We start from the raw sequence: 922,746 nt of genomic DNA, 5'->3' as shown, positions 1-922,746 counted from the left end.
ATATCCGTCTATACTCTATTATCTACGATGCGATTGAAGAAATCAAATCTGCGATGGAAGGTATGTTGGCTCCTAAATTGGAAGAGAAAATTGTTGCTGAAGTGGAAATCCGCGAAGTATTCAAAATCTCTAAAGTTGGTTCAATTGCCGGATGTATGGTGTTGGATGGTAAAATTAACAGAAACAATGATATCCGAATCATTAGAGATGGCGTCGTAATCCATACCGGTAAGTTAGCTTCTTTGAAACGTTTCAAAGACGATGTGAAAGAAGTTTCTCAAGGTTATGAATGTGGTTTGAGTATTGAAAGATTTAATGATATCCAAGAAAAAGATATCGTTGAAGCATTCGAACAAGTAGAAGTAAAACGTAAGCTCTAATCAAAGCTTATTATTAGATATCGAAAGAGGTTTAGCATCGTGCTAAACCTCTTTTTTTATTGATACGATATCAACGATTTCTATTTGAAAATGCTAATGTAAGCTACTATCTTTAACCCTATGTATACATTTAGGATTTCAGAAATTATTCAACAACCAAATCATAATATTTCCATACGTTTTGAAGATGTCAGTGGGGATTTCCCATCCTATCAATCAGGTCAATTTTTAACCCTGGCTTTTGAGTTTTCTGAACGTGAAGTTCGCCGTTCCTATTCTTTTTCCAGTAGCCCCTATGTGGAGGAACCATACGAAATCACGGTAAAAAGAGTTGATAATGGTGAAATTTCCAGATTATTACATCATAAAACCAAAGTGGGAGATGAAATCCAAGTGATGGAACCTCAAGGTCTTTTTACCTATATTCCTTCTGAATCACATACAAATACCATATTTCTTTTTGGTGCCGGAGTAGGAGTTACCCCATTATTTTCAATCTTGAAAACCGCCTTGGTTGCCGAGAAAAAAAGTAAAGTCGTTCTCATTTATAGTAATAGTTCAAAGGAACAAACCATCTTTTATGATGAATTGTTGAAATGGCAAGAAGCTTATCCTGACCGCTTGCATATTGAATTTATTTGGTCAAACAGCAAGAATCTAATGACAGCCAGGCTGAATAGAGATTATATATTAAGCCTGCTTAAGACTCATTTAAATGAAGGTGATGAGTCGGTATTCTATACTTGTGGTCCATTATTTTATATGGATTTAGTGAGATTTACTTTATTGGGAATGGGATTTCCTGAAGAGAACATCAAAAGGGAAACCTTCCACTTTCCTGAAGAAGAAGAGGATGAAGATGAGAAGGAAGAGGAACCAGTAGATATGACCAGTTATGATATTGTCCTCAAATTTAATGGTCAGGAATATCCACTGACCATACCTTATGACAAGACCATTCTGGATGTTGGATTGGAGCATAAAATCAAATTACCATATTCCTGCAAATCAGGAATGTGTAGTACTTGTATTTCTCAGGTGGTAAAGGGTTCTGTTCGTATGGACTATAATGAGGTTTTGACGGATAGGGAGGTAGAGAATGGAAGGTGTTTGATCTGTACCTCGCATCCAACAGAAAATGGAACCAGTATCGAAGTGTATTAAAATTAATGTATGAAAAGAAATCTGCTGTTATTATTGATGGTCCTTGCAAGCAATATGCTTTTTGGTCAAGTTACTTATAAAATTACTTATCATTATTTTAGGGATGGGGCAATGATGAAACAGGATCCTGTTGTGGTCTTTGCTACAAAAGGGAAATCCTTTGTCACTAAGGAAAGCTTAGTTTCTGGAAACGCCAGATATCCTGCAGAGGTATCCAGCTACGATTACACCGGGAATAAAGTATATAGAATATCCTATTTATCTGCTGATAAGCAAATCAGCACTGTTGATAGCACAACACTGAAGAAATATACCTATGAAGAAGTGGATTCAGATGGAAAGAAGATTATTGGGTATAAAACCCAGAAAGCAGTAACCTCTGTCAACTCCAATAAAATAGAACTTTTATATTCCAAGGACGCTCAAATTCAAGCTGCTCCCAATGATTTAGGACAAAGTCTGGGTCTTGTTTTGGAATATAGACGCAATGGAAACTCTGGTTTGGTTGCTGCATCCATTGAAAAGCTGAAAGGCTGGCCAAAAGATCTTCCTGAAATCAATCCTTCACAATTACTCGATGAGTTAACTTATAGAGATGAACTTTGGAAGAGTAGGTTTATCTATCTGCCGGTTTTCCAAGATGAACAAATCTGTTTTCAACCCGGAATTAAGTCAGATAGCATTATGCGATTCGCTGAAGGAACCGTTATCCTTAAGAAGATCAAAGTTCCGGAGGTAGATGTCAATTCACAAGCATTCATTCAGCTGATTGAAAAATCGAATGGGGATGCCTACGATCGGACCGGATCGGTATTTCTGATAGCTGAGGATCAAAAGATCAGTTTCTTGGATGGGATGAAAAATGGAATGGCGACACTTCCTAGTTATGTGGATTCTTCGGGAACTTCATACCCTGGAATGATCCGAACTTCTGAATTTTCTCCAGTTTATGAGCTTATGCGCTTTTTTACTCCATTTGGAGTATCTCATTTCAATGATCGCCTGGCGCTAAAGGGAAAAACATGGCAAGATAGTGTAATCTATAGACAAGATATTTCGGAGTTTTTGCCTGTTCTTTCGGGTAAAGAGGTTTATTTAGGAACCTATATTGGTAATTATGATAAAGGTGGTCATAAGATAAGTTTAGAGATGAGTATCCATCCTGGAGGCTCTAACTATGCGGAGGGAATGAAAATTATGCCTTTATTCAATACGACCAATGTAATGGAAATGGGTGGTCAGACTTATCCGACCATGTTTAAAGATGAAAAAGGCTTAGAGTTGACTTTTGAATTGGCGCAGGATGTAAAAGATGCCAAACTTAGATATATTAGCACCGGTCATGGTGGTTGGGGAAATGGAGATGAATTTGTTCCAAAACCGAATAGGATCTTTTTGGATTCCAAGTTGCAAGCTCAATTTACGCCTTGGCGTTTGGATTGTGGTAGCTATAGATTATATAATCCAGTGAGTGGGAATTTCGAAAATGGTTTATCCTCCTCGGATTTAAGTCGCTCCAATTGGTGTCCAGGAACAGTTACTAATCCTGTGTTTATTGACTTAGGAGATTTAAAGGCAGGAAAGCATACGATCCGAGTTCAGATTCCTCAAGGCCCTAAAGAGGGTGAAAGTATCAGCTTCTGGAATGTTTCAGGGGCCTTATTATACAAATAGAGAAATAGAAAAAATAGAAAGACAGCTAGCTAGCTGTCTTTTTTTGCTTTTGGTAAATGGAGGTTGAAAGAAGCATTTATTTCTTCCACAAAATCAGTGGATAGGAAAGGGGTTTCAGCATCTATTTTTTGATGAATAAAAAAGTAAACTTCCTTTAAACCGGCTTCTCTCCATTCTTTAAGTTTCAGAACCCATTCCGCTAAGCGTTGTTTATCCAAAATCTCAGTGGATGAGACAAAGCGAATAAATGCAACTGGGCTGGTCAATCTAAAATGCAGCATATCCCTTCGTCCGGGCGTGTCAACAATAATATTAGTAATGTTGTTCTTTTTTAATACGCTTAAATATCGTTCCAACACCTCTTGGTCATTGAACCATTCCTCATGTCTAACTTCAAAAGCTAAAGGGTATCCTTTTGGAAATCGATCTAAAAATCCTTCCAACCTTTCAAAGGCTTTGGGTCGGAAATTTTCAGGCATTTGGATAAAGGGCATCCCTAATTTTTCTTCAAATAATACCGTGGAATCAATAAATGCAGCTACTTTTTCGTCGGTATTATTGAGGCGGGAATAATGACTGATACTATTGGTGAATTTGGGACAAAATCTAAAATTATCAACTGTTCTATCTTTCCAGATCAAGACCTGTTCCTTACTCGGTGATCTATAAAAAGTTCCATTGAATTCAACCGCGTTAAAGTTTTTGGAATACAGGTTTAATTCATCCTTGGTTCCTCGCGGATAAAAACCCTTTAAATCGGCCTTTGACCACTTTGGGTAACCAACATAAAAATGAAACTCCTTATCCTTTTTGTATTTCTCAAGTAACTGAATAGTTTCCTTTGGGGTTTGAGGTAATGAAAAATCTATATTGCTTGCGTCCTCTACTTTTCCAAACTTCATATAAATCTATTTTGAATAAGACAAGATACGATAAAAATAAGAATAGCCATTCCTGCATATCGGGAATGGCTATTCTACTTATAATAGGTAATCTTATTTTAAGACATGTTTTACTCCATCGAATGTCATTTGAACAGGGAGGATAAATCCATTTTTATCAAATTTCATTTCATCGATACAGGTTTCTCTTTCATTAGCTCCTTTTTTATCGAGTGGTCTACGGTGATAAACCATGTAATATTTATCCTTTTTAGGGATCTTGATTACGGAATGATGTCCTGCACCATAGGCAATCTTAGGGTCGGGTTGAAGAACGGTGCCAATCCTTTTGAATGGTCCTAAGGGACTATCAGCAATCGCGTAGGCCACCTTATAATCCGGCCCAGTCCAGCCACCTTCTGACCACATAAAATAATATTTATTATCCTTAATAAACATAAATGGGCCTTCAGTATAATTTTCAGGGGTTACTTCTTTATATATTGTTCCATCCTCAAAAGGAACTAAACTCTTAAAATCATCCGCTAATTTTACCACATTACAATGGCCCCAACCACCATAAAACATATAATGTTGGCCATCCTTGTCCCGGAATACAAATTGATCGATTGGTTGTGCGCCATTGACGATATCATTGATTAGTGGTTTCCCGAGTAAGTCTTTATAGGGACCCTCAGGCTTGTCAGCAACAGCAACCCCAATTCCGCCAATTTCTCCCTCGTGAACATCATTCGCGCCAAAGAAAAAGTAATACTTTCCATCCTTTTCAATCACACTAGGTGCCCACATCGCTTTATTGGCCCATTTAACTTCGCTATTGTCCAAAATTCGAGGATGTTTTTTCCAGTTTACCAAATCTTTGGAGGAAAAGGCATCAAACAAAATCTGCTCTTCGTAGGGTGCTGAATAGGTTGGGAATATCCAATATTCATTGTTGTAAATTATTCCTTCAGGATCGGCATACCATCCTTTGATTACTGGATTTTGTTGGGCTTGGCTCTGGCCAATCGTAAACAAACTCAAGAAAGAAAGAGTAAGTAAGGTATTTTTCATTTCAGTTACAGGTTTATGACTTGAAAATACACATTATTAAATGGAATACAAAGCTTTCCTAATTGGATTTAGCATGAATGATAATCCTTGTTGCATAAAAAAAGGTATAACTATCGTTACACCTTTTAACCAAATTTACTTATAAACAAAGACGGACTTATCTTTCAGGGTAGGTTACTGTGATATGGCTGATTTTCCAACCATCTTTACTGTTGCACAAAGTAACGTAGTCATATTTTTTAAAGGTTTCAAAAGTTGTAGTAACTTTTACAATACTACAATCATCATTTTTTTCCACGAATGAATATTCAGTTTCGGCATTCATTTTCGATCCTTTATTGCTTTTTAAATGTTTAACCAATTCAGATCTTCCGATAAGTTCGGTTTGACCGTTATTAGGGGTTGAATATTTAAAATCTTCGGTAAATAGGTAGTCAACTAAACTTACTTCACCGTTGTTCGAAGCATCGATGTACTGATCGATAATAGATTCGACTTTAATAAATTTTACAGGTTCTGGTTTACTGTTAGCAAATACAAATGAACTTACAAGTGTAAATACTGTTGTTGCGATTAGAGAGATTAGCGTTTTCATGATTTTAAATTTTTTGTGTTATTGATTATGTAATTGTTTGATTCAAAGGTATATCGAAAACCAAAGCGCGTACAGTGGGAATAGGCAAGTCCTTTTGAAAACTCGGTGAAGCTTGAAAAATAATCGGTGAAAAAAACAAAGAATTCTTGGCTTCGGTGAATAATCAGGTGAGCAGGGTATTAAACGACTTTTATTCTGAATTCTATGGTAAAAAGAGATTCAATCTGGAAATTGAGCTAAATATTATCCTTCTTTTATAATACTTCAGGAATAATTAAATGTTATATCGGATTTTCTAGGGACAAGGCTCAGATCTTCGCCGGACCTTGTTCGGAATTTTTCGGCTGATGTCCGAAGGAGGTCCGAAGAAGGTCCGGCGAAGTTGCGGTAAAACATGGGTCTTTATTAAAATAATTTTCGAGTTAATGTGCTAATTGATATTAGAAACAGGATTAGGTTCAATTTTTGAAATCGGGGAAATAAAAAGGAGTACGGAAAAAAAAGGAGGTTATCATTGCTGATAACCTCCAAATAATTCAAATAATTTATTTCATTAACCTATTTTAAATGAAGTCATGGTCAGGGCACCTGCCACTGCTGCATCATTAAAAATAAATAGGTCTTCGTTTTTGTCCTGTAAGGCTAAGGCGTATATCATTGGTAGATAATGTTCAGGAGTTGGGATTGCCATTTGAAAGGCAGAGCCTTGTTTGTCAAAATCAATCAGAGGTTGATGATTACCTTGGATGATATATTCTTTCATTTTTTCATTAGCTTCCTGAGCCCAATCAAATGCGAACCCAACGGTATTGAGGTGTTTCCAGGAAACCATTCTCAGGTTGTGGACATTATTACCTGAACCAACAATCAAAACTCCTTTTTTGCGTAATGCTGCTAATTCCTTTGCCAAAGCATAGTGATGACTTGCCGGCATGCTGTAGTCAATGCTCATTTGAATTACAGGTACGTCAGCATTCGGGTATAAATGTTTTACTACGGACCAAGAACCATGATCCAATCCCCATTTATCATCCAGATGAACTTCCTTGCTGCTTACGATTTCCTTCACTGCCTCTGCTAATTCAGGTGAACCAGGTGCTGGATATTGAACATCAAATAAAGCTTGCGGGAATCCGCCGAAATCGTGAATGGTACTTGGATGTTCCATGGCGGTTACAAAAGTTCCTTTTGTTTCCCAGTGAGCCGAGATCACCAATATTGCGGTCGGTTTTTCTATTTCTTTACTAATATTTTTGAAACCTTGAACAAATTCATTGTCTTCGATGGCATTCATTGGACTACCATGTCCAAGGAAAAGAACAGGCATTTTATTGCTGTTGTTTAATCCATCAACGAATTTATTGAGTGCTTTCAGTTTGACAGCTGCTCCTGCAAGTGGTAAAGTTGCTGCGGCAGCCAGAAATTGTTTACGTGTCATATCTTCCATTATAAATTCCTTTCCAATTTATATTACAAATATCGGTACTCTATGGAGGGTAGAGGTATGAGAATTTGGAAGAATGGTATAAGTTTTAGGAGATTAACTTTTTCATTTCCTCGCGAAATTCAGTAGGGGTCTGTCCAGATTTCTTTTTAAATACACTCGTGAAGTAAGCTTTATCACTATAACCTAATTCAAATCCAATTTCAGAAATAGTTTTATTGCTACTGATAAGTAGGTTTTTAGCTTCAATCAGTTTTCTGGTTTCAATAATTTCGGATACGGATTGCTGGAGGATGCTTTGGGTAATGGTATTCAGGTTTCTTGCACTCATAAAAAGTTTCTCAGCATAATAATTTACACCTTCAGGACGTCTAAAATTCTCTTCTAGTATGGTTAAGAAGTTTTTGAAGGTGATATCTTGATTTTTATAGAGATTATGTTGGTCGGGATCCTGTTTTTTTCGTTCGGTTTCAATCATACTAAAAAGAACGGTCAACAATTCCCGTACAATGGAGAGTTCCGGTTTCTCCTGTTCCATTTCATCATTTATCATTTGACAAATCTGGTTCAAGCGTTCAAAGCAACGGCCTTCAGGAAAGGCAAGGTTGGCATTATCATGGAAATAACCATATAGATTGAAGGTAGTCTCGGGAATAAATTCACTTTTAAATCGCAGCACCCAAAAATCACATTCCCCATTATTTAACATGGGAACGACGCGGTGAATTTTGCCACGACTTACAAAGCAAACAAATGGTGCATGGTAAGTCTCGCTCTTAAAATCTATAAAATGCTCAATTTTGCCCTTTATTCCAATGATGAGTTCTTCAAATTGATGATAATGGGGTTCATTGCTATGATTTTGAATATAAAGGGCATCTTTATTATCAACCTTATAAATTTTGAACAAATCTTCCATAGTTAAACTGAATATTATATAAATATCCCATTTTTTCTTCAAATCCTTTGAATGCTTAAGAGTTTTGCACTAGATTTTTGCTGTTTAGCGTAGGATTTTCACTAATTAGTAGATAATTATCAGTTGATTTATGTTTTAATCTTCAATATTGTGTTTTTATTGTCTATAAAAATGATATTTTCGATTTATTTTTTGATTTTCTGTTACAAATATTTGTTTTTTTAGTATAAAACTCAATAAAAATTGGTTTTTATTCAATATTATTTGATTTTTATTTTGATAAATGCAATATAAATGTATTTTTGTTGAATAAAATTTAAAAGAATATGGTTTTATCTGGTAAAAAGTCTTATGTACCTCTGATTTTTATGGGGTTTTTGGTTGTTATTTCATTTGTTTTTTCAAAAACGCCTAAAATTCATTCAAATTCGGCTTATAATTTTGCGGATATTGCGTGGATGTTGACTTCCACGGCTTTGGTTTTGATTATGACACCGGGTTTAGCCTATTTTTATGGCGGAATGGTAAAGAAGAAGAATGTTATTTCAACGATGTTGCAAAGTTTTATATGTATGGCCGTCGTTGCTGTGCTTTGGGTAGTTTTTGGATTTAGTTTGGTATTTGGAGAGTCCATAGGCGGAATCATTGGGAATCCATACAGCTATTTCATGTTTAATAATGTCTTGGAAAGGGAGCCATGGGAGGCGGCACCAACCATTCCATTTGCCTTATTTGCTATTTACCAGTTAAAATTTGCTATTATCACACCGGCATTGATTACTGGAGCATTTGCCGAAAGAATAAGATTTACCTCTTATGTTTTATTTATCTGCCTGTTTTTTATTTTCATTTATGCACCATTGGCTCATGCGACCTGGCATCCGGATGGATTTTTATTTAAAATGGGTGTATTGGATTTTGCCGGAGGCACTGTGGTGCATATGTCGGCTGGATTAACAGCATTGGCTTCGGCCATATACTTAAGAAAAGGAAAAGATATGCATAGTCATACTCCGGCTCGAATTACCTATGTGTTATTAGGAACTGGTTTACTATGGTTTGGTTGGATAGGTTTCAATGCTGGATCTGCTTTTTCAGCTTCTGAATTAGCGGCGACAGCATTGATTACCACTTCAACGGCATCTGCTGCAGCAGCATTAACCTATATTTTCTTCGACGCGGCGAAGGGGATAAAACCTACTGCAATGGGGGTATGTATAGGAGCGGTTGTGGGATTAGTAGCAATTACACCGGCGGCAGGCTTTGTTACTTTTGGGCATTCACTCGTGATTGGAGCCGTGGCCGCAGTAATAAGTCGCCTAGTGATTGCATGGAGAACTCGATCTAGAATTGATGATACCCTAGATGTTTTTCCTAGCCATGGTGTAGGGGGAATGGTAGGAATGGTTTTGACGGGTGTATTTGCTAGTAAATCAATCAACGCCGCAATCCCAGATAATGGATTGTTTTATGGAGAATCGAATTTATTTATAGCTCATATTCTAGGGCTGATTGTCTCCTCCGTGTTTATTATTATTATGGCTTTTGTGCTGCTTAAAATAACAGATTTAATTTCAAGATTGCGGGTTTCAGATGCAGAGGAAGAAGTGGGTTTGGATATCTCCCAACATGGCGAAAGACTATGACCTTTATTAACTAAAATTACCTAAATTATACCTGATGTTCCTAGGAATGTCAGGTTTTTTTATGGTTATTGAAACATTTTTAATTTAAAATGGTTTATTAGTTAAATCAACATGACAAGCATATGCACAAAATTAAATTTATATTATTAGGAGCTTTTGCCATGGGATTAATAACTGTAACGAGTTGTAATAACAGCGAAAAATCTGAAAATGAAACCGAAGTTCTTCCAGATCCTGCACAAGGAGGAGATGCAGAACGCTACAATATTAATGCACCGGATGAAGAAGTCATTAATTTGGATTCAACAGAGGTGGATACAACCGTTAAAGACACTGCCCAATAATCACATTCTTTTATATTTTTGTTAGTCAAAAGCCTGATTTTTCACAATTTCGGGCTTTTTTAGTACGCTGGATTTCTCTAGCTGTTTAAGTTTATTGAATTTTAGTATATTTACGAAAATATCGTAACATGAATCGATTATTACTTTTTCTTCTATTTTTCATAGTTCATTCCATAGGCTATTCCCAGCAATTAATAAAAGGCAAGGTCATAGATGCAGAATCAAGGTCTGTCATAGCTGGGGCATCCATTTATATCAATAATTCTTCTCTAGGGACTAGCAGTAATAAAGAGGGTGCTTTTTCCTTGAATACAAGTAATAAAATTTTTGAGTTAGTCATAACTTATATGGGTTATGATAAGCAAATTATCCAAGTACAGTTACCCCTGGAAAAGGAATTGCTTATTCAATTAAAACAAAAGTCAACTGCTATAGAAGAAGTGGTGGTTCGAAATTATTTAAAGGATGGATGGAAAGAATGGGGTAATTTTTTTATTGAGAATTTAATTGGTATTGGAGATTTTGCAGATGAATGTGAGATTCTAAACCCCGAAGTTGTAAAATTTCATTTTAATAAGAAAGAAAATGTATTGGTTGCTGTTTGTACGGAACCCATAATCATTAGAAACAAAGCTTTAGGCTATGAGTTAACTTATGATCTTGCCAATTTCAATATGAATTTCTCCACGAAGATGTTCTTTTTTGAGGGATATGCCTTTTTTAAGGATCTTGGAAAAGGGCGTTCAAAGTATAGGAAGAATCGTGAGGATGCATATATGCTATCCATGAATCGATTTGTGTCAAGTACCTACCATAAATCCTGGGCAAAAGATGGCTACATTGTTCGAAAGTTAGTTAAAAAGGAGAATGAGGTTCGGGTAAATGCCAGAAAGAAATATGCTGAAATTAAAAAAACGGTTGATCGGGATTTCAATGGAAATTGGAAATTATTTTATGCTTCCCAGAAGGAGTTTTCTGAGGATCAGGTAAATACACTGAATAAGCAGATGATTCAGCATGAGAAAATCAGTTATCTGATGGGAGTGATGCAGCCTGAAGAAATCATTGTAAATGAGGATAAGGAGCGGATGTTAAAGGAAATTTTATACCAAGATTATTTATATATAATTTTCCCATCGTCATTTGAAAAATCGAATCGAAAATTATTGAAGAAGGCAGCGAGTCAAGTATCAGAATTGTTTTTAGCGGAACCAGAGGGAGTAATAATTGAATCGCAGGGTTCCTATTTCCCGACTTCAAATTGGATTTTGAGTGGTTATGCGGTTGGCTATTCCAAGTTAGCCTATTTATTGCCTTTGGACTATCAAGTTTCGGAGTAAAAAATACGCTGATGTAATTAATTTCTTTTACATTTATGTAAATGAAAATACAGCGCACTAATTACTCAATTTCAAATTAGCATGATTATCCTAGGTTGTATCTTAGCAATATTAGTTGGCATTACCTTGGGTTTGATTGGGAGTGGTGGAACTATTCTGACTGTTCCAATCTTAGTTTATATCATGTCGGTTGAACCGGCTTTATCGACAACTTATTCACTTTTCGCTATCGGAATTACTTCCTTTATCGGCGCTATCCGCGGTGTGATAAAGAAAGAAGCGGATTTGCCGAAAGTTATCAGTTTTGGATTGCCATCCCTGATCGTAGTGTTTGTTACGAGGTCCTATATTCTACCTTTAGTACCTGACCTGATCCATATTGGAAGTTTTACATTTCATCAAAATGTGCTTTTGATGATCTTATTTTCCTTTGTCATGGTGGCTTCTTCATTAAGTATGATTCGCTCGGTGAAGAACAATCCAGAGGTGCCAGCTTCCAATGTGAAAACTCCCATAGAAGTTATTATCCTTCAAGGGGCTATGGTTGGATTGGTAACGGGACTTGTCGGTGCAGGAGGAGGTTTTTTAATTATTCCAGCCTTGGTGAATTTCTATCATTTACCGATGAAACGTGCAGTCGCTACTTCATTAATCATCATTAGTATCAATTCCTTTTTTGGAGTGATGGGAGATCTTGAAAAGTTTGAACTATTCGATTGGAATTTATTGCTTGGTTATACTGGCGGAACAGTTCTTGGTATTTTTATTGGTTTCTATCTTTCAGATCGGATCAGTAACAAATCCCTTAAAAAGGGATTTGGGTATATGATCCTTGCTGTTGGATTGTATATCTTATTGAAAGAAACTTTGCTTCGCTAGATTATTGAGCAGTTTTCAGCTTCATAAATTGATTCTGAACTTTTCGAAAGATTATGATGCCAATAATTCCCAAACATAGCCAAAGAAAATCAATACTAAATAAATCAATATTGCCTTCCATAAAATTGTTCCAGATCCACTTTCCACTTAATACACCGTTAAAGACAGGAATGGTGAGAGCAATCATGCTTCCCAAGAGCAAGGTTTCCTTATTGGTTCTTTGCAAACTCTGGCGGATGATGTAGTACGTACTGAAGATCAACCAAGTAATAAAGTAAACTTTATATAGGAACTCTTCATTGGCTTGCGGGTTAAATTTTACAGCAATAAAAGCTATTGCCGTTGTAGGAAACATTGTAAGGCATATTGCCAGGTAAACATTGGCTAGCCAAAAATTGAATTTTCTTTTATGCTTAGGGATGTTGTTTTTATCTCTTGCCACTAACCAGATCATTATTCCGGAGCTAATAACCAAGCAACCCATAATTCCCAAGATAAAGGATAAGAATTTTAGCGGGTATCCTGCGTAATCTGCAAAATGTAGACGATATAGAAGGCTTTTTACATGATCGACAAAGCTGGAGTTTGCCATGGGATCCTTTTCTTCGATAAGCTTGTTGTCTCGTACCTGTACATTGTAAATGCCATAGCCTGCAAAATGCTTGGCGTATGTTGGGCTAACTTCAGCTACAACATGCATGTTTTGGTCCGCATAATTTTTGACATTGATCCTGAAGATTCTGCTATTGGGCCATTTATTCTGGACGTCTTTAATAATCTGATTTATGGAAGGAGGATTGGGAAGTTTCTTATTGGAATAGGGGAGATCAACAGAGTGATTGAAGGCAAGCTCCGTATACATAGCTTTAGAATCTCCTTTATAAATAAGTTTTTCGAATGGAATAGCCAATACTGAATTTAAGATTAGGAAAATTCCGGTAATAGCATAAAGTAATTGAAAAGGATAAGCCACGACACCCAAAGCTGTATGCATATCGGTCCAGACTGTTTTCCATTTAGAGAATGGTCGGTAAGTGAAAAAGTTGGAAACCAGTTTATCCCAATGAAGGAGAAGGCCAGTAATCAAGGCAAAAAGAAATAGGAAGGATGTAAATCCAGCGATTACATAGCCAAAAGGACCAATTCCTAAATTGATTGGTACTTCGTTTAATTGGGCGAGGAAATGTAGTCTGTAAAGGAACTCAGCTAGATCGTAATTTTCGGAATAACTGCCAGATTTTTTATTGATGAAATTGAATCCAAAGAATTTTCCATCATTTGTTTTCCAATCCGCTTTATCAGGAATTCCTTCATTGATTTTATCCAAGTTTATTTTATTTTGGATGCTATCTTTCGATGCAGAATAGCCCATGTAAGCTCGAGCATTCTGATGATAAAAGGTGAATGTTAGGTCTCTACCTAATAAATTGATTGAATTATCCAGTGAATCTATCAAGTAATCACAATTGATATCTTCTGTTTTTTGTTTAGAAAATGATTCACCTTGTTGCCAGGCAGCGATTTCATTTCTAAAAAAAGAAAAAGAACCGGCAAAAAAAATTACATAGAGGAATGCACAAATAATGATGCCACTGATGGTATGCGTACTGAAATAGATATTGTAATTTCTGATATTCATGGTAGAATTAATATAGGGTAGGTAGAAACAACAGCAATGCGAGGCAGAGGTATATTCCCCAGACCATCCATCCATTTTTTGCTAAAAAGGCTAATAACAAGAGGGTAGCCCACAAGAGGTAACCTGTGAACCCAGATAAAATGGTTACATCTTTTCTTTCAAAAAATAAGGTCAAAAAGGAGTGAAATGCTAACATGACTATATAGCCTCCAAAAAAACCAGAACTGATTTTCAAGAATCTTTGCAGGGGAGAACTTAAATATTTTTTGTTGGCAGGCATGGTTGATAGGTTTTTAAATAAGGATTTCCATAGTGAATGAAATGCAGAACAGAATCAAAACATGCTTCCAATCCAATATTCTATACGGTATTAAAAGATTGACTATACTCAAAGCTGCCATCAGATAGACCATGAATGCCAAAGCGCCAGCCTCATAACCTTGTTTCATAATTGTTAAAACCGCTGAGATTATCATAAGAAGCAATCCAGATACTTTTAACGTAGGTGAGGAAAGCTGTTTTAAGAATGATTTTTCAATTTGATGATAACATTTCATCTTTTTGCTGCTGCAATACATCAAATAAGTTCCGGCAAAAAGCAATAAGACAATTAAGCTATACATGATGATTTGTTTTAATGTAGAAAGTCAAGTATAGTAGGAGAGCCTACTATACTTGACAAATTATTATTTTACGAATAGGGTCAGGGTAGTTCCTTTCCAGATTTTTTCAATGTTCTGGCCTTCCCATAATTCTTTCTTGTCCTCAGTCTTTGAGGCTTCAAAAATGTATTTTCCGGAGGCTACTGGTTTGAAATTTATCTTTCCATGTGCATCGGATTTAAGAGTTTTTGTCCAGCCATTAGGTGCCATAATTATTACTTCCTGATCTTTTTCGATTTGGTCTTGGTTCAAGAGTTGAACCTGAATCATTGAGCCTGATTTTGGGTTCATTTCATCCGTTTGTAGATGGAATGGATGAGTACCGTTTTTTAGGGCAGTATTTCCAACTTGAACATTCGCGAATGCTGAGAATTCAAACCGCATTGTCTCATAAGCTTCTTTTGCAGGGATAACTGCAGAAAGGGTGTAGGTTCCATTTTCTGTCGGGATGAAAGAGGCTTCGAAATGATCTGCGTTTTCAGATTTTTCCAATTTTTGTTTTTGACCTTGAGGACCAATTAAAAAAAGCTCAAAGTCCTTGACGTTTGAGTACCAGTTTTTTACAGAATCTACAGTCTGTTCTGCGTATTCACCATAGAATATTTTTACGCTGTGTTTTTGATTTAACTTTCCAATTGCTTGAGTTTCTAACCAAAGAGCATGCGCTTGTGCTAAAGAAAGCGTGCAAATGCTGATAATAATTGTGAATAATGATTTTAATTTCATGTTTTTAGAATTTATATGCGAATGTTAATCGATAGTTTCTTGGGGCACCGGCTTGCCAAGAGTAAGTAGGGATATTGAAGTAGCTCGTGTAATAACTACCGCCCTCAATCAAGTATTTATCCAAGAGGTTCTGTACATTTAGGTTGACACTGAATTTGTCGATGCGGTAGCCTATTCCGGCATCAAATCGGAAATAATCTTCAATATTTTTTTCGGGTTCATCCTTGGAGTAGAATTCCAAACCACGTTGGATATTTGACATCCCTCCAAATTGGAAGGCCAAACCTTTTGCCTTTCCTCGCGTCAATTCATAGTCCAGCCATAGGTTGGCGATATGAACATCGGCACCATCAAGTCTTTGTCCAACAAAAAAGGCTTCAACACCTTCATTGATTTTGGTTACTTGTCCGTCGGTGTATGCATAGTTTGCAATCAGGTTCAATCCCCTTAATATCTCACCACGGATATCAACTTCGAGCCCGCGGATTCTTTTTTGCCCAACTTCGACTGACATCTCAGGTCTTGGTCCATAGGATGTTATTTCATGGTTCTTGGTGATTTGATAGATCGCGATGGTACTATTCCATTTTCCTTTGAACCAATCTCTTTTGATACCAAGTTCATAATTGTTACCTGTGATTGGTTTTATTTTAGAACCGTCAAATAAAATTCCTTGTTGGGGAAGAAAAGATTGGTCAAGTAATGCATAGACTGCTGTATTTTTATCAATGGAGTAGGATAGACCTATTCTCGGTGTGACTTTTTCGCTTTTAACTGGCGCACCGCCCCAGGTACTGATAGACATGGAGGTATAACGAGCAGCCAAAGTCAAACGTAAAGCATTATCAAAAAAGCTCATTTGATCTTGCACATAGGCTGAAGAGTAATCTGAGGACATAATGCCACCGCCTAAAGCTGCGCGTTGAGCCAAGGAATGGCTGCGGTCAAAACTCTGAAGCCCAAAGTCAAATCCATAAACAGGATTCTTAGGATCAAACTCACCACCATTTAAACTATCCAGAATAATACTTTGGTTCCAGTCTGCTAAATAGGATTTACTTCCTAGATCAATACCCGCCAATATTTGGTGCTTCACTTCTCCAGTATTAAATGAGCCATTTAAGAAAGCTTGGCCAAGGAGCATCGTGCTTTGGGCATCCCAGGTATCCGATTTCCGGATAATTTTGCCATCAGGAAGAATATCTTTAGGCCAACTGCTAGCGCCGATTTGATAATAATTAAAATAAGCAGCCTGTGCGGTTAATTTCCAATTAGCATTTAATTTATGCTCGATATTGATAAATGCAGAGTGTTCATCGATATCCAGAGGTTCGGTTCCTTTTTGAGAAAATGTGGTTTCACGAGGAAGGGTTTTATAACCAAAAGGAGACATCAAATAACCAGATCCAACATCAGTCATGACAGCTTTCTGATAAGTGTATTCCAATGTGGCAGTTGTCTTATCATTAATTTTGTAAGATAGAACAGGAGCGATTACAAGTCTTTTATTGTCTTCATTCGGGCGGAAAGAAGCTTTTGAAGATCCGGCGATATTCAATCGGTATAGTAGTCTGCCATCTTTTGATACCTTTCCATCTAAGTCTAAGGTGGTTCTGTAGTTTTCAAAACTTCCTAGGCTAAAAGTAACTTCGGCATTTTTTTGACCGGTAGGTTTTTTGGTAACCACATTATATATTCCTGCTGGGTCGCCACTGGACATCATAAAACCTGCTGGCCCTTTTACGAATTCAATTTTTTCTACAGTTGCCATGTCTTCAGATAAAGGACTCCAGTAGGAACTGACAATATTCATCCCGTTGCGGAAAGCCTGGATTTGGGAACCGCGCATGTTGATATTGACATACATGTCATTCCAATGGGTTTGTCGACTTACCCCAGAGATATTCCTGAATGGACCATCTGCTAAATTGAATGCCTGTTGTTTTGCTAACAGCTCAGCATTTATGATTTGAACATTTTGAGATAGTTCCAATACTGGTGTCATGACCCTTAATGATGGGGAAACCTGATGGTCTACTATTGGTTTTTTACCACTGACTACCACTTCTTGGATTATATTTTTGTTTTCCTCAAGGATGAAATCTAAAATTCGAGTTTCATTTTCCTTTAATACGATAGTGGTTATTTGGGAAGTAAATCCAATGTGCTTAGCATGGACTTCGTAGCTTTTAGCAATTAAGTTAACAAATTCATATTTTCCTAAGGAGTCTACTTGGATTTCTTGGCTATGATTCAGTTTGACCACGACGTTTTTTGCAGGAGTACCTTTTTGCGTCAGGATAGTTCCTTTTATTATTCCATTTTGAGCGGAAGCATAAAATATGCTACTCATAAGGAGTAGGCATGTAAAGAGGCTTGTTTTCATGAAAGTATCGGATTAAAAATTAAATGGAAAGGATGTGAAAAAAATCAAGTTTAATTTTTGAGAAACCTGAAATGGAGTAATAGGATTTGAAGAATATCGGAGGATTTTCTTCTCAAAATAATAGGGTAATAAATAATTGAACATAATGAGTTAATGATAAATAAATAATAATTCCATTAACTGCGTATGAAAGAACCTTGAAATAATTATCTAGGGGGAGCCCCCAATTTTTTTTATCTTGCGAGTCCTTTCATACTTACAGTTTGATAAAGGTGGTCGGTTCCTAGAACCGATCAACTAATAGGAGTTACAGCTTCTATTAGATTTGGGCGTCATGCTAAGATTGCAGTCTTTGGCATGGCGCTATTTTTTTGTTTGTATATAGTCTTTATTTAGACTTATTATAAACAAGTGCAAATATAGGAGGAAAATATTTTTAATCAAATTTTTTAATAAATAATAAAAAATTGTAAATCAAGGTTTTAGGGTGCTGTTAAGTTGATGTTTATTAAAATATTAGCGTGGATAATATTTTGTTTACAAACACTAAATTTGTTCAAAATTGATTTATATCCCGTATATTGTGATTTAATGCGATTCGATTAGAATTACATTAATTATTCCATCAACTAAACTTAATTACATGAAAATCAATACAGCTAAATGGGTAGTTTTATTGGGTTTTGGTTTTTCTTTTTTGAATTTCCAGGAGTCCTATGCACAATTAAAGCCAGCCCTATCAGCAACTTTTGTTGAATTAGCGGATCCCAGTTCGGATGTAAATTCGGATTGGTCGAAAGTTTCACCGGGTTTACAAAGTTCTTTTGTAACAATTGATAAGCGATTTGCAAAGTCATTAGCTCCCGAAATTGCGAAGCAGAATCGGGTTAAAATTGAGGGTTGGAAAGGGGAGAAACTTTCTGCTCAAATACTACTCTGGACAGGTACAGATATATCGGATGTACAGGTTTCTGTTTCTGATTTACGTTCAAAGGGAAATGCTGTTATTCCAAAGTCTGCTACTGATGCTCGATTTGTAAGGTATGTGATGACAGATGAGTTTGCAGGAGGTTGTGGACATCGGAAACCTGAGGATTTTGCTTCCTCATTGTCTCCTGATATGTTGGATGATTTAAAGTCTTTTAATTTAGAAAAGAAAACAAATCGCCCAGTATGGGTAAGTGTAAATATTCCTCAAGATGCTAAGGCCGGACTCTATCAAGGTACAGTCACTGTTAGTGCGAAAGGTCAGCCAGCACAAAATTTAGCGTTAGAGGTAGAAGTCATCAATCAGACCTTGCCTAAATCTTCAGAATGGGTTTACCATCTTGACCAATGGCAGCATCCATCGGCAGTTGCCCGGGTAGAAGGATTAGAAATGTGGAGTGATGCACATTTTGAGGCTATGAAGCCGGTTATGAAAATGTTAGCTGATGCTGGGCAGAAGGTGATTACGACGACTTTAAATAAGGATCCTTGGAATGTTCAAACTTATGATCCCTATGCGGATATGATCACATGGACCAAAAATGCAGATGGTAGTTGGACTTATGATTATGCTGTTTTCGATCGTTGGGTTCAGTTTATGACGGATCTAGGGGTAAAAGATATGATCAATTGCTATTCCATCATCCCTTGGAACAATGAAATCCATTATAAGGATGCGAGCAAAGGCGAATTAGTGAATGTTGTTGCAAAACCAGGAACAGCTGTTTTTGATGAATTATGGACTCCATTTTTAAAGGACTTTGTGCTACATCTGAAGACTAAAGGTTGGTTGGATAAAACAAATATTGCCATTGATGAGCGCGAAAGAGAGCAGATGGACGCTGCATTTGCCTTATTAAATAAGGTAGCACCTGAAATAGGAATTTCTTATGCTGATAACCAAAAGACTTATCAGCGATTTCCAAATTCTGAGGATATCAGTATTTCTGTGGGTCATCCATTTTCAAAAGAAGATATCATCAACCGTAAAGCAAGAGGCTTGAACAGTACTTTTTATATTTGTTGTTCGGATGGTTTTCCGAATCAATTTACTTTTTCCGAATCTGCAGAATCAACCTATTTAGGTTGGTATGCCTTAGCCACAGGATTTGATGGCATGCTGAGATGGGCCTATAATTCGTGGGTTGAAAATCCATTACAAGATTCAAGATTTAGGACCTGGCCAGCAGGAGATACTTATATCGTTTATCCGAAAGGCAGGTCTTCCATTCGATATGAAAGAATGCTAGAAGGCATTCAAGATTATGAAAAGGCGAGAATTGTATTAAAAGCATTAAAGGATAAAAATGATCAAAAGAACCTGGATGCTTTTCAGAATGCGATCAAGAAGTTAGAAGCTAACCAACGTTTCGATGGTTGGAATGAGGATTTGAATCAAGCAAAATCCTTATTGAATGAAATTTCGAGAACACTATAAATTGACCAATTGATTTTGGAGGCAATACCAGAGGTAATCCATTAATTGCCTCCAAAATTCAATATAACCTAGTCTTTAAGCCCTCAAAAGACTTATTATTCTTACCCTGTTTCTTGGGGTAGCATACTGGTTTTATAAAGATTGAAGAAACTTAAATACTAAATATGAAAATCAATCCTAAACTGATTTTATTTGCCTTGCTGTCGATTGCAGTAATTCAACCTATAAAAGCGCAGACGGGTACATCCGCAAAGCCAGATTGGCTTATTCAATCCAAAGACTATAAATCCAAAGTTGTAAACAGCAATGATGGGATTATTCTGGACAATGGTTTAATCCGTCGTTCCTTCAAGAAGGCTGCTAACCTGGCTTGTTATGACTTTACAAATTTGACTAATGGTCAGCAGCTAATCCGTGCTATTGAACCCGAAGCTATTGTCAATATTAATGGTCAGGATTATGAAATTGGAGGTTTAAAAGGACAAAAGGAGAAGGCCTATTTTTTGACTGATTGGTTTGGCAACTTAGAGGCGAATCCGGATGCTTTTATTTTTCAATCTGCGAAAGAAGTTCCGTTAGAGCAAAATCTGAAAATAAACAGTACCTTCTGGTCTTCCAGCAATGAGCTTCCTAATGGATTGGGTATGGTATTTACCTTTCAACATCCTAAATTAAAAGGGATTTCTGTAGATGTGCATTATGAAATTTATGATGGGATTCCGGTTTTGCGGAAATGGGTGGAAGTAAGAAATGAGAGTTCTGCCAAAATAATGGTTAACAGGGTTGTCAATGAAGTTTTATCCTTGGTGGAAGAGGAGTCAGCAGTAGTTGGGAGTACTGAAGATATGTTGAAGCAATCGGGAATATATTTTGAAACCAATTATGCTTTCAACAATGCCATGAAATACCGTTTGTCAGATCAAACGCTGCATTGGGAGCGAGATTCAACTTATACCTCGCAAGTAAATTATGACCTGACGAGTCCAGCTAAAGCGGTGATTTATCCTAAGGATGTTTCCAAAATAGAGGTTCTTCCTAAGCAAAAGTTTATCTCCGTAAAGACCTATGAACTGTTGCATGATAGTCATGATCAGGAGCGTAGAGGCTTAGCGGTTCGAAAAATGTATCGGAAGCTGGCACCTTGGACCAACTCGAATCCAATCTTTATGCATTTGGTTAGCAAAAATAGGGAAGAAGTGATAACAGCGATTGATCAATGTGCTGCTACGGGCTATGAAGCTGTCATATTGAGTTTTGGAAGTCACTTAAAGATGGAGTTGAATACTCCTGAAAATCATAAGGAATGGAAGGAGTTGGCGGATTACGGTAAATCGAAGGGTGTTAAACTAGGAGGTTATACCTTATTTAGTTCGCGTCGGATCAATGATGCAACAGATGTTATCAATCCAAAGACAGGTAAGCCCGGTGGTGCATTTTTCGGGAATGCACCATGTTTTGGAAGTCAGTGGGGCTTGGATTATGCGAAGGCGATCAAGGACTTTTTTAAGCATACAGGTTTTAGTATTTTGGAGATGGATGGGCCATATCCAGGAGATGTTTGTGCTTCGCATGATCATCCTGGTCATCATGGTTTAGAGGATTCACAATGGGCGCAAATGGAGATTCAGAAATCTATTTTCCATGAATTGAATCAAATGGGTGTATATATCAATGCGCCTGATTGGTATTTTCTAGATGGCACGAATAAAATTGCACTAGGTTATAGAGAAGTTAATTTTTCATTATCCAGAGATCAGCAGAAGATTTTGAACCGTCAAAATATTTATGATGGAACTTGGGAGAAAACTAATTCCATGGGATGGGGATTTGTTCCATTAACAGCCTATCATGGTGGAGGAGCAGATGCAGTATTGGAGCCTTTAAATGAGCATTTGGATGATTATAAGCAATTGATGATGCAATATTACGGGGCAGGAATACAAGCTTGTTATCGAGGTCCAAGGCTTTATGATACTGAAAAGACGAAAGCAACAGTGATTGAAGTCATTGAATGGTATAAGAAATATCGGAATATCTTGAATGCGGATATTATTCATCTTCGTCGTGCAGATGGAAGGAATTGGGATGGAATTTTACATGTTGATCCCAATGCTAAGGAGAAAGGATTAGGAATGCTGTATAATCCTACGGATAAAGAAATGAATATTTCAATTGATCTACCTGTTTATTATACAGGGTTAAATGAGAAGGTTCAATTCGCTATCGAAGGGAAAAATTCGAAGGTCTATACAGTTTCAAGAGATTATAAGATTCAGGTTCCCGTGAAAATTCCAGCCAAGGGATATACCTGGTTCACATTAAACTAAAGAATAAGGGCGATTCAAATTTGAATCGCCCTTCTCAATATAGAATGTAAAGGATTAGGGAATCAGTCTATGCTTGAATACCTATTACTTAATAGCCCAACCCCAAGGCAAATCATACAAGTTGTAACACATTAAGTTTTCATAAATAAAGGAGTTGATATTTTTCAAAAAATGAACTTGAGTTAATAAATTCGGATGTAACAATCGTGGAATTATAGAATTTTAATGATTCTTTTGAATATATTTGGGATATAGATTATCGTTTTAGTTGGCTCAAAACGCCATAAAAAGGTAATTGTCACCTAAATTAATAACTGTAAATCAAATTACTCAATGAGAAGAAACACATTAACATTCGGAATTTCTGTTTTTATGGCTTTCTCCCTAACATCTGTATATGCTCAAAGTTGGGAACATACCGATGATGACCGGAAAGTGGCTGTAGAAATAGATACCCTTAAAGAAAAGGGTTATACCTTATATTGGATTAATAAGGATAAGGATTTTAGCGCTGAAACGAAACAGGAATTGATCAGTACCTATTTTACGAACTATCCAAAGCTAGCGAAGACCTATAATAAGAAAAGCCCAAAAGAAGTCACTTTTGTGATTGACCCGGGATATGATGGTGTTGCAGCTACGGCAGGTGGGATTGTACGATATAGTCCAAAATGGTTAAAGAAGAATCCCCATGATATTGATGTTGTGACCCATGAGGTGATGCACATTGTTCAAGCCTATCCAAATGGTAGTGGACCATGGTGGATTACAGAAGGCATTGCAGATTTTATTCGGGATAAGTATGGTGTTTCGAATGAAGCCGGAAATTGGAGACTTCCCGAATTCAATGAGAAACAAAAATATACAGACTCCTATCGCATTACTGCACGTTTTTTCAAATGGATAGAAAGTCATAAGAAAAAGAATTTTGTGAAGAAATTGGACAAGGCCATGCGTGAGAAAAGCTATACCGATGCATTTTGGCAAAAACAAACTGGAAAAACGATCGACGAATTATGGTCGGAATATTCTTCAAATCCCGTAATTTAATATGATGAACAGAAACTATATAAAACTAGCTAAGTGTTTTGCCTTATTGATGATCCCCATGCTTGGAAATGCACAAGACTCCAATCTAAGTCAATATGTAAAGCCATTGATAGGTACGGCAAAAATGGGTCATACCTTTCCAGGAGCGACCGTTCCATTTGGGTCGGTACAATTAAGTCCGGAAACAGACACCATTCCATATGCTGTAAATGGCGCTTACACAGGCGATGTTTACAAATATTGTGCTGGTTACCAATATGATGATCCGACAATTGTAGGGTTTAGTCATACTCATTTTTCCGGGACTGGTCATTCAGATTTGGGAGATATATTGATTATGCCAACCCAAGGGAAGGTTCAACTTAATCCAGGAACAGCAGATCGACCGCAAGATGGATATCGCTCGCCTTACAGTCATGCTAATGAAGTGGCGGAAGCCAATTATTATAAAGTAAAATTAGATAAACATAATATTCTTGCGGAATTGACGACGAGCACCCGAGTTGGGGTTCATCGTTATACTTTTCCGGCATCAGATCAATCCCATCTTATACTTGACTTGACTTCAGGGATTTACAATTATGATGGAAAGAATGTCTGGACTTTTGTCCGGGTATTAAATGATTCAACAATCACTGGATACCGTCAGACGAATGGTTGGGCGAGAACAAGAACAGTTTATTTCGCAATCAAAACTTCCAAGGCCTTCAAGAATTATGGAGCGAAGTATATGGATAAGAATGTTCAATACAAGGGTTTTTGGCGGAAGTTCAACCAAGAGGATAACTTTCCGGAGTTAGCTGCCCATAATATCAAGATGCATCTGGATTTTGATACCAAGGAAGGGGAGCAGGTTATGATGAAAGTTGCCCTGAGTCCAGTGAGCATGAAAAATGCATTGGAAAATATGCAAGCAGAAACTCCAAATTGGAATTTTGAGGAGATTGCTGGAAAAGGGAAATCAGATTGGAATCGTGAATTGGAGAAGTTTAAGGTCGATATGTTAAATAAGGAAGATTTAGTGAATTTCTATACTTCTGTTTATCATGCGAACCTGATGCCTACAGTTTATATGGATTTGAATGGCGAGTATAAAGGGTTGGATCAGGAGATTCACAAGGCTGAAGGATTTACGAATTATACTTCATTTTCCCTTTGGGATACCTTCCGTGCTTTTCATCCATGGTTGAATCTTGTTGATCCGAAGCGTAATGCTGATATAGTATCTTCGATGATGGCACATCATGATCAATCGGTATTAAATATGCTTCCCATCTGGTCACACTATGCCAATGAGAACTGGTGTATGAGTGGATATCACTCGGTATCGGTTGTGGTTGATGCAATTCTTAAGGGAGTTTATAAGGGTGATCCTGAGGCGGCTTTAAATGCCTGTGTACAAACCGCCAGTGTGAGGCGATATGAAGGCATTGGCGACTATATGGACCTTGGATATGTACCTGATGATAAAAATGGAACATCAGTATCCAATACTCTGGAATATGCTTATGATGATTGGTGTATTGCACAATTGGCGGAGAAACTAGGTAAGACTGAAATTGCCAATGAGTTTAATAAACGTGCGCAAAATTGGAAAAACTTGTATGACGAGCGGATTGGTTTTATGCGTCCCAAAGACAGTAAAGGTAATTTCAGGGAGAAGTTTGATGTATTAGATACGCATGGTCAAGGATTTATTGAGGGAAATACCTGGAATTATTCCTTGTATGTTCCGCATCAACCGGTAGAATTGATGGAGACTATGGGAGGTCAAAAACGATTTGAGACCTATTTGGATTCCTTATTTACGATGCATTTACCAGATAAATATTTTGAAAATACGGAGGATATTACGCGGGAAGGGATTATTGGGAACTATGTACATGGCAATGAGCCGTCGCATCATGTTGCCTACTTATATAATATTACAAAGAGTCCTTGGAAAGCACAGGAGCGTATTCGTCAAATAATCCGGAATCAATATCATAATGGACCTGCCGGATTAGGGGGGAACGATGATTGTGGACAGATGTCTGCTTGGTATTTGTTCAGTTCCTTAGGTTTTTATCCAGTAGCTCCGGGGGATCCACATTATTGGTTAGGAAGTCCATTGGTTAAATCGGCGGAGGTGAAATTAGAAGGCGGAAAGCTTTTGAAAGTTTTGGCTAAGAACCAATCGGAAAAGAATGTTTATGTAAGTAAAGTATTCTGGAATGGGAAAGAGTTGAAGGATTTCAAGATTTCACATGCAGATTTGTCAAATGGGGGAGAGTTGCAATTTGTGATGGCTTCTAAGCCAAAGAAATAATATTTTGAGCATAAAAAAGCGGGCTTTTTAATAGAAAGCCCGCTTTTTTTTTGTTTTTTATTCTGGTAAACTACCTAAATCCAGTTTGTCCATAAGGTTGCCAACCTGGTCAATCGTATAGCCATCACCTTCAATTTTCATTAAGTATCTGTTTTTATGTATCCACTCAATGATTGAGGATGTTTCATCATTGTATTTTGTTTCGGTCAATTTAGCTCTTTGACCTTTATAATCCGTTGTTTTTTGAGAAGAGTCTTCTGTTATTTTTTCAGAATCCATATTGTAACCATAAAACGCCAGTGCAGTTAAGCTGCTTGCTTCTTCACCTGCGCCATCCATTATGTTGATATTGATGGTTTTAGAATTATCTTCATTTGAATAATCTGCCGAGGCTGTTGCAATGTTCATGGCATTCATTTCACCGACTGATATAGATGTTCTTTTTAAGCCATCTAAAGTTTCAGGGAACACTTTCTTCAACTCATCATTATTTACAGGTGTTTTAGTTTTAAGCGCAGTAGTATGTTTTTCTACTTCTTTCATGGCTTTTTCCATGCCACTTAAGCTTTGAATTGCATTTCCGGCATCGCTTAATTTTTCAATTACACCTTTTTCTTCAGTTTCACCTTCTTCAGAAGAATTGTTTGAATTTCCACAGGCGATAAATAAGCTGCAGCCCAAAAGTAGCGAAGCTACTAAATACTGTTTTTTCATATTAGGATTGTGTTGTTTCCTACAAATCTAAAATATAAAAACTCATCGGGTTTATTTATCCGGAAAATACCTGTTTACGGGTAATGATATGTGGTAATTATGTTTAGGGCCTTTGATATTTGCTTATGGCTTGATCAATTTCCTGATTAGTAACCTCTACCTCAGCGATTGAAATTCGTATAAAGCCTTTCATTGTTTTCATAAAGGTGTCCTTGACGAAGAAGTTTTTCATTCTTTCGGCATATTTCTGTGGGTCACGGATTTCGATATCAATGAATTTTCCTTCATTATAAATATTTACAATATCATTCCATTCAATCAGTTCGGCAGCTTTGGCGACAGGAGTAGTGTTGCTGGTTATTCCATAAGTGCCAATGCTTAGGGCAATTTCATCCGGTTTTTTACCAAATAATTTCATGTAAATGAATGCGCCAAATCCTAGAAGTGCAAGGAATATACTGCTGTACCTGCCGAAAACTAGTCCCTCGGTCTTAATAAACCAGCTATAATAGACAAATCCAGCGCCCAATACTCCTATGATTAGGAAATAAAAGGCCATTTTATTCAGTTTCTTCTGGCTGTATTTAAAATTTGTTGTTTCCATATTTTGATTTTTTCATTTTTGGGGTTAAAAACTAAAAATTATCCTGCGAGAATTTTACTTTTTTCCTGATCAAATTCTTCTTGAGTCAATATTCCGGCATCGAATAATTCCTTTAAATCCATCAGCGCTTTCTTTTTGTCAACTGCTGCAGGTGCAGAATTAGCAGAGTTGGAATTTTCTTGTTGAGCAGCGACCTCCTTACCTTTAGTAGAGCCAAATTGAATTAATAATGCTGTGATTTCATTAAATCCTTTGATATTAGAGTAGTCAATTGCTTTTTGTTCTTTAACATTAACCAATTGAGGGTCTGCATTGTTTTCCAATAAAAATTTTAGTACATCTTTTTTACCGTTTGCTGCGGCGTAATGTAAGGCAGTATTTCCCGATTCGTCTTGGATATTGATGTCTGCTCCTCGGTCAGTCAACAGTTTTACCATGCTTAGATGTCCATTTTTCACAGCATGTTGCAATAAGCTTTCTCCACCTTGCGCCTCATTGACTTTAAAATTGAACTGGGCATCCATGGAAAGATTGTTATTAGTTTCTACATAATCGAGATAACCGTACATGGCCTGATCGTTTCCTGTTACAGGTCGAGTATGATTGACATCGAGGCCTTGATCAAGTAATAGGGTCACAATTTCTTTCTGATTATGTGCGCAGGCATACCAAATTGGGGATACTCCTTCTGAGGAACTGATTCCAACATCGGCCCCATTGTCCAGTAATGCTTTTACCATTGCCTTATTTCCTTCATAACAAGCGACCAAAATGGCAGATTCTCCGAATTGATTAACCTGATTGACATCAGCACCATTCTGAAGCAAAAGCTCTACCATTGGTAGTTGTCTGTTTTTTACAGCCAATAAAAGGGCGGAATTACCTGATTTATTACTGCTATTCGGGTCGGCAGAATTTTCCAGCAATATTTTAGCGACTTCCCTACTTCGATTAATGACAGCAAGCATTAATGGTGTTTCGGTATTATTGTTCATCGCATTGACGTCCAGTCCTTTTTCAATCAAGACCTTGACAACTTCAGCTTGTCCGGTTGCTGCGGTTAAGTGCAATAAACTATTTCCCTTTAAATCATTGAGGTCGACTCTTGCTCCTTGTTCAATCAGGTAAAGGGCGGTTTGTTTTTGCTTTTGGAGGCATGCAAAGAATAGGGGAGTTTCGCCTTGTTGATCCTCGTAATCGATGTCTGCACCCTCTTCCACAAGAATCTTTACAAGGTCCAGGTATCCTCTATGGGCGGCATAATGTAAAGCCGTTCGACCTTTTTCATCTGTATAGGTAACATCTACCTCTTTATTTTCTAATAGTAATTCTGCTATTTTTCTTTTTCCGCCCTCGCAGGCGATAATAAATGACATTGACATAAGCTTAATTTTCTTTTTGTTGAGCAATCAATAAGATTTCTACGGTTTTTGCTTTGAGGTTATCTTTCGAAGCTAGCATCATGGCAGTTTGCTCTTGATTATTGACAATGCTTGGACTTGCTCCGGAATCCAGTAGAAATTTCACTTTTTTATAAGTTTCTTTTGCTTGATTCTGGTCATGGTTACTATCTTTCATAACGACTAAATGTAGTAAGGTATTACCAAAATCATCTTGCTCGTTGACTTCTGGTTGAGTCGCGTTAAATACCTTTTCAAACAATCCTGCATTTTTTTGAGCAATCCAGTTCCAAGCGGATAATTCATTATCATAATATGGGGATGTGCTATTTAAATCGGCACCATCCTCAATCATTCGCATTAATAAGCCTGGATTATCGGCATTGTAGCCTTCCAATGTGCGTAGATATTCATGTAAAGCTTTAACAGATCGATTATTTGTTTGTTCAAAATCCATGCTATCGTATTCAGCAAGTTTACTGTATTGTTCAAGGTCGGCTTTTTGAGATACAGCGATAAAAAATGCGGATTGTCCTTCATTATCTTGCTGATTGGGGTTCGCTCCATTTTGTAGCAAGGCCTCCAATGCATGCGGCTTATTGCTTTCCAAGGCTATATGCAAAGCGGTTTTTCCTTGTTTATTCGTTTCATTGATATCTAATCCTTCGTTTGCAAATATTTCGAGATATTTCGCGAGAAGGTCGGGAGTCAAGCCGTGTTTTTTGATGCTTAAATTGATAAGGTTATCCTCTGCTTGGTTTTTAAAATCCACACGACATCCTGCGTCTATAAGTGCTTGAATTATTGTAGGATCAGCAGCGTTATTAATAGCATGACTTAATAAGGTTTCTCCCGAAACTTCATCATTTATGTTCTCGGAGCTGCCAATGAAATCTTTAAAAAATTCAATAAAATCTTCCTTTGGGGCTTTTACTTTGATCAATTTAGAGAATATGGTATCATCTAATTTATCAAGCATGTAGATGTCTTTTTCGATTTCTTTATTTTCGGCCATAAGGCCGATTAATTCAAACCCATTTTTTCGGATGATGGTATCATAAAGTTGGGAATAATCATATGAATGCGGGCTGGGAGGTATTCTTTCACCTTGTTCATATAGTTTTGTTGCATTTTCCATGTCGCCATTTGAAATAGCTACTATCAAAGGAGTTTTTTCAAACATAATATTGAGTTTTTATTAATTTTCTTTTTTAATCTGATTTGCGAATTCTATCATATTTTCTTCTGACCATGGACTATTGATAACTAGAGAATTATTTTGAGTTACCGAATCAAATGGAACGACATTTATTATTCTATTATTAATAATTAGAGTAATCTTTTCTTGCTGATTCTTAGATAGTAGTTGGGTGAAGTTTTCCTTGTCAATTTCATTTAATCCGATGATTAATTGTTGCCCATTAGAAACGATGGATGTGAAGTTTGAGGCCAGAATGAAAGGCTCTCTTGGGAGTTGTATGTTTTGAGGCAGATAGCTATCGTAAGAAGTGACTAGATATAGGCCGTTTTTAAGATTGATTTTGAAAAATTCAAATGGTTTTGACTGATTTGGGCTGTCGATTAATTCAATCCCAGCAATTATTCGATTGCCTTCAATATATACTTCATCGTATAGTTTCTCAACGCCTTTTTCAACAGCTTTGAACTTATCTTGATTGGAATTATAGATTTCATCATCAGTCATGGACTTAAACCCTTTTAATTCTGATTCTGTATAGGTTGATTCAACAATTTTTATTAGGCGATTCTCAAGTGCTGTATTACTATATTCCTTTTTATACTTTAATCCCAAGTCAGAAGAATCATCAACATCCATCTTTTCAGGATTAAAAGGATCAATCGCTGAGTAAAATTCTTCTAGGATCTGAGTTTCTCTTAAAAAGACCAATGCATCCTCATTTCTAGATGAGTCACATGATTCAAAATTCAAATTCATAGCAATGATGATTATACAGATAATTGATTTCATAAAAATTCTGTTTTATAAATCTAACCTAAGAATGGTGATAATGGTAGGATTATTATGTGGATGTATGGTTGATTTATATAAATGAACCAAATTTTGAGGCTAGACGAAGCTAATTGTCTGTCATTTATAGTCTACTTATTTGCAAAATAATTAATAATAAAGAGTTTTTTTGTCAAATAAACATGTCTACATTATTTTATTTATTGAATTTTAATAATACATTAGTTGTGTTAATTCAATTATTAAATTCTAGGATATTAAATTGAATGACATGACTGCCAATTAAAAAATTAGAGCCAAATTATAGAAGTTTATGAGCATTACGCGCTTAAATTGTTTGCCTATTATTCGTTTTCTTGTCCTAATTGTTTTTCTACTAGATGGAGGGTTTTGTTTATGTCAGCAAGATAGTTTGGAAGTCAGTCCAATAATTTCGACAAGGAACAGTTTTTCCAATAAGGTTTTAAAAGTAGACTTGATTGCACCCATAGGTTTAATATCTTATGGGATAGCTTCAGTGAAAAGTCCGTATTTGCAGCGGCAGAATGAGTTCATAAAAGAAAATTTACAATTCAATCGACCTCAACGAGTACACATTGATGATTTCACCCAATATGCATCCACCGGGGCATATTTTGCTTTGGATGTTATGGGGGTTGAAGCGAAGCATAGCTTAAGGTCACGTTTTTTTACAGCCACTGTTTCACATATCATTATGGGCACTACGGTGAATTTAATGAAGAAGAGTATGCCTATGATGCGGCCAGATTTTTCATCCATGAACTCCTTTCCATCAGGGCATACAGCTACTGCGTTTGTAGGGGCGGAATTGATTTGGCAAGAATACAGGCATCAATCGATATGGTATGGAATTGGAGCTTATACACTAGCCGCGGGAACAGGTTTTTTTAGAATGTATAACAATAGACATTGGTTGTCAGATGTTGTGATGGGAGCAGGAGTAGGGATACTGAGTACCAAAATGGCTTATTGGATGTTACCAACTCTGGAAGAACGGTGGCAAAAGAAAAAGTATCCATCCATATTTATTCCCAGCTATAATGGGAAACAAGTTCAAATTACCTATGCCTGTACCTTTTAGAGGCTATAAATTTATGCTATCATAAGCCCAATGCAAAAGAGCTTGCCTTTGTTTGGGTCTACATTGGTGGTCGCCAAATGAACAGTTGTATTTAACTTGACTAAGGTGTCTTTTAAAGGCTTTCCAGCGTTTGATTTGTCTATCATCATCTTCTGACCTTCTACCCATATAATATCTACAATACCATTGAAACCAGCCTCTAGGGTCTTGAGGGTGAATCCAACCTTTCATTTGCCACATGGAAAGGGGTTGGGAAGCTCTGATTTTAAAATAGTTTAAACTGGGGTCACCGGCTTTATGATCATCGAGATATAACTTAGCATTAATAAACCATTCTTTAGGGAATTCATCTTGGCAGTCATTAAGATATTTTCCGTTGAATACACCTAATTCCAGCATTTCAGCTGGGCTAAGTTGGGGTTTGAAGTCCGGGTGAAAGTTTTTACCAATAGGCTCCGTTCTTTCATATACATAGCCGGATTGCATCCTATCCTTTACTTCAACACGCATATTGATCCTTATCTATTTGTTTAATTGATATTATACAAATGCTTTATTATGAACCTTTACTGTGTTTAAACATAAAGTCGTAAATCTTTTCACCATGGAATAATCTTTCCACGCTACCATGGGTTCCTCCAGGGATGATCGTCAGGGTAGCATCGGCTTTATTGTTACATTTTTTAATGGCGTTATAGATTTTTTTAGATTCGGATGCAGGTACTGCTCTATCGGCACTTCCGTGTTGAATCCACAAAGGGACTTGGGTCAGGTTACAAGCATAGCTTACTGTTCCGCCACCACAGATGGCAACAGCAGCTGCAAAACGCTCTGGGTATTTACCAGCTACATCCATTGTTCCGTATCCCCCCATACTCATTCCACAGACATAAACCCGATGTTCATCAGCAGGGTAATTCTTGAGGACTTCATCTAAGACATCTATCACCTTGTCAGGATCCCAACCATTAGAGGTTTGAGGAGCAACAACAATAGCATCCAAATCTTTTCCTTTTTCAATAGCTCGCAGGACACCGTAACGTTTTACGCGATTTAAATCATGTCCCGATAAACTTCTACCATGTAGGAAGATAATAACAGGGATTTTTTCATCAGTTTTTATGTTATCAGGAGTTCTGACCAAATAGGAGTATCCGGTTTTTGATTTGACAGCTTTTAATTGAGCAGAAGCTGAGAAAGTGAATCCTAAGCAGAGAGCAAACAAAAGCAAAAATGATTTATACATAGTTTTCTTTCGAGTTTATGGCCAGATGGTAGATATCTGGTTTCTTAAGTCAGTTAAAAATCAAGGGTTGCAAGATAGAAACAAAGAAGTTTTAAACAAAATGAAGTTGTATAAGGTCTTGTATAGTAGTTTGTTATATTTTTTCATGACATTTATATTACAATTCAATTATTTTTCATAAATTGCTTAAGCATTATAAATCAAAGCGATATGAAGAGAAAAGCCGTTACCTTATTTAGTTTATTAGCCCTAGTCATTGGTCTTAGTGCCTTTCATGTTGGAGGGCAGGAGGAGAAGCCACAGAACCTAAAGGTTCTTCCGAAGAACATTAGCCATGAAGCGCTTGATAGTACGATGAAGTCATTTAATATGGCTCTAGGTGTAAAATGTAATCATTGTCATGCTCCGAAGCCAAATGGCGAAAAGGGTTTGGATTTTGCATCAGATGCGAATCCGAAGAAGGATGTGGCTAGACACATGATTAAAATGACTAAACAGATCAATAAGAAACATTTCAATAAAGCCTATGATGGTGTAGTTTACAATATTTCTTGTAACACTTGTCATAATGGTAAAACTGAAGCATTCACTGTTGTAAAACAATAGTTTAAATAGATTCAGTGAAAGCGATAGTTCGAATAACATATTGTCCCAAATGTGGTTGGATGCTTCGTGCGGCTTATATGGCTCAGGAGCTTTTAACCACATTTGTGGATGATTTACAGTCGGTTAATTTGGAGCCGAGTGAGATTAGTGGTCGTTACACGATATTAGTGAATGACGAAATAATTTTTGACCGCAAACGTGAGGGCCGATTTCCAGAGATTAAGGAGCTTAAGCAATTGGTTCGCAATATAGTTAATCCGGAAAAGTCCTTAGGTCACTCTGACCGTTAAGGTTTGAAAGATGCCGTAAACCCTAAAAATCTTTCACATTTCTTAACCCTTTTCAAAGATAAAAATCTGTATTTTTAACATTCACCATAACAGATTTATTGTAAATGCGCATATTACATACAGCAGATTGGCATCTGGGTAAAAAGCTTGATTTCTTTTCTAGGCTTGAGGAACAGAAAGAAGTCTTAGACGAAATATGTCAGATTGCAGATCGGGAGGATGTAGACCTTGTGGTCGTATCGGGTGACCTATATGATACTTTTAATCCACCGGTTGAAGCTACAGAATTACTTTATCGAACATTAAAGAGGTTATCCAAGAATGGAAAGCGGCCTGTGATTGCGATTGCGGGGAATCATGATTCTCCAGATCGGATAGATTCACCGGATTCGCTTGCGCGAGAATTGGGGATTTTCTTTTTTGGTCAACCTAATTTAAAGATCAATCCGCTAACCGTTGAAGGGAGTTTTGATATCCTACGAGTAGATGAAGGTTTTGTTGAGATAAAGCTTCCAAAATACTATTATCCTATTCGGGTATTGAGTACTGCATTTGCGAATGAAATCCGCTTGAAACAGTATTTAGGAGATGAAGATAAAGCCAGTCAACTTCAGGAGGTCTTAAAGAAGAAATGGCTGGATACGGCCAATCAATATTGCGACACCTACGGTGTGAATATCTTGACGACGCATTTGTACATGTTGAAACGAGGTGCTGAGGTATTGGAGGAGCCAGAAGGTGAGAAGCCGTTACGATTAGGTTATGCGGATCTGGTTTATTCGGATAGTATTCCAGGATCCATTCAGTATACAGCTTTAGGGCATTTGCATAAATTCCATGAAATAGGTCAGGGTACAGCGCCCGTAATCTATCCTGGCAGTCCATTAGCTTATTCCTTTTCAGAGAGTGGTCAGAAGAAGCAAGTGGTTATCGTAGATTTAGAGCCTAATAAAATAGCTCAATATCGTACGGTTTCCTTAGAGAAAGGAAGGCCTTTACATCGGGTTAGGTTTAAGGATATCGATGAAGCTGTGCGATGGTTGCATGACAATAAATATGCTTTAGTAGAACTTACAATAGAATCTGATAATTTTTTAAGCTCCAGTGATTTAAAAAGAATTCATGGAGCCCATGAAGGGATTATACATATTATCCCTGTAGTCAGTAAAAAACAAGAAATAAATCAACCTAAGTCATTGGTAAACCTGGATCAGGATATGGAGAGTTTGTTCAAGGACTATTTCAAATCCAAGTATGGTCAGGAGCCCAATGAAGAATTGATGGCCTTATTTCATGAGGTCTCTACAAATACCTTAGAAAAAGAAGATTAAGTATGTTGCCATTATATTTAAGTATTGAGGGTTTATATTCCTATCAAGAAAAACAAAGTATTGATTTTGCAGAGCTTACCGAAGCGGGTCTATTTGGGATCTTTGGGAATGTAGGATCTGGGAAATCTTCCATTTTGGAGGCTATTAGTTTTGTGCTTTATGGCGATACGGAACGTTTGAATAAAACGGATAAACGTGCCTACAATATGATGAACCTAAAGTCTAATCAAACGATGATTGTCTTTGAGTTTCTGAACTTTGAGAAGCGTAAGTTTCGTTTTGTTGCTCAGTGGAAAAGGAGAAGGAATTTTGATGATACCACCCCGATTGAACGTACTGCATATGAGTGGATAGATGGGAATTGGATACCTTTAGAATCAGCGGATGGGGCTTTATTGACCAATCTTTCTTATGCCAACTTCAGAAGAACGATTATCATTCCTCAGGGACAGTTCAAAGAGTTTTTGGAATTGAAGGGGAAGGATCGTTCAGAAATGATGAAAGAGATCTTTTACTTGAATAAGTTTGATTTGGGGCCAAAGATTGGGTTTTTACAAGCGGGGAATAATCGCAAGTTAGAAAACCTCAAAGGTGCTTTATCGGGCTTTGAAAGTATTTCTACGGAAGTTCTCAGCCAGAAGAAATTGGAGGTTGAGGAAGCAAAGAAAACATTGGAGCAGACCAAGAGTGACTTTCAAGAGCTGCAAGTAAAAGTGCAATCCCTGCAGGAGTATAAAGACAAGGGAATTGAGCTTCATCAAAAAGAAGGTCAATTCAAGGAATTGAACAGTAAGAAAGAGCGAGTACAACAGCAAGAAGCTGATTTAAATCGGTATGAAAGAACTTCCCAAGCCTTTAAGGAGCCTTTGAATTTTTTACAGTCGCTCAATGTAGAAAGGGAATCATTGATTCATAAGATTGAGAATTTTCAGATTGTAAAAGAGAGGCAGTTGCAGGAAATTGATGCTGTAGAGAAGGAAATTGCTGCCATTCAACATGATTATCTGAATTTAAATGTTTTTAGAGCACAAACAGAGGATTATCGCAAGCTAATCCAAATCAAGGAAAACGAGAAAAAGGAGAAGGAGCTTGAAACCAGGCTATTGAAAGGGACACCTTTTGTAGAACGGACCAAGGAAGGGGAAAGGAATTTAGCGAAGAAGCTGGAAGAGACTGAAGAAAGGCTTGAAACAGTGAAGTCCGACAAGGTTGATACCTCGCAGCTGATTGAGATGGAGAAATGGTATCATAAAAAGGATACGATGGATCAACAGCAAAAACAATCTAACAGGTTGTTGGAGCAATTGACGGGGGAAATCGAAGAAGAGCAGCGACAATTTAACAAGGAGGGCTATACAGAAGAGAATTGGGAACAAATGATAGGAAATGAGTTGAAGTTAATTGAGAGCGATCTTAATAAGCTTCGGGATCAAGAGACTCATTTGCAAGTCCAGGCGAAGTTGAGTCGTTTTGCGACGGAACTCCAGCCGGGGATGCCATGTCCACTTTGTGGTGCTTTGGAGCATCCAGAGCCGATGCTTGCCAATCATGTTCAGGATGAACTGCAAAAAATCCATCAGGAGAAACTGAACTTAGAGGAGAAAAGACTGTCTTTTCAAAAGCAAAAGGAACTCTTGACAAGGGTTAGCTTCAGTTTAAATAGCAAACGAAGCAGTTTAGCTCAAATTCAGCAAGATATAGAAGGTCAAAGCGGAAATCTATCGAGTCATCTTTCTACGTTTAACTGGGCTGGTTATTCCAGCGACGATACGGGTGCATTCGAAGCGCAAAAGGAGCGAATTAAACAAAGTGAACAAATTACTGCTGGTCTAGAATCAGAAGTAAAGCAATTACGTTTGGATTTACAGAAAAGCCAGGATAATATTCAGAAGTTTGAAAAAGAACTGGATTCTATCAAAGCAGAAATAGCTGTCCTTCAGGGTGTAAATGCGCATAGTAAGGAATCCTTACAACAGTTGGATTTTGATCAATTTAAGGATGTGGAATATGATGAGCTAAAGCAGTCCAAACTGCATTTGGATCAAAAAGTAATACAAGTAGAGAGTGGTTATCTGACCCTGAATCAAAAATTAAATACATTAAAGACAAAATTAGCAGAGATTGCGGGTCAATATGGTTCCGCGAAGGATCAGTTAAGTAACTTCAATCAGCAGATTAAGGTTAGGCAGGAACAACTTGCCAAATTATTAAGGGAATACAATTTCGCCGATATCACGCAGGTGCAACAAATCATTCAAAGACCTATGCCAGTAGAACAGATGCGGAAAGAAATCCAGCAATTTTATGTTCGGCTTGAGGTTTTAGAGACTCAGATCAATTCATTGCAAGAGTTCTTGAAGGATAAGGAGTTTTCTGAGGAGGAGTTGGATACCAACAGTAAGTTGTTTGAATTCAAGAAGGAGGAATTGGAGCTGCAGTTGGCATTGACCGGTGGATTGGAAAAGGAATTGGCTCATCTGACTTTAGAAATAGGAAAGAAGGAGAAGTTGTTGGAGGAGTTTGAGCAATTGAGTGCGAGGGGTGCAAATCTTAAGGTTCTGGAGAATCTGTTTAAAGGGAATGGCTTTGTGAATTATGTTTCCAGCATTCATTTAAGACAGATGTGTGAAATGGCCAATGAAAGATTTCATCGATTGACAAGAAATCAGTTGAGTTTGGCCGTCAATGAAAATAATGAATTTGAGGTTATCGACTATTTAAATAATGGTTACCGACGGTCTGTTAAGACTTTATCCGGTGGACAGAGTTTTCAGGCTTCCTTATGTTTAGCATTGGCATTGGCTGAGAACATTCAATCGCTGAATAAATCTGACCGAAACTTCTTCTTTATCGATGAAGGCTTTGGTACCCAAGATTCGGAAAGCATCAATACCGTTTTTGACACCTTGCAATATCTGCATCATGAGAATCGGGTAGTTGGTATTATTTCCCATGTTGAGGAGCTTAAGGAGCGGATTCCAAGATCGGTTACGGTTGAGAAGGATCCGGAATCAGGAAGTAAGGCTAAAGCCTCCTGGAACTAGAGATTTGATATTCATAAAAGACTATAAAAGATGAAAGGTCCCGTGAGTGCGGGACCTTCATCAATTAAACATATAACCACTAACTAATAAAAAACCTTAAATTCTTTTAGCTATTTGAACTATCTATACTTTTAGTTTCTTCAACTGGCTTTTCTACCGGCTTACGATCCATATTTCTACGTTTCATCTGGCGGTGATGGTTTCTTTCACCACGATCCATTCTATCTTTGCGATTTTCAGCCATTTTATTTTTCAAAGTTTCTTGTTGTTCAGGAGTTAAGAGTTTCAAGAACTCTTCACGCTCAGCTTTCATTTCTGTTCTACGAGCTTCCCGATCAGCCTTTCTAACTTCTTGTTTTTCTTTCCACTTTTTAGCTTGGTCAAGATTGTAAGCATAAATATCTTGTTTTTGCTTATCTGTAAATTTCAACTCTTTATCCAAGCGGTCAGTTTTCATTTTTGCAATTTCTTCTGGGGTTTTGCTTTGCATTTTACCCATTTTGTGTCCGCTGCGAACTTGTTTTCTATGCTTCATCTCTTGGCGAACTTCTTTTTTTACTGAGTCTTGAGTCTGTGCAGAAGCTGCAAAGCTTAATCCAGCGAATAATGCAGCAAATGTTAATATCTTTTTCATATCCTAATATTTTCCTTTTGTATACTTTGAGCGAAATGGTTGGGAAACGTTTAAATCCTGTTTAGTTAAAGAATGTTAACGTGGAGGTCTTTTAATTTCCTACCTTTTCGTTTTTCTTATAGGTAAGAGTAGAAAGTATTGGAAAGGTTTATTTTTAGCCTTGTTAAATTTTGTTAATGGCTTTTTTAGGGGTTAGGAGGGCTGTTATTAAAAATAAATTGGCTAAAAATCAATTAGTTTAGTGTTGGAGGTAATTTTATTTTTGGAAAATAAAGGAGAGTGCCTATATTTGCATCGTTCCAAAGGGAATACGCCCAGGTGGCGGAATTGGTAGACGCGTTGGTCTCAAACACCAATGAAGCAATTCGTGCCGGTTCGATCCCGGCCCTGGGTACTGACAATAAAGCGGGAGTCATAGACATCCGCTTTATTTGTTTTAAAACCCACTTTGGACTGCATAATCCGGGTCAGTTTCAAAACCTGTTGACTAATCAAATAATTTAGAGAGTCTGAATAGGAAAAAGTTTATATCCCCGACACCTCTGAACGCCTTTATCTTCGCATTAAAAGATTCAGCCAAAGCATTGGTGCTTTTTTTGTCGAAGTAATTTAATATCTTCTTGTGGTGTATATTGATTGTCTTTGATACCGTATTGAAGGATTTAAAGCCTACCTGTTCTACTTTATCCGTCCATTTTGCAAGTCTTGTAAAGGCATATATCTTATCCGAGGTGCTGTTGAATATCCTAGAAAGCTCTTATTTGTTAAAAATCTATTCCTCCCAAGGTATTTCTTCCTTTTTCATCGCTTCTATTATACCTATTGTCCATTCCTCTGACAAGGAATCTAATTGTCGAGAGTGATAAAATTCTAGACAAGCTAGGGAATAGGCTGTTTTTCCTTCTGCCCCTTCACCCACGTCTTTTGCGAACCTCCTGGAGTCAATACGTTTATATTCTTCTTTTGCTAAAGAATCTATTTTAGGTCGTATTCCAAAAGAATAAAATCTAGTTCCAAAACTATACACGCTATATGTAAATGGGAGACTAAAATCCAGAGAATCGTTTATACCATAACGTTTGGGATAACAATAGTCAATACATCTTACAAAAGCGATGTTTTTAAGAATAGTCTTAATAGAATCTACCTTTTGAGCATTTCGATTTGATTGTACTACTCGCTCTGTAAAACAAGAACTTAAAATGAGTAATAAAATGCAGATTAACATATGTGTTTTCATAATTTTTATTATTAATATAATACTTCTTTTGCAATAAAATTCAATACCCAGGAAATAGATTTAACTTTTCCTATTATTAGTCAATTAAATATTAGTTTTATGGTAATAATCTTAACTCAGTATAGAGTCCCTAAACTTAATGGGTATGAATTAATTTGGAAGAATAAAAAGATAAATTCCTTTGACGCCACCAGAAGCTGAAAAATAACTTTTATTAGAAGCAAATTGCATATTCTCATTTAATACATCTACATGTCCTCCATGTGTATTGTATTGCTGATCTATTTGAGGTTTCTTTTTTTTGCTTTTTATTGAAGTTTATAAGCAGCTGTGTACAAAAGAAAAGCTCATCGAAAGATGAGCTTTTTTGTTTTATATGCCTAATTATTTAATCTATTACTACTCAATATTTGAAATAAATAAGGAATACTAGTTCCTATTCTTAAGAAAGTCTTTATTAATCTCCTACATACCACCTGCACCTACCAAGGTTGAAATTACTCCTGTTGAAATTACTCCAATGATACCGAGCGCATAAAAAGCAATTCCAATAATGGCAATAATTCCAATGAATTTATAGTGTTTTCTGAGGTAGTTAAAAGCTACAGTAAGTTGTTCAGAATTTCTAGCGTTAATTGCTGATTGAAGGTTTGTTGAAAATTTGTATAACCAAAGGATTGGCGTAAAATAAATTCCTATAAAAATTAATACCATCAATAGGATTGGAATGGACGCAAAAGCATTGATTTGTTCTGCGCTGGTGCTGCTATTTCCAATAAAATATAGTAAGAATATCACGACCAACACAAAGTAGAGGATCAAGCCGACCATTGCTACAATGGAAAGGAATTTTGCCCATTTTGCGACTTCCCGTAAATGCTCAATAGAAATCGGTCCGAGTTTTAATTCCGTGAATGATTGTCCTGGATTGTAGTGTGGATTTTCATTTCCGGGTGATTCGAAGTTATTTTCGTTATTTTCCATAATTAGTATTTGGTTATTGAATTTATTACTCCAATTTATCAAAAATTATTGGTTACAGGTTAAGTTATTATAATTTTCGGTAGAAATATTCGTGATATTCGGTAATAAAATTAAGTCAAAATTGTTAAAATTTATTTCAGTTGGCTTGTTTTTTGTAATTTAAAGGGTAATAAACCATTTGTAATTATGATGAGAGTAATGATTTTAGCCTTTGTTCTATTGATTTCCAATGAGATACGGTCTCAGGATTTGGATTTGAACAGCGTTCGAAATGATTTTAATAAGGGTGTAAAGGACGAGGAATTGTGCAAAAAGCATCTAGAAGCGCTTGAAGAGAAAGCGGATAGTCCGGTTGAACGTGGCTATGCAGCTGCATTTCATATGTTTATGGCCAAACATACTACAAACCCTTTCAAGAAGATGGGTTATTTTAAGGATGGTCGAAATATGCTTGAGAAAGAATTGAAATCAAACCCTAATAATGTAGAGTTAAGATTTATCCGCTTGAGTATTCAATATCATATTCCTAAGTATTTAGGATATCATAATGAGATTGAGTCAGACAAGGATTTTGTAATGAATAACCTTTATAAACTATCGGATAAATTCACAAAAGAAAAAATTTACAAATATTTAAAGGGTGCCAATATGTATACTGCGGATGAATTAGCGTTATTAGGTAGGTAAATATCTATATTAGCGTTATGAAGATGAGATACATTTTATTATTTGCAGTAAGTTTGATTGTTCATTCGGTGCATGCGCAGATTAAGCAGAGCATCAATGAGTTTTCGGTTTTAGAAGTTACAGACAGACTTTGGGTGAGTGTCGTTCCGAGTGATCGACATGAGCTTGAGATTAATGGAGAATTGGCGGATAAAGTTGAGGCAGTTTATTCAAAAGGCGAATTACGCTTGAAGATGAAAGCCGGATATATTATGCAAGGGAATCAGGCGAATGTGATTGTTTATACACCATCCTTATCCAGTATTGTTGCGAAGAAAGGTGCTGAAGTCAATATAGAGGAGTCAGCGATTGAAGAGGAGGCGATGAGTTTTATTGCTAGTGAGGGAGCGAAGATTCGTGCTATGATTAAATCAGTGGGAGTAGATGCGACAGTAAATACTGGGTCCTCAATTGATTTATTAGGTTCGGCTACGAAATTAAATGTGAGAACAACGGCTGGTGGGAATTTTTATGGCAAGGATCTCAAAACTGATATTGCTTATGTGCGGGTGAATGCTGGTGGGAAGACTGAGGTTAATGCCTCACAATCTGCTGATGTTGAGACCAGAGCTGGGGGTACAATTGATGTTTATGGGAACCCTAAGAACAAAAGAGATAAGAAAATAGCCGGTGGAAAGATTGTTTTCCACAAATAAAAAATAAGATTTTTAAGGAAAGCAAGCCTCTTTCAGGGGTTTGCTTTCTTTTTTGCATCAATAAGTTAATATTTCCTCTAATAAATTAGGTATTGATTTGTAACTTTGCGCCATGTCAGAAAAAATTATCATTCTCGATTTTGGATCGCAATATACTCAGTTAATTGCGCGTCGCGTTAGGGAGCTAAATGTATACTGTGAAATTCATCCATTCAATAACCTTCCTGAATTTGATAATTCAGTAAAAGGAGTGATTTTCTCAGGTTCCCCTTATTCAGTACGTCAAGAGGACGCTCCTCAAGTTGACTTTAAATCTATTCAAGAAAAATTCCCATTGTTAGGGGTTTGTTATGGCGCTCAATATATAGCCCAAAATTCTAATGGAGAGGTTTTACCTTCTGAAATTCGTGAATACGGTCGTGCTAATTTGCAGTTTGTAGATCAAGAGAATGATTTATTGAAAGGCATACCTACGCAATCTCAAGTATGGATGTCTCATGGAGACACCATTAAAGAGGTTCCTGCAAATTTTAAGATTATTGCAAGTACAGATAAAGTACGCGTTGCGGCTTATCAAGTGGAAGGTACGAATACATACGGAATTCAATTTCACCCAGAAGTTACCCATAGTACCGATGGTCAGGTTTTATTGAAAAACTTTGTTATTAATATTTGTGGTTGTACTCAAGATTGGACAGCTGATGCATTTGTTGATACTACTGTTTCAGAATTAAAAGAGCAATTAGGAAATGACCATGTGATCATGGCTTTATCTGGTGGAGTTGACTCCACTGTTGCTGCGGTATTATTACACCATGCTATCGGAGATAAATTGCACTGTTTCTTTGTTGACCACGGTTTATTGCGTAAGGATGAATACGAGCAAGTATTGGCATCTTACCAAAACATGGGATTAAATATCAAAGGAGTAAATGCGAAGGATCTTTTCTACTCTAGATTAGCTGGAGTTTCTGAGCCAGAGCAAAAACGTAAAATCATTGGTGCATCTTTTATTGATGTATTTGATGAGGCAGCGAAAGAGATTCAAAAGGAATTACCTGAAGGTGTTGAGGCAAAATGGTTAGGACAGGGTACTATTTATCCAGATATCATTGAGTCGATATCGGTTAAAGGTCCATCTGCGACTATCAAATCACACCATAATGTAGGTGGATTACCTGACTACATGAAATTAAAGGTAATAGAGCCATTAAAAACTTTATTTAAGGATGAAGTTCGTCGAGTTGGGAAGTCCTTGGAAGTAGATCCAGCTATCTTAGGAAGGCATCCATTTCCAGGTCCAGGTTTAGCAATTCGAATTTTAGGAGATATTACAGAAGAAAAGGTACGGATTTTGCAAGAAGCTGATGACATTTACATTCGTAACCTGAAAGAATCGGGTTGGTATGATAAAGTTTGGCAAGCAGGAACTATTTTCTTGCCGGTTCAATCAGTTGGTGTAATGGGGGATGAGCGTACCTATGAACACGTTGTTGCACTAAGAGCAGTAGGTTCCTTAGACGGAATGACCGCTGATTGGATTCATTTGCCTTATGATTTGTTAGCTAAAATTTCAAACGAGATTATTAATCATGTCAAAGGAATCAACAGAGTCGTATATGATATCAGTTCAAAACCACCAGCAACCATTGAGTGGGAATAATTTGAAAAACATTTATAGAGGTACCCTTGCAGCATTCTGCATGGCTGCTGTTCTAGCGATGAGTTCATGTTCGCCAAAAACGACAGGTGGAGTTCTAAAGAACCCAAATGTTTATGGCAATAATGGAAAAGATGCTGGGAATAAAACAGAAGCCGAGAAAAAAGAGGATGCCAAGAAGGAAGAAACGGTAAAAGCAGCAGATCAATCGAAAAATATTGCTCTGCTTTTACCCTTTCAACTGAATATGATTGCTAATCAAAATGTGGTTGAAGCTGATGTGAAGCGTTCTGCTTTAGCATTGGACTTTTACCAAGGTTTTCAATTAGGGGTTAATGAAGCGGCTAAAAAAACTGCTGACTTTAATATCCATGTCATGGACACACAGGATAATGAGATGAAAAATCTTTCTATCGCTGCGTCCAAAGAGATTGAAAACGCCAGCTTGATTGTTGGTCCTGTCTATCCGAAAGAAATCAGATCCTTTGCGAAAGGAAATAAGAACAACAAGATTCTTCAAGTGAATCCATTGGCTGCAACTATGCCTACGGAATTTAATATTGCTAATCTTGTTTCTTTGACTCCACCAATTCGTATTCACATGCGTGCTATTGCGGCAGAAATGATGAAGAGATACACGGATTCCGATGTTATCATTGTTTTTGAAGCTAGGGATAGCGATCACCGTAATTTCATCGCCGGATTTGATGAGGAAGTCAAGAAGATTAACCCTGCTGCGAAAATTGTACATGTATCTTCGGTTTCGCAATTAGGTCAAACCATTCCGGATATGGGAACCGCTTTTGTAATTTCAGGTACTACTGAAAAAACACAACTTCGTTCTTTAGTAAACTCATTGGATAGTAAAGTTGGTCAGGGATATTCTGTTCGTTTATATGGACATCCACTTTGGTCGAAAGTTGACTTTAGACCGTATGACAACTTCTTCCGTATGGATCCAACGATTAGTTCTGAAAGCCATCTAAAAGTATGGAGTACAGAAGTTCAGAATTTCCAACGTAACTATAAATCAGCATTCAAGATTGATCCTTCAGACTTTGCTTACAAAGGATATGATGCAGGAAGATATTTTGCAACCTTGTTGAATAAGTATGGTTCAGCTTATGCTGAGAAGGTAGTTGATGAGAAGTATTCTGGAATCTTTAGTGATTACCAGTTTAACTATAATCCAACTTGGGGATATGTAAACCAAGCAGTTAAAATTAGAACCTACCGCAACGGTTCTTTTCAATAAGAAGCATTGGAAGTCAATAGCAAAAGAATTCAGCAACAGGTACGTAACTTTGAACGTACTATCAACGAATATCAATTTAAAGAACCTTTTTCTAGGTTCTTAACTCAATTTTACAAGAATAACAGACAGATGGGTTCATCCGATAGAAGGATGAACTCTAGGTTCTGCTATAACTTTTTCAGATTAGGAAGAGCATTTGTTTCTCTGACACCGACTGAAAAGTTAACCATAGCGGAATTTCTATGTGAGGTCGAATCTGGTGTTGTGGAAGTTTTTATGCCTGAATGGGCAGATAAACTAGGATTGGGAATTCAGGAAAAAGTGGAGTTAGTTGAAAGCAAATATGGAAAGTTCCTAGAAAAAGTTTTTTCATTTGCTGATTACTTATCTCCAACAATCGATAAAAACGCATTTATTTTATCTCACTTCGTTCAACCAAATCTGTATATCCGCATTCAAAAAGGAATGGAAAGCAAGGTTCGCAAGACCTTAGAGAAGAATTCTATTCCCTTTGAAGAGATCTCTGAACAAACCTTATCCTTAAAAAACGGAACCAACCTTCAACAGGTAAAAGGATTGGATGGAACCTACGAGGTTCAGGATTGGTCTTCCCAACAAAGTTTAAATGATCTAGTAGTTCCAGAAAGATCTTCTTGGTGGGATTGCTGTGCAGCATCTGGAGGTAAGTCATTGTTGTTGCTGGATAAGGAACCGAATATTAAATTATTGGTATCTGATGTTAGATTGAGTATTCTAAGGAATTTAGATGAAAGATTTGAAAAAGCTAATGTCAAGACTTATTTCAGGAAGAAGATTTTAGATTTAAGTAAGTCTGTTAGCAATATCATGGGTGAGGAGTCCTTTGATGGAATTATTCTGGATGCACCATGTTCGGGTTCTGGAACTTGGGGTAGAACCTCTGAAATGCTTTGGAAGTTCAGCAAAAGTGAGATTGAAAAATACAGTAGCTTACAGAAGGACATTGTGAAGAACGTTGTTCCTTATTTAAAACCAGGTAAGACCTTATTGTATATTACCTGTTCTGTTTTTGCTGCTGAGAATGAAGAAATCTGCCAATATATCACGGATGAATTAGGGTTACAGCTAATCGATCAACATCCAATTATAGGATATGATAAAAAGGCAGATACCATGTTTGTTGCTCAGTTTAAGAAGGCTTAATCACAATTTAACGGAATTACCAAGACCGGGCAAGTTGCTTTTCTAATTAAGGCTTCAGAAACTGATCCTGAAAGGAAATGGTCAAATCCAGTTCTTCCGTTATTTCCCATAATTATCAAATCTGCGGTCCATTCTTTTGCGACTTGCAGGATTTCATCTCTGACATCACCCACACGATTAAATGTAAAGGTTTCAGAGGCTGATTGAAATTCTGTTGCAAGCCTATTCAGAAAATCCTGAGAAGCTTGTTGTTGTATTTCAGAAACTTCAGGAACAATTATTGGTTGCTGACCTAAAAGAGGATCAACACCATAGGAAGTAGGGGAAGTCGGTGGAACTACCGTGACTAAAGCAAGTGCAGGATGTATTTCTTCAACAATTTCTCTAGCATAGTCGATTGCACGACGTGAACAGGGAGTCTCATCAATTGCTAATAATATTCGATTGAACTTTTTTGTAGTCATGATATTTAGATTATTATGTATCTCTAATATATTAAAAAACGATTAAATTAGCTGAATTGTTTTATTAAAACAGCATATTTTATGGCATTAGGAATTTGCGTATTGAGTTCTATTTCGGTATTGGAAACAGCAAAGTTTTCATCCAACAGGGTTTATGAACTGTTATTTGGGGAAGCTTTTACAATATTAGAAAGGAAAAAATCTTGGGCATTCATTCAGATTCAAGATTCTGAAATTCAAGGTTGGATAATGGATGGTCAATATGAATTTGTGGAGGAGGTTATTCCTGCAGATTATATTATTGATGAGGTTGGTGGATATGCTGTTGCTGGTGAAAATAAAACGATGCAGATCTATCATGGAAGTCCGATCCCTGAGAATAAAAGTATTGTAACTTCGGAAGACAACTATAAGATCTTATCAGATCTTCGGGATACTCAGGAAGGATATGATGAGGAGCGAGATAGGGAACAATTGGAAAACTTTGTAGCATCCTATTTAAACACTCCATTTTCCTATAAGGGGAGAACCATTCATGGTTTGGATAATATTGGCTTATGCGGCTTATTTTACCGTCATTTTGGGATTGAACTCCCTAAGGATATTGATTCTATCTTAAGCCTTGGAACATCTGTGGATTTTATTTCCGAAATCCGTGGTGGTGACCTAGCATTTTTCATCAATGATAATGGCGAAGTCGACCATTTAGGAATTGTAATCTCTGATGAGGAAATATTACATGTTGTTGAGAAAGTTCGTATTGACTCCATCGATAATGAAGGAATTTACAATCATGACCTGCAACAAACAACACATAAGTTGAGAATTGTAAAAAGGTTGATGTAAGGAAAGATGTGAGATATGAGATGTGAGAATTGAGAAAGTGGAAAGGCAGAAAGCTTATTAAAATTAGTTTTATCCAATTTTCTATCTCATAATTCTATAGATTATTTTTTCCAGGTTTCTATCTCAAGTCTCCAATCTCATATCTCAATACTAAACTATAATTCAACAAAAAAAGCGACCTATAAAGTCGCTTTTTTTATTGAATTATAGTTGAATTACACATTGAATCTGAAGTGCATAATGTCTCCATCTTCAACGATATATGTCTTTCCTTCTACAGATAATTTACCTGCTTCTTTTACTGCTGCTTCTGAACCGAATTGAACAAAGTCATTGTATTTAATAACCTCGGCACGGATAAATCCTTTTTCAAAATCGGTATGGATTACACCTGCTGCTTGAGGAGCGGTGAAACCTTTTTCAATCGTCCATGCACGAACTTCCTGAACACCGGCAGTGAAGTAAGTTGCCAAGTCCAATAATGAATATGCAGCACGGATTAATTTATGAACACCTGATTCTTCAAGTCCTAAATCCTCCAAGAACATTTTGCGTTCTTCGTAGTCTTCCAACTGCGCGATTTCAGATTCAATTTGAGCAGAAATTACCAATACCTCAGCATTTTCATCCTTTACTGCTTCTCTTACTTTCTCCACATAAGCATTTCCTGTATTTACAGAAGCTTCATCCACATTACAAACGTAAAGTACAGGTTTGATGGTTAAAAGAGTTAGGTCTTCGATAAATTCAAAGTCTTCTTCTGAAATAGGAGCTGTACGAGCTGATTTTCCGGATTCCAAATGGTTCTTAACTACTGAAAGGACTTCAAATGTTTTCTTAGCATCTTTATCACCACCAGTTTTAGCCATTTTTTCAACCTTCTGAATACGTTTAACTACGGTATCCAAATCTTTAAGTTGCAATTCTGTATCGATGATTTCTTTATCACGAATAGGGTCTACTGAACCATCTACGTGGATAACATTACCATCATCAAAACATCTTAAAACATGAATGATAGCATTAGTAGTACGAATATTCCCTAAAAACTGATTTCCTAAACCTTCACCTTTGGAAGCACCTTTTACCAATCCAGCGATATCTACGATTTCGATGGTATTAGGAACGATACGTTGAGGATTTACAAGTTCGGCTAATTTGTTCAAGCGAGCATCTGGTACAGTGATTACACCTACATTGGGTTCAATTGTACAGAATGGAAAGTTTGCTGCTTGCGCTTTTGCATTTGATAAACAGTTAAATAAGGTCGATTTACCTACATTCGGTAGGCCTACTATCCCGCATTGTAATGCCATATTTCTATTTTGTTAAAATTGCGACAAAGATAACAAAAATGCTGATAGAAAGGATTAGCTATTGTAGAGTATTTTTAGCGATACGATTAAAGAATAAAAATTTTAAAATGACATTAAAATGAAAATTAAATGATTGATTTAGAGTGCTGTAGCAGATGATTTACATTTTTTAACATTTTCAGTTTAATCCTTCCGCTCAAAATAGCTGTCAGAACATTAAAAATAACCGGACAATTGGGTCCTAACGATATAAGGAGATTATTATGAAAAAGTTAATTTACGCAGCATTGTTTTTTGGAGGTTTACTATTTGTTAAACCGGCTGAAGCTCAGGTTCGAGTAAGTCTGAATATTGGATTACAACCTAATTGGGGACCAGTTGGCTATGATTACGCCAGGTACTATTACATGCCAGAGTTTGATATGTATTATGATGTGTCAAATCGTTATTATACTTATTACGATGGACGTAGTTGGGTGTCTCACAGGACTATACCTCGCAGATACAGAGGCCGGGATTTTTATAGAACCTACAAAGTTGTAGTCAATGAATCCAGACCATGGAGAAACCATAGACATTATCATGATCGTTATCATGGTTATTCTAGAAACTATTCTCAAGTTGCAATCCGAGACGGTGGAAGACATTACCATAAAGCTGACAAGCATTATCGTAAAGCTCAGAAAGAGCATTACAAGTATCATAAGAAGATGGATAAGCGTTGGAAAAAGGGAAGACATTACGATGATTAGCATATAAAATTGGGATAAATTGAAGGGGGCCTTGGTGAGGGGTCCCTTTCTTTTATCAACAAATATTTTTACTTTTGAAAAAAAATTAAGACACCTTTTAGGCTATGTTGAAGAAGACAATTGTCGTTGGTATTGCCTCAATTTCCACACTAATTTCAGTATACTCCTGTAATTCTATTGTTGGGTCACCAAATTCTTCGAATTCTTCGGATTCGACTGAGAATGTATTGGCTGCGGGCAAAACCGAAGTTCAAAAAGATACAGTTAAATTAATGGACTTGCTGGATTCCTTAAATAGAGGAAAAATAAAATTTCCTGAAGTTGATTCCTTAAATAAAATTGATCCTAAACAGGCGAAAAGAACGCTGCGGGATTCTATCTACAGAGAATTAAACAAGAAGGATAAGCATATTTATTTGACCTTTGATGATGGACCTTTAATTGGTAGTTCGGCAATTGATTCTATTATTACTTCGAAAAACGTTAAGATTTCTGCTTTCTTGGTTGGTAAACATGCCGGCATGAGCAAGCGTTTAAAGCGTGATTTTGAAAAATATATGAATAATCCACTTGTGGACTGTTATAACCATAGCTTTACCCATGCGGCTAATAAATTCCATGTTTTCTATAGTAACCCGGATTTGGCTGTTGCAGATTTTGAAAAATGTGAAACCGATCTTGGTTTAAAGCATAAAATCGTTCGTATGCCAGGTAGAAATATTTGGTTATTCGATGATGTTCGTCGGGTGGACTTAACTTCTGGTAGCCAAACTGCAGATTTATTGGGTGTGAATGGGTATAAGATCTATGGATGGGATATGGAATGGAAAATCAATGGCCTGAGTGGAAAACCTGTTCAGTCGGTTGATGAGATTTATGGTCGTGTTCGGAATATGCTAGGAAATAAATCTACATTAAAACCTAATAACATTGTGCTATTGATGCATGATGATATGTTTCAAAATAAAAAGGGACAACAATTGTTGAGCAACCTAATTGATAGTCTCAAGCAACATAAGGATTATAAGTTTGATTTTATTGCCAACTATCCTGTAAAATATTAAGATTTGGGATTGGCTTAAACTTTTATGTTGCAATAAAGTTTAATATTTATGACCATATCCCAACTCTTTAAAAAAGTATTACCCTTTACCAAACCGTATAAGAACTTAATTTTTTATACACTTATCCTGACCGTTATTGGCTCTTTTGCTGCCCAGGTCAATGCCTTTATCCTCAAATATACAGTCGATACCATTAGTGACCTCTTGGTCAATAAAACGCCGCTTCGAACGGGTTTATACCTGTTGGGGACTATATCTGCAATCCTATTAGGAAAGGAAATCGTTTATTCCATCGTTCAGTTTGGACAGAAATATTACGGCGAGAAATTGCGTATCAATATCGCCCGTGATTTCTCGCAGGCTATAGTCGATAGAATATTGACCTATAGAATGGCATTTTATACCTCCAGCATCAACGAATCAGGGAAGTTACAGACTCGTATAGATGCCGGGATTAGCTCGCTTACCCGTTTGGTTCAAAATTTCTTCATCGATATTCTTCCACTATTTGCCAATGCCATTGTCGCCTTGGTATGTATGTTTCTAGCTAATTTTTATGTAGGTCTAGTTGGCTTATTTATTATCCCCATCTATTTCTATGTTTCCCAATTACAAGCAAAACGACTATCGGGATTTCGTAGGGAGATGCGTCGATACCGTGAAGATAAAAGCAATCAGTTGATTAAACTTATTGACTCCATAACGGTTATCAAATCTTTTGTCCGCGAAAAAACGGAAGCAAGAAAGCATCAGCAGATTCAATCTGATATGACCGATAACCAAATGAGGACTCGGAAAACATCTTTTATTTTCGAAAGCATAAAGGGGTTCATTGAGCAAATAGGAGTGGTTATCGTGATTATCTTGACCGCCTATTTCGTATTGAACGGACAGATGTCCATAGGTGCCATAATGTTTCATATCATGTTGTTTAATAATGTGTCGGCCCCAATTCGCCAACTACATCGAATATATGATGAAGTAAATGATGCCTTGATTTACTCGGAGAGCTTTTTCGGGATTTTGGAAGATGAAGGTCAGAAGGAACCAACAGGAAAGTACAGACCTGATAAAATCAAGGGTTTAATAGAAATCAAAAATGTCAATTTCAGTTATCCAAACGGATATGAAGCTTTGTTTGATATCAATATGCGGATCTGCCCAAATGAAAACACCGCCTTGGTGGGATTGTCTGGAGCAGGGAAAAGTACAATCATCAACCTTTTGGATAAATTTTACGAGCCTACTGAAGGCGCAATTTATTTAGATGGAGTTGATTTAAAGGAATATGATACGGATTTCCTTCGAGAAAATATAGGCTTGGTACTACAGAAGAATCATATTTTTAAAGGAAACATTATTGAGAATATCAAGTATGGCAAGATCAATGCGAGCATGGAAGAGATCATTGAAGCTGCAAAGAAAGCGTCTATCCATGAACAAATCTTGGAACTTCCTGATGGCTACAATTCGGAAGCGAATCTCCTTTCAGGCGGCCAACAACAGCGAATTGCCATTGCCCGAATGTTTCTTAAAAATCCACCAATTATATTTTTGGATGAACCGACAGCCAATCTGGATGCAATTGCTACCGAACAAATAAAAAATAGCCTGGACGCAATCAAGGTTGGTAGGACAGTGATTATAGTTTCACACAGTATTTCTCAGATTATCGATGCCGAGCATATTATCGTGATGGAAAAAGGTAGGGTAGTGGAAGATGGTACCCACGAAGCCTTATTTGATAGGCATGGCACTTATTATAAGATATTTAGTGCGATGGCGAATAGCTTAAACATCCATAAGATCACGGAATCCATGAAAGAAGATTAAATATTATTAAAATTAGGCGTGTTTTTTGTTATAGGAAAATTTGAATTCTAATTATTGAGAATATTAATTTATGCTTTACCCAGTCCTAAGATCTTTTATCAAATTTGGTTTGAAATGGTATGTTTCAGAATGGCAATTAAAAAACTTGCATCTGGCGCAGAACAATGACCCTGCAGTCATAGTTTCCAATCATCCGAACTCATTCTTTGATGCCTTGGTAATAACGGTCCATCAACCGTCAGAAATCTGTTTTCTGACTCGTGGTGATATTTTTGCAAAGCCATTGGCAAATTGGGCATTGCGAACCTTTTTTATGCTTCCCATCTATAAAAAGAATGATGACGAAGATGCAGATATTAGTAATGCTTTTACCTATGATGAATGTGTCCGTCAGTTAAAGATGGGAAGGAAATTACTCATATTTCCAGAGGGTGTTTCTCGAAATCATTTAGACTTAAAACCCTTTATGACCACCGGATTGAGTTCTATTATTCAACGTGCGGTTCAGATGGATGTCCCTATTCAGGTACAACCTTATATTCTCAGCTATAATTCTTTTGATGATAATCCAAAGGCTGTTTATTTGGAAGCCTTACACCCAATTGATTCTACCGATTATTTGAATAATTCCAATGTTGATACAACAGAGCTTATTCGGCAATTAAGGTCTGATATGGACGCTAGTATGTTAAACTCTTATATCGAAGGGACAGAGGATGTTCAAAAAAGTAAGTCCTGGATGAAAATTCCAGCACTGCTTGGTTATTATTCGCATAATTGGTTCTATCAGCTAGTGAAAAAACAAGTGAGAAAGAAAACAGAGAACAGCATTTTCTATGATTCGCTCTTATTTGGGGTATTGTTATTCGCTTATCCTGTTATTATTTTTCTACTCAGCATCATAATTGGAAATATTACCGGTTTCTGGTGGGGGGGACTCATATTCATTTTATTACCCTTCATATCGTATTGTTGGGTTCAGTATCAACCAATCAAAACAGCTTCCGAAAATTTAGAAGGACGTGTTAATAAGCTGAATCCTTAAATTTATTTTGTTTGGGCTTCTTGCGTACTTTGTCCAAGAGTTTCTTTCCAAATTTAAAAGCAAGGTAGAGGATTACCAAAACACATATTCCTGCTAAAATAGGTAAGAAAATAGCCAGAATACTCATGATGGTTGAGCCAATGGTTTCAATGGTGGAAATTGCAGGATTAGCTATTCCGGCTGTTGTCCCTGATGAGGCTGCCCTTGTTCCTGCAAAAATAGAACTTATGGTTGCGGCGGTACCTCCGCCAGCAATAATCGCTAAAGACCATTGTATCCAATTGCTAACCTCTGTAAACTGAGAAGCAAACAACAGTGAACCTGCAATGGTTGCCAATGGCACCGTGATGCTATCCAATATATTATCGACGAAAGGAATATAATAGGCCAGGATTTCAATGATGGTGGCTAGTCCGGTTGCAATGACAGCAGGTAATCCACCAATCCAAGCATAGCTTTGATCCAAAGGAATCCAGCCCAGGTAGGAACCCAAGCTTAAAAAGAAAATGGGTAAAAACACCCTGAATCCTGTAGCGGCGGCTAATCCAATTCCTACAAATAAGGAAATAAGAAAAGGTAGAAATTCGGTCATGTCTTGGTTTTATTAATCTTATAACAAATTTCCAGCCAATTGTTTAGCTAAAAGCGAGAGGGATTACTGTTTAGTAATCCCTCTCGCTTTTTATTTTCTTTTTTGCTTATCCTTCAAGACTCATAATTTCCTCAGCTAGATTTTCCCAATCTTGTTGAAGACCTTCCAATTTAGCTTTTTCAGAATTGTAATTTCTGGTATGCTCTTGTAGTTTTACAGGATCAGAATAGATATCCTCCTGTGCAAGTTCATTTTCTAATTCTTTCACCAAAGATTCCTGATTTTCAATCTTCTCCTCCAAAGCAGATAACTCCTTGTTTTTCTTCTGAATAATCTTTTTTACATCTTCAGTAGGAGCAACCTTTTCCTTTTTTGGTTCTTCTTTGACTTTCTTTTCCTGTTTAACAACAGGCTTGATTGTGCGTTTAGAATTCCATTCTTCAAATTCCTGATAGGATCCTGGATATTCTTTAATTTCCTTATCCTCGATAAACCAGATTTTATTGGCAACATGGTCCAAGAAGTAACGGTCGTGAGATACCACGATAAATGTTCCTTCGTATTGTTGTAGGGCCTGGATCAAAATATTCACTGAGGCCATATCCAAGTGGTTGGTAGGCTCATCCAGTACTAGGAAGTTGGCGTCAGCGGTCAATGCTTTTGCCAAGGCTACTCTTGATTTCTCACCTCCTGAAAGGACTTTGATCTTTTTGAAAACGTCATCACCAGTAAATAAGAAACTTCCTAAAATGGAACGTAATTCTGTTTCTGTATGTTTTGGCGCAAAGGCAACCAATTCTTGTAGAATTGAATTTTCAAGATGCAGAGCCTCTAGTTGATGCTGTGCAAAGAAAGTTTGGGAGACGTTATGTCCTTTGGTGCTTTTTCCTTCAAATTCTGTATCAGCATCAGCAACAATTCTTAGTAATGTCGATTTACCTTTACCATTCGCACCAATCAAAGCGATTTTATCGCCTTTTTCTATCAATCCATCGGTCTTATCCAAAATATCAATGTTTGGATATGATTTGCTGATGTTCTCAATCGTCACCACATGGCGGCCTGAAGGCTTTGAGAATTTGAAGCTAAAGTTTACTTCCGGATTATCATCATCGACCTCATCTACTTTTTCCATTCTGTCCAAGGCCTTGATACGAGATTGAACCATCTTGGCCTTACTCGCCTTTGAACGGAATCTCTCAATCAAACGCTCTTCCTGTTTAATCTTCGCCTGTTGGTTTTTGTATTGATTACCTTGGATTTCTTCGCGAAGTGACTTTTCCTCTAGGTAGAAACTGTAGTTTCCAGCATATAGGGTTAGTTTTCCTTTTCTGGACTCAACAGTTTTATTGATAATCCTATCCAGGAAATAACGGTCGTGAGAAACAATAACAATGGCACCTTCAAAACTTTGAAGATAGGTTTCTAACCATTTAATGGAAGGTAAATCCAAGTGGTTGGTAGGCTCATCCAGTAGAAGGATATCAGGAGCTTGCAGTAGGATTCTGGCCAACATAACACGCATCCGCCATCCTCCAGAGAAAGTGGCCAATGGTCTTTTTTGTTCCTCTTCTGAGAATCCCAACCCAGCCAAGATTTCATGCGCTCTAAATTCGATGCTATATCCATCTAAAGCTTCAAATTCTGTCTGTTTATCACTCAGTTTATTTAGAATATCATCCGAATAATCTGTTTCTAACTTTTTTAACAGATTTTCTATTTCCGTATGTAACTGATTTTGACGCTCAAAAGCCTCCATGGCAACATGAAGGATACTTTTTTCCGAATGATAGGACAGTAAATCCTGGTTTAAATAACCTAATTTCAGGTCCTTTGCCATAGAGATTGTACCCGATGTTGGGGAAAACTCACCGACGATAAGTTTTAATAATGTGGACTTCCCGGTACCATTGGCACCGATTAGGCCTACTTTATCTCCTGGCTTAATGTGCCAGTTTGCCTCGTCGTACAATGCTCTGGAGCCTATTTCGAATGTTAAGTTATTTATTGATATCATTTCGGGTGCAAAAGTAATGAATATTTCTGCATCTTTGGCTACCTTTGCATCCATGTATAAGCTAGTTAAACCATTTTTCTTCTCCATGAACCCGGAACAGGCGCATCATAATGTGACTTCAGGGTTGAAATTTTTCAATAAAATTTGGGGCTCTAAAGCATTATTAAACTCCATGTATTGTGTTGAAGATCCAAGGTTAGAAACCAAGGTATTCGGACTTACATTTAAAAACCCAGTGGGATTAGCTGCTGGATTTGATAAAAATGCTGAATATATCGAGGATATGGCTAGACTAGGCTTTGGTTTTATCGAAATTGGAACGGTTACTCCAAAACCTCAACCCGGTAATGATAAACCTAGAATGTTTAGGTTGGTGGATGATAGCGCCCTGATCAACCGCATGGGATTTAATAATAAAGGAGCAGATGTTGCTGCTGCAAAATTGAAATTCCTAAAAGAGAGAAACGGAGTTTTGATCGGTGGAAATATTGGTAAAAATAAAGTGACACCAAATGAAGAAGCTGTAAATGACTACATCTATTGCTTTAAATCTCTATTTGACTATGTGGATTACTTCGTTGTCAATGTAAGTTCACCGAATACTCCAGGATTAAGGGATTTGCAGGAAAAAGGACCTTTGATGCATATCCTGAATACTTTGCAACAATTGAACCTTGAGAAATCAAGTCCAAAACCTATTCTGTTGAAAATAGCACCAGATTTGACTTTTACCCAACTGGATGATATTGTCGATATCGTTATAGAAACAAAGATCGCAGGTGTTATTGCTACAAATACAACTATTGCGAGGGAAGGACTTCAAAGCAATCGCTTATTGGTTCAAGAGCCTGGAGGAGTGAGTGGTAAACCTTTGACTCGCCGTTCTACTGAAGTTATCAAGTATATTTCTGATAAATCAGGTAAAGCATTCCCAATAATTGGTGTAGGAGGGATTCATTCTGCTGAAGATGCTATTGAAAAATTAAATGCCGGGGCTAGTTTGGTTCAGGTATATACTGGCTTTATCTACGAAGGACCTTCATTGGTCGCTGATATCTGCAAGGGAATCTTGAAAGAGCGAAGCAAAAATCAATAAGATTATCTCACTTGAAATTGTTCATGTCTTATCATAAAAAAAGAGCTGATAAATCATTATCAGCTCTTTTTTGTATTGAATAAACCCAAATTATTGGGTTACTTTTTTCAAAATATAATTGTCTTTCAAAGGACCGTCGATAGGATTACCATCTTGGTCAAGTGAGAATAGTTGATTTTCACCAACTTTCAATTTCATATTTACTTCTTTACCTACCAAGTGAACAACGCTGCCGTTATCATGCCACATGAATTTTCCGGTATCTTCTATTTTAGTATCTCTTTCTTGATATTCACCCTCGTAAGTGAAGGTCTCATCCGAATTTAAAGTTACTGTAGTTTTAATGCCAGGACAATCAGCACATGGGAAAACCCCAGAGTATGTTCCTGCCCAATCTAATGAGTTTTGAGAGGTGTGCGTAGTATCTACTGTATTGGTATCTGTAATTTCTGTACTGCTTGAATCTTTTGATTCCATTTGTTTATTGGCATTCGAAGTACAAGATCCAAAAGTAAGTAGTGCAGTAGCGCCTGCAAGTATCCAAAGTTGTTTCATATCACAATAATTTATGTGTAAAATTAACCCAAAAACTACGCCAAAAGGAATTTTATTCTAGTTTTTTTATATAAAAGTTACCTTTTAAATAAGTTTACTCATTGGGTCTACAAATCTATAGCTGGAAATTAATTTATAGAATAAAATTTAGTTTAAGCAATTGTTACATTTTTAATAAACAAATAACATAAGAACTGATTGTCCTAATTATTTTACCACTTTGTATTCCTGTATGCAGCATCCCAAAACCTAAACTCTAAACGGCTAGCTGCAATAAATGCTTCCAACATCAATTCTCTACCTTTATAGTTTGTATTTTCAGCCATGTAATTCGTGTAATCCAATGCTTTCTTTACGCCAATGGCAAACTCTTCACCACTATAGGTTTCAATCCAATTTTTATAAGGATTATTTGAAGTATTCTTATTTTGATATATATGATCACCTACTTCCTTATAGATCCAAAAACAAGGTAGAATGGCTGCTGTAGCCACTTCAATAGGATCAAAAGCAACGGTACTTTTCAAGTAATGTATGTAATGATGACATACCGGTTCAATGGTGATTTCCTGATTGGGCTCCAGATTGAATTCCTTAAAATAGGCTTCATGTAAGGCTCTTTCAACAATTAATGCGTTTTTTCCAAATTCGAAAAAATCCAAGGCCATCTCGTTGTCCATCGCTTTGGAACCTAATGCCGCAAGCGCTCGACCATAATGCTCCAAGTATTTTGCATCTTGTAACATGTAGAATTGGAACTTCTCCAATGGAAGATTTCCATTCTTCAATTCCTCAATAAATGGCATTTCAAGAATTTCTTTATATAGTGGTTGAATTGCCGCCCAGGCTTTATCAGTCCATTTCATATTTAATAAGTTTTACAGGGTTGAAAAAATGATTTAATGGTCCATGACCTTTTCCAATTACTAGATCTTTACTGCCTTTTATCGCACTATTGATATACATCAGAGCATTTTCTGTTGATTGCTCTAAATGATATCCGCGTGCAAGGAATGAGGCAATGGCAGAGGATAAGGAACATCCCGAGCCGTGCGTGTTTTTTGTATTGACACGTTTCGATTCAAAATACTGGGCTGCTTGACCTTTTTGAATCAAGATACTCGTCAGAATATCACTCTGAAGATGTCCTCCTTTTAATAGGGCAGCCTTGCAGCCAAGGCTCAATATCTCATCTGAAACATCCTCCATCGCATGTACCGTACTTATTTCGCGATTTACCAAAACGGAAACCTCATCCAAATTTGGAGTGATGATGTCGGCAATCGGAAACAACAATTCCTTGATTGCTTCTATAGTGTCTTCTTGAATCAGGCGATGACCACTGCTGGACACCATGACGGGGTCAAAAACTATCGGACCTTTATAGTCCTTTAAGAAACCGGCAATTGTTTCTACCAATTTGGTATGATGCACCATTCCAATCTTGATGCTGTCTGGATAAATATCTTCAAATAAACATTCCAATTGCTCCGATACGGCTTCAACCGGAATCTCAAAAATATTCTTTACACCCTGCGTATTTTGAACAGGTAATGCCGTCAAAACATTCATGGCATAGCAACCAAGCGCCGAAATGGTTTTTGTATCGGCCTGAATTCCAGCACCACCACTACCATCAAATCCTGCAATACTTAAGACGGTTGGAACTTTATATTTTTTGTTTTCTTTCATTTTAATAAGGCTTTTAACTCCTCTGTTGCCTTTCGGGGATCCGTACTGGCACAAATTGCTGATACTACAGCAACACTGTTTGCTCCAGCAGCAAAGGCTTCACCTGCATTCGTTAGGTTCATCCCACCAATGGCAATCAGTGGTCTGTTGTTCATAGTTTTTATCTCCTCAATACCGGAAATTCCCCAGGTTGTTACCGTATTGGTTTTCGTCGGCGTATTAAAAATAGGACTGAGGCCAAGATGATGAGTCGCTTTTAGTTGACTCGACTTCAATTGCTCTTTATATTCCAAAGACCATCCGATTTTCAGCCGATCAGCATATTTCTCAGCAATTTCTAATGGCTGCTGATCTGAAAGGCCTACATGGATTCCCCAGGCTTCAACTTCTGCAGCAACCTCCGCATTATCATTGATGATCAAAGGAATTTGATAATGATCGGTGATCATTTTTAATGCTTTGGCTTTTTTCAAATAATCGGAAAATGAAATGTCCTTCTCACGCAATTGAATGATATCTACCCCAGCAGAAATTGCCTGCTCGGCAACCCTTAACCAATCCATTTTTGTACAATCTCTTTCTGAAATCACCAGATATAAAGGATAGGGGAAATCAGGATGGATTGGCATATCTTTTTAGTTTTAGATTTCCTAGGATTTGTTCTTTCGCCAGGTTGTATAAGGTGTCATATAGATTTAGTTGCAAAGTTCCGGGACCTTTTGAGATTTTTGCCGCCAGTTCACCAGCAAGACTGGTAATCGTAATTCCTGCCACAGCCTCCTGATAAGGATCATTCCCCAATCCGATAAAGGCTGCGGTAATTGCGGATGCCGTACAGCCTAATCCCGTCACTTTCGTCATCATTGCAGAGCCATTGCTGACCTCCGTAATCTCTTCCTTTGAAATAACATAATCAATAGCTCCGGAAATACATACGATTGCTCCAGTTTCTTTATTTAGAATCTGACCAGCCTGTAGGGCAGTGCTGCTGGATTCTGTACTGTCAACTCCTTTCGAACTTGTATTGTTGAAATTTTGCAATGCCATGATTTCTGAAGCATTACCACGAATAACCGTAGGTTTCAATTGCACAAGAGTCTCCAGGGTTTCATTTCTCAATTTCGATATCCCAGCACCAACAGGGTCTAGAACCCATGGTTTCCCTAATTTGTTTGCTAATTTTGCAGCCTCGATCATGTTATTCGCCCAAGGTTTGCTGATGGTCCCAATGTTGATGACCAGTGAATTACAGAAGCTTAAAACTTCTTCTAATTCCTCTTCAGCATGCACCATAATAGGAGAGGCTCCCAATGCCAATAATGCATTTGCCGTATTGTTCATCACAACAAAATTCGTGATGTTTTGAACCAATGGAGCTTTTGCTCGGACCTGTGTAAGTAAATGATAAATGTCGTTTTCCATTATTTGAAATTTAAATACAATAATGGCTATAGGGAAGGGAATAGGCAATTGGTCTGCCAAGCGCTTATCTGCTTTTCCCTACGCCGGTTTTAACCGTATCAGGTTCAAAGGGACTGTCTCAATTCTATAAAAAAGAATACCCCTAAAGCCAATCAAATATACCCTAAACAATCTGCAAAGTCAAATATTCAAGGTCTTCATAGCTCAGGAATTCAATAGAATCTTAATCCTCAGAATGGTATCCCTGTCTTTTTGCTTTTCACTTTCACTTAATATCTCCCAAGGAATCAAAGAAGGATGCAATTTGAGCTCATCATTCCTGCTTTCCCCAAAATCCCAACCATTGATATATCGATGCGCCATCCAACGATTATGCTCGATGATGGCGAGTGTTTCTATTTCTTCCGTACTGAATGATATCTGATTAGGATCAGCAACTGGCCAATCCTTTTCGGTCAAAAGAAACTTATAGGGAATATGATCGGCCTGTGCTCGGCTTGCATCCTTGGCATCCTCACTCAAGGTTAACCAGTCTGAAGTGTATTTCTCACTTTCTGAACTTGCCCCTGATAGCAATTTTCGATAATCATCATGTATCGCCTGAGCCAGTTTATCCTGCTTTTGACCCGTGATAAATTCCAGGTTGCAGATATCTTCCATCTGCCCAAAAAACTTGATTCGATCTGTGTCGGCGGAATAGTTGATCAATTTTCGTAGTCCCTTTCCTTCAGCATTCAATACATAAATCGGGAAATTGGTATTTTGAGTTTTTTCCAATAATTCCAGTCCCGCATTTAGATTGGCCTGATCCTGATCAAATGCCATGATAAATAAAGTTTGATCGCCTTTATTCATAAGCTCCTCCTTCTCAATCATTTCATTGAATGTGCCTTCAAACTTATGGAAGCGAACTGGAAAGATTTTATCAGCTTTCGGATATTGTTCGCTAAAATAATTTCGGTCTTTATCGGCATGGTCAGAGTATATGGAAATCTGCAAATCATTTTCAACAGAGGTGTGAAAAATCCTCAACGCCTGAACCAACATGGCCTTTGCAAAATCCCCATAACCTAGAAATACAATCTTATTGATGTCTGCAATGCTTTTCCCAACCTTCTGCATATCCAGTGGAATCTGCGAAAAGAATTGACGAGCAAGCATTTTATGGATATTAAAAAATCTTAGCTGAATCTGATTGTTCTGAAAATGGATTCCTGTGTTTTTGACCAAGTCGATTAATCGGGGGTTGCTGATATGTAAAAAACAAAGTAGTTCATTCTGACATTTGGATTTATCATAGATATCCTGAACCGATTCAATGATTTCTATCACCGTTTGCTCATTCTCTAAAAAGACAATCAGGGTGGAAGCACGTTTGATTCCTGCTTCAATAAGGGTATTCTCATCCTCAGCATTTCCGATGATGACTAAATGACCCTGTTTTTTTACAGCATTGATGTCAGCATGCTCGGTTTCTTTTTCAATTGCAATTCCCTGCTTTTGATAGTCATCCTTCAAACTCTTGAATAGCTGTCTTCCTTTTTTTGAAATTCCAATTGAAATCAAATGGTTTTTTTTGAAAGAGGCCTTCATTAGGTTGAACTGTTCCGAGAATACTTTCTGAATAATTTTATAAGCCCCAAAAAGAAGAATCCCAATAGCACAAATTTTGGCAATAATTAATTCTAAAGGAACATTCTCATTTTCAAGACCTGAACCCGAAGGATCACCTCCGAATACAATTTTGATAATTCGATAGATACGATCAGGGAGATATCGAAAGGAGTTGCTCTCAGGAAAAAATTTAGATAAACCTATCCAAGATATGATAATTAAAAAGCATACAAATGCGATTCCCAATAGGCCTTTTTGTCTTCTTGTCAAATTCATTCTTTTACTCGCTTAATTTCTGTTTTGCTTCTTTTAACAGGGATTCTACTTCCGATTTTAATTCCTTGTTTTTGATTTTTATCAACTGCTTCTCTGTGATTTCCACGATTCTTTGTCCAATCAAATGGGTATCTGGATTGCTGCTGAAATAATTCGCTACCATCGCTCTTGCCAAGGGATGATAATCATAGGTAACAGCTAATAAACGCAGGTTTGCATCATTCTTTATTGGATAGTTTTTCTTTAATATATCCGTGATCTTCTCATTGGAACTTGGTGAAACCGTTCTGACCAAGGGGTCGTCAAAGTACCAGGTATCAAAGGTATTGCTGCTATCCGAATAATTTAAGATGGCTCCAGTTTCATTATTGTATTTCTTACCATAGAATTTCTCTAAGTCATTGGCTAATTGATCTTTTGACATGCTCACCTGACCTGGAACTTCCCAGATATTGATGGAATTACCATTCATCAACGATTCTACAGTCATCAATCGCTTATCCCCAGGGATAACATAAATTGCATCAAATCGCTGATTAATAAAGGGCATCGTCAGAATATTCCCGGTCGTAGCATCAATTACCTTAGCAGCCAAACGCATTCCTTCGGCATCGTCCTGTACGAATATCTGTTTATCATCATCCGAAAAATGAAAATATTGGGTGTTTTTACTGATTCGAATGGTTTGCCCAAAAGACTTTCCTTCCTCAAGATCCCAAAGTCGCATATGGGTAGCATCCTCAGACACTGCCAGCACATTTCCTTTATTATTAAAGACCATAAATGGTGAAACGATAGTTTTCATATTCAGGATAGGCTTGAAGGTTTTTGTTTCCAAGACCTCTGCATCCCCAACACTACTAACCTTTAATAGATATTCGCCAGTAGGACTGAAAGCACCGCTACTTAAAGCTTCTTTACCTTCTTTTAATACTTTTTTGGAGGCAATATCCAATACCTTCCATCCATCAGGATTAACCATAATCACCAGCCTAAAGTCTGGACTCACTGTAAATCCTCCAATTTCTTGTTCTTGTGAAAAGTTGATGGTTTGTTTTCCAGTTTCAATATCCCAAGCTGCAAAACTGTTTTTTCCTGTTCGCGCTAAAACCTGGGTTTCATTCTGATTGAAAATATACAGCCTGGCCTGTGAATCAAAGGGCTTTCCAACGGGTTTTCCAGTAGCTGCATCAAAAAAGTAGGTCTTCCCACTTTTCCCCTTTACCAAAACCCGCTTTGTTTTATGAAGAACTAAATGAACAGTTGCCTCTTCGGGAATTTGAATAAAGTTCTTTGTTTTTTCACCTGTATTCAGATTTAATTGTTCTATTGATTTTCCACCCTTATACCTTAACAAGGCGATATCGGTGCTAATTCCGGGCTCTATATGTGCTAAATCACTGGTCTCAAAAAATTGTGCTACCCGCAAGGCATCTCCCTTTTTATTCTCGAGAAAAGTTTGGGAATTGCTATTGACCAAGGACTGGGTCCAATCTGGGGAATTGGCCTCTGAATTTAAGGCATCCTTCTCCATTATTTTAATCATATTACTGAAAAAGAAAACATTCTCTGGTAATTTACTCGTTTTAATCACCGAACCATTGCCAGTATTCAATTGACTGATTTGGGAATCATTCCCAATATATAAATTACCATTATCTGTAAAACCTGTAAATCTCACCAAGGTCGAGGTTGGCAAGGACCATTGAGTTCCATTTAGCTTGTTGAAATAGTTTATTCCTGCTGTATTATGAAAGATAACCTGATTCCCATCCTTACTGAAAACTGCAGTTTTGATCCCCGAGCCTAAATCCTTTTTAAAGATCTGTCTTAGCTCTGGAGTAGAGAGGTCATAAATGCTTACTTCTGAAGGACCTTCAAAAGATTGGCGATCTACCAATAAAGTCTTTGAGGTATTGTCGAAATAAGCAGTGGATGTTCTCAATTCCTGACTTTTGGTAAGATCCTGCTCTTGTTTCGTTTCGGTGTTGAATAAAATTGTTTGTCTGGAGTTTTTATTGAATACAAGGTATTTCGCATCTGGCGATACCGCAGTTATTGCAATAAAGGTACTATCTGGATTGGGACGAATTTCTTCCTTCTTATTATTTTCTATATCATATCTGACGATTACACTGTTAAGGGTAGTTACATAAGCTCTGTTACTGGCATCAAATAGGGGATACCGAATTTGAATGGAGGTTATATCATCTCGTTGGATATGTAGTTTTCTATCAATAGCATTCCAAACCTGCAACACATTCATATTGTTTCCCGCACTTGCAAAACCAACTAGCCATTTTCCATCTGGTGAAAACCGTGTAAAACCATAGTTGACATTAGGCATTCTCGTTAGGTCATCTTGTACTGCAAGCATGGAATGTGCAAATAGTTCAGCACTTTTATCTCCACGCCTGGTTGCTTCCGCAATATAGGCTGCACCATCACCATACTCACTTTCTGTAAGTTTATTGATTCCAGAAGCATACAAGGATTTGGCAAGATTACGTAAAGCCGAATTCCTTTGGTTCCAGGCAAAAATACCTGCAATAATCGCCAAGATCCCCAAGGCTCCAATAGCCGTGGCAATCCTTTTGATATTCCGGTTCTTCCGCTTTATTTTTTCCAGTTGGTAGGCTTGATCTCTTTTGGTTAATTCGCCAAGGGGAACCCCTAAAATACCGGAGATTATTTTTAATAGCGCTAGGTCCAACCTTTGTTTATACTCATCTACCTGATTCTTGATCAGATGATTGGCCACGCCTTGCTCATGTAAATATCGACGATATCCTTCAGGTGAAGTAAAGCCCTCATCCTGTGAATGTGGAATTCGAACATCTGCTGCCAATACTTCCTCTGACTGATCTTTTATGATCTGCCCATTCGCATCCACATTATATCGCAATTCATCAGGGAAACATTGAGCTTCTGTATGGGTGTCGCCATATTCTGGTTCTCCCTTCAGAATCAAGGCCATGATCTTTTTCGATTTCCCGGTTTGCTTGAAATACTTGATCTCATCGCGTACATATATTGAACGCGCTGATTTTGGCGAACTCAAATAAATCAGAAATTCCGAACGGTCCAAAGCCGAAGTTAGAGCATTGCTTAGACTTGAACTGGCCGATAATTCCTTCTCATCCTGAAATACAGGATAGATTTGCCTCGGAATTTCTTCACCGGCTGCATTTTTCTTGCCGATTAAGTCTTCCGGAACCTCATAGGTTTCTAATGCATGATGTAGCCAATCCGCCCATTTCCGACCTTCCCCTTGATTATCGCTATGACTATAACTTATAAATGCTTTATATTTCTTGCTTAGGTCTTGTTCTTGATTTTCCATGAATGAGCAATTTGGTAGTATCTGATTTTCAGATGACAAAAACCAATCCTTTTTCTCTGATTTTTGAAAAATTTGAGTAAAAAGCCCAATTATTTAATCTTTTGTCAAAATTAATTTCCATTTAATATACCATAAAATCCCCTTGAATTGATTTATTCACCATATCATGCTCTAAATTATATTCGAAACTTCTGTAAAATATTTGTGGAAGAATTATATTGATCAATTAAACTTTCTACCTTTAAAAACCTTTTTTAAAACATACGATTATAAACAGATAGAACTATTTTTATTTGATCGTATAACATGTATAGAAACAAACAGAAGCTCTTTTGGGCTTTGGGCTTATCGCTACTTTTTAGCACTACAGCATCTGCAAAAACTTTTGCTGACACATTTACCAACAAACAACAAGTACAGATCGATTCTACAGGAGTACAATCTGTTCAGAAACTTAATTCTACAACCGTCCAAATAAAATTCAGTAATAACGATATTATGTTATTGGATTTTTATGCTGATAATATCTTTAGGCTATTTCAAGATAATAATTACGGGGTAATCCGAGATCCGCAAGCTAGTCCATCGGCTCAAATCCTCGTTGATAATCCAAGAAAGAAAATCCACAGCCTAAGAATTGATGATAAGGGTAAGTCATGGTTTATTTCTACCAAAGAAACTGCCTTTGAAATCAATAAGGAAAACGGTTTATTCAAGATTTATAATATTAAGAATAACCAATTAGTCACCCAATCCCTCGAAGCAATTGATTTTACCAAGAAAAAAGTAAGCCTGCAATTAAAGGAAGATTCTACGGAATACTTTTATGGCGGTGGTGTTCAAAACGGTCGATTTTCACATAAAGGAAAGTCCATTGCCATTGAAAACACCAATAACTGGACAGACGGTGGGGTTGCTTCACCAACTCCTTTTTACTGGTCCACCAAAGGCTACGGGATGATGTGGTACACCTTCAAAAAAGGTAAATATGATTTTGGAAACACCGAAAAAGGAAAAGTTAAGCTTTCTCATGATACGGATTATCTAGATTTGTTTTTTATGGTAAGTGACTCTCCTGTAGGAGTTTTGAATGATTTTTATCAATTAACAGGTCATCCGGTATTACTTCCGAAATTCGGTTTTTATCAAGGTCATCTAAATGCCTATAACCGAGATTATTGGAAGGAAGATCCTAAGGGCATTTTGTTTGAGGACGGAAAAACTTATAAGGAAAGCCAAAAGAATGAAGGTGGAATCAAGGAATCCTTGAACGGCGAAAAGAATAATTATCAATTTTCTGCAAGAGCGGTAATTGATCGTTATGCCCAACATGATATGCCACTGGGTTGGATATTGCCCAATGATGGTTATGGTGCTGGATATGGTCAGGAGAAAACCTTGGATGGAAATATTCAAAACCTAAAAAATCTTGGTGATTATGCTCGTGATAAAGGTGTAGAAATTGGCTTATGGACCCAATCTGATTTGCATCCAAAGGACAGTATAGAAGCTTTATTGCAGCGTGATATTGTCAAGGAAGTTCGTGATGCCGGAGTCCGTGTGTTAAAAACAGATGTGGCTTGGGTAGGAGCGGGCTACTCTTTCGGATTGAATGGAGTCTCTGATGTTGGGCATATCATGCCTTATTATGGTGATGAAGCTCGACCTTTTATTATCTCATTGGATGGCTGGGCAGGTACTCAACGCTACGCTGGTATCTGGTCTGGTGACCAAACCGGAGGGCAATGGGAATATATTCGTTTTCATATTCCTACTTATATCGGTTCAGGACTATCCGGTCAACCGAATATCACCTCCGACATGGATGGAATCTTTGGCGGTAAAAACTTTAAGGTCAATACGCGTGATTTTCAATGGAAAACTTTTACCCCAATGGAACTGAATATGGACGGTTGGGGTTCTAATGAAAAATACCCACATGCATTAGGTGAACCTTATACCTCCATCAATAGAAATTACCTGAAATGGAAATCTGAACTTTTGCCTTATGCCTATAGCATTGCAAAAGAAGCGATAAATGGAAAACCAATGATCCGTGCAATGATGCTGGATTATCCGAATCCTTATACCTTAGGCTCTTCAACGCAATATCAATATTTATATGGACCGTCTATTCTGGTCGCTCCAATTTACCAGGAAACCAAAGCTGATACCTTAGGAAATGATATTCGAAATGGAATTTATTTACCTGAAGGTCGCTGGATCGATTACTTCTCGGGAGACCTTTATGAAGGAAATAAGGTTGTCAATAATTTTGATGCCCCAATTTGGAAAACACCTGTATTCATCAAGGCTGGAGCAATCATTCCAAGGGTGAATGCCAATAATAATGTAAAGGAAATCAATAAAAAACATCGAATCTATGAGATTTATCCTGAAGGTAAATCCCATTTTTATGAATATGATGATGATGGCTATACCCAGGCTTATTTGATTAAAGAAGGTGTTAATACCTGTATTGAGGTAGATGCTGAAAAAATTGGGAAGGTAAATATAGCAGTTAACCCTACGGAAGGGACTTTTGAAGGTTTTGAAAAAGATAAGGTTACTGAATTTTGGATTAACCTGACCAAAAAACCAAAGAAAATCAACCTTACGGTAGGAAAGAAAAAAGTCAAATTAAGTGAGGTTCATTCTAAAGCAGATTTCGAAAAAACGGAGAATGTTTTCTACTATAATGAAAGCCCTAATTTGAATGAATTTTCAACGAAAGGTTCGGCTTTTGAACAAACCATAATTGCTAAGAATCCACAATTGATGATTAAGGTTGCTGAAACAGATGTCGTTCAGAATGCAATTAAATTAACTATTGAAGGTTTTGAATATGCTCCGATCAATAGATTTAGAAAATATTCAGGAACTTTGACAGCACCAAATACTGTAACGGTATCTGATGAAAAAACAAAAGCCTATACCTTAGAACCTACCTGGGACAAAGTCAATAATGCTGATTATTATGAAATTGAATTTGATGGACTAAATTATAGCTACATTAAAGATAATAGCTTGTTGTTTGAGGGTCTTAAACCTGAAACAGCATATAATTTCAAAATCCGCGCGGTCAATAAGGATGGAGTGTCAGATTGGAAAGAATTTGGACAAACCACAAAATCAAATCCATTACAATTTGCAATTACTGGTCTAACTGCCGAAACAACAGTTCCTAATCAAGGCTCTGAAGGAGTTAAGAATTTAGTGGATTTTGATGAAGGTAATATGTGGCATACCAAATGGGGCCAAAAAGCGGTACCATTTGATTTAATTGTCGACTTGAATAGCTTCAACCAACTTGATAAGTTCCAATATCTACCTAGATCAGGTCGTGGAAACGGAATCTTACTGGAAGGAAAAGTTGAAATCAGTAACGATAAACAAAATTGGACTGAAATCGCTGATTTCAATTGGGAAAACAATGATAGCATGAAGGAATTCACTTTCAAAGAACAACCTAAAGCTAGATATGTGAAATTAAAAGTGTCAAAAGCAGTTGGTGATTTCGGATCCGGACGTGAATTGTATGTGTTCAAAGTGCCAGGAACAGATAGTTACCGACCTGGAGACATCAATAATGACCGCTTGATTGATATCAATGACTTAACTTCCTATACTAATTACACTGGTTTAAGACTTGGTGATGCTGATTTTGAAGGTTATGTAAGTAATGGGGATATCAATAAAAATGGTTTGATTGACGCTTATGATATCTCAACGGTTGCTACTAAATTGGAGGGTGGAGCAGAGATCAGTGAGGATGAGAAACTTTCAGGTGCTCTCAAACTTTCAGCATCCAAAACTTCATTTGCCAAAGATGACATTATCGAAGTAAGCGTTAAAGCTGCTGATCTGAAAGATGTAAATGCATTCTCTTTTGCATTGCCTTATAGCCCTCAAGATTTTGAATATGTGGCTGTTGAAAATCATTTGGCAAAACAAATGAATAATATGACCAACGATAGGTTACATAGTAATGGACAAAAAGCATTATATCCTACATTCGTCAATATAGGTGATCAGGAAGTGATCAACTCTAAGGATGGAGTAATATTAACGATCAAATTTAAAGCTAAACGTGCTGGTACCTTTAATCTGAAAGCTAAAGATGGAATCTTGGTAAGTAAGGGTATGAATGTTGTTAATTTTTAGAAATAAATAATCAACCAAATCGATCCGCTTATTTCAGGTGGATAACAAAAAAGACCAGATTAATCTGGTCTTTTTGGTTGTTGTACTGTATTTATTATTTATGCAAGAACGAATTGTAAGTCTGCTTGGAATTTTACGTCTTCACTTACCATTACACCACCAGTTTCTAGCGCAGCATTCCATGTAAGACCGAAGTCATTACGGTTGATTTTACCTTTTACAGTATAACCAGCTTTTTGATTTCCCCAAGGATCTTTTCCAATACCACCGAATTCTACATCGAATGTAACTGGTTTAGTTACCTCTTTAATCGTCAAGTTTCCTGTTAATTTGAATTCTTCATCATCAATTTTCTCAATACCTGTAGATACGAATTTGATATCTGGGAATTGTGATACTGCAAAGAAATCTTCACTCTTTAAGTGTTGATCGCGTTGGCTGTTTTTTGTGTTGATGGAATCTGCTTTAATTTCTACAGATACATGCTTTGCAGCATCTAATACATCTTCACTATTCTCAACATTTACATTGAAGTTCTCAAAATGACCTTTAACTGTGGAGATCATCATGTGTTTTACTTTAAATTCGATTTCGCTATGTGCGCTATCTAAGTTCCAATTTGCCATAATTTTATTCTCTTTATTTTCTCTATTTGTTTTTGTACTACAAAGATGAGGTCATTTTTGTTCTTGCACATTGATGTATGTTAAGAAATGAAATGTTTATTAAAAAAATAAGAATATACCCCTCCCTAACCTCCTTATATAGTATAGATACAGTTTCTAACATGGCAGAAGAAAATAATTAACCCATTTCTAGTTATTTTTAAGACTTTTAAAAAGATTCTGAATAAAAATTAAACTATTGATAATGAATTAGTGACGAAATTATGACGGTTAAAATCTGTTAATACTATTTGATTTATTCATTCGCATAGTATATTTGCCATCAAATGAAAGCGATTATCACATTTGTACTATTTTTCTTCTTCTTAATGATAAGGAGTGGCAATAGTCACGAGGTAATCAATTATTCTGATAGACCCACTATCAGTTTTATGGAACATCAAATGGGATTGCTTGAAAAACAATCTCAACCCACTCAAAAATTAGTTTTCACTCAAACAAATGCGAATGGCTTAGCAGGACATGCTGAACATATCCTTCTGGAACAAGAATCTGAAGACTTCCAATTATGGAAAGATTATCACCTTCAGATGGCTTTCTTTTCTTGTTTGATTGCATTTACATTTTTACTGTTCTTCCCGAATAGGTCCCAAAAGATAACACCGGATTTTATCCTCGATAATAATCCTAACCCAATCTTTATTTCACTTCGTACTTTAAGAATTTAATACGCAATATCTTTCAATGGTCATTGGCAAGAAATTGCTGTTGAATGGATAGGTATTTTTAAAGATCTAATTTTCTTAAGCACACTAACAATCTTCATTGACTATTGAATGTCCTTATCCCTCATTTGGGTTAACACCCATTTTACATTCAAAAACTTTATTAAACATTAACACAAAATGAAGAGAGTTGTTATGCTCATGAGTTCACTAGCTATCTTGTGCCTAGTGTCCTGCAATCAAAAAAAAGAAGAAAAAGAGGAAGATGTAAAATTTACTGCAACCTCCCCAGCGGAAATTGACACCAACTTTAACAAGGAATATGTGTCCCAGATTAAATCCGTTCGGAATATCGAACTAAGAGCATTGGAAAAAGGTTACCTCGAACAAATTCTCGTAGATGAAGGTCAAATGGTTCGAAAAGGCCAATTGCTTTTCCGTATTAAACCAACCATGTACCAAGCGGAATTGAACAAACAAATGGCTGAGGTGGATGTCGCTCAAATTGAAGTTCAGAATACACAGAACCTTTCTGATAAAAATATCGTCTCCCCAAATGAATTGGCAATGGCGAAAGCCAAACTGGAACGCGCCAAAGCGGAAGCTGCAATCGCGCGCCTACACTTGAATTTTACTGAAATTCGCGCTCCATTCGATGGTACGATTGATAGAATTCCTCTTAAGCTGGGTAGCTTGGTGGATGAAGGTGAGTTGCTAACCTCTCTATCGGACAACTCCCAGATGTTTGCCTATTTCAATGTCTCGGAACCTGAATACCTGGATTATCAACGCAATGTTGCTAATCGTGGCGACAACCATGTCTCTCTATTATTGGCAAACAATGAGGAATTGGAACATAAAGGAATCGTCGAAACTATTGAAGGTGAATTTGATTTAGAAACCGGAAATATTGCATTCCGCGCAAGATTTCCGAATCCCAATAAATTATTGAGGAATGGTGAAACCGGAAAGGTGTTAATGACTGTTCCTATGAAACATGCATTATTAATTCCACAAAAAGCAACTTATGAAGTTCAGGACAAGAAATACGTTTTCCTAATCCAGAATGATGGTAAAGTAGTGTCTCAGCCAATCAAAGTAGGTGCCTCCCTTCCGGATTTATATGTCGTAAGCAGCGGTATCAGTACGAATGATAAGATTTTGTTGGAAGGACTACAGAAAGTAAGAGAAGGTGAGAAAATAAAGTATCAATTCGTACAACCGAAAGATGCAATCTCAAACTTGAAAATCAGAACAGAATAAGTTTTAAGGAATAAATAGAATAATCATGTTTAATAGATTTATTAATAGGCCAGTCCTATCTATTGTCATATCCCTTATCATCGTATTCTTAGGGGTATTGGCAATGACCCAATTACCAGTAACACAATTTCCTTCTATTTCACCACCCAAGGTGAATGTCACTGCGGAATACCCCGGTGCAAATGGGGAATTAATGATCAAAGCCGTAGTAATTCCATTAGAAAGGGCAATCAATGGAGTTCCGGGAATGAAATATATGGCATCTGATGCCGGTAATGACGGTGAAGCAAGTATTCAAATTGTATTTGATTTAGGAACTGATCCTAACCAAGCCTCTGTCAATGTTCAGAATAGGGTAGCTTCCGTTGTCAATAAGCTTCCGCCCTTGGTGGTGCGTGAAGGTGTAAAGATTACCCGCGAGGAATCCAATATGTTGATGTACATAAATATGTATAGCGATGAGAAGGATCTGGACGGAAACTTTATGTTCAATTTTGCAGATATCAATGTGGTTTCTGAGTTGAGACGTGTTCCGGGTGTCGGTGTGGCGAATATATTGGGTAACCGAGAATATGCAATGCGTATTTGGTTAAAACCGGATCGAATGACCGCATACAAGATATCCTCTGAGGAGGTAATGAAAGCCCTGGAAGAACAAAGTTTGGAAGCTTCACCAGGTCGTGCCGGCGAGTCTTCAGGGATTAAATCTCAATCCTTTGAATATATCTTGAAATACTCTGGACGCTTTACCACCGAAGAGGAATATGGAAATATTATCCTGAAGGTTAGTCCTAATGGAGAAATCTTGAGATTGAAGGATGTTGCTGATATACATTTTGGTTCAGCAATGTATGATATCTATTCAACCTTGAATGGTAGACCTTCAGCAGCTATTGTATTGAAACAATCTTACGGTAGTAATGCTTCCCAGGTTATCAAAGATGTAAAAGCGAAAATGGAAGAATTGCAACAATCCTTCCCTAAGGGTTTACATTATGAGATCAGTTATGACGTATCTAAATTCTTGGATGCATCGATGGAAAAAGTCTTGCATACCTTGGTCGAAGCCTTCGTATTGGTGGCTTTAGTTGTTTTCTTATTCCTTGGTGATTTACGGTCAACCTTGATTCCAACGATTGCTGTCCCGGTATCTTTAGTGGGGGCATTCTTGTTTATGCAATTTTTTGGAATTACCATCAACCTGATCACCCTCTTTGCTTTGGTGCTAGCGATTGGGGTGGTGGTTGATGATGCCATTGTGGTGATTGAAGCGGTCCATAAAAAAATGGAAGAAGACCATATCTCGGCATACAAGGCAACGAAGCGGGCTATGAAAGAAATCGCTGGGGCAATTGTGGCGATTACCTTTTTGATGGCCGCGGTATTTATTCCAGTTGCCTTTATGTCGGGTCCTGTAGGTATCTTCTATAGACAGTTCTCCATTACGATGGCGACATCCATTATTTTATCAGGAATCGTGGCCTTGACCTTGACACCCGCCTTATGTGCCATATTGTTAAAGAACAATCATGGTAAACCAAGAAAGAAATCAATCGTTGATAAATTCTTGGACTCCTTTAACCGTGGTTTTGATAAAATGCAAGGTCGATATGTTGGTCTTTTGCGAAAAATGGTTAATAAACGCGCTCTGACCTTTATTATTCTGATTGGGTTCTGTATTGGAGCATATTTTCTAAATAACAGTGTGCCGGCAGGTTTTATTCCAAATGAAGATCAAGGGATGATTTATGCCATCATTCAGACTCCTCCAGGATCTACCTTGGAAAGAACCAACAAAGCTGCATTGGATTTACAAAAAGAAGCGGAAGATATTGATGGTGTTGCTTCGGTTTCTTCCTTAGCAGGTTACGAGATTTTGAATGAAGGAACTGCAGCGAATACTGGTACTTTACTGATTAATCTGAAAGGTTGGGAAGAAAGAAAAGAATCTGCTCGGGAAATTATTGAGCAATTGGAAAAAAGTGCCGAAAATATCCCAGGTGCATCCATTGAATTTTTCCAACCTCCAGCTGTTCCTGGTTATGGTGCTGCAGGTGGATTTGAACTTCGCTTATTGGATAAAACCGGAAATAATGATTTCAAAAAAATGGAACAAGTCAGTAAGGATTTCGTCAAGGAATTGAACAAAAGACCTGAGTTATCCTCCGTATTTACCTTTTTTAGTGCAAGCTTCCCTCAATATCTCCTCAAAATAGATAATGATATTGCTCAACAAAAAGGAGTGTCAATTGATAATGCGATGACCACCTTGTCAACCTTGGTCGGTTCAAACTATGAAACCAACTTTATCAAGTTTGATAGACAGTATAAGGTGATGGTTCAAGCATTACCACAATATCGGGCGTTGCCAGAAGATATTTTGAAGTTATATGCCAAAAACGATAAAGGAGAGATGGTTCCATTTTCAGAATTTATGCATATGGAAAAGGTATATGGCTTATCGGAAATCACTCGCCATAATATGTATTTAGCTTCTGAAATCTCAGGTTCTTCTGCCTCTGGATTCAGTTCCGGTGAAGCCATCAATGTAGTCAATGAGGTAGCTCTAAAAACCCTTCCTCGCGGATATGCTATCGACTGGGCCGGTATTTCCAAAGATGAGGTCGCTCGGGGTAATCAGGCCATATACATATTCCTGATTTGTTTGGGCTTTGTTTATCTGATTCTTGCTGCGCAGTATGAAAGCTTTATCCTCCCTTTCGCGGTCATTTTATCATTGCCAGTGGGAATTTTCGGTGCATTTTTCTTACTTAAATTAATGCATCTGGAGAATAATATCTATGCACAGGTGGCCTTGGTGATGTTGATTGGTTTACTGGGCAAGAATGCGGTCTTGATTGTTGAGTTTGCTGTCCAGAAACATCAAGAAGGCCTAAGTATTTTTGAGGCAGCAATGGAAGGCGCTAAGGTCAGGTTCAGACCAATCCTAATGACATCATTTGCATTTATTGCAGGATTGATACCATTGGTTTTGGCAACAGGACCCGGTGCTATTGGGAACCGAACGATTGGTACCGCGGCGGCAGGAGGGATGCTGTTCGGTACCATCTTCGGTGTCCTTATTATCCCTGGTCTGTACTTTGTTTTCGGTACAATCGCCTCAAAAAGAAAATTAATCAAACATGAAGATGAAAACCCATTATCTGAAGAAATCGATGGAAACTAGAAAAAATACAGGCTTCATTTGGGGGCTAATCACTTTGATGGCACTTTCTATAGCAGGATGTAAAGTGCCTCAAGCAACCCAGAAAAAGGAAAATAAAATCCTGCCAACAGCATTCACAGATTCATTAGCTGTTCAGGATACCAGCAATTCAGGAAATGTGAAATGGCGAGAGTTTTTTACTGATCCGAATCTGATCTCCCTGATTGATACATCTCTTAAAAATAATCAAGAACTTAATATCACCTTGCAGGAACTGGAGATCGCTAAAAATGATATCATGCTCAGAAAAGGTGCCTTGAAACCCATTGTTGGGCTGGGTGCCTCAGGTGGAATTGAAAAGGTCGGAAGATATACTTCGCAGGGTGCTGGTGATGCCGCCACTGAAATTACGCCAGGCCATCAAATGCCAGATCCACTTGGAGATTTGAACCTCTCCGTATTTGCACATTGGGAAGTCGATATCTGGAAAAAATTGAAAGACTCTGAACAGGCTGCGGTCAATAGGTATCTTGCAACCGTAGAAGGTAAAAATTTCGTTTTGAGTAGTTTGATTGCTGAAGTCGCAAACTCTTATTATGAGTTATTGGCTCTGGATAATCAACTGGCAATTATTCGTCAGAATATCCAATTACAGGAAAAAGCGCTAGAAGTTGTTAAAATTCAAAAGGAAGCAACCCGAGTTACGGAACTTGCTGTGAAGAAATTCGAAGCTGAGGTTGCAAAAACCAAAGGAATGGAATTTTCTACCTTACAACAAATCAAGGAAACAGAAAACCGAATCAATTTCTTGTTAGGTAGATATCCTCAAACTATTGCTAGAAATCAAGCTAACTTTATTGATTTGCTGCCAGCAACCGTAAAAACAGGAATTCCTAGCCAACTGCTTAACAATCGCCCCGATATTTTGCAAGCAGAACATGAGCTGGCTGCCGCAAAATTGGATGTGCGAGTGGCAAGGAAGGAATTTTATCCATCCTTGGATATTTCTGCTGCCTTTGGATTACAGGCTTTTAAACCTTCTTACCTATTTAGATTGCCTGAATCTCTATTGTATAACTTAGCCGGCGATTTAACAGCCCCTCTTTTGAATAAGGCCGCCATCAAAGCAGAGTTTAATTCTGCAAATTCAAGACAGATTCAAGCCATCTATAACTATGAAAGAACCCTGTTGAATGCATTTACAGAAGTATCCACACAATTATCAAATATCGATAACCTCGAAAAAGGTTATACGTATAAAAATCAAGAGGTAGATGCCCTTAATAAATCCATTGATGTTTCCAATGAATTATTTAAATCTGCTCGTGCTGATTATCTTGAAGTTTTAATGACCCAAAGAGATGTTCTAGACGCTAAACTGGAATTAATTGAAACAAAAAAACAACAACTCAATGCAGTTGTTAATGTATATAAAGCATTAGGAGGGGGCTGGAAATAGCCACTTACCTGATATAATTAGGGTTAGTTTTTCAGGGGAGCGAATTCAATCGCTCCCCTTTTGTGTAGTTTCTATTTATTTTATTATCGGCTTTGGGAAAAATAAATATCTTTGGCGATTGTATTATTTAAATACCAGACAAATTATTATGGTTAAAGTCACAAGTTGCTGTTTATTTCTATTATTGCTGATTTTGTTTAGCTCAAATGTTTCTGCCCAAACGAATCGTTTCTCTGTCGGAACACATCTGGAATGGTCCATGGAAGCTCCTTCTTATTCTAAATTGTATTCTGTAAATGGAAAATACGATCTCTCAGATCGGCAGGCCGTGCAAGCACAATTTGGTCTGGGAACTTATGATATCATTTATTTCGGAGCTGATTATTTGTACAACATATTTTTATTCAATAAAAAACCAAGTGTATTTCTTGCTGCAGGATTAGGCTATGAGGCTATCCGCGGTACCAAAGCAAATGATATTATTATTAATGCCCAGGTTGGATTGGAATATGAAATTCACAAGTTTTCTCCTTTTGTAGGTTATAAACCTAAATATTATTTTGAGGCCGAAGGGATCGACCCAAGTACCATTATGATTGGAGTTCGATATCGATTATAAAAAAAAGATCCTGTTCAAGTGAACAGGATCTTTTTTTTATAAAGTTGAAGACTTTCTCGGAATTAATTTTGTTTTTAATTCGATGGTCTCAAATTCTTCGACTGGATATTTTGATTGTACCAATTCAATTAATTTTGAAAATGCCACTAAGCCAATTTCTTCGGTTGGTTGTACAACTGTGGATAGGGAAGGGTTCAGTGAATTTGGAATTCGAATATTAGAAAATCCGATTACAGAGATTTCCTCAGGGACTTTGATATCCATGCCAGCAAGTACGCCAAGTGTCAAAGTCGTAATATCATCGGTCGCACCAAAAATAGCATTGACCATATTCCCCGTCTTTTTGAGGTAATTCAACTTACAGATGATGGAATCCTCAATCTCATCATGCTTGCTATAATCACATTCCAAATATAAATTAGGATCAAAATCCAAACCATGATCCTTTAGACATTTTTTGAATCCCAATAATCGATCTTCCGCAACGCCAATATTTTTTCCTGTGATATGCAGAATATTCTTACGTCCGGAATTTAATAAATGCTCTGTTGCCTCATAAGCACTGAGCTGATTTTCTACTCCAACCTTATGCGTTTGAAGATCATGGTTCACTCGATCAAACAATACAACTGGAATCCCTGAATCCTGAAGATCCTTTAATTGCTGATAGTTGGAATTAAATGCTACAGGAGAAATCAATAAACCATCAATACCGCGCATGCTCAAAACCTCTATGGCATGCTTTTCCAATTGAATACTATCACGACTCTGCATGATGATAATATCATATTTCTCATCTTGAGACCCTTTATGTATGCCTTCCAATATCTGAGAAATAAAGGTATTACTGATATTAAAAACAATTACACCAATGGTATTTGTCTTCCCCGTTTTTAAGGTTCTTGCAACTTTATTTGGAACATAGTTATGCTTTTCAGCATATTCCTTAACTATTTTCTTGGTGGATTCGCTAATCTCGTAACTATCTGATAATGATTTTGAAACAGTGGAAATGGATAACTTTAAATCGCTTGCAATGTCCTTTAATGTCTTACGTTCAATCATAATTTATTTAATCTGCTAAAGCTTTGCCTTTAGCATTTACTCAATTTTTTAAATAAACGTAAATTTATTGAAATTGCCAATATAATGATGGTGATTACCCGATAATCACGATTTAATTTTAATGAAATGGGTGTTTTTCCTTGAATACTTACCAGGCATATCCTAGACCTACACCAAACCACAAAGGCTTAAATCCATCAACAGTATTGAATATAGGATTGTAGGTCACTTGAAAGGCAAAGCCTTTTTCTATAGGTCTGAACCTATAGCCGATTTCCAAGGATGGCATGATGGTATTAACCTTTTTCTTAACATCAATAGGAGACGCAGCAAAAACAGTATTGACACCTAATAAAAGCCCACTTCTATCCTTACCAATAATATAGTTGATTCCAAGTGGTATGGTTAATATTTGTTCATCAAGGTATATTCCTGAACTTCCAATCCCAGCCTTAAATCCTAGGCCATCTCGTGAGTCTGCTCTAAATCGCATATCAAAGTTCAAATTGACTAATGCTCCTGATCCTAAGCCCTCCAAAAAGACAAATTTCTGTCGCTGAGAATAAGATTTTGAAGTCATGGTGAATAATAATAAAAGAAAAATAGGAACAATTTTGAATGATGAAATCATAGACAGAGGGGTATGAAATAAGTTTGTAGTAATTGAAATAATAAAATTCTTGGCCAAATATATTGAGAAAAAAAATATCTACAATAGAAATTTCACTTTTGTGTTTAAGAAAATTAATTAATCTATTATGCTTGTTTGAAAACTCTTTGATGCGTTTGTTTAAAATAATGAAAATTGGAATAGTTTATGTAGAATTTTGATTTTCTAAAGGATTAAAGGGTTTAAAAATGTTTTATGCAAAAAATTAATGTAATTATTACCGGAGCCACCGGAATGGTAGGCGAGGGGGTATTACAAGAGTGTTTAAAAAATGATGCTGTCGAAAAAGTATTGATTATTAATCGAAAAAGATATGATCTGCAACATCCTAAATTAAAACAAGTGGTCGTTCCTGATATTCTTCAAATTGATGAATTAGGTGGCGAACTCTTGGAGTATAATGCCTGTTATTTTTGTGCTGGTGTGTCATCGATCGGAATGAATGAACAGGACTATACTAAACTTACCTATGAATTAACCCTAAATTTTGCGAATAAACTGCTTAATAAAAATCCTGATATGACCTTCTGCTATGTTTCTGGAAGTGGAACCGATAGTTCTGAAATTGGAAAAACCATGTGGGCCAGGGTTAAAGGTAAAACGGAAAATGATCTCTTAAAGTTACCTTTTAAGGCAGTCTATAATTTTCGACCTGCATTTATGAGACCAAGCCCTGGAGCTAAAAATGTAAAAGGTGTTTTGAAATTTATTGCTGCTTTATATCCAATCCTTAGACCTTTTAATAAATCCTATTTTTTAACCCTCGAAGAAGTCGGTAAGGCGATGATTGTTGTAACTTTGAATGGTTACAATAAAAATATTTTGGAAGTTCAAGATATCTCTTTTTTAGGGTCCAAATAATAGCTCTTTTTAAGAATTTTATTCCATTATTTAGGCTTTTTCCTAGCCTAAATTAGAACCTTTATTTCGATTAATTTCTACGAATTTTTTCCTTTCTTTTGCCCTTAATTTTTATTTTCAGCCATTTTTCTCCTTAAATTATTTATCTAATCTAACCTATTTCTTTTGTTTTTTGCCTTATGCTAAGAGAGTAGAAAAAAGCATTTAGCAATATTAATTAGCTTAACTATATCATTAAGAATAGTTTATAATTTTTTTAAAAAGTATGGTTGAAATCAATTTTATTGTGTTAATTAGTATTAAACTTTAAATTAAGAAAAGATAACCTACAACAGGTAAAGAGAATGAACCTGTTTGAATCACAACTAGAACCAAATTTATAAATCGTTTTAGCATTATTTATTATTAACTATATTTTTATGTGGAATTCTGACAAATTTACTCGTAGAGGAAATAGACTATGGATTGTTCCGTTAGTACTCCTCGCAACAAGTTACAGTCCAGCTAATGCACATGTTAGCCTTGGATCTAACGTAGTCCTTACCACGAATTTGCAACAACAAACCGTATCCGGTGTTGTTCGTGATGCAGGTACTAACCAACCTATGGGCGGAGTAACAATCTCCGTAAAAGGTACTAGCACTGCTACCCAAACCGATGACAATGGTAATTTCTCCATTGCAGCAAATTCTGGACAAGTGATAGTTGCCAATTTCTTAGGGTTTAAATCCCAAGAAAAAACAGTTAGTTCATCGACTATGAACTTCTCCTTGGTCAGTTCTGATCAACAAATTGAAGAACTTGTCGTAGTAGGTTATGGTACGATGAGAAAGTCAGATGTGACCGGTTCTATCTCCAATGTTAAAGGTGAGGATATGATCAAAGCCCAAAGCTTTAGCCCTCTCGAAAACTTGAGAGGTAAAGCTCCTGGTGTAAACATCTACTCCAACTCTGGGCAGCCTGGCGCTTATGCTAACCGCGTCATTATTCGTGGTACCAACACCATTAACTCCTCATCAAACCCATTATACGTGGTCGATGGAGTAGTAATGCAGGATTTTCATTTGTTAAACCCAAATGATATTCAAAGCATTGAAGTATTAAAAGACGCTTCCTCTGCAGCAATCTATGGTGCCCGTGGTGCAAATGGGGTAATCCTCGTGACAACCAAAAGAGGTAATAAAGATGGCCGTAGAACCATTTCCTACCAAGGATCCGTTGGTAGTAACTCCGTACAACGCTATATGGATGTGTTGAGCGGACAAGAATGGGTAGACGCCTTTATGATCGGTCTTGCTAATGAAAATAAATGGCAAGGAAAAAATTGGAACCTGGATAAAAAAACCTGGTTCAATGATCCGAATTATTTCGATTCGAATGGCAATCCTTTGTATGATACCGATTGGCAAAAAGAATCAACTAGAAATTCATTATCCCATAATCACCAAATTGATATCCAACAGGGGGATGAAAACTCTTCAGTAGGGGCATATTTGAACTACTCCGAAAATCAAGGGGTCGTAAATAATACCTATAGCAAACGTGTCAATGGTAAATTAGCCTATGATGCGAAGGTTAAAGAGTGGTTATCTACAAGTATCAACTTGTTGGCAAACCATACTTGGGGCCAACACACACCAGAAGATGGTGGTGGACAGGATGCTCGTCGTACGATGATTGAAATGTTGCCTTGGTTACCAATTCGTCAACCTGATGGTAAATTTACAAACTCTTCTTCTTCAACGGTTTCTAATGTATTGGCATTTGAAGGAATGGCCAATCCGGTTTCCATTTTGGAACTGCAAAAAAGAATGCGCTATAACACCCAGATTTTTGGTAATGCCGCATTAACTTTCCACCTCGCAGATGGATTGGATCTGAAAACCCAATTTGGTATTGATAACCATAGAAAAGAATATAGAGGCTATTCTTCTATTACTTTAAATAACATTTCCAGACCAAATGGTTGGGCCGAAGTAAATAGTTGGAATGACCTGTACTGGCAAGAAGAAACTTACTTGACCTATAATAAGACCTTTGGCAAACATAGGATAAACTCCATGGCTGGTCTTTCTTGGCAAGAACGTACTTATTTTGGGTTCAATGCGCGCACAGAAGGATTTACAACCGATGCGTATGAATATAATAACCTAGGTGTTGGTTCTATCCCAGGAGCTCCGGGTTCTGGGGCAAATAAATGGGCCATGAATTCATACTTCGTACGTGGAAACTATAGCTACGATGACCGCTACTCGGTAACCGTGACTGCACGTGCTGATGGTTCATCCAAGTTCGGTAAAGATAAAAAATATGGTTTCTTCCCATCAGCAGGTCTTGCTTGGAATGTTTCCAATGAAGAATTCATGAAAGATCAGACTACCATCAGCAACTTGAAATTACACTCTTCTTATGGGGTAACTGGTAACTCTGAAATTGATCCTTATACTTCTTTGTTCAAAATCAATGCTTTCACGACCCTAATCAATGGAATCCGTGAACCTGGTTATATCGTAGGTAACTTAGGAAACCCAGGCTTACAATGGGAAAAAACAAAAACCTATGACGCAGGTATCGAAGTCGGATTTTTCCAAAATAGATTGAATTTCGACGTTTCTTATTATCTAAGAAATACAAACGAATTATTGTTATTAGCGCCAGTACCTCACTCTACAGGTTTTGTGGATGTCATGAAAAATATCGGTGCAGTTCGAAACCAAGGGGTGGAATTCTTAATGACTGCAACGCCAGTTAGAAATGATAACTTGACTTGGAATATCAACTTAAACGGTAGTTATAACAAAAACAAAGTTGTCAAATTAGGTGAAAATAATGAAGATATCCTGATCAATAACTGGGTGGGTGGTCCAAACGGAATTATTCGTGTTGGTGAAAACTTAAATAGCTTCTATGGCTACGAACGCGAGAAAATCTATACCGTGGAAGACTTTGAAAAAGGTGAAATTACGCAAGATAAAATCGGTAGACCAAAACGTTCAACCACCCAAAGAATCTTAGGTCAAGGGGTGCCAGACTGGATGGGAAGTTTTATCAATACCGTGAATTACAAGAATTTCGACCTAACAGTGGATCTTCAATTTGTAGCTGGTGTTGAAACCATGCAACAGTTCTATCACTCTACTTATGACCGTTTCGGTATTACAAATGGTTTGAGTGCTATCTTAACTGATGCATACGATGGCTCTAATCCTGGAACGATGCAACAAGCTATTTATCTAACGAATAATGGTCATGCTGGACAAGATACCAATGTGGATTCACAATGGGTTGTAGACGGTTCATACCTACGTGTCAATGTCCTTCAACTTGGATATACATTTACTTCTGACCTTGCAGCTAAAATGGGAATCTCTGCACTACGTATTTATGCAAGTGCAAACAACCCTTGGTTATTTACCGGTAAGGAATTTAAAGGATATGATCCTGAAAGTACCTCGCAAGGGGAGTATAAGTTTGGACAAAACGTTACTTTCTTCTCTTACCCTAGAGCAAAAACTTTCACTTTCGGTATTAATTTGACCTTATAATCCTAAAGAATTATAATTATGAAAACTAGAAATTTTGCACTCGCTATAATATTGACAGGAGCCCTTGGATTGAGCTCTTGTAATAAATTTTTGGATGAAGATCCATATTCAAATGAACAGTTAGAAACCTTCTATCAAACAGAAGCCCAAGCCATCGGAAATGTAAATGGCATGTATCGCCGTGGTGCAATTGTACGCTACGGAAATGCGGGAAGCGCTTACCTTGGTCCAACAGCCTCAATCTCCACTTTTTTAACCGGATATTTTACGAACTCCTACGAAAATCAGGAATTGATCTGCCAGTATTCAAGATTGTTAAATAGACAAGAAAATACGCGTATTGTGTCAAATACCATGAACTCCATTTGGAGAGAAAGTTATGATGCCATAAATATTGCCAATGGTGCTATTAAACATATCCCAAATATTAGCTTCACGGATGAAAATCAGAAAAAAGTGTTGATCGCCACCTCCAAATTCTTCAGAGCATTCAACTACTTCTATTTGGTGAAAACATTTGGGGATATCCCAATGCCTTTAGAACCTACTGAAGATTTGTCAAACCTTTATCCAGAACGGACTGCAGTAGCTCAGGTTTATCAAACCATTGAAGCTGATTTAAAAGAAGCGGTGGAAGTATTGCCAGCTGTTACTTTCAGTGACAATAAAAATCGGATTACCAAATACGTCGCAGCAATGGCCTTGGCAAATGTTTATTTGCAACAAGGAAAATTTGCTGAAGCTTCTACTTATTCTAAAATGGTAGTCAACTCTGCTCATGGCCTGACTGCAAATGAAGACCTAAAAATGAAGAGTGCCTACAATAAGCTACGTACTACTGATAACCTGCCTGAATCCATCTATGTGTTTGAATTTGATGGTCCTATCAACTCCAGCGGCTGGTGGCCAACCTATGGCTTTAATTCTGCAGCAACTGCCGTGTTCGATAAATACTCCATTTTTGAACGCGTTTATGGCCCTACTAAAAGATTCTTAAATGTCTATAAAGCAGATGACCTAAGAATCCAACCGAATCAATTTTTCCACTGGGAATATAAAAACCCGAATACTAGTAAAGTATGGAAATCTGATGATGCCGGTGTATGGTATTATGTGGATGAAAATGCTGTGTTGAATACAGGTCGTGGTACTAAAGATTGGAATATCTATCGTTATGCTGAGGCTTTATTAATCGCTGCGGAGAGTTCTGCGAAAGCTAGTAATTCAGTTACTGCTGAAGCTGCAGGATATTTGGCAAGAATTAAAGCCCGTGCTAGTACAACCGGAAGAACAGTAGCTCAAATAACAACCGAACTTCAAGGCATGTCTGTTAATGCTTTTGTTGAAGAAGTATGGACTGAACGTCTTCGTGAATTACCGTTGGAATTTAAAATGTGGGATGACTGTCTTCGTACTGGAAAATTCCCTGTGATTTCTCCAACAGAAAAAGGTAAAGTGACTTATACTAACCTGGTTGGTGCTCAAAATGCTTCGGGTGCAACATTCAAAGATACTGACTTATTGTGGCCAATCTCTTTGGATGAGCTTCAACGTAACCCTAAACTAACTCAAAATAAAGGTTACCAAGCAACTAATTAAGCACATTCATTACATAAAAAGGAGGCTATTTGTTCTGCAGATAGCCTCTATTTTTTTTATAGGTTTTCCTCAATGAATTTTAGTCGACCAGGAATATCTATTTTTGGAATTTCTATAACCTCATAGCCATATTTGGAATATACCATTCGCATAGCCTCTTCTGTTTTTAGGGCTTCATCCCAAGTTTGCTTCCGCTCTGTGTCTGTGATATAGATGTCCTCCCAGGCAGGTAGAATAAATACCTTTTTGTAGATTGGCCTGTTTAAATAACTCTTTAAATCATCGGTTACTGGGATATCTTCCATTTCCATATAACAAATGGTATCCAGCAACCCACGATCAAAGAATACACGATCTGATTCGTGATTTATTAAGGTTTGCTCGTATGCGTTAACCGATTCTGACCACATTAATTTGGCATAGCCATTTTTATCCGCCCAAGGTAGGGCAGAACCTCTATTATTTACTTGGTTTTTTATGATTTCTCGCGCAACCTCTGGAATACAGCGATACCCTTTTTCTGAAAGTCCATTGATCAGACTTGTTTTCCCAGTGCCTGGTCCGCCAGTTAATACGTAATAATTCTTTGTGCTTATATCCATGAAAAATTCTAAAATGTCAGTTCTAATATTTCTCCGGGTAGTCCATCAAAATCCCTGAATTCGCGAGATTTAAATCCATTTTTCGTTAGGATCCGACGCGAAGCAAAGTTCTTAGGATCTATTATCGCAAATAAACCCTTTAAACCCTTAATTGTTTTAGAATATTGTATTAAATGATCTGCGATTTGCCCAGCAATACCCTTTCCCCAGTATTCAGGAATCAAGATATAGCCTAATTCCGCAATGTCAGAATGGGAATCCGTGATTTCTAATTTGGCAAGTCCAATAAAGTGGCCTTTCGACTTATCCAAGATCTTATAAGTCCCAAAATTCGGAGATAAGGAATTTAATTTTAGTAATTTTTTGAAATCCTCCCGAGCCTCAACATATTCAATGGGTCTTTCAGTTATCATCTCCATTACTTTGCTATTGTTTACCAAGCGAAAGTAATTGTCAAAGTCCATTGAAGTATTCACAAACTTTAATAGCTTATACTGATCTAAATCCATCATAAACATTAATAATTTTAATAAAAGTAAAAATTATTAATGAATATTATCTTGATTTATGATGGATGTATTAAATTTAAAATAAAGGTAATATTCAGCCTATATTTCAGAACCGAATCTCATCCTTTTCAACTTTAAAATCTTGTCACTTAAAAGGACAACTAATATCACATAGAGCATTTGCGAGAAAATACTCAGGTAATTTTTGATATTAACATCTGCAACCTTCGGCAAAATAAACTCTGAAAACAGGTAATTAATACAAATACCAAAAAAGGTGCCTGCAGCAAAGAATATTAAGGCGTATTTTTTAGATTTTGAAATAGATGCTTTATCCGCCTCTATTTTTTCTATCCTAGCCATTACTTTGGAATCAAAATCATCAAACGGCATCTCAAGTTTTGCCAGTTGCATATAACCTTTGATCCTATCTTTTTCCTCTTCCATATGATAAACTGTTTATTTCTTTATTAAGTTCAAAGGCCATTCTTTTTCGAGCCCGAAATAAAATCACCTTACAATTCGCATTTGTCCAGCCAGTAATACTACAGAGGTCTTGTATAGACATTTCCTCCAAATAAAACAATCGCAAAGCCAAGGACTCATTGCTCGGGATTCGCATCAAAACGCTATTGATCATTTGTTTCTGTTCTTCCTCCATCATAGTCTTCAATGCATTATCATTGAATTCTATATCATGTTCGTTTAGGTCAATTTCAACCTGTTGCACATTCTTTTTACTAATCAATTTATAGGAACAATGAACTACAATCTTATAAAACCAAGTGCTGAATTTTGATTGACCCTTGAAATTTTCCAAGGATAAATAAGCTTGGACAAAGGCTTCTTGCGTAGCTTCTTCCGCTAAAAGCTCATTTTTTACTATAGATAGAGCAACCGAAAAAGCCATGTCTTTATAGTTACTGATAAAGTAACTAAAAGCATGGCGATCTCCAGAAAGAACTTTGTCTATGTAAAGACTATCCATCTATTCCTTGATCTTCCTTGTTTTCTTTTTTGTCTGCAATAATAAATGAAACTCCTACCGTTAAAGTAATCGTCCCAATAATAATTAATCCATCCCAACCTGAATTATTTAACATGCTCGTCGCATACATCATACCTGAGGCTAGAGTGCCTACAGCAAATCCAATTACTACTATTCCAATTTTTCTCCATGAAACTGGATTCTTTGGCAGTCGTGGAACTGGACCTCCAAGCTTGGTAATTGTCTCGGACCTATACTTGCTTATAAAATATGTACATAGTACAACGCAAGCAAAAAATGAAATTGGAACTAATATACCTAGTATTGTCATAATTAGTTTTTATTCATTAGTGCAGTATTCTGATTAAAAGGTTACACAAAATTTTGAATTTTTTTCAAAATATAGGTTGAACAGTAGATAATAGCTTTAATTATAGCTTTCTGCCAATAAACTTTTCTTGACCCAGTAAAAACAGGATTGCTTTATCAATGTTTTTCAGCTTACTGTTTTCTGATTTTAGATTGTTGATATAACGGTTAATCTCTTTTTGAAGAGAAGGAATTAATGAATCATAAACCTTTTTGGCCTCTTGATTATTCTCTAAGGCTAAAAGAAAATTCGGATCCATAGGGATTTCCCTGCTTTCTAAATCCAAAAGGATGGTTACCTGCAATTCTTCAGCAATACGCTTCGGTGAATCCTTCAAAATCATCGTGTTGATATACAACCTCCATTCTCCCTGATATCGCAGTAATGTCTGCGGGAAAAACTCTGAACCATTCACAGATACCTTAATGGGAATATTTCCCTTATTACGTTTGGCATCCATAAATAATTTCTGCAGAATTTCCTCTGGAACAAAAACAAAAGGATTTATCCCGATAATATCAAGCTTACTGAAAAAAGTGTACTGCTTTGTATGAGGCATGGAATAAAGGATTAATAAATGTCGACCTGCTAATTAGTTTTTTCAGATGTTAATATAGTGGAAATATTGGTCAATTTTTCTTGACCTCTTATTTTAACCTTCTTTTATTTCTTTCATCCTGACCCAAACCAGGATTCCAGATAACAGGGTAATAAAACCAGCAATATGCACTGCCCACATTAAGCCCAATAAATTTCCAACGATTCCGGCCATCAAGGCTCCAATAGCATAGCCCATATCTCGCCAGAATCTATATACGCCAAGTGAGGATGCCCGCCAACTCGGATGTGCTGCATCACTTACTGCAGCCAGTAGAGCAGGGTAGACCATAGCCGTTCCAATACCCAAAAATATGGAACCTAATATTCCTGAAGTTAAAGGCTCAAAGATTTCCAAGCCTATCAAGAGGTGGCCTAGAACTTGGACAAACATGCCCCAAACGATCAATGGTTTTCTTCCCCACTTATCCGCTAAGGGACCAGTAACAATTTGACCAAGACCCCATACTACTGGATAAATGGCTTTAATCCAGCCAATACCTTCCAATCCAACCCCCATCGACATAAATAACAAAGGGAAAACACCCCAGGACATGCCATCATTCAGGTTGTTGATCAAGCCAGCTTGTGAAACTGAAAATAAGTTTTTATTCTTGAAAGAAGTTTCCTTAAATACCCAGCCTAGATTTGGCTTATGAAACTTTTCCCCTAATCCGTTTACGGGGTTTTGTTGTGCCTCCAATAAGGCAAATTGTCGGGTATCTTTTATTACAAATATGGAAAGAATCAATCCTATTAAGGTATAGGCAATTCCAATATAAAAAGGCTCTGGTCTTAACCCATAATGCGATGCTAAATAGCCTGTGAGTAAGGCTGTAAGCCCAACAGCACCATATCCTGCCGCCTCATTCAGTCCCATCGCAAGTCCGCGACTCTTTTTACCGACCAAGTCAATCTTCATATTGACCGTCATGGACCAGGCGAAACCTTGGCTAACACCCAATAATATATTGGCAAATAAAATCCAATTCCAACTCGGACCAAAAGCTAAAATAAAAGGCACTGGCAAACCTATTAACCAGCCCCAAATCAGAACCTGCTTACGGGTATATTTATCTGCTAAAACACCAGAAATTAAATTCGTAATGGCTTTGACCAATCCGAAAGCTATAATAAAAGAAAAGATGACAACATCAGACTGGATCCTAAAAATCTCCGTACCTAGTAAAGGAACCACAGTACGCTCCAATCCCACCATTCCACCAACCATCATGTTGACTAGAATCAATAAACTAAACTGTTGCCAGTTTTCTTTTAAGCCCAACCTTATCTGATTCATTCTATTCGTTTCGCCTTTTGTTAATGTGAATCTGCATGGAGTGAATTTTATTGTTTCTTAACGAAAATAATAAAATCACTTCTTATATGCGGCAAAGATCGAATTAATGGAGGAGGAGTTAGGTTACTCTGGTTACATTGAATTTATTATTTGAAAAAATAGGGGTAACCTGAATCGGATACCCCTTGAAATTGAAACAATTACTATGAAGTTCTTATAACCTTATAAAAAATCTATAATATTCTAGCAGTGTATTTAATGGACTGTTTGTTTAATAGTAAGTCCGGAAGATTAATGGAAATTTTAAACTGCTTAAGGGCATCTTCTTTTAATGCAATAATCTCTTTCTTTTTGTTTTCAATAAGATCCGCTGAAGCAATGCCATTTTGTTGAGCTATATCTAATGAGTTGAGGACTTTTTTATAATATTGCTCATTGATATTAATATAGTTGTTGTATTGAAATTCAAACTGGTTGATTAATGCAATAAATTCTTCCAGCCTATTATTAGCTTCTTTTAAATTTCCATTATTGCTTATCAAGATGTTATCATAGGATAAAATACCTCTACTGGTATTCGTATTTTCTGCATTCTCCAATAGGTTTTCTACATACTTGTTGTTGAAGTGATTGAATAGGTTGGTCATGTACTCCCCAATATCTTCCTCTTGTGATTTTATTTGGTTTGGAAATTTTAAAGTCATTGAAAAGAATAGCAACTGATCATATAATTTTTGCTGTAGAATCCCAAGTTCATTGCTTTGGAGCTCAACATTAGTCTTGAAGTAAGTTGTAGATTCATTCAATGCCAGGTAGTACTGAGTGTATTTATGAAGTTCCTTTTCAAAAGCATCTATTTTCTTATAATCGACTTCGTCATTGAAAATACTGGTGCTTCGTAGTAAACCCAAAACAGCATTGGAAATGCTAATCGCAGGAGCGATTGTAGGGATACTTCCTAAAATTGGACTTTTTGTAATTTCATTGACAGATTGAATTATATTTCCAGCAATATTCTTCTTTTTGGGTTGAATGTGTTGCTTGACTAAATCCTTGATTACTTCGTCGAATTTAAAGTTCAATGAATTGCTGTGAGGGTTGTGCAAATCATTTACAACAGCATCTAATTTATTATCCTTTTGTCTCGACTTTAAAAAATTTATTTTCTCATTTAACAATTTGAAAGTGGCTAAACCATTTTTCAGGTTACTCCTTACGATTTCATATTTTAGCTTCGAATCTAGGTCTTTTGAAGTAATTAAGGTATTGATTCTTTCTGAATTTGCCTGGTTTTGTTGGAGCAAGTCATCCACCTGCTTTTGAAGATTGATTAATACGGTAGAATCTACCTCATTGACCATTTCGTAAGGTTGGCTATTTGCCAAATTGATGGCAAAGAGCATCAATACTGCTAATAATTTTGCTTTCATAATATTTAGTTAGTTGGAATGTGTCACTTCTGAGAGAATAACCATCCTGATATCACCTATTCTAATAAATATGAATACAAGCATATTTAAATAGGTTAATAATTAGTTTGTTGGTTGCAAGATAATTTCTTTTGCTAGTTAAATTTAAGCCGCATATTCATCATTTTCAATACCTACGCTTAGGTATTTTTTAACAGTATATACCTGTTTTCGAGGACAAAAAAAGCCAATTTAACAGGTAGTGGTTTTAAGTCTCCTTGTCCATACTTTTGAATTCAATAAATAATATACTATATGAAAGGCTTACTGAAAATCACACTAACAGCGTTATTGTTTTCATTTATTCTGATTTCCTGTGATAAGGATGGGAATGAAATCGAGGATGAAAAAATTCTAACCGAAAGGATTGAGGATATTATTCCTAAACAATATCTAGATACGTTAAAGAAATTAGACTTTGTTATCCATTCAGGTGTAAAACCACCAACGGTGGAAGGCAAATTTGCCATTAAACCGCATATCCTGGATACGAGTAATATCGCTTCTGATCGCCCTGGTCATCGTTTCCAAGATGCCAAAATTGAACTCTCAGGTCAAAATAATAAGGATTTTAGTGTTTTGTTGTATGGTGAGAATTTTATACATAACAGAGATACTAGCATCACAACGGCAATCTCCGGGACTGATAATAAATTTACCATTTATGGAAAGGTTAAGTCCACGGTGGGATCTACCTCCGCAATCATTGGAATGATTATTTCAGCTGAATTAGGAAATGATGGAAATATCAAAAATTGTAAGACTGGGATTATCATGATCGATGATTCCAAAGCTGGCGGCAATTTTATTTCGAATGGACAGGCTCGTATAGCTTTTGATTCCGATTTTATTAGTGAAAGAATAGGGGATAGCAAAAGCAAGGCAAAAACCATAGGGAACAATAGAGTTCCTTTGAGCAATAGGCTCTTGGAAACTAGTGGGTTAGAATAAGAGACCTTTATTTTTTAGGTTGCATAAAATGGGCTGGATTCTCTTATCCAGCCCATTATTTATTTAATGAACATCTTGGCCTTTCACGCGTTTAATATTGATGAATGGACTCTTCATCAGATATAAAAAACTCTGCTTTTCATCTGAGTCAAACTCGATCAATCCGTATTTCATATCCTTGACCTTTAGGGATTTAAAAGTTCCAAATATGCGATCCCAGATAATGAAAATATCGGCATAATTGCTATCCGTATAGAATTGATTTTGATCATGGTGAACCCGATGATGATCTGGCATAACAAATATTAACCCGAAGGTCTTATTTAGCCAAGTCGGAAAATGTAAATTGGAATGTTCCAGAAAAAGGAAGATATACAGGATAAAATAATATAATCCTAAGGATAGTATATCTGTCCCGAAGATTCCTGCTGATAAGATATTTCCGGTTTGATAGACGAGGATCATCTCCAAGGGATGAAACCGAAAACTACTGGAGGAGTCCATACTGGTATCGCTATGATGTACGCGATGTAGCCGCCAGAGTAAAGGAACCTTGTGTGCCGCCCGATGAATCCAGTAGGTCGAAAAATCATACAGCATGACACTCAGAATCAGCTTCACCCAAAATGGCAACTGAACATAAAATAATAAGCCTATTTTATGATTGTTGAGCCACTCGATACAGTAGACCTGGAGCACAACAAAAAATAGGTTCATCAAGGTTAGTGTGATCTGAAACAGGATGTTTTGAATCAGATGTTCCCCTCTTTTTTTGAAGGAAAATGGATTAGAACTAATCTGCTCCAAGGTAAAAAAGAGAGCCAGTAATCCGATTATCAAATAATTCGGATCCATACTTAAAATACTTTCAAGTAATTCCATTTCAATATTATTTAGATTAATAAAATCTTAAAAAACGCAAGGATTGAAATAGTTTCGGGAAAAATTCATAGGATATAGCAAATCAAAATTCCTGATAGAAGATGATTGTCTGAAAAGACTACTGCAAATAATTTAGGGAAAAGCTAGAACCTGCTAAGTGGCAAGGATTAGATGTGTGTTTAACTATCAATTTCAAGTAATATCTATAAAGAATAGTTTAAGTTACTAAGAAATTTTATTAAATAGCTAATTTTTGAAAAAATAATCATTTCGCTACAAAAATTAATTTATTTGCCAAACCTAACCGGTTTTGCTGGTCTTCTGAAAAATATTTTGAGAACTCTTATTACTTTAGCCCCAAACTAACAAGCGCGAGCTTACAAATTATTAATTTTTTGTCGATGAATACTCCAGATACTCATGGTACTTATGGCGCCACCCTGTTTGATATTAGGTGGAAACAAAAGCGTAAAGCAATCATGGAGAGGGATCAAAATAGATGTGTCATTTGTCAAGATGTCCACCAGTTACAAGTCCATCACCGCCAGTATCATTTTATCAATCGGCTCAACCAATTTAAAGAACCTTGGGACTATCCCAGCAATCTTTTGATTACTCTTTGTGCCTTGTGCCATAAACGAGGTCACCGTAAATATAAAGTTCCAACCAAATACATTTAATCTAATGGGTCTATTTAATTTTTTTAAGAAAAAACAAAATGAAAGCTCTCCTGAAGATGCTTTGCTCAATGGCCATTTACCACCTATTCCAGAGGATATTTTTGTAGAAAAAGACCTCAATCAAGATTGGACCGCGCCAATTAGTTCCTTTACAGGTATCAATGCCATCTATTCTTACCTTCAATCTGATTTTGAAACTAAAGGCTTCAATGACGCTCTAACAAGCCCAGATGAACGTTATAAAGACGATAACCTCCGTTTGATAAAATTCGACCTCGAAATTATTATTTCTAAGGTCAAAACTTATCACGATTCTTTCTTGAAGGAACTGGAATTTCATATCAATTCCCGCAAAAGATCTGGATTGGTGGACCTCGTTGAAGAACTCGTAACCAAAAAAGAAGACCTTGAAAATCATATCCGGAAAGTTGTGGATATCGAAGAATCGCTAAAAACGGATTCTGGTTTGTTTGAAAGAGCTATTCTAGCCTACAATAGAGGATTTACCAAAGGTCTGGCCTCAATAACACAAAGAACCCTACTGTCTAAAGAGTTTTAACATGAAAAAGAACCCATGGCTTAAATTTGGTTGTTTCCTAACAGGTTATAACTATTATTTAGTTCAACATTCTAGTGAACAAAGCTCGAAAGCTGTCAAAAAATTTACCTCTGCCGTGTTATTGATTGTCCTGGTTTGGATGTTTATCGCCTATTCATTCGCTGTTCGATATCTGCATGTCGGAGTAGTAGGGGGTATTCTTGCATCTGTCATCGCTGCTTTTGTCGTTATTCAGATTGAAAGAATTATTATCCTTTCTACAAAAGTCAATAAATGGTCCGTTACCTTCCGGGTTGCTCTTGCACTCGTGATGGCAATTCTAGGATCTTTTATCCTGGATCAAATCATCTTTAAGGATGATATCGAACTCAAGAAAACTCAGATAATGGAAGATCGCGTTAAAATCGCCATTAAAAACTCTGAAAATGATGTCGATGAACAGGTAAAAAGCATAGATGCCAGTATTCAACAATTGGAGGCCAGGCAAAAAGTCGTGTCCGAAGATTTGCAGAAAAATCCGGTAATCGTAACGTCTTATACCAATACTTCGGTAACTCGCGATAATCAAGGTAATAGAATTAATAGTACCAATTCAACCAATAAAATGGTGAATGAAAACCCTAAAAAACGGGAATTGGAACAGATTAATGAACAAATCAATGTTCTGAACGGTCAGAAATTCAAAACCATCGGCTCCCTGGACTCGATACGTGCGAATAAGGAAAAGGACCTTAGGAAATCATCTGGTTTTATCGATGAATTAAATATCCTGCACGAAGTTATTACAAGTTCGAAAATAGGTCTGACGGTCTATTTACTTTTCTTTTTCTTCTTTTTGTCCATTGAACTATTTGTTGTGACTATCAAGCTTACAGATAAGGCTTCGGATTATGACAAATTGATCAACCACCAAACGGAAGTCCGAATGAAAATGCTGGAACGGCTGAATGGCTAGATAAAAGTATTACTTTATCCTTCTTGAATCCCTTTTCTGGGATTTGTAAAGAGGATAAAAATAGGCAGTCCTGTACTCAGATTATTTGAAATCTGATTTCAGGGCTGCTTTTTTTATATAAAAATGCCAGTCTTATGTTTTTTTCTTTACCAATTACTAGGCATATTTGTTTCAGAGGAAAATTAATATTCAAAAATTCATTCTAGAATATTTTCTATTGAATCCTTAATACATCACACTATGAGAAGACAGATTATTTCCATTCAATCCTTTACTATTCTATTATTTGCTGTTTTATTTACTTTCAGTTCTTGTAAAAAAGATAAGCACCCTGATGAGTCGGGCGAACCAGATGAATTCGAGGAGTTCTATAAAGGGCTTAAAGTTCATGCATTTGGGCAAATTCAAAAGGACGGGGATCCTTTAGGAAGTAGACCAGTACATTGGTTTAATGGAAAAATCAACTATTTGGAAGGCTCAGAAAATGGGGGTAGTGTCCTTGATGCTTTTATGCTCGGCCAGGATATCTACGTAACTGGATTTGAAGGTGCAGTTGGCTCGGATGTAACTTCTCGAAAACCTGTTTACTGGGTCAATGGGAAGAAACATATCCTTGAACAGAATGTCTTTGCTACAGGAAATATGATCTATGTTTCTAATTCAAAAGATATCTATGTAAAGCGTACTGTTTACGAGAATAATAAAGTTAGCTCCATTGATATATTGAAAAATGGAAAATTATGGCCTCTGGAAATCCGAAACAACAAAAAACCTGATATTCGGGAGTTTCGAGGAATGAATAATGATGTGTATGTTCTAGGGCATATGGAAAACTCCATCCTATGGAAAAATGGTAAGATCCACATGGAAAAGAAATATCCTGAAACTATGCAAAACGTCATTTTTCATCAAAATGACACCTATTTATTCCTAATAAATCTCCTTAATAGAAATAATAAAGAACCTTATATAACTATCCATAAGAATAACAAACTCTATCAATCCATTGCAAAGACCAATGATGTGAATTGGGTTGATGTTGGTAATATCAGAACTTTCATGGAAGGAAGTACTACTTATGTTGCGGTGAGTTTTAGAAATGAAAGTAATGCAAAAATCGTGGTTTGGAAGGATGGTAAGAAGCATTTGGATCTCCCAGCTAATGAAATGATGCTAGATAATTTATTTGTTAAGAATGGTCATGTTTTCATTTCTGCCTATAACGCCCAAGACCAAGAAAAATCCGATAAATATTGGATGGATAACAAGGAATTGATTTTAGATTCAGATGATGCCAAAGAAATCAATATTTCCAAGATCATCATCGAAGAGGCTCAATAAATTTAAGATGAGCTAAGTAGATATTAATCTAAAAAACCGTATTAGTTTATTTGTTGGGTTTTTGTAATTACCTTTGTGTAAACTAATTGTTAACTTGAAATATCTACTTAGCATTTTATTTGTGCTGTCTGCCTATTGCTTATCTGATCAGACAGTTTATAAAACTCCATCAGGTGGTAAATATCACACTGCAACCTGCCGTTATGTCAAAAATGTATCTCATGGAATGAGCATTTCTGAAGCTAAGAAATTAGGCCTTACAGCATGTTCTCAATGTCATCCCGACCAAGTAAATCAAAGAGGTTTTGTCAGTTCTGGTTCGAGCAAAGGTTTAGGCATCAAAGCCGGCGAAGCCCAAGGTGCCAACAGCAGATCCGTCCAATGTAAAGGAACTACCAAAAAAGGAACCCGCTGCAAGCATATGACCAAAAATGTCAATGGGTATTGCCATCAGCATGAGCCTAAATAGTAGGTGAAATTCCTAAAAAATTTTATCCACATTTTGTTCAAATAGGCAGTTCTATCGGACCTTCTCCGGACCTTCTTCGGATCTTTGCCTGACCTTGTTCGAGTTTTTGCGGTTAAGCTCCGACAGATGTGCGAAGGAGGTGTGGGGAAAATGCGCGAGAAGGGAGAGTTTGGGTGGAAGATGAAGTGAGTAAGGAGCGAAATAGAGAGTTAGGGAAGGGGGGTGGAGTTTTCATCAAATGAAAACTCCAAAAAATCTAATGTTATTTCAGGACTTTCTTTATTTCTTTTAGGTATTGTGGGTTTTTCGTAAAGTCATTGTGTCCTTCTCCTTTTAGCTTGATAAGCTGATCTCCTTTTTTGAAAGTTTCCTTTAACTTCTCCGAGGACCCATAATATACTGCTTTATCATGGTCGCCATGGAAGATAGTAACCGGAGCTTTAGTTTGTTCAAGATATTTTCGGTTGTCAAGTTTTAAATTCAAAATGTTGGAGTTTAGGTTTGGGTCTAGCGCATAGGTCCAATCTTTAAAATTATAAAATGGTGCCTGCAGAATAAGTCTACTAGGCTTATTGTGCGCAGCAAGATAACTAGCAGCTGCAGTTCCTAAGGATTGCCCTATAATAATGATCTTTGATTCATCTGAATATGTCTTTTTGATGAATTCGTAAACCATTTGCATGTCTGCATACCATTGGTCCTCTGTTAAAAACTCACCATCGCTTTTGCCATAACCCCTGTAATCAATCATAAAAAGATCGTAATGTAGGTTGGTATAAATAGGTGCAATTTTACTCCATTCTCCCAAATCGCCAATACTGCCATGAAGATAAAAAATCAATCCTTTGGGATCTTTAGTAGGGAAGTAAAGCCCGTTTAGTTTTATGCTATCATTAATTGGTACCATAACTTCCTGAAAGGGCTGTTTGAAGTCGAGTTTTAATTCTTTGTTCAAAGTGCCTGGAAATAATTGGGCAATAATTTCTTGATTTAATTCCTTGATTTCTTCTGCGGATAAATCTTGTGATTTTGCAGGTAGAATAAGGATGGTAAGAAGGAAAACTAGTGAGTATAGATGCTTCATTTCCAGGTGTTTTATAGAGTAATTTACGGAAAATGTAGATAGGGGTTAGAAATTTAACTTTTTTTGATTGTGGGGAGGAGAAGAAGGTGAATCGTTTCCAATTTTATTAGTGGGTTTCCGTTATTTGAAGTAAAAGTCAAGCCCTTCTACCGGGTTTATATTAAAATATTTTTTTACTAGGTGTGTATCATTTACAAAATTGAAAATCTGTTTTGCTCTTTCAATTTCCTCTTGTTTTGGTATTGAGAATAGTCTTAGTGATCGTGTTTTCCAAATATGTAAATAACCAAAAGCCAATTGTCTTATTTTCTCGTTTTCGTCTATTGTTCCAATCATCAAATATGGAATTGCTGTCATTCCGCCAACTTTGCTAAAGAGTTTTAGCATTGACTTTTTTAATTCATAATTACCTATTTCGTAAATGTATTTTGCCTTTGTAAAAATTTCTGGCCTCGGAATATGAGATAAAAATTCTATAACTAAGTTTCTAAGTCCATGATATTGGCTGCCAAGGTTGGCTAAAGCAAAATAATAGGCACTTTCTTCATCAAGCTTGCATAGTGCTAAAAAAGCTGTCTTTTTAACTTTTATTCTATTGTCCTTCAGATATGGCTTAACTGTTTCCGAGTACTGTTTACCTTCTGTTTCTGCAAGTCCACTTAATGACCCAATGACTTCTCTGTTTACTTGTAAATTGTCGTTGTAAAATTTAGCAAAGTTTATATTTGATTGTTTTAATGAAAACCTTGCAAAATTTCTTATTGTAGCAGAATAGTCCGATAAAAACTTCCTTACAGTAGTTTCAAAGTCTTTTTGATCTTTTAAGCAATAAAGAGTTTGAAGTCGGACAATCGCTGACTTGTCAATCAGTAATTGCTCGATTTGGGGTTGCTGAAGTTTATCAAAATGGCTTATTGCTAGATTCCTAATTAAAAAATGTTTGTCACTTAAGAACAGGTTTAATTCTTGAGAATTGTTTCTAGGCAAATTTGAAATGTGTCTTGCTAATAAAATTCTAAGTTTGTCTGGATATTTTTTGAAGTTGCCAATTATATATGGCCTATTTGTGGAAGCAACGAACTCAATAATGTCTTTGTAAACTCCACTTAAGTCTGTCCGTTCAACTTTTTGTAGCCACTCAAAAATTGGCAAATTTTCAATTAAGCAATCAATGTAATTGGTTGTTTTATAGTTTTCTATTCCATTTAAGGCAGCTTGTCGAACTGGCAAAACCCAATCAGCTAAACGATAGATTAAAAATTGTATAGCTCTTGAACTGGCAACCTTAGAGAGTTTCTTAACTGCTTTTTCTCTGACGTATCCATTTCCATTAAAGGAACTAATTGCCAATAATTCAATATATTGGTCCTTAGGAAAATTTGCTTCATAAAAGTCAATATCACTTCTTGAAATTTTACAGTGTTTAAGAGTTGCATAGTGTCCTTTTTTGCTGTCATTCTTTTTGAATAGGTGAATAATTGTATTTGAAGTGGTTTCTCTTATTTCTTTATTGTTATCTTTTAGAAGCTCTGTTAAGCTATAAATAATACTTGGGGAACCGACATTGGCAATTTTTGTCAATGCGTCAATTTTTTTATCAGTGTCACCCTTTGCAAAAAACCAAGTCATGTTAGGTCTACTTAAAATTTCTAGGTATTGCCATATTTCCAATTCTTGATGTGTCGTCATATAAGCTTGAATTTATCGTGTCTGCACGATGATATGCAAGGCGGGTTGCGGATGGTATATCATCATTATTATTTATGCAATATATTAATTTTTATTACTAGTAGAGGGGGGGAATTGATTGGTTTTTTCCAACATTTGAAAGTATTAGCTCAACTTAAATTGCAGCAGAGTAAATTGTGTAGATGAATTATTTAATTTAATGCCAAATTTTTTAATAAAAACTAGTATTTTTTTTCAATTGGTTGTATTCAATTGCTTTTTTTCTTCTATTTTGGGTTTGTTTGAGTACTTACTGCCCAATAATTTCCAGCAAAATCATAAAAAGACCCCCGCGCATCTGGATCCCCATCTTTATTTATAGGTTTTTCTATTATTTGACAACCATTTTCTATTGCTAATTCAAAAGTCTTGAAAACATCAGGGACATAAAGGTGTAACATTGTTTGGTTAGCTGGAAAATTTTTAGTGCTGTTACTCATCATAATTACAGAATCATCTAATAGTAATTCAATATGAGCAATTTTACCATCTACATGCTCAAATTTTCTTAGAATTTTAGCTCCAAAAATTGTCTTTATCAATTCCACTAGTTTTTGAGCATCGTCAATAATTAAATAAGGGGAAAGAGAATTGTAATTAGTGGGTTTAAAATCTTTCATGTGACCTAAATTTTGTTGTTGATTTATCTTTTAAAATGACCGTTAACAACTGTATTAACATATCTTATATAAGAAAAGTTTTGCCTATCCCACATAAGGATTATTCCATTAATACAACAGCTCCAATAAGATGAGGTAATTCTCTTAAAATATTAGTTTTTTTAACTATATGCCAATATTTATGTTAAAAACTATTGTTTATTTTCTTTACTGTTATTTTACATGAGATTTTTCGATATATTTATATGGATTTAATGATAAATTTTTTCTTCTATTTTGTTTGTATGAAATCTATATTTTTCTTTTTTGTCTTACTATTCGCCAGCTTATCCTCGTCAGTAGCGCAAAAACCCTCAGACTGGATAAATAAGGATGCACTTCAGAATAAAAATTTTGTAGATACTATTGAATTTGAAACCATTGTAAATAAAATATTTATAAAAATCAAAATAGATAGTGTAGAACGGAAATTCATATTTGATACTGGAGCTCCATGTATGATTAAAGATGATATTCTATCCCTTATTAGTCACAAATTTGTGGAGAAAAGAAATTTAGAATATGTAAACGGGAGGGTGTATGAACATTCATTTATTACTCTTGATAGTCTAAGGATTGGAAAGACTAAATTTATAAATGTTCCTGCTTTTGATATAAAAAATGAGAATTTGGATGAACTTTTTAGGTGTCTTGATTTCGATGGAATTATTGGTTCAAATATTCTTAATGGGTTATTAGTTAAAATTGACTATCAAAAGAAACATATCATTCTAAGTGATCGATCTGAAGCGTTTTTAAAACGATCAAAATCCGGAGATTTATCTATTTCTCCACATGGTAAACCATTTATTGATATTAAAATATCAACTAAAATAAAGGACAAGGTTTTATTTGATTCAGGAGATGATGGTTTCTATTCGATTTCAGACAACTTGGTTTCAAAGTTTGGAAAATCTAAGTTCCAACTTTCTGATTATTTAATTGATACTATTAAAATTAGTGATTCTCAATCTATTTCAAAATTTTTATTCAGAGACCTAAAGTTTAGTAATGTAAATTTTAAGGATGTTGTCAGCATAACTACCAGTCAATCAAATTCACGTATTGGAAGTGAGCTTTTGAAATATGGAAGTCTTATATTAAATTTCAAAGACAAGGAATTTATTTATGAACCCTATGATCTAAACGCTAAAGAAATACATCTTCCCCAAGCTATTAGAGATTTTAGCATATCACTGGAAAATGGTGTAATGAAAATAAGCCAGGTGTGGCCTAATTCAAATTCGAGAAAAATGGGAATAAAAGAGGGAGACCAGCTTCTCGAATTAAATGGTAATAAGATCGAAAGTCCCTGTAACTTTTTCCTGTCTGATGGCCTAAAAGCCAATTCAGAAAAAATAGTGATAAAGATTAAAAACCAGGAAGGAGTTATTAAAGATTATTTTTTCCAAAAGAACAGCGTTTCGAACAATTAAAAAAGTATAGTTTTGATCCATTACGTTGGACTTTGCGAAATAATGTTTTTCTAGAAAAACTCTTCCAGCAATTATTGCGTTAAGCTTTAAATTCGTATCTCTTCTGGATATGAAAACACCTTCTTTTATTTCGCAATTTTCTTCCTACTGAATTGCGATTCTGTGCGTAGCATTTTCAGAATTTACACCAACAAAGTCAGGAAATCCTTTCGGTTTAATGTTTTTTAAACGAATTAGACAAATACCTACAATCGCTTTTCCTTCAAATAATTTTGGTTTGAAAGGCTTAGGTAATATTTTTTCCACGACGCTCGGGTCTGCAATATAATTTACAAGAATACGTCTTTCAATAATACCGTGAATAGTTGGGATTTTCATTTTAAGAGTTTTGTTCGGAAACCATTGGAGCTAAGATTATTATATACGCAATTTAAGATTTTTTTTGCAAGTGAATAGGGGTTTAGGATATAACTGGTAAGAGGGCGGGATTGCCTACGGTAATCCCTTGTGGGGGAGGCTAAATGATGGAAATTAAAACCTATTCTCGTTTCTCTCGCTGGTTTTGTTATTTATTTTCCTAATTGCTTTCGTCTTTCAGAAACCTCTTTCATATAATTATCAATGTAAGGTTTTACATCCTCAAATTTTCCAACTCCATTAAACTCCGCAATTTGTTTCCCAAAATATCCTTTGAGACTGCTAGTCAATTTTCCATTACTGTATGATAAAATTAGTGAATGGTCTACCGATGCATTACCGTCCAGTTCCAATGCAAATTCTATAAGCTTTTGCGAGCAAAATATCGCATCTGAAATTAGTTTGTCTTGCGATTTTAGGTTTGTTCTTATTTGGCAAGTCAAATTGTGTGAAACATACTCTTCTTTATTGCTTTCTGTTAAGTTTAAAAATGGATGTCCAACTTGGAGTTCTCTATTATACAAACTTGTTTTGTCTTGCTCAAACCAAAAGCCTCTAGCAATAACTTCTACGAATTGGTCGTGAAATTTGAAAAGATAGTGTGAAAAATCCGTTAGCATTTCATTTACATTATTTCCGAATTCGTATGAATTGCCATAGTTTTCATTCTCATAGACGAACCGTTCCTTCAGCCACTTTGAATTTTCAACTTTATAGACCCAAGGATATTCTTGTCCTTCCTCCCAATTAGAATTGAATGGCAAATTTTCACCCCTACAAATTTTCAAAGCATCTAAGTTCTCAAAAGTTATCCGACCATATTGTTCGTCTTCTGTTTGGAAATAAATTCCGGTTAGCTTTTCACTATATATAATGTCAGGACTTAAAACAAAGTCTGCAACAATAGGTATAAAAATTCCTTTCGCTTGTTCCATTTGTGAAATTATTAATAACTGGAGTGTCGTTTTTCAAGACAACTAATGTTATTATTTATGCAATATATTAACTTTTATTACTAGTGGAGGGGGAGCGTTTAATCGATTGGTTTGAATTAGCATGCATTTTGCCGATTGGCGTGATTCTGATGAACTGTCCATCGGCATTAATTTCAAATTTTAGGTCTTCGTCTATTTCCATAATTTACTACTAAAGCTCTTAATCAAATATAATAATTAGGACACGAAAATTTACAAGGGGGTATATATGTAAAAAATGGAGTCCATACCAATACTGATTTTCAAAAGTGTGCCAAAAGTGTGACGAGAATTTCAATATTTTATGCTTTTTATACTCCTATTATTTTCGTCGTTTAAGTATGGTTTAAATGAAAATACGATAGGTTACTTACTGTTATTTCTATTGTTTACTGAAAGAGGGCGGGATTGCCTTCGGCGATCCCTAGTGGGGGAGGCTAAAAGATGAAAATTAAAACCTACGCTCGTTTCTCTCGCTGGTTTTGTTGTTTACAGCGAATTGCTTCAAAATATTTTGGCAATTCGTTGTAAACAACAAAACCCTTCAACGTAGTTGAAGGGTTTTAATTTATCTTTGCGGAGAGGGCGGGATTCGAACCCGCGGTACCGTTTCCAGTACGACAGTTTAGCAAACTGTTCCTTTCGGCCACTCAGGCACCTCTCCGGGTTTCGACAGTGCAAACATAACGCAAAATTTTCACTCTTCAAAGTCGATTTAGCGAAAAATTCCCATTTTATTCTACTCTATCAGCAACCTTTTGAATATCAATTTGTTTTTTTAATTATCTTTCTTCTTGCTTAGATCATAATCAATGCGAACATGGTAAATGCTCTTCAACATCGCCTTGAATATCTTCGCCGATTCAGAGATCTCACGCATCGTAATATCCGCATTCTGGAACTGTCGCTGCATCAATTTATGGTCAATAATCTTGTCCACTAAATTGTTGATTGATTCCTCCGTTGGCTCCTTTAATGCTCTGGATGCCGCTTCTACTGAATCAGCCATCATCAATACCGCAGTTTCCTTGGAGAATGGCACTGGACCCGGATACTTAAAGATGGACTCGTCAATAACCTTGTCCGGATTCGCCTTCACCGCCATGTTGTAGAAGTAATCTACCTTCGTCGTTCCATGATGCGTTCGGATAAAGTCTATTACAACCTCCGGCATTTGGTTCTTACGGGCCATTTCTATCCCCTTTAATACGTGGGAAATGATGATCTGTGCACTTTGTTCCGGTGTCAACTCCTCATGCGGGTTGTCGTTTGTCTTTTGGTTCTCGATGAAATAAAGTGGATTGATCATCTTTCCAATATCATGATATAGCGCTCCAGCACGGATTAATAATGGATTTCCGCCAATCTTATAAATTGCTGCCTCTGCAAGGTTAGCAACCTGTAAGGAGTGTTGGAATGTTCCTGGTGCTTTTAGAGATAACTCGCGCAATAAACGCGAATTACTGTTGGTCAGCTCCATCAAGGTCAGATCAGATACAATTCCGAATAATTTCTCAAATGCATAGATCAATGGATAGGCTAGGAGGGTTAGACCCACACTCACTGTAAACGGAAGAATGTCTTGCCAGTAGATGGAAGAGAAAGAACCGTTTCTAGTCAATACCAATCCGACATAGGCAAGAATATATGTTGCCAATATCAATACACTGGAAACAAGGAATTGCTCCCTTTTAACCAATGTACGGATGCTATAAATAGCGACCATACCTGCCGTAAATTGTAGGAATACAAAGTCAAAACTGTTCGGCACGAATAGCCCTGCTACCAAGACCATTAGAATATGGATATTCAATGCGATCCGGGTATCAAATAATAGTCTGAAGATAATCGGTACGGAACAGTAAGGGATATAGTATAAGCTTGGGATCTTGATCTTGATTGCCCAACTCAGTACACCAAGCATCACCAAAATAACAATGAAGATGATAAAGAGTAAGCGGTTATTGTTGAAGATATCCCTTCTAAAGAAATATAGGAATACCATCAGCAGCGCCATTGCCAATGAAATCAATACGAAATGACCAAAGGTCACAAGGTTTTGTTCACCACTGATCCTGGATTCATCTTCAAATACCTTACGCAATGATTCCAGCTTCTGGTAGGTCTCATTATTGATGATCTTGCCTTGCTCGGCAATCAACTCGTCTTTTTGGACCATACCTCGCGTGGTGGAGATATTGGCCAATGCCGTTTGTTCAACCTTATTGGTTTGGGATTCGTTGAAAACATAATTGATGGTGATGTAGTTCTTGAGAACTTCCGACAACCAACGCTTATGTTCAATCAGTTTATTCTTTTCTAATGCCCCAACAATATATTGGTTCGCCGATTCGATGGTGAAGCAGTCGACCGTATTTTTTTGCTGAGCAATATTATCATGGATTAACACAAAATTATATTCCAGGGAAGTGGGGTCATTTTTGGTCGAATCGCTACCCTTGATCTGGTATCGGTTATTTAACGAGACAACACCACGTCCATAAATATAGTTTAATAGGGCTGTACCAACTTCACGATAATCATTGAGGTTGCCGGTTTCAGAAGAATCCAGTTGGCTGGCTTGCCATTTTTCATTAAGGTCAGTATTGAATTGGTCGATTTGCTCTTTGCTAGCGACGTCATTCAAGTTATAGATGGGTTGGACCGTGTTAAGGATATATTGCTTATCACGTTCCATTTCCTCGGCAGTCTTTAGAATGGCAAAATTATAGGGCGAGGTCAGATTCTCATGATTCCATGGTTTTCCTTTCTGATATTCATATCTGAACCGAGGTTGTTTCGGCAGAAAAATACAGATCAGCACAATGGTAAGAATCACCATGCCGTATTTCCACATAGTGGAGTTTTGTTGAAGTTTATCCTTAGGGTAATTTATTTTTAATTTCGCCACAGTCTATTTTTAGTATTCCTAACTAACAAATGTAATTATTTTAGAGCAAACAGTACATCTCACATCTCTCAATTTGTAAGCGAATTGTAGCAATTCATTCAAAAACGGACATTGTTTTCTGATAGAGGATAATACTTGTTATCTTTGCAAAAAAATTAATACATGTCCACACAACAACACTTAATAGCACCGTCGGTATTGGCTGCAGATTTTGCCAATTTACAGCGTGATGTTCAAATGGTAAATGAAAGCGAAGCAGATTGGTTTCATATTGACATCATGGATGGTGTATTTGTCCCAAATATCTCTTTTGGATTTCCAGTAATGAATGCGATTGCGAAACATGCCAAGAAACCTTTGGATGTTCATTTAATGATTGTTGATCCCGACCGTTATCTAAAAGTTTGTAAGGACAATGGTGCCGAAATTATTACGGTTCATTATGAAGCTTGTACTCACTTACACCGCACATTAGCAGCGATTAAGGAGTTGGGATGTAAAGCAGGAGTTGCTTTGAATCCGCATACGCCAGTTTCGTTGTTGAAAGATGTGATTCAGGATATTGACCTGGTATGTTTGATGTCGGTGAATCCTGGATTCGGCGGACAGAAATTTATCGAGCGTACCTACAGCAAGATTAAAGAATTGCGGGCTTTGGCGGCTGACCAAAATACGGATGTATTAATCGAGATTGATGGTGGAGTAGGGACCTCGAATGCAGGCAAATTATTAGCTGCTGGAGCGGACGTTTTAGTGGCTGGAAGTTTTGTGTTCAGTTCGGAAAACCCGATGCAAACAATTAAGGATTTGAAGGCTGTAGACCCTACAGTTCAAATGGTTTAAGATGTTTGTTTAGAATACTTCCAAATTAGCGTGTGATGGCAGAAATGCGAATTAAACGCAGTTTTTTTTGTATTTTTGCGTAAATAGCTCATAATAGGGAGCTAATAATGGTTAAAATTAATAAATCATATTAAACTACAAATAATGGCTTTTGATATAGACATGATCAAAAAGGTATATTCTCAATATGATGAACGTATTACTGCGGCTCGTCAAGTTGTGAATAAACCATTGACTCTAGCTGAGAAAATTTTATATGCACACCTTTGGGATGGTAATGCATCTGAGGCTTACGAACGTGGTAAATCATATGTTGATTTTGCACCGGACCGTGTAGCGATGCAGGATGCGACGGCGCAGATGGCTTTATTGCAATTTATGCAAGCAGGCCGTGCTCAAGCAGCAGTTCCTTCAACTGTACACTGTGACCACTTGATTCAAGCGCGTGATGGAGCAGCAGAGGATTTAAATCGTGCTAAAAACGAAAGTTCTGAAGTATTCAACTTTTTAAGTTCTGTATCTAACAAATATGGTATCGGTTTCTGGAAACCAGGTGCTGGTATTATCCATCAAGTAGTTCTTGAAAACTACGCATTCCCAGGTGGTATGATGATCGGAACTGACTCCCACACAGTAAATGCTGGTGGATTAGGTATGGTCGCTATTGGTGTTGGTGGTGCTGATGCATGTGATGTAATGGCTGGATTACCTTGGGAACTAAAATTCCCTAAATTAATCGGTGTAAAATTAACTGGTAAATTATCAGGATGGGCGGCTCCTAAAGATGTAATCTTGAAAGTTGCTGGTATCTTAACTGTAAAAGGTGGTACTGGTGCTATCGTAGAATACTTCGGTGAAGGTGCTGAATCATTATCATGTACTGGTAAAGGTACGATCTGTAACATGGGTGCTGAAATTGGTGCTACAACTTCAACTTTCGGATACGATGAGTCAATGGAGCGTTACTTACGTGCTACTGACCGTGCTGAGGTTGCTGATGCTGCAAATGCCATTAAACAACATTTAACAGCAGATGCTGAGGTTTATGCTAACCCTGAACAATACTTCGATCAATTGATCGAAATCAACTTATCTGAGTTAGAGCCTTCATTGAATGGTCCTTTTACTCCAGATTTGTATACTCCAATCTCACGTATGCGTGAGGAAGCAGGTAAAAACGGATGGCCTACAAAAGTAGAGTGGGGATTGATCGGATCATGTACCAACTCTTCTTACGAGGATTTATCACGTGCTGCATCTATCGCTCGCCAAGCGGTTGAAAAAGGTCTTGTAACAAAAGCTGAATTTGGTATCAATCCAGGTTCTGAGCAAGTACGTTTCACTGCTGACCGTGATGGTTTATTGAAAACTTTCGAAGATCTTAACGCTACTATCTTTACTAATGCATGTGGACCATGTATCGGTATGTGGGATCGTGCTGGATCTGAAAAACAAGAGAAAAACACAATCGTTCACTCCTTCAACCGTAACTTCGCGAAACGTGCTGACGGAAACCCGAATACTTTTGCTTTCGTAACTTCACCTGAAATGGTAGCAGCAATCGCTATCTCTGGTGACTTAGGATTTAACCCACTTACTGACACTTTAACTAACAAAAATGGTGAGCAAGTGAAATTAGATCCACCTACAGGTGATGAATTACCAGAAAAAGGATTCGCAGTGGATGATCCTGGATATCAAGCTCCTGCAAAAGATGGTTCAAGCGTTACTGTAGATGTATCTCCAACTTCTGATCGTCTGCAATTATTAGAACCTTTCGCTGCTTGGGAAGGTACTGACCTTAAAGGCTTGAAATTATTAATCAAAGCTAAAGGTAAATGTACTACTGACCACATCTCTATGGCTGGTCCTTGGTTGAAATACCGTGGTCACCTAGACAACATCTCTAACAATATGTTGATTGGTGCAGTAAACTTCTTCAACGATAAAACTGATAATGTGAAGAACCAATTGACTGGCGAGTACGGTCCGGTTCCAGCAACTCAACGTGACTACAAAGCTCACGGAATTGGTTCAATCGTTGTTGGTGATGAAAACTATGGTGAAGGTTCATCTCGTGAACACGCTGCTATGGAGCCTCGTCACTTAGGCGTTCGTGCTGTATTAGTGAAATCTTTCGCTCGTATCCACGAAACTAACTTGAAAAAACAAGGTATGCTTGGTCTTACCTTCGCTAATAAAGATGATTACGATAAAATCAAAGAAGACGATACAATCGATATCATCGGATTAACTGAATTCGCTCCTAATAAACCGCTTACATTGGTGTTACACCATGCTGACGGTTCTTCGGAAGAAATTCTTGCTAACCACACTTACAACGAACAACAAATCGGTTGGTTTAAAGCTGGTGGTGCATTGAATATTATCCGTGCGAATCAAAATTAATTAGAGTATTTAGTAGTTAGTATTTAGTATTAAGATTGATTTTCTAGCTGAATATTGGTTTTAAAAATTTGCTAACTCGAAAAGGTGCTGTTCCGTTGGAATGGCACCTTTTTTTTATGAATTTGATTGAAACGGCATTTTGAAAACTTGAATGTTTGAAAAGTTAATTGGTTAGATATTTTAGAAATGAAGTCCTTTATATCTCAGTGGAATGGGTTACTGTCCGTCAACAAATAAAAATATTCCATATCTTTATTCACCTAAATAAACCAAACAAATAATGAATATAAGCTTATTGAAAAGCATTGGATTGGCTGTTTTATTAATCAGTACCGGAATAATGGAAACAAAAGCTCAGAAAATACCTTATGAATTGGATGCCAAGAAGAATACTACGGTAACTTATCAGGAACTCCAAGACTATTATGCTACCTTATTGAAGGGTAGGAAAAATGTGAAAATCATGGATATTGGTTTGACCGATGTTGGCAAGCCATTACAGCTGATCGTTCTTTCTAAGGATGGTGATTTTGATCCCAAGAGCATTAAAGCGAAAGGGAAAGCTGTGATGTTGATCAATAATGGGATTCATCCTGGTGAACCTGAAGGGATTGATGCTTCCATGATGTTCATTCGGAATTTATTGAAGGAGGATAAACTGCCGGATAACCTGGTGCTCTGTGTAATTCCGGTTTATAACATCGCAGGGATGCTTAATAGGGGTGAGTCTAGAGTAAATCAAAATGGACCTAATGAATATGGTTTCAGAGGTTCCAGGCAGCATTATGATTTGAACCGTGACTTTATTAAAGGCGATACAAGAAATTCCAGACTGTTTCAAAAAATCTTTAGCACCTGGGATCCCGATGTGTTTTTTGATACGCATACCAGTAATGGGGCGGATTACCAATATGTAATGACCTTAATTGAAACGCATAAGGATAAACTTCATAAAGATCTTGCGCCCTATATGAAATCCAAGTTTACGGATGAATTGTATAAGAGGATGGAAAAGGCAGGATTTCCAATGGTTCCTTATGTGAATTCAAAAGGAGAGACTCCAGAGAGTGGTTTGGTTTCATTTTTAGAAAGTCCTAGATATTCAACGGGATATGCAGCTTTGCATAATACCATAGGATATATGCCGGAAACACATATGTGGAAACCCTATCAGCAACGTGTGGAGTCTACCTATGCCTTGATGAAAAACTTGTTTGAGGTTTCTGTTCTAGAGTCCAAGGAATTGGTCGCATTGCGTAAAAATGTAAAAGCTCAGGTAGCTTCTCAAACTGACTTTCCTGTTAGCTGGGCATTGGATGCTGAATCAGTAGAACAAATAGAGTTCAAGGGCTTTGAATCAGGAAAGAAAGCAAGTGAGGTTTCAGGACAGGATCGTTTATACTATGATCGTAATAAACCTTTCAGCAAGCAGGTGCCTTATTTTTCAACTTACAAACCTACTATAATCATTAAAAAACCGAAAGCATATATGGTTCCTCAGGCTTATGATAAGCTGATTGAATTGATGCAAACCAATGGGGTGAAAATGAAAGCATTGGAAAAGGATGAGGTCAAGGAGGTGGAGATGTATTATATCACATCCTATAAAACTCAGGGAAGTCCCTATGAAGGACATTATCCGCATAATTCTGTTGAAATAAAGGCTGAAACCATGAAAGTTCCCTTTTATAAAGGAGATTGGCTGATCGAAACAAATCAGGATATCAACCGTTATATTATCGAAACCTTGGAGCCTCAGGCAATGGATTCATTTTTTAATTGGAATTTCTTTGATGCTATCCTTTCACAGAAAGAGTATTTCTCGGCTTATATTTTTGAAGATACTGCTGCAGAACTATTGAAAAAGGATGCTAAGCTAAAGAAAGATTTTGAAGATGCTAAAAAACAGGATCCTAAATTAGCTGAGAATGGTAGAGCTCAATTGGAATGGATCTATAAACGTACGCATCACTATGAACATAACTATATGTTATATCCGGTGGGTCGAGTGATGTAGATAACTATTAAAGGATTAGAACTTCCAAGAATTGATTTTTTTGGAAGTTTTTTTATGATTTATTGATTGAAACCTGCTGACAAAAGGCTGTCATTCCATGTTCTTAAATTTGATTATTCAATCATTTAAATAGAAAATATTATGAGCACAAACGGATTTTTTTCAAAAGCAGAATTCTTAAATCATTGGCAAGGCCATAGAAATTTAACAAGAAATACCATTGAGAAATTCCCTGAAAAGGAATTATTTGAATTTAGCATTGGCGGAATGCGTCCATTTGCTGAATTGGTAAAGGAAATATTAACCGTTGGGCTTCCTGGATTGGAAGGAATGGTGAATAATACCACAGAAGGATTTAATCATGATGTGCCATTTAATACTAAGGAAGCACTTTTGGCAGAATGGGATAGGCAAACTCCATTGATTACAGAATATTATAATCAAATTCCAGAGGAAAGATTTCCAGAGCATTTCAATCTATTTGGTCAATTTAATGCGCCAATTTATGAGAATCTATTATACTTTGTGGATAATGAAATTCATCATCGTGGACAAGGATATGTTTATCTGAGAAGTCTAGGTATTGAGCCTCCAATGTTTTGGGATAGATAAAATAAACAGAAAGGCTGCTCTAACCATAGAGCAGCCTTTTATATATGTTGTATCCAATTATTTTTCTTCGAAAACTGAGTTTACTTCAGTGATTTTCCATCCTTCATTATCTTGTACCATGGTTAGGTAGTCAGTGCGTTTGAAGTTGGAGAAGTCAAGGGTTACTTTTGCTAAACTGTATTTTCCAGCTTTTTCAACGATTTGATAATCACTGTCACAGTTGAAGGTTACACCTTTTTGACCCTTGATCTGTTTGATATATGAGCTTTTTGAAAGCGGAGCCTGATTGTATTCTGTGTTGTATTTTAAGCTGAAGTTATCAGCGAATAAATTATCTACATGTTCTACATCACCTTTTACTGAACTGTTGATGTATGCATCAACCACATTTTCTACGACTGCATTATTTAATTTGTCCTTGTCTTTATCGATTGCAAATGCTGTTAATGATGAAGCGAATAATAGACCTGCGATTGCGAATGTTTTTACTAGATTTTTCATGACTTATAGTTTTAATGTTTAATACCTGTTTTATTTTTTTGTTATTATTTCTTATTTGATATCTCAAAGGTAGTGCGTAAAAACAGGCAGTAACAGGCTAAATAGGTCAATTCTGAAGCTTTCTCGGTAAACATTGCGGAAAAATCGGTGAATATTCTTGCTTGGGACTTAGGATTTTTCACCGAGGCATTGGTCGATATTATCAGGATTCTGAATTAAATCCTTCCAGGGTTATTCTCTCAGCACCGATGCGAATAATCCGATTACTCATGAAATTAAAGATTAGGTCATCATTCTCCTTGGCGGTTCTTTGATCTATTAACGCATTATGAATTTCCCTTTCGGAAGAAGGATAGTAAGTAATTCCATCAATACAGGTGTCATTCCATATTTGATCCTGATCAGGGGCTTTGTTTAGTAAATATGAATAATTGTAAGCATTGAATTGAAGAAATTCAAAAGGAGGGTTCAATAATAGATTATCGGTCTTTTGAAATAACAAACGAATCTCAGTTTTTGAAATCATAACCTTCTCCGCAATAAAATCATATTCATTGTGTAAATCTATTTCGTGTCCATCAAAATAAACATAGATCAGGTCGTGAATTTCAAAATTTGTTAGCATCCCTTAAAATAATAAATATTAAGGGTAAAAAAACAACCTAAAGAATTTTCTTTAGGTTGTCTTACTTATATTTAATTGAGATTAGAAGCTAATCACATAGCTTGCATATATAGAATCAGCATTTTTAAGTATTACTTCAATGCTTTGTTGCCCTCCATTGTTCACAGGGCGTTTTATTTCGAATTCCTCATTTACATTTACAGATCCTTGGGCTTCATCATTTACATAAATATCCAAAGGAGTATAAACTTGATCACCAGTTACTTTGAACTTCAACTTCATCGCTGAACTTGAAATCAAGGTTATGGTTCCTGAGGGATTGGCTTGAGCATATTCAACATTATTCATATTTAATTCTGAAGGAATTTCTGTGGTTTCAGGGTTTCCAAAAAGTATACTTCCTATAAACATTGCTGAAAAAAATAGTTCATTCATATTAGTAGTTTTTATGTTTTATGTTTAATAAATCTATTGTAATAACGATGTTACATTTGAGAATATTGCATTTACCATGCCAAAAGGAAGTTTTTAAGGTTTTTTAACGACTTGTATGGAGGTGAAAATGTATTGCAAAAAAAATCCTGAGCTGGGGAAGCTCAGGATTTTACCAAACCAATTATTAACCTAAATTATGAAATTACTCTTTTTTACTCTTTTGCTTTTCTTTGATATTATAACGTCCTCAAATGGTAATTCGTGTCACTGAATTTGAGGATTAACATCTTTTAACAAAGAATTAGTGTATTTCAATAAGAATAACTGGATTTCTAATATTTTAATCTCGTGAAACAATATTTTTTGCAAAATATGCCATAGGAAAATATGCGAACACTAGGTCCACAAAGGTAAACCAGATAGGAGAGGGTAGCATAATAATAGAAGCTAATCCACCAAGAAAGAAGAATACGGCTATAACCATGGCAAAGGTAAACTTCTTGCTTGCGGCAATCCAAGCTGCTACTAAAGCTCCTACAAAGGTACCTAAGGCATGAGCCAAAAATGGGAAAACAAAATGTTTGGGTTCAAATAAATGCATTCCTGCCTTTAATCCTTCCGATGTGCTGACATCAATTCCTTCTGGTGGAGGTATAACCATAGGGCTAATGGTAACCAAAGCCATATTGACCAAACTTCCCACAACAATCCCAAGTACTACAGCTAGCAAATTTCTAATTACTGCATTCATTTCTTTTCATAATTTTTAACAAATGTAATTCAAAATGAATGGAAATATTGCTGATCAAGAAAATTAATCTGATTTATTTTTTAGTCTTGATATTCCTAGGGAAATTTAGTGATAAGTTAAGTTGAAAGCTTGGATTTAGCAATCTCTACGGAATCGACAAAATTTACGAGTTTACCTTTATTACTTTCGAAAATGAATTCCTTTAAATGATTGCAATCATATTTGCTGAAATTTCCAACAATTGCAAGTCGGACACGATAGGTTGAAAATTTTTGTAATATCTCACCCGCTAATTTTGTCCTTAAGTCAAAAAACTTGGGATGAATATTCTTTTCATGAATAATTAATCTTTCGTAGCCCTGATAATAGATATCGCCCATTACTTGAGTTCCATCTTCCACTGTTTGCCAGACGTAATCATCTGCAAGTATTTCTGCAACTTGTTGGTTGTTAAGGAAGTGTGATATAATCTTCATGCGTAATTTTAAAATAGTTTGTAAACATAATCATTCTCTGTGAAAATGTTTATTATTTCCTTATGAAAAATAATTACCGAAAATAGGTAAAAGAAACCCCACTTAAGGGATCTAAGTGGGGTAAGGTATAAAGATAATAGTTATTGTGATTTTCGTTTCTTAAGCGTTCGTCGTGCTCTTTTTACAAGTTGAAATTCCCAAAATACTGTATATAGGACATATGCCAATGATACTAGTAAGTATGAAAATCCCAGCAACGACTAAAAGGACAATAGCTAATGTTCCTGAAATTACATTTGTGAAATATAATATCGCAATGATTATCGCGATAATAATCCTTATTAATTTGTCTTGTGATCCCATGTTCTTTTTCATAACAAGTGATTTAGGGTGAACACTAAAACAAAAATGGTTTTTATTTTATTGTTTGTCAGTGACTTTTATCACATTAAGGATAAAATTTCTACTTTATTTCTAAAAAGTTTCAAAATGCCTTTTTGTTCCAATTGTTTCAACAATCTTGAGATCACTTCCCTCGAGGTTGAAAGCTCATTTGCGATTTCTTGATGGGTAATATTTAGTGTATCACTCTGAACAGCCTCTGATTTTGCCTTCAGATATTCCACTAATCGCTCATCAACTTTTTTGAATGCAACACTATCTAATGCTGAGATAATTTCCTCATAGCGATTATCCATCGTTCTTAGGACAAACATCCGCCAACTTGGATAATTCTCATACCATTTCACTGAAATGGATGCAGGAACAGCTATCAGTTCTACCTTTTCTTCAGCAATTGCCTTGATGTTGCTTAGTTTATTCATTAGGGAAGTCGACAAGGAAACAGCGCAGCTCTGGCCTGATTTGATATAATATAAAATCAACTCATTACCTTCACTTGTTTCCCGAATAACCTTGATTGAACCTCTCAACAAAAGGGGAATAACCTTGATGTATTTATTGGGCTCCACGATCATATCGCCAGCCTTAAACTCAAGCTTGGAACCCACCTGCTCTAACTCGGCCTTAAGCTCCTGCTCCAAGAGAAAATCAAACTTCCTGTTATTCATTTAATAGATAGTTGTGTAAATACAATTGTTTAAACAATTTTAATGTTTAAACAATAAATATAGATAATGAGTAAATAAGGAAATGCTAATATTTCTAAAAAATAAAAAACAATAGCCTTTCGGCTACATTTTTTGGCTAAAAAACCTCTTTTATTGTTGATAAACTCTATTTCGGCCATTTATTTATCCTCATAATAAATTGAATTAAGCCGATGCCTGATATTTAAGTCATTGAATGCAATTGAAATTAATATTTGATGAACTGAGTTAAATCATGATGCCCATAAGACCTCATATCGATACCCCAAATATATAGCCAACCAGCGCAGATAAAACCATGGCGATAGTACCCCAGATTACGATTCGAATGACTGCCTTTGTCATATTGGAACCTCCTGTTTTCGCAGATACTGCCCCTAAGATTATTAATGAAATTATTGTGAAACCATATAGGTAGTATTCCATATTATCGACGGGCGCAAAAAGAACTACCAGCAAGGGCAGGAGTCCGCCTGCTGTAAAGGCTGCTCCTGAAGCTAGGGCTGCCTGGATTGGGTTTGCCTGATTGATATCAGTAATCCCTAATTCATCTCTAACATGGGCTGCTAAAGCATCATGAGCTGTCATTTCCTTTGCAACAAGCATCGCCGTTTCCTTTTTTAATCCTCTTTCCTCATAGATTTTTGCCAGCATCTGTAGTTCTAATTCTGGCATTTCATCCAATTCCTTCTTTTCACGCTTGATATCCGCTTTCTCGATATCTGTCTGCGAACTTACTGATACATATTCTCCTGCCGCCATGGATAATGCACCTGCTACCATACTCGCGATAGTCGCCAATAATATAGGATCTCGGGTGCTACTTGCTGTAGCAATACCAATTGCTAGACTTGAAACTGAAATGATTCCATCATTTGCTCCTAATACGGCTGCACGTAACCAGTTACTCCGATGGATGTAATGGTTCTCTAGGTAGTTGTCGATCGTTGTCATGGGATTGCGATTATGAAGATTAATTTAAGCAATTTTATCCTAATACTTGCCCAATCCAGTTTTAACAAATTTCTACTTCTTTATGGAAAATAATGGTTGATAAAACCCTGATGCCAATGAAACGGTTTCTTCAAATAAAGACAGCAATACTTTATAGTTTTCCAATAAGGTGCTTTTTGCCGTTAATATTGATTTTACTTTTTGCTCAAGCTTGACAGGGCAATAGGAACTTTTGCTAAGAATTTCGATAGCTTTTTTATCAGTGATTGGATAGATTTCATTGAGTGCAAATAAAGCCTGAACAATGGCCTTTAAGGCTCTTGTAAAACAACCGAATGTATTGAAGTAATCATTGTTTTTCGCGAATCCTTCTGCATTGATTAAGGTGAATTCTGCTGACCATAAGGAATCCTGGATAATCGTCTTTTTGAGGTTCTCCGGATAAACTTTGACCAATGATTTTAAATATTGGATGATCTGTTGCGGGTCGTAAATTGGCTGGCAGGCTTCTATTTCTGCCAAATAAAATATGGAGGAAAATCCATAGGGAGGTTGTTGCTCAAAATGATTTTCCCATATACCTTCTGTAGCATCTTGAATGGTTTTACGGATTTGGTTGATGTTGCGATACAGAAAATCGACTTTTCCGAATTCAGTATTTATCCAAGCTCCACCATTGACCCAGGGTCCCCATTGATAGAAGTCAGTAACTGTTGGATTTTCAATTGTTGAAAATTTTTCTGCAACTCCTCGGATATCATCAATCGAAAAGGGATGGTTTTCGTGATAATAAATTCCAATATCTAAATCTGAATCCTGATTCGCACGACCCGTTGCAAACGAACCTCCTAAAACAATGGCTGAAATATTTTCCAACTGCTCCAATTCAGCACAAATGTCATCTAATAATTTTTGTTTGTCTTTAGGTAGGTTCATATCACTAAATATAGGAAACAACTTATTCTCATCCAATTATTAATAGCAAGACTATTTAATAATGGTCTCTGGAACTACTGGATAATAAAAAACCTGAGCCGGGGAAGCTCAGGTTTTTATTACTAACCAATTATTAACCTAAATTATGAAATTATTTACTCTTTACTCTTTTACTCTGCTTGTACTATAAAAACGCAAAGCTTGTGCCTATCTTATATATTACTTGTTGGATTAACATTTTTTAACGGGATAAGGGATAATGTTGTAACTAAAACTCTTTTTTAATTAAAATTTAAGTTCATCACCAGGGTGAAATATTCCGAGAAACTGATTAGTTATTTAGAAATAATATTTAATTTCATATCTGAATTATTGACTCATTTTAAGAGAGTTAAGCTTCGCATTATTTCCTTATTTATTATGATCTCAATAAAGTAATAGTCATGACCCTTTCGCTGAAAAATAGATATTCTGTTTGGAACCTCGCTAAGTTGACTCCAATCTTGATCGTAATTTTCATGTCAATGATGACATTGACACTTTTGCAGGATTTCTTGGAGTCTAAACGTAGTGGAAATCAATTTTACTTTTCTGAAGATCTGCTTTTTAATTTCTTCTGGATGTTGTTTATCCCAATAATTGGTTTACTCCAAGGGGTCCTTAATAAAATAGAGCAAAAAACTATTAAACTCGTTTGTCTTTTGACGACTCTGGCAACGGTGGTACATCTTCTGATATTTCCATTATTTGCTTCCCTTATTTCCTATTTTTTCTATCACAGCCATTATAGTTATTACAAGTTTTTGTCTTATACCTGTACCCACGATTTTTTTAAGTTAATTATGGTCTATTCAGGTTATTTGTTGTGGATTAAATTTCAATCTGTAGAAAAAGAGTCAGAGGTCTCGTCTTTACAAGTCCATTTGAACATGCAATTCCTGATCAATAATGGAAAGGAGAAGATTCTGATAAAACAAGATGAAATCTTCCATATTACTTCAGCAAGTCCATATGTAAGTATACAGCTTGAAGATAAAAATTACCTCCATTCTGATACTTTGAAATCTCTTTTGGAAAAACTAAATAGCGATCAATTTATTCGAATCCATAAATCTTCTGTGATAAATATCACAAAGGTAATTTCATTAAAATCTAGGCTCAATGGTGACTATGATATTTTCCTTTCCAATGGGGAATGTCAAAGATTAAGTCGCACTTATGCTGCTGATTTCAAGAAAAGTTTTCAACCTAGTCATCGCTTCAACTATTAAACTCCTCGGGTTAAATCATTTTATTTTTACTGTCTTCTAATTGAATTTATCTTGCCGTAACATTTTAAAATACGGCTATATGAATTTAAAAAACTGTTTTTCGATTTTAATTCTCCTAACCCTCACCTTTACTTATTCGTCTTGTAAAAGTCAGGGGTTAAGAATTGTTGGCGGACCTTGTGAAGGCTGCGAAGCATTGTATGAGTACCAAGACAAAATATTGAAATCCGTGGATACCCTTCCGGAGTTCGATAGAAATGAACCAAAGATGAAAATTACCGGCATCGTCTATGAAAAGGATGGTAAGACTCCTGCTGAAAATGTGATTATCTATATTTACCATACCAATAGAAAGGGAGTCTACCAAATGCGAGGGGATGAAATTGGTTGGGCAAAGCGTCATGGCTATATTCGTGGATGGGTAAAAACCGGCAAAGATGGTAAGTATACTTTCTACTCTTTTAGACCTGCCTCTTACCCTGATGAAACTGAACCTGAACATATTCATATCACCATCAAGGAACCCGAAACCAATGAATACTACCTGGATGAATATTTCTTTGCTGATGATCCATTGTTGAAGGCTGCATTTATTAATAAATTACCGAAAAGGGGAGGTTCAGGGGTTGTGAATCCTTCATTTGAGGCTGGTATGCTGACGATCAAAAGGGATATTATTCTAGGAATGAATATTCCGGATTATGAGAAATGATCGGTTGAAAGGGGGAATATTAGAGAAAATTGAGGTAAACAAAGGAGAAGTACACCGTACCTCCCTTTTGTTGTTTAATCCTCATCAATTCGTTCGTCATCTATTTCATTTGGATAATCATTTAGCCAATAGTTTTCTTCTTCATTTTGTTCTTCAACTTCTTCTTCAGTCTTCCATTCGTCCCAATCTACGATATAATATTCTGTTTCTTGAAGTTCTTCATTAAATCTTGTGTCTGAATATTCTCTTCCGTGAATAGTTTCCATAATTTATTTATTAAATAGTAAAACAATTAGGTGAAATTAATTTAAGTAATACAGGTTTCTTGGGGTATTTTCGTTGTTGTAATCTGTACTTGATGTTTGAGTTAAATCCACAAAATATACAGGTGTATTTTGCCATAAATAAAAAAGAATAAAAGGTTAATAATTATTACAAACATAAAAGATAAATTCATTTTAGCAACTTTTAATTTTTATTTCCTTCTCAAAATACTAGGATTAAAACCTTTATTACGCAAAAAATCCCTCATCTTTCGATGAAGGATTTTTTTAACCTAATTGAGGGATTGGCTCAGCCGCTCTAATCCCGCGCTTTAGGCTTGAGCCATCCCTTGTTGGGGGAGGCTTCATACAAATCAAAGCCCGTTCGCTGCGCTCACTATGCTTTTTTGTTTTTGAAGAATTTGCTCAAACAAGTTTGTCAAAATCCATCAAAAACAAAAAAGCCTCGCTATTGCGAGGCTTTGATTTGTTTGGCGGAGAGTGAGGGATTCGAACCCCCGAACCTGTGACAGTTAACGGTTTTCAAGACCGCCGCATTCGACCACTCTGCCAACTCTCCGCGACAAAAGTACAAATTCTGACTTGATCTCCAAATAAAAAATGAAAATAAAACCCAATAAAATCCCCTTTAACGTCTAATTAAGCTGATTTTAAGCCTATTAAGCATGGAAAATATTTTATCTATCCCCGTAGAATCTAGCTTTTCCTGAAAAGCCCTTTTAAGATCCCACTGAATAATAAAAATATGTACTTGTAACGCAATTAGTTAATGATAAATGTGCTAAAAAAAGATATTTTATTTTGGTTTTATCAACCAAATACCTACTTTTGCTTCACAAAATCAAGCGCCAATAGCTCAGCTGGATAGAGCAACGGTTTTCTAAACCGTCGGTCAGGGGTTCGAATCCCTTTTGGCGTACTTAATTCCCGCTTTAATTCTTTTAAAGCGGGTTTTTTGTTTTTATACAGTTCGTAATCCTAAACTATTCCTTCTCCTTAATTCATATTTTTCAAATCAATTTCCTTTACAATCGCCAATTAATTAACTTTATATATGGCTATTAAAGACTCTGGATTCTATTCCGTTCAATTTGATCATAAAACAAACATTCAGGTATTCTATAATTTATATACTCCCGAATCAACAACTATCCTTGGAACAATCATGCTTTTACACGGTATGCAGGAGCATAGTGGCAGGTATGATGACTTCGCCTCTTTTCTCGCTAGAAATGGATTTATAGTCCTTACTTATGACCATCCCGGTCATGGCTCTACCGCAAGAGACCCGAAAAATCTTGGATTCTTCCATGAAGACCAACCCGGAGAAATATTGATTCAAACTGCAATTGAGATGACTCAATTCTTGCATGAGAAGTATAATGACTTGCCCCATTTTATTATCGGTCATTCATTAGGTTCCTTTATTACTAGAAATGTTATCCAAAGAATCGGAACTGAATTTGTTGGAGTGGTGTTGATTGGAACTGGTCATGCCATGAAAGGGAGTTCCTTTGGAACAAGCTTTTTGGGGATATTGAATAAAGTAGCGCCCAACTCCAAGTCCACATTTATGAATGATAAGTTTGCTCAAATCAATAATCGGAAGTTTAAAGATGAGATCAATCATGAGGATCTGAATTGGTTAAGCCTGAACAAAGAAAACCGAGATAATTATTTGAATGATGAATTGTGTGGAATTGATTTTACCGATAATGCATTCTATGGTGCTGCGCAGGTGACCTTATGGGGTAGTGGAAAGGATTGGTTTAAAAAGGTTCCCAACCATCTATCTTTTCTGTTATTAAGCGGGCAGGATGATCCTATAGGTGATTTTGGTAAGGGAGTGGTGAAATCAGTGGAAGAACTTAAAGAGCATGGAGTCAAGGAGGCGAAATACCATTTGTACCCACAATTGCGACATGAATTATTAAATGAAGATAATAAGAAAGAGGTTTATGTAGAGATTCTAGATTGGTTATTGATGAAAATTAAATAACGAATAATTCCTACTGACAACCCTTTGTCACAAACTAACATTCCTTTGTTATTAATTAATCTATAGAAAATGAGCAAAGAAAATATAAACTCCTTTTATATCATCGGTATTGCCGTAAAAACTTGTAATACCGATGGAACTGCTGCCCAAGATATCCCAGCATTATGGGCTAGATTTATGGGTGAGCAACTTGAAAATAAGATCCCAAATAGATTAGATGATACTGTTTACTGTGTGTATACAGACTATGAGTCGGATTTTCAAGGTCCTTATTTAACCCTTTTGGGTTGTCGGGTTAGTTCTCTTGATGAAGTTCCTGAAGGAATGGTTGGTAAGGAGATTCCTGCCGCAACTTATGAAAAGATTTTGCTGGAAGGCGATATCTCTGGTGAAGCTATTTATGGAGCTTGGGGCAAAATCTGGGCTTCCGACTTGAATAGAGCATATAAAGCTGATTTTGAAAAATATTCAGCAGATAAATGTCAAGCAGAAATTCCTAGTGTTGAAATTTTTGTGTCGATAAAGTAATACCATCGTTGTTTAATTCTCTTGTAAGGCCTTTCAATTCCATGGCTTTTTGCCCGGATTATTGAAAGTTCTTTTTTGTTTTATTGCCCTTAATTTTGTCTTTCCACAGCTTGAATTACCAAATGCTGATAAAATCAACCTATATTTTACATTAGCAACGCTCATTTATTGGTATCTTTGTTTTTCAAACAAATAAAGGAGGAAACTATTGGCAAGAATTGGATTAATAGGTAGTGGAAGCTGGGCAACCGCCATGATAAAGATGTTGACAGATAATCAACAGGTTAAACATGTCAACTGGTGGGTACGCAAGCAAGAAGATATTGACTACATAGAACAATACCATCACAACCCATCTTACCTAAGCGCTGTAGAAGTAAAATTGGATCATATCAGTTTATTCGCAGACCCAAAGGATGTTATTAAGAATTCTGATATTGTTATTTTAAATACACCAGCGGCCTATCTAGAGGAAGCGTTGAGTGAACTTCAACCTGCTGATTTCAAGGATAAACTTCTTGTTTCTGCCATCAAAGGCATCGTGCCTTCCATTAAATTAATTGTTGGCGAGTTCTTGAACAAAAAGTTTGAAGTCCCATTTGAAGATACCGTGGTTGTAGGCGGACCTTGTCACGCTGAAGAGGTATCCCTGGAAAAGCTATCCTATTTGACTTTTGCATCGAAAAATACAGCCAATGCTGCAATGGTAGCACAATATTTTCAAACTCATTATATAAAAACTGTCGTATCAAATGATATGCTGGGTGTGGAATATGGTGCTGTTCTGAAAAATATTTATGCCTTAGCATGTGGTATTTGTCATGGTTTAGGCTATGGTGATAACTTTCAGGCAGTATTAATCTCGAATGCAATTCGTGAAATGGAGTATTTTGTCAATGCTATAGATCCTCAAAAAAGAGAGATTAACCAATCGGCTTATTTAGGCGATCTTTTGGTGACAGCATATTCTCAATTCAGCAGAAATAGAACTTTCGGTACCATGATTGGTAAAGGTTATTCTGTTAAATCTGCACAAATGGAAATGAATATGGTTGCTGAAGGGTATTTTGCTTCTGATTGCATCCAGGACATAATCCTCAATCATCAATTGGAAATGCCTATTTGTAATACCGTTTACAATATTTTATATAAAAATCAGCCAGCAAGTATTGCTGTAAAGAATTTATCGGATAAATTGACATAATGATTAGTAAAGAGCAGATTGCCGAAAAATATAAAGAAATTCAAGATGAGATCAGCCAGGCATTAGAGGCTTTGGATGGAAAGGCTCATTTTGTTGAAGAATTATGGGAACGTGATGGCGGTGGCGGTGGAAGAACCCGAGTAATTCAACACGGTAATATTTTGGAAAAGGGAGGGGTAAATTTCTCTGCAGTGCATGGAAAACTTCCTGAACAAATCAAAAAAGCATTTGGAGTAGAAGAGGATGAGTTTTTCGCGACTGGTGTATCCATCGTCATTCATCCAAATAACCCTTGGGTGCCGATTATTCACATGAATATTAGGTACTTTGAGTTGAATGAAGAAGTTCGCTGGTTTGGTGGAGGTATAGACTTGACACCTCATTATGTGGATGAACAAGATGCTTCCTATTTCCATCAGGAATTAAAAAGGGTATGTGACCAATACTCTGCTGAATTCTATCCAAAGTTTAAGGATTGGGCAGATAATTATTTCTTTATCAAGCATAGAGAAGAAACAAGAGGGATTGGTGGTATATTCTATGATAAATTAACTCCGCAAAAAGCAGGAATCTCCGATCAGGAAATCTTTGATTTCTCATGTGATTTAGGACATTTATTTCCTAAAGTATATAGTGAATTAGTCAACAGAAGTCGCGACAAGCAATTTACGGAAGCCGAAAAAAATTGGCAGTTATTGCGTAGAGGTCGTTACGTAGAGTTTAACCTAGTTTATGATGCCGGTACCAAATTCGGTTTAGAAACCAATGGAAGAATCGAATCCATTTTGATGAGTTTACCAGAACAAGCTAATTGGTTCTATAATTTTAAAACAGAGACAGGTTCAAAAGAAGAAAAAACTTTATCCCTACTTAAAAAAGGGATTAATTGGGTTTAATATAATTTATTGAAAATCAGATTCAATGATAAAATTTGAAAGATTCATTCTTGAGAATGGATTGAAAGTGCTTGTGCATGAGGACCCTCATAGTCCAATGGCTTGCATGAATATTCTTTATAATGTCGGTGCTCGGGATGAGCAAGAAGATAAAACTGGCTTTGCCCACCTTTTTGAGCATTTGATGTTCAGTGGTTCGGTGAATATCCCCAACTATGACCAGCCCTTGCAAAGAGTTGGTGGGGAGAATAACGCCTTTACTTCCAACGATATCACCAATTACTATATCACCTTACCCGCTAATAATATTGAAACAGCCTTTTGGTTAGAGTCTGACCGTATGATGGGCTTGGCATTCAATGAACAGGGCTTGGAGGTGCAGCGGAATGTCGTTATCGAAGAGTTTAAACAACGCTATTTAAATCAACCTTATGGTGATGTATGGCTGAAATTAAGAGAACTCGCCTATAAGGTGCATCCCTATAAATGGGCTACCATTGGTAAGGAGGTGAAACATATTGAAGATGCCAAGATGGAAGATGTCAAAGCCTTCTTCAAGAAATTTTATACTCCTAATAACGCCATTGTTGCCATTACGGGAAATGTGAAGCTTGCTGAAATCAAGGAACTAGCGCAAAAATGGTTCGCTGATATCCCTATGGGTGAGGCAAATAATCGAAACCTACCACAAGAACCAAAACAAGAGCTAGCCAGATTGGAAGAAGTTTCTGCTGATGTACCTGTAAGTAGTATTTATATTGCTTTCCACTCGGTAAACAGGCTTGATCCCAATTACCAAACCGTGGATTTAATCACAGATGTCCTTGCGAGAGGAAGCTCATCCAGATTATACCGTCGTCTGGTTAAGGAGAAAATGTTATTTAGTGATATCAATGCTTATGTACTGGGCAGTTTGGATAATAACCTGGTTGTAGTGGAAGGTAAGCCGGTGGCGAATATTTCATTGACTGAGGCTGAAAAAGCAATCTGGGATGAATTGGATAAACTCAAGAATGAATTGGTATCCGATGAAGAATTGACCAAAGTGAAGAATAAAATCGAATCCACCATTGTTTTTGCTGAGTTGTCCATCTTGGATAAAGCGATGAACTTAGCCTATTATGAATTATTGGGGGATGCCGATTTATATAATCATGAAGTAGAAAAATATCTGAATATTTCAGCCGAAGAAATTCAAAGAGTTGCTCAAGAGACCTTTAGAAAAAAAAATTCTTCAACCTTAATGTATAACGCAAGAAATAAGGAGGTCGCGCATGCTGAATAGATCATTTGCACCATCGATCAATGGAATAGGGGATATCACCCTTGAAAAACCAGAAGAAATTATCTTCTCCAATGGTTTGAAAGTATTTGTTTTCCATGCTCCAGATCAAGAGCTTGTCAAAGCCGAGTTTGTTTTCAATAACTTATTTGAAGGCTTCGAAAATCCTGTTCGTAATACAGCATTGTCTTCCATGTTGAAGGAAGGAACCACCACTTATACAAGTGCTCAAATCGCTGAAAAAATTGATTTCTTTGGCGCTTATTTAGTTCCTGAATTTAGTTTTGATCATAATGCTCTAACATTATATACCTTAAATAAGCATATTGATGCGGTTCTCCCTATTGTTAACGATATCTTAAACCATTCCATACTCCCTGAACAGGAATTGGAAACTTATATCAGAAACAATAGCCAAAGTCTTCAAATCTCTTTGGAGAAAACCGATTTTATCGCCCGTAGAAAATTCTATGATAGTCTATTTGGCTCAACCCGATACGGTCAATCCGTAACGGATGAATTATTGAAAGGACTTGAAAGGGATGATCTTTTAAGATTATATAGACAACAGATTCAGCCTAAGAATGCAACTTTATTCCTATCCGGAAATATTAGTAAAGAAGTATTATTTAGCTTTAGAAACTATTTTGAAGAGCAATGGAAGGGGGATGTGGCAATTCAAAGTGTTCCATATATTCAAAAATTAAATCTAGATACCGACCTTGTAAAAATTGATAAAGCCGGAGCTTTACAATCATCTATTCGTTTAGGAAAAGTAGGAATCAAAAGATCACATGCTGATTATCCAGCCTTACAGTTTGTAAACACCTTGTTTGGCGGTTTCTTCGGTTCCCGACTGATGAGTAATATCCGTGAGGACAAAGGCTATACCTATAGCATTGGGTCACTTGTAGCTAATCTGAACCATGCGGGATTTATTTCCGTGGTTACAGATGTAGGTTCGGAATATACTGATGATACTTTAAAACAGATTGAATTGGAGTCTCGAAAATTACAAGAAGAGAAGGTCAGCGAGGAGGAATTAGAATTGGTCAAAAACTATATGTTAGGATCAATGCTAGGAAGTCTGGAGTCTATTTTCTCCCATGTAGATAAATTCAAATCCGTTTACTACTCCGGTTTAGACCTGGATTACTATACCTATTATAGCAATGTTGTACGTCAGATCAATCCAGATCAGGTGCAAGATATCGCTCAGAAATATTTGGGCGTTGATGATATGGTAAAAGTCGTGGTAGGATAAAATATTGAAGAAAAAATATAATAGCAAAGGCTACTGATTTCAGTAGCCTTTGCTATTATATAAAATCTTTATTATTCCATCAAATCTCTGATGGCCACCGAGGCCAATGTGCCTCCAAAGGCTGCCGGAAGGTAAGACATCGTGCCATAAGCTGATTTCTTGTAATTACTTCCGTCGGTATAAAGCAAGGATTCCTTATCAGGGAGTTCTGTTGAAAAAACAACTTTAACGCCTTTTTTAATCCCGTGTTTTTTTAGTTTCTTACGGATATGCTGAGCGAGTTTACAATTGAATGTACTTCCAATATCAGCAACTTTTATTTTTGTAGGATCTAGTTTTCCACCTGCACCCATCGAACTTACAAATGGAATTTCAGCTTCCAATGCGCGACGAATGAAAAATAATTTCGGGGTGATACTATCGATGGCTTCAACGCAGTAATCTGGTTTCAATTCCAGTAATCCAGGAATACTCTGTGGTAAAACAAACTCCTGAACAACATTTAACTGTAGTTCTGGATTTATAGCCAATAACCGTTCCTTCATGATTTCAGCTTTTGCTACTCCGTGGTTTGTAGCCAATGCTGGTAACTGTCTGTTTCTATTGCTTGGGTCTACGGTATCACCATCAATGATTGTCATTTTCCCTACTCCTGAACGTGCAATAAATTCTGCGGCAAAAGAACCAACGCCACCTAAACCAAGAACCATAACATGGGAGTTCGCTAACTTTTCCAAAGCCTCTCTACCAACTAATGCTTCAGTCCGAGAGAGCCATGATATATCCATCATTCTTTTATTGTATAATTAAAAACCTTCTTGAAATTCAGCAAGATCTGCTGCTCCAGTTCCTGCATAGACAGTTTTCTGGCGCGGCAAAAATAAGCATAAATTTCAGAGATTTTTGCATTCTTATCGTCACATTCTAAGAAAAGACGATCTAAAGGAATCTGACGGATAACCTCCATCATTCCGCCCTTAAGAATATGGGGACCTAAGGATAGGTAATAGCCATGTTTTAATAGGGTAGCTGCTAAGTCCCAGTTCTTTGCGTAGCCATGCATCATCACAGGAACCTGATTATGTTTGGCAGTAAGCGAACTGAATACTTCTGAATATGCCCGGACACAATGGATGATGATAGGCTTATTAAGCTCATTGGCAAGCTCAATCTGACGTTCAAAAGCCATCACTTGCCGCTCCCAAGGGGTAGCAGTCAACTTGTCCAACCCACACTCCCCAACAGCAATTACGCCTTCCTGAGCTTGATACCCCTTTAAGGTCTCAAATTGTAACTCAAAATCCGCATCTATATACCAAGGATGGATCCCAGCACTGCAAGGTTTCCTGTAGATTGATTCCTTCGAAACAATTACATTGGGAAGCGTCAGAACACCAGCATCTGGCTCTGAATGTTTATGGGTGTGAATATCAATTAGCAACATGTTGATTTTTATCCAAAACTAATGATATAAGTCGCAAAAACTACTCCATTATTTCGCATCTTTCAAATTCAAGAATTATGATACCTGAGGTGGTATCAATCTTAAACCTTTTCCGGTTATTGTCATTATCAAAATTCTTTTCAATGTCAGGAACTGACTCTGAAATTTCCAAAATTACTGGATAGCCTTCATGCGCTATTTCCGATCGTGAATAATGGGTAACCTGATCGAATCTCATCTTCCGTTCCATTTCATGATGACCCGAATCATCATCCAATAGTAAAGTAACTACGAGTGTTTGGGACCGAGAATCCTCTTCTGTTTTGACAATTTCTGCTCCTAATAGAGAATTGATATCTATAATCATAAGGCTACGCTATTTAGGTATATACCCTTATAACAGAATTAGAGCAGTTTCGTTTTTCAGATAGCGTTAATTATTGCTAAAAACAAAATTATTGGACCTTAAATGCTCCATAATAAGGCGCATTTTATCCTGTTGACTTTGCTTACGAAGTTTTTCCCGGATGTTTTTAATAAATGGATGTTTCCATGATCCCTCAGAATCACTTTTTGAGGAGTTGTTTTTTTTGTTGAACATAGGTCCTCCTGTTTTAAATCGTTTATAATGGTAAACTCCTGAGTAACCAAATGAGCTTCAATTAACTAAGGGTTATCCTAAAGTTAAGTTAATGCTTTTATAAAATCAATAGAAAGCAAGATTTTTTGAGAAGGATTTATTATTGATAAAGGATTCCATATCTTCGTTTCAAATTTTGTGAATTGCTAAAAATCGCCCATCATACTGCTTATATCCAACCTTTACCCGAAGGACATCGTTTTCCAATGATGAAATATGAGCTTATTCCTGAACAATTAATTTACGAAGGATTAGTGTCCAGGGATTCCTTCTTTGAGCCTGAACTGGTAGATAAGGAGATTATCTATTTGGCTCATGATAAGAAATATACCGACGATTTACTAAACCTTCGCCTCGACCCTAAAATGATTCGAAGGATTGGTTTTCCAATGACTCAATCCCTGGTTGATCGTGAGCGTTATTTAATCGATGGAAGTATTAAAGCCTCGCTTGAAGCCATCAAGACAGGGGTGTCATTTAATACCGCCGGAGGAACCCACCATGCTGGACGCGACTTCGGTGAAGGTTTCTGTCTGCTCAATGATCAAGCTGTCGCCTCCGCTTACCTGTATCATTCAGGTCTTGCCAAGAAAATCTTGATTATCGACTTAGATGTCCATCAGGGTAATGGTACTGCCCATATTTTTGAAGGACACCCGGATATTATTACTTTCTCCATCCATGGGGAAAAGAATTTCCCATTTAAAAAGGAAAAATCACATATCGATATTCCTTTAGCAGATGGGGTAGAGGATGAAGAATATTTATCCCTGTTAAATGAAACTCTTCCACGTTTATTTCAAGAAACCGAACCTGATTTTGTATATTTTCAATCTGGAGTAGATGTGTTGGCAACTGATAAATTGGGAAAGTTTAAATTGACCATGGCGGGATGCCAAAAAAGGGATGAATTAGTATTCCAAAACTGCAAAAATTTTAATGTTCCTGTTGAAGTAAGCATGGGAGGTGGCTATTCATATCATATTAAGGATATTGTTAATGCCCATGTGAACACTTACAGAACAGCAATAGATATTTACGATTTATAAAGAGATTATGTTTTTTCACCAAGATGCCAATTTCCTGAACCTGATTATTCATCATGTCGGAAATAAGAGCCAAGACGAGTATTTTACCCTATCTGAAGAAGAAGTTGATGTTAAATCCGATGAAGTATTAGCGGATTTATTGATGCAATATTTCATGAAGCCTTTTGCTAAAGCAAATGAGGTTTATCGCTTCTATCATCCCAATGATACCTTGGAGCTCAATGAAGTATTTTACTTCTCCAGACAATATTTTAAAGGCGAGCTAGGCTTTTTGGAATTTTCAAAATCCATTGCCAAATTCTTGTACGAAGTGACTGAACACCCGAAAATCAAATCTGGTGAATTGTACGTGGTTGCCTTGGATAATGTGCAACTGGAAGGTGAGGAGCACAAGGCGATCGGAATCTTTAAATCAGAAAATAAAGAAGCATACTTAAAAGTTTATTCAGAAGCTGCTGGCTTAGGGGTAAACTATGAAGAGAAAGCCATCAATATCAATAAACTGGATAAAGGGGTTGTTATCGTCAATGTGGAGGAGGAAGAAGGGTATAAGGTTTTATGTGTAGACCAGACCAATGGTTCTGAAGCCGTTTATTGGAAGGATGATTTCTTGAAACTCAAAACCAGAAACGATAATTATCAACAAACAGGGAACCTTTTGAAGGTTTACAAGAACTTTGTCAATGATAAAATTGATGAGGTTTTTGATATGGATAAAGCCGATAAAATCGACTTGATGAACCGCTCCATGAATTACTTTAAAACCAAGGAAACCTTTGATGAAAATGAATTCAATGAGGAGGTAATCGGAAACCCAGATGCTATTTCCTTATTCAAGGATTATAAGAGCAATTTTGAGGATGAATTTGAAACGCCCTTTCAATCCAACTTTGATATTGCTGCTCCTGCAGTGAAAAAAATGGCTAGCAGTTATAAATCTGTATTGAAATTGGATAAAAACTTCCATATCTATGTTCATGGTAAACGTGAATTACTGGAAAAAGGATATGATGAAGACAAGGGCATGAATTACTACAAGCTTTATTTCGAAAACGAAGATTAATTATGAAGGAAAAACGGTCAAATAGGAGGTATTACAAATGGATAGGCATTTGTATATTGTTGATTATTGGCCTGCAGATCTTCCAATCCAATTCGAAATGGGTCGAATATTATTATAGTCGCGGATTTTATCCTATCTATGTTTATTTGCCAAAATTTCTTATCGGATGGCTTCCGTTCAGTATTGGGGATTTGATTTATGCCTTTATTTTTATTGCCTTAGGTCTGATTTTATTCAAGTCTATTTTCCTTTTGTTCAAAAAGAAATTTGCCCTTGCAGGGCATCAGTTTCTGAAATTTGTTGCGGTTTTACTTACTGTATATGTGTTTTTCTACTCGGCATGGGCGCTCAATTATTATCGAATTCCTGTCAGTAAGCAAATGAACCTTAAGGTGGACACGGTCCTCTTGGAAGATCATTTATCAGTTCTGGATTCTCATATCAATCGGGCGAATCAACTCAGGGGAGAAATAAATTTCGAAAATCAAGACCGCAATAAAATTGATTTGGAGGTGCAACAAATCATGAAGGAGGACCAAACCTTTGCGATGTTGTCAAAGACGCAAGTGAAGATAAAATCACCTTTCATTGGACCTATGGCTTCTTATTTTGGGGTTTCTGGATATTTTAACCCATTCAGCAATGAAGCACATGTCAATACCGAAATGCCATTGCCTTCATATCCTTTTACGGTCGCCCATGAACTTTCCCATCAGATGGGAATAGGTTTTGAGGATGAATGTAATTTTATCGCATTCGTCAAAATGAAGGAAAATCCAAAACCTTCGTTTCAGTATTCAGCATATTATGAAAGTGTGAATTATCTGCTTAGAACCTTGTATTTGGTCGATAAATCCCTGTTTGAATCTTATAAAGCAAAATTATCACCTTTAGTTGTGGCGGATATAAAATCTGAACAGGAATATTGGAAGAATTACTCCGGATGGATTTCCGATATTTCCGCAGTATTCTATAATCAATACTTGAAACATAATAATCAAGCCGAGGGAATGGCGCGATATGGCATGGTCAGTCGCCTGATCATAGCTTATGAAAAACAAAAGGCAAACTAACCGTTTGCCTTTTGTAATATTGATATCTTTTGCCGTTTATACGGAGAAGCTTTCACCACATGCACAGGTTCTGGAAGCATTTGGATTGTGAAATTCAAATCCCTTTCCTGTCAATCCATCAGTATAATCCAATTCTGTTCCTGCCAAGTAAAGATAGGATTTGATATCCAAACAAATCTTTACGCCATTGTCTTCAAAGAATTGATCACCTTTTTTCTCTTCATTATCGAAGTTCAATTTGTATGATAATCCTGAACAACCTCCACTCTCTACAGCAACACGAACAAAATAAGTGTTATCGTAGTTCTCTTCCTTTATAATTGCACTAATACGCTCTTTCGCTTTATCTGTTACGGTAACCATAAGTCTTCCTTTAATGATTTACAAAAATACATAAATCTAAATTCATAATTGATATTAATCATCTGACTTCTGTCAAATTAATCCTTCCTTGTACATTTCCCAAACTGGAGAATGTTGCCGAATATTAGCTGTCGCTGTTTTTATTTCCTGAATGGCATAGTCGATTTCTACCTTAGTATTGTATTTACTAAAACTAAATCGAAGACTACAGAATGCTTCTTCATCTGTATATCCCATCGCTTTTAATACATGGGAAGGGTCTCTGCTCCCTGAAACACAAGCTGAACCCGATGAAATAGCAATATTGGGTAATTTCGTCATTAATTCAGAACCCCGGACATATTTGATATGGATATTGCTGGTATTGGGTAATCGATCGATATTCAAGGTCCTGATTTCTGCTTCTTCAATTTCTTCGATCAGTCTTTTCTCAAAATAATCCCTGATATCACTTGTTTCAAGGTTAAAATTAACCCTTGCTGCCGCTTCACCCAAACCGACTATCTGATGAACAGGGTAGGTGCCACCACGAAATCCACCTTCTTGATTTCCACCAATGATCAACGAAGGAATTTGAATAGGCTTACTTTTTCTGCGAATAAATATTGCTCCAATCCCTTTGGGACCATGCATTTTATGCACACTTAAGCAGAGGATATCGATTGGAATCTGACTTAGATCAAGTGGGATTTTCCCAATCCACTGCGTGGCATCACAGAAAAATAGAACATCCCTTTCCTGGCATATCCTTGCAATCTCCTGAATCGGTTGCAAAACGCCAGTTTCGTTATTGGCAGCCATGATGCTAACCAGAACAGTCTGCTCCCGAATACTTTCCTTAAAAACCTCCAAATCAATGACTCCCAATTTATTCACCGGCAAATAACTGACTTCCATTCCATCCTTTACTACTGCATCACAACAGCTTAATACCGCCTTATGTTCAATACTGGAAGTAATAATATGATTTCCTTTGGATTGGTAGGCTTTGCTGATCCCTTTGATGACCGTATTAATAGATTCAGTGGCACCAGAGGTAAAATGGATTTCCTTGGGATTGGCATTTAATAGTTCTGCTACTTGTATACGCGCTTTTTCAACTGCATGATTGGCTTGTCTTCCCATTTTATGCTGAACGCTGGAAGCATTGCCATAGGCATCTTTCAAATAGGGCAACATGGCTTCAAAAACATCCCCATCTATTTTACTGGTCGCATTATTGTCAAAGTAGCAATAGTCCATATGTTAAAGTTATTTAAAATATTAGGCCTTTTGCAGAATGAATCAGTATTTTTTTATTTTTGAAGCTAATTTATCATAAAACGAAAAATGAGCTTTGCAAACATTGAATCTAGCTTAGAGAAATTATTTGATCTGGTATTACTTAAGATCCCAAGCATAGCGGTTGGATTTTTTATTTTATTTATCGGTCGATACCTGATCAAATTCGTATTGAACTTTATCGATAAGCGATTTGTCAAGAAGGATGTGGATATTTCTATCCGTTCTTTCATCAAAAGCTTAATGAAATTTGCGATGTATGCCCTGTTGATCCTGACAGTGGCAAATACCATGGGCATTGAAACAACTTCCTTTATTGCGGCCTTGTCTGCTTTTGGATTAGCAGTGGGTATGGCATTACAGGGAAGTTTATCAAATTTTGCCGGTGGTGTATTGATTTTGGTATTTAGACCTTTTGACGTCGGTGATTATATTTCCAGTGCTAACGGTTCCTCGGGATCTGTGGAAAGAATTGATTTATTATATACGACAATAATCGATGATGATGGTATCCGTGTTTTTAGTCCTAATGGAACTTTAGCAAATTCTGTCATTAAGAATTATACGAAAATCACGGCTAGAAGAATGCAGTTTACCTTCGTATTATCTTATGATACGAATATTAAAACGGCTCGAGAGGCTATTCTTTCGGTATTAAATGCGGATGAGAGAATCTTGGATGCTCCCAAAAAGGAAGTGATTGTAGGGGATTTAAAAGAAACTGGGATTAGCTTGGTTGTTCGTGCCTGGGCGAATCGCGAAGTGTTTTGGGCTACCAAAAATCAAATGGCAGAAGAAATTAAAGCTGTTTTGGATGGTAAGAATGTGGTATTTCCATCCAATATTGTTAAAATAATTGATGAAACACCTTCGGATGAAACGGAAAATAAGTTATTCCCTAATCCATAGAATTTATTAAAACGTAATATCGGTAAGCTACAACAGCCTGTTGTAGCTTACTTAGTTTAGAGGGATCCTCCTTGCTATAGCGTGGCAATACTTTTTGATTGATTTTATTCAAAAATTTAAAGAGTCCCTTTTTCATATTCTTTTTAATGTATCAGTAAATTTAATCCTACCGCCAATAAAGCCCCAATAATTGGACCAAGAACCGGAACCCATGCATATCCAGCATCGAATCCTGCCTTGTTTTTAATCGGTAATATGGAATGCATGATCCGAGGGCCTAAATCCCTTGCAGGATTGATTGCATAGCCAGTAGTTCCACCCAAAGAAAGACCAATCACCCATACTAAGAACGCAACAGGAATCGCTCCAATGGAGCCTAAACCGACAATCGATTCATCGGATAATTTCGCATCTGTAAAATGAAGAATGGTAAATATCAACACAAAGGTTCCTACGATCTCTGAGATTAAATTGATTGGCTGATTGCGAATCGCCGGTTCTGTACAAAATACAGCTCTTTTTGCACCTGGATCTTCCGTCACATCAAAGTGGTTTTTATAAACCAACCAAACAACTGAAGCTCCGATCATGGCTCCAAGAAATTGTGCGCCGATATAGGATAGGGAAGTAGCGAGGTCCATTTTGCCCAAGGCAAGGTTAGCAATCGTAACTGCACAGTTTAAATGTGCCCCAGAATATGGCGCTGCAATATTTACCCCTACAAATACAGCTAATGCCCAAGCTGTCGTAATAACGATCCAACCTGAATCATTTCCTTTGGTTTTGTTTAAGACTACATTGGCAACAACACCTCCACCCAGGAGAATCATAACTGCCGTGCCGACTAGTTCAGCTATAAATGGTGACATATATTAGGTTTAGTTATTTGTTTCTATAATTTATGAATGATTCGACCAGTAGATAACCGCATTGACTGCACGTTTCCATTCTTCCAGATTCTTTGCCAATTTCATGGATTTATTGCTCTCAATCCGTTTGTCCTCTTGCCATAGGGCTTGTAATTCCTCAAGGTCCTTCCAGAATCCAACTGCTAAACCGGCTAAGAATGCAGCACCCATTGCTGTAGTTTCGGTGATTTTAGGTTTTACTACAGTTGATTTTAAAATATCTGCCTGGAATTGCAATAAGAATTGATTTTGAGTCGCTCCGCCATCAACCCTTAATTCCTTGATTTTGGTGTTTGAATCAGCTTCCATGGCTTTCAGGATATCATGCGTCTGATAAGCAATGCTTTCAATGGCGGCTCTCGCAATATGGGCATCGGTGGTACCTCTTGAAATTCCGAAAATCGTTCCTCGGGCATTTGGATCCCAATGCGGAGCCCCAAGGCCTGCAAAGGCCGGTACCAAATAAACCCCATCGGTGTCTTCCACGGATGTCGCTAAGGCCTCAATATCGCTGGATTTCTTGATGATCTTCGACTCATCCCGTAACCACTGAACAACGGCTCCTCCAATGAAAATACTACCCTCCAAGGCATAAACCACCTCTTTGCCAATCTTCCAACCGATAGTCGTTACCAACTTGTTTTCCGACTTTACAGGCTTATTACCAATATTCATCAATAAAAAACAGCCTGTGCCATAGGTATTCTTCGCCATCCCTTTCTTAAGGCACATTTGGCCAAATAAGGCCGCTTGTTGATCCCCAGCAATCCCCGCAATTGGGATAGGACGACTGCCCAATTCCGTAGAAGTCTCCCCGTATACTTCAGAAGAACTTTTTACTTCCGGTAATAAGGATTCTGGGATATCAAATAACTTCAATAAATCCTTATCCCAGCTCAAATCATTAATATTATATAACATGGTCCTGGAAGCATTCGTCACATCCGTAACATGCTTTTCACCATTGGTCAAATTCCAAATCAACCAGGAATCAATCGTTCCAAAAGCCAATTCATTGCGTTCAGCAAGCTTTCTAGCCCCTTTAACATGATCCAAAATCCATTTTATCTTGGTTGCAGAAAAATACGAATCGATTAATAATCCGGTCTTCTCCTGAACCTTTTCCAAATGGCCATCCTTGATCAGTTGTGCACAATAGTCTGCAGTTCGGCGATCTTGCCATACAATAGCATTGTAGATAGGTTCTCCAGTTCGACGATTCCAAACTACCGTAGTCTCCCTTTGATTGGTAATACCGATTCCTTTTATGGATTCCAATTTGGTTTTGGACTTCGTTAATACTTCCGTGAATACTGCCATTTGGCTGGACCAAATTTCCTGAGGGTCATGCTCCACCCATCCTGATTTCGGATAAATCTGCTGAAATTCCTTTTGCGCAATATTGACAATATCACCTTTCTTGTTGAATAAGATGGCTCTTGAACTGGTCGTACCTTGGTCTAATGCTATGATATATTCTTTCATTATTTAATTTTATAAGATATTGAATTATAACATGTAGCGTTTAGCTAATTCAATGTATTGGTTAACTTCTTTTTGTGTCCACTCTGCTGATTTTCCCAATTCCTTGGCCATGATTTCTGCAACTTTAGGTGCAGCTTCAATGGAAGCCTTAGCATCCAATAGGAGCAATCGACATCGACGTGCTAGAAAATCTTCTACCTTGCGGACCATCTCGTATCTGCAGGCCCAAACAACTTCAGCAGCGTTGTATTCATAACCCTCAACTAATAATTCACGCAGCGATTCATCCTCTTGAATCAAGTGTTGGATTGCTTGATAATCTTTGCCGTAAAGATTCCAATGGGCATGATAAACATCAGGGGTGGAGCCATGGATTTCCAGGTTTTTGGTCTTGCAAGGAACATCTTTTAATCCCGCAACTTGAATTGCCATATCCACTGTGTCTTCAGCCATCTTGCGATAGGTAGTCCATTTTCCACCAGTAATGGTAATCAGGTTGGATTCACTACGGATTAATTTGTGATCCCTGGAAATCTCCTTTGTACTTTCATCATCATCCTTTGGAGCCGCCAGAGGCCGTAGACCCGCATATATAGCCAAGATATCTTCTCTTTTTGGAGCTGGATCTAAATAACTATCCGCAGTTTCCAAAATAAAGTTTATCTCATCTTCCATCGGCCTAGGTTCTATCATATGTTCCTTGATAGGAATATCCGTGGTTCCCAATAGCACTTTTCCATGCCAAGGCACTCCAAAGAGTACCCGACCATCGCTAGTTTCGGGAATCATCAGGGCATCTATGCCATCCAAAAATTTACGATCGATAACGATATGTGACCCTTGACTTGGCCGAACAAGGTTTTTATGAGTAGGCGAATCTAACTTCAAAATATCATCCACAAAGAAACCAGTTGCATTAATAACAGACTTAGCTTTAAGCGGATAGGTTTCATTACTTTCAGTATCTCTTACAGTTAATCCATTCACTAATCCTTTTTCATCCTTATGAATTTCAATGGCTTCCACATAGTTCAAAACTGTCGCGCCATGTTCAATGGCAGTCTGTCCAAGATTCACCGCTAAACGGGCATCATCAAATTGACCATCATAATAAAGGATACCGCCTTTTAAATTCTTCGGATTGATATGCGGTAGTTTTTGGATCACTTCGGCCTTGGAAAGTCCTTCGGAATTACCAATCCGAAGACTGCCTGCTAGCCAATCATAAAGCTTCAGGCCAATAAGATATTTTAATTTACTGAAGGTAGAGTAGACAGGGATAATAAAAGATTGAACCGAAGAGACGTGCGGAGCATTTTTGAAAATTAATCCTCTTTCGCGGAGGGCACCCATAACGAGTTTTATATCACCATTTGCTAAGTATCGAACTCCACCATGAACTAATTTGGTGCTTTTACTGGATGTTCCTTTGGCAAAGTCATATTTTTCTATTAATAATACCTTGAAACCTCGACTCGCAGCGTCTACTGCAGTTCCTAATCCGGTGGCACCTCCACCGATGATTATTAGGTCCCAAACGGTTGCTTCTTTTAATGTATTGAGTTGATCAGATCTATTGATTACAGCGAGCATCTAAATGTGTTTTATGCTAAATGTAAGAAATTTTAAGAAGAAATGAATCCTATTCATTTGAGTTAATAATAATTTAATGGGCATATTTTTCTGTAAAAATCCCTCTATTTCAGTTTTTAATCTTAAATAATTTGTTATTTTTGAGTCTATTATCCATACATTTTACCTGCGAATACCTCTGTTATTTTTATTTATTTTTCTTAAATTATCTTTAATATTGTTTTATTGCAAGTCTGGACAGATGGGTTCTATGGGCGAAAGTAATAATTCATTTACGCAAACGTTTGTTTAGGTTTTGTAGAGAACTGATAAGGAGGTTTGGCGATAAATAATAAAGTTATGACTGAATGTGATAAATGAAAACTGAAAAGTTTTCCTACAATTGTGAAACTAAATCTATTTATACAATTTTTATGATACAATAATCCGATTTTTTGCTGCAAGATGAACCCAAAATAGGGGGATTCCAAGCATTAGATTAGTTTGTTATATCCGATTGAATCATAAATTTTATGAAAGAAAACAATAATAATACTTCTAGGCGCGATTTCATCAAGAAATCGTTGATTGGGGCAGCAGCATTTACTATTGTGCCTCGTTTTGTACTTGGAAAGGGCTACCTAGCACCTAGCGACCACCTGACTAAAGGGGTGATCGGAGTAGGGTCAATGGGTAGAGGTCACTTTGCTTATGCCGGTACTAAAACGGTTGCAATCTGTGATGTTGACACTAGACATTTAGCATTAGCTCAAAAGGCTTTGGGCGGTGGTATCAAAGAACACCATGACTTCCGCGATTTAATCTCTAATCCTGAAGTAGATATCGTCCATATCGCAACTCCTCCACATTGGCACGGATTAATGGCGGTAGAAGCAGCTCGCTCCGGAAAAGATATCTGGTGTGAAAAACCTATGACCAGAACTATCGGTGAAGGTAAGAAAGTGAAAGAAGCTGTAAAACAGCATGGTAATATTTTTAGATTAAATACCTGGTTCCGTTTTGATGCCAATTTCTATGGCATGAATGTTCCAGTGAAGAAGATTAAAAAATTAGTGGATACAGGTATGTTGGGATGGCCATTGAAAGTGACTATCAGTAAACATACTGGTTTCGACTGGAAATTCTATTGGGTAGGTAAAACCAACCTTCCTGTTGAACAGGTGCCGAAAGAACTTGATTATGAAATGTGGTTAGGACCTGCTCCACATAAACCGTATAGCTCACACCGTACGCACTTAACTTTTAGAGGTTACTGGGATTATGACGGTGGTGGTCTTGGAGATATGGGCCAACACTATATGGACCCAGTTCAATATTTCCTAGGTAAAGACAATGAAAGCCCAGTGAAGATTGAAGTGGATGCTCCTCAACAACACTCCGATGCTGTAGGTACCTGGAGAAAAATCACCTATACCTATGCTGATGGATGTCAAATCATCCTGGATGGGGAAGGTACGGAAGAAGGAAAAGCATATATCGAAGGTCCAAATGGAAAATTATACAAAGGCTTTGTTTCTGATATTCCTGATTTGGAACGCAAATTAGCACAATATCCAGATCCTGCTCCGCAGATTACAGACTTCGTAGAAGCAGTTCGTACGCGTCAAAAATTTGCGCTGAACGAAGAAAACGGGTATTACTCTTGTACATTGGTAAACTTAGGCCTTGCCGCATTGCGATTGAACAGAACCTTACATTATGATTCTGCGAAGCAAGAGTTTGTAAACGATGAAGCAGCCAACAGATTGATTAACCAGCCAATGAGAGGACCTTGGTCTTTCTAATACCGACAAAACATGAAAAAAGTATTTAACACGATAGCCGCATTATTATTTTTACAAGTTGCAGCTTATGCTCAACAACCTTCTGGCCGTACTACGGCGACCAAGATTGCTGATGTATTGGCGCAACAACCTGCTGAAGAACAAGCCAAGTTCATCATGGCCATGAAAGAATTGGAAGGATTTACTTCTGAAGATGTTTCGGCCCTCTTACTAGGCTTAAAACCGCAAGGAGGTAATAATGCTCCTGTAGAATATGCAACCAATTCCTATGCATTTTTCGTGATGCAACCCAACATGGAAAGCCAACGTGCTACCTATGTGAAAGGATTATTGGATGCCTTGGATAAATTGACCGACAAAAACAATAAAGGTTATGTTTTTGAAGTGTTGAAATTCTGTGCTAAGAACGATGCCATCGATAAGGTTGCTCCATACTTGGCCGATGAAGAATTAGCAGAAAAAGCTGCTCGCGTATTGAACGCTATCCACACTCCTGAAGCAGCATCTGCACTGAATGCTGCATTGAATAGCTCTTCAACGGAAAAAACAGCGACTGCTATTGTTACTGCATTAGGAGAACTGGAATCAGCTGATGCTGAGGCAAAAATCATCGAATTGATTTCAAAATATAATTCTGATAATTTCCAATTGGCGGCTTTAACTGCATTGAGTAAAATCGGCGGAGTGAATTCTTCTGAAACATTCCTGAAAAAAGTGGAAGAGAAGAGTTACCAGTATGATAAAACCAATGCCGCTAGTTTGGCTGTGGATTATGCTGAAAGCTTGGCGAAAAAAGATAAAGATGCTGAAGCAACTCGTTTTGCAACCGCATTATATAAAAATGCTTCGGCATTTAAAGCACCTACCATCCAAGCTGGTGCTATCTCTGTATTAACTTCAATCAATCCAGCTAAACAAAAGAAGCAATTGATAAAATTAGCTTCTAACGAAGATAAATTGCTACGTAATGTTGCATTGAACTTATTGGCTGATGAAGCGAAAGCAAGCGACTTGGTGAAGTTAGCAGGTTCATTGAGAAAATTGGATGGCGATGCACAAGAGAGTGTATTGAATTTCTTGGCGACTGAAGATGCAACTGGATCTATCAAAGCCATCGAGAAAAGCTTTCCAGCTTTAAAAGATGAAGAAGCTAAGATTGCTGCCTTAAATGCACTTTCGGTATTATCTAAAGGCACAAATTCAGCATTCCTCATCCAACAGATCCCGAATGCTTCAGAAAAGGAATTGGCAGTTATTAAAACCTTGCTTTTATCTTCTCAGGATAAAGCCGCAATGGATGCTGTCAATGGAGCATTAGCGACTGCGGATGCGAAAACACAGGTTGCTTTATTGGATGTGTTGAGTCATAGAACCAACCCATCTTCTTCAGCTGCTGTATTGCCTTTAACTGCTTCTTCGGATACAGCGGTTAGATTGGCTGCTTTTAAAGCTCTATCAAATACCGTAAATCCTGATAACCTGGATGCTGTCATCCAATTATTGGATAACGCTTCTGGAGAGGAGTTAAAATATGCACAACAAGCAGCGATTGATGCTATCAATGCTAGCCCGGACAAGGATGCTAAAATCCAACGTCTAGCTGCTAACATTTCTCGTTCTGCAGCGCCTTCAGCAGGGAAATACTTCCCAATATTTGCTGGGGTAGGTGGTTCTGAAGCCTTAAAAGCGGTTGAAAATTATGTGTCAAGTAATGGCCCGTTAAAAGCTGAATCTATTCAGGCTCTTGCAAACTGGTCAAATTCTGAATCCTTACCGGTATTGATTCGTTTATCAAAAACAGAAAAGGATCCAGCATTATTTAGCACTATCTTCAACGGATTAATCAAGCAATTAAATGCTAGTAATGTTAATCCTGATCAGAAGACTCTATTGTTGAAAGATGCTTTTGCATTGGCTCAAGATAACAAGCAAAAATCAGCTGCCTTATCAAACTTACAGTCTACGGGAACTTACCAAGCTTTAATGTTCGCGGCAAAATACATGAATGATGCTCAATTAGGTGGAGCAGCAACAAATGTAGCCATGAATATTGCGATGGATAATAAAGCTTTTATCGGTCCTGAGGTTCGTCAAATCTTAAATGATGCAGCAACAAAATTATCAGGAAGTGAAAGTTCATACCTAAAGGAAGCTATTGTTCGTCACTTAGCAGAAATGCCAAGTGGTGAGGGTTATGTTTCCATGTTCAACGGTAAGGATTTGACAGGCTGGCAAGGATTGGTTGAAAACCCGATCAAACGTGCTAACATGTCGAAAGCAGAACTGGCAAAGAAACAGGTTGAAGCAGATAAGAAAATGCGTGAAAGCTGGACTGCCGAGAATGGTGATTTAGTGTTCAGCGGACATGGAGATAACATCGCATCGATTAAAAAGTATGGCGATTTCGAAATGTTGGTTGACTGGAAATTAGATCCTAATGGTAAAGAACCAGATGCAGGTATCTATTTGAGAGGAACGCCACAAGTTCAGATCTGGGACATCTCCAGAGTTGAAGTAGGAGCACAGGTGGGTTCTGGCGGTTTGTATAACAATGCCAAAAATGCCAAAGATCCAATCAAAGTTGCGGACAATGCCTTAGGAGAATGGAATACCTTTAAAATCAAGATGGTTGGCGAGGATGTTTCAGTATGGTTGAATGGTGAATTAGTGGTGGACAATGTTCCATTGGAAAACTACTGGGATCGCAATCAATCTATTTTCCCAACGGAGCAAATCGAACTTCAAGCACATGGTTCACGAGTATGGTACCGCGATATCTATATCAAGGAAATCGCTCGTAAGGAAGTTTATTCTTTAAGCAATCAAGAGAAGCAAGAAGGATTTGACCTATTATTTGATGGAACGAATTTAGATAAGTGGACAAGTACGCCGGCTTATGAGATTACACCTGAAGGGTACATCCGTTCGAATCCAGATGCTAAATTTGGCAAGAACTTGTACACGAAAGATGAATATGCTGACTTCGTTTACAGATTTGAGTTTAAATTGACTCCTGGAGCTAACAATGGAGTAGGAATCCGTACACCATTGGATGGAGATGCTGCTTATTCAGGCATGGAAATCCAAATCCTGGATGATGGCGCAGATGTGTACAAAGATTTGAAACCTTATCAATATCACGGATCGGTTTACGGTATTATCGCTGCTAAACGTGGCGCCCTAAACCCTGTTGGTGAATGGAATACTGAAGAAATCCGTATTCAAGGTGATAAAATCAAAGTCACTGTCAATGGAAAAGTAATCGTTGATGGCGATCTGAAGCAAGCAACCAAAAATGGTGCTGCTGATGGAAAAGATCACCCAGGATTAAAGAATAACTCAGGTCACATTGGTTTCTTAGGACATGGTACGGAAGTATTCCTTAGAAATATCCGAGTGAAAAAATTATAGTTAATCATTTTTTATAGAAAAGCGCCAGTAAATACTGGCGCTTTTTTTTATGTCTAATTTATGGTCAGATTTATAGGGCTCATTTTACCCTTCTTCGGGTAATATTTTGGTCTAATTACATGTTCTAGCGGAATGCTTTCGGATTTCCCTCGGATTTCCTTCGGACCTCCGTCGCAAAAATTCGAACAAAATCCGAAGGAGGTCCGAAGAAGGTCCGGAGAAAGTCCCCATAAACTGCAATCTTGACTTGAATTTGGAGTTTATTTTTTCTGAATTTCAAGGCTCTGTCTTGTACTGAAATAGGTTGACAAAAAGCGAAGGGTTTACTCAATAGATTTTACAAATATATTTCTTTTACTTAATATGGTTGTCGTCAACGATTTCCATCCTGATAGAGGTTGTCAATCTGTCTGGCTCATCCATGCTGGTTCGTCGAAACACTTTTGAGGGTGTTTCTTCCTTCCATCCCTGATGAGCCTCCTGTGGGGACAACATATCGCAGGACATATGTGGCCTAAAGTTGTTGTATATATCAACCGCCCTGACCAACTGTGCCAGCGCCCTGCCATAGTCGGGAAAGGTCTCCGCCATGCGGTATTCGTGCTTCAATATCCCATTGAGCCTCTCGGCCACGGCATTGTCGTACGGACTTCCGGATTCCGTCATGCTGATTGCTATTCCGTTGTCCTGAAGCACCTTAACGTAGCTTGAGCTGCAGTACTGGATACCCCTGTCCGAGTGGTGGGTCAGCTCTCGTTCTGGATACATCCTGCCCGATATGGCCATCCTTAGGGCCGCGATGCAGGCCTGCGAGGTCGGTCTATGGCTGAGCCTGTAGCCCACGATCTTCCGTGAGAAAGCGTCCGTTATCAGGCACAGGTAGATCCATTTCCCCTTGATGCGCACATAGGTGATGTCGCTGACCCAGAGCTGCTCGGCACGCGAAGGATGGCTCCTTTTGACCAGGTCCGGCCATTTCTTGAACCTGTGATTGGACTGCGTGGTGACCGCATACCTACGCTTGCACCTGACCAACAGGTCGTTCTCCCTGAGCAGCCTAAAGAAGCTGTCCCTGCCCAGGCCCTTCATGCTGGAGCCCATCTCCCTGCTCAGGATGCTGCGCAGCTTCAGGGCTCCCATCCGGTGGGAGTCCTGCCGTATCTCGCGTACCCGGCTCAATATCAGGTCGCTGCGAACCTGCGTCTCCTGCTTGTTGCCCAGGTACTTGTAATAGGATTGTCGTGTTTTGCCAAATAGCCCACAGAGCGAGGATATGGAAGTGTTCCGGTAGGTCGCTTTCATTTCTTGGACGATTTGGCACCAGGCTTTTTTCCGAAGTCCTCCCCATAGAACTCCTGGGCCTTCTTGATCAGCATCTCAAGGGCAGTGATCTTCAGGTTCGCCTCATCAAGGCCGTCCTGGAGCTCTTTTGCGCTCTTGCCCGATAGGTCCGCAGTGCTGACTCCTTCGGGGATCTCAAGGTTCAGCTCGCTCTCCCATTGCTGGTACCATTTCAAAAAATATCGGGGAGTGTCCACCGAAGGAAGGTTATACTTCTGGGATAGCTGGGAAAAGCTCAACTTGCCCTCTAAATACTCCCGTGCTACGAGGATCTTGAAGCTCTCACTGTAAACTGCCTGTCCTCCTGATTTGCGTTTGATCTCTGGTTTTTTCATAACATTTAAATTTAACTTTTAATGTTCGCTTTTTGTAAACCAAATTCAGGAATGGACACTCAACGGCAAGCCCATCAAAACTCCCTTTTTTCTTGAGTTGGTTGAATTATTTAGCCAATAAAACGTAAAATATAGCTGACAAAATGGGTTATTCCTAAGGATTCTCGTATACTTGCCCTATAAACAATAATCAATTATTCATGAATAAGATTAACCTAATTATTTCTTGTTTGGTTTTAGGTTCTATGGGGAGCAGTTACGCTCAGTTAGCACCTCTAACAGTCGATAAAATAATGCGCGATCCCAAATGGATGGGAACTTCTCCTTCAAATTACCGCTGGTCAGAAAATAGTAAATACCTGTTTTTTGATTGGAATCCAGAAAGCAAGGATAAAAGCCAAGTTTATCGTCTTGATATTGCCTCCAAGAAATATGAATTGAGTTCGGATAGCATTGCAAGATTGGAAGCTGTACCTGATTATATCTACAATCAGGATAAAAGCCTGGCTTTGTTCGAGCGTGATGGTGATTTATTCGTTAAATCTAAGAATAAGGTTAATCGCCTGACAGAAACCGTTGAACGTGAAAACCCACTTTCCTTCCTGATAAATAATGAAATTGTATTCCAACGGAACGATAATGTTTATGTGATGGATTTAGGTTCGAACCAAGTTCGGCAACTGACGAATTTTCAAAGGGGATCAAAACCAGCTGGAGAACAGAAATTGAGTGCTCAGGATGAGTGGTTGAAAAAGGATCAGGAGCAACTTTTTGAGGTCTTTAAAGAAGAAGATCGTTTAAAGGATAAATCGAAAAGAAAAGAATCGAAAAAGCCTTTATACTTAGGAGATTCATTTTTGGGAGGATTATCCGTAAGTCCAGATGGAAAATTTGTTACCTATCGTTTGATTACTCCAGCAAAAGGAAATCGGAATACCATTGTTCCTGATTTTATTACACGGTCGGGTTATGTGGAAGATCTGAATATGCGTACGAAAGTTGGGAGCGCATTGACCCAATATAAAACCTTTATTTATAAAGTCCTTCAGGATACGGCCTTAGAGGTGAAATCTTCTACCATTCCAGGAATCAAGGATCTGCCTGCTTATTTGAGTGATTATCCTGAGCGCTTGGCTGAATTACAAAAAGCAAATAATGACCGGAATATAAGCTGGGGAATTGGATCCTGGTCGCCTGATGCCAAATATGCCGTTATCACTGCCAAAGCGCAGGACAATAAGGATTTTTGGATTCTAAAAGTAAATCCTGAGGACGCGAGTTTGGTTCAATTGGATAGGCAGCATGATGATGCTTGGATATCTGGTCCAGGAATTGGCCGCGATGTGAAGTGGTTGAATAATCATACTTTCTATTTCAATTCCGAGGCTACAGGATATTCGCATTTGTACAGCTATGATCTGAACAACAACAATAAAAAACAATTGACCGAAGGCAACTGGGAGGTGCAATCCGTAGAACTATCGAAAGATGGCAAGACATTTTACATCTCCGGAAATAAGGAACACCCTGGTATAACCCATTTTTATAGTCTGCCCGTTCAAGGGGGGGATTTGCAACAAATTACATCCATGAAGGGTGGGAATGAGGTGACACTATCTCCGGATGAGAAATGGTTGGCGATTAATCATTCTACGATGAATACTCCTTGGGAGCTTTATTTACAGAATAACAAGGCGCAATCCAAAGCGAATCAGATCACCAAGTCAACGTCTGCGGAGTTTGAGAGTTATGCTTGGCGGGAGCCGGATATGATCAAGTTCCAAAATCGCCATGGAGATGATGTTTATGCGCGCGTCTATCCAGCGAAGAATCCACATCCGAATAAACCAGCGGTAGTATTTGTTCATGGAGCTGGCTATTTGCAGAATGTGCATTATTGGTGGAGCCAGTATTTCAGGGAATATATGTTCAATAATATGTTGGCAGATAATGGCTATACCGTAATTGATATTGACTATACTGCAAGTTCGGGTTACGGAAGAAATCACAGAACCGGAATTTACAGACATATGGGGGGCAAGGATTTAACCGACCAAGTGGATGGAGTGAAGTACCTGGTAGACCATTATGGAGTTAATCCTGCAAATGTAGGGCTATATGGAGGCTCCTACGGAGGTTTTATTACTTTGATGGGCTTGTTTACCGAACCAGATGCATTTAAGTCTGGAGCGGCTCTAAGATCCGTAACCGATTGGGCACACTATAACCATGGCTATACAGCCAATATCCTGAACACCCCAGTTGAAGATCCAATTGCCTTCAAAAGAAGTTCGCCAATTTACTTTGCAGATAAGCTGAAGGGTAATCTTTTGATGCTCCATGGAATGGTTGATGTCAATGTTCAATTCCAAGATATCGTACGATTAAATCAACGCTTGATCGAACTCGGAAAAGAAAACTGGGAACTCGCAGTTTACCCCGTAGAAGACCATGGCTTTGTCCAACCAAGCAGCTGGACCGATGAGTATAAAAGGATTTTTAAATTGTTTGAAAATACGCTTAAGAAGTAAGGGGGGGATTCGTTTCAAGCACACCGTAAGGCACCGTATGGGGGCGTATGCGATACGCCCGTACAATGGGTTTCAATTATTCGATAGCGTATTGAGAAGATTTGTTTGGGGGGCGTATGCGATACGCCCGTACAATGGGTTTCAATTATTCGATAGCGTATTGAGAAGATTTGTTTGGAGGGCGTATGCGATACGCCCGTACAATAGGTTTCATTTATTCGCTATGCAATCCGCTTTGAATTTACAAACCCCGTAGGGGTGACATATTTGTAGCAAGAATCATTTACCCACGTACAGCCCCATAGGGGCGGCATATCTGTAAGGCCTATGCGATACGCCCGTACAGTGCATTTCAAAAAAAAGATTCTTCGGCATTGCCGATGAATCTTTTTCCTTATTCTCTTATAAATCCTTATCTTTCAATAAGCTATTAACCAATTAATTACTTTGTTATGAACTATAATCGTCTCTTGCTGCTGATTATTTCATTAACTGCGGCAGTAACCATGTTTTATTTTTTATTTGGATCCAATCAAGCAAATAAGGACATTGGCTATTTTGCGTTGCTCATCCTTCTTGCTACCAATGCTATTTATTTTCTTTTTTCCAAAGATTGGCAAAAAAGAGAGTAGGTGTTAGGCAACATCTCTTAGATCCACTGCTACCACTCGTGATACGCCTTGTTCTACCATAGTCACACCGTAGATGATATCGGTGCTGGCAATCGTACGTTTATTGTGTGAAACCACAATAAACTGAGATTGGTTGGAGAATTCGCGGATGATATTGTTGAATTTATCAATGTTTGTGTCATCCAATGGTGCATCTACCTCATCGAAAATACAGAACGGTGCTGGCTTTAAGAGGTAAAGTGAGAACAATAGGGCAGTGGAGGTCAATGTTTTCTCACCACCTGACAATTGGTTGATGGATAAAGGACGTTTTCCCTTAGGTCTAGCAATAATGTCAATATCTGATTCCAAAGGATTGTTCGGATCACTCAGCACGATGTCACATGAATCTTCTTCATTGAAAAGCGAACGGAATACCTTGATAAAGTTTTCACGAACCGTAGTGAAGGCATGCATGAACTTATCATTTGCCGATTGGTCGATTTCATGAATGGTACTCATCAAGGAAGCCTTGGCTTCCATAAGGTCTGTTTTCTCTTTTTGGATAAATCCATGGCGCTCATCCATCTCATCGTAGGCTTCCTTCGCCATCGGGTTGATGCTGCCATAATCATCCAATTGTTTCTTGAGCTTTCTGCAAGCAGTCTCCAAATCTGGCATGGATGGTCTTTCCTCCGGAATTTCCCCTTCCAATAAGTCTTGAAGCTCAATGTTGAATTCTACAGACAACCTTTCCTTCAACGCATTCAAATCAATTTGAAGCGAGGTTTTCTTATCTTTTAATTGAGAAATCAAGGAGTCTGAAATGTCCTTGGATTTACGGAGTTGATTGATTTCGTCTTCCAGTTCGTTGATTATTTTTCTGGATTTAAAGAAATTCTCTTCAACCTCCTGTAATCCTTTTTCCAATAAATCCTTCTGCTCATACATGGCACCTAAATCGGTGTCATTGTCATCCACAAAGCTCAACGCCTCCTTAAGTTGAGATTTTACCTGTTCAAATTCCAAGGTAAACTTCTCAATTCTTTCCGCGAAGTTATCTCGTTGGCTTTCCCTAAACTCCAAATCCCTTTGAATGCTGTTTACCTTGTTCTGTTGCTGATGGAACTTAATATTTTCTTGGTTGAAAATAGATGATTTTTCGGTCAAGACCTCTGTTAGGTCATGATATTTATCTTCTAATTCACTTAATACCGATTGATTTTCAGTTGCGGTTTCCTTGAATTTTTGCAATTCAGGCTCAGAAGTCTTCAACTGCGCAAGGATGTTCGCAACCTTAGCCTCAATATCTTGCTTTCTAGTCTGACTGCTATTGATAAAGGTCTGGTATTGCTCTTGCTTCGTTTTTACAGAGGTTAATTCATTGTTTAAACGGTTCAATTGCATTCTTTGCTCATCGATAAATTCTTTTTGAGAACTACCCTTGAGACTTATCAATTTGCTGTTTAATTCCTCTTGAGATTCCTGGATGCGGTCAATTTGTTCATTAAGATCCTTAATTTCCTTTTCCAGGATTTCTAAATTCTTCGCTCTACCAATACGTTTTCCTTCAAACAGGCCTACCGAACCACCACTTATTCCTAATTTATTCTTGGCATATTTTCCTTCTTTTTGAAGGATAACCATGTCATCGGAAGGAAGGTCAGACTCCAAGTCAATATTGGATTCGGAATCTAATAGGTAGACATCTTTCAGAAGGTTGTGGCAAAGGTTTTTGTATTTATCATCTACGGTGATGATCTCCATTGCTGGAATCAATCCTTGGATAGAGGTGGCTGTTGTATTATTTATTGATTCATCTTTAATAGCCTCTAATACAAAGAAGTTAGCACGTCCTCTTGAAGCATCACTTAATAGTTTTATGGCTTGAACCGCGTCTTCTTTTGATTCTACCACATAATGGTTCATGATAGGTTCAAGGAAGTTTTCCACGGCTACCCGGTAATCTTCCTTACAGAAAAGGATATCTGAAAACAGAGGTGGGTTTTTCTTCCAGCCGGCATGTTTTCTTAAGAATTTAATGGATTCAGGGAACCCTTCCAGATTATCGACCAGGGATTTGGTAAGGTTATATTCGTTTTGCTTAGAATCGACAGACCGAGCTTTTCTGCTGAGGTCATCCGCAGCATCCCTAAGTTTGGAATCACATTCATTAATCTGTCTTTGGATTTCCTCCTCGGTTCGCATGGACTCATCAAATTGATCCTGTTGAATAGCAACCCGTTCTTCCAGTTCAGCAACTGTTTTATTGAATTGATTTAGTTCCAATTCCTTGGATTCAGTATCATGGCTCGTCCTTAGGGATTCTTGCTCCAGAGCTTCTTTTTGAATGGCTAGGACTGCAAGTTCTTTTTCAAGTGCATAAATCTGACTTTGTAAAGATTGGCTATTTCTGGAAAACTCATCCAGTTTAGTTTTTGCAGAAACTTGTTGTGCTCTCAGTTCTTCAACTTCTAGCTTATTGCCATCTAGACCCTGTTTTACAATATCAAGGCTATTTTGCTCCTCAAATAACTCCTCATTTAATCTTTTGATTTGATATTCAACATGATTAAGTTGTTGTTTATCATTTTGAAGGTCATTATTTAATCGAGTTTCCTTTTCCTGCAAATGCAGTAACTGCGCATTTTTTATTTTTTTCTCAGATTCATAAGACCTGATTTTATTGATGTATTCCTGGGTAGCTTTTTGTTGAGCAGAAAGGTTCTGTTCCTTCGAAAGAATTTCTGTTTTGGACTCCTGAAGGACTTTTTCCTTCGCTTCCAAGGATGAAAGAACATTCTTTAGCTTTTCTTGTTGATCAGCCTCCTGGTCAGTAATTCTTTCTAAATCGGTTTGAAAGCCTTCCAGCTTGTAATAGGCAAGACCAATGCTGGCTTCTTTATACTCATCCTTCAGTTTAAAGTATTTCTCTGCCTTTTTAGCTTGATTTTCAAGTGATTTTAAGTTCTTGTTAATCTCAAAAAGGAGGTCATCCACTCTAGAAAGATCAGATTCGGTATCCTTTAATTTTGCTAAGGTCTGTTTTTTACGAACTTTATATTTGGATATCCCTGAAGCTTCTTCAAATAGGTTTCTTCTGGAATTATCCTTATTGGCGATGATCTCATCGATCATTTTTAATTCAATGATCGAATAAGTATCTGTACCGATTCCAGTATCGAGGAATAAGTCAGTGATATCTTTCAATCTACATTTAACATCATTCAAGCGATATTCCGATTCACCGGTTCTAAAGAGTTTTCTTGTGATTGTAACAGTAGCAAACTCAGTAGGTAGGATGTTCTTGGTATTGTCAAAGGTTAAGGAGACTTCGGCAAGATTTGCGGCTTTACGGTTTTTAGTGCCGTTAAAGATGATATTCTCCATTTTATCAGAGCGAAGGTTCTTGGTGCTTTGTTCACCTAGTACCCAACGCATTGCATCAACAACATTAGATTTTCCACATCCATTGGGACCAACGATGGCAGTAACCCCCTCATTAAAATTAATGGTTACTTTATCACCGAAACTTTTAAAACCTCTTATCTCTAATTTTGTTAGTTGCATTAGCTCTTCTACGTAAAAAATGTGTGCGAAATTAAGGAATTTCAACAATGATTGAAACACCTTTAATTGGAAGCTTTATGATATAAATTTAGGAACTCTAAGCTAGTACTTCCTTAAAATAAACAAATTGAGCTTCATCTTCTTTTAGGATTCTAAAGATACCTTTGGAAACACGGAGGTACCCAGATATGGCGGTCAGTGCCCATGCGATCGGGGTTGTAATTTCCAGTTGTGCGCTTGTCAAATAGCCGAAATCGTAGAATTCACCATAATTTTTAATAATCTCCAATTCTTCTATTTCTTTAGGGCTTATATTGGGATTATCCCATCTCCAGGTCCAAATGGATTGATCAGCGTTTAAAGAACCTACAATCTGAAACGAAAGATTTAAGGAAGAATTGTCTTCATGCGAGAAGGTAATGGTATTATTATCCCAATCGACAGTATAGTTGGAGAAATGGCCGAATGCATACTCATCCTCCAACAATTCCTGTTGGTCAGTAATGTATTCGTGGGCTTTCGCATGTAATACACGAAAGGACTCATCGATTTTGGGTTTCTCAAGGCTCATAGGTCATAAATATAGCAAAACCTTAAAAATTAGAAAAGCCCAAATAAATGGGCCTTTCTGTTTTTATGGATGTATTGTAAAGCTGCCTATGTGTAAAGTGTTAATCTGTAATGTCATAAACACTGTAAGTCAATTCTAAAGGAAATGTACTTTTACCCTTATTTCCAATAAGCATAAAGTTATAGTGTTTATTGTGTTCAAGATTAATTTCGTCAATTTTAGCAAGGACATTTCCTTGTTCATCTACGGCTGTCACAGTGGTTTTACCTGTTGTTGCTTCTCTAAAAATTTGTGTTTGTGCTAGGGTAGAAGGGTTTTCTTGAACCCGATTGCTAGTACCTGTGATTTCTTGCGTACCTACTTTAAAGTTTACTTTCCCAACTTGGTTAGCCAAATGAAAGAATCTAACTCCAGTTTTGTTCTCTGGATTTTTTATTTCCACATCGGGTACACGAATAAATTTAGGTTTCTCCTTAGTTCCAAATACCATACAGCTATAGAAAACAGAGTCAGTAAATGTTAAAGTCGTATCGATAATAGGTTGATTAGTCATCCTATCGACAACTTGGATCTTTTTATTTCCGGGAATAGCAAAGAACATTGAAATTCCTTTGTAGTTAGGGTTAGCTGGATTTAGAATGTTACCATTAACGGCGTATATTACTCCTGCCTCTCCCGGGAAAAAATTAAATAAGGAAACTGCCGGGTAATTCAAATCAGGAAAATCATCGTTATCTTTCAAACAACTAGTTAAAGTAAGGAAACTTAATAAGATGACTATTAATAAGCTATGTTTTTTCATTTGTTCAGTAAATTCTTTTTTGAGTAATAATTTGTGAACGTTCAATAAAAAAACGGGAAAGATTCAGCTTATGCTACAATGTGGCAAAAAATATTTTTATTATTAGCGTATTGGCCTTAGAATAAGCCAAAAATGAAAGAAATTTTAAAGAAATAATTCGAAAAGAAAAGGTTTAAATAGCCTTTCTTTTAGGATTTAATTTTTCTTTTGCCAATCGTTTGATGAATTCTTCCAGTCCAATTTTTTGAATAGTAAAAACCTCATGTTCATATATTGGAAGCAGCTCTACCAATTGAACCGAGGAATTTTTTCTGGCATCGGGAATCCGATCCTGCAAGAGATTGGTATCTGCAGGAATCACGACAAAAGCGTTTAATTCAGATTCAGCACTTATTTTTTGTCCTAGGCGGATGATTTCACCTTGATTAAATGGGCAATCTCCTCGTAAATGATTTGCTAAATATCCAATAACATGCGCCCAAGCCATATCCTGAGAGTTTATCTGCAGGTAGATTTCAATCCTATTATGTTGGTCAGGATGGTTGGCAAAGGATACGCCATAGGATAAACTTATCAAAGGATGCTCCTCAGATTTAGGAAAAACCAAAGTATAGACAAAAGGGAGACCTTTTTTGACACTTTTTTCCCGAAAGACCTGTGATTTTTCTTGAAGAATGTTTTCAAGTTGGCTACGATAATGTTCCAATGGGGACTTAAGAAAATCTGGTTTTTTTAAAATCATCTGAAGAAATATCCTGTTTTTTATGGCAAAAGTAGGGAATTGTGTAAAAATTTCAGAATTAGCTGTCAAAATGACTTAAAAATAACATTGGAATATAAGTTGATTAGCATTGGATACATAAATCTTAAAAATAAAAAATCAAACATATGCAAGAAGAGAAAGGTACTATTTCAATTCATACCGAGAATATTTTTCCGGTTATTAAGAAGTTTTTATACTCCGATAATGAAATATTTTTACGTGAGTTAGTATCGAATGCGGTAGATGCATCCCAAAAGATCAAGCGATTGGCGTCCTTAGGGCAATATAACGGTGAAGTTGGGGATTTGACCATCCAAGTTAAACTGGATGAGGCGGCAAAAACGATTACCATATCAGATAACGGTATTGGTATGACTGCTGAAGAAATAAAGAAATACATTAATCAAATCGCATTTTCAGGCGCTACTGAATTTATGGAGAAATTCAAGGAAGCAAATGATGCCAATGAAATCATTGGTCGATTTGGTCTAGGATTCTATTCTGCCTTTATGGTTGCAGACCAGGTGGAAATTGATTCCCTTTCCTTCCAAGAAGGTGCTGAACCTGCACATTGGCTGTGTGATGGTTCTACATCCTATGAAATCTCCGCTGGTACAAGAACAACTAGAGGTACCGATGTAATCCTTCATATCAATGAAGAATCATTGGAATTCCTTCAAAAAAATAGAATTCAACAAATCCTGAATAAATATTGTAAGTTTTTACCAGTTCCAATTCAGTTCGGAACAAAAACAGAATCTGAACCTGATGGGGAAGATGCTGAAGGTAAACCACAGTATAAGTCTGTTGAAGTTCCTAATATCATCAATAATACTCAACCAGCTTGGACGAAATCACCTTCGGAATTAACGGATGAAGATTACCTGAAGTTCTATCATGAACTATATCCGCATTCCATGGATGAACCATTATTCTGGATTCACCTGAATGTTGATTATCCATTTAACCTGACAGGTATTCTTTATTTTCCTAAAATTAAGAATGAACTGGAAATCCAACGTAATAAGATTCAATTATACTCGAGACAAGTGTTTATTACCGATGAGGTGAAAGACATTGTTCCTGAATTTTTGATGCTATTACAAGGTGTTATTGATTCACCAGATATTCCATTGAACGTTTCCCGCTCTTTCCTACAGGCTGATAGTAATGTGAAGAAAATCAATAATTACATCACCAAGAAGGTTGCTGACAAGTTAAATGAGATTTTTAAATCTGACCGTAAAGGATTTGAAGAGAAATGGGCTGACATCAATCTGTTCATCAAATACGGAATGTTGAGTGATGAGAAATTTGCTGAAAAAGCAAAGGATTTCTGCTTGCTACAGAATGTAAACAACGATTATTACACTTTCAAAGAATATTATGAGAAAGTGAAAGACATTCAAGTTGACAAAGATGGTAATATCGTTTACCTATATACCCAAGATAAGGCGCAACAGGATGGTTATATTTCTGCCGCTTTAGCGAAAGGGTACGATGTGCTTAACTTCCAAGGTCCTTTGGATACCCACTTTGCGGGATATGTAGAGCAGCATGGAGGTGAGAAAATCCAGATGAAGCGTGTGGATTCCGATGTTATCGATAAGTTGATTCCAAAAGATGAACAGATAGAACAAACATTATCTGAGGATGAAAGCAAAAAAGCGACTGGAATATTCGAGAAAGCAATCTCACGTCCTGATATGAAGGTGGAAGTTGATGCCCTAAATGCGAATGATCTTCCAGTTTCCGTTACGATGGATGAGTTTATGCGCAGGATGAAAGATATGGCGAAAACCGGTGGCGGTATGGGCTTCTATGGAACATTGCCTGATAATTATAAAGTTACAGTCAATGGTAACCACCCCCTTGTTAAACGCATCGTAGAATCGAATGAAGATGAGGCTGAAAAATTAGCAAAACAAGCTTTTGATTTGGCATTGTTGTCCAGAGGATTATTAACAGGCGCTGAATTGACGGCATTCGTGAAAAGAAGTGTGGATCTTATTTAGTATTTAGTATAGAGTATTTAGACCTATGGCTGAATAGAAATAGATTCTTCGCTACGCTCAGAAAGACAGAATAAATGTATGAGGGACGTGGTAAAAAAAATGGTTCTTCGGCAAAGCCGAAGAACCATTTTTTTTACCACGTCCTAATTTAATAATGTCATTGTCATTCCGCATCGAAGATGCGGAATCTATTTTTATGCGTTGTGTTGTACAACATACCCCTCTAAATAAAAAATGGGACTTAATTAAGTCCCAAGTTTTTATCATCCATGTATTTCAACATCTTTTTGAGTTCTGGATCGTTGAAGTAGGCTAAGCTTTCGCTTGCTATTTTTCTAGCGTTACGGAACTCTTTCTTTTCAAATTGGTCAGCTGCTAAATTTACTGCCATTGAAATAAGGTCTTTATTGTCTTTTAGCCCCAAGTCTTGGTTTTTCGAAAGTTCTTCGATTACAATGTCATGGTAAGCCAATGATTTTTCTATGTTTTTTTCCTGGAAACTCAAGAATGCCAATTGATTCGCATTGATGGTATATACCTTACGAACCTGCTTGTCATCTTTTAAGAATGGAAACTTGGCAGTCCATGAATTGATGGTGTCCAAAGATCCTTGAAGATTCGCCTTGTCGGAAGCAATGCTAATCAATGATGCCGAGATCATGGTTTGGACTTCCTTGTCTTCCATGTTTTTTTGATAACATGAAGTCAATAGGGGTAATGCTGCATTTATGTTTTTGTTGACAGCAAATTTAATTGCCTTTTCCTTGTTTTCTTTATATTCTACAGAATCTGATTCTTGTGCAAATGCATTAGCTGATACGCTTAATGCCAATATTACGGCTGATAATTTTAAATACATATGTTTGATCATGGAAACAAATCTATAAGAAATGCAAGGCAAAAATAAAGTCTTAACTTTTCTTAACATGTGAATCTTGATTGAGATTCAATAAAGTGCGATTTAGGAATCTTAATTGTAACAAACTTATTATAAACACTAGGAATGTGCGTTAGAATGGTAATTAAGGGGGTAATTTTGTTTTGAGAGTGGAAGTTGTTCAAAATCAGGATGCTAAATAAACGACTTAGGTCAGGGGTGATCCTGACCTAAGTAAGATGAAAAATACAATTTGAATTATTAATGATTGCGGCTTGAATATTTTAACCAAACGCTTCAGTTGATGGATTATTAATGATGTTTTTTCTGTTTTCTAATTCTTCCTTGATTTCATTCATGGATTTAATATTCAATATTAGAATTGGAAAGGAAATGATGGAGAATAACCAGAGGAACATGTGCTCAACGATCATTCCTAATGCTAAGGAAGAAACCCAATAAAGACCTAGTGCAAAAACATGAATGGAGGTCAAGGTCTTTAACCGGATAAGTTTCTTCATTAATACAGCTTCGCTTAATTCTTGAATCTTATGTGTCATGATATTTATCTATCTATCTGATTGTTAGTATAAATTTACTAATAGAATTCCTTCGATTTCCCTTGGTTTTAAAACTTAATAGAAACTTAATGATTTGGATATATTATCGCATATGACCTTATTGTGTACGATAGCAAAGATTTATTGGGAAAGGTTGGTTGTTCTGTTTTTTGCAGAAGATTTTATTAAATATTTGGTTAAATATATTTCAAGATAAATTCAAAAAAACTGATATTTTTGATTGATGTTTTTACTCTTCATTTTAGGGAGAAAAATACATTCAAAATCAATTATTGAGATTATTAACTATTTATTCGGATTATGAACCGTCAATCCCTGCTGTTGTATATTCTTGGCATTTTACTGCTCGTAACAAATTCCTGCAAGAAAGATGATATTGAAAAGATTATAACTGCAAAACTTGAGGTTAAGGTTTTGGATAAGCAAAATAATCCTATAGAAGAAGCAGAGGTGGAACTCGTGGATCTTCATCAAAAGAAAATGACCAGCTATTCAGGGCAGGCGGTTTTTGAGAAAACAAAGGTTGGGGAGGTAAAGGTAATTGTTCGGAAGCAACATTTCTTGGATCAGGTCCAGACATTAATGGTGAAGAAAGATCAAGAAAACCAATTGAATGTGGTTTTAGAAGATGGGGATCCTTACTTAGAGTTGGAATTTTTAACCTTAAAGCTTAAAGGAAAAAATAGCGAATCGGTAATTGCTGTTAAATCGAATGCTGCCTGGACCGTAGAATCAGATGTTGAATGGCTTACTGTGGACAAGAAGAGTGCAACCGGGAATACATCTGTCCTTGCTTTTGCTACTGAAAATCTCTCGGATGAGGAAAGGGAGGGGAACCTTAAATTTAGAATTTCAGATAGTACCATTCTCATAAAGGTTACTCAACAAGTAAATTTAAGGTTAGTGGCGCATACAGGCGGAAATACACCTTTATCGGACTCCATTTTTTTTACTTTTAATAAGCCCATAAAGATCAATACCATTTCGAATAAATATGAATTGTGTCTTCCTACTGATATGGGTTCTAACCTTTCGGATGGCGGTAAGACGGTCAAATTCAAATATGGTTGTGCTTCCTTAGGGAGGTCCTTTCCAATTTATTATTCTGTTACTGATTATGATGGGAATACGCTTAGTGAAACTGTCCAGATAGATTATTTTTCCAAGAAGGCAAGTATTGGTACTGAAGTAGGTGTTCACAAGATAATTATGGATAGGGATAATAAAAGTCTATGGGTATTAGCCAGGGGTCCACAATTAGAGTTTGCAAGTAAATTGGTCAAAATGGACCTGGAATCTTTTAAAGTTGTACAAGAGATTACTTTGCCTGAAGCTCCGATTGATTTTGTAATTAATCCTTATAATCAATTGATGTATGTGACGACGGATCAGAAACCAGAAATCTATGTTTATGATCCAAAAAATGGGAAGAAGATAAAAACTATCACCTTGAAAGTTCTAAAAGGGGATAATGAAATGTATCCATTTATCTATCCAGAGGATATTTTGTTTACGAATTCAGGGTTTGGAATGGTCAATGTTGGGAATATTCAATCTTCAGGAGAGGTTTGGAAAGCCATTGATGCCTCCAAGAACGACAGCATTTATAAACATCCAAGTGTAGAGAATGAATTTTATAAATCTATAAAAGTTCCGGTTCTCGTTAATGGAGGCAACGATATTGTTGGATATTTAGATGGTACATCCCCAATTATATTAAATGGGAAAACTAAAACATATAGTAAATTTTTTGAATCTCCGGTTCCATTTCCATTCAACCCATTTTTCTTTTCCAACCCGAAAGGTAATAAACTCCTCATTAATGGGTATTGGGAAGATGCATTGTTGGAATTTCCAAGCATGAAGGTGATCAATCGGAGTTATAATGGCGTTGTTCCATGGGCATTTTCCAACGAGGAAGGGGAAGAAAATTCAATATTTGCATTGACAGGTACCCGTGGGGACTATCTTTCGTTACTGAACTATTCATTAACGAAAACTGATTTATATTTTCCGAATAGTATTACCCCTGATAATGGCAGTTATGCAGTTTCCAAAGACAATAAATATTTTATTGCCGCTTATTATGATGCCATTTATAGGTTTGATAAGGTCATGTTTTCAGCTCGATATAATTATAATATAGTAAGTCCAACAGGTAGAGTAAATGGGCAACCAGCACTTCGATCCTTTCGATAAGGCAGCAATCTGAAGGGTATTTTTGGGTTTGAATTTCTATGAAATTAACTATAATTCATAGATTATTAGTATATTATGCCTATAGCATATTAAACCACCTAAACATGAAAATCTTTATCAATAAATTAATTCCAGAAGTGGGGATGCAATTGTTGGCTCGTCCCGACATTGACCTACTAATGCCGGAGAATCCTGAAATTTCATATGATGAATGGATTTCTTATTGTCAACAATGTGATGCCATCTTAAATATTGGAGCCTATAAAATCGATGCTAAATTCTTTGATTTATGTCCTTCGGTAAAGGCTGTTTCCTTGTTTTCAGTAGGTTATGATCAAGTCGATCTCCCTGAAGCTACTCGCAGGGGAATTCCGGTTTCCAATACTCCCGATGTATTGAGTAAGGCGACCTCTGATATATCTTTTATGCTGATGCTGATGGTCTCACGCTTGGCATCCTTTCAAACCAATCAGGTTCGGATTGGAGTTCGATTTAAATATTTTAATCCTGTTGCGAATCTAGGTCAGGAGCTCTATGGAAAAACCTTAGGGATTTTTGGTTTGGGTAGGATAGGTTATGAAATGGCGATTAAATGTCAAGGAGCCTATGATATGCCTATTATCTATCATAATCGAAACCGACATCCAGAGATGGAGGAGAAGTTAGGGGCTAAATACGTCAGTTTTGAGGAGTTATTGGCACAATCAGATGTATTATCGATACATGCAAATTATTCACCTGAATACCATGGTTTATTTAATAAGGATGTCTTTAGCCAAATGAAGGAAAATGCTATCCTAGTCAATACAGCCAGGGGAGGATTTGTGAATGAACTGGATTTGGATGAGGCATTAAAAGCAGGGGAGATTTGGGGAGCAGGGCTAGATGTGACCGATCCGGAACCGATGCTTCCAGATAATCCATTATTGAAGCAAGAGCGTGTTTGCGTACTTCCGCATATAGGATCAGCCACACTTGAGGCTAGGGGTGGAATGGCAAGAATTGCCGCTGAAAATATTGTGGCTTTTGTTCAAGGAGAGAAGCTTAAAACCTGTTTAAACCCTGAAGTTTATTCTTGACGATGGTTATATTGATTGCCCCCAATAGTTTTAAGAATAGCCTGATGGCGGATGAGGTAGCAGATGCGATTGAGATAGGATTGAAGCAATCGGGCCTGAAAAGCAAATTTATAAAGTTTCCAATTGGGGACGGCGGCGATTATACTTCCCATTTAATCTGCAAGCATTTAAAAGGTGAGATGAAATCCATGCAGGTGGAAGGAGCTTACCTAAGAAAAACCCAAGCTAATTATGCATTAATCCATCGTGGGAAAACTGCTGTCATCGAAGTTGCCGAAACCTCTGGTTATAAATCCGTAAATAACAAGGTTAAAAATCCATTGGACTCGAGTACAAAAGGGTTAGGTCAGGTTATTCGTTCACAGATAGAATCTGGGATAAAAAACTTTATCATTTGTTTGGGCGGTTCTGCGACAGTTGATGGGGGCATTGGCATGCTTCAGGCATTAGGTTTGGAGTTTAAGGATAAGTCTGACCAAAAAATTCAAGCCATGCCTGGCAATTTTGATGAGGTTGAAAAAATAGATTGTTCCAATTTTGAGGAACTTGTAAAGGGCTGTAAGTTCACCGTCCTATGTGATGTAGATAATAAATTACTAGGTAAGAAAGGTGCTGCAGAAGTATTCGGTCCGCAAAAAGGAGCGAAGGCAGCAGATGTCGAACAACTAGAAAGCTTCCTGAGTAAGTTTGATAAACTTAGCAAAAAGGTGTTGGGGAAGTCGATGAACAGCATTCAGGGTGGAGGTGCAGCCGGCGGATTAGGAGCAGCATTTGCAGTATATTTAAAGGCAGATCTCCAACATGGCGCGAGTTATTTTTGCGAGTTGACGAAGTTTGATCAGGAACTAAAAGAAGCAGATCTTTTGATCACGGCTGAAGGAAGTATTGATCAGCAGTCCTTGGATGGCAAAGCCCCGATTACTGTCGCTGAAAAAGCGAAAAAACTCCATATTCCTTGTATTGGTTTGGCAGGAAGAATACCCCTAGAAATACCCCCGAAATTGCAGGAATATTTTAGTTTACTCCTGCCAATTGCAAATCAACCTGAAAGTTTGGAAGAATCCATTAAGCACAGTAAAGCCAATTTGATTAGGACGGCAGGCCAAATTGGAAAGTTTATGAGTACGCAAAAGCAATAATTACAAATTCCATCTTATCCGCGTTATTTTCCCAGAAGTTCAAAAAGCTATCAAATCAGTAATGATGAAAGAATTCCTATATTTAGGATATTCTAGCTTTAAAAACATGCAAATAAAATCCATAATTCTAGGTGTAATCAGCATATTGACTTATAGTTTTGGTCAAGCCCAAACGGAGCTTGGTCCTTCCCGATATGTGAATCCCTTTATCGGCGCAAGTACCAATACAGCGAGTTCGGTTCATGGTTTAGGCAAGACCTTTCCAGGAGCGACAACCCCATTTGGGATGACTCAGGTAAGTCCAAATACGATTACCGGCGGTGATAATGGATCAGGCTACAGTTATGAGCATAAGACCTTGGAAGGTTTTGCGTTTACCCAGATGAGTGGTGTTGGCTGGTATGGAGATTTAGGAAACTTCCTTGTGATGCCAACAACGGGCCCATTGCGACTGATAGCAGGGAAAGAAGGAAATACAGAATTAGATGGGTATCGATCAACCTATGATAAGTCCACTGAGAAAGCCGAAGCAGGGTATTATTCTGTGTTTTTAGATCGCTATCAGATTAAAGCCGAAGCGACAGCATCCCCATATGGAGGAATGTTACGATTTACCTTTCCAGAGAATGACAGCTCCCGAATTCAGATTGATTTAGCCAGACGGGTTGGAGGAACATCCACTCGACAGGCGGTTGATGTTGTTGATGAAAGAACTATTCGAGGATGGATAAAATGTGATCCATCAGGAGGAGGTTGGGGCGATGGCGCTGGTCAGGCCGACTATACTGTTTATTTCTATGCCGAATTCAGCAAGCCCTTGTTGGATTATGGCTTTTGGGCATTGGAAGTTCCGGATGATCAAAAGCGGAAAAATGCAGATGTGGCTAGTGTAGAGTATCAAAAATTAATAGAAAAAGCGCATGTCATCAAAGGAGCTTCGGGAATAGAAGCGGAGCATGTGGGATTTTTTCTGGAGTTTCCGACGAAGGATCAGGAACAAGTAACCTTGAAGGTAGGGATATCCTTTACTGATCAAAAAGGCGCTGAAAATAATTTTTATGCAGACGTCCATGGCAAGAACTTTAGGACGATGCAACAATCGGCTCGTGAAGCTTGGGACAAAGCATTAGGAAAGATCGAAGTGGAGGGCGGAACAGAAGATGAGAAAACCATATTCTATACCGCACTCTATCATACCATGATAGATCCTCGCAATATAACAGATGTTGATGGTCGCTATCCTAGACCAAATGGTCAGGTTCATTTGGCGGAAGGATTTACGAAGCGCACTATCTTTAGCGGTTGGGATGTGTTCAGAAGTCAATTTCCATTGCAGACTATCATCAATCCCAAATTAGTCAATGATGAGATCAATTCTTTGATGAGCTTGGCGACGCAAAGCAATAAGAACTATTTGGAGCGTTGGGAGTTTTTCAATGCCTATTCCGGTTGCATGGTTGGTAATCCGGCTCTATCCGTCATTGCGGATGCCTATGCAAAGGGGATCCGAGGCTATAATAAAGATGAGGCTTTGGATCTGATGATCAAGACTTCGGATAAATTTGGAAATGGAGAACTAGGATATGTTCCGGTTGAAAATGGCTATGGAATTTCCGAAACCTTAGAATTTGCCTATGGCGATTGGTGTATTGCGCAGATGGCAAAGGAATTGGGGAAGAAAGATATACATGAGAAGTATTTAGCGAGGAGTAAATATTACAAAAATATTTTTGACAGCAAGAAGGGTTGGTTCAGGCCCAAACATGCGGATGGGAAATGGCAGGATTGGCCGAAGGAAGGTCGATTAAAGGAATGGTATGGCAGTATAGAATCGAATCCATATCAGCAGGGTTGGTTTGTGCCGCATGATGTAGAAGGAATGGTTGAATTGATGGGCGGAAGGGAAAAGGTCCTTGCGGATTTACAATCATTCTTTGAAAATACCCCTCAGGACTTTTTATGGAACAATTATTATAATCATGCCAATGAGCCCGTTCATCATGTTCCGTTTTTATTCAATAGGCTAGGAGCACCATCATTGACACAAAAATGGACCCGTTATATTTGTGAGCATGCCTATAAAAATAGTGTAGAAGGATTGACGGGAAATGAAGATGTTGGACAGATGTCGGCATGGTATGTTTTGGCAGCTTCTGGGATTCATCCAATAGCACCTGGAGATCCAACCTATGAGATTACAAGTCCTGTCTTTAGTAAGGTAACTTTTAATCTAGATAATGGGAAGAAGTTTCAAATTATTGCCAATAACAATTCGAAGGAAAATCTATATATACAGTCTGCAACATTAAATGGGAAGAGCTATGGTTCAAAGCAGTTAAGCCATGAGGATCTTGTAAAAGGAGGGAGTTTGGTATTGGAGATGGGGAAGGAAGGGAAGTAGAGAAAGGGGAAAAGGCTTATTTTTAGAGAATCTTCTAGCGTAGTTAGAAGTTAAGGACTTTATACATGTTGATAGGAAAGTAATTTTTTCTATAGCTCTTAAAACTATTGCATTCAAGATTATTTTGTAACATTACTATCCTTCGGAAAAGTTAAAAGCAGGTTCACAAGATTAGGCAATCACAAATAAGGCTGTTAAAGTTGGTAAGATGTTGGATATAGAAGTTTGTGTTTATCTCTTGATGTCATCGGATTTCTTCATGAGCTTAAGAGAAGCAGGAATGTTTTAATCGCTATTCAATATTTCAATTAAAATTTTTAACCTATTTTAAAGCTGAATTCTCTATTAAATGATGAGATGGAAAAGTTTACAAAAGTATTGAGGTAATTTAGTAATTAAGAGTTTGTGAAAGTAACCTAAATTCCGAAATTTTAAAATAAAAAGTGACTTTATTCTATGGAATAGTCACTTTCCAAAATTTTCTAGTATGGTTCGTTTTGTCCAATAAGCTAGTGTGTTAAGTTTAACCCAATATTTTCTATCCAAACATTTGCATTTTCAATGACATCATCATTTTGGATATTTCGGATCGATTTGTGCCAGTCATTTAAGTCTGTTAGTGCCAGTTATTACGGTTCAAAATGTGCCATATGACCAGTAATGATTTAGTATATTACGGATCGATTTGTGCCAAGATTAGTTTTTAAGAAAATTTTGGTTTCATATTCTCTCCTTAATTTGTTATTACGGTTCGATTTGTGCCACCGTCCGTCAATCATCATCTATGTCACTACTCTTTAAACAGCAGTGGTTTACGGTTTGATTTGTGCCACTTTCTGAGATCAATAAATTACCTTGTCGCCAAAAAAAATCAGCGACATGGCCAATATACTTGATCCAATGGACTTAAAACAGATCCTTACATTACATCTTGATGGTTTGAGCAATCGTAGAATAGCCGTAATTTTGGGTATTTCACGCAATACCGTAAATACCTATATCAAACTGTTCTCTGCCAGTGATTACCCTTTCACGTCTCTTCTGGAGTTGGACAATGCCGCTTTAGCTGAATTATTTTCTTCCTATACTACGATCGATACCGACCGTCACAATGAACTTATGCTGTTTTTCGAGGGTGTAAACAGGGCGCGTAACCATCCCGGCTTTACCTTTCTGTACCACTATCAGCAATATGTCGAACAGAGCAAAGATCCATATAGCTATACCCAGTTTCTGGAGCATTACCGCCGTAAATATCCTATAGAAAAAGGCTCCATGAAGCTCGACCATGTTGCCGGGCAGGAAATGTTCATAGACTTTGCTGGAAAGAAGCTCCAGATCGTCGACCGTGATACCGGCGAAGTAACGAACGTTGAAGTATTTGTCGCTATTCTTCCCTATAGCCAGTACACTTATGTTCAGGCATGTATGACACAAAGGCGGGCAGATCTTATATCCTGCTGCAGGAATGCCCTGCAGTTCTTTCAGGGTGTCCCCAGGGCCATCGTATCGGACAACCTGAAATCAGCGGTCAATAGGGCCAGCAAGTACGAAGCTGAGATCAACCGGACCTTCAAGGACTTTGCCCGCCATTACAACTGCGTGATCAATCCCACCCGGAGCTATGCCGCGCAGGACAAGGCCCTGGTGGAAAATGCGGTCCATCTGACCTATCAACGCATCTATTACCCGATACGGCAGATGACATTTTTTTCACTTGATGAGCTGAATGTTCATATCAGACAGCTCTTGAAGCGCTATAATGAACTGTTCTTCAAGCGGAAGGAATCAAGCAGGATCGAACTCTACCAACGGATCGAGAGACAGTATCTCAAAAGTCTTCCTGATGAACCTTATGAACTCAAGGACTATAAAAGGGCAAAGGTGCAGAAGATGGGCTATGTCTACTTCTCTCCCGACAAGAGCTATTATAGCGTTCCATACCGTTTCATAGGAAAAGAGACCATGATACACTATACATATACCCGTGTGGAAGTATATTATAATCATCAGCGCATTGCTCTCCATCCCAGGAATCTCTCCAAGGGTAGCTATATTACCAATACGGATCACCTGAGCAGTACGCACAAGTTCTATTCGGACTGGAATCCGGAGTTCTTTAAGAGAAAGGCAGCTACCCATGGAGAATATGTACTGAAGTGCGTGGAAAGGATCCTCACTTCTCAGGACTATCCGGAAATAGGATATAAAAGAGCTCTGGGTGTCATTGAACTTTATCGATCATACAGCTCAGAGAGACTGAACAATGCCTGCAGAAGAGCTTGGGAAACTGAGGCTTGCTCATATGGCCACATCAAAAACATCTTAAAAAATAATATGGATAAGTTGCCCTACGATGAAACTGGGGCAGAAGAACCAAAGCCCCATATCCCTTACCATGAGAACATTAGGGGGGCATCTGCCTATAAATAATACTAAAATCATAACATTATGAACAATCAGACAATCGAGAAACTAAAGAACATGCGCCTGGGTGCAATGGCGCGACTGCATCAGCAGAACGTAGAACAGAACAAGCTTGAAGGAATCACCTGTGATGAATATCTGGCAATCCTAACGGATCACCAATGGGAAGAAAGAGAAAACAACAAAACGGAACGACTGATCAAGCAAGCCTGCTTTAGACAGACGGCAAGCATAGCGGACATCAATTACCGCAATGAGAGGAACCTGGACAAGAACATGTTCCTCAGGTTGAGCACGTTGGACTTTATATCGCGCAAAGAGAATATAATTATATGCGGGGCCGCCGGAACTGGTAAAAGCTATATTGCACAGGCACTGGGAAATCAGGCCTGCCTATATGGAAAGAAAACCTTTTATGGGATAACCTCCAGGATCTTCAAGAAGCTAAAGCTATGTAAGGTCGATGGAACATACCTATAAGAATTGGATAAACTTAATAAAATGGAACTATTGATACTAGATGACTTTGGCTTGCAGGCCCTGGATGTTCAGGACAGGGAATCGCTAATGGATATAATAGATGACAGACATGGAAAGAGATCGACGATCATATCTTCCCAGATACCTGTGGCAGCATGGTACGAAATTATCGGTGGAGAGGGCACAGTAGCAGACGCAATACTCGATAGAATTGTGAACTCTTCTCATAGGATAAATCTAGAAGGAGATTCTTTACGTAAAGGCAAAATATAATGGATATAAAATAAGTTTTTCATATAATTGTATGATCTCAAAAGTGGCACGGTTTAACCCAAATCAATGGCACAATCCCTCCGAAATACCCACATTTGATCTATCCTTATCCTTTCAAGGCTCAAGTAAAGATCTATTGCAAAAAATGTATTAGTTGGTATTGTGACAGATGCTTCAAAGTAATCATTATTAGCTTCTAGAACTCTATCAGTAGTTTTCAATCAATTCCTATGTTATTAAACAGATTCAAATTCTGGAAGAGTTTTATTTACATACAAAAAATCATTTTCATGATCAGGCCATTTTTTAAATACGAAAAAAAGAATGTCCGACCCTGATGTATATCTTTCAGACTTGAATTCACAATAAATATCTCTAAAGAAAATATATGTATAAATGTTATCTTTTGAGTTTGCCGAATTATTTAATTTACCAATTGTTTTTATTTCATTATTTACGAAAACTTTTTGATTTAAAAATACGGGTGGTTTGTACTGTTGATTGTATACTTGATTTCTGTCAGCTGAAAAACAAGACTATTACAATATGAGGATCTCCCGATTTATCTATAACTTTAGAGCCAGCTAAAATTAAGTTATCTTCTGTAATTATATCCTTGAAGTTTTTAGTCTAAGTCTATAATTGTTTATGAACTCATTTATTTAAAAGAAGATGGTTAACATTTTAATGGTCAAGTAATTTTGTTAAAAATAGGTAAAAATTAATTACTTTTAAAGTTGTGTATGAAAATTTATAACAGGGTGTAAATGTAAAACATTAAGTCCAAATTTCTGAACAATATAGTAACTATTTAGGTATTAGATATTGAGAGGTGTAATAATTTGAGTGTCGGAACAAAGGGGTATTATAGTTTGAAGGATGAAGGTTATTTTTAATTTAATTAACCTCGGTTAGAAATTCTCATACGAGGTCAAATATTTTGGGCTTTACACAAAAATCATAGTTGTGCAAAACTTACCGATTTTATTGTTAGTCATAATATTTATTTTCTATATTAAAACTAACTTTCACACCATCATTTATTGATTCTATTTCAAAATCCTCAAAGTAATCTTCTTCAGAAATGATTTCAGTTGTTACAATCATTTTAGAGTTAAATTTCTTTTCAAATGTTTCAAAATTAGTTTCAAGATAATGATAACTCTTGTCGTCACTATCATAGTACATAAACTCTTCGTCATCTGTTAGTACACTAACTTTTACATTTACATCTCCTGTAACTTCAATTATAACAACATCATCTTCTATATTTACAATATTATATTCTAAATCTCCAATTTCAATGTCATCTTCATCTATTGTTAGATCGTAAATTTCTTTATAATTTACAGCTTCATAATAAAGTGAAAAATCGTCCAAATTTGATTTATACCAGTCAACAAAACTTTGTTTAAGGAACTCTTTGTTTTGTAAAAATAATATATTTGTTATATCTGATTTTATTTTGTCAAGATGCTTGAATTTTTCATCTAAATATTTATCATATTCATTTGTTATTTCTAGTGAAGATGAGGAGCATTTAATAAAATCTTTATCTGTTGAAAATACAACAGCATCAAAGCCTTTTGTTGATAGATAATCTTTTATTAATCCTAGACTAAACGCATCAGGAAATTCTGATTTTTTATCTCCATTTCCAAAAGGAGGCAATCCTTGGAAATAATTATCAAAAACAGATTTAATATTAATTGATTTATAGGGTATTACTTTTATAACTCCTTCTTTAATAAAATCATCTAATTTATTTTCAAATTCTGTTTCAATTGTGGTTTTGTCAATTTTTTCAAATAATTTATCAGAATTTTTATTATTCCTCAAAATCCAATTTTCTTGTTCCTTTGTGAATTTTTTGTGGTTTGAGATTGCTTTATCTAGAAAACTAGAAAACTTATTTTTTAATTCGTTATATGTTATTTCCGTAATGTATATCTCAATAATTCCTTTTATACTTAAACTTAATAAGGAGTTTATTTTCTTTCCGTGAAAAAAATTTTCCTTAATAAATATCCCAGTGTCTAAAATTTTTATTTTCATTTGATATAGAGTTTGGCCTGGTATGATTACTGCTAACGTTTCGGGACTTGGCACTAGTGTCGAGAAGTGAATTGGAAAAGTTTCAATTCCGGATACAGTAAGCAAAAGCAAATTCAACGTATAAATTTAAGAAAAACTCAATGTAATTGGTTTTTTGCGAGATATAAAGCCAAAACTTTCAATTATCATTTAACCCGCCATTTCGCGAAACCGATGTTAGTTGATGGCGTTTTTTAATATTTCTTTTAATTCATATGAGATTTTCAACGTGCCATTTTTATAATGAGTTTCATTTTTAGTTAATAAAAAATCAACCTCTTGATTTATATACGATTTTTGATAATCTATTAATGTTTCTTCATCTAAATCTGAACTGATAAATCCTGTTATATAAACTCCCATTGATGTAATCATTTCAAATTTTCCTGATTCAAGTAACAATCCTTTAAAAATTCCCTTTATTACTTCCTCAGTTTCTTCATTTATTGTTTTTGAAACTCTTTCATAGGCTATGTGAATTTTATCAATTTCAATTTCAGCATTTACTTCATTAGACTGAATTTTTAAAATTGATTCTTCATCTGAAATAGCTTTCAAAAATTTTGATAAATTCTTTAAAATACTTTTAGGATGATTTTCCACAATTTTTTCAAATTCATCATCAGACAATGATGTTTTTTCAATTATGTGAATAACCTCTTTAATAGATTCCGATACTTCTATATCATCCATTAAATCAGATTTATCTAATTGTGAAAGTTCAATTCCAAAAGATCCTCTTGGTAAAGCAGTTAAATATAAAGTGCTTTTATTTTTCAAAGCGTTTCTTTTCACTTTATTAGTAAAAGAAGTTACAGCAATTTGTGTTTTAACTAAATCTTGAAAAGGTTTAATTATCTTATTTAAAAAATTAATTTTGATTCCCTCCGATCCAGAAACTGCATTTCCACTAAATAGTAATTCAACCTTAGGTTCATAATGTTTTTCAGGTAAACTATTTAATTCTTCGTTTAGTTGAGCAATTTTTTGCTTTAAACTTAAAGACATAATAGGATGATCAATTACCATATTTAGTAATCGTTCAGTCTCAATAATTTGAGTTTTTATATTTTGTATTTTCGTGTATAAACTCATAATTATAGCGAATTTAAATAATTTAATGCATATAAATCTTCGGTTGGTGTATTAAGTTCTATTCTTAAAATACCCTTCCAAATTTTATGCCTATTATGAGAAAATAATTGTATCCAGTATCGAGTTGATTCGACTGTTACATATGGATCATAACAAAAGTCAACTGGATAATGGTCTAATTTGAAAATTTGTTTTGATAAACTAGGATTAAAAAAAGGTTCAAAATTCTGTTGAATATTTACAAATTGCTGTTGGTCTAAACCACCAAAAAAAGTAACTAAATCTAAATCATTTGGCGCTCTATTTTCTGTAGTTTCAATATTTTCAGAAAAACTACCATCGAGCCAATGAAATCCTTGAATTATTCCATATTGATTTAATAATCCTCTAAATTCCAAAAATCTTTTTAAGATATCTATCCTTTGAGGACTGGTTGCAAAATGGTTACAAAACTCAACAATTGAGCAAAGATAAGGAGATATATCATTAGGATTTGTTGGCATACCAACAAATGGTGGAATTACATTATTATGATCAAAATTTGGTATTGGCATTGTTTTTTTATAATTGATTTTATTAACGCTTTCGTTTAACAGATGTTTAGAGAAACTATTTTACAGAAATTTTCACTAATCCTTACTTATATACGAATTTCGAGATATAGTTTTAAGTTAAATTTAAAAATTTGAATATCTTTTGTTTGTATCTCATTTCTTTACATAAAGCAAAATAAATACAATTGATTTCAATATATAAGTAAATGTATTGACAAACAAAAAATATATAAAACTTAATTACTTGATTCAGGTTATTAGGCATCCCAATCACCAATTTAGGGGAATATTATGCCCCAAACCAAGATATCAAATAAATTGTGTACTTACACAATCTATTTATATTGCTTCGCAGTTTGTCCTACTTATTACTTCTACAATGAAACGTTTCATAAATGTTTCTTTGTCTTTTAATTAGGTATGGCAAACTTGGTTAAAATGCAACCACTTTTCAAGTTTGGCTCAGCCTGCTGATCACTCAGGATTCGAAGTTGTCCCTATTTTTAATATTCCAATCATACAAACCTTTTTCAAAAATACCACCAGCAGTCTTCGTATTAATCGTAAATATCGTTGAATAATGATTGCCCTATTCTCTTCAATGATCTTCGTCCTTTTCGCTATCGGCGACCAATTGAGGGTAAATATTATTTGAAATTTAAAGTAATACAATATTATCCTTTAAGAGAGTTTGGATTTTCGTAATAGGATTTAAAGAAATAAAATTTTTAATAAAACCTTGGACAGAACTGCGTCATAAAGCTTAAAATTTGAGGGATTTCAGAGAATTTACGATTGGATATAAAAATAAAAACTTCAATCCATTGCTCATTAGAACCAATTAGAAAGACTTCACTTTTTAGGCTATAAACAAAAAAAGGAGGTCTTTTGGACCTCCTTTAACCGGGTAAGTAATGGGGCTCGAACCCACGACCCCTAGAACCACAATCTAGTGCTCTAACCAACTGAGCTATACCTACCGTGATTTTGTGATACAAAAGTAGGATTAATCTCTATATACTCCAAATGTTTTTGTTGGATTAATTGCTTTAAACTGCGAAAAAGCTCATTTCTAATGAGATATTTTTATTCTTGACAGATAATAGATGGTTTCAAGCAGGTTATTGCTCTTAAAATTGCTAGTTATTTTCTTTTTAAATCCAAGTCATGAAAGTCAAAGGAGAAATCTGTAGCTGGCGAAACGGCCATCATTTTAATGCTATTAGCTTTTCCTGTTTCATCAAGATTAAACATCACATAGGAATCGGCGGTCATGCTGCGGTCATTCCAGGCTGCTACAAAGGTATTGCCTTGGTAATAGTACATTTTCCCTTGCAATTGTGGCGACCTAGCTGACTTGAAGTATAGCTGTCCATTACGTTCCAGGATTTCAATTTCACCAAACCATTGGTCTTTATATTTACCTAGATAAGGGGAGAAGTCGATTTTTTGTTTTTGAGACTTAATTTTTGCCCATACCTTATCTGTGACTTCATCCGCTTCACCGGCAAATTTTTGTTCGCGTTCCTTTAATTCCTTGAGGCGGTCGGTATTTTTGATATCGAAGTAAAAGTCCTTAATCTGATTGGTAATGGTTGTAAAGGCATTTCCACTCTGTTGATTGGTGAGCACAATAATTCCTAATTTTAGTTCAGGGATCATTGTGACTTGAGTAACCATTCCACCCAATCCGCCAGTATGTTCGGCAACAAAATAACCATTCTGATCACTGAGGAATAATCCGAGTCCATAGCCTCTAAAATGTGCATTATAAGGACCTGATCCAGGGATAACCGTTTGCAGGGTCATAATCTCTCGTAACCTATTTTCAGAAATCAATTGTTTCTCGAGGTTGCTGCCATATTTACCTTTATTCAAGAGCATAGTTACCCATTTGCTCATATCTTCAATACTGCTGTTGATACCACCGGCAGCATTGGTGGTTTCGCTGAGAAATCGAGCGATGGTAATGAGTTTACCATCCAATGGAACATGGGCATCAATAACATTGTCTTTGGATTTCATCCGACTCAGGGAGGCTGCACTATTGGTCATATTCAGAGGAGCCATGATTTTTTGTTCAATAAAATCTTCCCAAGACAGGCCTGATGCTCTTTTTAACACTTCACCGGCAACAATATAGAGCAGGTTATCATAATCAAATTTGGTTCTGAAGCTAGAAACTGGTTTAAGGTATCTCAGGTTGTGGATGACTTCTTCGGTATTGAAGTTTGCAGAATCTGGCCAGAACATAAGATCGCCAGCTCCGAGACCTAGGCCAGAGCGATGAGTAAGGAGATCCCGAATGGTAAATTCAGAGGTAACATAGGGGTCATACATTTTAAACTCGGGGATAAAATCAGTCACTTTACTATCCCAGGATAGTTTACCTTCATCCATCATCATCCCTAAGGCAAAAGCCGTAAAAACTTTGCTGTTTGAGGCAATGGCGAATGCAGTTTGATTATCTACCGGTTGTTTGCTGTTGATGGACCTGAGGCCATATCCTTTTTGATGAATTACTTTTCCATCTTTAATAATGCCGAGGGATATTCCTGGGACATTAAAGGCAGTCATTGTTTTTTGGACCAATTCGTCCAAGGTTTTCTCTGGCATTTCCTGCGCTATGGAATGAATAGACAGGAGACTTGTCAGAAAAAGAAAAGCAAGACCTTTAAATACATTATTGATCATATTCATAATATTAGGAGTTAATTGAGTTTCAGCGTAATTTTTCAATATTAGCTGGTATAAAGTATAATAAATTTACAGTGTATTTTGAGGATTCAAAAGGAAATTGAACTGAAATTTTTAGGAAGGAAAAATAGGGGAAGGTTGAGGGTATTTGTTAGGGCTGCCTCATTTAGGTAAAAATTAATCTAAGGTATTTTAAATCTGAAAATGGTTAAATTTTCTTTCAATTTTTATATTTTTTTGGAAAGATATTCTAATTTCTTGTAATTTATTTAATACAAAGCCTTTGTTTTACTTATAATTCATATTAAAATGAACGATTGCATATTCAAAGTGTTAACTTAATGGTTGTTAATAAGATTGAATTAACTTCCATTACAAAATCATTAACAATAAGAAAGGAAATCACATGGATCAAGAACAATTAATTAAAGCCTGTATTGAAGCCTGTCAAAAGTGTTCAATTGCCTGTTTAGAATGTGCACAAGCTTGTTTAAGAGAATCTGATCTTGAAATGTTACGAAAATGTATACAGACAGATTTGGAATGTGCTGAGATTTGTGAGTCTACTTATAAGTTATTGTTGATGAGGAGTTCAGCGTATATGGGAATTGTAAAAATTTGTATGGATATTTGTAATTCCTGCGCTGAGGAGTGCGAGAAACATGCCGCCCATGGAATGGAGCATTGTCGGGAATGTGCAGAAGCATGTCGTTCATGTGCTGCGAGCTGTGAAGCATTATTGGCTTAAAGTATGTAATTTGTTGGGAGGATTTTATCTGAGGTATGACTTCAGATAATTTAATAAATTAATAATCTGAAATTTCAATTCTCTTTTTAGAGATTCAGTATATTGAAACCAATTAAATATTGATAATCATTGGGTTATCAATGAAGATAATAGATTTGTTAACTTAAATTGTGAGGCTATGGTTACAAAAAACATATTAGTAGATTCCGCATTGATAGGTACCGTCCACTTTTATGCCTATGTATTTAATACAGATAATGCGACCATAGGGTTTGGTTTATTTCCGAATAATGGACCGAGGCCGATATTTTACTTATTAAATCCTATTGGGAATAAGATTACACTACATTTTGATGAAGAGTTAATTTTGAAAATTTGTCAACAGAGTCGGTTTTCCACCCATGAGCGCCGGATGTTGTTTCGGGAATTCTTGGATTATGCTACAAAAATGGAGAAGAAAGCTGCTCAATTGGTTTTTAGAGAAACCAAGATGAATTATCTAGCAGATTCTCGGGAGATGGTAAAATACAAGCGCATGTATGTCCATTATAAGGACCCTTGTGCAAATACGGAGAATATTAATCTGTTTGCGGGTTAATATTGTGTCCTTTGGTAGCTTTTTTTAAGTATTGCTACGGACTTAATCATTTCTTCGGGACTGAGATTTCCGAAGCCTATTCTCATTGCCTGGACGTTTTTTTGTTGATATAAAAGAGTTTTGGGAATAAAGAGGTTGTTTTGAGATGCAATTTGACTGAGTTTGAGTAAACTGAATGTTTCTTTCCATTGTATCCAAAATGCAAGTCCGCCAGTAGGAATTTGAAAATCAATTGCCTCTGCGAGTTCCAGCTCAAGTAATTCCGCCATTAAGTCTCTTCTTTCCTTATACACTTTTCTAGATTTCTTTAAATGACGATGGATAGCTCCTTCTTCAATCATTTCACCTAAGGCTTGTTCCATTAAGATGTCCCCTTGACGATCGATAATCCCCAGATGTTTTCTCATTTCTATCATCAAATTTTCCGGAGCGACCATAAAACTGGTTCTGAACCCGGGAGCTAAGGATTTACCGAAAGAACCCACATAGATAATCATTCCATCTTGATCAGAAGTTGCCATGGGCAATAGCGGCTGTTTGTCAAATTGAAAATCATAATCATGGTCATCCTCTACAATTATAAACCCATATTGAGTTGCTAATTGGTGGATTCGCATTCTTTTGTGTGCACTTAAGCTGACAGTTGTGGGGTAATGATGATGTGGAGTAATATACAACATGCGGATTTTTTGTTTCCTACATAAGACTTCCAGCGCATCCACATCAATGCCATCCGATTCAATAGGGATGGTTTTAATCTTACTTCCAGATTTTTGAAAGATCATATTCGCAGCGAAATAACTTAAATCTGCAACTACAACAGTATCCTCAGCAGACAAGAGGATTTCTGCGATAATATATAAGCTCATTTCAACACTTCGGCTGATCAATAAGTTATTTTTATTGATTTTCAGAGCTCTGGAGCTTTGCAAGTAATTCAGCATTTGCTCTTTGAAATATTCGCTACCTTCTTGATTGTAGTAACCCATTTTAGAACGGTTACTTTTTCTTTTCATATTCGAGCTGTAGAAGCGGGATAAATCTTCAAATTGGGTGAGTCGAATATCAGGAGTTCCATCGTTGAGGATGAATTCACAATTCGTATGTTCAAAGGGGCTGTCCAGGAGGATGGACTGCTTAAAACTGTATCCAGTTTGTTTAGGATAATGAAAAGTTTCGGTCTCTTTTTGGTTTTGAAGCGGGAGTAGGGAGGCGATAAAAGTACCTTTATTCGGTTTTATTTCGACCCAACCTTGAGCGAATAATTCATCATAAGCAGCTGTAATTGTATTTCTATGTACGTTAAGTAACTCGCTTAGTGCTCTAGTTCCTAGTAATTTAGTTCCTGGGCTAATTTTACCCTGGGATATGGCCTGAATAAATTGATTTGCGATTTGCAGGTAGATGGGAGTATTAATATCCCGTTGGATTTGAATAAAACTTTTAAATGGAATGTTATCCGGACTATTCATATTCTTAAAACTGGCACCTATGAGCCTACCGGCAAGGTAGTACTTTTGGACGAAATTGAAAAATATGAAATCTGTCTTAGCAAAAATAATCAAGGAACCAATTCTACATGCAAAATGGTTAAATACGCTTTCTTTTATGGAGAATGCGGGGGCTCGGAAAATATCTGCCTGTGAGGATTCCCAAAAAACCGACTTGATTCAATTAAAGCATGCTGCTGAAGAACATCGGCATGCCTATTATTTGAAAAAGCAGATTGGCAAGTTGACTGATTCAGGCTTTGAATATTATGCGGAGGATAGTTTGATTGGTGGGAAATCATCCATTCAATACTTACATCGATTGGATGTACAAACTTGTCGCTTTTTAATGAAGGAATTCAAATTGAGCGGTGCAGCATTGAAATATGCGGCTTATCTTTTTGTGACTTATGCCATTGAAGTTAGGGCAGATGAGCTCTATCCAATATATCAAGAATGCTTAACGGAAGCAGGGTCCAAGGTGATGGTGAAATCCATTATTTTGGAGGAGGAAGGGCATTTGGAGGAAATGATTCATCAACTACAATCCTTTCATCCATCCTGGAACTTATACGCCGATGCGATTATAGAAATAGAAAATAAATTATTTGAGGACTGGATTGAATCTGTTTTTAGTGAGGTAAAAGATGTTGCCTGATTTGCTTTCTGAACTTCAGCAGGAACTTGATGATCGGGAAGAGAGGGGATTGTTAAGAACACTTTCCTTAAAAAAGGATGGAATTGATTTTTGTTCGAATGATTACTTAGGATTTGCGCGGAGTCAAGATTTCAGGAGAAAATTATTGACAAACCTACAGCATTCGCCTCAAAGTCTTCAGGGCTCAACAGGGTCTAGATTAATTACAGGGAATTCTGAAGCATTGATGGAGCTTGAGGCTTATTTAGCGCAGGTGCATCAAGTAGAATCCGCCTTAATATTTCCGTCTGGATTTAATGCTAATTTATCCTTGTTTTCCGTTTTGCCGAAGAAGGAGGATACCTTGCTTTTAGACGAGAAAGTACATCGTTCGGTTTTTGAAGGTAGTCGTTTGTCCAATGCCAAGCGATGGAAATTTCGTCATAATGATTTAAATCATTTGGAGGAACTTTTGAAAAAATCCACTGGAAGAGTCTGGGTTGCTGTCGAGAGTTTATATTCCATGAATGGGGATTTTGCGGCCCTTGTAGAGATGGTGGGGTTATGTTCGAGATATTCTGCAGCATTAATTGTCGATGAGGCCCATGCCATTGGCACCTTTGGATTAGGTTTAGTGAATTATTATGGTCTGCAGGAACAAGTTTTTGCGACTGTTGTTACTTATGGGAAGGCTATGGGACAGTCAGGGGCTGCAGTTTTAGGCTCAAAAACCTTGATTCAGTATCTTATCAATTATTCCCCGATTTTTATTTACAGTACCGGACTCCCAGATTTTCATGCCTTATTTATTAGAAGTGCTTATGAATTCCTTGAGGAAAATGAATTTTTGAGAAAAGAATTACAAAGAAAAATAAGGAAATTTCATCAGGATGAGAACAAAGAACTGAGGCAATGGTTAAGTCCGATTATACCTATTTATATTCCGGAAGATGATAAATTAAGTCAAGCCCATAACTTTTTGAGGGAACAGGGGATTATAAGTTACCCAGTAAAGTCACCGACGGTGGCTAAAGAAGAGCAAATGTTAAGAGTTATCCTCCATTCGTTCAATACAGAAAGAGAGATAGACTTATTAAAGGCTTGCATAATAAAGATTCAAGATGAGTAAGAAATATTTTGTTACCGGCATTGGGACCTCCGTTGGAAAAACCATTGTTTCAGCGGTTTTGGTAAAGATGTGGAATGCTTCCTATTGGAAACCAATTCAATCAGGGGATTTAACGAGCAGTGATAGCATGATGATTAATCAATTATTGGGATCTGATGTTGAGATATTTCCAGAGCGATTTCAATTGAGCTATCCGGCATCGCCGCATTATTCAGCAGAGTTAGATGGGCAGGAAATCAGGATTAGTGATTTTAAGTTACCATCGACCAGCGGGAATTTAATTGTTGAGGGGGCGGGGGGCATGTTTGTTCCTATAAATGATCAAGATTTTATCATAGATCTTTTGGAGTACTTGGAACTGCCGGTCATCTTGGTTTGTTCAGACTATTTAGGCAGTATCAATCATAGTTTACTTTCCTTTCACAGTTTAGCGGAGCGAGGTATTCCAGTGAATTATATTGTGTTAAATGGGGACTTCAAGGAATCGAGCAGGCGGATTATCATCAAAAACAAACCAGCAGGAAGTAAGATTATAGAGATTCCGAGTTTGGAGACGCTTGATTCGGAGGGGTTAAATAAAGCATTAGAAAAAATTAAAATTGAAGAATAAATTATGAAAGATAGAAAAGCACTGAGACATGATTGGACGAAAGAAGACTTGTTAGCCATATATAATAAGCCATTATTAGAATTGGTTTATGAGGCAGCTACGGTTCATCGTCAATGGCATAATCCTGAGGAGGTTCAGATATCGACCTTACTTTCTGTTAAGACAGGAGGTTGTCCAGAGGATTGTTCCTATTGTGGTCAGGCGGCCAGATATCACACAGATATTAAAGTTCAGGCCTTATTACCTACAGAAACGGTTTTGGCGCATGCACAAAAGGCAAAGGATAGTGGTTCTTCCAGGTTTTGTATGGCTGCTGCTTGGCGTGAGGTTAGGGACAATCGGGATTTTGATCGGATCATTGAAATGGTTCAAGGGGTCAATGAGATGGGATTAGAGGTTTGTTGCACTTTGGGGATGCTGACGGAGGATCAGGCAAATCGATTACAGGAGGCAGGTCTATATGCATACAACCATAATCTAGATACCTCGGAGGAGTTTTACGATGAGATTATTTCGACGCGCAAGTTTGATAATCGTTTAGCGACGATCAATAATGTTAGGAAGGCTGGGATTACGGTTTGTTCAGGTGGAATCATTGGATTGGGGGAGAAGGATGCGGATCGGATTAGCATGTTGCGGACCTTGGCGAATATGGAGAAGCATCCGGAGTCAGTTCCGATCAATGCCTTAGCAAGGGTTGCTGGGACACCATTAGCGGATCTACCGAAAGTAGATGTTTGGGATATGGTCAGGATGATTGCCACGGCACGCATTGTATTACCATCTTCGATGGTTCGGTTGAGTGCTGGGCGGATTGAGATGACCGAAGTTGAGCAAGGCTGGTGTTTTATGGCTGGGGCGAACTCGATATTTACCGGAGAGCGTCAAACCTTATTGGTAACTCCGAATCCGGGTGTGGATGAGGATATGCAAATGTTGAAGAATTTGGGCTTAAAACCGATGGTGTTAAAGAAGGAGCGACTGTGCAGCACGAATGGATAGACCGGGATATAGCGGTTAATTGGCATCCATATTCCCAGATGAAAACCAGTAAGCATATCCCTATTGTTCGGGGGAAAGATGCTTATTTATTTGATATGGCTGGAAATCGCTATCTGGATATGGTAAGTTCATGGTGGGTTACTTTACATGGCCATTCAAATTCGTATATTGCGGAGAAAGTTTATGAGCAGCTCACAACATTAGAGCAGGTCATATTTGCAGGTTTCACCCATGAACCGGCGATTAAGCTCTCAGAGCGGTTATTGAATCTATTGCCTTCCAATCAAAAGAAGGTTTTTTATTCTGACAATGGTTCCACTGCAGTTGAAGTGGCCTTAAAGATGTGTATTCAGTATGCATTCAATCAAGGGTTGAAGAAGAATAAGATTATTGCATTCAAGAATGGTTACCATGGGGATACATTTGGGGCGATGTCGGTTAGTGAACGCGGGACATGGACTGCTCCATTTGCAGAAATGTTATTTGATGTAATATTCATTGATGTTCCTACTTTGGAGAATTTAGCGGAGACTAAAAAAGTCATTGCTAGGCATTCGGAAGAAATAGCTTGTTTTATTTATGAGCCATTGGTTCAAGGTGCGGGCGGAATGCTGATGCATGATGCTGCGCCACTTTCGGAATTGATGAAATTTTGTCGTTCTGAGGGAATCCTAATGATTCAGGATGAAGTATTTGTAGGTTTTGGCCGTACAGGGACTTTATTTGCTGCAGATCAACTGACGGAGCAACCGGATGTGATGTGTTTTTCCAAAGGATTAACTGGAGGGACCATGCCGATGGGGATAAGTACTTGTACAGAAGAGCTATATCAGGCATTTTATTCGGATGAAAAGCGTCTGGCCTTATTTCATGGACATTCGTTTACTGCGAGTCCCATAGCATGTGCTGCATCATTGGCGAGTTTAGATTTGTTATTGCAGGAATCAACGTTGAAAAAAATTAGAGAAATAGAAGAATTTCATGCTAATTTTGCGCTTGAATTAGGGAAAACAAAAAATGCCCGGAATATCCGGCAAACAGGAACTATTCTAGCTTTTGATTGGGAGTCATCGAGTGAAACATCCTATTTTAATAAGTTGCAAGAAAAGCTTTTCGAGGAATTTATGGATAGGGAGATATTATTGAGGCCGATGGGGAATGTGTTGTATATTTTGCCTCCATATTGTATTCAAGAAGAAGATTTAAGATATACGTATCAACAGATATTGGAGTTATTGAATTCCAACAATATTTAAGAGACTATTTGATAATAGTAGTGTGACTAAAAAGGCTTGCTGAGGAAACTCAAGCAAGCCGATTTTGTTTATATACTATTTTAATGACCTTTCTGCTGTTTTTTGAAATGTATTTCCATTTTTTTGGAATGTTTCTTCTTTTATTTTTACCTGAAATTGAATCTCTTCATTAGAATCCAATTGATCTTCATCCGCTTCACCTTCTTCAATTCTTTTAAGGATAATATCCTTACCTTTTTTATGTTGATTCGGATAAATTAGTTCTTCAGAATAATAAAATACACCAGCATCCGATACAGAAGATGTTTTTGGTAAAGGAATAAAACCTTGGTCATTCCATGCAAAAGCATGATATTCAGAAGCAATTCCACATGCTTCGCCTAAGAATTTAATGGTATAGATTCTTTTTGCATCCTCCAGTCCGGTGTTTTTTTGCAGTTCAGCAGTGGTGTAAGATTGTCCGCCTGGATAATAAGGGAAACTATTTGTTGCCAAAAGTTGTCTGTCTTTGTCTAATACTTTGGTTTCTACCCAGTAATAGTCTTCATTTACTTCGTTGGATTTCCATGCGAAACCATACATGAAGAGGTTATTGGAAGATTTATCATAAGTATGGCCTAAGCTTAATAAACCTAACCAGATATACCCAGTTTTTAACTTGTTGTCCTTTTTATATTCAATCCTTTGCCAAGGAAGGTACATGCCCCGTAAGGACATTGGATTCAAACCATCATCATCCAGAAATCTGACCTCTGTACCAACAGAAATTGAATCTTTTAATTCACTTTTTGTGCTAGGTTCCTTTCTGATATAGGCCATGTTTGCAAAGACCAAAGCGGTGCTATCTTTTTGCGTTAGGTAAAGGTTGTATTCATCATTGACAACATAAGCGGCAGGTTCCTCCTGAGCCATAGCCTCGGAATGAAGCAGCGCAAATAGGGCAATCGTTGAAAATATTAAGGTAATTAATCTCATAGGATGATAGAATAATAGAACAAAAGTAAGAAGAAAAAGGAGAGAATAAATAGCTGAAATCAGGTATAAATGTGAGGGGGGAATAAAGAATAAAAAAAATGTTCAAATTAATTTTATGATATAAAGTGTTGTAAATAAGGTGTGTAAAGTCATATTAATCTAATTTATTATTAATATCTACTAAAAAAGTATACTTTTTTCACTTTATTAATCTACTAATTAGGTAGATTTTATATATTTGCAGCAGAAATTAAGAAGAATGTATAAAAGAATCCTACAACACATTTCGCGAATGCAACTAGGAGATAGGTAATTTAAGGAAGACTATCTCCAATAATTCAATTCCAATTTATTAATTAATCCATTTTAAATTATTTACATGAATAGAACGATATATTTTTATCTCGTTGGGCTGTTTATTGCCTTGAGTATAGGTCAAGTTCAGGCTCAGCATATTATAAAGGGGAAAGTAATTGATGCCCAAAATCAAGCGATTGAGGGGGCGACCATTACGGTGAAAGCGACTCAGAAACAAACCCAGAGTAATTCATTAGGGGAATTCAGCTTAGATGCCAGCACGGCGAATCCACAGCTGACCGTAAGGTTTTTAGGTTTTCAGGAGAAAACCATAACGGTTTCGAGTTCAGATTTTGTACAAATTCAATTAAGTCCAAGTGAAGATGTGTTAGAGGAAGTTGTGGTAACGGCGTTGGGTATTTCTAGAGAAAAGAAAGCATTAGGATATGCGGTTCAAGAAGTAAAATCTACGGAACTACAAACCCGGCCGACGAATGCAATGGCTGCATTATCGGGAAAAGTAGCAGGCTTGCAGGTAGTTTCAGCCGGAGGAAATATGGGTGGATCGACACGGACCTTGTTACGTGGTATCAATTCCATTGCCGGAAATAATCAGCCCTTATATGTGGTAGATGGAACACCGATTGATAATTCAGATCTGAACTCATCTTCGACGATCAATGGATCAGCAGGAAAGGATGTTGGGAATATGATTCAGGATTTGAATCCAGATGATATTGAGAATATTTCAGTTTTAAAAGGACCGTCTGCTGCTGCATTATATGGTTCAAGAGCTTCCAATGGGGTTATTTTAATTACGACTAAACGTGCTGGCAAAGGCGAACAGGTTAGCATTGATGTTAACAGTGGATTGGAGTTTGAAAACATAGTAAGGCTTCCCAAACGTCAGCAACTATATGGACAGGGATATAGTCCAGTATTTCAAACGGTCCAAATCGAAGGGAAGGAGTATAAGATTGTAGACTATGCAGCGGATGAAAGTTGGGGTCCAAAATTAGATGGAACAGCGGTTTTGCAATGGTACAATTTAAATCCAGAAGATGCTGCGGATTATTTGAATCCTTCGCCTTGGTTATATCCAGAGCATGATGTACATTATTTTTTTAATACCGGATTAGCCAATACGAATAATGTGGCGATCTCAGGAAATTCCGGAAATACAAATTATCGATTTTCATATACCAATAAGAATGTCAAGGGTACTGTACCTAATGCATCCTTAGGTCGGAATACCTTAAACTTTTCAGGAGGAACGAAATTAGGTCGATTAAGTATCAATTCCAGCATCAACTATATTCACAATACCTCCCTTGGGAAGCCATGGACAGGAGCTTCCAATCGTAATATTATCTTGGAAGCCTACCAATGGGGGGCAGTTCAAGTTGACTACAAACGATTAGAAAAATATAAACGTGCAGATGGAACCCCATTAGCATGGAACAGGACTGGATGGCAGAATACGCCGGCAGCTGAGGCGACTCGATTTATTGATAATCCATATTGGTCCGCTTATGAGAGTTATTTGGAAGAGAAAAGAGATCGTTTTTACGGTAATATAGGAGCTCAATATGAGGTTTCAGATTGGTTACAAATTGGGGCCAAGGTACATGGCGATATCTATCAATTTGGAACCCAAGACCGCATTGCTGTTTATTCACGGAGTGCTTCCCAATATGAGGAAACCAGCAATAAGTTGAACGAATACAATTATGAGTTTTTAGCGACTGCAAAAAAGAATTGGAACAATCTTTCATTGGTAGCCAATGCTGGGGCAAACTTAAGAGATCAAAATCGTAAAGTTGATTATGCGATAACACAAGGCGGATTAATTGTTCCTAATTATTATAATTTGAAGAATGCTTCAACGGTTAAGATAGAAAACTATACCTATAATCGTCGTATTGCTTCCTTATATGCCAGTGCATCATTAGGCTATCATGATCTATTATTTTTGGATGCGACTGTCCGCAATGATTGGTCATCGACCTTACCAAGTCATGCAAACTCCTTTATATATCCATCATTTACAGGAAGCTTTGTGTTTTCACAATTGCCTGGATTCTCGGCTCAAGATTGGTTGTCTTTTGGAAAGGTTCGCTTAGGCTGGGCACAGGTAGGAAATGATACTGATCCTTATCAGTTAAATAAAGTTTATGATGTAGAGCAATCATTCGATGGCAAGCCATCCAATAAATTGCCATCTACCTTGAACAATGCGGATTTAAAACCCGAGATCACGAGTTCATGGGAAACAGGTTTGAGTTTGCAATTTTTCAGAAACCGTTTGGGATTGGATGTAACCTACTATCATAATACTTCAAGGAACCAGATTTTACCAATTCCAGTATCCTCGTCATTTGGCTATGAGGCCAAGGTACTGAATGCAGGAAAGGTGGAGAACAAAGGGCTTGAAATTATCCTGAATGGTACTCCGGTACGTAATGAGAATTTTGAGTGGAACAGTAGTTTAAACTGGTCAAGAAATAAAAATAAGGTATTAAAGTTGGATGAACTTGTGAATACGTTGACCTTGAGTTCATCATTAATCAATTTAGTAGCTAGAGAAGGGCAACCATATGGCCAATTATTAGGATATGATTTTGTCTATACTGATGGTCAGAGGGTAGTAAAAGAGGATGGGACATATTTAAGAACATCACAGTTAGTACCTCTAGGTTCGGTTCTTCCAGATTATTTGTTTGGTTTTCAAAACAGCTTTAGATACAAGAACTTAAGTTTTGGTTTTCTGATTGATGGTCGAGTTGGGGGAAGTTTTTATTCCCAAACCTATAATGTAGGAATGTACTCAGGGATTTTAGAAAGAACAGCAGAAAATAATGTTCGTGAGGATGGTTTGGTATTAGATGGCGTTAAAGCAGATGTTGTTTTCAATGCCGATGGAACCTATACAACGAGCAATATTCGTGAAAATGATACCCGGATTAGTGCTCAGCAATGGGGTCGTAATGAATCAAATGGTCCAACAACATTTTCAATATTCGATGGGACCTTTGTAAAACTTAGGGAAGTAACAGTAGGGTATAATTTCCCATTGAATAATCCTAAGGTAGTCAAAGGAGTTCGATTATCAGCCTATGCACGTAATGTTTGGAATATTTATACAAAGAGTAAATATATCGATCCAGAGTTTGCGAATAGTAGTGGAAACGTTCAAGGAATAGAGGGTGGAAATATTCCAACGCCATTGACCTATGGTTTTAATGTTAACCTTAAATTTTAATACTAGCGAGATGAAAATAACAAATATACTATATACGACATTTTTGGCCTTGAGTCTTATTTCATGTTCCAAGGAGACCTTGACAGAAATCAATATTGATCCGAACAGGCCTGCGAATGTTCCGACGCCGAGTTTATTTCTTTCGGCCGAGCGACAATTGGTGAATGCATTGAGAAGTGAAAGTATTCATTTTAGGGGAGCACAATTGTTCTCGCAATATTTCAGTCAGAATATATACACCGATCAATCTCGGTACCTGATATCAGCGTCCTATTCAGATGAGTATTGGACCAATACTTATAAGGCATTGAATAATTTAAATGAGATTATTTTATTGAATGCAGAAGAGGAAACAAAGGTTCAGGCACAAGCCAATGGAGCCGGATTAAATGCTACTCAGATTGCAATTTCACGGATTTTGAAATCTTTTGCTTTTCACTCCTTGACTGATGTGTTTGGGGATATTCCATATGAATCCTATGGCAACAAGGATGCTGATTTTGAGGCATTGAAGAGGAATCCAGATATTTTGACGCCAAAATATGCTTCACAGGAGAAGATCTATAAGGATATCTTGAATGAGTTGAAATCGGCAGCAGATACCTTGTCAAAATATAAAGCAGCAAATACATTTGGTGCTTCCGATATTATCTATCAGGGTAAGAACGAAAGTTGGTTTAAGTTTGCGAATTCATTAAGGTTAAGATTGGCCAATCGTATTTTGGCTAAGGATAGAGCATTTGCCATCCAACATATAGAAGACGCCTTAAAGAATGGGGTATTTACTTCCAATGCGGATAATGCGGGATTTACCTTCTCTACCGCTTCGCCCTATGAGGCACCTTTATTTCGTGCTACGGTGACTGCCAACCGGAAAGATTTTGCAGTTTCGCATGTTTTAATAGAAACGCTGAAAGGCGAGCGAGGTCCATTTAAGATTGCTGATCCGAGATTAGCTAAATATGCAAAACCGAATAGTAAAAATATTTACAAAGGACAGCCTTATGGATTGCCATTAGCGGCGGGGAATTTATTTCCATTGGATAGTATTTCCTTGCCTGGGGACCTTATCAACAAGGCAAATGCATTAGAGGTACTTCAAGAATATGCTGAGGTGGAGTTTTTAATCTCAGAATATAAAGGTTGGGATCAGTCAAGTTATGAAAAAGGGGTAAAAGCATCCTTGGAGCGCTGGGGAGTTTCTGGTTCAGAGGTTAATGCTTATTTGGAGAAATTACCAAAAGCAAGTAAGGAAAATGTATTATCTCAAAAATATCTAGCACAGTTTGGTCAAGGTATTGAGGCTTGGACTGAAATTCGTAGAACCGGTTATCCATTATTTTTAGTGAAGAAAGGAGATGTAGTATGGCGAGGAAAAGTAGAAGGGAAAGAGGTTAGTTATACTTTTGTTCCTGAAATTGGCTCTGCCATTCCAAGTCGGTTAGTCTACCCATTAAAGGAACAGAGCACCAATAAAACTAATTATCAATCTGCATTATCCAAGCAAGGGGATGATGTTCAGTTTACCAAGCTATGGTGGAATAAATAAAATATTTATTAGGTAACAATAGTCGGATCCTTATATTTGGCTATTAAAGAATGGTCATGAGAATTCATGGCCATTCTTATTTTCAGAAAAATGAATATTATCTGACAGAAAATGTTTTTTCCGTTATTGTAAAAGTAAATTATGTATCGTAATATAGCGATATATAATTTAAAGAAATGGGGATTACAAAGACAGAGATATTTACTGAGGACCAGAACAAGTTGGCCTTAGCATTCAAGGTATTGGGTCATCCTGCTAGGTTAGCGATATTACAATATATTATTGATAAGAAAGCCTGTATTTGCAATGATTTAGTAGAAGAGCTTGGATTAGCCCAAGCGACTATATCCCAACACTTAAAAGAGTTAAAGACCTCGGGGATCATTCAAGGCTCGATCGAAGGAAAATCAGTTTGTTATTGTATCAATTCAGAGGTTTGGAAGAGTTTTCAGCGAGAGTTTAATAATTTTTTAAATCAGGATGTTGAAGTAAAAAGCTGTTGTTCATAGCTTTTTTTGGAGTTTAACATCGTAATATTACAATGTATTAATTATAAATTTTATATCATGAGATTATCAGAAGTAAAATCAGCATTAAAGAAAGTTGATCGGGTAGATTTTCAATTAGAGGACGGCAGCTATGTTCCAGCACATTTTCATGTTACGGAAGTAGGAGAGATAAACAAGAAATTTATTGATTGTGGCGGAGTTATCCGTAATGAGCAGGTTGTAAATTTTCAGTTGTGGAATGCGGATGATGAGGATCATCGTTTAAAACCATCGAAGTTATTAAAGATCATTGAATTGTCGGAGGAGCAGTTGGGGATTGGAGATTTTGAGGTTGAAGTGGAGTATCAGGCAGGTACGATTGGGAAGTATGATTTGGCCTTTAATGGACAAGATTTTCTCTTAGTCAATAAGAAAACAGCATGTTTGGCGGAGGATGCCTGTGGGATACCGGTAGAGAAACAAAAAAGAAATCTTGCGGAATTAAAGGTAAGTCAATCATCCTGTTGCCCGCCAAATTCAGGTTGTTGCTAATGAAAGAGGTACCTTCTATTAATGAGGCTTTAAATCAAGTAATCCATCACTTGGATTGGGAAAATATTGTAGAGGATCGCAAGGGTCTTCTACAATCCTTAATAGATTTTATTCAATCTCGGGTCAATGTCGGTTTATCGGTAGATTTGACTTTTATTTGCACGCATAATTCGCGTCGGAGTCATTTAGCGCAGGTTTGGGCATCAACGGCGGCATTATATTTCAAAATTCCCTCCGTACATTGTTATTCCGGGGGAGCGGAGGTAACTGCGGTTTATCCGAAGATCTTAGAAACGTTGAAAGATCAAGGGTTCAGTATTGGAAGTCTTACTGAAGGAGGAAATGCCAAATATTGGCTTAAGGCTGCTGGAAATTCAGTTCCGATGCTACTTTTTTCCAAGGAATACGATCATTTATATAATCCAAGTTCAGCCTATGGGGCCATTATGACCTGTTCTCAAGCGGATGAAGGATGTCCTTTTATTCCTGGAGCTTTAAAGCGGATTTCGATAACGTATGAAGATCCAAAGGTATCAGATGGGACAGACTTGCAGGCTCAAGTTTATTTAGAAAGAAGTCTTCAGATAGCCCGGGAGATGTTTTATGTTTTTTCCAAAATTATTTACTAGCTACAATTGAATAAAGCATTGGGATTTTTCCTTCAAGACTTTTAATTTGAAATTTTCCAGGTTCAAATTCCACTGTATTATTAAAGCAATTGTAAGGGGAATAATTGTATTCTTCAAAAGATTCGATTTTCAGTCCATTATTTAATAAACCTTGAAATACTTCAGCAAGAGGATGGTTCCAAGAGATTTCTTTTGCTGAAATATTGGCATTACGATCAGCATAAGTACCTTCTTGTATTTCAATAATGGGTTCAATATTAAAGTAAGAATACTGAAACTTGCTGAAGTCATAATCGAACATCCACACAATGGGGTGAAATTCGACAAATACAAGTTTACCATTAGGTTTTAAGCATCTCTGTATGACTTGTGCCCAACGATTCAAATCAGGTAACCAACCTATTGTACCATAACTAGTGTAAACGATATCGAATTTTTCATTCAATTCCTCAGGCGTATCATAGACATCAGCACAAATAAACTTGGCATCGAGATTCAATTGCTTATTCATTTCCTTAGCGACCTCGATGGCTTTGTCGGAAAGGTCGATCCCAGTCACATGAGCACCCAATCGAGCGAGGGATAAAGTATCTTGACCAAAATGACATTGTAAATGCAAGATCTTTTTCGAGGTCACATCGCCGAGGAGTTCAATTTCGATGGAGTTCAAGGAGCTTTTTCCAGCTAGAAATGCTGCATTATTATAGAACTCACTAGCTACATGCGAACTTGTTTTTTGATTCCAGAGCTGTTTGTTTATTTCTTTGTAATTATCCTGTTCGTTCATTATTTAGGGATTTTCAGAAGTGTCAGCGTTTCTTTTTTCTGCGGCCTCTTTCTTGTCTTGCTGATCAGCTTCTAATTGGTTGTCCTCTTGTTGATCTTCAGCTTGTTCTTCAAACTGAATATGCACGAATATAGGAAAGTGATCCGAATTATAGTTGTCTAATTTTCGTAAATCTCGAAGTTTAAAATCAGCAGAAATAAAGGCATGATCCAATGGGAATTGTAGGAGAGGTTGTTTCGCATGGAAAGTGTTATAAAATCCGCGACCTCTTCTCGGGTCTAAAAGTGTACTCATCTTTAAGAACAATTCGGTCGTATAACTCCAGGCGACATCATTCAGGTCACCAATCACCACAACTGGCAATTCACAATCCTTAGCTTTTTCAGCAACGATCAATAATTCTTTATCGCGTTCAGTAGAGCGTGGATTTTCATTGGGCACGGGAGGAGTTGGGTGTACCGCATAAACCTGAACCTTTTGCCCAGAAGGAAGTTCTAGCTGGCAATGAATACTTGGAATTTCATCCTCGACTAAATACTTAACCTGAGGATTCAGGATTTTGTATTTAGAATACAGCAACATCCCATAAGTATTGTCGATTGGCACTTTAACATGATATTTATAGTCCACTTCCAGGGATTGGGTTTGGCGGTCCCATTCATGGCTCGTTTCCAGAAGTAAGACTAGGTCAGGATCGTTTAAATGAATAACACTTAAGCAGCCTTTATAATTGTCATTATCTTCATAGACATTGGATATCATGATTTTAAGGTTGTTTTTATCGTCGATATTTTCGGCTTTGTAAACCTGTTTTTTACCTAATGGAGTAAATGGTAAGATTTGTTTGAGCAGATAAGCAATAATACCGATTATTAGAACGAGCAGGATCAACAGGGTTTTATTTTCGAAGTCAGCGTGAATGGCGTAGAGAATAACCCAGAGGGTAGAAAGGGCAAGTTTTTGAATTCGTGGGTATTCAAAGACCCGGAAAGTCCAATGGTCTTTGCGGATCAAAGGTAATGCTGTAAAGATGATTAATAAGCACCCAAAAATAATTAACGTAATTTCCATTATTTAATAATAAGGTAGGGTGGTCTTTTGTTTTGAATTGACTTTAATATGTCTATTATTTATTAATAAATGCTTAAATTTTCTTCAAATAATAATCGATTAAGGAATATCAAATCAAATATTATGGAACCAAGGAAAAGAAAGGCATATGATACGTTGAGTGAGGCCGTGAATGATCTACAGAGAATGGGCTACAGTGAGGATTTTTTGATTCAGGAGGATGGGGAATGTTTATTTTGTGTTGGTCGGTCTATGGAGTTGTCTCCGGAGGAGTTTGTTATAGATGAGATTTACAGATTTGAGGGGATGACGGATCCGGGGGATGAAAGCATTTTATTTGCGATTTCCTCGAAGGACAATTTGGTTAAGGGTTTGGTGATCAATAGTTTTGGGGCTGACTTTAGTTTTCGGTCATCGAGGTTGGTTGAGGAATTAAACCGTAGAAGTAGAAATCAATAAAAGTCTATTTCTTTTTTTCAATTTTGTAGACACAGCGGTTTTCATTAGCCAGAATATGTTTTATTCGGGTTACTTCTAATTCATTGCCTAATAATGCTCTGAAATTTTTCAATTCTGCCCGACAAAATTGTTGACACTCAGTTGCGGCGGCGCAGATGGGGCAGTGGTTTTCTATGAAATAATAGGTCTGCCCATCTTTTTTCATTTCTGCCATATAACCTTCATCGGATCTAACTTGAACAAGTTTATTAAGTTTCTCTGTTAAAGTTTTTGAACTTTTTAAATGTTCTTCATATTTGAGATATGCATTTTTCTCCCTGTCCGAGATGAGTAATTCTAGGGCATTTTCACCCAGTAATGATTTAATGGATTTAAGTAATTGGACGGTAATTTCCGAATGGTTATCTGGGAATTTTTCGAGTCCAGTTTCACTTAGAGAATAATAAGTAAAAGGTCTTCCGACCCCAGATTTTTTACATACGGATTGGATTAATCCTTCATCGGAAAGTTTTAATAATTGTTGTCTTGCGCCTTCTTTTGTTATTCCTAATTCTTCAGCAATGCAGGATGCATCAATTTCTCCACGCATTTTGATTAAGTTCAAGATTTTATCAGCATTGTTTTTTTTCATTAGGCAAGTTTTTGCTTGTTTTATTATAGCAAATATAAGTAAAAAAGATCAATCAATATTTTCTAATCTCCATAGGAAAAATCTATAATAAGGATGATATTTGTGTTTATTGCAGTATTACCGCGTTTTTTGGGCTTAGGAAAGGCTGTTTTGTTAGTTTAATAAAACAAGTAACAACTTGTTTTATTGAATTGAATTTTTAAATTTGTTAGAGTAATCAAGAGCAGATTTACAGAGATATTTTTCAATTAAAATTAACCTTAACATGGAGAACTACATATTATCCTTTAGAGCCCCTTTAAAAGTATTATTACAGCGGCAACAAATATTTGAGAAATTAGGTCATGCCTTTCCTCAATTGGGTCCAATCTCGATTGATATGGATGATAAGCAATATTTAATCAATGTACATTCCCCTGGTCGATTGGAGAATGAGATTCAGAATACTTTATTGAGTTATGGTTTTCGTGTAGCTTTTTTACGCGCTGAGCAGTATAAGACGCTTGACCCTAAGGTCAAGATTGCTTAATATTTTTCATTTCTATTTGCCGAGGGGTTGACTAATTAGTCAACCCCTTTAATATTTTTTGATTTTTTACAGGATGGTACAGGATGGATTGGCAAATGATTCTTATTAGATTTGGAATAGGGCATTGGTACTGCTTTAAAAATAAAACCTAAACTCAACCTTGGTGAAGGGTTATAGTTAAAATTAGGATGGGCCTAATCTAATTATAACCCCTTACTTTTAAACATCAACGAAATAAATAAAACAAATAATAAGATCATCATTAATTAAATTGGTTCATAAGGGTTATCAACACCCGTTTCTGTAAATTCCCCAAAGCCCTTTGGGGAATTTTTTTGTTATGATATAAGAGTAAGGACCGATTCAATTGGATAAAAAGATTATTTTTGGATATGTTAGAAGAACAATTTTCAGGATTTATATTCCGTAAGGCAGAGAAACAAGAGGCGGAAAGAATTTGGGATATCATGCAGGAAGCGATAGATAAGCGAAAAGAAGAGGGGAGTAATCAATGGCAGGATGGGTATCCGAATTTAGAGGTTGTGAAACAAGATATTGAGCGTGGGTATGGCTATGTGAGTATTCATCCATCTGGTTTATTGACGGTTTATTTGGCTTTAATCTTTGATGGTGAGCCGGCATACGAGGCGATTGCAGAACAATGGTTGACGAATCGTCCTTTTTCGGTAGTTCATCGGATTGCCGTTAGTCAAGAGCATTATGTCAAGGGGCAGGCCACCTGGATGTTGGAGCAAGCTGAGGCAGAAAGTTTAAAACAAGGATTTCTAAGTTTGAAAGTGGACACGAATTATGATAATACAGGTATGCTTCGAATATTAGAAAAGTTAGGATATGTTTATTGTGGAGATGTTTATTTTCGAGGAAGTGCTCGAAAGGCATTCGAAAAGAAGTTAGAGGAGTAGATGAAAGACTGATTCATTTAGTGTTTTAATTTCTATAAAATAATTAAGAGGTTCCTGGGAACCTCTTTTTTTTGGAAAACTCTTTTTTTGTCACCAAACCCAAAAAATAAACAGCATTATCGCTTATATGTTTTGGATAGAATAAAAAAATCCATGAATTCTTTTGGAATGAGTCATGGATTCTTTTTTCGGATTTTTCTTCTTTTCAAAATCAACTAGGAAGTTTACCTACTCTCATGATTATTTTCCAAGTAACAGGTTTAGCTTCATTTTCATCTTTCCAGAAGGGTGCTAGTTCGTCTTTCAATTTTGCCAGTGGGTTTTTTTCTTCTTTTTGAATATATCTTTGGGTTGCGGACCAACTGAGGAGATGTCCCAGGAAGTCTTGCAGCTTATATTTTTTACGGATATAGAATTCCGGCGGTTCAATTTCGCGGAAAGGGAAAGGGATGGTGGTATAACCTAATTGTAGGAGTTTTATTTCAGAGGGCCAGTAAGGGCCGACGATTTTATCATGGAAATTTTGGGTGATTGGGTCTATGTTTTTATCGACTTGAGGGACAGCATAAGCCCATACAGCAATGATTCCATCTTTTTTTAGGACTCTTTTTGCTGCGATGTAGAATTTATCGATATCGAACCAATGTATGGCTTGAGCCACGGTAATGATATCGACGGATTGATCGGGGAGACTTGGTTCTTCGGCTTTTTCTACGTTATAAGATACCTTATCGTGATTGAAGGCGTTTTTTATTTGCGCTTCGCTAGGGTCAGATGCATAGACTTTGTCGAAGAAATCAGCTAGATGGATGGCGGATTGACCATTTCCGGTTCCGCAATCCCAGGCCAATTGATGAGCAGGAGTTAAGCCGCTAAGATAATCATACAATTCGTGAGGGTATGAAGGTCTAAACTGAGCATAAATAGATGCTTGTTTAGAGAAGTTGTCGCTAAAAGTTGCCATATTACCTTATTTTTACATCTATTTGTCTCTTAAATTTACAAATAATTGATGAGCAAAAAGCTTTCCTGGATATATATTTTTTGTAGGAAAATTCTGACAAAATAGCGGAATAGCCGGAGAGGTTTAATTTCGAATTATCAATAATGGTTAACTTAGGTATTCAATTCTATTAAAAAAAATTTTGAGGATCGCATTTTAACTACCTAAGAAAATCATATTGGGCGGCCATCACGTTTTCGTGATGGCCTGTTCTTTTTAAGGAATTAACAATTACTTAATAATGTTCTGTAAAAATTTTATTCATTATGGCTTTGTATTGTTTAAATTTTAATTATTAAAAAATTTAAAATTAGGCTATCTCCTGTTGTTAATGAATTTTAAAAGGTTGATAATTAGGATGATTTATGGGTAGGGTTATTTGAGTTTTATTGTAAAACAATAATTAAAAGATTTCATATTTATTAAAAAATTGATAAAAAATATGTTTTTATATTAAATTAATTTAAATATAGTTATTTTTGTATCGGTAATTTCTTTGGGTAATAATTAATATTTATTGCTTGTTTTCAAGAGTCTATGGGCTTTTCAACGCGGTTTGAGTTGGGGGGTATTCAGGATATTGGATCAAGCGAGGATGAACATGGAATTGGGGGGAGAAAGGATAAAAAAATATAATTATTTAAATATGGAAATACCGAACAATACTCTGAAGACTCAAGATCTTGAGAAGAGGATGCAGGATATCGCGGCGAACTGTTTTACGACGGCGAAAAATCTTGAAAATTTAAGTTCTGAGCAACAACAACAACTTGTTGATTTGTTTGAGCGAATCAAGTACAAGGACATTATTGATCAAGGATTTTGGAGTTTAGGTGGTGGATTAACCCATTACAAGTTGACCTTAAATGAGATTAAGTTGACTTTATTAGAGGTTTTATCTTCACGCTCTGATGACAATGAGAGATTAATTCTCAAGGAGATCTTTCTGTTTCTAAACATTCTTGATGAGCCTAGTTTTTATCAGTTATTTGCTTTACGACAATTGATTCATTGTCCGGAGGAAATATTTGATGAGAAGATCAAAGATGTATCTGCAAATTATTTCGGATAAAATTTAAAACTATTGACATCGGCCATTAGGGTTGGCATCGATTTATTCAAGGGTTTAAGGTTTTTTAATTGTTTTTTATATCGATATAGACTTGATTAAATGTTAATAAACCTTGATGGCTAGATGTCATGTTTTAGTATCTTTTATATTGGCTAAGTGGCCAATTTTTTCTAAATTTATGAGCCGGCAAGGAAATTCGTTCTGGATTCTATCGAGCATTTTGAACCAAATAAACTTATATGCTAATTACACCGTTTAGCCCTGAGCATGAAGCATTCAGGGATAGTCTACGTTCGTTTATTAAGAAGGAGATTCTTCCATATGTTGATGATTGGGAGAAGCAAGGGTCCATTGATAAGTCCATCTGGAAGAAGATGGGTGAAATGGGTTATTTAGGTCTTATTTTTCCGGAGGAGTATGGCGGATTAGATCTGGATTTTTACTATTCGTTAATATTTTGTGAGGAGTTGTCTCATTGTTATTCGGGAGGATTTACGATTTCGGCATTGGTGATTGAGTATATGTCAGCGACCTATATTTGGAAATATGCGGATGAAAATTTGAAGTCCAAATATTTGTCGAAGGTTATTTCTGGGGACTGGGTCAGTGCGATTGCCATAACAGAACCTGGGGCAGGTTCAGATGTTCAGAATCTCAAGACCACAGCAGTGGATGCGGGCGATCATTATGTAGTCAATGGATCCAAGACCTTTATTACCAATGGCTATTATGCAGATTTTATTATTACAGCTGTAAAGACAAAATCTAATGCAGGTTCTTCGGGGATAAGTTTACTGATTATTGATCGGGATTCTGTGGGTGTTACGGCGACAAAAATCCAAAAGATGGGTTGGTTGGCATCAGACACGGCGGAATTAGGTTTTGATCAAGTAAAAGTTCCGAAGGAAAACCTCATTGGGGAGTTAAACCAAGGGTTTAAATATTTGATGGGGGGATTGCAACTGGAGCGGTTAACAGCTGCAATTCATAGTTTAGCGAGTACCGAATCTGCGGTGAATTATACCTTGGATTATTTAAAGGAAAGAACTGCATTTAACAAACAATTGAAAGATTTTCAAGTTATTCGTCATAGGGTTGCGCAGATGTTTGCAGATATAACGGTATTAAAAAGCTTTCTCTATTACTGTTGCGAGTTGCAGAATCAGAAAAGGTATGCTGTAAAAGAATGCAGTATTGCTAAATTACAATGTGGCGAGTTGGCAGTCAGGGTTATAGGGGAGTGTTTGCAGTTGTTTGGGGGATATGGATTTACGGAGGACTATCGGATTTCGAGGTTATATCGGGATGCGAGGGTCGGTACGATAATCGCTGGCACATCGGAAATCATGCTTGAAATATTATCGAAGATATATATTGATGGTGTAGATTATGAGAGAAAATAATTTTAGGAAGATAAAATAGTTGATAATGAGCAAAATTAAGGAGAGAATTAAAGAGCAGATCAGTGTGAGTAAGAATACTGAGGGGATTTATCAATTAAGATGGATAAATGTTCGGTCGAAACCGCATGATCTCTCATTAGACGAATATAAGTTCTGCATAGAGCTTTTGCTTTCTGTCCTTAAGAAGAAGGACTGTACAGGTTTGCAATTGATTTTGGAAGGGAAGTTCAAGAGTGATGATTATGAGGGGTTGATGGAAGCTGCTGGAAAGGAAGGTTTTTTAAGGAAGCTGGATCATATTGATGAATTGATTATTGAGCTTTCCGAAATTGAAAAGTCTACAGTTGTTTTATTTGACAAAGCATGTACAGGTTTAGCGGCGGCATTTCTATTGTTGTTTGATCGCCGGGTAGGAATTGGTAGCAAGGCGAAGTTGGGCTTTCCAGAAGGAAATTATGGAATGCTTACAGGGAATGGCAGTTTTACTAAAATGATGGGGATGTTGGATGCAGAATTGGTTTTTGATATTCTACATTCGGGCCGACTAGTCAAACCGGAAGAGGCATTAGAAAAAGGATTAATTGATGATAGGATAAGTTCCTGGGAGCAGGTGCAATCATGGTTGCAAGAAGATGTTGAAAAGCATGCAAATTATAAGTTTAAGTGGTCCATTGATTCAGGAGCTTTAAAGACTTCAATAGATAAATTAAATTCGAGGTCGAATAAGCCTTTATTATTTACTGAAGTTCTATTGAGTTTGATTCAAAATTCTGTTGGATTAAATTATAAGGAGTTTATCAATCGAGAGCATTTGGCTTATTTTGGTTTACTGACGGCGAAGGAAACATTAGCACGCGTTAGGACCTTCTTTTATGCGGTTGAAGAAGCGATTGATTTAACCAAAGGGATAGAGTTGGACGAGATTCGCAAGGTTGGGGTTATCGGCGCGGGGATGATGGGTTCAGGCATTGCTTATGAAGTAGCAAAGGCCGGCATCGATGTGGTATTGAAGGATGTTGATTTACAGAATGCCGAAAGAGGACGTTCCTATTCTGAAAAAGTATGTAATAAATTGATTGAGCTAAATAAGATGAAGCCTGAAGAAAAGCCCATTATTTTGGAGCGTATACTTCCAACGGATCAAGTTGAGGATTTGGATGGCTCAGAAATTATTATTGAGGCAGTTTTTGAAGATAAAAAACTTAAAGCTGAAGTCATTGAGGATAGTAAGGTTTATTTACAACAGAGTGGAGTTTTTGCATCCAATACAACTTCCTTGCCCATAGGAAAATTAGCGAAGAGTTTTGATGATACCTCCAGATTTATTGGTTTACATTTCTTTTCACCAGTAGATCGCATGGCTTTGGTCGAGGTTATCCGAGGGAAGGATACTTCAGAGGAAACCTTGGAGAAAGCATTGGATTTTGTTGGGAAATTGAAAAAAATTCCGATTGTAGTAAATGATGGACCAGCATTTTTCACGTCCAGGATTTTCTTTTATTACCTATTGGAAGGAATTACGATGTTGTTGGAGGGTGTTGCGATGGAGCGGATCGAAGAAGGGGCGAAGCGAGCTGGTTTTGCAGTTGGTCCATTGGCGGTCTTGGATGAGATTTCCTTGCCTTTAATGGTTCATGTTTATGAGCAGCTTCCCGATATGAGTTATAGTCAAAAGCGCGTATATAATTATTTGCAGCGGATGATCAAGAAGGGTCGAACTGGTCGAAGATCAAGTCGTGGATTTTATGATTATCCTGACAACAAACCAAAGAAATTTTACGTGGATCCAGAATTAAAGGATTTAGATTCACAGATTTCGGATAAGGATATTCAGGATCGTTTGCTTTGTGTTTTGGCCTTGGATAGTTACCGTTGTTTGGAGGAAGGTATTTTAAATTATAGTTTGGATGGGGATTTAGGTTCTGTCATGGGGCTTGGATATCCAGTTCAAACAGGAGGAGTTTTCAGCTATATTGATATGATTGGAATAGATGAATTTGTGAAGAGTTGTGAGAGTTTTGCGCAATATGGAGATGAATGGGAGATTCCAGATTCCTTAATAAAATTAAAAGAAGATAATTTTTCCTTTTATTCAGGATTTCATTCCAATTGGATAGAAGATTAAAAGCAAAAAAAGAAGGTGTAAAAAATAAATTTACACCTTCTTTTTTTGCTTTATATTATACCATTTGGTCAACTAATTCATTGACTGGTATATTGATAATTTTGTCATATTCCAGGGTGCTTTCTAAAATTGTGTTTTGTTGTTTTTCTGCAAAAACACGGGCTAAATTAATTTTATATTTTTCAATTAATTTAGGGATTCCTTCTTCTCTACGTCTTTTGTGTCCGATAGGATATTCGACAATAACTTCTTGCAATATGGTACCATCGTTAAGTTCGAGTGTCAAGGCATTTGCGATTGATCTTTTTTCAGGATCGTGATAATCTGTTGTGAATTGAGGATCTTCGAAGCAAGTAATTTTTTCTCTGAGTTCATCGATTCTAGGGTCAGCAGCCACATTATTTTCATAGTCGGCGGCGGTTAATCCTCCGAAAATCAGAGGTACAGCCACCATGTATTGGATGGCATGGTCTCTATCGGCAGGGTTATGTAATGGTCCTTTTTTATCGATGATTCGGATTGCAGCTTCGTGGGTCCTAATTTTAATGCTTTTAATATCGTCTGATGATTTTCCTAGGTCCTTAAGTTGTTGATAAAGCGTCATTGCGGCTTCTACTGCGGTTTGCGAGTGGAATTCGGCTGGGAAAGAGATTTTGAATAATACATTTTCCATGACATAGGATCCATAAGGTCGTTGAAACTTGAAGGGTTGTCCTTTAAAGGAAACATCGTAGAAGCCCCAAACTGGAGCTGTTAATACTGAAGGGTATCCCATTTCACCTTTTTGGGCAATTAATGCTAATCTTACAGCTCTGGAGGTTGCATCACCAGCAGCCCATGATTTGCGACTTCCGGTATTCGGAGCGTGTCTATAGGTTCTTAGGGATTGGCCATCGACGAATGCGAGGGATAGGGCATTTATTAGTTCTTCTTTAGATAGACCCAATAGTTTAGACACCACTGCTGTTGAAGCTACTTTCACCAGAATGACATGGTCCAATCCAACTTTGTTGAATGAATTTTCTAATGCGAGTACACCTTGAACTTCATGCGCCATAACCATTGATTCAAGGACATCGATCATGAGAAGAGGTTTTTTGCCTTCAGCAATTCTATTTCTGGAGATCCAGTCAGCCACTGCGAGGATTGCACCTAAATTATCCGAAGGGTGTCCCCATTCGGCAGCTAACCAAGTATCATTAAAATCCAACCATCTCACCATCGCGCCGATATTAAATGCAGCTTGAATAGGATCTAGTTGGAAGGAAGTTCCAGGGACTTTGGCGCCATTAGGCACATAAGTGCCAGGTACAATTGGTCCCAATAATTTAGTGCATGCAGGGTAAGTTAAGGCTTCAAAACCACAACCTAAGGTATCAAGGAAGCAATAGTGAGCTGTTTTTAGTGCTAAATCGCTATTAATTTTATAATCAAGGATATAGTCAGCGATATCAACTAATACCTGATCTGGATTTGGTCTATTGTTTGAAATATGTGAAGACATACTAAATTTTATATTGTTTTTATTGTTATTAATTTTTATTAACGGTCCTCCAAGGGGATAAAATCACGATTTTCAGGTCCGGTATAATTAGCACTAGGTCGAATAATTTTGCCATCTTGTCTTTGTTCTATTACATGGGCACCCCATCCAGAAATTCGAGACATGACAAATAATGGGGTAAACATATCCGTAGGAATTCCCATGATATGATAAGCTACCGCCGAGAACCAATCTAAGTTAGGGAACATTCGTTTTTCATCCCACATGACCGTTTCAATTCTTTCAGCGATATCAAAGAGTCTCATGTCGCCACTTTCTTCGGATAATTTTTTGGCGATTTTCTTAATCACCTGATTTCTAGGGTCAGCAATAGTGTATACTGGGTGGCCAAATCCAATGATTACTTCTTTGTTGGCAAGTCTTTTTTTGATATCTGCTTCGGCTTCGTCAGCATTGGCATATCGTTCTTGAATTTCATAAGCCACTTCATTGGCTCCACCATGTTTGGGACCTCTCAAGGCACCGATGGCACCAGATATACATGAGTAAATATCAGAACCAGTCCCGGCAATTACTCTAGCTGTAAATGTCGAGGCGTTGAATTCATGTTCAGCATATAGATTTAGGGATACCTGCATGGCATTTACCCAGGAATCATTTGGTTTTTTACCATGAAGGAGGTGTAAGAAATGTCCACCTAAGGTCAGGTCATCCGTTTCAACCTGTATTTCCTTTTGGTTATGGCTGTAATGGTACCAGAATAGCAATGCTGAACCCATGCTTGCCATAAGTCTATCGATGATGTTTCTAGTCGTTTGGACTTCATGCGATAGGGGTTCGGGTTCAAGGTTTCCAAATACGGAGACTGAAGTTCTCAGCAGATCCATTGGATGGGCGAATTCGGGGATTAATTTGAGTACGTCCCTAAGGGTATCAGGGAGTCCTCTATCTCTTATCAGTTTTTGCTGATAGGTATTTAATTCAGTTTTCGTTGGCAAATGTTCATGGATGAGGAGATAAGCTACCTCTTCAAAGGATGCTTTTTCAGCAAGGTCCAAGATATCATAGCCTCTATAATGAAGGTCATTGCCACTTTTTCCGACTGTACATAGGCTTGTATTTCCTGCAGGCACACCGGAAAGGGCTACGCTTTTTTTTGGTTTAAAACCGGATTCATTAGTTTCTTTCATAACATGTTATTTTTTAAACAATTGGTCTAGTTCATTTTCATAACGGTAGTAATCGATACTATTATAGAGTTCTTCACGGGTTTGCATGGTCTCAATCACCTGAGCTTGCGTTCCGTCATTTCGAATATGTTGATATACATTTAATGCTGCTTTATTAGCTGCTCTGAAAGCAGAAAGGGGATATAGAACGATTGATACTCTAGCCTCACGGAGTTGATCTACGGAATAGAGTTCAGTTTTTCCGAATTCAGTAATATTAGCGAGAATTGGTAATCCAGTTGCTTCGGCGAAACGGGTATAATCCTCAATATTGGTTACCGCTTCGGCGAATATAAAATCAGCGCCTGCGATTTGATAGGCCACTGCTCTTTCTAGGGCTTTATCAAGACCTTCAGAAGCAATAGCATCGGTTCGAGCTCCGATTAGGAAGTCGGGATCAGTTTTAGCATTGACAGCTGCTTTAATACGGTCAACCATTTCATCGGTTGAGACGAGTTCTTTTCCAGGTCTATGTCCACATCGTTTTGCGCCCACCTGGTCTTCCATATGAATTCCGGCGGCACCAGCTTTCTCCAAGGATTTGATGGTTCGAGCGATATTGAATGCCGAGGGGCCGAAACCAGTATCGATATCCACAAGGAGCGGTAGTGAGCAAACATTCGTAATTCGTTCAACGTCGATAAGGACATCCTGCAAATTGGTTATTCCGAGGTCCGGAATACCGAGTGAACCCGCTGCAACGCCGCCACCGGAGAGGTAAATTGCCTTAAAGCCGGATTGTTCGGCTAGTAGGGCGTGGTTTGCATTGATTGCACCAACAATTTGTAGGGGATTTTCGGATTGGATAGCTTCTTTTAATTTTCGTCCTGCAGAATCCTTCATGTGTAAGGAAATTTATAGTTTATAAAATGATGATTTGAATGGCAAATTCGATAAGGAAAATCTTAAATGCCTCTTTCTTAAAGGTATGAAAATTTATGGTTTATCAGAATATTATGAGTGGAAAAGATGGATAAGTAATTGGCAGGATGCAATAGGGAATTAGTTGAAAAAAAAGAGATTTAATGGGTCTTTTTTGGACTATATAGCGTGTCAAATGCTGCCAAATCGTTTCATATTGAATCATATTGTGTCAATTTTTTTTTCTTGTTTGAGGAATCAGGAGTTTAGCTGTCGATATCAAAAAGCAAAACGTATTGCAAGCAATCGAATGGTTAAATTTTAAAAATCAAAAAAAATGGCAATTATTTCAAACGGGATTTTAGGAACGTTTTCAGGAAAAGTAGGTTCAGTAATAGGAAGTTCATGGAAAGGGATAGATTATATTCGATCGGTACCAAAGAAAGTAAAGCGAATAGCGACCCCAAATATGCTTAATCAACAGGCAAAATTCAAACTCGTAGTCGATTTTTTAAACCCGTTGCGAAAATTCCTTACAGAATCCAATCAGGGGAAGAATTTACGGAAAATGACCTTGATGAATTTGATGACTAGAAAACTCTTGAAGGAGGCAGTGAAAGGGGATCTACCAAGCATCAGTTTAGATTATTCTAAAATAGAATTAAGTCAAGGTGAGGTAAATGGGTTATTTGATTTGAGAGTAGATGTTAAGGAGAAAGACGTGCTTTTCAATTGGAAGGCAAATCCAAAAGACAAAACAGAAAACCCTGAAGATAAGGTTGTACTGGTCGTTTATAATGCAATGACTCAAAAATTTCAATTTATTCAAATTGGTAGAAGAGTTGATCAAAGTCATACCTATAAATTAAATGAAAATGTTAAAGGCGAAAAAATCGTGATGTGGATATTTTCTATGAATAATGAGAAGGAAATATATTCCAATAGTAAGTTCATTGGAGAATTTGTTGCCTAATGTTGGAATTAGTCAGGGTTCATAAGGGTCAGCATAGTACCTTATCCCATTTGTACATTGACAGTCTTTTTGCTTGTTATATTTTGGAGGATAGTATCCGGGCACGAAAAATCTTTGGTCGTACCTGTATTCCAGAAGGTCGCTATTCACTAAGCCTGAATATGGTTGCTGGATTGAATAAGCGATATGCTCCAAAATTTGGGAAAAAGCATCAGGGAATGATAGAGATTATGGATGTTCCAAATTTCACGAATATCTTTTTTCATATTGGGAATTATCATACAGATACGATGGGTTGTCCCCTCATGGGGAGTTATTATAAGAAGGAAGATCAGGATTATATCGTACTTCAATCTGGTCAAGCCTATAAAACCTGGTATCCTGTATTGCTAAAAAAGTTACAGCAAGGAGACGTTAAAATTAAAATTATTAATCGCTTAAGGGATTATTAGGTTGGTTCCTACAGCAAAAAAAGGATGATATGAAAATTTTATTAGAATCAATTTCTCAGATTATTCAGTTGGTAAGGACATCAACTATAAAATTTCCTGGGAAAGCAGTTATGCTTATACAATACATAAGTTTAATAGTTGATATTATGAAGCAATGGTATTCGATGAATCGGAAAGATGGGAATGGTCCACATATTAAGAATGTAAGTTTTCGATAAATAGCTGGAAGCATGGATGTGGCAGATATAATTCTGCCACATTATTTATCAAGAATCTTTTTCTACTCCTTAAGAAGGAAGGATTAGTTGAGGTGGTAGCTTTGGTTTTGAAATTCCATTGAAGCGTAATAGTTGTATTTTTCTTTATTTAAAGGGTAATCCCAACAGCCCATTCTATGGTAAACTTGTCCACCGAAACCGGATTTAAAGCGATAAAGTCCGTACATAGGGTGAGATTGGTCTGCTTGAGGTGAGATTCCAAAGAAGTCATATTCAGTACAACCATTTTCTTTAGCCAACTGCATTGCTTTCCATTGAAGCGCATAAGTTGCCATGAAATTTCTGTTTTCTGTTGCCGAGGCCCCGTAAAGATAGGTGCCTCTATTTCCAGCAAGAACCAAGAACATTGCAGCTAGGGGTTGGTCATCAACTTCAGCAACAAGGAGGAATACTTGCGCAGGCGATTGAGTATCATTTGCTCTAGCGCTGAGGACTACTTTGAAGTAATTGATATCATGGAGAAAGAAATTATTTCGCTGTGCAGTTTGTCGATATAGTTCATACCACACATCCAATTTTTCAATGCCCAAAGAACGAATCTGTACGCCTTTTCTTTTGGAAAGATTGATGTTGTACCTGGTTTTGGCTTTCATGTTTGCCAAAATATCATCTTCATTTTTATTTAAATCCATGAAAATGGTATTCGAGGGCAGGATATCTGTATTTGCTTTCCTTAGGTTCCAATGTTCTGTATTAAAGTTAAACCTCAGTTCCTGGATTCTTTTTTCAGGTACACCAATCCAGTTACCATAAATATCGTAGCAGTCGTCTTCTTTCGCCCATAAGGATTCCCATGATAGATCAAATCGAATCATGATACAGGATGGGGGCAAAAAAGTTCTTAAGCTTTCAGACAGCTGTTCTAAGAAATAACCTTGATTTTCGGCATCTGGTTCGATTTCGGGACCATAAGGGACATACGCAATACAGTGATCCTTATCAAGATGTTGAATAATAATCAAGAGATCGCCAATGATAAAAGTTTCATCAGAGGGATTGTTAAATAAATCGGAGGATTTTACTTTAAAATTATAGGCAACAGACTGAACACCTTGCATTTTTTTAACTTCAGACCAATAGGCTGTTTGTTGAATGATAGATGTTCTATAGATTTCCTTAATTTGTTTGTCTTCTAAATCTGCGATCATGATTGCTAAAACTTTTCGAAAGGTTGGCGAAAATAAATAAATTACCAGCCTTTGGGCCAAAAAGAGGCAAACATAGTCAATAAAAGCTTGTTAAACGAATAGTATTGTCAGATTGTTGTTAGAAAAGGTTTTAATCCTCATCGATAATTTCTGCAACCCTTCCGATTTGACCATCAGTGAGTCTAACCTTAATACCGCGACTGTGATAAGGGGCAGATGTAAGGATATCTTTTACAATTCCTTCGGTTAGATTTCCAGAACGTTGGTCTTTTTTCAAAATGATATTTACGAGAATACCTGGTTTTATATTGCTTCTAGAATTTGGATCGCTCATGATTATTTGATTTATCGGCAAATTTAGGGCTTTGTAGGGAAAATGCTTTATTAATTATCCTGTTTAATGATTTTTGCATCCGCTTGCGTGGAACGGGTGTACTCATACTTACCGTTTTTGTCCTGCAAAATAATAGGTTGTTTAATAAGGTTGTAATAGAGAACCTCAAAGGATTCGGGGTTTAAAGGGATTTTAAAATCATAATGATAAATATTGGTTGTGTCCTTTATGAAGCCGAATTGATTCAAAGAATAATTATTGACGTCAATAGGCAAAATTTTGCCTTCATAATAAATATGATTTTTGTCTTTTGCATATAAGAAATCGAGATACTCAAATGTCTTATAATCAGCATTTGGTAGAGGAATCAGGGTGTTGTCCAATTTATAATAGATATTATTTTTATCCATCCAATAGACAGTGTCATATTTTTCTTTTACATATTTGAAGGTTTTGCCATCAATACCATCGATGATGATAAATTCCCATTTGGCTTCAGGATTATTGATGGAAAAACCATTATGATTTTGGATGGATTTTGGGGGAGAATCAGCACTTAAAATTTGAGTAAAGACATGATTTTTGTCGGCAAAAAATCCCGCAATCTTTTTAAAGGAATTAGGGTCAGCCTGTGGTACGAGGATAACCTGGTTTGTGTAATCGCGAAATTGAATTACTTGATCATTATATTGATAGAAGTTATCAAATAATCTTTTTAGATCTTCTTTTTTGAGGTTTGCCAATTCAGTCATTGCCTTATAGTTTAAATTTCATTTAGACCAAATGAAGAAAACAACAAATTCAGTTCCATTGATTCATTTTTAAGTAGAATTTTTTGAGTTAGAAGGTTAATATGAAAGCTTAAACTATTTAGCAAGTTGATTTAAAAACAATATTTCTAAAGAATTATTACTATTTTAAGGTTCTCAATTTTAAACCTTATGGCAATTCAGCAATTTTTTTCACGGATTTTTTATGGTTTTATTTTAATGGTGGGCTTGTTTAGCAATTTGAAGCTTTTGGCTCAAGAGCAAGCGCATATTGTAGGGGATTTTGCGGATCCAAGTGTAATTTATGCGGATGGACAGTATTTTGCGGTTGGTACTTCCAGTGAATGGGCTCCACATTTACCAATATATAAATCGAAAGATTTGCGGAATTGGGATCAGGTAGGTTTTGTTTTTGAAAAGACCCCCGAATGGATCCAATCGTCTTTTTGGGCTCCTGAGTATTATTATCAGAATGGAACCTATTATGTTTATTATTCGGCGAAGCGTAAAAGCGATGGGGTTTCGTGCATAGGAGTAGCGACTTCTAAATATCCTGATCGTGGATTTGTGGATCAGGGTGTTGTCGTAGACTTTGGAACTGAATCAATTGATGCCTTTGTTGTCAAGGAAGGGCAGGATTTGTATATGACATGGAAGGCTTATGGCTTAGATAAACGTCCAATAGAGCTATTGGGGAGTAAGCTATCATCCGATGGCTTAAGATTAGAGGGAGAGCCATTTTCCATCTTATTGGATAGCGCCAAAATTGGGATTGAAGGTCAGAGTTTTGTGAAGCATGGAGGATATTATTATATGTTTTATTCTGCAGGGGCATGTTGTGGTCCGGGCTGTGATTATCATGTTCAGGCTGTTCGTTCAAAGACCATTGAAGGTCCTTATGAGGATGTAGGAGAAGCAGTCTTGTTAGGTAGCAATGAAGGTTGGAAATGCATGGGACACGGAACTTTTGTCGAGGATAAAAAGGGTGATTATTATTATGTGTTTCATGGATATAATCAGGATGGGACAATTTATACAGGAAGGCTAGGATTATTAGCCAGATTGGTTTGGTCAGATAAGGATACGCCTGTTTTTGAGTTTATTAAAAATGATGCAGATAAAAGTACTTCTGATCTTCATTTGGACTTCAGGAAACTCAGCAAGGAAAAATTCTTTGGGCAGTGGGACTTTAGGAATTCAATTCCAAAATATGGATTAAGTAAAGCTGGATTGCACGTTGCATCTGGGCAGAAGGCGGGAAATCCGATAGGATCGGTGTTGACATGGCGACCAGCCAACAAGGTTTATGCTGTTACTGCAAAAATAGATTTAGGAAACTCAAATCATTCATTAAGGAAAGGAATCTGTATTTATGGGGACCAGGATAAGTCGGTTGGAGTGTCTATTGAAGGCAACCATTTAATAAGTTGGGTTCAGAAAGGAGACCAGTTTGAAGAGCTTTCGAACATTGAAATAGCAAACGGAAATAAGGAAATCGAATTAAAATTAGAGAGCAAGCAAGATTTAGGTGTTTCTGCATATTATTCCATAAAAAAGGGGCAATGGCTTTCCATACCCATTAGCAAAAAAGATTTATTTAGTATAAGAGATTTGGCACCTTGGGATAGGAGTCCGCGACCAGGGATCCATGTTTCAGGAAGTGCAGATCAGAAAGCTCTTTTTAAGGAGTTTTCTTTGCAATATTAGAGGAGGATGTTTTTAGGTTGAGCTTGAGTTATTGCTGTGAAATTCAATTTATTATTTGATAATTTTCATTATCTTAGGGTAGCTTAAACGTTAAACAAATGTTATAAGCGAACTATAAATCTAAATCCAAAATCATGAAACGAATATTCCTAAATTTCCTGGTATTATGTTCAATCGCTATTTTAAATGTTGGATTGAGTTATTCGCAGAAGACTGATTTTAGTTTAATTGCAGAGTTGGATAATTTAATAAGGCCTGATTTGCTTCCAAGTTATAGACCTTTTGAATATGTTGAGCAGATATCAAGTTATGATCGCACAGGGAAAAACGATGATGGATTTGGAGGAGCTTATTCCTTTATACGCAAGGAGGGCGATAATCTTGTCATAGCGGACTTTAAAGGTCCTGGCGTTGTGAATCGCATTTGGACACCAACACCAACAGATGACACCTTAGCCTTTTATTTTGATGGAGAGAAGAATGCGAGATTAAGGATTAGATTTTCAGATTTATTTTCGGGAAAGGTTTTTCCATTTGTACGTGGTATTTCAGGAAATGAAGTTGGAGGATATTACAGCTATTTACCTATTTCCTATCAGAAATCGCTGAAAATTGTATTTGAGGGAGAGAAAATTCTATTTCTACAGATTCAGAATCGGAGTTTACCGAATTCAAAGGTCAGTTCGTATACAGGAAAATTCAGCGATTTAGAGAAGTCCAAGATTGAGGAGGTAGGTCGTGTTTATTCTGAGAATAATCCGAGTATAGTATTATTTGAAAAAGGGAAGTCTGAGGGGGTAAAAGCCATAGAAAAGAGCTTAGTGATACAGCCGGGTGAGGAAATTGAGTTTTTCGAACATGATAAAGCAGGTCGAATTGTAGGGTTTGAGATTGATGCTGGAACCTCATTTGAAGGCTATTCAAAGGATATCATACTTTCGGCAAAATGGGATGGTGAGGAGATAGAGAGTATTTATGCGCCTATAGCAGATTATTTCGGTTATGCTTATGGCAAAAAGGCCATGCGCAGCTTGTTTATGGGGAGCAAAGGAAATTTAAACTACAGTTATATCCCAATGCCCTTTGATCAAAATGCGGAGATGAGTTTGGTTTATAAAAAGCGAGTGAATGAAAGTCAATCTCCGATATCCATAAAAACCAAGGTTTATTATACGGAAAATGCCAGGGATAAGGACCGAGAAGGGAAGTATTATGCAGTTTGGAGGCGAGAGAAGCCAGAAACTGGTCAGTATTATGAGTTTTTGAAGACGAGTGGGAAAGGGCATTATATAGGTACTATTCATATGGCTCAGGGATTACGAGCGGGAATGACCTTATTTTTTGAGGGAGATGATGTAACTCATGTTGATGGTAAGCAAAGGTTGCATGGTACAGGTTCGGAAGATTATTATAATGGGGGTTGGTATGCTTTGTTAGATCGATGGGATCGAGGAATTAGTTTGCCGATACATGGCTCCTTGGATTATAGTATGCCGATGGGAAGGACCGGAGCTTATCGTTTTTTTATGACGGATAAAATGCCGTTTGAAAAGGAGATAAATCATGTGATAGAACATGGTCCTGAAGGGAATGAATTTCCTGTAGATTACACTTCAATTGCGATGTATTATGCTGCACAACCATTGAAGGGGAAGATGGACCCAAGTGAGCAATTACGGACAGTTTATTTACCGAATGAGCATGAGTATTTCCCGCAACTGATGGAAGTGACATTAGGTGGCGGAGCAGAAGTGAAACATGATCGAGGGTTGCGGATGCGTACAGATGGTCACCATACTGTTCGGGTGATGTTGACGGATGTTCCAGAAGGGGAGTACAAATTATCAATTTCGTATTTTGAGAAGGAAAATGGGGCAGAGTTTGCTATTTGGCAGCGTCAGAAGATGGTTTCAGATTGGAAATTGAGTCAAGCGGCTCAGGAGAAATTAAATTATAAGATTGAAATGGGGACTTTAAAAATTACGAAACAAACTAATTCCATTACCTTTCACGTCCGAAAATTAGGGGAGAAAGGTAATGAATTTGAGTTGGATAGAATATTTTTAGAAAAGATTGGAGATTTGTAGTTTATACAGGAGTTTTTAGGAATTACCTCAATTTTAATACTCTAATAATATTACTGTAATAGCCAGATATTACTTTTGCCTTCAAGTGCTTCATATGGTTTTGAATTACCATTGAGTAAATCGGTTTCATGACCTTCGAGATGCCAATCCAGGTCTTCATCATTGACTTTTTTCATTTGAAAAATGGCATCTGGATCTTTAAAGCTAATATCGCTTTTCAGCATATTGATTTTATTCTCCTGGAATAATTGTTCTGCTTCATCTTTGCTGATTTGAATCAATTTATTTGCTTTGGTATCGAAGTCTGCTAATTCACGATCCATTTCTCTAGGATAATTATCTGCTAAATAGGATGCATATAGATCTCTATTTTTCGTTCTTAAAGCTTCATTCTTATAGGCTATCCTTTCGGGATTTAGTTCGAAGTTGAAATCCTCAGGATGCTCTCTGAAGCCAAATTGTTTATTTAATTCTTCAATTCTTTGTTCTAGCGTTGGCATAGTATTATTCGTTTGTTTATTGATAAACGATTTGAAAATGGAATTGTTGTCGACAAATTTTTTGCTGGTCGCTATTGTTTGTCAAAAACCAAGATTATTCGTTCCTCCTCGAGGTCAATTTGATAGATTTGATTTCTAATTAACTCTTCATCATACTCCTCATCCTTATTGAGGTTAGTGAGATAGATTCTTTGTTGAGAAAAGATTTCCAGGAGCATTTTTTTGCTGACTCCATTCATCCAAGAATTGTCTTGAACTTTTGATTGGTCTTCCCAATATTTTAATATTCTTTGCATTGCAGGGTCATCAGGATGTTGGGATTCGTAATTGTCTTTTATGAAGGTATATACATGGGATTTTAAGCCCAATTTCATTTTTATTTTTGAGGACTGATGGTTTTCCTCCTCGTTGATATAACCTTTAAAAGGATTTGTTTTCTTAATGAGATAAGGAAGAGTGAGTCCTTGGATAACCAGGGTTAAAAGGATTACGACGAAAGTAATAAACAAGATTAGGTTTCGATGGGGGAATGCTTCTCCATTAGGTAGAGTTAGTGGAATAGCCAATGCGGCAGCCAGAGAAACTACTCCGCGCATACCAGTCCAACCCATTAATAAAGGGGTATACCATCTTCTGGTGCTGAATTGTTGTTGGTGCGCTACTTGGGGCCTAAAGATAATTGTTGCTAGCATTGCTGCGAAAGCAGAAATCATTCTTGCAGCGATAAGGACAATGGTGATAAGGACGCCATAACCTATTGCTGTTCCTAAAGGAGTTCCATGAGCACGGATTCCAGCAACAATTTCTGGGAGGTCTAATCCTATTAGGAGGAAAACCATTCCATTTAAAAGGAAAACAAAGCTTTCCCATACGGATGCGCCTTTAATTCGGCTACTGGCAGCGAGGTAATTTAATCGTTGGGAGGACATAAATAAGCCGCCTGCAACGACTGCCAATACACCTGAACAATGGATTTGCTCTGCGATCCAATACATGAAATAAGGGCTGATGAGGCTTAGTGCAATATCGGATGCGGCTTCCGTTGGTAGGTGTTTATGAATCCAGATGAAAATCTGAGCGACCAATAATCCGATACCCACACCTCCGAACAACATCCATAGGAAGTTGAGTCCAGCATCTTGCCAGATAAATTGTCCAGTCCCCACGGCCACGAGCGCAAATCGGAAAATGATTAAGGAAGAAGCGTCATTGAGTAAGCTTTCGCCTTCAAGGATGGCGGTTGTTGTTTTTGGGATTTTTACGAATTTGGTGATAGCGCCAGTACTTACGGCATCAGGTGGTGAGACAATACCGCCCAGTACGAATCCCAAGGCAATGGTAAATCCGGGGATTATTTGATTGGAGATAATTGCTACGAGGAAGGCTGTAAAGAAGACGACCAAAAAAGCGAAACTGCCAATAATTCGCCACCATTTCTTCATTTCCTTGAAAGAAACGCCCCAGGCTGCTTCGTAGAGGAGCGGTGGCAAAAAGACGAAAAAAATCAAGTCAGGGTCGATTTTTAATATAGGTAATCCCTTGACGAAGCTGATGGCTAAACCTGCTAAAACCAATAAAATTGGGTAAGCAACTTTTAACTTGTTTGCAAAGATCGTTAAGAATACGATTAACAAGATTAAAACCAGGATAAATGGCAATAAGGAGTGCATTTTTTAGGATTTGTTTATTAAATAGCAGTGTGAATATGATTTTAATAAACAATAAAAAATGGATTGTGTTTTCACACGATCCATTTTCTAAAATTGTTGAATTGAAAAATAATATGTTGTTATTATTTTGATTTAATTCCTTGGTATATTGTTGATGCTCCAAAGAATTGAGGCATTATTTTTACCTCGGTGTATCCTGCTTGTTCAAATCTTTTTTTGAGAGCTTCTCCATAAGGGAAATTCAAAGCAGATTTGGACAAATATTTATAAGCTGTTTTATCTTTACTAAACATTCTACTCAAAAGCGGCATAATCCATTTTGTATAAACGAAATGTCCAGATTTAAGGAAGAAGTTTTGAGGCACGGAAGTTTCAAGTACAATTAACTGACCGCCAGGTGCTGTAACTCGATAAATTTCTTGAAGGCATTTATCGAGGTTTTCGAAATTACGAATTCCATAAGTTATACTGATTGCATCGAAGTGATTGTCAGGGAAGTTGAGATTTTCAGCATCTTGCTGATCAAGTTTGATCTTGTTTTGCAAGCCTAATTGTTTCACTTTCTCTTCTGCCACTGCAAGCATTCCTTCAGAGATGTCGGTTCCGATAATCTCGGTAGCTTGGCTGTTTGCAAAGAGCAGTAGCATATCACCAGTTCCTGTGGCGATGTCTAAAATTGTTTTCGGGTTTTTAGAAGCAACGAGATTATATACATTTTTCTTCCAGCCTTTTTCCATTCCAAAGGTGATGACTTTATTAAGTTTGTCATAATTTCCAGAAATGGAATTGAACATTTTTCTTACTTGCACATGTTTTTGTTCATGAGAAGCTTGGTCAGGAAGAATAATCTTGTTTTCGCTCATTCTTAATTTTTTAATATCTGCCAAAGGTAAGCTAAATCAGGGATAAAATAGATTTTTTGGGGATAATTTCTAATAGAATAGGGGTTAGGAATAGGGGGTAAAAAAATAGTAGCAACCCTTTGGCTGCTACTATCGTACTATTTAATCATCATTCCTTCATTGAACAAGATGAAGGATATTTTAATTAACGTCCCAGAAAATCCGGCTAGTTTGCGGGTCGATTTCGCCTTGTGCAGTTACATTTGCGTTGTTATAACTGTATTCACCTTGAGGGTACATCAGACGCAAAGGGATTTTGCGGTTTCCGATATTTGGATTTGCCGATAAAGGCACATCGCTTGGAAATCCTAATCTTCTATAATCTACCCATGCCTCGAAGTTATTGATGCTTGGTAAAGACAGGTATTTTTGGTTGATGATTAGTTCCAATTTATTGCTAGCATTGTCCCAATTTGCAGAGTTTGCTAGAAGTTGATTTGCTTCAGATTGGGCATTAGGAATGCCTAACCATTTAAAGGATTCAGATACTGCATTTTGATAAGGAGTTTTAGCATTTCCAGGAAGCCAGCCTCTTTGAGTTGCTTCTGCTTGCAAAAACAGACTTTCCATTGAAGTGAAGAACCATAATGGTTGAGTTCCATCTGAAAGAATTCCAGTACCTACAACGATAGATTGATTTATTGAGTTCAAATTAGGAGTTGTAGGTGCACCGAATAAAGCCCCAACCCATCTTTCGTTAGGGTTTTGAGGCGAAATTGCAGGTAAGAATAAGTATTGATATCTGATATCGTTGTTAGACGTATATTTATTCAATAAGTATTTGCTTACACGGTTGAATCCATCCATTTGAATCCCACTTTGGTCAGCTACATAAGTAATGTAAACTGGGTTAACCTGGTTCACATTGTTAGAGAAGACAAGTTTCAAGTCCGCTGAATTTCCTGCTTCAATAAATCCGCTACCATCAGCAGTAATTTTAGCGATTTCAGCAGTAGGGTTTTTGACCACTTCAGACTGATGAATCAACAGTTTTAATGCTTGGGTATTTGCTAGTTTTCTCCACATGGTTAGATCTCCTTCAAAAAGGACATCTGCTTCAGCCGTTTCAGAAGAAATTGTAGGGTTTGATTTGAAAATATTGCGAGCAACATCAAGTTGAGCAAGAAGGTCTGCATAAATTTCAGCGGCATCATCATAAGCTGGAGCAATAGCAGAATCACCTTTTAAAGCTTGAGAATAAGGTACATTATTATACATATCCACAAGGTACATGTAGCCGATTGCTTTAATAACTTTAGATACTCCAACAAAGAAAGTTTCGCCACTTGCTTCACCTTTTTTAGCCATTAATTCGGCATCATTAAGGACATCATACCATCCAGTTGTGGTATTTGACCATTGTGCTTGTTGGTAAAGCGGAGTAATGTTATAGTTTTCCAATGGGATACTTTGACCGTAATCGGCACCACGTCCATAATATCCGGTCCAAGAAGCGGCCCAAGAGTATTGGGTACCCATTCGAGTTGCGGTTTGTTTTAATACCATCGGTAATAAGTATTGTGGTTTAACCGATGGGTTTGTTGGTTGATTAGGGTTTGTATTGATATCAAAGAAACTATCTTTACAACCAGACAAGACTAAAGTAATCGCTAGTATTGCCAAAAATATTTTGTGTTTCATATTCTTCTCCATTTAATTAGAATGTAGCATTCAGGGTAAAACCAAAATTTCTTACCGGCGGATTTGAGGTTGAATTGACATTACCATAAGCATTCGGGTAAGAGTCAGTCATGTTGTTGAAATCCGGGTCCATAAATACGTTTTCTTTAGGAAGCCAAAGGGCTAGGTTTCTACCCACCAAGGCAATTGAAAGTCCTTTCACGGCTTTTTGTCTCGATTTCAACCATGATTCAGGTACTTGGTAAGAAAGAGCTACTTCTCTCAATCTCCAGTGATTAGCACTTACAATAAAGTTTGAGGCCGTGTTTCTAAACTCGCCAGTGTAATAATTGTAGATTGCTTCGTTTTCACCTATTTTAGCTTCCGTATTAGGAATATAAGATCCAGGATTATTTGGGTCTTCAATTACAGAATTAGGGAGGATAAATGGTTCACGGTCGTTGTAAGCGGTAGCTTCAGAGACTCCGGTCCAAGCCATATCAGATCCTAATCCGAAGAATGAAACTACGTGGCCACCTTTGTATTCAAACAAAGCTGATAAGTTAAATCCTTTGTAGTTTACTGAAGGGTTTAGACCAACGATCCATTTAGGCAATGTTCTACCGAAATTGACATTGGTAGATGCAGTTGTAGGGCGGCCATCAGCAGCACTAACGATAATTCTGCCTTGATCGTCTCTTTCATAATCCGTACCGCGCATTACGAATGCTGGTTGGCCGACAATAGCGTAGTTACCTGCAATGGTGTAACCACCGATATAAAGTTCTTCTTTTTTTAGACCTTGAGCTTCATAAACACTGGTTACTTTGGAGTCGTTCCAAAGGAAGTTACCTCTAAAGTTTACAGAACCACCTTCGAAATTAATCAAAGGAGAAAGGTTGAAGTCAAAATCTACCCCTTTACTATCGAATGAAGCTGCATTGGTATTTGTTCTCGCAAAACCTGAAGCTTCAGAAGTGTTCACACTGATAATTTGGTCAGTATTTTTTGAGTAGAAATAGGTAGCTTCTAAAGTTAATCTGTTATTCCAAAAGCCAGCTTCAAAACCAGCTTCAGTGGTGTTGATGCGCTCTGGTTTCAAGTTGTAGTTGTAGGTTGTGTTATTGGCTGTTAATCCAGTGATTCCACCTAACGGGAATCCATTAGCTTGGGAATATGTTGCTTCTAAGAAATAAGGACTGATGTCAGAGTTGGCTGTGTTTGTCCAAGCCGCTCTAACTTTTAAATAGTTAAAGAAGTCGGTACTCATATCAAGTGCATCTGTCAAGACAATTGCTCCATTAACTCCAGGATAGAAATAAGAGTTGTTTCCTGGTGCTAAAGTTGATGTTTTGTCCCAACGGCCTGTAAATTCTAGGTTAGCCCAGTTTTTATAGTTGAAACCAGCACTACCATACACTGAGAATAATCTAGTTTTGTAGCCATTTGAAGCTCCAGTCAGGATACCAGTACGGATTCCAATATTGTATAATTCAGGAATTACTAGGTTATCTGCGCCTACACTGGTATTTCTATATTCATTTTGTCTAACTGCTGTTCCCAAAATACCCTTGAAGATCAAATCTTCATTGATTGGAGTATTAACACTAGCGAATAAATCGGAAGTTAATACGTTTTGGTTGTAGTTATATTCTTCTAATGCAGAAGTGATGGCAGTTTTACCGCGGCTAGCACCAAATGGAGTTTCTTTTACACCTTCTGTAATGTATCTTTCAGCAATTCCTCGAGATGTTAAAGAAGCACGATACGTGAAATCCAACCAATCAGTAGGTTTTAGACCTAACTCGATATTGGTCAATAAATCTTGTTTTTTACCGTGTCTACGCCAGTTTCCTAAAGAGAAGTATGGATTGATTCCATAATCAGTAAACCAATGGTCGTAAGTGGAGAAGATATCATTTTTATAATCTTTGTACTTGGTCAAAGGAATGTGCGCCGGAGTGTTAATCAATTGGCTAAACAGACCATCGTTACCACCAGTGTTTTGGGCTGTGTAATAGTTTTCTTGACCTGCTTGATTATACACATTATAGTTTTGTTGTGTATAATTAAAATTGGCAGCGGCTCTAAATATTCCAAATTCACGTTTAGAATTTAAACGGATACCATTTCTTCTATTTTTATCACCAGGTACTATACCTTTGATATCTGCATTTTCTAAGCTTAAGAAGAAGTTTTTGGCGTTTAGGGAAAGGTTGGTTTGGTTGGTTATTCCGGTGTCATAAAATTTCTGGCGTTCATCTGTACCTACATAAGGTGTTGTTTGCTGAGTGCCATCTTCCAGTTCAGGACCGATGTTGGCAATGCTGCCATCATATGCAGGTCCCCAAGACCAGTTTTCAATCGGAATAATTTCTCCGTCAGCACCTTGTCCGAATTGCTTTTGCAATTTTGGGAAGAAGGAGATGTTTTGCCATTGTGTAGAGTGGCTTAAGTTAACACTAGTAACTTCATTACCACTTTTGGTCGTAACTAAAAACACACCGTTACGAGCGTCAGGGCCATAAATTGCAGCTGCTGCTGCGCCTTTTAACACTGAAATGTTTTCAACATCGTTTGGATTGATAGAGGATAGATATTTAATATCCATTTGAATACCATCGAGAACCAGTAGGGGGTTGTTATTACCCGTTAATGATCGGATACCACGTAAGTTGATTTTTACGTCTTCGAATACACCGGAGTTATTGGTAGTGACATTCAATCCAGAAACTTTACCTTGCAAACCGTTCGCAATATTAACTGCACTAGCTTTGTTAATAGTTTTGCTGTCGACTTGTTCGGCAGAGTATCCTAATTCTCTTTTTTCCCTTTTCACCCCTAAAGCAGTGACGATAACTTCTTCAAGTTCATTGTCAGTAGAGGTTAATTGGATGTTAACTGTACTTTGGTTTCCCAAATTAACTCGTTGGGAAGAGTAACCAATGTAAGAAAAGACAAGGACTGCATTTTCTTTAGATACTGCAATGGAATAATCTCCATTTCCATCGGTTTGGGTAGCAGTATTTGTTCCATCAACACGCACAGATACTCCTGCAAGAGGAGAGCCTTCGGAAGCTGATGTTACTTTACCGCTTACCTGCCTTTGTTGTGCGTTTGCTATTCCAATAAATAGCATACAAAGCAGAATAACGCTGAGTAATCTTTGTTTCATAATACTTCGTTGTTCGTAAATAAAAAGTTTGTAAAAACTATTGTTAAACATTGCCAATAAGTGTGGCTTATTGGTTTCATAATTTGATATTTTCAAGTCAAATATATAAAAAGTTTAAAGTTTTAATAGTTGAAATATAATTTAATAAGAAAACTAAATTCGGTAATATAAAATATTAGATAAACGATAAATTAAAAAATGTTGAAAATAGAAATTTTGGAAAATATTAGGTTGAATGTGTTTAAAACATTATCTCATTAAGAATTTTTGATGTTATGTTGAGATAATCGGGAGGAAAATTGAGCGGAAAAGTTAGGAAAATGGATAAAATTTCTTTGTAAACAATCAATTGAAAATCAGCGGTTTATAAAACTACATTTTTTTTGTAACATGTTTGTTTGAAAAAGAGGATGTTATAATGGATTTGGCGAAAATGCCACCAATTTTTAAATACCTTAGAAAAGTTCAATGCTATTCAAAGATTTATTTTTTTATTGCTGGTTACTGAGTCATATTATTTGCTAAATCTTTTTCTACTCCAATGAGTTAAAATTTTCATTGAAGGTGTTTTAAAAAAGTAATATAAAGGTTCAATTTTTAAGAAATTTATAATTGATATAATTATCGAACTAATTTTATTATATTGAATATATAATGCACATTTCTAAACCTATACCTTATGCATTCAAATTTAACATTGCGATTCAACAAATTGATTATTTTGATTTTGAGTCTGTTTTTGTTCCATACAATATCAAAAGCTCAAAATAATAAAGTTGTTTTTCATTTATCTCAGCAAGGGGAGAATTCTAATCCTGGGACTAAGGAAAAACCATTTAAAAGTCCTGAATATGCCTTGGACAAAATTTTAGAATTTAAGAAGGAAAATCCTGATAGTGATGTAGAATTATTAGTGCATTCTGGAATTTATCATCTACAAAAAAGTTTAGAGTTAAATAAAGATCTAAGTAGTTCTAATGGAAAACTAATTATTAGAGCGCTTGAAGAAAGAAAAGTTGCTTTTTCAGGTGCTATTCCACTGAATCTAAAATGGTCAAAAAATACTAATGGGTTGTGGACTGCTAAGGTTCCTTCTAATCTCAATTTTCAAAGTTTATTTACATCAAATGTTCATTTGATTAGAGCACGATATCCTAATTATGATTCCAAGGTTTTACCTTTTAATGGTTATTCTGAGGATGCAATAGATCCTGAGAGAGTTAAAAAATGGCAGAACCCTAAAGGAGCAATTGTTCATGCCTTGCACATAGGACGATGGGGAGGATTTCATTATTTGGTAACAGATAAGAAAGAAAATGGGGAATTAGTGTTAGAGGGTGGGCTTCAAAATAATCGCCCTAGCAAAATGCATGAAAGATATCGATTTGTTGAAAATGTATTTGAGGAATTGGATAGTGAGAATGAATGGTATTTAGATTCTGAAAACTCAACACTTTACCTAAATTTTGGTGATAAAAATCCGAATGATTTTGAATTTGAAGCACCAGTTTTGGAATCTTTAATTTCAATTCAAGGGAATGAAGATGAGCCAATCAGAAACGTTCATATTGAAGGGATAAAGTTTATTCATACTGTTCCGACTTTTATGAAAACTACTGAACCATTACTACGAAGTGATTGGACTATATATCGGCAGGCTGCGGTGCGAATTGAAGGGGCAGAAAATTGTTCGGTTTCAAATTCAGATTTTACTGATTTGGGAGGCAATGCAGTATTCATTAGTAATTACAATCGTAATGTTCGGATTAAAGGTAATTTATTTGAACGTATTGGTGCTGGAGCGATAAACTTTGTTGGCGATCCTGATGCAGTTCGAAGTCCTTCATTCCGATATGAAAAATTTGTTCCTGAGAATGAAATTGATACCATTCCGGGACCCAAAACGAATAACTATCCAGCTGATTGTGAGGCTAGTGATAATTTAATCCGGAACATAGGCCTTATTGAAAAACAAGTAGCGGGAGTTCAGATTTCTATGGCCTCACGGATTTCAGTATTGCATAATACAATTTACGATGTCCCACGTGCGGGCATTAATATAGGAGATGGAACATGGGGAGGACATAAAATTTCTCATAATGATGTTTTTCGTACCGTTTTAGAAACAAGTGATCATGGAGCATTTAATTCCTGGGGAAGAGATAGATTTTGGCATCCAGATAGAAAGGAAATGGATCGAATTGTTGAGAAACATCCAAATTGGGTTAAGTTGGATGCTATTGAAACCACAGTTATTAGCGATAATAGGTTTAGTTGTGACCATGGATGGGATATAGATTTGGATGATGGCTCTTCGAATTATGAAATCTTCAATAATCTGTGTTTGACTGGCGGATTAAAATTACGAGAAGGTTTTTATAGAACTGTATATAACAATATTATGATTAATAATGGATTTCATCCTCATGTCTGGTTTAAGGACGGCCATGATATCTTTCGAAATAATATAGTGATGCATAATCATCAGGATATTCAAGTCAAATATTGGGGCGATAAAGTAGACCGGAATTATTATACAAGGGAAAAAGACTTATTAGTAGATCAAGCTAAAGGTGTGGATCAACACTCAACTCCAGTGAAACTGGAATTTACTGATATCAGTACAGGAAAGTTTAAATTAAAATCTGGTAGTCTAGATGGTTTTAAAGAAATTAACCTTCAGGATGTAGGGGTCATGAGTTCACGTTTAAAAGATGGTTCAGATAGCCCTTTTATTCCTGAGATTGAAGTGGAAGGAACTATTAAAGAAGGAGAAATTTTTGAATGGAAAGGTGCAAAGCTTAAATCCATAGAAACCTTGGGTGAACAATCTGCGGCTGGTTTGCCTACAATGGAAGGGGTATTAGTTTTAGGATTATCTGAAAATTCTCCATTATTAAAAGCGGGAATTCAGAATGCGGATGTAATTGTTTCTTGTCAAGGTGAGAGTGTGAAGGATTTAGGAGAGTTACAAAAAGTATTCAAAAGAGACCAGTATATGAATAAGTTTAATTTTGAAATCTTCCGAAATCAAGAAAAGAAAAAAATAGAAGTATCATTATAAGCCAAGGTTTACCTTGGCTTTTTTGTTTTACTTAACTTTCATGTTACCTGCTGATATGGAAACTTGAAATTTCAATTGTTAGATAAAATATAATCCTGTTCACCACATTATTCATTGACATCTGTTGAAAACAATAGTAACTATTATTTAAAACAAATCTAAATCCTTCATGTTCATTTATTGTATTACATTAAAAACATAATTATGAATATCAATAAATTAATTGAACACTTAGGTAGTGATGAACTACTTAAATTTGAAAGCAAAACTATTCCAAAAAATATTCTTCATTTGCCATCATCAAAATTTATTGATGATGTATATGGGATTTCAGATAGAAATCCGCAGGTATTACGAAGTCTAGGAAATATATTTGGATATGGTAGATTAGGAGGAACTGGCTATTTATCTATCCTGCCTGTTGATCAAGGTATTGAACATAGCGCTGGAGCCTCATTTGCAGCCAATCCAATTTATTTCGATCCTGAAAATATTGTCAAATTAGCAATAGAAGGTGGCTGTAACGCTGTGGCTTCTACATTTGGTGTCTTAGGAGCGGTGGCTAGAAAATACGCACATAAAATACCTTTTGTGGTGAAAATTAATCATAATGAATTATTGAGCTTCCCTAATAAGAGTGATCAAATCTTATACGGTACAGTTCGTGAGGCTTGGAACATGGGAGCCGCAGCTATCGGAGCAACTATTTATTTTGGTTCCCCAGAATCAGGTCGACAAATTATTGAGGTCAGCAAAGCATTTCAAGAAGCTCATTCTTTAGGAATGGCCACTATATTATGGTGTTATTTGAGGAATGATGCTTTTAAAAAAGATGGAGTCGATTTTCATTTGGCGGCCGATTTAACTGGTCAAGCCAATCATTTAGGAGTAACCATTGAAGCCGATATTATCAAACAAAAGTTGCCAGAAGTTAATGGCGGATACAAAGTATTGAATATGGGCAATAGTAGCTATGGAAAATTGGATGAAAGAATGTATACAGAATTAAGTTCAGACCATCCTATTGATTTATGTCGCTATCAGGTTTTAAATTGTTTTGCTGGAAGATCTGGATTGATTAACTCTGGTGGAGCATCAGGTAAGAATGACCTCAAGGATGCTATCCAAACGGCTGTCATCAATAAAAGAGCAGGTGGTACTGGTCTAATCAGCGGTAGAAAAGCCTTTCAAAAGCCAATGAAAGACGGTGTAACTTTATTAAATGCAATTCAAGATGTTTACTTATTGAAAGAAGTAACTATAGCTTAAATTATTATTCATATATAAAAGACAGGAATATGAATCCAGAAAATTATTCTGAATTATTTATTCCTGCCTTGTCTGTTGTGTCTGTATTTTCTCCCATGGCGTATTTTCGAATTATATATTCGGTAGCCAATTTTAATCCTCGTTCCGCATGTTCTGGATGCTTTCCTGCCTCCGTAAAGAACTCAACTTCATTATTGACCTTAGAGTACCATATTTTATTAACATCCTTTATTCCTAAAGTATCATATCTGGTTATTTTCCTAAAATTTTCAAGTTTATCCTGATCTAGGGCAATTACATTTTTATTCCTAAGGTTATTTTTAATGCAATCCACGACAATATATTGATCCTTAAACCAGCACATACATTCCTTCTTTTCCTTAAAACCAATATAGCCTAAACAAGCTGCAATAATTCCTCCAGAACTAACAAGAAGAACAGCTTTCTTATTCAGTTTTGAACGTTTCCTTTTATTATCAATAGTTTTTGGTAATTCTATACTTTCGGGTTCAACTTGGGGTTCCAAATTCTGACTTTTCCCACTTCGGGCATTTTCCAATACGGTGGGTGTTGAAATTGACGTATTTGAATTTGTAGGATTTTCGGTCCAGTCGTCAATGCGGAATGGTCTTGGTTGAAAATCAATAAGCACAGCCAATAATTTTACAATTGTTTCATCCGGATTATTCGTTTTCTTATCAATAAAATATCGAACTGGTTTTAATTTATCGATGTCGATTCCAGCTATTGACTTCTCCAAATCTCCATGCTCATCTTTTAAGATAAAAAAATCCCGAAGGGTTTTCTTATCATCAGGATTTAAACCTGATCCCAATAAGAATAATGCATAATCCCTCAAATTGGCAGAAGTTGGATTTGCCAATCGATCATGTAGCTCATTGTTGCTATGTTTCTCCCAATAAGCTTGTAAAACCTGTTCTTTAAATCTATTGAATGCAGACATCCCCTTATAATAATAGTTTCCCCTACACAGAATTACCGGAAACCCGATACCTCTCATAATTAATACAAATCTTCCTAAAAACAGTTTGACCATTACCCACACTGGAAATACCAGAATTCAACTGGAATTACCTGAAATAGTGGAAATGGTTGATTATTAGTCGCTTTCGGCGCAATAAATTTGTTTTCGAAATCAGTGGTTAATACTGTTTGTGCTTTCGAGGAAAGATACAAAAGAGATTTCAATTTGAGGAATTCATGCGCCTCAATTCCAAAAAATTCAGAAGGCCTTCTGGACAATTTTTTTCTAGCAATCCCACAGATGGACTGTGTGGACCTAGCAGGCTTTTACATTCTAATTTTTTGAGAAATGTGGTACTTAATTTTGTCCTATTTAATGAATCCAGGTAATCCAACGATGCCTATCCAACCTACAGATCCTAATATCATGGTCACGCAATCTGTAGATAATCCTGATGCAGATTCGGATGATCCGGTGTATGGTGATAATGGAAATGTCCGCCCACCAAGACCTAAAAAATAACGTATAAAAAAATGGTTGCTGATTTCAGTAACCATTTTTTATTTCTTCTGTAAATTTAAATAATCCATGTAGCTAATTTTTCCTATTTTTCGTTCTCCATTAAAGACAAAATTTTTAGAATTATATGAAAACCAATTATCCTCTTTTCCTTCTTATTTCAATTGCTATTTTATTCTTAACTCCGTTTTCTTCTAAAGCCCAGGAGACTGATAAAAAACTTAAAATCGGACTTTCATTGACACCTTTTTCTTTTCGAAATATTGGTCCCTTGAAAAAACTAGATGGTGCAGGTTCTTTATCCAGTAGAAAATTTTTCTCTGCGGACTTATCTGTATTGGTACCGCTAAAAAATCGAATTTATCTGGAAACGGGAATTGGTTTTTCAAAACAACAGGTGGATGTTTTAGGAGCAGTAGTAGATCCGCAAAAGGAAAGATTTAAGGATACTGTGACCTTAAAAATTATGGAGGTGCCAATTCTTGCTCACATGGAGTTCGGTAAGTACTTCTATGCTAATTTGGGTCCAACATTACATTTTGATGTGTCTGGGCAACAGCAGGTAATGGATAAACAAAATGGAGTTGGTGTACAATTAGCAGTAGGTGCAAATCTCAACCTTTCGCAAAACTTTTCTGTCCATCTAGAACCTGGATATAAAATCTATTCTTTAATTCCTTTCGAATCTGGAAATTCATATGATAGAATCATGCAATTAGGTTTTAAGATTGGTGCTAGATATGTTTTGTGGTAATATACAATTGAATAGAAGGTTGTTTTTTGGTTATTTTTCTTTAATTTGAATAAGATTCAAAGAGAGTCCAAATTTTTCAACTCAACCGAAATCAACCTTTAGAAAATGCTAAATCACAAAGCCTTAAAAATTGCTATTTGCTCAACTGGGCTAATCCTTGGCTCAATTGCCTTCCAATCGGTTTCGGCGATGGAAAACCTCAATAATAACATCTTTATTAGTTCAATTCCCATTAAAAAAGATATTGCTAATGAAAACCTGCTGAGAGCTATGTCTTTGGTTGATAAAACGATTTCTGCCTATTTTGATTCCCAAACTTTTGAAATGCGAAGGTTCTATAACCCTTTTACAAAGGAAAAATCGGATGAGAGGGCAAGTGTTTGGATGTATTCCGCAGGAATTGAAGCAGTAAATGCGATATTATCCGCTCTTAAGGCAAATAAAAGTGTTGCGGATAAAAAAGTATATAAATCCAACATTGAAAAGTATGAAAAACTGTTGTCCAAGTTTTATGATAATATAGATTATTATTTAGGAACTTTTGAATTGACCTCCTACACACAAACAAAAACTTGGTCTGTGTATGCAGTAGATCGAGTTTCTGAAAAAGGGAAAGCCAAGGTTACTGGGATTTACAATGTTTATGATGATCAAATGTGGCTGCTTCGTGAGCTGCTTCATTCCTACAAACTCACAGGAAATAAGGATTATTTGCATAAAGCAGAATATTTAACAGATTATGTCTTAGATGGATGGGATACGACTTTGGATTCCAATGGAAATGAAAATGGGGGTATTACTTGGGGACCTAGATACACGACTAAACATGCCTGTAGCAATGGTCCTTTAATCAGCTCTTTAGTATGGTTGCATACCTTATATCAAGGAAAAAATGACCAGATTAATCGTTCTTTTATTGATCCAAATGACAGCAAAACTAGACGTATAAAAAAGGAGTCTAAGGAGCAGTATTATTTAAATTTTGCTAAAGAAATTTACGATTGGCAACAGGATAATTTGAAGGTAAAAAACGGACTATATTTTGATATGCTGGGCGGCTGTGATCCGGATTGCAAAATTCAATATGAAGAAGTTGGCAATACCAAGTACCGTGCAAATACAAAACTTACAGAAGCTGTAGGACGTTTTTATTCTTACAACAGCGGTTCCATGTTGTCTGGAGCAGTAGACTTATTTCTTGCCACCAAGGATCAAAAATATAAAACGGAAGCCATTGAAATGGGTCAAAATAGCTTCGCTTATTTTGCAAAAATAGACAACGAAATTCCCAGTTTTTATAGCTTTGAAACCGATGGTTTTAACAATTGGTTCAATGGAATATTACTTAGAGGATATAAAGATTTAGCCTCCGAAAATCCTGAGGCTAAATCCTATTTAAATGAGTTTCAAAAGAACCTTGATTATGGCTATAAAAACCATTCTATAAACGGTTTTCTTCCTGCGAATCTGTTAACAGGTTGGAGTCCAGATAATAAGGCCAAAGGGGTAGAAGGGATGTTTATGTTTTCCTTTGCTGCACAATATGCTATGTTGGCTGAGTATTCTTATACCAATTAATTACCATGGCTTCATAAAGATCTCCTTAACTTTTTGTTTGGTCTTTTCATTTGGAGAAACCTCCAGAAATTCATTTATTAAATCAATACTGCTTGGTTTTTTAGGATAACTATTCTTTTTCAAAAAGCTTGATAGCGCAGTATTGACCTTTTCTTCGGTTAATATTTCACTGAGTTTTACCATCGCCATTGCACCCAATGAATAGGAGATATGGAAGTTTTCTGATTTTACTTTATATAAAGGCTCATTTTCAGCAAATCCTTTTTGACTTTCAAAAATCTGTTCATGAATTTTTAATCTTTTCTTCATGTTTTCCAAACCATACTCATGCTTGTAAAGCATCATTTCGGTATACATGGCCAAGGATTCCGTCAACATAGTTGCTCCTTCACGTTGATCCGGATCTATTTGACTATTTCCCCACCAAAGGTGCGATAATTCATGTCCTGCCAACTCATTGATCACATCTTCCTCTTGTCTTCCCTGTAAATTTGCATGGAATACCATATTCTCCGGCATAAAAATACTCGCGGGGTATGCCGTGCCTGCGAATCCCTCCGTAAATGAAGAAATTTCTGCAAACTGAACACTTTTGAATGGATATGGGCCAAAATTCTTAATACAATAGTCCAAACTTGATTTTGTATTTTCTATCAGTTGCTCAACATTTTCAGCATGATTTGGATGATAATAAACATAAATATCAATTCCTTTATATTTACTCTTTTTCACATGGTATTTTCCTGATGATACTGCAAACCTGAAGGGAATATTTTTTGCCAGATATTTATAGAAATTCCTTCCTGAATTAGTCCACTGATCCTTTAAATCTCCAGTTCCAACCGCAATTTGATCCTTTTCTGTAGAAACAACCATACTTAAATCCATAAAATCTTCAATTGAATTCGCTGCAGCATTTACGGATTTCAACTCCTCCTTAGTTGCCAATTTGAATTGTGATCTTAATTTTTCATCATCCAATTCATAGTTAGAATGATAGCCTATTAATGGGAAATATCTGCTTATCCGCATGAAAGACCCGTTTTCAATGATAGAATTGAAACTTTGATGCCCATTTACAGCATATGAATTATAAGCAATTTCAAATTCCATTCTCGCAGTTTTTGAAGGATAAAACGGCCTTTGCAATTTAACTTCTTGGTTATCTTTTGTTAATGCGATAGTCTGCGTATCAACAATCAACCGAGCAGTAATAACATCTAATTCATCTGGGAAACTGATTAATACCTCATTAATATTTTCTTTACTCTTATTTTCAAGGGTATATGCAGCCTTTATTTTATAGGAATTCTTGGAAGGAAACAGACTAATTTCCGTATTGACCCTCGTTATTGTGGGTTGAGGGATATTTTGATATTTATTTTTATACTTTAATTCATACTCAGCGGCAATTTGCCAAGCCTTATCTTGATCCTCAGGAATGTAATGCTTCAAATATTTCACTGACGAAATTCCGGCAGTTAAAACTATGATTGCTACTAAAACAATCTTACTAATCCCTAACTTTTTTGTTCTAATGCTTTGCCACAATAGCCATGACATCAACGAAACACAGATTCCAAATAATAACCTCAATGAAAATATTCCTGGGTAGAATCCGTATCCATTGAAATCACTGTAAACCCCATGAAAATCTGAGAAAAACTGCAGGAGTGGGTTTTTAAAAACTTTTTTAGAAATCGGTCCTGTAAAAAGGAATAATGCAAATGTTGATACGCCCAGTGCAACAAACCTATTCTTAAATAGGTTATTGATTAAAAGAATAAAACTCGCAAATAATATAATGGGGAGGCTGTTGAATAAGAATACACATGCATATGCCTTGAAATCAAAATTATAATATCCGTAACTGATTTGAAATACTATTCCTTCAAAAATCAATAAAACACTAAAAAATAATATTAGAATACTTAGGGTCAAAAAATGGGCTATATTTTTATTTTTTGAATAATAGCTGCTTAATTCAATCAAGTGAAAATTTGAAACCTGATTTCTCCAGAAAATATCATTACAGAAATAGACCACCATCAGTAAACCGAATAAGTAAAAGTTCTCAGAAATAGTTACCGCCATCAATCCTGAACTCGCAAATTTCTGTGGAATTCGGATGCCTTTCTCGATTTCTGCATACATTTCCATGCCCACAAAAAATAATAGAAGAATAATGTTGGAAGTAATAAATATGCCCTTAAAAAGATATTTAAGGTCAATTCTGCACAGTGAAAGGATAGAATTGAAACTAGCAAATGAATCGAACTTAGGTTTAATCCTAAGTAATAAATGTTGATACCCCATTCTATTAATTTGGTTATTAATTTTCTGAGGCTTCTGAGGTTTAGAATGGTTAGTTCTAAAGTCAAAACTTTTAAAACAGTAAAGCAGTAATCCTACTGAAATAAAAAAATAGATCAACCTATTGATCAATAAAGAACCTTGTAGGGCTACTACATGTTGGTTTTTCTCAGCAATGCTCATCTTTTTAGCCTCTGAAAAATAAGCGGATAGACCAAAAGGATCCAGAATGCCTGATATCTTCTCTGCTGTAATGGATTGTGGTATACTAGAACTCATAAATGGGGAGTTGGAAAATACCATAACCAACATGTATAAAACATATAGCAAAAGTCCAGCAATGATCAGAAGCAACTTATTTCGGCTAGTTTGTGCGACCATAAATAGAAAACTACAAACCAAAAAGCTATTCAATAATCCAAAAACAAGTAGGGGATAGAGGTAATGGAAAAAATGAAATTCAGGGTTTACATTGAAGTCATTTCGTAATAATTGTCCGATTGCAAAACCAATGATTAGCAAGAAAAAGCTCAAGAATGTTTTCAAAAAGAAGAAATGAAATCGATCCCCCACATATTCCTTTTTGGAAATAGGTAATGCAAATAATACTTCCTCAAAACGGGAATCTTGATCCTTAAACAATAGGGGAAGGGCATATAAGTTGGCAATAAATATGACAGATAAACTTAATAAGCCGATCACATATCCTAAGCTGAATGCTGAATTCAAATATAACCCCTCAGAAAATGAGAGATTGAATGAACTTCCTATAAAAAAGCCTGCCGAAATATATATCAATCCCAAGAAATAGCTTGCCCAATACTTTTGAGTACGCCGAAGTTCGAAGTGAAAAATACTAGCCATTTTAATTGAGATTAGTTTCAATACTGGAAAAATAAACATGCTCCAAACTAGGTTGAATACTTTCAAATCCTTTTGGCTGTTCATCATGCAACACACTAATCATCAATTTCCCATTCACAAGTTTTTGACTGATCACTCGGTAATCCTCTTTATACCAGACTTCTTCATGAATGTCTATGCTCTTACCCCATAATTTTCCTTGAATTGGATGAACTAAATCTTTTGGATTGCCCAAGGTCAGAATCTTGCCTTGATTCATAATCGCAACTTGCGGGCATAAATTCTGAATATCTTCAACGATGTGGCTTGAAAAAATAATAATCATATTCTTACTGATATTATTCAGGAGGAGATTAAATCGATTTCTTTCCTCAGGATCCAAACCAGCTGTAGGTTCATCGACAATTATGATTTTAGGATCGCCTAATAAGGCCTGGGCAATCCCAAACCTTTGCCGCATACCACCGGAAAATTTATGCACCTCCTTGTTTTGAAATGAGGATAAATTAACTCTTTCCAACAATTCTAGAATTTGCTGCTTTCTTTGGGATTGGTCAGTAATTCCCTTTAAGATGGCGATATGATTTAATAAATCATAAGCAGAGGCTTTTTGATAAACTCCAAAATCCTGAGGCAGGAATCCCAGATGCTTTTTGATATGATCAGGTTCTTGAACGATATTTTCCCCATTAAACATGATGGTTCCTGAACTAGGTTTTTGTAGCCCGACAATGGTCTTCATGAGAGATGATTTTCCGGCGCCATTTGGTCCAAGAAGCCCAAACATTCCATTCTCGAGCTGCAATGAAACATCCTTAATTGCTTGCTGATTATTGGGGTAGCTGAGGTTAAGCTCATTAATAATTAATGTGTTCATAATTTAAATTTTTTGGCAATAAATAGCCTGTCAGCAATATTGCCGATTAAAAAAATCAATAAATAAAGGACCTTGATTGTGCTGCTTAGTCTTCCTTAAATTCCAGAATATCCCCGGGTTGACATTCCAGAATTTGACAAATAGCCTCTAAAGTATCGAAACGAACGCCCTTAGCTTTTCCCGTTTTTAGAATAGAAAGATTTACCGGAGAAATATTCAATTTCTCTGCTAACTCTTTGCTTTGCATTTTACGTTTGGCAAGCATGACATCAAGGTTGACGATGATAGGCATGTTTAAATAATTAAATCTTGTTCGTTTTGTAAATGTAGTCCTTGTTTGCAAATATTAGCCAAGAACAGGCTAAAGATACCCAAAATAAGATGGATGAAAACCAAAATCCATATCATTCCCTCCACTTCGACAAACATCAATCCAATAAGCACCATTGGAAGAGGGATATACGTATTCAACATAAAATATCGCTCAAAGATGCCTTGATTTTCTTTCGTAAAGATCCTGGACTTTAAGAATACAGAGGATACCTGCGCAGTTAATCCAAAAAATATCCCATAAAAGCCAACCGGTAGTAGAAATGAAAAAATAAAGTATTTGATATTATTATCTAAATTTATAAATGGCACATTTGTAAAGGGATATAAGATGTGTAAATACTTTCCATCTCCATAGGGAAGAGTCCAAAGACCAGTCAACAAACAAATAACAGAATAGATAAAGGTTAATGAATATCCAATTGCTAGAAAATAGCAGAGATATTTTAAAAATGTTGATATAATTTTTACCTGGTTCATAAAGGTTTGATATTAATATATAATGCAAACTTATAAATAATTAATGTAAAACATTAATTATTTTACAAAAAACATTTATTCGCTAATTCTGTTCTATTCCCAAAAAGATAGATTTAATTGTCAAATTCCTTAACTTTGTCCTTGAAATTGGAAGCAAATGAATAAATTAACAATTATTGGAGCAACCTTATTGGTCGTAGTATTTTTAATGACAATGGGATTTACAGACCGTAAGGAGGAAAAAAAATCAGAAATTAATAAGACAATGAACACAACAGGAAAAGGAAAAGAAATATATTTCGCAGGAGGATGTTTTTGGGGAACCGAACATTTTTTCAAATTGGTAAGAGGGGTAGTAGGTACCGAAGTTGGGTATGCAAACGCAACCAAAAACAACCCTACTTACGAAGAAGTATGTACAGGAAATACAGGTGCTACAGAAACCGTAAAAGTAGTTTATGATCCAGATGTAATTGACTTAGGATTATTGATCGATTTATACATCCAAAGTATCGATCCTACCAGCTTAAATAAGCAAGGAAACGATAGAGGAACACAATACCGCACCGGAATCTACTACACAGATAAAGCTGATGAGGCTATTATTAAAGATAAACTTCATCTATTATCCCTAAGTCTACAAAAGCCCGTAGTGGTAGAAAATGAACCATTAAAGAATTTCTTTGATGCAGAAACTTACCACCAAGACTATTTAGATAAAAATCCAGGTGGATATTGCCACATAGGTCCAGATCTTTTCGAAATCGCTAAAAAAGCAAACCCAGAAAAGTAAGAGGAATAAAAAATAAAGATCAAAAAATGGATGAATTTTCAAATAATTCATCCCTTTTTTCTGGGGAAATAGCTAGTTAAAAAACAACTGAGAGAGATTCTGAGCACCGCCGAAGAATCTATTTACTTCAAAAAAAGATTCGGTTGTCATTCTGAGCATCGCCGAAGAATCCATTTTTATTACCATAAACAAGGTTGAAAATTTTATTTTTCAATTCATCATCACAATCTTTGATTGTGAATACATTCCTTTATAAAATAGATCGTTCGCTTTGCTCACGATGACAATTGCCATTTTTTGTAAAAAAACAGATTCTTCGACTACGCTCAGAATCCCTCTAAATCTCATTATTAAGAAAGTCCCAATTTGGATTTTTCTTATTAATCAAAGCATTCTTTTTCTTTCTGGTCCAACCTTTTAATTGAGTTTCTCGATTTATTGCATCATTAACATCGGTAAATAGTTCATAATAAATTAGATAAAAAATATAGTATTTCTTTGTAAATGAGTTAAAATATCCATCATCAAATTGATGTTCATGAAGCCTTCTTTTTAAACTATTTGTAACTCCTATATATAATACCTTCTTTTTATAATTCGTAATGATATAAACGAAATAGATATGAACCATACTTCTTGTTTTTTATCAATTTCAACAACGAATTTTAAATAAAAATTACCTAAAGATTATTTGTGAATTATTGTCATATTCTTAACATTCTAATAACCCCTGAGAGGGATTCTGAGCACCGCCGAAGAATCTGTTTCCTTCAAAAAAAGATTCGGCTGTCATTCTGAGCATCGCCGAAGAATCCATTCTTAATACACTATACAAGACAGAAAAATTGCCCTTTCGCTTTACCCATGCTGATTATGTAGCGTCACAATGAAACCCCTGAGAGGGATTCTGAGCACCGCCGAAGAATCTGTTTCCTTCAAAATAAGATTCGGCTGTCATTCTGAGCATCGCCGAAGAATCCATTCTTAATACACTATACAAGACAGAAAAATTGCCCTTTCGCTTTACCCATGCTGATTATGTAGCGTCACAATGAAACCCCTGAGAGGGATTCTGAGCACCGCCGAAGAATCTATTTCCTTCAAAAAAAGATTCGGTTGTCATTCTGAGCATCGCCGAAGAATCCATTTTTATTACGCTATAAAAGACAGAAAAATTGCCCATTCGTTCTACCTACGCTGATTATGTAACATTACAAGATAACCCCTGAGAGGAATTCTGAGCACCGCCGAAGAATCTGTTTCCTTCAAAAAAAGATTCGGCTGTCATTCTGAGCATCGCCGAAGAATCCATTCTCCAATCTTTCCATCCTCCATACCGCTATTATTAATTTTTTTATTAATTTAATTGCAGAGAAGGATTAATTTTCAATAATTTCAATTAATATTAATTCTCCTTGTTTCAAGGATTTATCTAAGTGAGATAAAACATAATAAACCTTTAATAAATTGAGTTAATATTACATAAATTGGTTGAATTCGATAAGGCACAGGGAATATAAATGAACGAATTACTGGAAAAAACATTCAATTTCGTCTTGTCGGAATGGTACTATACCAGTGCCTTCTTTTTTGTGTTTTTCAGCATCCTATATTTCGTGGGTACATTCTTCACTGAAATCATTGTGGATTACAAAACCAAGAATAAAACCTTAAGGCAGATTGTCTTTGCCAAGAAACCCGGACAACGAAGCAAGGAAATCAGAAACTCATTGGTTTCCATCCTCGTTTTTTCACTCCAAGCCATTCTCTTTCAAATATTATTTTCTCAAGGGATTTTTAAGGTGAGGTTTGATAATCCTTGGAATTGCCTATGGGAGATCCCATTATTATTCCTTTGGAACGAACTCCACTTCTATATGGTCCATTGGCTGCTCCATCGTCGCTGGTTCTTCCTGAATGTGCACAAAGTACATCATTGGTCTAAAGAACCAACATCTTATTCTATTTTTAGCTTCCACTGGATTGAAGCATTTTTATTAGGAACGGTAATCTTTTTCCCGCTCTTTATCCATGATTTTCAAGTATATTCAATATTAAGCCTCCCGATTATGAGTTTGGTCATCAATTTGCTAGGTCATTGTAACCATGAAATACCATCTGATAAACCCAACTCATCCTTCTCTAAATATACCTTTAGACATAGTATGCATCATAAATGGGGGCACGGAAATTTTGGATTTATGCTCAGTATCTTCGATAAAATATTTAAAACGCAAGTTTCAGAAAATAAGAATTAAATGAAATCAGAAAATAAAAAAGTCTATATAAATGCAATTGGTAAGCATCTTCCAAATTCACCCATTTCAAATGATGAAATGGAAGATTATTTGGGATTGATAGGAGGGAAACCCTCTAGGACCAAGGATCGAATGCTGAAGCAAAACGGTATTAACACTCGCTATTATGCTTTGGATAAAGAACAAAATTCAACCGATTCAGTGGCTGGAATGGCCGATAAAGCTATCCAAAATTGCATTGAGAATGCCAAGATCAAGAAGGAGGATATTGAATTATTAACTGCTGGAACGACCCAAGGCGACTTGCCAATTCCGGGATTCGCAAGCATGGTACATGCTGAAGCTAAGCTTCCGGTTTGTAATATCGTCTCCCATCAAAGCGTGTGCTCATCGGGCATTATGGCCTTAAAAAGTGCTTTCCTCCATATCCTGACTTCTGAAAATGAAAACGCGATTGCCTGTGCAGCGGATATGCCGAGCCGAATGTTCAAGGCTTCTCGCTTTGAAAAACAACCTCAAATTCAGGAAAAAGGACTCCCTTTAGATACCGATTTCTTACGCTGGATGCTTTCTGATGGAGCCGGAGCAATGTACCTCGCTAATAAACCCAATAAAAATGGCCTAAGCCTTGAAATTGAATGGATAGATGTCAAATCCTATGCTAATAGTTTTGAAGTCTGCATGTACACAGGGGCTAACAAAAAGAAAGATGGTACCATCGATAAAAATTGGTTGGATTACCCTAATTTCTCAGATGCGGATGCCGATGCTGCAATAAACTTAAAACAAGATATTAAACTGGTCAATAATACCGTGAATTTGGGTGTGCAGCATCTCTTTCAATTGATTGAAGCAGGAAAGGTAGACCCTAAGAAAATTGATTGGTTGGTTTGCCATTATTCTTCAGAATATTTCAAACAGCCAATTGTTGATTTACTGAAAAAAGGCGGACTGACCATCGAGGAAGATAAATGGTTCACTAATCTTCACGACAAGGGAAATACTGGCGCTGCTTCCATTTATATTATGCTGGATGAATTGCTCTACAGCAATAAATTAAAACCAAATCAGGAAATAATCTGTATGGTTCCGGAGAGTGGACGATTTATTACCACCTTCATGAAACTTAAGGTTGTCGGCAATGGTCAAAGCGATAAAACCCCTCTCATTTCTAAAAAGGATGAAATCTTAGCTCCTGAAATACATATTGACCATAAACCTATCCAGGAAAAATTGGTACGAGACTTAACTCAGATTTGGGTCGATTTCGAATTATCCTTGAGAAATACGCCTATCATCGAACGAATCTATAATGGAACCATCAGTCTGGAAGACTATAAATTACTTTTGTTAAATTTAAGACAGCAAGTAATAGATGGCTCTCAATGGATTGCTCGTGCGGCATCCAATGTGAGTATGGATTATTTCGATATCCGTTCTTCATTTATTTCACATTCCAGGGATGAACACAAGGATTATCAGATTCTGGAAAAGAACTATATCAATTGTGGCGGAGATAGGGAAGACCTCTATCATGGTGAAAAAAATATTGGTTCTGAAGCATTAAGTGCCTTTATGTTCCATAAAGCAAGCCAACCGAATCCTTTTGATTTATTGGGTGGCATGTTTATCATCGAAGGCTTAGGGAATCGTTTGGCAGGAAAATGGGGTCGAGCTATTCAGCATCAGTTGGATTTAAAGGATGATCAGGTTTCCTTCTTTATCTACCATGAAACCTCCGATTCCAATGATAATCACTTCGAGCGTTTTGAAAAAGCATTGAACTCCGAGTTATTGACTGAAGATATGGCCAAAAGGGTAGCAAAAACGGCGAAAGTGGTGGCGAAATTATACCAACTGCAACTGGCTGAAATAGGAAATTATTAATACTGAAATATGTTACATACCAGCGAATATTTCGAACATAAGAAGAATAACCCAAGGGATCCCAGCCACTGGCATGCCTTGTTCCTTGATAATAGTGTGCCATTTAATAAGGATGCTAAGGCCGCTTTTCTATTTGATTCCAATCGGAAAAGTAAGCAATTTCTGTTGCCATTTCTGCGCGTATTTGGCCGATTGACGATTATCATTCTGCAGATTTTTAAAGCCGTAGCGCCTAATCTGATCAATGCTCCTAAAACGCTGCATCGATTTCTCTACTGGGGAATGAAATATTGGGTGTCTCCAGAAGCTAATTTCTTGATTCTGCGCCACTTCTATTTAGGATCTGAAGTATTGCGCTTTATTAAAGATAATGTCAAAGGAGCAGAAGATATTCCAATGAATCCACTTAAGCCCTTATCTCTCAATGCGGTAAAAGATAATTTGTTCCTAGAGCATGACCTGAATCTTTATAACTTTATTATCAATTTAAATACTGCAATTCAGGATAAAGGATTGAAAATTGAACCCGTTGATAATCCAAATTTCTCCGCTGTTTCAGCTAACCCAATTCCATTTGAGGAATTCCCAAATCGTTGGACCAATATTATGGACTTATCCTCAGCTATTGAAGTATTTACCCCGGTCTATCAATTTTTCCTAACGGACAATGATTTCTGGCGTGCTTCCAATTCCTTACAGTTGGATGAGGTTATTGGGGTATATGCCGCAACGATTATGCGTTGTCCTGAAAAGTTAATTGCATTGAACAATAAGCATCCTATGATTCCTCTGCCAACTTATGGTGCAGGATTTAGATTGACCTTACATGGTCTTTCAACGGAAGTATTGCATCATCTTATAGCTCAACAAAAATTACATACGGAAGAAACTCCAGTGGTTGTTTAAAAGAATATTCTATATAAAAAAAGAAAGGGTTAATATATAGTATATTAACCCTTTCTTTTTAAGTGAATTATATTATTTTTCAATCTCTTTTAAACTGCTCATTTTCTTATACTCAAGGAATCCTTTGATATCCTCAAAGTGTTCACGAACGCGTTTATTTCCAAACTCGAATACCTTAGTTGCCAATCCGTCTAGGAAGTCACGGTCGTGGGAAACTAAGATCAATGTACCATCAAAATCCTGTAAGGCATCTTTGATGATATCCTTGGTCTTTATGTCCAAATGGTTGGTTGGCTCATCCAGAATTAATACGTTTACTGGCTCCAATAACAATTTGATCATCGCTAACCTGGTCTTCTCACCACCAGAAAGAACTTTTACCTTCTTGGTCGTATCATCTCCACTAAACATAAAGGCGCCCAATAAATCCTTGATCTTCACCCTTACATCACCAATCGCTATTTGATCAATGGTTTCAAAAACCGTTAGCTCCTCGTCCAATAATGCGGCTTGATTCTGTGCGAAATATCCAATCTTAGCATTGTGGCCAACTTTTAAAGTTCCCTCGACATCAATTTCACCCATAATGGCCTTGATCATCGTCGATTTACCCTCTCCGTTTTTACCTACAAATGCTACTTTTTGTCCTCGCTCAATGACCATATTCGCCTTTTGGAAGACCAAATGATCACCATATGATTTTGTCAAGTCTTCAACAATCACAGGATAGGTTCCTGATCTTGGTGAAGGTGGAAATTTCAAACGTAAAGCTGAGTTATCAACTTCATCAATTTCAATAATTTCCAGTTTTTCCAACATTTTTACGCGTGACTGCACCTGTAATGTCTTAGAATAGGTACCCTTGAATCTATCGATAAATTCTTGGTTATCAGCGATAAAGCGTTGTTGCTCCTCATAAGCCTTTAATTGATGTAGTCTGCGCTCTTTGCGAAGTTCCAGGTAATGACTGTATTTAGCCTTATAATCGTAGATTTTACCCATGGTAACCTCAATGGTTCTATTGGTGATATTATCTACAAATGCTCTATCGTGCGAAATAACAATTACAGCCTTCGCTTGGTTGATCAAGAAATCTTCTAACCATTCGATACTCTCGATATCCATATGGTTGGTAGGCTCATCCAATAAAATCAAATCTGGTTTCTTCAAAAGGATTTTTGCCAATTCAATACGCATTCTCCAACCTCCTGAAAACTCAGAGGTTTGGCGGTTGAAATCAGAACGCTCAAAACCCAATCCCTTTAAAACCTTCTCAACTTCAGCATCGTAATTGGTCTCTTCGATTGAGTAGAATTTCTCACTCAATTCTGAAACCCGCTCGATTAATTTCATGTAATCATCGGTCTCATAATCCGTACGTACATTCAATTGCTCATTCAACTCCTCTAACTCATCGCGCATCTTATAAACCTCCTCAAATGCTTTGGAGGTCTCCTCAAAGACCGTCATATTGTCTTTCGTCAATAAGTGCTGAGGTAAATAGGCAATCACTGCATCTTTAGGCCCAGAAACATTTCCTGTCGTCGGTTTCCCAACGCCAGCAATAATCTTTAATAAGGTCGATTTTCCAGCACCATTCTTACCCATTAAGGCGATTTTATCATTTTCATTGATGGAAAATGTTACATCGGAAAAAAGAGTCGTTCCTCCAAAGGAAACGGAAATGTTATTTACGTTAATCACGATTCGATCGATTTTATTTGAGCTGCAAAGATAGAGGAAATATTCGTTTCTTTTTTGGAACTTTTCAATCTTGTTTTATTATCCAAAAAAAGAAAAATATATCCTAAAATAATCCCTATCTTAATCTAACCTAAACGATTACCTATGAAATGTTCGGCTTTCTTTCTTTTGCTTTTGCTCCTTCCAAGTCTTGGTTCTGCAGCTGAAATCACGCTTAAAATCAATAAAAAATATCTCAACTTTCCTATCTCAAATCAACAGGACAGAAAGAAAATGACCTTTCTCCCAGAAGCTACTGAGCCCTGGTCTGTTGTTGTCCGCCTAGCTCCCGACAAAGAAGACTATTGGGTGTTTTATGACGTTTCCCATCTCATGGGGAAAAATCTAAAGATTAGCGCTGATGTGGATGAGAAAGCCCTGAAGAAAATCTATCAGGCTGATGAAATCCACGGACAGGACAGTATTTACCATGAAAAGAATCGTCCGCAATACCACTTTAGCACAAAAAGAGGCTGGATAAATGACCCTAATGGATTAGTATTCTACGATGGAGAATATCATCTGTTCTACCAACATAACCCAATGGAAACAGAATGGGAAAATATGCATTGGGGACATGCCGTAAGTGCCGATTTGATTCATTGGAAAGAATTAGCAACGGCTTTATATCCTGATAAATTAGGTACCATGTTCTCAGGTTCCGCCATTATTGATTATCAGAATCATGCAGGTTACAATAAAGGTAAACAACCCGCAATGATTGCTTTCTATACGGCAGCATCCGATGCCCGACAGGTTCAATGTATGGCCTATAGCTTGGATAAAGGTAGAACCTGGACAAAATACAACAAAAATCCAATCATAGACTCCAAGGAAAAATGGAATAGTCAGGATACCAGAGATCCAAAGGTCTTCTGGTATGAGCCTTCTAAACATTGGGTAATGATATTAAATGAGCGCGACGGACATTCCATCTACACCGCTAATGATTTGAAAAATTGGACCTATCAAAGTCATGTATCAGGTTTTTGGGAATGCCCCGAATTGTTTGAATTGCCAATTGATGGGGATCCGAATAATAAAAAATGGGTTATGTATGGTGCTACTGGAACCTATATGCTTGGCTCTTTCGATGGGAAAGTATTTAGCCCTGAAGCAGGTAAATATTTCTATAATTCTGGAAAACTCTATGCTGCTCAAACTTACAGCAACATCCCTGAAAATGACGGTCGCCGAATTCAAATAGGATGGGGGCGAGTCCAACAGCCAAACATGCCCTTCAATGGTATGATGATGTTGCCAACTGAACTGAGTTTAAGAACTACGAAAGATGGCCCTCGGTTATTTAATAACCCAATAAAAGAAACAGAACAATTGTTTAGCAAGATCGATTCCTGGAAGAATTTGACTTCTGCCAAGGCTAATGAACTTTTACATCAATTTAGCGATTACGATAAGATTAGAATCCGTACAAAAATCAAATTATCACATGCTACTGAAGCAGGGTTTAACCTCTATGCACAACGGATGATTAGTTATGATATGAATGCTAATATCTTGAATACCATGTTTTACTCGCCTCAGGACCCAACCAGTATGGAACTTTCTGCCGATATCTACATTGATAGAACCTCCATCGAAGTCTTTTTTGACAACGGAATCTATACCAGTTATCTCGAAAGAAAACCTGATTTGAATAATCAGGAAGGGTTCCATTTCTGGGGCAATAATATCGAAATTCTGGAATTGGAAGTCTTTGAAATCAAAGGAATATGGAAATAATAATGGAAATTCTTAACCTGAAATACATGCCTAAAAAACTCAATTAATTAAAGCTATTAACAGGTAATATTCCTATATTTAATTACACTAATTAATGAAAAATGAACAAAAGAACCATTTTATTAGGGATACTGCCTGCATTCTTGGCTGTGATGTCATGTAATAATGCGGCAAATAAGGATGCTGATGCAAACTCGGATAGTATTTCAAACAGCACTTTGGATACGACCGTTACAACAAACCCGACTGAATCTGCTAATACGTTCAACCCGGAATCCTTGCCTGAGGCAACTGCTGAGATGGGACAATTCCCTTATTATTCAATTCCAGAATGGCTCGACGCTAAAAGTAGCTATGGCTTTGATAGAGAGTCTGACTTCGGAAAGATTGAATTCTATACTGGAAATTCATTTTATCCAGTTGAGGGTAAAATTAAAGTCAAAGGCTATGGTATGACTGACCCTAAAGATCCTGGAAGTGGAAAGTGGGATGAATATAAATTTGTTCAATCTTATGCTAAACATTTTGAAAGTTTAGGTGCTAAAAAACTTTTTGAAGGACAAGTGCCGCAAGAACAAATTGACGCACTTAATAAAGCCAATAATAAAGATGGCTATTTCTATGATTTTGGTACTTCCAGCATGGAAAACCTGGTTACCTATGGCTTGAAAAAAGGGGATAAGGTAATTTTATTCGCCATTGTTTCAAATACTGCTTATGGTGCTATTTATGTTGCTGAAGCGGAGGCCTTCAAACAAACTGTCGGAATCATAAAAGCAGATAAAATTGAAAAAGATTTAAATGAAAAGGGGAAGTCCGTGCTTCAAATTAATTTTGATACGGATAAGGCAACCCTGAAACCTGATGGTAAAGAATTGGTCGCTGAAATAGGAAAAGTCTTGAAATCGAATAGCTCCATGAAATTAGATATCAATGGCTATACGGATAATGTTGGCAATGCTGACCATAATTTACAGCTATCCAAAGATCGTGCGAATACTGTTTTAAATACTTTGGTTCAGGATGGAATCGATAAATCCAGATTAGCTTCAAATGGTTTTGGTGCAAATGACTTTATCGCTGACAATAATTCTGAAGCAGGAAAACAACAAAATAGAAGGGTAGAGCTGATTAAAAAATAAAGGAATTATTTCCGGTCTATTAAAGTTACAATCAGCATGATTAAGCCCCCAACTAAATAAATACTCATGGGAACCAGAAAGAACCATATAAATGCCCAATATTGATAGGGGCTCATCTTTCTGAATATCTTAGGCCGCTTCATATAGGAAGAACAATCTAAGGGCGCATTTGTGTAATTAAAGAACAAAAAAATAGCCTGCATAATTTATGCAGGCTATTTTTATTCTTAATGAAATCTTATTTCAATACGAATTTAAATCCTAATGAAAATCTTGATGCTTCAAAGTGTGAACCATGTGATAAGTTCCACCAAGGTTTCCAATCAAAATGCATTGCTAATGGTGTTGAAGGAATTCTAAATTCCATACCTAATGCTGGACGAATGGCAAAATCAGTATGCGTTTCACCTTTCCAGTGTTTATCATCATCGTCATACCAATCATCATCCCATTTTCCATGGTCAATAAATGATAACTGTGGACCAACACCAACATACCAAGTCAATCCTTTTGCTCCGGCAATACGTTGATTATAAGAGTAGTCAGCACCAATTACTGTAATGTGATCCCCAAATAATACTTGAACATTTCCAGCATCGCGACCGCCAAAACTATGTTTTAGCTGCGGACCAAATAAACTCTCGCCATCGCCTAAATCAATCCCAAGCCCAATGGCAGTACGGTAAGGAGTCTGCGCATGTACATTCTTGCTCGTCGCAAGCATGAACATACATAGAGTTAGAATAGGTAAAAATAATTTTTTCATGATAATAAGTAATTGTTTCAATAAAAACTCTCACTTTGAAAGTTTCCGCTGTTATAACAAATAGTTTGCCAAAACACGCTAATATTCGCTTTAATACCACAAAAACAATGATTTTTAATCCTAAGAAATATCCGCAAACTTCTCATTTAAAAGGGATTCCCTAAAAAATAATGATGATCTTAAAAATCATCATCGTCATCATCAAATAATCCCGGACTATCAGAATTATTGCTGTATTCCTCTTCTTCTTCTTCCTCTTCTTCTTCCTCTTCCTCCTCAGGGTTAATATTTTCTTTCAAAGGGTATTCCTCACCAATAGGTTCATTGTCGTCCTTTAGCGGATCTTCTTCTGGGCTAGGTTTGGGTGTTCCTTGATCCGAATCAGGATCATAAAATGGATTTTGAAATTGCGGTTCATTATTCTTCTTATTTTTATTGTCTTCAGGATCACCCATTAAATCTTGAATTAGACCAAAGGCAAGTATAAGACCTTGCTCATGCTTTACCGATAATAATATTGTTTTCATATAATGTTTTATGAATTGAACAGATTCAATATTATTTAGTTGTGGGATAAATACCCTTTGTAAATGTATTTATACGCTTTATTGAAATAATGTCAACAAAATTTAATACCAGGTTTTCTTAAGATAAGCATACAGAATAATATTCTAGTTAACGTTTAATTATCCATTTTGCAAAGAGCCAGGTTAATTTGAAACAATTAGATTAACCTGGCTTTTTAAATGACTTTGAAAATAGAAATTATGGCTACTAAAAATGAAAGTGCAAAAGAAGGGCTTAACAATAAGGATAGGCCCAATAAAAAGAAGGATTTGACCGCATTTATGCAAAGAAAATTAAAACCTCAGGATAAGGATGCTGAAGCTGGGGTAGATCCGCAAGAAGATCAATTAAATATTATGCCGGATCCTAATTTACATCCTAAAGAACCAAAGAAAATCACAGCTAAAAAATAGAATTGTCATGAAAAAACTAATATATTTTTTTTCCCTATTGTTCTTGCTAACCACATTTGCTTGCAATAATCCCAGCAATAACAATAATAATCAAATGGATCAACCCATCGATAGCTTAGATAGTATTGATAGTGCAAAATTAGATAGTACAATGGTAGAACAACCTATTAATCCGATCGATTAATTGGGGTTAATGCTGTTTTTACTCCGTCTTCTTATTGACTTCGAAATCCTCTCTCTTGAATTTCTCTGGATAATTAGAACTCAAGTAATATGCTAGGTTGTGCATTGGAAAATCTTCATTTCTAATGTTACCATTCTCATCCATTAAAACATATCGTGGAATACCGTTAAACCGGAATAATTCCCGAAATGCTAAATAATCATCTTCGGAAACTAAAAAACTGTTGTCCATGTAATTCTCTTTGATATATCCATCGTAGAACTTTTTACCAGTATTACCAACATCTGTAATAAATACAAATTCTAGATTCGGATGATCTTTCAATTGATTTCTCAAATCTTTAGTGTGTTCAATATTTGATCGGCAAGGACCACAATTCTCCGCCCAAAAATCAACAACCACAATTTTACCCTTATATGGCTCCATTAATTTTTTAAAAATTGCTGCTGACTCCGTTTTAGGAAGCTCATAACCATTTTTATTTTTATCCTTCTTCGCAATAACTGATTCTAATTCAGAGATTAAAAAGGCTTGATGAAGATTCTTTTTAGCATCAATTAGATTTTTTTCAACCCTTTCCTTATTACCAATGGATCTTAATAAATCTCCAGATATCGCCCGAACCTTAGCAATGTTATAAAACAAGGGTAATTCCTTGCTTTTATATCGAGCCATGCCAACTGAATCTAACTTCTCATATGCATTTTTTTCATTTATAAATTCTCTCAAGGGAAATATTGGAGAAAATTCTATTCGATTGATCGTAAAATTAAACTCTCGTCCAATGAGGTAAGTATGATCATTCATGTCTATTTTTTTTATGAAATCGAAATAAGAAGCTGATAATGGTACTTGCAATACGGCATTGCTACTATCTTGATCTGCATAATACTTTCGGTTCATCTCAAAAGTGAAAAACTTATCCAGGTAATAAAGGTCAATATTATTTAATAGTACCTTCTTTGCTTTTGCCGAATATTTATCTTTTGCAAAAATACCTTGAACCCGGCTTTTCTCTTCTTCCCATTTCTTGTTGGTTATCTCTACAAACTTCTGCTCTGATAAGGTTTTGATCCGAGTTAATAAAGAATCATAAGGTATATCAGGAAGTTCTATGGAAGCGATTTCTTTATTTATTTGCTGGGTATTTCCTAAAAATTGAATGGCCTTTTTTTCATTTTCCACAGATGGATCAATAATCATCGCCAAAGTATTCCCTGGCTCAACATAAAAATTGTAAAATTTATTAAATATAATCATAAATGAATGCAATGGAAATTTGAGCAAGATCTGCGTTTCAAACCTTCCATCTGGACTTATTCGAACTAAGGTTGGACTTTCTTCATTGGTTATGAGATTTCCATGGTAAATCATGCCATATCTCGAAGAATTTTCTGGTTTATATCCTTTGATATAACCTATTATCCGAACGGAGTCCTCCTTGAAAAAATTATCTATACCATAATCTTTAATTTCTTTCACTTTTGATTTCGATAATTCCGATTTTATCCATTGTTCTATTGGTTTTGGAATTGAAGAATCTGATTTTTTAGATTGGGAATATCCCGTAAGGATCGTAGATAGTAGAATGATTAGACTAATTAATGTTTTCATAATCAGCGAATTGGTTTGATTAAATATATTAATTAAAAATGATATTTCTATTTAATTTATTAATATTATATAGACTCATTTTCAGCCTATTTTCCTATTTTTAAGAAAACTAAAACCTACTCATATGCGTAAAACTCTTATTCATGCTCTTGTATTTTCATCTGTATTGGCTTCTTGTGCAAATTCCACCAGTCAATCCAATACGAATTCGAATGCTGACAGCACTAAACTTGAAAAGGAATATCCTAAAATGGGGAATGTCGAAGTGTTAGACCCTGCCATGCTTGCTATTATTGATTCTACGGCTCAAGTTGAAAAACTTGCTGATGGTATGACTTGGGCTGAAGGTCCTGTCTGGGTAAATGATGGCAATTTCCTACTATATTCGGATACCAGACAAAATATTATTTATCAATGGTCTGAAGCTAATGGATTACAGGAATTTATTAAACCTGCCGGTTTTGAAGGCCCTGAGACATACAGTGAGGAGCAAGGAACGAATGGCTTATTGGTTAATAAAGAAGGATTTTTAATTGCCTGTGATCATGGAAACCGAAGAATCGCAAAAATTGATTTGAAAACTAAAAAGAAGGAAACTTTAGTCGATAATTGGCAAGGCAAGAAGTTTAACTCTCCGAATGATATATGCCAACACCCGAATGGTGATTATTATTTTACTGATCCTCCCTATGGCTTACCAGGACGTGAAAATGATACCGAAACAAAAGAAATTGCTGAAAATGGGGTCTACAAAGTCAATGCAAAAGGAGAAGCTACCCAAGTAATCTCAAATTTGGCTAGACCTAATGGAATTGTTATTTCTCCTGATGGAAAAACTTTATTTGTTGCTTTAAGCGATGGAAATAATCCATTTATTATGGCATACGATATTAAAGAGGATGGTCTTTTATCAGAAGGTAGGATATTCTTTGACTTTAAAAAGCAATTCCCAGCAGAATCCTTGGCGGCTGATGGTATAAAAATTGATAAAAATGGAAATATGTTTGCTGCAGCAGGGGATGGAGTGGTAGTGATTAATCCTGCAGGAAAACCAATAGGTAGAATTCGTTCAACTGTACATACGGCAAACTGTGCTTTTGCTACAGATGGATATTTATATCTTACTTCTACAGATCAATTATTACGTGTTAAACTGAAAAATTAAAACCTATTTTCTCGCAGATTGTTCAAGATTTATCACATAAACTCTACGGAAATGAAAGATCAAATTATAGAACTTGAACGCAAATATTGGGATGGAATGGCTAATCTGGACTATGAAACCGTAAAAAATTTAACTTATTTCCCCTGTATAGTTGCGAGTAAGGATGGTGTAAATCAAATTGATGAACCGACCTATAAAAAATATTTTGACATGGGGCAGGGAATGAAAATGAAGATTAAGGGATTGACAGATGCCGTTGTGGAACTATTTAGTAAAAGTTTCGCTACTATAGGGTACCTGATTGAAATCGAGGTTGATAATCAAGGTGAAATTCGTAATTCAAAATGTGTCTGTACTTCTACTTGGATTCTTGAAAATGGAGAATGGAAATGCGTTATGCATACCGAATCTGACTATGTTAAACAGAAAGATTAAATAAAAAATATTTCTTACAATAAAAAAAGGCAAAATCTTGCCTTTTTTTATTGTAATTTTTTCAAGGCTAAGGTTGCTAAACCTTTCATTAACAAAGGGTTAATTTATGCTATTTGAAGTCTGCTTTCCTACCTGCTAAATTGTCTTTAAAATATTACGGTTTCTCATATTAATTCTCAAATCTTTGAAATATCTTTGGCCTTAACCAAATCGTCATTTTATTAACAATTAATTAGCATCATGCTGAACAAATGCTTCTACTGTGGGTACAGAGCTTTGAGTAAAAAGCAACTGAAAGAAAGAAAATGCCCCAAAAAACCAAAAATCCTCTCAATATTTTTAAAATATTGTACTACAGGAATTCTATAACAGTCATGATAAATGGCTGTTATTACCCTTGTATATCATTAAATAGTTGATTTGTAGTTTAATATCTCAAGGATAATTAACTAGACTTACTTGAAATCATTATTTAATTTTTTTAAGTATGTTTTTGTTTCCTATTAAATTATTTTTAATTAAGTTTAGAGAAAACAATTAAATCTTTATATTTAAACTGTAGAGGTTGTCCTAGGACAACCTCTTTTTTTCATGAGAACAATGTTTTAAAACACTGAAAACGAGTTGTTTAATTATTGTGTTGATGTTTTATTCCATTACTCCTGATAGGCTAATGGGTGCTTGTTACCAATAGTAACTTTCGCATTCTTCAATTGATAGATGTTCCAAAACCTAACTATTTTATTTCCTCGACGTTGCTCCAAAACCTTTCTTAGTTTAATTTCCTTAAATAGGTCCGCATACAGGATATGAGGGTCAATAAAATTATTGGATGGACTAATATAATAAGCATCCTCCCCAATTTTTAGTGGTTGTTGGGCTAAATTTAGCCACGCAAATTTGTGGATATCGGTAAGTTTACCTTCTGCAATCAATCGCATGTCTAATGGCATCGCAACATAGTAATATAGATGTCCTGCAGGAAACCAATTCTGTACTAGGATAGCATCCGTGGATTTCATGGATTTATTTTCTATATCCCTTGCTCTTATTTGTTCAAATTGGGTTTTGAAGTCTTTCCATCCTGACATATCCAAGGTAACATCTCCCTGCCCCAAATGTTGCTCATCTGCCTTTGAAAACAAATTTCCTGGGAACCAATGAATCAATAGTACTGCAAACAACATTATCGAAAAAGTAAATCCCAATTGCATATTCAATAACCTCCGAAGCCTGGGGATATTATTCAAATCTAACCGATAATCAATCCATAAAGCTGAAATAATCATAAATCCGAAAAAACCAGGGCCAGACCAGTGGGGGAGAGCTTGCCTAAAAAATGAAACTCCAGTGGTTGCCAAGATAATTGGTATGGAACAAAATAATAGCAGGTAAACAATATGTTTGGATATCCCATAGATTTTAAACTTATTGCGTGTTAATTGGATTAGCACAATAATATAGAGATAAACCAACAAAGGGTTATTGTAGAATATCTGCCCAAAGAATGCCTGAGAAAAGAAATCCAATCGAATTCCAGATTCGATTAGGCTTACTCTTTGACTGTGAAATTTCCAGGTGATATACTGATAATACTCATTCCATAGCCAGATCGGTAGTATACAGATTAAACTGATGAGAATGGAAAAGTAAAGGAACTTATTTTTTAATAATTGCCTTTGAAAAAATAGGATATATCCAATAAATCCAAACCATAAGAAAATAGAATGGACCTTGCTCATACAAGCTAATCCTATCCATAATCCCAATAATAAGAACTGTGCATTTTGCTTCTCGTTGGACTCCTTCATCACTATACAGAGCATACTGTATAAACTGGCAATCCAAAAGGTATTGGCAATTGAATCTGGAAGGATAAATAAGCCTGAAATAATGCTGGAGTATAAGGATGCAGTATAGAGTACCGCTGCTATTAATCCAGCTCGTTCACTCATTAATTGGCGAGCAATGGAAGCAATTAGCCAGGTATTGAAGGCAGCCATAATAATGGCGCCCAAACGCATGGAAAAATCATTTACCCAATAGAGGTTTAAAGTGAAAAATCGAATTAATAATCCAACCATGGGCGGATGGTCAAAATGATTCCAATCCAAATGTTGGGCATAGGTGAAATAATAAACTTCATCATTTCCCAATTCTATAAAATTGGCAAATAAACAACGGATGATCGTCGCCACAACAATCAGCCATCTTAATTTCAGCCTATATTCATTTACCATGGCCAAATGTGAAAATTAAATTTGCCGAAAAATTCCATATAAAAACCATTCCTATGGCCATAAGCTTGCTGAGATAAAAATTGAGCTTCAGCTTCTGATGAAATAGATATAGAAAGCCTGTATTTAAAGCTAAACCTATACAACTGATCCCTAGGAAATAAAGAAATTGACCAATTATTTGAGGATCCTTGCTGGAAAAGGTCCAGATTCGATTGAGGATATAATTGTTGATGACAGCAACCGTAAAACCAATCCCATTGGCTAAGAACTTATTAATCTTGAATTTTTCCTTGCACAGCCATGTGAAGAAAAAGTCTATGGACATACCCAATAAACCAACAGCCGCAAATTTAGCTGCACTCAATGCAATTTTCCACATAGCCTAAATCCTGAAATTTGTAGGTAATTGCGATAAACTGAATCGATGTTCAGTAAAGTAGCTCAGTAATAAAGCATATAAACTGCTGAATGCTACACCTAACATCGACCCAAACCAAACATCATCCAGAAAATGCTGCCCTAAGTAGATTCTTGAATATCCCGTTAGACAGGCAAATATAAATGCGATGACGCCTAAGGATTTACGCTTCGAAAAAATAGCTATGCAGGTTGCTAATGCAAAGGCCGAGGTGGTATGCCCCGATGGAAAGGCATTATGATAGGACATCGGCATCCATGATAGGGAATGAAATAAGGGGTCATCCTGAAGAAAGAATCCAGGACGATTGGTTTGAAAGGATCTCTTTAATAAAGAACAGACTAAACCAGAACCAATATAGCTGGCTGCCATCGCAACTCCTAATCGCCTAGACCATAAGAAAAAACAAAGTAAAGCTAAGGCAACTACAAAGATCCCATCCCCAAATTGAGTGATGACCGTAAAAAAGTAATCGAAAAATAAGGAATTCCTAGAATTGAAAAATATAAATGATTCCTGCTTGGAAAAGGAGAAAATTAATGAACTTACAACAAATAACCAAAGCAGAAAGCTGATATAAAAAACCTTGTTCTCATAATATAGCTTAAGAATACGTTTCATTCTGTTAATTTTACTTTCCTATTCAAAAGCTAAAATTAACCTTGTACTGTTATTCTAATGTTAGGTGAATATTAATTATCGCAATGTTTCTAAAATTTCCTTTGCAGCAAAGGTTCCTCGGTAAAAGGCCTCCTCAAAGATGGAAATTCCTGATAAATCTGAATGCGCGAAAAATATTTTGGATTCGATAGTTCGCTCCAATTGCTTCCTTGCAGAGGAACTAATAAAACCCGGAACTGGGCTGATCATCCCATGTCCAAGCCTGAATATCTCCATCGTCTCCACTTCAGCAGCGATCCCATAATGAGCCTTATTTAAGTCTTCTAAAATAAAGTCCTTCCATTGTACCTCTGACCATTCATATAGTTTTTGCCGCTCGGATTTCAAATCTCTTGAATCCAAACTATGATAGTAAGTGATGACAAAAGGTGATTTGAATTGACCTAGACTTTGATGCTGATCGTAAATATAGCCTAGTCCTTTTCCGCCATGGATGATATTATCCCATGATAAATCTGAACCAATGGATAGAGGAAATTTCTTTAGCGTGATGGTAGCGGTTATCCAAGGGGCATATTGACATAGTTTACTCAACTCCTTCCGCTCTGGTATTAAATACTGATTGACAAACTGTGGACATGCACTCAATAATTGGTCAACAATAAATAACGTGGATTTACCCGTCTTTGAATTAAAAGCATAAACTTTTACTTGATTTCCTGTGTAATCAACCTTATATGCCAACCATCCACATTGAATCTTATCCTGAACAAAACTTGCTAGATGCTTTGCTAACCTTGAATTTCCTTCCTGCCAGGTTAAGACCTCTTCCTTGTCTGGATAATAATCATGCTTCCGGCTCGAAAAATAATGGATTCCTGCAAATGCTGAACTGTTTTTAATCCCCGTTCCAAAATCATCCCGACAGCAGTAATTGACATATTGATAGAGGTTCTCAGAAGTGTAAGCTTGTTCCTGCATCCATTTTTCCATGCTTAGCATATCTAAATCCACTAAATCATGTGCTTGAGACGCAAAAATGGTGGGGATATCAAAGATGAATTTTCCATCCTTTCCTTTCTGTTTACTAAAGGTATCCATTTGTTGAAAGAACCGCTTAAATTCCTCCTGCTCATCTGGATTTAAACCATATTCAGGGACAGACCCTTCTTGCCAATAATTTTTGATGAATAATCTTGACTGTGGCGCAAAACTAAGCTGTTCCTCGTCGAAAATTGGCTTCCCATCATTGGTCCAACCAACAACTATTCCTACTTTTTCCAAAAATTGATAGATTTCCCGATTTGAAGCATTTGGAATCGGAAGATAATGTGCGCCTAAAGGATATTTTGAGTATTGATTTTCCCCCGAACGGGAGTTCCCGCCGGCTTGTTCCTCCATTTCTAAAATCATGAAGTCCGAAAAACCAGATTCCTTTAATTGATAGCCTGCCGATAGTCCGGATATTCCAGCTCCTAATATTAATACAGGTATATGTACCTCTTCGCTGGGTTTTGGAAAATCCGGAAAACGCAAACGATGACCTAAAATATGGTTGGTTCCTGTAAGCCTCAGGAATAATCCATTCGCTTTCTGTTTGCAAGATTGAATAAAAGTAGCGGTAAGACCGACAATAAAACTTGCCTTAAGAAAGTGACGCCTACTCCAATTATATTTTACCCCATTCTTCATCAAAGTATCGCACTAATATCTGATTGTCTAATCGATTGATTTCTACCTCTCTTTTCCCCATATCACCCGCAAAATCTGTTAGCTTTTCAAACTTATAATCATAAAACTTTAATCCCTCCACTTTTTGCTCTACACGGGTAAAATCTATACTCGAATCAGGGGAAAATAAACAAAATCCCCATTCTCCAAATGATGGAACATAGGCATGGTAGGCTTGAGGGTTGGGGAATATTGAAGCAATCGTCGCATGTACACACCAGTAAGATTTCGGTGCATAATAAGGGGAGGTCGTTTGAACAGAAATTATTGCCTCTGGACTCATCAATGTCCGGAGACGTTTATAAAATGCCGTAGTATATAGTTTTCCTAAACTGTAATTTGATGGATCCGGAAAATCTATTATTATAACATCATATTGTTGATTTTGATCCTTTAACCATATAAAAGCATCTTGGTTGATGACCTCGACTTTCTTACTATTTAAGGCATTGGCATTCATTTTTCGTAGGATTTCATTGGTCTGGAATAATTGGGTCATTCCTTCATCCAAATCTACCAATGTTACTTTTTCAACTTCGCCATACTTAAGAACTTCTCGTGCTGCCAATCCATCGCCACCGCCCAAGATCAAGATGTTTTTGGGATTGCGGGAAATGGACATTGCCGGATGAACCAAACTCTCATGATAACGGTATTCATCCTTACTGTTGAACTGTAAATTGTTGTTCAAAAATAATTGATAATCCTTTCCTGAATTCGTTAATACAATCCGTTGATAATTTGTCGTATGCTTATAAATAATGTTATTTCCATATAACTGATTCTCAGAATAATTCAATAGATTATCTGAATAAGCGAAAACAACACACAAAAACAAGAAACAAACGATAGCCTTTACCTTCATCAGGGTAGGGTTTTTCAAAAACTTGCTGAGATAAAAGGTTAGGAATATTCCTACTAATATGTTGATTATGCCGAAAAGTAGGGAAGTCCCCATAACTCCAAGTTTTGGAATCAACAAAATTGGGAAAAGAACGGATGCAATTAAAGCACCGATATAATCAAAGGCAAATACATTGGAAACTAGGTCTTTAAATTGAACCCGATCCTTTAAGATATTCATCAATAATGGGATTTCCATCCCACATAAACAACCTGTTAGAAAAACAATAAAATAAAGGATAAACTGAAAATGCTCTACCTGCTGGAATAATAAAAACAATAGCACAGAACTCGTTCCACCGATCACACCAATCAATAATTCAATTTCAATGAACTTATCAAATAAGTTTTTTTGAATGAATTTGGCTAAGTAGGAACCGACACCCATTGAAAAAAGGTAGGTGCCGATAATAAAAGAAAATTGTTTTACTGAATCTCCTAATAAATAACTCGCTAATGCCCCTGCCACCAGTTCATATACCAATCCACAAATGGAAATGATGAAAACTGCTATCAATAAGAAGATTGACAGATTTTTCTTTTTATCCATGAATGGAAGCTGCAATAATTATGGAAATCCCAAGGATAAAACTTGCAAAAACTATGGCTAGGGCCACATTTTGATTCTTTACTATCTCTTGCCATGACTTCTCAGGAGTTAATTTCTCAATCACCAGATAAGCTAATAATAAGATAATAATTCCAATGAAAGAATATATTACCGAGGCTGCAATGCCTTTGAAAAAATAATCGTAATTCATGTTTGTTCTATTTATGATTTCCAATGAAAAAGTTTGACCTTCGATATATTCTGCTGGACCCTGTACCTGTATGATCCACCTGAGTATCAATTTTGATAGTTGATTCACAGCTTTGCTGGTCCTCAATATATTTTAACCCAAAAATTAATGCTAATCCTACTATACTAAAAATAAAAAAGCCTGATTTAAAAAGGATGCCATAGGCCGTGGATTTATCATAAACCCCAGTTTTTCCCTTTTCATTCGACGAAAATAAGATTGCACCATAAATGACTATACCAATGATATAGATGATATATAAAAAGATTAATGGGGTATTACTATAGCCCCCATATTTTAATTTTATCTGTTCTTCTAGCTTAAATTCCGTGACTTCAGTTTCCAATTCGCCCGTTTCAAAAACGAAATGGTATCTCCCCGGCAGAACTTTACAAAAATCTATATCAATCACATTTGCTAAATTCTGGGGATTCGCAACATGAACTATTGGTCTTAACCTGGTAACAGCATTGTTGGTTTCATTGACCAAACTTATTGTTAACATTGATCCTGAATGACTTGGAATGGAAAAGCCTTCATATACTAAATGCTTTTTTACTGTTCCTTTTAATTCAAATGGCGTGGAAATAAACGAGTTACTGGGAGATTTAGAAGTAAACGTTTCGTTGAATTCAATATGCTGAATCTGCTTTTGAGGCTCGTTGATATAGGAATAAATAAAGTATGGTAATATCAATAATGGCAATATGGACAGTATAAATTGATTGCCAAATTTTTTTGTTCGCTCTAAATAACGTCGTGATTTTTGAAATAAGTTTAAATAACTCTTTCTATCCCAATAGGTTCCTTTATAACATTCCTGCTCCCCATCAATGGTTTCAATAGAGAAAAAATCTAATTCTTTGAATTTATGGGCATAAGTGCTGGCCTCAGATTCATTATCAAGATCCTCAAATACAAATCCTTCCGCATAAATTACCCTTTGCTTTACGGTCTCTTCAAAATAATAGTTTTGATTATCATGGCTTACCGAATCAGGTTTAATCCGAACACTCGCTGGATCGATCTGCTCTAAGGTACAGTAATAACCACCACCATCACTAAAGAAAATATCTTTATCATCCTTATTTAAACAAACATATTCATTGCCAACAGCATTCAGACTTTTCCGCTGAATAATGGTGATAATACAGGGTTTTTTATTTCCAACATCAATTATCTCACCCAATTCTGCCCAGACCGTATTCTGATTGGCTGAAAATTGTTTCTTAAATACCCAGGTATCTTTATCATCACCTACAAAATAGGAATGACAGCTCGGACATACATAACCTGTATAGTCAAAAACCTCGACTGGAAATTTTTGGTTATGGGAACATTTGGAGCATTTTATTTCCATCATTAACGGTTAACTAAGGTTTCGGTTAAAACAGTCGATTCAAAATATGCCTTGTATTCCTTTCCTAAATCTAATACTTTTTCAGAATTATCCTTTAGGTAATTACATAAGTAAACATCAAGGGTCAGTTGACTAAATTCTGGCCAAGTATGCACACAGATATGTGATTCCATCAAACAAACTGCAGCAGTAAATCCAGCACCATCAAAGCTATGCGAGGAACAACCAACCATTTTCAGATCATATTGATCCAACTTTTCCTGCGTAAACTGTAGGAAACCCTCTAAATCACATAATAATTTAGGATCATTTACTTGTAATGTCAATAAAAGATGTTTCCCTGGCCTATAACTTTCTAGCATGTATGATTGATAATTGTTGGCCTAATATAATTCATTTCCGCTGAATTAACAATGCGATTTAATTACAAAGGGCGTGGGCATGATTGTCATTCTGAGCGTAGCGAAGAATCCATTTTTATCAACTATGGGTAGGGGCGTATCGCATACGCCCTTTTTATATTCGGCATATTAGTTCATATCCACACCAAAACCCGCCAGCGTTTTAAGAACCCCGTAGGGGTGGCAGATTTGTAGCCAGGAATGTGTTTACAGACGTATAGCCCCATAGGGGCCGCAGTTTTTAGGGCGTATGCAATCCTCCCCTACATTCGTTTCAAAAACCCGCCAGCGTTTTCAAGAACCCCGTAGGGGTGGCAGATTTGTAGCCAGGAATGTGTTTACAGATGTACAGCCCCATAGGGGCGGCAGTTTGTAGGGCGTATGCAATCCGCCCCTACAATCGTTTCATTTATCCGACAGCGTTTTCAAGAACCCCGTAGGGGTGGCAGATTTGTAGCCAGGAATGTGTTTACAGATGTACAGCCCAATAGGGGCGGCAGTTTGTAGGGCGTATGCAATCCGCCCCTACAATCGTTTCATTTATCCGACAGCGTTTTCAAGAACCCCAGAGGGGTTCAATATTAGTAACCCGATGATATAAACGAATAGCCGCTGCCCAATGCAATCGCTAAAGCGATTGCATTGGGCAGCGGCTTATTTCATTTAACACCTCCTATTACTAACATTAAACTCCTTTGGAGTTTTTATCTCTGCTTTGCATTTTGAAACCCCGTAGGGGTGACATATTTGTAGCCAGGAATATGTTTACAGACGTACAGCCCCATCGGGGCGACATATTTGTAGCCAGGAATATGTTTACAGACGTACAGCCCCATAGGGGTGACATATTTGTAGCAAGGAATGTGTTAACAGATGTACAGCCCCGTAGGGGTGACATATTTGTAGCCAGGAATATGTTTACAGATGTACAGCCCCATCGGGGCGACATATTTGTAGCCAGAAATATGTTAACAGGCGTACAGCCCCATAGGGGTGACATATTTGTAGCCAGGAATATGTTTACAGATGTACAGCCCCATCGGGGCGACATATTTGTAGCAAGGGACATTTAATAAAATACAGCCCCATCGGGGCGGCATATTTGTAGGGCGTATGCAATCCGCCCCTACAAAACGTTTCATTTATCCGATAGGCATTTCGTCAGCGTCTTAACAACCCCTCTGCTTTCCTTGTCCCACAAAAAAGAAGGTGTCTAAAAAGGCACCTTCTTTTGTTTTAATACCTTTCTTGATCTCAATTATATTTTCATAAACAATATTAAGCTGCAAGTCGATTTTCTGTACTTTTCAGCACGTTGATAGCTTGATTTATCGCAAATAGGGAGTTGTTGCCACCAGGTTTACCAATTAAAGTTTTGTTTTTCCACTTTTTTGCCCATTTTCTTAGGTTATGGGCAATAGCCATCAATCCGAACTCCACAGTAACTTTTTCGAGTCCTTTCATACTAAAGCGGGTAAACTTGTTGTTGCTTTTCATCTGTCCAAATACCGCTTCGACTTCCACGGGTCTTTTGCTTCGATGGTATCGCCCTTGTGTCGATAGTAGTCTTTCTCTAGCTTTAGCCTTGAGCCAAGCAAGGCGGTGATTGACTTCAATCAGACGATTGCCCTGTGCTTTATGACACCCATCACGCATCGGACAGCCCTCACATCGCTGAGCTTGATAGCAGCTCACCTGGGCGGCATATCCGTTGGTACTGACCCTGGTTGTTTGTCCGACAAAGCTTAGTTTCTGTCCTGCCGGACACACATAAAAATCCTCCTGATCATTGTAATATAGGTTCTGTACCGAAAAAGGATCCTGCTTATGCTTTCGCTTCTGCTCCATATGGAAGTAATTGTACTTGATAAAAGCGGTTATATCCTGTCCTTCCAACAACTCATAGTTCTGCTCACTGCCATATCCGGCATCTGCGACGATTGACTCACTTTGTTTTCCGTAACGGGACTCAAAGCCTTCCAAATGTTCCGGTAGGGTTGTCGTGTCTGCGGTAGTCTGATGGATACTGTAATGGGTGATGAACTGTTCCTCGGTACTGATCTGTGTATTGTAGGCGGGTTTGAGTTGACCGTTCTTCATGTGATCCTCTTTCATGCGCATAAACACAGCATCGGTATCGGTCTTACTATAACTATTGCGATCCCCTAGTATTTTCAGCTGTTCTTCATATTTCTGCAATCGTGGCAAGTAGTCATCTTCGAGTTTCTTAAGCTGCTTATCGGTAGACTTATTGGCCACTTTGAGCTTTGCATTGATCGCTTTGATCTTTTCCTTCAGCTGCGTGCTGTCGATAGCCTTGCTAACTTCTTGATTGCCTAATGTAGATTGGTCTTGGGTAATCTGCGCATCAATATCGGCAAGAACCGAAGCGATGTTCGCTTCTAACTTTACCTTGTTTTTCTCAACCGATTTCTTCCATACAAACGTATAACGACCAGCTGCAGATTCGATCTTGGTACCATCAACATACTGAACTTTCAGGCTGACGTACTCCATTTCATGTAACATCCGGACGATACTTGCAAACAACTCCTGTATTTGCCCCTTAAGACGCTTCCCCCTGAAATAGTTGATCGTACGATAATCAGGGGTACTGTTGCCAGAAAGCCACATGAAATAGATGTTCTCTTGTAAGGCGCGTTCAATCTTTCGGCAAGAATAGATATTGCTTAAATAGGCGTAGAACAACACTTTGATGAGCATCCGGGGATGGAAACTAGTAGTGCCTCCCCCTTTATAAAGTCGGATAATATGATCCAGATCCAACTGATCAACAACCTGATTCACCAACCGAACAGGATGGTTCAATGGAATACGATCAAAAATATTTTCAGGAAATAGACTCGGACTATTGGATGGAAGAGCTTTGAATTGTATGTTTGCCATATTGTTTTTTGGGTGCACCTTAAGATACTAAATCTTAAGGACAAAAAACAGAAAACCCCGCCATTTTTTAATGACGGGGTTATTTTTTTTAGAGACCTTTTTAGACAGCCTCTTTTTATTACAATGGATTTATCGCCGTCTTAAGACACATGCACCTCTTGCGCAGGTTTAACCTTACTTGGATCTTTTTGTAAAATCACGGTTAAGATACCATCTTCAAAACTTGCATGCACATTATCCAATAACACCTCATCCTGTAATTGGAATGCACGTTCAAATTCACCCAATTGCTGTTCTTGGTAGATGTATTTCAATCCAGGCTCTAGTTCTGCCGCCTTGCATGATATTTTTAACAGTTGATCGGTAATATTGACTTGAAATTGTTCCTTCTTACGACCAGCAGCAAATACCTGTACCTGATAAAACTCTTCATTTTCAGCAATATTCACCGGAATATTGGTTTTATTGCCGCGATTGAATGGACTGCCTTCTTGGAACAAATGGTTCTGTAAACGGCTAAATTTCCTTCTAAAATGGCTTCTGCATAGATTGTTTTGTGCTTCTGCGGATTGATTATATTCTTCTCTTCTAAACATTTCTTTAATTTTTTGATATTAATAAATAGGGACAATAGTTGCTTTACGCGTATTGTTGACATAAGTTACTGGAACAATAGCATTTGTTTTCTCGGATAGGTAGGGTCTTGCATCATATGGATCCATCATATAAGGGTTATCCGATTTGAAGCGACGATTTTGAACTTTGGAATAAATTAAGGTTCCTATTGAAAATAAGATCGAGGTCACCAATAGAATCTTAAAGATTGTTCCAATTAATAATGTTGCTATTCCGACCACTGCTGTTGCTACGAGTAACTTTGGAATTATAAATTGAATTTTATTTTTCATGTTTTTATTTTTTTAAATCTTGTAAAGGCCTTTGATGTTGTAGACGTTGGACAGCATCCTTTTACCTTAAATTATTTTGAAAAATTTCAATTTATTTTTTCCAGCCTAAAAACCACATCTAGAATTAAAGCGTTTTTTCCATTCCTCGCGAAATCGCTCGCGTTCGTCCTCACTAAGGTTAGGGTTTTCCATATCATGCGGTCGCATACGGCGTCCAAATCCCGGACCTGGTTTGCCAAAACCCCGACCAAATAATAATTTGGACAATACAAACAAGCCCAAGGCTTGCCAATAGCTGATACTTTTCAAACCAAAGATCTCCGGCATCAGATGATTCCAAAGGAATTGAAGTAGGCCAATGACCAAAAAGAATAATATGGCAATTGCAAAAACCTTAAAGATTTTTTTAACCTTTCTTTTTTTATGCATATTGTTATTCATCACTAATATTTTTAAGATTTTAATTCATTATATAAACCACGTAACCTCAAGCGTAAATGCTTCACGGCATAGCTTTTCCGGCTAATAATCGTTTTGAGGTTTTCATTTTCAAGATTGGCAATTTCCTGTAAGGTCATTTCTTCAATTTCATTCATGATAAAGACCTTTCTTTGTTTCTCGGGCAATTCCTCGAGCGCGTTCATCAACTCATCCCAAAATATATCCTTAAACATTTTGAGTTCGGGATTGTCGGTTTCATCTGCGACCAATAGATGTGCAATAGGGAAGGAGTCCTCGTCGCCCCCTTCTGTGAGTTCATCGAGCGATTCATTTTTCTTCTTGCGGTAACTATCGGTAATTTTATTGCGTGTTACGGAATATAACCATGCGCCAGCATTCCCTAGATCATCAATATTGGTTACTCTAGAGAATTGATACCAAACTTCTTGCAAAATATCCTCCGCATCCGCTGTCTTTTGTACGCGTGACTTGACAAAACGCAGCAATTGACCGCCATATGTTTTGACGACCTCCGTAAATGATTTGGCATTTTTTTCCGACATGTGTTCTAGCTGTGCCTCGTCCATACAGACAATGACGAATCAAAACTGTTTTTACTTTAAAATATTTCTAATTATTTTTTGATTCAGGAAGGATGCCTTTGAATAGGAAAGTTTTATAATCATTATCTTCTAAATTTTGAAGATTGAAATAGGGATATCTACGACCTTCAATATTTTTTCTTTTAATAGGGTCGTTCTTATAAATATACTTCAGGTATGAAATTTTGGCTTTAATTTCAGGATATTCTTCTATTATTTTATCATAAATGGCCTGTTTCTCAGGTTTTAATTTTATTTCGGTCTCATCTAAGATAATATAAGCCCAATCTTTGTTTTTTACCTTTATATATTTCTCAGCAGCCCTTTGTTTTTCAATAACAATTTTATTATTTCTGGAATTACTGTTTTTTATTTCTATCAATGTTGCCTTAGCATTACTGAATTTTCTAACTAAAAAATCCGGTTTATATCGAACACATCCATCGCCATAAATTTCAGTTATCGTTAGGGAGTTCTGTCGATAATTTATAACAATTGGCTCTCGCATATAGGCACAATACTCTTCAATCATGAGAACAAATTTTAATTCCAATTTGGAGTCCAGCAACAATCCGTTATAGAGTATTTTATCAGCTTTTATGAAAAAAGATTTTTTCTTCATGATGTGATATTGAGTTAGTTTTTGATTTGTTTCAATAATATATCATCAATTCTTTGTTATTAAAAGAAGCGATATATTCCATTTTATTGGCTAATATCTCCTTTAAGTTATGAAAAACAACCGGGATTTGGGAGATGCCATCATATTAAAGAATTACTACAATTTATATTAAAAAAAATTTAGAACTATTTAATCGAACTATTTCAAAACCCAAGTGTTCAGCCTATGAATACTTACTATTTTGGATAAGCTCGCAAAGGCATCTTGATTAATTAGTATTGACAAATTACCTTAAGGCAGAAATAGGTGATAGGTCTAAATAATTGACAGCTTCAATTTTTATAATTGGAGCTGTTATTAAATCATAATTAACCGTTTTTCAATAAAAATCAAATTAATTCAAACCAAATACGTTCTGTACTGTTCTTTATATACACACATATTTATTCACTATTAAAAACAAAAAAAATGGATTCATTAGATTTAAAAGGAAGATGGAATATTTTAAAAGGAAAAGTAAAACAACAATATGCGGATCTAACGGATGACGATTTATTGTATGTTGAAGGAAAAGAAGATGAACTTTATGGTAAACTTCAGAAAAAAACTGGAAAAACCCGTGAAGAAGTTCAAACTTGGTTAAGAGATTTGGATAAATAATATCCAAAACGACTATCATAAAAAAATGCCTGACCATTACGGTCGGGCATTTTCATTTTCTATCCTAATTGTATTGTGGCAATGAATGCCTTTTTTCTTTTCACTACTTCAAAGCTAAAGCATTCATTGATAATTAGAAATACCTGTTTTAAGGTAATTTATAGAATACAACTATTTTGGATCCTTCAGTAAATCAATAATATTTTCAATAGGTCTGCCAATGGCCGCTTTCCCATCTTTAATGACGATGGGTCGCTCTATTAGAATCGGATTTTCAATCATAATATCTATCCACTCTGCATCTGTTAAATCTTTTCCACTATATTTTTCTTTGAATATTGTTTCCGTTTTGCGAATAAGATCCAGTGGCTTCATCTTTAGCATGTTTAATATATCCTGGAGCTCTTTTTTTGTAGGTACCTCTTTTAGGTATTCCTGTACTTCAAATTCTGCATGATTTTCCTCTAAAAGCTGATAGGCAGCCCTACTTTTGCTACATCTATTATTGTGATATATTTTTATCATGATTCAATAAATTTTAGATTTTATATATTCCTTCAAATTTATATTTCTTTTGGGGAATTAGTAAATAATCAATAAAAAACGCGATATCTCAGTATCGCGTTTATATCCTATTTATTGTAAGTATTAGGGTCGAATGCCTCCTTGAGGTTCTTGGGTTCTATTTTCTTTTTATGGTTTAGATTGTGTCTACTATTCGAAGATGTTACATAGGCCTGTTGTCGGGTGCGTTGTAAATTTCCGATAGGGCAATTTTCTTCGATTGTTCTAAATGGGGTGAAGGATAGGTTTTCCATAACTTCGAAATTTCCGTCTGCAGGTACTTCCTGTTTGAAAATAGTAATCTTTGCTACTGTTTGAAAAGGGGCAATGTTCTGATCCCATTCAACTGTCAAATCGTTAATTGGTAATTTGTCCAAATCTGAACATAATTGAATTTGAAGCTCAAATGTTAATTCATGTTTTGCAATTTCCTTTATTATTGCTGAACGATATGGCCAATCTTCTGATTCTATATCTACCTCTCTGTCTTGAATTTTACTTCGGGTTTCTGCGGTTGGTATCACTCGGATCTTGCCCATATAATCCCCATGACGTACGGCTCCCATACTATAAAATTCATATAAAAAACTGTTTATTGCTGGGATTTTTTCAAAAGTTTTCAATGCATTTAATTCCTTTAATGCTTCCCAATTTGGAAACGCTTTTTTGTTTTCTGTAGCCCATAATGCAGCAAACTCCAATTTCCCTAAGGCTCCTTTTTCAAAAAAATCAGTCAACTTTAGGAATAACTTTGAGATAAAAACATAATGCTCAGCAGTATTACAAAAGAATACAGGATTATTAATCAAGTTATAATCCATATTTGGGGAATCTTCCTCATTTGGTGCAAGCTTCTTCCCAGGAATATCAAATACCTTAATAGCCATTCCTTGGGCATTTCCACTTAGTTTATCTGGTAGTACACGCGAGGAGCCATTGGAAAAACGAATGACTGCTTCATGTTTGCCCGGTTGTGCATAAATTCCTTGGGCCAATTCTGAAGGTAAACCAGACAAAATCTCAAATTCTGCTTTTAATGCTGCGTATCCGTTGGCATGTGCATCTCTAGTGTAGTGGTTAATATGACTTAAGGTCTTGGTTTCCTTTATATAATTTTGAATATCATTGTTTATCGTTGTCATGTACTCTTTGAAATTCTCTGGAATTTCCTCGAGTTCAGGTTTATACTGAATATATTCCTTGTTCATAGTTTGTGTAATTAATTATTACAAATAGTTGTTATTAGGCATTGTGATCAAATGGAATTATGGAAGCTCACTAATCCATTTTAATGCAGAAAGACTTGGAATAAAGCAATATTCACCACCTTTGACAATATTATAAGTTTGAAGATTGTGATATCTTTTAACCATTGGATCTGCCGGGACAGTGAAAAGACCATCTTTTTGAACCGAAATTAAAGGATCCCTTTCAGTTCCTAGGTTTTGAGAATTTCCATCATTTACCCATTGCGCCTGCAGAAATTCCATGGTTCCCATGGCATTCGCACTGATCGCTAAAAAATATTGGCCTCTTTCCTTACCATCATTCTTGATGATATCGGGAGCAACAATATCTCCAAATGTTACGCTCTTTCGGATAATGCGATGTAAGCGAACATCTTCCATGACGAAGTTTTTAGAGTCCCGAGGGTTCATGCGCCTAATATGGGAGGAAAAGGGACATTTTTTCCCATATTCATCATCCTTAAAGGAAAAATCATTGTTCTTATTTGCATTTTCTCCCAAAGCCTGGTCATCACTTTCAGGGCTTAATACCAATGGAGCTCCACTTCGCCAGCGGCCTACCATTTTTGCTGCCAACAGTTCTCCTTCTTCAGGACTATTACTGTTTTCTTGGATGAATTTATTGAATTCAGCCACCTGACTTTGGTATTTCCGAACGGCTAAAAAAGACCCATTTTTACCTAATATCTCGGGCTGCGGAAATGGCGCGATTACTCCTGCCTCGCCAGGGTATCCCAAAATAAATTCACCTGCTTTAATTGGACGATCATAACTTGCTGGCATATCAATACCGGAACCTTCGATTTCAGGATTACTAATCCCATCCCGAAAACCAAATACATTTTTTACCTCCTCGGTTGCTCCAAAATCATGTTGAAACAACACTTCAATGCCTGTATTCCCTTCTAATTCTTGTCTGAACTGATTCAATAAATCTTGCCAAGCCTCCTTAGAATCTGCAATGACAGCTGCTGCAACATGGATCTCCTGTTTAAAAGCTTTTTCCCAATGTTTTGGATCATTTACACCTTCATCTTTTAGGAATTTAGCGCGAGCAGCCATACCTTCCTTAAAGGATTCTGGAAAAGAATCCAATGAAGATTTATCTAAACCTAAAGCCTCCAATCCCTGGTAGGTAAGGGTGAGGAAAACCGTTGCACCCTCATTCTTATCCCAATCTTGCGCAGAATGAACCAAGGGTAAAACAGCTTTAATCATGTCTTTTCCCGATGCTGCAGACTTGATTTTTATGGCCGCCATAGTTCCATAGTAGGGAATAGGTCGACTCCTTAAGATCATGGATTGAATATCATCTAGCTCTATTTCAACCTTATTGGGATTGAATATCCTTTTTAATAACTCGAATGCCATAGTCTAACTTTTATTTGCCTCATCAATAACTTTGTTTAGGCCACTTACAATTTTATCTTGTCGGCGAATATCATTTACCGTCAAATGTGGAACCCCAACATACCATCCAGTTGCGGTAATTTGATGGTCAATAATAAATTGTTTAACACTGGGGTCTTTAATGCCAGGCCAACCTTCTACATTGCCAAAGATAATATCCATTAATTCAGGGATTTTGGTTGCAAAATCATCTATATAGGCATCCCAATCCCCATCATAAGCGGTACAAAACAAAATTTTAGTATCGTTATCTAAAAGCACGATGCGAAGGTCATGTAATGTTCCGACGCGGGTTGCACCACCAAGGTTCCCATCAGCTATCTCCATTATTTTCTTTAATCGTTCGCCACCTCCAGGTTTTAAATCTGCAATTGCTGTCAATTCTGAAACACGACCAGAACGAAGTCCTTTCTTTCCAGCAGATTCAATGGAATGATCATATCCATCATTCGCCGCTTCCTTAAAATTTGCAATAATTAAGTCTTTCTTTAATTTTAAATCTTCTAACATACTCATCTCTTTATCATTTTAATTATAAAATCATTTTCATTTCCTTTAAAAAAACAACAGATTCCTTCCTTAAATGTTTTAAAAAGGCTGAGCTTTAAAACTCTCTTAAAACACGCTCAATACATGTTTAAACATTGATTTTCCGTCTTTTGATTCCCAATGAAGACGGGGTTTTCAGCATCTAGCTATAAGTAAGTCAATCAACTGATTTTTATTCAGTTTATTTCTCTTTTATATTCTCTTAAAATAGGATTAAGTAAGTTTTTAATAAAGTATGATCACCTGCTGAATGAGTTGTTTTTTCATTGATTAAATTTCTATTACAATTTAATTCTCAGTGTCCATTCCTGAATTTGGTTTACAAAAAGCGAACATTAAAAGTTAAATTTAAATGTTATGAAAAAACCAGAGATCAAACGCAAATCAGGAGGACAGGCAGTTTACAGTGAGAGCTTCAAGATCCTCGTAGCACGGGAGTATTTAGAGGGCAAGTTGAGCTTTTCCCAGCTATCCCAGAAGTATAACCTTCCTTCGGTGGACACTCCCCGATATTTTTTGAAATGGTACCAGCAATGGGAGAGCGAGCTGAACCTTGAGATCCCCGAAGGAGTCAGCACTGCGGACCTATCGGGCAAGAGCGCAAAAGAGCTCCAGGACGGCCTTGATGAGGCGAACCTGAAGATCACTGCCCTTGAGATGCTGATCAAGAAGGCCCAGGAGTTCTATGGGGAGGACTTCGGAAAAAAGCCTGGTGCCAAATCGTCCAAGAAATGAAAGCGACCTACCGGAACACTTCCATATCCTCGCTCTGTGGGCTATTTGGCAAAACACGACAATCCTATTACAAGTACCTGGGCAACAAGCAGGAGACGCAGGTTCGCAGCGACCTGATATTGAGCCGGGTACGCGAGATACGGCAGGACTCCCACCGGATGGGAGCCCTGAAGCTGCGCAGCATCCTGAGCAGGGAGATGGGCTCCAGCATGAAGGGCCTGGGCAGGGACAGCTTCTTTAGGCTGCTCAGGGAGAACGACCTGTTGGTCAGGTGCAAGCGTAGGTATGCGGTCACCACGCAGTCCAATCACAGGTTCAAGAAATGGCCGGACCTGGTCAAAAGGAGCCATCCTTCGCGTGCCGAGCAGCTCTGGGTCAGCGACATCACCTATGTGCGCATCAAGGGGAAATGGATCTACCTGTGCCTGATAACGGACGCTTTCTCACGGAAGATCGTGGGCTACAGGCTCAGCCATAGACCGACCTCGCAGGCCTGCATCGCGGCCCTAAGGATGGCCATATCGGGCAGGATGTATCCAGAACGAGAGCTGACCCACCACTCGGACAGGGGTATCCAGTACTGCAGCTCAAGCTACGTTAAGGTGCTTCAGGACAACGGAATAGCAATCAGCATGACGGAATCCGGAAGTCCGTACGACAATGCCGTGGCCGAGAGGCTCAATGGGATATTGAAGCACGAATACCGCATGGCGGAGACCTTTCCCGACTATGGCAGGGCGCTGGCACAGTTGGTCAGGGCGGTTGATATATACAACAACTTTAGGCCACATATGTCCTGCGATATGTTGTCCCCACAGGAGGCTCATCAGGGATGGAAGGAAGAAACACCCTCAAAAGTGTTTCGACGAACCAGCATGGATGAGCCAGACAGATTGACAACCTCTATCAGGATGGAAATCGTTGACGACAACCATATTAAGTAAAAGAAATATATTTGTAAAATCTATTGAGTAAACCCTTCGCTTTTTGTCAACCTATTTCAGTACAAGACACAGGAATGATTTAGGATTTATTAGACAGGAATAGGGGTTAAATTATGGGATTTACCGAATCTCTGCCGCACTTTCTCCGGACCTCCTTCGGACCTTGTCCGAATTTTTTCGAACAAGGTCCGACTGAACTGTGGAGAAGGTGAGCTGTATTCATGAATTTGGTTATTATTAAAAAGAATAAATATTGAATTAGAATATTAATCTATTTGCATGTTTGACTAAATCAATTGCATCCTAAAATGCTTATCATTTTTAACAAACTAATAAGAGTTAATTGAATGCTTTAACTAATATCTTTGATAACATATCTTGATATATTACAGGTAGATTGTTGTAATTAGTTAACATAATACTTTAGATTTCTTAATATAAATGTCTTTTTAAAAATTTAATTAAAGGTTAAATTTGGGTGACAGAGAAAATGTGCAGGGGATGAAGATTTGATTATTTTCAATACCATATATATGAAGTCCGATCCGTCCAAGACAAATTTTAATGAATTTTTGAGGGTGCGAAGGTTGCTGGAGAAAATGTATGAAACTATGCTCGACCATACCGAGATCTCTAGAACACAGCACGAATTTTTGAAAAGCTCCTCCTTACTCGATTACCACAACAACCCCCTAAAAACTATGGCAGATAATCATAAACTGCTCGATTCCGATGACTTAATTAAACTTTTAAAAATTAGCAAATCAACATATTATAGACTAAAAAACGACCAGGTAATTAAACCCATACGAATTCGCGGAAGAGACTATTATTCTATGGATGATATTAATCGACTTCTGCGAAGAAGGGAGTGATGAGGGTAAATTGACTATTTCTAGCTATTGATAAATTTAAGGTTCCTATTGAAATTTAGGGGATGAACTAACGATTCGCTTATGAAAGCTGCTGAAGTAAAATCAGTGGCAAGTCCTGCCAAATCCAGAACTTCCTTCTTTTCAAAGGGAGGAGACTCTTCTTTTTTTAGTGACAGCCCAACACATGCCGCCTTTTTTCAGAGAAAACAGGAAAGCAATGCCTTCTTTGTACAGACCAAATTGAATGTTGGTTCTGCCAATGATCATTATGAAAAAGAAGCTGATAGCACTGCCGATCGCGTTGTACAGAAAATGGAAGAAAAGCGAAATGATAAGCAAGGAAGTGAATCTATTGGTTCTTCTATTTCTCCATTGGTTCAGAAAAAATGTGATTCCTGTGAGAAGGAAGAGAAGGTGCAACGAAAAACACAGGAACATGAAAATGTTCGGTTGAAAGAAGAAGAGGAAGATAAAACCCTTCGAAACACGAATAAAGTTGGCCGAAAGGAATTGCGAAATCAGTCTATGGTTCAGGAAGGGCAAAGTACGGTGCCAGTGGAAGATAATAGGAGGCAGGCCAGTAAATTACGTTTGCGAAATCGTCGGGTGCTCCGCAATCAACAAAGGCAACAACATGAGCTCCAGAATCTTCAACATCGCAATGTAAGTCATGAAACAAAACCCCTACAATCTGAGAAAGAGGATACATTACAAAGGAAGGTAAATTCCAGTGCATCATCCATATTTTCCAATAATCAGAGTATAGAGCAAAGGCTAGCAAATTCAAGAAACTCTGGAAGACCATTGCCTGATCATATCCTCAAACAAATGGAAAGCTCTTTTGGGGTAGATTTTTCAAAAGTTCGGATTCATGATCATAGTAATGCGGTTCAAATGAGCAAGGAATTGAATGCGCAAGCATTCGCTTACGGCAATGATATTTACTTCAATACGGGTAAATTTGATTTCAACAGTCCGGCTGGTCGACATCTCTTGGCGCATGAATTAACGCATACCCTTCAACAAACAGGAGTTCAACCAAAGCAGGTGCAACAAAAGAAAGCAACTGCAGCAGGAGCCTCTGCCAATAAAGTAAACCAAGCCGCTCCAGGAATTGGTATTAATTCCACAGAAAAGAAAATTGCCAAACAAGATGAAGAGGATGGCTTTCTATTAAGTCAAGCCAAAGAAGCGATTTGGGATTTGCTGCGGGAAGCCTCACCTGAGATTTATGATATTTTCCGCAATAAGGGATTTTTAACTTGGGCAAAAGAAAAGGTATCCGCATTTGTCAATGCTACCATAGTTACTTTTGCGGCCCCAATTCGACTGGGAGCCTCCATTATAGCGATGGTGAGGTCCAATTTTGCCATGTTTAAGGTTTGGTTGGTAACCGCCATTGAGAGATTGAAGCAGGGCGACTGTACGCCATTCGTTGAAGCAACGGATTTTATCCAGAAAATTCTGGAAGGAATTGCAGATCCGGCATTAGAAAAGTTAAAAGAGTTTTTAGCACCTATAAAGAGCTTTATTGATTTCGTTTGGAATGATATAGGCAAGCCAATTTGGGATTTTGTATCTTGCATATTTGGTAAAATCTGGGATAGCATTAAGTGGGTTGCCGATAAGATTTGGAATCATATTAAAACTGTTATTGACTTTTATGCGGATCTTTGGCATTGGTTTGCGCAGGCGATCGGCTTTGAAGGTGATGATCAGAATAGTTTATGGGAACAGGTAAAAAGCAAAATTCTTAGCCTATGGGAAGAGGTTAAGCAAAAACTTGAACCTTATAAAACCAAGTTGATGGTCTTAGGAGGAATTATCCTGATGCTCTCCCCAGCAGGACCTTTTATCATTGCCGGAGCCACATTAACCGGAATAATCTATGCTGCTTCTCAAATTCGGCGATACCTAATTGATCGCGATGCGATCATTAAAGAAAGAGGATTATTTCAAGGAGTAATAATTCCACAATTAAATGCAGCCATACTTACAATAAGCAATTTCTTGAAGGCGAAAGTCGCAGTAATAAGTTCGGCATTGATAACAGCTGTAGCTACCTTACAATCTATCCCTCGAGATATGAGCTCCTTATTTTTATCCGCCATTAACTCGGCAGTCAATTGGATAACCGAGAAGGTCCAAGAAATGGAAGCTTGGGCAAACATTCAATTGAATAATTTGATTAACAGTCTAGAATCAGCATTCACACGGATCAAAGCATTCTTACAACCTATCTTCAATGTATTGACCAAGGTGGGAGAGGCGATTACGGATTATTTGAAGCTTGCCTTCTTGATTTTGGATGATTGGTTTCACCGGATTCCAAAATGTATACGTGATAAAATAATTGCCTTTTTTGTGAAATATGTCTTTAAATATATTCCATTATTAAAGGATATTAAAGATGTTGAAGGTGCCTGGGCGACCATGCAGAAGAAGACCATGCACATTTTAGAAATGATGTTCGTACATGGCGATGTGATGGGTGCTCTTTGGGAGGTTTTCAATTTATTATTGGAAGCACTTAAGTTCCCGAAGGAGTTGGCCGTAAAAGTTTTCAATAAAGCATTTGAGGTATTTGATACCATTATTGAAAAACCAAAGGTCTTCTTCGTTAATATGCTCACTACGGTAAAACTCGGGTTTTTAGGATTCTTTGAACGCAAGTGGACCCATTTAAAAGATGGTTTTACCACCTGGTTATTTGATGCTGCCAAGGATAGTCCGATTTATATCCCTCAAGCCTTTAGTTTCTCCGAAATCTTTAAAATGTTGGGAAGTATTTTCTCCTTTGGAATGGAGAAGGTTTATAAGAGTATAGAGAAAAAACGCGGCAAAGAGGTATCAGATAAGGTGAAGAAATGGGTTGGTCGTATCTCTCGTGGCGCAGCGAAAGCCTGGGAATGGATTGTTGCCTTACATGAGCATAGTTTAGATGAAATCATCCAGATGATAAAAGATAAAGGTGCAGAATTACTGCAAACCTTTATCGACTCAGCCATTGATTGGTTGGTTTCTAATATCATCAATAAAGTAAGTGAGAAGTTAATCAGTATGCTTGATCCGTCCGGGGTGATGGCCGTCGTAAATTCGATAGTTGCCTTTTACAATGCCGTAGAAACGGCTATAGAAAAAGCCAAAGAGATCCTAGAATTGGTTGAGAATGTATTGGATAATGTAGCCGATGTGATGGCCGGTACTTTTGCAAATGCGGCATTGAAATTTGAGAATAATCTGAAGAATGCCTTACCACTGCTAATGGAATTCCTGGCGAACCAAGTATTGTCCAGTAAGATTGGTAAGAAGTTAAAGGAAATTGCCGAGAAAGCTAATAAATGGATTGATGAAAAGGTAGACTGGCTGGTAGATAAGTTGTTGGCAGCTGGAGATTGGTTGGTGGAGAAGGGAGAAGAGGTTGTTGAAGCCTTTAAAGATTGGTGGACAGTTAAAAAACAATTTGTTGCTGATGATGGTAGCGATCATGAAATTTATTTTAAAGGAAAAGAGGAAAATGCTGAGTTAATGATTGCAAGTAAAAACCCGAAGAAATTTGAATATTTTATTAATCAATTTAAATTTAAAGATGATCCTGAAAAGGAAAAAGCAAAAGAAAGTGCAATACCAATTGCTCAAGAAATTGATAAATTAAAATCGACATTTGCAAAACCAGGACTGAGCAAAGAAGAACGAAATTTGTTTTATATGCACAGGAGGATTAGGATTGAAGAATTAACTTCAAATTTGGCAGTTTTAGCAGCCAAGCTGATTTCTGAGAAAGAATTAGCTGATGGATCTTATGAAAATCCCATTCCGATTCGATGGACAAAACTTGGACATATGAAAGTTATTTCCAACTTAGTTCCCAATGCAGATAAATGGACTCAAAAAAATGTAGCAGTTCCAAAGAATATTGAAACTGTAGAATTTAATAAGAAAACAATTCTTGAACTTCCACCAACTACAAGAAAACCATTTACTGAAATTGATCGTAGTAATAATACGGATCTTGGAAAGACTTATGTTTTGTTAGGTATTTCAACTGAAAATGTTCCTAAGCTTGGTAAAAAATTACAAAGAACCAAAACCAAAGATAATAATGGAGAAAAAGATAGAGTTAGGTACCTGTTAGAAACAAACTATAATTTGAAGCTAGGAGGTGAAGATATAGATCATGTAAAAGATTTAGGTTTTGGAGGAAAGGATCAGATTTCGAATCTTTGGCCACTTGAACGAGGACTGAACCAACAGGTTGCGAATCATGTTTATAAACAAAAAGTTGTTTATAAAAAAGAAGATGGAAATCCTACTATAAGTACGCCAAATGAATTAAATTCCAAATGGTTTATCATTAAAGAAATCGGTTATTTTTAAAATACGGGTTAAATGTGAAATTACATATGGCGTATGCAATACGTCCTTTGTAATTAAATCGCATACGGCTAATAATTCTTTTCAACCCAATATTTAATAAGCCCCGCCCATATGCAATCGCTTTAGCGATTGCATATGGGCGGGGCAATCTATTTATATTATCGGGTTACTAATATGGAACCCCTCTGGGGTTCTTGAAAAGGCTGACGGGTTTGTAGGCTATGGATATGGACAAATATGTGAAATATTAAAAGGGCGTATGCGATACGCCCCTACCCATAGTTGGATAAAAATAGATTCTTCGCTGCGCTCAGAAAGACAGAAAAATTGTGTCAGGGTTGAGGTGAGAAAAAGGTTCTTCGGCATCGCCGAAGAACCTTTTTCTCACCTCAACCTAATGTAATATTATGATTGTCATTCCGAATCGAAGATGAGGAATCTATTTTAGGCGATATATACAAACATGCCGCCCCTAGGGGGCTGTACATTGGTAAATGTTATTTGCTACAAATATGTCACCCCTACGGGGTTCGATAATGCAATGTGGAATGCCTATCAGATAATTGAAACATATTGTAAGGGCGAGTTAGGCTGGCTAGAAACAAACATGCCGCCCCTAACGGCTGTACCTCTGTAAACACATTTCTTGCTACAAATATGTCACCCCTACGGGGCTTGATAATGCAGGGCGGAGGTAAAAACTCCAGAGGAGTTTAATGTTAGTAATAGGAGGTTACACGAAATAAGCCCCGCCCACATGCAATCGCTTTAGCGATTGCATGTGGGCGGGGCAATCTTTTAATGTTATTGGGTTACTAATATTGAACCCCTTTGGGGTTCTTGAAAGCGCTGACGGGGTTTGTAGGTTGATGGTTTTTTTATGAAAGTTTAAGTGTTTATCATTAAAGGAATTGTATATTTTTAATTAATGGTTTACTTTTATTTATGCGAAAATTATTTCTATTTATTGCTTGTAGTTTAGATGGTTATATTGCCAAAAATAATGATGATCTGAGTTTTCTGAGTACTGTGGAAAAGGAAGGTGAGGATTATGGGTATGGGAAATTTACTGATGAAATTGATACCATTATCATTGGACGTAAGACCTTTGATTATGTGGAAAAGAATATTGGAATTGCACATTATGATCAACCCGGACGTCGTGTTTTTGTCATTACAAGTGTGCTAAGACCAAATGTTGGAAATATACATTTTACAAATGTTCCAATCAATGAATTAGTAGAAGAGCTAAAAAATCAAGAGGGTAAAGGTATTTATTGTGATGGAGGTGCTCAGATTATTGATGCGTTATTACAATATGATATGATAGATGAAATGATCATTTCCATTGTGCCAATTCTCCTAGGGGAGGGAACTCGATTATTTAAGGACCATCGACCTGAACAGGTCTTAGAATTTATTTCTTCGAAATCTTTTGATACGGGCTTGGTTCAATTACATTACAAGAGGAAAAGAATTTGAAAATAAAAAGGAAAATCCCTGGGATATAAAAAGGGCGTAGGGGATATTTACAAACATGTCGCCCCTCTGGGGCTGTATGTTGGTGAATGTTATTTTCTACAAATATGTCACCCCTACGGGGTTTGATAATGCAAGGTGGAATGCCTATCGAATAAATGAAACGTTTGGTAAGGGCGTATGCAATACGCCCTTTGTATTTAAATCGCATACGGCTAATAATTCTATTCAACTCTTTATGGGTTGCGGAGATAAAAACTCTAGAGGAGTTTAATGTTAGTAATAGGAGGTTACACGAAATAAGCCTCGGCGGGGCAATTTTTTAATGTTATCGGGTGACTAATATTGAACCCCTATGGGGTTATTGAAAACGCTGATGGATTTTTGTTGGGGATATGAACAAATAGGTGGGATATAAAAAGGGCGTATGCGATACGCCCCTACCCATAGTTGGATAAAATAGATTCTTCGCTACGCTCAGAATGACAGAAAAATTGTGTCAGGGTTGAGGTGAAAAGAAGGTTCTTCGGCATCGCCGAAGAACCTTCTTTTCACCTCAACCTAATGTAATTATTAGATTGTCATTCCGAATCGAAGATGAGGAATCTATTTTAGGCGATATATACAAACATGTCGTCCCTCTGGGGCTGTATTTCGGTAAATGTTCTTTTCTATAAATATGTCGCCCCGCTGGGGCTGTACATTGGTGAATATTATTTTCTACAAATATGTCGCCCCTCTGGGGCTGTACGTTGGTGAATGTTCCTTTGCTACAAACATGTCGCCCCTCTGGGGCTGTATTTCGGTGAATGTTATTTTCTACAAATATGTCGCCCCGCTGGGGCTGTAGATTGGCAATGGTTGCTTGCTACAAACATGTCACCCCTACGGGGTTCTTGAAAACGCTGACGGGTTTTGGGGAGGGATAGTTTTCAGTTCAAATCACCTGCTGATTTGCTATTTGTAGGCTAATGCCTTATGCTGACAATAATTTACCTAACTTTGTAGCTTTATAATTCATTTAAATATTCAGCAGTGTCTCTAGATAAATTAAAACTCAGCAAGCGTCTTTATAACTCCATGAATCAATTGGGATATTTTATTGCCAAGGAATTCCAGTTGAAAACCCTTTCACGTATTGTGGGTGGGCATAGCCTTATTGGTATTGCGCCTGAAGGGGCAGGGAAGACGACGACTTATATTCTAGGAGTTTTGATGCGGTTGAAGTACACTGATGATGAAGCACCTAAGGTATTGGTCTTGGCACCGAATGAAGAACGTATTAATGAGATTGTAGATCAATTTTATAAAATCAGCAATAATAAGAACTTGCATATCATGGGCCTTAAAGCGAGTGGTGCAATGGAGGAGGAGATAGAGGATCTTGTTCGCGGAGTTGATATTGTGGTTGCTACGCCTAGCCGTGCTCGCGCGGTGTATCTGAAGTTAGGACTTAACTTAAATCGAATTGAGACTTTTATTATTGATGATGCTGAAGAGATAGTAAAACAAGGGATGCAAACCAATGTACGTGAGTTGGCTCAGAGCTGTGGGAAAGTACAATACCTTGCCTTTAGTACGGTAGAGCATGAAAAATTACATCTAATGATTGATGATTTCATGCCATTTGCAACAGTTATTGAGGTGGAGGAGCTTGGTGAGAATAATTTTGATACCCATGAGCTGATGCTTTATCAGGTTCCTAATTTTACGACAAAGATAAACCTGCTGAATGATTTGATGTCGGATGAGGAGGTTTTTGATAAGGTTGTCGTTTTCGTGAATACCAAACATACGGCTCATAATTTATTGGAAAGGCTACATGCTAAAAAGGGTGTGGCAGCAATTTATCAACCTTTTTTCCATGATGACTATGGAATTGATGATATCAGTATTTTCAGGCAAAAAACAGACTGTAGAATTCTAATCATTGCGAATGAAGGATTGGAAGCTATTGATTTGGATGGAATTCCATTTATTTTCCATTTTGAAGTTCCTGAGAACAGAGATGCTTTTATCCAGCATGTCCTTAAGAATGGCGAAGAGGAGAGTATTGCGATTACCTTTGCCACAGATATTGAGCTTCCGGAAATTAAAAAGATAGAGCAAAGTTTAGGCAAGAAAATTCCAGTGATGCCTTTGCCAGAAGATTTAACGATTTATCAACCTTCGGCAACTGCAAAGGATAAAGTTGAGATCGATGAAAGACGTGGGGGAGCATTCCATAAAAAGAAGGAAAGTAATAGCAAGACCTATAATTATGGAAGTGGGGAAAAGGCAAGAATGACTAGAAAGAATAAAAAAAGATAGGATTAGATCAGTTTTTTAATTTCTTGTATATCATCAATTTCTGAGGGGAGTTTATCTTTTCGCCAGCGTACAATACGTGGGAATCGAAGAGCGACGCCTGATTTGTGTCTATTATTGGCAGCAATTCCTTCGAAGGCGATTTCAAATACTAATTCTGGTTTTACGGTGCGGACAGGTCCGAATTTTTCCAAGGAATTCTCACGGACAAACTTACTGACTTCTGCAATTTCTACATTGCTAAGTCCTGAATAAGCTTTGGCAATGGCAACAAGTTTTTCCCCGTCTTTTACGGCAAATGTATAATCTGTATAATGCCCACTTCTACGACCACTTCCGCGTTGGGCATAAATTAAAACAGCATCTATGCTCATTGGGTCGATTTTCCATTTCCACCAGAATCCTTTTTTTCTTCCCACCTGATATGCCGAATCCTTGGCTTTCAACATTAATCCTTCAGCATTGATATTCGCTGAAGATTGGCGAATTTTATCGAGAGTACTCCAGTCCTTAAACGTTATAATTTCTGATAAAAGATAATTCTTTAAATTCAAATTGAACAGAAGATCTTCCAATATTTTGCGCCTTTCCTTTAAGGTTTTTGTTCGAATATCCTGACGTTCTAATTCCAAAATATCGAAGGCAATAAATTTTATTGGCACCTCTGCCATCATTTTTTTAGAAATATTTTTTCGATTGAGCCTACGTTGTAATTGATTAAAGCTCATGACAGCATTGTTTTCATAGGGCACAATTTCTCCATCAATCACAAAATCTATATCGAGAGATTCTAACGCTTCCAATAATTCTGGAAATTGTTCGTTTACTAATTCTTCACCTCGGGACCAAATAAAAGTCTCGCCATCTCGCCGGATAACCTGACCACGGATACCATCCCATTTATACTCTACTTGCCAATCGTCTTCTGTTCCCAAACTTTCTAAATCTTGAGAAAGAGGATTTGCAAGGCAAAAAGGATAAGGAACCGGAAGATTAATGTTGATATGGTCTCCGCTAATAAATTCTTTGAAAGAAAGTTGGTCCGGATTCCATTCCGACATCATACTATGAGCAACCAGATTAGGGTCTAAATCATAATATTTTGCAAAAGCATTAATCAAGGTTTTTGAAGATACACCAATTCTAAAACTGCTCCCTAGGAGTTTATTGAAAACAAACCTTTCAGTTTGTCCTAAGCTTTCCCAAGAAGATATGATGTAATAGTTGATTTCATTTTCTGGTTTTCCATTCAGGGCAATTATTTCTTGCATCCATTGGTTCAGGCTCTTATCAGCAGTATGTTGGGCAGGAGGGATGATTAAAGCAATGGTTTCAGCGAGGTCGCCTACCGTAGTATAGGACTCTTGGAAAAGCCATTCTGGGATTTGGCAGTATTGCACTGCGAGATGGCGTAAGATGGAGGTTTTGACAGAACGTCGAGGTCTCTTTCCTGTAAAAAGACGCATAAACCAATACTTATCCAATTCTGTCGATTCCGCGAGAAATTCTTCAATAGCCAATATTTTACTGTTGGTTTTATTGCTGCTGTCGAGCGCATTAATCAACTTCGCCAGGACTTTCATTGTTGTTCCTTGATTAGGTTTTCATCCGTTTCTTCTTCGACTCCAAATGCAGTGGTTATTTCTTCAGCTTCGGTGCCTATTTCATTTAAGTATCTGGCAAACACTGATTTAAACCCATGTGTTACATAAACTTTTTCTGCTCGGCTTTCCTTAACTGCCGTCAGTAATCCGGACCAATCTGCATGGTCGCTGATTGCAAATCCAGCATCTGCACTTCGCCAGCGTCTAGCTCCACGGACTTGCATCCAGCCAGAGCAAATAGCAATCTGTGCATTTGGAATATTTTTTAACATATTGGAACCAAATAAGGAGGGAGGAACAATAATAATTTCTCCTTTGAGGTCCTTAGGACGATCGTTAAAATCTATGTCCTTATAAGCGGGAAGTTTAATTCCGCTATTAATAAATGCTGTATTGATTTTGGAGATCGCATAATGAACATACAGGTCTTGGTAGCCTTCTAAAGCCTTCATGATTCGTTGAGCTTTTCCTAAGGCATAGCCTATGATGACTGAGTTGATTCCATTTCTTTTGTTATGAGCTACCCAATCTCTGAGGTTTTGATTTATCTGACTGACGGGAAGCCAATTGTAAATAGGAAGTCCAAAGGTACTTTCCGAAATAAATTCATGGCAAATCACAGGTTCAAAAGGGGTTGATAATCCATCATCCTGTATTTTATAATCGCCTGAGACAACCGTTACTTTGCCCTGATATTCTAATCGGACTTGGGCCGAACCTATTAAATGACCTGCAGGAAATAAAGAAACCTTCACTGAATTTATAATTATTGTTTCGGCGTATTCCAGAGTCTGAACTTTAATATCCTTGCCAAGTCTCAGTTTCAATATAGGGGCAGTCAATTTATGACATAGATATTTTTTCATGCCTATTCGAGCATGGTCAGAATGAGCATGTGTGATAATAGCGTAATCCACCGGCAACCAAGGGTCAATATAAAACCTTCCCTGAGGACAATAAATACCTTCTTTCCTAAATTCTAGCATAAGCACAGGGCATAGAATAAATCATTTTCATTATAAGTTCCCAACAATCGATAACTTTTAATGTTTGATAATCTATTTAGTATTAAAATGGAAAGGTCTTAAGCAGCTCTATTTTGAATTCATAAAATATTCTAATACATTTCAAATAATTTGGATAGAATATTGTTATTAAAAAGAGGTCTTAAATTGCAACCTATGAAACTGGAAATTCCAAAAATAAAATTAGAAAGGTTTGATAAATCTCAATTAATTATCTACCAAGATCTAGATAATTCCTTATATGGCAGTGAGTTGGCAAACAAGATTTGTCATAAACTCAAACAAAATCCTGGCGAATATGATGGCCTTCATTTTTCACATCGTGATTACTGTGGACTAGGCATATTTTATATAAATCAGGTTTATTTACTTGGCGTGGTCAATGATGGTTATGGACCTAATCCCATTGTTGCAAGCTTTGATACAGATACTGAATTTGAAAATTGGTTAGCACAGGAAAGTGATCAATCCATGTCACTATATGGCAGTCATTTTAATAATCAAACCATCAACAGAAAGCGTTTGGATTGGTATTTGGAAGATAATTATTCTTCAAGCTGGAATTCCTATTGTTTATACTTAAATAGCAGAGAAGATAAGGGGTAATTTGAAGGTTAAGGCTCTTGGGTTCACTGAATCTATCTATTAGCAATCTCGATGATCACAATCACAACCATTTAGTGGATCACAATCACATTCCCAAGGAATATCATCCCTTCTGTGATTAATTTTAGGAGCGGGTTTTTCAACCTTATTTATCCGCACATTATTTTTGATATAATAGTTCTTGTAAACAGTTTCTGTATGAATAGGGGCCGCCTGTTCTTTCTTTTTATCTATTTCATTTTTAGCTTGTAAAACAGCTTTTAAGACCTCATCTTCCCTCGGTTTAGCATTGGCTTTTCGATAGAGATAAAAGGCAAACAAACCAATCCCAATATAATAATATATAGCTTCCTCCCTAGGATAATTTGGCTTGATAAAAAAGTGAAAGATAATCATCGTCGGAAGGACGAAAAGATAAGCAGAATATTTTTTCGATGGTTTAGCTTCTTTCTTGACTGTTTTTGGTCTAGCATTTTGTGCCGTTTTTGGAGTTGTAGTTTTAGCTTTTCCCCTTGATTTCGCAGGGATTTCAAATGGCTCACGATCCTTTAAATAGGATACCTTACTAGGAACTATACTTTTTACACCTATGGTCGTATTTACAATTTTAAGGTTTGCTGATTTTGGATTAACAATGTTTTTAGGTTCCAGCAACCACATGCCCGCGCATTGGAATTCATAATCCAATACTACAATAATTAAATAATCCGATTCTTTACCTACTAAATTATTAATTCGCCGGTTCTCAGCAATGCGTCGTAATGAGTTGTAAACCCGTCTTGTTTTTATTTCATATTTTCTGCCATCCGAGTCAATGGCATCATATCCTTTTTGAGTACGGCTGCTTGCCAACTGTAAATTGAGCTTTTTTGCTGCCATTAATTCCCCAACTTTACCCACTACATTGGAACTATCCAAAAACCCTAAGGATATAACCTTTTGATAAACTTTGTTGAAAGTTTGAATGGCAGTACTTTCTTCCTTTAACAATTTATACTTCGAAATATCGATCTTCTGTTTGCTGTAATCTCCAGATCGGGATAGCCTTATGCTTGTTAATCCTGCATGGCTTTCAAATTGATAAATCGCAATAAGTTCAAAATTTTCATTCAGATGAACAATAGTTAAGAAGTCAAATAATTGGGGGTTTAATCCTTTTATAGTATGTGCGCTGTAATTCGATTTTACCAGCTTAGCCTTGATCTGATACCTTCGATTATGAGGATCATAGGCATCAGCACCTTTTGTACTTCTAGAATACCTGGTCAGGTTTAATACCTTGGTTGCATAATATTCCCCTAACTCCCCCGTGTAGTTATCGGTATACGCTATGTTTAAATCAACAAGCCGATCATGAGCGATAGCTAGATCCTTTAATATTTTGGATTGGGTTTGATTTAACATGGGATTGGTTAAAACAATTTTTAGTTCATTTAATTCTTCAAAAATAAGGATCGGAGAGTGGATAATTTACGGTTTACCGGAAACTAAATTTTAATTCTCATAATAGAAAAGGTTATGGAAAGCATTGGTAAAGAAAAAGGGATTTTCAAATTGAAGTCTTGAAATCCCTTTAATATTTATTCTTTTTTAGAAGCTAATCATTGAAGCTGTAAAGGAAGATTACATCCCCTACATAAACAGGTTTTTCAGATTCTTCACTTAAGAGTTTAGCTTGGATTGTAGCTTTGACCGTTCCACGAAGATTTTGAATTGATTTTACTAAGGCATGTAATCTAACTCGAGTATTAACTTTTACAGGTTGTCCGAATTTTAGATTTTCTATTCCATAGTTGATTTCCATCTTCACATTTCTAACGTCAGCAATCTGTTTCCATAGATGCGGAATCAGGGAAAGGGTTAGATAGCCATGAGCTATGGTAGTTCCGAATGGGCCATCAGTTTTTGATTTCTCAGGGTCAACATGGATCCATTGGTGGTCCAAGGTCGCATCTGCAAATAAATTGATCTGCGGTTGGTCGATTAGATGCCATTCAGAAAGACCTAATTCCTTGCCTTCATAAGTCTTGTACTCCTCGTAATTATTTATAACTATCATAGGTTTTGTCAGTATATGGAAAATAAGGTAAGTATTTTTGCGAATTACTCAAAATTAATCGTGATAAAATCTTTTAGGGGAATGAAATGGTGATGGAATAGGATAGAAGGGAAACGAATTAATGCCCAATAAATTCAAAAATTTCAATTCATAAATTTGAATATTATCCAGTTCAAATTATCTAATCTTTCGATAAGTAAATCAATTTGCAATAATTTATCAATAAGAGATAAAAAATTCACCTTTACTTAACATTTGCTTCATGTTCAACATCTTTATTTGTGCCAATTTATTAAGCTATATTGATGAGAAAGCAAATCTTCACACTAACGACTGCGTTAACCTTAATCGCAGCTTTAACATCTTGTAAAAAAGATCAAGACCCCAACAAGACCAAAGTTGTAAACTATCCTGCAATGGCGGAAGTTGAAACTCCAAATGTATTAATGACTACCGCTGAAGGTGTAAAAGTCTATAATGGCGGATTTGGTTCGGCAGTTGCTGCTGACCCCAATGATCCGGAAGTATTTTATATGATGACGGACCGAGGTTCCAATGTGGCAGGCCAGGCAAAAAACTCTATTATTATTGGAAAAGCAGACTTTGCTCCGCAAATTGGAAAATTCAGATTGAAAGATGGAAAATTGGTTTTGGAGCAGGTCATTGAATTGAAGAATGAAAAAGGTGTTAAGTTAAATGGCCTTCCAAACCCTATTGGAATGGGTTCTACAGGAGAAGTTCCATACGATTTGACGGGAAAGCAATTGGCAACTTCAGCTGATGGTATTGACTCAGAAGGTTTGGTTATTGCAGCGGATGGATCATTCTGGATTTCGGATGAATACGGACCACATATCGTTCATACCGATTCAAACGGCAAAACTATTGAGCGAATCAATCCGTTTGGGACAGGCTTTGGCGGGCGTAAAATTCCTGCTGTCTTTGCAAATCGTCGTGCTAATAGAGGCATGGAAGGACTAACGATTACCCCAGATGGTAAAACTTTGGTCGGAATTATGCAATCGCCGATGTATAATCCAAGTTCGGCTGCCGTATCTGGTTCAGTGGTTATCCGAATCTTAACTTTTGAAATAGCAACTGGAGCAACAAAACAATATGCATACTTGATGGATAATCCTTCGCTAACAGGCGTTAGTGAGATTTTGGCTTTAAGTAATACGACTTTTTTAACCTTGGAAAGGGATGGACTCTATGGAGGAGATACAAGCAAGCCAGCTCTTTTCAAAAAAGTATTCAAAATAGATATTAGCAAAGCGACTGATATTTCTGATGCCTCAAATGGTACTACAGGGAAATTGTTCAAAGGTAAAACGGTTGAAGAGCTAAAAGATCAATCTGGATTGGCTTCTGCTGGAGTTACACCTGTAACAAAGACTCTAGCAATTGATTTATTAAAAGATCTATCTGAAGTTTATCCTCATGATAAGGCAGAAGGCTTAACTATGTTAAAAGGAAATATTCTAGTAATTTCTAATGATGATGATTTTGGGGTAGTTGATAATGGAAATAGTGGATTTGCTCAGAAAATTCTTCCAATTACAAAAAATGTAGATAGGAATAGATTGTATTTTATTAAAATGAAATAGTTAGGGATATATGAACCGGAAAAAGCCTTATTTTTCCTTTAATGGGAGATAAGGCTTTTTTTTTATGAGGTTAATTATAAAGTCTTTAGAATAATAGGTTTTTACATCAAAATACGATGTGACACTTTTACAGCAGCTTATTATTCGCTGCGTAAAATATTGCCTCAGGCATGTTGTTAACATCAAGTTTTGCGAATAACTTTTTCCTATGAAACTTAACAGTCTCTGGAGAAACAAAAATCTCAGAAGCGATATCATTGATGGTAAAACCACGAATTGAAAGTTGGATAATCTCCTTTTCCCTTTCAGTAAGGACAATTGACTTGAGCGATTTCCATTTATCGATTTTCAGATCATAATAGGAAATATGATTATGTCCTTTTTTAGAAATTTTAATATTTCCAGCTGTTTTTTCGGTGGAGAGGGAAACAACACATAAGGCCTTCCATATTTTTCCGGAATCACTTAGAAAAACTGGGGTTAGCTTTTGATTGACTAAGATTTTCTTATTGTGGTCACTCTTTAAATGAAAGTCATAGGATATGGTATAGAGCTTCCGGTCTTGTAAAGGGATATTTTCATAAAAATCAAATCCGATCTTATTGATTTTTATTAATAAATCTAAATCCTCGGGAATGACATTTTTATAATAAAATGCATAGCCCATTTCCCTAACTTGATCTACCGAATATCCGCAAAGGAACAATGGATTCTCAGAAACATATTCAAAATTTTGTTTTTCATAATCGATAGTATAAATGCTTGAATAAGTAGCTCGTTCAAAAGCATAAATAACTTCTTTATAGTCTAAGACTTGGTTTAATTCTTTATCTGATAAAGCCTCAACTGTATTGTTCTTATTAAAAAACCTTTCGATCATGAATTTCTTTCCTTCAACAAACCTGATCTAAATATATCATTTAATAGGGCATGTCGCAATTAAGAGTTGTTAAGATTCCAAAGCAATATATCTTCTGCAAAAGATTTTTGGTTAAAATTTATTTTCAAAAATGCTATTGTCATTGAAATAGGCCGCATCAAAAGAAATAGGCATCCCATAATTATTGCTATTAAATTCCTGGTTAATATATTCTAAAATAGGTTTTATTGGAGATTGAGGAATAAAAGTTAATTCATCATCACCTAAAACTACCGTTCTAAAGGTGCAGTTTGCTAAAAGAGCCTCATCATTTTCATGTAATTTTTCACTTTCAAGTGCGTTATTTAAGCTTTTTAGCAAGATATCTTTATCAAGATTCGACTCAATCAAAACTATTATTCTCCTACCAAAAGCTAGGGAATTAATGTAAATCAAATCTTCAAGTTTGTATTTGGTTATTTCATTTGGGTCAGTAGCAAAAGTACCTTTAGATGGAAGGTCTAACGAAACAGTAAAAGCTGTTCTTTTTAAATCCAATGCGAGAACTGTAATTGGTTTCTGGGTATCCGGAGAAATAGCAAACCATTCTTGTAGATTAATAGTTTGTCCCAAGTAATTCTCAATGTCTTTATACTGAGACAGCACTTGTAAATTATATGAAAAAGAGGAATTATTAGAAAAAACAAGGTTAGAGCTGGAAGAAAAGGCATTGTTTATTGTTTGATACATATTGTCTTTTCCTGCCTTAATAGTGCTGCTTTTCACCGGAGGCCCGACAAAGCTCATAGTGATATCATCATGAATCAAATCCAAAACATTATACTCGTCTTGATTAAAATCTGCTTTATTTAATATCGCACCTAAATATAATTTAGAAGGATTTTTAGCCGCAAATGATGTTGAAGTCTGTTGTGCGATAGCAATGCTACTGAAAAGGAATGCAAAGCTGATCAGAAAAAGTAAGTGTTTCATTTTGAAGATTAATTGTTTTTGTAAGTTGCATCAATCCTTAACCAGGTAAGATTAAACTGTTCATCAGGTGAAATCAAGGAACTATAATTTTCAAGCTCATAAGCTTGACCTAAAAGGGCGCTATTCCTTTCTAAACCTTGGACCTGTTTGAAAAAGAAAGCAGTCTTAAGAATAAATGAGTCCCCCGACTTTGTTCCTAAAAGCTTCCAAGATTCTTTATTTTCATCCTTTATATATAGTTCTTCAGCATTTTCCCATTTAGATTTATATTTCTCTGTAATCGAACCTTCCTTAATCAAAGTTGTTGAATCCGCACTAATAATAATTTCTATAGGTATAAAATATTTTATCCGAGAACCAAAGATTCCTTCAATTTTATCTTCAGCTATTTTTGTAGGTTGGTCTGAGTTTATTATAGATTGAAATTCAATTACTTCCTGTGATTTTAGCTTTAGTTTCATAACTTCAGGCTCCTCTGGTTCTGCTGGGGTAACTAAGTTGTCATCTTTACAAGAAAACATCAATAGGGGCAAGGCAATCAAAATAAGTAGTCGGAAGTTGAAGGGTTTTGTTTTCATTTTCTGGATTTGGAAGGTATTTAGAGTATTGGCTTTTATGAATTTCTGTCGTTTTATTTCGCCTTTTATAGGGCAAAATAGGAACTGTTATTAAATGATTTTTTTGTATTAAATGGTTTCCTTGATTAATTCAAAAGTGAATTTTTAATAGGAGCAAGGTACAAGGATGTTGCGGGATGTTTATTACCCAAAAGAGTAGTTTTGATTTTAATTTATGGAGGATGCTAAAGGTAAAACTATTTGAGTTGTGGATTTAAAAGGAGAAGAGAGAAATTAATAAGATCTAAATCAAATTAGGTAGGAGGTAGGTAAAAAAAATCTTAAGGAATAGTATCAATTGCAGTAAATTTTAAATTATCATTGATATCTAACCAAATTCCAAAGTCGACACCTTCATGGTTTGGAGCAATTTCATCTTTTAAAATAATTTTATAATATACAATATATGAAGGATCTGGTTTAATTTGCTTTGCAATAGACTTTGGAGCTTTCTTTAACTTGGAAACTAATTCTGGAGTAAAAATTTCATGCATCTTTTGGGTAAAGAAAATTTTAGAATGAATGTATTTCTTTAATCCAACTTCTTCACAAAGAATGCATCTAATAGAACCTGTGCTATTAATTATTAGGGAATCAATGTTATTATTTTCAATCAATCTTATGATGTTATCAGCTTTCCTGTAGATTAAAGTCGTATCAATTTGTGCGTAAGATTTTGAGCAAAATAAAAGGAAGAATACTAAGACTAGATTCTTCATTATTGATTTTCTTTGGTCTCGGATTGGTTTGTCCATCAAATTGAATTATTAGCTTTTTAACAATAAATCGATTGAAACTAATCCCTACATTAAATTAAGCCTTAATTTGTAATATGATAAGTAAATACGCCTACCATATAACTTAAACTATAAATAGCTAAAACTGATAATAAAACTAAAATTGCTAGAACTAACTTTCTGTTTGCTATTATTATTTCAATTGCTTTATTCATAGCCTTAAGTTATTAAGAAATATTGAATATTTGAAGGAATTTTTAAGCTGTCCTATGGCTAAAAGATTATTTTTTGAGCTAGTTAATAATACTCACACTATGATAGTGATTATTGGTTTAAAAGTGCAAAAATGGCTTTCGCATCCTTAAAAAAATGCCGTTTAAGGTGAATTAATAATTGATTTTACTAATAAAATTGTTTTGAATAAGGAGGTAAATGTTGGAGGTTATATTGGTTGTGGATAGGAGAGTTGTGGGTTTTATTTATTTGTGTTTATTTCGATACAAAAGATCCTTAAAGCTGATTATCAGTAAATTATTAAAATAAGTGCAAATAAAATTTTATTTTGTAACATTTTATTGCCTGATAACTCGTCCTCTGTAATACGAATAACCAAATGATAGGTCACTGGAAATATTAGGAATAGTATCAAGCCTAAATATTTCATGTTATATATAGAAAATATTTACAATATCTAGTTTGGAAACTTAAAGAATTTTTAAATTATTTTCACAATTACGATTGTTATTTCAGACAATAAGACAATTTAGGATAGTAATATCAAATATAACTAAACAAATAATCTTCCAATCTTTACAACTAATAATATTCTTACAAATAGTGAAATCCTTTATAGCCGGATTTATTTTGATTATGAAATCTAATTTTCATATGTTAATTGATAAAAAATTAAGGTATCGAAAATTTCAAAGGACAAACATGAGAACATCTACTGCAACCAGATGAGTTTTTATTATAGATACAGGTTTTATTCATCATTCTGTTTGTTACAATTTTTTTATCTTCTTCCAGTTTATTTACTTTATCGATATTAATAATATGAGCTGCTATTTTAGAAGCCTTTATCGCCTCAATTGAAGAATCTATTGAAGGGATTTTACCAGTATGTTCTTCCCTTGTAACTGATGTAATAATATCAACACAACCTAACATACCAAGAACAGAAGCTCCAATAGCACTAGAAATATGATCTTGACCTATTGAGACATCAGTAGGTATTGGACCTAAAGGCATTATGGGATAATCCATTTTCTTATAATATTCCGAAATTTTTTTTAAAGTTGATAAATTACTATGACCAGGACCTTCAATTATTACATTAACACCTCTGCTATAAATATAATCGGCTATTTGTTTTTGGATTTCAAACTCTTCAATTTGACATTCATCTAAGCTGTCGAAAATATTTGCTGATCTAAATGAAGCTCCTATACTAATTGCAACATTATATTTAAAACAAATGTTAATTATTTCATCTAAAATTTCTATATATACATTCTCCTTTTTGTTTAATTTTATTAAATCCTTTATAACCATAACACCTCCTCTAGAAGTTATCGGAACTAATCTTTTAGATGATAATTCTAATAACTTTAATGTTGGTGTAGGATGTATAGTTATAAAACCAACTCCTTCCTCGCATTGCTCTATTACTATGTCCAATAAACTATTTTTATCAATAGATTCGTTTACACTCTCAACCTGATAAATAGGTAAAGTTGAAACGGCCGTATTATCAAACCTTTTAATGATTTCTTTATACAAATATGACTTTGAAGTAAAAAGACTTAAATCAGAAATTATTTCAGGTTGAAAAAATTCGTCTAAGGACAAAATTGAATCTAATTTTTTTAATTGCTTAAATAGGTCCTTTTGAGATGTACAACCAGTTAAAACAGAAACAATTGTTTTATGCTTGGAACCAACGTGATATCCACCTGATTTTGTTTTAATATAACATTCCAACTTTATTTGAATTTAGATTCTAACTCAATAATTAAATCAAAAATAGTTAAGCTCTTACCTTGAATTTTTTCTTTATAGTCATTACTTAAGCCATCAATTTTATCTAAATACTGCCATGTTTGAAATTCTTCATCTTTAAAATATGGAATAATTTCACACCCTTTTTCAATTGCAACATCTAATTCAGCACAAGTTCCGTTTCTCCCATCGAATGCGATAACAACTCTCGTAGCTTTCATTAAGGGTGTTCTAAATTCCTTTAAATTAGTCAATAAATTAAGATCATCAGCAAATCTTGGATTTGCAGCATAAGGATTTGCAAATAACTTCAATCTTGATTTATAATCAATATTTTCCTTAGTACACAATGTTGTAAAACTTCTAAAAACACTTTCCATAATACCCTGTGATTGGCCATTGACAAGAATTATTTCATTTTCAATAAAATATCTAGATAAAGAATCTAAATTTTCTGAATCATTATTTAAATGACTACCTGTAACAAAAACACTTTTACCTCGTGCTTTTAAAGATATTTTTTTTAGAATGACTCTTAGATCACGGTACTCATCAAATAATACAGGATAAATATTGTATCGTTCCAAATTTTGACACCAAAGTTGAAACTTCTTATCCTTCTTCTTTTCCTTTAATAAAATATAATGTTTAATAGAATTAAAATCAGACTTTAATCTGCGAACTTCTATTAAAATATTCTGAATATTTGGATCTCCATAGTTATATCCGATAAAAACAAACATTTTCTGTAACAATTCAACTTTTAAACGTTGAACCAATGCTGGTTTATTTACAAAAAAATCTTCGTAATCAGATTGAGTAATAACAAAATCATTAATGTCACCATTTATACTACCATGCACCTTAATAATTTCAATATAATTTTTCTGTACATCATAATTAAAAGCTTCAGAATCTTTTACTTTTAAAACAGATTCTTTATCAAAAGCTTTTTCTAATAAATCATCATAATTAGTAGTCCATATTGAAGTCAAAGGGGTTTTGTTAAGTATTTGGTGATATTCATTTATTATTTTCCCAGAAAAATCATCATTTAACTTTTTGAATAATTTTTTTTTTGAATTTTTATTGACATAATATTGAGCTAATAATGGTAAATCATCCGATTCAAAAATCTCTTGGATGCCAATCCTTTTTACAAATTCTTTTATTAATTGGCTCCAATCAGGTAAACTTGATGGTACTGAAAGTCCAGAACCAATAAAATAAACCCCTTTTTCATTATATAATGATTCTGAGAATTTCTCAATAAATTCGATTTGTGTTGTACTCATATTCTTGTTAGGTATTATATTCAATCAAAAGCTCATACTCATTTATTGACAATCTTTATTTTAACTTTACAATTTTTCCAGAAGAGCCTAATTAAGGTAAATATTATTTCATATCAAGTCAACCTAACTATTAATAATTAGGTTGACTTGATATGAAAACTTAGAATTGGAAAATTAGAATTCAAATTAACCCATAATCGTAAAAATATTACTTTAACCTTCTATTATTTTTCATTTCATAACCAGTAGGTACGGGTTTATAGATGGCTTGATTATCTGTAGGTGAAATATTATTCATTTGAAATAATCTTAAATCTGAAACATTAATCTTAGCAATTACACAATAATCGTCCTCACCACCCCTAATTCTCGCTATATCTCGTTTGTATTCTAGTCTAAATGGAGCTCTCACTCTTGTATCTCCATATAATCTATTATTAACTTGAACTACAAAACAATGTAAATCATTAGCATTGGCTTCCACCAAAGAATTATATGTATTTATATCTTGGTTCCATTCTAATAGTACTAAAAGATCAATTTCACCACGTAATTTTTGTCTATAATCAATATTTAAGAATTCATTGCAAATTAAACTTGATAAAATCGAATTTTTATGTTTTACTAGATATTTATTACGATTTTTAGCTATTAATTTTAATTTTGATTTATTCCAAAGATCATTTATCTCATGAATCGCACCTATTTCTTTATCTTGGATTAATTGTAGGTGTAATTTTCTTCCAAATTTTTCAATAGGTATCACATATGCTAGCCTATTTCTTACTGTCTTATTTTTCCAGTCTATCTCATAATCTAATCCTGTTATCAATGCAATGTTACTATTTCTTAAAAGTTCACTGATTAAACGAAGAGAAAAGTCATTAATTGCTAATTCTGGCAACACAATTATATCTACACAATTAGGTTTACGTCCTAATATAGTGTTTATTAAATTATATAATCTTGGTAATCGAGTAATATCCGGCTCGGGTAAATTATTAACTTTACTTTCCCAACTACTTATTAAAACTTTATAGCTTGTTAAGGCTATTTCTATATTTTCGACACTTTTTATTTTAACCGGATTAAAAAAGTTACTATCACCAATTTTTCGAAAAGGTAAGTCTTCTTTGCTTAAGGGAATTTGCTTGTAAACTTTTAACAAACAATTAAATATTGACCAATCTTCTTCATGCCATCTATCGAAAATTCGACTAGCATCCAAATAATTAACACTTCTTGTAAAAGAATATGCCCCTAAAAGAAGCGTTAAATCAATAAGCACATTTGGATTAATTTTATCCGAGTAAAAAGCTTGAAGAAATTCTGAATAAATATATTCATCTTCATCAACTGACAAATCTTCCCAAGGAATTTTATTCTTATCATTTTCTAGATTAATCTTTATTATTTCATTATATAAATAATCTTTTAATTCATTAGAAGATTTCTCAAATACTTCTTTAAACGGTACAAAGTGTAGGTCAGAAATAAAATATCTTAAGGACATTTCTTTTACCTCCGATAATTCTATTTCAAATTTTGCTAAGAGTTTATTTAGGTTCATTATCCTTTATTAAATTTTAAACCAGTAAATATTGAATTTCTAATAATGATTTTGAAATATTCCTCTAATTTGATGTATTCTTTATCATATTTTGATTCTTTAAATGACTTTTTTAAGCCAATTACAGAGTCCATTAAAGAGTCTGAAAGTTCACAAAATAATTTATAATTTTCGGTATACATGACTAAATCCAGAACTCTCGGAATGTATTGTGTATAATCGCTAATTATTTCTGGATTTATAGCAAATGTCTTAACAAAATATACCAATTTTTTAACTTCTTCTTCCCAATAATATTCTGGATGTGTCCTTACAATTTCTTCTAGTTTATTTAAATAATTCGCAAATTTCAATCTCTTTATACTTATGCTATTAGCTTTTCTTAATGAATTTATACCTTCCTTTAAATTACCATCTGAGAATAAAATATCTTCTGACAATTTTTCAAAATCAGTTCCTGTTTCTGGAATAAATCTCCATTCACTTGAATTTTTTTTCAGTTCTTCTTCAATTTCCTTTATTATTTCTTCACCACTTAGTTTATCTAAAATAAAAATTTTCTCTTTTTTTGAATTAAATGCAAGAGAGGAATCTTCTGTATATTCATCTTCATAGGAAACTATTCCAGAATAATCAATCGTCAATCCCTCTATTCTTTTACATATAAAATTCCATATTTCGAAACGATTATATAGTTTAGAATTATTATTTAATACAATAAAAATATCATCAACGTAGCGGCCATAATATACAGGCATTAGCTCCTCTTCAACTTTATCATCAAATTTCTTTAATATTAAATTTGCAATTACCTTTGAAGCTGAAAGACCTATAGGAATTCCCACATGGTTTGTATTTCGAAATTGAGGTTTAAAATCTTCACTTAATTGTTTATAAACAGTTTGAGACCAGTTGGTAATTATTGTTTTTAATACTTCATTAAGAAATAAAGCATCATCTGTTATTTCTGGAATTAATTTTACACTAAATTGTTCATTAAGTAAGTTGAGATATTGAGGGTTAACATGATGATAAAATGAATTAAGATCAGCTGTAATCGCAATAACATTCTTTTTATTTTTAAAATTCTCCCTTATAGTATCAATTCCATTTTGTTGCCATAATCTATATTCATGAACATAAGGTTTAAAATGATTAATTGAGCTTTTAGATGAAACAATTCGACTCCCATAGCAATTATTAGAAAGTTGCTTTTCTAATAAATTCCCATAGAAATCTATCCAAAGAGATGATAATATATGAATTTCAACATCTAAATCAGGTATTATTCTAAAATCGATTGAATCTACTTTATCTTCTAACAACTCCCATCTTTTCTTAGGATCTGATACAACAACTGTATCATCTTCTTTTTTATTATAAGAGATTCCTTTTATTATTGTAAAATAATTAGAATTATTTAAATATTTAAACTTTTCAAGTTTTTTAGAATTTAGACAAATTAGTAGTTTTTCTAATTTATTTATCAATGATTTTTCGAACTCAATGAAATAACGCTTTGATAAATGTAAATTCTGATGAAATACTTCTCTTTTAGCTTTTTTATATGCTAATAATAGATCCTTTAATTCAAATGACATATATAATAAAATAATTATTATCTCCCTATTGCTCTTTGCGTGCTTGATTTAAAATCCTGTTTAAAATGATCATCCAGCCATTGTTTTGCAAAATCTAACTGTACTTTCCGCATTTGCAGTGCTACTTGATCTAAAATCTTATTGTAAGCAATATCACGAGTATAGTTATCTTGGTTATTCAAATATTTAGACTCATAGTCTGGATGCTGTTGTATTTTCTCAACGAAAGTTTGAAAGAACAAACGTTTATCATCCGGTGTTGCATCCCAATTGGAAAACCATCGTTCATTAAATTCTCGTATTATATTATCCAGTTCTGACTTATCATCAGTTCCATGTGCTCCTCGAGGATTCGAATTATTAGGACCAATTTTAGATTCAGTATCATCTAGGTTTAATTTTTCATTTAAACGTACACGTTCAATTCCGTAGGTAGATAAATCAACTGACTCAAGTAACTCATCCAACAGGTCCTCTTCACGTTGTTTAACTTGCATCTTCGGAATCAAAAATTTAAGAAACCAAAAAAGCTTTTCCCAATTCATATTCTCAAAAGTGATAATTGCAGCCATCTGACCATAGACCTTCACAAAATGTTTCGCTTTAATTTTTATATCAGCTTTTTCTTCTTCGTTTAATTCCAAATCACTATTGAAACGCTGCGCAGCATTGTCAATTATAGGACTTAACTCATCAGCAGGAACACTTTTAAAGAACTTACTGTTAAAATCTTCTATTTCTCCCCATTCATAGATTCCAGAATCATCCAATGAGGTTTTAAGGTCATGTAAAACATTGATATCTGTTGCTGAACTTAACGTTGTGGAAGTATAAAAGGGATCAAATGATGATTTTATATCAGAACTATCATTAAAAAAATCCAAAACAAATAAATTCTCTGTTTTCTTTCCGAGCTTTGGCGCTGAACGATTCAACCGTGATAAAGCTTGCACACATAATACACCTTGCAATTTCTTATCTACGTACATGGTAGTTAGCTTAGGTTGATCAAAACCTGTTAAGTACTTATTAGCAACTACAAGCATACGGTATTCATCTTTATCAAATTCATCCTTGGTGTCCGAATCTGGAAACCCATTCATGATAGCCTCCGTATATTCAATTCCATCAACGGTTTTTGCACCGGAAAAAGCAATAATAATCTTAAATGGAGAATCTTTTTCTATTAGGATCTCTTTCAGAGATTTATAATATCGAATAGCTGATTCAATACTTTGAGTTACTACCATAGCTTTTGCTTTGTGGTGTAGTAGCTTTTTGTTAAACACTTGATCCATAAAATGATTTAACATGATTTGAGCCTTTGCCTTAATCGTTCGAGGATCTTTTTCTACAAATCCTTTCAACTTGCTTTGGGCTTTCTTGGTGTTAAATTCCGGATTATCTTCTATAGATTTGTGTAATTGATAATAGCTTTTGTATGTGGTATAATTAGAAATTACATCCAGAATAAATCCTTCCTCGATCGCTTGTTTCATCGAGTATAAATGAAACGGTTTATAGCTAGCATCAGCCTGTTTGGTGCCAAATCGTTCTAAAGTCGAATTTTTTGGAGTAGCGGTAAAAGCAAAATAAGAAGCATTTTTACGCATTTTACGTGCTTGCATAGCACGAACTATAAGATCCTGAGCATCCACTTCACCTTCTTCATTTGATTTCAAAGCACCCAATACTTGATTCATCTTATCTGCAGCAGAGCCCCCTTGACTAGAGTGGGCCTCATCGATAATAATACCAAATCGTTTGTCATACATTGATTCTATACTATCCAAAATATTAGGGAACTTTTGTATAGTCGTGATTATTATGCGTTTGCCTGATTCTAAGGCTAGCTTCAAATCAGAGGAAGAGTAGGCTGGTGAAATAATATTTTTCACATCCGAAAATGATTTTATATTTTCACGTAATTGGCGATCTAGGATTCGTCTATCTGTTACCACAATAACCGAATCAAACATTGGAATGCCTTCTTCGTTTTCCACTTCAATTAGCTGAAATGCTGTCCAGGTAATAGAATTTGATTTACCAGACCCTGCAGAGTGTTGTATGAGATAAGTTTCACCAATTCCCATTTTATTTACATTGGCAATCAACTTACTTACCACATCCAATTGATGATAACGGGGGAATATATAATACTTCTTAGATAATGGATCTTTATCCTTTCCTTCCAAGAGGATATAATGTTGAATTATCTGAGCTAATTTATCTTTTTTAAAAATTTCTTCCCAGAGATATGAAGTTTTATGTCCATTTGGATTAATTGGATTTCCCTTGCCAAAATTATTTCCTTTATTGAAAGGTAAAAAAAACGTATCCTTACCTTGCAATTTGGTAGTCATATATACTTCATCAGTATCGACCGCAAAATGAACTAAACAACGACCAAAATTCAATAAAGGTTGCATAGCATCACGGGTAAACTTATATTGATTTATTCCCTGAACAGCAGCTGTTTGGCCTGTCCAAGGATTCTTCAGTTCTATGGTGGCTAAAGGTATACCGTTCACAAATAAAACTAAATCAATCTCTTCAGCTGTATTTACCGATGAATAACGAACTTGTCGAGTAATAGAAAATTGGTTTGCTTCAAAATTATCAAGAATAGACTGAGCTGAACTAGCACTAGGTGCTTCAAAAAATAGAGTAAAGTAGGCATTGTCTACTTCCAATCCCTTTTTCAAAAGCTTTAGAACACCATCTTTCTTAATTTTACGATCAAAACGCTCTAGAATCTTCAACTTCCAATCGCTACTAACCTGAAGTTTGGCTAATTCCTTTGCTTGGGTCTTCTCCAAAAAATCCCAAAAACGTTTTGAATCTAGTGCAAATCGTTTATCAAAATCTAAAGTTGATCCAATATAATACCCTTTACCACTCAGGTAATGTTCATCAGACTCATACAAAGATCCTACCGACAGAGATTTGTCTTTCAAATCTTCTAATGTATAGCCTGTAAGATGTTTTTCAATTAAAGATTCTAATGCTTGTTCGTTATATTTTGAGGTCATTTTTTATTTCTATTATGAATAATAATTATCAATAATGTACTTAATTACTTTTGATAGACTTTTTTCGTAAAATTCATCTTGTCCATGAATTTTAATTGTAAACTTATGTCTTTGCTTAGGAGTGTTATACATAATTTTCACTGATTTACCATGTACTCTATTAATGCCGAATTGATCATATTTATGATGATATGCAAATTCTAGATTACTAATATCTTTCCCCTTTCTAGATAAATCTTCTGCTATAACTAATGTCATAAAATCATAATCAGTCTCTTTATTATATTTAGTTTTATTCAAGCAATAGATATATTCATCCTCAGCATTGCCAAAAAATTTCACATAATGCTGTTTACTGGCCATAAATAGCAACGGATATTTAATAAAATAATATTTCCAGTCTTGTATTTCAGTAGTAACAATATAATCCTTTATTATAGCACCTAATTGTTGCTCTATAGGAGTTTGTAAATTTAAATTTTGAAATAATGTAGCAACAGCCTCTGCACCTACTTTATAACTTTTACCTAAATTAACTACTTCCTTTAATAATCTTTTCCATGATAAATCTCGATTTGATGAATTGTTATAAAAGAAAAAATTCGTTGAATAGATAGAGTAATCATCTATACAAAGTAGTGCTCTTCGAAACTCTTCTTTCTCAAAAGTTTTAAGTCCGTTATTATCAAAGCACAACTTAAATTTTTTGTAATAATCTTCTAAACTTTCTTTTAATGCTACCCACTGCTCAACAGTATAATTATCGAATTTACTTTCTATATAAGAATCATAAATACCACTAAATTTTAAAATACAAGAAATTTGACCTGCTAAATATGCATCATTTTCAATTTGGTCTATCAACGAATTAAAATCTAAGTATTTAGTTCTTAAGCTGATTTTTATTACTTCTTCTAATGTTTGTACCGTATCAAATCCTTTTATACCATAAGTAAGATATGAAGCATATACATCACCATTATACTTTTCTAAGAAATCACGTATACCTTGTAAGCTATCTTGAAAATCTTTAGGCCGATTATAAATCGTGTTATTCGTTAAGTTAAACAATAACCTCGACCATTTCTGTAATTCAATATAATCTGGATTATTAATATTTTTAATTATTAAATCGAAGGTACCAGCAAATAATACACGTCTTTCATACACTGGTCTTACCTTATCAGTTAAAACAGGTATGAACACATCATTTTTGAAAGGACTATTTGCGAAAAAATCTAACACATTTTTATGATTCGAGCAGATAATATCTAATGTATCAATATATTTGATAATACTATTTTCGTTTAGTAAACCTACCTCCTTAAGCGTGTAATAACTAATATTTTCTACATTTTCTAAATGATTAATAGCTTTGTCGTATACATCTATATCTATTCGAATCAGCTCATTTAGTCCTATAAATGTTAATAGATTTAATAACTTATTATCAAAAGAATTATCTTCCTCTTTTAATTTCCAAAAATAATCTGACCAAGTGGTATCAATTTTAGTTGCAAAATAAGTCTCCACATCAACAGTCTTTTCTCCAGAACTTGTTTGTAAGGTATAGTTATATTTATCATTGAAACCACCCTCTTTAATAAGCTTAGAAATTTGCGCTTTCAAGTTTTCAAAGCTTGTTAGTTGCTTACCTCTAGCATTCATTTTTATATAAAGACCATCAGAAAGACCATATGTCTCTAACTGTAAAAAATTGAAGGTTATGGAAGGTGTATCTTCTTGAATCAAATCATCTATGGTTATTTCAGAATCTTTGAAGATAGCGTGAATACTATCTAACATATTAATCATAGATGATATCGTTTTATCAAAACTCCATGAAGAAAAATACCAATGTTCATTTTCAATTACATTTTTAAATGTATTATTCTCATTTGAATTGTCTTCAACAAATAATTTCTTAAACTCTTCATTACCAAATTCTTTACACAATGCTTTGATAAATAAATTTGAAGTTGGTCTAGTTTCATATCGAAACTTTGATAATACAGATGTAAATGCTGAAAGATTATTTGCTTTGAAAGCTAGATACCAATGAAGTAAAAATAAAGTAGTCAATCTTTGTTGTCCATCCAAAGGAATAAATCTTCCTAACTCTTTAGAACCATATACAAAATCTAAGTCAAGTGCACTTCCTTTATCATTTTTAACATCCAGTATAGCTTCATGGATATTTTTCAAAAATTCATTCCTGATTTCCTTTGCTCGCAAAGTGTTGCGTCCTTGTGCATAATCACGCTGTATTTTGGGGATTGAAATACCGTTAGGAATCTCGAAATCATTTACTTTATTATTTAATATACTCCAAAGTGTGGTTTTCATTATTTAAGGTCTAGAAGGTTATTCAGGTTGTTAATTTTTGATTCAATATCTGTCACGTATGCAATTCTGTCTGCATAACTCCAATAGGCGTCATGACTGCCAGCATTTGAATAATATTTAAAAAACACCTTACGTGTCTCGTTAGGTATGAACGCTAATCTCTTATCTAAATCTTTGATTTTTTTACGTTTAACACCAAAAATCGAGTTACTTAAATAGGAGTTTGCACTAATATCCAAAAGTGTCAAATTTGCTAATGAATGTACGTCACTTACCCATTGATATTCATCACCTCTTTCTTCAATTAAATCACGATCCTCATCACTTATCCTCCTAAAATATTCTTCCACTTCAGAAAATACGATCTTAAAGGATTCCTTATATTCTTCAGCGTAACCAGTATGCTTTTTACCTTGAAGAGTATCTAATTTTTCAATAAAAGAATTAATTAAATCATCATTATTGTGTCCTAAAGACTTAAAGTAATTCAAATGATCATTTACCCATGATTCATAATCTTTTTCTAAAAGATCGTCAGTATTTTGCGCATAAATATGCTCTAAAGACCATTTAGCTATTTTAATCTGGTGAAAAGGGAAATGAATAGATGTGTCAGGCTGTATTAATGATCCTACAACATTATGCAACAAAAGAATATCCTCCAAAGCCTTTTTATCACCTGAATTTTCGAATCTTAATTCAGAAATTTTCTTAATAGAAAGCCCTTTTTCAATTTTACTGATTAATTCTTTTTTGAATCCTGCTCTGTTTAGATTCTTATACTGGTTTAATAACTCTATAATATTTTCATTTCTAGATATTAAATAGCCTATGATATGATTATACCATTTATTATTATACCACTCTAAGAGAATATCAAAATATGCCTTTAACAAAGCCCATTCTTCTTCTATATACGATGTATTTAATCTTTCGTACTCTTTAAGTAATTCAGCATTATTTCTTATAGACTTTATTTTATTGTAATACTTTTTAAACGCTTCAAGACTATCAACGGCATTGATTGAACTTTCAGTAACCAAATCCAGTATATAGTCTATACGCGTTTGATAATTATTATCCTTTTTATTAAAAATAAAGCTCCAAAAATTATTATCCTGCAATTCCTTTTCCATAGCATCCCACTCTAAACCAATTACAGACTGTTTATTGTTTAAAATAATATCATCAATTTTTGTATCTGCACTTTTCAACCCCAATTGAAGATTATTTTTACTTAAAAATACTGCTTTAACTAATTCTGAATTAGTTAATGGAATTTTTCCAATATTAATTCGAGTAAATACATCTATTGGGTTGCTATTATCTTTTATTTCATACCATATGATTTCAACCTGCTTAAGAACTAGTTTAACTAAATCCATCTTCAATCCAAAATATTCTGATACCTTATCATCAAACCATTTTGATATAGTTAAAAAGGCTTGACTTATATAATAATAGTCTGGATTTTGGTCATTAATCTCATGATTTAAATTTTTAAGAAATTTTGCACTATCTGAGCGAGTTTCATAACTTAAAGTGAAAAGAGTAATTTCATCATAGCTGCGTTTTAAATAAGAGAGTAAAATATAAATAGTAGTTAATCGTTGTTGTCCATCCAAAACCTCGTATTCACCACTCTCTAATTGCTTTACAACTATTGGTTGTAGACAATATTTTTCTGAATAATCCTTAACTGTATTATTGAATTCTAGTAAATCTTCTAATAATGCAGTTACTTCTTCAATTCCCCAGCGATAGCCCCTTTGGTATGATGGGATAAAAAAACGATAATTGTTTTTAGGTAAGGTTATTTCGCCAATAAGTCTTGGCTCTAATACATTCTCTTCAAATTTTTGCATAAAATATAATTGGTTATTATCTTAAATCACTATGGTATCTCGCAATATATACTGTAATTGTTCTCTTTTCTTTAGTTCTTCTTTGTTCAGCCTACTAGCTATAATAATTTTGCCTTTGAATACAAAACTATCTCCTACATAATTCACAGACCAAGGCTTATCCAAATCATTTGCACAAATTGCTCCTTCTAACAATCGAATATATTCTATTCGTTTTGATAAAATCTCATCTTCAAAATACAAGGCACGATTCTGATTAGCTTTTAAAAAATCAAATAATTCCTTTGGCTTAGCAAATGAAGGTGACTTGACTATTTCTAAATGATTATTCAACAATTCATCTTTATATCTTGCCCGATCAAGTTCTAGACAATTTGATAAGATACACGAATAACGTATTGGAATACTTAAGTTGAATTTTATTGATTCAAAGAAATCTTGTAATGTTAGTTTATTCAAAATTACAATATTCTTAATCCTTCAAATTGGCGAATGGTCGTTGACCATAGTGAGCTCTGAATTCTTTAATTAATGATGTTTCTACTTGCGCTGGAATGTCATCAGGTAATGTTAGCCAACAAACAATTAAGTTATCAGCCTTATCAAGTTGCCAAATATACCTACCTCCCCAATGTCCTACAGGCTTTCCTTCTCCGAAGCGGAAATATTGCTTCAATCGTGAATGTATAGTAGCAGAACCACTTTCACCTCCCGCTTTTCCTATATAGATAATTGGCGTATTTTTAACCCAATTACTTTCTAATTCACTGCTTGAAACATTAGGGTTTTTAGCCTTGAATGCACCTCCTGTTCCTACGCTAAGAAACTTTGGCAAATCTGCTGGATAGAGGATAATATATATGCCTCTCTCTTTAGGGAGCATTTTATAATTGGTATATTTTATATTACCAATCGTATCAAATCCCTTAAAACCTAAAGCCTTCAATTGAGGTATAATGGGTTGACAATAATCAAGCGTAATCTTTCTTGTTATAGTATTCGATAGGTTCTTAGTTTCAGGTTTAGATACCGCTGCTTTCAAAATTGTTGACTGTTTAGGAGCTTTATCTACATTGCCTAAAATCTTTATCACACGTCGAAAATCTGCTACTGTATATCCTCTATTAATATCAGGGAAATCTGAGGCATAGAAGCCTAAATCCCTGATTTTGTTGCGTATGTTTTTTTGTTCAACAGACGAAGCATTTAATTTTTGTGTTATCAGATTTTCTATCTGCGAAGCTTCAGATAAAGTAAATTCTTTTTTCCTCTTCATATTTAAATTCATAATTGGTTAGTGTATTTTTGTTCTACGCTACTTTCACCTTCCCAGTGACCACCTCGTTAATAAGGCTTTGTTTGTAGGCTTTGAGTTTTGCTATTTGCTCGGTTTTTAAGGTAATGGCTTGGTCTATTTTACCCGTTTGCTCTTCTAAGTATGCAACAATGGCTTCTTGTTCGGATATTGGGGGGATTGGGAAGTAAAAATTATTAAAATTTTCTGTAGGAAATCTCCAACGTCCTACCATAGATACTCCTTGTCCATGAGCATAGAATGTTTTATTTCTATAACAGTCCTGTAAAAGCTGTAAAAAGTACTTGTCAATATTATTCTTATTAATAAGTTCGAAAACTCTATAATCTGGACTAATTACACCATTGTAACTTGAAATATCTACCCAACCTGTTAGTAAATCCATGTGATTCATAGCAAAATCGCCTTTAAAGGCATATTGATATTTAGAATAATCCATTGCTAATTGACCTTCACCACTTGTAATATCCTTTACTTTGATGCCTTTTTGTGTAATTGATAAAACATCATATCCTAATTGCCCCGCAATTCTTTTTAAAATTCTAAAAATATATTTTAACCTCTTTACCTCCCAATGTTTTGGAATTTCGCCAATCCAGTCAATGCCCGAGTATTTCATTTCTACATTCGGTTGATTACCTTTGGTAACGGCTTTGTGGATAACCATTTGTCGACGTTCTTTTAACAAGGCAATTTGCTGTTCTTTTACTGAAACGAGTATATCGATTTTTCCGCATTTCTCATCCAAGAAAGCAGCAATGGCTTCTTGCTCGGAAATTGGAGGCAGCGGAAGGACAATTTCAGCCATTTCATTATTCATAATTTTTGCACCATTCGTATCTGGTCTCTTATAATAATTTGCCACATATGACAAAGAATATAAATTATGATCTAAATTATTTACTGTAAAAGGTTTTAGGGTGCCACAAACATTAGTACAATTAAACTTTCCTCTTCTCAAAAATACTGTCCCAGCATTAGCACCATCTGTTGTCCATGTTAATATTTCATCATTGAAATCAAATGTATTTATATATCCTAAAATTCCATTATTTAAAGTTTGACTTGAATAAACAGGGTATTTCCCATTATAGACTAATTCAGTTTGAGCAATTACCCTTCCTCTACCTATATGGTATAAATGTTTAATCCTTTTTAATTCCCAATGATTAGGAATTTCGCCCAACCAGTCGATGCCACTTTCTTTATATGAATCGTATGTTTGCATGGTTTAGAATTTTAAAATATCTGCTAATAAACCATCGCCTTGTTCTTCCAACGTCAATAAATCTTTGGTAATATCGGCTAAAGCACGCAAAGGTGTATGTTGGTAGAAATATTTGTTGAAGGAGATTTCATATCCTATCTTTACCGAATCCAAGTTAATCCAGGCTTCTTCTACGTGTGGCACTACCTCACGCATGAAATAATTTAATATCGTTTCGCTCAGCGGAATCTGCTCGGTATCGCGTAGATCAGATTCTGTTTCGTATATAATATATTCCCCAGACTTACCTGTCGTATAATAGCCAAAGTAAGACAAATCATCTTCGCCACAGCCTAAGTGATTCAACAGCTGATGCAATTTATCACCTTTTAATTTTTCAATCTTTTTGATGACTTTCTGCGCGTCAGCGTCATAGCTTGATATCGCATTCAATATCGTTTTCTTTTCAGTCGCCCCTAAGTCCATCTTATGCAATTTCACTTGCTCATCTATCAAGCTACTAAAAGCGTTGAAATCCATAAAGACATCATCACCTACATATTGCCAAAGTTGAAGTGCAGCATCGTATAATGCCTTTGGTTTTTGCCATGTAGCCTTATCAATTAATTTGCTAATTTGCTTTTTATTTAATCCCCATTCTTCCTTCTCAGCACGTTTGCTAATTTCTTCTGCATGTAAATCTAAGCCTGCATATACCAAGTCACCATAGCTCTCATACAAGGCTTGCATATAGACCTGCAACCCTTTATCGTAACGTAGCGTATCCAAAGATTCTTTGGTAAATTGAGCTTTTAGACGTTTAGGTCGTTCGATATTAACTTTGTAATAACCAAAGTCAGCATTTTGAAATTGCTTGATCTTTAAAGCTGATTCCTTTGGATTCGTATCCCAGTTTTCCAAATAAGCTTGTGCTATTTGTGCAATTTGTTCTGGCGAAAACTCCGAGTTTTTATTCCCTAAATTCTTTCTTAGCTTCTGGAATAAGTTATTGGCATCCAACAATTGAACTTTGCCAGCTCTCTCTTTTGGTTTGTTATTATTCAGCAACCAGATATAAGTAGTAATACCTGTATTATAAAATAAATTGTTAGGTAACTGTACGATAGAATCTAGTAGGTCATTTTCAATGATATAACGACGAATGTTACTCTCCCCCGAGCCTGCATCACCTGTAAAAAGTGAAGAACCATTGTGTACCGAAGCGATACGCGAACCTACTCGATTGGCTGTAGGAGCTTTCATTTTGTCTACCATCTCCATCAAGAATAGTAATTGACCATCTGAGGAGCGTGGTGTAGCATCTACTGTTTCCCAATTCCCCCAATAATCTTTAAGTTTGATTTGAAAACGATTGTCGATGACATCTTTACCATCTTTGATATATTTTTGTTCTGATGCCCAAGATTTTCCGTAGGGTGGATTAGAAAGCATAAAATCAAATTTCATATTAGAGAATTCATTGGTAGACAATGTTGAACCTAGACGAATGTTCTCTGGATCTTTTCCCTTTATCATCATATCCGACTTACAGATCGCATAAGTTTCATCGTTGATTTCTTTTCCGTACAGGTATACATCACCTTTATAACCTATATTACTTTCTTCATCGATAAGGTAATTTTCACTTTCTGTTAACATTCCTCCTGATCCGCAGGCTGGATCGTAAATGGTAATAATATTTGGAAGTTGGTCTTTTATTGGTTCAAAAACTAAGGTTGTCATCAGTTGAATTACTTCACGTGGTGTAAAGTGCTCACCAGCTTCTTCATTATTTTCTTCATTGAATTTACGGATCAATTCTTCAAATACATATCCCATTCCTAAATTGGATAAAGCAGGCATTGGTCTTCCCTCTGGATCATTTTTCTCCAAAGGTGTAAGATTGATATATGGAGAGGTGAATTTCTCTAATACATCAAGTAATACATCTTTTGATGCCATATGACGAATTTGAGCCTTCAGATTAAATTTTTCAATGATTTCTTTAACATTCGCAGAGAAACCATTAAGATATTCCTCAAAGTTTGCGACTAATTTTTGTTGGGAATTAGTAGCTGTACCTTTAAGCTTTTCCATTGTCCAAGAAGATGTGTTGTAAAAAACATAGCCAGAAGCATCTCTAAGTCCTTTAGTATCCAATTCTACTAAATCTAATGCTCCTTTTTGAAAGGTTACTTCTGCTAATACCTTTTCTTTTGTAGGTTCTAATAAAGAGTCTATACGTCTTAATACAACAAAAGGTAAGATAATATCCCTATACTTACCACGTACATATACGTCGCGAAGACAGTCATCTGCTATAGACCAAATAAAGCTAACTAATTTATTATGAGAAGTGTGTGTCATTATATGAAATCGAAAAAAGTTAATAAGGATAATTAACCAAAGTAGCAATTATTTAAAGACATATCAATACGGAAAACCATAAAAATTTACGATAAATAGCACTATTAATTATTACTTGAAAATGTGTTATTTTTAATGATGATAAATAATAAATAAACATAAACTCAATAGCAAATATGAATGTCTTACTTCTAATGACACTTCTAGATGAAATTGTTTTGCAGTCTCAAATCGCTATTAGAGCATTTGATAGATTAAATAATACAGTTCATTTTAACAGAACTGATCAAATCGATGTGTGGGGTTCGATTCAGTCAGTATTAATTGCATCAGGAAATGTTTCCAAAATCTTATGGCCATCTTATAGTAAATACAAAGATAGAGGTAAGCAACTTAGAGATTACTTAAAAATAGAAAAGAATAACATTCTTTCTTCACGCAAGTTTCGTAATTACTTTGAGCATTTTGATGAAAGGGTAGAAGAGCGATTTAATCATACGCCATCTGGAGTTTATATTGATCGTCAGATAAATCCTTCCTTGAACAAATTATTTAATGATCCGGAACCAAGCTGTCAAAGGGGATACAATACGTTCGATAATACATTGATATTTAATGGCGAAGTGTTGGATGTTAAAGAAGTAATAAAATCTCTTGAAGCAATTCTTAAATATATTAAAGTCAACAATATCACGCTAAATTGGAAGTAAATCTTCTAGATAATTGAAACAAACTCACCTATAATTTTCATGTTTTCAGCATTGGCTTCAGAGATATTTATTGGAGAATATGATTCATCGAAGGAGTTTGGCAAAAGTTTGATTTCCGAATGAGCCCAACCTTCATTTGTAATTATCTTTTCACTTGTATAAGTTTTCACAGTAAATGCTGAATTAAAATCGACATCTTGTTTATCGAGGTTTTCAACTAGGACAATTTTACCATTTCTACTTCCACCTGTATAAAGCTTGAAAAGACAAGTTGAACCATTTGGAATTACTCTATTCATCGATTCACCTACTACTTTACATGCAAAATAATCGTTTGAATTTTTCAATTGGATTGGCGAATTTATGAATGTAAAATCTTTATCCTGCTGAAGCTCACTAAAACTACCTGCAGCAGCATAAAAATTGTAAAGTGGAATTTGAATCAATTCTATTTTTGTTTCAATAGATTCTACAACATTTAATTCCTGAATTTGCTCAGTATTTAGTTTGTTATCTGAACTATTATCATTGATATAGTTATAGATTGATTCATTAACAGAAGGAAATACATTAAATCGAATCTTAACAACAGAAACTTTACCGCCTTTCCCATTATCCATCGAAGTCTGTTCTACTAAATCTAAATTAGGCTTCATTTCTCCCATATAATAGAAATCAGTTCCTTCGTCATTATTCTTTTTAATAAATAATGGAAGTCTAATTTCTCCCTTATTACCGAGTATAGCCTGCATATCCTTACTTTCTATTTTTCGGTTGGATTTAGACATCCAATCAAACTCGTTTCTATTTACAAACTCATCCTCATATTTTGTAGTTTCTGAAATATGGTCTTCTTTGTGATAATTTACAAAAATGGGACAATTTGAATTATCAGAGCTTACAAGATAACCACCAACATTTTGAGCAACTGGATTTTCAAATGCATTCAATATTCTGAAAACATCTTTTCGTGAATATTTTTTGTATAAAACAAAACCATTATTCCAATTCTCTACATCGAAATATTTATCAAATTCATTGATTGAATATGTAGTTGAATCGACCAAAAAGTCATGAAACACTTTATCTTCTAAAAGTTTTTTGAAACTATGGGAAAGACTAAATATGTTGTTTTGTAGCTTAATTATATCTAAATTATAAATCTCTCGAACAGGTACAAGTTGTTTATTCTTGTTCTCTCTTACAAACTCAAAATTCAAGTTGACAATACATGAATTAATAGTTTTGTCTGTCACTTCATAACCATATTTTTCTTTGATATAGTTTTTGAAATCAGTAACGGATACTTCGTTTTTTTCTATTAATAATTTTATTATTAAACTATCTTCAACTCGTTTACCATTATTAATTTCTTTTGCAAAAAGTTCTAACAGCTTAATTTCAGCGCTATTTAAATCACCGATTGATTCCATATCAACTTTCTTCACGAAATTGAAGTACGACTTAGCGTACTCCACAAAAAGAAAAGGATCTCTACCATCATTCTTGATGAAATCCATCATCATAGGTGTTTTCCCTAATCTGAATTTCAAAAGGTTATAATCTTTTTTCAAATCTGCCAACAATTGCATATTTGCAGAGTCAATTGATCGAAAGATTTTTTCCTTTGTAATTTGGTCAAAATTTATTGTGGATGAACCTGGAATTAATCGACTTCCTTCGTTCAGTAATTTACGAATAGTATCTTTATTATAGGAGGTGTCTCCGTATAAAGCAATAGGAATCAAGTAATTGTTGTCATAATTTCCTATAAAATCAATTACCGTTAAATAACCTTTTCCATCCGATTTTCTTAATCCTCGTCCTAATTGTTGAATAAAGATTATGGCTGATTCAGTAGGTCGAAGCATGATAATTTGATTAATTTTAGGAATGTCAATCCCTTCATTGAATATATCTACTGTTAAGATATAATCCAGTTTCTCCTTCAAATTATCAGATTCCAATAGTGTTATGGCTGCTGCTCTTTGATCTTCAGAATTATCACCAGTTAAAGCTTGCGTTTTTAAACCTCTTATATTTAGAAGTTTTGACAATTCTTTAGCTTCTTCTTTTCTAGAACAAAAGATCAAACCTCTTATTATTCCATTGTCACTACCGTAAAATTTTGATTGTTCAATTATCTTATTTACTCTTTCTTCTGAAACCAATAAATTAAAATCAGATTTATTATCAATGGTTTTATTATCAATTATCAAATCTGTTACTCCGTAATAATGGAAGGAACTAAGCATTTCTTCTTCCATTGCTCGGTTTAGACGAATTTCATATCCAATATTATAGTCAAACTGTTCAAAAATATTATATCCATCCGTACGCTCAGGGGTAGCTGTCATTCCTAAAAGGAATTTAGGCTTAAAATAATTTAATATACGCGTATAAGAATCTGCTGCTGAACGATGAGATTCGTCAATTATGATATAATCAAAATGTTCTTCAGAAAATTGTTTAAAGCAATTTGGTTTAGAGATTGTTTGAACTGTCGAAAAGATAAAATCACTTTCCACTTCCTTTATATTACCAGAATATACCCCCATAGTTCGAGTATTTCCAAAGATCTTTTTAAAGGAATTCAAGGCGTCTTTGGCTATAGTTTGTCTGTGAACGACAAATAAAAGTTTTTGAGGGTTGAAGTTTTTGGCATCAAAAGCTGATAAGAACGTTTTACCGGTTCCTGTTGCAGAAATAATTAATGCTTTATTTTTCTGAACTAAACGTAATGCTGCAAGATTAGATAATGCCTCCTGCTGCATGATGTTTGGAACAATCGTTTCAAACAAATCAACTGTCTGTTCTTTGATTTTTTTATTTAATAAAAACTGTTCTTGGAACAATTTCTCATATTCATTTATATAATCAAGTGTGACAATTGTTGCTTTATCAAAATCAGCTTTAAACTCTTTTATTACATTATATACCAATCCACTTTCATCAAATGCTGATAATTTAATGTTCCATTCTTTATTCGTAGATAATGCATTGGCAGTAAGATTGCTACTACCTACTATTAAGTTGTAATGGGTGTTGTTTTTAAAAATATATCCCTTAGCATGTGCATTGCCCGAAACCATAATTCGCAGTTCTATATTTTTAAACTGCATTAATCTCTTAAGTGCTTCAGGCTGAGTAAAATTAAGGTATTGAGAAACTAGAACATAACCTTTCACGTTACGTTCTTCTAATTCTTTTAATTGATTTATTATGGTAGCAACTCCACTTGTCGTGACAAATGCTACAGAAATATAAAATTCTGTACAAACACTTAATTCACTTAGTATAGTTGATAAAATTTTCTTAGGTGGAGTCTTTTGATTGACTAATAATTCAGGTTGATAGGCTGAATTTGATAAAATTTCTTTATCTATAAAACCTGTATAAAGACTGTCTTTAAATTCCAGTTTTATATTATGCATCTGCGATTAATTTATTTACAATAGGAACGTCAGCAGCTGCCCAATCTAATAAATGGATTTGGTCTATAGTCAACCATTTAAAATCAATATGCTCGTTTAATGTAATTTCAGTATTTGAAACTTCACAAATAAAGCTATGCATTGTTAATTCAAAATCTGGATATTGATGAACTATAGTTAAAAATAAAGATTGAATATCTGCAACAATATTTAACTCTTCTGATAATTCACGGGCTAATGCTTCTTCTTTTGTTTCACCTACTTCTATTTTTCCTCCGGGAAACTCAAATTTTTCTGAGATATAAGGTAATTTGTTTTTTGCTCTTTGAACACAAAGTATTTTATCCTCAAACTTTAATATAGCTGCTACTACTTCTACTTTCTTCATTATTTATTACAAAATCTAACCTAATACAATAATACAAAACAATAATAAAGTTTAATACACTTAAATAAAGCTGGATCAATAACTGGAGATATAATGCAAAAATTATTATCCTTTAAAAACCTCCTTACTGTGCCATTTCAAATTTTCCAATGATGGATAATATTGCTTATCCTTAGGTAATATAAGCTGTCTATTTTCTAATTGTCTAAAACTATAAGGATGAGTAAAATCATCTATAATTTCTCTAGAAATGAGAATTTGATAATTTTCATTAATAGTTATGAATCCTCTATCAAATGCTCGATGCATATTTGGACATAAAGCTAATCCATTAGTTACTTTATCATCATGTGATATTGAAAAAGGAATGATATGACAAGCATCTACAAAATTATAATTGAAAGTAGATCGAATTTGCATACCAGTAATTGCACAGGTATCATTATACACTTGTGGGATATATCTTTTAAAAAGATGTGATCTAACGAAATAGTCTTCTTCAGTTACAATTTGGACATGCTTATATTTAACTTCAGGATCATTCAATACGAAATCCTTGATCTCTTTATAAAAGCCTGCGTTCAATCGTTTATGCATTAAATAATTGTCCAATGTTTCAGAAAAATAAAACTGTAGGAGATAATTTGTTATTATTATCCGATTTTCTTTTTTAAGCAATAAATTATATACTTCATCGGAGAAACAAGCATAATCCACTATTCTAGATAATGTTTCAACGCTTTTTACATATGCATGTAAAGGAGTCATATTATAGGTTATTAGTCTCCAAAAAGACATACCTTTAATCTGATCAGATTGCAAATAAAAAAATGGTTGAGTAAAATCTGACTGATGTGCTGTTTTAACTAACAATCGCCAATTTTCTTGAAACAATCCAACTAAATCTGCATTTATTCGAAAACGATTTACAATGACCAAATCTTTTTCAACCAATTCGATTAAGGTCAATAACAATATTGGTTTATGTGGAGCTTTACCGTATCTGGTAATACCTCGTTTTATTTTTGTAATGGCTTGGATAAATTGATTTAGGCTTATCATTAATCTTTTTTTTATGGGATTATTTTCCTTTACAGATATTTAATATAATTTTAAATACCTCAATATTAATTAGTTATCAGTAATTGTGTTTAGCAACTCATTTCAATCTTTAAGAAACATTCTATTGTGATTTTTTATAACACTCTACTTTTTCATTATTAGAATTAATAATTAATCTTTCAAAGCTTCAAAATAATATAATATTTATTAATTTTTTTAAATAAGTTTAATAACTACATTTTGTAAAGGTTTTGCGAAAATTCAATTTGAAAATTAAAAGAAAATGAAAAATAAGTATTTGATATTTTTCTTATTATCCTTTATTGTAGGATGTAAAAAGCCAATAGAAAGAACCGAATTTGATAAAATTCTTTTAAAAAAAATAATTGAAAGTGGGAATGAGCTTCCTTCTGGATATAATTTTAAAGTATACGTGAAATGCGAAAATGGGTTTTCCGAAACAACTATTGATGAATTAATTTTTCAATATAAAAATTTGAATATTAAGGAGGAATATGGAACATTCCTTCAAGCAGCATTGAATCATGAATATGTTTTTTGAGATTCCATACTACACACTTGTTTTGAATTAGATAAGCAAATACTGGAAAATTATTTAAATACTGATTTAAAAGAATTTACCGAACGTTATTTTATGAAAATTAATGATCGAGTTAAATTGAAAAATGATATGAATCAAGATCAGTAAAGAACAATATTCTAACTATGTTACATTAATAGTTATGTTATTTCACTTGATGATGAAATTGGAGTTTGGTATTTAAGAACTACTGAATATTATTATTAGCTAGAGAAGAGGGAGGCCCTGTAATGGTAGAGAGTGATTTTACTTTAAGCTATCTACATGTTGAGAACATTCTCTCTTCGCATAATTTACCCTATTAAATCAGATACAGTTTTCAAATACCCATCCTTTTTAAAGTTATTTATTCAGCATCACCTCCAATAAGAGTATTTATGTTCAATTTCCCCCTTTAAAGAAACTAGCATTTTACTCTTAAATTTATTCTTAATACCATTACAGTTGTTAAGCAGAAGGATCATGGAAGTATAGAAATGAGTAAACCATTATTTCTTTATGTTATAATTAATTCCTCCTCAATACATAATATATTCCTAAATTTGAAAATAAAAAAATAGTCACAGGATATGTGACTATTTACTGATATTAATTATTTTTTTTAATCTAATAGATAATGAACAGCATTTCTTCTAAAGAATCTGTCAGATATCTCGTCATCATCAAATTCACTAATAAAATTCTCTTGAATATTCAAAAACTTATCTTTGTCATGTAACAACACTACCCAAAAGTCTGAGCCAAACATCAATCGTTTTGATACAATTTCTTCGGTTTTAAGCAATTGTATTAGCTTGCTGTAAGAATAATCCCTTATCAATGAATAAGAAAAATCGGAATAAACTCCAGGATATGATTTCATCATGGTAATAATTGTGTCTTTTCGTGTAAGATAATCAAAATCAGGATCCTCATTTTTGTCCCTGAAAACATCATCACCAAAATGAGCAAAATTTATTTTTAAATTCTTGAATCTTTCTAATACAACTTCCCATCTCTTAGGATCATTTAAATAAAATGCTTTTTGCTTCCTACTTTTACCTGGTACAGCTTTTAAATTTTCCTCAAAATTTTCATAAATCTTGATATCACTATCAAAAGAACTAACAATTTCTCCTCCACAATGCGTCACTATAGGGATTTTGTATTCCTGACATATCTCATAAATTGGAAGAAGGCGATAATCTGATGGAGAATAACCGAGCGAAGGATAGAATTTCAATCCGACAAATAAGCCATTTTCCTGTCTATTAAAAGCTTTTAAAATTAAATGAAACATTTGATGCTTCTCATCCAAGGTCTCATCAATTCTTCTAGGATCGATAGCAAGAAATGGTAAGGCATTATATTCAGCTGCAATACTATTATATTCTTTAATTTGTTCTACTATATTTCTATTCACATAACCATTAAATTCATTAAAAAAATCCATCATTAGTATACCTGTTATCAATTCGCTTGACCCAAATTTATTAGTTTTTGATACTGCATATTTATTGACATATTCTTTATAAATGTCTTTTTGCATTTTTGCTTTTAAAAATTTTTTGAAAACAAAACCTAATGCTTCTGGGATATGTTTTAGACCTTTATTAAAGTTATTATCACTTACAAATTGTTCTTCAGTTTCATTAAATATTTTATCTAACTCTTCCCAAGTTATTTCCTTTTTTTTTGGATCTTGATAATATGATTCAATGTCTTGATAACCATATCTTTCCTCAAAAATTTTACTGATTATCCGTTTATGCACCTGTTATATTCGCAATTACTAGTCTGTCAAAGAGTTTGTCTCCAAAATACCGTCTGTTTAATTTGTAAATAAACTCGTTGAGATACAACTGTAAGTATTTCCTTTTGATTTTATGGTAGTTGCCCAGCAATGTCCGTTTTGCATTACTGATTGCGATATGCACCCATTTGAGTGTTTCCTTGGTGGTTTTGGCGTCTGATTTCTCGGTGACGTGCAATTCCACCAGATCGGAGATGTCAACGTAAGAAGTGCTTTTGTCCGAAAATACGATGGCATCATCCTCCATGCAGTCCCTGACCACGCCGTTGATTCCTTCACTTTGATGGCTATCCAGTACCCTGGCCTTGAAATAACGCACATGCTTCTCCTTTTTGCCCGTTTCGATATCTTCCAACGGGGTGCTTTCGGCCATCACCGCAACGTTCTGCTTTCCCTCGGCTCCCCGGCCACGTGTACCCTTGCCTCGCTCGATTTCCTTACTGGCCACCGAAAAGTTAACGAATTCTTGCGGTTTCTTTCAGCGCCGCCAATACCGCCAGCCCGTCGCGCAAGGGGCGCGGCTCGTGTGTGCGGATGAAGTCAGCTCCACCTGCGGCGGCGGCAAGCTCTGCAGCGAGTGTCGCGGCCCCGACATCCCCCGGACCACGGCCTGTGAGCGCGCGCAGAAAGGATTTGCGCGAAACAGACAGAAGCACCGGCAAATCGAAGCGCAGCCGCAATTCATCGAACCGCGCCAGCACCGAGAGCGAGGTTTCGGGAGCAGCCCCCAGAAAAAACCCCATGCCGGGATCAAGGACAAGGCGGTTGCGTTTGATACCGGCACCCGTCAGCGCCGCGATGCGCGCGTCAAAGAACGCCGCAATGTGATCCATGATGTCGCCAGCGGGTGCCTCGCGCCGATCTGCCTGCCCGTCTTGCACCGAATGCATAACGACGAGTTTGGCAGATGATTTCGCCAATTGCGGATAGAACGCAGCGTCTGGAAAACCGCGAATATCATTGAGATAGGCCACACCACGCGACAAGGCATAGGCTTGCGTCGCGGGTTGATAACTGTCGAGCGAGACGGGAATGCCATCTGCCTTGAGCGCGTCCAGCACCGGCGCGATACGCGCGATTTCTGTGTCGGACGAAACAGGCGCGGCGTCGGGATTGCTGGATGCCGGACCGAGGTCGATCACATCTGCCCCCTCGGCCATCAGCTTACGCGCCTGCGCAATGGCTGCGTCTGGCGCCAGATACCGGCCTCCATCGGAGAAACTGTCCGAGGTTATGTTGACGATGCCGAAAATGATGAGCGATTTATTCATGGGGGCTTCTATAATAATACCTAAAATCCGCAGGTAGTTAATTAGGATGTTTAAAGATTCTGATTATCCGTTTATGCACCTGTTATATTCGCAATTACTAGTCTGTCAAAGAGTTTGTCTCCAAAATACCGTCTGTTTAATTTGTAAATAAACTCGTTGAGATACAACTGTAAGTATTTCCTTTTGATTTTATGGTAGTTGCCCAGCAATGTCCGTTTTGCATTACTGATTGCGATATGCACCCATTTGAGTGTTTCCTTGGTGGTTTTGGCGTCTGATTTCTCGGTGACGTGCAATTCCACCAGATCGGAGATGTCAACGTAAGAAGTGCTTTTGTCCGAAAATACGATGGCATCATCCTCCATGCAGTCCCTGACCACGCCGTTGATTCCTTCACTTTGATGGCTATCCAGTACCCTGGCCTTGAAATAACGCACATGCTTCTCCTTTTTGCCCGTTTCGATATCTTCCAACGGGGTGCTTTCGGCCATCACCGCAACGTTCTGCTTTCCCTCGGCTCCCCGGCCACGTGTACCCTTGCCTCGCTCGATTTCCTTACTGGCCACCGAAAAGTAACCCTCATCCAGTTCTATCATCCCTTCCAGTGTATACCTTGCATCCCGGTTGCCCATCGCCCTGCGGAGTTTGTGTACCATCGCCCATACCGGTTCGTAACGCTTCAATCCTAATTGCTTCTGGAGTTCGTTGGTGGAGAATCCCTTTTTTGTGCAACTCATCAGGAACATCGTTTTGTACCACACCAGAAACGGCAGCTTGGAGCTCTCCATGATCGTACCGCTGCGCAACGAGGTGCGGAAACGGCAACCTTTGCATTCATAACTCCATTTACCCTGTAACCAATAATGGGAAGTGCCCCCGCATCGCTTGCAGACAACCCCTTCCTTATCACGCTGCTCCTTGAAATGCAAACGACAATCTTCCTCCGAACCGAAATGAGCCGTAAAACTGAATATGTTCATAATCCCTGCTTTTTGAGCGCTAATATACTAAAAATATTAGGTGTGTTTGCGGAGAATCAGAAAATTTTTAATGCGACCTCTAAATCATTCTTATTGTCATTAATTAGTTTAAAATTCTCTTCAGTAATCATGTTTTTATTCCATATTAATTCTTTGAGAAAATGTGTTATAAAATAAAACTCATTTATACAATATTTATCAAATGTGTGAACATGGATATCAAAAACAAAATTACCCTCTTTGATGATTTTTTTAATATCATCTTTTATTCTGTCATTAGGATTTAATGGAACACGATTAGATCCTCTAAATTCTTTTAAAAATTCTTCTGCTTTCATGTTTCTTAGTGGTTAAAAATTGGTTAAATAAGCTAAGTGACTAATAATTAGCGTATTACTTATGCTAAAGTAGTGTTTTTATTCAAAATAGTTCTGAAAAAATTGTGGTTAGTTATATATGACGCGAAATAAATTTGTGAATCTTATTGCAATTAATTCTCCAAAACGAGGATTTTTTATTTATAAAAGTCAGCCATGGTAAAAAGGATTAAATACGAACAATTGACTCAAATGACAAATGACCCATCAATAAGTCAAAATTTTAGAGATAATTACAAAAGAGTTTTGAACTTCCTGGACAGCTTTTACCATAATTAAGATGTAATGATTGAAGAAGTAAACAAATTTGGATAAATACACCTAATGGAGAATGGCAGAGTTTTTTATATTGAAACATCTCCGGTAGTTTACAACCATCAAGACTTAGAATAAGATGAACTGATTTTTTAATATAACCTATTTTCATCCTAATGGGGATGGAGTAAAGCGAGAACATATCATCAATTTAGGTGCATCGAAATAATGAGCAGGATGATAATAATTCTGCTTTTTTATTGGTAAATCGCTTGGCCAGAAGCCGAATCCCGCATCTTGAATAATCCAGTAATCTTATTATTTTCCCCCCCGCCAACTATTTTGTGAGGGATTAAAAGAGAAAGAAAGCTATTTGCAAAAGAAGAAGAATACACGATTTGTCAATGTCGAATAAAACTAATTCCAGTATACGACAAAGGCGGTAAAAGAATAGGTATGACACACAAACTTTCGAAGACGAAGGTCATAATGTAAATTTTTAGTCTACAGAATGTATTATTAACAGGTCTAAACAAAATTAATAATGGACCAAAACAACATTAAACCTCGGGAGCTAAGAATATAATAAGATTGATGCTAATCTATCTCCGAAAATTTAAATACTCATTTTCGAAAATAACCATCCCTAATTCATTTGAATATTCTTCAATCCTATTCTTTTTTGTTTTAAATGTGTGATTTATTGGGTCAAAAATAAAAACACATGATTTACTTGGTTTATCAAGCAAATGTGCTGTGAACTCATCGTCGTGATAACAAGGTCTATAAAAATTCCTATCTGGTTAATTCTAATTTTAATGATTTTGGATACATTTCGCTAATTCTTTTTAACTAAAGTACCAAAATGAAACTAACAAAACAACTGTGTAAAGCCTTGTACGCTAGATATATAGGTCGCTGCACTTATTGTGGCGACCCATTGCCCAATAGATGGCATGCGAAACCTATCGTGCTTAATTGGTGGAACGGCACTTGCGAACATCCTGAAAGGCATACCTTAGAAAACTTTAAATCTTCTTGTCCATCTTGCAACATTATTAAGATTAGCCATTCCCTAAAAGCCTTTAGAAAAGTCATAGGAAGATTTTTTAACTCACTAATTAGAGATAGCGATCTAAATAAATTTGCAAATCGTTATGTCTTATTGCTGGAAAGTGAGATTGAAGTTAGGTTTTATTTTGAGAAATCTACCACGGACATATAAACAAAAATCCTTTTTCTTTAGCGTCGTTTTTCATCTCTTCTAGGTCTAAAATGGAAATTTCAATTGCTCCATTATATTTGGTAAATAAGCACCATTCAAAATTATCCCAAATTGAAGATTCGCTTTCGAAATAAGCCCTGTTATCTTTATTGACCTGACATATCAGGTGATCATATAAAATAATCATGTTACAAACATAAATAATAAAATAATACAGTTTTTAAAGAATGACTTTACAATAGTATTTTCCCAAAATAAATATAAAGCATCGGATAGTTTTATATAAAATTTGTAAGCATATTGGTGAAAAATCTTTCAAAAGATAAGTTTGTATATTTGAAATAAAAACCATTATGATAAAATTACCTAAGAATGACCCTCGATTGAGAAATGCAAAACAATCTCTCAAGAATTACTCAAGCAATTTATTGAAATTTGGCATGTCTGACGATCCCAAGAATTACTCTGAGGAAGAATTGCTCGAAATAGTAAACGGAATCTATAGAAAGAAGAAAAAACTTCTGGTTAGGGGAGATTACTTTATTGATGTTGACGACATAGTATCCACTGAATGCGATTTAGCAAGAGTTACATACAAAAAAGGTAAATTATCATCAAAAGATTATGAAAATGGTTACCATAAAAGTCTTCGAAATATCAGCAACTTTCATATAAACGATTATTTCGTTATTACAAAAAGTGAATATGTTGGGAAAAACAAACATAATATTACTAAACATCTTTTTAATACAGGATTAATCTCAAGAAGTCGTGGTAAATATCCAAAAGTTTTTGCAGTTAAGAATGACTATGAATCCCTTCAGAACAATAAATTTCCCAAAGATCTTTTTCATCCTATTAAACGATTTATTAATAGATACTTCTTTGATAACGATTATCATTTCCCAGATTTTAAAGTAACTGGTTACGAAATTGAATTCGAAAATTAACAAATAAAGTCTAACCTTTCCGTTAGGCTTATTTTATTAACCTTATTTTTGCCATTGCCAATTCTCGAATATATCCTTTTAAATTATGTTTACTTTAACCATTAATTTATCATAGCAAATTTATCTGCAGCTTTGTTTTGTCTTTTGTTATTTCAATAACATTAATTACCGGAAATATATTTATATTATTCCTTGCATTTACCAAATTAAACAAGAACATTAATATCATTATTAATTAATGAACCATGTACTTTATTAAAAACAATACATGCCTATTGTAAGCTGCTAAATATCAGCCTAACATGCCGTTAGGCTTTTCTTTTAAACTCACCTTGATTTTCTTCAATTTCTTGCAAAATTTCTTGATTTTTTTTAGTTTGCTTTATCGACCAAACTTAGAAGTTAATCTAACTGCGTATAAAGTATTGATAAATTTGAAATCCTTTAAGTTGCTAATCTCGTTTACTTCCCGATACAAAACTTACTGAAAATATTCTCCAGCAAATCATCTGTTGTGACAGTACCTGTGATTTCACCTAGATGATGTAAAGCCTGTCTAATATCCATTGCCAGGAAATCGGAGGTTATGGGATTATCAATTCCGTACAAAACTTTTTCTAACGCTTCTTGTGTATTTTGTAAAGCTTCAACATGACGAATATTCGTCACCATGACATCATCCGTATTGATATTGGAGAGATTGACTTGGTTAAGGAGTTCGTCCTTGAGTTCATCAATACCGATTTGATGTTTTGCTGAAATATATAGTGGATTTAAGACCTTATAATTCTGTTTTTGCTCTTCGGTCAAGAGGTCAGATTTATTGATAATCGTGACGAATGGGATGTTTAATTCCTGGACTTCATTTATTTGTTCTTGAACTGCAGAGATTTGGTCTTGGATAGGATCGAATAGGTAGATAATTAATCTGGCCTGTTTCATTTTTTCACGGGTTCTTTCTACACCAATGGCTTCCACCACATCTTCGGTATGGCGGATTCCGGCGGTATCTATAAACCTAAAGGTTACTCCATGAATATTGATTTCATCTTCGATGGTATCTCGGGTAGTTCCGGCAATATCGGAAACTATTGCTCTTTCTTCATTCAATAGCGCATTGAGTAGGGTAGACTTTCCAACATTTGGTTTTCCGGCAATAACTACTGGAACTCCATTTTTAAGAACATTACCTTGCTCGAAGGAGCGGATTAATTTGGCAATGACAGAATGGATTTGTTGGATTAATGATTTTAGTTGATCGCGATTAGCAAATTCCACATCTTCCTCGGCAAAGTCTAATTCCAGTTCGATCAGGGATGCGAAATGAACTAGGTCTTCCCTTAATTTCTTAAGTTGGTTTGAAAATCCACCACGCATTTGTTGCATGGCAATCTGGTGAGATGCTGCTGAGTTGGAAGCAATCAGATCCGCTACTGCTTCAGCTTGAGAAAGGTCCATTCCGCCATTTAAGAATGCTCTAAGGGTAAATTCTCCAGCTTTTGCAGCGCGAGCTCCTTTTTTTATCAATAGGGTGATTATTCGCTCAATGATATAAGCGGAATTATGTGTGGAGATTTCTATAGTGTCTTCCTTGGTGTAGGAGTTTGGTCCTACAAATAAGGTAACTAATACTTCATCGATAATATTATCGCCATCTCGGATAGTTCCGAAATGAACGGTGTGCGAAGCTTGTTTTGTTAAGTCTTTGCCTTTGAAGACCTCATTTACCAAAGTAATGGCTTTAGAACCTGACAAACGAATAACCGCAATTGCGCCATTAGCACCTGGAGCGGTAGCTAAGGCAATAATAGTATCTTGTGAAATTAACCCTGTAGACATAGCGCAAAGATAAGAATAGTATTTAGTAGTTTGTAGGGGGGAAGCTTAAGAGGAGGGAAATAGGAAGGGAATACCTATTGATAATATAGCAATATTAATTTTATAAGAATTTATTGTCATAATTTTAATACCAATCCTTAATTACTCGATTCAATAGCTACATTTGCTCGGCTTTTTAGCTGAATTACACTTACAAAGGGAATCGACTTATGGAAAACCTGACAAAGGCGCCATTATCTGGTTATCAGAAATTGGTGATTTTTATCCTGGCATTTACGCAATTCACGGTTGTTTTAGATTTTATGATTATGTCGCCCATGGGTGATATGCTTATGAAAGCTATTGACTTGAAGCCATCGCAATTCGGGGTTGCTGTTTCTGCCTATGCTTTTAGTGCTGGTATTTCAGGTTTATTGACTGCGGGATTTGCGGATCGATTTGACAGGAAAAAACTATTGCTTTTCTTTTATTCAGGCTTTATTATCGGCACATTTCTTTGCGGTTTTTCTACGAATTATACCATGTTGGTTATTGCTCGGGTGGTGACTGGTTTATTCGGTGGTGTGATTGGTTCGATTTCAATGGCGATTATTACTGATGTATTCACATTGGATCAGCGTGGTCGGGTTATGGGCTTTGTGCAGATGGGCTTTGGGGCAAGTCAGGTTCTTGGTATCCCAATTGGATTGTATATTGGGAATGCTTGGGGTTGGCAAAGTGCTTTTTTGATGATTGCCATTCTTGCTGTATTAATTGCAATTTTGATTTTTCTGAAATTAAAACCAATAACGGAGCATATTGGCCTGCAGAAGAAACAATCTGCGCTCCAGCATCTTTGGGGAACTTTTACCAAGAGGGAATATAGAATAGGTTTTCTAGCTACGGCCTTATTGTCCATTGGTGGTTTTATGATGATGCCCTTCAGTTCGGTATTCGCTGTTAATAACTTACATGTCAGCCATGAACAATTACCCCAGCTATTTATGATATCGGGTATTGCGTCCTTAGTAATTATGCCATTGGTTGGTACGCTGAGTGACCGTTTTGATAAGTTCAAAATCTTTGCAATTGCTACAATCTGGATGATGGTCATGGTGCTGATCTATACTTCTTTAGGACCGACGCCGTTTCCATTGGTGGTGGTATTAAACATTCTGATGATGATGGGGATTCTAAGTCGGGTAACACCGTCCTCAGCTTTGGTGTCAGCAGTTCCGGAAAAGGAGGATCGCGGTGCTTTTATGAGTGTTAGTGCATCTTTACAGCAGATGTCTGGCGGAATTGCCGCGATTGTTGCGGGATTAATCATTGTTCAAAAAACTAATGAAAGCCCTCTTGAACATTATACGACCTTAGGATATATCGTTGTGGTAATTAGTATTATTACCATTTTGATGATGAGGGGTGTAAGTAGATATGTGAAACGAAAGTAGCCTTGGTAGTATTTAGTAGTTAGTATTTAGACTGATGTAATGAGTTAAATATACAGGCTGATTTTTGTCCGCCTTGTTTTTTTACCATCCTATCCAATAATTGACTTTTACCATAAATGTATTTGTAGGGGCTATTCCCCAGATGTTATCGAGGTTATTTCCCCATCCGGGTTGATAGACTGGCATTCTTCCGGAACGATTATGTTCCCATACTAGGTAGAGGGTTGATCCAGGAAGGTATTCCCAACGAGCAACCAGGTTTGATCGGAATTCATTAAAACTAAAGTTGGGGTCTTTGAAGTTTCCGGCTGTTGCTCCTGCACCTATGGTATATAATCCATCAGCATAGGAGATTTGGTCTGCGGCGAACTCTTGGAAGCGTTCGGAGTAGGTACGTGATAGGGTATTGGTAGCATATTTAAAGCGATCGTATTGCGCAGTTGAAGTGAATGGCGATCCATAGTATTGGATGGATAAATCCGGGGTAATATTACCTTGTAATCTGAAGGTAAAGCCATAAGTTTCTTGTCGCATTCTACCCATCACATAGGATTCTTCATTAGCATTTATGCTAGGCAGGTCTGTCGTGCCGACATATTGTAAATTATCTTTGTTCCAGGCATAATTGAACTGGGTAACCAGGTGAATGTGATTTCCGATTCTGAAGGTTACAGAAGGTCGGATTTCATTATATCGAGTTTCACCATCCAGGAAATGCTTGCCATCATAATCTACCTTGACAAATACACGTTTTGCACGATCGGAGTTCATGGAAAATGTACTGGTAAAATTTGGATTATAGCGAAGATCATAACCACCACGAAGCATGCGGGTATCCACGGAATTCCAACTGAAAGCTTCTTTTAAGTCCATTTCAATTCTTCTCTTGATGGTCAAGCTTCTAAATCTTAGCGCAAGGTTATTGTCTATTGCATTTCCGCCATAGTTCCATACGTTTCTTTGGGTCAGCGTAATTCCGGCAGCACGAAAAGGACCCCAAGGGTCAGTTTTACGGTATGCTAGTTCGGATTCATTGGATTTGTAATCTGTTTGTTTTAGGTATCCAACTTCATTGAGGTCAAAGCCAGGGGAGGACCAACTGAAAGTTTCAGCATAATTCCATTGGGCATTTCCTTTTTTACCGGCTTTTATATATCCACCTGTACCTGATAAGGAAGTCGCATCAGGTTTCATATCCAGGTATTCTGCGCCTGATTTTCTTTGGAAAAAATGGGTGGCATTGTTTTTTGTTGCCATAATTGCGTCCTTACTTCCAGAAAGGGTGCTGAACATGGCCTTGGATTCGACATAGTATAATCTATTGGAGAAGTATTTTGTAAAGTCAACTCCAGCAGTGAAGGCATCATTTACCAAGAATTTTTCCAGATGTGGAGCATCCATTTTTCTATTGACGGAGGTAATCATCCCTCCAAGTAAAGTGTTGCCATCCCAATTTTTCTGTACTCGGGCTACCGTATAATTGGTGAGTGGTTCAGTTTGTACCCTTTCTTCATCGTTTCCAAGGTTTGTGACACGTTGGGAGGTCTTTGCAGTAATACTTTCCAGAATTCCAATGGTTAAACCCTTGCGGTTTGTTCCGGTTAGTTTCATCGCACCGAGGATAGGCACAAAGTCAGTGCTGCTGGCAAAGATTTGTTGATTATCTATATTCGGATATTGATAGCGAGGTCTTGAGCCTATTCTTCGTGAATAGAACATCATTCCTCCCTCATTATTGTCGAATTCAAGGATATGCTTTCCTTCAAGGAAGAATGGTCTTTTCTCCTCATAGAATACCTCATAGGCTGTCAGGTTCATGACGGAAGGGTCAAGTTCCACCTGACCATAATCAGGGTTGATGGACAGGTCCATGGTATAATCTGAGATTGCGAATTTAGCATCTAGACCTGCATTTGGTTTCCAACGGCTTCCATCCTGGTAAGGGCTGTTTTCGATTTTCGGTTCGCGGATTAATTTAGTCATGGCATAAGGCAAGAACTCAATTCCCTTAGGCTTAGGCAAGTCTTGCATGCCATGCATGGTTCCAAAAGAAAAGACATGGCCATTGTTCTTAATAGGAATCATACTCCAATTTTGTACCTCATTATTTTTACGAATAATCCGACGAACATGAAGTCCCCAGATTCCATCGTCATTTTTTTGGTTATAGCGGATCTGGTTGAAAGGGATTCTAAGTTCGGCAGTCCAGCTGGAATCCGATAGGTTTTGACTGGTCCGACCTTCCCAAACTGCATTCCAACTTAGGTTGACAGAAAGTTTATCAGTTACCGTTAGGTCTGTTTTATTTCCGCCTAAATTGATATTGAATTCTACTGCTGCGCGATAGTCATGGTAAGGGTCGAAAGCAATACTGATCAGATCGCCATTGCTATTATCATCACGGTTTCCAATAAAAGCATTCATGGACTCAGGATGAATATCCTTGCAATAAACACCGACATAGATGTTTTTGTCGTCATAGAAGATTTTCATTTTCGTCCAAGAGCCTGTATAGGCCCGTTCAAAAGGAATTACCTGAGAGAATTTCTCAGACCAAACTCCTTGATTTTGCCAAAGGTCTTCATCGAGTTTACCATCTACCTTAGGTTGTTGATTGGAGATTTTGGTTGCCTGATAGTCTCTTTTATAGGCATCTTCAAAGGATACAACTGGTTTTCGTTCATCCTGACTATAGGCCAAAAGTATATGTAGAGCAAAAATTACTGATAGTAGATATTTCATCGGTTGAGTTTAGGGAAACACAAGGTTTCAATCGATCGAGCCAAATGTATTAAATTATTGAATAATAAAATGAATAAGAATGTGTTAATTCTGTTACTCAGGTAGGGGCAGATTTGCTAAAAAGATTTTAAGTTTTTGAAAAGTTCAATTTTATTTCTAATTTTTGTTTCAATAAATCAATTTATTTCCGAACCACAAATTTGATGATTGCCGAATATTTTAATATGGAGGCTACGAGACACGATTTTACACTACTATACCATAAATTTCATCAACGGTCATATTTATTTGCATAATCCTTGGTTCAAAGGGATGAAGTTGCGGAAGATATTGCTACAGAGTCATTAATTATTTTATGGGAGAAGATGCGGACAGAAGAAATTCAGTCGGTACAGAGCTTCTTGTTTAAAATAATTAAGAATAAATCATTGGATTACCTGAAGCATATCAAGGTTCGAAAGAAAGTAATGGATGAAATTGATGATTGGTCGGAGCATGAAATTGATTTTAGGTTGAGTATGGCTGGTTCTATCAATGATGATTTAATTCTTTCGAAAGAAATCCGAGAGATTGCATTAAAAACTTTAGAAAAATTACCGAGTAAGACTAGGGAAGTGTTTATGTTGAGTCGTCAAGAACAATTAAAGGGAAATGAAATTGCCGAGAAAATGGAGATGTCCTTAAAAGGAGTAGAGTATCATATTTCCAAAGCAATTAAAGCCTTACGCATTAGTTTAAAAGATTACTTGATGATTTTATGGTTGTTTGGTCAATTTTTAAACAGATAATTTAATAATTGAATGGAAGATCTTTTGATAAAATATATAAGTGGTTCAGCGAGTCCGGAGGAGAAGCGGGAGGTAATGGATTGGGTTCAAGCTGACCAAAATAATAAAAAGGAATTTGAGGCTTTACAAAACACCTATTATGTTTCTCTTTGGACAGATGATTTAGAAATTCAAGAAGAGGAAGAAGAAAACATTGTTTCCCTAGTTAGAGAACCCCTTTGGAAAAAGCTATTGAAAATTGCAGCGGTATTATTGATTGGCTTTAGTGTTTTACTCAACCTAAAAAATTATTGGGAAGATAAAGGGCCGGTTTCTAGCGATAATAGACAGTCTGTACATGTTCCATCTGGTCAACGAGTGGAAGTGGATTTGGTAGATGGTTCGAAGGTTTGGGTGAATGCGAATTCTAAATTGGAGTATCCAGCAATTTTTAACCAATCAGAGCGGATAGTCTATCTAGATGGGGAAGGTAAGTTTGAGGTAAAGCCAGATGAAAAGTTGCCTTTTATTGTTAGAACGCAAGATTTTGATATCAAAGTATTGGGAACAACTTTCAATGTTAAATCATACCGAAAGAAGAAAAATTTTGAAACAGCATTAATAGAAGGTAAAGTTGAGATTACGAATATTAAGAGTCACCAAAAGATTCAATTAAAACCGAATGAACTTGCAAAGTTTGAAAATGGAAAGCTTATAGTATCTAATTTTTCAAGTTTGGATCCGTATCGTTGGACTGAAGGTTTACTAACCTTTGAAAATGAGTCAATCGAAGATATTCTTAATAGGGTTGAAGAATATTTTGGAGCCACAATAATTATTGAAAATAAGAATTTAAGGGATAAAAAATATACTGGGAAATTTTGGATAGATGATGGTGTTGAAGATATGTTAGATGTCCTTCAGAAAACAAACGATTTTAAGTATTCCAGAAATTATGATACTAAAGAATATATTATCTATTAGTGTCTTTTAAGTCTTAGCAAGATTAAACAATAAAAAGGGATTGTAAATTATTACAATCCCTTTTTATTGTTTAAATGTTTGTTTAATAAATGAAATGTTATGAATGCTTAAGTTGTTGTAATTAAGGTGAATATATAACATAATAATTTTGTTGATATTTGTTTTAGGGTATCCTTGAATTTAGTCGTCTTCCATTTACTAAGCAATTATTTTTATTTATTTATAACTGAATAAACCTCTTGATTACAAAAATGTTAATGAAAAATTATGTGAAGAAGACACATTTACCTAAGCTTTTTTTGAAAAAAATAAAATCCAATTTAAACCCCTAGTATGAATAATATATACTTAAATCCAATTTTTAGGTTTCGGTGTAAACCTAAATCTATCCTCCTGGCACTTGCATTAATGGTTGCAAGTAGTCCTGTTTTTTCGCAGAATAAGACTGTGACTCTCAAGAAGAATAATATGTTGATGAAGGATGCTATTTATCAAATTGAGAAGCAGACGAATTATTTATTTATCTATGATAATTCTGTAATCAATCCCAATAAAACGATCAATATAGACTTTAAGAAGGAAAAACTTGAAGATGCCTTGGCGAAATTGTTTAGTGGTACTGACGTTAAGTATGTTATTGAAAACAGGAATATTCTTTTATTAAAGAACAATCAACCTATCAATAATTCAACCTCTCAAAATCAGGAAAAAATCGCTGTTCGAGGAAGGATTACTGATAAGAATGGCCAATCTGTAGTTGGAGTTACTGTTGCGGAATTGGGAACCAATAATACACGTGTTTCGGATCAGAATGGTAATTATTCAATCAATGTAAATCCTGAGGGGACATTAGCATTTCGTTTTCAAGGTTATCAAACTGTTGTTAAACCTGTCAATGGTTTAGCGGTTCACAATATTACTTTTTCGGATGATATCAGTGAATTGGATGAGGTTGTGGTAATAGGTTATACCAGTCAAAAGAAATCGTTGGTAACAGGGTCTGTTGCTACGATGAAAATGAATGAGGATTTAATGACTTTGCCGACTACTTCAGCTGGGAATCTCTTAGTGGGTCAATTGCCGGGAGTAAATGTTAGTACGCCCAATTCAGTTCCAGGAAATCAACCATCAGTAAGTATTCGGACGGGCTCCTCTATTAATGGACAACCGATTACGTATGTAATTGATGGAGTTGTTCGAGGAGGCGGAGACTTTAATAACTTAAGTCCAAATGAAATTGAGGATATCACAGTTTTAAAAGATGCGGCATCGGCGGCAATTTATGGTTCACGTTCTGCTGGAGGTGTAATTTTAGTGACGACCAAAAGAGGGAATTTAGGGAAACCTATGTTCAATTATTCTTTTGCGAATAGTGTTGATACGAGGACAAAAAATGTGGATTTAACTTCAGCGGTTCAGGCTGGGGAGCTTTATACACGAATTAACGGCAGTTCAGATCCAGCAGGATGGGCATGGTCACAGGAGGAAATAGACCATTTTAAAACCATAAACAACGGTTGGGGCTATGACCAATTGGAAACGGTATGGCAGAATCCATCTACACAAACTCATAATTTAAGTGTTAATGGTGGATCAGATAGAGTAAGATATTTTGGGGCAGGTTCATTTGTTAAACAGCAAGGATTTCTGGATCCAATGACCTATGACAAATACAACTTCAGGATGAATGTTACAGCTGATATCAGTAAGGATTTAGAAGTTTTTACAGGATTAGCACTATATAATAATTTTACTGGGAATTTGATAGATGGTGGAGACACCTATGGAAAATTGCGGATTTGGCAACCGGATCAACCCGTTTATACCAATAGTGGGAAATATATTGATTATGGTTGGATCGGAAACGTAGGGGCTCGGGTAGATGGGGCTAGTGGATATAATACATCAAGTATGTTGAAGCCACAATTAATTATTAGTGGTACCTATAAAGCACCTTTTTTACAGGGATTATCTGCTAAGGTATCCTATAATAGAAGCTGGACTAATGATTTGAATAAGGTTTTCTACACCAATTATGATATGATGGTGATGAAGAAGACAGGTATCAATAATCGAATAATGTCCACTGATGATGCTGATATCGTTGGTGTTAAACGGTCAACCTGGGTTGGTAAAGATTATATTCAGCGTAAGTCATCCTATTCTGATGATAAGCAATTCAATGTGCAATTGAATTATCAAAATACATTTAATGATGTCCATGAAGTTTCGGCGGCATTAGTTTCAGAATGGTATGAGGGAGCTGGTTCAGGGGTTTTGGGAGGTCGCGAGACTTTCCCTGTTTATAGGACTGATCAGTTTTGGGCTGCAAGTGGAGCTAGAGCTGATAGTTGGGGAGATGGAGATACGGATTGGGTTTCAGGACGTATGTCTTACATTGGACAATTCAATTATAATTATGCCAGTAAGTATTTATTCAATTTCTCATTTAGAGAGGATGGATCGATGAATTTCTCGCCAGAGAACAGGTGGGGATTTTTCCCTGCTGGTTCATTAGGCTGGGTAATGACTGAGGAGAATTTCTTTAATGTTCCGGCTATTCTATTTTTGAAATTAAGAGCTTCGGTAGGTTTAACTGGGAATGATGCAGTTGGAGGTTGGCAGTGGCAAGAATCATATAGATCTGGATCTTCTGCCTATTTTGGTACAACTCCGGTTCAATCGGTGGGAATAACCTATGGAAATGTTGTCAACAGGAATTTAACTTGGGAGAAGGCTTTGAGTTATAATTTTGGTGTTGACATGAATTTCCTTAAAAACTGGAATTTATCTGCGGACTATTGGTTTAGAAATTCCTATGATATTTTAGGAAATCGACAAAGCACTTTACCATCCACTTTTAGTTTAACGATGCCTGCGGAAAATTACGCTCAAATTGAAGCACAAGGGGTAGATTTTCAGGTAGGATATAACAAAGCTACAGAGAATGTATCCTTTCACGGAAATCTGACGATGTCATATGGCTGGAATAAAGTAGTAAAGATGGATTATGCGGAGAATGCACAATGGCTTGATGTTCCGGTGGATAAATCGATGAATTATATTAAAGGGTTAGCTTTTGATAAGATCTTAAGAACCCAAGAAGAGGTAGATGCCTTTGTTGCTGCCAATCCAAATTACAAACATTCAGGACTTTCACCTGAATTAGGGATGATGGTTTATAAAGATATCACAGGACCTGATGGCCAAGCGGATGGAATCATTGATAATTGGGACAGTATCATGTTAAAGTCTAATAATTTCCCAATTGTTTATGGTTTGAATTTAGGAGGAAGTTGGAAAGGCTTCAGGCTTGATATGATGTTTTCAGGAAGATTATTAGAGAAGAAATTCATGAGTGACCTTGCGGGCGGAGTGGAGTGGAATAGGATGTGGAATGCATGGTACGATGATAGTTGGACTGCGGACAACCCTAATGCAAGTCTTCCGAAGCGTATTAGTAATAATAGTCCTAAGACCTATAATAATAACAGTGATTTTTGGTTGAAAAACGGCAGTTTCGTTCGTTTGAAATATTTAACCTTAAGTTATGACCTTCCAAAAGGGAATTTTTATAACAAGGTATTTGACAACATTAGGGTATTTGCTTCAGGTACCAATCTATTTGTGTTAAGTAAGTTCAACCAATATTATGATGTTGAAATTTCTGGAGGGAATGCATTTCCAGTCCTAAGGTCCTATAATTTAGGGATTGATGTAAAATTTTAACCATTAACCTAGAAACCATGAAATATAAATCGATATTAAGTGCAATATTACTTGCCGGTATAGTAAGCAGCTGTAGCTTAGACTATAAAAACACAGCGACTATCAATCCTGAAAATGTATGGACTGATAAAATCATGATCAATTCCTTTCTGACAGATATTTATGGCAAGATGATGCCAGGTTGGCCAATTTCGGCAAATGGAACTGATGAGGGGATGAATGGGCCAACAGATATGAGTGAATTTTCTAGAGGCATAATATCTGTTGAAAATCAAGGTCGAGGCCTAGATTATGCGAATATAGATCGGATTAATTTCTTTTTAGATAATCTGGAAACGACTACTATTTTGTCTGAATCGGATAAAAAGACTTTAAGAGCACAAGCGTTATTTTGGAGGTCTTGGGATTATTGGGGGAAGGTTTCGACCTTTGGTGGGGTTCCTTTAATATTAAAATTTCAAGATGTCTCGAATATTGAATCCTTATTTGTTTCGAGAAATTCAACTTCGGAATGTATGGTTCAAATCATCAAGGACTTAGATGAGGCGATTGCCAATTTGCCAGATGTTTGGACTGGTGCTGATTATGGTAGAATTGATAAGGGTGCAGCTATGGCATTTAAAGGGCGGGTATTATTAAATTATGCAAGTCCGCTTTTTAATCCAAGCAATGATGGCAAGAGATGGGAGGCAGCATATACTGCCAATAAAGAAGCCATTGATTTGTTAACCAAAATGGGAAAAGGCTTATACGAAGGTAACTTTGAAGATATCTGGTATAATGAGCGTAATAAAGAAGTTGTGATGGTTAACCAATATTATTATCCAGATCACCGATTAACACAAAATGCAATTCGTCCAGAACCATTAACCAAGGATAATGCTAATTATAATCAAGCAATTTTACCTTTATTAATGGCATTTCCAAAGAAGGATGGAAGTAAATTAGAGGTTGACATAAATAGATTAGCAGAGGATGCTAAGTATAACGATGACTTTATTTCAGATTTTTACACCAATCGTGATCCTAGATTTTATGCTACCATTTTCAGTCCTGGGACTTCTTATCCTGCAAAGGATGTTTTGGAAAATGATATGAAATATTGGAATACTTGGAAAAAAGTTGCTGATTCAAATTCTCCTTCAGGATTTAAATATACCACAATGATTTTTGATCAATTATCCAAAGGTGTAGGGGGGTCCAGTTCTGGATATTATCAATTAAAAGGATTAGATCGGGATTTGACGAGGAATACAGTTTATGATGGTCAGACAGATTGGATTGAAATCCGATATGCTGAAGTATTGATGAATATGGCGGAAAGTGCGAATGAAATAGGACGGTCTTCTGAAGCATTACAGGTATTATATGACATTCGAAAACGTGCAGGTATCACTTCGACAAGCGGAAAATTTGGAATTACAGCTAGTAGCCAATCTGAAGTTCGTCAAGCGATTTTTGATGAACGATTTATTGAATTTGCATATGAAGGAAAGCGGTGGAATGATATCAGAAGGTTAAAGAAATATGATCTATTGAATCAACTGAAATATCGTTCAGGTTTATATCCAGTAATAAAAGATGCTTCAAAAATTGCCGGTTTCAATTGGACAAAAGACATGTACGATCCAGAAACTAGAAAATTATTCAAGTTTGAATATGTAGAAATCCTTGATGGAAATGCGAACTATCAATTCAAATTGGATCTGAAACATTGGTTTTATCCACTTTCTAAAGATGTTTTAGACAGGAATTCCAAAATCGAGCAAAACAATGAATGGGGTGGTACATTTGATCCTCTGAAATAGTACTTCATTAATAAAATTTATGATGAAGAAGATTATTTTGTTTTTTATTTTTTGCTTTTTAGGATTTGAGAGTTTTGCCCAAGGCTGGTTGCCAGAGCAACAAGATAGAGTAAAAAAGTACAGATTGTTGGACTGTTCCTATGAACAGTCCAACTTAAAAAAGGCCAGTACTATTGAAGCCAATTCTGAGAATTGGACAGTACAAATTGATAGTAGCATAAATGCTAACAAAGGTTTAGTTACCTATGTATTTACTTTCACGGCTAAACGTGGGATGGAGGATGCCGGAGTTGCTGTTGCATTCGATGAATATGATTGGAGTAGTGATAATTTTGTTTTGATTCCTGCTGTGGTATATAATGGAAATAGACAACGAATTGTTAACCGCGAATATGCAACTGGATTAGATAAAACAGATTATTATCGAAAAGATTTAGCTTTGACTTCGAATCCCATTCCACAACTATCACCAGAATATGGGGCCAATTCACGTCTAGAAGTTAATATTAGCAATACATCAACACCTAATATTTCTTATCTCAAAAGAAACCAAAAGAAAGGGACCTTACTATTTACTGAGCAGGGCATAAATTGGCAAGGTGAAATTAAGGATCATGCATTAATAGTTGAGGAGTCATTGGATCGACAAATGGCAAGTTTTGTCATCAGTGCACCTGGAGTAAGAGAGAAGAAGCCTGAATTTATAGGATTTAGTAAAAGTCCAGATCGGGGTATAAAAGTTGAAGCTGGTACTGAGATTATTATTCGAGTAAATAGAGTTGCTTTTGATTGTGTGGATATTCCATCATTTTATTCCAGGTTTATGGAAGAGCGAAAGCAGCATTTACCAAAAACGGAAACTCGGAATTTAATTCCAATGAGTGCAGTATTTGACAAAATGACCAAGAATATTGAAGAGCGCTATTATAGCGATTCTGAGGTTGGTTTTTATTGTCCTGAAAATGCCAATTGGATGTCCTATGGTTGGGTTGGCGGATTGATTAATACCTATCCCATGTTAGCTATGAATAGACAGGAAGAATTTGAAAAAGTAGCTAGCACGTTCAATTTTGCCTTAATGAATGGAAGAGGGGCAAGTGGATATTATTATGATGTACTTAGCTCAGATAAAAAAATAGTATTTCGAGATGCAGCTAAATTATTTCCTGGAATAGGATTAACTCGGAAAAATGCAGATGTGCTGTATTGGATGGTGAAGCAGTTTATGCTGATAGAAAAGCAGGGGAAAGGAAAATCTATTGAAGCGGATTGGAAGTCGAATGTAAAACAATTAGCTGATGCCTTTGTCCAAACTTGGCGAGAACAGGGTACATGGGGTAATTATCTAGATATTGAAAAGGGAGTTATTGCAGTTTATAATACTACTGGAGGGGCTTCAGCTGTATCTGGATTAGCTTTGGCATCTCAATATTATAACGACCCAACCTATCTGAAGATTGCTAAGGAAGCTGCAAATAATTACTATAAGAGTTTTGAATTAACCGGATTTACCTCTGGTGCATGTGGGGATATTCTTCAAAATGCTGATTCAGAAACAGCAATTGCATTGACGACTTCCATGATGACCTTATATGAAGTCACTGGGGATAAGGATTATTTAGAGAAGGCTCAGCGTTTGGCAGATTATACTGCATCTTGGACCGTTTCCTTTCCCTATGAACTTCCAAAAAACACGGCTTTAGGGAAGTTGAACGCAAATCTTACAGGAGCAGTCTGGGCAAGCACTCAAAATAAACATGGAGCTCCAGGGTTCTGTACGCAGTCTGGAGACGTCTTATTTAAATTATTTAGGGAGACCCAAAACCCATTGTATGCTGAATTCATGCGTGATGTTATCCATGCACATGCTGAAGGTATTCAACCGAATGGAAAAATTACCGAGCGCTTGACCTATTGTGATGCTGACAGCCGTGGCTCTCGTGGAGATGGTGGGAAAACTGGATGGAATGAAACCAACGGAGCATTAATGTCAATTGAGATTCCAGGAATTTATATTCGAACTGATCTCGGAAAGGTGTATGCTTTTGACCATGTGGTTGTTAAAAGTTTTAAAAAGAAGCGTAAAGAATGGGAATTGGTATTGAATAATCCGACCACCTATGAAGCTAAAGTCAGCGTACTAGCTGAAGATAAGAAGCAAGCTGAAAAACCATTGGGAGAGAACTCTTATCTGGATTGGGGACGAAAAGTCGTAGTTCCAGCAGGTCAATCCGTAACCATTGAAATCTAATCAACCATAAAATCAATATATAATGAATACAAAAAGCTATTATTTACTATTAATAATTGCCCTTTCTTTCTTGACCTCCTATGGTCAGACCACTTTAAAATCAAAATATTTTCAAATTCAAGTAGATCAAAAAGGGTATATCCGTAGTATGAAAAATATTACGAAATCTCCTTTTAAGGAATTTAGCCCTACGGATAAGCCATCGCCAATTCTAACTTTATATAACACAAAGAAAAAGCAGTTTTATTATCCTGAGAAGGCTCAATATGAGCCCAGTAAAAAGGAGATGATTGTGGATTTTAGTAATGGTTCAAGGGCAAAGATTCAAATTGGAGAATTAAATAAATACCTACGGTTAACCTTATTGTCATTAACCAATTCTGCGGATATTGAAGCTGTTCAATGGGGGACATATCATACCAACATCAATAATTTATTTGGTGAAGTTATTGGAGTTGCTCGAGACACGAGCAAGGCTATAAATTATGCTATTGGTATGTTGGCTTTAAATGAAAATACGATTGGAGGGACTGCGGATGTACAAGGTGATGCGGCGCCGTTTCAATATGTCATTCATTCTCCAGATCCGAAGCGCTTTCCATTACCATTAACTTTGCATGAAGGTCAGATATTCACATTAGGAGGAAATGGACGTTCAGATGTTGCATTTTATTCACATAAAGAACCATACTATCGGATTTTATATGGCAATGCTGCAGAAGTAGATAAGAACGGAAGGATTTCAATCACCTATCAATCTCGGGATCGGACGAAGGAGCGAGAGGTCTATTATTCGCTTATTCCAAATATGGCGGCAAATACGCCAAATCATTTAAAAGTGGAGGCATTAGAAGGAATAAATTACATTGGCTCTAGCATAGCATTATGGGGAAGTCCGGATAGTACGGCATTAATGGATGTGATTCAAGAAATTGTGATCAAGGAAGGTTTGCCATATCCGAAGGTTAATGGGAAATGGATAAAAGATCCTGCGGCATTTGTACCAGATGTTTTAAGTGAGTGTGGTCAATATGATAAAATTATTGAGTATGCGTCCGCACTTGGTTTTAAGGCTATCTCTTTATATGATCAAGGATTTTTAAGGCCAGATCGTGGAAATAAAGGTTACATAGATGGCAAAGATTTTAGTAAGAAGCCTCTAAAGCTATCTTCAGGAAATTTATCCCATAAAGAGTTTGGTACCTTGGCAAAAGAACAAAATCTCGTTATTGGTAGAACCCCAATTACCAATTCTTTGGCTCCTGGAACCAAGGATGCAAGTCCGGTTCCAAGTGATAGTATTTGGTATCAACAAAAACGGGTATTGACAAAAGGAATAAGTGCTGAGGATACATTAATCTATGTCGACGATCCTACCTATTTAAATGAAGTAGGAAGTTGGCAAGCCCATGAAAAGAGTTTGAATATTATTAAAATAGGGAAGGAGTTAATTCACTACTTAGGTGTTTCAGATACAAAGCCATATCGATTGTTAAATGTTACAAGAGGTTATTGGAAAACAAAAGCAAGTGCCCACCAAGTAATGGATACCCTGTATAAGTTACAAGTGACTATTGAAGCTGGATATGCAGGTTTGATACCAAATATGGCCTTGCAGGATAAAATTGCGGAATATTATGCTGACATCTGTCATATCAATAATATGAGTTATTATGACTTTGACGGTCAGGAATTTTTATTTAATAATGGTCATGGCTATTATTCAGCAAAGCGTTTTTTCAGAAAAATGTTTGAGAGAGCAAAAGAATTAGGCGTTGAAGATATTCGATTTACTGGAGCTACGCTTTCAGAAGGTTCTTGGCATTATCAAAGTATTTGGAATGTTGGAGGTGGTAATAATCTGTATGATCCAAAGACTAGGGAATGGGGAAGTTCTACAAGTCAAGGAAAGGACTTGCGGGATGTTTCCTTTGCCAATTTCTTTCCAGTTGGTATGGGAGGTAATTTCCCAATAGGTAAGGATTCTAAAGTAGAGGATTTTGAGCATATTCAAGCTATGGCGATTGGTACCGGTGCAACTTATAGCATGAAATTAAATCAGAAAAACGTAGAGCAGAGTCCAGTGAAGAATGAAATTTTCAAAGTTATCAGAACTTGGGAGAATGCCAGAGCAGCAAATGCATTTCCAAACTGGGTTAAAGAGATGTTGGTGGATCCAAAAAACAGTTTCAGGTTAGAAGAAATAACAAAAGATTCTTGGAATTTATATAGTATTAATCTGCAAAATGGCAATAAAAAGTTATTAGCAAAATTAAAAAGAGCTAAAGGATACTAATAAAAAATATATTCTTCATTTTTTATTTAGGGTAATACCTAACACAATCGTCTTATTAGTAACAGACGAATAATCAACTAGTAAGAAATTACTAAAAACCTAAGATTCTCGTTTTTAAATAATGTTATTTTAGTATTACTTGTGGGGGATTATGAGGGTGATCTCCCATAAAGTAATACGAGAAGAGGGTCTCGATAAATTTGAATCTAAACCGATTATTTTAATATGAACAATAAGAGTTTTAATATACTATTTTTTGCCACTTTATTTTGTTTGCCATTAATGGCACAAACTACTTTTAAAACGAAGTATTTCCAAATTCAAGTAGATAATAAGGGGTATATCCATAGTATGAAGAATAGGACAAAAGCTCCTGAACAAGAGTTTAGTCCAACCGATAAACCATCCCCATTCTTAACGTTGTACAATCCCAATAAGAAACTTTATTATTTCCCTCAGAAGGCGAATTATTCGGCTTCAGAGAAAATCATGACGATCCATTTTGATAATGGCTCAAATGCGAGAATTCGGATTGATGAAATGGAGAAATACCTAAAATTCAAATTACTTTCCTTAACGAATTCTAATGAGATTGATGTAATTCAATGGGGATCATATCATACCAATATCACTAATCTGATGGGAGAAATCATCGGGGTTGCGCGTGACACGAGTGAATCCGTGAATTATGCAATCGGGATGCTAGCATTAAATGATAATACGATTGGAGGTACAGCAGATATTCAGGGTGATGCAGCTCCATTTCAATATGTTATTCATTCTCCAGACCCCAAGCGATTTCCATTGCCTATTAGCTTAACAGAGGGGCAGGTTTTTACTTTGGGGGGCGATGGAATCTCTGATGTTGCATTTTACGGACATAAGGAGCCGTATTATCGGATATTATATGGGAATGCTGCTGAATTAGACAAAAACGGTCGGATTTCCATTACTTACCAATCTCGAGATAGGAGAAAGGAGCGTGAGGTTTATTATTCCTTAATTCCGAATATGGCTGCAAACACTCCTAATCATTTAATGGTTGAGGCATTGCCAAGGGTGGATTATATAGGATCAAGCATTGCACTTTGGGGGAGTCCGGACAGTACAGCATTGTTGGATGTGATACAAGATATTGTGATGAAAGAGGGATTGCCCTATCCGATGGTTAATGGGAAATGGATCAAAGACCCTGCGGCTTATGTTCCAGATATTCTGACAGAAGGTGGAGAATATGACCATATGATCGATTATGCAGCTCAACTTGGTTTTAAAGCAATAAGTCTGTATGACCAAGGATTTTTAAAACCGGACCGCGGGAATGAAGGCTATATTGATGGAAAGGATTTCTCCAAAAAACCATTGAAAACTACCTCAGGAAATTACTCGCATAAAGAGTATGGCGCCCTTGCAAAAAAGCAGAATTTATTTATTGGGAGAACCCCAATTACCAATTCATTAGCACCAGGAACTAAAGATGCGAGTCCAGTTCCTAGTGATAGTATCTGGTATCAGCAAAAAAGAGCATTGGCGCAGAATATTTCAGCGGATGATACTTTGATTTATGTTGATGACCCGACCCATCTGGAAGAAATAGGAAGTTGGGAAGGTCATGCTAAAAGTTTGAATATTATTAAAATAGGAAAAGAGTTGATTCATTATTTAGGAGTTTCAGAAAGCAAGCCTTACCGTCTGTTAAATGTTACTCGTGGGTACTGGGATACGAAAGCAACAGCTCATAAAGCATATGATACGCTATATAAATTACAAGTAACCCTGAATTATGGTTATGATGGATTAATTCCGAATATGGCCTTACAGGATAAAATTGCGGAGTATTATGCGGATATATGTCAGCTCAATAATATAAATTATTATGATTTTGATGGTCAGGAATTCCTATTCAATAATGGCCATGGATATTATTCAGCAAAGCGATTTTTTAGAAAAATGTTTGAAAGAGCGAAGGTTTTGGGTGTTGAAGATATACGTTTTACGGGAGCCACCTTATCAGAGGGGTCATGGCATTATCAAAGTATATGGAATGTCGGTGGAGGAAAGAATCTTTATGATGCAGAAACCAGAGAATGGGGAAGTGCAACCAGTCAGGGTAAGGATTTAAGAGATGTATCTTATTCTAACTACTTTCCAGTAGGGATGGGCGGTAATTTTCCAATTACAAAGGATTCCAAGGTTGAGGATTATGAGCATATACAAGCCATGGCAGTCGGCACAGGAGCGACCTATAGTTTAAAATTGAATCAAAAAAATGTGGAAGCTTGTCCGCAGAAGGATGAAATCTTTAAGGTAATCCGTACCTGGGAGAATGCAAGAGCAGCAAATGCATTTCCTCGCTGGGTAAAAAAGATGCTTGTTGACCCCAAAAATAGTTTCAGGTTGGAGGAGTTAGATCAGAATACCTGGAAATTATATAAGATTGATCATTCAAATGCTAATAAGGAATTATTAGCCACATTGAAAAGGGCAAAAGGTTATTAAGATGAAGGATAGTTTCTAAAAGTAAAAAAGTATTCTGGATACTATTCAATTGTACAAATTTTGTCCGCATAAGGTCTTTTTAGGTCATTCGACTTAATAAGTGTTTAATTAGGTGTAATTTAAGCCTAGTCTTCGCCAGAGGGCTAGGCTTTGTTTTTTTAGGCTAAAGTTCTTATCTTAATTCTATAAACCTTAACATCCACGATTTTTATGAGAGATTTAAACCTTAATCGTCGACAATTTATTTTTGGTACAGGAGCATTATTATCCTTGGCAGCCTTGCAAAATGCAGGATTTGCAGCCGAGATATTAGCTTCGCATCGAGTAGCCTTGATTGGTGCGGGATGGTATGGAAAGAGTGATTTATTCAGGTTAATGCAGGTGAGTGATGTGGAGGTTGTTGCGGTTTGTGATGTGGATAAGAATCATTTGAATGAGGCTGCAGAGTTGATAGCGCAAAAGCAAAAGTCCAAAAAGACACCTAAGAAATATTCAGATTATAGGAAGTTATTGGCAGAGAATAAACTGGATTTGGTTTTAGTTGGTACACCTGATCATTGGCATGCATTGATAGGGATTGCGGCAATAGAATCAGGAGCACATGTCTACCTTCAAAAACCGATTAGTGTGGATGTATTAGAAGGTGAGGCCGTAGTTGCAGCCGCTAGGAAGCATAATAGAAAGGTTCAGATTGGAACACAAAGGCGAAGTACTCCGCATATGATTGATGCTAAGGATAATATAATTGGAAAAGGTTTATTGGGGAAGATTTCCCATGTTGAGATGTGTTGTTATTATCATATGAAAAGTAATGCGAATCCAGCTGAAGAGCCCGTTCCGGACTTTTTGGATTATGAAATGTGGACAGGTCCAGCGCCGATGAGAGCTTACGATGGTTTGCCTCATGGGGGTTGGTGGCGTGCTTTTATGGAATATGGAAATGGAATAACGGGAGATATGTGTGTGCATATGTTTGATACGGTAAGGTGGATGTTGGATTTGGGATGGCCCAAAAAGATAACAGCAACTGGTGGAATATATGTTCAAAAGGAGGGGAAGTCCAATATTGCTGATACGCAAACCGCTATTTTTGAGTATGATGATCTGGACTGTGTTTGGAACCATAGAACTTGGGGTACAGCAGCTGATCCTGAATATCCATGGGCATTTTTCATTTATGGGGATAAAGGAACTTTAAAAGGAAGTACCATGAAGTGGGAGTTTATTCCTACAAAAGGGGAAAAGATTATCCGAGATGTAGTTTACGAAAAGGAACAATATCCCGAAGATCTTAAAGAGCCAAGGATTGAGTTAAATGCTGCTCCAGCAACAAGAAGACAGATGCAAAACCTATTAATGGCAATTGATAAAAACACTTTGCCGGTGGCAGATGTTTTACATGGACATATTTCTACTGCATCATGTATTTTGGCAAATCTTTCCATGGAATTAGGTAGGCCATTGGTTTATGATTCAGAGAAAAAGATATGTGTTGATGATCCAGAGGCTACAGATAGGTTAAAAAGAAAATATAGGGCTCCTTGGAAACATCCTTATCAAGGAGCATAAAGATTACTATTTTATGTTGTTTTGAATGGCCTGAAAGAGCTTCCTAAAGCTATGCTTAAGTTCTTCAGGCTCTTCTATTTTTATATGGTCAGCAAACATCATTAGCCAACGAGGGAATTCATGTTCTATATCTCGAGTTAGAAAGGTCATCTCAATTTTATCATCAATCTTTTGTTCAGATTCATAACCATAATTGGTTCTTTGCCAGCGCATATAAGGGGCGAAATGACGATTCACTAATATTCTAGCTTTTATTTTTGGTAGTTCATGGAAGTTTTGAGTGGAAATATATTCATCAATGGATATATGCCTTTTGGAGAAGTTGGTCTCTTTACTTTCAATCTGCGCAATTCGGTCACTTCTGAATTGTCTAAAATCTTCCCTTTGTAAGCAATAGGCAACGATATACCAGAATCCTATTTCATGGACGATTCCGATTGGCTCGATTATTCTAATTTGGGCTTCATCATCCTTAATCCCTTGATAGTGGATGCAAATTTGTTTTTTATTGGCAATAGCTTCGATTGCGGTACTTAAAACATGTGGGACTTTTTCAGGGAAAATAGGAACATGCTGTTTTCGCATGATAATATTCTCCTGCATATTGGTTACCAGATCCTGATCATGGCTTTTAAGGATTGCCTTAATTTTCATCAAGGCCGAAGCGTAAAGTGCCACACCGGCTTTGTCCAGGTATTTTTCGGCTAACTTTTCAGTTGCTACAAAGCAAAGCGCCTCCTCCTTACTGAATGATACAGGAGGCAGCCTATATCCATCCATAATGCTATATCCCATTCCAGCTTCGCCAATCAAAGGTACCCCAGCTTGTTCGAGGCTTTTGATATCCCTATAGATTGTTCTAAGACTAACGTCAAATCGATCAGCTAATTCTTGGGCTTTCACCACGCGTTTAGATTGAAGTTGAATCAATATCTCAACGATGCGGTCAAATCTTTTTTTGATATCTACGGACATGAATAGGTAGGCTTAGAGTTCACTGAGCTTAAAAGTGTCTTTTAGTCGGATTCCTTTTTCAGTATATTGTAATGTAGCACATTCGTTTACTGAATCATGTTCTAAAAACATGATGTATTCATTATCGACGATTTCCGTCCAATAATCTTGACGCTCTTGCATGGTCACAAGAGGTCGGACATCATAGCCCATCACATACGCAATTGGAATATGACCAACCGATGGAAGCAAGTCTGCCATATAAAGGATGGTTTTTCCTTTATATTGAATTTGTGGCAGCATCATGGCTTCTGTATGGCCATAAGCAAAGCGCATATGGATTTCAGTATCATATTGAGGATTTTCAATGTCAATAAAATTCAATTGACCACTTTCCTGGATTGGGAGGATGTTTTCCTTGAGGAAAGAAGCTTTCTCTCTTGGATTAGGATTAACGGCCCATTCCCAGTGATCTTTATTGGACCAATATCTAGCATTATTAAATGCGGGGAGTAGTTTTTCGCCTTCACGAATAATGGCTCCACCACAATGGTCAAAATGTAAATGTGTAAGAATAACATCCGTAATATCATCCCTATGGAACCCTAATTTGTTTAATGATTTATCCAAGGTGTCATCACCATGCATATAATAATGGCTGAAGAACTTTTCGTCCTGTTTATCACCGATTCCCGTATCGACCAGAGTCAACCTTTTCCCATCTTCAATAAGCATCAATCGAGTAGCCCAGGTACATAAATTCTTTTCATCAGCCGGATTTGTTCTTTGCCAAATGCTTTTAGGTACCACTCCAAACATGGCTCCACCATCTAATTTAAATAATCCAGTATCTATGCTATGTAGTTTCATTTTCCTTGCTTTATGATAAAAACTCAACCTCAGGTATTGGAAAACCTGATTAAATATAAAAATGATGTTTTCAGTTGGGTTAATCAAATAGAAGTTGAGATTTTAGGGATTTGGGTAGAAAAAGTAATAATGGTATTTAATACTGTAATCCATATAACAATAAGATTATCAATTGTATTGAACTTTGTATAAACAAAAGGAGGAAATAAAATGAATACAAATCGGAGAGAGTTTTTAAAAGCTAGTTCATTAGCTGGCTTAGGATTAATCAGTTCTACCGTTTTTGCTGGTATTAAAGAAGAAAAGGTGGATAATAAAGCAAATACCTCAATAAATCAGAATGCTGGTAAGAGGTTGCTAGGTTCTGGAAAACATCAATTGCAAGTATCCGCAATTGGTTTGGGATGTATGGGAATGAGTTATCACCGGAGTTTTGTTCCAGACCGTAAGGTTAGTATTAATCTGATCAGAGAAGCTAATGACTTAGGTGTTAATTTTTTTGATACCGCAGAGGCTTATGGCCCTTATTTGAATGAGGATTTAGTTGGAGAGGCATTAGCACCGATAAGGAAAAATGTGGTACTTGCCAGCAAATTCGGATTTATTGATGGAACTCCTTCAAAAGGGCTTGATAGTCGTCCGGAGACGATTAGAAAGGCAGTTGATGAATCCTTAAAACGATTAAAGACGGATTATTTGGATTTATTGTATCAGCATAGGGTAGATCCGAATGTTCCGATGGAGGATGTTGCAGGAACTATTAAAGAATTGATTCAGGCAGGCAAGGTTTTGAATTTTGGGTTGAGTGAAGCAAGTGTAGATAATATCAGAAAGGCACATGCAATTCAGCCTGTCACTGCGCTACAAAGTGAATATTCATTGTTTACCAGAGATCCGGAGAAGACTGTTATTCCAGTTTGTGAAGAGTTAGGAATTGGTTTTGTGCCTTATAGTCCGTTAAGTAGAGGACTAATTACAGGCTATATCAATGAAAGAACTAAATACAATGCGCAAAATGATAATCGTCCTGCCTTGCCGAGATATCAGCGAGATGCGATTCTTGCAAACTGGCCATTAATAGAATTATTGAAAGATTTTGGAGATCAACGCGGATTGACCGTTGCTCAAGTTGCATTAGCATGGTTATCCGCTCAAAAATCTTTTATCGTTTCTATTCCAGGGACTACTAAACTGGCTCATTTGAGAGAGAATTTTGATTCTAGTTTATATCAATTTGATGCCCAAGAATTGATGGAGTTAACCGCCAATTTGGATAAAATAAAAATTGTAGGGGAAAGAGCGGTTGGGCAACAGGCTCAGCAGATAAAAAATTAATAAAGTAGCCCTAACAATTCTGATTAATTTCAGTTTGATATTATAATAGTTAATATGAAAAATTGAAGAGATTTATGAATTTGAGGATAATAATGGTTTTACTGGTGGTTTTTTCTTGTGGAAAGCTGTTTTCTCAGGAAAAAACGGAGAAAAATATAGAAAAAGTCTCAAAACAGTTGGTTCGGATTGCTGAAATTGAAGTTTTGCCTGAGTATTGGGAGGAATACAAGGAAATTTTGCTTCAAGGAGCAAGGGAATCGGTAGAAAAAGAGGAGGGGGTGGTTTCCATTTTTCCGATGGAGATGGATTCAGGGTCTTATAAAATTCGGATTTTGGAAATTTACAAAAGTAAAGAAGCTTATGATCAGCATATTCAGTCCAAGCATTTTCAATTTTATAAGACTACGACCTTGAAAATGATTAAAGACCTGAAATTAGTTGATATGAAATCCTTGGATTTGGATTTACAGAAGAAGATTTTTATTAAGGAGAATGGTGAATTGGTTAATGGACAGTAAATACTGTAATAATGGTAACTGAAACCGTAAAATGTATAAAAATTGAGGGCTAGATATTGAGATATTTGGGGTGTTAGTTATTGTTATTTTATAAATAAATAGCATCTGTTGAGGGGAAAGGGAAATTCCCCTCTTTTTTTGGTGATTTGGTACAAATATGTCGCCCCTATGGGGCTGTAAGGTGGTAAATAATTCTTTGCTACAAATATATCACCCCTACGGGGTTTGAAAATGCAGAGTGGAATGCTTATCGATTAAATGAAACTATTGTATGGCGGATTGCATGTGCCATACAAATATGCCACCCCGATGGGGCTGAACGTTGGTAAATATTCTTTGCTACAGATATGTCGCCCCTCTGGGGTTTGAAAATGCAGGGTGGAGATAAAAACTCCAGAGGAGTTTAATGTTAGTAAAAGGATGTAATACGAAATAAGCCCCGACCGAATGCAATCGCTAAAGCGATTGCATTCGGTCGGGGCTATTCATTAATAATACCGGGTTACTAATATTGAACCCCTATGGGGTTCTTAAAAACGCTGACGGGTTTGTTGGTGAGGTTATGGACAAATAGATGGGATATAAAAAGGGCGTATGCGATACGCCCCTACCCATATTTGGATAAAAATAGATTCTTCGCTGCGCTCAGAAAGACAGAAAAATTGGGTCAGGGTTTTGGTGAAAAACAGGTTTTTCGGCATTGCCGAAGAACCTGTTTTTCACCAATACCTAATGTAATTATATGATTGTCATTCCGAATCGAAGATGAGGAATCTATTTTTTAGAGACTTGAATGACGAATATGCCGCCCCGATGGGGCTGTACGTTGGTAAATATTCTTTGCTACAGATATGTCACCCCTAAGAGGTTTGAAAATGCAGGGCAAAATGCCTATCGGATAAATGAAAAGATTGTAGGGGCGGATTGCATACGCCCAACATACATGCCGCCCCTATGGGGCTGTAAGGTGGTAAATATTCTTTGCTACAGATATGTCGCCCCACTGGGGCTGTACGTTGGCAAATATTCTTTGCTACAGATATGTCACCCCTAAGGGGTTTGAAAATGCAGGGCAAAATGCCAATCGGATAAATGAAACGATTGTAGGGGCGGATTGCATACGCCCAACATACATGTCGCCCCGATGGGGCTGTACGATGGCAATTGTTATTTTCTACAAATATGTCACCCCTATGGGGTTCTTTATACGCTGACTGGTTTCTGGGCTGTGGTTATGGACAAATATTTGGAATATAAAAAGGGGTAATCTTTTGATTACCCCTGGAATATGTTTATTATTTTATTCTTAGTGAATAAATAGTAATTCGCGCAATTTTGGCAATGGCCATTTCGCGTCATCAACGATTTTTTCTAGTTTGTTGACGTGGTAGCGAATTTCGTCGAAGAATGGTTTTACAACTTCGTCGTATGCGATTGCTTTCTCGCGCATATCATCGATAGTGTTTGCTTTTTTACGTGCTTGACGCATTTCCTCAGATTTCTCCAGGATAAAGTTTACATGTTTCGAAATACGCTCTAGGTAGTTCAATTGAGAACTGTATGCTTCTTTGTTTAAGCCTAAATCTTTCAATCCTCTAACATTTTCGATCAATTGATTTTGATAAACTAAACATGCTGGGGCAATCTGGCTAGTTACAACATCACCAATTACACGAGCCTCAATTTGAAGTTTTTTGAAGAAGTTCTCTAAAAGGATTTCATGTCTAGCTTCAGACTCACGTCTTGAGAAAATTCCTAAAGTTTCGAATAATTCCAAAGATTCAGGTTTTACATATACGTCAAGAGCCTTTGGAGTGGATTTAATGTTTGATAAACCTCTGTTTGCCGCTTCAATTTCCCATTCTTCGCTATATCCATTTCCTTCAAAACGGATAGCTTTGGAATCTTTAATGTATTTACGAACCACATTTAAGATAGCTAGATCCTTTTTCGTTCCTCTTTTGATTTGCTTGTCAACTTCATTTTTGAATTCAATCAGCTGTGTAGCAACGATTGCATTCAAGATTGTCATTGGCAGGGCAGAGTTTGCTGAAGAACCAACAGCGCGGAATTCAAATTTATTACCAGTAAAAGCGAAAGGCGAAGTACGGTTACGGTCGGTGTTATCCAATTTCAAATCCGGGATTTTAGGGATTCCGTGCCATAGGTTTGCATCTGCTTTAACTTTTTTAGCAACACGAGCAGATTCAACTTCTTCAAGGATTTCGTCCAATTGAGAACCTAAGAAGATAGAGATAATTGCTGGAGGAGCCTCATTAGCACCAAGGCGGTGGTCATTTGAATGACTAGCAATAGAAGCTCTTAATAAATCAGCATGTTCATATACTGCTTTGATGGTATTGACGAAGAAGGTCAAGAACATCAAGTTATTTTTAGGAGTTTTTCCAGGTGATAATAAGTTAACACCTGTATTTGTAATTAAAGACCAGTTATTATGTTTTCCGGAACCATTAACTCCACTATATGGTTTTTCATGTAATAAGACCTTAAAATTATGGCGAATGGCTACTTGTTCCATTACGTTCATAAGCAATTGATTATGGTCGATTGCCAGGTTGATCTCTTCAAACATAGGAGCGCATTCAAATTGCGAAGGAGCTACTTCGTTGTGGCGAGTTTTCAAAGGAATACCTAGTTTTAAGGCTTCGTTTTCAAGGTCAACCATGTAAGCTAATACGCGCTCAGGGATAGCACCGAAATAATGGTCTTCCAATTGTTGTCCTTTTGCTGACATGTGTCCGAATAGTGTTCTACCCGTCAATTGTAAGTCAGGACGCGCATTATATAGGGCAAGGTCAACCAAGAAATACTCTTGTTCGATACCCAAGGAAGCATTTACTTTCGTAACGGCTTTATCAAAATATTGAGCGACATCCGTAGCAGCTTTGTCAATTGCAGCTATAGCTTTTAACAAAGGAGCTTTATAGTCTAAAGATTCACCGGTGTATGAAACGAATACAGTAGGGATACATAAAGTCTTACCTGCGCCAGTTTCGAAGATGAAAGCAGGAGAAGAAGGATCCCAAGCAGTGTAACCTCTAGCTTCGAAGGTATTACGGATACCACCATTAGGGAAGGAAGAAGCATCTGGTTCTTGTTGTACTAATGCATCAGCATTGAATTTTTCGATAGCACTACCATCGCTGTCCGGTTCAAAGAAGGCATCATGTTTTTCAGCTGTAGATCCAGTTAAAGGTTGAAACCAGTGGGTATAGTGCGAGGCACCATTTTCTAAAGCCCAAGTTTTCATTGCTTGTGCAATGAAGTCCGCTAATTCTCTGCTAATTTGTTTTCCTTCGTCGATTGAAGTTTTTAACTCACTAAAAGTTGACTTTGGAAGATAATCTCTCATTTTGGAGATGCTAAACACATTTTTGTTAAAAATGTGAATTGCGCGTTCTGAATTTACCTCAGTTGTTTCATTAAACATGTGTTTTGAGGCAGTTTCAACTGCGGATAGTCTGGAGTTTAACATGCTGTTAATATTATTATTTTAAGTTTTTTGTTGATTACTGTGTGAATCGATCTAAATTTTTATCAAAAGTATAGTAAAAATAAGTTAGTTGAGTAATTTTTTTGAAAAAAAATATAAAAACTGTCCGAATTTGATGTTTTTTAACAAAAACAGGTGGTAATTTCGGAAAATTACCACCTGTTTTGATTGAGTTTTGTAAAATTAGTCGACTTCAAGTCCCCAATCTATTCCTTTTTCGGTTGCTTTGACACCTTTTTTGATCCAATTTGCGGCAGGTTTACCTTTTAGGAAGTGGTCAAAAAACTGAGCTTCCCTAATTTGGATATCTTTTCGGTTTTGTCTTTGAATTAAATTATGGTCATCGCCATTATAATTCAACAACCATACTGGTTTATTTAATCTTCGCAATGCGGTAAAGAATTCAATTCCTTGATACCACGGCACGGCACCATCATTGTCATTATGCATAATAGCCACTGGCGTATTTACTTTATCCATAAAGAAGAGTGGAGAGTTTTCTATATATAAGTCTCTAGCTTCCCAAAGAGGCTTACCAATACGGCTTTGGGTATTTTCATATTGAAATTGTCTGGACATTCCAGTTCCCCAGCGGATACCACCATAGGCAGAGGTCATGTTGACAACCGGAGCACCAGACCAAGCTGCTGCATACATGTTGGTACGGGTAATTAGGTGAGCGACTTGATATCCGCCCCAGCTTTGACCTTGAATTCCCATTTTCGTAGAGTCTACCCAGTTGTTATTTCTTGCGAGGTAATGCATTCCAGAGTTAATAAATTCTTCAGCTGATCTTCCTGGGTATCCAGTTTCGTAGCGAATATCTGGAGCAAAAACGAGGTAGCCATTGCTCACAAAATAAGGGATATTCAAACGAGAAGGAGTAGGAGCAGGAGCTTGGTAAGTATATAAGCCATCGGACAAAGTTTCGTAAAAATATGCGATTATCGGATATTTTTTGTTAGGGTCGAAATCTTCAGGTTTATAAAGAATTCCTTCCGATTTATATCCTTTTGGAGTTGTCCAATGCACTAATTCAGCAGTACCCCAGTTGAAGTTTGCTTGTTGCGGATTGATATCACTCAATCTAGTTTCATTTTTGAAATTTGCTAATAAATATAAGTCTGGAGAGTGTTTGTAATCTTCTTTAGTGTAAATGACCTTATTTAATTTCTCATCAGCGCTCAACATTCTATAGGTATGAGGTCCAGACCACATTTTGCTGATATCCTTTTTCCCTAATTTATAAAGTCCTTGGTTTTTATCAGTTTTATTGAAACCTGTTAAGAATATAGTTTTAGAATCATCAATTTGCGTGTAATTGATTCTAGGGTCTTCATTTTTAATAAGTTCTTCAATTCTATAGACCATTTGATTTTTTCTTCCTAGTCCATGACTTAGGTTTGTTTTGGTTTTTCCATCCAAACTAAGTTTCCAGACATCATAACGATCATTGATATAGATAAATTTACCGTCTTTGGACCAGCCTGCGGTACCATAAGGTCCTGGAGCTGCCGGTACATCATTTTCTTCGTCGACAAAGCTCACTTGTAAGCCTTCATTCAGTTGATGGGTAGTTTCGGTAGCAATATTAAAACTATACCAATTTCCATTTCCACGGTTGAAGTATACAATATAATCTCCGTTTGGAGCTAAAGATGCATATCCAGAGTTTGATTTGGTAACTACTTTATTTTTACCAGAAATAGTAGAAATAGCGTAAATATCTGTGCGCATTCCACCTTCCCATTGGGTTTCAATTCGGTATTCTTTATCTGAAGTTGCCATAGCCCATTCATTATCAGCATTGCCAGTCAGCGTTATTCGGTTAAAAGTCTCATCAGATAAAGGAATAATATTTCTATTTCCAGATAGATTTATCATTGCTGTATAATTTCTGGAAAGATCTCTTTTCAAATTTACCAGCTGCATAGGTTGCAGATAATCATCTTGCCAGTGCCAAATATCAACTTTAGCATGTTCAAATTCCACCAGCGTGGTGTCTTTTACTCTAGGAATTGGAGCCAAGCCGAAGAACAATCTTTTCCCTGATTTACTAAATGTTAATGCTCCATCACCTGATACGAACCAGTTTTGAGGTATTCCTTGCGTATTCTTATCAGCGAGGATGGTCGCTGAGTCTTGTGATGTTGTGTAGTAATAGAGTTTGAACTCTTTTAGAAGTGACTTTTCAGGAGTTTTATCAGCTAGAAAGCTTAATTGTTTTGTAGCATCATCAAACTGAATATTCTTGTAATTCCCTTTTCCGTTGCTGATTTTCTTTTTGGATTTGTCTGCTAAATCCATAATAAAAAGTCCAGATTCATTTAAAGTGTCTTTTTCAGGACCTTTGATAGAATATACCAAGAATTTTCCATCATCACTCCATTCATAGGTGTCAGCCTTTAAGATATTGCTTGTATCCTTGGTGTTAAGATTTAACAAAGTCAGGGTAGGTGTTGGCTTCTCTTTTTTTGAGCCATTTTTAGTTTTACTGCTATCTGAAGGGTTTGTAACTACAGTTTCATGTAGGAAAGCAACGTAGTCATTTCCATCTTTTGCAATTTTATATGATTTTACCTGAGCGAATTTTGTGCTTTGATTCTTGTGGATATCAAATACCAAAATCGAGTCCTTAGGCATTTCGTCAGGTTTTTTCTTTTTAATTTTTGCTTGTCTAACATCCTGAAAAGGTGCTTTTATCAAACTTAGGAGATGCTTTTCATCTTTCGTTAATTTTAAATCTGCAGCCCGTGGGATTTGCAATAAAGTTTGATTATTTGAATTTTTCAGAAAAGCGAGACTATTGCCTTCTTGTGGAGTAACGCTATAATAGATAAGATTACCGGATTTACTGATTTCCGGTCTACTGATGCTATTCCAGGAGTCATAAACAGTGTGATCGATAGGTTTCTTTTGCGCATAAGTTAGGGAAGCAGCACATAAACCTAGGATAAATAAGCCAAATTTACGTTTCATATAATTTGATGTTTGGAATTTCAATAATACCCAAAATTTCCTAACTTAGGTTGGGATAAAGGATAACATTTTTAATATAATCACAACTATTCGGGACTTATGAAAAACAGCGGAATTATTATTAGCATAATTGCAGGGCTTTCAATCATTGTCTTTGCCTTGATTTTTGGGAATGCTTACAAATACAAGTATAAGAATTCGAATACGATCAATGTGACTGGTAATGCGATGACCAACTTTGAATCTGATATCGTTAAATGGTCGGCATCCTTCAATCGTAAATCCATGGATTTAAGTGAGGCTTCAGAGCAATTAAAAAGGGATCGAGATATGGTCAAGGATTTTTTAGTTCGCCAAGGAATTAGTGAAAAGGAGATTTTATTCAATGCTGTTAATATCAATCGCGACTTCAATTATCATACCGATCAGAACGGAAATAGCTATAATACTTTTACGGGCTATAGCTTATCTCAAAATGTTTCCATTGAATCGAAGGATTTGGATAAGGTTGCAAATGCATCTCGTGAGATTTCGACCTTGATTTCCCAAGGAGTTGAGTTGAGTTCTAATTTGCCAAACTACTATTTTTCGGGTCTTGAGGATTTAAAATTGAAATTAATTTCTGAAGCATCTCAGAATGCCAGAGTTAGAGCGGAGAATATTGCTAAAGAAGCCGGTTCATCATTAGGAAGTCTTGTAAAAGCTGATTTAGGGATTTTCCAGATTACTGGACAGAATGAAAACGAAGAATATTCTTACGGTGGTGCCTTTAATGTGACTTCCAGAAAGAAAACTGCAAATATTACTGTGAAGACAAGTTATTTGTCGGAGTAGTATTTAGTATTTAGTATAGAGTATTTAGACTGATTGCATGCAGGAAAAAAGAATTGGGGAGTATTTAGACTGATTGCATGTGGGAAAGGAGTAGTGGGGAGTATATAGTTTTCTGTATTGTGGAAAGATTATTATAGAAAAAGGGAATTGACTAAATCAATTCCCTTTTTCTATAATATATTTTTTGTATTGATACTATCCTTATGGATCGATTCTTACGAATTTACCGTCTTTATCGAATACCAGGTCTAGTCCGTTGGTTAATTCAACATCGTAGCCGTGTTTTTCTTTTTCAATGCTATTGATTCCGGCGTTAGCATAGTTTTGTTTTACATAGGAATTAATAGATGCAGGGATCAAACTTTCTGGTAAGGAGGTGGTATCTGCTTTTGCATCGATATCCAACCATTCACCATTTTTATCAAATTTGATTTCAATTCCATTGTCTAACAATACATCATATTCTTTTCCTGATAGGCCTTCTTTTTCTTCAACAATTGAAAGAATTTTTACATTATTAAAATGTTGATTTAGAAATTGCGAAGCAGTACTTGGCAATTGATCTTCGGTTACCACTGTTTCTTTGTCGCATGACATTGTAAGAGTTGCAATTGAAAATAAGATAGTGAAAGCTAGAATTAATTTTTTCATGTTTATTAATATTATTTAGTGTGTTTATTTAATTAGTCATCGATTTTTACGAAGTCAGCATTCTTATTGAATTTCACTTCGATTCCGTTTGTCAATTCGACTTCGTATCCTTTTCTGTCTTTTTTGATTTGTACGATATTATTGTCAGGAAAGCTTTTTTGAACGTAAGTTTTAATTTTTGCAGGAACTATTTCTTGTGGTACAGCTGCTGTATTAGCATCTACTTCTGTCCAGTTTCCTTTGCTATCGAATTCAATTTCGATTCCACTTGCTAGAACTACCTTGTATTCAATAGGAGATAGGGTTTCCTTTTCAGATTTTGTTAATGCTACTTTATCTTTTGCGTAATGTTTTTGAATAAAGGATTGTGCTGGCTGCGGTAAATTCGCTACTTCAATTACTTTTTCTTGTCCGATTGCGTTGAACGATGATCCAGCAATCAATAATACCATTAATGTTTTTATTAGATTTTTCATATCGTTTAATTTTTTGTTTAATCAAATTTCTATGTCAAATCTGGAAAGAATTGGGAATGATGGGAGTTTTAAGGAATTATTTTGATTTTTTTAATGAAAAATGTTGTTCAGCATTCAAATATTCATATCCAATTTGGAGATCAGGGTATTTTTCAAGGATAGTTTGAACGATGGAAAGACCAAGGCCATTGGATTGGCTGTCTTGATTGCCTTTGTTGAAACGCTTAAATATATATTCGGGATTAAGGGCAGTTGTTTGACTGCTATTCGCAATGTCTAATAAGTTTTTATCAATAGTAATGTTAATATGTCCTGAGCTAGTGTTGTATTTGATGGCATTTCTTAACAGGTTTGATATTAGAATATGTGCTAAATCAAGATTTATTTGAGCAACGAATTGATCATTCTCAATTAGATTAATGGAAATTTCCTTGAATTGAATGAAGTCCTGTAGTTCTTCCAATTTTTTTTGGATAAGATCATTAAAATTCACCTCTGTTTTACTGTTATATTGATTATTATCAATTCTAGAAAGCATCAAGAGTGATTTATTGAGAGAAACCATTCTGTGTAATGCCTGTTTGGCTTCTGCTATTTTAATTGTTTTGTCTTCAGGAAGATCACCTTCTTGGAGAAGGAGGTCTAGTTTACCAATTGTAATGGCCAATGGAGTTTGAAGTTCATGGGAAGCATTTTCCAAGAAAAGCTTTTGTTCTTCGAATAGACCCTCATTTCTATCGATCATTTTCTTGATCTGAACATTTAATTCCTGGAATTCTTTAACCTTTGTTTCCGTACTTTCAAATGATTTGGGATGGCCAAAGCGATAATTGCTCAGGTTATGAAGGATTGTTTGAAAGGGTTTCCAACCTTTACTCATACCGAAATAATTAATGATCAGGATGCTGAGAACAATTACAAGGTACAAAACTGCTAATGCTACAGCCAAATTAATCAAGTAATCATCTTCTTCGACAGTAGAAGTTCGAATTTCAAGGCTATAAGGTTTTCTATCTTTAGAATAGAATCCAGTTTTAAGAATTCTATAAGGTTCATCTTCATCATCATAAGGCATGTACATGAATTCCCTTGAGAAATGATTCTTGTCAATATCCTCTTTTGGTTCAGAGGGAAGAATCTTAAATTGGTTTATGCCATATTCTTTGTTGTTATCAATTATTTCAGGGTTATTATAAGCTTCACGAATAATTTCCAGCTTTTGGTTTTTCAAGCCATCATCAATATTGTCATAGACCTCGTCCATGAGGAAAGCATAAAATAGCAAAGCCCAGATTGCCATAATGATCAAAATAGCAATTGCCAGGAACCTGTTTGTATAATATTTAATTGATACTGACATTAAACTAATTTATATCCAACACCATAAACTGCTTGAATATCCATATTGGCATTGGATTCTTTTAATTTTTTTCGAATATTTTTTATTTGCGAGTAAATAAAGTCGAGATTATCGGCTTGATCAGTATGATCACCCCAAACTGACTCCACCAAGCTCGTTTTTTCCAATAATCTATTTGGTCTCAAAAGAAAATAATAGAATAAGTCGAATTCCTTTCTATTTAATGAAATAGGGCTGTTATCAACATAGACAATTCTACTGTCTGGGTTTAAGCTTACATTTTTATAAGAAACCAACTGTTCGCCATCATTTGCATTACGTCGAATGATAGATTTTATCCGGGCTAACAGTTCCGCGAGATGGAATGGTTTTGCCAGGTAGTCATCTGCGCCAATTTCTAGACCTAAGACTTTATCCTCAACCGAATCTTTTGCTGAAAGAATCAAGACAGGTTGCTTTTTATGTTCATCCTTTAATGCCCTTAAGATATCCAAACCACTTCCTCCAGGTAACATGATGTCGAGGAGAATGCAATCATATTCATAATTCATGACCTTTTCCAGAGCTGAATTATAGTCCATTGCAGATTCAATCAAGAAATTCTCTGATTTTAGAAATTCTTCAATTGTTAGCAATAGGTCTTTCTCGTCTTCTATAATTAATATCTTCATTCTATGTATCAGTACAAATAAGTAATTGAATTCTGGAAAGAATCTGGAAAATACTTTAAGTTATAGAATTACCTTAGCTCCAGCATAGAAATTTCTAATCGGAGCGGCATTGAAATAACGATTTCCCATAGCATTGATGTCATTTCCGAGGCTATATTTTTCATTGAGAATATTATCAGCACCAGTAAAAATCTGTAATTTATATTTAGTGGATATCGGTGTCAACCAAGATATTTTTGCTTGTAAAACATTGTATTTAGAAGCAACTACTGTATTAGCATCATTTAATGGAATACTTGAAGTATAGTTGTGTAAGATGTTTAAATCTATATTTTTAATAAATTTCAAGGATAATGTATTTGCCCATATCCAATTGGGAACTGAAGTAACCTTATTACCGTTGAAATTATTGTTTCCAATGACATAGTCTTTAAACTTATAATCTTGATAAGTGAGGTTGCTTGACAAAATCAGACCTTTTAAGAAATTGCCATTTTCATTTGAAATAAGTTGAGTCAATATAGAAGCTTCGATTCCCTTTTGGTCAATTTTTCCGGCGTTTTGAAAGAATTCATTTCCGGCATCATTTAATTGTCTAATAATACCATTATTCATTTGGTAAAGGTAGGTAGCAATGTCAGCAATAAAGCGCCTATCTTGACTTTCGAATCGTAGTCCAGCTTCATAATTTGTGCCTGTTTCAGGTTTTAGATCCTGATTGATTTTATTGTCTGAGGATCTTACTTCAGCAATAGTTGGTGTGGAATAACCTTTGGAAAGAGACGCCCTAATGGCAAGATTATTTGTAGCAGCATATGCAAGACCTACTCTTGGCATCCAGGTATTATCAAAGTTAATTTTTCCATGAGTCATATTTTCATCAACTGCATTTCTGGTGAATTTTATATTGTTGAAATTTAGACCAATAGATGCTTCTGCTGAAAGTTTTTGATAAAGCTTGGTTTTGAATCTATAAAAGTAAAAATGTTGCAGATTTTCAAGGTTATCATCATCAGTTAAATCCCCCATTATTCCAAGCTTATTTTCATGATTTTTGACATGATACCATCCATTTTGACCTTCAGCTCCTAATTGCATTTCCCATAAAAAGTCAGAGGATTCAATATTTTCGTATGAAAAATAGGTTCGAAATCCCAGGTTGTTTTCCTTTCTGGTTTCATAATTGGTAATAAAAGGGTTTTCGAGGTCGGTATGGCTTCCAAAAACAGAGGTTACATTTTTCAAATTCTTGGTGATTTGATACTCATTGGTGATTCCTCCGATAAAGGTTTTGTTGTAGATTCCAGCTTTTTGGTCCTTAGCACTTGGGAAAGGTCCTCCCGCAGGTCTAAATTGGGTTGGGTCATCATCATACTGTTGTTGAGTCAGACCACCTGGGGTTTGATAGCCAATATCCGAATAGAGTGCAAATACCTTAAGTTTTCCAAAGGAATTATATTTCCATTGATGTGCTGTTTGAAAAAAGAGCTTATCCATGGCTGTATGTTGCCTGTAGCCATCAGATCGGAGGTAGGCTTGGTTAAAAGAGAAATTGTAATTCTCATTGACCTTATGATTTACCTGCAGTTGCTCATGGAATAATCCAAAAGAACCGCCTGACAGCATTAATGATTTTTGATTATCAATTTGTCCGAATCCTTCAGGAATGAATCTTATAACACCAGCAGAGTTAGGACCAAAGAGAGATCCATCAGGACCTTTTATGATTTGGATACTATTTATCCCAATAGGGTCTAATAAATTCAGGTAGGTATTACCACTCGCATCGGTAAAAGGAATTTCATCTAAATAAATCTTGGTATTACGAACGCCAAAGGGAGAACGTAGCATACTTCCACGAAGTGCAAGTCTATAACTACCTGGAGATCTTTCTTCCATTCTCAATCCAGTGGTGGTATTGATGGCACTCAGAAAATTACTAGGTGATTGAGACTCTAACAGCTTTTTGGTAACTACTTTTGCGGAGCTGGTCAAGTCGAGCATAGCTTGCGCATTGAAATGAGCTTTGATTTCAATAGGCGCTATTTCATTAATAGAAGTATCCGTACTAGTGGACTGAGCATGAGCGGAAAAGTAAAAGAAAGTTAAAGAGCAGCTTAAAAAGCTAAAGATTTTAAAATACATGTAGGATGATATCTATAAAATATTAAATAATAATTGTTTAGAATGCTTCATTTAAACCTAAGAATAATCCATGTTGACCAAATTTTCCAAATGCATAGTCAATACAGAGATTGGTTCTGGTGGCTTTATTAAAGAGTAATCTTAAACCAGCACCTGCTGCAGGCTGCCAAGTTTGGAAGAGTTTAGTTCCCATTTGATCATTTGCAGTTTGAACATTCGCAAAGACGACCCCACTCAGAAACTGGTTTCTAAGAATAGGGTATCTATATTCAATCTCTGAATAAAAGAAGGAAGCGCCTTTAAAGTATCCCATGGTATATCCGCGACCACTTCGGGCATAGGTATCTTTTGCAGTTCCGGGCAAGTCAATATATGGGAGTTTTCCTGCGAGGTTGTATGATCCAAAATTCCAAAATGCTAAAACATGGTTTGGTCTATCCGTGGAGAGCTGCCAATATTTTCTAAAATCCGTTTGCAGTTGATAGGCATTATGCGTACTTCCTAACCAGGTTTGATTCATTCTAAGAACCATGTCGAAATAATAACCTTTGTAAGCCGAATTAGGATTATCTCGGGTCATGTACTGCATATTAAGCATAAGTCCATTATTATTCACTCTGGTAGGGTCAAAGTCATTCCAACGGCTGTAGATTTCAACAGGAGCCATATTTTCTTGATTACCGACTGTAGTAAGTTGCCGTTTCAATTCAAAAAACACCCCCACACCTACAAAAGCACCTGGAAACAGTTGTTTATATATTCTTTCATTGATAGTATAAGCCATGTATTTGTTAACATAACGTTGTCTATCGGGGTTATTCAATATTAATTCTTCCTCGGTTGGATTTGTCAAAGGTCCACCGATTCCAAGACCATAATCTAGTCCAACTGCTTTGGCTACCATTGCTCCGCCTTTGATGTTCCATTTATTTCCGGGCGTATAGATGTCGTGAAGAAGATATCCTACAATAATTCCTCTTGTGGTTGCACTTAATGCTGTTGCTGCAATGGACATTGTTGTATTGGGTTCATTTCCGAGGATTTTACCTCCTACAGCTTTAATTCCAATTTGAGCACCAATTGATGGGTTGTAATTTATATTGGGGAGGTAGGAGATTGCAGATCTTTTTCCTGAAGGCTTCTTTTTGTCTTTTTTAAAAGGGTTAATATCATTGAAAGCATCTACGATATCGTAAAGATGTGCTGTTGGCATAATGCTATCCCTTTGTTCTTTAGTGCTTACAGTATCATGAATCTGTATTTGGAGCGCATAGGAAGGGATTTGAATAAAGGATATGATTACTAATATTAACAGCTTTAAGCGCATTTTATGTTTGTTATCGGTTGATTATGTGGTCAAAGACTTTCCATTTGGGGTAAAAATATTATTTATCTCTGATTACATATTAAGATTTATGTCATTTTAGCGGTTAAATTTATCCAAATGTCCAAGTAAGCCTGTTAGACCACCTGTATGAATAACCAATATCTTACTGTTCGGTTTGAAATAATCTTTTTCTAGAAGGTCGAATACAGCGTACATTAATTTGCCTGTATAGGTTGGTTCGATCATAATCCCTGTTGATTCAATAAATTGCTGGATAAATGAAATGAGTTCAGGAGTAGTTTTTGCATATCCAAAACAATGGTAATCCAAATGCAATTTGATTTTTTGAGTATCTATTTCCCAGTTTGAAAATTCATCCAATAAATGATCAGCTCCTTTTAATACAGGAATACTATGGACCGTAGTTTTTAATTTTTTCTGCTGAATTCCTAGTTGAATTCCAGCTACTGTAGTTCCTGTACCTGAGGCTACAAAGATATGATCGTATTCGTTTTTTAATTCATCAATAATTTCAGAACAGCCCAGTAAGCCAAGTTCAGATTTTCCACCTTCGTCAATAAAATAATCATTTTCACTGTTGTGATTAAAAACGAAAAGGTCATGTTTATTTTTATAGGATTCTCTATCTACAAATCTGAATTCCATTCCATATAAGCGACACATATCCAGGACAGGATTTCGAATTTCTTCACCACGTACATAAGCGATAGCATTGAAACCAAATTGGGCTGCTGCGGCGGCTGTAGCTAGGAGATGATTGGACCAAGCACCTCCGAATGTTACTAAATTTTTGATATTTTGTGATTTAGCATGTTCCAACTGATGTTTTAGTTTACGCCATTTGTTGCCAGAAATAAAGGGGTGAATTTTATCATCTCTTTTCATGAAAAGAGAGATTCCATTTTTCAAGAACCTGGGGTTTTGTATCTGTTCTTCAGGGCTGAAAATTTCGAATGGGAAATGCATGGTTGTAAAATTATGCTTTTTTCTTTGAGGAAAAGGAATGATTATAAAAATGCTATTTTTGCAGCATGACAGATCATCTTGAGAACGAGCAGGACGAGCAAGAGCTTTATGAACATTTAAGGATAGTTGCTGATAAGGGGCAGGCCTTATTGCGTATTGATAAATTCTTGATGAATAGGGTAGAGAATACTTCTAGGAATCGAATTCAGAATGCGATAGACGCAGGTACCGTCAAGGTCAATGAAAAGGTGATCAAGGCCAGTTATAAGGTTAAACCCCTAGATGTCATTACGGTTGTTTTACCAGATCCACCTCGTGATACGGAGGTATATCCAGAGGATATTCCTTTAGAAATCGTTTATGAAGATGATGATGTTTTATTAGTTAATAAAGAGGCGGGTATGGTTGTTCATCCTGGATTCAATAATTATACAGGTACCTTAGTAAATGCTTTGACCTTCCATTTAAATCAATTACCTACATTACCTGGGAATACCGGACGTCCGGGCTTGGTTCATCGCATTGATAAAGACACCTCAGGTTTATTAGTTATTGCAAAGAGTGAATGGGCGATGACCTTTTTGGCGAAGCAATTTTATGAACATAGCATTAGCAGAAAATATGTAGCCTTGGCTTGGGGAGATATTGCAGAAGATGGGACTGTTTCGGGCTATATCGGTCGAAACTTGAAGGATAGACGAATCATGGATATGTATGAGGATGAGGAAAAGGGGAAATGGTCTGTCACCCACTATAAGGTTTTGGAGCGTTTAGGCTATGTTACTTTAATAGAGTGTCAACTAGAAACCGGGCGTACTCATCAGATTCGTGCTCATATGAAGTCCATTGGACATCCTTTATTTAGTGATGAATCATATGGTGGTGATAAAATCCTTAAAGGGACGACATTTGCGAAGTACAAGCAATTTGTAGAGAATACTTTTAAAATACTATCGCGTCAAGCCTTGCATGCCAGGAGTTTAGGATTTATTCATCCAAAAACGAAAGAATTTGTGCATTTTGAAGTACCAATTCCGGAAGATTTCCGTTTAGCATTAGAGAAATGGAGAAGTTATAGCTCAAATAATCAAAGTTAGATTCTTAAAAAATTTATGCCCACACATTTTATTAATAATAATGGTGCAATAGTACCTCAGGATACGACAATTTTAGATGTAGATAGTCGTGCGTTTCGTTATGGAGATGGAATTTTTGAAACGATGTTATGGAGAGATGGAGACATTCGGTTTTTAGATCTTCATTTGGAAAGATTGCATGAGAGTATGGAAATGCTTCATTTTGATGACAAAGATCAATTTGATAGTTATTTTGTTCGTACTAAGGTAGAGGAGTTGTTACGTAAGAACAATATGGTTGGGCAACAGGCGCGGGTTCGATTGATTGTTTATCGAGAAGGCGGAGGATTATATAGTCCTGAGACTAATAAAGCAGGTTATATTATTCAGGTAGATCGTAAGCCAGAAACCCTAAGAGATAAAAAGACAGGGCTAATAATCGATATATATACAGAATACAAGAAGTCATATTCGGAATTATCAAAGATTAAATCAAACAATGCTTTAATTTATGTTATGGCAGGTTTATTTAAGAAAAAGAATGCCTTTGATGAGGTTTTGATTCTTAATCAATCTGGTAATTTATGTGAAGCCTTAGCGTCGAATATTTTTGTTTATTATGATAAGGTGTTGTATACACCGGCGATTTCAGAAGGTTGTATCGCTGGGGTTATGCGAAGAGTTGTGATGGATATGGCGCAGGAGCAAGGTATTGAAGTTGTGGAGGCCGAAATTAAGCCGGAAATTGTCAAGGTTGCAGATGAGATTTTTTGTACAAATGCTGTTGAAGGGATTCAATGGGTAATGGGGTATAAGCATAAGCGTTATTTCAATAAAATTTCCAGAATTTTTCAAGAAAGATTAATGACTTGGTCTTATGAAGTTGAGGAATAAGGATTGAAATAATATTAGCTGAATAATATTATTAGAAAAGGGCGATAAATTTATCGCCCTTTTCTTTTTATAAATAGTTATTTGTGATTCTAAGCTAAATCAATACTGATTATTTATCCCCTTCGGAATTAGTTTTTTACTAATTCCACATTCACTGTAATTGCCACTTCAGGAGCTACAGCATCAATTCCAGCAGGAGTTTTATCTGCATATTTGATATTGTAGTCGAATCTGTTGATAGACGTTGTTGCTGTGAATCCAGCACGAGTTTTTCCCCAAGGATCGATTATTGTTCCGTTGTTTTGAGTGACATTAAAAGTCACTGGTTTTGTAACATCTTTAATAGTTAGATCACCTGTTAATTTGAATTTACCTTTTCCAGCTTTTTTAAGGGTAGCATTTTTAAGGCTCATTTTAGGAAATTTTTCAGCACTAAAGAAGTCATCACTTTTTAAGTGGTTGTCTCTTGCTTCAATACGCGTATCGATGCTGTTAACATCAATGTCAAATTTGACAGTTGCGTTATCGAAGTTAACAGAGTCTTTTGAATCTACTTGACCTTCCAATTTGGTGAATTGACCATCAACAAAAGCGATTCCTAAGTGTTTAATTTCAAACCTTGCATTCGTATGGGCAGGGTCTACAGTCCATTTAGTTTGTGCAAATGCAATGTTGCACACAAGAACTAAAGAAGTTAATAAGCTTAATAGATTTTTCATTGTATGAGATTTTATTTTTCGTTTTCGTTTAATACTGCAAAAATTGGGATAAAATAATACATGGACATTGATCTATGATAATAAATGAAAATAGTTGAAAATTGTTTATTGGATTTATTGTGAGGCTATTTAGCTACAATAAAATATAGATTAACAAGAATTAAAATGTAATGGAAAAATTAAATATATTTATTGTGTTATTATGTATTGAAAACACTTTTAACTTGGGTTAATATATTATTTAGGCTGATGGCTAATAATTGTATAAAATACGTTTTAACAGAAAGAATTATGATAATAAATTAATAAAGCTGTTAAATATTAACAGGGAAATCAACATAAATTAATAATGAAAATGGGACCAGAAATAGAAAGTGCAGTTAAGCGAGGTGACACCGTCTATTTGGATAAGAACCTCAATTTATCGAATATAAATGGGGTAAATGAGCAGTCGCAGAATTTATTAATGGTTACTACTTACCAGCATGATTATCCAATGGCGGCATTTTTAGTAAAGCGAGGTGCTGATCCGAATCAACAAGATGATTTATTAAATAGTCCATTTTTGTATGCGGGTTCTGCAGGGTATTTAGATTTAGTAAAGTTATACTTGGCATACGGCGCTCGATTTGATGTATTCAATCATGATAATGAGACTGCCTTAATCTCAGCTGCAGAGAATGGACATGTGGATGTAGTACGATTATTAGTTCATACAAAGAATTATCCAATTAATCATATCAATAAAAAAGGCTATACAGCATTAATAAAAGCCATAATATTTGGAGATGCTGGGAAAGATAATGTAGAAATCATCAATCTCCTCTTAAAGGGAGGCGCAGATAAGGATATCGTTGATCAAGACGGAAAAACTGCTATTGATTATGCAACACAAAAAGGTGCTTCTGAAATAATTGAAACCCTACAAATGTATTAATAAGAGAAAGAGAAGGCTTTAACAGTTTAGCTTCTTTAAAACCTTCTCAATTCTTTTTCTTTTGCTTTCTTTATCGATTTCATTTAATCGACTGCTTACAGTTTCTTGAAATGGTTTACATGTAACTGAGGTTATTTTTGGAGCTAGAATTTCTGTATACATAGGCAATTGATTTGTTGGGCAATTTTTTAGTTGCATTAATATCATCGGGAATATCAAATCTGCATATTCCTTTTCATCTAATAGAATTGCAAGAATTTCAATAAAATTATCCCTAGTAATCACTGAGCCCTGTTCTGTAGCTTGTTCTAATACCAAAATATTTTTAAAAATCTGTTCGGCATTTATTGGAGTTATTTTTTTTAAAGCGGTCATTGCTCCCCATTGCAGTCGGTTATTTTTGCTTTTTAGGGCATCAATAAAATCTTGAATAAAATCAGAAATGAGTTCTGGAGTATGTTCTGCCACTTCATATAATACCTTAATACTATCATTTTGGAAATCCTTATTTTTTCCTTTCAGGAGTAAAACCAAATCTTTGACAGCCTGACTGTCTTTGTTGTTTGAAATTAATTGAGCAAGTTCAATGTTTGGAATTTCGTCTCTTCTACCTAAAGATGAGGCTAGTTTTTCTTGTATCATGCTGATTAGGTTATCGATGTAATTTACTATTAAAATTGAATTGAGTATATTGATTTGAAAAAATTATTTATTGGAGTATGGCATAGTTTTCGGGGTAAAAAATTAATATGATGACAAAAGAAGAGTACTTAGAAAAATTTAATGAGGATACTGCGGTAGGTTGGTTATCCATTGATGAACAGTTGGATAAAGTTTATCCTGGGATAGAACCGAGGCATTATGGTCCATTATGTGGATTGCATTTTGCTGCTGGAGGTACAGATCCGATCGATGGGATAAGTGTGTATGATAATTCTGATTCGCCTGCACATTTACATTTAGTTACTTATGGGATGAGTGAATTGTATTTCAATCCAGAGTCTGCCGGGAAAGAATTTAGCAAATGGGGTTTTGAGTTTACCTTTAGGTTAGTTCCTTACTCAGGTGATGAAGGAGATCCAGGTTGGGTTATGCAGGTATTCAATAATTTGGCTCGATATGTTTATCAAAGTGGTCGATGGTTTGAAGAGAATCAGTTTATTCCAGCGAAAGGTCCAATTCGATTAAATACTGAAACTGATATTGTAGGTTTTGCCACAACTTTAGATCCGCAGTTAGGAAGGATTTCAACTCCCCATGGGGAAGTTTCCTTTATTCAATTGGTAGGAATTACACAAAAGGAGTTGGATTATCTGATGAATGAAGCATCCACAGATAAGGTTGCTAAATTTATTGAAGAAATGAAGGAAAGTAATCCATTATTAGTTACAGATTTAAACAGAAAATAGAAATACAAAAATCCATTTGTTATTTGACTTGTTATTCTTTTGGAGATTCTAAAAAATGAAACACATTAATGGCTTTCAGAAAATAAAAAGAGTAGGACAGATCCTAAAAATTTTGTCGAAACATGGTTTTGATGAAGTGATTTCAAGGAGCAATTTAGATAGGATTTTACCAGATAGTTTTCTTTTTTGGAACAGTCATGCTCGGAAAGTATTTGAAGAGAATTTTAATGTTCGAGTTCGGTTAGCGATAGAGGAATTGGGTCCTACATTCATCAAGCTAGGGCAATTACTGAGTAATCGTCCTGATATAATTCCTAAAGATTTGCAAGAGGAATTGGTAAAGCTGCAGGATGATGTGGCACTGGAGGATATTGATGTTCGGAAAAGGCTAGCAGAAGAGTTAGAGATTGACTTAGATAAGCATTTTATCAATATTGAAAGTAAACCGATAGCATCTGCTTCAATTGCGCAAGTGTATCGAGCTACTTTGCTGAATGGGAAAGAGGTTGTCATAAAAGCAAAGCGTGAAGAAATCGATGAAGTAATTCAAGCAGATCTGGACTTTATCAAAGATCTGGTGAGACTACTTCAAAGGAAGTACGAGGTTGTTTATAAAATGAACCTTTACCTGATAGTATTATCATTTGAGAGCTCCTTACTCAATGAATTGTCATTTACAAATGAGCTGAATAATATCGAGCGTTTCAGGAGGAATTTTTTAGAGAATAAAGATATTCATATTCCAAAAGTATATCGGAAATACAGCACAGATACCTTGATATGCATGGAGTATATTGATGGGGTTAAAGTAAATGATATCGAAGGAATAGAGGGTTATGGTTTATATGCCAAATCAGTGTTGCAAAATGTTCTAGACCTCTATTTGGAACAAGTCCTTATGCATGGCTTCTTTCATGCGGACCCCCATCCAGGGAATGTTTTTGTCACTAAGCATGGGCAAATTGTATTTATAGATTTTGGGGCTATGGGTTTTATGATTCCGGAGGATCGGAAGATTATTGAATCGATGGTTTTGGATTTCCTTGCAAATGATGCCAAGAGTTTAATCAAGAACATTAAAAGATTGGCTATTGTTCATCATATTGAGGATGAAAGGCGATTAGAGCGGGATGCCTATGAGATTTTTGAGATGATTAAGCAAAATGCTTTGGATGATATCGATATATCAGTCATGTTGCAGAAGCTCAATTTAGTCCTACAAAGCAATCATATTCTTTTACCAGATTTTGTTTATTTATTGCTGCGCGGGGTTTCTATTTTAGAAGGTACTGGACGGCAGTTGGATGCTGATTTAAATGTTCCAGAAAGTATAGAGCCATTTGCAAAGAAAATAGCTGCGCAGAAATTTTCTTCAGAATATATTATAAGTCAATTAAAGGAGAAAGCGAAGTTTGCAAAGGATGTATTGACAGAAGTTCCATTGGATTTACTGACGATATTAGAGAAGGTAAAGGATGATAAGATTACGGTCAATCATAAGATGCAGGATTTTGATAATCTTCAGTTAATCCTACATCGTATGGGGAATAAATTTCTATTATCCATTTTGGCGATGACCTTTGGAGTTGGTGCCAGTATTTTGGCTCATGGTCGCGTAGGATACCTAATTTGGGGTATCCCAATTTTATCTTGGTTTGGTTTTATTATGAGTTTTATTCTTTGTTTTGCCTTACTTAGTCATTTATATAAAAGTAAATAAATGTTTGTATTAAAGTTTTTTAAAAAATGCTTTTCAAATGTTTGTAATTTGATTTGATAGTTTCGAAAACTTCATCCATTCGTCCTCCCAATAATAATTTCCCCATGCTTTCCGTCATTCCCAATACCTGATTTGCACTGATATGTGATGGCATGGCCAAGGCATTTGGATTAGTGAAAATATTAAGTAAAAAAGGTCCATCGACCTTTAAGGTCTGATCGATTACTGCATCGATTTCTTGAGGTTTATGGATATTCATTGCGGGTATTCCAAAAGCTTCAGAAACCTTTGAGAAATCAGGGTTCTCCATATCCGTTTGATTGTCGACAAGTCCAGCAACTTGCATTTCAAGCTTTACCATTCCTAAGGCTCGGTTATTAAAAACAATGATTTTAATGGGGAGATTGTATTGTTTAATGGTGCCTAAATCGCCCAATAACATAGAAAGTCCGCCATCACCACACATTGCAATAACCTGCCTTTCAGGATGGGCTAAAGCGGCACCTATAGCCATAGGCACAGCATTAGCCATACTACCATGATTAAAAGAACCTAGGATTTTACGGTCTCCAGTTTGTTGGATATATCGAGCTCCCCAAACACAGGTCATCCCAGTATCCAAGGTGAATATGGCATTTGGACTTGCGTATTTATTGATTACATCAGCGACGAATTCAGGCTGGATAGCATCCTGATCTCCAATATCTTCAACATATTGGTTTAAGTTTTCCTGTACTTTGTCAGCGAACTTTCCGAACGAATCCAAGAAGGAATTATCTTGTTTTTGATCTAATAAAGGAAGCAAAGCATTGATTGTTTCTTTAATATCTCCGACTGCCCCAATATCCAATTTACAGCGTCGCCCTAATCTTTCTTCTGAGGTGTCAATTTGAATGATTTTATTGTCCGTTGGCATAAATTCATCGTAAGGCATATCAGTTCCCAATAAAACGAGCACATCAGCTTCTTTCATGGCCTGATAACAAGAAGGAATTCCAAGAAGCCCTGTCATACCTACATCATATGGGGCAGGTAGTTGTGCGTTCATTTTACCGCGGAAACTGTACCCAACTGGAGATAGCAATTTTTCTGCTATGGTTTTCAATTCATTTCTAGCATTTGCTGCTCCAATTCCAGCATACAAGGTAACTTTTGAAGCTTTATTTATTAAATCGGCCATACTTCTTAGTTCTTGGTCAGAAGGGCGGATTATAGGATTACATTTAAAAATTTGAGTAGATGTTATGGAATCTTTTGCTTTCATTTCCGAGACGTCACCAGGCAAACCTATCACACTTACTCCTTTTTTAGAAATAGCATGTTGAATAGCAGATTGAATAATTCTGGGGGCTTGTTCAGGTGATGTAATCAACTGATTATAACCACTGCAATCATCGAATAATTTATAAGTATTTGTTTCCTGAAAATAACCCATTCCCATTTGATGTGTAGGAATTGTTGAGGCAATTACAATCATCGGTAGGTGGGATCTATGGGCTTCATATACTCCGTTAATAAGATGGATATGACCAGGTCCACAACTTCCAGCACAGCATGCTAATCCATCAAGTTCAGCTTCTGCTGTAGCAGCATAAGCACCAACTTCCTCATGTCGGACATGAATCCATTGAATACGGCCATCTTTTCGAATTGCTTCATTAAAATAATTTAAGCTATCTCCGGTAACAGCATATACACGTTTAACTCCAGCTTCCACCAACATTTCTACCAATTGTTCTGCAACTATTTTAGCCATATCAAGAATTAATTAAAGGATTTTCAATATATAATTAACAGATTCATTGGTTATTAGTTTCAAAAAATGTGGGAAAACTGGCAAGGAGGAATGGTTAGTAAAATAAAAAAAGCGGCAATTCTGCCGCTTAGATATTGTTGAATTTTATAGAATTAAGATTAGAATTTATAGGTAACTCCAGCGCCAAGAATTTGTCTTACTTGTAAACCTGGTCCTTTCGTTCCGTCACTTTTAGGGACATTTACATTGTCGTCATAGATTAGTTGGACAGCTGCATTTACTGTAATAAATTTATTTACTTGTAAATTCAAATTTGCAAGATAATCCACATCTACATTTTGAGGATCTTCTAGATAATTTGAATATAGTTTCAAAATATTTTCTAATGAAATATTTTCCATCAAATTAACTTTGTAATAAGCATCTAATGCAGCACCTAATTCATTTCTAGAGAATTTTGTTGTATCAGAAATTCCATAATCTTTTCTTAAGGAAGGAGCACCCACCATAATAAATCTTGCCGAAGCAGGAGAGATGTTAATTTTAAAATTATCCGACTCTTTATATGCAATACCAGGACCAAAGCTTAAGTAAGCTGGAGCAAAAGGAGCGGAGATTTTTCTACCTTTTTCAGTTCCTTTGTATTCATAACCATTAGCAAATTGGGTGTTAAAGTTCATAAAGAAGGTATAGAACCATTTTTCAGCGGCTTGATAACCCAATAAACTGTTGATAGCGAATCTATCATCATTTTTTCTCCAATCAGTTTCTTTCTGATAAGTTTGACCATAGGCAGCAATTAATTTGTTGTCCCAATTCCATTTGTCTTTTTTATAGTTAAAATCATAGTTGAAAACAAGATTTCCAGCTAATGAATTGATACCACCTGCTGCCCAGTTAGAGAATGAGCTTTGGTTGATCAAGAAGGTGTTTTCACCTTTGATGGTCCAAGTTTTTGTGGTGTCAGCAATTTCGACATTTTTAAGGTCGGTAGATTCTTGGCCTGACACTTGGGTAGCGAAGAAGGAAACAGCAGATAAAAAAGCAATTTTTAATACTTTCATTTTAAAAAATTTAAATTTTAGATAGTTGTGAAATTTGCGGGGGCTAAATTATTAAAAGTTAGTTTTTATTCAAGCTTTTTAAGAAATTGTAATTAATTCCTAATGCTGTTAAACTTAATAAAACCTTTAAATAATAGCTCTTAACTTTGTTTAAAAGCAATTTTATCAATTTATTGTTATTTTATTATTAAATGTGTTTAAAATAAAATCAATGTAACTTTTATTGTTTCAAATGATCCTATTTTGGAAATACTTGGCCTATTCTTTGAAAAAGAGAATGGTCTGATGAGGTTAATAAATGAGTAAATTTACGCTAATAGTGGACTAAAATTTGCTAACCACAGTATATAAAGGTTAATAAAATGATAATAGCAGTTGATTTTGATGGTACCATAGTAGAGCACAAATATCCCAAGATAGGTAAGCCAATTCCATATGCCATTGATACTTTGAAGCAGCTACAGAATGAACAGCATATTTTGATTCTTTGGACAGTTAGGGAAGGGGATTTGTTACAAGAGGCGATTGATTATTGTTCAAAGAATGGGTTGATATTTTATTCACACAATTCAAATTTTCCAGAAGAGGATAGCAGTAAAGCATCCAGAAAGCTCACAGCGGACATGTTTATTGATGATCGGAATTTCGGTGGGCTTCCAGGGTGGGATGTAATATATCGGGCAATTCAACAAAAAACTGCTCATCAATTGGGTTTTACCATGTCTTTTCAAGAAGGTGATGGTGAAAATTCAATAAAAGGCTCTTTATTCAAGAAGCTGTTTAAAAAAATTAATTAACAATCAATCTTTCTCTATTTAAATTCACAAATCAAAGTTAATTCGATTATTTTATAGGAAATGAGGTTTTTGAATTTGTGAATATTTTACGATTTCGGGTAATTAGCTCATATAGTTTTGTATCTCAATTGGTTAAAGACTAATTTGAAGGGTCTTTTATGCGATTATTTATTAAAAAATAGATGTTTAAGCATGTAAATTTAAGCTGTAAGGTTTGGGCTACAAAAACAGAAAATTTAGATGTAAGAGGACTAAATCACTCGTTTGCGGGGTTTTATTGTATTAAATTTGTTCCCAATATATAACCTCAGATACCCCCAAAATTAATTGCTAGTTAGGTAAAGCAAGGGAAGTTCAAACGGGTTTAAGTATAAAACAATAAATCGATGGAATTTATCATTCTTTTAGTTCCTTTCTTAATTGCGATTTTACTTGGGAAAGTAATTATCCCCTATATCATGCTGATTACCTATAGGAAAAGATTGTTTGATCCTGTTGATGCGAGAAAGGTACATCAGAGCATAATTCCAAGGTTAGGGGGTGTTGCATTTGTTCCTATCCAATGTTGTTTATTAGCAATCACTGTAGTTTTAGTTTACAAGACGAATTTTGTGGATTTAGGTATTGTAACATGGGAAGTTTTTCCAATGTTCATTATGTTGATCTGCGGGTTAGTGATTTTATATATTATTGGAATTGCAGATGATTTAATTGGAGTAAGTTATAAGTGGAAATTCGTTGCTCAGATTTTGGTAGCGACCTTATTTCCATTATCAGGCTTATGGATCAATGATTTATATGGGGTATTGTTTTTAACCTATCTACCTGTTTGGATAGGAGTTCCATTAACTATTTTTGCTGTTGTACTCATTATTAATGCCATCAATTTGATTGATGGTCTTGATGGTTTATGTTCTGGATTGGTAGGTGTTGGCTGTTTGGTTTTGGGAACCTTATTTGCATTTTATCATGCATGGATTCATGCATTATTGGCTTTTATTACAACTGGAATTCTGATTTCGTTTTTTTACTATAATGTTTTTGGGGCTTCAAAAAGAAGACGTAGAATATTCATGGGTGATACGGGTAGTATGACATTAGGTTATACCATGGCATTTTTGGCTATTAGTTTCGCAATGAATAATAAGAGTATCAAGCCGTTTTCAGAAGGAGCAATTGTGGTTGCATTTTCGACATTAATTGTACCTGTGTTTGATGTTGCTCGTGTTATTTTCATCAGATGGTATAAGGGATTACCTTTATTTAAAGCTGATCGTAGCCATTTACATCATAAGTTATTGCGTTCTGGACTTTCGCACAAGGGAGCAATGATGAGCATTATTGGTCTTTCATTATTTTTTTGTGCATTTAATATTATTACGGTTCAGTTTATCAGTAATAATATAGTCATCCTAATGGATTTAATTCTATGGTTTGTATTTACAATGACTTTTAATTATTTTGTAAATAAAAAGAATGCAAACCTTGTGAACCAGGAGGTTAATAATGAAGAGATTCGGGTCGAGTCTATCCAATTAGTAGGGGGGCAGGTAAAGGAAGTTGAAACGGAAGAAGCGATCAAGAAAGTATCCATTACATTTGTGAATAACATAACTATTAGATAATTAATGAATATAGCCATTATCGGAGGTTCTGGTTTTGTTGGTACAAAGCTTATAGAGAACCTTATAGATACACCTAGCCTAAACCTTATCAATATTGATAAACAACAAAGTTCCAATTTTCCTCAGATCACAAAAATTGCTAATGTTTTAGATAAAGTTCGTTTGAAAGAACTTTTGAAGGGGCAGGATATTGTTATTTTACTGGCAGCTGAACATAGAGATGATGTTACACCGACGTCTTTATATTATGATGTAAACGTAGAGGGGATGAGAAATACACTAGAGGCTATGGAAGCTACCGGTGTTAGACGGTTAATCTTTACGAGTTCTGTTGCTGTTTACGGTTTGGACAAGAATAATCCAGATGAATCTTTTCCTGCGGATGCATTCAATCATTATGGAAAGAGTAAATGGGAAGCCGAAAAGGTATTACAAGAGTGGAATAAGACTCATCAGGATTGGAATATCAACATTGTTCGTCCGACAGTAATATTTGGGGAAGGAAATCGAGGCAATGTATTTAATCTGTTAAGTCAGATAGCATCAGGCAAATTCATGATGATTGGCGATGGGAAGAACCAGAAATCAATGTCTTATGTAGGTAATGTCGTAGCATTTATTGAATTTTTGATTCAACATAAACGAGAAGGCTATAACGTATTTAATTATGTTGATAAGCCAGATTTTACTACCAATGATTTAGTTTACCACACTGGGGAGATTTTAGGAAAACGTATTCCTACAACCCATATTCCATATTGGTTAGGGATGATGGGTGGATATGGTTTTGATGTTTTGGCTTTTATTACCCGTAAGAAATTAACAATAAGTTCAGTTCGAGTTAAGAAGTTTTGTGCTGTTACCAAGTATGATTCAACCAAGGCAATGTCTTCGGGATTTGTTCCACCATATTCAATGGAGGAAGGATTGAGAAGAATGTTAAACGCTGAGTTTGGCAAGTAATATTTTTTTACCAATCTTTGATTGAAAACAAATACATTTAATAGTTAGTGAGTTATACTCTAGATAGGGCGATATTTTTATGAAAAACTTTCTTAAATCCAGGTTTGAAGCATTATACTTTTTTTATCAATACCTAGGGTTTACATTATTCTTAATGCTATTATTCAGCTTATTAATGGTATTATTGGATAGTTTGGGCTTGGCGATGTTTGTGCCATTATTACAAGTCGCAGATAATTCCGGATTAAATGTATCCACTGGAGACGAAAACAAGCTTATATTATACGTCAGGGACTTTTTTGAGTTTATTCATTTGCCAGTAACAATTGGCAATATGCTCATCCTTATTGTAGCATTATTTGTTTTAAAAGCAGTTTTCTTCTATTTCGCATCTGTTTACCTGGCAGTCAATCAAAATATATTTTCTAAGAATATTAGGCATAAGATGATTCTTGCATTTCAGCAATTATCATATAAAGAATACCTGAAAATTGATGTTGGAAGGTTGCAAAACTCTTTATTAGGAGAGGCATGGCAAGTAGTTTATGCATGTAATCAATATTTGGAGACCATAAAGAACTCCATGTTTGTGGTTATTTATTTAGGTTTTGCGTTCTTTTTAGACTGGAAGTTTTCAATATTGGTGACCGTAGGAGGATTGCTTTCAAACTTTATTTATAAGTATTTTTATAAAAAAACAGAAGATTTATCCCGATCCATTACACAGAATAACCATCGATACAGTGGTGAACTCATTGAGGTATTCAATAATTATAAATATATAAAAGGAACAGGTCGGAGCAAGATGTTTTTTAGGAGACTTCTAGGTGAATTAGATAGTTTAATTTCCAATCAAATTGAGGTTTCAAAATTAGCTTCCAGATTAGCTGCCCTTCGAGAACCTATTACAATTATTATTATTTGTGCTGTTATAGGTATTCATGTAATTGTGTTCAAGGCTTCCCTTGGTGCCATCATGGTTATCTTATTATTCTTTTATAGGGTCATGCAGAAGATTGTTGATATTCAATCGAATTGGAATAATTATTTGATGCATGTTGGCTCAATTGAGAATCTCAAAGAATTTCAAGCTATTTTAGACAAGAATCAAGAGGTTGAGTATTTTGGTTCAGAAATTCAAAATGTTGATTCCATTAAAGTGAGGGATTTAAGTCTAAAATTTGATGAACAAGTAGTTTTAAATAATATTAATTTAGATATTAAGAAAAACGAAACGATTGCATTAGTTGGAGAGTCAGGTTCAGGAAAGACTAGTTTGGTTAATGTGATATCAACATTATTAGCTCCATCAGGGGGACAATTATTAATTAATGATAAGCCTTTTGATACGTTGAATTCATTGAGTTATAAGACTAAAATAGGGTATATTACCCAAGAGGCTACAATTTTTAATGCTACGATATTTGAAAATATTACTTTTTGGGAGGATAAAAACGAACAAAGTTTAAAGAAATTCAATGAGGTATTAAGGATGTGTGGGTTGGTAAACTTTGTCAATGAACTACCAATGAAAGAAGATAGTAGCCTCGGGAATAATGGTATTAATATTTCTGGTGGTCAGAAACAAAGGATCTCAATAGCTAGAGAACTGTATCGTGATATTGAAATATTAATTATGGATGAGGCGACATCAGCCTTAGACTCAGAAACAGAACATATAATTAAAGAAAGTATAGAGTCTCTAAAAGGTAAATTAACCATTATTGCTATTGCGCATAGGTTATCGACGATTAGGAATTCAGATACCATTTATTTATTGGAAAAAGGACAAGTTATTGCCTCTGGTGATTTTGATGGATTAAGAGAAAATTCTCCATACTTCAATAAGCTTACTCAATTACAAGGAATTGTTTAGTGATGTTTTTGAGATTGAAAATATAATGTATTCCCTAATTATTTAAGACAAGTAATTTCATATTATTAATATTATTGGCCTTGAATCTTCATTAGATTCAAGGCCAATTTTTTTTCAATTTGTTTATCTTAATAAATGCTTAAAGTGTTGAAATGTAGTAATATATTTTTTTTTGCTCGCCAACGAGACCAGATTAGCTTCTTAATGTAAACAATACCCTACAAACATAAGTTTAGATGGTTCTGATGGCTAATAATTAAAGGTAGTTTAATTAATTTTCCATTACGAAATTAATTAAATGATACCTGTAACAAAACCCTTTTTACCCCCTGTTGATGACTATAAAGATTATCTTGACAGTATATGGTCAAGAAATTGGTTGACAAATATGGGTCCATTGGCCAGCAAACTGGAGATGGAATTAAAAGACTACTTAGGTTTAGATCACTTATTATACGTGACGAATGGGACCGTTGCTCTTCAACTTGCTATTAAGGCTTTAGACTTAAAAGGCGAAATAATCACCACACCATTTTCTTTTGTTGCAACAACTTCATCAATTGTATGGGAAGGCTGTGTTCCTAAATTCGTGGATATAGATTCAGCGACACTTAACATAGATCCAAGTAAAATTGAGGCTGCTATTGGTCCTGATACTTGTGCGATATTGGCGACTCATGTTTATGGTAATCCTTGCGATGTTGAGGCAATAGAAGTTATTGCAAAGAAGCATAATTTAAAGGTAATTTATGATGGTGCTCATGCTTTTGGGGTAAAGGTGAATGGGAAATCTATTTTTGAATATGGAGACATTAGTACATGTAGTCTGCATGCAACAAAGTTATATCATAGTGTTGAAGGAGGATTAGTAGTTACGAAGGATCCTGATTTATTAAAGAAAATGGCTTCGATGCGAAATTTTGGGATTTCAGGTTATAGTAGTTTTTCAGAATTGGGATTTAATGGAAAGAATTCGGAGTTTCATGCCGCAATGGGATTAGTGAATTTTAAGTGGGTGGATCGTATTATTTCCAGACGATTAGCAATTACCAATCGATATGCGGAGAAATTAAAGAATTTTAAAGCAAGGGTGCCTGAATGGCATAGCAATTCAAACCAAAATGGGGCTTATTTAGTTTATGTACTAGAGTCGGAGGAATTATTATTAAAGATAAAATCCACTTTAGATACATTTGAGATTTTTACTAGAAGGTATTTTTATCCTAGTTTATCATCGAGTTTGCCTTATTTGGAACCTATTGAAGTTCAAGTTACTGATGATATTGCGAAACGGGTATTATGTTTACCATTATATTTTGAATTGACAGATGATGAGGTGGATTGGATCTGTAGGATTATTTTACGTTGTCAAAACAATTAGTACATGTTAATATTTGGTGCAAAAGGTTTAGCTAAAGAAGTCTTAGAAGTTTGTTTAGAGAGTTTTGAAAGGAAAGAGATAGTGTTTTATGACGATATATCATCGGATTTGCCGGTGAGGTTATATAATGAATTTAAGATTTTAAGGAGTAAGGAAGAAGCAGGGAAATATTTTAAGGACATTGATGCTAGGTTTATTTTAGGAATTGGTGGTCCAGAATTGCGAGGGATGGTGTATAGGAATTTTGAGGAGTTAGGAGGGCAAGCATTCACGTTGATATCAAATACAAGTCGAGTAGGGTCGTTTGGGGTTCAGATGGGGAAAGGCGTAAATGTGATGCTAAACTCCGTAATAACGAATGATGTAATAATAGGAGATGGGGTTTTAGTGAATCAAATGGTTTCCATTGGACATGATGTAAATATTTCGGATTTCGTGGAAGTATGTCCAGGGGTAGCTGTCTCAGGACATTGTAAAATTGGTTCATATAGTTTTTTGGGGACAAATTGTACCATCTTACCAAATATTAGCATAGGTCATCATGTAGTTGTTGGCGCCGGATCAGTTATTAATAAGAATATTCCCGATGGATGTACCGTTGTTGGTGTTCCAGGAAAAATAATTAAAACAATGAATGATAATTGACTTTAAAAAGTCAAAATCATACGAATAGTAAAGAACAAAAAATCACGTTTGAAGTTAATTCACACTAATATTAAATTCAAAAAATAAGTAATAATGCTTAGAAAGAAAATAGGTATAATGCAACCTTATTTCTTTCCATATTTAGGGTATATCAGTTTGATCAAACATACTGATAGTTTTATTTTATTAGATTCAGTTCAATTTATTAGACAGGGCTGGATTGAAAGAAATAGAATCCTAAAACAACGGGAAGGATGGTTGTATATTCAAGTACCATTGAAGAAAGATAATGGTAGGTCTACTTTAATCAAAGATTGTAACTTAGATAATTCTAAACCTTGGAAAGATAAAATTCTAGCTCAATTTCAGATTTACAAGAAAATTGCTCCTAATTATGAATTGGTAATGAATTTTTTGAATCAAACCTTTTCCAAAGAATTTGACAATATTACTTCGTTAAATAAGCACATTCTCAATGAGATCTGCTTGTATTTAGAAATGCCAAAGGAGATTTCTATTTTTTCCGAAATGGGATTAACCATCGAGGAGCCGCAAGATTCCGATGAATGGGCATTAAATATTTGTAAGAGCTTAGGTGAGAAACTCACCTATATTAATCCCATTGGTGGACAATCATTTTTTGACAAGACCAAGTATGATTTGGCTGATGTTGAGTTGTTTTTTCACAAGTTTAATGGTTTGGACTATAAACAAAGTTATCGATCATTTGAACCAAATCTGTCAATAATTGATGCTTTGATGTTTAACTCCAAAGAAGAGATTCATTATATGTTAGATCAATATGAATTAGTTTAAAATATTTGTCATGATTGAAGACGAGAACCAATTAATTGATGTTTCAGTAGTCATGATCACCTATGGTCATGAGAATTACATTCGGGATGCAATTGAAGGAGTTAAAAGTCAAGAGTTTTCCGGTGTGATTGAATTATTGATTTCGAACGATAAATCTCCTGATAAAACGGATGAGGTTATTTCCGAATACATTTCAAATAATAACATCCCTTCAAATATCATTGTTAGGTATTTTAATCAGGAGGATAATCTAGGGATGACGGAGAACTTTAATTTCTTGTTGAGACAAGTTAGAGGCAAATATCTCGCGTTTTGTGAAGGGGATGATTATTGGATAGATACAAAGAAAATTCAAAAGCAATTTGATATTTTAGAAGCTGATTCAAGCTTAGGCTTAGTATCTACAAATGTTAATATTTTAAAGGTTGATGGGAATTTTCTAGAAAATGTAATTGGTACTGATAGCTATCCTGTACTTTTAGATTTTGAGAGTTTTTTAAAGTGGCGCGGATATATGGCTCCATGTAGTTGGTTAATGCGGAGTAAAGTTTTCTTTGAAATTTACGATTATGAACATATTACTTCAGATGGATCATTTTTCATATTTTGTTCTATCTTAGCCACTTCAAAAGTTCATTTTTTGGAGGATACAACATCTGTTTATAGAATACTGGAAGAAAGTGCTTCACATTCTAAAAATGTTATAAAGAATATTGAGAGAGAATTGGGCTTATACGGTACTGAGAAATATTTAGTTTCTAAGTTTGAGTCTAAATTCCAAGCCAATGGCATTAAGGAGTTTATTTTGAATAGACATATTCAAGCGTTGGCTACTATAGTATTTAATAAAAAGAACAGAAGTCTTGAGGGAGAATTTTATCTAAGACAACATTACCCAATATATTGGGACTCTATAGAAACAGAACTTAACCATATTATTAAAATGCACTATCTACCAAGAAGAGTTTTTAATAAAATACTAACTTTAATAAAATTGAAAAAATAATTAAATATTTTAGTAATAAATAAAAAACACGACTTAGATAAACAATGACAAAAACTATAGCATTTTATTTACCGCAATTCCATCCTATCCCTGAGAATGATTTATGGTGGGGAAAGGGATTTACAGAATGGACTAATGTTGCAAAAGCAAAGCCGATGTTTCCTGGACATTATCAACCACATGTTCCAGCAGATTTAGGGTTTTATGACTTACGTGTTCCTGAAACGAGAGAGGCTCAGGCAAATTTGGCTAAGGATTATGGGATATCAGCATTTTGTTATTGGCATTATTGGTTTGGCAATGGAAAAAGGATATTAGAACGTCCATTTGACGAGGTTCTAGAAAGTGGAAAACCAGATTTTCCGTTTTGCTTAGCATGGGCAAATGAAAGTTGGAATGGAATATGGCATGGTAATCCAAAACATACTTTAATGGAACAATGTTACCCTGGCATTGAAGATTATACCAGCCACTTCCATTATTTACTACCAGCATTTAAGGATTCTAGATATTTTAAAGTTGATGGAAAACCTTTGTTTATGGTATATCAGCCAAAACAGATCCCCGACTTAGAATTGTTTGTTAAAACTTTTAGAAAACTAGCTGAAGAAAATGGTTTAGCAGGAATTCATTTAGTGGCAACCAATGTTGATTTTGATTGGGATAGTAAGGCGAATGGATTTGATGCGATGACTCCAGCAGTTCATACTAAAGATAGTTACTTAAGGTCAAGAAATTCCTTCGTTAATTTCTATAGAAGGGCTAAAACTAGTCGCCTTTCGAAGTACTATAAGAAGGTTTTTAAAAAGCCGACAAGGATATATAATTATTCAGACGCGATTCAGGATTTTAATGAGAACCCAGGTAATAATTTATATTATCCGACTGTAATTCCGAATTGGGATAATAGCCCTAGGAGTGGTGTAAATGGTTTCATATTACATAATTCAACACCTAAATTATTTAAAAAGGCATTAGAAAATGCAAAAAGATTAGTGTCTAAATATGATGATGAAAATAAGATCATTTTCATTAAATCATGGAATGAATGGGCAGAAGGAAATCATTTGGAGCCAGATTTAAAATTTGGTCATCAATATTTGGAGGTGGTAAAAGAAGTCATTTCAGGTAATTAGTTGAACTTAAAATCAGGTCCTAATGAAGTTAAAAACATATATAAATTCAGATAATACAAAGAAAAATAAATTCTTTTCGAAGGATTATTTACTTGAATGGATTTTAAGACCTGAGCAATTTTATATTAAAAAATTTTTAAAATATTTAAGGCTAGAAGAGTATTATACGTTTTATAAGCCAAACAAATTTTTGAGATATTATTATTTCCGAAAAAAGAATGTATTAGGGGCTAGGTTAGGATTTTTTATTCCAGCTGGATGTTTTGATCTGGGATTGCATTTAGCCCATTACGGTTCTGTTATTATTAATCCGAAAGCAAGAATAGGTAAAAATTGTACCATTCATGGGAATTGTTGTATTGGAAATGCGGGAAATGATGAGATTGGTTTACCTATTATTGGAGACCAGGTGGATATAGGTCAGGGCGCACAGATTTTAGGTGATTTGACTATCGCAAATCGTGTAAAAATTGGAGCTGGAACTATTGTGTTAAGTTCGATTTTAGAAGAAGGGGCCACAGTAGTTGGAATTCCTGGAAAAATAATAAACAGAAAACAAGCGTAATATGTTAATTTCATTTGTACTTCCGGCTTATAAAGCCAAATTTCTAGACCTTGCAATTGAAAGTATACTAACCCAAAGTTATCCTAATATAGAATTAATTATTGTTGATGATAATTCTCCTGAAAACCTCTTTGAGATTGTGTCGAGATACAATGATCCAAGGATAAAATATTATAAGAATGAGGTTAATATTGGGGGCAAAGATTTAGTTGTTCAATGGAATAAATGTATTTCATACGCAGAAGGGGAGTATTTAGTTCTGGCAGCAGACGATGATATATATGAGCCTGATTTCACATTGAGTTGTGTTAAATTGATCCAGAAATACCCCGAAGTTGACTTGATAAGATCTAGGATATCATTAATTAATGATGCTGGAGATTTATTAGAAATCGATGGGATCCTACCGGAATTATGTAGTCAAATGGAATACGTTTATGGTTGGGCTAGAAATGTACCCTTTGTTTGTATTGGGAATTATATGTTTAAAACCAAGGTAATCCAAGAAGAAAAGTTTGATAAATTACCCTTTGCATTTGGAACAGATACTATAAGTACTGCGAAAATGGCCAGAAATGGACTTGCGAATACTAGTGAAATGTTGTTCAAATTTAGGATTTCGGATATCCATTTATCAAGTGATAAAACGAAATATATACCAAAAATTGAAGCTATTACTAAATTGTATCGCATGATGAGAGATATTCAATATAAAGCTCCAAAAAATGAGTTGGAACAATTATGCTTAAATAAAATTCAATGGGAAAATTTATATCCAAAATGCGTTTTTGATTATTATAATGTTGCTGTTAAACATTTGCCAATTAATAAAATAGGTTATATTGAAAACTGTGAATTATTAAAAAGAAAGGATAAGCTATTTATGTATTTTAGGTTTTTGATGGATAAAATATTAAGAAAATAAAAGGTACTATTATCGATGAATATGAGAATTCCCATTGTAGTAGCATTTACTGAGAACTATGTAGTTCCTGTAGTAACTTGTTTATCTTCTTTAATAAAAAATTCAGAATCAAAATATAAGTTTGAGATTATTTGCTTATTAACCAAGGAATTACCTGTCCATTTGCAGGAGTTACTTACAAGCTTTGCTCCGGATAGATTAAGTTTTCGGTTTATAAGTTTGGAAGGTGCTCTAGACGGAGTATATGTAGATGAGAGATATACCATTGCGGCATCTTATAGACTATTACTTCCAAATATTCTGAAAGGGTATGATAAAGTCATTTATACAGATTGCGATGTGATTATTCGGAACGATTTGGGAAAGTTGTATTACGAAACGGATTTAAAGGATAGTTATTTAGCTGCAGTATATGAAGCAACACTTGATTTTCAAGTTTCATATTTAAAAGAAATTGGATGTGAACCAGGATTTTATTTTAATTCGGGTTTTTTGATCATGAATCTCAAGCAAATGCGAGTTGAAAATCTAACGGAAAAGTTAATTGAAGGATTAAGGGTACCATATTTACAATTTCCAGATCAAGATGTATTAAATATATATTGCCAAGGCAGAGTATTAGCATTAGCACCAATTTATAATAGTATTAGAACCTTTTTTTTACAGCAATATAAGACTGAGTTTTTAAGAAAATATTCAAAATCGGATTGGGTTAAGGTTCAAAAACATGGAACTATTCATTATACGGGCGGTAAGCCATGGAATGAAGTAACAATAAAATTTGAGGAATGGTGGCGCTATTATTTAGCCTTGCCTGATACTTATAAAAAACTATGGAAAGGAAATCCAAAGTTAGAATTTTTTGCCAAAGTTATTTTAACACCAGTTTTGGGAAGCTTATATGGAAAATCTCTTCAAGTTTTTCGGTATATAAAAAATTATAAGTTTCAATAAAAGACTTATCGTCCACTAAACTTTAAGAATGTGCTAGAAAAGGTTAAAAAAATACCGTTTGTAAAGAATATTTGGTCCTCTATCAGAAAGACTAAAATAATAAAAAAACATCATGAAGTTTCGCAATTTTGGCGACCAATTATTGATTCCTATTATTCAAGAGAAATCATTCCGATTAATATAATTCCTAAAAAAGAATTTGAAGATCAAAAGATAATATGGCAGTATTGGGGTCAAGGTGTTCAAGATAATTCACTTCCTGAGGTTGTGAAAATATGTTTCAATTCGGTTGATAAGCATAATGACGAATTTCAGGTAATTCGTCTTGATGATACAAATTATTCAGAATACATTGATTTCCCAGAATTTGTTCAAGAGAAAGTAAATTCAGGTCTATTCAAACGGACTTTTTTTTCGGATTTATTAAGACTTGCATTATTGGATACTTATGGAGGAGTTTGGTTAGATGCAACGATTTTACAAACTGGTTCATTAGATTCTAAATTGTTAGAATTACCTTATTTTATGTACCAAAGAGATGAGCAGGAAGTAGATAAAAAATTTTGGGAAAACAGTTATTCTTATTATTGGGGTTGGGGAGATAAATTTAAGGTTAAGGTCTTAAATAGTATTATTTATGCAAAACGCGGTAATCCATTAATCAAAGACATGCTTCAATTGATTTTATTTTACTGGAAGACCCAAAATGAAATTATAGATTATTTTTTCTTTCAAATTCTCTATAATGAATTAGTAAATGGTCCGCTAAAAGACAATAAATGCTCTGTTATTAGTGATGTTTATCCTCATATATTACAAACGAAATTTAATGGCGTAAAAAATTTAATGGATTATCCAGAAGCATTAAGTCATACTACTACACATAAGATGTCATATTTTAATACTGAAGGAATTGATAATTTTAAAAGCTTTATAAAAAATCAAAAATAATCCATGAAACATGCACTTTTGATTATTGCGCATCATGAATTTGAGATCCTAAAAACACTTGTCAGTTTATTAGATGATGTCAGGAATGATATATTTATCCATATTGATAAAAAAGTTAAAGAAATACCTGAAATTAACACTAAGCATTCAAAATTATATTTTGTAAGTGACTCCAATAGAATTGATGTTCGTTGGGGCAATGTTTCTCAGATTGAATCTGAGTTTGCTTTATTTGAATTAGCAAATACCACAGGGCCATATGAATATTATCATTTGATTTCTGGGGTTCATTTACCATTAGTAAACCAAGATGAGTATCATTCATTTTTTAAATCAGTTACCGGAAAACAAATTTTTTCCCCAATAATTTCCTCTGAAAGTGAACTTGAACAGAAGGGAAATCGAATGAATCTTTGTATGAAAAATTTTCAGAAAAGTAAGTATGCTCAAATTTCATGGCGGATTGGGATAATGGCTCAAAACTTTTTCAGATGTCGAATTAATAAGGATCGCAAATTCATCAAAGCCTCAAATTGGGTTAGCATAACAATTGAAGCTGTAGATTATATTATTAGTCGTAAAAATAATATTTTGAAAAGGTACAGATACAGCATGTGTGGGGATGAATTATTTATTCCAACAGAGTTGAAGTATTCAAATAAAGAGTGGAAAATATTGTATTCAGAAAAATTATTGTATCAAGATATTGGTTCAGCAAACGCTAGTTTTTTAACTGAAGAAGATGTGGAAAAAGCAATCAGCTTGAACTTTTTGTTTGGTCGTAAATTTAGTTCTAACGACATTAAAGTAGTTAACCAGGTAGTGGAAAAAGTAAAGAGTAAATAATGAAACATGCTTATCTAATTCTTGCGCACAATGAATTTGAAATTTTAAGAAGATTGATAGAATCTCTTGATGACAAAAGAAATGATATTTATGTTCATTTTGATGCAAAGGTTGAAGTTTTACCTGATTTGGAGGTCCAAAATGCTAATCTATATATTCTTGAAAATCGTGTAGATGTAAAATGGGGGGATGTTACAGTAATGGAAGCAGAGCTCAATTTATTTGAAGCAGCATCCAAAAGAAAATCATATGATTATTATCATTTATTATCAGGGGTTGACATGCCGATAAAGTCACAGGATTATATTCATGACTTTTTTAATGCAAATAAAGGGAAAGAGTTTATTGGATTTTATACTGGAGATATCAAAGATGAAATTGATAGAAAAGTTAGAAGAATTCATCTATTTAGCGAATCCTTTCGACCTGAACCTAGTATATCTAGTCAAATAAAACGAATATTAAGAGCAGGATCTATTAAAATACAAGAACTGACCGGTTATAAGAAGAATAGAAAAATTAGTTTCAGAAAAGGTACACAGTGGTTAAGTATAAGTGATGGATTAGTGAAGTTAATTTTAAAAGAGAAGGCTAATATTCTGAAGATTTATCAGAATAGTTTTTGTTGTGATGAGATTGTGGTTCAAACCATTTGTTGGAATTCTGTATTTAAAAATAAGTTGTTTGATTTAACTGATGAAGGTAGGGGATGCATGCGAGAAATAAGATGGGAAAATAATGTAATTCGAGATTGGACAGATGAGGATTTTGAATATTTGATTAACTCTGACAAACTATTTGCGAGGAAATTTAATTCAAAGTCTATCAATGTTGTGGACAAAATTCTACATGCTGTTCAGGTAAATAAAACTTAGTTTTGTGGTAACTTGAAAATGAAAAGAAAAGCCTTAGTTTCGATAATTGTCCCTGTTTATAATGCAGCAAAGACCTTACATCTTTGCTTGGACTCGTTAAGTGCGCAGACTTATAAAGAATTGCAGATAATTTTTATCAATGATGCAAGTACTGATAATAGCCTACAAGTCTTAGAAGATTATAAAGCTGGTTCTGATTTACAAATTGAAGTTATCAGTCATGAGGTAAATAAAGGGGTAGCAACGGCAAGAAATACCGGATTAAATGCTGTAAGAGGAGAATATATTTATTTCATTGATGCGGATGATGCAATTGAGAATGATACTATTGAATTATCCATTAATAAAGCTTTAGAAGAAGATTTAGATATTGTAGGGTTTAGTTGGTTCTTGACTTTTGAGAAGAATGAAAGAAAAATGGTTCAACCAGCTTTCAATTCATCCTTTGAAGCAATTGAAAAAATGATGAAAGGAACTATGAGGTGGAACTTATGGTTATTTCTATTTAAAGCTTCCTTATTCCAAGATCATCAAATTAGATTTTTTGATGGAAAAAATATGGGGGAGGATTTAATGGTTGCAATTAAGCTCTTTAATAGTGCTAAAAAAGTTGCATATTTAGATAAGCATTTTTATCATTATGGTCAGAGTAATACATCATCACTAACAAAGACCTATTCAGATAATCATATTGAACAAGTTACTGCCAATGTTTTAGAGGTTGAAAATTATTTAAAAAGTAGTCAATTATCGGATAAGTTGGGTAACTTGATTTATTATTTAAAATTAAATATTAAACTACCATTATTAATATCAGAAAATACAGCACAATACAAGAAATGGTTGAATTGGTTTCCTGAATCCAATGAATACGTTATGGATAATGTGGATCTTTCTATCAGGACTCGATTACTTCAGTTAGCGGCTGTTAAAAAACAATTTTGGTTGGTCAAACTTTATAATAAAGTCGTAATTCGTTTAATTTATGGTGTTTTATATAAATAGTTAATCTACAGAATGATTCGTTTAATACTTTATATATCTCTAGGATTTGCGGTGAGCTTTTTTCTATTTCCAATAGCTTTTACCGTATTGCCGAGTTTAAACACCAAAATGATTTTGGCTGTATTAGGTGTGATGTTTGCCGGAATGAATTGGTTAAAGGAAAAAGAAATTAGGGTTAGTAAAGGGTTCTTAGTTTCTGTTATTTTAGCTTTAATATTTTCTTTTGTCTGTTACTATTCAACAGATATTAATATGACTACCGATTATGCCTACGCCTCATATATTTTAAGTTTTACAGTTTGGTATTTTGGAGCATATGCGATTTGTTCCATGATAAAAATTATCCATGGTAAGTTAGATTTTACTTTAATAACCTACTATGTTACAGCAGTATGCTTTTTCCAATGTATTGCAGCTTTATTGATAGACAATATTCCGAGTGTAAAATTATTTATTGACAGTCATGTGCAGCAGGGACAGGAGTTCTTCGAAGAGGTTGGACGTTTATATGGTATTGGAGCCGCACTTGATACTGCTGGTGTAAGGTTTACCATTGTCTTATTAATGATTACTGCCACCCTGAATAACGATGAGAAGGTCAGAAGTAATGGTTTAGCAATCAGTTTGTTATTGATTTCATTTTTCTTTATTGCAATTATTGGAAATGCTATTTCGAGAACTACAATTTTAGGAGTTGGTGCATCATTGGGATACTTAGTCGTAGGATCATCAATTTTCCGACAAGCCATTAAAAAATATTCGGGTAAACTGAGTTTGTTATTTGGTTTATTCCTAGTCGTCGCCATTGTTGTTTCAGTATATCTTTATAATACAAATAAGGAGTTCTACGATCAGATGCGCTTTGCTTTCGAGGGCTTTTTCAATTTTGTTGAAAAAGGTGAATGGAGAACTGACTCAACCGATAAATTGAATCGAGAGATGTGGATTTGGCCGCAGGATCAACAATCCTGGATTATCGGAACTGGGTTATTTGACAATTTTGTTTACAGTACAGATATCGGATATTGTCGATTTATACTTTATTCTGGTTTAATAGGATTCTCCGTATTTGCCATGTTATTTGTTGTTAATGCTATTGTATTTATGAAACGCCACGCTAACTACTGGATGTTTTTCATGATCCTCCTCGTATTAACATTTGTAATCTGGTTAAAAGTAGCTACGGATATCTTTTTTATCTATGCAGTATTCTATTGTATTGATTCATTAAATGCAGCTGAAGAACCTGTTGAAGAAGAAGTTTATGAAAATAGTTTATTGCATCCTAGGTACGTTTAATTCAGGAGGGATGGAGCGAGTATTGGCAAATAAGGCCAATTACCTTGCTCAGTTAGGGTTTGAAGTAACTATCATAACTTCAGATCAAGATAACCGAAAACCTTATTTTGACTTAGATCCACGCATCAACCAAATAGACCTAGGGATTAATTATACAGAGAATAATAATTCCGGGTTACTTAAAAAGCTATTTGCTTATCCAAAAAAGCAAGCTTTGCATAAGAAAAAACTAGAAGAACATTTAAAATCAATCAAACCTAATATCACAATTTCATTATTTGATCACGAAGTAGACTTGTTGCCTAAAATTGATGATGGAAGCAAAAAAATAGTCGAAATCCATTTTTCAAGATTTAAAAGAATGCAATATGGAAGAACAGGTATTTGGCGTTTAATAGATCAGTTTCGAAGCAAAAGAGATTTAAGAATTGTACAGGAGTATGATAGATTTGTTGTGCTTACTGAAGAGGATAAAGCCTATTGGGGAGAGATTCCCAATATTGTTGTAATTCCAAATGCGAATAGTTTTCAAATTCAGGAGAAAAGCAGTTTAGATTCTCAAAAAGTAATTGCAGTAGGTAGATATGACTATCAAAAACGATTTGAGGATTTGATTGAATCTTGGAAGATCGTTCATCAGAAAGAGCCTAATTGGCAATTGAATATATATGGTAAAGGTCCAGAAAAGGACGCTTTACAACAGCTAATTGATCATTCATTACTAAATGATAGTGTATTTTTAAGGGAACCTGTTCGTGATATTGATAAAAAATATTCGGAAAGCTCTCTGATTGTTATGACCTCCCGCTATGAAGGCCTACCAATGGCATTATTAGAAGGACAAGCAGCAGGATTACCAATGGTGTCATATGCTTGTAAGTGTGGACCAAGGGATATAATTAAAGAAGGCGTAAATGGATTTTTATTAGAGGAAGGTGATAAAGAAGGGGTCGCTAATAAAATTCTCAATATTATCAGGGATAAAGAATTAAGGGATGAAATGGGGAGAAATTCTTTTGAGATGTCAAAGAATTTTTCAGAAGAGGTGGTCATGAATAAATGGATTCAATTATTTAACCAAACCTTGGCAAATTAATATGAAAACAATCGTTATTTCCGCAGTGAATTTAGTTGAGGCTGGTACTCTTGCTATTCTAAAGGATTGCCTTAAGTTTTTATCTGATTATGCTGTGAGAAATGGTTTCAGGGTGGTAGCAATAGTACATAAAAGGGAATTGACTGATTTTCCAAATATTGAATATATAGAAACCCAATGGCCAAAAAAACGATGGACCAATAGGTTATGGTATGAATATGTTTCTATGAAAAAGATTTCAAAGGAAATAGGACCTGTTTTTTTATGGTTTTCATTACATGATACCAGTCCAAGTGTAATCTCTGAGAGAAGGGCTGTTTATTGCCATAATTCATTCTCTTTTTATAAGTGGAAAAAGCATGACTTAATTTTTGCTCCCAAAATTGCTTTGTTTGCCATTTTTACAAAACTGATTTATAAAACTAATATTCACAAAAATGATTACTTAGTAGTTCAGCAAGAGTGGTTTAGAAAGGGATTAAGCAAAATGTTTCATATCAATCCGAAAAAAATCATTGTTTCTAGACCTAAAATCGTTGACAATGAAGTAGAAATAATTAACCACTCAAGCAATGATGATTTCCATTTTATATTTGCAGGTTCGCCAAATAGCCACAAGAATTTTGAGGTTATCTGTCAAGCATCCAAATTGTTATTGACTGAATATAAGGTAAAAAACTTTAAAGTTTCTTTGACCTTGAAAGGGACTGAAAATAAATATGCCAACTGGATTTACTCCAATTGGGGGGATATAAAGAATATTGATTTTATTGGCTTTATTCCCAAAAATACCCTGCTTGAATTATACTCAAAAACGGATTGTCTAATCTATTCCTCAAAGGTAGAATCTTGGGGGCTTCCTATTTCAGAGTTTAGCAAATATGAAAAGCCAATGTTGTTAGCAGACTTACCTTATGCACATGAAACAGCAGAAGGAAGTAAAAAAACGGCTTATTTTAATCCCGACAATCCATCTGAATTAGCAAAATATATGTTTGAATTAATCCAAGGAGATTATTCAGCCTTGCATGAGCAACCTATAAAATATTTAGAAGAACCTAAAGCTGAAAATTGGGAGGAATTGTTCAATATACTTTTAAAATAAAGACATACAACCTATTAATAATATGAGAGTTTTACAATTAGGGAAGTTTTATCCGATCCGTGGTGGTGTTGAAAAAGTTGAATATGATTTAATGCTAGGGCTTTCTAATGCAGGAATTCATTGCGATATGTTATGTGCTTCTACGGAAGATCATCCTTCAGCAACCATACATTTGAATAAATTTGCTACACTATTTGTAATGCCAACTCAAATAAATGCTGCAGCAACAAAGTTGGCTCCTCAAATGATTACTAGGTTAAAAAAGATAGCAAACAACTACGATATTATTCATATACATCACCCAGATCCAATGGCTACATTGGCTTTATTTTTATCCAATTACAAAGGAAAGGTTGTCTTACATTGGCATAGCGATATTCTAAAACAAAAGACCCTTCTAAGGCTTTATAAACCTTTGCAGAATTGGTTAATTAAAAGAGCTGATATCATTGTTGGAACTACACCAGTTTATGTAGAACAGTCGAAGTTTTTAAAAAATGTCCAATCGAAAATAGATTTTATTCCAATTGGTGTTGATGTGGAAGAAGATCTTTCTCCCTTAGTAAATGGGATTAAAGAAAAACATCTGAATAGAAAGATTATTTTTTCATTAGGTAGATTGGTGGAATACAAGGGTTATGAATATTTAATAAAATCTGCAAAATATTTAGATGATAATTATAAAATAATAATTGGAGGGAAAGGACCTTTAAAAGAAGAGTTAGAAAAAATTATTTCTGATAATGATTTAGGGAATAAAGTTCAATTATTGGGATTCATGACGGATGAAGAGGTAAAAGCCTATTATCAAGCTTGTGATTTATTTTGTTTAAGTTCAATATTAAAAACCGAAGCATTTGCTATTGTTCAAATTGAAGCAATGGGTTATGGAAAGCCTGTTGTATCAACTAGAATCCCGGAATCTGGAGTGAGTTGGGTTAATCAAAATGGATTATCTGGCTTAACTGTTGAGATTAGCGATGAACGTGCATTAGCAGATTCTTTCCAAACTATTTTGACTGAAGAAGAGGTCTATAAAAGTTTGTCAGAAGGTGCTAAAAAACGGTATTTAGAGCACTTTACGCGGGAAAAAATGGTAGATAAATGTTTACAAATATATAATAAGATTTTAGCCTAAATAAGCCAATTCATAATTTAGCGCAAACAAAGAAAAAAATACCTTAAAAAGCGGTTTAAGAAAATTTCTTCGATTTGTTTAATTGTTCTTATACTTACTTGCTGAATTAAATTTTTATAAACCTAGGAAATATTGATTTATGGATGAAAATAATCACTTGAAGAGCTATAAGGTTCCCAATCAGTTATTTTTTGATATAATACTTGAAGACCTCAAAGTCGGTAAATCTGTGAAGTTCAACGTTGCTGGAAACAGCATGCTTCCCTTTTTAAGACACGGTGATCAAGTTGTTATCAAACAACCAATTAATTTCAATGTTAATATAGGAGATATAATATTAGCAAGGTATAAAGGTCGAATTATTTTGCACAGGCTGATTCGAATTGATTCTAACCACTATTATTTAGCGGGAGACGGCAATTTAGATCAAATAGAAACTATTGAGAAAGCAGATATCCTGGCAACAGTATTATCTGGATCAAGAGGAGACAAAGCCTTAAAGATAAATTCGAAAATAAATAAGAAGATGGGGGTATGCTGGTATTATATACGCCCTTTAAGGTATCTATTTAGTAAGTTTAAATTGAACTAATATGAAATTGAGAAAGGATTTACAACTGAGAAAATTAGGAGGTGATTTTGTGATTATTGACCCAGGACAGGAGATGTTGGATATGTCAAAAGTTTTCACCCTTAATGAAACGGCTGCCTTTCTTTGGGAAGAACTGCAAAACAAAGAATTTGATGAACAGACAGTAAGTCAATTATTGTTGGAGAATTTTGAGGTCGAGGAGGAGTTAGCAAAGCAAGATGCTAAAAAATTAGTTCAAGTATTCGTAAAGGGAGGTCTAATAGCCGGATAAAGTAATGTTAAAAAGCAAAATAACAAAGATATTTTTTTTATTACTTAAGGCTGGATTATGGAAAAATGCTAATTTAGATAAAGAATTTTTCCCACTAACTAACCAAGAATGGGATGAAATATATAAAATTAGTATAAGTCAAACCGTAGAATGTATTGTATTTGACGGAATCCAAAAATTAGAATCGCATTTACAACCTTCAAAGAGCCTGTTATTAAGTTGGGCAGTGAGAGTTGAAAAGCATGTTCAACGTAACGAAATGATGAATGAAGCAATTGAAAAATTGCTATTCATGTTCAATAAAGAGGGATTATCACCGGTCATATTAAAAGGGCAAGGATTAGCAAAATGCTATGATAATCCAATGAGAAGAGTTTGTGGGGACATTGATTTGTTTTTTGGAGAAAAAGCTAGTTATGACAAAGCATTTGAAATTATTAACAAAAAAGAATTAGAAATTTCCTCAATGCCAGGCTTTAGCGCAGGATATATTTATAAAGGATTTGAAATTGAGCATCATCAAAGAATGTTTGATATTCATAACCCATTTAAGGAAAGTATTTTGGCTAAACTAAATAAAGATGAAATTAATAATTACACTATATTAAATTTAAATAGCAGCAATATCAAGTTACCCTCTGCAATAGAGACGATAGTACAAGCTAATTCACATATTTTAAAACACTTATTATCCTATGGAATTGGGATTAGACAATTATGTGATTCTGCCCGTATTTACGCTCATTACAGAAATGAATTAGTAAATAAAGACTTAAAAAGAATTTATTCGAAACTAGGAATCAGAAAATGGGTTGATGTGTTACACGTCATATTGGTTAAATATTTAGGGATGGATAAAGAAAATGTTCCCTATGATTTTAATCTGAAGATAAATGCTGACTGGATGGTTGAAGACATATTAATTGGCGGAAACTTTGGTTTTTTTAACGAGAATTTTATTGAAAAGGAAAGTTATCTGGCCGGAGAAAGAGCAAATAAGAAATCTCGAATTTGGAAGAGTTTCATTAAATATGTTCAAGTAACCCCGTCAGAAGCTATATGGTTTCCAATTATGCAATATTATTCAAGATTTAATAAATAGGATATTGTTGTCAGGAATAAAATATCAGCTTAAATGGGCTTGGGAGCAATCAAAGGATTACAAAAGTGAATTAATTTTATTTTTCATCCTTGAGTTAATCGCGATTGCATGTTCTTTATATTTCGTGATATGGTCAAAACAAGCAATAGACTTTGCAATAGATTCTAATAAAGGATCTGTTGATCAAGCTTTAATTTTAACCGTATTATTTATCGTTCTTGGACTTATTGTAAAAGCAATAGGATTATGGATTAATGAGAAGACGAGAGCTAAGATGCTTATTCAACTTCAAAATAAATTAATCAAAATCCAGATGCTATCTAGATGGAAGGTTATTAAAAATTGGCATACAGGTGATATGCAAATCAGAATAAATAACGATGCCAATGAAATTGTACAAATGCTCGGCTTTTCGCTGATTTCATTCTTAGTAACAATCATCAAGTTAGTAGCATCATTTGGGTTATTGTGGTCAATGGATCCTATGTTGGCTCTCTTGATATTGGCAATTTCTCCATTGTTCATCTTTTCTAAAATTTACTTTAAGAAATTAAGATCAATAAACCGATCATTGAAAACCGCAGAATCTAACCTTGGAAAAGTGGTGCAAGAGAATTTAAGATTCAGGATGGGTTTAAGAGCATTGGGACTTCAAAATTTCAGATGGAAAAAAGTAGAAGAAAGCCAAGCGAATATTTATGATTTAAAAATGAAATTGTTGAATTTTTCAACGATTTCGCAAAGTTCTTTGAAGCTATTAATTAATATCGGATTTCTACTCACCTTTATTTGGGGGGTGTACAAGTTAAGAACTGGTGAAATAACTTTTGGAATGATGAGTGCATTTTTACAATTAGTGGGACGTATTCAAGGTCCACTATTGTTATTAATGAGCTTTGTCCCAGTATTTATCAAATTTAGAACTGCAGTAGAACGTGTTGAGGAAGTTTTTCAAACTGAAGTTGAAGATGAATACAAACCAGAATTAATAAAAGATCCTGAAGAATTAATCATTAAAAACTTAAGCTTTAAATACGAAGACAATTTGGTGATTGATGATTTTAATCTGCGTGTGAAACGTGGTGAACCAACAGCAATCATAGGTTCAAGTGGTAAAGGTAAAACAACATTAATTCGATTACTTCTGGCCTTGATTCAACCTAATAAAGGGGAAATATCAGTAAGGACTAATTCAGAATTGTTTGCTATTAATCCTAATCATCGGATTAATATTGCTTACGTTCCGCAAGGTGATAAATTATTTTCCGGAACTATCAAAGAAAACATCCTGACAGATACTGAAAATGTATCTCCAGAGAAGTTATATGAAGTTCTTTATCAGAGCTGCTCTGAATTTGTCTATGATTTACCTGATGGGTTAAATACAACGATTGGAGAGTCTGGATACGGATTGTCTGAAGGTCAGGCACAGAGAATAGCTTTAGCAAGGGCTTTAATGAAAGAAAATAGTATTTGGTTATTTGACGAAGTAACTTCAGCATTAGACCAAAAAACAGCAGAGTTATTAATTGAGAGACTTTTGAGTTCAGCAAAAAATAAAATAGTAATTTTTGTAACTCATGATTTAAGGTTGGCTGAAAAATGTAGCCAAACAGTATATATGCAGTAAACATATTTTTTAGAGGAAATGAAAACAACAAACTACGAAGTAGCAGATAATATAATCAGAATTGTTTATGATGATTCAATTGATATAAAAAGTAGTTTGCCTTCATTTCAAGGATTTGAAATAGAAGAAAATTCACAACAAGTAGCAAATGTAAATATTGAGCTTGTTAATGAACCAACCAATGTAGATTTAACAAACTCCAAATTATTAAGTGATGTTTCAATTGTATGGGGTGACCGGTTCAAGTTTGAAGAAACTGATTCCCATTATATCACTTCCGTAGTCAATAATAATAGTGATTCGGATGTTTGGAGAATGGTTAGTGACAAGGAATTTAAAAATTCTAAAATCCATATTAAAAAACAAGAATTATATGAATCCAATATTCTGAGCTGGATGATTATGGTTGCATTTGGCCAACGTGTTCTTTCAAATAATACAGCATTAATCCATTCTTCAGTTGTAGAAAATGGAAAATTTGCGGTCGCATTTTTGGGGAAAAGCGGAACCGGAAAAAGTACTCACAGCAGATTATGGATTAATAATATTCCAGGATTCAAGCTGTTAAACGATGATAACCCAGCCGTTAAAGTTGTAGGAGAGGAGGTGTTTATTTATGGAACGCCTTGGAGTGGGAAAACAGCTTGTTATATCAATAAAAAATATAAATTATTGTCAATCGTTAGATTGACTCAATCAAAGGAAAATAAAATGGATTGGAAAAGTAAAGGTGTTGAATCTTTATTGGCACTATTACCAAGTTTCACCGCTATCCGCTGGAATCCAGATATCTTTTCTTCGATGGTCAGTATTTTAGAAAAAATTATTCAGTATTCTGAGATTGGACAATTAGATTGTCTACCAAATCAAGATGCTGCCATACTATGTTTTAATGAAGTTAAAAAAGTAAATAAACTTGAAGATGAATAGATTAATTATCAGCCTTATTGCATTGACTGTGTTCACACTTAGTTCATGCGTTGTTTCGAAAAAGGTAACTTACCTTGAAAACATGATTCCTGGTACCGACTATCCAGTACAGGAAGTTCCAACCTTAAAGATTCAAAAATATGATAGATTGAGTATCATTATCAGTTCAAAAACCCCTGAATTGGCTGCTCCATTCAATCCTGATGGTGGTATTTACAATGTTGGTGATAAAGGAGAAATTTCAACTTCTACAACTGGCGCTCCAACCGAAAAAGGTTATTTGGTAGATAGAAATGGAAATATCGATTTTCCAGTCCTAGGTATAATCAAAGCTGAAGGCAAAAGTACTGAAGAACTGAAAAACTATATAAAAGATAGATTGGTGAATGAGAATTTAATTAATGCCCCATTAGTTAGAATCGAACTATTAAATCTAAAAATAATGATGATGGGTGAGGTTAAAGGTGTTGGTATCCTAACTGTACCTGATGGTCAAATTACAATCCTTGAAGCCATTACTCGTAGTGGTGGTTTAACAACAAATGCTCTTACTAAAGAAATTACCGTTATCCGTGAAGAAAATGGTAACATGAAAATGTATACAAGTGATATTGAAGATGTGAATTTATTTCAAACACCAACCTATCACTTGAAACAAAATGATATTGTTTTTGTAAAACCAATCTCAGCCGTTCCTACTCCTAGAGAAGACTTAACTTGGAGATATATTGGTTTTGCAACTGGATTATTGACACTTGGAGTTAGCCTTTTGGCATTATTTAATAAAAATTAAGAATTAATGGTAAATCATTCAACGAACAAACCTTTTCAAGGAAAAGGTAAACAAGACCAATCACTTTATGTATTGGATATCTTGAGATATCTTTTGGCGAACTGGAAATGGTTTTTATTATCAATATTAGTTTTTGGAGGATTTTATTACTATCAATATAGCAAAACTCCTTTCTTATATAAGAAAGAACAAACTGTAATGATTAAAACTGCCACTAATTCTATGAGCGCCTCTAGGATTACTCGGCCAAACAACTTTTATAATATTGTAAATGTTAATTCAGAGATTCTTCAATTAAGATCTCAAGAATTGATGAGAAATACCATTAGTTTGTTGAATGCTGATGTTTCTTATACTAAAGAAGAAGGTCTTCGTACAATTGAATTATACAAAACTTCACCATTTATCGTTCGTTTTGTAAATGCTCCTGCTAACGCTGGGTTCTCCTTCAATTTGAAATATAAAGGAAACAATCAGGTTGAATTATCTAATTTCTCCAATACAGATCCTGAAAAAACTGTTACTGTTAAATTAAATGCAGAAACCAAAACTCCAGTTGGTAATTTAATTATCTCAGCTAACTCTGATAAGAAATTCAGAGTAAACCTTTCTGAAGATATTACAATTACTAAAAGTCCAATTGAATCAATGGTTGGATATTTCTTAGGGAATTTGGATATCGTTCAGATGGAGGATGTTGAAATCCTTAAAATGACCATGGAAGATGCTTCTCCTTTGAGAGCAGAAGATATGGTTACCAAATTGATTGAAGTTTATAATCAAATGACTATTGAAGATAAAAAGACAGTTGCTAATAATACAGCAGACTTTATTAACGATAGAATTGTGATTATTGAAAAGGAACTTAGTTCAGTTGAATCTAGCCTTGAAGGAATGAAAACTCAAAACCAAGGTTTAGATGTAAAATCTGCAGGAGAACAGTACTGGACAGAATCAAGAACTTATCAAAGCTCTAGTAAAGAACTTGCAACTCAGATGAAATTGGTTGAGATCATGCGTCAGCGTTTAAGTGATCCAAGTAGAGTAGATGATTTAATCCCAAGCAACACGGGCTTAGTTGATAATAATATTGAAGATATTATTTCAGAATACAATACTTTGTTATTGAGAAGAAATCGCTTAATGAGTGGTAATAGCTCCGAAAACCCTATTGTTCAGGATTTAAATAATGCCTTATCTCAAGTAAGACAAAATATTGCTCGCGCAATTGACAACGTAATTTCTGGTTTTAGAATCAGAATGAGTAATATGAAGGATGAAGAAAATGCAGCAATTGGAAAAGCTCGTAGCCTTCCTTCTAAACAAAGAATAATGTTATCTGCTGAACGTCAGCAAAAAGTTATTGAAGAACTTTATATCTTCTTATTAAACAAACGTGAAGAAAATGCTATTAACAGAGCGATGACTGATGATAACATTCGTGTTATTGATTCCGCATCGGGTTCTGATGCACCGTTCTATCCAAGTAAGTTTAAGAAAGTTGCTATAGGTGTTGCTATAGGTATCGCTGTTCCTGCTGCCATCTTATTATTAATGTTACTTCTGAATACAAAAATCAGAAACAGAAAAGATATTGAAGATGCAGTTAGTGTTCCATTCTTAGCTGAGATTCCATTCTCAACTGAAATGAAGAGCGCTAAGAGTGAAATCGTAATCAAGGAGCAAGGAGTAGATGAAGTTACGGAAGCATTCAGAATTTTTAGAACGAACTTAAGCTTCATGTCCTCTGGCGATAAAAAGCAAAAAGTTATCACTTTTACTTCATTTAATGTTGGTGCTGGTAAAACCTTCTCAGTAATAAACTTAGGCGTAAGTATGACCTTCTTGAAGAAAAAAGTTGTTTTAGTCGACTTAGACTTAAGAAAAGGTACGCTAAGTAATATTACCAAATTCCCAATGCCAATCGGTGTTACACATTATTTATCGGATAGTGCAATTACTGTAGATGAGATCATCTATAAAGATAGAACTGATGCCGAAATTGATATTGTTCCTATCGGTGTAATCGCGCCGAATCCGGTAGAACTTCTTTTGAGCGATAGATTAGATACTCTAATCAATGAATTGAAAGAACGCTATGATTATATCATTGTGGATAATGTACCTCTAGGTATTGTGGCAGATGCAGATATTGTTAATAGAATAACTGATGTTACAATCTTCGTTGTACGTGCTGGAAAAATGGACAGAAGACAATTACCAGATATCCAAAAAATCTATGATTCCTCGGCTTTAACCAATATGGCAATCCTATTGAATGGTGTCAAATTTGGAAGCTCATACGGATATGGATATGGTGGTTATGGATACGGTGGGTATGGTTATGGATATGGTTATGGATATGGCCAACCGAAGAAAAAAGGATTTTTCGCTCGATTATTCGGAAAGAATTAATATAACAATTGAACATAAAAAAGCCTGCAGAGTAATTCTGCAGGCTTTTTTATAACTAATCTTCTGAATTTATGATGTTTTGAATGGAGTTGATGTATTGCTCTAATTTTAAATTCTGCTTTTTTACCATTTTTGGTTTTAGATAAAACCATACAAATACTATCCATCCAAGTGTAAGTCCATAAGCTACAATAGCCATTACTTTGTCCATTCTCAAAGTGAATTCATATAGATACAATACCAATCCTAATGTTAGAAGAGAAAAGTAAATATTCATAAAGCTTGTCTGAATAACCTTTTGTTTCTTTTGAATCTCTAATAGGGATTCTAGGTATTCTTTATTTTCTAAGTTTTTATTGAGATCCTTGAATGAACTATAGAACTGATTGAATTTTATAAGCGAAATCCCAATTGCTGTAATGATCAAGGACATGCCTAACATCGGGAAAATTGTATTTGCATCATACAGAATCCAAATTCCTAATATTACAACAATAGTAAGTCCTAGTGTAATATTAGAGGTAATTCTCTTCTTTAGATTTTCCTTTTTATATTTTGATAGCCTCTGTTTCAAGTCTTCCAAATCTGGAGAAATAGAGGTTTGCTGCTTCCACAATTTGGATAAGTTGATCTCCTTATTTTCCATGACTCTTGAATTTTGACATTAATTTTTCTTTGATTCTGTGAATTTTAACCCTGATATTGGCATCCGATAAACCAACAATTTTTGATATTTCGCTTTGCTTGATTCCTTCTAATTCCAATGAAATAATGATTCTATCCAATTCTGCCAACTCCGCAATAAACTGATATAGCAATTGTATCTCATCATCCATGGTCGAGTTGCTTGGGCTATCCTCAATTTCCATGATTGGAATATTATTGGCCCTCTCATTTCTTTTTATTTGACTCAAACAGGTATTGCTGGCGATCCGAAATATCCAAGTCCCTATGCTTGCTTCATTTCGAAAGGTTGATAGCTTCTCCCAAACAGTGATAAAGGTTTCTTGGGCTAGATCTTTTGCTTGGTCAATATCATTTACATAACCCATACAGAGACGGAAAATCTTATCCCAATAGTCTTCATATATGTTGTTAAAATCCATTATTTAATAAAATTTTGCACCTCCTGTAAATACCAATCTTTTGCATCAAACATGATGAAATGTAAACTATTGTCCGCATATATTAGTTTTGCAGTTTTTAAATTTGAATATTGATTTTCAATAGCTGGCTTAATTTGGTTAAAGCCACTTTCTAAGAGGATCAAAGCTGGACATTGAATGTTTTTAATATCCTCTCTTAAATCAGTATTACTAAAGTCGCAAAACATCTTGGCAAAAATCTTTCTATCTGATTTCAAGGACCAGTCTAAAATTAATTTTTGTTTTACCTTATCTGATGTCATTCCAGCCATGGCTTGCTTTTGCATCGCTTCAAACTGTGCATCTGGTACAGATGAAAATTGTTTCACCATTTCAGAACAATCCAAATTTGGATTTGATTTAAAATTAGGATTACTCAAGGCTGCAAGGCAAGGTAATGCATCCACAACAATGATTTTCTTGATTAATGTGGGTTCTGTCGCAGCGATATCCATTGCCATTACACCACCCATACTATGACCAATTATGATTGGGTCTTGAATGTTTTCATTTTTGATGTATTTGATGACTTCATCTCTCCAGCCTTTAAATGTAGGATCTCCTTTTGCAGGGACGCCCGCAAATCCAGACATGGTCAGTATATAACAGGTGTTATCTTTGGACAAAGCATCTCTGGTATCATTCCATACATCGCCAGATGAAGCAAAACCAGGAATAAATATAATATTTTGATTACCTGTGCCAGATTTCTCAACTTTAAAAGAATACTCAGTGGATTGTGATTGGGATGTTGTTACCGTAAATACCATTACGATAATGGCCATTATTATTTTTTTCAAGTTCATAACTAATCGTTTTTTTCCTTTTAGATATAATCCTGAATAAAATGTTACAGATTATTAATAAAAAAATAAAATTAGCTATGTAAGTGTATGAAAGATAATAGGTTATATTTAATTACTAAAGACTAATTTTCCATTAAAAAATCAGAAATAAGAAATAAAATAAAAGTGAATTCCTGAAAATTTGGATTTCTTTTGAAACCGAACGCCTTCTTTAGGGTTGCGAGGGCTTTTGATCGAGCAAAATAAATACTGCTGCTGGATAAACCTAATTCATCACAAATTTCGTCCGTTTCTTTCTGCTCAAAATAGGTCATTTTAAATATGCGTGCTTGCTGTTTAGGTAATTTTTCAACTTCTTCTACGATCAACTTTATCAATTCGATTTGAATCATCTTCGTTAAGATATCTTCATTTGGACTTGTCAATTCATCCAATATCTCATAATCATGAACAACTTTGTTCTTCAATAAGTTGATATGGTCCAAGCAAGCATTTTTGGTGGATATATATAGAAATGCTTTAATTCCAGACTCTGTACTAACTTTTTCTCTTCCAGTCCACAGCTTTACAAAGGAGTCTGAAACTATTTCTTCAGCCACAGATTTATCCTTAACAATGCTAAATGCAAAGTATCGAAGGGCAGAACCATGAACCTTCATGTAATGTTTTAAACCAAATTCTTGCCCAGATGTTAATGCTGCCAATTGTGGATTTGGAAAATTCAAGTGTTTATGTTAGATGTTAGTATAGGTTTATAGATATAACTCATATAAATTTAAACTATAAAAATCAGATTACCTAATTTTAAAAAGGTGAGCTATTAAGTATTAACTTAATAGCTCGATCCTTATTGAGTTGAGTTAGAATAAATTTTCTACTTGATGTGAAGTTTTACTTCTTTGAGCCGCTTCCATAAATCTGAATATTTCAATCGTTTCCTCATTGCTGACTGGGACTTTTCCTGTGTCAAAGAAATTGAGAATTTCAGCAACTAATGGACCATATCCAGCAAAAGGACCTAATTGCGATATTCCAGTTTCTCCGAAAGCAATCCCTGCAATGTCCGAGGCGCCCTTTCTGATTCCTCTTACAGATCCAATCCTGCCATCATTCCAGATGCCTACTACTTGTTCAAAATCCGGATGAAAGGCCCTAAATACCTCTTTGCAACCTGTACCCATCACAGAAAATAGCATTTCTACTCCATGAATCATGTACCATGCTTGATCAATATGGTTGGGTTCTATTTCGGCAGGCGTATAAACATCAGCTCCTAATACTTTTCCGATTTTTCCAGCATTCACCTCCCGAACCAAATTATCATATCGCAAGGAGGAGGATGAAAAAATTGGAACATTATTCTTAGCAGCTAATTCAAAAATTGCTTGCACTTTTTCTAAATTCTCTGCCATTGGCTTATCAATAAACATTGGCTTCTTGGCCTTTATCACCTTTTCCGCCTGCTCATAATGCACTCTACCATCATTGGATTCCAGTAAAATGTAATCTACTTGCTTCAGCAATGAATCAATAGAATCTACTATTTCGACCCCCATTTTTTTAACGGCATCGATGATTCCCTGCTTCATGCCCAATGCCGATGGTATATCTTTACTTCCATGTGGATAAGCAGCAACTACCCGATAACCTCGATCTTTAAGACTGCCTTCATTGATATCCTTCGTGAACATCTCACTATGTGAGGTGTCCAGTCCAATAATGCCGATTTTTTTAACCTTCTGTTTCGCCAATACTTCGCCAGGTGCAACAGAAAACGCAAGACTCGTCCCACCCACAATAGCTAACTGATGAATAAATTCTCTTCTATTTGTCCTTTTCATAGCTTAAACTTTTGGCATATCAGGCAGGCTAAAGCCATTATGATAAGTATGTTTTATCCATTCATTGGCCGCATCTCTCGCATTTAACTCAACAAACTGTCTGTTGAACCTTGGATCTCCATCAAACACACTAAACTCATCCACCGATACTACTTTAAGTTTGTCTGATTCGTTAATATTAGTGAATTGCATATTCTCTCCATCCCATAATAGATCCCGATATAATCCCTGTAACCGAACAGCAAGAACACCCATTACAACCATTTCATTGAATGGTCCGGAGAAGCCGAAATTTGAACTCGATTCCTTTCTGTTATTCGGTGATTCTTTCGCTGCACGAATCCAATCCTGCTCATGTGCATTAGTATTCCAAATGTCTCCATTGCCCCCTGGAATCCTTGGAATCCAGGGCTTCGGCTGCTTGAAATGTTCCATTTCACTAACAGGTAATAGGGTAGGATTCATGCCATAACAACCGGTCATGATCTTACCTTTCTTCCCTACGAAAATAATTCCGCCATTTTCATCACCCATCATTTGCCCAGGTGCTAATTCCGATGGTCGCTCCGGCAATAAGCCGCCATCATACCAATAAACTTTTACCTCTGGCATATTAACTTTTCCCTTTTTCCCTCTTGCCGGAAACGTATATTGAACCATCTGCGCATGAGGAGGCGAATATAGATTGCTCAAAGTGGAACTACCATTTACTTTATTTGGATATTTTAAATCCAAGGCCCAATAAATAGGATCCATAATATGACAGGCCATATCCCCAAGGGCACCTGTTCCAAAATCCCACCATCCACGCCAATTCCATGGCGTATAAACACTATTATAAGGCCTGTTTTCAGCAGGACCAATAAATAAATCCCAAGCCAAGGTGTCGGGAACTGACATCCCTTCATTTGGCTTCATTAATCCCTGTGGCCAGATCGGTCTGTCTGTCCAGCAATGAACCTCATAAACTTCCCCAATAGCGTCAGACTGAATCCACTCGGCAATCTGTCTACACCAATCAAAGGAATTTCCTTGATTCCCCATTTGCGTAGCAACCTTATATTTCTTCGCTAAATTGGTTAATAACCTAGATTCATAAACAGAGTGGGTCAATGGCTTCTGCGTATAACAATGCTTTCCTAAAGTAATAGCATGTGCAGTAGCAACAGCATGGGAATGATCAGGTGTAGCAACCATGACAGCATCTATGGAATCACCCATCTGATCATACATCTCACGCCAATCTTTAAACTTTTTGGCATTAGGATAATCATCAAATGTTTTCTGTGCATATCGCCAATCCACATCACATAATGCCACAATATTCTCTGTGTTCATATTGGCAAGGTTACGCCGGCCCATACCACCAACACCAATACCCGCAATATTTAATTTATCACTTGGTGCAACATAGCCCAAGGTTTTACCTAATACATTACTTGATACAATTGAAAAGCCTGCAACAGTTGCAGTGTTCTTTAAAAATTTCCTTCTGTCCATAATTAATAATTTGAATTTTGTATTAATACACCATTTGAGCGATCGATTTCTATTTGTGGGATTGGAAATGGCCAGCTCTTTTCACTGGCATCCCGACCCTTATCCGCAAAACCATATTTCGCATAAAATGCCTTCATCGTAGATGCATATGTTCCCCAACGAATCAAGTCATATAACCTGAATCCTTCTAAGGCTAACTCATTTCTCCTTTCTTTCCGAATAGCATCCAAAACATTGTCCGTAGCTTTTATAGCATAACTGCTGTTAAATTCAGCTTCTGAAATAGGTTTTAAATCCTTGCCAAATAGCCTGTACACTGCCGGATCATCAACCTTTGAAGTGGTCACAAAAGCTCTTTTTCTAACCTGATTTAAGTAGGGAAGGGCTTCGGCTGAATTACCACCTGATTTGATAATTGCTTCTGCATAAACCAAGAGAACCTCGGAATACCTAATCCAATAGGGCTGCCATTTACTACGCAACAAATCATTGTTTTCGCGATATTGTTGCGGAACAAATGCTTTTCTGCTCTGTTGCAAATCAAAATCATTGAAATAGCCTCTGTAATTATGTACCTCCTGTCCACCAGTACTTGTTTTGAAAATATCATTATGGCTGATAATGGTAAACATCTTTCGCGGATCTTGAGCATGGAATGATGCTGCCAAATCCTTGGTAGGTGTGTTACCACCCCAACCACCAACATTATTACGTCCTACATTCATGATTGCAAAGGCATCTCCACCCAAGCCAAATGCAGGATCGTATTTGTGCATTACACCCAAGATGTTCTCTTTTGAAAATGGTCCCACCTGATAGTCCCCACGGAATAAATCCTGAAAATCTGGAAGCAAACTCAAACCACTTTTTTGTACAATATCTGCCGCCGCATTTTTTGCGAAGGTGTATTCAGCTTTTGCATCGCCCGTAAGCATGCTTTGCTCCATCAAACCTGCAAAAAATAAAGCCGCACGTGCCTTCAACGCCAAGGCAGCATCCTTACTTACCCTGCCAGCTTCGGCACTCGTTAATCCTGACCCACGTGGTAAATTCACTTCGGCTATCGCCTCATCCAGATCCTTATAAATCTGACCCCGTAAATCCGCAATAGGTGCCTTCTCTTTCCGTGTGGATGGATCTTCAACCTGAACAATCAAAGGAACTTCCTTGAAGACTGTGACTAAGTCAAAATAATACCATGCTCTGAGAAATTTAACCTCCGCAATATATCGCTTTACCGTTTCTGCCGATACTGGTTTACCATCTTGGATAAGATTGGCTCCTTCCTTTTCGAAACCTGCCAATGCAATATTACAGTTCCCGATGCCCTTGAATCGATTTGCCCAAGTTTCAAACAATAAAGCATTCGACGCCAATGGCCTTCCTCTTCCAACTTCTGTAGTCTGTGGTCTATCCCCAGGATCTGAACCCCCAGCACCGGCATTATCTACAACCTCATCCCCAATAGCAACCTTATTGATCGTATAACCCCAAGAGTCTGCCATTGGAATATAGCAACTGGTCAATAACTTCAACCCAGCACCATCCGTTTTAAAATATTCTCCCTGGTTCAGAATCCCGTAGGGATCCCGTTCCAAATAATCTTTTTTACAGCCCATTGGTATTAATAAAGCTGATAACACCAATGCCTTAACAATTTTTCTTTTCATGACTTAAAAGCTAAAATTAACACCAAACATATACGACTTTGCAATAGGATAGTATCCTTGGTCAACACCCATATTTAATGGCGAACCACTGCCTATTTCTGGATCTAATCCTGTGTATTTTGTGAAGGTGAATAGATTATATGCACCTGCCCATAATCTCAACCTATCTATCCGAGCATTCTTAAATAGGGTAGAAGGTAGGGTATAACCCAATTGAATACTTTTAATCCTTAAGTAAGATCCATCCTCAACCAACCAGTCCGATATTTGAAGGTTGTTCTGATTTGCAGCACTGATTTTAAATTGCGTATTACTAGGGTTAGTCGGTGACCAAGCTTCTGTCATCAAATCCTTAGGCGCATTATACCAACCAACACCAGATTTCATGTCTATTTTTGCAATGTTCATGATTTCATTGCCATAGGTTCCTTGTCCAAGAACCTGTAAATCAAAGCCCTTGTAATCCGCTCCTAATCTAAAACCATAAGTCAATGTTGGAAAAGGATCACCAATATCCGTACGGTCTAAGTTGTTGATGACTTGATCATTATTCAAGTCCACAAATTTTAAATCCCCAGGCCTAGCACCTTCTTGGAAATAATTGTCAACTTCCGCCTGGTTCTGGAAAATACCATCTGTCTTAAATCCATAATAATAACCAATTGGTTTGCCTTCTTCAGTCATGGTAGTGGAATAAGAAATCCATCCTCCACCTGTAATTGGCTCACCACCTCCTAAACTAAGAACCTTATTCTTAACCGTAGAAGCATTGGCTGCAATGCTATAACCAAATTCTCCAACCTTGTCTTTATAGGATATATCAAATTCCAATCCTGAGTTTTGAACTCCACCAGCATTAGACCACGGACTATTAGGAAACCCTAAATAGGCCGGTAGTGGAACATTTAACAACATCCCATCTGTGGTTTTCTTATAATAATCAAAATTGAAATGTAACTTGTTCTGTAAGAAAGCCAATTCTAATCCGATATCTAATTGCTCTGTCTGTTCCCATTGTATCAATGGATTTCCGATGTAATTACTTCCTCCAATTAATTGTGGATTGCGGGGGCCAAATAAATAATAACCCATATTTCCTGAATAGGTAGTTAAATAGGCTCCACCACCAATGTTCTGATTTCCTATCATACCCCAACTCAATCTCAACTTACCTGCATCTAACCAGGAAACATCATCCATAAAGTCTTCCTCTGAAAAATTCCATCCCGCTGAAACCGATGGAAATGTTCCCCATTTACGACCTTCTCCAAAATTGGAAGAACCATCATACCGTAAATTTGCAGTAACCATATACCTGTTCTTATAGGAATAAAATGCTCTGCCGAAATATGAATTTAAGGCATTCTCCCATTTTGTTCCCGAAGCTTGGGGATTGATGGAACCAGCATTAATAATCCATTGGCTTGGATCATTGGATACTAAACCCTGACGCGATGCTCCTGAAGATTCTCCCTTCCATTGCTCTGCCGAGGTACCAACCATCAAGGACATCTTATGGTCTTCAATCTCCTTTTCATAGGTCAATGTATTCTCCCAAACGTAATAATTGGTCAACGAATTCGAAGCTCCAACTGTCGCATCGTTGTTGAATTGGTTCCCATTTAAATAATATTTTGGTAAGAAATAATTGGAAACTCCTCTTTGTAGATCAATTCCTAAACTACTTCTGAACTTTAACCATGGCATTATCTTTATATCCACAGCTCCACCTCCTTTGATTGCAATCCCTTTCCAACGATTGTTCTTATAAATCTCCGTTTGAGCAACTGGATTTTCCTTATTCGTCATCAAAATTGGACCATAGGAAGACCAAGGATTATTGGGATCTATCCTGTCTAAAAATAAACCATCCTTTAAAAATGCAGGAATATCTTTCAGCCCAGTTCTGTAAACCTGTGAAATTGGATCCGCAACAAAGGAAATAAATGCCGTATTAAATCCTGGACTGCCCTCTAACACATTTCCACGACCTTCATTGATCAATCCGAAGTTTCCAGAAATAGACAACCATTCCCTTAAATTATGATTGAAATTTGTCCTCCAAGACATCCGATCATAATCCGAACCACTGATAATCCCTTCTTGATCCATATAACTAAAACTTGAACGATAAGCCAAATCTTTGATGCCACCCGATATTGCAATGTCATAGTTCTGAACCAATGCATCTTTATTGTTGATTTCTTTCCACCAATTTGTCCCTTCCTCGGATCCTGTATTCGATTTTAAGAATTTCAAAACATCTGCCTTATCCTGATCTGTAAAATAGGGGTCTAATCCAGCATTCGTATTGGCTAAATTTTTATACTCCATAAATTCTTTCGCATTCATCATCTCATAAGTCTTAATGGGATTTTGAAACCCTAAATAACTATCAAATGATATCAGATTGCTAAGTTCATTACCTCGTTGCGCACCTTTGGCAGTAGTTACCATAATGACCCCGTTAGCCGCTCTCGAACCATAAATCGCAGTTGCTGACGCATCCTTCAATACTTCCATACTGATGATATCATTCGGATTTAACCAGCCGATATCACTCTGTGGCAATCCATCGACCACATATAATGGGTTATTGTCATTCACTGTACCAATACCGCGAATTCTTACTGCAGGCGGTGTGCCTGGACTTCCTCCAGTTGATGTAACTTGAACCCCCGAGGTTTGACCTTGTAAGCCCTCTGTCGCATTCCGAATAGGCATATTCTTTAAATCCTCGCCGTCAATTTTGGAAACAGCTCCCGTTAAATCTCTTTTCAATTGAGTACCATAACCGACAACAACGACTTCCTCTAAATCATTGGAGCCTTCCTTCAAACTGACATTGACAACTGATCGACCCTCTAATAAAACCTCCTCAACTTGAAACCCCAATAAGGAAAAACTTAACGAAGTTGCTTCCGCTGGAATAGTCAATTCATACTCACCATTTTCATTTGTAGAGGTGGCAATGTTGCTGTTTACAACTTTCACGGTCACACCTATCAAAGCATTACCTTGGCTATCCGTTACTTTTCCCGAAACTGTCTGTTGTTTTGCTTCAACACTAGTTTCTAAACTTTCGGACCTTGTCTCTTTGCTATTTGAATTGATCTTCCGGATAATAATAGTTTTCCCTTTCATGGACCATGTCGCCGGTTTTCCCTTTAACAATGCACCCATCGTAGTCTTTAAATCTGCATTGTTCAATGCCGCACTGACTTTTAAATTTGCTAGATCTTTGCCATTAAGAAAATAGGAGTGGCCGGTTTGATTTTGAATGGTTTTCATGACTTCAATCAACGGAACTTCCTTCACGTGGATGGAAATTGATTGACCATAACTACTTGCAAATAATCTTAAACTGAAAACAAGCATTATGCAGATTACTAACCAACTCCGCTTCTTTATCCACCTCATTTTTTTGTATGGCTTCAGAAAGCCAAATCCATCATTTAAGTATTTCATGATTTAAATAGTTAGAATTATTAATTAGGTTATATTGAATCTCTATGACTCTTTTTCAAACTGCGGAAGGACGATAAGGTAGTTTTTGTTATCCTTTGACTCAAAATCAAATTTTACCCCCGCTTCTTCCAATATTTTGAGTAAATCCTGCAATGGCTGATCCCGACTAAATTGACCGTAGAAATAGGTGTCAGGGATACCCTCCAAGTAGACGATTTCCAAGTTATACCATCGGCTTAATTGTTTCATCGCCCCTTGCAAAGTCGTTTCATCAAAATAAAACATATTGTCTTTCCAAGCTATTTCACTCGAAACATCAATACTAGACTTTTCTAAAGCCCCATTTTTAAACCTGCTCTGCTCATTGGGAACCAATGAAATAGTTTGAAATGGCGAATGAACATTGACCTTGCCTTCAACTAAGGTGGTCTTTATTTCTTCTGATGGAAAAGCATATACATTAAACTCTGTTCCAGTGACCTCAATTTGTTGTTGCTCACTTTTTACTCGGAAAGTTCGCCTATGCCCAAGATCGTCCTGTATCTTTGCAACCTGAAAATAAGCCTCACCAACTAAGGTAACCTCTCGCTTATCAATAAAGGATAACGGAAATTCTATCCTACTTTCAGAATTTAACCATATTTGGCTGCCATCCGCCAACTGAACTTTATAATGACCTGCTCGGGGAATCTCTATCCGAATTTGTTCTTCCTTTTTACTAATAGTCGATAAATCAGCAATTAATTCCCCATCAGCATAACTAAGCTTATTATCTGCATGGATGACCAACATATCTTTCTTCTCACTCAAAGCAATCTGTTCTCCTTGGGGTAGTGTAAGAGTTGCCTGATATTTTCCAGGTAAGACCTGCGTCAAAGCAATTTGATTTTTTATTTTTATCTCCTCTTTATGATGGATATTCCAAACAAAAAACAAAACTATTATTATCGATGCTGCAGCGAACCATATCCAATATCTCTTCTTTTTTGTTTTCAGAACCTTTTTATCAGAAAGAGCATGAATCTTTTCAAAAGTCCTGTCAGATAATTTATTTATCCAATTTTCCTGATCCTGATTCTCTAACTCGATCCATTGTAAGGCTTCTTCAAACAATTGGTCATGCTGATTCAACTCCTCGATAAATTGCTTGCGTTTTGGATGTTGTTCAACCCATTTATTCAGTTCCGATTTCTCCTGATCTGTAATAGATTCATCAAACAACTTCTTTATTAGTTGCGCAATATATACTGCTTGGTTTATCATGATTTAAGTTTCTATATTGAATACGGAAAACTCTTTCACATCTTAGCAGTTTTTTTTAGATTTATTTATAAACCTATTAATCAGTTGATTAGTAGAGGGATTAGAATCAAACTTCAAACTATTTTTATGCTGAATTATTTTTTACGAGTATCCTATTCTCTTTTTCTTCTTTCGTTAATAAGTCTATTCAATCCTGTATTTGGGCAAAATTCACCCAAATTAATTATCAGGTCCGATGATATAGGGTCATTCAACGCAGCGAATCAAGCTATTATTGAAACTTATAAAAATGGAATTACAACCTCCGTTGAATTGATGGTAAATTGTCCTTGGGCAGTGGAAGCTGTAAAAATGCTTGAAGAAAATCCTAATCTTGATGTAGGTGTTCACTTAATGATTACCAGTGAATGGGAAAATTGTAAATGGAGACCCTTGACCCCCGCAAAAAGCATTGTGGATGAATATGGAAATTTCTACTCCTTTATTTATCCAAATAAAGATGCTCCTAATGCTTCAATTCAAGAACATCAATGGAAGTTGGAGGATATTGAAAAAGAATTTAGAGCTCAAATTGAATTAGCTAGAAAAATGATCCCTAGAATATCGCATATCTCCACCCATATGGGGTCCGGAAATTGGAACCCGCAGGTTAAAAAAATGGTCGAAAAACTTTCTAAAGAATACAATTTACCTCAAGACCAAGATTATATTTTTGAAATGTTTCCTAACCTAGACCTAAAAAGTAAAGCCTCTGTCGAAGATAAAATCATTGCTTTCCTTGCTGCTTTGGATGTATTGAAAGATGGAAAAACCTATTTGTTTGTAGAACACCCTGGATTGGATGTCAGTGAAATGGAAAATGTAGGCCATGAAGGCTATAGAAATGTGCGTGAAGATAGGAGTGATGTCACTAAAATCCTTCTGGACCCCCGAATTAAAGAAAAAATCCAAAATTTAGGAATTCAATTAGTTGATTTTAAATCCCTGAAACCAAATGTCAATTGGTGAAAACTATGCTTATTAGCATAAATTAAGGGTAAAGATAGTAGTAGTAAATAGAAATAAAGGCAATTGCTGATATCCAAATTTTATATAAATAATGCATTAATCGATAATCTCCAGTCACATACCAGTTTGTGAAGATAACTGCGCTATATAAAAATATAATTACTCCAAAGAATACGATAATAACCATAAAAATCAATCAATAAAATACGTTCAAACCATTTAAATAATTTGAGCTCAGGAATTCTAAAATCCAGTTTGAGATATCAATTGCAAATATACTAAAATTAATTATTGAGAAAATGAAGTTGCTAAAAAGTTTTAATTCTTTTATTATTTTAATAATTGTTAAATGAAGGTTTGGAAATATACTATTACAATAAATTATACTTACATCTTTGAATTTAGTATATTCGCATCTCTAAAATCAACGTTTTAGGATAAATATGAAACTTACTAGCAATCACAAAATTACTTTGCTTGACAAATTGTTCCTTTCAATTTTTGTCCTGAATATTTTTAATTACTTCCTTTTTGAAAAAACTTTAATCCCGCTTAATATTATAGTAATCTTCTTTCTGATCGGTCTATTGGCCTTTTTCATTTTTAGAAAAACACGATTGTTTAAAAATACGGGAAAATTTGAAGCTTTATTTTATAGCATCATAATTTCAGGTTCCTACCTGACTTTTTTGTTCTTGTCCTTGAATTATTTCCTATGTTCTCCAGTTACTCAGGTAAATACCTATAAAGTAAAATGTAAGATCAATAAACTTTTAATTTCCCAGGACCATCATCTTGAAGCTCCCAAAGTTGTAAAAGCTGAGTTCTCAGCAAATTGCCACAAGAGGATTGGACTTTCAGAAGATATTAGAAAACAAACGTCCCACCCAGATTCTTTAGATATCCACTTATCAAATGGATTGTTTGGAATTCCCGTCATCAAAAAAGTTGAATTTGGTAAAAAATCAGCATCTTAAAAGCTGTTTTCAAACCAAGCTCCATCTAACTCACTACCAAAGAAATATAAAATTCCACCATAATTATCCTTTGTAATTGGGGCAGTAATATAGCTTATTACCGTTTTTAATGGATTTGGATCTGTGAGCTCCAATTTGGTATCATCAAATATATTATAGGAAATAGAGGCCGTTTCTAAAATAATCGATTGCTCCTCTGTTAACGCCTTGTTATCTAGATAGTTGTATAAGGCGGGTTTTACCTTGTTCTCATCAAAATCAGATTGTACCAAAATTAAAGCCTTGCGACCCCAACTTATGTTTGAAACATAAATTAAATCATCATTTTTTAAAGCCTTAATTTCTTGTACATAGTTATTGATTGCATCAGTAAAAAGATCTAGATATAAATCAAATAATGGAATTTCATACTCAATCAAAATATTTGACTTGGCCATCTTGGCTTTGGGGTCCAATCCAAACCATTTAGAAAAATCCATCTTCTGGCCGAATCGAATGTTTAATTCATTAATTGATTGTATGGACCAAAGTGAAAAAACTGCCCCTCCCGGAGTGGTAGTTGGAAGACCTGCCGAATTGAACTCATCAATTATGATTTTATTCATATTCGACTTGCTCGGAATGATCGCAGGATATTCATATTTAAAGGTCGAAGATATAGCTTGTAGTTTCTGATTGGTTTTCATTTTAACAAACTCATGCTTCTCCGTATTTATTGATTTTTTACTGATAATTGCCCCTAAGAATATCTCATCAGGATTTTTGCTGTAGATTTTCGTAGACTTTTGTTGCCCTATTAGTTGACTGCTAATTGTTAAACTAATTAGTACCAATATTATTCCTAATCTCATAACCTATTTCTTTATTGGATTGAATACAAAATTTCTCCTTAACCAAATCAATTTTGAACTGTTTGTACCATCTTTATCTAAGAAAATAGTATAATCAGTCAAAGCGTATTGTTGCCCAATACTCAGATTACTGTGCAGTTTGTTATTTAGACTTTTCTTATAAAAACTAATCTCCACATTTAATGTCGAGTCTGTATTTCTTGTGGCCCAGGTTTTCCAGGTCTTTGAACTTGCGTCATAGGTCTGTAATTCATCTTCGTTCCACTTGATTTGGTAAGATTCATCTGGTATCTTGCTCCGATAAACAAACATGGAATCTTCCTTGACCAAAATAGAATCCATTTTAAAATATGTAACACGGTTTCCGAAATGTACTTTTACATCACTTTCCTTTAAATCCTTTACAGAATTGCCATTGTGAAACTCCCTGAATTCAGCATTCTTCTCCGACGAGTATTGATATAAAACTGATTTTGGCTTTTTGGGAGGCTCAGGTTCTGGATCTGGATCTGGATCTGGAGTAGGTTTTGGATCTGGCTTTACTTGCTCAATTTCTTTAGGACCACATGATTGGATACTGGGAAACCCAATTAAAACGGGTATAATAAAGCAAAATAAACGTAACGTATTGAATCTTAATATCATATCTTAGATTTATTCCAACAATAGTTAATGTCGCAACGGTAAATTGAAATAAATATAAAAAAAATTTCTACATATTTAATTTTTTAAAAACAAATAGCTGATTCAATATTAATAAATCAGCTATTTGATAGTGTTTTTGTTAATTTGTTGTTAATAATATATTAAATTATTTAATCTAATTATTTTTCTCTTTTAACAAAATAATCAATCCAAATCGGAGCAAAAGGGGAGGTACAACCCTTTGAAACCGGATAATCTTTGTATACTTCCAATCTATTTCCAATTTCTAAAGCTTTGTCTCGATAAGATGGATGGTTTATTCCAATTTGAACCAAAGCACTATTCATTGTCCACTGCACCTCTGCTGGAGCCGACTTTAAATGTTTTTCTATATAAGTTAACAATTTTGGAATATCCTCTAACTCTGGTTGACGAGTTAGATTACCAGCTATTAGACTCCATGCTAAGCGTTGTAACATCAAATTATCCGCATGTTCCCACTCTTTACGCAAAGTTTGCTTATCCCGATAGTCCTTTATTATATAACTATACAACCAATCGATAACATTGGCAAAGTTCTCCGATGATACCATGGCTGTTAATTGCTCATTATTCAGTTGTTTCGGGTCTAAAATAAGGATAGCCACACATCTCGCCTCCATATTTCCTGTAGCCCACAATTCTAATCCTAAGGCTTGATCCTTTTTAATCTTTGCCGCAATCTTTCTTACATCACCCATTTTGGTACCAAACTGATTGTCTCCAGCACCTCGCTTTTTATTCTGTGCAATTAATTTATCCGAACCCAAGGATTTTAATTCATCCAATACAGCTTGCTTTGTCATTGTTGCCATGGAAAATATAATTTTATGTTTTTCTTCTTTTCGAATTAACCTAAATATAAAAATAACTTAAAAAAATTCTTACAATTTGCTGATGTGCCAAAATAAAAAAAACTCCTTAGGCGGGGAGCCTGAGGAGTTTTTAACTAACCAATTATTAACCTAAATTATGAAATTTAGTAAGTATTAATCAATCTCCATGCCGAAAGATAATTTAATATTTCCTTTAACTATTTTTAACATTTAAATATTGAGTAACAATAAAAATTAGCTAAAACCCTCAATTTATCCCTTATTTTTTAATGGCTAAAATTAAACCTGACAAAAAATTCTGTAACATGACAGTTTGCCAATTTGTACATTTTATGCAATCAATTCGCCTGTTAGATTATTTAAATCCTTAACATCTTTCTCACATGAAATATAACGCTTAATTGGACTCTCCATCTCCTCAGCATTCGAATTCTTCTGGAAATCTATGATGTAACCCTTCTGATCCATACTCGTATAATAAACTACATCCCCTCTATTTAATTCCTTCACATTATAAACCATAATTTTTTTGTTTACAGAATTGATATGAATCCATTGATCAATCTTCTTTGCTGTCAACCAGCCTGTAACCGTAGCTTGATAATGTTGGTTGATCGGATATTCTAGATAGTTTACCAAATAACAATAATTCGTGAAATCAATCTCATATGGAAATAATAATAAACTGGTTTTTTGGTCTATTCCCACAAGCTTGATGATAATACTGTATTCGTTCTTGTTATACATACGGCAAAAATCCGTACATGCAGCCTTGACTTCAGAGTATTCAGGCCCCTCTATAACTATCCCTTTATCATTAGGAATTAATGGATAATCATTTTCGGAAAAAACTCCCGGAGAGGAATTGGTCTTACCATTAAACCAGCTAAATGCAAGTGCAATGATTACTATAGCAATGATGACTATACTCATAATTGGACTCATAGGTTAATAAATAATTATTGGTTTGAATGAATTCAAATAGAATTTGTTTCACTTAAAATTATGAATAAATTATTGATAATAAAATATTTAACAATAATTCAGTCTTATTGCTTATTAATCCTTATTCTATTGTAATTTTTAGTAAATCATATTTCGCTTGCCAAAGGTCCTGGCAACTTTTTAAATATTCACTATTCGCCTTGTTAAACTCGGTCAAGAGGATCCGACCAGCTTCGTATGACTCCAATTTTTCAGCCTTATTTTGTGCCGCAAGATCCTTGATTTCTTCAAGGCTTTTTATCCTTTTATTTTGTGAAATTATTTTTGACGATTTCTGCTTTAAATCAATTGCATCGCTATCCTTGGTTTCTTCCAATTGGTTCCTGAAAATCTTCTCATTTAATGCTACCTGGCGTATTGATGCTGAATTTGTAAAATAGGCAGAAATAGGAATTTTTAAACCCAAGTTCGCATAACTATAGCCATACCAAAAATTCTTATTGACAATGTTAAAACTGTTGCTGAAGTATTGACCTCCATAATACGCATTAAAAGATAAACTAGGCAAGGCTTGTCTTTTAATTCCTTGCAATTGTATTTGAGCTAACTGTTCATCCAAGCTAATAAGTTGTTGATCGAAATTTTCCTCTTCAATGGAGTCAGTCAAACTTACTATTTCTTCAATGTTATTTTTTAAGACAGAAATACGCTCTAGCGGATAATATCGACCTAATTCCAAGTTCGCCTCTTCCAAAATGGACCACGACTCATGTATATTTATTCGTTTTCTAAGTAACTCCTGTTGCGAAACTATATATTCCGACGAACTCAGTCGACCTGCTTCATAACGATCCTTATTGATGTTATTAATCTCTGCATATAAAATACTATCTGCCAATGCGGCTTTATATTGCTCAGTCGCTAAAACAATCGAAGCATACGCCAAAGTCGCATCAATTTTCCACTCTTGCTTGGCTTGTAGTTCGGATACCTTAGCCTTCTCTAGATTTATTTGGTCCTCCTTTCTTTGACTGCGCTTAGTAGGATTGAAAAGATCCCATTCTAATTGGATTCCCGCCTTGGAGTTCCATTTTGTCGAAAACTTTAATGGTAAAATTGCGCCTTCATCTGCTTTGGGATCAAAGGCAATGGCTGGAACCGGAGTGGTAGGAATAATCAAATTCCGTTGCAAGTTTACATCCCCATAAATTACTGGGATTCGCTCTGATTTCCTGATTCTTAATTGCTCCTCTTGAACCTCCCGATTCAATCTCTTTTCCTGAATGGAATAGGTCTTGCCAACTTCATTCCATAACTCCTGTATACTGAGTTCCTGAGCATTTGAAATAGAAATCCCTGTTAATATAATAAGTATAGGTAAGAAGATTCTGTTCATGTTAAAATACTGAAGCTGGTTCTAATTTTGATATTTTCCGGACAGCAAATAGGGATCCCCCAACAGAAATGATCATCGTAACTAAGAGTAAAAACAAAGCAAATGGCAAACTCACATTGATATTTAAACCACTTTTTTCTACCCCAAATTTAAATCCATAAATCAATAGCATAGCTAATCCATAACCTATTGATGCATAAAGAAATGCCTGCGCGATTATCAACCGATTGACAAACCTGTTTTTTGCCCCAATTGCTTTTAACGTTCCATAATCTTTGATACGATCCAATGCTGAAGAATACAAGGTTAATCCAATAATGAAAAAACCAGAAATCATCGCAAATACAACCAAGGTCCCAAAGCTCATCCCCATATTTGAAGAAATTAAAATCTCCTTTACCGTCGATGATCGTAATTTTTCAGCATCCCAAGCTCTTAAATGTGGGAAGTTCTGATTAATCATCTCCATCATTTCCTTTTTATCTTGTCCTTCTGTCAATTTTGCTATGATTAAACTGACCTTATTATTTGAAAAATTTCCTAGAATCCTCGCGTTATCTAATGTAGTGTACATAAAACTCGCACCAAACGCTTGCGCATTTCTTGTAATAACAGCCAACTTAGCACTCTTTCCATTGATCTCAATAGGCTTGTTAAGATATAAACTGGTTTCCCAAGTCCTACCATTAAAATATTCCGCACTTACCGCATTGGGTTGTAATAGATCCTGAACTGCTCCACTGTCAATTCTGGAAGCAATTGGTCCCATGATAAAGTCGGGGGCAGGGGCTCCAACTAATGTAACAGCCGCAGTTTTACCATCTAAAAATGTGGCTTGCGCATTGGCCAATATAATAGGGATAGTCTTCGAAATTCCTTGGATACTGCCTATTTCTTGGACAGCTCGTTGATCAATACTATTGATCGAATTCACATTCCTACTCTGGGATTCAATGATCCATATATCATTTTTTTCAATAGGGGCATTGTTGACCAAATTTCCCATTAAGCCCATCAAGAAAAATAATAAACTCAATTGCTGACCAATCAAAAACGCACTGATCACAATGGCTGTAATAATTCCAAAGCTCTTGGCTCGATCAAAACGAATGAATTTCCAAGCTAATCCCAGCATATTCCTATAATTTTATCCTGCATTCAACCTTCGAATTTATTAGTAGTGATGAATTGCTATCTGGCTCAATCCTAATCCGCCTTACTCTGCGGTCTTCGGCTTCATTGGATGTCTCAAATAAAATTGATTTGTTCATTAAGGTAGGACTGACGTAAATTATCTTGCCCTTGCCAATAACAGCTGTTTTTCCAACTAAATTAATATCAACAAGCTGACCTAACTCTACACTGTCAGCAAACAATTCATCAACCTCAGCCTCGATTATGATGTTTTGGTTGTCTACAATTTTTCCCAAATCATCTGTGCTATTTACCGTTTGACCCAATTGAACATTGAGCTCTGAAATAATCCCTTTTTTAAGCGCTGTTACCTGAAAGTCTTTTAAATTTTCCCTGTTCTTTGAAATAACTATCAATTGTTCCTTTTCTGATGCTTGATTTGCTCGAATCTGGCTTTTGAGACCCGCAATTAATTCTTGCTGTTGCTTTAAATTTGAAAGATCCTTTTGGGCATTCTCTTTTGTTTCTGCATTTCTCTCATAAAGTGCTTTCGTAATCTCATATTTTGACCTCAATTCCTCAAGAATAATCTCCTCCTTCGCTAAATCACTAATACTGGATTGATGTTGAGACCTTAGACTCTCGAGTTGAGCCTCCGATTGCTTTATGTCCAATCCAGCACTGCTCTCTTTCAATTTCATTAATATTTCTCCTTGTTCCACCTCGTCACCCTCTTTCACAAAAATTTCCTTCACTTCAGCGCTAATTGCTGAACTTATTTGAACCCAACCATCCTCAGGCAGGACCTTTCCGATAGCAATAACATGCTGGTATACCGGACTTACTGCCGCTTGATTTTCTTTAGTTTTCTCCTTTTCTGCATTTTTGCAGCCAAAAAGTCCTAAAAAAAGCATCGAATAAGCCACAACACCTAGGCTATTTATAATCTTCCTCATTTCGAATTTTGTTTGAAACATTTCCTTCTTCTACATAGATGACCTGGTCAGCAAATTTTCTCAACCTTAAATCATGCGTCACTATGATGACGGCTTTTCCTTCCTTTGACAGCTCTTTTAATTCCTCCATAATAACTGCGGCACTTTTCGCATCTAAGGAAGCCGTTGGCTCATCACATAATATCATCGTTGGGTTGGTCACTAATGCTCGTGCAATGGCTACTCGCTGCTTCTGACCTCCACTCAACTTTTTTGGTAAATTATGTAATCGATCGGATAGACTTACCGCTTCCAATGCCTGTATGGCTTTTTCTTTTGCTTCTTTTCTATAAACGCCTTGCAACAATAAAGGTTGCATTACATTTTCTAATGCAGTTAGTGGTTCTAATAAATTGAATTGCTGAAATACAAATCCTATATCATGTAAGCGAAGATCAGCAAGCCGATTCTCCGATAAACTAGTGACTTCTTTGTCTTTATAGTAAACTTTTCCTGAACTTGGATAGATAATACAACCAATAATGGACAATAAAGTAGTCTTTCCCGAACCCGATGGCCCCATGATTAAGGTCAATTTGTTGGACTCGAAACTGAGACTGCTCTTCGCTAAGGCAGTGATACTCGTGTCTCCAGTCTTGTAAATTTTATCTACATTTTCCAGTCGGACAATTTCTTCAGACATGTTTTTCAGGCTTTGCCCCTAAATTTAGACAAGAATTAGCCTTTCCCCAAAACATACAGCCTTTTTCTTTATTATAAATAGCAATTCCTTTTAAAAAACCTTAACTTCATTATCTAATATCTTATTTGCCAATTCAAATCTGATAAACCTAACACCATGAATATTCTACTCAAAACTTCTATTTGTGCTGTCATTTTATGGCTAGGAACCTTAAATGTACATGCTCAACCTTATATCCAAAACAAAGCCCCGCTCTTGCAAAAACCATTTATGGAATTGCCTCTCGGTGCCATTAAACCCCAAGGATGGCTGAAGGAAATGCTAAATGCCCAAAAAAACGGTGCTACTGGACATTTAGATAAATTATATCCTTTGGTCATGAATGACCGTAATGGTTGGTTGGGTGGTGACGGAGACCAGTGGGAGCGAGGACCTTATTGGATCGATGGTTTATTACCCTTAGCTTATCAATTAGACGACAAATCTTTAAAAGCTAAAGCCCAACGATGGGTTGAATGGGCACTCCAAAGCCAATCTGAAGATGGATATTTTGGCCCAGCTAAGGATTATGACCACGAACCTGGTATTCAAAGAAATAACTCCCATGATTGGTGGCCAAAAATGGTAATGCTCAAAATCCTACAACAATACTACTCCGCCACTGAAGACAAAAGAGTCTTGAACCTATTTACCAAATATTTCCATTATCAACTCAAAACCCTGGATGAAAAACCTTTAGGACATTGGACTTTCTGGGCAGAATACCGTTCTGCTGACAATCTGCAAGCAGTTTATTGGTTGTATAATATTACTGAAGACCCAAAACTACTCGAGCTAGCAGAAATTCTCCATGCCCAGGGATTTGACTTCACTCAAAAGTTCCAACAAAGAAACATGTTGGCAACTTTCAGAAGTATTCACTGTGTAAATCTTGCCCAAGGACTTAAGGAACCCGTTATTTATTATCAACAAAGTAAAGACCTTAATCATCTCGAGGCTGTGAAGCAAGGATTAGCTGATATTAAATTGTTTAATGGACAAGCACAAGGGATGTATGGTGGAGATGAAGCTTTACATGGTAGCAATCCAACACAAGGATCTGAACTCTGCTCAGCCGTAGAATTGATGTTCTCCTTGGAGAAAATGCTGGAAATTACAGCCGATGTAGGATTTGCTGAACATCTCGAAAAAATAGCTTTTAATGCAATGCCAACCCAGATTTCTGACGATTTTATGCGTCGCCAATATTTCCAGCAAGCCAATCAAGTCCAAATTACACGGCAGATGTATAACTTCGATGTCAACCATCAAGGAACTGATGTGGTCTTTGGATTATTAACAGGTTACCCTTGCTGTACATCCAATATGCACCAAGGTTGGCCAAAGTTTACTCAAAACCTCTATTATGCAACAGCAAATAAAGGTGTTGCTTCTATGATTTATGCCCCCTCTTCAGTTCTAGTAAAAGTCGGTCAACATGGAAAATCCGTACAAATTTCCCAAGAGACTTTTTATCCCTTTGAAAGTAAGATAAACTTGAAAATAAATCATCGCGAAAAATTACTCGAATTTCCCTATCAACTGCGCATTCCTACATGGACAAAAAATCCTAAAATCCTAATCAATGGAGAAGAAATTGAAATGGATGCTAAACCTGGGACTGTGGTCGAAGTGAAACGGGAATGGAAAAATAATGATATCATGACCCTGGATTTTCCTATGGAACTAAATTATGAAACCTACCATGAAGGATCTCGTGCAATTGAAAGAGGACCGCTTGTTTTCGCCCTCGATATTCCCGGAGAAGAAAAAGAAGTATTCTTAGCAGATAATGAAAAGGTGGCTTACGGTGATTCTTTCATTGAAGTAAGACCTAAAGCAGATTGGAATTTTGGACTTCCGCTATTCAATAAAAAGGATATGAATTCCCTTTTTCAGCTATCTGAATCCGCTAATCCTAATAAACTAAATCCTTGGAATCGTGAAAATGCACCATTAGCATTAAAGGTGAAAGCAAGGCAGTTGCCTTTCTGGAAATTGTACAACGGCATGGCTGGTCCATTGCCTTCGGCTGATATGTACGGCTTGAATTTAAATGACCTTGAAGAAGTGGAAATCCGATTGATCCCCTATGGTTGTACAACGCTAAGAATCTCGCAATTTCCAATGCTTAGAAAGTAAAAAACCTAACCCTGAAATAATGAAAATAAATTCCTCACAAAGATTAGAATCCCTCGATATATTGAGAGGTCTTGACCTATTCCTTCTGGTTTTTTTACAACCTATAATCATGGCAATTGGGAAATTATGGGATAATTCAACTTACCATGCCGTATTAACTCAATTTGAACATGTGGAATGGGAAGGATTTAGACTCTGGGACCTTATTATGCCCCTATTCTTATTTATGACAGGGATAACAATTCCATTCTCTCTGGATAAAAAAATAGGAAATGATAGCCCCGAGGTTTATCGTCATATTGTTCGAAGATTTTTGATTTTATGGATCATTGGAATGGTCGTGCAAGGCAATATTCTTGCTTTTGACTGGCATGTCTTGAGATTATATTCCAATACACTTCAAGCAATTGCAACAGGTTATTTATTTACCTCCATTGCTTATTTACATTTTAATTTTAAAAAGTTAATCGGCTTAGGTCTCTCGCTGCTTATTATTTATTCCATTCCAATGTCCACTTGGGAAGGTTATGAACCTAATTATAACTTCGCAATTTATTTGGACAAAATGTTCTTGCAAAATTTTATGGATGGGGTAAGTTGGCAAGGTGATGAATGGATATTTTCAGAACATTATCATTATACCTGGATTTGGAGTAGTTTAACATTCGTCGTAACGGTGCTCATGGGCTGTTTAACAGGCAAGGTTATTAAAGATGGTAAAGATGTTGATCCTAATGGAACTACCATCAAGTTAGTCATCGCCGCGGTAGTATGTATTGTAGTCAGTTTGATTTGGAATTATCAGCAACCTATAATCAAAAAAATCTGGACAGGTAGTATGACCTTGTTTTCTGGAGGGATTTGTATCCTTCTGATGGCGATTTTCTATTATATTATTGATGTTCAAAAAATTAAAAAACCTTTCCGTTGGTTGAAAATTTATGGTATGAACTCCATCGTTGCTTATGGATTAGCCGAAGTGATCAACTTCAGAAGCCTGGTTCACTCATTGACCTTTGGCTTAGAAGACCATTTTCCAGATTACTCAAATTTAATTCTTACCGTTGGTAATTATGGAATCGTTTTGATTATTTTGATTGTGCTTTATAAGAGGTCAATTTTTGTAAAAATTTAATCAAATACCTGAAAAAATGAATCTTTATGTATTTTTAAAGGATAATTGATGCTGAATGAAAGATCAATCCATTGAAAATAATATTATTCCAACCTTAGATTTGAAAGGATTTAGGGAAGAGCAATTCGCTGGCAAAAAAGAATTGATTTTCAATGAAATCATTGGTGAAAAAATTATTGAAAAGCCCCATAAGCATGATTTTTTTATTATTATCTTATTTGAGAATGCATCCGGAGTACATACAATTGATTCTGTAGATTATGTCATCGGGGATAAGGAAGCTCATGTTCTTTTCCCTGGGCAAATCCATAAATGGCATATTCATCCTGAATCTTTTGGATATCAATTGATGATTGAACGATCCTTTCTAGAACAATTTGCTCCTGCTTTTCGGTACTCCTTTACGAACTATCAAAATCACCCTGTTATCCGGCTAAGAAACGACGCCTTCGAAAAACTTCGTTATGAATTCAATGCTATTCGACAGGAATTACTGGATGATTCTCCCCTAAATCAACTGATCTCAGCACGCGCAGCCGTTATTGCTGCATTGGTGAGTAAAGAGGCTGAATTTGACATCGATGAATTCAAGATCTACCAAACCCATCCAAGACTCGCTAAATTTAATTGGCTTATAGATAAATTCTACAAGAATCAAAGATCCCTTTCATATTATGCCGATCAGTTGAATATTAGTGCCAACTATCTGAATATTCTTTGTAAAAGAAACCTCAAAATTTCTGCAAATAAACTCATTCATCAACGTATTACTTTGGAATCCAAGCGACTTTTGCAAACCTCAGATAGTAGTATTAAAGAAATTGCATTTGAACTAGGCTTTTCAGATCATGCCCATTTCTCAAACTTTTTTAAAAGCCAAACCGGCTTAACACCTTCACAATTCCGAGAAGAGTTATAAAATTTACAAGCATCCGTATAATACTTCCAAGATTTTTCTACATCAACCTCCTTACTTTTGTATAGTGGATCTATTTGATTCATGCTAAAACCATTGATAATGAAAATTTCAAGAAAAGACTTCTTAAGGAATTCTGCTATGAGTGTTGCAGGAATGGCACTGGGATCAACCGTACTTGGTTCAACAGATTCCAATCTTACAAAATCTACGACTTCAATAAATGACATGAATGAAATGAAAAATATTAAACTCAAAAACGTTAGACTAGAAACTGGTTTTGAATTTATCGATGATGAAGTTTCTTCAACCAAAACCGAACTCTTTACCATCGAAATTGAAAATGGAAAAATAAAAAATATAAGTGCTAACACCAATGATCCTAACGCCATCGATGCAAAGGGATACCTGATGTTACCATCCTTTAAAGACATGCATATCCATTTGGATAAAACATATTATGGAGACAAATGGCAGGCTGTTAAGAGAAGAAAGGGAGGGGTAAAGGGAATGATTGCTCTTGAACAGGAAATTATGCCTGAATTGCTCAAAACATCGACCTTTAAAGCTGAGAAACTTATTGAATTATTGCAAGCAAATGGTTCCACATTTGCCAGAAGTCATGTCAATATAGAACCTACCTCCAAATTGGATTCTTTAAAAAATTTAGAAAAAGCTTTAGAAAATAAAAAAGACACTTTCGGTGCTGAACTAGTCGCATTCCCGCAACATGGAGTTTTCTATACTGAATCTGCCCAATATTTGAAAGAAGCTGCGAAAATGAATATTGATTTCATTGGTGGATTGGATCCCTTTAGTATTGATGGGGCAATTGAAAAAACAATGGATTTTACAGTCCAACTTGCATTGGATAACCAAAAAGGAATTGATATTCATTTGCATGAAACAGGTGATTCAGGTGTACAGACCATTGAATATCTCATTGATAAAGTAAACGAAAATCCAAGTTTGAAAGGGAAAACTTACTTGAGCCACTGCTTTGCCTTAGGTAAAATTGATCAACCCAAGCAAGAAGAACTGGCGGAAAAGTTAGCTGATGCAAAAATTGGAATTATTTCAACCGTCCCTTTTGGAGGATTGATTATGCCAATTCCAATTTTAATGAACAAAGGAGTAGAGGTAATGGTTGGTAATGATAGTATTGTAGATCACTGGAATACATTTGGAACAGGAAGCGTTTTGCAAAAAGCTAATCTCGCAGCTCAATTATATGGCTATTCTTCTGAATTGGCTTTGTCTAGAATGTTGAAATTAGCAACTGCAGGACCAATTCCCTTAGATGATAAAGGAAACCAAATATGGCCTAAGGTAGGAGATACTGTTGATTTGGTTTTCCTGGATGCTTCCTGTTCAGCAGAAGCTGTTTCCAGAATGTCTCCGGTTAAATCATTGATTTATAAAGGAAAGGTAGTTTATTAATTATGAGAGTATTAACATTAGGTTTTTGCATGGTATTAGGATTCTCTTCCTGCCAAGCAGCAACAGTAAAAGAACAAGAAATAGAAATTGTGGAACAACAAGAATTAATAAGATTGGTTGAAAGTAAAAATTTGAAAGCGGTAGAATCTGCTTTAAAAGCTGGTCAAAATGTGAATACCGTCGATGCCAATAAAAGGAACTTACTTTTAATCGCAACCATCAACCAAGATTTACCTATGGCAAAATTGTTGGTTTCATATAAAGCGAATGTAAATCAACAAGCTGATAATTTGGATAGCCCATTTCTCTATGCTGGAGCTACTGGGCAGACAGAAATGCTTAAACTATTTTTATCTAATGGCGCTAGGTTTGATGTGTTTAATCGTTATTATGGCTCTGCATTGATTCCTGCATGTGAACGTGGTCATGTCGAAACAGTTCGATTATTGGCGAATACTAAAGGTTATCCGATTGATCATGTCAATAGATTGGGTTGGACTGCCTTAATGGAAGCGATTGTTTTAGGTGATGGCACTAAGAATTACCAGGAAATTGTCCAAATCCTGAAAGATGCAGGCTCTAAAATGGATATTCCTGATAAAGATGGAATAACTCCATTACAACACGCAAAAAATAGAGGTTTCACAGAAATCGTAAAAATAATTGAGGGATAAGTCTTTAAAACTTATCCCTCAATCCCAAATACTTTTTTTTCTCTTAAAGATTACTTTCAATTGCTCCAACTTCCTCTGAATACAATTCAATAGGCTTGTCTAATAATACAGCAATAACCGTCTGGTTTTTATCTAACCTCTCCTTAGGAATATCAATATATACTATTCCTGGTGTGGCACTCCAATAGAGTTTGTTGTATATCTCATGGCCAATCATAGATCCTTCTCCAACTATCCGAATCCGGGCGATACTATTTTTTAATCCCTTAATAGCTACTGGACCCGTAGGCTCGCCTTCCACAAATAAATATAAAGTTTGTTTATCTGCTGATAATGCCGTTTTTCCATTGAAATGGTTCGCTGGAATACCTGGAAGTGCATCTTGTAACACTTCAGCATGTTTTTTGACCCAGCTTTTTGTTTCTTCTGTTTGAAAATTTAAAGTCGAATCTAATTTACTTCCATCATCATTAATTCTTCCTTTTAATAAATTTCTTCCCAATGAAGTTGCCTTTGCAATCTCACGAATCGTTTCCTTGCTGTTTTTATTTCTCAAAATATTACTCAGATTATAAGCTTCCGGTAATATAGCCGCACTAATGCTCGGTGCTTTATCAAATTTTACAGCAATAACAGAGGCTACTGGATCAAAGTTATCCTTTGGAATTTGCAACTTCAGCTTTAACCCATCATGCGTAAACTCTACATTTTCATGGCTGCCTAACATCTTGACTTCTAGTGGAGCATTCTCCAAACCGTCAAATTCAACATAATCCTTTACCTGATCCAAGTAAATATATACCGTTTTGCCATCCTTTGAAAAACTGTTTTTCTCATTTAACACCTGTTGTGGTAATCCTGCTCGGGTTCCATATATCGCTTCCGAATATTTCTTCGTCCATCTTGCCAATTCCTTCAGTATGGCAACTTGCTCCGCCGGAATACTTCCATCGGCTTTCGGACCAATATCTAAAAGTAAATTTCCACCCATTGACAAACACTCAATCAAGGTCCTTACAATCATATTCGGACTTTTGTAATGATTGTCAAAAGGCTGATAACCCCATGAATCGTTCATCGTATAACATAATTCCCAATATCTATGATTTGGACGCTGAACTGGAATTCCTTGCTCTGGGGTTGCATAATCCCCATGATTATTCAACCTAGAGTTTATGATGATGTCTTTATTGTACTTGCGTAATAGGTCTAAGGTCTCTTTCGCTTTCCATTCTTCTGAACTATGTTCCCAATCCCCATCAAACCAAATTAAATCAGGCTTATACGAAACTGACAATTCCTTTAATTGACCTTGATAATAATCTTGAAATTTATTCCATCGCTTCGCTTCTTGTTTGATGTCGTAGCGCTTTTGAGTCCGAGTAATAATATCATAATTGGGATGACTCCAATCTGGTAATGAAAAATATAATCCAGTTTTTAATCCTGAAGCTTTTAATTCATTAACAAATGGAGTTAATACATCTTTCTTAGCTGCTGCATCTTTGTAAACCGTGGTCGCTTGATCCATTTTGCTGTCCCATAAGGCAACCCCATCATGATGTTTCGTAGTAATAACGGAATACTTTGCTCCTGAATCTTTTATCAACTTAACCCATTCCTTCGGATTGTAATTATTAGCCGTAAATCCTTGAAGTTGCTTCATGTAATTATCATGAGAAATATAATTATTGAAAAACGCCCAGGATTCTGAAATTCCATCTACAGAATAAATCCCCCAATGTATAAAGATTCCCAATTTCGCATCATCGAACCATTCCATTTTCGGGTCCTCGGCGATAACTTGCTTATCTTGTGCAATCGAATGGTTTAATATCAGTGCTAATGCTAATGTTATAAAGGTTTTTCGCATATAATGACTCTAATAGTTTTATGATGTTCGTAATTTACATATTTAGTTTATTGCGGACTTAATTATTATTAACCTTTTCTAACATCATTTTGCACCGAAAATTTTACCTAACCTTTTTCTTGACCACTATTTTTTAAGATATCTTTGGTATCGAGTATTTCTCACAATGAAAACATGGCTGCTAAGGAAATTGAAATAAAAGATAAATTAGAACCCCAAAAACTTATTAAAGTGGCAGTTTTTGACCGCTCAAAAAATATTACTAAACCTCATAAACATAATGGTTACCTGGAATTGGTATTCTTATCTTCAACCACCGGAAAACATTTTATGGATGGGAGAGAAGCCGTAGTAAAGACCCCTTGTATTTTAGTGATACAAAAAGATAATGTACATCATTGGGAATTGGAAAATCCAGTTGCAGGTTATGTCCTCCTTGTGAAGAAACTTTTTGTCGAACAAAGTTTAGATATAGAAATAAGTCGTCTGATTGATGAGGTCAAGCAATTTGATCATATTTCTTTGAATGATGCGCATAGCATCCAATTGATCTGTAATTTATTGGAGAATGAAAATAATAAAATTGCCCAAGAAGGATTATTTAAAGCAATGCTGTCCAAAATTCTTGAAAACACAAATCAAAATAACTCGTTAAAGGTTTTTCAAAATAATCTATACTTAAGGTTCTGTGATTTACTGAACAAAGAGATTCAAGTTGTAAATCATGTTGCTCATTATGCATCTCAACTTAATACCAGTCCACAAAACCTAAGTGCAGCCTGTAAAAAACAAGTGAATCTAACCGCATCTGAAGTTCTTGCGGACTATATAATCAAGGAAGCCAAAAGGTTATTATATTACACTTCTAACAATATCTCAGAGATTGCATTTATTTTAGGTTTCTCTGACAAATCTAATTTCTCTAAATATTTTAAACGCTATACAGGAATCACTCCATCGGTTTTCAAAAATCAAAAAACCTAGAATTCCTTTTCCCCAAACTCACTTTTTGGAAGTTTAATGATTTGATTTAGTTTGTGCAGATTGAAATTTAAATTTACCAAAAACACATTCTTCTCATAAATATAGTTCGTCGTCGTATAAAAATCATTGGAGAACGTGGTTATTCTTTGTTCGTTTACTCCCCATTTCCCTAATTCAATAAACTGCCATTGTACTTGTGCCGTAATGGCACCTTGCAGAAAACCTTTGCTTAAATTGAAATATGGTGTAAGAAATCTTGAATCCTTTCCTTGAACGGTAGGTCTTTCTGAAAGATAGTTCACCTGTAGTCCTGTACTCCATGTAGCTGCGAAATCCGCCTGCAAACCCGCATTGATTGAATAAACCCAATCCTGATTCGATCTTGTTTCTTGGTAATCTAAAACCTGACCTGAAATCTTATAATTATAAATATTCGCTCCAGCATTCAACCTTAACCATGATAATGGTTTTCCTTCAGCCCCTAGTTCCAAGCCATAGCGTGAAGCATAATCTGCATTGGTAAATACACGGTGTAAAATCGTGTCTGCATAGACTGAGTTTACTCGTTGGATAGGATTTTTAGTATGTTGGTAATAGGCATTCATGAATATGCTTGCGGTATTAAATTTCTTAACCAAACCAGTTTCCGCATTGCTTGTAAATTCAGGTAATAATTCAGGATCTCCTTGCTCTAAGGTTTCTGAATGTTCGCGCTCCGGAATGGGGTTCAACTCAAAATTATTGTTCCTTTGAACTCTTCTTGCTGCAGCTAATTTCCAAGACCATCCAGAACCCAAATCATGCATTAAATTGAAGGTCGGATATAACTGATGGATGGAATATGGATATTCTTGGTTACTGTGCAACAACAAAAGATCCCGCTGATAATACTCATAGCGCAATCCTAAGGAAAGTTGAGTTCCATTGAATTTACGATCATACTGACTGAAAAGAGCATGAACACGATTGTTTGCATTCATACGTCCTGTGAATTCTGGAACTAAGTGAAGATTTTGCGGGTCACCCTCAGCGGCATAATATTCAAAATTCCCCTTCTGACTATCATTTCTTAATTGGTAACCCGATACCAATTCTGCATTTTCTAATTTCCAATTATGCTGAATGGAAAATCTTAATCCATGTAATGGGTTCCTATAGGTATTGTGTGTCCATTGAACCGTATCTATGCTGTTCTCAATATTCCCATTCTTTGTTGATCCATAAATATTGGCAAACTCATAGATTGCTCCCAACTGTAAGGAATGTCTAGGATTAATCTTGTATTGATAGGTGAAATCCAATAAGTAAAATTCACCTTGTTTATTCTGTAAGTTCGAATTGAAGTAATTTAAGCTAGAAATTTCTTGACCTGTAGAAGGCTGAATGGTTCTGTTTCTATAATGAATATCCGCCAGTCTATCCTGAAATTTTCTAGAAGCTAAAACTCCTAAATTGAGGTTATGCTTTTCCGAAACTTCATAAGCAGCGTTTAACCTGATGCCGAAATTGTACTTGTCAAAACTACGTTCCCCTTGAGAAGGAAAATAGGTTTGTCGATCCCCAATTATCGTATTCACATCTCCATCCCTAAACCCAGCATTGTCATTTCGAAGATAATTTGCTGATCCATTTAGCTCCAATTTATCCTTTTTTAATTGAAAGGAGATATCGGCACCAAAACGCTTTTGACTTTCAATATTATCATAATCGTCGATACTTGGAAGACCTCCTTGCAGATTTAAGATCCATGCAAAACCATTGGAAACTGATTTTTTAGTCTTTAAATTGATAATCCCACCTTTACCATCGGGGTCAAATTGTGCCGTGGGACTCGTGATATATTCTACCTCTGAAACATCATTGGCAGCAATTTGATTTAATATGGTCGCAGGATCTAAAAATGTAGGCTTGCCATTAATTAATACAATAACTCCTGTATTTCCTCGCATGCTAATATTCCCATTTGCATCAACAGATGCTGAAGGTAAGTTCTTCACAATGTCCAAGGCTGTTCCCCCAACTGCATTTTTGTATTGGTTGGCTTGATAGGTTTGCCTATCATTACTGTGGCTTTGTCCCGCAATATTTCCTCTAACTGTTACCACTTCTAGATTTGTACTTGAGCTGGAAATATATATCGAACCCAAGTCCAAAGTTTTTTCTCCCTTGATTTCAAATCCTATTTGTTTTTGATAATAACCAATAAATTTCACCTGTAATTGATAGCTTCCGTTTTTTAAATTCGAAAATTCAAATAATCCAGTGCTATCGGTGATCATGCCATCTATTATTTTATTCTTGCTATCCAATAATCCAATACTTGCATACGAAATAGGGGAACTGCTTAGGGAATCCCTGATGGAACCCGAAATCTTACTATGTTGTGCATTGCTGATTTGTATCAGGAACAGCAAACAAAAAATGGTGAAAATCCTTTTCAATGGTTTAAGTTTTGCCCAAAAATAGAAAGGATATCCTTGGATTTATATAGAATTGAAAATTATACCATTGTTTTTTCAAATCGACTCTTAATAAATAAAAAATCCCTAATACTGACTTTTATTAGGGATTTTTTAAGCTCGAACTTTGATTACTTCAAGTATAAATCAAAATACTTGGCAATTTTATCATACATATGGATTCTATCTTTGCCCATTACATTATGCTCATGGGTAGGATAAAGGAAATAGTCGACTTGTTTCCCCGCTTCAATACACTTTTGAACAAAATCCATACTATGTTGCTGAACTACTACAGGATCCTGAGCACCATGAATTATTAACAAGTGACCATTTAATCGATCCGCCTTGTTTAACATGGATGTTTTTTCATATCCTTCTGGGTTTTCTTCTGGAGTATCCATATAACGCTCACCATACATCACCTCATAATACTTCCAATCCATTACCGGTCCACCTGCTACCGCAGCTTTAAAAATATCATTATGCTTGGTCATTAAGGAACTTGTCATAAAACCCCCAAAACTCCATCCAAAGATTCCCATGTTATCTGCATCTACATAAGGTTGTGATTTTAGATAGTTAATCCCCACCAACTGATCAGCCATTTCGGCTTCTCCTAAATTTCGATGGGTTACTCGAGTGAAGTCCCTGTCGCGAGCATCTGATCCTCGATTATCCATCGTGAAGACTAAATATCCATTTTGAGCCATATATAAATCGAAATATCCAACTCCACCTAACCAACGGTCTGTTACAAGTTGTGCATGCGATCCTCCATATAAATAAACCATAACTGGATATTTTTTATTGGGATCAAAATTCGAAGGATAGGTTATCCTCGCATTCAATGGCGTTTTTCCATCCGCAGAGGTAAAACTTTTAAATTCAATTTTTGGAAGATCGATATTGCCAGTAAAGGGGTTAGTAGCTTTAACTAAATTAGCCGTCTTATCTGTTTTGCGATGACTGATCTGCACAACATTTGGCGTATTTAAATTGCTATATTGATCCAATACATATTCTCCAGAACTACTTACCGTAGCATTATGTGTTCCATTTGTTTTTGTTAGTTGAACCGTCTTACCTGACTTTAATTCAACCTCAAATAAATGTCGCTCCATTCCTTGATTGATGGAAGCAATATAATATCCTTTTTTACCTTTCTCGTCAAAGCCCTTGAAATCAGTAACAATGGCATTGTTATACCCTAATTTCTTAATCAATTTACCTTGAGTGTTGTATAAGTAAAGTTGGTTAAACCCATCTTTATCAGTTTGATATAAAAATAAATCTGGATTATTAGGAATAAAAGCTAATGATACTTGTGGTTCTACCCAAGTATTTGAAGATTCTTCAAATAAGGTTTGAACTAAAGATCCTGTAGCCGCATCGTACTTATTTAATTTCAAATGATCTTGACCACGGTTCAATACGCCTACATATACATATTTACCCGATGGATCCCAAGTAACGATGGTTAAGTATTGCTCCTTAGGTTCTCCAGTTTGTAATTGAACATAATTGCCAGTTTCCGTATCGTAGATGTTCAAAGTAACTTCTTCACTTTTCATCCCAGCCATTGGATAACGGATATCCTTAATGGTAGCAACTCGGGTATCCCATTGTGGTAATGGATATTTGCTGACCATGGTCTCATTTTTCTTATAGTACAATAACTTTTTATCATCGGGCGACCACCACATTCCTTTGCTTATTCCAAATTCATTCCGGTGGACCACTGAACTTCCGTTCACAATTCCATCAACGGTATCCTGTGTGACTTTTATCTTGCTACCATCGGCTTTGATAATCTCAATATTATTGCCAACTAAATAAGCTGTTTGCTTATTCGAATGGCTGTATTCTTCGCCAGCTCTATCCTTTGGCAAACTTGTATTTATCTTCGCTTCCTTCTGCTTGCTGTCGTAGGTTACCAAATAGCTTGTGTTTTTACCCTCAAAAACAAATTGAATGTTTTGAGAATCTATCCAGTTGTAATTTGTCGGAAAATTACGAAGCTTTATCTCTTCGTTTGGAAGAATCTTTTTCAAGGCAGTCTGAAGTTCAGTCACTGAAGCCAATTCCTCAGGTTGCCAATTATTTTTTGCTTCTCGCTTTAGCAAATTTTGATAGGTACTATCCAAATTCGAAATAGCATCCATGTTTTTTATCCATTTTGATGCCGGCAAAGTCTTTGCAGCATACTTACCCGGACCATATACAGTCTCATCTATAGTAAATCCTCGTTGACCGTAGGCAACTGATGAACCTAATAATAGAAATACTAATAACTTTTTCATTTAATCATATAGTTTATGTTGACGAAATTAAGAATTTGTGAGGAAAGCTGAATGGAAAATAGTAAATGTCAGGATAGTACAGGATACCTAAACCAAAAAGGAACTCTATATTCGGAATAACTTATTATGGAACAACCTAATCGTGTTCAGACAATTGACCTATTACCTAATACCTGATTTTAAAAGATATTCAAACAAAGGAGCAAATTAGATTTTAAAATAATTATCAATAATAGCCTGAGGATATAGTAAAATATGCTCAGCAAGATGTATTGTTTCTCTTTTGAAACGAGCTGGAATTGGTTTGGCTATAAGGAAATGGTTTTTGGCATGTAGGAATTCCAATGAATTGAGAGATAAATAACTCAATATAAACCTTTTAAACTTATAACTATGATGAGAACCTACATCAGATGTGTTCCTTTATTGTTGTTTTTCTTATTAGTAAAAACAACATATGCACAGGAAATCACGATTACTGGTCGAGTATCCTCAACTACGAATGAAGCCCTGGCAGGCGTCTCTATTAAAAGTAGTGTCGGAAATTCCAGTACTAGCACCGATGCGAATGGTGCTTATGAAATTAAAACTACAGCTACTGCAAACCTTATCTTTACCTATATGGGCTATAATACCCATACCGAAGCAGTAAACAATCGAAATGTTATTAATGTCCAATTAACCTCTTCTTCGGAATCCATTGAAGAAGTCGTGGTTGCAGTAGGGTATGGGGTGGTTAAAAAAAGTGACCTGACCGGAGCCGTAGGTACAGTTCAAGCTGAAGCGCTGCATGAAAGACCTGCTTCCAACCTTAACCAAGCTTTAGGTGGTAAAATTACAGGGGTAAATGTTTCTACAAGCTCTGGTAGACCTGGGGGAAGAGCGAATATCCGAATCCGTGGATCCAGTTCTATCTCTACGACAAACAACCCTCTATATGTGATTGATGGAGTGATCATGAGCCGTGATGGACTTCAGAATGGTAGCTCACCAATTGATTACATCAACCCAAATGATATTGCTTCCGTTGAAGTGCTTAAAGACGCTTCCTCAACCGCAATCTATGGTGCTCGTGGTGCCAATGGGGTAGTGATTGTTACTACCAAAAGAGGTACTGCAGGCGGAGGGAAAGCAAGTTATGATGTTGACCTTGGTGTTGGATATGCCCCTAAATTATTACCAGTTTTAACCTCTGAGGAATTCCTGGCTGTCGAGGAAATGGCGTACGAAAATGCTAAAAAGTTTGACCCTGTAGGATGGGCTACAGGAACTAAATACACCGATCCTAAAACCAAACGTACGAATCCATTGATTTTTGATGCCAATGGTAAACCTTTGTATAATACAGATTGGCAAAAAGAAGCCTTCCGAAATGCTATTACGCAAAATCATCAGTTAAGTTTTACCAATGGAAATGATAAAGGCTCTTATGGTGGCTTTGTAAATTATCGGAATGAACAAGGGGTAGCTTATGGATCTTGGCAAAAAAGATATTCAGCAAGATTTGTATTTGATACTGAAATCAAGGACTGGTTGAAAGTAGGTGGGGTATTAAGCTATACAGATCAGAAAGATAAACAAGTGGATGAATTAGGTGGCGGTGGAATTACCATGATGCGCCAAGTCTTGGAAGCATTACCTTTAATCCCTGTGCGTTATCCTGACGGAAAATGGGCGAGTAACCGCGATTATCCAGGCATGGAAGGTGGTGATAACCCAATACGTGTGGCCGATGAACGCCTTTATTACCTTTCAACACAACCTTTTATTGGTAATATGTATGCCAATATCAAGCTTTTGGATGGATTGGAATTTAGAACTTCAATCGGAACAAATATCATTAACCAAAGAAAAGATTATGCCGCAGCTGCTGGATTGCAATATATCTCCAGTGATGGAACAGCAAACGTGGATAATAAAAGATTCAATTCTTGGCAATTTGAAAACTATTTCACTTACCTGAAAGACTTTGGAGATATCCATTCCATTAATGCCATGCTTGGTTTCTCATGGCAGCATACAGATTACTTCGGGTCCTATGCCAGCTCCAGTAAATACACTGACTTCTATTACCAATTTAATAATCTCGGTGCGGGAGCAACCATGAATGCACCTTCTTCTGGTGCTAATGCCAATGGATTAAACTCTTATTTTACCAGAATTAACTACACCTTGTTAAATAAATATCTTTTCACTTTCACAGGTCGTATTGATGGTTCTTCAAAATTTGGAGCCGATAATCAATATGCCTTTTTCCCTTCTGCAGCTGTAGCTTGGAAAATCAATGAAGAGAACTTCCTTAAAGATTCTGAATCCATCTCAAATCTGAAACTTAGAATGAGCTATGGTGCTACAGGAAACTCTGAAATCCCAGCTTATAGAGCATTAGCCGGAATGGGAAATTATGAAATCATACAAGGGGGAGATCGCTTGGTAGGTGTTGGAACTGGAAGAATTGCAAACCCTACCTTGAAATGGGAAAGAACAGAACAAGTAGATGTTGGACTTGAATTAGGCTTATTCCAAAATAAATTGAATTTCGAATTAGATCTATACCATAGACAAGTGAATGATATGCTTTTGGATGCCCCAATTCCATTGTCAAGTGGTTATGGGACCATCTTTAGAAATATAGGTAGTATGAAGAATGATGGTATTGAGTTTGGAATCAATGTAGCCAATATTGGAAATGACGTTTTTAATTGGTCCGGATTATTCAATTTCTCTTATAATAAAAATCAAGTCCTAAGATTAATTGGAGGCGCTGACATTTATAGTGGCGGAACAATTATCCGTGAAGGTGAATCTGTAGGTTCTTTCTGGGGATTTCTACACTTAGGAACTTGGGGGTCGGCTGAAGAAGCAGAAGCTAAAAAATATAATATGCTGCCAGGGGATGTCAAATATCAGGATATTAATGCCGATGGGGTAATCAATGATAATGATAAAACCATTATCGGACGTGGAATTCCGGATGGATACGGTACTTTCTCAAATACCTTCAAATATAAAAACCTATCTCTATTGATCGATATCCAATATATGTTTGGGAATGATGTCTTGGATAGAAGTATTCACTCCGCTGAAGATAGACAAGGTATTGCCAATAGCTATAAAACAGTATTGAATGCCTGGACTGAAAATAATCAAAATACTGATATCGCTCAGGTAAGACCTATAAATGCTTATTATACAACCAATAATGATAGCCATAAAGTCTCTGACGCTTCATTTATACGTGGTAGAAACTTGATGCTTTCTTATACGGTGAACCCTGATGTAGTTTCTCGGATGAAATTAGATCGATTGAAATTCTTCGCTTCCGTTCAAAACTTCTTTGTAATGACCAAATACGCAGGTTATGACCCTGAAGTTTCTAACTCTGGAAACCCTTTCGATCAAGGTTACGGAATGTACGATTACCCAAGACCTAGGGTGTTCACTTTTGGATTAAACATTGGCTTATAATTTAATTGGATTATCATGAATTACATAAAACATATAAATAGAACTATTAAAATTACAGCGAGTGTACTAGCATTCAGTGCCTTAATGGGCTGTTCTGATTTTTTGGATGAATCAGACCCTAGTAATTTTACTGTTGAGAATTATTTCACAAAACCTGAACATGCGCGAAGTTCCATTAGCGCAATATATGCTAGCTTAAGAAATCCAATGGTCAGTGGTTTTGGTGGTGGAACCTGGATGATGCTTGAGTTTGCTACAGGACTGGCTGCAACCGACCTTGGACAGGCTGTAAATAGCTATTACGTTAAAGATCTTCGGAATACTTCTGATAATGGCTATGGATTGGACTTTTGGACAACCTATTATAAAGGAATCGGAAATGCAAACCTCTCCATCACGTATATTCCCAAAATTTCAATGGATGAAACTGAAAAGAAGAAATTACTAGGGGAAGCACATTTCATGAGAGCTTTCTACTATTTTAATCTTGTCCAAATGTTTGGAGAAATTCCGCTCGTGACGGAAGCAGTAAGTTTAACTTCAGAACAGTTATATCCAGAGCAATCATCGGTTGAAAAGGTCTATGAATTAATTGTTAGCGACTTAAAAGTGGCGGAAGGCTCTGGTTTACCTTGGGCAGACCAAAGTGGTAAAGTAAATATGGGAATTATTAAATCGCTCATGGCTAAGGTCTACCTTACTATGGCAGGTTATCCATTGAATAAAGGTGCTGCATATTATGATCTTTCTGCAAAGGCTTCGGAAGAAGTAATCAATTCCAAACAATATCAATTGTTTCCAACCTATGCGGATTTACATGATCCCAAAAAGAAAAATGGAGTTGAAAATATCTTCAGTATACAGTATAAAACACAAGTCATTCCTTCCAATTGGCAGGTCGCAATTATCCCGTATAATAAGAATATTTCAGCATATTCCGATGAAACAGGTGGAATTTATGCCACAAAAGATTTTGTGGAATCCTATGATGCAAAAGATTTGAGACGTGCAGAAAAACAATTTTTCTTTACAAAATTTACGCATGAGTCTGACCGATCCAAGGAAGTCAATCTTGGTGCTTACTTCTTGTACAAACATTTTGATGAGCTTGCTCAAACAAGTACCACCAACAGTGATCTAAACTGGTCAATCATCCGATATGCAGATGTCTTATTGATGCATGCTGAAGCTGCCAATGAAGTAGCTGGACCTAGTGCAAAAGTTTATGATGCAGTCAATGCCATCCGTAAAAGAGCTCAACTGCCAAATCTTGCTGGACTTTCTAAAGAACAATTGCGCGAAGCAATATGGAAGGAACGCTGGCATGAGCTATGTTATGAAAATATTACCTGGTTCGATATGGTACGCCTGCGAAAAGCATTCAATGTAACTACCAAAAAGTTTGATAATTATGTTGGTCACAAGTTCTCCTATGGACCTGTGGTAACTGAAAGAGAATTGTTATTCCCAAAACCTACTGCGGAAATTAGAAATAACAGTAAACTCGTTCAAAACAAAGGATATTAGGTGTTATAGAGTGTTTATTTATGAGCCGTCTTTACGAAAGTTTAGACGGCTTTTTTTACTTTATACCCTCCCTTTTTAATGCTAAAATACACCCTAATTCTCATTTCCTACTAACTAAATATCTTGTTTTAAGTGAAATATTGTTAACGGTTTTAGGGAAATATTAAATTTTATCATTTATTTTTCTATATTTTGTATCCTAATTTATAATTCTCTCATTTTCTTATAGATTCCGTTTTTCTTACAGCCTTCAATAATTTATTATTATTACTTACTCATTCTTTTCAAGTACTCACTCATTCAGGATTTATAAATAACCAATTCCAATTAGTTTTATTTCTATTGACTATCAAAATTGGTTTAAAATCAATTTTCACTGTACAAACACTAACTATAAATTGATTAATATTATGAGCCTCTTACAGAATTCTCAGATAAGCTCAAAATATGATTTTAGTAAACATATTATTGAGATGCTAAGTCAGATTTTACAGCAGAAATTTCTGAAAGTAGAAATAGGGGATTTTTATGTAGGAAATCTGTTTGTAGAAAATCACAAGGAAACCTCCAACGTTTTGAACTACAAATGTAGGACCGAAATGTTGAACCAAGTCCATCCGGATGCAGAACAAATCTGGTTAGCGTATTTTGATTTCTTTTTTCCTGCTGAAGATAATGTGGTATTAAAATCTAATCTTTACCATGCCTTCAAACAAAATAACCTTAATAAAGTTTACTTCTTCTTTCAAAAAAATAGACCCCAGAATAAAAGTGATTATAAATGGTATTTCGCTACCTCAAAACTATCCCTTATTCATCAAGACTCAAAGAATTTTATCTTGTTCAGGTATGCCTTCGAATTAAATAAATCAGAAAATAAACAGGTGTCTCTTTCTGATCAAAGTGATTTTCAAAAGTATTGTAATCGAGTAATGTTATTGAGCAAAAGAGAAAAAGAAATTATTAAACTGATTGTAGAAGGTAAATCAAGTCAAGATATTTCGGATCTCTTATTTATTTCCATTCATACCGTTAATAATCATCGGAAAAACATAACTAATAAACTGGAAATCAACAATCTTTGTCAATTGACTAAATTTGCCATCCTCTTTGATATGGTTTAAAAAATCAAATGACTATTGATAGCTATTGTCCTGTGTTCCTTTAATCTGGAAATTTATTTCTGAATTAATATTCTCCACTAGAAGTACTCAAACTTCATATAACCTTTCAAAATGATTGATCAGGCACTCATATTATTCAAAGACAATCTTTCGTCTTATCTAGCTTCCAAAGGCGATGCTGCAGCTAATATTATAGTTGATAATATTGGCTTGGCTGAAACCTCCGCGGGCTCCGGGCTTCCTGATAATATCGTAATTACTTTGGTCAATATTGAAGAGGAAAATACGCTGAAAAATCAAACCTCCTTGAAAAGAACTTCTAATGCTAATGCTTATTACGAAAATCCACCAGTAAACATAAACTTATATGTGCTAATTACATGTAACTATGCAGGTGATAATTACTTGCTCGCATTGAAAAGATTATCCTTGGTCATTAGCTTCTTGCAAAGTAAAAACAACTTTAATTATGTAAACCCCTATGATCCTGATCAGAATATTGAATTTTCCTTCTGTATGGACCTCTATACCTTGTCCTTTGAACAGATTAATTATTTATGGGGATCCCTGGGTGGAAGACAGGTTCCTTTTGCCATGTACAAACTCAGATTGATTTCGCTTTCTGAACATGTTAAGGTTAAAGATGCACCTCTAATCGAAGAAATTCAAACTAATCTATCCAATAAAAATTGATGAGATGAAGACGCTCTATAAATCGTTATTTGAGATTAAACTCTACCATGAATTTTATCAAACAGAGAAATCAGGGAATAACATTTTTGAGCTCGCTAACCAACTAGATCGACTTGATTTTTTGTTCAAGAAATTTCAATCTTATGCGGATCATATCAATGATGATATTGATTTTTTAACCCCAGAATCTCAGGAAGATATCTTTAAAAATAATAACCTAAAATTACTTCCTACTTATTCCGGATGTAAAATCCTGGTTGCGGTTCGTGCTAAGAAACTCCCTAGTGGTATGACTACTTATGAACCTATCAATCCTTTATCGGACAACTTGCTTATTCCAATTCTTATTTATAAAAAATCATCAAAATTAAATGAAGTAAGTAATGCAAAAATGAATTCTTTTATAAATGCATATTACCTCTTTTCAAATGATGCTACATTATCAGGCCACCGGAATTCTCCTTATTTAACCGCCGATGTTTCCGATTTCGATGCTGCCAAAACTTACGAACAGGGTGAAATTGCAAAATTTGGATCCAATGATATTAGAACCTTCTATTCTGATTTTTCAGATACGAAGACGTGGAAACCTATTGTGGGTCAAGCCTATGCTAATGAAAATGATCGCCTGCTTGTTCCTCCGAATTTTATTTACAATTTTTTGAATGCCAACAACATTACGAATGCAACATTTAAACTAAAAAATTCCGCCGGAACACTAGTTCAGAAAATTATGGTCAAAAGTGTCAATCCTATGTCCAAGGTTCAAATTGTTTGGGATCCTAAATTGATTCGAATGCTGCCTGATGATCCATACAATGACCAATTGCTCTATGACCTTGAAGTTTCCAATACGACAGGATATAGTCAAAATCATAAAATAGTTTTTTATAAAAATGAATCTGAATTAAGAAATTCTGTTGGGCTAATATTATATAAGGTAAAAAGCAACATCAACGGTTTCAAAATTATTGATGCCTCAGGAAAATTGATTAGCAGAAAAAATCAATTTAATATTATTGATCCTCCGACGCCATTTTTTGAAATTAATATTAGAAGTAAATCTTCATTTTGGAGGTATGTAAATAATAAGAGTAAAGCCTTAAAAACAGGTCTATTTCCAGATTTATTAAACTCTACTGACGGAACTTTGATATCCAAACATCCGGGACCATTAACTTCAAATATAACCCTCTATCAGAATCCTGATAGTAGCTTTTTATATCTCCCGAATCCATCATCAAATTCAAACTGTAGAATAGAAAATAATAAAATATATAGTGAAATAATGGTTCCAGAATCTGATTTGTTTCCATTAGAACCTTGATTGTAAAAAATAATAATAACCAAAATCTATTGTTATGCAAGAATATAAAACCCCCGGAGTATATATTGAAGAAATACCACATCTTCCGCCTTCCATTGCTTCGGTTGAAACTGCAATTCCAGCTTTTATTGGATACACTGAGAATGCAAAATGGAAAGAAAATGATGACCTCAGAAATAAACCGTGGCGTATTGAATCTATGCTTCAATACGAGCAATATTTTGGTTATCCCGATCCTGAAAAAGAAGGCCTATCAGTTGAATTTGGACCTAATTCTGCCGTTAATGGCAAAATGGACGAAACCAAACGATCTAAATTCCTGATGTATTATTCCATGCAATTGTTCTTCGCTAATGGTGGGGGACCTTGCTGGATTACCTCGGTAGGTAATTATTCCGATTCTGGAGGGACGATTATTGTAGCTGATCTCTTAGATGGTTTAAAGGAAGTCGCCAAAATCAATGAGGTTACTTTATTGGTTTTCCCAGATTCCATGAACTTGAGTTCTGCCACGGATTACTATGATATTCATACCGAAGCAATCAAGCAATGTGTCGAACTTCAAGATCGATTCACAGTTTTGGATGTCTATCATAATGCTGAAAACCTAGATCAATGGAACTTAGATGTTGAACTTCTTCGAAGTACTTTATCGGGAACAACTGATTTCTATAAATATGCAGCTGTATATTTTCCGAAGCTTTACACCTCTATTGATTATTCCTATAAAGTAGTAGGAGATCCCAATAAAGATAATGATGAATTAGTAATAGTAACGGGAGTTCCCGGTGCTGCAAATCTGAAAGAACTATTGGCCGTAAATAATGAAAAGTATTTTCAAGCCAAAAGTGCTGTTTCAAATATTCAGATGCTGATGCCAGTGTCGGCGGCAATTGTAGGCTTATATGCACAGGTTGATAATGCACGTGGTGTTTGGAAAGCTCCTGCGAATGTTAATGTGAGCAATGCTATCCGACCTCAATATCTGATCAACCAAAAGGAACAAATGAATCTGAATGTAGATTCTGCTGCTGGTAAATCTATCAATGTAATCCGTTCGTTTCCAGGTCGCGGACCTGCCATTGTCTGGGGAGCACGAACATTGGCCGGAAATGATAATGAATGGCGATATGTACCGGTGCGAAGATTTTTTAATATGGCAGAAGAGTCTGTGAAAAATGCTACTGAACAATTCGTCTTTGAACCAAATGACCGGAATACCTGGGTCCGAGTGAAATCAATGATTGAAAATTACCTCACCCAACAATGGAAAGCTGGAGCCCTAATGGGCGCATCTACCAAAGAAGCATTCTTTGTCCATATCGGACTCGGAGAAACAATGACGGAATTGGATATCTGGGAAGGTAGAATGATCGTGGAAATTGGAATGGCCGTTGTCAGACCTGCTGAATTCATTATCCTAAGATTTATGCATAAAATGCTCGCTGAATCTTAATTAACCTATTGTATACCATAAATAATCATTGTTATGACCATAGAAAGCTCAAATATGCGAAACCCTAAAAATGGGAATTGCAATGGTAATGAAGCTAAAACTATAACTCAAAAAAATCTATATCAAATCAAAGAAGATTATTGCAATAGATTAAAAGGGAAACTGGGAGAATTGAGTGAAAGTGAAGTTACCAAAGATGGTACTTTGATGATGTACGAAAAGAAAAAATGCGTCTTTGTCAAAACAGAAAAAAACTATCAAATGCTCCGCAACTTGGAACTAAAAGTAGGAGTGGAGTTGATCCAAGCATCGGATGAAATAAAAAAGAATGTTGCTGCCAGTATTCTACAAAATGATGCCCTGTTAGCCGCATTAAAAGCAGTCTCCATGACTGCTAAAAATGCAAAGGTAGCTTTTGCTAACCTCCGCGAATCAGCCGCAAAACTAGATGCTGGAATGAATGACAGTTGCAATTCAGGACAACTTAAAATATTAGGCTGTTCTTCTGAAAATTGTAATGATAATGAAAAACTAGCTGAAAGTAATCAATTGCCCAATGAGTGTCAGGATGCATGCAGAGTACTCCAAAAATTGGTGGAAAAACCAATTGAATTAAGCCAGGAAATTGATATTATCTGCAACTCTGTCTCCGATATCATAGGCATTCAATCTTTTTCTAACATTAAATCCTTGGAGAAATTCCAACAGGATTTCGCTACAAATGCCAAAACATTCGATGACTTAATCCTTTCCCAAATCATTAATGCTACTGCCGGACTTAAAAAATCCCAAGATGATCTTACCCTCGCTATTAAGTCTCAAACTCAATCCAGTTATGCTTTATATAATAAACGGAATGAACTAGAAACGCTCGTGGAGGTTAAAGACTATTTATGTTGCCATAAATGTAATTGTATTGGCGATTGCGGATGTAATGAAGGCTCGAATGATGAAAATAACAGATTCAAAAAATGTAAATGTGATATCTGTGATATCTGTAAAGAGGTCACCGAAATCTATTGCATCAAGGATAATGATGGCGCAAGTTGCGACTAATAGTAACCCTAAATAACACGATTATGTTAAGCTATAATGAAGTAAGCACGCTAGATAGAGATATTTTTGATTGTTGTGATCAAAAACCTAATCCCAATGAAAATGGGGGAGATTGTTGTTATGAGGCATGGTTAGGCGATCTTGTGCAAGTCACAGCAGATTGGAAATCTGCTAATGCATATGCCAGTAACAAAGAACTGGAATATAACCTCAGTGTAGAGGAAAGAGATCGGCTCAAAGCTTGGTTCGCAGATTGGGAAGCAACCGATGAAAATGCTGATGCTCTTTGTCGCCAATTAGAACTTTTTATTCTTTTACTACAAAAAGTATGTCTAGTGACCGATAAAACCAATAAGGCCATTGAAATCCTTTTTTGCATGGTTGAAGACCTCTATAACCGCGTCGACAAACTGAAATCCCAATATGATAAGTTATTGCTCTGTATCAATTGCTTGAAAAGACCTGAGTTATCTCCAGGAATTGGAATAATGAAATTACTGGAAGACTATGGTCAAAAATTGGATGCTGTAATCTTAACCCGCGATATTATGATCCCTCAGGTAGTGGCCGTTGTTGAATTGGCCTATGGCCTGCATATCAATATCTGTGAGGAATATGGATTGAAAAGAGTGATCCAATACTGGAAGGATAAATTTAAATGCAACCAAGGTTCCAACCCAGATAGCACTGCTTATCCTGAATCCAGCAAGATTGTGAAAAGTTCTGAAGGCTATGAATGTTGCTGCTTAGAACCCGCCATTCATCTTCCAATCGATAGCGATGAATATTATCGACAACTAGAAACCGATTACCTGAACTCCAAACAGAATGTAGATGGACTCAAGAAAGAATTGGACTCCGCAAAAGAAAAACGAGACGCCTTGCTAGCCTGCAAGCAAAGCCTCGAAAATGCAATTAATGAGGTCAATCCTGCAAATAAATGTAAATAACATAAACGCTTAAATCTTAAGTTATGTCAAACGATCCTAAAAAAAATTATCCACTTCCCAAGTTCCATTTCCAATTGGATTGGGGCGGAACTAGAATCGGTTTTACCGAAGTGAGTGGACTTGACTTTGAAACTGAGGTTATTGAATACCGGGAAGGTAGTAGCCCGACATATAATAAAACCAAGCAGCCAGGGTTAACGAAATACCCGAATGTAACCTTGAAAAGAGGAACCTTCTTTGGTGATTTTGAATTCTTTGAACAATGGAAAAAAACCATGATGTTCCAAGAAGGAAAAGAAAAGTTCCGTCGGGATGTAACAATTCGTCTCCTGGACGAAGAACATCAACCCATAATTTCTTGGACCTTGTCTCGGGCTTGGCCTTCCAAAGTGCAATCCACAAACCTGAAAGCCGACGCTAACGAAGTCGCTATTGAATCAATGGAACTCGTACATGAAGGCTTATCTATTGTTGAAGCTAAAAAATAAACTAAAGGACCATGCCTGATTCATTCTATCAAACCGTCAACTTTCACTTTTCAGTAAACTTTACTCTGAAAGGTAATAAAGCCGTTGATATTAAGTTTCAGTCTGTCACTGGATTGGATTCCAGCATTGATGTGGAAACCATCAAGGAAGGCGGCGAAAATAGGTTTGAGCATGTTGTACCTGTTCGCCACAAATATGGTCCTTTAGTCTTAAAAAGAGGGTTGATTGCACCTGGTGAATCCGCAATTACAGATTGGTTGAAAAGAGCTTTCGATGATCAACAATATGAACCGCTAGAAACGGTCATTATCAATTTATTGGATGAACAACATCAATCTTTAATGCATTGGAAAATCAATAATGTATGGCCCAGATCCTGGAAATTATCAGAATTGAATGCCGGACGTGCTGAAATCCTGATTGAAACCTTGGAGTTAAACTTTAACCGATTAATTTTTCAAAAATCTTAGCTATGCCTGTCGAAGTCAGAGAGTTGCTCATTAAGGCAACCATCATTCAAGAAATTCCTCTCAATGGAGATGGACAAGGAAATCAGGATAATGGTGTTTCTCCAGCTGAAGAGATTATCAAAGTCTGTGTCGAAAAAGTATTGGAAATCTTAAAAGATAAAAATGAGCGCTAATTATAGTTCTGGAAAATTAGAGAAATTGTTGATCTATTCATTTACGGATAGACAGTTTCAAATGAATGCTGCTGAACAAACTAATACGCCTGCATTTGTTGCCCCTATTAATCCAGAGACATTTTCCAAAAACTATAAAATTGAACATGATGTTCAAAGACCTCATGGAGCCGGAGCTCCTGAAGTGAAGTTTAAATCAACAGCGCCAGAGGAATTAAAACTCGATTTCATCTTGGATGGAACCGGTACAATGGAAGGATATTGGGAGGAATATAAAAGCAAGCCTGTTCAGGAACAGTTGAAAATTTTCATGGACTGTGCCTATAACTATCAAGGTGACATCCATCGTCCAAATTTCCTGTTAATTATCTGGGGCTCTGAAATCCGTTTCCGCTGTGTTCTCTCAAATCTTGATATAAACTTTACCTTATTTAAACCCGATGGAACACCATTAAGAGCTAAATTATCAGCAACCTTCTTGAATTACCAATCAAGGGAACAAAGAATGGCTGAAGATAATCCTTCATCTCCCGATTTAACCCATCATCGCGTAATAAAGCAAGGGGATCGATTGGACCTGATGACTTTTTCAATATACAATGATTCCAAATATTTCCTTCAAGTAGCTAAGGCTAATGGATTGATATCTATAAAAAAATTAATACCAGGTCAAGAAATCTATTTTCCACCTTTTAATAAAAAAGCAAACTAATGGAAGAACTTCTAATTCATAATCCTTCGCAGCATGATACTGTAAGTTTCGAAATTTATTTGAATGAACAGCTTATGGATTCATCCTATGAATTGCTTAGTATTTCAATTGATAAGGAAATCAATAGAATACCTGTCGCTCGAATATTATTGAAGGATGGTGATGCTGCATTGGGGAATTTTGAACTTAGTAATAAAGAAGATTTTGTTCCAGGAAATCAAATTGTAATCAAGCTTGGATTTGATAGTGACAACAAAACTGCTTTTAAAGGAATAATTACTAAGCAGCAAGTTAAAGTAAAAGAAAAAGGTAATTCCCAATTATATATAGAATGTCGGGATAATGCCATACAAATGACATTATCTCGCCGTAGTAAATACTTTCTTAATGAAAAGGATGACGGAATCATGGAAAGTATAATTAAATCCTACGCTGACTTAACATCCAGTGTAGAATCCACTAAGGTTCCACATAAAGAAATAATTCAACATCATTTAACGGATTGGGATTTTTTGCTCCTTCGGGCAGAGGCCAATGGACAATTAATCAATGTAAGTAATGGAGAGGTAAAGATTGAATTCCCGAAAACTGATGCGGACCCTGTAATGCAGTTGACCTACGGATCTTCCATTGTGGAGTTCGAAGCAGAAATGGATATTAAAAATCAATGGGCTAAGGTGGAAGCGAATGCTTGGGATTATAAAAACCAAAAGATTGCTTCTGAAGAAATAGAGAAAGCTAAGGACTTTATCGAACAAGGAAATGTTGAAAGTTCTTTCCTAGCAGAGAAAAATAAACTTGATAAATATCAATTACAACATAGTGGACAACTTTTAGAAGAAGAATTAAAAGCTTGGGCCGAAGGCACGATGATGCGAAGTCGTTTGTCTAAAATTCAAGGTCGTGCTCGGTTTACAGGATTTGAAAATATTAAACCCGGTGATATGGTGAAAATTGCATCCGTATCTGATCGTTTTAATGGTAATGCTTATGTGACCGCTGTACGCCAGGATATGGGTGATGGAACTTGGTATACGCATATCCAATTTGGACTCAATTCCAATAATTATTGCACCCAGTATACGGATATAAATGCCCATTCTGCATCTGGTTTATTAGGTGCTATTGAAGGTCTTCAAATTGGAAAGGTTTTACAATTAGAAAACGACCCTGAAGGCGAAGATCGCATTCTGGTTAAGATTCCAATTATCGATAATAGTTCCAATGGAACCTGGGTAAGGGTTAATTGCCTGGATGCTGGAAATGAAAGAGGGACTTTCTTTAGACCTGAAATCGATGATGAAATAATCGTCGGATTTATCAATAATGATCCAAGACATGCCGTGATGCTGGGAATGCTAAATAGTAGTGCAAAACCTGCACCCCTGAAAGGTTCAGATGCAAATGATGAGAAAGGCTTTTTCTCACGTAGTAAAATGAGAATTCACTTTAATGATTCCAGCAAAACAATCACAATTGATACCCCTGCCGGAAATAGTATTATTCTAGATGAAGATGGAAAAAAGATCGAGATACAAGATCAAAATCAAAATAAAATAGTAATGGACAACAATGGAATTCTTATTGAAAGTCCAAAGAAAATTGAATTAAAAGCCGGAACAGAACTAAAAATTACGGCTGGAACAAAATTAAGTGTGATCGGAAAAACAATGAATCTCAAATCCGACACTAATGTCAATGTTTCTGCCTCAATGACAAAAATATCTGCAACGGGTGTCGCTGAAATAAAAGGTTCAATGGTTAAAATAAACTAATTATGGCATCTGCAGCAAGAATAAATGATATGCATATCTGTCCAATGGTTAGCCCAGGACCTGTTCCACATATTGGTGGACCTATTCTTGGTCCTGGAGTACCAACCGTTTTGATTGGAGGAATCCCAGCAGCGGTTCTTGGTGATCTGCTGCTATGTACTGGAGCTCCTGACAATATTGTTCAAGGCTCAGCAACAGTACTCATAGGTGGAAAACCTGCCGCTAGACAAGGAGATTTGACAGCTCATGGAGGAACAATCGTATTAGGATTGCCAACCGTGCAAATTGGAGGATAAAAACACATGACTATGGAAAATTCATTTAAATCATTTTTAGGAACTGGATGGTCATTTCCCCCAGAATTCAATAATATTTCTAATAATGTTGAAATGGTTTCTGGTACTGAAGATATTGATCAAAGTTTAAATATCCTGCTTTCTACCGCATTGGGTGAAAGGGTTATGCAACCTCAGTATGGATGCGATCTGACAGATTATGTATTTGAAACCTTGAATAGTTCCGTAATTGGTTATCTCAAAGACCGGGTTAAAAATGCCATCTTATTTTATGAACCCCGAATCCGTGTTGAACAAATTGAAATCAGCCCCGCTGATTCTATGGACCTCATAGAAGGTCGATTTACCATCAGTCTTGAATATTCTGTTCCAGGAACAAATTCAAGATTCAATTATGTATATGACTATTACTTAAATGAAGCCCTGAAATCAATCTAATTAATCTTCGATGCCATGCTGTGTAAAGACTTGATACATCCCTTTTTAAATGATCCCGGAACGAGCCAAAGACAACGGGTTATGGATGATCTGTTGTCTAGCTCAGCCCAGATTGATGCCCGAAAATTAGCTGATTTATTGGATTATTTTGAAAAATTATCCCGTCATATCAATTATTATGACCCTCAATTGAATGTGTCGGATTGGCAACCTTTTTTTCAAAATAATCTCCCATTTACCGTCACTTCAATTATTAAATATAATACCCAGAAAATAAGAGAAAAACTTAGCTTCTATCAGTTCTTATTTGAAAAAGACCCTTCGAAGGTAAGTCTCCAATTGATTTTCAATTATGTTTTTCAGGCCATCATAAAACCCATTAATTTATGGACTTTAAAACTATCGGAATCTGAGTTGCCAATTTCACTCAGCCTAAATAAATTGGTTAAGGACAAACTATCTGATTCATTAAAACTTTTTATTATTCAGATAAATTCTGCTGTCAAATGGTTGCAAAATAAGCCATTGAACCTGATGCCTTTTATCGATAATCCTAGTTGGAACCTCGATTTGAATAATCTTTTCTCGATTCAAAATTTGGAAAGCTTTAAAGAAACTGGAAAAACTAAAAGAGAAAGACGTATCTATTTAAAAAATCAAATTATTGCGATAGCAGAATCTTTTCTTTCAGTAATTGATATCTCAAAAGGCTCCGCTGAAGAAAGTCTAGAATCTAGTTTTCTCCCACTTCAAGAAGAATTCAAAGAAAAACTGAGTCCTCATTTGGCCTTGTTATTTACTTTTTTGAAGCTCTTTAAACATGTTCAAAATGACCTGAATTCCTTTACCAAGAAACATCTTGATTTTTTCTATAAGGAAGTTTTACTACTAAAATCTAAATCTGCTCAGCCAGATAAGGTTCATTTGATTTTCGAATTGCAAAACCAGGTTCAAAGTTATTTGCTAGAACAAGGTTTGCTCGTTAAAGACAGTAAGGATGCCAATAAGGTTGAAATTCAGTTTTCTTTAAATGATCAAATCGTTGTTAATAGAGCGAAAATCGTTGATAAAAGGACCTTGTTTCTTAATAATCAGGAGAGTAATAAAAAACTTTACCTCGAAGGTGTTTATATGGCAAGCAATGCGAGTATGGCAGATGGTCTTGAAAAACCATTTCCAGCTGATCAAATAGCCAGTTGGTCCACGCTAGGTTCCGCCTTAAGTAAATATATCGATCCAGAAAATAAATTCGTTAGAGCCAATCAAAGAGCCAGAATAGGTTTTATCCTTGCCTCTGATGTTTTATTCCTTCAGGAAGGAATGCGTAAAATTAATATACAGCTTGCCTGTCAAATAAATGAAAATTGTACGGATACTGCCATTGCTAATCAATTTTATGAACAGGTGAAAACTGTAATTAATGACCGTTTTTATCCAATAAATAGGGATTTGATTGCCTTAGCCATTAAAAAAGGAATTAGTAAGAACCTTAAAGAAAAATTGGAATCCGTGCTAAGGGACGATAACCCACTTAGTAAGCAGACTTCATGTTATCATTTTTTGGATAAGCAGTTATTTGAGAAGGTGATTTCAGAAGGGGAGTACCATGAACTAATTTCTGCACCAGCAGATATCAAGCTCTTAAAGGATATTTTTAAACCCATTAAAGCTTTTAATATTTCATTTTCAGGTCCAAAATCTTGGATCGATCCAATAAATCCAGCCCAAATTTCATTATCTCCAATAAACAGTAATGGGGAATTTGAAATTACGATTTCTGCCGTCTTAACCGAGGCGGAGGAATCTATCGTGGCCTATGATAATGAAATCCTAAAAGAAGGTATTATCAGTAAATCTCCGGTAGTTAGGGTTTTATTGGATGAACGGGTGAAAATCCCTGTTGAATCCTTGTTTAATAATGATAAATTATTTTGCCTCCGAGAACAAACAGAAAGTATTCAATACTTGTCTCTTTATCACTTTTTTCGGAGCATTCGCCTTACAAATTCTACCTCTACAAAAATTGATGTCAGCGTTTGTGGATTGAAGAATATTATTGTTCAAAATAGTGAAAGCCTACAAAATGTAAAAGCTCCAATCTATCCTTTTGGTGTTCGTCCAGAAGTTATAGATTTTGATATTAAGAATCCTCCGTCAGATAATGTTAATACTTCTTTGAACCTTATTGGGCCAGATTTTTATATTGGTAGTCAGGAATTGTTCTGTAAGAAATGGAATGACATCCATGTTAAATTCAATTGGAAAGATAGACCATTTAGTTTTCGTGATTATTATAAAGGTTACCTGAAAGATGGAGCTGAATTTGGCCTTGATGAGAATAAATTCCTGATTAACCTCTCTATTCTGGAGAATGGAAAATGGGTCAAAGAAAATGCGCACACATCAGCATCTTTATCAACTCATCAGGCGATAATTCAAGGAAAAACTTATCATAATAGAAGGCTATTTGACTCTTATAATAGTACTAATTGTGATGGTGAAAAGGTTTTTTCGCAGAGTATATATTTAAATAAAGATTTCTTCACTTTAAATCAACGCTTTGTATCCCCAGATCCATTGATTGAACAATATGAAACTGGGCTTAGAAATGGGTTTTTGAAAATTAATCTTCAGGTTCAGGATTTTTGTCATAAAGTTTATTCCTATGTATTAGCGCGTCAGATGATGGCATTAGGAAAGCTGCCCGATAGTAAACTTGAGGATGCCATTTATTATCATCCTAGTGCTGGATTAATTGTATTCAGTACTGCTACTATTCTCGCTGACTTAGATAGCGCAAAAAACATTTCAATACAAGTAGTTGATAAGGTAAATAACCCTTCTTCGGGGATTATATCTAAAATTGGAGTTTTTGGGAATCCGATTGACGTTTCTCCAGCAGATGATATTCGAGGTACGGTCTATGAACCAGTTTTTGGTCATTTGAACAATAGAAACCTAACTGGTGATGTGGTAAATCTGCAAGATAAACTATCCCTAATTCGTGAGATCATCATTAAAAATGATAAAGTTCAGGCCATTATTCCTAATGAACCTTGGACCCCCATAATTAGTAAGTTAGAATTAGATTACTCTGCAACTGCGGAAATGCAAGATATTGAAATCGTTCATTTATATCCTTTTTCCGGAACTTATAAAAAAGAACAATTTAAAAATGGAACTTCATTATTTCCAATTTTTTGTGATGAAGGAACTTTGTTTTTAGGAATTCAGGACTTAATTCCTGGTAGTAATCTTAATGTATTGTTTCAATTGGCAGAAGCTACCGCAGATTCAGAAGCGGAAAGACAAGCTTTGGAATGGCATTATTTAGAAAATAATGTATGGAAGGATTTGAGAAATGGATTCGAAATTTTAGATGATGATACCCATGGATTAACAACTTCCGGTATCATTAAATTCGCTATTCCAGGAAATATATCTGCAGATAATAGTGTTCTACCAGAAGGTTTATTTTGGATAAAAGCTTCAGTCCCTAAAAATAGTCGATCCATCAGCGAAACTATTGGAATTCACTGCCAAGCTGTTCAAGCTACATTTACCAATCATGCCGAAAATGATAAACTACGGCTAAACCAAGGGTTGCCAGCCGGATCAATTGCTAAACTGCTGAATGCTGATGCAGCTGTCAAATCTGTTTCTCAACCCTATGATTCCTTTGCTGGTAGAATCCCCGAAGAAGAAGGACATTTCTATATACGAATTAGTGAACTCTTAAAACATAAAGGTAGGGCTATTCAAAAATTCGACTATGAACGTATCGCCTTAGAGGCTTTCCCTGAATTATTTAAAGTCAAATGTATCAACCATAGTTTTGCATTGGATGCTAGAATCTATGAAAATGATATTCCAATGGCTCCAGGATATATTATTCTGGCCGTAATTCCTGATTTAAATAAATTAAAAGCCTCCCAATTGTTTGAACCAAAGGTGCCTGTTAGTCTACTCGAAAATATACAACGGTATTTTCAACAATGTTCGTCGCCTTTTGTCAGGTTGAAAATTATGAACCCTCGATACGAAGCCGTTCATTTTTGTATCCATGTTAAACTATTGAAGGGCATGGACGAAGCCTTTTACCAGGAAAAACTAAAACAAGACCTGCGAGAGTTCTTAGCTCCCTGGGCAATAGGTCAATATGATAAATTAACCTTTGGTCAGTGTATTTATCGATCTGATATAGTTGGTTTTCTGGAGTCCAGGAACTACCTCGATTATATATTGGGAATAAAAATGCAACATGAAATCGATAATTCGGAGCTTACCCCAGTAAGTAATTCTTCGGCTAAAGTTGTATGTCCTATATCACCTCGATCTATTCTAATCGCTGGAAATATTGATGTAAAAATAGATCAGCAAGATTGCGAACGATGGGCTAGTGATAAGGAAGCAATTCCTTGCAACAACATACCGGTCCCTATCGAGAATTATTGTAAGAATATGAATGCTTAGTTAGAAAACAATATCATGCTAACCGACGGAGAAAATAATAAATGGATCAATAAGGACAATTCTGATTTTCCTGAATACCTTGATTTTGATAAATTAAGGACCGAAGGTATTGCCTACCTTGGTAAGCTTTCAGGAAAAATTTGGACTGACCATAATGTGCATGATCCAGGAATTACCATTTTGGAAGTACTTTGTTATTCTTTGTTAGATCTCGGTTATAGAACCAACCTACCTAGTATCGATCTTTTTGCAAGAAACCCTTTAGATACATCGAAAGATGATAATTTCTTTAGTCCAGCGCAGATATTAACCTGTAATCCTTTAACGATTATGGATTATAGAAAATTATTGATTGATATCGAAGGTGTCAAAAATGCTTGGCTGGAAATTGCAACCGATCAATTTGATTTTTGTAATTCTCAGAACAATCAATTCCTTCATTCAACCCAAAATGACCTATGTGTAGATTACTTAAATGGGCTGTATCACGTAATAATCGAACCTGAAAAAGATATTAATAAAGATTTTGATTCAGAAACCGAACAAACAAACCATTTAGAGGAAATTAAAAATAGAATCAAAGCCAAATTAATGACCAATAGGAACTTTTGTGAGGACTTCGTTGATTTTAATTTCCTTTGCAAAATGGATGTAGGGATCTGTGCTTCCATAGAAATTGGTATAGATGCTGATATTGATAAAATTTATCCTGAAATTATTCAGAAACTTAGAGATTTTATTTCCCCTAGTCCTAAATTCTACACCCTTCAGGAACTGCTGGATAAAGGCAAGTCCATTGAGGATATTTATGCTGGTAGACCTTATGACCTGATGGAAAGTCACGGCTTTATTGATTCAGACGAGCTTGAAGAACTAAAACTAAAAAAGGAAATCCACCTATCTGATCTCTATCAGATCATTCTTGAAATTGAAGGAGTAAAATCAGTAAACTCATTATCCCTAAATAATTGTGAAACTAATTGGTTTCAAAAAATCGATTTATGGAAATATAAAATCCCTGAAAATAACGTCCCTAATTTCTCCATAAAATGTACTGATATCCAATTTAAGAGAAATGGTATTCCATTAGAATTTGATAAATCGAAATTTGAAAACGTTTTCAAACTTAGTTTTTCTTATTCTGGGAAAGTACTTTATCAACAGGGTTCTCCTTACCTGGATTACCCAATTCCAAATGGTAATTATTATGAGAATTTGGACGATTATTATCTTCTTCAAGAGGATTTTCCTAAAGTATACGGAATTTCTGAAGGGGGGTTAGCAGATGATGTTTCGAATCATAGAAAGGCCCAAGCTTTACAATTAAAGGGATATCTCTTATTCTTTGATCAAATTCTTGCTGGCTATCTATCACAATTGAAAAACTTGAGGAAAATCTTCGCTATGAATTCCTCCGATAATGCTGAGGATAGAAGAACCTATTTTATCAATAAATTGGCCGATGAAAAAGATCTTGGAACTTTATTGAGATTTGCCGTTGGCACCGATCAAAGTACTCAATTAGGTACTGAAGGAGATGCTCTGGTTCGCGTCGTTCCAAAAGCAGATTTAATTCAATTGATTCATGCTGACAAGCCTAAATTAAGTTCATTAAACCCATATAAGTTTAGTTCATTATCCAAACAGAAAATCGAAATTCATCAGTTAATCGAAGATTTTAGTAGTAATAACTATGAAGTCGGATTTATTGAGATTAGCAATGGCAAAATATATTATTACATCTTAGGTTCTTCGGATGAGTTCGGATTAATTAGTAAAATAAGCTTTAATTCAATCGCAGCAGCAAATCTTCATCTAAATTCTGTTTCTTATGTAGGATCATTCGAAGAAAATTATAGAACCTTTATTATAGATGAAAACCAAGTTTCATTTGAACTAGAACTGAATATTTCAACCTTTAAATCCTATTTGGCACTTATTGTTGAGGATAATGACTTGTATCATGCTCGCCGGAATACTTTCCTAAATCATCTATTGGCCAGATTCGCAGAAAGGTTTACAGACAATGTTTTGTATCAGTATAAGAATAATGCGGATGTATTAATACAAGCAAAGGAGAACTTGTTATTCCATTATGATGAGATAAGTGCTAATCGTAGCAAAGCGTATGATTATTTGGCTAATAATTGGCAATCTGACAACATATCTGGTTTTGAAATCGAAGCCAAATATCTTGCTGGAATAGAAAATAAGGGTTTAAATAGCCTCTGCAATTTTGTGGTTGAACAGATTGACAATTACTATTTAGTCGATCTAAGTATTGGAAATGAAACCTATTTCTCCTTAAAAGAACGTTTTGACTCTCAGAAAGAGGCTGAAGAAGCTGCTCAATTAGTATTTAATTCTTTGGCAAACCCTGAGAAATTGCAGACTAAATATATTCCCCATGAAAAGAAATATGAAGTCGTTCTCCATTATAATGCTAAAAACTCTGTTTCATTCTTTAAGCAGTATGATACCTCTCAGGAAGCAGATGAGGTGAGAATAGGATTGAGTCGTTCTTTTGCCAATAAACCAAATGAAGAGGTTTATATCAGTAGCTATGGTTATAAAACTCAATTATTGGATCATGACGATCAGGTAATCAGAAGTTCGGTTAGCAATTATGACTCTGAAACTGCTGCTTTAGATTTTGGATTTAAGACGATCTCAAAACTGAATGATGCAGCTCAATGGGTTTTATCAGATATTACCGATAAAAAAATCTTGCAGCTATCAAAAATCAGCTCAGAAAATGAAATTCCTAAATTCTTGGATACCAAGGATTATAAAATCAATATTCATAACAATATTGTTGGTAAACCTGATAAGTTTAGCTATGATTTATTAGACCATAATAATTCCTTTAAATTTTACCCTACAAAAGAGTTTAAGAGTAATAAAGAGGCAAAAAGTCATGCACTTCAGGTATTACTTTTAGCAGTTGATCAATCTAATTACAGTGTTGGAAGAACTAGTATAGACTCTAAATATCAATTGAATATTGTTAAAGATAACCAGGTTGAAGCTACCTCGTATGCGGAGTTTGAAACTGAAAAAGAAGCTTTGGAACTTCAAGAGCTTATCCTAGACATTCTCAATAAATCGAGTTATAAGTTAGGGGCACTAGCCATGCCTAAAGGCTGGAAGTTCAACTTTGAGTTGGGCTTTGAACCTGATGCAAACTTTCAATTTAGTAGTACGAAAGAATACTTGTATAAAGAAGATGCATTGAAAGCTGCGCAGGTATTTCAACAAGCATTACCTTCATTGAAAGTTGGGAAAAGCAAAAACACTATCATGCTAAGCCAACAAAATAAGGCGAGTAAATTACCAACGGTAAGTCTTTCCCCAGAATCGACAGCATCAGAAGATAATCTAACGAAGGCCTTATCTGTACAAAAACATATCGCCCAATATAACAGTACTGAAAAACCTCAAATATTTAGCAGTTCAATCAGACAGGAGTACAATGAAAATTCACCTCGATTTGTCTATAGATTGGTGGATAAGGATAATGTAATTGCCTACAATCAAATCCAATTTTTCTCCAAAGAAGAAGCAATAATTGGAAGAATGAAGTCTTTGAAATGGCTAAAAAGAGGATTGAAGTATCTGCAACTCTGCCTCGGTGGTCCGGCAATCCAAAAAATCAATGTAAATGGCTCTAAATCTGTACGATTCAAATATCAAATCCGAGCACATAATCTAGCTTATAAAAATGTTGGTCCAATTGGAGAGGAAATCATCCTTTTTGAAAGTGTTTTGGCATTTGAAAATGAAGAAAAAGCATTAGAAGCCTTTGAGATTAATTTCTTTGATATATTGGAAAAAGCATCCCTGATCAATAATTATGGTTCATTCATAAGTTATGATGAAATCAATAATCAAAACTCATCAGCTCTTGTGTTTATTCCAAAGGTTACACAAGAGGAGTTGAATTCTTATCAGGAAGGAACTATAGATGAAGTCTTGGTGAAATGGATAATGTCTTATCCCATTAAGAGGTCAGATGACAAATATTATTTCGAAACCTACTTAAATGATAATCAAGAACAAGGTTGGCATAGCTTGAAAATGTATGAAACAGCCGTGGAGGCCTGGCAAGATTTTGATTTCTTTTTAATGCTTATTAAATACCATGGTAATCTTTTCATTGATTGTAATCATTTAGCTAATGAAGCTGGAGAATATCGGATTTTTATAAGGGAGGTATTAGCTGAAAGCTCAAATAGATTTTATTCTGAAGAAGAAGCTTGGGGCGAAACTGGGGTGCAAAACTTTATCTGTGCTGTACAATCCGAAATTGGCTTTCATAAATATCAAAAACAAACGGATTGCTGCTATTCATTTTATTTGAATTGCGCTGAAGATTTTTTGATCCATCCATGTACTTATGATACCGCCAAAAAACGAAATCAAATCCAGCTAGACCTGTTTGATAAATTTAAACAATATGTTGAACTTGAATCCTACTCATTTTCCTCTGAACAGGGCTATTTAATCTTTAAAGATGAATCTGGTAAGCCATTTGCCAAAAAAATCATGAACAGAAATAACGAGGATTCCTGTGGGCAATTATTTCAGATATTGGAAGAAATCCAACCTCAAGATAATTTTTATAGTATAGAGGAGCAATATATTTATCTGCGAGATAAGGATGGGGAGATTATTCTGCAATCGTATAATCCGGAAGGTGATATAGAGTCTTTTAAACATAAATTGACTCTTTTCCTCTGTTATTTTCCAATATCCAGAAAGTTAAATCCATCCAATAACTCATATCAATATAGTATTGAAATTAAGTTGCCAGGCTTTAATTCATGTGAAGAAGATAATCAACCTAATTGTGGCTGTAACTCAGTTGAATTAATTGAGTCCAATTGTTTTGTTGCTTGGAAAACAGTATGCCCTTTGAATTCCTGTAAAGATGCATTATTGAGGTTGTTCATGGCTTATGAGTTGTTAAAAGATTATGAAAACTACCAATCGATTCTTGATTGTTCCTGTAATTCATTTGGAATTGCCCTACGTTTGCGGTTTCCACAATTAAGAGAGGAACTCCGCATAAATGGACTGTCGCTTGCTTATAACCCTCAATGCTATCCAACTGCTGAGGTGCTATGCAAAGCTGTGGAGAGGACTATTCAATTAACAAATGCCGAAGGTTTACATGCTGTGGAGCATATCCTATTACGACCTAGATGTCCTGAGGATTGCGATGATGAACAATATTATTTGTATGAAGGCCGATTGCCAAATTTACGGTATAAATGGATACTGGATCATTCAGACCCTTGTTCTACGAGTGAAGATATTTGCTTTTTACCAGGTCAGGACTCCTATTCATTTATCGCGACGGTCATTTTACCTGCTTGGGTCAAGAGGTTTCGCTCTGAAACTGGTCGATTAATCATGGAAGATATTTTATATCGATTAGCTCCGGCGCATGTCATGCTCAGAATACTCTGGCTAGCACCACATGACCTATGTTGTTTTGAATCAAAATATAAAGATTGGAGACGTTGGATTGCTAAGAAAAATACCTGTAATCCTTATTTCATAGTTAATGATCTGAAGAACTTTCTGTTCCAAAGGAATTTTGAACAATTAAAAGGCTGTGTTAAATGTAAACCCTGCATACAAAAAGAAATTTTTGTTAACCCATGTTTATCATCGCGTTTGATTCAAGATCTAAGACATCAAGATGATTTCTTGAACCAAGTAAATCGTACATACAATTGGATGGTATCTTATCCTCAAGAGTATGAATTTAGAAGCTGTGATGATAGCGATAATCAAGTTTATTATGCTAAAAAAGAAGGGATAAAGAAAGATGTTGTTGTAAAAAAACTAGCCAAAAATGTTCAGGTAGAGCCTATTCCAGCACAAAAATTTGTGAAAAAAGGAAATCTTAGGGAATTTAAATTATTGAAAGATAAACGTTTACAAAATTATAGACACAATATTGACCAATTTTCTGAAAAACTGAGCAAGAATAAAGTTATTCAATCGGTTCAAAACTATATGGCTGACCCAACTATTGCTTTTACACATTTGGAACCTCTTGTTACCCAAATTATCGAAAACAAGAAATTAACCAGCAAGGATTATAAGGTTCTCAATAAACCACAACGGGATAGGGTTATGGAAACGGTAATAAGTTATTCTTTGGATCAGTTAAATTATAAAACGAAGAACATTACAGAGATGGCGATTCTAGAATCGGTATTTGAAAAGATTAGAAAAGCAAAAATAGATGTTTCAAGAATATTTAATCATTGGGATGGAATTGAACTAAAGAAGTTTCAACCAAAGGTCAATGTGCTAGCCATCAAAAAAATAATGTTAGGAAAGTGAAATAAAAGCTGGTTATGAATCATATTATCAAACAACAAAGGATTGAAGTACAGATCCATCAAAAAATGGACAGCTTTCTGATTCAACAAAAGTTGAGTGATGGATACTGGACCTATATATTGCCTTTGTTAGATAGTATTTTTCAGAATTTTTCTTCCGAGGATCAGGTAATCATGTTGGATTCGATAACTATTGATTTAGGAAACTTGACGCTGGAAGAAATTTCCAATTTTCAAATCAATGGAAAATTGAAAGAATTAATATCATCGCAAGTGGAGGTGATGTTATTAAAAGCAAAAATTTTGCGAAATCCAAAGGAATTAATGTCCTTGGCTTTACATCATTATTATCAATGGATTTCATATATCCAAAAAGGGTATTTGCCTTGGAATGTACAAAATATCCCAGAGGACTGGCAAAATCATGTTTTGGAATCCATCTCCTCAAACATTGAGGTGCTGGAACATTTTATGAATGAACTATCAAATCAACAAAACTCTTTACTAAGAGTAATCAGGCAACATTCTGATGAGTTTTTAATTCGATTACTTAAAATTATTGCTCCGGTTTATGAACAATTGATTGAGTCTAAAACCAAGGATTATTACAAATCCCGGAATGCGAATTCTTCGTTGGCGCAAGACAAGATTCTTCGACCTAGGGAGAAGTTTTGGGAAGAAATTTTTGAAGAAGCAATTTCACTGAGACTCAATAAGGACCAAAAACCACTCGAAGAAAGCTTGGACTTGATTAGTATTCAAAATAATTCAACCGAGGTTGAGTTTCAAGATTCTATCCTGGAGGATATAGTGGCTGGAGAATTAATAGATTTAGAAAGTTCACTATACCTTTCTCATGTTGGCTTAATACTGATTCATCCATTTTTACCTTCATTATTCCGACGGTTGGACTTGCTGCAAGAGAAAGCTTTTCTCAACTTAAAATTGAAAGAGAGAGCCATCTATCTTTTACATTATGCCGTTACTGGATTACAAAATGCTAAAGAATATGAATTGGTTATTCCTAAAATTATTTGTGATTATCCTATTAAGCGATCCATTCCGATTGAGGCAGATCTTACAATTTCTGAAAGGGAAGAGGTAGATGCTATGCTTGAGGCTTGTATTGCAAATTGGGAGATCCTAAAGAGTACTTCCATTGAAGGTTTAAGGGAGACTTTTTTGCAAAGACCTGGAAAGGTGGTTTATAATAAGGATAAAATCACATTTCAAGTTGAAAAAGGAGCAGTCGATATGCTTTTGGACTATTTACCTTGGAATTTAAATATGATTAAGTTTCCGTGGTTGAAACAAATTATCAATGTTGAATGGAGATAATTTAATGTTTTATCAATGATTGACCTATTTAATGCTAACGATCATGTCAGACAAACCACTTGTTTTAAAATGGAATCAACTTACTTTAGAAGCTATTAAGTTGACAAAATCTCCTGCAACTATTGCAGCTCGAGCATTAGCGATGGTTCATACTGCCATGTACGATGCTTGGTCTGTATATGATAGCTGCGCAATCAGCACAACGACTGCCAATTATATTAAATTTCCAAAACAACATTGCGCAAAGGAGCATATTCGAAAATCCTTTAGTTATGCCGCATATCAGGTATTAATGCATCTATTCTGGTTTAGACTTCCTGCTGAACATAAAAATATCTTTAGGGATTTTATGTGTCAATCGGAATATGATCCAGATATCAAATGTTTAGATATTGAAAAGCCTGAAGGTATAGGAAATTTAATAGCCAAATTGGTTATTGAACAGCACTATGGCGATGGATCTAACCCATTGGGATCATTGAAAATGCCGAGATTTTCTGATTATACTGGTTTTAAACCTGTTAACAGTGCAGACCAACTTATGAACCTCAGTCATTGGCAACCACTAAAAAAAGTAAAAGCCGACCATGAATGTAAGGTTCAACGATTTGCCTTGGCACATTGGGGGTTAGTTAGGGCTTTTGCTTTACCATTTAATTGGCATTTTAGACCTGAACCGCCTTATACTAAAGAGCAACCCGAATTTAAACTTCAAGCAAGGGAGATTTTAGATATCAATGCAGCACTTACAGATGAACAGAAAGTCATTGCAAGTTATTGGGAAGATGGAAAAGGAACATATTCTACAGCAGGTCACTGGTGTGAGATCGCACAATTTGTGGCTCAAAAAGAATTTTGTAGAAATTCCCAATGTATAAAACTATTCTTTGTTTTATCCAATGCATTGTTGGACGCTTCCATTGCAACATGGGATTCTAAAAGATGGTATAATGCTGTTCGACCAGTGACAGCTATTCGAAATCTATTTAATGGATTGTTTATTCACGGATGGGCTGGACCATGTAAAGGCACTGAAACTCTCAAAGGAGAGCAGTGGAAACCCTATTTAAAAACCCCAGCATCGCCAGAATATATTTCAGCACATAGTTGTCTCAGCCGAGCAGCAGCTGTAATTCTTAAAAACTTCACCGGCAATGATGTGTTTGGGGGGCGTACAACGATAAAAATGGGGTCTTCCTCGATAGAAAATGGCGTAACTCCTTGTATGGATATTGTTCTGGAATGGCCAACCTATTCTGCAGCTGCTGAACAGGCCGGTTTATCCTGCCTGTATGCTGGAACTCATTTCTCTAAAGCTACAGCAGAAGGTCATAAAGTAGGACTCAAGGTAGCAGTAGCGGTTTGGGAAAAAGCAAAGATCTATTTTAATGAAAAGTAAAAAGGAAAATAAGGAACAAAACTTCAGTTTTGTAGATGATAATGCTCCTGAAGAATTAAAATTCTTAGAACAATTGATCTCATATAGATTAAATGTTCGCTTTGCTAATGACTCTACCCTAAAAAAGCCAGTCCCTGACTACTCAAAATGGTCCAGGAAACTTTCTGAATTTATCAAGGTAAATCAACTCAATGAGGATGAAGCCTGTTTACTTCTGATTGCAATGTCAGCTCATCTACAATCGGATCTCTTTGATAATCTGATTCAAGCCTCCTTACAACATGCCGGAGATTTTCAAAAAATTGGCGGAGTAAGAGGAAAGGATTTTAGAGGATTTTTACCTACCGGAGAAACAGCAGTATTTCTATTAGCAGATGATGATTTTGAGAAGAAATTAATGATCCAAAAACTCTTTTGGGCTGATCATCTTTTTGATAAAAAGAAAATCTTGTGGCTGGAAGAGGTGCCAGTAGGTGAACCGGAGTTAAGTGGGAAGATTATTGTTTCTAAAGAATATTTAGATAGTTTCTTATTTGAAGAGACCACCCAACCAAAGTTCAGTGTAAATTTCCCTGCCAAATTGATAAAAACAAAACTGGAATGGAAAGATCTCGTAATTAATAATGAACTGAAGGAACAGATAGAAGAATTAAAAAGCTGGTTAAAATACAATGCTTTGCTTATTCAGGAATGGGGAATGGGAGGTCGCATAAACAATGGCTATAAAGCTTTATTATATGGTCCTTCAGGTACCGGAAAAACATTGACTGTAGGTCTATTGGGGAAAGAAGTCGGCAAGGATGTTTATAAAATTGATCTTTCCATGGTGATGTCGAAATACATTGGTGAGACCGAGAAAAATTTAGAACAGATTTTTGCAAAGGCTGAAGATAAGGGTTGGATCTTGTTTTTCGATGAAGCCGACTCTTTGTTTGGAAAGAGAACCAATGTACGGGATGCTCATGATAAATATGCAAATCAGGAAGTGTCCTACCTCTTGCAAAGGATTGAAGATTATAATGGTATGGTGATTCTAGCGACCAATATGAAGAATAACATTGATGATGCTTTTATGCGCCGGTTCAATGCCATTCTGAAATTCACTGTTCCAGATGCCAATGATCGTTCAAAAATTTGGCGATTATCCTTTCCTAAGGATATTGCTCTTTGCAATGAAAAAGAAGATACCGTAGATATACCGGAACTTGTGAAAAATCATGTCATCTCTGGCGGGTCTATTGTCAATGCCGTTCATTTTGCTTGTATTAAGGCTATTGAACGCCATCAAAAAAATAAAAAACATAAATCGATTCATTTAGAGGATGTTCTCAATGGCATCCGTAAGGAATTATTAAAAGAAGGTAAACCTTTTAATTAAATAGTAGTCGCCTGGCTATGTAAATCTTGTCCTGTAAATTTATTTTTCGATTTACGCTCATATTCGTTTAGGTATTATTATTTTAGGGTATAATAACCAACGCTTTCCAGATGGAAGCTCCTAACCCTCAATATAAACTAAATGGTATTTACAGTTGTACTCCTTAGCCTACTATTGCTGATTATCTGCATCACTTATTTTAAAATAAACACTTTCCTGGCATTTTTGATAGTTTCTATCCTTACAGCAATTGTATTGGGAATTCCAATGGATAAAATTTCTCCTACAGTTGAAAAGGGGATCGGTTCAATTATGGGTGGCTTGACCTTGATTATTGTGCTCGGGGCTATGTTAGGGAAATTGATTGCAAGTAGTGGGGCTGCCGAAAATATTGCAACGGTCATGGTTCGGTTATTTGGAGTTAAACACCTACAATGGGGGATGGCATTTACTGGATTTATCGTCGGAATTCCATTATTCTACGGTGTTGGTTTTGTATTATTGGTGCCATTAATATTTTCTATTGTCTATAAATATAAATTACCCGCTGTTTATATTGGATTGCCCATGTTGGCAGCCTTATCCGTAACTCATGGCTTTATTCCACCACATCCTTCACCTGTTGCCCTGGTCGTCTTGTTTGAAGCGAATATGGGATTAACATTGATCTATGGATTATTGATCGCTATTCCAGCCATTATTATTGGAGGACCACTCTTTAGTAAAACCCTTAAACATATTACCGCAGGTAAATCTGAAGTCTTTAAACCCGAAGAAATGGTCATGGAGGATGATGGTTATCAAAAACCAGGTCCCCTGAATAGCTTTTTGACGGCTTTATTTCCAGTGATTATGATTATCCTGTTTACAGTCTTGCCTTATTTGGTATCCAAAGACAAAACTGCAATACATCAAGTTCTTGGTTTTTTGGGATCAGCAAATATTGTTATGCTGATTGCCATTATCTATGCCACCTTTTCCCTAGGGATATTTCAAGGAAGACCCATTAAAGAGGTTATGGTTATTTATGGGGAAGCTGTAAAAGATATTGCCATGATCTTGTTAATCATTGCAGGTTCTGGTGTTTACAAGGAAGTGATGGAAGCCAGTGGAGTTAGTGTAAAATTAGCAGAGAGTTTACGGGGGATGCCAATTCATCCATTGATTCTGGCATGGACGGTTACCGCCATAATCCGCGGATGCGTGGGTTCTGCAACTGTTGCTGCATTAACTGCTGCCAGTGTATTATTGCCCTTGCTACAAGCTTCAGGAGTAAATCCAAATTTACTGGTATTGGCTATTGGAGCTGGAAGTTTGATGTTTTCACATGTTAATGACTCTGGCTTTTGGATGTTTAAAGAATATTTCGGAATATCGGTAAAAGATACGTTTCGGTCTTGGTCAATTATGGAAGCCATTGTTGCCGTAGTAGGACTTATTGGCGTATTGATCTTATCTCTATTTATATAAACTTAAAATCAAAAAAATATGTTTAACGCAGATGAACACTTTGAAAAATTAGGATTGAATTTACCTCCCGCTCCAAAACCATTAGGAGTATATAAACCCTGCCTTATCGATGGTAAATATTTATACTTATCAGGGCATGGTACTGTTCAGGCTGATGGAACTTTAATTATTGGGCGTGTCGGCAAGGATATGGATATGGAAGCTGGAAAACTTGCTGCGAGGCAAGTGGGTTTGGCAATGTTAGCGACAATCAAAGCGAATTTAGGAACTCTAAATAAAGTAAAGCGCGTTATTAAGGTTTTGGGAATGGTCAACTGTACGGCTGAGTTTGAAAGACATCCGTATGTTATCAACGGTTGCAGTGAATTATTTGCCTCCGTATGGGGTGAAGAAAATGGAGTTGGGGTAAGAAGTGCAGTAGGATTTGGTTCATTGCCAGATAATATTCCCGTAGAAATTGAAGCATTATTTGAATTACATGAGGATTGATCATGGAATCTTGGTATGAAGTTCAGAATATAGATCAGCTGGCATCACCGGCATTGTTATTATATCCCAAACGGATAGCGCATAATATAGAATTACTGAAGTCAATGGTTGATCATGACAGCAGTCGGGTTCGTCCGCATGTCAAAACGCATAAAATGCTTGAAGTAAGCAAAATGATGATAGATGCAGGAATTGATCAATTTAAATGTTCGACCATTGCTGAAGCAGAAATGTTGGCCTTAGCGAATGCGAAGGATGTCTTATTAGCCTATCAACCTGTAGGTCCAAATATCAAACGTTGGCAAAAACTAATTCTTGCCTATCCCAATACGCAATTTTCCTGCCTTCTGGATAATGTAAGTTCTATTCAAGCATTGAATGATGCCGCAGTTGAAATAAATAAAGTGTTGGACTTTTACTTGGATGTAGATCTAGGTATGGGTAGGACGGGAGCGGCATTTTCCCAGATCAAGGAATTATGGGAAACTATACGTCAGCAGGAAAACTTAAGACTCCAGGGAGTTCATGGATATGATGGTCAGATAAATAATCCTGATGTTGAAGTTCGGAAGAAGGAAGCTGATTCAGGGTTTGATTTACTTCAAAAGGCTCATGACTTTCTTCAGGAACAATCAGATCAATCCTTAAAAATTGTGGTAGGAGGTTCCCCATCCTTCACTGCACATGCGGAAAGAAAAAATGTAGCCTGTAGTCCGGGAACCTTCGTGTTTTGGGATTGGGGCTATTCTGAAAAGATTCCTGAACAGAAATTTAAAGTAGCAGCTGTGCTTCTTACCCGGGTAATATCAGTAATTAATGAAAATAGAATCTGTATTGACCTCGGATATAAAGCTGTTGCCTCTGAATCTCCTTTGCCACGTGTGAAATTCTTAAATGCGAATGATGCGGTTCCTATACTTCAAAGTGAGGAACATATGGTATTAACGGTAGAGGATAGTCATAACTATCCTGTAGGCACAGCCTTATATGCCATTCCACTTCATATTTGTCCAACAGTTGCCTTATATGAAAAGGTAGCAGTGATTGAGGATAAGGAATATGCTAAAGATTGGCAGGTTATAGCTAGAAATAGGGCTTTAAATATATAAGTATGGAGGATAAGCAGCCATTTTTGATTGACGGGCATTTGGATTTGAGCATGAATGCCATGGAATGGAATCGGGATCTTCGACTTTCCATTTCTGAATTGAATCGGAGGGAAGAAGGGATGCATGATAAACCAGATCGAGGCAAGGCTACAGTATGCTTTGAGGAATTGCGAAAAGGGAATATAGGTTTAGTCGTAGCCACTCAGATCGCACGCTTTGTGGAGCCTGGAAGTTCATTGCCTGGTTGGTTTTCACCAGAACAAGCCTGGGCACAAACGCAAGGGCAGCTGGCATGGTATAAAGCAATGGAAGAAAATGGACATCTACAAATGATTTGCAATCGAAACCAATTAGATCAACATTTGCAATTATGGAATGATAGTTCAGAATCTAATGTAAATCCGATTGGCTATATACTTAGTTTGGAAGGAGCGGATTCCATCGTGAATCTTGATTATTTAGAAAAAGCCTATGCTTATGGACTCCGGGCATTGGGACCTGCACATTATGGCCCTGGTCGCTATGCCAATGGAACAGACTCCTCTGGTAGATTAAATGCTGATGGCATTGCTTTACTTCGGGAAATGGATTATTTGAAAATGATTTTGGATGCGACTCACTTGAATGATGATGCTTTTTGGGATGCCTTGGATCGGTATAAAGGTCCGATTTGGGCCAGCCATAATAATTGTCGGGTATTTGTAGACCATAACCGTCAATTCAGTGATGAAATGATTACTGCCCTTATAGATCGAGGTTCGGTAATTGGGGTAGCCTTGGATGCCTGGATGATGGTTCCAAATTGGGTGAGAGGTAAATCAACTCCTAAGGATAGTAATTGTAGTATGGAGATTATGGCTAATAATATCGATCACATTTGTCAACTTGCCGGAAATACAAACCATGTAGCCGTGGGAAGTGATTTGGATGGAGCCTTTGGAAAAGAACAGTGTCCGTATGATTTGGATACCATCGCAGATATTCAAAAGGTATTTCCAATTTTAAGGAATCGGGGCTATCAGGAAGAGGATATTATTAAAATTGCAAACGGCAATTGGTTAAGATTTATGCGAAATGCATTATAATTTAATAAAGATAGGCTTGCAATTTTGCAAGCCTTTTTTTATTGATGCGGTTCAAACTTTGGTTGTTTTAACCCTTTAAATCTAAATCCGGTCTCCTTGGGATTTGTTCTAGTGGTATTAACAATTAATTCATCAGTTTCATCGTCATAGATAAAGATTCCTTTAGAATCGTCTTCTGAGTTGTAAATTCCACCATCTTCTGTAAAAACAAGAAATGTTCTAGCTGTTGCTTTAGTATTTGATGCTGGGGTAACCTTTAATTGTCCTTCGCCAGCTGAGGTTACAGTTACAGTCGTATTATCAAAGATTTGCAAGGGGGAATTAGGTGGATAAGTAGTCATGCTCCCTTTGTAAGTACCTAAAGCAGCATCTAGAGGAACTTTGTCATCCTTGCTACAAGATGTTGATACCAATGCTATAACAGCAATAATAGCTGGGCTAAATAATTTAATTTTCAGATTCATAGTTGTTAGATGTGATTTGAACTGTAGGTGCAATTATCTTGCCAATTAAGAACTTCTGTTTTTGAGTAATCTATCCGTTCTTGGTTATTTATTAAGGAAACTAATAGCATCTTCATTCAGGAGTTGTTCAGGTATTAATCAATATTCTAAGGGATTTCTTTCTGATTTTTCCCGGATTTTGTTCGGACCTTGTTCGAATTTTTTGGGATGAGGTCCGACAGATGTCCGGAGAAGGTCCGGAGAAAGTCCGGTAAAACCATGATGTTGACTTGAATAATAATGCTGTTAGAACAAAAGGTGAATAGAAAATTTATCTACAGCCGATCTGAAATAATAGCTCTGTTGAAACAGAAAATTAGTTCACGAAACTTCAGATTTCTAGATTTCTAAAATTGAAAGGATTTGTTTGCTTTATTAATTTATGTATCTTCAATTACACCGTTTTTAATATTAGAGATAAGATTATTGTTAAATAATTGAACTATGGCGAATAATAATTTAGAAATTGAGGCTATCGAATTGATTAAATCCTTGAATCTTCCGGCATTGGTTTTGGAGATTTATAATGAAAATATTTCAGATCCGGAGTTGGATGAATTGTTAAAGTATGATTATTCTAAACCGGATTCAATTTTTGAATTGGATAAAGAAGATCAAGACAGTTATGAGGTAGATCGTTATAAACCAATTTTTGAAATGAATCATAGCCAAATTATTGCATATGATACTCAAAAGGCTGGATATATTCTTTATAATATAGAGAAGGACATTGACAACCCTGAGTATTTAACTTGGGATGGAGTTTGGTTGGAGGAAGTGAGTGTATGGTGGGAAAATGAATGGGAAGATGATGAAATAATAAAGGCAGGTAAGGCTTTAGGATTACAGTATACACCGCAAATAGTAGATGAATTAAATCAGGTGAATGATGGGACTGGATTTAGTACAACTGAGTCGAAAAATAAATGGTTGGACGAAAAGAAAAAAGCTTGGAATTTATATGTATAATTGATTTCAATAAACAACTAATAGCTTTTTATGAAAAGAACTAGCTTATTGATTCTGCTATCAGGATTAATGTTTTCGACTTTTTTATTTTCATGTAAGGATGATACTTTTAAGCCAGATTCGAAAGAGGAGGCAGCAAAATTTGAAAGTATTGAAGTTATTAAGACGAAACCTAATGCTGCAACAAATAGCTTAGTAGAGTTCAGTTATGATAATCAAAATCGATTAATAAAAACTGGCTTTTCTGAGTATGTTTATGACAAAAATGGGAAAGTTGAAAAAGTTCAGGTATATACTGATAAGAGGGAATTATGTTCTGAACATTCTTATCTATACGATCAACAGGGTCGCTTGACAGAAGTGAAATTAACTTTTCTTAGGAACCCAAATTCGATGACTGATCTTGCTGCCGATAAGCCTGTTGTTGCAAGTTTTACTTATCCATCCGGATCTAAACTTCCATCCACGATTATTACCAGGGATTTTAAATTTTCCAAAGAATTTGACTTTGGGCCGAAGGGTTTTGGAGCTCCCCAAAAGAAAGAGTATAAGTATGATGGAAATAATGTAACTGAAGTAATTATTACTGGAACTGATAATAATCCGTTCGAAGATAACGATCGACCTTATTATGCACGGTTATTTTTCAAAAAAGGAAATAAGAAGCATTTTCTTAAGGGGCTTTATGATAAATTAGGTTTTAATCCTTTAGATTATTCTGAGGTGATTTCTGAAAATCAACCTGAATTGCAGGCTTCATTTCAAAGTCGTGAACCGATCACAGATGTCCAGCCGAATTGGGAACAAGCAAGTAAATTTGTGGTTGCAGAGGATCAAAATTCCAGACCTGTAGAAGTTTCGGTCTCTATATATCCAAAAGATGTTTCGATTCATGGCGAAGATTATTTGTTATGGTCTTCCATGTATAAAATAAAATATAAAGACTAGTATTCATTTGCTAACCTACATTATTTCCATTCAAGAGATTTAATAATTTCAAAAAACATTCAAGATTTTTATTTCTGGGCAGTATCAAATGATAGGATAATATTGCCTTGAGGTTGATTGAGTTTAATTGATTGGAGAATATCCCTGATTTCAGCTATAGTTTTGTGCTTTTTCTTGAAATATATTTGTATTAAGGAAGAGGATATAGTGCTGATGATAAACAGGGAATATTTTTAAACAGTTAATTTTAATATTATGATAAGAAAATCTTTAACATGCCTAGCGATGGTAGGCACCTTGATCTTAGGAAGTTGTGGGTCAAGCCAAAAGAACGCAGCAGAGTACAACAATGCTATTATTACGGTGATCAATGGAAACGAAGCTCATATTTCCAATATGAATGCTGCCATGACCTCTGCGGATTATGCTAAAGCTGAGACAGTACGTTCCGAATGGGAGAAATCATTGTCGACTGACATCAAGAAAGTAGAAGACTTGGGCGACTTTAATGGCGATGGAGATTTTCAAAATGCCGTAGTTGCTGGTTTGAAAGAATATCAAAAAATTGTAACTGACTCGTATCCAAAATTAATTGAAATCAGAAAAAACAATGTCCAGGATCCGGCAACCGAAAGTAAGTTATTGGATGAAATCAATAATGCTTTCGAAAGTGCAGCGAACAATGTAAACAAAGCTTCCGATGCATTTGAAACTAAATACAATAAGTAGGTTAAAATAGAAATGATTATTTACAAATTGCCTCAATCGAAGATTGGGGCAATTTTGTTTTATATTTCAGAACTGAAAGGTTGGAAAGCGGAAATATCAAATACTTTGTTTAATGTTAATGCAATCCCAAGAGCGATATTGATAGACGAGAATGAAAATTTCGAAGACCTAGATTTTAAGATTAATTCCGTTCATTAAGTTGATTGACTCAAAATCAGGAAAGTTTTATTTGTTGGCTTTTTTTGTATTTTAGATTTAGTAAATCAGATACATAACTATTAATAGCCTATAAAAACGAATAATTTTCGTTGATCTTAGTTTCAGCTTTTTTTATGAGAACAATCACTTTAATTCTATTCAGTTTATTATTACATTTTTCCTATGCTAAAGGTTCTTCCCAATATGAGGTAATTAAAGTTTGGAATTTCTTAAAATATTATCACCCAGATTTAGCATCTGGAAAGATAAATGCTGATAGCCTTTTTATAAAGCATATTGATCAGAAATATAACAATGTAAATGATGTTATTTCTGCATTTACACAGGGTTTGGGTAATAACTTTACCGGAGAAGTGATTTCCAATAATGCCAAGGATGCCATCAACGCTAATCAAAATTTTGATTGGTATCGGAAGAATCCTAATATTTCAAAGGCCAACAAAAAATTGTTGGATAATATTTATAGAAATAGATATCAAGCTGAATCACATTTTTACATTCCTAAGGTAGGCCACATTGCTGAAATACCGAATGAGAAAAGCTATGATTTTCCTAAAACTGAAAATCTCCCTGAAAATTATAGGCTACTAACCTTGGCAAAGATTATAGGTGCTATTGATTATTTATACCCGCATAAATATTTAATGGCAAAGGATTCTGATCAAATATTGGAAAATCTTGTGAATGAATGTTTGACGGTAAATAATCGGAAAGACTTTGAATTAATACTGGCAAAAGCCGTTTCCACAATGGAAGATACGCATGCTTTTAAATTTTATAATCAATTGAACTTCAAAAGAGAAATTTTTCATTCTTCCTTATATGCAGCTTTTGATTTTCAAGTTAGAGAGGACTATATTCTCGTTACCGATCTAATTATCCCTGAAATCTGCGAAAAAGCTAATCTTGCAGTGGGTGATAAGATCACTTCCATCAATGGAAAAAAGATTCAAGCCATTATTGAGGAGAAAAATAAGCTTTTATCAACTTCCAACAGGGGAGGCCTACTTTATCGCTTATCAGATTATCAGAATAACTTAATTTGGCCTGATAATACCGAATCCAGAGATATTACGATTCAAAAGAATAATAGTAGCAGTATTATTCAGAGTAAAATTGATTTTATTAACCCTGCTGATAAACCTAGAATTGAACTTGTCCTAAATTTTCTTAAAGCCAAACAGCAAAATAAAAGAGAAAATAAGTCAATTGATCCTAATATTGCTTATTTCAAGATCGATCAAACATTCTCCTTTATAGAGGATGTGGAGGATGAGAATATTAATGCCGAAATGGAGAAAATTCTGAAGGAGGCGGCATCAAAAGAAGCTATGGTATTCGATATGCGTGGTTATCCAGATTGGGGTGGTTTTGTCTATACTTATGTTTATGGATACTTTTCTAAAAAGGATAATTTCTTCGGCAAGTATTTCCAACAGAATCTTAATAATGTTGGAACCTTTATTTACAATGAAAATACAGAAACCTATTTCCCAAAAGAAAAACTATACAATGATCATCCCTATAATGGGAAAGTGTTTATTATCTTAAATCAAGAAACCCTAAGTGCAAGTGAATGGAATAGCATGAACTTACAGCATATTTTTCCTCAAGCCATTACAATCGGACAACAAACTGCTGGTGCCGATGGGGATATCAAAAAGTTGGTTTTACCCGGGAATTATACCTTAGAATTTACGGGAAATGCTGTTTTTTATCCGGATGGAAAACAAGCTCAAAAAGTAGGAGTGAAGATTGATAAGAAAATAGAATACCGTGATTCCGATGTTTTAAATAAATCTGACAAAGCTATAAATTTAGTTAGGAGTTTGATGGGAAGGTAGGTTCTGTTGACTTAGAATCCAAAGAATTCTTAAGTATAATCATATTACGGGAAACCGTTTTATTACCTAAATGGCTCAATGTAATTTTATACCAGATAAATTCTAGTGTAAAACGCAGGGTATTAATTTAGTACTTAAGAATAATGGAGAAAGGTAACTTAACAAGATCTTGTATTCAATGTGGTCAATCTAATCCTATTGAGTTCAATTTTTGTTCCAATTGTGGGGCTAAAAATTCAAAGGATGAGCCGACTGTTAATCCTTCAAATTCAAACCCTCCAAATTCTATTGGGAAAGCAGGTGTCTTTATTGCTGGAGCCTTAACAGGAAGTGCATTCAATGAATTAAGCCATTCTTCTAGTGAACCTCCTTCCACTGTGGCGATTTCTACTGAATCTATTCTTAATAATTCTAACCAAGCGAATCCCAATGCAACATTAATAGACTACGATGGTAATAATATTACCGATGGTATTCTGGTTGATAATGATAATAATAATATTTCGGAAGCAATTTTTTTAGATTCAGACCAAAACGGATTGGTTGATGCCATTATGCTGGATTCAGACCAGGATGGTTTGCTTGATGCCATGATTCTAGACTCTGATGGAGATGGAATTATGGATGCAATTATTTTGGACTCGAATAAAGATGGATTATTCGATTCAATTTCTATGGACACGAATCAGGATGGTTTGGTAGATGCAATCATCCTTGATTCTGATACAGACGGAGTAGTGGATGCGATGCTGCTTGATGTTAATTATGATGGGGTAGTAGATGAGGTTTTTTTGACAGATCAGAAAGGAGTAAATCTTGATGATGTTGGAAGCGACCTTGAAAATAATGTTGATGATGATTTTGATTTCACCAGTTGGTTTGATTTATAGAAAGTATTAATGAAAATTATTCAATGTACCTCCTGTCAGTCAAAAATGACTTTAAATAGCCAAGGATATAATAGACTAAACCAATTATTTATTCAATGTCCTTATTGTAGTTCTGAATTTTGGATGGGTTTTGATGAAAACATGAACCTTAGGATTATTTCCAATCCAAAATTAACAGAAGAAATTCCTGTCAAAATAGAAGAGGATAATCCAGACAAAGAAGAGGAAAATATTATCACTGAAGAAAACTTGACTGCTAAGAAAAAGAACCTATCAATTGATGAGATCATAGTTATTTTGGCCCTTTTATTTTGTGCTTTCTATTTGATAATTAGTTATGTTAAATAATTAAAACCAACCTTTATGAATTTGGAATGCTCCAATTGTCATTGCAAGATGCAATTAAATACAGATAATATTTTAAAGGAATCAATAATAGTTCAATGTCCTAAATGTTCTCAAAAATTGCGGGTTAAAATTCCACAGCCTCAATTAAAGGAAGCAATTGTTTTAGAATCAATTGTAATGCCTGTTGTTGAACCTCCTGAAATACCTGTTATTGAACCCCCTGAAATCCCTAGAAGTTCTAAATCAAAACGTAAAAATATTTTTTCCTTTGAAGGTAGAATAGGTCGACTTGAGTTTTTTTTGACTTATCTATTTATCTATTTCCTTTCAGCAATTTTAAAACGCTTTCTTAAGGGCAGTAATGACGAAGTCTGGTATATTTTAGGAAATAGGTATGAAGAAGGATTCAGTAACAATCCAATTTTTATTATCCCAATTGTGATTTTATTGTGGGTTGGTTTTTCTCAAGGGACAAAGCGTTGTCATGATGTGGGGAAAAGTGGTTGGTACTTATTAATACCTTTTTATGTATTCTATTTAATTTTTGCAGAAGGTCAAAGATTCGATAATAAGTATGGACCAAAAATTAAATGATGGGGTTTATTAAAAATTTTAATTTGATTCGTCTATGGTATTTAATTTGCTTAGGTTAAGTTCGGATAAGAGAATTAAATACATTGACTCTGGCTTTTTACTTACTCTTCATCTTATTGTGATTGGAATTCTTTAGATTTGACTATCACACTTAAGAAGGGGATAATTTTACACAATTGTTATTCCTACTATGAAATAACGATTGGAAAAGCTAAGAAATAAGGACGAAAAATGATACTGAAACATAGGATTGGCTATAGTTACCTGAAACCTGCACTTACTGGAGTTTTCTCAGTAATGTTGCTAGCAAGTTATGCACAGGAAGATAAAAAACAAGTTGAGAATCAGCAAAATAATGAGCAAGCAGTAGGAACTCAAAAATCAGTTTTGGATTCCATCGAGATTGTTCGTGATTATCGTCCGATGTTGGCTGATGCTGTAAAGATTCGTCGTAATCCGGATATGAAGATCGACCGGAAGGCATTAGAGGTGGAATTGAGAACGATTGCTGCGGGATTGTATTATAGTAGAAACAATTTTAAAGAACCTTTTCATAGTCCTTTACCGGAAAGATATCCTAATTCTGACCGGGATAATGTAGACAATAATAGGATAGGAATCTTAGCTTATCGTGCTGGTCAATTTGACCGGGCGGTTTCTATTTTGGAAAAAGTAAAACCTGCGGATGCTTTTTACCAAAGTTCGGTAATGGCATTAGGGTCAATTGCTCTGCAAGCTGGTGATAAACAGAAGGCGAGGGCAGCATTTTACAATGCCTCCAAAATGAATTATGATAAGGAATTGAAAGCAGATGCTCTTTATAATTATGCGAAGACCTTATTTGAATTGGATTCGGTCCAAGTATCGTTGAAACCGCTTCAGGAATATATTACCATGAAATTTGCAGAGCTTGATCCAGAAGCTCAAAAAGCAGAGAATACTGAAACCCGAATGGCTCAAGTATTGATGGGAAGCAGCAATTTTCAGGCTGGGGTTTACTTATTGGAATCGTTTCAAAATAGAGAATCCAAAGCTGATATGGTTTATCAGAAGATAACCTATTATCGTGGGTTGGAATTTTATAATGAGCGTGCCTTCGAGAATAGTATTTCCATGTTTATGCGTTCAGAGAAAGTTCCTTTTGATCCAGAAATGGCAGCATTGGCAACCTATTGGAAAGCGGAGGCGATGTATGAAGTTCGCAAGTATGGCGAGGCTGTAGATAATTTCTCTAGATTTTTACAGATGCCGGCTGCTAGAACCACGAATTTATACAATTATGCAAACTATGCCTTAGCGTATTCAGCCTTCCGTATTAACCGCTATAGTGTTGCTGCTGATTATTTTGAGCGTTTTTTAGCATCTGATGAGGGTTCATTGGATAAAAATGTGCGTTATGATGTGATGGCTCGATTAGGCGATTCTTATCTATCTATGCGTAATTATGGACGTGCTAATGAATACTATGATCAGCTGATCGCCAATAAGGCTCCGAATCAGGATTACGCCTTGTTTCAACATGGTATTATCCAAGGCTTGCAAGGCGACAATGATGCTAAGTTAAATACTTTGAGATCAGTCGTTGAACAGTTTCCAAATTCCAATTATGCAGATGATGTGGCTTTTGAAATTCCATATATATCTTTCGTAAAAGGGGATTATGAAGTTGCTATCGAAGGACTACAAAAGATGATCGACAAATACCCGAGAAGTAGTTATGTACCCCGGGCATTGATGACCATCGGCTTGGTTCAATACAATATGAGTGATAATGAAGCTGCGATGGCTACCTTTCAAAAGGTTGTAAAGGATTACTCGAAGACAGGCGAGGCTGCACAAGCATTGTTATCAATAGAGAATATCTATTTGGATCAAGGTGATGCAACAAGCTATATTCAATATGCTACGAGTACCAATATCACTGATTTAAGTGAGGGTGAACAAGATAACCTGGCATTTCAAGCCGGAAATACTTTGTTTAACAGAGGACAATATGGTCCTGCTGTGGAGGCAATTAATGCTTATTTCGATAAATTTCCGAAACCAAGGCAAGAGAAGCATGCACGCTATATTCGTGGGGTGAGTTTATTCCATACAGGTCGTCCTGAAGAGGCATTGCACGATCTGAATATTATCTTGAATGATTGGACGAGTCAGTATACGGAGAAAACCTTGATGACAGTAGCTGCTTTATATTTGAGTTTGAAAGAATATAATGAGGCAATTGTACACTTGAAAAAACTGGAGCTTAATTCTGACTACAAGGATAATTATGGTTATGCTGTTACTAATTTGATGATCTGTTATTACGAATTAGGGGATTATGAGCAAATGGATAAGTATATCGAGTTGGTTAAGAATAATGCAAAAGCTACGGAAGAGGAAATTGCTACCGCTCATTTATACAGTGCAAAAGCTATGGCTCAGCAAGGTAAAAAGCAGTCAGCGTTGAAAGAATTGAACCTGGCGGCCCTAAAAAGTCATGCAGCAGTTAGTGCTGAAGCACGATACAATGTTGCACAAATGCAATATGATAATAAGGAGTACGACAAGGCTCAGAAATCGGCTTTTGATGTCATTGAAAACATGGATTCCCATGATTATTGGGTAGCAAAAAGTTTTATCCTGCTAGCAGATACTTATGCTCGCAAAGGGGATGCTCTACAGGCTAGAAAAACATTGGAAAGTGTGATTGAAAATTATACTGAAGATGATGATGTGATTCCAGCAGCAAAAGAACGTTTGCAGAAAATGAAAAAGAAGTAGAAGGGATTAGTTAGTTGGTGGTTATTCGATCGAGTAATGCTTAGGTATTAACATTCCTTAATGGATTGAAAATAAAATAAATTAAACATCCTAGTAAACTAAATAATAAAGATATTATAACCCAAAATGTTTTTTTCAAGTTGCTTAGGGAATGATTTGTCATTATGGAATATAATGTATAACCATAAATAGAAACTACTATAGTTGTTATTACTATATATAAAATATTGCTCGTATTGAAAAGAAAGAGAAAATCCATAACTCAGCAAATTGGTTAAATATAAAAATAAGATAATAATTGAATAAAATCTTAAGGAGCCTTTAAACTAAATTAAAGGCTCTTAATGTTTTATAAGATTTTATTAATGCTTTCAAGAGGATATCCCGCGCTCGCTGTCATTCCTTTTCCTCCGATTCCTGTTAAGGTATGAACTTTATTATGGTTATATACAATTTATATTTTTAAGTATTTGCAATTCGAAGGAATAGGCTAATGGAGGTTTAGTTTATGCTAAAATTGGCTCAATTAATCCTAAAGTGAACCATTAAATTTATAATTATTTTGACCTTATTTAGCCGAAAAGAAAAAAAAATGAACAAAAGAATCAATTTACTTTTACTCTTAAGTTGTGTAACATCCTTAGCAATCAGTCAAGAACTACTAAAAGGTAATTCACTTCCAATAAAGAATACTTATAGTATCAATCAATCGGATACACCTGAAGAAATTATCAGAAAAGCAGCTCACGTTGTTCCAACAAAAAACCAATATGATGCCCTCAAAGATGAATTCATCGCCTTTATTCATATTGGACCGAATACATTTACTAAAATGGAATGGGGAAATGGAAAAGAGGATCCTACAATATTTGATCTTAAAACCTTAGATACTGATCAATGGTGTAAAAGCATGAAAGATGCTGGCATGACCAAGGTAATTTTTACTGCAAAACATCATGATGGATTTGTTTTATGGCAAAGTCGCTATACCAAGCACGGTGTTATGTCCACAGGTTTTAGAAACGGAAATGGTGATGTCTTGAAAGATTTGGCGGCATCATGTCAAAAATTTGGGCTTAAATTGGGAATTTATTTATCTCCAGCAGACTTATACCAAATAGAAAATCCGGATGGTTTGTATGGTAATTTAAGTGAGTATTCAGATAGGATTATCCCAAGAAAAGTTGAAGGTAGACCATTTAAGAATAATCAAACCTTTAAATTTAATGTAGACGATTACAATGACTATTTTCTAAATCAATTATTTGAATTATTAACAGAGTATGGTCCAATCCATGAGGTCTGGTTTGATGGTGCACATCCAAAAACAAAGGGTGGGCAAAAATATAATCGGGTAGCCTGGAAAAAATTAATTCATACCCTTGCACCAGATGCTATCATCTTTGGAATGGAAGATTTGCGTTGGTGTGGCAATGAAGCAGGAGGCACAAGACCAACGGAGTGGAATGTAATTCCTTATGCTCAAGATCCGCTTACCTTAGATACGCATAAAGATTTAACTGATCAAGACTTAGGCAGCAGGGAAGCGATAAAGGGTGCGAAATTTTTACATTATCAGCCTGCAGAAACGAACACTTCCATACGTGAAGGTTGGTTTTATAGGGATGATAATTTCCAGAAAGTAAGAAGTACAGATGATGTGTTTGACATTTATGAAAGATCTGTAGGAGGGAATTCTATATTCTTATTGAATATTCCGCCTAATCGTGAAGGGAAATTCTCTCCAGAAGATGTAAAGGTTTTGGAGGAAGTCGGTGAAAGAATTAAATCAACTTATTCCAATAATTTATTAAGGAATGCTAAGATTGATAAATCATTAATTGATGGTGATTTAAAAACAAAACTAGTTTTAAAGTCCAGTCAAGTTCAGATTGAAATCCCTCTTTCTAAGAAAACTAACTTAAATAGATTTGTGATTCAAGAAGCGATCGATACCAATGGGGAACGAATTGAAAAGCTTGCATTAGATGCTTGGATTGATGGAAGTTGGAAAGAAATCAGCCATAGTACAAATGTAGGTTTTAAGAGGATTTTACGCTTTCCTCAAGTAAATACTAGTAAATTACGTTTGAGAATATTAGAAAGCAGAGCAATTCCGGTATTAAGTGAAATAGGAGCATATTTAGCGCCTAATACTCTTCCTCAACTGGAAATTTCACGTAATGCTAGTGGTAAAATTACAATCCAACCTAAAAAACATGAATTTGGATGGAAACCACATGGTGAAGATGTCTTAAAAAATCTAAGTGCAGATTATAAAATCTTCTATACGACCGATGGAACAAAACCTAATAAAAACTCAAATTTATATCAGGGTGAATTCCTTCCTAATAGTAATCATATTAATGCCATAGCGATCTCAAAAGATGGCCAAGTTGGATCTGTAGTTGAAAAGGAAATCGGAATTGAAAAAAAGGATTGGAAAATCATTGATAAAAGTTCAGAAACTAAAGGTCATGAGTCAAATTTAATGTTTGATGAAAATCCGAGTACTCATTGGAATTCTCAATCTGATAATAATGTTCATTTTGTAAGCATCGATTTAGGAAAAACTGAACTATTAAAGAGTTTTGCATATACCCCTCAACGCCAGAATGAAAAAGGAATGCTAGAGTTGGGGAAAATTTATAGTAGTAATGATGGGACAACTTGGGAGCTAATTGATTCATTTGAATTTGGTAATTTAATCAATGATCCTACAACCAGGACATTTAGATTTAAAAACCCTGTGAAAACAAAATTCATTAAAATTGAAGCGGTAAAAATAGCTAGGGATGATAAATCACTTAGTATAGCAGAATTAGACTTCTTTAATTAATATATTAAGGCAAACCGGATAAATAATTGATTATGCATTTATTTAATTTCAAATCTATATTGCTTTCCATAGGGCTTATCTTAGTTAATTGGAGTTTATTTGCTCAAGAACATTTAAATAACAAACCGAATATTGTCTATATCTATGCAGATGATTTGGGGTATGGAGAACTTGGTTCCTATGGTCAAAAGTTAATTCAGACTCCAAATTTGGATAAATTAGCTAAAGAAGGAGTTCGTTTTACTCAACATTACAGTTCAGCTCCAGTTTGTGCTCCCTCGCGTGCTATGTTGATGACGGGAAAGCATTCAGGGAAATCTTATATCCGTGGGAATTACGAATTAGGAGGGTTTCAAGATGATAAAGAAGGAGGGCAGATGCCGCTGCCAGAAGGAGTTTTAACCATCCCTAAAATGTTAAAATCCGTTGGATATAAGACTGGCATTGTTGGCAAATGGGGTTTAGGAATGGCTAATACTACAGGTGATCCCCAAAAACAAGGCTTTGATTATGCCTACGGATATCTAGATCAGAAACAAGCCCATAATTTTTATCCAACGCACCTTTGGGAAAATGGTAAATGGGATACTTTAGAAAATGAATATCGCTTTGTTCATGAACAATTCGATCCTAAGAATCTCAAGAATGAGGATTTCGAAAAATTTACAGGAAAGGAGTATTCTCCAGAGAAAATGACTTCAAAAGCTTTGGGATTTATCGAAGAGAATAAAAAGAGTCCTTTCTTTTTGTATTTACCTTATACGATTCCGCATGTGTCCTTACAAGCTCCAGAAGCGTATATCAAGAAATATATTGGAAAATTCCCTGGAGAACAACCATATCTAGGTGAGAATGGATATGTTCCATCTCAATACCCTCTTTCCACCTATGCTGCGATGATAACCTATCTGGATGACCAGGTGGGAATTATCCTTGCTAAACTCAAGGAACTTGGGCTTGATGAAAACACCATAGTCATGTTTTCAAGTGATAATGGGGCAACATTCAATGGTGGGGTACAGCCAAAGTACTTCAATAGTGTCGGGGGGCTCAGAGGTCTTAAAATGGACGTCTATGAGGGGGGAATCAGAGTGCCATTCATTGCCAAATGGCCGAATAAATTTCCAAAGGATAATGTTTCTGACCATATTTCTGTTCAATATGACTTGATGGCAACATTAGCAGATTTGCTGAAAATTGAAAATATTCCTACTGATGGTGAATCCATGATGCCCACATTACTCGGAAAAGATCATAATCTAAATGAACGTTATTTATATTTTGAATATCCTGAAAAAGGTGGTCAAATTGCGATTCGAAAAGGTAAATGGAAAGCAGTAAAAACTAATGTAAAGAAGCAAGGCTATAAAAATACAACTTGGGAGCTTTATAACCTTGAAAATGATCCCATGGAGGAAAAGGATTTGGCAAGCTCTAATGCAGATTTATTGAAAACTTTTGATGAAGTTGTCTTAAAAGAGCATCAACCTTCTCATATTAAAGAATGGGAATTTATTAATCCGTTATTTAATTAGAATAAAAAAATAACAAATTAGGCTGTCCAATTAGTTTGGGCAGCCTAATTTATTTGGAGGATTTTTATTTCATTAGAAGATTTACTAAAGCCATAGATATCAAACCTAAATGATTAGCAATGAATGAAAACAGAATTTCTTTAAAACGAAAAAAGCCGTTTATTCTATTCAGAATAAACGGCTTTTTGATTTGTGCGCCCACCTGGGCTCAAACCAGGGACCAAAAGATTATGAGTCTTCTACTCTAACCGACTGAGCTATAGGCGCGGTTATTTTTTGTGTTAAAAAATGGGATAAAAATTCAAAACTAGCTTATAAACTAGAGCAGTTAGAAATTCAAAAATCTGAGAATTAATTACTTTTACTGCCGTAGGCCACATCTTCACTCATCATTCATTTAAAGGTGATGAGTGAGGATGTCTCATTTTATTACGTCTTATTTTGATTTATTCCTTTCACTTATTTTAACTAATTTTAAAACAGTTTAAACCATATTCATTAGCTTAAATAAATGGATTTTTCAGTAAAACAATACATTAATAATATAAATCGACTTTATATTACAGGTAATGCTCGTGAACATTCGTATAGAGGAGATTTACAACGATTATTATCATCTATATTGCCAAAAGATATATTAGTGACCAATGAGCCTGCTCGTGTAGAATGTGGGGCTCCCGACTATGTATTGACAAAAGGTGTTGTAAATATCCCAGTCGGCTACATTGAGGCTAAAGATGTCAATGTAGATCTAAAGAGCAAAACTCTCAAGGAGCAATTTGATCGCTATCGATTAGGATTGTCCAATCTAATAATTACAGATTACTTACATTTCGTGTTTTATAAAGATGGTGAGTATGTCGTAGAGATTCGTATCGCACAAATTAAGAATGGAAATATTATTGGAATAAATGCAAATTTTGATCAATTCGAGACTTTAATCAAAAACTTTGCAGAAACCATAACGCAGACCATTAAGTCACCTACAAAACTTGCGAAACTGATGGCAGGCAAGGCTCGACTAATGGCAAATGTGATTGAGCAATCATTAGATTCCGATGATGCTCAAGAGAAAAATTCTTCGCTAAAGGGTCAAATGCTTTCGTTTAAGCAAATGCTTATACATGACATTACTAATCGCTCATTTTCAGATATATACGCGCAAACCATTGCTTATGGTATGTTTGCAGCACGTTATCATGACCCATCTTTGCCGACATTCTCACGGATTGAAGCAGCAGAATTGATCCCTAAATCAAATCCTTTTCTCCGTAAATTGTTTCAAGATATTGCAGGATTTGACGTAGATAGCCGTATCGTATGGATTGTGGATGAATTAGTGACGATATTTTTAGCGACAGATGTAGCCAAGATTATGAAAACGTTTGGTCGTTCGACCAAAATGGAAGATCCCATTATACATTTCTACGAAACGTTTTTGGCGGAGTATGACAAATCTTTGCGCAAGGCACTTGGAGTTTGGTATACACCACAACCGGTGGTGAATTTTATTGTGCGTGCAGTAGATGATATTTTGAAAGACGAATTTGGTTTGGCTAAAGGGTTAGCCGATAATTCAAAATCGAAAATCACAGTCAAAGTTCCTACGCACGACAAACGCTACAAAGCAGGAGTAGTGGATTACGAAAAAGAAGTGCATCGTGTACAAGTACTCGATCCAGCTACGGGTACGGGGACATTTTTGGCAGAAATGATAAAGCATATTCATAGCAAATTCAAGGGAATGGAAGGTATGTGGCAGAAGTATGTCAAAGAAGACCTTATCCCACGTATGAATGGCTTTGAATTATTGATGGCTTCGTATGCTATGGCGCATCTCAAAATGGATATGCTCCTAACCGAAACAGGCTATGTAGCCGATAACAATCAGCGTTTTCGAATATTCTTGACCAATTCGCTCGAAGAAGCGCATCCCGATAGCAATACGCTATTCAGTTCGTGGCTTTCGGACGAATCCAATCAAGCCAATGAAGTCAAAAAAGATACACCTGTGATGGTGGTTATGGGGAATCCTCCTTATTCTGTGAGTAGCACCAATAAAAGCCCTTGGATTGAAAATTTAGTAGCCGATTATAAAAGAGACTTGAACGAACGAAATATAAATCCTTTATCTGATGACTATATAAAATTTATTCGGTATGGACAGCATTTTATAGATAAAAATGGTACAGGTATTCTTGCATATATATCTAATAATAGTTTTATAGATGGTATTATCCATAGACAAATGCGTAAATCTTTATTGGAATCATTTGATAAAATATTTTTAGTTGATTTACATGGAAATGCTAAGAAAAAAGAAGTATCACTAGATGGAGGCATCGATCAAAATGTATTTGATATAATGCAAGGTGTATCAATTAACATTTTTATAAAAACAGGAAAGAAGAATAGGGATAAATTTGCAAAAGTTTATCATTACGATTTGTTTGGTAAAAGAGAAGAAAAATATAAAGTCTTAGGGAGTAGCCATATAAAATCGTTTCAGTGGAGTGAGGTGAATTTAAATAAAAAAACATATTTATTTAAAAATCAAGACTTAAAGCTCTTAACTTTTTATAATTCTCAATTAAATGTTGAAAAGCTATTTACTTTAAATGCAACAGGAATAAAAACTGAAAGAGATGATTTTGTAATTAAATATACTAAAATCGATGTAAACCAAACAATCGAAGATTTGAAGAATCTTGATTTAGAGACTTTAAGATATAAGTACCAATTAAAGCCAGATGGAAGAGATTGGAAATTAATTAATGCGAAAAATGACGTAATTAATAGCAATTTTGAAAAGATTAAACTTCAATATAGACCGTTTGATATAAGATATTCTATCTATACTGGAAACAGCAAGGGTTTTATGGCTTATCCTCGTCATAAAATTATGAAACATCTTGCATTTGATAATATAGCATTTATTACTACAAGGTTAAATAGGGGTTTAAGTACTGGATATGTGTTTTTAAGTAGTGTAGTTCTAGATTTACATTTGTTAGATAGCGCAGCAGATTCTTTGCAAACTTTCCCCCTTTACCTATATCCCGACACGAATGGACAATTAAGTACAGATGAACATCATGGGCGTGTACCTAATCTAAACAAAGAAATTGTAGCTGAAATAGCTAAAAGATTGGGGCTAATGTTTACCAATGAAAAGGAAGTTACAGAAGGTACATTTGGACCTATAGATATCTTAGATTATATCTATGCAGTATTACATTCACCTGCCTATCGCGAGAAATACAAGGAATTTTTGAAGGTTGATTTTCCACGAGTTCCTTATCCAACAGATCCGACAGCATTTTGGCAATTGGTTGAACTTGGGGGACAAATTCGTGTATTACATCTTTTAGAAAGCAAGAAATTAGAAGATTTGATTACCTCATATCCTGTAGGAGGTAACAACATCGTAGGCAAGTCAATATTCAAAGATGGTAAAGTCTATATTAATGAAACGCAGTATTTTGACAATGTTCCCCAGCTTGCTTGGAATTTCTACATTGGAGGTTACCAACCTGCTCAAAAATGGCTTAAAGAACGTAAAGACCGCGAACTTGACTTTGATGATGTGTTGCATTATCAAAAAATGATTGTTTCGCTTACAGAAACTGATCGACTAATGAAGGAAATAGATAAAGTATTGGAGGTGTAGTTGATGATAAATTATTTTGATAAAATTTTAGAATCATTAAATTTTAAAAGATTATTCCCACCAATGTGGCAATATGAATTTGATGAAAAAAAATATTTTAAAGAGTTGAAATTATCAAAATCTGTTAATTGCTTTATTATAGCTATAGTTTTATTAGGTTTTGGTGATTTTATCTTAAATAGATATGGAAAAGTAGTTATAGAGTTTTTAAAATCTAACTATAAAATTGATCAGACTTTACAAGTTTTTGTTTACTATTTTTTAGTAATTCATGTAGCTATAGTATTAATAAATCGGTTAAGACACGGTTACTTAATAACTATCAATTCTTTATTGTATTCGGTTGCTGTTTTATTCGTTTATAACGAACTGATTGCTAATAGATTTTTTCAATTAAATGATTTGTCAGAATATATCCAAAACATTTTTTTAGTGTTTTTGATATATTTTTTAATTTATTCAAGTAGATGGTCTTTGTATTATGTGAGACTAGATACACAAAATAATAATTATCAATTTGTGTTAGATAATGTTAATTCATCTGATTTGTTTAATTATTCGGGATTAAGTAAAGAACTGACTAAATTTATTCACAATACAGAATCTGAACAAGCATTTAATATTGGTGTTGTAGGTAGTTGGGGAGATGGTAAAACATTTTTTTCAAATTTGGTTAAAAATGAATTGGAAAAATATAGAGATGATTACATAATTATAGAATTTAATCCTTGGCAATATGAATCTACTAATTTGATTGATAATTTCTTTACTGAATTAATATCCACTACTAAATTTCTAAACAAGGATCTGACTACAGATATTGAGAAATACGTTAATCTTATATCTGATAGCTATGAAAATGATAAATTAAATATTTCATTTAAACTTTTATCAATTTTGAATGGGAAAAAGTCAGTAATAGAGCTAAAACAAGAGATTTCTAATAAATTAAAATTGTCAAGAAAAAAAATTCTTGTTATTGTAGATGATACTGATAGACTCGATAGTCAAGAATTAATGAGTGTTTTAAAGTTAATCAGAAATTCTGCTAATTTTTCAAATACATTTTTTATAGCAGGGATTGATGTTGATTATGTATACTCAAAAATTGATAATTATAAATATATTGAAAAGATTTTTAATGTCTTGATATCCTTACCAATTCTTAGTCAAGATTTATATGAAAAAACTATAGTGGATAAATTTGAAAATGAGTTCGATGATCCTAAATTAATTGATTCATTAAGAGAGTTATTAAGAAATAAATCTTTTGTATCTATAATTAGAAATTTAAGACAGGTAAATCGTTTAATTAATTCATTGAAAATTGCCTACAATAAATTAAGAGGTAATATAGATTATACAGATTTGTTGATTCTTGAAGCCATTAAATCTAGTAATACAATTTTATATAATAGTATACTTAATAATGAGGATTTCATCAATAATTTTGTTAAAGATGATAATAGACTTGATCCATGTGAGGAAAATTTAATGCAGAATAATTTAAATAAATGTCAAGAATCTCATTTTAGGAATTTTTTCGAAATTTTATTAACTGATAATGAAAATATTAAAGGTTACTCTAAGCAAAATAGACTGTTATATTTTAACTATGCAAATTATGGATTAGATATAATTGAATTTTTCGATATTATTGAAAAGTCAACCTCTGAAATTGCAGATAAATTCAACGATTGGTTATCAGAAGGTGAGATGATTAAAAAAGATCTATTTAGCATACTTTTAATCTTTTTAAACGATAATAAGACTAAAAAATTAATACCTGCTTTACTAGAGTTAAAAGATCCTAAATTCTCACGTGATGTAATTATTTCAGGATTCCTTAATAAAATTGCTTTACCAGATGATTTATATAATTTATTAAGAGAAATGCTTGACTATTATGATGAAGGTAATAGTTTTCAGAATAAAATGGTAATCTTCGAAGTTGTTTCGGATATAGTTTTAAGAATTTTAAGATTGAGTTCAGAAAATGTTAAATTTTTAAAAAGTGAATTTAAAAATAAAGTTTTAGAATTTTATATTAGTACTCTAAAGTATTTGATTAATAAGAATGAAGATGTTAAAATGGTTTTTGAAATTTTTAAGTTATCAACCGTAGAGATTAACTCTGATCGTTACAACTACGATGATAGGATTGTAAAGCTTGTTAAAGATTATGTTTCTAAGGGTAATAATTTTATTAAATTAATAGAAGAAATACTAATTGGTAAAAAATGGTCTGGAAATTATGATGATTTTACTAGAGAAATTCAAATATCAATTTACCTCAAAATACTTTTTTCAGAATCTGAAACCAAAACTCTAATTAATAAGAACTATCCAAAAACAAAAATACCTCACATAGAATTTTTAAAACATTATATTGATGAGTTTTATTTACATAATAAGTCATCAACTTTTACAAAGTATGTAAATGATGAACATTTACACAATCAATTTTTGAAATACTATAATAAATAGGATTTCTATTATTTCAAAATTGGATGTTTATTATTATCACCAGCCCTAAATATTCCTCAAAAAAAAGCCCCTGTAAGTTGAAAACTTACAGGGGTTTCTCTGTGCGCCCACCTGGGCTCGAACCAGGGACCAAAAGATTATGAGTCTTCTACTCTAACCGACTGAGCTATAGGCGCGGTTATTTTTTGTGTTAAAAAATGGGAGTGGATACCCGTTTTAACGATGCAATTATCGATATTTGAGACGAGAAAACAAAATTTTTATATGCAAAAAATTAAAAATGTTATTCTGGATTATGGGAATGTGATCTTTATGATTGACTTTCCTAAAGTGCGTCAGGCATTTATAGATTTGGGTATTAAAAATGTAGATGATTTTTTTGGACACCATGGGCAAGACACTTTGTTTGATTCCTTTGATAAAGGAGAAATAACGGTTCCTGAATTTCGAGATGGGGTTCGGGAAAAAGCCAATAAGTTTGATCTGACTGATGATGAAATTGATACAGCGTGGAATTCATTGCTGATTGGAGTGCCTGAAGGCAAACATCAGATCCTTGAAAATTTAAGAGACAATTACCGTACTTTCTTATGCAGTAACAACAATGAGCTTCATTATGCTTATTGTATGAACCATATTCAGGAGAAATATGGCGTCCCGAGCAATGATGTATTTTTTGAGAGGACTTATTATTCACATTTGGAACATTTAAGGAAGCCAGATGCTGCTATTTTTGAACGGGTATTGAATGAGAATAACTTAAATCCGGAAGAGTCATTATTTGTGGATGATAGTCCGCAGCATTTGGAAGGAGCGAAGAAGCTTGGTATTCAGACTGTTCTATGTAGTAAGGAGAGACCCTTGGAACAGATTGTAGCTGACTATAAATTATATTAAATATACCTTGTTTAATCCTCTTGCTTTACGTATCTTTGCAGACCAAGAATTTTACGACGGAAGGAGGTATACAAAAAAGCTATGATTATTGTTAATGTAAAAGAAGGAGAATCTTTAGATAGAGCGTTAAAACGTTTCAAGAAGAAATTCGAGAAGACAGGCGTTTTAAGAGAATTACGTTCGCGTCAAGCTTATGAGAAGAAATCCGTTGCTCGTCGTATCCAAGTTAAGAAGGCTATTTATAAGCAATCTTTAAATCAGGAGAATGCGTAATGATATAAAAAAGCTGCTTAAGGGCAGCTTTTTTTAGTTTATACTATTTTTAGATATGTTGGACCAATAGGTCCTTTTTTTATTTGTAATAACTCCAAAAGTGATATATTCTTATAAAAAGAAATTTTTGGGATAAAGGTTATTGCGTGTTTTTCGATCATAGGGATGAATTAAGGTATTTAGTTAAATCCTTGTTTCTATTCTGAGAAAAAAAGGATATTTCGATAGAAATATGGTTATCCGTAAAATGAGAATGTTTAAATACCTACTTTTGAAAACTATCAATCCAAATGAAATCAATTATTAATAATGCAATTAAAATAGTAGCTATTTTAATTTTTGCAAGCTCAATCGTGGCATGTTCAAAGACAGATGGTTGTCCTGAAAAATACGTAGAAGTATATAAGTCAGGCCAAATAGATTTGATTATTGACACTCAGGAACCGAAGAGAATGAATTTAGGACAAAAGACAATTTATCAAGATTGTGAAGTTTCTAATGTTGAAGTTCATGCGGTAACAGATGTAACCATTCGATTTGAAGGAGCAATTATCGAGTTAAAAGCAGGAGATATCAAAGATCTTAAATAAAAAAAAGAAAATAGGTAGGAGATGTTGGTTGAATAAATGCAAGCAGCACTTTTATCACAGTAGGTTTATACACTAAAAACTAAGTACTATTATAAGAAAAAAGCCGCTATAAGCGGCTTTTTTTGTACCTCCGGTAGGAATCGAACCTACATCATCAGAACCGGAATCTAACATTCTATCCATTGAACTACGGAGGCGGCTCGCCAAAAATAATACTTTTTATGGTTTTTATATAACAATAGCTTGCTGAAATTAGCAAGCTATTGATTTTGAGCCTTACTTTCTGTTAATGGTCTTCGTGACCTTCCTCTACAAGGTGCAATTCTACCTTCAGATCTAAGTCATTGGCACCACCGAATTTATTGAAGTCTGCATTGAAGATATCAGTTTTCGGATTGATGGAACTTTTAACCCCTGGGTTAAGATGGCGTAGTAAATAACGGAATGTGAAGCTGTTGGAAGCTTTTAGAACCGTGATATAGCCTGTAACACCAACATTTGCTGCTTTTCCATCAGCTGTTTTGTCAGCATATTCAGCGGATAATGTACCTGCGGGTGCTCCCAAAAGGAATGCAAAATGTTGGTCAGCACGGTCGATAAATGTTTGTTGGCTCTCGCGACCAGCAAAATCCTTAACCTTTAAGTTGAAGCGGTAAGATTTACCAACTTCCAAATGAATATGAGCACCTACAGGAGGTAGAAATTTTTCACCTGAGAATTCTACGGATTCAACTTCTGGATTGCTGATATCATGGTAATGATAGTGGTCGTCATGTTTTTCTGCTTCAACCTCCGTGAAAGTTAGAGTTGCTGAGCCTACTTCTTCCTGATCTACCTCAGGGGTTGGATCATCTTTAGAACAAGATTGAAAAGTAAAGAAAGAAGCTAATATGAATAAGATAAAAATGTTTGATTTCATGATTTTTTGTGTTAGAATTTATAGTTTACAGATAGAATAAAATTCCTTCCTGGGCGATGGGCATAGTATCGGAAACGATCCATATAGTCCTTATAACTAGTGTTGAAAAGATTGTCCACCGCCAAAGAAAGATTGAAAGGGTTATTATTAATATTTAGTGGATGTGTAATATATACGTTGAATAAATTATAAGCTGCCGGCGGAGCGACATAGTCAGTTCCTTCAGTATATCGGTTTTGTTTAGCCACAAATTCATGGCTTAGTTTGACATATCCCTTTCCTTCGGCAGCATAGTACCATTGAATGGAGTTCTGCATTCTGTCCGATGGAATATAAGGCAGAAAACTGTCGGTACTGATGTTTTTTGCTCTTACCAAACTTGCTTGTAATGCATAATTAATTTTTGGCGTAATCTTCCATATGAGTTGAAGATCTAGTCCGTAGAACAAAGCTTTGTTTTGGGAATAGCTAAATACTGGAAAAGTACCGCGGATAGTTTGTCTGACAGAGTCTGGATTTGGAGCTGCATAGATATAGTTATCGATATATTGTCCATAGATATCAGAGGTCAATTCCAGGGATTCAGATTTGTGTGAAAAAGAATGCACCCATTTTAATCCTTGCTCTGCTTTTAGATTCAAATTCCCAATTTCATAGATTCCAGCTCCATGGTGAACTCCATCGCTGTAGAGCTCATTAGCTGTTGGTGCACGCCATGCGAGGCCCACACTGCTTCTATATTGCCATTTCGGGCTAATGGGATAAGCAACACCTAAGGATCCTGAGAAATTATGGAAACTCCTATTATCTTCTAACAAATACTGCTGCGGGCCGTTTTGCTGAGCATCCGTATACTTATAACGATATCCTGCTGCGTCGAAATAACGGTAGTCATAGCGCCATCCAGCTTCCAGTATCCATTGATTTAAGCGGAATTGATGAATTCCAAAAATCCCTAAGGAATAATTATCAAAGTTTGGGATAATAGGGGTAGTACCAGTACCGGCGGTATTGTTGTTTACCTGATTTCCGGCATCTAGTCCGAAGCTGTGTGATTTAGCCTTTAAGATTAATTGCAATTGCTGAGAGGTAAGGACCATGTCGGACATTGGAATATTATCCTCCAAGGCTCTTCGCATATCAAACTCTTGACGATGATTTTGTTGCCATGAGTATTGAGCATCTAATTGATAATCGTTCTTAAACTGATGCTGATATTTTAGTTTTCCCAATTGATGCGAAACCTGTTGTCTCGGGGCATTTATCTTATAGCTGAAATCATATTTTTCAAAGGGTTCACCATTTTCGATTCTTGCATAGATATCTTCAATGCTACCAATGTGGGCACCATAAAATACTCCTAAATCAGTAGCAAATCTGCTATAGAATGCTTCAAAGTAGTTTCTATCCTTTTTATATTGCAGCGTTCCGGAGAAATTTAATTCCTCTGAACCGGTATTTCCCAAGAAATAATCAGGGGCTTTGATATCTCCTAATTTTTTTCCAGAAGCTTGAGCTTTCCATGCCAGTCCATCAATAGATTTGATTCCGCCTTCCAATTGAAGATTTGCGGTTCCGCCTCTGCCGTTGGATTGAGCAATCAAATCAATTCTTCCAGATAATTTATTAGGATCAATCTGTTGAGACTTTGCAATCAATACACCACCTAATGCATCTGCACCATAGCGCACGGCCTGTGCACCTTTGATAACTTCAAATTCATCCGCAGTAAAAGGGTCCAATTCAGGGGCATGTTCCAGTCCCCATTGTTGACTTTCCTGTTTGACTCCATGGTTTAATAATATTACCCGATTAGAATGCATACCATGAATAACAGGTTTGGAAACTGAATGCCCCGTATTTAATATGGATACACCAGAAAGTTTTGAAAACACTTCGGCGACCAATTTTCCTTTACTTTCTTCGATCTGCTGGCTATTAAGTTTGGATCTTACAGCGGTGCGCTGTTCCTCTACCTGTGCAGAAACTGAAACAGCGTCGATCTTTTCACTGTAGCTTTTAAGAACAATCTTAAGCAAGCTATCAGCTTCCTGATGAACGAATTGTTCAAAGGTTTCATAGCCTAATGCTGAAACTTTGATTGCAAGATGTTGATGTCCTTGGCCAGCTTTGATTTTAAAGTGACCATGAACATCTGATGAGGTATGATTGTCGGTATTAGAAATACTGATATTAGCACCAAAAATAGGCTGGGCTTTCTCATCGACAACTATACCATTGATATATTGAATGGATTTGTCCTGTGCTGATGCTGCATTCATAAGGAATACAATCAGTACAGTCCATGCGTATTTCAACATGTACGTTGTTATAATTTGATAATTACTATAGATATATTACACGATTTTGGATAACGTGTAAAAGGGGGGAGCACGGAGACTTTTGCTGGATTGAATTTTTAATAGGGGAGACTCAAAGATACGATTGTTTAAAATCGTATTGATTTGGAAGCTCTCCGGATTTGATTCCCATAAAAATGGAGTTACTAGATTAATCCCTTGCTGAAAAAATAAAAAACAATACTGGCAGTCTTCAGAATGGGAATGCTGATGATTGTGTTTTTCAGTTAAATGGCAGGAATCATGGGAATCTGTATGGAGATCATGACGGTGTAAAACAATCAAAGAAATGGAGAGGAACATGACCCCAATCCATAGCGTTGAAATTAATTGTTTATACGACCTCAATAATCTTATCACATTGCAAAGATATATTAAATGCAATACTGTTGCAAATTAAATTAAACTTTGTTGCATTAAGATCTAGGGTGAAATTGAGTAATGACACTTTGAAGATATTCTTTATCGATATGGGTATATATTTCAGTAGTTGTAATACTTTCATGTCCAAGCATATCCTGTACTGCCCTTAAGTCAGCACCACCTTCCACTAAATGTGAAGCAAAGCTATGCCTAAATGTATGGGGACTAATTTCTTTGGCAAGGCCAATTTTACTGGCCAGGTCTTTAATGATTAGAAATATCATGACTCTGGAAAGGGGAGAACCCCTACGATTTAAGAATACGAAGTCTTCCATTCCGGATTTTATAGGTTGATGAACCCTAATTTCTTCCAGATAAATTTTGAGGTATTTGATGGCTTGCTGACCAATTGGAATTAATCTTTCTTTATTCCCTTTTCCTTCGACTTTGATAAATTCGACATCGAGGAACAAATTTGAAATTTTGAGGTTGCATAACTCCGAAACCCTGAGACCACATCCATATAAAATTTCTAGGATTGTTTTATTACGCATTCCTTCAGGAGAAGAAAGGTCGATAGCTGCGATCAGCTGGTCGATTTCTTCAATGCTTAATACGGCAGGGATTTTTCGGGAGAGTCTTGGGGTTTCAATTAATTCGGCTGGATTGTTTGTGAATCCATGTTCTATTTGTAAATATCCGAAGAAGGTTTTTATTCCGGAGAGCATGCGTGCCTGGCTATATGCAGAAATAGGAAACTCATTTATCCATTGCAGAAATTGCTGGATATGTTGGGTTTGAAATTCCCTTAAATCAATATGATTTAATTCTGCATAACTCTGTAGTTTATGAACATCATTTAAGTATGCTGCGATGCTATTATCGCTTAATCCTCTTTCTAATAATAAATAACGTTTAAAATCTCTTTTTGTCTGTTCCCAATCCATTTGTTAAAAAAAATTAAATCATAAGTTTGAATAGAAGATTTGTTTTAAAGCTAAATAAATTTATTGTAGATTGCTATCCAAATATAAATTAGTAACCATTCTAGTAAATTTTTTTTGAAATTATGAAAATTCTAAAACCCCTCGCATTAGCATTTCTCTTGCCTTTTGCAACGGAAATGGCCAGTGCTTACGTGCCGACCCACCTTCATTCAGAAGCAAAAGTAGTATTGATGAACGACTCCCTGAAATGGGATGCAAAATTGCCATTTGATAAGGATGTTATCAAGGGTAAATTGGCGAATGGCTTTCAATATTACATTCGTAAAAATTCAGAACCTGAGAAGCGAGTAACCATGTTTCTTGCGATGAAAGTAGGTTCAATTTTAGAGAATGAAAAGGAGTTAGGCTTGGCTCACTTTATGGAACACATGAACTTTAATGGATTAAAGCATTTTCCTAAAAATGAGTTGATTGACTATTTACAAAAGGCAGGAGTAAGATTTGGCTCTGATTTAAATGCCTATACCAGTTTTGATGAAACTGTTTATCAGTTACCGATTCCTTCGGATGATCCTGAATTATTGAAAAACGGCTTGCAGGTGATGCGCGATTGGGCACAAGATGCAATGCTTGAAACAGATGAGATCAACAAGGAGAGAGGTGTTATCATGGAAGAGATGCGTGGTGGCCGCGGAGCAATGCAACGCATGCGTGATCAGTATTTCAAAGTTATGTTAAATGGATCTCGTTATGCGGATAGACTTCCTATTGGAACGGAAGAAGTTGTAACAAAATTCGACCCTGAGGTAATTCGTAATTTCCATGCACAATGGTACCGCCCGGATCTTCAATCATTGATTATCGTGGGAGATATCGATCCTCAGCAAATGGAAGCTGAAGTGAAAAGATTATTCTCGGATATGAAGGTGCCAAAGGACTTGAAACCGCGTACTGAGTATAAAGTTGACTTACTTAATAAAAACCAATTTATTAAAGTAACAGATCCTGAAATGACTTACACTGTTGGTCAGATCATGATCAAACATCCTGAGGAAAAGGTTTCTACTGTTAAGGATTATAGAAGGGACTTGTTGAAAGATGTTTTCAACCAAATGATCAATTCTCGTTTTAGCGAACTAGGTCAGTCAGCAAATCCTCCATTTATTCAAGCTGGAGTTGATATCTCTGGCTTTATCGGTGGAATTGATAATTTAGGTGCCTTCTTTATCTCTAAACCAGGTCAGTTTGAAGATGGTTTTAAAGCAGTGGTTAGAGAACTAGATCGTTTTCAAAAGTTTGGTTTTACAGAAACTGAATTCAAACGTGCTATCAGTTCGATTGCTAAATCAAATGAAACTTCTTACACTGAGCGTGATAAAAGAAAATCAGAAAGTTACGTAAATGCTTATTTGAATCATTTCTTGAAAGATGGTCCAGCATTGAGTAATGAAGATCGCTATGAAATCACTAAGCAGTTATTGCCTACATTGACTTTGAAAGAGGTTGAGAATGTTGGTAAGGAATTCTACCAAGACATTAACCGTGATGTGATCATTTTAGCTCCTGATGCTGAAAAAGATAAACTTCCAGAAGAAGCAGCTGTTAATGCATGGTTTACAGAGATTGATAAGGAAGATTTAAAGGCTTATGAGGACAAGGTATCTGATTTGCCAATGCTTTCAAAAACTCCAGTGAAAGGTTCTATTAAATCAGAAAAATCAATTGATAAAATTGAAACAAAAGAATTAATCTTGAGCAACGGAGTTAAGGTTTTATTAAAACCTACCAAGTTCAAGAATGATCAAATTATGATTTCTGCTTATAGTCCAGGTGGTACATCCTTGTACTCTGATGCAGATTATATGTCGGCATCTTTCGCTGGAAACTTGGTGAATAGTTCTGGAATCGGACAGTTGAATACCGTAGAATTACAAAAGAGTTTAACTGGTAAAGAGGTGAACATCAGTCCTTATATCACTGAGCGTTCTGAAGGTCTTCGTGGTTCAACTGATAAAGAAAGTTTAAAAACTGCTTTTGAAATGATCTATGGTTACTTCACAGAACCTAGAATTGAGGATGATATTTTCCAAAGTGTTATTAGCAAGCAAAAAGACATGCAAGCAAATCGTGAAAATGATCCGAACTTTGTTTATAGTGATGCGATTCAACGTACATTATATGGAAATAGCATTCGTCGTGTTCCATATTCAATTACAGATTTAGATAAGGTAAGTAAAGAAAGAGCATTGGAAATTTATAAAGATAGATTCGCTGATGCCTCAGATTTCACTTTTGTAATTGTAGGTTCATTTACTGAGGATGAAATCAAACCATATTTAGAGGAATACCTAGCTGCTTTACCTAATAAAGGTCGTAAAGAACAAGCGAAGGACTTGAACCTTTATGAGAAAAACAAAGGTGTTGAAAAGATTGTTCGCAAGGGTAAAGAGGCGAAAGCTGCTGTAAGAATGGTTATTTATGGTGATTATATTTATAATGATCAAGAGAACATGAATGCAAGTGCTTTGGAGACTATTTTGACCAATAAATTGATTGAGCGTCTACGTGAAGATGAAAGTGGAGTATATGGAACCGGAGCTCGTTTATCATACAGCAAATCTCCAAAACCTCGTTATACCTTTATGATCGGATTTGGAACTAGTGTTGACAAGTATCAATCTTTGATTAATTCTGCAATTGACGAAGTGAAGAAGATTAAACAAAATGGTCCATCTCAGACTGATTTAGATAAATTCAAAATTGAGGAAAAACGTCAATTGGAATTAAATCTAAGAGAGAATGGTTTCTGGACTTCAGAAATTATGGGTTCTGTACAGAATGAATCTGATCCTACAAAGGTTACTAAGTATCTTGAGGATCTTGACAAAGTTACTATCGAATCAGTAAAAGCTGCTGCCAATAAGTATTTGAAAGAAGAAAACTTCTATAAGTTTATCTTACTACCAGATGCTGCTCCAGCTAAGTAAATATTAAATGCCCCGTAAATCGGGGCATTTTTTTTACTTTTCTTTCTTCTTATCTTTCCTTCATTTTCACATATCGATGTGAGAAACAATCAAAACAATCTTCCTGCATCAACAAGGTGCTATCTTGCCTTTGAACAAACACTTTATGTGGATTTTCATTCAAGAGCCAACCATCTTTGTTATTTAGCATAGATTTGGTCAGTTTTAATTTATAGGGTTGAGCTGAAGTCAATTCACCATTTTCATAATAGAAAATACTATCCTTAGTAATCTGAAGATGTTTGATTTCATTCGATGATTCTGGTGTTTTCTTAATTCCAGCAAAACCACCCGAGGTTTCCAGCCATTGCCAGTTACCAATTATTTTTGGTGGTTTGGAACTTGTGCCTTGGTTACTGGCACATCCCATAATAAGTGGAATAAGAAAAAGTATTTGAAGTTTCTTCATAGGTTCAATTTATTGTTTCTCCTTTAGAAACGATAAAAAAATGGTTTTTGTTTTGTCCATTCTATTTAGGATAGCGTAGTTTGGAGAACTTATCAGAAAATAATCTTCAGACATTGAATATCTAGACATTCCCTCTTATCATAACTACGAGCAAAAAGAAAATCCCCATTGAATGAACAATGAGGATTACTTTTTTATTATGATATCTTATTCAAACCAAGCTAGAACTTCGTCTTTAGTTGGCATTGTAACATCTAATTTCATCTTTTTACGCATCCCGCCAAGATCATTGAAAACCTTGTTTGGATTAGCTTCTTTTAAAAGCTCGATGGTCGTGAATCCCATTTTCTGTAAAACTGGTACCCAAGCTTCAGGAATTCCCTGTTCTACATAATCCGCTGTGGAAGCTACCTTTGCAACTTTCTCAGGACGCATTTGAGGGAAGAACAATACTTCCTGGATGGAAGGATTATTCGTTAAGAACATAATCAATCTGTCCATACCGATACCTAATCCTGAAGTAGGAGGCATTCCGTATTCCAAAGAACGTAAGAAATCTTGGTCGATAAACATTGCTTCATCATCACCTTTCTCAGAAAGTTTCAATTGATGTTCAAAACGCTCTCTTTGATCAATAGGGTCATTAAGCTCCGAATATGCGTTTGCAATTTCCTTACCACATACCATTAATTCAAAACGCTCAGTAAGTTCAGGATTATCTCTGTGTTTCTTTGTCAAAGGAGACATTTCGATAGGGTAGTCCGTGATAAATGTCGGTTGAATAAAGTTTCCTTCACATTTTTCACCGAAGATCTCATCAATCAACTTACCTTTACCCATCGTTTCATTCACATCGATTCCCATTCCTTTTGCCGCCTGACGGATTTCATCTTCCGATTTACCGGTAATATCAAAACCAGTGAATTGTTTGATAGCCTCTGTCATGCTCACTCTTGGATATGGCGCTTTGAAATCTACCTGATGCTCAGCAAAAGTCGCATTGGTTGTTCCATTTACAGCAATCGCACAATGCTCCAATAAGTTTTCAGTAAATTCCATCATCCAGTTGTAGTCTTTATAGGCTACATAGATTTCCATGGCTGTAAACTCTGGGTTATGTGTTCTGTCCATTCCTTCATTTCTGAAGTTTTTAGAGAATTCATATACCCCGTCAAAACCACCAACAATTAATCTCTTCAGATATAATTCATTGGCGATACGTAAGTATAATGGAATATCAAGGGCATTATGATGAGTGATAAACGGACGAGCCGCAGCACCACCAGGAATAGCCTGTAAGATTGGAGTTTCAACCTCCATATATCCAGCGTTGTTGAAGTAATCACGCATTGCATTGAATAACTTCGTACGCTTTACGAAAATTTCTTTGTTGTGAGAGTTTACAATCAAATCCACATAACGCATTCTATAGCGTTGTTCAGGGTCAGTAAACGCATCATAGGTCTTGCCATCAGCTTCTTTTACAATCGGCAATGGTCTTAAAGATTTAGTCAGAACCTTTAAAGTTTGCACGTGAATACTGATTTCACCAGTTTGGGTGGTAAAAACATAACCTGTGATCCCAACGATATCACCAATATCCAAAAGCTTTTTGAATACCGTATTATATAAGGTCTTATCTTCATCCGGACAGATGTCATCCCGTTTTACATAGGCTTGAATACGTCCAGTAGAGTCTTGCAGTTCCATGAAAGAAGCGCTACCCATAACCCGACGGCTCATGATACGTCCAGCAAAACTAATATTCTTATAGTTGATCTTATCTCTTTCGTAGTTTGCCAATATGTCCTCAGCCGTTGCATTAACTTTAAACTCTTCAGCAGGGAAGGGGTCAATGCCTAGGTCGATCAAGGCTTTCAGGTTTAGCCTTCTTTGTTGTTCTTGTTCAGATAATCCGATGCTCATTTTTCGTACAACTTATAATGTGTTGCAAAAGTATGAAATTAGAACTATTTAATGATGCTAATAGCGAAAAAAGGCTTGTTATTCATAGGATTTGTTTACTTTTGTAATTCTGAAGATGAAAAACCTTCAAATTGTACTGGCTGATTAAAAGGCAAGTAAAACTTATTCACAGGTGTGGAAATGAATTTATGTTTGTTTTTTGTATTTGAATGAAAAATAAATTATCTTTGCACCTCAATTGTTGAATTATATAGTAATCATAAGATAAAATGAAAAAAGATTTGCATCCATCAAACTACAGATTAGTTGTATTTAAAGACATGTCTAATGACTACGCTTTTATCACTAAATCTTGTGTTGATACAAAAGAAACTATCACTTGGGAAGATGGTACAGAGTACCCATTAGTTAAGTTAGAGATTTCTCACACTTCACACCCATTCTACACTGGTAAAATGAAATTAGTTGATACAGCTGGACGTATTGATAAATTCCGTAGCCGTTACAACAAAAAGTAATATTCTTTACTATAAAGAAATTGATATTATCCCGATAAAATTTATTTGTCGGGATTTTTTATGTACTTTTATTTCATGTCGCTAACCATAGTATTATTTGATAACGCTCACTGGCGTAAGCGTCTTTTCCCTTTTGCCTCATCAAGACCCGTTGGCAATCTTAGAGTCGGTATTTCTACCTTAAATGAGAAATGGGAGCTTATTTTCAAGTCCCCCGTTACCTATAAAACTGCCGATTACTTATTCGAAAAATTTCCTTTTAATCATAATAGTAACTCTGAATTTCTATTTATCCGCGCTGATGTATTGCCATCTGATGCTCTAATAAAGGAGTTGGAAGCATTAGCTATTGGTGATATACTATTGGATGAAAATTCTTGGATTGCAATAAAAACCAGTGAACCCCAACTTGATTTGGAGTTTCTTCATGAAAAATATAATCCTATCAAGTCTTCGGCTCAATTTTCTAAGTTAAACCATATCGAAGACATCTTCCTCCACAATAAATCCCAACTTCTATTTGATTATAAATTATTGACCACAGGTCGTCAATCTGCTGCTATCAGCGATACGAATAGCATTTACGGTTCATGGATCTTTGTGGAAGAAGGAGCGCAAGTGGAAGGTGCTAGTTTAAATAGTATGGAAGGACCTATCTATATCGGCAAAAACGCCAAGATAGAAGAAGGTTCTTATTTGAAAGGCTATGTTTCTATTGGCGAGTCAGCAAGGGTAAAAACAGGATCGAAGCTATATCCGAATACTACCATTGGTCCGGGAAGCACAGTCTGTGGTGAGGTGAATAATACAGTAATTTGGGGAAATAGTGCCAAAGGGCATGATGGATATTTAGGTTGTTCGGTGATAGGCGAAGGAGCAAATATCGGAGCAGGTAGTTCAAATTCAAATTTAAAAAACAATTGGCAAGCAGTTCGGTTGTTTGATTATGAGGACCTTAGCTATCGCGAGACCGATGAGTTTAAATGCGGATTATTCATGGGGGACTATGCCATGTGTGCCATAAATTCTTCGTTTACAACAGGCTGTGTAATTGGTATTGGCTCACAGGTTGCAATTTCAAAATTTATTCCCAAATTTGTGCCTGATTTCAGTTGGGTAACTGACAAGGGGTCGGAACCATACACTTTTGAAAAATTTATTAATATGATGGAGAGTAGAGACCGTGTAACGGGAAGGAATGATCTGCAGAGTAACCTCTCTATCTTTCAATATTTATTTGATGAATTCAAATATCTTCATGTAGAAAATCAATCTTAAACATATAAATAAACATTAAACACTATGCGTAAAAATATTGTAGCTGGAAACTGGAAAATGAACATGGATTATGAGCAAGGCGTTAGCTTGTTCTCTGAGATCGTGAATATGGTGAAAGACGAAGTGATTGGAAATCAAGAGATCGTTGTTTGTAGCCCATTTATCCATTTGGCAGCAATTTCTAAATTAAGCGCTTCTACGAAGAATGTATCTATTGGTGCACAAAATATCAATCAACATGAATCGGGAGCTTATACAGGAGAAATTTCAGCTTCTCAGGTTAAATCCACCGGTGCTGAATATGTAATCTTGGGTCACTCTGAGCGTCGTGCTTATTTTGGAGAAACTGATGAATTATTGGCGGAGAAAGTTGATGTTGCATTAAAACATAATCTTAAACCTATCTTTTGCATCGGCGAAACTAAGGATGAACGTGAGGCAGGTTCTTATTTTGATGTAATCAAGACGCAATTAAGCAAAGCTTTATTTCATTTAGATACTGAAGCATTTAAAAATATTGTATTGGCATATGAGCCTGTTTGGGCTATCGGAACTGGTTTAACAGCAAGTCCAGAACAAGCACAAGAAGTACATGCATTTATCCGCAAAACTTTAGCTGATCAATATGGTCAGGAAACTGCTGATAACACGAGTATTTTATATGGTGGTAGTGCAAACCCATCGAATGCTCAAAGTTTATTCTCACAACCGGACATCGACGGTGGATTAATCGGTGGTGCATCTTTGAAATCTCGCGATTTCTTGCAAATTATTAACGTATTTAACGCGTAAAAATATGAAGTATACAGCAGTTACTTTTACGTCTTCGAATATCGAAGAATGGCAAAAGGATTTGCTTATCGCTGAATTAGCAAACCTTGGCTTTGACACTTTCGAGGATCAGGACCAAGGTTTTGTAGCTTATATTCCAGCGTCAAACCTAGATATCCAGGCTTTGGAAACCTTGTTGCTGAGCGAAGCTGAAGGTTTTGAAATATCCTATGAGGTCAACGAACTAGAAAACAAGAATTGGAATCAAGTGTGGGAAAGTAATTTTAGCCCTATTTTGGTTGATGACAAGTGTTATGTGCGTGCGACTTTCCATGAGGATAAACCCGAATATCCTTATCAGATTATTATCGATCCGAAGATGTCTTTCGGAACGGGGCACCATCAAACCACATCTATGATGCTTTCTTATATCCTGGAAAATGATTTCCAAGGTAAGGAGGTTTTAGATATGGGTTGTGGTACCGGAATATTGGCGATTCTAGCTTCCAAACGTGGAGCATCGCAAATCCTTGCAGTTGACTTTGATCCTATCTGTGTAGAAAGTGTAATAGAGAACAAAGAACTTAATCAGGTTTCAAATATTGAAGCGAAGTTAGGTTCTAAGGAAGCAATTGAAGGGAAAAAATTTAATACCATCCTGGCGAACATCAATAGAAATATTCTGATGGATCAATTTGATGTGTATTATACCGACCTTTCTGAATCAGGAGAACTCTATATCTCAGGGTTCTATGATGGTGAGGATTTGGAGATCTTATCGAAGAAGGCTGAATCCTTAGGTTTTCAATTTATTGAGAAAAAAGTGCTGGATACCTGGTGTGCAGCCAAATTTATTAAAGCAAACTAAATGCGCATTCATTTTATTGCCATAGGCGGAAGTATCATGCATAATTTAGCTATTAATTTAGCTGAACAGGGGCATCAGGTGACTGGTTCGGATGATCAAATCGTCGAGCCGTCGAAGTCGCAACTTCGTGAAGCAGGTTTACTCCCAACCGAATTAGGGTGGTTTCCTGAAAAAATTACGGAGGATATCGATGCTGTAATTTTAGGCATGCATGCGGATGAAAATAATCCTGAGCTAAATAAAGCCAAGGAAATGGGAATAAAAATTTATTCTTTCCCTGAGTTTGTATATGAACAAAGCGTTGAAAAAACTCGTGTTGTAATAGCCGGTTCCTATGGCAAAACGACCATCACAAGTATGATCATGCATGTCCTTAAGAAATTGGGACGCAATTTTGATTACTTGGTAGGGGCTCAATTGGAAGGTTTTGATGACCTGCTACAGTTGAATCCTGAAAATAACCTCATGATTATTGAAGGCGATGAGTATTATGCTTCTGCAGTTAATAAACAATCTAAATTCTTAAAATATAAACCGAATATCGCGCTTATCAGTGGAATTGATTGGGATCACTTTAAAACTGTTATCTCAGAAGAAGAGTATTTTAAGCAATTTGAGGACTTTATTAGGACTATTGTTCCTAAAGGTACATTAATCTATAACAAGGACGATAAAAACACCAGAGAGGTGGTAGAGAGGACCATGGACATTAAAATTAATCGACATGGTTACAAGCTTCCAGAATACACGATAAATAAGGGAGTGACCTATTTGCACGTTGGCGAAGAGAATATCCCGTTAAAAGTGTTTGGAAAGCACAATTTATCCAATATTGCTGGTGCATTTACGGTATGTGAATGGCTAGGAGTGAAGCGCGATGAGTTTTATTCGGCAATCCAAGATTTCAAGAGTTCAATAAGATATTTAGAATTTGTAGCTAGTCAGAACGGAAGTGTAGTTTATCAGGATTTCGCACATACACCTAGTAAATTGAGGTCAAGTATCCATGCAGTGAAGGAACAATTTCCAAATCAAGCCTTGGTAACTGTCATCGAATTAAACGCCTATGACAGTCTTGACTCTGAGTTTATTACGGAATACGCAAATTCGATGAATGAATCAGACTTTGCTGTCGTTTTCGTTAATACATCACTTATAAAGGAAAAAAATATTGCTTTAGATAATTTAATTTGGCGTTTAACAGAGGCTTTTAACCATCCTTCCTTCCAAGTTATCACGCAAATGGCTGATTTAGAAGTATTTTTAGAAACTTTTAAGTCAAATGGGTATAATTTGCTATTTATGAGTTCAAACAACTACAATGGGGTAAATATGAGTAGTTTTGCAGATAAATTTTTGAGAAATTTTTAACATTCTTTCGGATTTTTTTTAAAATTTTAATAATGGGATTTTGAATTTTACTTTATTTGTTTAAATTTGATAATTACTTAATAAATAAATATTTTACATTTTACCCATGAATGCATTAGGAAAAAAAATTAGATTACTTAGACATCAGAAAGGATGGAGTCAGGAGGATGTAGCTAAAAGGCTAGATATCTCGATTCCTGCTTTTTCTAAGATTGAAACTGGAATTACAGATGTCAATTTATCAAGATTAAACCAAATCTCTAAATTATTTGGTTTATCATTAGTGCAATTGTTGTCTACTTCAGACCCTGAAGAAGATAAGCAAATTCAGAATGAAGTAAACGAGCTTCAAAAACGTCTTCAAGCACGTGAAGTTGAAGTTATCGATTTGCAAAAAAAGGTAATTGACTTATACGAACAATTACATAAGAAATAATAATATTATTTCTAAAAGAAAAAGCCTTGAAATTTTAGTTCAAGGCTTTTTTTATTCCCAATGAAAATTTTTTATACAAAAAATGCGCAATATTAATTGCGCATTGCTATGTGTTTATTCAAGATCTTGGATTATCCTAAATATGATTTTAGGATTTTGCTTCTCGAGGTGTGTCTTAAGCGTTGTAACGCCTTGTCTTTAATCTGACGAACACGCTCTCTAGTCAAGCTGAATTTCTCGCCAATTTCCTCCAATGACAATTGATGATTTGAACCTAATCCGAAGAATAATACAATAATTTCTCTCTCGCGCTCTGTTAATGTAGCTAACGATCTCTTGATTTCTTCTGATAAAGACTCGTCAATTAATGAACTGTCAGTGTCAGGGTCGCTGTTCTCCAAAACGTCCAATAGGGTGTTTTCTTCTCCTTGTACAAATGGCGCATCCATCGATACGTGACGACCAGAGTTACTCAATGTATCAGATACCTTGTCAACCGTAGTTTCTAAGATATCAGCTAATTCTTCTGGTGACGGTTCACGCTCATATTCCTGCTCCAATTTTGAAAAGGCCTTGCTAATTTTACTTAAAGACCCTACTTGGTTCAATGGTAAACGAACGATACGAGATTGCTCTGCAATAGCTTGTAAAATTGATTGACGAATCCACCATACTGCGTAGGAAATAAACTTAAACCCTTTGGTCTCATCGAATCTCTTTGCTGCTTTGATTAAGCCTAAGTTACCCTCATTAATCAAGTCCCCTAAGGTTAAACCTTGATTCTGGTATTGTTTTGCTACCGATACAACGAAACGTAAGTTGGTTTTTGTTAATTTCTCCAGTGCAACCTGATCACCTTCACGAATTCTTTGAGCTAGAATAACCTCTTCTTCTGCCGAAATTAAATCTACCTTGCCGATTTCATGCAAATACTTGTCAAGTGATTGCGATTCACGGTTGGTGATGGATTGTGTAATTTTGAGCTGTCTCATCTAAATATATAAACCTTTCTTTTCTGAAATGTCCGCAAACATAACAAATTTATCCCAATTATTTCTAATCTATTTGTAAATTATTAACTCATTATGAGTTAGTTATACGTGGTGAGTTGATGTTATACTAACATCAAAAATCATTCCAAAAACTCGCTAATCTCGTCGATTTACAAGTATTTAACACACATTTAACTAATTTTTCTTGCTTATTTCAATTTCCTTTTTCCTGTTATAAAACAAATCCAAACAAGAATTGTTTTCTACTGTAATATTAATCAAAAGCAAAATATTATTTGTTATGCCTATAATTGTTCATCTTGACGAAATCATGTCGCAGAGAAAAATGTCTCTGAATGAATTGAGTGAAAAAGTTGGAATCACACTTTCCAATCTATCGATTATTAAAAATCAGAAAGCTAAGGCTATACGTATCAGCACCTTAAATGCCATCTGTAAAGCCTTGAACTGTCAACCCGGGGATCTGTTTAAATATGTTGAAGATTAATCTGCCAATTTGTCCAAACGATAACCTCGAAGAAAATCAGTTACAGCCATCCTCTTTTTGCCCTCTATTTGTATTTCAGATAGACTAATAAAGCCATCTGCCGTGGCAAATTTGATGTTGGTCTTTCCATCAGAGATATATGACCCTGGCTTCTTGCTGTGTCCAACAACTTCTTTCTCCGCTGAATAAATCTTTAAAACCTTATCGTCCAAATATGTAAATGCAGCCGGGTAAGGACTTAAGCCCCGAATCTGGTTGAAAACCTCCTCTGTACTTTTGTCCCAATCAATCAAACAATCTTCCTTGAATATTTTCGGAGCATGCTTTAATTCCTGATTGCTGCTTAATTCATCCTGTGGGATAGGATTTACATTGCCTTCTTTGATAGCGTTTACAGTTTTAATCAGTAATTCGGCTCCAGCAACCATTAATTTGTCATGTAAGTCGCCAGCATTATCGGTTTCTGTAATGGGCACTTCAGTGAAAAATAAAATATTTCCAGTATCGATTTCATGTTGCAAAAGAAAGGTGGTCACCCCGGAACTCTTTTCACCATTCAAAATAGCATGGTTGATAGGAGCTGCGCCACGATAGTTTGGAAGAAGCGAAGCATGTACATTGATCGTTCCTTTTGGCGGCATATTCCATACTATTTCAGGCAACATCCTGAACGCAACAACTACTTGTAGGTCTGCTTGAAAAGACTTTAATTCTTCCAAAAACTCTGGGTCTCTTAATTTTACGGGTTGTAAGACAGGGATATTTTGAGAAACTGCAAATTGCTTCACCGCTGAAGAATGCATTTTCTGACCTCTACCCGCCGGTTTATCGGGACCTGTTACCACTGCTACGACTTCTTCTCCAGCTTCTATAAGTGCTTTCAACGAAGCTACAGCAAAGTCCGGAGTACCCATAAATATTATTCGCATAGAAATATTAAATTACGTTTAGGATGCAACAGCATCCCTATTGTTGGATGACAAATTTTATTAACTTTGCGAAGTTACAAATTTAATTTAAGCTTGAATTTTCCATATTTCTTAGCCAAAAGGATTACTCTAGAGGGAAACCGTACGTTTTCAAAACTTATCGTCCGCGTGACGGTAGGGGCTTTAGCCTTAGCTATTATGGCGATCATTCTCGCTGTAGCCATACTAAATGGCTTCAAAGATGAAATAACTGAAAAACAAAGAGGCTTTTTTGGCGATATTATTATCCTGAAAAATGAAAAAAATGACTCCTACGTCAATACCCCAATTTCCCTCGATGCTCAACAAATAGATCGAATCAAACAAAATCCGAATGTCGTTGAAGTCTATCCCTTTGCCACTAAAGCGGGGATCATGAATGTCAAAGGTGAAGTAGAAGGGGTGCTTCTCAAAGGAATCGATAAGGATTACGATCAAAACTTTCTTTCAAAAACTATTCTTGAAGGTGATACCATTGATTTCTCTGCTGAAGATGCAGATAATCAATTGTTGATTTCATCATTGATGGCAAACCGACTGCACTTGAAAGTTGGTGAAAGTTTTATTATGCATTTTATCCAGGATCCTGTAAAGAAACGTAAATTCATAGTAAAGGGGATTTTCACAACCAATTCCGAAGAATTGGATAAAACATACGTAATTGGCTCATTGCCCTTGATCCAAAGGCTAAATAACCTCGAAGATGGCCAAGCAGGTGGATATGAAGTCCGCGTCAAAGATTTTAATCAATTATTCAAGACCACGGACGACCTCAATAATAATCTTGGTTCTGGCCTATATGCAACAAATGTTGTCATTCAAATGCAGGATATTTTCAATTGGCTGAATATGCTGGACATGAATGATAATATTATTTTTGTTCTGATGGTGGTCGTTGCTGTTATCAATATGATTTCTGCCTTATTGATTTCAATATTGGAACGTTCGCCAATGATCGGAATGTTGAAGGCCTTAGGAATGAGAAATGGAAAAATCAGAACTGTATTCCTTTATAATTCCTTATATCTGATCGGCTATGGACTTATTTTAGGAAATCTGATAGCGATTGGACTTTACTTTTTTCAAACCAGTACCCACTTTTTTAAACTGGATCCAAGTATCTATTACGTTTCCTTCGTCCCTATGGAAATCTCTTGGATGACCGTATTATGGTTGAATATTTCATTAATAGGAATTGCATTATTGACTTTGTTCATTCCTTCTATGCTTATTTCAAGAATATCGCCAATTAAGACGATCCAGTTCAAGTAACATTCTTGGAGATTTCCCGATTCTCAATCAATAATTCTCTTAAATTTCCTTATCTTTCACTTGAAAACAATATTGTTTTTTAATTGTATTGAAATTCAGAATAATTTATATGAGCGACAAAATTTTTGATCATCTAATACATGCTTTTGAGGCCCCACTAACTAATCCGGTCCTTATATTCTCTCTAGTTCTTTTTATCATTCTCTTATCGCCCATTTTGTTGCGACCGATAAAAGTACCTGGGATTATCGGGCTGATTATATCAGGGATGATTATTGGTCCGCATGGATTGAATTGGTTAGAGAAAAACTCTGCAGTTGATTTGTTTTCAACCATAGGATTGCTGTATATCATGTTTATTGCAGGTCTAGAACTCGATATGAATGAGTTTAAGAAAACCAAACATAAATCCTTCCTATTTGGTTTCTTTACCTTTATTATTCCTATATCTATCGGATTCCCGGTATGTTATTATGTCCTTGATTATAGTTTATTAACCAGTATTTTGATTGCAAGTATGTTTGCGACACATACCTTGGTTTCTTATCCCATTGTTAATCGCTATGGTATTTCAAAAAATGAAGCTGTTGCAATTACGATTGGCGGTACGATTCTTACCGATACAGCCGTTCTTATCATTCTGGCGGTTATTAAAGGTGCATCGCAAGGTGATATTGATAATGAATTTTGGGTAACCTTAGGGATTTCATTTGCCATCTTCCTTTTCATTATGTTTGGGGTCATTCCAAAGATTGCCAAATGGTTTTTTGAAAAAGTGGAAAGCGAAAAAACAGGCCACTATATCTTCGTTCTGACAGTTGTATTCTTTGCAGCATTCCTTGCAGAAATGGCAAACCTGGAGCCTATTATCGGGGCATTCGTTGCTGGATTGGCACTGAATAAATTAATTCCCCATTCTTCAGCTTTAATGAACCGCATTGAGTTTATTGGTAACGCTATATTTATTCCTTTCTTCTTGATTTCAGTAGGTATGATCGTTGATATTGGTGTGATTACCAATAGCAGTGGTTTAACCGTATTCTACGTTGCTGGTGCTTTAACTCTAGTAGGTATCGTCGGAAAGTTCCTTGCAGCAACAGCAACCCAATGGGCATTTAAATATTCTACAAATGAGCGGAATTTAATCTTCGGATTAAGCAATGCACATGCTGCAGCTACCTTAGCCATTATCATGGTTGGTTATAACAACGATATTATTGATGAGAATGTCCTTAATGGTACAATTATCCTGATTCTGGTAAGTTGTATTATCGCCTCCATCGTCACCGAGAATGCTTCCAAGAAAATAGTTTTGGAAGGTCGTCAGCATGAGGAACATATGGAGCATGTGGAAGAGCATGAAGAACAAATCGTTATTCCAATTGCGAATCTGAACAACATGGAAGCTATCCTGGATTTTGCAACTTTAGTGAAATCCAAGAAATCACCACATCCATTAAATATCTTAAGTGTGGTTCCAAATGATGAACAAGCGGAAAGAAACCTGAATCAAGCAAGACAGAATCTGGATAAGACAGCCAAATATGCCTCCGGATCTGAAACAGAGGTTGATCTAATCACAAAAGTTGATTTCAATATCGCCAATGGTATCAGCCGTGCGGCAAGAGAAGCATTTGCTGACTGTTTAATCTTAGGATGGCCTAGTGCAACGAGCTTTGTGGAGAAGATCGTAGGAGAGAAGACCGAGAGTATCTTGAACCGTACTGATGCCACATTGATGATGTGCCGGATAGAAAAGCCGTTTATTACCAATAAAATGATTACGGTCTTTGTTCCGCCATTAGCAGAATCTGAAGTAGGATTCGCATATTGGATGGAAAAAATTACCAAATTGGCTTCAGAGCTTTCTCTGCCAATTATTTTCGTGTGTAATCATCGAAGTCATCAAGCGATTGAGCAAATGCTGGAGAATTTGAAGTCCAGTGTTCCGGTTTCATTCGAGAATTATGAAGATTGGGATAATATCTACGGATTGGCAACCTTTAGCAATGCTGAATCTATGCTTGTCTTCGTGTCAGCGCGTTATGGTGATGTATCCTACCGCGATTCCTTGGACGGTTTGGCGAAAAGAGTTGGAAAATATTATAAGAACCAAAACTTACTATTAATCTTCCCATCAAGGCTTGAAGATCAACATATTGATGAGTATGAAGATATTCAAACGGCACCTATTTTCAGAAGAATCAGTAGGGAGATTGGTAATATGTTCAGTAAAGATAAATAACTAAAAAACAATTAATTATGTCAGATAAGGTCAGTATAGATTCAAGTGGTAAATTATTGGTTCCAGATCAGGTTACTATTCCATTTATTATTGGAGATGGTATAGGTCCTGACATTTGGAAGGCTTCAGTTCGCGTTTTTGATGCAGCTGTTGAAAAGCTATATGGAGGAAAAAGGAAGATTAATTGGAAAGAAGTCCTGGCAGGTGAAAAGGCATTCAATGAAACTGGAAGCTGGTTGCCTAATGAAACCCTGGATGTTTTTAAAGAATATTTAGTAGGTATCAAAGGACCTTTAACCACTCCGATTGGTGGTGGTATTAGATCCTTGAATGTTGCCCTACGAAAGGAATTGGATTTATATGTTTGTCAACGACCAACGAAGTGGTATGAAGGAGTTCCTTCACCCGTTAAACATCCTGAGAAAGTTGATATGGTTGTTTTCAGGGAAAATACAGAGGATATATATGCAGGGATTGAATTTGCGGCTGGAACTGCAGAATCTAAACGCATTCAAGACTTTTTGAAAAACGACCTGAATGTAGACTACAACTTTAGCAATACAACAGGAGTAGGTCTTAAATTCGTTTCTGAGGAAGGTTCTAAACGCCTAATCCGTGCAGCAATTGAATTTGCACTTGCCGAAGGTAGAAAATCAGTAACCTTGGTGCATAAAGGTAATATCATGAAATATACCGAAGGTGCATTTAAAAACTGGGGCTATGAACTAGCTGAAAAGGAATTCAAGGATCAGGTTTACACTTGGAATCAATGGGAAACCACCAAAGCCAAAGATGGTCAGGATGCTGCTAATGCAGAACAAAAGGCCGCAGAACAAGCTGGTAAATTGATTATCAAGGATATTATTGCGGATAATTTCCTGCAACAGATTTTATTGGCACCACAGGATTACGATGTTATTGCTACATTGAATTTAAATGGTGATTATATATCGGATGCCTTAGCAGCCATGGTGGGTGGAATTGGTATTGCACCAGGTGCAAATATCAATTTTAAAACCGGACATGCTATTTTTGAGGCTACACACGGTACTGCTCCGAGATTTGCCAATACCAATACCATGAATCCTTCATCCGTTATCCTAAGCGGTGTAATGATGCTGGAATACATGGGTTGGACTGAAGCAGGTGATGCCATTGTTGATGCATTGGCAAAAACAATCAAGGCCAAAACGGTAACTGTCGATTTCTATAATTTGATGGAAGGAGCAACCCTTCTAAAAACATCTGAATTTGCAGATAAAATAATTGAAAAGATTTGATTTTTGTAAATCATAAATAAAAGCTGAACTTTACAAGGTTCAGCTTTTTTAATTCTACATATGCAAAAAACAGATATTCCATCTTTTATTACCAATTCAGGAATTTTTAATGATTCTGAATTAGAAAAACTCTCCCGTATTGAGCAATTGCCAACAGATCAAGAAATTGATGCCTTTAAATATGATTCCGAGATTCAGGAATTATTAAATGCATTTATTGGCGATGAAAGTACCAGGATTACTCATCAATTACTCAAAGCCAAGGATTATTTGCAAAGAGATGAGGTTAAAAAAGCTTGGATGCTTGCCTTACTTTAATTTCCAGAGATCAATATTTATTCATAAATACTAGAGCAACAAAAAGAGCCTCCCTGCTATCAGGGAGGCTCTTTTTTATTTCTGAATTACTATTTATTTAACATCAAAACGGTCAGCATCCATTACTTTGGTCCATGCTTTCACAAAATCCTTAACGAATTTCTCTTGTGCATCCGCACTCGCATAGATTTCAGCAACCACACGAAGTTCCGAGTTGGAACCAAATACTAAATCTGCACGGGTACCTGTCCATTTTGGTTGTCCAGTCTTACGATCCGTACCGATATATAGTTCTTTATCTTCTGAAGCTGCTTTCCATGCGGTATTCATGTCCAGCAGGTTCACTAAAAAGTCGTTGGTCAATTGACCTGGTCTATTCGTGAATACTCCATTTTTTGAACCATCGTAATTGGTATCCAATGCACGCATTCCAGCAATCAATACTGTTAATTCAGGAACAGTCAAGTTTAGAAGCTGCGCTTTATCAATTAATAATTCCTCTGTGGTAGAAGTATATTTCCTTTTCTTATAGTTTCTGAAACCATCTGCGATAGGTTCCAAGAAAGCTACCGATTCTACATCAGTGTCTGCTTGTGAGGCATCCATACGGCCGGCTGTGAATGGAACTTTAATATCTGTTCCAGCTTCCCTTGCCGCTTTTTCTACCGCTGCATTACCAGCGATCACAATTAAATCTGCTATAGAAACTTTCTTTCCACCTGCTTGCGCTTGATTGAAATCATTTTGAATGCCTTCCAATACGCCCAAGACCTTGTTTAAATGTGTAGGATTATTTACTTCCCAGTCTTTTTGAGGCGCCAAGCGTACGCGAGCACCATTTGCACCACCACGTTTGTCAGAACCACGGAAAGTAGATGCTGATGCCCAAGCGGTAGATGCTAATTCTGAAACGCTCAATCCTGAAGAAAGGACCTTATTTTTTAAGTCTTCAACATCTGAATCATTTACCAATTCATGGTTTACTTCAGGAATAGGATCTTGCCATAAGAATTCTTCCGCAGGTACATCCGGACCTAAATAACGGGAGCGAGGTCCCATATCTCTATGCGTCAATTTAAACCATGCCTTTGCAAAAGCATCCGCAAATTGATCTGGATTCTCAAAGAATCTACGGGATATAGGTCCATAGATCGGATCAAATCTTAAAGATAAATCCGTCGTCAACATCGTTGGCTTACGTTTTTTATTTGGATCAAATGGATCAGGAATAACATCATCAGCATCTTTTGCCACCCATTGATAAGCTCCTGCAGGACTTTTTGTTAATTCCCATTCGTAATTGAATAGGTTTTCAAAAAAGTTGTTGCTCCATTGTGTTGGCGTTTCGGTCCAGATAACTTCCAAACCTGAAGTAATGGCATCAGCTCCAACTCCAGATTTATAAGAACTTCTCCAGCCTAAGCCTTGCTCTTCCAAGCCAGCCGCTTCGGGCTCTTTCCCTACGTTATCCGCAGGTCCAGCCCCATGCGTTTTACCAAAGGAGTGACCTCCAGCAATCAACGCGATAGTTTCTTCATCATTCATCGCCATACGTCCAAAAGTATCACGGATATCTTTGGCTGCTAAAATTGGGTCAGGATTACCATCTGGACCTTCTGGATTAACATAGATTAATCCCATCTGTACTGCTGCTAATGGGTTTTCAAGATTCCTTGAATGTACATCGCCATCTGCTTTTTCTTCTCCAGATAACACGCCATGTTCCTTATCAACAATACCTTCTGAGCCATGAGCATAGCGGACATCACCACCTAACCAGGTGTCTTCAGAACCCCAGTATACATCCTCATCTGGTTCGAAAGCATCTACACGACCACCAGCAAATCCAATGGTTTTAAAGCCCATGGACTCCAAAGCGATATTACCAGTCAATACCAATAAGTCTGCCCAGGATAATTTTCTACCATATTTTTGTTTGATAGGCCATAATAACCTTCTTGCTTTGTCCAAGCTCACATTATCTGGCCAGCTATTCAAGGGTGCAAAACGTTGTTGACCTGTTCCAGCTCCACCACGGCCATCACCTACACGGTAAGTACCCGCTGAGTGCCATGCCATACGGATGAATAAACCTCCGTAATGTCCAAAATCCGCAGGCCACCAATCCTGAGAGTCTGTCATCAATGCATGTAAATCTTGTTTTACAGCCTCTAAATCCAATTTCTTGAATTCTTCTGCATAGTCAAAATCTGGATCCATTGGGTTTGATGCGCCCGAGTGCTGACGCAATAAACTAACCTTTAGATTCTTTGGCCACCAATCCTTAATCGTCGTACCTCCTCCGGCTACTGTCAAATTTTGTTTTAATGTGCCATTATGAAATGGGCATTTGCTGATGTCGTTTCCATTTTCCATATCTCTGTTTTTTATTTTCTATATAATTGCTGATTTATTTGTTCGGATTAATATTGTCTATAATTAAAAATTCTATTTGAGGATTTTGTTTTCCTCCTTTAAATTTAATTAAAGTTAGATAAATAAAATTTAAGATGCATGGCTGTTCTGATAGATTTTATCTATCAGACATAGGTTAATAATAAATGTATTTTTCGCGTTTATTTATTAGTAACTCAAAGGATATGAAATCATTTATATTCTGAAAGCAATATAATTTGGACCTTAAATAATTTTTAGGCTAGATAATTTTTATTTAAATAAGGAAGCAACAAATGGAATGTATTTTCCTTGGGTGGGGACATTAAACAAACAATAATAACATATTAGAATAGGGGAAGTATTTTGGAAGGTGGTGGAACATCTTCGCATATTCAATATCAGCAAAGAATATGAACTGATATCTTTTCCCACATATTTTCGGTGGGGTAGGATATGAAAAAATCAAAGATGAAATTCAGGATTATTTTAGTGAAAAAATATATTGTATTCAATTTCCGTGTTTCATAAATGATCAGTATATTTTTTGCTATTTTTTAATATATGTGATGAGGAAACCATAAAGGTTGAAGTTCTACAGAACATGAAAATCCTTTTTCGTCTTGAAGTATTTTTTGTTCAGAATAAATTTAAATTTATGACTTATATTATGAGCTTATCATCCTAGAAAATTTGCCCTTATTAAAGAATTTAGTTCTTTGGATAGGTTAAATATGGTCATTAGGCAGCTTGCCTAAAAATTCGTGGAATAAATGATATTTTGTGTTTAACATAGTTTATTTAATTTTCTCAAATAACGAATTTACTCCAGGCATTGTTGGTGAAGAGTCCTCTTTCAATAGACCAGTATCGGATCTGCTGAAAAGTGATTGCATCACAATTTTACGTTCATCCTCATTAAATTGACCATTTGAAATTAAAGCTAGATATAAGTAGGTTAATTTTTCTCGTTCCTCAGCGTCTCTAGCTAGGTGAAAATTACTGAACATAAATTTCATAATAGCACGAATGATTATGAAGAATAGTGAAATAAAAATTACAAAAACAATCGACCATCTAATCGCAGCAGTTCTATCCCCGTCAAATAAAGACTCTAGCAGTCCTTCTGGTGTATGCCATAATAGCCTGTAAATGAAAAAAGCTAGTAATAGTGTACAGAAACCTGTTGCCCCAAATGCCCAATACGCAGTTTTGCGTAACCCTTCTGCCTTTTCTTTCCAATACTCCACAGGCTCTTTTAATTTTAATAATTCCGCATATTGGTTTTCTAAAGCAGATACCTTTTCAATAGATTCTTTGTGAAAACCTTCAAATTCACCCTTATGTGTAATCATCCATTGGCTCAAAGAATCTTCTGAACGCTGTTGAAATTGATCAAGATTTGCTTTATATTGTTCATAGTCCTTTATTGATTTTTTTATATGTGTAGTTAAAGAATTCTCATATTCGTTTGCTGTTTTATCAATATTACGTCTTAGTTCGAAAAGCGATTTCTTTTCTGATTCGCGTCGATTGAACATGTGGGAGATATCTTTGTTCTGAAATTCATACGCTAAAAACACTCCTTGAATATTGTCCTTATTATTCAATGCTATACTGCCGGCTGTAAAGTATTGAAATGCAGCTTCAACTGAATTAGGGAATTTAACTAGTAGATTAAATAAAAAGTCAACCTCTGGTGCATCAAAAGTAAATATCTGATTATTTGGTGTTAATGACTGTTTTAGCTTTGCTAATGATTGTGGAATGTTTGTTTTGTTGATGATTTTGTTTTTAACATTAGAAAGGATGTTAATAATCTGGTTAAAAGCATTGTCAAAAAAAGATTTGCTCTGACGAAAATAATGATCATTTTTACCTTGTTCAATTGTTCCCCATTTATCTTTCTGGTCTTTAATAAACTTATAGATATTGAATAACCCAGTAAATTCATATTTTTCACTGTTCGATGGGAAAATAATTTGTACAGCGTATTGAGTTAATTGCTCTGTTATTTCAGAATGGGAGATTATTTCTCTTACTTCGTTTATGTTCATAAAAATTGATAATTGGTTAGTTTATGTGTTTGCTATTTAATTCATTCATTTCTTATAACCTTTCACGTCACATTTCAATGAAATGATCTTGGTAATAAATCCATTGCATTTACATCGTTAGGAAGTTGTGGAACGAACTCACTTTTGAAGGTCTTCTACAAGATTGCTTGTGGTATACTGTCTATTTTTGCCTTTATTTTTTTGTACCATTATTCAATAACATCTGCTTTAGTAAATAAGCTCTTTACTATAATCTTATTATTGAGTGTTTATTGATTGCCATATATAGATGATAATTGGTAAACAAATATAATCAATTGTGTGTAGCCTAAGTGCACTGATTAGTAATTACTAATGATCGTTGGGTGTATAGATGTACAATTACTTATTCTTTAATTAATGTGTTTTACGGTTTGCCGTAATGTAATAATAAAACAATTAATTAATCTTGCTCAAATTATTATTATGAAAAAACTTATGTCATTATTGGGAGTTGTGTTGATCTCCATTACATCTTGTAATAGCTACAAGTACGGTGCTGATAGTGCAGCAGAGAAAAGTAATTTGACAATGGGAATTGTTAAATCTAAAGTTATTAAAGGAAATACAACGCAAGATGAGGTTTTAAAGTTGTTTGGTTCTCCGAATTTGGTTTCGAAAAATAAATCTAATAGAGAGGTATGGAGCTATAATAAGATGTCTGTTGAGAATAAAGCTGGTTCAACAGATTTTTTTGCAGGACAACGTGCAAGCCAAAGTAGTAGCAGTAAATCTTTTGATCTTATCATCACTTTTGATGAGAAGGATGTCGTATTGGATTACTCTGTCGTATCAACTGCTTATTAATTTATTAACTATATAAAAAAATGAAAAAATTAATTTTATTTATGTGTATTGCTTTGATGTTTAGTTCATGTGCTACGCAAATGGTTACAAAATCCCCAGCAGAAGTGAAGATGATGACTACCAAGCAGTTTGAATCTGATCAGGAATTGGTGTTCAAATCGGTAATTAGTTTACTTCAGTCAGAAAGTTATATTGTAGATCGTGCAGATAAAGAAACTGGTCTAATAAATGGGTCAAAACGCATAGAGAATAAAAACGCTGCCATGCAACGCTTTTTGGTTGGTACATCTAAAGATGCTAATACTTCAAAGGTTATGTTTTATGTAGAAACGATAAATAAAGAGGTTTGCGAGGTTAAGATTACGCTTTATGAAGGAGCAGAATCAAGTTCGAATGGTTATTGGGGAACTGTAAATAAGCAAAATAAGGAGCAGATGATTTATGAACCAAGAGTTTATCAAGAGTGGTTCAGTAGTTTGCAAGCAGAAATAGAGCGAAGGAAAGCGTTATTGAATTAGTAAACTTAAATGAATTTTAAACTTACATTATTAGGAAATTGAAACCAGGCCGAAGGATATCGCGGATGCCACAGGTTAGCCTGATTGCCGTAAGTATGATTACAAGAATACGCAAGGTAAGAAACCTTCGAAGAGGACGAAAATAGGGTATAAGTATAACCGTTTAATACAAAAACAGGGGCAGATAAATATTTATCTGCCCCTGTTTTTGTATTATCATTTACTCTTTCTTAAAAAAGAAAACCCTTGATAACTTTATGTTATCAAGGGTTTGAAGTACCTAGGGCGGGAATCGAACCCGCACTCCCTTAACGGGAACAGGATTTTAAGTCCTGCGTGTCTACCAGTTCCACCACCTAGGCAACTGAGCGAAAGACGAGATTCGAACTCGCGACCCCAACCTTGGCAAGGTTGTGCTCTACCAACTGAGCTACTTTCGCTTGACGTGGTGCAAATATAGAGAGAAAATTGAAATCCTGAAATTATTTTTTCAAAAAATTTTAGCTAATCCTCCAATCCATTGTCTTTCAGTACCTCTAAAATTAAATTATTTTCAAATCCTCTGCCCAAAGCGTATTGATATAGCTTATTCCGCTTTTTATAGGCATCGCTTTCATGGATTAAATTCGACTTCTTCTCCAGAATGCTTCTTAATTTCTCGAAATAATCATTCGCATCAATCTCCTTCAATGCTATTTTTATCAAGGGTGATGATACTTGTTTGATCTTTAATCCTTGGCTAATCTTAATTCGACCCCAACCTTTAATCCTGAATTTCCCTAAAACATAAGCCTTGGCAAATCGCTCCTCATTTAAGAAATTATGCTCGATCAAATAGCTAATATTGTTTTCAACATCGGCCTGATGCAAGCCCCATTGATATAATTTATCCCGTACTTCCTGCTGAGACCGCTCTTGGTAGGCACAATAGGATTCTGCTTTCCGTCTGGCTTCCAATGGAGTATATACTTTCTTTTTTCTGTTTGCTTCATCCATAATGCAAATCTTCAAAAAATGATGAACTTTTAAAAAAAATGATGAACTTCGTTCATTATTTGCAGAATCATGTATACTATTAAATTTATTTGCGAGAAACTAAATGGGAAACCATTGATGTCAAATGATTTATCGTCTAAAATCAGCGAACTAGTATACGATAGCCGCAAGGTGAATAATCCTGATGAATCTCTATTTTTTGCCCTAAAGGCCACTCGTGATGGTCATGATTTTATTCCAGATGCTTATGCCAAAGGTATTCGAAATTTTGTAATCTCGAATCCGGTAACTTTCCTGGAAGATAAAAAAGATGTCAATGTCATTCAAGTTGACAATGGCCTGCAGTTTATGCAAGAATTGGTGACCTATCATCGAGAACAGTTTCATTACCCCATAATCGGAATAACCGGTAGCAATGGAAAATCTATTGTAAAAGCTTGGCTATTCCAATTGTTGATTCCTGAAAAGAAAGTCTATCAAAGCCCAAAAAGCTATAATTCCCAACTAGGCGTCGCTCTTTCCTTGTGGAACTTAGGTCCGCAGTATGATTTGGCCCTTATCGAAGCGGGAATTTCTGAACCAGGTGAAATGGACGCACTCCAAAAAATGATTCAGCCCAACATTGGGGTTTTTACCAATATTGGAGTGGCACATTCCCAAAACTTTGAAACCAAACAACAAAAACTAACAGAAAAATTAAAACTGTTCAAGGATGTTGAGGTACTGGTTGCAGGATCTGAATATCTTTCCAAGGATTTAATTGATCCAAAAATCAAACTTGTATCCTGGGGCAAAAGTGATACTGATCAAATTCAGCTGATTCAAGAAGAGACCTTTAATCAGGTCAGCAAGCTTAAAATCAAGATTGGTGAACTTATCTGTATCTGTCAGGTTCCTTTTACAGACCGAGCATCCATTGAGAATGTCATGAGCTGTATTGCTGTCATGTATTTCCTAGGATATGATGCCGAAACTATTGTTGAGCGTATCCAAGCCTTAAAGCCTTTGGAAATGCGTCTCCAACTGAAGAAAGGTGTCAATCATTGTTCAATAATTGATGATTCCTATTCGAATGATCTTGCATCCTTAAAAATATCTTTGGAGTTCCTCCATCAACAGAACCAGCATGCTCAGAAATCCCTGATCCTTTCTGAAATGGAAGGACTAATGGAAAGTGATAAGCTGCAGCAAAAACTAAAGGATTTGCTGAATAACTCGCAACTTCAAAAATTTATTTGGGTTGGTCGGGATTTTGACTGGTTGAAGGACCTTGGAATCCATTCCATCCAACAATTCAGCAATACCGAAGAATTTTTGAACCATTTGACGGAATTGGATTTTCATGATGAAAGCATCCTCATCAAAGGAGCCAGGAAGTTTCAATTTGAAAGAATTGTCCAAAGATTGGCTTTGAGGTCGCATGGAACAGTCTTGGAGATTAATTTAAATGCGATTACTAATAACTTAATGGTTTATCGTTCTTTGATTCCAAGGAATGTGAAGTTAATGGCGATGGTGAAGGCATTTTCCTATGGAAGTGGTAGCTTTGAAGTTGCTAATTTATTGCAATTTAGTAAGGTTGATTATCTGACTGTTGCTTTTGCAGATGAGGGTGTTGAACTTCGAACGGCAGGGATTACTCTTCCTATCATGGTGTTGAGCCCTGATCGGGATACCTTCCAGTCTTTGGTTCAACATAATCTCGAACCTGAGGTTTATAGCATGGATTTCTTGGAAGAATTTATTGATTTCTTAAAAGAACAAAATATCAAGGACTTCAAGATTCACCTTAAGCTTGATACAGGGATGCATAGATTAGGTTTCTTTCCTTCTGAGGTCGAGGCAGTAATTGAACGGTTGCGTAATCAGGACCAAGTACGGGTGCAATCCTTTTTCACCCATTTGGTCGCTTCTGGTGATCCAAAGCAGGATGAATTTACGGCATATCAAATTTCAACCTATCAGGAAGCTGCTGCAAAGCTTGAAGCCGGATTAGGCTATAAATTTATTCAGCATGTGGCAAATACGTCTGCCATTGTTCGTTGGCCGCAGGCCCATTTGGATATGGTTCGTTTAGGGATTGGTTTGTACGGGGTCGATATGGATAAGAACTTGCCAAATTTGGAACAGGTCAGTAGCTTGAAAACAACAGTCACCCAGATCAAGGAATTACCTGCTGGTGAAACCGTCGGCTATGACCGAAAAGGAGTATTGCATAGGGTTAGTAAAATCGCAACGGTAAAAATCGGCTATGCTGATGGTTATTCCAGAAGATTTGGAAATTCCATTGGAAAAATGCAAATTAATGGCAACCTAGCTTCAACCGTTGGAAATATTTGTATGGATATGTGTATGTTGGATGTGACCGGACAGGATGTTCAAGTAGGGGATGAGGTTCTTGTTTTTCCCAACTTAATGCAGGCTTCCCAGGATATCGAAACGATACCATATGAATTGTTGGTCAATATTTCAAGTCGTGTAAAAAGAGTCTATTATTACGAGTAAAATGATAACTAAGTTTTTTCAAAAATTCTTTTATTACCTCATTAAGGGGACATTGGTGGTGGCTCCAGTTGCCGGAGCAATCTTTGTGATTGTGTGGCTGGTCGCAACCCTGGATGGTGCCTTAAATATCACAGAACATTTTTTGGTGGATGAAACCGGTAAACCCTTGTATATTCCCGGATTGGGGATAGTTTCGGTTATCCTATTGCTTACCCTTATAGGTTTTATCTTTACCACTTTGGTTACAGCTCCAATCAGAAATTGGTTGAGTAGAACAATCAGTAAGATTCCTTTATTCAATACTTTATATTCATCCATAAAAGATTTTACGGAAGCATTCGTAGGAGATGCCAAGAAATTCAACGAACCAGTATTGGTGGAAGTAAATGAACATGGACTCAAGAAAATTGGTTTTTTGACGCAAAGAGATTTACATGCCATCAATTTGCCAGGTGAAGTAGTTGTTTATTTCCCTTATTCATATTCTGTTGCTGGTCAGGTGGTTGTGGTTCCATCAGAAAAGGTTACTAAATTAAATCTTTCTGCAACTGATGCCATGAAACTAGTGGTGTCTGGCGGTGTAAGTGGATTGGAAGGAAAGAAGGAAACTAAAAATTCTAAAGAAAGATTACAATAATTAGCATCATGTTTTGGAAGAAAAATTCAAAAAATCTAGCTGAGCTGGAAGATAAATTATTGACTGCTGAGACAGAACTAAGTTTTTTGAAAGCCCAAACCGAAAAGCAACTTTCCCAACTATTTTATAATCATCCAGAAATCTCAGATTCTTTGTCTGTAAAATTTCGGGCTTATCAAGCTGATATATTGGCGTTGAATTCAGAATCAGTTTGGTCTATAGGTGCTGAAGTCAATTTAATCCAAGGTTTTATTGAACTTTATTCCTCTTTATCAGAATCTGAAATACACTATAAAGTTGACTTTGATATGGAGGATCCTGAAGAAAAGATTCCTGCCTTAATATTGTTGCCTATCATCCAGAATTGTGTGATCAATGGCTATAACAGTATGGAGAATTTTCCCTTGAAACTACGCTTGAAGGTGAAGAATCATCATCTAAGTCTTGAAATCAGTAATCGTGTAAATCATTACTTAGTGAACCAAGCAGATGATACGCGAATTAAATCCCTTGAAAGTAGGCTGTTCAAAGAGTTTGGAAAGGATTATAGCTTATTTATCAATAGTAACTCAAACTTGTTTAAAATCACGCTGCTATTGAACCTAATGGATTTCAAGAAGTAATAATATAGTTTAGCCATAGAATCAAACTGCAATAGGCTATTAAGAAAAAAAACAGGAGTCATCATTCGATGACTCCTGTCAAGTTAAATTAATCTGTATATATCGAAGTTTTAGTCACGTTTACAGTTTGCAGTCCAAGTTTCCCCATCTTTTGTATAGCCAATGGTTAAGTGATCTGCATCTATAGAAAGTACGCCGAAAGCACCATCTTCTATAAATAATTTATTGTTTTCTCCTTTTTGCATCTTCACATTGATAATATCTGGAATATTACTATCGAAGATAAAGGAGTAGTTTGATCCACCTACTTTAGTCACTGTAACTTTACCTTCTGTTGGTGAAACATTTTTCTCGCTATCGTTTTCATTCACATAGCTAATAGTACCTTTATAGTCATCTACAAAAATATCATTATCTGCTGGATCATCGTCCTTTGAGCAAGCAGATACTGCAAATAACACTACAAATAATAGACTCAGTAATTTCATTGATTTTTTCATAGTACAAATTATTTTGTTGTTTTTCTATAGTTTATTGCGGTCCTATGTCCAAACCTAATGCCATACCAACTGAAACATGCCTGATACAATATTAATTTAACATAATTTTAACATCTATGGATTAGTGGTATCGAACAGATTCAACTGTGTATTTTGCTGTTTTTTATAGTGGGAGAGGTCATATTCAAACATTTCCTGATTAAGATTATACTTTTTACAATGAAGCTTGAAATTATTCCGAATGATTTCTGCTAAGTGTCCTGTTCCTCTCATTCTATTCCCAAAATCGCTGTCGTTGACTTTTCCTTTATGACAATCCTGAATACTATGCCAAATCTTATTGGCTCGGTCTGGGTAGGATTTTTTTAACCAATCTTCAAAAATTTTCGAAATCTCTCCATTTAGTCGAACTATCGTATAACCAGCCCATTTTGCTCCGGCATCTGATGCCGCTTTAAGGACCTTGGGAATTTCATGATCTGTAAGTCCTGGAATTATTGGGGCACACATGATTCCAACAGGAATCCCATGTTGTGATAAGGTTTCTATAACCTTTAATCTTTGCTGGGCAGTAGCTGTTCGTGGCTCCATCTTGGATCGCGTCTCCTTGGTCAATGAATTGATGGAAATAAAGACGACACATAGATTTTTACTTGCCAGTTCAGATAGGATATCCAAATCGCGTAGAATTAGGCTGTTTTTCGTAATTAACCCGACGGGTTGGCCATGTTCCAGGCAAATCTTTAAAATGGCTCTGGTAAGCTTAAACTTGCGTTCTAGGGGTTGGTAACAATCCGTATTCCCAGAAAGGGAAATGGGAGTGCCTTCCCAGTTCTTTTTACGAATATGTTCGCGGAATAATTTTGGAGCATTGGCTTTGACCAGTATTTTACTTTCAAAATCCAATCCGGCACTATAACCCCAATATTGATGGGAATTTCGGGCGTAACAATAAATACAGCCATGCTCACAACCCTGATATGGATTCAAGGAATATTCCATACCGACATCAGGGCTGTGAACCTTATTGACTATTGTTTTGGGGTGAATAATGGTAAATTGGGTATTCGGAACGTCTTGTTCCCAATCATCAATTCCCTCTATATGGTCTTGACTATAACTGTATCTCGAAAATACATTGTCAATATTCTTTTGAGCACCTCTACCTGTAATTAATTCACGTTCCATCTCACTAATATTTTTACTAAAATACTAAAAATATTAGCATAATAAAATAATTACTATTGCTCGATCAGTTCTTTTTCTTCGACTTTAGATTTAAGATAATTGTGAATTTCAATTTGTGATCGGCAAATAGGCTCCTCATTATGAACGTATTCATTAGTTTGCTTGTTATTCAGATACCTTGCTTTGACATTGTCTCGCAGTTGAATCTCCAGCATATCCAATAATTCATGCTTTAATTTCTTATTGTTGATTTTTACAGCAGCCTCAATCCGATGATCCAAATTTCTGGTCATCAAATCTGCGGATGAGATATAGGTCAATTCTTTACCGGCAGCATAAAAATAAAATACACGCGCATGTTCTAAAAATTCATCAACTATACTGATGGCATGAAATGGCTTGATAAATTTCTTTTGATTGACTGCACAGAAAATACCACGCACAATAAGATCTACCTGAACGCCAGCGGTTGCCGCTTCATATATTTTCTTGATGGATTCTTTATCACTTAATGAATTAATCTTGATAATAATTCGAGCAGGTTTCCCAGCTTTGGCCTCTGCAATCTCCTTATCAATTAAGGCACAAATTTGCTGACGCATATCGAATGGACAGATCATCAAATGCTTATTGTGATGAATTTGATTTTCAATTGGAATTTTTGGCTTTTGCAAAGCATTAAAGATCTTATTGATATCAGCCATGACTCCTTTGTTGCTGGTCATCAAACAATAGTCACCATATAATTTGGCGGTTTTCTCATTGATATTTCCTGTACTCACAAAACCATATTGAATCGTCTTATTTTGAACGCGTTTCTTGATGATACACAATTTGGCATGCACTTTCTTATTCGGTACACCTACAAGAACCTTGACTCCTTCCATTTCAAATCGTTCTTTCCATTCCAAGTTATGCTCTTCATCAAATCTTGCTCTCAGTTCCAGCATGACGGTTACTTCCTTACCATTTCTGGCTGCATTTACCAAGGCATTGGCAATCTTGGAATTGGTTGCCATCCGGTAGATGGTTGTTTTGATGGACTTCACATCTGGATCCATGGCTGCTTCCCGTAATAAATCAATCATCGGTCGAAACTCATGGTATGGAAAGGATAGAAGAACATCTTTTTTCTGGATCACATCGGTCACCCGGTCTGTTCCTGCAAAGTCCGGATGCTCAAAGGACATTCTTTCCTCAGGCTTTTCATCCGCTTTGAAAACATCGGGAAAATCCATAAAATGCTTGAAATTATGAATCTTTTGACCTGGAATGATACTGTCTTTCTTACTGAAATTCAGTTTTTTAATCAGTAATTCCAATAACTTAGGATCCATTTCTTGATCAAATACAAATCGGGTTGGTTTTCCTTTCCTACGATTTTTGATTCCCTTACTAATTTTCTCTACAAAGGTCGTGTTAACATCATTGTCGATGTCAAATTCAGCGTCTTTTGTGATTTTAAAAGTATTAGCGACGAAATCATCAAATCCAAAATAAGAGAATATATATGGCAGGTTGACCTTTACGATATCTTCAATTAAGATAATATGTTTTTGATTTTTAGGTGATGGCAAAATAACAAATCGTCCAAGCTGTCTGGATGGAAGCTCAATGATTGCAAATTTGGTGTCATACTGCCAATCATCTTTATACATGGCGATACCCAGGTATAAGCTCTTATCTCGAAGATAGGGCATAGGCTTGGTTTCATCCAAAATTAAAGGGATGATATTGGTTTCAACTTCCTCGTCAAAGTAATTCTTTACAAATGCTAACTGGGTTGGGTTTAGGTCTTCAGCAGATTTAATATAGACTTTCTGTTTGGCCATTTCACGCTGGACCTGGTTCCAAATTTTGTCGAATTTTCGCTGCTGCTTAATTACAATTTCCGTAATTTTTTCAAGGATAATTGCAGGTGGTTTATAAAAATAACTATTTGACTCTTTAGTGTTTATTTCAGCTGCTCTTTTTAATGCAGCAACCCTTACCCTGAAAAACTCATCCAGATTATTAGAGAATATGCCTAAAAACTTTATTCTTAAATGTAAAGGTACAGTTGGATCCGCTGCCTCCTGTAAAACTCGACCATTAAAACTTAACCAACTAATATCTCTCGGGATAAATTTGCTTGCCATTTCTCTATCTGTCATCATAGCTCAAAGATGTTCGAGCTTTATTTGGTAAAAGTTAATAAATTAATATCAAATTATTAAATAATGGAATTGATTTGAGGATGTTTTTTTTGATCCGGCTGATTTATCAATTTTTATCTATTTCGCTATTTATTTTACTGCTTTTTCCCCAAAAAAATTCTCGAATGGGATGTGTTTTTTTAGATTATTTACTTATGTAATTAATTACGGGTTAAAATTAAGTAAAAAATATGTGAATTATAATTAAAAATTGAACTAAATGGAAATGGGTTTATAAAGTATTATAACAGATGTTCTTATAGATTGACTAATATAATCAAATAAGCACCCAAGGGCCCTCGAGTGCTATCATTTTACTATAATCGCAATAAATAAAATGAAATTTAACAACAGCTTCACGAGAGAAATTCTAATGTAACTGCCTATATCCGCATTTCAATTATAGATGTAGGTTAAAAAAATTGTTTGTTAAATATTTTATTTGAATAAATATATAAAAAATATATTTAAATAAGAAAATTTATTTTCACAAAAAATAATAGCTGTAATGTATTACATTACAGCTATTTAAAAAATAGATTCTTATTTATTAACGCCTCGACGGCTAAGAATATTAATTGCTTCGTACTTCGAAGCATCATAATGTGGGTCTTCCAGCTTCAATTCAGTAGGATAGGGCTTGTTCTTGTCAAAGAAGTAAATCTTGGTGACACTCCCATAATCATTTACTGGAAACATATCTGCACATTGTTCATATTGTGCATTGAGTTGATCTTCTACAGTCACTGCATAAATCCGGATGATCCCACCTTTATTGTTCTCGTTTCGAACAAAAGCAACCTCCTGAAAACCACCAGGTATTTCTTCGATAGAAGGTTGGGAATAGGCATCATAAATAAAATACCCAAGGATAAGGATCAGAGGAATGGCAATAAACCAAATCTTTTTACGTTTTTTTTCCATTAAAGACTAATCTTAATGCCAAGTAATTTATAGAATTCCTTCAGGATATTTTGGTGTCCAGGCCATGCTGGCGAGGTAACTAGGTTGCCATCAACCACAGCTTGATCAGCAGGGATGTTTTTCCATGTACCACCCGCCAATTCAATATCTGGTCCTACAGCAACATAAGCCGTTAATGTTCGTCCTTGCAATACCTTCGCAGCAGTTAATACTTGAATTCCATGACAGATCGCTGCTACTGGTTTGTCTTGATCAAAAAAGTCCTTCGTAATCTCTAAAACTCTTTTATTTAAACGGATGTACTCTGCAGAACGTCCACCAGCAATATATAATCCATCATAATCTGCCGTGTTTACCGAATCAAAATCCTTGTTGATAGCAAAATTATGCCCTCTCAATTCTTTGTAGGTTTGATCACCCGTGAAATCATGAACAGCAGTCGGAACCACATCACCTTTTTTGCGGTCCGGAGCTACAGCATCTACTTGGATACCTATGGATTCCATTGCTTGAAAAGGAACCATAGCTTCATAATCCTCTACATAATCACCAACTAATAATAATACTTTCTTTGCCATAATATTGAAAATTTAATTTTACTGTTGTTCATTTGATAAACGCTCGGCCATCAAGCGTTTTGTTTTGCGCACTTTCGCTTCCAATTGACTTCTTAATAAAGGCGTAATGATCCCTTTCCCTTCCTCAAAATTCAATTGAAAATCAGGCAAGGAAAACGTTTCCAGGACAGTTGCCCCATCTCTAGGCATCCTAGCTTCAGCCATTTCTAAGATAGTTTTGGCGCCCCTTGGTCCATCACTCGTGGATAATAGGAATACCGGCTTCCCCGGATACACCTTCCGACCCTTTATTCTTGAAATCCAATCATACAGGTTTTTATAACCTACATTATAATTTCCGTTATTCTCTGCAAATGATATCAATATCAAATCCGCCCAATCAATCTTGGTAGCAAATTCCACAGCATTTTCAGGAATTCCGATTTCTTTTTCTAGATCCTTGGAAAATATTGGAACAGGAAAATTATTGATGTCCAGTACCAAGATCTCATCATCAATTTCTTTATAATATTTACTTACACTGCTAACCAGCTTTTTATTAATAGAATCGGAGCTATTACTCGCTCCAAAGGCCAATATCTTCATATCCCTAAAATTAAGGATAATGCCCGAGAAATAGAATCCTTGCTACTATTTATTCAGGCTTTTTAACAAATAGGTTAATTTCCTTTTTCAAAATCCTAAATGTTATGGTCTGAAATTGTGTAAATCTGGAGTGGCTATTAAATACAAAACTGAAAAATACTTCAGGAAAAATTCATGGTACTACCGCACTTTTGCCGGACCTTCTTCGGACCTTCTTCGGACCTTTGCCGAAAAAAATCGAAGGAGGTCCCTATTAGGTCCGAGCATGGTCCGACTATTTTCAATACTTGACTCTAACTAAAGCCGAATAACTTATTAAGTAGCAGAATAAATTACGATTGATTCACAACCAATAATTCATATTGCCTTGTAACAGTTTGTGAAATCTTAAATTAGATCCTTCTTGAAAAATAAAATTTCGATTAGATGCTAATGGATAACTTGTATTTTAATAATAGACCAGGTAGGCTATTGAGATTTATTTTCGCTCCTTTAACTTTATTGATGCTTGGATCTAAAATCAAGTTTTTTGATTCTCTAAAGTCCACTTTCTCAAGGTTGGAGTTAATAAATTGGGCGTCCTTCATATCGGATCCGGCAAAGCTGGCATTGGTTAAATGTGCGTTTTCAAAGTCTACCTGATGCAAACGGCAATTCGAGAAGACTGTTCCTTTGATATTGCAATTATAGAAGGAGCTATGGTCTAAGCTGGATTCCTCGAAGCGGAGTTGGATATTAAATGGGTTGATACTATCAAATCGTAATCCCAACAATTTGCAGTTTTTGAATAGGATGTCTTGGAAACTGCATTGTTCAATTTTTGCCAGGGATAAATTGCAGTCCACAAATTGGCAATCGATAAATTTATAATTGTTGAGGTTTACCCCTTCAAAATTGCATTGAAGAAATTTACAGTATTCATATTCGCCCTTGTAAAGGGGGCTATCTATAAAATTGATATTCTGAAAGGTTTGATCTTCAAAATAATCCATCATGTTTGTTTTTATTATTAATCGTTAAGGATTTCTTTACGGATTCTACTAAGCGAACTATCTGTTACGCCTAAATAGGAGGCAATATATTTGAGGGGTGCTTGCTGGATAATTTGTGGTTTTTCTTCCATGAGATGGAGATATCTCATTTTTGCGGGCTCTGTAATCATTTCCGTTGCTCTTTTCTTGGACAGATAAAGTTCAAAAGCCATCCAAGCACGACCCCATTCTCGGAAAGCAGGGATTTTATGAAAAAGGTCCTGAAATTTTTCGTAATCAATTTTCCATAAGATACAATCTGTTAAACATTGTATATATTCTTGGGTTGGAATTCTTTGAAAAATCGAGGCTACTTCAATTACAACTTCATTTTTTCCGGAAAAGCCAGTGCTGATTTCATTGCCTTCATAATCATATAAATAGGTACGGACTAAACCTTCTTCCACAATATAGTATTCATTGGCTATATGACCTTTTTCCAGTATAAAATCCCCTTTTGATAAATGGACTTGGTCATGGGCTTCAAAAATCAGTTCCAAGTCGGATGATTTTAATTGAGGATGTTGATAGGCATATCTTAAGACTTCCATTTCGGTGTGATTATTTGCTTTAAGTTAAAGAAATCCTGCGAAATCTAAAACGGGTCCGATACCTCAAAGGAAACTGATGCTTTGGAATGGGGGTGAATAAATTGAATATATCCCGCATGTAAATGCAAACGGTTTGCCCGTTTTCCATAGAGGTCATCACCAATAATAGCACAATTCAAGCCTTTAGCATGCGCAGAATGAACCCTCAATTGATGGGTTCTTCCCGTTTGCGGGAAATAATGGATTCGCGTATGCTGGCCTTCGATGGCTACAATTTTATATTCTGTTTGCGCAGGTTTTCCATATTCGTAACAAACCACCTGTCTAGGTCGATCATCCAGGTCCACCCGTAGTGGAAGATCAATTAAGCCTTCAGGTTGTTGGATAATGCCATCCAGAAGGGCGGTATATCTTTTCTTAACCGTATGGTTGATAAATTGACTTTGAATAAATTGATGTGCCTCCTTGGTTTTTGCAAGAACAAGTATTCCTGAGGTAGACATATCCAATCGATGAATGATCAATGGGCTATCCAGATTCGGATATTTTGCCATAATACGGCTTTGCACGCTATCTTGGACATTGATGCCAGGGACCGAAAGGAATTCTGCAGGTTTGTTCACTACGATGATTGCTTCATCTTCAAAGATGATTTCCAACTCCTTGCCATCGGCAGGGTTTTCCAGCATGGGATTAGGATCGACGGACAAACCTTGGAGCATATGTTCCAAAATAGGCTCACATTTCCCTCGACAGGCGGGGTAAAAGTTCTGATGCTTACGGACCTCCTGATTAGGCGATGAGCCCCACCAGAATTCTGCCATAGATATGGGGTTCAAGTTATGCTCAAAAGCATATTGAAGCAGTTTTGGAGCAGCACATTCGCCAGCACCCGCCGGTGGAATTATGTTTTTACTGTCCTTGAATATATCCAATACAGATTTACGCTGCTGATTGGCGTTTAAGAAATGATATTGGTCAAAAAGTTCATTCTGAAGATTGGAGGAACGCAGTTTTCTTTCCTGCTTCAAAAGGTCAATTTGGTTGAGAATTTCATTCAATTCAGTTTCAGCCTGTAGGATATTCCTGGCTGAGAGTTCTTTTTGGACATCATAATGATGCTGGTCCCGGTAACTCTGTTTGATTAAATCCTCTTCAATCAATTTATATTCGTCGATAGAAAGGGATTCTTTATGGGTATTTCGAATAGCCTTCCTTTCGGCTTTATTCTTTTTATGTAAGGCACGCATATCTGCCAAGGCTTGTTCCTCTTGAGCCCTTGTGCTTGCTAGCTTAGTTTTTAAGTCTTTTAATGCTGTTGAATTTTGAAGCTTTTCAATATCTCTATTTATTTGATTGATTATTTCTTCTTCCTTCAGAAAAAAACCTTCAGGGTCAAGCATATCAAAGATTGGGGGAACAAAATAGTTATGTCTATTTGTTCCGGCTAATTTTCCAGATACTGCGGCAAGAAATCCTAATTGGCCATGTTGATCTCTCAGCACCAATACGCCAAACATTTTTCCGATGATCAATCCGGATTGTTCAGGGTCCAATCCGAAGTTATGGTCAAAATCCTGTTGATTCATTAAGTAATCTTGAACCTGTTGGGCGGCAAGTTTACTTAGTTCATGTGGTTCATAACAAAATGGAAAAGTAAATCGACTTGGAAGGATGATTTGTTCTGTATCTTCTTGAAATAAATGGAAGTAAGGAATCTCTTTAGACATTTTATTTTTTGACAAAGAACAAAAGTACGAATTGTAAGGTAATGCGGTATGATATATCGACTTTTTTATGACAATATAAAGCTTGAAAAAGGCCTTTATCTGCTAAATAATGAGTAAATTGTTAATACTAAAAATTCGTGCTTAAATGGATAAAATCGTAAAATTTGGAGAGTCTGATTTAGAAATAGTACCCTTAATTTTTGGGGGAAATGTTTTTGGTTGGACCTTGGATGAAAAACAATCCTTTGAAATTTTGGATCAATTTATGGATTTGGGTTTCAATGCAATTGATACAGCCAACAATTATTCTCATTGGGTGCCCGGCAATAAGGGTGGAGAGTCAGAAACTATTATTGGAAATTGGCTAAACGAGAGAAATAACCGGGAAAAAGTCGTTTTGATGACCAAAGTTGCTGGAAGGTTTGGTTATGACAGTAAAACCAATACCAAGGCAGACTATATAAAAGAGCAGGTTGAGCTTTCCTTAAGTCGATTGCAAACAGAATATATTGATTTATATCAAACGCATTACGATGATTTGGATACGCCAGTGGAGGAAACCTTAAGAGCTTATGAGGATTTGATAAAAGAAGGTAAGGTACGATACATTGGAGCATCCAATATCAAAACAGATCGTTTATTGGAGAGTTTGGACACGTCAAGTAGATTAGGATTACCGAAATATATCTCCCTTCAACCTGAATATAACTTGTATGATCGGGAGAAATATGAAACTGAATATGCGGAAACGGTTCAACAATATGGTCTAGCCGTTATTCCATATTATTCTTTGGCGAGTGGATTTTTATCAGGGAAGTATTTGACTGATGATGATTTTTCGAAATCCAAAAGGGGAGAAGGTATTGAAAAAAGATATTGGAATGAAAGAGGGCAACGTATTGTTGCGGCATTGAATGATGTGGCTTCGGCTTACCGTACATCGGCAGCCTCCGTTGCATTAGCATGGTTATTAGCTCAACCCAATATTACGGCTCCCATAGCCAGTGCGACAAAAGAAAGTCATTTACAAGGTTTTGTTTCCGCTTTGCAATTGAGATTAGGTGAGGAGGCTTTGGAAAAATTAAATACAGCTAGCCGATATTAAAAATAAATAAAACAAATTGGCAAGAAATTACATTAACATTTTAAATAAATAGGAATATGAAAACTGATATAGGAATTAAAGAACAGGACACAAAAGTTGTAGCAGGATTATTAAATAAGCTTTTGGCAGATGAGAATGTGCTTTATACTAAGGTTCGTAATGCGCACTGGAATATTGAAGGTCCGGATTTTCATGCACAACATATATTTTTTGAAGAACTGTATTCTGAATTGGCTGAAATTATCGATGAGGTAGCGGAAAGAGTTCGTGCGATTGGTCATTATGCAGTAGGTACCATGAAAGAATTCTTGGAACTGACTCAACTGACTGAAATGAAATATAAAAAGAATGATAGTCAAGGATTTATCGCTGAGTTGTTAAATGATTACGAGAGTTTAATTATCTCATTGAGAGAAGACATTAAACTAGCAGAAGAACATAATGATGCTGGAACTGAGGATTTCCTCGTTGGATTATTAGAAAAACATGAAAAAACTGCTTGGATGTTGAGGTCACATCTGAGATGAAAAAATACATATTGGATAGGAAAGGAGCTGTAAATCAGCTCCTTTTTTTATGGAAATCTACTTAATATCAGGTATGGGAGCAGTTCAAGATATTTTTTCATATCCACATAAAATTTAATTAAATCTATTTTCTGCATTACCTAAAAACATCGACAGATGTACAATTAAGCGTATTATTTTATTAGAATCTAAATTAGAATACTTATTTTCAGCAAATTATTCTGCACTGGATCAAATGATAGATGAATTAGTAGAGTTTCTTGGAAAACAGAATGCTGTTGTTTCGGCTTTGTTCGCTGGATTATTCACTTGGGGAGTAACAGCTTTGGGTGCTGCCGGCGTTTTTCTTTTCAAAGGAGTCAATAAAAAGTTATTGAATGGCATGCTTGGATTTACTGGAGGGGTCATGGTTGCTGCTAGTTTCTGGTCTTTACTTTCACCAGCCATTGAAATGAGTTCTGGCGAAGGGTTTTCCAAAGTGATGCCTTCCGCAATTGGCTTTATTCTTGGAGCGCTTTTTATTTTTGGTTTAGATAAATTGATGCCCCACCTTCACTTGAATTTCTTAAAAACAGAAGGACCAAAATCGTCCTTACATAGAACTACCTTGTTAACTATTGCTATCGCTTTACATAATATTCCTGAAGGTTTGGCGGTTGGCGTTCTCTTTGGTGGCGCAGCATTAGATGTTCCTGAAGCCAGTATCACCGGTGCTGTTTTGTTGGCAATGGGTATCGGATTACAAAACTTCCCAGAGGGGATTGCCGTATCAATGCCACTTCGTCGAATGGGATTGTCCAGATGGAAAAGCTTTCAATATGGTCAATTATCAGCAATCGTAGAACCTGTTTTTGCGGTGCTAGGAGCATTCGCAGTCGGGTTCTTTATGCCAATCCTTCCTTATGCCCTTTCATTTGCCGCAGGTGCAATGATATTCGTCGTAATTGAAGAAGTAATCCCCGAAACACAACAAGAAGAACACTCCGATATTCCTATCCTTGGATTTATCCTAGGTTTTGTGGTGATGATGGTGCTGGACGTAGCGTTGGGCTGATTTTAGTATTTAGTAGTTAGTATTTAGTATTTAGATTTCCTGGATAGTTTGCTAATATGGCTTTCTGAATATATCTATTAACTGAATATCTAATATCTAGTAGTTATTATTTAGATTTCCTGGATAGTTTGCTAATATGGCTTTCTGAATATATTTGTTAACTGAATATCTAATATCTAGTAGTTATTATTTAGATTTCCTGGATAGTTTGATAATATGGCTTTCTGAATATATCTGTTAACTGATTATCTAATATATAGTAGTTATTATTTAGATTTCCTGGATAGTTTGATAAATTTATTTTCTGAATATTTAAGCTCACGTTACTATTAAGTCTATTCTTGTGAACTATACTTATCCGCCATAGGTCTAAATACTAAATACTATATACTAAATACTAAAACAATCAAGGGATGAACTTTTGGTTCATCCCTTCATTTTTTTTATGAGTATAGCTTAGTTTAAAGCTTCAATTTTTGCTTGAATTTCAGCTGATTTAGCTTCGTCGTTCATGAAATCGTAGTAATTTTTTAGATTTCTTAACGCGTCTACATTTTTAGGATCTAATTCAACTGATTTCTCAAGGTAAGGAACCGCTTGAGCGATTTTTCCTTTGATTCCTTCAACTCTTTTATTGTATTCAGTAGTAGGAATTGATTTGTCTTCATTAAGTTTCATTAGTTCCTCACGGCCACCGTTCATGATTACCACTGCAGCATTTGTGTTTGCTTCAAGGTAATTAGGGTCGATTTCAAGAGCTTTTTGGTAAGAAGCTAGGGATTTTTCAGTATCACCTGCAGCACCATAAGCTAAGCCTAAATAATAGTGTAAGCTTTTATTTTGAGGATCTTTTGCAACTTGAGATTCAATGTCAGAAACGATTTTCGCTTCATTACCAGTGATTAAGTTCAATTCGATGTTTTGAACAACAGCATCATTATCATTTGGATAAGCTGCTACAGCTTCAGCTGCTGCAGTAATTGCAGATGCTGTATCACCTTTTTGAAGGTACAATTTAGGAAGGTCTACCAAAATTGTTTTATGGCTAGAGTATTCCTTAATTGGAACTAATTCTTTGTACTTCTCAATTGCTTTATCATACTCCTTGTTTTGTACTGCCGCAAGACCTGAATAGAAAGTTAGGGTAGTATCACCAGGAAGGTAAGTTAATGCATCTGAGAAATCTGCGTATGCAGTTTTATAATCTTGTTTGTCCCAAGCAGCAACACCTTCGTTAAATTTGAATTGACCAAGTGTTTGTCCAGCTACCAAGATGTTATCAGCATGCTTTTTATCTTTATCAAGTTCTGTAGCTTTAGCAATAGCATCTTTTGCTTTGGTAGCATCTTCAGCACTTTTATTCAAATTTGCAAGGTTTGAGTACACCAATGCATAATAAGTCCAAGCTTCAGGATCATCTTTAGTTTTGTCATGAACCACAGCGGCATCAATAGCTTCTTGAGCTGCAGTAAGGTTAGATTTACCTAATTCAGCAGAACCAGCAGCTTTTAATTCTTCGTATTTAACAATAGCTGCTTTTGCTTTCTTTACATTGCCCGACTGTGCAAATAGGGCAGTAGAACTGGTTGCAAAAAGCAATCCTACAAATAATATCGATTTTCTAAAATTCATATCTATTTTATTGTTTGTTTAATTTGAAAGTTGGTTTAATAAAAGATTAACGCGATCCAATTGGGTGTCATCATCTGTTTTTTGATAAAATAATGCCAATGATTTCAACGCATTGATTTCATAAGGCTTGATTTCATTTGCTTTCAACAAATAATTCTGCGCATTGTATTGCGATTCCTGATCTTCGGTATCTTTTAAAAACTTGTTTAAGTTTATTAAGCCAAGGGCCAAGTTTGATTCGTAATTATTTGGATCCAACTCCAATACCTTTTCGTAATAAGATTTGGCAATTTCCAAATTATTCGCATTCTCATTAGCATACCCTGCGAGGTAATTTAATTCGATGTTTTCAGGTTCCAATTTAATCGCTTGTTCAATAATTGGAACGATAGCATCGTAGGCATTACTCTTAGCGTATTTTTCAATTAATAAGAATAACAAACCTTTATCTTCTGGGAATTTGGTTCTACCTTCTTCCAATGTGGTTAGAGCTTTTTGTTTCTCATCCAGTTGGTCGTAGATATTTGCCAGTTCAATAAACTGCTGGGCAGTCATATTTCCAGATTCATGGATTATGTTATAATATTTAATTGCATCCTCGGTTTTTCCTGCTTTAGTTGCTAACAAAGCAAGGTTATAAGTGACATCGCCACTTTTAGCATCCAGTTCATTTACCCGGCTAAAGTCAGTGTAGGCTTCGTCAAATTTCTTAGCTTCCAAGAACTTATTAGCACGATAGATTAATGCAGCTGCTAAATTTTGATTGACATATTTCAATTCACCTGCATAACCAGGTTGATCTTTTTTGTCAATCTTTCCCATTGTTTGATAAGTCAAATCAATAGGGTCGGCGTTTAGTTTAATAGTACGAGTTGAGTCAGCATAGGCTAACGAGCTCAATACCATTGCTCTAAGGACATTGACTTTAGTTTTAGATGAGTCGCGTTTAGTTTTATAGATATTGTCAATTTGTTTTCTGGCATTATCTAAATTAGCAATATTACCGGTTTGAGTATATAGCGCAAAAGCATTACTAGCCTCTTTATAGGCAGATTGCGCATTGGCAGCCTGGGTACCCAATAGTAAAAATGCTCCTAAAGCACCTGAAATAAATCTATTCTTGTTCTTCATTCTCCGTGTTAGCTGATTCATTGTCTGTTGAGTTTTCTGCTCCTTCAGCACCTTCAACGTCTAATTCCTCTTCGTCCTCTTGTCTTTCCACTTTGGTTACTGATGCGATTTCGTCGGTATCTTTCAGGGTGATTAATTTCACACCTTGAGTAGCACGACCCATCACACGCAAGCTTTCAACTCCGATACGGATAACAATACCTGATTTATTGATAATCATTAAGTCGTTTTCATCAGTAACACCTTTAATAGCTACCAATTCACCGGTTTTGTCCGTAACGTTAATTGTTTTTACACCTTTACCACCGCGATTCGTAATTCTGTAATCATCGATATCAGTACGTTTACCGTATCCTTTTTCAGAAACTACCAATACAGTTGTTTCTTGATTATTAACACTAATCATGCCAACAACCTCATCTTTTTCACTTGCAAGGGTGATACCACGCACACCTGTTGCAGTTCTTCCCATAGGCCTAACGGTAGATTCATTGAAACGGATGGCACGTCCAGAACGTAGAGCCATGACAATTTCACTTGAACCATTAGTTAATGTAGCTTCTAAAAGTTGGTCACCTTCATTAATGTTAATCGCATTGATACCGTTTGCTCTTGGTCTAGAGTACGCTTCAAGTGATGTTTTCTTAATGGTACCTTTCTTAGTACACATAATGATGAAATTATTTTCAAGGTATTCTTGATCCTTAAGGTTTGTTACCTTAATATATGCCTTGATTTTTTCATCCTTAGGAATATTGATGATATTCTGTAATGCACGTCCTTTAGAAGTACGGCTACCTTCAGGAATTTCAAATGCTCTCAACCAGAAACAACGACCTGCTTCCGTAAATAATAATAGGTAGTTGTGGGCGGATGCCGTGATAATATGTTCAGTAAAGTCTTCATCACGGGTAGTAGATCCAATTGCACCTTTACCACCACGTCCTTGAACACGGTACTCTGTTAATGGAGTACGTTTTACATAACTATTATGAGAAATTGTGATCACAACTTCCTCATCATCGATGAAGTCTTCCATACGTAAATCTTCAGCAGAATGTACGATATGAGAGCGTCTTTCATCGCCATATTTTTCTTTTACTTCAACTAATTCATCTTTGATGATTTTGAAGCGTAGGGATTCGTCAGCAAGAACTTCTTTCAAATACTCGATCGTTTTCATAAGTTCAGCATATTCTTCCTTAATCTTATCACGTTCCAGTCCTGTCAACCTTCTTAGGGTCATATCTAGGATTGCACGAGCTTGGATATCAGAAAGTGCGAAACGCTCCATTAAGCCAACACGAGCATCTTCTGGAGTATCTGAATTACGAATCAATTTAATAACCTCATCCAAGTGATCTAGAGCGATCAAATAACCTTCCAGGATATGGGCTCTTTTTTCAGCTTCAGCAAGTTCGAACTTAGTTCTACGGATTACCACATCATGTCTGTGTTCAACGAACTCATGGATCATATCCTTTAAGTTCATCATTTGTGGTCTACCCTTAACTAGAGCGATGTTGTTTACTGAGAAGGATGTTTGTAATGCCGTATGCTTATATAGGTTATTTAAGACCACATTAGCATTTGCATCACGTTTTATTTCATAGACGATACGGATATCCTTAGAAGATTCATCTCTAATTTCAGAGATACCTTCGATTTTCTTTTCTTGAACTAAATCGGCAGTTCTTTTGATCATATCCGATTTATTCACTTGATAAGGGATTTCCGTTACGATAATAATCTCTTTACCAGATTTAGTAGTTTCGATTTCCGCTTTACCACGCATCACGATTCGACCACGACCGGTTTCAAAAGCTTCTTTAACACCATTATATCCATAGATCAAACCTCCTGTAGGGAAATCTGGTCCTTTGACATGGGTCATTAACTCTGAAATTTCGATATCGCGGTTATCGATATAAGCGATGGTACCATCAATAACTTCAGTTAAGTTATGAGGAGCCATATTTGTAGCCATACCTACAGCAATCCCAGAAGCTCCATTTACAAGTAAGTTTGGAATTCTGGTTGGAAGTACGGTTGGTTCTTCAAGGGAGTCGTCAAAGTTTAATTGGAAATCAACGGTGTCTTTGTTAATGTCCGCCAACATTTCCTCAGTAATTTTACGGAGTCTAGCTTCCGTATAACGCATTGCTGCTGGTGGGTCACCATCGATAGATCCATAGTTACCTTGTCCATCGACTAGGGGATAGCGCATAGACCAATGTTGGGCCATACGAACCATGGTGTCATAAACGGATAAGTCCCCATGCGGGTGATACTTACCGAGTACATCTCCAACAATACGAGCAGATTTTTTATAAGGTTTTCCACTCGTTACCCCAAGGTCTAACATACCATACAATACACGACGGTGTACTGGTTTCAGACCATCACGAGCATCAGGTAGAGCACGCGAAACGATTACCGACATCGAATAATCGATGTACGCGGACTTCATTTGGTCTTCGATATTAATGGGGATAATCCTGTTTTCGGCAGGAACTAAATTGTTTTCGTTTTCTGTTTCTTCAGCCATTATATTTTGGTTTCAATCAATATAATAATTGTCATATCTATAAAAGACACGTAACAGGCGAAGATACACAATTTTTTAGGTTTTTGGTACGTGTTTCTTCATTAAAGATATCCACAATGGATGCAATTTGTTAATATTTTTCAGGAAGTTTTATGTTTAAACATCTATGGAGGATAAATGGTAATATGATATTAAATGTCATAATAATTTAAGATATTTTAAACAAATATGGAATTTGTTTTAAAAAATTTTAAAAATATTTTACCTTTGGGCATTCTATTTTAGGTCAAACGATTGATTAATCGTTAACCTCCTAATTTTTAACAAATTAAGCTACAGTAATGAAACATAATTTCGGTGCAGGCCCATGTATTTTACCTAAAGAGGTTTTTGAAGAAGCTTCAAAGGCGGTAATTGACTTTAATGGTACAGGTTTATCTATATTGGAAATTTCGCACCGTTCCAAAGAATTTGAAGCAGTAATCATCGAGACTGAGAAATTGGTTCGTGAGTTATTGAATGTTCCTGCGGGATATTCCATATTATTTCTTCAAGGAGGTGCGAGCCAGCAATTTGCGATGGTTCCAATGAATTTATTGCCTGAGAATGGTACAGCTTCTTACTTAGATACTGGCGTTTGGGCGACCAAAGCTGCTAAGGAAGCTAAAAAGGTAGGACAGGTTGAGATTGTTGCGTCCTCGAGTGACCAAAACTACTCCTATATTCCTAAAGGTTATTCCATTCCTGCAGATTCGAGCTATTTTCACTATACGTCGAACAATACAATCTATGGAACAGAAGTGTTTGATAAACCAAATACCTCAGTTCCAACCGTGGTAGATATGTCTTCCGATATATTAAGTAGAACGATTGATGTTTCAGAATTCGATTTAATCTATGCTGGTGCTCAAAAAAATATGGGTCCTGCTGGGGTAACCTTGGTTATCGTTAAAGATGAAATCCTTGGTAAATCAGGACGTACATTGCCAACGATTTTTGATTATGAAGCCCATGCGAAAGCGGGTTCCATGTATAATACGCCACCAGTATTCTCTATTTATGTATCCATGTTAAACCTACGTTGGTTAAAAGACAAAGGTGGGATTTCCGTAATTGAACAAGAGAATATCATCAAAGCGCGTACATTATATGATGAAATTGACCGTAACCCATTCTTTAAGGGTACAGCAGCTCTGGAAGATCGCTCGAGAATGAATGTTACTTTTGTAATGGATAGTCCAGAATTGGAAGCTGAATTCCTAGCATTAGCAAAAGAGCGTAATTTAATTGGGATCAAAGGTCACCGTTCAGTTGGTGGATTTAGAGCATCTATTTACAATGCATTGAGCATTAGTTCAATCAATGCTTTGGTAGATACGATGAGAGAGTTTGAAGAAAGTAAGAAATAATTAACATGAGAATTTTAGCAAACGATGGGATTGATCCTATCGGTAAAAAAATATTGGAAGATGCTGGTTTTGTAGTTGATACAGAGCATATTCCGCAAGATGAATTAATCAATAGGTTGAATGAATACGATGCCGTTACAGTACGTAGTGCTACCAAATTGCGTCAACCATTAATTGATGCTTGTCCTAATATCAAAGTAATTGGTAGAGGCGGAGTAGGAATGGATAATATCGACGTGGATTATGCAAGATCAAAAGGTGTTGCTGTAGTCAATACTCCGGCAGCATCATCACATTCTGTTGCTGAATTGGTATTTGCACATTTGTTGAATGGTGTAAGATTCTTATATGATTCTAACCGTAAAATGCCAGTTGAAGGAAATACCAAATTTGCTGGTTTGAAGAAAGCATATGCTGCTGGTTCAGAATTACAAGGAAAAGTATTAGGTGTAGTTGGCTTTGGCCGTATTGGTCGTGAGACAGCGAAAATTGGTTTAGGATTGGGAATGACAGTTATCTATTCGGACCTATTCGAAGGACCTAGTTCATTGACATTAAATTTTTCTGGAGATGTATCAGTTAATGTTCCTGTAGAACAGGTAGATATAGCAACGATTTTTGCGAAATCAGACTTTATTTCATTACATGTTCCATTTACGGATAAGCCAGTAATTGGTAAAGAAGAATTCGCATTATTAAAAGATGGAGTAGGATTAGTTAACGCGTCCCGAGGTGGAGTAATTGATGAGTTGGGATTAGTTGAAGCATTAAATTCAGGCAAGGTTGGATTTGCCGGATTAGATGTTTATGATGATGAGCCAACACCAAGAGCCGAGATTTTAGGACATCCTAAGATTTCCTTAACTCCACATATTGGAGCAGCGACCAATGAAGCACAAGAGCGAATTGGTGAAGAACTAGCCCAACTGTTGATAGAAAACTTGAAGAAGTAGTTCTTCCGCATAAAATATATGCGGCACAAAAGCTTTTATTTGCATTTGTGCCGCTTTTTTTTGTTAAAAGACTTATATTCACCCCCTCGTAAAAACATATAGTTAAAAGAAACATGAAAATTCTAAAATTCGGTGGAACATCCGTAGGAAGTGCTGAGCGTATCCAGAGTTTATTGGATATCGTTAATCCCGCAGAGCGTCAGATCGTTGTCCTTTCAGCAGTGGCTGGAACAACAAATGCATTGGTTGAAATCTCTAAAGCTTACTTGAATGGTAAGAAGGATGAAGCCAAGGAATTGATCAAGGATCATAAGAATAAGTACGAAGCTTTAATCAAGGACCTCTTCAGCACTGAGAATGGATTTAAGCAGGGTAAGGAATTGATTGATTACCATTTTAATATTATAGCATCATTGTCCAATGATTTATTTACTCCGACAGAAGAAAAAATCATTTTGGCACAAGGAGAATTAATGTCTACGACCTTATGGCATCTGTATCTTGGGGAAAAAGGCATTCCATCTGTATTGCTTCCAGCATTGGATTTTATGAAAATAGATGAGGATAATGAGCCTGTAGTACCTTTTATCAAAGAAAAGTTAGAAGCTATATTAAACCAACATCCAGAAAACACCTTATTTATTACTCAAGGGTTTATCTGTAGAAATTCATTTGGCGAAATTGATAATTTACGTCGTGGAGGGTCAGATTATACAGCATCATTAATTGGTGCAGCTATTCAAGCTGATGAAATCCAAATCTGGACAGATATCGATGGCATGCACAATAATGATCCAAGGATTGTTAAAAATACTACGCCGATTGCTGAATTAAGTTTTGATGAAGCAGCGGAGTTGGCCTATTTCGGTGCGAAAATCTTACATCCGCAGAGTGTTTTTCCGGCGCAACGATATAATGTTCCGGTTCGTTTGTTGAACACCATGGATCCCAAAGCATTTGGAACCTTGATTTCAAAAAATGGTGGTAAAAAAGGAGCAATCAGAGCGGTCGCAGCGAAAGATGATATCACAGCTATCCATATACATTCTTCAAGAATGTTATTGGCTTATGGTTTCTTAAGGAAGATTTTCGAAATTTTCGAACGCTATAAAACTCCAATCGATATGATTACAACTTCTGAGGTTGCAGTTTCATTGACGATTGATGATACCAAAAATCTAAATGATATCATCCGTGAAGTTGAGGACTTTGGAAATGTAAGTGTTGATAGAAATCAAACAATTATTTGTGTGGTAGGGGATTTTGGTGCGAATACGCATGGTTATGCAGCTCGAGTATTGGATGCTGTAAAACATTTGCCTTTACGTATGGTATCCTACGGGGGATCAGATTATAATGTTTCCATTTTATTGGATTCTGCCCATAAAGTTGAAGCATTAAGATCATTACATAATAGAATATTTTAAAGAATGAACATACATCAAATTGATCTAAACCGATTAAAAGAATTTGAAACACCTTTTTATTACTACGACCTGTACTTGTTGAATGAGACTTTGGATCGTGCGAAAGCAGCAGCTGATAAAAGAGGTTTTCATGTTCATTATGCCTTAAAAGCAAATTTTAATGATAAAGTATTGGGCTTGATTCAGTCCAAAGGATTTGGTGCGGATTGTGTGAGTGGGAATGAGGTTCAAAAGTCCATTGATTCTGGTTTTCCTGCCCAACAAATCACATTCGCAGGAGTAGGTAAATCTGATAAAGAAATTAACCTTGCATTAGACCATAAAATCTTTGCTTTCAATGTAGAGTCGATTCAGGAATTATTGGTTATTAATGAACTAGCGGCTAAAAAACAAATGAAAGCTCAGGTTTCATTGCGTATCAATCCTAATGTAGATGCTCATACTCACCATTATATTACTACTGGTTTGGATGAGAATAAATTTGGGGTTCCAAATTCTGAGCTTGAGAAGGCGGCATCTGTTCTTCGGGAGTGTGGGAATTTAGAGTTATTAGGCTTACATTTCCATGTAGGTTCTCAAATTACTGATATCAACGTATTCAAAAGCCTTTGTGTGAAAGTGAATGAATGGAAGAATTGGTTTGAAGAGCGCGGAACGACAATCAAGGTTTTAAATGTTGGTGGTGGTTTAGGCGTAGACTACCATGAGCCAGATACGCATCCATATGCTGATTTTGAAGCTTATTTTGAAGTTTTTGATAAATTTTTGGAGCGTAATGCCCAACAGGAAGTTCATTTTGAGCTAGGTCGTGCTTTGGTTGCCCAGTCAGGTACCTTAGTTAGCAAAGTGCTTTACACCAAAAGTGGGGTAAAGAAGAACTTTTTAATCTTAGATGCCGGAATGACCGAATTAATGCGTCCTGCCTTGTACCAAGCTTTTCATAAGATTGAGAAATTAGGGGCTGAACCTAATGCCGAAGAGTTAAATTACGATGTCGTAGGTCCAATTTGCGAGAGTTCGGATTGCTTCGGTAAAGAAGTACCACTTCCGGTTTCTGAAAGAGGTGATTTAATCGCTATCCGCACCGCAGGTGCTTATGGCGAGGTAATGGCGTCCAAATATAATCTGAGAGATGAAATAAGATTTGTTTTCTCGGAGGATCTATAAAAATAAAAGTATAAAAAAAACCGCCTGAGCAATACTCAGGCGGTTTTTTTTATGATTGTTCCGATTTATTGAGGAAAACGAATTTTCCGTCGAAGGCGTCGAGTTCAATGACTGAATCTCGGGAGATTTTTCCGGAAAGAATCTCTTTGGATAATTCATTGAGGATTCTTTTTTGGATTACTCTTTTCAGTGGTCTAGCGCCGTATACTGGGTCATAACCAAGTTGTGCAAGCCAATCTAAAGCTTCATCAGTTGCAGTAAGGAAAATATTTTGTTCTGCTAGTTGTTTTTCAACTCTGTTGAATTGCATTCTAACAATATCTCCAATCTCTGATCTTGACAATGGAGTAAACATGATTACCTCATCAATTCGGTTCAGGAATTCAGGACGGATAGATTTTTGTAATAGATCCAGCACTTCATCCTTAGTTTTTGCCACAACTTCCTCACGGTTGTTATCATCCAATTTCGAGAAATTCTCTTGAATAATATGAGAACCAGTGTTTGAAGTCATAATGATGATTGTATTTTTAAAGTTTACAACCCGACCTTTATTATCTGTTAAATGGCCATCATCCAACACTTGCAATAAAATATTGAATACATCCGGGTGAGCTTTTTCAATTTCATCCAATAGGACCACTGAATAAGGTCTACGACGAACAGCTTCTGTTAACTGACCACCTTCATCATATCCAACGTATCCTGGAGGCGCTCCAATTAATCTAGAGACTGCATGCCTTTCCTGATATTCGGACATATCGATTCGAATCATCGCTTGTTCATCATCAAACAAGTATTCCGCTAAGGCTTTTGCAAGTTCAGTTTTACCAACTCCTGTTGTTCCTAAGAAAATAAAAGAACCAATAGGGCGTTTGGCATCGCTTAATCCAGCTCTGGAACGACGAATAGCATCAGCAATTGCTTCAATGGCTTCATCTTGTCCCGCAACCCGTTTGTGTAATTCCTCCTCCAGGTTCAATAATTTTTCCCTTTCAGATTGAACCATCTTGCTCACAGGAATTCCAGTCCATTTGGATACCACATCGGCGATATCTTCTGAAGTAACTTCTTCTTTCAGCATTCTGCTGCTATCTTGTTTTTCAGAAAGTTCTTTTTTCAGGGCATCAACTTTATCCTGAGCTTCTTTGATCTTTCCGTATCTTAATTCAGCAACTTTTCCATAGTCACCGGCACGTTCAGCTTGTTCTGCTTCCAGTTTATAGTTTTCAATGTTCTGAGCTTCTAAGTTTACCTGATCAACCAAAGTTTTTTCTGATTGCCATTTTGCTCTAAGTGAATCTCTTTCATTGGAAAGGTTGGCAATAGTTTCGGAGAGTTCTGAGATTTTCTTTTCATCTTTCTCTCTTTTAATTGCCTCTCTTTCAATCTCCAATTGCATAATCCTACGTTCCAGCTCATCAACTACTACGGGAACAGAGTCCATTTCAAGTCTTAGTTTAGAAGCTGCCTCGTCGACCAAGTCGATAGCTTTATCTGGTAGGAAACGGTCAGTGATATAGCGTTGCGATAATTCAACTGCAGAAATAATCGCCTCATCCAAGATTCTTACCTTATGGTGAGTTTCATAGCGTTCTTTAATACCGCGAAGGATAGAGATAGCATCTTGCGTATCTGGTTCTTCAACCATTACTTTTTGGAACCTACGCTCTAGTGCTTTATCTTTTTCAAAATATTTTTGATATTCATTCAGGGTTGTTGCACCGATGGTTCTCAGTTCACCACGAGCCAAAGCAGGTTTTAAGATATTTGCAGCGTCCATTGCGCCTTCACCACCACCAGCACCAACCAGGGTATGAATCTCATCAATAAAGAGGATAATTTCTCCATCGCTATCAGAAACCTCTTTTACTACTGCTTTCAGACGTTCTTCAAATTCACCTTTATATTTTGCACCGGCAACCAAAGCTCCCATATCCAATGAGAATACAGTCTTTGATTTTAAGTTTTCTGGAGCATCGCCTTTGATAATACGGTAAGCAATTCCTTCAGCTATTGCAGTTTTACCAACGCCTGGTTCACCCACTAAGATGGGGTTGTTTTTAGTTCTACGTGATAAAATCTGCATTACGCGACGGATTTCTTCATCTCGACCAATTACAGGGTCCAGTTTGCCAGACTCTGCAAATTCATTTAGATTTCGAGCGTATTTATTCAAAGCATTGTATGTCGCTTCTGCATTTTGATCGGTAACTCTAGAATTTCCTCTTAACTCCTTGATGGCAGTTTTTAAATCTTTCTCAGTAACTCCTTGATCTTTCAGTAGGTTGGAAACTTTATCGCCAGCCAATAAAAGGCCTAATAGGATATGTTCAATTGAAACGAATTCATCATTGAATTCCTTCAGGAAGCTTTGTGCTTTTTGAAGAACTGCAGTTGCAGAGTTACTTAAGTACACATTGCTACCACTTACTTTAGGGTAGGACTCAATTAATTTATCGACCTCTTGAGATAGATAACTAATATTGACGTTTAATTTTTTCAGTAAGTGAGAGATAACATTCTCATCTACGGTTAATAAAGCCTTCATGATATGCGCAGGTTCAATCGCTTGTTGCTGATGACCTGATGCAATTTCTGATGCTTTTTGTATAGCCTCTTGGGCTTTAATTGTAAAGTTGTTAAAGTTCATATTATAGTTTAGCTTTTTGTATTATTGGAATAACAAAAGGAATGCCTACAGTGTTTTTTAATGAATACCTGAAAATATGGCATGATATTTTATTTTTAACCGCCAAAATGACATTATTCAGGTTTGAAATATAAAAATAATGGCTTGTAGGTCATTTAGTTAGTGTTTTTACGTGATTTAAATATTGAAAAAGTTTGTAAAAATGGATTGAAAAATTCATCTTTGCAACGTTTTCCACGGAAACGCCTCCTTAGCTCAGCTGGTAGAGCAACTGACTTGTAATCAGTAGGTCATTGGTTCGATTCCGATAGGAGGCTCCAGCAAAGGGTATCAAATTGATACCCTTTTTTTATTTTTCAAAATTTGCAATTATTTAAGCATCATTGCTTCTTTGTGATTCAAGACTTGTTTAAAGGTTGGGGTTCCATTTTGGAAGATTGTTTTATGATGCGGAGCAGGGATTAGAATTTTAACTTCAAATTTTTCAAGAGGAATAAAGAAGAGTACACCGTGTTCGATGAAATTTTCATCGGTAATTTCGGTGAATTTTTCTGCTTTATCATTGATACGATTTAATGCTTCTAATTTTTTAATGATCTGCTGCATAATTATTTTTCTTCATGGAACACCAAAATAGGCACTTTGGAGTGTAGGGCTAAATTATTGCTGACACTACTTCCAAAGAGTCGGTCGAAAAAGTTTCGATTTCTTTTAACGACACCTAATATATCAATATTGTTTTCAAGAATATAATTTGCGATTGTATTTTCAATGCTTTCGACCTCATCCAATAGGATGTACTCAATATTGTCATGAGGGAATGCCTTTTGCCAAGCCTCGGTTTGCAACAGAACATCAGCGACCTTAGCATTGTGCAATACATGGAGGCAATCAATTTTTGCATTGACAGCTTTAGCCATGATCAGCATTTCTTTTAATGCCTCTTTGTCTTTTTCGCGGAACAAGGTTGTAAATACTGTTCTTTTGATACCCTGATATTTAGCATGCGGTGGTACTGCAAGGACAGGATTTTGGATGGATTTGATGACATTGACTGTATTTGTTCCGATCAATTTAGAAAGGAATCCCGACTCACCATGGGTTCCCATGACGACAAGATGGATTTTTTCACGTTCTACAATACTTTTTACAACCGCAGACACCGGCCCTTCTTCGAACATAAAAATTAGTTCAACATCTGGAAGTCCTATATTAGCGGCAATTTCGCGAAGATTTTGTGTTTTCTTTTTATAGACTTCAAACTGGTTCAATTCTATTGTTTGATAGACTTCACCTAGAAGCTCGGGCTGACCACCGTGGGTGGCAGATAAAACCGGTTCTAAATAGGTGTAAAGCACATAAATTTTCGCATCAATGGACTTTGCGATATGTAATGCATAAAGGAAGGCATTATTGGCAATTTCAGAAAAATCAGTAGGAAATAAGATGGCTCTCATAATCGTTAATTTTGTGTTTGTTAAATTTACCAAATAAAAGGCAAGGAATTAATGACCTTAATCATTATTTTATACCAACTGTAGCATGAAATTGTTTTTATTCGTTATCACATTATAGAAAATATATAGCGGTATTAGTATGAATAAAGCTTAGTTTCATCTATAGTTTTTTAGGACAAGCAGATAAGAAAAGACTTAGGTGGGAATATTAAAAAGATATCTCAGTAATAACACAGCAATGGACCTTAGGACCGCATTGGAGCAATGTGCTATGTCCAATTCTGAGAAGAGTAAATCTTTTTTGTATAAGAAATTCTATGGATATGTGATGGCTATTGTCATTCGTTATATGAAACATGAAATGGAGGCGGAAGAGCTTGCGAATGAATGTTTTGTGAAAGCCTTTAATAAGATTGGGTCATTTTCACTGCATGAAGATGCCAATGTATTAGAGAAGACTTTTAAATCCTGGATCGCAAGAATCGCGGTAAATACCTCCATTGATGCTTTAAGAGTGCGTAAGCAGATGTATATGTTGGATGACTTGAGTGGGAGTGATACGATTCATTATTCTGTGAATAATGATAGTCGGTTGGAGTATGAAGATATGTTGTCCCTTATCCAGCAATTGCCAGATATACAACGTTCAATTTTCAACTTATATGAGATTGAGGGTTATTCGCATGAAGAAATAGGGAAGAAGTTGGATATCCCAGAGAGTACATCACGGACTTATCTTACACGAGCAAAGCAGAAGCTTCGCAAATTGTATTTGAGTCAAATAAATTTAGAAAATATTAAATCCTGATTCGACTAAGATAATGGAAGAAAAGAATAAAAAAGATATTGTTGAGCAGATCATCGAAAAGATGAAAACCATGGAAGAACTTCCGTATAAGGAAGGTGCATGGGAGAATTTTCAGAGTCGTTATGATACTGCCCCAACTAAAAGGAATAAAACTTTTTATTGGGCAGCATGTGCTGCAGCGGTTTTGTTATTAGGAGTTGTTACAGTAAAAAATTGGCCTGAAGCGAATCAAGGCATGGTTGAAAATCAAGTTGTGGCCAATCATCAGGAGTCTGAAAACAGTGGTTCTTCAGATAATTCCAGTGTTACACAACCTGAAGGAACTGCTGACTTGCCTGAGCAAGCTAATAACAATCTTAATTCACAACCAAATCCTACTGCATTTGAATCTTTTGCAGCTGGAAATTCTATTCAAAGAAATGAGCAGCAAGACGTTGTTAGTTATTCTTCCTTTGGAGATTTAAAAGTTTTATCAAATTATTCTAATCAAAATTTATATCCAAGTTCTGTTCAAGTACCAAATCGTTTAACAGCATATAATTTCAATATAGACCAACCATCGATCAGGTTGGATGAGGAGGATTATTCAGTTCTTCGTCAAACTAATATGAATACGGAGTTAGCATACCAAAACGAAGGTGCTAAGAAAGGTGTTGAGCCAGTTTTAAAAAACCGGAATTTTAATTTAAGAGAGAAGTTTGATCTAGGATTATTTGTTTCCCCTAATTCGACAAATGATAGATTTAACTTTGGGGGCGGAGTTTTATTGGCATATAATATTAGTAAGAATATCAGTGTTCGTACGGGTTTGGCTTACAATAAGTATGATGTTTCTGAGATGAAGGATCCGGTTGCCAATGCTGAGACTGCAGTAGTCGCGAATAAGGATGCTATCCACAAGATTACTGGGAACGGCTTGACGCAAAATTATATGAGTAGTAATGCTATAATCTTGCCGAATGTCAATGCTATTTCAGGGAATGTTCAAGCATTAGAAATTCCATTGGATGTTCGAGTAAAGTCCAAGAGTGGTTATTATGCATCCTCGGGAATTACCTATGCTGCTGTATTCAATCAGAATAGATATGCCCACTTTGTGGAGAATGCCAATAGCGAATTATTTGGAAATGGGTTACCTGAGAACGAAGCTGATGTGAAAACAGCGGTTAAGCAAGTTTCTCGCGCAATCAAGACTGAGGATGAGAATGTGAGCAGTAAAGGCTTTGGTGGTTTTGTGAATTTCTCAATTGGAAAAGAGATGAAAATGAACAAGAACATAAACCTATCTGTGGAACCATTTGTTAAGTTGCCAGTAGGAAGTTTTAAACGTGCTGATATGAACTACACCAATGGTGGAATTCGGATAATTACAAATTTTTAGATTTGGTCAATTCTCACCCAGGACATTCCTGCTGAGATAGCACCTTGTACACCTGGATCGCCGTCTTCAAATACCAGGCAATCGATGGGATCTACATTTAAATGTTCAGCTGCTAATAAAAAAGGTTGAGGTGAAGGCTTTCCCTCTGGTGTATCACCTGCACAAACCAACGTTTCAAATTTGCCTATTACCTCGATTACATCGAGTGTAATATTCAATGTTGATCGACTCCCACCAGAAACAATTCCAATTTTTCTAGATTCTGCAAAATCATAAAGGACTTGTCTTACAAATTCAACAGGCTGTGTTTTTTGAATAAATTCGGCGATGAAAATTGCAGATTTTCTTTTTGCGAATTCATATCGATCTAATGATACATTATAGCGATTTGAGATTTCATCCGCGACTGCGACTGTTGGCCAGCCTGCGGTTTCATCAATCAGGTCAGGGTCCAGATCTACACCATGTTCCTTTGCGGCTTGGACATATGCAGCTTTGTGAGCATAAATGTTATCCGCTAAGGTCCCATCAACATCAAATAATAAAGCTTTAAAGGGGGTTGCGATTTCTTTTAGTTTAAGGTATTTCTGAAAATTTTCTTCCGTCATGGCGCAAAAATAAGAAAGTCCCCATTAAATGGAGACTTTCTAATATGTTTTCTGTTTCTTTTTAAGGATAACAAAAAGAAAAGGATTATTTATTTGCTGCTTTACGGCGTTTCAATTCTTTCATAATCAAGCTTAACTCACGACCAGTTTGACCACCTACCGAAGTATTTTCTTGAGCACGGCGGAACAAGTAAGGCATTACGGCTTTAACGGGGCCATAAGGCATGTATTTAGCTACATTATAACCCGCAGCTGCAAGGTTGAATGAAAGGTTATCCGACATTCCCAAAAGTTGCGCGAAGAATACATTCGGGTTGTTATGCGGAATATTTCTATTCTCTAATTCCTGAGCCAATAATCTACAGCTTTCTTCATTATGGGTTCCTGCCATCAAACCAACTCTGTCTATGTTGTCTAAACAAAAATGAATTGCCTGGTTATAATCTGTGTCAGAGGCTTTTTTATTCGGTTGAATAGGAGAAGGGTAGTTGTTTTCTTTTGCTCTTTCTCTTTCAATTTCCATATATGCTCCACGAACGATTTTGGCTCCCAAGTGGAAGTTTTGCGTTTTTGCATAAGCAAAATCAGCTTTTAAGGAGGCAAGTTTATCATGACGATACATTTGGTAGGTATTATATACAATAGGTTTATTTCCATTGTATTTTTCCATCATTTCTCTTGCGATATCATCTATTGTATCTTGGATCCAAGAATGCTCAGCATCTACTAACACTGGGATTCCGTTTTCATAACAAGCTTTACAGATTTGATCACAACGGTCTAAGAGACGGTTGTATTCAGCTTGTTCTTCAGGGCTAAGGCTTTCTTTGGCGTCGATTTTTGCCAGAAGATCAAATCTTCCCAATCCTGTAGGTTTAAACACACAGAATGAGATTAACGGATTTAATTTGGCGGCTTCTACAGTTCTCAAGATTTCTGCGCAGCAAGAATTGAAGCTTTCTTCTGAATCTTCACCTTCTACGGAATAGTCAAGGATTGTAGTTACATTACCTTTACCAAGGTCTTGGATTGCACTTTGGCAATCTTGGATACTTTCACCACCGCAGAATTGTTTATAGATGGTGTTTTTGATAATTCCTTGAATAGGTAATCCAATATTTAGCGAAAAATTAGTGATTGGAGTACCGATTTTAATGAGTGCATTACTAGCGACCATCTTAAATAACCAATAGGCTTTATTAAGGTCTTTATCACTTTTACCTTTAAAGGCAATTTCTGTATTGTTAAAGTCAAGCTTTAAGGGTGAAGCTATGTCCATATTACTTTAATTTGATGGGCGTAAAATTAGGCTTTTTTTATGAATTTTAGATATTAATATATCCTAAATGCTGCGGAATAAAATTACTTTTGTCTATGCAAACGTTTACATTAGAAGGGGATTACATCCAATTGATTCAGTTATTAAAGGTAATGAACTGGGTTGAGCATGGGGCGATGGCTCAATGGGTAGTTGAAGAAGGACTCGTAAAGTACAATGGTCAAGTAGATTACAGGAAAAGGTTAAAGGTCAAGGTTGGCGATATTGTCGAATTTGATGGGAATAAAGTAAAAATACAATAACTAAAATTGCTTTGTAAAATATCTGAAGATAGATTTAAAAACAAGGGCAAATCCATAAAAAAAATCTATCTTTAGGTACAAATTATATATGAAGAAGATTAATAGTTTAGGATACGAAGTCGTATTCGATAATGAGTTAGATGAGCTACAATCGTTTCTGATTGACCATGATTATTCACAACTTTTGATTCTAGTAGATCGAAATACAAATGATCATTGTTTACCTGTCATCCAAGCCGCTATTCCGGATATTGTTGATTATGATATTATTGAGGTGGACCCGGGTGAGGAGAACAAGAATATAGATTTTTGTATTGGAGTCTGGAAGACCATGTTAGATTTTGGTGCGGACCGGAAAGCCTTAATGCTGAATCTAGGTGGCGGAGTTGTTACTGATATGGGGGGATTTGCTGCATCAACTTATAAAAGAGGTATTGATTTTTTAAATGTACCGACGACTTTATTATCCCAAGTTGACGCCTCAGTTGGTGGCAAAACCGGGATAGATTTAGATAATGTAAAGAACATCATAGGTACTTTTAGCCAACCTAAAGCTGTATTTATATCTAATAAATTTTTAGAAACCTTGGATGATCGTCAAGTTCTATCAGGATTTGCAGAGGTGATCAAGCATGGGTTAATTCAAGATAAAGGTTTGTTTACTCGTTGTAAGACTGTTACTTTACCAGAAATACCTGAAGGTATGGTTTATGACTCGGTTGTGATAAAGAATAAAGTCGTTTTAGAAGATCCTACTGAAAAGGGGCTTCGTAAAATCTTAAACTTTGGACATACGATTGGCCATGCGGTAGAAGGATATTCGTTGGTTTCAGATGTAAATCCTTTATTACATGGGGAGGCGATTGCTATAGGTATGATTTGTGAAGGGTATCTTTCCTATAAATTTAATAATCTGGATAAAGCTGAATTAGATGAGATCGTTGATTATCTGTTGTCAATTTATCCTAAATATCAATTGAATTCTGCAGTTTATCCGGAGTTATTGGGCTTAATGAAGAATGATAAGAAGAACGAGGGTAACAAATTAGGTTTTGCTTTATTGCGAGAGATTGGTGTTTGTGATTATAATAAATTTGTGGAAGAGGATTCCATTATTGAAAGCTTAGATTTTTATCAATCAAAAACCAAATAAATCAAATGAGAAGATTTTGCATACTGAGTTTAATATGTTGTTTAAGTGTTTGCTTTGCATTTGCAGGGCATATTGAGAAACCTAAAAAAGTATTGGTCTTTACGAAGACGGCTGGATTTAGGCATGACAATATTGAAGAGGGTGTCAAAGTTTTGGGTGATCTATTAAAGAAAGAGCATATTGGGATGTTTCATACAGAGGATGCCAATGTATTTTTAGCAGATTCCATCAAGAATTTTGATGCAGTTTTATTTTTCAGTACAACTGGTACCATATTAAATGAAGAGCAAAAGGTAGCTTTTCAAAATTTTCTTAAATCGGGAAAGGGATTTATGGGGGTTCATGCTGCAACAGATACCGAGCATGATTGGCCTTGGTATAATAATTTGGTTGGTGCTTATTTCGCGAGTCATCCTGCTGTTCAAGAAGCTAAGATTGATGTTAAAAACAGAAAGCATTTAGCTACGAAACATTTGCCTAAGGTCTGGATGCATAAGGATGAGTGGTATGATTTTTCTAATGTAAAACCAGATTTAAAAATCCTGATGACTCTTGATGAAAAATCTTATGAGAATGGTAAGATGGGTGATTTTCATCCAATCGCCTGGTATCAGAAATTTGAAGGGATCAAAATGTTTTACACCGGTCTTGGACATACGAAAGAATCTTTATACGAGCCAAATTTCCAAAAGCAAATTATAGGTGGGTTAAAATATGTTTTAGGCTATTAATTGAGAAACAATAAATAAAATATTTGAAGGAGGTTTTGACCTCCTTTTTTTTGTGTAAATTTTTTGTTGCTTAAAAGTCTTGTTTATTAAAAATATTTTATAAATTAGACTTAATTGTAAACTTAATTCTAAACTAAAGCTATTCCTGTTGTATTTGTAAAATTTCTAAATGTATTTGAAAGGGGATTTACAAATTAAAATCTGAAAGTGTTTAATGTACACTTTGACAGGAGTTTAGGAGTTAAATTAGATATGATAAACTAATAAATTACTTAATAAACTTAACAAATTAACTAACAGCTTATGAACCACGAATACTTAATTCCAATTAGTAAACCAAAGTAGCCTACAATTTATTTTTTAGGATATGATAAGTTCCCTATGGAACTTATATGCTTTAAATAATTCTTATTTAATTCATGGCATTGCTATGCCTAAGAGTTAGATACGGAACAGAATTGAACTAATAATTTAACAAACTAACTAACAAATTTTATTATGGGAAGATCAATGAAATTCCATAGCAATTCTTTTATTCCCAAGAGAATGCTAAAAAGTGGTCTTCTGATCTCGATGGGTCTACTCAGTATGAGTAGTGTGTCGGCTTCAGAAGTATCGATCTGGAATAAAATCGCAATGCATCCACTGTATGCGATGCAAAGTCCAGTTAAAGGAAAAATCGTCAACCAGGCTGGTGAGCCGATAGCTGGAGCGACGATTAAAATTGTCGGCAAGACCAGTAGTACCTCAACAGATGTATCCGGTAATTTTGAAATTGATGCGCAACCGAATGACATTCTAGTAGTTACATACGTGGGCTACGCATCGGCAAGGCATACCGTAACATCTGCGACACAACCTATTGTCATTTCTCTAACAGAAGATAGTAGTAATCTTGAGGAAGTTATCGTTACGGGTTATAGCGCGCAACGGAAAAAAGATTTAACAGGTTCTGTTGCTGTAGTAAATGTGAATGAATTAAAGTCACAGCCCGCGGGTAGTGCTGTTGAAGCATTACAGGGTCGTGCAACAGGGGTTCAAATCGTAAATGATGGAGCTCCAGGTTCTACACCACAAATCCGTATTCGTGGTTATTCAACCATTAATAACAACGAGCCTTTGTATATCATTGATGGTGTTCCATTTGAGGGTAAATTGAGTTGGTTGAACCAGAATGACATTGAGAGTATGCAGGTGCTGAAAGATGCTTCTGCAGCATCTATTTATGGTGCTCGTGCGAATAATGGGGTTGTCATTATTACAACCAAAACTGGTAAATCAGGTCGTACGGCTCTTAATCTTGATGCTTATGTAGGTACAGGAGTTCCTAATACAGGAGCATTTCCTAAAATGTTAAGTCCTCAGCAAATTATTGATTTAGAAAAGGATTTATTTGGAATCGACAGAACAATTCCAGAATATTTATTAGCCGGAGGGAAAACCACTGGTATTACGGCTTCCGATGCGGATATGTCCAAATACAATTATGATTTGAAAGATCCAAATGCCTTTTATCAGATTACAAAAGCAAATAAAGCAGGGACAGATTGGTTTAAAGAATTATCTCAAAATGCACCAATTCAGTCTTATCAGTTAAGTGCTTCTGGAGGAACTGACAATGCTCAATACTCAATGTCTGGAGGATATTTGGATCAAGTAGGTAGCATTATCCATACCGGATTTAGACGTTATAATGCTAGAACGAATACTCAATTCAGTGCCTTTAACAAAAAGTTAAGATTTGGAGAAAATCTATCCTATGCCTATACCGAAGGATACGGTATGGGGGTTAATCCAAATACGGCAGGTGGATACCAGGGCGAAGGCTCTGTGTTAGGATTTGCTTATCGTATCCAAAATGTCATCCCGGTATATGATGAGGGTAAAAATTTTGCGGGATCTAAAGGATATAAATTAGGGAATGGTCAGAACCCAGTTGCAATGGCATTCAGGGCGAAAGATAATATGAATCGTTCTAATTTCTTCTTTGGTAATGCATTCGGTGAGTATGACATCATTGATGGCTTAACTTACCGTTCAAGTTTTGGATTACGCTATGAGAATTACAACGGAGTAAGTTACAATTATCCAAACCCAGAGTTCTCAGAAGGTAGTTTCAATAATGGTATGAGTGAGTATCATGGATATACTACGGAATGGACCTGGACGAATACTTTAAATTATAAGCCTAATTTGGGTGAAGATCATACCTTAAACGTGCTAGTAGGTACAGAGGCGATCTCAAACCGTAATAGAGGGATTTCAGGTGGACGTAATGGATACTTTATATTAAATAGTTTGGATTACTTCTATCTAGATGCAGGTAGTACAAACATTAGTAATGGTGGATCCGGATCGGTTGGTTCCATGTTCTCTATTATGGGTAAGGCAGACTATGCGTATAAAGACCGTTATTTATTGAGTGCAACAGTTCGTCGTGACGGTTCATCCAACTTTGGAGCGAACCATTTATATGGTGTATTTCCAGGGGTAAGTGGAGCATGGCGTATTTCTCAGGAAGAATTTGCTAAAGGAGCAGAATGGTTGACTGACTTAAAGCTACGTGCAGGTTACGGGGTTACGGGTAACCAAAGGATCAGTGCTTATCAGTATTTAGCTAGATATACTACTTCTTTAACAGCATCATCGTATCCGATTAATAATGAGATTGTAACTGGTGTTTGGAAAAGTGATTATCCAAATGAAAACATCAAATGGGAACAGGTAAGTTCCTTAAATCTAGGTTTGGACTTCACAGTATTAAATGGGGATTTTGATGGATCGATTGATTGGTTTAATAAATCTACAACAGATATGTTATTCCGTGTTCCATTGCCAGCTACAGCAGTAGGTCGTGCGACTGCACCGGTTCAAAATATTGGTGAAATGAGAAATAGAGGTATTGAGGCGTCTTTAGGATATCACTATGGATATAGACAAGAATCTGCATTTACATTTGATGTAGCAGCAAACTTCTCGAAATACAAAAATGAAGTTGTAGCCTTATCACCTGCGGTAGCCCAAGTAAATTATGGTGCATTCCGTTCAATGCAAACCTCATTATTAAAAGCTGGCGAGCCATTTGGAGCATTTTATGGCTATCAAGCGATTGGAGTTTATCGTGATGAGGCCGACTTAAATAATTCTCCAAAATATGGTGGTGCCCGTTTAGGAGGTATTAAATATGCAGATTTAAATGGTGATGGCGTATTAGGTCCAGAAGACAGAACAGTTATCGGATCACCACATCCAGATTTTGTTTATTCCTTGAATTTGAATGCAGCCTATAAAAACTTTGATGTATTATTATACTTCTATGGTTCACAAGGGAATGACTTATATGAGGCGACACGTTACTTCACAGACTTTGGTGTATTTGATGGTCAAAAAAGTGTGAGAACATTAAATTCATGGCGTCCAGATAATCACAATAGCGATGTTCCAACGGTTGTAAATCCGGGTTCAGATTTGAATGAGATGGAAGTTGCGACTTCAAGTTATTATATTCAAGATGGTAGTTTCTTAAAATTAAAGAACTTCCAATTAGGCTATAATTTCCAAACGAAGAAGTTATTTGGCGACAATACCACATTTAACAAGTTCAGAGTTTATTTTGGGGTAACCAATTTATTTACGATTACCAAATATGAGGGTTTAGATCCTGAGATTTCGGCGACTCCATCAGATTATCCGGCATTAGGTGTTGACTTTGGTATTTATCCGCAAGCACGCCAATACACATTTGGTCTTAGTTTAGGGTTTTAATCGGGAATTAATTTAAAAAGTACAATCATGAAACGAAATAAATTAATGATTCTTTTAGGAGCGGGGATGCTATTAGTTAGTTCCTGTGGGAAAGAATTTTTACAGAAATTACCTCAGGGGCAGTTATCTGAGCCCCAGGTAGGGAATAAGGATGGTGTTGAAGGTGCATTAATAGGTGCATATAGTATTTTAAATGGTAATGTGAGTGGAACATGGGGGAATTATGCTTCGGCTCCGAGTCAATGGCTATTTGGGGAGGTTGCTGGTGGTAATGCCCACAAAGGTTCCAGTTCATCTGACCAGCCTTATATGATGAATATTGAGACCTTTAAAGCTACCAGTGTCAATGACAACTTGAGTTCGATGTGGCAGGTTTATTACGAAGGTATTCAACGTTGTAACACGACCTTGAAGTTATTGAATGATGACCAAGCAGGTGAGAAGGCCATTACAGCTGAACGTGCGAAGGAAATTCAAGGCGAGGCAAGAATGCTGCGTGCTCACTATTATTTTTATTTATGGAGGATTTTTAAGAATATTCCATATATCGATGAGAACACGACTTTGGAAGAGGCGTTAAAAGTTTCAAATGAGCCGGATATTAAGCCTAAGATCGAGGCGGATTTAAAATTTGCGGTAGATAATTTGCCAGCTACAAAAATCAAGAATGAATTTGGTAGAATGGATAAAATTGCTGCTAAAGCTTATCTGGGAAAGTTCTTATTATATCAAAAGAAATACAGCGAAGCTTTACCATTGTTTAAAGATGTTATGGCAGGCAAGAACCTAGAGAATATGGGTTTCCGCGACAATTTTGATGTGACTAAAGAGAACGGTCCTGAGGTAGTGATGGTTTCCAAGCATGCGATTAATGGAAATGGTAATGCTGAAAATGGAAATGTGGGGGATATGTTATCAGGATTCTATGGTAATGCACCGGTAAGTTGTTGTGGATTTTATAATCCGACATTTGATTTGGTAAATTCCTTCAAGGTAGATGCCAATGGATTACCATTATTAGATACTTATAGAAATGATCCATATTATTCTGATTTCAAATTAACAGGGAAAGCGAAAGAGGACTATGTTCTTAATGTTAATTTGGCTTTTGACCCACGTATTGACTATACTATTGCAAGAAGAGGGGTTGAATTTTTAGATTATGGAATTATGCCAGGTGATTCATGGATTAGAGAGCCTTCGTTTGCTGGGCCATTTTTACCTGGAAAGCAAATGGTTCCTAAATCTCAATTTGCATCCAATACAGCGCCAGGAGAGGCTTACATCACAGGATTAGATGTGAACATTATTCGTCTTGCGGATGTTTATTTAATGGCTGCGGAGTGTGAGATTGAAGCAGGTAACTTAGCTGGAGCATTGAAATTGGTGAATTCAGTTCGTGCTCGTGCTGCGAAATTAGCACCTAAGAAAACTGCTACAGGGGTTAATGCTGCCAAATATAATGTAAAACCTTATCCAAATTTCCCTAGCGCGGATTATGCTCGTAAAGCAGTTCGCTTCGAAAGAAGATTAGAATTGGCTTTAGAAGGTCATAGATTCTTTGACTTGGTTCGTTGGGGAATTGCGAAAGAGACTGTTGAAAGCTATTCAGCCTTTGAAGGAGGAATTCTTAGCCCTTATAAAGGGATTACTTTTGGACCAAAGAATGAATATTGGCCAATCCCTCAAACAGAGTTAGATAGGAACGAAAACTTAAAACAGAATTAAGGAGTTAATTCAATAAGAGAATTAAGGGCTGATCATTAAGATCGGCCCTTCTTTTTGAACTATAAAAACTTTGTTTCAATTAATAAAAAAGTAGAAAAATTACTAAGTTTACCAAATGAGAAGCATATTAATCCTACTGGGTTTATTGGCTTGTTTACAATCCAAGGCACAATTAATCCAAAACCTAAATCAAGAGTTCCAAAAATCCGAGGTATTACCAAAACATTACTATGGATTTAGTCTGTATGATATTGATGAACAGCGTTTCGTTTATGATCATAATCAAGACAAGCATTTTACTCCTGCATCAAACACCAAAGTCTTTACCTTATTTGCCTCCTTAAAATTAATTGGGGATTCTATTCCTGGAATTGCTTATGTAGAACGTGGAGATTCCCTCATATTTTGGGGAACTGGGGATCCAACATTCTTGCATCCAAGATTGGATAATGGTCGAGTATATAACTTTTTGAAAAACAGCAATAAAAAGTTATTCTATTCAAGTACTGCAACACAAGAGCCAACCTATAGAAATGGTTGGTCAATTGAGGATTATGAATTCTATTATCAACCGGAATTATTTCCTTTTCCAATATATGGTAATGTGGTTCAATTTAGGGAAGTTAATGGTCAATTGCGATTATTTCCTAGCTATTTTGAAAGGGATGTAAAGCAGTTGTCCGATACGACAACACGGTATAGGATTCATAGGGCAATGGAGAATAACAGCTATGAAGTCAATGAGCTTCCATTGCCAAAGAATTATGTCAATGAAAAACCATTCCGCCCAAGTGATAGTTTGCTGGTCATCTTACTTCAGGACACTTTAAAGAAGAATGTTGGTTTGGTCAATCAGCCATTACCTTCAAATTTTAAGATTCTCAACTCTGTTCCAAAAAGAGAGGTAGAGCGGGAGATGATGTTGCCGAGTGATAATTTTCTTGCAGAACAGCTAAACATGGTTGCTTCATTTTTGAAATACAATAGTTTTAAGACGGAGGACCTTCGTCAATACATGAAGGATACCTATTATAGCAAGTTGAGTGACTCCATTGAATTGCGAGATGGAAGTGGATTATCGAGTTATAATAAGATTACTCCACGGAGTATGGTTCAAGTATTACTTGAGATAAACAACGAAGTTCGCGATGAGACAGCGAAATTGTATTTATTTCCAGCTGGAGGATTAGAAGGTACTTTGAAAAATGTCTATCCAACTCCAGGCGGTAAAGCCTTTGTTTGGGCCAAAACCGGAACAATCAATAGCGTTCATTGTCAGAGTGGTTATATTTTGACCAAAAAAGGGAAACGGTATGCTTTTTCCTTTTTGAACAATAACTTCATGGGGAGTTCATCGCCAGTTCGTAAAGAAATGGTAAGAATCGTAACGCATATCTACGAAAATTTTTAAACCAGTTCAAAAATCAAATGCTATATTCGCATAAGCAAATCTTATGAAAATATTCAAAAAGAATGATAAGAAGTTAATTCGGTCATGGTCCATGTATGATTGGGCGAATTCAGCTTATAACCTGGTTATCAATTCCACGATTTTTCCTGTTTATTATACGACGATTACGAAGAATCCAAATACCAATGATACAGTATCATTTTTTGGAATTGAGGTGATCAATACTGCTTTATCGAATTTTGCCTTATCCATAGCTTATTTATTGATGGCCTTGGGTTTACCATTTATTTCGGCCTATTCAGATGCAGCTGGTAAGCGTAAGTTTTTCATGAAACTATTCACCTATATTGGCGCCATAGCTTGTATGGGTTTATTTTTCTTTAAGCTGAATACTTTAGAATGGGGTATTTTCTGTTATGCTTTGGCGGCGATGGGTTATATAGGCGGGGTAGCCTTCAATAACTCTTATTTACCGATCATAGCCAGTCCAGATCAGCAAGACAGGGTCAGTGCACAAGGGTTTGCCTATGGATATGTAGGATGTGTGACCTTACAGATTATCTGTTTTATTTTCATTTTCAAACCTGAGTGGTTTGGTATTACAGATGGATCCTTTCCTGCGAGATTCTCCTTTTTATTAGTTGGCTTATGGTGGTTGTTATTTGCCCAGATTCCATTTAAGTTTTTACCTAGGAATAAACCTACTGTAGGATCAGAGAGGCTTCCATTTTTTACCAAGGTTAAGAAGGAGTTTACTACTGTATTGGGTCAGATCAAACAGATAGAGGCGATCAAGACCTTTTTGCCGGCCTATTTCTTTTATTCGATGGGCATTCAGACACTATTGATTGTTGCTGCAGCATTTGGTGAGAAGGTGTTAAACCTAGGGGCGAGCAAGTTGATTGCTTCCATACTATTGATACAGATTGTTGCGATTGGAGGGGCTTATTTGATGTCGGTTGCTGCGAAGAAAGTTGGAAATATCAAGGTATTGATAGTTGTAGTATTCTTTTGGATATTGATCTGTTGTGCATCATTTTATATGAGCAATGAGTATCAATTTTACGGTATGGCCTTTACAGTTGGATTATTGATGGGAGGGATACAGTCCTTATCCAGATCGACTTATTCGAAGTTAATTCCAGAAGATATTGAGGATACGACTTCATTTTTTAGTTTTTATGATGTAACCGAAAAAGTAGCCATTGTGATTGGTTTATTTAGTTTCGGCATTATAGAACAGATAACACAAAATATTCGATATTCGGCATTGTTTCTGTCTGTATATTTTATCATTGGGTTTTTGTTGTTGTTTCGTGTGTTAAAATTTAATAAATTACAGATTATTCAAGGCGATTAATGCATAAAGTAGAGTTATTTATTCCCTGTTTTATTGATCAGTTATATCCGGAAACTGCCTTCAATACGGTGAAGTTGTTAGAGAAGGCGGGTTGTAAGGTTGTATATAATACGGATCAGACCTGTTGTGGTCAACCGGCTTATAATGCGGGATTTTGGGATGATGCAAAAAAGATAGGTCAGAAATTTTTGAATGACTTCAATGATGAGCATCCCATAGTTAGTCCTTCAGCATCCTGTGTTGGAATGGTTAGAGGGGGCTATGATGATTTATTTACGAATTCCATCGAGCATAATAAATGCAGATCCATTCAACGTAATATTTTTGAGATCAGTGATTTTCTGGTGAATGTTTTGCAGAAGGAATATTTTGGAGCAGAATTGGTTGGTACAGCGGTTTACCATGATTCATGTTCGGCATTGCGCGAATGTAAGATCAAAGAGGAGCCAAGACGACTATTGAGTCATGTTGGGGGATTAGAGATTGTCGAGATGCGCGATCAAGAGACCTGTTGTGGATTTGGAGGAACCTTTGCGGTGAAATTTGAAGGTATTTCAGCGGCGATGGCGGAGCAGAAGGTTCAGAATGCATTAAATGTAAAGGCTGATTATATTATTTCGACAGACTCATCATGTTTGTTGCAGTTACAGGCCTATATAGAAAAGAATCAACTTCCCATTAAGACAATGCATCTTGTAGATGTATTAACGTCTGGATGGGCTAATATCTAATAACACTTATATAACAAAATCATGAGTTCAAGAAGAGAGTTTTTAAGAAACCTAGGACTAGTAACAGCAGGGGTAACCCTAGCACCATCATTAGATGTATTTGCAGCCAAGAAAGATTGGTTTCAAATTTCATTAGCGGAGTGGTCCTTACATAAAAAACTTTTCAAAGGTGATTTAAAAAACATTGATTTTCCTGAGTATACTGCCAAGAATTTTGGCATTTATGGAGTTGAATATGTAAATCAGTTCTTTAAGGATAAGGCAAAGGATATGACCTACTTAAAGGATTTGAATAACCGGGCAAAAGACAATGGCGTGAAGAACGTCCTGATAATGGTTGATGGCGAAGGAAGCTTAGGCGATCGCGATGAGGCGAAACGTAAGCAGGCGGTAGAAAACCATTATAAATGGATTGATGCAGCAAATTTCTTAGGATGTCATGCGATTCGTGTAAATGCTGCCGGAGAAGGAACTAAAGAAGAGGTTAAAGATCAAGTTGTAAAAAGCTTGGCTACTTTAGCTGATTATGGTAAAAAGGGTAAAATCTCAGTTGTAGTAGAAAACCACGGTGGTATTTCTTCACATGGAGACTGGTTATCAGACGTCTTAAAGACAGTAGGTAAGAAGAATTGTGGTAGTTTGCCTGATTTTGGAAACTTTTACGAGTATGATCGTTATAAGGGAGTTGCTGAATTAATGCCATATGCCAAAGGAGTAAGTGCAAAATCACATGATTTCGATGCCAATGGCAATGATACGAAAGTAGACTTCGGAAAAATGATGGAGATCGTAAAGAATGCTGGATATAAAGGTTATGTGGGCATCGAATACGAAGGAAGCAATATTTCAGAAGATGAAGGTATTAAATTGACTAAAACTCTTTTAGAGAGATTTAAATAAGATCGGAAAATGATTGAAGGAGGCAAGACAATAGTTTTGCCTCTTTTTTTATGGGCTGAATTTTGGCCTTATCTTGATTATTATTGATTTTCAATAAATATTATAATACAGGTTGTTGATGGAAAATAAAGTTATCAACGTAAAAAAATGTTTACACAATAAGTTTAGGATTCGAAAAATTAAGAATATATTAAAGTTGAATTCGGGAAAGGGGAGGTTTATTTGAAAACAAGAAAAATACATAATTGACATCAAATAGTGGAGATGGTTGAGTATTTGGTTGTGATGCTGTAGGTCTGTTTATGATTTGGTAATTTTTCTTCTATTTCTTTTTAAAAATTCAATCCTAGAAAAGGGGTGGACTTTTAAATTATCATTAAACTATCGTTAAAAAAATGATTCATAAGAATATAAATTTTGGGATAGTTGTTGAAAATAGAAAGCTGCAAATTCTAAATAAAAATTTGTTAATTTGCTATCCTGAAAAAATAATGTTCTGTAATTAATTCTATATTAACATAAATATCAATAACCGATGAATCAAGAAAAAGACCAAGAATTGGTCCAACACCTTGCCAAACAAGGCGTTGACGATAAAATGGTGATGGGGCATCCTGCAAGTCTATTTGTCCTGTTCTTTACTGAGATGTGGGAGCGTTTCAGTTATTATGGGATGCGTGCCTTATTAACTGTCTTCTTAATCACCGAGATTGTAAAAGGTGGTTGGGGATGGACCAATGGTGAAGCCATGGAATTGTATGCATGGTATACTGGATTGGTTTATTTGACACCATTAATTGGTGGTATGATTGCCGATAAATTAACCGGCTACCGGAAAGCTATATTATGGGGAGCATTAATTATGACCTTAGGTCACGCTTCAATGGCCTTAGAAGGTTCTTCCAACACATTTTTTTATATAGGATTAGTACTCATGATCCTGGGTAATGGTATGTTCAAACCGAATATTTCTTCGATGGTTGGGCAATTATACCCAGATTCATCAGCAAAGAAAGATGCTGGTTATACTATTTTCTACATGGGTATTAACTCAGGAGCATTCCTAGGAATGTTATTATGTGGTTATATCGGTGAGAAAATTGGTTGGCATTATGGATTTGGATTAGCTGGAGTATTTATGTTCTTTGGTATGGTTCAATTTTATTTTGCTCAAAAGATTTTTGGAGTAATTGGAGAAAAACCGGGGACAGTTCATACGCCAGAAGAGCATGTTCATAATATTGCAGAAGAGGATCATACTCCTAAGAATGTGGTTAGAGATCGTTTAATTGTAGTTGCCGTATTAATGATTGCGAGTATCTTCTTTTTCTTTGCATTTGAGCAAGCCGGAGGTTCAATGACCATTTTTGCAAAAAACTATACTCAACGTGTATTAGATGGTAATGCTGGAGAGATTTTCAAATGGGTAGATGCGGCATTAACGATATTCCCGATTTTGATCGTGACATGGGTATTATTCAAATTATCACAACAGATTTTCAGTAAATATCCTTTGACAGTTATTTTTACGGCTATTTCCTTTGCCATTATTTGGGCATTGGGAATCTGGAAAGTAAATAGAGAATTTACAGTAGATACTACAGAAGTAACCGTTTCTTGGTTTCAGATCTTAAATTCCTTCTTCATCATCACCCTAGCTTCTTCCTTCTCTAAATTATGGGAGAAAGTATGGAATCCTTCAGGACCGGTGAAATTCGCATTTGGATTGATATTGGTAGCAGTAGGGTTCTTGGCATTGGCTTATGGATCTATGTCTATCCCTTCAGGAGCGCAAACCGCATCGGTTAGCATGATTTGGTTGATATTAGCTTATTTCTTCCATACTACTGGAGAGTTATGTGTATCTCCAGTGGGATTATCGTATGTAAGTAAGCTTTCGCCTAAGAAATTTGCCGGATTATTATTTGGATTATGGTTTACAGCGTCTGCCATTGCAAACTTCATTGCAGGTATGACTGGTTCATATATTGATAAGATTACTGAAACATATTCCATGACCGTATTCTTTTTGATTATTGCTGCATTACCAATTTTTGTTGCATTACTTCTATTAATGTTCAACGGAAAATTAAAGAAAATGATGCATGGCATTCAATAATAATTGGAGTTAAAATAAGATATAATTAGGCTGAATTGATAAACGATTCAGCCTTTTTTGATAAAAGAGATTGAAGAATAGATAGGTCAAATGGGATTGTGATTTCAGAGAATCGGTGGAAACCTGAAAGTTTTATTTATTTTTACAAATTCAATATTAACACTAAGTAGAAAATATAGTTTATGAGTAAATCTACAGATGCTTCATTTTCAGCGGAATTAGAGAAGCAGGGACTGGATGGGAATTTGGTTTTGGGCCATCCCTCGGGACTATTTGTCTTGTTTTTCACGGAGATGTGGGAGCGTTTTTCCTTTTATGGGATGCGTGTCCTCCTGATCAATTTTTTAACCAGTGCGATTATTTCCGGCAGTCCTTTTTCAGGATGGGGTTGGGATCCAGTTCAAGCAGGAGCATTGTATGGTACCTACGCGATGTTATTGTACATTTCTCCAATTTTTGGAGGAATATTAGCAGATAAGTATCTCGGCTATCGTTATGCGATTGTAATAGGAGCTGCGATTATGACCTTAGGGCACTTGTTTATGGCCTTTGATACTCCATTATTCTTGTACCTTGGATTAGGAGCACTAGTATTAGGAACCGGTTTTTTTAAACCGAATATGACTTCCATTCTGTCAGAAATGTACAAGAAGTTTCCTCAGAAAAAAGATGCTGCCTATACTATCTTTTACATGGGTGTTAATTCAGGTGCATTTTTTGGGATGATGTTATGTGGTTATTTGGGTGAGAAAGTAGGATGGCACTGGGGATTTGGTCTGGCGGGGATTTTTATGTTTTTAGGAACTCTTCAATTTTGGTTTGCCAAACCTATTTTCGGAACAGTTGGTGATCCTCCTACAGCAGAGCAGAAGGAAGCTAAAGCAGAGGCAATGCGTGCTGAAAATCCAGATGATAAGCCCAATCCATTTACAGGTCTAGATATTATTCTAATCGTAATCATGACTATTTTAGGTCTTGGATATGCTTTCAATGATCCACTTTCTAAGATTTCAGGAATAGATATATTATCTAGTTTACAAATTGGTTCCATGGCAGGACAGAATGTAGCCATAATAGCAGCTTTAATTTTGTTCCTATTTGTTGTTATTTCGCGTTTAACTAGATATACCAAAGTTGTTCGGGACCGATTGATAGCCGTCATCATCTTTGCATTCTTCGTTATTTTCTTTTGGATGTCCTTTGAACAAGGGGCTTCTTCATTAGTGATATTTGCGCGGGATAGTGTTGACAGAAGTTTATCTGGTGATTCTTTGATGGCATTCAATGTAATCAACAGTTTATTAACGGTTGTTCCATTATTATTTGTTACCTACGCTGTAGCAATGCTAACCAAGAAAACTTTTGGAAAAGCGCCATTATCCAATTTGGTGCAAATGCTTTGTTTTGGAGGGATTTGGGGAATTGCCCTATGGATGCTTTATAAGGAATTCACAGCTGAATCTTCAGAAATTGCTGTTTCATGGTTTTCCATCATGAACTCATTCTTTATCATCACCTTTGCCAATTTCGTTTCTAAAATTTGGGATTCAAAATATAATCCACCTGCTACCGTAAAATATGGTATGGGATTAATTATTATGGCAATAGGATTTGGGCTCTTGGCTTTTGGGGCAAATGGATTACAGGCAGGAGTGAAGGTTTCGATGGTTTGGCTGATTCTGGCCTATATGTTCCATACACTCGGCGAGTTATGCTTATCGCCAGTAGGCTTATCTTATGTATCAAAATTAGCTCCAGCACGAATGATTGGGTTTATGTTTGGGATGTGGTATTTAGCTTTAGCTATTGGAAATAAGTTAGCTGCGATTTTAGGTGGTCAGATCGATAATATTACGAAGGAATATTCATTAAGTACCTTTTTCTTGATTTTTACAATTGTTCCCATTGCTGCCGGTTTGTTGGTGATGTTATTGAATCCAGTTGTGAAGAAATTGATGCATGGGGTTAAATAGAACCAATTATTACATTTATTATGGCTACTAAAGCACAAGAATCTCTTGCGGAGATTCAAAACTTTTCGGGAAAATACCCCAAACAAATCTGGAGGTTATTTTTTTCTGAGATGTGGGAGCGATTCTGTTTTTACGGGATGCGCGGGATGTTGGTATTCTTTATGATTACCCAATTAAATTTTGGTGAAAGTGAAGCCAACCTTCAATATGGAGCTACCCAAGCCTTTGTTTATGCATTTACTTTTATCGGAGGATTATTTGCAGATAAGATTTTAGGATTTCGGAAGTCTTTGTTTTTTGGAGGTTTGTTGATGATTGTGGGCTCAGCGCTATTATCCATTGATACCCATCAGTTTTTTTATTTCGGTTTAGCTTTTATCATTATTGGTACAGGATTTTTTAAGCCAAACATTTCTACTATGGTCGGTGAGCTGTATAAAGATGGTGATAACCGTCGTGATGCTGGATTTTCCTTATTCTATGCAGGGATTAACCTAGGTGCATTCTTAGGGGGCTATATCTGTGTTGCTATTGGGAAAGGCTATATGTTGAGTTCAGTAATCGATGAAGCATATCGTTGGAATGTTGCTTTTGGACTAGCTGCAGTAGGTATGTTGATCAGTTTGATTAATTTCCAATTTACGAAACATGAGTTAGGTCCAATTGGATTACAACCAGGGCATCCAGATGCGATTATTCAATCTAAAGCATTGCCGAAATGGGTAGAATATGCCGTATATATCGGGACCTTGCTATTTATTCCATTGATTCAGATCATGGTTTCGAAAACCGAGTATACGAATTACTTTATGGCCATTATTGGACCAATGACTTTGATATACTTGTTTTATGAAATGTCAAAAGTTGAAAAGAAGGAATTCCATAAATTGGTTGCTGCGCTTGTCTTCATATTATTTTCCATTGTATTTTGGGGGATTTACGAACAAAGCGGTGGCTCCCTGAGTATTTTTGCGGCAAAGAACTTAAATGATACCGTTCTGGGTGGTGCAATTCGACTTGATCCAAATGGAGTAAATAATTCTGGAGGAGCCTTGTTTATCATTATTCTGGCGCCATTATTTGGTTTATTATGGTTATGGTTAGCGAAGCGTAAATTGGAACCGAATACGATTATTAAATTCGGATTAGGGTTCTTGTTTTTAGGATTAGGATATTACGTACTATATGCAACCAGATTTTTCGCTACTGGAGGTATTACCTCATTGGATATTTTTACTGGAGCGCTTTTGGTGATTACGATTGGTGAATTATGTTTATCACCGATAGGTCTTTCCATTATGACCAAATTATCGCCAGCCAAGTTGCAGGGTATAATGATGGGTATGTGGTTTTTAGCGAGTGCATATGGTCAATATGTTGCCGGGTTGATTGGTGCAAGCATGGCACAAGCTAGGGAAGGCGATACTTTGGTCGATAAATTAATAACTTATACGGAGGGTTATAAGCAGTTAGGCCTATATTCATTAATTGCGGGAGCAATATTGATTATCCTCTCTCCATTTATAAAAAAGCTCATGCATGGAGTAAATTAGAAAAAAGCCGAATAAGTTATTTATTCGGCTTTTTTATGATTATTACTTGTCAGAGAGTCCTTATTAGTTTGGTTCTAATTGCTTAACTTTACCGCATTAAAAAATATAGCGTGTCAGACAGCATAGTTATCATTCCTACCTACAACGAGAAGGAAAACATAGAGAGAATAATTCGAAAGGTCTTTACATTAGAGATTGAATTTGATATTCTTATTGTAGATGATGGTTCTCCTGATGGGACGGCCAATATTGTGAAAGCCTTACAAACAACAGAATTTTCCGGTAGACTTTTTATAGAAGAAAGGAAAGGGAAATTGGGATTAGGAACTGCCTATATTCATGGATTCAAATGGGCCCTTCAAAGGTCGTATGAATTTATATTTGAGATGGATGCAGATTTTAGTCATAACCCAGATGATCTCATCCGATTACGGGACACTTGTAAAAATGGCGGTGCTGATATGGCGATTGGTTCCCGATATATCAAAGGAGTAAATGTTGTGAACTGGCCTATGAATCGGGTTTTGATGTCATATTTTGCTTCGGCTTATGTGCGTCTGATTACAAGGATTAAGATTCAGGATGCTACTGCGGGATTTGTTTGTTTCCGTCGGGAGGTTTTAGAAACCATTCCTTTGGACAAGATCAAGTTCGTTGGATATGCTTTCCAGATTGAAATGAAATTTACAGCCATCCAATATGGCTTTAATGTTGTCGAAATTCCTATTATTTTTACAGATAGAACCTTGGGAACTTCGAAAATGAGTACGAAGATTTTTAAAGAAGCATTCTTTGGAGTAATTCAGATGAAACTTGGAAGTTTATTTAAAAACTACGAGAGATAATTGTTAAATTAAGATTTGTGTTCTAAGATATGAATGAAAACCTTGATCCCAACCCAGAGAGACTGACGCCGACTGATAAAGATTTGGAGAGGGTACTTCGTCCGCAGAGTTTTGACGATTTTACTGGTCAGGCAAAGATATTGGAGAACCTTTCTATTTTCGTAAAGGCAGCGAAATTACGTGGTGAAGCTTTAGACCACGTTTTATTGCATGGCCCTCCAGGATTAGGAAAAACGACCTTATCTCATATTATTGCCAATGAAATGGGAGTGGGGATAAAGATCACTTCAGGACCAGTATTGGATAAGCCAGGCGATTTGGCAGGGCTATTAACCAACCTGGAAGAAGGAGATATTCTTTTTATTGATGAAATCCACCGTTTAAGCCCTCTAGTTGAAGAATACCTATATTCCGCTATGGAGGACTTCAAAATTGATATCATGTTAGAAACCGGTCCTAATGCCCGTTCTGTACAGATATCATTGAATCCATTTACCTTAGTTGGTGCAACTACTCGTTCAGGATTATTGACTGCACCATTGCGTGCTCGTTTTGGTATCAATTCGAGGCTTCAATATTATGATTCAAAATTATTAACAGACATCGTTATGCGATCGGCAATTATCTTAAATGTTCCTATTTCAGAAGAAGGAGCCTTTGAAATTGCGCGTAGAAGTCGAGGAACTCCAAGGATTGCGAATGCCTTATTGCGAAGGACGCGGGATTTTGCACAGATCAAAGGAAATGGTTCCATTGACAAGGCCATATCGCAGTTTGCTCTGAATGCATTGAACGTTGATGAGCATGGATTGGATGAGATGGATAATCGCATTTTAAGTACGATTATTGAGAAATTTAAAGGCGGTCCAGTTGGTCTTAAGACTATTGCAACTGCTGTAGGTGAAGATGAAGGAACAATTGAAGAGGTTTATGAGCCATTCTTAATTCAAGAAGGATATTTAATGCGAACTTCAAGAGGAAGAGAATGTACTGAATTAGCCTTTAAGCACCTGGGGAAATCCCATTTTAATAAAGGAAACACTCTCTTTTAGACTTAGATTCTTAGTCTTTTTAAGATATAGGTACCTCTGCTTTTTAAGGCAGGGGTATTTTCTTTTTCAAGGTTTAGTTCTATCAATAAACCTAATTCCTTTGCCAACCAATCATAATAAGGTATCAATCGGTATAAAATATCAAAGCCATTGACCTTAACCGCAATCGGGCAATCGCTCTCTTCTAGAATATTAAAGGTCTTTTCTAGGATAATTTCTCTTTGGTCTTCAGATAATTTAATATTTTTGTTGTTCTTTGATAATAACCACATTATCAATTTGGTATAACTTCTTAATGCACTCCAATTTTTTAAGGTTTTGAAATTCTCAAGCAACTGATTATAGGTAGAATCAAAGAGTTGATTATTCTTTAATAGTAGGTGTTCCAAAGCCCAGGAACTTCGAAAACAAAGCCTCTGATCCGGGTTATCCTTACTCCAATCTAGCAACTGTTCCAAGTTTACCTCCTTTAGGATTTCCTCATTCAAGTCAGAAGCCCCAAAATGCTTTAGGGCTTCTATAAAATGACTAGTATTTTGATCAGGCATATTTTCTATTGAAATAATTAGTCATTAAAATAGAAAGAAAATATGATTTTTCAGGATATTATTTCATTGGTTTATCCCTGTTCATTTCCATGATATCGACTTCATTCATTTCAGAAGCACCCAATAAATGCTGACTGAAATAATCTGCCATTCTCCAGAAGAAATATTCAGTCATATCGCCAAATCCATGTCTTTGGCCAGGCAATAGCAAGAAATCAAATCTTTTATTTGCTCTGATTAAAGCATCAACCATACGGATTGAGTTAGCAGGGTGCACATTATTATCAATGTCACCAGTAACGATCAATAATTTACCTTTTAGGTTTTTTGCCAGTTCAGTATTTCTTTGGATGTTATAAGAGAAGGTTGTATCCCCTTTTGCACTAACTTCTTCTTTTACTCCATGGTGTCTTTCACTCCACCAACGGTTATAAATGTTATTTTCATGATTACCGGCACCAGAAACGGCTACCTTAAAGAAATCTGGATATACCAACATCGCAGCAGTAGACATAAATCCACCACCTGAATGGCCAGTTATTCCAACTCTGCTGACATCAATAAATGAGTATTTATCGGCCAATTGCTCAGCAACTACTTTTTTATCTTCCAAGCCGTAATCCCGAAGGTTTCCATATCCATAGGTGTGGTACCATTTAGAACGAGAAGGATGGCCACCACGGTTACCCACTGAAATAACGATGAATCCCAATTGCGCCAAACGGTCAATACGGTCCATCGATCGACCAAAGCTTTTGTTCACTGCTTCAGTTTGAGGTCCTGGATACACATATTCAATGATAGGGTAGGTTTTGGTAGAATCAAAATCGAAAGGTTTGTACATCACTCCGTATAAATCAGTAATACCATCACCAGCTTTTACTTTAAATGGCTCAGGGAATTTATAACCAGCGGCAAAAAGATTAGAAAGATCTGTTTCTTCTAATTTCATGACAAGTTGGCCTGAAGCATTATACAAATTGCTGATAGGAGCAGTGTTTACTCTCGAATAGTTGTCTACAAAATAATTGCTGGATTCGCTAGTTAAAACCTGATGATCAAAATCTCCAGGAGTCAATAATTTTACTGGACCCCCATTTTTATTTACAGAGTAATAGAAGGTATAATATGGATCAAGGTCTTTTTCTTTACCATTGGCCTTAAAGTATAAGGTTCCTGTTGCCTCATTATATCTTGTTAGGTCATCACAATGGAATTCACCTTTTGTAATTTGATTGATGAGTTTTCCATTTTTATCGTATAGATAGAAATGTCCCCATCCATCACGTTGAGACCAATGGATAAATTGATTTCCATTATTGATAAAATATGGTTTTTTGACATCTTGGTAAACGTTTGAACGTTCTTCTACCAAAGTTCTAGTTTCGCCATTGGTATTGACTGCAACGATATCAATGCGTTTTAAATCACGGCTTGATCTAGCGATATAAAATTCCTCATCATTCCCCAACCAATAATTGATATAATGCTTTCCTTTGTAGCTTTCTTTATTGCGATCCTTGTTCCATAAGCTTATAGTTTGGTTTTTAAAAGCTGAAACATTGATTTGTCTAGGTTTTAAGGTGTTGCTATCGAAAATATAAAGCTCAACTTCAGTAGAATCTGTTTCACCCGGCATCAAATACTTATAGGTTTCCAGGGTAGGTCTTGTTTTTGCAACATTATTGATTACCCATAGAGCACTATACTCACGGTTGTCCTTACGCGTCAAAGTAAAATATTTACCATTCGGAGACCAGTTTATCCAAACAGGTTTTCTCTTTTTCTTGTCCTCATCCTCCGATTTTTTATCTCCTGTCGTGACACTATATTCATCACCACCCCAAGCATAATATTGCACGCCATCTGTCGTGATTTGATGTTCGACAATGGTAGAGTCCTTTTCATCTTTTTGAGCTTTCAGGTAATTGCTATAATCCATCCAATATAGGTTGTAATTTTTAGCGTAGTAAACCCTACTGGTATCAGGATTGAAGTTAGCCCAGAATAGTTTGGTTTTTTCCTTACTTTCTTCGCTTAGTTCTTTCAGGTTATTATTGCTGAGATTATATTCAAAGTAATAAAGCTTCTTTTTGATCGTATCCTTTTTATTTGTCAATTTCTTGATTTCATCTTTAGATTTGACCGTATCCTTCGTGCTTTGAACCTCAAAACGGATAAGGTTCTCATCATCCATAAAACGTAAGTTTCGGATATCAAGATGCTGAGCATCAAAAGGATTCTTAACGATGGAAGTAATTCTTGCTGCCATATCAGCATGGTCAAATAGCTCTGACTTCTTTTTTGTTTTGGGGTCTACGAGATACCATTTTTTACCTTTCGGGGTATTGTATTCATACCAAAACTTGTCACCGAAATTGATCCAGTTGGGATTTACTTCTGTAGAGAAGATTAATTTACTGAGTTTGCTGGGTGAGAATTTAGATGCCAGTTGGTAATTAGGCTTTGTAAGATTGGACTTATCTTGTCCATTTGAAATAACAAAGGTTAATAAAAAAATAAAAGAGAAAAAGTACTTCATTACATTAATTAAGTCAATATTTGAAAGAGCGAAAATATCTATTTATTGACCTAATAAAGAAGGGATCATGTATTATTTTTGATAGGTTTAGGCTTCGTAGAATTTTTCATTGAAATTGACCAAGAATAGTTCCTGAGTTGCCCGGGTTATCGCGGTATAGAGCCAGCGCATAAATTCCGTATTCAACATGTCATCATTCATATAGCCTTGATCTATAAAGACCAATGGCCACTGTCCACCTTGGGCTTTATGGCAGGTAATGGCGTAGGCGAATTTAATCTGCAAAGCGTTATAATATGGGTCTTTTTTAATGGCCTCCATACGATCTTTTTTTGCATAGATATCTTGATAATCCTCCGCAATGCTATTATAAAGTTTCTGTTGTTGTTCATAGGGTAGGTTGGGTGAATCAACATATAAACTATCTAGCAGAACCCTGCAACGAATCGCATCCCCCTCATTGTTGTCCATAAACTCAAGATATAGGTCAGCGAACCTAAAGCCATGCATTTCATGGACATTACTGACTTTCTTGATGACCGCCATATCTCCATTAGCAATGAATCCAGTGTTTTTTTCATCATTGTCCTGCAGCCAATAGTAATTGTTTTTCACGACCATAACGATATCTCCACCTGTGATTTCCTCATCCCTAAACAATATTTGATTTCGAATGTGCTGATTATAAAGGTTTGCAGACTTGTTGGATCTACAAATAACCATGGCATTTTGGATTCCAAACTTATCATAAGCATAATGAAGACCTTCAATCAAGCGCTCGCCATTCATCCTAAAAATGTCCTTGAAAGATTTAGTGACGAATTGCGGATAGCTATATTCCGCAAATTCTTCATCCAATCGGATTTCATTGCGGATTTTTGTCGCATTATATAGAATTCCTGAGTTCTTATCCTGTCGAACGACATCCGTCATTTCATAACTGAAAATCTCTAATCCAAATTCTGCGTTCATGTATTCAGGATCTAACGCAGGACTGGTTTCAATTCCAACAGGAGGCAACTGAGCAATATCACCGACCAACATAAGGGTGCAATTTTCTCCTGACTGGACATATTCGATCAAATCATGCAATAATCCATTGGAAAACATACTATGCCCTTCATTACTAATCATGGAAGCCTCATCGACAATAAACAAGGTGTTTTCATGTGTATTGTCGGCTAGGCTGAATTGCATATCTAGTGATACGGCATTTTTCTTCCTATATATCTTTTTATGAATGGTCAAGGCATTCCGACCAGAATAAGCTGACATTACCTTGGCGGCACGTCCGGTCGGAGCTAATAAAACAGATCTTTTATGAAATCGAGGTAAGGATTTTACCAATGCAGAAATGATACTGGTTTTACCAGTACCGGCATAGCCTTTTAGTATAAAGCAGGATTCCACGGCAAAAGTATGTAGGAATTCACCGAGAATTTCAAATACTTCGACTTGCTGTTGGGTTGCTTGATGAGAAAACTGTTGTAAAAGGCTGTTTTTTATTTGCACAACCCAAAGTTATCCAAAAGGTTGGTCAATCCAATTTTTAAAACTAATTTTGTGTTTATACCATCTGCAAGGAATGAATTATACTTCGAAACAATTTCATTTACATTATATATCGCATTATACACTGATTGTAAAAGCGAATTATCAATATGATAAGCTTTATGTTTTAGATCAAGACAATCAACTTTTGGTGTATATGAATTTTGAGAGCCATAATCCTTCAGAAGAGGCTCTAAAGCTATTATCTCTGCCATTTCAAAAGGTTTACGTGAGTATTCCTACCCATAATTTAACCTTTGTTCCTGATGATTTATATCAAGAAGATGACTTAGATAATTACCAGGAATTCATGGAGAATCCTGCACAGGAAATGAGTCAAACTGCAGTTGAGTTCTTGCAAATTCAGGCATTCTATCAATTGGATGTATTATTGCATCATCGTTGGAAAACCCTTTTTCCAGATGCTAAGTTCGTTCCTGAGTTTAAATTAAATCTATTACAAGCAAGACCATACATTCCATTGAAAGGGGATGTTCTAGGTGTTGTATTTGATGATAATACTGCTGATATCTATTTATTTATCAATGGTCAATTTAAGTTTTATAATACCTTTGAAGTTGTTAGCGATGATGATTTGAGTTATTTTATCTTAAACCTATTTGAGAATTTTGGAATTGATAAAAAGGTTAATAAGGTTTTATATTCAGGTCTGGATGTTGACCATTCCTTTATACAAAAGTTAAAGACCTACTCTGATGAGGTAATTGAGATTTCAGCCAATAAACCGAGTATTTCCTTGGACGAAGAGTCAAATCAATTTTCGAGAAGTTATTTAATAGATTTACCTACATGCGAATAATTGGAGGAAAGGCAGCAGGATTGAGGTTGAATCCTCCACAAAATTTACCTGTCAGACCAACTACAGATATTGCAAAAGAAGCATTATTCAATATCTTAAATAATAGAATTGATTTTGATGGATTGGACTGTTTGGATTTATTTGCCGGTACGGGGAATATATCCTTTGAACTTGCTTCGAGAGGAGTAGCAAAGGTCAATTCGGTTGATTTACATGGTAAATGTGTAATTTATATAACTGATACAGCCAAGAAATTAAACTTATTGCAGATCAAAGCTAGAAAAGCTGATGTATTTAAGTTTATCAAATCGGATAAGGAACAATATGATTTGATTTTTGCTGATCCGCCTTATGACTTAGGTCAGCTACCGATGTTAGCGGCTTTGGTCATTGAAAATGATTTATTGAAAGAAGGGGGACTTTTAATTGTAGAACATCCAAGTAACCGCAAGATGATTGATCATCCAAATTTTGTTGAGACCCGACAATATGGAAATTCATCATTTAGCTTTTATTCTAAATAATTATGAGAATCGCAGTTTTTCCAGGATCCTTTGATCCATTTACCATTGCACATCAGGATTTGATAAATAGAGCTTTACCGCTATTTGATAAAATCTATATTGCTATTGGCATCAATAGTTCAAAGGTTGGGATGATGGATGTGGAGAGTCGCAAATTATCCATTTCTGAATTGTTTGCAGATAACGAACAGGTAGAGGTTAGTTTTTATAATGGATTGACAGTAGATTATTGTTTATCCATTGGTGCTCAGTTTATTTTAAGAGGTCTTCGTAATGGGACTGACCTTGATTATGAAAACATTATTGCTCAGAACAATCTTTTATTGGCCCCTCAAATCGAAACTTACTTTTTGGTAAGCAGGAGTGGAGAGGCCCATATTTCTTCAACGATCGTTAGGGATATCTGGAAGAATAATGGTGATATCAATCACCTGGTTCCAGCAACGATTCTAAAACATATCAAGAAATCAAATTAAGTTAATTCTTACTTTCTGACCTTTTATTTTTCCGTTAGTTCCGTTCTTCACTACTTTATTGGCTAAATCAGCACGAATAGCGACGTAGGAATCATTTGGTTTGACTACGATTAGCCCTAAGTCATCCTTCGTAATTTCTGGTAAGTTTAGGATATAACCTACAATATCAATTTTATTGACTTTTTGCTTTTTACCAGCATTAATCCTTAATGTTTTGAATTCTGGTTCGGCAGGAATCGGATAAAATCCATCTAGCTCGAGCGTTTCTGCTCCATCTAAATAATTAGCTCCACGATCATCATCAGACAGAATACCATATACATATCCTTTTTGACCGTTTCTACCCGCACGACCATTTCTATGAATAAATTCATCTTCCTTATATGGGAATTGATAATGAACGACGTGGTTCATCTCTGGAATATCAAGACCACGTGCAGCAAGGTCAGTCGTAATTAAAATATTTTGGCTACCATTCTTTATCTTAACAATAGTCAATTCCCGAATAAATTGTTCAAGACCACCATGGTATGGAATGCTTTGAATTCCTTTTCCTTCCAAAATATCAGATATATTGTCTACCGCTTCGCGGTGGTTACAAAAAACCAAAACCCTTTCATCACCAATTTTGCAAAGTAATTTAAAAAGTGACTCCAGTTTTAATTTAGAGCTGGTCATCACCTTATAATAACTCAAGTCTGGTCTTAAGCCATGACTGTCAACATTGTCTAATTTGATTGGATTGTTTAATTCCAGGAATGCTGGAATTTCTTCCATATCCGTTGCGGAGGTTAGGATTTTATGTTTTACATCTCTGCTCGCTCTTACGATATAACTCAATTGATCTTGAAACCCAAGTTCTAATGACTTATCAAACTCATCCAATACTAGCGTATGGCAACCTTCAAGTAGATTTGGAACGCGGTCGATATGATAAATTATTCTTCCTGGTGTTCCAATGATTAAGGCAGGTTGTTGTTTAAGTTTATCTTTTTCAATCTGGCTATTATTCCCACCGTATAATAGGGCAACATTTAAGGCACTGTTCATTTGTTTGATTACAGATTCAATCTGTAGAGCAAGCTCTCTCGTCGGAACCACAATCATAGCTTTGGTGCCTTTTGAGAAATTGTCTCCTAGTAATTTGAAAAGTAAAAGACTAAAAGCTAGTGTTTTACCTGATCCAGTAGGAGAGAGAAGAACAAAGTCACGGTCTGTACTAAACTGTTGAAGTACTTCTTCCTGCATAGGATTTAGTGCATCTATGTTTAGATTTTTAAGGTAGGTATTCAAATGTTGCATGGACAAAATTATCATTAATGATTGGTATTTGAGCTTTTGAATGTAAAATGACATAAAATAAAGTAGAATTAATTTTTTGGCACAAACTTTGAATATTAGCTAGTATTCATAATTTAGGTTAATAATTGGTTAGTTAAGTCTTGAAATCTCCCCGATCTCAAGACTTTTTTTTTGAATAAATATTAACCTTATTCATTTGATTCCCAATATTTATTTTTAAGATAAAAAGTAGAAAACTTCAGTTTTTAGAATAGGAAATGTTTAAAAATAATTTTACCGAAAAACGATAATATATTTTTTCTTTTTTGGATTAATATGAAATTTTGGTCTTACATTTAAAATAAAATATTTCGACAATAATCTTCGTTTATTGAACTGAAAAGGGGATTTAATAGAAAATTTAGAGTTAATAAAAGTTAATTTTAGATAAAAGGCATTCCTTTTGCTTAACATTAGCGTAATAAATACGAATAGAAACAAAATCAAGCGTTATGATTAAGAGAATTAGCGTACCATTATTATTAATGTCAGCCTTGTTGATTACCTCTTGTGGAGTTAGCAAGAAAACACACCGAGCTTTGGAAGCTCAGTATAAAGAATTGGGTGATAAATATAACCAAAGTCAATTAGACCTTGCTGAAAGCAAAACCAGAGTAAAAAGTTTAGAAGAACAGCTTGAGATTGAACGGAAGAATAATGCAGGATTGAGAGAAGCTTTAGCAAAACTTCAAGGAACTTTGGATAATAGTATTAACCAAAATACGCAAGGAAATGTCAATATTTCCAAATTGGTGGATGAAATCAACGCCTCTAATAAATACATTCAACATTTAGTAAATACCAAACAAAAAAGTGATTCACTTAATATGGTGTTGACAAACAACTTGACTCGTTCACTTAGCCGTGAAGAAATGCAAGATGTGGATGTTCAAGTTTTAAAAGGTGTGGTTTATATTTCATTATCTGATAATATGTTATATAAATCAGGAAGCTATGAAATTTCAGACCGTGCGGGCGAGACTTTATCAAAAATTGCTAAGATCATCCAAGATTACAAAGATTACGATGTGTTGATTGAAGGTAATACTGATACAGACCCGATTTCGAAACCAAATATTCGTAACAACTGGGATTTAAGTACCTTGAGAGCATCTTCTGTTGTTCAAGCATTACAGAACACTTATGGTGTAGATCCTAAACGCTTGACCGCTGGTGGACGTGGTGAATACAACCCAGTTGCTAGCAACAATAGTGCAGACGGAAAATCTAAAAACCGTAGAACTCAGATTATCATTACCCCTAAACTTGATCAGTTTATGGAGTTAATTGATAAGGCTCCGGAAACAGAGAACTCTGAGGTTCCTGTCGACACAACATCGTTTTAAACTATACGATTATATAAAATAGAAAAGGGAAGTCTACATTTAGACTTCCCTTTTTCTATAATATTTTGATTTACTAGCCGAACATCAGCATCAATGAAGATATGATGACTAAAGCTAGAATAACAATCTTAAATTCTTTCTCAGGAATAACTTTCACAAGTTTGATACCTATGTAACCTCCCAATAAAATAAAGGGAATAGCTAAGCAATTTAAGATAATGCCTTCCCAGGTCAGGTTCTTCCAAACGAATAGCTGCAATGGAATTTTGGAGAAATTAAGGATCATAATGAACCAAGCTCCAGTAGCTACCAAGGTTACCTTATTGAGTTTTCTAGTCAACAGATAAATAGTCAGGGCTGGACCGGCAGCATTGCCAATCATCGTCGAGAAACCTACTAATAATCCGAAGGCTGGTGAATACCACCAGTTATCCGTAAAATCCTTGCTGTCCTGACTTTTTTTGGCCTTATTTGTTCCCCAAATCATCAAAAGTACACTGATGAATATACAAGCACCCATAATAAATTTAAAGGTTCCATCATCAATATATTCCCCAACAAACAATCCTATAAATAAGCCCAACATGGAAAAGGGAAGCATGGATTTTATTTCTGACCAAATAAATTGCTTCCGATAATAGATTACAGCCAATAAATCAGCCATACACAAAAGAATTAGAACTATCCCCGTAGAGAATTTCGCCCCAAACAAGATCGCAAACATAGGAATGGTAAAGGTTCCTACATTTTGAATACCTGTTTTAGAAACTCCGATAAGCATGGCGCAGAAGAAATAAAGGATCCACGCGCCAGGGGAGGGAATTAGTTCTAATGCATTATCCCACATGCTGCTCGTAAAGTGATTTTAGTCTATCTACGCTCATATTTTTATAGTTGTCAATATAATCCAGACAAACTGGTAAATCTTCCTTTTTATGCGAGCTAAGAACGCCAATTACATTCATGTCTGCATTTAATCCTGCAGTAACTCCTGAAAATGAATCTTCAAAAACAAAACAATGTTGAGGGTTCATGTTTAGGTTATTAGCTGATTTCAAATAAACTTCAGGATGAGGTTTATGTAATTCTACATTTTCAGATCCTAGCGTAGATTGAAAGAAATTTCTGATTTCCAATACATCTAGAATTAAGTCCATATTGGCACGCGGAGCTGAGGTAGCAACTCCCGTTTTGATATTATTCTCTTTTAAGTTATTTAGAAAATCCGGTAAATAAGGGATTGGCTTTGCTTCAGATTTGTAGATTTCTCTGAAAAGTCCTTCTTTTTCTCTTTCTAGACTTAATAACTCTTCTCCGGCAATATGTCTTTTGAAGAAATGAGTGAAAATATAGCTATTGTGTTTGCCATACATATGTTTCTCGAATTCTTCATCAGAATATGGGATTTGATATTTGTCAAAAAATGCTTCAAAGGCTTGGGCATGGTATGGATTAGTGTGGGCAATTACGCCATCCATATCGAATATTACTGCTAATTCTTTCATTGCAGCAAAAATACAAATATTATCTATAGAACCGCTTTATTACAGGAGTTTGGCTAATTATTGTTGACTCTGTTGCCTAGCATAATATATGCCTGTTCGATAAAATTATAGAAAGCTGATCCAGGGTTACTTCTTGGTTTACCACCAATTCCATGTCCAAGACGAACGATGATTAAATCATCTTGTGGGATTACAATAACATATTGCCCCAAGTGACCATCCATATAAAAGTAATCCTTGTCCTTGTATTTTCCAATCCACCAACCGTATCCATATTCAGGTGATGCCGGGAAAGTATTGGTAACCGATTGCTGGATATAGGCAGAGTCTAAAAGTTGATTTCCATTCCATTGGCCATGCTGCAGATACAACTTGCCAAATCTTGCAAAATCCCGAGCATTAGAGGCCACACAACAATATGCCTTTTCAATGCCATTTTTTTCACTGTCCACTTGCCAAAGTGCAGTATGTTCAGCACCCATTGGTTTCCAGAAATATTGTGATAGTAATTCAGATAAGGACTTTTTAGTAGCACGTTGTAAAGCAATGCCTAAGAGTTGGGTATCACCACTTTTATAAATAAATTCTTGTCCTGGTTGATTATTGATTGGGAGTTGATCCAAGGTGCCAACTATATCCTTGTCAAAATATAATCTGGTGGTAATTGAGAAAGGATCGTAATAACTTTCATCCCATTTCATACCTGAACTCATAGAAACCAAGTCTACCATTTTTAGGGAGTCCGCATATGGACCAATCAATTCGGGAACAAAATCCTTAACCTTCTGTTGAAGGCTTTTTACTTGGCCAGCTTCAATTGTTTTTCCTAATATCGCGGCTACCATACTTTTTGCCATTGAGAAGGAATTAGATCTTGAAGAATCTGAATATCCATCATAGTATTCCTCAAACCAGATACTGTCCTTATGAATGATCATATAAGCTACTGACTTCCATCTTTCATGGATGCTTTTTAGGCTATCTGTAATTTTGACAGAGTTATATTCTTTTGAAATATTCCAAGGTTGAGGCTGACCAATATCGATGCTATGGTTATCAAAGAATCGGTAATCGTCTAGGTAAGCGGTTTTGTGTCCATGAAGATAAGTGACATAAACACCTTTGATTAGAAAGTCTTTACCTGTTGCATATAAATAGATTACGGCTACTAATAAAACTGATCCGAGGATTATTCCGAGCCACTTTAGAAACTTCAAAAGAATTTGCATACGATTGGTTTTGTGCCGTATTAAAGTTATCAAGAAAATAACAGAAGTCCAATTATTTCAGCTTTTTAGCTTCATTCCAGTAAACATCCATTTCCTCCAAAGTCATGTCTTTTAATACCTGTCCATTTTCGGCTGCTTTAGCCTCCAAATAGGTAAATCTATGGATGAATTTTTTGTTGGTTTTTTCAAGGGCATTTTCGGGATTGATGCCAATATGTCTAGCGTAGTTGATCAAAGAAAATAAGAGGTCTCCAAATTCAGCTTCTGCTTTTTCTTGGTCAATGGCGCCAGTTTTTAAGTCAAATTCAGCTTTGAATTCTGCCAATTCCTCTTCAACTTTATTCCAAACTTCCGTTTTATCCTCCCAATCAAATCCAACGCCACGAACCTTGTCCTGAATACGATAAGCTTTAACTAAGGCAGGCAGACTTTGAGGGACACCTTGTAAAACAGATTTATTGCCTTCTTTCAATTTGATAGACTCCCAATTTTGTTTGACTTCCTCGTCATCTTTAACCTGGATATCTGAATAAATATGAGGATGGCGAGTAATTAACTTGTCGCAAACGGCATTCAAGACATCAACAATATTAAATTGGTTTTCTTCATCCGCTATTTTAGCATAAAAAACCAGGTGCATCAATATATCTCCGAGTTCCTTTTTAATTTCTTGATAATCCTTCTCTAGAATGGCATCAGTTAGCTCATACAACTCTTCGATTGTCAAATGCCGCAAAGATTCCATGGTTTGCTTTCTATCCCATGGACATTCAATCCTTAAGGTGTTTAATACGTCGAGTAATCTTTCAAATGCTTCTGGGGCTGTGTGTTTTGTAGGAGGGGGGATATGAGCCATGTTCTAATTCTTACTTTGTTATATCTAATTGAAACAATACTCAAAGTTATGTGTTTTTATAGAAACGAACATAAAAATATAAAATGGATAAGACTTTTAAATATGCAACCATGACGGAAGCCTTGGATAATCTGTCTAAAAAAGGATATACCATAGATTATAATGTGGAGTTTGATCAATTGTCAGATGAAGCAGCAATTTATGAGATCGATGTTTTGTATAGATATGAAGGCGAATCAGATCCTGCGGATGAATCTTCAGTGTACGGAATAAGAAATACTAAAACCGATGAAAAGGGAGTATTTGTTGCCGGGAATTTATCCTTGATTGAAGGGAAAAAACGAGATATCATCTTGGATTTAGAAATGAAATACAAGCAGAATCATCATTAAAATGATCTGTTGATTAACACGAAGCCTAGATTTATCCAGGCTTTGTTTGTTTTATGTCTTATTTAAATGCTGATTACGAATAACATGATAACTTCAGTACATTTGTATAGTTAAAATTTATAGAATGACTCTAGTCCAATTAGAATATATTATTGCTGTCGACACTTACAGAAGTTTTGTTGCTGCTGCTGAAAAATGTTTTGTCACACAACCTACCTTAAGTATGCAGATCCAAAAATTAGAGGAATCCTTAGGCGTTAAAATATTTGATAGAAGCCGCCAACCTGTAGTTCCAACAGAAATTGGCGAAAAAATTATCGAACAGGCAAGAACGGTATTGACCGAGAGCAAGAAAATCTCCGAGATTCTTCAAGCTGAACGTGGCGAATTGACCGGAGAGTTGAAAATTGGTGTAATACCTACTGTCGCACCATATCTTTTACCTACTGTAATTTCAAGCTTTATGAAGAAATATAACAAGCTTAAATTACAAATCTGGGAGTATACAACAGAACAGATAATTCAGGAATTGAAAATTGGAACTTTGGACTGTGGTATCCTATCCACTCCGTTGCATGACCCGGTAATTCAGGAAATCCCACTCTTTTATGAAACATTTGTTGCCTATGTTTCCGAAAAAAGTCAGGTCTTCGAGAAGAAAATGATCAATATTGAAGATATTTCGAATGAGAAATTGTGGTTGCTAAATGAAGGCCACTGCATGCGGGGACAGGTTTTGAATATTTGCAATTACAAGCACAACCAATCCAAGGAAGGAACCTTTGATTATAATACCGGGAGTGTAGAGACTTTGAAGAGGATGGTAGATTTGAATGGTGGATTGACCATTTTACCAGAAATGAGCATTTCTAATTATGATGAGGATCAATTGGCTCATGTCCGTTATTTTAAAACTCCTGAACCTGTTAGGGAAATCAGTTTGGTGACTCCTCAGAACTACGTCAAGAAACATGCTATCAATATGTTGAAGAATGAGATCTTAAATGTCGTTCCTGAGAAGTTTAAATCAAAACGTAAAAAAGAAGTAATGGGCTTTTCAGTATAAAAGCCCATTTTTTATTAATCTCTTAAAGCAAGCAGCTTGCTTACATATTTCCCAATAATATCGAACTCTAAATTTACAGTAGAACCAACCTCAATGGTTTTAAGATTGGTATGCTCTAAAGTGTAAGGTATAATCGCTACTGAGAAGCTATTTTTTTCAGAATTCACAACTGTTAAACTAATTCCATTGACAGTGATGGAGCCTTTTTCAACGGTCATATTGTTTAATTTTGAATCGTATTCAAAGGTATAGATTGCACTACCTTCCTGAGGTTCAACCGCAGTACAGATAGCGGTCTGATCCACATGGCCTTGTACAATATGTCCATCCAGACGACCATCTACTTTAACACATCGCTCAAGATTTACAAGATCGCCAACCTTCAACTTTCCTAAATTACTTTTTTCTAATGTCTCATGGATAGCAGTGACTTGATGTTCATCACCTTCAAGACCAACAACTGTTAAACAAACTCCGTTGTGGGATACACTTTGATCTATTTTGAGTTCTGCGCTAATGGATGATTCAATGAAGAAATGAATATTGCTCTGTTCTAACTCAATTTTCTTAACTGTTCCTAATGTTTCTATAATGCCTGTAAACATATTTCTGAATGTTTTTTTCAAATATAATATAAACAATTTTCTCCGGAATCAGGGGAGGGTAATAATTTATTTTAAAAAAGATTTGGATATGTGTAAAATGTACACTATCTTTGTGGTATCATAATTTAGGTTTATAATTGGTTATTAAAGGTTTTCATTCTCCCCGTTTGAAAACCTTTATTTTTTTAATTTTATTCCTCTGATTTCCAACAAGTTAATTATTTTATACATTAGAATACGGTTTATTTCCTAGAATAAATTTGGAATTTATATAAGTAAATATCTATCTTTGTCTTAGGTTTAGGTTGATTACCTCATATAAGAGGTTATTTTTTAAAGCTTGAGCAATCGCCCGATTGACTCAAGCTTTATTTTTTTTATAAGGTTTTTTCTTTCCAAATTTCCTGATATCTGTAGCTTTTATTTTCGTTTTAGGACAATTGAATTTATTTAAATATTTACTTAAAGTAGAATGCGCGCATATTATTTTATATATGCGCGCATTCTTTTAATATTTATGCAAAAAAGGCGTTACAACTTGTAATTATTCCTCAACATGAAATTTGTCCTTTTTTGCTACAAAAGAAAGGTACATATAGCCGCAAGTACCTGATATTAAGGACCCAATAAGCACCGCGAATTTTGCTTCTTCAATAAATAGGGGATCCTTGAAGGATAGCATTGAAATAAAGATTGACATCGTAAATCCAATACCACCTAGCATCCCGACACCAATCATATGTTTCCATCCAGCCATATCAGGAAGATTAGCTATTTTGGTCTTAACACAGATCCAGGTTGTCATGTAGATACCAATGGTCTTTCCGAAGAATAACCCTAGAATAATACCCAAACCTAAGGGGGTGCTCAATCCTTGTACCATATCACTATGAATACTGATATTGGTATTTACTAAGGCAAACAATGGAATAATAATAAAATTAACAGGATTGGCCAATGCATGTTCTAATTTCTCTAAGGTAGACTCACTCTCATCCGGTGTAGTAGGTAAGGTCATGGCTACCAAAACTCCTGCAATCGTAGCATGAATGCCTGAGTGATGGATAAAATACCAAATGAATAATCCAGGGATTATATAAGCCCAAACACTTTTTACACCTGTTCTGTTGAATACAACTAGTAATGCGAGGATTCCTCCAGCATATAATAAATAAGTGTAATGTAATTCGGTAGAATAGAATATTGCAATAACCAAGATTGCTAATAGGTCATCGACGATAGCTAAGGCTGCTAAAAAGATCTTCAAGCTCGGCGGTACTCGTTTATCCAGCAAGGAGATAATGGCAAGGGCAAACGCAATATCCGTGGCCATAGGAATTCCCCAGCCATGATGAGAAGCCTGATCATGATTAAAAAATGTATAAATTATTGCCGGTACAATAGCACCTCCCATAGCTGCCAAAATTGGTAATAATGCATTTTTGGGAGATGATAATTCACCTTCTACAAGCTCACGTTTGATCTCCAATCCAACGAGTAAAAAGAATATAGCCATCAAACCATCATCAATCCATTGCTTGACAGAATACCTTAATTGAATAGTTTCATTTTCGTATCCCAACTTGAATTGTAAGAGTTCATTGAACTGGGTTGATGAAGGTGTATTTGCGATCACTAATGATATGATCACACATAAAAACAGAAGAATCCCTCCAGATGTATTAGAAGAAAAAAACTTCTTAAACACCGACAGATTAATTTTTTCAGTCATGTGATTTCCGAGTTTGAAATTTATTACAGCAGTCCAAAGGTAGGAAAAATTTAAAAGCCCTTCCAAATATTCAATTGGAAGGGCTTTTTCTATAGATAAAGATTTTATTATCCTTTATATCGGAACCATTTCACTAATTCCTTAAAGCTAGCTTTCTTACCATACATCAGGATTCCAATACGATAGATTCGTGCTGCAACCCAAGTTGTGAATATAAAACCGGCTACTAAAAGTATAAAGGAAACGGCTATTTGCCATGTAGGTACACCAAATGGAATCCGGACAAGCATAGCAATAGGAGAGGTCAATGGAATAAAGCTTAACCAGGTTGCTATGGGGCCATGAGGATTGTTAATTAACACCCCAAATGATAAAATATAGGCCAACAACAATGGTGTTGTAATAGGCATCGTAAATTGATTGGCTTCGGTTTCACTGTCCACAGCAGATCCTACAGCCGCAAATAGTGCACTATACAGCATATAACCACCAATAAAGAATAAAAAGAAACTAATCAATAATTCCGGAATGTTAACAGCATCCAGAGCTGTATTTACTTCCGAAAGAATGGAACTATTGTCCATTTCGGCACCTTGAGGAGCTTTTTGAATCATCTCTTGTTGAAACTCGGCTTTATCAATCAAAGTATTGGAAGCAATTCCTATCAATCCGAAACTCAGGATAATCCAAAGAACGAACTGGGTAATCCCCACTAAACCAATTCCAATAATCTTGCCCATCATCAACTGAAAAGGTTTCACCGATGATATGATCACTTCAATGATACGATTAGATTTCTCTTCAATAATCCCGCGCATAACCTGAGCACCGTACAGAAATAAGGATAAGTAAATCAAAACAGATAATGCCATTGCAATTCCCATGGCTATTCTTGTATAACTATCCTTCGCTTCCCCTGTTGAGGTGATTTCCTTTGCAGCAGTTTTTACCTTGGTATCGATACTTTTAATTTTCGTAGCATCGATATTGAGCTCTTTGTATTGGTAGTTTAATAGAATGTCCTCCAACTGCTCTTCAACGGAGGCTTTGGTATTAATATTAGGTTTTCCAGATGATAGAAATTCAATATTATGGGTCTGATAAAAATCTTCAGGAATCATTAATATGTTCGTATTTCCATCTAGATCCTTGATCTTTTGAATCTGATCATTCAAATCAATAGTCGAATGCGTAAAGGTGATTTGCTCTGTGTTTTTTAGCAATGGACCTACTTCTTTGGTGTTATCTACCACATAAATCAAAGCACGCGAATCTTCAAAGCTCTTTTTTGTTAGGAAGAAAACCCCAACATACATTCCTATAAAAAATAACGGCACCAGAAAAGTAGTCAGCAAGAAGGATTTTTTCTTAACCCTACTTAAATATTCTCTTTGGATGATTAATAATATCTTGTTCATATACTTTCTGGCTTATTATTTAGTTACTTTATCAATAAAGATATCATGCATGGAAGGGATGATTTCAAAGATCTGTTGAATTTCAATTTGAGGAATCAATTGAACTAATACATCATTCAATGATTTACCTTCTGGAATTTGAATGGTCAAGGTATTTCCACCATTTTTCTCATTTTCTAGATTCTGCCATAATGATTCATCCAACTGAATATTGCTAGTTTCTGGTTTTAAACTATACTCAATTTTATAAGTTTGATTTCTATAGTTGTCTTTGATTTCTTTGACAGAACCTTCAAGAATGACTTTCGATTTATTCAACAGTGCAATATTATCACATAATGCTTCAACGGATTCCATCCGATGCGTAGAATAAATAATGGTAGCACCTTTTTTATTGAGTTCTAGAATCTCATCTTGGATAACTTGAGCATTTACCGGATCAAACCCTGAGAATGGCTCATCTAGAATAATAAGGTCAGGCTCATGCATTACTGTCGCTACGAACTGAACTTTCTGCTGCATTCCCTTACTTAGATCCTCAACTTTTTTATCCCACCAGCTCTCGATTTTTAACTTCTCAAACCAATATTTTATTTTTTCCTTTGCTTCTTGTTTGCTTAACCCCTTCAATTGGGCTAAGTAGATCATTTGATCTCCAATCAACATTTTTTTATAGAGGCCACGTTCTTCAGGTAGGTAGCCAATTTTTCCAATATGGGAAGAATTCAGGGGTTCGCCTTTAAAATAGATCTGCCCAGAATCGGGCGCAGTTATTTGATTGATGATACGGATTAAGGATGTTTTCCCGGCACCATTGGGTCCTAAAAGACCAAATATTTTCCCCGTTGGTACATGAATAGAAACATCATCTAAAGCCTTATGATGTGCATATTGCTTAACAATATTCTTGATTTCGAGCATAAAATTAGATTTGATGCTGAAATTATGAATTTTTCTTGAATTGAATGAGTTTTACCCGTATTTATGATGAGAAATAAAAAGGTTTTTAATCGTACCTTTGCAATATGAATATCAATCGTGCAGAATTCTTAACCAGTAATACGGATGTAACAAAACTTCCAACGCCAGACAAAGCAGAATATGCTTTCATTGGTCGTTCGAATGTTGGAAAATCATCTCTGATCAATGCTATTACACGAAGAAAAGGTTTGGCTAAAACATCGCAAAAACCTGGAAAAACCCAGCTTATCAACCATTTCATTATTAATGATGATTGGTATTTAGTCGATTTACCAGGCTATGGCTTTGCGCAAACCTCAAAAAAGAACCGTGCCGAGTGGGAAAAATTTATCCGTGAATACCTTACAAGACGCGAAAATCTTCAATGCGTATTCGTCCTGATTGATAGTAGACATGAGCCACAGAAAATCGACCTTGATTTTTGTTATTGGCTAGGAGAGCAGGGAATTCCTTTCTTTCTCTTATTTACGAAAGCTGATAAACATTCAATGGTAAAATCAGACCAAAATATCGCTAAGTTCAGAAAAGCCTTAAAAGTTTGGTTTGAAGAAGTGCCTGGCCATATATTAACATCCTCTGAAACAAAGTTGGGTTGTGAAAAAGTATTGGAAACCATTCATGAAATCAATCAAAATTTTGTTTCTCCCTTAGAGTAGGATATGAAAAAATACATGTCTCTTGTGCTTTTCGCACATAGTATATTTGCGCTTCCCTTTGCAATTATTGGCTTTTTTCTAGCAATTCATACGACAGACTATCATTTTGAATGGAAACTATTCCTATTAATGTTGGTATGTATGGTGACGGCTAGAAATGCTGCCATGGCATTTAATAGATATTTGGACCGTGATATTGATGCCTTAAATCCGAGAACAGCAGTCCGGGATATTCCTGCAGGAAGAATCAGCCCTAAACAAGCATTATTATTTACTATAGTAAACTGTATCGTGTTTATGGTTGCTTGTTATTTCATCAATTTTATGTGTTTCGTCCTATCTCCGGTGGCATTATTCGTCATTCTTTTCTATTCATATATGAAAAGAATATCGCCTTTATGTCATATTGTATTAGGGATAGGTTTGGGTTTAGCACCAGTAGGAGCATACCTTGCGGTCACAGGAGTATTTAATATTATACCGATTTTTTACGGATTGGCAGTAGTGACTTGGGTGAGTGGATTCGACATTATATATGCTTTACAAGATGAGGAATTTGATAAGGCAAATGGGTTGAATTCCATCCCTGCGAATTTTGGAGGTAAGACCGCATTAAGAATTTCTGAAGTTCTTCATGTCCTGTCATTTATATTTGTTCTCCTTCCAGTCTTTTATATGCCGGTGGGTATATTATATTATATAGGTGTTGCTTTTTATGGCGCATTATTAATTTATCAGCATCGAATTGTAAGTCCAACAGATTTAAGTAGGGTAGACCGTGCTTTTATGACCACCAATGGTATTGCCTCAGTGGTTTTTGCCCTATTTTATTTACTTGATATTTGGATTAATTGATAGGTGATTGTTCTCACTTTTTTGGCCTTTTGGTTAAAAAAGAATTTGCATTCCATTTTGAAATCGTTTTCTTTGCATCAAATCATAGAATTTAAATGGCAAAAAATTTATTGATAGTCGAGTCACCAGCAAAGGCTAAAACAATAGAAGGGTATCTAGGCAAAGATTTTTTAGTGAAGTCCAGTTATGGTCACATTCGCGATTTAGTGAAAACTGATGATGCGATTGATACCGAAGATAATTTCAAACAGAAGTATGAAGTTCCTTCGGATAAGAAAGCTTTGGTTAGTGAATTAAAGAAGTTAGCGAAATCTGCAGAAACAGTATGGTTAGCGTCCGATGAGGACCGTGAAGGAGAGGCTATTTCCTGGCATCTATACGAAACATTGGGCTTGAAAGACGATAAAACTAAACGTATCGTATTTCATGAAATTACCAAACCTGCCATTTTAAAAGCTATTGAGTCCCCTAGAAAAATCGACTTTAATCTTGTAAATGCGCAACAAGCTCGTCGTGTATTGGATAGATTAGTAGGTTTTGAATTATCACCTGTACTTTGGAGAAAAGTTAAACCTTCGCTTTCAGCAGGTAGGGTACAATCTGTTGCTGTTCGATTAATTGTTGAACGTGAAAGAGATATCAATAAATTCAACGCGGAAGCAGCATTTAAAGTTGTTGCTATATTTAATACAGGAAATGCGAAAGACCGTTTTAAAGCGGAATTACCAAGCAGATTTGCAACCGTAGAAGAAGCAAATCAATTCCTGAATGATTGTGCGAAAGCCGCATTTAATATTAAGAGTTTAGAGACTAAACCTTCTAAACGTACTCCATCAGCACCATTCACAACTTCAACACTACAACAAGAAGCAAGTAGAAAACTTGGATTCTCTGTTGCTAGAACCATGCAGGTTGCTCAACGTTTATATGAAGCAGGACGTATTACTTATATGCGTACTGACTCGGTAAACTTATCTGACACTGCATTACAAGGTGCTCAAGCCGAAATTATTAATGCTTATGGCGAGAAGTATCATAAACTTCGCCAATACCGTACGAAGAGCGCTGGAGCCCAAGAAGCTCACGAAGCTATTCGTCCTACATACTTTAATGATCATAGCATTGATGGTGATAATTCTGAAAAACGACTTTACGAACTAATTTGGAAGCGTGCCATCGCTTCTCAAATGAGTGAAGCAGAATTTGAAAAAACAACAGCTAAAATCTCCATTTCAACCAGATCTGAAGATTTAGTAGCAACCGGTGAAATCATGAAATTTGATGGTTTCCTAAAGGTTTATTTTGAATCATCTGACGATGATAACGATGAAATTGACTTGGATAACTCTGATAATGCCATTCTTCCTCCATTGACTAAAGGTCAAGACCTTAATCTGGAGATTATGCATGCTACAGAGCGTTTCTCAAGACCTCCAGCAAGATTTACCGAAGCTTCTTTGGTTAAGAAATTAGAGGAACTTGGAATCGGACGTCCTTCAACATATGCACCTACCATTTCTACTATTCAAAACCGAGGTTATGTGGTAAAAGAAGATCGTGATGGTAAAGAAAGAACCTACAGAGTTCTTACATTAAATGGTAAAGAAGTTACATCTCAAACAAAAACTGAAATAACAGGGGCAGAACGTAATAAAATGTTCCCTACAGATATTGGTGTCCTAGTAAATGATTTCTTGGTTCAACACTTCAAAGGAATTGTAGACTATCACTTCACAGCGAAAGTTGAAAAGGAATTTGATGAGATCGCTCAAGGTTTCAAAGAATGGACTCATATGCTTTCGAACTTCTACGGACCTTTCCATTCGGAAGTTCAAAATACCTTGGATAATGCAGATCGTGCTACGCACGAACGTGAATTAGGTGTTGACCCTGTTTCTGGTAAACCAATTTCAGTACGTGTGGGACGTTTTGGTCCGCTAGTGCAAATTGGTACTGCTGATGATGAGGAAAAACCGATCTTTGCTTCTTTGCGTAAAGGTCAAATGATTGAAACCATTACCTTGGAGGAAGCATTAGAATTATTTAAACTTCCTAAAAAAGTAGGGGAGTTTGAAGGCAAAGAAATGACGGTAGCAATTGGTCGTTTCGGGCCTTATATCCGCCATAACAGCAGCTTCTATTCATTACCTAAAGGACTGGATCCTTTGGATGTGGAACAAGAGCAAGCTATCCAAATCATCGAGGAAAAACGCCAAAAAGATAAAGATAAGGTCATCAAGATTTTTGATGAGAACCCAGAGGCCAAAATTGAAAATGGCCGTTGGGGACCTTTCGTAAGATTTGGAAAACAAAACTTGAAGATTCCTAAAGGAACTGAAGTTGAAAAAATCACTTATGCAGATGTGTTGAAATGGGCTGAAGAGGATACAAAATCTCCTTCCGCTAAGAAAACCGCAAAAGCGACTAAAACAACTAAAACTGCAAAAACTACTAAGAAAGCAACTGCCAAAAAGAAATAGGTAATAATGAAAAAGGATCTACCCTTAAATTTAGTTGAAGATATATCAGTTGCCGTGGTATTGGAAGCTGAATCTCCAACTGCTAAGGTTTGGAATGTATACCTCGTTAATGAGAAAGATATTGCCATCCAAAATGTACTTGTTTCCTCCAAAGGTTATGGTATAAAAGATGGTAAAGATGTCAAAACTACTGTGTTGAGACATTTCATTGGTGATATGGAGGCACATTCTTCTAAAAAAATCGAAGCTATAGATCCTCAGGTTTTTGGATTGACTAATGAATATTGGTTAAGCTACTATATTGACGGTACTATTTATGATAAAAAATACGTTTTCTTACCAGAAAGTATTGTCGATGAAAATCTTATAAAAATTCCATTGGTTAATAAACCAGGGGTAATGATTGGAGGAACGAACTAAATCAGATGAAGAATTTCGTAATTGCTATTGATGGATTTTCCTCTTGCGGGAAAAGTACGGTTGCAAAAGCCTTGGCTAAGGAATTGAATTTTGTTTTTATTGATAGTGGTGCAATGTACAGAGCAGTAACGCTGTATGTACAGCAAAACAACATCGATATAAACGATGATCATGCCATCTCTACAGCCTTGGAAAATATTCATATTGATTTTGTGCCTAATCCTGAAAAGCCCCATATTCTATTGAATGGAATTGATGTTTCAGATGCAATCCGTACTATGGAAGTTTCTGAATATGTTTCTGAAGTAAGTGCTGTAAAAGCTGTTCGTACGGCCATGGTAAAGCAGCAACAAGCATTAGGTAAAAAACGGAATATTGTGATGGATGGTCGTGATATTGGTACCACGGTTTTCCCGAATGCAGATCTAAAAATATTTATGACTGCAAGTCCTCAGGTTCGTGCTGAACGTCGATTTGCAGAATTATCCGCCAAAGGTGAACAATTAACCATGGAAGAGGTAAAAGAAAACTTGGCACATAGGGATCATATTGATAGTACGCGTGAAGAAAGTCCACTTAGACAAGCTGAAGATGCTATAGTTTTGGATAATTCTGAGTTAAATCAAGTAGAACAATTGAGTTTTGTTATTCAATTAGTACAAGATAAAATGGAACTCCCAAAAGCTTAACTCAAAAAATAAGATATTAAAAAAGGCCTCAAAATTTTTGAGGCCTTTTCTATTATTTCATATTATCAATCTCTTGTTGTTGTTTCAATTGATCGATATTATTTTTACTTCCAAACTCATCTGTCTTTTCTTGGAAGGAATTTAGGATTTCCAGAATTGCTTCAGAGTTATCTGCTGTACGTTGATAGATATCAGGAATCTTAGATTCAATTGTTTTGTCTCCTAATTCTATATTATCAATTTCAACTTTAGCTATTTTTTCTAAAACAGCCTGCTGGCTATTTCTAATGTCCTCTAATTCTCTGGATATTTTCTCCATTAATTCGAATTTCTTTAATTTATCCATAAATATTTTTTCATTAGTTTCTACTATATAAACGCCAAAGTTGATGTTTTGTTGTGTGTTTTTTATAAACGGCTATTATTCAGTAGATTAAAAGCAAAAGTTTATGTATTTATTAAACTAATTCTTCCATAAAAAAAAGTCGTTATTCAAAATAACGACCTTTCTATTTATGCTGTGAAGGAACTTAGATAGTTCTTCCTGGATATTCTTGTAGGCCTTTTTCTAAACAAACCAATGCTTTTTTCAAGTCTTCTTGATTCAACACATAGGCCAATCTAACTTCATTTAATCCTGCACCTGGCGTAGAATAGAATCCTGTAGCAGGAGCCATCATTACTGTTTCGTTTTGGTATGAGAATTTCTCTAACATCCATTGGCAAAATTTATCTGCATTATCGATCGGTAATTTCGCGATAACATAAAATGCACCTCCTGGATTCGGACAAAATACGCCTTCAATTTTATTTAAGCCATTTACCAAAGTGTCTCTTCTTGCCGTATATTCTTTCGATACCGCTTCAAAGTAACTATCTGGAGTATCAACTGCTGCTTCACCAGCAATTTGCCCTTCTAATGACGGACTTAATCTTGCTTGTGCAAATTTCAAAGCAGTCAAATATAATTCCTTGTTTTTCGTGATGATGCAGCCAATTCTTGCTCCACATGCAGAATAACGTTTAGAAACCGTGTCAAATACCACAACGTTTTCTTCTAAACCTTCTAGTTGCATCGGTGAAATAAACTCACGACCATCATAACAGAATTCTCTATAAGCCTCGTCAGAGAATAAATAAAGATCATGCTTTAAACACAATTCCTTTAATGCTTCTAACTCTTCTCTGGAATATAAATATCCAGTCGGATTATTAGGGTTACAAATTGCAATTGCTTTCGTTTTTTCGGTGATAACTTTTTCGAAATCTGCAATTGAAGGCAATGCGAATCCATTATCAATAACAGACATAATCGGTTTTACAATAATGTCAGCAGAACATGCAAAGCCATTATAGTTCGCGTAGAATGGTTCTGGAATAATAACCTCTTCTCCCGGATTCAAGCAAGCTTGCATCGCAATTGTAATCGCTTCTGATCCACCGTTAGTAACCAATATATCGTTAGGAGTGATGTTATAATTCAATTTATTATAATACTCAGCTAATTTAGTACGGTAAGAAAGTGTCCCTTCTGATGACGTATATGCCCAAACTTTAAAATCAATGTTCTTTAAAGCATTTAACATGATTTCCGGAGTTTCAATGTCCGGTTGGCCAATGTTCAAATGGTAGATTTTCTTTCCTTCTCTTTTTGCCTGATCTGCAAATGGAGTCAGTTTTCTAATAGGGGATGCTGGCATGTTGATGCCCTTTTGAGAAATAGTTGGCATTATAATTTAATTATGTTTTTTATCCCTGCAAAAATACAAATAAAACTGAGCATGTCCTAAAAAATGAAAGCCGACTTAGTTAAAGCCGGCTTTCATTTTTTTTATATACTTTCTAGGTTTTTGGAAAACCTGAAAAATTAATTCCTTATTCAACTATACCTTTAATGGTAAGTGTTTTTACTGGAGTTTTTGTATTCGATTTTACAATAAAGGACTTCGTAAATGGTCCTTTCGCTGCTGCATTAAAGGTAACTTTAATAGTACCAGCTTCTCCAGGTTTTACTGGGGTTTTGGTAAATTCTGCTACAGAACAGCCACAGGTAGGTTGAACATCTGAAATAATGATTGGTTCATCCCCAGAGTTACTAAATTTATATTCGTATGAAACAGGCTTGTTCAATGGAATCTTTCCAAAGTCATGTGTTTCCTTTTCAAATTTAAACTCAGCAGCCAACATTCCCATCGCCGTCAAACTAATAAATGCAATAATTACTGCACATATACTTGTAATCTTTTTCATCGTTTCAATTTTTTCGTTGCTTTACTCAATCAAATCTAAGACCATTTTTATAAGAATACGATTCTTTATGCATTTTTTGAAATAATTACACAAGAATATTACAATAAAGCATTTAGATAATGCCTTCTTTTAAAATGTCTTGCAAATGAATAATCCCCGCATATTTCCCTGAATCTGTCACAACCAATTGTGAAATACTATTCTGACGCATCAAATGAAGCGCATTCGCCGCTAATTCTGTTTTGTCAATTTTCTTAGGATTTACAGACATAATCTCCTTCGCAATTAACCCACTAACGTCAGTATGCTTTTCCAACATCCTTCGAATATCTCCATCTGTAATAATTCCTAAAATTTCTCCTCCATCAATTACTACCGTTGCACCAAGTCTGAATTCTGTGATACTGATCAATACCGATCGTACATCTGCATTCGCCGAAACTTGTGGTAAGCCATTATGATCGGATAAATCTCCAACTTTCAAGTACAATTGTTTTCCCAATGCTCCACCTGGATGGTATTTTGCAAAATCCTGATCGGTGAACTGCCTTTTGTTTTGTAAACAAACAGCAATTGCATCACCCATGGCTAATTGAACCGTGGTACTGGTCGTTGGAGCTAAATTATTAGGACAAGCCTCACGAGTAATGCTTGTATCTAAGATATAATCTGCTTGTTCTGCTAAAAAGGATTCTTGATTACCAACCATGGCCACCAAAATATTACCTGTTTGCTTCAAATAGGGAACCAATACTTTGATTTCTGGGGTATTTCCACTTTTTGAAATGGCAATGATTAGATCATCCTCCTGAATAATTCCTAAATCACCATGAATCGCATCTGCAGCATGCATAAAAATAGAGGGGGTACCTGTTGAATTTAATGTCGCGACAATCTTCTGGGCAATGATGGCACTTTTTCCAATTCCCGTCAAAATCACCCTTCCTCTTAAGGTCAAAATTCTCTCTATTACTTCTACAAAATCGTTGTTAATCTTCTCTGAAAGTGCCAATACGTTCGCTGCTTCAAGTTCAAAAGTGCTCTGCGCCAACGATTTGATATCTATATTGTTTTTCACGTATTATTTCCTTAATTTTATGTATAAATTTGATGTATTCGCTACAAAAATACATTATTTAACACGTATTATTCATACCGTTATTACATCTATTTATTTTGCATAGTCAATGGAAATAGAAAAATCACTTTTCGATAATCTTCAAGATTTTTTTGGGTTCGATACTTTTAAAGGCGATCAGGAAGCAATTATTACAAATGTTCTTAATAAGAAAGATACTTTCGTAATTATGCCGACTGGTGGCGGAAAGTCAATCTGTTATCAGTTGCCAGCTCTGATGAGCGAAGGTACTGCTATTGTTATTTCTCCGCTAATCGCGCTGATGAAAAATCAAGTCGACCAAGTCCGAGCCTTCGGTGGTAGAGATAGTATAGCTCACTTTTTGAACTCTTCTCTTACCAAAAATGAAATTCAGCGCGTCAAACAAGATGTGCAAGATGGTAAAACAAAACTCCTCTATGTTGCTCCTGAATCCTTGGCAAAGGAAGAAAATGTGCAATTCCTGAAGAGTATTACAGTTTCCTTCGTCGCTGTCGATGAAGCCCACTGTATCTCCGAATGGGGGCACGATTTCAGACCTGAATATCGTAAAATCCGCCAGGTAATCAATGATATAGGCGAGAATATCCCTATTATCGCTCTTACTGCAACTGCTACTCCAAAAGTTCAATCAGACATTCGCAAAAATTTGCAAATGACTGATGCTAGCTTGTTTAAGTCTTCTTTCAACCGTACTAACTTGTACTATGAAGTAAGACCTAAAGAAGATGTCATCAAACAGATTGTTCGTTTTATTAAGAGTAATTCTGGGAAAGCTGGTATTGTTTATTGTTTGAGCCGCAAGAAGGTAGAGGAAATCGCTGAAGTCCTTAATATCAACGGAATTAAGGCTTTACCTTACCACGCTGGATTGGATGCCAAAACTAGGGCAGAAACGCAAGACAAATTCTTGATGGAAGACATCGAGGTTATTGTCGCTACGATCGCCTTCGGAATGGGAATCGATAAACCGGATGTGCGTTATGTCATTCACCATGACATCCCTAAATCAATGGAAGGCTACTACCAGGAAACTGGGCGTGCTGGACGGGATGGGGGTGAAGGTTATTGCTTGGCTTTCTATTCCGAAAAAGATGTCGAAAAGCTAACAAAATTCATGAAAGATAAACCTGTTTCTGAAAAGGAAATAGGTACTCAGATATTAAAAGAGGTTATCGATTATTCGGAATCTGCCGTTTGTCGTAGAAAACAAATCCTTCATTATTTCGGCGAAAAGTTTGATGAGACCGGTTGTAATTCAATGTGTGATAATTGTAGAGCAGCAAAAACTTATTTTGATGCTGAGCAACCTCTCTTAACTGTCCTAAACTTTATTAAAGAAGAAGGCGATAAATTTGATGATCAGCATATTATCAATATGTTAATCGGTCAAAATAATCAACCAATATCTAAATACAAGCATGATACACATTCGCTATTTGGATCTGGAAAGGAGCAAGGGGTCAATTTCTGGAACTCCTTGATTCGTCAGGCTGAACTCGCTGATTTTATTAAAAAGGATATCGACCATTATGGCTTGCTGCAATTGACTCCAGGTGGGAAAAAATATATCAATAACCCATATCCATTGAAGTTTATCTTAAACAAACCAATGGAAATGTCTAAAGCAGACTCTTCTGAAGATGCTGGCGGCCAAACTGGCGCATTGGATACCGAGTTGTTGAAAATGCTGAAAGACCTTCGCAAGAAAATTGCTAAACAGAAATCATTGCCTCCGTTTGTAATTTTCCAAGACCCTTCTCTGGACGAAATGTGTACTCATTATCCTATTTCAATGGATGAGTTGAAGCAAATCCAAGGAGTAGGCTCAGGTAAAGCCATGAAGTTTGGAGCTCCATTTATTGATTTGATCAAGAAATATGTGGATGATAATGATATTGATAGACCGCAAGACTTGGTGATCAAAAGCACCGCGAATAAATCTGCTCTAAAAGTATCCATTATTCAAAATATTGATAGAAAAATCAGTTTGGAAGATATCGCATCTTCTAAAGGCATTAGTTATGAAGACTTATTATGTGAAGTTGAATCCATCGTAAATTCCGGAACAAAATTGAATATTGGATATTTTGTAGATGAGATGATAGATCAAGATCGTCAGGATGAAGTCTATGACTATTTTAAAACTGCTGAAAATGATGGTATTGATACGGCATTGGATGAACTAGGAGAGGAGGATTACTCCTTTGAAGACATCCAATTGATGCGTATCAAATTTATGTCGGAACTAGGTAATTAAATTATATATGATTAATACATATTTGCCAGAAATTAAAAATGGCAACTCTTCTTCATTTTTCCTGATGGCGGGACCTTGTGCTATCGAAGGTGAAGAAATAGCATTACGTATTGCTGATAAAATCGTCAACATTACTGATAAACTAAATATCCCTTATATATTCAAAGGTTCTTACCGCAAGGCAAACCGTTCTAAGGGAAATTCATTTACTGGTATTGGGGATGAAAAAGCATTGAAGATCTTGGAAAAAGTGAGTAAAACTTTTGGGGTACCAACTGTTACTGATATTCACGAAAGCCATGAAGCTGCAATGGCTGCAGCATATGTAGATGTCCTTCAAATCCCTGCTTTCCTTTGTAGACAAACAGACCTTCTACAGGCTGCTGCTGAAACAGGAAAAGTAGTGAATATTAAAAAAGGACAATTCCTATCTGCTGAATCCATGAAATTTGCAGTAGAGAAAGTACAAGATGCCGGAAACCCAAAAGTGATTCTTACTGATCGCGGAAATACATTCGGATATCAAGACCTTATTGTAGATTATCGCGGTTTACCTGTCATGAAGTCTTTCAATGTACCAACCGTTATGGACTGTACACATTCACTTCAACAGCCGAACCAAAGTTCTGGAGTTACAGGTGGAAAACCAGAATTAATTGAAACTATCGCAAAAGCTGCAATCGCAGTGGGAGCAGATGGCCTCTTTATTGAAACTCACCCAGATCCAGCTAATGCTAAATCTGACGGCGCTAATATGCTCCACCTAGATCTACTAGAAGATCTACTCGTGAAATTGCAAAGAATTAGAGAAGCAATTCTATAAAACAAAAAAGCTGGTCATTACAAAATGACCAGCTTTTTTATCTTTTAAGAATGAAATGGATTATTAATCAGAGGAATATAAAAAATATTAAGAATTTTCAGCCTTTCCACTATCTCACATCTCAAATCTAGCATCTCAAATCTCACTATCCCTTTCCACTATCTCAAATCTCACATCTCATATCTCAATACTCTTATTCAAAATACTCCTTAATCCTTTCAAAGAATGATTTCTCACTTTTTCCAGGTTGAGGTTTAAAGTTTGCTGAGTTTTTCAATTTCTCCAACAATTCCTTTTCCTCTTTGGATACTGTTTTTGGAGTCCATACATTGACATATACCAATTGATCTCCTTTATGATAAGAATTGACTTCTGGCAATCCTTTACCTTTCAATCTTAAAATCTTACCACCTTGAGTACCTGGTTCAATCTTGATTTTCGCTTTACCATCGATTGTAGGGATTTCTACGCTCGTACCTAGGGCAGCATCAGCAAAATTGATATATAGATCATAGATCACATTGATACCATCACGCTTTAATGTTTCGTGCGGAACTTCCTCAACCAAAATAATAAGGTCTCCAGGGATTCCTCCACGTGCTGCAGCATTACCTTTACCACTCATCGATAACTGCATGCCTTCACTTACACCTGCAGGGATATTGATAGATATGGTTTCTTCACCACGAACTAAACCTTCTCCCTTACAAACTGTACATTTTGCAGTGATTTCAACGCCCTCACCATTACAAGTAGGACAGGTGCTTGTTGTTTGCATCTGACCGAGAATGGTGTTGGTCACTCGGCGAACCGAACCTGAACCACCACAGGTATTACAAGTGTGATATGAATTTTTATCTTTTGCACCAGTACCATCACAGGTATTACATTTAACCTGCTTATTTACTTTTACTTTTTTCTCAACCCCTTTGGCAACTTCCTCAAGAGTCAATTTTACTTTGATCCTTAAATTGCTTCCTCGTTGAACACGACGACCTCCACGTGTGCCACCGCCACCACCAAAGAAACTTTCAAACGGATTTCCACCACCGAAAATATCTCCAAATTGACTGAAGATATCATCCATGTTCATGCCGCCACCGCCATATCCAGAAGCTGAATTGCCCGCATGACCAAATTGATCATAACGCTTTCTCTTCTCCGGATTGCTTAAAACCTCATAGGCCTCAGCAGCTTCCTTAAACTTGTCTTCAGCCTCCTTGTCACCAGGATTCTTATCCGGGTGATATTTAATGGCTAGTTTACGATATGATGTTTTTATTTCTGTTACTTCTGCCGTTCTGGAAACTCCAAGGACATCGTAATAATCTCTTTTTGACATCTTTTATATTTATTGACCTACAACTACTTTCGCAAATCTGATTACAGTGTCATTTAAGGTGTAACCCTTCTCAATAACATCAATAACCTTATCTTTCAAATCTGGACTAGGTGCAGGAATGAGGGTAATCGCTTCTTGAAACTCAGGATCAAATGGCTGGCCTAATACTTCGATCTCCTTAACCCCAAGTTGTTCCATCGTTTTTTTAAGCTTGTGATAAACCAAATCAATTCCTTGTTTCATTGGATCATCTGAAGAAACATCCTTCATAAAACTCAAAGAACGATCGAAATCATCAACTACAGGTAATAACTTTAAGATTACATCTTTACCAGCAGATTGCATCAAATCAATCTTCTCCTTCGCAGTTCTTTTCTTGTAATTATCAAACTCCGCTACCAATCGCGCATACTTATCGTTTGATTCATTTAACTTATTTGTCAGCTCTTCGGTCGCTGCAGATCCTTGCTCCACATTCTCCTCCGAATTGTTCATTTCTGGGTCTTGAATATTCTCGTTCTCGTTTATCATCTCCTAATAAATAACTTGTTTGTGTAACCTTAAGTACCGTTCCATCAATTTTTTTGCCAACAAAAAAAATCCGACATGCTGTCAGTGTTTCTTACATTCACTAGCAATAATGTCGGATTGATTTTACTACTGTCAGCTATTAAATGCTAACATTGTCATGCAACGCTCCGTCAGCAGTCTTCAGGATACGTGCAGGCATATTTCTAATAATTTGATAATCGTGTGTAGCCATTAATACTGCCGTCCCTGAGGATGCAATATCACGTAATAATAAAACTATCTCCTCCGAGGTAGCCGGGTCTAAGTTCCCAGTTGGCTCATCTGCCAAAATAATCTCTGGATTGTTTAATAATGCTCTCGCAATAACAACCCGCTGTTGCTCACCACCTGATAACTCATGTGGCATCTTCTTCAATTTCGAACGTAAGCCCACCTTTTCCAATACATCAATAATCCTGTTCTCGATTTGCGCTTTTTCCTTCCAGCCGGTAGCCTTCAAGGCAAACTCTAAATTCTTCTCTACCGTTCTATCGTTCAATAAATGGAAATCCTGAAATACAATGCCTAATTTACGTCTCAAATAGGGAACATCATTCTCATGAAGCTTCTTTAAATCAAATCCAGCAATCATACCCTCACCATTTGCAATGTACAAATCGCCATAGATTATTTTTAATAAACTACTCTTTCCTGAACCTGATTGCCCAATGAGGTATAAAAATTCCCCCTGTGCGATATCAAGGTTGACATCAGATAGTACAAGATGCTTCTGTTGATAGATTTCTACATGTTTAAGTTTGATAACTGTATTTGCTTCTCTCATGATAATTTATAAGTCGATTTTCTTAATCTGTCCAAATGGTAACTCCCGAACAACTTCCATAATATAGTCCGCTTTGTCCGATAAACCAATCTTGTCCAGTGATTTGTCAGGTCTGTCCACGCGAAAATAAGCCAAAAGCGTAAATGCATCGTCCCTTAACTGAACATAATCCGGAATTTTTGCCACACCTTTAACTTTAATTACATACATAGTCAAACAAAATTATAACTTTTTACGAATTCACACTCATATAACGACAATAAATGCTAATTATTGGTTCGCCAATAAAAAGGATAAGGTATTTACATTGTCCGCATAATCGTCTAATGCAGGATATTGACTCGCCCCAAATGGGAAAACCGGAACATCCCCCGCATGCAACTCTACATCCGACGTAATACACTGGATCTCATCCTGATGATCAATGATATATTTCTCTACCTCAGCAAGATCCTTGTAGTATTCAAAATGAACAACCGCCAGGGGAGAGGCTAAGCTGGAATCCTCCTTCAATAATAAAAATCCATTGTCAAAATGCTTATTCTTATTAATCAGGTATATGGATTTATTGAAATCATAATTGTTGTTATACTTAGCATGATCCTTGATCGGATGGAAAGATTCCAGATTATTCAGTAAATGAACAATATCATAACCCTCAGGAATGAATATTTTCGATACAGAACGGCATCCCAACCCAAAATAATCAAATATATCATGCCCCAACTTTTGCAATTCCTCATCACTTTCCTTTCCCGTTAATACAGATAGGGAGTTTCGATTTTTACGAATGATATGAGGTTTCTTTCCAAAGTAATATTCAAAATAACGAGCAGAATTATTACTTCCAGTTGCTATAACCAGGTCAAAATTCTCTAGTTTATCTACTAATTGAATTTGTTCCTTAAATAGTGGCTCTATTTCAATTAACTTATCAAGAACAAATTTGGTTAAACCTGCATCATCTGATGATACCTTAATCTTTGCAATAAAACCAGCTAATAAAACACACATGATATCATGAAATCCTACAAGAGGTAAATTACCAGCCAAAACTAAGCCCACAGATTTATTCTGATCAGTGTCTGGAACATCTTTTAACCATTTACTTAATTTTTCCTCAGTCAAATTATGTGCGATTGCCTTTATTTGTTGCTGAATATTCGCCTTGGTATACCATGCGTTTTTATGGACCGCAGTATCTAAGATAGAAGCATGATCCATTTCTGCTGATCTTAGGTATTCCCCAAGTTTTACGAAAGCATCTATTCTCTGTTTTCTTGTCAAAATCTTACTATTTAGAATTAATCTGTATTTTTTTTGCCGTATATTTGCCATATCAAAGTAAATAACTACTAATTTTGTATACTTTTATTTTTGAGTATATAGCATTAGTACTAACTTTGAAAGTGCAAAATTAGTTTATTATTTTATTGTAAGGATATAAATGGCAATTAAAATTACTGACGAATGTATAAATTGTGGGGCCTGCGAACCAGAATGCCCAAATAATGCAATCTATGATGCTGGTGTAACCTGGAAATTCTCCGATGGAACAGCTTTAGATGGTGTGATTGATTTTGGTGATGGCGTTACTTTGGATGCTAACGAATCACAAGATGCAATCTCTAATGAAGTGTATTATATAGTTTCTGATAAATGTACTGAGTGTGTGGGATTCCATGATGAACCCCAGTGTGCAGCAGTTTGTCCTGTAGATTGTTGTGTTGAAGATGAGGATGTACGCGAAACAGAAGAAGAATTGTTAGCTAAAAAAGCTTGGCTTCACGCTGAATAATCAGATTGTTCTAAGATATTATCAAAACCACCCCCAAAAAGGTGGTTTTTTTTGTTTTTTCCCGACTGCTCACATTCAAGTTATTAACCCAAAATTAGTGCTTTTCTCCGTCCGTTCCGAAAATACTATAACGTAAAAGATTTGGTTTGCAGCTCTATTTTTTTATTTTTGTTCGTCTAAAAAGTTAAAAAAAGAAATAAATAACCTTATTAAATCTACATGTCTAAAAAAACCACAGGATATATATTGCTTGTAACTATTGCGATAGCGTCTATCCTGACCATCCTTTATGAATTCAATCTTGCTGCTATTCCTGCATCTTTGATGATGGGAGTTCGTTGGATTACCGCAATTGTCTTAGTCTTAAATGCAATCATGCGAAAAGGTTTGACTACTTGGATCCTGACCTGTATGGTATTGGGTATTTTCGTAGGATTAGATTTTCCTGATGTCGCTAAAGCCTTGCAACCCCTAAGCCAGGGATTTATTAAATTGGTAAAAACAATCGTCGGACCAATTTTATTCGCAACATTGGTTTTTGGTATTGCTGGGCATTCAGACTTGAAACAAGTAGGACGTATGGCCTGGAAATCCATGTTGTACTTCTTCTGTGCTACGACCTGTGCTATTTTTATCGGTCTTGCTGCGATCAACTTAACAAAGGCAGGAGTAGGTATCGACATCGAACATATGCCGCATGAAGAACTTCCCCAAACTTCAGCTGTATCCGATTCTGATAAAATCGCCTTAGAACATATCGACGAAAGTGCACATTGGATCTATAAATTCACCTCTTTCTTTAGAGACACTTTCCCTGAGAATATCGTAAAATCTGTATATGAAAATAAAGTCCTTCAAATCGTAGTATTTGCCGTTATTTTCGGTATTGGACTCGCAATGGTGGAAGAAAAGAAACGAAAGCCCTTCGTGGACTTCGCCGAATCGCTCTCCGAAGCCATGTTCAAATTTACCAATCTCGTTATGCTTTTCGCGCCAATCGGAGTAGGTGCAGCAATGGCATATACCGTGGGTCACCTCGGAATTGATATCCTCAAAAACCTCTTTATGCTTTTGGCAACCCTATACCTAGCGCTGATATTCTTCCTAGGTGGTATTTTATTGCCAGTAGCTCTATATCTAAAGATTCCTATCAGACAGTTTATCAATGCCATTAAAGAACCTGTATCCATCGCATTTGCTACCACAAGCTCGGATGCAGCTCTGCCTAAAGCGATGAGTGCCATGGAGAAATTCGGTGTACCAAGGAAAATCGTTTCTTTCGTTATTCCTACAGGGTATAGCTTTAACCTCGATGGTACCTCTTTATACCTTTCATTGGCCTCAATCTTTGTTGCCCAAGCTGCAGGTATCCACTTGTCATTTGGCCAACAATTAATGATCGCTTTTACCCTAATGATTACTTCTAAGGGAGTAGCAGCTGTGCCTCGAGCATCTTTAATCATTTTGATTGCTACTGCTGACCAATTCGGATTACCAGTATTTGTAATTGCAGCAATCCTAGGTATTGACGAATTGATGGATATGGCTAGAACCTCAGTGAACGTAATTGGTAACTGTTTAGCAACCGTTGTAGTTGCCAAATGGGAAGGGGAATTCGATGAAGCCGCACCATTCAGGAAAGATACCGATGAAGATGGACTCGAAGAAATAGCCGAGACCATTGAAGAAGGTCCTGAAGGTGAAACCAGAACTTAATTTAACTAAACAACAAAAATAATAAAGGGAGCTTTTCAATTGAATCGCTCCCTTTTTCTATCTATTAATTGTGATTATGAAATAAATCCTTTAACATATTGCTGGGTGATTTCATGCTGTGGATCCAATAAAACCTGCTCTGATTTACCAAATTCTATCACCTCACCGTTATATAGAAACAAAATATAATCGGAAACCCTACGAGCCTGTCTCAAAATATGAGTGACCAATACAATGGTATAATCTTGTTTTAGTTGAATCAATAAATTCTCAATGACTTGTGTTGAAATCGGGTCAAGGGCTGAGGTCGATTCATCTCCCAAAATAATCTCTGGCTCAACTGCTAAACCTCTGGCTAAACATAATCGCTGTTGCTGACCAATAGAAAGCCTACTGGCTGAACTATCTAACCGATCCTTGACCTCATTCCATAAACCTACGTTTTTTAATTGCCTTTCTACAATGGCTTGGAGGGACTTTTTGTCTTTGTTCCCGTGTATCCTAGGACCATATGCAATATTATCAAATATGGACATGGGCAATGGAAATGGCTTTTGTGATAATAAGCCCATTTTCTTCCGAATATGTGTAACCTCTGCATCGGGACCATAAATATCCTCGCCATTGACCAAAACAGATCCTGTCACTTTTACATCCGTGGAATCATCCAAAAGTCGGTTTAAGGTCTTTAACAAAGTTGTTTTGCCACAACCTGATGGTCCAATAATAGAGGTAATACAATTGTTGGGGATTTCTAAGTTGATATCCTTTAGAATATGTTGATCTTCTACATAAACATTTAAACCCTTAATCTCTATATGTGGATTAACCTGATGGATTATGTCCTGTGTTTTTTCTGTTTCGATGCTAGATATTGCGTACATATAACGATAAGTAAAATGATAATTGTTAAAATTAATGCGGAGGCATAAGCCCGACCTTGAACTTCTGGTATAGGACTGCTCAATTGGAAAAATATGGCTAAAGGCAGCGTAGCAGTAGGCTCATCCAAATAAAGTGGGATGTTGTCACTAAAGCCTGTAGTCAGTAAAACCCCAGCCACATCGCCAATAGCTCTGCCAAATGCTAATAAAATAGCCGTAAATAACCCTGGTTTAATATAAGCTAGCATAACCTTGGCTGATTCCCATCGTGTAGCACCCAATGAACTCGTGATGTGACTTAAGTCCGTTGGTACAGTCTGGATTAACTCATCTATGGTCCGAACAACAATAGGAATCGTTAATAGCGTAATGGTAATTACCCCACCAATCAGAGAAGCCCGAACGCCCAACCAAACCATAATACTGAAGGCTATTGCCCCATAAACTATGGATGGAATCCCAAATAGAACATCAAAAATCAATTTAGAAAATCTGCTAATCCTTGAACCCTTTTTGGAGTAAATATTTAAGAAAATACAAATAGGAATCCCTATGATGGTCGCTAATAAAGTGGAAAGACCAGCTAAATAGAGGGAACCCAAAATTGCATTCAGGATTCCACCACTTTTTCCAACATAAAAACCACCCTCAGGAGTTTTAGTAATCATATCCAGACTCAAATGTGGAAGCCCCTTATATAGAATGGTCCCAACGATAAAAAATAACGAACCTGTAATTATGATTCCAGACCCTTGCATTAATATCTTGGCAATTCTTTCTTTTCTCAATCTCTTGTTGATATTGCTCATATATTTTTTGCCTCCATTCTCTTTAAAATTCCCCTGGAAATTAAATTAAACCCTAAAATGATCACAAATAGGAGCAAAGCCGCAAACATCAAGGCCGAATCGTATTTCGGAATTGACATCATCTCCCCAAAATTATTGGCAATCAAAGCTGGTAATGGATAACCGGCATCAAAGATGGTTTTAGGAATTTTTGGAATATTCCCACAAACCATCAATACAGCAATGGTCTCTCCAAATGCCCTGGAAACTGCCAGTACAATAGCTGCCATGATTCCTGGCCTCGCTTTCTTCAACACAACCTGCTGGATCGTCTCTAATTTCGTCGCTCCGAGGGATAAGGAAACCGAACGTAATTCCTTCGGAATAGTTTGCAAAACCTCTACCATGATGCTGACCATAATTGGAAAAATCATCACCGCAAGGACAATCCCGCCTGAAAAAACTGAGTATCCAGTGCTGCTAATCCCAAATATTGGCGCTATGTACTCTCCAATCATTGGAACCACAAATAAGACTCCCCAAACTCCATATAAAACCGGTGGAATCGCTGCTAATATATTCACCAAGGGTAATACAAAATTTCGCAACTTGCTCCCCGCATACTCAACTAAATAAACCGAAGCTGCCAAACATAATGGAACTGCAATAAGGAGGGAAATCATAGTTACCCAAATCGTCCCCATAATAAAAGGTAGAAATCCAAAATTCCCTTTCATAGGTGACCAAATACTGCTGCTCAAAATATTCCATAAGGATTCCTGTGCAATTAAAGGCTCCGATTTGATGCTAAGTCCTACTACAATAGCCAATATGACTAGTAAACAGATCCCTAGTAAAATCCCGGAAAGATCCTTTATTATTTTATCTTTTAATAATCTATAATTCACTGGCCAATAGTTTATTGCTTTCTTCTTTGATCATTTCTTTTTTCAATGGAACAAATCCATTCTCTAATAAATATGCCTGGGATTTGTCTGTCATGACGAACCGAACAAATTCATCTAACAACTTGGATTCATATTTCTTATTTAGGACAAACATCAATTCCCGTGCTGGTGGGGAAGGATACAGTCCAGTTGCAACTGCATTGGTTAAACTATCCAGCTCCTTATAAAAGCTTTCCTGTTCATCTATTCGATGATTCGAATTGAGATCCAATGGAAGAGCAACGATATTCTCAGCTGTCTTTTTACTGTTTAAATCAAATACATAGTTAATATTATTGAATCCTATTGATAGTGGATTGTCTTTGATTGCTTGTGCCAATCCCGGATCCCCAAATATTCCAATACCAGAAAGCTCCTCTTGTGTAGCCCCCAGATATTTAGCCCATGTCTCTGCTGCTCCTGCAGCATCTGACCGAACGTAAACCTCTATATTCTTATTGACAAAACTGGGATCTAAATCACTCCACTTTTTAATTTTCCCTGTTACAAAAATGCCCTTAAGTTCTTCTTGACTTAATCCGCGTTTTAATAAACTTTCAATATTCGGATGTTTACTATTCAATGTACCAATCACGGCATCATTGGCTACGACTACAGGTAATGCTCCTTTTTCAATTTCAATGGGATGTAAATCCCGGGACACCAATCCTATATCAACCATATTGGATAATACATCAGAAATCCCTTTTCCTGCACCGCCTGCCGAAATATTAAATCGAACATTCGGATGTATTTTCTTGAAATCTTCGCTCCATAAAACAGCAATAGGATACAAAGCGAATGCTCCTGAAATAGAAATTGTGCCCACATATCCTTTCTCTGGATCATAGCCTTGATCAACTTTCGGCGAACAAGAAAATGTTACAAAAAAAATTAATGAACTTAATATCAACACTTTAATACCTGTATTTCTTTGTTTTTTGAGCATCATTAAAAAATAATTACACAAATATATAGTAATTTGGTAGACTTTGTATAGTAATTTTATAATTATTTTATACATTTGTTCCATAAACGTTAACAATAACCTAACTAAAGGGGTGTTTAATTACCTTTTTAATAATAGAAGATAGAATGCAGAGCTTTAGGACAGAATTAGAAAACCCTGTAGTAGAACAGGAAATCATTGAATTAGAAAAGAAAATTCAGGCATATCGGAAAGGGGAGTTGCCAGATGAAAAGTTTAGATCTCTTCGCTTGGCTAGGGGAGTCTATGGTCAGAGACAACCCGGAGTTCAAATGGTGCGTATAAAACTGCCTTTTGGAAAAGTTACCTTCCAACAGATTTTGAAAATTGCCGCAATATCGGATGAATACGCAAGTAAAAACCTGCACCTCACAACTCGTCAGGATATTCAAATCCACTTTGTGAGCTTGGACAAAACTCCGGAACTATGGGCAAAACTTGCTGAGGATGATATGACCCTTCGTGAAGCATGTGGAAATACTGTTCGTAACGTAACGGCTTCGCCAACCGCTGGAATTGATCCAGATGAACCATTTGATGTTTCGCCTTATGCTCATAAAACTTTTACCTACTTCGTCAGAAATCCAATCTGCGCTGAGATGGGTAGAAAATTCAAAATCTCATTCTCGGCCTCAGACAAGGATTCCGCATTCTCCTATATCCATGACTTTGGATTTATTCCTAAAATAAGGATGGTTGATGGCAAAGAGCAAAGAGGTTTTAAGGTTATGCTTGGCGGCGGACTCGGAGCTCAACCTATTCTGGCTCATGAAGTCTACGAATTCCTCCCTGAAGATGAAATTCTACCTTATGCCGAAGCTACTATCCGTGTATTTGACCGATATGGTGAACGTAATAACAGAAATAAAGCAAGATTCAAATTCCTGGTTCAAAAATTAGGTCTTGAAACAGTACTTAACTTGATCGAAGAAGAAAAAATCGCCGTTAAAAATAAACGTGTAACCTTTGATAGAGATGCTGTTCAGCAACCTCAGCCTCCAAGCGCTATAGTTCATGAAGAAACCCCAAATGATTTGCTAGGATTTGAACTTTGGAAATCCACAAATTGCTTTGAACAAAAGCAAGAAGGTTATTATGGCGTTTATGCCAATATCCAAACTGGAGATATTTCTACTGATAAGGCTAGAAAACTAATTGATGGTATAAAGGATCATGTGGCAGACGATATTCGGATTACGCAAGATCAAAATCTACTTTTTAAATACGTTAGACCTGAATCCTTAGCAGCTGTATACAATGTTCTGCTAAGCTTAGGATTCGCAAAACCTGGTTATAATAGCACTGCAGATATTACGACCTGCCCCGGAACTGATACTTGTAACCTGGGAATTTCGAACTCAACAGAAATGGCCAGAGTATTGGAAAACTATATCCATGAATTTCATCAGGATTTTATCAAAGAAAAAGAACTGAAGATTAAAATTTCTGGCTGTATGAACTCCTGTGGTCAACATGGTCTTGCCCATATAGGCTTCCATGGTAGCTCTGTAAAGGTTAATGGAAATGTAGTTCCTGCAGCTCAAGTGATGCTCGGAGGTGGAACGCTTGGCGATGGAAAAGGCCGCGTTGCTGATCGGGTAATCAAAGTTCCAACGAAAAGAGTGCTTCAAGTAGTTGATGTTATCTTGTCTGATTTCAAGGCAGGTAAAAATAATGATCAATCGTTCATCGAATATTATGAACAACAAGGAAAGGACCATTTCTATAGACTGCTGAAGCCTTTAGCTGAACTGAGTAATCTAAGTCCTGATGAACATATTGATTGGGGACACGAAACAAGTTTTGAAACGGCAATTGGTGTAGGTGAATGTGCTGGCGTAGTGATTGACTTGGTGGCAACACTTTTATTGGAAGCTGAAGAAAAATTAGAACTCGCAGATCTGGCATTTGAGAGAAAACAATATGCAGATGCCATCTACCATGCTTACAGTTCTTTCGTGTGGACAGCAAAAGCACTGTTACTGGATAAAGGAATTAATGCTTCAACACAAACTGCAGTCATACAAGAGTTTGACAACAATTATGTAAACGAGGAATACTTCCAGTTTCCATCCACATTTGCAGATAGAGTATTACAAATAAATAAATATGAGCCTTCGGAAGAGTTTGCAAGAACCTATTTATTGCAGGCCAAAGGATTTTGCCTGGAAGCAAAAGAACGTAGAGAAGAATGGCGTGTAGTAAACCAATAAGAGAGGAGAGAAAATGAAGGAAATTAAACCATTTGTAACTTTAGTTGGCGCAGGTCCAGGCGACCCCGATTTGATTACCCTGAAAGGAATCAAAGCCATACAAAAAGCTGACGTCATCCTGTATGACGCATTGGTGAATGAAGAATTATTAGAATTAGCTTCTGAACATTGTACTAAAATATATGTAGGCAAAAGAGCCGAACAACTATCAACTTCTCAAGATCAGATTAATCAACTGCTGGTGGATTATGCATTGACTCATGGACATGTGGTTAGATTGAAAGGTGGTGATCCTTTTGTCTTTGGCCGTGGTGGTGAAGAAATTGATTTTGTTCGTCAATTTGATATCCCTACAGCTGTTGTACCAGGTTTGTCTTCATCCATTAGTTTAACAGGATTACAACAGATCCCATTGACTTATCGCGGAATCGCTGAATCTTTCTGGGTAATCACCGGTGCAACCAAAGCCGGATATCTTTCTGAAGATTTATATAAAGCAGTCCATACTAATGCTACAGTAGTTGTTCTTATGGGATTTGCTAAACTTAAGGAAATCATTGAATTATATAAGAATAATAATAAAGCGGATTTACCTATTGCGCTAATCCAAAATGGATCGCTTCCGAATGAGAAAATCGTATTGGGAAGGGTTGATAATATTCTGGAACAGGCTGAGGCTTCTGCAATTGGGGTCCCTGCAATTATTATTTTGGGTGAGGTAGTCGCCAAGCACCTGGAGTTTGAAAATGTTAAACAACAACTGCAATTTATTGAAGCTTAATGAATACACTTTTTCCAATATATGTCAAATTAGATCAGATTGAAACCTTATTGGTAGGTGCTGGACCGGTTGGATTGGAAAAAATTCAAGCCTTGATTAGTAATTCGCCACAAGCTAAAGTGAAAGTAGTAGCATTGGAGGTATCTGAAGAGTTCTATCTCTTTATTCAAGATAACCCTAATATTGAGTTACATCATCGCGCTTTTTCAGCAGTTGATCTCTTTGGAAAACAACTTGTCATATTGGCAACAAATAATCCCAAATTAAATAATCAGGTCCGCGAATTATGTGCTAATCACCATATTTTATTAAATGTGGCTGATAAACCTTCGCTATGTGATTTCTATCTGGGATCCGTCGTACAAAAAGGCAATCTAAAAATCGGGATTTCTACAAATGGAAAATCTCCAACCATCGCAAAACGAATCAAGGAATTTTTGAATGAGTTGCTACCAGAGGAAATCGATGAAACCCTAAATCTCATGTCCGACCTGAGAAATCAACTAGCAGGTGACCTGAAAGAGAAAATAAACGTGCTTAATGCACATACCGAACAGTTAATTAAACAAAATGAATACGATCGAGCAAATTAAATCCGACTTAAATGAGGCTGATGCCCGGTCTATTATTCAATATATAGACCAGAATTTCGCTGAAAAGGCTGTATTCTCTACATCCTTTGGAATTGAAGATCAAGTTTTAACGCATTTCCTCGCACTTGAAAATGCTAAAATCAACATTTTCACTCTGGATACTGGCCGTCTTTTCCCGGAAACATATTATGTATGGAACAGAACCCTAGACCTATATAACTTAAATATCAAAGCTTTTTATCCCCAAACTCAAGCTGTGGAACAGCTTCTTGAAACGAAAGGCCCGTCAAGTTTTTATAATTCAGTGGAGGACCGCAAAGAATGCTGCCATATCCGAAAAATTGAACCTCTAAAAAGAGCAATTAATGGCTATCAAGTTTGGATTACTGGAATTAGAGCTGAGCAATCAATCAATAGAGACCAAATGGAATTCGTAGAATGGGATGAACAGAACCAAATCATTAAAATTCACCCGCTTTACAATTGGTCCTTAAATGACGTAGAAAAATATTTGAAAGACAATTTTGTACCCTACAATCCCTTGCATGATAAAGGATTCGTAAGTATTGGTTGTCAACCTTGTACAAGGGCTGTACAAGAAGGTGAGGACTTCCGCGCTGGCCGATGGTGGTGGGAGGATAAATCAAAGAAGGAGTGTGGTTTACATGTGACACATAAATAATTAGTTTACAAAATGGATTACTTAGATCATTTAGAGGCAGAAGCCATTTATATATTGAGAGAAGTGGCTGGACAATTCGAAAATCCCGCTCTTTTATTCTCCGGTGGTAAAGATTCCATCACCCTGGTCCATTTAGCAAAAAAAGCTTTCCGACCTGGAAAATTCCCGTTCCCATTGGTACATATTGATACTGGGCATAACTTTCCTGAAACTATTCAATTCCGGGATTGGCTAGTAGATCAAATTGGCGAAAAACTAATCGTAGGTTATGTCCAAGAAAGTATCGATGCTGGAAAGGTAGTTGAACAAAAGGGGAAAAATGCCAGTAGGAATGCCCTTCAGACAGTTACATTATTAGATACCATCGAGAAAAATGGCTTTGATGCTTGTATTGGTGGTGCCCGAAGGGATGAAGAAAAAGCAAGAGCTAAGGAAAGAATCTTCTCCGTTAGGGATGATTTTGGTCAATGGGATCCTAAAAGACAAAGACCTGAACTTTGGAATATCTTTAATGGAAAGATTCAAAAAGGGGAGAACGTCCGGGTATTCCCAATCTCCAATTGGACGGAACTGGATGTATGGAATTATATCAAGCGTGAAAAAATTGAACTACCATCCATCTATTTCTCCCATAAAAGAGATGTCGTATTTAGGAATGGGCAATGGATGGCCGCAGATCCTGCACTTCAAATAGATCAAGATGATATTATAGAACATAAATCAGTTAGGTTCAGAACTGTAGGAGATATGACTTGTACTGCCGCTGTAGATTCAGAAGCAACTGAATTGGATGATATTATCAATGAAATCAAGGCATCAACTGTTAGTGAACGCGGTGCTCGTCTGGATGACAAAGTCTCTGAAGCAGCAATGGAAGACCGTAAAAAACAAGGCTATTTTTAATTAATTGTGGAGGATATTAGATGAATATTTTGAAATTTCTAACGGCTGGATCTGTAGATGATGGTAAAAGTACCTTGATCGGCCGTCTTTTATATGATACCAATTCCATCCTGGATGACCAATTGGAAGCTATTCAAAAAGCAAACCGTAAAAATGACGATGGTACAATCGATTTGGCTATCCTGACGGATGGATTAAAAGCTGAACGTGAACAGGGAATTACAATCGATGTAGCCTATAAATATTTCCAAACTGAAAAAAGGAAATTTATTATCGCTGATGCACCCGGACATATTCAATATACCCGAAATATGGTGACTGGAGCCTCAAATTCAGATTTGATCATCATCCTGGTCGATGCTAGAAAAGGAGTTATTGAACAGACGAAACGCCATTCTTTTATTGCCAAAATATTGGGAATCAAAAAGGTATTGGTATGTGTCAATAAAATGGATATGCTGGATTACGAACTGGCTGTTTTTGAAAACATCAAAACGGACTACCTAAACCTAGCCAATAAATTAGGTTTGGAAGATGTTGATTTTATTCCTGTATCAGCTTTAAAAGGTGATAATATCGTTCAAAAATCCCAGAGAATGCCTTGGTATCATGGTGCATCCTTACTAACTTACCTAGAAGATATTGAATTTGAGGAGCTTACAAATAAAGGCTGGCGTTTCCCGGTACAATGGGTGGTACGCCCGCAAAGTGCTGATTTACACGATTATAGAGGATATGCAGGACGTGTGTTAGGAGAGGGGCTGAAAGTAGGAGAAGAGGTGCTGGTTTTACCAAACGGCTATAAATCAACCATTAAGGCCATAGAATTTGATAATCAACAATTAAATGAAGCAGAGAATGGATCTTCAGTAATAATCCATTTAGCGGATGAAATTGATATTTCCAGAGGCGATTTTATTGTAAGTGCAAATCATCCAGCTAAAACAGAGAAGTCCTTTGAAGCGAATATCTCATGGTTTGAAAATAAGGAACTAGACTTATCTCAAATTTATTTACTAAAAACTCATTCTAAGGTTAGTAAAATTAAAATCCCTGAGATTTTATTTAAATATGATGTACATACGCAAGAACCACAATATGACCAAGCCATCGGTTTAAATGATATTGGCAGAGTATTAATAAAATCTGCTGATGAAATTGTGTATGACCAACAACAAGATTTTCCAGAAAATGCTAGAGCAATCATTATTGATCCTAGAACTAATATTACAGTAGCTGCAGCAATTATTCAATAGCAATAAAATTTTTATTCATATAACCATTGGTAGGAAGGTTGGCTATGTAGTCAACCTTTTTTATGATTGCTTAAATGGAAGGGTATATTCAGTAATTACTATTTAACATAATATAAATTATTTGACTAATATATTATTGCGCTTGTATGCGGCTAGATTCAAAAAACTGAAATAAATAATAGTAAATAAAATTTTGAATTTATTATTGTCGTCATATTGCTTTCACGCTATTTCGGCTGGTAAACAATATATGATGTCATTTCTATAATTTTTGTCTACTAAATCAACAAGATTTTCAAATTCTTCAATTTGTTAAATACCTTTTCAAAATCACCAACTTTTTAATCATTACATACCGTTAATTAAAATTTAGGTGTATTAAATGAAGGTTCAATTGAAGGCAGATCAATCTTTATAGACAAAGGCATTGGAAAGTCTACCCCCATTATGATAGCTTCTCCTGAACCCAATGAAGGTAAAAAAGATAAAGTTTCCTTATTTGCAGTAGAACAAGCACTTGAAATCGCTTCTTTATCATAAAGATTGATGAGTCGATGTGTTACAAACGTTCCCATTTGACTCAATGTTCCTATAGGTATGTCTCTAGGCATCTGAGTAGCCAAACATAGAAATAATCCATATTTGCGGCTTTCTTTTGCAATACTGTCAAATGCGCTTAATTCGGTACTTTCAAAATACTCATCTTTTACTTTTTTATTCAAAAATTGATGTGCTTCATCAACAAATAAAACTAATGGTTTATCTCTAAAAACTAGTGTTCTTGACTTATTTAATAAGTACTTACCCAAAGCATTTGCAAGTATTTCTCTTGCTTGAAAATCATATGGTACATCTTCAAAACTTATTCTTAAAATGTTTTTGTCAGGATTTATGAGAAAATTTTCTATTTGAGTTATTAAATTATTGGCAGAAGTTTGATTATTAAACCCAAACATACCAGTATATTTTTCATTTGAAATGATATTGTTGATCCTAATAATTAAACTTGTAGCATTACCAAAATTCCTTATATCTCTTCCACTCCATTTAAATTCATTAGTAAAATAGCATTCGTTGCTAATCTGCTTATGTAATAATGCTATATCAAAATCATTTTGAGAAAAATCCTCAATGATTTCTTTATATTTAAAAATTGCATTATTAAATGGGATAATTTCATTTTCACTTTTTACCAACAAACCTTTGGTTACTTGTACATTCTTACCTTTTATACTAAATAAATAGTTTTCTTCTTCATTAGGAGTTAGGTTATATGTCGGATCAGTTAATAAACATTTTGCTAATTTTAATGATTTTATTGCATCTAACAGCATTGGTTGTTGTACTTGACCTGATGGTCTAAATAAGACAAATAAATCATTTATTGTGAGATTTTGATATGGAAAATAACTATCTGTAATAAGTTTAGTGCTCTCTACTTTATGGTTAGTATCTAAACCACTATATTCACCTGTAGGGTCAATTATAATTGCTCTAGAATTTGAATCTATAATACCTTCTATAAACTTACTTATTGTATAACTTTTGCCACCTCCAGTAGTACCAACAACAGCACAATGCCTAGCAAATAATGATTGTAAAGATAGATGGACAGGGACGTTCTTATCATAAATTAAATTACCTAATTTGATGGTAGGTGCAGTTTTTAAATCTTCTGTTTTTACACCAAATTTTTTAAAATGAGTCGATAAAAATTCTGACGAACAAATAAAAACTTTTGATCCAATCAATGGCAAGGAATTTACTCCTTTTTCTATATTTGAAGGATTAAATAAATCGAAGGATAATAGAACTTCTAATCTGCCAGTTGGGTGAAATTCTTTAGTTGAAAATGTTTTCTCACTCAATTCTAATCTTTCTTTTTCAGGTAAAGTCACCTCCAAAAGCTTACATAGAAAACCTTTGTCCTCCCCCTCAATTACAACATAATTTCCAACTAAACCTCCTTTTAGTACTTCAGAGTTATGGAAAAATGACTTCATTAAAATAGATGAAGGAAAATGTATTTTTATAAAAGAAGGTGATACATGGTTAACATAACCTAAAAAATGACTGTGTAAGAACGGATTAATTTTCATCATTGAGCAGTTGGTAGATTAATAATTATTTGTTTACTTGAATCGTGATTATAAGTTTGTAAATCAGGATAATTATTTGAAAAATCTTCAAAAGTTTCTGCGACTATTGAAATATTAGAATATACATTAGCCGCCTCAATGAAAGGTTTTAAATTTTCATTGCTTTCATCAATACTGAGATTAATTATCATTAGTTGAAAACTTGGATTCTGTTCCAAAGCCTCAATAATAGATGTTACAATGTGTTTATCTCCAAAGCTAAATCCAATAGTAATTAAGAATACGTTTTCTTTTCTTAAACTATTCTGAAATCTAGACATCATTTCAAAATAAGGTTGTTCATATGAACTTTCGTATTTTGATTGATGTGGATAAATCATCAAAGGAGATTCAATTCCTTCTCGTTGATAAATTTTGTTTTCAATTTTCTCCCAATTTACAGAACCATGTAACTTATATAAATGGAAAACCTTCTCTATAAAATTATCTTCTTCTTTAACTCTACTCTGATTTCTACTTACAATATCAAAATCGAAATTACGCCCACTAAAAACTCTAGGAATTCCAAATGAAAAGCCATCTATTACTGTGAAATTATTCTTACTTGCCGCTTGTTCAAACATTGTATCATAATTCAATGTAAAAAGTTTGAACCTTGGAAGCGTAACTTTTCTTTTTGTCATTTTATTTAACAAAATGGAATGAGGGGCATTACTTGGCATTTCCAACATGCACGCATCTTTAATAAAAGCCTTAATCTTATTAACACAATCTACTAAATCAATAATAGCTTTATCAACATAAGGTATTGCAGGTGTAGCCATAGATAAGACTTTTTCTAAATTTTTTACAATTTCACCATCTGGCCAATAATCATTGTATTTTATTACCTCTAATAATTTATTAAAAACATCGGTTCCTAATTCAGTTTTAACATTATCCCACAAATTAACCATCGATTTACCGACTTTACCATCTACACCCCAATCAATAGAAGATCCTGCACCTGTTAGCAAGACAAGATTTTCAAATTGATGGTTTAAAGTTTTTGAATATTTTTTTCTTTTAGTAGCAACAGCATAATCAATTCTATTTTCACTGCTTTCTTTAAAATCATGCTCTTTACCATCAATAAATACTTTTACATCATTAGGTTCAGTATCATCATATGCAACAGAGCTTTTATTATTGAGTAGAATTTGTTTCATAAATTAGTTTATTTTAGTAAAAAGACTTAGCCAAATGACTAAGTCTTTTAATATCCAGATATTTTGTTACACATAAATTATTTCTTTGAGCTTTTTGAAGGTTTCAAAGAGGGTGTGTTGCCTGGTGTGTTTTTATTATCACGCTGACGTTGATCTGGCTTACCTGTTGAGGTAGCAATGCGTTTTGGACCTGGTTTTAATGCCATAATTTTATTATTTTTAATAAAACAATTAATAACCAACAAGCTAATTGATAATTTTTATTTAGGAACGAGATCAAAATGTCATTTTATCTAATAAATTCTTCTTAACAGTAATAATAAGAAAAACGTTGATTTCAACAAAAATCGATTTTTGGTCTCAGCCTGTCCTAAAAGAGGATCCCAATTTATTATCTTATTACCTCTTCTTAGATAAAGATAATGCTACTTCATTTAGTAAAAAACTAATAGTTTTCCACAATTATCATTAAATTGTTGAATGAACTATTTTCTACTCATAAGTTATAAGGAGTTATTAGATAGGTTGTTTCAAAATTGATTTTATATGTAAAAATTATTATCAATCACTCAACATAAACATCACTTTTCGTCATTCCCATTTTTGAGGTTGTAAATTTTCTGCGGATATATTGGAATTCTCCGATCGAAAGCATCATATTCATGACTATGTCACCCAAGAATATATTACTTATCTCAGCAATTACCACTTCCTAAACTCTCAATAACTTCCTGTAATCTTTTCTTGATATTTTTTAATTGCTTGACCTTTATATCAATTACCTGAACCTTGGACTTAAACATTTCAATTTGCTCTTGGCTATTAGATTTTGGATTATACCAACTTTCCAATAGTTTCCGAATCTCTGCCAGCGTAAATCCAACTTCTTTAGCCTCTAAAATAATTTCCAAACGCTCAATTACATTGTTGTCATACCGTTTGTAATTATTCGTTTTTACAGTCTCATCCTTGATTCCTTGGATCAAACCAAGATTCTCATAATAGCGAATAGTATGGATGCTTACCCCTATCTTGTTTGATAATTCGTTGATTAATAACATAATAATAAATTTTAACAAAACTTTGACATAGTGTAGGGTATAGTCTATACTTGTTAGATGTAAAACTAGTATATACTTTTGTATCAACAAAATAATAGCGAAGATTAATAAATATTAAAAGCATCATGGAAAGCAAAATCATACTAATTACAGGAAGTACAGATGGAATAGGAAAAATAACAGCAACCGAACTTGCAAAACAAGGACATACTGTAATCATTCACGGACGGAATTTGGAAAAGGCTGAAAAAGTTCGCCAAGAAATACAAAACCAAACCGGAAATCCTAATGTCGACTTCCTAATTGCTGACCTGCTTTCTATGGCTGAAATCAAAAAAATGGCAGAAGCTTTTATCATTAAATACAAGCATTTAGATGTATTGATTAATAATGCAGGTGCCATCTTTGGTAAAGATAGAACCATCACTAAAGATGGTTTTGAACAAACGATGATGCTTAATTTATTAGCTCCATTCTTATTGACAGATTTACTAATGGAATCACTTCAAAAAAGCCAATCTGCAAGGATCATCAATCTTTATTCAGCTATGCATAGACGTGCTGGAAAACCAGATTTTAATGATTTTCAACTTGAAAAAAATTATAAGACTGATCGGGCTTATGGATTATCAAAACTCTATTTAGTTTGGACAACAAAACATTTGGCTCGGCTATTAAAAGCAAAAGGAATCAATAATATTACCGTAAATGCATGTCATCCTGGCGCTGTAGCTACTAATTTTGGACAAGATGCAGATAAAGGTTTTATCATAAATCTTATTTTTAAAGTAGCCTTAAAACTTATGCCTAAACCAGAAACTGGTGCAAGAACAAGTATTTACCTTGCTACTTCTCAAGAAGTTGAAAATGTTTCTGGCCAATTTTTCAACCAAAAAATGAAATTCGAAAAACCCGATGATAAATATTACTCTCTAGAAAATGAACAAACAGTATGGGAGTATTGTATGAAGGCAACAGAAAAGTTTAGAGCAAATTTGATTTCAGCTATATAAAAAGTATTATCACTCAGTATAAATATCACTTTTCGTCGTTCCCATTTTTGAGGCTGTAAATTTTCCACGGATATATTGGTTTCCACCATTTGAAAGCTTCATATTCATGATTAAATCACCTGAGAAAATGATTCTTTGATATTTGCGGTTGACCTTAATCTTATTGATATGTCCCGTGATAAACTGCGTAATGACTGGACGCTGGCTGGAAATAAAGGATGTATCCACAATGGCATGGGATATGGATAAAGAGTCTTTTGGCGTTGAGAACCAATTGAAATTATCCATTTTGATTAAGGGTAATTCTACTTTATGCTTAAAGTTTAAATGTTGCGGAAGATCTAATTGGATTTCTAAACTATCTTTTACATTCGTAAATAATTTCCCAAAATCTACCTTGCTAACTGCAGGAACGAAAGTCTGCTCATAATCCTCCAAATCTTCCCAAATTGTATCAAGACGAATGTTCTCTGTATTAACCGTAGCTATTTCCGAAATATAATATTGATCTTCATCATCACCAATACGTTTGCTGGTTTCGCTTTCCTTGGAACAGGAAAGAGCAAAAAGACTTAGCAAAAAGAAGAATTTAATTGAATTCTTTACTTTCATAATTTAAGAAATGGAATATTCCATGGAATAATTTGGCACTAATTTAGTAAATATATGTAATCCCAAATATTTTTTTAACCAAAATTAACTCCTTAAGCCTCAAAGTATCAGTAGCTTTCAATCAAAATGCAGTTGCTGCCTACTTTTTCATCCTTCCGTAAATCAAAATTCTTTTAAATGCATAGATGGCTGGAAATTTTGAATAGTGCTCCCCTACTCTTTTCTTGTATTCCGACACAAATCCTTCTTGCTCCTGATCCTTTAATAATTCCAGGTATGGAATAAGTGCGGAACCAGAAATAAAATCATATAGTTCCTCAACATTTTCAGCTATGATAGGATAAACCTTCTGGGAAATCTCAATTTCTTGAATACCCTGATCAAATAAGATATGAGCATATTCATCCATGGTCAATACGGGTGATAGCCTAGAAAATTGATTTAACTGACCTGCAAAAGGCTCTTCTTGAACCTGATTTAACAGTATTTGATTTAAGATATTCTCATTTTGTACCGGCATTTGGATGGCCAACTGACCTCCAGGATTAAGTCTTTGAATAATTTTTGGAAACAAGCTGGCATGATCATCAATCCATTGAAGTGCTGCATTACTGAAAATAAGATCCCATTTTTGATCGGAATCCATGGCTGTTTCAATTCCTTCCAACTTAAATTTTAGCCTATTGTTCTCATATCCTTTGGATTGTTCCAACATTTCTGCCGAACTGTCAACTCCTAAAATTTTAGCATCCTTAAATCGATTTGTGATAATGGCCGTTTGTTCTCCAGTTCCACATCCCAAATCAATGCCTTCCATGGCCACTTCATCTTCTATTAAACTTAATAAGTCATAAAATGGCTTGTAACGTATATCTTTATAGCGATTGTAAACTTCTGGATCCCAAGGCATAAATTTTAATTTTGATTGATTCAAATCTATTAATAATAAAAGCAATGTATACTTTATTTTAACAATAAAATCCCAAATAACCTAAAAGAATTTTAATAACTTAGTTTTGAAAATACAATTTGACCAAACTGCTTAGCCCATGAAAAGTATCAGAAAATTACCCGATATGGACAGAAGTACAATTGGTCCGGCCGTTGATATTCCTATATTGACCTTCTACGAAGGTATCTTTGATTCGGTATTTCTCTCCTTGAATCCCTTTCTTCAATTACTCGATTCATCCACCCTTAAAATGGAGGAATTTTGGAATGAAGATCTACTCGATGATTTTAAAAAGCGAATTATTGAGAATACCAGCCCTATTTCCTGGCATGAAATCTTGATGTTGACCGGATTTAACAACATTATTAAAATCGATGTAGCCTTGCGTACTGCAATTACGGGATTGGTCGAAGAAAAAAGAAACTGTGTCTGGGAGGATATATTAATCCAAATAACGGATAAAAATCAGATGTTTATCCCTTCAGAAGGTTGTTTCCCTGAAATTCAAATAAATTTTATCCTTAAAGCCATAAAAAGGCAAGGTTATGATTGGATTTGTTTGGGAACTGAGTTTGGGGATTGTATGGAATTGGTCTGGATTGATGATCTGATAAATGATGTTATAGGAATTCAGCATAACAGAAACTTGTATACCTATGACAGGAAAATATTGATCACCTGCCATTGGGATAGCTTTCAGGTCTATATTTGTTCTAGCCATGCCACGGTTAAAAAAATTGTTCATGATGCTCGCCTTGAAGGTTTTTATGCCAACCAAAAAACTGAAGTGTATTGGAGTACTAGAAAATAATTCTGAATAGTATCCGAATTACCCCTATCATTTTCGACTATATTTCTCATTTTTGTTTTTCTATTATTAGATCAATGAAGCTTCAAGCCATCAATCTGCTCTCTAAGGAAAAGATAAACTATAAAAACGAAATACTTGCTGGATTAACGGTCTCCATGACCATGATTCCGGAATCTTTATCATTTGCCATTTTAGCTGGATTAAGCCCCTTAACGGGATTGTATGCCGCCTTTTTAATGGGTATAGTGACTGCAATTCTTGGCGGTAGACCGGGCATGGTATCCGGTGGTGCCGGCGCAACTATCGTTGTTTTGATGGCCCTAGCCGCTTCTCATGGGGTTGAATACCTCTTTGCAGCCGTGGCATTGGCGGGATTGATGCAAATTCTTGTCGGTGCCTTTAAATTAGGAAAGTTTATCCGATTGATTCCCCAACCCGTGATGTATGGCTTCCTAAACGGACTTGCCATCATTATTTTTATGGCTCAACTCAAGCAATTTAAGTTTATCCAAAATGGAGCCGAAGTATGGATGTCGGGAACTCCCCTACTTATCATGGCGGCTTTGACGCTATTGACCATAATCGTCGTATTAACTTTTCCTCGAATAACAAAAGCAGTTCCGGCCTCCTTGGTCGCTATTATGCTGACCTTCGCTTTGGTTTATTTTCTAAAGATTGATACCAAAAAAGTCATTGATATAGCCTCCGTAAGTGGTTCATTTCCATCTTTGCATATCCCGAATGTGCCATTCAATCTGGAAACTTTAAAGATAATCTTTCCCTATGCATCTGTTATGGCAGCAGTTGGTTTGATCGAATCCTTATTGACCCTGAATATGGTGGATGAGATCACCAATACCAAAGGTAGTTCTAACCAAGAGGCAATCGCGCAAGGTTCCGCAAATGTCATTAATGGATTCTTTGCGGCCATGGGTGGTTGCGCTATGGTCGCTCAAACCCTCGTGAACATCAATGCTGGAGCAAGAACTAAAATATCAGCCATGGTCGGTGCATTAGGGATACTATTTGTGGTCCTAGTTGGCGGAAATGTGATCGAACAAATCCCCATGGCAGCCTTGGTAGGTGTCATGATGATGGTGGCCATTTCTACCTTTCAGTGGGGATTTCTCAGATTGCTGAATAAAATGCCCAAATCCGACGTTATCGTCGGTATTTTGGTCGCTGCAATAACCGTCATCCTCCATAATTTAGCCCTCGCAGTATTAGTGGGTGTCATTATCTCTGCATTGGTGTTCTCCTGGGACAATGCCAAAAGAATTCGTGCAAGGAAGTCTGTGGCAGAAAATGGTGCCAAAATCTATGAAATTTACGGTCCCCTATTCTTTGGATCTACGAGTAATTTCATGGATAAATTTGACTTCCAAGAAGATCCTGAACATATTATTATCGACTTTCAAGAATCTCGGGTGGTTGATATGTCGGCCATTGAAACCCTGAAGAAGCTAATTCAGAAATACCAGGAACAACATAAAAAGGTTACCCTCAGACATCTGAGTCCAGATTGCGTCCGATTATTGGATAATGCAAAAGGTTTTATCGAAGTGGATATTGAAGAAGATCCAACTTATAAGGTTATGCCTAAAGGATAAAATGACTGCATAAAAAAGGCGGAACTTAATGTCCGCCTTTATCTATACTTAGCTCAGGTTTTTCAACAGGCTTTTTTAAATCTTATCTGTTAGGGTACTGATATCCAACTTAGGCTTAGCAAGATTCATTGCTTTGATTGCTGATTTACAAGCATCCACCATCTCCTGAGTCATCTTATACTCATAATCCCCGTAATCATCATATTTCATTTCACCCACATAGAAAAATCCATATTGGTCAAAGAATTCAGTTAAATCAGTTTTCGAAACCTGACAAGCAGTTTTGATGAAGTTCAATTGATGTACTGCTGGATTTCTCTCCACAACAGTTGCCTCTTTCCCCCATCTTTCACGGATTCTTTGACGACTCGGACTATTATTACTGTTTTGATTTCTTAAGGTTTCAAATAAATCTGGGTAAAAATCTGGATTGTTTCCAGCTCCTTCAAAATAAAGCTGTAATTGCCAAAATGGAACCAATCGGTTGAAAACATCGGGATCTTGTAGATAGGAAATCTTTTTATCAATAATGCTCGCCCTAGCTTTACTGAAGTTATCTTGATCTAGAATCCGAGATTCATTACCAAAGGAACGCATAACATATAGGGAATAGATATTGTTACTTACTTCACCTAATCCACCCCAACTTAACATTGGACTTGTTTGGTGAACATGACCTACCTCATGACTAAATCCCCAACATGGATCCCCATTGATTACAGAACTTGGATCCAATACCATTTTCATCGCATAACCTTGTTTATCCCCCATATAAGCAACTCCATCCCCATCTCTAAACATATAATAGTTATAGTTTACACGAGCTAAAATCTTATTATCCGGAACCTTATTATACTTGATCAATCCCATCAATCGGTGTTGACGATATACCAATGAATCGTAATTGCTGATCAGCTCCTTCCCTCTTCCATAAGCAAATTTCTTAAGGTCTTCGACAGGATAAGCCGTTTGAATATGCTTTCCTTTTGCATCTAAGATTGGATAGACAGCATGGTCCAGAAAGGAATTCCAATCTTGATCTGAATGTTTATTGATATCAAAATAACCATTCGCTTGACCTGAAATAAAGTGAACAGAAATTGGTTTCTCTTCCTTTGGTTTATCAGAGAAATAACTGATATAGGCCAAGCTCCCGAAATCCTTAAGGTCAATAATATTAACCCCATTTCGTAAGACAAACTCCTTTTTTTCTATTCCCCAGCCTTTTGGATCCTTGGTTGGCTCCTCAGGATTTGGAGCTTTACGTAACCAATTAGGTACTATCAATTTTATATCCTTTCCTTCCACAATCCCATCTGCAATCAAGATATGCTTGCCTTCCGGAAGATAAACACCGGTTACATTCTCATATTTGCTATAACCATCCCCAATACTCAATTGCTGTCCTAAGGTGCGAGGTGATAATAAAGCCTCATAGGTATGATATTTATATTCATTGATTTTCTTTCCTGCTTTAAGCTCATTGGCCAACAAACGAATGTCATCATTCTTGATTTGATCAATTTGTTTCTTGTTTATACCTTTTTTAAGCTGCAAGGCTAATCCATCTTGAAAGACTGTTAAATCAGAGTATACCTGATGCAATTCTTCTGCTGTCTGAGCTTGAAGACCAGCAGTCAGGACTAATGCCAAGGAAAAGGTTAATAAGGTTTTTTTCATAATTATTGATTTGAACAGTTCCTAAAATACATGATTTTTATTATCTCGTAAACGCCCTATTTATCCGTAAGGCTTTAATTGCCCTGTATTTGATGTTGCAATCGTTTGAGTAAAAAATCTATTTCTTTTCTTAATTTTATAGTTTTACCGAAAAACAATAATATCCACTCCCTATCGTTCAAATTTTAGACATACAATTATTCCAAATGAGAAAACAAATTTACTGCCTAATCTTCCTCTTTATTGGCTTTTCATGCCCTTCTTCAGCGCAAACTCACACCGAACTAAAAAAGCAAATCGATAAAATTTTAAAAAGCTATGATGCAAAGGTTGGAATAGCTATCCATAATCATGACTTTAGCGATAGCCTCATTATTAATGGGAACCATAAGTATCCTTTACAGAGTACTTATAAATTTCATTTAGGCATAGTAATTCTCGACCAAGTGGATAAAGGGAAATTATCACTTGACCAACCTGTTGTATTCAGTAAAGAAATGATGAATACGGATTTATATAGCCCAATCAAGGATAAATTTCCTAATGGCGTTACCTTACCTTTAAGTGAAGTTATGCGGTATACCATAGCTGAAAGTGACAACCTCGGTTGTGATGCCATGTTTGAATTGCTTGCTGGACCAGATAAGGTTCAGGAATATTTTGAAGAGAAGGGTTATACTGAACAATCCATCAAAACCAATGAAGCGGTACAACAGGCAGACTGGGATATTCAATTTCAAAACTGGACCAAGGTTAGCCAGGCTAATAAAATCTTGTTTGACTATTATACAAATACCAAAAATCTGCTTTCAGAAAGTTCACATAAGTTTCTTTGGGATACCATGCGTTCTACAAGCACCGGCAAGAATAGAATAAAAGGACTATTGCCAAAAGGAACAACAGTTGCTCATAAAACCGGGTATTCTGGAATGAATAAAATGACCGGAATTACAGCTGCAGTCAATGATATAGGCGTCATCAGTCTGCCTAATGGTCAAGTGCTTTATATTTCAGTCTATGTAACAGATTCCAAAGAAACTGAACCTCAAAGTGCCAGCATTATTGCAAAAGTATCCAAAGCCGCTTTTGACTATTTTAATAAATAACATTAAAATCCAATGAATTTCAAAACAACTCGATTAATTTCCTGTTTGAACAATTAACTTTGTTATTTACTGAATCCAAAATGAAACCAACAAGTCACACATTAGATCCACAACGCATGGAGGAACTCTATGCAATCCTACAAAAGAGATTTGAAAAGAACATGCATAGGCATCCTAACCTGAACTGGTCAGATGTTAAATCCAAATTAGATGCTTCTCCGGAGAAATTATGGTCCATCAATGAAATGGAGATTACCGAGGGGGAACCCGATGTCGTATCAATTTATGATAATGACGAAATCATTTTTATAGATTGTTCTCCAGAAAGCCCAAAAGGAAGGCGTAGTTTATGTTATGATGAAGAGGCTCTAGAGTCAAGAAAAGAACATAAGCCTAAGGATTCAGCAATCAATCTTGCCAAGCATATGAGCGTAAAAATCCTGAATGAACAAGAATATGCTGCATTGCAATCATTGGGGCAATTTGATGCTAAAACCTCTAGCTGGCTAGAAACACCTTCTGAAATTCGCGAAAAAGGCGGTGCTATCTTTGGTGACTTCCGTTTTGGTCGTGTATTCACCTACCATAATGGTGCGGAATCTTACTATGCGGCTCGTGCTTTTCGAGCAATCCTAACTCTTTAAATATCCGCCGCTGCTTGACAAGCTCTGACAGGTAGAAAATCGTTGACGACAAACTTAGAAAGACAAAGAATTATTTTGGTAAAATCTATTGAATAAACCTTGCGCTTTTTGTCAACCTATTTCAGTACAAGACACAACCTATATCCGTAGAAGACATCTGTATTTAATTGTAGTAAAGTTCAATTATGACTCAGCGCTTTACCTCACTTTCTACGGACTTTCTCCGGACCTTCTTCGGACCTTGTTCGGAAAAATTCGAACAAGGTCCGACAATGATCCGAAGGAATTCAGACCCAAATCCTTGGAAACACAAAATTATTTCTGAGTTCCTCCCTTATAAGAATCGAACTCTTTATTCAATTGAAAATCGTCGCTAGACATTTTAAATAAAAAGCCAATTTTTAACATAGTGTAGGATGAATTGTCTTATTATGGCATAATTATTTCTTTTAGATAGGTATTGACAAGTATGGACGAGAATGGTATTCACTTAGATTCATTCCTTTTGCTTATATTTATTATAAACTTTAGATTATGGAGATGTACTGTACTCTTCGTCGGGTAAGTCAAGAGAAATTAGATTCTTATATTCAGGATAATCATTTATTATTGGAAGATTTCTTTTCCAATGAATTTAGGGAAGTGCCGCAGTTGGATATTGATAAATCTTGGGCAGGAATCCAATTTTTATTGGAGAAGGTATCGGAACAACAAGATAGCGGTCTTAATTTTGCGGAGGTAATATCTGGAAACTCAAGCATACATAAGATTGGAGATTCCTATGAAGAACGTGTAAAATACTTGGTTCCCAAGGACGTAAAAGTACTTAATGAAGCATTAAAAACGCTTAAATCAGAGCAGTTGAGAACTCATTTTAATTCGAAAGCTATGCTGGAACTTGCGATATATCCTGGGATTTGGCAAGACGAACATAGCTTTGCGTATTTAAGTGAATATTTTACAAAACTTCAAAGCTTTTACCAACATGCCAGTTGGGCCAACGAAGCTGTGGTTATCATGATAAATCCTTCATGATTAGGATTTCTGAAAAGATTATGAACGGATAATTTGATCCAATTGTTCTGATAATTTCTGAAGAACTGTTCTATCCCCTCCATTCACCTCCAAGGTCATGTATTCGCCTTTATAATTGATCTTTTTAATGGTTTCCATGACTTTAGCCCAGTTGACATCACCTTTGGTCAATTCCACATTAAAGCCTTTTCCTACCCCGCCATCATTCATGATTTTCGTGCTGTATTCCTTAACGTGCAATTTAAAGACCTTATCACCCAAAACTTCTAACCAATGATCTGGCCATCCATATCGCAATATATTGCCCAGATCAAAATACCAACCTACCAAGGGATGATTTATTTTATCCAAAAAATCCTTGGCTTCAATTGGACTTAGAATAAAATTATTCCAAACGTTTTCTAAACCAATTTTGATCCCAGTATTTTCTGCATAGGGAATCAGTTTCTTGATAGAACCCAAAGCATTGTTATAAGCTGTTTGATAAGAAACCTTATCATTTACGACTCCTGGAACAACAAGAACCGTATCGCCACCTAGCTTTTTGGTTTCTTCTAAAGATTGACCAATGGATTTGATGATAAAACTTCGAACTTCAGCATCAGGATCTGATAATGGTTTTCCCCAATGGTCTTTATTGACTGTACTAGGTATTTCAACTCCGGTTTTATCGCGAGCATCTAATAATTCCTTGATTGGAATATCAAGCGGACTGTTAAATTCAATTCCGTCAAATCCTAGATCTTTTACTAGTTTGAATTTGTCCAAAACAGAAAGTTCCTCCTTGATCATCCAATAGCCTAATCCTTTTTTGATTTTTAGGGGATCGGCAGACAGACCGAATGGATTAGCGAATGCTTGAGATGTTAAAGCAGCAGTTCCAAGTATTCCTAAGGATTTAATAAAATCTTTACGTTGCATAGGTTAAATAAAATGTGAATTAAGGTTGAAGTTTTAAATATAGGGAATTAAAACCAATTGCTATACGCAAACAAACCTGTAACACCACCTGTATGGATAAATAAAATGGGTTCACCTTTGGGGTACTTTCCTAATTTAATATCATTGATTAATCCTGTGAAGGCCTTACCCGTGTAAACCGGATCAAGGAATACGCCTTCCGATTTCGCCAAGTGCTTGATCGTCGCGAGGGTTTCTTTGTTCGGGATACCATAGGCTTCCCCAACATAATCATTGCTAAGATGATAATCTGGATTGGCAGAAATACCGAATATTTCCAATATTCCTTCGGTTATCTTTTTGGTTTCACCTAGAATAGGTTCCCTATCGGGTTGGACATTATACGCCTGGATAAAAGCTTTTTTGCCAAGAATTTCATAACCAGCAATCAGGCCAGCATGTGTTCCTCCGGAGCCACTTGCAAGCGCGATATGTTGAAAATCAACCCCTAAGGCTTGGGACTGCTCTTCAATTTCATAGACAGAACGTGCATATCCAAATCCACCAACAATATTGGAACCTCCTACAGGAATAAAATAAACCCTATCCCCTTCTGTTTCATAATGTTTTGTCAGGCTAAGGATGAAATTTGATGCGGTTCCGTCATTGGGTATTTCATGGATATTAGCATCGACAATATTATCCAATACCAGGTTTCCATTGAGTTGATAACTCTCCGTATCCAATGGGACGGAATTTTTGAGAATTAAATCAACCTCAAATCCTAGTATTTTTCCAGTAATGGCGGTTAGACGAGCATGATTGGATTGGCGGGCACCGATGGTAATCACTCGGTTGGCATTTTGATTTTTGGCTTCAGCCAACAGGTATTCAAGTTTCCGTAGTTTATTTCCTCCGGTTCCAATCTCAGTTAAATCATCACGTTTTATATAAATTGGGGTATCTAATTCTTTACTCAAGGATTTTAGAAACAACAATGGGCTGGACTGGTTTAGGAGATTGATTCTATGAAAACCATTTTTCAATAGATGGGTATCAAACCCTTTAACTTCTTTCATAAGATAAAATTAAGGAAAATTCTATTGTAATTAAAAACATAAAATATTGGCATTTTTATGATATTTTTGGTAATATTGCGTTGAATCAAATAATTATTTATTAATAAATGTCCCTTAATTTTAAGAATTTCATTAAACAAGTAGGCCAGCGTAACCCAAATGAGCCTGAATTTTTACAAGCGGTAACTGAAGTTGTTGAGGATTTAATTCCTTACATCATTGAAAACAGACAAGATTTTATCGATTTAAAAATCCTGGAACGAATGGTAGAACCTGAGCGTATTGTTTCCTTTCGTGTTGCATGGTTAGATGATAAAAATCAAATTCAGGTTAATCGTGGCTATCGTGTTCAGATGAACTCGGCAATTGGTCCGTATAAAGGTGGATTAAGATTCGCTCCTGATGTGAATTTGAGTATCTTAAAATTCTTAGCTTTTGAGCAGGTTTTCAAAAATAGCTTGACAGGATTACCAATTGGTGGCGGTAAAGGTGGGTCAGATTTCGATCCTAAAGGTAAATCTGACAATGAAATCATGCGTTTCTGCCAAAGTTTCATGACTGAGTTACAACGTCATATTGGTTCTGAAACAGATGTTCCAGCTGGTGATATCGGTGTCGGAACCCGTGAAGTGGGATATTTATTTGGACAATACAAAAGATTGCAAAATAATTTCTCAGGAGTATTGACTGGTAAAGGCACTCAATGGGGTGGTTCGTATATCCGTCCTGAAGCAACTGGCTATGGTCTCCTCTATTTTGTTCAATGTGTATTGGATTATAATAATGAAAATATCGAAGGCAAAGTAATAAGTATTTCCGGAGCTGGAAATGTGGCTTATTATGCTGCTGAAAAAGGAATACAATTAGGAGCGAAAGTAATTACCCTTTCGAATAGTCAGGGAACGATCTACGATAAAGATGGTTTTACCTTAGAGAAGTTAGCTTATATCGCGACATTAGGTCGGGATATCGCAAAATTTGCAAAGAAATATCCTTCGGCAAGTTATCATGCTAAAGAAAATCCTTGGCAATTTAAATGTGATATTGCATTACCATGTGCGACACAGAATGAAATCAACGAATCTGATGCTAAGAAATTAGTGAAGAATGGTTGTAAAATAGTGGCTGAGGGTGCAAATATGCCTTCTACGGCGGAAGCAATTCGAGTTTATCACCAAGCAAAGATTCATTTTGGACCAGGTAAAGCTGCCAATGCTGGTGGTGTTGCTGTTTCTGGTTTAGAGATGTCGCAAAACGCCATTGGACAACAATGGTCTCCTGAGAAAGTTGATCATCGTTTAAAATTAATCATGGAGAATATCCATAAAACATGTGTGCGTTTCGGTAAAGAACCTACAGGTTATATCAATTACTTGCGAGGTGCTAATATCGGTGGCTTTATTAAGGTAGCCGAAGCGATGAAAGCACAAGGAGTCGTTTAGAATAGTAATAATTTATATTTTTGAAGTTCTGGTCATTATTGACCAGAACTTTTTTTTGGCATTTATTCAAAAAGTGGAAACAGGATGATTTATGCCAGTACATAATTGAACAATTAAAAAAAAATAATAAAATGCGTGTATTAGCAGAATTGCCACATCCGGATTGTAAGATTAGCATATTTGGTATGAACCAAAAGTTCATCATCAAATTTGAGCAAGGAAGTTTGGAGCAATCCTATAAATTAGCTGAGGCTGATGTTGTAGGTGGAGTCAATGGAGTATTTGAAATGCTTGATGATGAATTTATGAAAAAGGTTTTAGACCTGTTTTCCCAAATGAGAGCCTCAATTTTGGAAACATATAATAAATATCAATAGTTACTATACATGATATTTATAATATACTGATTATTTATTAGTTATAAATACAAAACCTCCAAAACCAAATAAAATTTGGCTTTGGAGGTTTTTTTATACCCTAAACAAATTGTTTAAATTGAACTATAAATATATATAAAAAATATAACTATCTGATAAATAGTGTTATTATATGTGTGTACAAAATTTTATTTTGCAAGCAAATTCGCCAAATAATCAACACCTTTACTCGCTTTTTCCGTAATTTTAATAACTACCGGTGGCACATTGTATTGCTCAGCATTGGGGTCAATTAGAATCAATTTACAATCAGGTTTAGTTTCATAAATCAGGTTGGCTGCTGGGTATACTTGTAAAGAAGTTCCGATGGTGATAAAGACGTCTGCTTGTCTTGCTAATTTATAAGCTTCATTCATATTTGGCACCTGCTCCCCAAACCAAACGACATGTGGCCGTAGCTGAGAACCCAATTCACATTGATCACCAGTCTTGATGTCAGCTCCCTCTATATCATAAATTAGATTAGGATTTACTGAAGATTGTGATTTTCGAATTTGCCCATGTAAATGGAGGACTTTACTACTTCCAGCACGCTCATGTAGATCATCTATATTTTGAGTAATGATGGTGATATCATATTCCTTCTCAAGTTCAGCTAATTTCAAATGTGCATGATTAGGTTGCACACTGAGGCAATCTGCTCTTCTTTTATTATAAAATTTCTGTACCAATTCCGGGTCACGTTGCCAAGCTTCAGGTGTTGCGACATCTTCAATTCGATGACCTTCCCAAAGTCCGTCCGACCCTCTAAAGGTCGGAAGTCCACTTTCAACAGATATACCAGCACCAGTAAAAACGACTATTTTTTTCATAAATATGGATTAAAAAAAATCGGTTTCATTATTCAATGAAACCGACTGTAAAAATAATTGTGTTTTTTATTTTACAAAATATCTGTGTTCAATTACTGTTGCTTCAGGTTTCTTTTCTTCAATTGCCTCCTTAATTGGGCAACTTCCTGTAACACCTCTAAGAATAAGTGCACCACCTAATGTGATTCCTGAAAATGCTGTAATGGGGTTCTTCAAAAGCTTTCTTGCGCCCATTCCAACAATAAATCCACCAGCAATTACCGATAATATACGTTCTGAGGTTCCTACGTTGCCATATTCGCAGGATTCCTCGAGTTTAGTTTTTACCTTGTCTATTGCAAAATTTAAAATACCGCTCATAATTTTCGAAATTTAATCCTATACAATATAACGATTGAAATATTAAAATGTTTCTACTTGGGTATAAATTTTGTGTTTAGGACATTAATATTTGTAAATTCATACAGAAAAGAAAAACATGCGCGTAAAAAAATATTCAGGTGAGCTGGTGCCTTTTGATGAAACAGCATTACGACGCTCCCTAACCCGTTCCGGAGCAAATGAACAAGAAGTAAATTTGGTATATACCTCCATTAAAGGTTCTTTATATGATGGGATTTCCACCAAGGAACTCTATGAGATGGCATTTAATGCTCTAAGAGGTAAGAAAAATTCCTATGCTGCTCGTTACAGCCTAAAGAGAGCAATTCGCGAATTGGGCCCTGAAGGTTTCTATTTTGAGAAATGGATTGCACGCTTATTTCAGGAAGACGGTTATGAAGCCGTGACTGGCCAAACCGTACAAGGTCATGCTGTAAGTCATGAGATTGATGTCGTTGCCCTTAAGGGAGATGAAATGTTGGCCATTGAATGTAAATTCAGAAATGATGCCGATGCGAAGATATCTGTGACCACCCCTATGTATTTTAAGTCCCGAAAGGAAGATATCACCGGGATATCCTATACTTTCTTCAATAAGAATCATGAGTTTACTGACGGCTGGTTGGTTACCAATGCCTATCTAACCTCTGATTCTGTTACATTTGGTGAATATTATAAGGTAAACCTATTGTCCTGGGATTATCCCAAGGGAAGCTGTTTAAAAACCAGAGTAGATAGCAATGCAGAGTATCCAGTTACCTGCTTAACCAATATTACAGCTCAGGATAAAGCGATGTTATTGAAGTTTCAATGTATTTTAGTAAAAGATTTAGTGAAATCGCCTCAGATATTAGATAAAATTCAGGTTGCTAAAGATAAACAAAAACTTATCCTCAATGAGGCGAATGAATTAATTAACAGTCCATTAGAACATGAGTAATAAATTTGTAAGAGAGGAGATAAATTTTCTCAAAGGCGCTCGGGGACGTTGGAATGAGTTGAAATACGCACTTGGCGTAGTATTTCAATTTATGAAGGGATTTCGGACCTTACATTTCGTTGGTCCCTGTGTCACAGTATTTGGTTCGGCTCGATTTGGAGAAGACCATCCCTATTATATTCAGGCAAGGGAGCTATCTGCGAAGCTTGCAGAACAAGGATTTACCATTATGACTGGTGGTGGTCCCGGAATTATGGAAGCCGCAAACCGTGGTGCGAAAGATGTCGATGGAAATTCTGTTGGCTGTAATATCGTGTTGCCACATGAACAGAAGCATAATCCCTATATGGATAAGTTCGTGAATATCGAATATTTCTTCGTCCGAAAGGAATTGCTACGCAAGTATTCATTTGCCTTCGTCATTATGCCGGGTGGATTTGGAACCTTAGATGAGTTTTTTGAAACCTTAACCCTCATCCAAACGAAGAAGATATCGCAATTCCCCATCGTTATCATGGGAATGGATTACCATAAAAACATCAAAGAACATGTAGATATGATGATTGAAGCCAAAACCATCAGCCCTGAAGACCAGGATCTATTATTGTTCACCGATGATATCCATGAAGCTGCGCTTCATATCATGAAATACGCAAATACCAATAAAATCGTCGAACTCAAAGAATCAAAACCTAGCTGGATATTGGGTGAGAAAAAGGCGATTTAGAAAACAGACATGTCGCCCCTCTGGGGCTATGAAACGTGTAAGGGCGTATGCGAATTAAAATATAAAAGGGCGTATGCGATACGCCCCTACCAATATTTACCAAAATAGATTCTTCATCTTCGATTCAGAATGAACAAGCTACCGTTTTTTTATTTAATTTTTTGAAAATAGTATTTATCCGAAAATGCTTCATTCCTCTGGATATAAGCAAATCCACCTTGGATATCGATTATCCAATTAAATCGATGAATTAAATCTGCACCGATATAATTTGTTTTTTGATTCTTGATTTCTCCGGTAAAAAGGCTGACTGGGACTTCTTTAAAGGTGAAACTATCAATTTTTATTTGAGGCATCAGACAGATGAGACTGGATAATTTCTGTCCGGCTGAATTGGTCATTGTTTTTTCTTCCAAAACTGGAAGTTTCTGAGCCAAATGATGGGTATCGGCGAGTTGGTTGTTGTATAAAATAGCACCTGAAAAACCGGATTGCATTAAGAATTCATCCGTGGAAGGCTGATCTCCGAACATGCTGGTTAATTGCAGGAATAATTGTCCGTTTTTGGTTTTTACTGGAATTTTATGATATCCCTCCAGTGATGGAAGTTCATCATACAATTCGAATTGAGATTGGGAATAATTGATTTTAAAGATTTTCCCTTGGAACATCAGCGTTCCAATTTTTCCTTCCGCTTCTGGTCCTGTATATTCATTGTTCCAGATCCATACGCTATCAATGATTGTATTGGCCACTTTTATCTGGTTTACTTTGCTTAATCCTTCTGGAAATTCAGTGCTATCAAATTTCACAGATTGAACCGGATTTTTTCGGTCTGGTGCTAATGAGCCCTCTTGCATCGCGATTTGAAACATCAACTCTACGGAATCAACTTCATTTATTATAGCTTTTACAAGGATATTATGATGATTGTTTAATCGGAACGGAATTATCTCTTGTGCCAGTGCCGAATTTGTCATGATGACCAAGAGTACAAATAGCTGCAACAATTTGAGCTGTTTCATTGTGCTTACTTATAAATTTACAGGCAGAAAAACCTTTCCATATTTATTTAGTTCCTCGAGTCCTTCTAAATCTTCGAATATGCCAAACACAGATGAGCCTGATCCGCTCATTGAAGCGTAGATAGCTCCTTTTTCATAAAGTTTTGCTTTAATATCCCCGATTACTGGATATCGGTCAAAAAGAGATATTTCAAAATCATTAATTATCTGATATTTCCATTCTTGAATGGGAAGTCGGATAGCTTCTTTGAGGTTGACACTTGGAGTCATTGGACTTACATTTCGGTATGCTTCAGCAGTTGAGATATGGATATCGGGTTTGATGACCACTATCTGATATGCGCTTAGATCAACATCGATCTCGCTTAATTCGGTCCCTATGCCTTGTGCATACATGGCTTGGTTGTCAATAAAAAATGGACAATCTGCACCTAATTTGGCTGCATAGCTTTTCAACTGGTCCTTGCTCAAGTTTAACTTGAAGTAATTATTCAAAAGTTCTAAGGTTGAGCTTGCATCAGATGAACCTCCACCTAATCCTGCGCCAATCGGTATGTTCTTTAATAGATGTATTTTGACTGGATCGATATGCTGATCCTGCTTCAATAAATGATAAGCTTTAAGACAAAGGTTTTGGTCATCGGCGGTTAAATCTGAATTCCAGATTTGAAGTTCGAGTTTTTCCGAAGGCAGGATTTCTACGACATCATAGATCTTCACCGGATAAAAAATGGTTTCCAGTTCATGGTATCCATCCTCCCGTTTGCTCAGGATATGTAGACCAAGGTTAATTTTTGCGTTTGCAAACTTCAGCATATACAAATTAAATGATTTTCCATTAAGTAGCCAATGACAATTTTAATGTTCATAACAAGCTTTTATTATATTTGAGGACAGAAGAACATGAAATTAATTAAATCAATCATTCTTTTATTGCTGACTGTCGGACAAATGGCAGCATCATTTGGGCAAAACATCCCTCGTGTAGGCTCCCCATTTGTTCAACAGTATGCCAAGACCAGCTATAAAGCCGGAAATCAGAACTGGGGAATCGCTGTAGCTCCCGATGGGATGATTTACTCAGCCAATACCGAAGGATTACTATCCTTTAATGGCCAGGAATGGGAATTGCATCGAATGAAAAATCATGCCGGACTTCGAAGTGTTTATATTGACGCTACAGGTAAGATATTTGTAGGTGGTGCAGGTGAATTCGGGTATTGGACGCGCTCTGATTATGGGAAGATGAGTTATACAAGCTTATCAGGCCTTGTAAAAGATCAGCAAGCATTAAAAAATGATGAGATCTGGCGAATTATCAATGATGGTGATAAGATATACTTCCATACCTTCTCTAAAAGCTACCTGTACGCCAATAATCAAATTCAAACCATAACAGCCAATGGTGAACCATTTCTATTTGGGTTCCAGGTGAATGGCAAGATGTTTTTTGAGCAAATTCCATCAGGGCTTTTTAGCTTCCAAGGAAATCAACTATCCCCACTTAAAGACAAGGATAAGTTATTAGGATATAACATCTTAACCATGCTTCCCTACAGTTCTACTGAAATTCTGATTGGCACGGATAGAAATGGGGTTTTCAAGATGAATGCAGACGGTAGTATTGTACCTTGGGCGTCCGAGGCTCAAGATTTTCTAAAGAAATACCAGATTAATAGTGGAGTAAAACTTTATGGAAATCAATACGCCTTTGGTACCATTCAAAACGGAGTAATCATCATAAATCAAACTGGAGAAATTGTACAGCATATTAATAAAAATAATGGTCTTCAAAATAATACGGTTTTAAGTCTGGCAATTGACAAGCAATCCAATTTATGGGTTGGTCTGGATAATGGAATTGATCGAATAGATATCAATAGTCCATTATATTATTTTGCAGATCTTACGGGAAACATTGGCACGGTTTACACCTCCATAATCTATCATAATAAGATTTATTTAGGGACGAATCAAGGTTTATTTGTAAGTGACTGGCATGGTGTGGATCATTATAAGTCATTGGAATTCCGGGTAATACCAAATTCCCAAGGACAGGTTTGGAAATTAGAGAATATAGCAGGGCAACTGATCTGTGGCCATAATAATGGTACTTTCGTTGTGGATGGGAATAGCATGCTTAAGATTTCATCAGTGACCGGAGCTTGGAATTTTGCAACCATTAAAGACAGCAATTACTGGCTTCAGGCGAATTATACTGGAGTTAGTTTAATGCAGAGTAATCCGGATGCGTCCTTTATCAAGCAGTTTTCCTATAAAAAAGATCCTATTCGAAATATTATTCAATCGGGTCCTGAGAGCTTTTGGTTAAGTAATAACCAGAATGTGTTCAGTTTTAAGTTAAGTCCAAATTATCAGGAAGCAACAGAACTAAAATTAGAGAATAATGGTTTGCCTAAAGAAACCAAGCTATACGGGATTTATGATTTAGCCAATAATATTGTCTTTGCCAGTGATTCAGGCTTCTATTTATATGACAATATCCTTAGAGCATTTAAACCTTATGAAGAATTAAATAACCAATTAGCCTCTTTCTCCAATGCGAATAAGGTAATTCCGATCTCAAATAATATTTATTGGTTTATTAAGAAATCACATTTAGCGAAGATTCAATTTTTGAGTGATGGTAAACTAAAGATTGACTCAAGTTCATGGAATTCCCTTAAAGGCAGGATGATGAACGAGTATGAACAAGTCTTAAATGTCGACAATAACCTTTCACTAATAGGTTTGGACAATGGTTTTGCCTTGTATTTTAATCAATATCCTGTTCAGCAGAATATACCTAAGCCATTGATCAGTAGTATTTGGAATACTACAGCTGAACCCTATCCAATTTTTGATGAGCTTGAAATACCGAATGATGAAAATAATATTCGGATTTCATTTGCATCGCCTTGGTATTCCTCGGCATCCTTACGGTACCAGTATTATTTAGAAGGTTATACAGAAGCCTGGTCGAGTTGGGAGGAAATTGCATTTAAGGATTTTACCAATTTACCATTTGGGAATTATACCTTTCAAGTCAGGGCAATTACACCGAATGGAATCAAATCTGAAATTACAGCCTTTAGTTTTAAAGTTCTGCCACCATGGTATTTAAGTTGGCCTGCCTTAACAGGTTATTTACTATTATTGGTATTAATCCTTTATTATGGAAAGAAAGGATATGAAAACCGCTTATTAAAGCACCAAAGACAGCTTAAGATGAAATTAATGGCCGAACAGGAAGAGCGTCTAGCTAGGGAAACAGCGGCCAATGAGAAGAAATTAATCTCCTTAAAGAATATTCAATTGGAGCAAGAATTGGAAAGCAAGAATCGAGAACTTGCCAATGCTGCCATGAATATTGTCTATAAAAATGAAATGCTGAATAACTTGCACCATGAATTAACCAATATTAATGATACCAATGGGAACAAGTTAAGTCAGGATCAACTTCGAAAAGTCAGCAAACTGATTGATGAGGCACACAGTGATGATCGGGATTGGGATTTATTTGAAAAGAGCTTTAATGAGGCCCATGAAAACTTTTTCAAAAAGTTAAAAGCAGACTATCCAGGACTTGTGCCGAATGATTTAAAACTATGTGCTTATCTAAGACTGAATATGTCAAGTAAAGAGATTGCATCCCTTTTAAATATTAGTACCCGCGGAGTTGAAATTCGTCGCTATAGACTTCGTAAAAAATTGAATTTACATACGACAAAAAATTTAACCGAGTTCTTGTTGGAACTTTAAAAAATAGTCTCCACTCACCTATTATTTTCAATAAAATTTGATAACAAACTGAAAGATCCTTATGCTAAAAGAATTGTTTTTTTAGCTGATTTTTAGTAAAATTCTCTATTCTCACCCATATTTTTAAAATTATTTTTAGTTATTATTTACTTTTTACTACTACAACACTACATCATAGTGACACAAAACTATATGTGTATTTTATACACTTTAGTGTTCAAGTTGTGAATTATATAATAATGTCAACAGATTTATTTTCAGTCTTTTAATATTTACTTAATAATAGAATGAGAAAGTATTTTTTTCATGTAGTAGTAATGTATATATAGAAAATTTCAATTACAAACCAATACATCACATATTTGTTAAGTGAATACACACTTTTTTACTACTAAACATTATTTACTCAATTAAAACCATTTGTTATATGAGGAAGTTATTTACCCTGACCTTTGTTTTCCTTATCAGCATGACCTGGCTATATGGACAAAGCAAAACCGTTACAGGAACGGTGAAGGACAGTCAAAGCATGATGACTTTGCCTGGCGTTTCCGTTACTATTAGTGGACAATCAGGTGGGACACAAACGGATGAGGCAGGCCGTTTTAGCCTAGAGGCTACTCCTACTGATTCATTAGTATTTTCCTTTGTGGGATTCGTTTCAAAGACTATTATCGTAGGTGATAAGAGTCAAATCAATGTTTTCTTGGATGATGAGAATTTAGCTTTAGAGGAAGTTGTCGTGGTCGGCTATGGTACTCAAAAGAAGGTTGATTTAACGGGAGCTATCGGTAGTGTAAAAGCTGCAGATATTGTTAAACAACCAGCCATGTCGGCGATGCAATCAATCCAAGGTAAAGTTGCAGGTCTTAATGTGACTGCTTCTGAAGCTCCAGGATCTACTCCACAAGTTACCATTCGTGGTCTTGGTACTGCCTTAGCAGGTAGAAACCCTTTATACATTGTGGATGGTTTTCCAATGGACAATCTGAATAGCATCAATCCTTCGGATATTGAATCCATTGATGTCTTAAAAGATGCTTCTTCAGCTTCCATTTATGGTGTTCGTGCATCCAATGGGGTGATCATGGTAACTACTAAAAAAGGTAAAATGGGATCAATAAAAATTGGTTATGAAGGCTATGTAGGCATGAAAAACATGCTGAATCAAGTCAAAATGGCTAATGCATCCCAATATATCGAATATTACAATGAGAATATTAAAGGTATCGGAAAAGGAACATTATTAAATACAAGCCAAAGCAATAATACAAATTGGTTTGATGAGATGTTGCAAAATGGTACAGTTTATAATAATGCCATTAACTTATCAGGGGGATCTGAAATCGTTGATTATTTTGTAAGTGTAAATAATTTCACAGAGAATGGAATTTTAGACGGTTCCAAATTTTCAAGAAATACTATTAGAAACAACAACACTTACAAGTTTTTAAACAACAAACTTAAATTTAATCAGACATTAAATCTTTCATTCAATAAATCTACTCCAAAGCCATATAGTTCATTCAATGATGCCTATCGTCAAACTCCACTGGCACCAGTGATGTTTGATAATGGTCGCTATGGTACTTCTATTTATAATACGACTACTGGAGTCGCAGGCTATCAAACACAACCAGGCGAGTCCACCGGAAATTTAAACTCCATTGGTAATCCAATTTATGCGATTAAAAGAGCAAATCAGCTAAATAATAGCACTCGGATTCAAGGAGGTATTGAAGGTGAATACCAAATCTTAGATTTCTTAAAAATCAATTCCCGTATTGGTGGAACAAAGATTTTCAGCAACGAAAGAACATTTTCAGATATCAAGGATGCATGGTTAAATGGTAGTCCGCTGCGAACAGAGGCTGATTTTGAGAAGTTAAAAAATGATAATCCGAATGTGACCCAATACGCAAACAACAGTTTGAGTTATAAAAAGAATGAAGATTTTAGATGGCAGTGGGAAACGTTTTTGACTTTTGACAAGAATTTTAATGGTCATCAACTGAACGCTGTAGCAGGTTTTTCTAGAGAAAAGTACAACATCAGCAATATGTTATCAGGTACAGGATATGATTTATTAGCACAAGAACAATATTGGAATATTGACATGGCCGATCCAGAATATACCAAAATTCTGAACCAAACTTTCCATACACCGATTGCATTAGCTTCATATTTTGGCCGTGTTCAGTACAACTATAACAGTAAATATTATGCCACAGCAACCTTCAGAAGAGATGGTTCTAGTATTTTTAGATCTACAGGAGATTATTTTGAAAACTTCCCTTCGTTTGGTATAGGTTGGACGATTTCCAATGAGGATTTCATGAAAGATAACACAGTATTAAACTTTTTGAAATTAAGAGCTAACTGGGGTGTTTTAGGAAATCAGGATATTCCATTGAACGTATCACAATTATTAACTGCTGACGGTAGTTCGAACTTAAATTATGTATTTGGCCCGAACCAAGATTTGGTATTAGGAGCAGCATTTGGTAGTCCAGCAATGCCTTTGAAATGGGAAAAAACCTATGAGACTGGCGTTGGTTTAGACTTTGAAATGTTTGATAGAAAACTATCAGGATCCTTTGATTACTATGATAAATTGAATTCCAATTTATTAATGAATGTGATTCCAATCTTAAATTCACCTTTCTCGAATAACTTTTATGACCATGGTGGTAAGGTTAGAAACAATGGTATTGAGGTAGTTTTAAATTGGAAAAATTCTATTTCTGAGGATTTCAATTACAATATCGGTGTTAATTATGCCTACAACCACAATGAGTTGAAAGAGGTAAAACCAGCATATGATGGAGCTTATGGAGGAAGTCTTGCAAATGGACAAATCACAAAGCAGATTAAAGCAAATCAACCACTTTATGGTTGGTGGATGTGGGAAACAGATGGGGTTTGGCAGAATCAAGATCAAATTGACAACGGTGTAAAATATGGTTCTCCAAGACCTGGCCATTTGAAATACAAAGATCAAAATGATGATGGCGTAATCGATAATAGAGATAAAGTATTTTTTGGATCCTATATGCCGTCATCAACCTATGGTGTAAACCTTGGTATCAACTACAAATCTGTTGATTTTTCACTTTCAGGATACGGTGTTGCAGGAAACAAAATCTATAATGCATTAAAAGGTACTCGGATCAATGGTGGTGAAAATATCACCGAGGAAACTTATTTGAACCGTTGGACTCCAACAAATAACTCGAATATCAATCCTGGTGCAGATAGAGATTCTTATGCTTCAAATTATTACCTAGAATCAGGAAATTATTTCAGAATTAACAATATCACCTTGGGGTATACCTTCAAAAAGCTATACAATTCGACTTCCAACATGAGGTTGTATTTTACGGCTCAGAATCCATTTATGTTCACAAAATATACAGGATTTTCACCTGAGATCCCTAGTGATGGAAATCCACAGTTGACCTCGGGTATAGAATTATCGGCTTATCCAACTACAAGAAACTTCTTGTTTGGTATCAATGTACAGTTCTAAATCATTAAAGACGACAAATATGAAATTCAGAAATTTAAATATAGCATTATTGGCAGCTGCAGGTCTTTTAATGACGGGTTGTGCCAAGGACTTTCTAGACGTACCATCTAAAGAAATAATTGAGGCTGAAGATAGTAATCAGAATTACTCACCGGAGGTTTTGATCAATGGTATTTATGGGATGTTCACAGATTGGAATTATGGTTTTTCTTTTTTAGGGATTACAGAGATAATTTCCGATAATTCAGATAAAGGTTCCTCTCCTACAGATACAGGTAGTGACAAGGATATTTTGGATAATTTGACTTATACCTCCACTGCAGGTTCATTTGCAGCATTATGGGAACAATGGTACAAATCCATTGGTCGTGCCAGCAATGCCATTGAATATACCGAAGGATATGGTTTGACGGATGAAACCTTAAAGAACCGTTATATTGGAGAAGCAAGGTTTTTGAGAGCTTTAAATTATTTTTGGTTGGTTCGTGGTTGGGGTGATGTTCCAATTCAAGAGCAGGACTTAATTAAGAGAGTACCTCAATCTGAGGTTTATGCTTATATCGAAGCAGATCTTCAATTTGCGATCAATAATCTTCCTGATAAGTCAAAATACGCGAGTAAAGATTTGGGTCGTGCGACTAAAGGTGCTGCTCAAGGCTTATTATCGAAAGTTTACTTATATCAAGGAAAATGGCAACAGGCCTATGATATGGCTCAAGCTGTAATAAATTCAGGTGAATATAGTTTAGAACCAAATTATGAGAAAATTTGGAGATTAGAGGGTGAAAATGGCGGCGAATCTTTATTTGAAATTCAAGCTAGAGGATCTTCAATTGCCCATGGTATCCAACAATATTCTCAAACGCAAGGACCACGTGGTGGTACGGCGGCAATTGGTTGGGGATTTAATACACCATCACAAAACCTTTTGGATGCATTCAACGCAGAAAAGGATGATATCCGAAGAGATGCAACCATAATTTTCCGTAATGAAACCATGTTTGACGGTGTCAAGATTGGAAATACGGAAAATGAAATGTACAATGAAAAGGCTTATTCATCTGCCAATGGTGGTGCTGGAGATACCGACAAGAATCTAAGGTACTTACGATTAGGAGAAGTGTACTTAATAAAAGCAGAAGCTGCGAATGAGTTAGGAAATACTGCAGAGGCGTTGTCAGCATTGAATGCTATTCGTAATCGTGTAAAATTACCTAATACGACAGCTACTGGTCAAGCGGGAATTCGTCAAGCTATATGGAAAGAACGTCGTTTAGAATTAGCGATGGAGCATGACCGTTGGTTTGATTTAGTAAGGACAAAACAAGCAGAAACAGCGATGAAAGCTGCAGGAAAAGCATTTCAAGCTAAGCAATACTTGTTTCCAATTCCAAACAATCAGTTAATACAAACACCAGAAATGGTTCAAAATCCTGGCTGGTAGATTTTCATACAATTTGAGGGAAGGTCAATTGATCTTCCCTTATTTATATAATTTCAAGCATGAGAAATCTTTACTCCACAATACTATTGTTCAGTTTTCTTTTCTTGGCTTGTTCCAAGAATGATGCTCCGAACAAACCTTCAGATTCTGGTTTTGCCCTTAGTTCTGTAAAGGTTGGCAATCAAGATTTACAGATCAATTCCAAAGGCATTGCATTAAGCCCAGAAATAACCATTGATTTTGATGAAACCCTTGCTAGTCAAGATTTATCCTCAACAATTCAGTTATTAAACGCTGATAAGGCAACCATGGCTAGCAGCGTAAAACTTATTGATGGAGGCAAGAGAGTTTCCATTACTCCCTCTAAGCCTCTATTAGCTTTATCTAAGTACGAAATATTAATAAAGAACTCCTTAAAAAGCACTTCGAATAATAGCTTAAAACAGCAATATAATATTGTATTCAACACAGCTATAGATCAATCTGATAAATTCAAGCGGATTTCTGAGGAAGAGCTTTTGAATTTAGTTCAAAAACAGACTTTCAGTTATTTCTGGGATTTTGCGCATCCTAACTCAGGGATGATTCGGGAGCGAAATAGTTCAACAGAAACCGTTACCACCGGAGGGACCGGATTTGGTCTAATGGCTATTGTTACTGCCGTTCATCGGAATTTTATCACAAAAGCCGAAGGACTAGCAAGGACCAAAAAGATAATTACCTTTTTAAAGTCAGCTGATAAATATCATGGAGCCTTTTCCCATTGGTATAATGGTGCCACTGGAAAAACGCAGCCCTTCAGCACTAAGGATAATGGCGCAGATCTGGTAGAAACTTCGCTCCTTTTTCAAGGATTATTTGTTGCTAGAGAGTATTTTAAGGATGCAACAGTCACAGCGGACATCAATGCAATGTATCAAGCTGTAGAATGGAAATTTTTTCAAAATGGGCAGAACGTTTTGTTTTGGCATTGGAGTCCTAGTAATGCCTGGGAAATGAATCTAAAAATCCAGGGCTGGAACGAATCATTGATCACCTATGTATTAGCTGCAGGTAGTAGTCAACATGGCATTGAGAAAAAGGTTTATGACGAAGGTTGGACAAGAAATGGTCAATTCAAGAATGGGAAGAGTTTTTTCAATTTAGTTTTACCCCTAGGGCCAGATCAAGGCGGGCCATTGTTTACTGCACAATATAGTTTTTTAGGAATCAATCCAATTGGGTTGAAAGATGCACATGCAGATTATGAAGAACAAGTTAAGAATCAGACCTTAATCAACAGAGCTTATTGCATATCTAATCCGAAGGGATATTATGGATATTCTTCTTCCAACTGGGGTTTAACAGCGGGAGATATTCCAAATGGTTATTCTGCGATGTCTGCAAGTAATGACCTTGGGATAATTAGCCCTACTGCGGCATTAACATCCATGGCATTTACTCCAAAAGAATCAAAAGAGGCATTAGAGTTTTTTTATTATAAGCTGGGTGACCGTTTATGGGGGCAATATGGTTTTAAGGATGGATTTTCCTTGGACCAAGCCTGGTTTGCAGAAAGCTTTATTTCGATTAATCAGGGACCAATTATCATTGGTATTGAAAATCATCGCAGCAAATTAATCTGGAACTTATTGATGAAAAGTCCAGAAGTCAAAAATGGATTAAAAAAATTAGGATTTACTTCTCCAAACATTTAATATATGAAGCTACAGACACTAACAATTGCATTATTACTAGCAGCAACAGGATTATCATCCTGTCAGAACTCACAAAAAGGGGAAAACCAAAAAGACAGTATTTCAGCGGATAGCGTTTCCTTATCCAATGATTCCTTGATGAACAAAATCCAGGCTCAAACCTTTCAATACTTTTGGGAAGGGGCAGAACCGAATTCGGGTTTGGCGAGAGAAAGGATTCATATTGATGGTGTTTATCCTGAGAATGACGAAAATGTCGTTACCATTGGCGGTAGCGGATTTGGAATCATGGGATTAGTGGTCGGCATGGAACGAGGATACATCAGTAAAAAGGAAGGTGAAGACCGATTAAACCATATTATGGATTTTCTTGGGAAAATACCACGTTTTAAAGGAGCTTGGTCCCATTGGTATCATGGCGATACAGGAAAGGTTAAAGCCTTTAGTGAGAAGGATAATGGTGGTGACCTCGTGGAGACTGCATTTTTAGCACAATCATTAATCGTTGTTCGGGAATACCTGAAGGACGGGTCTGAGGAACAAAAATCAATTGCAAAGAAGGCAGACGACCTTTGGAAGTCTGTTGATTGGAACCATTATACCAATGGCAAGAATGTTTTATTATGGCACTGGAGTCCTACGCATGATTTCGGTATGAACCATCCGATTCAAGGCTATGATGAATGTTTGGTAACCTATGTTTTAGCCGGTTCCTCACCTACTCATCCAATTGACACAGCGGTTTACAATCAAGGTTGGGCAAGAAATGGTAAGATAAAATCCGATTTAAAGAAATTCAATATTCCAATTGGGGTAAAACACAATGCCAAGGAAGGTCAGGTAGGACCCTTATTTTGGGCGCACTACTCCTTCTTAGGATTAAATCCAACTGGTTTAAAGGATGCCTATGTAGATTATGGAGAAGTGGTAGTTAACCATGCTAAGATCAATATTGCCTATGCGGATGAGAATCCTAATAAATATAAAGGCTATGGATCAGAGAAAGGTTGGGGTTGGACAGCATCTTATTCTATAAAAGGGTATGATGCACATCATCCAGACAATGATAAATCCGTTATTAGTCCTACAGCTGCCCTATCTTCTACGCCATATACACCGAAGGAAAGTATGGCATTTGCCAGATATTTATTCAACCAGCTTGGCGATAAAGTATGGGGGAAATATGGTTTTTATGATGCTTACAGTGAAACCGAGAATTGGTTTCCACAACGATATTTAGCGATTGACCAAGGGCCGATCGTCGTGATGATGGAAAATTACCGATCTGGATTAATCTGGAACTTGTTTATGCAGGCACCAGAGATACAATCTGGTTTGAAGAAATTAGGATTTCAGAGTCCCAATCTGAAATAGTTAATAGTTAGAATTAGTTACTCAGCTCAGCAATGGGCTGAGTTTTTAGAATTGAAGAGAATGAGATTAATTAGAAACATCATCTGTGCAGGACTAATTTTCAGCAGTCATTTGGTATTTGCTCAAGCAGACCAAAAGATGGGAAAATTCATTGATGAATTGATGGGGAAAATGACGATTGAGGAAAAAATTGGTCAATTGAATTTGGTAACTGCAGGCGAGGCGACAACGGGTTCTGTCGTATCAACAGATGTAGAGTCAAAGATTAAAGCCGGAAATATCGGAGGAATTTTTAGTATGACCTCCCCTTCCAGAATCCGGAAAGCCCAAGAATTAGCAGTGAATCAATCGAGGTTAAAGATACCTATCATCTTTGGGATGGATGTTATTCATGGATATAAGACTATTTTTCCGATTCCATTGGGATTGGCAGCAACATGGGACATGAATTTGATTCAGAAAACTGCCCGTGTAGCAGCTACGGAAGCATCAGCAGATGGATTAAATTGGACCTTTTCCCCTATGGTTGATATTTCCAGGGATGCACGTTGGGGAAGAATTTCAGAAGGAAGTGGTGAGGATACCTATTTGAGTACTCGTATCGCAAAAGAAATGGTTATAGGCTATCAAGGCGATGATTTAAGTAAAAATAACACCTTGATGGCTTGTGTAAAGCATTTTGCCTTATATGGAGCGGCCGAATCCGGTCGAGATTATAATACGACGGATATGAGTTTACATAGAATGTACAATGAATATTTACCTCCCTATAAAGCAGCCCTTGATGCTGGAGCGATGTCTGTGATGACTTCCTTCAATGATATCAACGGAGTTCCTGCAAGCGCGAACCAGTGGTTATTGACAGATTTATTGCGTAAAGATTGGAATTTCAACGGTTTGGTAGTAACCGATTATACGGCTGTCAATGAATTAATTGACCACGGTCTTGGTGATCTTCAGAAAGTATCAGAACTTTCCTTGAAGGCTGGAGTGGATATGGATATGGTTGGTGAAGGCTTCTTGACTACTTTAAAGAAATCATTGGATGAAGGGAAAGTATCAGAAGAAGAAATCAATCGAGCCTGTCGTTATGTATTAGAAGCAAAATATAGATTGGGATTATTTGAAGATCCATTCAAATATTGTGATGAAGATAGAGCGAAGAAAGAGCTATTAACTCCAGAGAATTTAAAATTGGCAAGAGAAGCTGCCGGGAAATCATTTGTCTTATTAAAGAATGCCAACCATACCCTACCATTAAAAAAACAGGGTACAGTTGCAGTAATAGGTTCATTAGCAAATACAGGGGCAAATATGCCAGGAACCTGGAGTGTGAGTGCTGATTTAGAAAATACACAATCACTTGTTGAAGGAATGCGTTCAGTACTTGGAGATAAAGTGGATATTGTGACACACTTGGGGGCAAATTTGACGGATGATCCTGCATTACAAGAGCGTTCCACCATGTTTGGACGTACCATTCCTCGTGATAATCGTTCATCTGAAGCAATTATTGCAGAGGCCTTGGAAGTTAGCAAGAATGCGGAAGTAATCGTAGCAGCCTTGGGTGAGAGTTCTGAGATGAGTGGAGAAAGCTCTAGTCGTACTGATTTAAATATTCCGGAGAGCCAAAAACGATTATTGGAAGCCTTGGTAAAAACAGGTAAACCCGTAGTTTTGGTATTATTTGCTGGAAGACCATTAACCCTAACTTGGGAACAAGAACATGTTCCAGCCATTCTCAATGTATGGTTTGGGGGAACAGAAACCGGAAAAGCAGTAGCGGATGTACTCTTTGGGGATGTAAATCCATCAGGGAAACTACCGGCAACATTTCCGCAGAATGTAGGACAATTACCAATGTACTACAGCGAGAAAAATACAGGTCGTCCATTAGCAAAATCAGCATGGTTTCAGAAATTTAGATCAAATTACCTAGATGTGAGCAATGAACCTTTATATCCATTTGGATTTGGATTAAGCTATACTGAATTTGAGTATAGTCCCTTGAAATTGGAGAAAGCAACCATAAACAAATCAGATAAGCTCAAAATTACTGTTCAGGTCAAAAATAAGGGGCAGTATAATGGTGAGGAAGTGGTTCAATTATATATTCAGGACTTGGTTGCATCACAAACCAGACCAGTTAAAGAATTGAAAGGCTTTCAAAAAGTATGGATAGAGAAGGGAAAATCGAAAACCGTTGAGTTTGAAATCAGTGAAGAAGATTTAAAATTTTACAATCAAAAGCTTGATTTTATTTCAGAACCTGGGAAGTTTAAGGTTTATATAGGAACCAATTCGAGGGATGTTCAAGAAGCAGAATTTGAATTGATAGACTAAGATAATCTTGCATAATTTAATTTAAATAATGAATAAGAGCGACAATTTTGTCGCTCTTATTATTGAAATACCATATTATTGGGATAAGGATTACCCAATATTTTCCGTATAAAAATCTACTTCGATAAATTTTTGGAATTCACTTTCATCTTCTTGCGTTAATTGAAATTGTTTGATAACTCCGGCAATTTTAATTGGAGATTCAGGCAATAAGCCGGCGTCTTTATCATGTGCCACAAGGACAGCCTCTCCGGATACATCATCTTTAATTTCATAAACTATATAAGTCTCACTGATTGGGATTAATGTAAAAACATCGATCACGGGAATAGAGATAAAACCAGAAATGACACCTTCGCCTTCGATTTTGCGAGGGGTACCACTAATAATCACTCCAGTTCCGGCATCCAAGGATTCTAATTCAGCATTAGAATTTATTGATTGCGGACTATATTTCTGGAAATTATCAGAAAGTTTATCATCGAATCTCCCTTCAATTTCCTGTTGTTCCCTAGCTGATAATTTGGACATTGCCAGATTTAAAAACAATACAGCCTTTTGTTTCGGTAGGCTTGCTCCGGCCACTTTTGACACTTCCGATTGAGAAATAAGGTCATCATCTGCTTTAGTAAAAATATTGTAGAATTGACCACCATTATCCAGGTTATCAATTGCTTGACTAGCACTTTTGAAAAGGGTTATTTGTTCCATTATTAGATAGTTTTGATTCTTAAATTTACTGATTTTATTAGAATTATACAGGATTTCAAGCTTATCTATAGCTTTTTTGCATTGATAATGTGGGTAAGATGATGGTTACAATGCCAAGCATAAATTCCTATTGCAGTTTCAATACTAATCGTTTTATTGGATTCAGGATTACGAAATTGTTTTTTCAAATCCTGTAGGGAAAGGTTTGATAGCAGCGTAGCCCAACGTTGGTGCAATCCATCCAAAATTTTCATGGAGCTTTCAATTGGCATATTACTGTCAGGCAAATTTGCCCATAGATCTTCCTTATAAGTTTTTATGGTGGGAGTATCCTCAGTCAATGCCAGTTTAAACCGAATAAAACTATTCATATGACTATCTGCACAGTGGTGGATTAACTGTCTAATGGTCCAGCCATCTTCCCGATACGTCAATTCAAAATCTTTATCCTGTAATTTTTGAATTTCATTACGCAGGTATTCAGGGAATTTGGCAATCGTTTTTATCCAGGAATCGATGGTTTCCGGATTGATATGTTCAGGTTGGCTGAATTTTCCAATTGGATATCTAAGTTTTTCAAGTTGGTCTTTTAACATGATTATTTTGGTTATAAGGTATTATATCAACGGTCTCTATACCAATTTTCTTCATAATAGTTTAGGTAAGCACGGTATTGAGAGTCAGGTTCAGAATTTTGGACAACGATTACTTTCCAATCATCAAATTTGGGTTTGTCTTTGGCATGAAAGTAACTTTGCGCCATATTAATGGCCATTTCTGCAATTTGAGTTTTATCAGATGCGAGTTCAATTCCTTTTCTATATACTTTTTCAGCTTCAGGAAGATTATTCAAGTGTTTTAATGAGAAACCGAGTTCCCTATAATACCAGAAATTGCTGGGGTTATTTTCTAAGGCTTTATTCAAAACAATAACAGCCTTATAAAAGCTTCCTGTTGCATTATAGGCATATCCCAATTCAAATTCTAATCCTGGAAAATGAGGATCTTCCTGATATGCTTTTTGGAGAATTGGAAGAGCTTTAATGCTAGCTCCTGCCCCATTCATCCAAGATGCTCTTTGCACCCTGTTTTGTAGGAAATCACTATTTTCCTTATACGGTTTCAACCATTCAGGTTGAGGATTCAGATGAAGGTATTTTATTTGTTCATCATTCAGCGGCATTACATCAAAAGTATTGGGGTCTAGTCTTACCATAATATTTGAAGAGGTATCGAGTCTAGGAATTTTATGGAATTTATTGTTTTTATATTCCAGTTCGCCTTCATACTTGTAGGTATATCCGCTTTGTGGATCTAGGTAAATAAATCCTAGGGCATAGGTATTTTGTTTATCTTTTTTATTAAAAACGACCCATTGATCTTCAGCATTATAAAATTTGGTTTCAAAAGCAAGATTTGATTTTTGTGCAAGGGCGATATTGCATAATGAAAATAGGAAGACAATGATTTTTTTCATGCTGAAAATGACTTTATACTAAAGTCGGCATTAATAAGGAAAAAAGTAAATGTTGTAAATAAATTTAGGGGTTTTTAACGGAAAAACGGGTTAAAAAGGGTTGTAATAAAAATAATCGGGCTCATTTTCAGGCTACTAATAATTAAGTTTTGGAGAGCGTATAAAAATTTCTACTTTTGTCGCGGAGAGTTGGCAGAGTGGTCGAATGCGGCGGTCTTGAAAACCGTTAACTGTCACAGGTTCGGGGGTTCGAATCCCTCACTCTCCGCCAAACAAATCAAAGCCTCGCAATAGCGAGGTTTTGTTGTTTTTGAAGCTTTTGCCAAACTTGTTTGAGCAAATTCTTCAAAAACAACAAAACATAGTGAGCACAGCGAACGGGCTTTGATTTGTATGAAGCCTCCCCCAACAAGGGATGGCTCAGGGATGGAGTGCGGGAATTGTGGGGCTGAGCCAATCCCTCCGACTCCTTCAAAAACAACAAAACATAGTGAGCACAGCGAACGGCCTTGATTTGTATGAAGCCTCCCCCATCAAGGGATGGTATTCAGACTTCAAATAATATTGGATTGAACTTTACCAAATATTTCCTATAGGTATCTTTATTTAGTATAAAAATTCAAAATTATCTATAGTTTATTAATATTTGATTATTATAAATAGGATTAGTATTTATGTTTTATATATTTCCAAATTCAATGGAATTTATTCATTTCTTTTTGCTCCCTTTTAATATTTTTTCTTTATTCCCTTTATCGATTAAATACATTGCATAAATATTTGAATACAATTCAGGAGAATAATCTGTAATTAGTCCTATTTCAAATCCATCTTTTTCGTAAGTAAATTTATATTGGTTTATACTAATTGTATTGACTAATTGAAACCCATATTCATTTAGGTCATTTTTCATTTGCTGATACTCCTGTGAATCAGTAGTCATATAAACTGTAAGTAGATTTATGTCATTTGAAACAATTTTCCCTATCATTTTTGTGTCTAAGCCATCTTCCTTAGCAAAATAATAAAGTATTGATTTATTTCCCGCAATGTTGAACTCCTTTAGTAAAGTCTTCTTGTATTTTGGATTTTGTAATTCAAACCCCTTACTTAATAAAATATCTTCTACGTCTACAATTTTGTTGTTGTGGATATCAGCAAAATCATGCAGATTAATTTGTGCTAATGAAAAATTATAAAGTATTATTAATAGAATTGAGAGAATATATTTCATATTGTCTATTTCAAGCAAAATAAATTGATTTTGAGAATTGGTTTCCAATTCATAAAGAATTTCATGTTATAATAAAATGGTTATTCAAATATATCAAAAAGTAAATATCTTGGAATCTACTTTCTTTTCATTGTTCACCTTCTTTAATATTTAAGTATTAAAAATGCAATTATCTTTCTCCCTCAAAATTCACTCACCCCCTCCCCATAAACTCAATATGTTTCGGATTTTTACCACCCCTACTTTTCAATCTTTGCATTATAAAACAATTAAAAACTATACAAAAATTTAAAGGCAAATAGGCATTAATTCCCCTCCTCTTCTACAGAAAACAGTTTTTCTTCCACCAGATGCAATTGGTATAGGTACAGTTGATATTTTGTTTAATTTTACAACAGCACTAAGTAAATATTTAAACACAATGCATACCGTGAACTTTGAAATTATCAAATATTCCGATACATATAAACAACAAGTTTTGACTGTTTGGGAAAAATCAGTTCTTGCGACACACGATTTCTTGACCCCAACTGATTTTAAAGAAATTAAGGAATTAGTCAATACTATTAATTTCAATGATTTTCAGGTTTTTTGTTTAGTAAAGGGAAAAAGAATATCGGGTTTTATTGCTGTTGAAGATAAAAAAGTTGAAATGCTCTTTTTAGACCCAGAATATTTCGGTCAAGGGCTAGGACAGAAATTATTAAACTTCGCAGTCAAAGAACTAAATGCAGACAAGGTAGATGTAAATGAGCAGAACACAAAAGCACTGAAATTTTATCAAAAATTTGGATTTGAAATATTTGAGAGAACTGATAAGGACGAGCAAGGAAGAAACTATCCTCTATTGAGATTGAAATTAGTAGATCAACAATAGATAAATCCTAAATCATTAGTATAAAGGTTTTACGTTGTAATCCTGCAAAGTTAATACACAAAATAATTTCATTTTACACCCTGAACCCATGCATATCGTTTTTTTACCCAAGACAATAATCGAACTTGAAGAATGGATGAAAGAAAAATGCTTCAACTTTGATAGTTATTCCATAAACGGGAGTAGTATTTATGAAGGTTTTGGGATTGACAAATCAGACGGACTTTATGTATGGTTTTATACAGAACGTGGACAAAAAGACAATTTGAAATACTTCAAGACAGAGAGTGAAATTGTAGAATATGCTTTTAATCAGATTAAGTCTGACAAATGGGCTAGGACACATTGCATCGGTTTTTCCGCAGATATTAATAAAATAAAGGATTTAAAAAACATATTACAGACAATGGAAATAACGTTTTTTGAAGATCAAATACCATATTATGGAATAGACAGACCTGTATATAGAATATTTGTATCAGGCTGCGACATAAAAAAGACAGAATATTTAAAGGAAAAATATTGGACAGAAAAATAAAAACTGTGTTTTTCTCGAGTAATAGTCCAAAAAAATATCAATCCCCCTCCCCTCATAAACTCAGCAAGATTCAGATTTTCTAGCAGCCCACACTTTTCAATCTTTGCATTATATAACTAATAAAAAACTATGCAAAGATTTACAGACAAGTACGCATTGATCACAGGAGGAACAAGCGGAATGGGATTAGCTACGGCTCAAGAATTCATCATTAATCTAGCATCTATTAATTTATTATTCAGTATTTTACTATTTTTAAAGGACAAGAAAGCGAAGTATATAATATAAAGCAATGAGAAAAAGGAATTGCTGCTCAAGTACGTTCGATAAATCACAGTATCTATGAAAAGACATATTTTACTACTCTTTACTCTACTTCTACATTTGGGTTTATTAGCTAATGATGGGGCCTATTTTGCTGCTGGAAATCAATTAATTCCAATTCAGGAAAGTGATATTGCTGTCCAAAAAGAAATATTGAAGGTCAAAAAGGTAAATAACAAATTTATTGAAGTCTCTGTTTATTATGAGTTTTTCAACCCATCAGCGGCGAAGGAAATTATTGTTGGATTTGAGGCTATATCTCCTAATGGTGATGTAGATGGGGCTCCGAAGAAAGGATTGCATCCATATATGCGGGATTTCACGGTGATCATGAATGATAAGAAATTGAATTATGAAGTTGCTTATGTTGCTGATTCCTTATACAATAATGATGGAAAGATTAAGTCTATTGATTTAAAAACCTTTGATGGAAACACGAGCGGCAATGAAGTTTATTTTTTTTATGTGTACCACTTTAAAGCAATGTTCAAGCCCGGAAAGAATATTGTAAAGCATACCTATGTTTTCGATGTTTCTGGAAGTATAGATTACAATTATCATTTTGACTATGTCTTGACTGCTGCAAATAGATGGGCAAATAAGCAAATCGATGATTTTACCCTTATCGTTGATATGGGTGATTTTGAGGAGTTCAATATTCCGAAAACATTCTTCACACAAAAGAATGATTGGACCATTAAAGGCATTGGCAAGATGAAGGATATTAAAGGTGATGTCAATTCAATAAAGGATAAGGATGCTGTAGAATTTTTCATCCAAAAAGGTACAATTCAATTCCAAAAGAAGAATTTCAGACCAGAAGGTGAATTGACTATTTATGGTATTAATTATTATATAAATGGCCTTGAAAACAATGATACCGACTTTTATCTAATATAAATATTGATCAACCATTAAGTTCTGTACAACGTAAAATAATAAGGAATTTACCGTATGCCCGCAGAGGATATGTATTTAATGATAAGGATTTAAAGGCGTTTTATGAGGCTGTGAATTGGTATATTCCAAATCCTAAATATGTGGCCGATGTCAATTCATTGACTAAGGCGGAACAATCCTGGTTGAAGAAATGGAAGGAATGATGAGGGGAGATATGTTTGTTGAAAGGTTGTCCGATGATCTGAACGGAAACTCCGTAGGAGTTTAATATTAGTAAAAATATGTACAAGATAAATAGACGCCAATCCAATTCAATCGCTTTAGCGATTGAATTGGATTGGCGTTTTTATTGATTGTTTTGCTTGTTACTAATATTGAACCCCTCTGGGGTTCCTACAAATATGCCGCCCCTACAGGGGCTATTTCATATAAACTGATATTGCTACAAATATGTCGCCCCGCTGGGGCTTGATATGGTATTTACCACAAGAGGGATTCTGAGCAGCGCCGAAGAATCTGTTTATTCTAAAAAAACGGGAGATTGTCTTTCTGAATCGAAGATGAAGAATCTATTTTGGGAAAAATGGTAGGGGCGTATCGCATACGCCTATTACAATTTTCTAGATCACATCATCATATTAACCCTAGATTATGGAAATCTAAACTTTGATTTTAAAAGAAAATATTCAATTAAGATTTATCCTCATAATTTTTTATGGTAGCTAGTAATTCTGTTTTAAAGTTGTAGATATCATCTACAGATTCTATTTGTTTTTTTTCACCATTATCTTTTCCTTGATTAAAAAGCTCAATATATTTAACCGTCGCTGAATTAAAATGCAATCGGCAAATAGGCTTTCTATTATTATCATCTAACAGAATTCCAAAATAAGATTGAGTATCCCTAAATGCTATTCTACTTGATGGCAAAATCTCCCTTAAGATTGCTTTTACAATTTGAAAACCCTCTTTTTCTTCTTCGGTAGTATTTATTTTATCTTGCTTGTCAGTGCTTCCAGAATTATCATCAATTGGTTCAGTATTATTCGCTTCTTTGGATGGTATATTTTCATTGATGCTTAATGCATTCTTTAATCTAGAATTTATACTTTCATTAATAAACGTTGAAATTGCTCTTTTGGAATAATCTTTAAATACTGCCAATCTTGAGGCAATTATGGGTTTATCAAAAAACTTAGAAACGAGCATTTTCACAAATTCATCAGAAGGACTATTTAATTCTTTCTCCAATTCAAAACGAATTGCTTTAATATATTTTAATCCTTCAGCTGAATCTAAAATACTTTCCAAATTGTAGCCATTCTTCGTGAATTTTTCTAAAATTTTCAAGTTTGAATCTTTTAGATTCTTTAAATCTAAAGTAAAGAATGGTTTTTCATCCATTATATTAGGTTTTTCCAGATCAGCATAAAAGTTATAAATATGACCATTTGTAAGGACGCCAAATCTAGCTTTTGATACATGAAAATATCTATGTAATTGTGAGTTATGGGCATCTGCATTCTCTTTCCAGTGTTTGCATTCGATTATCAGAATTGGTTCATCATCCTTTTTTATGACATAATCTACCTTTTCTCCTTTTTTGGTCCCTATATCACAGATAAATTCTGGAATAACTTCCGTAGGATTAAAAATGTCATATCCTAATATTTGAATAAAAGGCATAACAAAGGCGTTTTTTGTAGCCTCTTCAGTTCCAATTTGATCCTTCAACGCATCAACTCTTTGGTGAAGTTGCTCTAACTTAAGTTTAAGATCTTGTTCCATAGTCATAATTGAATTAGAATTTCTTATAATAAATCATGAATTTAAGAGCAATATCAACAGCGATTTTACGGTTAACCGTAAACACATAAAATAGATGCCTTTTATTGGCGTTTTTATTGATTGTTTTGCTTGTTACTAATATTGAACCCCTCTGGGGTTCCTACAAATATGTCGCCCCAACGGGGCTATTTCATATAAACTGATATTGCTACAAATATGTCGCCCCGCTGGGGCTGTATCATGTGGACCAATGGTGCTACAAATATGTCGCCCCTACAGGGCTATTTCATGTGAACCGATGGTGCTACAAATATGTCGCCCCGCTGGGGCTTGATATGGTATTTACCACAAGAGGGATTCTGAGCAGCGCCGAAGAATCTGTTTATTCTAAAAAAACGGGAGATTGTCTTTCTTAATCGAAGATGAAGAATCTATTTTGGAAAAAATGGGTAGGGGCGTATAGTCCTCCCACCCCAAAACGCAAAAAGCTGATTTAAGTTAAATCAGCTTTTAATATTATAAAGGTAGATGTTATTTAATTTTTTGGAGTTGGATGGTGTCACCTTCTAGGATGACTAATTTTAGGATGTCTGCTTTAATTAGAAATGGAATTTCTCTACTTGCCGAGTCTATTATTATGCCTTTATGGGTTTCTAGGTGGAAATTATAGGTTCATTACCAAGCTGTTGTGTCATAGGTTGCATTGAGGAAACCGTCCTTTAAAAAATTTAAACTTAAATCGACGGTATCTGATTCTGAGCTGATCTGACCGCTTCCCTCCCATTCTGTTCCTACAATGTTTATTTCTTCTTGTACGTTGAATTCATCTTTAACACATGAAGTAAATCCTAATGATAAAGCAAATAGTCCAAAAATCAGTTTTCTCATATCTAAACGGTTTTCAATATTTTGGTCTCCAAGAAACAATATTAATGCCAATATAAATAGTCAGGATAATAAGGAAAAATTCATTAATTAATTGTAGATTACAATGTTTAATTCTGTAAATTAAATAAGTGTCAATTTTATATTAACATTAATTTCAAGCTAAAATTATGGGACAAACTTATGATATCTATTTACCAACTGGTCCTCAAAGGAGAAGGGACCTATTACCCATTTGGATAAAATATTTTTGTTGGATATTTTTCCTGCGTAGCATTGGCATTGTTGTTCAGTATTTATTGTACCTGTTTATTGAGTATCCTATTTCAGAAAGTATTTTCGGTATCAAAGGTTCAGAGGCATTTGACTGGCTTAGTATTTTAGTTTTCTGTACAATTGTTTTAAATGCTGTTGCAGCGTATATGTTATGGTTTGAAAAGGATCATGCGATGATTTTTGCAAAAACAATGGCTTCAATTGGTTTATTTATATGTGTGTTTAGGATCTTTAATTTGGAAAATTTTGATTCTCGACTGGCTCCTTCCATTCGGATGGAAATTATCTTGCTATTGATTTACATGGTGCGCTTGCATAAAATTTCGGATCAATGGAAAAATATGACGCATTAAACTGGAATTATGTTAATGGTTAACTATCATAATAAGGTTTTTCGGACGGTTGAAAATAGTTCGACTGGAGAAACGAATACTGAGACGGAATTTCATTATAAACAGATTGGCAATATTGTATTCGCCGAGTATTATGGTGGAAACATAAAATACGGGCATCTTTTAGGTTTGGTAAGTGAGTATGGCACCATTGAGATGAGCTATCATCAAGTTAATATTCGTGGCGAAATGATGACCGGAAAATGTGAGTCAATTCCCGAAATCATGGCGAATGGCAAAGTACGATTGCATGAAAATTGGGAATGGACCTGTGGTGATTTTTCCAAGGGAAAGTCTATTGTAGAAGAAAAATAAGTGAAGATGAAAGATAATTCCATTAAAAAGGAAGAATTAAGAGAAATAATCGAGGGTTTCAGAAAGGATTCTGATGTTTCCAGGTTGGAAAGGTTCAAGTTGAATATTGCTCCGATCCCTAATAAAGACTGGAGTTATGATAAGAATGCTTGGAATAGGGCTATGTTGATCCTAGAATTGTTTGAAAATAATGAAAGAGCAGATAAGCCACTTATTAAATGGCTTTTGGATGAAGAGATAAAGGGTCAAGAAATTGATATTTTGTATTATGCTTTAGATGTTAATGCTTATTTATTATATAAGCATATGGATGCGGAGGATGTTTACCAGCTTTACAATTCCAAGTTTGGCTTTGCTAATGTTTTCCACTTGGATGTAGAATTAATTTTCGGATATGATCGGGAACAGATGAAGCAGTATTTAAAAGATACTATTGATACGAACCCAATGAATTCGGAAATATTAAAAACTATATCCGACTATGAAAGTAATCCAGATGCTAAATTTAAAACAAGATCAGAATACATAGAGTATTACGAGAATAGGAAAATCAAGCATATTAGAAATGATATTGAATCCAGCAGATCATTTATGGAATCTGGCAAATAGAGATGTTTAGCTTCTAACTTTCTGGGACAGGGTCAAAATCGGTTAATTTACTAGGGTCATAAACTGCTACTCCTACTTTCGAATCAGCACAACCATAATATAGAAACCATTTATTCTTAAAATACGTAAGTCCTTGTAGAAAAACAGTTCCATCTTTGTATTGTCCTGATTTTTCAAAATCTTCCATTGGTCTTAGAAAAGGGACATCCATGCGTTGGATTACTTCTGTTGGGTTTTTACTGGAGAATAGCACTTGTCCGGCGCTATAGGTTCCTAAATTAAAGCGAGGATCTGCTAAAACTTTATTATTATGATTTTTCCCGTTATAAAGTAGCAATATACCTTTATCGGTCATTACAGCAGGCGGACCACATTCAGTTAGTGCAGAGTCAAAATACCCTTCTCTAGGCTTGATAAATTTAGCCAGATTCCCCTCTTCATTTAGAATAGGTTCCCAATTAATCAGGTCCGTTGATGTCGCACCTGAAACGCCATGTTCACCCCAATACATAAAATATTTACCATCAATTTTAGTGATGATTAGTTTATCATTTTTTAATTTGGTGACTATTGAAGCGGATTTATGACCTTCATTGAAAACTTTTTGATACTTGGCATTTCTAAAAATTGGGCCATGTTTTTGCCAATTTATTAAGTCTTTAGAGGTAGCTACACCTAGTCGAGGAACATCTCGGTTCCATTGGGTGTAAAAAACGACATAGGTCCCATCTTCAGTTACGGCAAGCCGCGGATCTTCAATGCCCCCTGGCCATTCAAATTCTTTTTGATCATCTTTAGCTGGGAATAAGACTGGTTCTTTATGTTGGGTAAAATGAATACCATCCTTACTTTCGGCGAGGCCTAATCTTGAAGTTCGAAAACCTATTCCTATCCCATATTTATCTTCAGCTCTATATAGAACATAAACTTTTCCATCCTTTACGACGGCCCCCGGATTGAAGGTGTCATTTTCCTCCCAACGAACCAAAGAATCACTCATAGGATCAAGGAACGTTGTTGTAGAGTCTGGGCTGATTATGGGATTTACGCCTTGCGGTCTTTCAAAACCTCCTAGCGTCCATACGATGTCTTTTGTAGTTGCGACATCCGATTTCGTCGATACACAACTAACAAAAAGAAATAATAAAGCAATAGAACTTAATTTCTTTGACATGCTTTTCAGAATAAAATAGGTTAATAGAAATTTTGATAAACCGCTTTAGCAATTTAATAAATCTAAGATAAGAGATAAAATTGTTAATACAATGAGGAAGAATAAAATTAAACTTCTATTACACTGTCTTTTACAACTGCAAAAATTCGATTATTTTTTTCTTTTTTCACCAAATGGAGGCCTGTGTATTTACCGAATGCTGGCATTGTGAGGATTTTATTTTGGAGGAAGAAACAAGGCAAACGGAAGGATTGCCTAGCTGAAGTTTCGATTAAACATCCAGGATGTATATGTCCAACGATGTTATACATGTAATCAGGTAGGTCATTAAATGGTTCATGAGATAACACTATGCCTTCAGATAGGATAATACTTTCTCTGATTTTCAAATTCATATTTTGAAAATGGGATTGAGTCAGGATATCATGATTACCTTTTGTCAATGTACAGGAGATAGATTGATTGCTGATGGTGTTGATATAGGTTTTTAATTTTTCCCAATCGGAATTCCAATCGGAATGGAATAGATCACCTAAGAATACGATTTCCTTGAGGTCAAGATTTTGAATGAGGAGGTTTAAGTTTTCGAATTCTTCTTCAATTGCTGGTGCAGGAACAAAGAGACCTTCTTTTCTAAAATGGGTTAATTTTCCCAAATGCCAATCAGAAATAATCAACAAAAAGTATTTGGGGATATAGATAACTTTTTGAGCGAGCAAAAATACTTCTAATCCATTTAATTCAATGCGTTTAGCCATCTAGTAATTGATCTTTAAGTTTTTCGAGACGGCTTTGCCAATCTTCATTTGAATATCTTTCCCTAAAAGATTCGGCAAATATAGGGAAAGCGAAAGGAGTTAGTTTGAGAGGCTTGCTAAAAATAATTTTATGATTATTAATTCTATCGAATGCCAGTTGCATACGACCTTCTTCAAGCTGAAAATCAAACACTTCATCATAAGCTTCACGGAGAAGAAGGTTTGAAGGGTCATATTCAGAGAAAACGGAAAAGAACAAGCCAGCATTTGCTTGCAAGTGTTTACTTTTCATTTGTTTTCCAGGGAATCCTTGAAAAATAAGGCCAGCTATTCCGGCAATATCCCTGAACCGGCGTCTTGCCATTTCTTGAACATTTATGCCGGAATTAATATCCTGATGTAAATTAATCGGGCTAAATAACTTATTTAGTAATTTTTGGTCGATAGGAAAGTCAATATCCGTGAGGAGTTCAATGCCATATTCATTCGTTGCGATGGAGAAAGTTGCTGGCTTCATAAGGCTGAGCCTATAGGCAATAACTTGTGCCATCCCTTCATGAACGAGTTTTCCTTCGAATGGGTAAAAGAAAAGGTGGAAACCATATTTAGTTTTAATATACTCGACGAGTAATTCATCTTCTTTAGGTAAAGCTGAAAGAGACTCCTGTTCTTTGAATAATGGTTTAAGGAATTTTATCTCAGGACTAATCCCAGTAGTTTTATGAATGCTTTTAAAGCTATGCCGAATGGCAACACCTAAGTCAGGAGAAATGGCAAACCTACCTCCCATCCAAGATGGAACCACACCTTTCTTTTTTTCAGAGGGTTTTACAATTGCATCATTAGCGATAATCTGGACCAATTCGAGTTGTCTACCGGAAAACCAAAATACATCAGCAATATTTAATTTTGAGATAAAAGATTCTTCAATTGATCCTAAGTACTTCCCAGAAAGAAATTTCACACGCATCATCAAATCTGAAACTATTGCACCAATGGATAGTCTATGTCTCATTGCTAATTTTCTAGAAGTTACCTTATACTTTCCATCTACTAAAACCAAGCGATGAAAATCATCATAAGCTTGTAAGGTTGACCCACCATGGATCAATAAGGCCATACATTGGTCAAATTCTTCTTGGGTAATCGATTCGAAGCAATGCGTTTGTGCTACCTCTTGTAAAATTTCATCGGCATAGAATCCATCCCCGACTGCGAGCGTCATAAGATATTGGATCAATACATCAAAAGAACGGATATATGGAATTCTGCTTTCCACAATATTTTCTTTAACTGCGAATTTTAGGGAATCACCTTCAATAATTTCCAATGAGTTAGTTGGGACATAGTAGATTACAGAAGTTGCATCCGGTCTATGTCCGGAACGGCCAGCACGTTGAAGAAAACGAGCAATTCCTTTGGGCGATCCAATTTGGATTACACAGTCTACTGGTCTAAAGTCCACTCCCAGATCCAGGCTACTGGTACATACGACTGCTTTTAGTTTTCCTTGGTGGAGAGCTTCTTCCACCCAATTACGGACTTCATCACTTAAGGATCCATGGTGAATTGCCAGCAGTCCAGCGAATTCAGGGTAATAGGTGATTATTTGTTGGTACCATATTTCAGCTTGAGACCTGGTGTTTGTAAATATTAAGGTTGTTTGATATTGATTAATTATATCGACGACCTTATCTAACAACTTAATTCCAAGATGCCCTGCCCAGGGGAATTTTTCTAAATTATCAGGAAATACGGTTTGAATACTTAGTTTTTTATGAATATCAGCTTTTATTAAGGTTCCTTTCGAATAGGGTCCCAATAATATTTGTTTGGCTTCTTCTAGGTTTCCAATCGTTGCAGATATCCCCCAAATTTTGAGATTAGGATTAATTGCCTTCAATCTGCTTATCGCTAATTCAATAAGGACTCCTCTTTTAGAACCAAGTAATTCATGCCATTCATCGACCACAATAAACTCGAGGTTTTTGAAATAAGCCTGGCCCTCTTTGGTTGCCAAAATGAGGTGTACACTTTCAGGCGTTGTGATTAAGGCTTGGGGAGGGTTTTTGCGTTGTTTTTGACGTTCAGTAGTACTAGTGTCTCCTGTTCTAAGCTCGATATCATAATCTAATTCCAGGTCTTGAGAGACTTGTTTTGTAGCCTTAAAAATTTCTTTGGATAAAGCTCTTAATGGCGTGATCCAAAGGGTATGTAGGGACTTTTTGGTTGGTTTAGATTGTAGTTTATTTTGTTGGGAATAATAATGATCAAGTATACCAAACCAAATGGCAAATGTTTTACCGTAACCAGTAGGTGCATTCAGGATTCCAGATTTACCATCAATAATGGCCTCCCAACAATCTTTTTGAAATTGATGGGCATTCCAACCTTGATTAAAAAACCAGACTTCAGCAAATTCGTTAGACAATTTAGCCATGTAAGATTTGAAAATAAGAATAATAAATATCTAAATAACTTTTTGGGAGGAAAATTGTTATTACTAACAACAAAGAAAATATTATGGCAAATAAAAAAATTGGAATATTTGTAGGGAGTTTGAGAAAGGAATCATTTAATCGTAAGATTGCGAATTATTTAATATCTGCTTCCCTATCAGGATATGATTTAAGTATTATTGAAATAGGACAGCTTCCTTTTTACAATGAAGATCTAGATCAGGGTAATCCACCATCTGAGTATGTAGAATTCCGGAAGGTTGTTTCTTCCTTGGACGCAGTATTATTTGTGACACCGGAATATAATCGTGGAGTTTCTGGCGTATTAAAAAATGCGATTGATGTAGCCTCACGTCCGTATGGTAAGAATGTATGGGATGGAAAACCGGGAGCTGTTATCAGTTCTTCGATTGGCGGTATTGGTGGCTTTGGTGCAAATCATCATTTACGGCAATCCTTAGTATTTATCAATGTACCTGCGATGGCACAACCAGAAGCCTATATTGGAAATGTGGCTTCAAATTTTGATGATTCGGGAAAATTGGTAAATAAAGATTGTCAGAAATTCTTGGATTCCTTTATGGCAGCATATAAGGAATGGATAGAAAAGTTTTTGTAATAGGACCCTTATAGTAATGGGTAAATGTATGTAGGTCGGCAAGTTGAACCCCAATTCAACTTGCCGATATTTTTTATTCAAAATTTATTTTCCCAAAAAACTCAGGTAAGTGAAAGTTTGGATTAGGGAAATCGATATTATTCCAAGCTACAAAATGAGGATTAGGAAGGCTATCCCCACATTTATAAAAGTTAGCTGTTGCTGATGAGCCGGATAATTGTTCAGAAGTCCTAGCAAATAATGAAAATGGGTAGGTCAGAATGATATTCCAGGTTTTTATACCATTGATATTTTTCACCTGAGTGAAGGTATTAACCTTTAAAATATCCTCAGCGGTCAATCTATTTCTATTTTCTTTGTCTGAAGAGCCATATCCAATCAGTCCTGTTCCTAATACATTAAATTCAGCATTATAATAGGTCTTACCTTGATCAAAAGAAATAAAGAACTCTACACAACTATCTTCCCAAATATTTTCATTTGGTCTGATATACTGCGCTTTGACAAATTCTTCAGTTATTTCATAATGCAAGATAATCGATTGACTATCATAAGCAATTTGAAATTTAGCTTCAGGGTTTACTGGGAATTCTTGTTTCCAAGGGCTTTGATCAATAGCGTTCCACTCGAGTTCAGCTAATTCATTAGCTAAACTAGGATAATTTAAGTTTGTACTATCGAGATTGACTTTTTTTACTAAGAGTTCTTTCATGTTATTTAGACATTAGATTCTCAGCTAATATAGCGGTTAATTTATCGTGATTTATTTCGAGTTCATGCACCAATTTTAATTGAGCTTTAGTACGAACAAGGTTGTGTTCGGGGTAAGCAATTTTATAATAGGTATCACCATTGATATAATCAGTCAAGAATCTAACAGCTTGCATGTACGGTAATAAATGCACTGCTGGGATTAATGAATCTATTTCTGTATCCGTTAAAAACTCTTTGGCCTCAGATAGATAACCAGCGGCAAAAGACTGAAAGAGTGGTATATTGAGAACAATTTTAGAGACATCAGCTTCATCTTCAGCGGCTGAATTAATTATGGTACGGATGGCGTCACCAAAATCATAAGCCACATAACCAGGCATTACGGTATCCAAATCGATCACACATTGCACCTTATCATTTGCATCCAACAATACATTATTGAATTTGGTATCATTGTGAGTAATTCTTAGTGGGAGCAAATTTGAACGGCCTAATTCAAGGACAGTTCTCATTTTTTCTTCACGTTCAAAGATATAATCTAGAAGAGGTTGCACAGCCTCTACTCTATTGACTGGATTATTTTTTATAGATTCTCTTAGATTGTTAAGTCTAAATTCAATATTATGGAAATTAGGCAATATTTCTACAATATTTTGGGGGTCGAGGTCACTCAATTGCTTTTGAAATTGGCCGAAAGCCATTCCACCGGAGTAAGCTTGCTCTTGGGTTTCAAGGATATCATAGGAACGGGTATTGGGAATTAAATGAAATACTCTCCAATAATCACCATTATCATCTTGGAAATAATTTTTATTATCCAATGTTTGCACGATAGTCATTGTCCTTTTAAGCACTTCATTTTCACCCAAATGGGCTAATTTTTTCTTTAAATGATTACAAACGCATTCAATATTATTCATTAGACCTTCTACATTTTGGAAGATATGATGATTAATACGTTGCAATAAATAAAGGTTATTTAGGGGGCTATTGGTTGTAATTTTGAAGGTATCATTAATATGGCCTGATCCAAAAGGGACCGAGTCTATGATTTCACCTTCAAGTTTAAAATTCTTCGCCGATTTGATGCTATTTTCAGTTTTTTTGGTTGACATTATTTCAAATTCATTCAACATAGTATGTATCTGAATGCAATATCAATAATAGGAATCAATAAATAAAATCTTTTTTATAATCAAACGGTTGCATAATAAAAAACAATTCAATTAAAAAAAAGTATTAATTGCTGGTTGTTGACTTGCTTTTAAATAAATTTTAATCCATCATTGAGAAGAATATTTTGTAATTTGCTAGAAGAATAGCGTATTTAATACCATATGGTCACGGAAATAGTAATAATTCTTATTTTAATAGTTTTAAATGGAATCCTATCAGCCTCAGAGATAGCGATTGTATCGAGTAGAAAGGCGAGATTGCAAGCCGCGAGTTCCAAAAACAAAGGTGCTCGGACAGCCTTACAATTAAAAGAAAATCCAAATAATTTTTTATCAACGGTTCAAATTGGGATTACCCTGATCGGGATTCTTACGGGATTCTTTTCTGGAGGTACCATATCTGTTTATATTGCTGAGCAACTTAATAAAATAGAGGCATTGGCACCTTATAGTAGCCAGGTTTCAGTTTTGCTTGTTGTATTAATCATCACTTATTTATCATTAATTATTGGGGAATTAGTTCCGAAGCGGATTGGAATGGCGATACCAGAAAAATATGCATCGTTTATTTCAGTACCGATGAATATCCTAAGTAAAATTGTGAAACCATTTGTATGGTTGTTAAGTATTTCGACGGAGTTCATTGTTAAGATGTTAAATATCAAGGTCAATCAGAATGCTGTTACGGAGGAAGAGATCAAAGCCTTAGTTGATGAGGGAGTTGATAGTGGTGCGATTGAGGGGATTGAGCATGATATGGTGGATCGGGTCTTGAGTTTAGGCGATAAAAAGGCCATTAATTTAATGGTTCATCGAAGTAAGATCACCTATCTCGATATCCAAGATACCTTTGATGAAAATAAAGCATGTATCATTGCTGATGAGCATACGGAATACCCTGTTTGTGATGGGAATTTTGATCATGTAATAGGTTTGGTTCATGTCAAGACTTTATTAAAAGAATATCTGACCACCAAGGAGATGGATTTGAGTAAGTTAGTCACTCCTATTCCATTTGTCAATGAAAACACCTATGCTTATAATGTTTTGCAAACATTAAAGATGTCAAAGGTATTACAGGCGGTTGTCGTGGATGAATACGGGAGTCCACAAGGGATTATTACCATGACAGATATTGTTGCCTCCTTAGTTGGAGGTTTTGATTCACCAGAAACAGAAGAAAAGAAGACCATCCGAAAACGAGAAGATGGCACCTATGTGATTGATGGAAGTTTTCAGTTAGATGATTTTATTGAAATGTTTCATTTGGATCTAACAGAAGATGATGAAGATGAAATAGGCAATTTAACAACAGTTGCTGGATTAGTCTTTTTATTATTGGATCATATTCCGGAGGAAGGCGAAAAAGTTATTTATAAAAATCTGGAATTTGAAGTTCTAGATATGGATGGTCATCGTATCGATAAATTGAGTTTAAAAGTGAAGGACCCCTCGAATGACGAAACCGCCAATATAGATTAGGGATAAGCTTAATCAAAAAAGGAAAGCAGATACTCAATATCTGCTTTCCTTTTTTGATTCAATTTGATCAGTAGTAAGATTTATTTACTATCTAATTCAGATTGATATATTAATTCAGATTGATATATTAAGAGAATGAATTAATAATTTTGATCAATTCATGTTTTGGTTGTAATCCACTTTGTCTCCAAACTTGGTTACCATCTTTGTATAAAATTAGAGTCGGTACCCCTTGGACATGAAATTTATTGGCGACGGTTTGATTTTTATCGATATCAATTTTAATAATAGATAGTTTATCACCCATTTCATCTTTTACTTCTTTCAGAATTGGGGCAAGCATTTGGCAAGGTCCACACCAAGCAGCGGAGAAATCAATCAAAACCAATGAATTCTTTTGTAATATTTCGTTAAATGAGGCCATTATTATTCGTGTTTAAAATTTAGAATGAAATCCAAGATTAAAAATTTTATGGTATAAATTTAGGAACAAAAAAACTGATGTCCAATCCTAAGATTTTATTCTAAGCTAAGTTTTTCGAGTTCTTCAATATTACCATTAAAGAGATTAAGATCTACGGGTCCTTTGATACCTTTTACTGTACCTTTTTCTGAGAATTGCCAAAAATTCCAGTGTTTTTTTGGTTTTTCAATCCAGAAATTATAGTTGGCAATCCACAAGGTATAGTCTGCAAATTCCTTTTCGAGGAAATCTGCAAAGTATTTATCTCCTGAGTATAGAACAGGTTTTATTTCATAATGTTTTTCCACTATAGTTAACCATCTTTTGAGCCCTGTTTTTAAACTATCCATAGATTGATTTCTTGGCATTTCTTCAATATCCAATACAGGTGGTAAGTCTCCAGGTTCTAATTCAACGGTTTTAATAAAATTATTGGCTTGTTTTATTGAGTTTTCATTAGGTCGGAAATAATGATAAGCTCCTCTAAGCTTATTTCTATTTTTGACTTCTTTCCAATTCTGTTTGAATTTACTGTCTTTAGCCTTTTCGCCCATCGTAGCTCTTATATAAATAAAATCGATTGGGAACTCATCGTTAATGGTCAGGACTTCAGACCAGGAAATGTTTCCCTGGTATTGCGAGACATCGATTCCGAAGATTTTATCATTATGTCTTCGCATCAATTCAATATTACGGATATCAAATTTGCTATTATCTTCAGCAACCATTTTGTCTTTCTCAAACCATTTTATCATCAGATAGGATAATCCTGCCCGATGTTGCCAGGCAAAAATTGCTATCACCAATAATACGGGTAATGCAATACTCCAAAACAGTAAATTTCTATTAATCTCTTTTTCAGAGACAACTTTTTTCTTGACTGTTTTGCGGTTTTTTGACATATTGCGTGAAAATAGGCTATTTCAAGGTTATAGTCAAAAAAAATATTCAATGATTGTTTACAACCCCAAGGACTGGTTTAAAACCATATCTTATTTACACAACAGTAAAATTTTCAAGCGCCTACTTCCCTATTTAATAATTTCGGTTTTGGTATCCTGGGCATTAGCATATTGGGAGTTAGAATATTTAAAGTTATCCGATCGGACATGGATGCGAAATATTACGACTGTTCATAATCTTTTAGGGTTTGTATTATCCTTATTGCTGGTTTTCAGGACGAATACCGCATATGATCGCTGGTGGGAAGCTAGGAAACAATGGGGTGCATTAACAAATAGCAGCCGGACCTTAGCTATTAAATTAAATGCATTTTTATATCCAGAAGATAAGGTGAGCCGTAGTTTTTATAAGAAATCTATTCCTCTATTTGCAGAGACTTTATTTAATTATCTCCGGTCAGACTATACGAAGTTTATGTTAGACGAGGTAGAGCATCCGGAATTGAGGGATTTGGATGAAAAAAAGCATGGTCCCAATCAAGTTGCGGGATTAATATATAAAAAGACAAACATCCTCTATGCCGAGGGTAAAATCACTGGAGATCAACTGATTGTACTAAACAAAGAACTTACATCACTAACAGAAATCACAGGTGCCTGCGAAAGAATAAAGAACACTCCGATTCCACTGGGCTATAGTGCTTTTATTAAGACCTTTATAGTGTTGTATACAGTTACACTGCCAATAGGGTTAGTATTTTCAATGGGCTATTTTGTTGTTGCTGCAGTTCCATTTATCTTCTATGTATTGGCTACTTTAGAAATGATTGGTGAGTCCATTGAAGAACCATTTGGAGGTGATTCAGATGATTTACCTATCGATAAAATAGCAGCCAATATTAAGAAGCATTTTAATGAATTGATGCAGGGATAAAATTTGCAGTCAATAAACAAAGAAAGGGATGAATATCATCCCTTTCTATATATTTTCTAATGAAAATTGATTACACGACCATATTGATAATCTTTCCTTTTACGAAGATGATCTTTTTAACTGGTTTACCGTCAAGTAGACGTTGAACGTCAGAATTTTCGTTTAATACAGCTTCAACTGCTTTTTGATCCAAATCTAAAGGCAATGGGAGATTCATTTTCATTTTACCATTGATAGATACAGGATAAGCAAATTCACTTTCTACTAAATATTCTGGCTTAAACTCTGGGTAGTTAGCATAGGAAATTGAACCGGCTTCATTACCAAGTTTAGACCATAATTCTTCAGTAATATGCGGAGCATATGGTTCAAGGACGATCAATAAATCTTCCAGGATTTTACGTTTATTAGTTTTTAAATCCGTTAACTCATTGACACAGATCATAAATGCAGAAACAGAAGTATTAAATGAGAATCGTTCAATATCCTCTTCTACCTTTTTTATGATTTTATGAAGAGCCTTATATTCAGCTTTCAATGGTTCCTCATCTGAAACCTTAAAGTTTCCTTCTGCATCATGAAACAGTCGCCATACCTTACGTAAGAATTTATATACACCTTCAATACCATTTGTGTTCCAAGGCTTTGCTTGTTCCAACGGTCCTAGGAACATTTCGTAAAGACGAAGGGTGTCAGCACCATATTGTTCAATGATATCATCAGGATTTACGACATTGAATTTAGATTTTGACATCTTTTCAACTTCGGTTCCACAGATGTATTTTCCATTTTCAAGTATAAATTCTGCATCTTGATAATCAGGACGGGACAATTTGAATTTTTCTAAATCAAGGATATCGTTGTGAACAATATTTACATCCACATGTAGAGGATTTACATTATACTGATCTTTTAATCCTAAGGATACAAATTGATTAGTTCCCTTACCTTCTTGATCCAGGACTCTATATACAAAGTTGGATCTACCTTGAATCATACCTTGGTTAATCAACTTTTTAAAAGGTTCCTCTTCGTTGTGATAACCCAAATCTTTCAAGAACTTATTCCAGAAGCGAGAGTATAGCAAGTGACCTGTAGCGTGTTCAGAACCACCAATGTATAAATCCACGGCTTTCCAATAATCCACAGCTTCTTTAGAGGCGAAATTACTTTCATTCTGAGGGTCCATATAACGGAACCAATACCATGAAGATCCAGCCCAACCCGGCATAGTACTTAATTCATATTCGTATTGATCTTGGTATTTCCAATCTTCAGCACGTCCAAGAGGAGGTTCTCCAGATTCAGTAGGTAAATATTTATCCACCTCTGGTAATAATAGAGGTAATTCATTTTCCTTAATTAAATAAGGCAAACCATCTTTAAAGTAAACTGGTACAGGTTCTCCCCAATACCTTTGTCTTCCGAAGATGGCATCACGCATACGGAAATTAATCTTAGCCTTTCCTAACTGAAGGGTTTCTAGTTTTTCAATTAAAGCAGGAACAGCTTCTTGATAAGTCATTCCATTGATAAAATCAGAATTGATATATTTCCCATCTTTATTAGGGTCGGCAGCTTCACTAATATCTTGAGAATCAGAAATAGGAACGATTGGTAAGTTAAAGTGTTTAGCGAATAGATAATCACGTTGATCCCCTGAAGGCACAGCCATTACAGCTCCGGTTCCATAGCCCGCTAATACATAATCAGCGATCCAGATTTGAACATCTTCACCAGTTAGGGGGTGTTTCGCATACGAACCAGTAAAAGCGCCAGAAACGGTTTTGGTATCCGCTAAACGATCAAGTTCAGATTTTTTTGAAGTTTTATCTATATAAGCCTCAACTTCAGCCTTTTGGTTCGCTGTAGTTAAATCAGCAACTAATTCATGTTCAGGAGCCAATACCACGAAGCTAACTCCATAAATTGTGTCAACACGCGTGGTAAAAACTTCAATATTTTCATTTAATTGAGGAACTGGAAACTTCACACTTGCACCCACTGATTTACCAATCCAGTTTCTTTGCATTTCCACTAAAGGCTCTGGCCAATCAATGGTATCTAATCCACGAAGCAAACGGTCAGCATATGCTGTAATACGCATAGACCATTGCATCATTTTCTTTTGTTCAACAGGATATCCCCCTCTTTCAGATACTCCATTGATTACTTCATCGTTAGCCAATACGGTTCCTAAAGCTGGGCACCAGTTTACAGTACTTTCTCTTAAGAATGCTAATCTATATTTTAGAAGTTCAATTTGTTGATCTTTTTCAGCTAAAGCTTTCCATTCGGTTGCCGTAAATGTTAAGACATCATCATCAGATTCAGCCTTAATACCAGTGGTTCCATTATTTTCGAATTTTTCGATTAAAGTAGTAATAGGTTCAGCTTTGTCAGCTTCTTTATTATACCAAGCATCGAAAAGTTTCATAAAAATCCACTGAGTCCAACGGTAGTAGTTAGGTTCAGAAGTACGCACTTCTCTAGACCAGTCATACGAGAATCCGATATTATCTAATTGTTCTCTATAGCGATTAATATTTGCTTCTGTTGTAATTGCGGGGTGTTGACCAGTTTGGATGGCATATTGTTCAGCTGGTAATCCAAAGGAGTCATAACCCATTGGGTGCAATACATTGAAACCTTTTAAACGTTTATATCTTGAGAAGATATCAGAGGCAATATAACCGAGCGGGTGTCCCACATGCAGACCAGCACCCGAAGGGTAAGGGAACATGTCCAAAACGTAATATTTTGGTTTTTCAGTAGATTCAGAAGTTTTGAAGGTCTGGTTTTCAGCCCAAAACTTTTGCCATTTTTGCTCGATTGATTGATGGGTATACTCCATTATAATTTATAAAAGTATGGTACAAAGAATTGCGAAATTAGCGAATTTAGGGTAAATTCGGTATAAAAGTTTTTTATTCTATACAATAAATTCAGATATTCGTTGTTAGAAAATTAGTATTGGAAAAAAATAAATCCTTACTTTCGCAAGGATAAACGCAGAAACAAATATATGTCAGTGATCGAACAGGGTTCACCAAGGAAAAAAACGAAATCAGTATACGTATCTACCGTAATCAGTATTGCACTGGTTTTATTGATGACAGGTCTATTAGGATTAATTCTAGTCCATGCAAAAAATCTATCTCGTTATGTAAAAGAAAACATTGTTTTGAATGTTATTGTAAATGATAATGTAAATGAAGGGGATGTTTTATCCTTGCAGAAAGATTTGGAGAAAGATCCGTATGTATTGCGTTCAGAATATGTGAGTAAGGAACTTGCGGCCAAAAATCTTAGGGAGGATTTAGGGGAAGATTTCGTAGAGTATTTAGGAAGAAATCCATTATTACCTTCGATTGATGTTTATATGAAGGAGCAATATGCGAATAGTGATTCGATACAGACCTTTATAAATAAGATTGGCAAGAATAGTCGCATCAAGGAGGTTGTTTATCAGGAATCCTTGATTGACATGGTGAATAAGAATATTCGCGTTATCAGTATTGTCATTTTAGCTTTTACGGTTATCTTATTAATTATTGCGATTGCATTGATTAACAATACCATTCGATTAGCCATTTATTCACAAAGATTTTTGATCAAGAGTATGCAATTGATTGGGGCGACCAAAGGGTTTATTCGTCGACCATATATTTTATATGGGATTGCACATGGTTTAATTGGAGCATTGATTGCTATATTATTATTAATCTTAACGTTACAATTTGCGCAGAAACAAGTCCCTGAATTAGTTTTTTTAAGAGACTGGTTTGAATTTGCGATGATATTTGCGATCGTACTTGGATTGGGGATTTTAATTTCAGGTATGAGTACCTATTTTGCTGTTACTAAATACTTACGGGCTAAATCCGCTAGTTTATATAGATAGATCAATTGTTAATCAATTAAAGAAATGAGTCAAATTAAGAATGTAAAAGGAACCCCATCGCAGGCATCAACTGCGGGATTCGTATTTAAGAAGATAAATTATCAATTATTCATATTGAGTATTGTTTTAGTTGCTATAGGCTTTATATTAATGATGGGCACAGAGGATATTTACAGTTTTACGAAGATAACCTTAGCCCCTATTGTAGTTGTTGCAGGTTTTGCTTTAGGATTTGTGGCTATATTATATAAACCTAAAACGAAAACAAACTAGCAATAATGAGTTATTTAGAAGCGATAATCCTAGCTATAGTTGAAGGATTAACAGAGTATCTTCCTATTTCCTCTACGGCTCACATGGGCTTTACTGCAGCATTGATGGGAATGGAAGAAAGTGAATATCTGAAGATGTTTCAGGTATCTATACAGTTTGGTGCTATTCTTTCGATTGTAGTTTTATATTGGAGGAAATTCTTCGATTTCAAAAACCTTAAATTTTATTACAAGTTAGCAATTGCAGTTATACCGGCCTTAGTTTTAGGGAAATTATTGGATGACAAGATTGAAGCGGTGTTAGGCAATCAAATTGCAATTTCTACGGTATTAGTATTAGGAGGAGTTGTCTTATTATTTGTTGACAAATGGTTCAAGAATCCGAAGATTACGGATGAGAAGGAGATTCCAGTAAAGAAGGCGTTTATTATTGGTTTTTGGCAATGTTTAGCGATGATGCCGGGTACTTCAAGATCCGCAGCATCGATTATTGGTGGCTTGACTCAAGGCTTGGATAGAAAAGCTGCGGCTGAATTTTCCTTTTTCTTGGCAGTTCCGACGATGTTAGCAGTTACAGTTTACTCGATATTTGTAAAGACTTGGGCAGAAGGTACGGAGCATGCACAAAAAGGATATGAGATGATTATGGCGAGTAACGAAAATATTATTATTTTCATTATCGGGAATGTCGTGGCGTTTATTGTAGCCATGATTGCTGTAAAAACATTTATTTCGGTTTTGACCAAATATGGGTTTAAGTTTTGGGGATGGTACCGAATTGTGATTGGGATAGCTTTATTGGTATTCTTTTATACCACTGGATAAGAAATAGATTAAGGAATAAAAAATATTAAGAAGGACCAATTTGGTCCTTTTTTCATTTAATAATTTGGTATATCTGTTGAGCTTCCGCTGACATCCAAAAAATATTTCTATTTTTGCAGAAAAATTACCTAGGGATATTTTGTACAAAATGAGTTGTTTTAAAATATTCAAGAAACAAAAGGATAAATGAGCGAGAATTTAGAAGGGCAAGCTAAGCCAAAGTTTACTTTTGCAGAGGGAGAAGTATTATTGATAGATAAACCATTGACATGGACAAGTTTCGATGTTGTGGGAAAATTGAGGAATAGTATTAAGCCTTTGAAAGTAAAGGTAGGACATGCTGGCACGCTAGATCCACTGGCAACGGGTTTATTAATAGTTTGTACAGGTAAAATGACCAAGCAGATTGATGGATTCCAGGCGGAGGATAAAGAATATACGGGAAGTATTACCTTGGGTGCCACTACCCCATCCTATGATTTGGAAACCGAAATTGATCAGACCTTTGATTATTCATTTATTACAGATGAAGATATTCTTGAAACGGCAGCAAGTTTTGTAGGTGTTCAAGATCAATATCCACCGGCACATTCTGCTATTAAGATAGGTGGAGAACGAGTTTATGAGAAAGCTAGACGAGGTGAAGAAGTAGAGTTAAAGGCTCGTCGAGTTGAGATCATGGAGTTTGAGGTAGAGAAAATAGAATTACCAAAGGTATATTTTCGGATAAAATGCAGCAAAGGGACTTACATACGTTCCATTGCGCATGATTTTGGAAAGAAATTAAAATGTGGAGGACATCTATCTTCCCTAAGAAGAACGAAATCCGGGAATTTCAATGTAAAGGATGCCTGGGAACTAACTGAATTAATTAACCAAGTAAAAGAATTAAAGAACCAGGCGGTTTAATAATTCAAACTTATAGCAATAAATAATGAAAATTTACAGGAATCTAGATGAATTCAAACCATTGGATTATGCTATTGTAACGATAGGAACATTTGATGGGGTCCATGTAGGTCATCAGAAAATTCTAAATAAGTTAAGAGAATTAGGGAAAGATAATACTGGGGAGACTGTCCTATTGACTTTCTACCCACATCCCAGACTAATCATCAATCCAGATGATGACAGTCTGCGATTAATAAATGATATTGAAGAAAAAGTAGAGCGGTTGAATTTAGCGGGCATAGACCATTTAATTATCACTCCATTTACCAGAGATTTTTCGAATCAAAACCCTGAGGAATACATTTCAGATGTCTTGGTCAATAAAATAGGCTGTAAGAAAATAGTTATTGGCTATGATCATCATTTTGGCAAGGACAGAAAAGGTACTATCAAAGATTTGATTCATTTTTCTGAAATCTTTGATTATTCGGTAGATCAAATTCCAGAGCAAGACATTGAGGATGTTGCTGTATCCTCAACGCGTGTAAGAGAGTCCTTGATTAAAGGTGACATCATTACGGCGAACAAATATTTAGGTTATCCATTCGAACTAACAGGAACGGTAGTTAAAGGCGATCAAATTGGCAGGGAGATAGGTTTTCCAACGGCTAATTTACGTATCCATGAATCGCATAAATTAATTCCAGCCTATGGAATTTATGCAGTTGAGGTTGAGATTTTCCCAAAGACAACAGAGATAGTGACAGGAGATTATTATGAACCTGTTCCTGAGCGAGTTGCCAAGGGTATGTGTTATATTGGTACCCGACCAACGATTGATGGAATGAATCGTAAGATAGAAGTCAACCTATTGGATTTTAATGATGATTTGTATAGCAAAACGATTCGCGTAAAATTTCTTGAGTTTATTCGTCATGACCAGTGGTTCGAAAGTTTAGAGCTAATGCAAGAACAGATTAAGAAGGATGAGGAAGCTATACGTGGTTATTTTGAAAAAAAATAATTCATCTTTCTAGAATGATATACATAAAAAAAGGACCTTAAATTGGTCCTTTTTTTATGTATATCATATTTTTCAGAAAGCTAATGTTTCTAACCTCAATATTAATAAAGCTCAAATAAATCTTTTACTCCCAAGATTTTCCTACTTGTAAATCCTTCAGCATACTTAACTTGGATAGATCTTCCAAATTCGTGTGCTCTTGCCTTAGTAGAATCCATAAAGTCAGGATTTGAGATATACGTTTGAGGTTCATCATCTTGATTTTCCACGTTGAATTGGGAAGTATAAGCCAATATTGATTGTTCTTTAATATCCCAATATTCTGTGATATCAATTAATATATCGGGTTGAATATATTTATCCTGAATTAGTTGCAATTGCAGTCTAGGGCGAAAAGGTTCTTGGGATTGACCATCCAATTCGGTTTCGATTCTGCGTAGACCTGCCAAGAATAGAGCATCATTTACGAGTTTGCTAGCTCTACCATGGTCTGGATGACGATCTTCCCAGGCATTTGTGATTACGATTTCGGGTTGAAATTTACGAATCGCCTTGATTACTTCTCTTTGACCTTCTTCATTATTTTGGAAAAAACCATCTCTCAATTTCAGGTTTTCGCGAACTGCGACATTTAAGATTTTAGCGGCATTTTGGGCTTCTTGGGCACGAATTTCCGCTGTTCCCCTGGTTCCAAGCTCACCTAAAGTTAAATCAACAATTCCTACAGTTTTTCCTTCGGCAACATATTTAGCAATAACCCCTCCTGCGCCTAGTTCAGCATCATCAGGATGTACAGTCATAACAAGTAAGTCTAATTTCATGAGATTGTGTATTAAGTACAATACACAAAACTACTAAAAAATACTACTATTAATGGTCGCCCAGGAGCTCTTCAATGCGATTGTGGACTTTCTTTGACATTGGGCTAGTCAATGAATAAAAATGGTCAACCACCTCTCCTTTTTTGTTGACGAGGTATTTATGAAAATTCCACATGGGGGAAGTTCCAATTTTTCCATTTTCATTGATGTTAGTCAAATATTTATAAAGTGGGTCAGTAAATTCACCTACGACATGAATTCTTTTAAACACGGGGAAAGTAACCTGTTGATTCACACGACAAAATGTTTCCAGGGTTCTACCGGTTAGGGGTTCTTGATTACGAAAATCGTTCGAGGGGAATGCGAGGATTTCAAACCCTAGTTCCTTATATTTTCGATAGAGATTTTCGAGAGTTTTAAATTGTTTATTAAAGAAACAATTACTTGCTGTATTGACAATAAGTAAAACCTTACCTTCAAAATCTCGTAGTGATTTTTTATGTCCACTAAATTCCAATGCGTTATAATCATATACGGTTTTACTCATAGTTTCATAATTTTAAGGGTTTACCATTCGCCGCGATCTTTCATATTCGCGAATAATATTTTCTATTTCATAATCTTCACGGGGATCATATGTACTTTTTAAGTTATGCCCAAATATTTTAGCGACACCTTGATACAGGAATGCTGAAATATTACCTTTCATATCTTTTACGAGGTCGTAGCTTGTGTTTCCGGTTTGTCTTTCAATGAGTTTAATCAGGATTTTACCTTGGGAAACGCTTAAATTTTTCACTTCTGAGGTGATTTTTTCTTTGATTTCCCTTTCACATTCTTTGATTAATTTTTTCTCTTCACGTCTTGAGTTTGCTAATGCCAAGTCTCTATCGAGTTGTTCATATCGTTTTTGGGCGTAAATAGCATACGGTAGAACGCGAATTACATTTCTTCTGAGTCGTAGGTATTTAATGCGGTCTTCTTCTGATTTAAAGGTTCTTTTCGCATATATTACGACTTCCTCAATAGGAAACCAAGGTACTACTTCGCCATTATCGAGGGTTGTAGTAGCGTAATGTTCTACTACTTCTGGTTTGCCTGGTCCATACTGGGGTTTTATCAGTGTTTGGGCGTTGCTGGCTAGCGACATTACAAACAAGATAAATCCGATAAAAACCCACTTTATATTACTTCCACACATCTTCAATATAATATGCCCTATATGATAAATTTAATTTTTTTCTGTATATTTATACTTTACAATTTAGTATAAAATCTTTAATTATTTATTCACTAAATATAGCAAAATATTTTATTTTTTTATTGATAGGACTGCAATTTTATGGAAGAATATGTGATTGATATTGAGGCTGAAAATAAGGAAATCCGTAAAAGATATCGCGCACTTTTAAGAGCCTGTAAACCGACTCTACAGAAGGGTGACAAGCAGCAGATTCGGAAGGCATTTGATTTAGCCTTGGAGAGTCACAAAGATATGCGTCGTAAATCTGGGGAGCCTTATATTTACCATCCGATTGCTGTGGCTCAAATTGCTGCAGAAGAGATTGGCTTGGGGACCACTTCCATTGTTTGTGCATTGCTACATGATGTTGTAGAGGACACAAGTGTCACCTTACAGGATATTGAGGAACAATTTGGGAAGAAAGTCGTTCGGATTATTGATGGTTTGACTAAGATATCCGGGATTTTTGATCCGAATAGTTCGATGCAAGCTGAGAACTTCAGGAAGATGTTATTGACCCTTGCGGACGACGTTCGGGTTATCTTGATAAAACTGGCGGATCGACTTCATAACATGCGTACGATGGAGTTTATGGCTCGTCATAAGCAATTGAAGATCGCTTCAGAGACCAGTTATTTATATGCTCCTTTAGCGCATCGATTGGGCTTATATGCAATCAAGTCGGAGTTGGAAGATCTTTCCATGAAGTTTACCGACCCAGATACTTATAAATTTATTGCCAAAAAGCTAAACGAGAAGAAAGCAGAACGGGAGAAGTTTATCGTGGACTTCGTCACTCCTATTCAGGAAATTTTAGCAGAAGAAGGCATTAATGCCTCTGTTTTTGGGCGACCGAAATCAATACATTCCATTTGGAATAAGATGCGCAAGAAGTCTATTCCGTTTGAGGAGGTTTATGATTTATTTGCTATCCGAATTATTATTGATACGGAGGATGAGAAGGAGAAAACCGAATGTTGGAAAGTTTATTCGATTGTGACGGATTTATATCGTCCGAATCCGGATCGCTTACGAGATTGGGTTTCTTCACCGAAGGCGAATGGTTATGAATCTTTACATACGACGGTTATGGGGCCTAGAGGTCAGTGGGTTGAGGTTCAGATTCGGACCAGAAGGATGAATGAAATTGCGGAGAAAGGATTTGCTGCCCACTGGAAATACAAGGAGTCAAATTCTGATAATGGTCTTGATCAATGGATTCAAAAAGTTCGTGATATATTAAGTAATCCAGAGCCAAATGCCTTGGACTTTGTGGATGACTTTAAAATGAACTTATTTTCGGATGAGATATTCATATTTACTCCCAAAGGTACCCTTGTTCAGTTACCAAATGGGGCGACGGCTTTAGATTTTGCATTTGAGATACATACTGATATTGGAGCAACCTGTATTGGAGCGAAGGTAAATCACAAGCTAGTACCTTTGAGTCATGAGCTTCAGAATGGAGATCAGGTCGAGATCATCACTTCAAGTAAACAGACGCCGAAGGAAGATTGGTTAAATTTCGTTGTTACGGCGAAGGCCAAGTCAAAGATCAAATCTTCATTAAAAGAAGAGAAACGTCGAGTTGCTGAAGATGGTAAGGAGATTTTGGAGAGGAAATTAAAATCCTTAAAGATCACTTACAATACGGATAACATCAATAAGATTTCTAATTTTTTCAAGTATCCGAGTTCACAGGAGCTTTTCTATAATGTGGCCAAAGGGACCATTGACATCAAGAATCTGAGGAATTTTGTGGCCAATGAACGTTCTGAGGATCCGAATCAGAATCAATTTCAGTCACATATCAACGGGTTGGTTGAGAAGATCAACAAGAAAGATGATACGATTTTAATTGGTGATGATTATCAAAAGGTGGACTATACCTTGGCACCGTGTTGTAATCCAATTCCTGGGGATGATATATTTGGATTTTTAACGGTGAATAATGGGATAAAAATTCATAGAACGAGTTGTCCAAATGCTTCAAAATTGATGGCAAATTATGGTTATCGGATTTTAAAGGCGAAATGGGCATCATTACATAATAGCGTTGCATTTTTAACCGGCTTAAAGATTGTTGGTATTGATGATGTTGGATTGGTGAACAAGATTACCATGGTTATTTCACATGATTTCAAGGTTAATATCCGTTCTTTATCTATTTCAAGTAATGAGGGAATATTTGAGGGGGATATTATGGTTTTTGTGAATGACACGAATCAATTAGAAAGTTTAATTAAACATTTGAAACAAATCCCGGGTATTACTGGAGTTACGCGATACGAATCGGAGAATTAAAGACTTACAAGGTCTTGACAATTCAGGAGGATAATAACGTAGTAATTTGGTAAATTTGGGGCTTATAAAGGAAAAACCTTATGAAACAAGGGGAAAATTACGAAACCGTAAAGAAGATTTTTGAGGCATACTTAGAGAACAAGAATTTAAGGAAAACGCCTGAGCGTTATGCTATTTTAGAGGAAATCTATTCTAGATCGGACCACTTTGATGTAGAATCTTTGTATATCCATATGAAGAACAAGAAATATCGGGTAAGTCGTGCTACGGTTTATAATACATTAGAATTATTGGTATCCTGTGATTTGGTTACGAAACATCAATTTGGCCGTAACATGGCTCAGTTTGAGAAATCCTATGGATATAAGCAGCATGACCATGTTATTTGCATTGAGTGCAACAAGGTTGTTGAGTTTTGTGACCCAAGGGTTTATCAGATTCAGTCAATGATAGGAGAATTATTGAATTTTGATATCAAGCATCATTCCTTAAATCTTTATGGAATATGTGCTGACTGTCGAAAAAGCAAGCCTAACCAAGAGGCTGCAATAAAAGAAGCAGTAATTTCAAATTAATTTAACATTCGAAAAATTAATATATACCTTTGTTCGGAAAAAGGCTAATAACATCCTTTTTCCGAATTTTTTTTTTGAAGGGGTCTATGGAAATAGGCAGATAAAACATTTATTATTTTTTGATTGAAGGTAATATCTGTTTTAGTAGAGTTCATGAATAAACAAATAAAATTTTAACTAATAAATTTCAAGTAATACTATGCAAGTTGATGTGCTATTGGGATTGCAGTGGGGAGACGAGGGAAAAGGAAAAATCGTTGATGTTTTTTGTCCTAAATATGATTTGATCGCTCGTTTTCAAGGCGGACCAAATGCTGGACACACTTTAGAGTTTGACAACAAGAAATTTGTATTAAACACTATTCCTTCAGGAATTTTCAATGAAGGGACCCTTAACCTAATTGGTAATGGAGTAGTAATCGATCCTATCATTCTAAAGAGAGAATTAGACAACCTAAAGGCTGCTGGATTTGATCCAGTTGGCAAGGGTAATTTAGTGATTGCTCGTAAAGCTCATTTAATTCTTCCTACGCATCAACTATTAGATGCGGCATCAGAATCAAACATGGGTGCTGGTAAAATTGGATCAACGCTGAAGGGTATTGGTCCGACTTACATGGACAAGACAGGTCGTAACGGACTTCGTGTTGGAGATACTACCCTACCTGATTTTATGGAGCGTTATGAGAAGTTAAAACAGAAACATTTGTCAATGTTGTCTCATTACGGAGAGATTCCTGATTTTTCGGAGAAGGAAAAAGCATTTATGGATGCCATTGAATTCTTGAAATCGATTCCACATGTTGACTCGGAGCATTTAGTAAACCAATACTTAAAAGACGGGAAACGCGTATTAGCGGAAGGTGCACAAGGAACATTATTAGATGTTGACTTTGGATCATATCCATTTGTGACTTCATCGAATACTACCACAGCAGGTGCATGTACAGGATTAGGTATTGCTCCTAATAGAATTGGAGAAGTTTATGGTATTTTCAAGGCTTATGCGACTCGTGTTGGTGGAGGTCCATTCCCTACCGAATTAGAGGATGAGACAGGTGAAAAACTTCGTCAATTGGGACATGAGTTTGGAGCAACTACAGGTAGAGCACGTCGTACAGGCTGGATTGATCTTCCAGCTTTAAAATATGCGATTATGATCAATGGTGTTACTGAGTTAATTATGATGAAAGCAGATGTATTGGATACATTTGACAAAATCTACGTATGTACGCACTATAAATATCAAGGAGAAACGATCGATTACATGCCATATGAAATCATTACACACCAACCTGAGCCAATTTTAAAAGAAGTTGAAGGATGGAATACTGATTTGACTGGTATTCGTAGTAAGGATGAAATTCCTGCGGCATTGAACAACTACATTTCTTTCCTTGAGCAGGAATTAAATGTTCCAATCAAGTATTTGTCAGTAGGTCCAGATCGTACTCAAACTATTGTTTTATAATTGACATGGCAAAAGCCATATTTGAAACAGATACCAGTCGATTTTTACTTCAGGCATTAACATGGTCTAAAGGGTTTGATACGGTATGTCTATTTCAATCCAATGGTTTTCAAAATCAATATTCAAAGATTGGGAATATTTTAGCTTTAGGAGCTAAAAGTGAATTCTCAGCAGTAGAAGGTTCTGTTTTTGCGGGACTTGAAGAATATAAATCCCGGTATCCTCAAACCATGATACCGGGATTTCTTAGTTATGATCTCAAGAACGAGATTGAAGAATTGGAGACCAGGCATCCCAATCCATTGGGTTTTCCAGACGCATATTTTTTTGTTCCAGAGATCATTATTGAATTTAATCCAAGCTTTATTTGTATAGAATCAGATGATCCTGAGCAGGTATTTGAGTCTATTTTAGGAGCTGACCTTTTAGATGAGCAGTATTCATTTGAAGGGAAGATCAAGCCAAGAATGGATCAGAAGATGTATTTTGATGCATTTCAAAAGATTCAGGATCACATCCATCAAGGTGATATATATGAGGCAAATTTATGCCAGGAATTTTATGATGACCAAGCGTTTCTCGATCATCCAGAAGCCTTATACTTACGATTAAATAGTTTATCTCCTACTCCATTTTCATCTTTTATAAAGGTTAAGGACAAGTTTATTATCAGTGCTTCACCGGAGCGTTTTCTAGCAAAGCGAGGAGATACCTTGATTTCACAGCCGATAAAAGGAACCGCTGCGCGAGGTTTGGATGAAAAAGAGGATCGAGAATTACGAGAGAATCTTGCTAATAATCCGAAGGAAATTGCGGAGAATGTCATGATCGTTGACTTGGTTCGGAACGATCTTACTCGGAGTGCTATACCAGGCACCGTTGAAGTGACTGAAAAGTTAGGGATTTATAGTTTCGAGCATGTTCATCAGATGATTTCTACGGTTTCCTGCAAGATGGATATGAGCTTAAACAATACAGAGGTAATCCGTAATACCTTTCCCGCAGGTTCGATGACCGGAGCTCCAAAAATTTCAGCGATGAAGTTATGTGATCGATATGAGAATTCACGTCGGGGCGTTTATTCAGGAGCAATAGGATATTTTTCAGCGGATGGGGATTTTGATTTCAATGTTGTTATCCGGACTATTTTATATAATTCGACCAATAATTATCTTTCCTTCCACACGGGAAGTGCTATCACGGTCGATGCGAATGCAGCCTATGAATTCGCAGAATGCTACACCAAAGCAAGTGCGATTTTGAAAGCATTAGAACAAAAGCTTTAAATAAATTCATCAGACACCCAATAATTTGTAGTTATTTTTGCAATAAAATCTGCAAATCATTAACATTTTGTTATTTTTGTTTCGATTATGAAAATTAGTTGGCAGGAGTCATACTAAGCTATGTTTATATTGTAAAATTTTTAATGGGACGTCATATTTTAAAAAGAGAGCAGGCGATTACGTTTGTAAAGGAAACTTTTGCATCTCGATTGAAAGAAGTGTTAAATTTAACCCCAGTATCCTCTCCTATTGTGGTATTGGATGGAACGGGAATTAATGATGATTTGAATGGGATTGAGAGACCAGTTTCATTTCCGATCAAATCATTATCAGATCAAAAAGCTGTAGTTGTTCATTCACTAGCAAAATGGAAAAGAATTCGTTTGAAGGAATTGGAAATGGAGCCAGGCGAAGGGATACTAACTGATATGCGAGCATTACGTCCAGATGAGGATTACTCGCCAATTCACAGTATTTATGTTGATCAATGGGATTGGGAGAAGTGTATTCGATATGATGACCGCAATTTAAATTTCCTAAAAGATACTGTTGAGAAGATATATGATGTTATCTATTCCACAGAACAATCAGTTTCAGAGAAGTATCCCCATGTAGAAGCAATTTTACCCAAGGAGATCAAATTTATTTCTTCGGAGGAGTTGTTGTTAACTTACCCTCATTTATCGGCTAAAGAAAGAGAGAATGCTATTTCCAAGGAATATGGGGCAGTCTTTGTATATGGTATTGGAGGAGTATTATCGAATGGCCAAGCACATGATGGTCGTGCGGCTGATTATGATGACTGGAGCACGGACAATACCCTAGGGTATAGAGGATTGAATGGTGATATTTTGGTTTGGAATCCAATATTAGGAAGTGCCTTTGAGTTATCTTCAATGGGTATCCGAGTGGATAAGAAAGCTTTAATGACACAATTAGAGATTAGAAATAGTTTAGATCGTCAGCGATTGACTTTTCATCAAATGTTATTAAATGATTTACTACCGGAATCCATAGGAGGAGGAATTGGTCAGTCGAGAATTTGCATGTTTATGTTGAAATTAAAACATATTGGTGAAGTTCAGGTGAGCATTTGGGATCCAAAGAAAAAAGAAGAGCTTCTAGACCAAGGAGTAGAATTATTATAATTTTTGTAAAAGCATAAAAAATAATACTAATAATTTTAGTAAATAGAATTATTAGTATTATTTTTGTTTAATGGAGTCTTCACAGTTTGCGATTGTAGATATTGAAACTACTGGTGGTTATGCTTCTGCCAGTCAAATTACGGAAGTTGCGATTTTTATATATGATGGCGAACAAGTCATTCAAGAATATTGCACTTTAGTAAATCCTGAACAACCTATCCCCTTCCATATTCAAGCTTTGACAGGGATTACCGATGAAATGGTCAAGGATGCTCCTGTTTTTTCCGATGTTGCCGAAGAAATCTACAATTTGTTATCAGATCGGATTTTTGTTGCTCATAATGTTCATTTTGATTATTCATTTATACAGTCATCCTTAAAAAATTCAGGATACGATTGGAAAGCATCCAGACTATGTACAGTTAGACTGAGTAAGAAAGTTTTTCCCAATTTAAATTCATATAGTCTAGGCCGCTTATGTCAAACTTTAGAAATCAGGAATCAAGATAGACACCGAGCACGCGGTGATGCTGAAGCTACCGTAACATTATTTCAGAAAATTCAGCAAGCAGATCATGAACAGATTATTATCAACTCCATCAAACATAAGGCGAAGGAGCAGCGAATACCAACCCATATCCCCGCTGAGCTCATTCATAATTTACCAAGTAGTACTGGCATTTATTTATTCAAGAATAACAGTGGTAAAATTATCTATGTTGGAAAGGCGAATAATATCAAAAAGCGAGTAATTTCACATTTCACGGGGAATAATACAGGTCAACGACGTCAAAGCTTTATTAATGAAATCTGCCAAATAGAATTTCAGGAAACCGGTACAGAGTTAATGGCATTTTTATTAGAGTGTCATTATATCAAAAAGAACTGGCCGATTCATAACCGTGCATTGAAGAAATTTGAACCTAAATATGGTCTTTTGGATTATGAGGATCAAAATGGATATATCCGATTATCTGTTTGCCAAGTTCGTAAAAATGTAAGGCCAATTTATTATTTCAGTAGTGTTCAAGAATCCACACAATTTCTGTTGAGTATGATCAAAGAGTTTGATTTAGATTTGAGATTATGCTCCTTTTTTATTAATCCCAATGCTGCAAAGGAAACAAAGGAAGTACCAGATAAATTGGATCTTCCCGAAACTGATTTATACAATTCCAAAGTCACCCAGGCAATTGATTCCATCTTTAATCGAAAAAGAAGTTTTTTAATTATAGACAAGGGGCGAAATTTAGAAGAGAAAAGTTATATCTATTATAAAGACAATAAGGTTTATGCCTTAGGTTTTATTGAAAATTCTATTGAAGAATTAGATATTGAACAGCTTATTAGTCAGGAAAATTTGGTGATCAATAATTATTATATGAACCATTTGGCAGAAAGCTATGCGGGCTTATACCCGCATAAAGTAATGATTATTAAAGCTGGGGTGTTAGAATAGCGATAATTGATAGCCAACCTCTTCGGTAGTCTCTAAATCATTAAAATTAGAAAATGTTATTCCAAGAAGTCTTACCCTACTATCCTGGAGATTAAGTTTATCCAAAAGTTCGATCGCTTGAGTTTGAATTTCTACGAGTTGATCAATTGGGGAAAAGAAGGTTTTACTTCTGGTGATCTGACTAAAGTCGCTAAATTTTATTTTTAGGGTTATTGTTTTCCCAAATTTATCGGCTTTTTGAAGTCTTTTAAATAGTTTTTCGGCAATACGATTAATTTCATCCAGCATATCTTCATAAGTTCGCAGATCAGTTTCGAAGGTGTCTTCCACACCAATTGATTTACTAATTCGGTTGGGTTTTACTGGTCGATTATCTTCACCGCGTACAATTTGGAAGAAAAATTTCCCTGATTTTCCGAAATGATGAATCATTTCAATTTCGGAGAATCTTTTAAGATCAATACCATTAAATATTCCCATTTGGTTCATTTTCTTGGCTGTTACCTTTCCTACACCGAAGAACTTATCAATGGGTAATTTTTCGAGGAAAGGAATAATTTTGGAGGGACCAATAAAGGTTAATCCGTCAGGTTTTTGGAAATCAGAGGCAATTTTAGCGACAAATTTATTTACAGAAACACCTGCAGAAGCTGTTAATTGGAGTTCAGATTTAATGGCTTCTTTGATTTGCTTTGCAATTTCAATTGCAGAGCCTATTCCCAGTTTATCTTCTGTTACATCGAGATAGGCTTCATCAAGTGACAAAGGTTCAATCAAGTCTGTATATCTTTTAAAGATAGCCCGAATATGGTTTGAGACTTCCTTATAAACATCAAATCTAGGATAGGTAAATTTTAGATGCGGGCAAAGTTGAAGAGCCATCTTAGAAGACATAGCGGATTTCACGCCATATTTTCGAGCTTCATAGCTTGCCGTAGCGACGACACCTCTTCCATCGGGCGATCCACCGACAGCAAGGGGTATACCTCTAAATTCGGGGAAATCCCGTTGTTCGACAGAGGCATAAAATGCATCCATATCGATATGAATGATCTTTCGCATAATCCAAAAGTAAAAAAATGGAATTAATACTTCATGTAATAAACTCAAATTAGGGTATAAGCCATGAAATAATCTTATCTTTGCGCAAAGGTCAAAATAATATAAAGAAATGAGTAAAGTTAAAGTTGGTTTAGTTCAAATGTCTTGCGTAAAGGATAAACAAGCTAATTTGAATAAGGCTATAGATAAGGTTCGTGAAGCAGCTGCAAAGGGAGCACAAATTGTATGTTTACAAGAGCTTTTCACCTCTTTGTATTTCTGTGATGTAGAAGATTACGACAATTTTGATTTAGCGGAAGCTATTCCAGGTCCTTCCACTGATGCATTATCAGCAGTTGCCAAGGAATTAGGAGTAGTTATCATTGCTTCGTTATTTGAAAAAAGAGCACAAGGATTATATCATAATACCACAGCAATACTAGATGCCGATGGTAGTTATTTAGGTAAATACCGTAAGATGCATATTCCGGATGATCCTGCATTTTACGAGAAATTTTACTTCACACCTGGTGATTTAGGATATAAAGTATTTCAGACGAAATTCGGTAAGATCGGGGTATTGATTTGTTGGGACCAATGGTATCCAGAAGCTTCCAGAATTACAGCATTAATGGGTGCAGAAATTATGTTCTACCCTACTGCGATTGGTTGGGCAACGGACCAAGATGAGGAAACCAACCAAGACCAATATAATGCATGGCAAACGATTCAACGTTCACATGCCGTTGCGAATGGCGTTCCTGTAGTTTCAGTAAACAGAGTAGGTTTTGAGCAAGATGGAGCGATGAAATTCTGGGGAGGAAGTTTTGTGACGAATGCGCAAGGTAAATTATTATACCTAGCTTCCCACGATCAAGAAGAGGTAGAAGTTGTAGAAGTGAATTTAAATGAGTCAGACTTCTTCCGTAAGCATTGGCCATTCCTTCGTGATAGACGAATTGAGACTTACGGTCCAATTACCAAGAGGTTTATTGACGAAGATTAATTCATAAATGATTTAGAAAATATAAAACTATGTTTTGGATTCAAGGCATAGTTTTTTTTACGTTAATTTAAGATGACGACACATATTAACTCAGATTTATATAAATACGAAGATACTCCCAAAGGACAGGGCTTTGAATTTCCTGCGGAATGGGAATTACAAGATGCCCTTTGGTTAAGTTGGCCACATAAGGAAGAATCCTGGCCTGGAAAGATAGATACGATATATTCTCCCTATTCAGAATTCATCAAATTAGTTGCGGAAGACCAATTGGTTCGGATCAATGTTAAGGATGAAGAGATGAAAGCATTTGCAATTTCCCACATTGAAAAATCGGGAGCAAAAATGGAAAACATTAGTTTTTATTTCAACCCGACTAATGATGCTTGGTGTCGCGATCATGGACCGGCCTTTGTAATCAACCGCCAAACTGGGGAAAAAGCAATTGTAGACTGGGGTTACAATGCATGGGGAGGAAAATATCCTCCATTTGATTTGGATGATGTGGTTCCAACGAAAATTGCTAAAGAATTTAATTTAAAACTGTTCACTCCTCCAATTGTTATGGAAGGAGGCTCAGTTGAATTTAATGGCAAGGGCACAATTTTAACCACCACAGCATGTTTATTGAATGAGAATAGAAATCCTCAGCTTAATAAGGAGCAAATAGAGGGATATTTGAAGGATTACTATGGTCAAGAACAAGTTCTTTGGTTAGGCGATGGTATTGTTGGGGATGATACTGATGGGCACATTGATGATATCAGTAGGTTTGTTTCAGAAGACACCGTTTTAACGGTAGTTGAAGAAGACAAGAATGATGAAAATTACGAACTTCTTCAAGAGAATTTAGAGAATTTAAGAAGCATGAAATTAAAGGATGGTAGGTCATTAAAAGTTGTAGAGCTTCCAATGCCACGTCCAGTAGAATATGAAGATCAAAGGTTACCTGCCTCCTATGCAAATTTCTATATTGCAAATAAGGTGGTAGTAGTACCTATCTTCAATGACAAGAATGATCAAAAAGCACTAGAAATAATACAAGGTTGTTTCCCGGACAGAAAGGTAGTTGGTATTGACTCGGTTGATATCATTTGGGGATTGGGAAGTTTCCATTGTTTAAGTCAACAAGAACCTTCAATATAATATGAGAAACCTAAAACACATCAGTTTATCTTTGGTCTTACTTTTTCTTGGAATTTTTATGGTCCAAGCTCAGGAACGAGATGACCGAGCGACAATTTTAAATTTTAAGGGAATACAGTACAAATCCAATGACTCCTTATTCTATATCAACTTTCGCTTTAGAATGCAGAATCGATTAGGATTTAAACAAGAGCTTAATGATTTAGATGACGGGAAATTTGATGCACGGATTAGGAGGCTACGGATGCGTATGGATGGATATATTTATACTCCAAAGATTTCATATTCAGTACAATTAGCATTCACCCGCAGTGATCAAGATTACGATGACACTAAAATTCCTAATATTGTTAGGGATGCGGTAATGTTTTATAATTTCACGGATGATTTTTATGTGTCCTTTGGTCAGAATAAATTACCTGGAAACCGTCAGCGTGTAAATTCCTCGGGACAGTTACAATTTGCGGACCGTTCAATAGTAAATGAAAACTTCACCTTGGACCGTGACTTTGGGGTATCCTTGAATTTAAGTAAGAAGATCGGCGATATGCCATTCAATGCGAAGGCTGCCGTTTCAACGGGAGAAGGTCGTGCGGCAGCATCTACTGATCCAGGACTTGCTTATACAGGTAGAATTGAGTTTTTACCATTAGGTGATTTCACAAATGATAATGACTATCAGGAGGGTGATTTAGAACGTGAAGAAACTCCTAAATTATCGATTGGTGGTGGTTATAGTTACAATGACAGAACAAAGCGTGAAGCGGGTCAATTAGGAAGATTTGTAAAGAATCCATTTACCTTCAAAATCGCTTTTGCGGATGCGATATTTAAATATAATGGTTTTGCATATCAGGCTGAGTACATGCGTAGGGATGTAGATAATCCATTCAACGTAACGGATGAAGAAACACCACAAGAAACTGTTGCTTATAAAGGTTGGGGTGTTAATCAGCAGGTTTCATATCTATTGAACCATGGCTATGAAGTAGCCGGACGCTATACTTATGTAGAGCCTCATAAAGATATCCGAGCATTTGAAAGACAAACGGAGGTGATGGAATTAGGATTAACCAAATATATGAAAGCACACCGTTTAAAATTCCAATTGAACGGCACCTATACCTTTAAGGATGGTAATTTTAACAACCATAATGACAAAAGTTCTTGGGGAGCTATGTTCCAAGTAGAGTTAGGGATTTAATCATTCTCATAAAAATATTTCAAAGGCTGCAATTCATTTGCGGCCTTTGTTATTTTATCCTATGGAATTTCCTGAAATATTGCATCATGGTAATAAGAATCCTTATCTTTAAAGATTAATTATTGCAATGAAGTATTACTTAATAGCTGGCGAAACCTCAGGCGATCTACATGGAGCGAACCTGATAAAAGCATTAAAAAAAGAAGATCCGGAGGCGGAATTTCATTTAGTTGGAGGCGATCAGATGCAGGAAGCTGCAGGCGTTCCAGTTTTGATCCATACCTCGGAGATGGCATTTATGGGTTTTGTGGAAGTTTTGATGAATTTAAGGAGTATTTCCAGAAACTTAAAGAAAGTCAAAGCAGATTTACAAAAGGTACGACCTGATAGTTTAATTCTCATCGATTTTCCGGGCTTCAATATGAAGATTGCGGAGTTTGCGAAAAAAATTGGGATATCTGTAAATTACTATATTTCCCCTAAAATATGGGCTTGGAATGTGAATAGGGTTTATAAAATTAAAAAGGTTGTAGACCATATGTTTTGTATCCTACCATTTGAGGTGAAATTTTATAAGGAATTCAGATATCATGTTGACTATGTAGGGAATCCATTGCTGGATGCCATTTCAGCCTATGAATTTCAACCAGATTTCCGAGAAAAGAATGGATTAGGAAATAGTCCGATCATAGCCTTACTTCCGGGGAGCAGAAAAATGGAGATTGAACATCTTCTACCGGAAATGGTTGAATTATACCATCGATTTCCAGTTCATCAATTGGTTATTGCAGGAGCACCAAACATTGATATTAGCTTATACGAACGCTATATCGGGGACTACCCTATCAAGGTATTATTTGATCAGACCTATGATTTATTAAAACATTCAGAAGCAGCGGCAGTAACCAGTGGTACAGCAACTTTGGAAACAGCATTATTAAGAGTTCCTCAGGTAGTTGTATACAAAGCTAATCCAATTTCGGTAATGATTGCGAAACAGGTAATCAAGGTGAGATTTATTTCTTTGGTAAATCTGATCAATGATTATTTATCTGTTATTGAATTAATTCAGAAGGAATGCACTACTGCGAATATTGCTGATGAATTGGGTCAATTGATTACAGACCCAGAGCATAGGGCTAGTGTATTAGAGAATTATGATGTGCTAATAGAGAAGATGGGTACTCCGGGAGCATCAGAAAAAACGGCAAAATTGATTGTTGAATATATGAAATCAGAAAATTAAACTTTTCTATCAATAAATTGTCCTATAACTAGGAGGAAAATAAAATGAAATATGTATTAAGTTTAGCTCTACTTTTAGGGAGCTTCTTAGGTTATTCACAAGAAGTTCAACATATATCCAAATTAGAATTAGGAAGAAAAGATAAGAAAATTTACAACAGAGGAGACTCATCCATGATATTAAAGATTGACACTTTAATTATGAAGGATAAGTCCAAGTTGGAATTTTATGCGAAGAAGGATGTAAAATTGGATATTGGATATGCAGAGATAGGAAAGAATGTGGTGATTACGGGACAAGACAGTAAGAATAATGCGACCAATTTTGATATTGATGTCCGTTTTAACAAGTTAGGTTCCTTATTTGTTATTGCCAGAGGGATTGATGCTTTCAATGGCACAAGAACTTTTCCAAATGGAGATGGTGGTAATGTAAAAATCAATTATGATGCATCTGCGATAGTACCACAGACAAAAGATAAAAAAGCGACAAATTATTTATTTGTTGATGTTCAACAAGGTGGATTAAGAGTTAATCCTACGAGTGAAATAGGTCAAATTTATAGTCGAATTTCGATGTCGCCCCCGGGTTTACGCGGAATTCCACAAGGTCAGGTCTATTCTGGATCACCTGGAAAAGAGGGATCAGTTGAAATAAAAGCCAAATAAAAAATTAGGCTAAAGCGCAATAAAAAATGTCCATTCAGTAGATTAAAATCTTGAATGGACATTTTTTATTTAGTTAGATTCAGTCACAATTACTTTTTCTTTTTTTGCTTTATTAATTTTCAACTGCAATAATATTATGGATGCGATTAGCGTAATTACTGCTATAAGTGCCAGACCAATGATTGGCCCTTGGATATATGCAGAAGTGCCTTTTTCGATCATCAATGTTCTAAAAATTTGCAGATAATGAGTTAGGGGTATCATTTTAGCGATAGCAACCACCCATTCAGGCATTTGGCTTAGAGGCCAAGTAAAACCACTCAAAATAAAACTTGGGGTTGCAATAACCATAAGAATCTCAGTGGCTTTCAATTGACTAGGAATTGCTATACTGACTAAAATTCCGATGAAACTCACGGCTAATAAAAATAGCATTGTAGATCCAAAGAAAGTCCAGCCATCTAATTCCAAAGGCATCCTATACCATATTGAATAACCATAATAAAGGATAAAAATCAATATGGACATTAGAATGTAAGGAAGAATCTTAACCAATATCAATAGAAATACATTTTTTGATTTCGCTACTAATTCCTTAAAGGTTCCATTTTCAAATTCTGAGGCAAAACTAAGTGCTAATCCCAACATCATGACCTGTTGTAAAACCGTCAGCAATACTCCTGGAAGCATAAAATACAAATAGTTTCCACTTCTGATATTCTGTTTGATCATGGTAATTTTAAAGGGTTCAAACTGTTTAGAGGCAACAAATTCAGGGACACCTTTCTTTTGTTGAGCTTTAATTTGAATCCCTGCTTTCAATGTTGAAGCTGCGACATTTACTGCCATCATTGCATAATTCGAAGTCAGAGTGTTTGATGCATTGACAAACAATGTTAACTCAGTACTTCTATTATAATTGATATCAGAAGAGAAGTTCCGAGGAATTTGAACCACTACAGTTGATTCGGTTTTCATAGCCTCGTCTTTTGCTTTAAATGGATCATTCAAGACCTTAGCTACATAAATTACTTCGTTTTCCTCAAACATATCGATCAGCTGTCTACTGAGCGGACTTCTATCCTCATCCACAACGATAATCGGTAGGTTTGTTACTTTTCCTTTTTTATAGACCCCTCCTACTAATACACCATAAAGTATAGGAGCACCAAGGAATAAGACAAGCAATACTTTGTTTTGAAAGAAAAGCTTGAATTCTCTAATTATTAAACTCCAAAAATTCTTCATGATCATTAGTTTTGTTTGACTAAGAAGGTTGCTTTCGTTAATAAATCTTTAGATTCTTGTTTATTAACGGGTTTTAAATGCACTTCAAATAATGTTTCTTGTTCTTCAAAGTCAGGATAAGCAGTTGAAATATTAGCATAAGAACTCAAAGGCTTAATGGTTTCTACAGTTGCTTTGATTTCTTTATTATCCAGATATGGGATAGTCAATGTTTTTTCCTGACCTTTTGTAAATTCCTTCACTTTGCTTTCAGGTATAGTCACTCTAAAAAATGTTGCATCATTAATATAACCAGAAACCAGACTATAACCCGCCAGACCAAGTTCACCGACTTGAAGGTTGATATTTTCCACCGTCATATCCTGAGGAGCCAAGATGTATCTTTCTTTTGCGGCCACATTTACTTCATCCACTGCACCCAATGCACGTTCCTTTTGACCTAAAGCCATACGTTGTTGTTCTATTCTAGCTCCATGTTGTACATCTGCCAATTCTGCTTGTGCAGCAAGATATTGGTTTTTTGCACCTTGGTATTTAGCATAAACTTCATCATATTTTTGTTGAGCGATCAAGGAATCCTTCAGAAGGTTATTCATACGATCCAAGGATTTTTGCGCAAAGTCATATTGTTCTTTGAGCCCATCCACTTTGGCATGTAGCTGTTTCATCTGGCCATCCGTAGCCCCTTTTACAGCCATTTCATATTGAGCTTGAGCTGCAGCAAGTGCACCCTCAGCCTGAATAGATTTTGCATCAACCTCTGGAAGTTCCAAAACAATCAGAGTATCACCTTTATGCACGCTCTCTCCTACTTCAACAAGGATTTTTTGAATTTTTCCAGGAATTTTGGTGGTGACAGCGATTTGATCCCTTTCAATTTTTCCTTCTAATTTGGTTTCTTTTTTAGTCTTGTCCCCAGAACAACTTTGTAAAAGAATAAGTCCAGCAATAGTGTATATAATATTTTTCATGATTATTTCGTGATGGTTTGATATAAGTTTCCGTTCGCTTTTAATAATTCTGAAGCTGCAATTCGTTGGCTCAGCACTTGATTATAAAATCCTAGAGATTGTTTATAGTATTCATTTTCAGCTTCCAATCGTTCAGTGACGTCAGATAATCCTTCTTCAAACTGTCTGGATGCCAAATGCAGATTATTTTTAGCAATTTCAACTTGTTGATTACTTACATTGATTTTTTTCAATGCTAAATTATAGTCGACTTCTGTTTTACGCTGTAATAGGGATAGTTTTTCTTTGGTATCCTCCAATTTATTTTGGTTGATTTGCAGGTCAAGTTTAGCTTTGTCAATAGCAGTTTTATGGGCTTTACCTTCAAAGATTGTCCATTTCATCCCTACCCCAAGAGCAAAATTAGGAGCCATTCTCAGATGGTTTGATTCTAATTTTAGATCACCTAGGTGCGGTAAATCTTTCAAAGTCATATCGGTACCAAAAGCATTGAAGTAAGAAATATTTCCAAAAGCAAATACTTGAGGTAGCTTAGCTCCTTTTTCTTTTTTAAGAACAAATTCATACGCTTTTTGAGATGCTTCCAAAGCTTCCAGCTCTTTTCTATTCATTTGTTTTGCGGAATTCATTTCGAGGTTTATTTCTTCAAGCTGATAATTCACAGCCTGTAATTCCTCTAAACTCATACCTGTCAATTCTTGTAATTTGTAGTACAATAGTTCTCTGTTACTTTGTACCTCAGCTTTTTTGCTTTCCAGTTCGAGCATTGCGAGTTTAATTTTATCGCGGTCATAGGGGATTGCAAAGCCGTTTTCAATACCTTTGATTACTTTTTGATGTTCTTTATTCAATCTTTTTTCAGAATCATTAATCAAGAGATCTACTTCTTTTAGTAGCATCAATTGGTCAAAGCTTTGCATTATTTCTTGTGCCAATTGGTCGTAACCAGCTTCAGTCATTAACTGTTGAGCTTTGAATTTTTGTTCCAAAGCTTTTTGTCCATTGGTAATTTGGAGGCCACTAAAAATAACTTGAGTTGCAGTAACACCAGCCATTCCAATCTGAGTTGATAAATTCATTCGTTGAGAGCCATCAAAAATACTTGAACCTAACAAAGGCAAGGTTTTGGTAGGTAGATCCAAATCAATATTGCTATTTAAATACCCATACATTGCATTTGCGGAAACTGTAGGCAATAGTTTACCTCTTACGTTTTCACGGTCTAATGCGACTTTTTGGTTTTCCAAATTAGCATTGATGAATGTTTTATTATGATAGACTGCTTTCTCAACAGGAGATTTAAAAGGTTGCAGACCTTCTTGGCCAAAGGCAGACATACTTGTAATAAGTATTATTGCTAAGCTAGATAAGGTTTTATTTAATCGAAAATCCATTTTGAATTAGTTTGACTTAATCTTTTAACAAGACAAAGATGCAAGTGTTTTATAGGAATAATTTTCAGATATCTTAAAAAAGACCTTATTGGGATAAATATTAGTGTAGAAAAGAGGATAATCTAGGATTTAGATTAAAAATTATTGTTGAAATAAATTATTTCGAGACCGGAAAAATTATTTCAGACCTCGGATTACAGAAAGTGTTTGTTGCGAGATTCCTAAATAGGAAGCAATATGACCTAATGAGGCATTTTGAAATAATTCAGGATTTTCCTCGATCAGGGCGTTGTATCTTTCATGCGCGGTTTCGAATTGCATTTTATAAAACCTGTTGGAAAAGTTTATGAGGGAATCCAGGAGGACTTTTTGAATGATTTTATTAACCGTAATATTTGTGTTTGCAAGTTCATCTATGGCTGCAAAAGGGATACGGCAAACCTTAGATGGAGCCAAAGCTTGAAAACCAAACAACGATGGTTTTTTATAAAAAACACTTTCAATGCCCGTTCCAAAACTATTAGGACCGAAGAAATAATGAGTAATTTCTCTTTTGTTTTTATAATAGTAGATTCTAGTGAAACCAGACTCAATAAAATAAATATATTTTAAGTAAGCACCTGGTTCAAAGATGATTTCACCCTTTGCATATTCCTTCACTTCAATTATTGAATCAAAGAATTGTTCAATTTCATCATTAATATGATATAGATCTTTAAAGTAATTTAAAATAGTCATGGAAACTCGCTTGAGATAAACCTTGAAAATATTGTTTTTTATTGGCCTAGACAAATGAAATAAGTAATAATTTCTAAGTTCAGGTTCAAGCATAATGAATTAAAGAATGGTGATAAATTTCATTTAATAATTTATACATTTATTGATAATAATCTGATACTAACAGATAGAAAAGAACTAATCAATTAAAAGATGAAAATAACACTTAGCATGCTTATGTTGGCCTTTATTACAATGGCTCATGCGCAACACAAAGAATCTAGGAAAATAGGGAGTTTTTCTGAGATTTCAGTTTCAGCAGGAATTAAGGTTAAATTCATAAAATCATCCAAGAATGAGGTGCTGGTAGATGTATCTAAACAGGTGTATCTTTCAAAGATTGAAACAGTGGTAAATTCGAGGGATCTCCAAATACGAGTAAAAAGAGGAAGTCAAATCAATTCGAGGACTCCTATTAAAGTTACTGTTTACAGTAATTCTATGGTAAGAACTATTTCAGTAAGTTCAGCTGCTTCTCTTGAAATCCTTGATCCAATCAGTGTAAACAATTTCAAAGCGGATTTATCATCATCGGGAAGTTTAGTTACAGGCAAAATAGAGGCGAAATCTTCAGAAATTAATTTAAGCTCTACCGGTAAGATGCGTGGTGAATTGAAAACGGAAGAACTACAAGTTAGTGCGTCTAGTGCTGGAAACTTAACACTTTCTGGGTTATCGAAAAATAGTGAATTTGATTTATCGTCCAATGGAAAAGGGAATCTTGAAAACTTTAAGACTGGGGATTTAGAAGTTAATGCAAGTTCTGGTGGGAGTTTAATAATTGGGGTTAGCAATTCAATAACGGCCAATGTAAGTTCTGCAGGAAAGGTTGAATATATTGGAAATCCAAAATCCAAAGATATCAATAAGTCATCTGGTGGCAGTGTCACTCAGCGATAAGAATATACAATATTAAATATGAATCACAGGGGTTACCATAAAAAGTAACCCCTGTGTTTTTATATAGTTTATTATTTCAATAATGTTTTTATAAAGTTTTTTACTCAAGATTAGTTTTTTCGGAATTCGTCTTTCATTTTTCTAATTGCGTCATTTTCTTGTTTGGAACAATTCTAAATAAGGGCTATGTTTGTCTTACTATTTAAAATCATTCTAAATAATGTTGCAAAGAAATTGTCTTTTATTATTAGGTTTTATACCATTTTCTGTTCTATCCCAAGAGGCAGATAGTTCGAAGAAAGTTCTTCCAATTGAGGAGGTGGTAGTAACAGGTCAATTTCAGCCGAGCACATTAAAAAACTCAGTTTATCGGGTCAAAACAATTGACAGGGATTATATAGAAAGACGAGGTAGTACAGACATGTCGACCTTATTAAATATGGAATTAGGTATTAGATTTTCTAATGACTTGGTTTTAGGTGAATCGGATATTCAGTTGATGGGAGTCAGTGGTCAAAATGTAAAAGTTTTAATTGATGGGGTTCCCTTAATAGACCGTGGAAGTAGTAAGCAAAGTCTATCCCAAATCGATGTTAATACTATTGAAAGGATAGAAATAGTTGAAGGTCCGGTTTCTGTGATGTATGGAACTGATGCCTTAGCTGGTGTAATCAATATTATTACTCAACGATCGGGAAAACAAAATAATAAAATTGGAATAACTGCGAGAATACTTGAAGAGAGCGTTAGTTCTGAATATAAGCCATTTAACCAAGAAGGTCGTCATAATGCACATCTAGGAATAAATTATCAGATGGATTCATGGGAAATAGGTTGGAATGGGTCCCGAAATAATTTTGGAGGTTTTCAAGGAGAATTGACTGGTCGAGCACTACAATGGCAACCTAAAGAACAATGGTTGAGTTCTGCAAAAATTGGATATAAAAAAGGAAAAATCAATTCATGGTATAAAATAGATTATGCCAATGAGGATTTATATAGTCCAGGTCCTATTACTGCGAACTATAAATATATCGATAAGAATTATGTGACAGATAGATTGACGCAAGTCTTGCAAAGTCAATGGCAATTGAAGGAAAAACTAAATTTAAGCGGTTCCTTTTCTATGCAGCATTATAAGCGATCCACGATAACCAGATTACATGATTTATCAAATCAAGAATCAGAGTTAACTACTGGTAGTGGCGAACAAGATGTTTCTAGGTTTAATCAAAGTTTTGCGCGAATAAATGCAAATTATTATTTGAACGAAAAGATAGATTTTTTAGCTGGTATAGAAGCAGATTATGATCATGCTTCTGGAGCCCGAATTCAAGATCAATCTGAAATTTATGACTTTGCTGGCTTTGTGTCTGCGGAATATAAACCATCTGAGTGGGTTAAGATTCGTCCAGGAATCAGAGTTATCCATAATTCAATTTATGATGCTCCCCCAGTGATTCCATCTTTAAATGCCAAAATTGATTTCAATGCTCAATGGGCATTAAGGATGGGTTATGCAATGGGATTTCGAGCTCCGAGCCTAAGAGAACTCTATTTTACATTCCACGACAGTAACCATGCGATAAATGGCAATAAGAATTTAGAGGCGGAACATAATCAGAACTTCAATTTAAACTTAAATTATAGTAAAAAGATTGAAAATAGTTTTATGAACTCTTCTCTGAGTGGTTTTTACAATCGGTTTAATAACCTGATTAGTATCGGCCAAGATCCAAATAATTCAGCATTGTCCACTTATATAAACATTGGGAAATCACAAACCCAAGGATTGACCTGGGAGAACTCATTAGATATCCATAATTCTAAAATCAAACTGGGAATAAGCTATATCGGTCGTTCCAATGATTTACATGAGGAGAATCGGGAATTAGGAAAATACTTTTGGACAGCCGAGGTTAATAGTTCCTTTATTCAGGAAATTCCTAAATGGGGGGCCAACATCAATCTTTTTTATAAGCTATATGGCAAAAGGCCAAGTTATCAGATAACTGGTTCGGGGGATTTGATGACAGTAAATCAAGCTAGCCAGGACGCATATCATCAATTGGACATTTCTGTCAATAAGCATTTATACAAATTAATAACAGTACAAGCGGGGATTAGAAATTTAACCAATACTACGAATGTTCTTAATACAGCAAGCGAAGGAAGCGGTGCCCATAGTACCAATAATTCTTCTATTCCAATCAGCTATGGACGTTCGTTCTTTTTCGGATTACTATATCAATTTAATAAATAACAACAATGAATAATATCAGCAAATTATCGAGTATTTTATTAGCAGGTATCCTAGGGCTAAGTTCATGTGAGAGGGATAAATCGAATCCAATACCCGTCATCCCTCCTTCTGACGGCAGTAAATTAACGCTTCAAGGAGGTGAAGGTGGCACTGATGCTGCCAATGCGGTTTACATAGATTTAAGTACGAATACCCAAACGGCTATTGCCAGAAATTCATGGAGTTTGGGTTTTTATTCAGGTAGTGAATTTAGGGTGATCATTAATAATCAGATGGGTTATTCAGCTATTGAAACTTCACAGACAGATATAAAAGCCACCAATTCCAGTAATACAGATATTTCTAAGCTTGCATTCGACATCAATGCGTCGGTGATGAAGAATTATGATGATACATTAGGAAGAATAGATAAAACGGTAATTGCTGAAATAAAAGCTAATGCCAGTGAAAATAAAGTGTTTTTAGTGAATACCGTTCATGGCAATAGCGTTGATAAAGCGAACGTTTGGAAAATCAAAATAAATCGAGGAACTGCAAATGATTATTTATTGCAATATGGAAAAATTGATGATGCCAATCCGCAGAGCATGACCATCAAAAAAGATGCGAAGCTAAATTTCAATTTTATGGCATTTTCGAATGGTCCTGTAAAGGTTGAACCAGCAAAGGATGAATGGGATATTGTTTGGAATAAGAGTATGTATTTTACCAATATGGGCACCATAGCAGTTCCTTATTTCTTCAGTGATCTTGTTTTCCTAAATCACCTTAATAAGGTTTCAGTTTCTCAAATCGTATTTCTCGATAAAGAAGGAAAACCGAATGGAAATCCTAATTACGAACAGTTTGATTCAAGTAAGCTTTCTGAAGTCAAATTTAATTCTTCTAGGAATGCGATGGCTTCATCATGGAGGAACACCTTATCTGTTGGGGTCTTAAAAGATAGATTTTATGTCATCAAAGATAGTCAAGGAAATATTTACAAACTAAAATTCTTGGTTATGGGTGTAAAAGAAGATGGTGGCAAACGCGGATATCCAGAAATAGAATACAAACTAGTAAAAAGCAATTAAGCATGAATAAGCTATACATATACATTTTTAGTATTGGACTCGCTTCACTCCTATTTTCTTGTGGGAATAATATGGAAAAGCAGGCGAGAAACAGTGATCAAGGGCAAGATAGTTTAAGAATAGTTTCTTTGAATGGAACCATTTCGGAAGTAATCAGCGAATTGGGGTTGGAGGATAAAATTGTGGGAACAGATGTGGCTTCAACTTATCCAGCTTCATTGAATTCGAAACCAAAGGTTGGTCATAACAAGAAGATCCCTGTTGAAGGTGTTATTGCCTTAAAGCCAAATTTGATCATAGGTACCAAAACGGAAGTAACTCCAGAAACGACAGAGCAATTTAAACATGCTGGAATCAGAGTTATTTTATTTGATCAAGAATATTCAATCGATGGCACTCGTAAGTTAATAAAAGGTGTTTCAGACTCATTAAGTCTAACCAACAAGGGAGACTCGATAATTGCCAATTTTGATAAGGCCATTCATTCTGTTGAAGCCTATTCTAGAGAACAAGAAAAGCCTAAGGTATTATTTATTTATGCTCGAGGAGCAGGAACGATGATGGTTGGTGGCATTGGAACTCAGGTTGATAAAGTTATTGATTTGGCTGGTGGCGTCAATGTTGCCAAGGATTTCAAGGACTATAAACCATTAACAGCTGAAGCTTTGGTGTCATACAATCCTGATGTCTTGCTATTATTTTCAAGCGGTCTTTCCAGTTTAGGAAATGAGTCAGGGATCTTAAATGTTCAAGGGGTCAAGGAGACCAATGCAGGCAAAAACAAGAAGATAGTTGCCATGGACGGTCAATTATTAACTGGATTTAGTTCCAGATTACCAATTGCTATTGAGGAACTGTATTCTAAAATTCATTAATGACGATACAAAGAAAAAAAAGAATCTCCATAATCTCTTTACTATTATTTCTACTTAGCTCCTGCATTCTTTCCATCGGTGTAGGAGCGGTAGAAATATCTTTTCAGAATATCCTGAAAATATTAGGCAAGTATGTTTTGCAGCTTAATATTGAGGGAATTCCCATTCAAGAGGAGTCGGTTTTCTTAGCGATTAGGGCACCTCGGGTATTGCTAGGAATGATTATCGGGATGACCTTAAGTATTACGGGCTGTGCCATTCAAGGGATATTTAGAAATCCTTTGGCAGAACCTGGATTAATTGGTGTCTCCTCTGGAGCATCCTTATTTGCAGTTATGTTTATTGTTATGGGGCAAGGATTATTCAGTCAATTAACATTAATATTTGGGTATTATGCATTATCCATAGCTTCCTTTATTGGAGCCATGCTAACAACTTGGATTCTATATTCATTTTCACTAAAACAAGGTAAGGCCAATATATCCACTCTTTTATTAATTGGGATAGCGATAAATGCTTTAGCCATGGCAATTACTGGGCTAATGACATTTATTGCAACTGATGACCAACTAAGGACGATAACATTTTGGTCATTAGGAAGCTTGGGCGGGGCAAATTGGAAAACTATTATGGCCATCCTGCCCTTTTGCATAATCTGCATCCTAGGTTTATTACCATTTGGAAAAGCATTAAACGCGATTGCTTTAGGTGAATCCCAAGCAGAACATTTGGGTATCGACCTAAAAAAAGTTAATAAATACATTATTATTCTATCAGCATTGGGTGTAGGTTCTTGTGTTGCAATGGCTGGAATAATAGGTTTTATTGCATTATTGGTCCCACATATATTGCGAATCAGCATATCTGCAGATCACAAATATTTACTATTTGCATCTACCCTTTTGGGCGGTTCCTTATTAGTTATTGCAGATTTGATTGCCCGAACAATTGTGATCCCAGCGGAGTTACCAATCGGGATATTAACATCATTAATGGGAGCTCCCATGTTTTTGTTAATCATATTAAAAAGCAAGAAAGAGAGGTTCATTATATGATTGAAGTTTCAAATCTGAGCTACCAATTGGGGAATCGATTATTGTTGGAAGACATTAGTTTCAAAGCCAATTCTTTTGAATTACTAGCTATTCTTGGACCAAATGGAGCAGGAAAATCCACTTTATTAAAGGTCTTAAGTAAGCAAATCAAGACTTATTTAGGGGATGTTAAAATCAAAGGAAAAGACCTTAAAAAACTGGATTTAAATAGTTTATCAAAATTCAGAGCAGTTTTACCCCAATCAAATTATTTAAATATAAACCTGACTGTCTTCGATGTTATCCTGATGGGTCGATATCCTCATTTTAAAACTAATCCTAACCGAGATGATATTGAGATTTGCAATTTGGTATTGAAGGAAATGGGATTGACAAAGTATAAAGACTGTTTTATTCATCAACTTTCAGGTGGAGAGCAACAAAGAGTTCAATTGGCTAGAGTTTTGGCTCAAATTTATGCTGTTCAGCAGGCAATTTTATTGATGGATGAACCAATTACAGGTTTAGACTTACAATACCAACAAATCATTCTTGAAAAAGCTAGACTTCTTGCGGACAAGGGAGTTACAGTTATTTGCGTTCTGCATGACATCAATTTAGCATCCCAATTTGCAGATCGAATTATATTATTAAAAAACGGAAAAAAAATGGCTTATGGGTGTCCAAAAATGGTATTAACAGAAGATCTGATATTTAGCACCTACCAGATACGGGTTAAGAAGATACAGGTCGATGAAATTGAATATCCAATCATTGTACCTTACACAGCTAGGCCAGCATCAAAAGTAAATCAAAAAGATTCCTTTATTATTTCATATAAATAAAAAACAGAAAAAAACTATGGAAACTATAAAATCAACAACATTAAGAGAAAAATTCAACACCTTTAAGATTGAGAATCCAAAAAGCAGAATTAGGGAAGCTGCAAATCAACTTGGAGTGTCAGAAGCTGAATTGATTGGTATAAATCCAGAAAATATTTTATTGCTTCCTGAGTTCAGTGCTATATTGAATGATATACCTGTTTTAGGAGAGGTAATGGCTTTAACTAGAAATGATAATGCTGTACATGAGAGGCACGGGACTTATAGTAAAGCGAGTTTTCATGGCCAGATAGGATTGATATCAAATCCGGATATTGACTTGAGATTGTTTATGGCTAATTGGAAGTATGCTTTTGCAGTAACAGAGAACCAAAGAAAAAGTATTCAATTTTTTGATAATCATGGAGATGCTATTCATAAAATTTATTTGACAGAGAATAGTAATTCAGATGCATATGATGCTTTGGTAGAAAAACATAGATTCAATACTCCCACTGAGATTAAAATAGATTTAAAACCCTTTTCAGCAACAGTAGAGATATTAGATGACGATGTTGATCAAATCAATTTTCAAACTGATTGGAAAGGGCTTCAAGACACACATGATTTCTTTGGCTTATTAAAGAAATATAATATCAGTCGGTTACAATCTATGCGAATTGCCCCAAAGGGATTTGTGCTACAAATATCAAATGAAAAGGTGGATAAGCTATTAAAATTAATTTCTGAGAAGAAATTAGAATTCATGGTATTTGTAGGAAATAAAAATTGTTTGCAAATTCATACAGGAAAAGCTGAGAAGATTATCAGAACTGGACCGTGGTTAAATATTTTGGATCCAATATTTAATCTCCATTTAAACGACACTAATATTGCTTCATTATGGATTGTCAAAAAACCAACGAATCTAGGGTTGGTCCATAGCATTGAAGCATTTGATAAAGAAGGAAACCTGATTATTCAGTTTTTCGGAAAAAGGAAGCCAAATATTCCTGAAGATGAAAACTGGAGGTTAGTTGTTAAACAATTAGAAACTGAATAAATGAAATATTTTATATTCTGCTTGATCAATTTGCTTACAGTTTTACAACTGAAGGCACAGGAGACTTATATTGTCTACGATAGGAATGGCAAAGAGGTAAGTCTTGAGGATATCATCAAATTGGCAAAAGATAAACCATTGATTTTCTTTGGTGAATTACATGATCAGTCATTTGCTCATCAGGCAGAATATGATTTATTAACGGGTTTATTTGAGCGGTATAAGCAAAAAGTAGTAATAGGAATGGAAATGTTTGAAGCAGATGTACAACCTATTATTGATGAATACTTTTTGAGCAGTATTAATCAAAAAAGCTTTGAGAGTGAATCAAGAATTTGGAAAAACTACATAGAAGATTACAAGCCATTAGTTGAATTTGCCAAGGAACACCAATTGAAGTTGATTGCGACGAATGTTCCAAGGCGCTATGCAAATACAGTATATCATCAGGGAATGGAGACTTTAAATCAACTATCTCCTTATGCTAAACAGTTCTTTCCCACCCTACCAATTCATGTTGATACTACCCTTCAAATTTATAAGGAAATGTTAGATATGATGCCTGGGCATAGCAATGCCAATATTATTTATTCTCAGGCTTTAAAAGATGCTACAATGGCACATTTCATTCAATTGAACAATAATTCTGGAAGCGTGTTTTTGCATATCAACGGCTCTTATCATTCCAAAAATAAACAAGGCATATTGACCTATTTAAATGGCTTTCCTATTCAAAAAACCATAACCATTAACTCTGAACTTGCCAAAAAGGAAGGTGAAAACCGGGATTACTCTACTTCAGACTTTACAGTTGAGCTCAAAATAGCTCAATGATAAGGAGCTATTATTTTTTATTTTTCTATAAATAAACTTTAACTTCATCAGGATAAATTAACCTTATGAAGATTTTATTTTTCGTTGCTTTCTGGGTTTGCCAGATTAGTTCAAGTATAATTTTTAAATACGGTGGGATTCAGCCCAAATATCAGTGGGCGGCCTTAATTGCTGGAAATATTATTTTGCTTTCAGCATCTTGGTTTCTTGTTCAGCTCTTTAAAACAGTCCCCCAACCTATCGTTATAGCATTATGTTCCGGTGGAACATTTTTAACTGTTCAACTAGCTATGGCACTCTGGTTTAAGCAGCCATTGAGCTGGATGCAAATTTTAGGCTCATTGATAATCATCGTAGGTATGGTCTTAGTTACTTTTGGTGACAAAAGTATCTCTCAAAGTTAGAACTATGAAAAACTCCAATGATTCAGAATTAGAAGTTTGGATGCGAGGTCCAATTCCTGCAGTTCCTGATTTATTGCAAGGAATTGCGCATGCATTACTCCAGGTAAATGAGGATATTCAAAAATTAGACGATTCAATAATCAAAAAATTCCTCTGGGAAAAACCCTTTGGAATGGCTAGCATAGCTTTTCATATGCAGCATATTGCAGGGGTAGCTGACCGGATGTTGACCTATTCCCAAGGTAAATCCTTAAGTGAAAAGCAATTCGAAGAGTTAAGAATGGAAGGTGTTCCTAATGATAAAATTCAGGTATCCTTTTTAAAAGAAAAGCTTTCAAATTCCATCCACAATTTTGTCGAAGAATTAAAAAAGATAGATTCAGACAGCTTAACTCAAGAAAGGTTTCTCGGACGAAAAAAAATCCCCACTACACAAATTGGCTTATTATTTCATGCTGCGGAGCATGCCCAAAGACATTACGGTCAATTACTTAGCACAGTCAAAGTACTTCAGCATAGCATTGCATAGGGAGTTTGCCCTAATAAAATGGAAATCCTAAAGCCATTTAAATGACTTTAGGATTAGCTTTGCTTTTAAGCAATTTTTTCATCGAAAAACACGATGAACTGGGTAGGATTAAATCCTGTCCGGTCTTTTATGCTTTTAGCAAATTTTCCATAGGATGAGAAACCAGCAAGTGCAGCTAAATACGTTAATTTAAAGTTCCTTGCTTCTTCCACAGTTCTTAAATAATTGTTGAGATAGTCTAACCTCAAATTATTTACATAGTTAGGAAAATCAATTTTCTTATTTCTGTTCACCACAAAAGAAAGATATTTGGAGTTACATCCAATTTCTTTTGATGCAGTAGTAATAGAACAAGAAGGATTTAAATATGATTCTTGAGCTTCCCATTGAGTTAATGCTGCCAGAATCTTATTCTCCGTATCTGGGTTCATATACTCCTTTTTAATAGTTGAAACGTTGTCAATCATAATAAATAAAATAGATAGTGTTAATTAAATTGATATATAGATGGTTTGTTAGAATTTATCCCTTAACCAATCTGGTAATTGATGTTCCCTAATAGGATTTCATTCACCTCATGGTTATCATTAATAGGCTTTTCAGATTCTCCATTGATGTCACTGCGCATTAGTATCAATGCCTGAATCAAATCTGTTTTTAACTCTTCATTTTTTTCCTCGAAAAAAATTTCATTTAAAAATTCTAATCCAAACCTAGTTTTAAACAAAATGACAGTCTGAACTATGGATCTTTTCAATTGGAGACTTCCATTTTTATAGCAAGAAGTAATTTGAGATTCAGCCTGTGCGTAATTTAATTTCGTTAATGCATCAATTATGGCCAACCTAACATTATCATTAGGTTCATTAGGTAAAAGACTAGCAATTATTGATGCACAGCCTAATTGCTTAAAGAATGCGATTTCCTTTACCATAAAAATTCTAAAATCAGGATTTTTACTATTTCTAACCCAACGGCTTAATAGTGGTAATCTTCCTGAATTCGATTTTTGTAATAGGAATTGATGAACTAGTATTTCATCAAGGGGGGTAAATTCCGTGTCGAAGCTTTCATCCAAGAAGCGATATGGTTCATTCCCTTCAATTTTATTTATGAATTTTGAACTTCTAGCCATAGTCTTTTTCTGTTCTTCTGATTTTGATAATTTGGTAATTGAATTCGTTTCCTCAATTTTTAAGTCATTGAGACATTGTTTTGCTTTATGAATTCTACTGGTATTATTGGACACCAATTCTAATTCCCAAAATTTAATAATCCCAAATCCTGAAAGTATATGCTTATAATTATTATTATTCAGTATATACTCTCCCAATCTCGATTTAGAATTTGCTTGAATCAACAATTTGGAAATAATTTTCAATCCACGTCTTGACTCCTTAATAGCGTGAAGGGATTCAATTTCATTTAAAATATATTTCTCCGACCTATTGGTACTCTCAAAGAGAATAGCATTCACTAATGTTTCTATTTTCTCCTTTAAGCTTAGGTCTTCAGTTTCTACTACGTGGAGTTTCCAATTATTAAAAAGACTTCTTAATTTATTAATTATTAAAACTAAAATTAATGCAATGCTGATTAAAGCAGCTAGCCTTAATAGAAAAGGAAAACTCCAGAATTTTACCTGTAACTGATACGGTAAAAATTGAAGGTTATAACCTAGATACATACTTTTTAATATTTATTAATAATAGTTAGTTGGCAAAGTCGCTAACAGAATTTCCCTAGCTTTTAAACTCTAGTTAATTCCTCGTTTGTGATATACCAAAATTACATCTAGTCCCTAAAAAAGTATGTCCCAAAAATGAAAATATCTATTCAATTACATAATTAAGACATGTCTTAAAACATTATATATAGTTAATTATCAGTCTATTAAATACATCCAATTAACGAACATATATTAATTATCAATTTTCTGAAATTTGATAATTTGCATTAAATTTCCAAGCTTATTTTGGACTTGTGAGGAGGTGGACATGGGCTAAAATTCACAGATATGAACAGTTTTTAAACTAAATAAGGTGATATTTCGTAGAATTATACGTTTGGAACATCTAAAAAATAGGTGATTTTGGAAAATTTGGAGGCTAATAATTGGATCTTTTTAAGAAATTCTTTACCTAAAACAGATTATTGGGAAATATATTGCTCAATCTGTATATGAAAAATTACGAAAATTGGTAAATGTCCACCGGCCTACAACATTTTATTAGATAATATTAACCTAAGAGTTAAAATTGAATAATGTATTTTAAGCTATATTCCTTGGAATTTTTTCCTCATTATTTGGTAGAATCCAATAAAAAAATGAAAGGGTTGGACTAAATTTCTGTTTTAGAGTTTTGTTTTAAATTCTCTATGAATTGAGACGGGGTCACTCCTACTACAGATTTAAAGGCTATGGTAAATTTGCTATGTGAGGTAAATCCAGACATTTCAGCCAAGTACGAAAGCTTATAATCCCATAAAATCTTATTTACCTCTAGCTGTTTAACAATATATTGGATTCTTAAATTGAGTATATAATCATTAAAATGTTGATTTTTATACTTCCTAATGATATAAGAGACATATTTTTGATTTGTATCCAGTTTATTTGTTATCCAGCTCAACGTAAGGTTTTTATTCAAAAAGAATAATTCCAATTCCAAATCATTGAGTTTCTTGACCAACCTAGTTTCGGTTTCAATGGATATATGGAATTCACCAGAAGACTGTATTATATCTTTTGAGGTGTAATTGGAGCTTTGATTTGAAACTATGGGTTTTGCAGTTGTGGGAACAAAATCAATATCAATAGCCTCGCTCTTCGATCTTTTCGGTCTAATTTTAATCAAATAAAACAACACACAAATACTGGTCATAATAATCAATGACCAAATCAACACAACATTATTTCTTTTGATGGTTTTAATTTCTCCTAAATAATCTCGAATTAAATTATTTCCGATAATTTGAGCTGTATTCCTATGTTGCTCTTCCAATTGAGAATATTTATCGACAAATTGAATTGCCTCATGATCAAGCCCTTTTTTTCTATAGTATTTAGCCTCTAAGAAATAATACTGTTTTTTCAGTTTGATGTTGTTAGATCCTTCAACATATGGAATAGTTTGATCCAGGTATGTTCTAGTGGAATCAATTAGACCTAAATTAAAATAGTTTTCCGCTAAACATTGAAATGTAAAGGGCTTAATAATCGTTTCAACCCCATATACATCATCCAGAATCATTTTTAAATAGGATATGCTTTCCTTATACATCCCCAAAGCCAAATAACTTTCAGCAATTATCAAGTGATTTTTAGATCTAATCAAAAAAGATCTAGGATTGTTGACATCGATATAACCTTTTTTGCTTAATGCAATTTCCATTAAATCAACAGCTTCAGTATATTTTTTATTGAAAATGGATTGATAAGCTTTTTCTTGAAGCAGTTGAATTTCAAGCTGTTTCCTAACCAAGCTATCCTTTACAGATTGAATATCCACCTCTGCCCTCTCAATATAATTACTAGCCTGGCCAAAAATCCCGATATCTCTATAAATAGATGCCAAAACTAACGCTGAACTGGCCTCAAAATCCGGGAATCCAATCAAATTTGAAAGTTGATCAGCTCTATTTGCATAGTTTATTGCGATAGAATATGTTCCAACGTTTTGATGAACTAAGGCAACTAAATTTTGAGCTCTTATTTTGCTGATATCTGATTCCGAAATTTGCTCTAAAGAATCAGCCAGCCGAAGTGCCTCTTTATAATCTTTTGCCATTAATTCTGCTCTAACTGCAGCATATCTCTTTTCAAATGCTGTCCTTTGAGAAAACAACAGATTTGGGAAAAATATAGTAATGCATAAAATATAAAGAAGACAGCGATTCATATTATTGAGGATTAGGCAGATACTGCTCCCTATATTCAATAGGTGTGCATTTTTTTTCTAAATTAAAATTCCTGTAGAAAGAAGCCCTGGAACTAAATCCACATTCAAGGGCCAAATCATCAATATTCATATGAAAATCAGGCTTTGTCAGTTCTTTGCATACTTCTTCTATACGAAGGGCATTAATCGTTTTTAAGACATTTTGTCCAAAATAGTCTTTAAAGAATTGAGAAATTAAGGATCTAGAAATCTTCAAATCCCTTGCCATAAGATCAATATTAAATTCAGGGTTTAAGTATTTCTTTTCTTCCAAATAGTGAAGAATTTTGTCTTTATAGGGTGATTCTTTAGCGTCCTGATTGAATTTATGATCAATTACAGGAATATTAGTGTTCTGGACCGTCGGATTTTTAAGAGAGTAATCAACGGGTTTCAATTGAGATATTAAGGAACGAAATAGATAATTATAGATCATACTGATCCCAATCATCATAATCATATAAACCGTAATTCCCGAAACTGGCCTACCCGCATCAAATTTATCAATAAAGGTAGACATGATTGTAGGGATAATAAAGGCTGCCAAAACTAATAAAAGAATGATAAAGTAATAATACAACCTCTTGGTGTCAAGTTGCAGAAATTCAGTAATGTTACCTTTTAACAAAACTGAAATCGGATAGAGCATCCATGAAAGACCGAATAAGCTATAAAGAATTATATAATAAGTCTTTCCATATTGGAATCTTATAAACTCACTACTCAAGAAAATAATGTAAACAATTGTCAATAAGAAGAAGGGAATCCCATGAATAATAATAGTTTTCGTTTTAATCTTTTTGTATTTGAATGCCAGATATCCAAAATATAAGAACGGACCATATAAAAGCCCAAAGGGGGCTCCAATATCTACGTACTTGTATCCAGGAATAATATCTCTAAAAAGTGCTGCAAAAACAATGTGAATAAGCAGCGTAATAATCAAAGCTGATAAGACCTTCTCAAAAACACCTTTTACAGGCAGGTTCGTATATACCTGATAGCTTAATATACAAAGGATAACAATGGCAGAGTAAATAAAATATACCAACATAGGCTATTTAATTAATTTGCTTCGATAATTTGAAGGTGATTCTCCAACATATAATTTAAAATATTTATTAAATGCAGTACGGGAATCAAAGCCGCATAAATTGGAAAGATATTCGAGCTTAAAGTTCTTAGAATCCGAATGAATTAGACTGATGGCATACTTTATTCGGAATGAAGCCAACCAATCCTCAAAATTCGAATTAAGAATATTATTAATATAAAATTCAATTTTACACTTATTGAAACCAGTTAGTTTTCCTAATGTTTCCAATGTTAAATGAGCATCCAAATATAAATGCTCGTGTTCCATAAGAGAATTGATACTCTCCTGGATCATTTGAATTTCCCTTTCAGGAATAAGAGTATCATTTTGTTGAACGGGAATTAATTGAGGTTCTTCCGAGGTATGGGAAGAAGAGAAACGGTTGTTGATTAAAAACCAAGTCAACACCGCAATATTCACTACTATGATAGAAGATATAACCAACTGAGGATGATAGTTGCTTACGTTATTAGACAGATGATTGATATAAATAATATTGATGAAGAAGAAAATTGCAAACCCTAGTAAAGCTAAAATCTCAAGTAGGATGAGGTTTCTTTCGTTTACAAAAACTGTTTCTTTCTTTTTTGAGAAAATCACCAATGAAGGGTAAATAAACATCGAAGAAAGGATGGTAATAAAATAAAAATGTAGATAAAAACTATGGTAAGAAGACTGAAATAGGAAAAAGAATATTGCCCCAATGATTATTGGAATAAAATGTAACCCATCTTTACCAAAAGAGAGCGTTTTTCCCATTTGATTTAAAAATGCCAAATAAAGTAAAGGCCCAAATATTAATGGAATGGGAAATTCAATTCGTTTCATCATTAATAATATCTGGATTAATAAACCAATACAGAAGATGGTTAAAAAAATCTCAAATACGTTCTTCTTCATGTGATAAATACTGAATACTTCAAATACTCAGTTAAGTGGAAATTTCTATATAGATTTAAGATCTACATACAAGATACCCATGTTAATAATTGCAAAACAATAAGTACATTAAATGTAATAGTGCGCTAAAATTGCTCCTGATAAAACAAATATATCTAATTATTCACATATCCATTAATATGTAACATTAAAGCATATTTGCGTATTACACTCAAACTTATTGTCTTATTCTAGTTAATGTTTTATATAGAAATAATTTATTTTTTTATGGAAATTGAGCCGTTTCCTATGGTTCAATATCATCAATAATTAAGGTTAAAGTAATCTAAAATAATTTTTAAACTCTTAATAAAAAGTAAATATTACAGCTAAAATTTCAATGCAATTAGGCTTATTGAATACAAAGGTTCAAAAGACTTTCGCTTACTGTTAAACTTAATTTAATTTCTATATTTCAAAGGTAATCAATTGACTAAAAACTGGGTAGTTAATATTTATTAAATTTACATTACGTCAATTTAAATATTATTTAATTTTTCCAGATCAATAATATTAATAGTTTCCAAATGTTTAAACAAATAATTAAAACAAAATGTTATTAGGATTGTATTATGGTTACATATGTTACACAATCCAGACATACTTGATTCGGGAACTCTCATCATTTCGAATCGATTACCCATCAAAATTGAACGCAAAAAGTCTAAACTTAAATTTACGCCCAGTGAGGGTGGCCTAGCTACAGGTCTAGGGTCATTTTATAAAGAAAATGGCTCTTGGTGGATAGGATGGCCAGGAATTATTCCAAAGAATAAGGAAGAAGAAGATCTTATTCGGGAAGAACTTAAAAAGTTAAACCTAATCCCTGTCTTTCTAACTGAAAAGGAAATCAAAGGATATTACGAAGGTTTTTCAAATGCTATATTATGGCCATTATGCCATTATAGACCTAGTTACGTAGAATTGAAACAAGAGTTCTGGCTTTCCTATGTAGAAGTAAACAAAAAGTTTTCTGATGCTACTTTACCTTATATAAAGGAACATACTCGAGTATGGGTACATGATTATCAACTGATGCTTGTACCCAAATTTATTAGAGAGGCTATTGATAATTGTAGTATTGGTTATTTTCATCATATCCCTTTTCCTCCTATTGAATTATTCAAAATGCTTCCTTGGCGAGATGAACTTCTCGAGGGTTTATTAGGTTCTGATTTAATAGGCTTTCACACGTATGAGAATGTAGATAACTTTTTAGATTCTTGCTCAGGAATATTAAACCTCCAAAATAATATCAATAACCTTAAAATAAAGGGAAGGACCATTTTAGTCGATGTTTTTCCAATGGGTATTGACTATGAGAAATACAAAAACCAGGCTCTTTCAACAGAAACAGTTGCTTATAGCAAACAGCTAAAATCTTTATATGATCAGCAAAAGATAATCTTATCCGTTGATCGCTTAGATTATAGTAAGGGAATCATCCAAAGATTAACCTCCTTTGAAATCCTCTTAAATGATCATCCAGAATTGCATGGAAAGATCGTTTTATATATGCTCATTGTTCCTTCGAGAGATCAGGTTAATCAATATAAAAAGTTAAGGAATGAAATTGACCGGAAAGTTGGTAATATTAATTCGGTGTATGGAAAACCAGGTTGGCAACCTATCGCTTATTTCTATAATTCATTGAAATTTCCTGTATTATCTGCTTTATATGTAGCTGCTGATGTTTGTTGGGTAACTTCATTATACGATGGAATGAACCTTGTGGCAAAGGAATATATTGCGAGTAAACAAGAGACCAGTGGGGTTTTAGTGATAAGTGAATTTGCGGGAGCCTCCAAGGAACTATCCGATGCTTTAGTTATTAATCCTTATGCTGTACATCGAACAAGCAGAACCTTGTATGAAGCCATACGTATGGATCAGGAGGAACAAGATGAACGCATGCATGCCAGCCAGGAAATCGTTTCCAAATATACAGTGCATCATTGGGTTAATCTTTTCATGCAGCGTTTGGAAGAAATAAAACATCAACAACAATTAGAATTATCGAGAAAGGTACGTGAAAAAGTTGAGCAAAAAATAAAGTCCCAATACCAAGAAGGTAGTAAAAGACTTATCCTTTTGGATTATGACGGAACATTGGTTGGATTTAATAAAAATGCTGATAAAGCCATTCCTACCGAAGATGTTTATGATGTCTTAGATAAATTAAGCCAAGACCCTAAAAACCTGATCACCATAATTTCAGGAAGAAAATACACGAATCTAGAACATTGGTTTAGCAATAAACCTTATTTCCTGATTGCAGAGCATGGCATTTGGAGTAATTATCCAAATCATGATTGGCATCTGGTTCCAGGCTTGACCAATACCTGGAAAACAAAAGTCCTTCCTATTCTACAAAGGTTTACAGACAGAACTGCAGGTTCTTCAATTGAAGAAAAGTCACACTCCTTAGCTTGGCATTACAGGAAGGTGGAAAGAGCATTTGGATTAAGACAAGCTCAAGAACTTCTCCAAGAATTAAGACACATAAATCAGGTTTTGGAATTACAAATCATTAATGGTGATCGAGTTATAGAGATAAAAAACAAACTAGTCAATAAAGGGGAAGCCGCAGTAAATATGGTGAAAGAAATCGAGCCAGACTTCATTTTATGTATTGGTGATGATGCAACAGATGAAGATATGTTTATTGCCCTACCTGAAAATAGTATTACAATTAAAGTCGGCGATAAACAATCTCATGCTAAATATTACGTTGAAAACCATAAAGAAGTAATTGAACTCCTTTCATCTTTAGGAGAAAATAAATAGAATAAAAAATATATGGATAAAAGACACATTTATAATAGTGGGATTATTGGAAATTGCAATTTTATAGCACATGTACATAAAAGCACGAATATAAATTGGTTATGTTGGCCAACATTCGAAGACAGCTTTATTTTTGGATGCCTGTTGGATACGGAAAAAGGTGGTGAATTTAATATTCGCCTAGATGACAGTCATATCACTTCGAATCAATATTATCTAGAAAATACAAATATTTTAGTCACTGAGGTCAAAGGTGAGCATTCGGGATTTCGAGTTATTGATTTTGCGCCCAGATTTATTCAGTATGATCGATATTATAAGCCCTTGATGCTGATTAGGATTGTTGAACCCCTATATGGAAATCCTTCCTTACGTGTAAACTGTCATCCTAAAGCGAATTATGGAAAAGACGATTTCAAAAAATTTAGGGGAAGTAACCATATTTTATTCGAGCATGCTGAAGAAAACATGCGCTTAACCACTAATATTCCCATTAGTCATTTCTTTGATCAGGAAGAAGGCAAATTCATTTTGTCGGACAGGAAATATATGATCCTCTCCTACGGTAATACATTTGAAGCACCTTTGATGCAAACCGCTGAGGAGTTTTTGATTAAGACTAAAATCTATTGGAGAAGATGGACTAAAAAAGCTAATATTCCTAATTTTTATCAAGAGCACATCATCCGTTCCGCATTGGTCCTTAAACTTCACCAATATGAAGATACAGGAGCAATAATTGCATCCAGCACAACGAGTCTACCAGAATCACCAGGTTCAGGACGAAATTGGGATTATAGGTATTGTTGGGTAAGGGATAGTTATTATGTATTAACCGCATTGAGTCATATTGGTAAGTTCGATGAACTTGAAGAATTTGCGAATTATATTACGAATATCACCCAATCAGACTCCGGAAGATTGCAACCCTTATATGGTATACTTGGTCGTAAAATATTGACTGAAACTACTTTAGACTATTTGGAAGGATATCGTGGAAATAAACCAGTTCGAATCGGGAACCAAGCTTATGAACACATCCAAAATGACGTCTATGGGCAGGCAATGATTGCTTTACTTCCTCTTTACACCGATAACAGGTTCCCAATGGATGAAAGAAAGGATGCAAAATCATGGTTGAAATATATCCTTGAAAAGATTAAAATGACCATCGATGAAAAGGATGCTGGAATATGGGAATTTAGAAATATTGCCAACCACCATGCTTATTCCAACCTTTTCCAATGGGCAGGAGCGTCTGCTGCCTTAAAAATCGCGGTTCAAAACAACTATAAGGACATTGAAGAACAAGCTAAAGTTTTAATGGATAAAGCAGCTGACTATATTGAGAAATGCTATGATCCAGAGACCCAGGTGTATAGAAATTCGGACGAAGGTTCTAACTTGGATGCCAGCACCCTGCAGCTTATCATGATGAACTACTTAGATCCTAGTTCTGAAAGAGCTAAAAAACATTTGGAAGCAGTAGAAAAAGAACTAAAGGGTAAAAATGGATTATTCTATAGATATCTGCATAAAGATGATTTTGGCAAACCTAAAACCACTTTTTTGGTTTGTGCGTTTTGGTATGTTGAAGCCTTGGCATGCGTTGGCCGCTTGGAAGAGGCTCAGCAAACTTTTGAACAGCTTCTCTCCTATGGAAATCCACTAAAATTATTTTCTGAGGATGTAAATGAAGATGATGGTAGCCAATGGGGTAACTTTCCACAAGCTTACAGCCATGTAGGCCTAATGAATGCAGCATATCGTATTGCTATTAAGCTAGATAAGCCTATTTTTATAAAATAATTAATTAACACAAAGTATAGTAATACTCAAATTGGTATAAGATTTGTTTATTAATTCTAAATAACGAAAATTATTACTATGAAAGCATTATTAGGTTTAGCGGTAGCTGCGGTTGCCTTAAGTATGTCGAGTTGTAGTACAGATAACTCGAATACGACAGATGGAAAAACTCCACTAACTATTAAAATCACTGATGCACCTGCATATTATGATCAAATCCTACTGGATATCGACCATATTGAGGTTATCACGGAAGGGGGACGCGAAGTAATTGATCTTGATATCGAACCATTCGATATTCTATCGTACCGTGAAGGTGATTATCTAATATTGGCAGAACATGATGTCCCATCTGGAAGATTACAGGAAATTAGGTTAGTTTTAGATGATGATAATGAAATCGTTGTTGATGGTGTTAAACATCATTTAACTACTCCTAGTGGCCAATCTTCTGGGGTAAAAATCAAAGTTCAAGATGATTTGGTTCCTCATGTTGCTTATACCCTAGCTTTAGATTTTGATGCGTCAAAATCTATTCACCAAACTGGAAATGGAAAATACATGTTAAAACCAGTAATCAGAGCTATTCCAGTTGCACTTTCTGGTGCAATCACAGGAAGTATCAACCCTATTTTTGCAATGCCACATGTATATGCAATTCAAGGAACAGATACGCTAGGTACTTTGGCTAGCCCAACTGGTAAATTCTATTTCCCAGGTGTTCCGCAAGGAACTTATAAAATCTTAATTGAACCAACAAATACTGATTTCCTTCCTAAAACTTTGGAAAATGTAAATGTTAGTATTGGTCAAACCAAAGATTTGGGTGAAATAGTAGTAGAGAACAAATAGTTCTTAAAACACAAAATGGGCTTATGATAAATCATAAGCCCATTTTTTATGAAATAAAACTATACTATAAGGAATCAGCAATAGCATCCCATAAACCTATTCTATACTGTAAAGCTTGTTTCGCAGTTTCCGCCATCTCTGTCCACTTACGATCATCATTATCCGCCAATTCAATAATCATTTTCATGGCTAGTGGTCCATGCTCATCTCCATCCAGATCAATATGCCTCTGGAAATAGTAAACTATTTTGGTCAAATCAGTTTCCGGAAATTGTTCTTTTAATGAACTCAAGATTGAGGAAAACATATCTGGTATTAAATCTTCCCTCCCAAATGTAAACGCCGAAGCTATTTTATGGGTTTCCCCGGCTTGAATAGTGTCAAATGTAAAATTTAAGAAATCGATAATTCTTTGATCTAGATTACTATTCTCCAGTGCATCTTTAATATTGATTCCTGCTTGAAGGTTATGAATCAAATTGAAAATAGGATCAATATCAGCACCTAGACCTTTCATGGCATCTATATACATTTCAAAATGGCTTAATCGGGTACCGTCAATATATTCATCTGATTCCTCAGCCAATACAATTTCATTTATTAAATACCGTGTTACCGGTGAATGACTTGCAAACCATGGAATAGTAGTACAAGTAAGTTTTACTTGTAAAGCCTTCAATAAGGACATGAAATCCCAAACTGCATACACGTGGCCTTCCGTAAATTTTTGTAAATCTGAGATTCTTTGAATTTTATGATAAAGTTTATGATTTAATAGCTGGGCTCTTTCTGCTTGTATAAAGTCGTTGATCTCTTGAATTTTGTTTTTCATGCCGCAAAGGTAATTATAGACCCTTTTTAAAACGAATAGTTCATTACAAATTGCAAAAACCTTACAATATTAGTTTGACATTTAACTGTTTAATATTTAACTTTGTTCAAAATATTAAAGATGGCAAAAGAACATAAAGTCGTTCAACAATTAATCCGAGACATAATCTCATTAAGAGTAGCAATCAAACAGTTTTATTTTCAAAAAGTTAAAGAACTAGAATTGGATGTTACCTATGAAATGGTCCAAGTATTAGCTGTTCTGTGGAGAGAAAAAGAAGTAAATCAACAAGATATTGCCGAGGAAGTTCAAAAAAGCAAAGCCAGTGTCACACCCCTTATAGACAATCTTTGCAAAAGAGACCTGGTACAAAGAATCCCCGATCCTACTGACCGAAGAAATAATAAAATTGTGTTAACCGAAAAAGGTTGGGATTATCAAGCTCAGCTTGAACCTGTTCAGAAAGAATTATATGAAAAAATTATTAAGAATTCTCAAATCAAAGATATTTCTGAAATCAGTAATCAACTCAGGTTAATTAAAAGCGCTATTGAATAGTGTTTTTTTTACAACAAAATAGTTCAACATCAAACTAATATTAATAAAATATAAAATCGATAATAATTAATGAATACTGAAAATAAACAAGCTATTAGTCCTAAAGAGAAAAAAAGAAGACTAAAAATATATTCCATAAATCTCTTTTCAATTCTAATCATCCTAGGTGCCATTGCATGGGGATTGACCACATATTTTCAATTAAACAACAGCGTATATACCGAGGATGCTCAAATAGATGGACATATTAATCCAGTGAGTACAAAAATCACGGGTTATTTGAAAGATATTCGCTTCAAAGAGCATCAAACAGTCCATAAAGGTGATACACTCGTAATTCTGGAAAATGATGAGTATAAAATTCAGGTCGAAAATGCTTTAGCTGCATTAGCAGATGCTCGTGCCGGAAATTCTGTCGTTAGAACAGAGGTTGAAATCGCCCGTAATAGTCAAAACATTGCCGATGCTAATATTGAAGAATTGAAAACTCGTTTAGAAAACGCTGAAGTAAATTATAAAAGGTTCAAGGAATTAATGGATAAGGATGCAATCGCAGTCTATCAATATGAACAAGTGAAAACAGACTATGAATCTTTAAAAGCAAAGTATAAAGCATTAACTGCGCAAAAAGTAGGATCCCACCTAACCACTCAGGAAACAAGTAGAAAAACTGGTATAAATGAAGCCGCAATCCTAAGGGCAAAAGCAGCCTTAGACCTTGCAAAGCTCAACCTATCCTATACTGTAATTGTAGCACCATACGATGGTATTCTTGGAAGAGTAACCTTAGAAGAAGGTCAATTGGTGCAAGCGGGTCAGCAATTATTCAATATTGTTAGAGATCAACAAAAATGGGTTACTGCTAATTATACTGAAAATCAAATGAAGCAAGTTGCCCTTGGTAAAAAAGTAAAATTGACAGTGGATGCAATTCCCAACACCGTTTTTCAAGGAGAAATAAAAGCGATTTCTGAAGCTACTGGATCCAAATATTCCAGTATTCCTGTAGATAATAGTACTGGCAATTTTGTTAAGGTCCAACAGAGAATTCCGGTACGGATTGAGTTTTCCAGTGATAATAAAGAGGAAGACCTGAAGAAATTGATGGTTGGATTAAATGTCGTTGTAAATTCTATATAAATGAGCAATAGTCTGTTTCGTGATTGGATACCAAGCCAATTTAAATTGACTATCCTGCTAATCATAGCGATTAGTCTATCTTTTTGCAACGGTATCCCCAATAGTATCTACCCTTATATCATTTCTGATCAAGCAACCAATTCTGCAGATTTATCCATGGCAATGTATGCCTATTGCGCTGGAATGGTTTGCTCGATCTCTTTAATCTTTAGGCTTACGATTTATATGCCTAAGAAAAGGCTACTTGTATTCTGTCTATTACTATTAATCGCCATCAACCTGACCTTGCAATATAATCAAGTTCCTTTGGTAAATGTTATGTTGATGTTTGTCTTTGGCTGTGTAAAAATCATTTTGATCATGGCCCTGATTTCTGAATTGATGCCATACCTAATGCCTACCGGTGAACGATATCAAATGTATGCTATCTATTACCCAATGAACCTGATTTTTCCAGTATTAGGTGGATTAATCACAGCTTATCTAGCAAAGGAATTCTATTGGGAACTAGGCTATACCTTTCAAAACTTGATGTTGTTGCTTTCCGTCCTTCTCGTCATTTCTTGTTTTAAAACCCAATCTATCAGAAAAGTACCTCTCTTCCAATACGATTGGTTGGGAACCATTTTATTGGCAGCAAGCCTTCTTTGCTTTTCTTTTGTAGCGAGTTATGGTCTTCAAAATAATTGGTTGAACAGCAAAAGCATTATCCTGGCAATTGTATTGACCATCATTTTCTTTATTATGTTTTTTAACAGGAATTTCAAAAAGAAAAGAAAAATAATCAGCTTTTCAGCTATAAAAAACAAAGCAACATATTTGACCCTCATAACCATCTTTATTTTGGGAATATTTTATGCAAATACTAGTTTGTTGACCAACCTGATGAACATCATCTTGCCAGCTAATCCAACCAAACAAGCTGAAATCAACGCTTATGTGCTATTCGGCTATCTTTTGGGAAGCATAATCGTCTATCTGTATTTTAGGAAAACAAAAAAATGTAAGGCAATATTTTTGGTTTCAGCAATATTTTATCTGATTTCAAATATCCTGATCTATAACCTGATAAACATTCAAACTCCTCTGGAATACCTAATCTTACCCATTATTTTCAGGGGTATTGCAATTATGATCTCTTTTATTGCAACTGCAGTTTATTTGGCAGGGAATGTTAATGGGAAGGCTTTCCTTCACAGTATCGTGTTGTTCTTGTTGGTAAGAACATTTTTTGTCACTGTATTTTGGTCCAGTATCATCAGTAATTGGTTTAATAAGCTCCAATTGATACATCAAACTAGACTTGCTGAAGTAATCGATTCTGGACAAATATTAGATCGAAACTTTATTTCCAATTTTCAAAAGCAAGTGAATTTATTGGGATTACATGACCTTTATCTTTACTTAATTTATATTAACGTTCTAGTAATCATTATTATAGCAATAATACCTTATCACTCCTCGACAGTAAGACATATTTTTAACTGGGGAACCAAGAAAAATGCAAAAGAATTGATTCAGGCAACCCCGATGTCATAATTTTACGTCTAAGTTAAACTATTGATACTTGTTTGAGTCCAAATTTCAAACAAGCATCTTTCGTATTTGCTGGTCGAAATTTATCAAATCAATTTCCAATTCATGAAAAAATACATCATACTATCGCTTCTCTTTATTAGCATGTCATGCTACTTATTTGCTCAAACATCAAAACAGGTGAATACCGATTCTGTTAACATGCAGAAGTACAACAAAATTTTTGAAAGAGTTGTACAACAAAAAGCTATTAATTTCCCTTTGAGGAATCTTTTTCCGAAACAAAAGGATTTCATTAATCTTATGATGCTGTTCTCTTCTGATGGTTATTTCGGCTACTCAAAGAGCCAATTTTTGACTCTTTCAAATATTTGGAATGATATATTGGAATTAGAAGATTTAGATGGCTACCAAGCGGATTTAGAAATGGTAAATAATGGTTTTCTCAGATTTAGAAATAGGGATGGTTTTTCATTGTCTTCCTTTCAAAAAAATAAAGATCAATTTGTAGTGAGAGATGAAGATAATGAAGTTTTTACTCTTAAACTCGATTGGCTATTAAATCTACAAGAAGTTCAATCAGAATCAGGCTACCATCTAAAAATCGAAAAAATTAAATCTGGACATAAAATCTCAGATAACATGGGAAATTATGCAGAGGTAACAAAGGTTAAGTCCAATATCTTTAAGATTACAGATAATAATGGAAATGAACAATTAGCCAATCGAGGAACATGGGGAGCTAAATCAACTATTACTCAAGGAAACACCACCATATTTTCCATCAATTATGATTTATACGCAGATACTTACGAAATAAAAGATAATCAAGGGACGTCATTGGTCGTTAAAAATCTTTATAAATATGATCATTCTCAAACCAATGGAAATGTAGGGGTACGCATCAATTAATCCTGAATATATTTATTTTAAAATAATTAAGGAGCAGGTATTATTACTGCTCCTTAATTATTAAGTTTTATCAAAATCCTTATTAAAATCTGTTCGTTGAATTCTGACGGCATTTAATATCGCTAGTAAAGCCACTCCTACATCAGCAAAGACTGCCTCCCACATGGTTGCCACTCCCCCAGCCCCTAATATCAGAACTATAGCCTTCACTGCAAATGCTAATCCAATATTCTGCCAAACTATCCTCTTGGTTTTTCTTCCAATTTTTATAGCCATCGGGATTTTTATCGGCTTATCATCTTGAATAACAACATCTGCAGTTTCAATGGTTGCATCAGACCCTAATCCTCCCATCGCAATCCCAACATCGCTTAAGGCTACTACAGGGGCATCATTCACTCCATCCCCAACAAAGGCTACAATCTTATCACTTTCCTTTACAGCTTTTAATTTTTCTACTTTATCTTCAGGTAGCAAATCCCCGAATGCTGAATCAATCTGCAATTCTTTCGCAACTTCCTTAACAACAGTGGTTTTATCACCACTTAACATCGTAACTTTTATCCCCTCAGCATGTAATGCCTGAATAGTCTCAGCTGCCCCGACTTTTATTTGGTCTGCAATGCTAATATATCCAATATATCGACCGTTCATCGCAACAGCAATAGTAGTAAATACAATTGCTTTATGATCCGCTGGATAGGAAATATTGAATTTATCCAATAACTTATAATTACCTACCAAAATCTCCTTCCCATCAATATTTGCCTTCAATCCATGCCCTGCTATCTCCTCAACCTGCCCTAAATCAATATTACCTTTTACTTCGCCAACATACTCATGGATCGCAGTTGCAACCGGATGCGAACTTTTACTCTCAATTTCATTTACATATGAGAGAATTTCTTCCTTATTGGAATCTGCAGAAAACATAACCTCCTGCACTTTAAACACTCCCTCAGTCATCGTTCCTGTTTTATCCATTACAACATGATTAACTGATGCCAGGCTATCTAGAAAATTCCCACCCTTAACCAAAATCCCATGCCTGCTGGCTGCTCCAATGCCACCAAAATATCCCAGTGGAATAGATATTACAAGCGCACATGGACAGGAAACAACCAGGAAAATCAATGCCCTGTATAACCAATCCTGAAAAACATAATCAGAAACAAAAAAATATGGGAATAATACTATCCCTACAGCCAAAAACACTACTATTGGAGTATATATCTTGGCAAATTTTGAAATAAAAAGTTCCGTAGGTGCCTTTTGTGTTGAAGCATGTTGAACCATTTCCAAGATCTTACTCAACTTACTGTCATCATATTCCGTGGTAATTTCCACCTCAGAAACAGTATTTAAATTGATCATCCCCGCTAAAACTGCATCACCTTTAGACTTCGTATCTGGCTTACTTTCACCAGTAAGTGCTGCTGTATTAAATGATCCGCTTTCACTTAATAACTTACCATCTAGTGCCAGTTTTTCTCCAGCCTTTAATTGTACAACATCCCCTATTTTAACTTCTGTGGCTTTTAAAACTTGGATCCTACCATCCACTATTACAGATGCTTCATCTGGCCTTTGATCCAATAGTGATTTAATATTGGCCTTCGCTTTTGATACGGCTAAAGTTTGGAAGGCCTCGCCAACAGCATAAAAAAGCATAACTGCTACGGCCTCCGGATATTCTTTGATACCAAATGCTCCTAGGGTTGCAATACCCATCAGGAAAAATTCTGAAAAGAAATTCCCTTTTTGAATACTCTTCAATGCATCCTTTAATACTGGAAAACCAACAGGTAAATAGGCAATTAGATACCAAACCAATCGAACCCAGCCACTAAACCATTCAAAATGGAAAACAAAATCAAACAATATCCCTGAAATCAAAAAGACAAAACTGAAAATTGCTGGTTTAAATAAATCTAAGGTACTTCCATTGGCTTCATGACTATGATCATGGTCATGATCGTGAACATGGTCATCATCGCTTGAATGGACATGATCATGTTCTTCTTTTGTCGCATCCTTAGTTTTATGGTTATCAACTTTAGATATTAACTCATGACTTCTTTGATTTTTTGTTCCGATCAATAAATCATCGGCATTGGCATTCTTATAAACTTTCATCGTTTGACTACATATTTCGCAAACGCCATTTTTATTATATATATGCTTATGATCCATAAATATTTGTCCTCTCCACTAAATTTAGCCTATTTCAACTTAAAAGCCTAGTATTAGAAGCATAAACCAACTAAAATGTTTTAAAAATGATTTTTTGAATTGTATACAATTTGTAGATAGGTAGAATATTCAGATTCAATCCTTTTGATATAAATTGCAATAAATTCTAAAATGAACAAATTATATTGAATCAAAACATGAAAAACATCAAATTTCTATATTCATCCTTCCTACTTATATTTTTGATGATTATTTCTAATAATTTATTAGCTCAACCTTACATTATCAAAAGCAAAGAAGGCTACACTAATATCAGAATCGCCCCAAATGCCAAGGCTGAAATTATAGCGAAACTCAACAACAATACTGTAATTTTAATCGATCAAACGGAAGATCTTCCTTCGGAGCAAAGCAATTGGAGGAAAGTCCTATTCTATAAAGACAAACCCTTTTCATTCCTTGTTTATGAGGAGAACTTAGAGATGGATCATGGATATGTCCATAAATCCCAATTAATGAATTTGGATGAACTACAAAAAGTAAATGAGGAGACTTTTAATATAACTTATACACTTGAATCTTTCTCAGCAAGTAAATACAAGGTTAGCTATTATGATAATGGCAATACCAACGTGAAATCCATTAATAATATTTATTATTATTTAGCGGATTGTGGCTTACCCAAAAAGGCAATTAGCAAAGCTGAGGTAAAGGTCAATAAACAACAAATCGAAATCCCAGGTAAATACCTTTTGGGAATATTCAGTGCTTCGGACAACTTCCAGTACTATAAGGATGGAAATGTGTATTATGCTAGTCAACAAATTGGAGATGGGGCCTGTACAAATTATGTAGTTTGGGTGATAGAAAATCAAAAACTTACCCAACGCTTTGTGGGCTGGGATTATTAAATGGAATTGATTAATAAGTAAGAAGCCCAATCTAAATTATAGATTGGGCTTCCAATAAAAAATTTATTTCGATTACGGTTTTAAGTTAATACTATAACTCTTGTTTCCTTCACCTAATATAATTGTAGCATTTGAATAATCTCTATTTAAATAAATGTAGAAATTATTGTAGTCAGATTTCATTGCTAATGAAAATACATCTGGCAACTCTTCAGAGTTACGGTTTGCATTATTAATTTCAAATCCGAATCTACTTTTTGTATTGTTCGCTCTGGTAAGTTCTACGACATTACCTACAAATTCCATCTTGGTAAAGAATGCATTCTCTGGATCAACTAATTTCGCGCCTTCTCCTTGCGTTACCATCTGTGCCTGGTATGCTGAAAACACTTTACCTTTTAAATCAGTAACAACTGTTTCTTTTAATTTCTCTGGAACTACCCCATTGTCTTTTTCACATGAGATAAATAATACCGCGAATAACAATAATATGCCTAACTGTTTCATAGCTTTTAATATCATAATGGTCAAAATTAGAACAAATTTTAATAACAATTTAATATTGACATAATAGGAACCTCACATTAAAATTATTTGTAGCTAGATGTTTGCAAAAGTTTAATAACAGGGAATTTTCAAGCTTTAAGCCATAATTAATCAAAATAAAATTTGCTAAACCATATTTAGCATTTTTGCCATCGAACCGCTACATATAAAAAATAATCTGGAAAAAATAGCCCTAAATTCTAGTTTTAAGCCGATTACTATATTTTTTTGAATAGCTAACGATATTTAGCTGAAAACCTACATAACAACTTCCTGATTTATACGTTATTTTAACATTATGAAAATACTTACTTCTTTTATAAACTAAACTTTAAATTATATGCGAAATATGAAAATAAACAGGTTTTCCCTGATTGTATCACTCTTGTGCATTCTTTTATATAGTAGTTGTAGTAAAGATAACATCGATGATACCCATATCCCAGACCCCGAATTAGAGAAAATCCCAATTAAAGACATAACTGCCGAAGCAACAGTTAGGGTAAGTATTGAAAACCAAGATGGACCTAATGGGGCTGAAGGCTCGAAAAAATTAACCGATAGCGACCTAAATACCAAATTCCTAGCAAAAAACTTCAAAGGTCTAGATATTACTTTTCAATTCGACTCAGCTAAGTTAGTCGCATCCTATGATTTTACTACCGGAAATGATTTCGATGGTCGTGACCCTATGGACTGGAAATTTTTTGGATCTAATGATGGAAAAGCATGGAAAGAATTAGATAGCCACATGGGGATGCAATTCAGAAAAAGAAATAATACTTATAGCTTTTATTTTAAAAACGAGGAAAAATTCACCCATTATAAATGGTCAATAACTAAACTTTATAATGATAATATGTTCCAAGCCTCTGAATTTAGATTAAGGCAAATGCCCCCCTCTAGTCAGAAGCAAGAACCGCTTCAGAAAATTGATAGTCTAACCAAAAATAATGTTTCACTCGTCTTCATTAATCACTCTTCAAAGACTCAATTAGAATATCAGGAAAGATTAACTAATACATTCTTTACCGTTTATCCAAAGTTAATTACTGATTTCAATCCTAAGGCAAAACGCAAACTTTACTTTATTATAGACCCTACCTATGACGGCGTAGCCTATGCCTTTGGTGATGTGGTAGTCTTTGCATATAAATATATGGAAGGAAATCCTAAGGATGGTGATGTGGTGGTTCATGAAACCATGCATCATATTCAACAAGATTACAAGGGTAATGTACCGGGATGGCTAGTGGAAGGAATTGCAGATAATGTGAGATACCATTATGGAATAGACAATCCTGATCCTTGGACCCTACAGGATTATAAACCTGAACATAATTACGACGGAAGTTACGGAATCACAGGTAGATTCCTGCTTTGGATAGAAACCCATAAAAACAAGAATTTTGTCAAGCAATTAAACAGTGCATTGATCCAAGGAACAAACTATAATGACTTTTTTAGACAGTCTCTCGGAAAATCAATCCAAGATGTGTGGAAAGAATATGCTAATAATCCAGCATTATAATATAGAAAAAGCTACTCATTCTTGAGTAGCTTTTTTTCCTTTGCGAAAAATGACTTTTGATCTTATTAGTTTAACTGGCTCAAGGTCTTAATTTCTTGAATCATTTCATCAATCCTTCGGTTAAGTTGATCTAAGTCAACATTCTGAAGATGACTAGCTTTATATGCCTTTAATTGATCGAAAAATCCTAATAAATTATTTACAAATTCTCCATAGTTCAAATCTGTAGGTATATATTTGCTGGAAGGTTCAATCCTTTCAACTCGTGGATTTTCAATTGCGGGATACTGAATCCAATTCCCGGTATGATCCATTTTTGGAATATATTCCTCCTGTAACCAAAGTATTATTTCATCTTTCGGTTGTGATAACCTTAAAAATAAATGCCTTGAATCTGAAATCTTTAAGCCAAAAAGATTAACCGAAAAATCATAATCCCTTAAGAAATCTGCCAAAATATCATTCTTCATCAAATCCTGAATAAGGTTCAGAATCTTTTCATTTTCTCCCATCATAAATTATTTTGAAATGTTTTTCATTATGCAACCTCTTTAAAAATAACAAAAACAAAGGCAAAATTTTTATTTATTATAATTTTAACTACAGGTTAATATATTAACTTTAGTTTTGAACAAAATCCAATGAGCATGGCAATAAATAAAAGCTTCCCCTTCTTAATAATCCTTTTCATTTCATCAATCCAAACTTCCTGTGTAAAGAAAGATGAACTGCTAGACGATAATAAACTACAAGAATACAGATTCGATCAAAAGTCCCTTGAATTACATGTCGGCAATACCATCCAAATTACATCCAAAGGAAATATCTCAGAATGGAAATCATCCAAGAAATTTGTAGGTACAATTGAGGATGATGGAACTTTTACTGCCCATCATATTGGCAAAACTAAAATCTCCGCAAAAATAAATGATAAAAACCATTCCCTAGAAATAAAAGTAATACCCAATATTACTGATATCCCTGAACCCGTCTCCTTTTATGGAAAGACTAAAAACCAAATAACCAGCCTAGAAAAAAGAAAAGTGCTAATCGATAAAAATGATGTATTAAGTTATGATACAAACTCCGATTTAATCGAAACAATGTATTACTTATTCCAAGGTGGAAAAGCTACTTACGCTGTATTTAAATTTAAAATGTTGGAGAAAACTAATCTTGATTACCTCCTGAAGTTCTATGAAGAACGATATGAATATCTAGGACTAACTAAGAACAATCATTACTTTACAGATGAAAAGAAAAAAAGACTCATAGCAGTCTCAATAAAACCTCCCTTTACTGCCTTATATTCAGCATATAAAGAAAAGGAAGACTAAAAAACTTTCCGCAATTTCAAATAATAATTTATTTAAATATCTGTTAATTATAACATACATTTTATTATGAAATTTTAGGACAGTACACTTAATTTATAAAAATGAAAACACTATTATGAACCCAATATATCAAAAAGTTCATATTGGTTAAGGAAATAGATAATATATTCGCAACCTATTAACCTTAAATTATTTATAAATTTTTTAACCAAAATTGTATAGAATTGGCACAATATTTTCATATTCGTTGCCGTAGTTGTTTAACATTAGATAATAATTTGAATTTCTGAGAATGGGTATAAACCTAATTTTCCAATTCAAGTTGTAATCTGCTAAAAAAGAGGATTTTTTAATATGGTAAAGAATCAAAACTTTAATAGTGAAGAAATTATTAAAGAATTAAAAAAATTAGACGAGAAACATCGTAATTATTTGCAAACTGATGGTAAATGGCTTATCGGAGGATTTGAATCAATTATTAGTTATGATGGAAAAATCTCAACAATTCATGGAGAACAAGTAACATTAAAGAAAGAAATTTATATGATGTTACCAGCTGATATAAGGGAAGAAATTGCCCAGTTTATGGATGTAGAGTAATCAAAAACTCAAATCTTATTAAAAACTAAATCAGCCTTCCCCAAAAATATCCACAGCCTATTCATTGAATAGGCTGTTTTTTTTATCTTCCTCTTCCTGTATTAATCTGTATATTTAGTAAAATTCACGATTTACGCTTTTATGGAAGAAAATTTATCAATACCAATCTTAAGTCAAGAAGAAATCCGAGTATTAGGATCTATGTTAGAAAAATCTAAAACAACTCCTGAATATTATCCCCTGACATTAAATGGACTATTAACAGCCTGTAACCAAAAAACATCAAGAAAACCGGTTGTCCAGTATGATGAATCAACAGTAATTCAAGTGTTAGACACATTAAGAAAAAAAGGACTTATTTCTACTGTCGTTGGTGGTGGAAGCAGAGTGACCAAATACAAACATAATCTAGCAATCCAATTTCCCTTATTACCCCAAGAACTAGCAATTATCTGTCTCTTGTTTTTAAGAGGACCTATGACTGCCGGTGAATTAAATACAAACTCCGGAAGATTATATGAATTTGAAAATCTAGATCAAGTTTTTGAAATACTTGATAAATTAAGCTCGGAAGAACCTAACTATATCAAACAACTCCCTAAACGACCTGGTCAAAAAGAAGCTCGATATATTCATTTGTTCGCTGAGTTTGATGAAGACTCCTATGAGGATGAAAACTCATCTCCCTCTGCTCCTGCTAATAATTCGGCCATTACTGTTTTAGAAGAAAGAGTTAGCCAACTGGAAGAACAACTCCAAACACTGAGAAATGAATTTGATGAGTTGATGAAACAACTTTCATAACGATTGGAATTATGAAAAATCTACTCTTATTTCTAGCAATATGTGGTCTAGCAACTCAAATTCAAGCGCAAGAGTTCACCCCTCTCTCTACTGAAAATATATCTAGTTTCAGAGGATTGGAAACCTATAAGAATAATGTAGTTTGGGTAAGTGGTAGCAACGGAATGGTTGGAAGATCTACGGATGAAGGCAAAACCTGGACTTGGGTATCTCCGAAAGGTTATGAAAAATTTGACTTCCGTGATATTGAAGTCTTTAGCGCTAAGGAAGCCGTAATTGTAAGTGCCGGAGCTCCAGCAATAGTCCTTCACACCAAAAATGCCGGCAAAACATGGACTGAAGTCTATAAAAATGAAAACCCCGAAATTTTCTTGGATGGAATGGATTTTCAAGGTAAAACAGGCTATATTTTAGGAGATCCAATTGATGGACAATTTCAATTATTAAAAAGTACAAATAAAGGAAAGTCCTGGAAAGATGTTACCAATGCCATCCATTTATTTGCTGAACCTGGTGAAGCTGCTTTTGCAGCAAGTGGAACATCCCTGCAAGTCATAAATAATTGGCTATATATTGGAACTGGCGGATCGTATTCCAGTTTGATGAAAAGAAGTGAGAAAGAAAGCAAATTGGATGTTCAAGATGTGCCCATTTGGTCTGGCTCTCCTAGCACAGGCATTTTCTCAATTGACTTCCTTACTGAAAGAATTGGCGTTGTTGTAGGTGGGAATTATACTGAAGATCAAAATAATAGCAATAATATCTTATTGACATTTAATGGCGGACTTTCATGGGAAAAACCTGAAATCCCTGTATTTGGTTATCGCTCTTGTGTTAAATACATTAATGCGCAAACTTTGATTGCAACTGGCACATCCGGAACAGATATCTCCAAAGATGCCGGAAAAACATGGCAAAACATCTCTAAAGAAAGTTTTAATGTAATTGCATTATCAGACAATAAAAAAATCATTTACCTCGCTGGAAGCCAAGGAAATATCGTTTCCCTTCAGCTGTAAAAATTCTAAAAAAATAAAAATGCCCATTATATTAATAATGGGCATTTATTTTTCTTTCCTAATACGTATTAACTAATAGGTTCAAGATACTGAGCATAACAATATCCTTCTTCACCATCTTTAGTTCTAACTAACCACCATTGGTCATTCGCTCTGCTAATTAAAGTAATAACTTCATCTTTAGCAGCTTTCCCAACGATAGGTTGATCCGTTCCAGGTCCTTTACGAATATTTAGATTACTGCTTTCAGTAATAACCCGTACTTGAGAACCTGCAACAGCTGATGATACATCAACATTCATAACGACATCACCCGATAAAAAGTTAGGGTCAATTTGATTATAAATATCCCATAATTTGTTTTTTACATCAGCACTTGCTGCTGTTCCTTGAATATGCAATACGCCATCTTGCTCCGCAATTGCCAAATCTGACATACCTGAAGCTTTCGCAGTATCTATTAATACTTGATATTTTGATTGTAAACTCATAGTCCTTATTATTTAACAGTTAATCCTGACATGTCAACTTTCTTAGGATTCAATGCATCTAATCCCATTTTTAATGCTTGAACACGTGCTTGTTCTAATTCCCCAGTTACTGTAATTACCCCATCTGCAACTGCAGTTTTTACCGTTGGGAAATCCTTCGTAAACTCCGTAACCTTCGTAGTAAGATCAGCATCGTTCGTGTTGATTTCAACAGGAGGCATCGTGTTAACAACAATATTGTTCATTACTGATTTAACCCCTTTGCTGTCCGCAGCTTTTGCCGCATTTTCAATTTGCACTTTCTCATCCTCAGAATTGGCCGTACCATTTAAGGTAACAACGCCATCCTTTACCTCAACAGTTACCCCTGGATTTGATTGAATAGCTGTTTCAACTTTAGCCTTCAAATCAGCGTCCGAAATTTTGGACTTACACGCAATTGTTCCAGTCATTAATGTACCTGAAACTAATGCAATAGTTAAGATTTTTTTAAGATTCATAAAAACCGTGTTTTTGTTGGTAAATAATACTTAAAGCTAAACAAAAATTAGAGCTAAATAGTTTTGATAAATATTTTTTTCATTTATTGTAAATCAATCTATACAAATGCCCCCTTCCTTCGAATTCTAAGCATTTATTCCCTTAAACTCTATTTCACAGCCTATTATAATTTGTAACAAAAACTCTTTCTTTCTTAATATTTTATTAAATACAAACCAGTTAAGGCCAAAATTCTATAGATTAAACGCCTGTGGATTAGATTATACCTTCAATAATTAAGGTCTTTGCATTAAATTGAACCTCATCTCCTACCTTCTTTGCAAATAGTAAATTCCCTATTGGTGATTCTTTCGAAATTACCATAATGCTTTTCTCACCAATCTTAACAGCACCTATGGATATAGCAATAAAATAATCAAACTGATCAGTGATAACGATACTCCCAACCTTTACATGTTCGGAAGGTTCGATATTCAAATTATTGATTTTATCCAAATCAATCTCTGCCTGTTGCAATTGGGTTTGAAGTCTACTAATCTCTTGTTGAGCCATCTCGCGAGAGGTTTCATATTTATCGCCCATACTACTCTTCGTATCATTTAAAATAGCATCTTGAGCCGACTCCATCGCTGATTGAATCTCAATAATTCTTTTCTCACACTTTGTTCGACAATAATTGATAATCTCTGTTTTATTCCAAGCCATATTTATACCCATATCTAGCAATATACAGCATTAAATACAATTTAAACATAAAAAAAGCGCCAACTAAATTGGCGCTTTCATTAAAAACTTAATTACCATTTATATAAAATGGATTTTATTAGTTTTCTAAAGCTTCTTTAACGTTTTCCGCTTTTCTCTTAGCGTCTTCAGATAATTGTTTGGTTTTATCACCAACTTTTTCTGCAGTCTTGTCGATAGCTTCACCAGTCTTTTGACCAGCTTCTTTAGTTGCATCTACAGCATTGTTAACACCATCTTCAATTTTTTGACCTGCATTCTTAGCTGCTTCTTTTGTTCTTTCCCAAGCTGCATTTGCATCATCTAATGCTTTTTGTGCTGCCTCTTGTGCTTTCTTGTCTCCACTCTTAACTGCTGCATCTAAATCTGCTTGTGCTTTCTTCGCATTTTCTTCTGCTTTGGCTAATTCAGCATTCACATCTGCCTTTAATTCATCAACTGATTGCTCTGTAGTCTCAATTGAATGATCTAACTTCTCACCAACTGTAGTATCTCCATCATTGTTTTTGTCCATTGATGAATTATTGTTACATGCTGATAATGAAATAGCACATGCAACTGCTGCTAATACCGCGATTTTTTTCATGTTTTTATTTGTTTGTGTAATTATTTAATTAAAATTAATCTACTAGATGCTTCGATACAATATTTATACCATTTTTTTAATCAACTATTTATCACTTGTTAAACTATTCAGGGTTTTTCTTTTGTTTGAGTTCCTTTTCCATTTGATCAACATGTTCTGATAGTTGCTTCAATAATTTCAAATGGTTTACCTGCGAATCAAATAATTGTTTAATCTCCTCCTCTAACAATACATCTATCTTTTTGTGTAAACTACGAATTTCTAATTCTGCCTTTAGGTTGACCAAATAATCATTCTCTGCTCTCTTACGATCCTTCTCCTCTTGACGATTTTGGCTCATCATAATTATTGGTGCCTGCAATGCAGCTAAACAAGATAACACTAAATTCATTAAAATAAATGGATACGGATCAAATTGATCCTGTTTGGCCATCATCGAGTTATAGATAATCCAAACAATAAGAATTCCAGTAAATATCATGATAAAGGACCAACTCCCCCCAAAACGTGCTACCTTGTCAGATATCATCTGACCCTTGTTAAGATATTCATCCGTCGGATTTATCAAACTTTCCGTGATCAATTTTTCTTCTTCAAAAGATTTCCGGACAATATCGTGGAGTTTTTCTAGGTTCTCATTGTTTTGGTTGATCATCTCCCAAATATCTCTATTTTTTACTGTATCCAATTTTGCCATGGCATTGTAGGTTATAATCTTCTCTTTTATAGCATAATAACTAACGGGAAGCTCAAATAGTTTATTCTTATATGCAGAAAAATAAAAAGAGCCTCCAAAATTGGAAGCTCTTCAATAATATTTATAAGTAAACTACTTATCCTTTAGGATAAACAGTTCCTTTTGCAGCCTCAAGGGTATTCTTTAATAAACCAATAATAGTCATTAATCCAACTCCTCCCGGAACTGGCGTAATCCACGATGCTTTGGGAGCAACATTTTCAAAATCAACATCTCCAAATAGTTTAAATCCTGATTTAGTTTCTGTTGAAGTCTCACGATTGATACCTACATCAATTACGATGGCACCTTCTTTTACCATATCTGCGGTCACAAAATTCTTCTTGCCAATAGCTGCAACAACAATATCACCTTGCAAAACTTCAGATTTCAAATCCTTAGTTCTACTATGAGTTAGGGTTACAGTACAATTGCCAGGATTTGAATTCCTCGCAAGTAAAATGCTCATTGGCGAACCAACAATATTACTTCTCCCAACGATTACAGCTTTCTTGCCCGATGTATCAATACCGTAATGTTCTAACATCAACATAATACCGTATGGGGTCGCAGGAATAAAACATGGTAAATTACGCTGCATACGACCCAAATTGATAGGATGAAATCCATCAACATCCTTGCGGTAGTCTATAGCTTCCGTAATCTTTTCTGGATCAATATGTTTAGGAAGTGGTAATTGTACTATTAATCCATCAATGCTATCATCAGCATTAATTTCTTTGATTTTATCGATTAACTCTTTTTCAGTGATGTCCGTATCATATCGAAGATTTGTCGAAGCAAAACCGACCTGCTCGCAATTTCTCATTTTGCTCGCAACATAAGTCTCACTTCCGCCATCATTCCCCACGAGAATCGCAAGTAAATGAGGCTTACGGCCTAACTTCTCAGTCAATTCCGCCGCTTCGCGTTTAATGTCTTCTTTTACTTTGGTTGATACTTCCTTACCGTCCAATAAATTCATGATATATTAAATAGGTTGATTATCTTAATCTAATTTCAAAACAGCCATAAATGCTGATTGCGGAATCTCAACATTCCCTACCTGACGCATACGTTTTTTACCCTTCTTCTGCTTCTCCAATAACTTACGCTTACGGGAAATATCACCACCATAACATTTCGCTGTAACATCCTTACGTAATGCTGAAATCGTTTCCCTCGCTATGATCTTGGCTCCAATCGAAGCTTGGATACGAATCTCAAACTGTTGCCTTGGTAATAACTCCTTTAACTTCTCACAAATCTTCTTACCAAAATCATAAGCATTACTACGGTGAATCAATGATGATAAAGCATCTACTGGCTCATCATTTAAACGAATGTCTAATTTAACCAAATCCGATTGTCTATAGCCTATCTGATGATAGTCAAATGAAGCATAGCCCTTAGAAATGGTCTTTAACTTATCATAAAAATCAAATACGATCTCGCCCATTGGCATCTCAAATACCAATTCTACCCGATCTGATGTTAAATACGATTGATTAATGATAGTACCACGTTTCTGAATACATAATGACATTACTGGTCCTACGAATTCAGCTTTCGTAATAATATTTGCCTTGATATAAGGTTCCTCAATACTATCTAATTTACTTGGGTCTGGTAAATCCGAAGGGTTGTGAACAACAATTTCCTCATGATCCTTAGACAAGTATGCTAAATACGAAACGTTTGGAACCGTAGTAATAACGGTCATATCAAACTCACGCTCTAGACGCTCTTGGATAATCTCCATGTGAAGCATTCCCAAGAATCCACAACGGAATCCAAAACCTAAGGCAGCTGATGACTCTGGCTCAAATACAAGCGAAGCATCATTCAGTTGCAAACGGTGCATTGATTCCCTCAATTCTTCATAATCCTCCGTATCTACAGGATAGATACCCGCGAATACCATCGGCTTAACCTCCTCAAATCCTTGAATAGCCTGTGAACATGGACGATCCTTCTTTGTAATAGTATCTCCTACTTTTACCTCTCTAGCTTCCTTGATCCCTGAAATAATATATCCAACATCACCTGTCTTGATTACTTCTTTCGGAACTTGGTTTAATTTTAATGTACCTACTTCATCAGCAAAGTATTCTTTGCCAGTAGCTACGAATTTAACCTTGTCTCCTTTACGGATTTCTCCATTTTCCACTTTGAAATAGGCCATAATCCCTCTGAATGAATTAAAAACCGAGTCAAAAATCAAAGCTTGTAATGGTGCATCCGGATCTCCTACGGGAGCAGGAACGCGCTCCACAATAGCAGCTAATATATCTGGGATACCCATACCTGTTTTACCAGATGCAGGAATAATATCCTCCCTTTTCCCTCCAATTAATTCAACAATCTGGTCTTTAACCTCTTCAGGCATAGCACCAGGTAAATCCATCTTATTCAAAATTGGAATGATCTCTAGATCATGTTCTAATGCTAAATATAAATTGGAAATAGTTTGTGCTTGAATACCTTGGGAAGCATCTACAATCAATAATGCACCTTCACAGGCTGCAATCGAACGTGATACCTCATAAGAAAAATCTACGTGACCCGGAGTATCAATTAAGTTCAACACATACGTTTGTCCATCTTTGGTATACTCCATTTGGATTGCATGGCTCTTAATCGTAATCCCTCTTTCACGTTCCAAATCCATATTATCCAACAATTGAGCTTGTGCCTCTCGTTGGGTAATGGTATTGGTATACTCTAATAATCTATCGGCCAAAGTACTCTTCCCATGGTCGATATGTGCGATAATACAAAAATTGCGTATATGCTTCATATAGGTTATTATGCCTTCAATTTAATTCGCAAATATAATTTTTTTAAACGAGCTTTTAAGCTATTAAAATTATCTATTTCCGATTTCCCCTAACTTAATAAGAACCAATTTCTTTCGGGAATAATAAATGAACGCTTGTCCCTACTCCAATCTCACTCTCAACCTCAATCTTTATCCGTAGTCTATCCGTAATTCTTTTCACAATCGACATCCCTAAACCAGTCCCCTCAAAACTGTTTGCATTGGACAGACGCTTGAATGAATCATAAATCGAACTCAACTCCTCCTTCGCTATTCCTATCCCATTGTCCTTAATTGTGTAACACACAAACTCATGTTTATGATATGACAATATCTCTACCATAGGGGATTCAACCTTGGCACTATATTTTATCGCATTCGCTATCAAATTTTGTAATAACTGATATATGATACTCCTTTCACCATAAACCGGCAAAATTTGCCCAAAATGAACCTTCGTACGATGTGCATTATACCTTAACTGGCTGAAGTTTACAATCTGCTGAATAAATTCATCCACATATACCGGCTCCAACTGGTATTCGAAATCCTTCACCTTCGAAAAATCATGGATACTCTTCAATAATTCAGAAATCACGTCCACAGCTTCCTTGGTATTGATCAACATCTTTTGTCGCAAATCCTCTTTCATATCTGGCCTTTGCAAAATCATCTGCGTAGAAAGATTAATCGCCGATAATGGATTTTTTAAATCATGGCTAACCGTATTCGCATAATTGTCTAGGGCACGATTTAAATTGCCAACTTCCTTATTTAGTTTATCCAGCTCTTGTGAAAAATTCTTCGCACTTTGAAGGATGATGTCACCTAGCCTTTTGATAAAAAATAGTTCACTCTCCTCCCAACTTGCTGAGGTTCCAAATGTCCGTTGATGCCAGATATCCAAATTCGGATGATCCTCATGCTCAAAGATTTCATTACTTCTTTGCTTATTAATTTGTGTATTTGGCATGGAAACCCATTTCCTGTAAAATTCCCGCTCTTTCCTAAACCAAAATATACTGCAAGACTCTTTTAGATCTACGTTTAAGCACGCTAATCCAACAAAACGCTCTGAATCTAAGTCCAGCTGTCCCCCATATTTTAATACAAATTCAGAATCTGAAAAAACAGAACCATTTGAAATTCTGGATATCAAATTCTTGATTTCTAATATTTTATTATGACCAATTGATATATTACTAGAATAAATTTCATTATTGATCAAAATCACCATGGAATCTGATTTTGTATAATAGCAAAGCTCCTTTTCAAGCTCAGATAAAGAATTGACGAGATTATTCTTTAATAATAGCTTCTCCTTCAGTTGTAGCTCAAAATTCCTGATATCATCATGGAATTCCTTGATTTTGCTTTTTTGCTCCTCCGAATACTTATTGATAGCCATTTGAATAAAATAAACAATGGCCTCCCTTTTTAAGAGGTTTATTTTCTTCCCTTTCCTACTTTGACAAAAAATATAACCCCATAATTTCCCATCAATCTGGATCGAAACACTTAGATTTGAATTAACCCCATCTTTGATTAAATAAGATGCATGAACCGGAGATATCATCCGAATATTGGTCTGGGATAGGTTTGTTTTATAATTTTCTCTTGAAATAATCTTGATGGTCCTGCCATTGACCTCCGCTGTATAGCGATGAAAATTCACAGAGTGGATATTCTTGGCATGTCTAAAGATGTCCATATCAGGATAATAACTTCCGATAAGTTCTTCTAAAACATCGCTTTCAATACACTCCGCAACGATCAATCCGTCTCCTTCCCCCACATATTGAAATACACGAACCCGATCAAAACCACTGATTTTCGAAATATAAGAACTCACCTTCTCCCATATCTTCCCCTTACTTGCTGATAATAACTTATCTACAATTTCGAATTTTGGAAAGAATACATTGGGATCTTCAAACTTCTTCTCAAACTCAAAGTAAATAGCATCCTGGAATAAATAGATATTTAAGTAATAAGGCTCATCCTGGACCTCTAACTCCAACAATACGCGTTCATTTACCTCATTGATAACCTGGTCAACGGCAATTCTTATACTCCTTACATATTTGGAAAAATATAATTCCAATACTCCCCATAAATTATTGCCTAATTGAGCGGAAAATGAATCCCCTAACCACTTTTCACAATTCTCACTTCCAGCGATTATGGTAAATGCAGAATCTGTAATTAATAAATAGCCAAATTCCTGAATCCCTTCACTGAGATGAATATGTCCCTCCTCGATAATAGATTGGTTATCCATTTATATTAATTCATAGTTAGTGTATAGCCTAATAACTGTCTTGGTTGGTAGATTTTGCAAACAGTATTAAATTGGCTAAAATTAATAAAAAGAAAAGAACGCTAACCTATCTTTTTACAACAAAATTTACTTTTTTACAATAAAAATAGGATTCCTATCCTATCAACCTCCTATTAACAGTAATCAAATTAAAAAAGGCGTTAAGAAAATTTCCTAACGCCTTTTTAGAAGTATTTGATGAATTATTCAGCCAAACTTGGAACTTGAACTAATTCACTCGTGTCTTTATTGTAATCGATGTTATCGAAATTAAATCCAAACAATTGGAAGAAATCATCCCTATACCCTTTGATATCAGAAATCTCTTCTAAATTCTCTGTATTCGCTTGTTCCCAAAGTTTTGCAACCTCTTCTTGAACATCAGCTCTCATTTCTAAATCATCAACGCGGATTCTTCCTTTTTCATCTAATGGAGTTTCCACATCATTATATAATCGCTCAGCAAACAATCGTTGCATTTGCTCAATCGTGCCTTCATGAATACCTTTTTCCTTCATCACTTTATATAATAATGAAATATACAAAGGAACCACAGGAATAGCTGAACTTGACTGCGTAACTAAAGCCTTATTTACTGATACATAAGAAATACCATGTAAATCTTTCAATAATTCATTGATAGTAGGTACAGAAGCTTCCAAATCATCCTTCGCACGACCAATTGTTCCATTTCTATAGATTGGATAAGTCAATTCTGGACCGATATAAGAATATGCAACAGTTTTAACACCTTCTGCTAAAACTCCAGCTGCCTTTAGGTCTTCAATCCAAAACTTCCAGTCTTCACCACCCATAACAGCTACAGTATTGTTGATATCATCAGCTGAATCTACCGGTTGAATACTAATATCTGAAACTACTCCCGTATGAAAATCTACAGTTTTATTCGTAAATGGCTGTTCAATAGGTTTTAATACCGAAGAGTGTTGAACCCCAGTTTTTGGATGCGTACGACGTGGTGATGCTAATGAATAAACAACCAAGTCAACCTGACCTAAGTCTTTCTTAATTAACTCAATAGTTTGTGCTTTGATTTCATCAGAAAAAGCATCCCCATTTATGCTTTTCGCATATAGACCTGCCGAATGTGCTTCCTTCTCAAAAGCAGCACTGTTATACCAGCCCGCAGTACCCAATTTTCCCTCAGATGCTGGCTTCTCAAAAAATACTCCAATAGTCGCTGCTCCTGATCCGAATGCAGCACTTATGCGCGAAGCAATCCCAAATCCTGTCGACGCCCCGATTACTAATACCTTCTTAGGACCATTCTTAATCTCACCCTTAGATTTTACGTATTCGATTTGGTTCTTGATATTCTCTGCCGCTCCTTCTGGATGTGCTGTCAAGCAGATAAAACCTCTAGTTCTTGGTTGAATAATCATATTGCTAAATTCTCAATTTGAATAATGTTTACAAAAGTAGTTAATTTTTCATGAAACAATCCTTAAATATACCCTTTACTAATCCCCGTTAAATTTATCACTAGGAATCAATAGGTTAACAGGGATTACTTCTTCTTAATAAAATCTTGATAAAGTAAGTTAATAACTTCCTTCGACATGACAATGTCCTCGTTCCGATCAATCGTTGGAATACATCCATTGGTAATCACAATAAAACCAAACTTCTTCTTCGGTTCAAAAAACATATTACTATACAGCCCATAAGCTGATCCAGTATGTCCTATCATATGCTCTCCCTCAATTAATCGATCTGTTTCTAATAATGCCAGTCCATAATTTTCCTTGGGAGATAATCCTTTTTGCATCCGCTTTGAACTCGCTTTGGAAATGATCTTCACCTTTCCTGATTTCCCATAATTCATATGCATCAACATATATTTTGATAAATCATGTGCTGAAATTTTCATTCCGCCTGTAGGAGAAAATACTGGGGTGCTCTTGCCCATTTTATAATTTCTGATCTCCTCCGACCTCGGATTGTAGGCTGCCTTTTGCTCAACATAAACCCCATTCTCCTTATCATACAACTTTGCAAAGCGTTTTTGATCCAACGAATCAACACAATATCCCGCATCTAATCCTAATGGAGTTAATATTTGCTGCTTGATATAATTATCAAAACGAACCTCTGTTAATCGCTCCAAAACAGCCCCAATCATATTGAAATTTAAATTACAATATTCATAGTCCGTTCCTGGCTCATAATTATTATAGGATTTCGCCCAATCTTTATTTTTTACCGTATCCAAAACATCAAATGTAAAGTAACCATTGCTGTCATTGAGACTCGACCGATGCGAAAGCATCATCTCCAAGGTAATCTTCGTGTCTGGAAATTTCGGATTCCTTACCTTAAACCCTACTAAATCACTGATATCATCATCTAATGATACCTTTCCTTGTTCAACCAACTGCATGATAGCAGTTGAACTAAATGACTTGGAAATAGAGGCTATCCGAAATAGATCCTCTGTGGTCAATGCTGTTTTATTTTCGAGGTCTTTGTATCCAAAAGCCTTCTCATAGATGGGTTTCCCGCCTTTTACAACTACAATCGCAAGCCCAACCGCATCATATTTATCGGTAATCTTCTTTAATTCAGTTTCAAACGATGGGCTTTGTGCCATCGCATTCATGCTCACGGAGACCCCAACAAAAAGAAATAGTAATTGTTTTACCCTCCTTAGATTTATTTTCATAGTAGATTATATTATTGTCAGTAGATATTTTAAAGAGAATGCTACAAACATACCTAAACCAAAACTCAATAATGTACCTATTAGCACATATTCCGTGAATTTTGTGTCCTTAGCATTCGTTAAATCACCAAAACGAAATATGGATTTCGCAGCTAATAAGAAGCCTATTCCTTCATTTAAATCAAGCAATACAAATCCTAAGATCATCGCTCGTTCCAAAATCCCTATTATCGTCCCGGCATCAAATAAAGTCTCTTTACGCTTGCTATTGAATTCAACTTCCTTATTCCATTTACTGAAAAACACGCGGATGATGATCGGAATAACAAATACGATCAATAGAATTGCTATAGCAAATAATAAAAATTTATTCAATGATATTGAACCTATTAACTCTTGAAAGCTCGATTGATTATTAAAGTAATATACAGCAAATATACTGGCGATATGTAAAGCCTGGTCTATTAAAAATATCCTGACTGGATTGGATGGCCAACGCTGTTCCCAGCCTATCTTTAGACTATCGATCGCCAAATGAGCTGCCGTCAGAAACAAAATGATCTGCCATTTCCCTGCGAGGTCATTTATAAAAAATAATATGAGTAACCCTGCATGGACCGCAACATGATAAAAGAGATATTGAATCTGTGTCCTTCGCTTATCAACCCATGATTTTGGTTGAAAGACAAAATCACCCAAAATATGGGCTATCAACATTTTAAGCAAATCAATTAACATATCGCTTCAATTCTTTTGTACAATAATTTATAACTTGATTGATCTTGGAATAATTGGCTTTGCTCAATTCCGTGCTCACCTGACTTTGATGTTTCCGACCAATGATTTTTGTTAACTCGGTTTGATTCGCTTCAGGATAGTCCATCGCTGCCTGAACAGTTTCTGCCATATTCGGAGTCCACTGATCCGTTAAGCGGGTCGATAAAGTCAATATCAAATTTAATCCTTCGTCCAATTCTTTCCATCTTGACTTAAACTCCAAACTCTCCTTATTCAAATTGTCCAAGGATTGACCCGAATAGATAAACGCCTCTCCACTGGACTTCTTGATATCCTTATCCAATAACTCAACCTTCCCTATACCTATACCAATCCGAATATCCATCCCCTCCAATTGGCGCATCTCTGCCTTTAAATAAAATATCGCCTGAAAACAGGAACCTAGGGAAACCTCCGCCTGAAAACTATCCCCCCGAAATATATCAAACGTCAGAGCATATTTTTTAATCCCATGCTCCAACTTCGGTAACCACTCCTTGGCCTCATGTGACCGTGAATGAACCACATCTCCCGTTAATATTACATGGTAACTCATAGTTTTTATTTAATTAATCATTCAATATAATCATATTTCCGTTTATCATCAAAATAAATGATAAACAAATATATCATCAAATTTAGTGATATTTTAAATTATCATCAAAATAAATGATATTTTTAATTATCAGCAGAATGAATGATATTAATAAAGCACAGATTACAAACCCTCCCATTTAATCTGAAAACCTATTAAAAATCAATAAACAAAAAATTATTAAATTGTGTTGTTTAAATAAAAATCTATGGGAAACTATATAAAGAAGTTTGCCGCTAACAGCAGCTTTAAATTAAAAGAACATCCTACTGATATCCGGGATGAAATATCAAAAGAGGATGCCAAAGTAGAACTTAAAGAGCTAAGAAAAAAAATAGCAGCACTACAGGATAAAATGTATGCAGATGATAGATATAGTGTATTGATCTGCTTACAAGGTATGGATACCTCGGGTAAAGATTCATTGATCCGCGAAGTTTTCAAGGAAATAAATGTTCGGGGGGTAGTCGTTGAAAGCTTTAAAACACCAACAGAAATTGAACTACAGCACGATTATTTATGGCGTCATGAAATAAAACTTCCTGAAAAAGGAAAATTCACAGTATTCAATAGGACACATTACGAAAACGTCCTGGTTACTCGGGTACATCCGGAATATTTGCTGAATGAAAGAATTCCCCATATTACAGATCCACATAACCTCCCCAATGATTTTTGGGAAATGCGATTCAAACAAATCAATAATTTTGAGGAACGATTGACCCAAAACGGAATGATTGTCCTCAAATTCTTCTTGAATGTAAGTAAAGAAGAACAAAAGAATAGATTATTGAGCCGATTGGAGGAAGAAGAAAAAAATTGGAAGTTCTCCCCAGGTGACCTAAAGGAAAGAGCATTATGGGATAAATACATGGAATGCTATAATGAGGCTATTAAAAACACTAGCAAAAAACATGCACCTTGGTATGTAATTCCTTCAGATTCCAAGCCAATCAGTAGATTCATTGTCGCAAAAATCATCTACGAGGTATTGGCGCAATATAAGGATATCAAATACCCCGAGATGCCTGAAGAAATTGAAGAACATAAAAAGAAATACAAAGAACAATTGGAAGCTGAATAGCTTCCAATTGTTCTTTAAAATATTACACTGGAAAGCCCACCATCCAATGGAATGGAAGCCCCAGTTAGAAAACTTGCATAATCTGACGCCAAAAAAGAAGCTAAATAGCCATATTCTTCTGGCTTACCCAAACGCTTAATGGGCATACTCTCAATCCGGCGCTTTTCTATTTCCTCCAAGGAAACTCCTTCATTCGCCGCTTGATTTTTCATCAGATCATATAATCGATCTGTCGCAAAATAACCTGTCAAAACAGAATTAACTGTTATACCATCTGCAGCTACTGCCTTTGATAAAGACTTACTCCAACTCAGCAAGGCTACGCGCATACTATTTGATAGAACCAAACTATCTTGTGGCTCCTTGACCGTCAAGGAGGAAACATTAATAATCCGACCAAAACCAGATTCCCGCATCCCCTTCAACGCTAGCTCCGATGTATAAACCGCATTCTTGAACAATAAATCAAAAGCCTGCTGATAATCTGAAATACCCTTATCCAAAACAGTTCCGGCCGAAGGACCATTCGTGTTATTCACCAAAATATCAACCTGATGAGATTCAAAATATTTGGCTAAGACTCCTTGATGCTTCTCAAAATCCATAAAATCCGTTTGCAGATAATCATGTTCTTGACCGCCTTCTACAGACAATTCTTTCATAACTTCCTTTAACTTATCCTCATTTCGAGACATCAAAGTAACGGTAGCCCCACAAGAAGCCAATTCCTTTGCAATAGCTTTCCCTATTCCGCCGGTTGCTCCACCAACCAATGCCTTTTTCCCTGTTAAATCAATTTGCATATTAATAATTTTGAAAGCCTAAATATAGCTATTCAAGTATAATAAACGACCTATCAACTAGGATTTAATAACCTTCATATTTTGGATACCCTTCTTCATCCAGATCGTCACGCTCATCCTCGGCATCCCGTGATAATTCCTCATCTTCCTTCGAAACCCGGACAATACTCTCCCCTTCAATATGCATATCATTCTCCTCCAAATCTTCCCGTTCCAATTCATCTAAGGGTGCATATTCATCCCCTACTAAAGGATTCGAAGAATCATAAGTAGAATCATCATCCGCAGCACCCTCACTTATGGAATCATAATCCGATGGATGATCCCAATCCGGATCATTATCATTAACATCCAATTCATAAGAAGCCTCCTCAGCATTATATGCCAAATCCTTCGGATCCTTTGGCCCTTGATCATCATCCTTAATTTTCTTCTTGTTATTATCTTCTGAATTCATAATAATTAATTTTTAAAACCTACTCTTAAAACCAATTAAACCAGGCAATTGTTTGCATAAACATCATAAGATTAAACCGTTTTACCCGTTGTATTAAAGAGGACAATTGATTATATTTACCTTAACAATATATAAACTTCTATTATGCAAACTAAAACTGAGTACCTGATTTGGGACAAAATCGTCTCAAGTGCGAAAAGTCGTTTTGATGCTGAATTGTATTCTAATAAGTTCAGAAATATGAACCCGGAATTGTTTGATAAACTAATCCTCCATATCATCGTAGGATTTGCTTCCGGTGAAGATCATGATAGTATATCAACCAACCTACACAACGAATTGGAACATTTTGGAATTGATGTCCGTGAAGGAATTATCGATACAATCGTATCGGATAAACATGTAACCTTTAGTTGTGAAATCTATGCCGCCTATTTGACTTTCTCCATGTTGGAAGATGGAGCTCAAGAAGCCGAAGTTTTAGGCTATGTAACGGATCTTCTCGAAAACCCGCATATCTATTAAAGAAGCATTATTTCCGCTTAAAGCAGCTTAAATCGATTAACCTCAGCTTATCATCTTGATATCCTGTCGGTAATTTCCTGTTTTTTATGTAACTTCGCAGTTATATGGAAACCGTTGTTAGTGGTATTAGAAGTACCGGAAAATTACACCTTGGGAATTATTATGGAGCATTAAAAAATTTCGTCAAAATGCAAGACGAATATAACTGCTTCTTTTTTATCGCAGATTTACACTCATTAACCACTCACCCTACACCCCATGGACTGCAAGAAACAGTCCGTAATGTGGTCGTAGAATACCTTGCAGCTGGATTGGACCCTGAAAAGTCAACTATATATGTTCAATCGGATGTCCCTGAAGTCGCCGAATTGTATTTATATATGAATATGAATGCCTATATGGGCGAATTGGAAAGATCAACTGCCTTTAAAGATAAAGTCAGAGCAAATCCTAACAATGTAAATGCGGGCTTATTGACTTATCCGGTATTGATGGCTTGTGATATCTTAATCCATCACGGAACTAAGGTACCTGTTGGTAAAGACCAAGAACAACACCTTGAAATGACCAGAACTTTCTCAAATAGATTTAACCGTTTGTACGAAGTGGATTATTTCAAAGAAGCTTTCGCATTCTCATATGCGGATAAACTAATTAAAATCCCTGGCCTGTCTGGACAAGGTAAAATGGGAAAATCAAATGGTGACGCTGATTGTATCTACTTATCAGATACTGAAGAGATCCTCCGTAAAAAAATCATGCGAGCAGTGACTGATGCTGGGCCTACTGAACAAAATCAAACAAAACCAGAAGCCGTACAAAATCTATTTGACTTAATGAATGTGGTATCAACACAAGATACACTTCAACATTTTGATGAATTATATAATAAAGCAGAAATCCGTTATGGTGATTTCAAAAAGCAACTCGCTGAAGATATGTTAATCGCAACTAGCGATGTACGAGCTCGAATTAATGAAATCAGTAAAGATGATGCTTACATTGCTAAAGTGCTCAAATTAGGCGCTGAAAAAGCACATGAAAGTGCCCAAAAAACTATGAAAGAAGTTCGTGAAATTATCGGTTTAAAAAAATTGTACTAGAATATGCATATAGCAATCGTTGGAAATATTGGAGCAGGTAAAACAACTTTAACAGAATTACTTGCTAAACACCTGAACTTCGAACCGCAATTTGAAGCAGTAGAAAATAATCCTTACCTGGAAGACTTCTATAGTGATATGAAACGCTGGGCTTTCAACTTGCAGATCTTCTTCCTTAATTCTAGATTCCGTCATATTGTAGATCTTCAAAATAGAGAAATCAATATGATCCAAGACAGAACTATCTATGAAGATGCATATATCTTTGCGGAAAACTTGTACGATATGGGATTAATGAGCGCTAGAGACTTTGAAAACTATTCCGATATCTTTCAAAGCATAGTAAACTACATTAAACCTCCTGATCTTTTAATCTATTTACGTGCATCTGTCCCAACATTGGTCAATAATATCCAAAAAAGAGGCCGTGATTATGAATCCGGAATTCGTCTGGATTATCTTTCTAAATTGAATGAAAAATATGAAAAATGGATCAATAATTACTCAGAAGGTAAACTCTTGATCTTAGATAAGGATAATCTTGATTTTGCAAATAATCAAGAAGATTTAGGAAAAATCATTCAAAAAATAGAAGCCGAGCTCTTCGGTTTATTTTAAAAACTAAAAAGCCGATTCTCATCGGCTTTTCTTATTTTTAATCCATGAAAGTAATTGGAATAATCCCCGCTCGATATGATTCAACGAGATTCCCCGGAAAACCTTTGATTGATATAGCGGGTATAAGCATGATTCAACGTGTATATAATCAAGTTAAACATGCCGCTTCTCTAAGTGAAGTGGTCGTTGCAACTGATGACCAACGTATATTTGACCATGTGAAAAGCTTCGCCGGAAATGTTGTCATGACCAAAAAAGATCATCAATCTGGAACGGACCGTTGTGCTGAAGTAATCAGTAATATCAGTGGATTCGATATCGCAGTCAACATCCAAGGTGATGAACCATTTATTGATCCTCAACAAATTGATCTGCTTGTTTCTTGCTTCCAAAATCCTGAGGTTCAAATCGCAACCCTGGTCAGACCAATCACTGAAATCGAGGATCTTGAAAATATCAATAAACCAAAGGTTGTACTGAACTTAAATCAAGAAGCGCTTTACTTCTCCAGGCAACCTATCCCCTTTCTAAGAGGTAAAAACATCCAAGATTGGCTGAAAAACGAAACTTATTATAATCATATCGGTATCTATGGTTTTAAAGTAGATACTCTTAAGAAGATAGCATCCCTTCCAATCTCCAAACTAGAAACTGCTGAATCCCTCGAACAATTGCGCTGGTTAGATAATGGCTATAAAATTAAAACTGCCATTTCAAACCATATTAATGACGCCATTGATACTCCTGAAGATTTAAAAGCAATTCTTAAAAAATATTTTAATCAGTAGGTTTATGATTAACCTATTACAAAAAGAAGGTCAGGATTTATCCCTGACCTTCTTTTTGTATTCTATCGACATAGCCAATTTTATACTTCATATCTTATTGTAGGCATAACTTCAATTAAATCTGCATATACACTAAGATCTATCTTCTGCATATCATCAAAAACCTCATCTAAGGAATTGATTTGTTCTCTTGTCCGAATCCCAACCACACTACAGGCAACTGGTGAATGTAGTAAAGGATATTTTAAGGCGAGAGCCAACCTATTTAAATCATAATTACTGGAGATTTCTGCTAATTTCTTCTGAATTTCCAGAACCTCATGTACAGAATAACTCAAATATTTCTGAGCTGGTTTTTTGAGTAACAAACCCTGAGCAATGGTTCCTCGAGCTAATACCGAAATCCCGCTTTCCTGTAATTGCGGAAAATATTCCTCTGGTCTTCGATCAAAAATGCTGTATTGCATCATATCAGAAACAATATTGCTGTTTTGAGCATAATTTAAAAAGACCTTGGGACGAATGGATGAAATCCCATAATACCGAATCTTCCCTTGCTTTACCAACAGCTCAAACGCCTCTACAATCTCATCAAATGGATCTTCAATAGTCCCGCCATGAAGTTGATATAAATCCAGATAATCCGTATTTAACCGTTTTAAGGATTCATCAATCGATTTTAAGATATAGGCCTTATCTGGTGCCCAATCCCAACCGCTTCCATCCGGACGCCATTTATTGCCAACCTTAGAAGCTAAAATCCATTTATCTCGGTCAGCCCCAATTAAACGACCAATCAATTCTTCATTCTTCCCTTTATCATAAAGATCAGAAGTATCCAGGTAATTGATCCCTAACTCTTGCGCATGTTTGATAATATAGCCATTGGTTTGATCATGACCTTGAACCAATGACATGGCACCAAGTCCAATTTCAGAAATTCGAAGATCTGATTTTCCCAATAAATTATATTGCATTCTCATTTGCTGATTTGATATCTAGCAACTCTACTTCAAATATTAAAGTGCTATACGGTGGAATAGGTCCACTACCTCGTTCTCCATATCCTAATGTATATGGAATAAAAAATCTGTATTTTGCCCCTTTCTTCATCAAGGGAATTCCTATTTTCCAACCCTCTATGACAGAATTTAAATTCAAATCCAAAGGTTCGCCTCGCTCATAGGAATTATCAAAACTCTCACCCGTATAGACTTTCCCAATATAATGTACCGTAACAGTATCACTAAGCGATGGGTTTAGCCCTTTTCCTTCCTTGATAACTTCATATTGAACTCCCTCTGGAGTTACTTTGATTCCTGCTTTGGTTTTGTTCTTCGCCAAAAATTCTTCAGCAGCGTTTTTTAAATTAGCATTCTTCTCATCTTGAATCTTTTGTAAGCCATTACGAATAATGCCTTCGCGCTCTTCATCCTTGAATACTACTTCCTTTCCATCCAGCACATCTCCTATTGCCTTCAAAAGTTGATCTTTATTCAATGGTAAATCCATCCGTTTGATATAAGACCCTAAGTCCTGGCCCAATGCATAGGATAAAGAATCCTTCGAATTGGCCAATGCCTGAGCATTAACGGTTGAATTCAGCGCTAAACAAAAAAAGATTCCTAATATATACTTCATTATGGTTTATGGTTTTTTACAATTTTATCTATTATTTCTGCAGTACAATCTTGATAGTCTACACTGACTTTAGATTTTGCATTTAGCCAGGATTCAATATCTAATTCCGACTTCTTTTTTAAACTTTTAATGACTGGAACTCCTATTTCCTCTAATGATGCAGCATTTAAATGTTGCTCATACTGATTTTTCATAGGAATAACCAACAACTTCTTCCCTAAATATAAGGCTTCTGCCGGGGTTTCAAAGCCTGCCCCACAAAGAACTCCTGAAGATTCGGCCATACTCTGTACAAAGGCATCACTATTTATCGGGTTTATGGATACATTCTTCAACCGGAATGGCTTTTTATTATGCTTGGAAAAAACTTCCCATTTCACATCCGTAAACCGGGAAAGATGCTTTAATAAATGTGAATCATCATAGGAAGGCAAATAAACAGTATAATGACCCAAATCCTTAGGCTCCAATTCTCGAACCGACTGCCGAATTACTGGGGTAAAAATATGCGAAGCATAGGATTTAAAATGAAATCCATAAGAAATATTTGCCGGCGCATAATTTTTCATGATAAATTTTCCCAACATATCCGACTCCTCAGGCTTTGGACTCGATGGGTCAAATGCCCCTATCTGATGACTTAAACCTATACAGTTCTTCTCCTTAAAATAACATCCCCATGCTGAAATAGGCTCAAAATCATTTATAACCAAATCATAATCCTCTACAGGAACAGAATTCACCTCTTTAACAAACTTCCTCACCGTCGAACTCATGAAGGTTTTCCATAAATCAACACCCCCGGATTTACCAAAAATAAAACTCAATCCATGATAACGGTACTTCACCTTAAAGGGTAATTCAATATCAGCTTGGATCCCGCTGATCAAAACGTCTACCTGACCATACTCCTGTAAACAGGGAATAATGTCTATCGCGCGACATAAATGCCCATTTCCAGTCCCTTGAACAGCATATAATATTTTCATCGATTCTGAATTTGACTCTAACAAAGTAACAAATTTCAGTTAATATGTTTCCACAAAATTCTACTTATCTTAACTGAAAATTATTAATTTTCGATAAAACCCTCTATCACAAGATGAAACGATCCATTATCTTAATGTTGTCGATAATCATAATGATAACCCTCTCCGCATGGGGTTTCTATCCCCACAAAATAATAAATTCTAATGCCATATTTACTCTGCCGCCACCCTTGAATGATTTCTATAAAAGATATCTCATCAAAATCCGAGACTATGCTGTAAATGCCGATAAAAGAGTATATATCGACCCGAAAGAATCTCCACGCCATTTTATTGACCTCGACCAAATTCCCCATAAAGATTCCATCCAGATCCCCTGGAATAAAGCCAAAGAAAAATATAATGAAAAACTCCTCATGAGCAGAGGGATTGTCCCCTGGCAAATTGAAAAGTCATTTATTCAACTCCGAAATGCTTTCTACAAAAAAGATAGCTATAGAATTATTAAGGTTTCTGCTGACTTGGGCCATTATACTGCCGATGCGCATGTCCCTTTACATACAACCAGCAACTACAACGGTCAGCAAACAAATCAAATCGGAATTCATGCCCTCTGGGAAACAAGACTCCCCGAAAAATATTCCAAAAAATATAACCTGTATGTCGGTCCTGCAAATTACATTGATAATGTCCTCGATTATGCCTGGTCGATTGTTATGGAAAGCAATGCACTCCTCGATTCAGTGCTGCAACTTGAACAATATCTTTCTCAAAAATTACCCAAGATCCTACATAAATCTTACATCTTACGCGGACAACAAATACAAACGAATTACTCCGATTACTATGTGGAAACTTATCATCAACAATTAAATGGAATGGTCCATAAAAGAATGAAAAAATCCATTCATGCAATTGGCTCTCTGTGGTTTACTGCATGGGTAGATGCTGGCCAACCTGATTTGTCCTATCTAAAAATGAATGACCTTCCTACTGATACCATAGACCTGTCAAAACATAAAATCCCTCAAGGTAGAGAAGAATGGCATTAGAATTTTCATCTAAATATTTATTTTAACTAATTTCGCAGAAAATTTAATTAAAATGTCATCCAAAAAATTATTAATTCTTCTTTCTGCTGTACCTAATCTTTTACTTGCTCAAAATATTACCACGGATACAACTAAGATCAATGAAGTTATTATCCAAGAGAATAGATTTCAGATTCCTTTCAACCAACATAGTCGGAACATTCAGGTTCTGACTCAAAAGGATCTTAAAAACCTGCCTAGTACAAGTATTAATGAAGTATTAAGATATGTTTCAGGAGTAGACATTAGACAAAGGGGACCATTTGGCACTCAGGCTGATATTGGAATCGACGGTGGTAGCTTTGACCAAACCTTGGTATTGATTAATGGTGTTAAATTAACTGACCCTCAGACTGGGCACCATATGTTAAATATCCCTATTCCAATTGAATCGATCGAAAGAATTGAGATCCTTCGCGGACCCGCTTCTCGAATGTATGGAATAAATGCCCTAACTGGTGCAGTGAATATTGTTACTAAACAAGTAGAAAACAACTCTGTATTCGCCCATCTATTTGCAGGATCTTCTTTTGATAAAGTGGAAGAGGAAGATAAAAATGGTACTTACTATGGCTCTGGAGTTCAACTTGGGGGTACATTCTACAGGAAAAACAACCAACATCAATTATACGCCAGTAAGGAACATAGTAATGGACAACGCTATAATACGGCTAGCGATAATGAAAAAATATTCTACCAGAATAACATTATCCTGAATGATAATAATAAGATTCAGATGATGGCGGGTTATATCAATAATCAATTTGGTGCAAATGGATATTATGCTGCTCCTGGGGATAAAAACTCAGAGGAATTGGTCCAAACTTTTATCTCTAGCATCGCTTCACATCATCAAATTAAAGAGCATTGGTATCTAAGCCCAAGAGTAAATTATCGATATAATGATGATGATTACAGATATTTTAAAGATGATTTATCCAAAGGCAGAAGTCATCATTATACACATAGCGTATCAGGTGAATTAAATGCATACCGTCAATTTACCTTTGGAGATCTTGGATTAGGATTCGAAACCAGACATGAATCCATTAACTCCTCAAATATTGGTGACCACAGTCGTAATAATCTGGGCTTCTTTTCTGAATTCAGATCAACCTACTTCAAAAGATTCATCTTCAATTTAGGGGCATATATTAATTACAATACCGATTACGACTGGCAAGTATTCCCAGGCTTGGATGTAAGTTACCTGATCAATGAAAAATGGAAAATTTCTGCCAGCAGCGGAACTAGTCAACGAATCCCAACTTTCACAGATCTTTATCTTAACCAAAGACCAGGAAACATTGGAAATCCAAATCTAAAAAGTGAAAATGCATGGCAAAATGAAATTGGAACTTCCTATCAATTGGCTAACCTAACTGTAAAAGCGGGTTACTTCTATAGGGATATTGATAATTTTATTGATTGGATGAGAACTTCAACAAGTGAACCTTATCAGGCTCAGAATCTTGGGAATAATAAAACCCACGGAATATTTTCGAACATTCTTTACAATCGACAATTAGGAAATTCTTCAAGTATCAACTTGAGCCTTTCCTACACTTATCTAAATTCTTCAATAATCAATGATTATCAGAATGCTATTATTAAATATGGCATTGAAAGTTTAAAACATCAAGCTATAGGGTCTTTAACATTTCAAACAGGAAGTTGGTCAATAAGTACGGCAAACAGATGGCTTAACAGAACCTCCAATCATTCATATTTTGTTTCTGACGCTCGCGTAGCGTTCCAAAAATCAAAATATACCCTATATACAGACCTTCAAAACATCTTTGATACCCAATATATAGAAGTCGGAGCAGTTCCAATGCCAAGCAGATGGGCAACTTTAGGATTTAAATATAATATCAATCTCTAACAAAACCCTAAAACGGCTAGCCCATTCATGTCTAAATACTCTATACTAAATACTAAATACTAAATACTAAATACTAAAACTACGGATAGCCCGCTTAAGATTATGTTTAGTCCTCGCGGTTAGCCCGCTCACGACAAGATACAATTCCCGCGGTTATCCCGCTTACGATTATGTTCAGTCCTCGCGGTTAGCCCGCTTAGGTCTAAATACTAAATACTCTCTACTTAAATACTAAAACTAAAAAAGAGCGATAATAAATCGCTCTTTTTTAGTTTTTTAAAGTTGTTTCTCTAATTTCTCAGTTAAAACTGACTTAGGCACTGCGCCGATTTGTTTATCAACGATCTCACCATTTTTAAAGAACAACAATGCCGGGATATTACGAATTCCATAACGTACAGAAATATCTGGATTGTTATCTACATTAACTTTTCCTACCACTGCTTTACCTTCGTATTCAGTTGCAATTTCATCAACCAAAGGACCAACCATACGACATGGACCACACCATTCTGCCCAAAAGTCAATAAGTACTGGTTTATCTGATTTCAATACAACTTCATCAAAGTTGCCATCTGTAATTTCTAATGCCATTTTGATTATGTTTTATGTTTTTACAATTATAATGTACACAAATATAAGCAATCGCTTATACATGCTATTTAAATACAACTATTATTTTTTTTATAACCTATCAATTTAATTTATATCTCACACTCTCCAAGGCTTCTAGTCCATCCAGAAACTCATTCGTAATAAATATCTTCTTCCTTTTTACAGGCATTTCTATAGAATATTCATCCTGAAGATCCATGATCATAAATTTCAACTGACAATTCGCTTCTTGCCCTTCTAACTGCGTATAACTTATTAATTCTTGTAAGGATTGCATGAATTCCTGATTCAAGACATGCAATGGAAATTGAATAGTAAAACTCTTTGCCATCTTCTCCCGTAAATCAGATAACAATTGAATACCTTTTAACTCAAATCCCCAATTTCCAACCTGTTTAAAACGTTCTTGAACTAATCCTCTGATCTGAACAAAATAACCTTCCTGCAAGTAACCTTTAAATTTAACATAGTCCTCACCGAAAACCATAATCTCATAAGAATCAGAGTAGTCCTCAATAATAAATGAACCAAATGGTTTCCCTGACTTGGCAACCCTATGGTTCGCCAAAGCCACTATTCCACCTAATACAACTTCCTTATTTTTGATTCGGTTAAATTCTAACAGAACCTCCTGCTCTACTTCTGCCGCTTTTACCTTATTGATCATTTGAAGATCAGTAACTGTATTGGGACAGAAATGTCGCATCTCAAATTTATAATTATCCAAAGGATGACTCGTTAAGTAAATACCGATTACATCCTTCTCATATTTCAATTTCTCAATCAATCCCCATGCTGGACATGGATTCATCGTTGGCTCAGGTAATTCTACTGCTCCACCAGATCCAAATAAACTTACCTGCGCTGAATTCTCATTCTCCTTGAATTTATGCGCAAATTTTATGGCTTTTTCTATGCCTGAACTACTTTCGGTATCGGAATAGAAATATTGAGCCCGATGCGTATCTCCAAAGGAATCAAAACCTCCCGCATAGGCTAAACTTTCGAAAGCCTTTTTATTGATCATCCGTAAATCAACACGCTTCGCCAAGTCAAAGATAGATTTATAAGGACCATCTGCACGACTATTTACAATAGTCTCAACAGCCCCTGCTCCAACACCTTTTACAGCTCCAATACCAAAGCGAATCGCTCCCTCATCATTTACAGTAAACTTATAATGCGACTCATTAACATCTGGACCTAAAACAGTTAAGCCCATTCGCCTACACTCTTCCATAAAGAAGGTAACTTGCTTGATATCGTTCATGTTATTGGACAATACTGCAGCCATATATTCCGCTGGGTAGTGGGCTTTTAAATATGCTGTTTGATAAGCAACCCAAGCATAACAGGTGGAGTGTGACTTATTGAAGGCATAAGATGCAAAGGCTTCCCAGTCAGTCCAGATTTTCTCCAAGACTTTCGCATTATGGCCATTCGCTTCTGCTTGAGCCACAAATTTTGGCTTCATCTTATCCAAAACTGCTTTCTGCTTCTTACCCATCGCCTTCCGAAGTACGTCGGCATCACCCTTCGAAAATCCTGCTAACTTCTGGGACAAAAGCATTACCTGCTCCTGATAAACCGTAATCCCGTAGGTCTCACTTAAATATTCCTCACAGGCATCCAAGTCATAGGTAATCGGTTCAATACCATGCTTCCGCTTAACGAAACTTGGAATGTATTCCATTGGTCCAGGACGATACAAGGCATTCATCGCAATTAAATCCGCAAAAACTGTCGGCTTTAATTCCTTCATGTATTTCTGCATCCCCGGAGATTCATATTGGAAAATACCAATCGTCTCACCTCTTTGGAATAACTCATACGTCTTTTCGTCATCTATCGGAAAATTATCCGGATCCAAATCGATATCATGACGCAACTTCACATTAATTACAGTATCCTTGATTAGGGTTAACGTTTTTAACCCCAAAAAGTCCATCTTTAGTAATCCCGCACTCTCTACAACCGAGTTGTCAAACTGCGTAACATATAAATCTGAATCCTTTGCCAAGGAAACTGGAACGAAATTCGTGATATCATCTGGCGTAATAATTACCCCACAGGCGTGAATACCTGTATTCCGCATTGAACCTTCCAGAACCCGAGCCTGCTTGATGGTCTCTGCCTCAATCCCAGCACCATCCGCCAAGGATTTTAATTTATTGACGGCTTCCAACTCTTCCGCTCGTAAGACCTCCTTTAAAGCCTTATCCTCTAAATTGAAAATCTTATTCAATTTTAAGTTCGGAATCAATTTCGCAATCTCATTGGCATCAGAAAGTGGCAAATCCAATACCCTGGCTGTATCCTTAATGGAAGATTTCGCAGCCATGGTACCATAAGTGATAATCTGGGCCACTTGTGATGCCCCATATTTATCAATCACATATTGCATAACCCGACCACGACCTTCATCATCAAAGTCAATATCAATATCCGGCATCGACACACGATCCGGATTTAAGAAACGCTCAAATAGTAAGTCATACAAGATAGGGTCAATATTGGTAATCCCTAAACAATAGGCTACTGCCGATCCTGCCGCAGAACCACGACCTGGACCTACTGAAACTCCCATGTCACGTGCCGCAGCAATAAAATCCTGAACAATCAAAAAGTAACCCGGATATCCCGTTTTTTCAATGGTCGCCAGTTCAAAATCCAATCGCTCTCGAATGGAATCCGTAATTTCTTCATAGCGGCGTTCTGCACCTAGATAGGTCAAATGCTTTAAAAATGCATTCTCACCTCGTTTACCACCATCTACTAAATCTTCTGGAGATTGAAACTGCTCCGGAATTTCAAACTTCGGCAACAGGACATCCCGATTTAAGGAATATTCCTCAATCTTATCTAAAACCTCTTGAATGTTAATGATGGCCTCAGGGGTATCTTTGAAAACCTGCTTCATTTCTTCAGCAGATTTGAAATAATATTCTTGATTTGGTAATCCAAATCGAAATCCTCGACCTCTACCCTTTGGTGTCGATAATTTCTCCCCATCTTTCACACACAATAAGATATCATGTGCATGGGCGTCTGATTTATTGACGTAATAAGTATTATTGGTACCAATTACCTTAACCTGATGTTTCTTTGCCAATTGAACCAAAGTGTCATTTACACGATTTTCATCCTCTTGACCATGACGCATTAATTCAATATAAAAATCATCAGCAAATTGCTCTTTCCACCATATTAAGGCCTCCTCAGCTTGGGCTTCCCCAATATTCAACACCTTACTCGGCACTTCACCATTTAAATTTCCCGATAATACAATAAGGTCCTCTTTATAGCGCTCAACGGTTTCTTTATCAATCCGAGGAACATAATAAAACCCTTCAGTATAGGCGATTGAAGCCATCTTAGCCATATTATGGTAACCATGTTTATTCTTCGCCAAGAATACTACCTGATAACCATTATCCTTACGACTCTTATCTTTTCGATTTTCACAAACATAAAACTCACAACCAACTATCGGTTTGATGGTTTTTCCTTCAAAAGTTTCACCTTTCTCTGCAGCCTCCTTTATTTTTGCTTCAATCTCTTTGTTATGGCTCAGGGTTTTACTTACAAAGTGAAAGCCACCCATCATATTCCCATGATCCGTCATCGCCACAGCTGGCATGTTATGTTTTGCAGCAGCCTGAATTAAATTGTCAATGGAAATAGTAGATTGTAAAACTGAAAATTGGGTATGATTATGTAAATGTGCAAATTCCGCGGCTTCGAATTTGGCAAGGGTTTCTGCGTCGATAACCACTTTCTTCACCCCCATGCTTTCCGCTTGACGGATCGCATCTGAAGCTGCTTTTAAATTTACATGTTTTAAGCCTACCGGCTCAACCAATGTCGGATTCTCAGTCTTAAATTCAACAAAGTAACCCGTATCAACCTGTAGGTCACTAGCCGAAAATACATCCTTACGGATAAGCTCGAAGAAACATCGTGTTGTCGCTTCAACGTCGGCAGTCGCATTATGGGCCTCCGAAAATGGAACGCCAAAAAGATAACTATGTAATTCTGTTAAGGTGGGTAATTTATAACGACCACCACGACCGCCCGGTAATTTTAATAATTCAGCGGTAACTTCAGTACAGGTATCCAAAACAGGCATCGAAGACATCGGACTATCAACCTGATACCGGTAAAATTCACAACCCATAATATTGACATCAAAGCCAACATTCTGACCAACAACAAATTTGGCTTTTGATAAGGCTTCATTGAATTTTACTAAAACCTCAGTTAATGGAATACCATCTGATTCTGCTAATTCAGTTGAAATACCGTGGATCTTCTCCGAATCATATGGGATATTGAAACCATCAGGCTTTATTAAATAATCTTGATGCTCAACCAATCTCCCCATTTCATCATGCAATTGCCAAGCTATCTGAATACACCTCGGCCAATTATCGGTATCCGTAATTGGTGCATCCCAACGCTTTGGCAAACCCGTAGTTTCCGTATCAAAAATTATGTACATCGTTCTCTTCTCCCTATAACTATATAACTAACAAAAATACTTAATATTATCTTAATTTTCGACCAATTCCAGCCAACTAAAATATCCACAGCTTTAATTAAATATAAACTAGGAATTTAACTCTTCAGCTATTTTTTGCGCAGATTTTCCACAATACAGCCAATCCATTACTCAGGTATAATGGATAAAAAAACGCAGTTCTGATTTGTCAGAACTGCGCCTTTATATATTTCTTTTTTAAAGGTTATTTTAAGATCACAACCTCTACTCTTCTGTTTTTCTGTCTTCCTTCTGCAGTCTTGTTATCAGCGATAGGTTTGGTTTGACCTAAACCTTTTGTTGATATCCTGGAAGCTCCAATTCCCGCTTCAACCAAAAATTTCTCCACTGAAGCAGCGCGCTTATCGGATAACCATACATTATACTCCGGTGTTCCCGTAGCATCGGTATGTCCATCGACCCTGATTTTGGATCCTGCATTGCTCCCCTTCAAAACCTTCACTAATTTACTCAACTCTGTTTTTGCTCCATCAGTTAAATAGGAAGAATTTGTTGGAAACAATAAATCTGATGAGATAGAAACCAAAATCCCCTCATTCGTTTGCTTGGCATCTTCAAACTCTCTCTTTACATTTTTAAGTCCGTCATTGGTACCATCCTGGGTCACTACAGCTCCTGGATTCACAACCAAAGCCTGTTGCTTACAAGAAAATAAGGTAAGACCCGCTAAAAAAATTAAAGTTAAATAGTTGATTCGCTTCATGTGTTTTTTTATTGTTTTGATTGCGTAAATATAATGATATTACTATTAATTATTTCACTTCTTAAAGATTCTTTGCTCCGCTGACTGGATTTCCGGAATCGCCTGATATAACTTCCAGATCAAGCCTGTCCGGGCATTCTCCAAAAGTATTGAAAGATTTGCTTGATTACTCGCAATATACTCATCCGAAACATCATCCGTCCGTAAATCCATCCAGGCCCGAAATCCATATTCTGTAAATAAAAATTCCCCAAATTGATTGTATAAAGCATGAAGCGATCGCTTAGATCTTGCTTCATCCAAAAACATCGATGAAATCGCTATTGCCGGATTAATCCGAAATGTCCCAATACTATCCCGATATTGATAAAAACCCCAAATGTCAGAATTCGAAGTCCCTACCCCAATCTCATTATCCCTACGCTTGGCAACCTGCGTATACTTCTGCAATACGCCCTTTAAATCATAATCCCCAACCTTACTCAAATTCGGATTGATAGTATTAAAGGGTCTATACATATCCAATAAACTACTGGTATAATTGCCAAATGGCAAATTAATTCCATACATCAGCGTATCATGCGTTGCCAAAACTTTGTAAACAGTATCCTGTCCTGCTGCTGAAACTAATTTTTTCTCTTCATTAACTGCTGTTACAACAGAATCTGTTGCTTGACTCTCTTCGCTATTCCCCAATCTTCTTAGGTTACCCCGAACCTGAGGCTTTTCAAATTTATATTTTAAAGCATTCGCAAATGCTTCTGGCGCTAAACTTGACTTCGTAGATGCAATCGCTAACATGTATGCATTCAATCCATTATTGATCCCAACTAAAGGGTCAAATGAAAAATACTCATCAACCATGTTAATTGATGACTTCAAAACCAATGGATCCGAAGGAAGGGTTACTCCCCGCCAATCTAATCGCTCCCATAATTGAGTGATGTCACCCCTTAATTTATTCTCTTCAGCTGCATCATTATTTAAATATTGACGAATGACCAATAAGGCCTCCATCAATGAACTAGTGGCCTGTATATCATATCGAGGTTGATCATCCAAGTAAACAGGCAATCCTTTTCGTCCATCAAAGTATGCCGGAAAAAAACCTTTATTATTTTGCGCTTTCGCTAAAAATCCTACAATCCTTTTCACCCTGCTTAAAAAAAGTGACTTACTCACAAATCCTTTCTCCACGCCAACCAACATGCTTAACATGGCTCCTCCAGTCTCACGAACTGAAACCAACGCTTTATCCTTCATGCGATAAGGCATGTACATCCCAGAATTAATATCATAATTCTCGACAAAGTAATTTACACTCGCCAACTGAATCAAATCCATTAACTCACTTTCATTCAACTGCTTTGGTTCAACCTCTAATACCTCTGAAAATGGAGACTCCCTATAATTATAGTCAACCCAAGCAATCTTGTAATAATACTTTTTGGTCAAAACTGGTACATAATCCAAACCTCTTAACATATAGGTTGGGCGAATAGCCACAGCCTTAAATTCTTTATTGTCTTCAGATCGATAAATCTTAACATAACGAATACTTGGGGTCAATGGAACCTGCCATTGTAGGTCAATATGCTTACCATAGGCAGATGCCTTTGATAATACAGCATTGGAGGTTAATGGAGCTTCGGAATATTTAGATGGTAAAAACTCCATCTGATCTAAAAATAGCTGATTAGTAACCGTACTGGAGTGATGTTGCCTTAAAATTATTCCGGTTATATTTTGGTCAATATTAAGTCCTGCAAATTCCCGAAGTGGAATTTTTACACTCATCCAGCTACTATTATTATAATCTTCAATATAATCCCCTAATGGAATGGATATGGATTGATTTAATCCTTGTTGAATGGATATGGATGGTAAATTCTCAGGCTTCGTCCCTTCAGTTCCAACAAATAATTTTAAACTTAAGTTATCATCCAAGGAAACACGATAATGAAACTTTTGCCGACTATAACGGATTAATACATCCCAGTCGCCAGTTTCTGAAGAAATATATTTCAACGACAAAGCATTTCCAGGTGTAAAGAATAAGCTATCCGAGACCAACAAATTCTTTTGAACATTCTCAACCCAGCTATCGCCACTGTAATTCACAATACTACGTGCATAGGACCCTTTAACCAAACTATTATCAAATATGACTTCTGGATAGGATTCTGATTTAACAATCTGAACCAAACAACAGAAAAATAGTAAAGTAAAAAGTCTAAGTTGCATATTCCACATTTAAAACACGAAAATAGCTAAAAAATCACTGTAAATGCTATTCTTGAACCCTTTTTATAGCTTCGTGATAAAATTATTACTCACATTACAAGCACATTGCAACTTTTGTCGAAATATTATTTTTCAACTTTACTAAATCTCTCTATATTTGCAGCACGTCAAGCGAAAGTAGCTCAGTTGGTAGAGCACAACCTTGCCAAGGTTGGGGTCGCGAGTTCGAATCTCGTCTTTCGCTCAGTTGCCTAGGTGGTGGAACTGGTAGACACGCAGGACTTAAAATCCTGTTCCCGTTAAGGGAGTGCGGGTTCGATTCCCGCCCTAGGTACTAAATCGAAAAGCTCGTCAGGTCCGACGAGCTTTTTTTATTCATCCTGTTTTATAAAAAATATATCTCTTCAAAAATCGGATCAAGCTGAATTCTTGGGGGGAGTGTTAGAAATTTCTTAGTTTAGCGTCTTTAATACAGATATCCCTTGCAAGAAGCCGAACGTAAATTACTATCCTTATTGATGCCCGAAGGGCTTTTGGAATACTTCCAGATCTTAGAAGTCGATCAGGTCGACAATCAACTCCATATTTATTTAGATGAACTTAATATTGCTCCGACAGGTTATGAGAACAGCAAGTTGGAGTCAAAGGGTTTTATGCCTTCCACCGAGATTTCAGACTTTCCCATTCGAGGCCAGAAAGTTACGCTACATATCCGTCGCCGTCGCTGGACGGTACTGGATACCGGAGATATCATCACAAGAGATTGGAACCTAGTGCGTGAGGGCGCTCGAATGACTACGGAATTCGGGCTTTTTTTAAAGAAGATATTTGGATAGCTATCCTGTAAGCGCCCAATTGGTAGGTCTGTTCTTCCAGATGGACGGCAAGCAACTACAGGATCAATACAAGAATCACCTCAGTGATTTCCATGATTGGGACCAAAAGCCGCATGCAGAGAGCTGGACATTGTTCCCTGAAAACATCTCGGAACACCTGAGCATCGATGAGACCAGCTTTAGCAACGGTGAATTATATACCATTGTTAGCAGTAAATCGGCAAAAGGGCGTAAAGGAACGATCCTAGCAACTATTAAAGGCACAAAGGCTGAGGATATCATAGCTGTTCTTGAGCGAATACCCTTGCGATCAAGGAATAAGGTAAAGGAGGTGACCATGGATATGGCTCCCAACATGGCCAAGGCTATCCGTAGATGTTTCAGGAACGCTAGACGTGTGGTCGATCGGTTCCATGTCCAAAAGTTAGCCTATGATGCCGTACAGGAACTCCGTATCAAATATCGTTGGGAGGTGTTGGATGCAGAAAGCAAGAAGATAATGGAGTCGCGAAAGCGAGGAATCCCATATGAACCGGAATTATTGCCTAATGGTGATACGCTCAAACAGCTGTTGGCTAGATCCAGATACCTTTTGTTCAAGCATCCCAGCCGATGGTCAGAAAGCCAAAAAAACCGGGCTGAATTGCTGTTCATGCGGTTTCCTAAGCTAAAACAGGCTTATGATCTTGGAATTGCCTTAGGAGACATCTTCAACAAATGCCGGGACAAAAAGGTCGCATTTACCAAACTAGGCCTGTGGCATAATCAGGTTGAGAATGCGGGCATTGCTTCCTTTGAGAGCGTAGCAAGATCAATTGCAGCTCATCATCAATACATTCTCCATTACTTCGACAACAGAAGTACTAATGCATCGGCAGAATCATTCAATGCAAAACTCAAAGCTTTCAGGAGCGTCTTCCGTGGCGTTAGGGACACAACATTCTTCCTGTACAGAGTGATGAAATTGTATGCTTAAAAATCTTAACCCCCCAAACTTTCGGTATGATCCCAAAAATCCCCTCTTTCCTATCCTTCATTGCCCATCCTTTTGACAAATTCCATTTTATCTCAAACTGTATTTTTTGGAAAATCAGTTCAAAAAAATATTCCAATACATCCTATAATCCAATCCTACCTATTTCGTTAAACTATACTCCTAAATATTGATCAATTTCTGCCATTTTTTTACACAAATAATAAGGGTCAGTTAGACGCTTTTAAAGCTTTTACCGGATATCGATACTATTCTGTAGTGATGAATCGACAATTTAAAATTAACCCTCGAAACAAGTTAGTGTACCATATAAGAAAATGAATTAACTACCTACATTTACAGTGTTTTCATAGGGAAATCATTGGATTTTACCGAAAATCATTAACTATTAACTTTTAATCACAAAAAGTAAAAATAAAACACACACTAGGTGCATCGCATTATGGATAAAATTTACACTAGCCCAAGGATAGAAATCCAAACTGTTCATCTTGAAGAAGGAATAGCTACTGGTTCTGCAATTATCAGAACTGGAGGTCCTAACACGCCTATGCAAGATCAATGGATCGAGGACGATCAAGACACGAAACAAATTGATTGGTTCTAATTTCTCTTATTAAAATCTTTAAAACCCAAAAAATGGAATTTACACTTTTGAAAAAGATGACGAAACTTAAAAGCATACTCTTTCTTGCTGTCCTTTTTGTCGGCTTTCAATCCTGTCAAAAATCAGAATCAGAATCGGCTGGAAATTTAAATACAACTGTAAAATTCAACCTTTCCGTTGGATCTCCAGAAGAAGAAAATATTTTAGTTGGTAATAGTAGAACAACAAAAAGATCTCCTGAATCAAACGTACAATTATCGAATGTTCAAATTAGTGATAATCTGAATATGGAGGTAATTGTTTTAAAAGATTCTGAATCTTCAGCAATGAATTACTCTGCTGCTGTAAACTCTGAAAATAGAGCAGCATCCCAAGTAGTACGTAAAACTTTGAAACATGGAGTAAAATACCGCATTATGGTATATAATGAGGATGGCTCTCATCAAGGTAACTATGACTACATCTTTGGTTCAGAAGATCCAAATAACCCGCTTAAAGTTAACGCAGGTAAAACTTATACTTTCGTTATCTACTCCGTTAATAGTACTACAGACTTACCGAATGTAACTAACCAAAATTCATTAAATAATGCATCTATTAATAGTGTTTCTGGTGACTTAATGTACTTTAAGAAAAAATTATATATACCTCACGGAGATAGTTACTTGGACGCTATTCTGGTTCACCAATTCAGCCAAATTACTACATCTATTGAAATGGATAATAGTATGACTGGTTCAATCCAAGCAATTGCGAATACTAGAATCACACCTACCAGAGCTGCAGGAAACTTAAAAATAAGTGATAATTCACTGACTTTCTCTTCTGGTACGACAATGGCTAATGTTAATTTTCCTAGTGTACCGGGTTCAACTACAACTATTACCGCTGATTCTACCTTAATATTTAGTCCTGCTACAACCACAGCAAACTTTGTAATTGGATCCATTACATTAGATGGTGAAACAAAAACGGATATTTCTGTTCCTAATATAAAAATTACCCCTGGACATAAATATAAATTATTACTAAGATTTAGAGTTTGTACACAAAATGTTACTTCCTCTGGTTTGAATTGGAATTATCCTGAGAAAACTTGGTATGATTGGTATGGAAGAAAAATTACCGGAATTATTATTGGTAGTACTTATTATCCTAACAACTCATACATTAGAAGAACATTCGATGCTCCACAAGCGAATTATGGGTTCCAATTCGATATCACTGATTTGGATAATGCTTTTAACATGAAAGTAAATGATAATTATATTTTTGGAACTTCCGAAAATGATCAGATTCAATTCCAAACCAACCCATCATTAGGTACCGTTAGAAATATAGAATTTGTTGATGGAACTGAATATGCAACGGGTAATATTCCTCAAGTATTTAATATGAAAGGAACTGCTGACAAGCCTTTGGTAAGAATCTTGATTAGCCGAAATGGACAAATAACCATGTATGGTAGCAAAACAAGTGGTGGAAATCTAGTTCAATTAAGAATGAAAGGTAACCAACAATTCAACAATGTTCCATGGGATGGAACCGGACCAAACGAAGTTATTGTCAGTCAAAAAGTCGATGGAAAAACTGTAATTATTGGAACTGGTACTGGCCGTAAAAGAGTGGCTTGTCCAAAAAAATAAATCTGCAATTTTAATTTTAGAATATAATTTTTCGAAAGCCGGTCAAACCTAAGTTTGGCCGGCTTTTTTTCTATTGATAAACTTTTACCCAGTCAATCTCCATTTCTACTGGTAATTGACTGTGGTCTACTTTTCCAACCCAACTGCCACCTAACTGCTGATCTATCAAGATATAGAAAGGTTGATCATAAGGCCACTGGCTCGAATCTACTCCCTCTACCCTTGGATAGGTAAATGTATCCTTCCCATTCAATTGAAAAACTATTTTATCCGGATACCAACTGATGCCATAAGTATTATATTCTTCTGATTCGATCGCAGCAGTTCCCCCATGCGGCGGATTATCCTTATGTCCTAGATTTAAGGTATAATGCGAATGTGTCGTTTGATAAATAATCTTATCATAGTTCAAATGCTCCATGATATCAATCTCGCCATTCATAGGATATTTCCCATACTTATCAAGTTCTGCCAACATCCACATCGCTGGCCATGCCCCCTGGGCACTTCCTAATTTTGCACGGATCTCTATTCTCCCATATTGAAAGGCAAACTTATTCTTACTCCAAATCCCGCCCGTAATAAATGGTCGGGGATCTGTAATAGTATCAGGGTTATTAATCCCCAATAAAAACAACTTGCCATTTTCCATTCGGAATACTGCATCTGAGGTACTCATATGACGATTCCAATCAGACCCCCCTTTCGGAATTCGACTCCATTTCGTGGTATCTAATTGTGTACCCTCAAAATGATCTTCCCAAACTAACTTCCACTTTTTGTTTTCACGCTTTTCTTTTTGAATATAGATATAAGGCTTATCCTGCATCTTTTGGGTTACTGAACAGGAACTTAAGGCTATGGATCCAATTAATGTTGATAGGTATAGGTTTTTATATTTCATAGCTATTTGATTTTTCAAAACAAACTGATTTGACCAGTCCAAGGCTTTTGGATTTGCGGGGTATTGGTATCTTCCCCTCTGGCACCGGTGACACGATAGACCTGATGCCCCTTTAATTCCCCTTCAAAAGGCTTCATCAAGGCCATTATTTCTTCTTTGCCATCTGCAAATAACCATGCATCCCTAGACGCTTCAGGTATAATCAAAGGCATTCTTTTTTTCTCATTATGGATTTCTTCCAACAATGGATTTGCAGCTGTGGTAATAACTGAAAATGTCGGGTAGGTTTCTCCGGTTTCTTGATCCGTAAAATTGGAATAAACAATCCCTAACGTCAATAGCTCCTTACTTCCTGAATAAATAAAATAATTCTCAGAATCCTTTTTTCCACTTACTTTATGTGGTTCATAAAATCCAGTAACATAGAGCAATCCACGATTCCCAAGGATATAATTCTTATAACTAGCCTTCTCAAAAATGCTTTCTGATTCTGCATTCAAAGTATTGGCATATTTACCAGCATCTACTTCCGACTTTATCCATCCTGGGATTAATTTCCATCGTGCTTCCATGACAACATCCGTATCTTGATTCAAAGTAACCGGCAAAAATGGTCGCGTAAATCCCGAAACATGGAAGATCTCTTGTTCATTAGGATAATATATTTTTTTCTTAGGTAGTTTATTCTTCAATTCCGATTTACTCGGCGAACCAACATGGTAACACATAATTCATTAGATCGATTGGTTTCAAAATAACAATAATTTAGTAATTAACAAGGATTACTATTGAACTGAAATTCCTTTCTAAAGCATTTTCACTATATTCTGAATCAAGAATCCAATCCTCAGCATATCCTAAAATAATTATACCCCAAATCGCTTGGGGTATAATCGTATGCAAATTGACATATAAATCGTAAACTATTTCTGAGAAGAGTCAATCTGCAATTTATGGTTGTATTGCGATATGCGTTATAACAATCTTTCTCTTGCTGTTATTTTCAAACAATTAAAAAGTAAATTGGTTTTCCTTGATGTTTTAAATAAAATAAAAAAATTACAAACGATTTCTTTTCCTATCGATTTATAATAAAACAACAAAACACATAACTAACTATAATATAAACGTCATAACTTATAATAATTACCTTTTCATTGCTTAAAAATCAATACTTTTAAGCTTCCCTGGACTTAATATTATGATAGAAATCAAAGTAGCATCAGTTGATGACATGCTAATTATTCAGAAAATCGGTCGTGAAACCTTTATTGAGACTTTCCAGTCCAGAAATGAGGAAGCAGATATGAACGATTACATCAGTAATCGCTTTTCAGACCATCAAGTTCACGATGAATTAAAAAATTTAGAATCCATCTTTTATATAGCTTGGGATCAAGAAAATCCAATTGGCTATTTAAAACTAAATATTGGAAATGCACAAACTGAAATCAAATTAGAAGATCATATAGAAATTGAACGCATATATGTATATGCAAGCCACCATGGTAAACTGGTAGGTCAATTATTATTTTTCAAAGCCCTAGAAACAGCAAAGAATTTAAGAGTTCCCACTATATGGCTTGGAGTTTGGGAGGAAAATGCCAGAGCCATTAGCTTCTATAAAAAAAATGGTTTCGAAGAATTTGATAAACACATTTTTAAATTAGGATCCGATGAGCAAACGGACATCTTAATGAAAAGAGCTGTAGTTTAAATGACATAAAGAAATAGGCGATCATTTGATCGCCTATTTCTTTATCAATTCTATATTCGAATGTTCGGTAATAATCTCAACTAAGATTTCAAAATAAGTTTGTCCCGATCCATTTTCCAAGTCATCCAATTTTTTTTGAATGATGTTGGTATCAAAATCTTCTGGATGCTGCAACTTCTCTGAGTAATATTCCTTTGTAAATTCTAATCCTAACGAGTTTCGATTTTCCTCAAAATTTTGCCAAACTAATTTCACCTCTTCCCCTTCCTTGATTTCGCCAAAACCACCATATAATAAATCATCAAATGCATCTAAGCTCTCAGCCAACTGCCAACTCTCATTTTGCATGAACTTTCTATTAATCTCTTCGTAAAAACTAGTCTTGTCATGGATTTTATTCCCATCGATAATTATTTCTTTTCCCATTATCAACAAAAATAAAAGTTTTATTCAAACCCCATTGACCTAAATAGCTTTCCTTTTATTTGATAAAATTCTTAGTACAACTGTTATACACCATTTTTATATCTTTCACATCATTAAAATTCTCAATTTTTACCTTTTCCATATCACAGGTATAACCTTCATTTGGAGGCATTGTCAAACAAGAAATACAGACAATATTAGTAAAGTATATGGTCTTACCATCATATGTCCCCTTATAAAGGTTACTTTCATAAGAACCTTTTTCCTTACAGTTTAATTGATCCTTAAAATGATTCCTCATTTTTTTTTCACAATCAGTCACATTAATACCATCCTTTTCACAGGAACTCAAGAATAAAAGAGATAATGCAAGAATAAGTAGATGTCTCATAATTTCAATGGTTTATATTTATAATAGTTATTCCATTATAACGATTGTTTACATTAAATTGCTACAAAAAATAAATTTCCCTATTCGAATAACGCCAACGCTGTAGGGGCGTATCGCATACGCCCTCTATCCAATAATATAATCCAATACATACGATAAACCTATTAAACAATAAAAGGGCGTATGCAATACGCCCCTACAATTCGTTTCAAAAATCCGACACCAATAATAAGGACCCCTCCGGGGTTTCCCGTCCTTCTTCACACTTCCTTTCCCCCAACAGGACATAATTTCAATTATTCCACCCTTCCCAATCGCACCCATTGAAAGGCAGATGGCGTATGAAAATCTGGTTTTTCTGTATTCGGACGAATCCAAGATATCCAATTGATATCCTTTTCATTCCAGCTTAAGCTATTAAACTCACCCCGGAAAATTCCCATTCGAAATTCTGAAGATGATTTTGATTTTATTAATCCTTTTACAAATTCCAACGGAATTCTGCCTTCTAGAATATATCCACTGGGACCAACATCTGTTTTAATTTCCAAACCCTTAAGATCCCATTCATAATCAAACTTCCTATAATACTTGGCTTTATAATCTAACACCTCCCCACTAGGAGCAATTTCAAAACAAAAATATTCACTTAGACTTGAATCCGCCGAAAGAAATATCTCACCCCTGTCTCCTTTTGCAACATCTTCCTCCCTCTCAAACTTCTTCTCTACGATATTCTTGTCCTCAATATCAAAATAGAAATACAAATACTCCTTATCATAAAAAGCCTTGAAAACCGTCTTACCAAAATCAGAACTGCTCCAAGGAGACACAAATTCATCAACCACAAACAACTTTTTCAATTTACTCCAATCATCCAACTTCCCATCCACCGAAACCTCAGCCTCAGCTTGAAATGGAATCTCAGGAACAATAGAAGATTGAGAAAAAACTAACTCCCTTTGTAGTAGAAAAAGCCCAAATAGAATAATATACTTGAATAGGTTTTGTTTAGGTTGAACTGACATTATAAGTTTCTGGATTTAATCTCAGCCTCCAATTCTTGAGTATTCTTCTTAGAGGTCCAAAACCAATAAACAAACAATAATGGAAATAGTGTAAAAAAGCTAAACCCTCTATTATAATAACTATATGCTGCAACACCAATCGCAGCACCAATTAATATTGCATTGATTAAATTCGTCGACTTTAATTTCTTTTGCTCCAGCAAAAGTTGCTCATCTGAAAACCCTGAATACTTGTTTTGGCTCATAATTGAAATATTAAAAATCTAATATAAATCTTTTAAAATTCACAGCAAAGTTGTAGGGGTAGATTGGATACGGCTTCGCCGAATTCTTATCCTTAATTGAATAATGCTAGCGTCGTAAGGGCGTATTGCATACGCCCTCCATGGACCCACCGAATAATGCCAACGCTGTAAGGGCGTATTGCATACGCCCTCCATGGACCCACCGAATAACGCCAGCGCCGTACGGGCGTATCGCATACGCCCTCCATGGACCCACCGAATAACGCCAGCGCCGTACGGGCGTATCGCATACGCCCTTCATGGACCCACCGAATAATGCCAGCGCCGTACGGGCGTATTGCATACGCCCTCCATGGACCCACCGAATAACGCCAGCGCCGTACGGGCGTATTGCATACGCCCTTCTTCTTCTTGGGATAACATTCGCCTTCGCCGAATTTCTATCTTAATCCGAATAACGCTAGCGTAGTCGGGATTGGTTCAGCCGCTCTTACCCCCACCCTTCAGCCCTGAACCATCCCTTTGGGGGGTGGCTTCAACCAAATCAAAGCCGCTCGCTCTGCTCGCTGGTTTTGTCGTTAATAGGGGGTGTTCAAACAAGTTTGGCACCCCCTATTAACGACAAAACCCGACAAAAGTCGGGCTTTGATTTGGTTGGCGGAGAGAGAGGGATTCGAACCCTCGATACAGTCATCCCGTATACAGACTTTCCAGGTCTGCTCATTCGACCACTCTGACACCTCTCCTGATTGTGGCTGCAAATATATTACTTTTAACCAGCTTTAACGCATTTTTGTTAAAAAATATTTCCCCTTTCTGATTTCCTTTGATTATCTTACCTTATCACTCAATATGAAAAGAATATTATCAATCGATGGTGGCGGAATCCGAGGTATTATCCCGGGAATGATGCTCGTTTCGCTGGAACAAAAAATTAAAAAAGCCACCGGAAACCAAAATGCCCACCTCTCTGATTATTTCGACTTCTTCGCAGGTACTAGTACCGGTGGTATCCTCATCAGTATTCTCCTCTGCCCTGATCCGCAAGATCTCACTAGACCTAGGTTCTCCGCAAAAGATGCGCTCGATATTTATATTAAACATGGAACAGATATCTTTACTACTAGCAGCTGGCGAAGATTCCTCAACCAATTCGGACTATTAACGGAACTATACGACGAGAAAGTTCTTGAAAATGTGCTCGAAAGCTACTTCGGTGACCAAAAACTCAGTGAACTGATCAAACCTTGTATTATCACCGCATATAATATTGAACTTCGTAAAAATCATTTATTTCGTCAACAAAAAGCTATTACTCATGGTGAATCGCGAGATTTCTATCTAAGGGATGTTTGCCGTGCAACCTCTGCTGCTCCAACTTATTTCTCCGTTGCAGAAATTTACTCCCTCGCCGGAACAAGATACCCCTTGGTAGATGGCGGAGTATTCGCCCATAACCCTGCTATCTCGGCTTTATTGGAAGTTCTTAAAACCTATAAGACCTTTAAGATTGATGATGTCCATATCCTTTCGCTAGGAACGGGAATTGCTAAGAACGCCTATAAATACGAAGATTTTAAAAAGCAAAAAGCAATCTCAATCGGACCTGCTCTAGTGGATATTATGACCAGTAGCTCCTCGGAAAGCAACGATTATTTCCTACATCAACTGTTTCGATCGGTTCAACACTCCTCTAACTATATCCGAATTGAACCTTCCAATTTATCATCTATAGAACCAGCGCTAGATGCTGCCTCCAAAGGGAATATTCAAAAAATAGTTTCTCTTGCCGATAAATTAATCAGCGATAATGAAAATATGTTAGATGCCTATGTACTAGATCTTATAGCTGATAAGGAAAGGAAAAGCGAGAAAAAACATACCTCTGTATGGCAATACCTCAAGGAAAAACTTTAACCCCAGAATAAATAAGAAGATTAAAAAATTGACATTTTAATATCCTTAAAATAACCTTGTCAAAATATTTTTGTTATATTATCGAAGCGATCAAAAATAGCACGCAAACTAAATTAACAAATGGCAAAAACTATAGCTTTAATTGCACATGATGGGAAAAAAGCCGAAATGGTAGCTTTCGTCAAAGACCATCAAGAAGAATTATCCAAAGCTCATCTCGTGGCAACAGGAACAACAGGTTCTTATATTCAACAAACTGGTTTAGAGGTAGAATTAAAACTATCAGGACCCAAAGGTGGGGATGCCCAAATTGCAGCAATGGCTGCGGAAGGCAAAATCGAAGGGATCATCTTTTTTAGAGACCCACTTGGAAAACACCCGCATGAACCCGACATTCAAATGTTGATGCGTATATGCGACCTCTGGAATGTACCTCTAGCAACTAACCCAGCAACAGGATCATTAATTATTAAAGGATTATTAGAAGAAGAAACAAAATTATATGGCAAATGAAGTATTAGTTAGTATCGGTGACAGCAGTTATACAACAACAATTTCGTACGAAGATTTAAATATTTTAGCAGATGAACCTATTGAGTTAGGTGGTGAAAATAAAGGCTTAGCGCCTACTCAACTCCTATTATCTTCTCTAGGAGCTTGCAAGGCAATTACAATGAGAATGTATGCCAACAGAAAAAAATGGAATGTAGACAAAATTGATATTCAGGTATCTAGTGAAGTTCAAAAAAGTGAACAACAACAAACAACTTTTATCAAATGCAATATATTTATAGATGGTGATTTGGACGAAGATCAAAAACGAAGACTTTATCAAATAGGTGAAAAATGTCCGGTTCATAAAACTTTAATGCATCCAATTGTCATTGAAAGTAATCTAATTGATACAATTTAATTAAAAAACAAATCTTGATTGTATATTTGCGACTTGAAAAATTCAAATTGCTATGCCTCTAATCAGTGAACATACTTTTACAAGTCCGTTCCAAAACTTTACTCGTGAACAGTGGAAAAGATTGAATGGTCAATTAAGCCATCAGATTCAAGAGAAAGATTTAGATCAATTGCATGCCTTAAATGAACCTCTAACAATGGAGGAAATTGAGGATATCTATATCCCTTTGGCTCATTTATTAGAGGTTCATATCAATAACTTCCAGGAATTACATGCTAAAAGCAATATATTTTTCAAACGCAATCACCAAAAACTCCCTTTCATTATTGGGATCGCCGGATCTGTAGCCGTGGGAAAAAGTACAACCGCAAGGGTACTTACCAAGGTGCTATCGCTCCTACCGAATAAACCAAAAGTTGAACTGGTTACAACAGATGGATTCCTTTATCCTAATAAGGAATTGATTAAAAGAAATATCCTTAACAGAAAAGGCTTTCCAGAAAGTTACGATACCAAAAAATTAATGCAATTCCTGGCAGATATCAAGTCCGGAAAATCGCAAGTAACTGTTCCTCTTTACTCACACCTGGAATATGATGTTCTTGCTAACGATAAATTGATTATTTCTCAACCTGATGTACTTATTGTTGAAGGAATTAATGTATTGCAGGTAAATTCTAGAAAAAATGGTGTGTTCGTTTCGGATTTCTTCGATTTTTCAATCTATGTGGATGCTGATGAGAAAAATATCGTTTCATGGTACATTGACCGCTTTGAATCCTTAAGAGCAACTGCCTTCCAAAATTCTGCTTCCTATTTTCATAAGTATGCAAATCTATCTGAAGAGGAAAGCTACAAAATGGCTAGACAGATTTGGAATGAAATTAATAAGCCAAACCTTCACGAAAATATTCTTCCAACAAGATATAGAGCTGACCTAATCCTTAAAAAAGGCTCTGAACATTTTATCAAGCGTGTAAAAGTTAGGAAGATCTAAGGATATTGCGCTCAAACTTGATTATTTCCTTTAAGATTTCATTTTCAATATTCCTGTGCATGCGATTACTATTGGTAACTGCGTACAGATCTATTTTATAGCGTACGAAATCCTTTCCTATATCTAATACCTTCACTTGAAATTCATCTTCTTTGAACTCGAGATTAGGATGTGTTATCAAACTCAGTCTAAGATGTTCCTCCAATTCTTCTAGGTGCAAGGAAACTTCCAATGGCAACTCAAACTTTACGGTGAATAAACTTGACTGATGAGCAGATAAGTTCATAAAGGTAGAAGTAAATACGAGATTATTTGGAACCATCACAATATCATCTTCTTCATCCTGAAGTACTAAGTTGGCAAAAGTAATATCAATTATTCTTCCCTTATGATCCCCTACCTGAATACGATCTCCAACAGATAATTGTTCTGAGAACATTACAATCAATCCTGAAATCATATTGGTGATATAGTCTTTGAAAATTACTGCGATAGCCATCGCAACAATAGTAATACTGGTAATAAAATCTTTAGGATTAATTCCAAAAGCAGTCATAATAGCAATGACAAGGAATACAGTATTTAAGACAGCTGTCAATCTGTTAATGCCAAGCACAAAATTACCACGTTCTCTTTTAATGGAATTTCTGGCATTATATAAGATAATGACCAAAAATCTAACCATGGAAAGTAGAATACTAGGAATTAAGAATGAATACAAACCCTTTAAAATCTGGGCAAGAAGTTTCCGTTGTTCAATTTCATGTTCAAAATGAAGATGACTGAAAATAATAAGGATTACCAGAATAACCTTTGCGATAAAAGCCCAAGGAATTTTCGGTTTGTTAACTGAGGCAGCTGCATTCATGGTCTTGAAGATATTATTTTTTTAATTACAACACAAAACAAGTATTGGCATCAATTTGTTATATTGCTTATTATCAACTACTAAATAGTTTTAGGATGACTTAATGTTAAGCTAATGATGAAATAACATTTTATAATTCTTAAAAAACAAGTAACTTAGCTACCGCTTTAATGACACCAAACAGGTAATTATGGAGACGACATTTGATTTTGAAAAGCCGATTGCTGATCTACAGACGCAAATCGAAAAGGTTAAACAAGTAGAAGAAAAAACCAAAGTAGATATGGGCGCTACAGTTCGTGAATTGGAAGAAAAACTAGAACAAACAAAAGTTGAGGTGTATAGCAATATGACTGGCTGGCAGAAAGTGCAGATGTCCAGACATCCTGATAGACCACAAACCTTCGATTATATTGATTTAATATGTGATGATTTTATCGAATTACACGGCGATAGAAATGTTCGTGACGATAAAGCTATTGTTGGTGGATTCGCAACAATTGGCGGACAATCCGTAATGGTTATTGGTCATCAAAAAGGTAAAAACACGAAAGAACGCCAATTCCGTAATTTCGGTATGGCAAACCCTGAAGGTTATAGAAAAGCTTTACGCCTTATGAAAATGGCAGAAAAGTTTAATAAACCTGTCGTTACCTTAATCGACACCATGGGTGCTTATCCAGGTCTAGAAGCTGAAGAACGTGGTCAAGGTGAAGCTATCGCTAGAAACTTACTGGAAATGTCCGTTCTAAAAGTGCCTATTATTTGTATTGTAATTGGTGAAGGTGCTTCTGGTGGAGCCTTAGGTATTGGTATTGGCGATAAAGTGTATATGTTGCAAAATACTTGGTACTCGGTGATCTCTCCGGAATCTTGTTCTTCAATCCTTTGGAGAAGTTGGGACCAGAAAGAAAGAGCTGCTGAAGCATTGAAATTAACGGCAGAAGATATGTTGGGTAATGGATTAATTGATGGAATCATTGATGAACCAATTGGTGGTGCGCATCAAGATCCTGAAGCTACAGCCCTGAACGTCAAAAATAAAATATTATCAGACCTGGCTGTCCTAGGTGCTAAAGATAAAGAAACACTGGTTGCTGAACGAATTGATAAATTCAGCAAAATGGGAGTTGTAAACGAATAAAATGAAAGCCTTGATTAATTCAAGGCTTTTTTATTTCTAATTATTGACTGCCTTTCGATAAGGAATTGGATCTATTAAGATAAAATGAGCTTTTACTTCTTCAGTACCTCGCTTTAATAGCAAATTAATCTCTTCCCCTTCTTTATGCATCAACTTTCCGAGAATATGATTTAACTTCATATTCTGAGCACTATTGCCATTAATCTTCAAGAGCTCATCATTGACCTTTACCCCCGCCGAATCCGCAGGTGAGCCTTCCCGAACACTGGCAATCTTATATATTGGTCGTAAGGTAAATTCATACTTGAAATCTTCCTGATTGTAAACATTGATCCCTGAATTCGGATTATCGGCATCTCGCTTGCCTACTGTAGTTGCTAATCTGCGTTTGGTCCACTCCAAGCCATCATGCTTGATCTCCATTCCAGACATATTGATCTCGAATTTCTTCCCAAAATTCCGATTCTTCTTCAGGAAAATCTCATTCTGCTGATAATTAAAAATTACATCAAAATGCTGTAAGACTTGATTCCCAATAGAACCAACTCTATTTTTCGCTAACTTTGCCGCATGAACAGCATTTGAATCCGGATATGAAACAATAGGTTCCTTAATATAAAACCCAGACCACTCAAAACCTTCAATCCGATTTCTTTTCCCAAAGATCAATCCGTTGAATCCTCGACCAATAAAATCATAAATATTTGGCTCATGAACAGTAAAGGAGTCTAAAAGAAACGGAAAAACCAACATCCCATCCGAATTACCCATATCCACAAGCATTTTTGCTTGTTTTAAATTTCTATTTCCTAAATCCACATCAATGTAAACATAAGGACGGCTTCGTTCTAACTCTATAGGAATTTTCTGATGATTCTTAACCAGTTTCTCTGGATAATCAAATGGATCAAAAACACTGATCTTTTTCTTTTGATAATCTACTCGAACCAAATAATCCTCAAATAAATGGCTGCCTAAGATTCCATTGATTGGAACTCCGATATGACTGGACAAATCTAAGTCCTCAGCATCAATAACATAAATATTATGGGTACTATCAATTAAGATATTTCCAACTGAAAACTCATTGCCTACTGCCATTATACCTTCTACTCCATCTTCAATTCCTATCCCTGAAAATTTGACCTTGGAAATATTTTCTAAAGGAACAGAATCTTGCGGAGTCGCAAATAAAATGGTTTCCTTTACCCCCGTATCCAATAAAAATGATAGCTCAACTCCATTGACCTTCACCGGTAGCAATACTAAATTACCATTGAGATCAAACCGGAAAGAATTTTTCCTGGGATTTATTAATGAAAAGTCTTTCTGTGCATAGGCATGCAAAAACATTAAGTTTAGCAATAACAGAATTACGATTTTCATACACAATGGTTTATATAGCTAATTTACCTATTTTTTGAATCCCTTTAACTTAACAGTCTCTTAATATTAAACATTTGATATTTTGTTAAGTTTCAATAATTTCAATTATCAATTTCAATAAAAATCCTTTAGATTTATATAAAAACAAAAAGGAATAATCAATTTGATTATTCCTTTTTGGTTCAATGTACGAGGAATTCTTAGACTGCGCTTAATACACCTCGAAAATATCCAACGGATTCAGCAATACCTGCTAATGGATCTTTCATATCTTTTTCAAATTCTATACTACAACATCTTTGGTATTTATTTTTCAATAATGCCTTTACAAATGCTGGTATATCGATAACTCCACGTCCTAATTCACAGGTTGTTCCTTTTGCATCGGCAGCCGTCACATTCTTTAAATGTATATCAAATATGCGGTCTTTATATTTTACAAAATCTTTGATCGGATCCTGACCATCTCGGGTATCATGCCCCATATCAAAACACATCCCCATATTCTTATCCAAGTCTTTGATATGATTCCAAATAACGGTGGCATTGGGATAAATCTTATCTTCAGGGCCATGATTATGTATTCCAAACTTAATATTGTTCTCTTTCGCTTTTTTAGCTACGTAAGGAAGATCCTTGATTTCCGGAATGCCAATCATCAAATTAACTCCTACACGCTTACAATAATCAAATGCTTTATCAATTTCGGCTTCGGTCTTCATATAAATCGGTCCTACAGCATATCCAGTAACATTAGAATCCGCTAATTTCTTATGGAAAGCAGCAATTTGTTCTGCTGAACTATTTAATGGTAAATGAAAATCCTTAATACATAAATATCGAACATCCATCCTTTTCATCATTGCTAAGGATTGATCAAGATTAAAGTTCACAAAACTATAACCTGCAATCCCTAATTTCAAACTATTCTGATCTGCTAGGCTTGAATTTGATGTCTTGGTTCCTGCATGCAACCAATTAGGACCAGCAATAACTGCAGCAGCTCCCAAAGCGGTATGCTGCAAAAATTTTCTTCTACTATTATGACTCATGGATATAGGTTTATGTTGTTTTACATACTAAATTTAATGATTTCTACCCAAAACGGCAATAAACCAGAGCATTCGTATCGGAAATCTTACCAGCAGCATATTTGCCAAAATAAAAAGCCCTTGTTAAATCAATAACAAGGGCTTTTCAATATGATTAATATTCTTAGAATGAATCAATCGCAGCATTTAATGTTGCAGATGGACGCATAGCTTTAGAAGCTAATTCATCGTTCGGGAAGTAATAGCCTGCGATATCCTGAGCTTTTCCTTGTGCTCCAATTAATTCTTCATTAATCTTTGCTTCTTGCTCCGTTAAGGTCTTCGCTAATCCAGCAAATTTCGCAGCTAATTCTGCATTCTTTGTTTGATTCGCCAATGCCTCAGCCCAATAAGTCGCTAAATAATAATGAGAACCACGGTTATCAATTTGACCTACTTTACGTGCAGGTGATTTATCATTTGCCAAGAATTTAGCATTTGCCTCATCTAATGCATCTGCCAATACCTGTGCTTTTTCATTGTTCTGTGTTTGAGCTAAATGTTCAAGTGAAGCTTGTAATGCCAAGAATTCACCTAATGAATCCCAACGTAAATAGCCTTCTTCTAAAAATTGCTCAACATGTTTTGGAGCTGAACCACCAGCACCTGTTTCAAATAATCCACCACCATTCATCAATGGAACAATAGATAACATTTTTGCTGAAGTACCTAATTCTAAAATTGGGAATAAGTCAGTTAAATAATCACGTAACACATTACCTGTAACTGAAATCGTGTCTTCACCTTTACGAATTCTTTCAATCGAGAATTTTGTAGCCTCAATTGGTGATAAAATACGGATATCTAATCCTGTTGTATCGTGATCAGCTAAGTAAGTTTTTACTTTCTTAATGATCTCTCTATCATGAGCACGGTTTTCATCTAACCAGAATACTGCTGGAGTAGCTGATAAACGCGCGCGATTTACTGCTAATTTAACCCAATCCTGAATTGGAGCATCTTTTGTTTGACACATACGGAAGATATCACCTTCCTCAACTTGCTGCTCCATCAATGTTTTACCATTATTGTCAACTACACGAATTACTCCGTTTGATGCTGCTTGGAATGTTTTATCATGGGAGCCATATTCTTCAGCTTTTTGAGCCATTAATCCAACGTTTGGAACTGAACCCATAGTTTTTGGATCGTAAGCACCATTTACTTTACAATCTTCAATCACAGCTTCGTAAATTCCAGCATATGATCTATCTGGGATAACTGCTAATGTATCTTGCTCAGCACCATTCTTATCCCACATTTTACCTCCAATACGGATCATTGCTGGCATCGATGCATCAACAATAACATCCGAAGGAACATGTAAATTTGTAATTCCTTTATCTGAATTTACCATTGCCAAATCTGGTCCATTAGCAATAGCTGCATCAATTGCTGCTTTTACCTCAGCCTCTTGTGGAGTACCTGCAATCTTTGCATAAACCTCACCAAGACCATTATTTTTGTTAATGCCCAATTCCTGGAATAATGAACCATATTTCTCGAAAACATCCTTGAAATATATTTCTACAATTGCCCCAAAAATAATAGGATCTGAAACCTTCATCATAGTAGCTTTCAAGTGCGCTGATAATAATACACCTGCTTCTTTAGCTTCTTGAATAGCTTTCGCAACAAATTCTTTTAATTTAGCAACATGCATCACTGAAGAGTCAATTACTTCTCCAGCTTTCAAATTTGCTAATCCTTTTAATTCTTTGATTTCTCCGTTTGAACCAACGAATTCAATTTTGAATTGGCTATCTGAATCCACAGTCAATGATTGTTCTGAACCATAGAAATCACCTTCTTCCATGGAAGCAACTTTCGTTTTGCTATCACTAGCCCAAGCGCCCATTCTATGTGGATTTGCTTTCGCATAATTCTTAACTGCTTTTGGAGCACGACGATCCGAGTTCCCTTCACGTAAAACTGGGTTCACTGCTGATCCTAATACTTTAGCATAATTTGCTTTGATTTTCTCTTCATCAGCATTTGCTGGAGAATCTGGATAATTAGGAATATTATATCCAGCCTTTTGTAATTCAGCAATAGCAGCTTTTAATTGTGGAATAGAAGCAGAAATATTCGGCAACTTAATGATGTTAGCCTCTGGCGTAGTTGCTAATTGACCTAATTCTGCCAATGCATCAGCTGTTTTTTGATCTGCTGTTAAATATTCGTTGAAAATAGCAAGAATACGTCCCGCTAATGAAATATCTCTTAATTCGACTTCAATATTTGCGGTTTTCGCAAAGGATTGAACAATAGGTAGAAATGAATACGTTGCCAATAAAGGCGCTTCATCTGTTTTTGTGTAAATGATCTTAGATGACATAATTTTCTATTGAAATGATATTATTTTGCAATTATTAGTGAAAATCAAAGAGTTTCTTTACCTCTTTTTTTAAATTCGCCTAAAGATAATAAAATCAATTTTAAATAGCCATAAAAGCCAAAATAATGCTGAATTATGAAAAATCTTTGTCTTATTTCAATAGAAATTCCTTAATTATTATGAATTTATTAAACCTGCTCCCCTAATTCTCCCCAGATTTCCTTCGGATTATAAATATCCAGGATACCATCCTTATCTTCAAAAACAGCATCTACAATAGCCTTCGCCAAAAACATCGTACTAATTGGTTTATATGGTTTAAATAAACCCATTCTATTCAAGAACTTAAGAGTTTTAACAGCGTACTTCTCTCCTTTTCGCTTCGTATTGGGACGATCGATCGGACCTGGACGTACAATGATTAATTTTGAGAAATTCAATGCTTTGATTCCTTCCTCCAACAGGCCTTTCATTTTGGTATAATGGAATCTGGAATTCTTACTCGCCTGTGCAGATGAAAGTAAAACAAAGGTATCTATCCTATTCATCTTACATAAGGCGGCAAACTTCAACTGATAGTCATAGTCTACCACCCATTGGGCTTCCTTGCTTCCTGCATCCTTTAAGGTGGTGCCAAGGGTTGAGAAAGCAACATCCCCAATTATAAAATCACTATAATTCTCTAAGTGATCAAAATCTACAATTACCTCATGCAGCTTGGGCTCCGAGGTAAAGAATGGTCTTCTAACTAATACTGTCACTGAATCCACTTTTGGATTCGATAACAACTGTAGGACCAACTCTCTCCCGGTAGCTCCTGTAGCACCTATAACAACTGCATTCATAATGGTAGATATAATTTACGTTTTCCTTAAAACAGAACGTCGCGAATATTAACATCACGATCAAACTGCGCCTTCGCAAATGGACATAATGGTAATATTTTCACATTATTCTCCCGCGCATAGTCGACTGCTTTTTCCAATAGAACAGACCCGATCCCTTTTCCCTTTTCTTCAGGATCTACTTCGGTATGGTCTATAATGATTTTTCCAGGACCTGCTTTGGAATATGTCATCTCGCCAATTTGCTTTCCATCTTCTACTGCAAAAAATGAGCCTTTATTCCCTGACTCTTCGTGTTTCACTAACATAGTATCTTTATTTAAGTTTCAATTCTTCAATTATTTCATCCTCAATATCGGTCTTCATGCTCACCACTTTAGATGCCAGATCATTAGGCACCGTCATTGAAAGTACATATTGCTTAATGAGCCATTTCCCGTTCTTATTGATTAATACTCCCGAGCCCCGGCAAATCTTCATCTGTGTATTTAACAATTCATCTATCCATGCGGTTTTACCATCTTCCGAAATTTCTATATTTCTCTCCAGGCTACTGAAATTCCAAGCTTTGCCTTTATCAAAATGAGGCTTCGCATAATCCATAAATTCCTGCTTATCCCAGCGCTCTGTGGCATCAGTCCCAATAAACACGGAATTTTCATCCATTAGATCAAAATAGGCGTTAAATTTGGCTTCACCTGCTGCCAAATGCCAGGCATCCAAAACCTCGCTAACAGCAGTTTTTGCAGTCTGCCCAAAAGAAAATTGAATCAACAATAGAAATACAGATAATGTGCCGAAGATTTTCATAAAAATTGGTTTTTTATTAAAGATACTGATTTTATAGGAAATCGGCAGCGATGTCAAGAACCCCAGAGGGGTGACATATTTGTAGCAAAGGAACATATAACAAGGTACAGCCCCATCGGGGCGACATATTTGTAGCAAGGAACATTTAATAAAACACAGCCCCATCGGGGCGACATATTTGTAGCAAGGGACATTTAATAAGATACAGCCCCATCGGGGCGACATATCTGTAGCAAGGAACATTTAATAAAACACAGACCCATCGGGGCGACATATTTGTAGCAAGGGACATATAACAAGGTACAGCCCCATCGGGGCGACATATCTGTAGCAAGAAATTATTTTTCCGCCCTAAAGTGCTTCATATTTTTAGTCACATTCACAATATTCCAATCAATATGTTTGGAATACGGTTCAGTACGAATGGGGCAATTCTGCACATTGCAATAATGGCAACATTCCGGCATACAAGGGTCTGGGTGTATGAAGAATTCGGTCTTTGCATTTAAGTTCTCGTTGAGGAGAGAATCAAAATCAGAGATACTATCGTGAACCTGGTTGAGGTCATAATAATTAGGTAAGGTCAAATGGCAATCAATATGCATTTCCTGACCATATCGTTGTATTCTAAGATTGTGTACATCGATCCATTCCGGCTTCCGCTTTTTATTAAGAATAGCAACAACCTCTTCCACCACTTCGGCATCGGATTCATCCATCAATCCAGAAATGGATTTGCGAAGCAATTTATAACCATTGTAAAGGATAAATGTACCGAGTGCAAAAGATAGTGCAAGGTCAATCCATGCTAATCCTGTAAATTTCATCAACAATAGTCCGGCAATCAATCCAATGGAGCTATAGGCATCCACTTGGAGATGCTTTCCATCCGCTTCTATCGTCAATGATCTTAACGCTTTACCACGCTTCATCAAATAAAAACCTACGCCAAAATTGATCAGGGAAGTAACTAAAATCAAATACATCCCTTCTTCAACATTACTCACCGGTTCTGGAGAGAAAATCGAATAAATTGATTTGATAAGGATAATACTACCTGCAATAAAAATCATCCCCCCTTCCACGAAAACAGAGAAAAATTCTACTTTCCCATGTCCATAAGGGTGATTTTCATCTTTCGGTTGAGCCGATAGGTAGATGCTGTAATAGGCAAAGCCAGAGGCGACAATATTTACGATACTCTCTGCAGCATCTGAAAAAATAGCATTGGATTCCGTAATAAAATAGGCAATAAACTTGATGAGCATCAAAACGATACCTGTTACCAAGGATAATAAAACCAACCTCATTTGCCTATTCATAGTACTAAATTTGAACCGCAAAAATAATTAATTCGGGAATAGGAATTGTTACTTATTTGTTAACATACGCTCATCTTTTTGATTTCCTAAGCGTTGCGCTATGATCGTCACCACAAAAATCTGAAATGCATGATAAATCATCAATGGCAAGATAAAAAGCCCCAATTTGGGGTTATTCGCAAAGAGAAATTTCGAGAAAACACTTCCATGGGTTAGGGATTTCTTTGAGCCACAGAATAATGCAGAAATCCGATCCTCCCGATTAAACTTCAAAACATATCTAACCAATAACAGAATGATCAAATAAACAGTAAAAAACAATACGATTACTGAAATAAATAAGGTAGCTAGATAGGTTGTACCAATGGTATTGAAAATATCATTCAAAAAGGATTCTGAAAAGCTACTATAGACGATTAATAAGACCACACCTTTATCAAAATTTGATAAGGCTTTTCCATATTTATGCGCCCATTTACCCCAATAAGGTTGAATCAATAAACCTAATATTACAGGAAGTATAACTTCAAATAAGAGGCCTAAATATAATTCCCCGAACACATTAACTTCGCCAACTTCTAAGAAGAAATGCATCAGCAAAGGCGTTACGGCTACCCCGATCAATCCGGATATGGAGGCATTGAATATCGCGGCAGGAACATTTCCTTTAGCGATGGAAACCATTACTACCGAGGAGGTGACGGTAGAAGGTAATGCCGCTAAAAAATAAAAGGACAACCAAAATTGTTCCTGAGTTTCAGTATGGACCAAAGGGCGGAATAATAATACCAACAAAGGGAACAGGCCGAAAGTGAAAAATTGCACAGAGAGGTGCAATTTCCAATTTTTCATTCCTTGTTTTACCTCATCAAAGCTCAACTTCAAGCCGTAAAAAAAGAAAACCAAAGCTACGCCTACGCTGATAATTCCATCTAAAAACTTGCCATCTAAGAACTCTACTACATTTGGATAGATATAGGCAAGGATAATCATTGCAATAAGGGCGATTATAAACCCGTCAAATTTTAACTTCATCAAAACCTGTCCTTTGCTTACAAAGCTATCATTTATTTCATAAACACCTATTCCAAGCAATCTATTTAGAAAGTATCATTTTTACAGATATTTTGTTACATTTTTCTCATCAATAATAAATTGTATATAATATATTTGCAATATCATGAGTACAACATCCATATTATCCGATAGAATAAACAATCTATCCGAGTCTGCAACATTAAAGATGACCAAATTGGGCCGTGAACTTGCGGCTAAAGGCATTAATGTAATTAGTTTAAGTGTAGGTGAACCCGATTTCAATACGCCTGAGCATGTAAAAGATGCTGCTAAGAAGGCCTTGGATGAAAATTGGACCCGTTACTCCCCTGTTTCTGGTTATCCTGAGCTTCGCCAAGCGATCGTTAATAAACTAAAAAATGAAAATGGCTTAGACTATGACATCTCCAATATCGTAGTTTCTACTGGAGCCAAACAGTCATTATCCAATGTGCTGTTAACTTTAGTAAACCCTGGAGATGAAGTTATCATCCCTACACCTTATTGGGTATCCTATTCCGAAATGGTCGTATTAGCGGAAGGTAAATCTGTTTATATAGATACAACGATTGAATCAGATTTCAAAATTACACCGGAACAATTAGAGGCAGCTATTACGCCAAAATCTAAAGTTTTTATGTTCTCCTCTCCTTGTAACCCGACTGGTTCGGTTTACTCGAAAGCTGAATTAGAAGGCTTGGTTAAGGTATTTGAAAAGCATCCTGAAATTTACATTATCTCTGATGAGATTTACGAACATATCAATTTCGTTGATAAGCATGAGTCTATCGCTCAATTCCCATCTATTAAGGACCGTGTCATTATTATCAATGGTTTTTCTAAAGCCTTTGCAATGACAGGTTGGCGTTTGGGATATATTGCAGCAAACAAAGAAATTGCTGCTGCCAATGAAAAAATGCAAGGTCAAACAACCTCAGGAACATGCTCTATTTCTCAACGTGCGGGTATTGCTGCCTACGAACAAGGATTGGAAAGTGTATTAGAGATGAAAGAAGCATTTGCTCGTCGTCGTCAATTAGTATATGATTTATTGAATGATATTCCTGGGGTAAAAACAAACTTACCAGATGGTGCATTCTATTTCTTCCCAGAAATTAGCTCATTCTTTGGTAAAAAAGATCCTGAAGGAAATGTAATCAATAATTCAGCAGATTTGGCCTTATATCTATTGAACTATGGCCATGTTGCAACTGTTGGTGGAGATTCATTTGGAAACAATAATTATATCCGCCTTTCTTATGCGGCATCTGATGAGAGTTTAGTTGAAGCATTGCGCAGAATTAAAGAAGCATTAGGCAAATTAGCATAATTTGAATCAGGTTCCCTGAGCGGAGTCGAATGCAAAAAATACATAAGCCCAATCATTTCTGATTGGGCTTTAATCATAATAAACAAAAGTTCTTTTGGTTCTATAAATACAGGAGAATGAAATAAATCATTTTAAACATCAGATAACCAATACACAATCCTGCGAAAATAGCAACCACAATCCTTGCCCAGAAGGGCATTCTAACAATAAAATTCAATACTATTCTCTATTATTTTTGCTGATGCAAAGATTAGCATATTCAGAAATACTTCCTTAAAAAGCTGAGTAAATTAGTATCATCTGTAAGCTTCTAGCCACATGTTGAGCTAAGTAATTGATTAACAAAATCCAATTCAAAAAATAATTACTCTTTTTTTTAATAATCGATGGATTTTTCTATCTTTGCACTTCCGTTAATATAACTACGGAGTTAAATTAATAAACATAATTATTTACACAATGCAACAGTACGAATCTGTAATCATTCTTACCCCGTTGCTTTCAGAAGATGCTGCGAAAGAAGCTATCGCGAAATTCAAAGACATCTTAACAGAAGGCGGAGCCGAAATTATCGCTGAAGATAATTGGGGTTTGAAAAAATTAGCGTATCCGATCCAGAAAAAAACAACTGGATTCTATCACTTAACTGAATTCAAGGCTCCAGGTGATTTAATTAAAAAATTAGAGGTTGAATACAAACGTGATGAGCGCGTGATGCGTTTCTTAACGATTTCTCTAGACAAGCACGCTGTGGCTTACAACGAGAAAAAACGTAGCGGTGCATTCAACAAAAAGGCAGAAACTAAAACTGAGGAGGTAGCAAACTAATGGCAAACGAAAACATCCAATACGTGACTGCTCCTAAAGTAGAGGACAACCGTAAAAAATACTGTCGCTTCAGAAAGAACGGTATTAAATACATCGACTACAAAGACGCTAACTTCCTTTTGAAGTTCGTAAATGACCAAGGTAAAATTTTACCTCGTCGATTAACTGGAACATCATTGAAATTTCAACGTAAAGTTGCTCAAGCCGTTAAACGTGCGCGTATTATCGGACTTATGCCTTACGTAACTGATTCATTAAAATAAGGAGGATACGATAATGGAAGTTATATTAAAACAAGATGTTAAACACCTTGGAGAGAAAGACGATATCGTAGTAGTAAAACCAGGTTTCGGCCGTAACTACTTAATTCCTCAAGGATTTGCAGTAATGGCAACGCCTTCTGCAAAGAAAGTTTTAGCTGAGAATATCAAACAAGCTCAGTTTAAACAAGAAAAAATTAAAAAAGATGCTACTGAATTAGCAGCTAAATTAGAAACAGTAAAATTATCTATTGGTGCTAAAGCTGGTGAGTCTGGTAAGATCTTCGGAAAAGTTAACAGCATTCAAATCGCTGACGCTCTTAAAGCTCAAGGTTATGATGTTGACCGCCGTCGTATCACGTTCGAAACTGAACCTAAGCAATTAGGTGAGTACATCGCTAACTTGAACTTACACAAGGAAGTGAAAGTACAAGTACCTTTCGAAGTTATCGCTGAGTAAGCATTTAACAATAAAAAAAAATCCCTGTTTTCAAATGAAAACAGGGATTTTTATTTTATTAGTATTTAGTAGAGAGTATTTAGTATTTAGATGCCTGCATTTCTGAATGCTTTGTATTAGCAAACTATATCTATCCGCCATACAAGTCTAAATACTAAATACTAAATACTAAATACTAAATACTAAATACTAAATACTAATACTGCCACATCACATCTACCCTATGTCCAGGGTGATTATGTCGCCCTTTATTACCTTTATATTTTTTCTTTTGTTGTCCAGGTGCGTAACGTTTAGCTGATTTGCTACCGTATTTCTTTTTTGCTTGTCCTGGAGGCATACCATGTGGATGGTGACGGTGTGTATAACATGATGATACACTAAATGCCATGAAGGCTACCAATAATAATCCCAAAAATCTTTTCATATGATATTCATGTTGTTCTCCCTATTTGACCAAAATCTAAGCCAAAAGTTTAAATTTTTAACGAAGCTTCAATATTTAGCTGTTTAAACATTGAAAACCAATTGATTACATAGCAACAAAAATTTGATAGAAAGCATTAAGCCTAGAATTCTCTAATTTGAACTCACCATTTAACCGCATGATATTAGCGTCTTCGGCTTGTCCGAACAACGTACCTGCTTGTATCTTATCATAATTCGGCAACCAGCTTAAGTACTTATCAGCATTCGCTTTCTTCTGATAATACATTTCAAAAACATTTTCAGATGGCTTTAATGAAGCTAAGCTTGCCGAAGGGGTTGGAATTGTACTTAAATGAATAAAGCCATCACTATAATTTTTCGAAAACTTGTAAAACATCTTTTCTGGCAGATATCCTAATAAGTGCGGTGATGCTTTTACCTGAAAGGCTAATGCTGGGACTTCGACCTGATTCACTTCCTTTTTCTCAATCATCTCAAAATTATCATCATAATCATAGGTGATAATGGTATCAGACTCCATCACTTCTTTATCCAGGAGCTCTATAGCTGCATAGTTACCAATATATTTATGTAAGCTATCAATGGGTAATTTGAATTTTTCGAGCGCCGTTTCCTTTTCCTTAAGAATTAAGGAAAGATCTGAATTCAGGGATAAGTGCAACACATAATCATCGGATTTAGAAACCTGAACTGGTTTAGCTGGAAAGCCAAATAAGGAAGATTTTATATATCCCTTTAAATCGAATTTTCCATCCTTGAAATCAACTGATGCCCAATTTTTATTTCTATCCACATAACTCAGGTCAGCTCCTTGCACTTCCTTCAGCTCGGCCCCAAAATTATTAGCCAAAACCCACTTGGATTGATCGGCTTGGATTAAAGATTTTAAGGATTCCAAATCTTCCTTACCGCCAATACTAAATACCAATTTCTCAGCATTCAACAGAACCTTTAGCTCTTTCGAAGAATAATACTCCTGCCCTTTTTCTAAATTTTGAACTGCGGAATCCTGGTTTATTCTCAACTGATTTTTCAGGAAACTTTTAATTTTATTAGAATTGCTGACTTCCAAAACACCAAAATATTGATATGAAGTATCACTTAATCTAAACATGTATAATTTAGCAGGTATATGAACACCTATATTCCATAATTCTGATTTTTTTTCTTTAGAAATTGTATCTTTTTTAACTCCGTAATACTCAGAGTAATTGGAGATAGAATTTTGGAACATCTCGACAATCAAATCATCAACATCCAACTGAATGACAGAAAAGCTGTTCTCAGGAATTTTAATATCCGCAGCTTTTGATGCCCGATAGTATTTAAAAACAAAAAAACTTATAGCCAATATGGCTATAAGTCCTAATATGAATATAAGCGTTTTTTTAATCCAACCCATTGATTAATCTTTTAATGACTTACTGATATTATCCAAGGAATTAATCAGATAATCTAGGCCATTTTTCGATGTTTTTGGAAAGTCTACTCCAGCTTCCCATAAAAACTTCTTGCCCTTCATTCCATTACTGATCATATAAATATCACCATATTGAGAAAGAGTATTCATCTCCTCTTCCATGGAACGATGTACCGGAAGTTTTAAATCCTCTACCATTTCTGGAACCTTTTTGGTGTTGAATAAAAGCGCAAACTTATTTTTCTTCGCCATAGTAGCAAATCTTCCTCCAGACTGACTTTTATAAGCTTTATCCTTAATCTGCTCCATTTGTTCCAAATCATTACCCAAGAATACAATACCATCCTGAATCAAGATATAAGGAGCAAATTCATCCGCCTTACCACCCATGATTTCATAGATCCCATTGTGATTGACCATATTATTTTCCAATTCTAAAATAGAAAAGATTTTTTCAAATATCCTGGTATCATCAGAAGAAAACATCCAGATATAATTAGGGATTTTCTCCATTTTCGTTTTTTCTATCTCTGTATAATTGTAATCTTCATCATATTCATAGTCAATATACTTAACTTCTTTTTGGCTTACACCATTTAGAATTAACAAGTTATCTCCTTTGAACACTTTCGCTACAGCCTTTTCATCTACCACAATATCAAAACCGGTAACAAATAAATCAATTATTTTCCCAACTTTCGCATCCATTCCTCCATACACGCGTTGTACAATTCTAGGCATATGTTTAAGATAAGCCTCGGAATTCAAATTAAAGGAAAGAAATCCCAACGCATCATCGTTTAAATAAGTCAACAATTTTGGATTTATTTTTTTATTATAGACTTCTTTGTAAATTTTGGTCATTTCTTTATCAAAGGTTAAATCACCGACCATTTTCATTCTATTTCCTTCCACTAGAATAGTGCTATTCATAGCTTCATATCCATAGTCAAAAGCTGGACTTCCACCTGTAATGGCTGTTAATAAATGCTTCGGATAATATAAATACATGAGGCTGTCAAAAGAACTAACCTCAATCCGAACCAATTCATTATCCTTTAAGGAGGTAAGCTGCTTGGATTTATATCCTTTTATATTTCCTGAAATAATCTGATCCATCATCTTATTGATGGCTTTATTTACAAAGTCATTTTTGATGGAGTCGTTATGATTTGATATTCTGGAATATTGCTGGTAATAGTCATCCTGATATTCATCTCTTGCTAGAACAGAATCTACAGATCCAAATTCATCATAAGAAGCTGGAGGATGAACATATCCTTTATCTTCTTTGTATACTGCTGGCGGTGGAACATTGATAACCTCGCCATATTCATTCGTATCCAGTTTGGCTACTTCCTTTTGCTCTACAATATCGATTTTTATAGGGACTGAAACTTCCTTTTCTACCTTCTCCTCTTCTATGTGCAAAGTATCGGTAAAATCACCATATTCTTCCCAATCCAAGGTGCTATCTGCCGCAACTGCAACAGAATCTGCAGCTTGGTAATCATACTCATCCACATAATCATCTGCATATTCATACTGTGGCAATTCCAATAAGCCATACTTCTCTTTAATTCCCTCTTGATCAAAATAATGGTTCATTGGCATTCCACCTAGAATATAGGCTGTATTTTGATCCCAACTAATCCGTAGGGTCTTATCCTCAGAATAAATGGTATTCATCCCTCCTACAACAGTTATTTCATGATCCTTAGGAAATATAGCCTCAAATTGAGCCTTATTTTTCAATGGAATAATAGCGCCTAAAAATTGTAAACTATCATTAACATTAAAATGCACATAAGCCTTAGAATTAAGATCTATCCCCAAATCCTCGATATTATCAGATTGAAACTCTTCATTATCTTCAGTAATGGTTTCAAATAGACCAGCTCGCTTCAAAATACTATTCAACTGATTGACATCGGCATGCTTGAAAAATCCTTTTCCATTCAAACCAACAACCATTTTTGAATCCGCAGGAACCTTGGATAAAAGATCTTGCGAATATGCATTCCCCCCCAGACTTACTGCCAATAAGACGATGGCAAGTTTCAAGTTATTCATATATGTTTAATTAGATAAATTCTTATTTATTTCAGTGTAATGTTATTAGAAAGATTAGCTTTACCGTTAATTAAGCTAGGAACCGAAACCTTAACCATAACGGCTTGCTTATTCCCGGAAACCTTTCCATTGGTATTATCCTGTTTTACAACAGGGTTCTGGAACCGATAAATACTGGTATAAAACGCTTGATCAAATGTTTTTTGATTCTCGGGATTTAACTTATCAAATTCCTTCTTAGCCTCAGAACTATATTTATAATTCCGAACAAATGTCTTATTACTTGAATTAAAACTATAACTCGAATAAGTATTTAACTTAGTTTTAAAGTGTTTAGATAAAGTTTCAGTATAGGAATTTAAGGCTTGTACATTCTGAAAATCACAGGATATACTCGCTATGTAATTATTGAAATCCAATCGATAATCAACATTGCTGATTCCTTTTGTATTCTTCAGCAATTGCACAATGGTTGTAACTTCCTTCCTGATTTCAGCTTGACTTGGGATCTTAAAGCCATCGATCTTATCCAATTTCATTAAAGAAGATACCTTGGTACGACTCTTACTCATGTTCAAGGTTCCAACAATGGAGCCACTGCCGTTGCTTTTCATGTCGATTTCCTCAACTACATCAAAACAGGAAGTTAAGAACAAACAGATAAAACCAGTTATGGCAACTAAGGTCGTTTTCCTAATCATTTTAAGCATATCAATAGTATTAGCAATTCTAAAAATTCAATTCGTGAAGTTATCAACAATTATCAAAAGGAAGGTCACTGATTTCAGTGATTTTAAATTCTTCCATTAACTTCAGCCTTGTCTTACAAATATTAAAATTATTGCTGAAACAGCAACAAAAAAGGCTATCTACAAAATGTAGACAGCCTTGCATATCTTGCTGGAAAAGCCTAATAATTATACTTTTCTACTGATTTAATTTGATTATTACCTTCTGTAAATACCAATGTTGGTTGATAAGTTTCAGCTTCTTCCGGACTTAAGTTTACAAAAGAAAGTATATGAACGGTATCGCCCACCTTAGCATGCAAGGCAGCACCACCATTCATACATACCTCACCTGAGCCTCTTTTTCCTGGCAATACATAAGTCATAATCCTGCTTCCATTAACTGCATTATTAATATAGACTTGTTCATATTTGACAATGCCTGCTGCATCTAATAAATCAGCATCAATTGTAATTGAACCATTATAACTTACATTTGCCTCTGTTACTTTTACGGTATGAATTTTTGCTTTTAAAATTTTTAATTCCATTGTATTATTATCTTTTTAGATCGATTGTTTTAAATTTAAATTATTAATATCTAACGTATTAAATATTACTTTCTCATTATTTTGTTTAACAACATGTCGATGTTGATGTATCTCATAGCTAAATTCATAATCTACATGTTGACTGAATAAACCCTCTGTTATTCCCACAACAGTGTACTCGATTTCACCACGATAATTATATTTCGTTATTTCGGCTTCATTTCCACAGTGCAATAAGGAAAACCAACATCCTTCACCTAAGCCTCCTAACCATTGCGCAGATTTGGGCAAGTGTTCAGGACGATTTGGTTCTTCAATATAGCCTAATAAATTATCATCCGGAAGTTCTTGAGCCTTTGACCTGATGAAATTCGGTTTTAATAAGCCTATTTGAAATTTTAATGACTGTTTCCTATCCATATTCCAACGCTCTAATTCCGATTTATGATAGCAAAACTGAACTTGCTGATCATTAGCATTTACTACATTGCTGGTTGGACTGGATTTCAAACATTCAGGAAAAAATATTTTACTACTCCGCGGATCATTTTTCTCCATCGCATTGACCAAGATCTGTGCAACATATCTGGAACAGCTGTTATTGTTCGGGGCTAAGGCTCCATATAAAACAGGCCCCTTATCCACCAATGCTTCAGCAAATTGAACTCCTTTATTAAAAGAAATCCTTTCACTAATTGAACATAATAACCGACCACCTCCATGTGTCGCAGATTCTTTTTCCGTTAATTCACATAGAATCTCTTCCAGATTTAAAAGTTCTCCACTGTCTGAAAATATAGCTTTGGTTTCTAGTTCTAATCTAGGATCAAATTGACTAGACCTTGCTCGGCCAAACCCTCTTGGCACAATATACCTTCCAAAATCAAAATACTTTAAATCACCAGATTTCTTTTCAATAAGAACGATTGCAGCATGACCGACCTTGAAATTAAGGTTTTTTACAATTCCTAATTTCTTTAATACGGCCATCCATAATTCATCCCCACGCGCAGTTTGGTCTGGCCAAGCAATAGGGATTGCCAAATCATTATATTGATGCATCTTAATCCTCGTTAATCTTTTCTAATGATTTTACATCTGTATAGAGTTTGTTAATATATCGATTCCCATGGTCTGGAAAAAATAAAACCACTTGATCTGATTCTTGGAGCTGCATATCTGCCAAATGCGTATCTAATGCCGCCAAAACCGCTGCACTTGAGAAGCCTAATAGGTCATTACATTCCCGTTGGTATTGCTGAGCAATTTCAATACTCTTTTCTTTACTGATCTGAAAAATACGATCCACCACCTGTTTATCAAAAGTTCCTGGTATGAAAGTCCTACCAATTCCTTCAATTCCATCAAATTGTACTTCTTCATCCGGAATTTCAATTCCGTTCATAAATAAATCATAGACAGAATTCAATGGTTCTATCCCCCATACTTGAATATCCGAATTTTGTTCTTTCAAAAATCTCCCGATACCTGATATGGATCCGCCAGTTCCTACACCGACCAAAACATGCGTAATTTCACCCTGGCTTTGTTCCCATAGTTCGGGACCTGTTGTTTTATAATGCGCTCGGATATTATTGGAGTTGTAATATTGGTTGGTAAAGTAGGTGTTTGGATTATTTGCAGAATAAGCTTGGGCCTGATATTGTGTAGAATTAAACACATGGAGACCATTGGAGTTGTCACAGTGGACAATTTCGGCTCCATAAGCCTTTAAAAGCTTAATTTTTTCCTCAGAACAACTGGCAGAGACAAAAATCTTTGCCTTATAACCAAGTTCTTTAGCAATCAAGGCAATACTAATACCAGTATTGCCGCTACTGGCTTCTACAAATGTTCCTCCTTCTGCTATTTTATTTTGTTTAATGGCATCCTCAACCATAAACCATGCTGCCCTATCCTTAGATGATTTGCCTGGATTATAAAACTCTTCCTTAATAAAAATATTGGTTTTATACTTACCTGATAAATATTCATCCCTCCGCAACGGTGTTTTACCAATAAAATCCCTAATCAATACGCGTTATGTTTTAATATGTAGTTTATAATTAAACGTTAATATACCTAAGATTATTCTATATTAAGAATCAATAAAAGACAAATTTTAACAAAGATGTAGGTCAAAATAAAAATTAGATTTTTAAGAATCTTTGTTTAAACTTCTTAAAACAGTGTTATCATCGGTGTCTTATCCTATTAGGATATAAAATAAAATTACAATAAATTTAATAAAAACTTATCAAACATTTTAATTTCCAACTTAATACATCTTAAAAAGTTGGATTGCAATCATTATTTTTTAGTTTTGTCATTTAACTAGAGCAAAAATGAAACCAAAAACCATTGTAATAGCAGTATTATTGGCCTTATTAGCTATCATTCTTTTCAATAATAAGGAAGAGGCTTCTTTTTGGCTGTTTGGCGATATACGTACCTCGAAACTAATCATTCTTGGAATATTCTTTATCCTAGGAGTCATTGTTGGAGCAATACTATTTAGGAGAAAAAATAAACATCCCAAGGAATATGGCATTAGCAATACGGTAAGCCCAAGCGAGGATGATGAATTCTTAGGGAATGATGATAATATGACTGATGAAGATCGGGAGTATATTAGAAGAGATTAAATACAAACAAGGATCGGTCTAGCATTAGACCGATCCTTTGGTATTATTACTATTTTTTACTTTTTTCATTCGACCAGACTTGATTAATCCTTGATGAATCAAAAATTCAATTTGTCCATTAACACTTCGAAATTCTTCTTGGGCCCAACTTTCCAATAGTTTAAAGGTTTCTTCATCGATCCTTATCACAAAATTCTTTTTCATAAATAATCTTTACTATCTGGATTCGCAATCCATTAATTATAAAGTGTTCCAGCATTAACAATTGGTTGAGCTGCTTTTTCACCACATAATACAACCATCAGGTTACTTACCATTGCAGCTTTTCTTTCATCGTCCAATTCTACTATATTCTGATCAGACAGTTTCTGTAAGGCCATTTCCACCATCCCTACTGCTCCTTCCACAATTTTAGCTCTTGCTGCAACAATTGCAGAGGCTTGTTGTCTTTGCAACATGGCTCCAGCAATTTCTGGTGCATAAGCCAAATGTGTAATCCTAGCTTCCTCAACAACAACACCAGCCTTGACAAGTCGATCCAAAAGTTCGCTTTCCAAAATCTTATTCACTTCCTCACCCCCATCACGTAATGTTAAATCAGCATTCTCATCTTCAAAACTATCATAAGCAAAACTTACCGCCAAATGTCGTACAGCTGCCTCACTTTGAACCCTTACATAATCCATATAACTTTGGACCTCATAAGCTGCCTTATAGGTATCTCCTATCTTCCATACAATTACCGCTGCAATTTCAATTGGATTTCCCAGCTTATCATTTACTTTCAATGTTTGTCCCTGTAAATTCTCAGATCTTAAACTGATTTTTTGAGCTGTAATTAAAGGGTTAATAAAGAATAAGCCGTTGGCCTTGATTGTACCGACATACTTTCCAAATAAATTCAATACCCTTGAATGGTTCGGGTTAACAATGATCAATCCCTTGATAATGATAAAAAACACTAAAAATAGAACGATAAGTACGGCTACAAAACCTACATTATCGTGGGATGCTATTTGTATAAAGGAATATATAATTCCCAAAATACTTAAAAACAGAACTACTAATGCTAAATAGCCTGAGGTGGGTTTAATAATCTTTTCCATAATTGATTTATATGATATTATTTTGATATCATAAATATATCAAATAATCCTTTTTAAATAAAAAGAATTTTATAGATTTTTTCCACTTGTTTCATTCCTGATTTTTCAAAATACTCCTACCTCAACACAACTTTTGGATGAGTTCAATAATAATTCGATATAATCGCGGATTTGTACAGGGCTTCCTTCGGATTTCAACCGGACTTTGTCCGCATTTTTTCGGACAATGTCCGAAGAAGGTCCGAAGGAAGTCCGAAGAAAGTGCGGCAAAAGTTCGAGTAAATTCTGAATAAATTATTGATTAATATCGAAAAAGACACCTAAGTCTTGTACTGAGATAGGTTGACAAAAATCGAAGGGTTTACTCAATAGAGTTTACAAAAAAAGATCTTTTACTTGATAAGGTTGTCGTCAAGGATTGTTGGTTAGGTCAATTTTAAAGAGTAATTTTCTGCTTATATTATAGTACTGACGATCAAAACTACGCTGATGAGCATCAAGCCCCAATAAACGTATTTAAAAAATGTACCATCTTTTAATTTATGGTTTAGATACCTGCCAATAAAAATTGCCGGAATGGTTGTAATCAGCGAATAGAGAAAGTATGTATTAACCTCTGTCGTTATCAATCCTTTTGCATAATAACCGAAAACACTTAACAGGCTTACCGGTAAAAAGTAGGCCTGTAAGGTTGCCCTAAAATGCTTTGCGCTCCATTGTCTCAAATTTCCGTAAACCACTAAAGGAGGGCCATTTACACCATAGGCACCACCAAATACCCCCGATAAAAAACCGCATACGAAAAGCAAAAACTTATTATCTTCTGGCAAGGTCTTGTTTTTTCTAAAATAGAGGGAATAAATTGAATAGGTTATTATGAGTAAGCCAAGCCCTGTTTTTACGATTGTTTCATTTACATAAGTCAGTATCAGGATACCCAAAGGCAGTCCAAGAATTGCATATAAAATCAACCATTTAGCACTGTGAAAATGGATTTTTTTATGGTCCTGAATCACAACCACAAGAGCAATGACAATAGACAACATGACCGCTAGGGGAACCGCTACATCTACAGGTAAGAATAATAGGAAAAATGGAACTGCTATTAACGCCTCGCCAAAACCTAAAGTAGACCGGACCAAAGAGGCAATAAAACTAATAATAAGGATAAATAATACTGTCAAAACAGGATATATTTCTTTGTTATGTGATACCTCTAATTTACGAAAAAAAGGTCGGATTACCTGAAATAAATAGGCCTTTTACCTACCCTTTTTTTGAATCCCGCAGGTACAGAGTTCGAACTCTTTTTTGGAAAATTTAAGGTGATTGAATCAAATGAATATAAAAATTCTACCTTAAAAATTTAGGCTCGTTTTCTTAACAATTTTAGGTTTTTAATACAATTAGTATTCATCTTTCTTAACTCCAGAAATTGAAGGTTTCAAAAGTTAAGCTCAAGCCTATAACCTTTACTTCTTACAACAACAATTTTAATGGATGGATCAAGTTCAAGTTTTTTTCGAAGTTTAGAAATAAACATGTCCAAACTACGATAGCATAAAAAATGATTCTGAACTAAATAGAATGCTAGCAACTTTTTTTCCATGAGAGTGTTCGAAAGTTCAAAAAATTAGACATTCCTTCTTCATAACGCTCTTTCATTGAACCATAACTTGGGGAATCATTTTTAAATAAACCTTCAAAAAGAATTTTGAAAAACATAGAGGTTAAAAAGTTACAATTGTGTTTTTTCTCAGTATCGAAGCAAATACTTTGGCGAAAGGATATTACATAGACTGATCCCTACCAATATAACAGGCTCGTAAGCGGATAACCATAAATTATATTAAAAAATTTTACACCAAAATAAATTATTATATCTTTAAGTAAATTTTTATAATTACTCACCTATTATCTTAAATAATAAAGCAAACTAAAATGAATGCTCATTTTTCCTTTAAATACAAAAAAATCGTACTACTATTATGACTTTACGAAGAGGTGGTCCATAAATTTTAGCGGTGGATACGGTTTTTTCAAGTTCAATCCTTATAAAGATGAGCTAGGGAATTTTTCGAACGAAACATGGTCTTATCCAATCCAGTTTGAATCATATTTCAACCTTAAAAATGCCGTGAGTAGTGATATGAATATAGCCGCACGTAGGCCTTATGCCTCCGGAATATACAAGACTGAGGGTGTTTCCAGTGTAGCTATTGGCATAAGAAAAGGGCTATGGAAAGAAAAAGCCATCATTAATTTTAGTGTGACGGACATATTTAATACCATCCGTGAAAAGCAAACAATGGACTATCAAAGTGTTTGGATGTCCGCTTATAACAAAAACGAAACGAGGTCCTTCAATTTGGGTTACTCGTACAAATGTGGAAGTAAGAAAACAAAATATTTTGAACGAAAAGAGAATATAAAAGAAATAGGATCACGAATGTAACTCAATAACAATATGAAAAAAATAATTTACTACATGATTTTAACAATGATGGGAACCCTAATTGCCAGTCAATCCAATGCTCAAGAGCTGAAAGAAAACTCTTTGCTTTGGCAGATAAGTGGAAATAGTCTAAAAAACGATTCATATATAGTCCTGACTACTCCAAGTCTCTGTGTAGAAAGCAATTCATTGATGGGTAAAATGGAAGATATTTTGGATAAGGTAAAAGCTTATTATACCGAAACAGGCATAAATAATCCTAATACTGCCGCAGAGACAGAAAAGATGCTACGGATAAACGATTCGAAATCAGCCATAAACAAAATACTCACTTCAAAAGCATATATGAGAGTGAGAGCGAAACTAAGTAAAATAAATGTAAACGAGGAGACTCTTAATTCTTACAAACCGATTTATGCATATAATGTACTTTCAAAAGCAGTGTATCCTGAGTGTAATCATGCTAATTATACTGAATTTCTATTTAGGGCATATGCTGAACAGTACAATATTCCTGTGAAGGAGCTCCTATCGATCAAAGACGCTGTTTCGATAATCGATGCTTATGGGAATGATTATTGGTCAAATGAAATTGACTATGTCTTAAATAATGAGCAAGAAATCAAGAATATTCTTGCTTCCAAAGCCGAATTCTATTACAATGAAGATATACAGGGAATAAACTCACTTTATATAAGAACGAGATTTTTAAATTCAAGATATGAACATGCGGATATTGAGAGATTGAGGACGGACCGGTTGGTCAAAAGTATAATTGGAGCTATAACAAGAGAAAGTTCTGTAATTACTTTCGATATTGCATGCGTAATGAACCAGAGTACTTCGGTATTTAAACGGTTAGAATTGCTAGGGTATAAAGTTACGCCTGTAAAATAATTCTTAAAGACAAAAAAGGGGAATCCGAAAACCTTCCAGAATCGAACCCAGGCCTGCCCTTCTTTCGAATCCTGCGGACACAAAAAAAGCCTCACATTTCTGTGAGGCTTTTTTTGTGATCCCGCTGGGAGTGGCTCAGCCCCGCGATCCCCCAACACTACCCTGAGCCTTCCAGAATCGAACCCAGGCCTACCCTTCTTTCGAATCCTGCGGACACAAAAAAAGCCTCACATTTCTGTGAGGCTTTTTTTGTGATCCCGCTGGGATTCGAACCCAGGACCCATACATTAAAAGTGTATTGCTCTACCAGCTGAGCTACGGAATCGTTGTTCTTTTATCGAGAACCCTTCGTTGTTTGAAGTGATGCAAAGGTAGGTTTTTTCAGGACATTTCACAATCTAAATTTGCTTTTTTTTCAATATTCAATAAAACAGCCTCATAATAAAAGAATTATTTTTTCTCCAAGCTCATTTATCCTGCTTCAAAATGATAAAAATAAGCCTTGAGTTCGTCGTTTCTGATGGGAATTTCCCAGAATTATGGTCATATCTAGACCATCCTAGCTAATTAATCTGTGAAATTCTTAAAAAAAAGTGTGTGAATATGAGTTTTTAAGTATAGAAAAAAGTTTATGGTTAGTGATTTATCTGATCGATAAATTTAGGGGAATGGCCTGTTAAGGGAGTGGTTTAAAAGACAATAAAGTGGTTAACGATTGATTTTCAAATGATTACAATTTCTTGTAGAGATTTTGTATATGCTTTTTTAGGACACGTATAAACATTGTAGATTCTAAAAAATAGGATACTGGATTAAAAATGAAAAACTTTGGGTAAACAAAAACGAAGTCTATGTTTTTCATACTCGGATTAAGAAAAGCTCGTATAGGAAGTCAAGTTTCAAATTTAACTTGCTCCTACTGTCAACAATCAGGCACGCTAGCCTATGTTGCCTATCAAAACTACTTTCATGTTTTTTGGATTCCATTATTTCCGCTTTGGAAGGAAACCCATTCTGTTTGTGTTCACTGTAGACAGCAGAAAAGATCAGGAGAATTTAGTCCGGAAATGAAGTTGGAAGCAGCGGAGTTAAAAAGGAAGTCAAAAACACCATTTTACACCTATGCATTGATATCCATAGTTCTTCTATTGTTTCTAGTCAGTGTAATTGTACATTCATTTAAATAAAAATAAAATATTATGAACAACAAAACCTTATCTATCGTCGCTTACATCACATTAATTGGTTGGTTAATTGCTTATTTCTCAGGCAAAGAGAAAGCAGATGACTTCTTGAAATATCACTTGAAACAAGGATTGGCCATTTTCGTCTTCGGATTATTATTGGGTATCGTCCTAAATATCTTAATGATGCTAACTGGCATTTACGCCTTGGGATATATTGGTCTGATCAATATTGTGTTAATGATTATTGGAATGATTAATGCGTCCAATGGGGTAATGAAACCACTTCCAATTATTGGCAAATGGGCTGAGACAAAATTTCCATTTTTAGCATAACATGATTTATTCATAAAAAAAACTATACAAAACAAGATATACACTTAATAAACAAAACATTATGAAAATCAACAGCATTCTAATAGGCAGTTTACTAACTGTTTCCCTCATGGTAAGTTGTAATAATTCAGGGTCCAAAACTGGAGAGTCTGAAAGCTCAGGTGGAGGACTATTTAGCAACAAAGATGATGACAAGAAAGAAGCCAATGAGATCATAGCGTTTAACAATTCTATTGTTAAAGTGAATAACACTCAAGGATCAGCCATCCGAACATTTGTCAGTAATTTCGATCAATTTGAGCAATATGTAAAAGAGAGCAATGAGAATTCAAGTCAAATCGTTCGCATTGCTCCAATAATGGTCTTTCCTCCAATTGTCCATGATTTAAAGGGAATTGTTTATCCTGATGGATTGAGCAAAGATTTTAAACCCTTGGTAGATCAGCTTTCAAGCAGCTTTGATGCGATCAAGGAAATTCACAAAGAAGTTAGTGCCTATAAGTCGGCAGAAGATTGGAAAGAGGATAAAGGCAAGAAGCTCGTAGAGTTTCGGGAAAAAGCAACTGCGGAAATCAATAAGAATCAAGACGCTGCAGCACAGATATTTGCCAAATTAAAACCATTAGCAGATAAGGCTGAAGAAACCATATTAGAAGGAAATCCATTGAAGAGTCAATTCATTCGTTCCAAGAGGTTACTTGATTTAGTTCAAGAAACTACCGTAATGGCTTATGAAGCTGAAGATTTAAATAAGCTGAAATCAGATTTCAAAAAGAGCTATTCTGAAATTGAAAAGGATTATAACGATAACAAGAGCGATGAATTGCCTAAGGACTATCAATCGAAGGCAAGAACTTTCGGCATGTATAATGATGCAATCAATGAGTATTTAGGTAAAATGAGGATTGTTCAGCGAGAATTGGATGCTGGAACGGACATTTCAGAGACTGCAATTACAAGTTTGGATAATGCATCTCAGAATGCATTGAGGAGTTATAATTCCTTTGTTGATTAATTTGAAAAATCTAATAGCTTAATAATATGCAGAATTCAGGCAGGAAAATTAAAAGTATAATTATATGGACTTTATTATCCAGCATCGCTGTACTAGCCGGTTGTTCAGATACGGCTAATAAGAAAAAAGAATTTAGCTGGGATAGCGAAGTGGCTAGTATGACTGGAAAGGACCTGAAAGAATGGTTACGGAAGGCTCCATTTCAAAATGAATTGAAGGCCGAAGGGGATAACAAGATTTTATTTACAAATGCTGAACAGGTATTTCCATTTATTGGTAAATATTACAATAGCGTAGAGCTACAACGAATCAATAGTGGCAACCCTCAGCAAGATCATATTTATCAAACTGAATCGATACTTTTTCAGGATCCAAAATGGGGCGATCTATTTGTGAATGGGGTTTTACTATATAGTAATGATGAGTTATTCTTGAACAATGGTGAGGTTTCTATGGGGGATCCACTTTTTGAAGGAAAGGATGCAGTTTTCAACACTTATCATTCGGATTTGAGCGAAACCCAGGTGCACTCAAAAACCGATAATTCTAAAAATGCTTTGTATTGGGGATATGCGTCCAATAGGAGTTTTCTTTTGGCCTTTTATCAGAAGGCGAATCTAGCTTTTGAAGCTGTAATACCATTGATCAACAATGACAGCTTAGGAACATTAAATAAGCTAAAAGAATTGGAACAAGTTATGGGGCTTAAGATTCCGGAATGGGCAAATGCAACGGTTGATCAAATTGCGGCACCTTCTGGTTCTGAAACCTTTTGGAATGATCCATTTTTAGGAATATTTATGGTAAAGCAATTTATGCCTTCGGTTTTTTTGAACATGCGATATACTGACTTCAAGGAGCAACCGAGTCCGGAAGATTCGTATACCTTTAAAGCGATGAATGGTTCGGCTGAAGCTGATTTTAAAATCGCATTGGTTCCTAATAGTCTGGATAAAGAAAGTTTTGAAAAACAGCATAAAGACCTTCCGCATTACGAATATTTCTATCAGAAGACCTATTATCAGGAAGAGCAGCAAGGAGATAGAACTGTAGGGAAAGCTTACTGTTTCTATACGAAAGATAAATCTTTGGAAATCAATTTTAGTTACCCTAGTCAAGATGAGAAATTAAAAAGTCAAGTACATATGATTTTAAAATACTTGAAGGTTAACACGACCATGGTCTACTAAAGAAGAAAATAATTGTATAGTATAGTTTATTAAGTGGAAAACCCCTAAGGTCGATGACCGAAGGGGTTTTTTATTAAAAATAGAGAATAGACTTATTTAAAGATGGTTTCATTAACGATTTGGATTTCATCCTGGGAGATGGTATGACCCATATTCGGATAAATCTTTTCGTTGACTACCGCGCCAAGTTTTTCCATAAGTTTACTACTTTCTTGTACTCTTTCTACTGGCACATGGAAATCGGGATCACTTGTACCAATAAAGACTTTTGTTCCTTCAAAATCACCGCTGTAATTTTCAAGATTGAGCTCCTCACCTATCAATCCTCCTGTGAAGGCAATAATACCACCATATTTCATGGCATTTCTAGTGCTATATTCCAAGGTTAAGCAAGCACCTTGAGAGAATCCTAGGATATAAATGTTGTCCGTTGTAATTCCTTTAGATTTTGCGAGATCCACAGCTTGTTGGATTAATTCCAATGCTATATCCAACTTAGGTTGGTTTGAGGACACTGTAGCAATAAAAGAATTCGGATACCAAGTATTTTGATCAGCTTCAGGTCCGATCAGCAAATAATCCTGAACGTTTAGATACTCTGATAAACCCATAATATCTCTGGCAGATCCACCTCTACCATGAATCATGATTAATGCTTTGCTGGGATTTTCAGTATTCCCAGCTTGATATATATTTGCCATTTTAAACTCCTTTCAGTTATTTTAATATTGGTAATACATTTTCAATTGCAGCACGTTGGCTTTCATATTGTCTAGGTAATTTTAATGAGTTACCCAATTCTGCTAGTGGTTCATCCACATCAAAACCTGGATTTTCAGTAGCAATTTCGAATAATACGCCTCCTGGTTCACGGAAATATAAGGAGTGGAAGTAATCTCTATCAATTTGAGGGGTAATTTGTAACCCAGCACTCATAATTTTCTCACGTAATTCCATTTGATCCACATCATCTTTCACGCGGAAGGCAATATGGTGGTTTGTACCAGCCGTATTTACACCTCTACCAACATTTTCATCCACTAGGATATCAATGTAATTAGCAGTGTCAATATTTTTGGATTTGAATCTATAGCGATTACCTTCTTGAGCGATTTGATCATAGTCCAACAAATCTGTTAATACTTTTGCTGTAGGATCCAATTCTCTTAAAGTCAATGTACTGTTATGAAAACCTTTAGTTGCAAAATCAGTAGAAACCTCATCGGTTGCCCATCCGGTTCTATTATCGATTTCTTTAGGAACCACGATGGATAAGTTCAATCCATCAGGATCTAAGAATGGGTAATAGATTTCACCAAATCTTTCTACTGGATCAGCGGTCAACACATTGTTTTTTCCTAATCTATCTTTCCAGAATTCAGCACTATTTTCAGGCACGGCATAAGCAATTTCAGTTGCCATTCCAGCACCAGTTTTACCTTTGCCAATTCCTTCCCAAGGGAAGAAAGTCAAGATGGTACCTGCATTTCCTTTTTCATCACCATAGTAAAAGTGGTAAGTTCCAGGGTCGTCAAAGTTGACAGTTTTTTTCACCATACGAAGACCAAGAACCTTGGTATAAAAATCGTAGTTACGTTGAGCCAAATTAGCGATGGCTGTTATGTGGTGTAATCCTAATACTTTATTATTCATTTTCTATTCCTTTCAATTATTACTGTTGTTAATAGTTTTTGTTTTTTGATACTACAAATATCCGCAATGCTTTGTAGCTAAACATTGATGTATGATAAGAAGTAAAAGTCTTTGGTAACATTTGTTACATTCCTTCTGATTTTTCCCACTTAACTTTAATAATAACCAAAAAATAAACTTATGGATACGCATTATAAGATCATTATAATCGGTGGTGGGACTGCGGGGATTATGACTGCTGCACAATTATTAAAGAAGGATCGGAATTTAGAAATTGCGATAATAGATCCAGCCAAGAAGCATTATTATCAACCAGCATGGACATTGGTAGGTGCTGGAGCCTATGATTTTGATAAGACTGTAAAGCCGATGAAGGAGTTGATTCCGGATGGCTGCACATGGATCAAGCAATCTGTCACGTCCTTTCTGCCGGAGCAAAATAGTATTCAATTAGATAATGGAGAGATTTTAGGTTATGATTATTTAGTAGTAGCCTGCGGATTAGTCAATGACCTAAGCTTAATTGAAGGGTTGGAAGAAGCGGTTAATAAAGGCGTGGTATGCAGTAATTATATTGACCCTAATTATACCTGGCAATGTATCCAGAATTTCAAAGGCGGGAATGCCATCTTTACTCAACCCACTACACCTATAAAATGTGGTGGAGCTCCTCAAAAGATTATGTATCTAGCTTGTGATTATTTTAAGAAGAATAATCTATCCGATAAGGCGAATGTAACTTTTGCAACACCAGGTACGGTCATATTTGGCGTCAAAGTAATTGCGGATACACTGATGAAGGTGATTGACCGCTATAACATCAATTTCAAGCCTTACTATGCGCCTGTAAAAATAGATTCCAAGAAGAAGATTGTCACGTTCAAAAACACAAATCCAAAGGATAACGAATGTGTCATTAACCAAGGGGATTCTGCAGATTCTGCAAAACCGATGGAACAATTTGTGGAGATGCATTTTGATTTACTGCATTTAGCACCACCGCAAACAGCTCCAAAATTTGTTAAGGAATCTACATTGGTAAATGAAGCTGGTTGGTTGGATGTGGATATCAATAGCATGCAGCATAAGAAATTTGCCAATATTTTTGGTTTAGGCGATGTAGCTGGACTTCCAACTGCGAAAACAGGTGCTGCAATTCGAAAACAAGCTCCTGTTGTGGTCGATAATCTGATGAAACTAATGGAGCATAAGACAGCAGATAACAAGTCTTATGAGGGCTATTCATCCTGTCCATTGGTGACAGGATATGGTAAAATGGTGCTTGCTGAATTCAATTACAAGAATGAATTCACCCCAGATCCAAAATTAAAACAAATGCTTGTCAGAGACAGTAGTAAAGAGCATTGGCGATTATGGTTATTAAAAAAATACATTCTACCCTACCTATATTGGAATAAAATGCTGAAAGGCGAGGATGTTTAATCCCAATATAGAATTCTACCTATATTTTTTTAAAATTAGCGATGTAAACTGGTCAGCAGCTTTGTTGGCCAGTTTCTTTTTTTACCCTTCCCTTTACTGCATCCATAGTTTTGCTTGTAATATTTTTAATAATTAAGGAAGAATCCGTTAAAATAATTGGGTAATTCTTAATTCATTAGAGATATAAATACTATTTTTAAGGGAATTAAGTATTGCAAAAACGATACACCTAAATCTAAAAACGAAAACAAACTAACTTATGATGAAAAGAACCATTGCTATTGCATGTTTGATTGCTGCTTCATTTTCGGAGGGGAATGCGCAGAATTGGGCTCCTGTTCGGGATAAGATCCTAAGTCCTTGGGCAGAGCAAGTTACTCCAGAGAATGCACATCGGGAATATCCGAGACCACAATTGGAGCGGAACAACAATTGGCAGAATTTGAATGGATTATGGAAATACAAGATCAGCAACAAGGATCAAAAAGAGATTCCTACCGCTTGGGATGGGGATATCCTAGTTCCATTTGCTGTAGAATCAGCCTTATCTGGGGTTGCCAAGCGGGTAACTAAAGATGATGTTTTATGGTATAACAATAAGATTAGCATTGATAAGAAACTAAATAAAGGAAAGATATTTTTAAATTTCGGGGCTGTAGATTGGGAATGTGATATTTTTGTAAACGGTCAACATGTTGGTAATCATCAAGGTGGATTTGATCCATTTAGTATTGATATCAGTAATGCCATTAAAAAAGGTAAAACTCAGGATATTGCGATTAGGGTTTGGGATCCGACTTCCGATGGTCCACAACCACGAGGCAAACAAATCAACAATCCACATGGTATCTGGTACACTCCAGTATCGGGAATTTGGCAGACCGTATGGTTGGAATCAGTTCCAGAAACCCATATTGTAAGTACCAAGCAAACTCCGGATGTAGATCAATCCGTATTGAAAATATCAACGGAGTTGGCATCTGCAAAAGCGGGAGATGAAATTCTGGTTGAGGCTTATGATAATAACAATAAAATCGCTGAAGTAAAATCTACTGCTGGCGAGGAGGCACAATTAAAGTTAAGCAATCCACAATTATGGTCTCCGAATTCACCAAAATTATATGACTTAAAAGTCAAAGTATTAAGAAAAGGTAAGGTGATTGACGAAGCGAAGTCCTATTTTGCGATGCGCAAGATCAGTGTTAAGAAGGATGGCAGCGGCATACAACGCATGTACCTGAATGATGAGTTTGTTTTTCATTACGGACCATTGGATCAAGGTTGGTGGCCAGATGGATTACATACAGCACCTTCGGATGAGGCCTTAAAGTATGATGTTGAAAAAACGAAGGAGATGGGTTTTAATATGATTAGAAAGCATATTAAAGTTGAACCAGCCCGTTGGTATAGGCATTGTGACAGCATTGGAATTATGGTTTGGCAAGATATGCCAAGCGGGGATCTTGGCGGCAATATCTGGGATATGAACCCAGGGAAGATTCGTCCGGGCAAACATGATAAGGATCGTACTCCAGAATCAGAAGCTATTTATAGAAAAGAATGGAAAGCCATCATGTCTACCTTACACAACTTTCCATCGATCGTAGTTTGGGTACCATTCAATGAGGCTTGGGGTCAGTTTAAAACGAAAGAGATTGTTGATTGGACTATTCAAAATGATCCTTCCAGATTAGTCAATGGGGCCTCAGGAGGTAACTTTGGAGCTCCAGGTCATATTTTTGATATCCATAATTACCCAGATGCTGCGATGCCGAGTCCGGAATTATTTGGGGATCAATATGTATTGGTATTAGGAGAATATGGTGGCTTAGGATTACCGGTTGAAGGTCATACCTGGCAACAAAAAGACAACTGGGGCTATCAATCCTTCAAAAATTCTGAGGAATTGAAAAATAGATATCAAGAAGTAGTCAGTGATCTAAGTAAATTAATTCCATTAGGATTGTCAGGCGGTGTTTATACGCAGACAACTGATGTTGAAATTGAGACCAATGGTTTGATGACCTATGATCGTAAAGTCATGAAAATTCCAGCCAATGAGCTTAAAGAAATTCATAGCAAGTTATATCAGAAAGACTTGGTGAAGTAAAATAATAAAGGCCGTAATAAAATACGGCCTTTACTTTTAATTATAGAAGTAGATTAATATCTAACTTTCAGAACTATATTTCCTAAATCACTCAATTCTTCCTGAGCAGTAAAATAGGCTTTTCCGCCTTTTGATATTACTTCCCAAGCGATATTGGAAACAATATCATCTACTATCCCACTCTCTTTAGAATCCTCAGCCAAATCAAAGGTTCTATCAGAGGTCATTTTAACAGGTTGTTCAAAATCTTGTTGTACGACTAAAAGATCGGCACGACCATCGATTGCAGCTTGATAAATATCTTGCAAATCAGTTAAAACCTGACCTGAAGAAACCGCTTGCTTCAATTCTCCAATTGCCTCAGTGCGCTCCTCTTTTTGCAATTCCTTAATGGATTCAAAAGCCTGCTTAGCCATTTTATCAGCTTCAGAAGCGTCATAATTCTTGTTATCGTGGGCAATATACATTTTCGGGATATCAGCAACTTCCATCAACATAGCATAATTTGGTTCTGTGGAAATCACTACGACATCCAAATCATTGCTATTATGAACCTCCACTACAGCTTTATCAATCTGATTGAAATATTCTTTCAGTCGATTTTCAACTTTGTTATTGTCGGATCCAGAAAGATCTAATGGATTAGCGTCAAATGGAAAATCATTATTGTTGATTTCCTTTTCAATACCATCATTCATCGCTTCGAATAAATGGGCTCCACCTTGGGAAATAGATAGAATCATATATTCCTTCGTTCTATTAATGGCTTTGATCAACGGTTTTACCGCAAAAGAATCATCAATAAAAACGGCTTCATTATCAACCGGCCAAGGTGATGGCACAAATTCTTCTATGTCCTTGGAAATAAAAATATGTAAACTATCCATCAAAGGAATATCAGCGATTTTTTCGGGCAACTCTTCCAGTTTTTCCAAAACTTCAGGAATGTCTCTTTTCCCATATTCATCAAGCAATCTATTTTCAGCTTCTTTGATTAGATTTTTAAGTGTAATAGCATTCTTTTCACGATCAGGAAAAGTTTTAAATGTATTGAATGAGAGTGTAATACTTGGAGATTCACTTTTTTCAGTCAACGATTGAATAATATCTTTTAATGCCATATTAATTTTATTAATAGTGTGAATTAATTTAATACTCTATTTATACAACAGGCATGAAAGGTTATGGTTTTTATATTTTTAGATTGCTTTTGAAAAAGAAAATGAAGTTGACAATAATTGTAAAAGATAGGTTTAGATAGCTAAATTTGCCGGAGCAACACGAACTATGAAAAAAAAGAAGAAGAATTTCTTTTTGCGGCATCTGGATGAGATTAAGGACACGATATTTCCAGTTGATCCGAATGACAGCCCGATGCAACGAAGGGGTAAGAAATTTGGTTGGGTAATGTTTCAAATCTTAATGACATGTGGACTATTAGCCATGCTTATCGCCGTATCCTTTGCGCATTAAAGGTTTTACTTATTGATCGGTATTTAATATTCTATGCGCTCTCTTGGATTATAATCCGATTCAGCCGTCAATCTGGATCTCCACTTCCCTATCTGAACAATTGGTTAACAGATTTTGTATTTATCCCATTGATAGCGCATGCTTCATTTTGTTTCGGTGTATTTTTATTTGGCATCAAATCCTATAAATTCCCATTAAGTCAATTATTGATTTTAGCTTTTGTGGTTTCCCTCTTTTTCGAAGTACTGAGTCCACGGATTACAGATTACAATACAGCAGATTGGGTAGATGTCCTTTGTTATTTTTCGGGAGCCTTATTTTATTTCTATATCCATCAACCATTTAATAACAAAAAGTTTATTAATAAGAAAACAGGCTTACCAGCGTCCACCGGCACCACCACCTCCTGATGAGCCACCACCAAAGCTACCCCCTCCACCTCCAGAAGAACCACCTGAGCCTGAAGAACCACTTCCTGAGCTGGAACTGCGGACAAGTTTTGGTAATATGTAAGTATCATGGACTAGCACATAATCGCAATTTTCACAGTCGTCAATTCTTTCCGCTTTTCCAGTTGAAGAATAAGTTGCTTTCTCAATGACATTTTCTTTATTCTTTTCAAGGGTATAAAAATGACATTTGGGGCATTCAAATAGCTTTTTATTGATATCCCAGGGTATTAATTTAACCTCGTTGGACTGTTTATTTGTCCAGATCTCATATTTGCGGGATTTTATTTTCTCTTCTTTCAGTTGACCTTTATTCAAATATTTATTGGTTTCAGCCTTATTGGAAGTTCTTTTAATTCTTTCCCAATTTCCGGAAGAATCTGGTGGAAGGAAACGGTTTTTGTTTTTATTCAATCGAAAGGTAATCCCTCCCATATTAAATAATGCTAATGGAGCTACAACAGAAGGCAAGAAAGCTAATCCGGCAAATTTCCTCAAGGCATTCCCTTTTTCTTGTTCATCCACATAGCCTTTACTGATTGCATCTTGGCTATCATGAATTTTCATCCAAAGGACGAGTCCCCAAAACACAAAAAGGAAATACGGAATATTCTTGACCTGATAGACTTCTTCTAAATTCTCAAATATAAAAGCAAAAATAAAAACCGAGATAAACATCAGGAGCCCCATACATCCTAATCCATAAAAGAAAGGAGCGATAGGTTTTAGTTTTTGTTTCTTAACTTTTAATCTAGAAGCTACAATATGGATATAGACGTAAAGGAGCAAAAAAAAACCGGTTACCAGAATACTGTTTTTAAAATTTGGGTTTTTCCAGCTAAAGAATGGAGTTGCCTCAGGCATTAAAGATTCAAGTTCTTTAATCGAATCAGGAGATTTTAGAATTTTAGCAATAAATTCACTTGCTAGGATTAATCCTAGGTCATAATCCTCATTCTTAAAATTAGGCACTAAGTATTTTTCTCCGACACGCTTAAGGTATGCATCAGGAAAGATTGTTTCCATTCCATAACCCGAGATAAATCGGTATTGTTTTTTTTCTTTTGCAATAAAGAGCAATAAACCATTATTGACATTCTTTTTGCCAATTTCCCATTTATTAAATAAATCGAGTGCAAATTGAAAGTCATCATCAGCTTGGTAATCATTAACAATCACAATGGTATATTCAGAACCAGTATGTTTTTCGATATCGATTGAAATACTATCGAGGATATTTACAGTTGAACCACTAATGATACCATCCGGATTACTGACGAAGAAATCCTGACCTTTTTCTTTAGGGCTTGGAACATTATCAATAGAATAAATTGTTTGAGCTTGAATCGGTAATAAGAAAAGAAAAAGAGGAACAAATATTCCGAAAAGGAATAGTTTCGAAAAGTTTTTATCTGAATTAAGTATGGAATTCATATTGTAGCGTGCTTCTTATGACTTAATTAAAATTAAGAAAAACAATCAGTTTAATAGTAGGTCTATATGTTAGAAATATATAAATCAGATAACATTTTGTCAGGTTTTTTGAGAAAAATCGAGTTGTATTGTAATTAAACGGTTACTAACCTAGTCATAATGATAGCATTACAGTTAATTGACATAAAAAATGTAGAATGGTCTATAATTTGAGAATAGCTGATTATGACAAAGTTACTAAAAGTATTAATCGTCTTAGGATTGATCATTGGGATTACTTGGTTTGTATGGGAAAGGATAAAGCCAGCGCCGAGCAAGGAGACGAATCATCAGATATTGGTAGAGAAAATAGAATCGATGGGTAAGCTTGAATTGGTAAAATATAGGTTTAGTGATGTGGTTGAACACAAGAACATGACGGCCTATTTACCGGACGCAAGTGTATTATTGATAATCAAGGCGGACGCAGTAGGTTGTATTGATTTAGCAAAATTGAAAGCTGAAGATGTCAAGGTTATTGATGATTCTGTCACCATTAGTCTTCCAAAACCGGAGATCTGTTATGTTAAAATTGACCATAAAGCATCAAAGGTTTATGATACGAAAATGGCGTTTTTTAGAGAGGCCACTTTAGTAGATGAAGCCTTTAAAGCTGCAGAGGAAGAAATCACCAATCAGGTTAAGAAGTCTGACATACTTGAACAGACAAAGAATAATGCTACCCATGTGCTCCGTCCATTACTAGAGGGCTTAGGTTACAAGAAGATAAATCTTACATTTTACTAAGAAAATGCCTTCAAAGGATAAAAATAAAGTTTATAAAACTTATGATATCATAGGTTCTGATTTCGATAAAAATAGAAGTCAGAACCTTATGGAAGAAAAATATCTTAATGAGTTTTGTTCTTTAATTCCTTCAGGAGGAAAAATTTTAGATTTAGGCTGTGGAAGCGGCAAACCAATTTATGAGTATCTCAGCGAACAAGGGTTCCAAGTTTTAGGAATTGATGGCAGTGAGAAAATGATCGAAATGGCAAAGAAGAACTTTCCAAAAGGTGAATTTCAGTTAATGGATATGCGGTCGATAAACTTTGAGCATAAATTCAATGGAATAATTGCCTGGCATAGCTTTTTCCATCTCACTAGAGAAGATCAAGCGGCCATGTTTCATAAATTTCAGCAAAGTCTTGAACCTCAAGGCATCTTAATGTTCACATCAGGTTATGAGAATTGTGAAATTTGGAGCAATAATTTCGGTGAGCAATTGTATCATTCCTCCTATTCCGCTATAGAATACCAAAAGCTATTAACTGACCATGGATTTCAAGTCCGCAAACATATCATTGAAGATCCAGAATGCGGAGGTGCTACGGTTTGGATTGCCCAGCTAAGCTAACTCTTTGAATTTCACTTTTTTCATATTTGGCAGAAAATAAGCGATAATACCTATCAAAGGTAAATAAGAACAAACTAAGTAGATTTTTTCCAAGGAAGTATGATCTGCCCAATATCCCAAGATCGCAGCTCCTACCCCTCCCATTCCGAAAGCAAAGCCGTAAAACAGTCCTGACACCATTCCTAATTTACGTGGTAAAAGTTCTTGAGCATAAACCAGAATGGATGGAAAAGCAGACGCCATAATCAAACCGATAATAAATACCAAAATCCCTGACCAGAATAAACTGGCAAAAGGTAATAACAAGGTAAATGGAGCACAACCGAGTACCGAGAACCAAATAATATATTTACGCCCAAGATAATCTCCAAGAAATCCACCAAACAGTGTTCCCAATGCGATCGCAAAAAGGAAGTAAAATAAATAAACTTGGGATTGTACATCGGAAATTCCGAATTTCTCCATCATGTAAAACTGTAAATAACTGGTGATACTCGCGATATATACATATTTCGAAAAGATTAATAGCAATAGGATCACAATTGAGAAATTGATGGTTGTGTCCGATAGATCAGGAATCTTGATTAATTTCTTGGTTTGGCCTTTAACAGCATGCAGTACTTGCTTATACCAAGTTGCGATATAAGAAAGCACGATTTGAGCAAATAATCCTATAATTAAAAACCAGAGAATATGATGCTGTCCATGCGGCAATACGAATAAAGCTAACAATAGAGGTGCTAAGGCAGAACCGGTATTTCCTCCAATTTGGAAAATGGATTGTGCCAAGCTTCTTTTTCCGCCGGAAGAAAGGAATGCTACCCTTGAAGATTCAGGATGAAAAATAGAAGAACCTATACCAACCATAATCACTGAGAACAGTATGGAGTAATAATTGTTGGAATAAGCCAGGGCAATAATTCCGATAATACTAAACATCATACCTATCAATTGGGAATAAGGCTTTGGGTGTTTATCTGTATAAGCCCCAATAACAGGCTGCAATAAAGATGATGCTAATTGGAAACAGAAAGTTATTACCCCAATTTGAGCAAATGACAGGTGGAAATTTTCTTTAAGCATGGGATATGAAGCTGGAATAATGGCTTGGATCATATCATTTGCTAAATGTGCAATAGCGATTGCGATTAATATTGGGTAAGAAGTTTTGGATTGATCGTAGGAGAAAGAATGCTTTGGCATATGCTAATAAAATCAAAAATAATTAAGCGGATTCAATTGACAAAAAGCAACAGCAGACAATAAACAAATATTGGGTGTGTTAACGACACAAATGTAAGTTTTAAAAAAATGTAAATAGAAGAAAAACAGAGAAATTATATTGAAAAGCAGGAATCATAATTTTAATATTTAAGATCTTTAAACCCATCCTTCACGTACCGCTTTCACTAAAAGCTCTTGAACATTATCACATCCTGATTTTTCTAAGATACGTTTTCGGTGATTTCTGATGGTGAAGATACTTCTGTTCATCTTTTGGGCGATGGCTTGACTAGTTAATCCTTGTACTACTAATCCTAAAATTTCTTGTTCTTTTTTGGTAAAAATATTTAGCGATTTCAAAAACTCATCCTGTTGATGAACATTGTAATAAGATGGTGCGCCTTCCATACCTATAAAAGAAAGCTTGGGGACACCTGTGATATTAAGGTGAGTTAAATCTGTAAAAACAACTAAGGTCCTTACGCCTCCCTCTGGAAAATAATAGATTGGCACAATCTGTTGTTGTACCCTTTTATAAGAACCTTCCTTTGTTTTCAAACGATAATCGTATGCAAATTTGTATTTGAAAAACAAATCATCTTCTAATCTTGAAAAGAAGCGTACCGCACTCTGCTCATAATGGTAATAATAAGGTAAATCTTCAGGGTGTAAATTATCAATCAGCAGCTGTAAACAAAAATCTTCATGGGAATATCCCAATATATTTTCTACATATTGGCTTATATATTCCATTTCTGTAGTACGGGTATTAAAAATTACATAAAAATATTCCCCAAAATGAAAAACATCCATATAACGGTTAATAAGTTCTTTTTGTGAAAGGTCAATTTGCTCGGTTACAGCCTTTGGTATTCTATCCCAAATACTGCGTAGTTTATTTATTTTATCCATAATACTTAGGTTTGAAATAACCCCAAATTGGACTATATGTAGCTATTTCAATCCTAAAATATTAAAATTAAATTTGTTAGAACCAATTATGTTAAAAAATTTAATTATGAAAACAATTCCAAAATTAGGATTGATAGTAATCTTGTTTTTATTTACAGGATTATTTAGTTCTTCTTTTGCACAATCGCACAATGTAAAAGCTTTAGGTTGTAAATATTATCAAAAAGGGCCTGATGTTGCACACAGCGCTCGAGTAAATACCTACGAAGTTTGTAACGTATGCGAGGATAAAAAAGAAAAAGAACGGATAGCCAAACTAGCCGAGGACAAACGGCGAAATGATGTACTGATAGCCAAGCAAAAAGCAGAAGCCGCAGAACGGGTGAGAAAAGAAAAAGCAGAAGCTGAAGAAAGAGAAAGAAAAGAGAAAGAACGTATAGCCTATGAAGCGGCAGAAAAATTAAGAAAAGAAGAAAGTGCTGCACGCATAAGACAAGAATCTGAGGTGGCGAAGCGAAGAGCGAATGAAATTCAAAGCCGATATAAAGAGCTTGCTAATGTGAGAGGAGTTGAAAGTGTGGAGGAAATAGAAGGGTTGGAAGCTTACAACGATAAAGAATATTTTGGGGTGAAGTATAACGGTGACTTTCTTTGGAGAAAACCCAATGACAACCTTCCAGTACAGCTCAGAAAGATAATAGGGATGAATTATTTTGTGGCCAAAAATGGTTCGAAAGAAAAACTATACGATATGTACGGAACAACTCTTTTGGTAGATGGCGAAGAATGGTTTGATAAAGTGACTTTCGACCAAGAAAAGAATATTATCAAGTTTGAAATTATTGACGAATCTTTTTATAATGTTTCAAGCAAAGGGTTATCGAGTTCCAATATTCCGTCAGCCAACTTTTATACCTCAAAAGAAGAAATATTGTCGGTACATAATCAACTTTATGAAATACAGGAAACGAAAAGAAAAAGAATAAAAGAAGAAGAGGAAAGAGAAAGAGCAGCAAAAAGTAAAAATGAAAGCTCTGATGAGCAATATATAAGAGTAACATTGGTTGTGCCTCCAACACGTGATAGAGAGTTGCAAGTAGCAAAAGGAAAACTTATAGCCACAGACCTTAGGTTAAAGATATTGGAAAAAAACAGTGGATATTTCATTCAATATTATTAATACTAAAAGCACCTAAAAACATAAAATTATGAGAACAATATTAACAACCAACTTAGCCGTTCTGCTTTCAGGAATGGTTTGGGTTAGTGCAAAGTTTTATTTACACATCTCAATATAAAACAAATGTTGCAATACCTCATTGATAAACCGTTGTTTGAAAGTTCCAAGGAAGAAATGATGGCATTGAGAGGTAGGATTTAATATGAATCTCCACAAGCTAAAGGTGATGATAAAATATTTTGAAGATTTACCAATTATTTTTTTGGGGGGAGATATAAAAATAGATTTTTCTTAGATCCTAGTAGTATTCATAAAACCATTAAACTCTTTAATTCAATCAATTATGAAATCAAAGACACTAATTATATTATTTCTGGCTATTGCCAACATGGCAATGGCTCAAAAAGAACCGATTCCTTATGAATGGTTTGAGAAGCAATCGAAAATTATTTCAGATTTGCAATACAAAGCCAATGGGCAAAACAAAAGAGTTTATGCAAAAGATAATGTTACAATTAATTATTCTGATCAATTAGCCTCTTGGTCGTGGCGACATACTGTAAATGGAATTGAGTATCTTCATATTGCCGAAGACATAGATTTTAGTAAAGTAATAGGTTTAGCTAATACGGATAACATTGTTCATGTTACTTTTGCCCATAATTCAATTACTGAGCAAATTTATGGAGGTAAAGAAAATCAACTTTTAAAATTATCCGCGCTTGATTTTTATACAAATTCTGAGACTGATTGTGCTAAAATGTTGTTTGAATTATATCATATTATTACAGAACTAAAAGTAAATAAAGGCTTAGTAACACGAACTGATATGGTAAACCAATGGAGAGATTATGAATCATTAAAACCTTATGAGTTTTATCAAAAATATCCAAAATCGATTTTGGCTTTAAAAGGTATATTGATAAAAGAAGAATTAGCCAGAAAGGAAGCTGAAATAAAAAAGCGGAAAAAAGAAGAAATGCTGAAATCAGTTGCAGCCAATATGGTACTTGTTCAAGGGGGGACATTTAATATGGGCAGTAAAAATAGAAAAGATGAAAAACCTGTACATGCTGTTACGTTAAGTACTTTTAGTATTGGAAAATACCCGGTAACTGTAGGTCAGTATAAATATTATTGCGAGGTTACTGGAAAAAAGATGCCGATATCAACACCAGACTGGGGATGGCATGATAACCATCCTATGGTTTATGTGACTTGGAATGATGCTGTTTCTTACGCAAAGTGGTTGGGTAGAGAATTAGGTGGGATATGGAGATTGTCAACCGAAGCTGAATGGGAGTATGCTGCTCGTGGAGGAAATCAAAGTAAAGGGTTTAAGTATAGCGGAAGCAACAACCTAAATGATATAGCTTGGCATAGTAGAAATTCCAGCTTTAAAACAAATCCCGTAGGAACTAAACAGCCGAATGAATTGGGACTCTATGATATGAGTGGTAATGTATTGGAATGGTGTTCTGATTGGTATAGTTCGAAATATTATGCTTCAAGTCCATCGGTCTCACCATTAGGTCCTGCTTCTGGCAATTCTTATGTACTTCGTGGAGCAAGTTGGTTTTACCATAGCGCAGGGTTCTTTAGCACAACGCATCGTTTTATTGGTAGTCCCACAGAGAGGAGTAGTTATATCGGTTTTAGAGTAGTACGCGTTGAGTAAAATAGCCGCCCCAATGAAGATAACTCTAAACTAAAAATTCTGAAAATAGAGATTATAAAGTATCTACTTTGCATTTTATTTTATGATTGTTAGCAAAGTTTTATTTGCCCTACATCAAAAAAATATCCAAAAGCTCAAAAACAGTTACAAAATGGCGCTTTCATAACTGTTTTTAAAATCCTATATGCAGGTCAATCCAGCATTGAAATAAGAGTTACCACTGCTATTCATTAGTTTTTAAAGCCGGTTTTATGTCTTCATACATGGCCATATATTTCAATGCTTCGCGAGAAGGTCCAAACACATCACCTTTCAACATCACTTGTACCGACCCGTCTTTTTGTGGGACCTCAATTACTTTTGATACTTTGACATGACTACCAACAGGGATTTCGGCTTTCAATTCAGCATTCGGCATATTGGCCTCTGCGGATAGAAAATATCCAGATTTACCTCCTTCAGAATGGGTATAATTATAATAAAATAAAGGCTGTTGAGTAATAAAGATATTGTTGGCAATATCTGCATACTTAGGATCTTTACTTACATCACCTTTTTCTCCTGAACATGCTGAAATAAGGACAATCCCTAAGAACAGCAAAATTAAATTGAAATGTTTTTTCATCATAGATTTTGTTTAAGTTATATTCTATTTCATAAAGGTGAGGAGAACTGGATTAAAGCAGAAATATTAGACAGGACAAAGCGTATACAGCCTAAAAATCAACATCTACAAATTGTCTACAATTACCGAATGGTTTGGTTTAAGCATAAAAAAAGCCATCTAAGATTATATTCTTAGATGGCTTTTTCCATTTCCTAATTATTTAAATATTCTGAAAGAATTGCATGATTTGATTTAAGTTCGAGTCTTTCAAGATTACCTTTTTATTTTCAGATAACAAGTAAATTGTTGGAGTCGCTTTTATCATATATAATCCTTTAGTTACCACGGTTTGATCGGGATCTAATCCATTAATCCAATTGGAAGGAATATTATTCTGGTAAGATTTCCAAATATCTTCATTTCCATCAGGGTAAACGGCTAGAATTTTCAAGGCACCTTTTCCAATCACCGAATTAAAGCCGGGGTTGGTATTAATTTGAGAAATGGCTTCTTCACAGCTACTACATCCGGGTTCATAAAACATCAGCAAAGTAAATGGAGCTTTGACATCATACAAAGTAGATTTTTTACCATCTGCAGTGATAAAGGAAAAATCAGTTGCCATTGTTCCAGGTTTATTTTTTCTAAGAATCGGGAGCAATGATTCATATTTTATTTTATTCTCCGGGGACAACTTTCCTGATCCAATCAAGTATTCCAAGAAGTATTCGTAATACAAGTCATTCCGCATTGGGGAATTGGGATTGGACAAATAGTTATCAAATTGGTATTTAAAAAAATCAAATACCGGAGCATCGATTTTAGCTTCATTAAATAAGCTTTCAATTCCTTCCTTCAGGGTATCTGGTTTTACAAGTGGGAAATGACCAATATAATCTACGACAGCTTGTTCCCCATAATTAGGATCAAAGACCTTTACGGTATCTCTAAAATTAAAGTCATCCCAGAAGTGGTTGAACACATAAGTAATTTTAGCTTCTTCGCCTTGAATATTCTCAGGAGCTTTTGGCGGCGTGTAAGGTCCAGCAGCATTGAGCTCGTTAATATCATTAGTACTTGAATTATCTGATTTTTTGTTCTGATCACAGGAATATGTGAGGAATAAACTAAGAAGCACACATACTGTCCATATTTTTTTCATACTCATATATAAGAATTAACTAAAATTAGTAATTAATAAAGTACCAAGGTATGATTTTAGGGATTAAAAAAAAAGAAGCCTTGATATCGGGCGAGATCAAGGCTAATTTATTAATAGTTAGTGAATCTAAGCTTATCTATTAAGGGTATATTTCACACCTACTGATGTAGATACTGCCCCTTCAAAATTTCTTCCTCCTGCTTCACCATCAAATTCGTCACCATATAAGTTACCACGAATGTCAAGTGTCAAATCAAGAGCGTCCGTCAGACGGAATGATTGCAACAGACCTAAGTTTGGACTAAACTTTACAGATCCTGGATCAGAAAGAACTGCGCCGAACCCGATACCCACATAAGGGATTAAATTGTACATGCGTTGAGGATCATAACCTAATGCATCGTTAGTCCAGTTGAACATAAAGTCAGCATGAACATTAATGTATTTAAAGTCTTGGTACTCTAAGCCCTGACCAGCGTGGAAAACTTTTCCAGTGCTGTACATTTGGGTTTGAGTTAGGCCTTTATAGTTAATACCATTTACACCTAATCTTACACCAAATTTTTCATCCAACCATTTACCAGCATACACTTCAAATTGAGGAGTAATTCTTTTTCCCACACTCAATTGTTTGTCATGGTCTCCAAAATATATTTGTGCGCCTACATTTGCACCAACAAACCAATGGTTCAAATCATAGCTTTCTTGGAAGGCTTTATTAGCCATAAAATTTGTTTTCCAAGGATCGCCTTTAACTGGTTCCTTCGCGAAACCTACCATAGCAAACATTGTTGCTAAAACTATACTACTTAACTTTTTCATTAATGTTGTTTTATGATTAAAAAGAAGAATTTATTAAATAACATTTTTATAATAAATTTTTGCTCTTCCTTTTATTATCGCTTCTGAATGTATCTGTGTTTGAGGATGATAATAACCAAAACACTTATTTTAATTATACTTGAAAATCAATAGTTAGTGTGACCTTAAATTTAATTTTCTCTCTGAACAACATTACGAATATACGTTCATTTTCATCAGGAGCAAATTTAGCGAGACCACTAATTTATACTATTAATTAAAATTAAAATATATATATTTTATATATTTTCATCACTTATTTAAAATACCTACAAAAACGAGGTTTTAAAAGAAAGAAACTTATCATTCTATGATACGAATTTACTCATAGCATTTATATTTAACGCTAAGTTTAGTTTAATATTAATATTATTTGTAAATTATCATCTACAGGTGCTTAATATTAGGGAAACGAGAAAGTTATAACCCATTAATCAGCGAATAATAAAGGGCTGTATTTGTTGACAGCCCTCCGAATTTATTATTATTATCATCTATTTTCTGACACAACGAACATTCTCAAGACCACCGACCGTTGATTGAAAACCGTGCATCCAAACAAAATCAAAGATAAATGGATTAACATTCCTAAAATCACTAAACATGTAACTTTCAACACCACCTAACAAACCTCCTAAAAATGTACCAGGGTCATCTGTCCAGAAATAAGCATTGATTCCTTGATCTGCAACAATATTTACAATAGGGGTCATAAAACCTCTTTGAATAATTCTCAGCTTATTACTTGGATAAGGAGCCGCCGTTCCAGTTGCATTGTATTCGATATAATCATTATAGATTTGTCGGCTGCTTCCTTTTAAATCAACCAAATCACTTGCTTCCGCTTCTGTTGGCATCCGCCATTTATTTAATGGGTAAACCCTTGTACAAGGATCCTGAGTATTAAGTGGACCTGGAGGAAATGGCGATTTATAATCCCAGTACTCTTCAGGACTTACCGGATAGTCATTTACACCAATAAGGTGTCTAAAACGATAGGCCTTATCTGCATAACTAAAATACAGGAGAGCCCGAGACCATCTTACCCCCTGCACAGTCAAAGCCGATTCTATCAGATCCAATGCAGAAGTCACCCTATTACCCCAAGCCAAGTTATTCATGTTCATGGAATAAGATATTGGAGTACCAAAAGTACGAGTGCTTCCTTTATCTAATTTCACTGTAAAAGTGGATACATTGACTTTCATTGGAGCAATTGCAGTTTGTGCTGCAGTATAATAATATGCTACTTTGATGGTATCTTTAGTTTCTGGACTCAATTGTTTAAAGTTCAAGTTTCCTACATTTACCGCTGTGGTGGAAATATATTGACCTGTCAACAAATCTAATGTTCCTTTTTTCACATAATCCGTACCTGCGAAAGTAGCAGTGATAGATTCAAGTCCTGCGAACATCCCTCTAGCACTAATCTCAGCACCAATTCTAGAAGTACGATGGCCAAATTGCAATAACATTGGTTTATCTACATAGCCCGTACCAGTTACTCTCACGGTTCCGCTGGCATATAACAAAGGTTTATCGATAGACGATTCCACTACTGGATTTGTCGTGCTAGTCACATCAGGGATAAAATCTTCGGTATTATAAGAATACGCATACCATTGGTAATCGATATTCTTATTTACTTCCACATGGGTTGCTACTCCAGATTCAGCATGAACAGAATTTACAAGAGCACCGTCCTTATAAAGGAGCAATCTATATTTAATCCTTGGAGCCATAGCTACTGCCTTTGATCCAGCATTAGATGCTTTGGAGGATTGACCATTTGAAACTCTTTTAGACTTTGGATCAATAGGATCATTCTGTAGTCTGACGATGGCATCAAAGGCTTCATAAGAAACATCCTTAGACTCTATTATGCCATCCGTAGATGCCGCCGACCGAGAAGTATGAGCAGCAGATGCTTTTCCATCATTTGAGTTAATTTCCACCTCATCTACAATCCCATCCACTGTAAAAGTAAGTTGGGCATCAACCTCTGGCAAAGGGTCATTTTGAATTTGCGAATCCCGATCACAACTATTGAAAAAACCAATTGAAATCACTCCAAAAACAGCAAGTTTAAAGAGTCTATTGTTCGTCAATTTTAGATTTAATTTCATTTTTAATTTTCCTAAATTCTATAAATCAATTTCTTGGTTATTTCTTGTATCTGTCCAAGGATCTATTTCAGGGGTATAATTCCCTTCGGTTCCATTACCTGGAGTGAAACAGGCAGAAGACGCAAGAATGCCATGTTCTAATTCAATTTTTTGTATCACCAGTTTAGGCGACACGTATTTTCCTAATACTTTCTTTTCCATAATATTTTCAAAAGTTTTGCGAAGAAATTTGTTAACCTCCTTTTCAACCGTTGCCTGATCTTGTCCAAAATGTAAAGCAATGAGCAGACAGCAATTAGTTTTAATTATTAATAAACCATTTAAATACTATTAAATAAATATAATATTCTTCACAAAAGTATGTTAAGCAGTTCTTTATAATATTCATATGATTTAATAATTTAGATTATGTAGTAATCTATTTACATCAAATGAATTTCGTTTAACTATTAATAATTAAACAAGATTATTAGTATAATTTTAGCTATATAAGTTTTAGGGAATAATTTTTAAACAACAAATATTCGTATTAATTCAATAATACATTAATAATTATTTAACAATATATCTTAAAAGGAAGAATGTCTAATACTCATGGTCAAAAATGCTTTTTCGGACACGCTAATATTGATTAATAAAAAATGATAAGGGAAAAGCTTAATCGTTAAGGATGAATTATTAGCTTATTTAAAGTTTAGGATAGACCAGAATCCTGAAAAAACTCGGAAATGCTTAATAAAAACAAAAACTAATAAAATAGGGTTTAATTAAACAGGGAAACTCTAATATTCAGTAAATTAGGGGTACAAATCAATTTAACAACAAGCAATGAAAGGAAAACAATATGAAGATCATTACTCGAATATGGCATGGAATTACGCGAAAGGAAGATGCTGACACCTATTTAAACTATCTGTTTGACACGGGGATCAAGGATTATAAAAGCATAAAAGGAAATCTCTCCTGCAAAGTTCTTCGACGCATAGATCATGATATCTGCCATTTTATGACCATCACTGAATGGGATTCTGTATCGAGCATTCAAGAGTTTGCTGGAGAGAGTTTTGAAAAAGCCAGATATTACAAGGAAGACAAGCAATATCTATTGGAGTTTGAGGAATATGTCACACATTTTGAAACTTATATCATTGACTAAGTTGTTACCATTGGTAATCTAAAATAGAAGGTACTACCCACTCCTAATTCAGAATCAACGCCGATTTTACCCCCTTGGTTTTCTATGAAATCCTTAGAAATGGATAAACCCAATCCTGTGCCTGTCCGAACACTGCCAGGAATTTGGAAATAACGATCAAACACCTTGTTTTTATAGGCTGCATCAATTCCTTTACCATGATCTTTCACTGAAAAGAGTAAATGGTTATTTTCTTTTTTCAGGGAAACCATGATTTTGCTATTGACTGGAGAATAACGGATAGCATTGGTAATAAAGTTGGTCAACACCCAAGCTGTCTTTTCTTCATCCACAAAAATCTTGGCGATATTTTCATCAATATCCGTTGAAATTTCAATATGCTTTTGTTCAGCCTGCATTCTAGTTGCATTTAATGCATATTGGATAATAGGCAATGGATCCGATATCTGCGAATACAGTTTAATATTTCCAGTCTCTACCTGAGAAACATTCAATAATTCACTAGTAATTCTCAATAATCTTAAACTATCCTCTTCTATCCCTTCCAACAAGGTCTTTTGTTCATCAGTGAGGCTTCCGGTTCTAGGATGTTTCAATAATTCAGAACTCAGTTGAATAGAAGCAATCGGCGTCCTCAACTCATGAGAAACAGTCGCTATAAAATTGGTTTTCGCTACATCTAATTCTTTAAATGTCGTTATGTTTTTCAGAACGATGACCTCTCCTATTTTTTGACTTTTTAGCTCTCCTGTTGGCGTAATTTCCATAGGGATCACTTCTTTTTCAAAATAACTTTCCTTATTATCGGCAAAGATCTTCATAGTAGACTCTCTGTTATTTTGATCAATAAGATTCCTTACCAAATCATTATGATTTATTAATTCATCAATATTATTATGCAACAAGTCTTTTCGTTTTAATCCAGAGACCTGTAAGCATTCATCATTGATAAAAATAATCTTTCTATTTTCATCAAGTCCAATAACAGGATCATGCATACTATTCACCAGTGTTTCCACTCTTTTCTTTTCTTCAAGAATTTGATCAAGTTTACTATTGGAATATTCCTGAAGTTTTTCTGCCATGGTATTATAGGATGCTGCTAATTCTGCAAACTCACTTTCTCCATCAAAATAAACTCTGTGCGTATAGTTTTGCCGTGAGATCTCTTTGATGCTTTCGCTCAACTTTTTAATTGGGTTTGCGATATTACTTGGAAGATTAATAAACAAAACAAATCCTATCAGGAAGCATAATGCTCCGATTACAGATATCAAAACAAAAGCATTGCTAGCGGTTTCTTTCGCATGATCACTTTTCATGACAATAGCATCCATATTGACGGTCATCAATTTGACTAAGTCAGCTCGAAAATCCTTGCCAACTTGTACATCCTCAGGATTAGCTTTCAGTTTATTCAATTGATCTGCTAGACGAGCCGTGATTTCTTTTTCACCTTGTTCCGTTACATTCAATTGTTGTTTTGCGAAGTTGTTCTCCAATTGAGCGATAGCCTCTTTATTGAGATGGATCTCATCAGAAGCGTGCAACATGTTTCGCGCATATTCAACGGAGTTATAATTTGCAGATAATACATTTTCAGTATCCTTTTTCAATGAGCTGACGAATAAAGTACTTACCGCAGCCAGAATAAGGATCATTAGAAATAAAAATCCTATTCCTAAATAGAGTTTAGCTTTAATTTTCATGACAGAATAATTAAGTCAACTTGAATCTTTTCCAATTTTTTCAATAACCTTCTAAAAATCCCCATGGACCATAAGATTCTTAAAAACGGCCAATACGGCCTACCTATACAGAGGGTGGTAATTTCCATTCGGAGGACTTGATCTACAATATTTGCTGGGACATCCTTCCCCTGGACTTGAATTACCTGTCCGCCCAATTCTGTTGCCAATTTAAAATTATTAATTAGATATCGTTGTTTATCTAAGGGTATTTTGTTTGTACTTTCTTTTGGTGTTTGAATATATAAGACAAACCAGTCTGCCTGATAAAAATTGGCGAGCCTGGCTGTACGACGAATTAAGTTTTTAGCTTTTTTCTCATCAGATCCAACACATACCATAAATCTTTCGGCTTTTCGTTTTGAATCAGGTTTCTTTTCTTTCTCATGTTTTTTGATGGCATGGACAGCCACCTCCTTTAATGCAAGTTCTCGAAGCAATAACAATTGTTCGGATTGAAAGAAATTCTTGAGCGCCGTATCGATCTTATCTTTCGAATATATTTTCCCTTCTTTCAAACGACCTAGCAGATCCTCCACAGAGATATCTACAAAGACTATTTCATCTGCCGATTGAATGACACGATCGGGAATTCTTTCATAAACCGGAACCGAGAGCAGGTCTCCAACTTCGGCTTGCAGACCTTCAAGATGTTGGATATTTACAGCAGAAATAACATTTATTCCCGCGTCCAACAATTCCATCACGTCTTGCCAACGCTTTTCATTTTTACTTCCTGGCACATTGGTATGTGCTAATTCATCTACCACGACTACTTCAGGGTGATTTTGAAGAACTAGATCTACATCCAGGTCCTCCAGCTCATTGCCTTTGTAATATATTTTTTTTCGTGGAAGAAGAGGTAAACCAGCCAACAAAGCCAATGTTTCTTCTCTATTGTGGGTTTCTACATATGCAATTTGTACGTCGATGCCATTTCGCAATAAATTATGAGATTCTTGCAGCATTCTGTAGGTTTTTCCAACCCCGGCACACATCCCTAAATAGATCTTAAACTTGCCTCTCCTGGACTGTTTGATTAGTTCCAGGAAATGTTCGGCTGATTTACGTTGTTCTTCCATTATTCACAATACTTATTAAAATCGCCAACCTAAAGCCGTACTGACCGTCGTGGTATTACCTTTATACTCGGCTTGGTGATTGGCGAAAATATTTTCAGAAGCGTCTAAGTTTCTGACTTCTGTCCTCCAAATCAAACCTTTATACAAGTCAACATCAAATCCTGCGGAATAGCCAAGGATCGTTGTGCCTTTATCCTCAAATCTACCGAAAACTACACCATCCTTATCATTGAAATATTCTAAGCGGGCATTCATTTTTACCTTTGAAGACAATGCATAGTTTGCTTGAATACCAGCATTCCACCATTTATAAGTTTCCGAGATCAACGGTTGTTTTTGGACTCCGTAATCCCAGTTTGCCAGAATATTCATTTTGCTATTCACCGCAACCTGCACATAAAGGTCATGAAAGAAGCGAAGGCTGTCCTTACCTTCATCTCCAACATAGGAACTACTATTCAACAGCACCGATTCTATTGGTTTATATTGAATTTGGTGACCAAATGAAGGACCCGTGCTCGTGTTTGGTAATTGAATTCTTTGCCATCCATTTAACGCAACGGCTGCTAAGTAAAGTTTGGAATCATCTGTCGTATAGGATAAGCGAGCTCCCGCTTCAAAATATGGGGAATTCTCAGCTGCTATACTTCTAGTTAGACTGATGTTATCAATTCCAATTGCGCTTTCACCACCTATATGTGATGGTAATACACCGGCGTCAATCCACACATTATGGTTCGCTGAAAGTTTATAACCAACATTGGCTTCATAAACATTCTTCCATACTCCTTCTTCGGCAGAATAATTAGCGTTCATATAACTACCAACAGCAATTGCCAGATTGCTTCGAACACGGTCACCTTCATAGGCCGCTTTTATCATTGCCAGATTCACGGACAATTCATTACTTCTATTATGGCTATAGATAAAAGCTGGTCTTTTATGATCTTCAGGTTTATTGAGATCCAAGGTATAATAGGATTCGATATAACCCGAGATTGTCAAATTTGATTTCAATGAATCAGTTAATTCCTGAGCATCTACGGTTCCTAATCCAAGGAATATGGATGCAGAACACAAGATTTTATTGAGCATTTTGTACTCCTTTCTCAGTTGCTAAGGCATCTAATGCTAAGTTCAACTCAAGAACATTTACCTTTTTAGGACCGAACATTCCCCAAAGCGGCTGTTCAGTATGTTCAGTGATTAAATCAATTAATTCAGGCTCCTCTAAACCTCTTAATTGTGCAATGCGAGGAACCTGAATTTCCAAGGCATTAACAGAAAGATGGGGGTCAAGACCACTTCCGCTTGCTGTAACGATTTCTGTCGGAATTTGCTCTCTATTCACTTTGGGATTTTGGGACAAAAAATGAGTGATCCTGCCCTCCACTTCCTGTATATATTCAGGGTTTGAACCTGCGTTGTTGCTAGCACCCGATCCGGCAGCATCATATTCTACTGCGGACGGTCTTGACCAGAAATACTTATCATCAGTAAACTTCTGACCAATGTTTTTATAATATGTTTTACCATTTGCCTCGATCACAAAACCTTTGCCTTGATTAGGACTTAATTGAGCAATTGCCCAAACTACAAACGGATATACTATTGCAAATAAAACGAATGTCAATACGGTCATTTTAAGTGCGGGTAATAAATGTGCTTTCATTTCAGTTTAAATAAATATTGATAATAATAAATCAATCAATTTGATACCTATGAATGGGACGATTAATCCTCCAAATCCATAGATTAATAAGTTTCTACGTAATAAAGCTGAAGCGCCAATAGGTTTGTAGGCTACTCCTTTTAGAGCCAATGGAATCAACATCGGGATCAAAATTGCATTGAAGATGATGGCTGATAAAATGGCTGACTCAGGGCTGCTCAGGTTCATGATATTCAATGGTGCCAAAGCAGGAATCATCACTACAAATAATGCCGGGATAATAGCGAAATACTTTGCTACGTCGTTGGCAATACTGAAGGTTGTCAATGTTCCTCTGGTCATCAATAACTGTTTACCAATTTCTACCACCTCAATCAATTTGGTTGGGTCGTTATCTAGGTCAACCATGTTTCCAGCCTCTTTAGCAGCTTGTGTACCACTGTTCATTGCTACACCCACATCGGCTTGCGCAAGTGCCGGGGCATCATTTGTACCATCTCCCATCATCGCCACCAATTTACCTTCTCCTTGCTCCTTACGGATGTAGTTCATTTTATCCTCAGGCTTAGCTTCGGCAATAAAATCATCCACACCAGCTTTTTCAGCAATATATCCAGCGGTCAAAGGGTTATCACCAGTTACCATAACTGTTTTAATACCCATTTTGCGCAAACGCTCAAAACGTTCCTTAATACCTGGTTTAATAATATCCTGAAGTTCTACTACACCTAATGCTTTTTCATTTTCTGAAACCACCAACGGGGTTCCACCATTTCCTGAAATACTTTCCACTGTCTTCATCACGTCTTCAGGAAAATGGTTCCCCGCCGCTTCAACCAACTTCTTAATAGCATCCGTAGCACCTTTCCGAATACGTTGATTTGCAATGTCCAATCCAGAACATCTAGTTTCAGCAGTAAATTTTATGAATGTTGATTCTTGTAATTTATAGGGTGCAAGATCTAATCCTGCCAATTCAACGATGGATTTACCTTCTGGAGTTTCATCACTCATGGAACTTAATGTTGCCGCACGAATCAACTCAGTGGAATCAACTCCAATTGCTGGATGAAATCTTGTTGCCTTTCTATTCCCAATAGTAATAGTACCAGTTTTATCAAGTAAGAGTACATCCACGTCACCAGCAGTTTCAACTGCTCGTCCTGACTTAGTCAATACATTAGCACGTAATGCCCGATCCATCCCAGCTATACCAATTGCTGATAGTAAACCACCAATGGTTGTCGGAATAAGGCATACGAATAGTGATATAAACGCTGCGATACTAATAGGAACATTAGAATAATCGGCAAATGGTTTTAAAGTAACACATAATAGGATAAACACCAATGTAAATCCAGCCAACAGAATTGTTAATGCAATCTCATTAGGTGTTTTTTGTCTTTTAGCACCTTCCACTAAGGCAATCATTTTATCTAAGAATGATTCTCCTGCAGTTGCAGTCACCAATACCACGATCTCATCTGACAATACCTTTGTACCACCAGTCACCGAGCTACGGTCACCTCCTGCCTCTCTGATCACTGGAGCAGATTCCCCAGTAATTGCACTTTCATCGATGGTCGCAAGACCTTCCACAATTTCACCGTCACTCGCAATAATATCACCAGCTGTACACACGAATAAATCGCCTTTTTTCAATTGGGATGACGGAATGGTTCTTCCGTCCTTCAATCTGGCTGGTGTTTCTTCCCTTGTTTTACGAAGGCTGTCTGCTTGTGCTTTACCACGAGCTTCAGCTAGTGATTCAGCGAAGTTTGCAAACAGTAAAGTCACAAATAAAATAAGAAAGACTATAAAGTTATATGCGAAGGAGCCTTGTGTTTTATCTCCCATTAAAATTGCAATACATACTACTGCCATAACCACAGTACAGACTTCAACTGTAAACATCACTGGGTTACGAAGCATCTCTTTTGGATTGAGCTTAATAAAAGCTTGTTTAAAAGCAACTTTTAACAGCTCAGTATCAAAAAATGGATTATTTGATTTCATTTTGAATCTCATTTATTATTTAATAGAAAAATATTCAGCTATTGGTCCTAAAGTCAATGCTGGGAAGAATGCTAGAGCTGCTATGATGGCTATGACAGCAAACACCATAAATCCAAAGCTAGCGGTATCGGTTTTTAAGGTTCCGGCACCTTCAGGGATATATCTTTTTTCTGATAAGATTCCTGCAATGGCTACTGGACCTACGATAGGAATAAACCTTCCGAATAGAAGCACAATACCTGTACTGACATTCCACCACATGGTATTATCGCCTAGCCCTTCAAATCCACTACCGTTGTTGGCTGAAGCCGAAGTATATTCATATAACATTTCTGACAACCCATGAAATCCAGGGTCATTCGTTGTGCTAGCACCTACACTTGGAAAGGCTGCTGCGAATGCTGTCCCTGCAAGAATTAGGAATGGGTGAATCAAAGCAACCATCATCGCAATTTTCATTTCACGAGCTTCAACTTTCTTGCCCATGAATTCCGGAGTACGACCAACCATTAACCCTGAGATAAAGACCCCGAGGATAATGAAAATAAAGAAGTTCAATATTCCGACCCCATTACCTCCATAGAAGGCATTGATCATCATCGCCAGCATTTCATTCATGCCGGACAATGGCATACTACTATCATGCATGGAGTTGACGGAACCCGTCGAGATTACGGTGGTCACGATAGACCAGAAACCAGAAGCAGCGGATCCTAATCGAATTTCCTTACCCTCCATGGCTCCCAAATCCTGGGTGACACCGAGTCTTTCAATAGCAGGGCTACCTTGAATCTCCATCAAGACATTCGGAACGGCCAGACATAGAAAACCAAAGGTCATTACCCCAAAAATCATCATGGATAATTTCCGACGTTTTATATAAAAACCTAAAGCAAAAACCATAGCTACCGGAACAACAAATTGACCGATCATTTCAGCGATATTACTGATGTATGAAGGGTTTTCTAAAGGATGGCTTGAGTTTGTGCCAAAAAATCCACCACCATTGGTACCCACATGTTTAATAGCAATAAATGCTGCTGCGGGACCTCTTGAAACTTCTACTGTATCACCTTGAAGATTCAACATGGTATCTTTTCCTTCATAAGTCATTGGAGTTCCTTCAAAAACTAGGATCAAGGCAACAATAAAGGAGATTGGCAATAAAATGCGGGTACATGATTTTAGGAATACATCGTAGAAGTTTCCAAATAATCTTGTGCCTTTTCCTTTAAATGCACGGAAGAGTACAATGGCTGCGGAGATACCAATTCCTGAACTCACAAACTGTAAGAACATCAAGCCGGTTTGCGAGAAGTAACTCACTCCTGTTTCTCCAGAGTAATGTTGAAGGTTACAGTTTACCAAGAAAGAAATCACGGTATTGAATGCCAGATCAGCTGACATGTTCGGATTACCATCTGGGTTCAATGGTAGGTTTGCTTGGAACATCAAAATCAACATTCCGATTACAAACCACACTAGATTTATGGTCAATAAAGCAACCATATGCTCTTTCCAGGTCATTTCTTTCTTATAATCGACACCTGAAAGTCGCATTATTACTTTTTCGATTGGGCCAAATATTTTATCTGAAAAACCAGGTTTATCCGAGAAAACATTGGCTATATATTTTCCTAGGGGAATAGCAAGCAAGATAGTTGCTACAAACATCAAAATAACGCCCCAAATTTCTGTACTCATTAGATTCATCTTTTTATTTCCTTAAAATTTTTCAGGATTTAACAATACATACATGGTGTATAAGAAGACCATGATGGCGACTATAAACAAAGCGATCATATTTTTAATTTTCTATAATTGTTTTTACATAAACCGGCCTCATTTCCTTAGGGAAAAAGGTCAAGTGTTTTCTTAAGCTTGCTGGAGATTCGCTGGAAGCCATTCTTTCTAAGAATTCATTTTCGATAGCATTTTTCACATGCAACGAGCCCCCTCCATATAAAATGCCTATCACATGAATTGCTTCGCGAGCCATCTGCTGTTCATCCGTCGTTCCTTCAAAGTTTGCCAAACAGAATTCGGCAACATGTTGTAAAACTTCGTACTCAGACTCCACTTTATCTTCCATCACACATTGAGGAAGCCAAGCTTTCACGGTTGATATAATTTTACTTTCCATTTTTTCTAGATTTTATCAAAAAAATCAACTGATTTAAAGAATAGGGCAAAGCAAACAATGCCCAATACCAATAATAAAAGGGTAATTACCATGTTATTTAATATGTTGAATGATGTAAACTTCTTTAAGATCCTTCGGCAACTGAGCAATAATTCGCCCCCATTGCTTGGCATTGCATAAATGATCCATACGGGTCAAACAATGCATAAAAAGGTATTCTACATTTTGCTTGATCGCCTGATCACCTCGCTGGTACAATACCCCGACACAGGATAATATGCGCTGCAGGTAACTAAATTTTTTCTTCTGACATAGTTCGCGCATATAACTCACAATAATCTGCATCACTGCGGCCACATTACCTTGATATTGTAAACCTTTCAGCTGTGGAGACAATTTCCTGATATGCCGTCCTACATAATTTGCCATCTCTTGGGATGTAATCTTTTCCATAATTAAAAAAGTCATATTTATCCCCCTGATGCCAAACATTATTCCAGCACAGAAATAAAAGCTATATCCTATTGCATTACAGTGTTTTAAAAAAATAATTGAGAAGAATGGAAATAAAAAACCCTATCATTTTGATAGGGTTGTTATCATTTTGAGAAGAGTAATTCGAGTTTATTATTGCTGAATCTGATATTCATCAATCTTTCTATACAGCGTCGCTATTCCGATTTCGAGTAATCGTGCAGCTTCCGCCTTATTGCCTTTGGTATAAGCTAATACTTTTTGGATATGTTTTCTTTCCATTTCTGCCAATGCCATCTCCGAAAGACTATTCGTTTTGCCTTCCTGCATGCTGAACTCATATGGCAAGGCATTAACATCAAGCGTATCACCTTCAATCAGGATTAAGCTACGCTCAATACTGTTTTTCAACTCTCTGACATTACCTTTCCAATAATGGTTTTGAAGCAAGCTGATGTAAGTATCGTCAATTTTCGGAATTGGCATATTCAATTTTGCAGATTGAAGTCCAACGAAATACTTTATTAATAATGGGATATCAGAAATTCTGTCTTTTAATGCCGGTAAGCCGATAGTGAAGACCGATAGTCTGTAATACAGATCAGACCTAAACAAGCCTTCCTCAGATTCTTGTTCCAGGTTTCTATTGGTAGCAGCTATTACACGCACATCCACTTTGGTTGGTTTACTCTCACCTACGCGGAGAAATTCACCAGTCTCTAATACTCTTAATAATTTTGCCTGAAGTTCAATAGGCATCTCACCAATTTCATCCAGGAATAAGGTCCCCTGATTGGCTTCTTCAAATAATCCTTTTTTATCCTTCAGGGCACCTGTGAATGCCCCAGTAACATGCCCGAATAATTCAGATTCAAGGAGATCTTTACTCACTGCTGAACAATTTAAAGCTACAAAAGACTTCCCATTCCGCTTACTTTCTTGATGAATTGCTTGAGCAAAAACTTCCTTTCCTGTCCCAGTTTCTCCAAGCAAGAGCACTGTAGCATCAGTCTGCGCTACTTTCTTACCTAAATTTATCGCGTGATTTAATTCTTTGGATTTACCAATGATTTGATCAAAGGAGTATTTCTTGCCCACTTTTTCTTCCAGCCTATTCAGTCTTTTCGCCATTTCCACCTTTTCAAAGGCTTTATTGATCAAAGGAATAACCTTATTATTGTCATCTCCCTTTGTCATATAATCAAAAGCACCATTCTTGATAGCCTGAACACCATCTGGAATCTGTCCAAATGCAGTCATCAGCAGTACTTCAGCAATAGGTTTGATCTTCTTTATTTCAAGGACTGCTTCAACACCATTGCCATCAGGCAGTTTCACATCACATAAGACGACATCTATATCCTTGGTTTTTAATATTTGGTAGCCAGCCTTTAGATTTGCTGCTTGAAAAACTTCCAAGTCATCCCACTCCAATTGGATAATACGGGCCAATAATTGTCGTAGTTTATCCTCATCATCTATTAACAAAATCTTCTTAAGCATGGTCTAAATTAGTATTTCCTATTTATTATTTAGAACGAAGTCAATTAAATATTTCAATTAATAGAAAAATCCCGAGGCGGGGAGCCTCAGGATTTTATCAAACCAATTATTAACCTAAATTATGAAATTTAATTTTTGAAACTTTTTTGTTTCTTGAACTAATAACGCAAGTCAGGACTAATTCGCGTCAAACAATATTGATATTAACATTTTTTAACATATCATAGCTATATGCTAAAACGTATAACCCCACTAATATCAACTTAAATATCCTTCATAATTAGAACTAGAAATACGTTTAAACAAGTAAAATTCCTGCTATGGTCCTTGAGATATGAAATAGAGTGCTATTTTTGCCGCATGTTCAAAAAGCATCTACCCTATTTAATAATAATTTTCTTCCTCACTTGCCAACATGCAATTGCGCAGCAAAAGATCTTTGGTAAGGTAGTTAGGATATCCGATGGAGATACCATCACTGTCCTAGACAGCTTAAATCAGCAACACCGGGTGAGACTGCATGGAATAGATAGCCCTGAAAAGGGTCAGGATTATTTTCAAGTTGCAAAGGAATATATTGGACAGCTTTGCTTTCAAAGGGAGGTTGAGGTTTCTATCCTGAAATACGACCATTATAAAAGAGCAATTGGAAAAGTTTATATAGACTCAACCGAGGTAAACGTAAGCATGTTGAAAGCAGGATTAGCTTGGCATTTCCTTCAATTCGATAAATCGGAAGAATATGCACAAGCAGAAGCAGAGGCAAGACTAAATAAGAGAAACCTGTGGTCATTGAAGACTGCTCAAGCGCCCTGGGAGTTCAGAAAAATAAAGAGACAACAACAAAAATTAAAAGCCAAATAGATTCATCTACTTGGCTTTTTTACTGAATAACTTTATCAATTCATTAACGAACAAAGGCACCAATCCTAATCCAATTACCTTCACCCAATCGTAAATCCCTATCACCTGCAGTTTAAATGATTCCCTTAGAATCGGAACAAATAATACCATCAACTGCAATGCGAATCCTAAAATAATCGCAAATATCAAATACTTATTTGAAAATATCCCTACTCTAAATATCGATTTATACTCATGTCTAAAAGATAAAGAATAGAACAATTGACAGGCAATAATGGTTAAAAATGCCATGGTACGGGAATACTCATGAATATCTTCAGGAATACTATCCTTAAAAGGATTATAGCCATGCTCAAAATACCCAATCAAGAAAGCAGCAATTGTCAATAATCCAATTAATATACCTGCAATAAATATTTTCTTCCCACCGCCATTTGAAAAGAAATTTTCCTTGACATTTCTAGGCTTTTCATTCATCACATTGGGATCACCGGGATCCATTCCCAATGCAACAGCTGGCAGTGTATCTGTGATTAGATTAATCCATAATAATTGAGTCGCTAACAATGGAACTGGTAATCCGGCAACTATAGCAACCAACATGGTAATCACCTCCCCCAGATTACTGGCGAGCAAAAATATTACAGATTTCTTGATATTGTTATAGATATTACGGCCGTGTTCAATGGCCCCAATGATGGTAGAGAAATTATCATCTGCAAGGATGATATCAGAAGCATTCTTGGCTACATCTGTCCCGGTAATTCCCATTGCTACACCGATATCTGAAACATTCAATGATGGTGCATCATTGACCCCATCACCAGTCATCGACACGATATTTCCCTTTGCCTTAAATGCTTTGACGATATTGACCTTATGCTCTGGAGATACCCTTGCAAATACCCGATAGTCAGAAATATGAGATTCTAAATCTTCATAAGAGATGGAATTTATATCCTTGCCGGTAGTAACCTGACTAATATTCTCAGCAATGCCTAGTTCCTTTGCAATGGCAAAGGCAGTATTTCCATGGTCACCAGTTATCATAATGGTGGTTACACCGGCTGCTTTTGCCTTCTCAATGGAATCCTTCACTTCTTTTCTCGGGGGATCAATCATACCAACGAGTCCAATAAACACAAGGTCCTTTTCAAAATCTTCTTTCTCAAATTTAGAATCGCTTTTCTTAAAGGCAACAGCCAATGTCCTTAAGGCTTTCATGGACATTTTTTCTACCGCATCTGTAATTTGCTTTTTATGGTCCTCAGTGATAGGAAATAACTCCTCGTTTTGAATAATGTATTTACAATTTGGGATTAGGTTATCAACTGCTCCTTTTGTATAAAGAATATATTCTGAACCAGTTTTATGGAGCGTGGACATCATTTTACGATCCGAATCAAATGCCAGCTCATCAACTCGAGGCTGTTCGGATTGCAGGTTTCCCCTATCCATTTCCCATTGATCTGCTAAAGCAAGTAAGGCAATTTCCGTAGGGTCTCCTGTTTGATTCTCACCTTCCAAGGTGGCATCCGAAGCTAAAACCATCGCTTCGGCTAATAGATTTTCCTCATAGGTATTCTCCGCTTCATCATCAATGGAAATCAAATTATCGCTGAAGGTAAAGGCTTCCTGCACAGTCATTTTATTTTGGGTAAGCGTTCCGGTCTTATCCGAACAAACTATGGTCACTGATCCTAAGGTCTCAACGGCAGGCAACTTTTTAACAATCGCATTTTGTTTAGCCATCTTGGTTACTCCAATGGATAAAACGATAGCTACGATTGCTGCCAATCCTTCAGGAATGGACGCCACGGCCAATGACACTGAAGTCAAGAACATCTCCGTGAGATCACGACCCTGAAAATAGGAAATGATAAATATGATAATACAAATTCCAATGGCTAATTTCCCTAAAGTCTTTCCCAAATGATCCAAACGGATTTCCAATGGTGTTTTTTCAGCAGTTTCTGAATCTAAAAGACCTGCAATTTTACCTACTTCAGTTTGGTTGGCTGTTCCAAATACTATTCCTACACCTCTACCATAGGTAACCAAAGTGGACATAAATGCCAAGTTTATCCGATCTCCAATAGGAATATACTCATCCTCTAAATTCGCATCCGCACTCTTTTCCGCCGGAACAGATTCTCCAGTCAAGGCAGATTCTTCTATTTGAAGGTTCGCTGATTCTATTAACCGTAAATCAGCAGGTACATATCGACCGGCTTCCAATAAGACAAGATCTCCAGGTACCAATAGTTCCGAATCCACCTCCACGACCTTTCCACCTCTCCGAACAATTGCTTTTGGATGCGATAAATTCCTTAACGCATCAATCGCATTATTTGCTCTAACCTCTTGAAATAAACCTAAAAATGCATTGATGAGGATAACAACCAGAATGATGATTCCATCGGTATACTCTCCCATGAAAAAAGTAATCCCAACCGCAGCAAATAAAACATAAATCAATGCATCATTGAGTTGGTCAATAAAGATTCGAAATATCGATTTTCGAGACTCCTGTTGCAGTTTATTCTTTCCATACTCATTCAACCTGCTTTCAACCTGCTCATTGGTTAACCCATCAGATAAATTGCTGTCCAATTGGTTCACAAATTCTTCAAGGGAAATTGAATAGGGATTATTGGATGAAGGTTCTTTATTTTCGGTCATATATTATTAAATGCAAAAACCCAAAAATAGTTCTAAGGGATGAGCAATTCGATGATATTTATCACTTTTAGTATCTATTCTAGGGAATTTATGAGATATTTATCACATTCTTGAAAGGAATAGGATTCGACAAGCCTAAAACTTGAAATAGGATTTCTTTTTGGCTATATTTGGTAAACACACCCTACCATATTGATTATGAAAAATGCACTTCTTATTCCTACAGACTTTTCAGATAATGCTTGGGTTGCCACAAAATATGCAGCAAATCTAGCAACCAAATTCAATTGGGATATCCATCTGCTACATGTATATCAAACCTTTGGAAGAACATTAGCAACCACAGAGTTTAATGATGCGGTTGCAAAGCATAATATGGATAGCGCCAATGAGGAGATGGAGAAATTTCAAGAACGAGTAAAAAAGGAATTTCCTGAACTTCAGGTTTCGGCAGCATGTATCCAAGGTAATCTAACAGATACGATATTAAAAGTTGCTGAAGAAAATAATGCGCCTTTTATTGTAATGGGTTCGAAAGGAGCTACAGGTTTAAAGGGTCTTGTTTTTGGTAGTAATACTTTTGATATCATCCAACACTCTCCAATTGGAGTCATTGCTGTTCCACCACATCATGAAGGATTTAAATTGAAAAAAATAGGGATACTATCCAATTTTAAGGCTACAGAGTTTGATCTAATTGATAGTTTCATACATAGAACAAGTCCTGCTATAGACCTAAACCTTTTGCATGTTGTTGAAAACAATAAACCTGCGGAAGCAAATGCGATATTTTATTGGGAAGAAAAAATGCTTAAGCATACAGGTGTAAATTCTGTCAGCTTTAAAAGTAAGCAGTTAATCAACAGGTTCGATATCAAAGAACCTATTCCCTACTGTATCAATCAGATGATTGTAGAAGAAGAAATTGATTTATTACTTCTTACATACAGCAGGAAAAGCTTCTTTACAAATTTGTTCTCTAAGAACCTTACGAAAACAATTGCCAACGAATTGTCAGTTCCTAGTTTCTTTATGAGGGAATATTTCCTTCACCCATTAGTGGATCAGTAGAACTAGGTTTTCCATTTTCTATATGCCCCGCATATTTGATAAATAAATCCGGGTTTTGATCCGAGGTTATTTCAAAATCATACCAGCCCTGGGATTTTTCTAAATTCCAGGCTTGCTTCACCTTTCTATTGGCTGAAAATTCTTTTGAGCTATGCCCATACGATGGATCCTGAACTTTTAAGCCAACTTTGGATTTAGAAATCGCTATTTGGAACCCTTTCTTAGCATTGCTGCTATTCACTTCAACAAGAGGGAATTCAGCATTCACCTTCGCTTTGAATGCACGATAAAATCCATTAGGCCCATGTACTGAGAAGCAGAAGCTTTCATCCTTCAGCTCAGATAAATCCAATGAATAGGTTAAGTTTTCTTTAGGTTTAACTGCGAAATTCCAGGTTCTACCAATTTCATTTTTACTACCAAAAGCAGTGTGCGAAATTAATTGAAATGGAACCCCTACAACCTTCGTTTGCGGAAGTTTCCCTAATATCGAAAAATGAAAGTTTAATTTTCCAGAAGAAACACTGAGGTTCACATCTATATCATATGGAATTGCACATGCTGATTTAGTACCTTTCTCTTGAAGTCCTAAACCCGTATTCAAGGAAAGATTATTTTTTATACTTTTCAGACTATCCTTTGCTATTGCTTTAAAATTCTCAGGAATAGACTTATCACGAGCAGAATAAATTCGTTCTACATATTGGTCTCGATTTACAAAATCAATAGCAGGTCTTTGAATATCTGGCAAAGGTCTAAATGCTGAGGTCAAATCCCCACATACCAACCTTCTCCATTCGGTAATGTTCTTTTCAATTACAGGCTTTTTATATTTTTTCTGGATAAAATGCTCCAAAAACTGAAGTGGCGAAGTATGATCAAACACCTCTGAATTCACCCAGCCACCCTTGGACCAAGGTGAAGCAATTACCAAAGGCACTCGATATCCCAAACCTATTGGACTATCATGAACTCCAGTATTTTTACCTGTTCTCTTATTTTCTTGATCTACAGTAACGTATTCATCAGCTGTATCCATACCCTTTGGCACAGCTCCTGTTCCTTCTTTATTAGACAATGGAGGTACAAATGGGGATATATGATCGAAGTAGCCATCATTCTCGTCATAGGTTAAGATAAAAATGGTTTTCTTCCATACTTCAGGATTTGCAGTTAGTATATCCAATGTTTCCGAAACATACCAAGCACCATACCATGGAGAACCGGGATGATCTGAAAAACGACATGGCGCCACCAACCAAGAAACTGCTGGAAGATTACCTGCTTTTACATCCTCTCGGAATTGATGAAAAACATCCCCCTGTGGGACTTCAATCTCCTCAGAATCCTGACCCTTAATTTTGGATAAGTTATGGTAGTTAGGGTCATTTGTATTCGTTGTAAAGGCCCGACGATGAATCTCTTGCTCTAGATTGCTAAGCTTCGCAAAGTTCTCTGGAGAATAAGTCTCTACATCCTTTTTATAACCATTTAATTCATCAACAACTTTTTGATACGCTTCTTGACTTGCAAATTTTGCTACAGTAAGCAGATGTTCTATTTCTTTCACCTTCCTTTTCGCATATTCATAATAAGCCGGATGAAATTTAACCTGATACTGTTTATGGAATTCAAGATTATTATCTGTGAAATTAGCCAACCAATCTTCCTCTTCACCTTCAAAACCTACTGGTAGACTTAATTCATTTTGATAAACTTTCCATGGAATTCCAGCTTCCTGAAGTCGCTCTGGATAGGTCTTCCAGCTCACATCTTTATAGTTAATCTGATAATTATCTACGTGGGCAGTAGATTCTGGATTATGAGGTTCCTCACGAACTGTTCCTGACCAGAAATAAGAACGATTAGCACTCGTCCCAGTCAATGAAGAACAAAAATGTTGGTCACAAACGGTAAAAGCATCAGCAAATGCATAGTAAAAAGGAATATCTTTTCTTTCAAAATATCCCATGGTCAATGGAATATGCTTGTATTCAGGATCACCAGCACGTTTGGCTTCTAACCATGTATTCATTTTCCCTTCATTTCGTGCTGCAACCATATCTCTCCAGCCATGTGGGAGACTCCCCATCCAAGTTATTTTGGTATTTTCTATATCCAAATGGAATGGAGCAAAGATTTCTTCTTTTTTATTCTCCTGATACCACACTGGATAGCCATTAGGTTGTCTTAATGCACGCGGATCATTAAATCCTCGAACGCCTTTCAAGGTTCCAAAACAATGATCAAAGGATCTGTTCTCCTGCATCAAAAACACAATGTGTTCCGCATCAAGATAATTGGTCCCTGGATTGGCATCTATCGCCAAAGCCCTCTGAATAGATTCTGGAATAAAATTTACGGCTGCGCTAGCACCCGCAAGCATCGATGCTTTCTTAAGAAACTCTCTTCTGGTATCCATTAATTTTTAGATTAGGTAGCAAAACTATAATTTAAATCAGTTGATTCATCAAGTTAGTTAAATCATCATAAACATTTAACCTTAATTTATTATACCCTTAATAATTTTACACAAAAAAGCCCAACCTTCCGGTTGGGCCAATCTATAAACTAACTTAATCCTATTCGTAACCAGGATTCTGTACTAGTTCCGTGTTTCTATTGATTTCATCCCGATTGAAGGAACTGAAATACATTTTGTCATTCCAGCTTCTGTTTTCAATCCCAGGGTTTAAATTACCAACCGTATAAGTGTAATTATAATTATTAGTATCATACTTATAGACATCTACTGTTTTCCCAGGCTTCAACTGACCAAAAATATTAATCAAAGTAACCTTTCTACCCAATGTCGTTGGGGCAATCATCCATCTTCTAGCATCAAAAAAGCGGTGCTCCTCATAAGCCAACTCAATACGTCTTTCATTTCTATAACGTTCTTTCAAAGCTGCTCCAGAATCATTGATCGCAAATAACCCGGCACGTAATCTTATTTTATTGATCCAGGCTCTAGCTTCTGCTTCTTCTCCAAGTTCAATACATGCTTCAACATAGTTTAATACTGCCTCTGTATAACGTAATAAAGGCCATGGAATTTGCTGACGAGTATTCTGATCAACAATCTTTGGATTTGGATCCACAAACTTTCTATAATAGTACCCAGTATAAGAGCCATTCCAATCTTCAATAGGACTATTTCTAGTATCCAATCCTGGCACTATGCGTTTAGTACCTGATCCTGATCCAACTTCATATCGACCTGTCTGAATTTGATTGTTCGGGTCTCTACCTTTCACATCATCCGTCCTTGGCTTCCAGTTTGATCCATCATGACTAATGGTTGCATAAAATCTTGGATCCCGATTCTTATAGGGTGCAGCTTTATGGGCAGGATTATTCCAATTGAATTTCTCGCCAGTACGCATTTCATAATCATCAACCAATAATTGAACGGGCGAATTTCCAGACCAGTTGTGATAACCATTAGGACCATTGTCACGACCAACCCATCCTCCTCTTTCATCTTTGATATCCTTGAAAAAACGACCTAAAATTAAATCCTTCTTCCCTTCAGCATCAGCTACGTTACTTCCTCCGCCCATAGCGATTGCCAAATAATTGGCAGTACCTTCCGTTGCAGGAATAGTATCTGTTAAATCCAATTTATAGGCATACTCCGTTTTGTCTAAGACTTTCTTTGCAGCATCCTTTGCTTTTCTCCAACGAGCAGTTCTATCCCCGGAAACATATCCCAAATATTCAGGGTTTTTGAACCCACTGATAATGGACGACTTGCCTTTTGCAGTTGGCATATCATGTAGATCACTAGCAGCATATAATAAAACCCTTGCTTTCAATGCATTGGAAGCATCTTCTGATGCACGGCCATCTTCTCTTGCTTGTCCGGTCAATAAGGTTGATGCAGAATCACAATCACTTACAATTTGATTCACACATTCCTCATAGGTATTGCGCGCTTGAAGAAAATCAGTATCCTCCAATTTGAACACTTTTTTAACTATTGGAACTGCTCCATAAAAGCGTAATAATTGCTGATAATAGTAAGCTCTCAAGAAATAGGCTTCACCTAACAAAGCATTCGCCTTATCCTTGTCATCAAACTTTGGATTTCTCAAATTTTCAATGGCAATGTTGGTAGCACGAATCCGCGCATACATCCTACCATATTCATACGTGTCCATAATATAGCCCTGATCCGCCGCATTGGAACGAGATTCTGTAACTGTATTAATTCCACGACCGGGATGAGTAAAGAATGCCTCATCGGTCATCGATGCCATTTGTTGCTCATAAAAACCTCCAACTCCGAAACCATTATAGATCTCGAAAACAAACGCTTGGGCTAATGCTGCATCAGACCAAACCAACTCCTCAGGCGCCTCATTTAACGGCTCCGTATTCACGAAATCATCATTACATGATGCCAGTAAACCTATGAAGGCCAAGGATATATATTGAATTTTAAACTTAAATTTCATAAGATTATATATTAAAACGAAACCATTACACCTGCGTTAATTAATCTTGCCTGAGGATAATATTGTCCTAATGCATTGTCAGATTCCGGATCGTAAACTTTGATTTTACTCCAGGTCAATAGATTTTGACCACTTACAAATACTCGAGCACTGCCTATTCCTGCTTTCTCAATCCATTGAGTCGGAAAATTATACCCTAACTCCATGTTCTTTAAGCGGATGTAATTCGTACTACGCATCCAGTAGGTATTATTGTTTGAGTAATATTGATCGCTTCGGTCAGTAATTCTTGGATATTCTGAACTCGGATTATCTACCGTCCAACGGTTCTCATAAAAATCCAATAGGTAGTTACCAATCGCTCCTGATTCATCTGTTCCTACCCTTTGTTCTGCTCCCGTTGCTCCTTGGAATAGGATCGCTAAATCAAAATTCTTATAAGTAAATCCTAGGTTTAAACCGCCTTGGAATGTTGGAATAGTATTCTTATCACGACGAACTCTATCATTTGGTGTAATCTTTCCGTCTCCATCATAATCTTGGTACTTCATATCTCCCGGACGTAAATTACCGGTGATATCACCATAATCAATAGTATTCGCATCAATCTCTGCTTGGTCCTTGAATACGCCATCATAAATATAGTATAAGCCGGCATTGATAGGTCTACCAGTACTTTGTTGCCATTCTGGAGCTCCTGGTGCCTCATCCCAAAAGATGATTTTATTCTTCGCATATCCTCCATTCACTGCAACATTAAATCCTAAATCACCAAATGTTTCTCGATAACCTAAGCTCAAGTCAAATCCTGAGTTATCTACTTTACCTATATTTTCAGCAGGTAAGGTCATACCTGTACTTTGCGGAATCGAAGCATTTCTACGCCACAAAATACTTTCCCTGCTATTTTTAAATAAGTCAAATTCAGCATTGAACTTGCCACCCAAAAATTGAAAATCAAAACCTAGGTTATAGTTATTCGCAACCTCCCAAGTAATAAATTTATTTGGAACACGGCTTTCATATAAGGATTTCACCATTTCATCGTTGATAATGTATGATCCGAACGCATAAGTTGAGAAGTATTGATATTCCTGAAGTTTACTATCGTAATACACATTATCATTTCCCATTTGCCCATAAGAAGCACGGATTTTGAAGTAATTTACAAATGGAACATTTTCTTTCCAGAAGTTCTCTTCAGAAACCATCCAGCCTAACATCGCTCCAGGGAAGAAACCATATCTCGAAGCCTTTGGAAACATATAGGACCCATCAACGCGCCATAATAATTCTGCAATGTATTTCCCTTTGTAATTATAGTTCGCACGACCAAAATAATTCAAACGAGCCCGATCCCATGCTCCACCGGAATTATCCTTCTCTGCATCTCCACCAGCAAATAAATAATCAATCTCATTTGAGATAAAGAACCTTCTGAATGCAGAAAAGTTATCATTGTGAATAGTTTCTCGGTTTACCCCAGCTAAAATATTGAAGGTATGATCACCTATTACTTTATCATAAGATGCGACTGCTCCTAACAAGACATTTAATTGATCCTCATTTGATTGTGTTAATCGCGGATCTGCTAACCCTCTTCTTCCAGCAACCAATAAAGGGGTTGTTCCATCAGCTTCATAATCTCCCTGCCAGGTATATAAATACCATGGTGTTTCCCATTTTTTGGAATTGATCAAATACTTATCAACTGCTGCTGTACCTGTCACTTTAAGCCCATCAACTCCTGGAATCAAAATTTCAATCTGTCCATTGGTCTGGAAGTAATACCGCTTATTGCGATCGTAGCCTGAAGCATCTGTCGAAATAACAACTGGGTTCTCACCGTTCTCAATATCTGGCCCTGGTAATCCATTTGGCCAATATGCTGGTTGCGTTGGATTTCCACGCATGGTCATCCGGAAAATAGTTGCTGCCGATTTAATCGGATAGCTCCGATTCTCCTGTCTGCCTAACATCCCAAATTGCAACTTCACGTATTTATTGACATTGGCATCCAAGTTTAATCGAAGATCGTATTGCTTATAGTTATTTGCACTGTTTTTATAATATCCTTCTTGGTTTAAATAACCCAAGGACATTAAATATTTAAAATTGTCCGATCCTCCATCCAACTGGAGGTTATGTTTTGATTGTGGCGACCAATTTCTAAGTGTTTCACCATACCAGTCCGTATTTGGATGTCCCCAAGGGTCTGATCCATCAGCAAACTTCTGTCTATCCTCCATAGTAAAGGGTGCAGATAAGATGGTACCATCTGGCTTTTTATATTCCCCGGTACTGTTGAAAGCATCCAGAGCAGATTTCCATTCATCAACCGGAAGCTTAAAGATTTCAAGTTCATTACGCATTTCTGCGTATTCATTTGCATCTGCTAGTTCAGGAATTACGGTAGGTTGAGAATAACCCTGATTAAAAGTGTAGGATAAGGTTGGTTTACCAGTTTTACCACGTTTTGTGGTCACTAAGACTACCCCATTGGCAGCACGTGCACCATAAATTGCAGCTGACGCATCTTTCAATACAGATATATTTTCAATATCTGCAGGATTCAAGCGCTCGAAACCTCCGGCACGGGCTGGAATTCCATCAATTACAATTAATGGTCCTGAATCACCAAGGGTATTTGTCCCACGAATCCGAATTCCGGAACCATCGCTCCCTGGCTCACCACTTCGATTCGTTGCCACTACACCAGCAACGCGGCCTGCAATCGCATTCGACAAATTGATCGCTGGTGATTTTTTTAATTCATCTCCCTTGACTGCTGCAACGGAACCTGTAACTGTAGCTTTCTTTTGGGTACCATATCCCACCACAACAACCTCATCAATATTGTCTAGACTCTGGTCTAAACTGACATTGAAGGTGGTCTGATTGGATACAGCAACTTCTTTACTTTCCATTCCTACTGAAGTGAAAACTAAAGTCGCTGTTCCTGGAACAGCTTCTAGTTCAAAATTTCCATTTTCATCGGTTGTAGTTGCTTGGTTAGTTCCTTTCACAGTTACGGTCACACCGGAGAGTGCTAAACCGTTTGAAGAATCCTTTACTGTTCCCCGAACAGTACTTTGATTATGCCATGTCGATGCATACATCGTAGCATCTTTGGCCAAATGGGCAAATGCAGTCGGTGAGGTGATACTGATTAGCATACTTATCCCTCCTATGCGAAGCATTTTAATCCCATTCTTTCCATTGAAAAAATGGCGGTGTTTAACCATAGAATTAAGGCGTTTAAGTTGTTATAGATTTATGTTTAGTTTTCCTAATATAGGAATTTAACAACTTAATGGTTCCCTATCACCTCAATTTATGGCATTTATCTTTAAATTTTTAACTTATTCAATAAACAAATGTTTAAGATACATTTTACAACAAATTGCATATCAAGTATTTAAAAAAAGTTAAATATTAGCGTTAAAGTTTGCAAAAATTGTAACAACTAAGGTTATCTAGAAAAATAAATAAAATAAAGGTTTTTGAATCAACAAAAGTCTTCATTCAATAAATCAACACCATTAAACTATAGGTGTAATTATATTATTATTAATTTCTTTTTTTATCATAATAGTATTAATTTTAAGGAAAACCACCAGTTAATAATCAATATTGAAGAGATGAAAACGATCTTACTTTTTTTAATATTCTTAAATACTTTCTGCGCAACTGCTGCCTACTCGATAAAAATTCAAAGTTTATCCAGTGAATGGATCCTGTTTTTTGCATTGTTAATCACTTCAATCTTTCATGTAATCTTATATAAGAAGAATTATCAGAAGCCTTTAAAATACTACAGGTCTTAAATAGTATAAAAAAAGCCACCCAAAGGCGGCTTAAATATTTTGATGCTATTGATGTTTTACTTTAATATTTCTTGTAGAAACATCAATTTATGATTCCATGCTCTTTCGGCCATTACAGGATTATAATCTGCCGACTCAGGATTTGTAAATGTATGCTTCGAATCTGAATAGGTTATTATTTGCCAATCAGCTTTGCCGTCCCTTAATTCTTTAACAAGCGCATCATAATCTTCAGGCTTTACCCCTGCATCATCTGCGGGATGCTCCACCAAAACCTTAGTCTTAATTTCTCCGTTAGCCCGGTCAGCAGCCTTTCCTAGACTACCATGGATACATACAACTCCTTCAACTGGCAATCCGCCTCTAGCAGCCTCTAATGCACCAGTACCTCCAAAACAATAGCCAATCACTGCCACCTTTGTAGCTCCTGCTTTCTTTAACTCATCTATTCCAGCCTGAATCCGCTTCTGATAGGATTGATAATCCTTTTTATACTGAGATGATATTTTTGAAGATTCTGAATTGTCTTTCGGCGTATTCCCTACGCCATAGATATCGGCAATAAATGCAATATAGCCTTGTTTCTCCAAGTTTTTCGCCGCATCAATCGCCTCTTGATCAATTCCTTTCCATGCTGGCAGAATCAAAACTCCCGGAAGGCTTTCCCCAGAATTACTGCTCATCAAACCTTTCAAAGCTTGATTACCTTCCTTATAATTTACCTCCTTTAGGTCCTGACCTAAAACAGTTTGACTAAGTAATATACTTAGCAAAATGATAAATGATTGATTCTTCATATTCTTATTTTTTATGATTTAATGAACGGTGTCCTGTTCTTTTAAGTAAGGAATAATACTCATGACATCTAAGTCCGCAAAACCAGCATCCTTCGCTCCTTGATAAGTCCCTAATACATCTTTACTCAAGGGATATTGTGCTCCAGCATCAATAGCTAACTTCACATCTTTCAGCATTAAATCTATAGAAAATGCTGCCGGAAACTCATTCTTTATTATTGAAGCAGTTTTTACCTTTGATGCGCCACTACCACTCGCACTTTCATTGATAATACTCATCATATCTGCCCGCGATATACCCATCTTCTCAGCGAACAAAACTGTCTCAGCCATCCCTTGATATAAAATTGAAAGGTAATAATTGATACATAGTTTCGCAGAAACGCCTTTCCCATTTTCACCCATATATTTTACTTCCTTACCCATCAGATTCAGATAAGGTAATACACGTTCTTCATCTTGCTTGTCGGCACCCACCATAAAAATCAATGTAGCATCCTTCGCTGGTTGTGTACTTCCCGCAACCGGTGCATCCACAAAGCTTGCACCTTTTGATTTAGTGATAGTAGAAATTGTTTTGGAAGCAAACTGTGAGATGGTGCTCATATCAACAAATAACTTCCCTTCAATATCCATGGTTAAGATAGTCTCATAAACCGCATGAACAGCATCATCATTGGTCAGCATCGTAAATATTATATCACAACTTTTCACCAAGCTTACGATATCATGGCATACGGTGCTCTTCTCGGCAAAATCCTGCATCTTTTCTGCAGTACGATTATATACATAGAGATCAACTCCAGCTTTTTCTAAATTCTTCGCCATAGGTTTACCCATGTTTCCTAAACCTATAAAGCCAACTTTTACATTATTTTCCATTCTGCAATTTAATCATTTGGAACAGGAGCACTCGCAGAAATTAATTTTTTCTCTTTCAACTCTTCCCAAAATCCCTTAGGGATGCTTTCTGTAAATGACTTTGCATTTTCTTTCGCTTGCTCTCCTGAGCTTGCGCCAGGAATTACGGAAGAGACTACATCTGGAGCTGCAGAAAATTGCAAAGCTGCAGTCCTGAGGTCAACCTGATGGTTCTTGGCAACCTCCTCCAAGTTTTTGAGCTTCTCAGCAGCAAATTCCGGAATCTTGGAACCATACAAATACCTCGGCTTTCCAGCAAGAAATCCCGCACATAAAGGCGCTCCAACAACTATGGATAATCCCTTTTCAGCAATCTTAGGAAAGACTTGGTTTAAATCATCTTCGTGATGAATTAAGGAATATTGACAGGCTGAAAGAAAAATATCAGGATCCGCTACCTCCATACTCTTCAATATAGGTTCAATCGTATTAACACCTAAACCCCAAGCTTTTATTAGTCCTTCCTCACGCATCTTGGTCAGCTCTTTGAAGGCACCATTCTGCGCTATCTCAAAGTATTTGAGCCAATCTTTACCCATGTCACCATTATCCGGCGATAAATCATGAACAAAAACAATATCCATCGATCCAATACCTAATCGTTGTAAGCTATCTTCAACAGACTTTCTGGCTCCCGAAGCTGAATAATCATACTTATACGATGCATTCATCTGACCCTTCCACATCAAACCTTCTTGCTTATAATTATCTTCTGGAACTAAAATCCTCCCGATCTTACTCGAAATAGTATAGTCATCTTTTAACTTTTCTTTTAAAAATAATCCCATCCTCCTTTCACTTATTCCTAATCCATACCAAGGAGAAGTATCATAATACCTAACCCCTGCTTCCCACGCCGCTTCCATGGCTTCATGACAAGCTAAATCTGAATTATGGTTGAATCCATTGCCCAATGCAACACCACCAAATCCACTCATACTCTTTGGACGAAATCTTTTTTCAATATTTTTTTCCATGTATTTTCCTTTATTAAATGACCCTTCAATGCTCGTAGCTCCCCAACCCAGGGAAATGCTACCTCCTAATAATAGTCCTTGATTGATAAAATCTCTTCTGTTCATCTACTAAAATCTCTGAATTGTCTAATTCCTCTATTTAATGAACAGTTAAATTTTAAGATTGTTGTAATTCCATAAAAAAAGCCTATCATTACGATAGACTTATTTCTTGTATTTATCATGTAAGCCCTTGCCTTCCAGGATCATCGGTCTTATCTTTTCCAGCCGACTTTCTTTGGTCTTATCTTGCTTGGCTTCATCAATATATTCTATGTATTCTTTCTTTTTCCCGGGAGTCAGTTTTTCAAATGCTACACTAAAAATTTTATCCTTGTCCAAAGCGTCTTTAAACATTCCTTCTACTTTTTTAGGTAAAGATCTATCTGGCTTTATTTCCTTCCCATCTTTTATCGTCTGAACAGATTCCTCGATATAGGCAAGAATTTTCTCCTCGTCCATATCTTTGATATCTGTAAATCGCCATTGCCGTAATGATTTTGTTTTTCCTTCCGATGCAGTTACCAAAACCTGGAGCTTATCCTCCAAAAACACACCATTATAAAACCATAAGGAAAAGAAGTCTTTAAATCCGCCCCATCCAATAACGTTTTTTCCTTCATAAGTATAAACATCTGCACCCCACTTTATCTCCCTTTTCAACGGCGTTTTATTCCTTAGGATAATCTGATTCATAAATTCTTGGCATTCATCCCATCTTTCATGTTTCGTTTCCCAACTTGGATACTGACGTTCCTTTAATCGTTCTGCATTAAAATGTACGATATCTGTTATGAGCTTCTCCGGTAATGCCTTATCCAAAGAGATTTGAATAGCCCCTTTTGAAGTTTTATAAGGCTTTAGTTCCTCAGCAAAATTTTCAATGGCATCAACACCCGGATATAAACCAAGATGATTCGTGAACATGGCAAAATGAATTAAATTCCCATTATACCTGTAAGTAGGCATTTTATAGTTTATCGTCTCCTTGGATTCTTTTGGTGCTGCCTTTTTTATTATAGCCCGAACTTCTTTCAATAACTTCTGTTTTCCTCCTTCAAAACCCAAAATATATTCATCAATCGTCGTAAAAGTTGACATAGGTAATCAATTTTAAGGTTTCATAAAATCAAATGCACCCTTCCGCAGGTTAATACCGTATTCCAAACTCGCCTTTAGACAAGCTAAAAAGTTTGACCAACCTTCGGTTTGACCAATGGCCTGTTTAATTCCTTCTTCATTCGCAGGCATATAACTTTCCTTTATCCGAACCACCGTAAAGTTATTATGAAAGGCTTCCAAGAAAATTTCAACCATCATCCCTTCCTCGCCGCCACTCCAATCAAAGGATATATAATCATAAGGCCGAATAAATTTCCCAGTTACTGGAAAGATATCATCAAACTCCGGAAACTTCCATTCAACAGTAACCCCCTCTTCTAACCTTCCTGTTGATTTTTCAATAAAATAATTACTCATTTTATCTGGGTTAACAATCGCTTCAAAAACCTCTTCAATAGGTTTTAATATCTGAATCGAGGCTCTGGCACTTAGATTTTCATTCATGATTATGTTTTATTTAGTAGTGTAAACTCAAGTAATTATTATCTAATTTAATATATAATTTCCCTTATGGAGTACATTATTTAGAAAAGTATTTTAAGCAATTGAATTAAAACAGAAAAGATTATTACATTGTTTTATTAATGGAATCAATTCTCCTTATTTCTGCAATAAAAAAATAAATTATGACTGACAAAATCGTCCAAAATCTAGATATCAGTTTATTTACTCAATCCTTTGGTAACAAAAGAAATCCTCCTGTTTTATTGATTGCCGGCGCCACGGTATCCATGTTATTTTGGGATACTGAATTTTGCCAAAAACTAGCTGATAAAGGTTTATTTGTGATCCGTTTTGATTTTCGAGATACCGGAAAGTCCACCTCGGTTCCTGAAGGAACAGCAAATTATAACATGCTGGATTTTGCAGATGATCTTATTTCAATCTTAGACTCTTATGAAATCTCTGCAGCGCATTTGGTTGGAATATCTTTAGGCGGAATGATAGCCCAAATTCTTGCGATTAGAAATAGTGACCGAGTAAAATCATTGACTTTACTAAGTACCATGCCTTGGGGTGATTCCGAGTTCCCAATCCCAGAAATGGATACCCGAATTTTAGACTTTCATGCCAAAGGATCGGATATCAATTGGGATAATGAAGATAAGGTTGTGCATTATATGCTGCAGGGCTCCCAATTGATGAGTGGAAAAAAACCATTGAATGTACTAAGGGAGGAAAACTATTTGAGAGAATCCTATCGTCGTGCCAATAATTTCAGAAGCCAGTTTAACCATGCTTCCATTTCAGGAGGGATGGAATATTACAATCAATTAGACAAAATAAAAGCACCTGTTTTAGTAATTCACGGAACAGAAGATATCATTTGTCATTTTCAAAATGCTATAGCTATCATGCAAAAACTGAGAGGTCAAAATCTGGTTGTGCTAGAAGGTACGGGCCATGAGCTACATGAAGAAGATTGGGATTTGATCATCAATTCAATCGTGAGTATGGTCAAAATGTTGGAACAATAATTTATTTCTTGTCATAGGACAAGTTGATATAAAGCACTAACGATTAATTTCGAATATAAAACAACACGATTATGGAAAAGAAAAGAATTCACATTGAAACCTTAATTAATGCTCCATTAAAAACAGTATGGGAAGCCTATAATAGTCCTGATGATATTGTAAAATGGAACCATGCATCTGAAGATTGGCATTGTCCATCATCCGAAAATGACCTTAAAGTAGGTGGAAAATTTAAAAATAAAATGGCTGCCAAGGATGGAAGTTTTGAGTTCGATTTTGAAGGTACTTATACCGAAGTTACGCCAATGAATAGCATTTCCTATGTCTTGGGTGACAATAGAGAAACAGATATTAAATTCAAGGATGACAATGGTAAAACACAGGTAATCATTGATTTTGATATGGAAGGCTCTAATCCTGAAGATATGCAAAGAGACGGCTGGCAAGCTATCTTAGATAATTTTAAAAAACACGTAGAAACTAAGAATTAACCAATAATTATGTCAGAACAAAAATATAAACCTGGTCAGATCGTGTGGGCTGACTTGACGACCAATCAAGCAGAATCCCTCAAGGAATTCTACAAAGATGTCCTTGGCTGGCAGGAGTTCCCTGTCGCTATGAAGGATAATGAAGAGTCTTACAATGACTATGCAATGTTGTATGATGAGAAGAATCCTGCAGGTGGAATATGTAATCAAAGAGGTGTCAACGCGAATATTCCGCCTCAATGGATCATGTATGTTTGTGTAGAAGATGTTGATGTAACATTACAAAATGCTTTGGACCGCGGAGCAAAATTAGTTCATGAAAGCAAGAAGGCTGACGGCAGCCTTAATTATGTAATCATCCAGGACCCTGCAGGTGCAGTCTTTGGATTCGGAAAATTTCAATAAGATGAAAACAGTATATTTCTCTCAGCAAATCAATGCTGATCCTCAAAAAATCCATTCCATAATGCTTGATGAAGCAACCTACAGAGAATGGACAAAACCCTTCAGTCCTACTTCCAATGTAAAAGGTAATTGGACCGAAAATTCTACCATCAAATTTACTTCCTTAGACCAAAATGGAGATGAAGCAGGGATGATTTCTAGAGTCGAAAAAAATATCCCCGGTGAACTCGTTATCATTAGACATTTAGGAATGTTCGACAAAAACGGAGAATATTATGAAGGTGAAATGATAGACAATTGGAAGAATGCTTTGGAAATCTATCGATTTAATAAGACTGATGATGGAACGAATGTATTATGTTCGGTCGAGATTTCTGATGAGGATGATCTTCATATGTTTGATCAAACCTGGCCTGAAGCCCTGAATATAGTAAAGCAACTTTCTGAAAAATAATAATGGCAAAAGTAAAAACACAGTTTTCAGATGAGAATGTTTATGACTTCATCGACCAATTGGATAATGAACAGAAAAAGCAAGATTCCATCGAGTTAATAAAACTAATGGAAGAAGCTACGGGCGAAAAGGCCAAAATGTTCGGACCTACAATTATTGGTTTTGGACAATATCATTATAAATATCCAACTGGACACGAAGGTGATGCTCCACTATTAGGCTTTTCTCCAAGAAAAGCAGCTATTTCATTATACGTATTTACTGGTTGTGAACAGCATAAACACTTATTGGAAAATTTCGGTAAATACAAAATGGGCAAGGCTTGTATCTATGTCAAAAAACTTTCAGATGTAAATATTGATGTCATGAAGAATATGATGAAAGAATCAATTGACTTTATTTCTGAGAAATACACGAGGATTCACCCAAATTAAAATGGTTTTAAGAAACAGTTGACAAACTGTTGTCACTTGGTCCGTCTAATTTTATTCCGCTAATAATAGATAATCATATGAAAACACATAGCACTAATTATTTTAACACATTGATTACCGTTGCGGAAGATTGTAAAGCCTTAAAAGGAGAAATTCCCCCATTAAAAATCGATAAACTAACAGTTGCAAATATGCAATTTGAAAGATTAATCAATAACCCCCATCATATAAATTCCGATGATCTGATTTTTGACATCTATGCCAATAGAAATGATTTATTGGAAAGTGAATTAGAGGATGAAAAAGCAAAGTTTTATTCGAAAGGACAAGCTTGTCTGCGTACTTCTCCTCTTGCCAAAACCTATGGATGGGGAATTTATTATGATGCAGAAGGCAAAATTAGATTAATTGATAGTTCTTCAGATGAATACCAAAAATTGTTGCAAGATAATTCCATCAAAAAACTTCCAGCAATGAGATCCTCCAAAAAATAATTGACAATCCTAAAATGATTTTAAAATTTCATTACTTGTCCTATGGCAAGTGGATTCCATCGATAGCAGCGTAACTTAGTTTTAGTATATATAAGAGCAACAAATTTAATCGTCATGGAAAAGAAATTTCAATATCAGATCAAGGAGAAAGAAGTTATTATCACTCGTCAATTTGAAGCGTCTCAAAATCAAGTTTGGAATGCGTTTACGGACTCTAAAATTTTAGATCAATGGTGGGCACCAAAGCCTTGGAAATGTAATACCAAGGAACAAGATTTTTCTGTTGGAGGTCGTTGGTTATATAATATGTCCGGTCCCAATGGTGAAATTCATTGGTCTTTTTTAGATTACACCGCAATAAATCCTCAAAATTCTTACACAGGCTTAGATGGTTTTTGTGATGAAAATGGAAATCAAAATCCGGAGTTCCCAAGTTCGGAATGGAAAAATGAATTTTCATTCAACAATGGAATCTGTACAGTCACATCTTCCTGTAAGTATGATAAAGAAGAAACCTTACAAGCTTATTTAAAAATGGGTTTTCTGGAAGGCTATGAAATGGGATTGAACAATCTGGAAGAACTATTAAAAAAGCAATAAAATTAGATTAACACATTAATTAATATAAACTCGTAAAATCAAAAAATTATGACAAAGGTTCATGCTTATTTAAATTTTAACGGTGATTGTAAAGAGGCTTTTGATTTCTATCAAAAAGTCTTCAAAGCTGAAAGTTCAGGCACATATTTATTTGATGATATGCCTGCGGACCCTAATTTCCCACCTTTGCCCGAAGATGCTAAAGGTAAAGTGATGCATACTTCTATTCGGATCAATCCAGATTGTATGCTTATGGGTTCTGACGTTGTCGAAGGTTTTGGCCATAAATTAACAAATGGCAACTCAACCTATATCATGCTTGATGTAGAATCTCCAGAGGAAGCAAAGGAACTTTTTGCAGCATTATCAGAAGGTGCAAAACAAATTGAAATGCCTTTAGAAGAAACCTTTTTTGCTGAATTGTACTCCTCATTCCAGGATAAATTCGGAATCCAATGGATGATTCACTTCGAAGGAAACAAAAAAATGGGATAATTATCTATAATAAATCACATTAATAATCAGTAACGCATCATTACGCGTTACTGATTTATAAAACTATTGACGATAGTACATGGGAAGAATCAATCTCAAAGCTGGAAAATATATTGTTCTTAAAATTCCAATGCACCTATTTGAGGATACATTGCACTTCTATCGAGATATCCTCCTGATGGATGTTGAGGTAAAGGCTAGTTTTAATGCTAAAAAAAGCAAATCAGCAATTATCGCCTTTGGTACCAACACCTTAAGATTGGAAGCAGAAGACCAGCAATTAGATTCTAACATTCTGCTGGAATTATCAACAGATCAAATCGCTTCCGCAGTTGAATATTTTAAGGCAAATGAAGTTCAAATTGAAAACTCCGAAGCTTCTAATCACTATTTAAAGGATCCCGCAGGAAATTTGATCTGCCTGTCAACTAAAGATTGAAAGACAAAACAAATGCTGATGTTAATCTGTGTAAATGGATAATTCATCATCCTGAAAACTTTACGAAATAAAAAATTGAGTTTCAATAAATCAAAACTGCCATGTCTATTATCGAAGAAATTATTCTACTTACTCAATTCAAGGACATATTAAACTATAAAACAATGGCAAATAAAATAATTCCATCGCTTTGGTTTGACAATCAGGCAAAAGAAGCATTTGACTATTATACCGATGTATTTCCAAATAGTTCAATCATAAAAGATAACGGAGTTGTCGTAGAAGTAAATATTATGGGACTTAACTTTATTGGAATCAATGGTGGACCGGTATTTAAACCTACTCCGGCGATTTCATTTATGCCGGTCTTTGAAAATAAAGATGAAATTGATACCATCTGGAATAAATTACTCGATGGCGGTCAGATTCTTATGCCCTTGCAACAATATCCCTTTTCAGAATATTATGGTTGGATTTGTGATAAATATGGGTACAACTGGCAACTCTATTTTGGAAAATTAAGGGATGTGAATAATCAAACGGTGGTTCCTACTCTAATGTTCTGTGCAGAACAACAAGGTAAATGTAAGGATGCATTGAAATTCTATGCAGATTTGTTCCCAGATTTTGAATTACAAGGCGTTCTAGAATATTCCGAAGGCCCAACTAAAGGCCAGGTTCAGCACGCTCAATTTATTGCAAATGATGTTACAATGGCTGCAACAGATTCTGGAGTTCCGCAACCTTTCACTTTCAATGAAGCAACATCCTTAACAATCGTATGTAAGGACCAAGAAGAAATTGATTATTATTGGAATAAAATTATTGCAAACGGTGAGGAAAGCATGTGTGGTTGGTGTAAAGACCAATTTGGTGTCAGCTGGCAAGTTGTACCGAAAGATATCAACAAACTGCTTCAAAACCCGAATGCTGCTCAAGCCTTAATGAAAATGAAGAAAATTGAAATCAATCAATTAAGAGATGCCTAATAAAAATGAATTCATCTATATCATTTTTCTACGGGCAGTAAATGTTTCAGGAAAAAATTTAATAAAAATGGCTGATTTAAAGGCCAAGTTGTTAAAATCTGGCTTTAAGGACGTTCAGACCTATATTCAAAGTGGAAATATAGTCCTAAAGTCAGATTTAAACAAAGTTCAGCTTACTGAGCGTATAAATAAGCTCATCATGGATGAATTTGGATTAGACTTATCCATTTTCATACTTTCAGAAGCAGAATTGAATGATGCTTTACAAAACTGTCCTTTTCCCAGTGAATTTCCCGGCAATCGGGTTTTCATCACCTTCTTAAATAAAAAACCGCAAAATTCAGACACTGATAATTTTAAGCAGATAGACCTAGGAGAAGAGAAATATCATCTTCACGAACAAATATTATACTTCTATTTACCTGATGGCATGGCAAATAGCAAATTGAATAATAATTTTATTGAGAAAAAATTAAAAGTAATAGCAACCGGTAGAAATACTAATACTGTAAACAAAATGCTAACTTTGATTTCAAAATAATTAAGAAAAAAACCAATTTATCAAACTATGAAATTCATTAAATATTTCCTTTTGACTGTACTAGGTATAGTTGCATTGATCCTGTTAGTGGCTGCATTTGTATCAAAGGATTTCCATGCGGGTAGCGAAATCACAATCAATAAACCCAAAGCCCAAGTCTTTGATTACGTTAAATTAATCAAGAATCAGGGAAATTACGACAACTGGTCACGACAAGACCCAAACATTCAACGTAATTATGAAGGTACTGATGGAACACCCGGATTTATTTACATTTGGAAAAGTAAAAAAGTAGGTGACGGAAAACAAGTAATTACCAAGGTGGATTCATCAAATGGCCGTATCGATATGGATTTATTCTTTAATGGGACTGGCGATGCAAACAAGTCATTTATGCAAGTCAATGAAATCGACCCTCAAACCTCAAAAGTTATTTGGGAAATTGATGGTAAAATGCCTTATCCATTCAATGTTATGGGGCTTTTCTTTGACATGAACAAAGATTTTGATGCCGGATTAAGTAACTTAAAAGAAATCTTAGAAAAATAATTCAATAATTAATATCCATCTTCTAGCCTATTGTTACTTCGAGAACACGACCATTTGAGAATGAAAAACTAGGAATTAACAATTCCTGTGAATACTTTTCCGAAAGAGCTGCAGGAGATGCAAAAATCAGATTTCCATTAATATGGAAATCTGATTTTTTTTCAAGAATATTCTCTACATTTATTTGACTAATTATTGATGATATGAAAAATTACCTATTTCTTTTTCTTTGTGTTGGCTTCTTCTCCTGCCAGAACAATAATCAACAGAAAAAGCAAGATCCACTAGATACGCTTGCCAATATTGATTTCGACAAAGGTCCCATTGGTAAAGAGGCTGGATGTAAATGGCTGAAAGATAGCATTGAAAGTTATTTCAACAACAATGCTGGCTTGGAAGGAATGCAAGTATTGACCACTCCTGATTATTACAATTTCAAACTCGACGCTATGAATACCGGACTCGATATCGATAGCAGCATTACCGAATTTGAATTAAGGCAAAAATGGAAATCGAAGTTTGATATTGACTCCATTAGCCTCGGACATGGATTCTTAATATCTGCGCAGGATTGGGGAAAAATTCAAGTCTCTGGTTGTGAACTTCTCAATGAAAATGCACAAGAACTGGACCTGAAAGTTATTATCTCAGATTGCCAATTCCAAACAGATTACCATAGAGATATTAAACTGGTCATGGAAAATAATCAAATTAAAATCGCGAATGTAAAAGAATACGACTAAATCTTATTCGCGTAAACATCACTCAACCATTTAAAAATTGGTTTATTATCTAATCCTTGGACCTGAATATCTAAGGAATTTAAGACCTCGTCTATAAAGGGTTCTATGATTTGATCATCCCGATTACTAAACAAGCTTAAATGAAGATTTTTGGCAGGAATACTCAATACAAAATTATTAAAGCCTGTGCTTTCACCTGAATGAAAATACACAAAATCACCATCCTGATCTTTGCCAACAAACTTACCCATACTATAAAAAAATGATGGATTGATGGTACTATAATTATCTACAAAAAATCGGCTAAACAAAGAATCATCATTTAATCTTTGAAAATATGCCTGGTCCCATTTTTTATACTCTTCAGCTGAAGTATACACTCCCCCATCTCCTTTTGTAGCACTTGTTATGCTTTGATCGGCAAATACAAACTGGTCTTCATTCAGATGATAGCCAAATGCCCTATCTTTTATATTATCTGACGGTGAATAAACGATTGAATGTTCCATATTCAATGGCTGGAAAAACTTCTCCTGAACATATTCACTAAATCCTTGCCCTGAAACTTTCTCAACAATTAACGCCAAAAGACAATATGCGGTATTACTATATCGAAACTGTGATCCCGGAGCAAAATAAACTCGATCTAGAGGTTCAACCAATTTAAGCACATCAGAATCACTCAGCTGAGTCTCTTGATTTTCTGGAATTACCTCCTCGTAATCAACAATTCCAGAGGTATGATTCAATAATTGGAAAACTGAAGCTTTTCTAACTTCTGCACGTAATCCAGGAAAGAACTCTGATATATAGGCTGAAACATTTAGTTTCTTGTCTTTTACCAATTGATATATTGCTGCAGCCGTAAATTGTTTACTTACAGAGGCCATTCGAAAATTACTCTGATTATCAATTTCCATTCCTGATTTTAGATCTCTTTTCCCTGCCCCCACAGCATAAATCGTCTCAGCATTATTATTAAATATATGAAGCATAATCCCTGGATTATCCTGTTCTGAATAATATTGATCTACGATACGATCCATATTTTCCTTCACATCCTCTTGGGAATAACCACTTTGTAGACTAAACACTAATACAATAAAGACGATGATATTCTTCATAATTCCGGTTTTATTTATTGTCCAATATAAATATTAATATTTTGGAACTTAATATTTCCCAAATAAAAAAATAGGTATTAATATACATTAACACCTATTCCTAACTTATACTTTAATTGACCTAATTTACATTTGAATTCCAGTTGTTCTAAACTTACGATAGCGATCGATTTCATCCGCCAACTTTGAAATTGCAAAGCCTACAATGGAGGCATCATCCAACCAACCTAATACGGGTATGATATCTGGAATGGCATCTATAGGAGAAACAACATATAAAATTGTTCCTACGATGATGGACATATTCCATTTGTTCATCTTATATTTTCCTGAAAATGTGTCCTTAATCATGGAAATCAATAATTTGAACTCATTTGTTCTACCTTCCAAATGCTCTGCTTTTACTTCAGCTATCTCAATATCTTCGTTTGTTAATTTTCTATTTTTAAAAGTATTAAACAGTAACAATGCCCTGTTAAAATAGTTTTTCTTCATTCTGTTTTCCATCAGTTTTTTATATGACCTAACAAATGTAAAACGGTTTAATCCATAAAAGATTATTTTCCACAAAATTTTACAAAACCCATATTCTTTAAATAATGTGGTTTATTCCTAGATCCCAACAAAAAAGATAAGGTTTATAAACATTTTCCAATCAGCGCACAATAAGCTGAAAATAAAATCGTTATAATAAGACTAAAGAGGTTATTTTAAAATCCTTAAGACATTAGTTTTATGAAGAAAAAGTTAAGATAACTTTTTAACGAAAAGGTTGACAATCGAAAAATGTCAACCTTTTCTATTTTTTACACTTTGAAATAAAATATTTTTTATAAAAAAAATCCCCCTCCAATCGGCAAAAACAGCATTATTAAAAAAATATTAAAAAAAAATTAACACCCACACAATATTCAAAATTTCACGGCGTTATTAATTATACAAAAAAGGTTATTTTATTTTCAGTTATGACGTGAGTTATAATAAAGAAATAAAGAAGATAACTTTTTAAAGAAAGAGGTCGACTATAAAAGTTGACCTCTTTTATTTTTTATAAAAAATCCTCCTCCAATCGGTAAAAACAGCATTATTAAAAAAATATTAAAAAAAAGTTAAGACCCACACAATATTCCAAATTTCACGGCGTTATTAATTATACAAAAAAGGTTATTTTATTTTCAGTTATGACGTGAGTTATAATAAAGAAATAAAGAAGATAACTTTTTAAAGAAAGAGGTCGACTGTAAAAAGTTGACCTCTTTTATTTTTTTATATCCATTTCAGCAATTATGCTAACGACCAAAAGCAAAATATTCACTTAATTTATGTTTTTGCCCCTTTAACCAATCAGAGACCATTTCCATTCCTGTAACTGAAAAGGTTATCCCATTTCCACCAAATCCAAGAACAAAGTAAGACCGTTTAAAATCTGGATGCTCCCCAATATAGGGTAATCCATCTTTTGTTTCCCCAAATGTCCCTGCCCATGAAAAATCCGTAATAAAGGATTTATCTTCAAAAACCTTATTAAAATCTCTTTCCAATTTTTTGGACTTCGATCCCAACAACTCATCTCGTTTTTCTGGGTTTCTAAACTCCTCATCTTCCCCACCAATCAAAAATCGACAATCATCGGTTGTTCGCATATAGAGGTAAGGTTCCGCAGTATTCCAGATTAAATAATCATTATACTTTGCATATAATTTCGGATTGACTTCGGAGACTATAGCATAAGTACTCAAGAGGTCTACAAACTTTTCCTTGATCAGATTCACACTTTCATAACCCACACAATAGATTATCCGCTTTGCCTTTATGGTTTGTTTAGTATCTAAATGTACAAGATTAAACCCTTTCTTCTCCTCAACCTTCAGCATCTCGGTCTTATCGAAAATTTTCAGCCCCTTTTTTTGATTATATAGTAAAAGCTCATGTGATAAACGAAAGGCATCCACACTACCTCCATGATCTGAAAGAATCCCACCATAGGAATCCTTGATTTCAAAATCCTTCTCAATCTCTTTTTCTTCCAACCATTCTACTTTGAATCCGGCCTCTTTTCTTGCTGAAAACTCTTTCTGTAACCATGGAATATCTTTTTTCCTACAAGCATAGTACAAGGATTTTTTCTTTTTAAAGCCGGCATCTGAATGGATTTCCTTCGCAATTTTACTTAAGGTACTGATCGATTCGTTACAGGCATGATAACTAGCAACAGCTGGCTCTGCCCCAATCATTTCTTTTAATTTGTATAATGGCGTATCAATTTCATATTGCAACATCGACGTGGTTGCTGAGGAACTCCCATTTACAACCTCTCTCTTATCGATAATTATCGTATTGTACCCATCCTTTATACATTGATGAGCTATTAGACAACCTGTTATTCCTGCCCCGATAACCAATACCTCGCATTCCAAATCTTCACGAAGAGAAGGAAAGGAGGAAATTATCCCATTTTTGACCAACCAAAATGGTTCATTAGATTTTAAATCCATAAAATAAAAACCGTGTATTAATATTAATCAATGTGTTAATCATCAACGAATAATCAAATCCAATTGTTTTTATTTTTTATTGAAATAAAGCAAAAAAAAATCGTCCTTAGGACGATTTAACATTTTGTATCAATTGAGTTCCACATGAGCCGACCCCAATTTTTCATGCATCAGGTCTTCATCAAGGCCTTTTTCATATTTAGCGACAACAATGGTTGCTGCAGCATTTCCAATAATATTGGTCAATGCTCGAGCTTCACTCATAAAGCGATCGATACCTAAGATCAATCCCACAGCTTCTACAGGGATATGCCCCACCACAGGTAATGTTGCAGCCAATGTCACAAATCCACTCCCTGTCACCCCAGCTGCACCTTTGGAAGTCAGCAACAGGACTAATAATAAGGTAATCTCTTGCTCTAGGCTAAGATGCATATTCAAGGCTTGCGAAATAAATACTGCCGCCATCGTCAAATAAATACAGGTACCATCCAGGTTGAAGGAATATCCCGTCGGTATAACCAACCCAACAATTGGTTTGGAACATCCTGCATCTTCTAGCTTCTGCATTAACCCCGGCAATGCGGATTCTGAGGATGATGTTCCTAAGACGATCAACAACTCCTCCTTGATATATTTTAATAGCTTGAAAATATTGACTTTAGCATAAAAATAGAGTACAGAACCGATTACGCCGACAATAAAGACAATACAAGTCCCATAAAAACTCAACATTAGCAATCCTAATGAGGATAAAGCTTCAATACCATATTTACCTATGGTAAATCCCATGGCCCCCATGGCACCAATTGGAGCTAAGTACATAATCATTTTGATGACTGCAAATAGCCCCTTTAAAAAGGATTGCAAAACATTGATAACCGGTGCAGAGGCTTTCTCTCCAATTTTTGTAAGGCCAACACCAAACAACACTGCAAATAATAATACCTGTAACAAATTATCAGAGGCTACGGCAGCAATAACATTATTTGGTATAATACTTAGGATAAAATCCATCACACTATTGTGCTCCTTGGATTCTTGAATATAATGGGAAACTGCTGAAGGATCTAGAGTTTGTGGATCTACATTCATCCCAGTTCCCGGTTGCATTAAATTAACAAATATCAATCCTATGATTAATGCGACGGTGGTCATGATCTCAAAATAGACCAATGAACTCAAACCAATCTTTCCTACTTTCTTGATATCCTGCATCCCTGCAATTCCTATTACAATGGAACTGAAGATCAATGGAGCAATAATCATTTTGATCAGTTTGATAAAACCATCACCTAATGGTTTCAATTTTACTGCAAAGTCTGGATAAAAAACTCCACATAAAATTCCGATAATAATTCCTAAAATAACTTGAACGTAGAGGCTCGAAAGGATTTTCTTCATAATTAAGTTTTGCGCTTTAGTATAATAAGGTTACAATACTAAATGTAAAAAAATTGAAGCCTTTTTACCATTAAAAAAATCAATAAAAAATGGATTGTCATTTATATAAATGATAACCAATCATTTAATTCCTTAAAAATGTCACAACTTCTCTATGAATTTTGTTAATGAATCCCCTAAGATTCGTTCCCAGCCAGTTTCAAACCGTTCTTGGGAGAATTGATCACCCGCATCCTTAAAGTGTTCAAGCCCCTCGTGGGTTAAATGTAGCGTGGTCGCTCCACGACGTGGGATAAATCGCCAAGTGATAATGGAATTCCCTTGTGGTAATTTGGAATGACGCCAGGTAAAACGAAATAACTCCCCAGGCTTTACCTCCAATACCTGACATTGATGAAAATTTTTGTTTTCCTGCTCCATTTTCGAAAATTCAAACTCGGCACCCACTTCGGTACTGAAATTTGGAATATCAAAAAACCAATCTTTTAGCTTTTTTTTATCAGTCATAGCTTGCCATAAGGCAGCAGGTGAAATCGGATATGTTCGTTCAATATGGATAATGTCTTGGCTCATCTATGACCTCCTTTGTAGTGTACCTAAATATAAGATTTTTTCAGCTTAGCTAAGTTAAATTTCCGTAAACTGAACGTAAAATAAATGTAAGCTTATTATTAAAACAACTAACTGATTTATAAGTTTTTAGATATTAAATTTTATTGTAAAATTTAATTTACTTTAAAGTAACACCAACCCCATTTTCTCAAGACACTGATTAAGTGTTTATTATGCATTTATTCCCCCATTTTCATTTCTATTATTCATCTTTCGATTTCATGAAATCCTCCGTATCTTTGTTAGTACATGAATGTAAATAATCTGTTAGAACGGGCTTTAAATTTTGACTTCTTAAGCAAAGAGGAAGGCATGTTCTTATATAACGAAGCAGCAACTGCTGACTTAGCCTATGTTGCCAATGAATTACGTAAAATTCAGGTCCCTCACGGGAAAGTAACTTGGCAAATTGATAGAAATGTCAATACAACCAACGTATGTATTGCGAACTGTAAATTCTGTAATTTCTTTAGACGTCCTGGTCATGAAGAAGCCTATATCACAGATATTGAAACCTATAAACAAAAAATTGAAGAAACTTTCCGTTATGGAGGAGATCAACTTCTTCTACAAGGTGGACACCATCCTGATCTGGGATTAAATTTCTACACAACCTTATTTAAACAATTAAAGGAATTATACCCTAGCCTTAAATTGCATTCCCTAGGTCCACCGGAAATTGCCCATGTCGCTAAACTGGAAGGTATGAGCCATCTGGAAGTCCTTCAGGCAATGAAAGAAGCCGGCTTGGATTCTTTGCCAGGGGCTGGTGCTGAAATCTTGAACGATCGTGTCCGAAGATTGATTTCTAAGGGTAAATGTGGCGGACAAGAATGGTTAGATGTTATGCGTGCTGCTCATAAAATCAACCTGCCAACTTCGGCGACCATGATGTTTGGTCATATTGAAACGCTTGAAGAACGATTTGAACACTTGGTATGGATTCGTGAAGTACAAAGTGAAAAACCTGCTGATGCGCATGGATTTATCGCTTTCATACCTTGGCCTTTCCAAGATGATGGAACCTTATTAAAAAGATTGCGTGGAATCACTAATGATGTTACGGCTGACGAATATATCCGCATGATAGCCTTAAGCCGTATCATGCTTCCGAATATCAAGAATATTCAAGCTTCTTGGCTAACGGTGGGTAAACAAACCGCTCAGATTTGCTTGCACTCTGGGGCCAACGATTTCGGATCAATTATGATTGAGGAAAATGTCGTTTCTGCAGCTGGAGCTCCACACCGGTTTACGTCAAAATCCATTCAAGACGCTATCTTAGAAGCTGGTTTTGAACCGCAATTAAGGACGCAAACTTACAAGTTCAGAGAACTTCCTGAACAAATGGAAGAACAGGTTATTAATTATTAAGATTTCGATTTGAAAGATATTATTTTAAATATTGAAGCCATCATATTTGCATCTTCCGAAGGAATTAGCCAAAAGGACCTTAGGGAAATCCTTCAAGATGCTTTGGCCATTGAAATAAGTAAAGTTGAACTAGCTGAATTTATTGGTAAATTAAAAGCTAAGTATGAATCTGCTGATTATGCCCTAGCCTTAGTATCCATAAATGATCAGTTACAATTTCTGACCAAACCTGAGTATCATGACGCAATCAACCAACTACAGGTTCATAAGGAAAGAAAGAAACTTAGCCAATCAGCTTTAGAAACTCTTGCTATTATCGCCTATAGGCAACCCATTACCAAATTGGAGGTGGAACAGATTAGAGGAGTGAATTGTGATTATTCAATTCAAAGACTATTGGATAAGGGATTGATACAAATTGCTGGAAAAGCCAATAGCATCGGAAAACCTTTGCTATATGCCACGAGTGGTGAATTTATGAACCACTTCGGATTGTCCAGCACCAAGGATCTCCCTCAGCTTAAAGACATTGTCGCCGAAGAGAACAGTATCGGTGAAATTGTTGATTAAAATCAAATTAAGTAGGATTTTAAATTGTTCTAATTATTTTGAAAAAAAATTTATGAATTGAATTTTCTTCTATAATTTTACATAACAAAAGAAAAATATCATAATAAACAACATGGCTACAATGCAAGCAATTGAAACAGATGTAAAAGTTGATGAAAGAGTTCTCAACTTCAACGGTCCTGACGACGATGATGATTTTGATGATGATGATGATTTCGGATTAGATGATATCGATTCGATCGGAGGATATGATGATTTTGATGACGATGATGAAGATTTTTAATCTTCTCTTGCCATAATGCAATTAATTTACCTGAAATACATCTCGTAAAAGAACATGTGCGCGCCCTGAATTCAGGGTAAGATAAAGATCAAATAAAAATAGGCTTGGATTAATCCAAGCCTATTTTTATTTGATTCTAAGTCTTAATTCTTTATTGATCATCCTTACTGATCGAATAAGGTAAATCTCCTTTATTGATTCCTCTTTTCTTATTAGGTTCAGACCCCATATCAAATTGAAGATTGGCTCCTTTTAACAATTCACTATGATTGATATAGTTCTTTGTATAATTCTTGCCATTCCATTTCATGTTTTGGATATAACGGTTCTGATCTGAATTGTTCTTGGATTCAATATTAACCTTCTTACCATTGCTTAGATGTAAGGTCACTTTGTCAAATACTGGTGATCCTAATACATACTCATCTGTAGCTGGTGTAACAGGGTAAAATCCGATTGCTGAAAACACATACCATGCTGAGGTCTGCCCGTTATCTTCATCCCCACAGTAACCATCCGGATTCGGTGAATACATTCTATTCATAGTTTCGCGAATCCAATATTGTGCCTTCCAGGGTGCCGCAACATGGTTATATAAATAAATCATGTGCTGTATCGGTTGGTTACCATGTGCATATTGACCCATATTGGCAATCTGCATCTCCCGAATTTCGTGGATTGGGAACCCATAATAACTATCATCAAATACTGGAGGTAAAGTGAATACAGAATCCAACTTGATTTCCATAGCCTTATGACCACCTAATAATTTAGCAAGACCTTCTACATCTTGAAAAACTGACCAGCTATAGTGCCAACTATTACCTTCTGTAAATGCATCTCCCCATTTGAATGGATTGAATGGCTTGGACCATGATCCATCCTTATTCTTTCCACGCATCAAACCTGTTGCCGGATCGAATAGTTTTTGATAATTATAGGCTCGCTTTTTATAAAAGTCTTTATCCGTTTGCGGCTTATTTAGTGATTTAGCCAATTGATAAATCGCAAAATCATCATATGAATATTCTAAGGAACGAGCTGCGTTTTCATTGATTTTTACATCATATGGCACATAGCCCAATTCATTGTAATACTCTGCTCCTGCTCTACCTACAGCTGTCATAGGACCGGCATGGTTTGCACCTTTCAATACCGCCTCATATAAGGTTTCAATATCCTTCGAACGAACACCCTTAACCCAAGCATCGGCAACAACTGATGCTGAATTATTTCCAACCATAATATTTCTATAGCCAGGACTCGCCCACTCTGGCAACCAGCCTCCTTCGCGGTAAGCATTGGCCAAACCTTCTTGCATTTTTTCATTAATCTCCGGATACATCAAGTTCAGGAATGGAAATAATGCACGGAATGTATCCCAAAAGCCAGTATCGGTAAACATATAGCCAGGAAGTACTTTCCCATTATATGGCGAGTAATGCACAACTTCTCCTTGAGCATTGATTTCATAAAACATTCTTGGGAACAATAAGGAACGATACAACGATGAGTAGAAGGTACGCATCTGATCAATATTTCCACCCTCTATCTCAATTTTACCTAATTCCGTATTCCAAATATTTTCACCCTTCTTTACTTGCTCATCAAAGGTTACAGCATCAAGCTCTTTTAGATTGATATCAGCTTGCTCTGCACTAATAAATGAAGAGGCAGCTTTCATCAATACCTGATCGCCAGCATTTGCATTCTGGAAGCCTACAATAGCACCAACATGATTGGCTTTCACCATATACCTGCCATCCGTCAGTACCGAATCCGCAAAAGTTGAAACATTTGCAAACGGCTTATCAAAGGTCATCACAAAGTAGTTCTTGAAATTCTCCGGAACTCCACCACTATTTTTTGTACTATAACCGATGATTTTATTTTCTCTAGGAATGACTTCCACATAGGAACCCTTATCAAAAGCATCGATTAGCACGAAAGCTGAATCGGTCTTAGGAAAGGTAAATCTAAAGTAGGATGCTCGCTCTGTTGGAGTAAGTTCTACTTTGGTGTCATAATCAGCTAAATAAACTGAATAATAATGTGGCTTTGCAATTTCCGCCTTATGCGAAAAATAACTCGCCCGTTTATCTTGGTCAAAGGTCTTATTATTGACCATGGCCATAATCGAGAATTGTCCATAATCATTCATCCATGGGGATGGCTGATGGGTTTGTTTGATCCCGCGAAGTTTCTCCGCAGTATAAGTATACATCCATCCGTCTCCCATTTTCCCTGTTTGAGGACTCCAAAAGTTCATCCCAAAAGGTAAGGCAATTGCCGGATAGGTATTACCACTGGACAAAAAATAAGTAGACTGCGTACCTACCAGAGTGCTCACCAAATCAATAGGCTTCTCAACCTTACCAACTTTCTGGGCAAATCCCGATAATACCGTGCTACCTATTAAAAGAGCTGTCGTAAGAAATTTTATGTTCATTTTTTAATAAATAGGTTTTTATCAATTTTCTAAATATAGTAAAATAAATCACAAAATAGACAGCTAAAAGTATTTAGCTTTCCATTCTAAGCACTATTTTACCGTACTGTCCTGAACTCTCAAAATCGCGATGTGCCGCTACAACCTCCTCTAAGGGATAGATTTTTGTTAACAATGGCTTTACCTCCCCTTTTTCAATAAGAGGTAAAATATTTGTTTCAATTTCTTTGGTTAACCTGGATTTGAATTCAATATCCCTACTGCGCAAAGTCGACCCGGTCAATAAGATCCGTTTCTGCATCAGCTTTAAAAGATTCAACTCCACCTTGGCTCCTGCTACTGCATTGATCTGGACCAAACGACCATCTTCATTCAATATATTCAGATGTTTATGGAAATACGCTCCACCTATACTATCTAATATAACATCCACACCCAAATCCTTCAATACCTTCTCAAAATCTACTTCTTTATAGTTAATGGCAATATCAGCACCTAGTTCTAAAGCTATTGCTTTCTTCTCCTCAGAACCGACCGTCGTATATACAATCGCACCAAAACTCTTAGCTAATTGAATAGCTATGGAACCGATACCTCCTGTTCCGCCGTGAATCAAAACATGCTCAGCTTTTCGTAATCCTCCTCTTTCAAAAAGATTATTCCATACCGTATATATGGTTTCAGGTAAGGCTGCTGCCTCTTCAAAGGATAGGTTTTTAGGCTTCTGTAAACAAACCCTTTCTGAAACACATACCTGCGAAGCATAACCAGCTCCCGGGACTAAAGCCATCACCGAGTCCCCAACCTTAAATCTCCGAGCAGATGGCCCAACGGAACGAATAATACCAGAAACTTCCAATCCCGGAATATCCTGAGGAACACCTTCCATTGCTGGGTAATTCCCTTTTCGCTGAAATACATCTGGACGGTTAATGCCAGCTGCCTTAACTTCAATTAATACCTCTTCGCCCTTCGGATTCAAGTCCTCTAGGTTGTTTTTTATCTCAAACACTTCCGGCCCACCAAAGCCTTTCATTACTGCTGCTTTCATCTATTTGTTAGGATAAGTTTGCAACCTCAAATTAAAGGTTAACATAAAATATCGACCAAGTCGATTGTTCCTGGATTCAAAGACATCATTTCCAACATAGGAGGTCATAACTCCGACGTTTTTATTCTGGTCCATAATATCATTACACTGAAGCCTGATCAAGGCCGCCTTATTCTTTAAAAAACTATATTCTAAATAGGTATTGATAATAGTTGGATTTACATCACTCAATTCACTTACATAACCATTATAGAATTTCTGCGATACCTCGGCACCAATAATAAATTTATCCGTTAGATACCCACGTCCAGCCAAACTCAATAAAAATGAATGCGCTGCAATCTTATTTTTGTATGGCAATTCATAGGTCGCCCTGTTCAAGAAATAATTGGTATTAAAAACTGATTCAAAATATTCATTCGGTAAGTACCTTAATTGAACATTCTGATTAAACAAGACTTGCTTAGTGGTACTCTTTGCGCTATCGATGTATGATAGGTTATTATAATAATCTACATTTCCGGATAGTCCAAGGTTCAAAACATCCGAGAAAACTGGAGAATTGAACTCATAATACCATTTGATATCGTAATAACCATCTGTGTTTTCAAAAGTAGTTTCCTGAATGGTCTCATTTGAAATAGCCCGCTTTGCAGTAACAATCTTATTTGCAATAAAAGTATAGGCAAAATCAGTCTGAAAATATTGTCCTCGAGTTGGCACAAACTTTCTTAAAGTCGTCGAAAACTGATTGGAAAATTCAGCCTTCAATGCTGGGTTACCAACGATAATATTCCGTGAACTGGAGTTATCTCGCACCGGAGAAATATGCAGAAACGTAGGCTGAATATTCTTTCCTAAATAAGCAACCTTTAGTTCCAAATCATTGCTAAACTTATAGCGAACCGTGGTCGAAGGCACCAGATTCACATTGTTGTATTTATATTCCGTGGAATCTCCTTTTACACGTCCTGAAAGATTTACCGGTTGAACTGAGAACCCCATGTTGACCCTAAATTTATTATTGGGTTCATACTGATAATTCAAGCCTGTCTTAAAACTCTTAAATTGGTAAGCATAATTCATCGCCAAGGAATCTACATATCCTCCACCTAAGAAATATGGATCTCGTACCGTACGAACTGCCTCAATATTGGTAATATCCATATCATGGAAAATCTCCAATAAACTATGTTCATAGAAAGGCTCAACATAGGATATGGAGGTTTTTAATCCTGAACCATCGTTTCGCGCATCCACCAATTGGCGCTGCTCATAGCGACTCTGTGTCGGTATTACTCCTGTTGAATCAAAACGCTTATAATATTCAGAAATAACATCATCCTTGGTTAAGGATTGATAATTTAGCTTCAAATCTCCAACCAACTTTCTACCAGGTTTCTTGAAATACTTCGAGTATAACATCGAAATATCCGCTGATGGTTTACTATTGATGGAAGTGTCTTGTCGATTTCCCTCATCCCTGATTTTACGATTTGTTAAATCAGTACTCCTATGGTTATAAAAGTATTCTCGATTATATGAAAATTTAGGACTGATCTTTAATACATCATTGTTCTTGAACTTGGCGTTCATTTCCAAATTGAAGGTATGCATATTATCATAGGACCTATTGGTATACTTTTCAAACCGATGGATATTATATCCTGGATAGGAAGAAGTCAACAAGGAAGTACCTTCAGTAAGATTGAACTTGCTCTGATAGGAATATCCACCATTAATACTCACTCTTTCACCGAGGTTATCCGTGAAGGAAATCCCAATTGAACCTAATTTATTCAAACCATCATTGGGATCCGAAAAATCTCCGACTTCGGAAAGATCCGTATTTCTACCACCAGCACCATCTGGAGATCCAAATAAAAATAAACTGGTATTGGTATTATTAATGGACCCAACTATTGACATCTCCTGTCCATCATTGAATTTATTGATCCCTAAACTACCAATAAATCGATCACTCGTTCCGGCCCCTAAAGTTCCTTGTCCAAAGGTTATCCGCTTCTTATCAGGTTGTAAAACGATATTGATAATCTTTTCCGGTTCCGTGGTTTTTATTCCTTTGGCGGTAGAAAGATCTCCATAATCATTGATCACTTCGATCTGCTTCACAAACTCTGATGGTAAATTCCGTGTTGCCGTCAATAAATCTCCACTAAAAAACTTCTTCCCATCCACACGTACTCCCCGAATCAATTGTCCATTATAATAGGTTGTCCCATCCCGTAAAACCTGAAATCCAGGTAGCATTTTAATCGCTTCCTCCAATAAGGAATGCTCCGGAAAAGAAAATGCCCGCATATTGAACTGTATGGTGTCACCTAAATCAATGACAGGAATAATCTTTTCGACACGAACTTCGGGAATTAAGGTAGACTGTGGATAGAGGGTAACCCTTGGAATCAATATCCTGTTAATAAAAATAGTGGTTGCCACACTCTTGTTTATGATCTGAAATCCAAGCATGCTAAAGGAAATATTAAGGTTTTTCCCTTTGACATTATTGAATCTATAGAAGCCATTTTCATCGGTAATGGCACTCATTGTGTCTAAATTGCTAACTAATCTTACTGAAGCGCCTTTCATGCCCAAACCAGTGCTATCTGCGACAACACCTTCAACAGTTTTCAAGTCAACTTGAGCTTGTAGCTCCGGAAGACCTAAAAATGTAAAAAGCAAAATAAGTATACTTGACCAGTAATTTCTCACAGAGCAATAGACTAAATTGGCATTCTAAAATCCACTAATTTACGATAAACTGAAATTTACTTATAAAACGTATAAACTGAAAATAATTGTATAAAAAAAAGGGGCTAAAATAACATTTTAGCCCCTTTTTTATTTTTTTAAAAAATATTATTCGCCGTCAAAGGTAACTTTCACCAAATGGCGGTCAATTTCCCAACGACCAGTACCTTCTTCACCAATAACATCGAACAATTCTAGGATACGTCTTGCAACATATTCTTCCTCTACTTGCTCTTCTAAGAACCATTGGATAAAGTTAAAAGTAACAAAGTCTTTTGCTTTGAAACATTTGTCAGCAATTTTGTTGAATTGCTCAGTTACGAACATTTCTTGCTCTAATGTTTGCTCAAATACTCCTCTGAAGGATTCAAAATCTACAGGAACATTTGTGATTTCTGGAGAAATCGCACGACCACCACGATCACTGATGTATTTGAAGATCTTTAACATATGTGTACGCTCTTCGTCTGATTGCTTAGCAAAGAAATCTGCTGCATTATCAAGACCTTGATCATCACACCATGCAGACATTGCTAAATATAATGCTGATGAATGTGCTTCGATTTTTACTTGAGCATTCAATATGTTTTCAATCTCTTCGGAGATAGATGTTTTTAATTTCAATAAATCTTTCATAATAAATTTTCCTTTTTATGTAATAACATTGAGAAACCTTATGTTGATTTCTGTTCTACAAATATAAAGGGAAAAGAAAAAATTAGTATGAAAAATATGCAATACAAATTCAGTCTAAATTAGCTAAAAAAATAGCTAATTTATTTAGAATCAATATAATTATAAAGAGAGTTAAATTGCCAGGATTGCTTTCGACTGAAGGCAAGCTTTTATCTCACTATTTAGCTCTATCATAAATTTTGCACCCGATAAAATCTCCTTTAACTTAAGGATATCCTGTGGAGACAGAATAAAGATACTATCGGTTCTAAATGGCATAACAATCTCAAAATCAAACGCTCTGGAGGAATTATTCAACATCAACTCGATATCAATCGAATCAATCCTCTTCTTAAAAGCAAAGAAATCCCGAACCTTAAAGGCAGTAGTACTTCCTTGAAAATCTAACCAATAACAGTTTTTACGGCTACATTGGTATACAGCCCCACTCTCCGTTTGGAATATTTCTTCAAAGTTTGCTAATGGACAAATCATGCGCTTATTTCAATTTGGAACAAATCTAAATATTGTTAAGAATTATTCCAAATAAAAGTAGTATTTAGTATTGAGTATTTAGTATTAAGATAGTGGAAAGGAAAATAGATATGAGAAATGAGTATTGAGATGTGTGATAGAAAGTCTGAAATAAAGTCGCCAAACATCAATTTTCAAAATATCTAGCCCCCTTCCCTAGCAGTTCTACTATCTCAATACTCAAATCTCAATACTCACATCTATTTTCCACTATCTCAATACTCAAATCTCAATACTCACATCTATTTTCTACTATCTCATATCTCACATCTAACAATATTTTATCACAAGAAAAGGCTCCTTATTTTTGGAGCCTTTTCTTGTGATTAAAATATTGTTATTAAAATTCTTCTTCTTGATTTAATACTTCTTTGTGATTACTTAGATTAGTCCTTGTTTTGGTTTTGTGTTTGTTAATCTGTCGTCTAATAGATTCGATGGCAATATCAGTTGCTTCTTCGAAACTTTTAGCTTGTGCTTTGGCAAACAATTGATTACCAGGAATATTAAATTTAAGTTCAACTATTTTGTTCGCCTCATCTTCTACGTTTTCAAGCCTGAGGTAACATACTCCTTCGATAATGTTATCCAAGAATTGATTTAATTTTTCCGTTCTCTTCTTAATGAACTCGATTAGCTTACTGTCAGCATTAAATTTAATAGATTGCACTGTAATGTTCATTTTTCCTCCTTTTTTAAGCTTTTGGATGTGCTTGTTTATAAATTGATTTTAATCGTTCAGCTGAATTATGGGTATAAACCTGTGTTGCCGATAACCCAGCATGACCTAATAATTCTTTAATGGCATTTAAATCTGCACCGTTGTCCAACAGGGCTGTCGCAAAGCTGTGCCGCAATACATGCGGACTACGTTTCTTTTGGGAAGTTATACTGCTTAAATATTTTTTAACAATTCGGTATATCAGTTTAGGATATGCTGCCTTCCCTTCTTTGCTAACGATCAATTCCGATGAATTGTTTTCAAAATTCTTGGCTTTCTTTAATTCCAGGTATTTTTTCAATTCATCCACTAATGTTTGGTGAATCGGAACAAAACGCTCCTTGCTCCTTTTTCCGAATATAAGTATTTTTTTATTATAAAAATCAATATCCTCCGCCTTTATTTTTAATAATTCCGCCAAACGGATACCGGTTCCAAATAATAGTTCCAACACAATAAAATCCCTGATTTCCTCAAAATCACCCAAACCGGAATTCATCTGCTCCAGCAACCGAACCATCTTGTCTTTCTCCACAACAACCGGTAACTTCTTGGCTGTTTTTAAAGATTTAATCAAGGTGATAGGATTCTGGCTGATCAATCCCTCCCGCATCAAGAATTTATAGAATGACTTTAATGAAGAGATCGCACGGTTTACAGATGTCGCTTCCTTTCCATGCTCCTTTAAAGTAGAAAAGTAATACCTTAAAAATCGATAATCAACCTCTTCAAACCTTAAACCCTCTACTTCCACAAAATGTAAGAACGATGTGATCTCACGCTCGTAAGCAATGATGGTATGCTCAGAATATCGCTTTTCAAATTTTAAATAATTAATAAATCGCTCCTTGTACATCTTCATTTGCTTCTTAATGTAATATTAAGGATAATAAATCGTAAAATATGTGACAACAGACAATTTTACATTTGACTTATTTTACATTCTTAAAGCTCTAGACCTTATTCCAGCATCCCTATAATTATATACGTCCAATTTACTCATTTTAGTACCCGCAAATCACATATTTAATTATTATTAACAGTTCCACCCTATTCTCAGGCATACCTGAAAAATCCCGTTGGGACTAATAAGATTTTAATCCATTCCAAATTCAAATCTAATTTTAGGATTTAACGGATATCAACCGGACTTTCTCCGGACCTCCTTCGGACATTGGTCGTAAAAATTCGAACAAGGTCCGACTGAAATCCGGAGAATCTGAGGAGAAATTCCGGTAATATGGGGTTCTTGCCTTGTTGTAATACTGAATGAATATCGAGGTACCTATTTAGAAGTAAAAGGATTAGGAGATCAGATTTTAGGAATTAGAAAATTTAGGGCACAAAAAAAGAGCTGTTCCTATGAACAGCTCTTCTATATTGGTTAATTCTTTAAAAAGAATTACAATTTATCATTCGCATTGATTGCGTTCAATTCAGCAAAAGCTTGCTCTAAACGCTCCACAAAAGCTTCTTCACCTTTACGTAACCAAACACGTGGGTCATAGTATTTTTTATTAGGAGAATCAGCACCTTCAGGGTTTCCGATTTGAGCTTGTAGGTAATCATGGTTTTTAGCCTCGTATTTTCTAACGCCGTCCCAGAATGCCCATTGCATATCCGTATCGATATTCATTTTAATCGCCCCGTAAGAAATTGCTTCCGCGATTTCTTCAGGTGAAGAACCTGAACCACCGTGGAATACAAAGTTTACAGGTTTCTCAGCTGTAAGATTAAATTTCTCACGGATATACTCTTGAGAATTATGAAGGATTACAGGTTGTAATTTTACGTTTCCTGGTTTGTAAACACCATGAACGTTTCCGAATGCTGCAGCAACAGTGAATTTATCAGAAACCTTAGATAGTTCTTCAAATGCATATGCCACCTCTTCAGGTTGAGTATATAATTTTGAGCTATCTACATCCGAGTTATCAACACCATCCTCTTCACCACCAGTTACACCTAATTCAATCTCTACAGTCATACCTAGAGGTTTCATACGCTCTAAATATTTTTTAGAAATCTCAATATTTTCTTCCAATGGTTCTTCAGAAAGGTCTAACATATGAGAAGAGAACAAAGGTTTGCCATGAAGAGCAAAGAATTTTTCACCAGCATCTAATAAACCATCAATCCAAGGTAATAATTTCTTAGCAGCATGGTCCGTATGTAAAATTACAGCAACACCATAATGTTCTGCTAATAAATGTACGTGCTGAGCAGCAGAAATTGCACCCAAGATACATGCTTGTAATTTATCATTGTTTAATGATTTACCAGCATAGAACTGAGCACCACCATTTGATAATTGAATGATTACCGGTGAGTTTACTTTCTTAGCTGTTTCCATCACAGCATTGATAGAATCTGTACCAATAATATTTACCGCAGGTAATGCGAATTTATGCTCTTTAGCTATCTCAAATAGCTCTTGTACTTGATCTCCAGTTAAAACTCCTTTGAAATCTTTTAGGCTCATAGTATAATTTCTAAATTTTATAAATATCAATAAAGATAAAGTTTTTTTGTTACTTCAAAGAATATAGTGTAAAAAATACACTAAGAACTTTTCCCCCTTCCATTTCCTAATCCAATAGCAATTAAATATTTTATTAATATCTTTAGCTGAATATATTCATTCAAATAATTATTAAATATGCTTCAGGTATACGGTATAAAAAATTGTAATACAGTAAAAAAAGCCATCGATTGGTTAACAGAAAACAAAAAAGAATTTGTTTTTCATGATTATAAAAAAGAACCAGCTACACTTGAAAAATTAGAATCGTGGGAGAAAGAAGTCTCCTGGGAACAATTATTGAATAAAAAAGGTACGACCTGGAGAAAACTTAGTCCAGAAGATCAAGCCACCGTTAAAGACTCCAAAAGTGCGAATAAAGCATTATTATCCAATAATAGCATGATTAAAAGACCTTTGATCGAAGGCCCTAAGGGCATCATTTTAGGTTTTGATGAAGAAGAATACAAATCTAAATTATAAACGAAGCATGAATAAATCTATTATTAAAATATCCTTAGGCCTATTACTGGCGCAAGCAGGTATTTTACAAAGTACGTTTGCTCAAAAGGTTGAAAGTAAATATGATTACAAAGAGGCCTTCAAACCTGGGTTCTACACGACCAATGGAAATGTATATCGCTCGGCATCCGGAAAACCAGGGCAATTATACTGGCAAAATGCTGCAAGCTATGATATCAAAGTAAGTCTTGATGATAAAACCCATGAGGTAAAGGGAACTGTAAAAATCCATTACACCAATAATAGTCCAGACCAACTGGATTTTATTTGGCTACAGTTGGAACAGAATTTATTTAATCAAAAATCAATTGGACAAGCAGTTGTTCCATTGACCAATAGTCGATACGGTGACTCAAGCTCTGACTTCAACGGTGGTTACAGTATTTCCAATGTAACTGGTGGCGGAAAGAAAGATGTGAAATATAGTATTAATGATACCCGTATGCGAGTTGACCTCCCTACTCCTTTGGCAGCTAATGGCGGTAAAACGGAAATTAGCATGGACTTCTCTTATATAGTTCCACAATATGGAGCTGATAGAACGGGTATCCTTCCAACTGAGAATGGTGACATTTATGCAATTGCTCAATGGTATCCTAAAGTATCTGTTTATGATGACATTACTGGCTGGAATACACTACCTTACTCTGGTCCAGGTGAATTTTACCTTGAATATGGAGATTTCAACATTGAGGTTACTGCTCCAGCAAACCATATTGTTGTTTTAGGTGGTGAATTATTGAACCCAGAAGAAGTTTGGACCAAGGAACAGTTGGACCGTTATAACAAAGCTAAGGCTAGTGATAAGACGGTTATTATTCGTTCTCAAGATGAGGTTACCAATAAGAACTCTAGACCCAACAAATCTACACTGACTTGGAAATATCGTTTAGAAAACGCAAGGGATGTTGCTTGGGCTTCTTCCAAAGCATTTATTATTGATGGAGCAAAAATGAATCTTCAGGAAGGTAAAACTGCTTTGGCATTATCAGCTTATCCGAAAGAAAGTAATGGTGGAAATGCTTGGGAAAGATCCACAGAATATACGAAGGCATCCATTGAATATTATTCGAAGAAATGGCATAATTATCCTTACCCGGTAGCAGTCAATGTGGCTTCCAATGTAGGTGGTATGGAATATCCGGCAATTGTATTTTGTGGTAGCAAGGCAAAAGCTGGAAGTTTATGGGGAGTAACGGACCATGAGTTTGGACACATCTGGTTTCCTATGATTGTTGGGTCAAATGAACGTCTTTATGCATGGATGGATGAGGGTTTCAACACCTTTATCAATGACCTTTCGACAGAAGCCTTCAATAATGGTGAATACTTCAGAAGAATGGGTGATAGAAATGCGATGGCCAAAGCGTTGATGCATCCGAATTTGGAACCAATTATGGTTTCTCCACAAGGCATGAAAGAACGTAATATTGGTCTTTTGGCATATTACAAACCAGGATTTGCTTTACGTTTATTAAGAGATGAAGTATTAGGTCCAGAAAGATTTGATGCTGCTTTTAGAAAATACATTGATTATTGGGCATACAAACACCCTACTCCAAATGATTTTTTCCGTACCATTGAAAATGAAACCGGAGAAAATTTAAATTGGTTCTGGAGAGGATGGTTCCAAAACAACTGGGCATTGGATCAAGCAGTCACTGAAGTTAATTATGTTGAACTAGATCCTGCAAAAGGTGCTGTGATTAGTATTGAAAACTTACAAAAAATGGCAATGCCTGTAGTAGTGGAAGCTACAACGGTAAGTGGCAAGAAAGTAAGAAAAAAATTACCAGTTGAAGTTTGGGAAAGAAATACAACCTGGAAATTTGTCTTGAATACTACAGAAAAGCTTTCAAGCGTTAAAATAGACCCAGACAATGTTTATCCTGATATTAATCCGGAAAACAATACCTGGACATCAAAATAATTTATGAAGATAAACAAGAATTTATGGTTAATAGTTATGTTGTTTTTGGGCAACATAACTATTTCCTTTGGGCAGGAAATTAAAGGGATAGTTTATGATTTGGAAACCAGTAAAAAAATACCGGAAGTACAGATCAAGAACTTAAGGACAAATGATGAGGTAAAATCCGATCTACAAGGAAATTTTACCATTCCGGGTAAGCTTAATGATTATTTAAGTTTAATGGTACGCGGCTATGACCGTGATACAGCCTTCATTTATCAAGAAGGAATTACCAGGATTTATCTTGTAAATGATAAAAGTACGATTACCATTGATGAGGTCGTCGTATCAAAAATTACAGATAGCCGCTTAACGCGTGAGATTGAGCGTGCAAAGAACAACAGCAAGGCTGCAGAAACAAGCCCTACTCGAGGAGGTCTACGAGTTTCACCATCCAGGTTATTTGGCAAAGAAGCTAAACAAGCCAGAGCTTCCATTGAAATATTAGAATTAGAAAGAGAACAAAGAAATGTGGATCGTGTGTTTACAAACGATTTAATCCTTTCATTGATTCCAATGGAGAAACAAGAACTTCTTCTATTTAAGGATGGATACAGACCATCTTATGAATTTATCAGACAGGCTTCAAAAGAAGATTTAACAGCCTACATTATTGATTCTTATGCGAAGTTCAAAAGGAACAAAGCAGAGCCAATCAAGCAATAATTATTGGATTTGAATTAAACATTTAACCATATAAATTGTATAAGAACAGGTTGGCAATCCGTGATTAATGGAAACCCAACCTGTTTTTTTTAATTAAAAACTATATACTATGAAGGTAGCATTAATTGGAGCAACAGGATATGTTGGTTCTCATATTTTGGAAGAACTTATTCATCGGAATTTTGAAGTCACTGCCATCGCAAGGCATGTTGATGACATCAAGGATAAACAGAATGTCATCGCTGTACAAATGGATGTGATGCATGACACTAGTCTTGGAAGTGCATTAAATGGTAATGATGTGGTGATTTCGGCATTTAATGCAGGCTGGACTAATCCGGAGATATATGATGATTATTTAGCAGGATCCAGACATATCTTAAAAGAATTAAAGGAAACTGGAATAAAGCGTTTCATTGTCATTGGAGGTGCAGGAAGTCTTTTAGATGAAAATGACAATAGGCTTGTTGACGACCCTAAATTTCCAAAGGAGATTAAACCTGGTGCCTTGGCGGCAGCGGATTTTTATGAAATTATCCAGCGTGAAGATGAATTGGATTGGACTTTTTTAAGTCCTGCCATTGAAATGAATCCATCTGCAAAAGGAAGTAGAACTGGAAAATACAGAACTGGAACTGATCATCCTGTATTTGATCATGATGGGCATTCCATGATTTCAGTTGAAGATTTAGCTGTAGCGATTGTGGATGAAATTGAAAATAAGAACTTTATTAAAAAAAGATTTACAGTAGGGTATTAACCCTGCTGTAAATTTTGTTCCATTAATTTACTGATCTTTAAATACCCCACTTCCAAAGGATCCTCAACCCCTTCCGTATTAGGTACAATCTGAATTTGGTATTTTTCTTTTAACGTTGAACTGAGCATATCCGAAACTTCATAAATATCATCAACATCAATTCCGTATTTATCATCGATATGGGAGGATTCATGATGTTTCCAAAACACTGTATCTTTTGCGACTTTTGTCGCTTCGGCTAAATCTTTCGCAACCACTAATTGCTTGTAATGATATTCCTCCATGTCATTGGGTTTATATCCACCTAGATTTACAAAAAAAAGTTTTGGCGAATCAATTAACTTTGATTCAGACTTTGGCAGAACCTCAATCCGATATGTAGCTATCTGAGATACTTTTCTCCAGGAATCAATATGCATTTTACCTTCCAATGCTGGCCAAAATTCATTCATTTGAGGAACCAAATCCTTCAAGTTATTTGCAATTCCAAAGAATACATCATGCTGTTCGGTAAACCTTCCGACCGGTTTTCCACCAATCACAATCATAAATAAATCCATAGTATTTGATTGTATTTTAATTATCCCTTATTATTTTTTTATCTTCGATTTTATAATAAAATTAAAATTTACCATGAAGAATCTAACCAGTTTATGTATTATTTTTTTATTTCTTGTATCACAGGTACATGGGCAAAAAACTGATAAAAAACTTGCCGCCAAAATCAATCAAGCCATTGAAGGCTTCCAAGGCGATGTAGGTATTTATGTCAAGCATTTAAAGCAAAATAAAGAAGTAAATATCAATGCAGACAGTATTTTTCCAACTGCGAGCGTGGTTAAGGTTCCGATTCTGGTGGGGGTATTTCAGAAAATAAAAAATGGGGAATTAAGATTAGACCAAAAGTTCATGTATCGAGATTCGAGGGCTTATGGCGGTTCTGGTCTTATGCAATTTTTTAAAGACAGTACAGAAACTGATCTTTCTACACTTATTGGCCTGATGCTAAGTTATAGTGATAATGTGACTTCTATTTGGTGTCAGGAGTTGGCTGGAGGTGGTCAAGCCATTAACCCAATCATGGATCAGTTGGGATTGACCAATACAAAAGTGAATTCCAGAACTGTGGGTAGGGAAGATATTTGGAAGAAATATGGTTGGGGTCAAACTACGCCAAAAGAAATGGCAAATCTATATGAGTTTATTAGAAATGGAAAAGTAGTTTCTCCAGCACATTCAGATAAAATGTATAGATTCTTAAAGAACCAATTTTACAATGAAAGATCATTATCTCAATTTCCGGCTGAAATAAGTACCATCGACAAAACAGGTTCATTGGATGAATCACGGAACGAGGTGGTTCTGGTAAATGCTCCACATGGTGATTTTATATTCTCTATTTTCACCAACAACAATAAAGATCGGAGCTGGACAAAGAGCAATGCAGCTGAGAATTTGACCAAGAAAATCGCCAATATAATTTGGAATCACTACGAAGCTGATTTTACGCCTTATCCTCAAATCGACTAAGAGAATACCAGATTACTATAAATTACCTTTTTTTATTTCTTCCATTGCGTAATGACAGGCTCTGGCGGTTAATGCCATATACAGAATTGAGGGGCTTTGGTTTCCGGTACTTGTCATACAAGCACCGTCGGTTACAAATACATTGGGACATAAATGCAATTGATTCCATTTGTTCAACATAGAATTTGTAGGACCAGTACCCATCCTCACTCCTCCCATTTCGTGGATATCTAATCCAGGAGCGATTTTGTTGTCATGTGTATTAATATTCTGACAGCCTGCTACCTTAAGCATTTCTGCACTTTGGGTGAGAAAATCCGCCAGCATTTTTTCATCATTGTCATCATAATCCACGGATGTAATCAGTTGGGGCATTCCATACTTATCTTTTTCAGTAGCTGATAAACTCACTTGATTGGAGGCTTTCATAATCGTTTCACCTTGCATATACATATACACATACCATGGTCCAACTTCACTTAGATTATCCTTGAAAGCAGCTCCCACTTCAGGGAGATTCTTATCAATCCTACCTCGATGTCGTCTTGCCGCAAGAAAGGTTGTATATCCTCCTACGAAAGGACGATCCTGTTTTCCTAAGTTCACATAATTGGCTAGAATATTTTCTGAGGGATTTCTACCAAAATAATAATCCTCCAAAAATCCTGGGACATCCGCAGAAACTGAGCCTCTATAATTATGAAAACCAATATATTTCCCCAATAGTCCATGGTCATTCCCCAATCCATGCGGAAAGCGTTGCGACTTAGAATTTAGAAGAATGAGGTTCGAATTTAAGGTTGAAGCATTTAAAAATATTATCTTGGAATAATAAGTAGTCTCTTCATTTGTTTCCGTATTCAAAACGCGTACTCCAGTGGCCTTACCTAGCTTTTCATCGTAAAGAATTTCTTTGACCAAACTGTTGGGTTTGAGGGTCAGGTTTCCAGTCTTTTCTGCCCAGGGAATGGTTGATGAAACCGAGCTAAAATAACCTCCAAAAGGGCAACCACTCATACAGGCATTTCTAGCCTGACAATTTACTCGACCTTGTTGTTTATGGATATCCTTGGCTTCAGTTAAATGAGCCCAGCGTGCATGAACGAGATATCTGTTTTTATAGTGATTTAGAATGGAATCGCGAATATGAAGTTCAACTTTATTAAAATCAAATGGGGGGAGAAAATCGCCATCGGGCATGGATTCAAGATGATCCTGCGTTCCACAGACGCCAATATATTTTTCGACATGTGAATACCAATCGGCAACATCATCGTATCCAATAGGCCAGTTCATGCCATAATTCAATCTTTCAGGGGCTGTAAATTCAAAATGGCTCCAGCGTTGGCATGCACGACCCCAAATGAGCGACTTCCCGCCAACCTGATAACCTCGAATCCAATCGAAAGGTTTCTCTTGTATGTATTCTTGATCCTTATCCTTGGTAAAAAAGTGCTTGTTGCTCTCTCCTATTCCAGCAGCCCTACTTGCAATTGGATTTTCTTTACGAAATGCTTTGCTGAGTCCGCCAGCATGAGGAAATTCCCAAGGATCCATATTCGCGGTAGGATAATCAACAATATGCTTGACATTCCTACCACGTTCCAAAAGAAGCGTCTTTAAATTTCCTTCACAGAGTTCCTTTGCTGCCCAACCCCCAGAAATCCCAGAACCTATAACAATGGCATCAAAATATTGATCCGTAAATTGATCGATTTTATTATCTATTATCCATTGTACATAAATTTTACAGTTGAATCTGCTATTTCTGAAAATTGAATATTCTACTTTCTAGGAATTCGATGCTTTTAAGTAAATGGCTATTAGAAACTAATTAACTAAATAATCAGGATAATTACAAACAACTCACAAATAGCTAATTACAATAAAACCTAGAATCATAATAAAATGACATTCATATTTAAGACAAATCACTCTTAAATGAAAAATACTCCTTATCTTTGGTTCATAGAAATAAGATATGTTTTCAAAAGCCTGTGAACACGGAATAAAAGCGGTGATATACATTGCCACGCAATCTTTGGATGGGAACCGCGTAAAAATTACGGAGGTTTCCGAGCATACTGGTACGCCAGAGGCATTTACAGCAAAGGTATTGGGATTATTAACGAAGCATAATGTCCTACATTCTATTAAAGGCCCTTTTGGGGGATTCGAAATGGACCATGATCAAATCCATCAAACTACCCTATCGCAAATAGTCAAGGCGGTGGATGGAGATGAGATATTTATGGGTTGTGGATTAGGGCTAAAAGAATGTAATGCCTTAAAGCCATGTCCCATGCACAATAGCTTTGTGAAAATAAGAACAGATTTAAAAGATATGCTAGAAAGTACAACGGTTTACCAATTGGCAGTCGGCTTAATATCTGGAGAGAGTATTTTAATCAGGTAGATTGATTACGAAAAGTTTAGAGAAGGAAAAGTAAAAGTAATGGAAAATCAAAAACGTGACATCCAGAATATGGATGATATAAAGGCGGTAGTAAATGAATTTTACGGATATATCCGTGAAGATGATTTATTAGGCCCTATATTCAATGGTATTATTCAAGACCGATGGCCAGAGCATTTGGAAAAGATGTATAGATTTTGGCAAACGGTTTTATTGGAGGAACATACCTATTATGGTAGTCCATTTCCTCCCCATGCGAAACTTCCAGTAGAGAAGCGTCATTTCGACCAATGGTTAGCGTTATTTTCTAAAACAGTGGATAACTTATTTGCTGGAGAAAAGGCAGAACGCGCAAAATGGCAAGGAGCACGAATGGCAGAAATGTTCCAATATAAAATTGAATATTATCAAAACAATAACCTTAAGCCACTAATTTAAAAAACCATATAACAACTATTTAGATAGGCTATATTCCAAGCTATTTTTTTAAGCTGGGAATATTGTTATAGTTGCTTCTATTTAAGCAAAAAGAAAAGAGCTATAATTTATCATTATAGCTCTTCTTATTATTTTTTAGGTAGCCATTCCTTAAAGAAGTCGAGGACCTTGGTTTCATCATATCCCTTTCCTGCTTCCAAGTTGCCACTTTCCCTAGTCGTCAAGACTTTTTCATTACTATCCATGACAATAAAAAAAGGATAACCATATTCATTTCCCTTGCCTGGCGCATATTTATTAAAAACTGCTTCATTCTTATTTTCTGGAGAAAAATTCAAATGATAGTAAACAAAATTTTGATCCAATAATTCATCAATCTTCTTGTTCTGATGGATAAAATTATTAAATCTTAAACACCAAATACACCAGTTTCCACCCGCTTGAATAATGATATTTTTATTTTCTTTCTTCGCTAATACGACTAAACTGTCAATGTCTTTTTGGGCATCGGCTTCCGGATGATAAGGCTTAGCCAGGGAGTCTAATTCAGGATTCACTTTTTTTGTCTGGGCATAACCTTCAAATTGTAATCCTGATAAGAACACTGCTAGGCTGATTCCTAATATTAAAGTCAATTTCTTCATATAATAGATTTTTCTAAAGTAAAAACGATACGAATTTAATTATTCGTATGTAATTTTAGCATCATTTTATATATTCATTATCGGTGTACCATTATCTTTTAATCCTTCACTCCTATTTCCGTTGGCTTGTATTATTTGCACTACTTTTTCAAATAGTTTGGATATTTATCAATCACAGAAAGAATAAGGTCTTTAGCAGCAAGGATTATCAAATACTGATTGGATTGACCATTATCTATGATATTCAATTCTTTATAGGCTGGGTATTATATCTCAATAGTCCATTGGTCACAGCCTTTTGGAAGGATATTTCAATTGGTATCAAAACCCGTCAGCTCCGTTTCTTTGGCTTGGAGCATATGTCCATGATGACTTTGGCAGTCATGATAATTAATATCGTGACTCTGCTGGTAAAGAGGAAAGTAGGAAGTAATGGATTCACATATTTATGGAAGAGATATATTTGGATCGGTTTGATGATCTTAACCTCCATACCTTGGTCATTCTCACCTTTTACCAATAGACCAAATTTCAGATTCTAAGGTCCCGTCGATTTCGTAAAGTAATTGATTAACTGAAAGATTGAAGTCAATATCACGACAGCTAATACGATATATTTAAAAACTCTTTCTGAGGTGTACTTTAATATAACCTTACCAAGATAACTACCCAAAATACTTACCAGGATCAAAAAAGGAATAAGTTTGATATATTCAGCAGGGAAATAACCTTGAGCCACATAAACAACTGCACGGCTGAAATCCACGCCCAGGTCTATCAATGCGGAGGTTGCAATAAATATATCCTTTGGCAAATTAAATGCAGCTAGAGTAATTCCACGAATTGCCCCACCTGTGCCTACGAGACCAGCAAAAAAGCCTGAAATTACACCACCTAAGTATAAGTTTTTATTGGATTGCTGCAGCGGTTTATCAAATCGGAACAATAAGAAAATAGCCAGGCAGGCAATTAGAATGTTCATGCCTAGTTCCATTTCCTTAACGGGAACATATTTGGTCAACATAGCTCCAATGATGACAAAAAGAACAGCAGGGATACCTAATTTGACTGCGATATCCTTATTGATTCCTTTCCGGAATAAAGTAATCTTTGAAATATTACTAAAGACATGAAATACCGCGGTAATTCCTAAAACAGCTTTGAAATCAAAAAATAAAGAAGCCGTCGGGACAAAAAGAATAGAAGATCCAAATCCAGATACAGTACCTATGATCTCGGTAATAAGCGCTAATACTAAGAAGTAGAAATACTTTTCCATCAGAAAAATACTTAGGTAAATTGTTAATAATGTTTTTCTAGCAAATGAATTGCCGTTTGGTTGGGCAAAGATAGGTTTTAGAACTGAATATTAGCCTTGAAAATCATTGAATTGGAGGATATGGATAACGAAAAAGCAAATGGGTTGGAATTTCCAGGAAACCCAACCCATTCTTTGATGTTCATCAGCTTATTATCAAAAGCTTAGAACGATGGAAATGTATCATAATGATACTGTGAAGCTTGTTTTTGTGATTGAATTATCTCCATCCCCCTCCTAAGGATCGGTATAAGTCAACATAAGACTCTAAATGTTCTTGACGAAGTTCAACCAATGCTAGATCCGAATCAAGGGCATTCCCCTGAGCGGTGATTACCTCTAGGTAAGTTGCATACCCACCTTTGAAAAGCAATCCAGCATTTTTAACGGCTTTTTCTGAATTCTCAACTCTTAATCGTGCGAATTCAAGCTGTTCTCTTAATTTTTCTACGGTCACGACGGCATCTGAAACTTCCGACACTGCTTCCAAAACTGTTTTTTGGAAATCAATTTCGGCTTTATCTCTTTCTAATTTTGCCACTTCCCATTCCGTTTTCAACTTTCTATTTTTGAAAATCGGTGCAGTCAAGCTACCCCCAATTCCCCCCAGTAAAGATCCAGGTATTGAAAACCAATTTTTAGGAAGACTGGAGTTCACGCCGAAGACGCCTTCTAAGGATAGAGCTGGATATCTCATGGCTTGCTGAATATTGGCATTGGCATTTGCAGCAATCAATCCCAATTCAGCTCCTCTGACATCAGGACGATTTCTAATAATATCTAATGGAGAACCCAAAGAGATATCTTTATTTTCAGCAAATAGGTGTTCAAAACTAGTTCCTCTGGAAACCGAATCCGGCATCTCTCCGGCCAATATGCGTAAGGCGTTTTCTTGCAAGACAATTTCCTTTTCCAATTCAGGCACCAATGATGCTGCAATCAGACGCTGGGACTCCGTTTGCTGAATAGCTAGGGCTGTAATGTCACCAGCTTCATATTGCAATTTGATCATCTGTAAGGTACTGTCGTTCAATTTTACATTTCGTTTCGCTACCTCGATCTTGGCATCCAACATCAACAGGTTGAAATATCCTTTGGCTACACTCGATATAAGATTAGTTTGAATGGCATTCTTCGCTTCCTGGGTATTTAAATACTCCGCAGTCAATTGATCTTTCGCATTGCTGATTTTACCCCAGATATCAATTTCCCAGCTAAAGCCTATTTCAGTACCAAACTGTGAGGTATAGGTGTACATATTCTCCGGAGCTTTCTTTCCATTGAATTCGTACCAACGCGTTGATGGTCCAGAACCAAAGTTCTTAGAACGATATTGCTTATTTACACTAGCAATGGTTGCATCTACCTCTGGTAAATAGTTGAATCTGTTTTGACGCATCCATTTATTGGCAATTTCTATGTTTTTCAATGCCGTTTGCATATCATAGTTATTGGACAATGCAGAATCAATCAAGTCTTTTAAGGTAGGGTCATGGAAAAATTCCTTCCATGAAATCTGACTGATACTGGAGGTATCTCCGAAATACGCCAAAGTATCCCCCCTGAATTTTTCAGGTAAGTTTAGTTCCGGTTGTTGGTACTTCTGCCCCACCTTACAGCCTTGCACCATAAACAACGCAGCACAAAAACAACCGATTAAAACTTTTAATATATTTTTATTCTTCATTGATCTTCTATTCTTCTTCTTCTTCTGTTTTAATTTTATTGCGAACCTTTTCATCCAGCGATTTGAAAACAACAAATAGAACTGGAATAATGAAAATACCAAAGGTTACACCGAATAACATACCACCAGCAGCACTAAAACTGATTGAATGGTTACCAATTGCTGAAGGTCCTACAGTCCACATCAATGGGATCAAACCTGCCACAAAGGCCAAACTCGTCATCAAAATAGGTCTCAACCTCAGCCTTGCGCCATTGATTGCTGCATCCACGATACTCATTCCTTTGTCCCTTTCTTGAACTGCAAACTCTACGATAAGAATGGCATTCTTGGCGAGTAGACCAATCAACATGATCAATCCGACCTGGACATAAATGTTATTCTGTAGACCTGCTAAGCCAATTGTTGCATATACTCCGATCAATCCAACCGGGATAGATAATAATACTGCCCATGGAAGAATATAACTTTCATATTGTGCTGCTAACAAGAAGTACACAAACAAAATACTAAGTGCAAAAATCAGAACGGTTTGTGAGCCCGATTGGCTTTCTTCCAAACTCATACCGGTCCATTCGTATCCGATATTTCCAGGAAGTTTTTCCTCGGAGAACTTTTCGATTGCTGCCATTGCATCCCCAGTACTATAACCTTTTGCGGGTTCAGCATTAACTACAATAGCATTATATAAATTGTATCTGGTAATAGTTTCCGGACCAACGATTTTCTTCAAGGTCACGATGGTATTGATAGGCACCATTTTCCCTTTATCATTACGAACGAAAATCGAGCTAAAGGATTCCGGGTCGGTACGGAAGTCAAAATCAGACTGTACATATACCCTATATTGTCGACCAAATCGGCTAAAATCGGAGGCTTGAACCCTTGCGAAATAAAGCCTGATCGTAGACATCATGCTATTAATACTTACTCCTAAAGCTTTAGCCTTAACCACATCAATATTGACCTCATATTGAGGGAATGTGGATTTAAAACTGGTATAAGCATTTCCAATTTCTGGCAGTTCATTAATTTGGTTGATGAAGGTATCCGCTAACACATTAAAGTCCCGAATATCACCCCCTAACCTATCCTGAAGCACTAATTCTATCCCTGCAAAATCACCGAAACCTTGTACTGTAGGCCTTGGGAATACTGTAAATTTGGCTTCATGCAATTGAGAAAGGTCATTTCTCACTGTGTCCATAAAGTCTTGGATATTCTTGATATCCTTACGGTCAGCATGAGGTACCAAGGTGATATACCCTGCAGCAAAGGCAGGACTGGCACTTGCATCTAAGGCATTATAACCTGATACTGAGGTCATCCCTTCGATATCTTTATGTCTTCTTAAGATACTATCTGCTTTTTTCAAGACCTCGGTTGTACGAGATAATGAAGCTCCTGGAGGCATTGCAATATTAAAGGTCACAAAACCATCATCCTCAGTTGGGATAAAAGATTTTGGAGACTTCATCATCAGGAATGCTCCAATCGCTGTAATTACAGCTAAGCCTGCCCAAGCGATTTTTTTGTTTTTGATCAACTTCCTTACGCCGATAATATATTTATCTGTAAACCTGTCAAAAGAGGTGTTAAAGGCGGTAAAGAACTTGTCCTTATAGGTGTTGAATTTATTTTTCTTTTTACCAATTTCCTTTTCATCTTGTGGCGCTTTGAGTAGCAATGCACATAATGCAGGACTCAGAGTCAAGGCGTTCAATGCAGAAATTAGAATAGCGGTTGCCAAGGTATAGGCAAACTGTCGATAGAATATACCGGCGGGACCTTCCATAAACCCAACTGGCAAGAATACAGCAGCCATCACCATTGTAATGGAAAGGATTGCTCCTGTAATTTCAGACATGGTAGATAGAGTTGCTTGCTTAGGTTTTTGTCCTGTAGCATGCATTTTATGGTGTATGGCCTCGACGACGACAATGGCATCATCGACCACAATACCAATAGCCAGTACGAGGGCAAACATGGTCAGTACATTCAGCGAGAAGCCGAAGAGCTGCAAGAAAAAGAAAGTACCAATTAGGGAGACCGGAATGGCAATGGCAGGAATCAAAGTTGATCTAAAATCTTGCAAGAAGATAAAAACAATGATAAATACCAATATAAATGCCTCAAACAAGGTATGTTTTACCTGATCAATGGACTGATCAATTTGATCCCGAACGGAATAAGTGATGTCATAATCAATTCCCTTTGGGAAATATTTCTTTTGTTCTTCGAGAACTTTTCGAACCTCCACATCAATATCATGGGCATTGGACCCACTGGTTTGCGTTAAGTTCAGGGTTAGTCCAGGCTTACCATCTACTTTATTATCCGAGTTTAAGTTGGTCGCGCCAAACTCAACCCTTGCGACATCCTTTAGATATAAGACTGACCCATCGTTATTGGTTTTAATAACAATATTTTGAAATTCTTCAGGTTGACTAAATCGACCTTTATGTTTAATAACAGTTTCAAAGGCTTCGTCAGAAGTTTCTCCAAATTTACCGGGAGCAATTTCAAAGTTTTGATCCTTGATGGCATCGGAGATATCCTTTGGCACCAAATTATAGAGGGCGAGTTTTTCTGGATTTAACCATACCCGCATAGCATAATCCCTTGCCCCCAATCTAGAAACCTGGGCTACCCCATCCACACGAAGCAATGGTCGCATCAAGTTAATTTGGGCAAAGGCTTGTAAGAATGTTTCATCATAGACCGAATCCTTCTGGTTAGAGAAGATATTGATGGTCATGATTACCCCACTCTGCCGGGGCATTGTGGTAATACCAGCTTCATTTACTTCCGCTGGGATAGAAGATATTGCTTTGGAAATCCTGGTCTGAACGTTTACAGAAGCCACATCGGGATTTGTTCCAGTTTTAAAAAATACGGTTACAGAACCTGATCCAGAGTTAGAAGCTGTTGATCGGATATAGGTCATATTCTCCACTCCATTGATTGCCTCTTCAATAGGTAATAATACGGAGCTTGCGACAGTTTCTGCGGTCGCACCTGGATAACTTAAGGATACAACTACACTGGGTGGCGCAATTTCAGGGAAACGGGATACAGGGAGTAATTTGAGCCCTACTAATCCCAGAATCACCAATATAATCGATACAACGGTAGCTAAAACGGGACGCGTTACGAATGTTTTAAGCATATAGAAATGTTAGGGTTGAGCTATTCTAATCATTTCCTTAATTAATCAAGGAAATGTTAGAATCAGCTTAAAAATTTAAATAGTCTATTATTTTTTTTGAGGTATAGGCATGATTGCAGAACCGTCGGTCAGTTCTTCAAATCCACTTGTAATTACGCGGTCACCTTCTTGTAAACCTTCGGACACGATGTAATTATCTTTTGTTTTTCCGTTCAACTTAATATTTCTACGTTGCGCTTGGTTGTTTTTATCAACCACGAATACGAAGGTTTTATCTTGCAATTCGTTTGTTGCCACTTGCGGAATCTGAAGGACATCTTTTTTAACCTCTGCAATTTTCAAGGTACCGGTACTACCAGAACGTAGGATATTATTTGGGTTCGGAAAAGTTGCTCTTAACGAGATTGAACCTGTTGTTCTATCCACCTGACCATTTACCGCATCGACAACCCCTTTGGAAGAATATTCTTCACCATCGGCCATCATCAGTGTTACTTCAGGAAAGGTCAATCGTTTTAATTTATCATATTTGCGACCTTCAACACTATCTGCTTTAGCTTGTGCTTTTGAGAAGTACAAGAAATCAGATTCGTTCATGGCGAAATAAATATAAACCTCTTGAATATCTGAAAGATTCGTCAATGGTTCTTTATCGCCCTTAGTAATCAGGTTACCAATACGTTTAGGGATTCTACCTATATAACCATTCACCGGAGCGGTGATAGTTGTAAAATTTCTACTTAATTGTGCTGAGCGAACTTCGGCGGCTGCTTGATCCAATCCGGCTTTAGCTACTTGATAATCCGATTCGGCAGAAGCTAACCTTACATCAGAAATTACATCATTTTCAACCAAAGGCTTCAAACGATCAACTTCTAATTTTGCATTTTTTAATTTTGCTTGTGCTACTTTCTCCGCAGCATACATATTATTTAAATCTTCTTGGTAGAAAGAAGGATCTATTTTAAAGAGTTTCTGTCCTTTACGAACATAAGCACCCTCATCCACATAAATCTCCTGTAGCAATCCCTCAACCTGGGGACGTACTTCCACATTCACCTTCCCTTCAATGGTACCAAGGTAATCTTTAACCGTAACAGCATCAGATCTTTCAACTGTATACACTGGCAATGCCATGGGTTTAACGATGTTTTCTTTCTCTTTTGATTTACTCTCAGAACAGCTAGTCATTATACTGACTGATCCGATTAATAATAATGTTGCTTTTAAAATTGATAATTTTGTTTTCTTCACAGTATTTTTCCGATTTTAATCTTTTGTCTTCGTAATATTTTTATTACACTTCCATCTTATTAACGTATCATTTAACAATTATTGTACCGTTTAACATTTGTTAACATATTATACTTTAGTTAACAAATTGTTAATTTAAGGACATTTAAGTGTTAAAACACTGGTTTACAAAGTTTCATAAGCCTAAAAAGAAATGAAAAAATCACTAAAATTTTAAAAAATTAAAATTAAACCAATTGCATAAAACGAAGTCCAACAGCGTTTTTATGTCTGGTTTTAAGGGGATTTATGATGAAATTAAGGGATTTTGAGGAATAATTACTCCAAGTATTGTCCCTGTCTAATCAATAGACTACGATACTTATTGAATACAGAAGATTTGGAAATAAAGCCTAGATATTGGTCATCTTTATTGACCACCGGAAGAATCCATACATCCTCCTTATTCATTTTAGTCATAACCAATTCCATTTTCTCCGTTTCAATGATAATATCATTAGGTTTTTGAGCCAATACGGCAAAGGTCTTTTCCCTACCTTCTTCCTCACCAAGCAAAATTGAGAATAGGCGTTCACTGTAGATGATACCTATTAACTTACCTTTATCATCAACAATGGGGAAAATATTTCTTTTGGAATGGACAATATCAGACTGACGGTCTAGTGGGGTTTCATTAGGTCGAAGTACGACAAAATTGGTTTCAAGGACATATCTCAATTTCATCATACTCAATACCGTTCGATCTTTATCTTCATAGGAGAGCAAGTCACCAGATTCTGCCAATACTTTGGTATAGACGGAATACTTCATTACACCTCTATTAATTAGGTAAGAGATTGAAGCTACCAGCATTAAAGGTACCATCAAGGTATAGCCCCCTGTTATTTCGGCAATCAGAAATATTCCAGTTAATGGAGCATGCATAATGCCTGCAAGAGCTGCAGCCATTCCGGCCATCACAAAATTAGGAACATTGAGTTGAACAAAGCCGGTTTGATTCATTCCATAAGCAAATGCAAAACCTATTAATCCCCCCATGACCAAACTAGGTCCAAAAATCCCCCCATTTCCCCCGCCGTTAATCGTGAAAAGAGAAGCGAATGATTTTCCGAATAAGGTTAATATGGTATAACATACCACTACCCAAGCCATATCCCTATAGTCAGAAAAAAGGGAATTCTTGACGATGGAATTAAAATGTCCATCCAGGATTTGTTGAATGGTCAGATAACCTTCACCATATAAAGCCGGAAAGATAAAGATCATCACTCCCAAGGAGATCCCAGACACCCATACTTTATTATAAGGGTTTTTAATTTTTGAGAACCAATTCTTAACGACCTGACTAAATTTTGAAAAGTATATTGTGTAGAGACCTACTAGAACTGCCAAGAGAATATAAAAGAAGATGGAACTGACCTCCCAATCTGTTGCGGCGGTATGGAACAGAGGTTCACTATATAAGATCCTAGAAATGACAGCTGCCAAGGCAGATGAGATCAATAAAGGAATAAATACAGGGATTGAGAATTCTGGAAGCAGTATTTCAATGGCAAAAACCATCCCAGCAACGGGACTATTAAAGGCACCTGAAATACCTGCTGCAGCCCCACATGCCAAAAGCATGGTAACTTCTTTATAGCTTAATCCGAAAAAGCGACCAATATTAGACCCTATTGCAGATCCTGAATAGGCAATTGGAGCCTCAAGACCTGATGAACCACCAAATCCGACGGTAATCGCACTGGTTACAATTTGAGTATAAATATTATGGAGGTCAATTCGGGAGGAACGTCGGGAAATAGCGTAAATAATAGGTGTAATTCCATGTTCTAATTTTTTGCCTTTGATAAATTTTCGGACATATAGAACACTTAAGAATATACCAATAAGTGGAAATATCAGGTATAGGGAATATTTAAAGTGCCATTCCAGGTCATCCTGCAATTTAGCAGCAATAAAATGAGTCAATCCTTTCAATAATGCGGCAGCCAGTCCACCCACAATCCCAACCACAAACGCTAGAACAATAAGAAAATTTCGATTAGAAATTTTCTGCATTCTCCATCTGTTTAGAGCTTCAAGTTTTTTAAGGAATTTTTGTCTCATTCTATTGGTTTTCACTTTTAGTATTAAAAGATTATACCTGAAATATTTATTATAGTATGGTGTTGATTATGCGTAATCCATCATTGGAAACCGCAATAATCGATGATTATAATTTTGCAAATATAGGAACGATTTATCGAATAGTTAAATAATGTCGGCAGGATATGTATTAATAAATTTCATTTGGCATAACATTTAGTATTTTTGGGATGAAACAAAATCTATAGTTATGTTAAACTTTATCAAAGCAGGACTTATTGCTGCTTTTCTAACGACTGGGACAATTCTTATTCCCAATGCGATACCGGATGAAGGGATGTTCCCTTTGAGTGAGCTCAGCAAAGCGGGCTTAAAAAAAGCAGGTTTAAAAATTAGCGAGAAGGAAATTTATAATCCAGGTCAAATTGGATTGGTAGATGCCTTGGTACAAGTCAGTGGCTGTTCGGGGTCATTCGTTTCTCCCAACGGATTGATCATTACAAACCATCACTGTGCATTTAGTGCCGTTCAATTGGCTTCCAGTCCGGAGCACAATTATTTGGAAAATGGTTTCGTTGCGAATTCACATGAGCAGGAAATCGAAGCTAAAGGCTTAAATATCCGCATTACAGATTCATACCAAGATGTATCACAAAGGATATTAGAAGCAGTTGCAAATGTATCAGACCCAAGCCAAAGAATTGATATCATTAATAACAAACGTCAAGAAATTGCCAAAGAGGCCGAAGCGCAGGACCCAACCATAAAAGCCGAAGTTTCAGAAATGTTTATTGGTAAGAGTTATGTGTTATTTAGATACAAGACCATCGAAGATGTTCGACTGGTTTATGTTCCTAGACAGAATATTGGTGAATTTGGTGGAGAGACGGATAACTGGGTTTGGCCAAGACATACCGGGGATTTCTCATTCTTAAGAGCCTATGTTGCGAAAGACGGATCATCCGCGAAATATTCGAAAGATAATGTTCCTTATAAACCAAAGAAACATCTTAAAGTAAATCCAAATGGCGTAAAGGAAAATGATTTCGTCTTTATTTTAGGCTACCCAGGAAGAACATTCCGACATAGACCTGCACAATATATTGAGTATCAGCAACAATATTTATTACCTTATACTTCAGAGCTTTATGATTTCCAAAATCAACAAATGCTTTTAGCGGGTAAAGATGATAAGGCGACAGAATTAGCTCTAGCAACTCGAATTAAAAGAAATGCCAATGTCATGAAAAATTACAGAGGAAAATTAAAAGGCCTTCGTAATATTGATTTGATAAACAGCAAGATTAAAGAAGATGAAGAATTGGCAAAGTTTATTGAAAATGATGCTGAATTAAAATCGAAGTATGGAAGTTTGATGGAAGATATTGATCAACACTACAAACAAGTATTTAATAATGCAGAAAAGGAACTTTGGTATAATAATATTTATTCTGGTATCCGTTCATTACAATTTGCTTCATTAACAAATAGTTTTCAGGAAGCCTTAAACAAAGAACTATCAAGTAGTCGAAAAGCTGAGTTGTTCAATGCTAACATTGCTAACTTTAAAAAGCAGTTAGCTGGTCTTTATGAAAGTTTCAATATCAATGTTGACAAGAGTATTGCCAGCAATATGTTTGCTCAAGCTTATCAATTGAAGGATGGAAACAGTTTACCATTTGTTGCTGCCCATAAATTCAATAATGAACAAGCTGCTTCAGATTATATAAGTCGGATTATTGAGGATTCTAAACTTTCAAACCAAGAATATTTCGAAAACACTGTTTTAAAAGATGCAACTAGTTTCTTAAAATATTCTGATGAACTAATGAAGTTTCAAAAGGAATTAGATTCTGAAATGCAACCCTTTTATGCGGAGCAAAAGAGAAGAGAAGGAAACCTGAACAAGTTAATGGCAGATTACATGGCAGTAAAGGAGAAGTTCCAATCGAAAAGCTTTATTCCGGATGCGAACTCAACATTGCGATTGACTTTTGGAAATATTAAAGGATATAGCCCTGCAGATGCAAAATATATGGCTCCCTTTACGACCGTAAAAGGAATAATTGAAAAAGGCAACTCGGGTTTACCAGAATTTGAATATCCAGAAGCTATTAAGACAAATTGGTTGGATAAAAACTTCGGTAATTATTTTAATAAGGATTTAAATGATGTACCAGTAAACATATTGTATAACATGGATACTACTGGAGGTAACTCTGGATCACCTATCATGAATGCTTATGGAGAGTTAATCGGAGTAAACTTTGACAGAGCTTATGATGCAACCATCAATGATTTTGCATGGAATGAGAGTTATAGCCGTTCCATTGGTGTTGATATCAGATATGTCCTATGGATTGCTGATAAGATTGATAATGCTCAATTTATCATTCAGGAAATGGGAGTGAAATAAAAAAATAAGGCTCGAAAGTAAATACTTTCGAGCCTTTCTACTACTAATATATTAAAGTTTGGATTTGGTGACTTGATCCACATAAGGTAAGTAAAGCGGCAATGCTGCAGAACCATACCATTTATAAATCGAATAAGATAAATAAGCACTTTTTATTGCGGGGTCAGTTTCAAGAATTGTTTTTACATCAGCCTCATTATCGATATTATTAATAATAAAGAGTCCTCTGTAGTTATCAGCATTCTTTCCAAAAGGACCAGCAACGATTAACTTTTCTTCTTTGACCAATCTATTGATGTTTTCCATATGCCCTTTAAAGGCTTCATTCATCAATTCTTTGTTATCATCTTTATTCGTCCCTGTTTTAAGGACAACAAAATAAAAGGACTTCATACCATAATCGTCAGCTCCTAGTTCCTTGGCTAAGTTTGAATCATATCCCTTATTTGCCTCAGCAGATTGACGATTCATTTTTAGGTATTGTTCTTTTCCTTGTCCAGCTATCCTCACATTGATTTGATCAGGATTATCCGTTGAAAGACTGTAAGAGATTTCCTGTGGGAAATCATGGTCATAATTAACGAATTTCACCTGTTGGCTATTGGCTTGTGGAACCGACTTGAATGAAATTGGCTTTCCAGCATTTTGTCCCAAGACCGTTGCAGTAAGAACAAGTTCATTATTCTTCACATGAATATCCAGATATTCAGAAACCAATGGCAATTTGTCGACAATTTTATAACCAAATCCCTTCATGTTATTCTCGGATAAAACATCCCACTGCTCTTGATTATTAGATCCATCTACCTTCCAATGCCCCTTAAGGAATTGGGGTAATTTATTTTGCCCCAAGCTAATCTGAAAAAAGAATAGGGTCAGGAAGCCAACTAATATTTTCATAAAGTATTTTTAATGCAAACATAGTTAAATTCCGAATCCACAGCTTTTTATTTTATGCAAAAGTTGGTTCAACACTTGAATATTCCAGAATAAATTGCTCTACCTTTTCCACCATATTTTTACTTCCTATAATTAAAGGCGTTCTTTGATGTAATTCGGAAGGGCAAATATCAAGGATATCTTTTTCACCAGTTGTTGCTTTTCCACCTGCTTGTTCAGCAATAAAGGCCAAAGGATTACACTCATACATCAATCTTAACTTCCCATTAGGGTATTGATAGGTATCTGGATATAAGAATATTCCGCCTTGGATCATATTTCTATGGAAGTCAGCGACCAATGAACCTATATATCTTGAAGAATAAGGTCTATTGGTTTCCTTATCTATTTCCTTACAGAATTGAAGATAATGTTTGATTGCGGTTGAGAATTGGTTGTAGTTACTTTCATTTACGGAGTAGGTCTTTCCAATTTCAGGGATTTTCAATTTGGGGTGAGAGAGGCAAAACTCGCCAATGGAAGGGTCTAATGTAAACCCATTCACTCCTTTTCCGGTACTATAGACCAGCATTGTTGAAGAGCCGTAGATGATATAGCCAGCGGCCACTTGCATTCTACCTGTTTGTTCAAAATCCTGCATCTTCATCTCACCACTAGGACTTACTCTTTTATAGATTGAAAAGATAGTACCTACCGAAACATTGGCATCAATATTTGAAGAACCATCCAGTGGATCAAAATAGACCATGTATTTACCAACCGCATACTTATTACGCTTGGATAGATCGAGTCCATCTTCATGTTCTTCAGAGGCGAGGTAGCAGCATTCTCCTACCCTTTCTAAGGCATCCATGAAATAATGGTCAGCGAAGACATCCAATTTTTGTTGTTCTTCACCTTGTGCGTTCATATTTCCTTGTTTACCAAGAATATCTGCCAGTCCAGCTTTATTAACTTCGCGGTGGACGATTTTTGCAGCTAATGAAATTCCTTGCAACAGTCTTGTCAATTCACCTTTTGCTTGGGGGAATTGCGTTTGTTGCTCAGAAATGAACTGTTCTAATGTTTGAATACTCATTTCGGTTTTATTAACTCAAGACCTTTTCAACTTCCTTAGGAATAAATTGCGCGTAATTCTCGTCAAACATTCCTTTTAATTTTTCTGCTAATTCTTGATAAGCTTCTTGATTATCCCAAACCCGTTTAGGGTTCAACAGATTAGTTGGGATCTCAGGACATTCCCGAGGCATTTGAAGATTGAATATTGGGTGTTTTTCGTATCCCGCTTCACCAATATGACCATCCATTGCAGAACGAATCAATTGACGAGTATATTTCAGTTGAATTCTTCTTCCCACTCCATAAGGTCCTGCAACCCATCCGGTATTGACTAACCACACTTGGATATCAGGATTTTCTTCAAGTTTTTTACGAAGCATTTCTGCGTAATGCATTGGGTGAAGTGGCATAAATGCTGCACCAAAACATGCTGAGAAGGTTGCTGTAGGTGTTTTTACACCCATTTCAGTACCTGCTACTTTTGCAGTATAACCATTGATAAAATAGTACATGGCTTGTTCAGCAGTAAGTTTAGAAATTGGAGGTAATACACCAAAAGCATCAGCACTTAAAAAGAAGATATGTTTGGGGGAAGCACCATATCCATAAGGATTGACATTCTCTAAGAATTCAATTGGATAAGATGCGCGCATATTTTCGGTAATGCTACTATCCTCGTAATCCGCTTCACGAGAACCAGGTTTAAAATTTACATTTTCCAGTAAAGCACCAAAACGGATGGCATTAAAGATTTGAGGTTCATGTTGCTGAGTTAATCCAATAGCTTTGGCATAGCAGCCGCCCTCAAAATTAAACACTTCATTTTGGGTCCATCCATGTTCATCATCACCTATTAATAGACGGCCATGATCTGCGGATAATGTAGTTTTACCAGTTCCTGAAAGACCGAAGAATAATGCAGTATCATTTTTCTTGCCCACGTTTGCAGAACAATGCATAGTAAGCACGTTATGTTTTAAAGGCAAATAATAATTTAATGCGGAGAATATACCTTTCTTAATTTCGCCGGTATATGCGGTTCCAATAATGATAACCACATGTCTTGTCAGATCAAGTACCACACAATGCGAAGTAGGTAAGCCTAGTTCGGCATAATCATCAATTTTTAAATTAGAAGCTGCCAATACGGTCCAATCCACACTTTTTTGGGATTGCACATCTACATTAACGAACATGTTATTGACAAAAATATCCTGACAAGGGCTTTGGGTTACAGTAAGAACATTTTGGGCATAATCTTTATGATTACAAGCCTGTACGGAACGTACATACATAATGTTTTTAGAAAGGTAGGAAGAAACCCTAGCAAGCAGGAGATCAAATAACTCTCCAGTCATTGGTTTATTTACCTTCCCCCAATTTACATGATCAGCAGTTTCAGAATCTTTAACGATAAATCTTGACTCTGGAGATCGCCCTGTAAATATTCCAGTTTTGAAACTTAATGCTCCCGTTTCTGTCAGTGAAGCTTCATTGTTTTTAATCGCTATTTCCACCAGTTCGGGGACTGGAAGTTGAAAATAAATTGGACCTTCTGGACGGATACCGAAGGACTCCAATTGATTACTGATTAAATTTGTCATATATAGGATTTATTTTGCGAACAAAGCTATATATATTTTTAGCAATAAAAAAAGCAAATTTAGCATATTGTAAATTTTACACAATTATAACTACCTTATTTTCAATTAAATAAAATGCAAATTTTGATTTAATTAATTTAGCAAAAAATGTAGGTAAAAATCGATGAATTTCATAATATGCATTTAAACGGTTTAAACGCATTTTTCGATGTTTTTGGGGAATTTTAAAGGATTTTAAGGTGTTTATTATTTTAATTGAAATGAAAATGTAGTCATTTTCCGACTCTGCTAAAATGAAAAGACAATATTCTTTAATAAATTGACAATATATGTTAAAATATATTCCAAAATTGATTACCAAATCAGCAAATAATTTGAATAAATCAATTGTTAGAGGATGTAAATTTATGTCTAAAAATCTTGGAGTTTAGGGATTCTAAAAATGATGACATATAAAATATAAATCCATACAATTAGATTACCATAATTTTGAAGGTCAGACTGTATATTTATGGGATATGAAAGACATTAAATATTCTTTACTAGAATTAGCGACATTACGTAAGAATGGGAATGCCTCTGAAGCAATTTCCCGAGCGACCAATGGCGCAAAATATATAGACAATTTAGGCTTTACTCGACTTTGGCTTGCAGAGCACCATAACATGGAATTCATAGCAAGTTCAGCCACCTCGGTTTTGATTGGTCATATTGCTTCGCAGACGAAGAACATTCGTGTAGGATCTGGTGGTATTATGTTACCCAATCACTCCCCATTGGTTATTGCCGAACAATTTGGAACCTTGGAAACTTTGTATCCAAATCGGATTGATTTAGGTCTGGGCCGTGCTCCTGGCACGGATCAGGTTACTGCAATGGCATTACGCCGCAATAATCTAAACACGGCTTTTTATTTCAAGGATGATGTGCTGGCATTACAGCGCTATTTAAGTCCTGACAATGTCAGCGCAAAAGTTAGAGCTTTTCCTGCGGAGGGTTTAGAAATTCCCATTTGGATTTTAGGATCCAGTACGGATAGTGCCTTCCTTGCAGCTGAATTAGGATTACCTTATGCATTTGCGGCGCACTTTGCTCCTGCCATGTTAAAAGCAGCATCAGAAATCTACCGTTCGAATTTCAAGCCTTCGACCCAATTGCAAAGTCCATATTTTATGGTTTGCGTGAATATAATTGCTGCGGACAGTGATGAAGAAGCGGAGATTCTTTCAACGAGCTTACAAAATTTATTTGCAGGAATCATTACCAACCGAAGGATGCCTTTATCTCCACCTACGGAAAAGCCAATTTATCATGGTATTCCAGAGATTGAGCAAGCGGTATTATCAATGACTTCAAGCACTTATTTTGGCGCCCCAACTAAACTTGCGCAAGAATTAAATGAATTAATTGAAGATTTACAAATTCAAGAAATCATGAGCACCAATTACATCTATGATGATGAAAAAAGGATGAAATCTTTTGATCTGATTCGGCAAACATTTGAAATTATTAACCAAAAACAATAATAGTTAGTAGGTATCACGACAAAATTGGTAGGCATTTTTATAAAATGCCTTTTTTTATACCCTATTTATAGGGTAGAGGTTAAAAAAAATCAAAAAATTAAGCTAAAAAAACCACTTCATTAAAACGATTATGAATATTTACTGTTATATTTACTACATCACACATAACTAAATCTTTTAAGAAAAAAGATTTGCCAGACAAGTGATATCACAGCATTTGGTTGGCTTAATAAGGTATACAAATAATAATTAATGTGATTTAGTAATTAACAATTTTGGAGATATCAGTTTGATATCCTGGGATAGTAATGGACTATCTGTCAGCGATAAAAATTCTTGATTGAAGCAAAAAAAGTGAATTTCTAAATTAGTGAATCTAAACTTACATAGGCTACGAAAAATCATAGCCAGATTTGCTCATGCACTAAAAGCTTAAATCTATTTTTAAACTGAGCTCCAATGATTAATAAAGAATTAGATTATGATTTGGAATTCTGCATATCTAGACCCGTACCTCAGCAAGGTACCTAAGAACATTTACAATCAAGTTGTAAGTGAAGAAGATTTGACTTCTAATAAATCTGATGCAATTTATATTGCGATAGTTGGAGGTGGACCTAAGGGATTTTATGCATTGGATCGTTTTATATCCAAGGCAATAGGTCAAAATTTAAATAAGACAATCAATATTCATTGGTTCAATCACAGTCGAGACTTTGCTGCAGGACCCAATTTTCAACCGCATTTACCTTCATATTTAATCATGAATGATTGTATTGCAGAGGTAAGCTGTTGGGATGATTTGGAAAAGCCACATTACATTCCGAACCGGTTAAAGCTTATTGATTGGATAAATCATAATAAGTCAGCAGAAAATGGTCCAAATCCGTCGGATTTTTGTTCCCGAGAGTTGATGGGTCTATATCTGATGGATGCTTTACATAAGACCTTGGAAAATAAACCCAAAAGTATTGATGTGAGTTTGATCAATGGGAACATTTCAGATGTTGAGCTATTACAGGATAAGATTAGATTGACAAATTCTAAAAGGAAACTGCCATTTCTATATGAATCAGCGATTTTATGTACTGGCCATAGTTTCTCCAATATGGAGCAGGAAGACTTATTGGCTTCAGAAAAGAACGGCAATATCATGTATCTTCCCCAGACCTACCCTGTTGAATTGTTGGATGATATTCCAGCGCAGGTAGATGTTGCAATTAAAGGAATTGGATTAACTTTTATGGACGCTGTTTTACATTTAACAGAAGGTCGCGGAGGAATATTTTATAAACAGGACCATGAATATCGATATTTACCATCGGGTTACGAACCGATCATTTATCCATTTTCAAGAAGGAATTTACCAATGTTACCCCGAAATGCATTTTGGTCAGGCAATAAATATCAACTTAAATTGATGACCGATGAATGGGTAGAATTATTAAAGAAAAGAAACCAACCATTAAATTTTGAGCGAGATATTCTGCCGACCTATAATTTGGAAACTCAGTTGGCATTTTACACCTATATTCATTCGACGAAGGAGTTAACAGATTCGGAGATTATTGATTTCATTGAGACCTTTAATTCTTCCAAACTTTTCTCTATCAATGCTTTGATAGATCCTATGGCATATTCCAAGGTTCCTATTGAATCCAATTACCATGAGTTTATTGTGGACTTAGGGATTTATAGTATGAAGCTTTCGGATGATGGGGAATTGAAGAGCCCAATGTCAGCAGCGATTGCTGCTTTACGGGAAGGTTTTTATCAAATTGCGGAGTTATTTGCGCATAATGGATTTGATGAAGAGTCTCAAGAATCGTTTGAAAAGCACTGGTTGGGATTCATAAATCATACAGCATTTGGTCCACCAAGGGATAGCATTGATAAATTATTTTGTTTGGCTCGAGAGGGATATGTAAAATTCATATTTTGTGAGGAACCGAGAATTGAAATCAACAAAGACTCTTTGGTCATTAAAAATTCTTATACGGAGAAAGAATTCAATTACCTGATTGACGCAAGAATTCCTAAAGGAGATTTAAATCTAAAGAACAATAAGTTATTTGATCGGATGCGTAAGCGTGGATTATTGCAAGAAATTGTCAATGGAAATTATAGAAATGGAAAAATTGCGGTGGATAAGAATGGGAAATTGATAAGTAATAACCATGAAAGTTTGATTTATCTCTATGGGATTCCTACAGATGGATCCTATTTACAGAATGATAGCCTATCGAGGGAGTTTAATAATTTTGCAAATCCTTGGTGTGAAGCTACTTTTGACAGAATTAGAAGTCAGAATTCATTTGACCAAGGGATTTCCTACAATCTGAGCTTTTCCAATGTTAATTACACAAACTTAACACCAAATTAACACTCAGCATAAAGTCTTTTTCTACTTTTGAAATATAAAAATTATTCAAAATGATAAAAGACGAAGTATTAACACAAGAATCGAATTCTATACTAGTAGAATTCCTGTATGATGGTGATGATTTTAACTCTGAGGAGGATTAAAATCCACCATCATATCTATCTCCCCTCCTAACTACCAAAATCCAAAAATTCTTAAAATTAAAAATTACAATAAAATTTATTCTCGAATAAATTTTCTTTGTTTTCTAGGTGACTAACCCATATTTACAAGTATTCTTAAATAATTTTTCAATAATAACAATATACATTAATTGAAAATTATTTATATTTATTTCTAATTAATCAAAAATAATTGTTTAACCACCTAAATAATGAATCCTTCTGTAGTTATGTCGGATAAGAATTTGTATATCAGCTATTACAAGTATATCAAATTCTATGCATTTAAACTTACGGGCGATTACGCTCAAGCTGAGGATCTTACTCAAGATGCCTTCACTTCCTATTTAATGAATAAATCAAAGATTTCATCGGATCCACGGGCCATCAAATCATTTCTTTTTACTACAGTAAAAAATAAAATGCTCAATGAGCATAAAAGAGGTGAGATAAATCAGCGTTATTGGCGTTTAAGTGGGTTTAACGAACAGGATTCAGTAGATCTGGATCATCTATTGATCTATACCGAACTAATCGAAGAAATAGATAAATTGGTGAATACGCTTCCTAACATGTGTCAGAAAGTAATCAAACTTAGTTTCTTTGATGGACTATCCAATATGGAAATTAAGGATGAGCTTAACATCAGCATCAATACCGTAAAGACTCATAAGAAACGCGGTTTAATCTATTTACAGAAAAAATTAAACCCCGAACATTTCACCTTACTCCTCTATTTTTTAACCTCGAATTAAATTTATTTTATTTTTCATTCATCCTTTTGTGCGTTCAGTTTTTCTAAGTATTAATTATGAACCCAAAAGAGAAGTACATCAGTACACTTATTTTCAAACACTTACAAGGTATTTGTACAGTCCAAGAAAGCAGAAAACTGAAAAAATGGATTGAGGAGGATATTAATAACAAGAAGTTATTTAATAGATGCATCAATTATGAATACATAAAGGAGGATTTGGCATTATTAAATTCCTTTGATGCGAAGAAATCATGGAAAAAAAGAAAAAAATCCAAAAGATTACTTTTCATAAAATGGTTTGTAGCAGCATCCATTCTTTTAGGAACATTATTATTTATTCCTACTGATTTTGGGAATAAAGGAGTGATTGAAGTTTTATCAAAAAATAAAAGAAAACCTGGAAATAGTCAGAGTCAAAATAACTCCGTTCAATTAATATTAGCTGATGGAAAAAAGATCAAATTAAATGATCCTCTAGAACTCAATACCGACACATTCATACTCTCTGGTAAAAACATCATTCCAGTTGTTTCCTCGATAAAATCAGCTGAAACAGAAAACATATTAGAGATTCAGGTTCCTAATACAAAGATTTATTCATTCACCTTGCCGGACAGTTCGAGAGTCTGGCTAAATTCTAATTCCAACATCCAATTCCCTTCCCAGTTTAATCATGCTCAGCGAATAGTATCCATTCAAGGAGAGGCTTATTTTGAAGTTAAACCTAATAAGAAACAACCCTTTATCGTAAAAACAAATCTTGGAGATATTCGCGTATTAGGAACCTCTTTTAATATCAAGAATTACAACAATGGATTTGAGGCCACATTAGTGGAGGGAAATATTGAGATTAAGACAGAAAAATATACAAAGCAAATCAAGCCTTTAGAAAAGGCAGTAATTGCACAAGGAGAAATAGGTTTATATACTGCTGATTTAGAAAAAGACCTTGCCTGGAAGCAAAACTTATTCCTATTCAGGAATGATAAACTTTCGGAAATCATCCCCCAAATTGAAAACTGGTATGGGATTCAATCACAATATAAAACCAATAAAACTCCTGATGAGACCTTTTCAGGTACTATAAATCGAGATGTAAGTTTGAAGCAAATTATTAATATCCTTAATCATTCTTCAGCACATCAATTTCAGATACAGAATAACCAATTAATAATTTCCGAAACCAAACTTTAATATTATGATGACATAAGCAATTCAATTCATTCGCTGCTTTAGCAGCTACCCTACTATCCAATTTTAAACAAAAATTAAACTTAAAAATGCATCACTTTTTAGAAGACAAAAAACTAGAAAGGAAGAGGTCTATTGGCTTTTCTTTTCTACCAAAGATGGCAAAAATTGCTTTTATATTTTCTATGTATATGCTAAGTAGCATCATTACAGAAGCAAGGGAGCAATTAATCTCGTTAAAATTTCATCGTGCTAAATTAAACACGGTTTTATACGCCATTACGAATCAAACCCAATATCAATTTTTCTATAATGACCGTGTCAGTAAAGAGATTGGCCTAATATCGGTTGATGTTGAGAAAAAGCCTTTAGAACAGGTTTTGGAGATAATCCTACCCATGGATAGGCTGAATTATCACATTGAGGACAAACAAATAACCATCAGTTTCAGAACCAAGAATTCAAAATCTGAAACTGTTGTTCAGCAAGAAAAAGTTCAAGGAACTATCAAGGATTCAGAGGGAAAGCCCTTACAAGCGGCATCTGTATCAATCAAAGGCGGCAAGGAAAGCAGTTCAAGTGATGAGAATGGACATTTTGAAATCGCTGCAAAATCTAATGATATATTAATAATAAGTTTTTTAGGCTATAAACGGCAAGAGCTAGCTATTGCCGGTCGCAAGAACATCCAAGTAAGAATGGTCCGTGACCAGCAAACACTGGAGGCTGTAGACGTTGTTGCCACTGGATACCAGACCATTGATCGTCGTAAATTCACTGGAGCTGCTACGAAGCTTAAGGCGGAGGATGCGCAACGATTAGGGGTTCCGGATGTTTCAAGGATGCTGGAAGGCCAGGTTTCGGGGGTTAGTGTACAAAATGTTTCAGGGACATTTGGTGCTGCTCCAAAAATCAGGGTACGCGGAGCGACTTCGATTTCAGGGGATAATAAACCCCTATGGGTGATTGATGGCATTCCATTAGAAGATGTTGTCAATATTTCTAACGACCAACTATCTACTGGAGACGCTAGAACTCTATTGGGCTCTTCAGTTGCAGGATTAAACCCTGATGATATAGAAAGTTTTGAAATATTAAAAGATGCTGCAGCAACCTCTTTATATGGCGCTAGAGCAATGAACGGTGTCATCATCATTACTACGAAAAAAGGTAAAGCTGGGAGCCAAGCTATTTCTTATCTGAGCAATATCAGTACCTTCCTAAAGCCAGATTACAATCAGTTTGATATTGTAAACTCCTATGATCAAATGTCAATTTATGCGGAATTGGCTAGAAAGGGTTCAATAGATTATGCCTTGATCAAAAACAATATGAATTCAGGTATTTACGGAAATCTATCACGTGCTCTTGTAACATGGGATGCCAGCGGAAAACCTTTAGTTGAAAACACTGTACAAGGTCGAGAAGCTTTCTTACAACGATATGTTTATCAGAATACAGATTGGTTTAATACGCTCTTCAACAATTCCTTTCAACAAGAGCATTCTTTAAGTTTTACAAGTGGTAATGAGACTGTTCAAAATTATTTTTCAACCTCTTTTTTAAAGGATAATGGCTGGGCTAAATCCAATGATGTCCAAAGATATACCGCAAATCTTAGAACGAATTACAAAATAAATGATCGCCTAAATATTGGACTAATTTCTACAGGTTCCATTCGGGATCAGATTGCCCCAGGAACCTTAGGTCAAAATAGTGACCCAGTTACAGGAGTTGTATCCAGAGATTTTGATATTAATCCTTTTTCATATGCCATGAATACCTCCAGAGTAATTGCACCACATGACTTGAATAATAATCTCGAGTATATCACCATGAATTTTGCGCCATTTAATATTCTAAATGAGCTCGAAAAAAATTACATGGAGTTAAAAATGTTGGATTTAAAGGTACAAGGTGAAATAAACTATAAACTTCCCTTTGGACTGAAGCTTTCGAGTACAGGAGCATATCGCTATGCTACATCAGGGAATGAACATAAGGTTCATGAGAATTCTAACATGGCTAATGCCTATCGAGCAGGTACAATCTATGAAAGTTCGGGCATTGAAAACAACCGAATTATGGATCAGAATAGGTTTTTATATCGAGACCCTTCAAATCCGGATGCAAGACCAGTTTCTGTATTACCATATGGCGGGATCTATATGACCAATGAGAATGTTTTGAAGAGTTTTTATATCCGAAATGCCTTACATTTTGACAAGAAAATAAACAAACATTATTTCACTGGATTTGCGACCCAAGAATTAAGGTATCTAGATAGGACTTCAAAAAACAACATTGGATATGGCTATCAATTTGGCAAGGGCGGTGTTCCTTATATCGATCCAAAAATGATAAAGATGTCAGTGGAGGACAATTACCCATATTACCAGATGAATGTGTTCAGTGATAGGTTTGTAGCCTTTGCAGCGAATAGTACATATTCTTATGATGGCAAGTATCAAATGACGGGAACGATTCGATATGATGGCTCAAACCAGTTAGGCCGAAGTAAGGTTGCCAGGTGGTTACCGACCTGGAATTTATCTGGTTCATGGAATATCGATCAAGAAAAATTCTTTCAGAATCAAACCTTTTTAAATACGCTTACCCTTCGTGGTACTTACGGATTAACCGCCAGTATGGGCCCTGCGACCAATGCTAGTTTAGTGCTACGATCAAATACCACCAACCGTCCATATATTTCAGAGCAAGAGCCAGTTATCAACATTGCCTTCCTAGAGAACAAGGACCTTACTTGGGAAAAGCAATACGAAACAAATATCGGCTTGGATGCAACCTTTTTAAATCGAAGATTTCAAGTGGTTGTTGACCTCTACAATAGGCAGGGTTTTGATTTAATAGGGCCAATGCGGATTTCGGGAATTGGTGGAGAATCTATTAAATATGCGAATTATGCAAATAT

786 protein-coding genes, 16 tRNA genes, 2 pseudogenes and 1 riboswitch (2 of these 805 running past the window's edge) are annotated in these 922,746 nt (G+C 35.9%); of the genes and pseudogenes, 408 read left to right on the top strand and 396 right to left on the bottom strand.

What is annotated here, in order from left to right:
• The 3 genes from infB to PZ892_RS11840 form a co-directional block, all read left to right on the top strand.
• On the top strand, positions 1–380 hold the 3' end of the coding sequence (gene infB, locus PZ892_RS11850) for a translation initiation factor IF-2 (RefSeq protein ID WP_277711343.1). 2,713 nt of this gene lie to the left of the window's left edge; the window shows 380 of its 3,093 coding nt (coding positions 2,714–3,093); the start codon falls outside the window, past its left edge; its stop codon occupies positions 378–380.
• A 120-nt stretch (positions 381–500) separates the two neighbouring features.
• The gene (locus PZ892_RS11845; protein WP_277711342.1) at positions 501–1,544 is read left to right on the top strand and encodes a ferredoxin--NADP reductase; all 1,044 of its coding nucleotides are present in this window, start codon (positions 501–503) and stop codon (positions 1,542–1,544) included.
• A gap of 9 nt (positions 1,545–1,553) precedes the next feature.
• Positions 1,554–3,218 (top strand): PNGase F N-terminal domain-containing protein, encoded by a 1,665-nt coding sequence (locus PZ892_RS11840; RefSeq protein ID WP_277711341.1) that lies wholly within the window; start codon positions 1,554–1,556, stop codon positions 3,216–3,218.
• Positions 3,219–3,247: 29 nt separating this feature from the next.
• On the opposite strand, the gene PZ892_RS11835 is transcribed toward PZ892_RS11840, so the two are convergent.
• From PZ892_RS11835 to PZ892_RS11815, 5 genes are all read right to left on the bottom strand, one after another.
• Entirely contained in the window at positions 3,248–4,120 is an 873-nt protein-coding gene (locus PZ892_RS11835; protein ID WP_277711340.1) for a DUF72 domain-containing protein, read from the bottom strand.
• A 93-nt stretch (positions 4,121–4,213) separates the two neighbouring features.
• Positions 4,214–5,173 carry a glycoside hydrolase family 43 protein gene (locus PZ892_RS11830; RefSeq protein ID WP_094255884.1) on the bottom strand — a complete coding sequence of 320 codons (960 nt, stop codon included), beginning with the start codon at positions 5,171–5,173 and terminating at the stop codon, positions 4,214–4,216.
• 157 nt (positions 5,174–5,330) lie between these two features.
• Positions 5,331–5,768 carry a nuclear transport factor 2 family protein gene (locus PZ892_RS11825; protein WP_094255883.1) on the bottom strand — a complete coding sequence of 146 codons (438 nt, stop codon included), beginning with the start codon at positions 5,766–5,768 and terminating at the stop codon, positions 5,331–5,333.
• 553 nt (positions 5,769–6,321) lie between these two features.
• Positions 6,322–7,206 (bottom strand): 4,5-DOPA dioxygenase extradiol, encoded by an 885-nt coding sequence (gene ygiD, locus PZ892_RS11820; protein WP_094256260.1) that lies wholly within the window; start codon positions 7,204–7,206, stop codon positions 6,322–6,324.
• A gap of 94 nt (positions 7,207–7,300) precedes the next feature.
• Entirely contained in the window at positions 7,301–8,131 is an 831-nt protein-coding gene (locus tag PZ892_RS11815) for an AraC family transcriptional regulator (protein WP_277711339.1), read from the bottom strand.
• 326 nt (positions 8,132–8,457) lie between these two features.
• Between PZ892_RS11815 and PZ892_RS11810 the strand changes: the two genes are divergently transcribed.
• The 4 genes from PZ892_RS11810 to PZ892_RS11795 all read left to right on the top strand — a co-directional run bounded on the left by PZ892_RS11810 (position 8,458) and on the right by PZ892_RS11795 (position 12,340).
• Entirely contained in the window at positions 8,458–9,777 is a 1,320-nt protein-coding gene (locus PZ892_RS11810; protein WP_277711338.1) for an ammonium transporter, read from the top strand.
• Between the two features lie 122 nt (positions 9,778–9,899).
• Entirely contained in the window at positions 9,900–10,121 is a 222-nt protein-coding gene (locus tag PZ892_RS11805; RefSeq protein WP_094255880.1) for a hypothetical protein, read from the top strand.
• A 128-nt stretch (positions 10,122–10,249) separates the two neighbouring features.
• The gene (locus PZ892_RS11800; protein ID WP_277711337.1) at positions 10,250–11,461 is read left to right on the top strand and encodes a carboxypeptidase-like regulatory domain-containing protein; all 1,212 of its coding nucleotides are present in this window, start codon (positions 10,250–10,252) and stop codon (positions 11,459–11,461) included.
• An 81-nt stretch (positions 11,462–11,542) separates the two neighbouring features.
• A complete protein-coding gene (locus tag PZ892_RS11795; protein WP_277711336.1) occupies positions 11,543–12,340 on the top strand; it encodes a sulfite exporter TauE/SafE family protein in 798 nt (265 codons plus the stop codon).
• 1 nt (position 12,341) lies between these two features.
• Here PZ892_RS11795 and PZ892_RS11790 read toward each other — a convergent pair whose 3' ends face one another.
• The 5 genes from PZ892_RS11790 to PZ892_RS11770 form a co-directional block, all read right to left on the bottom strand.
• Entirely contained in the window at positions 12,342–13,979 is a 1,638-nt protein-coding gene (locus tag PZ892_RS11790) for a PepSY-associated TM helix domain-containing protein (RefSeq protein ID WP_277711335.1), read from the bottom strand.
• 7 nt (positions 13,980–13,986) lie between these two features.
• Entirely contained in the window at positions 13,987–14,259 is a 273-nt protein-coding gene (locus PZ892_RS11785) for a hypothetical protein (protein ID WP_094255876.1), read from the bottom strand.
• Between the two features lie 13 nt (positions 14,260–14,272).
• The gene (locus PZ892_RS11780) at positions 14,273–14,602 is read right to left on the bottom strand and encodes a DUF3325 family protein (RefSeq protein ID WP_277711334.1); all 330 of its coding nucleotides are present in this window, start codon (positions 14,600–14,602) and stop codon (positions 14,273–14,275) included.
• Positions 14,603–14,665: 63 nt separating this feature from the next.
• Entirely contained in the window at positions 14,666–15,367 is a 702-nt protein-coding gene (locus PZ892_RS11775; RefSeq protein WP_277711333.1) for a hypothetical protein, read from the bottom strand.
• A 4-nt stretch (positions 15,368–15,371) separates the two neighbouring features.
• On the bottom strand, positions 15,372–17,720 hold the full coding sequence (locus PZ892_RS11770) for a TonB-dependent siderophore receptor (protein ID WP_277711332.1): 2,349 nt from the start codon (positions 17,718–17,720) through the stop codon (positions 15,372–15,374).
• A gap of 676 nt (positions 17,721–18,396) precedes the next feature.
• Here PZ892_RS11770 and PZ892_RS11765 point away from each other — a divergent pair.
• From PZ892_RS11765 to PZ892_RS11750, 4 genes are all read left to right on the top strand, one after another.
• Entirely contained in the window at positions 18,397–20,178 is a 1,782-nt protein-coding gene (locus PZ892_RS11765; protein WP_277711331.1) for a glycoside hydrolase domain-containing protein, read from the top strand.
• A 164-nt stretch (positions 20,179–20,342) separates the two neighbouring features.
• The gene (locus tag PZ892_RS11760) at positions 20,343–22,505 is read left to right on the top strand and encodes an alpha-galactosidase (protein ID WP_277711330.1); all 2,163 of its coding nucleotides are present in this window, start codon (positions 20,343–20,345) and stop codon (positions 22,503–22,505) included.
• A gap of 333 nt (positions 22,506–22,838) precedes the next feature.
• Positions 22,839–23,555 carry a basic secretory protein-like protein gene (locus tag PZ892_RS11755; protein WP_277711329.1) on the top strand — a complete coding sequence of 239 codons (717 nt, stop codon included), beginning with the start codon at positions 22,839–22,841 and terminating at the stop codon, positions 23,553–23,555.
• Positions 23,556–23,604: 49 nt separating this feature from the next.
• Positions 23,605–25,863 (top strand): GH92 family glycosyl hydrolase, encoded by a 2,259-nt coding sequence (locus tag PZ892_RS11750; RefSeq protein ID WP_277712929.1) that lies wholly within the window; start codon positions 23,605–23,607, stop codon positions 25,861–25,863.
• Between the two features lie 57 nt (positions 25,864–25,920).
• Here PZ892_RS11750 and PZ892_RS11745 read toward each other — a convergent pair whose 3' ends face one another.
• The 5 genes from PZ892_RS11745 to PZ892_RS11725 all read right to left on the bottom strand — a co-directional run bounded on the left by PZ892_RS11745 (position 25,921) and on the right by PZ892_RS11725 (position 30,571).
• Positions 25,921–26,577 (bottom strand): hypothetical protein, encoded by a 657-nt coding sequence (locus PZ892_RS11745; RefSeq protein ID WP_277711328.1) that lies wholly within the window; start codon positions 26,575–26,577, stop codon positions 25,921–25,923.
• A gap of 103 nt (positions 26,578–26,680) precedes the next feature.
• Positions 26,681–27,181 carry an STM3941 family protein gene (locus PZ892_RS11740; protein ID WP_277711327.1) on the bottom strand — a complete coding sequence of 167 codons (501 nt, stop codon included), beginning with the start codon at positions 27,179–27,181 and terminating at the stop codon, positions 26,681–26,683.
• A 38-nt stretch (positions 27,182–27,219) separates the two neighbouring features.
• A complete protein-coding gene (locus PZ892_RS11735; protein WP_277711326.1) occupies positions 27,220–28,557 on the bottom strand; it encodes an ankyrin repeat domain-containing protein in 1,338 nt (445 codons plus the stop codon).
• 10 nt (positions 28,558–28,567) lie between these two features.
• Positions 28,568–29,764, bottom strand: a complete 1,197-nt coding sequence (locus PZ892_RS11730) for an ankyrin repeat domain-containing protein (protein WP_277711325.1) — start codon at positions 29,762–29,764, stop codon at positions 28,568–28,570.
• A gap of 15 nt (positions 29,765–29,779) precedes the next feature.
• A complete protein-coding gene (locus tag PZ892_RS11725) occupies positions 29,780–30,571 on the bottom strand; it encodes a hypothetical protein (RefSeq protein WP_277711324.1) in 792 nt (263 codons plus the stop codon).
• A gap of 313 nt (positions 30,572–30,884) precedes the next feature.
• On the opposite strand from PZ892_RS11725, the gene PZ892_RS11720 reads away from it, so the two are divergent.
• On the top strand, positions 30,885–31,673 hold the full coding sequence (locus PZ892_RS11720; RefSeq protein WP_277711323.1) for a phosphatase PAP2 family protein: 789 nt from the start codon (positions 30,885–30,887) through the stop codon (positions 31,671–31,673).
• Positions 31,674–31,676: 3 nt separating this feature from the next.
• On the opposite strand, the gene PZ892_RS11715 is transcribed toward PZ892_RS11720, so the two are convergent.
• On the bottom strand, positions 31,677–32,183 hold the full coding sequence (locus PZ892_RS11715; RefSeq protein ID WP_277711322.1) for a hypothetical protein: 507 nt from the start codon (positions 32,181–32,183) through the stop codon (positions 31,677–31,679).
• 46 nt (positions 32,184–32,229) lie between these two features.
• Positions 32,230–32,919: a prolyl oligopeptidase family serine peptidase gene (locus PZ892_RS11710; RefSeq protein ID WP_277711321.1), complete on the bottom strand. Its 690-nt coding sequence runs from the start codon at positions 32,917–32,919 to the stop codon at positions 32,230–32,232.
• Between the two features lie 210 nt (positions 32,920–33,129).
• Between PZ892_RS11710 and PZ892_RS11705 the strand changes: the two genes are divergently transcribed.
• The 4 genes from PZ892_RS11705 to PZ892_RS11690 all read left to right on the top strand — a co-directional run bounded on the left by PZ892_RS11705 (position 33,130) and on the right by PZ892_RS11690 (position 38,190).
• Positions 33,130–33,525 carry a c-type cytochrome gene (locus tag PZ892_RS11705; RefSeq protein WP_277711320.1) on the top strand — a complete coding sequence of 132 codons (396 nt, stop codon included), beginning with the start codon at positions 33,130–33,132 and terminating at the stop codon, positions 33,523–33,525.
• Between the two features lie 14 nt (positions 33,526–33,539).
• Positions 33,540–33,815, top strand: coding sequence for a SelT/SelW/SelH family protein (locus tag PZ892_RS11700; protein WP_277711319.1), 276 nt, complete (start codon positions 33,540–33,542; stop codon positions 33,813–33,815).
• A 104-nt stretch (positions 33,816–33,919) separates the two neighbouring features.
• A complete protein-coding gene (locus PZ892_RS11695) occupies positions 33,920–35,146 on the top strand; it encodes an exonuclease SbcCD subunit D (RefSeq protein ID WP_277711318.1) in 1,227 nt (408 codons plus the stop codon).
• A gap of 2 nt (positions 35,147–35,148) precedes the next feature.
• The gene (locus tag PZ892_RS11690) at positions 35,149–38,190 is read left to right on the top strand and encodes an SMC family ATPase (protein WP_277711317.1); all 3,042 of its coding nucleotides are present in this window, start codon (positions 35,149–35,151) and stop codon (positions 38,188–38,190) included.
• 106 nt (positions 38,191–38,296) lie between these two features.
• Here PZ892_RS11690 and PZ892_RS11685 read toward each other — a convergent pair whose 3' ends face one another.
• Positions 38,297–38,824: a hypothetical protein gene (locus tag PZ892_RS11685; protein ID WP_094280094.1), complete on the bottom strand. Its 528-nt coding sequence runs from the start codon at positions 38,822–38,824 to the stop codon at positions 38,297–38,299.
• Between the two features lie 312 nt (positions 38,825–39,136).
• Between PZ892_RS11685 and PZ892_RS11680 the strand changes: the two genes are divergently transcribed.
• A tRNA-Leu gene (locus PZ892_RS11680) sits at positions 39,137–39,218 on the top strand.
• A 93-nt stretch (positions 39,219–39,311) separates the two neighbouring features.
• Here the strand turns inward: PZ892_RS11680 and PZ892_RS11675 are convergent.
• The 3 genes from PZ892_RS11675 to PZ892_RS11665 form a co-directional block, all read right to left on the bottom strand.
• Positions 39,312–39,569, bottom strand: a complete 258-nt coding sequence (locus PZ892_RS11675) for a transposase (protein WP_277712928.1) — start codon at positions 39,567–39,569, stop codon at positions 39,312–39,314.
• Between the two features lie 27 nt (positions 39,570–39,596).
• Positions 39,597–40,064 (bottom strand): hypothetical protein, encoded by a 468-nt coding sequence (locus tag PZ892_RS11670; RefSeq protein ID WP_277711316.1) that lies wholly within the window; start codon positions 40,062–40,064, stop codon positions 39,597–39,599.
• A 465-nt stretch (positions 40,065–40,529) separates the two neighbouring features.
• Positions 40,530–41,048, bottom strand: a complete 519-nt coding sequence (locus PZ892_RS11665) for a hypothetical protein (protein ID WP_277711315.1) — start codon at positions 41,046–41,048, stop codon at positions 40,530–40,532.
• Positions 41,049–41,234: 186 nt separating this feature from the next.
• Between PZ892_RS11665 and PZ892_RS11660 the strand changes: the two genes are divergently transcribed.
• From PZ892_RS11660 to PZ892_RS11640, 5 genes are all read left to right on the top strand, one after another.
• Entirely contained in the window at positions 41,235–41,735 is a 501-nt protein-coding gene (locus PZ892_RS11660; RefSeq protein WP_277711314.1) for a hypothetical protein, read from the top strand.
• Between the two features lie 17 nt (positions 41,736–41,752).
• Positions 41,753–42,430, top strand: a complete 678-nt coding sequence (locus PZ892_RS11655; protein WP_277711313.1) for a DUF2807 domain-containing protein — start codon at positions 41,753–41,755, stop codon at positions 42,428–42,430.
• Positions 42,431–42,542: 112 nt separating this feature from the next.
• Positions 42,543–44,093, top strand: a complete 1,551-nt coding sequence (gene guaA, locus PZ892_RS11650; protein WP_277711312.1) for a glutamine-hydrolyzing GMP synthase — start codon at positions 42,543–42,545, stop codon at positions 44,091–44,093.
• Entirely contained in the window at positions 44,023–45,345 is a 1,323-nt protein-coding gene (locus tag PZ892_RS11645; RefSeq protein ID WP_277711311.1) for a hypothetical protein, read from the top strand. The genes guaA and PZ892_RS11645 overlap by 71 nt, the downstream gene beginning before the upstream one ends.
• A 6-nt stretch (positions 45,346–45,351) precedes the next feature.
• Positions 45,352–46,527 (top strand): RsmB/NOP family class I SAM-dependent RNA methyltransferase, encoded by a 1,176-nt coding sequence (locus PZ892_RS11640; protein WP_277711310.1) that lies wholly within the window; start codon positions 45,352–45,354, stop codon positions 46,525–46,527.
• On the opposite strand, the gene PZ892_RS11635 is transcribed toward PZ892_RS11640, so the two are convergent.
• The gene (locus PZ892_RS11635) at positions 46,524–46,991 is read right to left on the bottom strand and encodes a universal stress protein (RefSeq protein ID WP_094255851.1); all 468 of its coding nucleotides are present in this window, start codon (positions 46,989–46,991) and stop codon (positions 46,524–46,526) included. The two genes, PZ892_RS11640 and PZ892_RS11635, sit on opposite strands and share 4 nt — an antisense overlap.
• A gap of 81 nt (positions 46,992–47,072) precedes the next feature.
• On the opposite strand from PZ892_RS11635, the gene PZ892_RS11630 reads away from it, so the two are divergent.
• On the top strand, positions 47,073–47,837 hold the full coding sequence (locus PZ892_RS11630) for an NlpC/P60 family protein (RefSeq protein WP_277711309.1): 765 nt from the start codon (positions 47,073–47,075) through the stop codon (positions 47,835–47,837).
• A 215-nt stretch (positions 47,838–48,052) separates the two neighbouring features.
• Here the strand turns inward: PZ892_RS11630 and ychF are convergent, their stop codons facing one another.
• The gene (gene ychF, locus PZ892_RS11625) at positions 48,053–49,153 is read right to left on the bottom strand and encodes a redox-regulated ATPase YchF (RefSeq protein ID WP_094255849.1); all 1,101 of its coding nucleotides are present in this window, start codon (positions 49,151–49,153) and stop codon (positions 48,053–48,055) included.
• A 263-nt stretch (positions 49,154–49,416) separates the two neighbouring features.
• On the opposite strand from ychF, the gene PZ892_RS11620 reads away from it, so the two are divergent.
• From PZ892_RS11620 to PZ892_RS11605, 4 genes are all read left to right on the top strand, one after another.
• Positions 49,417–49,905: a hypothetical protein gene (locus tag PZ892_RS11620; RefSeq protein WP_277711308.1), complete on the top strand. Its 489-nt coding sequence runs from the start codon at positions 49,417–49,419 to the stop codon at positions 49,903–49,905.
• 104 nt (positions 49,906–50,009) lie between these two features.
• Positions 50,010–50,969: a polysaccharide deacetylase family protein gene (locus PZ892_RS11615; protein ID WP_277711307.1), complete on the top strand. Its 960-nt coding sequence runs from the start codon at positions 50,010–50,012 to the stop codon at positions 50,967–50,969.
• A gap of 48 nt (positions 50,970–51,017) precedes the next feature.
• Complete coding sequence (locus tag PZ892_RS11610) at positions 51,018–52,802, top strand: ABC transporter ATP-binding protein (RefSeq protein ID WP_277711306.1); 1,785 nt, start codon at positions 51,018–51,020, stop codon at positions 52,800–52,802.
• 70 nt (positions 52,803–52,872) lie between these two features.
• Positions 52,873–53,847 (top strand): 1-acyl-sn-glycerol-3-phosphate acyltransferase, encoded by a 975-nt coding sequence (locus tag PZ892_RS11605; protein WP_277711305.1) that lies wholly within the window; start codon positions 52,873–52,875, stop codon positions 53,845–53,847.
• On the opposite strand, the gene PZ892_RS11600 is transcribed toward PZ892_RS11605, so the two are convergent.
• Together PZ892_RS11600 and PZ892_RS11595 are read right to left on the bottom strand one after the other, a co-directional pair.
• Positions 53,828–54,439, bottom strand: a complete 612-nt coding sequence (locus tag PZ892_RS11600) for a DUF4126 domain-containing protein (RefSeq protein ID WP_277711304.1) — start codon at positions 54,437–54,439, stop codon at positions 53,828–53,830. The genes PZ892_RS11605 and PZ892_RS11600 overlap by 20 nt on opposite strands.
• A 106-nt stretch (positions 54,440–54,545) precedes the next feature.
• Positions 54,546–56,456: an ABC-F family ATP-binding cassette domain-containing protein gene (locus PZ892_RS11595; RefSeq protein WP_277712927.1), complete on the bottom strand. Its 1,911-nt coding sequence runs from the start codon at positions 56,454–56,456 to the stop codon at positions 54,546–54,548.
• A gap of 52 nt (positions 56,457–56,508) precedes the next feature.
• Between PZ892_RS11595 and PZ892_RS11590 the strand changes: the two genes are divergently transcribed.
• Positions 56,509–57,552, top strand: a complete 1,044-nt coding sequence (locus PZ892_RS11590; protein WP_277712926.1) for a quinone-dependent dihydroorotate dehydrogenase — start codon at positions 56,509–56,511, stop codon at positions 57,550–57,552.
• Positions 57,553–57,642: 90 nt separating this feature from the next.
• On the opposite strand, the gene PZ892_RS11585 is transcribed toward PZ892_RS11590, so the two are convergent.
• From PZ892_RS11585 to PZ892_RS11555, 7 genes are all read right to left on the bottom strand, one after another.
• Positions 57,643–58,107, bottom strand: a complete 465-nt coding sequence (locus PZ892_RS11585) for a copper resistance protein NlpE (protein WP_182498197.1) — start codon at positions 58,105–58,107, stop codon at positions 57,643–57,645.
• Between the two features lie 212 nt (positions 58,108–58,319).
• Positions 58,320–58,973, bottom strand: a complete 654-nt coding sequence (gene tenA / locus PZ892_RS11580; protein ID WP_277711303.1) for a thiaminase II — start codon at positions 58,971–58,973, stop codon at positions 58,320–58,322.
• Positions 58,960–59,799 (bottom strand): bifunctional hydroxymethylpyrimidine kinase/phosphomethylpyrimidine kinase, encoded by an 840-nt coding sequence (gene thiD, locus PZ892_RS11575; protein ID WP_277711302.1) that lies wholly within the window; start codon positions 59,797–59,799, stop codon positions 58,960–58,962. The genes tenA and thiD overlap by 14 nt, the downstream gene beginning before the upstream one ends.
• Positions 59,796–60,428 carry a thiamine phosphate synthase gene (thiE, locus tag PZ892_RS11570; RefSeq protein ID WP_277711301.1) on the bottom strand — a complete coding sequence of 211 codons (633 nt, stop codon included), beginning with the start codon at positions 60,426–60,428 and terminating at the stop codon, positions 59,796–59,798. The genes thiD and thiE overlap by 4 nt, the downstream gene beginning before the upstream one ends.
• Positions 60,412–61,221, bottom strand: coding sequence for a hydroxyethylthiazole kinase (gene thiM / locus PZ892_RS11565; protein WP_277711300.1), 810 nt, complete (start codon positions 61,219–61,221; stop codon positions 60,412–60,414). The genes thiE and thiM overlap by 17 nt, the downstream gene beginning before the upstream one ends.
• 58 nt (positions 61,222–61,279) lie before the next feature.
• Positions 61,280–61,375: riboswitch (TPP riboswitch) on the bottom strand.
• Between the two features lie 50 nt (positions 61,376–61,425).
• Positions 61,426–63,111 carry an NAD-binding protein gene (locus PZ892_RS11560; RefSeq protein ID WP_277711299.1) on the bottom strand — a complete coding sequence of 562 codons (1,686 nt, stop codon included), beginning with the start codon at positions 63,109–63,111 and terminating at the stop codon, positions 61,426–61,428.
• A gap of 4 nt (positions 63,112–63,115) precedes the next feature.
• Positions 63,116–66,454: a TIR domain-containing protein gene (locus tag PZ892_RS11555; protein WP_277711298.1), complete on the bottom strand. Its 3,339-nt coding sequence runs from the start codon at positions 66,452–66,454 to the stop codon at positions 63,116–63,118.
• A 306-nt stretch (positions 66,455–66,760) separates the two neighbouring features.
• Between PZ892_RS11555 and PZ892_RS11550 the strand changes: the two genes are divergently transcribed.
• A complete protein-coding gene (locus PZ892_RS11550; RefSeq protein ID WP_277711297.1) occupies positions 66,761–70,618 on the top strand; it encodes a TIM-barrel domain-containing protein in 3,858 nt (1,285 codons plus the stop codon).
• Positions 70,619–70,716: 98 nt separating this feature from the next.
• Here the strand turns inward: PZ892_RS11550 and PZ892_RS11545 are convergent, their stop codons facing one another.
• Positions 70,717–71,244 (bottom strand): YceI family protein, encoded by a 528-nt coding sequence (locus PZ892_RS11545; protein WP_277711296.1) that lies wholly within the window; start codon positions 71,242–71,244, stop codon positions 70,717–70,719.
• 326 nt (positions 71,245–71,570) lie between these two features.
• On the opposite strand from PZ892_RS11545, the gene PZ892_RS11540 reads away from it, so the two are divergent.
• The 5 genes from PZ892_RS11540 to PZ892_RS11520 all read left to right on the top strand — a co-directional run bounded on the left by PZ892_RS11540 (position 71,571) and on the right by PZ892_RS11520 (position 78,476).
• Positions 71,571–71,972 carry a hypothetical protein gene (locus tag PZ892_RS11540; protein ID WP_277711295.1) on the top strand — a complete coding sequence of 134 codons (402 nt, stop codon included), beginning with the start codon at positions 71,571–71,573 and terminating at the stop codon, positions 71,970–71,972.
• A gap of 177 nt (positions 71,973–72,149) precedes the next feature.
• Positions 72,150–73,232: an efflux RND transporter periplasmic adaptor subunit gene (locus PZ892_RS11535; RefSeq protein WP_277711294.1), complete on the top strand. Its 1,083-nt coding sequence runs from the start codon at positions 72,150–72,152 to the stop codon at positions 73,230–73,232.
• Between the two features lie 25 nt (positions 73,233–73,257).
• A complete protein-coding gene (locus PZ892_RS11530; protein ID WP_277711293.1) occupies positions 73,258–76,419 on the top strand; it encodes an efflux RND transporter permease subunit in 3,162 nt (1,053 codons plus the stop codon).
• Positions 76,376–77,857 carry a TolC family protein gene (locus PZ892_RS11525; RefSeq protein WP_347176391.1) on the top strand — a complete coding sequence of 494 codons (1,482 nt, stop codon included), beginning with the start codon at positions 76,376–76,378 and terminating at the stop codon, positions 77,855–77,857. The genes PZ892_RS11530 and PZ892_RS11525 overlap by 44 nt, the downstream gene beginning before the upstream one ends.
• A gap of 148 nt (positions 77,858–78,005) precedes the next feature.
• Positions 78,006–78,476 (top strand): hypothetical protein, encoded by a 471-nt coding sequence (locus PZ892_RS11520; protein ID WP_277711292.1) that lies wholly within the window; start codon positions 78,006–78,008, stop codon positions 78,474–78,476.
• A gap of 36 nt (positions 78,477–78,512) precedes the next feature.
• Here PZ892_RS11520 and PZ892_RS11515 read toward each other — a convergent pair whose 3' ends face one another.
• Positions 78,513–79,541, bottom strand: a complete 1,029-nt coding sequence (locus PZ892_RS11515; RefSeq protein ID WP_277711291.1) for a LacI family DNA-binding transcriptional regulator — start codon at positions 79,539–79,541, stop codon at positions 78,513–78,515.
• Positions 79,542–79,689: 148 nt separating this feature from the next.
• A complete protein-coding gene (locus PZ892_RS11510; RefSeq protein WP_277711290.1) occupies positions 79,690–80,172 on the bottom strand; it encodes a hypothetical protein in 483 nt (160 codons plus the stop codon).
• A 234-nt stretch (positions 80,173–80,406) separates the two neighbouring features.
• Here PZ892_RS11510 and PZ892_RS11505 point away from each other — a divergent pair, with 234 nt between their 5' ends.
• The 3 genes from PZ892_RS11505 to PZ892_RS11495 all read left to right on the top strand — a co-directional run bounded on the left by PZ892_RS11505 (position 80,407) and on the right by PZ892_RS11495 (position 86,216).
• On the top strand, positions 80,407–81,072 hold the full coding sequence (locus PZ892_RS11505; RefSeq protein WP_277711289.1) for an NAD-dependent epimerase/dehydratase family protein: 666 nt from the start codon (positions 80,407–80,409) through the stop codon (positions 81,070–81,072).
• A 419-nt stretch (positions 81,073–81,491) separates the two neighbouring features.
• Positions 81,492–84,617 (top strand): TonB-dependent receptor, encoded by a 3,126-nt coding sequence (locus PZ892_RS11500; protein WP_277711288.1) that lies wholly within the window; start codon positions 81,492–81,494, stop codon positions 84,615–84,617.
• An 18-nt stretch (positions 84,618–84,635) separates the two neighbouring features.
• Positions 84,636–86,216, top strand: a complete 1,581-nt coding sequence (locus PZ892_RS11495) for a RagB/SusD family nutrient uptake outer membrane protein (protein ID WP_277711287.1) — start codon at positions 84,636–84,638, stop codon at positions 86,214–86,216.
• Positions 86,217–86,272: 56 nt separating this feature from the next.
• On the opposite strand, the gene PZ892_RS11490 is transcribed toward PZ892_RS11495, so the two are convergent.
• The 8 genes from PZ892_RS11490 to PZ892_RS11455 form a co-directional block, all read right to left on the bottom strand.
• Positions 86,273–86,818 carry an AAA family ATPase gene (locus tag PZ892_RS11490; RefSeq protein WP_277711286.1) on the bottom strand — a complete coding sequence of 182 codons (546 nt, stop codon included), beginning with the start codon at positions 86,816–86,818 and terminating at the stop codon, positions 86,273–86,275.
• 8 nt (positions 86,819–86,826) lie between these two features.
• On the bottom strand, positions 86,827–87,330 hold the full coding sequence (locus PZ892_RS11485) for a GNAT family N-acetyltransferase (protein ID WP_277711285.1): 504 nt from the start codon (positions 87,328–87,330) through the stop codon (positions 86,827–86,829).
• A 96-nt stretch (positions 87,331–87,426) separates the two neighbouring features.
• On the bottom strand, positions 87,427–87,774 hold the full coding sequence (locus PZ892_RS11480) for a hypothetical protein (RefSeq protein ID WP_277711284.1): 348 nt from the start codon (positions 87,772–87,774) through the stop codon (positions 87,427–87,429).
• Positions 87,755–88,315, bottom strand: a complete 561-nt coding sequence (locus tag PZ892_RS11475; RefSeq protein WP_277711283.1) for a sigma-70 family RNA polymerase sigma factor — start codon at positions 88,313–88,315, stop codon at positions 87,755–87,757. The genes PZ892_RS11480 and PZ892_RS11475 overlap by 20 nt, the downstream gene beginning before the upstream one ends.
• Positions 88,308–88,646, bottom strand: coding sequence for a hypothetical protein (locus tag PZ892_RS11470; protein ID WP_277711282.1), 339 nt, complete (start codon positions 88,644–88,646; stop codon positions 88,308–88,310). The genes PZ892_RS11475 and PZ892_RS11470 overlap by 8 nt, the downstream gene beginning before the upstream one ends.
• Before the next feature lie 100 nt (positions 88,647–88,746).
• Positions 88,747–89,244 carry a YdeI/OmpD-associated family protein gene (locus PZ892_RS11465; protein ID WP_277711281.1) on the bottom strand — a complete coding sequence of 166 codons (498 nt, stop codon included), beginning with the start codon at positions 89,242–89,244 and terminating at the stop codon, positions 88,747–88,749.
• A gap of 93 nt (positions 89,245–89,337) precedes the next feature.
• Positions 89,338–90,582, bottom strand: coding sequence for an MFS transporter (locus PZ892_RS11460; RefSeq protein ID WP_277711280.1), 1,245 nt, complete (start codon positions 90,580–90,582; stop codon positions 89,338–89,340).
• A 233-nt stretch (positions 90,583–90,815) separates the two neighbouring features.
• Entirely contained in the window at positions 90,816–92,012 is a 1,197-nt protein-coding gene (locus tag PZ892_RS11455) for a hypothetical protein (protein WP_277711279.1), read from the bottom strand.
• Positions 92,013–92,306: 294 nt separating this feature from the next.
• Between PZ892_RS11455 and PZ892_RS11450 the strand changes: the two genes are divergently transcribed.
• On the top strand, positions 92,307–93,002 hold the full coding sequence (locus PZ892_RS11450) for a hypothetical protein (RefSeq protein ID WP_277711278.1): 696 nt from the start codon (positions 92,307–92,309) through the stop codon (positions 93,000–93,002).
• Positions 93,003–93,065: 63 nt separating this feature from the next.
• Here the strand turns inward: PZ892_RS11450 and PZ892_RS11445 are convergent, their stop codons facing one another.
• Positions 93,066–93,884: a sterol desaturase family protein gene (locus tag PZ892_RS11445; RefSeq protein ID WP_277711277.1), complete on the bottom strand. Its 819-nt coding sequence runs from the start codon at positions 93,882–93,884 to the stop codon at positions 93,066–93,068.
• 684 nt (positions 93,885–94,568) lie between these two features.
• On the opposite strand from PZ892_RS11445, the gene PZ892_RS11440 reads away from it, so the two are divergent.
• The 4 genes from PZ892_RS11440 (at position 94,569) to PZ892_RS11425 (ending at position 97,888) form a co-directional block, all read left to right on the top strand.
• On the top strand, positions 94,569–95,123 hold the full coding sequence (locus tag PZ892_RS11440; protein ID WP_094255815.1) for a hypothetical protein: 555 nt from the start codon (positions 94,569–94,571) through the stop codon (positions 95,121–95,123).
• 1 nt (position 95,124) lies between these two features.
• Entirely contained in the window at positions 95,125–96,078 is a 954-nt protein-coding gene (locus PZ892_RS11435) for a DUF4407 domain-containing protein (RefSeq protein ID WP_182498222.1), read from the top strand.
• Positions 96,079–96,318: 240 nt separating this feature from the next.
• A complete protein-coding gene (locus PZ892_RS11430) occupies positions 96,319–97,419 on the top strand; it encodes a hypothetical protein (RefSeq protein WP_277711276.1) in 1,101 nt (366 codons plus the stop codon).
• 94 nt (positions 97,420–97,513) lie between these two features.
• Positions 97,514–97,888, top strand: a complete 375-nt coding sequence (locus PZ892_RS11425; protein WP_277711275.1) for a DUF5763 domain-containing protein — start codon at positions 97,514–97,516, stop codon at positions 97,886–97,888.
• Positions 97,889–98,150: 262 nt separating this feature from the next.
• Here the strand turns inward: PZ892_RS11425 and PZ892_RS11420 are convergent, their stop codons facing one another.
• The 3 genes from PZ892_RS11420 to PZ892_RS11410 form a co-directional block, all read right to left on the bottom strand.
• Complete coding sequence (locus PZ892_RS11420) at positions 98,151–98,972, bottom strand: alpha/beta hydrolase (RefSeq protein WP_277711274.1); 822 nt, start codon at positions 98,970–98,972, stop codon at positions 98,151–98,153.
• 120 nt (positions 98,973–99,092) lie between these two features.
• Positions 99,093–100,661, bottom strand: a complete 1,569-nt coding sequence (locus PZ892_RS11415; RefSeq protein ID WP_277711273.1) for a hypothetical protein — start codon at positions 100,659–100,661, stop codon at positions 99,093–99,095.
• A 266-nt stretch (positions 100,662–100,927) separates the two neighbouring features.
• Positions 100,928–101,320, bottom strand: coding sequence for a VOC family protein (locus tag PZ892_RS11410; RefSeq protein WP_277711272.1), 393 nt, complete (start codon positions 101,318–101,320; stop codon positions 100,928–100,930).
• 284 nt (positions 101,321–101,604) lie between these two features.
• On the opposite strand from PZ892_RS11410, the gene PZ892_RS11405 reads away from it, so the two are divergent.
• Entirely contained in the window at positions 101,605–102,795 is a 1,191-nt protein-coding gene (locus PZ892_RS11405) for an aspartyl protease family protein (RefSeq protein WP_277711271.1), read from the top strand.
• A gap of 144 nt (positions 102,796–102,939) precedes the next feature.
• Here PZ892_RS11405 and PZ892_RS11400 read toward each other — a convergent pair whose 3' ends face one another.
• From PZ892_RS11400 to PZ892_RS11385, 4 genes are all read right to left on the bottom strand, one after another.
• Positions 102,940–103,173: a DUF2071 domain-containing protein gene (locus PZ892_RS11400; protein WP_277711270.1), complete on the bottom strand. Its 234-nt coding sequence runs from the start codon at positions 103,171–103,173 to the stop codon at positions 102,940–102,942.
• Between the two features lie 191 nt (positions 103,174–103,364).
• Positions 103,365–104,147 (bottom strand): hypothetical protein, encoded by a 783-nt coding sequence (locus tag PZ892_RS11395; RefSeq protein ID WP_277711269.1) that lies wholly within the window; start codon positions 104,145–104,147, stop codon positions 103,365–103,367.
• A 616-nt stretch (positions 104,148–104,763) separates the two neighbouring features.
• Positions 104,764–104,850, bottom strand: a tRNA-Ser gene (locus PZ892_RS11390).
• 114 nt (positions 104,851–104,964) lie between these two features.
• Entirely contained in the window at positions 104,965–107,097 is a 2,133-nt protein-coding gene (locus PZ892_RS11385) for an HDIG domain-containing metalloprotein (RefSeq protein ID WP_277711268.1), read from the bottom strand.
• Positions 107,098–107,259: 162 nt separating this feature from the next.
• On the opposite strand from PZ892_RS11385, the gene rpe reads away from it, so the two are divergent.
• The 4 genes from rpe to PZ892_RS11365 all read left to right on the top strand — a co-directional run bounded on the left by rpe (position 107,260) and on the right by PZ892_RS11365 (position 112,978).
• Positions 107,260–107,940: a ribulose-phosphate 3-epimerase gene (gene rpe, locus PZ892_RS11380; protein ID WP_094255801.1), complete on the top strand. Its 681-nt coding sequence runs from the start codon at positions 107,260–107,262 to the stop codon at positions 107,938–107,940.
• A 144-nt stretch (positions 107,941–108,084) separates the two neighbouring features.
• Complete coding sequence (locus PZ892_RS11375) at positions 108,085–110,349, top strand: aconitate hydratase (protein WP_094255800.1); 2,265 nt, start codon at positions 108,085–108,087, stop codon at positions 110,347–110,349.
• Positions 110,350–110,629: 280 nt separating this feature from the next.
• A complete protein-coding gene (locus PZ892_RS11370; protein WP_277711267.1) occupies positions 110,630–112,366 on the top strand; it encodes a M14 family zinc carboxypeptidase in 1,737 nt (578 codons plus the stop codon).
• A 141-nt stretch (positions 112,367–112,507) separates the two neighbouring features.
• Complete coding sequence (locus PZ892_RS11365; RefSeq protein ID WP_182498235.1) at positions 112,508–112,978, top strand: DinB family protein; 471 nt, start codon at positions 112,508–112,510, stop codon at positions 112,976–112,978.
• A gap of 57 nt (positions 112,979–113,035) precedes the next feature.
• Here PZ892_RS11365 and PZ892_RS11360 read toward each other — a convergent pair whose 3' ends face one another.
• The 9 genes from PZ892_RS11360 to PZ892_RS11320 form a co-directional block, all read right to left on the bottom strand.
• The gene (locus PZ892_RS11360; protein WP_182498236.1) at positions 113,036–113,479 is read right to left on the bottom strand and encodes a nuclear transport factor 2 family protein; all 444 of its coding nucleotides are present in this window, start codon (positions 113,477–113,479) and stop codon (positions 113,036–113,038) included.
• Between the two features lie 202 nt (positions 113,480–113,681).
• On the bottom strand, positions 113,682–114,104 hold the full coding sequence (locus PZ892_RS11355) for a hypothetical protein (protein ID WP_277711266.1): 423 nt from the start codon (positions 114,102–114,104) through the stop codon (positions 113,682–113,684).
• Between the two features lie 81 nt (positions 114,105–114,185).
• Positions 114,186–114,539 carry a hypothetical protein gene (locus PZ892_RS11350; RefSeq protein ID WP_277711265.1) on the bottom strand — a complete coding sequence of 118 codons (354 nt, stop codon included), beginning with the start codon at positions 114,537–114,539 and terminating at the stop codon, positions 114,186–114,188.
• Between the two features lie 340 nt (positions 114,540–114,879).
• Positions 114,880–115,290, bottom strand: coding sequence for a hypothetical protein (locus PZ892_RS11345; RefSeq protein ID WP_277711264.1), 411 nt, complete (start codon positions 115,288–115,290; stop codon positions 114,880–114,882).
• A 116-nt stretch (positions 115,291–115,406) separates the two neighbouring features.
• Positions 115,407–115,766: a DUF4180 domain-containing protein gene (locus tag PZ892_RS11340; RefSeq protein ID WP_094255794.1), complete on the bottom strand. Its 360-nt coding sequence runs from the start codon at positions 115,764–115,766 to the stop codon at positions 115,407–115,409.
• A gap of 159 nt (positions 115,767–115,925) precedes the next feature.
• Positions 115,926–116,129, bottom strand: coding sequence for a DUF2892 domain-containing protein (locus PZ892_RS11335; protein ID WP_229678338.1), 204 nt, complete (start codon positions 116,127–116,129; stop codon positions 115,926–115,928).
• Between the two features lie 80 nt (positions 116,130–116,209).
• Complete coding sequence (locus PZ892_RS11330; protein ID WP_182498241.1) at positions 116,210–116,836, bottom strand: Crp/Fnr family transcriptional regulator; 627 nt, start codon at positions 116,834–116,836, stop codon at positions 116,210–116,212.
• A 291-nt stretch (positions 116,837–117,127) separates the two neighbouring features.
• Entirely contained in the window at positions 117,128–117,829 is a 702-nt protein-coding gene (locus PZ892_RS11325; RefSeq protein ID WP_277711263.1) for a VIT family protein, read from the bottom strand.
• A gap of 72 nt (positions 117,830–117,901) precedes the next feature.
• Complete coding sequence (locus PZ892_RS11320) at positions 117,902–118,765, bottom strand: nucleotidyltransferase domain-containing protein (protein ID WP_277711262.1); 864 nt, start codon at positions 118,763–118,765, stop codon at positions 117,902–117,904.
• Positions 118,766–119,208: 443 nt separating this feature from the next.
• Here PZ892_RS11320 and PZ892_RS11315 point away from each other — a divergent pair, with 443 nt between their 5' ends.
• A complete protein-coding gene (locus tag PZ892_RS11315) occupies positions 119,209–120,036 on the top strand; it encodes a LytTR family DNA-binding domain-containing protein (RefSeq protein ID WP_277711261.1) in 828 nt (275 codons plus the stop codon).
• A gap of 79 nt (positions 120,037–120,115) precedes the next feature.
• Entirely contained in the window at positions 120,116–120,748 is a 633-nt protein-coding gene (locus PZ892_RS11310) for an intradiol ring-cleavage dioxygenase (protein ID WP_277711260.1), read from the top strand.
• Positions 120,749–120,822: 74 nt separating this feature from the next.
• Here PZ892_RS11310 and PZ892_RS11305 read toward each other — a convergent pair whose 3' ends face one another.
• Together PZ892_RS11305 and PZ892_RS11300 are read right to left on the bottom strand one after the other, a co-directional pair.
• A complete protein-coding gene (locus PZ892_RS11305) occupies positions 120,823–121,014 on the bottom strand; it encodes a hypothetical protein (protein WP_277711259.1) in 192 nt (63 codons plus the stop codon).
• A 489-nt stretch (positions 121,015–121,503) separates the two neighbouring features.
• Positions 121,504–121,591: transfer RNA gene (locus tag PZ892_RS11300), tRNA-Ser, on the bottom strand.
• 286 nt (positions 121,592–121,877) lie between these two features.
• On the opposite strand from PZ892_RS11300, the gene PZ892_RS11295 reads away from it, so the two are divergent.
• The 7 genes from PZ892_RS11295 (at position 121,878) to PZ892_RS11265 (ending at position 128,205) form a co-directional block, all read left to right on the top strand.
• Positions 121,878–121,951: transfer RNA gene (locus PZ892_RS11295), tRNA-Arg, on the top strand.
• 135 nt (positions 121,952–122,086) lie between these two features.
• Positions 122,087–123,031: an alpha/beta hydrolase gene (locus PZ892_RS11290; RefSeq protein ID WP_277711258.1), complete on the top strand. Its 945-nt coding sequence runs from the start codon at positions 122,087–122,089 to the stop codon at positions 123,029–123,031.
• 69 nt (positions 123,032–123,100) lie between these two features.
• On the top strand, positions 123,101–123,559 hold the full coding sequence (locus PZ892_RS11285) for a GyrI-like domain-containing protein (RefSeq protein ID WP_277711257.1): 459 nt from the start codon (positions 123,101–123,103) through the stop codon (positions 123,557–123,559).
• A 208-nt stretch (positions 123,560–123,767) separates the two neighbouring features.
• Entirely contained in the window at positions 123,768–124,763 is a 996-nt protein-coding gene (locus PZ892_RS11280) for an NAD(P)H-dependent glycerol-3-phosphate dehydrogenase (RefSeq protein ID WP_277711256.1), read from the top strand.
• Positions 124,763–125,659 carry an oxygen-dependent coproporphyrinogen oxidase gene (gene hemF, locus PZ892_RS11275; protein ID WP_277711255.1) on the top strand — a complete coding sequence of 299 codons (897 nt, stop codon included), beginning with the start codon at positions 124,763–124,765 and terminating at the stop codon, positions 125,657–125,659. The genes PZ892_RS11280 and hemF overlap by 1 nt, the downstream gene beginning before the upstream one ends.
• A gap of 25 nt (positions 125,660–125,684) precedes the next feature.
• Entirely contained in the window at positions 125,685–126,944 is a 1,260-nt protein-coding gene (locus PZ892_RS11270; RefSeq protein WP_277711254.1) for a pitrilysin family protein, read from the top strand.
• On the top strand, positions 126,934–128,205 hold the full coding sequence (locus PZ892_RS11265; RefSeq protein ID WP_277711253.1) for a pitrilysin family protein: 1,272 nt from the start codon (positions 126,934–126,936) through the stop codon (positions 128,203–128,205). Before PZ892_RS11270 ends, PZ892_RS11265 begins: the two co-directional genes overlap by 11 nt.
• A 71-nt stretch (positions 128,206–128,276) precedes the next feature.
• Here PZ892_RS11265 and PZ892_RS11260 read toward each other — a convergent pair whose 3' ends face one another.
• From PZ892_RS11260 to PZ892_RS11250, 3 genes are read right to left on the bottom strand one after another with little or no spacing between them, the layout of a single operon-like run.
• On the bottom strand, positions 128,277–128,996 hold the full coding sequence (locus PZ892_RS11260; protein WP_094258869.1) for a tRNA threonylcarbamoyladenosine dehydratase: 720 nt from the start codon (positions 128,994–128,996) through the stop codon (positions 128,277–128,279).
• Positions 128,993–129,649 carry a TatD family hydrolase gene (locus PZ892_RS11255; protein WP_182498287.1) on the bottom strand — a complete coding sequence of 219 codons (657 nt, stop codon included), beginning with the start codon at positions 129,647–129,649 and terminating at the stop codon, positions 128,993–128,995. The genes PZ892_RS11260 and PZ892_RS11255 overlap by 4 nt, the downstream gene beginning before the upstream one ends.
• Before the next feature lie 40 nt (positions 129,650–129,689).
• A complete protein-coding gene (locus PZ892_RS11250) occupies positions 129,690–130,016 on the bottom strand; it encodes a hypothetical protein (protein ID WP_277711252.1) in 327 nt (108 codons plus the stop codon).
• 416 nt (positions 130,017–130,432) lie between these two features.
• Here PZ892_RS11250 and PZ892_RS11245 point away from each other — a divergent pair, with 416 nt between their 5' ends.
• Genes PZ892_RS11245 through PZ892_RS11235 form a run of 3 tightly spaced genes read left to right on the top strand, consistent with a single transcriptional unit; the run spans position 130,433 to position 133,474 of the window.
• On the top strand, positions 130,433–131,338 hold the full coding sequence (locus PZ892_RS11245) for a histone deacetylase (protein WP_277711251.1): 906 nt from the start codon (positions 130,433–130,435) through the stop codon (positions 131,336–131,338).
• Between the two features lie 7 nt (positions 131,339–131,345).
• The gene (locus tag PZ892_RS11240) at positions 131,346–132,401 is read left to right on the top strand and encodes a nucleoid-associated protein (RefSeq protein WP_277711250.1); all 1,056 of its coding nucleotides are present in this window, start codon (positions 131,346–131,348) and stop codon (positions 132,399–132,401) included.
• Between the two features lie 2 nt (positions 132,402–132,403).
• On the top strand, positions 132,404–133,474 hold the full coding sequence (locus PZ892_RS11235) for a DUF3810 domain-containing protein (RefSeq protein WP_277711249.1): 1,071 nt from the start codon (positions 132,404–132,406) through the stop codon (positions 133,472–133,474).
• 36 nt (positions 133,475–133,510) lie between these two features.
• Here PZ892_RS11235 and PZ892_RS11230 read toward each other — a convergent pair whose 3' ends face one another.
• Together PZ892_RS11230 and PZ892_RS11225 are read right to left on the bottom strand one after the other, a co-directional pair.
• Positions 133,511–133,837: an iron-sulfur cluster assembly accessory protein gene (locus tag PZ892_RS11230; RefSeq protein ID WP_093097436.1), complete on the bottom strand. Its 327-nt coding sequence runs from the start codon at positions 133,835–133,837 to the stop codon at positions 133,511–133,513.
• A 72-nt stretch (positions 133,838–133,909) separates the two neighbouring features.
• The gene (locus PZ892_RS11225) at positions 133,910–135,079 is read right to left on the bottom strand and encodes a cysteine desulfurase family protein (protein WP_277711248.1); all 1,170 of its coding nucleotides are present in this window, start codon (positions 135,077–135,079) and stop codon (positions 133,910–133,912) included.
• 87 nt (positions 135,080–135,166) lie between these two features.
• Between PZ892_RS11225 and PZ892_RS11220 the strand changes: the two genes are divergently transcribed.
• Positions 135,167–136,027, top strand: a complete 861-nt coding sequence (locus tag PZ892_RS11220) for a mechanosensitive ion channel domain-containing protein (RefSeq protein WP_182498293.1) — start codon at positions 135,167–135,169, stop codon at positions 136,025–136,027.
• Positions 136,028–136,170: 143 nt separating this feature from the next.
• Here PZ892_RS11220 and PZ892_RS11215 read toward each other — a convergent pair whose 3' ends face one another.
• Genes PZ892_RS11215 through PZ892_RS11205 form a run of 3 tightly spaced genes read right to left on the bottom strand, consistent with a single transcriptional unit; the run spans position 136,171 to position 140,013 of the window.
• Positions 136,171–136,896 (bottom strand): MIP/aquaporin family protein, encoded by a 726-nt coding sequence (locus PZ892_RS11215; RefSeq protein ID WP_277711247.1) that lies wholly within the window; start codon positions 136,894–136,896, stop codon positions 136,171–136,173.
• Between the two features lie 30 nt (positions 136,897–136,926).
• On the bottom strand, positions 136,927–138,420 hold the full coding sequence (gene glpK / locus PZ892_RS11210; protein ID WP_277711246.1) for a glycerol kinase GlpK: 1,494 nt from the start codon (positions 138,418–138,420) through the stop codon (positions 136,927–136,929).
• A gap of 24 nt (positions 138,421–138,444) precedes the next feature.
• Positions 138,445–140,013 (bottom strand): glycerol-3-phosphate dehydrogenase/oxidase, encoded by a 1,569-nt coding sequence (locus tag PZ892_RS11205; RefSeq protein ID WP_277711245.1) that lies wholly within the window; start codon positions 140,011–140,013, stop codon positions 138,445–138,447.
• A 512-nt stretch (positions 140,014–140,525) separates the two neighbouring features.
• On the opposite strand from PZ892_RS11205, the gene PZ892_RS11200 reads away from it, so the two are divergent.
• Entirely contained in the window at positions 140,526–141,797 is a 1,272-nt protein-coding gene (locus PZ892_RS11200) for a Gfo/Idh/MocA family oxidoreductase (protein WP_094258879.1), read from the top strand.
• A 12-nt stretch (positions 141,798–141,809) separates the two neighbouring features.
• Entirely contained in the window at positions 141,810–145,208 is a 3,399-nt protein-coding gene (locus PZ892_RS11195; RefSeq protein WP_277711244.1) for a DUF1080 domain-containing protein, read from the top strand.
• 354 nt (positions 145,209–145,562) lie between these two features.
• On the opposite strand, the gene PZ892_RS11190 is transcribed toward PZ892_RS11195, so the two are convergent.
• Both PZ892_RS11190 and PZ892_RS11185 read right to left on the bottom strand, forming a co-directional pair.
• On the bottom strand, positions 145,563–146,510 hold the full coding sequence (locus PZ892_RS11190) for an IS3 family transposase (protein WP_094258931.1): 948 nt from the start codon (positions 146,508–146,510) through the stop codon (positions 145,563–145,565).
• Positions 146,507–146,884, bottom strand: coding sequence for a hypothetical protein (locus PZ892_RS11185; protein ID WP_094258930.1), 378 nt, complete (start codon positions 146,882–146,884; stop codon positions 146,507–146,509). Before PZ892_RS11185 ends, PZ892_RS11190 begins: the two co-directional genes overlap by 4 nt.
• 200 nt (positions 146,885–147,084) lie before the next feature.
• Between PZ892_RS11185 and PZ892_RS11180 the strand changes: the two genes are divergently transcribed.
• Together PZ892_RS11180 and PZ892_RS11175 are read left to right on the top strand one after the other, a co-directional pair.
• Positions 147,085–149,415, top strand: a complete 2,331-nt coding sequence (locus PZ892_RS11180; RefSeq protein ID WP_277711243.1) for a prolyl oligopeptidase family serine peptidase — start codon at positions 147,085–147,087, stop codon at positions 149,413–149,415.
• Between the two features lie 452 nt (positions 149,416–149,867).
• Positions 149,868–150,047, top strand: coding sequence for a hypothetical protein (locus PZ892_RS11175; RefSeq protein WP_277711242.1), 180 nt, complete (start codon positions 149,868–149,870; stop codon positions 150,045–150,047).
• 3 nt (positions 150,048–150,050) lie between these two features.
• Here the strand turns inward: PZ892_RS11175 and smc are convergent, their stop codons facing one another.
• The 4 genes from smc to PZ892_RS11155 form a co-directional block, all read right to left on the bottom strand.
• Positions 150,051–153,596: a chromosome segregation protein SMC gene (smc, locus tag PZ892_RS11170; RefSeq protein ID WP_277711241.1), complete on the bottom strand. Its 3,546-nt coding sequence runs from the start codon at positions 153,594–153,596 to the stop codon at positions 150,051–150,053.
• 97 nt (positions 153,597–153,693) lie between these two features.
• A complete protein-coding gene (locus PZ892_RS11165) occupies positions 153,694–154,167 on the bottom strand; it encodes a DUF6882 domain-containing protein (RefSeq protein ID WP_277711240.1) in 474 nt (157 codons plus the stop codon).
• A 100-nt stretch (positions 154,168–154,267) separates the two neighbouring features.
• On the bottom strand, positions 154,268–154,909 hold the full coding sequence (locus PZ892_RS11160; RefSeq protein ID WP_277711239.1) for a DUF4397 domain-containing protein: 642 nt from the start codon (positions 154,907–154,909) through the stop codon (positions 154,268–154,270).
• A gap of 232 nt (positions 154,910–155,141) precedes the next feature.
• Positions 155,142–155,711, bottom strand: a complete 570-nt coding sequence (locus PZ892_RS11155) for a suppressor of fused domain protein (protein WP_277711238.1) — start codon at positions 155,709–155,711, stop codon at positions 155,142–155,144.
• 146 nt (positions 155,712–155,857) lie between these two features.
• Between PZ892_RS11155 and htpG the strand changes: the two genes are divergently transcribed.
• Entirely contained in the window at positions 155,858–157,747 is a 1,890-nt protein-coding gene (htpG, locus tag PZ892_RS11150; protein WP_277711237.1) for a molecular chaperone HtpG, read from the top strand.
• 241 nt (positions 157,748–157,988) lie between these two features.
• Here htpG and PZ892_RS11145 read toward each other — a convergent pair whose 3' ends face one another.
• Together PZ892_RS11145 and PZ892_RS11140 are read right to left on the bottom strand one after the other, a co-directional pair.
• The gene (locus PZ892_RS11145) at positions 157,989–158,675 is read right to left on the bottom strand and encodes a hypothetical protein (protein WP_188713449.1); all 687 of its coding nucleotides are present in this window, start codon (positions 158,673–158,675) and stop codon (positions 157,989–157,991) included.
• 233 nt (positions 158,676–158,908) lie between these two features.
• Entirely contained in the window at positions 158,909–159,184 is a 276-nt protein-coding gene (locus PZ892_RS11140; RefSeq protein WP_094282283.1) for a hypothetical protein, read from the bottom strand.
• Between the two features lie 321 nt (positions 159,185–159,505).
• On the opposite strand from PZ892_RS11140, the gene PZ892_RS11135 reads away from it, so the two are divergent.
• The 6 genes and pseudogenes from PZ892_RS11135 (at position 159,506) to istB (ending at position 169,203) form a co-directional block, all read left to right on the top strand.
• Positions 159,506–161,404 carry a BACON domain-containing protein gene (locus PZ892_RS11135; RefSeq protein ID WP_277711236.1) on the top strand — a complete coding sequence of 633 codons (1,899 nt, stop codon included), beginning with the start codon at positions 159,506–159,508 and terminating at the stop codon, positions 161,402–161,404.
• Between the two features lie 104 nt (positions 161,405–161,508).
• Positions 161,509–162,483: a D-glycerate dehydrogenase gene (locus tag PZ892_RS11130; RefSeq protein WP_094258821.1), complete on the top strand. Its 975-nt coding sequence runs from the start codon at positions 161,509–161,511 to the stop codon at positions 162,481–162,483.
• Positions 162,484–162,485: 2 nt separating this feature from the next.
• Positions 162,486–163,622: a glycerate kinase gene (locus PZ892_RS11125; protein ID WP_277711235.1), complete on the top strand. Its 1,137-nt coding sequence runs from the start codon at positions 162,486–162,488 to the stop codon at positions 163,620–163,622.
• A gap of 61 nt (positions 163,623–163,683) precedes the next feature.
• Positions 163,684–166,023 carry a GH92 family glycosyl hydrolase gene (locus tag PZ892_RS11120; RefSeq protein ID WP_277711234.1) on the top strand — a complete coding sequence of 780 codons (2,340 nt, stop codon included), beginning with the start codon at positions 163,684–163,686 and terminating at the stop codon, positions 166,021–166,023.
• 879 nt (positions 166,024–166,902) lie between these two features.
• Positions 166,903–168,456, top strand: a complete 1,554-nt coding sequence (istA, locus tag PZ892_RS11115) for an IS21 family transposase (protein ID WP_277711233.1) — start codon at positions 166,903–166,905, stop codon at positions 168,454–168,456.
• Positions 168,457–168,474: 18 nt separating this feature from the next.
• A pseudogene (gene istB, locus PZ892_RS11110) lies at positions 168,475–169,203 on the top strand (IS21-like element helper ATPase IstB).
• Positions 169,204–170,193: 990 nt separating this feature from the next.
• Here istB and PZ892_RS11105 read toward each other — a convergent pair.
• The 5 genes from PZ892_RS11105 to PZ892_RS11085 all read right to left on the bottom strand — a co-directional run bounded on the left by PZ892_RS11105 (position 170,194) and on the right by PZ892_RS11085 (position 175,646).
• Positions 170,194–171,258 carry a PIN domain-containing protein gene (locus PZ892_RS11105; protein WP_277711232.1) on the bottom strand — a complete coding sequence of 355 codons (1,065 nt, stop codon included), beginning with the start codon at positions 171,256–171,258 and terminating at the stop codon, positions 170,194–170,196.
• A gap of 216 nt (positions 171,259–171,474) precedes the next feature.
• The gene (locus PZ892_RS11100; RefSeq protein WP_277711231.1) at positions 171,475–172,392 is read right to left on the bottom strand and encodes a hypothetical protein; all 918 of its coding nucleotides are present in this window, start codon (positions 172,390–172,392) and stop codon (positions 171,475–171,477) included.
• Between the two features lie 2 nt (positions 172,393–172,394).
• Positions 172,395–172,946: a hypothetical protein gene (locus tag PZ892_RS11095; RefSeq protein WP_277711230.1), complete on the bottom strand. Its 552-nt coding sequence runs from the start codon at positions 172,944–172,946 to the stop codon at positions 172,395–172,397.
• A 906-nt stretch (positions 172,947–173,852) separates the two neighbouring features.
• Positions 173,853–173,926, bottom strand: a tRNA-His gene (locus PZ892_RS11090).
• Positions 173,927–174,089: 163 nt separating this feature from the next.
• Positions 174,090–175,646, bottom strand: coding sequence for a serine hydrolase (locus PZ892_RS11085; protein ID WP_277711229.1), 1,557 nt, complete (start codon positions 175,644–175,646; stop codon positions 174,090–174,092).
• Between the two features lie 403 nt (positions 175,647–176,049).
• Between PZ892_RS11085 and PZ892_RS11080 the strand changes: the two genes are divergently transcribed.
• Together PZ892_RS11080 and PZ892_RS11075 are read left to right on the top strand one after the other, a co-directional pair.
• Positions 176,050–176,391, top strand: a complete 342-nt coding sequence (locus tag PZ892_RS11080; RefSeq protein WP_182498314.1) for a four-helix bundle copper-binding protein — start codon at positions 176,050–176,052, stop codon at positions 176,389–176,391.
• Between the two features lie 178 nt (positions 176,392–176,569).
• Positions 176,570–176,989, top strand: a complete 420-nt coding sequence (locus tag PZ892_RS11075; RefSeq protein WP_094258811.1) for a hypothetical protein — start codon at positions 176,570–176,572, stop codon at positions 176,987–176,989.
• Here the strand turns inward: PZ892_RS11075 and PZ892_RS11070 are convergent.
• Positions 176,986–178,461 (bottom strand): PLP-dependent aminotransferase family protein, encoded by a 1,476-nt coding sequence (locus PZ892_RS11070; RefSeq protein WP_277711228.1) that lies wholly within the window; start codon positions 178,459–178,461, stop codon positions 176,986–176,988. The two genes, PZ892_RS11075 and PZ892_RS11070, sit on opposite strands and share 4 nt — an antisense overlap.
• Positions 178,462–178,525: 64 nt before the next feature.
• Here PZ892_RS11070 and PZ892_RS11065 point away from each other — a divergent pair, with 64 nt between their 5' ends.
• The 5 genes from PZ892_RS11065 to bioA are packed head-to-tail and all read left to right on the top strand — an operon-like array spanning position 178,526 to position 183,113.
• Positions 178,526–179,137: a hypothetical protein gene (locus PZ892_RS11065; RefSeq protein WP_277711227.1), complete on the top strand. Its 612-nt coding sequence runs from the start codon at positions 178,526–178,528 to the stop codon at positions 179,135–179,137.
• Positions 179,127–180,245 carry a pyridoxal phosphate-dependent aminotransferase family protein gene (locus PZ892_RS11060; protein WP_277711226.1) on the top strand — a complete coding sequence of 373 codons (1,119 nt, stop codon included), beginning with the start codon at positions 179,127–179,129 and terminating at the stop codon, positions 180,243–180,245. Before PZ892_RS11065 ends, PZ892_RS11060 begins: the two co-directional genes overlap by 11 nt.
• Positions 180,238–180,855: a dethiobiotin synthase gene (gene bioD / locus PZ892_RS11055; RefSeq protein ID WP_277711225.1), complete on the top strand. Its 618-nt coding sequence runs from the start codon at positions 180,238–180,240 to the stop codon at positions 180,853–180,855. Before PZ892_RS11060 ends, bioD begins: the two co-directional genes overlap by 8 nt.
• 3 nt (positions 180,856–180,858) lie before the next feature.
• Positions 180,859–181,857, top strand: a complete 999-nt coding sequence (gene bioB / locus PZ892_RS11050; RefSeq protein ID WP_277711224.1) for a biotin synthase BioB — start codon at positions 180,859–180,861, stop codon at positions 181,855–181,857.
• Positions 181,839–183,113: an adenosylmethionine--8-amino-7-oxononanoate transaminase gene (gene bioA / locus PZ892_RS11045; protein WP_277711223.1), complete on the top strand. Its 1,275-nt coding sequence runs from the start codon at positions 181,839–181,841 to the stop codon at positions 183,111–183,113. The genes bioB and bioA overlap by 19 nt, the downstream gene beginning before the upstream one ends.
• Before the next feature lie 75 nt (positions 183,114–183,188).
• Here the strand turns inward: bioA and PZ892_RS11040 are convergent, their stop codons facing one another.
• On the bottom strand, positions 183,189–184,088 hold the full coding sequence (locus PZ892_RS11040; RefSeq protein ID WP_277711222.1) for an SH3 domain-containing protein: 900 nt from the start codon (positions 184,086–184,088) through the stop codon (positions 183,189–183,191).
• 379 nt (positions 184,089–184,467) lie between these two features.
• On the opposite strand from PZ892_RS11040, the gene PZ892_RS11035 reads away from it, so the two are divergent.
• From PZ892_RS11035 to PZ892_RS11015, 5 genes are all read left to right on the top strand, one after another.
• Positions 184,468–187,647 carry a SusC/RagA family TonB-linked outer membrane protein gene (locus PZ892_RS11035; protein WP_277711221.1) on the top strand — a complete coding sequence of 1,060 codons (3,180 nt, stop codon included), beginning with the start codon at positions 184,468–184,470 and terminating at the stop codon, positions 187,645–187,647.
• A gap of 10 nt (positions 187,648–187,657) precedes the next feature.
• Positions 187,658–189,196, top strand: coding sequence for a SusD/RagB family nutrient-binding outer membrane lipoprotein (locus tag PZ892_RS11030; protein ID WP_277711220.1), 1,539 nt, complete (start codon positions 187,658–187,660; stop codon positions 189,194–189,196).
• Positions 189,197–189,372: 176 nt separating this feature from the next.
• Entirely contained in the window at positions 189,373–189,705 is a 333-nt protein-coding gene (locus PZ892_RS11025; RefSeq protein ID WP_094282616.1) for a metalloregulator ArsR/SmtB family transcription factor, read from the top strand.
• A 57-nt stretch (positions 189,706–189,762) separates the two neighbouring features.
• The gene (locus PZ892_RS11020) at positions 189,763–190,236 is read left to right on the top strand and encodes a DUF6428 family protein (RefSeq protein WP_277711219.1); all 474 of its coding nucleotides are present in this window, start codon (positions 189,763–189,765) and stop codon (positions 190,234–190,236) included.
• Positions 190,236–190,865, top strand: coding sequence for a protein-tyrosine-phosphatase (locus tag PZ892_RS11015; protein WP_277711218.1), 630 nt, complete (start codon positions 190,236–190,238; stop codon positions 190,863–190,865). The genes PZ892_RS11020 and PZ892_RS11015 overlap by 1 nt, the downstream gene beginning before the upstream one ends.
• Here the strand turns inward: PZ892_RS11015 and PZ892_RS11010 are convergent.
• Together PZ892_RS11010 and PZ892_RS11005 are read right to left on the bottom strand one after the other, a co-directional pair.
• Complete coding sequence (locus tag PZ892_RS11010) at positions 190,855–191,652, bottom strand: class I SAM-dependent methyltransferase (protein ID WP_277711216.1); 798 nt, start codon at positions 191,650–191,652, stop codon at positions 190,855–190,857. The genes PZ892_RS11015 and PZ892_RS11010 overlap by 11 nt on opposite strands.
• Positions 191,653–191,655: 3 nt before the next feature.
• Positions 191,656–192,723, bottom strand: coding sequence for an endonuclease/exonuclease/phosphatase family protein (locus PZ892_RS11005; RefSeq protein ID WP_094258799.1), 1,068 nt, complete (start codon positions 192,721–192,723; stop codon positions 191,656–191,658).
• Positions 192,724–192,846: 123 nt separating this feature from the next.
• Between PZ892_RS11005 and PZ892_RS11000 the strand changes: the two genes are divergently transcribed.
• A complete protein-coding gene (locus PZ892_RS11000; RefSeq protein ID WP_277711214.1) occupies positions 192,847–193,182 on the top strand; it encodes a phosphoribosylpyrophosphate synthetase in 336 nt (111 codons plus the stop codon).
• Between the two features lie 4 nt (positions 193,183–193,186).
• On the opposite strand, the gene PZ892_RS10995 is transcribed toward PZ892_RS11000, so the two are convergent.
• Positions 193,187–193,813, bottom strand: a complete 627-nt coding sequence (locus tag PZ892_RS10995) for a metalloregulator ArsR/SmtB family transcription factor (protein WP_277711212.1) — start codon at positions 193,811–193,813, stop codon at positions 193,187–193,189.
• A gap of 265 nt (positions 193,814–194,078) precedes the next feature.
• Between PZ892_RS10995 and PZ892_RS10990 the strand changes: the two genes are divergently transcribed.
• Together PZ892_RS10990 and PZ892_RS10985 are read left to right on the top strand one after the other, a co-directional pair.
• Positions 194,079–194,342, top strand: coding sequence for a hypothetical protein (locus tag PZ892_RS10990; protein WP_094258796.1), 264 nt, complete (start codon positions 194,079–194,081; stop codon positions 194,340–194,342).
• 392 nt (positions 194,343–194,734) lie between these two features.
• Complete coding sequence (locus PZ892_RS10985) at positions 194,735–195,265, top strand: GNAT family N-acetyltransferase (RefSeq protein WP_277711209.1); 531 nt, start codon at positions 194,735–194,737, stop codon at positions 195,263–195,265.
• A 211-nt stretch (positions 195,266–195,476) separates the two neighbouring features.
• Here PZ892_RS10985 and PZ892_RS10980 read toward each other — a convergent pair whose 3' ends face one another.
• Positions 195,477–196,229 carry a class I SAM-dependent methyltransferase gene (locus tag PZ892_RS10980; RefSeq protein ID WP_094282610.1) on the bottom strand — a complete coding sequence of 251 codons (753 nt, stop codon included), beginning with the start codon at positions 196,227–196,229 and terminating at the stop codon, positions 195,477–195,479.
• 685 nt (positions 196,230–196,914) lie between these two features.
• Between PZ892_RS10980 and PZ892_RS10975 the strand changes: the two genes are divergently transcribed.
• From PZ892_RS10975 to PZ892_RS10965, 3 genes are all read left to right on the top strand, one after another.
• Positions 196,915–197,340 (top strand): hypothetical protein, encoded by a 426-nt coding sequence (locus tag PZ892_RS10975; RefSeq protein ID WP_094282192.1) that lies wholly within the window; start codon positions 196,915–196,917, stop codon positions 197,338–197,340.
• Positions 197,341–197,579: 239 nt separating this feature from the next.
• A complete protein-coding gene (locus PZ892_RS10970) occupies positions 197,580–198,743 on the top strand; it encodes an acyl-CoA dehydrogenase family protein (RefSeq protein ID WP_094282191.1) in 1,164 nt (387 codons plus the stop codon).
• Positions 198,744–198,768: 25 nt separating this feature from the next.
• Positions 198,769–200,868, top strand: coding sequence for a 3-hydroxyacyl-CoA dehydrogenase NAD-binding domain-containing protein (locus PZ892_RS10965; RefSeq protein WP_277711204.1), 2,100 nt, complete (start codon positions 198,769–198,771; stop codon positions 200,866–200,868).
• Positions 200,869–200,923: 55 nt separating this feature from the next.
• Here the strand turns inward: PZ892_RS10965 and PZ892_RS10960 are convergent, their stop codons facing one another.
• The 3 genes from PZ892_RS10960 to prpB are packed head-to-tail and all read right to left on the bottom strand — an operon-like array spanning position 200,924 to position 204,444.
• On the bottom strand, positions 200,924–202,372 hold the full coding sequence (locus tag PZ892_RS10960; RefSeq protein WP_277711202.1) for a bifunctional 2-methylcitrate dehydratase/aconitate hydratase: 1,449 nt from the start codon (positions 202,370–202,372) through the stop codon (positions 200,924–200,926).
• A gap of 38 nt (positions 202,373–202,410) precedes the next feature.
• Complete coding sequence (prpC, locus tag PZ892_RS10955; RefSeq protein ID WP_277711199.1) at positions 202,411–203,562, bottom strand: 2-methylcitrate synthase; 1,152 nt, start codon at positions 203,560–203,562, stop codon at positions 202,411–202,413.
• 6 nt (positions 203,563–203,568) lie between these two features.
• Entirely contained in the window at positions 203,569–204,444 is an 876-nt protein-coding gene (gene prpB / locus PZ892_RS10950; protein ID WP_277711197.1) for a methylisocitrate lyase, read from the bottom strand.
• Positions 204,445–204,799: 355 nt separating this feature from the next.
• Here prpB and PZ892_RS10945 point away from each other — a divergent pair, with 355 nt between their 5' ends.
• Both PZ892_RS10945 and PZ892_RS10940 read left to right on the top strand, forming a co-directional pair.
• Positions 204,800–205,435 carry a DUF6266 family protein gene (locus PZ892_RS10945; RefSeq protein WP_277711195.1) on the top strand — a complete coding sequence of 212 codons (636 nt, stop codon included), beginning with the start codon at positions 204,800–204,802 and terminating at the stop codon, positions 205,433–205,435.
• Positions 205,435–205,887 carry a DUF5675 family protein gene (locus PZ892_RS10940; protein WP_277711193.1) on the top strand — a complete coding sequence of 151 codons (453 nt, stop codon included), beginning with the start codon at positions 205,435–205,437 and terminating at the stop codon, positions 205,885–205,887. The genes PZ892_RS10945 and PZ892_RS10940 overlap by 1 nt, the downstream gene beginning before the upstream one ends.
• A gap of 301 nt (positions 205,888–206,188) precedes the next feature.
• Here the strand turns inward: PZ892_RS10940 and PZ892_RS10935 are convergent, their stop codons facing one another.
• The 3 genes from PZ892_RS10935 to PZ892_RS10925 form a co-directional block, all read right to left on the bottom strand.
• Entirely contained in the window at positions 206,189–207,313 is a 1,125-nt protein-coding gene (locus PZ892_RS10935; RefSeq protein ID WP_277711191.1) for a peptidoglycan bridge formation glycyltransferase FemA/FemB family protein, read from the bottom strand.
• Between the two features lie 130 nt (positions 207,314–207,443).
• Complete coding sequence (locus tag PZ892_RS10930; RefSeq protein WP_093097338.1) at positions 207,444–207,647, bottom strand: YwbE family protein; 204 nt, start codon at positions 207,645–207,647, stop codon at positions 207,444–207,446.
• Positions 207,648–207,697: 50 nt separating this feature from the next.
• Positions 207,698–208,399 (bottom strand): DKNYY domain-containing protein, encoded by a 702-nt coding sequence (locus tag PZ892_RS10925; protein WP_277711188.1) that lies wholly within the window; start codon positions 208,397–208,399, stop codon positions 207,698–207,700.
• 189 nt (positions 208,400–208,588) lie between these two features.
• On the opposite strand from PZ892_RS10925, the gene PZ892_RS10920 reads away from it, so the two are divergent.
• Both PZ892_RS10920 and PZ892_RS10915 read left to right on the top strand, forming a co-directional pair.
• A complete protein-coding gene (locus PZ892_RS10920) occupies positions 208,589–210,124 on the top strand; it encodes a glycoside hydrolase family 43 protein (protein ID WP_277711186.1) in 1,536 nt (511 codons plus the stop codon).
• A 134-nt stretch (positions 210,125–210,258) separates the two neighbouring features.
• Positions 210,259–212,211 carry a glycoside hydrolase family 172 protein gene (locus tag PZ892_RS10915; protein WP_277711184.1) on the top strand — a complete coding sequence of 651 codons (1,953 nt, stop codon included), beginning with the start codon at positions 210,259–210,261 and terminating at the stop codon, positions 212,209–212,211.
• Positions 212,212–212,261: 50 nt separating this feature from the next.
• Here the strand turns inward: PZ892_RS10915 and PZ892_RS10910 are convergent, their stop codons facing one another.
• The 5 genes from PZ892_RS10910 to PZ892_RS10890 form a co-directional block, all read right to left on the bottom strand.
• Positions 212,262–212,711, bottom strand: coding sequence for a hypothetical protein (locus tag PZ892_RS10910; protein ID WP_277711182.1), 450 nt, complete (start codon positions 212,709–212,711; stop codon positions 212,262–212,264).
• A 71-nt stretch (positions 212,712–212,782) separates the two neighbouring features.
• On the bottom strand, positions 212,783–214,381 hold the full coding sequence (locus PZ892_RS10905; RefSeq protein WP_277711181.1) for a Na+/H+ antiporter: 1,599 nt from the start codon (positions 214,379–214,381) through the stop codon (positions 212,783–212,785).
• Between the two features lie 122 nt (positions 214,382–214,503).
• Positions 214,504–215,244 (bottom strand): bifunctional demethylmenaquinone methyltransferase/2-methoxy-6-polyprenyl-1,4-benzoquinol methylase UbiE, encoded by a 741-nt coding sequence (gene ubiE / locus PZ892_RS10900; protein ID WP_094282177.1) that lies wholly within the window; start codon positions 215,242–215,244, stop codon positions 214,504–214,506.
• 180 nt (positions 215,245–215,424) lie between these two features.
• Positions 215,425–216,924 carry a SusD/RagB family nutrient-binding outer membrane lipoprotein gene (locus tag PZ892_RS10895; protein ID WP_277711177.1) on the bottom strand — a complete coding sequence of 500 codons (1,500 nt, stop codon included), beginning with the start codon at positions 216,922–216,924 and terminating at the stop codon, positions 215,425–215,427.
• A 16-nt stretch (positions 216,925–216,940) separates the two neighbouring features.
• Positions 216,941–220,078: a SusC/RagA family TonB-linked outer membrane protein gene (locus PZ892_RS10890; protein WP_277711175.1), complete on the bottom strand. Its 3,138-nt coding sequence runs from the start codon at positions 220,076–220,078 to the stop codon at positions 216,941–216,943.
• A 679-nt stretch (positions 220,079–220,757) separates the two neighbouring features.
• On the opposite strand from PZ892_RS10890, the gene PZ892_RS10885 reads away from it, so the two are divergent.
• Together PZ892_RS10885 and PZ892_RS10880 are read left to right on the top strand one after the other, a co-directional pair.
• Entirely contained in the window at positions 220,758–223,142 is a 2,385-nt protein-coding gene (locus tag PZ892_RS10885) for a PDZ domain-containing protein (protein ID WP_277711173.1), read from the top strand.
• A 204-nt stretch (positions 223,143–223,346) separates the two neighbouring features.
• On the top strand, positions 223,347–224,411 hold the full coding sequence (locus PZ892_RS10880; RefSeq protein ID WP_277711171.1) for a class I fructose-bisphosphate aldolase: 1,065 nt from the start codon (positions 223,347–223,349) through the stop codon (positions 224,409–224,411).
• Between the two features lie 43 nt (positions 224,412–224,454).
• On the opposite strand, the gene PZ892_RS10875 is transcribed toward PZ892_RS10880, so the two are convergent.
• Positions 224,455–225,375, bottom strand: coding sequence for a hypothetical protein (locus tag PZ892_RS10875; RefSeq protein WP_277711169.1), 921 nt, complete (start codon positions 225,373–225,375; stop codon positions 224,455–224,457).
• A gap of 369 nt (positions 225,376–225,744) precedes the next feature.
• Between PZ892_RS10875 and PZ892_RS10870 the strand changes: the two genes are divergently transcribed.
• The 3 genes from PZ892_RS10870 to PZ892_RS10860 all read left to right on the top strand — a co-directional run bounded on the left by PZ892_RS10870 (position 225,745) and on the right by PZ892_RS10860 (position 228,247).
• Positions 225,745–225,918, top strand: coding sequence for a hypothetical protein (locus PZ892_RS10870; RefSeq protein WP_277711167.1), 174 nt, complete (start codon positions 225,745–225,747; stop codon positions 225,916–225,918).
• Between the two features lie 124 nt (positions 225,919–226,042).
• Positions 226,043–226,669, top strand: a complete 627-nt coding sequence (locus tag PZ892_RS10865) for an outer membrane beta-barrel protein (RefSeq protein ID WP_277711165.1) — start codon at positions 226,043–226,045, stop codon at positions 226,667–226,669.
• Positions 226,670–226,774: 105 nt separating this feature from the next.
• The gene (locus PZ892_RS10860; RefSeq protein WP_277711163.1) at positions 226,775–228,247 is read left to right on the top strand and encodes a glycoside hydrolase family 76 protein; all 1,473 of its coding nucleotides are present in this window, start codon (positions 226,775–226,777) and stop codon (positions 228,245–228,247) included.
• On the opposite strand, the gene PZ892_RS10855 is transcribed toward PZ892_RS10860, so the two are convergent.
• The 4 genes from PZ892_RS10855 to PZ892_RS10840 all read right to left on the bottom strand — a co-directional run bounded on the left by PZ892_RS10855 (position 228,248) and on the right by PZ892_RS10840 (position 233,111).
• Positions 228,248–231,424, bottom strand: coding sequence for a M1 family aminopeptidase (locus tag PZ892_RS10855; protein WP_277711161.1), 3,177 nt, complete (start codon positions 231,422–231,424; stop codon positions 228,248–228,250).
• A gap of 1 nt (position 231,425) precedes the next feature.
• Positions 231,426–232,301 (bottom strand): ABC transporter ATP-binding protein, encoded by an 876-nt coding sequence (locus tag PZ892_RS10850; RefSeq protein WP_277711159.1) that lies wholly within the window; start codon positions 232,299–232,301, stop codon positions 231,426–231,428.
• An 85-nt stretch (positions 232,302–232,386) separates the two neighbouring features.
• Complete coding sequence (locus PZ892_RS10845) at positions 232,387–232,593, bottom strand: helix-turn-helix transcriptional regulator (protein WP_094258767.1); 207 nt, start codon at positions 232,591–232,593, stop codon at positions 232,387–232,389.
• 2 nt (positions 232,594–232,595) lie between these two features.
• Positions 232,596–233,111 carry a hypothetical protein gene (locus PZ892_RS10840; RefSeq protein WP_277711156.1) on the bottom strand — a complete coding sequence of 172 codons (516 nt, stop codon included), beginning with the start codon at positions 233,109–233,111 and terminating at the stop codon, positions 232,596–232,598.
• Positions 233,112–233,268: 157 nt separating this feature from the next.
• Between PZ892_RS10840 and msrA the strand changes: the two genes are divergently transcribed.
• A complete protein-coding gene (gene msrA / locus PZ892_RS10835; protein ID WP_277711154.1) occupies positions 233,269–233,904 on the top strand; it encodes a peptide-methionine (S)-S-oxide reductase MsrA in 636 nt (211 codons plus the stop codon).
• Positions 233,905–234,241: 337 nt separating this feature from the next.
• Here the strand turns inward: msrA and PZ892_RS10830 are convergent, their stop codons facing one another.
• Entirely contained in the window at positions 234,242–234,535 is a 294-nt protein-coding gene (locus tag PZ892_RS10830) for a GIY-YIG nuclease family protein (protein ID WP_277711152.1), read from the bottom strand.
• Positions 234,536–235,424: 889 nt separating this feature from the next.
• Here PZ892_RS10830 and PZ892_RS10825 point away from each other — a divergent pair.
• Genes PZ892_RS10825 through PZ892_RS10815 form a run of 3 tightly spaced genes read left to right on the top strand, consistent with a single transcriptional unit; the run spans position 235,425 to position 238,955 of the window.
• Positions 235,425–236,162 carry a sterol desaturase family protein gene (locus PZ892_RS10825; protein ID WP_277711150.1) on the top strand — a complete coding sequence of 246 codons (738 nt, stop codon included), beginning with the start codon at positions 235,425–235,427 and terminating at the stop codon, positions 236,160–236,162.
• Positions 236,163–238,049 (top strand): beta-ketoacyl-ACP synthase III, encoded by a 1,887-nt coding sequence (locus PZ892_RS10820; RefSeq protein ID WP_277711148.1) that lies wholly within the window; start codon positions 236,163–236,165, stop codon positions 238,047–238,049.
• A 9-nt stretch (positions 238,050–238,058) separates the two neighbouring features.
• Positions 238,059–238,955, top strand: a complete 897-nt coding sequence (locus PZ892_RS10815) for a hypothetical protein (protein ID WP_094258915.1) — start codon at positions 238,059–238,061, stop codon at positions 238,953–238,955.
• A 72-nt stretch (positions 238,956–239,027) separates the two neighbouring features.
• Here PZ892_RS10815 and PZ892_RS10810 read toward each other — a convergent pair whose 3' ends face one another.
• Entirely contained in the window at positions 239,028–240,659 is a 1,632-nt protein-coding gene (locus tag PZ892_RS10810; protein WP_277711147.1) for an ABC-F family ATP-binding cassette domain-containing protein, read from the bottom strand.
• Between the two features lie 144 nt (positions 240,660–240,803).
• On the opposite strand from PZ892_RS10810, the gene PZ892_RS10805 reads away from it, so the two are divergent.
• Positions 240,804–242,441 (top strand): glycoside hydrolase family 32 protein, encoded by a 1,638-nt coding sequence (locus tag PZ892_RS10805; RefSeq protein WP_277711145.1) that lies wholly within the window; start codon positions 240,804–240,806, stop codon positions 242,439–242,441.
• 101 nt (positions 242,442–242,542) lie between these two features.
• Complete coding sequence (locus tag PZ892_RS10800; RefSeq protein WP_277711144.1) at positions 242,543–243,583, top strand: OmpA family protein; 1,041 nt, start codon at positions 242,543–242,545, stop codon at positions 243,581–243,583.
• A gap of 238 nt (positions 243,584–243,821) precedes the next feature.
• Here PZ892_RS10800 and PZ892_RS10795 read toward each other — a convergent pair whose 3' ends face one another.
• Positions 243,822–244,349, bottom strand: a complete 528-nt coding sequence (locus tag PZ892_RS10795; protein ID WP_277711142.1) for a hypothetical protein — start codon at positions 244,347–244,349, stop codon at positions 243,822–243,824.
• A gap of 179 nt (positions 244,350–244,528) precedes the next feature.
• Positions 244,529–244,876 (bottom strand): hypothetical protein, encoded by a 348-nt coding sequence (locus PZ892_RS10790; protein ID WP_277711140.1) that lies wholly within the window; start codon positions 244,874–244,876, stop codon positions 244,529–244,531.
• A 240-nt stretch (positions 244,877–245,116) separates the two neighbouring features.
• Between PZ892_RS10790 and PZ892_RS10785 the strand changes: the two genes are divergently transcribed.
• On the top strand, positions 245,117–245,329 hold the full coding sequence (locus tag PZ892_RS10785; protein ID WP_094258920.1) for a hypothetical protein: 213 nt from the start codon (positions 245,117–245,119) through the stop codon (positions 245,327–245,329).
• Between the two features lie 202 nt (positions 245,330–245,531).
• Here PZ892_RS10785 and PZ892_RS10780 read toward each other — a convergent pair whose 3' ends face one another.
• The gene (locus PZ892_RS10780; protein WP_277711137.1) at positions 245,532–247,127 is read right to left on the bottom strand and encodes a TlpA disulfide reductase family protein; all 1,596 of its coding nucleotides are present in this window, start codon (positions 247,125–247,127) and stop codon (positions 245,532–245,534) included.
• Between the two features lie 124 nt (positions 247,128–247,251).
• On the opposite strand from PZ892_RS10780, the gene PZ892_RS10775 reads away from it, so the two are divergent.
• Positions 247,252–248,292 (top strand): SMP-30/gluconolactonase/LRE family protein, encoded by a 1,041-nt coding sequence (locus tag PZ892_RS10775; protein ID WP_277711136.1) that lies wholly within the window; start codon positions 247,252–247,254, stop codon positions 248,290–248,292.
• A gap of 51 nt (positions 248,293–248,343) precedes the next feature.
• A complete protein-coding gene (locus PZ892_RS10770) occupies positions 248,344–248,727 on the top strand; it encodes a nuclear transport factor 2 family protein (protein ID WP_277711134.1) in 384 nt (127 codons plus the stop codon).
• 656 nt (positions 248,728–249,383) lie between these two features.
• Here the strand turns inward: PZ892_RS10770 and PZ892_RS10765 are convergent.
• From PZ892_RS10765 to PZ892_RS10700, 14 genes are all read right to left on the bottom strand, one after another.
• Positions 249,384–250,967 carry a glycosyltransferase family 39 protein gene (locus tag PZ892_RS10765; protein WP_277712924.1) on the bottom strand — a complete coding sequence of 528 codons (1,584 nt, stop codon included), beginning with the start codon at positions 250,965–250,967 and terminating at the stop codon, positions 249,384–249,386.
• On the bottom strand, positions 250,957–251,346 hold the full coding sequence (locus PZ892_RS10760) for a GtrA family protein (RefSeq protein WP_277711132.1): 390 nt from the start codon (positions 251,344–251,346) through the stop codon (positions 250,957–250,959). Before PZ892_RS10760 ends, PZ892_RS10765 begins: the two co-directional genes overlap by 11 nt.
• A 3-nt stretch (positions 251,347–251,349) precedes the next feature.
• A complete protein-coding gene (locus tag PZ892_RS10755) occupies positions 251,350–252,006 on the bottom strand; it encodes a phosphatase PAP2 family protein (protein WP_277711130.1) in 657 nt (218 codons plus the stop codon).
• A 75-nt stretch (positions 252,007–252,081) separates the two neighbouring features.
• Complete coding sequence (locus PZ892_RS10750) at positions 252,082–253,698, bottom strand: NAD(P)/FAD-dependent oxidoreductase (RefSeq protein ID WP_277711129.1); 1,617 nt, start codon at positions 253,696–253,698, stop codon at positions 252,082–252,084.
• Positions 253,676–255,190, bottom strand: coding sequence for a polyamine aminopropyltransferase (locus PZ892_RS10745; protein WP_277711128.1), 1,515 nt, complete (start codon positions 255,188–255,190; stop codon positions 253,676–253,678). The genes PZ892_RS10750 and PZ892_RS10745 overlap by 23 nt, the downstream gene beginning before the upstream one ends.
• Positions 255,183–255,401: a DUF350 domain-containing protein gene (locus PZ892_RS10740; RefSeq protein WP_094258902.1), complete on the bottom strand. Its 219-nt coding sequence runs from the start codon at positions 255,399–255,401 to the stop codon at positions 255,183–255,185. The genes PZ892_RS10745 and PZ892_RS10740 overlap by 8 nt, the downstream gene beginning before the upstream one ends.
• Positions 255,402–255,408: 7 nt before the next feature.
• A complete protein-coding gene (locus PZ892_RS10735) occupies positions 255,409–256,803 on the bottom strand; it encodes a hypothetical protein (protein WP_277711126.1) in 1,395 nt (464 codons plus the stop codon).
• The gene (locus tag PZ892_RS10730) at positions 256,803–257,162 is read right to left on the bottom strand and encodes an S-adenosylmethionine decarboxylase (protein WP_277711125.1); all 360 of its coding nucleotides are present in this window, start codon (positions 257,160–257,162) and stop codon (positions 256,803–256,805) included. The genes PZ892_RS10735 and PZ892_RS10730 overlap by 1 nt, the downstream gene beginning before the upstream one ends.
• A gap of 1,317 nt (positions 257,163–258,479) precedes the next feature.
• Positions 258,480–260,108, bottom strand: coding sequence for an IS1182 family transposase (locus PZ892_RS10725; RefSeq protein ID WP_277711123.1), 1,629 nt, complete (start codon positions 260,106–260,108; stop codon positions 258,480–258,482).
• A 140-nt stretch (positions 260,109–260,248) separates the two neighbouring features.
• Positions 260,249–260,704, bottom strand: coding sequence for an Hsp20/alpha crystallin family protein (locus tag PZ892_RS10720; protein WP_277711122.1), 456 nt, complete (start codon positions 260,702–260,704; stop codon positions 260,249–260,251).
• A gap of 18 nt (positions 260,705–260,722) precedes the next feature.
• Complete coding sequence (locus tag PZ892_RS10715) at positions 260,723–261,016, bottom strand: hypothetical protein (RefSeq protein WP_277711121.1); 294 nt, start codon at positions 261,014–261,016, stop codon at positions 260,723–260,725.
• A gap of 105 nt (positions 261,017–261,121) precedes the next feature.
• Complete coding sequence (locus PZ892_RS10710; protein ID WP_277711120.1) at positions 261,122–261,457, bottom strand: hypothetical protein; 336 nt, start codon at positions 261,455–261,457, stop codon at positions 261,122–261,124.
• An 11-nt stretch (positions 261,458–261,468) separates the two neighbouring features.
• Complete coding sequence (locus PZ892_RS10705) at positions 261,469–262,020, bottom strand: RNA polymerase sigma factor (protein ID WP_277711119.1); 552 nt, start codon at positions 262,018–262,020, stop codon at positions 261,469–261,471.
• Positions 262,021–262,087: 67 nt separating this feature from the next.
• Positions 262,088–262,681, bottom strand: coding sequence for a TnsA endonuclease N-terminal domain-containing protein (locus PZ892_RS10700; RefSeq protein ID WP_277711118.1), 594 nt, complete (start codon positions 262,679–262,681; stop codon positions 262,088–262,090).
• A gap of 468 nt (positions 262,682–263,149) precedes the next feature.
• On the opposite strand from PZ892_RS10700, the gene PZ892_RS10695 reads away from it, so the two are divergent.
• A complete protein-coding gene (locus tag PZ892_RS10695; RefSeq protein WP_093097249.1) occupies positions 263,150–263,341 on the top strand; it encodes a CsbD family protein in 192 nt (63 codons plus the stop codon).
• 171 nt (positions 263,342–263,512) lie between these two features.
• Here PZ892_RS10695 and arsC read toward each other — a convergent pair whose 3' ends face one another.
• The 4 genes from arsC to PZ892_RS10675 form a co-directional block, all read right to left on the bottom strand.
• Positions 263,513–263,866, bottom strand: coding sequence for an arsenate reductase (glutaredoxin) (gene arsC / locus PZ892_RS10690; RefSeq protein ID WP_277711116.1), 354 nt, complete (start codon positions 263,864–263,866; stop codon positions 263,513–263,515).
• Between the two features lie 107 nt (positions 263,867–263,973).
• Positions 263,974–265,113 carry a catalase family protein gene (locus PZ892_RS10685; protein WP_277711115.1) on the bottom strand — a complete coding sequence of 380 codons (1,140 nt, stop codon included), beginning with the start codon at positions 265,111–265,113 and terminating at the stop codon, positions 263,974–263,976.
• Between the two features lie 57 nt (positions 265,114–265,170).
• Positions 265,171–266,523 carry a Dyp-type peroxidase gene (locus tag PZ892_RS10680; RefSeq protein ID WP_277711114.1) on the bottom strand — a complete coding sequence of 451 codons (1,353 nt, stop codon included), beginning with the start codon at positions 266,521–266,523 and terminating at the stop codon, positions 265,171–265,173.
• A 3-nt stretch (positions 266,524–266,526) separates the two neighbouring features.
• On the bottom strand, positions 266,527–267,078 hold the full coding sequence (locus PZ892_RS10675) for a hypothetical protein (RefSeq protein ID WP_094258892.1): 552 nt from the start codon (positions 267,076–267,078) through the stop codon (positions 266,527–266,529).
• A gap of 390 nt (positions 267,079–267,468) precedes the next feature.
• Between PZ892_RS10675 and PZ892_RS10670 the strand changes: the two genes are divergently transcribed.
• From PZ892_RS10670 to PZ892_RS10650, 5 genes are all read left to right on the top strand, one after another.
• Positions 267,469–267,846 (top strand): hypothetical protein, encoded by a 378-nt coding sequence (locus tag PZ892_RS10670; RefSeq protein WP_094258930.1) that lies wholly within the window; start codon positions 267,469–267,471, stop codon positions 267,844–267,846.
• The gene (locus PZ892_RS10665) at positions 267,843–268,790 is read left to right on the top strand and encodes an IS3 family transposase (protein WP_094258931.1); all 948 of its coding nucleotides are present in this window, start codon (positions 267,843–267,845) and stop codon (positions 268,788–268,790) included. Before PZ892_RS10670 ends, PZ892_RS10665 begins: the two co-directional genes overlap by 4 nt.
• Positions 268,791–269,746: 956 nt before the next feature.
• A complete protein-coding gene (locus tag PZ892_RS10660; RefSeq protein ID WP_277711112.1) occupies positions 269,747–274,042 on the top strand; it encodes a DUF4157 domain-containing protein in 4,296 nt (1,431 codons plus the stop codon).
• A 945-nt stretch (positions 274,043–274,987) separates the two neighbouring features.
• A complete protein-coding gene (locus tag PZ892_RS10655; protein WP_277711111.1) occupies positions 274,988–275,524 on the top strand; it encodes a dihydrofolate reductase family protein in 537 nt (178 codons plus the stop codon).
• A gap of 1,032 nt (positions 275,525–276,556) precedes the next feature.
• Entirely contained in the window at positions 276,557–277,831 is a 1,275-nt protein-coding gene (locus tag PZ892_RS10650; protein WP_277711110.1) for a DEAD/DEAH box helicase, read from the top strand.
• 2 nt (positions 277,832–277,833) lie between these two features.
• Here the strand turns inward: PZ892_RS10650 and PZ892_RS10645 are convergent, their stop codons facing one another.
• Together PZ892_RS10645 and PZ892_RS10640 are read right to left on the bottom strand one after the other, a co-directional pair.
• Positions 277,834–279,411: an ATP-dependent DNA ligase gene (locus PZ892_RS10645; protein ID WP_277711109.1), complete on the bottom strand. Its 1,578-nt coding sequence runs from the start codon at positions 279,409–279,411 to the stop codon at positions 277,834–277,836.
• On the bottom strand, positions 279,408–280,418 hold the full coding sequence (locus PZ892_RS10640; RefSeq protein ID WP_277711108.1) for a ligase-associated DNA damage response exonuclease: 1,011 nt from the start codon (positions 280,416–280,418) through the stop codon (positions 279,408–279,410). Before PZ892_RS10640 ends, PZ892_RS10645 begins: the two co-directional genes overlap by 4 nt.
• A gap of 195 nt (positions 280,419–280,613) precedes the next feature.
• Here PZ892_RS10640 and PZ892_RS10635 point away from each other — a divergent pair, with 195 nt between their 5' ends.
• Positions 280,614–281,063 (top strand): hypothetical protein, encoded by a 450-nt coding sequence (locus PZ892_RS10635; protein WP_277711107.1) that lies wholly within the window; start codon positions 280,614–280,616, stop codon positions 281,061–281,063.
• Between the two features lie 39 nt (positions 281,064–281,102).
• Here the strand turns inward: PZ892_RS10635 and PZ892_RS10630 are convergent, their stop codons facing one another.
• Together PZ892_RS10630 and PZ892_RS10625 are read right to left on the bottom strand one after the other, a co-directional pair.
• A complete protein-coding gene (locus PZ892_RS10630; RefSeq protein WP_277711106.1) occupies positions 281,103–282,467 on the bottom strand; it encodes a hypothetical protein in 1,365 nt (454 codons plus the stop codon).
• Between the two features lie 193 nt (positions 282,468–282,660).
• Complete coding sequence (locus PZ892_RS10625; RefSeq protein WP_094282685.1) at positions 282,661–283,122, bottom strand: MaoC family dehydratase; 462 nt, start codon at positions 283,120–283,122, stop codon at positions 282,661–282,663.
• 305 nt (positions 283,123–283,427) lie between these two features.
• Between PZ892_RS10625 and PZ892_RS10620 the strand changes: the two genes are divergently transcribed.
• On the top strand, positions 283,428–284,729 hold the full coding sequence (locus tag PZ892_RS10620; RefSeq protein WP_277711104.1) for an esterase-like activity of phytase family protein: 1,302 nt from the start codon (positions 283,428–283,430) through the stop codon (positions 284,727–284,729).
• Positions 284,730–284,856: 127 nt separating this feature from the next.
• Here PZ892_RS10620 and PZ892_RS10615 read toward each other — a convergent pair whose 3' ends face one another.
• The 15 genes from PZ892_RS10615 to PZ892_RS10545 form a co-directional block, all read right to left on the bottom strand.
• Positions 284,857–285,609 carry a helix-turn-helix transcriptional regulator gene (locus PZ892_RS10615; protein ID WP_277711103.1) on the bottom strand — a complete coding sequence of 251 codons (753 nt, stop codon included), beginning with the start codon at positions 285,607–285,609 and terminating at the stop codon, positions 284,857–284,859.
• Between the two features lie 111 nt (positions 285,610–285,720).
• A complete protein-coding gene (locus tag PZ892_RS10610) occupies positions 285,721–286,581 on the bottom strand; it encodes a thiol-activated cytolysin family protein (RefSeq protein ID WP_277711102.1) in 861 nt (286 codons plus the stop codon).
• A gap of 8 nt (positions 286,582–286,589) precedes the next feature.
• Positions 286,590–287,159: a hypothetical protein gene (locus tag PZ892_RS10605; RefSeq protein ID WP_277711101.1), complete on the bottom strand. Its 570-nt coding sequence runs from the start codon at positions 287,157–287,159 to the stop codon at positions 286,590–286,592.
• A 320-nt stretch (positions 287,160–287,479) separates the two neighbouring features.
• A complete protein-coding gene (locus PZ892_RS10600) occupies positions 287,480–287,953 on the bottom strand; it encodes a hypothetical protein (RefSeq protein WP_277711100.1) in 474 nt (157 codons plus the stop codon).
• 888 nt (positions 287,954–288,841) lie between these two features.
• Positions 288,842–289,918 carry a phosphomethylpyrimidine synthase ThiC gene (locus PZ892_RS10595; protein ID WP_277711099.1) on the bottom strand — a complete coding sequence of 359 codons (1,077 nt, stop codon included), beginning with the start codon at positions 289,916–289,918 and terminating at the stop codon, positions 288,842–288,844.
• A 2-nt stretch (positions 289,919–289,920) separates the two neighbouring features.
• On the bottom strand, positions 289,921–291,231 hold the full coding sequence (locus PZ892_RS10590) for an SIR2 family protein (protein ID WP_277711098.1): 1,311 nt from the start codon (positions 291,229–291,231) through the stop codon (positions 289,921–289,923).
• Between the two features lie 208 nt (positions 291,232–291,439).
• Complete coding sequence (locus PZ892_RS10585; protein WP_277711096.1) at positions 291,440–292,801, bottom strand: hypothetical protein; 1,362 nt, start codon at positions 292,799–292,801, stop codon at positions 291,440–291,442.
• Entirely contained in the window at positions 292,801–294,402 is a 1,602-nt protein-coding gene (locus tag PZ892_RS10580) for an RNA-directed DNA polymerase (protein WP_277711095.1), read from the bottom strand. The genes PZ892_RS10585 and PZ892_RS10580 overlap by 1 nt, the downstream gene beginning before the upstream one ends.
• 17 nt (positions 294,403–294,419) lie before the next feature.
• Positions 294,420–297,434, bottom strand: coding sequence for a type I restriction endonuclease (locus PZ892_RS10575; protein WP_277711094.1), 3,015 nt, complete (start codon positions 297,432–297,434; stop codon positions 294,420–294,422).
• 12 nt (positions 297,435–297,446) lie between these two features.
• Positions 297,447–299,780 (bottom strand): DUF262 domain-containing protein, encoded by a 2,334-nt coding sequence (locus PZ892_RS10570; RefSeq protein ID WP_277711093.1) that lies wholly within the window; start codon positions 299,778–299,780, stop codon positions 297,447–297,449.
• Positions 299,780–301,645 (bottom strand): DUF262 domain-containing protein, encoded by a 1,866-nt coding sequence (locus PZ892_RS10565; protein ID WP_277711092.1) that lies wholly within the window; start codon positions 301,643–301,645, stop codon positions 299,780–299,782. Before PZ892_RS10565 ends, PZ892_RS10570 begins: the two co-directional genes overlap by 1 nt.
• A 21-nt stretch (positions 301,646–301,666) precedes the next feature.
• Positions 301,667–302,104, bottom strand: a complete 438-nt coding sequence (locus PZ892_RS10560) for a hypothetical protein (protein ID WP_277711090.1) — start codon at positions 302,102–302,104, stop codon at positions 301,667–301,669.
• A 13-nt stretch (positions 302,105–302,117) separates the two neighbouring features.
• The gene (locus tag PZ892_RS10555; protein ID WP_277711088.1) at positions 302,118–302,933 is read right to left on the bottom strand and encodes a hypothetical protein; all 816 of its coding nucleotides are present in this window, start codon (positions 302,931–302,933) and stop codon (positions 302,118–302,120) included.
• Between the two features lie 22 nt (positions 302,934–302,955).
• Entirely contained in the window at positions 302,956–304,188 is a 1,233-nt protein-coding gene (locus PZ892_RS10550) for a restriction endonuclease subunit S (RefSeq protein WP_277711086.1), read from the bottom strand.
• A 3-nt stretch (positions 304,189–304,191) separates the two neighbouring features.
• Positions 304,192–306,534 carry a class I SAM-dependent DNA methyltransferase gene (locus PZ892_RS10545; protein WP_277711085.1) on the bottom strand — a complete coding sequence of 781 codons (2,343 nt, stop codon included), beginning with the start codon at positions 306,532–306,534 and terminating at the stop codon, positions 304,192–304,194.
• A gap of 194 nt (positions 306,535–306,728) precedes the next feature.
• Here PZ892_RS10545 and PZ892_RS10540 point away from each other — a divergent pair, with 194 nt between their 5' ends.
• Positions 306,729–307,244: a hypothetical protein gene (locus PZ892_RS10540; protein WP_277711083.1), complete on the top strand. Its 516-nt coding sequence runs from the start codon at positions 306,729–306,731 to the stop codon at positions 307,242–307,244.
• Positions 307,245–307,249: 5 nt separating this feature from the next.
• Here PZ892_RS10540 and PZ892_RS10535 read toward each other — a convergent pair whose 3' ends face one another.
• From PZ892_RS10535 to PZ892_RS10525, 3 genes are all read right to left on the bottom strand, one after another.
• Positions 307,250–310,678 carry a DUF3427 domain-containing protein gene (locus PZ892_RS10535; protein WP_277711082.1) on the bottom strand — a complete coding sequence of 1,143 codons (3,429 nt, stop codon included), beginning with the start codon at positions 310,676–310,678 and terminating at the stop codon, positions 307,250–307,252.
• A complete protein-coding gene (locus PZ892_RS10530) occupies positions 310,671–311,066 on the bottom strand; it encodes a (deoxy)nucleoside triphosphate pyrophosphohydrolase (RefSeq protein WP_277711080.1) in 396 nt (131 codons plus the stop codon). Before PZ892_RS10530 ends, PZ892_RS10535 begins: the two co-directional genes overlap by 8 nt.
• 105 nt (positions 311,067–311,171) lie before the next feature.
• Complete coding sequence (locus tag PZ892_RS10525) at positions 311,172–312,128, bottom strand: HNH endonuclease (protein ID WP_277711079.1); 957 nt, start codon at positions 312,126–312,128, stop codon at positions 311,172–311,174.
• Between the two features lie 283 nt (positions 312,129–312,411).
• Between PZ892_RS10525 and PZ892_RS10520 the strand changes: the two genes are divergently transcribed.
• A complete protein-coding gene (locus PZ892_RS10520; protein ID WP_277711078.1) occupies positions 312,412–312,690 on the top strand; it encodes a hypothetical protein in 279 nt (92 codons plus the stop codon).
• 640 nt (positions 312,691–313,330) lie between these two features.
• Here PZ892_RS10520 and PZ892_RS10515 read toward each other — a convergent pair.
• The 5 genes and pseudogenes from PZ892_RS10515 to PZ892_RS10495 all read right to left on the bottom strand — a co-directional run bounded on the left by PZ892_RS10515 (position 313,331) and on the right by PZ892_RS10495 (position 317,110).
• Positions 313,331–314,482: an amidohydrolase family protein gene (locus PZ892_RS10515; RefSeq protein ID WP_277711077.1), complete on the bottom strand. Its 1,152-nt coding sequence runs from the start codon at positions 314,480–314,482 to the stop codon at positions 313,331–313,333.
• Positions 314,475–314,975 (bottom strand): annotated as a pseudogene (locus PZ892_RS10510) (IS1595-like element ISBbi1 family transposase); the annotation flags it as partial. The gene PZ892_RS10515 and the pseudogene PZ892_RS10510, both read right to left, overlap by 8 nt.
• 1 nt (position 314,976) lies before the next feature.
• Positions 314,977–315,792 (bottom strand): sulfonamide-resistant dihydropteroate synthase Sul2, encoded by an 816-nt coding sequence (sul2, locus tag PZ892_RS10505; protein WP_001043260.1) that lies wholly within the window; start codon positions 315,790–315,792, stop codon positions 314,977–314,979.
• Positions 315,793–315,863: 71 nt separating this feature from the next.
• Positions 315,864–316,772, bottom strand: coding sequence for an IS1595-like element ISBbi1 family transposase (locus PZ892_RS10500; RefSeq protein WP_005807145.1), 909 nt, complete (start codon positions 316,770–316,772; stop codon positions 315,864–315,866).
• A gap of 56 nt (positions 316,773–316,828) precedes the next feature.
• Positions 316,829–317,110 (bottom strand): hypothetical protein, encoded by a 282-nt coding sequence (locus tag PZ892_RS10495; protein ID WP_277711076.1) that lies wholly within the window; start codon positions 317,108–317,110, stop codon positions 316,829–316,831.
• A gap of 1,872 nt (positions 317,111–318,982) precedes the next feature.
• Between PZ892_RS10495 and PZ892_RS10490 the strand changes: the two genes are divergently transcribed.
• Positions 318,983–319,579, top strand: a complete 597-nt coding sequence (locus PZ892_RS10490; RefSeq protein WP_277711075.1) for a hypothetical protein — start codon at positions 318,983–318,985, stop codon at positions 319,577–319,579.
• A 462-nt stretch (positions 319,580–320,041) separates the two neighbouring features.
• On the opposite strand, the gene mnmE is transcribed toward PZ892_RS10490, so the two are convergent.
• A complete protein-coding gene (mnmE, locus tag PZ892_RS10485) occupies positions 320,042–321,418 on the bottom strand; it encodes a tRNA uridine-5-carboxymethylaminomethyl(34) synthesis GTPase MnmE (protein ID WP_277711074.1) in 1,377 nt (458 codons plus the stop codon).
• Between the two features lie 209 nt (positions 321,419–321,627).
• Here mnmE and PZ892_RS10480 point away from each other — a divergent pair, with 209 nt between their 5' ends.
• Positions 321,628–322,851, top strand: coding sequence for an MFS transporter (locus PZ892_RS10480; RefSeq protein ID WP_277711073.1), 1,224 nt, complete (start codon positions 321,628–321,630; stop codon positions 322,849–322,851).
• An 81-nt stretch (positions 322,852–322,932) separates the two neighbouring features.
• Here PZ892_RS10480 and PZ892_RS10475 read toward each other — a convergent pair whose 3' ends face one another.
• Entirely contained in the window at positions 322,933–325,593 is a 2,661-nt protein-coding gene (locus PZ892_RS10475) for a DUF5916 domain-containing protein (RefSeq protein ID WP_277711072.1), read from the bottom strand.
• Between the two features lie 299 nt (positions 325,594–325,892).
• Here PZ892_RS10475 and PZ892_RS10470 point away from each other — a divergent pair, with 299 nt between their 5' ends.
• From PZ892_RS10470 to PZ892_RS10435, 8 genes are all read left to right on the top strand, one after another.
• Positions 325,893–326,381, top strand: coding sequence for an RNA polymerase sigma-70 factor (locus PZ892_RS10470; protein ID WP_277711071.1), 489 nt, complete (start codon positions 325,893–325,895; stop codon positions 326,379–326,381).
• A 12-nt stretch (positions 326,382–326,393) separates the two neighbouring features.
• Positions 326,394–327,344, top strand: coding sequence for a FecR domain-containing protein (locus tag PZ892_RS10465; RefSeq protein WP_277711070.1), 951 nt, complete (start codon positions 326,394–326,396; stop codon positions 327,342–327,344).
• A 408-nt stretch (positions 327,345–327,752) separates the two neighbouring features.
• Positions 327,753–331,073 (top strand): SusC/RagA family TonB-linked outer membrane protein, encoded by a 3,321-nt coding sequence (locus tag PZ892_RS10460; protein WP_277711069.1) that lies wholly within the window; start codon positions 327,753–327,755, stop codon positions 331,071–331,073.
• Positions 331,074–331,090: 17 nt separating this feature from the next.
• Positions 331,091–332,881 (top strand): RagB/SusD family nutrient uptake outer membrane protein, encoded by a 1,791-nt coding sequence (locus tag PZ892_RS10455; protein ID WP_277711068.1) that lies wholly within the window; start codon positions 331,091–331,093, stop codon positions 332,879–332,881.
• A gap of 19 nt (positions 332,882–332,900) precedes the next feature.
• Entirely contained in the window at positions 332,901–335,132 is a 2,232-nt protein-coding gene (locus tag PZ892_RS10450) for a hypothetical protein (RefSeq protein WP_277711067.1), read from the top strand.
• Between the two features lie 22 nt (positions 335,133–335,154).
• Positions 335,155–337,428, top strand: coding sequence for a hypothetical protein (locus PZ892_RS10445; RefSeq protein WP_277711066.1), 2,274 nt, complete (start codon positions 335,155–335,157; stop codon positions 337,426–337,428).
• Positions 337,429–337,653: 225 nt separating this feature from the next.
• Positions 337,654–339,927 (top strand): hypothetical protein, encoded by a 2,274-nt coding sequence (locus PZ892_RS10440; protein ID WP_277711065.1) that lies wholly within the window; start codon positions 337,654–337,656, stop codon positions 339,925–339,927.
• A 210-nt stretch (positions 339,928–340,137) separates the two neighbouring features.
• Entirely contained in the window at positions 340,138–341,496 is a 1,359-nt protein-coding gene (locus tag PZ892_RS10435; protein WP_277711064.1) for a Gfo/Idh/MocA family oxidoreductase, read from the top strand.
• Positions 341,497–341,502: 6 nt separating this feature from the next.
• Here PZ892_RS10435 and PZ892_RS10430 read toward each other — a convergent pair whose 3' ends face one another.
• The gene (locus PZ892_RS10430) at positions 341,503–342,471 is read right to left on the bottom strand and encodes a YafY family protein (RefSeq protein WP_277711063.1); all 969 of its coding nucleotides are present in this window, start codon (positions 342,469–342,471) and stop codon (positions 341,503–341,505) included.
• Between the two features lie 12 nt (positions 342,472–342,483).
• Entirely contained in the window at positions 342,484–343,320 is an 837-nt protein-coding gene (locus PZ892_RS10425; protein WP_277711062.1) for an MBL fold metallo-hydrolase, read from the bottom strand.
• 210 nt (positions 343,321–343,530) lie between these two features.
• Here PZ892_RS10425 and PZ892_RS10420 point away from each other — a divergent pair, with 210 nt between their 5' ends.
• Entirely contained in the window at positions 343,531–344,655 is a 1,125-nt protein-coding gene (locus PZ892_RS10420; protein WP_277711061.1) for an aldo/keto reductase, read from the top strand.
• A gap of 74 nt (positions 344,656–344,729) precedes the next feature.
• Complete coding sequence (locus PZ892_RS10415; RefSeq protein ID WP_277711060.1) at positions 344,730–345,173, top strand: antibiotic biosynthesis monooxygenase family protein; 444 nt, start codon at positions 344,730–344,732, stop codon at positions 345,171–345,173.
• 1,306 nt (positions 345,174–346,479) lie between these two features.
• Here PZ892_RS10415 and PZ892_RS10410 read toward each other — a convergent pair.
• Both PZ892_RS10410 and PZ892_RS10405 read right to left on the bottom strand, forming a co-directional pair.
• Positions 346,480–348,669 (bottom strand): glutamine synthetase III, encoded by a 2,190-nt coding sequence (locus PZ892_RS10410; protein WP_094282230.1) that lies wholly within the window; start codon positions 348,667–348,669, stop codon positions 346,480–346,482.
• Positions 348,670–348,870: 201 nt separating this feature from the next.
• Positions 348,871–351,666: a prolyl oligopeptidase family serine peptidase gene (locus PZ892_RS10405; RefSeq protein ID WP_277711059.1), complete on the bottom strand. Its 2,796-nt coding sequence runs from the start codon at positions 351,664–351,666 to the stop codon at positions 348,871–348,873.
• A gap of 99 nt (positions 351,667–351,765) precedes the next feature.
• Between PZ892_RS10405 and PZ892_RS10400 the strand changes: the two genes are divergently transcribed.
• A complete protein-coding gene (locus tag PZ892_RS10400) occupies positions 351,766–352,500 on the top strand; it encodes an SIMPL domain-containing protein (protein ID WP_094256740.1) in 735 nt (244 codons plus the stop codon).
• Between the two features lie 201 nt (positions 352,501–352,701).
• Here PZ892_RS10400 and PZ892_RS10395 read toward each other — a convergent pair whose 3' ends face one another.
• The 7 genes from PZ892_RS10395 to PZ892_RS10365 all read right to left on the bottom strand — a co-directional run bounded on the left by PZ892_RS10395 (position 352,702) and on the right by PZ892_RS10365 (position 360,060).
• A complete protein-coding gene (locus tag PZ892_RS10395) occupies positions 352,702–353,151 on the bottom strand; it encodes a PepSY-like domain-containing protein (RefSeq protein WP_094282228.1) in 450 nt (149 codons plus the stop codon).
• Between the two features lie 32 nt (positions 353,152–353,183).
• The gene (locus PZ892_RS10390; protein WP_094256738.1) at positions 353,184–353,627 is read right to left on the bottom strand and encodes a PepSY-like domain-containing protein; all 444 of its coding nucleotides are present in this window, start codon (positions 353,625–353,627) and stop codon (positions 353,184–353,186) included.
• 76 nt (positions 353,628–353,703) lie between these two features.
• Positions 353,704–354,987 (bottom strand): HAMP domain-containing sensor histidine kinase, encoded by a 1,284-nt coding sequence (locus PZ892_RS10385; protein ID WP_277711058.1) that lies wholly within the window; start codon positions 354,985–354,987, stop codon positions 353,704–353,706.
• A complete protein-coding gene (locus PZ892_RS10380; RefSeq protein WP_277711057.1) occupies positions 354,987–355,658 on the bottom strand; it encodes a response regulator transcription factor in 672 nt (223 codons plus the stop codon). The genes PZ892_RS10385 and PZ892_RS10380 overlap by 1 nt, the downstream gene beginning before the upstream one ends.
• A 60-nt stretch (positions 355,659–355,718) precedes the next feature.
• Positions 355,719–357,803 carry a TonB-dependent receptor gene (locus tag PZ892_RS10375; protein ID WP_277711056.1) on the bottom strand — a complete coding sequence of 695 codons (2,085 nt, stop codon included), beginning with the start codon at positions 357,801–357,803 and terminating at the stop codon, positions 355,719–355,721.
• A gap of 37 nt (positions 357,804–357,840) precedes the next feature.
• The gene (locus tag PZ892_RS10370; RefSeq protein WP_094256734.1) at positions 357,841–359,130 is read right to left on the bottom strand and encodes a BamA/TamA family outer membrane protein; all 1,290 of its coding nucleotides are present in this window, start codon (positions 359,128–359,130) and stop codon (positions 357,841–357,843) included.
• A 96-nt stretch (positions 359,131–359,226) separates the two neighbouring features.
• Entirely contained in the window at positions 359,227–360,060 is an 834-nt protein-coding gene (locus PZ892_RS10365) for a pyridoxal-phosphate dependent enzyme (RefSeq protein WP_347176390.1), read from the bottom strand.
• Positions 360,061–360,182: 122 nt separating this feature from the next.
• On the opposite strand from PZ892_RS10365, the gene PZ892_RS10360 reads away from it, so the two are divergent.
• The gene (locus tag PZ892_RS10360; protein ID WP_277711054.1) at positions 360,183–361,214 is read left to right on the top strand and encodes an RluA family pseudouridine synthase; all 1,032 of its coding nucleotides are present in this window, start codon (positions 360,183–360,185) and stop codon (positions 361,212–361,214) included.
• A 15-nt stretch (positions 361,215–361,229) separates the two neighbouring features.
• A complete protein-coding gene (locus tag PZ892_RS10355) occupies positions 361,230–362,087 on the top strand; it encodes an aminotransferase class IV (protein ID WP_277711053.1) in 858 nt (285 codons plus the stop codon).
• A gap of 128 nt (positions 362,088–362,215) precedes the next feature.
• Here PZ892_RS10355 and PZ892_RS10350 read toward each other — a convergent pair whose 3' ends face one another.
• Entirely contained in the window at positions 362,216–362,806 is a 591-nt protein-coding gene (locus PZ892_RS10350; protein ID WP_277711052.1) for a YceI family protein, read from the bottom strand.
• 355 nt (positions 362,807–363,161) lie between these two features.
• On the opposite strand from PZ892_RS10350, the gene PZ892_RS10345 reads away from it, so the two are divergent.
• Complete coding sequence (locus PZ892_RS10345) at positions 363,162–363,743, top strand: ankyrin repeat domain-containing protein (protein WP_277711051.1); 582 nt, start codon at positions 363,162–363,164, stop codon at positions 363,741–363,743.
• A gap of 18 nt (positions 363,744–363,761) precedes the next feature.
• On the opposite strand, the gene PZ892_RS10340 is transcribed toward PZ892_RS10345, so the two are convergent.
• On the bottom strand, positions 363,762–364,385 hold the full coding sequence (locus tag PZ892_RS10340; RefSeq protein WP_277711050.1) for a hypothetical protein: 624 nt from the start codon (positions 364,383–364,385) through the stop codon (positions 363,762–363,764).
• A gap of 107 nt (positions 364,386–364,492) precedes the next feature.
• Between PZ892_RS10340 and PZ892_RS10335 the strand changes: the two genes are divergently transcribed.
• Together PZ892_RS10335 and PZ892_RS10330 are read left to right on the top strand one after the other, a co-directional pair.
• On the top strand, positions 364,493–365,152 hold the full coding sequence (locus PZ892_RS10335; RefSeq protein WP_277711049.1) for a suppressor of fused domain protein: 660 nt from the start codon (positions 364,493–364,495) through the stop codon (positions 365,150–365,152).
• Between the two features lie 55 nt (positions 365,153–365,207).
• Positions 365,208–366,872: an AarF/UbiB family protein gene (locus PZ892_RS10330; RefSeq protein WP_277711048.1), complete on the top strand. Its 1,665-nt coding sequence runs from the start codon at positions 365,208–365,210 to the stop codon at positions 366,870–366,872.
• A 19-nt stretch (positions 366,873–366,891) separates the two neighbouring features.
• On the opposite strand, the gene PZ892_RS10325 is transcribed toward PZ892_RS10330, so the two are convergent.
• Together PZ892_RS10325 and PZ892_RS10320 are read right to left on the bottom strand one after the other, a co-directional pair.
• On the bottom strand, positions 366,892–368,628 hold the full coding sequence (locus PZ892_RS10325) for a thiamine pyrophosphate-dependent enzyme (protein WP_277711046.1): 1,737 nt from the start codon (positions 368,626–368,628) through the stop codon (positions 366,892–366,894).
• A gap of 158 nt (positions 368,629–368,786) precedes the next feature.
• The gene (locus tag PZ892_RS10320; RefSeq protein WP_277711045.1) at positions 368,787–369,692 is read right to left on the bottom strand and encodes a DUF3078 domain-containing protein; all 906 of its coding nucleotides are present in this window, start codon (positions 369,690–369,692) and stop codon (positions 368,787–368,789) included.
• Positions 369,693–370,054: 362 nt separating this feature from the next.
• Between PZ892_RS10320 and PZ892_RS10315 the strand changes: the two genes are divergently transcribed.
• The 27 genes from PZ892_RS10315 to PZ892_RS10185 all read left to right on the top strand — a co-directional run bounded on the left by PZ892_RS10315 (position 370,055) and on the right by PZ892_RS10185 (position 398,429).
• Positions 370,055–370,489, top strand: a complete 435-nt coding sequence (locus PZ892_RS10315) for a hypothetical protein (protein WP_277711044.1) — start codon at positions 370,055–370,057, stop codon at positions 370,487–370,489.
• Positions 370,490–370,875: 386 nt separating this feature from the next.
• Positions 370,876–372,114: an MraY family glycosyltransferase gene (locus PZ892_RS10310; RefSeq protein WP_094256721.1), complete on the top strand. Its 1,239-nt coding sequence runs from the start codon at positions 370,876–370,878 to the stop codon at positions 372,112–372,114.
• 3 nt (positions 372,115–372,117) lie between these two features.
• Positions 372,118–373,077 carry an NAD-dependent epimerase/dehydratase family protein gene (locus PZ892_RS10305; protein ID WP_094256720.1) on the top strand — a complete coding sequence of 320 codons (960 nt, stop codon included), beginning with the start codon at positions 372,118–372,120 and terminating at the stop codon, positions 373,075–373,077.
• A 79-nt stretch (positions 373,078–373,156) separates the two neighbouring features.
• The gene (locus PZ892_RS10300; protein WP_277711043.1) at positions 373,157–374,953 is read left to right on the top strand and encodes an ABC transporter ATP-binding protein; all 1,797 of its coding nucleotides are present in this window, start codon (positions 373,157–373,159) and stop codon (positions 374,951–374,953) included.
• Between the two features lie 298 nt (positions 374,954–375,251).
• The gene (locus tag PZ892_RS10295; protein WP_277711042.1) at positions 375,252–376,334 is read left to right on the top strand and encodes a DegT/DnrJ/EryC1/StrS family aminotransferase; all 1,083 of its coding nucleotides are present in this window, start codon (positions 375,252–375,254) and stop codon (positions 376,332–376,334) included.
• Positions 376,335–376,337: 3 nt separating this feature from the next.
• On the top strand, positions 376,338–376,979 hold the full coding sequence (locus PZ892_RS10290) for a NeuD/PglB/VioB family sugar acetyltransferase (RefSeq protein WP_277711040.1): 642 nt from the start codon (positions 376,338–376,340) through the stop codon (positions 376,977–376,979).
• Positions 376,980–377,072: 93 nt separating this feature from the next.
• The gene (locus PZ892_RS10285) at positions 377,073–377,795 is read left to right on the top strand and encodes a WbqC family protein (RefSeq protein ID WP_277711038.1); all 723 of its coding nucleotides are present in this window, start codon (positions 377,073–377,075) and stop codon (positions 377,793–377,795) included.
• A gap of 10 nt (positions 377,796–377,805) precedes the next feature.
• Positions 377,806–378,801 (top strand): glycosyltransferase, encoded by a 996-nt coding sequence (locus tag PZ892_RS10280; protein ID WP_277711036.1) that lies wholly within the window; start codon positions 377,806–377,808, stop codon positions 378,799–378,801.
• 44 nt (positions 378,802–378,845) lie between these two features.
• Positions 378,846–379,937, top strand: coding sequence for a glycoside hydrolase family 99-like domain-containing protein (locus PZ892_RS10275; protein ID WP_277711035.1), 1,092 nt, complete (start codon positions 378,846–378,848; stop codon positions 379,935–379,937).
• Positions 379,938–379,959: 22 nt separating this feature from the next.
• Entirely contained in the window at positions 379,960–380,502 is a 543-nt protein-coding gene (locus tag PZ892_RS10270; RefSeq protein ID WP_094256714.1) for a serine acetyltransferase, read from the top strand.
• Position 380,503: 1 nt separating this feature from the next.
• Positions 380,504–381,427 carry a glycosyltransferase family 2 protein gene (locus tag PZ892_RS10265; RefSeq protein WP_277711034.1) on the top strand — a complete coding sequence of 308 codons (924 nt, stop codon included), beginning with the start codon at positions 380,504–380,506 and terminating at the stop codon, positions 381,425–381,427.
• A 15-nt stretch (positions 381,428–381,442) separates the two neighbouring features.
• Positions 381,443–382,381 carry a glycosyltransferase family 8 protein gene (locus PZ892_RS10260; RefSeq protein WP_277711031.1) on the top strand — a complete coding sequence of 313 codons (939 nt, stop codon included), beginning with the start codon at positions 381,443–381,445 and terminating at the stop codon, positions 382,379–382,381.
• A 30-nt stretch (positions 382,382–382,411) separates the two neighbouring features.
• Positions 382,412–383,332, top strand: a complete 921-nt coding sequence (locus PZ892_RS10255) for a capsular polysaccharide synthesis protein (protein ID WP_277711030.1) — start codon at positions 382,412–382,414, stop codon at positions 383,330–383,332.
• 18 nt (positions 383,333–383,350) lie between these two features.
• Complete coding sequence (locus tag PZ892_RS10250) at positions 383,351–384,178, top strand: beta-1,6-N-acetylglucosaminyltransferase (RefSeq protein WP_277711029.1); 828 nt, start codon at positions 383,351–383,353, stop codon at positions 384,176–384,178.
• Positions 384,178–385,053, top strand: coding sequence for a beta-1,6-N-acetylglucosaminyltransferase (locus PZ892_RS10245; protein ID WP_277711028.1), 876 nt, complete (start codon positions 384,178–384,180; stop codon positions 385,051–385,053). The genes PZ892_RS10250 and PZ892_RS10245 overlap by 1 nt, the downstream gene beginning before the upstream one ends.
• An 18-nt stretch (positions 385,054–385,071) precedes the next feature.
• The gene (locus PZ892_RS10240) at positions 385,072–386,058 is read left to right on the top strand and encodes a glycosyltransferase family 2 protein (RefSeq protein WP_277711027.1); all 987 of its coding nucleotides are present in this window, start codon (positions 385,072–385,074) and stop codon (positions 386,056–386,058) included.
• A 12-nt stretch (positions 386,059–386,070) separates the two neighbouring features.
• A complete protein-coding gene (locus PZ892_RS10235; protein WP_277711026.1) occupies positions 386,071–387,357 on the top strand; it encodes a hypothetical protein in 1,287 nt (428 codons plus the stop codon).
• Positions 387,323–388,453, top strand: a complete 1,131-nt coding sequence (locus PZ892_RS10230; protein WP_277711025.1) for a glycosyltransferase family 4 protein — start codon at positions 387,323–387,325, stop codon at positions 388,451–388,453. Before PZ892_RS10235 ends, PZ892_RS10230 begins: the two co-directional genes overlap by 35 nt.
• A gap of 1 nt (position 388,454) precedes the next feature.
• Positions 388,455–389,558: a glycosyltransferase gene (locus PZ892_RS10225; protein ID WP_277711024.1), complete on the top strand. Its 1,104-nt coding sequence runs from the start codon at positions 388,455–388,457 to the stop codon at positions 389,556–389,558.
• 22 nt (positions 389,559–389,580) lie between these two features.
• On the top strand, positions 389,581–390,696 hold the full coding sequence (locus PZ892_RS10220; RefSeq protein WP_277711023.1) for a glycosyltransferase: 1,116 nt from the start codon (positions 389,581–389,583) through the stop codon (positions 390,694–390,696).
• Between the two features lie 139 nt (positions 390,697–390,835).
• Positions 390,836–391,288, top strand: coding sequence for a S24/S26 family peptidase (locus PZ892_RS10215; protein ID WP_277711022.1), 453 nt, complete (start codon positions 390,836–390,838; stop codon positions 391,286–391,288).
• A 1-nt stretch (position 391,289) separates the two neighbouring features.
• Positions 391,290–391,559 carry a PqqD family protein gene (locus tag PZ892_RS10210; protein ID WP_277711021.1) on the top strand — a complete coding sequence of 90 codons (270 nt, stop codon included), beginning with the start codon at positions 391,290–391,292 and terminating at the stop codon, positions 391,557–391,559.
• Positions 391,560–391,563: 4 nt separating this feature from the next.
• Positions 391,564–392,661 carry a nucleotidyltransferase family protein gene (locus PZ892_RS10205; RefSeq protein ID WP_277711020.1) on the top strand — a complete coding sequence of 366 codons (1,098 nt, stop codon included), beginning with the start codon at positions 391,564–391,566 and terminating at the stop codon, positions 392,659–392,661.
• Positions 392,662–392,668: 7 nt separating this feature from the next.
• Entirely contained in the window at positions 392,669–394,291 is a 1,623-nt protein-coding gene (locus PZ892_RS10200; RefSeq protein ID WP_277711019.1) for an ABC transporter ATP-binding protein, read from the top strand.
• Positions 394,292–394,309: 18 nt separating this feature from the next.
• Positions 394,310–395,221, top strand: a complete 912-nt coding sequence (locus PZ892_RS10195) for a hypothetical protein (protein ID WP_277711018.1) — start codon at positions 394,310–394,312, stop codon at positions 395,219–395,221.
• Positions 395,214–396,014 carry a polysaccharide biosynthesis/export family protein gene (locus PZ892_RS10190; RefSeq protein WP_094256699.1) on the top strand — a complete coding sequence of 267 codons (801 nt, stop codon included), beginning with the start codon at positions 395,214–395,216 and terminating at the stop codon, positions 396,012–396,014. Before PZ892_RS10195 ends, PZ892_RS10190 begins: the two co-directional genes overlap by 8 nt.
• 6 nt (positions 396,015–396,020) lie before the next feature.
• Positions 396,021–398,429: a polysaccharide biosynthesis tyrosine autokinase gene (locus tag PZ892_RS10185; RefSeq protein WP_277711017.1), complete on the top strand. Its 2,409-nt coding sequence runs from the start codon at positions 396,021–396,023 to the stop codon at positions 398,427–398,429.
• A gap of 55 nt (positions 398,430–398,484) precedes the next feature.
• On the opposite strand, the gene PZ892_RS10180 is transcribed toward PZ892_RS10185, so the two are convergent.
• The 9 genes from PZ892_RS10180 to PZ892_RS10140 form a co-directional block, all read right to left on the bottom strand.
• Positions 398,485–399,075, bottom strand: coding sequence for a hypothetical protein (locus PZ892_RS10180; RefSeq protein WP_277711016.1), 591 nt, complete (start codon positions 399,073–399,075; stop codon positions 398,485–398,487).
• The gene (locus tag PZ892_RS10175) at positions 399,065–399,535 is read right to left on the bottom strand and encodes a sigma-70 family RNA polymerase sigma factor (protein WP_277711015.1); all 471 of its coding nucleotides are present in this window, start codon (positions 399,533–399,535) and stop codon (positions 399,065–399,067) included. Before PZ892_RS10175 ends, PZ892_RS10180 begins: the two co-directional genes overlap by 11 nt.
• Positions 399,535–400,380, bottom strand: a complete 846-nt coding sequence (locus tag PZ892_RS10170; RefSeq protein ID WP_277711014.1) for an alpha/beta hydrolase — start codon at positions 400,378–400,380, stop codon at positions 399,535–399,537. The genes PZ892_RS10175 and PZ892_RS10170 overlap by 1 nt, the downstream gene beginning before the upstream one ends.
• Before the next feature lie 122 nt (positions 400,381–400,502).
• Positions 400,503–401,105: a sigma-70 family RNA polymerase sigma factor gene (locus tag PZ892_RS10165; RefSeq protein ID WP_277711013.1), complete on the bottom strand. Its 603-nt coding sequence runs from the start codon at positions 401,103–401,105 to the stop codon at positions 400,503–400,505.
• Positions 401,106–401,240: 135 nt separating this feature from the next.
• The gene (locus PZ892_RS10160; RefSeq protein WP_277711012.1) at positions 401,241–402,221 is read right to left on the bottom strand and encodes a Gfo/Idh/MocA family oxidoreductase; all 981 of its coding nucleotides are present in this window, start codon (positions 402,219–402,221) and stop codon (positions 401,241–401,243) included.
• Positions 402,222–402,224: 3 nt separating this feature from the next.
• Positions 402,225–403,721, bottom strand: coding sequence for a Gfo/Idh/MocA family oxidoreductase (locus tag PZ892_RS10155; RefSeq protein WP_277711011.1), 1,497 nt, complete (start codon positions 403,719–403,721; stop codon positions 402,225–402,227).
• A gap of 2 nt (positions 403,722–403,723) precedes the next feature.
• A complete protein-coding gene (locus PZ892_RS10150) occupies positions 403,724–405,391 on the bottom strand; it encodes a RagB/SusD family nutrient uptake outer membrane protein (protein ID WP_277711010.1) in 1,668 nt (555 codons plus the stop codon).
• 3 nt (positions 405,392–405,394) lie between these two features.
• Positions 405,395–408,859, bottom strand: coding sequence for a TonB-dependent receptor (locus PZ892_RS10145; RefSeq protein ID WP_277711009.1), 3,465 nt, complete (start codon positions 408,857–408,859; stop codon positions 405,395–405,397).
• Positions 408,860–408,901: 42 nt separating this feature from the next.
• Positions 408,902–410,122 (bottom strand): FecR family protein, encoded by a 1,221-nt coding sequence (locus PZ892_RS10140; protein WP_277711008.1) that lies wholly within the window; start codon positions 410,120–410,122, stop codon positions 408,902–408,904.
• Between the two features lie 126 nt (positions 410,123–410,248).
• Here PZ892_RS10140 and PZ892_RS10135 point away from each other — a divergent pair, with 126 nt between their 5' ends.
• Positions 410,249–411,130: a ChbG/HpnK family deacetylase gene (locus PZ892_RS10135; RefSeq protein ID WP_277711007.1), complete on the top strand. Its 882-nt coding sequence runs from the start codon at positions 410,249–410,251 to the stop codon at positions 411,128–411,130.
• A gap of 617 nt (positions 411,131–411,747) precedes the next feature.
• Positions 411,748–412,107, top strand: coding sequence for a hypothetical protein (locus PZ892_RS10130; RefSeq protein ID WP_144043738.1), 360 nt, complete (start codon positions 411,748–411,750; stop codon positions 412,105–412,107).
• On the opposite strand, the gene PZ892_RS10125 is transcribed toward PZ892_RS10130, so the two are convergent.
• The 8 genes from PZ892_RS10125 to PZ892_RS10090 all read right to left on the bottom strand — a co-directional run bounded on the left by PZ892_RS10125 (position 412,104) and on the right by PZ892_RS10090 (position 419,591).
• A complete protein-coding gene (locus PZ892_RS10125; RefSeq protein ID WP_277711006.1) occupies positions 412,104–412,958 on the bottom strand; it encodes a hypothetical protein in 855 nt (284 codons plus the stop codon). The genes PZ892_RS10130 and PZ892_RS10125 overlap by 4 nt on opposite strands.
• Before the next feature lie 3 nt (positions 412,959–412,961).
• Positions 412,962–413,603, bottom strand: a complete 642-nt coding sequence (locus tag PZ892_RS10120) for a hypothetical protein (protein ID WP_277711005.1) — start codon at positions 413,601–413,603, stop codon at positions 412,962–412,964.
• Positions 413,604–413,782: 179 nt separating this feature from the next.
• Positions 413,783–414,457: a DNA alkylation repair protein gene (locus tag PZ892_RS10115; RefSeq protein WP_256962576.1), complete on the bottom strand. Its 675-nt coding sequence runs from the start codon at positions 414,455–414,457 to the stop codon at positions 413,783–413,785.
• Positions 414,458–414,808: 351 nt separating this feature from the next.
• On the bottom strand, positions 414,809–415,411 hold the full coding sequence (locus PZ892_RS10110) for a hypothetical protein (protein ID WP_277711003.1): 603 nt from the start codon (positions 415,409–415,411) through the stop codon (positions 414,809–414,811).
• 133 nt (positions 415,412–415,544) lie between these two features.
• Entirely contained in the window at positions 415,545–416,819 is a 1,275-nt protein-coding gene (locus PZ892_RS10105; protein ID WP_277711002.1) for a TolC family protein, read from the bottom strand.
• 1 nt (position 416,820) lies between these two features.
• Positions 416,821–417,954 (bottom strand): FtsX-like permease family protein, encoded by a 1,134-nt coding sequence (locus PZ892_RS10100; protein ID WP_277711000.1) that lies wholly within the window; start codon positions 417,952–417,954, stop codon positions 416,821–416,823.
• Between the two features lie 4 nt (positions 417,955–417,958).
• Positions 417,959–418,909 (bottom strand): efflux RND transporter periplasmic adaptor subunit, encoded by a 951-nt coding sequence (locus PZ892_RS10095; protein WP_277710999.1) that lies wholly within the window; start codon positions 418,907–418,909, stop codon positions 417,959–417,961.
• On the bottom strand, positions 418,890–419,591 hold the full coding sequence (locus PZ892_RS10090; RefSeq protein WP_277710998.1) for an ABC transporter ATP-binding protein: 702 nt from the start codon (positions 419,589–419,591) through the stop codon (positions 418,890–418,892). Before PZ892_RS10090 ends, PZ892_RS10095 begins: the two co-directional genes overlap by 20 nt.
• Positions 419,592–419,747: 156 nt before the next feature.
• Here PZ892_RS10090 and PZ892_RS10085 point away from each other — a divergent pair, with 156 nt between their 5' ends.
• From PZ892_RS10085 to PZ892_RS10065, 5 genes are all read left to right on the top strand, one after another.
• Entirely contained in the window at positions 419,748–421,772 is a 2,025-nt protein-coding gene (locus PZ892_RS10085; protein ID WP_277710997.1) for a beta-L-arabinofuranosidase domain-containing protein, read from the top strand.
• Positions 421,773–421,791: 19 nt separating this feature from the next.
• Complete coding sequence (locus PZ892_RS10080) at positions 421,792–422,907, top strand: DUF5009 domain-containing protein (protein ID WP_277710996.1); 1,116 nt, start codon at positions 421,792–421,794, stop codon at positions 422,905–422,907.
• A 55-nt stretch (positions 422,908–422,962) separates the two neighbouring features.
• On the top strand, positions 422,963–423,826 hold the full coding sequence (locus tag PZ892_RS10075) for a helix-turn-helix domain-containing protein (RefSeq protein ID WP_277710995.1): 864 nt from the start codon (positions 422,963–422,965) through the stop codon (positions 423,824–423,826).
• Between the two features lie 99 nt (positions 423,827–423,925).
• Positions 423,926–425,263, top strand: a complete 1,338-nt coding sequence (locus PZ892_RS10070; protein WP_277710994.1) for an amidohydrolase — start codon at positions 423,926–423,928, stop codon at positions 425,261–425,263.
• A 2-nt stretch (positions 425,264–425,265) separates the two neighbouring features.
• Complete coding sequence (locus PZ892_RS10065) at positions 425,266–425,937, top strand: ankyrin repeat domain-containing protein (protein ID WP_277710993.1); 672 nt, start codon at positions 425,266–425,268, stop codon at positions 425,935–425,937.
• A 43-nt stretch (positions 425,938–425,980) separates the two neighbouring features.
• Here the strand turns inward: PZ892_RS10065 and PZ892_RS10060 are convergent, their stop codons facing one another.
• Entirely contained in the window at positions 425,981–427,810 is a 1,830-nt protein-coding gene (locus PZ892_RS10060) for an alpha-L-fucosidase (RefSeq protein WP_277710992.1), read from the bottom strand.
• 174 nt (positions 427,811–427,984) lie between these two features.
• Here PZ892_RS10060 and PZ892_RS10055 point away from each other — a divergent pair, with 174 nt between their 5' ends.
• Positions 427,985–428,794: a helix-turn-helix transcriptional regulator gene (locus PZ892_RS10055; RefSeq protein ID WP_277710991.1), complete on the top strand. Its 810-nt coding sequence runs from the start codon at positions 427,985–427,987 to the stop codon at positions 428,792–428,794.
• Here the strand turns inward: PZ892_RS10055 and PZ892_RS10050 are convergent.
• Positions 428,791–431,235 (bottom strand): outer membrane beta-barrel family protein, encoded by a 2,445-nt coding sequence (locus tag PZ892_RS10050; protein ID WP_277710990.1) that lies wholly within the window; start codon positions 431,233–431,235, stop codon positions 428,791–428,793. The two genes, PZ892_RS10055 and PZ892_RS10050, sit on opposite strands and share 4 nt — an antisense overlap.
• A 149-nt stretch (positions 431,236–431,384) precedes the next feature.
• On the bottom strand, positions 431,385–433,556 hold the full coding sequence (locus PZ892_RS10045; RefSeq protein ID WP_277710989.1) for a DPP IV N-terminal domain-containing protein: 2,172 nt from the start codon (positions 433,554–433,556) through the stop codon (positions 431,385–431,387).
• Positions 433,557–433,949: 393 nt separating this feature from the next.
• Between PZ892_RS10045 and PZ892_RS10040 the strand changes: the two genes are divergently transcribed.
• The 24 genes from PZ892_RS10040 to PZ892_RS09925 all read left to right on the top strand — a co-directional run bounded on the left by PZ892_RS10040 (position 433,950) and on the right by PZ892_RS09925 (position 468,609).
• Complete coding sequence (locus tag PZ892_RS10040; RefSeq protein ID WP_277710988.1) at positions 433,950–437,024, top strand: TonB-dependent receptor; 3,075 nt, start codon at positions 433,950–433,952, stop codon at positions 437,022–437,024.
• A 15-nt stretch (positions 437,025–437,039) separates the two neighbouring features.
• Positions 437,040–438,551 (top strand): RagB/SusD family nutrient uptake outer membrane protein, encoded by a 1,512-nt coding sequence (locus PZ892_RS10035; RefSeq protein WP_277710987.1) that lies wholly within the window; start codon positions 437,040–437,042, stop codon positions 438,549–438,551.
• Positions 438,552–438,961: 410 nt separating this feature from the next.
• Positions 438,962–439,675, top strand: coding sequence for a helix-turn-helix transcriptional regulator (locus PZ892_RS10030; protein ID WP_094256672.1), 714 nt, complete (start codon positions 438,962–438,964; stop codon positions 439,673–439,675).
• 111 nt (positions 439,676–439,786) lie between these two features.
• Positions 439,787–440,368: a DUF4255 domain-containing protein gene (locus PZ892_RS10025; RefSeq protein WP_094256671.1), complete on the top strand. Its 582-nt coding sequence runs from the start codon at positions 439,787–439,789 to the stop codon at positions 440,366–440,368.
• 4 nt (positions 440,369–440,372) lie between these two features.
• On the top strand, positions 440,373–441,695 hold the full coding sequence (locus PZ892_RS10020; protein ID WP_277710986.1) for a hypothetical protein: 1,323 nt from the start codon (positions 440,373–440,375) through the stop codon (positions 441,693–441,695).
• Positions 441,696–441,729: 34 nt separating this feature from the next.
• Entirely contained in the window at positions 441,730–443,151 is a 1,422-nt protein-coding gene (locus tag PZ892_RS10015; protein WP_277710985.1) for a phage tail sheath C-terminal domain-containing protein, read from the top strand.
• Positions 443,152–443,184: 33 nt separating this feature from the next.
• Complete coding sequence (locus PZ892_RS10010; RefSeq protein ID WP_277710984.1) at positions 443,185–444,207, top strand: hypothetical protein; 1,023 nt, start codon at positions 443,185–443,187, stop codon at positions 444,205–444,207.
• 23 nt (positions 444,208–444,230) lie between these two features.
• Entirely contained in the window at positions 444,231–445,157 is a 927-nt protein-coding gene (locus tag PZ892_RS10005; RefSeq protein ID WP_277710983.1) for a hypothetical protein, read from the top strand.
• Between the two features lie 23 nt (positions 445,158–445,180).
• Entirely contained in the window at positions 445,181–445,645 is a 465-nt protein-coding gene (locus PZ892_RS10000) for a phage tail protein (RefSeq protein ID WP_094256666.1), read from the top strand.
• Between the two features lie 11 nt (positions 445,646–445,656).
• Positions 445,657–446,115 (top strand): phage tail protein, encoded by a 459-nt coding sequence (locus PZ892_RS09995; protein ID WP_094281855.1) that lies wholly within the window; start codon positions 445,657–445,659, stop codon positions 446,113–446,115.
• A 2-nt stretch (positions 446,116–446,117) separates the two neighbouring features.
• Complete coding sequence (locus tag PZ892_RS09990; RefSeq protein WP_169715174.1) at positions 446,118–446,288, top strand: DUF5908 family protein; 171 nt, start codon at positions 446,118–446,120, stop codon at positions 446,286–446,288.
• On the top strand, positions 446,278–447,000 hold the full coding sequence (locus tag PZ892_RS09985) for a LysM peptidoglycan-binding domain-containing protein (protein ID WP_277710982.1): 723 nt from the start codon (positions 446,278–446,280) through the stop codon (positions 446,998–447,000). Before PZ892_RS09990 ends, PZ892_RS09985 begins: the two co-directional genes overlap by 11 nt.
• Positions 447,000–448,775 (top strand): type VI secretion system tip protein VgrG, encoded by a 1,776-nt coding sequence (gene vgrG / locus PZ892_RS09980; protein ID WP_277710981.1) that lies wholly within the window; start codon positions 447,000–447,002, stop codon positions 448,773–448,775. Before PZ892_RS09985 ends, vgrG begins: the two co-directional genes overlap by 1 nt.
• 2 nt (positions 448,776–448,777) lie before the next feature.
• Positions 448,778–449,071, top strand: coding sequence for a PAAR domain-containing protein (locus PZ892_RS09975; protein WP_094256662.1), 294 nt, complete (start codon positions 448,778–448,780; stop codon positions 449,069–449,071).
• A gap of 12 nt (positions 449,072–449,083) precedes the next feature.
• On the top strand, positions 449,084–449,509 hold the full coding sequence (locus PZ892_RS09970) for a GPW/gp25 family protein (protein ID WP_094281851.1): 426 nt from the start codon (positions 449,084–449,086) through the stop codon (positions 449,507–449,509).
• Between the two features lie 81 nt (positions 449,510–449,590).
• Positions 449,591–453,982: a hypothetical protein gene (locus PZ892_RS09965; RefSeq protein ID WP_277710980.1), complete on the top strand. Its 4,392-nt coding sequence runs from the start codon at positions 449,591–449,593 to the stop codon at positions 453,980–453,982.
• A 15-nt stretch (positions 453,983–453,997) separates the two neighbouring features.
• Complete coding sequence (locus PZ892_RS09960) at positions 453,998–460,342, top strand: hypothetical protein (RefSeq protein WP_277710979.1); 6,345 nt, start codon at positions 453,998–454,000, stop codon at positions 460,340–460,342.
• Between the two features lie 14 nt (positions 460,343–460,356).
• Positions 460,357–461,679 (top strand): contractile injection system tape measure protein, encoded by a 1,323-nt coding sequence (locus tag PZ892_RS09955; RefSeq protein ID WP_277710978.1) that lies wholly within the window; start codon positions 460,357–460,359, stop codon positions 461,677–461,679.
• Positions 461,680–461,722: 43 nt separating this feature from the next.
• Positions 461,723–463,078: a vanadium-dependent haloperoxidase gene (locus tag PZ892_RS09950; RefSeq protein WP_277710977.1), complete on the top strand. Its 1,356-nt coding sequence runs from the start codon at positions 461,723–461,725 to the stop codon at positions 463,076–463,078.
• Entirely contained in the window at positions 463,068–464,456 is a 1,389-nt protein-coding gene (locus tag PZ892_RS09945; protein ID WP_277710976.1) for an ATP-binding protein, read from the top strand. Before PZ892_RS09950 ends, PZ892_RS09945 begins: the two co-directional genes overlap by 11 nt.
• Before the next feature lie 141 nt (positions 464,457–464,597).
• Positions 464,598–465,926, top strand: coding sequence for a gluconate:H+ symporter (locus tag PZ892_RS09940; protein WP_277710975.1), 1,329 nt, complete (start codon positions 464,598–464,600; stop codon positions 465,924–465,926).
• Positions 465,927–465,944: 18 nt separating this feature from the next.
• A complete protein-coding gene (locus PZ892_RS09935) occupies positions 465,945–466,415 on the top strand; it encodes a RidA family protein (protein WP_277710974.1) in 471 nt (156 codons plus the stop codon).
• A gap of 2 nt (positions 466,416–466,417) precedes the next feature.
• On the top strand, positions 466,418–467,524 hold the full coding sequence (locus PZ892_RS09930; RefSeq protein ID WP_277710973.1) for a D-TA family PLP-dependent enzyme: 1,107 nt from the start codon (positions 466,418–466,420) through the stop codon (positions 467,522–467,524).
• A 2-nt stretch (positions 467,525–467,526) separates the two neighbouring features.
• Positions 467,527–468,609, top strand: a complete 1,083-nt coding sequence (locus tag PZ892_RS09925) for a membrane dipeptidase (RefSeq protein ID WP_277710972.1) — start codon at positions 467,527–467,529, stop codon at positions 468,607–468,609.
• A 38-nt stretch (positions 468,610–468,647) separates the two neighbouring features.
• Here the strand turns inward: PZ892_RS09925 and PZ892_RS09920 are convergent, their stop codons facing one another.
• Complete coding sequence (locus tag PZ892_RS09920) at positions 468,648–469,073, bottom strand: hypothetical protein (protein WP_277710971.1); 426 nt, start codon at positions 469,071–469,073, stop codon at positions 468,648–468,650.
• Between the two features lie 483 nt (positions 469,074–469,556).
• Between PZ892_RS09920 and PZ892_RS09915 the strand changes: the two genes are divergently transcribed.
• The 10 genes from PZ892_RS09915 to PZ892_RS09870 all read left to right on the top strand — a co-directional run bounded on the left by PZ892_RS09915 (position 469,557) and on the right by PZ892_RS09870 (position 482,793).
• A complete protein-coding gene (locus tag PZ892_RS09915; RefSeq protein ID WP_277710970.1) occupies positions 469,557–470,081 on the top strand; it encodes a hypothetical protein in 525 nt (174 codons plus the stop codon).
• Between the two features lie 30 nt (positions 470,082–470,111).
• Complete coding sequence (locus PZ892_RS09910; protein WP_277710969.1) at positions 470,112–471,029, top strand: hypothetical protein; 918 nt, start codon at positions 470,112–470,114, stop codon at positions 471,027–471,029.
• 255 nt (positions 471,030–471,284) lie between these two features.
• Positions 471,285–471,758 carry a hypothetical protein gene (locus PZ892_RS09905; protein ID WP_094256649.1) on the top strand — a complete coding sequence of 158 codons (474 nt, stop codon included), beginning with the start codon at positions 471,285–471,287 and terminating at the stop codon, positions 471,756–471,758.
• A gap of 332 nt (positions 471,759–472,090) precedes the next feature.
• The gene (locus PZ892_RS09900) at positions 472,091–473,821 is read left to right on the top strand and encodes a S41 family peptidase (protein ID WP_277710968.1); all 1,731 of its coding nucleotides are present in this window, start codon (positions 472,091–472,093) and stop codon (positions 473,819–473,821) included.
• Between the two features lie 143 nt (positions 473,822–473,964).
• Positions 473,965–474,711: a zinc ribbon domain-containing protein gene (locus PZ892_RS09895; protein WP_277710967.1), complete on the top strand. Its 747-nt coding sequence runs from the start codon at positions 473,965–473,967 to the stop codon at positions 474,709–474,711.
• A gap of 9 nt (positions 474,712–474,720) precedes the next feature.
• Positions 474,721–475,059: a hypothetical protein gene (locus PZ892_RS09890; RefSeq protein WP_277710966.1), complete on the top strand. Its 339-nt coding sequence runs from the start codon at positions 474,721–474,723 to the stop codon at positions 475,057–475,059.
• A gap of 48 nt (positions 475,060–475,107) precedes the next feature.
• Positions 475,108–475,653: a DUF805 domain-containing protein gene (locus PZ892_RS09885; protein WP_277710965.1), complete on the top strand. Its 546-nt coding sequence runs from the start codon at positions 475,108–475,110 to the stop codon at positions 475,651–475,653.
• 231 nt (positions 475,654–475,884) lie between these two features.
• Positions 475,885–478,419 carry a tetratricopeptide repeat protein gene (locus PZ892_RS09880; protein WP_277710964.1) on the top strand — a complete coding sequence of 845 codons (2,535 nt, stop codon included), beginning with the start codon at positions 475,885–475,887 and terminating at the stop codon, positions 478,417–478,419.
• A gap of 592 nt (positions 478,420–479,011) precedes the next feature.
• Complete coding sequence (locus PZ892_RS09875; RefSeq protein WP_277710963.1) at positions 479,012–481,258, top strand: alpha-L-fucosidase; 2,247 nt, start codon at positions 479,012–479,014, stop codon at positions 481,256–481,258.
• 32 nt (positions 481,259–481,290) lie between these two features.
• Positions 481,291–482,793, top strand: coding sequence for an arylsulfatase (locus tag PZ892_RS09870; RefSeq protein WP_277710962.1), 1,503 nt, complete (start codon positions 481,291–481,293; stop codon positions 482,791–482,793).
• Between the two features lie 193 nt (positions 482,794–482,986).
• Here the strand turns inward: PZ892_RS09870 and PZ892_RS09865 are convergent.
• Positions 482,987–483,060: transfer RNA gene (locus PZ892_RS09865), tRNA-Ile, on the bottom strand.
• Between the two features lie 244 nt (positions 483,061–483,304).
• On the opposite strand from PZ892_RS09865, the gene PZ892_RS09860 reads away from it, so the two are divergent.
• Both PZ892_RS09860 and PZ892_RS09855 read left to right on the top strand, forming a co-directional pair.
• On the top strand, positions 483,305–486,463 hold the full coding sequence (locus tag PZ892_RS09860) for a type ISP restriction/modification enzyme (protein ID WP_277710961.1): 3,159 nt from the start codon (positions 483,305–483,307) through the stop codon (positions 486,461–486,463).
• A gap of 3 nt (positions 486,464–486,466) precedes the next feature.
• Complete coding sequence (locus tag PZ892_RS09855; protein WP_277710960.1) at positions 486,467–488,950, top strand: P-loop NTPase fold protein; 2,484 nt, start codon at positions 486,467–486,469, stop codon at positions 488,948–488,950.
• 102 nt (positions 488,951–489,052) lie between these two features.
• On the opposite strand, the gene PZ892_RS09850 is transcribed toward PZ892_RS09855, so the two are convergent.
• A tRNA-Ile gene (locus tag PZ892_RS09850) sits at positions 489,053–489,126 on the bottom strand.
• A gap of 88 nt (positions 489,127–489,214) precedes the next feature.
• On the opposite strand from PZ892_RS09850, the gene PZ892_RS09845 reads away from it, so the two are divergent.
• From PZ892_RS09845 to PZ892_RS09835, 3 genes are all read left to right on the top strand, one after another.
• A complete protein-coding gene (locus PZ892_RS09845; protein ID WP_277710959.1) occupies positions 489,215–489,847 on the top strand; it encodes an HAD family phosphatase in 633 nt (210 codons plus the stop codon).
• Between the two features lie 81 nt (positions 489,848–489,928).
• Positions 489,929–490,120 carry a 30S ribosomal protein S21 gene (gene rpsU / locus PZ892_RS09840; protein ID WP_094256566.1) on the top strand — a complete coding sequence of 64 codons (192 nt, stop codon included), beginning with the start codon at positions 489,929–489,931 and terminating at the stop codon, positions 490,118–490,120.
• Positions 490,121–490,410: 290 nt separating this feature from the next.
• Positions 490,411–490,710 carry a hypothetical protein gene (locus PZ892_RS09835; RefSeq protein WP_277710958.1) on the top strand — a complete coding sequence of 100 codons (300 nt, stop codon included), beginning with the start codon at positions 490,411–490,413 and terminating at the stop codon, positions 490,708–490,710.
• Between the two features lie 125 nt (positions 490,711–490,835).
• Here the strand turns inward: PZ892_RS09835 and PZ892_RS09830 are convergent.
• The 4 genes from PZ892_RS09830 to xerD form a co-directional block, all read right to left on the bottom strand.
• A tRNA-Arg gene (locus tag PZ892_RS09830) sits at positions 490,836–490,907 on the bottom strand.
• Between the two features lie 89 nt (positions 490,908–490,996).
• Positions 490,997–491,629 (bottom strand): hypothetical protein, encoded by a 633-nt coding sequence (locus tag PZ892_RS09825; protein ID WP_277710957.1) that lies wholly within the window; start codon positions 491,627–491,629, stop codon positions 490,997–490,999.
• Between the two features lie 11 nt (positions 491,630–491,640).
• Positions 491,641–493,950 carry a TonB-dependent receptor gene (locus PZ892_RS09820; protein ID WP_277710956.1) on the bottom strand — a complete coding sequence of 770 codons (2,310 nt, stop codon included), beginning with the start codon at positions 493,948–493,950 and terminating at the stop codon, positions 491,641–491,643.
• Positions 493,951–494,405: 455 nt separating this feature from the next.
• The gene (gene xerD / locus PZ892_RS09815; RefSeq protein WP_277710955.1) at positions 494,406–495,299 is read right to left on the bottom strand and encodes a site-specific tyrosine recombinase XerD; all 894 of its coding nucleotides are present in this window, start codon (positions 495,297–495,299) and stop codon (positions 494,406–494,408) included.
• Positions 495,300–495,421: 122 nt separating this feature from the next.
• On the opposite strand from xerD, the gene PZ892_RS09810 reads away from it, so the two are divergent.
• Entirely contained in the window at positions 495,422–498,286 is a 2,865-nt protein-coding gene (locus PZ892_RS09810) for a M16 family metallopeptidase (RefSeq protein WP_277710954.1), read from the top strand.
• A 49-nt stretch (positions 498,287–498,335) separates the two neighbouring features.
• Here PZ892_RS09810 and PZ892_RS09805 read toward each other — a convergent pair whose 3' ends face one another.
• Both PZ892_RS09805 and lysS read right to left on the bottom strand, forming a co-directional pair.
• Positions 498,336–498,734, bottom strand: a complete 399-nt coding sequence (locus PZ892_RS09805) for a hypothetical protein (RefSeq protein WP_277710953.1) — start codon at positions 498,732–498,734, stop codon at positions 498,336–498,338.
• A gap of 207 nt (positions 498,735–498,941) precedes the next feature.
• On the bottom strand, positions 498,942–500,660 hold the full coding sequence (lysS, locus tag PZ892_RS09800) for a lysine--tRNA ligase (protein ID WP_094256558.1): 1,719 nt from the start codon (positions 500,658–500,660) through the stop codon (positions 498,942–498,944).
• A gap of 269 nt (positions 500,661–500,929) precedes the next feature.
• Between lysS and PZ892_RS09795 the strand changes: the two genes are divergently transcribed.
• The 6 genes from PZ892_RS09795 to PZ892_RS09770 all read left to right on the top strand — a co-directional run bounded on the left by PZ892_RS09795 (position 500,930) and on the right by PZ892_RS09770 (position 505,902).
• Positions 500,930–501,178 carry a type B 50S ribosomal protein L31 gene (locus tag PZ892_RS09795; RefSeq protein ID WP_094256557.1) on the top strand — a complete coding sequence of 83 codons (249 nt, stop codon included), beginning with the start codon at positions 500,930–500,932 and terminating at the stop codon, positions 501,176–501,178.
• A 75-nt stretch (positions 501,179–501,253) separates the two neighbouring features.
• Entirely contained in the window at positions 501,254–502,456 is a 1,203-nt protein-coding gene (locus tag PZ892_RS09790) for a putative sugar nucleotidyl transferase (RefSeq protein ID WP_277710952.1), read from the top strand.
• A 24-nt stretch (positions 502,457–502,480) separates the two neighbouring features.
• Positions 502,481–503,248, top strand: a complete 768-nt coding sequence (gene tpiA / locus PZ892_RS09785; RefSeq protein ID WP_094256555.1) for a triose-phosphate isomerase — start codon at positions 502,481–502,483, stop codon at positions 503,246–503,248.
• A gap of 4 nt (positions 503,249–503,252) precedes the next feature.
• Positions 503,253–504,095, top strand: a complete 843-nt coding sequence (prmA, locus tag PZ892_RS09780) for a 50S ribosomal protein L11 methyltransferase (protein ID WP_094256554.1) — start codon at positions 503,253–503,255, stop codon at positions 504,093–504,095.
• Positions 504,096–505,466, top strand: coding sequence for a Mur ligase family protein (locus PZ892_RS09775; RefSeq protein WP_094256553.1), 1,371 nt, complete (start codon positions 504,096–504,098; stop codon positions 505,464–505,466). It begins immediately after the preceding gene.
• Positions 505,467–505,572: 106 nt separating this feature from the next.
• A complete protein-coding gene (locus PZ892_RS09770) occupies positions 505,573–505,902 on the top strand; it encodes a helix-turn-helix transcriptional regulator (RefSeq protein WP_093096800.1) in 330 nt (109 codons plus the stop codon).
• Between the two features lie 131 nt (positions 505,903–506,033).
• Here PZ892_RS09770 and PZ892_RS09765 read toward each other — a convergent pair whose 3' ends face one another.
• Complete coding sequence (locus PZ892_RS09765) at positions 506,034–506,894, bottom strand: RNA polymerase sigma factor RpoD/SigA (protein WP_093096797.1); 861 nt, start codon at positions 506,892–506,894, stop codon at positions 506,034–506,036.
• A 301-nt stretch (positions 506,895–507,195) separates the two neighbouring features.
• Here PZ892_RS09765 and PZ892_RS09760 point away from each other — a divergent pair, with 301 nt between their 5' ends.
• On the top strand, positions 507,196–507,402 hold the full coding sequence (locus PZ892_RS09760; RefSeq protein ID WP_094256552.1) for a helix-turn-helix transcriptional regulator: 207 nt from the start codon (positions 507,196–507,198) through the stop codon (positions 507,400–507,402).
• On the opposite strand, the gene fmt is transcribed toward PZ892_RS09760, so the two are convergent.
• On the bottom strand, positions 507,399–508,331 hold the full coding sequence (gene fmt / locus PZ892_RS09755) for a methionyl-tRNA formyltransferase (protein ID WP_277710951.1): 933 nt from the start codon (positions 508,329–508,331) through the stop codon (positions 507,399–507,401). The two genes, PZ892_RS09760 and fmt, sit on opposite strands and share 4 nt — an antisense overlap.
• Before the next feature lie 66 nt (positions 508,332–508,397).
• Here fmt and PZ892_RS09750 point away from each other — a divergent pair, with 66 nt between their 5' ends.
• The 4 genes from PZ892_RS09750 to PZ892_RS09735 all read left to right on the top strand — a co-directional run bounded on the left by PZ892_RS09750 (position 508,398) and on the right by PZ892_RS09735 (position 513,485).
• The gene (locus tag PZ892_RS09750) at positions 508,398–509,642 is read left to right on the top strand and encodes an ABC transporter permease (RefSeq protein ID WP_277710950.1); all 1,245 of its coding nucleotides are present in this window, start codon (positions 508,398–508,400) and stop codon (positions 509,640–509,642) included.
• 109 nt (positions 509,643–509,751) lie between these two features.
• Positions 509,752–511,887: a cation:proton antiporter gene (locus PZ892_RS09745; protein ID WP_094256549.1), complete on the top strand. Its 2,136-nt coding sequence runs from the start codon at positions 509,752–509,754 to the stop codon at positions 511,885–511,887.
• Positions 511,888–511,904: 17 nt separating this feature from the next.
• A complete protein-coding gene (icd, locus tag PZ892_RS09740) occupies positions 511,905–513,167 on the top strand; it encodes an NADP-dependent isocitrate dehydrogenase (protein ID WP_277710949.1) in 1,263 nt (420 codons plus the stop codon).
• 60 nt (positions 513,168–513,227) lie between these two features.
• Entirely contained in the window at positions 513,228–513,485 is a 258-nt protein-coding gene (locus PZ892_RS09735; protein ID WP_277710948.1) for a hypothetical protein, read from the top strand.
• Positions 513,486–513,578: 93 nt separating this feature from the next.
• Here the strand turns inward: PZ892_RS09735 and katG are convergent, their stop codons facing one another.
• Positions 513,579–515,861 (bottom strand): catalase/peroxidase HPI, encoded by a 2,283-nt coding sequence (katG, locus tag PZ892_RS09730; protein ID WP_277710947.1) that lies wholly within the window; start codon positions 515,859–515,861, stop codon positions 513,579–513,581.
• 815 nt (positions 515,862–516,676) lie between these two features.
• Entirely contained in the window at positions 516,677–517,936 is a 1,260-nt protein-coding gene (locus PZ892_RS09725) for a DUF6161 domain-containing protein (protein ID WP_277710946.1), read from the bottom strand.
• A gap of 465 nt (positions 517,937–518,401) precedes the next feature.
• On the opposite strand from PZ892_RS09725, the gene PZ892_RS09720 reads away from it, so the two are divergent.
• Both PZ892_RS09720 and PZ892_RS09715 read left to right on the top strand, forming a co-directional pair.
• Positions 518,402–518,782: a hypothetical protein gene (locus tag PZ892_RS09720; RefSeq protein ID WP_277710945.1), complete on the top strand. Its 381-nt coding sequence runs from the start codon at positions 518,402–518,404 to the stop codon at positions 518,780–518,782.
• A gap of 20 nt (positions 518,783–518,802) precedes the next feature.
• A complete protein-coding gene (locus tag PZ892_RS09715; RefSeq protein ID WP_277710944.1) occupies positions 518,803–519,300 on the top strand; it encodes a hypothetical protein in 498 nt (165 codons plus the stop codon).
• A 277-nt stretch (positions 519,301–519,577) separates the two neighbouring features.
• On the opposite strand, the gene PZ892_RS09710 is transcribed toward PZ892_RS09715, so the two are convergent.
• From PZ892_RS09710 to PZ892_RS09700, 3 genes are all read right to left on the bottom strand, one after another.
• Positions 519,578–519,662: transfer RNA gene (locus PZ892_RS09710), tRNA-Leu, on the bottom strand.
• Positions 519,663–519,667: 5 nt separating this feature from the next.
• Positions 519,668–519,740: transfer RNA gene (locus PZ892_RS09705), tRNA-Gly, on the bottom strand.
• A 64-nt stretch (positions 519,741–519,804) separates the two neighbouring features.
• A complete protein-coding gene (locus tag PZ892_RS09700) occupies positions 519,805–520,296 on the bottom strand; it encodes a regulatory protein RecX (protein WP_094256545.1) in 492 nt (163 codons plus the stop codon).
• Between the two features lie 69 nt (positions 520,297–520,365).
• On the opposite strand from PZ892_RS09700, the gene PZ892_RS09695 reads away from it, so the two are divergent.
• Genes PZ892_RS09695 through PZ892_RS09685 form a run of 3 tightly spaced genes read left to right on the top strand, consistent with a single transcriptional unit; the run spans position 520,366 to position 524,061 of the window.
• Positions 520,366–522,801: a bifunctional UDP-N-acetylmuramoyl-tripeptide:D-alanyl-D-alanine ligase/alanine racemase gene (locus PZ892_RS09695; RefSeq protein WP_277710943.1), complete on the top strand. Its 2,436-nt coding sequence runs from the start codon at positions 520,366–520,368 to the stop codon at positions 522,799–522,801.
• 1 nt (position 522,802) lies between these two features.
• Positions 522,803–523,438: a DUF502 domain-containing protein gene (locus PZ892_RS09690; RefSeq protein WP_277710942.1), complete on the top strand. Its 636-nt coding sequence runs from the start codon at positions 522,803–522,805 to the stop codon at positions 523,436–523,438.
• Positions 523,439–523,446: 8 nt separating this feature from the next.
• Entirely contained in the window at positions 523,447–524,061 is a 615-nt protein-coding gene (locus tag PZ892_RS09685) for a hypothetical protein (protein WP_277710941.1), read from the top strand.
• Positions 524,062–524,171: 110 nt separating this feature from the next.
• Here PZ892_RS09685 and PZ892_RS09680 read toward each other — a convergent pair whose 3' ends face one another.
• From PZ892_RS09680 to PZ892_RS09640, 9 genes are all read right to left on the bottom strand, one after another.
• Entirely contained in the window at positions 524,172–524,549 is a 378-nt protein-coding gene (locus PZ892_RS09680) for a hypothetical protein (protein WP_277710940.1), read from the bottom strand.
• A gap of 126 nt (positions 524,550–524,675) precedes the next feature.
• Positions 524,676–525,749, bottom strand: coding sequence for a PA0069 family radical SAM protein (locus PZ892_RS09675; protein ID WP_277710939.1), 1,074 nt, complete (start codon positions 525,747–525,749; stop codon positions 524,676–524,678).
• Between the two features lie 53 nt (positions 525,750–525,802).
• Positions 525,803–527,905, bottom strand: coding sequence for a polyphosphate kinase 1 (gene ppk1 / locus PZ892_RS09670; protein WP_277710938.1), 2,103 nt, complete (start codon positions 527,903–527,905; stop codon positions 525,803–525,805).
• 582 nt (positions 527,906–528,487) lie between these two features.
• On the bottom strand, positions 528,488–528,868 hold the full coding sequence (locus PZ892_RS09665; RefSeq protein WP_094256539.1) for a hypothetical protein: 381 nt from the start codon (positions 528,866–528,868) through the stop codon (positions 528,488–528,490).
• Positions 528,868–529,446 carry a DJ-1/PfpI family protein gene (locus PZ892_RS09660; protein ID WP_094256538.1) on the bottom strand — a complete coding sequence of 193 codons (579 nt, stop codon included), beginning with the start codon at positions 529,444–529,446 and terminating at the stop codon, positions 528,868–528,870. Before PZ892_RS09660 ends, PZ892_RS09665 begins: the two co-directional genes overlap by 1 nt.
• Before the next feature lie 18 nt (positions 529,447–529,464).
• Positions 529,465–530,031 carry an NAD(P)H-dependent oxidoreductase gene (locus PZ892_RS09655; RefSeq protein ID WP_277710937.1) on the bottom strand — a complete coding sequence of 189 codons (567 nt, stop codon included), beginning with the start codon at positions 530,029–530,031 and terminating at the stop codon, positions 529,465–529,467.
• Positions 530,032–530,453: 422 nt separating this feature from the next.
• Positions 530,454–531,026 (bottom strand): pentapeptide repeat-containing protein, encoded by a 573-nt coding sequence (locus tag PZ892_RS09650; RefSeq protein WP_277710936.1) that lies wholly within the window; start codon positions 531,024–531,026, stop codon positions 530,454–530,456.
• Positions 531,027–531,040: 14 nt separating this feature from the next.
• Positions 531,041–531,613 carry a Crp/Fnr family transcriptional regulator gene (locus PZ892_RS09645; protein ID WP_094256535.1) on the bottom strand — a complete coding sequence of 191 codons (573 nt, stop codon included), beginning with the start codon at positions 531,611–531,613 and terminating at the stop codon, positions 531,041–531,043.
• Between the two features lie 44 nt (positions 531,614–531,657).
• Positions 531,658–533,343: an RluA family pseudouridine synthase gene (locus tag PZ892_RS09640; protein WP_277710935.1), complete on the bottom strand. Its 1,686-nt coding sequence runs from the start codon at positions 533,341–533,343 to the stop codon at positions 531,658–531,660.
• A 145-nt stretch (positions 533,344–533,488) separates the two neighbouring features.
• Here PZ892_RS09640 and PZ892_RS09635 point away from each other — a divergent pair, with 145 nt between their 5' ends.
• The 3 genes from PZ892_RS09635 to PZ892_RS09625 all read left to right on the top strand — a co-directional run bounded on the left by PZ892_RS09635 (position 533,489) and on the right by PZ892_RS09625 (position 536,029).
• Complete coding sequence (locus tag PZ892_RS09635) at positions 533,489–534,448, top strand: aldo/keto reductase (protein ID WP_182498559.1); 960 nt, start codon at positions 533,489–533,491, stop codon at positions 534,446–534,448.
• Between the two features lie 56 nt (positions 534,449–534,504).
• Entirely contained in the window at positions 534,505–534,975 is a 471-nt protein-coding gene (locus PZ892_RS09630) for a DNA starvation/stationary phase protection protein (protein ID WP_094256532.1), read from the top strand.
• A gap of 235 nt (positions 534,976–535,210) precedes the next feature.
• A complete protein-coding gene (locus PZ892_RS09625; RefSeq protein ID WP_277710934.1) occupies positions 535,211–536,029 on the top strand; it encodes a ZIP family metal transporter in 819 nt (272 codons plus the stop codon).
• Between the two features lie 456 nt (positions 536,030–536,485).
• Here the strand turns inward: PZ892_RS09625 and PZ892_RS09620 are convergent, their stop codons facing one another.
• Genes PZ892_RS09620 through gyrA form a run of 3 tightly spaced genes read right to left on the bottom strand, consistent with a single transcriptional unit; the run spans position 536,486 to position 541,340 of the window.
• The gene (locus PZ892_RS09620) at positions 536,486–537,661 is read right to left on the bottom strand and encodes a tetratricopeptide repeat protein (RefSeq protein ID WP_094282498.1); all 1,176 of its coding nucleotides are present in this window, start codon (positions 537,659–537,661) and stop codon (positions 536,486–536,488) included.
• A gap of 18 nt (positions 537,662–537,679) precedes the next feature.
• A complete protein-coding gene (locus tag PZ892_RS09615) occupies positions 537,680–538,792 on the bottom strand; it encodes a tetratricopeptide repeat protein (protein ID WP_094256529.1) in 1,113 nt (370 codons plus the stop codon).
• Complete coding sequence (gene gyrA / locus PZ892_RS09610; RefSeq protein WP_277710933.1) at positions 538,776–541,340, bottom strand: DNA gyrase subunit A; 2,565 nt, start codon at positions 541,338–541,340, stop codon at positions 538,776–538,778. Before gyrA ends, PZ892_RS09615 begins: the two co-directional genes overlap by 17 nt.
• A gap of 341 nt (positions 541,341–541,681) precedes the next feature.
• Here gyrA and serC point away from each other — a divergent pair, with 341 nt between their 5' ends.
• The 4 genes from serC to lysA all read left to right on the top strand — a co-directional run bounded on the left by serC (position 541,682) and on the right by lysA (position 546,296).
• Positions 541,682–542,749, top strand: coding sequence for a 3-phosphoserine/phosphohydroxythreonine transaminase (gene serC, locus PZ892_RS09605; RefSeq protein WP_277710932.1), 1,068 nt, complete (start codon positions 541,682–541,684; stop codon positions 542,747–542,749).
• Between the two features lie 5 nt (positions 542,750–542,754).
• Positions 542,755–543,702 carry a D-2-hydroxyacid dehydrogenase gene (locus tag PZ892_RS09600; protein ID WP_094256526.1) on the top strand — a complete coding sequence of 316 codons (948 nt, stop codon included), beginning with the start codon at positions 542,755–542,757 and terminating at the stop codon, positions 543,700–543,702.
• 113 nt (positions 543,703–543,815) lie between these two features.
• Positions 543,816–545,129, top strand: a complete 1,314-nt coding sequence (locus PZ892_RS09595; protein ID WP_277710931.1) for an aspartate kinase — start codon at positions 543,816–543,818, stop codon at positions 545,127–545,129.
• 3 nt (positions 545,130–545,132) lie between these two features.
• A complete protein-coding gene (gene lysA, locus PZ892_RS09590; protein WP_277710930.1) occupies positions 545,133–546,296 on the top strand; it encodes a diaminopimelate decarboxylase in 1,164 nt (387 codons plus the stop codon).
• A gap of 49 nt (positions 546,297–546,345) precedes the next feature.
• Here the strand turns inward: lysA and clpB are convergent, their stop codons facing one another.
• Positions 546,346–548,949 carry an ATP-dependent chaperone ClpB gene (gene clpB, locus PZ892_RS09585; protein WP_094256523.1) on the bottom strand — a complete coding sequence of 868 codons (2,604 nt, stop codon included), beginning with the start codon at positions 548,947–548,949 and terminating at the stop codon, positions 546,346–546,348.
• A gap of 244 nt (positions 548,950–549,193) precedes the next feature.
• On the opposite strand from clpB, the gene PZ892_RS09580 reads away from it, so the two are divergent.
• Positions 549,194–549,269: transfer RNA gene (locus tag PZ892_RS09580), tRNA-Thr, on the top strand.
• A 49-nt stretch (positions 549,270–549,318) separates the two neighbouring features.
• Here PZ892_RS09580 and PZ892_RS09575 read toward each other — a convergent pair.
• Positions 549,319–549,555 carry a hypothetical protein gene (locus PZ892_RS09575; protein ID WP_277710929.1) on the bottom strand — a complete coding sequence of 79 codons (237 nt, stop codon included), beginning with the start codon at positions 549,553–549,555 and terminating at the stop codon, positions 549,319–549,321.
• Between the two features lie 2 nt (positions 549,556–549,557).
• A complete protein-coding gene (locus PZ892_RS09570; protein ID WP_094256521.1) occupies positions 549,558–550,406 on the bottom strand; it encodes a universal stress protein in 849 nt (282 codons plus the stop codon).
• Between the two features lie 238 nt (positions 550,407–550,644).
• On the opposite strand from PZ892_RS09570, the gene PZ892_RS09565 reads away from it, so the two are divergent.
• Both PZ892_RS09565 and PZ892_RS09560 read left to right on the top strand, forming a co-directional pair.
• The gene (locus PZ892_RS09565) at positions 550,645–551,214 is read left to right on the top strand and encodes an RNA polymerase sigma factor (RefSeq protein ID WP_094282491.1); all 570 of its coding nucleotides are present in this window, start codon (positions 550,645–550,647) and stop codon (positions 551,212–551,214) included.
• Between the two features lie 13 nt (positions 551,215–551,227).
• A complete protein-coding gene (locus tag PZ892_RS09560; RefSeq protein WP_277710928.1) occupies positions 551,228–552,595 on the top strand; it encodes a hypothetical protein in 1,368 nt (455 codons plus the stop codon).
• Here PZ892_RS09560 and PZ892_RS09555 read toward each other — a convergent pair.
• Both PZ892_RS09555 and PZ892_RS09550 read right to left on the bottom strand, forming a co-directional pair.
• Positions 552,592–553,203, bottom strand: a complete 612-nt coding sequence (locus PZ892_RS09555) for an HAD-IA family hydrolase (protein ID WP_277710927.1) — start codon at positions 553,201–553,203, stop codon at positions 552,592–552,594. The genes PZ892_RS09560 and PZ892_RS09555 overlap by 4 nt on opposite strands.
• Positions 553,204–553,288: 85 nt before the next feature.
• The gene (locus tag PZ892_RS09550) at positions 553,289–554,482 is read right to left on the bottom strand and encodes a proline dehydrogenase family protein (RefSeq protein ID WP_182498567.1); all 1,194 of its coding nucleotides are present in this window, start codon (positions 554,480–554,482) and stop codon (positions 553,289–553,291) included.
• A 95-nt stretch (positions 554,483–554,577) separates the two neighbouring features.
• Between PZ892_RS09550 and PZ892_RS09545 the strand changes: the two genes are divergently transcribed.
• From PZ892_RS09545 to ruvB, 14 genes are all read left to right on the top strand, one after another.
• A complete protein-coding gene (locus PZ892_RS09545; RefSeq protein WP_094256516.1) occupies positions 554,578–554,784 on the top strand; it encodes an RNA-binding S4 domain-containing protein in 207 nt (68 codons plus the stop codon).
• 88 nt (positions 554,785–554,872) lie between these two features.
• On the top strand, positions 554,873–555,937 hold the full coding sequence (gene aroB / locus PZ892_RS09540; protein ID WP_277710926.1) for a 3-dehydroquinate synthase: 1,065 nt from the start codon (positions 554,873–554,875) through the stop codon (positions 555,935–555,937).
• Positions 555,938–555,942: 5 nt separating this feature from the next.
• On the top strand, positions 555,943–556,668 hold the full coding sequence (locus PZ892_RS09535; RefSeq protein WP_182498569.1) for a ThuA domain-containing protein: 726 nt from the start codon (positions 555,943–555,945) through the stop codon (positions 556,666–556,668).
• 498 nt (positions 556,669–557,166) lie between these two features.
• Entirely contained in the window at positions 557,167–560,433 is a 3,267-nt protein-coding gene (locus PZ892_RS09530; protein ID WP_277710925.1) for a TonB-dependent receptor, read from the top strand.
• Between the two features lie 27 nt (positions 560,434–560,460).
• Entirely contained in the window at positions 560,461–562,161 is a 1,701-nt protein-coding gene (locus PZ892_RS09525) for a RagB/SusD family nutrient uptake outer membrane protein (RefSeq protein WP_256962575.1), read from the top strand.
• A gap of 115 nt (positions 562,162–562,276) precedes the next feature.
• Positions 562,277–563,572: a D-alanyl-D-alanine carboxypeptidase gene (locus PZ892_RS09520; protein WP_277710924.1), complete on the top strand. Its 1,296-nt coding sequence runs from the start codon at positions 562,277–562,279 to the stop codon at positions 563,570–563,572.
• Between the two features lie 43 nt (positions 563,573–563,615).
• The gene (locus tag PZ892_RS09515; protein WP_182498572.1) at positions 563,616–564,932 is read left to right on the top strand and encodes an MFS transporter; all 1,317 of its coding nucleotides are present in this window, start codon (positions 563,616–563,618) and stop codon (positions 564,930–564,932) included.
• The gene (locus tag PZ892_RS09510) at positions 564,932–565,663 is read left to right on the top strand and encodes a (Fe-S)-binding protein (protein ID WP_094281802.1); all 732 of its coding nucleotides are present in this window, start codon (positions 564,932–564,934) and stop codon (positions 565,661–565,663) included. Before PZ892_RS09515 ends, PZ892_RS09510 begins: the two co-directional genes overlap by 1 nt.
• 21 nt (positions 565,664–565,684) lie before the next feature.
• On the top strand, positions 565,685–566,563 hold the full coding sequence (locus PZ892_RS09505; RefSeq protein ID WP_182498573.1) for a sugar phosphate isomerase/epimerase family protein: 879 nt from the start codon (positions 565,685–565,687) through the stop codon (positions 566,561–566,563).
• A gap of 535 nt (positions 566,564–567,098) precedes the next feature.
• Positions 567,099–568,682, top strand: a complete 1,584-nt coding sequence (locus PZ892_RS09500) for a peptide MFS transporter (protein ID WP_094256507.1) — start codon at positions 567,099–567,101, stop codon at positions 568,680–568,682.
• 182 nt (positions 568,683–568,864) lie between these two features.
• The gene (locus tag PZ892_RS09495) at positions 568,865–570,655 is read left to right on the top strand and encodes a peptide MFS transporter (protein ID WP_094256506.1); all 1,791 of its coding nucleotides are present in this window, start codon (positions 568,865–568,867) and stop codon (positions 570,653–570,655) included.
• A 20-nt stretch (positions 570,656–570,675) separates the two neighbouring features.
• On the top strand, positions 570,676–572,208 hold the full coding sequence (locus PZ892_RS09490) for a peptide MFS transporter (RefSeq protein ID WP_277710923.1): 1,533 nt from the start codon (positions 570,676–570,678) through the stop codon (positions 572,206–572,208).
• 110 nt (positions 572,209–572,318) lie between these two features.
• Positions 572,319–573,053, top strand: a complete 735-nt coding sequence (locus PZ892_RS09485) for a polyprenol monophosphomannose synthase (RefSeq protein ID WP_277710922.1) — start codon at positions 572,319–572,321, stop codon at positions 573,051–573,053.
• Positions 573,054–573,082: 29 nt separating this feature from the next.
• Entirely contained in the window at positions 573,083–574,105 is a 1,023-nt protein-coding gene (gene ruvB / locus PZ892_RS09480) for a Holliday junction branch migration DNA helicase RuvB (RefSeq protein ID WP_182498578.1), read from the top strand.
• Between the two features lie 2 nt (positions 574,106–574,107).
• Here the strand turns inward: ruvB and PZ892_RS09475 are convergent, their stop codons facing one another.
• The 3 genes from PZ892_RS09475 to PZ892_RS09465 form a co-directional block, all read right to left on the bottom strand.
• Positions 574,108–574,653 carry a hypothetical protein gene (locus PZ892_RS09475; protein ID WP_277710921.1) on the bottom strand — a complete coding sequence of 182 codons (546 nt, stop codon included), beginning with the start codon at positions 574,651–574,653 and terminating at the stop codon, positions 574,108–574,110.
• A 58-nt stretch (positions 574,654–574,711) separates the two neighbouring features.
• The gene (locus PZ892_RS09470; protein WP_277710920.1) at positions 574,712–577,195 is read right to left on the bottom strand and encodes a DPP IV N-terminal domain-containing protein; all 2,484 of its coding nucleotides are present in this window, start codon (positions 577,193–577,195) and stop codon (positions 574,712–574,714) included.
• An 87-nt stretch (positions 577,196–577,282) separates the two neighbouring features.
• Positions 577,283–578,707, bottom strand: coding sequence for an AAA family ATPase (locus PZ892_RS09465; protein WP_277710919.1), 1,425 nt, complete (start codon positions 578,705–578,707; stop codon positions 577,283–577,285).
• A 73-nt stretch (positions 578,708–578,780) separates the two neighbouring features.
• On the opposite strand from PZ892_RS09465, the gene PZ892_RS09460 reads away from it, so the two are divergent.
• The 3 genes from PZ892_RS09460 to coaD are packed head-to-tail and all read left to right on the top strand — an operon-like array spanning position 578,781 to position 580,566.
• Complete coding sequence (locus PZ892_RS09460) at positions 578,781–579,566, top strand: DUF3822 family protein (RefSeq protein WP_094256499.1); 786 nt, start codon at positions 578,781–578,783, stop codon at positions 579,564–579,566.
• Positions 579,557–580,090, top strand: coding sequence for an RsmD family RNA methyltransferase (locus PZ892_RS09455; RefSeq protein ID WP_277710918.1), 534 nt, complete (start codon positions 579,557–579,559; stop codon positions 580,088–580,090). The genes PZ892_RS09460 and PZ892_RS09455 overlap by 10 nt, the downstream gene beginning before the upstream one ends.
• A gap of 2 nt (positions 580,091–580,092) precedes the next feature.
• Complete coding sequence (gene coaD / locus PZ892_RS09450) at positions 580,093–580,566, top strand: pantetheine-phosphate adenylyltransferase (protein WP_094256497.1); 474 nt, start codon at positions 580,093–580,095, stop codon at positions 580,564–580,566.
• Here coaD and PZ892_RS09445 read toward each other — a convergent pair.
• Positions 580,558–581,814, bottom strand: a complete 1,257-nt coding sequence (locus tag PZ892_RS09445) for a DEAD/DEAH box helicase (RefSeq protein ID WP_182498583.1) — start codon at positions 581,812–581,814, stop codon at positions 580,558–580,560. The two genes, coaD and PZ892_RS09445, sit on opposite strands and share 9 nt — an antisense overlap.
• Positions 581,815–582,359: 545 nt before the next feature.
• On the opposite strand from PZ892_RS09445, the gene PZ892_RS09440 reads away from it, so the two are divergent.
• Positions 582,360–583,253, top strand: a complete 894-nt coding sequence (locus tag PZ892_RS09440; protein WP_094256494.1) for a flagellar motor protein MotB — start codon at positions 582,360–582,362, stop codon at positions 583,251–583,253.
• Between the two features lie 73 nt (positions 583,254–583,326).
• Here PZ892_RS09440 and PZ892_RS09435 read toward each other — a convergent pair whose 3' ends face one another.
• Genes PZ892_RS09435 through mazG form a run of 4 tightly spaced genes read right to left on the bottom strand, consistent with a single transcriptional unit; the run spans position 583,327 to position 586,843 of the window.
• Positions 583,327–584,100: a sulfite exporter TauE/SafE family protein gene (locus tag PZ892_RS09435; protein WP_094256493.1), complete on the bottom strand. Its 774-nt coding sequence runs from the start codon at positions 584,098–584,100 to the stop codon at positions 583,327–583,329.
• Positions 584,090–584,758: an HAD family phosphatase gene (locus tag PZ892_RS09430; RefSeq protein ID WP_094256492.1), complete on the bottom strand. Its 669-nt coding sequence runs from the start codon at positions 584,756–584,758 to the stop codon at positions 584,090–584,092. The genes PZ892_RS09435 and PZ892_RS09430 overlap by 11 nt, the downstream gene beginning before the upstream one ends.
• A gap of 53 nt (positions 584,759–584,811) precedes the next feature.
• Positions 584,812–585,987 (bottom strand): serine hydrolase, encoded by a 1,176-nt coding sequence (locus PZ892_RS09425; protein ID WP_277710917.1) that lies wholly within the window; start codon positions 585,985–585,987, stop codon positions 584,812–584,814.
• Positions 585,988–586,039: 52 nt separating this feature from the next.
• Entirely contained in the window at positions 586,040–586,843 is an 804-nt protein-coding gene (gene mazG, locus PZ892_RS09420; protein WP_094256490.1) for a nucleoside triphosphate pyrophosphohydrolase, read from the bottom strand.
• Positions 586,844–586,926: 83 nt separating this feature from the next.
• Here mazG and PZ892_RS09415 point away from each other — a divergent pair, with 83 nt between their 5' ends.
• Both PZ892_RS09415 and PZ892_RS09410 read left to right on the top strand, forming a co-directional pair.
• The gene (locus PZ892_RS09415; protein ID WP_094256489.1) at positions 586,927–587,235 is read left to right on the top strand and encodes a hypothetical protein; all 309 of its coding nucleotides are present in this window, start codon (positions 586,927–586,929) and stop codon (positions 587,233–587,235) included.
• 124 nt (positions 587,236–587,359) lie between these two features.
• Complete coding sequence (locus PZ892_RS09410) at positions 587,360–588,301, top strand: hydrogen peroxide-inducible genes activator (RefSeq protein WP_182498586.1); 942 nt, start codon at positions 587,360–587,362, stop codon at positions 588,299–588,301.
• A 14-nt stretch (positions 588,302–588,315) separates the two neighbouring features.
• On the opposite strand, the gene PZ892_RS09405 is transcribed toward PZ892_RS09410, so the two are convergent.
• The 4 genes from PZ892_RS09405 to PZ892_RS09390 all read right to left on the bottom strand — a co-directional run bounded on the left by PZ892_RS09405 (position 588,316) and on the right by PZ892_RS09390 (position 592,977).
• On the bottom strand, positions 588,316–588,906 hold the full coding sequence (locus tag PZ892_RS09405; protein ID WP_277710916.1) for a riboflavin synthase: 591 nt from the start codon (positions 588,904–588,906) through the stop codon (positions 588,316–588,318).
• 544 nt (positions 588,907–589,450) lie between these two features.
• On the bottom strand, positions 589,451–590,638 hold the full coding sequence (gene nhaA / locus PZ892_RS09400; protein WP_277710915.1) for a Na+/H+ antiporter NhaA: 1,188 nt from the start codon (positions 590,636–590,638) through the stop codon (positions 589,451–589,453).
• Between the two features lie 107 nt (positions 590,639–590,745).
• Entirely contained in the window at positions 590,746–592,056 is a 1,311-nt protein-coding gene (locus PZ892_RS09395) for an ABC transporter permease (protein WP_277710914.1), read from the bottom strand.
• Between the two features lie 15 nt (positions 592,057–592,071).
• A complete protein-coding gene (locus PZ892_RS09390; protein WP_094256484.1) occupies positions 592,072–592,977 on the bottom strand; it encodes an ABC transporter ATP-binding protein in 906 nt (301 codons plus the stop codon).
• A 104-nt stretch (positions 592,978–593,081) separates the two neighbouring features.
• On the opposite strand from PZ892_RS09390, the gene yihA reads away from it, so the two are divergent.
• The 5 genes from yihA (at position 593,082) to cmk (ending at position 598,137) form a co-directional block, all read left to right on the top strand.
• Entirely contained in the window at positions 593,082–593,693 is a 612-nt protein-coding gene (yihA, locus tag PZ892_RS09385) for a ribosome biogenesis GTP-binding protein YihA/YsxC (protein WP_094256483.1), read from the top strand.
• 3 nt (positions 593,694–593,696) lie between these two features.
• On the top strand, positions 593,697–594,548 hold the full coding sequence (locus PZ892_RS09380) for a 4-hydroxybenzoate octaprenyltransferase (RefSeq protein WP_094256482.1): 852 nt from the start codon (positions 593,697–593,699) through the stop codon (positions 594,546–594,548).
• A 95-nt stretch (positions 594,549–594,643) separates the two neighbouring features.
• Complete coding sequence (gene topA / locus PZ892_RS09375) at positions 594,644–597,028, top strand: type I DNA topoisomerase (protein ID WP_277710913.1); 2,385 nt, start codon at positions 594,644–594,646, stop codon at positions 597,026–597,028.
• A 6-nt stretch (positions 597,029–597,034) separates the two neighbouring features.
• Complete coding sequence (locus tag PZ892_RS09370; protein ID WP_094256480.1) at positions 597,035–597,448, top strand: hypothetical protein; 414 nt, start codon at positions 597,035–597,037, stop codon at positions 597,446–597,448.
• A gap of 5 nt (positions 597,449–597,453) precedes the next feature.
• Positions 597,454–598,137 carry a (d)CMP kinase gene (gene cmk / locus PZ892_RS09365; protein ID WP_277710912.1) on the top strand — a complete coding sequence of 228 codons (684 nt, stop codon included), beginning with the start codon at positions 597,454–597,456 and terminating at the stop codon, positions 598,135–598,137.
• 52 nt (positions 598,138–598,189) lie between these two features.
• On the opposite strand, the gene PZ892_RS09360 is transcribed toward cmk, so the two are convergent.
• The 4 genes from PZ892_RS09360 to PZ892_RS09345 all read right to left on the bottom strand — a co-directional run bounded on the left by PZ892_RS09360 (position 598,190) and on the right by PZ892_RS09345 (position 601,465).
• Positions 598,190–598,483: a hypothetical protein gene (locus PZ892_RS09360; protein WP_094256478.1), complete on the bottom strand. Its 294-nt coding sequence runs from the start codon at positions 598,481–598,483 to the stop codon at positions 598,190–598,192.
• A gap of 184 nt (positions 598,484–598,667) precedes the next feature.
• Positions 598,668–599,867: a pyridoxal phosphate-dependent aminotransferase gene (locus PZ892_RS09355; RefSeq protein WP_094256477.1), complete on the bottom strand. Its 1,200-nt coding sequence runs from the start codon at positions 599,865–599,867 to the stop codon at positions 598,668–598,670.
• 145 nt (positions 599,868–600,012) lie between these two features.
• Positions 600,013–600,387, bottom strand: a complete 375-nt coding sequence (locus PZ892_RS09350; RefSeq protein ID WP_094256476.1) for a DUF1573 domain-containing protein — start codon at positions 600,385–600,387, stop codon at positions 600,013–600,015.
• 112 nt (positions 600,388–600,499) lie between these two features.
• Positions 600,500–601,465, bottom strand: coding sequence for a KpsF/GutQ family sugar-phosphate isomerase (locus tag PZ892_RS09345; protein WP_182498589.1), 966 nt, complete (start codon positions 601,463–601,465; stop codon positions 600,500–600,502).
• A gap of 109 nt (positions 601,466–601,574) precedes the next feature.
• On the opposite strand from PZ892_RS09345, the gene recQ reads away from it, so the two are divergent.
• Both recQ and kdsA read left to right on the top strand, forming a co-directional pair.
• Entirely contained in the window at positions 601,575–603,764 is a 2,190-nt protein-coding gene (recQ, locus tag PZ892_RS09340; RefSeq protein ID WP_277710911.1) for a DNA helicase RecQ, read from the top strand.
• Between the two features lie 7 nt (positions 603,765–603,771).
• Entirely contained in the window at positions 603,772–604,587 is an 816-nt protein-coding gene (gene kdsA, locus PZ892_RS09335; protein WP_094256473.1) for a 3-deoxy-8-phosphooctulonate synthase, read from the top strand.
• Between the two features lie 193 nt (positions 604,588–604,780).
• Here the strand turns inward: kdsA and dnaJ are convergent, their stop codons facing one another.
• From dnaJ to PZ892_RS09310, 5 genes are all read right to left on the bottom strand, one after another.
• Positions 604,781–605,929, bottom strand: a complete 1,149-nt coding sequence (gene dnaJ / locus PZ892_RS09330; RefSeq protein ID WP_277710910.1) for a molecular chaperone DnaJ — start codon at positions 605,927–605,929, stop codon at positions 604,781–604,783.
• 9 nt (positions 605,930–605,938) lie between these two features.
• Positions 605,939–606,460: a nucleotide exchange factor GrpE gene (gene grpE / locus PZ892_RS09325; RefSeq protein WP_094256471.1), complete on the bottom strand. Its 522-nt coding sequence runs from the start codon at positions 606,458–606,460 to the stop codon at positions 605,939–605,941.
• 139 nt (positions 606,461–606,599) lie between these two features.
• Complete coding sequence (locus PZ892_RS09320) at positions 606,600–607,283, bottom strand: ATP-binding cassette domain-containing protein (RefSeq protein WP_094256470.1); 684 nt, start codon at positions 607,281–607,283, stop codon at positions 606,600–606,602.
• Positions 607,284–607,289: 6 nt separating this feature from the next.
• Complete coding sequence (locus PZ892_RS09315) at positions 607,290–607,493, bottom strand: fructose-6-phosphate aldolase (RefSeq protein ID WP_094256469.1); 204 nt, start codon at positions 607,491–607,493, stop codon at positions 607,290–607,292.
• 60 nt (positions 607,494–607,553) lie between these two features.
• Positions 607,554–608,570, bottom strand: coding sequence for an acyl-CoA reductase (locus PZ892_RS09310; protein ID WP_277712917.1), 1,017 nt, complete (start codon positions 608,568–608,570; stop codon positions 607,554–607,556).
• 160 nt (positions 608,571–608,730) lie between these two features.
• On the opposite strand from PZ892_RS09310, the gene PZ892_RS09305 reads away from it, so the two are divergent.
• Positions 608,731–609,081, top strand: a complete 351-nt coding sequence (locus tag PZ892_RS09305; protein ID WP_094256468.1) for a 4Fe-4S dicluster domain-containing protein — start codon at positions 608,731–608,733, stop codon at positions 609,079–609,081.
• A 219-nt stretch (positions 609,082–609,300) separates the two neighbouring features.
• Positions 609,301–610,797: a cation:dicarboxylase symporter family transporter gene (locus PZ892_RS09300; RefSeq protein ID WP_182498592.1), complete on the top strand. Its 1,497-nt coding sequence runs from the start codon at positions 609,301–609,303 to the stop codon at positions 610,795–610,797.
• Positions 610,798–610,871: 74 nt separating this feature from the next.
• On the opposite strand, the gene PZ892_RS09295 is transcribed toward PZ892_RS09300, so the two are convergent.
• From PZ892_RS09295 to PZ892_RS09280, 4 genes are read right to left on the bottom strand one after another with little or no spacing between them, the layout of a single operon-like run.
• Positions 610,872–611,681 (bottom strand): phosphate ABC transporter ATP-binding protein, encoded by an 810-nt coding sequence (locus PZ892_RS09295; protein WP_277712916.1) that lies wholly within the window; start codon positions 611,679–611,681, stop codon positions 610,872–610,874.
• Positions 611,636–612,490: an ABC transporter permease subunit gene (locus PZ892_RS09290; protein ID WP_277712915.1), complete on the bottom strand. Its 855-nt coding sequence runs from the start codon at positions 612,488–612,490 to the stop codon at positions 611,636–611,638. The genes PZ892_RS09295 and PZ892_RS09290 overlap by 46 nt, the downstream gene beginning before the upstream one ends.
• The gene (gene pstC / locus PZ892_RS09285) at positions 612,487–613,377 is read right to left on the bottom strand and encodes a phosphate ABC transporter permease subunit PstC (RefSeq protein WP_277712914.1); all 891 of its coding nucleotides are present in this window, start codon (positions 613,375–613,377) and stop codon (positions 612,487–612,489) included. The genes PZ892_RS09290 and pstC overlap by 4 nt, the downstream gene beginning before the upstream one ends.
• Positions 613,367–614,368: a PstS family phosphate ABC transporter substrate-binding protein gene (locus tag PZ892_RS09280; protein WP_277712913.1), complete on the bottom strand. Its 1,002-nt coding sequence runs from the start codon at positions 614,366–614,368 to the stop codon at positions 613,367–613,369. The genes pstC and PZ892_RS09280 overlap by 11 nt, the downstream gene beginning before the upstream one ends.
• 143 nt (positions 614,369–614,511) lie before the next feature.
• On the opposite strand from PZ892_RS09280, the gene PZ892_RS09275 reads away from it, so the two are divergent.
• Genes PZ892_RS09275 through PZ892_RS09250 form a run of 6 tightly spaced genes read left to right on the top strand, consistent with a single transcriptional unit; the run spans position 614,512 to position 620,832 of the window.
• On the top strand, positions 614,512–616,617 hold the full coding sequence (locus PZ892_RS09275) for a HEPN domain-containing protein (protein WP_277712912.1): 2,106 nt from the start codon (positions 614,512–614,514) through the stop codon (positions 616,615–616,617).
• A 13-nt stretch (positions 616,618–616,630) separates the two neighbouring features.
• Entirely contained in the window at positions 616,631–617,398 is a 768-nt protein-coding gene (cobA, locus tag PZ892_RS09270; RefSeq protein WP_182498596.1) for a uroporphyrinogen-III C-methyltransferase, read from the top strand.
• Entirely contained in the window at positions 617,398–617,991 is a 594-nt protein-coding gene (locus PZ892_RS09265) for a bifunctional precorrin-2 dehydrogenase/sirohydrochlorin ferrochelatase (protein ID WP_277712911.1), read from the top strand. Before cobA ends, PZ892_RS09265 begins: the two co-directional genes overlap by 1 nt.
• Positions 617,969–618,673, top strand: coding sequence for a phosphoadenylyl-sulfate reductase (locus PZ892_RS09260; RefSeq protein WP_277712910.1), 705 nt, complete (start codon positions 617,969–617,971; stop codon positions 618,671–618,673). The genes PZ892_RS09265 and PZ892_RS09260 overlap by 23 nt, the downstream gene beginning before the upstream one ends.
• A 12-nt stretch (positions 618,674–618,685) precedes the next feature.
• A complete protein-coding gene (cysD, locus tag PZ892_RS09255; RefSeq protein WP_182498599.1) occupies positions 618,686–619,576 on the top strand; it encodes a sulfate adenylyltransferase subunit CysD in 891 nt (296 codons plus the stop codon).
• A 20-nt stretch (positions 619,577–619,596) separates the two neighbouring features.
• Positions 619,597–620,832, top strand: a complete 1,236-nt coding sequence (locus tag PZ892_RS09250) for a GTP-binding protein (protein ID WP_277712909.1) — start codon at positions 619,597–619,599, stop codon at positions 620,830–620,832.
• Positions 620,833–621,194: 362 nt separating this feature from the next.
• Here PZ892_RS09250 and PZ892_RS09245 read toward each other — a convergent pair whose 3' ends face one another.
• The 4 genes from PZ892_RS09245 to PZ892_RS09230 all read right to left on the bottom strand — a co-directional run bounded on the left by PZ892_RS09245 (position 621,195) and on the right by PZ892_RS09230 (position 625,200).
• Entirely contained in the window at positions 621,195–622,934 is a 1,740-nt protein-coding gene (locus PZ892_RS09245) for an ATP-binding protein (RefSeq protein ID WP_277712908.1), read from the bottom strand.
• Positions 622,931–624,139 (bottom strand): SIR2 family protein, encoded by a 1,209-nt coding sequence (locus PZ892_RS09240; protein ID WP_277712907.1) that lies wholly within the window; start codon positions 624,137–624,139, stop codon positions 622,931–622,933. Before PZ892_RS09240 ends, PZ892_RS09245 begins: the two co-directional genes overlap by 4 nt.
• Before the next feature lie 77 nt (positions 624,140–624,216).
• A complete protein-coding gene (locus tag PZ892_RS09235; RefSeq protein WP_277712906.1) occupies positions 624,217–624,345 on the bottom strand; it encodes a hypothetical protein in 129 nt (42 codons plus the stop codon).
• A gap of 489 nt (positions 624,346–624,834) precedes the next feature.
• Positions 624,835–625,200: a MerR family transcriptional regulator gene (locus PZ892_RS09230; RefSeq protein ID WP_277712905.1), complete on the bottom strand. Its 366-nt coding sequence runs from the start codon at positions 625,198–625,200 to the stop codon at positions 624,835–624,837.
• A gap of 125 nt (positions 625,201–625,325) precedes the next feature.
• Between PZ892_RS09230 and PZ892_RS09225 the strand changes: the two genes are divergently transcribed.
• Complete coding sequence (locus PZ892_RS09225) at positions 625,326–626,213, top strand: SDR family NAD(P)-dependent oxidoreductase (protein ID WP_277712904.1); 888 nt, start codon at positions 625,326–625,328, stop codon at positions 626,211–626,213.
• Positions 626,214–626,222: 9 nt separating this feature from the next.
• Here PZ892_RS09225 and PZ892_RS09220 read toward each other — a convergent pair whose 3' ends face one another.
• Both PZ892_RS09220 and PZ892_RS09215 read right to left on the bottom strand, forming a co-directional pair.
• Entirely contained in the window at positions 626,223–626,825 is a 603-nt protein-coding gene (locus tag PZ892_RS09220; RefSeq protein WP_277712903.1) for a hypothetical protein, read from the bottom strand.
• 139 nt (positions 626,826–626,964) lie between these two features.
• Positions 626,965–627,735, bottom strand: a complete 771-nt coding sequence (locus PZ892_RS09215) for a methyltransferase domain-containing protein (RefSeq protein WP_277712902.1) — start codon at positions 627,733–627,735, stop codon at positions 626,965–626,967.
• A 139-nt stretch (positions 627,736–627,874) separates the two neighbouring features.
• Here PZ892_RS09215 and PZ892_RS09210 point away from each other — a divergent pair, with 139 nt between their 5' ends.
• Together PZ892_RS09210 and PZ892_RS09205 are read left to right on the top strand one after the other, a co-directional pair.
• The gene (locus PZ892_RS09210; protein WP_182498606.1) at positions 627,875–628,588 is read left to right on the top strand and encodes a DUF2711 family protein; all 714 of its coding nucleotides are present in this window, start codon (positions 627,875–627,877) and stop codon (positions 628,586–628,588) included.
• A gap of 74 nt (positions 628,589–628,662) precedes the next feature.
• The gene (locus PZ892_RS09205; protein WP_277712900.1) at positions 628,663–630,198 is read left to right on the top strand and encodes a SulP family inorganic anion transporter; all 1,536 of its coding nucleotides are present in this window, start codon (positions 628,663–628,665) and stop codon (positions 630,196–630,198) included.
• A gap of 75 nt (positions 630,199–630,273) precedes the next feature.
• Here the strand turns inward: PZ892_RS09205 and PZ892_RS09200 are convergent, their stop codons facing one another.
• The gene (locus tag PZ892_RS09200; protein WP_277712898.1) at positions 630,274–631,878 is read right to left on the bottom strand and encodes a M60 family metallopeptidase; all 1,605 of its coding nucleotides are present in this window, start codon (positions 631,876–631,878) and stop codon (positions 630,274–630,276) included.
• A 206-nt stretch (positions 631,879–632,084) separates the two neighbouring features.
• Between PZ892_RS09200 and bla the strand changes: the two genes are divergently transcribed.
• The 3 genes from bla (at position 632,085) to PZ892_RS09185 (ending at position 634,663) form a co-directional block, all read left to right on the top strand.
• Positions 632,085–632,984: a class A beta-lactamase gene (gene bla / locus PZ892_RS09195; RefSeq protein WP_277712897.1), complete on the top strand. Its 900-nt coding sequence runs from the start codon at positions 632,085–632,087 to the stop codon at positions 632,982–632,984.
• Between the two features lie 80 nt (positions 632,985–633,064).
• Positions 633,065–633,628, top strand: a complete 564-nt coding sequence (locus PZ892_RS09190; RefSeq protein ID WP_277712896.1) for a DUF4256 domain-containing protein — start codon at positions 633,065–633,067, stop codon at positions 633,626–633,628.
• Positions 633,629–634,162: 534 nt separating this feature from the next.
• Positions 634,163–634,663, top strand: coding sequence for a YfbM family protein (locus tag PZ892_RS09185; protein WP_277712895.1), 501 nt, complete (start codon positions 634,163–634,165; stop codon positions 634,661–634,663).
• An 18-nt stretch (positions 634,664–634,681) separates the two neighbouring features.
• On the opposite strand, the gene PZ892_RS09180 is transcribed toward PZ892_RS09185, so the two are convergent.
• Together PZ892_RS09180 and PZ892_RS09175 are read right to left on the bottom strand one after the other, a co-directional pair.
• A complete protein-coding gene (locus tag PZ892_RS09180; RefSeq protein WP_277712893.1) occupies positions 634,682–635,584 on the bottom strand; it encodes a sugar phosphate isomerase/epimerase family protein in 903 nt (300 codons plus the stop codon).
• Positions 635,585–635,631: 47 nt separating this feature from the next.
• The gene (locus PZ892_RS09175; protein ID WP_277712891.1) at positions 635,632–636,642 is read right to left on the bottom strand and encodes a D-cysteine desulfhydrase family protein; all 1,011 of its coding nucleotides are present in this window, start codon (positions 636,640–636,642) and stop codon (positions 635,632–635,634) included.
• A gap of 107 nt (positions 636,643–636,749) precedes the next feature.
• Here PZ892_RS09175 and gdhA point away from each other — a divergent pair, with 107 nt between their 5' ends.
• Both gdhA and PZ892_RS09165 read left to right on the top strand, forming a co-directional pair.
• Complete coding sequence (gdhA, locus tag PZ892_RS09170) at positions 636,750–638,084, top strand: NADP-specific glutamate dehydrogenase (protein ID WP_277712889.1); 1,335 nt, start codon at positions 636,750–636,752, stop codon at positions 638,082–638,084.
• Positions 638,085–638,215: 131 nt separating this feature from the next.
• On the top strand, positions 638,216–638,461 hold the full coding sequence (locus PZ892_RS09165) for a hypothetical protein (protein WP_094256441.1): 246 nt from the start codon (positions 638,216–638,218) through the stop codon (positions 638,459–638,461).
• A gap of 188 nt (positions 638,462–638,649) precedes the next feature.
• Here PZ892_RS09165 and PZ892_RS09160 read toward each other — a convergent pair whose 3' ends face one another.
• Positions 638,650–639,333, bottom strand: a complete 684-nt coding sequence (locus PZ892_RS09160; RefSeq protein WP_277712888.1) for an NAD-dependent deacylase — start codon at positions 639,331–639,333, stop codon at positions 638,650–638,652.
• Positions 639,334–639,399: 66 nt separating this feature from the next.
• On the bottom strand, positions 639,400–639,693 hold the full coding sequence (locus PZ892_RS09155; RefSeq protein ID WP_094256439.1) for a DUF2892 domain-containing protein: 294 nt from the start codon (positions 639,691–639,693) through the stop codon (positions 639,400–639,402).
• Between the two features lie 118 nt (positions 639,694–639,811).
• On the opposite strand from PZ892_RS09155, the gene PZ892_RS09150 reads away from it, so the two are divergent.
• Together PZ892_RS09150 and PZ892_RS09145 are read left to right on the top strand one after the other, a co-directional pair.
• Positions 639,812–640,654, top strand: coding sequence for an ATP cone domain-containing protein (locus PZ892_RS09150; protein ID WP_277712886.1), 843 nt, complete (start codon positions 639,812–639,814; stop codon positions 640,652–640,654).
• Positions 640,647–641,381: a TIGR00730 family Rossman fold protein gene (locus PZ892_RS09145; protein ID WP_277712884.1), complete on the top strand. Its 735-nt coding sequence runs from the start codon at positions 640,647–640,649 to the stop codon at positions 641,379–641,381. The genes PZ892_RS09150 and PZ892_RS09145 overlap by 8 nt, the downstream gene beginning before the upstream one ends.
• 149 nt (positions 641,382–641,530) lie before the next feature.
• Here PZ892_RS09145 and PZ892_RS09140 read toward each other — a convergent pair whose 3' ends face one another.
• Both PZ892_RS09140 and ispE read right to left on the bottom strand, forming a co-directional pair.
• Complete coding sequence (locus tag PZ892_RS09140; protein ID WP_277712882.1) at positions 641,531–642,406, bottom strand: hypothetical protein; 876 nt, start codon at positions 642,404–642,406, stop codon at positions 641,531–641,533.
• A 9-nt stretch (positions 642,407–642,415) separates the two neighbouring features.
• Positions 642,416–643,222, bottom strand: a complete 807-nt coding sequence (ispE, locus tag PZ892_RS09135; protein WP_277712881.1) for a 4-(cytidine 5'-diphospho)-2-C-methyl-D-erythritol kinase — start codon at positions 643,220–643,222, stop codon at positions 642,416–642,418.
• An 87-nt stretch (positions 643,223–643,309) separates the two neighbouring features.
• Here ispE and PZ892_RS09130 point away from each other — a divergent pair, with 87 nt between their 5' ends.
• The 6 genes from PZ892_RS09130 (at position 643,310) to bglX (ending at position 656,555) form a co-directional block, all read left to right on the top strand.
• The gene (locus tag PZ892_RS09130; protein ID WP_277712880.1) at positions 643,310–646,168 is read left to right on the top strand and encodes a triple tyrosine motif-containing protein; all 2,859 of its coding nucleotides are present in this window, start codon (positions 643,310–643,312) and stop codon (positions 646,166–646,168) included.
• A gap of 427 nt (positions 646,169–646,595) precedes the next feature.
• Complete coding sequence (locus PZ892_RS09125) at positions 646,596–649,697, top strand: TonB-dependent receptor (protein ID WP_277712878.1); 3,102 nt, start codon at positions 646,596–646,598, stop codon at positions 649,695–649,697.
• Between the two features lie 19 nt (positions 649,698–649,716).
• Entirely contained in the window at positions 649,717–651,141 is a 1,425-nt protein-coding gene (locus PZ892_RS09120; protein WP_182498620.1) for a RagB/SusD family nutrient uptake outer membrane protein, read from the top strand.
• Between the two features lie 59 nt (positions 651,142–651,200).
• Positions 651,201–652,838, top strand: coding sequence for a glucoamylase family protein (locus PZ892_RS09115; RefSeq protein ID WP_277712876.1), 1,638 nt, complete (start codon positions 651,201–651,203; stop codon positions 652,836–652,838).
• A 3-nt stretch (positions 652,839–652,841) separates the two neighbouring features.
• On the top strand, positions 652,842–654,212 hold the full coding sequence (locus tag PZ892_RS09110; protein WP_277712875.1) for a glucoamylase family protein: 1,371 nt from the start codon (positions 652,842–652,844) through the stop codon (positions 654,210–654,212).
• A gap of 60 nt (positions 654,213–654,272) precedes the next feature.
• Positions 654,273–656,555 (top strand): beta-glucosidase BglX, encoded by a 2,283-nt coding sequence (bglX, locus tag PZ892_RS09105; RefSeq protein WP_277712874.1) that lies wholly within the window; start codon positions 654,273–654,275, stop codon positions 656,553–656,555.
• A 90-nt stretch (positions 656,556–656,645) separates the two neighbouring features.
• Here bglX and PZ892_RS09100 read toward each other — a convergent pair whose 3' ends face one another.
• The 3 genes from PZ892_RS09100 to PZ892_RS09090 form a co-directional block, all read right to left on the bottom strand.
• Positions 656,646–657,266: a hypothetical protein gene (locus PZ892_RS09100; RefSeq protein ID WP_277712873.1), complete on the bottom strand. Its 621-nt coding sequence runs from the start codon at positions 657,264–657,266 to the stop codon at positions 656,646–656,648.
• A gap of 65 nt (positions 657,267–657,331) precedes the next feature.
• Positions 657,332–657,862, bottom strand: coding sequence for a YfiT family bacillithiol transferase (locus PZ892_RS09095; protein WP_277712871.1), 531 nt, complete (start codon positions 657,860–657,862; stop codon positions 657,332–657,334).
• Between the two features lie 26 nt (positions 657,863–657,888).
• On the bottom strand, positions 657,889–658,743 hold the full coding sequence (locus PZ892_RS09090; protein WP_277712870.1) for a tetratricopeptide repeat protein: 855 nt from the start codon (positions 658,741–658,743) through the stop codon (positions 657,889–657,891).
• 183 nt (positions 658,744–658,926) lie between these two features.
• On the opposite strand from PZ892_RS09090, the gene PZ892_RS09085 reads away from it, so the two are divergent.
• Positions 658,927–659,014: transfer RNA gene (locus tag PZ892_RS09085), tRNA-Ser, on the top strand.
• A 438-nt stretch (positions 659,015–659,452) separates the two neighbouring features.
• Here the strand turns inward: PZ892_RS09085 and PZ892_RS09080 are convergent.
• On the bottom strand, positions 659,453–659,977 hold the full coding sequence (locus tag PZ892_RS09080) for a hypothetical protein (protein WP_277712869.1): 525 nt from the start codon (positions 659,975–659,977) through the stop codon (positions 659,453–659,455).
• 430 nt (positions 659,978–660,407) lie between these two features.
• Here PZ892_RS09080 and PZ892_RS09075 point away from each other — a divergent pair, with 430 nt between their 5' ends.
• The 4 genes from PZ892_RS09075 (at position 660,408) to PZ892_RS09060 (ending at position 662,616) form a co-directional block, all read left to right on the top strand.
• Positions 660,408–660,854, top strand: coding sequence for a GNAT family N-acetyltransferase (locus PZ892_RS09075; protein ID WP_277712868.1), 447 nt, complete (start codon positions 660,408–660,410; stop codon positions 660,852–660,854).
• Between the two features lie 88 nt (positions 660,855–660,942).
• The gene (locus tag PZ892_RS09070; protein ID WP_277712867.1) at positions 660,943–661,392 is read left to right on the top strand and encodes a hypothetical protein; all 450 of its coding nucleotides are present in this window, start codon (positions 660,943–660,945) and stop codon (positions 661,390–661,392) included.
• A gap of 129 nt (positions 661,393–661,521) precedes the next feature.
• The gene (locus PZ892_RS09065) at positions 661,522–661,680 is read left to right on the top strand and encodes a hypothetical protein (protein WP_277712865.1); all 159 of its coding nucleotides are present in this window, start codon (positions 661,522–661,524) and stop codon (positions 661,678–661,680) included.
• Positions 661,681–661,734: 54 nt separating this feature from the next.
• The gene (locus tag PZ892_RS09060; RefSeq protein WP_277712864.1) at positions 661,735–662,616 is read left to right on the top strand and encodes a hypothetical protein; all 882 of its coding nucleotides are present in this window, start codon (positions 661,735–661,737) and stop codon (positions 662,614–662,616) included.
• A 690-nt stretch (positions 662,617–663,306) separates the two neighbouring features.
• Here PZ892_RS09060 and PZ892_RS09055 read toward each other — a convergent pair.
• Positions 663,307–664,404: a type I restriction endonuclease gene (locus PZ892_RS09055; protein WP_277712863.1), complete on the bottom strand. Its 1,098-nt coding sequence runs from the start codon at positions 664,402–664,404 to the stop codon at positions 663,307–663,309.
• Positions 664,405–665,079: 675 nt separating this feature from the next.
• Positions 665,080–665,292 carry a hypothetical protein gene (locus tag PZ892_RS09050; protein ID WP_277712862.1) on the bottom strand — a complete coding sequence of 71 codons (213 nt, stop codon included), beginning with the start codon at positions 665,290–665,292 and terminating at the stop codon, positions 665,080–665,082.
• 167 nt (positions 665,293–665,459) lie between these two features.
• Here PZ892_RS09050 and PZ892_RS09045 point away from each other — a divergent pair, with 167 nt between their 5' ends.
• The 3 genes from PZ892_RS09045 to PZ892_RS09035 are packed head-to-tail and all read left to right on the top strand — an operon-like array spanning position 665,460 to position 666,881.
• Positions 665,460–665,918, top strand: a complete 459-nt coding sequence (locus PZ892_RS09045) for a hypothetical protein (RefSeq protein WP_277712861.1) — start codon at positions 665,460–665,462, stop codon at positions 665,916–665,918.
• 9 nt (positions 665,919–665,927) lie between these two features.
• Entirely contained in the window at positions 665,928–666,272 is a 345-nt protein-coding gene (locus PZ892_RS09040) for a n-acetylglutamate synthase (protein ID WP_277712860.1), read from the top strand.
• Between the two features lie 6 nt (positions 666,273–666,278).
• Positions 666,279–666,881, top strand: coding sequence for a hypothetical protein (locus tag PZ892_RS09035; protein ID WP_277712858.1), 603 nt, complete (start codon positions 666,279–666,281; stop codon positions 666,879–666,881).
• A gap of 13 nt (positions 666,882–666,894) precedes the next feature.
• On the opposite strand, the gene PZ892_RS09030 is transcribed toward PZ892_RS09035, so the two are convergent.
• From PZ892_RS09030 to PZ892_RS09020, 3 genes are all read right to left on the bottom strand, one after another.
• A complete protein-coding gene (locus PZ892_RS09030) occupies positions 666,895–668,055 on the bottom strand; it encodes a glycoside hydrolase family 130 protein (protein WP_277712857.1) in 1,161 nt (386 codons plus the stop codon).
• 107 nt (positions 668,056–668,162) lie between these two features.
• On the bottom strand, positions 668,163–668,813 hold the full coding sequence (gene pdeM / locus PZ892_RS09025; RefSeq protein ID WP_277712856.1) for a ligase-associated DNA damage response endonuclease PdeM: 651 nt from the start codon (positions 668,811–668,813) through the stop codon (positions 668,163–668,165).
• Entirely contained in the window at positions 668,806–671,253 is a 2,448-nt protein-coding gene (locus PZ892_RS09020; RefSeq protein ID WP_277712855.1) for a ligase-associated DNA damage response DEXH box helicase, read from the bottom strand. The genes pdeM and PZ892_RS09020 overlap by 8 nt, the downstream gene beginning before the upstream one ends.
• Positions 671,254–671,336: 83 nt before the next feature.
• Between PZ892_RS09020 and PZ892_RS09015 the strand changes: the two genes are divergently transcribed.
• Positions 671,337–671,891 (top strand): NADPH-dependent FMN reductase, encoded by a 555-nt coding sequence (locus tag PZ892_RS09015; RefSeq protein WP_094256415.1) that lies wholly within the window; start codon positions 671,337–671,339, stop codon positions 671,889–671,891.
• Positions 671,892–671,964: 73 nt separating this feature from the next.
• On the opposite strand, the gene PZ892_RS09010 is transcribed toward PZ892_RS09015, so the two are convergent.
• A complete protein-coding gene (locus PZ892_RS09010) occupies positions 671,965–672,603 on the bottom strand; it encodes a carbohydrate-binding family 9-like protein (RefSeq protein WP_277712854.1) in 639 nt (212 codons plus the stop codon).
• A gap of 1 nt (position 672,604) precedes the next feature.
• The gene (locus PZ892_RS09005; protein ID WP_277712853.1) at positions 672,605–673,720 is read right to left on the bottom strand and encodes a phosphotransferase; all 1,116 of its coding nucleotides are present in this window, start codon (positions 673,718–673,720) and stop codon (positions 672,605–672,607) included.
• A gap of 222 nt (positions 673,721–673,942) precedes the next feature.
• On the opposite strand from PZ892_RS09005, the gene PZ892_RS09000 reads away from it, so the two are divergent.
• Complete coding sequence (locus tag PZ892_RS09000) at positions 673,943–675,262, top strand: hemolysin family protein (RefSeq protein WP_277712852.1); 1,320 nt, start codon at positions 673,943–673,945, stop codon at positions 675,260–675,262.
• A gap of 127 nt (positions 675,263–675,389) precedes the next feature.
• Here PZ892_RS09000 and trxA (PZ892_RS08995) read toward each other — a convergent pair whose 3' ends face one another.
• Positions 675,390–675,686 (bottom strand): thioredoxin, encoded by a 297-nt coding sequence (gene trxA / locus PZ892_RS08995; RefSeq protein WP_094256412.1) that lies wholly within the window; start codon positions 675,684–675,686, stop codon positions 675,390–675,392.
• 95 nt (positions 675,687–675,781) lie between these two features.
• The gene (locus tag PZ892_RS08990) at positions 675,782–676,627 is read right to left on the bottom strand and encodes a glycoside hydrolase family 25 protein (protein WP_277712851.1); all 846 of its coding nucleotides are present in this window, start codon (positions 676,625–676,627) and stop codon (positions 675,782–675,784) included.
• Between the two features lie 49 nt (positions 676,628–676,676).
• On the opposite strand from PZ892_RS08990, the gene PZ892_RS08985 reads away from it, so the two are divergent.
• A complete protein-coding gene (locus PZ892_RS08985) occupies positions 676,677–677,561 on the top strand; it encodes a bestrophin family ion channel (RefSeq protein WP_277712849.1) in 885 nt (294 codons plus the stop codon).
• Between the two features lie 70 nt (positions 677,562–677,631).
• Here PZ892_RS08985 and leuS read toward each other — a convergent pair whose 3' ends face one another.
• A complete protein-coding gene (gene leuS / locus PZ892_RS08980) occupies positions 677,632–680,415 on the bottom strand; it encodes a leucine--tRNA ligase (RefSeq protein WP_277712847.1) in 2,784 nt (927 codons plus the stop codon).
• 171 nt (positions 680,416–680,586) lie between these two features.
• Between leuS and PZ892_RS08975 the strand changes: the two genes are divergently transcribed.
• The 5 genes from PZ892_RS08975 to PZ892_RS08955 all read left to right on the top strand — a co-directional run bounded on the left by PZ892_RS08975 (position 680,587) and on the right by PZ892_RS08955 (position 684,477).
• Positions 680,587–681,465 carry a permease-like cell division protein FtsX gene (locus PZ892_RS08975; protein ID WP_094256409.1) on the top strand — a complete coding sequence of 293 codons (879 nt, stop codon included), beginning with the start codon at positions 680,587–680,589 and terminating at the stop codon, positions 681,463–681,465.
• Positions 681,466–681,489: 24 nt separating this feature from the next.
• Complete coding sequence (locus tag PZ892_RS08970; RefSeq protein WP_094256408.1) at positions 681,490–681,738, top strand: DUF3098 domain-containing protein; 249 nt, start codon at positions 681,490–681,492, stop codon at positions 681,736–681,738.
• A 5-nt stretch (positions 681,739–681,743) separates the two neighbouring features.
• The gene (locus tag PZ892_RS08965; protein ID WP_094256407.1) at positions 681,744–682,562 is read left to right on the top strand and encodes an undecaprenyl-diphosphate phosphatase; all 819 of its coding nucleotides are present in this window, start codon (positions 681,744–681,746) and stop codon (positions 682,560–682,562) included.
• 186 nt (positions 682,563–682,748) lie between these two features.
• Positions 682,749–683,471 carry a tRNA pseudouridine(55) synthase TruB gene (truB, locus tag PZ892_RS08960; protein WP_277712846.1) on the top strand — a complete coding sequence of 241 codons (723 nt, stop codon included), beginning with the start codon at positions 682,749–682,751 and terminating at the stop codon, positions 683,469–683,471.
• 25 nt (positions 683,472–683,496) lie between these two features.
• Positions 683,497–684,477, top strand: coding sequence for a bifunctional riboflavin kinase/FAD synthetase (locus tag PZ892_RS08955; RefSeq protein ID WP_277712845.1), 981 nt, complete (start codon positions 683,497–683,499; stop codon positions 684,475–684,477).
• A 101-nt stretch (positions 684,478–684,578) separates the two neighbouring features.
• On the opposite strand, the gene bshB1 is transcribed toward PZ892_RS08955, so the two are convergent.
• Genes bshB1 through PZ892_RS08940 form a run of 3 tightly spaced genes read right to left on the bottom strand, consistent with a single transcriptional unit; the run spans position 684,579 to position 686,448 of the window.
• Positions 684,579–685,298 carry a bacillithiol biosynthesis deacetylase BshB1 gene (gene bshB1, locus PZ892_RS08950; RefSeq protein ID WP_094256404.1) on the bottom strand — a complete coding sequence of 240 codons (720 nt, stop codon included), beginning with the start codon at positions 685,296–685,298 and terminating at the stop codon, positions 684,579–684,581.
• Positions 685,299–685,347: 49 nt separating this feature from the next.
• A complete protein-coding gene (locus PZ892_RS08945) occupies positions 685,348–685,845 on the bottom strand; it encodes a redoxin domain-containing protein (protein ID WP_094256403.1) in 498 nt (165 codons plus the stop codon).
• Positions 685,846–685,857: 12 nt separating this feature from the next.
• Entirely contained in the window at positions 685,858–686,448 is a 591-nt protein-coding gene (locus PZ892_RS08940) for a DUF4294 domain-containing protein (protein ID WP_277712844.1), read from the bottom strand.
• Between the two features lie 192 nt (positions 686,449–686,640).
• Here PZ892_RS08940 and PZ892_RS08935 point away from each other — a divergent pair, with 192 nt between their 5' ends.
• From PZ892_RS08935 to PZ892_RS08910, 6 genes are all read left to right on the top strand, one after another.
• Positions 686,641–688,845, top strand: coding sequence for a bifunctional (p)ppGpp synthetase/guanosine-3',5'-bis(diphosphate) 3'-pyrophosphohydrolase (locus PZ892_RS08935; RefSeq protein ID WP_277712843.1), 2,205 nt, complete (start codon positions 686,641–686,643; stop codon positions 688,843–688,845).
• Between the two features lie 80 nt (positions 688,846–688,925).
• Entirely contained in the window at positions 688,926–689,420 is a 495-nt protein-coding gene (locus tag PZ892_RS08930) for a transcriptional repressor (protein ID WP_094256401.1), read from the top strand.
• Positions 689,421–689,619: 199 nt separating this feature from the next.
• Positions 689,620–690,891, top strand: a complete 1,272-nt coding sequence (locus PZ892_RS08925) for an adenylosuccinate synthase (RefSeq protein WP_094256400.1) — start codon at positions 689,620–689,622, stop codon at positions 690,889–690,891.
• A 5-nt stretch (positions 690,892–690,896) separates the two neighbouring features.
• On the top strand, positions 690,897–692,177 hold the full coding sequence (locus PZ892_RS08920; RefSeq protein ID WP_277712842.1) for a chorismate-binding protein: 1,281 nt from the start codon (positions 690,897–690,899) through the stop codon (positions 692,175–692,177).
• A 143-nt stretch (positions 692,178–692,320) separates the two neighbouring features.
• Positions 692,321–693,325: an aspartate--ammonia ligase gene (gene asnA / locus PZ892_RS08915; RefSeq protein WP_277712841.1), complete on the top strand. Its 1,005-nt coding sequence runs from the start codon at positions 692,321–692,323 to the stop codon at positions 693,323–693,325.
• A 70-nt stretch (positions 693,326–693,395) separates the two neighbouring features.
• Positions 693,396–694,784 carry an exonuclease domain-containing protein gene (locus PZ892_RS08910; RefSeq protein WP_277712840.1) on the top strand — a complete coding sequence of 463 codons (1,389 nt, stop codon included), beginning with the start codon at positions 693,396–693,398 and terminating at the stop codon, positions 694,782–694,784.
• On the opposite strand, the gene dinB is transcribed toward PZ892_RS08910, so the two are convergent.
• Complete coding sequence (gene dinB, locus PZ892_RS08905) at positions 694,776–695,846, bottom strand: DNA polymerase IV (RefSeq protein ID WP_277712838.1); 1,071 nt, start codon at positions 695,844–695,846, stop codon at positions 694,776–694,778. The genes PZ892_RS08910 and dinB overlap by 9 nt on opposite strands.
• 109 nt (positions 695,847–695,955) lie before the next feature.
• Here dinB and PZ892_RS08900 point away from each other — a divergent pair, with 109 nt between their 5' ends.
• The 5 genes from PZ892_RS08900 to PZ892_RS08880 all read left to right on the top strand — a co-directional run bounded on the left by PZ892_RS08900 (position 695,956) and on the right by PZ892_RS08880 (position 701,095).
• Complete coding sequence (locus PZ892_RS08900; RefSeq protein ID WP_094256395.1) at positions 695,956–696,831, top strand: carbon-nitrogen hydrolase; 876 nt, start codon at positions 695,956–695,958, stop codon at positions 696,829–696,831.
• Positions 696,832–696,903: 72 nt separating this feature from the next.
• A complete protein-coding gene (locus PZ892_RS08895) occupies positions 696,904–697,977 on the top strand; it encodes an agmatine deiminase family protein (protein WP_094282070.1) in 1,074 nt (357 codons plus the stop codon).
• Position 697,978: 1 nt separating this feature from the next.
• On the top strand, positions 697,979–699,181 hold the full coding sequence (locus PZ892_RS08890) for a porin (protein WP_277712836.1): 1,203 nt from the start codon (positions 697,979–697,981) through the stop codon (positions 699,179–699,181).
• Between the two features lie 127 nt (positions 699,182–699,308).
• Positions 699,309–700,427 carry a lipid-A-disaccharide synthase gene (lpxB, locus tag PZ892_RS08885; protein ID WP_277712835.1) on the top strand — a complete coding sequence of 373 codons (1,119 nt, stop codon included), beginning with the start codon at positions 699,309–699,311 and terminating at the stop codon, positions 700,425–700,427.
• 44 nt (positions 700,428–700,471) lie between these two features.
• Complete coding sequence (locus tag PZ892_RS08880) at positions 700,472–701,095, top strand: hypothetical protein (RefSeq protein WP_094256391.1); 624 nt, start codon at positions 700,472–700,474, stop codon at positions 701,093–701,095.
• 69 nt (positions 701,096–701,164) lie between these two features.
• Here the strand turns inward: PZ892_RS08880 and PZ892_RS08875 are convergent, their stop codons facing one another.
• The 4 genes from PZ892_RS08875 to PZ892_RS08860 all read right to left on the bottom strand — a co-directional run bounded on the left by PZ892_RS08875 (position 701,165) and on the right by PZ892_RS08860 (position 705,446).
• Positions 701,165–702,343 (bottom strand): ABC transporter permease, encoded by a 1,179-nt coding sequence (locus tag PZ892_RS08875; RefSeq protein WP_277712834.1) that lies wholly within the window; start codon positions 702,341–702,343, stop codon positions 701,165–701,167.
• A gap of 5 nt (positions 702,344–702,348) precedes the next feature.
• On the bottom strand, positions 702,349–703,314 hold the full coding sequence (locus PZ892_RS08870) for an efflux RND transporter periplasmic adaptor subunit (protein WP_277712833.1): 966 nt from the start codon (positions 703,312–703,314) through the stop codon (positions 702,349–702,351).
• Between the two features lie 2 nt (positions 703,315–703,316).
• Positions 703,317–704,708, bottom strand: a complete 1,392-nt coding sequence (locus PZ892_RS08865) for a TolC family protein (protein WP_277712832.1) — start codon at positions 704,706–704,708, stop codon at positions 703,317–703,319.
• Between the two features lie 177 nt (positions 704,709–704,885).
• On the bottom strand, positions 704,886–705,446 hold the full coding sequence (locus tag PZ892_RS08860) for a Crp/Fnr family transcriptional regulator (RefSeq protein WP_094256388.1): 561 nt from the start codon (positions 705,444–705,446) through the stop codon (positions 704,886–704,888).
• Between the two features lie 192 nt (positions 705,447–705,638).
• Between PZ892_RS08860 and PZ892_RS08855 the strand changes: the two genes are divergently transcribed.
• The 10 genes from PZ892_RS08855 (at position 705,639) to PZ892_RS08810 (ending at position 715,284) form a co-directional block, all read left to right on the top strand.
• A complete protein-coding gene (locus tag PZ892_RS08855) occupies positions 705,639–706,385 on the top strand; it encodes a head GIN domain-containing protein (protein WP_277712831.1) in 747 nt (248 codons plus the stop codon).
• A gap of 220 nt (positions 706,386–706,605) precedes the next feature.
• On the top strand, positions 706,606–708,648 hold the full coding sequence (locus PZ892_RS08850; RefSeq protein ID WP_277712830.1) for a TonB-dependent receptor: 2,043 nt from the start codon (positions 706,606–706,608) through the stop codon (positions 708,646–708,648).
• A 5-nt stretch (positions 708,649–708,653) separates the two neighbouring features.
• Positions 708,654–709,721 (top strand): HmuY family protein, encoded by a 1,068-nt coding sequence (locus tag PZ892_RS08845; RefSeq protein WP_277712829.1) that lies wholly within the window; start codon positions 708,654–708,656, stop codon positions 709,719–709,721.
• Between the two features lie 2 nt (positions 709,722–709,723).
• Entirely contained in the window at positions 709,724–710,596 is an 873-nt protein-coding gene (locus PZ892_RS08840) for an ABC transporter substrate-binding protein (RefSeq protein WP_277712828.1), read from the top strand.
• Complete coding sequence (locus PZ892_RS08835; protein ID WP_277712827.1) at positions 710,596–711,651, top strand: iron ABC transporter permease; 1,056 nt, start codon at positions 710,596–710,598, stop codon at positions 711,649–711,651. The genes PZ892_RS08840 and PZ892_RS08835 overlap by 1 nt, the downstream gene beginning before the upstream one ends.
• The gene (locus tag PZ892_RS08830; RefSeq protein ID WP_277712826.1) at positions 711,648–712,475 is read left to right on the top strand and encodes a heme ABC transporter ATP-binding protein; all 828 of its coding nucleotides are present in this window, start codon (positions 711,648–711,650) and stop codon (positions 712,473–712,475) included. The genes PZ892_RS08835 and PZ892_RS08830 overlap by 4 nt, the downstream gene beginning before the upstream one ends.
• Positions 712,476–712,491: 16 nt before the next feature.
• Complete coding sequence (locus tag PZ892_RS08825; protein WP_277712825.1) at positions 712,492–713,517, top strand: ChuX/HutX family heme-like substrate-binding protein; 1,026 nt, start codon at positions 712,492–712,494, stop codon at positions 713,515–713,517.
• Positions 713,518–714,351, top strand: coding sequence for a ChaN family lipoprotein (locus tag PZ892_RS08820; protein ID WP_277712824.1), 834 nt, complete (start codon positions 713,518–713,520; stop codon positions 714,349–714,351).
• Positions 714,352–714,416: 65 nt separating this feature from the next.
• The gene (locus PZ892_RS08815) at positions 714,417–714,755 is read left to right on the top strand and encodes a hypothetical protein (RefSeq protein WP_094256377.1); all 339 of its coding nucleotides are present in this window, start codon (positions 714,417–714,419) and stop codon (positions 714,753–714,755) included.
• A 4-nt stretch (positions 714,756–714,759) separates the two neighbouring features.
• On the top strand, positions 714,760–715,284 hold the full coding sequence (locus tag PZ892_RS08810) for a DinB family protein (protein WP_277712823.1): 525 nt from the start codon (positions 714,760–714,762) through the stop codon (positions 715,282–715,284).
• Positions 715,285–715,349: 65 nt separating this feature from the next.
• On the opposite strand, the gene PZ892_RS08805 is transcribed toward PZ892_RS08810, so the two are convergent.
• From PZ892_RS08805 to PZ892_RS08785, 5 genes are all read right to left on the bottom strand, one after another.
• Entirely contained in the window at positions 715,350–715,751 is a 402-nt protein-coding gene (locus PZ892_RS08805) for a hypothetical protein (RefSeq protein ID WP_094282054.1), read from the bottom strand.
• A 62-nt stretch (positions 715,752–715,813) separates the two neighbouring features.
• A complete protein-coding gene (locus PZ892_RS08800; protein ID WP_277712822.1) occupies positions 715,814–716,971 on the bottom strand; it encodes a HEAT repeat domain-containing protein in 1,158 nt (385 codons plus the stop codon).
• 655 nt (positions 716,972–717,626) lie between these two features.
• Positions 717,627–719,132 (bottom strand): helix-turn-helix domain-containing protein, encoded by a 1,506-nt coding sequence (locus PZ892_RS08795; RefSeq protein WP_277712821.1) that lies wholly within the window; start codon positions 719,130–719,132, stop codon positions 717,627–717,629.
• Positions 719,133–719,187: 55 nt separating this feature from the next.
• On the bottom strand, positions 719,188–720,279 hold the full coding sequence (locus tag PZ892_RS08790) for a helix-turn-helix domain-containing protein (protein WP_277712820.1): 1,092 nt from the start codon (positions 720,277–720,279) through the stop codon (positions 719,188–719,190).
• A gap of 3 nt (positions 720,280–720,282) precedes the next feature.
• Positions 720,283–721,221: an AraC family transcriptional regulator gene (locus tag PZ892_RS08785; RefSeq protein ID WP_277712819.1), complete on the bottom strand. Its 939-nt coding sequence runs from the start codon at positions 721,219–721,221 to the stop codon at positions 720,283–720,285.
• A 621-nt stretch (positions 721,222–721,842) separates the two neighbouring features.
• Here PZ892_RS08785 and PZ892_RS08780 point away from each other — a divergent pair.
• The 3 genes from PZ892_RS08780 to PZ892_RS08770 all read left to right on the top strand — a co-directional run bounded on the left by PZ892_RS08780 (position 721,843) and on the right by PZ892_RS08770 (position 726,708).
• On the top strand, positions 721,843–724,047 hold the full coding sequence (locus PZ892_RS08780) for a bifunctional alpha,alpha-trehalose-phosphate synthase (UDP-forming)/trehalose-phosphatase (protein WP_277712817.1): 2,205 nt from the start codon (positions 721,843–721,845) through the stop codon (positions 724,045–724,047).
• A 12-nt stretch (positions 724,048–724,059) separates the two neighbouring features.
• Entirely contained in the window at positions 724,060–725,856 is a 1,797-nt protein-coding gene (locus PZ892_RS08775) for a glycoside hydrolase family 15 protein (RefSeq protein ID WP_277712816.1), read from the top strand.
• A 78-nt stretch (positions 725,857–725,934) separates the two neighbouring features.
• Positions 725,935–726,708, top strand: coding sequence for a DUF4382 domain-containing protein (locus PZ892_RS08770; protein ID WP_277712815.1), 774 nt, complete (start codon positions 725,935–725,937; stop codon positions 726,706–726,708).
• A gap of 64 nt (positions 726,709–726,772) precedes the next feature.
• On the opposite strand, the gene PZ892_RS08765 is transcribed toward PZ892_RS08770, so the two are convergent.
• On the bottom strand, positions 726,773–727,540 hold the full coding sequence (locus tag PZ892_RS08765) for a DUF3050 domain-containing protein (protein ID WP_277712814.1): 768 nt from the start codon (positions 727,538–727,540) through the stop codon (positions 726,773–726,775).
• A 120-nt stretch (positions 727,541–727,660) separates the two neighbouring features.
• On the opposite strand from PZ892_RS08765, the gene PZ892_RS08760 reads away from it, so the two are divergent.
• From PZ892_RS08760 to PZ892_RS08745, 4 genes are all read left to right on the top strand, one after another.
• Complete coding sequence (locus PZ892_RS08760) at positions 727,661–728,098, top strand: MarR family transcriptional regulator (protein WP_094256366.1); 438 nt, start codon at positions 727,661–727,663, stop codon at positions 728,096–728,098.
• 69 nt (positions 728,099–728,167) lie between these two features.
• Positions 728,168–729,238: an HlyD family secretion protein gene (locus PZ892_RS08755; RefSeq protein WP_277712813.1), complete on the top strand. Its 1,071-nt coding sequence runs from the start codon at positions 728,168–728,170 to the stop codon at positions 729,236–729,238.
• Entirely contained in the window at positions 729,239–730,777 is a 1,539-nt protein-coding gene (locus PZ892_RS08750; RefSeq protein WP_277712812.1) for a hypothetical protein, read from the top strand.
• Positions 730,778–730,879: 102 nt separating this feature from the next.
• Complete coding sequence (locus tag PZ892_RS08745; protein ID WP_277712811.1) at positions 730,880–731,686, top strand: hypothetical protein; 807 nt, start codon at positions 730,880–730,882, stop codon at positions 731,684–731,686.
• A gap of 60 nt (positions 731,687–731,746) precedes the next feature.
• Here PZ892_RS08745 and PZ892_RS08740 read toward each other — a convergent pair whose 3' ends face one another.
• Positions 731,747–733,822, bottom strand: a complete 2,076-nt coding sequence (locus tag PZ892_RS08740; RefSeq protein WP_277712810.1) for a heavy metal translocating P-type ATPase — start codon at positions 733,820–733,822, stop codon at positions 731,747–731,749.
• A gap of 254 nt (positions 733,823–734,076) precedes the next feature.
• Here PZ892_RS08740 and PZ892_RS08735 point away from each other — a divergent pair, with 254 nt between their 5' ends.
• Positions 734,077–734,790, top strand: coding sequence for a hypothetical protein (locus PZ892_RS08735; protein WP_277712809.1), 714 nt, complete (start codon positions 734,077–734,079; stop codon positions 734,788–734,790).
• Positions 734,791–734,862: 72 nt separating this feature from the next.
• Here the strand turns inward: PZ892_RS08735 and PZ892_RS08730 are convergent, their stop codons facing one another.
• Positions 734,863–735,312 carry a hypothetical protein gene (locus tag PZ892_RS08730; protein WP_094256360.1) on the bottom strand — a complete coding sequence of 150 codons (450 nt, stop codon included), beginning with the start codon at positions 735,310–735,312 and terminating at the stop codon, positions 734,863–734,865.
• Positions 735,313–735,685: 373 nt separating this feature from the next.
• Between PZ892_RS08730 and PZ892_RS08725 the strand changes: the two genes are divergently transcribed.
• On the top strand, positions 735,686–736,867 hold the full coding sequence (locus PZ892_RS08725) for a basic secretory protein-like protein (protein WP_277712808.1): 1,182 nt from the start codon (positions 735,686–735,688) through the stop codon (positions 736,865–736,867).
• Positions 736,868–736,932: 65 nt separating this feature from the next.
• On the opposite strand, the gene PZ892_RS08720 is transcribed toward PZ892_RS08725, so the two are convergent.
• A complete protein-coding gene (locus tag PZ892_RS08720) occupies positions 736,933–737,382 on the bottom strand; it encodes a hypothetical protein (protein WP_277712807.1) in 450 nt (149 codons plus the stop codon).
• Between the two features lie 132 nt (positions 737,383–737,514).
• Between PZ892_RS08720 and PZ892_RS08715 the strand changes: the two genes are divergently transcribed.
• The 4 genes from PZ892_RS08715 (at position 737,515) to PZ892_RS08700 (ending at position 740,627) form a co-directional block, all read left to right on the top strand.
• A complete protein-coding gene (locus PZ892_RS08715; protein WP_277712806.1) occupies positions 737,515–738,204 on the top strand; it encodes an Ig-like domain-containing protein in 690 nt (229 codons plus the stop codon).
• Between the two features lie 354 nt (positions 738,205–738,558).
• Positions 738,559–738,804 (top strand): hypothetical protein, encoded by a 246-nt coding sequence (locus PZ892_RS08710; RefSeq protein WP_094256356.1) that lies wholly within the window; start codon positions 738,559–738,561, stop codon positions 738,802–738,804.
• A gap of 141 nt (positions 738,805–738,945) precedes the next feature.
• Complete coding sequence (locus tag PZ892_RS08705; protein ID WP_094256355.1) at positions 738,946–739,608, top strand: YceH family protein; 663 nt, start codon at positions 738,946–738,948, stop codon at positions 739,606–739,608.
• A gap of 11 nt (positions 739,609–739,619) precedes the next feature.
• The gene (locus tag PZ892_RS08700; RefSeq protein ID WP_277712805.1) at positions 739,620–740,627 is read left to right on the top strand and encodes a YCF48-related protein; all 1,008 of its coding nucleotides are present in this window, start codon (positions 739,620–739,622) and stop codon (positions 740,625–740,627) included.
• Between the two features lie 68 nt (positions 740,628–740,695).
• Here PZ892_RS08700 and PZ892_RS08695 read toward each other — a convergent pair whose 3' ends face one another.
• The 12 genes from PZ892_RS08695 to PZ892_RS08640 form a co-directional block, all read right to left on the bottom strand.
• Complete coding sequence (locus tag PZ892_RS08695) at positions 740,696–741,118, bottom strand: SH3 domain-containing protein (protein WP_094256353.1); 423 nt, start codon at positions 741,116–741,118, stop codon at positions 740,696–740,698.
• 8 nt (positions 741,119–741,126) lie between these two features.
• Complete coding sequence (locus PZ892_RS08690) at positions 741,127–741,618, bottom strand: BON domain-containing protein (protein ID WP_277712804.1); 492 nt, start codon at positions 741,616–741,618, stop codon at positions 741,127–741,129.
• A gap of 256 nt (positions 741,619–741,874) precedes the next feature.
• The gene (locus PZ892_RS08685; protein WP_277712802.1) at positions 741,875–742,324 is read right to left on the bottom strand and encodes a hypothetical protein; all 450 of its coding nucleotides are present in this window, start codon (positions 742,322–742,324) and stop codon (positions 741,875–741,877) included.
• A gap of 118 nt (positions 742,325–742,442) precedes the next feature.
• Complete coding sequence (locus PZ892_RS08680; protein WP_094256350.1) at positions 742,443–742,949, bottom strand: hypothetical protein; 507 nt, start codon at positions 742,947–742,949, stop codon at positions 742,443–742,445.
• A 103-nt stretch (positions 742,950–743,052) separates the two neighbouring features.
• Positions 743,053–743,646 (bottom strand): DUF1003 domain-containing protein, encoded by a 594-nt coding sequence (locus tag PZ892_RS08675; protein ID WP_277712801.1) that lies wholly within the window; start codon positions 743,644–743,646, stop codon positions 743,053–743,055.
• A 136-nt stretch (positions 743,647–743,782) separates the two neighbouring features.
• Positions 743,783–744,670 (bottom strand): tetrahydrofolate dehydrogenase/cyclohydrolase catalytic domain-containing protein, encoded by an 888-nt coding sequence (locus PZ892_RS08670; RefSeq protein WP_094256348.1) that lies wholly within the window; start codon positions 744,668–744,670, stop codon positions 743,783–743,785.
• Between the two features lie 24 nt (positions 744,671–744,694).
• Positions 744,695–746,485, bottom strand: coding sequence for a translation elongation factor 4 (gene lepA / locus PZ892_RS08665; protein WP_094256347.1), 1,791 nt, complete (start codon positions 746,483–746,485; stop codon positions 744,695–744,697).
• A 94-nt stretch (positions 746,486–746,579) separates the two neighbouring features.
• Entirely contained in the window at positions 746,580–748,787 is a 2,208-nt protein-coding gene (locus PZ892_RS08660; protein ID WP_277712800.1) for an ATP-binding protein, read from the bottom strand.
• A gap of 242 nt (positions 748,788–749,029) precedes the next feature.
• Positions 749,030–750,229: an enoyl-ACP reductase FabV gene (fabV, locus tag PZ892_RS08655; protein WP_277712799.1), complete on the bottom strand. Its 1,200-nt coding sequence runs from the start codon at positions 750,227–750,229 to the stop codon at positions 749,030–749,032.
• 125 nt (positions 750,230–750,354) lie between these two features.
• On the bottom strand, positions 750,355–751,509 hold the full coding sequence (locus PZ892_RS08650; RefSeq protein ID WP_277712798.1) for a serine hydrolase domain-containing protein: 1,155 nt from the start codon (positions 751,507–751,509) through the stop codon (positions 750,355–750,357).
• A gap of 6 nt (positions 751,510–751,515) precedes the next feature.
• Entirely contained in the window at positions 751,516–752,247 is a 732-nt protein-coding gene (locus tag PZ892_RS08645) for a DUF3307 domain-containing protein (RefSeq protein WP_277712797.1), read from the bottom strand.
• Complete coding sequence (locus PZ892_RS08640; RefSeq protein ID WP_277712796.1) at positions 752,237–752,842, bottom strand: hypothetical protein; 606 nt, start codon at positions 752,840–752,842, stop codon at positions 752,237–752,239. Before PZ892_RS08640 ends, PZ892_RS08645 begins: the two co-directional genes overlap by 11 nt.
• Positions 752,843–753,089: 247 nt before the next feature.
• Between PZ892_RS08640 and PZ892_RS08635 the strand changes: the two genes are divergently transcribed.
• The gene (locus PZ892_RS08635) at positions 753,090–753,965 is read left to right on the top strand and encodes a PPK2 family polyphosphate kinase (RefSeq protein WP_277712795.1); all 876 of its coding nucleotides are present in this window, start codon (positions 753,090–753,092) and stop codon (positions 753,963–753,965) included.
• 14 nt (positions 753,966–753,979) lie between these two features.
• Here PZ892_RS08635 and PZ892_RS08630 read toward each other — a convergent pair whose 3' ends face one another.
• Together PZ892_RS08630 and PZ892_RS08625 are read right to left on the bottom strand one after the other, a co-directional pair.
• Positions 753,980–754,768 (bottom strand): SDR family oxidoreductase, encoded by a 789-nt coding sequence (locus tag PZ892_RS08630; RefSeq protein WP_277712793.1) that lies wholly within the window; start codon positions 754,766–754,768, stop codon positions 753,980–753,982.
• 64 nt (positions 754,769–754,832) lie between these two features.
• Entirely contained in the window at positions 754,833–755,225 is a 393-nt protein-coding gene (locus PZ892_RS08625) for a hypothetical protein (protein ID WP_277712792.1), read from the bottom strand.
• 144 nt (positions 755,226–755,369) lie between these two features.
• On the opposite strand from PZ892_RS08625, the gene PZ892_RS08620 reads away from it, so the two are divergent.
• The 4 genes from PZ892_RS08620 to kdsB all read left to right on the top strand — a co-directional run bounded on the left by PZ892_RS08620 (position 755,370) and on the right by kdsB (position 758,259).
• Positions 755,370–755,750 carry a hypothetical protein gene (locus tag PZ892_RS08620; protein WP_094256338.1) on the top strand — a complete coding sequence of 127 codons (381 nt, stop codon included), beginning with the start codon at positions 755,370–755,372 and terminating at the stop codon, positions 755,748–755,750.
• Positions 755,751–755,854: 104 nt separating this feature from the next.
• Positions 755,855–756,853, top strand: a complete 999-nt coding sequence (trpS, locus tag PZ892_RS08615) for a tryptophan--tRNA ligase (protein ID WP_182499633.1) — start codon at positions 755,855–755,857, stop codon at positions 756,851–756,853.
• 3 nt (positions 756,854–756,856) lie between these two features.
• Complete coding sequence (locus PZ892_RS08610) at positions 756,857–757,471, top strand: deoxynucleoside kinase (RefSeq protein WP_094256336.1); 615 nt, start codon at positions 756,857–756,859, stop codon at positions 757,469–757,471.
• 44 nt (positions 757,472–757,515) lie between these two features.
• Positions 757,516–758,259 (top strand): 3-deoxy-manno-octulosonate cytidylyltransferase, encoded by a 744-nt coding sequence (kdsB, locus tag PZ892_RS08605; RefSeq protein WP_277712790.1) that lies wholly within the window; start codon positions 757,516–757,518, stop codon positions 758,257–758,259.
• An 80-nt stretch (positions 758,260–758,339) separates the two neighbouring features.
• Here kdsB and PZ892_RS08600 read toward each other — a convergent pair whose 3' ends face one another.
• Genes PZ892_RS08600 through PZ892_RS08590 form a run of 3 tightly spaced genes read right to left on the bottom strand, consistent with a single transcriptional unit; the run spans position 758,340 to position 760,889 of the window.
• Positions 758,340–759,236 (bottom strand): aldo/keto reductase, encoded by an 897-nt coding sequence (locus tag PZ892_RS08600; RefSeq protein ID WP_277712789.1) that lies wholly within the window; start codon positions 759,234–759,236, stop codon positions 758,340–758,342.
• Positions 759,226–759,900, bottom strand: a complete 675-nt coding sequence (locus PZ892_RS08595; RefSeq protein ID WP_277712787.1) for an FKBP-type peptidyl-prolyl cis-trans isomerase — start codon at positions 759,898–759,900, stop codon at positions 759,226–759,228. Before PZ892_RS08595 ends, PZ892_RS08600 begins: the two co-directional genes overlap by 11 nt.
• On the bottom strand, positions 759,900–760,889 hold the full coding sequence (locus PZ892_RS08590; protein ID WP_094256332.1) for a glycosyltransferase family protein: 990 nt from the start codon (positions 760,887–760,889) through the stop codon (positions 759,900–759,902). Before PZ892_RS08590 ends, PZ892_RS08595 begins: the two co-directional genes overlap by 1 nt.
• 113 nt (positions 760,890–761,002) lie before the next feature.
• Between PZ892_RS08590 and PZ892_RS08585 the strand changes: the two genes are divergently transcribed.
• Positions 761,003–761,941: a zinc dependent phospholipase C family protein gene (locus PZ892_RS08585; RefSeq protein WP_277712785.1), complete on the top strand. Its 939-nt coding sequence runs from the start codon at positions 761,003–761,005 to the stop codon at positions 761,939–761,941.
• Between the two features lie 52 nt (positions 761,942–761,993).
• The gene (locus tag PZ892_RS08580) at positions 761,994–763,865 is read left to right on the top strand and encodes a TonB-dependent receptor (RefSeq protein ID WP_277712783.1); all 1,872 of its coding nucleotides are present in this window, start codon (positions 761,994–761,996) and stop codon (positions 763,863–763,865) included.
• 276 nt (positions 763,866–764,141) lie between these two features.
• Here PZ892_RS08580 and trxA (PZ892_RS08575) read toward each other — a convergent pair whose 3' ends face one another.
• From trxA (PZ892_RS08575) to PZ892_RS08560, 4 genes are all read right to left on the bottom strand, one after another.
• Complete coding sequence (trxA, locus tag PZ892_RS08575; protein ID WP_094256329.1) at positions 764,142–764,459, bottom strand: thioredoxin; 318 nt, start codon at positions 764,457–764,459, stop codon at positions 764,142–764,144.
• A gap of 100 nt (positions 764,460–764,559) precedes the next feature.
• Positions 764,560–768,981 carry a DNA polymerase III subunit alpha gene (dnaE, locus tag PZ892_RS08570; RefSeq protein ID WP_277712782.1) on the bottom strand — a complete coding sequence of 1,474 codons (4,422 nt, stop codon included), beginning with the start codon at positions 768,979–768,981 and terminating at the stop codon, positions 764,560–764,562.
• Between the two features lie 244 nt (positions 768,982–769,225).
• On the bottom strand, positions 769,226–769,744 hold the full coding sequence (locus tag PZ892_RS08565) for an OmpA family protein (protein WP_094256327.1): 519 nt from the start codon (positions 769,742–769,744) through the stop codon (positions 769,226–769,228).
• 54 nt (positions 769,745–769,798) lie between these two features.
• Entirely contained in the window at positions 769,799–771,988 is a 2,190-nt protein-coding gene (locus PZ892_RS08560) for a glucoamylase family protein (protein ID WP_277712781.1), read from the bottom strand.
• A 171-nt stretch (positions 771,989–772,159) separates the two neighbouring features.
• On the opposite strand from PZ892_RS08560, the gene PZ892_RS08555 reads away from it, so the two are divergent.
• From PZ892_RS08555 to PZ892_RS08530, 6 genes are all read left to right on the top strand, one after another.
• Positions 772,160–772,232 (top strand) — tRNA-Gly (locus PZ892_RS08555).
• Between the two features lie 5 nt (positions 772,233–772,237).
• Positions 772,238–772,322: transfer RNA gene (locus tag PZ892_RS08550), tRNA-Leu, on the top strand.
• Between the two features lie 148 nt (positions 772,323–772,470).
• Entirely contained in the window at positions 772,471–772,824 is a 354-nt protein-coding gene (locus PZ892_RS08545; protein ID WP_094258934.1) for a transposase, read from the top strand.
• Entirely contained in the window at positions 772,817–773,800 is a 984-nt protein-coding gene (locus PZ892_RS08540; RefSeq protein ID WP_233449869.1) for a transposase, read from the top strand. The genes PZ892_RS08545 and PZ892_RS08540 overlap by 8 nt, the downstream gene beginning before the upstream one ends.
• 460 nt (positions 773,801–774,260) lie before the next feature.
• Complete coding sequence (locus PZ892_RS08535) at positions 774,261–774,425, top strand: hypothetical protein (RefSeq protein ID WP_179221508.1); 165 nt, start codon at positions 774,261–774,263, stop codon at positions 774,423–774,425.
• A 32-nt stretch (positions 774,426–774,457) separates the two neighbouring features.
• On the top strand, positions 774,458–776,071 hold the full coding sequence (locus PZ892_RS08530) for a hypothetical protein (protein WP_277712780.1): 1,614 nt from the start codon (positions 774,458–774,460) through the stop codon (positions 776,069–776,071).
• A gap of 70 nt (positions 776,072–776,141) precedes the next feature.
• Here PZ892_RS08530 and PZ892_RS08525 read toward each other — a convergent pair whose 3' ends face one another.
• Both PZ892_RS08525 and PZ892_RS08520 read right to left on the bottom strand, forming a co-directional pair.
• Entirely contained in the window at positions 776,142–776,975 is an 834-nt protein-coding gene (locus tag PZ892_RS08525) for a glycoside hydrolase family 16 protein (RefSeq protein ID WP_094256324.1), read from the bottom strand.
• A 14-nt stretch (positions 776,976–776,989) separates the two neighbouring features.
• Positions 776,990–777,703: an SOS response-associated peptidase family protein gene (locus tag PZ892_RS08520; RefSeq protein ID WP_277712779.1), complete on the bottom strand. Its 714-nt coding sequence runs from the start codon at positions 777,701–777,703 to the stop codon at positions 776,990–776,992.
• 473 nt (positions 777,704–778,176) lie between these two features.
• Between PZ892_RS08520 and PZ892_RS08515 the strand changes: the two genes are divergently transcribed.
• Positions 778,177–778,692, top strand: coding sequence for a GNAT family N-acetyltransferase (locus PZ892_RS08515; RefSeq protein ID WP_277712777.1), 516 nt, complete (start codon positions 778,177–778,179; stop codon positions 778,690–778,692).
• 33 nt (positions 778,693–778,725) lie between these two features.
• On the opposite strand, the gene PZ892_RS08510 is transcribed toward PZ892_RS08515, so the two are convergent.
• The 5 genes from PZ892_RS08510 to PZ892_RS08490 all read right to left on the bottom strand — a co-directional run bounded on the left by PZ892_RS08510 (position 778,726) and on the right by PZ892_RS08490 (position 781,528).
• Entirely contained in the window at positions 778,726–779,118 is a 393-nt protein-coding gene (locus tag PZ892_RS08510) for a barstar family protein (RefSeq protein WP_094256321.1), read from the bottom strand.
• A gap of 55 nt (positions 779,119–779,173) precedes the next feature.
• Entirely contained in the window at positions 779,174–779,509 is a 336-nt protein-coding gene (locus PZ892_RS08505; protein WP_182499645.1) for a hypothetical protein, read from the bottom strand.
• 296 nt (positions 779,510–779,805) lie between these two features.
• Positions 779,806–780,537 carry a carbohydrate-binding family 9-like protein gene (locus PZ892_RS08500; protein WP_277712774.1) on the bottom strand — a complete coding sequence of 244 codons (732 nt, stop codon included), beginning with the start codon at positions 780,535–780,537 and terminating at the stop codon, positions 779,806–779,808.
• Positions 780,537–780,782, bottom strand: coding sequence for a hypothetical protein (locus PZ892_RS08495; RefSeq protein ID WP_094256318.1), 246 nt, complete (start codon positions 780,780–780,782; stop codon positions 780,537–780,539). Before PZ892_RS08495 ends, PZ892_RS08500 begins: the two co-directional genes overlap by 1 nt.
• Positions 780,783–781,437: 655 nt before the next feature.
• Positions 781,438–781,528: transfer RNA gene (locus tag PZ892_RS08490), tRNA-Ser, on the bottom strand.
• A 106-nt stretch (positions 781,529–781,634) separates the two neighbouring features.
• Between PZ892_RS08490 and PZ892_RS08485 the strand changes: the two genes are divergently transcribed.
• From PZ892_RS08485 to coaA, 4 genes are all read left to right on the top strand, one after another.
• Positions 781,635–782,699, top strand: coding sequence for a patatin-like phospholipase family protein (locus PZ892_RS08485; RefSeq protein ID WP_094256316.1), 1,065 nt, complete (start codon positions 781,635–781,637; stop codon positions 782,697–782,699).
• A gap of 120 nt (positions 782,700–782,819) precedes the next feature.
• Positions 782,820–783,212 (top strand): methylglyoxal synthase, encoded by a 393-nt coding sequence (locus tag PZ892_RS08480; protein ID WP_094256315.1) that lies wholly within the window; start codon positions 782,820–782,822, stop codon positions 783,210–783,212.
• Positions 783,202–783,612 (top strand): OsmC family protein, encoded by a 411-nt coding sequence (locus PZ892_RS08475; RefSeq protein ID WP_094281593.1) that lies wholly within the window; start codon positions 783,202–783,204, stop codon positions 783,610–783,612. The genes PZ892_RS08480 and PZ892_RS08475 overlap by 11 nt, the downstream gene beginning before the upstream one ends.
• A 52-nt stretch (positions 783,613–783,664) precedes the next feature.
• Complete coding sequence (coaA, locus tag PZ892_RS08470) at positions 783,665–784,609, top strand: type I pantothenate kinase (protein WP_094256313.1); 945 nt, start codon at positions 783,665–783,667, stop codon at positions 784,607–784,609.
• Here the strand turns inward: coaA and PZ892_RS08465 are convergent.
• Complete coding sequence (locus PZ892_RS08465; RefSeq protein ID WP_094281591.1) at positions 784,596–785,477, bottom strand: mechanosensitive ion channel domain-containing protein; 882 nt, start codon at positions 785,475–785,477, stop codon at positions 784,596–784,598. The two genes, coaA and PZ892_RS08465, sit on opposite strands and share 14 nt — an antisense overlap.
• A 190-nt stretch (positions 785,478–785,667) precedes the next feature.
• On the opposite strand from PZ892_RS08465, the gene PZ892_RS08460 reads away from it, so the two are divergent.
• On the top strand, positions 785,668–786,621 hold the full coding sequence (locus PZ892_RS08460; protein WP_094256311.1) for an acetyl-CoA carboxylase carboxyltransferase subunit alpha: 954 nt from the start codon (positions 785,668–785,670) through the stop codon (positions 786,619–786,621).
• 36 nt (positions 786,622–786,657) lie between these two features.
• On the opposite strand, the gene PZ892_RS08455 is transcribed toward PZ892_RS08460, so the two are convergent.
• The 8 genes from PZ892_RS08455 to PZ892_RS08420 form a co-directional block, all read right to left on the bottom strand.
• Positions 786,658–788,007, bottom strand: a complete 1,350-nt coding sequence (locus tag PZ892_RS08455; RefSeq protein WP_277712773.1) for a PDZ domain-containing protein — start codon at positions 788,005–788,007, stop codon at positions 786,658–786,660.
• 200 nt (positions 788,008–788,207) lie between these two features.
• A complete protein-coding gene (locus PZ892_RS08450; RefSeq protein ID WP_277712772.1) occupies positions 788,208–789,059 on the bottom strand; it encodes a sugar phosphate isomerase/epimerase in 852 nt (283 codons plus the stop codon).
• A gap of 163 nt (positions 789,060–789,222) precedes the next feature.
• Positions 789,223–791,436: an NADP-dependent isocitrate dehydrogenase gene (locus PZ892_RS08445; RefSeq protein WP_277712771.1), complete on the bottom strand. Its 2,214-nt coding sequence runs from the start codon at positions 791,434–791,436 to the stop codon at positions 789,223–789,225.
• 188 nt (positions 791,437–791,624) lie between these two features.
• Positions 791,625–792,281, bottom strand: a complete 657-nt coding sequence (locus PZ892_RS08440) for an NAD(P)H-binding protein (RefSeq protein WP_277712770.1) — start codon at positions 792,279–792,281, stop codon at positions 791,625–791,627.
• A 26-nt stretch (positions 792,282–792,307) separates the two neighbouring features.
• Positions 792,308–792,589, bottom strand: coding sequence for a GNAT family N-acetyltransferase (locus PZ892_RS08435; RefSeq protein ID WP_094256307.1), 282 nt, complete (start codon positions 792,587–792,589; stop codon positions 792,308–792,310).
• Between the two features lie 7 nt (positions 792,590–792,596).
• Complete coding sequence (locus PZ892_RS08430) at positions 792,597–793,091, bottom strand: nuclear transport factor 2 family protein (RefSeq protein ID WP_277712769.1); 495 nt, start codon at positions 793,089–793,091, stop codon at positions 792,597–792,599.
• 338 nt (positions 793,092–793,429) lie between these two features.
• Positions 793,430–794,413 (bottom strand): cation diffusion facilitator family transporter, encoded by a 984-nt coding sequence (locus tag PZ892_RS08425; RefSeq protein WP_182499749.1) that lies wholly within the window; start codon positions 794,411–794,413, stop codon positions 793,430–793,432.
• Between the two features lie 48 nt (positions 794,414–794,461).
• Positions 794,462–795,448, bottom strand: a complete 987-nt coding sequence (locus PZ892_RS08420; protein ID WP_182499750.1) for a bile acid:sodium symporter family protein — start codon at positions 795,446–795,448, stop codon at positions 794,462–794,464.
• Positions 795,449–795,593: 145 nt separating this feature from the next.
• Here PZ892_RS08420 and PZ892_RS08415 point away from each other — a divergent pair, with 145 nt between their 5' ends.
• The 4 genes from PZ892_RS08415 (at position 795,594) to rplI (ending at position 798,347) form a co-directional block, all read left to right on the top strand.
• Positions 795,594–796,799 (top strand): pyridoxal phosphate-dependent aminotransferase, encoded by a 1,206-nt coding sequence (locus PZ892_RS08415; RefSeq protein WP_229678371.1) that lies wholly within the window; start codon positions 795,594–795,596, stop codon positions 796,797–796,799.
• Positions 796,800–797,258: 459 nt separating this feature from the next.
• Positions 797,259–797,627, top strand: a complete 369-nt coding sequence (gene rpsF / locus PZ892_RS08410) for a 30S ribosomal protein S6 (RefSeq protein ID WP_094256304.1) — start codon at positions 797,259–797,261, stop codon at positions 797,625–797,627.
• Positions 797,627–797,890: a 30S ribosomal protein S18 gene (rpsR, locus tag PZ892_RS08405; protein ID WP_094256303.1), complete on the top strand. Its 264-nt coding sequence runs from the start codon at positions 797,627–797,629 to the stop codon at positions 797,888–797,890. Before rpsF ends, rpsR begins: the two co-directional genes overlap by 1 nt.
• Positions 797,891–797,903: 13 nt before the next feature.
• Entirely contained in the window at positions 797,904–798,347 is a 444-nt protein-coding gene (gene rplI / locus PZ892_RS08400) for a 50S ribosomal protein L9 (protein WP_094256302.1), read from the top strand.
• Between the two features lie 196 nt (positions 798,348–798,543).
• On the opposite strand, the gene PZ892_RS08395 is transcribed toward rplI, so the two are convergent.
• The 7 genes from PZ892_RS08395 to PZ892_RS08365 all read right to left on the bottom strand — a co-directional run bounded on the left by PZ892_RS08395 (position 798,544) and on the right by PZ892_RS08365 (position 805,604).
• On the bottom strand, positions 798,544–798,774 hold the full coding sequence (locus PZ892_RS08395) for a hypothetical protein (protein WP_094256301.1): 231 nt from the start codon (positions 798,772–798,774) through the stop codon (positions 798,544–798,546).
• 105 nt (positions 798,775–798,879) lie between these two features.
• A complete protein-coding gene (locus PZ892_RS08390) occupies positions 798,880–800,199 on the bottom strand; it encodes a hypothetical protein (protein ID WP_277712768.1) in 1,320 nt (439 codons plus the stop codon).
• A gap of 3 nt (positions 800,200–800,202) precedes the next feature.
• Complete coding sequence (locus tag PZ892_RS08385; RefSeq protein ID WP_277712767.1) at positions 800,203–802,290, bottom strand: hypothetical protein; 2,088 nt, start codon at positions 802,288–802,290, stop codon at positions 800,203–800,205.
• A 26-nt stretch (positions 802,291–802,316) separates the two neighbouring features.
• Positions 802,317–802,991, bottom strand: a complete 675-nt coding sequence (locus PZ892_RS08380) for a hypothetical protein (RefSeq protein ID WP_094256298.1) — start codon at positions 802,989–802,991, stop codon at positions 802,317–802,319.
• 209 nt (positions 802,992–803,200) lie between these two features.
• Positions 803,201–803,569: an aspartate 1-decarboxylase gene (gene panD / locus PZ892_RS08375; RefSeq protein WP_094256297.1), complete on the bottom strand. Its 369-nt coding sequence runs from the start codon at positions 803,567–803,569 to the stop codon at positions 803,201–803,203.
• 15 nt (positions 803,570–803,584) lie between these two features.
• Positions 803,585–804,631 carry a DUF6695 family protein gene (locus tag PZ892_RS08370; RefSeq protein ID WP_277712766.1) on the bottom strand — a complete coding sequence of 349 codons (1,047 nt, stop codon included), beginning with the start codon at positions 804,629–804,631 and terminating at the stop codon, positions 803,585–803,587.
• A 1-nt stretch (position 804,632) separates the two neighbouring features.
• Positions 804,633–805,604 carry a cysteine synthase family protein gene (locus tag PZ892_RS08365; protein ID WP_277712765.1) on the bottom strand — a complete coding sequence of 324 codons (972 nt, stop codon included), beginning with the start codon at positions 805,602–805,604 and terminating at the stop codon, positions 804,633–804,635.
• Between the two features lie 310 nt (positions 805,605–805,914).
• On the opposite strand from PZ892_RS08365, the gene PZ892_RS08360 reads away from it, so the two are divergent.
• Positions 805,915–806,214: an LPXTG cell wall anchor domain-containing protein gene (locus PZ892_RS08360; RefSeq protein ID WP_277712764.1), complete on the top strand. Its 300-nt coding sequence runs from the start codon at positions 805,915–805,917 to the stop codon at positions 806,212–806,214.
• A 24-nt stretch (positions 806,215–806,238) separates the two neighbouring features.
• Here PZ892_RS08360 and PZ892_RS08355 read toward each other — a convergent pair whose 3' ends face one another.
• Both PZ892_RS08355 and PZ892_RS08350 read right to left on the bottom strand, forming a co-directional pair.
• A complete protein-coding gene (locus PZ892_RS08355) occupies positions 806,239–806,418 on the bottom strand; it encodes an Arc family DNA binding domain-containing protein (RefSeq protein ID WP_094256293.1) in 180 nt (59 codons plus the stop codon).
• A gap of 32 nt (positions 806,419–806,450) precedes the next feature.
• Positions 806,451–807,320 carry an SPFH domain-containing protein gene (locus PZ892_RS08350; RefSeq protein WP_182499756.1) on the bottom strand — a complete coding sequence of 290 codons (870 nt, stop codon included), beginning with the start codon at positions 807,318–807,320 and terminating at the stop codon, positions 806,451–806,453.
• Positions 807,321–807,457: 137 nt separating this feature from the next.
• Here PZ892_RS08350 and PZ892_RS08345 point away from each other — a divergent pair, with 137 nt between their 5' ends.
• Complete coding sequence (locus PZ892_RS08345; RefSeq protein WP_277712763.1) at positions 807,458–807,613, top strand: hypothetical protein; 156 nt, start codon at positions 807,458–807,460, stop codon at positions 807,611–807,613.
• 162 nt (positions 807,614–807,775) lie between these two features.
• Here PZ892_RS08345 and PZ892_RS08340 read toward each other — a convergent pair whose 3' ends face one another.
• The gene (locus PZ892_RS08340) at positions 807,776–808,504 is read right to left on the bottom strand and encodes a sulfite exporter TauE/SafE family protein (protein ID WP_277712762.1); all 729 of its coding nucleotides are present in this window, start codon (positions 808,502–808,504) and stop codon (positions 807,776–807,778) included.
• A 260-nt stretch (positions 808,505–808,764) separates the two neighbouring features.
• Complete coding sequence (locus tag PZ892_RS08335) at positions 808,765–808,929, bottom strand: helix-turn-helix domain-containing protein (protein WP_277712761.1); 165 nt, start codon at positions 808,927–808,929, stop codon at positions 808,765–808,767.
• 336 nt (positions 808,930–809,265) lie between these two features.
• On the opposite strand from PZ892_RS08335, the gene PZ892_RS08330 reads away from it, so the two are divergent.
• Positions 809,266–809,775: an outer membrane beta-barrel protein gene (locus PZ892_RS08330; RefSeq protein ID WP_277712760.1), complete on the top strand. Its 510-nt coding sequence runs from the start codon at positions 809,266–809,268 to the stop codon at positions 809,773–809,775.
• Between the two features lie 12 nt (positions 809,776–809,787).
• The gene (locus tag PZ892_RS08325; RefSeq protein WP_277712759.1) at positions 809,788–810,672 is read left to right on the top strand and encodes a TraB/GumN family protein; all 885 of its coding nucleotides are present in this window, start codon (positions 809,788–809,790) and stop codon (positions 810,670–810,672) included.
• Positions 810,673–810,924: 252 nt separating this feature from the next.
• On the opposite strand, the gene PZ892_RS08320 is transcribed toward PZ892_RS08325, so the two are convergent.
• Positions 810,925–810,997: transfer RNA gene (locus tag PZ892_RS08320), tRNA-Lys, on the bottom strand.
• A 526-nt stretch (positions 810,998–811,523) separates the two neighbouring features.
• Here PZ892_RS08320 and PZ892_RS08315 point away from each other — a divergent pair.
• The 4 genes from PZ892_RS08315 (at position 811,524) to PZ892_RS08300 (ending at position 814,397) form a co-directional block, all read left to right on the top strand.
• On the top strand, positions 811,524–811,859 hold the full coding sequence (locus PZ892_RS08315) for a zinc-ribbon domain-containing protein (RefSeq protein ID WP_277712758.1): 336 nt from the start codon (positions 811,524–811,526) through the stop codon (positions 811,857–811,859).
• 12 nt (positions 811,860–811,871) lie between these two features.
• Entirely contained in the window at positions 811,872–812,192 is a 321-nt protein-coding gene (locus PZ892_RS08310) for a DUF4870 domain-containing protein (protein ID WP_094257958.1), read from the top strand.
• 61 nt (positions 812,193–812,253) lie between these two features.
• Positions 812,254–813,207 (top strand): DUF3829 domain-containing protein, encoded by a 954-nt coding sequence (locus PZ892_RS08305; protein ID WP_277712757.1) that lies wholly within the window; start codon positions 812,254–812,256, stop codon positions 813,205–813,207.
• A gap of 26 nt (positions 813,208–813,233) precedes the next feature.
• Positions 813,234–814,397, top strand: a complete 1,164-nt coding sequence (locus PZ892_RS08300; RefSeq protein ID WP_277712756.1) for a hypothetical protein — start codon at positions 813,234–813,236, stop codon at positions 814,395–814,397.
• 92 nt (positions 814,398–814,489) lie between these two features.
• Here the strand turns inward: PZ892_RS08300 and PZ892_RS08295 are convergent, their stop codons facing one another.
• A complete protein-coding gene (locus PZ892_RS08295; protein ID WP_277712755.1) occupies positions 814,490–815,098 on the bottom strand; it encodes a dienelactone hydrolase family protein in 609 nt (202 codons plus the stop codon).
• A gap of 16 nt (positions 815,099–815,114) precedes the next feature.
• A complete protein-coding gene (locus tag PZ892_RS08290; RefSeq protein WP_277712754.1) occupies positions 815,115–816,050 on the bottom strand; it encodes a ring-cleaving dioxygenase in 936 nt (311 codons plus the stop codon).
• A gap of 180 nt (positions 816,051–816,230) precedes the next feature.
• Between PZ892_RS08290 and PZ892_RS08285 the strand changes: the two genes are divergently transcribed.
• Entirely contained in the window at positions 816,231–817,493 is a 1,263-nt protein-coding gene (locus PZ892_RS08285; RefSeq protein WP_277712753.1) for an FAD/NAD(P)-binding oxidoreductase, read from the top strand.
• A gap of 259 nt (positions 817,494–817,752) precedes the next feature.
• Positions 817,753–819,603, top strand: a complete 1,851-nt coding sequence (locus tag PZ892_RS08280; protein WP_277712752.1) for a sugar-binding domain-containing protein — start codon at positions 817,753–817,755, stop codon at positions 819,601–819,603.
• Positions 819,604–819,656: 53 nt separating this feature from the next.
• Here the strand turns inward: PZ892_RS08280 and PZ892_RS08275 are convergent, their stop codons facing one another.
• Positions 819,657–820,724 carry a hypothetical protein gene (locus PZ892_RS08275; protein WP_277712751.1) on the bottom strand — a complete coding sequence of 356 codons (1,068 nt, stop codon included), beginning with the start codon at positions 820,722–820,724 and terminating at the stop codon, positions 819,657–819,659.
• 306 nt (positions 820,725–821,030) lie between these two features.
• Here PZ892_RS08275 and PZ892_RS08270 point away from each other — a divergent pair, with 306 nt between their 5' ends.
• The gene (locus tag PZ892_RS08270; RefSeq protein WP_277712750.1) at positions 821,031–821,486 is read left to right on the top strand and encodes a hypothetical protein; all 456 of its coding nucleotides are present in this window, start codon (positions 821,031–821,033) and stop codon (positions 821,484–821,486) included.
• Here the strand turns inward: PZ892_RS08270 and PZ892_RS08265 are convergent.
• A complete protein-coding gene (locus tag PZ892_RS08265; protein WP_277712749.1) occupies positions 821,454–822,959 on the bottom strand; it encodes a TPM domain-containing protein in 1,506 nt (501 codons plus the stop codon). The two genes, PZ892_RS08270 and PZ892_RS08265, sit on opposite strands and share 33 nt — an antisense overlap.
• A 225-nt stretch (positions 822,960–823,184) precedes the next feature.
• On the opposite strand from PZ892_RS08265, the gene PZ892_RS08260 reads away from it, so the two are divergent.
• On the top strand, positions 823,185–823,745 hold the full coding sequence (locus PZ892_RS08260; protein ID WP_094257968.1) for a DUF4230 domain-containing protein: 561 nt from the start codon (positions 823,185–823,187) through the stop codon (positions 823,743–823,745).
• Positions 823,746–823,749: 4 nt separating this feature from the next.
• Positions 823,750–824,355 (top strand): class I SAM-dependent methyltransferase, encoded by a 606-nt coding sequence (locus PZ892_RS08255; protein WP_277712748.1) that lies wholly within the window; start codon positions 823,750–823,752, stop codon positions 824,353–824,355.
• Here PZ892_RS08255 and PZ892_RS08250 read toward each other — a convergent pair.
• Positions 824,347–825,558, bottom strand: a complete 1,212-nt coding sequence (locus tag PZ892_RS08250) for an MFS transporter (RefSeq protein ID WP_094257970.1) — start codon at positions 825,556–825,558, stop codon at positions 824,347–824,349. The genes PZ892_RS08255 and PZ892_RS08250 overlap by 9 nt on opposite strands.
• A 177-nt stretch (positions 825,559–825,735) precedes the next feature.
• On the bottom strand, positions 825,736–826,491 hold the full coding sequence (locus tag PZ892_RS08245; RefSeq protein ID WP_277712747.1) for a LuxR C-terminal-related transcriptional regulator: 756 nt from the start codon (positions 826,489–826,491) through the stop codon (positions 825,736–825,738).
• A 106-nt stretch (positions 826,492–826,597) separates the two neighbouring features.
• Here PZ892_RS08245 and PZ892_RS08240 point away from each other — a divergent pair, with 106 nt between their 5' ends.
• Together PZ892_RS08240 and PZ892_RS08235 are read left to right on the top strand one after the other, a co-directional pair.
• Positions 826,598–827,671: a hypothetical protein gene (locus PZ892_RS08240; protein WP_277712746.1), complete on the top strand. Its 1,074-nt coding sequence runs from the start codon at positions 826,598–826,600 to the stop codon at positions 827,669–827,671.
• Positions 827,672–828,014: 343 nt separating this feature from the next.
• Entirely contained in the window at positions 828,015–829,349 is a 1,335-nt protein-coding gene (locus PZ892_RS08235) for a formylglycine-generating enzyme family protein (protein ID WP_277712745.1), read from the top strand.
• Between the two features lie 223 nt (positions 829,350–829,572).
• Here PZ892_RS08235 and PZ892_RS08230 read toward each other — a convergent pair whose 3' ends face one another.
• From PZ892_RS08230 to PZ892_RS08210, 5 genes are all read right to left on the bottom strand, one after another.
• On the bottom strand, positions 829,573–829,977 hold the full coding sequence (locus tag PZ892_RS08230) for a hypothetical protein (protein ID WP_277712744.1): 405 nt from the start codon (positions 829,975–829,977) through the stop codon (positions 829,573–829,575).
• A gap of 199 nt (positions 829,978–830,176) precedes the next feature.
• Positions 830,177–831,118 (bottom strand): DUF5106 domain-containing protein, encoded by a 942-nt coding sequence (locus tag PZ892_RS08225; RefSeq protein ID WP_277712743.1) that lies wholly within the window; start codon positions 831,116–831,118, stop codon positions 830,177–830,179.
• Positions 831,119–831,250: 132 nt separating this feature from the next.
• Positions 831,251–831,940, bottom strand: coding sequence for a hypothetical protein (locus tag PZ892_RS08220; protein WP_277712742.1), 690 nt, complete (start codon positions 831,938–831,940; stop codon positions 831,251–831,253).
• A 533-nt stretch (positions 831,941–832,473) separates the two neighbouring features.
• Positions 832,474–834,105, bottom strand: a complete 1,632-nt coding sequence (locus PZ892_RS08215) for a hypothetical protein (protein WP_277712741.1) — start codon at positions 834,103–834,105, stop codon at positions 832,474–832,476.
• Positions 834,106–834,123: 18 nt separating this feature from the next.
• Positions 834,124–834,306 carry a hypothetical protein gene (locus tag PZ892_RS08210; RefSeq protein ID WP_094257978.1) on the bottom strand — a complete coding sequence of 61 codons (183 nt, stop codon included), beginning with the start codon at positions 834,304–834,306 and terminating at the stop codon, positions 834,124–834,126.
• 643 nt (positions 834,307–834,949) lie between these two features.
• Between PZ892_RS08210 and PZ892_RS08205 the strand changes: the two genes are divergently transcribed.
• Positions 834,950–835,261: a hypothetical protein gene (locus PZ892_RS08205; protein ID WP_218824023.1), complete on the top strand. Its 312-nt coding sequence runs from the start codon at positions 834,950–834,952 to the stop codon at positions 835,259–835,261.
• Here PZ892_RS08205 and PZ892_RS08200 read toward each other — a convergent pair.
• From PZ892_RS08200 to PZ892_RS08160, 9 genes are all read right to left on the bottom strand, one after another.
• Positions 835,258–836,970 carry an ATP-binding protein gene (locus PZ892_RS08200; RefSeq protein WP_277712740.1) on the bottom strand — a complete coding sequence of 571 codons (1,713 nt, stop codon included), beginning with the start codon at positions 836,968–836,970 and terminating at the stop codon, positions 835,258–835,260. The two genes, PZ892_RS08205 and PZ892_RS08200, sit on opposite strands and share 4 nt — an antisense overlap.
• Entirely contained in the window at positions 836,967–838,091 is a 1,125-nt protein-coding gene (locus PZ892_RS08195) for a histidine kinase (protein WP_094257980.1), read from the bottom strand. The genes PZ892_RS08200 and PZ892_RS08195 overlap by 4 nt, the downstream gene beginning before the upstream one ends.
• A gap of 15 nt (positions 838,092–838,106) precedes the next feature.
• Positions 838,107–839,186: a porin gene (locus tag PZ892_RS08190; protein ID WP_277712739.1), complete on the bottom strand. Its 1,080-nt coding sequence runs from the start codon at positions 839,184–839,186 to the stop codon at positions 838,107–838,109.
• Positions 839,176–839,763 carry a potassium-transporting ATPase subunit KdpC gene (gene kdpC / locus PZ892_RS08185; protein ID WP_277712738.1) on the bottom strand — a complete coding sequence of 196 codons (588 nt, stop codon included), beginning with the start codon at positions 839,761–839,763 and terminating at the stop codon, positions 839,176–839,178. Before kdpC ends, PZ892_RS08190 begins: the two co-directional genes overlap by 11 nt.
• A 6-nt stretch (positions 839,764–839,769) precedes the next feature.
• Positions 839,770–841,779 (bottom strand): potassium-transporting ATPase subunit KdpB, encoded by a 2,010-nt coding sequence (gene kdpB / locus PZ892_RS08180; RefSeq protein WP_277712737.1) that lies wholly within the window; start codon positions 841,777–841,779, stop codon positions 839,770–839,772.
• A 15-nt stretch (positions 841,780–841,794) separates the two neighbouring features.
• Positions 841,795–843,483 carry a potassium-transporting ATPase subunit KdpA gene (gene kdpA / locus PZ892_RS08175; RefSeq protein ID WP_277712736.1) on the bottom strand — a complete coding sequence of 563 codons (1,689 nt, stop codon included), beginning with the start codon at positions 843,481–843,483 and terminating at the stop codon, positions 841,795–841,797.
• 103 nt (positions 843,484–843,586) lie between these two features.
• A complete protein-coding gene (locus tag PZ892_RS08170; RefSeq protein WP_277712735.1) occupies positions 843,587–843,922 on the bottom strand; it encodes a hypothetical protein in 336 nt (111 codons plus the stop codon).
• 93 nt (positions 843,923–844,015) lie between these two features.
• The gene (locus tag PZ892_RS08165; RefSeq protein ID WP_144043768.1) at positions 844,016–844,375 is read right to left on the bottom strand and encodes a hypothetical protein; all 360 of its coding nucleotides are present in this window, start codon (positions 844,373–844,375) and stop codon (positions 844,016–844,018) included.
• Positions 844,376–844,549: 174 nt separating this feature from the next.
• Positions 844,550–845,899, bottom strand: a complete 1,350-nt coding sequence (locus tag PZ892_RS08160; RefSeq protein ID WP_277712734.1) for a sigma-54 dependent transcriptional regulator — start codon at positions 845,897–845,899, stop codon at positions 844,550–844,552.
• 360 nt (positions 845,900–846,259) lie between these two features.
• Between PZ892_RS08160 and PZ892_RS08155 the strand changes: the two genes are divergently transcribed.
• Positions 846,260–846,763: a thermonuclease family protein gene (locus PZ892_RS08155; RefSeq protein WP_277712733.1), complete on the top strand. Its 504-nt coding sequence runs from the start codon at positions 846,260–846,262 to the stop codon at positions 846,761–846,763.
• A gap of 6 nt (positions 846,764–846,769) precedes the next feature.
• On the opposite strand, the gene PZ892_RS08150 is transcribed toward PZ892_RS08155, so the two are convergent.
• On the bottom strand, positions 846,770–849,445 hold the full coding sequence (locus PZ892_RS08150) for a cation-translocating P-type ATPase (protein WP_277712732.1): 2,676 nt from the start codon (positions 849,443–849,445) through the stop codon (positions 846,770–846,772).
• A gap of 198 nt (positions 849,446–849,643) precedes the next feature.
• On the opposite strand from PZ892_RS08150, the gene PZ892_RS08145 reads away from it, so the two are divergent.
• Positions 849,644–850,516, top strand: a complete 873-nt coding sequence (locus tag PZ892_RS08145; RefSeq protein WP_277712731.1) for a universal stress protein — start codon at positions 849,644–849,646, stop codon at positions 850,514–850,516.
• Here PZ892_RS08145 and PZ892_RS08140 read toward each other — a convergent pair.
• From PZ892_RS08140 to PZ892_RS08105, 8 genes are all read right to left on the bottom strand, one after another.
• Positions 850,476–852,938 (bottom strand): phospholipase C, phosphocholine-specific, encoded by a 2,463-nt coding sequence (locus tag PZ892_RS08140; protein ID WP_277712730.1) that lies wholly within the window; start codon positions 852,936–852,938, stop codon positions 850,476–850,478. The two genes, PZ892_RS08145 and PZ892_RS08140, sit on opposite strands and share 41 nt — an antisense overlap.
• 160 nt (positions 852,939–853,098) lie before the next feature.
• Positions 853,099–854,976: a RagB/SusD family nutrient uptake outer membrane protein gene (locus PZ892_RS08135; RefSeq protein WP_094257990.1), complete on the bottom strand. Its 1,878-nt coding sequence runs from the start codon at positions 854,974–854,976 to the stop codon at positions 853,099–853,101.
• Between the two features lie 11 nt (positions 854,977–854,987).
• Positions 854,988–858,221: a TonB-dependent receptor gene (locus PZ892_RS08130; RefSeq protein WP_277712729.1), complete on the bottom strand. Its 3,234-nt coding sequence runs from the start codon at positions 858,219–858,221 to the stop codon at positions 854,988–854,990.
• A 638-nt stretch (positions 858,222–858,859) separates the two neighbouring features.
• Positions 858,860–859,600 carry a dienelactone hydrolase family protein gene (locus PZ892_RS08125; RefSeq protein ID WP_277712728.1) on the bottom strand — a complete coding sequence of 247 codons (741 nt, stop codon included), beginning with the start codon at positions 859,598–859,600 and terminating at the stop codon, positions 858,860–858,862.
• An 18-nt stretch (positions 859,601–859,618) separates the two neighbouring features.
• Positions 859,619–860,482 carry an NAD(P)-dependent oxidoreductase gene (locus tag PZ892_RS08120; protein ID WP_277712727.1) on the bottom strand — a complete coding sequence of 288 codons (864 nt, stop codon included), beginning with the start codon at positions 860,480–860,482 and terminating at the stop codon, positions 859,619–859,621.
• An 8-nt stretch (positions 860,483–860,490) separates the two neighbouring features.
• Positions 860,491–861,603 (bottom strand): aldo/keto reductase, encoded by a 1,113-nt coding sequence (locus PZ892_RS08115; RefSeq protein ID WP_277712726.1) that lies wholly within the window; start codon positions 861,601–861,603, stop codon positions 860,491–860,493.
• A 99-nt stretch (positions 861,604–861,702) separates the two neighbouring features.
• Positions 861,703–862,638, bottom strand: a complete 936-nt coding sequence (locus PZ892_RS08110; protein WP_277712725.1) for a DUF1801 domain-containing protein — start codon at positions 862,636–862,638, stop codon at positions 861,703–861,705.
• 12 nt (positions 862,639–862,650) lie between these two features.
• On the bottom strand, positions 862,651–863,103 hold the full coding sequence (locus PZ892_RS08105) for an SRPBCC domain-containing protein (protein ID WP_094282471.1): 453 nt from the start codon (positions 863,101–863,103) through the stop codon (positions 862,651–862,653).
• Positions 863,104–863,285: 182 nt separating this feature from the next.
• Here PZ892_RS08105 and PZ892_RS08100 point away from each other — a divergent pair, with 182 nt between their 5' ends.
• The 13 genes from PZ892_RS08100 to PZ892_RS08040 all read left to right on the top strand — a co-directional run bounded on the left by PZ892_RS08100 (position 863,286) and on the right by PZ892_RS08040 (position 870,771).
• Complete coding sequence (locus PZ892_RS08100; RefSeq protein WP_277712724.1) at positions 863,286–864,137, top strand: alpha/beta hydrolase; 852 nt, start codon at positions 863,286–863,288, stop codon at positions 864,135–864,137.
• A gap of 71 nt (positions 864,138–864,208) precedes the next feature.
• Positions 864,209–864,628 (top strand): SRPBCC family protein, encoded by a 420-nt coding sequence (locus PZ892_RS08095; RefSeq protein ID WP_277712723.1) that lies wholly within the window; start codon positions 864,209–864,211, stop codon positions 864,626–864,628.
• A 9-nt stretch (positions 864,629–864,637) separates the two neighbouring features.
• Positions 864,638–865,033, top strand: coding sequence for a VOC family protein (locus tag PZ892_RS08090; RefSeq protein ID WP_277712722.1), 396 nt, complete (start codon positions 864,638–864,640; stop codon positions 865,031–865,033).
• Position 865,034: 1 nt separating this feature from the next.
• Positions 865,035–865,487: a hypothetical protein gene (locus PZ892_RS08085; RefSeq protein WP_277712721.1), complete on the top strand. Its 453-nt coding sequence runs from the start codon at positions 865,035–865,037 to the stop codon at positions 865,485–865,487.
• 2 nt (positions 865,488–865,489) lie between these two features.
• The gene (locus PZ892_RS08080; protein ID WP_277712720.1) at positions 865,490–865,921 is read left to right on the top strand and encodes a DUF1801 domain-containing protein; all 432 of its coding nucleotides are present in this window, start codon (positions 865,490–865,492) and stop codon (positions 865,919–865,921) included.
• 77 nt (positions 865,922–865,998) lie between these two features.
• Positions 865,999–866,415 carry a DUF6157 family protein gene (locus tag PZ892_RS08075; RefSeq protein WP_277712719.1) on the top strand — a complete coding sequence of 139 codons (417 nt, stop codon included), beginning with the start codon at positions 865,999–866,001 and terminating at the stop codon, positions 866,413–866,415.
• 114 nt (positions 866,416–866,529) lie between these two features.
• Positions 866,530–867,015 carry an SRPBCC domain-containing protein gene (locus PZ892_RS08070; RefSeq protein WP_277712718.1) on the top strand — a complete coding sequence of 162 codons (486 nt, stop codon included), beginning with the start codon at positions 866,530–866,532 and terminating at the stop codon, positions 867,013–867,015.
• 48 nt (positions 867,016–867,063) lie between these two features.
• The gene (locus PZ892_RS08065; protein WP_277712717.1) at positions 867,064–867,510 is read left to right on the top strand and encodes a VOC family protein; all 447 of its coding nucleotides are present in this window, start codon (positions 867,064–867,066) and stop codon (positions 867,508–867,510) included.
• Positions 867,511–867,589: 79 nt separating this feature from the next.
• Positions 867,590–867,949 carry a hypothetical protein gene (locus PZ892_RS08060; RefSeq protein ID WP_277712716.1) on the top strand — a complete coding sequence of 120 codons (360 nt, stop codon included), beginning with the start codon at positions 867,590–867,592 and terminating at the stop codon, positions 867,947–867,949.
• A 164-nt stretch (positions 867,950–868,113) separates the two neighbouring features.
• Positions 868,114–868,938, top strand: a complete 825-nt coding sequence (locus PZ892_RS08055) for a VOC family protein (RefSeq protein WP_277712715.1) — start codon at positions 868,114–868,116, stop codon at positions 868,936–868,938.
• Complete coding sequence (locus tag PZ892_RS08050) at positions 868,931–869,479, top strand: DUF1697 domain-containing protein (protein ID WP_277712714.1); 549 nt, start codon at positions 868,931–868,933, stop codon at positions 869,477–869,479. The genes PZ892_RS08055 and PZ892_RS08050 overlap by 8 nt, the downstream gene beginning before the upstream one ends.
• Positions 869,480–869,506: 27 nt before the next feature.
• The gene (locus PZ892_RS08045; RefSeq protein ID WP_277712713.1) at positions 869,507–870,028 is read left to right on the top strand and encodes an SRPBCC family protein; all 522 of its coding nucleotides are present in this window, start codon (positions 869,507–869,509) and stop codon (positions 870,026–870,028) included.
• Positions 870,029–870,231: 203 nt separating this feature from the next.
• A complete protein-coding gene (locus PZ892_RS08040; RefSeq protein WP_277712712.1) occupies positions 870,232–870,771 on the top strand; it encodes a hypothetical protein in 540 nt (179 codons plus the stop codon).
• On the opposite strand, the gene PZ892_RS08035 is transcribed toward PZ892_RS08040, so the two are convergent.
• From PZ892_RS08035 to PZ892_RS08015, 5 genes are all read right to left on the bottom strand, one after another.
• Positions 870,768–871,895 carry a serine hydrolase domain-containing protein gene (locus PZ892_RS08035; protein ID WP_277712711.1) on the bottom strand — a complete coding sequence of 376 codons (1,128 nt, stop codon included), beginning with the start codon at positions 871,893–871,895 and terminating at the stop codon, positions 870,768–870,770. The genes PZ892_RS08040 and PZ892_RS08035 overlap by 4 nt on opposite strands.
• 126 nt (positions 871,896–872,021) lie before the next feature.
• Positions 872,022–872,402: a DUF1232 domain-containing protein gene (locus PZ892_RS08030; protein ID WP_094282457.1), complete on the bottom strand. Its 381-nt coding sequence runs from the start codon at positions 872,400–872,402 to the stop codon at positions 872,022–872,024.
• A 782-nt stretch (positions 872,403–873,184) separates the two neighbouring features.
• Positions 873,185–874,390 carry an FAD-binding oxidoreductase gene (locus PZ892_RS08025; RefSeq protein WP_277712710.1) on the bottom strand — a complete coding sequence of 402 codons (1,206 nt, stop codon included), beginning with the start codon at positions 874,388–874,390 and terminating at the stop codon, positions 873,185–873,187.
• A 129-nt stretch (positions 874,391–874,519) separates the two neighbouring features.
• Positions 874,520–875,794: a C4-dicarboxylate transporter DctA gene (dctA, locus tag PZ892_RS08020; protein ID WP_277712709.1), complete on the bottom strand. Its 1,275-nt coding sequence runs from the start codon at positions 875,792–875,794 to the stop codon at positions 874,520–874,522.
• A gap of 141 nt (positions 875,795–875,935) precedes the next feature.
• The gene (locus tag PZ892_RS08015) at positions 875,936–876,367 is read right to left on the bottom strand and encodes an SRPBCC domain-containing protein (protein WP_277712708.1); all 432 of its coding nucleotides are present in this window, start codon (positions 876,365–876,367) and stop codon (positions 875,936–875,938) included.
• Between the two features lie 288 nt (positions 876,368–876,655).
• On the opposite strand from PZ892_RS08015, the gene mqnC reads away from it, so the two are divergent.
• From mqnC to PZ892_RS08000, 3 genes are all read left to right on the top strand, one after another.
• Positions 876,656–877,780 carry a cyclic dehypoxanthinyl futalosine synthase gene (gene mqnC / locus PZ892_RS08010; protein ID WP_094258014.1) on the top strand — a complete coding sequence of 375 codons (1,125 nt, stop codon included), beginning with the start codon at positions 876,656–876,658 and terminating at the stop codon, positions 877,778–877,780.
• Positions 877,781–877,789: 9 nt separating this feature from the next.
• Positions 877,790–878,350 carry an SMC-Scp complex subunit ScpB gene (gene scpB / locus PZ892_RS08005; RefSeq protein ID WP_094258015.1) on the top strand — a complete coding sequence of 187 codons (561 nt, stop codon included), beginning with the start codon at positions 877,790–877,792 and terminating at the stop codon, positions 878,348–878,350.
• 112 nt (positions 878,351–878,462) lie between these two features.
• Positions 878,463–878,633 (top strand): hypothetical protein, encoded by a 171-nt coding sequence (locus tag PZ892_RS08000; protein WP_169715212.1) that lies wholly within the window; start codon positions 878,463–878,465, stop codon positions 878,631–878,633.
• A 151-nt stretch (positions 878,634–878,784) separates the two neighbouring features.
• Here the strand turns inward: PZ892_RS08000 and PZ892_RS07995 are convergent, their stop codons facing one another.
• The 8 genes from PZ892_RS07995 to fbaA form a co-directional block, all read right to left on the bottom strand.
• The gene (locus PZ892_RS07995; protein ID WP_277712707.1) at positions 878,785–881,082 is read right to left on the bottom strand and encodes a GH92 family glycosyl hydrolase; all 2,298 of its coding nucleotides are present in this window, start codon (positions 881,080–881,082) and stop codon (positions 878,785–878,787) included.
• A gap of 73 nt (positions 881,083–881,155) precedes the next feature.
• Positions 881,156–882,133 carry an NAD(P)H-quinone oxidoreductase gene (locus PZ892_RS07990; RefSeq protein ID WP_277712706.1) on the bottom strand — a complete coding sequence of 326 codons (978 nt, stop codon included), beginning with the start codon at positions 882,131–882,133 and terminating at the stop codon, positions 881,156–881,158.
• Positions 882,134–884,833: an outer membrane beta-barrel protein gene (locus PZ892_RS07985; protein WP_277712705.1), complete on the bottom strand. Its 2,700-nt coding sequence runs from the start codon at positions 884,831–884,833 to the stop codon at positions 882,134–882,136.
• 177 nt (positions 884,834–885,010) lie between these two features.
• Complete coding sequence (locus tag PZ892_RS07980) at positions 885,011–885,538, bottom strand: ferritin (protein ID WP_094258019.1); 528 nt, start codon at positions 885,536–885,538, stop codon at positions 885,011–885,013.
• 171 nt (positions 885,539–885,709) lie between these two features.
• Complete coding sequence (locus PZ892_RS07975) at positions 885,710–886,072, bottom strand: DUF6686 family protein (RefSeq protein ID WP_277712704.1); 363 nt, start codon at positions 886,070–886,072, stop codon at positions 885,710–885,712.
• 379 nt (positions 886,073–886,451) lie between these two features.
• Positions 886,452–886,793 (bottom strand): ribosome-associated translation inhibitor RaiA, encoded by a 342-nt coding sequence (gene raiA / locus PZ892_RS07970; RefSeq protein WP_094258021.1) that lies wholly within the window; start codon positions 886,791–886,793, stop codon positions 886,452–886,454.
• A 13-nt stretch (positions 886,794–886,806) separates the two neighbouring features.
• A complete protein-coding gene (locus tag PZ892_RS07965; protein WP_347176399.1) occupies positions 886,807–887,694 on the bottom strand; it encodes a tyrosine-type recombinase/integrase in 888 nt (295 codons plus the stop codon).
• Between the two features lie 540 nt (positions 887,695–888,234).
• Positions 888,235–889,314, bottom strand: a complete 1,080-nt coding sequence (gene fbaA, locus PZ892_RS07960; protein WP_094258022.1) for a class II fructose-bisphosphate aldolase — start codon at positions 889,312–889,314, stop codon at positions 888,235–888,237.
• 177 nt (positions 889,315–889,491) lie between these two features.
• Here fbaA and PZ892_RS07955 point away from each other — a divergent pair, with 177 nt between their 5' ends.
• From PZ892_RS07955 to PZ892_RS07940, 4 genes are all read left to right on the top strand, one after another.
• Positions 889,492–889,836 carry a Spx/MgsR family RNA polymerase-binding regulatory protein gene (locus PZ892_RS07955; RefSeq protein WP_277712703.1) on the top strand — a complete coding sequence of 115 codons (345 nt, stop codon included), beginning with the start codon at positions 889,492–889,494 and terminating at the stop codon, positions 889,834–889,836.
• 7 nt (positions 889,837–889,843) lie between these two features.
• Entirely contained in the window at positions 889,844–891,805 is a 1,962-nt protein-coding gene (locus tag PZ892_RS07950) for a M1 family metallopeptidase (protein WP_277712702.1), read from the top strand.
• A 3-nt stretch (positions 891,806–891,808) separates the two neighbouring features.
• Positions 891,809–892,513, top strand: coding sequence for a hypothetical protein (locus PZ892_RS07945; protein WP_277712701.1), 705 nt, complete (start codon positions 891,809–891,811; stop codon positions 892,511–892,513).
• 109 nt (positions 892,514–892,622) lie between these two features.
• Positions 892,623–893,273 (top strand): NAD(P)H-binding protein, encoded by a 651-nt coding sequence (locus tag PZ892_RS07940; protein ID WP_277712700.1) that lies wholly within the window; start codon positions 892,623–892,625, stop codon positions 893,271–893,273.
• On the opposite strand, the gene PZ892_RS07935 is transcribed toward PZ892_RS07940, so the two are convergent.
• Positions 893,270–893,833: a DUF1543 domain-containing protein gene (locus tag PZ892_RS07935; RefSeq protein WP_277712699.1), complete on the bottom strand. Its 564-nt coding sequence runs from the start codon at positions 893,831–893,833 to the stop codon at positions 893,270–893,272. The two genes, PZ892_RS07940 and PZ892_RS07935, sit on opposite strands and share 4 nt — an antisense overlap.
• A 73-nt stretch (positions 893,834–893,906) precedes the next feature.
• On the opposite strand from PZ892_RS07935, the gene PZ892_RS07930 reads away from it, so the two are divergent.
• Complete coding sequence (locus tag PZ892_RS07930) at positions 893,907–894,803, top strand: serine hydrolase (protein WP_277712698.1); 897 nt, start codon at positions 893,907–893,909, stop codon at positions 894,801–894,803.
• A 15-nt stretch (positions 894,804–894,818) separates the two neighbouring features.
• Here the strand turns inward: PZ892_RS07930 and PZ892_RS07925 are convergent, their stop codons facing one another.
• Positions 894,819–896,411, bottom strand: a complete 1,593-nt coding sequence (locus PZ892_RS07925; protein WP_277712697.1) for a GMC family oxidoreductase — start codon at positions 896,409–896,411, stop codon at positions 894,819–894,821.
• A gap of 373 nt (positions 896,412–896,784) precedes the next feature.
• Between PZ892_RS07925 and PZ892_RS07920 the strand changes: the two genes are divergently transcribed.
• Complete coding sequence (locus PZ892_RS07920; RefSeq protein ID WP_277712696.1) at positions 896,785–897,219, top strand: Rrf2 family transcriptional regulator; 435 nt, start codon at positions 896,785–896,787, stop codon at positions 897,217–897,219.
• Between the two features lie 39 nt (positions 897,220–897,258).
• On the top strand, positions 897,259–897,657 hold the full coding sequence (locus PZ892_RS07915) for a group III truncated hemoglobin (RefSeq protein ID WP_277712695.1): 399 nt from the start codon (positions 897,259–897,261) through the stop codon (positions 897,655–897,657).
• A gap of 128 nt (positions 897,658–897,785) precedes the next feature.
• Here the strand turns inward: PZ892_RS07915 and PZ892_RS07910 are convergent, their stop codons facing one another.
• Positions 897,786–898,301 carry a thioredoxin family protein gene (locus PZ892_RS07910; RefSeq protein WP_277712694.1) on the bottom strand — a complete coding sequence of 172 codons (516 nt, stop codon included), beginning with the start codon at positions 898,299–898,301 and terminating at the stop codon, positions 897,786–897,788.
• 83 nt (positions 898,302–898,384) lie between these two features.
• Between PZ892_RS07910 and PZ892_RS07905 the strand changes: the two genes are divergently transcribed.
• Positions 898,385–898,843 (top strand): hypothetical protein, encoded by a 459-nt coding sequence (locus tag PZ892_RS07905; RefSeq protein ID WP_277712693.1) that lies wholly within the window; start codon positions 898,385–898,387, stop codon positions 898,841–898,843.
• Here PZ892_RS07905 and PZ892_RS07900 read toward each other — a convergent pair.
• The 5 genes from PZ892_RS07900 to PZ892_RS07880 form a co-directional block, all read right to left on the bottom strand.
• Positions 898,840–899,580: a sulfite exporter TauE/SafE family protein gene (locus PZ892_RS07900; protein ID WP_277712692.1), complete on the bottom strand. Its 741-nt coding sequence runs from the start codon at positions 899,578–899,580 to the stop codon at positions 898,840–898,842. The genes PZ892_RS07905 and PZ892_RS07900 overlap by 4 nt on opposite strands.
• Before the next feature lie 259 nt (positions 899,581–899,839).
• Positions 899,840–901,306, bottom strand: a complete 1,467-nt coding sequence (locus tag PZ892_RS07895) for an efflux transporter outer membrane subunit (protein ID WP_277712691.1) — start codon at positions 901,304–901,306, stop codon at positions 899,840–899,842.
• A 7-nt stretch (positions 901,307–901,313) separates the two neighbouring features.
• Positions 901,314–904,475 carry an efflux RND transporter permease subunit gene (locus PZ892_RS07890; protein ID WP_277712690.1) on the bottom strand — a complete coding sequence of 1,054 codons (3,162 nt, stop codon included), beginning with the start codon at positions 904,473–904,475 and terminating at the stop codon, positions 901,314–901,316.
• Between the two features lie 87 nt (positions 904,476–904,562).
• A complete protein-coding gene (locus PZ892_RS07885; protein ID WP_218824028.1) occupies positions 904,563–905,729 on the bottom strand; it encodes an efflux RND transporter periplasmic adaptor subunit in 1,167 nt (388 codons plus the stop codon).
• Positions 905,730–906,047: 318 nt separating this feature from the next.
• Positions 906,048–907,790, bottom strand: a complete 1,743-nt coding sequence (locus PZ892_RS07880; RefSeq protein WP_277712689.1) for a chloride channel protein — start codon at positions 907,788–907,790, stop codon at positions 906,048–906,050.
• Between the two features lie 277 nt (positions 907,791–908,067).
• On the opposite strand from PZ892_RS07880, the gene PZ892_RS07875 reads away from it, so the two are divergent.
• The gene (locus PZ892_RS07875) at positions 908,068–910,233 is read left to right on the top strand and encodes a S46 family peptidase (protein WP_277712688.1); all 2,166 of its coding nucleotides are present in this window, start codon (positions 908,068–908,070) and stop codon (positions 910,231–910,233) included.
• A 51-nt stretch (positions 910,234–910,284) separates the two neighbouring features.
• On the opposite strand, the gene PZ892_RS07870 is transcribed toward PZ892_RS07875, so the two are convergent.
• Genes PZ892_RS07870 through pckA form a run of 3 tightly spaced genes read right to left on the bottom strand, consistent with a single transcriptional unit; the run spans position 910,285 to position 913,796 of the window.
• Complete coding sequence (locus PZ892_RS07870; protein ID WP_277712687.1) at positions 910,285–911,133, bottom strand: DUF6265 family protein; 849 nt, start codon at positions 911,131–911,133, stop codon at positions 910,285–910,287.
• Positions 911,134–911,185: 52 nt separating this feature from the next.
• Positions 911,186–912,211: a class 1 fructose-bisphosphatase gene (gene fbp / locus PZ892_RS07865; RefSeq protein WP_094258037.1), complete on the bottom strand. Its 1,026-nt coding sequence runs from the start codon at positions 912,209–912,211 to the stop codon at positions 911,186–911,188.
• A gap of 10 nt (positions 912,212–912,221) precedes the next feature.
• Complete coding sequence (gene pckA / locus PZ892_RS07860; protein ID WP_094282573.1) at positions 912,222–913,796, bottom strand: phosphoenolpyruvate carboxykinase (ATP); 1,575 nt, start codon at positions 913,794–913,796, stop codon at positions 912,222–912,224.
• Positions 913,797–914,314: 518 nt separating this feature from the next.
• Here pckA and PZ892_RS07855 point away from each other — a divergent pair.
• From PZ892_RS07855 to PZ892_RS07835, 5 genes are all read left to right on the top strand, one after another.
• On the top strand, positions 914,315–915,322 hold the full coding sequence (locus tag PZ892_RS07855; protein ID WP_277712686.1) for an LLM class flavin-dependent oxidoreductase: 1,008 nt from the start codon (positions 914,315–914,317) through the stop codon (positions 915,320–915,322).
• A gap of 481 nt (positions 915,323–915,803) precedes the next feature.
• The gene (locus PZ892_RS07850) at positions 915,804–917,705 is read left to right on the top strand and encodes an FAD/NAD(P)-binding protein (RefSeq protein ID WP_277712685.1); all 1,902 of its coding nucleotides are present in this window, start codon (positions 915,804–915,806) and stop codon (positions 917,703–917,705) included.
• 373 nt (positions 917,706–918,078) lie between these two features.
• Positions 918,079–918,621 carry a sigma-70 family RNA polymerase sigma factor gene (locus PZ892_RS07845; protein ID WP_277712684.1) on the top strand — a complete coding sequence of 181 codons (543 nt, stop codon included), beginning with the start codon at positions 918,079–918,081 and terminating at the stop codon, positions 918,619–918,621.
• Positions 918,622–918,677: 56 nt separating this feature from the next.
• A complete protein-coding gene (locus PZ892_RS07840) occupies positions 918,678–919,817 on the top strand; it encodes a FecR family protein (RefSeq protein ID WP_277712683.1) in 1,140 nt (379 codons plus the stop codon).
• Positions 919,818–920,005: 188 nt separating this feature from the next.
• Positions 920,006–922,746, top strand: the 5' portion of a protein-coding gene (locus tag PZ892_RS07835; RefSeq protein ID WP_277712682.1) for a SusC/RagA family TonB-linked outer membrane protein. 826 nt of this gene lie beyond the right edge of the window; the window shows 2,741 of its 3,567 coding nt (coding positions 1–2,741); the start codon lies at positions 920,006–920,008; the stop codon falls past the right edge of the window.

It is taken from the genome of Sphingobacterium sp. WM (assembly GCF_029542465.1).
Classification (GTDB): Bacteria; Bacteroidota; Bacteroidia; order Sphingobacteriales; family Sphingobacteriaceae; genus Sphingobacterium; species Sphingobacterium cellulitidis.
This window is presented reverse-complemented; position numbering and strand designations above follow the sequence as displayed.

Excerpts from the sequence above, each read along its gene's own strand:
- PZ892_RS10610 (WP_277711102.1), bottom strand. The coding sequence starts at position 286,581 with ATGAAACACTTACTTTTTCTGATCAGCTTTGCATTCCTTTTCAGTAGC.
- PZ892_RS10025 (WP_094256671.1), top strand. The coding sequence starts at position 439,787 with ATGATTGATCAGGCACTCATATTATTCAAAGACAATCTTTCGTCTTAT.
- PZ892_RS09960 (WP_277710979.1), top strand. The coding sequence starts at position 453,998 with ATGCTAACCGACGGAGAAAATAATAAATGGATCAATAAGGACAATTCT.
- clpB (WP_094256523.1), bottom strand. The coding sequence starts at position 548,949 with ATGAACTTTAACAACTTTACAATTAAAGCCCAAGAGGCTATACAAAAA.
- PZ892_RS10410 (WP_094282230.1), bottom strand. The coding sequence starts at position 348,669 with ATGTTAAACTCCAGACTATCCGCAGTTGAAACTGCCTCAAAACACATG.
- PZ892_RS09185 (WP_277712895.1), top strand. The coding sequence starts at position 634,163 with ATGGAGATGTACTGTACTCTTCGTCGGGTAAGTCAAGAGAAATTAGAT.
- PZ892_RS09985 (WP_277710982.1), top strand. The coding sequence starts at position 446,278 with ATGAGCGCTAATTATAGTTCTGGAAAATTAGAGAAATTGTTGATCTAT.
- PZ892_RS11610 (WP_277711306.1), top strand. The coding sequence starts at position 51,018 with ATGACCATATCCCAACTCTTTAAAAAAGTATTACCCTTTACCAAACCG.
- PZ892_RS10105 (WP_277711002.1), bottom strand. The coding sequence starts at position 416,819 with ATGAACAGAATCTTCTTACCTATACTTATTATATTAACAGGGATTTCT.
- PZ892_RS08305 (WP_277712757.1), top strand. The coding sequence starts at position 812,254 with ATGAAAATCAACAGCATTCTAATAGGCAGTTTACTAACTGTTTCCCTC.
- PZ892_RS09885 (WP_277710965.1), top strand. The coding sequence starts at position 475,108 with ATGCAATTAAATACAGATAATATTTTAAAGGAATCAATAATAGTTCAA.
- PZ892_RS07895 (WP_277712691.1), bottom strand. The coding sequence starts at position 901,306 with ATGAAGAATAAAAATATATTAAAAGTTTTAATCGGTTGTTTTTGTGCT.
- PZ892_RS10310 (WP_094256721.1), top strand. The coding sequence starts at position 370,876 with ATGGAATTTATCATTCTTTTAGTTCCTTTCTTAATTGCGATTTTACTT.
- PZ892_RS10155 (WP_277711011.1), bottom strand. The coding sequence starts at position 403,721 with ATGGACAGAAGGAAATTTTTAAAGAACACTGCAACTGTTGCAGGCTTT.
- PZ892_RS10355 (WP_277711053.1), top strand. The coding sequence starts at position 361,230 with ATGCCCACACATTTTATTAATAATAATGGTGCAATAGTACCTCAGGAT.
- kdsB (WP_277712790.1), top strand. The coding sequence starts at position 757,516 with ATGAAAGTAATTGGAATAATCCCCGCTCGATATGATTCAACGAGATTC.
- PZ892_RS10800 (WP_277711144.1), top strand. The coding sequence starts at position 242,543 with ATGAACAAAAGAACCATTTTATTAGGGATACTGCCTGCATTCTTGGCT.
- PZ892_RS08190 (WP_277712739.1), bottom strand. The coding sequence starts at position 839,186 with ATGCTCAATAAAATCTTGTGTTCTGCATCCATATTCCTTGGATTAGGA.
- PZ892_RS11825 (WP_094255883.1), bottom strand. The coding sequence starts at position 5,768 with ATGAAAACGCTAATCTCTCTAATCGCAACAACAGTATTTACACTTGTA.
- PZ892_RS10265 (WP_277711034.1), top strand. The coding sequence starts at position 380,504 with ATGTTAATTTCATTTGTACTTCCGGCTTATAAAGCCAAATTTCTAGAC.
- PZ892_RS08825 (WP_277712825.1), top strand. The coding sequence starts at position 712,492 with ATGGAAACTATAAAATCAACAACATTAAGAGAAAAATTCAACACCTTT.
- PZ892_RS11135 (WP_277711236.1), top strand. The coding sequence starts at position 159,506 with ATGAACCGTCAATCCCTGCTGTTGTATATTCTTGGCATTTTACTGCTC.
- PZ892_RS10620 (WP_277711104.1), top strand. The coding sequence starts at position 283,428 with ATGAGAAAGCAAATCTTCACACTAACGACTGCGTTAACCTTAATCGCA.
- PZ892_RS11410 (WP_277711272.1), bottom strand. The coding sequence starts at position 101,320 with ATGAAAGATTTTAAACCCACTAATTACAATTCTCTTTCCCCTTATTTA.
- PZ892_RS11495 (WP_277711287.1), top strand. The coding sequence starts at position 84,636 with ATGAAAACTAGAAATTTTGCACTCGCTATAATATTGACAGGAGCCCTT.
- prpC (WP_277711199.1), bottom strand. The coding sequence starts at position 203,562 with ATGAAAGAAACTAATGAATCCGGTTTTAAACCAAAAAAAAGCGTAGCC.
- PZ892_RS11460 (WP_277711280.1), bottom strand. The coding sequence starts at position 90,582 with ATGAATCAGATAAGGTTGGGCTTAAAAGAAAACTGGCAACAGTTTAGT.
- PZ892_RS10920 (WP_277711186.1), top strand. The coding sequence starts at position 208,589 with ATGGCAATTCAGCAATTTTTTTCACGGATTTTTTATGGTTTTATTTTA.
- PZ892_RS10420 (WP_277711061.1), top strand. The coding sequence starts at position 343,531 with ATGAATACAAATCGGAGAGAGTTTTTAAAAGCTAGTTCATTAGCTGGC.
- PZ892_RS08965 (WP_094256407.1), top strand. The coding sequence starts at position 681,744 with ATGAGTTATTTAGAAGCGATAATCCTAGCTATAGTTGAAGGATTAACA.
- fbp (WP_094258037.1), bottom strand. The coding sequence starts at position 912,211 with ATGAGTATTCAAACATTAGAACAGTTCATTTCTGAGCAACAAACGCAA.
- PZ892_RS08025 (WP_277712710.1), bottom strand. The coding sequence starts at position 874,390 with ATGGATTTAAAATCTAATGAACCATTTTGGTTGGTCAAAAATGGGATA.
- pdeM (WP_277712856.1), bottom strand. The coding sequence starts at position 668,813 with ATGGCTAAACGCATTGAATTAAATGGATTAGAAGTATTTTTGCTCGCT.
- PZ892_RS09965 (WP_277710980.1), top strand. The coding sequence starts at position 449,591 with ATGGATGATCTGTTGTCTAGCTCAGCCCAGATTGATGCCCGAAAATTA.
- PZ892_RS11120 (WP_277711234.1), top strand. The coding sequence starts at position 163,684 with ATGATGAAAGAATTCCTATATTTAGGATATTCTAGCTTTAAAAACATG.
- PZ892_RS11540 (WP_277711295.1), top strand. The coding sequence starts at position 71,571 with ATGAAAGCGATTATCACATTTGTACTATTTTTCTTCTTCTTAATGATA.
- PZ892_RS09835 (WP_277710958.1), top strand. The coding sequence starts at position 490,411 with ATGAAATCAATTATTAATAATGCAATTAAAATAGTAGCTATTTTAATT.
- cysD (WP_182498599.1), top strand. The coding sequence starts at position 618,686 with ATGGATTACTTAGATCATTTAGAGGCAGAAGCCATTTATATATTGAGA.
- PZ892_RS08505 (WP_182499645.1), bottom strand. The coding sequence starts at position 779,509 with ATGAGACATCTACTTATTCTTGCATTATCTCTTTTATTCTTGAGTTCC.
- PZ892_RS09470 (WP_277710920.1), bottom strand. The coding sequence starts at position 577,195 with ATGAAGTACTTTTTCTCTTTTATTTTTTTATTAACCTTTGTTATTTCA.
- PZ892_RS11325 (WP_277711263.1), bottom strand. The coding sequence starts at position 117,829 with ATGACAACGATCGACAACTACCTAGAGAACCATTACATCCATCGGAGT.
- PZ892_RS11015 (WP_277711218.1), top strand. The coding sequence starts at position 190,236 with ATGAAAGAGGTACCTTCTATTAATGAGGCTTTAAATCAAGTAATCCAT.
- PZ892_RS09015 (WP_094256415.1), top strand. The coding sequence starts at position 671,337 with ATGGCAAATAAAAAAATTGGAATATTTGTAGGGAGTTTGAGAAAGGAA.
- PZ892_RS10830 (WP_277711152.1), bottom strand. The coding sequence starts at position 234,535 with ATGGTTCATATCTATTTCGTTTATATCATTACGAATTATAAAAAGAAG.
- PZ892_RS11830 (WP_094255884.1), bottom strand. The coding sequence starts at position 5,173 with ATGAAAAATACCTTACTTACTCTTTCTTTCTTGAGTTTGTTTACGATT.
- PZ892_RS10380 (WP_277711057.1), bottom strand. The coding sequence starts at position 355,658 with ATGAAGATATTAATTATAGAAGACGAGAAAGACCTATTGCTAACAATT.
- PZ892_RS09645 (WP_094256535.1), bottom strand. The coding sequence starts at position 531,613 with ATGGAAGTCTTAAGATATGCCTATCAACATCCTCAATTAAAATCATCC.
- PZ892_RS08520 (WP_277712779.1), bottom strand. The coding sequence starts at position 777,703 with ATGTGTTACCATGTTGGTTCGCCGAGTAAATCGGAATTGAAGAATAAA.
- PZ892_RS09990 (WP_169715174.1), top strand. The coding sequence starts at position 446,118 with ATGCCTGTCGAAGTCAGAGAGTTGCTCATTAAGGCAACCATCATTCAA.
- vgrG (WP_277710981.1), top strand. The coding sequence starts at position 447,000 with ATGGAAGAACTTCTAATTCATAATCCTTCGCAGCATGATACTGTAAGT.
- PZ892_RS09315 (WP_094256469.1), bottom strand. The coding sequence starts at position 607,493 with ATGTATGTAATTAAAGTTAAAGGTGTGGCAAAAATTCCGGATTATGTT.
- aroB (WP_277710926.1), top strand. The coding sequence starts at position 554,873 with ATGAAGAAGATTAATAGTTTAGGATACGAAGTCGTATTCGATAATGAG.
- PZ892_RS08710 (WP_094256356.1), top strand. The coding sequence starts at position 738,559 with ATGGTAAAGAATCAAAACTTTAATAGTGAAGAAATTATTAAAGAATTA.
- PZ892_RS10965 (WP_277711204.1), top strand. The coding sequence starts at position 198,769 with ATGAGCAAAATTAAGGAGAGAATTAAAGAGCAGATCAGTGTGAGTAAG.
- PZ892_RS08385 (WP_277712767.1), bottom strand. The coding sequence starts at position 802,290 with ATGAATAACTTGAAACTTGCCATCGTCTTATTGGCAGTAAGTCTGGGG.
- PZ892_RS08205 (WP_218824023.1), top strand. The coding sequence starts at position 834,950 with ATGAAGATCATTACTCGAATATGGCATGGAATTACGCGAAAGGAAGAT.
- PZ892_RS08815 (WP_094256377.1), top strand. The coding sequence starts at position 714,417 with ATGAAGATTTTATTTTTCGTTGCTTTCTGGGTTTGCCAGATTAGTTCA.
- PZ892_RS08890 (WP_277712836.1), top strand. The coding sequence starts at position 697,979 with ATGAGAAACCTAAAACACATCAGTTTATCTTTGGTCTTACTTTTTCTT.
- rplI (WP_094256302.1), top strand. The coding sequence starts at position 797,904 with ATGGAAGTTATATTAAAACAAGATGTTAAACACCTTGGAGAGAAAGAC.
- PZ892_RS10185 (WP_277711017.1), top strand. The coding sequence starts at position 396,021 with ATGGTAAATCATTCAACGAACAAACCTTTTCAAGGAAAAGGTAAACAA.
- PZ892_RS10995 (WP_277711212.1), bottom strand. The coding sequence starts at position 193,813 with ATGAAAAAAAACAATGCTGATAAAATCTTGAACTTAATCAAAATGCGT.
- truB (WP_277712846.1), top strand. The coding sequence starts at position 682,749 with ATGAGCGAGAATTTAGAAGGGCAAGCTAAGCCAAAGTTTACTTTTGCA.
- PZ892_RS09565 (WP_094282491.1), top strand. The coding sequence starts at position 550,645 with ATGGACCTTAGGACCGCATTGGAGCAATGTGCTATGTCCAATTCTGAG.
- PZ892_RS08680 (WP_094256350.1), bottom strand. The coding sequence starts at position 742,949 with ATGAAAAAAATCGCGGTATTAGCAGCAGTTGCATGTGCTATTTCATTA.
- PZ892_RS08645 (WP_277712797.1), bottom strand. The coding sequence starts at position 752,247 with ATGTTAATTGATTTGCTTAAAATGTTGATAGCCCATATTTTGGGTGAT.
- PZ892_RS09505 (WP_182498573.1), top strand. The coding sequence starts at position 565,685 with ATGAGTTCAAGAAGAGAGTTTTTAAGAAACCTAGGACTAGTAACAGCA.
- PZ892_RS08720 (WP_277712807.1), bottom strand. The coding sequence starts at position 737,382 with ATGATGGGAGAAAATGAAAAGATTCTGAACCTTATTCAGGATTTGATG.
- PZ892_RS08140 (WP_277712730.1), bottom strand. The coding sequence starts at position 852,938 with ATGGATACCAGAAGAGAGTTTCTTAAGAAAGCATCGATGCTTGCGGGT.
- PZ892_RS10975 (WP_094282192.1), top strand. The coding sequence starts at position 196,915 with ATGGAAATACCGAACAATACTCTGAAGACTCAAGATCTTGAGAAGAGG.
- PZ892_RS09535 (WP_182498569.1), top strand. The coding sequence starts at position 555,943 with ATGAGAAGATTTTGCATACTGAGTTTAATATGTTGTTTAAGTGTTTGC.
- PZ892_RS09545 (WP_094256516.1), top strand. The coding sequence starts at position 554,578 with ATGCAAACGTTTACATTAGAAGGGGATTACATCCAATTGATTCAGTTA.
- hemF (WP_277711255.1), top strand. The coding sequence starts at position 124,763 with ATGATTAGTAAAGAGCAGATTGCCGAAAAATATAAAGAAATTCAAGAT.
- PZ892_RS10825 (WP_277711150.1), top strand. The coding sequence starts at position 235,425 with ATGAACGAATTACTGGAAAAAACATTCAATTTCGTCTTGTCGGAATGG.
- PZ892_RS11010 (WP_277711216.1), bottom strand. The coding sequence starts at position 191,652 with ATGAACGAACAGGATAATTACAAAGAAATAAACAAACAGCTCTGGAAT.
- PZ892_RS11065 (WP_277711227.1), top strand. The coding sequence starts at position 178,526 with ATGAAATCTGTCTTAGCAAAAATAATCAAGGAACCAATTCTACATGCA.
- PZ892_RS11465 (WP_277711281.1), bottom strand. The coding sequence starts at position 89,244 with ATGCCTCATACAAAGCAGTACACTTTTTTCAGTAAGCTTGATATTATC.
- PZ892_RS10095 (WP_277710999.1), bottom strand. The coding sequence starts at position 418,909 with ATGAGGAAGATTATAAATAGCCTAGGTGTTGTGGCTTATTCGATGCTT.
- PZ892_RS08830 (WP_277712826.1), top strand. The coding sequence starts at position 711,648 with ATGATTGAAGTTTCAAATCTGAGCTACCAATTGGGGAATCGATTATTG.
- PZ892_RS08170 (WP_277712735.1), bottom strand. The coding sequence starts at position 843,922 with ATGGAAAGTAAAATTATATCAACCGTGAAAGCTTGGCTTCCTCAATGT.
- PZ892_RS11285 (WP_277711257.1), top strand. The coding sequence starts at position 123,101 with ATGAGCAAAGAAAATATAAACTCCTTTTATATCATCGGTATTGCCGTA.
- PZ892_RS11720 (WP_277711323.1), top strand. The coding sequence starts at position 30,885 with ATGAGCATTACGCGCTTAAATTGTTTGCCTATTATTCGTTTTCTTGTC.
- PZ892_RS08235 (WP_277712745.1), top strand. The coding sequence starts at position 828,015 with ATGAAATCAAAGACACTAATTATATTATTTCTGGCTATTGCCAACATG.
- PZ892_RS11405 (WP_277711271.1), top strand. The coding sequence starts at position 101,605 with ATGAAATCTATATTTTTCTTTTTTGTCTTACTATTCGCCAGCTTATCC.
- bioD (WP_277711225.1), top strand. The coding sequence starts at position 180,238 with ATGAGTAAGAAATATTTTGTTACCGGCATTGGGACCTCCGTTGGAAAA.
- PZ892_RS07990 (WP_277712706.1), bottom strand. The coding sequence starts at position 882,133 with ATGAAAGCAGCAGTAATGAAAGGCTTTGGTGGGCCGGAAGTGTTTGAG.
- PZ892_RS11415 (WP_277711273.1), bottom strand. The coding sequence starts at position 100,661 with ATGACGACACATCAAGAATTGGAAATATGGCAATACCTAGAAATTTTA.
- PZ892_RS11730 (WP_277711325.1), bottom strand. The coding sequence starts at position 29,764 with ATGTTTGAAAAAACTCCTTTGATAGTAGCTATTTCAAATGGCGACATG.
- PZ892_RS09595 (WP_277710931.1), top strand. The coding sequence starts at position 543,816 with ATGAAAATTCTAAAATTCGGTGGAACATCCGTAGGAAGTGCTGAGCGT.
- PZ892_RS11690 (WP_277711317.1), top strand. The coding sequence starts at position 35,149 with ATGTTGCCATTATATTTAAGTATTGAGGGTTTATATTCCTATCAAGAA.
- PZ892_RS08430 (WP_277712769.1), bottom strand. The coding sequence starts at position 793,091 with ATGAAAATCTTCGGCACATTATCTGTATTTCTATTGTTGATTCAATTT.
- PZ892_RS10360 (WP_277711054.1), top strand. The coding sequence starts at position 360,183 with ATGACAGATCATCTTGAGAACGAGCAGGACGAGCAAGAGCTTTATGAA.
- PZ892_RS09245 (WP_277712908.1), bottom strand. The coding sequence starts at position 622,934 with ATGATGAAAATTAATCCGTTCTTACACAGTCATTTTTTAGGTTATGTT.
- PZ892_RS10780 (WP_277711137.1), bottom strand. The coding sequence starts at position 247,127 with ATGAAAACATTAATTAGTCTAATCATTCTACTATCTACGATCCTTACG.
- PZ892_RS10240 (WP_277711027.1), top strand. The coding sequence starts at position 385,072 with ATGAAAAGAAAAGCCTTAGTTTCGATAATTGTCCCTGTTTATAATGCA.
- PZ892_RS11745 (WP_277711328.1), bottom strand. The coding sequence starts at position 26,577 with ATGAAAAAACAGTATTTAGTAGCTTCGCTACTTTTGGGCTGCAGCTTA.
- htpG (WP_277711237.1), top strand. The coding sequence starts at position 155,858 with ATGCAAGAAGAGAAAGGTACTATTTCAATTCATACCGAGAATATTTTT.
- PZ892_RS10205 (WP_277711020.1), top strand. The coding sequence starts at position 391,564 with ATGTTAAAAAGCAAAATAACAAAGATATTTTTTTTATTACTTAAGGCT.
- PZ892_RS10685 (WP_277711115.1), bottom strand. The coding sequence starts at position 265,113 with ATGAACAAGGAATATATTCAGTATAAACCTGAACTCGAGGAAATTCCA.
- PZ892_RS10500 (WP_005807145.1), bottom strand. The coding sequence starts at position 316,772 with ATGAACATATTCAGTTTTACGGCTCATTTCGGTTCGGAGGAAGATTGT.
- PZ892_RS08260 (WP_094257968.1), top strand. The coding sequence starts at position 823,185 with ATGACAAAGTTACTAAAAGTATTAATCGTCTTAGGATTGATCATTGGG.
- PZ892_RS09635 (WP_182498559.1), top strand. The coding sequence starts at position 533,489 with ATGGATAAAATCGTAAAATTTGGAGAGTCTGATTTAGAAATAGTACCC.
- PZ892_RS10090 (WP_277710998.1), bottom strand. The coding sequence starts at position 419,591 with ATGTCTGAAGAAATTGTCCGACTGGAAAATGTAGATAAAATTTACAAG.
- PZ892_RS11205 (WP_277711245.1), bottom strand. The coding sequence starts at position 140,013 with ATGCTCGCTGTAATCAATAGATCTGATCAACTCAATACATTAAAAGAA.
- PZ892_RS11230 (WP_093097436.1), bottom strand. The coding sequence starts at position 133,837 with ATGGTTACCGTAACAGATAAAGCGAAAGAGCGTATTAGTGCAATTATA.
- PZ892_RS10195 (WP_277711018.1), top strand. The coding sequence starts at position 394,310 with ATGAAAACAACAAACTACGAAGTAGCAGATAATATAATCAGAATTGTT.
- PZ892_RS09205 (WP_277712900.1), top strand. The coding sequence starts at position 628,663 with ATGAAGCTTCAAGCCATCAATCTGCTCTCTAAGGAAAAGATAAACTAT.
- PZ892_RS09650 (WP_277710936.1), bottom strand. The coding sequence starts at position 531,026 with ATGATGGATTATTTTGAAGATCAAACCTTTCAGAATATCAATTTTATA.
- PZ892_RS08695 (WP_094256353.1), bottom strand. The coding sequence starts at position 741,118 with ATGAGTTTACAATCAAAATATCAAGTATTAATAGATACTGCGAAAGCT.
- PZ892_RS10475 (WP_277711072.1), bottom strand. The coding sequence starts at position 325,593 with ATGAAATATCTACTATCAGTAATTTTTGCTCTACATATACTTTTGGCC.
- PZ892_RS11430 (WP_277711276.1), top strand. The coding sequence starts at position 96,319 with ATGAGAAGACAGATTATTTCCATTCAATCCTTTACTATTCTATTATTT.
- PZ892_RS11225 (WP_277711248.1), bottom strand. The coding sequence starts at position 135,079 with ATGGACTATTGCTACTTTGACAATAATGCGACCAGTAAAATAGATGGG.
- PZ892_RS11235 (WP_277711249.1), top strand. The coding sequence starts at position 132,404 with ATGAAGGAAAAACGGTCAAATAGGAGGTATTACAAATGGATAGGCATT.
- PZ892_RS08820 (WP_277712824.1), top strand. The coding sequence starts at position 713,518 with ATGAAATATTTTATATTCTGCTTGATCAATTTGCTTACAGTTTTACAA.
- coaA (WP_094256313.1), top strand. The coding sequence starts at position 783,665 with ATGCCTCTAATCAGTGAACATACTTTTACAAGTCCGTTCCAAAACTTT.
- PZ892_RS08390 (WP_277712768.1), bottom strand. The coding sequence starts at position 800,199 with ATGGGTTGGATTAAAAAAACGCTTATATTCATATTAGGACTTATAGCC.
- PZ892_RS08050 (WP_277712714.1), top strand. The coding sequence starts at position 868,931 with ATGCCTAATAAAAATGAATTCATCTATATCATTTTTCTACGGGCAGTA.
- PZ892_RS09435 (WP_094256493.1), bottom strand. The coding sequence starts at position 584,100 with ATGTGGGATAATGCATTAGAACTAATTCCCTCCCCTGGCGCGTGGATC.
- PZ892_RS10980 (WP_094282610.1), bottom strand. The coding sequence starts at position 196,229 with ATGGCAACTTTTAGCGACAACTTCTCTAAACAAGCATCTATTTATGCT.
- PZ892_RS10820 (WP_277711148.1), top strand. The coding sequence starts at position 236,163 with ATGAAATCAGAAAATAAAAAAGTCTATATAAATGCAATTGGTAAGCAT.
- PZ892_RS11340 (WP_094255794.1), bottom strand. The coding sequence starts at position 115,766 with ATGAAGATTATATCACACTTCCTTAACAACCAACAAGTTGCAGAAATA.
- PZ892_RS10750 (WP_277711129.1), bottom strand. The coding sequence starts at position 253,698 with ATGAAGAATGGGGTAAAATATAATTGGAGTAGGCGTCACTTTCTTAAG.
- PZ892_RS09930 (WP_277710973.1), top strand. The coding sequence starts at position 466,418 with ATGGAATCTTGGTATGAAGTTCAGAATATAGATCAGCTGGCATCACCG.
- PZ892_RS10655 (WP_277711111.1), top strand. The coding sequence starts at position 274,988 with ATGCGAAAATTATTTCTATTTATTGCTTGTAGTTTAGATGGTTATATT.
- fmt (WP_277710951.1), bottom strand. The coding sequence starts at position 508,331 with ATGCGAATAATATTTATGGGTACTCCGGACTTTGCTGTAGCTTCGTTG.
- PZ892_RS10585 (WP_277711096.1), bottom strand. The coding sequence starts at position 292,801 with ATGAACCTAAATAAACTCTTAGCAAAATTTGAAATAGAATTATCGGAG.
- PZ892_RS09490 (WP_277710923.1), top strand. The coding sequence starts at position 570,676 with ATGGCTACTAAAGCACAAGAATCTCTTGCGGAGATTCAAAACTTTTCG.
- PZ892_RS08315 (WP_277712758.1), top strand. The coding sequence starts at position 811,524 with ATGTTTTTCATACTCGGATTAAGAAAAGCTCGTATAGGAAGTCAAGTT.
- PZ892_RS10845 (WP_094258767.1), bottom strand. The coding sequence starts at position 232,593 with ATGCCTATCATCGTCAACCTTGATGTCATGCTTGCCAAACGTAAAATG.
- PZ892_RS08085 (WP_277712721.1), top strand. The coding sequence starts at position 865,035 with ATGAAAACAGTATATTTCTCTCAGCAAATCAATGCTGATCCTCAAAAA.
- ruvB (WP_182498578.1), top strand. The coding sequence starts at position 573,083 with ATGAATGAAAACCTTGATCCCAACCCAGAGAGACTGACGCCGACTGAT.
- PZ892_RS08525 (WP_094256324.1), bottom strand. The coding sequence starts at position 776,975 with ATGAAATATAAAAACCTATACCTATCAACATTAATTGGATCCATAGCC.
- coaD (WP_094256497.1), top strand. The coding sequence starts at position 580,093 with ATGAGAATCGCAGTTTTTCCAGGATCCTTTGATCCATTTACCATTGCA.
- ygiD (WP_094256260.1), bottom strand. The coding sequence starts at position 7,206 with ATGACACGTAAACAATTTCTGGCTGCCGCAGCAACTTTACCACTTGCA.
- PZ892_RS10890 (WP_277711175.1), bottom strand. The coding sequence starts at position 220,078 with ATGAAACAAAGATTACTCAGCGTTATTCTGCTTTGTATGCTATTTATT.
- tpiA (WP_094256555.1), top strand. The coding sequence starts at position 502,481 with ATGCGTAAAAATATTGTAGCTGGAAACTGGAAAATGAACATGGATTAT.
- PZ892_RS08370 (WP_277712766.1), bottom strand. The coding sequence starts at position 804,631 with ATGCATCAATATAATGATTTGGCAATCCCTATTGCTTGGCCAGACCAA.
- PZ892_RS10340 (WP_277711050.1), bottom strand. The coding sequence starts at position 364,385 with ATGATACAAGAAAAACTAGCCTCATCTTTAGGTAGAAGAGACGAAATT.
- PZ892_RS11255 (WP_182498287.1), bottom strand. The coding sequence starts at position 129,649 with ATGTTGCTAATTGATATTCACACCCATAAACATTCAGAGCCAGATGCT.
- ppk1 (WP_277710938.1), bottom strand. The coding sequence starts at position 527,905 with ATGATGACAGATAGAGAAATGGCAAGCAAATTTATCCCGAGAGATATT.
- PZ892_RS09040 (WP_277712860.1), top strand. The coding sequence starts at position 665,928 with ATGTTAATGGTTAACTATCATAATAAGGTTTTTCGGACGGTTGAAAAT.
- PZ892_RS08675 (WP_277712801.1), bottom strand. The coding sequence starts at position 743,646 with ATGGCAAAATTGGATACAGTAAAAAATAGAGATATTTGGGAGATGATC.
- PZ892_RS07875 (WP_277712688.1), top strand. The coding sequence starts at position 908,068 with ATGTTAAACTTTATCAAAGCAGGACTTATTGCTGCTTTTCTAACGACT.
- PZ892_RS09845 (WP_277710959.1), top strand. The coding sequence starts at position 489,215 with ATGCAAAAAATTAAAAATGTTATTCTGGATTATGGGAATGTGATCTTT.
- PZ892_RS10605 (WP_277711101.1), bottom strand. The coding sequence starts at position 287,159 with ATGAAAACAAAACCCTTCAACTTCCGACTACTTATTTTGATTGCCTTG.
- PZ892_RS11660 (WP_277711314.1), top strand. The coding sequence starts at position 41,235 with ATGATGAGAGTAATGATTTTAGCCTTTGTTCTATTGATTTCCAATGAG.
- PZ892_RS10150 (WP_277711010.1), bottom strand. The coding sequence starts at position 405,391 with ATGAAAAGAAAAATTGTTAAGGCATTGGTGTTATCAGCTTTATTAATA.
- PZ892_RS09225 (WP_277712904.1), top strand. The coding sequence starts at position 625,326 with ATGGAAAGCAAAATCATACTAATTACAGGAAGTACAGATGGAATAGGA.
- PZ892_RS07965 (WP_347176399.1), bottom strand. The coding sequence starts at position 887,694 with ATGAAGATGTACAAGGAGCGATTTATTAATTATTTAAAATTTGAAAAG.
- PZ892_RS08290 (WP_277712754.1), bottom strand. The coding sequence starts at position 816,050 with ATGAATAATAAAGTATTAGGATTACACCACATAACAGCCATCGCTAAT.
- PZ892_RS09405 (WP_277710916.1), bottom strand. The coding sequence starts at position 588,906 with ATGTTTACAGGCATTATAGAAACATTAGGAACAGTTAAGAAAATTGAG.
- PZ892_RS11725 (WP_277711324.1), bottom strand. The coding sequence starts at position 30,571 with ATGAAATCAATTATCTGTATAATCATCATTGCTATGAATTTGAATTTT.
- PZ892_RS08300 (WP_277712756.1), top strand. The coding sequence starts at position 813,234 with ATGCAGAATTCAGGCAGGAAAATTAAAAGTATAATTATATGGACTTTA.
- PZ892_RS08045 (WP_277712713.1), top strand. The coding sequence starts at position 869,507 with ATGAAATTCATTAAATATTTCCTTTTGACTGTACTAGGTATAGTTGCA.
- PZ892_RS10670 (WP_094258930.1), top strand. The coding sequence starts at position 267,469 with ATGAAAAAACCAGAGATCAAACGCAAATCAGGAGGACAGGCAGTTTAC.
- PZ892_RS08135 (WP_094257990.1), bottom strand. The coding sequence starts at position 854,976 with ATGAAATTTAAGTTTAAAATTCAATATATATCCTTGGCCTTCATAGGT.
- dnaE (WP_277712782.1), bottom strand. The coding sequence starts at position 768,981 with ATGTACATAATTTTTGATACGGAAACTACGGGTTTGCCAAAGCGTTGG.
- asnA (WP_277712841.1), top strand. The coding sequence starts at position 692,321 with ATGGGACGTCATATTTTAAAAAGAGAGCAGGCGATTACGTTTGTAAAG.
- PZ892_RS11780 (WP_277711334.1), bottom strand. The coding sequence starts at position 14,602 with ATGTATAGCTTAATTGTCTTATTGCTTTTTGCCGGAACTTATTTGATG.
- PZ892_RS10855 (WP_277711161.1), bottom strand. The coding sequence starts at position 231,424 with ATGGCTAGTATTTTTCACTTCGAACTTCGGCGTACTCAAAAGTATTGG.
- bla (WP_277712897.1), top strand. The coding sequence starts at position 632,085 with ATGAGAAAACAAATTTACTGCCTAATCTTCCTCTTTATTGGCTTTTCA.
- PZ892_RS09290 (WP_277712915.1), bottom strand. The coding sequence starts at position 612,490 with ATGAGCAATATCAACAAGAGATTGAGAAAAGAAAGAATTGCCAAGATA.
- PZ892_RS09910 (WP_277710969.1), top strand. The coding sequence starts at position 470,112 with ATGAAAAGAACTAGCTTATTGATTCTGCTATCAGGATTAATGTTTTCG.
- PZ892_RS11200 (WP_094258879.1), top strand. The coding sequence starts at position 140,526 with ATGAAAGAAAACAATAATAATACTTCTAGGCGCGATTTCATCAAGAAA.
- PZ892_RS08595 (WP_277712787.1), bottom strand. The coding sequence starts at position 759,900 with ATGAAGTATATATTAGGAATCTTTTTTTGTTTAGCGCTGAATTCAACC.
- PZ892_RS10245 (WP_277711028.1), top strand. The coding sequence starts at position 384,178 with ATGAAACATGCTTATCTAATTCTTGCGCACAATGAATTTGAAATTTTA.
- PZ892_RS10805 (WP_277711145.1), top strand. The coding sequence starts at position 240,804 with ATGAAATGTTCGGCTTTCTTTCTTTTGCTTTTGCTCCTTCCAAGTCTT.
- PZ892_RS09890 (WP_277710966.1), top strand. The coding sequence starts at position 474,721 with ATGAAAATTATTCAATGTACCTCCTGTCAGTCAAAAATGACTTTAAAT.
- PZ892_RS09600 (WP_094256526.1), top strand. The coding sequence starts at position 542,755 with ATGAGAATTTTAGCAAACGATGGGATTGATCCTATCGGTAAAAAAATA.
- PZ892_RS07845 (WP_277712684.1), top strand. The coding sequence starts at position 918,079 with ATGAATCCTTCTGTAGTTATGTCGGATAAGAATTTGTATATCAGCTAT.
- PZ892_RS09680 (WP_277710940.1), bottom strand. The coding sequence starts at position 524,549 with ATGAAATTACTGAGTCTATTATTTGTAGTGTTATTTGCAGTATCTGCT.
- trxA (WP_094256329.1), bottom strand. The coding sequence starts at position 764,459 with ATGGCATTAGAAATTACAGATGGCAACTTTGATGAAGTTGTATTGAAA.
- PZ892_RS09525 (WP_256962575.1), top strand. The coding sequence starts at position 560,461 with ATGAAACGAAATAAATTAATGATTCTTTTAGGAGCGGGGATGCTATTA.
- PZ892_RS10390 (WP_094256738.1), bottom strand. The coding sequence starts at position 353,627 with ATGAAAAATCTAATAAAAACATTAATGGTATTATTGATTGCTGGATCA.
- PZ892_RS10345 (WP_277711051.1), top strand. The coding sequence starts at position 363,162 with ATGGGACCAGAAATAGAAAGTGCAGTTAAGCGAGGTGACACCGTCTAT.
- cobA (WP_182498596.1), top strand. The coding sequence starts at position 616,631 with ATGAAGGAAATTAAACCATTTGTAACTTTAGTTGGCGCAGGTCCAGGC.
- PZ892_RS09920 (WP_277710971.1), bottom strand. The coding sequence starts at position 469,073 with ATGAATCTGAAAATTAAATTATTTAGCCCAGCTATTATTGCTGTTATA.
- PZ892_RS08845 (WP_277712829.1), top strand. The coding sequence starts at position 708,654 with ATGAATAATATCAGCAAATTATCGAGTATTTTATTAGCAGGTATCCTA.
- PZ892_RS10005 (WP_277710983.1), top strand. The coding sequence starts at position 444,231 with ATGTTAAGCTATAATGAAGTAAGCACGCTAGATAGAGATATTTTTGAT.
- PZ892_RS08480 (WP_094256315.1), top strand. The coding sequence starts at position 782,820 with ATGGCAAAAACTATAGCTTTAATTGCACATGATGGGAAAAAAGCCGAA.
- PZ892_RS08765 (WP_277712814.1), bottom strand. The coding sequence starts at position 727,540 with ATGAAAAACAAAATTCAAGAGATCAACGACTTTATACAAGCAGAAAGA.
- PZ892_RS10625 (WP_094282685.1), bottom strand. The coding sequence starts at position 283,122 with ATGATAGTTATAAATAATTACGAGGAGTACAAGACTTATGAAGGCAAG.
- PZ892_RS10350 (WP_277711052.1), bottom strand. The coding sequence starts at position 362,806 with ATGAAAAATCTATTAAGCTTATTAACTTCTTTAGTTCTTGTGTGCAAC.
- PZ892_RS10575 (WP_277711094.1), bottom strand. The coding sequence starts at position 297,434 with ATGACCTCAAAATATAACGAACAAGCATTAGAATCTTTAATTGAAAAA.
- PZ892_RS09280 (WP_277712913.1), bottom strand. The coding sequence starts at position 614,368 with ATGATGCTCAAAAAACAAAGAAATACAGGTATTAAAGTGTTGATATTA.
- PZ892_RS07855 (WP_277712686.1), top strand. The coding sequence starts at position 914,315 with ATGAAAGACATTAAATATTCTTTACTAGAATTAGCGACATTACGTAAG.
- PZ892_RS08805 (WP_094282054.1), bottom strand. The coding sequence starts at position 715,751 with ATGATTGACAACGTTTCAACTATTAAAAAGGAGTATATGAACCCAGAT.
- PZ892_RS09725 (WP_277710946.1), bottom strand. The coding sequence starts at position 517,936 with ATGAACATAAACGAAGTAAGAGAAATAATCTCCCATTCTGAAATAACA.
- PZ892_RS09295 (WP_277712916.1), bottom strand. The coding sequence starts at position 611,681 with ATGTACGCAATATCTAGCATCGAAACAGAAAAAACACAGGACATAATC.
- PZ892_RS09745 (WP_094256549.1), top strand. The coding sequence starts at position 509,752 with ATGAGCGACAAAATTTTTGATCATCTAATACATGCTTTTGAGGCCCCA.
- PZ892_RS10735 (WP_277711126.1), bottom strand. The coding sequence starts at position 256,803 with ATGATGGAAATAAAATGCTCCAAATGTTCCCATAACCAAAAATTTCCA.
- PZ892_RS09820 (WP_277710956.1), bottom strand. The coding sequence starts at position 493,950 with ATGTTGAAATACGCATGGACTGTACTGATTGTATTCCTTATGAATGCA.
- PZ892_RS08250 (WP_094257970.1), bottom strand. The coding sequence starts at position 825,558 with ATGCCAAAGCATTCTTTCTCCTACGATCAATCCAAAACTTCTTACCCA.
- PZ892_RS09460 (WP_094256499.1), top strand. The coding sequence starts at position 578,781 with ATGAATTATACTTCGAAACAATTTCATTTACATTATATATCGCATTAT.
- PZ892_RS10280 (WP_277711036.1), top strand. The coding sequence starts at position 377,806 with ATGATTGAAGACGAGAACCAATTAATTGATGTTTCAGTAGTCATGATC.
- PZ892_RS10580 (WP_277711095.1), bottom strand. The coding sequence starts at position 294,402 with ATGTCATTTGAATTAAAGGATCTATTATTAGCATATAAAAAAGCTAAA.
- PZ892_RS11810 (WP_277711338.1), top strand. The coding sequence starts at position 8,458 with ATGGTTTTATCTGGTAAAAAGTCTTATGTACCTCTGATTTTTATGGGG.
- PZ892_RS11490 (WP_277711286.1), bottom strand. The coding sequence starts at position 86,818 with ATGGATATAAGCACAAAGAATTATTACGTATTAACTGGCGGACCAGGC.
- PZ892_RS08970 (WP_094256408.1), top strand. The coding sequence starts at position 681,490 with ATGAGTCAAATTAAGAATGTAAAAGGAACCCCATCGCAGGCATCAACT.
- PZ892_RS08910 (WP_277712840.1), top strand. The coding sequence starts at position 693,396 with ATGGAGTCTTCACAGTTTGCGATTGTAGATATTGAAACTACTGGTGGT.
- PZ892_RS10135 (WP_277711007.1), top strand. The coding sequence starts at position 410,249 with ATGCTGAATTATTTTTTACGAGTATCCTATTCTCTTTTTCTTCTTTCG.
- PZ892_RS11555 (WP_277711298.1), bottom strand. The coding sequence starts at position 66,454 with ATGGAAAATCAAGAACAAGACCTAAGCAAGAAATATAAAGCATTTATA.
- PZ892_RS11140 (WP_094282283.1), bottom strand. The coding sequence starts at position 159,184 with ATGACACATAAGATTCAAGAATTAAGCGAAGCTGTATTAATGAAGAAA.
- PZ892_RS10565 (WP_277711092.1), bottom strand. The coding sequence starts at position 301,645 with ATGCAAAAATTTGAAGAGAATGTATTAGAGCCAAGACTTATTGGCGAA.
- guaA (WP_277711312.1), top strand. The coding sequence starts at position 42,543 with ATGTCAGAAAAAATTATCATTCTCGATTTTGGATCGCAATATACTCAG.
- PZ892_RS09130 (WP_277712880.1), top strand. The coding sequence starts at position 643,310 with ATGAAATTAATTAAATCAATCATTCTTTTATTGCTGACTGTCGGACAA.
- PZ892_RS08600 (WP_277712789.1), bottom strand. The coding sequence starts at position 759,236 with ATGCAATATAATTTATTGGGAAAATCAGATCTTCGAATTTCTGAAATT.
- PZ892_RS11760 (WP_277711330.1), top strand. The coding sequence starts at position 20,343 with ATGAAAATCAATCCTAAACTGATTTTATTTGCCTTGCTGTCGATTGCA.
- PZ892_RS10295 (WP_277711042.1), top strand. The coding sequence starts at position 375,252 with ATGATACCTGTAACAAAACCCTTTTTACCCCCTGTTGATGACTATAAA.
- PZ892_RS08955 (WP_277712845.1), top strand. The coding sequence starts at position 683,497 with ATGAAAATTTACAGGAATCTAGATGAATTCAAACCATTGGATTATGCT.
- PZ892_RS09515 (WP_182498572.1), top strand. The coding sequence starts at position 563,616 with ATGAAAATATTCAAAAAGAATGATAAGAAGTTAATTCGGTCATGGTCC.
- PZ892_RS07850 (WP_277712685.1), top strand. The coding sequence starts at position 915,804 with ATGATTTGGAATTCTGCATATCTAGACCCGTACCTCAGCAAGGTACCT.
- PZ892_RS09765 (WP_093096797.1), bottom strand. The coding sequence starts at position 506,894 with ATGAGACAGCTCAAAATTACACAATCCATCACCAACCGTGAATCGCAA.
- PZ892_RS08790 (WP_277712820.1), bottom strand. The coding sequence starts at position 720,279 with ATGTTGGTATATTTTATTTACTCTGCCATTGTTATCCTTTGTATATTA.
- PZ892_RS07955 (WP_277712703.1), top strand. The coding sequence starts at position 889,492 with ATGCTTCAGGTATACGGTATAAAAAATTGTAATACAGTAAAAAAAGCC.
- PZ892_RS08690 (WP_277712804.1), bottom strand. The coding sequence starts at position 741,618 with ATGAATCTTAAAAAAATCTTAACTATTGCATTAGTTTCAGGTACATTA.
- PZ892_RS09360 (WP_094256478.1), bottom strand. The coding sequence starts at position 598,483 with ATGGATAAATTAAAGAAATTCGAATTAATGGAGAAAATATCCAGAGAA.
- PZ892_RS10270 (WP_094256714.1), top strand. The coding sequence starts at position 379,960 with ATGAAGTTAAAAACATATATAAATTCAGATAATACAAAGAAAAATAAA.
- PZ892_RS08285 (WP_277712753.1), top strand. The coding sequence starts at position 816,231 with ATGGATACGCATTATAAGATCATTATAATCGGTGGTGGGACTGCGGGG.
- PZ892_RS08730 (WP_094256360.1), bottom strand. The coding sequence starts at position 735,312 with ATGATATTAAAAGCTATGAAACAGTTAGGCATATTATTGTTATTCGCG.
- PZ892_RS09625 (WP_277710934.1), top strand. The coding sequence starts at position 535,211 with ATGATAGATGAATTAGTAGAGTTTCTTGGAAAACAGAATGCTGTTGTT.
- PZ892_RS10645 (WP_277711109.1), bottom strand. The coding sequence starts at position 279,411 with ATGAAAGTCCTGGCGAAGTTGATTAATGCGCTCGACAGCAGCAATAAA.
- PZ892_RS08685 (WP_277712802.1), bottom strand. The coding sequence starts at position 742,324 with ATGGCTTGGAATAAAACAGAGATTATCAATTATTGTCGAACAAAGTGT.
- PZ892_RS09675 (WP_277710939.1), bottom strand. The coding sequence starts at position 525,749 with ATGGAACGTGAATTAATTACAGGTAGAGGTGCTCAAAAGAATATTGAC.
- PZ892_RS10075 (WP_277710995.1), top strand. The coding sequence starts at position 422,963 with ATGAAAGATCAATCCATTGAAAATAATATTATTCCAACCTTAGATTTG.
- PZ892_RS08560 (WP_277712781.1), bottom strand. The coding sequence starts at position 771,988 with ATGCAACTTAGACTTTTTACTTTACTATTTTTCTGTTGTTTGGTTCAG.
- PZ892_RS09415 (WP_094256489.1), top strand. The coding sequence starts at position 586,927 with ATGGATAAGACTTTTAAATATGCAACCATGACGGAAGCCTTGGATAAT.
- PZ892_RS08810 (WP_277712823.1), top strand. The coding sequence starts at position 714,760 with ATGAAAAACTCCAATGATTCAGAATTAGAAGTTTGGATGCGAGGTCCA.
- PZ892_RS11215 (WP_277711247.1), bottom strand. The coding sequence starts at position 136,896 with ATGTCACCATTTATAGCTGAACTAGTCGGCACGGCAGTTATGATTCTC.
- PZ892_RS08930 (WP_094256401.1), top strand. The coding sequence starts at position 688,926 with ATGAAACAAGGGGAAAATTACGAAACCGTAAAGAAGATTTTTGAGGCA.
- PZ892_RS08225 (WP_277712743.1), bottom strand. The coding sequence starts at position 831,118 with ATGAAAAAAATATGGACAGTATGTGTGCTTCTTAGTTTATTCCTCACA.
- PZ892_RS08395 (WP_094256301.1), bottom strand. The coding sequence starts at position 798,774 with ATGAAAAGATTTTTGGGATTATTATTGGTAGCCTTCATGGCATTTAGT.
- PZ892_RS08330 (WP_277712760.1), top strand. The coding sequence starts at position 809,266 with ATGCTCATTTTTCCTTTAAATACAAAAAAATCGTACTACTATTATGAC.
- PZ892_RS11080 (WP_182498314.1), top strand. The coding sequence starts at position 176,050 with ATGGATCAAGAACAATTAATTAAAGCCTGTATTGAAGCCTGTCAAAAG.
- msrA (WP_277711154.1), top strand. The coding sequence starts at position 233,269 with ATGAATAAATTAACAATTATTGGAGCAACCTTATTGGTCGTAGTATTT.
- PZ892_RS08105 (WP_094282471.1), bottom strand. The coding sequence starts at position 863,103 with ATGAATGAAAATCTAAGTGCCAGAGCCTCGATTCAGATATTAAAACCT.
- PZ892_RS10425 (WP_277711062.1), bottom strand. The coding sequence starts at position 343,320 with ATGAAACTACATAGCATAGATACTGGATTATTTAAATTAGATGGTGGA.
- PZ892_RS10865 (WP_277711165.1), top strand. The coding sequence starts at position 226,043 with ATGAAAACCAATTATCCTCTTTTCCTTCTTATTTCAATTGCTATTTTA.
- PZ892_RS11785 (WP_094255876.1), bottom strand. The coding sequence starts at position 14,259 with ATGCCTGCCAACAAAAAATATTTAAGTTCTCCCCTGCAAAGATTCTTG.
- PZ892_RS08280 (WP_277712752.1), top strand. The coding sequence starts at position 817,753 with ATGATGAAAAGAACCATTGCTATTGCATGTTTGATTGCTGCTTCATTT.
- PZ892_RS11085 (WP_277711229.1), bottom strand. The coding sequence starts at position 175,646 with ATGAATATGATCAATAATGTATTTAAAGGTCTTGCTTTTCTTTTTCTG.
- PZ892_RS09945 (WP_277710976.1), top strand. The coding sequence starts at position 463,068 with ATGAAAAGTAAAAAGGAAAATAAGGAACAAAACTTCAGTTTTGTAGAT.
- PZ892_RS08700 (WP_277712805.1), top strand. The coding sequence starts at position 739,620 with ATGAAAAATCTACTCTTATTTCTAGCAATATGTGGTCTAGCAACTCAA.
- PZ892_RS09115 (WP_277712876.1), top strand. The coding sequence starts at position 651,201 with ATGAGAAATCTTTACTCCACAATACTATTGTTCAGTTTTCTTTTCTTG.
- PZ892_RS09995 (WP_094281855.1), top strand. The coding sequence starts at position 445,657 with ATGCCTGATTCATTCTATCAAACCGTCAACTTTCACTTTTCAGTAAAC.
- PZ892_RS11600 (WP_277711304.1), bottom strand. The coding sequence starts at position 54,439 with ATGACCGAATTTCTACCTTTTCTTATTTCCTTATTTGTAGGAATTGGA.
- PZ892_RS09575 (WP_277710929.1), bottom strand. The coding sequence starts at position 549,555 with ATGCAGCAGATCATTAAAAAATTAGAAGCATTAAATCGTATCAATGAT.
- PZ892_RS11060 (WP_277711226.1), top strand. The coding sequence starts at position 179,127 with ATGTTGCCTGATTTGCTTTCTGAACTTCAGCAGGAACTTGATGATCGG.
- PZ892_RS10320 (WP_277711045.1), bottom strand. The coding sequence starts at position 369,692 with ATGAAAGTATTAAAAATTGCTTTTTTATCTGCTGTTTCCTTCTTCGCT.
- PZ892_RS09430 (WP_094256492.1), bottom strand. The coding sequence starts at position 584,758 with ATGAAAGAATTAGCAGTAATATTCGATATGGATGGCGTAATTGCCCAC.
- PZ892_RS08745 (WP_277712811.1), top strand. The coding sequence starts at position 730,880 with ATGAAAAAATACATCATACTATCGCTTCTCTTTATTAGCATGTCATGC.
- PZ892_RS11190 (WP_094258931.1), bottom strand. The coding sequence starts at position 146,510 with ATGAAAGCGACCTACCGGAACACTTCCATATCCTCGCTCTGTGGGCTA.
- PZ892_RS08835 (WP_277712827.1), top strand. The coding sequence starts at position 710,596 with ATGACGATACAAAGAAAAAAAAGAATCTCCATAATCTCTTTACTATTA.
- PZ892_RS09975 (WP_094256662.1), top strand. The coding sequence starts at position 448,778 with ATGGCATCTGCAGCAAGAATAAATGATATGCATATCTGTCCAATGGTT.
- PZ892_RS09665 (WP_094256539.1), bottom strand. The coding sequence starts at position 528,868 with ATGGAAAAAAAACGTAAAAAGATTTGGTTTATTGCCATTCCTCTGATC.
- PZ892_RS09700 (WP_094256545.1), bottom strand. The coding sequence starts at position 520,296 with ATGGATGAAGCAAACAGAAAAAAGAAAGTATATACTCCATTGGAAGCC.
- dctA (WP_277712709.1), bottom strand. The coding sequence starts at position 875,794 with ATGAAGAAAATCCTTTCGAGCCTCTACGTTCAAGTTATTTTAGGAATT.
- PZ892_RS11070 (WP_277711228.1), bottom strand. The coding sequence starts at position 178,461 with ATGAATAGTCCGGATAACATTCCATTTAAAAGTTTTATTCAAATCCAA.
- PZ892_RS09215 (WP_277712902.1), bottom strand. The coding sequence starts at position 627,735 with ATGCCTTGGGATCCAGAAGTTTACAATCGCTATAAAGATATACGTTAC.
- ychF (WP_094255849.1), bottom strand. The coding sequence starts at position 49,153 with ATGGCATTACAATGCGGGATAGTAGGCCTACCGAATGTAGGTAAATCG.
- PZ892_RS10465 (WP_277711070.1), top strand. The coding sequence starts at position 326,394 with ATGGAAGATCTTTTGATAAAATATATAAGTGGTTCAGCGAGTCCGGAG.
- PZ892_RS11025 (WP_094282616.1), top strand. The coding sequence starts at position 189,373 with ATGGGGATTACAAAGACAGAGATATTTACTGAGGACCAGAACAAGTTG.
- PZ892_RS09550 (WP_182498567.1), bottom strand. The coding sequence starts at position 554,482 with ATGGACATAGCTTCACCCTTAAAGCTTGACTTTAACAATACAGAAATT.
- PZ892_RS11375 (WP_094255800.1), top strand. The coding sequence starts at position 108,085 with ATGGCTTTTGATATAGACATGATCAAAAAGGTATATTCTCAATATGAT.
- PZ892_RS10450 (WP_277711067.1), top strand. The coding sequence starts at position 332,901 with ATGATGAAGAAGATTATTTTGTTTTTTATTTTTTGCTTTTTAGGATTT.
- PZ892_RS10370 (WP_094256734.1), bottom strand. The coding sequence starts at position 359,130 with ATGCGCTTAAAGCTGTTAATATTAGTAATCATATCCTTTATTCAAATC.
- PZ892_RS09355 (WP_094256477.1), bottom strand. The coding sequence starts at position 599,867 with ATGCCAACTATTTCTCAAAAGGGCATCAACATGCCAGCATCCCCTATT.
- PZ892_RS10715 (WP_277711121.1), bottom strand. The coding sequence starts at position 261,016 with ATGAAAAATAAAATTCAATTTATAATTCCAAAGTTACTCGTAGCAACA.
- PZ892_RS08775 (WP_277712816.1), top strand. The coding sequence starts at position 724,060 with ATGGATAAAAGACACATTTATAATAGTGGGATTATTGGAAATTGCAAT.
- xerD (WP_277710955.1), bottom strand. The coding sequence starts at position 495,299 with ATGGATTGGGAACAGACAAAAAGAGATTTTAAACGTTATTTATTATTA.
- PZ892_RS10665 (WP_094258931.1), top strand. The coding sequence starts at position 267,843 with ATGAAAGCGACCTACCGGAACACTTCCATATCCTCGCTCTGTGGGCTA.
- PZ892_RS09070 (WP_277712867.1), top strand. The coding sequence starts at position 660,943 with ATGCATATCGTTTTTTTACCCAAGACAATAATCGAACTTGAAGAATGG.
- PZ892_RS09615 (WP_094256529.1), bottom strand. The coding sequence starts at position 538,792 with ATGAAGAACAAGAATAGATTTATTTCAGGTGCTTTAGGAGCATTTTTA.
- PZ892_RS09050 (WP_277712862.1), bottom strand. The coding sequence starts at position 665,292 with ATGAGAAAACTGATTTTTGGACTATTTGCTTTATCATTAGGATTTACT.
- PZ892_RS11305 (WP_277711259.1), bottom strand. The coding sequence starts at position 121,014 with ATGGAAACTATTCACGGAAGAGAATATTCAGACACAAGATTTAATGAA.
- PZ892_RS09250 (WP_277712909.1), top strand. The coding sequence starts at position 619,597 with ATGAATATTTTGAAATTTCTAACGGCTGGATCTGTAGATGATGGTAAA.
- PZ892_RS08515 (WP_277712777.1), top strand. The coding sequence starts at position 778,177 with ATGATAGAAATCAAAGTAGCATCAGTTGATGACATGCTAATTATTCAG.
- PZ892_RS08780 (WP_277712817.1), top strand. The coding sequence starts at position 721,843 with ATGTTACACAATCCAGACATACTTGATTCGGGAACTCTCATCATTTCG.
- thiE (WP_277711301.1), bottom strand. The coding sequence starts at position 60,428 with ATGCCAATCCATCCTGATTTCCCCTATCCTTTATATCTGGTGATTTCA.
- PZ892_RS08195 (WP_094257980.1), bottom strand. The coding sequence starts at position 838,091 with ATGGAAGAACAACGTAAATCAGCCGAACATTTCCTGGAACTAATCAAA.
- PZ892_RS08975 (WP_094256409.1), top strand. The coding sequence starts at position 680,587 with ATGTCAGTGATCGAACAGGGTTCACCAAGGAAAAAAACGAAATCAGTA.
- PZ892_RS10930 (WP_093097338.1), bottom strand. The coding sequence starts at position 207,647 with ATGAGCGATCCAAATTCTAGAAGCAATATAAAACCAGGTATTCTCGTA.
- PZ892_RS09035 (WP_277712858.1), top strand. The coding sequence starts at position 666,279 with ATGAAAGATAATTCCATTAAAAAGGAAGAATTAAGAGAAATAATCGAG.
- PZ892_RS10555 (WP_277711088.1), bottom strand. The coding sequence starts at position 302,933 with ATGAATTTAAATATGAAGAGGAAAAAAGAATTTACTTTATCTGAAGCT.
- PZ892_RS11840 (WP_277711341.1), top strand. The coding sequence starts at position 1,554 with ATGAAAAGAAATCTGCTGTTATTATTGATGGTCCTTGCAAGCAATATG.
- PZ892_RS11595 (WP_277712927.1), bottom strand. The coding sequence starts at position 56,456 with ATGATATCAATAAATAACTTAACATTCGAAATAGGCTCCAGAGCATTG.
- PZ892_RS10230 (WP_277711025.1), top strand. The coding sequence starts at position 387,323 with ATGAAAATAGTTTATTGCATCCTAGGTACGTTTAATTCAGGAGGGATG.
- PZ892_RS09010 (WP_277712854.1), bottom strand. The coding sequence starts at position 672,603 with ATGAAAGAACTCTTAGTAAAAAAAGTCAATCTCGATAGTACAAACTTA.
- katG (WP_277710947.1), bottom strand. The coding sequence starts at position 515,861 with ATGGAAAATGGAAACGACATCAGCAAATGCCCATTTCATAATGGCACA.
- PZ892_RS10705 (WP_277711119.1), bottom strand. The coding sequence starts at position 262,020 with ATGTCGGAAAAAAATGCCAAATCATTTACGGAGGTCGTCAAAACATAT.
- PZ892_RS10000 (WP_094256666.1), top strand. The coding sequence starts at position 445,181 with ATGTCAAACGATCCTAAAAAAAATTATCCACTTCCCAAGTTCCATTTC.
- PZ892_RS09275 (WP_277712912.1), top strand. The coding sequence starts at position 614,512 with ATGCAGAGCTTTAGGACAGAATTAGAAAACCCTGTAGTAGAACAGGAA.
- PZ892_RS11330 (WP_182498241.1), bottom strand. The coding sequence starts at position 116,836 with ATGAATAACAGGAAGTTTGATTTTCTCTTGGAGCAGGAGCTTAAGGCC.
- PZ892_RS11835 (WP_277711340.1), bottom strand. The coding sequence starts at position 4,120 with ATGAAGTTTGGAAAAGTAGAGGACGCAAGCAATATAGATTTTTCATTA.
- trxA (WP_094256412.1), bottom strand. The coding sequence starts at position 675,686 with ATGGCCTCATTTAACGAAATATTACAAAAGAATTCATTGGTTTTGATT.
- PZ892_RS10125 (WP_277711006.1), bottom strand. The coding sequence starts at position 412,958 with ATGAGATTAGGAATAATATTGGTACTAATTAGTTTAACAATTAGCAGT.
- dinB (WP_277712838.1), bottom strand. The coding sequence starts at position 695,846 with ATGCGAAAGATCATTCATATCGATATGGATGCATTTTATGCCTCTGTC.
- PZ892_RS10260 (WP_277711031.1), top strand. The coding sequence starts at position 381,443 with ATGAATATGAGAATTCCCATTGTAGTAGCATTTACTGAGAACTATGTA.
- PZ892_RS10175 (WP_277711015.1), bottom strand. The coding sequence starts at position 399,535 with ATGGATTTTAACAACATATATGAAGACTATTGGGATAAGATTTTCCGT.
- PZ892_RS10880 (WP_277711171.1), top strand. The coding sequence starts at position 223,347 with ATGAATATCAATAAATTAATTGAACACTTAGGTAGTGATGAACTACTT.
- PZ892_RS08455 (WP_277712773.1), bottom strand. The coding sequence starts at position 788,007 with ATGAAAATCGTAATTCTGTTATTGCTAAACTTAATGTTTTTGCATGCC.
- PZ892_RS08465 (WP_094281591.1), bottom strand. The coding sequence starts at position 785,477 with ATGAATGCAGCTGCCTCAGTTAACAAACCGAAAATTCCTTGGGCTTTT.
- PZ892_RS08650 (WP_277712798.1), bottom strand. The coding sequence starts at position 751,509 with ATGAAAATAAATCTAAGGAGGGTAAAACAATTACTATTTCTTTTTGTT.
- PZ892_RS07840 (WP_277712683.1), top strand. The coding sequence starts at position 918,678 with ATGAACCCAAAAGAGAAGTACATCAGTACACTTATTTTCAAACACTTA.
- PZ892_RS08530 (WP_277712780.1), top strand. The coding sequence starts at position 774,458 with ATGGAATTTACACTTTTGAAAAAGATGACGAAACTTAAAAGCATACTC.
- PZ892_RS11510 (WP_277711290.1), bottom strand. The coding sequence starts at position 80,172 with ATGATTTCATCATTCAAAATTGTTCCTATTTTTCTTTTATTATTATTC.
- PZ892_RS08270 (WP_277712750.1), top strand. The coding sequence starts at position 821,031 with ATGTGGACTATTAGCCATGCTTATCGCCGTATCCTTTGCGCATTAAAG.
- PZ892_RS10945 (WP_277711195.1), top strand. The coding sequence starts at position 204,800 with ATGGCAATTATTTCAAACGGGATTTTAGGAACGTTTTCAGGAAAAGTA.
- PZ892_RS11100 (WP_277711231.1), bottom strand. The coding sequence starts at position 172,392 with ATGAGTTTATACACGAAAATACAAAATATAAAAACTCAAATTATTGAG.
- PZ892_RS09060 (WP_277712864.1), top strand. The coding sequence starts at position 661,735 with ATGAAAAGACATATTTTACTACTCTTTACTCTACTTCTACATTTGGGT.
- PZ892_RS09235 (WP_277712906.1), bottom strand. The coding sequence starts at position 624,345 with ATGGCATTAAAACCAGGTCCAAAACGCATTGCTACCTCAACAGGTAAG.
- PZ892_RS10570 (WP_277711093.1), bottom strand. The coding sequence starts at position 299,780 with ATGAAAACCACACTTTGGAGTATATTAAATAATAAAGTAAATGATTTC.
- tenA (WP_277711303.1), bottom strand. The coding sequence starts at position 58,973 with ATGAAATGGACTGATAAAGCCTGGGCGGCAATTCAACCACTATATAAA.
- PZ892_RS09425 (WP_277710917.1), bottom strand. The coding sequence starts at position 585,987 with ATGCAAATTCTTTTGAAGTTTCTAAAGTGGCTCGGAATAATCCTCGGA.
- PZ892_RS08000 (WP_169715212.1), top strand. The coding sequence starts at position 878,463 with ATGGCTACAATGCAAGCAATTGAAACAGATGTAAAAGTTGATGAAAGA.
- PZ892_RS08750 (WP_277712812.1), top strand. The coding sequence starts at position 729,239 with ATGAGCAATAGTCTGTTTCGTGATTGGATACCAAGCCAATTTAAATTG.
- PZ892_RS09970 (WP_094281851.1), top strand. The coding sequence starts at position 449,084 with ATGGAAAATTCATTTAAATCATTTTTAGGAACTGGATGGTCATTTCCC.
- thiD (WP_277711302.1), bottom strand. The coding sequence starts at position 59,799 with ATGAAAGAAAACAAAAAATATAAAGTTCCAACCGTCTTAAGTATTGCA.
- PZ892_RS09190 (WP_277712896.1), top strand. The coding sequence starts at position 633,065 with ATGAAACCAACAAGTCACACATTAGATCCACAACGCATGGAGGAACTC.
- PZ892_RS08670 (WP_094256348.1), bottom strand. The coding sequence starts at position 744,670 with ATGAATTTATTGGACGGTAAGGAAGTATCAACCAAAGTAAAAGAAGAC.
- PZ892_RS08145 (WP_277712731.1), top strand. The coding sequence starts at position 849,644 with ATGAAAAATGCACTTCTTATTCCTACAGACTTTTCAGATAATGCTTGG.
- PZ892_RS09145 (WP_277712884.1), top strand. The coding sequence starts at position 640,647 with ATGAGTAATAAATTTGTAAGAGAGGAGATAAATTTTCTCAAAGGCGCT.
- PZ892_RS09935 (WP_277710974.1), top strand. The coding sequence starts at position 465,945 with ATGTTTAACGCAGATGAACACTTTGAAAAATTAGGATTGAATTTACCT.
- PZ892_RS10600 (WP_277711100.1), bottom strand. The coding sequence starts at position 287,953 with ATGGACAAACCAATCCGAGACCAAAGAAAATCAATAATGAAGAATCTA.
- PZ892_RS08990 (WP_277712851.1), bottom strand. The coding sequence starts at position 676,627 with ATGTCAAAAAACCGCAAAACAGTCAAGAAAAAAGTTGTCTCTGAAAAA.
- kdsA (WP_094256473.1), top strand. The coding sequence starts at position 603,772 with ATGATTAATACATATTTGCCAGAAATTAAAAATGGCAACTCTTCTTCA.
- PZ892_RS08755 (WP_277712813.1), top strand. The coding sequence starts at position 728,168 with ATGAATACTGAAAATAAACAAGCTATTAGTCCTAAAGAGAAAAAAAGA.
- PZ892_RS08640 (WP_277712796.1), bottom strand. The coding sequence starts at position 752,842 with ATGAGTTACCATGTAATATTAACGGGAGATGTGGTTCATTCACGGTCA.
- PZ892_RS08840 (WP_277712828.1), top strand. The coding sequence starts at position 709,724 with ATGAATAAGCTATACATATACATTTTTAGTATTGGACTCGCTTCACTC.
- PZ892_RS08785 (WP_277712819.1), bottom strand. The coding sequence starts at position 721,221 with ATGAAGAAGAACGTATTTGAGATTTTTTTAACCATCTTCTGTATTGGT.
- PZ892_RS10895 (WP_277711177.1), bottom strand. The coding sequence starts at position 216,924 with ATGAAACACAAAATATTTTTGGCAATACTAGCGATTACTTTAGTCTTG.
- PZ892_RS09445 (WP_182498583.1), bottom strand. The coding sequence starts at position 581,814 with ATGCAGGAAGAAGTACTTCAACAGTTTAGTACAGACCGTGACTTTGTT.
- PZ892_RS11450 (WP_277711278.1), top strand. The coding sequence starts at position 92,307 with ATGAAAGGCTTACTGAAAATCACACTAACAGCGTTATTGTTTTCATTT.
- PZ892_RS11505 (WP_277711289.1), top strand. The coding sequence starts at position 80,407 with ATGCAAAAAATTAATGTAATTATTACCGGAGCCACCGGAATGGTAGGC.
- PZ892_RS09100 (WP_277712873.1), bottom strand. The coding sequence starts at position 657,266 with ATGGAACAAATAACCCTTTTCAAAAGTGCTAGTCAAGCAATTGATAAC.
- PZ892_RS10110 (WP_277711003.1), bottom strand. The coding sequence starts at position 415,411 with ATGAGTATAGTCATCATTGCTATAGTAATCATTGCACTTGCATTTAGC.
- PZ892_RS08860 (WP_094256388.1), bottom strand. The coding sequence starts at position 705,446 with ATGACTATTTTAAATTACTTTAAAGATCTATATCATATTAATGATGAA.
- PZ892_RS10490 (WP_277711075.1), top strand. The coding sequence starts at position 318,983 with ATGATAAAATTACCTAAGAATGACCCTCGATTGAGAAATGCAAAACAA.
- PZ892_RS08425 (WP_182499749.1), bottom strand. The coding sequence starts at position 794,413 with ATGAATAGGCAAATGAGGTTGGTTTTATTATCCTTGGTAACAGGTATC.
- PZ892_RS11615 (WP_277711307.1), top strand. The coding sequence starts at position 50,010 with ATGTTGAAGAAGACAATTGTCGTTGGTATTGCCTCAATTTCCACACTA.
- PZ892_RS09905 (WP_094256649.1), top strand. The coding sequence starts at position 471,285 with ATGATAAGAAAATCTTTAACATGCCTAGCGATGGTAGGCACCTTGATC.
- PZ892_RS08310 (WP_094257958.1), top strand. The coding sequence starts at position 811,872 with ATGAACAACAAAACCTTATCTATCGTCGCTTACATCACATTAATTGGT.
- PZ892_RS10275 (WP_277711035.1), top strand. The coding sequence starts at position 378,846 with ATGACAAAAACTATAGCATTTTATTTACCGCAATTCCATCCTATCCCT.
- fabV (WP_277712799.1), bottom strand. The coding sequence starts at position 750,229 with ATGATTATTCAACCAAGAACTAGAGGTTTTATCTGCTTGACAGCACAT.
- PZ892_RS10860 (WP_277711163.1), top strand. The coding sequence starts at position 226,775 with ATGCTAAATCACAAAGCCTTAAAAATTGCTATTTGCTCAACTGGGCTA.
- PZ892_RS10710 (WP_277711120.1), bottom strand. The coding sequence starts at position 261,457 with ATGAATAACAATATGCATAAAAAAAGAAAGGTTAAAAAAATCTTTAAG.
- PZ892_RS11000 (WP_277711214.1), top strand. The coding sequence starts at position 192,847 with ATGGAACCAAGGAAAAGAAAGGCATATGATACGTTGAGTGAGGCCGTG.
- PZ892_RS09495 (WP_094256506.1), top strand. The coding sequence starts at position 568,865 with ATGAGTAAATCTACAGATGCTTCATTTTCAGCGGAATTAGAGAAGCAG.
- PZ892_RS09810 (WP_277710954.1), top strand. The coding sequence starts at position 495,422 with ATGAAAATTCTAAAACCCCTCGCATTAGCATTTCTCTTGCCTTTTGCA.
- PZ892_RS11445 (WP_277711277.1), bottom strand. The coding sequence starts at position 93,884 with ATGGAATTACTTGAAAGTATTTTAAGTATGGATCCGAATTATTTGATA.
- PZ892_RS08585 (WP_277712785.1), top strand. The coding sequence starts at position 761,003 with ATGAAACGATCCATTATCTTAATGTTGTCGATAATCATAATGATAACC.
- PZ892_RS09900 (WP_277710968.1), top strand. The coding sequence starts at position 472,091 with ATGAGAACAATCACTTTAATTCTATTCAGTTTATTATTACATTTTTCC.
- PZ892_RS11750 (WP_277712929.1), top strand. The coding sequence starts at position 23,605 with ATGATCCCCATGCTTGGAAATGCACAAGACTCCAATCTAAGTCAATAT.
- PZ892_RS10035 (WP_277710987.1), top strand. The coding sequence starts at position 437,040 with ATGAATTACATAAAACATATAAATAGAACTATTAAAATTACAGCGAGT.
- PZ892_RS09110 (WP_277712875.1), top strand. The coding sequence starts at position 652,842 with ATGAAGCTACAGACACTAACAATTGCATTATTACTAGCAGCAACAGGA.
- PZ892_RS09095 (WP_277712871.1), bottom strand. The coding sequence starts at position 657,862 with ATGTTAAAAGACCAACTTGAAAAACTTAGATATCCAATTGGAAAATTC.
- kdpA (WP_277712736.1), bottom strand. The coding sequence starts at position 843,483 with ATGAGTACAGAAATTTGGGGCGTTATTTTGATGTTTGTAGCAACTATC.
- dnaJ (WP_277710910.1), bottom strand. The coding sequence starts at position 605,929 with ATGTCAAAAAGAGATTATTACGATGTCCTTGGAGTTTCCAGAACGGCA.
- PZ892_RS09005 (WP_277712853.1), bottom strand. The coding sequence starts at position 673,720 with ATGTCAACCAAAAAAACTGAAAATAGCATCAAATCGGCGAAGAATTTT.
- PZ892_RS08945 (WP_094256403.1), bottom strand. The coding sequence starts at position 685,845 with ATGAGTAAAACCGTATATGATTATAACGCATTGGAATTTAGTGGACAT.
- PZ892_RS11040 (WP_277711222.1), bottom strand. The coding sequence starts at position 184,088 with ATGAGATTAATTACCTTAATATTTTCAACGATTGCCCTATTTGCGCTG.
- PZ892_RS10395 (WP_094282228.1), bottom strand. The coding sequence starts at position 353,151 with ATGAAAAAATTAATTCTAGCTTTCACTATCTTATTTTCAATTGCAACT.
- mazG (WP_094256490.1), bottom strand. The coding sequence starts at position 586,843 with ATGGCTCATATCCCCCCTCCTACAAAACACACAGCCCCAGAAGCATTT.
- PZ892_RS11710 (WP_277711321.1), bottom strand. The coding sequence starts at position 32,919 with ATGTATAAATCATTTTTGCTTTTGTTTGCTCTCTGCTTAGGATTCACT.
- PZ892_RS10740 (WP_094258902.1), bottom strand. The coding sequence starts at position 255,401 with ATGAATTACGATTATTTTTTCAAAGGCATTGCAGCCTCGGTAATATAT.
- PZ892_RS09640 (WP_277710935.1), bottom strand. The coding sequence starts at position 533,343 with ATGTCTAAAGAGATTCCTTACTTCCATTTATTTCAAGAAGATACAGAA.
- PZ892_RS08345 (WP_277712763.1), top strand. The coding sequence starts at position 807,458 with ATGAGTTCAATAATAATTCGATATAATCGCGGATTTGTACAGGGCTTC.
- PZ892_RS11805 (WP_094255880.1), top strand. The coding sequence starts at position 9,900 with ATGCACAAAATTAAATTTATATTATTAGGAGCTTTTGCCATGGGATTA.
- PZ892_RS10045 (WP_277710989.1), bottom strand. The coding sequence starts at position 433,556 with ATGAAAAAGTTATTAGTATTTCTATTATTAGGTTCATCAGTTGCCTAC.
- PZ892_RS11485 (WP_277711285.1), bottom strand. The coding sequence starts at position 87,330 with ATGATGGATTTAGATCAGTATAAGCTATTAAAGTTTGTGAATACTTCA.
- PZ892_RS08535 (WP_179221508.1), top strand. The coding sequence starts at position 774,261 with ATGGATAAAATTTACACTAGCCCAAGGATAGAAATCCAAACTGTTCAT.
- PZ892_RS11350 (WP_277711265.1), bottom strand. The coding sequence starts at position 114,539 with ATGAATGAACTATTTTTTTCAGCAATGTTTATAGGAAGTATACTTTTT.
- mqnC (WP_094258014.1), top strand. The coding sequence starts at position 876,656 with ATGAATGTAAATAATCTGTTAGAACGGGCTTTAAATTTTGACTTCTTA.
- PZ892_RS10525 (WP_277711079.1), bottom strand. The coding sequence starts at position 312,128 with ATGATAAGCCTAAATCAATTTATCCAAGCCATTACAAAAATAAAACGA.
- PZ892_RS11020 (WP_277711219.1), top strand. The coding sequence starts at position 189,763 with ATGAGATTATCAGAAGTAAAATCAGCATTAAAGAAAGTTGATCGGGTA.
- lysA (WP_277710930.1), top strand. The coding sequence starts at position 545,133 with ATGAACATACATCAAATTGATCTAAACCGATTAAAAGAATTTGAAACA.
- PZ892_RS11105 (WP_277711232.1), bottom strand. The coding sequence starts at position 171,258 with ATGAAAATAAAAATTTTAGACACTGGGATATTTATTAAGGAAAATTTT.
- PZ892_RS10010 (WP_277710984.1), top strand. The coding sequence starts at position 443,185 with ATGACCATAGAAAGCTCAAATATGCGAAACCCTAAAAATGGGAATTGC.
- PZ892_RS10070 (WP_277710994.1), top strand. The coding sequence starts at position 423,926 with ATGAAAATTTCAAGAAAAGACTTCTTAAGGAATTCTGCTATGAGTGTT.
- PZ892_RS08070 (WP_277712718.1), top strand. The coding sequence starts at position 866,530 with ATGGAAAAGAAATTTCAATATCAGATCAAGGAGAAAGAAGTTATTATC.
- PZ892_RS08660 (WP_277712800.1), bottom strand. The coding sequence starts at position 748,787 with ATGGATAACCAATCTATTATCGAGGAGGGACATATTCATCTCAGTGAA.
- PZ892_RS10480 (WP_277711073.1), top strand. The coding sequence starts at position 321,628 with ATGGAAAACCTGACAAAGGCGCCATTATCTGGTTATCAGAAATTGGTG.
- PZ892_RS11240 (WP_277711250.1), top strand. The coding sequence starts at position 131,346 with ATGTTTTTTCACCAAGATGCCAATTTCCTGAACCTGATTATTCATCAT.
- PZ892_RS11250 (WP_277711252.1), bottom strand. The coding sequence starts at position 130,016 with ATGATTATAGATATCAATTCTCTATTAGGAGCAGAAATTGTCAAAACA.
- PZ892_RS11630 (WP_277711309.1), top strand. The coding sequence starts at position 47,073 with ATGGCATTAGGAATTTGCGTATTGAGTTCTATTTCGGTATTGGAAACA.
- PZ892_RS10760 (WP_277711132.1), bottom strand. The coding sequence starts at position 251,346 with ATGTGGAAAATTGCATTGAGTGCAGCTAAATTTGCGGCTGTTGGTTTA.
- PZ892_RS10730 (WP_277711125.1), bottom strand. The coding sequence starts at position 257,162 with ATGCTAGAAAGTTATAGGCCAGGGAAACATCTTTTATTGACATTACAA.
- PZ892_RS09825 (WP_277710957.1), bottom strand. The coding sequence starts at position 491,629 with ATGAAATCAAACATTTTTATCTTATTCATATTAGCTTCTTTCTTTACT.
- PZ892_RS08240 (WP_277712746.1), top strand. The coding sequence starts at position 826,598 with ATGAAAACAATTCCAAAATTAGGATTGATAGTAATCTTGTTTTTATTT.
- PZ892_RS09870 (WP_277710962.1), top strand. The coding sequence starts at position 481,291 with ATGCATTTATTTAATTTCAAATCTATATTGCTTTCCATAGGGCTTATC.
- PZ892_RS09140 (WP_277712882.1), bottom strand. The coding sequence starts at position 642,406 with ATGAAACAGCTCAAATTGTTGCAGCTATTTGTACTCTTGGTCATCATG.
- PZ892_RS08075 (WP_277712719.1), top strand. The coding sequence starts at position 865,999 with ATGAAAACACATAGCACTAATTATTTTAACACATTGATTACCGTTGCG.
- PZ892_RS09155 (WP_094256439.1), bottom strand. The coding sequence starts at position 639,693 with ATGAGCGGTATTTTAAATTTTGCAATAGACAAGGTAAAAACTAAACTC.
- PZ892_RS07940 (WP_277712700.1), top strand. The coding sequence starts at position 892,623 with ATGAAGGTAGCATTAATTGGAGCAACAGGATATGTTGGTTCTCATATT.
- yihA (WP_094256483.1), top strand. The coding sequence starts at position 593,082 with ATGAATATCAATCGTGCAGAATTCTTAACCAGTAATACGGATGTAACA.
- PZ892_RS08900 (WP_094256395.1), top strand. The coding sequence starts at position 695,956 with ATGAGTAAAGTTAAAGTTGGTTTAGTTCAAATGTCTTGCGTAAAGGAT.
- PZ892_RS10755 (WP_277711130.1), bottom strand. The coding sequence starts at position 252,006 with ATGAAACGTATTCTTAAGCTATATTATGAGAACAAGGTTTTTTATATC.
- PZ892_RS09685 (WP_277710941.1), top strand. The coding sequence starts at position 523,447 with ATGTTTTGGAAGAAAAATTCAAAAAATCTAGCTGAGCTGGAAGATAAA.
- PZ892_RS07890 (WP_277712690.1), bottom strand. The coding sequence starts at position 904,475 with ATGCTTAAAACATTCGTAACGCGTCCCGTTTTAGCTACCGTTGTATCG.
- PZ892_RS11665 (WP_277711315.1), bottom strand. The coding sequence starts at position 41,048 with ATGGAAAATAACGAAAATAACTTCGAATCACCCGGAAATGAAAATCCA.
- PZ892_RS10990 (WP_094258796.1), top strand. The coding sequence starts at position 194,079 with ATGGAGAACTACATATTATCCTTTAGAGCCCCTTTAAAAGTATTATTA.
- PZ892_RS08855 (WP_277712831.1), top strand. The coding sequence starts at position 705,639 with ATGAAAATAACACTTAGCATGCTTATGTTGGCCTTTATTACAATGGCT.
- rpsU (WP_094256566.1), top strand. The coding sequence starts at position 489,929 with ATGATTATTGTTAATGTAAAAGAAGGAGAATCTTTAGATAGAGCGTTA.
- PZ892_RS10630 (WP_277711106.1), bottom strand. The coding sequence starts at position 282,467 with ATGTTAAATCAAACCCAATCCAAAATATTAAAGGATCTAGCTATCGCT.
- PZ892_RS11545 (WP_277711296.1), bottom strand. The coding sequence starts at position 71,244 with ATGGCAAATTGGAACTTAGATAGCGCACATAGCGAAATCGAATTTAAA.
- PZ892_RS11165 (WP_277711240.1), bottom strand. The coding sequence starts at position 154,167 with ATGAGCCTTGAGAAACCCAAAATCGATGAGTCCTTTCGTGTATTACAT.
- PZ892_RS10725 (WP_277711123.1), bottom strand. The coding sequence starts at position 260,108 with ATGGCAAACATACAATTCAAAGCTCTTCCATCCAATAGTCCGAGTCTA.
- icd (WP_277710949.1), top strand. The coding sequence starts at position 511,905 with ATGTCAGATAAGGTCAGTATAGATTCAAGTGGTAAATTATTGGTTCCA.
- PZ892_RS11125 (WP_277711235.1), top strand. The coding sequence starts at position 162,486 with ATGGTTATATTGATTGCCCCCAATAGTTTTAAGAATAGCCTGATGGCG.
- PZ892_RS08760 (WP_094256366.1), top strand. The coding sequence starts at position 727,661 with ATGGCAAAAGAACATAAAGTCGTTCAACAATTAATCCGAGACATAATC.
- PZ892_RS09735 (WP_277710948.1), top strand. The coding sequence starts at position 513,228 with ATGCAAAAAACAGATATTCCATCTTTTATTACCAATTCAGGAATTTTT.
- PZ892_RS08440 (WP_277712770.1), bottom strand. The coding sequence starts at position 792,281 with ATGAATGCAGTTGTTATAGGTGCTACAGGAGCTACCGGGAGAGAGTTG.
- PZ892_RS11400 (WP_277711270.1), bottom strand. The coding sequence starts at position 103,173 with ATGAAAATCCCAACTATTCACGGTATTATTGAAAGACGTATTCTTGTA.
- PZ892_RS11290 (WP_277711258.1), top strand. The coding sequence starts at position 122,087 with ATGGCTATTAAAGACTCTGGATTCTATTCCGTTCAATTTGATCATAAA.
- PZ892_RS08475 (WP_094281593.1), top strand. The coding sequence starts at position 783,202 with ATGGCAAATGAAGTATTAGTTAGTATCGGTGACAGCAGTTATACAACA.
- PZ892_RS07910 (WP_277712694.1), bottom strand. The coding sequence starts at position 898,301 with ATGAAGAAATTGACTTTAATATTAGGAATCAGCCTAGCAGTGTTCTTA.
- cmk (WP_277710912.1), top strand. The coding sequence starts at position 597,454 with ATGAAGAATTTCGTAATTGCTATTGATGGATTTTCCTCTTGCGGGAAA.
- PZ892_RS10215 (WP_277711022.1), top strand. The coding sequence starts at position 390,836 with ATGGATGAAAATAATCACTTGAAGAGCTATAAGGTTCCCAATCAGTTA.
- raiA (WP_094258021.1), bottom strand. The coding sequence starts at position 886,793 with ATGAACATTACAGTGCAATCTATTAAATTTAATGCTGACAGTAAGCTA.
- PZ892_RS09300 (WP_182498592.1), top strand. The coding sequence starts at position 609,301 with ATGTCTAAAAAAACCACAGGATATATATTGCTTGTAACTATTGCGATA.
- PZ892_RS10160 (WP_277711012.1), bottom strand. The coding sequence starts at position 402,221 with ATGAAAAGGACAAATAGAAGAGAATTTATTCATCAGTTAGCTATTGTG.
- PZ892_RS09555 (WP_277710927.1), bottom strand. The coding sequence starts at position 553,203 with ATGACGGAAGAAAATTTTCAGAAATACCTTAAACTAAAAGAAATCGCA.
- PZ892_RS10875 (WP_277711169.1), bottom strand. The coding sequence starts at position 225,375 with ATGTCTGCATTCAATAGATTTAAAGAACAGGTTTTACAAGCTTATTGG.
- PZ892_RS11265 (WP_277711253.1), top strand. The coding sequence starts at position 126,934 with ATGCTGAATAGATCATTTGCACCATCGATCAATGGAATAGGGGATATC.
- PZ892_RS11420 (WP_277711274.1), bottom strand. The coding sequence starts at position 98,972 with ATGAAGCATCTATACTCACTAGTTTTCCTTCTTACCATCCTTATTCTA.
- PZ892_RS08620 (WP_094256338.1), top strand. The coding sequence starts at position 755,370 with ATGCAAACTAAAACTGAGTACCTGATTTGGGACAAAATCGTCTCAAGT.
- PZ892_RS08450 (WP_277712772.1), bottom strand. The coding sequence starts at position 789,059 with ATGAGTCATAATAGTAGAAGAAAATTTTTGCAGCATACCGCTTTGGGA.
- PZ892_RS11345 (WP_277711264.1), bottom strand. The coding sequence starts at position 115,290 with ATGAATGCAGTAATTAGAAATTTGCTAGCTGTAGTACTTGGGATTGTT.
- gdhA (WP_277712889.1), top strand. The coding sequence starts at position 636,750 with ATGTCCCTTAATTTTAAGAATTTCATTAAACAAGTAGGCCAGCGTAAC.
- kdpC (WP_277712738.1), bottom strand. The coding sequence starts at position 839,763 with ATGAAAGCACATTTATTACCCGCACTTAAAATGACCGTATTGACATTC.
- PZ892_RS09770 (WP_093096800.1), top strand. The coding sequence starts at position 505,573 with ATGAATGCATTAGGAAAAAAAATTAGATTACTTAGACATCAGAAAGGA.
- PZ892_RS09055 (WP_277712863.1), bottom strand. The coding sequence starts at position 664,404 with ATGGAACAAGATCTTAAACTTAAGTTAGAGCAACTTCACCAAAGAGTT.
- PZ892_RS08850 (WP_277712830.1), top strand. The coding sequence starts at position 706,606 with ATGTTGCAAAGAAATTGTCTTTTATTATTAGGTTTTATACCATTTTCT.
- ubiE (WP_094282177.1), bottom strand. The coding sequence starts at position 215,244 with ATGAGCGAAAACAAGATTATTCTTCCTGACCAAGCTTCTCATGAACAA.
- PZ892_RS09150 (WP_277712886.1), top strand. The coding sequence starts at position 639,812 with ATGCGCGTAAAAAAATATTCAGGTGAGCTGGTGCCTTTTGATGAAACA.
- PZ892_RS10400 (WP_094256740.1), top strand. The coding sequence starts at position 351,766 with ATGAAAAACAGCGGAATTATTATTAGCATAATTGCAGGGCTTTCAATC.
- lpxB (WP_277712835.1), top strand. The coding sequence starts at position 699,309 with ATGAAGTATTACTTAATAGCTGGCGAAACCTCAGGCGATCTACATGGA.
- PZ892_RS09455 (WP_277710918.1), top strand. The coding sequence starts at position 579,557 with ATGCGAATAATTGGAGGAAAGGCAGCAGGATTGAGGTTGAATCCTCCA.
- PZ892_RS11195 (WP_277711244.1), top strand. The coding sequence starts at position 141,810 with ATGAAAAAAGTATTTAACACGATAGCCGCATTATTATTTTTACAAGTT.
- PZ892_RS10235 (WP_277711026.1), top strand. The coding sequence starts at position 386,071 with ATGATTCGTTTAATACTTTATATATCTCTAGGATTTGCGGTGAGCTTT.
- PZ892_RS10225 (WP_277711024.1), top strand. The coding sequence starts at position 388,455 with ATGAAAACAATCGTTATTTCCGCAGTGAATTTAGTTGAGGCTGGTACT.
- PZ892_RS10430 (WP_277711063.1), bottom strand. The coding sequence starts at position 342,471 with ATGTCCGTAGATATCAAAAAAAGATTTGACCGCATCGTTGAGATATTG.
- PZ892_RS09220 (WP_277712903.1), bottom strand. The coding sequence starts at position 626,825 with ATGAAAGTAAAGAATTCAATTAAATTCTTCTTTTTGCTAAGTCTTTTT.
- PZ892_RS10335 (WP_277711049.1), top strand. The coding sequence starts at position 364,493 with ATGATGACAAAAGAAGAGTACTTAGAAAAATTTAATGAGGATACTGCG.
- PZ892_RS08350 (WP_182499756.1), bottom strand. The coding sequence starts at position 807,320 with ATGGAAAAGATTATTAAACCCACCTCAGGCTATTTAGCATTAGTAGTT.
- PZ892_RS09125 (WP_277712878.1), top strand. The coding sequence starts at position 646,596 with ATGAGGAAGTTATTTACCCTGACCTTTGTTTTCCTTATCAGCATGACC.
- PZ892_RS08210 (WP_094257978.1), bottom strand. The coding sequence starts at position 834,306 with ATGGAAAAGAAAGTATTAGGAAAATACGTGTCGCCTAAACTGGTGATA.
- PZ892_RS11095 (WP_277711230.1), bottom strand. The coding sequence starts at position 172,946 with ATGCCAATACCAAATTTTGATCATAATAATGTAATTCCACCATTTGTT.
- PZ892_RS09045 (WP_277712861.1), top strand. The coding sequence starts at position 665,460 with ATGGGACAAACTTATGATATCTATTTACCAACTGGTCCTCAAAGGAGA.
- PZ892_RS09000 (WP_277712852.1), top strand. The coding sequence starts at position 673,943 with ATGGTCACGGAAATAGTAATAATTCTTATTTTAATAGTTTTAAATGGA.
- PZ892_RS08735 (WP_277712809.1), top strand. The coding sequence starts at position 734,077 with ATGAAAAACATCAAATTTCTATATTCATCCTTCCTACTTATATTTTTG.
- PZ892_RS10330 (WP_277711048.1), top strand. The coding sequence starts at position 365,208 with ATGAAACACATTAATGGCTTTCAGAAAATAAAAAGAGTAGGACAGATC.
- PZ892_RS07945 (WP_277712701.1), top strand. The coding sequence starts at position 891,809 with ATGAAGATAAACAAGAATTTATGGTTAATAGTTATGTTGTTTTTGGGC.
- PZ892_RS08875 (WP_277712834.1), bottom strand. The coding sequence starts at position 702,343 with ATGAAGAATTTTTGGAGTTTAATAATTAGAGAATTCAAGCTTTTCTTT.
- PZ892_RS08160 (WP_277712734.1), bottom strand. The coding sequence starts at position 845,899 with ATGCTTAAGAAGATTTTGTTAATAGATGATGAGGATAAACTACGACAA.
- PZ892_RS09955 (WP_277710978.1), top strand. The coding sequence starts at position 460,357 with ATGAATCATATTATCAAACAACAAAGGATTGAAGTACAGATCCATCAA.
- PZ892_RS08230 (WP_277712744.1), bottom strand. The coding sequence starts at position 829,977 with ATGATGAAAAAACATTTCAATTTAATTTTGCTGTTCTTAGGGATTGTC.
- PZ892_RS10985 (WP_277711209.1), top strand. The coding sequence starts at position 194,735 with ATGTTAGAAGAACAATTTTCAGGATTTATATTCCGTAAGGCAGAGAAA.
- PZ892_RS09500 (WP_094256507.1), top strand. The coding sequence starts at position 567,099 with ATGAATCAAGAAAAAGACCAAGAATTGGTCCAACACCTTGCCAAACAA.
- PZ892_RS09390 (WP_094256484.1), bottom strand. The coding sequence starts at position 592,977 with ATGCTCGAAATCAAGAATATTGTTAAGCAATATGCACATCATAAGGCT.
- PZ892_RS08360 (WP_277712764.1), top strand. The coding sequence starts at position 805,915 with ATGAAACCAAAAACCATTGTAATAGCAGTATTATTGGCCTTATTAGCT.
- PZ892_RS11845 (WP_277711342.1), top strand. The coding sequence starts at position 501 with ATGTATACATTTAGGATTTCAGAAATTATTCAACAACCAAATCATAAT.
- PZ892_RS10140 (WP_277711008.1), bottom strand. The coding sequence starts at position 410,122 with ATGATAAACCAAGCAGTATATATTGCGCAACTAATAAAGAAGTTGTTT.
- PZ892_RS10055 (WP_277710991.1), top strand. The coding sequence starts at position 427,985 with ATGGCTGCTAAGGAAATTGAAATAAAAGATAAATTAGAACCCCAAAAA.
- PZ892_RS11180 (WP_277711243.1), top strand. The coding sequence starts at position 147,085 with ATGAATAAGATTAACCTAATTATTTCTTGTTTGGTTTTAGGTTCTATG.
- PZ892_RS09915 (WP_277710970.1), top strand. The coding sequence starts at position 469,557 with ATGGCGAATAATAATTTAGAAATTGAGGCTATCGAATTGATTAAATCC.
- PZ892_RS11145 (WP_188713449.1), bottom strand. The coding sequence starts at position 158,675 with ATGTTAAGAAAAGTTAAGACTTTATTTTTGCCTTGCATTTCTTATAGA.
- PZ892_RS08705 (WP_094256355.1), top strand. The coding sequence starts at position 738,946 with ATGGAAGAAAATTTATCAATACCAATCTTAAGTCAAGAAGAAATCCGA.
- PZ892_RS10085 (WP_277710997.1), top strand. The coding sequence starts at position 419,748 with ATGAATATTCTACTCAAAACTTCTATTTGTGCTGTCATTTTATGGCTA.
- PZ892_RS08925 (WP_094256400.1), top strand. The coding sequence starts at position 689,620 with ATGCAAGTTGATGTGCTATTGGGATTGCAGTGGGGAGACGAGGGAAAA.
- PZ892_RS10060 (WP_277710992.1), bottom strand. The coding sequence starts at position 427,810 with ATGCGAAAAACCTTTATAACATTAGCATTAGCACTGATATTAAACCAT.
- PZ892_RS08635 (WP_277712795.1), top strand. The coding sequence starts at position 753,090 with ATGGGAAACTATATAAAGAAGTTTGCCGCTAACAGCAGCTTTAAATTA.
- PZ892_RS11535 (WP_277711294.1), top strand. The coding sequence starts at position 72,150 with ATGAAGAGAGTTGTTATGCTCATGAGTTCACTAGCTATCTTGTGCCTA.
- PZ892_RS07930 (WP_277712698.1), top strand. The coding sequence starts at position 893,907 with ATGAAGAATCTAACCAGTTTATGTATTATTTTTTTATTTCTTGTATCA.
- PZ892_RS09120 (WP_182498620.1), top strand. The coding sequence starts at position 649,717 with ATGAAATTCAGAAATTTAAATATAGCATTATTGGCAGCTGCAGGTCTT.
- PZ892_RS10530 (WP_277711080.1), bottom strand. The coding sequence starts at position 311,066 with ATGAAGAAAGTAGAAGTAGTAGCAGCTATATTAAAGTTTGAGGATAAA.
- PZ892_RS11480 (WP_277711284.1), bottom strand. The coding sequence starts at position 87,774 with ATGGAAGAGGAAAAAGATAGGATCAAAGGTTATATGCAACTGGCAAAA.
- PZ892_RS10700 (WP_277711118.1), bottom strand. The coding sequence starts at position 262,681 with ATGAAGAAAAAATCTTTTTTCATAAAAGCTGATAAAATACTCTATAAC.
- PZ892_RS11155 (WP_277711238.1), bottom strand. The coding sequence starts at position 155,711 with ATGATTTTAAAAAAACCAGATTTTCTTAAGTCCCCATTGGAACATTAT.
- istA (WP_277711233.1), top strand. The coding sequence starts at position 166,903 with ATGGCCAATATACTTGATCCAATGGACTTAAAACAGATCCTTACATTA.
- PZ892_RS11795 (WP_277711336.1), top strand. The coding sequence starts at position 11,543 with ATGATTATCCTAGGTTGTATCTTAGCAATATTAGTTGGCATTACCTTG.
- PZ892_RS09265 (WP_277712911.1), top strand. The coding sequence starts at position 617,398 with ATGAATACACTTTTTCCAATATATGTCAAATTAGATCAGATTGAAACC.
- PZ892_RS07915 (WP_277712695.1), top strand. The coding sequence starts at position 897,259 with ATGGAAAATCAAAAACGTGACATCCAGAATATGGATGATATAAAGGCG.
- PZ892_RS10960 (WP_277711202.1), bottom strand. The coding sequence starts at position 202,372 with ATGTCTTCACATATTTCAAACAATAGACCAAATCCAGATCAGGTATTA.
- PZ892_RS11220 (WP_182498293.1), top strand. The coding sequence starts at position 135,167 with ATGAGCTTTGCAAACATTGAATCTAGCTTAGAGAAATTATTTGATCTG.
- PZ892_RS10210 (WP_277711021.1), top strand. The coding sequence starts at position 391,290 with ATGAAATTGAGAAAGGATTTACAACTGAGAAAATTAGGAGGTGATTTT.
- PZ892_RS11440 (WP_094255815.1), top strand. The coding sequence starts at position 94,569 with ATGGGTCTATTTAATTTTTTTAAGAAAAAACAAAATGAAAGCTCTCCT.
- PZ892_RS08355 (WP_094256293.1), bottom strand. The coding sequence starts at position 806,418 with ATGAAAAAGAATTTTGTGATAAGGATCGATGAAGAAACCTTTAAACTA.
- prmA (WP_094256554.1), top strand. The coding sequence starts at position 503,253 with ATGAAGTATACAGCAGTTACTTTTACGTCTTCGAATATCGAAGAATGG.
- PZ892_RS09570 (WP_094256521.1), bottom strand. The coding sequence starts at position 550,406 with ATGAGAGCCATCTTATTTCCTACTGATTTTTCTGAAATTGCCAATAAT.
- PZ892_RS08220 (WP_277712742.1), bottom strand. The coding sequence starts at position 831,940 with ATGAAAAAGTTAAGTAGTATAGTTTTAGCAACAATGTTTGCTATGGTA.
- PZ892_RS10305 (WP_094256720.1), top strand. The coding sequence starts at position 372,118 with ATGAATATAGCCATTATCGGAGGTTCTGGTTTTGTTGGTACAAAGCTT.
- PZ892_RS10590 (WP_277711098.1), bottom strand. The coding sequence starts at position 291,231 with ATGAGTACAACACAAATCGAATTTATTGAGAAATTCTCAGAATCATTA.
- PZ892_RS11365 (WP_182498235.1), top strand. The coding sequence starts at position 112,508 with ATGAGCACAAACGGATTTTTTTCAAAAGCAGAATTCTTAAATCATTGG.
- glpK (WP_277711246.1), bottom strand. The coding sequence starts at position 138,420 with ATGAAAGAATATATCATAGCATTAGACCAAGGTACGACCAGTTCAAGA.
- PZ892_RS11520 (WP_277711292.1), top strand. The coding sequence starts at position 78,006 with ATGGTTAAAGTCACAAGTTGCTGTTTATTTCTATTATTGCTGATTTTG.
- PZ892_RS09305 (WP_094256468.1), top strand. The coding sequence starts at position 608,731 with ATGGCAATTAAAATTACTGACGAATGTATAAATTGTGGGGCCTGCGAA.
- PZ892_RS11030 (WP_277711220.1), top strand. The coding sequence starts at position 187,658 with ATGAAAATAACAAATATACTATATACGACATTTTTGGCCTTGAGTCTT.
- mnmE (WP_277711074.1), bottom strand. The coding sequence starts at position 321,418 with ATGTCTACAGGGTTAATTTCACAAGATACTATTATTGCCTTAGCTACC.
- PZ892_RS10795 (WP_277711142.1), bottom strand. The coding sequence starts at position 244,349 with ATGAAAAAATTATTTTTACCTATTCTAACTCTATGTATGTTCATGCTT.
- PZ892_RS10440 (WP_277711065.1), top strand. The coding sequence starts at position 337,654 with ATGAACAATAAGAGTTTTAATATACTATTTTTTGCCACTTTATTTTGT.
- PZ892_RS09030 (WP_277712857.1), bottom strand. The coding sequence starts at position 668,055 with ATGTCAAAGAAATTAAGTTCTATTGCTTTATTATTTCTTTTTGTTAGT.
- PZ892_RS10535 (WP_277711082.1), bottom strand. The coding sequence starts at position 310,678 with ATGCATAATATAAAACTGGAATTTAAAGACAGTCTTTATACAGGTTTT.
- fbaA (WP_094258022.1), bottom strand. The coding sequence starts at position 889,314 with ATGAGCCTAAAAGATTTCAAAGGAGTTTTAACTGGAGATCAAGTACAA.
- PZ892_RS09160 (WP_277712888.1), bottom strand. The coding sequence starts at position 639,333 with ATGAAAAAAATAGTCGTTTTTACTGGTGCTGGTATATCTGTTGAAAGT.
- PZ892_RS07975 (WP_277712704.1), bottom strand. The coding sequence starts at position 886,072 with ATGATTTGTCCATTAGCAAACTTTGAAGAAATATTCCAAACGGAGAGT.
- PZ892_RS08940 (WP_277712844.1), bottom strand. The coding sequence starts at position 686,448 with ATGTCGCTAGCCAGCAACGCCCAAACACTGATAAAACCCCAGTATGGA.
- PZ892_RS08295 (WP_277712755.1), bottom strand. The coding sequence starts at position 815,098 with ATGGCAAATATATATCAAGCTGGGAATACTGAAAATCCCAGCAAAGCA.
- PZ892_RS09715 (WP_277710944.1), top strand. The coding sequence starts at position 518,803 with ATGAAAAAATTAATTTTATTTATGTGTATTGCTTTGATGTTTAGTTCA.
- PZ892_RS11005 (WP_094258799.1), bottom strand. The coding sequence starts at position 192,723 with ATGGAAATTACGTTAATTATTTTTGGGTGCTTATTAATCATCTTTACA.
- PZ892_RS08215 (WP_277712741.1), bottom strand. The coding sequence starts at position 834,105 with ATGAAATTAAATCTAAAATTGACGAACAATAGACTCTTTAAACTTGCT.
- PZ892_RS10290 (WP_277711040.1), top strand. The coding sequence starts at position 376,338 with ATGTTAATATTTGGTGCAAAAGGTTTAGCTAAAGAAGTCTTAGAAGTT.
- PZ892_RS10435 (WP_277711064.1), top strand. The coding sequence starts at position 340,138 with ATGAGAGATTTAAACCTTAATCGTCGACAATTTATTTTTGGTACAGGA.
- PZ892_RS08035 (WP_277712711.1), bottom strand. The coding sequence starts at position 871,895 with ATGAAGAATATCATCGTCTTTATTGTATTAGTGTTTAGTCTACAAAGT.
- PZ892_RS08055 (WP_277712715.1), top strand. The coding sequence starts at position 868,114 with ATGGCAAATAAAATAATTCCATCGCTTTGGTTTGACAATCAGGCAAAA.
- PZ892_RS08115 (WP_277712726.1), bottom strand. The coding sequence starts at position 861,603 with ATGAACAGAAGAGATTTTATCAATCAAGGACTATTATTAGGAGGTAGC.
- PZ892_RS09230 (WP_277712905.1), bottom strand. The coding sequence starts at position 625,200 with ATGTTATTAATCAACGAATTATCAAACAAGATAGGGGTAAGCATCCAT.
- PZ892_RS09620 (WP_094282498.1), bottom strand. The coding sequence starts at position 537,661 with ATGAATTTTAGAAAATCGATATTATTTGTAGGATTGCTTTTTGCAACC.
- PZ892_RS09630 (WP_094256532.1), top strand. The coding sequence starts at position 534,505 with ATGAAAACTGATATAGGAATTAAAGAACAGGACACAAAAGTTGTAGCA.
- PZ892_RS10935 (WP_277711191.1), bottom strand. The coding sequence starts at position 207,313 with ATGATCGCAGATTTAGAAGACAAACAAATTAAGGAAATCTATAGAACA.
- PZ892_RS07880 (WP_277712689.1), bottom strand. The coding sequence starts at position 907,790 with ATGCAGAAAATTTCTAATCGAAATTTTCTTATTGTTCTAGCGTTTGTG.
- PZ892_RS10785 (WP_094258920.1), top strand. The coding sequence starts at position 245,117 with ATGGCTACTAAAAATGAAAGTGCAAAAGAAGGGCTTAACAATAAGGAT.
- PZ892_RS08590 (WP_094256332.1), bottom strand. The coding sequence starts at position 760,889 with ATGAAAATATTATATGCTGTTCAAGGGACTGGAAATGGGCATTTATGT.
- PZ892_RS11735 (WP_277711326.1), bottom strand. The coding sequence starts at position 28,557 with ATGTCATTTATTATCGCCTGCGAGGGCGGAAAAAGAAAAATAGCAGAA.
- PZ892_RS10745 (WP_277711128.1), bottom strand. The coding sequence starts at position 255,190 with ATGGATAAAAAGAAAAATCTGTCAATCTTCTTATTGATAGCAGTTTTC.
- PZ892_RS08500 (WP_277712774.1), bottom strand. The coding sequence starts at position 780,537 with ATGTCAGTTCAACCTAAACAAAACCTATTCAAGTATATTATTCTATTT.
- PZ892_RS09440 (WP_094256494.1), top strand. The coding sequence starts at position 582,360 with ATGATTAAGAGAATTAGCGTACCATTATTATTAATGTCAGCCTTGTTG.
- PZ892_RS08725 (WP_277712808.1), top strand. The coding sequence starts at position 735,686 with ATGAAAATAAACAGGTTTTCCCTGATTGTATCACTCTTGTGCATTCTT.
- PZ892_RS11395 (WP_277711269.1), bottom strand. The coding sequence starts at position 104,147 with ATGGAACAAGCGAAAGGAATTTTTATACCTATTGTTGCAGACTTTGTT.
- PZ892_RS10015 (WP_277710985.1), top strand. The coding sequence starts at position 441,730 with ATGCAAGAATATAAAACCCCCGGAGTATATATTGAAGAAATACCACAT.
- PZ892_RS10180 (WP_277711016.1), bottom strand. The coding sequence starts at position 399,075 with ATGGAAAATAAGGAGATCAACTTATCCAAATTGTGGAAGCAGCAAACC.
- PZ892_RS08150 (WP_277712732.1), bottom strand. The coding sequence starts at position 849,445 with ATGACCGAAAATAAAGAACCTTCATCCAATAATCCCTATTCAATTTCC.
- PZ892_RS09860 (WP_277710961.1), top strand. The coding sequence starts at position 483,305 with ATGGATTTTTCAGTAAAACAATACATTAATAATATAAATCGACTTTAT.
- PZ892_RS10925 (WP_277711188.1), bottom strand. The coding sequence starts at position 208,399 with ATGACTGAATTGGCAAACCTCAAAAAAGAAGATCTAAAAAGATTATTT.
- PZ892_RS07980 (WP_094258019.1), bottom strand. The coding sequence starts at position 885,538 with ATGAAAGATTTATTGAAATTAAAAACATCTATCTCCGAAGAGATTGAA.
- PZ892_RS09895 (WP_277710967.1), top strand. The coding sequence starts at position 473,965 with ATGGAGAAAGGTAACTTAACAAGATCTTGTATTCAATGTGGTCAATCT.
- sul2 (WP_001043260.1), bottom strand. The coding sequence starts at position 315,792 with ATGAATAAATCGCTCATCATTTTCGGCATCGTCAACATAACCTCGGAC.
- PZ892_RS10765 (WP_277712924.1), bottom strand. The coding sequence starts at position 250,967 with ATGGTAAATGAATATAGGCTGAAATTAAGATGGCTGATTGTTGTGGCG.
- PZ892_RS11585 (WP_182498197.1), bottom strand. The coding sequence starts at position 58,107 with ATGAAACAACTTTGGATACTTGCAGGCGCTACTGCACTACTTACTTTT.
- PZ892_RS09065 (WP_277712865.1), top strand. The coding sequence starts at position 661,522 with ATGCAAAGATTTACAGACAAGTACGCATTGATCACAGGAGGAACAAGC.
- PZ892_RS08255 (WP_277712748.1), top strand. The coding sequence starts at position 823,750 with ATGCCTTCAAAGGATAAAAATAAAGTTTATAAAACTTATGATATCATA.
- PZ892_RS11525 (WP_347176391.1), top strand. The coding sequence starts at position 76,376 with ATGAAGATGAAAACCCATTATCTGAAGAAATCGATGGAAACTAGAAAA.
- PZ892_RS10970 (WP_094282191.1), top strand. The coding sequence starts at position 197,580 with ATGCTAATTACACCGTTTAGCCCTGAGCATGAAGCATTCAGGGATAGT.
- topA (WP_277710913.1), top strand. The coding sequence starts at position 594,644 with ATGGCAAAAAATTTATTGATAGTCGAGTCACCAGCAAAGGCTAAAACA.
- grpE (WP_094256471.1), bottom strand. The coding sequence starts at position 606,460 with ATGATAAACGAGAACGAGAATATTCAAGACCCAGAAATGAACAATTCG.
- PZ892_RS11755 (WP_277711329.1), top strand. The coding sequence starts at position 22,839 with ATGAGAAGAAACACATTAACATTCGGAATTTCTGTTTTTATGGCTTTC.
- PZ892_RS10020 (WP_277710986.1), top strand. The coding sequence starts at position 440,373 with ATGAAGACGCTCTATAAATCGTTATTTGAGATTAAACTCTACCATGAA.
- PZ892_RS11620 (WP_277711308.1), top strand. The coding sequence starts at position 49,417 with ATGAAAAAGTTAATTTACGCAGCATTGTTTTTTGGAGGTTTACTATTT.
- PZ892_RS10550 (WP_277711086.1), bottom strand. The coding sequence starts at position 304,188 with ATGCAAACATACGATTCATATAAAGAAAGTGGCATCGACTGGTTGGGC.
- PZ892_RS11670 (WP_277711316.1), bottom strand. The coding sequence starts at position 40,064 with ATGAAAACACATATGTTAATCTGCATTTTATTACTCATTTTAAGTTCT.
- PZ892_RS10840 (WP_277711156.1), bottom strand. The coding sequence starts at position 233,111 with ATGAACCAGGTAAAAATTATATCAACATTTTTAAAATATCTCTGCTAT.
- PZ892_RS08265 (WP_277712749.1), bottom strand. The coding sequence starts at position 822,959 with ATGAATTCCATACTTAATTCAGATAAAAACTTTTCGAAACTATTCCTT.
- PZ892_RS08715 (WP_277712806.1), top strand. The coding sequence starts at position 737,515 with ATGGCAATAAATAAAAGCTTCCCCTTCTTAATAATCCTTTTCATTTCA.
- PZ892_RS10680 (WP_277711114.1), bottom strand. The coding sequence starts at position 266,523 with ATGGCATTCGAGTTATTAAAAAGGATATTCAATCCCAATAAGGTTGAA.
- PZ892_RS11550 (WP_277711297.1), top strand. The coding sequence starts at position 66,761 with ATGTATAGAAACAAACAGAAGCTCTTTTGGGCTTTGGGCTTATCGCTA.
- recQ (WP_277710911.1), top strand. The coding sequence starts at position 601,575 with ATGGAAATAGAAAAATCACTTTTCGATAATCTTCAAGATTTTTTTGGG.
- PZ892_RS11515 (WP_277711291.1), bottom strand. The coding sequence starts at position 79,541 with ATGATTGAACGTAAGACATTAAAGGACATTGCAAGCGATTTAAAGTTA.
- ispE (WP_277712881.1), bottom strand. The coding sequence starts at position 643,222 with ATGCTGAAGTTTGCAAACGCAAAAATTAACCTTGGTCTACATATCCTG.
- PZ892_RS10675 (WP_094258892.1), bottom strand. The coding sequence starts at position 267,078 with ATGAGTATGTTAGAAGATTTAAAATTAAAGAAAGACTTAATTATTGCA.
- PZ892_RS09260 (WP_277712910.1), top strand. The coding sequence starts at position 617,969 with ATGAATACGATCGAGCAAATTAAATCCGACTTAAATGAGGCTGATGCC.
- PZ892_RS10190 (WP_094256699.1), top strand. The coding sequence starts at position 395,214 with ATGAATAGATTAATTATCAGCCTTATTGCATTGACTGTGTTCACACTT.
- PZ892_RS10615 (WP_277711103.1), bottom strand. The coding sequence starts at position 285,609 with ATGATCGAAAGGTTTTTTAATAAGAACAATACAGTTGAGGCTTTATCA.
- PZ892_RS08100 (WP_277712724.1), top strand. The coding sequence starts at position 863,286 with ATGACTGACAAAATCGTCCAAAATCTAGATATCAGTTTATTTACTCAA.
- PZ892_RS10405 (WP_277711059.1), bottom strand. The coding sequence starts at position 351,666 with ATGAAACGTAAATTTGGCTTATTTATCCTAGGTTTATGTGCTGCTTCC.
- PZ892_RS09950 (WP_277710977.1), top strand. The coding sequence starts at position 461,723 with ATGTCAGACAAACCACTTGTTTTAAAATGGAATCAACTTACTTTAGAA.
- PZ892_RS10300 (WP_277711043.1), top strand. The coding sequence starts at position 373,157 with ATGAAAAACTTTCTTAAATCCAGGTTTGAAGCATTATACTTTTTTTAT.
- PZ892_RS08495 (WP_094256318.1), bottom strand. The coding sequence starts at position 780,782 with ATGAGCCAAAACAAGTATTCAGGGTTTTCAGATGAGCAACTTTTGCTG.
- PZ892_RS08770 (WP_277712815.1), top strand. The coding sequence starts at position 725,935 with ATGAAAGCATTATTAGGTTTAGCGGTAGCTGCGGTTGCCTTAAGTATG.
- PZ892_RS10040 (WP_277710988.1), top strand. The coding sequence starts at position 433,950 with ATGATGAGAACCTACATCAGATGTGTTCCTTTATTGTTGTTTTTCTTA.
- PZ892_RS08415 (WP_229678371.1), top strand. The coding sequence starts at position 795,594 with ATGAGTACAACATCCATATTATCCGATAGAATAAACAATCTATCCGAG.
- PZ892_RS10220 (WP_277711023.1), top strand. The coding sequence starts at position 389,581 with ATGAGAGTTTTACAATTAGGGAAGTTTTATCCGATCCGTGGTGGTGTT.
- PZ892_RS10385 (WP_277711058.1), bottom strand. The coding sequence starts at position 354,987 with ATGTCAGTATCAATTAAATATTATACAAACAGGTTCCTGGCAATTGCT.
- PZ892_RS11310 (WP_277711260.1), top strand. The coding sequence starts at position 120,116 with ATGAATTTAAAAAACTGTTTTTCGATTTTAATTCTCCTAACCCTCACC.
- PZ892_RS09180 (WP_277712893.1), bottom strand. The coding sequence starts at position 635,584 with ATGCAACGTAAAGATTTTATTAAATCCTTAGGAATACTTGGAACTGCT.
- PZ892_RS09530 (WP_277710925.1), top strand. The coding sequence starts at position 557,167 with ATGGGAAGATCAATGAAATTCCATAGCAATTCTTTTATTCCCAAGAGA.
- gyrA (WP_277710933.1), bottom strand. The coding sequence starts at position 541,340 with ATGGCTGAAGAAACAGAAAACGAAAACAATTTAGTTCCTGCCGAAAAC.
- PZ892_RS08065 (WP_277712717.1), top strand. The coding sequence starts at position 867,064 with ATGACAAAGGTTCATGCTTATTTAAATTTTAACGGTGATTGTAAAGAG.
- PZ892_RS07950 (WP_277712702.1), top strand. The coding sequence starts at position 889,844 with ATGAATAAATCTATTATTAAAATATCCTTAGGCCTATTACTGGCGCAA.
- PZ892_RS09560 (WP_277710928.1), top strand. The coding sequence starts at position 551,228 with ATGGAAGAAAAGAATAAAAAAGATATTGTTGAGCAGATCATCGAAAAG.
- PZ892_RS08200 (WP_277712740.1), bottom strand. The coding sequence starts at position 836,970 with ATGAAAATTAAAGCTAAACTCTATTTAGGAATAGGATTTTTATTTCTA.
- PZ892_RS10115 (WP_256962576.1), bottom strand. The coding sequence starts at position 414,457 with ATGGCAACAATGACAAAGCAAGCTGTATTGGATGAATTAAAATCCTTG.
- PZ892_RS11475 (WP_277711283.1), bottom strand. The coding sequence starts at position 88,315 with ATGGATAGTCTTTACATAGACAAAGTTCTTTCTGGAGATCGCCATGCT.
- PZ892_RS09165 (WP_094256441.1), top strand. The coding sequence starts at position 638,216 with ATGCGTGTATTAGCAGAATTGCCACATCCGGATTGTAAGATTAGCATA.
- PZ892_RS10885 (WP_277711173.1), top strand. The coding sequence starts at position 220,758 with ATGCATTCAAATTTAACATTGCGATTCAACAAATTGATTATTTTGATT.
- PZ892_RS10030 (WP_094256672.1), top strand. The coding sequence starts at position 438,962 with ATGAGCCTCTTACAGAATTCTCAGATAAGCTCAAAATATGATTTTAGT.
- arsC (WP_277711116.1), bottom strand. The coding sequence starts at position 263,866 with ATGATAAAAATATATCACAATAATAGATGTAGCAAAAGTAGGGCTGCC.
- PZ892_RS10080 (WP_277710996.1), top strand. The coding sequence starts at position 421,792 with ATGAAAATAAATTCCTCACAAAGATTAGAATCCCTCGATATATTGAGA.
- PZ892_RS11685 (WP_094280094.1), bottom strand. The coding sequence starts at position 38,824 with ATGAAAAAGATATTAACATTTGCTGCATTATTCGCTGGATTAAGCTTT.
- smc (WP_277711241.1), bottom strand. The coding sequence starts at position 153,596 with ATGCAACTAACAAAATTAGAGATAAGAGGTTTTAAAAGTTTCGGTGAT.
- PZ892_RS08935 (WP_277712843.1), top strand. The coding sequence starts at position 686,641 with ATGGAAGAATATGTGATTGATATTGAGGCTGAAAATAAGGAAATCCGT.
- PZ892_RS09475 (WP_277710921.1), bottom strand. The coding sequence starts at position 574,653 with ATGCCTGATCAAAATACTAGTCATTTTATAGAAGCCCTAAAGCATTTT.
- PZ892_RS08120 (WP_277712727.1), bottom strand. The coding sequence starts at position 860,482 with ATGGAAAATAATGTAAAAGTTGGCTTTATAGGTTTAGGAAACATGGGT.
- PZ892_RS09320 (WP_094256470.1), bottom strand. The coding sequence starts at position 607,283 with ATGAGAGAAGCAAATACAGTTATCAAACTTAAACATGTAGAAATCTAT.
- PZ892_RS08420 (WP_182499750.1), bottom strand. The coding sequence starts at position 795,448 with ATGAAGTTAAAATTTGACGGGTTTATAATCGCCCTTATTGCAATGATT.
- PZ892_RS08080 (WP_277712720.1), top strand. The coding sequence starts at position 865,490 with ATGGCAAAAGTAAAAACACAGTTTTCAGATGAGAATGTTTATGACTTC.
- PZ892_RS11355 (WP_277711266.1), bottom strand. The coding sequence starts at position 114,104 with ATGCTAACAAATTTTGAAATTCACGACCTGATCTATGTTTATTTTGAT.
- rpe (WP_094255801.1), top strand. The coding sequence starts at position 107,260 with ATGTCCACACAACAACACTTAATAGCACCGTCGGTATTGGCTGCAGAT.
- PZ892_RS11455 (WP_277711279.1), bottom strand. The coding sequence starts at position 92,012 with ATGAAAGCAAAATTATTAGCAGTATTGATGCTCTTTGCCATCAATTTG.
- PZ892_RS08740 (WP_277712810.1), bottom strand. The coding sequence starts at position 733,822 with ATGAAAGTTTATAAGAATGCCAATGCCGATGATTTATTGATCGGAACA.
- rpsR (WP_094256303.1), top strand. The coding sequence starts at position 797,627 with ATGGCAAACGAAAACATCCAATACGTGACTGCTCCTAAAGTAGAGGAC.
- PZ892_RS11655 (WP_277711313.1), top strand. The coding sequence starts at position 41,753 with ATGAAGATGAGATACATTTTATTATTTGCAGTAAGTTTGATTGTTCAT.
- PZ892_RS08435 (WP_094256307.1), bottom strand. The coding sequence starts at position 792,589 with ATGTTAGTGAAACACGAAGAGTCAGGGAATAAAGGCTCATTTTTTGCA.
- PZ892_RS10445 (WP_277711066.1), top strand. The coding sequence starts at position 335,155 with ATGAATACAAAAAGCTATTATTTACTATTAATAATTGCCCTTTCTTTC.
- PZ892_RS09690 (WP_277710942.1), top strand. The coding sequence starts at position 522,803 with ATGATAACTAAGTTTTTTCAAAAATTCTTTTATTACCTCATTAAGGGG.
- PZ892_RS08445 (WP_277712771.1), bottom strand. The coding sequence starts at position 791,436 with ATGTCATCTAAGATCATTTACACAAAAACAGATGAAGCGCCTTTATTG.
- PZ892_RS07870 (WP_277712687.1), bottom strand. The coding sequence starts at position 911,133 with ATGAAAATATTAGTTGGCTTCCTGACCCTATTCTTTTTTCAGATTAGC.
- PZ892_RS11530 (WP_277711293.1), top strand. The coding sequence starts at position 73,258 with ATGTTTAATAGATTTATTAATAGGCCAGTCCTATCTATTGTCATATCC.
- PZ892_RS10540 (WP_277711083.1), top strand. The coding sequence starts at position 306,729 with ATGACACTTCTAGATGAAATTGTTTTGCAGTCTCAAATCGCTATTAGA.
- PZ892_RS10770 (WP_277711134.1), top strand. The coding sequence starts at position 248,344 with ATGAAAGATCAAATTATAGAACTTGAACGCAAATATTGGGATGGAATG.
- PZ892_RS10495 (WP_277711076.1), bottom strand. The coding sequence starts at position 317,110 with ATGAAAGCAGAAGAATTTTTAAAAGAATTTAGAGGATCTAATCGTGTT.
- PZ892_RS10870 (WP_277711167.1), top strand. The coding sequence starts at position 225,745 with ATGTGGTACTTAATTTTGTCCTATTTAATGAATCCAGGTAATCCAACG.
- PZ892_RS08335 (WP_277712761.1), bottom strand. The coding sequence starts at position 808,929 with ATGGAAAAAAAGTTGCTAGCATTCTATTTAGTTCAGAATCATTTTTTA.
- trpS (WP_182499633.1), top strand. The coding sequence starts at position 755,855 with ATGGAAACCGTTGTTAGTGGTATTAGAAGTACCGGAAAATTACACCTT.
- PZ892_RS07995 (WP_277712707.1), bottom strand. The coding sequence starts at position 881,082 with ATGAACATAAAATTTCTTACGACAGCTCTTTTAATAGGTAGCACGGTA.
- PZ892_RS10520 (WP_277711078.1), top strand. The coding sequence starts at position 312,412 with ATGAAAAATAAGTATTTGATATTTTTCTTATTATCCTTTATTGTAGGA.
- PZ892_RS11270 (WP_277711254.1), top strand. The coding sequence starts at position 125,685 with ATGATAAAATTTGAAAGATTCATTCTTGAGAATGGATTGAAAGTGCTT.
- PZ892_RS11075 (WP_094258811.1), top strand. The coding sequence starts at position 176,570 with ATGGTTACAAAAAACATATTAGTAGATTCCGCATTGATAGGTACCGTC.
- PZ892_RS10315 (WP_277711044.1), top strand. The coding sequence starts at position 370,055 with ATGATAATAGCAGTTGATTTTGATGGTACCATAGTAGAGCACAAATAT.
- PZ892_RS09080 (WP_277712869.1), bottom strand. The coding sequence starts at position 659,977 with ATGAAATATATTCTCTCAATTCTATTAATAATACTTTATAATTTTTCA.
- PZ892_RS09020 (WP_277712855.1), bottom strand. The coding sequence starts at position 671,253 with ATGGCTAAATTGTCTAACGAATTTGCTGAAGTCTGGTTTTTTAATCAA.
- PZ892_RS10100 (WP_277711000.1), bottom strand. The coding sequence starts at position 417,954 with ATGCTGGGATTAGCTTGGAAATTCATTCGTTTTGATCGAGCCAAGAGC.
- PZ892_RS11765 (WP_277711331.1), top strand. The coding sequence starts at position 18,397 with ATGAAAATCAATACAGCTAAATGGGTAGTTTTATTGGGTTTTGGTTTT.
- PZ892_RS10545 (WP_277711085.1), bottom strand. The coding sequence starts at position 306,534 with ATGACACACACTTCTCATAATAAATTAGTTAGCTTTATTTGGTCTATA.
- lysS (WP_094256558.1), bottom strand. The coding sequence starts at position 500,660 with ATGAGCATCGGATTATCTGAACAAGAACAACAAAGAAGGCTAAACCTG.
- PZ892_RS11130 (WP_094258821.1), top strand. The coding sequence starts at position 161,509 with ATGAAAATCTTTATCAATAAATTAATTCCAGAAGTGGGGATGCAATTG.
- PZ892_RS09875 (WP_277710963.1), top strand. The coding sequence starts at position 479,012 with ATGAACAAAAGAATCAATTTACTTTTACTCTTAAGTTGTGTAACATCC.
- rpsF (WP_094256304.1), top strand. The coding sequence starts at position 797,259 with ATGCAACAGTACGAATCTGTAATCATTCTTACCCCGTTGCTTTCAGAA.
- PZ892_RS11705 (WP_277711320.1), top strand. The coding sequence starts at position 33,130 with ATGAAGAGAAAAGCCGTTACCTTATTTAGTTTATTAGCCCTAGTCATT.
- PZ892_RS10460 (WP_277711069.1), top strand. The coding sequence starts at position 327,753 with ATGGTTGCAAGTAGTCCTGTTTTTTCGCAGAATAAGACTGTGACTCTC.
- PZ892_RS11800 (WP_277711337.1), top strand. The coding sequence starts at position 10,250 with ATGAATCGATTATTACTTTTTCTTCTATTTTTCATAGTTCATTCCATA.
- PZ892_RS08325 (WP_277712759.1), top strand. The coding sequence starts at position 809,788 with ATGAAAAAAATAATTTACTACATGATTTTAACAATGATGGGAACCCTA.
- PZ892_RS11320 (WP_277711262.1), bottom strand. The coding sequence starts at position 118,765 with ATGAACCTACCTAAAGACAAACAAAAATTATTAGATGACATTTGTGCT.
- PZ892_RS09925 (WP_277710972.1), top strand. The coding sequence starts at position 467,527 with ATGGAGGATAAGCAGCCATTTTTGATTGACGGGCATTTGGATTTGAGC.
- PZ892_RS09200 (WP_277712898.1), bottom strand. The coding sequence starts at position 631,878 with ATGAAAAAAACCTTATTAACCTTTTCCTTGGCATTAGTCCTGACTGCT.
- PZ892_RS10285 (WP_277711038.1), top strand. The coding sequence starts at position 377,073 with ATGCTTAGAAAGAAAATAGGTATAATGCAACCTTATTTCTTTCCATAT.
- leuS (WP_277712847.1), bottom strand. The coding sequence starts at position 680,415 with ATGGAGTATACCCATCAATCAATCGAGCAAAAATGGCAAAAGTTTTGG.
- pckA (WP_094282573.1), bottom strand. The coding sequence starts at position 913,796 with ATGACAAATTTAATCAGTAATCAATTGGAGTCCTTCGGTATCCGTCCA.
- PZ892_RS11815 (WP_277711339.1), bottom strand. The coding sequence starts at position 8,131 with ATGGAAGATTTGTTCAAAATTTATAAGGTTGATAATAAAGATGCCCTT.
- PZ892_RS09855 (WP_277710960.1), top strand. The coding sequence starts at position 486,467 with ATGATAAATTATTTTGATAAAATTTTAGAATCATTAAATTTTAAAAGA.
- PZ892_RS07935 (WP_277712699.1), bottom strand. The coding sequence starts at position 893,833 with ATGGATTTATTTATGATTGTGATTGGTGGAAAACCGGTCGGAAGGTTT.
- PZ892_RS08090 (WP_277712722.1), top strand. The coding sequence starts at position 864,638 with ATGTCAGAACAAAAATATAAACCTGGTCAGATCGTGTGGGCTGACTTG.
- PZ892_RS10910 (WP_277711182.1), bottom strand. The coding sequence starts at position 212,711 with ATGCCAACGCTAGAACAAAGAATTGAAGAATTAAATAAACAATTTGGC.
- PZ892_RS08800 (WP_277712822.1), bottom strand. The coding sequence starts at position 716,971 with ATGTATCTAGGTTATAACCTTCAATTTTTACCGTATCAGTTACAGGTA.
- PZ892_RS11790 (WP_277711335.1), bottom strand. The coding sequence starts at position 13,979 with ATGAATATCAGAAATTACAATATCTATTTCAGTACGCATACCATCAGT.
- PZ892_RS10695 (WP_093097249.1), top strand. The coding sequence starts at position 263,150 with ATGGATTCATTAGATTTAAAAGGAAGATGGAATATTTTAAAAGGAAAA.
- PZ892_RS08125 (WP_277712728.1), bottom strand. The coding sequence starts at position 859,600 with ATGAAGAATCAATCATTTATCATTTTGCTAAGTATATTACTTAGTCAA.
- PZ892_RS08610 (WP_094256336.1), top strand. The coding sequence starts at position 756,857 with ATGCATATAGCAATCGTTGGAAATATTGGAGCAGGTAAAACAACTTTA.
- PZ892_RS09175 (WP_277712891.1), bottom strand. The coding sequence starts at position 636,642 with ATGAAAGAAGTTAAAGGGTTTGATACCCATCTATTGAAAAATGGTTTT.
- bglX (WP_277712874.1), top strand. The coding sequence starts at position 654,273 with ATGAGATTAATTAGAAACATCATCTGTGCAGGACTAATTTTCAGCAGT.
- PZ892_RS07900 (WP_277712692.1), bottom strand. The coding sequence starts at position 899,580 with ATGGAAAAGTATTTCTACTTCTTAGTATTAGCGCTTATTACCGAGATC.
- PZ892_RS08155 (WP_277712733.1), top strand. The coding sequence starts at position 846,260 with ATGTTCAAAAAGCATCTACCCTATTTAATAATAATTTTCTTCCTCACT.
- PZ892_RS11335 (WP_229678338.1), bottom strand. The coding sequence starts at position 116,129 with ATGGGATCACAAGACAAATTAATAAGGATTATTATCGCGATAATCATT.
- PZ892_RS09210 (WP_182498606.1), top strand. The coding sequence starts at position 627,875 with ATGAAAAGTATCAGAAAATTACCCGATATGGACAGAAGTACAATTGGT.
- PZ892_RS11360 (WP_182498236.1), bottom strand. The coding sequence starts at position 113,479 with ATGAAAAATCTAGTAAAAACATTCGCAATCGCAGGTCTATTATTCGCT.
- PZ892_RS11470 (WP_277711282.1), bottom strand. The coding sequence starts at position 88,646 with ATGACAATACTAGGTATATTAGTTCCAATTTCATTTTTTGCTTGCGTT.
- PZ892_RS10065 (WP_277710993.1), top strand. The coding sequence starts at position 425,266 with ATGAGAGTATTAACATTAGGTTTTTGCATGGTATTAGGATTCTCTTCC.
- PZ892_RS08245 (WP_277712747.1), bottom strand. The coding sequence starts at position 826,491 with ATGGATAAAATAAATAAACTACGCAGTATTTGGGATAGAATACCAAAG.
- PZ892_RS09090 (WP_277712870.1), bottom strand. The coding sequence starts at position 658,743 with ATGAAAAAAATCATTGTCTTCCTATTTTCATTATGCAATATCGCCCTT.
- PZ892_RS10325 (WP_277711046.1), bottom strand. The coding sequence starts at position 368,628 with ATGGCTAAAATAGTTGCAGAACAATTGGTAGAAATGTTGGTGGAAGCT.
- PZ892_RS09240 (WP_277712907.1), bottom strand. The coding sequence starts at position 624,139 with ATGAAACAAATTCTACTCAATAATAAAAGCTCTGTTGCATATGATGAT.
- PZ892_RS11645 (WP_277711311.1), top strand. The coding sequence starts at position 44,023 with ATGTCAAAGGAATCAACAGAGTCGTATATGATATCAGTTCAAAACCAC.
- PZ892_RS08870 (WP_277712833.1), bottom strand. The coding sequence starts at position 703,314 with ATGAAAAATATTATATACACTATTGCTGGACTTATTCTTTTACAAAGT.
- PZ892_RS09660 (WP_094256538.1), bottom strand. The coding sequence starts at position 529,446 with ATGGCAAAGAAAGTATTATTATTAGTTGGTGATTATGTAGAGGATTAT.
- thiM (WP_277711300.1), bottom strand. The coding sequence starts at position 61,221 with ATGGAAAACGACATTTATCATTTACTTACACAGGTCCGAGCAAAAGCT.
- PZ892_RS10775 (WP_277711136.1), top strand. The coding sequence starts at position 247,252 with ATGCGTAAAACTCTTATTCATGCTCTTGTATTTTCATCTGTATTGGCT.
- panD (WP_094256297.1), bottom strand. The coding sequence starts at position 803,569 with ATGGAATTAAAAATTTTAAAAGCAAAAATTCATACCGTAAAAGTAACA.
- prpB (WP_277711197.1), bottom strand. The coding sequence starts at position 204,444 with ATGAAGGATTCTGCAGGACGAAAATTAAAAGAAGCTATCCAATCCGAA.
- PZ892_RS10170 (WP_277711014.1), bottom strand. The coding sequence starts at position 400,380 with ATGAACTTGAAAAAAATAATAATGGCCATTATCGTAATGGTATTTACG.
- PZ892_RS10120 (WP_277711005.1), bottom strand. The coding sequence starts at position 413,603 with ATGATATTAAGATTCAATACGTTACGTTTATTTTGCTTTATTATACCC.
- PZ892_RS09395 (WP_277710914.1), bottom strand. The coding sequence starts at position 592,056 with ATGAACAAGATATTATTAATCATCCAAAGAGAATATTTAAGTAGGGTT.
- PZ892_RS09760 (WP_094256552.1), top strand. The coding sequence starts at position 507,196 with ATGCCTATAATTGTTCATCTTGACGAAATCATGTCGCAGAGAAAAATG.
- PZ892_RS11590 (WP_277712926.1), top strand. The coding sequence starts at position 56,509 with ATGTATAAGCTAGTTAAACCATTTTTCTTCTCCATGAACCCGGAACAG.
- PZ892_RS08110 (WP_277712725.1), bottom strand. The coding sequence starts at position 862,638 with ATGTCAACTTTTACGACGATTGATGAATATATTTTGGGTTTTGAAGGA.
- PZ892_RS08030 (WP_094282457.1), bottom strand. The coding sequence starts at position 872,402 with ATGGAAAACAGAATGAAGAAAAACTATTTTAACAGGGCATTGTTACTG.
- PZ892_RS11500 (WP_277711288.1), top strand. The coding sequence starts at position 81,492 with ATGTGGAATTCTGACAAATTTACTCGTAGAGGAAATAGACTATGGATT.
- PZ892_RS10940 (WP_277711193.1), top strand. The coding sequence starts at position 205,435 with ATGTTGGAATTAGTCAGGGTTCATAAGGGTCAGCATAGTACCTTATCC.
- PZ892_RS11175 (WP_277711242.1), top strand. The coding sequence starts at position 149,868 with ATGAACTATAATCGTCTCTTGCTGCTGATTATTTCATTAACTGCGGCA.
- kdpB (WP_277712737.1), bottom strand. The coding sequence starts at position 841,779 with ATGAAATCAAATAATCCATTTTTTGATACTGAGCTGTTAAAAGTTGCT.
- PZ892_RS08485 (WP_094256316.1), top strand. The coding sequence starts at position 781,635 with ATGAAAAGAATATTATCAATCGATGGTGGCGGAATCCGAGGTATTATC.
- PZ892_RS10375 (WP_277711056.1), bottom strand. The coding sequence starts at position 357,803 with ATGTATTTTAAAATCTTTAGCTTTTTAAGCTGCTCTTTAACTTTCTTT.
- PZ892_RS10635 (WP_277711107.1), top strand. The coding sequence starts at position 280,614 with ATGAAACTGGAAATTCCAAAAATAAAATTAGAAAGGTTTGATAAATCT.
- PZ892_RS09775 (WP_094256553.1), top strand. The coding sequence starts at position 504,096 with ATGCGCATTCATTTTATTGCCATAGGCGGAAGTATCATGCATAATTTA.
- PZ892_RS08015 (WP_277712708.1), bottom strand. The coding sequence starts at position 876,367 with ATGAGCCAAGACATTATCCATATTGAACGAACATATCCGATTTCACCT.
- PZ892_RS11435 (WP_182498222.1), top strand. The coding sequence starts at position 95,125 with ATGAAAAAGAACCCATGGCTTAAATTTGGTTGTTTCCTAACAGGTTAT.
- PZ892_RS11185 (WP_094258930.1), bottom strand. The coding sequence starts at position 146,884 with ATGAAAAAACCAGAGATCAAACGCAAATCAGGAGGACAGGCAGTTTAC.
- PZ892_RS09720 (WP_277710945.1), top strand. The coding sequence starts at position 518,402 with ATGAAAAAACTTATGTCATTATTGGGAGTTGTGTTGATCTCCATTACA.
- PZ892_RS11370 (WP_277711267.1), top strand. The coding sequence starts at position 110,630 with ATGAATATAAGCTTATTGAAAAGCATTGGATTGGCTGTTTTATTAATC.
- PZ892_RS09655 (WP_277710937.1), bottom strand. The coding sequence starts at position 530,031 with ATGAAGATATTGGCCTTTGGAGCGAGTAATAGCTCCGATTCTATTAAT.
- PZ892_RS09350 (WP_094256476.1), bottom strand. The coding sequence starts at position 600,387 with ATGAAAAAGATTACAAGTATATGTGCAGTAATTATTGCATTTATTAGT.
- PZ892_RS10720 (WP_277711122.1), bottom strand. The coding sequence starts at position 260,704 with ATGTTTAGAAGAGAAGAATATAATCAATCCGCAGAAGCACAAAACAAT.
- PZ892_RS11695 (WP_277711318.1), top strand. The coding sequence starts at position 33,920 with ATGCGCATATTACATACAGCAGATTGGCATCTGGGTAAAAAGCTTGAT.
- PZ892_RS09940 (WP_277710975.1), top strand. The coding sequence starts at position 464,598 with ATGGTATTTACAGTTGTACTCCTTAGCCTACTATTGCTGATTATCTGC.
- PZ892_RS09790 (WP_277710952.1), top strand. The coding sequence starts at position 501,254 with ATGTCGCTAACCATAGTATTATTTGATAACGCTCACTGGCGTAAGCGT.
- PZ892_RS08895 (WP_094282070.1), top strand. The coding sequence starts at position 696,904 with ATGACGACACATATTAACTCAGATTTATATAAATACGAAGATACTCCC.
- PZ892_RS09410 (WP_182498586.1), top strand. The coding sequence starts at position 587,360 with ATGACTCTAGTCCAATTAGAATATATTATTGCTGTCGACACTTACAGA.
- PZ892_RS11315 (WP_277711261.1), top strand. The coding sequence starts at position 119,209 with ATGACCCTTTCGCTGAAAAATAGATATTCTGTTTGGAACCTCGCTAAG.
- PZ892_RS08165 (WP_144043768.1), bottom strand. The coding sequence starts at position 844,375 with ATGGAAAAGATTACATCCCAAGAGATGGCAAATTATGTAGGACGGCAT.
- PZ892_RS11775 (WP_277711333.1), bottom strand. The coding sequence starts at position 15,367 with ATGAAATTAAAATCATTATTCACAATTATTATCAGCATTTGCACGCTT.
- PZ892_RS08565 (WP_094256327.1), bottom strand. The coding sequence starts at position 769,744 with ATGAAGCGAATCAACTATTTAACTTTAATTTTTTTAGCGGGTCTTACC.
- PZ892_RS08865 (WP_277712832.1), bottom strand. The coding sequence starts at position 704,708 with ATGGATTTTCGATTAAATAAAACCTTATCTAGCTTAGCAATAATACTT.
- PZ892_RS08630 (WP_277712793.1), bottom strand. The coding sequence starts at position 754,768 with ATGCAAATTGATTTAACAGGGAAAAAGGCATTGGTTGGTGGAGCAACC.
- PZ892_RS11715 (WP_277711322.1), bottom strand. The coding sequence starts at position 32,183 with ATGCGTGTTGAAGTAAAGGATAGGATGCAATCCGGCTATGTATATGAA.
- PZ892_RS11035 (WP_277711221.1), top strand. The coding sequence starts at position 184,468 with ATGAATAGAACGATATATTTTTATCTCGTTGGGCTGTTTATTGCCTTG.
- bioB (WP_277711224.1), top strand. The coding sequence starts at position 180,859 with ATGAAAGATAGAAAAGCACTGAGACATGATTGGACGAAAGAAGACTTG.
- PZ892_RS08510 (WP_094256321.1), bottom strand. The coding sequence starts at position 779,118 with ATGGGAAAAGAAATAATTATCGATGGGAATAAAATCCATGACAAGACT.
- PZ892_RS09880 (WP_277710964.1), top strand. The coding sequence starts at position 475,885 with ATGATACTGAAACATAGGATTGGCTATAGTTACCTGAAACCTGCACTT.
- PZ892_RS08040 (WP_277712712.1), top strand. The coding sequence starts at position 870,232 with ATGAAAAATTACCTATTTCTTTTTCTTTGTGTTGGCTTCTTCTCCTGC.
- PZ892_RS09380 (WP_094256482.1), top strand. The coding sequence starts at position 593,697 with ATGAAAAAATACATGTCTCTTGTGCTTTTCGCACATAGTATATTTGCG.
- PZ892_RS08880 (WP_094256391.1), top strand. The coding sequence starts at position 700,472 with ATGAAATATGTATTAAGTTTAGCTCTACTTTTAGGGAGCTTCTTAGGT.
- serC (WP_277710932.1), top strand. The coding sequence starts at position 541,682 with ATGAAACATAATTTCGGTGCAGGCCCATGTATTTTACCTAAAGAGGTT.
- bshB1 (WP_094256404.1), bottom strand. The coding sequence starts at position 685,298 with ATGAAATTAGACTTACTTGTTATGACTGTACATCCTGATGATGCTGAA.
- PZ892_RS11740 (WP_277711327.1), bottom strand. The coding sequence starts at position 27,181 with ATGGAAACAACAAATTTTAAATACAGCCAGAAGAAACTGAATAAAATG.
- PZ892_RS11260 (WP_094258869.1), bottom strand. The coding sequence starts at position 128,996 with ATGATGGATATATCATGGCTCTCTCGGACTGAAGCATTAGTTGGTAGA.
- PZ892_RS08095 (WP_277712723.1), top strand. The coding sequence starts at position 864,209 with ATGGAAAAGAAAAGAATTCACATTGAAACCTTAATTAATGCTCCATTA.
- lepA (WP_094256347.1), bottom strand. The coding sequence starts at position 746,485 with ATGAAGCATATACGCAATTTTTGTATTATCGCACATATCGACCATGGG.
- PZ892_RS09510 (WP_094281802.1), top strand. The coding sequence starts at position 564,932 with ATGCATAAAGTAGAGTTATTTATTCCCTGTTTTATTGATCAGTTATAT.
- PZ892_RS10850 (WP_277711159.1), bottom strand. The coding sequence starts at position 232,301 with ATGAACACATTAATTATTAATGAGCTTAACCTCAGCTACCCCAATAAT.
- PZ892_RS10640 (WP_277711108.1), bottom strand. The coding sequence starts at position 280,418 with ATGCTAGAATTTAGGAAAGAAGGTATTTATTGTCCTCAGGGAAGGTTT.
- PZ892_RS11605 (WP_277711305.1), top strand. The coding sequence starts at position 52,873 with ATGCTTTACCCAGTCCTAAGATCTTTTATCAAATTTGGTTTGAAATGG.
- PZ892_RS08380 (WP_094256298.1), bottom strand. The coding sequence starts at position 802,991 with ATGATTAGGAAAACGACCTTAGTTGCCATAACTGGTTTTATCTGTTTG.
- nhaA (WP_277710915.1), bottom strand. The coding sequence starts at position 590,638 with ATGACTGAAAAAATTAATCTGTCGGTGTTTAAGAAGTTTTTTTCTTCT.
- PZ892_RS11770 (WP_277711332.1), bottom strand. The coding sequence starts at position 17,720 with ATGAGTAGCATATTTTATGCTTCCGCTCAAAATGGAATAATAAAAGGA.
- PZ892_RS08625 (WP_277712792.1), bottom strand. The coding sequence starts at position 755,225 with ATGAATTCAGAAGATAATAACAAGAAGAAAATTAAGGATGATGATCAA.
- PZ892_RS08130 (WP_277712729.1), bottom strand. The coding sequence starts at position 858,221 with ATGGTTAAACACCGCCATTTTTTCAATGGAAAGAATGGGATTAAAATG.
- PZ892_RS09795 (WP_094256557.1), top strand. The coding sequence starts at position 500,930 with ATGAAAAAAGATTTGCATCCATCAAACTACAGATTAGTTGTATTTAAA.
- PZ892_RS07920 (WP_277712696.1), top strand. The coding sequence starts at position 896,785 with ATGTTTTCAAAAGCCTGTGAACACGGAATAAAAGCGGTGATATACATT.
- PZ892_RS08580 (WP_277712783.1), top strand. The coding sequence starts at position 761,994 with ATGTCATCCAAAAAATTATTAATTCTTCTTTCTGCTGTACCTAATCTT.
- PZ892_RS10905 (WP_277711181.1), bottom strand. The coding sequence starts at position 214,381 with ATGCACTCCTTATTGCCATTTATCCTGGTTTTAATCTTGTTAATCGTA.
- PZ892_RS10790 (WP_277711140.1), bottom strand. The coding sequence starts at position 244,876 with ATGAAAACAATATTATTATCGGTAAAGCATGAGCAAGGTCTTATACTT.
- PZ892_RS09370 (WP_094256480.1), top strand. The coding sequence starts at position 597,035 with ATGAAAAAGGATCTACCCTTAAATTTAGTTGAAGATATATCAGTTGCC.
- PZ892_RS09805 (WP_277710953.1), bottom strand. The coding sequence starts at position 498,734 with ATGAAGAAACTTCAAATACTTTTTCTTATTCCACTTATTATGGGATGT.
- PZ892_RS09695 (WP_277710943.1), top strand. The coding sequence starts at position 520,366 with ATGTATACTATTAAATTTATTTGCGAGAAACTAAATGGGAAACCATTG.
- PZ892_RS10415 (WP_277711060.1), top strand. The coding sequence starts at position 344,730 with ATGAATTTGAGGATAATAATGGTTTTACTGGTGGTTTTTTCTTGTGGA.
- PZ892_RS11560 (WP_277711299.1), bottom strand. The coding sequence starts at position 63,111 with ATGAATTTGACAAGAAGACAAAAAGGCCTATTGGGAATCGCATTTGTA.
- PZ892_RS08275 (WP_277712751.1), bottom strand. The coding sequence starts at position 820,724 with ATGGCATTAAAAGATATTATTCAATCGTTGACTGAAAAAAGTGAATCT.
- PZ892_RS10915 (WP_277711184.1), top strand. The coding sequence starts at position 210,259 with ATGAAACGAATATTCCTAAATTTCCTGGTATTATGTTCAATCGCTATT.
- PZ892_RS08060 (WP_277712716.1), top strand. The coding sequence starts at position 867,590 with ATGGGAAGAATCAATCTCAAAGCTGGAAAATATATTGTTCTTAAAATT.
- PZ892_RS10455 (WP_277711068.1), top strand. The coding sequence starts at position 331,091 with ATGAAATATAAATCGATATTAAGTGCAATATTACTTGCCGGTATAGTA.
- PZ892_RS10660 (WP_277711112.1), top strand. The coding sequence starts at position 269,747 with ATGAAAGCTGCTGAAGTAAAATCAGTGGCAAGTCCTGCCAAATCCAGA.
- PZ892_RS08985 (WP_277712849.1), top strand. The coding sequence starts at position 676,677 with ATGATTGTTTACAACCCCAAGGACTGGTTTAAAACCATATCTTATTTA.
- PZ892_RS10815 (WP_094258915.1), top strand. The coding sequence starts at position 238,059 with ATGTTACATACCAGCGAATATTTCGAACATAAGAAGAATAACCCAAGG.
- PZ892_RS09520 (WP_277710924.1), top strand. The coding sequence starts at position 562,277 with ATGAGAAGCATATTAATCCTACTGGGTTTATTGGCTTGTTTACAATCC.
- PZ892_RS10145 (WP_277711009.1), bottom strand. The coding sequence starts at position 408,859 with ATGAAATACTTAAATGATGGATTTGGCTTTCTGAAGCCATACAAAAAA.
- PZ892_RS08460 (WP_094256311.1), top strand. The coding sequence starts at position 785,668 with ATGGAGACGACATTTGATTTTGAAAAGCCGATTGCTGATCTACAGACG.
- PZ892_RS08920 (WP_277712842.1), top strand. The coding sequence starts at position 690,897 with ATGGCAAAAGCCATATTTGAAACAGATACCAGTCGATTTTTACTTCAG.
- PZ892_RS11635 (WP_094255851.1), bottom strand. The coding sequence starts at position 46,991 with ATGACTACAAAAAAGTTCAATCGAATATTATTAGCAATTGATGAGACT.